This is a genomic window from Brevibacillus sp. MER 51 (assembly GCF_023714195.1).
In the GTDB taxonomy this organism is placed as follows: Bacteria; Bacillota; Bacilli; order Brevibacillales; family Brevibacillaceae; genus Brevibacillus.
Map to the genome: position 1 here is coordinate 173,015 of NZ_JAMAUS010000001.1, position 816,789 is coordinate 989,803.

Here is an 816,789-nt window from a genome sequence, read left to right on the forward strand (position 1 = left end):
TCATTTGTCTATGAAATATTTGACTTATTAGATCCTGTGATTTATGGGATTGCCATTGCTTACATCTTGAACATTTTAATGAGATTTTATGAAGAAAGACTTTTCTCCCCCCTTAACCGCGGCAACAATCGAATCTGGTTGAAAGTAAGACGTCCTTTTTCAATCCTGTTAACCCTTGCGACTGTCCTGGTATTTTTTACATTTCTCATGTGGTTTATTGTCCCTCAGCTTCTGACGAGTATTTCCATGCTTGCGGCAAGTATTCCGAATGACATGCAATCATTAAAGGCCTTCGTCGACGGTTTTGCAGAGAGGTTTAACTTGTCCGGCGATTTATGGAATCCACTCATGGAGAAGTGGAATGAAATTGTAAATAAGTTAGGCCATTTTTTCCTGACTTCCATCCCAGTATTACTGACGTACACGAAAATGTTTACCGTTAGTTTTATCGATGTCATCATGGGACTAATGTTGTCCGTCTATTTGCTCCTCCATAAGGAAAAGTTGACGCTCATTGCGAAAAAACTCGTCTATGCCTATTCCTCAAAAGCAAAGGCTGATCGGGCTGTAGAAATTGGACAAATCACCAATCGCGCATTTAGTGGCTTTATTTCAGGCCAGCTAACAGAGGCTCTCATTCTTGGCGGGCTTTGTTTTGTAGGGATGTGGGCATTTCACATGCCCTATGCATTACTTGTGAGTGTGATCATTGGTGTTACGAGCATCATTCCGATTTTCGGTGCTTATATCGGGACGATTCCGAGTGCCTTTATCATTCTAATGATCGATCCAGTCAAGGCTATTTGGTTCATTGTCTTTATTCTTGTCTTGCAGCAAATTGAAGGGAATTTTATCTATCCAAGAGTGGTAGGTAATTCAATCGGATTGGATGGCTTATGGGTGATAATAGCCTTATTGGTTGGGGGAGCATTGTTCGGGCTAATGGGAATGCTGCTTGGAATCCCTGCTTTTGCTGTCATATATACGCTCGTCAGAAGTACGACGAACAAGCGACTGAAGGACAAGAATATTTCCCTGAAAGAATAGTGTCCACCGTTTCGATTCCTCCATGAAATCGTAAATCAAAAGGCTCACACTTTCGAATGAACCCAGAAAGTGTGAGTCTTTTTTAGGGATGGGAGAATGGTTTGGGTAAAAAGTAACACAACTAACAAAAATTACCTATTTTTTAACTGATTTCCAAAACACTCTCTGTTATAATGAATAACAGTTTCTCAAACAGGTGCATAAGAATACGTTATTCTGCTGGATTGTAAGGAGGTGTGCAGGCCAGCACATTTGTTTCCAGGTAAGAGTAGCAGAGCACATGTTTTGACCAAAAAATGGAAGGTGACTTTTGTCCTGAAAACTGCATGGAGCAAACAGGGAATTATTCCCATTGTGAAAAAGTGTAAAATCGTGGAAAATTTGTAGGTGAAAATTGGTTCATGACCATAGTAATATGAAGATGGGTAATACTTACAAAAAAGATACAAAAACCCACATATTTTGTTACAATTGGCCATTATATTAAATGGTGTTGATGAGGGGGGGCTAACATGATCCATTCGTCACTGAGGCTCCATCTTCAGTTTTAGCAGACCATTTCCTTGTAGCTTCGTTTACTTGTTTGGCCATTTCATTAGTATTGTCGTACTTCATGATAGACAAAAGTTTGCCAATTATCGGAGGGGACATATGTTAGCAAATCAGGCCAATCTTATCGACTTGGAGTGGGAAAAAGAACAGGTAGCCTTGTTTAATAATACAAAGGCGGATTATCCCCAGGATAAGTCGATCCATCAGTTGTTCGAGGAGCAGGCAGAGGCTGTGCCGCACCGAGTTGCCATCGTTTATGAAAATGAGCGCTTAACTTACCAGGAGCTCAACAGGAAGGCCAATCAATTAGCAAGAGCACTGATCGAAAAAGGGATTACAACAGACAGCATTGTCGGTGTAATGATGGAAAAATCCATTGAAAATGTTACGGCTATTCTGGCCATCCTCAAGGCTGGCGGAGCGTATGTTCCCATCGATATCGAATATCCCCGTGATCGGATTCAATATATCCTACAAGACAGTCAAACCAAGATCGTCATCACCCAGAAAAGTGTCAGCCAACTTGTATACGACGTCGGATACCGTGGTCCTGTAGTGGTAATCGAGGAAGAACAGTTGGATTCTCGCTCAGATTCCAACCTTCACTTGCCAAGCAAACCTACTGACTTGGCGTATGTCATCTATACTTCAGGCACAACCGGCAAACCGAAAGGAACCATGCTGGAGCATAAAGGGATCGCGAATTTGCAATCATTCTTTCAAAATACGTTTGGTGTAACACCTGCAGACAGGATTGGGCAGTTTGCCAGCATGTCTTTTGACGCATCGGTATGGGAAATGTTCATGGCTTTATTAACCGGTGCCAGCCTCTATATCCTTTCCAAGCAGACGATTCATGATTTCATCAGTTTTGAAAACTATGTAAATGAAAATGAATTGACCATCATCACGTTGCCACCCACTTATTTGACTCACCTCACCCCAGAGCATATTACTACACTTCGCATCATGATTACGGCAGGTTCAGCTGCCAACTTCCCTTTGGTGAATAAATGGAAAAACAAAGTCAGGTACGTGAATGCATACGGACCTACAGAAACAAGCATTTGCGCGACAATATGGGAGGCGCCTTCCAATGTGCTTCTCAACCAGACGATCCCAATCGGTAAACCGATTCAAAATACATCCGCTTATATTGTCAATGAAGAGCTGCAACTTCAGCCAATTGGCAGTGAAGGTGAATTATGCATAGGTGGAGTAGGCTTAGCAAGAGGATATTGGAATCGTCCAGACTTGACCGCCGAAAAATTTGTGGATAACCCGTTTGTACCAGGAGAGAAGATGTACAGGACAGGAGACCTGGCCAAATGGTTGCCGACTGGAGAAATCGAATTTCTCGGCAGAATCGACCATCAGGTGAAAATCAGGGGTCATCGGATTGAGTTGGGAGAAATCGAGTCTGTCTTACTGAAACATGAACAAATAAAAGAGGCAGTGGTAATCGCTAGAGAAGACCAACACGCTCAACCCTATTTGTGCGCTTATTTTATTTCGCAACTGGAAGTAACTCCTGCGCAGATCAGAGAATATGCGGCTCAAAAGCTTCCTGCGTACATGCTTCCTTCTTATTTCGTGAAGCTGGATAAAATGCCGCTTACGCCGAATGACAAAATTGATCGAAAAGCATTGCCAGAACCCGATATGACTTCTGAGACAAATCCAGCATACGAACCTCCCAGAAATGAGACAGAAGCGATTCTCGCAACCGTATGGCAAGAGGTATTAGGAATCGAGAAAATTGGGATTCGCGACAATTTTTACTCACTCGGTGGGGATTCCATACAAGCGATCCAGGTCGCTGCTCGTTTACATGCCTATCAACGAAAACTAGACACGAAAGATTTGCTGAATTACCCGACAATTTCGCAGGTTGCTCTCTATGTCAAAAGTACGACCAGGAGAAGCGAGCAGGGAATCGTCGAAGGCCCTGTTAACTTAACACCAATTCAACAGTGGTTCTTTGAAAAGAACTTTACGAATATGTTCCATTGGAATCAATCCTATGTGCTGTATCGCGAACAGGGATTTGATCCTGAAGCCATCCGAAAGGCCTTGGATAAAATCCTTTCTCATCATGACGCGCTCCGTATGATCTATCGAAACGAGAATGGTAGAATCGTTCAACAGAATCGTGGATTGGTGAGTGAATTATACCAATTCCTTCAATATGATCTAACCTCGCATCCGGATGTCCAGCAAGCAATCGAAGAAGAGACGAGACAGTTGCATGGAGGCATGAATTTACAAGAGGGACAGTTGGTAAAGGCAGCTTTGTTTCATACGCTTCAAGGCGATCATTTGTTTTTGGCTATCCATCATTTAGTCATGGATGGAATCTCTTGGCGCATTCTGTTTGAGGATCTAGCAACTGCATACAGTCAGGCACTAACAGGAAAAGATATCGTTCTCCCAGAAAAAACAGATTCTTTTAAAAATTGGGCAGTGTGGCTGAACGAGTATGCGAATAGTGATGCATTGATGAGAGAAATCCCGTATTGGGAGAATCTTGAATCCGGAGCCAGGGATACTTCCCTTCCAAAAGACTATGAAACGGTCGGCTGCAAACAGAAGAGTATCCGAAACATACAGATCGGATTGTTAGCAGAGGAAACCGAGCAGTTGTTGAAGCAGGCAAATTCTGCTTATCAAACAGAAATCAATGATTTGTTACTGGCAGCGTTGGGGTTGGCTGTTGCAGAGTGGAGCAGGCTTGACCAAATCGTGATTAATCTGGAAGGGCACGGGCGCGAGGATGTGATCGAACATGCTAACGTGACAAGAACAATCGGATGGTTCACGTCCCAATATCCTGTTTTACTAGATTTGAGTCAAATGAATCACTTGCCTGACCATATCAAATGCACGAAAGAAAACCTGAGGAAGATCCCTAATAAAGGCATTGGCTATGAAATTATAAAATATATGACAAAACCTGAAAAACGAGGTTCCTTGTCCTTTTCCTTGCAACCTGAAGTGACGTTTAACTATTTGGGTCAGTTTGACTCAGGACTTAACAGTGAAATGTTTACCCGTTCTCCTTATAGTTCAGGCAACTCACTCGGTGCCGATGGGAAGAACAATCTGAGTCCAGATTCGGAGATTTATACCTCCTTGAATATTACAGGAAGAATGGAAGGTGGGGAGCTTCTCATCACGTTTACTTACAGTGAGGAGCAGTTTAGAGAAGAGTCCATCCTTCAATTGAGTGAGAGCTATCAAAAACATCTCCGGGCAATCATTACCCATTGCTTGCAGAAAAAAGAAGTCGAACGGACTCCCAGTGACTTTAGTCTAAAAGGACTTCAAATAGAAGAAATGGACGACATCTTCGAAGCACTTGCCAATACGCTTAACTAGAGAAACGCTTGCTAAAATTTCATGGGGAAAATCATGCTCTCAGCTTACATTTTTAAACAAATAAGACAAATAATGTTGATATCGAGGTGCCGGAATGAGTGTTTTTAGCAAAGAACAAGTACAAGATATGTATCTATTGACGCCCATGCAAGAGGGAATGTTATTTCACGCCTTGCTAGACGAAGAACATAACTCTCATCTTGTACAGATGTCCATTTCGATTCAGGGCGATCTTGATGTTGGTTTGTTTACCAATAGTCTGCATGTGCTGGTAGAGAGATATGACGTATTCCGTACGCTGTTTCTCTATGAAAAATTAAAGCAGCCTTTGCAGGTTGTCTTGAAGGAACGGCCCATTCCCATCCTTTTTTGTGATTTGACTGCATACGATGAGCAAGAAAAGCAGCAACGCTATACCCAATACAAAAGGAATGACCAAGAGAAAACCTTTCATCTAGCGAAAGACTCGTTGATGAGAGTGGCTATTTTCCAAATGACGGAGAGCGAATACCAAATCATCTGGAGTTTTCATCACATACTCATGGACGGTTGGTGCTTTAGCATTATTTTTGATGACTTGCTTTCCGTCTATTTATCCTTAAAGAACGGGGCTCCGATTTCCCTTGATCCGGTGCAGCCATACAGCCAATTTATTCGTTGGCTGGAAAAGCAAGATAAAGAGGCTGCTCTCGCATATTGGAGAGACTATCTGGAACAGTTTGAACAGCAAACTTCCTTGCCGAAATTTGGGAAGTCTTCTAGCAATGCCTTTCTACCAGCGCAATATCGTTTTGTGCTGGACAGCATGCTGACGCAGCAGCTATCTGCGATCGCAAGTCAAAATCAAGTGACATTACCGACTGTGATCCAAACCATATGGGGAATTCTGCTTCAATCCTATAACGGTACGAATGATGTGCTATTTGGCTCTGTTGTATCCGGGCGACCAACTGAAATCGTCGGAATCGAAAAAATGGTAGGGTTGTTTATCAATACCATTCCATTCCGCATTCAAGCGAAAAACGATCAATCCTTTGCCGACTTAATACAGGATGTGCACCAAAGAACACGGCAATCTCAGCCATATGAGCATGTACCTTTGTACGACATTCAAAACGATTCCGTATTAAAGCAAGATTTGATCGATCACCTGATGGTTATCGAAAACTATCCATTAGTCGAGGCCTTGCAGAAAAAAGCAGCGACACAGCAGGTAGGCTTTGCCATTTCTGATGTCGAGATGTTTGAACCTACGAATTATGACATGACCGTCATGGTAATGCCCAAAGAAGAGATTGCGATACGGTTTGACTATAATGCTGCTGTTTTCGATGAAGGATTTATCCAAAAAATGGCTGGGCACCTCAAGCAGATCGCAGCTTGCGTGGCAAACAATCCGAAGGTCACCCTTCAACAGGTTGCCTTGCTGACAGAAACGGAAAAACAACAGCTAATGGCTAGAAATCTTGATACTTCGGCTGCCTATCCTACGAAGACGATGCATGAACTCTTTATGGAACAGGTGGAGAGGACACCCGAGCAGGTTGCTGTCGTATTCGGGGAACAGCATCTGACGTATCGGGAGCTAGACGAAAAATCCAATCAGCTCGCCAGATTTTTGAGAAGAAAAGGGATTGCAGCAGACAGCCTGGTTGGAACGATGATGGATCGCTCCATCGAGATGATTATCGGAATTCTAGGGGTTTTGAAAGCCGGTGGTGCCTTTGTACCGATTGATCCAGAGCTGCCTGAAGAACGAATTGCCTACATGCTTGAGCATAGCGGGATTCAATTGGTAGTGACTCAGCAGCATTTGCTTGGGAAAGTCTCCGCTTCTACTGAAAAAATCGATATTAACGCTCCAACCATCTGGGAAGAGAGTAGTGCACCTGTCGAAACGATCAATCATCCAGATGACTTGTTTTATATCATCTACACTTCAGGAACAACGGGGAAACCAAAAGGCGTCATGCTTGAGCATAAAAACATGGCAAATCTGATGCACTTTACGTTTGCCAAGACCAACATCGATTTTCATGAAAAAGTATTGCAGTATACCACTTGCAGCTTTGATGTTTGCTACCAGGAGATTTTCTCCACGCTGCTTTCCGGGGGACAGCTCTATCTCATCACAAATGAGTTGAGACGTCATGTTGAAAAACTGTTTACCTTTATCCAGGAAAATCAGATCAGCATTTTGTCCCTCCCTGTATCCTTCTTAAAATTTATCTTTAACGAAAAAGATTATGCACAAAGCTTCCCGCGTTGCGTCAAGCACATTATCACGGCCGGAGAACAGCTCGTCGTCACGCTTGAGCTACAGAAATATCTGCGTAACCATCACGTATTTTTGCACAATCATTACGGGCCGTCGGAGACACATGTGGTAACCACCTACACCATGGACCCAAGCATGGATATACCGGAGCTGCCACCAATCGGAAAACCGATCAGCAACACTGGCATTTATATTTTGGATGAAAAGCTGCAGATGAAACCAGAGGGCATTGTTGGGGAGTTGTATATCTCTGGTGCGAACGTAGGAAGAGGATATTTGCACAATCCGGAGCTGACTGCGGAGAAGTTTCTCGAGAACCCGTATCAATCAGGAGAAAGAATGTATCGAACGGGTGACCTCGCTCGTTGGATGCCAGATGGCAATATCGAGTTTTTAGGGCGAATCGACCATCAGGTAAAAATCAGGGGTCACCGCATCGAGCTGGGTGAAATCGAATCGCAGTTGCTCAACCACGCCGTGATTAAGGAAGCCGTGGTCATCGATCGAGCGGATGAGACTGGCGGAAAGTACTTGTGCGCCTATATCGTTTTGACAGAAGAAGTCAGCAACGAGGAGCTGCGTACGTACTTATCACGAAAGCTACCGGAGTATATGATCCCTTCGTTCTTTATAAAACTCGAACGAATTCCGGTCACACCTAACGGAAAAACAGACAGAAGAGCCTTGCCCATCCCTGAGGGGAACGCTTTTACGGGAGCGGATTATCTCGCTCCGACAACCGAACTGGAACAGAAAATGGCAGCGATTTGGGAAAGCGTACTCGGCGTGTCCCCGATTGGCGCTCTGGATAATTTTTTCACGCTCGGGGGTCATTCGCTAAAAGCGATTCATCTCATTTCCCGGATGCAAAAAGACTGCCAAGCAGATGTTCCGCTTCGCATCTTGTTTGATAGACCAACTATTCAAGAAATCGCCAAGTATGTGGAAGGGGTAGAGGAAGGATCGTATCACGCTATTCCGCGGGTCGTCATGCAAGAGCATTATCCCGTATCTTCTGCGCAAAAACGCATGCTGATTTTAAACCAGCTCGATCCGGATAGTACGGTGTACAATCTGCCCGTTGTGACGGTACTCGATGGGGAATTGAATATGGAGCAGATGGAGCATGCCATTGCCAAATTGGTGAGTCGTCATGAATCGCTGCGAACCTCCTTTCATACTATCAACGGCGAGCCGGTTCAACGCATCCATCCGGAATGCAAGCTGCCAATCATTTACATGGAAGCAACAGAAGATCGTTTGAATCAAGTCATCACGGATTTTATGCGTCCGTTTGATTTGGAAAAGGCGCCATTAAGTCGGGTTGGACTGGTCAAACTGGGAGAGCGGCGCCATGTCATGATTATCGATATGCACCATATCATCTCGGATGGGGTGTCATCGCAAATCATCCTGAATGATTTTGCGCAGCTCTATCAAGACAATTCCTTGCCAGAGCAGCGCATTCAATATAAAGACTTCGCAGTTTGGGAAAAAGGCTTGGCACAGACAGACGAATACAAAAAGCAGGAAGCTTATTGGACCGAGCGATTCCGTGGTGAAATTCCTGTTTTGAACCTGCCTTTGGACTACTCTCGACCGTCTGTTCAAAGCTTTGAGGGCGAACGTTATTTATTCCGTTCTGAAAAACAGCTGCTGGATGGCTTGCAACGAGTGGCGGCCGATACGGGTACTACGCTCTACATGGTGCTCATGGCAGCCTACCATGTTTTGCTCGCGAAATACTCTGGGCAAGAAGACATGGTGGTCGGAACCGTGACAGCTGGAAGAACGCACCCTGACACGGAAAGCATCACGGGTATGTTCGTCAACACGCTGGCAATGAGAAATCAGCCGGTGGCAACCAAAAGTTTCAAGCAATTTTTACAAGAAGTGAAGGACAATACACTTTCTGCTTTTGAGCATGGGGAGCACCCGTTTGAGGAGCTCGTCGAAAAGCTGTCGGTCAATCGAAATCGAAGCCGCAATCCATTGTTTGACACGTTGTTCATTTTACAAAACATGGATGCCGATCCGATTGAGATCGAGGGCATGACAGTGACGCCGTACGTGCCAGAGGGCAAGATGGCGAAATTCGATTTGTCGCTCGAAGCAACTCAAAACGATGCAGGTCTCTTATTCTGCTTCGAATTTTGCACCAAGCTGTTCAAGCAGGAGACCATCGAGCGCATGTCGCGTCATTACACCCAAATCTTGCAAGAAGTCACCCGGAACACGGATTTGGCTCTCTATGAGATAGAGATGCTCACCGAGCAGGAAAAGCAGGAATTGCTGGTCCATTTCAACGACACATTCAAGCCTGTTCAGTTGGAAAGCACACTTCCCCAGCTATTTGAAGAACAAGTGCTGAAAACCCCTGATCAAATCGCACTGGTTTGCGGGGACCAAAAGTTGACATATCAGGAGCTCAATAAGAAAGCCAATCAGCTAGCTCGCACATTACGGAAAAAGGGAGTAAAGGCTGACCAACGAGTTGGGATTATGGCAAATCGTTCCATGGAGATGGTGATTGGAATCCTTGCCATTCTCAAAGCTGGTGGAGCATACGTGCCGATCGATCCAGAATATCCGAATGATCGCATTGCTTATATGCTGGAAGATTGCGAAGCTCGTCTGGTGCTTACTCATGAGCATCTTGGAACAAAGATTGCTGCTGGGGTGGAATGCCTGTATCTGGAGGATAAGAGTAACTACTCCCGGATCACCACAAACCTTGACCCGATTCATGCGGCTACCAATCTGGCTTACATCATCTACACATCGGGTACGACAGGCAAGCCAAAAGGGGTCATGGTGGAGCACCGAGGTATTGTCAACAGTGTGACGTGGAACAAAGAGGAGTTTGCTTTATCCGTCCATGACAGAGGTTTGTTGGCCCTATCTTTTGCCTTTGATGGTTTTGTTCTTACCTTCTTTGCGTTGATTCTATCCGGTTCAACTGTTGTCTTAACGAAGGATGAAGAAGCCAAAGATCCGATAGCACTCAAAAACCTCATCTCAACATGGAGTTGCAGCTACACGTTATGCGTGCCGAGTTTGTTCCAAGCGATTTTGGAATGCAGCACCACCGAAGAGATCAGTCCAATGAAAATGGCTGTGCTCGGGGGAGAAAAGCTATCGCCGAAGCTGGTTGAGATGTGCAAAGAGATGAATCCGCAGATGATCACTGTCAATGCGTATGGTCCAACAGAAAGCAGCGTTATCGCCACCTATCTGTGCGATACGCTCCCGGATGCTCCGATCACCATCGGACGGCCAATTGCAAACACAAGCATATACATCGTGGACCATGCTCACCAGCTGCTACCAATCGGTGTAGTAGGAGAAATATGCATAGGCGGACTTGGTTTGGCGCGCGGATATTGGAACAAACCAGAGCTTACCGAGGAGAAGTTTGTTTCCAATCCATTTGAGCCAGGTGAACGCATGTACAAGACAGGCGACCTTGGCAGATGGCTCCCGGACGGTACGATTGAATTCGCAGGACGCCTGGATGAACAAGTAAAAGTGAGAGGATACCGGATTGAGATCGGGGAGATAGAATCGGTTCTTCTCAGCTATGAAACGATAAATGAAGCGATTGTCGTTGCTTATCAGGACGATAGTGGGGACGCCTACCTGACAGCCTATTTTACCGGTAAAGAAAACATCCCGGAAGTGGCGCTGCGAACACATCTATCTCAAGAACTGCCAGCGTATATGGTTCCAACTTATCTGGTTCAAATGGACGCTTTCCCGCTCACGCCAAATGGCAAGATCGATCGCAAAGCGCTTCCGAAGCCGGAAGGAAAGCCTACAACAGGTGTGGAGTATGTCGCGCCTGCCAATGAAGTAGAGGCAACACTGGCAAAGATATGGGAAGACGTCCTTGGCATCTCCGGCATCGGAGTAATGGATAACTTTTTTGAGCTGGGCGGACATTCTTTGAAAGCCATGACGGTAGTGGCGCATGTGCATCGGGAGCTTCAAACCGATCTTCCGTTGAAGCATTTCTTTGAACAGCCTACCGTTCGAGCCTTGTCCAGGCTGATCGCAAACAGTGAGAATGCGTCGGATGCATCGATTCAGCCAGCAGAACCACAAGAGTACTACCCGGTATCCTCTGCCCAGCAGCGGATGTACGTGCTCCATCAGTTGGAAGGCGCGGGCATCAGCTACAATACGCCTGGGATGATCATGCTAGAGGGTCAACTGGACCGCGATCAATTGATGCATGCTCTGCAAACATTGGTAGATCGTCACGAAATCTGGAGAACCTCCTTTGAAATGGTAGGAGATCAGCTGGTCCAAAAAATTCATGACCGTGTGGAAGTGGAAATGGAGTATCGGAGTGCAGAAGAACATCAGATCGATGAGATTTTCCATGCATTTGTCCGTCCGTTTGATCTGGCTGTTCCGCCACTGCTGCGCATGGGTCTCGTGCAAATCTCGAATGAACGTCATCTTCTCTTGTATGACATGCATCATATTGCTTCGGATGCCTCGTCCATCACAATTATTTTCAACGAACTGGCGGAGTTGTACCAAGGCAGACAATTACCGGAGCTGCGTATCCAATACAAAGATTTTTCTGTCTGGCAAAAACGCTTTATCGAATCAGATGACTTCAAGAAGCACGAAGAGTATTGGCGTCATGCGTTTGAGGGGCATAACACTGTCTTGGAGATCCCGACAGATTTTCCGCGTCCAGCTGTGAAAAGCTTTGAGGGTGATCAAATCGTACTTGCTACCGATAGACCTCTGTTGGAAGCTTTACACGCGTTGGCTGCAGAGACGAAAACGACCTTGTTCATGGTCTTGCTAGCCGCCTACAATTTGCTGCTTTCGAAGTATACGGGGCAGGATGATATCGTTGTCGGAACGCCAATTTCCGGCAAGACTCGCGCTGAGCTCGAACCGATTGTCGGCATGTTCGTCAATACGCTAGCAATCAGAAACAAACCGATAGCAGAGAAGACCTTCAGGGAGTTTTTGATGGAAGTCAAGCAGAATGCATTGGATGCCTATGATCATCAGGATTATCCGTTGGAAAGTCTGGTTGAGAAGCTTGGCGTTCAACGTGATCCGGGACGCAATCCACTTTTTGATACCATGTTCATTCTGCAAACCGACGATTTGTACCAAAAAACACTGGGTCAATTAACCTATCATCCCTATGAATCGACAAGCGCGCTTGCCATTTCAAAGTTCGACCTGTCTTTTCATCTAACTGAACGAGAAACAGACCTGTTGCTGCGACTGGAGTACAGCACCAAGCTGTTTAGAAGAGACACCGTAGACAGAATGTCGCGTCATTTCATGCAAATTCTACGCAATGTTGCGGCAGACCCTGATAGGCAACTTCAAGCGATTGAGATGTTGACGCCAGAAGAAAAGCAGTTGTTGCTTGTGGAGTTCAATCATACAGACAGAGAGTACGTGGAAGACCAGACGATACAACAGCTCTTTGAGGACCTGGCAGCGAATACGCCTGATCAAACGGCTATTGTATTTGAAGAGAAGCAGATGACGTACCAAGAGCTCAATGAAAGAGCGAACCAGCTAGCCGCGGTTTTGCGGGAAAAAGGGGTAGGTCCTTCGCAAATTGTCGTCATGATGGTAGAGCGTTCCTTGGAAATGGTCATTGCCACACTCGCTATTTTAAAAGCTGGCGGCGCATTTTTACCGGTCGATCCTGATTATCCCGAAGAAAGAATTCGGTACATGATCGAGGACAGTCAGTCGAAGCTCGTGCTTACCCATTCGCATTTGACCCACAAAGTGTCCAGTCAGGCAGAAATTATCGATTTGGACGACGCGGGGAGCTATTCGTCGCATACAGACAACTTGCTTTGCATCAACAAATCGTCAGATCTGGCCTATATCATTTACACGTCTGGTACCACTGGCAATCCAAAGGGCGTCATGCTGGAGCACAAAGGGGCAGCAAACCTACAGGCGGTTTTCAAAAATCAACTCGGCGTAACGCCACAAGATCGTCCAGGGCATTTTGCGAGTATCTCTTTTGATGCATCGGTGTGGGATATGTTTATGGCGCTATTGACAGGAGCGACCTTGTATATCATTTCGCGTGATACGATCAATGACTTCCGCAAATTTGAGGAATACGTCCACAAAAACGGAATTACTATTCTCACGTTGCCGCCGACGTATGCCATTTATCTTGAGCCTGATCGTATGCCGTCATTGCGCATCTTGATTACTGCTGGATCGGCAGCATCTACCGCTTTGGTAGAGCAATGGAAAGAGAAAGTGACCTATGTCAATGGCTACGGCCCTACAGAGAGTACGGTTTGCGCGACACTCTGGAAAGCTTTGCCTCATGAACCAGTTGGTCAGACCATTACGATTGGCAAACCGATTCAGAATACGAAGCTGTTCATCGTGGATGAACAAATGCAATTGAAGACAGTCGGTCAAATAGGTGAATTGTGCATCAGCGGGGTGGCGTTAGCCAGAGGATATTGGAATCGACCAGAATTGACGGCTGAAAAATTCGTCGACAATCCGTTTGTGCCAGGAGAGAAGATGTATCGTACCGGGGATCTGGCCAAATGGCTTCCGGACGGAAATATCGAGTATCTCGGCAGAATCGATCATCAGGTGAAGGTGCGTGGTCATCGGGTAGAGCTGGGCGAAGTCGAGAGTGTTCTGTTGCGATATGAGTCGATTATTGAGGCAGCAGCTATCACACATTTGGATGACCAGGGGCAACCTTACCTGTGCGCATACTATGTAGCCGATGGGGAAGCAAGCCCGGCTCAACTGCGAGAATTTATGGGAAAAGAATTGCCAAATTACATGGTTCCCTCCTTCTTTGTTCAGTTGGATAAGATGCCGTTGACACCGAACGACAAAATTGACCGTAAAGCATTGCCAAAGCCAAGCCACGAAGAAAAATCGGGCAGAGAATATGAAGCACCGCAAAACGAACTGGAACACTTACTTGCAACGACTTGGGCAGAGGTATTGGGAATCGGGCAAGTGGGAATCAAAGACAACTTCTTTGAATTGGGCGGAGATTCCATCAAAGCCATTCAGGTATCCACGCGTTTGCACGCAGCAGGCTGGACGCTGGCGATGAAGGAACTGTTCCAATATCCGACCATCGAACAAGTTGCCGTCCATGTCATACCAAACAACAGAGAGAGCGATCAGGGAGTAGTAGAAGGCGAGATTGGCTTGACACCCATCCAGAAGTGGTTCTTCGAGCGCAATTTCACTGATCGTCACCACTGGAATCAGGCTGTCATGCTGTTCCGGGAGGATGGCTTTGATCCGGCACTTGTTCAGCAGGCGTTCTATAAAATCGTCGAGCACCACGATGCGTTGCGCATGGTATACAAACAGGAGAATGAGACGATCACGCAAATCAATCGAGCACTGACAGGTGAGCGATTCCGCTTCCATTCGTATGACTTGAAAGACCATGCAAATAGCGCAGCTCATATTTTGGAGTTGTCTGATCACATCCAAAGCAGTATCGATCTGGAACAGGGGCCGCTCGTTCGCTTGGCGCTCTTCTCCACAACGGAAGGGGACCATTTACTGATCGCGATTCATCATCTGGTCGTGGATGGCGTCTCTTGGCGCATCTTGTTTGAAGATTTTTCATCTGCCTATTCGCAGGCTCTCCACAATCAGGAGATCGTCTTGTCGAAAAAGACAGATTCATTCAAGGATTGGTCGGCTCAATTGCAAAACTATGCGGAGAGTGAGGAGCTTTTACGAGAAGTTGCGTACTGGCACAACCTCGAGAGCACGGTCACGGCAGAAAAGTTGCCTACTGATTTTGTTACAGCAGATCGTAAACAAAAGCACACACGTACAGCGAAGGTCGAGTTGACAGCCCAAGAGACAGAAAACCTGTTACGCCACGTTCATCATGCCTATCACACCGAAATGAATGACCTGTTGCTGACTGCTTTGGGATTAACCGTGAAAGAATGGGCGAATACCAACTATGCTGTTATCAACCTCGAAGGTCACGGTCGCGAAGATATTCAGAATGAAATGAACGTGACGAGAACGATTGGGTGGTTCACATCCCAGTTCCCTGTTGTGCTTGATATGGAAAAATCAAAGGACTTGTCCTACCAAATCAAGCAAATCAAAGAAAGCTTGCGCCGTATTCCGAAAAAAGGAATTGGCTACGAGATTTTGCGCACGATGACGGCGGATAAACTGCGTCCATCCCTGCAATTTAGCCTGCAACCGGAAATCAGCTTTAACTACCTCGGGCAATTTGATTCGGATGTAAAATCGGGTGGATTTACTTTCTCGCCACTTGGTACGGGTCAGCTTTTCAGTCCAGAATCGGAGAGAGTATTCTTGTTGGATATTTCCGGCATGATCGAGGATGGAAAGCTACAGATCAGTTTTGGCTACAACAGTCTCCAGTATCAGGAAGAAACCATCGCGAAATTGGCAGAAAGCTATCGGAATCACTTGCTCAGCATTATTGAGCATTGCCTATCAAAAGAAAATGGGGAATTGACCCCGAGCGATCTGGGTGATGATGACCTTTCCATGGAAGAACTGGAGAACATCCTGGAATTAATCTAATCAGGCGACATGAGAAATGTTATTCCTCCAATAAAAGCATGGAAATTTAGCTTTTATTGGAGGAACCCTCTCTAAAACGATAAATCACAGAGTTGAGGTGCAGAATGAATAAGCAGGAAAATATCGCGAAAATTTACCCGTTAACCCCATTGCAAGAGGGTATGTTGTTTCATGCTGTCAAAGACACAAACAGCAGCGCCTACTGCCTCCAAATGTCCGCAAAACTCCAAGGTGATTTTCACCTACCCATTTTTGAAGAGAGCATGAACAAGCTCGTAGAGAACTATGAAGTTTTGCGCACGGTGTTCGTTTATCAAAACCTGCAGAGACCTCGACAGGTTGTTTTTAAAGAGAGAAAAGTTACCATTCATTTCGAAAACATTGCTCATTTGCCAATAGATGATCAGAACGAATACATAAAAGCGTATACCAACCAGCATCATACGTTTGAGCTGACGAAAGACGTCTTGATGAAAGCAGCCATTTTCCAAACGGGGGAGAACCAGTACCAGTTCGTTTGGGCATTCCACCATATCATCGTCGACGGTTGGTCTTTGGGGGTCTTGCTTCATAAGCTGCTCGCGTACTATGCCGCCATTCGTAAGGGTGAGACTATTCCGCGAGAAGCAACCAAACCATACAGCGAATATATCAAATGGCTGGATAAGCAAAATAAAGAAGAAGCACTTACTTACTGGCAGAACTACCTGGAAGGCTATGACCATCAGGCTGACTTCCCTAAAAAGAAGAATGTAGCGGAAGATGGCAGTTATGTCCATGTGGAGAATCTTTTCACCATCGCACCTGAGAAGACTCAGCAGCTGATGCAGATTGCCAGTCAGAATCAGGCTACGATGAGCAGTGTGTTTCAATCTCTTTGGGGGATTTTGGCGGGCAAGTACAAAAACTCGGACGATGTGGTTTTCGGTTCTGTTGTGTCAGGTCGTCCGCCAGGGATTCAAGGGATTGAGAGCATGGTCGGATTGTTCATTAACACGATCCCAACCCGCGTGCAAACGAGTAGAAAACAAACCTTCAGTGGGCTGCTAAAAACAGTTCAGAAGCAAGCCTTGGCTTCTGCTTCTTATGATTTCGCTCCGCTGTACGAAATTCAGAGCAAGACGGTACTGAAACAAGAGTTAATTGATCATTTGGTGACGTATGAAAACTACCCGGATCATGCTTCGAGTGATCGGGAGGATTCCTTAGGTTTTCAATTCAACGTGGAAAATGGGGAAGAACAGACTTCCTATGATTTTAACGTTGTGGTAGCAGTCGCACCTTCGAATGAGATGTATGTAAAGTTGAGCTACAATGCATCGGTTTATGAAGAGTCATTTATGAACCGAGTAGAAGGTCACTTGAAAACGATCATTGATCAGGTCATTCACAATCCGAATGTACTGCTTGAAGATATCGGCATCATTACGGATGAGGAAAAACAGCAATTGCTGGTCGCTTATAACGACACAACCGCTGATTATCCACGCGACAAAATGATTTTCGAGCTGATCGCGGAGCAGGCAAGACAGACACCTTCGAAAGTAGCGGTTGTTTGCGGGGAAGATCGCCTTACTTACCAGGAGCTTCAGGAGCGTTCCAACCAGTTGGCCAGAGCTCTGCGTGGGAAAGGAATTTCCCAGGGCAGTATCGTCTCCATTATGGCGGAGCATTCACTCGAGCTGATTGTGGCGATTATGGCAGTTCTAAAATCAGGCGGCGCCTATTTGCCGATTGATCCCGAGTATCCGATAGAGAGAATTCAGTATTTACTAGATGACAGTCAGACGACGATTCTATTGACACAGTCTCATCTTCAAGAAAAAGTCGAGTTTGAAGGCGATATCCTCTACCTAGACAATCCTTCTTTGTTTGAAGGTGACAGTACGGATCTTGACAATTCATGCACACCGGACGATTTGGCGTACATGATCTATACTTCCGGGTCAACGGGGAATCCAAAAGGCGCGATGATTACCCACCGAGGTCTCGTCAATTACATTTGGTGGGCGAACAAGGAGTATGTTCAAGGGGAAGCTGTCGACTTTCCGTTATACTCTTCCATTTCGTTTGATTTGACTGTCACCTCGATTTTCACGCCACTTTTGTCAGGCAATACGATCTATGTATACAGAGGGGCAGATAAGGTACAGGTCATTTTAGACATCATCCAAGATAATCAAGTGGGAATCATCAAGCTGACGCCAACACATTTGAAGCTGATAGAAGAAATAGATGGAACAAACAGCAGCATCCGACGGTTTATTGTCGGTGGTGAGAACTTGCCAACCCAATTGGCGAAGAGAATCTATGAGAACTTTGGACAGAATGTCAAGATTTTCAATGAGTATGGACCTACCGAAACGGTTGTAGGCTGCATGATTTATTTGTATGACCCAGAGAAGCCGATCCAAGAATCGGTACCAATCGGAGTTCCTGCCGACAACGTCCAGCTTTATTTGCTCGATTCCGCTATGCAGCCGATACCCGTTGGCTCCATCGGTGAAATGTATATAGCTGGGGATGGCGTAGCCAAAGGATATTTCAACAGACCAGACCTGACCCAGGAAAAGTTCATCGATAATCCGTTCCGTCCGGGGACCAAAATGTATCGAACAGGCGATCTGGCGAAATGGTTGCCCGACGGCAATATGGAATACTTGGGAAGAATCGACCATCAAGTGAAGATTCGTGGACATCGGATTGAGATGGGCGAGATTGAGACGCGTTTAACGCAGCATGAATGGATCAAGGAAGCCGTCGTTATCGCGGAAAAGGATGACAGTGGTCAAAATGTGCTCTATGCCTACATTGTTTCCGAGCAGGAGTTGACCGTATCAGAACTACGAGAGCATTTGGGAAGCACGCTTCCTTCCTACATGATCCCGTCCTTCTTTGTTCGTCTGGAAGAAATTCCGCTGACAGCCAATGGAAAAGTTGAGCGGAAGAAATTGCCGAAGCCTGACGGTGCAGTTGTAACGGGAACGGCGTACGCCGCTCCGCAGAATGAAATGGAAACCAAATTGGCTGAGATTTGGCAGCAGGCCCTGGGGGTTAGTCGTGTAGGTGTTCACGATCATTTCTTTGATTTGGGCGGACATTCACTGAAGGCTATGACAGTCATCTTTCAAGTATCGAAAGCGTTGGAAGTGGATTTGCCAGTAAAGGCACTGTTTGAGAATCCGACCGTATCCCAGCTCGCTGCTTTTATCGCGAAATCGGGGAAAAGCGCGTACACAGCCATTCAACCGGTTGAGGAAAAAGAATTTTATCCCGTATCCTCTGCTCAAAAGAGAATGTACATCCTTCAGCAATTTGAAGGAAGTGGCATCAGCTATAACATTTCGGGCGCAATGCTGCTGGAAGGAAAGCTGGATTACAATCGTTTTGCTAGCACGGTCCAACGACTGGCGGAGCGCCACGAAGCCTTGCGCACCTCCTTCCACCGTATCGATGGTGAGCCTGTACAGAAAGTGCATGATGAGGTAGAAGTACCCATCCTGATGCTGAAGTCTACGGAAGACAAGGCTGAGCAGATCATGCGCGATTTCGTCCGTCCTTTTGATCTCGGAATCGCTCCGTTGATTCGAACAGGCTTGGTTAAGCTGGGCAAAGATCGTCATTTATTCCTGCTCGATATGCACCATATCATCTCGGACGGTGTTTCGTCCCAAATTTTACTGAGCGAATTTGCCAAGCTATACCAAGGGGAAGCCTTGCAGCCTCTTTCTCTCCAATACAAGGATTTCGCGGCTTGGCAAAATGAGCTTTTCCAGACGGATGTGTACAAGAAGCAGGAGCTCCACTGGTTAAATACGTTTGCTGATGAAATCCCTTTGCTCAATCTGCCGACGGATTATCCGCGACCAACCATTCAGAGCTTTGATGGGGATCTTGTCCTTTTTGACGCAGGAAAAGAATTGACGGAGAGTTTGCGCAAGATAGCAGCAGATACGGGAACAACCCTGTATATGGTCTTGCTCGCAGCTTACCATGTCCTCCTGTCCAAGTATTCCGGCCAAGAGGATATCATTGTGGGGACGCCTGTCGCTGGTCGTTCTCATGCCGACGTGGAAAACATCATGGGAATCTTTGTGAATACGTTGGCGATGAGAAATCATCCTGCGAGAGACAAAACCTTTACCGAATTCTTGCAAGAAGTGAAACAAAATGCGCTGGCGGCTTATGACAATCAGGATTATCCATTTGAAGAGCTGGTGGAAAAGCTGGCGATTCAACGTGACATCAGCCGAAATCCTTTGTTTGATACCATGTTTTCTTTGGAAAATGCGAATCAGCAGTCGCTGGAAATCGAGCAGCTTACAGCAGCTCCTTATGAGTTGTTTAACAAAATTTCAAAGTTCGATCTTGCTTTGAATGCGAGTGAATCGCAATCTGACATTCAATTCCAATTCGCATTTGGAACAAAGCTGTTCAAAAAAGAAACGATCCAAAGAATGGCCCATCATTATCTGGAAATCCTGCGTACCATTCCTGCACAGCCGAATGCCAAGCTAGCAGAAATCGATATGATGACAGAAGCAGAAAAACGCGCTCTGATCCTGAACGTCAACGATACTTTTGTCGAACGTTCCGCTGATCAGGTATTGCATCAAATGTTTGAAGAGCAGGTAGTGCTTACGCCAGATCAAGTAGCGGTAGCCTATGACGGATACACCTTGACCTATCGCCAGTTGAACGCCCGGGCCAATCAAGTAGCTCGTTTGCTGCGGAGCAAAGGAACGCAACCAGATACGTTGATCGGCATTATGGTAGACCGTTCTATCGGGATGGTCGTGAGCATGTTGGCCGTGTTAAAAGCAGGTGGTGCGTATACGCCAATTGATCCTACCTACCCGCCAGAAAGAATCCAATACATGCTCAGCGACAGCAAGGCTCCCATTCTTCTGACACAGCGTCATTTGAAAGAGACAGTAGAGTATGCAGGAGAAATCATTGATGTTGACGATGAAGCGATTTATGCAGGGGACGACACCAATCTTGACAATGTCGCTGGTGGGGATGACTTGGCTTATGTCATTTATACTTCTGGATCGACCGGAAATCCCAAAGGGGTTATGATCACGCATCAAGCGATTTGCAATCACATGCTTTGGATGAAGAATGCCTTCCCGCTGACTACAGAAGATGCTGTCTTGCAAAAAACGCCATTTTCCTTCGATGCTTCCGTATGGGAATTTTATTTGCCACTGATCACAGGGGGACGCCTGGTACTGGCAAAGCCAGACGGACATCGCGACATCGCGTACATGACTCGCATGATCAGAGAAGAGAAGATCACGACATTACAGATGGTTCCTTCCTTGCTGGAGCTGATCATGACCGAACCGGGATGGAGCACTTGCACGAGCTTGCAACGCGTTTTCTGCGGTGGAGAAGCATTGGCACCTGCGCTAGTTTCGCGCTTTTATCAGACGCAAACGGCACAGTTGATTAACCTCTATGGTCCTACAGAATCCACGATTGATGCGACATACTGGATTTGCCCTCGTTTGCCGGAGTATGGCGTGATTCCCATTGGCAAACCGATTGATAACGTCCGTTTGTATGTCGTAAATGCGAGCAACCAGCTCCAGCCAATAGGGGTTGCAGGAGAACTGTGCATTGCTGGCGATGGTTTGGCCCGCGGCTACTGGAATCGTGAAGAACTGACAGCAGCCAGCTTCATTGACAATCCGTTTGAACCGGGTAGCAGGATGTACCGTACGGGAGACATGGTAAGGTATCTAGCCTGCGGGAACGTGGAATATCTCGGACGCATCGACCATCAGGTCAAAATCAGAGGACACCGGATCGAACTGGGTGAAATCGAAGCAAGGCTTATGCAGCATGAATGGATCAAAACGGCTATCGTCCTTGCCCGTCCAGATGAAAAAGGGCAAAACAACTTGTACGCTTATATCGTTTCCGATAGGGAAATCAAGACAGCCGACCTGAGAGCTTATATGGCGTCCCATTTGCCAGCTTATATGGTTCCTTCTTATTTTGTTTATTTGGAGAAGCTGCCGCTCACAGCAAATGGCAAGGTGGATCGCAAAGCATTGCCTCAGCCAGAGGGAGCATCCACATCTGAAATCGTGTATGTAGCTCCGCGCAATGAAGTGGAAGCTACGCTCGCAGACATTTGGCAAAGTGTACTTGGCGTGAACCCAATCGGGGTACACGATCATTTCTTCGAGGTGGGCGGACACTCCTTGAAGGCGATGAACGTCATCTCTTTGATCCATCGCACCCTTCATGTAGATGTGCCGTTGAAAACACTGTTTGAATCGCCTACCATCGCTGGCTTGTCGGCATACATCGCTACTGCTGGCAAAGGCAAGTATATAAAAATTGAACCTGTCCAAAAGCAGGAGTATTACTCTGTGTCTTCTGCACAAAAGAGAATGTTTATTCTCCGACAAATGGAAGGTGCAGGCATCAGCTACAACATGCCGGGCATCCTGTACATCGATGGCAAGCTCGATACAGAGCGTTTGCAGCAAGCGCTCAAGAGTCTGGTGAGACGCCATGAATCTCTGCGGACCTCGTTCCACACCGTGAAAGGAGAGACTGTTCAGCGCGTACATGAAGATGTTGAGCTGGAAATCTCGTTGATGGAGTCAACAGAGGGAGAGCTGAAACAAATCGTCGAGCAATTTATTCAACCGTTCGACTTGGAAAAAGCTCCACTGATACGCGCTGGACTGGTCAAACTGTCTCTGGAACGCCATCTTTTTATGCTGGATTTTCACCATATCGTGGTGGATGGTGTATCGATTGGCATTCTGGTTCAAGAGCTGGCTCAGCTTTATCACGGGGAAGAGCTGCCTGAACTGAGCATTCAGTACAAAGACTTTGCCCATTGGCAGAATCAATGGTACGAGACGGAAGAGTTTGCTGCACAGGAAGCCTATTGGATCGATACCTTTACGGGAGAAATTCCTGTATTGAATCTTGCAACGGATTATCCGAGACCTTCTGTGAAAAGCTTCGAGGGTGAGCGATTTGTTTTCGGCTCCGGTGCCCTTTTGAAAAAAGAACTGAATCGACTTGCCCATGGTACAGGAGCTACGCTCTACATGGTTTTGCTGGCGGCCTACAATGTACTTCTCGCCAAATACTCTGGACAAGAGGACATTATTGTTGGCGCGCCTACTGCTGGCAGGTCCCATGCTGAAACGGATTCGATCATCGGTATGTTTGTCAATACACTGGCGTTGCGAAACGAGCCTGTGGGGACGAAGACCTTCCTTAGCTTTTTGGCAGAAGTGAAAAACAATACGCTGAAAGCTTTTGAGAATCAGGATTATCCACTGGATGAGCTGATCGATAAGTTGGACATTCAACGGGATCTGAGCCGCAATCCTTTGTTTGACACCGTATTTATCTTGCAAAATATGGATCAGAAGCCATTCGAAATGGAGCAACTGACGTTTACACCCTATATGGCAGAAGTAAATCAGGCCAAGTTTGATCTGTCATTAGAGGCGTACGAAGAAGATGAAGAGATCATTTTTAGCCTTGATTACTGCACCAAATTGTTTACAAGAGAGACGATTGAAAAAATAGCGGCACATTTCATCCGAATCCTTCATGCCGTTATTGAGCAAGAAGCCGTTACATTGTCCGAAATCAGTATGCTTTCCACTGAAGAAAAGCATCGCTTATTAGTAGAATTCAACCAAACGCGTACGGAATATCCGCAGAACAAGACACTCCATGAGCTGTTTGAGGAGCAAGTGGAAAAAACACCACAGGTTACAGCGATTGTAATCGGTGATAAGCAGATGTCCTATCACGAATTGAATGAGCGAGCAAATCAGCTTGCCGTTACCTTGCGTGAACGGGGAGTAAAGGCTAACCAATTCGTAGGAATCATGGCGAATCGTTCTTTGGAAATGGTTGTGGGAATCATGGCCATTTTAAAAGCAGGTGGAGCCTACGTGCCTATCGATCCCGAATACCCGGAAGACCGTGTGGCCTACATGCTGGCGGATTGCGAAGCCCGTCTGTTGCTTACCCAAAAGCATCTTGGAGCTAAACTGGCTTCTAGCGTGAGCGTGGAATGCCTGTATCTGGAGGAGGAGAACAACTATTCTCCCAACCGTTCGAATCTCGAACCGATTCAAACCGCTTCCGATTTGGCTTATGTCATCTACACATCGGGGACAACAGGTAAGCCAAAAGGCGTCATGGTCGAGCATCGAGGCATCGTCAACAACGTGCTGTGGAAAAAAGAGGAGTATCAGTTTAGCGTTCATGATCGAAAACTGGTGTCCCTATCCTTTGCATTTGATGCCTTTGTTCTTTCCTTCTTTACGCCGATCCTTTCCGGTTCAGCTGTCATCCTGGCGAAGGACGAAGAAGCGAAAGATCCTGTATCTCTCAGAAAGCTCATTGCAGCTGCGAGATGCACTCAAATGACATGCGTGCCAAGTTTATTCCAAGCGATATTGGAATGCGGTTCTGCTGCAGATATCAGTTCCCTGCAAAACGTCACACTAGGGGGCGAAAAAGTAACCGCTCAGCTCGTTGAGAAGAGCAATCAGCAGAATCCGCAATTGGTCATCGTCAATGAATACGGTCCGACAGAAAGCAGTGTCGTCGCCACCTGGCAACGAATTTCGCAACTGGATTCTGTGATAACAATCGGGCGTCCCATTGCCAACACCAGCATCTATATCGTGGACAAATTCAATCAGCTACAGCCAATCGGCGTCGTCGGGGAAATTTGCATCGGTGGCCACGGTTTGGCACGTGGATATTGGAACAAGCCGGAACTCACAGCAGAGAAATTTGTTTCTCATCCGTATTTGGAAGGCGAGCGCATGTACAAGACGGGCGATCTAGGAAAGTGGCTCCCTGACGGAACGATTGAATTTATCGGTCGCTTGGATGAACAGGTAAAAGTAAGAGGATATCGGATTGAAATCGGCGAGATTGAGTCGGTTATGCTCTCCTTTAAAAAGCTGACTTCGGCTGTCGTGATTGTCCATGAGGACCAACAGGGCCAATCGTCGCTTGCTGCTTATTACACGGCGGAAGAAAAGCTTGAAGTCTCGAATCTGTGGACGTATCTGTCGAAAAGCTTGCCGTCTTACATGATTCCTGCGTACTTGGTCCAGCTCGATCATCTCCCGCTTACGCCGAATGGAAAGATCGACAGGAAAGCTTTGCCGAAACCAGAAGGCAGGCCTGTAACGGGAGCAGAATATGTGGCGCCAGCAAGTCCTGTGGAAAGCAGGCTGGTAGAGATCTGGGAACATGTGCTCGGGGTAACCGACATTGGTGTTCTCGACAACTTCTTCCAGTTAGGCGGGCATTCCTTGAAAGCCATGTCGCTCGCCGCACAGATCCATAAAGAATATCAAGTAGAGCTTCCACTCAGCGTGCTCTTTGCGACACCTACCATTCAGGCATTGGCACAGTATATCGAGACAAGTGGAAAAGACACGCATATACCGATTCATCCTGTACCGCAGCAAGAATATTATCCCGTTTCTTCAGCACAAAAGAGGATGTATGTCCTGCGCCAGTTTGAAGGTACCGGCACAGTTTATAACATGCCAAGCGTGATGTTTATTGAAGGCGATCTGGACTACGCACGCTTTGAAACCGCGATACACGGGCTGGTCAAGCGACACGAATCGTTGCGGACATCCTTCCACACAGTGAATGGTGAGCCTGTTCAGCGTGTACATGAGGCAGTCGAACTGGATGTGCGCTATGAGGATTTGACGGAAGATCAAGTCGAGCAAACCATCGAAACATTTGTGCAACCATTTGATTTGGAAAAGGCTCCGTTGTTGAGGGTTGGACTCTTCAGATTGGGAGAGAAGAGACATCTTTTCCTGATGGATATGCATCACATTATTTCGGATGGAGTCTCTGTCGGGATCATCATGGAGGAATTCTCGAAGTTGTATAGAAACCAATTATTGACAGATATGGCTGTTCAATACAAAGACTTTGCTGTCTGGCAGAAGGATCTGTTCCAAACCGACATCTATACAAAGCACGAGAACTACTGGTTGCAGTCCTTCGCGGGAGACATTCCGGTACTGAATCTGCCCGCCGATTATTCTCGCCCGCTGGTTCAAAGCTTTGAGGGAGAATGCATTACGTTCCAGGCTGGCAAAACGTTGATGGACGATTTATACAAGCTCGCCCATGAGAACCAAACTACGCTGTTTATGGTCTTGCTGGCGGCTTACAATGTGCTCCTTTCCAAATACAGCGGTCAAGAAGACATCGTAGTGGGAACGCCGATTGCTGGCAGATCGCATGCGGATGTAGAAAAAGTCTTGGGGATGTTTGTCAATACATTGGCTTTGCGAAACTACCCTGACGGCAAAAAATCGTTCCAGGCATTTTTGGAAGATGTCAAACAGAATACACTGCAAGCATACGCCCATCAGGATTATCCGTTTGAAGCACTAGTCGAAAAACTGGAAATCCAGCGGGATCTCAGCAGAAACCCACTGTTTGACACCATGTTTATTTTGCAAAACCTGGACAAAAAAGCCTTTGAGGTGGATGGACTGAAATTTGAAGCCTACTCCGGAGATGGGCAGCAAGGCAACGCCAAATTCGATCTCACGCTGGAAGCACATGAAGATGAGACAGGAATTCATTTTGGTCTCGTATACTCAACGAAATTGTTCCAAAGAGACACGATAGAAAGAATGGCAGGTCATTTTCTACAGGTGCTGCGAGGAGTTATTGCAGATCAAACCGCTTCCTTGCACGAGCTCAGCTTGTTGACCGAAGAAGAAAAACAGCTTGTGACGGTCGCATTTAACAACACGATAGTCGATTATCCACGCGAGAGCACCATTCAAGAGCTATTCGAGGAGCAGGTTCTGAGAACGCCTGAGCATGCCGCTGTCATTTTTGACGGACAGATGTTGACGTATCAGGAGCTGAACCAGAAAGCGAATCAGATCGCAAGTGCTCTTCGCCGTGAGGAAATCGGGAAGGATTCCGTTGTCGGATTGATCACAGATCGTTCTCTCGAGATGATCACGGGCATTATGGGGATCATCAAAGCGGGAGGCGCCTACCTGGGGATTGATCCAGAGCATCCATCCGAGCGGATTTCTTACATGCTCGAAGATGGCGGCGTGAAGGTTGTCCTTGTTCAAAGACATCTCTTGCATCTCGTGGAAGAAGGTCTCATTCCAATCATTTTGGAAGACGAGAGCCTGGAGCAAGAAGATGCCAGCAATCCGACTAACCTCAATGACGCCAAGGACTTGGCCTATGTGATGTACACGTCTGGTTCAACAGGCAAGCCAAAAGGAGTCATGGTCGAGCATCGCAATGTCACCCGATTGGTGAAACATACGAATTACGTTCAGGTACGTGAAGAAGATCGCATGATTCAAACGGGCGCCATTGGCTTTGACGCCATGACGTTCGAGATTTTCGGGGCTCTGTTGCATGGTGCTAGCTTGTTCCTTGTGAGCAAGGATGTCCTTTTGGATGCGGAGAAGTTAGGCAGCTTCCTGCGAGAGAATCGGATTACCACGATGTGGTTAACTTCACCACTGTTTAACCAGCTTTCGCAAGACAACCCGGCGATGTTTGAAGGTTTGCGTGCGTTAATCGTCGGTGGCGAAGCACTGTCTCCGAGACACATCAACAAAGTTAACAGCGCCCATCCAGCTCTGGAAATTTGGAACGGATACGGCCCGACCGAAAACACAACTTTCTCGACATGCTATTTGATTGAGAAGGAATTCGAAGACAATATTCCGATTGGGAAGCCAATCTCGAACTCCACAGCGTATATCGTGGATCGCTACAACCAGCCGCAGCCAATTGGGGTGCCCGGTGAATTGTGCGTCGGTGGTGATGGAGTTGCCAGAGGCTATTTGAACAAGCCGGAATTGACTGCCGAGAAGTTTGTTCCGAATCCGTTTGTTTCTGGTGAAAATATGTACCGCACAGGGGATTTGGCGAGATGGAAGGCGGATGGAACGATTGAGTATTTGGGACGTATCGACCAACAGGTAAAGATCAGGGGCTATCGGATCGAGCTTGGGGAAATCGAGAGCGTCTTGACTAATCTGGAAAAGGTAAAAGAAGCTGTCGTTACCGTGATGGATGATACGAACGGCCAAAAAGCTCTCTGCGCTTACTTTGTTCCAGAAGAGGAGCTCGACGTAGCAGAGGTGAGAGAGGCTATTTCCAAAGAATTGCCTAGCTACATGGTTCCAGCCTTCTATGTTCAAATGGATAAACTGCCTTTGACTGCAAATGGGAAGGTCAATCGCAGAGCTTTGCCTGAACCATCTGGAGATCGGGTACAAGGCTCCACATATGTCGCCCCACAAAATTCAACGGAGCAGAAGCTGGCAGAAATTTGGCAAGAGGTTCTGGGGATTCATCCGATAGGCATTCATGACAACTTCTTTGAACTGGGTGGTCATTCTCTTAAGGCTATGAATGTAATCACACAGGTGCATAAAGCATTCCAGGTAGAGCTTCCGTTAAAAGCACTGTTTGAATCTGCTACGATCCATGAGCTGGCTGCCTATATCACTGCGAGTGAGATTGAACAATTCGAGACCATTCAACCAGTAGAGCAAGCAGACTTTTACCCAGTCTCGTTCGCACAAAAAAGAATGTACATCCTGCATGAGTTTGAAGGAAGCGGGATCAGCTACAACGTGCCAAATGTGCTGATCATAGATGGCCAACTGGATTACGAGCGCTTTGAACATGCGATCCGAACACTGGTAAAACGACATGAATCCTTGCGAACATCCTTTCATTCGAAAAACGGGGAGCCAGTTCAACGAATCCATGAGGATGTCACGCTGCTCATCGGTATTTCCGAGGCGACAGAAGACCAAGTAGAGCAACGCATTCAAGAGTTGGTTCAGCCATTTAATCTCGAGGTGGCTCCGCTATTCCGGGTTCACTTGTTGAAACTGGGAGAAGAACGACACTTGTTCTTCATGGATATGCACCACATTATCTCTGATGGTGTATCGCTTGCGGTCATCGCCAAGGAGTTTGCGAGCTTGTACGAAGAAAAGCAGCTCCCTGACATGCGCATCCAGTATAAAGATTTTGCTGCTTGGCAGACGAAGCTGTCCCAGTCTGAGCGTTTCCAAAAACAGGAGGACTATTGGACGGATGTCTTTGCAGGGGAGATCCCGTTACTCAACCTGCCAAATGATTTCCCAAGACCTACTGTTCAAAGCTTCGAAGGCGACACAGTAGCGATCGGTACAGGAAATCAATTGCTTGCGGAGTTGCGACGACTCGCTGCAAATACGGGCTCCACACTGTTCATGGTGCTTTTGGCAGCCTACAATGTACTGCTGTCCAAATACGCAGGACAGGAAGAAATCGTTGTCGGTACACCGATTGCAGGTCGATCCCACGCAGATGTGGAACGAGTCGTCGGCATGTTCGTCAACACGCTTGCCTTGAAAAATGTGGCAGGAGGCAACCTGACCTTCCGCGAGTTTTTGGGTGACGTGAAACAAAATGCACTGCAAGCGTTTGAACATCAGGATTATCCGTTTGAACATCTCGTAGATAAGTTGCAAGTACGGCGCGATTTAAGCCGAAATCCACTGTTCGATACGATGTTCAGTCTGGGGCTTGCGGACTCCTCTGCATTAGAAATTGCCGGACTCAACATGTCCGCTTACCCGGTAGATGGCAAGATCGCGAAATTCGATATCGCTCTGGACGCGATGGAACAACAGGATGAGCTACTCGTGCAATTCAGCTATTGCACGAAGTTGTTTGCCAAAGAATCGATCGACCGCATGGCAGCGCATTACGTCCATCTTCTACAGACGATCATTGCCAATCCAGATTGCAAGCTGGCAGAGATCAATGTTTTGTCAAAAGAAGAGATAGAGCAAATGCTCCATGATTTCAATGCAACAAAAGCCGCTTATCCAACGAATAAAACGTTCCAGGAGCTATTCGAAGAGCAGGTAGAAAAAACACCCAACGAAGTAGCTGTCATCTTCGAGGACGAACAGCTTACGTATCGGGAATTAAATGAAAAAGCCAACCAACTCGCACGTGTTTTGCGCCAAATGGGAGTCAAGCCAGAGAGCAATGTCGGCATCATGGTAGACCGCTCCTTGCACATGGTAGTAGGGACGCTTGGTATTTTGAAAGCCGGCGGCGCCTACGTTCCGATTGATCCAGACTATCCGTTGGAGCGTCAAACATTCATTTTGGAAGATAGCGATGCGAAGTTGTTCCTTACCTTGCAAAAGATGAATACGCAGCTTGCATTCCCTTACGAAACGCTCTATCTGGATGCAGAGGGGTTGTATCAGGGAGAAGCGAGCAATCTGGAACCTGTTGCACTGCCGGAACACGCTGCTTACATCATTTATACGTCCGGTACGACTGGCAAGCCAAAAGGGGTCGTGATCGAGCACCGGAGCTATGCGAATGTCGCGTTTGCATGGCAGGATGAGTATCACTTGGATACCTTCCCGGTTCGCTTGCTGCAAATGGCGAGCTTCGCCTTCGACGTATCGACTGGCGATTTTGCCAGAGCATTGCTCACAGGAGGGCAACTGGTCATTTGCCCGAATGAGGTCAAAATGGACCCTGCTTCCTTGTACGAAATCATCAAGCGGTATGAAATAACGATTTTCGAAGCCACACCAGCTTTGATCATGCCGTTGATGCATTACATTTACGAAAACAAGCTCGACATCAGTCAGATGAAGCTCCTGATCCTCGGAGCAGACAGTTGTCCGGCAGAAGACTTCAAGACCTTGCTCGCCAGATTCAGCCAGACAATGCGCATTGTTAACAGTTATGGCGTAACAGAGGCGTGCATCGATTCCAGCTATTACGAAGAAACAGATGTCTCATCCATTCGCTCGGGAACGGTACCGATCGGAAAACCGCTGCCGAATATGCAGATGTATGTGATGGATCAAAAATTGAATCTTCAACCTGTTGGAGTCGTGGGGGAGTTGTGCATCGGTGGAGCTGGGGTCGCTCGCGGTTATTTGAACAGACCTGAGCTGACGCAGGAGAAGTTCGTACCGAATCCTTTTGCACCAGGTGAACTCTTGTACCGTACGGGTGATCTGGCAAAATGGCGCGCGGATGGCAATGTAGAATTCCTGGGTCGTAACGATCATCAAGTGAAAATCAGGGGTGTCCGTATCGAGCTGGGCGAAATCGAGACACAGCTACGCAAGCTGGACGGAATCCTTGAAGCAGTTGTCATCGCAAGAGAGGATCACAGACAAGAAAAGTATCTATGCGCGTACATGGTGGCAGACCATGAGATCGATACAGCACAAGTACGTAAGGAATTGCTAAAAGAATTGCCTCAAGCGATGATTCCATCGTATTTCGTAACGCTTGAAGCGCTGCCGCTTACCGCAAACGGGAAGATCGACAGACGTTCCTTGCCGGCGCCAGATGTATCTCTACTTAGAACGACAGAGTACGTGGCACCTCGTACGGAGTTGGAAGCGCAATTGGCCCGGGTCTGGGAGCAAGTGCTGAATGTGGAACATGTAGGGGTTCTGGATGATTTCTTTGCAATTGGCGGTCATTCCCTGCGTGCGATGAGTGTGATTTCGAGCATGCATAACGAATATCAAGTCGATATTCCGCTTCGTATTTTGTTCGAAAAACCGACGATTCAGCAATTGGCTGCACACATCGAAGAGACAGCAAGAGGATATGTCATTTCGATCCAACCAGCACCTGCGCAAGAGTATTACCCTGTTTCATCGGCTCAAAAGCGCATGTATATCCTCCATCAGTTCGAGGGAGTCGGCATCAGCTACAATATGCCTTCGACTATGCTGATCGAAGGAAAGCTGGAACCGGAACGATTAGAGACAGCGTTCAAGCGGCTGATTGCGCGACATGAAAGTCTTCGTACGTCTTTTGCCGTTGTAAATGGAGAACCTGTTCAGAAGATTCACGAGGAAGTATCTTTTGAACTTTCGTATACAACGATCACAGAAGATCAGGCACAAGAGGTTCTTTCATCCCTTGTTCAGCCATTCGATCTGGGGGTAGCGCCGTTGCTTCGCGTCCGTCTCCTGCATATCGGAGAAGATCGTCATGTGCTCTTTACCGACATGCATCACAGCATTTCCGACGGTGTATCCTCCGGCATTCTCCTGTCTGACTTAGTGAAGTTGTACCAAGGGGATGTTTTGCCAGAGCTGCGAATCCAGTACAAGGACTTCTCCGTATGGCAACGGGAGCTTTCCCGATCCGATGCCTTCAACAAGCAAGAACAGTACTGGGCTCAAGTGTTTGCAGACGAAATTCCAGTGCTGAATCTGCAAACGGATTTCACCCGACCAAGCATTCAAAATTTCGCAGGAGATCAGTATAGCATCGGAACCGGTAAACAGCTCATGGAAGGCTTGAACCAGCTGGCCCGAGAAACGGGAACGACACTGTATATGGTGCTCCTCGCGACGTACAACGTACTGCTTTCCAAATATTCCGGGCAAGAGGACATCATCGTCGGCACACCGATTACAGGCAGATCCCATGCTGATCTGGAACCAATCGTCGGTATGTTTGTCAACACATTGGCGATGAGAAACAAGCCGCTTGCTGGGAAAACATTCACCGAGTTGTTGCTGGAAGTCAAGCAGAATGCACTGGACGCTTATGTTCATCAGGATTATCCGTTTGAGGAACTGGTGGAAAAACTCGACATTCCGCGAGACTTAAGCAGAAACCCGCTCTTCGACACGATGTTTACTGTGCAAAACAACACGGATGATGCTATCGACTTGCTCGGCTTGACACTCGCTCCTTTCATGACTGATCAGGCTGGCAACCATTCCAAATTTGATTTGACGTTGATTGCCACAGAAGAGCGTGAAGAGATTCGCATTGGCGTGGAGTACAGCACAAGCTTGTTTACGAGAGAGACAATTGAACGGTTAAGCAATCACTTCATGGCTATTGCCCAAATCGTTGTGCAAAACCCGCATATCCGCTTGAGCGAAATCGATATGCTCTCGACGGAAGAGAAGCAGCAAATTTTCGGGAAGTTCAATGATACAGGTGTTAGCTACGTACCGGACAAAACGATGCATCAATTATTCGAAGAGCAAGTCGCGAAGACGCCAGATCAGGCAGCCATTCTCTTTAACGGTCAGTCACTGACGTACAGCGAGCTCAATGAGCGGGCCAACAGACTGGCAAGAGTTCTGCGCACTAGGGGAGTCGGACCTGATCGTCTTGTAGCAGTCATGGCGGAGCGTTCACCAGAGATGATCATTGGCATCCTCGGTATCTTAAAGGCAGGCGGAGCGTATGTTCCAATCGACCCGGCGTACCCGCAAGAACGCATTCAGTACCTGCTTGCGGACAGCAACGCAGCACTGCTTCTCTGCCAATCTCATTTATCAGAACTATTGTCTCGCGTGTCGAGCGGGCTTGACTGGATTGATCTGAACGCAGAACATGACAACGAGATGGATGGCTCCAATCTCTCATCACTCAATCAACCGACCGATCTCGCCTATGTAATCTATACATCGGGTACGACCGGTAAGCCGAAGGGCGTTATGATTCCACATCGAGGAATCGTCAATTGCTTGCAGTGGAGAAGAGATGAATATGGATTCGGACCGGGAGACAAGGCGTTGCAGGTATTCTCATTTGCCTTCGATGGGTTTGTAGCCAGCTTGTTCGCTCCGCTTTTCGGAGGTGCTACTTGCGTCTTGCCGAGAGAGGAAGAAGCGAAAGATCCGGTAGCGCTGAAAAAGCTGATTGCCTCAACGGAAGTCACACATTACTACGGTGTACCGAGTCTGTTCCAGGCAATTCTGGATTGCTCGACTGCTGCCGACTTCTCACCTCTGCGTTGCGTGACACTGGGAGGCGAGAAACTACCTCCGCAGCTTGTGCAAAAAACGAAAGAAAAGCATCCAGCAATCGAGATCAACAATGAATACGGTCCGACCGAAAACAGCGTCGTCACCACCATCTCTCGTTCGATTGAAGCGGGGCAAGATATCACGATTGGACGACCGCTAGCCAATGTACAGGTTTACATCGTAGATACGCAACATCATTTGCAACCGATTGGCGTAGTGGGAGAGCTATGCATCGGAGGACCAGGACTGGCAAGAGGTTATTTGAATAAACTAGAGCTCACTCAAGAAAAGTTCGTTCCGAATCCGTTTGTGCCAGGGGAGCTCATGTATAAAACGGGTGACTTGGTGAAATGGCGGACGGATGGCACGATCGATTACATCGGCCGGGCTGACGAACAGGTGAAGGTGAGAGGGTACCGCATCGAGATCGGGGAGATCGAGAGCACTATACTTGCTTACGATGGCATCGATCAAGCAGTGGTAGTTGTGCAAGAGGATGACGTAACGGCCGGACAGTATCTTTGCGCTTATCTCGTCCCAGCAGCAGAGGTATCCATTTCCGAGCTGAGAAGGTATCTGGCGAAGGAACTGCCTGCTTACATGGTTCCAAGCTATTTTGTCCAGTTGGATCAACTGCCGCTTTCAGCCAATGGAAAAGTGGATCGCAAAGCGTTGCCGAAGCCAAAGCCATCGGATGCGGCCTCACGTGAGTTCGTGGCCCCAAGAAGTGCGACTGAGCATCAATTGGCTGCCATTTGGCAGGAAGTTTTGGGGATAGAACCAATCGGCATCACTGACCATTTCTTTGAACTGGGTGGGCACTCATTGAAAGCAACACTGTTGGTTGCAAAGGTGTATGAGTACATGCAGATTGAACTTCCGTTAAACCTTATCTTCCAGCATCCAACCATTGAGAAGGTAGCCGATTTCATCACGCACAAGAACTTCGAGGGCAACTCCGGTGGTCCCATTCTCTTAAATGAAGAGACGGCGAGAAAGGTATTCTGCTTTACGCCGATTGGAGCCCAAAGTGTCTATTACCAAAAGCTTGCTGATGAAATCAAGGGCGTCTCCTTGTATAGCTTTGATTTCATCCAAGAAGACAATCGACTTGAGCAGTACATCGAAGCCATTGTAGCGATTGATCCAAAAGGACCCTATACGCTCATGGGGTATTCCTCTGGAGGCAATCTGGCATTTGAAGTCGCAAAAGAACTGGAGAATCAAGGATATGTCGTGACCGATCTCATCTTGTTCGATTCGTACTGGAAAGACAAGGTGATGGAGAGGACTCTGGCGGAAACAGAGAGTGACATTGCCCAGTTATTTGCCGAAATTGGTGAGAACATCGAGATGTTCAACATGACGCAAGAAGACTTCAATTTGTACGCTGCCAATGAATTCGTCAAGCAAAGCTTCATTCGAAAAACGGTCAGCTACGTGATGTACCACAATCAACTGATCAATACGGGTGCAACAAACGCAGCGATCCATCTCATTCAATCAGAGCTGGAATCGGGCGAAGAAGATCTGGCCGCAGTCAAATGGAATGAAGCCGCTTGGACACAGGCTACGAAACGACTGATGACGTACGAAGGATACGGTATCCACTCCAGAATGTTGGGTGGAAATTACGTGACAATGAATGCCTCCATCCTCCGAGACATCCTGCAAGAGCTGTTCATTCTGAAATAAGATCGAGGCTTTGTGATGATTCCCCTTGGGAACACGTTTTCCAAGGGGAGTTCATCCATTACATCCTTGGAGAGGAGCAGCAAATGATTTTTACCAAGCAAGCTCAGCACAGAAAGAAAGAGCCCGTGTTTGGCTGGATACTCTCATATGTAAAGCCTTATCGAGGTTGGGTCATGATTTGTATCATTGCCTCGCTCCTTGTGGCTGTTGCAGACATTTGGATGGGAATCCTGATCAAAACCATGGTTGAACATACGAACAACTTCGACAAGCTGGTCAGTATTGCCCTTATCATTTTTTGTCTGACCATCGTCGGTTTTCTCTCAAAATATTTCATCACGTATTCGGCAGCTAGATTTAGTGCAAGAGCCATGAGAGATTTGAAAAACAGCATGGCTTCTCATCTTGAAAAAGTCCCCATGTCCACAATGGATAAATTTCATTCTGGCGATCTCGTTTCTCGCTTAACAACGGATGCCCAAATCTTGCAAAGCTTTTTGCAAAAGCATTTCTATCAGCTTTTTTATTTGCCGGTTGTTTTTGTCGGAGCTCTTGGACTGTTGTTGACGATCAATTGGAAGTTAATCATCTTCAGCGTCGCAATCCTCCCCGTCGCTATTGCGATCACAGGGTGGATGAGCAGACCGCTTCAAAAATATTCGGAGCAAATGCAGGACCATCTGGGTAAAACGAACGCAATCGCTCAGGATACGCTTTCCGGGATTCACATGGTCAAAGCCTTTCAATTGGAAGGTGTCCTGTATCGTAAATACCATGCGGGTATGAAACAGGTTTTGAAAAATGCGTTCCAGGCAGAGAAGAAACGTGCGTGGATGACAGCACCAGGGATTTTATTGTTTTCTTCCCCCATTCTGTTTTTTGTTGCTTATGGTGGGTACTTGATTCAGGCGGGAGAATTGGATCTGGGCAGCTTGGTCATTTTCAGCTATTTGCTTCACTTCATTATCGAACCTCTTTCACTCGCGCCCGTGTTGTTTGCCCAAGTACAAGAGACCTCAGGTGCGGCAAAGCGGCTGCAAGAAATTTTTTCACAGCCAGTTGAACAAAATGATCTGCCTGCGATTCCTGTTGATCCACAAGCGATTCCTGTACAGTTTGAGAACGTTACGTTTGGCTACGATCAGGCAAGGATTCTTGATGATGTTAGCTTTACGTTACATCCAAATAAGACCGTTGCGTTAGTTGGTGCGAGCGGAAGTGGAAAGAGCACCATCATGAAATTGCTGTGCGGGTTTTATCAAATGGAACCGGGCAACGGAAGACTCAATGTATTCGGGCATTCCATGACGGAGTGGAATATGCCGGACATGCGGAGCTATCTTTCCATGGTTTCTCAGGATACGACGCTATTTCCCGTGTCTATTGCGGAAAATATCTCATATGGACGAATTGATGCGACACAAGACGAGATTATCGCAGCGGCAAAAGTAGCCAATGCGCATCACTTTATCATGGAGCTGCCGCAAGGATATCAAACAAAAGTGGGAGAACGAGGCTCTCGTTTATCCGGAGGACAGAAACAGCGGATCGCGATTGCCCGAGCGATTTTGAAGGACGCCCCGATTCTGCTGCTGGATGAACCAACGTCTGCTTTAGATACAGAATCGGAAGCTCTGGTACAGGAAGCACTGGAAAATGTAATGAAAAATCGGACAGTTCTCGTCATTGCTCATCGACTGTCTACGATAAAAGACGCGGATGAAGTGCTCGTTTTGGAGCAAGGACAAATTGTTGAACGGGGTACACATTATGATTTGCTTGCCCAAGACGGCGCTTACACCAGATTGTATCAAAAACAGTTTGCCACAGAGACGCACAGCTCACTGGCAGCAGGGAGGGCATAGGCATGTTCATCAAGAGTTTGATGCGGGAACTACTTCAACTGCTGTCGTTTATGAAATCGAAAAAGCGAGCGTATATATTGGGACTCGTAGGAGACGGAATCGGTCAAGCAGCTGTATTGGTATCTTTACCTTTCGTATTCAAGGATCTGACGGATTTTGCGAACACAAAAGACCCTGCTTTATTAACCAGAGCGATTGCCACCATGGCTGTGATGTTCCTCTTGCTAAGTATCCTGTCTCCATTTTTCAGCTACATCTATCGTCGATGCGTCCGTGAGCTCATTGCCAACATTCGGCTTCATGTCTATCAACGTTTGAGCAAGCTGCCTTTCGATTACTATGAGCAGCACCATTCGGGAGATACGATGTCGAGACTGGGCAATGATGTTGTCCTCATGGAAAACGCGTACGCAGAGCAATTGAAAACGTTGAGCATCATCCTGCTGTCACTGATTGGCTCGATCATAGGAATGTTTGCAATGGATTGGAAAATTGCCGTCGTCTTGTTGATCGTAAGCGCATTGACTCTTTATGTGAATACGCTGTTTGCCAAGTCTGTACGGCGCATTGGAGACCGAATGCAGCAGCAGATGGGGATTGGGACCGAAAGATTAAACGATTTTTTGTCTGGGTTGCCCATCATCAAAATGTTTCATTTACATAACGTTGTGACCGCCCGTTACACGGCAGCAAATGAAGAAGTAGCTTCGTCTGCCATCAAGCAAGGGCATAAACACGGATTATTGGAAGGGACCAATTTCTTCATCCAATTCGTAAGCTTCGGAGGAATGCTTGTTTTTGGAATCATGATGGTGTCCAAACAAATAATCGGGTTGGGTGTGCTGGTTGCTCTGGTTCAACAACAGATGCTTGTAACACTGGCCTTTCTCCAGCTTGGCCAAGTCATTACAGCGTTGCAGAGCTCGCTAGCTGGCGCTTCTCGGGTCGTCGATTTTCTGAATGAACCTCTCGAACCGGAAGAGTATCAGCAGAGCACCGACAAACACCAGTATTGCGAAAGCATGCTGAAGCTGGAGCAGGTCGTTTTCGGATACAACGAAGATACAAATGTGCTGGATGGTGTTTCGTTACGAGTCGAGCAAGGCCAAATGGCTGGCCTAGTCGGATCGAGTGGAAGTGGAAAAAGCACCGTCATGAAACTTCTGTTAGGGTATTACCCACCTGCGAGCGGCTCTCTTTATTTACTGGGCAAGCCCATGGGCGCCTATTCTCTCGCAGAAATCAGAAGCTTGATCTCATACGTGCCTCAGGATGCCTTTTTGTTCGAAGGAACCATTGAAGACAATATCCGTTACGGCTGCTTGAATGCTTCGGAAGAGGATGTCATCCAGGCAAGCAAAGCTGCGTATGCGCATGATTTTATTATGGAACTGCCAGATGGCTACCAGACAAAAACAGGAGAACGCGGTGCCAAGCTATCCGGCGGCCAGCGTCAGCGAATTGCCATTGCCAGAGCTATCTTGAAAAATGCACCGATTCTTTTACTGGACGAAGCAACCTCTGCTTTGGATGCAGAATCGGAATATTGGGTGCAGCAAGCATTAACTGCACTCATGAAAGATAAAACAGTACTTGTCATCGCTCATCGCCTGTCGACTGTAGAGGCTGCCGATGTGATTTACGTGATGGATCAAGGAAAGGTTATCGAGCAAGGGCGCCATATTGAGTTAATGCAGCACAACGGCATCTATGCCAACTTGTATGAAGTGCAGCAGCGAAAGGATCGAGCAGATCAAATGAGTAGCCTGGAATTGACCGAAAGAAGGGTGAGCGCTACATGATTGCCATTTACGCTTTGAAATGTCCTGCTGTCATGGAGAAAGAGTCGTTTAACCGATTTTTACAAGCACTGCCCGAAGAAAAACGGGAACGGGTCAATCGTTTCAGAAATCCGGCTGACTCCTATCGGGCGTTGCTCGCGGACGTGCTGGTACGTTCTCTCATTTGTGAAGTCTACAAGATTTCCAATGACGAAATCGAGTATGACTACAATGCATACGGAAAACCTTTTTTGAAATCATTTCCCAGCTTCTGCTTTAACGTCTCGCATTCCGGGGAATGGGTCGTCTGCGCCACGCATGACGCGCAGGTGGGGATTGATGTGGAGCAAATATGTCCGATTGATTTGGATATTGCCACTCATTATTTTGCAACAGCCGAAGTAGAGGATCTCTTGGCAAAACATCCAGATGAACAGGTTTCATATTTTTACGACCTTTGGACCTTGAAGGAGAGCTATATAAAAGCGAGAGGCATGGGACTATCCATCCCGTTGCAATCATTCGCCATAAGAAAAAACCTGGACCAATCGATTACGATATCGCAAAGTGATTCCAACGATGCTTGGGCATTTCATCAGTATGAGATCGATCCGGGTTACAAATTATCAGTATGCGCGACTGCCAATCAGTTTGCTGCTCAAGTAGTGATGAGGGATTTACAAGATTTGAATCAGGCTATTTTTCATAGAAAGATGTCGAGATAATACGCAATGAGGAAAGGGAGGGGTAAGAGATGAAATTGTTCTGCTTTCCGTATGCAGGTGGGCTTCCCAGCATCTATTACGGGTGGAAGCGGGTAGTGTCGCCAGCGTTATTGGAAATTGATCCATTCGAGGTACGGCCTTCATTAATTGGCGATAACATGGTTCTTTCCACCTCGTTTTATGAGGTCTTGGAGGATGTATACAACCGGATTACACCAGAGCTGGGGGAAGAACCTTTTGCCTTTTTTGGTCACAGTATGGGCGGATTAATTGCGTTTGAACTGACACGAAAGCTGTTGCAGAATGGAAAGCCGCTGCCCCAGCACTTGTTCCTGTCTGCCTCCCGCGTGCCACATGCGTATCAGAAGCTGGTGAAAACATACAACCTGCCGCATGACGAGTTCATCGAATCGCTTCGTACACTTGGGGGCACTCCCAATGAAGTTTTGGATAATCACGAGATCTTGGAGGTATTTTTGCCTATGATTCGCGCTGATTTCCAGGCCGTGCAAACTTATGAAATGAATAATGAGCTTCCCAAACAAATCCCTGTCAATATGACAGTATTGTTTGGGAAAGAAGATTCTATTGAAATCCAAGATATTGTGGCATGGCGAGACTATTGCGGGGGAGAATGCAAATTTTACCCCATGCCTGGTGGGCATTTCTTTATTCATCAGCAAATGAATACGATCATGGTGATTATTCAAGACACATTGAAGGTAGAACAGGCAGTTGCAATCCGTACACCATTTTAACAATTGTGTACGGCAACAATAAATCCAAAGGTGAAGGTTGGTGTTCTTTTCATGAATCAGAAAGCACTATCTCGTTTGCTAGCGGCCGTTACATTATCAACGGCGCTGGTCTACCCGCAAGCAGCAAGCGCAGCCGCTCCAGCTCCGGTTTTGCATGACGACAATCCAAGTGGTCATTTTGGTGACTGGTACACAGGTGCGGTTCCTCCCAATGCATCCAAAGACAAGCCCGTGATTCTGTTTGTCCAGGGTCTGCACTCCACCTACAATACCTGGTATACAACAGACGGATATTATGATGCAGCCTATAACGCCGGGTATCGTACCGCATTTGTACAACTGAAGGACGCGGATGGTACTGGTGGCAACATGTGGACAAATGGGGCGAAGCTCGCCGAAGTCATTAAAAAGGTTGCAGATTATTACGGTGTTTCCAAAATCAATATCATTGCACATTCCAAAGGTGGCATCGATACACAGACAGCGCTCGTGCACTATGGCGCACATCCGTATGTCAACGTAGTTCACCAGCTTTCCACGCCAAACAAAGGTTCAGAATTGGCTGACATGGCGTACAGCAACTGGGCGGGATGGCTCGCTGACATTCTTGGCAAAAAAGATGATGCCGTGTATTCCTTGCAAACGTCCTATATGGCCAACTTCCGTGCGCAGACTGACAGTCGTAGCGAAAATAGTTCAACAAAGACATACATGGCTGCCGGAACAGGGGATGATGGCTGGTTTAGTGCTACCTGGTTTGGTCATGCGGTTCTTCCTGGTGAAGACGATGGAGCCGTTTCTGTTGAGTCTGCCTTCGGTTTGCCGTATGGGATCAAGAGCTTTACAAAAGACGTTTCCCACGGTCAAATAGCCAAAGCCTCACAAACATGGGATCTGGTTCAACCGAAATTGCAAAATGCATCCATTAAAGAACGTGCAAATAAAATAAGCAAAGACAAATCGAAAGAAACCACTGTGGAAGAAAGCTCCGTTATTCTCCGCGGAGGCGAAGTGGAAGACAACGCCTCCGAAACATTTTTCCTGGAGAGCGGAATCGATAAGCTGAATCTTGATACGATGACCTCGTCGGAAGACACCGTTGTGACCCTGATCAGTCCGTCTGGCAAAGAGTATGAGGCCGATCTTAGTAAAAAAAGCAACTCGGAAGATGAGCCCGGGATATTCCAAGATGCTGTTCATCACTTCATTGAAGTAGAGGAACCTGAAGCAGGCGAATGGACACTTGAAGTGGAGGGCTCTGACGACGCCTTTTTCATGGTTGGTTCCGTGGATGGTGGAGAAGAAGCGAAAGTAAAGGCGAGCAAAAAGGTATTCAAGAAAGGCGACAAAGCGAAGATTTCCGTCGACCTGGGCAAAAACGAAATTGATCAATCGTTACTGGAAAAAGCAAACCTGACTCGTTCCATGAACGGCGAAAAAGCAAGCGTCCTTGATGAAGTGAAGTTTGCCGTAAAAGAAGATGAGCTTACTGGCAATTTTACTGTGCCGACGAAGCCAGGTGTTTATAATCTCTCCTTTGACGTAACTGGCATCAATGAGGATGGCGAACCATTTACACGCTCTATTAATTACAACTTTGCGGTAACAAATAGCGATGGAGAATTAGAAAAATAAGAGCAAACTATTTTACGGCCCTGAAAAAGGGTCGTTTTTTTCTGATTACAACAGCATCTCAAAGACAAAGATCACCACACCTGGCCAAACTGGCGTAGGTTGTGCGGAGATCTTTATTTATACTTCACCAGTCTAGTTTTTCATCGTTTCATGAAACTTTCTAACTATTTCACCATTACAATCAAACCGTTTACAGCCTCCCTTCGTTTCCTTTGATAGTACCGTTAAAAAACAAGTGTGAAATGGAGGAAGAATCATGAGGAAGACCGTGTGCCTAGCAGCTCTACTGCTTTTTTTCACTACGGCTGCCGGAATGTCAGCCTATGCACAAATGGACGGTAAGCCGGCGTCCCAGGCGACACCAAATTCCAGCCAAAGTGACCAAGTCATTCGGGTGTACGGACCAGGTGGACCACTTGGACCGATCAAGGAAGCTGCTGAACATTTTTCAGCTGAGACGGGAATGAAGGTGGAAATAACAGCCGGACCAGAGAGCAAGTGGATCGGTCAAGCAAAGCAAGATGCAGATATTATTTTCGGTGGCTCCGAGTATATGCTGCAGGACTTCATCTTTAACTACCCCGACATGATCGACACCAAAACACGTACGGAGCTTTACGCACGTGCTGCAGGAATATTGGTGAGGAAAGGAAATCCTAAGAAGATTGAAAGTCTGGAGGATTTAACGAAAAAGGGAGTAAAAATAATGGATGTGAATGGGGCTGGTCAGCTTGGCCTGTGGGAAGACATGGCAGGCAGAAAAGGGCTGATCGGAGGCATTACTCAAAATATTACCGTTTCTGTAAAGTCGAGTGCCGAAGCCATTGAACGATGGAAATCGAATTCCAGTCTGGACGCCTGGATTACCTATGAATCGTGGCATTACCGGCTCCAGGATGTGACTGACCTGATCGAACTGCCCGAAGAAGAAAAACTCTATCGTGGAACGCCGATCGCCCTGACAAAAATCACTGATCAGAAAAAAGAGGCACAGCAATTTATTGATTATTTAAGAACGGAAAAATCTCACCAAATCTTTCAAAAATGGGGCTGGAAGTAAGGAGGAACATACATGAAAAAAGTAGTTTTTACACTTGCAATGCTTTTGATTATTTTTGCTTTGGCTGCTTGTGGAAAAAGCACGGAGGTAAAAACAGAGGCGGTTCAACCCGATCAAGCCAAAACGGAACCAACTAAATCCGAACAAGCCCTCCAGCTTTTGAAGAATGAAAAAGCTGGAGAGTATTTGGCGGATCCACAGGGAAGGGCCCTGTATTACTTTAAAAAGGACGAAGCAGGAAAAAGCAATTGCAGCGGGGAATGCCTGGCAAACTGGCCGGCATTTACCCAGGAGAATTTCGCAGTCCCAGAAGGTTTTGACAAAAAGGATTTCGGTACGATCACAAGAGAAGACAACGGGAAGCAGCAGGTTACGTACAAAGGCTTTCCTCTCTATTATTTTGCAAAAGACCAACAAGAAGGGGATATAAACGGACAAGGAGTAAAAGAAGTATGGTTTGTCGTAAACAGCGAAACAACATTTGAATAAGCCTCCCAGGGAACGATCAGTCGCGGTCGTTCCCATCTTTACTTTTAAAAAAGGGTTATGGCAGTATAATTTTTATCCAAAAGCAGGGAGTGCCACATGAAAGAAAATTACGATGCGGAATTAATGCGATTGGTTAACGAAAAAAATGGTCACGCATTAGAGGAGCTCTATGATCGATATATAAAGCTTGTTTACGGTTTCGTTATGAAGTTTTGCAATGGGAATGAGGATAAGACGAAAGAAATTATTCAACTGGTCTTTTTGAGGCTATGGACAACAAACAGCCATTACGATCCTGCTCAAGGCAGCTTTGTAAATTGGCTGCTCACGATTACCCGCAATATATGCATTGACTACCTTCGCAAAGAGAAGAGGCATACGCAACACCATCAAGAGGAACATGAAGAGATCGCCGATCCTGCAAATGCAGTCGAGCAACGAGTAAATACGAATGATATTGCGATGGCGAAAAACAAATTGCCGACGGCCCAAAGAAAATTAATCGATCTGCTTTATTGGAAAGGGTATTCTCTTTCAGAGATCGCCAAGCTGGAACAAGAGCCGCTCGGCACGATTAAAAGCAGGCTTCACCAGGCTCTTAAAGGATTGAGGAAGCATCTGGAACTGGAGGATATAAAATGAGAAGGGTTTGTGATCATTTAATTTCATATATAGCAAATGAGCTCAAGGAGAGTGAACACATGGCCTTTGCTGAACATTTAAAGAATTGTGCGGAGTGTAAAAAAGAATATCAGGAATTATCCCAGGCCTGGCATGCTTTGCCGTTCGATTATACCGAAATCGAGGTGCCTGAATCGCTAAAAGGCGAGGTACTTGGGTTTGTTCTTGAGCCCAAAAGAAGCGGTACGGAAACATTCATGGCTAAGATGAGCAAGCTCGCCATGATGCTTAAAAGCCAGTTCACTCCCGTTTCAACGAGTATGGTGACCGTCTTGTTGCTCGCGTTTATTGGCCTTGGAATAGCGAATATACAAGTAGAAAATCGCCATGAGGAAAATGTCCCCATTGAAATTGTAACGGCGATTCCCTTAAAAGCAGCCAATCAAAGCCACCCGGAAACAAACGGTGTCGCCTATATTGTCCAGCAGGGATCAGAGAAAAATTTGGTGGTGCAGGTTCACGAATTGCCCGGCGTCGAAGGTTCACAGGTTTATCAGGTTTGGCTGCTGAAAAACAGCAAGAGGGAAAATGGTGGCATATTCAAGCCGGACGAAAACGGATTCGGATTACTGACCTACCAGCTCGCCGAAGGGCAGACTTTTGATCAAATCGGCATTACTGTCGAACCAGACGCAAACAGCAGACAACCTAGAGGAAAAAAAATAGCCGGCTCATAGATGGTAACAGAAAAGGACAGATTCATATTTTAAATATCTGGTTAACCGTATCGTGTTAACGTGTGCTCATCTTCAAGAAACTTCCCCTATGGATTCCGCATATGTCCACACGGCTCGGCCAGTTGAGCCTTATGGGTTCGATAGTAAGGCAAACACAAACAGAGGCTGCTGGTGTTAAAACCGGCAGCTTTTACTCTATTTTTTATTCTAATAAGAGATTGTTTCTTTTACATTTTAAAGTTTCTGATTGACGTGCGTCATACAAGACGAAGGGCCATTTTTATTTAATTGTGTTTCGTTGTGAAAATTAATTATTTTCAGAATTATATATTGTTGTTTTTTCATCTGCCGCTTATAATTCTACTAGTGCATGAACTTCATATCTTTATTTTTTTGAAGTATACACTTCGGAGTTAAAAAACTGAAATTGCTTTCCGGTTTGTATGTAATGAATCTAAGGAGGTATGACATGAAGATGAATGAGTGGGAAGCGTCATTTGAAGCATACGTCGAAAAGCTGATGGATGATTTTCAGGTTCCCGGTGCGATCATTGCGGTAGCCAAAGACGGGGAACTCGCTTACGAAAAAGGGTTTGGTTATCGAGACCGCGAAAAGCAAGCTCCTATCGATCTGGATACGGTATTTGGTATCGGGTCAATTACGAAGTCGTTTACATGCATGGCGATCATGCAGCTTCAGGAAGAAGGAAAGCTTTCCGTACATGATCCGGTCATCACGTATTTACCTGAGTTTCGCACACCGGATGAAGCCCAAACGAAGAGCATCACCATTCATCATTTCATGACCCATACCCTCGGATTTCCACCACTTCCATCTCTCATTCCCGCAATGCTACCCAGTTTACAAGCCGATCCGACAGCACAAGAATTACTCCAACATTTTGAAGCGCAATGTAAACACCCAATCGATACCTTCGAAGACCTCATGGCATATATAGAGAAGCTGCCCTTCGAATTGTTGGGACCTGCCGGGACAGAATTCAGCTATTCGAACGAAGCTTTTGGCTTACTTGGGGCAATTATTGAGGGCGTCAGCGGCAAAACATATGAAGACTATGTAAAAGAGCATATTTTACAGCCGGTTGGCATGGAACGAACGGTTTTTCATGTAGAGGAATTAGGCGAGGACGACAATACTACCATGCTGTACACATGTCGCATGAATGATGGTGTTCGTGAGGTTGTACGTGCCCCTGGTTGGTGGGATGCTCCCTCCATGCGTGCAGCAGGATTTCTCAAATCGTCTGCACGTGACATGCTTCGGTATGCGGATGTCTATCGGACAGGCGGGCTTTCAAATGGAGCGAGAATCATCTCGGGAGATAGCTTGTCACAAATGACTGCCCCTCATGTCCGCATTGACTTGAGTCGCAGCTATGGTTACGGACTCGGCGTATTTCCATTTACTGAAGATTACACGTTACTTACCCATACCGGCGGCTTAAAAGGGATCACAGCACAAATGTTCATCATCCCAGAGGCGGGAGTAACCGGCGTTCTTTTGACCAACATGGATGATGCCCCCATTACCAATCTGACATTAGGTTTATTGAACAGCATGTTCGGTCGCCCGCTCGAGACGCAGTTCGCCACGTTTCCCGATAGGGAAGTGCCGCTTGATTCCTTGCAGCAATGCCCTGGTACATATAAATCAGGAGAAGGAGACGCAGTAGAGATTAGATTCGATAAAGCACAGAGACAGCTCTTACTCGTTTTAGGCAATGATGTGTTTCCACTGCGTTCCGTGGGCGAAGACACGTTTCTGTTCACGCGCCACAACATCGATTCACTCATCCGCTTTGTTCACCATCCAGACGGTGAGATCAAGCGCATGGCCTTTGGATCGCGCCAAATACCGAAAGCAACCTAATCGAAGATAGGGAGGAAGTTTCTCATGAAGGTGTTTATTTCGTTGGACATGGAAGGGATATCCGGACTTAGTGAATGGGAGGATGTGATCCCCGGTCGCAGACATTACGAAGCGGGGAGAAGACTGCTGACCCAAGATGTTAATGCGGCGATTGAGGGTGCACTGGAAGCAGGAGCTACCGAAATTATCGTCAATGAGTCTCATGGACCGATGAACAATATCATCCTGGAAGAATTGCACCCACAGGCAGATGTCATCCGCGGTTTTTTCAAGCCACTCTGTATGATGCAGGGAATCGACAGTAGCTGCGATGCCGCATTTTTCATCGGTTATCATGGAAAAGCGGGAACAGAAAATGCAGTACTCAATCATACACTGTCTGGTCTCGCTATCCATAGGCTTATCTTAAATGGCAAAGAGGTAGGCGAAGCGGGTTTAAATGCAGCAATCGCAGGAGCCTTCGGTGTCCCAGTCGTACTCGTTACCGGAGATTCCCAAACGGCTAAAGAGGTGGAAGAAGATATCCCTGGAGTCTTTACGGTCGCTGTAAAAACAGGGATAACTGGACTCTCGTCGCAAGCGATGCATCCCGTCCGTGCGAGAGAGCTGATCCGTCAGCGGGCAAAAGAGGCATTGCTCCATCGCAGTACAGTGAAACCGCTTGAGCAAAGAGTAGAGAATACGATAGAAGTCGAGTTTACAAAATCACAATTTGCCACAGCAGTCAGCTGGATGCCGGGAATTGAACTCATCGAAGGACGCACGGTACGCTTCCATTCGTCTGATCTTGTCAGTATGATGCCTGTCTTGCAAGCGATGCTGTTGATAACCGGGCAAGTAAATCAGATGATTACTGGTTAAGTAAGTAAAAAATGCAGCCCCTCTTCACGAGGATCGCTGCATTTTTTTGTTTTAGTTCAAAGGCTTATGGTTTTTCAAATAAGCAAGGGCATTATAAATCATTTCGGCTGCCTCTTCACGAGTGATGGGCTTTTGCGAATGGAGCTTGTTTTCCTTATCCAATTCGATCACATCTCTTGCCAAAGCTCGTTGAATGGAGCCTTGATAATCCACGGTGAGGTCATGATCATCTTTGATTTCTACCGGCACTAGTTTGGTCATGGGAAGATTACCTTTGGTCTCCATCACTCTCATCAGCTGGTGAATGAATTGCTCTTTGGTCCATTCAGCGTTCGGATCGAGATCAGCTGGTAACTCCAAACCGTTCACAGCCGCTATGATGAGACTCTCTGCATACCAAGCCTCGTTATCTGCTTTGGAAAAAAAGTCAGTGGCTTGTGGAGCTTTTACAAAACGGATCGCTGCCAGATTCAAATCAAAGGCATTTACAATCAGTTGAATACCTTGAGCAGCTGTTATCGTTTCATTAGGTGCGAACTTGTTATCATCTACGCCTTTTATCACACCTTCTTGCTGTAAGGAAAGAATTTTATCCTTTGCTCCCGATTGGGCGAGATCCGTAAAAGGAGTCGTTGCAGCAAAGCTTGGTTGGGCGAATGATACGGTTAACAATGCAAGGAAGGAAAGAGAAATCGTACGTTGTCTGACATTCATGGTAGCCACCTCGTCTATTTTTGAAGTTTCACTCCATTTGACGAGCAATAATTGACAACGTTTCAGCTTTCCTTTGCTCCTATCGAATATCAAGGAACCTTGAAAATTTTCAGTTTGTTTACAGCAAAAATATTTAAGGAAAACTTTATCTTTTGACCACGATTTCATTTAACATTGCCTAGTTTTATGGGAACAAAAAGAGCCGTACACGGCAGCTTTCCCGAAATACAAAGCGATTCGCGTTGAACAAGACCAGATTTATCAGGGCGATCTGTTATTAGTCAACAAGAACCATCCGATCCATTCAGAGGCGGTGCCATCCGATGTGATCCTTTTGTCTTCGCACAAATATTTGGTGGAAGGCTATCGCTTGCAAGATAATTCTATTGAATTGTCTGAGAACGCAGCGGAGGCGTTCAACGAGATGGTCGGTTCAGCAAGCAGTGACAATGTAAACGATTTTTATGATCAAAGGCGGCTATCGAAGTTTGGAAAAAACGGGAAAACCGGCTGAAGAAAAGGGACATGACGAAGGTGCATTGCCAGATTGTTTTAAGGAACATCATTTGGGAACAGCCTTGGATGTTGCATCCACACAAATGAAAATCGACCAATCTCCTGAAGGGAAGTGGCTACAAGAAAACGCTTGGAAATACGGGTTCATTCTTCGCTATCCGAAGGAAAAGGTCACAATCACTGGCATTCCTTATAATCCTATGCATTACCGATTTATATAGGTTTGCCACACAGCGCTATTATGCAGGAGCGTCAATTCTCCCTGGAGGAATACGTGAATTACTTGCGAGAAGCAAAGGAAGTGTCGGGGAGTATAAATGGTGGCGACTACAAAATTTATTATTATCCGGTAAATACTAGCATCATGATTCAAGTGCCTACCAATGGGAAATATGTGCTTTCAGGCGACAATCAGGAAGGTGTCATTGTGACAGAGTTTTTGTAGTTTAATGATTCTTTTTCAGGGAGGGCGTAACGGAACATGTTTCTCTTGCTTCCTTCGTTACAGTGATGATGAAAAAGACTGCTGAAGCACTCAGCAGTCTTTTTGTGTTGCACCGAAGATGATTAAATCACACGTCTTCCAAGCTCAAAGCGTTTTTCCCAGGAAGTCCCTTTGAATTTGGTTGTCGTAACTCCAGGCTTACCGTACGTGTGCAGCAGCTTATTGTCTCCAGCGTAGATGGCAACATGGGTAATGCGAGAAGACGAGCTGCCATAGCTGTGGAAGAACACGAGATCCCCTTTTTGCAGTTGATCCTTCGAGACTTTTTGACCGACTTTGGACTGTTGTCGCGAGTCTCTAGGCAGTTTTACGCCAACCTCTTTAAACACTCGCTGTGTAAAGGAAGAGCAATCAAATGTACGTGTTGTTTTTTTGCTCGAACCGTATTTATAGGGAACGCCTTTATACTTCAATCCTTCGGAAATGACCTGATCGGCAATGTCGGAAGAGGAGGCAGAAGTATTGTGATCAAATGAAGCAGCAGTATCTTTCGTCTGTTTATTCAGATTACTATCAGTAGTACTTTCCTCGTTGGCTGCCAGGTCGTTATTCATACCATCTTGAACCATTTGATCAAATTGGTCCATTTCAGCCTGTCCATTGCCCTGATTTGCAATGGATTCTTCGATAATCTGTTGCAGGTTCTGGTCATTCTTATGTTTTTTCTGCAGTTTATCCTGATTATGTGTAGTTGTGGAGGTGAGACCTGTCTCAGAAGCCGCGTAGGCTTGTCCGTTCATGAGAAGAGAAGTTCCCATTAGAATAGCTACGACCGTAGTAGTAGTACCTTTCCAGTTTCGCTTTGTCATGATGTTCCTCCTTCTGAATGGTTAATCTTGTTGTATGTTTCTCATCCACGCTCTTATCGTACAGAATAAAACTAAGATTCCCGGTAGAATTTCATGAGAGTTTCCTGAGAAAACTGTTGGTAAGATATTCAAACGGAGATGATATGCATGCCTACGCCAGATGGAAAAGGCTATTTGCTGCTCGTGGAGGATGAGCATAACTTGGCAAGATACTTACAGTTGGAGTTGGAGAATGAAGGATTTTCGACGGATATTGAATACGACGGGCTATCCGGATTAGAAAAGGCATTGACGATTGAGTACGACCTCATTCTTCTGGATGTCATGTTGCCCGAATTATCGGGGATCGAACTATGCCGGCGCATACGGGAAACCAAGGATGTCCCCATTATCATGATCACGGCTCGTGGAGAGGTTCCAGATATCGTCACGGGGCTAGACAGTGGAGCCAATGACTATCTGGCGAAGCCGTTTGCCATCGAGGAGTTGTTTGCCCGGATTCGGGCCTTGTTACGTCAGCGGGAATCAAAAGCGAATCAGGAGATAGTGGTTGGTCGTTTGCGTATCCAGCCCAACGCACGGCGAGTGTTCCTCGATGACGAGGAAATCATGTTGACCCCACGCGAGTTTGATTTGCTTTATTATCTGGTTCAAAACAAAGAGCAAGCGGTCTCGCGAGAGCAAATTCTTACAGCCGTTTGGGGCTTTGACTTTATGGGGAATACCAACATCGTGGATGTGTATATCCGGTATTTGCGAAACAAGATTGAAAGTGATCCATCCGTCAAACTGATACATACTGTTCGAGGAATCGGCTATACACTACGAGATTAGAAGGAGAACGCAGTGCTTACACCTCGCAGATACTCACTCAAATGGAGACTGACACTGTTTTTTAGCTCTGGCATGCTGGTTTTGCTTCTCTTTTTGTCTATTTTTATTTTTTTCAGTACCTCTAATCTCGTCCATCAACATGAGCAAAAATTACTCAATCAAAAAGCGACGGCCATCGCAGCCGATTTGAAAACAGAAATCACCGAAGAAGCATCTTTGAAGATTCCCTATCTGACGCGTTTGCTAACCAATTACGCTGACGTCAATCAATTCATCAACATCAGCGACCAAAACGGCAAGGAAATCGCTTCAATACAGGGAGCCAATTGGACAAAAGAGCCGGAAGACTATTATGAAAGGACCTTGGTCGCAAAAGAACCTGTGCAGCTACCGTTCACATCGGAGCTTTTGTTTGTGCAAATTTCTACTACGACAGAAGCACTTGAATGGTATTTTTCCATCCTGCTCACGATTCTTTTTCTCTCGTCCTTTTTTACCTTGCTACTTTCGGCGATTGGAGGCTACTGGTTGAGCAACTGGGGACTGAAGCCTCTCGATCATCTTATCCAGCAAATCCATTCCATTTTCCCTCAACGTCTCTCCCAGCGAATTCACCATCATCACGTAGAGACTGAAATCTACGAGCTGATCCATGCCTTTAATCTGTTGTTAGATCGTATGGAAGAAGCAATGGTCTATCAGCAGAGATTCGTCACAGATGCCTCTCATGAATTACGTACACCGCTCTCGATTATTGAAGGGTATGCAAGTCTTCTGCAAAGATGGGGGCAGCACAAACCAGAAGTAAGGGACGAAGCACTCGCTGCTGTGGAGCAGGAGTGTAAACGACTATTCAAACTCATTGATGATCTGTTGTCGCTAGCCAAATTGCAGCATAACTCACAACTAGGCTCAACGAAAGTCGTGCAGCCACTAATCCCTCTGCTTCTGGAAGTAAAGCAAGCGTGGGTTCCCATTTTCCCTCCACAAATTAAGCTGCTTTTTGAATGGGAAGAAGCGCTTGTCCTTTTGATGGATCGGGAGCGGATTCGCCAGTTGTTGGACATCCTTTTGGACAATGCACGGAAATATACAGATGAAGGACAAGTGAAGGTACGCGCATATGGGGATGAAGAGGCTGTGCACATTGTGGTAGAGGATACAGGGATCGGTATTCAGGCAAAAGAGATTCCCCACCTTTTTAAGCGATTTTATCGTGTGGACAAATCCCGTACGCGAAAAAGGGGCGGAAGCGGGATTGGTCTGGCCATCGCCCAAGCGATTGTCGCAGATCACGAGGGAAGCATCTCTATTGCTCCTTCTGCGGATAGAGGCTTGAGTGTTCATGTTTCGTTGAAAAAAGCGGGAATAGATTGACGACACGAAAGAGTAACGATTGGCTCTGTGAGCGTGCATTCCAGAGCCTTCGTTTCTCATAGTGTTCTGATTTATGAACATGTAAAATGAAAGGGAGTCAATACAAAGAGTCATCCTTGACGGAGGTGCTTACAGTGGGTAAGGCCCATAAATACATACATAGTAAAATCGAAATACGCCAAGATCAGATGAAGGGTTTTCAGCATCCCCAATACGTCATTACAATCAATGACATCACTTTGAATGACTATTTGAATCAAAATACTCAGAGTCGTTCTTTTGATTTATTAGTTCCACCTATCGGACTGTTTGATAATCGCGATCAACAAAAAGTCCTCGCATTGCTTTCTTTTACAAATATTGCTCTTCCTATTTTGGTTTGTTCGGATGACATGGATTTCTCTTGTACAGTTGTCACCACGTATGTAGAGGAGGCGAAGGATTACATCATTTGGAAAACGTTCGGATATGGCGTGGACATGTCAAAGCCGATCCATGTTCCGCCTTTAGCTTTCGAAAAAAGCCAGTATAGAGAATTTATTGAAGCGTTCAAAGGCTTTATTCATCGTGATTCCCTATGATAACCATAAGCTGCATTCATTTTAAGCCGAATACAGGTGATTCCTAAGTACCTGAGTACCTGAGTACCTGACAAATGATAGGGAATACCTATCGAAATGATAACAACGATGCTATTGAACAATGATTCGCCTCATCATAAACTAATCTTGACTCACGCATGATCAACCTTCATCACGCTTAACCGAAGCAATCAACTGCTCCATAAAAACTCGGCTTGCTGCACACAAATGCTTGTTTTTCCGGTAAACGATACCGATTTGCGCCGTCATATTAGGTTGTTGGATCGGAATCGTGCGAATCCGTTTATCATCGATATAGTCGAGGTAGCCTTTCGAAAGTACCGTGACACCGACACCTTGCCCGACCATATTCGTAATCGATTCCATTGTGGTCATTTCCAAAACAGGCTGTGGCGAGAAGCCCAGCTCCTTACACGTTTCATCAATCAACTGACGCAAAAAGTACGTGTTCGGCAATAAAATGCAGGGGGTTTCTTTCAAAATCGCAAGTGAAACAAACGTTTCCTTCGCGAGCGGATGATCCGCAGGAACTCCTAATGCCAGATTTTCTGTATAGAGCGGAATGGTTTCCAGATCGTCATGCTCCATAGGCAAAAAAACAATCCCCAGATCGAGTTCGTTTTTCAGAAGTCCTTCATAAATATCACCGGTTCTCAACCCGAAAACAGACAATTCAACCTTTGGATAACGCTGGTGAAACTCAATAACAGTAGGCGGGAGCAAGTAATTGACAACTGTCAGCAGTACACCAATCTTTAATGCACCTCTGCTTAAGCCTTGCAGCTCGCTAATCGCTGCACGCGCCTGTGACAATTCATGAAACACATGATAGCTATGGTGAAGCAATGTTTTGCCTGCTTCCGTCATCACCGTTCGTTTGCCGATGCGATCAAACAAGGGCATGCCGATTTCATGCTCAAGCAAACGGATTTGCTGACTGAGTGAAGGCTGTGCAATACCCAATTTCTCGGCTGCACGAGTAAAATTCAACTCCTGGCACAGTGCCATAAAGTACTCTAATTGCTTGAGCTCCAACGACCATCCCTCCAGCGATTTATGAACTAATAATAGGATTTTCCTATCATTATAGAATAAACCATTATAAATTTATATGAATGTACTGCACTATATACATTTTCATGAAAGTATGAGGTGATCGCTTGTGAATATCGAAATCCTTTCGATAAATGTAGGGAAACCCAAACAGGTACCGTATCAAAACAAAGAGGTTTCTACCGGTATTTACAAAACCCCGACCACAAAGGCTCTATATTTATCCTTTTTGAACTTGGAGGGAGATGGGCAAGCAGATCTTGTCCACCATGGTGGGAAAGAAAAGGCTGTATGCGTCTATCCCTATGAGCACTACCCATTTTGGGAGGCTGAATTACAGACGGAGCTTCCAATCGGTGCCTTCGGAGAAAATTTGACGATCAGGGGATTAGTAGAAACGGATGTTTGTATCGGTGATACCTTTCAGCTAGGGGATGCGGTCGTACAGGTGAGTCAACCGAGACAGCCCTGTTACAAATTGTCTGTACGATACGGTGTACCTGAAATGCTGCTTAAGGTACAGGAGACAGGCTATACCGGCTTTTATTTCCGCGTGTTGAAAGAAGGGCTGGTATCGCATTCAGATGTGTTGACAAGGCTCTCGCGCCATCCAAAGGCAATAACTGTATCGTATGCAAACCGAATCATGCATCAAGAAAAAGACAATATCGATGGGATGAAAAATCTGTTGGAAGTAGAAGAACTGTCCTCAAATTGGCGAGCGACCTTTAGCAAACGATTATCCGGCGTGGAAATTGATACCCGTGAAAGGATGACCGGCCACCAAGCATAACGACAATAAAGGCAAGGAAGAATGTGATGGTTGTGTAGTACCATCTGAAGTTGCTCTTCGGCATAGTTACCTGTCATCAGGTAGCTACATAGGCTAAAGGGTAAATCCTTTACACTGGAGAGGAGATTGAGATGTACAACAACTATTACCATTATCATCAAGGGTATTATCCCGTGCTTGCCGGCTGGAATAACAGCCATTTTCACTATGGGTGGAGCCCTCATTATTACAACTGGGGCCATGCGAATGGGAATCGATACTGGGATCGTTATCAGAATACCATCGAATTGAGAGATTATGGACCAAAGCCTTTTGTCGTGAATATTGAGCAAGCCACAAAGCAATCCAACACATTTCGTACGGCATTATGGACAGGGAAGCACTTGCAGGTGACGCTAATGAGCATAAATGTTGGAGACGACATTGGTTTAGAAAACCATCCGAATACAGATCAATTCATCCGAGTGGAAGAAGGTCAAGGACTGGTTCGGATGGGCGATCGCCAAGATCATTTAGATTTTGAACGAAGAGTCAATGATAACGATGCCATCATGGTTCCCGCGGGCACATGGCACAATGTCATCAATACAGGCAATACGCCGCTTAAGGTATATTCCATCTATGCGCCACCGCAACATCCCTTTGGCACTGTTCATGAGACAAAAGCCAATGCCATGGCTTCTGAGCAAAGCCCTCAATAAGAAATGGTGGCAGAATATCCCGCTCCTTTTTAAGGGGCGGGATTTTTTTAGTGGGATAGATATTTTCTCAAGGATATTTTCAACGGGCATAGAATATTAACGTTATTCACAATCTTCGTTTAAGGAAGGTATAAACCTATGGATAAAGAAGCTCAGCGAATCAACCTTAGACAAGAACAGTTCAACATGAAAGAGCTGCTTCAGTCACTTGTTGAAACTACTACGGACGCGATTTCAATTAGGGACATGCAGGGTAATATACTTTTTTTGAATAGTGCTTTTGAAAAAATCTATGGTTGGACATATCAAGATCTCCTGAATGACCCGTACTGTCTTGTACCTGAAGATCTCATTAACGAGACAAAGGACATTTTCCACGAGATTAAATTTGCAGGAAAAAATATAACGGGCTATGAGACCGTGCGTCAACGAAAAAATGGCGAGATCGTTCAGGTTGGTCTAACAGCTTCCCCTATAAGAGATACAGAAGGTACGATTGTAGGCACTTCAGTCATCGCCAGAGATATTACGGACCGCAAAATGGCGGAAGAAGCACTTGTGAAAAGCGAGGCAAAGTACCGCATCCTTGTAGAAAATACGAGTGATGTTATTTGCCAACATGATGTACACATGAATAATCTTTTTGTATCTCCTTCTATCGAACACCACTTGGGATACACTCAGGATGAATTTCTTCAAACGAATAGTTTTGATCTCATTCACCCTGATGATGTAAAAACCGTGAAAGATCTGCGTTCCTTAATCTCTATGCATCCCCAAAATGTTCAAATGGAGATTCGATTACGTCATAAAAATGGATCGTGGGTGTATTGGGAGTCACGTTGTGTTCCGATTATGTCTGAGAACAAAGAGATTGATAGCTTCCTATTCGTTTCACGCAATATCACCGAGCGAAAACACTCCGAAGAAGCCTTGCGCAAGAGCGAGGAACAATATCGCTTCATTGCCGAACACACGGCTGACTTCATTTCCGTGATGGATAAGTACGGTCACGTAACGTATAGTTCACCTTCCCATGTGAAGAAATTAGGTACGAGCCATATTATTTTTGAGAACATACATCCAGAAGATGCAGCACTCGTCTGTGAGCGATTTTCCACGATGATTCAGTTCGATATCCCGGTTACATGTGAGTATCGATACAAACTGGAAAACGAGAAATGGATCTACCTCGAATCAAGAGGGATGCCGTTTTTTAGCTCGGATGGCGGAAATCAATACTTCATCAACATTACACGTGACATAACGGAGAGGAAACAAAATGAAGAACTTCTCCGCAGAACAGAGAAGTTGTCCGTCATCGGTGAATTGGCTGCAAGTATCGCGCACGAAATAAGAAATCCGCTTACGGCATTGAAAGGCTTTATCCAATATTTGCGGCCAACACTAACTGGGGGCGCTACTTATACAGACATTATGTTGTCCGAGTTAGATCGAATCAACTTTATCGTGAGTGAGCTACTTGTATTGGCCAAACCGCAAACGCTGAATGTGAAGCGGATTCTTTTACACCCGCTCATTGAAAGCGTGGTAAAGTTTCTTGAATCAGAAGCAAATCTAAACAACACTACAATCAACACAATATTCAGTCATTCTCCGATAGCTATTAATGGAGAAGAAAATCAAGTAAAACAAGTCTTTATCAATATATTGAAGAATTCCCTCGATGCTATCACGACGAATGGCATAATCAGCATAGAAACCACATGTCTACCTAATAACCAAGTGCTGATACGTTTTACCGACAATGGATGTGGCATTTCCCAAGAACTGCTGCCCAGGCTCGGTGAACCGTTTTATACCACGAAAGAGAAAGGAACAGGCTTAGGTTTACTTGTCAGCAATAAAATAATGAAAGATCATCAAGGAACCATCACCATCTCAAGTGAGATCAACCAGGGTACCATCGTAGAAATCATGTTTCCCATTTCGAAATAGGAAGGTGATCCTTATGAATTCGCAAATCGTTTTTGATAAGGTAGTATTCACCAAATCTCCACCTACGCGCGTTGGAAAAGTCAGAATAATTAAAGGGGGAGAAATTCATGTGGAGGAAGTTTCTGCTTCATCCGCTTGCAGTTCGATACAGTGTGTTTATGATCGGACTGGCGGTCATGGCGTTAGGCATAGGCATGATGATTGAGGCTCATTTAGGTGTTGCGCCATGGGATACACTGCATATTGGATTACAGAAGACATTTGGACTGACCATCGGCATATGGTCGCAGATCGTGGGAGCCATGATCATTCTCGCTTCCTACATCATTGGCAAGATCCGGCCTAACGTGGGTATGTTTTTAAACATGTTTTTCTTTGGGCTGTTTATTGACATTTTTATGTGGCTGAACTGGATTCCTACAGGAGAGACCGTTGTAGAACGAGCTATTTTGTTCGTTGTCGGTCTGCTCATCTATACGATCGGAACAGGGATGTATATATCACCACGATTGGGAGCGGGTCCACGTGACAGTTTTATGTTAGCATTACATGAACGAATGGGATGGGGCATCGGTAAAGTCAGGATCGGTATAGAGTGCACGGTCATGGTGTTGGGCTTGTTACTTGGCGGGCCTGTTTCGGTGGGGACATTTGTGACGGCCCTTGCCATTGGACCGCTGATCAAGCAGTTTATTCCGATGTGGGAACGAATGTTGGCAAAACCGTACGGAACAGCAAAAACAGGGTAAAAGAAAAAAGGGTGCTCATACTGAGTACCCTTTTCAACTTTGTTGCGGTTTGCGTTCAGCCAGATAGGATGCGATTCCCAAAATCAGACCCAGTCCTACGAGCATCGCACCGACCCATGGGAGGGAGGTTATATCAAGATGTGTAATCACCCATCCACCAATGAAAGCGCCAGTAGCATTTCCTAGATTTCCGGCAGAATGACTGGAGGTAGAAGCAAGTGCTGGTGCATTCTGAGCGAGATTCATCACCCGTACTTGCAGCCCTGGAAATACAGCGAAAGAAGCAGCTCCCCAAAGAAAGATGGTCAATACGGCAGCTATGGGACTATACAGGGTAAACGTAAACAGCGTCAGAATGATGCATATTATTAAGTAAAGTCCGAGAATGGAGGGCATCAGCTTCCAATCCGCAAGTTTTCCGCCCACGATATTGCCGATGGTCACACCACAGCCGAAGAGGACAAGAATCCACGTTACATGATACTCAGCAAAACCGGTAATTTGCGTCAGCAGTGGCGTTATATACGTAAATACGGTGAATAAACCTGCATTGCCTAGAGCTCCGATCAAGAGGTATAGAAGAAGCTTCGGCTTGAGTAGGGCAGTAATTTGCCCAGTGATACTCCCCGTATTTTCTTGCCGGATGTTTGGGACAAAAATGAGTATTCCGATCAGTGCTATCATTCCCATGATCGCAATAGAGCCAAATGAGGCTCGCCATCCCATGTTCTGACCAATGAAAGTCCCCAGAGGCACACCAATAATATTAGCAATCGTCAGACCTGCCATCATAATGGAAACGGCTGCGGCACGCTTGTCAGGACTTACAAGACTGGAGGCTACAACAGCCCCAACCCCAAAGAACGTCCCGTGCGTCAAAGCGGTGATCAGGCGTGCTCCCATCAATATTTCGTAGTTGGGAGCAAACACAGAGATTCCGTTCCCGAGAATAAATAGAATCATAAGGAGACAGAGTAGCTTCTTTTGAGGAATCCGATGGGTGAGGACTGTCAGGATCGGTGCGCCGACGGCTACCCCCAGAGCATACATGGTAATGAGTTGTCCCGCAGATGAAATACTGACATTCAAATCCTCTGCAACATTCGGCAAAAGCCCCATAATGACAAATTCCGTCATCCCAATGGCAAAAGAACCGACGGTAAGAGAGAGCAAAGAGATAGAAGACTTTTCCTTGTTGACCTGTTTCTTGGTAGTAGTTTGAGATAACGCCATGAAGTCAATACAACCTTTCTGTACGATAAAATCCGTTTGTGGTGCGGGTAAAGATTACCTGTTCCACTTTGTTAAGTCAAGGTATTCTTCTTATATAAATGTAAAAATCCTACTAGAAAATACTAGAGCGCATCCCTGGAAGGGTGATCGAGTTCGAGAAAAGGAATAAAGAACGACAAGTCTACCGTTGACAGACACCCAAATTGTGGTTATGATTTACTCAATAATAATCGTAATCATTACGGTTTATTTTTTTAAGCATTAAATCGTAATCATTACGGTTAATCTAAGGTCATTAGCTTTTCATCAAAAATATGGTAAGAGGGTAGGTTGAGATGAAACGGGAAATCGATTTTATAAAGTTTAATCCCACACAAAATATGACCATTCTTGTGAAAAACAATCATCCAGCTGAAGAGTATACGCACATCGCCTCAAAAATTATGTCCTACGCTAGTGTCCATGCTGAACAAGTGGGTTTTATTGAAAAACCGAATAATCATGGAGCAGCAGCACATCTGCAAATGGCTGGGGGTGAGTTTTGCGGCAACGCATGCATGGCATTAGCGTTGCTTATCGCGCATGAAAATGGTCTACAGCATCATGATTTGACTGAAATTGTTTTGGAAGCTTCCGGCACAGATCATTTCGTTGTTTGTCAAGTGAAAAGAATTAAAGACGAATATTACTGCCAAGTTTCGATGCCTCTTCCCAAAAAGATCGAGCAGCAGTCAGTCAACTATGATGGCGACGAAATAAACATGGTGATTGTGAGGTATCAAGATTTCTTTCACATCGTGATTGAAGTAGACCAGTTCAGTGAGGCGGTAAGAAAACGTGCGGAATCTTTAGCCAAGCTGCTTGGAGTAACAGTAGGGTTGAGTTTAATCGGGGTGCTATTGTATCAGCCAGCTTCGAATGAATTGGCTCCACTTATCTTTGTTCCGTCATTAGATAGCATGATCTGGGAAAACGGCTGTGGGTCAGGTACTGCTTCACTTGGGGCCTATCTGGCTTGGAAAAAGCAAGGCGATATCACTGCTCACATCAGGCAACCGGGAGGCACGATTCATGTAACGGCCTCTTGGCAAAAAGAAGAAGTAACAAGTCTCAAAATAGAAGGTGCAGTCGGAATCGTGGCACAAGGCAAAGCATTCATCGAGATTCAAGACAGCAAGGGGAGAACGGAATGAATAGACCAGAACAGTTGCATCAACAGTTGACTGCATTTCTTGAAAGGTTCACCCATTTAGCCGATCGATATGACGGTACCATCCATTACAGCTCGGAGTTAGAGAAGATCATCGATGAGTATTCTACTTTCATAACGGATGAAAGAAACAAAGAAGCCTGGGAGCAGATAGAACAGCCAATCGCAAACCAATTGAACCAGCTTGTGGAGAATGTAAGGAAATCGTCGGCGATTTGCGTTGCGATTATGGAGAAATATCGTGCGTTGAAGCTGCTAAAAGGGATTGACGACAAGACCGACTACTTTCAAAACATAGAATCTTGTATTGAAGAAGAATTTGGGAGTTTTCAAGTTACTGTTGATTCAAAGGTGTTGATGGTAGGCTCAGGTTCCTTTCCCATGACGCCATTATTGATTGCGAAGCGGACTGGAGCAGAAGTAGTTGGTATCGACATTGATGAGGAGGCCATCGAACTAGGGCGGAGTGTTGTAGAAAGGCTGGGAAGTGGATTGTCTATCCGCTTGGAGAAAGAGTTTGTGGAACGACTTGATATGACGAAGGATGCAACCCATATCATCTTTAGTTCAACGGTTGCAAATAAGTATGATCTCCTGGAACAATTACATCCATTGACAAATGACCAAGTGATCGTGGCGATGCGATACGGCAATCAAATGAAATCCCTTTTTAACTACCCGATGAGAGAGGTAGATCAGCGGAAATGGAAGCTGATTGAAACCATCTTGCGTCCCGACCATGTATTTGATATCGCGTTGTACAAAAAAGCATCGGCTGCATGCTGATCTTAAAAGGAGGTTTCTATGGGAGATATGAAACGAATCTTGCTATTGGGAACAGGTCCTGCTTCCATTCAAATGGCTGTCATGCTTAAAAAACATTGGAATTGTTGCGTCGGGGTCGTTGGGCGTGAGTCTGTTCGTTCCAAATCATTCTTTACTGCACTTAAGCAAAGCAGTCAGCAAATTCGCGCAGATATTCAAAATGAAAAGCATCAAAAGATGGAAGGCGAATGCCAAATCGATCATGTATTCCATGGATACGGGAGCGTTACAGGGGAATGGGATACCTTCATATTATCTGTCACAACAGATGCATATACAGAGGTTTTACAACAAATAAATGATCAGGTTTTACAACGAATAACGTGCATGGTTTTGGTTTCTCCCACCTTTGGTTCCAACAGTTTACTACGCCATTATTTAAACAGGATTGGTTCGAATGCGGAGATTATCAGTTTTTCTACATACCTTGGTGATACACGCTGGTTCCATGATAAGCCTTCAAATCGAGTGATTACGACAGGGGTTAAGAAAAAGCTTTACATCGGCTCGACGCGCTCTTTCTCCCCGAATGTAAAAAGACTTTGTGAGTTATTTGAGCAATTAGGTATTCAGTTGGAAGTCATGGACTCTCCGATCGAAGCGGAAACGCGAAACATATCGCTATACGTGCATCCGCCACTGTTTATGAATGCTTTCTCCCTTCGTGTGATATTTGGTGAGGAACCAATCAAAAAGTACGTATACAAAATGTTTCCAGAGGGCCCCATCACGCAATATCTCATACGCGATATGCTGGCTCAATGGAAAGAGATTACCAAAGTGGTGGAAAAGCTCAATATAAAAGGGCTCAATTTGCTAAAGTTCATGACAGATGACAACTATCCGGTGAGGCTGGAAAGTCTATCACGTGATGATATCGAAAATTTCGTTCATTACGAAACGATTCACCAAGAGTATTTATTGTTCATTCGATATACCTCACTGTTGATTGATCCTTTTTCGGAGCCAGATTCAGATGGCAGATACTTCGATTTTTCTGCTGTCCCCATCCAGAAAATATTTATGAATAGAGAAGGGTATTGGGATATCCCGCGCATGCCAAAGGAAGATTACTATCGGATAAAAATGATTCAGGGCATTGCAAGATACATAGATATCAGTTGCCCGACGATCGATACATTCATTGAAACGTACGAGAGTAAAATTTCGGAAGCTGCGCGTACACGTAAGGGTGAACAGTTATCGGATGCGTTCGTTGTGCAAAGCTTTGCAGAAGATTTGAAAATGATATGTAGTGAGATCGAAAAGGGTATCGGATCAAAGAACCCATACTAACACGTATTTTCTGGAGGAAATGGTATGACAAGAAGAATGGGATCTTTATTAAGGACTTTCATGGTCTCCGTCGTTCTGCTGGTTGGCTGCAGTAACGGTGATATGGAAAAAACGGAGTCAACCAATAAAGGGAAAGAGATCGTGTATGCCACTTCGAAAGATATTAACGATATGAACCCACATTTTTATTCCGGATCCATGCCAGCTCAAGGGATGGTGTACGAATCGTTGGTGGAAAATACAGAAGATGGGATCAAACCTTCATTGGCTGAATCTTGGGAAGTTTCCGAAGATGGAAAAGTGTACACGTTTCATTTGAGAAAAAACGTGACGTTTCATGATGGAGAGCTGTTTAATGCGGAAGCAGTGGAAAAGAACATCGAAGCGGTGCAAAGCAATGCAAGCAAGCATTCCTGGATCAAGCTATCAACAAAGATCGTGGCCTGCAATGTACTCGATGAGTATACGGTTGAACTGGTCTTATCCGAACCGTACTACCCGACGCTGGTCGAATTGTCGATGACAAGACCTTATGTATTCATCTCGCCTAAAAATTTTGTGAACGGGGGAACCAAAGATGGTGTTAGTGGTTATAACGGAACGGGTCCCTATAAGCTCACTGAGCATAAAGTCGATCAGTATGCCGTATTTGAAGCGAATGAAAATTATTGGGGTGGCCCACCTAAAGTGAAGAAAATCACAGCCAAAGTACTTCCCGCAGGAGAAACTACTTTCTTGGCACTGCAAAAGGGAGAAGTTAACTTAGTATTTACGGATGATCGAGGAGCTAATAGTCTCGATGTGGCAGCCATGAATCAATTTGTTGAATCAGGTGAACACCAAATCATTCGCAGTCAACCCATGAACACAGGCATAATTGTCGCCAATAGCAGCAAAACAGAGAGCCCTGTATATGAAAAGGCTGTACGCGTAGCGTTTTGGCATGCGATTGACAGAGAGACCATCAGCAAACAAATATTTGAAGGCACGGAACAACCAGCGTATACCCTTTTCTCTTCGAATGTGAATTACGCCAACGTGAAATTAGAGAAGCGGGGGTACGATTTGGAAGAAGCGAAGAAGATTTTGGAGGAGGCAGGCTGGGTTATCGGGAATGCGGGCGAATTCAGAACGAAAAACGGAAAGCCATTAACTGTGAAGCTCTATTATGATGTAAATTCGTCCACGCAAAAAACGCAGGCTGAATTGATTCAAAATACGGTAAAAAGGATTGGGGTTCATCTGGACATTATTGGCGAGGAGTCATCTTCGATTGCGAACAGAAGGTCTACAGGTGACTATGACCTGCTTTTTAATCAAACATGGGGACTCGCGTATGATCCGCAGAGCACAATCGCTGCTTTTACCTCCAAGTCTTCCTATTACCATTCGACAAGAGGCATCGCGCGAGCTGATGAGCTCTATAAAAAAATAGAAGAAGTCATGGTGACGACTGATGAGGAACATAGAAAATCGTTATATACCGATATTTTGACCATGGTCCATGAGGAAGCCGTATTTATTCCGATTACGAATGGAAGAGTCACGATCCTGGCTCCCAAAAACCTGCAGGGTATCTCGTTTAAGCAAACGCAATTCGAGCTTCCATTTGAGCGGATGTACTTTGAATAAATACGGAAAAAAGGAGCGTGCCATGGGCAGCTATATCATCAAAAGGTTCATGCTATCGATTCCTTTGGTCCTGATCGTATCGTTTGTAACGTTTTCTTTCATTCATCTATCTCCCATGGATCCTGCCGAAGTGGTCCTGCATTCGCAAGGCATCCCCACAATAACGGATGAGTTGCTTGCGCAAACCAGAGCGAAACTTGGGATGGACCAACCCTTTTTGACCCGGTACCTAAACTGGGTTGCTTCATGCTTGCAGCTTGATTTTGGAGATTCATACATAACGGGAAAACCCGTGTGGTCTATGCTAGGACCAGCCTTTTTCCACACAGTAAAGCTGACGTTGGTTTCGGCCTTTGCCATCGTTTCGCTGTCCATCGTTTTGGGAGTGGCATGCGCATTGAACGCAGGCAAATGGGTGGACAAATCAGTCAGAGGCGTTTCATTTTTCCTGACATCGATGCCGTCCTATTGGCTCGCCGCTCTGCTGATCTGGTATTTTTCCGTCAAGCTGGATTTGCTTCCGACAAGCGGAATGGAGTCGTACAAAAGCTATGTATTGCCCGTTGTTGTAATTACAATCAGCTATGCTGGCATCTATTTTCGAATCATCAGAAGTTCCATGTTAAGCAACATGAATGAAGACTATGTTCTCTACGCAAGGGCATGCGGCTTACCGGAGAAAAAGATCACGATGCACATTCTCAGAAATTCATTGCAGGTGGCCATTTCTGTATTTTGCATGGCGATTCCCATCATTTTGGGAAGCACAGTCGTCGTGGAAAACATCTTTGCTTGGCCGGGACTCGGTACGCTAAGCGTCAAATCCATTTTAAGCAGGGATTTTCCGATCATTCAAGCCTATGTCCTTGTGTTGGCAGTCGCTTTTATTCTGTTCAACACCGTTTCCGACATCATCAATGCGGCATTGAAACCCAAAATAAGGGATGGTCTATAGATGAATCGATTACAAAATGTGTGGAAAGACAAGGTTGCTGTCCTATCCTTATCCGTTATCTCGCTTACAGCAATGGCTGGGATATTTGCACCTTTCGTTGCACCGCATGATCCCGCAGAAGTGCATATGGAGCTTCGATTTGCATCCGCATCATGGGAGTATCTCTTGGGCAACGACCACTTAGGGCGATGCGTTTTATCCAGACTCATTTACGCGATTCGTCCCAGCATGCTATGGGTCTTGGCTGCGCTGCTCCTATCTGTATTGATTGGGTCAATTGTAGGGGTTCTTGCGGGTTACTTTCGTGGAAAAACAGATGCCTTCTTGATGCGTGTTTGCGATGTGATCCTTTCTTTTCCGGGATATGTCATGACCCTGGCGATTATCGGCATTTTGGGAGTAGGCTTTGAAAATGTAATCATCGCCTTTGTATTGATGAAATGGGCGTGGTTTGCTCGAATCATCAGAGCGTCAGTCATGCAATATGCGGAATCCGACTATGTAAAATTCTCAAAGGCAATCGGCGCAAGCAATATGGGAATCATGATCAGGCACATGATTCCGGTTGCATTGCCCGACATTGCTGTCATTTCAAGCAGCTCCTTCGGTTCGATGATTTTGCAAATATCGGGATTCTCTTTCCTCGGTTTAGGCATTCAAGCACCGGAAGCAGAGTGGGGCATGATGTTGAATGAAGCGAGAGACGTCATGTTTTCCCGCCCGGAATTCATGCTAGCTCCCGGTTTGACCATCGTGATCGTCGTATCGGCCATTAACTATTTGTCTGATACGCTTCAAGTTGCTTTAGATCCCAAATTGATGACTTCTACCTATAACCAGCAAGGGTTAATAAGAGCCTCTGCCGTGAAGCTCGAAGGAAAAGGGGTGGCAACCGGAAGATGAACATTTTGGAGGTAAATAACCTGAAAATCTGGGACAGCCGCAATGATCGAGCGATCGTTCCAAACAGTTCCTTTCATGTGAAGCAGGGAAGCTGTCTGGCCATTGTTGGGGAAAGTGGAAGCGGGAAGTCGGTTACGTGCAAGGCCATCATGAGATTGAATAAGGCCGGGCTTCGCCAATCGGGAGACATTCTATTACGAGGAGAAAACCTCATGGAGCTCTCAGAACAGGAGATGAGGAAAAAGAGGGGAAAGCAGATTTGCATGATTTTACAGAATGGCATGCGTGCCTTTGATCCCTCTTGCGTGGTGGGCGTTCATTTAAAGGAAACGCTAGTGGAGCATTTTGGATGGAGCCGTGACGAAATCACAACCAAAATGAAAAATGCCATGGAAAGCGTCATGCTGAAAGACCCGATAGAGGTAATGAATAAGTATCCCCACCAGTTGTCGGGTGGAACGCTGCAGAGGGTCATGATTGCGCTGGCTATCGTATTGGAGCCTGACATTCTGATTGCGGATGAACCCACGACAGCACTCGATACAATCTCGCAGTTCGAAGTGGTTGAACAGTTCCTGCAATTGCGCGATCGAATGGGCTGCTCCATGATCTTCATCTCTCACGATTTAGGGATTGTCAAATTAATGGCAGATGAGGTTCTCGTCATGAAAGAAGGAGAAATTGTTGAAAACGGGACGACCCAAGCCATCTTCTCTGAACCGCAGCATACCTATACCCGTTACTTGCTCTCCACGAAGCTGCAGATGAATCAACATTTTAAGAGGGTCATGGGAGGAGTTAGTATTGCTGAGCGTTGAGTGTGTTGAGAAATCATACAGAAAAGGCGGATTGTTCTCAAGAGAAAGAGAGCAAGTGTTGAGTAACATTAGCTTCGAATGCAAGTCTGGGGAGTGTCTCGGCATCATCGGAGAAAGCGGAAGTGGTAAATCGACATTAGGAAGATTGCTCCTGGGGATAGAAAAGCCTGATCGAGGTACCATCTTGTTTGAGGGCAAAAAAGTAGAGGATCGAAAAGTAAGAACAGGGAATATCAGCGCTGTTTTTCAAGATTACACTTCTTCGATCAATCCATTATATACGATTGAGGACGCCATTCGGGAGCCTTTGCAAATGAAAAGAAGGGGACGAAAAGATGTTCGAAGCGAGATTGATCATTTATTAAATCAAGTAGGGTTGGATCCTTCCTATCGAAAGAAATATCCTTATGAGCTATCAGGGGGGGAGGCTCAGAGGGTATGCATAGCGAGAGCCATTTCCACGGAACCGAGATGCATTCTATTCGATGAAGCAATCAGTTCATTGGATGGGTCTGTGCAAATGCAAGTGCTTGAATTACTAAAAGACTTGAGAAAACGTTACAAGATTGGCTATATCTTCATCACTCATGATATACAGGCTGCCGCCTATATTTGCGACAGAGTCATGATCATACGAAATGGTGAGATCGAAGAGATTGTGAGGGTTGAAGACTTAAAAGATGTTCAATCCGCCTATACGAAGAAACTGCTGCAAATGACTATTGTTTAAAGGAATTGGCAATAAGAGTGAGCAGAGGATCAGAGGAAGGAGCAAGAGCTATGAGAGGGGCTCTGTCTTGGCCATTTTTACGTTTATACATATTGACTCTTTTGTATTTTAGTGCGAACTCTATTTTGAATGTCATTATTCCGTTAAAGGGTGCAGAGTTGGGTGCGACCAATACAACAATTGGAGTCGTTATGGGAGCGTATCTGTTTACAACCATGTTTTTTCGGCCGTGGGCAGGCCATATCATCCAAAAACATGGACCAATCAAAGTGCTCCGCACGATTCTTATTTTCAATGGAGCGGCTCTCATTTTATATACGTTCACTGAATTAGAGGGTTTTATTGTTGCCCGTATTCTGCAAGGGATGTGTACCGCTTTTTTCTCCATGGCCTTACAGCTGGGGATTATTGATGCGTTGCCAGACAAGGATCGTTCACAAGGGATCTCTCTGTATTCCTTATGTGCTTATTTGCCTGGTATTATTGGCCCTCTACTCGCTTTAGGCATCTGGCAAGCGGGGGATAGTTCTTATTTTACAGTTGCCATGGTCACCATTGCGATCCTTACAGGAGTAGTGGGTTATAGCGCCAGCATCGAGAAAAAAGTAGCTGAACCTGCTCCGGGTCAGACTGAACAGGGAGCAACCATGCTTGGTTCCGTGAGCCAATTGGTCAAAAACCCGTATTTATGTAAATGCAGCGTCCTGATGCTGGTGGCATCCATTATATTTGGAGCTGTGACAACCTTTATACCGCTGTACGCTGTACAAATCAACTACGGGAATGCGGGAATTTTCCTGATGCTTCAAGCGGGTACCGTCGTATTATCACGGTTTGTGTTGAGAGAAAAAATTCCATCAGACGGCAAGTGGCGTTCCTCGTTTATGATGGGAATTATGCTCATTCTTGCGGTAGCGGCGTTAAGTGTAAGCTTTTCTAGCGTGGGTGGAGCAGCCTTTCTCTACGTAGGGGCCATATTAATGGGAATTGCTCAAGCCCTTCTTTATCCAACGTTAACGACGTATTTGACATTTGTTCTACCAAAGACGGATCGCAATGTGTTAATCGGGTTATTCATAGCTATGGCCGATTTGGGTGTTTCTCTGGGAGGAGTCATCATGGGGCCAGTTGCTGATCATTTCTCTTATTCCTTTATGTATATGATTTGTGCAATCTTAGGGGTGACGATGATCATTTTTGCCTATGAACGAAGCAATGCTTCTGTTGGATTACGATAAAACCGATGATGTTCATTGCTGAAGCTCAATCGTGTAAGCAAGAAAACCGTTATCCGTAGATCGTCTTTGGGCACGGAGGAAAATATTCAAGTGGCAAGCCGAGTACATGTTAGGAGATGATACCTAGCGTTTACTCGGCTTTTTCATACGCAGATGCAAAGCAAAGCACAGTATCTATTTAACCATCATTTAGCGTCACAAAAGATAGGGGAAGGTACCTATTTGAAAGGTGCTCCCCGTCTTTTACGATTGGGTCATAGGGGAAATGATCCCAATATCTTTCAGTATGGAGGACCAATAATGGATCAAAGTCCGACTTGTTTTGAACGCTCTGGCGATGAAGGAAAGGCGATGGATAACGGGTATCTGAAACAAATCTTCGACCACTTGCAGGACGGGATTATTCTCATGGATCAGGAACGAAAAATCATGGTAATGAACCCATCCGCAGAGAAAATGACCGGTTGGAAACGAGGAGAAAAGGTCCCGTTCTGCTCCTACTGCCAAAACAGAGAGTTGGAACCGGGAGAAGAACGATGTTATTTGCTCGCCAAACGGGAGGTTCCCTATTTTCTTTCTGCGATGCCTACCTATGAAGGACGGTACGTAGACATGGAGATGAGCACGGCTGTCATCTATGAAAATGGTGAACAAAACATGCAGGATGTCCTATTAGTTTTAAAAGATATGACGGTCAAGAAAAAAGAAGAGGAGGTCAGAATCTCCAAGCAGGTGCTGCAAAAAACGCTAGAAGCTCAAGAAAATGAACATAAGCGCCTGGCCCGTGAGCTGCACGACGGCGTAGGACAATCCTTGTATTCCGTTTCGGTAGGCATTCAAGCGATTCAAGCGCGCCTCAACGAGAAAGGACAATTCCGGGACTTCATGCAAGAGATCGTAAATGAGCTGGAAAAAGCGATACAAGACGTCAAGCTGTATTCTCTACAGCTGCGTCCGCATAGTCTCGATCAACTGGGCCTGATTCCTACGGTACGGCATCTGGTTTCCAGCTTGAACAAAGCACATCAGGATGTCTCCATTACCTTTTCCTACAGTAATGTCAGTGATCATTTTCAGCCAAACTTGGAAATCAATCTGTACCGTGTCATCCAGGAAAGCTTACATAATGCACTGAAGTACGCGAAGGCGACACTCATTGAGGTGATCTTGTATAAGGAGGACGACCTACTGACTTTGCTGATTCAGGACAACGGAATTGGATTTGTGCGCGATCAGGTTCAGGTTGGTCTGGGCCTCAAACATATGGAAGAACGAGTGGATCAAATGGAGGGGACTCTTCAGATTCAATCCGTGCTTCACGAAGGTACTTCGATCAAGGTAACGGTAGTAGGACAGGGAGGGGGAGTAGAGTGATACGGGTGCTTTTGGTTGATGATCACACGATGATTCGGAAGGGATTGCGTGTGCTTCTCGAAAGTTACTCTCAAATTAAAATTGTCGGAGAGAGTCAAACAGGCAATGATGCCATCCTGAAAACCAATGAGCTAAAACCCGATGTAGTGCTTATGGATTTGTCATTGCCGAATGGGCTGGATGGGTTTACCGCGAGCAATGAGATTCGCAAGTCGAATTCTTTCGCGAAAATCGTCATCTTGACCATGCATGACGAGGAGATTTTTGTCCAGAAGGCCATCACCATCGGAGCCCATGGATACATTTTAAAAAACAGCCATGGAGAGCTGCTGTATCAAGCCATTGTGGAGGTTTACAGAGGCAAGCGCTTTTACAAGACTTCTGTATCGCAAGAGATCATTAATCTATGGCTGAAATCGGATGCCAAAACGATACCTTCTGTTTTAACGCTACGTGAAAAGGAGCTAGTCAGACTCATTGTGCTTGGCTATACCAATAAGGAAATAGCAGATAAGCTGTTGATCAGTGTCAAAACTGTGGAGAACCACAAAACGAATATCATGCAGAAACTAGGACTGGATTCTAAGCATCAATTGATCCAATACGCCATAAAAAATAGATATCTTGATTTGGCATTTTAATTTGCATAGATCAAAAAGTAGGGGAATTCCCCTATATGGAAAAAAGGACAGGCGAATAAACTGAATAGAGAGACTACACCTCAAGAACCATCATCGTACACTTGGAAACCATATCGTCGTCGAAGGAGGAACTATGGCAAAACAAGTACACTATACGGTTGTCATCGTGGGAGCAGGCTCAGCCGGTATCTCTGTTGCTGCCCGTCTCGTCCGGGCTTCCAAAAGGCTCAAAGTACAAGTCGCCATCATCGATCCCGCATCCAAGCATTATTATCAGCCTTTGTGGACATTAGTCGGAGGTGGTGCTGCAAAAAAGGAGAAATCCGAGCGTGATCTCTCTGCACTGATTCCCGCAGGCGTCGACTGGATTTGCGATGCGGTCACCATGTTTCAACCAGAACAACATACGCTTCATACGAAACAGGGGGCCGTCTTTTCCTATGACTACCTCGTTGTTGCTGCCGGTCTGCAACTAGATTGGGAAGGGGTAAAGGGCTTGAAGGATGCCGTTGGGAAAAACGGTGTTTGCAGCAACTACTCATACCAAACGGTTGAAAGTACATGGGAAGCCATCCGGAGTTTTAAAGGCGGTACTGCCATTTTTACCCACCCGAATTCACCCGTAAAGTGTGGCGGGGCCCCTCAGAAAATCATGTATTTGGCCGATGACTACTTTCGCAAGCTACAAGTTCGCAATCAGTCACAGATCATTTTTGCATCGGCAAAGGGAAGTGTTTTTGACGTTCCTACGTATGCCAATACCCTCAACAACGTCATTCGTCGAAAGAACATCGAAACGAGATACAAGCATAACCTATTGGAAGTGCGGGCGGATACGAAAGAAGCTGTATTCGAGAATCTGGAAACCAAAGAGCAGGAAGTATGGAAGTATGACATGCTTCATGTGACCCCTCCCATGAAAGCGCCCGATTTCATTGCAAACAGCGCATTGGCAGACACAGGAGGTTGGGTGGATGTCGATCCATTTACACTTGTGCACAAAAGGTTTCCCACTATTTTCGGTATTGGCGATTGCACGAATCTTCCCACGTCCAAAACCGGAGCTGCGATTCGCAAACAGGCACCAGTCGTCGAAAAAAACCTGCTCGCGCTGATCAATGGGACTCCCTTGGCTGCCAAGTATGACGGTTATACATCCTGCCCACTCGTAACGGGGTACAACAAACTCGTGCTAGCCGAATTTGATTACAACCTGACACCGTGTGAAACCTTTCCTTTTGACCAATCCAAAGAGAGATTCAGTATGTACCTGATGAAAAGAGAACTGCTTCCCATCCTTTATTGGAATGGCATGCTTAAAGGATTGATGTAAATGTGGCTGCGCAGGTAGAGTATGGCGTGGCTGTCTTCCAAGAAGCAAAAGTGCGAGCCGAGCGTAAAAGCGAATCTGTTCCGTGGCGCTTCTCGAAGTTCTCGCGGAAAAATCAAACTTATAAGAGATGTTGTAAAGGGAGGAATGAGCCATGTTATTGCGTTACTTTTTTGATGAGAAATTGGCCCATGCATCTTATCTGGTTGGCTGCCAAAAAACCGGGGAGGCGATTGTGATCGATCCTGCCCGTAATCTGGCTCCTTATTTTCAAGTCGCCAAAGCAGAGGGAGTTACCATTGTAGCCGCCACGGAAACCCACATTCACGCTGATTTTGTATCTGGTGCCAGGGAATTGGGGGCAGTTCACCAAGCGAAGCTGTTTTTATCCAATGAGGGCGATGAAGACTGGAAATATCAATACTTGGAGGGTTTGAACCATCAGCTTGTCCACGATGGAGATCGTTTTTTTATCGGAAACTTGCTATTTGAAGTTATGCATACGCCTGGCCATACGCCTGAGAGCATCTCCTTCCTTTTGACTGACCTTGGAGGGAATGCAGATCGCCCCATCGGGATCTTCACGGGAGATTTCGTCTTTGTCGGCGATATCGGCAGACCGGATTTGCTCGAAAAAGCGGCGGGAATGAAGGGTACGTCCGAGTCAGGTGCACGAGACATGTTCCAGTCCCTCCAAAAATTCAAGCAACTGCCGGATTATATGCAGGTATGGCCAGCTCATGGGGCAGGAAGTGCTTGCGGGAAAGCACTGGGGGCCGTACCGTCTTCTACCGTCGGCTACGAAAAACTCTTTAACTGGGCGATGTCACACTCTAGTGAAGAGGAATTCGTTCAGGCACTCCTTGATGGACAACCAGAGCCGCCAACGTATTTTGCAGTGATGAAACGCGTGAATAAGGAAGGCCCTGCTTTACTCAAGGAACTCCCCGTTGTTCAAGAGTTCAACTCGCTTGAAGCGGTCAAGGAATCGGTGGAAAACGGACAGCTGATCGATACGCGTCCTTTTCAGAAATTTGCGAAGGGGCATCTGGCGGGAACTCTTCACATTCCTTTTAACAAGTCATTTGCCAACTGGGCGGGCTGGATTGTCGATTACAATCGCCCGGTTCACATTCTGGCCAACCCAGATGAGCTGGACGAGATTTTGCAAGCCCTGCATTCCGTAGGGATTGATCATGTCACAGGCTATATCGACTGCGGCAAGTTAATGGTAAGGGAAGCGTCTTTGCTCGAGACAATCGAGGAGGTAACACCGCTGGAGATTGCAGACCGCGTTGAAAAAGGAGAGGTTCACGTAGTAGATGTTCGTAATTTGGCTGAGTGGAAGGAAGGACACATTCCGGATGCACAGCACATCATGCTCGGTACACTCGCCGTGCAGCTGGATGAGATTCCTCGCGAAAAGCCACTTCTCGTACAGTGCCGTTCCGGTGCCCGATCCGCTATTGGCGCCAGCATTCTGAAAGCAAACGGATTCAAAGAAGTGATGAATTTGAGCGGCGGAATATTGAAATGGCAACGAGACGGCTTGGCAGTCGTAGAACTAGGATAAAACGAAGCGAGGAGTTGCAAGGGTGAGCCTATGACTATCGACCTCGTAATCACACTGTTTGTTATCGGTTTCGCGGGATCATTTATCTCTGGTCTCGTCGGGATCGGGGGCTCCATCATCAAGTATCCGATGCTTCTGTACATTCCGCCCGCCCTTGGATTCGTTGCTTACACAGCTCACCAAGTATCCGGAATAAGTGCCGTCCAAGTATTTTTTGCCACCCTGGCTGCTGTTTGGACTCTACGCAAAGATCAGCTTATCCATTACCAGCTCGTTGTGTACATGGGAAGTGCCATTATTGTAGGGAGCTTGCTTGGAGGATATGGAGGAAAATATCTTTCAGCAGATGCCGTCAATATCGTCTACGCCATTCTGGCCACCATTGCTGTAATCTTGATGTTCCTGCCAAAAAAGCGAATGGACGAACGTGAACAGACGACCGAGATGATCTTTCATAAGCCAACAGCTGTATTATCCGCTTTGATTGTCGGAGGTGCCTCTGGAATTGTAGGGGCAGCTGGCGCTTTTATTTTGGTTCCCATCATGTTGATCATCCTTAGGATACCGATAAGAGTTGCGATTGCTTCCTCTCTTGCCATCACCTTCCTTTCTTCCATTGGATCGACCATAGGAAAATGGATGGCAGGGGATATATTGTTTTGGCCATCCGTGATCATGGTATTCGCCAGCATCTTGGCAGCGCCGCTCGGTACAAAGGTCAGCAAACGTTTGGACACCCGGATTCTCCAAACCATTCTAGCCTTGTTGATCCTAGCCACGACAATTAAGATTTGGGCCGACATTCTTGCATTTCCATAAATAATAAAGAAAAATAAAAGAATGTTCTATGAAATTACATTTCATAGAACATTCTTATCGGGAGTGGTGGAGGGACTGGCCCGATGAAACCCGGCAACCTTCGTAATCTACGGTGACAAGGAGCAGTTTGCATAAAGCAACTGCTCTTTGTTGAAACTCGTTTCCCAATTGATGAAAGTATCCTAAAATAAAGAAGAAAGGAGGATACTTTCAAACTGAAATCGGCAGAAAATTATCAGACTATACTGAACTTGAAGCGATCAAGAACGCTTTTCACAATCGATATCAATCCGTGAAGAAACTCACGAACGAAGGGGTATCAAACATATGACAAACACCATACATTCAATAGAATTCATCAAGCGCCGTCAAAAACTCGCGGAAAAAATGCCTGACCACAGCGCACTTGTCCTCTTTTCAGGGGTTGTCAAGACACGCAGCAATGACGATAAATATCTGTTTTCACCAAACCGCAACTTCTATTATCTAACGGGCATTGCGCGCAGCAACCTCATTCTCATGATCACAAAACGCGCTGGCATCGTAAACGAAACGCTATTTCTTCAGCGCCCAAATGAGCTGGAAGCGAAATGGACAGGGGCGGTCTTATCCGATCAAGAGGCGAAGGAGCAATCTGGTATTGAACACTTCGACTATCTCGATGAGTGGCTGGAGTCATTTGGAGTCTTTGTGAGGCGCTGCGAAGGCAAGTCCTCACTCTATCTTGACTTGTATCGCTATCAGTGGAGCGACGAGCTGACCCCTGCAGACAATTTTGCCGAAGACGCGCAGAAGAAATACCGGACCCTTCAAATTCACGATGCGGGCCCATGGCTGAAAGAACTGCGTATGTTGAAGAGTTCGGCCGAAATCGAAGAGATCAGACGTGCGATTACGATCACGGATGAAGCAATCCGGCGCATGTGGTCGTATGCACGTCCTGGAATCATGGAATATGAACTAGAGGCGCACTATGATTTCACGTTGAAGTCGCACGGTGTTCGCGAGCTTCCTTATTTACCCATTATTGCTAGTGGCGTCAATGCTACTATCTTGCACTATGAAGCGAATAATCAGCGTGCGGAAGATGGTGACTTGGTCCTCCTAGACCTCGGTGCGGCATCGAATTACTATGCGGCTGATATTTCGCGAACGTTTCCCGTAAATGGTCGCTTTACTGAACGACAGAAAGCGATCTATCAACTCGTGCTCGAAGCAGAAATCAAGACCATCGAAGCAGTGAAGCCTGGTGTCACACTTTCAGAACTCAATGATGTTACGAAACAGGTCCTGACAGATGGTCTGCTACGTCTCGGTCTCATCCAAGACAGCAGTGAGCTCTCCAAATACTACTATCATTCCGTGTCACATCACCTTGGACTGGATACGCACGATTTCTCAGATTACAATGTTGGCTTGCAGCCTGGTATGGTGATCACGATTGAACCAGGTCTGTACATAGAGGAAGAAGCCATTGGGATTCGGATTGAAGATAATGTGTTGGTAACAGCAGAGGGCTGTGAGATACTCTCGTCACAGATCCCGAAGGAAATCGAGGAAGTGGAAATGTTGATTGGGAAAAAGGAATAGCGAAAGCTTAATGTAACCATAACAAGCTCTGTTATGGTTACTTGCATGTGAACATCTCCTTACAAAAACTAGTAAAACGATAAAGAAATGTCTAATACATCTTCCAAAAAAAACCATTTGATTGTAAAATAAAGTAAAACTAAAAGGGTGATCCAATATGGGGGGACTGCTAGGGACATTGCACCAGTCGCTGCGGTCAGAAATCGAACAACATCGGCGAGCGCGCGGTTATACATTAAGCAAACTAGGGGATTTAACTGGTATTAATCCAGGGACATTGAGCGAGATTCTAAATGGGAATCCACCTCGGGCTATCACAATAGGTCAATTAGATGCGCTCGCTTCGGTGTTTGGCTATGAGCCAGGCTGGATGTATGAACTATATCCCGATGAATGTTTATATGAAGGGAAAATTTCGCGTCCCCGATTGATACCTTATTTGATTCGAAGCGCTGAGAATGGGCGAAAGGATTGCATTGAAGCTGTTGCCTCCCAATTGTTGGAGAATCCCAAGAATATTTCCATCCTTTTTACTGTGGCAGAGCAATTATATGAGGAGGGAAAACTGGGAAAGGCGGTGCCATTCTATGAGTACGTAATTGAAAACGAGAAAGATAGCTACTCAACCCAGTTTGTGATGAGTCACTACCGATTATTTCAGGCAATTCTCGGGACAAATGCCGATGAAAATGAGAAGGCTGTTATTCGCTTTTCATTATATCGAAAGCGATTACCTGAAACGGATCAATTAGACGCTTTATTAAATTTGGCGAAGGTTTGTTTCACTTTGCAAAAATGGAGTGAAGCAGAAACTTACGCAGATGAGCTACGAGAGCTTTCCAAAATTATTTATCAAGATAAGCTGCAAAAACGCAGAAAAAATCGAGCGGCAGAGTTGATAAAAACAGAACGCCCACTCGTCTACTACTATGGAATGGGTTATTTATATAAAGGATTAGTCCTACAGATGCAAGGCGCTTATTCACAATCGAAAGAATATGTACAAGCATACGCCGATTTATATTGGTTTGAACTTCTGGACGATGAAGGGTTACGAATCGTTGAGCGGTTTGCTGTCTTTGCGAAAGCGAATTTTTACACACTGGAAGTATTAATGGGAAATGAAGATATCATTAAGGAATACACCGACTATCTGGCGGAGCAGCCTGATGAAATACTTCCGGGCCTCGTTACAATTATGGAAGCTGCTAATAAATATCATTTTTGTGTCGATGAGGTTTTATTACGCCTCTCTGAAGATATTGGTAGATTCCATGAGCGAACATTGTTGGTTAATATGGTTCAGCACCTCCAATATCGATATCAGAAAGCAATATATGATTTTACAAAGGGGCGCATTGAAAGTGGACTCAATGAAACCCTGCACTGTTTCGTACTATCGAATTTGATGAATCGACATTATGATGCTCTGCAATGCGTACAGTTGTTTGAAAAATATCGACATCTTGCTTCTCCATCACAGATTCTCCATTACCAAGCCATTGTAATTGGAGAGAAGAAGGCTGAAGCTACATTTATAAACGAGTTGTAGGACGCTGTAACAACAATTACTAAAAAAGATGATAAGTAGAGAGGATGAAAAAGAATGAAAAATGTATTCCTGGCCCTTCTTCTAACGTTTGGGTTTAGCAGTGGCATCGTTTACGAACCACAAAAGTCTGAGGCCCAACATGTAATTAACTATCAGCATGGTGCAGATTTTTAGAAACAGTTTATATAAGACACAAAAAAACATCCTTTCGATAGGATGTTTTTTTCTATTCAATTTTTTCTTAGTTGGTGAATTCTTGCATATTGATTTATAGTTATTAATGTCATAATTTGTAAATCATAGGAGGTGCTTAACATAAAAGGTATCGCAAGTTCATTAGAAAGGGACGTCTCTGTGCACCCAGGAACATCCCCGAAAAGCAAGGGCACGTTCTGGGGCGGGGGAATTGAAGTAAGTCGCCACCACTTGGATCTGGAAACAAGCATCGAACAACTACGACAGCAAATGATTGAATTGGCTGGAAAACATGGTCTAACAAGTGACGTAGTGTTGGGGGTAAGCCAGCAATTGGACAAGTATATAGTGATGGCGCAAAACAACCATAAAGTGGATAGCATTTGGTAGAGGATCCATGATCGGTCTATTAAAACTGATTGCAAAAGAGGAACCTTTAAGAAAAATGGGTTCTTTTTTACGTCATTTTTACCGGATGCTGACCGCTTCAGAGGAACCACCGAAGGATGAAAAATCCTGTGAGGTGGTTCTTTTTTTCTCTCGTCTCCCATGCCATCATTATAGACGGGGGCGATAAAGGATGTTCCAGGATTTCAAGCTTGTTGGTGACCGTCCAGTCGCGATACAAGTGAAAGAATACGTCAAACGTTTAATTATCAAAGGTGCGCTTCAGGCAGATCAAAAGCTGCCCTCCACACGAGAAATGAGCAGTCTGTTAAAAGTGAGCCGCAATTCGGTCATTGCTGCATACGAAGGCTTAGAGGATGACGGATTTACGTATGCGATTCCAGGAAAAGGCAGTTATGTTACCACGATGGTGGGCCATTTGACTTCGCATAACGAAGGAACTGACGGCTATGCCTCCTGGCAAATCGACTGGAAGGCACGAATGAACGAATATGCTGTATCTGCTGTAGAACTGGATATGATGAAGCAAGGCATACGCGGCAAAAAAGGAACCATTTCATTCACAAGCATCGCGCCGGATGAGCAGTTATTTGACTTGGGGGATGTAAGGCGGGCGTTTTTGGATCGGATGGCAGTCGAAGGGCAGGTCTTACTCAACTACGGCTATGCCAAGGGCTACAAGCCACTGATCGATTACTTGATGCGATATATGGAGAATAAGGGCGTCGATTTAAGCGGTAAGGATATGCTGATAACAAACGGGTTTACAGAAGGGTTTGACATCGTGTTGTCGGTACTTCGTCCTTCTGCGCGCCGTGGAGCAGCCATTTGTGAAAATCCGACCCATCATACAGCGATCAAGAATTTGAAGTTGCAAGGATTTGAGATTACTGGCATTCCGATGGAGAGTGATGGTATGGATGTGGAGCAGCTTGAGGCGGTGTTGCATAAGCAGACAAACAGCTTCGATTTGGCCTATTTGACTCCTTCCTATCACAATCCGACAGGCATAGTCATGTCGCCAGCGAAGCGCAGTGCGGTTATGAAATTACTGATGCATTATCAGATTCCGGTGATCGAGGATGGATTCAACGAGGAGTTGCGCTACTCGGGAGCGCATGTTGCGCCATTAATCGCGACAGCAGGGCAGGGGAATGGTGTCATCTATATTGGTAGCTTCTCCAAGGTACTGTTCCCTGGATTGCGAGTGGGCTGGGTGCTCGGAGACAAGGCATTGATCAACAATCTGGAAAGCATTAAGCGTGCACGCACCATTCACACTTCAACCATCGATCAATCGATACTCTATCAATATTTGCTAAATGGAAACTTTGATAAATATGTCAAAAAAGCCCGTATGGAATATAAGCGCAAATATGAACTGACAAAGGCGTGCTGTGAAGTATATCTCCCTGAGGCGCAGCTATCTGGGGACGGGGGCTTGCATTTGTTTCTTACCTTTCCGCAAGGCGTAAATACACGCCAACTGCTAGAAGCTTGCACAGAGCAAGGGGTCATTTTTACACCGGGGGACAAGTTTTTTATTCAAGAAGGAACAGGGACGAATACTTTGCGACTAGGTTTTTCACGAGTAACGGATGAAAATATCGAGCGGGGCATTCAGATAATCGGCAAACAGGTGCGCCGCATTCTGGAGAGATAACGATTACAAACTACACAACCATTTGGAAGAAAAATGAGGTGTCATCATGAAGATAGGCGTTATTATGGGTGGTATTTCTTCAGAGCGAGAAGTTTCGCTAAAGACTGGTCAAGAGATGATCAATCATTTGGATCGGAGTCGCTACGAGGCGGTTCCCATTGTCATTACTCAGCGCGCTGATTTAATCACGCAGGTACAGCAGGCTGGCATCGATTTCGCGCTGTTGGCACTGCATGGTCAATATGGTGAGGATGGCACAGTGCAGGGAGCACTGGAGACACTTGGTATTCCCTATACAGGAAGCGGTGTCCTGGCAAGCAGCCTATGCATGAATAAACAACTGTCCAAGATGCTGTTGAAGGCAGCGGGCATTCAAACGCCTGCAGGACTTTACTGGAAGGACGTTTATGATCCACAAGCGGTGAAGCAATTGGGTTACCCGGTGATTGTGAAGCCAAACTTGGGGGGATCCAGCATAGGTGTCCAGCTCGTGCAAAATGAGGGTGAGCTGCTGTCGGCTGTTCAGGAAGCTAGTCATTTGGATCAGGGGATCTTGATTGAGCCCTATTTGAAAGGGACGGAGTTAACCTGCGCGATTCTGGATGGCGAGGTACTACCGATAATCGGCATTCGCTCCGCACATTCAGAGTGGTTCGACTACCGAGCGAAATATGAGGATGGGGGCGCGGAGGAGAAGGTGATCGAGCTTCCTCCCGTTATCCAGCAGCGTGTGCGCGAGGCTGCGCTCGCAAGCTACCAACTGCTGCAGTGCAAAGTCTATGCAAGGGTCGATATGATTTTGTGTCAGGATATACCTTACGTATTAGAAGTGAACACCTTACCGGGGATGACCGCCAACAGCCTGTTTCCAAAGAGTGCAGGTGCAGCAGGTATGACCTTTACACATCTGTTAGACCGTATTATTGCCAGCTCGCTCCACGAACGGAAACGGGAATGGGGGAACACTGTAACAGGATAACATCTATAAGAGTGATCTAACGGAAGAGAAACCCTACATGTATGGGGTTTCTCTTTGTTTCATTGACTGGAGTAGTGAATGACTACGGAACATTTTACAATACGATCTCCGTTGTTTCGATAAATGTGAGGCCTGTCTGCTTTAAAAATAAGAGTATCCTCTGGCTCAACTACGTAAACTTGTTCATTGACGACAACCTCTAGCGTGCCTTCATTTACGAGAATAAACTCCTCAACGCCAGTAGTATGCGGTTCTGCTATACGCTCGCATCCTGGTTCAAGGGTTACTGAGAAGATCTCAAACTGCTGTTCGGGATTATATGGGACTAGTGGATACACACGATATTGACCGTTATCTTCAATAATGGGGTTTACTTCCTTCTTTTTTATGATCGTGACATTCGGCTTGTATTGACTAACGAGTGAAGAAAAGGACAAGCGCAACCCACTAGCTATTTTCCAAAGGGTAGTGATGGTTGGAGCAGACTTGCCTCTCTCAATTTGTCCGAGCATCGTTTTGCTAACCCCTGTTATTTCAGAAGTTTTATCCAAGCTCAAGTTTCTTTCTTTTCGGATACGCTTTATATTCTCACCAATATTTGTGTGAAACTCTTCCATAAATACCCTCCATTGAATTTGGACGTTATATTCCACGCATGTACGCTATATTCTTCAATCAAACTGTATATAGCTCGGACCAGACACTATATAGTCCAAAATATACGAAAAGAGGTGCTATGTCTATGGAGAACAAGATCTTTCAAGGATCACGGAAAATTCCGATGGAAATGTTGCTGCTGTGTTAACGAATAATCATTCAGGTCTGAGCTATGTAAGCACAGAACTCTATGAATAATTCCAACCGTCCGATCTTGTTTACAAAATCAGGTGTCAAGAACCACCGGGCTTTTTCATATTGCCTCTTGAATCTCAAGTGACATGAGGTTTTATAATTGGCTAAAGGGGGGTGTTATAACGTGCACGCAAAGGCGAGGAACAGATTAGACACCACACAAAATCAACAGAACGATCTAACAACAAAGGAAGTAAAGTTTTCCATAGGACAAGTGGCGAAAATGACAGGATCTTCTGTACCCACTGTTCGGTATTATGACGAGATTGGCCTGCTTTCACCTGCTGAGATAACTCCTGGAGGTCATCGTATGTATACAGCAGAGGAAATATGGCGGTTAAAACTGATCCTAACCCTGCGCTATTTAAACTTTGGAATTGATGATATTAAGAGAATGTTAGCTGGGGATATCCCTGTTGATATGGCGATAGAATGGCAAATCGAAGCTTTGGACATCCAAATGCGTACACTTGCCAGCATGAAGACTATTTTGGAACAAACAAAGCAGAATAAGGATGGCAATGATTCTTTGAGCTATATGCACGAGCTTATTGAATCGATTTCCACAAATGCATTGGAACGAGAAAAGTTTATTTTGGAAAAAATGTTTTCGTCCGTTTTTCCTGAACAATTTCCGGTTGAATGGCGAGAGATATTTTTACTAGGGGTTAACGTCTCTTCGTTGCTGGAAGGCAATCTTTCGGCGGCGCAAACGGCTGCATTAGATGAGTTGGAGGCAATGTTTAATGATCCACAGATTGTCCGGGAAATGAAGCAAAATGTTATGTCCTTCCTGGAAGTAGTTCACCTGCCTAAAATCAGTGTGGAGATGTGGACTGCCAGAATACTTAAAAACCATAAACAGCTGTTGAAAGCAGCAGAGCAACATGCAACTCCAGACAGCCCCGTCGTACAGGCGAATATTCAAGAGTATGTGTTGCTGTTTGCGGATGTTGACGAACTTCCTGTCTCGCAATCATTTTTCCGTCGATTTGCTGAATGGTTGCTTTCAAGCCAAACCGAAAATCTCGAGCGCTTTAGAAGAATTTGTATAATCCTGTACCCAGGTCTGCAATCGTATATGAAAACAAATGAATTATTCTACCAAGGAGTACAGTGGAAGCTTCAACAACTGGATAACGAGTAAAAGTACTCTTTGTTACAGCTTGCGAAGGAGGTGAAATCATCTGTCATCATCGGAAGTTCTTTCAAACAGAAAAGGGCGGGAGGTGGCATGCTGACACATGAAAAAAAACAACCGAAAAACGTACAATGTCTTTATAGGGGGATTTGTCACGCTATGTCTGTTCCTGGTGGTTGGTTGCAGCACGCAAACAATTGTTCCAGCCTGGCAACAGGAGAGTGCCAAACCAAAATCGGGCGGAACCATTACAGTAGCGTACCCTTATGAACCAGATACATTAGATGCTCACATGTCTGCTGGATCTGCTGGGGTCTATACCTGGTTGCTCGGTGGATCTCTGCTCTATAAGGATCCTGCATCAAACGAATACAAGCCCTCTCTAGCTAGTGACTTTAAAATTTCTGAGGATGGCAAAACGTGGACCTTCACCATTCGTTCCGGGATTACCTTTCACGATGGGACACCGCTGACCGCAAAAAGTTTTAAGGAAACCTTCGATCGTGCTCTTAATCCGCAGACAAAAGCAAAAACAGCTGCTGAGGTAATGGCTCCAATAAAAAGTGTGAAAGCGCCAGACGATCAGACCCTCGTTCTGGAACTACATGAACCCAATACTGCCTTCCTCGATTCGCTAGGGAATTATATTACACAGCCGTTATCATTGAAAGCGATTGAAAACGCTGGGGAGGATTATGGCAGGAGTCCTGTGGGAGTAGGGCCGTGGAAGTTTGAGAGTTGGAATACGGGCGAAGCTGTCACCTATATTAGAAATGAAGCTTTTCAGTGGGGAGAACCATATTATGAAAATCAAGGTCCTCCAAGAGCCGACAAGCTTGTCATAAAAGCGATTGCTGACAGCCAACTCAGATTGTCAGCGCTAGAGAGTGGTGCTATCGATGTAGCAACGGAAATACCTGTGAAAGACGCGATTTATTATCGGAATAATTCGAAATATCAAGTGATAGAACGCTTGCGTCCAGGACTAGGCTTATTGATGGAGATGAATTTGAAGAGACCACCGTTTGAAGATATTCAGGTGCGTAAAGCATTTCATATGCTCATCAATAAAGAAGCCATTGTCCAGGCTGTTACGAAGGGAGAAGGCGAAGTAGCCCATACGCCATTATCTCCATCGACGCTAGGGTATGACAAATCCTTAGAAAAGTACGGGTACGCGTATAATGTGAGCGAAGCCAAGAAATTGTTGGACGATGCTGGTTGGAAAGTAAATGGAAGTGGTGTGAGAGAAAAGGACGGAAAAACACTGAGTCTGAATTTACTCAGTACCGCAGATTTTGACAAAGAAGCCCAATTGCTCCAAGCCATGCTGGGAGAGGCTGGTATCAACATAAAGATACAGAATCTGGAAATAGCAGGGTACATGCAGGAAGTCATCAAAGGAAATTTTGATGTAACGTTGATATCGGGCGTCTATGATGATCCTGATATTTTATACTTTTATTTCCATTCTAGCGGTGCCTACAACCTGTCTGGTGTAAAAGACGACAAGCTGGACGCCCTCCTTTTGAAAGGGCGGACAACCTTACAGACTAATGCCAGAAAGCAAGTGTATATGGATGTACAAAAGCATCTCATTGAGCAAGCGTACGTTGTCCCTCTTTATTACGATAAGGCCTATACTGTCATAAATTCTCGAGTAAAAGGAGTAAAGTGGACATCTGTCATGCCGACATATAATGACAGCTGGGTCGAGAACTAACTACATGCCAACAAAGGAGAGAAGCGCATGCAACATAACGGATGGATTGATTCTTTTGAAAAATATGCCCAAAATTTGATAACCAAAAGTCAGGTTCCTGGTGTTTGTATGGGATTAGCAAAGGATGGTGAAATCTTCTATAGTAACGGATTTGGCTTCCGTGATGTGGAACGGCAGTTAGGAGTTACAATCGATACGGTTTTTGGTATCGGATCGATAACAAAATCCTTTACCTGTGTGGCAGTCATGCAATTACAAGAGGCGGGTAAGTTATCCGTACATGACCCTGTTGTCAAATACTTGCCGGAATTCCGTCTGAAAAATCTTGATGTGGGGCAAATCACGATTCATCATTTTATGACGAATACGAGTGGAATTCCCCCCTTGCCCACATTTTTAGCAAGTGTGATGCGAAGCTTGGAAGACAACGAGGTAGAAGACCTTCCATTGATGCAAAACCAGGCAGATGAAACGGTCCCAATCGATACGTACGAAGACCTGATGAGTGTAATCTCTACTTTAGATTTAGAGCTGCTAGGGCCACCAGGCACGGAGTTCAGTTATTCCAATGACTGCTTCGCCTTGCTGGGAGCGATCATTGAACGCGTCAGCGGGAAGTCGTATGAGGCTTATGTCAAGGAGCATATCATCGATCCAATCGGGATGGAGCACACGAGCTTTTTTCTGGAAGAGCTAAATGGCTATGAGAATATTACAAAGCTGTATATCATGCGAGACAGAGGCGATCACAAGGAAGTGCTCTCATCTCCGAACTGGTGGGATTCTCCCGCTTCTCGGGCGGCAGGATTTATAAAATCAACCGTGCGGGATATGTTGAAATATACCGACATGTTCTGCAAAGGTGGGCTTACCGCACGGGGCAATCGTATCCTGACCCCGGAAAGTGTACAACAAATGATAACCCCTTACTTTCCAACTGACTTGGTACCTGGTCAATTTTACGGATATGGCTTGGTCATAACAACTGACTACTATGGAAAAACATTAGTGGAGCATAGTGGTGGTATTAAAGGGGTTACGGCTCAGATGTGCTTTTTTCCCGAAACAGGACTAACCGGAGTGGCCCTGTCCAATCTAGAATTGTCGCCGGTTCTGGCGGTTATGGTGGGTGCGCTAAACAGTCTGGAAAACCGCCCTCCTGAATCCTCTCATCTGGTTAGCAAGATTGATTTCCTAACTGAGGAAGCAATGAATCAATTCGTGGGGGATTATCATTCTAGTGAGTTTGGGACATTGCCGGTCCGATTGGAAAATGGTCAGCTAATGCTCTCTTTTTTGGGAGAAAACTACGTAATGAAGCCGTTTTCTGAAGATCTCTTTGTAGTCCGGGCTTTTGGTACAGATTTCGCGGCACGGTTTATCAGAGCTGAAAAGAATAAGATTGTTCGAATGGCTTTTTCGGGGAGACAATTTACAAAATCGAGTGGGGGAAACGAAAAATGACACTGGGAGCCAACGTAAGTGATGCAAGATGCCGCCAGCTTGATGAGCTTTTTTCTGCGATTGCTGAACAAAATAATTGGAGCGGCAACATCTTGATTTTGGAAGAAGGAAAATCTTTTTATCAAAATTCCATAGGAATGGCCAATCTGGAAACGGCCGAGAGATTGTCACCGCATTCTGTATTTGAGCTTGCATCCGTTTCCAAGGCGTTTACAGCAATGGGCATCATGATCTTGCAAGAACAAGGGAAGCTCGACTATACAGATACAGTGAACAGCTTCTTCCCAGATTTCCCTTATGACGATATTACCGTAGAGAACCTACTTGTGCACACATCCGGTTTGCCAGATTACATGGATTTATTTGCAGAACATTGGGACAAATCGCAAATCGCGACGAATCAAGACATCCTCGAACAGCTAATCAAGCATCGACCCACCGTATTGTTTCCACCCAATGAAAAGTATGAGTATAGTAATACTGGCTATGCATTATTGGCTTCTATCGTAGAACACGTAGCTGGTACACGATTTGCCGATTTCTTGCAGCAACACATTTTTCAACCACTAGATATGCAGCACACGAAAGTGTACAACCGAAGACATTCTCCTGAGTTGATCCAGCATTACGCCTACGGTTACTTGTATTCTGCTTCATCTGAAGCACTAGTGTTACCGGATGAATCAAGTGAGCAGGATTTTGTCATTTATCTGGATGGCATTCAGGGAGACGGCGCGGTCAGTTCAACACTGAATGACTTGCGTAAGTGGGACAGAGCTCTCTACACAGAAAAGCTGGTCAAAAAAGCAACACTAGAGAGAGCGTTTTCCCCAGTGCAGCTTAGTGACAACAGTCTATCTCATTATGGGTATGGCTGGCGGCTACGTGAAGATCAGGTGACAGGAAAAGTCGTGCATCACGGCGGAAGCTGGCCGGGGTATAGAAGTTGGCTAAGACGTTACATTCAAAAAGATAAAACGATTATTTATCTCACAAACGTGGACCAGGAACGGGAGTGGACAGAAAAAGTAGTAGAGGCAGTCGAGAATATTTTATTCGAACAACCGTATGTCATGCCGTAACCATTGTTAGGTACATAAAAAAGAGGAGCCGCCATCTACGGTTCCTCTTTTTTTCGATTTACACAAGCATTTTTTTCACCAGTTGTGTCCGGTTGCTGACATCCATCTTTTCAAAAATGGATTTCAAATGCTTTTTTACCGTTACTTCGCTCAAATACAAGCGGGCAGCGATTTCGGCGTTCGTTAATCCCTCCAGAACAAGAGCGGCTACTTCCCTTTCTCGTACCGTCAGTATGCTCATGTTCTGCGAGGTAACCATGCCCTGTGAAGCTGGTAGAGCAGGAGATGGAACCGCTTCTTCTTCCAGACGCAAATCCGCATCCAATCCCGATCGTTTGAGCAACTTTTGCAAGTAAGCGGGGAGATGCTCGCCTTGCGTATCACGAAAAAATACGAGTGTGGGTGTTACTCCATCGTAGTTGGTGTGGGTGGCAAATTCAGCAATATCAAATCCCAAACTTTCATGGGCGGCTTTGAAAAAAGGAAATGGTGCAGGTGAACACAACAAAAACTCCCCAGTGAACATCAACCCATGCAGCAAATGGCCAATGGCAGTGTGTTGGGAAACATCCTCGTAATCGTCTTGATGAATCGTGTGAATGAACCAGCCTGCTCGTGCGTGTTCTGGCACGGAGAACCGTTCTAGGTCTTGTTTGGATAGCGCAGTGAAATAGGAACGGGAGCCGGAATGTTCCATCAGATAAGGAAGAGTTTTTTCATTGATGGGAACAACTGCGGCAAGTGCCGAGATCGCTCCGTTTTCATTGCGCAGAACGCGAAGTACGTCATACCCGAGAGAGAATAGTCGGTCATGATCAAGCCAATTCAATGGGTACAAGGTTTGCTCCGCTGTCAGGTGAAAACCAAAATGGCGGTTTGTATGAGGATCAAACAGTTTGATTGTTTTAGGGGAGGGACAGAGTCGCTGGTTGCGGATATACTCCAGCAGTTCTTCCCGATGACCAATGTGGATCGATTCGAATGGTTGGGGTAATGGATCGAACCAATTTAAAAAAGCGCGAATGAGTGCGTCACCTAAAAAGAAGGTTAGCTCCAATGCCTCTGGAGTGCGGACCGAATGGGCTGACTTGGTGAACTTCTCATAATAGTAGTGAACGGACCGCTTTTGCAAATCTGCAAAATGAAGCGGAGTGCGTGCCCGCATGTCCTGGGCGATTGCTTCTCTCATCAAGGAATGAATCGTCCAGCCGCTGTCCACTTTCCGTACAAACGAAAATCGGATCAATTGGAAAAACTCAGACGCCGTAATTTCCCTTTTCAATAAAAAAGACAGATTATCCTGATTGAAGTGACGCAATACGGCAGCAGCTTCGACGAGCGGACGCAAATGGTCGCCGGGAACTTCGCGCAGCCATTGACTTACGACAAACGGCAGCGTGTCCATTTCCTCATGAAAAGCACTGTTTCCTTCTTGATCTTTTGGTTGCAAGGTAAAGGACAGCAAAGAAAGGGTAAGGGGATGTCCTTTGGAGCGACGCCACATCTCTTGAATGATAGACGGTTCAAAAATGTGACAGTAATGCGCATACCGTTCGACAGCATCGTAAGGAAGATGGGACAAAGGGACTCTGCTGATGAAGTGTCGCCAACCTGGAGAGAGAAGCCAAGCTTCAGACAGCGGATGCCGCCCTGCGATCACGATCAGGATATTTGCGTTTAGTCGTTTGAAAAAATATTCGCGCAGCCAATGGTCCAAGCCGTCCAAGTTCTCGTAAATGTCGAGAAAGAGGACGAGTCTCTGATCAGCCGCTTTTTCATTCAGCTTCGAAACACATTCCTCCAACAATTGAGAAGGATGCTGCTCATCTCTCTTGTGATAAACGTGCAAGGCTTGCAAAATTTGCAGGCAAAAATCAGAGGGCGTGTGCCAAAATTGCTCGCTGTCCAGAGAGAGAGTAGCTGCTTGACGCAGATGAGCCTGCCGCCTGAGCTCGTCGAGCAGATAGCTTTTTCCTACGCCTGCGGTTCCAAATAGATTCATGATTTTTTTGGAGCGCCGCTCATCCGCAAGCAACTTCAAAAAATGAAGGACTTCTTCGGTTCGCCCTACCAGCAGACGACTTTCCAGCTCTTCAAGGCTATCTTGATAATTCATAGCATCACCTGCCCCATCACATGGTTTTACCTTTTTCTTCCTACGATTTTACTACGCTTCTTTTATACTGGGTACTCCTATTTATCGCACGGGTATCCTTTTGGATGTATCCTTTCGAGTAATATCGAGACCCGTATTCACGGTGTTAGGATGAAACAGGCGAGTCAATACGAAAGGATGGAGGGAACATGTCAAAGCTAAGCCGCTTGGGTCACATTTCCTTATATGCGCATGATGTTCGCAGATTGGCTTCTTTTTACGAAACCGCACTTGAACTGGCAGTGGTGAACCATAGCGACGAAACGGCATGTCTGGCGATTGATCCGCAATCGGGCAGGCGCGATTTGCTCATCCTGAACAATCCGCATCATCTGCATCTGGCATTTTGGGTAGATACGTTGGATCACTTCAAGGAAGTGTGGAAGAGGCTGACGGAACACGGTATTTTGGCACATGGTCCGTATGTGGAAGGCGAATTTGCACGTTTTTCTTTTCTTGATCCGGAAAGCAATCATGTGGAGATCATATGGGCACATCGATGGGAACCCGCCCATCCACAAAGAAGAAAAATAAGCTTTCGGGACTTAGAGGAATTCGGCGTTAGTCAAGAATGATCATCCGTGCAATGGCGACTGGCTCGCACAAACTATTTCATTCATAGTGATAAGGGAGAGGAATAAGGAATGTCAACTTCTACAAACACGTTCAATGCAGGGGGAAATACGCTCGGGATTACACCCATGGCTGTGAACCCAGCTTCCTTCCAAGCAGCGCCCCAAGTGGTTCAGGATCGAATGACGTATCACAAAGCGGTGCTGGAGTCATTCGGCGTTACGTCCCTGACCAGTCTAGGGTCTCTCAAGATCCGTGGGACAGTAGTACCTCAATCGGGACTAACGAAACCAAGCCCCACGCTCGTTAGTGGGAATACCATGATTCAGTCTGCGTATCAAATCGACACTGCCAAATCAACACCCACATTGCGAATGTTGAGCGGAAAAGCGGAACTGTTGCAAGCAATCCCGTTTCCTAAAAAAATGACGGCTACATTAGCTGTACCGTCTCCTGCTTCGGCCTTGAATATTTCGGTAGACACCGCCTATTGGGCCGCATCGGAAATTTATATCGAGGATGGAACGAATGTCATTTTGAAATATCCGCAGCGTTACTTGATCATCATCGCCGAAAAGTTGACGGTCGGACAGAATGTCACGTTTACATGGGAGCGTCCTTACCGCTATGTTCCAGCCAAACGACAAAAACCACTAACTCCGCCAGATGCACCAATGTCTTCGACGCTCTCAGGCATTCCGGGGACACCTGGAACATCTGGATTGCCCGGAGACCGTGGTTTCGACGGGGCTGCTGCTCCTGAACTTGAATTATGGGTACTTGATATGGCAGGACGTCCTCATTTTGACTTGAAAGGGCAAGATGGCACACAAGGCGGTCCTGGGCAAGACGGAGGAGATGGTGGGCGGGGAGGAAAAGGCAAGCCAGCCGAATTGGATTGGGCAGGTTTCTGCAAAGCCGGAGCAGGAGCAGGTGGAAACGGAGGACGCGGAGGTGCAGCAGGCTATGGCGGCCCGGGAGGCAATGGGGGCGCTGGTGGGCGGTTGAACTTGTATGCGCCACAAACCATCATCGAAAATTATTCAAAAGGCTTTGCGATCACGATTGAGGGGGGCAGCCCAGGTGCAGGCGGAATCCCCGGCAATCCTGGAGCAGGCGGACCAGGTGGAGCTGTGGGTGACAGCAAGAATGCAAAATTCGGTACGGCATGCGGTCCCGGTCCGAGAACGGCAGGTCAACCGGGAGCACAGGGTTCATTCGCAGATGCTGGGCGTGTCGGATATGCGGGCGGCATATTGTCTGATCCTGTCAGCTTTCGAGCCATTGACGCAGATGAATTCAGACGCAAGCTCTTGGAGCCGTCGATCAGCCATGTCTCTCCGCTCTATGCATTCGCTGGTGATACAGTGACGCTGGAAGGAAGTCGTTATACCAAAACCGATGTCGTACTGATCGATGGCATGGAAACGAAAACCCAGGTAGTAAGTGATACCATGCTCCATTTTGTCCTGCCTTTTGTGACAGGAGGCTCCCATACGCTCCAAGTTCGGCAATCAGATATGACTCTTTCTAGCAAGGCATCCGTCTTCGTGAATCCACGAGTCATTTCCGCCCAGCAGGAAAATCAAGTAAAAACACGGGTGAGACCTGGACAAAAAGTGATCGTGAACGGAAGCGGCTTTTCTGAAGGGACTCTCGTCTTGGTAAACAACCAAGAAATGCCCGATGTTCGGATGGTAAGCCCGACTCAAATAGAATTTACCTTGATACGACCAGCGGATGTGGAGAGCAATCCAGCAGGTGAGCAGGTGACTCTGGAGGTACGGCTTTCCGACGGCACACCTTCCAATGAAATTCCCTTGACCCTAGAAACCTTCCATATGCTCGTAATGGGCGATTCCGTGAGCTGGGGGCAAGGCTTGCAAGAGCATGAGAAGTTTTATTCCATCGTGGGTGCAGCCGTTCAGGCCAGAGAAGGAAATATCAAGCAATATACACAAGTACTCGCTCATTCCGGCGCCATCATTGGTGAGGGTAAGGATGACATAGTGGCCCCCGTAGACGGCGAGGTACCTAAATCATTTCCAACGATCCTGCAGCAATGTGCGTTCTTCAAAGGGGAGGCTGATCGGGTGGATCTGATTCTATTGGATGGGGGCATGAACGATGTGGATGTTCGGACAGTTCTGAATCCGTTCCATCCAGCCGACTTGGCGAAATTGCATTACGACTATTTTTATGGGAGTATGAAGGAATTGCTAGTCAAGGTGACAAATAAATTTACACAAGCAAAAGTCATCGTTACCGGTTATTATCCCCCTGTGTCTGAAAAGAGCGATATGACTGCAGTGGAAGCACTGTTGATCGGCGTAGGGGCCATTGTCGGGGGAGTCGGCGGCGGTGCAGCCGGAGGAATTCTTGGTGCGGCTGAGCTGGAAAAGGTCTATAAACGCTGTGCACAGCTAGAAGCAGAATCAAAGGTCTACCTGCGAAAAGCCATTGATGAGAGAAATGCAGAGCTCGGTCAACAGCGTATCTTTTTCGCTGATCCGAATTTTGGTCCGGAGCATGCGGCGCTGACCGATGATCCCTATGTATTCGGCATCAATTTGGATCTGACACCTCAAGACCTGATCGCAGCCGAGCGACTCGTCTCCTGCACAGAAGCTGGGTGCACAGGCTTGGATTTCGAGATTTGCAAACGTGCCTCCATCGGTCATCCTAATCAAAAGGGAGCCCAGGCGTACGCGAACGCAATTTTGCCTCTTCTGTAATCAAGCAAAGAAACATGGGATGATTGACACTGAAAAGCTGTTGGAGGAACTGATGTTCCCTAACAGCTTTTTCATGGTACAATGTAAATATAAGTAAAACTGAATGCTATCGGAAGGATGATGGGCATGAGCGAGTCTAATCAGGAGTATATCGTAATCTCGGGTGCGAGGGAAAACAATCTCAAGAACGTCTCCTTACGTATTCCCAAGCGGAAGATTACGATCTTCACCGGTGTATCTGGGTCCGGCAAGTCGTCGATCGTCTTCGATACGATCGCCGCAGAATCCACACGATTGCTGAATGAAAACTTCAGCATGTTCGTTCGCAATTTCCTGCCGCGCTATCCGCAGCCGGATACGGACGCGATCGAGAACCTGAGCATGGCAGTTATCGTGGACCAGAAGCGGTTGGGCGGCGGTTCCCATTCCACGATGGGCACGATTACCGATATTTCTCCCATTCTCCGTCTTCTCTTCTCACGAGTAGGTAAGCCCTATGTTGGACAAGCGCACATGTTCTCTTTTAACGATCCACAAGGTATGTGTCCCGAATGCAACGGGATCGGTCGCAAATTAGGCGTCGACCTCAGCAAGGCAGTAGACATGTCCAAGTCGTTGAATGAAGGGGCAATCATGCTGCCGGACTATAAAGTGGACAGCTGGGATTGGACGATCATCGTGCAGTCGGGTTCGTTCGATCCAGACAAGAAGCTGAGCGATTATTCGGAAGTGGAACTGGAGCAACTGCTCTATGGCAAGGCGAGAAAAGTGAAGATGGATTTCGCAGGGAAGGCAACGAATATTACAGTGGAAGGCGTTATTGAGAAGTTCACCAACAAATACATTAAGCAGGATGTAAAGACGAAGTCTGAGCGTACACAAAAAGCTGTTGCGCCATTCATCTCTGAGGGTCCCTGCCCAAGCTGCCTCGGAGCAAGACTCAGTCAAGCCGCGCTAAACTGCAAAATCAACGGACTTAATATTGCGGAGATGTCCTCCATGGAGGTCGGTCAGCTTATCCGCGTCATTCAAGAGATTGACGATTCAGTTGCTGCACCGATGGTCAAATCGCTGACGGAGCGGTTGCAGCATCTAGTCGATATCGGACTGGACTACTTGACGCTGGACCGTGAGACGGATACATTGTCCGGCGGCGAGTCACAGCGCGTCAAGATGGTGAAGCACCTGAGCGGCAGTCTGGTGGATGTCACTTACATTTTCGATGAGCCCAGTGTTGGCCTGCACCCGCGTGATGTGCATAGACTAAACGAATTGCTTCAGAAGCTGCGCGACAAGGGCAATACCGTCATTGTCGTCGAGCATGATCCCGATGTGATCAAGGTGGCAGATCATATCGTCGACGTCGGTCCTCACGCCGGCAGCCACGGCGGTACCATCGTGTATGAAGGAAACTTCCAAGGCCTGCTAGAGTCAGGGACTCTGACTGGTACCCATATGAATCGGCCGCTCCAACTGAAGCAAGATTCCAGGAAAGCGACTGGCAAGCTGACCATCGAAAACGCCACACTACACAATCTGCAAAATGTAAATGTTGATATTCCAACAGGAGTGCTGACGGTCGTTACCGGTGTCGCGGGTTCCGGCAAGAGTACGCTGATTAACGAAGTATTCCTCGCCAAGCATCCAGATGCGATCGTCATTGACCAATCGGCGGTAGGCGTGTCAACGCGCTCGAATCCCGCGACCTACACAGGGATTATGGATGATGTGCGAAAGGCGTTTGCTTCCGCGAACAAGGTCAACCAAGGCTTGTTCAGCTTCAACTCCAAAGGTGCTTGCGAGAACTGCCAAGGACTGGGTGTTGTGTATACAGACCTTGCATTCCTTGAAAGCGTAAAGCTGCCGTGCGAAGTATGTGGAGGTAGACGGTTCAAGGAAGAGGTGCTCGCGTACAAGCTGAACGGCAAGTCAATTGCAGAAGTACTGGAGATGACCGTCGAACAGGCATTGGAATTTTTTGAGCTAAAAGAGGTTGTGCGCAAGCTCCAGGCGATGAGTGATGTAGGGTTGAACTATATTACACTCGGCCAGCCGCTCAGCACGCTCTCGGGCGGGGAATGCCAGCGCATCAAGCTGGCAAGCGAGCTGCACAAGAAGGGCAGCATCTATGTGATGGACGAGCCGACCACTGGGCTGCATATGTCCGATATCGGTCACCTTCTGGAGATCATGAACCGCCTCGTGGATGCAGGCAATACGGTAATCGTCATCGAACACAACCTCGATGTGATCAGCCAAGCGGATTGGATTATCGATATGGGGCCGGACGGAGGCAGCAACGGCGGTCAGGTGGTCTTCGAGGGCACACCTCCGCAGATCATCCATGCGGAACAATCGATCACGGGAAGATACTTGAAGTAATGTAACATAACGAATTCAGATCTCCTCATGGGAAACCGGAGGAGATTTTTGTTATGTCAAAATAAATATCAGAAAATAAAAAATAATCTTGACATTAAATCAGGTGATTAGTAAAGTGGTGATTACAAACAGCCTATCGATCGATCGATCGGCTAAACTCAAAAAGCAGAGGATGGTACCTGGTACCGCCACAAGTAACTGGACATGAGGGACTCTCTTTTCCTGCAATCATCGGTAGAAAGGAGCGCGCTTTTTTGACAAAAGAAAAAATATTTCAAGCAGCATTACGGCTATTCGCAAGAAAAGGTTTTGAAGCAACCAGCATACGTGATATCGCCCTAGAAGCAGAGGTAACCTCTTCCACCCTTTATCATTACATGAAGACAAAAGAGGATCTGCTCGTTGCCATCATGCAAGAAGGATTACAGACTCTTCTTGGAAATGCAAAGGAAGTACTCGCTGAGCTTGAAGCGCCCGAACAGCAATTGGCAGCATTTGTACAGCTTCATGTTACCAGCCATGCCATTGATAAGCTAACAGCGCTAGTAGTAGATACCGAGTTTCGTGCGCTGACAGGAAATACGCGCGAAGAAATTGCCAAGTTGCGCAGTGAATATGAGCTACTCTGGCAGCGTATTTTAACGGGCGGATTAGAGGGGGGCGTATTTACGATAGAAAATACCAAGCTTGCCGTCCTGGCTTTGCTTCAAATGTGCACGGGCGTCGCCCATTGGTACTCGCCCGATGGCCCAAATTCATTGGAAGAAATCAGCTTGAATTTTTCGGATATGGCGCTTGCACTCGTTCAGGCAAAGCGAAACGGCCAACAACTGACTGTCGCTGATTTGGATCTGCCTGAACCCGCTCGTTTTTTTATGAAACCATGGCTGGGGGCTACGGCGGATGAACATTCTTGATGCCCGTGTCCGCTTGCCACAGCAGTTCCGTGAGGCGCGCCTAGGTGAAATGCGAAATGAGTACGTCGGGCAATATGATGCGGTGTTACAAGTAAGATCGACTATCACGAAAACGCTCGACGATTTGATTCAAGAAATGAAGGAATCAGGAGTAGACCACGCCATTATGCACGCAGAATACGAATTCGGCGAGGATGGGGATGCGCTGAATGAAGCATTGGCAAAAGTCATATCCGCTCACACCAGGCTCTTCTCAGGATTCGGTACGATTTCAATGGAGAATTTCAGACCGATGCGCGCTGTCCAACAAGTGAGCCGCATCAAAGAACTGGGCTTTCTGGGAGTAAACATCCAGCCTGCATTTTTTGAGATGCCGATCGATGATCGCAAATTATATCCCGTATATTCAAAGGCTGCCGAGTTAGGCTTGGCAGTTGCGATTCATACCGGAATTAATTATTCGATGATTCATCCCATCCGTAATGAACATCCGCTGTTGCTGGATCAAGTCGCCTGTGATTTTCCGGAATTAACATTGATTGCGTGTCATGGGGGATGGCCCTGGGTGCCCGAAATGGTTGCCGTAGCGCGCAAGCACCCCAATGTTCTGATGGATTTGGGCGGGCTTTCTCCAAAGTATTTGGGATTGCAAGGAGCAGGGTGGGAAATGATGTACAGGTTAGCTAACAACCTCTTGCAAGATCAAATCCTCTTTGCAACAGATTGGCCTGTATTTCCTCTGGAACGCGCGATTGCAGAATGGAAGGAATTAAGCATAAAGCCCGAGGTGCTGGAGAAGGTGCTCGGTGCGAATGCAAAAGCATTGATTTCCAAAATAAAAGCGGAGGTAAAAAAGGATGACAACACGTAAGGCGGTGGTAGAGTGTGAGATCCATCAAGAGGTAGGCTGGATTCACCTGAATCGCCCCGAGCGGTTAAATGCGGTGATTCCACAATTGGTAGAGGAGCTGTATGGATCGCTCGATAAGTTGGAACGGAAAGGAGTAAGGGCAGCAATACTGGCTGGCCGCGGGAATGCTTTTTGTGCAGGACATGATTTGCGGCATGAAGAAAAGCCTGCAAATGAGGCTGAGCTTCGCCTTAATTTACAGAAGATTCAGGATATAACCCGAAAGATCCAGCGTGTTCCTTTCCCGGTGATCGCTGCGGTCCATGGTTATGCATTAGGAGCAGGGTGTGAGTTTGCGCTCGGATGCGATTTGATCATCGCCGCTCAAGATGCCGAATTCGGCTTTCCCGAAGTGAGTGTGGGACTTAGTGTTACCGGAGGGATTTCGCATATCCTTCCCATCACGATCGGACTGGTCCGGGCGAAAGAATTGCTGTTTTCGGGCGAAAGGTTTGGTGCATCGCAAGCACTGCAGTTAGGACTCGTCAACAAGGTAGTGGATCATAAAGTGTTAGCTGAAGAAGCTGACAAGTGGGCGAAACGGTTAGCGGAGCTCCCGCAAGTAGCGCTTGCAAAAGCCAAATTTGCGCTAAATCGCGGGGCACAATGCGATCTGGAGGCAGCTTTTGAATTGGAGATCGAGCATGCGCTGGCAACCGTGCAAACGATTGAATCCAAGCAGGCGGCTGAAGGGTTCCGAAAAAAAGGATCGGTTTAGAGAAGGAGGGCTGAAACCTTTTGGACGTGCAAGAAATCAAGTCTTTGACGGCACGGGCGGCCAAACAATGGGGAGAAAAAATCGGGCTTGTCTTTGATGAATGGAATGAACAACTGTCATTTAAGGAGATAGAAGACCGTTCCAACCAGATCGCCAACATGCTCCAAGTGCTGGGCGTTGGCTATGGAGATCGGGTAGCCGTCATGCTGAGGAACCAGCCTGAATTCCCCCTTACCTGGCTGGCGTTGGCAAAACTGGGCGCGAATATCGTGCCGATAAATGTAAATTACCAAGAGTACGATGCACAGTATATCCTAAACCACTCCGAAGCAATCGTTATCGTCACTTCACAGGAGTTTTTATCCCTGCTACAGAAGATCAGACCTTCCTTACAAACCCTCCAAACAATCCTCTCAGTAGACCAATCAGACGATCCCAACGTTGTCGATTTCAGAGCAATGTGTGAGACAGCGCCCACGACTCCAACAGCGCTTACCGTTTTTCCTGAAACTTTAGTCAACATCCAGTATACATCCGGCACGACAGGCTTCCCCAAAGGGTGTATGCTCTCACATGAATATTGGCTCACCATAGCAAACAAGATGGTCGAGCAGCATCCCCATTTGACCCATTCAGATGTACTGTTAACGGCGCAGCCCTTTTACTATATGGACCCGCAATGGAATTTGCTGGGTGCAATCTCTGTAGGGGCAAAGCTTGTGGTTCTCGATCGATTTCATCCCTCTACATTTTGGCAGAAAGTACGGCAATATGGCGTTACTTTTTTCTACTGCCTGGGAATCATGCCCACGCTCATGGTCAAAGCACCATGCTCACCATTTGACAGGGAAAATAACGTTCGCACCATCCTTTGCTCGGCCATTCCCCCACATCTGCACCGCGAATTGGAAGAGCGATGGGGCGCGCCATGGTATGAGGTTTTTGGCATGACAGAGACAGGCGGAGATATTTCGGTTAAACCACAAGATCATGACCGATTGCTCGGAACAGGCTGCATCGGAAAACCGGATAAAGACCGGACTGTCCGCATTGTTGATACTCAAAATCGCCCCGTTTCGAGGGGGGAGGTTGGCGAGCTCCTCCTGCGGGGCTTGGGGATGATGGATGGCTACTATAAAGATCCTGATGCGACTTGCGCTGCCTTTCAGGGCGGCTGGTTCCACACCGGAGATTTGGTGCGAATGGACGAAGACGGATACATCTATTATGTCGGCAGAAATAAGGAGATGATTCGCCGGAGCGGGGAAAATATTTCGGCTACTGAGGTTGAGGAAGTCATGAAAATTCATCCGGCTGTACAATATGCCGCCTGCCTTCCAGTGAAGGACGAAATACGCGGGGAAGAAATCAAGGCATACGTGGTAGTGAAAGCGGGCCAAACGGTGTCTCCTCATGAATTGATCTCTCATTGCACCGAGCATCTTGCTTACTACAAGGTTCCACGATATTGGGAATACCGTAGTGAATTGCCTCGTACCCCATCGGAGCGTATAGCCAAACATGTACTGGCGAACGAAAAAGCAGATCTTCGCATCGGTTCCTATGATCGCATGGATGATACATGGAGATAACCTGCAAATGGAGAGGAAGATATGAATGAATACTTGGGTAAAGGTACTGAAAGAGCTGACAGAGGCTTCCGGCGTTCCCGGACAAGAACAGGAAGTGCGAGAATTAATGCGCATGCACTTGGAACCGCTTACAGAAGAAGTGTTCACAGATAATCTGGGAAGCATAATCGGGCAGAAAACAGGCCTGGCCACTGGACCGAAAATCATGATGATGGGTCATATGGATGAAGTGGGGTTCATGGTAACGCGTGTGATGAAGGATGGATTCATCGCCTTCCAGCCGCTTGGTGGCTGGTGGTCGCAGGTGATGCTGGCACAGCGCGTGAACATTAAAACACGCAAAGGGGATATTGTCGGCGTAATCGGGTCAAAACCGCCGCACCTGCTGTCTTCGGAAGAACGAAAGAAAGTGGTTGAAATCGAGCGGATGTACATCGATATCGGAGCATCCAGCGAAGAACAAGCAAAGGAGCTGGGAATTCGCCCGGGTGATCCAATTGTACCGATCTGTCCTTTCACGGTGATGGCAAATGACAAGATGTATATGGCAAAAGCGCTCGATAATCGCGGCGGTTGCCTGACAGCCATTGAAGTGATGAAACAGTTGCAAGAAACGGATCATCCCAACATCGTATTTAGCGGCGCTACTGCACAAGAAGAAGTGGGATGCCGCGGCGCATTCACAAGCACGTATATGGTGCAGCCGGATCTATTCATTGCATTGGAGACGGGGATAACGTTTGACACGCCGGGAAGCGCCGACTCTCCTAATTTGCCTGATATCAAGTGCGGTGGCGGGCCTACGATTGGTCTATTCGACGGCTCGCTCGTGCCCAATCAGAAGTTGCGGGATCTGTTATTTGATACGGCGGAAGAGGAAGGCATCCCGTATCAATATGGTGCTATTGCAGGTGCGGGTACGGACGCAGGAGCAGCTCATATGGTTGGCAAAGGGGCTCCATCCATCGTCATTGCAATCCCAGCGCGTTATATCCACAGTCACGCTTCGATTCTCCATCATGATGATGTGGAAAATACGGTCAAATTGCTGACGGCTCTCGTCAAAAAGCTGGATCAAAAAACGGTTGATTGGCTCAAATCGTAGGGGGCGAGGATATTTCCCAAACAAGGGAGTGGTGTCATTCATGGGGATAAGAAAGCGGGAAAGCGCCACGTTTGTGAGTATTGTCCTTTCCTGTTTCGTACTGCTGGTAATCGTGTCCGGCTGCGATGTACCTGCAACGAAACAAGGTACGGATGTAGGAAATAAAGATGCCAATATATCCGAGAAAAAGGGCGGAACGATCACCGTCGCGATCGGCAGTGAACCAGATACACTCGATGTCCACAAATCGACAGCGTTAAGCACGGAGGGGGTCGCACTCAATCTAGGGGGGGCTCTCCTTTACAGAGACCCCCAAACAAATGAGGTCAAGCCCCATCTGGCCGAATCGTATTCCATTTCGGAAGATGGGAAGACATGGACATTTCGGATTCGCAAAGGCGTTACCTTTCATGATGGGACACTGCTTACTGCACAGGCGTACAAGCGAACGTTTGAGCGGGCCATGTCTCCGGAAATCGCTCCGAAAGGCGTAGGGATGGTTCTTGGCATCATCAAATCGATTAAAACACCAGATGATCAGACCCTTATTTTGGAGTTGAATGAACCGTCTGCCACACTCCTCACCTATTTCACTTCCGCGAGCTGGATGCAGCCGCTCTCGGTGGAAGCTGTGCAAAAGTTTGGGGATCAATACGGAAGGAATCCGGTCGGTGTCGGTCCATGGAAGATGGAGGGCTGGAAATCAGGAGATTCAATCACGCTGATTCAGAATGATGCGTATCGCTGGGCAACGCCCTTCTTTAAAAATCAAGGACCACCGAGGCCGGACAAATTAGTTCTGAAATTGATTCGAAATCCGCAAACGGCTGTCGCTGCTTTGGAAAGCGGAACCATCGACATCGCTGATCTGCCTGCGAAAGACGCGAAGAAATTCAAGAATAACGATCATTTTACCGTACTGGAGCAGACAAAGCGCGGTTTGGGGCTGTTTGTCGAGCTGAACTTGAAAAACGAAATTTTACAAGATAAAAACGTACGCAAAGCGTTGCAAATGGCAGTAAAGAAAGAGGCTGTCGTGCAGTCGCATTTGCAAGGCGAAGGAATTGTTGCAGATGGTCCGCTGCCAGCAAATTTGTTCGGATACGATCAATCCATTGCCCAATATGCATACAAATACAACCCCGAGGAAGCGATGAAGCTCCTGGAAGAAGCCGGATGGAAACTGAATCCACAAGGGATAAGGGAGAAAGCAGGAAAACCGCTTCATCTCGAATTGTTGAGTATGGAAGCATGGTCTCAACCTGCCCAGTTGATGCAAGGAATGTTCAAAGCAATTGGGGTAGACGTGAAAATCATTACTCTGGAAGGCAGCGCAGTCGACCAGTTAACTGCTGCCGGCACATTTGACTTGGCGCTGGATGGATACGTCGCTGATGACCCTGATATCTTGTTTCCGTTCATGCATTCAAGTCAGATCGGTGGGATGAATCGTTCAGCTATCCATGACAAAACGATCGATTCCTTACTGGAAAAGGGACAGGTGACGATGAAGAGCGACGATAGAGCGAAGATCTATGAAGATCTTCAGAAGCGCGCTGTAGAGGAGGCGTTTTGGATTCCCATTTACACGGAAAAACGGTTTGTCGTGGTAAACAACCGTGTTCAGGGATTGATGCTTGATCCATCCGGACTGAAATGGTATCAGGACGTGTGGGTTAAGTAAGCGGAGAAACAAAAAACAAAGGAGAACAGGTGATGAACAATCAGGAATGGATCGTGAGTTATGAGGAGTTTGTCCGAGAAACAATGTTGGGAAGCAAGGTGCCTGGAGCTGCAATTGGAGTGGCCAAACACGGACAGCTCGTTTATGCCAAAGGCTTCGGCTATCGAGATATTGAGCAAGGTCAGGTAGTGACAGTTGATACTTTGTTCGGAATCGCTTCGATTACGAAATCGTTCACCGCTATTGCGATCATGCAGCTACAGGAAGCCGGAAAACTGACGGTTGCCGATCCTGTTTCCCGTTTTCTGCCAGAGTTTCAAGTAAAAACGGGAAGTGGTGGAACGGAAGCAATCACCATTCACAACTTTCTAACTCATTCCTCCGGTTTGCCGCCATTATCTTGCGTCGATGAAGCACTCAAGCGTGGGATAAATACCTATGAGGAATTGATGACTTATATGGCACAACTGGAATTTCCTTTATTGGGCGCACCAGGTACGGAGTTCAGTTATTCCAATGATTGCTATACGCTACTGGGAGCAATTGTTGAGCGGGCAAGCGGCAAGCCATATTCGACGTATGTGAAGGAGCATATTCTCCAACCGGCGGGAATGCAGCATAGTTGCTTTTCTTTGGCGGAGTTGCACGGGTACGAGGATAGAACATCGCTATTTGAGACACCGCCGTTTCAATCATCCGGCGGATTAAAATCAACGCTCACCGATATGATGAGATACACCGAGCTGTTTCGAACGAAAGGTTTGATTGGCAAGGAACGGATTCTTCGCGCGGAAAGTGTACAGCAGATGATCACCCCTTATTTCCGCTGCGAACAAAACCAATATTACGGGTATGGTGTAGCGATCACACCCGATTTCTACGGTGCTGTGATGCTGGGCCATAGCGGCAGAGAAAAAGGGATCCAAGCCCACATGAGTATCATCCCGGAATACGGACTGGCTACCGTGGTGCTCACTAATCTCAGTGGTTCGCCGGCTGCCGCATTGGCACATGGCACGTTTCACTGCATTGAGAATCGTCCGGCGAAATCAACGCATGTCACGTATAAGGAATATGACCTCCCGACAGAGCGTCTGCTTGAATATGCGGGCGAGTATGGCTCTAAGGAAGGAATTCATCTTCAGGTAAGCGTGGATGCAGGTACGCTGATCATAACGGTAGATCATTCGGACTCATTCTCTTTAAAAGCTATCGACGAAGACGTTTTTCTCACGAACGTTGACGGGTCGGATCAAACCGTACGCTTTATACGAGACAAAAGTCAAACGGTAATTCGCATGATGGGCTCTTATCGCCAAATTCCCAAGCGAGTTTAGCCATACGCATTCTGGAAGAGAGGAGTGAACGAATCATGAAACAGTACTTGTTGAATCGCGTGCTATCAGGAGTGATTGTCCTCCTCGGCATTTCCATCTTTTCGTTTGCGCTCGTTCATTTTATTCCTGGTGATCCGGTACGGATTATGTTAGGGGAAAAGGCTACAAAAGCACAAGTGGAACAGTTGCGTGAACAGATGGGGCTAAATCAGCCCCTTCCTCATCAGTACCTGACCTACATGAAAAAAGTCATCCAAGGAGATTTCGGGACCTCCTTACAAACAGAAAGACCAGTCATCGTGGAAATAATGGAACGGTTTCCGGCAACGGCCAAACTAGCCTTTGCTGGGATTGGCATCGCGGTTGTCATTGGCTTAACGATGGGAATGATTGCTGCGAAATACAAGAATACACTTTTGGACTTTATGCTGATGGCGGCAGCTTCGATCGGATTATCGCTGCCGAGCTTCTGGCTGGGGTTAATCGTCATTATGTTATTTTCCGTTCAATTAGGCTGGTTTCCGATTGCGGGTGGTACGGGATGGAAGGATCTTGTTTTGCCTGCGTGTACCTTGGGCGTTTTGTCTTCCGCGATGATCAGCCGACTGACGCGTTCAGGTATGGTCGAAGTGCTTTCCCATGATTACATTCGAACGGCACGGGCCAAGGGCTTGAGGGAGTCGATCATCCTATTCCGACACGCGTTGTGCAATGTCATGATTCCTGTTGTTACGGTGGTGGGCTTGCAAATCGCGACTTTGCTGGGCGGGGCAGTTATCATCGAACAAGTGTTCAACTGGCCTGGAATTGGCACATTAGCTATCGGAGCGATTTCAGCCCGTGATTTTCCAATGATTCAGGGCATTGTGCTGCTGATGGGCTGCGTCTATGTCGTGGTAAATATGATGGTCGACTTGCTCTATGGTTTGATTGATCCGCGTGTCGACCTCATTACGGAAAAGGGGGGGCGGTAAATTGAATGAGGTGAACAAAACCGCCACACATGGGGCGACGCATGCCAAATCCCCGATGTTTCCCACGCTTGCATTTTGGGGGGAAATCAAGAAACAGCGAGCAGCAAAACTAAGCTTGGTGGTGCTTTTACTTATATCTGCGGTTGGAATCGTCGGGCCTTGGATCGCTCCTTATGACCCTACTGAAAGTAACTACGATGCCTTTTTGCAAGGACCGTCTGCCAAGCATGTTCTCGGAACGGATGCGATCGGCCGCGATTTACTTTCCCGTATTTTATACGGAACGCGCGTTACGCTTGTGGTTGCTGTCATGGCGGTCGGCATCACAGTAGTGGCAGGAACGATGATTGGTGTCATCAGTGCGTATGTGGGAGGATTCATTGATCACCTGCTCATGCGGATTATGGATATTTTGCTCGCCTTGCCGGGAATCATTTTGGCCTTGGCCATTGTCGCGGCGCTTGGACCGAGTCAAACCAATGCGATGATCGCAATTGGTATTTCTTCGATACCCAGCTTTGCGCGTCTGATCAGGGCAGCGACGCTCGTGATCATGTCGTCTGGATATGTGGAAGCCAGCAGATCGATCGGGACGCCGAGCTGGTGGATCATTCTTTTCCAGGTTCTCCCCAATATTACGAATGTATTGTTCGTTTACATGACACTGTTCGTCGGGGGAGCGATTCTCGATACGGCTGCATTGGGCTTTATCGGCTTGGGCGCGCAACCGCCGACTCCCGAATGGGGGACCATGCTGAATGAAGGAAAAGATTATTTGTCCGACGCCTGGTGGCTTGCCACATACCCAGGATTGGCCATCACCATTGTCGTGCTGGCAGTAAACCGGCTGGGAGATGCCTTGCGTGATATTTTTGATCCTCGTACGCAAAAGTAAATGCGCAATGAGAGGATGGGAGGGGGACACCATTTATGGACAATGTATTGGAAGTGACAGGGCTGACAACCCGGTTCACGAAGGAGTCGGGTACGATTACGGTGGTCGATCAGCTTGATTTACATGTGAAAAAAGGGGAGACGCTGGGAATTGTCGGAGAGTCGGGGTGCGGCAAGAGCGCCACTTCGCTCTCGCTCATGCGACTGTTGGACAATAATGCCACTTTGACTGGAAGCATTCGATTCAACGGGAAAGAAGTGCTTGCGCTGAGTGAAGCCGAGATGCGCAGTCTCAGAGGCAAGGAAATGGCGATGATTTTTCAGGAACCGATGCATTCGTTAAATCCGGTGTTGACGATCGGCCGACAAATCAGTGAGGTACTGCACGAGCATGAGGGTGGAAGCAAAGCGGCGGTTAAGCAACGGGTACTGGATTTGCTTACCGTGGTGGGCATCTCCCGGGCGGAAGAGATTTACAGGGATTACCCGCACCGTTTGTCAGGAGGAATGAGGCAGCGGGTGATGATTGCAATGGCGATCGCTTGCAATCCGTCATTACTGATCGCTGATGAACCGACGACCGCATTGGATGTGACAATTCAAGCGCAAATCTTGAATCTGATCAAAAAAATCAGAAGGGATATCGGCATGTCAGTGATCATGATAACGCATGATTTAGGGGTGATCGCTGAAGTGTGCGACCGCGTTATGGTGATGTATGCGGGACAAGCGATTGAGACGGCGGACGTACGGTCGTTGCTGCGCAATCCGAAGCACCCGTACACCGCGGGTTTGCTCCAATCGACACCAAGGCAACGCGCAAAGAGGCTTTACAGCATAAAAGGCAGTGTGCCGACACCGGAAAACAAACCCAATGGGTGCCGGTTTGCCCCGCGATGCGATAAAGTGATGGCGATATGTTGGGAGCGGAATCCTGTTCTCCATCCAGTAGATCAGCATTCTTCTTGTCGATGCTGGTTATTTTCCGAAGACAAAGGTCATGAACAGGAAAGCTCGGTGGTAGGTGGATGACGACTCCACTCCTGGAAGTGAAAGGGCTACGCAAGCTGTTTCGCATGAAAAAAGGGTGGCTTCAACAACCGCAATATGTTCATGCTCTAAACGGGATTGATGTGAGCGTCTATGAAGGAGAAACGCTAGGGATTGTCGGGGAGTCAGGATGCGGAAAGTCTACATTGGGAAAATGTATTCTGCGTTTGCTGGAGCCCGTCCAAGGCGAAATTCGTTTCCAAGGGAACGAAATAGGAAAAATGAACAAAAATGAAATGCGTGCCGTTAGGCGAAATATGCAAATGGTTTTTCAAAATCCATTTGAAACATTGAACCCGAAACTAACGATCGGGCACATCTTGACGGAACCACTGATTTCGCATGGTATTCCCCGACAGCATCGACAAGCGCTACTGGAAGAAACGATTGAGATTGTCGGCATGAGCAAGCAGCATCTATCTCGTTATCCTCACGAATTTTCCGGAGGGCAAAGACAACGAATTGGCATCGCCCGCGCCCTGATTCTTTGGCCAAAGCTGATTATCGCAGATGAGCCTGTTTCCGCACTAGATGTGTCGATTCAATCGCAAATCCTTAATTTGCTGCAGGATTTGCAAGAACAATTTTCCTTGACCTATGTCTTCATTTCCCATGATTTGAGCGTAGTTGAGCACCTTGCCAATAAAGTGGCGGTCATGTATTTAGGTGAAATCATCGAGTATGCTGAGAAAGAGAAGCTATTTGGACGACCGCTGCATCCCTATACACAAGCGTTGCTTTCAGCCAAACCCATTACCGATCCTGATGATATACGAGAGCAAATTGTGTTATCGGGGGATCTCCCGTCTCCGACTAATCCTCCGAAGGGATGCAAATTCCATCCGCGCTGCCGTTCCAGCATGGAAATTTGCAAAGTCGAGTTGCCAAAGCTCAGTGAAATAGAAGGGCAATCGGTCGCTTGTCATCTCTATCAATCATTTCGCGCAATCGATCCTTCTTAAGCAAGGTAAATCAGATAAAAGGAGGAGCGAAATGTTTGATCTTGGGATCCCGTTTACAAAAATGAATGGGTGTGGCAACGACTTTATTGTAGTAGACAATCGCGATGGCCTGTTGAACGAGGTTGCGCTTTCAGCCTTTGTCCAACATGTATGCAGGCGAGGCACTTCAATCGGTGCGGATGGGTTCATGCTGCTGGAGAACTCCAACATCGCCGATTTTAAGATGAGGTATTTTAACGCAGATGGCAGTGAAGGAGAAATGTGCGGCAACGGTGCAAGGTGCATGTCGCGCTTTGCTTACCACATCGGAGCAGCCAAGACGAAGATGAGTTTCGAAACGATGGCCGGCATCTATCAGGCAGAGCTCAATCAAAACGGCGTGAAGGTCAAGTTCCCCGACGTTCAATTGCAAGCGCTGAAGCTGAATCAACCATATGAGTGGGACGGACCGAATAGCGTCTACCACTACGGTGTTGTTGGCGTTCCCCATACGGTCTGGTTTGTTCAAAATGTTTTCGCGATAACGGACGACCAGCTCAGAGAATGGGGCCGAATGGTCAGAAATGATGAGAAGCAGTTTCCCAATGGTACGAATGTAAATTTTGTGGAACCGATTGATAGGCAAACGCTTCGCATCAGAACCTATGAGCGCGGAGTAGAGGCAGAGACCTACGCGTGCGGTTCCGGATCGACTGCTGCAGCAATCATTGCAGGTGTTTTAGGACATGTAGACACCTCTGTAAACCTGCTTACTCGAGGGGGATCACTTAAAATTTCTTACCATCTCACAGATTATGCTGCCGAATCCGTCTACTTGGAAGGCAACTCAAAGCTGGTAGCAGAAGGACATTTATTGCCCGATGCATGGACATGAGAACGTGTGGTAAGGGAGAAGGTATAACCGGGGCAACCGCGTTTTCCCCACATGCATGGTCCATCTATCGCCAATGAAGTGAGCTTTTTTGTATGACGAATAAGACACAAGGTGACATGTTTAATGGTCTAAAATGGGTGGTAGATCAACGAAAGGAGTAACCACTCATGAAACGAAGAATCATAGTAGATTTAGCTGTTACTTTAGATGGGTTTATTGAAGGGAAAAATGGAGAAGTTGATTGGTGCATAATGGACTCAGAGATGGGGTTTGTGGATTTCTTACATGAAATAGACACGATTCTATACGGAAGAAAAAGTTATGATTTATGGGGGCAATTTACGCCGGAAAATGAACATACAGATACTGAAAAAGAGATTTGGTCATTGGTTCATAGTAAAGAAAAATATGTGTTTTCCAAGACACAAAAAGGGACGGATAATAAAGCGATATTCATCAATGATAATATTCTTGAAGAAGTAAACCTACTAAAGAATAAGCCTGGGAAAGATATCTGGCTATATGGTGGAGCTAGTCTTATGACAACATTTATCAATTTAGAACTTGTAGATGAATTTCGTTTATCTGTTCACCCTGTTATTTTAGGTGAAGGAAAACCGTTGTTTATGGATATAAAACAGAGGTTGAATCTAACGTTGGTGAATACACGAACGTTCTCCTCTGGCGTTGTGCAACTCATTTATCATTGGAATGGGAAGTAATACTGGATACAAATTTCAATCAAACCAGCGGTGAGTCTAAGACTATATTTTCAGGTCTTGGTTCGCCGTTGGTTTATTTTTCAGAGTTAGTGCCAAAACGAATTTCTATGAGGCTGGGAGCATTTAGTTAACTGACTAGAAATGTAATGGAAGGGCATATGAAAGCATCAGGCTATTGATTGAAGAATCGATGGGGATCGTGGTAGAATTTGTCACGAGATTGCTTCATTCTAAAATAGGTTTGACTAATTGTACTGGAGCTGAGATAAGACCATGAAAACGGAGATCATGAATAGATTCATCTCTTACGCACAAGTTGATACACAATCCGATGAGAACAGCGAAACGTGCCCCTCAACACCAGGGCAGCTTGTGCTGGCCCAAATGCTTGTTGACGAACTACAAGCCATAGGTATGCAGGAAGTTACGATGGATTCGAACGGTTATGTAATGGCAACCCTACCGTCCAATACAGATAAAGAAATACCCACAATCGGTTTTCTTGCTCATATGGATACGGCCACCGATTTTACCGGCGCTGACGTGAAGCCGCAAGTCATTGAAAATTACAACGGGCAAGACATTGTCTTGAATGAAGCACTGAATATTGTCCTTTCGCCGCGCGAATTTCCAGAGCTGGCTGGTTACAAAGGCCACACCTTAATCACGACAGACGGCACCACATTGCTTGGCGCTGATGATAAAGCCGGTATTGCCGAAATCATGACCGCCATGGCTTATCTGATTCGCCATCCAGAACTGAAACACGGGAAAGTAAGAGTGGCCTTCACCCCGGATGAAGAAATCGGAAGAGGCCCAGATAAATTTGATGTTTCCGCCTTCGACGCAGTATATGCCTATACGATGGATGGCGGCCCTCTTGGCGGAATCGAATACGAGAGTTTTAATGCGGCATCAGCGACCATTATTTGTAAAGGGAAGAACGTTCACCCCGGCTCGGCCAAAGGAAAAATGGTCAACGCCGCTAAAATAGCCATGGAGCTGCATGGAAAGCTGCCGGCGGACGAAGCCCCTGAGGAGACGGAGGGCTACGAAGGCTTCTATCATCTGTCTTCCATTCAAGGTGACGTCGAGCAAACTCAGCTTCGCTATTTGATCCGAGACCACGATCGCAATCGGTTTCAGGAGAGGAAGTCCGAACTGGCTCGTATCGTAGAAGAATTACAGAAAAAATACGGAGAGAACCGAATTGAACTCGAAATCAAAGATGAATACTTCAACATGCGGGAAAAGATCGAGCCTGTGATGGAAGTAGTGGACATTGCAACGCAAGCACTAGAAAACCTCGGAATTGTGCCGAGTATCCAGCCGATTCGCGGTGGTACGGATGGCTCCCAGCTATCTTACATGGGGTTGCCAACACCGAATATTTTCACAGGCGGGGAAAACTACCACGGGCGGTTCGAATATGTTTCCGTTGACAACATGATGCACGCTGTGAACACCATCATCGAAATCGTGAAGCTGTATGAGCAAAGAGTTTGATAGCGGGAGTTTGAGATTCTTCGGCACAATTTAATAGGCGGGGAAAAGCTGGAGCTGGAAAGCATCAAGGTAGGCTTAAGACCCATGCCTGAAGACGGTTACCCCATCGTTGGATTTCATGACCAAATAAAGGGTCTTTATCTGACCGTCATTCAGCTGTTACATTAGCTCTCATCAAGTTGAAGCAAAGCGAGAAAGGGGCGGATGTCTAGTAGAGACGATTCGCCCTTTATCATATCGCTGGTAAGTCCGCTCTGCCTGCACGTGCGTACGGTGGCATGAATCGTCACCTATTGACGCAGAATACGTTTTGGAGATATCGTAGATATAATAACTCTATAATAGTCATTGTAAATAACCAGAGCGTGTTTTGTAGCTACGTTGCTTTTTTACACTCATTAAAGACATAAAGGGAGGCCGGTAAGTATGGGGAATATTTGGAATGAGCGTTATAAGACAGACGAATATTACTACGGGGAAGAACCAAACATATTTATTCAACAACAAGCTTTCCGCTTAGAACAATCTCAAAAAGTTATTGCGTTTGCAGAGGGTGAAGGCCGGAATGCAGTTTTTTTAGCAAAAAAAAATCTTGAAGTGACAGCCATTGACTATGCGGAAAGCGGATTGCAAAAAACAAGAAAACTGGCTCACAAGCACGGCGTTCACGTGCATACCAAAAAAATTGACCTGTTGGAGGAAGATGTCCCGCGAGAGGAATATGACGCTGCCATTATGGTATATGGACATTTCAAAAAAGACGCTCAGACCACGGTTCTTAATAAAATGAAAAAGGCGTTAAAGCCCAAAGGAATTCTCATGCTTGAGGTATTTTCCGAGGAACAAGTAAAGTATGGCACAGGCGGCCCTTCAGAACGTGAAATGCTATATGAACCAAAAGATATTCTTGCTTGGTGCGAAGGGCATGAGGTGCTCCATTTCTTCTATGGTGAACAAGAGCGTATCGCAGGAAAGGCACACACTGGATTAGCCCATGTCATTCAGCTTGTATTAAGAAAATGATAGAGAAATCATCGTAAGCGAAGTTGAACCGTTTTCGCACTAAAAGCCCACTCATTCCGTAAGGGAGAAAAGTGGGCTTTTTCTGATAACAAACCATAATCACCTGGAAAAGAGGCTAACGAGCTGGTGACAAGATCATAATCTACAAGGTCCATGCATACGTTAGAATCAGCATAATATCGAAAATGAAAGAGTTCATATATTTTATCGTATTCATGAGATGCCAATCGCAACTGTCCATAAATCCTTACGATGAAAAAAGCAAAAAGATGTTGATTTCCCCTGTTAACTGCTATATAAATTAATTAGAAGTATTATTATTTAATACTTAATTTAAATGACGGGAGAGGGACAAATGGACTCTATGGCAACTGCTAACACTGGAAAGTGCCCGTTTTCGCACGGTAGCACTACGAATCATAACCCTAGTGCTACATCGAACAAACACTGGTGGCCCAACCAGCTGAACTTGAACATCCTGCATCAACATGACAGAAAATCTAACCCGATGGGCGAAGACTTCAATTATGCAGAAGAGTTCAAAAAGTTGGACTACCAGGCCCTCAAGCAGGATCTTTATGATCTCATGACAAACAGCCAAGATTGGTGGCCTGCCGACTACGGACATTATGGACCATTATTTATCCGTATGGCTTGGCACTCCGCTGGTACATATCGTACAGGAGACGGCCGTGGCGGTGCTGGAACCGGCACACAGCGTTTCGCTCCCCTTAACAGCTGGCCAGACAATGCCAACCTTGACAAAGCTCGTCGACTTCTATGGCCGATCAAGCAAAAATATGGAAACAAGATCTCTTGGGCAGACTTGTATATTCTAGCAGGTAATGCTGCTATTGAATCCATGGGCGGGAAGACAATCGGTTTTGGAGGCGGACGCGCGGATGTTTGGCATCCAGAAGAAGATATTTATTGGGGTGCTGAAAAGGAATGGCTAGGGGATAAGCGTTACACCGGCGACCGTGAGCTCGAGAATCCGCTTGCTGCTGTTCAAATGGGTCTGATTTATGTGAACCCCGAAGGGCCGAACGGGAATCCAGATCCGCTTGCCAGTGCTCGCGACATTCGAGAAACCTTCAAACGCATGGGAATGAACGATGAAGAAACGGTTGCACTCGTGGCAGGAGGCCATACATTTGGGAAGGCTCACGGCGCAGGAGATGCTGCTCTTGTAGGCCCAGAGCCGGAAGCTGCTCCTTTGGAAGCAATGGGCTTAGGATGGCAGAGCACACACGGTTCCGGTAAAGGTCGCGACGCCATCAGCAGCGGTATTGAAGGTGCATGGACTGCGAATCCGACACAATGGGATAATGGATTCTTTGAACTCTTGTTCGGATATGAATGGGAGCTGACCAAGAGCCCAGCAGGTGCACACCAATGGGTTGCTGTAAATCCTGCTGATGAGCATCTTGCACCGGATGCAGAAGATGCGTCCGTTCGTGTTCCAACGATGATGACCACTGCGGATATGGCCTTGCGTATGGACCCAGTATACGAAAAGATTTCTCGTCGTTACTATGAGAATCCAGAAGAGTTTGCAGATGCATTTGCAACTGCATGGTTCAAACTCACACACCGCGACATGGGGCCTCGCTCAAGATATTTAGGCCCAGAAGTTCCAGAAGAAGATTTTATCTGGCAAGATCCTGTACCCGCTGCTGAATATGAATTAACAGATGCCGATGTAGCAGAACTGAAAACACGGATTTTAGACTCGGGCCTTACCGTCAGCGAGCTGGTAACAACGGCTTGGGCTTCCGCATGTACCTTCCGTGGCTCGGATATGCGTGGCGGCGCGAATGGAGCGCGCATCCGTCTTGCTCCCCAGAAGGAGTGGGAAGTCAATGAGCCGAAAAAACTTGAAAAGGTGCTTACGATCCTGGGAGTCATTCAAGAGGACTTTGGTAAAAAAGTCAGTATGGCCGATTTGATCGTACTGGGCGGTAGCGCCGCAGTAGAAAAAGCTGCACAGGATGCTGGCTTTGATGTAACGGTTCCTTTTGCCCCAGGACGTGGGGATGCTACCCAAGAGCAGACAGATGAAGAAAGCTTTGCTGTGCTCGAGCCAATTGCTGATGGTTTCAGGAACTACCAGAAGAAGCAATATCGTGTCAGTCCTGCGGAACTCCTGATAGACAAGGCACAGCTACTAAACCTGACTGCTCCTGAAATGACTGCACTCGTTGGCGGTATGCGTGTTATTGGTACAAACCACGGGGGCACACAACACGGTGTATTTACGGATCGCGTAGGTACACTCACGAACGACTTCTTTGTTAACTTGCTAGACATGGGCGTACAGTGGAAGCCAGTAGACGGTGGCGTATTTGAAGGACGTGATCGCAAAACCGGTGAACTCTTGCGTACAGCGACTGCTGTTGACCTCGTGTTCGGTTCAAACTCTGTTCTGCGTGCCATTGCAGAAGTTTATGCCCAAGACGATAACAAAGAAAAGTTTGTCCGAGACTTCATTGCTGCATGGGTGAAGGTAATGAATGCAGATCGTTTCGATCTTAAATAAGCATAATCTGAAAATATAAAGCAAAGAACAGTATTTGTTGTTGGATACTGTTCTTTGCTTTTCTTTCTATAGTAGTATTAGTAATTGAATGGTAGGAATGCAATACCCCCCCTTGGAAACCATCTGAAGCAAGCCTCCAGGTGGTTTTCAATCTTCCCTGTAACAACGAACGAAATGGTTTTTATAGAATTTACAACTTGGAGACAACTGAAAGATACTTTTAACATATGAGCGCTATATTCTATTACCTGTAACAAGGGTTTCGTGCCCAAACCAAAAATAAAACATTGCAGGAGGCATTACCATGAACAAAAAAAATATTCTCGTTTTGTCAATGGCACTAACAATTGTAGGCGGTGCTACAGCAGCGGTATTTGCAAGCGATAACGCGATTCAATCTACAAAAAACAAAGTCGTAACGTTAGCAAGCAAAGAAGGAAATGGCACAAATCAAACCACTACGAATGATGTAGTCAAAGTAACAAACGGAAAGATTAGTGATGAAGAAGCGGTAAAAATGGCAACGAAAGCTCTAAAAGACTACATGGAGCTTGACGCGAAATCTTTTGGTGAGGCGCATGTAAATCGAACGAACAACCAAGAAGACTTTAAGTTCTTTATGGATATAGTTTCAAAAGAAGATGCAGCTGTATTAAAAGAAAACGCCAAAAAAGAAACGGCAGATGTTATCGTTGTACAGTTTGTTCGTGCCGAAGACTTAAACCAGCCAATGCCCGCTTCTAATCGCATTGTCATAAATGAAAAAACAGGTGAAATTGTTTCTTTAACTGCTTTCACTAATGAAGATCGAAGCTCCGAGACAACAATCGATGATGCGAAAGTTAAATCTGCGGTTATCAGCTTTTTTGATAAACAACAGAAAAATGTAAAGGAAAATACGATGAAGGTTAGTAAGAGTGCTAGTTCCGGAACCGTACGTGTTCTTTGCAACCTGGAAGATGGAAGAGATGTAGATATGACAATTAGTCTGAAGAATTATTCCGTATCTAGTTATGAGATTAATTATGACAGACTACTCCCTCTACCTTCCGAAGAAAAAGACCACAGTGAGAATTTCAGAGAACTGTAAGTAAATGAAGATATTGTAGGACGGATAAGACGGAGTAAGTGCCCGAAATGGTACTTACTCCATCTAACCGTTACAAAAGGAACGAGGTAAAAACTGTATGATAAAAATTTTAGTGGTTGAAGATGATATCGCCGTAGCAAATTTAATAAAATTGAATTTAAATACGGCAAATTATGAGAGTTCCATCGTTTTTGATGGAGAGGAAGCCCTAAATGTGATTGAAAGAGATCGTTTTGATCTCATACTTTTGGATGTCATGCTTCCGAAAGTTGATGGATTTACTTTATTTGAAAAAATTAAACCTTTAGGGATACCTGTCATTTTTTTAACTGCGAAAAGTTCTGTCACAGATAAGGTATATGGATTAAAAGCGGGAGTCGATGACTATATTACGAAACCCTTTGAAGGAATTGAATTACTCGCCAGGATTGAAAATGTATTAAGGCATTACAATAAAAAAAGCAACATCATAAATTTTAAAGACACAGAAGTATACTTGGAAGAAATGAAGGTGAAAAAGAACGGTGAATTGATAGAGCTTACCTTGAAGGAGTTCGAATTATTGGTGTTTTTAGTGCAAAATAAAAACATCGTGTTAACGAGGGAAAAAATCATAGAAAAAATTTGGGGATATGACTACGTTGGCGAGACTCGGACGATTGACAACCATATACAAAAGCTAAGAAGAAAGCTGGGATGGAAAGAGGAAATTAAAACAGTATTTAAATTGGGATATAGGCTGGAGGAATAAATGAAATTTTGGCAGCGGATATTTTTATGTACATTAATCATATTCGAAATCTTTTTTGTACCAGCATCCATTTACCTTATTAATAGCAGCTTTGAACTCAATCTCAATATGGAGATCCGTTCCGGGATAAGTGAACAAGATCGATTTGCTAACTCTTTAGAATCAAATCTATATCTACTTAAAGTTCAAAAGTCTTCAACCCCAGATGCAGAAGGAGTTGGCAAAGCAAACATAGATTCCATGATTCGTACGTACTTGGACAACCTCGGAGAACAGGATGTGTATTTGGATGTAATAGATGAGAAAAACGAAGTCATTTTTAGCCATTTTAAAAATAACAAGATAACTCTTACGAATCGAGAAGAATTAAACATCCCATCCGATAAAGTAAATTACATCATACGGGATCTAGGGGAAAAGACGTACTTATTTATAGCGAAGAATATGTATTTGGAAAATAATCACTATAAGCTTTCTTACGTGAAAGATATTTCGAGTGTTTATGAAAATAGACAAGACCTATTAAGCCTTTTAATCAAGTTAAATGCTCTTATTTCAGCAATTTTGGTCATCGTTACCATCATCATGAGCATGTATATCGTAAAACCGATTAATAAACTAATCCAGTCAACAAGAATAATTGCAGGCGGGAATTTCAGCGAAAGAGTCATGGTCAAATCGAAGGATGAAATCGGATTGTTAGCGGAAAATTTCAATTTGATGGCCGTTGATGTAGAAGATAAAGTAAACCAGCTTAAAAGATCTTCAGAAGACAAGCAAAGGTTTATCGATAACCTGGTACATGAACTTCGGACTCCTTTAACTTCGATCATAGGCTATGCGGATTATTTACGGACAAATAAATATGATGAAGAGACTTATATCAACTCATTAAGCTTTATCTATGAAGAAGGAAAGCGGCTAGAGAAATTGACATTTAAGCTTATGGAGCTCATTGTTTTGCGAAAAGAAGATTATGAGTTAAAAAAGGGAAATCTTGACGAGCTTTTTGTGGAAATCAAACATTCCTTTATACCAAAGCTGAACATAAAGAATATAGAACTTGAAATATCAACGGAGAATCTGAGTGTTTTCATGGATAAGGATTTGATGAAAATTTTACTTGCAAACCTGATAGACAATGCCATTAAAGCATCGAAGAGCAACGATAAAATACTTCTACGTTCATACAGAGATACGGAGTCAAAAATTATTCTTGAAGTGAAAGATACAGGGATCGGTATTCCTGATGACGACATAACAAAAGTCTTTGAGCCATTCTTTATGTCCGACAAATCGAGATCGAGAGCGAATGGAGGAGGCCTCGGGCTCGGGCTTTCTTTATGTAAGGAGATAGCTAACATTCATGACGCTGAAATAAGAATAGAAAGTAAGCTCGGTGAAGGTACTATTATCCAATTGGTTTTTCATTGTTAACAACCGGGAGCAAGAGGAAATTCTTGAGACGATTTCTTTGTTACGAGAGACAAGCCATGTTCATTGGAGTTTTTTCAATGAGACATGGTTTTTTCTGTTTAAAAAACGTTAAGAGTAAAAAAATAAAAAAACTCTATGAATTTTTAAAAAATACCCTTTACTGGGAATAATTACTATTTTATTATTGTAAGCGTAACCAAGCACTTACAAACGCGCGTGAAGTTCTGGGTACGAATAATAAAATTTGAGGAGGAACAAAAAATGCAAAACGATCTGTTTGATTTGGATGTTCAAGTAAAAGAGGTAAATCAAGTACAATCGGATTCAGTAGTGAGCGACATCATCTGCACTACATTCTGCTCAGTTACTTGGTGCCAAAGCAACTGCTGCTAATTTAGTTTGACGCTGGAGGAGCATCGCGATAAGCGATGTTCTTCCTTTATAGTCTCACTTCATGCATAGGAAAGAGGGGTATGAATGGCCAAGCAGATGTTAGAGAGGGAGCTGACTACTCGCTACCCTGAGAACAAGAAGGAGGGAAACCTATATGCCTCAGCTGACTTTTTTATGCTACGGGTACCACTGTATCCAATAGAAACCTTCTATGAATCAAATAAAACCAGTGATTATCTAGCTGCTATAAAGGAATATGCGAAGGACGAAAAGGTACGGGAAGCTATTCTCATCTCTAGTCCATCGCTTTACGAAGCATTGCCGAATCTAGAAGGCGATCCTACTTCTCGAAAGACCAAGCAGGCACTATCTAGTTTTGTTCGTTTTTTGTTAAGGATGAGTACCCGTGCCACTCCATATGGCTTATTCGCTGGTGTTGCTCTGGGCTCATTCACTGCCAAGACAAACGTCTCTTTGAAAGACTCACACCTTCACCAAAAACGTACACGTCCAGACATGGAATGGTTGCTTGCAATCATTCAGAGAATAGATCAACGACTAGATGTAGTTAAACAGTTAAAAGTACAACGAAATCACGCTTCCGTACAGGTCGGCGGGCGAATGGAACTTACGTTTGCAACTGAATACGGGCAAATGAAATGGTTAGATGGTAAACAAAAAGAGAGGATTTCTATCCGTGCTACAGAAGTGGTGCACACCGTGTTTGATCTGGCAAAAAAGCCGATCCTATTTGAACAATTAATTGCAAGGTTGATGGAAAAGTACCCTGAGGCGGGGGAACAGAAAGTAACCGGACTACTATGGCAATTATTTTCTCAAGAATTTTTGATTAGCGAATTACGTCCACCACTCACGGTAGCAACTCCATTTGCTTATGTGATGGAGCGCCTTGCGTTACTTGATGGTGTACAGGATATATATTCAGAATTAGCTGCGATTCAAGCAAGAATGAAACAGTACGATGGACTTCCGATTGGAACAGGGATACAAGGCTTTCAAGAATTAATTACGCGGATGAAGGTTCTTGAAGCAAGCATTATGCCCGTACAAGTAGACCTACATGTAGGTAATCACAGCGTATCTTTACACAAGTGTATAGGTGAAGAAGTAGCAAAAGCGGTGGAATGTCTGTGGCGACTATCCTTACCACAGCGAGGAGCAGCCCATCTAAGAAGTTACCATAAGGACTTTTTGGAGAAATACGGAACGTCAAGAGAAGTCCCCGTTTTGGAGCTTCTTAGTGATGAGGTTGGTTTAGGGGCTCCAGCAGGATATATGTTTCCACAAAGCAGTCGAAGAGAGCCAGTGTCGCCTCTGAAGTATTCTGAGAAGCGTGAAGCTAGTTTGATGAGAAAAGTAGTTCATGCGATTGCAACAAAAACAAGAGAAATAGAAATTACTAATGATCTTCTCGACCAGCTAGATACAGAGCCAGTAGATACGAAATACGCACCGGATTCCTTGGAAATGTACGTGGAGGTAATCGGATCCTCACAGGATGCAATCGATCAAGGAGACTATCTATTAGAGGTAGCACCCATGCCTGGTTCAGCTAAGGTGGGTCAATCGTTTGGGAGATTCTTCGATATACTCGGACCAGAAGCGATAGAGAAACATGAACAGGTCCATAATCAAATACAGGAACAACATGAAGATGTGATCTTTGTTGATGCCAATTATCTTTCAGCCGTTGGTCGTCATGCCAATATCGTACTCCACCCATCCGTTAGCAAATATGAACTGGCCATTGGTACGAATTGCTCAGAGAAGACTCTACATTCCCTTCAACTTGAGGATATTGTGGTAGGTGCCACTATAGAGCATTTCTATCTGAGATCCCGTACACATGGAAAGAAACTAATTTTTTCATCGGATAATATGCTTAATTTCAAGAATGCTCCAAATATTTATCGTTTCTTGCGTGAAGTTTCTATGGAAAATGTACGTCTTTGGAGTCCATTCTCTTGGGGGAATATGGATGCCTCGCCGTATCTTCCACGTGTTCGATATGGAAAAACCATCTTATCACCTGCTATTTGGAAGGTGACACCAGATTCTCTGGGGCTGAAGGGAGATCCGAAAGAAGACAAAATCTGGAATGAAGCTTTTGCTACATGGAGAATCGCGTGGGATCTACCACGATATGCGTACATGGCATTCGGTGACAACCGTATTTTGTTAGATTTGGATAATCCTTATCATGTAGAAGAGTTGCGTACAGAATTGTTCAAGACAAGCAGCATTCAACTCCGTGAAAAAATCGGGGGTACAGAAGAGTATTGGGTCACTGGACCAGAGGGGCATTTTTCGATGGAATGTGTGGTTCCATTACTGAGAAGACCACATATTGAGAAGAAAAAAAATACCCCCTCCTATCAAAATGAAAATGTTCTATCTAAGGAGCAATACACAAAACTTCCTGGAAGTGATTGGCTGTTTTTAAAACTGTATGGGGGCCACCAGAGACAGGATGAATTTATCGTTGATCAGATACGTGTGTTTGCCGATTCCATGGTTAAAAAAGGAGCGGCAGACGAATGGTTTTTCATGCGATACATAGACCCGGGCCATCATATTCGCCTCCGTTTTCACGGCAAGCCCGAAAAGCTTATGCAGGAGATTTTTCCAGAACTTTACCCTTGGATTCAAGAGTGTCAACGAGAAGGATTCATTCAAAGAATGGTCATTGATACATATGATCGCGAAGTAGAAAGATACGGTGGACCATCGATCATGGCTGATGCGGAGCGAGTATTTGCTAAAGATAGCCAGACGACTGCGAATCTTTTGAGATTATTGCGGTTCCGTCAAACGAATCTACCTGACTATGTTTTGGCTACGATTAGTATTATTGACATGATGACTAGATTCGGACTGGGTTTCGAACAGCAACTGGCATGGATGGAAATGCGTGTGAAAAAGGATGCCCATAGAGAAGAATTCCGAAAATGGCGCAAACCATTGCTTTCTCTCGCTGATCCGCGGAACGATTGGCAAGGATTGCGTAGTCATCCAAGTGGGGAAGCCATTTGTGAAGCAATGGCCTTGAGAGCGGATGTAATGGATGATTTTGGAAGACTTGTAGCTGAGGGTGAACAAAACCATTCTCTTTGGAGTTCCCCATCGATGATCATGGGCAGCTTGATCCATTTACATTGCAATCGCTTATTTGGAGTAAGGCGAGAGATGGAAGATAAAGCGATGGCCTTTGTACGCCATACTTTACACAGCCAGCTTCACTGGAGGGAGAATGTTGGTGACTCCGTTTAAGCACAACAGCAATCGATTAGAAACGATTCGAAATGTATTTGTTTCCTTCTCTCATTGGCCGAGCGTTTTTCGTTTACTGTATCAAACAAATCCTCGTTACTTTGCGATTGTTATGATATTGACGATTCTAAGTAGCTTGATTCCTGTAGGTGTGATTATTGCCACGCAATCATTAATTAATGCGGCAGTCGCCATTTCTGCAGGTGGAGGGATCGTTCCGCTTATTATCGCGTTTGGGCTGTTCGCGTTTCTCGCCGTGATCCGCGATATTCTCAAACATGTTGACCTGGTCTATAAAACGTTGTATCAAGAACTGTTATCCAATCATGTAAACCTATTGATCATGAATAAAGCTACGCGACTTCCTTATTCAAGTTTTGAGGATGCCGGAATCTATGACCAGCTTCAACGAGCAAAGCAAGATTCCACGTTTCGCCCCTATCAGTTATTTCAACAGGTGATAAGTATTATTAGTAATGTGATTGTATTACTGTCTGTATCCGCTATGCTGATCGCTTGGAAGTGGTGGCTAGCAGTATTCTTGCTCTTGCTACCTATTTGTTCTACTTTCTCATTTATTCGATTAGGACAAGAGGAATTCATGATTGACCACAACCGAGCTTCTGATCGTCGTAAGCAATATTATCTGATGAATTTATTGACCAGCGATTCATCAGTAAAAGAACTAAAAATCTTTCAACTTGGCCCATTTCTGGTCGAGAGATATCGCAAATATTACGAGCGATTTTTTAATCAAGACAAGGCAATGGTGATAAAAAGGACAAAGGTGGCTCTTGGGTTTCAAGCTCTGTCACTTCTTGCTGTAGTATCGATGCAGTCGTATGTCGTATGGGAAACGATGTTAGGTACGATTGCAGTAGGCAGCTTGATAGCGTTTATCCAAGCGATATCTTACACCCAAACAACCTCCACAGATCTTATGCAAACGATCTTTAACATGTATCAAAACAATCTGTACATTAGTCAGTTATTTACATTTCTAGCAGTGCCAGATGAAAAAAGATTAGCAATTTCAGAAAGTGATCCATGTGAGAAAAACGCGTCTGGTTTAGAGTTTCGCAATGTCTCGTTTAAATATCAAGGTGTCGAGTCCTATGCATTACGGAATGTAAGCTTCGTCATTCGTCCAGGAGAAACGCTAGCATTAGTAGGAGAGAACGGTTCAGGAAAATCGACCATCGTAAAATTAATTACGCAATTGTATCAACCGACAGAAGGCGAAATCTTGTATGATGGTAAGCCAATTTACCACTATGAGGAGAATGAATGGCGCCAAAAAATTAGCGCCTTGTTTCAGGATTTTATTAAATATGAGATGGCAGTCAATGAAAACATTGGCTTTGGTAACTATCTAAAAGCTGATGATGAAGCAGCAATAATCGATGCAAGCAAACAGGCCGGAGCAGATGAAATGATTAAACGTCTTCCGCAGCAGTTTCATACTCAGCTTGGAAAATGGTTTGCGGATGGGTATCAGATTTCAGGGGGACAGTGGCAGCGTATTGCCATCTCTCGTGCTTACATGCGCGATGCGGATTTATACATTCTTGACGAGCCGACAGCAGCACTAGACCCTCAAGCAGAGCAAGAAGTATTCACTCGGTTCCGTGAAATGCCCCAAAATAAAATGGGATTATTTATTTCCCATCGATTCTCAACTGTTCGATATGCCAACCAGATTCTTGTCCTAAAACAAGGAGAGATCATTGAAGCGGGTACACATAAGGATCTACTAGCAGAAAACGGCGTTTATGCATCTCTTTTTCACATGCAGGCTTCTTTTTATCTGGAAGAAACGGATGAATCGACAAGACAGATGGTTGGACAAATGTAAAAGAGAGAGGAAAAGTATGGAGACAAATAAAGCAGTGGTAACGACTAATCAAGCATGGAAAGGGATGAAAAATGAAGAGTTAAGAACAAAGGCTTTATCTACTGCGCTCAAGGTAGCCGAGTGTTTGAGAGATCCCATTCAAGTAGAAAAAGTCGTAATGAATAAAGATAACATCAGTGTCGTAGGGCCGATTCATCAACATCCTTGGGGGGCTGCTACTCTTTCTCACGGATATCCCGGTACGATACTCTTTTTTGCCGAGCTGGATCGACATTTCCCTGATCAAGGTTGGAATATAGTTGCTCATGAACATCTTCTTGCTCTTCAAGAAAAAATTAAGGCCGTTGGAATTTCAAGCGAATCCATGTTTGGTGGAGTAGCAGGTATTTGCTTTGCTACGCTGGTAGCTTCACGCAATCGGGAGCATTATCAGCGTTTTCTTGGACAGCTGGATCAATTGCTCGCTAAACGAACTGCGGTCATACTTGAAGATGAGTATGTCCTTAATAAAAAAAGAGGGGGAAGTAATCCTCATATCTATGATGCTATTAAAGGTGTAGCAGGCATTGGACGGTACTTACTTGCAAGTAAGCAAATCGATGTTCTTTATGCCGCCTTACAGGATGTTTTGCAATATCTCGTATATATAAGTCAGCCAAGAGATTATGAAGATGGTAGAAAAATACCAGGGTGGTACTTGACCCAAGAGATGCAGTATTTAGACATTGATAAAGAGTTGTATCCGAAAGGAAATTTTAACGTAGGACTTGCTCATGGGATTCCCGGACCATTAGCCTTATTATCACTTGCTTTGAAAGAAGGAGTAGAAGTAACTGGTCAGAGAGAGGCAATACGTAACATAGCTGAATGGTTGGTGCGCTGGAAGGAAAAGGACGCTAATGGGATTATGTGGAGAGGTAGAGTGAAATTAGAGGAAGAGCTAGGGAAAGAAGTGCTTTCTCCGCAGTCGTTTCGACGTGATGCATGGTGCTATGGCACACCAGGGGTAGCTCGTTCGCTCTATCTAGCGGGTGAAGCTTTGCAAGATTCATCTTATTGTCATCTGGCTATTCAAGCTTATGATGATGTTTTCAAGCGATCAGAAAGCGATTGGAATCTGTACGCAGATACGTTTTGTCATGGAAAAGCGGGGCTTATGCAAATGACGCTTAGAATGGCAACAACTACAGATGACGAGCGCTATCAACCACATATCGCGTATTTAGCTAAGTGCCTAATAGATAATTTTAATCCGTTACTCCCTTTTGGTTATCAAGATATAGAACCAAATGGTGACGGAAAAGTAGGGCTCAATAAGGCAGGCGCACTTGAAGGTGCAGCCGGTATTGGTCTTGCTCTTCTTTCTGCAAGCAGTAATCAAGAGCCACAATGGGATCAGCCATTCCTGTTGGCCTAGAAGAGGAGAAATCAAAGGATGACACACGATCCATTTCTGAAGGAGAAGAAACTTTTGCTCGGAATATCAGGCTCGATTGCCGTTATAGGAGTGTCTCCTTATCTTAGTATGTTTCGAGCCCTTTTCAAAGAGGTAAAAGTCGTGATGACTGAACAGGCGGCAACACTCATCCCGCCGTCTACGATTTTATTTTACTGTGACGAGATATTTATAGATGAAGAGCCTAGTCTTGAGAAAAAAATGAACCACGTTGAGTTAGCACGGTGGGCAGATCTGTTCGTTGTTTTGCCAGCGACGGCGAATGTAATTGGACAAGCTGCAAACGGACTTGCCCCTAACTTGCTAACCTCCACTATTCTAGCGCATCCAAAACCCGTTATGTTCTTTCCAAATATGAATCGATTAATGTGGACAAAAAATGTGGTTCAGCGAAATGTAAACCAGCTCCGAGAGGACGGTCACATTGTTGTGAATCCAGTAGAAGCTATGGCTTATGAAGTAGCATCTGGCACCACGCAGCCTAACTTCGTCTTGCCACAGGGACCATCGGTGATGCAGGAAATGAGAAACGTATTACTTGAACGAGAAGAAAGCACAACTACATCTGTATAAGAGAAAAGACTGCTTCGGCTTCTTTTGCCAGTGAAGCGGTCTTTTTTGATTTATCCTGCGGGAGGAGACTGATGCTTGGCTCCATTCTTACTAAATTGTAAGAAAGAAGGTCAAAATCGTTAGACAAGAGTCATTCAATTGCAGGAAAGTCTCGTCTATAATCCAGACATAAATCGTTTTTAAAGGAGCAGTTAAGATGAAAAAAGTAATAGGTTTCTTGTTGGCTATTGTCATTTTTGCAGGGATTGGATTCGGAGTAAACCGATATGTAGAAGGTCCATCACAACCGGTCGATGGCGTTCTCGTAATCGGCACACAAAAAGATGCGAATAAGGTCAAAGAGTTGTATAAAGATAACACCAAACAAGCGATGGACTACAAAATCAAATTGGTTACAACGAAAAAAATTACGAAATTGTCAGAGCAAGGTCAGAAAGAAACAGGTCAAGAATTTGATACTAGAGAGATCAAATATTCGGTTGTTACTCGATCCACCGCTGAGCAATTCGTCAAGAAGGGGATTCTCAGAGCCAGACAAGAGCCAAACAGCACATCTATTATTTCAGACCCTGTTACCAGCATAAAACAATTATCGAATGGTCAAAATCTGTTTTACTCTTATAGTGATGATGAAATGAAGAATGGCCAAATTGATTTGAACGGCAAGATGGTACCTGTAGCCCATGTAAACCATCAAATGTGGATCGGGTATATACCACAAGCGGATCTTGTTATCGTTGACGACCAGACTTACAACCAATTAACCGAAGCAGAGTCAACGCTCTCCTTGATCCAGTTTGAAAATCGCAGCTTCGATTATAAGAAGAAAGATCAGGTGAACCAAGTCTTACAAGAAATCGGGAACGTATACGCAAATAGTGAAGACAAAGTAAACTTCGTAGACGTACAAGATTGAGTTTGGTTGATGAGAGGGTGACTGTATGGAAGTTGTACGAATGGAAAACGTAGTAAAAAGTTATGGGGAAGGAAATAGCAAGGTAGATGCGTTAAAGGGGATTCACCTTTCGATTCAGCAAGGAGAGTTTGTTTCCATCGTTGGCGTTTCCGGCTCTGGTAAAAGTACACTGCTACATATTTTAGGCGGGTTGGATCGTCCAACTTCTGGACAAGTATTCATTGGGGATCATAATATTTACGATTATACAGATGATGAGCTTTCGATATTCAGAAGAAGAAAAGTCGGGTTTATTTTTCAATTTTTTAATTTGATCCCGGTATTGAATGTCCAGGAAAATATCGCGTTGCCCATGTTATTGGATGAGGAACCGATAGATATGAAGTATCTGGATGAACTTATTGAAATCCTGGGTCTCCATGAACGGAAAGACCACTTGCCTTCCGAATTATCGGGAGGTCAACAGCAACGGGTCTCCATCGGCAGAGCCTTAATGAATCGGCCGCATTTGATTTTGGCCGATGAGCCCACTGGGAATCTGGATACACGAAATACGAAGGAAGTCATAGATTTATTACGATTGACTGCCAAAAAATACAATCAAACCATTGTCTTGATTACTCACGATCTCGCGATTGCTTCGGCTTCTGACCGGATCATCACGATAGAAGACGGTACGATCATTTCAGACCAACGGCTTGCTGCGAATTAGCTAAAAGACTGGAGGAGAATGATTTTGATCAGCAGCTATAAACAATTAAGCAGCAAGTATTTAAAGGGGAATATGAAACGAACGATTTTGACTTTGATCGGAATCATACTCTCTGTAGCGTTAATTTCGACAGTCGGCCTTTTTATAAAAGGATCACAACTATCCCAAATCGAGAATATTAAGAAGTTAAACGGGTTTTCTTTTCATCTCAGTATTTCCAATTACGATGAACCACTATTAAACAAAATCAAATATAATCCCCAAATTGCTTCGTATGGTTTGATGTCACAGGGGGGGATCGTTCCGGTTGGAGATGGAGATGCTTCTGTTCAAAAGAATTTCGCTGATCATAGCGCATTGGCCTTTTTAACCTACAGTCTCGCTGATGGCAGATTACCAGCCAATGAGCATGAAGCAGCCGTCGATTCATGGACGCTTCCTTTTTTGAAAAAGGGTCTTCAGATCGGCGACTCATTTGAATTGGATGGTCAAACCTATCAACTGGTTGGTTTACTGGATAATCGGGCGTTCACTCAGAAAGATAAAGTGGGTCGTTTCCTAACCTATAAACATGATTTTGCTATCGGAGAGGGTAGGATCTTAGCCGAAATCAACGAGAAAGCGGACTTTAAAGAGGTAATAGATGAGATAAAATCACTTACGAAAGACGAGAATCTGGTTATCAATGAGGAATTGATAAAAGTTTTGAAACCGGGGTCGAATCAATCGATTTTGGCCGTGCTCGTTATCGTCATCAGTATTGTTGTGATCGCGACAGTTGTGGTGATTTACAACGCTTTTCAAATCAGCGTCGTAGAGCGGATGAAGCAGTTCGGGATGCTCCGAAGCATCGGTGCTACGCGAAAGCAAATTAGACAAATCGTGATGAGAGAAGCGGCTGTGTTGGCTGTCATCGCAATTCCGGTTGGACTTGTATGTAGCATATTGGCGGTCGCTGCTCTCCAATCCATTTTCTCGATCATTTTAGAAGAGGGTGCAGGTGTTTCGTTCTTTCATATCGATTGGTGGATTTTATTTATCAGTTCGATCATTACGCTGACGGCCGTACTAGCATCCAGTTATTACCCAGCTTTTTTTGCGGGCCGAATATCCCCACTGCTGGCCATCAGCAGCAGGTTATCCATCAAAAAAGAGGCGATCAAAAAACACAAGAATAACGTGTTGAAAAAGCCGTTATCTTTTCCTTTGAGCCTGGCTTTGAAAAATGTCAAAAGAAATAAAAATCGTTATACCATTACGATTCTATCCATCATTATATCCAGTGTCTTGTTTATCACTTTCTCGTCAATGATGGATATAGCATTTGAATCCAAATATGTGAAAGATTTATCTGCGAAAACTGATCTATCCATCTATCTGAAACAAGATCATGATGATTCTTTAGCAGAAAGACAGCAAATTTTGGAGCTTTTGAAGTCAGTTGAAAATGTATCCGGAGTGAAGGAACAGGACCTCCATTTTGAAATCGAATTGAAGGATAAGACTCAATCTCTTGCAACTGTTGCTCACATCGAGGACTCTGTTGGAAAAAAACACGCCATTTCCATTGTAAATCACATCGATGAGAATAAAGTGAAGAAAGATTCAGAGCTCGTCATAAAAGTGCTGGTATACAGTTTTATCACAGTCATTTCTTTGATTGGCAGTCTCAATATCCTTAATACAATTACGATCAGCATCATCATCAGACGAAAAGAACTTGCTGCGTTAAAATCCATAGGCATGTCACAAAGAGATTTGAAAAAAATGATCATCTATGAAGCGCTGATTTACGGTTTTTCTGGAAGTTTGCAAGGGATCTTTTTCGGTTGTATACTGTCTTATATTATCTATTTGGCGGCTTCCGGTGTCTTGAGGGTCGAATGGACGATCCCCTACGAAGCTTGTCTCATTACGTTTGTTTCAGCTTTGATCATCAGCTTTTTATCTGTTCTATTGCCACTGAGAAAAATTCAAAAAGATAATCTTATCGATGTGATCAGGGAACAATGATAAAATGGGCCTGGCTATTTTATAGTCGGGCTTTTCGGATTGGTCAATGGCTGAACACTGGAATGAAAATGAGGAGAGGACAACCTTGCATAAAATATTGCTCGTGGAAGATGATGAGGCGCTTGGTCTAGCCATCGAATTCTCATTGAGAAATGAAGGCTATGAGGTAGTCAGAGCCTCTAGTGTAAAAGAAGCCAAACACCAGTTTGAACTTCAACCTTTTGATTTGGCGATCCTAGATGTCGGCCTTCCAGATGGAAACGGCTATGATTTATGTCTGCATTTCAAAAAACAAAACGATTCATCGGTTGTTATCTTCTTAACGGCCTTGGATGAAGAAGCTAATGTAGTAATGGGACTGGATATTGGCGGAGACGATTATATAACGAAACCATTCCGAGTCAAAGAATTCATGTCCAGAGTGAAAGTGCAATTGCGCAAACGTGGACGGTTGCAAACATCTTCTATCACTTTAGTATCTGAAAATATAAAAATGGATACGAACCTCGTCAAGGCTTATAAAAATCAGGAAAGCATTCCATTAACCAATCTTGAATACAAGCTTCTGCTTACTTTCATGATGAACGCCCATAAAGCACTAAAAAGAGATGATCTCTTGATGAAAGTATCGGAAGGAGAAGATGCTTTTTTTGATGAAAACACGCTTTCTGTATACATCAAGCGTCTAAGAGATAAAGTGGAAGATGACCCCAAAAATCCGCAGTTTATCGTCACCCAAAGAGGATTAGGCTATCGGTGGAATAAGGATGTGAGTAGCGAGTAAGATGATGAAGAATACCGAATTGAAAGGGTATATGACGATACTGGCCGTTCTGTTATCACTATTTACCATTCACCAGTTTATTGCCCATCAATTGTTTTATGATGCTGTGAAAAGCGACTCCATTGCAACCTGGGGTGAAATTACGGCTAGATTGGTTGAACAAAATCCCGAGAATGAAGCGGAAATTATGAAAGTCTTAACAAGTCACGCATCTAATTCAAATGAGTATCAGGAAAAAGGAAGAGAGCTCTTTAGACAGTATGGATTATATGAAGATTTGGAGTCAGAGCTTTTTCCCCTATTAAATAAACATATTTCCAGCCATAATCAATGGATTTATTGGGGATTGATTTGTTTCGGATTGATTCTGCTAGGCGCAAGCTATATGCAATTCAAGATGGTCTTCCATAAAATTAGACAACTTACTTCCGCAGCTAAAAAAATAATCGACGGGGACTACTCGGTAGTCATCAATGAAAATAAGGAAGGGGATCTTGCCAAACTAGCGGCTTCCTTTCGTTCCATGAAGGATATTATCCGAAAAAGCATGCAGGATCTTCTGGAAGAGAAAGAGTTTTTAGCACAAATTCTGCAAGATATCTCCCATCAATTAAAAACGCCTCTTTCCACGATATCCATATACAATGAAATGTTATTAAATGCAGAGCTGCCTCGTCAGCAGCAAGTTCAACTTTTGCAAAATAATGAAGTTCAAATCTCCAGAATGAATGTCTTAATTCAAAATTTGTTAAAAGTAGCGAAAATCGACGCCAGAGCTATTTCGTTTGTTAAAGAACCAGCCAATTTGGTGGAGACGATCGAGGAAGTTCTGGATGGCTTGGCAAAGATGGTCATTGATAAGGATATAGCGATTGACTGGGATGCGCCCAAGGAAATCGTCGTTGTCCATGATAAACTATGGATGCAGGAAGCTTTGATGAACCTGCTGAAGAATGCGATCGAACATTCAAAACCCGGCAGTACAATCATCATTCACGTAAAAGATACGCCTATTTATACGGAGTTGGTGATTCAAGACTTTGGAGAAGGAATTGCAACTAAGGAATTGGCGCATATTTTTGATCGATTTTACAAAGCAACAGGTTCTAACAAGCATGATTCGACTGGGATTGGATTGGCGCTAGTCAAAGCCATTGTCGAAGCACATCGTGCCTTGATTAAAGTGGAGAGTGAGAAAGACAGCTTTACAAAATTTACGATTACTTTCATAAAGTTTTGATTACGCGTAACAAGCACTCCACGTGTGGATGGAGAGCCAGGGGTGGCTATGCCGTAGCCGTTTTTGCTGTTATGGCTTTGGGTTTAGGGTCCAGAGTATTCGGCGATGTGTTGCCTGTCTTTGTAGCTGAGCATTTTGGCGATGCATTATGGGCGTGCATGATCTACTTCGGCTTTCGCACTTGTTATACTCATAAAAAGATTTCTTTTTCACTGTGGTGCAGCCTCGCGTTTTGCTTTGCGATCGAGGGCAGCCAATTGTATCAGGCCAGTTGGATCATTTACCTACGGGAGACAACGCTTGGGGCGTTTGTATTAGGAAAAGGCTTTTTGACGGCGGATCTTGTGCGGTACACGGCGGGAGCAGCCAGCGCTGCCTTGCTCGACCTAGCCTGGCCTTGGCGTAAGCGCTCCTGATTTTGGGCGGATGTACGACATACCAAAAAAATCTTCTGGGAGGGATCATGTTGCAGCAGCTCTTTACCGATATGATGAAACAGGACGTAAAGCCGTTCTTTTCTAAGCGTGGCTTCGCAAAGAAGGGTTTGAATTTCACTAAGAAAACCGAAAGCCTCATCTACATGTTCAACTTCCAAAAATCTGCTGGCAATGCAGCGGACCATGTAATGTTTTATGTGAACTGTGGTATTTATGCAGCGGAGTTGGCACAAATACAATCGAGAGAGATTCTAACAGCACCTCTAGAAGCGGAGTGTCACTTCAGAGCAAGAATGGGGGAGATTGTTGAGTCTGTACCAGATCGATTTTCAATCACTCCGGATACGAATATGGATGATGTAAGAAAAACACTTCTAAGTGGATTAGAAAAGGCGATTCATTTCTATGAAACGATGACCAGTGCCAGATCTATTGTGGATTATTACACTTCAGGGCCATTTTTACATCTGAGCGAAGAGAGCTTTCATTTGCTATTACAATCCAATGATGTAGCAGCGGCTAAACATTATTGGAAGGCTTTGCACGAAAAGTACGGAACAGAAAAGCGATGGACCATATTCGAGAATAAATACATGGCCATCTTCAATAAATATGGAGTGGAATTTGATAAGCGATAAAAACAGCGGTCAGTCTAAGACTTTATATGCAGGTCTTAGGTGGCCGCTGTCTCATTTAGTGGAGTTAGCACAAAACCAATTTTTGGAAAAATAGGCGAACGAGTTAGGCGTAAAATCCATAACGTAAAGTGTGTGAAAGCCAATGGAGGAGGGAATATATGTACGGGTGGTATCCGCAAGAGGGTTATTATCCAATTTCGGCGGGAGAAGGCAGACACTACAACGATTACGAATTACTGAGACACATTGCCAGATTAGAGCGACGTCTGGCGGAAGTACAAGAAGCCTTGTCAGCATGTACGAAAAAGAATGACGCATTAAAAAAGGATTTAGAAGTTGTCAGACAGCAAAGCCCAGTGCAAACTCAGAATGATCAAACCTATCAACAACCAGCAGTAGATAAAGTAAATGTCAAATGCATAGCAGCGACAGGGACATCGGTAACCTTTGAAATATCGGGAAGAAGTTTAACATTTGATAGCGATTACTATGGGAAATATGTAGGCGATTATACCCCTGGAAAAGTATACGTAGCCATGGCGGATTATGGAGCGGGGCAAATCTATCTAACCATTAAGGATGATAATGAGATTTGGCATACCTTCAGATATTCACGAATCCAATCGTAATTGACAAGATGTGCTCATGAAAGTCGGCGGAAACAATAGAATGAGATTGCTCGCTTAGATTGATTCTTGTCGAGTGATATATCCAAGGATACTGACTGCGTGTTCCCAGAAAATGCTTATGTCACTCGACATTCTACTTACTTCGGAATTACTATGGAAGTAAATACTTATCTGAGTTGGGATAAACTGCATCAGAATGGTTGGATAAATTTTGTAGTTGTGGTAGAATTGATATGAAAATGAACGATTTAAAAAACTTCCTCCTTCCAGTTGTGCCTTACGAGCTGGCACAAGGTATTTTTCAATTCAACATTTAGATAAATTCCTAAATATCTAAAAATGACGTATGAAAGTAGGATCGATTGATTATGTCAATGAATTACGCATTTAAGGCACTCTCTGATCCCACAAGAAGAAAGATTCTTGACCTTTTGCGGGAGAAAGATATGACGGCTGGAGAAATTGCCGATCATTTTCAAATGACAAAGCCCAGCATCTCCCACCACCTCAGCTTGTTGAAACAGGCACAAATGGTTTACGACGAACGAAAAGGGCAAAACATCTACTACTCGCTGAATACGACCGTTTTTCAAGACTTATTAAAATGGTTTATCCAATTCCATTAGAAAGTGAGGGAGTCACATGAATAAGTCCAATTTGTCTCTATTATTATTTGCCATCAGTGTAGTCATAAGTGTATTTTGCTATCCCTCCATGCCGGATCAGATGGTCATTCATTGGGGACCAAATGGTGAACCGAATGGTTTTGCGCCTAAGCTTATGGGTGTAGCCTTCATTCCGGTTGTGATGCTGTTTCTCTTCGTGGCTGTTCGCAGTCAAAAACAGTATTACCAAAAGTTCCAAAGCAGTCACGATACAATCTTGCATACATTAATGATCGTACTTCTCGTCATCCATAGCGTGATAATCGCATATGGATATGGGTATATGTTAAATATTGGGATATTTGTAACCCTTATTTTGGGAATTCTCTTTGTAACAATTGGGAATTTTATGCCTCGTTTTCGACATAACTATCTGATTGGGATACGCACGCCATGGTCACTCGCTAGTGAAGAGGTCTGGAAAAATACCCACCTACTGAGTTCCCGTGTGTTCTTCATCGGAGGAATTCTCATCATGCTCACCTCATTCTTACCAACAACCTTACATTACATCCTAATGTTGATCATTGTGTTGGTGACAATTCTGATTTCGATCGCAAGCAGCCACTACTATTACAAAAAAACAGGAAGGAGAAAGTAAAATGAAAAACTTGAAAATAGCATTTCTGTTATCGTTGGTGAGCGCTATCGGTTTTATCGCAGCTATTCCCTATTTGCTGGCAATTGGCGGGGATGCATTAGCCCTGGTACCTCTCCCGATACCGGTTGCAATGGCAATTTTCGTCTTACAGGGAACCATCATGGCGTTTCTGTTTTCGTGGATTGGATTGACTTTCGCAACCAAGGTTGGGTTGGATGCCCCTGTCCTTCGGAAGTGGTTATATAAAACGAGTGGAGAGTCCTTTCATAAAAAGGGGATCATTCAAGCAGTCATCTTTGGATTTGCAGCAACGGGTCTGCTGCTCCTACTGGAATTCGCCGTTTTCCAACCATTACTACCAATTTTGGCAGAAAAAGCCCAAGACGTAGAAGTGTCGGTTTGGGCAGGCATCCTGACAGCCATTCAAGGTGGAGTATACGAGGAAGTCATGGTTCGTTTATTCATGATGACCATGATCGTGTGGATTTTGAGCAAGTTATTCGGACGTAAATCCTCCCCTAAGCCATGGATGTACTGGGCAGGCATCATTGGGGCAGCCCTTATATTTGGGCTTGGTCATCTCCCTGCGGCAAATGTTTATTTTGGTGAGATTACCCCGCTTTTGTTCATTCGAACGCTCGCCCTTAATGGGGTGGCAGGTATATTATACGGATACCTCTACTGGAAGCGCGGGCTGGAGTACGCAATGATTGCACACGCGATCGGGGATATCGTCCTTCATGGTTTCATTAAATAAGACCGTTTCCCTTATGATTCCGTGTGAGTAGAAAACATACAATTTTTTAACATTTCGAGAGCTTAATCGAGTAAGCAGATCAAAAACTCCGTCGTAAGGTGGTTTTTGGTCTTCTTTCTGTTTGGTCAAAAAGCGGTATGAAAAACAAATTTTAATTTTTATGGAAATTTATTGAATGCGGGAAAAATGAGGGGTAATATAGAGAATGGAATTTATTAGGAATGAGGGGGGCATGCCTTGCGTTTTCTAACGAATTTTTCTCTCAGAAATTCAACAGCTATTATTATTATGAGCCTGCTTATCGTAGTTAGTGGAATCATTGCCGCCATGTCTCTCAAGGTAGAGAACATGCCGGATATCACTTTCCCTGTGCTTCTAGTCAATACGACTTATCCGGATGCATCACCAGAAGATGTTCTCGATGATGTAACGAAGCCATTGGAACGTGAAGTTGGGCATGTAACGGGCGTTAAGGCAGTGGAGTCATACTCAAGCAACAATAGTTCCACGCTACAGGTTTACTTGGAGACCGGTTCAGATGTACAAGCTGTCAGGGACGAGCTGGAAAGAAGAATCTCCAGTATCGCGCTTCCCAGTAAAGTAAACAGACCGCAAGTAATGATTCAGGGCTTCAGCAATCAACCCGTCTATTATCTGTTCGTGACAGGACAGGATAAGGAGAGTGGACTCGATCATTTTGACAACGATGTAAAAGAAACCGTACTCAAAGAGTTAGAAGGCATTGAAAGTGTTGATAAAGTATCAACAATAGGCGGGCAATTCAAAGAAATGAAAATCCTGCCAAAGGTAGATGCGCTAAACTACTACGGAATCTCTCCGTTGCAGTTGAAACAGCTTTTACTTGACAATCACGTAGCCCTGCCTATCGGTTCGATCATCGAGGATGGGGAAGAGCGCATCATTCGCGTGGTGAGCCGTTACCTCACAGTGGAAGATATTCGTAACACCAAGATATTCCTCCCAAGTGACCCTAAAAATGGGCTTACCTACGTAAGGCTTGGCGATATCGCTGAAATCAATTTTGATGAAGTCGTTAATTCGATCAGCCGCTATAACGGAAAGAATGGAATTAACATCAATATTTACAAAACGCGTGACGCCAATGCGGTAGAAACCGGTGATGCCATTAATGCAAAATTATCCCTTTTGAAAGAAGAGTACCCGAACTTAACTTTTACCACGATTTATGACACTTCTGTCGATATCAAGAATTCGATTAACGGCATGCTCAAGGAAGGCTTGCTTGGAGCTATTATGGCTTCTGTAGTCATTTTGCTGTTTTTACGTCATGTAAAAGCGACCCTCATCGTCCTAGTCTCGATCCCAACATCCATCTTAGTAAGTCTGATTTTCATGTCCTGGATGGACATTACTCTCAATATGATCACACTGTTCGGGATGGCAGTGGCTGTAGGACGAGTCGTGGATGACAGTATCGTCGTTATCGAGAATATTTTCCGCCATTTGCAATTGAACAAAGAACGCAAGGAAAGCTTGATTCAAATCGCCACCCACGAAATGCTACATGCCATTACCTCATCGACTTTTACGACAACCGCCGTATTTTTACCCATTGTATTTGTTGGGGGGATGATCGGAGAAGTATTCCGCCCATTTGCATTAACCGTCGTCTGCTCGCTGTTTGCCTCACTATTAGTAGCCGTGACGATTGTTCCTCTGTTAGCCAAGCTGATGATTTTAAAAGACCACAATATCAAGGAATATGAACATGGGAAAGGGTCTGACACGTACAGGAAGTTGCTTCAATGGTCACTCAACCGCAAGCCTGCTGTCGGATTTCTGTCACTCGTTCTATTTGTCGCAAGTCTAGCGCTTCTCCCGTATATGAAATACGGTTTGTTTCCTGATCCGGAAGCGAAGTACATATTCGCACAAGTAACGATGCCAAAAGGTACACAACTAGATGGACTCGATCAAACGGTTGCCCAGGTCGAAAGTAAATTGATGGAGCAGCCTGAAGTAGAGTACATAGAAATCAATCTTGGCTCTGAAAATGAAGCGGAAATACGCCAATCGAACCAAGCCCTCTTACTAATCAAAATAGGGCAAGATGTGAATCTCGACCAAACCATCAAGAAATTTGAGGGAATCGTCAAACCTATGATTCCACTAGGAACCGAAATGGCCTTGACGAAGCCTGGTAGCAGCGATACCAACAAGTTTAAGGTGATTCTGTATGGACCAGATCTGGATCGTTTGAAAGAGGCAAGCGAAATAGTCAAATCAAACTTGAAAGTAAGTCCGCTGTTGACCAACGTGAAGGACAATCTAAACGATTTCAAAAATGAAGTTGTCATCAAAGTCGATAGAGACAAAGCCTCGGAACTGGGAGTTTCCCCTGTACAGGTGGCTCAAGAAGTCAACCTCCTGGTCTCGGATACCCGAATTGGCAAGATCAAAGTCGACGACAAAGACTACAGTCTCTTCTTTGGACTCAGTGAAAACCATGCGAAATCGTTAGAGGAACTGAATAATATCTACATCCAAACGCCAAGCAAGCAACAAGTTCGTTTGGTGGACTTTGCCGAGATTGACCAAGAAAAAGTTCAATCACAAATCATGCGCAAGGACGAAAAACAATTCGTGCAAATTACAGCAGATATCACGAGCGACAACAAAGGCGGTGCGAGTAATTTCCTGTTTGCGATGTTGCAAGCAGAAAAATTGCCTGCTGGAGTTACATTGTCATCTGAAGGTGTCTCAAGTGACATGGAAAAAAGCTTTAAAGATATGCTTTTAGCCATTGGTGCAGCGATTTTTATCGTCTACATCGTCATGCTCATCACTTTTGGCAATGCTACAGCTCCGCTCGCCATTCTACTGTCCCTGCCACTTGCTGTGATCGGCGGATTATTTGGTCTGTTCATTTCGGATACCGTTCTCGATATAACGGCACTTATCGGCTTTTTGATGCTGGTCGGAATCGTTGTTACCAATGCAATTGTGTATGTGGACAATATCCAGCAGCGAAGACTGGAAGGGACTTCTATGCGTGAGGCAGTTGTCGAAGCTGGCGTTACCCGCGTACGACCCATTATTATGACGGCTGTTGCGACAGTCAGTGCGCTCTTGCCACTTTACCTCGGCTTTTCTGAAGGGGCCTTGATGACTAAAAGCTTGGCGATTGTGGTCATTGGTGGACTCGTTACTTCGACGATCCTGACCTTGTTCGTGGTTCCTATCGGGTATGAATTGCTGTATCGGATCAAGAAAGAGTTTTTTGCCCCTGATACCAAAGAAGCGGAGATCGAGCCAAGTGAAGATATGTTCATTTCCGTGCTGAGAAGTTTACGCGATATGAAAAAGTCTGGGTAAGGCAGAGGGAGGAGTTTACTTAATATGAAGAAGACGAAGCTAATCAGCTCAGGCGTGGCATGTCTTTTAGGCTTGACAATCATCTCGGGATGCAATTCACAATCCGTAGACAGTACCAATTCAAAAGAAGGACGAACACCAACCGAAAGCCAGTCCGGCACTGAGGTTGAAACCATTAAAGTGGAGAATTCCGTTGATGTTCAAGTAGAGGAAGTCATAGAAGGAGAACTCAAAGACTCTGACAGGTTGCTTGCGGAGGTATTCGCTAACACGGATGTGAGTATTTACGGCAAAACTACCGGAACCGTCTCTCAAATCCTGGTAAAGAAAGGGGATACAGTCAAAAAAGGACAAGTCATCGGAAAGCTGGATCAAACCGAAGCGCAATTGAAACTGCGCCAAGCTGAGGCAGCATTAGCAGTCGCCAACGCAAATCTTGAGCATTCCAACAAAATGGGGACGTCTGGCGAATTGGCTAACAGTCAATTGAAGCAGGCGGAGCAAACCTATGCGAGTGTCAAGCGTACGATGGAACAAGGATTGACGCTCGCACAGGCAAATTACAACCGCTCAAAAAAGCTGTTTGAACAGAAAGCTTTGTCCAAAGGTGAGCTTGAGAATGCGGAAAACGCGTATCTGCAAGCAAAAAACCAGTATCAAAGCCAGCTGGATCAGGCGCAAACCGCTTTGATTAATGCACGGTCACAAGTGAATACAGCCGATAAAAATGGACGAGTCACGCAAGCAAATGTGCAACAAGGAAAGGTTGAAGTGGATATTTCCAGGAATGCATTGGAAAACACACTGATCAAATCAACAATTGACGGCATTATTACCGATATCCAAGTCCAAGAAGGCGATACAATCAACCCGCAAAAGCCTATTGCAACGGTAATTAACCTTGATCCGATGATTGTGAAGGTGAATGTGTCTGAAAAAGCGTTGGCAAGCTTTCAAAAAGGAACACAGCTAAATTTGCAGGTTCCGTCTCAAAATATCAAGGTCAAGGGCAGTATTACCTACGTGGGACTAAAGGCTTCTGACCAATCCAAGCTTTTCCCCGTGGAAATAGAAGTGCCAAATCCAAAAGGCACGTTACTACCCGGAATGAAGGCAGAAGTCTCTTCAATCAATGGACAAGCAGGGATTCTCATACCAACAGATGCGATCCTTGAGCGAAATGGGAAATCGGTAGCCTACGTCGTGAATGGAGAAAGAGTAGCTGAAAAGGAAATCTCGATTGCTTCGAAAGGAACGGAGAAGACACTAATCAGCTCTGGAGTGAAACCTGGAGACAAGGTAGTTATCAAGGGGCAATCACAATTAAAAGATAATGCAAAGATTCGCATTGTTCCCTAAGTAATAGCGAGGAGGATACCTATGCAAAAGATGTACGTTTCCCAGAACAGATGGCTACTCTCTGCAAAAACGACGGCAGAGGCAGAAGTGCTATTATTTTGCTTTCACTATGCTGGTGGCCATGCTGGTATTTATCGGGATTGGCAAAAAAAGCTGCCTGTTCAGATTGGCGTTTGTCCTGTACAGCTCCCAGGCAGAAGTAATCGCTTTTTAGAGCCTTGCTACACGGATTTGTCTGTAATGATTCGTGATTTGGCAGAAGCGCTCCTTCCCTATCTGAATCGACCGTTTGCCTTTTTTGGACATAGCATGGGAACGCTGGTCAGCTTTGAGCTGGCCAGATATTTACGCAAACATTACAACCTCAAGCCGCAGCACCTGTTTGCATCCGGATACCATGCTCCACATCTACCAGATCCGGGTGAAGCCATCCATCATCTCCCGGATCAAGAGTTTCTGGAGGGCGTACGAACGATGAATGGCACGCCAAAGGAAATTTTTGAGGACCAGGAGATTCTGAATATGCTTCTCCCTACGCTTCGGGCCGATTTCACGATATGCGAGACGTATAGGTATCAAGACGAGGAGCCGCTGGAGTTGGGAATAACGGCCATTGGCGGTTGGCAGGACCCTGACTTTTCCATAACACATCTCGAAGCCTGGGCAGATCACACGAACGCTGCTTTTCAAACCTACATGCTGGAAGGGGACCATTTCTTCATCCATTCGCAACAGGACCAAGTCATTAGTATTGTGGGGTCAACTCTTCAAAATTATCTTACTGGGTACAGGGGGATAGGATGATGACAGGAAAAGCAACACGAGAGGGGACACAGCGCCTAGCTCAGGCCAATCCCCATCTTTTCTATAAGCAATTTGGCAGCTTCGATGTGTGGATCAGTCAGGTTGGATTCGGAACGTACCGGATTGATGAACAGGATGAGCAGTACCAGCAGGCTCTCCGTAAAGCGTTGCTCGAAGGAATTAACTTGATTGACACGAGTAGTATGTATACAAATGGGAGCGCCGAAAAAGTCATCGGTAATGTGCTGAAGCAACTGATAAGTGAGGAAAAAATAAAGCGGGAAGAGCTTGTAATCGTGTCCAAGGCTGGTATCGTACAAGGCGAGGATTCCGAGGAAACGACGAAGAGGACAGCGGAAGGAAAACCGTATCAAGACTACACGACGGTACACGAAGGAATGTCGATATGTATCCACCCTGAATATCTTCAAGACCAGCTGACACGCAGCCTGCAGCGCTTGCAGGTTGACACGATTGATTGCTACATGCTGCACAATCCAGAGTGGTATTTGCTATGGGCCAAAATGAAAAAGATCAAACAACAGGAAGCGTATGATGAATTAATAGAGCGAGTGGAGAAGGCTTTTCGACATCTGGAGAAAGAAGTAGAATCAGGTCGGATTCAATGCTATGGTGTCAGTGCCAATTCGTTTGTCAGCAATGTCAAAGAATTTGATTTTATTGCGTTAGATACCCTCTGGGACATTGCAGAAAAGATTACGCCGAATCACCATTTTCGCGTCATCCAGTTTCCAATGAACATGTACGAATCCGGTGCCATACTGGAAAAAAGTCATGCGCAAGGCAAGAGTGCCTTGTTATTTGCCAAGGAAAAAGGGCTTGGTGTCATGACCAACCGGACCTTAGATGTGACAGCAAAGGAAAAAATCTTCCGCCTGACGAACATCCAACTAGATCAGAGCGCGGTCATTGACGAAAAAGAAGCCATTCGTCGAATCAAAGATTGCTTGAATCGTGTAGATGATGTAGAGGATCAAATCGTCTATCGCGTCTTGCCATTATTAAAAATGGAGAAGGAAGATGTGAAAGAACTGAAGAAAAAAATATCATCTGGAGCTACACTCCGGAAATACTGGAAAAAGCTATACTCTGCAACAAATGTGCAAAATGTGAGAAACTTCTTGTTTGAACCGATCATCGAAGATATTCGCAATACGATTAAAAAGCATGAGGGCTTGGACGACCAGACGCAGCAATGGCTGGATACTTACAAGGCAGCTCTCATGGAGACAGCAGAAGCTTTGCAGAGCTACTACGCCCCGAAAGACTACCAGCGATCACTGGATATCTCGAAAGAGCTGACAAGGGTGAAACCGCATTTAATGACAACAGATAACCTCAGCCAATCCGCGATTAGAACGATGCGTGCCACTCCAGAGGTGCACAGTGTCCTCGTAGGGATGAGACGTGAGCATTATGTAGAGGATGTACTAATGGAATTGAAGAGACCTTTAGATACGATCATGCAAGAAGAAGACTGGCATACGATGACGCAAACTCTCAAAGCGGTTATTGGCTAAAAACAAAACCCAAAAGTAAAACCACCTTATGGAATCGTGTAACAACAACGATTTCATAAGGTGGTTATTTTTCATCCCCTCGGTTATTTCCACTTGCTGATGATATGCTCGCGATCAAACACTTTAATACTTATCTGGAACAGGATCAGGGCTACCACCGCACAAAGCGTGACCATTCCCAGATAGATTACCGGATTGCTCATCATGGAGAGGAAGATGACCTGACTGACAGCAAGTCCGATGATCGGCAAAACCAGTATGGCACCAAATTGTTGGGCTGCTGCGACGTTGTCAACTTTGGAGGAAACAATGACGCTCATGGATACGCTAATGATCGAAATAAATGGAACCAGCAGGAGCATCGCGAGAATAAATACGATGGAAAAATACTCTCCAGCATTGTCAAAGGTTGCAAAGATGAACCCTAGAAAAATTAGCTGGACCACCCAGGTCAAAGCGATGGAAGGCAAGGAGTAAGCTAAGACCTTACCGAGCAAAAACTCCTTGGTGGAAATCGGGGTGACCAGTACGCTTTCCAATGTTCCTGTCATTTTTTCCATGATGATACTCGTCGTGGCAAATGTTAAGGGGATCATCGCCGGTACAATCAGGAACAAAAGGAAGTAGAAGCGGGCAATCGCTATATGACCATCTGTACCTGCCATGTTAAGGAGGGGATTGGTCAATTTCATCAGGTTAAGGATGAACTCCATTTTACCGTTTTGGGCAAATACAGTAGTGATCAGAGCGACAATCAATATAACGAATGGTGCCGCAAGGTTCGTAATCAATACGGAGCGGGCAGCGAAAAGCTCTTTCCATTCTCGGAGAATAACAAATCCCGGCATCCTAGATCGCCTCCTTTTCTTGATTCAACAAGCTGAGATAGGAGTCCTCCAGTGACACGGAGATGGGTGCTATGTAATTGACGGTAATATCCGCAGCAACCAGCTTTTTGACCAGCTGAGGGTTCGAGGTCTTCGGATTGGCTACCCTCAGATGGAACTGATCTTCGGTGCGCTTATACGTCTCCACTTCCTCGGCGGCTTTAATGATCTGTTCCGATTTATTCGAATCCGCTCCTACGTCAAGAAGCACATTGTAGGTGGTCCACTCTTCGCGGAACTTCTGTGGGGTGGTTAATCGAATCACCTCACCCTTAATGATGGCGAATTCATGACATAACTCATCAATTTCTGCGAGGATATGTGAACAAAAGATGATCGTTTTTCCAGATGCAGCCCACTCGCGAATCAGATCTTTCAGCTTCCGGGTGCTGACCGGGTCGAGATTGGCTGTGACCTCGTCTAAGAAAAGCACCTCTGGGTCGTGTAAAATCGCGCAAACAATCGAAAGTTTTTGTTTCATTCCCTTCGACAATCTGCCGGCAGGATCATTTCTTCTGTCCCACAAATCGAACTGGCGTAGCAAATACTCGATGCGTGAAGCACGCTTGGCTTTGGGAATCTGGTAGCAGGAGGCGAAGAATTCCAGGTTGTCCAACAGAGAAAGCTTGTCATACACCCCGGGAGATTCCGTTACACAACCAATTTTTTTGCGAATCTCTTCTTTATTTTTGCTGATTTGATGACCGAGGATGGTGACTTCTCCTGACGTAGGCTCAATGAGGCAGGACAAGATACGTAGGGAGGTTGTTTTTCCAGCTCCATTAGGTCCAAGTAGACCGAAAATTTTACCTTTGGGAATCGAGAGGGAAATGCCATCGAGAACTTTTTTGTCTCCAAACGATTTTTTGAGATCCTTAATGACGATTGCAGGCTCCATAAAAATATCCCCTTTCCTAGATTTCTCTGTGACTCCAATTTCATGTGCAGCTCTCATATCGTAACCTTTTTATCCAATTCGGAATATTAAAAATCTGTAAAGGTAATGAGTTGATTAGCAAATGGGCAGAACCAACTGGAGATGGAGACACAGAGGCAATTTCATATCAGAGTGAAATGTCAAATTGAGCGAAGTGCAGCATTGAAAACGGGAGTTGTCAGAAATTGTCAATTTTTACCAGTGGTAAACTTACCTCCTTTCATCGCTCAAAACAAGCAGAGTAGCGCCTTTTGGCGTTCTTTCCTCTATTTGTTGGGCCAAAAAAATAAAAAAATTTACATACAACTACTTGCAGAGAACCATATTTTTGAGTTATATGTAAAAACATGTAACAAAAAGTAAAAATGTGGCACAACTTCCATCTAGGATGATTTTCAATCGAAGTCAACTTTTTGTCAACGAAATTATGAGAAATGCTGGTGATGTTTTTTTGAGAATACTATTCCTAACAACATTCATGAGCAAAGAAAACAGGATTGTCCAGTATCTGGAATCAAGAAACCACGAAGTCATTGTGTGCACAAAAAAATGGGAGCAACAAACCGAATATTTCGAAGAGATTGACTATGTTGTCAGTTACGCGTACGGCTATATTCTGGGTAAGGAAATCGTTTCTCATTTCAAAGGGCGCATTGTCAATCTACATACATCCCTCTTGCCCTGGAACAAGGGGAGAGACCCTGTTTTCTGGAGCATTTGGGATGAGACACCAAAAGGGGTTACGCTACACCTCATAGACGAGAACATAGATACCGGCAATATCCTTGTTCAGGAAGAGATTTCTTTTAATGACGATGATACGTTGATCGATTGTTACAACAAAGCGAATCAGGTGATTGAAGACCTGTTCATCCGAGAATGGGAGAACATTGTCAGCGGGCGGATCACACCTTTTCCACAACCAACTGGCGGATCGATTCACTACAAAAAAGACCGAGATTTCTACAAAAACCTGAATATGACTACCGTAAAAGAACTGCTGGCATTAAAGCGTTTTTGTGGGAAACGAACACAAGTAGAGAGGCAGAGCGATCTAACCTATCATCAGTTGTTTGAACGACAAGTCGAAGTGTCACCGGACAGTCTGGCAGCTGTATGTCAAGACCAGTCCTTGACATACAAACAGCTAAATGAGCGAGCCAATCAGTTAGCTCATAACCTTTGTGCCAAAGGAGTTAAGCCTGACGATCTGGTGGCGCTCATGATGGACAGATCACTGGACATGCTGGTGAGTATCCTCGCCGTTCTAAAGGCAGGGGCAGCATATCTCCCTATCGATCTGGATTATCCGGATGAACGAATCGCTTATATGCTAAACGACAGTAGTGCACCTGTTTTATTGACACAGACTCCCTTTATCGAAAAGGCGAAAAGCATCTGCGAACTAGAAGTGATCGACGTGTGTGACCCTGATAGCTTTAGCGACAGAAAAGAGAATCTACCGCACGTCAATCGATCAACAGATCTCGTCTATGTCATGTATACATCGGGATCGACCGGTTTGGCCAAAGGCGTGATGATCGAGCATGGCAACTTGGTAAATTTTTGTGAATGGCATCGCCAGTACTTTGAAGTGAGCCATGCAGACAAGGCCCTTGTCTATTCCAGTTTTTCATTTGACGGATCTGTATTGGATATTTTCCCCTATCTGCTCACGGGCGCTTCACTACACATCGTGCCAACTGCCCTGAAGTATGATCTGATTGCCTTGAATGATTATTGCAACCACGAAGGCATTACGATCAGCTTTTTTCCGACGGGAGCAGCTGAACAGTTCATGCAAATGGATAATCGTTCTTTTCGAGCGATGCTTACAGGCGGGGATGTGCTAAAAAAGGTTGATCGGCGCGGTGCTTACAAGCTGTACAACTTGTATGGACCGACAGAGTGCACGATTCTTGCTACTGTTTTTGAGGTGGACAAGCAATACCAGAGCATTCCGATTGGCAAGCCTATTGGTCATACCTCCATCTTAATTTTGGACGAAAAGCTGGCATTACAACCGATTGGGGTAGCAGGCGAGTTATTTATTCTCGGTAGAGGGTTGGGACGAGGGTATGTGAACCGACCAGATCTGACTGCTGAGAAATACATCATTCATCCGCAGACGGGGGAGCGCATGTACCGCACGGGAGACAGGGCACGCTGGTTGCCTGACGGGAACATCGAGTTCATGGGCCGCCTCGACAATTTGGTGAAAATTCGCGGGTATCGGATCGAGCCAGGAGAAATTGAACCTTTCCTCATGAATCATCCAATGGTCGAAATGGCAACAGTTATCGCCAAAGAACGGGAGGATGGCCGCAAATACTTAGTTAGTTACTATGTTGCTCCTGATGAAATCCCTTTTCACGAGCTGAGGGAATGGCTCGGAAATGATCTTCCTGATTACATGATCCCGACTCACTTTGTTCACATGGACGCGCTACCGCTCACCACGAATGGAAAGGTAGACAAGCGGGCATTGCCAGATGTACAGGGAGATGAGGAGCTGCTGAGGGAATATTACGTCGGGCCGACTGATGAGCTTGAACAACAATTGGCTCACGTGTGGAGTAGTGTGCTGGGAATTTTGCAGGTGGGAATCGACGACCATTTTCTTGAATGCGGTGGGGACTCGATCAAGGCCATGCAGCTCATTTCCCAGTTCAAAAATATCGGATTCGATTTGAGATACGACCAGCTTTTTAAGCATCCAACGATTCGCCAATTGAAACATTTGTTCACAGAGCAAGAGCAGACGAACATACCACCATTGCAAGAGCTGACCGTACAACAGCAATACGAAACATCCGCGGTGGAGAAACGGATGTACATTATCCAACAGCAGGATCCCGAGTCGATCGCATACAATGTGACATTCACGGTTGACTTTCCCCACTCCGTAGATGTGGAGCATATCCAGCTGGCCTTGCAACAGCTGGTGATACGTCACGAAGGATTACGAAGCACGTATCACATGTATCATGACGAAATCGTAAAGCGAATTGTCACGTGTGCCGAACTATCATTTGTCCGTCAAACGGGTGTAGAAGAGGTCCTGCACAGCCTACTTGCAGAGCACATCAAGCCATTCGATTTGGCAAAGGCACCATTGCTCCGGGCTGGAATCATTGAAACTCCTGACAAAAAGGTTCTCTGGCTCGACTCCCATCACATCCTCATGGATGGATTATCCAAGTCGATTTTGTTACGGGAATTACAGACTTTACTCGAACAACAGCAGCTCCCCCCTTTACAGAGTACCTATAAGTCGTTTGCGCACTGGCAAAATGACTGGCATGCAAGCGAGGAATACAAACAGCAAGCTGCTTACTGGAAAACCCTTCTTGAGGGAGAGCTTCCCGTTGTCCAGCTTCCTACACGAAAACGTCCGCCGCAACTGACATTTGATGGGGCTACGACCACGTATCGCGCAACCAAAGAACTCACGAGAAAGCTCAAGACCACCGCAACCAAACATGATGGAACCCTCTATATGCTGATGCTTACCATCGTATCTGTCTGGCTATCCAAGATGAATAACGACAGCGAGCAAGTCATACTAGGTACCGTAACAGATGGAAGACAGCATCCAGATACGCGAGAGATACTTGGGATGTTCGTTAATACCTTGCCACTTCTACTCTCAATTGATCATGAAGAAAGCTTCTTACATAACCTGCAACAGGTGAAGCAAGAGCTTTTGTCCGCTTTGCAAAACCAGTACGTTCCCTTTGATAAAATTCTCGAAGGCTCCGGCGCAAGACGCGACGGGAATCGTCATCCCCTGTTTGATGTGATGTTCATGATGCAAAGCACATCGGAGACAGGGTTGGAAAACTACACGCGTCATATCAACAACAGGATTAGCAAGTTCGACCTGACACTAGAAGCAGTGGAGCGGGACAATGAGCTGCACATTGTCTTTGAATACAACACAAGGTTGTTTGATGAATCCATGATCCACCGCATGATTGCGCAGTTTGAACACCTCCTTTTGCAAGCTGTTCACGCTTTGGAGGCGCAAGTTAAAACGTTTGAACTAATGCCTCAAGCGCAACGCCTCGATTTGTTACTAGGGGTAAACGATACATCCAAAACATACCCCGGCAAATTGATCATGCAGTTGTTAGAAGAATGGGCTGCTGTTACACCTGACAAGATCGCATTGGTTCTTGGCGAACAGTGCATGACGTATCGAGAGCTGAACGAACGAGCTAATCAACTGGCACATACCCTCCGGACAAAAGGGGTGAAACCAGACGATCTGGTGATGCTGATATCGGAACGATCCTTCGAGATGATAGTGGCCATTTTCGCCGTATTGAAAGCAGGTGGAGCCTATCTGCCGATCGATCCGAACAGTCCGGCTGACCGAATTTCCTACATTTTCACAGATAGCGGCGCTAAGATGGTGATGGCACAGTCCCGTTTCGTTGAAAAAGCAAGCTTTACAGCGGGTGTTATAGATCTGGACAGCGAGAGGAGCTTTTCCCCAGATACAAGCAATCTACCACTGGTTAACATGCCGGATGACCTCGTGTATGTCATGTACACATCAGGCTCAACCGGGAAGCCCAAAGGCGTGATGATTGAACACGGGGGGCTGCTCAATGTGCTCCATGCCATGCAGGATGAATATCCGCTAATGAGTGAAGATGCGATCCTGCTGAAGACGACCTACATTTTTGATATCTCTGTAGCCGAAATTTTCGGATGGATACCTGGAAATGGAAAATTGGTGATTCTCGAGCCAGAGGCAGAAAAGACTCCCAAAGAAATATGGCACGCGGTAGTCCAAGAAGGGATCACCCACATCAATTTCGTGCCATCCATGTTGATTCCGTTCGTCGAATATCTGGAGGGGCGAAACGAAGCCAACCGATTGCGGTACATTCTTGCTTGTGGGGAAGCGATGCCGGATGATCTCGTGCCAAAGGTGTATGAAGTACTGCCGGAGGTGAAATTGGAAAACATCTACGGGCCAACAGAAGCGACCATCTATACGTCCCGTTATTCGCTCGCAAAAGACTTACTGGAGAGTCCTGTCCCCATCGGAAAGCCACTGCCCAACTATCGAATGTACATTGTCAATCAGTATGGACAGTTGCAGCCGATAGGCGTTCCAGGCGAACTCTGTATAGCTGGGATCAGCTTGGCAAGAGGATATTTGAATAACGAAGAGCTGACCGCGGAAAAGTTTGTTGCCCATCCATTAGAGGCTGGAAAGCGTATCTATCGCACTGGTGACCTGGCACGCTATCGTGAGGATGGCAACATCGAGTATCTCGGACGGATGGACCATCAGGTGAAAATTCGTGGATACCGCATCGAGTTGGATGAAATTCGAAGCAAACTGATTCAGGAAGCGTCCATTGATGATGCGGTGGTTATGGCCCGAGTGGACCAGAACAATCAGGCATACTTATGCGCCTATCTGCTTTCCGCGAAGGAATGGACAGTCAGTCAATTGCGAGACCTGCTTCGCCGTGAATTGCCAGAATATATGATACCTGCCCACTTCGTTCTCATGAAGGAGTTTCCCCTTACATCCAACGGCAAGCTAGATCGCAAGGCTCTGCCCGAACCGGATGGAAGTGTGAGAAGCGAAGTGGAATATGTAGCCCCCCGCTCTGAAATGGAAAAGATTCTTGCCGGAATTTGGGGAGAAGTACTTGGCATCGAGAGAGTAGGGATTCAAGACAGCTTTTTCGAGCTTGGTGGGGATTCAATCAAGGGTTTGCAGATCGCGTCTCGTCTGCAACGGATGAATCTCATGATGGCAGTCAATCATCTGTTTAAATATCCAACCATCGAACGAATGGCACCGTTTATCATTTCCGAGAGTATCAATTTCGATCAGGGACTGGTAACAGGGCCTGTCTTGCTTACACCAATCCAGCACTACTTCTTTGAACGGATAACATCAAGTAGACATCACTGGAATCAAGCCATGATGGTTTTCAGCCGAGAGGGCTTCCATAGCGAACTATTGATGGAGTCTCTCCATGCACTTGTGCTTCATCATGATGCCCTGCGCATGAGCTTTATCGAATCGGATGAGGGATTTGTCCAGTTTAATCGGGACGACGATGGTAATCTGTTCGAATTCCATGTGTTTGATTTTACAGAAGAGCTGGACGCTCGTAACAAAGTGGAAGAAGAAGCAAGCCGTCTTCAAGCCAGTATGAATTTACAGGAGGGGCCGCTCGTTCAAGTAGCGCTCTTCAAGACAAGAGTAGGTGACCATCTGCTTTTTGCGATTCACCATCTGGTTGTTGACGGTGTTTCCTGGCGAATCATTCTGGAAGACTTCCGAGTCGCCTATCAGCAAGTAGCCTCAGGTAATCCAATTGCTATAACGGAAAAAACACATTCTTATCAAAAATGGGCGAAAGAGCTGAAAACCTTTGCCAATAGCAAGAAGCTTGTCAATGAACTAGCTTATTGGAAAAAAGTCGAATCCATCCCGTGCCCTCCCTTACCGAAGGATCAGGAGACCATTTATCAGACCGAAATGGAGACGATAACAGCGTCGGTTCGTTTCTCCAAAACGGAGACGGAACAATTACTGCGCCATACAAATCACGCCTACCAAACGGAAACGCAAGAGATCTTGTTGACTGCCTTGGGAATAGCAATGCAGGAATGGACAGGGGCAAACGATGTAAAGGTCTTTTTGGAAGGACATGGACGTGAAGAGATTGTCAAAGGCTTGAATGTATCCCGTACGGTAGGTTGGTTCACTTCCCTTTTCCCTGTCGTGCTGCCTGTAGCCAAATCGGGCCAATTGGGGGAGCAGATCAAGCTGGTCAAAGAAACGATGCGTGCCATTCCTAATAAAGGAATCGGGTATGCCATCCTAAAGCATCTCACAGATTCCGAGCACAAACGAGACATCCATTTCACACGCCAACCCGAGGTTGTGTTCAATTATCTGGGACAGTACGATGCCGATCTGGACAATGAGCTTTTCACATTATCGGATCTACCAGAGGGTAGAGTACTAGGCCCTCATGCCGAGCGCATGCACCCGCTCGATATCTATGCCAAGATTATCGGTGGAGAGCTAGTTATCTATTTGAATTACAATCGCCATGAGTATCACAAAACGACGATAGACAAGCTCATGGGACTCTATCAATTTCATTTGAACGCTATTATTTTACATTGTTTACAAAAGAAAGATTCTGAGTTAACACCGAGTGATTTCGTGGACAAGAAGCTCTCTTTGGAAGAACTCGATGACATTATGGACTTGATAGGCGATTTGTAAGTAAATGGAGCTCAGGAGGAGAGTAGACGTGTCAAGTAAAAAGATCGCCAATATATATCCGTTATCTCCCATGCAAGAGGGAATGTTATTTCATTCCCTCCTGGACGAAGGAACAGAGTCCTATTTCGAACAATTGCGCTTTACCATTAGAGGATTCATCGATCCAGCTATTCTCGAACAAAGCTTAAATGCGCTGATCGAGCGACACGATATTCTCCGAACTGTCTTTATCCTTGAGAAGGTTCAAAAGCCGCGACAAATTGTCCTTAAGGAAAGAAAGACAAACGTTCAGGTGATAGATATCACACACCTCTCTGAAGACGAGCAAGCTGTCTTTTTGGAGGACTTTGCGAAAAGAGAACGTCAGAAAAACTTTGATTTGGCAAAAGATGTGCTCATTCGTCTCACTCTTGTCCAAACCTCTTCTGACGCATATACACTGATCTGGAGTCACCATCACATTTTGCTAGATGGCTGGTGCATTCCGATTGTGTTACATGACTTTTTCCAAATCTATCAACAAGTAAAAGAAGAACGACCAGTCAATCTCGGCCACGTTTATCCGTACAGCCAGTACATTAGCTGGTTAGGGGAACAGGATGCAGAAGAAGCAAAAGCCAATTGGTCACGGTATTTAAGTGGCTATGAGCCGAGCACATTTATTCAAACGCAGGGTACCGGAATCAAATACAAGCAAGCAGAGCTGGTCTTTACGATTGGTCAGTCGCTGACGAGCGACTTGAATCATATCGCTAGAAAATTGCAAGTAACGGTAAACAATCTCTTTCGTACAATCTGGGGCCTCATGTTGCAGCGCCAAAGCAATATTGATGACGTTGTATTCGGATCGGTTGTCTCTGGCCGTCCAATCGATATCCCGAACGTAGACCAGATGGTTGGACTTTTCATCAATACCGTACCTGTCCGTGTTCAGATGAGTGACAATCAAACGTTTTCTGATCTGGTGAAACAAGTACAAGAAGAGTCGAGTTCGCTGGAAAAATATCATTATCTTTCCCTCGCCGACATTCAGAAAAATCAACAACTGATCGATCATATCATTCTGTTCCAAAACTATCCGATGGGCGCAGAGCTTTTGGCCCGTCTGAACCAATATAACCAAGAATTCACTCTTACAAATCTGCATGCCTTTGAACAAACCAACTACGACCTAAACATAATGGTCACCTCAGACGATACCCTCACTGTTACGTATCTTTACAATGCATCCGTATTTACGGAAGATCAGCTCCAACACCTCAATCAGCAACTCACTACTATCATGACGCAAGTGACAAAAACACCGGATATCCTTTTGAAAAATATAGAAGTGGTCAATTCCGAGGAGAAGCACCTTCAGCTCCATATTTTTAATGATACATATCGCAATTATCCTGTTGATTATTTGATTCACCAGATTTTTGAAGAGCGTGCAGAGAAACAACCACACCTCATTGCCCTAGTCATGGGAGAGCAAAAGCTTACGTATCGTGAGCTAAACGAAAAGGCAAATCAACTTGCTACATTTTTACGTGCAAAAGGGGTCGGGCCAGAAAGTATTGTCAGCTTGCTCACAGAACGCTCAGCGGAAATGATCATTGCCATTCTTGCGATTTTTAAAGCAGGCGGCGCATATTTACCAATCGACCCGGCTCACCCGAAGGAACGCATCGAATACATTTTACAAGACAGCGGCAGCGTGCTACTTCTTACCAAAAAACGCTTTTTAGAGACAATTGATTTTGCTGATCGGATCTTTGATCTGGAGGCGGATGAGCTTTATCAGGGAACACCGGGTAATCTTGCAAATGTAGCCCAAATAAGTAATCTTGCATACGTCATCTACACATCGGGTTCGACAGGCAAACCGAAAGGCGTCATGATCGAGCATGCGAGTCTATTGAACCAAATCTTCGCACTGCAAGAGCAATATCCGCTTCAAGAAAAAGATGCGTATTTGTTAAAAACGACCTACACCTTCGACGTATCCGTCGCAGAAATCTTCGGTTGGATTCTCGGTAACGGCAGACTGGTGATTCTCGAACCTGGCGCAGAAAAAGAACCTGACAAAATTTGGGAATCCATCGTTAATTATGACGTAACTCACGTCAATTTTGTTCCATCTATGCTCATTCTTTTTGTCGAGTATCTCGAGGGGCGAAAAGAGGCAAACCGACTACGGTACATCATGGCTGCCGGGGAAGCAATGCCGAATGATCTTGCGCCAAGAGTATATAAAGTATTGCCAGAAGTGAAAGTGGAGAACATCTATGGTCCGACAGAAGCTACCATTTATGCTTCCTGCTTCTCACTCACGGCAGACTTGATAGAAAATCCTGTGCCTATTGGAAAGCCTTTGGCCAACTACCAAATGCATATCGTCAATCAACATGGGCAGTTACAGCCAATCGGGGTTCCTGGTGAATTATGCATTGCCGGAGCTGGATTGGCGAGGGGTTATCTAAACAATGAAGAGTTAACGAACGAAAAGTTTGTTCCCCACCCGTTTGAAGCAGGCAAACGCATGTACCGTACGGGCGACCTGGCTCGTTATCGCAAGGATGGAAACATTGAATACCTCGGACGAATTGACCATCAAGTGAAAATTCGCGGCTTCCGGATTGAGCTAAACGAAATTCGTAGCCGGTTGATCGAAGAAGAATCGATTCGCGATGCAGTGGTAGTGGCACAAACAGATCATAACCAACAAGCGTATCTATGCGCCTATATTATCGCTGACCAGATGTGGACTGTTGCCTCATTACGTACATTGCTTCGGCAAACGCTGCCAGATTACATGGTTCCGTCTCATTTCATTCAAATGGAAGAGTTCCCTCTGACCTCGAGTGGCAAAATTGATCGCAAAGCTTTGCCGCTCCCAGATGGCAATGTGCAAACAGGCAACGCGTACAGTGCGCCGCGTAATCCGATTGAGGAATTGCTCGCCCGGATTTGGGAGGAGGTTCTTGGTGTATCACAGGTCGGAATCCACGATAACTTTTTCGAATTGGGAGGGCATTCGCTTTTAGCGACACAATTGCTGTCCCGTACATCCAAAGTATTTCAGACCCAGCTTCAGATGCGTGAGATTTTTACCTATCAGACGGTAGCAGAATTGGCTGAACGTATTCAACTCACTCGTCAAGGCACTGAGCCGATAAAGCAAAGCCCGATACAACCGTTTTCCTTGGACAGTTCCCAAGAGCTGCCACTGTCTTACGCCCAACAACGTCTATGGTTCCTTGATCGACTGATCCCGAATAGCGCCATGTACAACATTCCGGTCGGATTCCATCTGCGTGGAGCGGTTGATACGGATGTAATGGAACGTGCTTTGAATGAAATCATCAACCGGCATGAATCCCTTCGAACAACGATTAAGGACATAGAAGGACGAGCGGTTCAAATGATTCATCCACATGTACATTTGTCACTTCCTGTCACTGATCTGCGCGAGATGCCAGCAGCGGAAAAAGACACGATCTGGATGAGTATGGTGGAAGAAGATGGCGCGACGCCATTTCAGCTGGATCAATGGCCATTGATGCGGGCTGCGTTGATCCGACTGGAGGAACAAGAGTCCGTACTCTGGATAAATATGCATCACATCATCTCAGACGGTTGGTCGATGGATGTATTCGTGAGCGAGTTAAGCACAATCTATGAGGCATTCGTTAAAGAAGCAGAAGTACCGCTTGCCGATCTACCCATTCAATATCGGGATTACGCAGTTTGGCAACGAGAGAAATGGCAAGACAATGTATGGGAGCAGCAGCTCAGTTATTGGAAAAAGAAGCTGGGCCAGAGTGAACCACTTTTGCCACTTCCAACCGATCGTCCACGGACAGTGGTGCAAAGCTATCGCGGTGACAATTATTCTTTCTACGTGCCGAGGGAAGTAGGGCAAAAGCTACGCGAGCTCGGACGACAAGAAGGCGCGACACTGTTCATGACGCTCTTAGCAGCATTTAAGCACTTCATGTACCGTTATACGCATACCACAGATATTCTGATCGGAACACCTGTTGCGGGACGTAATCGTCAGGAAATCGAAAACCTGATCGGATTCTTTGTCAACATGCTGGTTCTTCGTACGGACCTGTCGAACGACCCTACATTCGTTGAACTGTTGCGACGTGTTCGTGAGACGGCATTTGATGCTTTTGCCAATCAGGATATTCCTTTTGAAAAATTGGTCGATGAATTACAGATTGAGCGCAGTCTTAGCTATTCACCGCTTTTCCAGGTACTTTTCTCCGTACAGGGAATGTCAACGGGTGTACGTAAAGGCGAAACGATATCCATTACCCCTAATGAAGTCAATCTCAACAAGACGACCAAATTTGATCTGACTCTCACCATGATTGAAGACGAGGATGACGGACTGAAGGGTGTGTTTGAATACAGTACAGATCTATTTGATCGTACGACAATTGAGCGCATGGCAGAGCATTTCCGCAATCTTTTGCAAGCTGTTGCGGCCAATCCAGCGCAGAAAATAACGGAAGTTGAACTGTTAGGCGATGGGGAGCGAGATCAGCTACTCGGCGGTTGGAATGATACTGAGGTTGATTATTCCCGCGATCTTTGCGTGCACGAACTTGTTGCCCAGATCGCACAAACGTTGCCTGATCAGATTGCGGTTTCAGGTGACCAAGGTGCAATCACCTACGCAGACCTAGATGCGAAGGCCAATCAACTCGCTCAATTCTTGCAAAAACAAGGGATTGGCTCGGAAGACTTGGTGGGAATTTGCGTGGAGCGTTCCATCGAGATGTTGATCGGTCAACTCGCGATTCTCAAAGCAGGTGCCGCTTATGTGCCGATGGACCCTGCATACCCCGAAGAACGACTCGCTTTTATGATCAAGAACGCACAGATGTCTATGGTCTTAACTCAAGAGCGGTTGGTAGATGCATTACCAGAAGGCGCTGCAACGTTCCTTTGCTTGGATCAAGATTGGCATCTAATGGCTCAGATGAGTTCGGTTGCGCCAGCGGTTACGACCAAAGCAGAACAGCTCGCCTATGTCATTTATACGTCAGGTTCAACAGGAACGCCAAAGGGAGTAGAGATCGAGCACGGATCACTCTTGAATCTAGTCAATTGGCATCAGCGAGCGTACAACGTAAATACTGCAGACCGTGCATCGCAAATAGCTGGTACAGCATTTGATGCTTCGGTGTGGGAGATTTGGCCGTATTTGACAGCGGGTGCTACGATTTGCCTCCCACAGGAAGAGATTCGTCTCGTACCGGAAAAACTGCGTGATTGGATAGTCGAATCTGGCATCACGATAAGCTTTTTACCAACTCCCTTGGCAGAGAGCCTGCTTACGTTGAATTGGCCAGCCGAATCAGCATTGCGCTACATGTTGACGGGTGGTGATACTTTGCACCAGTACCCGTCTGCGAATGTACCGTTTACGCTGGTAAACCAATATGGCCCAACAGAAAATACCGTCGTTGCTACTGCCGGCATCGTGCCGGTGCAGGGAGAACGAGAAGCGGCTCCTTCCATTGGACGTCCCATTGACAACGTTTCTGTCTATGTGCTCGACGCAAGCAGAAAACCTGTGCCTGTAGGAGTTGTCGGGGAACTTTACATCGCGGGGAAAAGTTTGGCACGCGGTTATCTGAATCGACCTGACCTAACGGAAGCCAGTTTTGTACCCAATCCGTTCTCGAGAGATGAAGGGGCACGGATGTACCGCACAGGCGATTTGGTTCGCTATTTGGTAGATGGCAATTTGGAATTTATTGGGCGCGCTGATGATCAAGTGAGCATTCGCGGATTCAGGGTTGAGCTAGGGGAAATAGAGTCGGCTTTGTATGCACATGCAGCTGTCTCGGAAGCAGTGGTGATCGTCAGGGAGGATTTGACGCCCGGGGTGAAACGACTGGTGGCTTATGCTGTGCTTCATGAGGGAGAAGAGGTACAGACGAATGAATTGCGTCAGTCTTTGAAAGATAGACTTCCAGATTACATGGTGCCTTCTGTCATTATACTGATGGATGCCCTTCCTCTCACTCCAAACGGAAAAGTAGATCGCCGCGCTTTGCCGTTACCCGATACTGTGCGAGCTCAATGGGAAGACGGCTTTGTTGGCCCTCAAACGGAAATTGAGCACAAGCTGGCCGAAATCTGGCAAGGAGTTCTAGGTGTAGAGTCAATCGGGATTCACGATAACTTTTTCGAACTCGGCGGTGACTCGATTCTAACCATTCAGATCGTGGCGCGTGCCAATCAGGCGGGTATCCGATTTACACCAAAGCACTTGTTTGACTCTCAAACATTGGCAGAATTGGCCGCAAGTGTAGATGTTCTTGAGGATGCACCACAAGTGCATAGGGAGCAGGGGATTGTGACAGGCGAATTGCCTCTGACACCCATTCAGACATGGTTCTTTGAGCAGGACATTTGCCATGTCAATCACTGGAATCAATCAGTCATGCTTGCTGTTCGTGAAGAAATGGATGCGAGTTTGTTGGCAAAAGCTTTTGCGGCGATTCTCGCGCACCATGATGCCTTGCGCCTGCGTTTTCGGAACGTCAACGGAAAATGGGAGCAATATCATGATGTCGTTTCGGATGAGGACGTCTTTCAGATCGTAGATTTGACGACGGCGGTACTTGAGACGGACATAGAGGAACAAATGCAAGCTATAGCAGACGAGCTACAAGAAAGTCTGGATATCGAAAAAGGACCATTGCTTCGTGCAGCATACTTCCAATGCGGGGACAAACAGCGTCTGTTCATTGCGATTCATCATCTCGCTGTCGATGGTGTTTCCTGGCGAATTATTCTGGAAGACTTGCAAACGGCCTATCAACAATTGACAGGGTTGCAACAGCTGCATTTGCCTCAAAAGACGACTTCTTTCAAGCGATGGGCGGAACAGTTGACACAGTACGCAGAGCAAAGCGTAGTCGACGAATACTGGGCGAATCTGGATACAAGTCATGTACTCAACGTGCCTGTTGACCATCCGAATGGAAAGAACACAGAAAGTCTAGCCGTACAAGTAAAGGTAAAACTGGGCGTGGACGAGACACGTGCCTTGTTGCAGGAGGTACCAGCCACTTACCGTACTCAGATTAACGATGTGCTACTCAGTGCTTTGGTCCGAGCCTATAACAACTGGACCGGGCAAAAGACACTTTATGTTTCAGTTGAAGGACACGGGCGAGAAGAAATCGTCGATGGCGTAGACATTTCCCGAACAGTAGGCTGGTTCACAAGCATGTATCCGGTCTTGCTGGAAATGGAGCCAAAGACAACTTGGGGTTCCCTGATAAAATCAGTCAAAGAACAATTGCGCTCGATTCCTGACAAAGGGATTGGCTACGGCATTCATCGTTATTTAAGGAAAGACGAACAAACGATAAATACCCTGCAAGCTTATCCGCAACCTGAGATTAGCTTCAATTACTTAGGACAATTCGACCAGGATCAAACGTCTGATGCTTCCTTGTTCCAGATCATTCCGAACTGGTCAGCATCCAATCTCAGCAAGGACGAAGCCCGACTCCATAAACTCGATTTCCAGAGCATGGTGGCAGGAGATCAGTTAGAAATGACCTGGACGTACAGCGGCGATATGTACGAACAACGAACGATTGAAAAGCTTGCTCGTGACTATGTGCAATCATTGCAAGCGATCATTGCCCATTGTCACGCTGAAGAGGCAGGTAGCTATACACCTTCCGACTTCCCGTTGGCGGAGTTGGATCAAAAAAGCCTCGACAAGTTCATCGGGAACAATCGTCTGATCGAGAACATTTACACACTCACCCCGTTACAAGAGGGGATGCTGTTCCACTCTCTTTATGAGCAAGCAGGCGGGGACTATGTCGTTCAACTGGTCGTGAATTTGGATCACTTGAACGTGGCGAAGTTTTCAGAAGCATGGCAAAAAGTGGTCGAGCGACATGCCATCCTCCGAACCTCCTTCTTATGGAGCGGATTAGAGAAACCGCATCAGGTTGTTCATACAAAAGTAAAAGCACATGTCGAACAACTGGACTGGAGTCACTTACCAAAAGAAAAGCAAGAAGCTCACTTACAAACCTATCTCGAACAAGATCGGAAGCTAGGCTTTGATCTCGCTCATCCGCCATTGATGCGTTGGACGTTGATTCGACTAGATTCGAAAACCAGTCAGCTTGTTTGGAGCTTTCACCATATGTTGTTGGATGGTTGGAGTACACCGATCGTACTTAACGATTGGTTGGCCTATTATCAGGCATCTGTTGATGGTACCAAAGCAGAACTGCCTATCACTCCTCCGTTTTCCACTTATATTGCCTGGTTAAAGCAGCAGAGTCTTGAGGCATCAGAGCAGTATTGGCGAAAACATCTGCATGGCTTCCGTACACCAACTCCTCTTAGCATGGGGAAACCGGGTGGAAGGACTGTGCAACAAAAAGAATACGCCGATCAAATGATTCTTTTGTCAAAGGAAACAACTGCGAGTCTGCAAGCTTTTGCCCGTAGGCATCAACTGACGATGAATACATTGGTCCAAGGTGCGTGGGCGTTGATTTTAAGCCGTTACGCAGGTGAGTCGGAAGTAGTATTTGGGACAACCAATCTGGGACGTCCTGCAGATTTGCGTGGAGTGGACTCCATGGTGGGGCTGTTTATCAACACGCTGCCTGTTCGCGTGCTTTTCTCGGAACAAATGACGGTGATCGACTGGCTGCAGAACATCCAACAGGAACAGAGTGAGATTCGTCAGTACGAGTTCACACCGCTCGTTGACATTCAAAGCTGGAGCGAAGTGCCGCTCGGACAGGCGTTGTTTGACAGCATACTCGTTTTCGAGAACTACATGTCTGGTGCAAATACAAATGCGAATACAGATATGTCACTAAACACAATCAAAGCAGTTGAGCAGACGAACTATCCATTGACATTGGTGGCGGCGCCTGGCGAAGAGCTAATGCTTAAACTGATTTATGAGACAAATCGATTCGAGCAGATCACCATGGATAAGGTATTGGCTCAGTTGATCAAAGTATTAGAGTCAATGATGGCTCGGTCTACGGAACATCTCTCTGCCATTTCATTCATCACAGACGAGGAACGCCACAAGCTGTTAGTAGAATGGAACGCAACGGAAACGGAGTATGCGCGTGATACGGTGATGCACCAGCTATTTGAGGCACAAGTAGTCGCGACACCGGATGCGGAAGCTTTAATCGTCGGAGAACAAAGACTGACGTACGCGGAGCTGAACCGACGAGCAAATCAGTTGGCTCACTATCTTCGTTCTCAAGGGATCGGTCCAGAGGTCCTGGTTGCTGTTCTCATGGAACGTACGACCGAGATGATCGTAGCGATGATGGGCATTCTCAAAGCTGGTGGCGCATATGTCCCGATTGATCCCGCGTATCCCCAAGAGAGAATCGGCTATACACTGGAAGATTCGCAAGCGGCGATCGTGTTGACCCAAGGAAGTCTGCTATCCATGCTGCCTGAGCGTACAGCAAAAGTGATCTGCCTGGATCGAGACTGGGAGGCTATCGCAGAGCAAAGCGAAGAGAACTTGCCTAATCTGGTAGAGCCAACGAACCTTTCCTATGTCATTTACACCTCGGGCTCGACTGGTCTGCCCAAAGGGGTAGCGATTCAGCATAGCAGTGTCATTGCCTTCATCGCCTGGGCGAAAACGGTCTTTTCGGCTGGAGAAATGAGTGGGGTGCTCGCCTCCACTTCTATCTGCTTCGATTTGTCTGTCTATGAAATATTCGTGACCTTAAGCTACGGCGGAAAAGTCATCTTGGCGGACAACGCTTTGCATTTGCCGAGTCTACCAGCAGGCAACGAAGTGACATTAATCAATACCGTTCCATCTGCCGCCAAAGAACTGGTGCGGATGAACGCGATCCCGGCGACGGTACGAGTGGTCAACCTGGCTGGAGAGCCACTGCCAAACACATTGGCGCAAAGTCTGTACGCGCTGGGGCATGTGGAAAAAGTGTTCAATCTCTATGGTCCGTCTGAGGATACGACCTACTCCACGTATGTACAGGTCACAAAAGGCGCGACGTCAGAACCGACAATCGGTCGTCCTCTGTCCAACACACAAGCGTATATTCTCGATGCCAACCTGCAACCTGTACCACTCGGCTTACCTGGGGAACTGTATCTTGGCGGGGAAGGATTGGCGCGAGGGTATCTGAATCGCCCCGAGCTGACAGCAGAACGATTCTTGTCCAATCCATTCCACACTGACCCGCATGCGCGGATGTATGGCACCGGGGACTTGGTCCGCTATCTCCCAGATGGACAAATCGAGTATTTGGGACGGATTGACCATCAGGTGAAGATTCGCGGCTATCGGATCGAGCTGGGAGAGTTGGAGGCTGTCCTTCGCACCCATCCGGTTGTGAAGGAAGCCGTGGTGATGGCAAGAGAAGACAAGCTGGGTGACAAGCGTCTGGTCGCGTATGTGACGACAAAAGAGGAAAGCAGCGAAGAGGCCACTGACTTAGCGGTCTGGGCAAAAGCAAAATTGCCGGAGTTTATGGTTCCATCTGTTTTTGTCTGGCTAGACGCTATGCCGCTCACACCGAACGGCAAGATTGACCGCAAGCAGCTGCCAGAGCCGGAGTGGGGGCAAATGGCTTCCACCCAAGCGTATGTAGCGCCACGCAACCAAACGGAGGAGCTGGTCGCCACAATCTGGTCGCAGGTGCTCGGCATCGAAAAAGTCGGGATTTACGATAACTTCTTCGAGCTTGGTGGGCATTCTCTCTTAGCGACACGGGTCATTTCCCGTCTTCGTGACATGTTTGCCGGAGAAGTACCCATCAGGACTCTTTTCGAAAACCCAACCGTTGCAGAACTATCCGAAGCACTGGGAAGCTTTTTGCAAGAAACAACAGGAGCTTCGATCGAACCTGTTTCACGGGAAGGTCATCTGCCATTGTCCTTTGCGCAGCAGCGTCTATGGTTCCTGGATCGTCTGATGCCAGACAGTGCCTTGTACAATATCCCGTCCGCGATGCGATTGCACGGAGATTTGAATATGGAGGCGTGGAACAAGAGCTTGCAGGTAATGATCCAGCGCCACGAAAGCTTGCGGACAACCTTTGACCACGTGGATGAGCAAGCCGTTCAAATCATTCACCCTTACCAAGAACAGCCGCTGCATGTAGTCGATTTGCGGGAGCTTCCAGCGGACGAGAGCGAAGCAGAAACACAGCGACTGGCGGGAATCGAGGCAGCTACGCCATTTAACCTGAGCGAAGGTCCGTTGTTCCGTACCACCTTGATTCGCATAAGCGAGCAAGAAGCCGTTTTCTTATTTAACATGCACCATATTATTTTCGATGGCTGGTCTATCGGTATTTTCATCAAAGAAATGAGAGCACTGTACGAAGCGTTTGTTCACGGCAAAGAACCTGCATTAGCCGATCTGACACTACAGTACGCCGATTATGCTGTATGGCAACGGAAGTGGATGGAAGAAGATGTACTTACGCATCAGCTAGCGTACTGGAAAGAAAAGCTAGTGGATGCCGAACCACTATTGGTTTTGCCGACAGATCGTCCGCGTCCATCCGTTCAAAGCTATGATGGCGCGATGTATACCTTTACGCTTCCAGCTGAGCTGTTAGCAAAATTGAGTATACTCAGCCGTGAAGAAGGATCAACACTGTTCATGACCTTGCTGGCTGGCTTCCAAACTTTGCTCTATCGCTACAGTGGGCAGGAAGACATCCTTGTCGGAAGTCCGGTTGCAGGACGAAATCGGGAGGAGATCGAATCACTCATCGGTTTCTTCATTAATACATTGGTGCTCCGTACGGATATGACAGGGGACCCGACATTCCGTGATTTGCTGACAAGAGTGAAGGAGACGGCGCTAGAAGCCTATGCCCATCAGGATCTTCCGTTTGAAAAATTGGTCGATGAACTGGCGCTAGAGCGTAGTCTCAGCTACTCGCCGCTGTTCCAAGTGATGTTTGTCCTCCAAAACTTCCAGCTAGACCTAGACGAAAAGGCTGGCATTCGCGTATCGGAATTCGATATGGACAAACACCTTGTCACCGCCAAATATGACCTGACGTTGACCATGGCAGAAAGACCAAACGGCTTGATCTCGACGTTTGAGTACAACACAGCGCTGTTTGATGAGACGACGATTGTGCGGATGTCACAGCACTTCCATCACCTACTCGAAGCCATCGTTCAGTTGCCGGAACAGACCATAACCCAATTGCCGCTTTTGCCTCAGGCAGAACGGGAGCAACTGCTAGTGGAATGGAACGACACCACGACGGCTTACCCACGGGATCAACGCGTCGATCAATTGTTCCAGCAGACCGCGATGCGTTACCCGGATCGTATTGCGGTGGTAACGGGAGACCAGAGTCTCACCTACACCCAATTGGAGACACGAGCCAACCAGGTGGCCAACTACCTGCAAAAACAAGGCGTTCGCCCAGGTTCACTCGTTGGTATTTGCGTAAAGCGTTCGCTCGAAATGCTGATCGGGGTGCTCGGGATTCTCAAAGCTGGTGGGGCTTACGTACCGTTGGATTCAGATTATCCAAAAGAACGTCTGGCATACATGATGGACGACGCTCGAGTCACCGTTTTGCTTACGCAGGAGCAACTTCTACCGTCACTCCCATCCAGTGAGCATACTGTGATTTGTCTGGATCGCGACTGGGCGATGATTGCCAATGAAAGTGAAAGTGCACCTGACATTGACACCACAGCGGAAAGTCTCGCTTACGTGATCTACACCTCTGGCTCTACCGGATTGCCAAAAGGGACGCTTGTCATCCATCGAGGCATTGTCCGTCTCGTCAAAGAAACCGACTATGTGACGATCACAGACCAGGACGTTTTCCTGCAAGCATCGACAGTATCATTCGATGCGGCGACCTTTGAGATTTGGGGCAGCTTGCTGAATGGGGCACAGCTGGTGCTGATGCCGCCTGATCTGCCTTCTCTGGAAGAACTGGGACAAGCTATTCAGACCCACAAGGTTACGACGCTGTGGCTGACGGCGGGACTTTTCACCCTGATGGTGGATCATCACAAAGAGTACCTGACGGGGGTTAGACAACTGCTCGTCGGTGGAGATGTCGTCTCGGTTCCTCACGTAAGAAAAGCGTTGGAAATCGAAGGGATCATGATTATCAACGGGTACGGCCCAACGGAAAACACGACATTCACCTGCTGCTATCCGGTCACGGAGCTGCCAGAGACGATCGGTTCTTTCCCGATTGGCCGTCCGATCAAGAATACGACTGTGTATGTACTGGATCGTAACATGCAGCCCGTCCCGATTGGCGTAACAGGCGAACTGTACATCGGCGGAGATGGTCTGGCGCAAGGATATTTGAACCGTCCTGACTTGACCGAAGAACGCTTTGTACCAAATCCGTTCTCAACCGATCCGCAGGCAAGGCTCTATCGGACTGGTGACTTGGTGCGTTACCTGCCAGATGGTGTTATCGAATTCATCGGCCGAATCGACAATCAGGTAAAAATCCGCGGATTCCGCATCGAGCTGAGTGAGGTAGAGGCAGTTTTAGCCAAACATCCTGCTCTTGCCGCATCCGTCGTCATTGTCCGCGAAGATGAACCGGGCAAAAAACAGCTCGTCGCTTATGCGGTCAAGCAAGCCGAGCAGGAGGTTGACACAGCCGAGCTGCGCCAACACTTCAAAGCACAGGTTCCGGATTATATGGTGCCATCTGCTTTTGTCATGCTGGATGAAATGCCGCTTACGCCAAACGGGAAAGTAGACCGTCGGGCCCTGCCAAAACCTGACTATGCGTACACAAGTAATGTGCACTACGTTGCACCACATACCTTGATCGAGCACAAACTGTCTGAGATTTGGCAAGACGTTCTCAGAATCGACGAAATCAGTATCAACTCCAACTTCTTCGAACTCGGAGGAGACTCGATCCTGAGTATCCAAATCGTCTCTCGGGCTAACCAAGCAGGGATTCGTCTTACACCTAAACAGATCTTTGAAAACCAAACAATCGCTGAACTGGCAGCTCTTGTTTCCACAACTGGAAACGGGGAAAGTGCTATTCAACTGGCGGAACAAGGCCTCGTGACTGGCAATGTGTTGCTTACGCCAATCCAGAAGTGGTTCTTTGCCGCAAATCAACCGTCTATCCATCACTGGAACCAATCCTTCTTGTTGACAGTCGAGGAACCGGTTGATACAAGCGCCATGGAGCGTGCCATTACCGAGTTGCTTGCACACCACGATGCTTTGCGCATGCGTTATACCAACAACGACGGTATATGGTCACAGCACATCGAGGGCTTGGGCGAACCTGTACCTTTCCATTTGGTTGATTTGTCTGGCATCTCACCAGAGGAACAATTCACGAGATTGGAAGAAATTGCAGGCGAGAAGCAAGCAAGTCTGAGCATCACGGAAGGCCCCTTGTTACGAGCTGTGTACTTCCACCTTGGAAAAGGACGCGCGGGACGACTGCTTCTCGTTGTTCATCACTTGGTAGTCGATGGGGTATCCTGGCGCATTTTGCTGGAAGACTTGCAGTTGGCCTATGAACAAGCGGTAAATGGTCAGGAGGTGCAATTCCCTTCAAAAACGACCTCGTTTAAGGCATGGGCTGAACAGTTACACACTTATGCCAACTCTGATTTGCTTGAAAAGGAGAAAGCTTTTTGGGCAAACCAAGCGTATGAAGTGGAACCACTTCCTGTCGACCGTACGTATGAGCCAGCGCAAAACACGGAGGCATCCACGAAACAGATTACACTTACGCTGACCGCCGAAGAGACGCGCAACTTGCTTCACGAGACGCTTCCTTCCTACCGTCTGCAAATGAATGACGTATTGCTTGCTTCCTTGGCAAAAGCGCTGAATCGCTGGACAGGAAAAGAGACAATGGTCGTCACTCTGGAAGGGCATGGACGCGAGGAGATTATCGAGGGAGCAGATTTATCCCATACGGTTGGCTGGTTCACAAGTATGTACCCGATACAGATTTCTATCGAGCAAGAAAAACCTTGGGGGTATACGCTGAAGACGGTCAAGGAACAGCTCCGCCGGATTCCCAATAAGGGTGTGGGCTACGGAATTTTGCGATATCTAAGTGATGATCTTGAACTACAACATCAGCTGAACGCTCAACCGAAACCGCAAATCAGCTTCAACTACCTCGGGCAATTTGATCAGACGGTGGCCGTTTCCTCTACGTTTGGCATAGCGTCTGAATGCAGTGGAGCCAATCTTGCCCCTGATTCGATTCGAGAGAACTTGCTCGATATCATTAGTGCGGTGACAGGAGATCAGCTACACGTCACCTGGTTGTACAACGAAAACATCCATGACGAACAGACGATTGCGGCGATTGCTGATGATTACATGGAAGCACTGCGGGAGATTATGTTTTACACACAATCGGCAGAAGAAATCGGCTACACACCGTCAGACTTCCCATTGGCTAATCTAAATCAGCAGTCTATCGACAAATACATCGCTTCGGATCGTCAGCTCGAAAGTGTATACTCGCTGACCCCACTACAAGAGGGGATGCTGTTCCACTCCCTGTATGAACAAGAGGGCGGCGATTATGTTGTACAGTTCCTCATGACAGTGCGAGATATTCGCTTGGAAGCATTCGAGCAAGCATGGCAGAGAACAGTCGACCGTCATGCGATTCTTCGTACCTCCTTTATCTGGGAAGGCTTGGAACAACCGCATCAAATCGTCCGAAAACAAGTAAAAGCAAGCGTGGAAATAATCGACCTGCGCCATGTGGATGTCGATAAGCAGGAAGCTGAAATCCAATCCTACATGAAAAAAGACCGGGTGCGAAACTTCCAGCTTAATCAGGCGCCATTAATGCGTTGGACATTGTTTTCCACAGACGATAATACGTACCGCTTCTTATGGAGCTTCCATCATATCTTGCTAGATGGCTGGAGTATGCCAATTGTCTTGCAAGATTGGCAGGCAAGTTATCAAGCGATCGATAAAGGCGAAGAAGAAAAATTAGAAGCAGTCCAACCATTCAGTCGCTATATCGCATGGCTCCATAAGCAAGATAAGCAAGTTGCGGAGCGCTATTGGCGGGAGCAGTTAAAAGGCTTCTACGAATCAACGCCACTTGCTATGGGAAAAGCAGGCAGTCATGCCATACAGCCTAAAGCCTACAGAGATCGTACCATTTACTTGTCCAAAGAAGTAACGGCCCACCTGCAAGCTTTTGCCCGCCAGCAGCAGTTGACGCTAAATACGCTGGTGCAAGGGGCATGGGCACTGATCCTGAGCGGCTACAGCGGATCAGACGATGTTGTCTTTGGAACGACAGTTTCTGGTCGTCCAGCAGAGCTGCCAGGAGTAGAAAACATGGTAGGACTCTTTATTAATACACTACCTGTCCGCGTCATGTTTGACCCAAGGCAAACAATACAAGAATGGTTACAAAAACTGCAAAAGACACAATTAGACATCCGCCAGTACGAGTACACACCACTTGTAGACGTCCAAGGCTGGAGTGAGGTTCCACATGGACAATCGTTGTTCGATAGTATTCTCGTTTTTGAAAACTACTTGAATAACACAAGTAAGGGGTCAGATTCCGGAGTGTCGCTGAGTGAAGTCCAAGCAGTGGAGCAAACCAATTACCCATTGACTTTGGTAGCGGCTCCTGGCGATGAACTTGCTCTCAAATTGATCTATGAGCAAGGACGTTTTGATACGGAATCGATTGTGAAAGTATTGGAACAGATGTCTCAGGTTCTACATGCTCTAACTGCTCAAGCGGAACAGCAGTTGAGTACACTTTCCTTCATCACAGACGAAGAACGCCACAAGCTGTTAGTAGAATGGAACGCAACGGAAACGGAATATGCTCGTGACGCGGTGATGCACCAGCTATTTGAAGCACAAGTAGTCGCAACACCGGATGCGGAGGCTCTAATTGTCGGAGAAGAAAGACTGACGTACGCCGAGTTGAACAGCCGAGCAAACCAGTTGGCTCACTATCTGCGGGTGCAAGGAATCGGCCCAGAGGTCTTGGTGGCTGTGCTCATGGAACGTACGACTGAGATGATCGTAGCGATGATGGGTATTCTCAAAGCTGGCGGGGCATATGTGCCGATTGATCCGGCGTATCCCCAAGAGAGAATCGGCTATACGTTGGAGGATTCGCAAGCGGCGATCGTATTGACCCAAGGAAGTTTGCTATCCATGCTGCCCGAGCGTACAGCAAAAGTAATCTGCCTGGATCGAGACTGGGAGGCTATCGCAGAGCAAAGCGAAGAGAACTTGCCGAATTTAGTGGTACCAACGAACCTTTCGTATGTCATTTACACCTCGGGCTCGACTGGTCTTCCCAAAGGGGTAGCGATTCAGCACAGCAGTGTCATTGCATTCATCGCCTGGGCGAAAACCGTCTTTTCGGCTGAAGAAATGAGTGGGGTGCTTGCTTCGACTTCTATCTGCTTCGATCTGTCTGTCTATGAAATATTCGTGACCTTAAGCTACGGCGGAAAAGTCATCTTGGCGGACAACGCTTTGCATTTGCCGAGCCTGCCAGCAGGCAACGAAGTGACATTAATCAATACCGTTCCATCTGCCGCCAAAGAACTGGTGCGGATGAACGCGATCCCGGCGACGGTACGAGTGGTCAACCTGGCTGGAGAGCCACTGCCAAACACATTGGCGCAAAGTCTGTACGCGCTGTGGCATGTGGAAAAAGTCTTCAATCTCTATGGTCCGTCTGAAGATACGACCTACTCCACGTATGTACAGGTCACAAAAGGCGCGACGTCAGAACCGACAATCGGTCGTCCTTTGTCTAACACACAAGCGTATATTCTCGATGCCAACCTGCAACCTGTACCGTTGGGCTTACCTGGGGAACTGTATCTTGGCGGGGAAGGCTTGGCGCGCGGGTACCTGAATCGCCCCGAGCTGACAGCAGAACGATTCTTGTCCAATCCATTCCACGCTGATCCAAATGCGCGGATGTATGGCACCGGTGACTTGGTCCGTTATCTCCCAGATGGACAAATCGAGTATTTGGGACGGATTGACCATCAGGTGAAGATTCGCGGCTATCGGATCGAGCTGGGAGAGTTGGAGGCTGTCCTTCGCACCCATCCGGTTGTGAAGGAAGCCGTGGTGATGGCAAGAGAAGACAAGCTGGGTGACAAGCGTCTGGTCGCGTATGTGACGACAAAAGAGGAAACTTGGGAAGAGAGCACTGACTTAGCGGTCTGGGCAAAAGCAAAATTGCCGGAGTTTATGGTTCCATCTGTTTTTGTCTGGCTGGACGCTATGCCGCTCACACCGAACGGCAAGATTGACCGGAAGCAGCTGCCAGAGCCGGAGTGGGGGCAAATGGCTTCCACCCAAGCGTATGTAGCGCCACGCAACCAAACGGAGGAGCTGGTCGCCACAATCTGGTCGCAGGTGCTCGGCATCGAAAAAGTCGGGATTTACGATAACTTCTTCGAGCTTGGTGGGCATTCTCTCTTAGCGACACGGGTCATTTCCCGTCTTCGTGACATGTTTGCAGGAGAAGTACCTATTCGTACTCTTTTCGAAAACCCAACCGTTGCAGAACTGTCCGAAGCACTCGGAAGCTTTTTGCAAGAAACATCAGGAGCTTCGATCGTACCAGTTTCACGGGAAGGTCATCTCCCATTGTCCTTTGCGCAACAACGCCTGTGGTTCCTGGATCGTCTGATGCCAGACAGTGCCTTGTACAACATCCCGTCCGCGATGCGATTGCACGGAGATCTGGATATCGAAGCTTGGAACAAGAGCTTGCAGCTACTGATCCAGCGCCACGAAAGCTTGCGGACAACCTTTGACCACGTGGATGGGCAAGCCGTGCAAATGATTCACCCTTACCAAGAGCAGTCGGTTCGTGTCATCGACTTGCGGGAGCTATCAGCGGACGAGCGCGAAGCAGAAACACAGCGTTTGGCGGGAATCGAGGCAGCTACGCCATTCAACCTGAGCGAAGGTCCGTTGTTCCGTACCACCTTGATTCGCATAAGCGAGCAAGAAACGGTCTTCCTTTTGAACATGCATCACATCATCTCTGACGGTTGGTCGATGGGAGTATTCATTCGCGAATGGTTCACTTCCTACGAAGCGATTAGCCAAAACGCCATACCAGATTTAGTTGATTTGCCTGTGCAGTATGCTGACTACGCCGCTTGGCAACGTGACTGGCTCCAAGGTTCGGTATTAGACGAACAGCTTTCTTACTGGAGTGAAAAATTAAGTGGTGCTGAACCGCTTCTCACTTTGCCGACTGACCGTTCACGTCCTGCTGTACAAACGTACGAGGGAGCGATTTATTCAATGTCGCTCGCAGGTGAACTTCTCGACAAATTACAAGCACTTAGCCGTGAAGAAGGATCGACGTTGTTCATGACCTTGCTGGCTGCCTTCCAAACTTTGCTCTACCGCTACAGCGGACAGGAAGACATCCTCGTCGGAAGCCCAGTCGCAGGACGCAATAGACAAGAGACGGAACAATTGATTGGATTCTTCATTAATACATTGGTGCTTCGTACGGATATGTCAGGAGAACCGACATTCCGAGATTTGCTGGCAAGAGTGAAGGAGACCGCGCTAGGAGCCTATGCCCATCAGGATCTTCCGTTTGAAAAATTGGTCGATGAACTGGCGCTAGAGCGTAGTCTCAGCTACTCGCCGCTGTTCCAAGTGATGTTTGTCCTTCAGAACTTCCAGCTAGATTTAGATGAAAAGGCTGGCATTCGCGTATCGGAATTCGATATGGACAAGCACCTTGTCACCGCCAAATATGACCTGACGTTGACGATGGCAGAAAAGCAAAACGGATTGATCGCAACATTTGAGTACAATACAGCGCTGTTTGATGAGACGACGATTGTGCGGATGTCACAGCACTTCCATCACTTACTCGAAGCCATCGTTCAGATGCCGGAACAGACCATTACCCAATTGCCGCTTTTGCCTCAGGCAGAACGGGAGCAACTGCTAGTGGAATGGAACGACACCACGACGGCTTACCCACGGGATCAACGCGTCGATCAATTGTTCCAGCAGACCGCGATGCGTTACCCGGATCGTATTGCGGTGGTAACGGGAGACCAGAGTCTCACCTACACCCAATTGGAGACACGAGCCAACCAGGTGGCCAACTACCTGCAAAAACAAGGCGTTCGCCCAGGTTCACTCGTTGGTATTTGCGTAAAGCGTTCGCTCGAAATGCTGATCGGGGTGCTCGGGATTCTCAAAGCTGGTGGGGCTTACGTACCGTTGGATTCAGATTATCCAAAAGAACGTCTGGCATACATGATGGACGACGCTCGAGTCACCGTTTTGCTCACACAGGAGCAACTTCTACCGTCACTCCCATCCAGTGAGCATACTGTGATTTGTCTGGATCGCGACTGGGTGATGATTGCCGAAGAAAGTGAACAGGCACCTGACATTGACACCACAGCGGAAAGTCTCGCCTACGTGATCTACACCTCTGGCTCTACCGGATTGCCAAAAGGAACGCTTGTCATCCATCGAGGCATTGCCCGTCTCGTCAAAGAAACCGACTATGTGACGATTACTGAGCAGGACGTTTTCCTGCAAGCATCGACAGTATCATTCGATGCGGCGACCTTTGAGATTTGGGGCAGCTTGCTGAATGGGGCACAGCTGGTGCTGATGCCGCCTGATCTGCCTTCTCTGGAAGAACTGGGGCAAGCCATTCAGACGCACAAGGTTACGACGCTGTGGCTGACGGCGGGACTTTTCATCCTGATGGTGGATCATCACAAAGAGTACCTGACGGGAGTTCGACAACTGCTCGTCGGTGGAGATGTCGTCTCGGTTCCTCACGTAAGAAAAGCGTTGGAAATCGAAGGGATCACGATTATCAACGGGTACGGCCCAACGGAAAACACGACATTCACCTGCTGCTATCCGGTCACGGAGCTGCCAGAGACGATCGGTTCTTTCCCGATTGGCCGTCCGATCAAGAATACGACTGTGTATGTACTGGATCGTAACATGCAGCCCGTCCCGATTGGCGTAACAGGTGAACTGTACATCGGCGGAGATGGTCTGGCGCAAGGATATTTGAATCGTCCTGACTTGACGGAAGAGCGCTTTGTACCAAACCCATTCTCAACCGATTCGCAGGCAAGGCTCTATCGGACTGGTGACTTGGTGCGTTACCTGCCAGATGGTGTTATCGAATTCATCGGACGAATCGACAATCAGGTGAAAATCCGCGGATTCCGCATCGAGCTGAGTGAGGTAGAGGCAGTTTTAGCCAAACATCCTGCTCTTGCCGCATCCGTCGTCATTGTCCGCGAAGATGAACCGGGCAAGAAACAGCTCGTCGCTTATGCGGTCAAGCAAGCCGAGCAGGAGGTTGACACAGCCGAGCTGCGCCAACACTTCAAAGCACAGGTTCCGGATTATATGGTGCCATCTGCTTTTGTCATGCTGGATGAAATGCCGCTTACGCCAAACGGGAAAGTAGACAGAAAAGCACTTCCAATGCCTGTCTATGATCGCAGCCAAGATGTTGATTCGTTTACAGAGGCTACCAACGTTATCGAACAAAAACTGGCGGAAATCTGGTGCGGCGTTCTGCGAATGGATCGTATCGGCATTCACGATAACTTTTTTGAGCTTGGGGGCGACTCCATCCTCAGCATTCAAATCGTCGCGCGTGCAAACAAAGCTGGCATCCATCTAACTCCGAAAAACCTTTTCGATCATCAAACGATTGCAGAGTTGGCAAAGGTTGCAGGCCAAAGCACTAAAATGGAAGCAGAGCAAGGAATGGTAACAGGTGAAGCTCCACTATTGCCGATTCAAAAATGGTTCTTCGAGCAAGAGCAACCAACGCCACATCACTGGAACCAATCGATGCTCCTGCAAGTGAACGAACAATTGGACGAAGAGCATCTGGAGCAAGCCATTTCCCACCTGCTCGCTCACCACGACGCGCTCCGCCTTCGTTATACCTACACTGATGGAAAGTGGAAGCAGACTCACGCTGAAGTCCAATCGGAACCAATGCTCATCGTGGAGGATCTGAGCATGATCTCGCCGGCTCAGCACATGAGAAGAATCGAAAAACTTTCACACCAAGCACAAGCGAGCCTAGATTTGGAAAACGGACCGCTCATGAAGATCGTCTATTTCGTTCTCGGGTATGATCGACCGGGCCGTTTGCTGATTGTCATCCACCATTTGGCGGTAGACGGCGTTTCGTGGCGAGTTTTGATCGAAGACTTGCAAACGGCATATAGGCAGGCTGCGGAGGGAATAGAGATTCAATTGCCTGCAAAAACAACCTCCTACAAGGAATGGGCAGTAAAAATGAATGAGTACGCAGCTTCTGAACGTATTATCGCTGAAAAGGAGTACTGGATAGCTGCAGCAGAAGAGATGGTGTCCTTTACATCGCCACTCCATAACAGTGAGTCGAACACAGAAGGGAACTGCCGGACGATAACAATTGCAATGGAGGAGGAAGAGACAGAAGCCCTGCTACAAAAAGTACCGTCCCGTTACCGCGTGCAAATCAATGATGTTCTATTGACCGCGCTAGCATTGGCACACGCCAAATGGACGGGAGAACAAGCCCTGTTAGTCAACCTGGAAGGTCACGGTCGTGAAGAATTGTTCTCGGAGGTCGATCTCTCCCGTACGGTTGGCTGGTTTACGTCCATGTATCCACTCTTGATTCGACTGGATCAGAACATGTCTCAGGAAAATGCGCTGGAAAGAGTCAAAGAAAAGCTTCAACAAATTCCGAACAAAGGTCTTGGATACGGCATCCTGCGCTACCTGACAAAAGATAGCGAGGTGTCCGAAAAGCTGGCGACTATTCCGCAACCACCGATCAGTTTCAACTATCTGGGACAATTCAATCAGGCGGGTGAAGGAGATTCCCTGTTTGGATTTGCGGAAGGAGAAAGAGGCTCCAACATCAGTCCCGACAACAGAAGGGCCCATCTGATTGATGTGGTGGGGGCAGTCACAGGAGATAAGCTGAACCTCAGCTTCCTCTACAGCGAGACATTGCATAGCGAAGAGAGTGTCGAGACTTTCGCTCGTCATTTCACAGAAATCCTGCGTTCACTGATACAGGCGGAGAAACAAAGTTATAGAGTCGAAGACTTCGAGGATGCGGACTTGAGTCAGACTGCGTTAAACAAGGTTCTCTCCAAGCTGAAGAAAAGAAAGGGGAATTAATCCAATGGGGGATTTTACTGATCTATATACCTTATCCCCGCTGCAAGAAGGGATGTTGTTCCATTCGCTGTACTCTGAGGGTTCAGCCTATATGGTACAGAACATTGCCATTCTTACAGGCGAGCTTGACATCGGCAACTTTGAAAAAGCCTGGAACAAAGTGGTTCAAAGACATTCCATTTTGCGTACTGGATTCCTTTGGGAAGAAGTGGAGAAGCCACTTCAGGTGGTCTTCGAAAGTGTTCCTTTTTCCATACACCAGGACGACTGGTCACATCACACCGGTGAAGAGCAAAGAACCATGCTGACATCGTTTTTGCAAAAAGAAAAAGAGGTGGGCTTCGACTTGAGCGAAGCCCCACTCATGCGAGTGACGGTCATCAAAAAGGCCAAAGATGTGCACCAGTTCATCTGGACCTTTCACCATTTGCTCTTGGATGGATGGAGCAGCCCCATTCTTTTTCAGGAAGTCCTCGATTTCTATGAGGCGTACTGCCAAGGCAAGGACTTGAGACTTCCGCAGCCAAAGCCATTCAAGGATTATATCTCCTGGCTTCGTCGTCAGGACAAGGCGGAGTCTGAAAAGTTCTGGCGCGAGTTCCTGTCGTCCGTCGAGGGTCCAACCCCTCTTCCTTTTGAATCTTATCCCTTGAGGGATTCAGAAGAGGAAAAAGGAATTCATGAATCGACTCGAACCTTGACTGATGAAATCTCGAAAGCTCTCTTAAAATTAGCTCGAACGTATAAGGTTACGGTCAACACCATCGTGCAAGGGGCATGGGCCATTCTCCTCAGCCGTTTGAGCGGGGAAGAAAGCGTGATATACGGGGTAACCGGTTCCGGGCGCCCGAGTGATCTGCCAGGTGTAGAGCAGATGGTTGGAATGTTTATCAACACGTTGCCGATGAAAACGAAAGTAGAGCCTGAGCAAACGTTGGATCAGTGGTTCAAAGAGTTGCAAAATCAGCAATCGAGAGTCCGCCAATATGAATACTCGCCATTGGTGGATATCCAGGGCTGGACGGATGTACCCCGTGGACTACCACTGTTTGAAAGTATTTTCGTTTTTGAGAACTATCCGCTGGGAGAAGGAGAAGAGCGGGAATTCGGTTTTTCCATCTCTCAGGTAGAGCACTTCCAAGAAGTAGATAATCCGCTTACGATTGTCGGGATTCCGGGCGAGCAATTTAGCATCAAAATGATATACAGGACAGACCGCTTTGAGCAGACGGCAATCGAACGGACACTTGACCAAATGGCATCCATTCTAGCTGCCATCGTGGAGAATCCGAAACAACTCTTGTCCTCTATCTCTATCCTCAGTCCAGAAGAGAGGCAGCATTTACTGGTTGAGCTAAACGATACTACGAGCGAATACCCTCGGGATAAAACCGTTCCACAACTGTTTGCTGAAACAGCGGCCCAATACCCGGATCGTATCGCTGTCGTTGCGGGGGAAGAACAGTTGACCTACGCCGAGCTGGAGGCAAAAGCCAATCAGCTTGCCAACTACTTGCAAAAGCAAGGAGTAGAAACAGGCACTTTTGTCGGGCTTTGCGTAGAACGCTCGTTAGATATGCTCGTGGGTATGCTCGGGATTCTCAAAGCGGGCGGGGCGTATGTGCCACTCGACCCTGCGTATCCAGAAGAACGCCTTGCTTTCATGCTGGCAGATGCCCATATTTCCATTTTATTGACACAGGAGCACATGTCTGACAGGTGGCAAGGACAAGAGCTTACCATTCTCAATCTCGACCAGGCCGGGGAAAAATGGGCAGAAGAAAGCACGCTTGCTCCTCAACTAGATATGACAGCCGACAGTCTCGCCTATGTCATTTACACCTCCGGTTCGACGGGAACACCAAAAGGAGTGCTGGTCGTCCAGCGCGGGATTGTTCGCCTGATCAAAAACACGAACTACGTGACCATTACGGAGGAGGACGTGTTCCTGCAAGCCTCTACCGTATCGTTTGACGCTGCTACCTTTGAGATTTGGGGGGCGTTGTTAAACGGAGCGAAGCTGGTGTTGATGCCACCACATCAATCTTCCCTCGATGAACTGGGGGAGATGATTCAAAATCACAAGGTGACGACACTTTGGCTGACGGCTGGTCTGTTCACGGTCATGGTTGACCACAAGGTGGAGTACTTGCGCGGCGTGCGGCAGCTACTTGTCGGTGGGGATGTTGTTTCCACATCCCACGTACGCAAGGTGCTCTCTCTTGGCGGTACCACGGTGATAAACGGCTATGGACCGACGGAAAATACGACGTTTACTTGCTGCCATCCCGTCACGGAGCTTGCAGAAGGTGTCAACTCCTTCCCGATCGGCCGACCGATTTGCAATACCACAGTGTACGTATTGGACCAACATCAACAACCTGTCCCTCTGGGTGCAGCAGGCGAATTATATATAGGCGGAGATGGACTCGCTCTTGGCTATTTGAATAATCCGGAGTTGACCGCAGAGCGTTTTGTGGAGAATCCGTTTGATCCACATGGAAGTTCTCGACTGTACCGTACTGGTGACTTGGTTCGTTATTTGCCTGATGGCACGATTGAGTTTATCGGTCGTATTGACAATCAGGTAAAAATCCGCGGCTTCCGCATCGAATTAGGTGAGGTGGAAGCAGCACTCAGCCTGCATCCATCTGTAAACGAAGTTGTGGTTTTGGTCCGTGAGATGAAGCCGGGCGAGAAGCATCTAACGGCGTATCTTACCGTTTCAGGAGACAACAACCTCGAAACTTCTGATTTGCGTGCATGGACAAAAACAAAGTTGCCAGAATTCATGAGGCCATCATTTTATATTTTCCTTGATGCGATGCCTTTGACGGCAAATGGTAAAATCGACCGCAAACAATTGCCGGAACCGGAATGGACAAATCCTGCTTCCGACAAAGGCTACATGGAGCCGCGCAATCAGGTAGAAGAGCTGATTGCCAACATATGGTCGCAGGTACTTGGAGTAGAAAAAGTGGGGATTCACGATAACTTTTTCGAACTAGGTGGACATTCCCTTTTGGCGACACGAGTCATATCACGCCTGAGAGAGGCGTTTGGAATAGAGCAGACGGTGCGCTCCATTTTTGAACATCCAACCATTGCAGCATGGAGTGAACAGGGAGCAGCACTTCATTTGGGAGAAAAAGAAACGATTGGCGGATCAATTCAGCCTGTGTCAAGACAGAGCAATCTGCCGTTGTCTTTTGCCCAACAGCGATTGTGGTTCTTTGATCAATTCATGCCGGAAAGCCCGATGTACAACATCCCATCTGCCCTTCGCTTACAAGGAGAACTCGATGTAGTGGCATGGGAGAAGAGCTTACAGGCGATCATTTTGCGTCACGAAAGCTTGCGTACCACGTTCCACGAAATAGACGGACAATCCATACAAGTGATTCATCCGCATATGGACTGGAAAATGGACATTTTGGACTTGCGGGACCTATCCGCTGAACAGAAAGAACAAAAGGTAGAGCAGTTGGCTGAAGCCGAAACGGCCCGAGCTTTTTCCCTTGGACAGGGACCGCTGATACGTGCAACGATGATCCAAACAGATGATCACGCATATGTCTTCTTGATCAACATGCACCACATCATCTCTGATGGTTGGTCGATGGGCATCTTCTATCGCGAATTGCTTGCCAACTACGAAGCCTTCCGTAAACAAGAAACACCAGAGCTTCCAGAGCTGCCGATTCAATATGCGGATTTTGCCACATGGCAGCGTGAGTGGCTGGACGGCGAAATCTTGGAACAGCAGGTTGCTTATTGGAAAGAAAAACTGAATGGAGCAGAACCGCTTCTAGCACTGCCGACAGACCGTTCGCGTCCCGCTGTGCAATCCTATAAAGGAGCCATTTACACCAAGACCTTTTCTGCGGACTTGCTTGCCAAATTGAAAGTGCTTAGCCAGGAGTCCAATTCTACCTTGTTTATGACGTTGCTGGCTGCATTCCAGACCCTTCTATACCGCTATAGTGGACAAGAAGACATCGTTGTGGGAAGTCCGGTAGCTGGACGCAATCGGCAAGAAACCGAGAATTTGATTGGATTTTTTGTCAACACTTTGGCACTGCGAACCAACGTAACAGGAGATGTCACCTTTACAGAATTACTGGCACGCGTTCGAGAAACAGCGTTGGAGGCCTATGCACATCAAGATTTACCTTTTGAAAAATTGGTCGATGAGCTACAGCTAGAGCGTAGCCTCAGCTACTCGCAGTTGTTCCAGGTCATGTTTGTCCTGCAAAACTTCCCGCTGGAGGATGCAGTAACGTCCGGCATTCAGTTGACACCACTGGATTCTGAGCGACATTTGACGACATCCAAGTTTGACCTCACATTGACGATGAGAGAGCAGGCAGACGGACTTGTGGCTTCCTTTGAGTACAGCACAGATTTGTTCGACAGATCGACGATCGAGCGAATGACTGGACATTTGCAAAATTTGCTTGAGGCTATCATCGCCCAACCAGAGGAGTCGATTGAAAAGCTTGATCTTCTAAGGGAGAGCGAACGAAATAAACAGGTAGTAGAGCTTAATAACACAGCGAGCGAATACCCTCGGGATAAAACCGTTTCACAACTGTTTGCCGAAACAGCGACCCAATACCCGGATCGTATCGCCGTCGTTGCGGGAGATGAACAGTTGACCTACGCCGAGCTGGAGGCAAAAGCCAATCAGCTTGCCCACTACTTGCAAAAGCAAGGAGTAGAAACAGGTACTTTTGTCGGGCTATGCGTAGAACGCTCGTTAGATATGCTCGTTGGTATGCTGGGGATTCTAAAGGCAGGCGGGGCGTATGTGCCACTCGACCCTGCGTATCCAGAAGAACGTCTGGCTTTCATGGTGGCAGATGCCCAGATTTCGATTTTATTGACACAGGAGCATTTGGCTGACAGGTGGCAAGGACAAGAGCTTACCATTCTCAATCTCGACCAGGCCGGGGAAAAATGGGCAGAAGAAAGCACGCTTGCTCCTCAAGTAGATATGACAGCCGACAGTCTCGCCTATGTCATTTACACCTCCGGTTCGACGGGAACACCAAAAGGAGTGCTGGTCGTCCAGCGCGGGATTGTTCGCCTGATCAAAAACACGAACTACGTGACCATTACGGAAGAGGACGTGTTCCTGCAAGCCTCTACCGTATCGTTTGACGCTGCTACCTTTGAGATTTGGGGGGCGTTGTTAAACGGAGCGAAGCTGGTGTTGATGCCGCCACATCAACCTTCCCTCGATGAACTGGGGGAGACGATTCAGAATCACAAGGTGACGACACTTTGGCTGACGGCTGGTCTGTTCACGGTCATGGTTGACCACAAGGTAGAGTACTTGCGCGGCGTGCGGCAGCTACTTGTCGGTGGGGATGTTGTTTCCACATCCCATGTACGCAAGGTGCTCTCTCTTGGGGATATCACGGTGATAAACGGCTATGGCCCGACGGAAAATACGACGTTTACTTGCTGCCATCCCGTCACGGAGCTTGCAGAAGGAGTCAACTCCTTCCCGATCGGCCGACCGATTAGCAATACCACAGTGTACGTATTGGACAAGCATCAACAACCTGTCCCTCTGGGTGCAGCAGGCGAATTATATATAGGCGGAGATGGACTAGCTCTTGGCTATTTGAATAATCCGGAGTTGACCGCAGAGCGTTTTGTGGAGAATCCGTTTGATCCACATGGAAGCTCTCGCCTGTACCGTACTGGTGACTTGGTTCGTTATTTGCCTGATGGCACGATTGAGTTTATCGGACGTATCGACAATCAAGTAAAAATTCGCGGCTTCCGCATTGAACTAGGCGAAATCGAGACAGTGTTGCAGAGCCATCCGGCTGTAAAAGAATCATTACTCATGGTGAGAGAGGAAACTCCAGGAGACAAGCGCCTAGCCGCCTACCTCGTTTTTGCAGAGGAAAAAGAGGTTGCTCACACCGAGATGCGATCCTATCTCAAGGATAAGTTGCCAGAGCACATGATCCCATCCGCCTTTGTGAAGTTGGACAGCTTCCCGCTGACACCAAATGGAAAAGTGGACCGCCGGGCGCTACCAATCCCTGACTATTCCCGAAATGAGGCGGATAGCGGTTATGTAGCACCTGCAACGGATTTGGAAATAAAATTGGCAGAAATCTGGAAAAGCGTGCTGGGTGTTGCGAACATCGGCATCTACGACAACTTTTTCGAATTGGGCGGCGACTCCATTCTCAGTATCCAGATCGTCGCAAGAGCCAATCATTCCGGAATACGCTTCACACCCAAGCAACTTTTTGAAAATCAAACAATTGCTGAATTACTGCGCGTTGTTACTGATTTTAGCCAAGAAACAGATATCAAATGGAAAAATGAACAGGGCGCTGTTACGGGAAATGTACCGCTCACCCCAATCCAAAATTGGTTCTTTGACTCCAATCAACCGTCACTGCACCACTGGAATCAGTCGGTACTTCTGACTGTTCAGCAGCCAGTAGACCTAGTTGTACTAAAGCAAACCGTCCAGAGCCTACTGACCCATCATGATGCGTTGCGTATGCGCTTTTCACACCATGACGGCATGTGGACACAAATGATGGAAGGTCTTGAAGAGAATGTTCCATTCCGTAGCGTGGATCTTTCTAATTTCCCTAAACAGGAACAAGAGTCCAGGCTGGAGGAAATCTCACAAGAAGTACAAGCGAGCCTAAATATCACAGAAGGTCCCGTTGTACAGGCTGTGTACTTCAACGTGGGCGAAGAGCAAGCTGGCCGACTTTTGCTCGTCATTCACCACTTGGTTGTTGACGGTGTATCGTGGCGTATTTTGCTAGAGGATCTTCAACATACCTATGATCAAATAGCGAACAGTCAAGACGTACAAATGCCAGCAAAGACGACTTCGTTCAAGATGTGGGCTGAACAATTAGTCGCGTATGCCAATTCAGACGCCATCCAGCAAGAAAAAGAGTACTGGCTCAAACAAGACCATGAGGCGAGTCCGATCCCGATTGATCACCTTTATGAACCGAGTCAGAACACCGAAGCGACTACCAAACAAGTAACATTCTCGTTAAACGCAGGAGAAACCCGTGCTCTGTTGCAGGAAACACTTTCTCCCTACCGTTTGAAAATCAACGATGTATTACTCGCTGCCTTAACAAAAGCGATGCACCGTTGGACTGGGAAACAGACGTTATCTTTCCATCTCGAGGGGCATGGACGCGAGGATATTTTGGAAGGAGCGGATTTATCCCGCACCGTTGGCTGGTTCACGAGTATGTATCCGGTACAACTTACACTTGACCAGACGAAACCGTGGAGCGAACTGTTGAAAGCGGTCAAAGAACAGCTTCGAGCCATTCCGCAAAATGGAGTTGGCTATGGTATCCTGCGCTACTTACGTCAGGATGACGAGCTGAAAGAGCAGTTGAAGTCTCGAATGAAGCCAGAGATCAGCTTCAACTACCTCGGCCAGTTTGATCAGGTCGTTTCATCTGACTCCAAGTTTGGCATGGCTGCTGAATCGAGAGGCTCGAATCTTGCACCTGATTCCATACGCTCGCATTTAATCGATGTAAATAGCGTCATTTCCGAAGAACAACTGCATGTCACCTGGTTTTACAACGAAAACATCCACGAGAAAAGTACGGTGGAAGCAGTTGCTCAAGTTTATATGGACGCCTTGCGTGAGATTATGGCTCATTGCCGCTCGGAAGAAGCAGGAGGCTATACTCCTTCTGATTTCCCGTTATCTCGTCTGGATCAGCGTACAATCGACACGTATGTGGGTAGAGATCGTTCCATCGAGAACATCTATCCACTGACGCCGTTGCAGGAAGGCATGCTTTTCCATTCCCTGTACGAGCAAGAGGGCGGAGACTATGTGGTTCAGTTCTCCATGACGATCCATCATTTGCAAGTCGATGCACTCCAGCAAGCATGGCAAAAAGTCATCGATCGTCATTCCATTCTGCGTACCTCGTTTATCTGGGATGGAGTAGTGAATCCGCATCAAATTGTTCGCAAGCACGTTCAAGTGACGGTTGATGAAAGAGATCTGCGACACTTACCGACGGATAGGCAGAAAGCAGCGTTAGACGTATTTTTGGAAGAGGATCGCAAGCGGAACTTCTCGATTACAGAAGCACCTCTCATGCGTTTGACTTTGTTTCGGATTAGCAACGAAACATATCGCTTTATCTGGAGCTTCCACCACGTATTACTGGACGGTTGGAGTTTGCCGCTCGTCTTAAAGGACTGGTTTGCCGCTTATTTAGCACTGGTAGATGGAAAAGACATTCAGCTTGGGGCTGTACAGCCATTTTCCCAGTATGTTGCGTGGATCCAGCGCCAAGACTTGCAAGCTGCGGAACGCTTCTGGCGCAACCATCTGAAAGGGATATACGGGCCGACACAAATCAATCTCGGACAAGCACTCCAATCCACTGGAGAACCCAAAACCTACGACGAGCGCTTTATCAGATTCTCGGCCGAGTTTACCGAACAGCTGCAATCCTTTGCCCGTCAGCATCAGGTAACGCTGAATACTTTCATACAAAGTGCGTGGGGCATGATCCTCGGAGCTTACAGTGGGGAAGCAGACGTCGTATTCGGGGCAACTGGTTCAGGACGTCCAGCCGATTTGCCTGGTGTAGAAAATATGGTGGGTCTGTTCATCAATACGCTTCCGGTGCGAATCACACTCGATCCAACCAAAACCGTTCGGGTATGGCTGCGCGAATTGCAAGAAATGCAATTGGAGATTCGCCAATATGAGTACACGCCGCTGGTTGACATCCAGAGTTGGAGCGAATTCGAGCGTAACACCTCTCTGTTCGAAAGTATTTTTATCTTTGAGAACTATCCGATCGACGAGTCTGTGAAAGAAGCGGACAGCCGTATTCAGATTTCTGATGTAGACTCTGCGGAGCAAACGAACTATCCACTTACCGTAGTATGTGGCCCTGGAAAAGAATTTGTCCTCAAAATCGTTTTTGATCAAAACCGATTCGATCCTATGCGTATCGAACGTGTCCTGGAGCAAATGACTCTTCTGCTCCAATCGATGACAGCCAATCCTGATCAAACTCTGGCTGATGTGAGCATGATCAGCGAAAGCGAACAAGAGCAGGTTTTGGTCGAGTGGAACGATACGAAGGTCGATTATCCGACCGGGCTTTGCATTCATCAAGCATTTGAACAACAAGTACAAAAGAAGCCCGATGCGATCGGACTCATGTACAAAGAGATGGAAATGACATATGCCGAGCTGAATCAGCGAGCGAACCAATTGGCGCATTATCTCCTTGCCCAAGGCGTGAAACCAGATACACTCGTCGGGATTTGCATCGAGCGCTCTCCTGAGATGATCGTCGGGATTCTCGGAGTGATGAAAGCAGGTGCCGCCTATGTTCCAATCGATCCGGCACATCCGCTAGAGCGTATTGCCTACATGATCGAGGATTCGCAGGCAAACATCGTGTTGACCCAGCAATCTCTGGCAAGCCATTTAACTACAACGAAGGCTCAGGTAATTTGCCTTGATAGTAATGCTTTGGAAAATGAACCTGTTCACGATGTGAAGTGCGGGGTTTCAGAACAAAATCTTGCCTATGTCATTTACACATCTGGTTCCACTGGCTTGCCCAAAGGCGTTATGGTCGAACACCAAAGTGCAATGAATATGGCTCATTACCTGATTGAGTTGTTCCAAGTCCAGCCGTCTAGCCGCGTCTTGCAGTTATGTTCGTTCAGCTTCGACGTATCTGTCGCGGAGATCGTCATGGCTTTGATTTCGGGTGCGACCCTAGTCATTGAGGATCGAGAAATGCTCTTGCCAGGCCCTGAACTCATCTCTGTCTTGCAAGAAAAACAAATCACGACTGTGATGACGGTGCCCGCTGTTCTTGCGGCATTACCTGACGCCGACTTACCTGATCTGAAAACATTAGTAATCGGTGGCGAAGCCCCAAGCTATGAGCTCATCACTCGCTATGCAAATCATCGTCAATTTTTCAATTGCTACGGCCCAACGGAAGCAACCGTTTGCACCACGCTGATGCTTTTGGATACAAATCTGACGAACACGCCAATTGGCCGCCCTATCGCCAATGCGACCATCTACGTATTAGATGCCAATCTGAAGCCTGTCCCTATAGGTGTACCAGGTGAGCTGTACATTGGTGGAAAAGGCTTGGCACGCGGTTACTGGAATCGTCCAGAGCTTACAGCGGAACGATTCATCACTCATCCGTTTGGAGCGGAAGGCGAACGTCTTTATCGTACAGGGGATCAGGTACGCTATCTGCCAGACGGTAACCTTGAATTTCTCGGTCGTATCGATAATCAGGTGAAAATTCGCGGCTTCCGCATCGAACTAGGTGAAATCGAAAACGCATTGAGAAAGCACTCTGCGATTCGGGAAGCTGTCATTACCGTACGCGACAATCGTTTGGCTGCTTATCTGATTGCAATGGGTGACGAGAAGCCAGCTACAGAGGAGCTCGTTCTCTATCTGAAAGAGACATTGCCGGATTACATGATCCCAGCAGGCATCGTCTGGATGGAGGCGATTCCGCTTACGGTCAACGGAAAAGTAGACCACCGGGCGCTGCCTACACCGGATTGGGGACTTTTGACCACACAACAGGAGTATGTCGCACCACGCACACCAACAGAAGAAATAGTGGCGAACATTTGGACACAGGTGCTTTCCGTAGAGCAAGTCGGGATTCACGACGATTTCTTTGAACGAGGGGGACATTCTCTCCTAGCTACCCAAGCGATTTCCCGTATGCGTCAAACCTTTGGCGTAGACATGCCGCTTCGTACGCTGTTTGATTATCCGACAACGGCAGCGATCAGCGAAAAAATTACGGCATTATTACAAGGGGAAGCGGGTCTCACTGACATCCCGCTCAAGCCCGTGTCGCGTGACGAACACTTGCCGCTCTCATTTGCACAACAACGTTTGTGGTTCTTGGACAAGCTGCTGCCAGACAGTTCCGTCTACAATATCCCAACTGCTGTTCGTCTGATGGGTGAGCTAGACGTCGAGGCATGGGAACGCAGTCTCAAGCTGATCATCCAACGTCATGAGAGCTTGCGTACAACTTTCTCCGATAGGAATGGAGAAGCTGTTCAAGTCATTCACCCGCAGATTGAGTGGAGCCTGGGCCGAATCGACTTACGAGACTGGAACGAAGCGGAGCGAGAAGGGGAAGTATTGCGTCTCGCCATAGAAGATGCGGAACAGTCGTTTCATCTGAATCAAGGGCCGTTATTGCGCGCAAAACTGATTTGCATGGATGAACAAGCGCATGTATTTTTGCTCAATTTACACCACATCATTGCGGATGGCTGGTCCATGAGTGTATTCATGGGGGAGTTAGTCTCCATTTACGAAGCGTTATCTGCTGGGGAAACACCACAACTGGCCGAAATGCCGCTGCAATACGCAGACTATGCCACATGGCAACGCAATTGGTTACAAGGTGAGGTATTGGAGCAACAATTAGCGTACTGGAAAAAACAATTAGGCGATGCAGAACCACTTCTGAGATTGCCGACAGATCGTCCACGCCCTGCTGTTCAGAGCCATAAAGGGGCAATGCATACAATTAGGCTCCCGGAAAAACTGCTTGCCGATCTAAAAGTGCTCAGTCGTGAAGAGGGATCAACCTTATTCATGACCTTGCTAGCTGCCTTTCAGACCCTGCTCTATCGCTACAGTGGTCAAAAAGACATCCTCGTCGGAAGTCCGGGCGCAGGACGAAATAGACAGGAATTGGAGTCACTGATTGGTTTCTTCATTAACACCCTGGTAATGCGTACGGATATGTCTGGGGAACCAACCTTCCGAGACTTGCTAGCAAAAGTACGAGAGACCGCACTGGAAGCTTATGCGCATCAAGACGTGCCGTTTGAAAAACTGGTAGATGAACTGGAGCTGGAACGAAGCCTAAGCTACTCACCGTTATTCCAAGTGATGTTCGTACTGCAAAACATCCCGATGGAAGTACAAGAATTGTCCCAGATTCGCATCGAGCCTTTCCACAAAGGTCAGGAGGGTGTAAGCGCCAAGTTTGATATCACCTTGACCACCGTAGAAGCACCTGACGGACTTATGGCAACATTCGAGTACAACACTGATCTTTTTGATCCAGCAACGATCGAGCGCATGGGGAACCATTTCTCGAACTTGCTAGAGGCAATTTCGGTAAATCCGATGCAACCAGTCACAGCCATACCTCTCCTGGGCGATATGGAAAAGGAGCAGCTTCTCCATCAATGGAATGATACAAATGTACCTTTTGAACGCGAAACATGCGTGCATGAAAGGGTTGCCCGGATTGCACAAGAGTTGCCAAATCAATTAGCAGTTGTATCCGAAGAAGGGCAGATCACCTATGCAGAACTGGATGCCAAAGCGAATCAGGTAGCGAACTACCTGCAAAAACAGGGAGTATCCTCCGAAACACTTGTCGGCATTTGCGTAGAACGTTCCATCGATATGCTCATCGGTCAATTGGGAATCCTCAAAGCTGGCGGTGCTTATGTCCCAATGGACACAGCGTATCCACAAGAGCGTCTTGCATTCATGATGAAAGATGCCAATATGCCAGTTGTAGTAACCCAAGAACGACTGTTAGAGCGATTGCCGGAAGGTACTGCCTCATTCATCTGCTTAGATCGTGATTGGACTATCATATCGGAAGAGAGCAGCGAGGCGCCGAACATGGCAATGACAACAGAGAATCTGGCATATGTCATCTATACGTCTGGTTCTACTGGGACGCCAAAAGGGGTAGAGATCGAACATGCCGCCTTGTTAAATCTCATTTCCTGGCACCAACGGTCGTACAGCGTAGATTCAAATGATCGAGCTTCACAAATCGCAGGGACAGCCTTTGATGCGTCTGTTTGGGAAATCTGGCCGTACCTGACAAAGGGAGCAACACTTTATCTCCCATCAGAAGAGATTCGTCTGGTCCCGGAGGAACTCAGAGATTGGCTTGTTGCATCGGGTATCACGATTAGCTTTTTGCCAACGCCATTGGCGGAAAGGCTGCTTACCTTGGAATGGCCTATCGGCACGAAGCTGCGGTATATGCTCACAGGGGGCGACAAGCTACACGATTACCCACCAGCAACCATGCCGTTTACACTTGTGAACCAATACGGCCCAACTGAAAATGCGGTTGTCGCCACAGCAGGTATCGTTCCGACAGAAGCTACTCATGTTTTCGCACCATCAATCGGTCGTCCAATAGACAATGTGCAGGTATACGTCCTTGATGAAAAACGAAAACCTGTGCCGATTGGTGTAGCCGGAGAGCTCTATATTGCAGGAGACAGCTTGGCACGGGGTTATCTAAAGCGCCCTGATCTGACCAAAGAGCGGTTCGTAGCCAATCCATACTCACAAAAACCAGGAGCGCGCATGTACCGAACGGGAGACCTGGTTCGTTACCTGCCAGATGGAAACATAGATTTCATTGGCCGCGCTGACGATCAGGTGAGCATTCGAGGATTCCGGGTCGAACTGGGTGAAATTGAAACGGCTCTGTACACTCATCCGGCAGTGAAAGAAACCATCGCCCTCGTGCGAGAGGATACTCCGGGCGTAAAACGACTCGCTGCCTACGTTGTACTTGGAGAAAATCAAGAAATTAAAGCAAGTGACTTCCGTAGCTATCTGAAGGAAAAGCTGCCTGAGTACATGGTACCAGCTGCATTTGTCATCATGGATAACCTGCCGCTGACCCCAAACGGTAAGGTAGACCGACAAGCATTGCCTGTACCTGATTTCTTACACAACGAAACAGAAGGCAGCTTTGCTGCGCCGACAACTGCTATAGAGGCTACGCTTGCAGATATATGGAAAAAAGTCCTAGGTATTGACAACGTTGGTATTTATGACAACTTTTTCGAGTTGGGTGGAGACTCCATCTTGAGTATCCAAATTGTTTCTCGAGCCAATCAGGCTGGAATTCGTTTGACACCGAAACAACTCCTGAGAAATCAAACCATCGCGGAACTGGCAAGTGTCGTGACAGAGACTGGCGGCATACAAGCAGTAAAAATCCAGGCAGAACAAGGCATCGTGACGGGAGAGGTACCGCTCACGCCAATTCAATCGTGGTTCTTCACGACTGAACAACCGTCGATCCATCATTGGAACCAATCCTTGCTTTTGACGGTGCAACAACCTGTTGACCTGACTGTTCTAGCGCGTGTCATCGAGAGTCTGCTCACGCATCACGACGCATTACGTATGCGTTATATCCATACGGAGCAAGGCTGGACCCAACATATCGAGGGACTTCCTGAGACCATTCCATTCCGTAGTGTGGACCTGTCCGCTGTTCGCGAAGAAGAACAAGCCGATCGTCTGGAGCAAATCGCAAACGAGGTGCAATCTAGTCTACATGTAAGCGAGGGACCCGTTTTCCAAGCGCTGTACTTCCATCTTGGAGCGGACCAACCTGGTCGTCTGCTGATTGTTGCCCACCATCTGGTGATTGACGGTGTGTCCTGGCGCATTTTGCTAGAGGATCTGCAAACTGCTTACGAGCAATTGGTAAACGATCAACCGGTATCATTCCCGGCGAAAACGACTTCATTCAAGTCATGGGCAGAGCAATTGCAATCCTATGCGAATTCCGAAGCGATCGAGCCGGAAAAAGCGTTCTGGCTGGGTCAAAGTGATGAAGTGAGTCCACTTCCCATTGACCGTGCCTTCGAGCCAAGCCAAAACACAGATGTAACCTCCAAACAAGTCAGTCTTGCGCTTACTATCGAAGAAACTCGCGCGTTGTTGCAGGATACCCTTTCGCCTTACCGCCTGCAGATCAATGATGTATTGCTTACGGCTTTAGCCAAAGCAATGAATCGGTGGACTGGTGAAAAAATAGTAGCTGTTCATCTGGAAGGGCACGGACGAGAGGAAATTATCGAAGGAGCAGACTTATCCCGTACGGTTGGCTGGTTTACGAGCATGTACCCGGTACAGCTTTCAATTGATCCGTCGAAGCCGTGGGGCGACGCTTTGAAAGCGGTCAAGGAACAGCTTCGTCGCATTCCAAAGAAAGGTGTAGGGTACGGCATCCTCCAATACCTCAGTCAGGATCAGGAGTTGAAAAAATGGCTGGGTGAAAAGCCGAAGCCAGAAATCAGCTTCAACTATCTCGGACAGTTTGATCAGATCGTACAAACCGAATCGAGATTTGGCATGGCACAAGAATCAAGAGGCTCCAATCTGGGGAAAGACACAAGACGCCAGCACCTGATAGATGTAAACAGTGTCATATCCGGCGAACAACTCCATGTCACATGGATCTATAGCGAAAACATTCACGAGGAAAGCACGATTCAAGAGCTTGCGTGCAACTATCTGGAAGCTTTGCGCGAGATCATGGCCCACTGCCAGTCCGAAGAAGCAGGCGGCTATACACCATCTGACTTCCCGCTAGCGCGAATGGATCAACGGGCTATCGACAAGCATCTGGGACAGGATCGCCTGATCGAGAACGTCTATCCACTCAGTCCATTGCAAGGTGGCATGCTGTTCCACTCCCTGTACGAAGAAGAGGGGGGAGACTATATTGTTCACTTTGCCATGACGATGGAGGGCTTGCACGTCGATGCGTTTGAACAGGCGTGGCAAAAGGTAGTGGATCGTCATCCAATCTTGCGTACCTATTTTGTTTGGGAAGGTTCTGAGGCTCATCAGATTGTACGCAAACAAGTAAAAGCAACTGTAGAAAAAATCGACCTTCGTCATTTGACAACGGAGCAGCAAAAAACGGAGCTGGCCCACTACCTAGAAGCTGACCGCAGACGAAATTTCGAGATTGCGTCTCCACCACTCATGCGTTGGACGTTGTTCCACTTACATGAGGGAGTTTATCGCTTCACTTGGAGCTTCCATCATGTACTGCTTGATGGTTGGAGCGTCCCGATTGTACTAAAAGACTGGTTTAGTGCTTATGTGTCCCTAGCAGAAGACAGAGAGGTTTCGTACAGCTACGTCCAACCATTCTCTGCGTATATCGATTGGGTACAGCGCCAAGACTTGAGTGCTGCCGAACATTTTTGGCGTGAACAGCTAAAAGGCTTCCACGAGTCAACCCCATTAGCGATGAGTAACCACTCAGGCGTCCGGGAAAATACGCTGAAAGTGTACGAAGAGAAAGAAATTCGCTTATCAGCGGAAATGACTTCACGTTTGCAAGCCTTTGTCCGCACTCATCAGCTGACCTTGAATACGCTTGTCCAAGGAGCATGGGCTCTCATCCTGAGCCGATACAGCGCAACGGATGATGTCGTCTTCGGTGCAACCGTTTCCGGTCGTCCGGCTGATCTGCCTACCGTAGAGGGCATGGTAGGTCTCTTCATCAACACCCTGCCGATTCGTGTTTTTATAGATGCGAACAAATCGGTGCGGGAATGGCTACGCGAGATTCAAGAACATCAAGTGGAGCTTCGCCAGTTTGAGTACACGCCGTTGGTTGACATCCAAGGCTGGAGTGAAATGGCTCGTAATGCTGCCCTGTTCGAGAGCATCTTCATTTTTGAGAACTACCCGATTGGTGAATCGGTAAAAGATGAACACAATCAGCTGCAATTATCTGATGTGGAGACGATGGAACAAACGAATTATCCAATTACCGTCGTCTGCGGTCCGGGTAAAGAGTTCATCCTTAAGATCAAATACGACCAAAGCAGATTCGCGTCTGAAAATATCGAACGAGTTCTGCACCAGATGTCTCACTTGCTCGAATCCATGATGGCTAAGCCTGAACAGTGCTTGGCAGAGGTGTCGATGATCAGTGAAAGCGAGCTCCAGCAAGTAGTAGTCGAATGGAATGACACGCGCGTAGATTATCCGACCCAGCTATGCATACATCAGGCATTTGAGAAACAAGTGGAAAAGACCCCTGATGCGATTGCACTCGTTTACAAGAAGAAGGAGCTGACCTATGCCGAGCTGAACAACCGTGCAAACCAGCTGGCACACAGGTTGATTGCATCGGGAGTACAACCGGACAAGCTAGTTGGCATTTGCGTCGAGCGTTCTTTCGAGATGATCATCGCTTTCCTCGGTGTAATGAAAGCAGGTGCAGCTTATGTGCCAATCGATCCGGCGCATCCGCAAGATCGCATTGCCTACATGATCGAAGATTCGCAGGCGCACATTTTGTTGACGCAAGTATCGCTGAAAGACATGCTACCAGTTCCTTCTAAACAGATCATTTGCCTCGATAGCGATGAACTGGCAGAAGAACCTACCACAAACGTGGATAGCAGCGTCCATGAGCATCATCTCGCGTACGTCATCTATACTTCTGGTTCAACCGGTTTGCCAAAAGGGGTAATGGTCGAGCACCATTCGGTTGTCAATTTGACACATGCCCTGATCCATTCGTTCCAAATCGATGCGACGAGCCGGGTTTTGCAATTCACATCCTTTAGCTTTGATGTTTCAGTCTCCGAGATCGCTATGACCCTGCTCGCTGGTGCCACGCTCGTCTTGGAGGATCGCGAATTACTTTTACCTGGTCCGGAGTTGATCCAAGTCCTGCAGGAACAACGCATCACGACCGTGACAATGGCTTCCTCTGTAGCATCGGCATTGCCACAAGCGGATTTGCCAGACCTGAAGACTCTGATTGTCGGCGGGGAAGCGTTAAGCCGAGAGCTTGTTGCTCGTCACGCCAAGGATCGCCAGCTCTTTAACTGCTATGGACCAACAGAAACAACCGTCACCGCTACTCTCGTACGTTGTGAGAATAACGGCCAAAATCCATCAATCGGTCGACCCATCGCCAATGTGGAAGTGTATGTATTGGATGCATACCTGCAACCTGTGGCAATAGGCGTACCAGGCGAGCTGTACATCGGCGGAAAAGGAATAGCCAGAGGGTACTGGAATCGTCCTGAACTTACGAAAGAACGCTTTATCAATCATCCGTTCGGTAAGGAAGGAGAACGCCTCTATCAGACTGGCGACCTGGTTCGCTATACGGAAGACGGACAGATCGAATTCCTCGGACGAATCGACGACCAAGTCAAAATTCGCGGTTATCGAATCGAGCTGGGCGAAATCGAAAATAGACTCAGGCAACATCCAGCTGTTCAGAATGTCGTCGTTATCGCGCGTGAGGATCGAAAAGGAGACAAGCGTTTGGCGGCTTATCTCGTTGCAGCAAACGAACAACAACCGAGTGATGCTGAGCTTATCCACTACCTGAAAGAGACCCTACCGGAATACATGGTTCCTGCAGGTTATGTATGGATGCCAGAGATTCCACTCACGGTCAACGGGAAAGTAAATCGCCGTGCCCTTCCAGCACCGGATTGGGGACAAGGGGAGACAGAAAAGGAATATGTGGCACCGCGTACTCCAACAGAGGAAATCGTTGCCCATATTTGGTCGCAGGTTCTTTCCGTTGAGGGAATTGGAATCCACGATGACTTCTTTCAACTGGGTGGACATTCACTCTTGGCTACCCAGACCGTTTCCCGCCTGAAAGAAACATTTGGTGTGGAAGTACCACTCCGTGCCTTGTTCGAGAATCCTAGCGTGGCACAAATGAGCGAAAAAGTAACCGGACTACTGGAAGCCAAATCGAATGTTGCCAGCATTCCACTCGTACCCGTTTCTCGCGACCAGCATCTACCGCTCTCCTTTGCCCAGCAACGCTTGTGGTTCTTGGATCGCTTAATGCCGGACAGCGCCTTGTACAACATCCCGTCTGCCATGCGGATGCAAGGACACCTCAACATTCATGCATGGGAACGCAGTCTGCAGATGATCATCGAGCGGCACGAGAGCTTGCGAACAACCTTCACTGACATCAACGGGGAAGCGATACAGGTCATTCACCCAGATATGGCGTGGAGCCTGGGTAAGATTGATTTGCGCGACCTACCAGAAGAAGAGCGTGACACCGAGGTACACCGCCTGGAGAGAGAAGAGGCAACCAAACCATTTGACCTGCGTACAGGACCGTTACTGCGGGCCACGATCATCCAGATCGGCGAAGAGAATTTCGTCTTCCTGCTAAATTTGCACCATATCGTGTCTGACGGCTGGTCGATGAACATTTTCATAAGAGAGCTGGTTGCGATTTATGAAGCGCTTTGCAAGGAAGAAACGCCGCAACTCACCGACATGCCACTCCAATATGCAGATTTTGCAGCTTGGCAGCGTGAATGGTTACAAGGAGAGGCGCTGGAGCAACAACTCGCATACTGGAAAGCAAAACTGAGTGGCAGTGAGCCGCTATTGGCCTTACCGACAGACCGTCCGCGTCCACCTGTACAGACATACAATGGAGCCTTATACACGACGAGTTTCCCGACCGAGCTTGTGGAAAAATTACACGCGCTCAGCCGACAAGAAGGCGCCACGCTCTTTATGACCTTGCTCGCAGCATTCCAAATCCTGCTTCATCGCTACAGCGGGCAAGACGACATTATCGTCGGAAGTCCGGTTGCTGGACGCAATAGACAAGAAACGGAGTCATTAATTGGCTTCTTCATCAACACGCTGGCAATGAGAACCGATATGTCTGGCGCTCCAACCTTCCGTGAACTACTTGCAAGAGTGCGCGAGTCAGCACTGGAAGCATATACACATCAAGACCTGCCCTTTGAAAAGTTAATAGATGAGCTGGAGCTGGAACGTAGTCTAAGCTATTCGCCGCTCTACCAAGTCATGTTCGCTCTGCAAAACTTCGAAATGAAGACTCATGAGCTTGAAGGCATTCAGATTGCTCCGTTTGAAAGCAAGAGCCAAGAAGTGATGTCCAAATACGACATCAGCTTGACGATGGCAGAAACGCCAAACGGCCTGATCGCTACGTTTGATTACAATACCGATTTGTTCGACCAAACAACGATGGAGCGAATGGTGAACCATTTCCATCATGTACTGGAGGGAATCGTCGCCCAACCTGATCGATCGATCATGGCGCTACCATTGCTTCGTCCGGATGAACGTGAACAGCTTATACTTGCGTGGAACAACACAGCTGCCAATTACACGTATGAGAAGACGGTACACGAGCTAGTTGCCGAAATGACAAGGAACATGCCGCATCAACTGGCAGTCGTCTCCAGCGAAGGCTCGCTCACTTACGCAGAACTGGATTCGAAAGCGAATCAGCTGGCGAACTACTTGCAACAACAAGGGGTTACGACAGAGACACTCGTTGGTATTTGCGTGGAACGCTCTCTCGAGATGCTGATCGGTCAATTAGGGATTCTCAAAGCAGGCGGCGCGTTTGTTCCGATGGATCCATCATATCCAAAGGAGCGCCTTGCCTTCATGATGGATGACACGAACATGCCGATCGTATTGACCCAGGAACGCTTGCTTGAAGCATTGCCAACAGGTGATGCAACGTTTATTTGTCTCGATATCGATTGGGATTTGATTGCCAGTGAGAGCACGGTATCACCCGAAATTACGACGACAACGAACAATCTCGCTTATGTCATTTACACCTCTGGTTCTACCGGAACACCAAAAGGCGTGGAAATCGAGCAACGTGCTCTGTTGAATCTCATCTATTGGCACCAGCACGCTTACAACGTCACGCCAGAAGATAGGGCATCACAAATCGCCGGAACGGCCTTCGATGCCGCTGTCTGGGAAATTTGGCCGTATCTGACGGCTGGAGCCACCCTGTATCTGCCACATGAAGAGATTCGTCTCGTACCGGAAAAACTGCGGGATTGGCTCGTCGACTCAGGAATCACGATCAGCTTCTTGCCAACACCATTAGCAGAGAGCTTGATGTCTATTGAATGGCCGGCCGATACTGGTTTGCGCTACATGCTGACAGGCGGTGACAAACTGCATCACTATCCATCGGCTCATCTGCCATTCACATTGGTGAATCAGTATGGACCAACGGAAAATGCCGTCGTAGCTACAGCAGGCATCGTTCCTGTACAAGCTGGTCAGATAGCCGCACCCACAATCGGACGCCCAATCGACAATGTGCAGGTATACGTTCTTGATGCAAAACTGCAACCTGTGCCGATCGGTGTTGCAGGCGAACTGTACATCGCAGGGAACAGCTTGGGGCGCGGGTACCTAAAACGTCCTGATTTGACACAAGAACGCTTCGTCGAAAATCCGTTTGCGCACATTCGAGGGGCAAAAATGTACCGCACAGGAGACCTTGTCCGCTACTTGCCGGACGGCAACATCGAGTTTATCGGCCGTGCCGACGATCAGGTGAGTATCCGTGGTTTCCGTGTCGAGCTGGGCGAGATTGAAACCGCCCTGTACACGCACCCTTCTGTCAAAGAAACAATCGTCCTTGCCCGCGAAGATATGCCAGGTGTCAAACGACTGGCCGCGTATGTCGTGCTTGAAGAAGGGGTAGAGGACCAAGCAGGCAACTTCGACAGCTACCTCAAAGAAATACTGCCGGAGTACATGGTGCCAGCTGCATTCGTCATCATGGATGCTCTGCCACTCACTCCAAATGGCAAAGTAGACCGTCGTGCATTACCTGTACCGGAGTACAAAGTAAGTAATGGAGAATTCGTTGCTCCGGAGACGTTCGTCGAGAGAGTATTGGCCGAAATATGGAAAAAGGTTCTAGGCGTAGAGCAAGTCGGAATTCACGATAACTTCTTCGAACTCGGTGGTGATTCGATTCTAAGCATTCAGATCGTGGCTCGTGCAGCACAATCTGGAATTCGCTTGTCACCGAAGCTCTTGTTCGAAAATCAGTCGATTGCCGAGTTGACACAAGCGATTGGGGAGTCGGTTAACATTTTCGCCGAGCAAGGCATCGTCACAGGGGAAGTGCCACTTCTGCCGATTCAGCGCTGGTTCTTCGAGCAAAAATTGGCAGATCGCAACCACTGGAACCAATCTGTACTTTTAACGGTCAAACCGATCGATCCGGAAATTTTGAGACAAGCTTTTTATCACTTGCTCGGACATCATGATGCCCTCCGCCTCCGTTTCTACCATCAGGATGGAAAATGGAAGCAAATCAACGAGGACTGGACAGATATCATTCCATTTACCGTAGAGGAATTGGGTCATTTGCCGCATGAAGAGCAAGTGAAGCGAATCGGGGAAATCTCTGAGGAAGCTCAGGCTAGCTTGCATCTCTCGGAAGGTCCGTTGCTCCGTGCCGTCTACTTTGATTTGGGCAGTGAACAGGAAGGCCGCTTGCTAGTCGTCATTCACCACTTGGCAGTCGATGGTGTGTCTTGGCGCATCATCACGGAAGACTTGAATAAGGCAAGCATCCAGCTGCTACAAGGCAAGCAGGTGCAGCTGCCGCCAAAAACCAGCTCGTACAAGTATTGGGCTGAAAAATTGACGGAGTACGCCCAATCGGACAGCCTGCGTGAGGAAGCGGATTATTGGTTAAGCAGCCTCGATACAGAAGTAAACGCTCTGCCAAAAGATTATGAGAACGGAAAGAACCGCGAGCTTACTGCAAAGATGGTTTCTGTTGCACTTACGCAGGAAGAAACCAAAGTGCTTTTACAAGATCTGCCTTCGATCTACCAAACGCAGATCAATGATGTCTTGCTCACTGCATTGGCAGAAGCCATTTTCGTCTGGACTGGAAATCAAACCTCCCTCGTCCATTTGGAAGGGCACGGACGTGAAGAGCTTTTTGACGATGTCGATCTATCGCGTACCTTGGGATGGTTCACGAGCATGTATACCATCCTCTTGGATACGAGGGGAACTACCTCTCTCAAAGAAGCGCTACAAACGACCAAAGAACAGCTGCGTAGCATTCCGAACAAGGGGATCGGCTATGGAATTCTCCGTTACCTGAACGAGGAAACGACTGAAACGTTCAAGTCTTTGCCAAAAGCAGAGATTAGCTTCAACTACCTCGGTCAGCTTGATCAGACAGCCGATGACACAGAATCCTTGTTTGGCTTTGCAAACGAAGCAAGAGGCGACAACTTCAACCGCAACTCGGAACGTCAGCACCTGCTGGATTTCGGTAGCTCTGTCGTTGGGGGACAATTGATTGTAACGATCGCCTTCAGTGAAGAGATTTATCGCAAAGAAACCGTCAAAGATTTAGTGGATTACTATGTAAGCGCGCTACGACAATTGATCGAGCTAGGTCAGACGGAGACGACCGCAACACCAACAACAAGTGATCTGTCCGAATTCGGTTGGGATGATGAAGAGATTGCCGACTTACTTGATCTCATCCAAGACAAGTAATGAATACAAACTGCATAGAGGCGTCAACCACGGCGCCTCTATGGCAAATTTTTTATGGGAGTGGGCAGGAGAAGATGAATAACATTGAAACGTATTATCCCGTTACTCCTTTGCAGCAAGGTCTCATTTTCCACAGCTTGTTGGAACCAGAGTCCGGAGCCTATATCGTACAGATGGGGTTGAAGCTGCAAGGTCCCTTGAACATTCCGTTATTCGAACAGGCATGGCAATGCCTCGTAGACAGACACGCTATTTTTCGCACCAGGTTTATTGGCGGTAAAGTAAAAGAATACGTCCAGGTTGTCTTAAAAGAGCTGAAGGTTTCCCTGGTGGAACATGACATTATTCATCTTTCCTCCTCCGAGCAAGAATCGTTTCTTCATACCTTTGCCAAAGATGATCGCAAACGTGGTTTCAATATCGAAGAAGCGCCGTTGATGAGATTAAATCTGTTCCGGTTGAGTAGTAATACCTTTCATTTTTCGTGGACTTTGCACCACGTGCTAATAGACGGATGGAGTATGCCGCTCGTCTTCGGGGAAGTGTTTGCGGCGTACAACATGCTGTGCAAAGGGCAGCCTGTACAGCTTCCTCCGGTTAAATCTTACCGTGACTACATCGTCTGGCTGAAAAAGCAGGACTTGAAGCAAGCGGAGATGTTTTGGCGCACGTATCTACAAGGCTTCACGGAAACCACGCCACTTTCATTCGGTCGAGCGTATAAAAATCCGTACCTTGACCAGAAAAATTATCGGGAGCTAGATCTGACCGTTTCCGAGGCAATCTCCAAATCATTACAGACATTGGCTCGTCAACATCGCCTGACGGTCAACACGATTGTGCAAGGCGCATGGGCACTGCTGTTGAATCGCTACAGTGGGCAGGACGACATTATTTTCGGCGCCACAGTATCCGGACGTCCTGCGGATTTGCCTGGAGTCGAGACGATGATTGGTCTGTTTATTAATACACTTCCTGTCCGCGTGCAGGTAAGAGCGGAGGAGAGCGTAATCAATTGGCTCAAATCTCTGCAACAACAGCAAGCCGACTTCCGCCAGTACGAATATACCCCACTCGTGGAAATCCAGGGCTGGAGCGATTTGCCGCGTGGACAATCTCTGTTTGAGAGCATTCTCGTCTTTGAAAATACTCCTGTCGGTAATGCTAGCGGCGGTAGTGGAGAGAGTGAGCTTTCGATCGTAGATGTCCATTCCGAGGAGCAAACCAATTATCCATTTACCTTGGTTGCGGCGTCAGGCAAAACAATCGACATCAAGGTCAAATTTGATGAAAGCCAGTTTGAGCAATCCTCTATAGAGCGAGTTCTCGATCAGCTTCATTCACTCCTGATCTCTATCGCCACAAACGCCAAGCAACGGATTGCCGACCTTTCTATGATCAGCGAAAACGAACGTGAACAGGTTCTCGTTCAGTGGAACCAGACGGCGGAGGAATATCCGAGCGGCCTGTGCGTTCATCAGGCGTTTGAACAACAAGTGGAAAAATCACCAGATGCGATTGCCGTTACCTATAAAAACGTGGAGCTCACCTACAGGGAACTAAACGAGCGGGCCAACCAACTGGCCCATCAGCTCGTAAGCAAAGGGGTAAAACCGGATACACTCGTCGGCATATGCGTGCATCGTTCCCCTGAGATGATCATCGGCATACTCGGCGTTTTAAAATCGGGAGCTGCCTACGTACCGATTGACCCGGCTTACCCGCAAGAACGCATCGCCTATATGATCGAGGATTCTCAAACAAATGTGTTGCTGACCCAGCAGTCTCTCATGGACATCTTGCCAGCAACTCAGGCGAATATTATTTGTTTAGACAGCAATTCGTTAACGAATGAATCTGGTGCCAACGTTGATTGCAAGGTCACAGAACATAATCTTGCCTACGTCATTTATACGTCTGGTTCAACTGGGCAGCCAAAAGGGGTAATGGTAGAGCACCACAGTGTGATAAACATGGCCCATGCCTTGATCGATGCGTTTGATATTCAGCCAGCCAGTCGCGTTCTGCAATTTACCTCGTTTAGCTTCGACGTATCGGTGTCTGAGATTGTGATGGCCTTACTCGCTGGTGCGACGCTAGTCATCGAGGATCGAGAGTCCCTTTTGCCAGGCCCTGAATTGATCCAAGTTTTGCAAGAACAACGCATTACCACCGTATCCATGGTTTCTTCGGTACTGGCAGCATTGCCTGAAGCTCACCTGCCTGATCTACGAACCTTGATTGTAGGCGGAGAAGCTCCGAGCCGAGAACTTGTGGCACGCTATGCAGCGAATCGGCAGTTCTTCAACTGCTACGGTCCAACGGAAGCAACCGTATGCTCCACTATGATGCGTTGCGAAGCTGGAATGAGCAATCCGCCTATCGGTCGGCCAATTGCCAACGCGACGCTGTACGTTTTGGATGCAAATAGGCAGCCTGTGCCTATCGGCGTACCAGGTGAACTGTATATCGGAGGAAAAGGCTTGGCTCGCGGCTACTGGAATCGTCCAGAACAAACAGCAGAGCGCTTTATCAAGCATCCGTTCGGCAAAGAAGGAGAGCTACTCTATCGGACGGGCGACCTGGTTCGCTATCTGGAGGACGGCAACCTCGAATTCCTTGGACGTATGGATGATCAAGTCAAAATTCGCGGTTACCGCATTGAATTGGGTGAGATTGAAAATTCGCTGAGACAGCATCCTGCCGTCCATGAAGCTGTGGTCATCGTCCGGGAAGAAAAAGCGGGGGGCAAACGCTTGGCTGCTTATCTGGTAGCAACGGGAGACATGCCAACCGCTGAGGAGCTCGTTCTTTTCCTGAAAGAATCGTTGCCTGAATACATGATACCAGCAGGCTTTGTATGGCTGGAGACGATTCCGCTTACGGTTAATGGAAAAGTAGACCGACGAGCACTACCGGTACCAGATTGGGGACAACTTTCCACGCAGCGTAATTACGTTGCCCCCCGTACTCCTACAGAGGAGCTGGTGGCCAACATCTGGTCGCAGGTTCTCTCGGTAGAACGAGTCGGTAGCTACGACGATTTCTTTGAGCTTGGTGGCCATTCTCTTTTGGCTACGCAAACCATCTCTCGCTTAAAAGAAGCGTTTAACGTAGATTTACCGCTCCGTGCTTTATTTGAATATTCGACAGTCAACCGACTCAGTGAATGGATTGTATCCATGAACGAGGACAAATCTGGACTCTCTAGTATTCCACTCGTACCCGTTTCACGTGATCGACATTTGCCGCTTTCGTTTGCACAGCAGCGCTTATGGTTCTTTGACCGCTTGATGCCAAACAGTTCGCTCTACAACATTCCAACTGCCGTTCGTTTGCAAGGAGAGCTAAACATTGAAGCGCTCGAGCAAAGTTTGCAGATGATTATCTGCCGTCACGAGAGCTTGCGTACAACGTTCTCCGACATCAATGGGGAAGCCGTTGCGGTGATTCATCCAGAGGTGGATTGGAAACTGAACAAAATGGATATACGCGAGCTGCCAGATGATAGACGAGATGACGAAGGACAACGCTTGACCAAAGAAGATGCGAACAAGCCGTTTGACCTCGTCACAGGACCGCTCATTCGTGCGACGATTATTCAAACAGGAGAACAGGATTTCATCTTCCTGCTGAACGTACACCACATCATCGCCGATGGTTGGTCAGCGGGTGTTTTGCTCAGCGAATTATTTACCTGCTATCAGGCATTTAGCAAATCAGAAGTACCGCAACTTACCAACCTGCCTATACAATACGCAGATTATGCGGCATGGCAGCGCGAATGGCTTACAGGAGATGTATTGGAAAAACAACTGTCCTACTGGCGTGCAAAGCTGGGTGGAGCAGAACCGCTTCTCGTATTGCCGACAGATCGTCCCCGTCCTGCTGTTCAGTCCTATGAAGGAAGCAGCATCACACTGATGTATGACAAAGAATTGATGACGAATCTGCATTCTTTGAGCAAGCGCGAAGGTACGACGTTGTTTATGACGTTGCTCGCCGCATTCCAAGTATTTCTTTATCGATATACAGGACAAGACGACATTCTCGTCGGTACCCCTGTAGCAGGACGCAGTCACCAAGAGACAGAAGGATTAATTGGATTTTTCATCAACACATTGGCGATGCGAACAGATTTGTCAGGCGAGCCTAGCTTCAGAGAGGTACTTAGCCGTGTACGGGAAACAGCCTTGGGAGCCTATTCCCATCAAGATCTACCCTTTGAAAAGCTTGTAGACGAGCTGCAATTAGAGCGCAGTCTCAGTTACTCGCCTTTGTTCCAAGTGATGTTCGTTCTGCAAAATATTCCAGTTCAGGTAGAAGCGCTTGACGGGATTCGCATTTTGCCACCAAAAGGGAATCAACAGGTAGAAACAACCAAGTTTGATCTCACCTTGACGATGGCAGAGACGGCAGACGGTCTGTCCGCTACATTCGAGTACAACACATCTCTATTTAACCAGAACACAGTAGAACGAATGATCGAACACTTTACTCAGCTGCTCAAGACCGTTGCTGCCAACGCAAACCAGGCGATCACCGCTCTACAACTGATGGGAGAAACGGAGCAGCAGCAGGTCGTAACGGAATGGAACAACACCGCAATGGCCTACTCCAAGGATCATTGCGTACATGAACTGGTGGATCAGGTCGCTCATGAAATGCCCGACCAGCTGGCTGTTTTCACACGGGACCAATCCATTACGTATGCGGAACTGAATGCCAAAGCGAATCAACTCGCGCATTATCTGCAAAAACAGGGAATCGATCAGGAAAGCTTGGTAGGGATCTGCGTTGAGCGCTCGATTGAGATGCTGATCGGTCAACTGGCTATCATGAAAGCTGGCGGTGCCTACGTACCAATGGACCCCGCGTATCCCAAGGATCGACTCGCCTTCATGATGCAGGATGCAGGCATGTCGATTGTGCTTACACAAGCCAGCCTCGCAGAAAAACTCCCTGCGGGTACGAGCCAATTGATTTGCCTGGACACAGACTGGGAGTCGATCGCTCAAGAAAGTACGATGACTCCAATGAACTTGACTACGACGAACCAGCTTGCTTACGTCATCTACACATCTGGTTCTACAGGTACGCCAAAAGGGGTTGAGATTGAGCATGCCGCACTTCTCAATTTAATTTCTTGGCATCAACGCGTATATCATGTCACGTCCGAAGATCGCGCATCACAGATCTCCGGGACGGCATTTGACGCATCTGTTTGGGAAATTTGGCCTTATTTAACAAAAGGAGCCACGCTTTATTTACCAGAAGAGGAAATCCGTCTCATACCGGAAAAACTGCGTGATTGGCTCATCCGTTCTGAGATCACCATCAGCTTTTTGCCGACGCCTTTAACAGAGAGCTTGTTGGCGCTGGATTGGCCGAGCCATACCAAGCTTCGTTACATGCTGACAGGAGGAGACAAGCTCCATCACTATCCGAGTTCGAACCTGCCGTTTATCCTGGTGAACCAATACGGTCCAACCGAAAACGCAGTCGTTGCAACAGCTGGTATCGTTCCGGTAGCGACAGGACAAAGCATCGCACCATCCATTGGACGTCCGATTGACAACGTGCAAGTCTTTATTCTCGATTCGCGTATGCAGCCTGTACCCGTAGGTGTCACGGGTGAGCTATACATTGGTGGAAGTTCCTTGGCCCGCGGCTACCTGAATCGTCCCGAACTGACACAAGAGCGCTTTGTCACTCATCCATTTAGTGAAAGAGAAGGAGCACGTCTCTACCGTACAGGGGATTTAGTGCGCTACCTGGAGGACGGCAACATTGAGTTCATCGGTCGTGCAGATGATCAGACGAGTATTCGCGGATTCCGCGTTGAACTGGGGGAAGTAGAAACAGCGATTCTCGCTCACCCTGCGGTAAAAGAAGCAGTGGTCACTGTCTGCACGGACCATCAAGGGACGAAGCGTCTTTCTGCGTACCTGGTTGTAGAAGAGGACACGGAGATTACCACAAGTGACATCCGCAAAGCGCTAAAGGAAGTACTGCCTGATTACATGGTCCCTGCATTTTTTATCCCGTTAGGATATCTGCCGCTCACACCGAACGGAAAGGTAGATCGTAAAAATTTGCCTGCACCTGACTTCAATCGTCCTGAGCTGGAAGGAAAATTTGTCTCCCCAACAACGGAAAAGGAGCAACAGCTTGCCGCGATATGGAAAGATGTGCTCGGTATTGACCAAATTGGCATACACGATAATTTCTTCGAGCTGGGCGGTGATTCGATTCTCAGTATCCAGATCGTGTCACGTGCCAATCAATCAGGTCTAAGGCTCACTCCGAAGCAATTATTCGAGTACCAAACCATCGCTGAATTAGCAGAGGTCGTTGAGGAAAAAGAAGCGATCCTTGCTGAACAAGGTCCTATTATCGGCGAATTGCCGCTCTTGCCGATTCAGAAATGGTTCTTCCAGCTTCCGTTGCAGAACAGACATCACTGGAACCAATCCGTACTGCTCTCCATCCAGGCAGGCATTGATCAGGAAGCACTGAAACAAGCGGTAGGGCATTTACTCGATCAGCACGATGCTTTCCGTATGCGTTATACACAGACAGAGTTTGGCTGGAAGCAAGAGATGGAAGCGCCTAGTGATACGATTCCATTCCGGATGGAAGATCTGTCCCACCTTACACCAGATGAGCAATTCAAGGCCATCGAAAAGATTGCAGATGAGACGCAGGCAAGTCTGAATTTGTTTGAAGGTCATGTGGTTCAAGCCATTTATTTTGATTTGGGTCAAGACCAACCTAATCGTCTGTTGATTGTCGCACATCACTTGGTCATTGACGGGGTATCGTGGCGCATCATTCTCGAGGACTTGCAAAACGCCTACCAACAAATTGTCGCAGGGCAAGCGGTGAAACTACCAGCGAAAACGACCTCCTACAAAGAATGGGCGGAAGAACTGGAGCGCTATGCGAATTCAGATGCTTTGGAAAACGAAACAAAGTACTGGATGAGCAAATCCTCCGTCGATTCAGCACAACTACCTGTGGATATGACAGATGAAGGGGAGAATACAGAAGCAACGACAAAGTCCGTCAGCGCTACATTAACCAGCGAAGAAACCAAAGCACTACTGCAAAACGTACCGCAGGCATACCGCACCCAGATCAATGACGTCCTGCTAACCGCTTTGGCAAAGTCGCTTACTCGATGGACGGGTAATCGATCTGTCTTCGTAAACGTAGAAGGGCATGGTCGTGAAGAATTGTCAGAGAGAATCGATCTGTCCCGTACGATCGGCTGGTTCACCAGCATGTATCCAGTGCACCTTCAATGGGACGAAACATTCTCCGTAGGAAAAGCACTTTTGACGACCAAAGAAGAACTGCGTGCGATCCCGAACAAAGGGCTTGGTTATGGCGTTCTTCGTTACCTCCATGCGGATCAGCATATTGTCGATGAAATTTCCCGCATTCAAGCACAAGTGCTGTTCAACTACATGGGCAAAATCGATCAGATTGTCGATGGCGACTCCTTATTTGGCTGGGCACCTGAGTCCAGCGGTTCCAACCTTAGCCCGGACGCCGGGCGACACCATTTGATCGACGTAAATAGTGTCGTTGCAGGAGAACAGCTGCATGTGACGTGGCGATACAGTGAAAAGATTCATCTGGAGAGCACGATAACAGCAGTCGCGAAGGATTTTATGGATGCGCTTCGTGAGATTATTGCCCATTGCGCGACAGAGGAAGCTGGCGGTTACTCCCCATCTGATTTTCCGCTGGCTGAATTGGATCAGAAGAGCATCGACAAGCACATCGGTTCTGACCGACATATCGAGGATGTCTATACACTTTCTCCGCTCCAGCAGGGGATGCTGTTCCACTCCCTGTATGCGAGCGACAGCGGGGATTACGTCGTCCAATTTGCGATTGATTTCAAGAACCTGAATGTGCCGGTATTCGAGCAAGCATGGCAAAAGGTGATGGACCGTCATACCATTCTAAGAACACACTTTGTCTGGGAAGGTTTGAATCAAGCACACCAAATTGTCCGCAAAGAGGTAAACGTATCTCTTTGTCAGGAAGATTGGCGTCATCTGCATACGGATGTACAGGATGAGATGTTTACCGCCTTTCTGGAGGAAGACCGTAGACGAAGCTTCGATATTACACATGCACCTTTGTCACGATGGGTTGTCTTCCGAACAGGAGAAGATAGCTATCGCTTCGTATGGAGCTTCCATCACGTTCTCCTTGATGGTTGGAGTGTTCCTTTGGTACTGAACGAACTGTTTGCCTATTATGCATCGATCAGCGAAGGCCAAGAAGTTAAGCTTGGACATCCTCAGCCGTTTTCCCAGTACATTGCTTGGTTGAAACGTCAGGATATGCAGGAGGCCAAACGCTTCTGGGTAAACCAACTAAAAGGCTTCCACGAACCAACCAGCTTGGGTATGAGCAAAGCAGTAGTCACTGCGGGACCGAAGCAATACGAAGAGAAGAGCGTCCTTCTATCAGAAGAAACGAGCGAGCACTTGCAAAAATTCGTACGCGAACACCAGTTAACGCTCAATACTTTGGTACAAGCGGCGTGGGGCTGGATTCTCGGAAGCTACAGCGGGGAAGATGAAGTCATTTTTGGTGCGACAGGTTCAGGTCGTCCGGCAGACCTCTCCAATGTTGAGACGATCGTAGGTTCCTTCATTAATACCTTACCTGTCCGGATATCCTTGCAGACGAACGCGACCGTGCTAGAGTGGCTGAGAGACTTGCAGCACAGACAGTTGGAGATACGCCAATATGAATACACTCCGCTGTTCGACATTCAAGGATGGAGCGAACTGCCGCGTGGATCTGCCTTGTTTGAATCGATACTCGTATTTGAGAATTATCCGGCTGTACAAGCAACAGAGCAAGAAACAGAAGAGTCCAGTTCAGCTTCGTCCAGTGTTTCTTTGGAAATTCACGACGTAGCAGCAGTCGAACAGACGAATTATCCTCTTACCTTGGTGGCAGCACCAGGCAAGCAAGTGGCCATCAAACTCAAGTATGAGCAAAACCGTTTTGATGACGCGATGATCGACCGGGTCTTGAACCAAATTACCCAGCTCTTGGTCACTATGAGCAAGTCTCCGGAGATACATCTCGGTGACATGACATTGATAGACGATGTCGAGCGCGAGCAGGTACTCATCGATTGGAATCGCACGGAGAAAGAGTATCCACGCGAACTTTGCATTCATCAGGCATTTGAACAACAAGTCGCGAAAACTCCTGAAAATATTGCACTTGAGTATAAACAACAAGCCATGACTTATGCGGAATTAAACCAAAGAGCCAACCAGTTGGCGCATCTGCTTCTCGCTCAAGGCGTGCAGCCTGATACGACTGTTGCGATCTGCGTGGAGCGCTCCATGGAAATGATCATTGGCATTCTTGGTGTATTAAAAGCGGGAGCAGCTTATGTGCCGGTTGATCCAGCTCATCCCGAAGAAAGAATGGCTTTCATCCTGCAAGATTCACAAGCAACTGTCGTCCTGACACAATCGATACTTGCAGAGTCATTCACAAAAACGAAAGCGAACGTCATCTGCCTGGATGAAGAACTGTTCTACGAGCAGATGTCCGTAAAAAACGCACAAAGCGGTGTCGTATCAACCAATCTCGCCTATGTTATCTACACATCTGGTACCACTGGATTGCCGAAAGGGGTAGCCGTTGAGCATCGAAGTGTGATGAATATGGTGCAGGCGTACCTGAATTACTTCGAAATAAACGAATCCAGCCGTGTCCTGCAATTTACGTCATTTGGCTTCGACGTTTCCATTTCCGAGATTCTACAGGCGCTGCTCTCTGGAGGAACGTTAGTCATCGAAGATCGTGAGTCTCTGTTGCCAGGCCCAGACCTCGTTCGCACCCTTCGTGAACGTCGCATCACCAAGGTATCGATGGCATCTTCGGTACTCGCGTCACTACCTGTTGAAGAGTACCCGGATCTGGTCTGCCTTGAGGTCGGAGGAGACGCATGCAGCCGTGAACTGGTTGCCCACTATGCAAAAGGACGAAAATTTTATAATTGCTACGGACCGACGGAAGCAACAGTTGGTACGGTCATCGCTCGATTAACGGATGCTGACCAAGCCCCAACGATTGGGCGTCCATTCCCGAATACCAAGCTGTACGTGTTAGATCGAAATCTACAACCAGTCCCTATCGGTGTTCCGGGCGAACTGTACATTGGTGGCGAGAGTCTTTCGCGTGGTTATTGGAATCGTCCAGAGCTTACAGCAGAGCGTTTTATCTCGAATCCATTCGGTCAACCGGGAGAACGACTCTATCGAACAGGCGACCTCGTTCGTTATCTGCCAGATGGCAACGTGGATTACATCGGTCGTGTCGACGATCAGGTGAAAATCCGCGGATTCCGTATCGAGTTAGGCGAAATTGCAGAGGCATTGAGACAGCATGAAGCAATCAAAGAAGCAGTCGTTATTGCGCGAGAAGCAAGACCTGGTGACAAACGATTGGTAGCCTATTTGACTAATGCTTTGGAGCAGGAGACGTCCATAGACGAAATCAAGCTCTGGCTCAAAGAGAAACTTCCCGAGTACATGATCCCGTCCTATTTCATGTGGCTTCCGGAAATTCGACTGACGGTCAACGGAAAAATAGACCGCAAAGCACTACCTGCGCCAGATTGGGGCCAACTAACAGCCGTATATGTCGCTCCACGTACCCCCGTGGAAGAAATGGTCACCAACGTCTTTTCTGAAATTCTTTCCGTCGAGAAAGTTGGCGTCCATGACAACTTTTTCGAATTAGGTGGACACTCCCTGCTCGCAACGCAGACCGTTTCTCGCTTGCGGGAAATCTTTGGGGTAGATTTGCAAATTCGTACGTTGTTTGAGTACCCAACAGTTGAAGGGCTTAGTGAACAGCTCGTTATGCTGACCAAGCAAACATCCATCAAGATGGCTCCACCGATTGTAAAAGTATCTCGCAAAGAACCGCTCCCATTGTCATTTACCCAGCAGCGTTTGTGGTTCCTGGAGCAGTTCACGCAAGGAAGCTCAGTCAACAATATTCCATCGTTCCTACGGATTCAGGGAGACCTCAGCATATCCGCTTGGGAAGAAAGCTTGAAAGCTATCATACAGCGTCATGAGAGCTTGCGTACTCGCTTTGAGGTTCGTGACGGACGTCCTGTTCAAGTGATTCACCCAGAGGACGACTGGGTTATGAACCAAACCGATCTGCGGGCTTTGGACCCTGCGAAACGGGAAGCAGAAGTCAAACGCCTAGCTGAAGAGGCCACACTCGAGCCATTTGACCTGTCCAAAGGTCCGTTGCTCCGAGCCAATTTGGTTCAGCTCGATGAAAACGACTTTGTGTTCCTGTTCGTGATGCACCACATTGCTGCAGACGGTTGGTCGATGGGAATTTTGATGAGCGAATTAATGACCAATTACAAAGCGTTTAGTCAAGGAGAGGCATCGCCATTTACGGAATTGCCGATCCAATATGCAGATTTTGCCGTCTGGCAGCGTGAATGGCTACGTGGAGAGGTTCTTGATGGACAGCTCGAGTATTGGAGAGAAAAACTCAAGGGCAGCGAACCATTACTGCAACTGCCAACTGATCGACCGCGCCCACCTGTACAGACATACGAAGGAGAAAAGCTCTCCGTTCAGTTTGGAGCCGACCTCTTGGAAGAATTGCGTAATCTGAGCGGAAAAGAAACGGCTACACTCTTCATGACATTGGTTGCAGCCTTCCAAACGCTGTTGTACCGCTATACGAACCAAGAGGATATTCTCGTCGGAACTCCGATTGCGGGACGTAACAAACAAGAGACGGAGCAATTGATCGGTTACTTCATCAATACACTCGTTTTACGCACAGATATGTCAGGTCAACCAAGCTTCCGCGAATTGCTTGCACGCGTTCGTGAGACAGCTCTGGGGGCATATGCGAACCAAGACGTTCCGTTTGAAAAACTGTTAGATGAGCTGCAGCTCGAGCGTAGCATGAGCTACTCGCCGCTATTCCAGGTGATGTTTATTCTGCAAAACATCCCGATGCAGGTAGATCCTGTTGATGATATTCAGATAAGCAGCTTTGACGTCGGTGCCGAGGCCGTTACCTCGAAGTTCGATTTGACGGTGACCATGTTAGAGACATCAGCCGGTCTCATCGCTACCTTGGAGTACAACAAGGCGTTGTTTGATCACAGTACGATCGTTCGAATGGTTGATCATTTCCACAAGCTTTTGGAAGAAATCATTGCCAACCCGGATCAGTCAATCACCTTGCTACCGCTCATGCGTGAGGAAGAGGAACAACGACTCGTTACCGAATGGAATCGTACAGAAGCGCCATACCCGAAAGAAAAATGCGTGTATGAGATGATTGAGGACATGGTGGCGAAAGCCCCGGACAACATCGCTCTCATCGTAGGAGATCAAACGACTACCTATAGGGAATTGAACAGACAAGCAAACAAGCTGGCTCATTATTTACGTAAGCAAGGAGTGGGACCCGAAGTGCTCGTCGGTGTTTGCGCTCAGCGGACAACCGAGATGATGATTGGACTTTTGGCCATTATGAAAGCGGGCGGGGCCTATGTGCCAATCGACCCAAGCTATCCAGCAGACCGCATTGCCTACATCATCGAGCACTCACAGGTTCCCGTCCTATTAACGCAAGAAAATCTGCTGCCAACTCTACCTGAGCACAACGCCAAAGTGATCTGCCTGGACAATGATTGGGAAGCAGTTGCTGACGAAAGCGAGGAGAACCCGACCAAGCTCGGGAAGTCCGACAATTTGATCTATGTCATCTACACGTCAGGTTCTACAGGCAATCCAAAAGGTGTGGCACTCGAACATCGCAGTGTCAGCTACTTCCTATCGTGGGCACACGACACATTCACACCAGAGGAGATGAGCGGCGTACTGTTCTCTACGTCAATCTGCTTTGACTTGTCTGTCTACGAAATGTTCGCAACACTCACCATGGGTGGCAAAGTTATCATGGCGGAAAATGCATTACAGTTGCCAGCCTTGCCAGCAGCCAACCAGGTGACACTGATCAATACCGTACCGTCAGCGGCGATGGAGCTGGTACGTATGAAAGGGATTCCGGCGTCGGTGCGCGTCATCAACCTTTGCGGTGAGCCACTTTCTAACAAGCTGGCACAGGAATTGTACGCCTTCGAACACGTAGAAAAAGTCTTTAATCTCTACGGACCGACAGAGGACACCGTTTACTCTACACACTCCATCGTGAAAAAAGGAGCCATCAGCGAACCACTGATCGGACGACCGCAGTTCAATACGCAAGTATTTGTATTAGACAGTCATCGCAAACCAGTTCCAGTAGGGGTACCGGGAGAATTGTACCTCAGTGGATCAGGCTTAGCACGTGGCTATCTCCACCGCCCCGATCTGACCATGGAACGCTTTGTGCAAAATCCGTTCCGTGGGCCAGGAGAGAGGATGTACCGGACTGGAGATCTCGTACGCTACTTGCCAGATGGGAATCTTCAGTTTATGGGCCGGGTAGATTACCAGGTCAAAATCCGTGGCTATCGTATCGAGTTGGGCGAAATCGAATCTGTTTTGAGACGCCACCCTGAAGTCAAGGAAGTCGTGCTGGTCGCTCGTGAAGACAGAGAAGGGGACAAACGTCTGGTAGCGTACATCGTGTTTGAGGAGAATCACACAAGTACGTCTAATGACCTGAACCACTTCCTGACTGACAAGCTTCCAGCCTATATGATCCCGCAACACTTTATGATCATGGAGAGCTTACCGAAGACGCCAAACGGTAAACTGGATCGCAAAGCGCTACCGAAGCCGGAATACGACCGCTCGGAATCAGGCGTCGAATACCAAGCGCCGCAAACGCCAGTCGAAATCATGTTGCATACGCACTGGGCCTCCGTACTGGAAATGGAGAAAATCGGAGTACACGACAATTTCTTCGAGATTGGCGGTCACTCATTGCTCGCCACTCAGCTTATCTTCAAGGTTCGCGAAGAGCTACAGCTTGAGGTACCGCTTCGAATCCTGTTCGAGACCCCGACCATTGCGGGTATGGCCAAGACCATCGAGGAAATTCTCAAACACGGTCTTTCTGCTGTTTCCCATGACATCGACGCAAAGGATCTCAAGGATGAAGTCCTACTCGATCCAGCGATTCAGGCTGAACAGCCGTACGTCGGTGATCCAAGCCAGTTCCAAGCGGCATTATTGACAGGAGCCACTGGTTTCCTTGGTGCTTTCTTGTTGCGTGACCTGCTACAAATGACTGACGCTGACATTTACTGCCTGGTTCGAGCTTCTGACGAAGAGGAAGGAATGGCGCGACTCCGTAAAACATTAGAGCTATACGAGTTATGGAATGAGGAGCATGCACATCGGATCATCCCTGTAATCGGTGATTTGGCAAAGCCACGACTGAATCTGTCCGAAGATCAGTTCTCTGCGCTGGCTGAAAAAGTGGATGTGCTCTACCACAACGGCGCTCTCGTTAACTTTGTCTATCCATACGCAGCCTTGAAGAAAGCAAACGTAAAAGGGACAGAGGAAATCCTCCGCCTTGCTGTAGCCAAAAAGACCAAGCCGGTGCATTTCGTCTCCACGATTTTCACGTTTGCATCCGAAGAAACGGAAGAATCCATGGCCTTCCGCGAAGAGGACATGCCAGAGAACAGTCGCGTCCTCACTTCTGGTTATACACAGAGCAAGTGGGTAGCCGAGCATCTCGTCAACCTCGCACGCGAACGCGGCATTCCAGCGGCGATATACCGTTGCGGACGGATGACTGGGGACAGCGAAACAGGAGCATGCCAGAAGGACGACCTGATGTGGAGAATTGCAGCAGGGATTATAGATTTGGGCAAAGCTCCTGACATGAGCGGCGATCTGGACATGATGCCGGTAGATTTTGCAAGTAAAGGAATCGTTCATCTCTCCATGACCGAGCAGAGCTTGAGCGAAAACTTCCACTTGCTCAACCCGAACTCAACCGATTACGAAGACCTGATTTCAGCGATTGAAAACAGAGGTTTTGTATTGGAACGAGTCACCATGGATGAATGGATTGAGGCGGTGCAAGAAGATACGAAAGAAAAAGGCAATGAGGCCAACTCAGCCGCTCCGCTCGGCAATCTGTTCACAGACGGCCACACAAGCAGAGGAAGTGTCGTCTATGTGGGCAATAAAACGACTCGTTTGCTGCGTCAAAACGACATTGATTGCCCGGAAATTGACGAGGAAGTTTTCGGTAAAGTCCTTGATTACTTTATCAGAAGCGGCCAACTAAAATTACCGGAACAAGCCCTGCAATAAAAAAATAAATGCCCATCCGTCACCTCATTATCATGGTGGCGGGTGGGAAAATATCCAAAATAGTGATAAACTTTAAAATAACTATAAAAATTGGAGGTTTTATCCATGCCATTTGACATTCAGCTACTTGCACCTATCATTGCTATTCAATTGATCCTAGCAGTTATTGCATTAATTGACTTGGCTCGACGTGAAGCATACCGAGTTGCAGGTGGAAAAAAATGGCCGTGGGCTCTCGGCATTATCTTTATCAACACCTTGGGTCCAATCGTGTATTTCTTTGTAGGCAGAAAAGACTAGCTCAAGAGAACCGAGGAAAGGGTTGACATTCTTTGCGAGTTATTGAATGTGAAGGCCTCACAAAGGAATACAAAGACCATAAAGCGTTAAAGAACGTAACCTTTTCCGTCGATGGCATCGGTTGTGTCGGTTTTCTTGGGGGGAATGGTGCCGGGAAAACGACGACCATCCGCATCCTTACCGGGTTGGCTGCACCGACCGGAGGAAAAGTGAGAGTAGTAGGCTACGACGTCGTGACCGACCGTAATAAAGTCACAAGTGAAGTCGGATATTGTCCACAAATCCCAGCTTTTTACAACTACATGACTGCGACAGAGTGGATGCATTGGGTGGGCAGACTTTATGGATTGGACAAGCGCACAATTGCGCAGCGGACTGATGAACTCTTGGAGTTATGCGGAATCAATGAGGCGAGGAACCGCCCGATAAGCGGTTACAGCGGAGGGATGAAACAGCGTCTGGGTATTGCCCAGGCGCTCATCCACAACCCCAAGCTACTCGTTTTGGACGAGCCCGTTTCCGCGCTAGACCCCATGGGCAGATATGACGTCTTATTGCTAATTGAAAAGTTGAAGCAACATATGACCGTCTTCATGTCGACTCACATTTTGGATGACATCGAAAGAATCGCCGACCACATCGTCATCATCAAGGACGGTACGGTGGTGCTGTCGTCGAGTTTGGATCAGCTGCGAGCAAACCATGTGGAGCCATTGATTGAGTTCAAGCTTGATCAACAGGACATCGATTTAACTGATGTATTGAATGGGCTAACCTGGATTAGGGAATGGAGCCAAGAAGGCGGTATTTACAAAGTTCTTATCAATGACATGGAAAAAGCCAAGGCACTCCTGCCGCACATTCTTTTGGAAACTGGCGGGACACTGGCGTATTATCGCTTGTCCGCATCGACCCTCGAAGATATTTTCCTAAAGGTTGTGAATAACTGATGACTTCCCACCCAATGATCAGAAAAGAATTTAATGAATTGGTCAAAACCTACAAGATACTCATTATTCCGATTGTGTTTATTGCTTTAATGATTACACAACCGATTACGATGAAAATGCTCCCGGATATTTTGGCCAATTCCACTGGACTGCCGGAAGGGGCCGTCATCAAAATTCCAACCCCGTCGGCTCCGGAAGTACTTTCCACGGCGATTAGCAAATTTAGCTCACTCGGCACGTTTGTGCTAATCCTTATCGTCATGGGGTCTATTGCCGGAGAAAAAGCCTCTGGAGTAGCATCCATGGTATTCGTCAAGCCCATCAGTCGGGCGAAATACTATCTCGCCAAAGCCATTACCTACTACACGTTAACAATGGCAAGCATGCTAATCGGGATGGGGATAACTGCCTACTATACAGAGATCCTTTTCGGAAAACTTGATTGGACCCACGTATGGATCGGTACGTTGATGTACATACCGAATCTATTCCTTGTCGTCACAACAACGCTGTGCGCCTCCAGCTTTTTTAACAATGCTGTTGGTGCCGGTGGGGCCTCACTTGTATTCAATATCCTGATTTTCACGGTTCCACAATTTCTCGGTAAATTTTTGGATATGGTGTCTCCAGGCGGATTGTCAAATGCGGCAATGATGGTGATTCAAGAAAACTCAACGCTGGCGCAAGCATTCATCACAGGTTTACCGGGCCTCGCAGGTGTCTTTACACTCAACATCGTGTTTTTCTTTATGGGCTGGTACTTTTTGGAGCGATCAGAAATCTAAGGAGGAGGCGTAGAAATGGAACATTTTTGGCTGATCTGGTTGGTTAGTGTACTGTGCGCTCTATGCACGATACCTATTCAATCCAACACGATTCGCCAACATGTACAGTTGCAAGCCGCCATCTATTCTACTAACAAAGTCCCGCCTATTTCCGTCATGGTTGTGATTATGATCCTTCAGAGTTGTGTCTTTCTGGCTCTGGCGACTGCGATAGGCTTGTGGCTCATGCCTTCTACTGGTCTTCGACTCTGGATTCTCGATTACTGGGTGTCCAGAGCGGAGCTGCCTTTTTCCATCTGGTCGTTTTGGACCATATCGATTGGTTCAGGTATCGCGGTAGGCCTTTTGGTAAAATGGGCGGATCGTTCTTTCTTTCAACAACACATGACCACATTAATGGGTAAAGAACCGATTTCATCACGGTTCTTCGGCTTTCTCTCGTCTTTTTACGGAGGGGTCTGCGAAGAAGTGCTCATGCGTCTAGGGGTTATGACTGTTGTCGTATTTTTGGTACAGAAGATGGGTTGGCTGGGAATTTCCTATTGGCTGGGCATCCTTGTTGCCGCCATTGTTTTCGCGGTATCCCATCTCCCATCCAATTACTTGACGTACGGAAAAGGTAACGTGGTCACTGTATGGACGTTGTTGCTAAACGGTATCATGGGCATCTTGTTTGGCTTCCTATATTGGCGCTACGGTTTAGAAGCTGCGATCATTAGTCATTTTAGCGCTGACATCGTGCTGCATGTGATCTTTAAAAATAAAAGCAGAAAGTAGGAGAAGCGAATGATAGTTGTAACAACAGAAAACATTCCAGGATATCGTGTCGTTGAAGTGAAAGGAACAACATTCGGCTTAATCGTTCGAGCACGCGGAATTGGGGGAGACATCATGGCAGGTCTTCGTTCAGTAGTTGGCGGAGAAATCAAGGAATACACGGTGCTCCTGGAGGACGCGCGCAAGCAAGCACTTGACCGCATGATAAAGAACGCAACTGCCATGGGAGCTAACGCTGTGGTCATGTGTCGTTACGACTCTGGAAATATGGGAAATATGGGGGAAGTTGTCGCATACGGTACAGCAGTTGTCATTGAAAAGGTGTAAGGAATGATTTATTTCATTTCCTACATCGTTTTTCAGATCTTGCTTTTCATCACCTTGCTCATCATTTCGAAATTCAAGGACAAACGACTGCACCAAGACCACGGAGAAGTCGTCCCGCCCGGATTTGAGCCGACGAATGAAGTGACGATCGATCCAGTAAGTCAGGAAAAGCGTCGTGTATACTTCAATCCAAAGACCGGGGACCGGTATTACAAAGTTGAAAAATAAGCGGTGAGGAATGACTTCCAGCTTTAGTAGAAACGGGCCAAATCTTGTTAGACGACAAGATTTGGCTTTTGTTGTGCACCCAGTATGGACGATAGCTCGAATGTCGATTTGATGCTGTGCCATATTGTGACGACCCCAAAGTCATGATAACATTCTAAAAAATATCTTTTGGAGAGATAGAGGGACGAGAGGTCATTAGCATGACGAAAACGATACTGATTGTAGAAGACCAGCAGGTTTTGCGAGAGATTATGAAGGAATACTTGATGGACGAAGGATACGAAGTGTTGGAAGCGGGCGATGGAACTCAAGCGCTGACGTTATTTCAGGAGCATGAAGTACATTTGATCATTCTGGACGTTATGCTGCCGGAATTGGACGGGTGGTCAGTATGCAGACGCATTCGCAAAGTTTCCAACGTCCCCATTCTGATGTTAACAGCTCGTTCGGATGAGGATGACACGTTGCTTGGATTTGAGCTCGGGGCAGACGATTATGTGGTGAAACCGTGCAGTCCACCCATTCTGCTGGCACGCTCCAAACGGTTGTTGGAAAACCGGCAAATGCAAGAACCTGGGGATATGTTGTCCGGCGGCGGGATTACGATTCACTTGCCGTCCCGAACCGTTTCGATTGAGGGGAAGAACTACAGCCTGACGCACACGGAATTCGAAATTTTGGCCTACTTGATGAAAAACAAGGGCATCATCCTCAGCAGAGAACAGCTCATTACAAAAATCTGGGGTTACGACTTTGTCGGTGAGGATCGCACACTCAGCAGCCATGTTCGGAATTTGCGTTCCAAGCTGGGAGAGCAGGCGAAGCATATTGTCACTGTTGTTCGTTCCGGTTATAAATTCGAGGACCGGCCATGAGAACGAGCATTGTACGCAAGCTGTTTCTGCTCACGACCGGATTATGCCTGTCTGTGATCGCGAGCATTTTTATCGGACAAACCGTATTTTTCGAGCAGTATTATGTTCATCAAAAGGTAGAAAAAGTGAAGGAAGCCCTTCAATCCTATCGACAAAACGAGTTGACTCATGACGGGGCTTCCCAGGATGAGGTCAGGAAGGAACAGGAGTTTTATCAAAAGACGAATGCCTGGTTTGCTCGATTGGATGATAGAGGCCAGTTGAAATACACGGACGATTTCCAGATGGAGGTCCGTTTGGATAACTCGGACGCCGCTCCAGCTCTCTCTGGCAAGTCGATTGTCGTTCCCTTGTACACGGTCATGGATGTGGAGGATGTAAACTCCGATAACCCCTTCTTAGATACTTATGTGAAAGCGGGACAACAGATTGCCATGGAAGGGATCATGTTCGATAATCAATGGTTTGCGCAACGGATCGGGAGGAGTGTCTCCAATCTCAGAGAGGAAGATCAACTGGAGAATCAGCAACTCGTCAAAAAAGAGTATGAGGTCGTCCCGAGATTCAAGAGTGGCACCGAATACCATGAGCGTTATCCCAGCGTTTTGTTTCGTGGAACCATCACACAGGTCCGAACACCGCAAGGCGCGGATGTATCCCGCTATATGAACCGCTTATTTCTTGAACGGGTGAAAGCTTTTCAAGCGGATCTTCTATACGGAGATGTTGAGGAGCAAACAAGCACCATAACGGACTACCAAGAGAACAATATCGATTACAAAATATTCGTTGAACGCGTGACCGATCAAACAGGGAAACCCGCCTATCTGTTTGCCATGACATCACTGCAGCCCGTAAACGAAGCTGCAGGGGTGATGAGAAGTTATTATGGCTACATCATTGCAGGTACATTACTGCTCATTCTGCTCGCCTCCTTCTATTATTCCCGCAGAATAGCAGCTCCTTTGCTCCGAATGGACGACATGACGCAAAAAATGGCCAAGCTGGACTTCTCTGAAAAAATCCCGATCAAAACGGAGGATGAGATCGGCAGCTTGTCACGGAATATTAATCGGCTTTCGGATATGCTGCATGCCCATATTGTCCGTCTGGAGCAGGATATTGAGAAAGAAAAGCGGCTGGAGCAAACGCGCAAGGAATTTATAGCTGGCGTGTCGCATGAGCTGAAAACTCCGCTCAGCATTATGGAAAGCTGCCTGTACATTTTGAAGGATAAGGCAGATAGCCCGAAGCGAGATTACTATTTTGCTGCGATGGAAGATGAAGTGAAGAAGATGAACATGCTGGTTGCGGATATGCTGGAATTGGCAAAATATGAATCCGGTACGTATAGAATGCAGATGGATTCGTTCCGGATTGATGGGCTGCTCGAGCAAATCTGCGTAAGGTTGATACCGGACCTCGCCAGCAAGCAGTTACAGTTGCACCACCGTTTAACCCCAGTCGAGGTTATCGCCAATCAGCGTCGAATCGAGCAGGTGATCGTGAATTTCCTGACAAACGCCATTCGCTACACACCGGAAAAAAAGGAAATTGTCATCTCGACGGTTGAAGGGGAGGATACTGTCAAGATTTGCATCGAAAACAAAGGCGTCCAGATTCCGAGCGAGCAGTTGGAGAAGATATGGGATCGTTTCTACCGTATCGAGCATTCCCGCAACCGTTCGACCGGAGGAACCGGATTGGGCCTGGCGATCTCCAAACAGATACTAGAACTGCATGGGGCGGTCTATGGGGCAATGAACACGAAGGAAGGCGTCTTGTTCTATTTTGAATTGAAGAAAACGAAAGTGTAGAACCTCGGTTCTGCACTTTTTTTATTGCATTTCTACCTAATCTGCACACGATCTGCATCTGATCTTGATCTTTGACGATTACTCTTTACCTTGTTCAAGAAGAAAGGGGAAAGATGAAAGTGCAAAGGAAAATGATGAGTATTACACTATTCGCCATGGTCGCCTTATCGGTTGCGGCGTGTGGCAGCAATGGACAACCACCCGCTCCCGAGATGACCAGGCAGGTCGAGGACATCTCCACTGCGAAGCAAACCTCATATGCATCACTGTATCAGAAAAGTGTTTTTCTAGGAGATTCGATTACGGAGGGATTGTCTTACCATGATGTGCTGAAAGAGGAGAACGTGCTGGCAGGTGCGGGGAAAACGGCTGAATTCGCGCTGGAAGATTTGGACGAATTGGTCAAGCGAAAGCCCGAGCATATTTTTATCCAGCTGGGTTCGGACGACATTTTATGGCCGACCGACCATCCCAAGGAATATTCGTTGTCGTACTACGCCCAATTGATCGGTCGCATCAAAGAAAGGCTTCCTGAGGCGTCCATCACGATATTATCCGTTACCCCTGTTACCGAAAAAGCAGAAAAAGCGGAGCCACGCTATCAAAATATCGACGACTACAATAAGGGACTGAAGGAGCTGGCAAGCAAGGTACAAGTCGGATACATCGATGTGTCATCAATTGTGGACGATCATCCTGAGATGTACGATGCGGACGGCATTCATTTCCAAGCCAAGTTCTATCCGATCCTGCTCGATTACATAAAAGATGAGCTGGGTCGTAAGAAGAGCGCAAAATAACGGCTCGGGAGGAAACGAACGTTGGTATTCAGCAGTCTGATTTTCCTGTTTCAATTTTTGCCCGCCGTACTGCTCGTTTATTATGTGTCGCCTAAAAATTTGAGAAATGCTGTTCTGTTCGCTGCGAGCCTCATCTTTTATGCATGGGGTGAACCGATCTATATCATCATCATGATTTTTACAACCGTATTTGATTATATCAACGGGCTTGTGATCGACAAGTACAGTCACCGCAAGCCGATCGCCAGAGCAGTGTTGTTCGGCTCCATCTGTGGCAGTTTGGCGATTCTCGGTTTCTTTAAATATGCCGGGTTTGTCGTTTCGAATGTGAATGATCTATTCGGTTTGCATATACAGGTGGCTGATCTGCCACTACCCGTCGGTATTTCTTTTTATACGTTCCAAACGATGTCCTATGTAGTGGATGTATACATGGGAAAAGTGCCAGCACAACGAAATTTTGTCAGCTTCGGCACGTACGTCACGATGTTTCCCCAACTGGTCGCAGGTCCTATCGTTACATATGGAGATATCGCGGAGCAACTGGTCTCTCGTAAAGTGACGTTGGAGCGGTTCGGAGAAGGAGCGGAATGGTTCATCCGGGGATTGGCCAAAAAAGTGCTGCTCGCCAACAATATCGGACTCTTATGGACCAATGTGAAGTCGACGCCGATGGAAGACTTGACTGTCCTGTCCGCGTGGCTCGGCATCCTGGCGTTTACGTTTCAAATTTACTTCGATTTCAGCGGGTATTCGGATATGGCGCGCGGACTCGGCAAAATGTTCGGTTTCGAATTTCCAGAAAACTTCAAGTATCCGTATACTTCACGAAGCGTTACAGAATTTTGGCGCAGATGGCATATTTCCCTCGGTTCCTGGTTCCGGGAGTATGTCTATATTCCGCTCGGCGGTAATCGGATGGGCTTGGGCAAGCAGTTTCGTAACCTCTTGATCGTATGGTTCTTAACTGGTCTGTGGCATGGGGCTAGCTGGAACTTTATCGTCTGGGGCTTGTATTTCGGCTGTTTCGTTGCGCTTGAGAAGCTGTTTTTACTGACATGGCTGAAGCGTTGGCCAAACTGGGCGGGAAATCTCTATACGTTGCTGATTATCGTTGTCGGGTGGGTCCTTTTTGAATTCGAACAGTTACCTTCCGCGTGGCTGTTTATCTGTGCGATGTTTGGTTTCGGGGCCCACGAATGGGTGGATCGTCAGGCGCTCTACGACTTGACGACGTATGGGGGATTGCTCGTTCTGTTGGCCTTATGCGCGACACCGCTGCCCCGGAAAGGATTGGAGCAAATGAAAGCCCGATGGAATTCAGTTGGCATGATCGCTGCTTTGACATTTTCTATCATCAGTTTGGTTTTGTCGTCTGCTTATTTGGTCTTTGAGGATTACAATCCATTCTTATATTTTCGGTTTTGAGGGGAGGGAGTTGTCTTGAACAGCTCTGACAAACAAACACGAGCCGTGACGGGCTTGATGTTCTTGCTGTTTATCCTCATAGTGGCTGTTTTGAACATACTGACCCCTGATCAGGCATTCTCGGAATCGGAAAACAGGGTGCTCGAAAAGAGGCCGCCATTTTCGCTGCGATCACTGCTGACGGGGAAGTTCATTTCTGATTATGAGACCTATATCACCGATCAATTTGCTTTCCGGGACGTTTGGATCGGGCTAAAAACGGATGCAGATCGTGTTATAGGCAAAAAGGACAGCAATGGTGTTTATCTGGGCAAGGATGGGTACCTGATTCAACATTTTTCATCTCCACTAGACACCGAGGTGAATGACAGAGTTCAGGTCATCCAGTCGATTCACCAGACAACGCCCGACCTTCGTAAGTACATCATGCTGGTACCGACCGCCGCCGCTTTGCTTCGGGACAAACTCCCCGCCTACGCACCAATGGGTGACGAACATGCTGTGCTGAATCGAGTACGGCAATTGCTTCCACCTGATATTCGCTTCGTTGATGTCTTTCCCGCGCTGTATGCCGGACGTGAAGATAACATTTTTTATAAAACGGATCATCATTGGACGAGCAAAGGCGCTTATGATGCTTACCGGGTGTTGTGCAAACAGATGGGGATTGTTCCGAAAGACGAAGCAGCGTTCAACATTCGGCAGGTGACGGATGCATTCTACGGATCGCTCTATTCGAAAAGCGGCTTTCGTCATCTGCAGCCTGATCGCATCGATCTTTATCTGCCGAAAGAGGCAAGCAAAAAGAAGGTGGAGTACGTGGACGAAGGCCGTACTGAGGATTCCTTGTACCAGATGGACAACCTGTCCAAAAAGGACAAGTATGCGGTATTCCTGAACGGCAACCATGCATTGGTTCGAATTACAACCGACCATCCTGACGGGAAAAAGCTGCTGATCGTGAAAGATTCGTACGCCAATAGCCTGATACCTTTTTTGGCCGAACACTTCGCAGAGATTGATGTCGTTGACCTTCGATATTATGAGGAATCCGTAGGAAAGCTCATACAAGATCGGCAGTTTCATGACATGCTATTCCTTTACAACGTCCAAACGTTTTTTGAAGACAACTCTATTCTGAACATCATGGAGTGAATAAAATGAAGCGATTTTTGTCTGTACTGCTTATGTTTGCTATCGGAATGGGAATGTTGGCCGGATGCTCCAGTGACGGCGGGACTTCTGAAGAACTATCGGCTGCAAAAGTGGGAGAAAGAATGCAACAAACTGTAAGTTTTCATGATATGAAGCAAGGGGATCTGGAGAAACTTCAAAAGCTGTATCACATCGACGCAGAAAAAGTGGAGGATTTTATCCTCTTTACGGCCTCATCCAATGTGAAAGCAGAGGAACTGGCTATCATTAAAGTCAAAGATGCGAGCGACACCGAAAATGTAACAGAGAAAATCCAGCAGCGGATCGAGGCCCAAACAATCAAATTAAAAGACTATCGCCCAGAGGAGTATTACCTCATCGAAAAGCATGTTTTGAAGACGAAGGGGCCGTTTGTTTTATTCGCGGTGTCAAAAGAGGTGGATCAAATAGAATCTGTGTTTGACGAAGCGATAAAGTAAATGTCTGATTAAAAAGAAAAAGCGGTGGTTTAAGACCTTGGAAATAAAGTCTTAGACTACCGCTAGTGTTATGCTTGTTATTCAAATTAACGTTCTTCGTTAGCTTTCAAATTATAAAAGAAATGAATTCATCAATCACAGCGATTTACAGATGGCGGCTGATATTTATATGATTGCCGCCTTTCGACATTTTACTGTTTCCTCAGGCTCTGTTCTCTATCGAAATCGTCTCGCATCCGTTGAATAATGCAAAATTTTGAAAACAATTGTTCAAAGCTGTTCGCAATTGCTTTGTTGGCTTTATGTCGTTCTGGTACCAGATGTTTTTAACAACAAGCGTCTTGGCTTTTCGTTCCACGATTACCTCGGCTCGTCCGATGAAGCTCTCTCCATACAATAGAGGCAGCACATAATAGCCGAATTTCCGTTTGTTTGCAGGCGTGTAAATCTCCCAAGTATAATCGAAGCCAAACAATTTGTTGATCAGCTTTCTGTCCCATATCAAATTGTCCAGTGGAGCAATCAGTTCGCAGCGTAATTTCGGTGCCGGATTTTGCAGGACGGCTTCAATAAGCGGCAAATCCTCCGTGCGACAGTATAGCATATCCTTCATTTGTTCTACGGCAACAGCAACAATGCGATCTTCGTGTAACAGTTGGCGGAAAACCTCGTTGCGCTGCTCCGCTTTCAATCCCCATATATTCAGCCAGGCATCGGACGCGCGGTTCCATAAAAGGCCAACAGCACCGATTCGACGCAGTACCCGCCACTTGTGATGCTCAAGCTCGTCCTCCAGCGGCTCCGGCGCATTCAGCAGGTTTGGCGGTATGTACTTCCCAGCCATATCGTAATATTTACGCGTTCCTTTTTTATGATGGATAATCAACTCACCTGTCGAGTACATCTGCTCTAGCACCGATCGCGATGTATTGTTTCCGCTGCTCCAGTGGATGGCCGATTGCCAAGTGAAATCTCCATCCAATTTCAGTTCATCCGAACTTATCGTACCGTGATTTTGAATATGAGTCCGTACTTGCGCTGTCAAAACCTCCATTTCGGGATAGCGCTTGGCATGTTGTCGGGCGGCTTGCCTGTATCGCTCAAAATACGGCCAGTCCTCGATCGGGATAATAGCCAGATTCTTGTCGGGATAATCGATCAGGAATCTATCTTGATACAGCAACTCGTCGAGCATATTCTTGGTAAATCCTTTGATTCGCGACTGGAGAACCAGTTCGGCGTTTTTTCCGCAAACATCGATGGGATCATATTGAATACAACCGACCTGCCGCACAAAATCCATTACGCCTTGCTTTCCGGTAAATTGATATTCGCCCAACAGCCCGTGCTTCATTAACAGAAATTGCCGTGCTTGGCGGTTCGTCAATTGGATCATGTATGCGTCGACTCCTTAACCAAACAAACGGGAGCAGCTTGCACATGCTGATGGATGGCAAAGTTGCTTATCACAGTAAAGTTACGATTTGCTTCTTGCCATAATGGCGGTATCCATTCGGGAGCTTCAGGAGCAAACCCCTTTCCTAATTTTCCAATAATCGAGCATTGCTCTTTTTCAACGATGTCAACCACACCTATTCCCCCTATCTGTAGGAAAATACACAAAACACGAACTGATGTTCCTGTGATATTTTACCATTGTCTGAAGCATAAAAACAAGAGCTATTGAAAAATAACTGCCCGCAAGTTAAATAACTGGCAGCCAATCTAACCCTTTATTTTTACGGAACAGTAAAAACCGTTTTCATGGAATGCGAATGAGTATAGTTGCAGAGTGACCCAACCCTTAACTATAAAAGGACTTATCCTGATTTTGACAGGGGGGGCCATCTCTGACTTATCATCGTTATATTTGAATCGAACTGTAACCTTTTGGAATTTCAAACGAATAACGTACATGAAAACATAATTCCAGGAGGTAGGAAGATGAGAATGAGGAATCGAGCTATAATGACATGCATCGCTGCTTCTGTAGTAGCGACGACACCAATATGGATGTCTGAACCGGGATTCGCGGCAGGAAAAACAAAAACGGTTGATTCAACAAAAATAGACAATATTAACAAAACAATCGATAAATTATCCAAGGCGCTACCCTATATGAAAGAACTGCCCGATCAAACGATGGATATCAATGAAAAAAGCGGTGTGGTCGTCGTCACACGAAAAAATAAAGCCGACTCATCCGCGCCACAGCTGACCGTCTATTTGGATAGGAGTAGCGGAGAAATAAACAGCTTCGATTTGGAAATGGAAATACCCGACAAGGAAGACAAGCTTTCTCTGGATGTCCAAAAGGAAAAAGCGCAGGCATTTCTCAAGGAATTATTCGGGCAACTGGCAACGGAGCTGCAATTCGATGAGAGTGAATCTAAACGCATAAATGAAGTCGTATTTAGAAGAGTGATCAATGGTGTACCTTATCTAGGCCAAAATGTATTTATTAATGTGAATTCACAGGGCCAGATTGCAAGCTTCAGCAATGACGAAAACATCTCATCCCTTACCGACGTCTCTACTTTCCCGGAACCAACGAAGGCTATTTCGCTAGAACAAGCGGAAAAAGCCCTGACGAACATGATGAAGCTCGTATATCGTCTGGGGCCATCAGGTAGCGATCCCATTTTAACCTATCAACCTATCTGGTCCGGCTATATGGATGCCAAAACCGGCCGTTCGCTGGATACTAGGAGTGCACAATATCAGCCTTTGTCGGGTCAGTTGTCCCCCGCCATCCCGGTAACCCCTGCCAATCAGAAAGTAGTGGCTAAAAACAAAGATGAGGCAGTTGCTCTTTTGAAGAGTATCGTCGGCTTCGATCCCACCGGTGCAGCTTTTTCGGAACAGAGCTTCTCTGACCGCCCGCGTGAAGGCATGAAGGAATACAGATGGCAAAAAGGCGAACAGAGCGGTATCGTCGTGGTTCAGGAGAAAACTGGGCAAGTAACGTCAGTGGGTGTGGAAGCGAAGACTGAACGTAAAGTTACCAAAAAAGTGACGCGTGAAGACGCTCAAAGGACTGCTGTTCAGCTTTTGCAAACCTATTTGGACACGGATACAAAAATGATTGTATCGGAAGTCAATAGCTATTATTCGCAAGGAGATCCTTACACTTTTACGTTTTATCCAACCGTTCACGAGATTCCCATCGTTGATCAAGCCTATTCAGTCACGATTCATGGCGAAACAGGCAAGCCAGTGCAATTGAGTGGGGAATTTGGACACAGCAAGCTGAACTTTCCCAACCCCGCCAAAGCAGTAAGCGCTGAACAGGCGGCAAAAGAGTACCTCAAGTATCATCCGCTTAAGCTGGTCTATATGAAGCCTATCATAGGTGGACAAAAAGCTGATCTTCCCGTCCTAGCCTACATAACAGAGCGAAATGAACAAGCAGGAGACAGCATTGATGCTTTTACAGGTCAAATCATCCAGCATAAAAAATAAGAAAACAAGTGCTTGCTTCTTTAGGAAACGAGGAGCAAGCACTTGTTTTCGGAAGGGGAGGGAGCCGGATGCATGGTAGCTATGAGGAACGGATTCTTCATCTTTGTGAGACATATTACGAGGCCGTCTATCGTTTCTTATACCATTTTGTCGGCAACAGATGCGATGCGGAAGATATAACACAAGAGGTATTTATCAGGGTGTTGGAGGCGCTCCCCCGCTATGACGGCAGAGTCCAGATCAAAACGTGGATTTTTTCCATCGCAAAGCACGTAGCCATCGATCAGTATCGACGAAAAAAGTTTCGGAGGATTCTGTCTACGATCTGGTTTAACGATATTCCAGCTACAGATGGTTTGCCTGAAGTGGTATTTCTGGAAAAAGAACGAGACCAACAACTGCGGAATGTCATTCTCAAGCTTCCGCAAAAGTATCGAATGGTTATCATTTTACGTTCGATGGAGGCATGCAGTGTCAAAGAGACTGCGGAGATATTAGGTGTCTCTGAAGCAAAGGTAAAGGTGGACTATCATCGGGCGCTTAAATTGATTCAGAAAAAAATAAGTGAGGCTGAGGAAGAAGGAGGGGGAAAAACATGCGCGGGCAAGACGAAGATTTCCTACATAAAAGAGTAGAAGCACTGAGCCAATTCGTGCCACCGCCGCGAAAGGAAGCAATCGAGCGGCTGCAAACGATCCTGGCTGCCAAAGCAAAAAAGATGGATCAACGGTCGAATAAGGCAGGCTACCTCTCTTTTACGATCAAGGCGTCTGCTGTTTTGCTATTAGCTGCATGGGGAACTTTACTCGCGATTCCAACTGATATACATACACCAGCCGACAAGTCCCGCTATTCGCCTCAAGACCCATCAGAAGATGAAGTCATTCATCCAAATAAACAGATACCAGCGCCAAAAATCGAGAAAGCGGAATCTGTAAAGACGGAGCGTTCGGAAACCACAGAAAACCAGAGACATCGAAAAATGATCAATCGCAAGGAAGCAACCATTCCCCCTGAGGCATCGTCAAACAAGACCGGCGATAGAGCGACTGCCTATCTGCAGCAAATCATCGGCGAGGAGAGCCGAAAGTATCAATTGGTGGAGGGATTATCCGATCATAGACAGCAGAGGTTTGTCTTTGCTCGAACGGTGAAAGGAATACCGCTGCTTACTGACCATTATCTGGTGACCTTTGATGAAAAAAATAACGGAAAAGCACTTGCTTCTAGTCAAAATCAAAAACAAACTTCCGACGAGCGGATATTCCCCGATCCAACAAACGTGATCTCCAAGGATGAGGCGAAAAACCTTTTGTTTCACACGTTGCAGCTCACCTATCCTTTACCTGAGGGGAATGAAGAAGAAACGGCAAGCTCTCTTGCCATCGTCTACAGGCCGGATCTGACAGGTTATGTGAACGCTTTGAATGGGCAACTCATTGGAATCGATCCCGACAGTAGAAAAGTGAGCGGGCGCACGTTAAAAGTAAGCTCGGCAGGGAAAAGGCTAGGTGCAAAAAATAGCAGGGAAGCAGCGGAGTTGCTCAAAGCTGAATTTGATATTGCGGTAGTCGGCAAGGCTCGTCTAACCCAAGATTCACTAGAGGGGACAATCGAATACCGCTGGAACATAGGCAACAATCGTGCAGTTGCTTTGCAGACATACGAAGAAACAGGTAACGCATATGGACTGAAGTACTGGAACTATCCAAAGTCCGACAAGAACGATGCGAAAACTACCACCGAAGTTGCTCACATTGCCGCTTCTTTTCTGCAAAACTATTTGAATCCACAAACCACCGAGCTCCAGTTAGCCAAGGTGGAAAACCACGAGCAGGTAACGCGGGTCTTTTTCCATGAAATGTACGAACAGATTCCACTTATGGAAGATTCGTATACGGTGGACGTCGATACGGTTTCCGGCAAAATTGTTGGGTTTTTCTTCGATATTGGCAAGGAGAAAAGGGAGTTTTCTTGGAAGAAGGATCGCATTTCTACAGAAAAGGCTGCCCAGCAGTACCTCGCCAGTCACCCACTAGAGCTGGTCTACATTTGGCTGCCTGGGAATAATGCGCCATCCTTGGTGTACATACCGCTAGACCCTCGCATCATACCTTAATCAACTATTCTTCTTCTCCATTCTTATGTTTTAATAAGAAAAGAATTTGCAGTCGAGTAGCTATGGAAGAGGGATAACATGAAGCGTCTAACGATCGGCTTGTTTGCCCATGTGGATGCGGGCAAGACTACTTTCGCCGAACAGTTGCTATACCATACAAACAGTATCCGGTCGCGGGGCCGGGTGGATCATCAAGATGCCTTTTTGGATAGCCATGATATTGAGAGGAAAAGAGGCATTACCGTGTTCGCCGATCAGGCGGTTATGCACCATAAGGGCGACGTTTATTATTTGATCGACACACCTGGACATGTCGATTTTTCCTCCGAGATGGAGCGGGCGATCGGGGTCATGGATTACGCTATCGTGATTGTCAGTGCGGTAGAAGGTGTTCAGGGTCATACTGAGACAGTCTGGGAGTTGTTGCGCAAACATCAGATACCCACCTTTTTCTTCATCAATAAAACAGATCGGATCGGCGCGGATGCCAGCAGGACAGAAGAGGAGATACGCAGTCAGTTGACTGGGGATGTTTGTTGCATCAGAGACAATTTCGTCAACGGTATTGTCAGCGAAGGACTACGGGAAATGATGTCAGAGCGGAACGACTCACTGCTGGAAGCATTTTTAGAGGAAAGGGACGATCAAGAATTCTGGCTGGACGCCTTACAAGAGATGATACGAGAAGGTCAGCTTTTCCCTTGTACCTACGGCTCGGCACTACAGGACGATGGCGTTGTAGAATTCCTGGATCAACTGTCCTCGTTGACAACTGCGTCTTATGACGAAACGGCTCCATTCGGGGGGCGCGTTTATAAAATTCGACACGCAGCAAACGGATTGAGACTAACTTTCGTCAAAGCGCTGAGTGGCAAGCTGAAGGTCCGGGAGTTGCTCAGCTATGAGAACGGTGGACTACGGTACGAAGAGAAGATTACACAAATCTTATTGTTTACTGGTAGGAAATCACACTCGGTTGAACAAGTAGCTACTGGCGATTTGTTCGCGGTTGTCGGCTTGTCCGAGGCCGAAGCTGGACAAGGGGTGGGGGTCTACTCAGACAAGTTTACTTATGAGACTGAACCGACACTACAGTCGAAAGTACTATTTGACAATTCGCTTCATGTGCAGCAAGTCCTCGGTGCGTTTCGCATTCTGAATGCGGAGGACCCGTCTTTGAATGTGGTTTGGGAAGAGAGTTTGCAAGAGATTCACATTCGCGTCATGGGTCTGATCCAATTAGAAGTGCTGGAGCAGGTTGTGAAGGAGCGCTTCGGTTTTGTTGTCTCTTTCGGTCAACCGGAAATCCTGTACAAAGAAACGATACAGTCTGCAGTGACGGGATATGGACACTTCGAGCCACTCCGGCATTACGCGGAAGTACATCTCATGCTTGAACCGGGAGACCGAGGTAGCGGTATCCAATTCATTAGCGTATGTCATCCTGATGAACTGAGTTTTAACTACCAGAATTTAGTTCGGTCTCATCTCTATGAACGGGAGCATCATGGGCTATTGACAGGCATGCCGGTCACCGACATGAAAATTACGCTCCTAAGAGGCCGAGCGCATAACGAACATACGCATGGGGGCGACTTTCGTGAGGCCACCTTCCGCGCACTGCGACAGGGGCTGGAAAAAGCGGAGAATATGCTGTTAGAACCCTATTACGACTTCAAAATAAAGGTGGGAGTGAACGAGATGGGGAGGGTACTTTCGGATGTTCAGCGCGCCTCAGGTTCGTTCGAGCCACCACAGATGTCGGATACGCATGCGGTCATTACGGGCAGGGTACCCGTAGCAACATTCATGAATTACAGCACCGAATTCGCTTCTTTCACGCATGGACGAGGCAGCATCCGCTGTGTATTTGGCGGATACGATCGTTGCCATAACGCGGAGGAAGTGATGGAAAGGATAAGCTATAAAAAGGATGCCGATCCGGTTTATACCTCCTCGTCGATCTTTTGCTCCAAAGGGGCTGGCTACTCGGTGCCGTGGGACGAGGCAGAAGCCAAGATGCATCTGCTCTGAGCAGAAATGAACAGGCTGTATTAATATATTTGCAATGCAGAGGGCGAGCCTGATGAGGCTTCGCCCTATTTTCATTGGATGCGAGAGTAAATCCCACGCAATCTCTCTACATCTACAACTCGAATGGCACTGCGCTCAGATAGTTCAATCAAACCTTGCTGTCGCCATTTCTGCAAAGTCTTGTTCACCGTCATGCGAGACGTATCAATATAGCGGGCAAAAGACAACTGATCGATAGGAATAACAGTATTTCCGTACACTGCTATTAGTTTGAGCAGATAATTAGCCATCGCAAGCTCAATGGGACTGTCAGTGAACGCGATGATTTCAGCGAGGAGACGGAGCTTATAGATTTGTGAATTGGTGAAGATCACTGCCGACTGGGGGTGGTCTTGGCATATGCGCGATAAGACCTCGTCGGAGAAAAAGTGAATGACGCAAGGAGAAGTCGTTATGGCTGATGTCAGGTATGAGCCGTTGTAGGCGCCGTGCTCCCCAAACAACCCACCTGTGGGAATGTAATCGATAATCCGCTCATGTCCGTTTTCAGATAACAGCGTAATCTTCACGCTCCCTTTGTCAAGATAATAAAATCCAGTTCCCACATTGCCTTGATGGTAGATCGTTGTGTGTTTTTCCATTTCGATCTTCTTGCCATACATGAGGTACGGGGTCCACTGATAGCGGAGACAGGCCATTGTGACCACCTTTCACATGATTTGCTTACACTGTGCGAGCAGTATTTGCCGTGAGTTGTGGAGGCTTCAACATATCTGGGCGTTTGACGACAAAGGATCGGTTTTTGATTTCAATGATGCCATTTTCCTTCCATGCCTTCAGGATCTTGTAGACAGTAATACGGGTGAGGCCAGCACATTCAGCTAGCTCTTGTTGAGTGAGGGGAACCTCGTGGTTTTTAAAGTCTTCACAAATGTTGAGCAGGAGACGAGCAATTTGCTCTTCTGAAGTTAGCGCTTTCAAGTTGATGGCGGTTAAAAGAATCCGCATTTTTTGATTGATTGTTTGGGTGAAAAGAGACAAGAGTTCAGGGCGTGCCTTCAGCATTTCGAGGAATTGCAAACAGGAGAAATGATAGACGACTGCATTCTTTACAGCAATAGCCGTAGTGAAATGAGGTTGTTGATCCATCGTTTGAAGTCCCATAATTTGACCAGGTACTACGATGTTCACCAGGCGATCTTTCCCCTTGAAGGTAGAGGTCACTATCTTCACCAAACCCTTATGAAGATAATAAAAACCTTCTCCCATCGTCTCTTGCTGATAGATAGCCGTTTTTCTTTTCACAAATTGGCGGGTACCGTATTCTAAAAGGGTTTCCCATTTCAAATCAGTTTCAAATGGGGATACCATCATCGCCGCTCCTTTCCTTAACCATGATCTTGCCTCCTCCAAGCGTCCACCCCAACCCACATTGAGTCTTAATTTTCTGAATTTACTACTTTTGATTATATGAAAATAAAAAGCTCCTTACCAATATTTCAACTTGAAAAGGATGTGCATTCGAAAGAAAAACAGAAATGATGTTAATTCGTTTACATACTTACTTGCCGATGAACCAGGGGAGCCATTCGGATTTCCCACTCCGTTTCTATTTTTCAGCCGTGATGTTAAGTGGGTTACATTTTTCAGAAGAGACAGACATTATAATGCGATTTAAGATCAAAAACGGCTCAACCAACAAAAATCTACAGGGGAGGAATGGTAGTGGGAATCCGTACAGGTGACCAATACATTCGGGGTTTGAAATCACGGCAACCGGAGATTTGGCTGCAAGGCAGAAAGGTGACAAATGTATGTGAGGAAGCCGTTTTTCGACAGCCGATTCAGGAAATAGCCAAACTGTATGACATGCAGCATGACGAGAAATACCAGGAGAAGATTACCCATATTTGTCAGGAGACCGGTGAGCGTGTGAACAACGCCTTTCTCGTTGCAAAGACCCCTGAGGAATTGCAGGCGAAACGAGCCGTGTACGAAGCTTATGCGGAAGCCACTTTTGGCTTGATGGGAAGAACGCCGGATTTTCTCAATATCGTCTTGACGTCGCTATACAGCAATGCGTCTTTCTTGGAAAGGTACAATCCACAGTGGGCAGAAAACGTGAAAAATTATTACAAGTATGTACGCGATCAAGACCTGTTTTTAACGCATGCGATTATCAATCCGCAAAATGACCGCAGCAAGTCCTCGCACGAACAAAACGATGTCTACACCCATTTGGGGGCAGTAGAGGAGACGCCGGAAGGATTGATTGTCAAAGGAGCGAAAATGCTCGCGACACTGGCGCCGATCACCGATGAAGTCATCATTTACTCGTTCCCCGGGTTCCAGCCAGGAGATGAGCGTTATGCCTTGGCATTTGCCATACCGATTAACACGCCAGGCTTGCGGATCATTTGTAGAGAGCCCATGCAGGATGGGATTCGTTCCGTTTATGACCATCCATTGGCATCTCGCTTCGAAGAAATGGATGCTGTTCTTGTCTTTCATGACGTACTCGTGCCTTGGGAGCGCTTATTCCTGTACAACAATGTAGAAGCAGCCAACCTGCTTTATCCAAAGACAGGTATCGGACAACAGCCGGCGCATCAGACAGGGGTGAGAGGACTGTTGAAGCTCCAATTTGCCACGGAAGTTGCCATGCGGCTGGCAGACTCCATCGGGGTAGACGTCTATCCGAATGTCCAAAACCATCTCGGGGAGCTAGCGCAATCGCTGGAATCAGTCAGAGCGCTGCTAAAGACAGCAGAGCTGGAGTACGAGACCTTGCCGTCGGGCGAGCTCATGCCGGGTTATGTACAGCTCGAAACCATTCGCGGACTGCTTCCGAAGCTGTACCCGCGGGCGATCGAAGTCATCCAAATTATTGGAGCAGGTGGATTGCTCATGTCCCCGACAGACAGTGATATGGTGCATCCCGAGTTGGCGGAGGATATGGAAAAGTTTTATGCGGGACGGAAGGGTATCTCCGGTACAGATCGGGTTCGCCTGTTTAAGCTCGCTTGGGACCTGTGCGGGGAAGCCTTTGGACAGCGTTTGCTGCAATACGAGCGGTATTATACCGGTGATCCGGTGCGCAAATTGGCGATTTTTTACAACAACTACAAGAAGACTCATGCTTGCACGATGGTGGATGACGCGCTTAGCGTTTTTGCTGCCAAATCGGCATCGCAGACGGAACAGGTTCTTTAAACAAGGTAAAACAGGGAGGGAATAGAGCATGGGTACATTGGCACCTATCCATTTGTGGAAGTTTATCGAGGATCACATCGATCAGCTCAAGCCACCTGTGAATAACAAGGTGATTTGGAAAGATGCAGAGCTTATGGTCATGGTAGTGGGAGGGCCGAACAAGCGGCGGGATTTTCACATTGATCCATCCGAGGAAGTCTTTTACCAGCTGAAGGGTGATTGCTTCGTAGAGATCATCAATCAGGATGGGAAGCGCGAGATCATTACGGTCAGAGAAGGGGAAATGTTCCTTCTTCCGGCGAATGTCCCGCATTCCCCACACCGGATCGCGGATACCATCGGCCTTGTGGTTGAGCGCAACAGAAGTGAGGGAGAACTGGAGGACTTTGCTTGGTACTGTGATAACTGCGACCACGAAATGCATCGCGTACGGATTCAACTGACCAACATAGAGGTGCAGGTAAAAGAGGCGATCGAAGGCTTCAACAGCAATCTGGAGCTGCGTACATGCCAAAAATGCGGGCACGTCATGTCTCCGGAAGCGAGTGAGTGGAAATGCGAGTAGACTTCCATACCCACATCATTCCAGAGGATATTCCTAATCTGGCTGAACGATTTCATGGAGAGCGCTGGCCAGTTCTGCACCGCACTTGCACATGCGGGGCAACTATCATGGTCGGGGGAAAAGTATTTCGCGAAGTGACGGATCAGGTATGGGATCCCCAAAAACGGATTCATGATATGCAGCAAGAAGGCGTGGATATACAGGTATTGTCACCTATTCCGGTCACGTTTTCCTACTGGGCCCCGGCAGCCGAAGCAGAAGTGATGGCGCGGATTCAAAACGATTTTATTGCAAAGACAGTCAACCAACATCCGAATCATTTCATCGGATTGGGGACAGTTCCCTTGCAGGACACCGAGGCAGCCATTCGGGAAATGGATCGCTGCATGCACGAGCTAGACCTGAGAGGGATCGAAATCGGTACCAACGTAAATGGCAACAATCTGGACGACCCGGGACTGATTCCTTTTTTTGAAATGTGTCAGACATGGGATGTGCCACTCTTCGTCCATCCATGGGAGACACTGGGCAGAGAACGAATGGCGCGGCACAACCTGATGTACACCGTCGGGATGCCAAGTGAGACAGCGCTTGCCGCAGCAAGTCTTATCTTGGGAGGTGTGATCGAGAAGTTTCCGCGCCTGAAAATCTGCTTTGCCCATGGCGGCGGCTCTTTTCCTTATATTCTCCCCAGGCTGGACCAAGGCTGGAAGGTATGGCCGCATCTGCGTCTGACCGAACAACCGCCTAGTGTGTACGCGAAACAATTCTACTTTGATTCCTTGACATACGACCCACTGAACATTCCATACATGATGAAGCGCTTTGGCGAAGATAAGATCTTGATGGGCTCGGATTATCCCTTCCTGCTTCGTGAAACACCTCCCGGGGAAGTCATCGATCATACGTTGGAGCTGACTGACGGACAGAAGCGGGCGTTGCTGGGTGAAAACGCGCTTCGCTTCCTGAACATAAAGGAGATGAAAGCACTGTGAAGCATCAGACTAAAACACCGGAACAACGGCTACAGGCTATGGGCTTAGACCTGCCTGAACCGAGACAGCCTGCCGGTAATTATGTCGGTTGTGTCCAAGTGGGCAATCTCCTCTTTCTGGCAGGACAAGGGACAAATGAATATCGAGGGAAGCTGGGACAGGATGTCACGACAGAGGAAGGTTACATGGCTGCCAGGCAGTGTATGCTCAATCTGCTGGCTGTTGCCAAACATGAGCTAGGGGAGCTGAGGAGAATCAAACGAGTGGTCAAAATACTCGGATTCGTTAACAGCGACCCAGCTTTCATCGATCAGCCTACAGTCATGAATGGGGCATCCGATTTGTTGGTGGAGCTATTCGGCGAGAAAGGCAGGCATGGGCGATCCGCTGTAGGGATGGCCCAGCTCCCGCTAAATAACGCCGTAGAAGTAGAGATGATCTTGGAAATCGAGAATTAGGAGGATTCCCATGAGTCATACTGCCAAGGAAAACCCGGTAATAAAAGGCGCCAAGCTATTCATAGACGGAGCTTACGTGGACGCTGTTTCCAGAGAAACCTTTGATACGATCAATCCGGCGACAAATCTCAAGCTGGCTTCTGTGGCCAATGCAAATGAACAGGATGTAAAAAGGGCGATTGACGTGGCGCAGCGTACGTTTGAGTCAGGCGTTTGGAGTGAGATGTCCGTAGATGAGCGAGCCAAGATTCTCTGCAAAATGGCTGATCTGGTGATGGAGCGTGTGGACGAACTCGCTTTGGTGGAGACGCTTGATGTCGGCAAGCCGATCAAAGAAAGCCGGGGCTTCGATATTCCGAGAGCGGCAGCCAATTTGCGCTTCTTTGCCGAAATGGCTAAATACACGGTCCATGAGCATTATGAAATGCGCCATTTTATGTCCTACGCCAAATATGCTCCGGCAGGTGTGACAAGTCTGATCATTCCATGGAATTTGCCCTTTATGCAGATGACCTGGAAAGCATCGGCGGCTTTAGCGGCAGGAAATACCGTCGTGGTAAAGCCAGCTTCGTACACGCCTCTCTCGGCGGTGATGCTCGGAGAGATTGCCAATGAAGCGGGTTTGCCTGCTGGCGTGCTCAACATCATCACCGGTCCTGGCGGGACTGTCGGTACGGCAATGACGACGCATCCCCATGTGCGCCGGATCTCTTTTGTGGGAGAATCGAACACTGGAAAGACTGTCATGCAGAATGCCGCTTCGCACCTGATTCCGGTATCGCTCGAATTGGGAGGCAAATCAGCCAATATCGTGTTTGAGGATGCCGATCTTGATGAAGCGGTAAAAGGGTCGGTCGAGGCGATATTCCGCAATCAGGGCGAGATTTGTCTGGCGGGATCGCGTTTGTTGGTACAAGAAAGCGTATATGATCAGTTTCTAGACAAATTTTTGGCGGCTGTTCAAAGAATCAAGGTGGGAAATCCTCTGGATCCAGATACAGATATGGGGGCGTTGGTGTCCCGCAGTCACTTGGAAACGGTGGAGCACTACATCCAGATCGGACTGGAAGAAGGAGCCAAACTCGGTTACGGCGGAAAACGGATCAGCGGGCTGGGTGACGGCAATTTCCTGGAGCCAACCGTTCTCTATGATGTAGACAACAAAATGAGGGTGGCGCAGGAAGAGATTTTCGGTCCGGTCATCGTGATCATTCCATTTCGTTCAGAAGAGGACGCTATTCGGATCGCCAATGATTCGGCTTACGGCTTGGCAGGAGTCGTTTGGACCAACGATCTGCGGCGCGCGCATCGCGTGGCTGATCGGGTGAAGTCAGGTCTTTTATGGATCAATTGCTGGTATGTGCGTGATTTGCGAACTCCGTTTGGCGGTGCCAAGGACAGCGGGATTGGCCGCGAAGGCGGACGTCACAGCTTCGAATTCTACTCTGAGGTCAAGACAGTCACCCTAAAATTATAGCGAGAAGAACAGCAAATCAGGGAGGGAGCCGTGTGGACATAGAAAAAATCACGCGATTCGCCGATCATTTAGCGGCGGCGAGTCGTGAAGGGGTGGGAGTATCGCCACTCACTTTACTGGATCCGCAAATCAGCGAAATAGAGGCATACCACGTTCAATTGAAGACGATTGAGCGAAAAGTCACAGCAGGCGCGAGGATTACAGGGAAGAAAATCGGCCTGACCTCTCGTGCCATGCAGACACTGCTTGGCGTGGAACAGCCAGACTACGGACATCTTTTGGACGACATGGTCGTGGAAAACAACGGAGAACTGCCTTTCGAGCATGTCCTTTCGCCAAAGGTTGAAGCAGAAATTGCTTTCCTGCTGAAGCGCGATTTGGAAGGGCCACATGTAACCACTTATGACGTCTTAATGGCAACGGAATATGTAGTGCCTGCTTTGGAAATCGTGGACAGCCGTATCGCCAACTGGCAAATCAAACTGGAAGACACCATTGCGGACAATGCATCCTCCGGCTTCTACGTGCTGGGTGGACATCCTATGAAACCGCAAGATCTGGATCTTCCTCTGACAGGTATGGCGTTTTATAAAAATCAAGAGCTGATCAATACCGGTGTAGGTGCCGCCGCGTTAGGCAATCCTGCATCTTGTGTAGCATGGTTAGCGAACAAGCTGTACGAATTAGGGATAACACTCCAAGCGGGAGAAATCATCTTGTCCGGTGCGTTATCGGCAGCGGTCGAAGCGAAGCCTGGCGATGTATTTCATACACGGATTGCTGGACTTGGTTCTGTAGGAGTCAGGTTTGGCAAGTAAAAAACACGAAAGGAGTGCGTGTATGAAGAAAGTAAAGGTAGCCATACTGGGCTCGGGTAACATTGGGACAGACCTGATGATCAAGCTGGGAAGGTCGCCAGTTCTTGAACTGACGTCCATGATTGGAATCGATTCTGATTCGGATGGTCTGCGTAGAGCAAAGGCAGCTGGTTACTACGTATTTGACGGCGGATTACAACCTTTTTTGGAAAGCAGTGCGGATCTTGCGGATATCGTCTTTGACGCTACTTCTGCCCATGCGCATATTCGGCATGCGAAGGCGCTCCAGGAGGCTGGAAAGCTCGCCATCGATCTTACGCCTGCCGCTGTAGGGCCCTTTGTCGTACCATCTGTGAATCTCGGTGCACATTTGAATGAAAAAAACATCAATCTGATCACATGTGGCGGCCAGGCTACTATTCCGATAGTTCATGCGATAGGGAGTGTGAGTCCGGTCAGCTACGCAGAGACCGTGGCCACTATTTCCAGTAAAAGCGCTGGTCCTGGCACACGTTCCAACATCGACGAATTTACGGAGACGACCGCACATGGTATCGAAGCGATTGGCGGAGCGAAGAAAGGCAAGGCGATCATCATCCTGAATCCGGCAGAACCGCCGATCCTGATGAGGGATACTGTCTATGCAGTAGTGGAGGAAGGAGCGGACCGAAAGGCGATCGTGAAGGCGATTCTTCAGACCGTCTCCTATATTCAATCATACGTTCCTGGTTACCGCCTACGCTCAGAACCGATCTTTGATGAAAACAAAATCACCGTGTTTTTGGAAGTGGAAGGCGCGGGCGACTACCTCCCTACTTATTCAGGCAATCTGGATATCATGACGGCGACAGCGGTGAAGGTAGCAGAGGAATATGCCAAGCATGCTATCGGCATCGGCACGAGTATATAGCCACAAATGAAAGGAGGAACCGCAAATGACTCGTGATATTGTGATCACTGAGGTAGCGCTTCGAGATGGAAGCCATGCGATCAATCACCAGTTTACCGTGGAGCAAGTAGTCGAAGTGGCGCGCGCAGTAGATGAAGCAAACGTACCGTATATTGAAGTCTCCCATGGAGATGGATTGGCCGGATCGTCCCTGCAATATGGGTTGTCCAGGACCCCCGAGCTGGAACTGATCGAGGCTGCTGTTTCCGTTTGTAAACAAGCGAAAGTGGGCGTGCTCCTGCTGCCGGGAATCGGAACGATCAAAGATTTGAAGACAGCCGCAGGCCTAGGGGTAGGCATGGCACGAATCGCCACACATGCGACCGAAGCGGACGTTTCCGCTCAGCATATTTATCAAGCGAAAGAGCTTGGCTTAACGACAGTTGGCTTTTTGATGATGGCGCATATGGCTGCTCCGGAAAAACTGGCGGAGCAAGCTGGACTCATGCAAAGCTATGGAGCCGATGTCGTGTACATCGTCGATTCTGCTGGCGCTCTGCTACCTGATCAAGCAGGGGAACGAGTCCGAGCATTGAAGCAATGTCTGAATATTCCCATTGGCTTCCATGCACACAATAATTTGTCTTTAGCCATGGCCAATACGCTCGTCGCCATTCAAGAAGGTGCCACCTGGATTGACGGCAGTGTTCGGTGCTTGGGTGCAGGTGCGGGCAATACACAGACCGAGGTTCTCCTAGCTGTGCTGGATCGAATGGGCATTCATACGGGCGTCGATTTGTACAAAATGATGGATCTGGCGGAGGATATCGTGTCGCCGATTCTTCAAGTACCTCAGGAAATTACCAGAGACGCTCTCGTTCTCGGATACGCGGGTGTTTATTCCAGTTTCCGGCTTCATGCCGAGCGTGCAGCCAGGAAATTCGGTATCGATTCCCGGGATATTTTGATCGAGCTGGGAAAACGAAAGGTCGTGGGCGGACAAGAAGACATGATCTTGGATGTCGCAGCGGAAATCGCCCAACGGTACAGCTCTACCAAAATGATTTAGGGGGGATCAGCGTGCAATCGGAACTATTATACAAAAGGCTAGCTCAGAAGCTGGTGGATGCGGAGTTGAATAGGGAGGAGGTTGTGAAGCTGACAACTGAATACCCTGAACTGACCGTGGAAGATGGATATCGTATCCAAAATGAGCTTGTCTCCCTCAAGCTTGAGCAGGGTCATCGAATCTTTGCCTCTAAAATGGGTTTGACCAGTCAGGCAAAAATGAAGCAGATGAATGTGCACGAACCGATTCGGGGCTATATTTTTGACTATATGAATATCGAGGACGGGATTCTGCCGATCAATGAATTGATTCATCCCAAGGTGGAAGCGGAAATTGCCTTTGTTTTGCGTGAGGATTTGGAAGGACCGGGCATCACGGAGGCTCATGTCTTGGCAGCCACTGACTATGTGGTTCCCGCTCTGGAGATTATCGACAGCAGGTATGCGCAGTTCCAGTTTACCTTGCCCGATGTCATTGCGGACAATACTTCGTCTTCCCGTGTATTTATCGGGTCGACATGGAGAAAGCCTGATGAACTTGAACTCGATTTGGTTGGCGTTACCCTTTCGATCAATGGCGAGCTCAAAGACTTGGGGGCTGGTGCGGCAGTTCTCGGTCATCCAGCCCGCTCAGTAGCAATGCTGGCGAATATGCTTGCTCGCGAAGGTTGCAAGCTGCAAAAGGGAGATTTGATTTTGTCCGGGGGCATTACCGGTTCCCATCAGCTACGGGAAGGAGATGTCGTAAGTGCCAAATGGGGTGGCCTCGGAAGTATGGAGTTCGTAGTGAAAACGGGTTAGGCAGTAAGACGAAAAGCCGAGAAGAATGCAGGGAGTTATCCCGTATTCTCACGGCTTCTTTTTATGTTGGGAGCCGAATCTTTTACCTCCAGCTTGACAATCAGCGAAATTAGCGGCTATTATCTAACTAACGTTAGGTAGAAAATGGTGATAAAATGAATAAAAGCGAAGCAACACGACAAAAAATTCTTGAAACGACCACATGGTTGATCGGACAGTATGGAATTGAAAAAGCTTCCCTTTCCATGATTGCTCATTCTGTAGGCATACAGAAGCCATCCATCTATTATTATTACTCTTCGAAAGAGGAACTAATAGACGCAGTATTCGCTTGGATTTTAGAAGGATATAGTTTTGAACAATACTTTCAAATTCATGAGTATACGAAAAAGAATTTTGTAGAGAAGATGGTTCGTGACGGCTTGCGATTATTGGTTGAAGAGACTACAGATACACAAATGCTTGTTGTACAGGTATTAAATGAGTTCCTTATATATGGAAGCCGAGAATCTTCCCATAATAAAGAGTACCGAATAAAAATTAAGGCCGTACAGGAAGGCTTTATTGACGGTTTTTTTCGATTACTACAAAAAGGGGAAGAATTTGGTCATACGGATTCAAAAGGCTTGCGTGAAAAAGCATGTGTACTAGCGTTAACACTCGATAACTTATCCAATTATCCGATGATTGGCATTCAACTGGATGTTTCAGCTGTATGGAGAGAAGCCATTACAAGCGTATTATCTAAAAAAGGAGACTTTACATGAGTGAGAATCATACATTATTAAATTTTTCAAAAACGGACAAGATGATCTTGTGGCTTGGTTTCCCTCTTATCGGTTTAGTGTTCGGCTGGTTTCTTCCGAGTATTGCTAAATGGGGCAGTTCTTTGCCGTGGATACCTTTCCAGGGGCCCTTACAACTAATTGCCTCCTATAACGGAGCATGGGTAGGCATTGTTACTATGATCCTTGGCTTGATTGCGGGGATTGTCTTGACTCTACTCTCTTTTCATGAAAGCTTAGAAACGTCTGTATATGATGATAAAGTCACATGTAAAATTAGAGATGATGAAATTCTCTTCAAAAAGCAAGATATCTCCCTTGTATTTGTGGATAACAAGCAATTGGTGTTTTTAGGTAAAGATGAGAAAGAACTATTTCGTTGTAAGCAAGAGCTTTCGAAAAGCACAGTTGGTGCTGCATTTCGAAAACATCATTATGTTTGGAGCGATACGGATCCATTTCAACATGACTTTAAAATATGGGTTGTGGATTCTCCCGACCTATCTCCTGCTGCGAATGCTCTATTAAAAGCAAGGAGAATAGCCATTGAAAAAGGAGATGATAAGGAAGCTTTTCAATTGGCTCGAGAACTTTGGAAACTAAGAGTATCTGTAAAAGAAAAGGACAAAAGGCAATATTATCGATAAAATCAGCAGGTATTTCATTATTCTCGTCTTGTGAGGTTAAGCAGCTTGATCTGCTTAACCTCCCTTTTATTTAAAATAGCGTACGTTTTACAGCTTTTTTGGGCACATTTCAGCTTGGAGGGTGAAAAATTACACCTTCGCATTTGGATTGAGGATTTATTATCTCGATCATCGGAATTTAGGAGACCAACTACCTTTGTGATAATATAAGAAAAAATGAGACGAAGCGCTAGAGTTCTTTTAAATTTGAGGTGGCAACATGTTAAAACGGTTATTTGTATCAGGATACAAGGCTCACGAGCTTGGCATTTTCAATGAAAAAAATCCGGGCTTAGCGATAATTAAGAAAGCACTGAAGCGGGAACTCGCAAGATTCCTTGAAGAAGAATTGGAATGGGTCATCATATCAGGTCAACTCGGGGTAGAAATGTGGGCAGCCGAAACTGTTCTGGAATTGAAAAAGGAGTATCCGCATCTAAAACTGGCGGTAATTACTCCGTTTTTGAATCAAGAGGAAAAGTGGAAGGAAGAGACCCAGGATTACTACCGAAATATTGTGATGCAAGCTGATTATATCAATAGTGTCTATCAAACTCCTTATCAGGGAGCTTGGCAGCTTGGAGAGAAAGACAAATTCTTGCTAGCCAATTCTGACGGTATCTTGTTAGTTTACGATGAAGAAAACGAAGGCTCCCCGAAATTTCTAAGTAAGCTCGCCGCAAAAAAAGCGGATACGGGCGATTATCAGTTGTTTCGAATTAACGCATATGACTTACAGACCATAGCAGAGGAACAGCAACAAGAATTATACAATGACAACTTCTAATCAAACAGCGACAAACCTAGGATTTTTAGTCACAAACTTCCTCAAGCTTATAACGGCTGCCTTTTTCTAGTTTAGGACTATAGAGTTTGGGGGCATCATATAGGAATTCCACAAAAAGGAACCGCAAAGCTAAAGTCACAGAAGCTTTTCTGCCGGGACAACCGGAAGGAAAGGCTTTTTTTACTCTATGCATGAAATTCCTGCTACCCTCCTGTCCATGTCAGTTCGATCTGGTGCTGAACAAGCATGAATCGTATTCGCCCCGGGAGGTTCGGCGGGTGCTCACCGGCGTTTTTGTGGGAATAAACTTGTCTAACTGGATAATACTACAGGAGGAAAAGAATACGATACTGCGGTAAACCAAAAGATGGTAAAACACAAAATTTCTGAAAATCTTGCCACTATCACTAACCTGCGCATGGATCATTCTTATCTGCCTGTACGCTTTTGCTAACGGTATCGAAGGGGAGAAGTGTAATGGGAAGTAAATGGATGTCTTTTGACATCGGATCATTTACGGGTACAATGACAGCCATTCTATTTTCAGGAATTCTAGCTCTTATTTTTTCAAGGTCGTTGCTGCAATGGATCATTGGCCGGTTCACGAAGCGGCTCATGAATGAACGGTATCCCGAAAACATTTGGGAAATGGTAACAGCACTGACTCGCCTGTCACCAAGAATTGTGATTGAAAATAGCTTGCGCGCTTCAGAAGGGGCAGTTATAGAAAGACCATTTGGGAGTCCGCGTAAATTTCTTACTTACGACGGACTTATCTTTTCACCGGCACAACTGGCCACGTTAGTTACCCCTGAAGATGTAGATGTAGATATGCGGATTACCATCGGGCCTCAGGCAAAAAAACCTTTATCTCTGGAAATACCCATTATGGCAGGAGGAATGGGATATGGGATTGGTGTGTCAGAGAAAGCAAAGATAGCGATTGCAAAAGGAACCGCTGCGGTCGGCACTTTAACAAATACGGGTGAAGGGGGATTCTTACCCGAAGAGAGACAAAACGCCAAACATTTAATTATTCAATACCACAGCGGCAAGTGGTCAAAAGAGCCAGAAATTCTCAAACAGGCCGATGCGATTGAAATCCATATCGGCCAAGGAGCCATTGCGGGTACGGCAACTTTTATCCCTTCGGAGTACGTTCAAGGAAGAGCCAGAAAAATCTTGAAGGTGGAGAATGATGATTATGTCGTCATTCCTTCCAGGCATAAGGATATCAATAAACCACAAGATCTTCGCAAAGTAGTTGATCATCTGCGCGCCCTCACTGGAGGAATCCCCATTGGAGTTAAAATATGTGCAAGCGCAAAGATTGAAGCCGATTTGGAAGTCGCCATTTTTGCTGGGGTTGATTTTGTAAGCATTGACGGCGGACAGGCAGGATCTAAGGGCGGACCTCCCATCCTGGAAGACGATTTTGGAATCCCCACCATTTATGCTGTTTCACGTGCCGTACATTACTTACAAAAACGCGGGGTGAAGGAAAGAATTACCTTGTTAAGCGGAGGAGGATACTTCACGCCATCTGATTGCCTAAAAGCATTTGCGTTAGGGGTTGATGGTGTCTATATGGGGACGGCTCTCTTGTGGGCAATGACGCATGATCAGGTAACAAAGGCAGTTCCTTGGGAACCTCCTACTCAACTTGTTTTTTATCCGGGAAGTTTAACTGCTCAATTTGATGAGCAAGAAGCAGCAAAGTATTTAGAGAACTTTCTTACGTCGTTTGTGGAAGAAATGAAGGTCGCAATTCTTGCATTGGGAAAAACATCTGTTCATCAGGTTGGCGTTGATGATCTTGCAGCCCTTGATGAATTGACGAGCAAGATAACAAAAGTTCCTCTTGCCTATGAGCCGTATATCCCGACAAAAGAGTTTATGGAATCGCTTTTGGTTCCGAGCGAGGAGGACAGTGATCAATCGATGCCTGATCCCTCCGAACAGAGTAACGAAAACAAGAAGAAGCAGTTTTTCTTAAAACATAGAAACCGCTTGAAAACAACTCAGACCAGATCGGATTAACGTAGTTCGGGGATTTTCCATCCGAAAAATAATGTGTGCGGAAGGGCTCTCTGACAAAACAAGTAGGTGAATAGGAGCACCTGTTATTTTGCCAAATGGCCGCATTCTCTTGATTCCATTCCCTTTTCTCCAGCGTCCGATCACTCTAACAATACGATAATGAAATAAGACTAAGCTGAAATTTCAGCACGTGCAGGGAGCTTCTTAAACAAGCTCCCTATTCTTTTGAAGAAACATATTGTCGAAAACTAACGATTGAATCTCCTCTTGCTGGAGGTTTTATAATCGGGACCAGGGGGCTAATGCCGGCGCTTTAAACGTAAAGGAGGTCAGATATATTTTCAAAATTATGTCGTCATGTAGATTTTTTAAACAATACAGAACAAGGGGGTTGTAACATGGTAAAGAAGAAACAGAGATTCCATGGCATTATTTTAGGATTACTAATTATGATATGTACATCGTTGGTGGTTGCATGCAGCACACAATCAACCACATCTGAACCAAATCAACAGCCAGAGACTGACAAACCAAAGACAGGCGGAACCATCACTGTGGCTTACGCAAGTGAAGCAGATACCCTAGATGTTCACAAGTCAGTTGGTAACGATATGGGTGTTACTTGGAATATGGGTGGATCGCTGGTCTACAAGGATCCTGTTACAAAAGAATTCAAACCTAATCTCGCAAGTGAATTCAAGATTTCAGAGGATGGAAAAACGTACACCTTTACCATTCGTTCTGATGTTACGTTTCACGATGGAACACCTCTGACTGCCAAGAGTTTTAAGGATACCTTTGAACGCATTAAGGATCCGAAAACAAAAGCAAAACTGGCGGGAATAGTTATGATGCCGATGAAGAGCGTCAGTGCCCCTGATGATAAAACCCTCATCCTTGAATTACATGAACCCAATGTGTCGATTCTTGAAGATTTAGGCACTGGTATAACTCAACCGCTATCCATGAAGGCCATTGAAAAATATGGTGAGGAATATGGACGAAATCCTGTGGGAATGGGTCCATGGAAGTTTGAGAGCTGGAAGGCTGGCGAGGGGGTTACATTGGTTCGCAATGAAGCCTTTAAGTGGGCCATGCCGCTCGATGAAAATCAAGGACCGCCAAGAGCTGATAAACTGGTGATCAAAACAATTCCAGATAAAAGTGTTATGTTGGCCGCTTTGGAAAACGGTACCATCGATGTTGCATTCGATGTACCCGCAAAAGATATCAAGAAGTATCGAAATAACCCAAAATATCAGGTTCTGGAACTTTTACGGGCTGGGATACCTTTTAGTTTATATATGAACTTGACAAAACCGGAGTTCCAGGATATCCAAGTTAGAAAAGCATTCAATATGCTGGTTAATAAACAAGCGATGGTTCAGGCGGTTTTGATGGGTGAAGGAGAGGTTGCCCAAACGTTGTTATCCCCTTCAACATTGGGGTATGATAAATCATTGGAAAAATACGGGTACCAATACAATGTGGAAGAAGCAAAGAAGCTCCTTGACGCTGCTGGATGGAAGGTAAACGGAGAAGGCCTGAGAGAAAAGGATGGAAAAGTATTTACCCTTTCCTTTATGATTTCGGCTAGGTTTGAGATGCAAGCTCAGTTGCTGCAAGCTATGCTGGGCGAGGTGGGTATCAAAGCTACCATTCAAAATTTAGAGGAGTCAGCGTATAGTGATGGACTAATGAAAGGAAATTTTGATGTAACGCTGGTTACTTATAGTTACGATGACCCTGATGCTTTATACCAAAGTTTCCACTCTAGCCAAATTGGTGCTGGCTTTAACATAAGTGGTTTAAAAGACGACAAGCTGGATGCCTTATTAACAAAAGGACGTGCAACCGCTGAAACGAAAGCCAGAAAACAGGTATATGTAGATGCCCAACAACATCTCCTTGGGCAAGCATATGTTGTTCCCATCTATAGTGACAAGATCTTTGTGGTAGTAAGCTCGCGAGTAAAAGGCGTGAAATGGACGTCTTATACTCCCAATTTCCAAGATAGCTGGGTAGAAAAATAAACGGAGTCTTTCCGTCTACGTCAAGAACCTAATCGATACGTTACAGGAATAGCATCTTTTTAGAATGACTTGGAAGATTGCATCAGACGAGGGGGAATGATCGATGAATTTTCAACATGTGATTGATAAGGTGCCAGACTACAAGGTTTTTCTAACAGTAGATGAAATGGATGAAAGCACCAGAAAGCTGGCCGAAGAGTTTCCTGATGCTGTAACCGTATTTGAGGCGGGAAAGTCCCGCGATGGACACCCCATTCCATGTATTAAAATCGGAGACGGGCCCAAAAATGCGTTATGCTTTGCCTGCCCGCATCCTAACGAGCCAATTGGCGCGATGACGATGGAATATCTCTCCCGGGCATTGGCAGAGGACAAGGCCTTGCGCGACGAGCTGGGCTTCACGTGGTACATCATCAAATGTGTTGACCCTGATGGTACGCGACTAAATGAAAATTGGTTTAAAGGACCATACAATGTTTTTAACTACATTAGAAATTACTATAGACCTGTCGGCTACGAGCAGGTGGAATGGACTTTTCCTTTTGAATATAAAGAATATCGCTTTGACAAACCATTGCCTGAAACGCAAGTGCTTATGAAAATCATAGACGAGACTAGACCTGCGTTTATGTATTCATTACACAATGGGGGGTTATGCGGTGCCTATTGGTATATTTCACACGATTTGCCAGAATTATACGAAGGATTTCACAATTCAGCAAGGAAAGAAGACGTGCCTTTAGATCTAGGAGAACCAGAGACGCCATTTGCGACAGAGTTTGCTCCGGCCATCTTCAGTTTAAACGGGCAAGACGAATACTATGATTATATGGAGAAACATACAGGAAAAGCCCCGACACTTGATGTGGGGGCAGACAGCCACACATACGCCTCTTCGAAAGCGGATTGTGTAACATTAATCACCGAGCTGCCATATTTTTTCGATCCACGAATAGAGGATCAGAGTGACTCAGATATCTCCCGCAGAGAGGCACTTCTGACCGAAGCAGATCAAAGTGAGGCTTTTTTTGAAATGCTGAAGGGACTTTTGGGTGGCATACGGTCCTATATTTCAAAGGATAACCCGTTTTTCAAGTTGATGGACCCATCTTCCCCGGCACGCAAAGAAAGGAACGAAGCACAGAGAAAATGGGCAATGAGCGATCCTGAATTTGAAAAGCCGGCAAAGGGTTCCCAAGTTTTCAGCAGTTTCGTGGTTTCGAAGTTTTATCGAGGATTGAGCTTGGGACTAGCGGTCCGCACTTGCGAATATGAGCTAGAGCGGCTAGCAAAGGAAGGCTCAACCGACCAAGAGGCAATTACAAAATTGAAAGCAGTGCTGCAAGAAGGGCTTCGCCAATTGCGACAGTATACGGATGAGCTGGAACGAGAACTAAACTATACAGTTATTCCCATTCAGAAATTGGTACGTATTCAGTTGGAATGCGGTTTACTAGTCTCCAATCACATCAGCAAGAATCGGTAGTCTTGCTGATTAATAGAAAATAGGAGGGGGCATACCCCTCCTATTTTCTATTAAAGGTTGCAAGCTTAAGCAATTGGCTGGGAAAACCCACGAAAACCTCAAATTAAAGCCGAGATCAAGCGTCAAAAGGAAGCAACGGCTGATAACCAGGGACTTGGGATTATCGCAGAATACATGAAGATTGTATTCACGGACAATACAGACCTGATAGAATTCGCTCAAATAGATGAACCGTTGTTTGATGGAGAAGGTAGACCAGTCATCGATCCTGTAACCAGCAATCATATTTGTTTGTCTATGACGGCACAGTTGTAGGAGAGGTAAAACAGGGGAAGGACGGCATAAGAATCAAACTGCATGACAAGCTGTTAATAAGCAGATAATAGGGCGTAGAACATTCATTCTAGCAAGTAAATTTTATCCAAAGAGTAAGTAATGCCAGATGGATGATCTAGGAGGATTAAATTGTTTCTAAACACCACGACTGCACCAAAATGAATTAGGATTTTATTCCATATCAAAAGTGTTCAAGAAAGGAATGAAAAATGATCGGAAGAATTGTTGGCGGACCAGTCAGGCCAACCAATTGGAAACATTCGTACAACTGGACAAACAACCGGGATACATTTATATTTCGAGGTTCTTGTAGCAGGGGGTACACCTTGAACAAAAGATTGTGCAATGCTACCATAATATTAAATACAAAATATTATTCTGATTGAGGTGAACGATGATTACTCGCAAATACGACTCATTAAAAGACCACGTATACAAATATATTGCTTCGCGAATCCAGAATGGAACATTGCTGCCAAATCACAAGATTAATGAAGCAGAGATCTGTGAAAAGCTGGAGGTCAGCAGGACTCCCGTTCGGGAAGCACTCATCCAGTTGTCCTCGGATAATCTCCTGGAGTATATTCCGAGACGCGGCTTTCTCGTAAAGGAACTAAATACGAAAGAAAAGTTGGATGTATTCGCCGTCATTGGTTCATTGGATGCCTTGGCTGCACGGTTGTCAATGGAGTTTATCACGGACAGTGATATGTCCATGATGGAGGAGTATATACGGAAAATTGATGTGTCGATCCAAGAGAACAATTACGATGATTATCAAAAATATCAAACCGCTTTCCATAAGGTGTACATCGACAAGTGCAACAACCATACACTGATTACGATGATGGAATCATTGCAAAACAGTTTTATTCGGCAGTCCTATTTGAGCAACGACTCGGAAAAACTGTATGTCATCTTAAAACAAATGAACGACCAACATAAACAGATCTTGCGTTATTTTAAAGAACGAGATTCAGATGCTTTGGCGAACTTGATCCAATTCCATCACTGGAAGATTGAGCATCCTGAGATGATTTAATAGAAATAAGTTTGACTGGTCAGTCGACAAGAGTAGTAACAACTCTTGTCGTTTTTATAAATAAAAAAATTAAGACTATTGTGTTTTCTAGAAACGAATAATACAATACAAAATATACAATATACTAAATACAAAAAACATCACGAATGTTCATCATTGAATAGGAGGTGTTCACCAATTATTATATTATATATTGTATATTCTTTACATGAGTTAAGTTATTTCTACAAAGGTGGAGACAAAAATGAAAAAAATCGATAATTCCAACAGTCTAATGGGTACAAAAACGGTTTGGGCTGGCGAAAAGGAGTTTAGTGTTTTTGGTTCTACACAAGTCCCTGTCGTGTTAAGTGTAGCTTATGGATATGATGATGTGGATGAATGGTATGACGTAGCGATCGGGAATAAACCAGGCCATATATACAATCGCATGACCAACCCAACTGTTCAGGCCTTTGAAGAAAAACTGAGAACGCTGGAAGGGGCCGAGCGAGCTATAGCGTTTTCATCCGGTATGGCTGCGATCAGCAGTACTTTGTATACATTTTTACGACCAGGTGACAGGGTGGTCTCGATAAAAGATACGTACGGAGGTACGAACAAAATTTTCACTGAATTTTTGCCCAATATTAATGTTGATGTTGTTTTGTGCAACACCGGCAATCAAGAAGAAATTGAAACAGAAATTCAAAAGGGCTGCCAGTTACTTTATTTGGAATCACCAACGAATCCGACATTGAAAATTGTGGACATCGAGCATTTGGCCAAGCTAGCAAAATCAGTCGGGGCATTGGTTGTTATCGACAATACGATTGCGACCCCTATAAATCAAAATCCGCTTCTACTCGGTGTTGATCTCGTTATTCACAGCGCCACCAAATTTTTAAGCGGGCATGCGGACGCATTGGGCGGAGTCGTTTGCGGTTCTCAGCAGTTGATGGAAAAAGTGTATCACTACAGAGAAATAAATGGAGCAACGATGGATCCTTGGTCCGCCTACCTCATTTTGCGGGGGATGAAAACATTAAAGCTCAGGGTAGAGCAGCAAGCGAAAAGCGCGATGGAAGTTGCCCGATTCCTGCAAAAACAAGAGTGCGTGGAAGCTGTCTATTATCCGGGATTAGAAAGCCACAAAAATCATGAGGTCGCCAAACGGCAGATGAGTGGATTCGGGGGTATTCTTAGTTTTGTTCTGAAAGGTGAAATGGAGGCGATTAAAGTTTTTCTGCCTCATTTGCGGTTAGGAAACCGGGCGGGAAATTTGGGTGCTGTCGAGACGATTTACGGCCCAGCTAGGACGACCAGTCACGTGGAATGCACGCTTGAGGAGAGGATGGCCTTGGGGATTTCTGAAGGATTGGTTCGTATGTCGGTTGGGATTGAAGATACGGAAGATTTGATTTCGGATCTCGAACAGGCATTCAACTATTTGGCTTCACAGATGAACAAAACAGCATTGTAGGAGGATCGAATCAGAATGACACACAAAGTAGCATTACTCGGTTTTGGAGTGGTAGGACAAGGATTGGCGGAAATTTTGGAAACGAAAGCGGACGCTTTATACGCAAATGTAGGTTTCGAGGCGAAAGTAGTAGCGATTTCTGATCTGATGAAAGGCTCCCTCTATCATCCAGACGGTCTGGATCTCTCTTTGGCTTTACGTATTGTGGGCGAAACGGGCAGTTTGCAGAGCTACCCTGATACCCCTGGCTTAATCAAAGGCTGGGACAGCTTTCAAACGATTAGGGAAAGCAATGCGGATACGATCGTAGAAATGACGTTCACGGATATTAAAACAGGTCAGCCAGCGATCGATCATTGTAAGGCTGCCTTTGAAAGTAAGAAAAATATCGTGATGAGCAACAAGGGACCCGTTTCTCTGGCATTCCGAGAGTTGGAGACAGTAGCAAAACAAAACGGGGTTCGCTGGTGCTATGAAGGAACAGTTATGAGTGGAACGCCATCCATCCGTATGCCACTCGTTTCATTGGTAGGTAACGACATCTCCGAAATTCGTGGAATTCTCAATGGAACAACAAACTATATCCTCACTAGGATGGAGGAAGGATTGACCTATGAGGACGCCTTGGCAGAAGCGCAATCTCTCGGGTATGCAGAGGCAGATCCGCGAAACGATGTCGAAGGCTTTGATGCACAATATAAAGTAACGATTTTGGCAAACACGATCATGAACGCTCATATTCAAAGAGACGAGATCGCGCGTGAAGGAATTTCGAAACTTACCCCACAAGACATTCAATGGGCAAAAGAAAATAAGAAAAGATGGAAGCTGATCGCACGAGTTGTTAAAGAAGGGGAGCATGTAATGGCAAAGGTTGGTCCCGAAGCAATCCCGTTAACCGACCCGTTGGCAGGCGTATTAGGGGCGCAAAACGCGATCACCTATTACTGCGATTTGGCAGGTCCGATTACGCTTATCGGTGCAGGAGCTGGGCGCACAGAGACGGGCTTCTCTATTCTCATTGATTTGATCAACATTAGCCGTGGCCAATTGTAGGGCAAAAGAAATTCGACTGGAGGTCTATACTTGATGATGACGGAAACTTTCATTAAAAAAAAGATGTTTCTAGCTGGGAAGTGGGTATCCCGCGATAAAGAAATGAACGTTCATAATCCGCATGATAATAGCATCATTGCAACGGTGCCGGCTGCTAATGAAGACGACGTTCTGTTCGCCATTGAAGAGGCAAAAGATGGACAAACGATAGCGGCGGCCATTCCAGTGCATGAGCGGATGGCTATCATCCATCGTGCCGCTGATTGGATTTCCGAGAACAAAGAACTATATGCGAAGGTCATTGCTCTTGAGGGAAGTAAAACGATCCGGGAAGCAAGAAAGGAAGTAAGGCGTTGTGTAGAGACATTACGGATCAGTGCGGAAGAAGCGAGACGAATTTACGGAGAAACGATACAATTTGACCAAATGCCAGGCAGCGAAAATCGCGTCGGCTATTACTACCGTTTTCCGATTGGCATCATTACTGCCATCACACCGTTTAACGATCCGTTGAACCTCGTCGCACACAAAATCGGACCCGCGATTGCTGCTGGAAATGCCATTATTGTCAAACCTGCGCCAACGACACCTTTGAGTGCCTTGCTGCTTGCAGAAGCATTTGATAGAGCGGGACTTCCTCCGAAGGTGCTCTCCATTATTACTGGCTTTACGAATGACATGGGGGAGGCATTAATCACTCATCCGGCAATTCGAATGATTTCGTTTACAGGTGGGCTAGCTACTGGAGAAGCGATCATGAAAAAAGCCGGGCTAAAAAAGATGAGCATGGAGCTAGGCTCCAACTCACCCGTCATCGTCTTGAAAGATGCTGATTTGGAACTAGCGGTAGAGTCGTCTGTGTCGGGTGCGTTTTGGGCAGCTGGTCAAAATTGTCTAGGAGTACAGCGCATTTATGCACAGGAAGAAATTTATGATGAATTCGTTGATCGGTTCGTCACGCTTACGAAACAATACCGAGTCGGAGACAAATTATCGGAAGAAACCGATATGGGTCCCATGATCTCGGAAAACGAAGCGAAACGAGTTGAGAATTGGGTGACTGAAGCGGTGCAGAAAGGTGCGACGCTGCTTTGTGGGGGGATACGTAACGGTGCCTATTACGAACCGACCGTATTAATCAATGTGCCGGCAAATTGCAAGATTGCGAAGGATGAAGTATTTGGTCCGGTCGTTTCTATTTTCAAGGTCGCGGATTTGGATACTGCTATACGTGAAGCGAACCAAGTACCTTTCGGACTTCAAGCTGGCATTTTCACACGTGAAGTGGACAAGGCATTTTCTGCTATTTACAAGCTAGAAGTGGGAGGTGTTATGATTAACGATAGTTCTGATTACCGTATCGATGCGATGCCGTTCGGGGGCGTGAAAGGATCGGGAATCGGTCGTGAGGGAATTGCCTTTGCCCTGCAAGAAATGACCGAACCGAAAGTAGTATGCTTCAGACTTTTAACGTAACAGGGAACCACCATGCCTGAAAAACATTCATTTCACTAAGGGGTGGAACAACATGGGGCACATGAATGAAAAAGGTCAGACCGAACTACGTCGTACGATGAAAAGCAGACATTTGTTTATGATCTCCCTGGGAGGGGTAATTGGCACAGGGCTGTTTTTAAGCTCTGGCTATACCCTGAATCAGGCAGGTCCTGGGGGAGCGCTTCTTGCTTATCTGGTGGGTGGCTTAATCATGTATCTTGTCATGTTGTGCCTAGGGGAGTTATCAGTTGCCATGCCTGTAACCGGCTCTTTTCAAACCTACGCCACTAAATATATCGGGCCAGCAACCGGATTTACAGTAGGATGGATGTATTGGCTGACGTGGGTGGTTACAGTAGGCTCTGAATTTACAGCGTCTGGTCTTTTGATGCAGCGATGGTTTCCGGACACCTCTGTGTGGATGTGGAGCGCTATTTTTGGTGGAGTGATCTTTATAGCAAACGCGCTTTCCGTCAAGTTTTTTGCAGAAACTGAATTTTGGTTCGCAGGTGTGAAGGTCATCGCGATTATTATGTTCATCATTTTGGGCGGCGCTGCGATGTTCGGATTTCTTCCATTGAAAACGGGATCACCCGCTCCCATGTTGTCTAATTTTTTTGGAGAGGGCGGTCTTATCCCGAACGGATTTCTCCCTGTAGTGATGACGATGATCTCCGTCAACTTTGCCTTCTCGGGTACGGAGCTAATCGGGATCACTGCTGGGGAAAGCGAAAACCCGGAGAAGAGTATCCCCCGTACGATGACGAACATTATTTGGCGAACGATGATATTCTTTATTGGTGCCATTTTTGTACTAGCTGGTTTAATTCCGTGGAGAGAAGCTGGCGTTATTGAAAGCCCGTTTGTCTTGGTCTTTGACAACATCGGGGTGCCTTACGCGGCCGATATTATGAATTTTGTCATTATTACGGCATTGCTTTCCGTAGCTAACTCGGGCTTGTATGCCTCAACCCGCATGCTGTGGGCTCTTTCGAAAGAAAATATGATCAGCCATCGACTGGGGAGAGTAAATTCCAAAGGTGTACCGATGAATGCTTTGATCATTAGCATGTTGATTGCGTGTTTATCGCTTCTGTCCAGTGTGTTTGCTGCTGACACCGTATATCTCGTTCTTGTTTCGATTTCTGGTTTTGCCGTAGTTGTTGTCTGGATGGCAATTGCAGCGTCCCAATTTATGTTTCGTAAGCGTTTTCTTGAGGAAAACAATGATATCAACGATTTGAAATACCGCACGCCTCTGTATCCGCTTGTACCGATTGCCGCTTTTGGTTTATGCCTCGCATCTTGTGTCGGACTTGCTTTTGACCCAAGTCAACGGATTGCGATCTATTGCGGTATAGCATTTATGGCTGGTTGCTACTTATTTTACTATATCAAAAATCGCAAAAAGCAAATCACGAAAACCAGCGACTCTATTGTGGATGTAATGGAAATAAAAAATAGAACGAGAGTAGGTTCGGCGTACGATGAATCCGATTGCAATGATTTTACAGAAATTTCCGATGATGATCCTCGATGGCGCCATGGCCACTGAGCTTGAGCGTCACGGATGCAATCTGAACGATAGCCTATGGTCAGCAAAAGTGCTGATGGAAAATCCCGAGTTAATTAAACGTGTGCATACGGAGTATTTTTTGGCGGGGGCTGACTGCGCGATCACGGCCAGCTATCAGGCTTCGGTGGAAGGATTTGTCCGGCGGGGAATGAGCCAGAGGGATGCGATTCTTCTCATTCAGGCGTCCGTTCAGATAGCCGTACAAGCACGGGATGAATTTTGGAAAAACTCAGATGGCCGCCTGGATCGGCCAAAGCCTATTGTAGCTGCTTCAGTCGGTCCGTATGGTGCTTATTTGGCTGATGGCTCCGAATACCGAGGAGCTTATGAACTGAGCGAAGAGGAACTGATCGATTTCCACAGGCCTAGGATGAAAGCACTGATTGATGCAGGCGCCGATATACTTGCCTGCGAAACGATACCATGCTTGAGCGAAGCCAGAGCACTTGTCAGACTTCTGGAAGAATTTCCTGGAGTTTATGCGTGGATCAGCTTCAGTGCAAAAGACGAACTGCATATATCAGACGGCACACCGATCACGGAATGTGCAATATGGCTAGATAAAAAAGAGCAAATAGCCGCTTTAGGCATTAACTGCACGTCGCCCAGGAATATTCCTAGGCTTGTTCAGGAAATACGCAGTTGCACAATGAAGCCGATCGTCGTATATCCGAATGCAGGGGAGCGGTATGACCCGACAACCAAGACGTGGTATGGAGCATCTACTAGAGAAGGCTATGGCAACAATGCCCTTGAATGGTATGAATCTGGCGCCCGATTAATCGGCGGCTGCTGCAGAACAAAACCGGAAGACATAAAGGCCATCGCTGATTGGGCGAGGAAGTAATGATGATAGGACCTCATCGGACGACGATGAGGCTTTTTCTTTTGTAGATCGTGTAAATCATCCTCGTATTCGATTCTTTGCACAAAATAATAATTATGTGTAATAGGTTGAAGTCATTTTTTTAATCTAATCTTGCTGAATAAATAATTTTGTAGGAAATGTTGTTCAGCAGATTTGATACAATTGCTCCAAACCCATCCAGATGTAGCAGCTATGATCCTTCAAAAAGGATTGGTCCAATTGTAAAAAATAATGTAATAATGCCTTCTAATTCATTGATAATTGCAATTGGTCCAAAGGTTCTTCAGTTACATTCGCATAGAGTAGGGGCATTCGAAAAAATTATCAGTACGAATCAAAAAGCCATTAGAATGAACACAAGTGGAAAGAGGATAGAAGTGTGTTAAGTTAAATCAAAACTTGATAGTGAAGAAGATAACAAATGAACTGAGAGTGAAAGTAGGATTGGGAAAAATGGAGAAATGATCAGAGTAAGAGGAATGATTTAAATGTTTGATTTCGTTTAGAAGCGAAGCACGTAATTAATCGATTTTCAGTGCGTTTATTTAACAGTTCATGAAATAGCGTTTTCATGAACTGAAACACCATTTTATAAAACCTCCTCTCTGAACTATGATAATTACTAGAGAGGAGGTTTTATACGATTAACTAACTTTCGAATCTTAAGGTCTCAATAGCTTGTTTCTTTTGCTCTAGATCTACATGAGTAAATAGACGTTGTCGCTAAACTTTCATGGCCAAGAAGCTCCTGCAACGTACGAATATCTACCTTTGAAGGACCGTCATTGGAACGCAAGAGCAGAGTCGCGAAGGTATGCCGCAAATGATGCAGTGTAAACCGGTGAGGGGGTAAGCCCGCATTTTGAAGGACTTCCTTAAATATCCGAAGTATGTAATTGAAACGTTTCCAAGTGTTCCTGGTATTGCTTGATCAATGGAATTACCATGGGATGCAGAGGGAGTATACGTTCTTTGTTACCTTTCCCATGAATCCGTATGGTATTCCACTCTAAATCAATCTGGCCCCAAGACAAATCAACTAATTCTTGGCGACGCATCCCGGTTGTCGCCAATAGCTTAAACATCAAATGATTCCGTAACGATAACTTATGCTGATCATTCTCTAAAAACCGAAATAGCATCTGTAATTCGATTAACTTCATATAAACCGGTACTTTTTTGTCTGTTTTCGGCGCATGAATGCCCACCATAAAATCGTTCGATATCCAGTTTTCCTTGGACCCTCGTTAGAAAAGCCTCAAATACATGTAAATCGTACGCATAACTACGTATCGTATTCACATATACATTTCGTTCAACCTCCATATAAAACAAAAATTCATCCATTGCTTGTTTCACCTGCAAACTTAATCGTCCTCCTAGTAAATCGATTATAAGGACGCAACCGATTATTATGGACCGTCCACGAATCTTATTGGAACGGTTCCGAAACTTAGCTGGACACAACTGATGATTATCAGGAACCTTTACCAACCAGATTCCTGATAATGTCGATCATCGGAACCAAGAACCTTTAGTTATTCTCCCACTTGCTCTTTTTATCAGTTTACATAATATATATTATCGGACTCAAAATGAAATGCATTATTTCTGAGAGGGGCACTCACCTGTTTATTAGTTTTGTGTCACAAACTTGGTCGAACATGGATCTAACTGAATGATGCTGTAAAATATATAGCTTTTCTCATCTATTACTGCCATATGACATACATAGATGCACCCAAACAGGCAGCAACAGAACTGCTGTGAACCATCCATCATCGAATAAAGCTTACTCAGACATTTATCAACGATCTGCTTAAACCGCTTGAATTTCATCAAAATAAAAAAATTCATTTTAAATAAAAAACAACGTTTACATTTATTGTAAATTCATTTATATTATAATTAAGATCACTATAACTAAAAATGCCCGGAGGTCCCCAAATGACCAAAGTCATCCCAAAATCCAAAACGATCACCACTACAACGAAAAAAAGATCGTACGAAAATACCTTGAATAACCTGGCTCAATACCTCGAACGAAATAAGAAAAAATAACCAATAAAAAGAGTGCCACTGGAGGCACTCTACTTTGGCGTCTATTCCCTTTTCTTCTCTCTTTCCCCTATTACCCAACCTTCTATTCTTCTGCGGTTCCCATCCATTCCAACAAGTAAAAATCTGTTACCAAACGTACAATCTGTCCTTCAGCATCATAACCGATATAGCTCGCGTAGCTGCCGTCTCCCCAACCTGTTGAAAACATGGCAACATTACAGCCTTCCGCTAAATCAATTAGCCCCCAACTCCGCGTGTGTTTATACGTTTGATCCATTTTCTTTGTCAACGTCTCATAGAACATCTCGTCCTTCTCCATTTCTCGTTCCAAAAGCGTGCAAGCTTCTGCATCCATGAACGAGCCTGTCCCCGCATCCACACCATAGCCAAAAAATTCACCTTCGCCAAGCTGCGATACATCTGACTCCGGCCAAACAGCCATTTTCCAAGACACGACAGGTTTATCAGAGAAGACAAGCCGTGCCAATGCTACCCGTTCATCAGGCTCCAGAGCGTCATCCGTTTGCCCATCCTTTGACAGGGATTGAACTTGCGCGATAGCGAGCTGTACGGAGAAGCTCCCCTTTGGGAAAACCTCCACAAATGGTTCCGTCTCAAACATGACAAACGGATCGTTCGCCACGATTTTTCCAGTTTTTATCTGAAGCTTGCCTACATCTTGACGGAACAACCTGTATAAATAGCCATTCTGCTCTTTCGTATACCCTTCGTCAAATGCCGTTTCAAAAAATGCTGGGCATTTATCATTCATGATTCCTTCCCCCTTTTCCATCCTCTACATAAAATCCCACTGACGATAGTTTGCCAGTGGGATGTCGTCTGCATGCTAATTTACTTGATCAGAGCTGCGTCCAGCGCTACTTCAATCATTTCATTGAAAGTCGTTTGGCGCTCGTCAGCGGAAGTTTCTTCACCAGTTAGAATATGATCACTCACGGTGAGGATAGATAATGCGTTGCGTTTGTATTTTGCAGCCAATGTGTACAGCGCGGAAGATTCCATTTCAATTGCAAGCACTTGATAGGATGCCAATTTTTTGTACAAATCCAAGCTCTCACGATAGAAGCTGTCGCTCGTAAAGATATTCCCTACTTTGACAGGTAGATTGCGCTCAGTCGCTACTTGATACGCTTTGTGCAGCAATTCAAAGTTAGCAGTAGGAGCAAAATCAATCTGGTTGAACAGGAGACGATTTGTTTGGGATTCAGAGGATGCGCTCATGGCGATAATCACGTCACGTACTTTGATGTCTTCCTGGATCGCCCCGCAAGTACCTACACGGATCAGGTTTTGAACACCATAAGATTCCATGAGCTCATTGACGTAGATCGAGATAGAAGGAACTCCCATGCCCGTTCCTTGTACAGAAACGCGCTTACCTTTGTATGTACCTGTGAAGCCAAGCATGCCACGCACATTGTTGTAGCACTCTGCTCCTTCGAGGAAAGTTTCAGCAATGTATTTGGCCCGTAGCGGATCGCCCGGCAGCAGGATGGTTTCAGCAATTTGACCTTGCTGTGCTCCAATATGAATACTCATAATCTGTTTGCTCCTTTATCAAGAAAAAATGACCTACTTGCCTATCGTACTACAAAAACCGAACAATGCAAAGTCAAGAGATCAAATGATTCCAGCGGCTTATGATGGCGCATTTGCGCGTGACTTCAGCACACAACGAATAAGCGATGCCCACAAATGGCATCGCCTCGACATCGGTTTCATTCATTTATGGACATCACGTAATCCATTGCTTCCAGGTGATCTCCCAGGATCGTCCGGTTATCGCTCGGTTTATTCTTTCTTGGTGTCGTTCTTTTTCTCGTAAGTTTTGCTGATGCAATGTAAGGAGATGACACGACACGCAATTGATTGTGTAGAGCAATAGCGTGCGCAACTGCAGGTACGACCAAATGTTGAACGCCGATGATAGCGGCAGCTTGTCGCGTCATAGCAAAAGGTAATTCATACATCGAGGAAGTTCCTAGTTCATGACGTGAAACCAGGGCATTGAGAAATGTCTTCGCTAGCAAAATGGTGTCCGCTTCCATGGATGTTTGGCGGAGAGGTGTCATGCATTTTCTCAACGCAATGTCTGCTCCTTGGTAACACGATCTGACAAAGGCCTGCATATCATTTGCAGCTACGACGTGATCTGAATCGAGAAACAGCCACACATCTCCTGTGGCCTCCTTGGCACCAATTGCTCGCCATACATCATTTCCTAAAGGAAACGGGTACACAAACGCTGTGAGTGGACAGGAGGAGTAAGCGAGCATTTTTTTCACCGATTGATCCGGGCAGCCATCCACAACGAGTACAATCTCCATGGGTCGGAGTTTCTCAATTTGTTTGAGCACTTTTTTGATCGTCCGCTCGTGGTGAACAGAGAGGATGACACTTAATCGATTTACATTCTGGCATTTCTCTTTGCCATTAATGTGCTCTTCTTCGCGTTTTTTTGTGGGATCTCGCATATTTCGCTTTGCGTTTGCCACCCCATACACCGCCCTCCTTAACGCGTGATTCTAGTTGAATGACCGAGCGCAAATGTAAAACGTCCGATGACTGCACCAAGTCGCGGTGTCTTTGTCCATCCTGCTCTGCGCGTCGCAGCTTCGTTCCACCCGTAAGTAACTGGATTGCCTTCGCATGCTCACGGTAAATCGTACGGATGTCTTTTCGCACAATATCACAAGTGCCGGTTGGTTGTTTTTCCACAGCAAACGGGGCGATTGTCGTCATTTTGAGCCCCAAGACAGTCGCTTGAACCAAAGCAACTGCCGGATTGCATAAAGTCTCGGAACCAATTGCCTCCAGCGCTTTTCTGCTTAAGGCAAAGGGAATATTCTCAAAGGAAGCGGAGCCCATACTTTTTTGACCAAGAAGATGATTCAACAGGCAATAGGCACTCCCTGCTGAACGGTTTCCTCTTTTGGATCCCCAATGGTCAGAGCATGTCGTGATAATGACATCCGATCCCTTTTTGACCAGCGTGACATATTTCTTCAAGTATAAGAGAGGCATGGCGAGGCACTCGTCGATAAAAAGTACAACGTCTCCCCTCGCATGAGCAGAACCGATCGCTCTTGCCTCATAGCTGTCTACTTCCAAACCGGTTGAAATAACTTGTGCTCCCCATTCATTGGACAGGCTAGTTTCTTGGGAGCTCACACCGTTGCACACGACGATTACCTCCGTGTGTGGATCTATTCTTTTGACAACAGAAAGCAGTTTCTTCATATTCCTGGCGCTGTCACTCAATGGGATGATGACGGACACGGCAGGGCGATCATAGATTCGGTTGTCCATCTCACTCCCCCTCACCAGAGAAAAGTTCTTACTCTAATGTACGCTCGTTTTCCACAATTGGACACGGCATCTATCCCTCACCACTCAACAAGAGATGAGATGACCTAACAAAAAAACAGGACGCGCATAGTGACACGTCCTGTTTGGATTCTCATTTTTTGTATTAGTAGAACCGCCGTTGAAGACTGCGCTCGCGAATTCGTTTATTCCTCTGTGCACGGGAAAACGTATACACGATTAAGAAAAGATTCATTCCTAACCAGACGATTAATACGCTATAACGGGCCAGTGGATGTGGGTTGCCACCTTCTGAATCCCCAAACACAGTAGTAGAAGCTGGAGCAGGCGGATTATGACGAAGCAACGGATAAGAGACGGCTAGTTTACCAGCCTGTACAGACAGTTTCCCATCTGCTTTTAGCTCTACTAAAGGCTCTAAACCTTTGGGAACCGTCGCATACAAATCCTCCTTGGCTGTAAAAGTCACAACCGAGTTGTTGCCAGGTACAGCAGCTTCTGAAAAAGAATCTCCTTTTTTGGCGATTGGTTTCGTCTCAAATCCTTGAAAGCCAAAGTCCAGTAGCTTTTTTACATCTTTGTAAGCATTTGCACTGGTTGAGGCCTTCATCGTGACCGCGATGAGCTCCGTTTCTCCACGCTTGGCGGAGCCTACCAGCGTATGCATCGCCTGATCTGTGAAACCGTTTTTGATGCCAGTTGCCCCTTCGTAATCGCGCAGGAGCTTGTTGTGATTCACTAGAACTGTTTCCCACGTTTGTCCATGCCAAGGCAGCCGCTTCGTGCCAACAATTTCCCTGAATACGGGGTTTTTCATCGCGTACTGCGAAATTTTGGCCATGTCGGCAACAGTCGTGTAATGATTCGGATCATGCAGTCCGTGTGGATTGGTAAAATTCGTTTCGCTGATACCTACTTTTTCTTTCAAAAAGGCGTTCAATTCCACTGCAAAACGCTCCGTCGTCTGGCCCATATGCTCAGCAATCGCTGTACCAGCGTCGTTACCTGAATTCATGAGCAGTCCGTATAACAAATTGCGCAGGGAAATCTGTTCTCCCTCCTCCAAATAAACACGTGTTCCTTCTTCACGGCGTGCTTTTTTGGAGACGGTGACAGTGTCATCCAAATTCCCTTTTTCTATTGCGTAAATACCTGTTGCGATTTTTGTAATACTAGCAGGGTACAACTTCTCATGAGGGTTCTTTTCAAACAAGACTTGTCCCGTTGTAGCATCAATCAGAATGGCTGATTGTCCAGTGAGAGTGTTAGGCTCCAGGCTTGATGACTCCTCGGCATAAGCGGAAGGCATGCCCAGGTTGAACAAAACCATCACCACAACGAGTAGGTTCGTTAGTAAAAAGCGCATGTTAGTCTATATCCTTTCCTACTTTGTCGCGTATTTTCAGGTTACATTTGGTCTGTAGACAACAAAAGACGTTATTTCAACCGGATTCCCAACAAATCGTGGATCATTTTAAACTTAGGATTGTCCGCAAAAGCCTCTTCGAAACCACTGACATGTTCCCTGTACAAGGCAGCAGCGGAATCAAGATCTTGCTTGACGTACAAAGAAAATATTTCTTCTAATTTTTCTTCCAGTGTCGTATCAACTTCTGCCGGTGTGAGAATTTCTTGACGCAAATTGTTCATCAACACGTCCAGCTGATGGGTGATCACGGACGCTTCATGAAGCTGCTGCAAAACGTCTGACGGAATGTTGCCCGCATATTTGTAGCGCAGTTCGTGTTCATTTGTCGCCCAAAAGTTCATTCCCAATGTACGAATTTGGATCTCACAAAAAAGTGTTTTCTTTTCGCTGCCGTGGTAGACCGTATACGAGACGATCATGTGGATACTTCTATAGCCGGATTCCTTCGGGGCTGCTATATAGTCTTTGACATCGTGAATGACAATATCCTCCCGCTCCTGCAACAACTGCTGCACCTCACGCACATCGTCTACATAGCGGCATACGACTCGAAGGCCCGCGATATCCTGGACTTCCTTGGCGACGTCACTTTGCCAATGATCTCCCAAAAAGTCGATTCCTTTTTCATTCGCCTTCTTTATTAAACTGTCGACTTTTTTCACTCGTCCGACAACAAATTCAATAGGAGAATAACGGCCGCTTTTTTGAAAGCCGTATTTAATTCCTTTTAGTTTTAACTTCAGCTCTTCAACTGCCTGTTCATACGGCGCCAAGAAATGAACCATGTTGTTGAGCACTTTGCTTGGCACATTTGTGACTCTCATGAAGACACCTCCAAATTACTTCCAGAGGAAAGGTGATGCATCAAAAAACGGCTGCGGATTCACATACGTATTACCCACTAACATGCCGTAATGAAGGTGAGGACCTGTAGAAAAACCGGTGCTACCCATTTGTCCAATCACCTGTCCCTGTTTCACTTCTTGCCCTGTCTTTACTTCTAGCTTGGACAAGTGAGCATAAATGGAAAAAATATTTAACCCGTGATCGATGATGATGGTATTGCCTGTTAAGTACAAAGAGTCGGCCAGAACCACTTTCCCATGGTTGCTCGCCCAGATTTGCGTTCCTGTTTTGTTTGCGATGTCAATCGCCGCGTGCCGGTTGGCTGGTACACCATTTACTACACGTTGGTAGCCGAATGGAGTCGTTAATTTTCCGACTGCTGGCTGTTGAAACGGCTCCGTGAAATATGGAATCGCCCTCGAATTTGATCTGGCTGCATTGATCTTTTTTTGATCTGCATTGATTCGATTTGTATCCTGTCGCATTTTGTTAAGCTGTTTACTTACCGTGAGCTTGTCTACTTCGAATTTTTTCGGTGCGATTGTCACCGTTACGGAAAGTTTTTTGTCCGCAGAGGTAACTTTATAGGTCCCTGCTTTCGTGTTAAAAGGAATCGGGATAAACCGGGCGTACTCATCCTGTGTCTTTTGCAAACGATAGTTCTGAGAGAATAACGTTACGGTTTGTGGCTCCTTACTGCGTACAAAAATAACGTCCCCAGGATATGTTTTGGCTGGAGTTACGCTAATCGCTGGCTGTTGTTTCGTTGTTTGGGCGTAAACCCCTTCTACTGTCTGGCTGAATATGCTTGTCCCAGAGACGAGCGTCAATGCTGTGACCAACATGAGACTAACCATTGATTTGAACATAGACATGCTCCCTCCCATTTTCTAGTATAACAAAACACACCCTGAAAGGAAAAAGAAAAAGAAGGCTAATGAGCTAGCCTTCTCCAATCATTCCAAATGTAATCTTACTGTTTCTTCGAATAATCCGACATCATTTCCATGATGGATTGCACGCCTGTCAGCATTTCGCTTGCACGTTTGGTTTTTTGTGAGATGCCCTCAAAATCAAGTACCCCTTTTTTTCGGTCGTTCCATCTTTTAAACAATTCTTCGGCCATACCGGGGTTGCTACGGACCGCTCTAATCCGCATGGAATCTTCGAGGACCCACGCTTCAAATTCGGGATGCTTTTTTAAAAGCTGCTTGAATTCTTTTTTCTTCATAGCCGGACGTCGCTCCTTTCCACTGGACAAACGAGGATAGTTAACTGTTCGTTACACCATATGACTAGTCCGCGATTGTGCTTGTGTGTTTGCACACAAGTGGCAGAAAAGGGCGGCGTTTGGAAAAATAGAAAGGCCCCTATTGAAGGGACCTCTCATCATCCAGCTATTAACTTGTCAGTACGTTAGACTTGACGGCCAGCCATTTGTTGCTCAGCAAAGCTCACCAGACGCTTGGTAATTTCGCCACCAACAGAACCGTTTTGACGAGAAGTAGTGTCTGGTCCGAGATTTACACCGAATTCAGATGCAATCTCATACTTGAGTTGATCCAAAGCTTGGTTCGCTTGAGGAACTAGCAGGTTGTTGGAGCTTCCACCGTTGTTTGCCATGATTGATTCCTCCCAACGCTTTTTTTCTCCCGGGACGGAGTTGAACCGCCTAGCGTTTTTTGCTTCTCACCTTGAGACCGGAAGTTGATATTCAAGAGGTGGTTGTTGACCTCTTGTGGTACTATCATCCCACCGTAAAAAAAGTACATGCACGTTTTCACTTGATATTTCTGTTGTAAAATCTGACAAGGTTGTCCCGCTCCTTTATGCTATAATGGTGCGTATAGTTTGGTAGTGAGAGGGGCAAGGTTTTGTGAGTGATTCAGGAAAAGTACTGCTCATCGATGGCATGAGCTTTTTATTTCGCGCCTTTTATGGTTCTGCTTGGGGTGGAGCCTATCGCCAGACTTCAACAGGTGTGTACACAAATGCGGTTTATGGATTTACAAAAATGATGCTCGATTACGCAGAGTTGACACGTCCTACTCATCTCGTGGTGGGCTGGGATGTCGCTTCGCGCGAGTCTTTGGTGCGCAGTCAATGGTATGACGGATATAAATCAAATCGTCAAGCGGCACCGGATGAGCTCATTCCACAATTCGATTTGGTAAAAGAAGTAACGGATGCATTCTCGGTTCCGAATTTGGGTTGCCCAGGCTATGAAGGCGATGATGTATTAGGTACGCTCTCCACACGCCTTTCCGAAGAAGGACACGAGGTGATCATTGCGACAGGTGATTACGATAGCTTGCAACTCGTATCTGAGCGAGTAAGCGTTAAAATCCTGAAAAATGGTGGCAAACACGAGCATTATAATCCAGCGAGCCTCTTGGCATTGCGGGGAATAACACCTGAACAGGTCGTTGATGTCAAAGCTTTAATGGGAGATGCCTCTGACTGTATTCCAGGCTGCCCAGGAATTGGTGAAAAAACAGCGACAAAACTGATTACCGAGCATGGTGATCTGGATAACCTATATGTAAATCTGGCAAGCTGTACGCCTAAAATGCGCAGCAAGCTGGAAGAAAATCGCGATCAGGTGTACTTGAGCAAAAAGCTGGCTACGATTATTCGGGATGTTCCAGTAGAGTATGCGCTAGAGGATGCCCAATGGGAATACGATCGTCAAGTCGTTCAGAACAAATTCGACGAGCTTGAATTCGGACGTACGATGGCAGCGAGAGTTGGCTAATAAGTGTCATGATCAACGGCTGAGAAGAAGCGGTCTATCCGCTTTTTTCAGCCGATTTCTTTATGCACTGCATAGTCGCTCCGTCAGTGAAACCCAGACGATTCGGCGATCCGTTTGGTCTCGGTATCTCCGTACCAAGTTTTCCTCTTCCAACCTGCTAATTAAGCCCGAAGTTGTACTGTTTGACAAATTAACAGCCTTGCTAATGTCTCCCATCGTTCTTGGCCCGTTTTCAAGAATTTCGAGAATCAATACTTGTTGCCAATTGATTTCATTTGTCTCTAACTCTTTTTGCGCAATATTTGAAAACAAGACATTGACTCCCCTTATCAGCTTGGCCAGCTTAATCAGTTCCTCCATAGTGTCCTCCTTTTGCAGCATCCATCATTTGAACAGGTTGCCTGGCTACGCTCAGCATAGGCGAAACAAATAAAGAAAAAAGTGGGTAAGAGATAAATTTTTTCTTAAGCTTCACTAAAAAATCCCGTCCCACGAGAGGAGACGAGATTTGGAAGTAGCGTCGAACGACTTATTTGGCTATTTGAAATACATCCAGGAGCAATCCTGTATTCTCCTCCCCATCCGCTTCCCAGCTCGTCGCAAATTTGACACGGTGAGAAACACCCAGCAGATCATACGCTTGTACAAGATGCTGCCTCGCAGAACCCACAATCAAGCTGTGCAAGCGAACTTGTTTCTGCTGACCCAAAGAGATGAGTTTTTCTTGGACATAAGGAGAAATGCCCCCAATTCCATCCGTTACCATGACAAAATCCGCACCTTTCCACGCTTGTTCCTTTTCTACCAGCTCGATGGCTCGCTTCATCGGGGCGTCGAAGTGCGTTCCGCCGCCAAACGCCATTTGCGCCAGGCCGTAAAAAGCAGGCCAATCCGGCTTTTTGTGATAGAGCGGTTGCTCTCTAATCTCACCTTTAGCCCCGAACAAGAGGAGGATAAAATCACGCTTTTCCAGCATCGAAAGGGCGGCAAACGTCATGATAAAAATTTGCGCAAGCCGCAGCTTACTTCCGCGCATCGAATGGGATGTGTCCAACATGCAGATCACCGGACCTTTTGGCGGTTCTTCTGCCCATCCCGAGGTATCGTAGGTCATGAGCTTTTGCTCCAGCCATTTGAGCATGAAGTAGTCCTCGAAGTCCGGATCAGCGAGAAGCACTGCTTCACCAGGCAGCATGTGTGCAATATCGCCCGATTGTCGCAAATCATAGTATTCCTCTGGAAAATGTCTGGAGCGAATTTCTTTGCGCTTTACTCGGAAGCGATGGACTTGCCTGCCTACCTCGTTTAGAAAAGCGACCAGATCAGGATGGCGCTTTAATTTCTCAATCCACTTCAAATACTGCTCAAAGCTTTGCCTCCGCAGCTTTCCTAGCTCATGCCCCCAGCTTCGGTTCGCAAAACGCTGACTGGCCGTAAATACCTCTTCGACAAAAAGCGTATCGAGTTCTTCAGTAGATAGCGTCGCCTTTAACGATTGCTCCAGCCATTGTCCCAGCTCTTTTTCAAAAGCGGCGATCGCTTCCTTCTCTTGCTTTTGCAGTCTATCTAGCTGCTTTTCACGTTGGACGAGCTCCCCCTCCAATTTTTTCACCTTTTGTAGAAGCTTGGTCCGTTTCGTGAACTGCACTTTCATTTCTTCTTGCAGCTCGGTAATGCGATTTTGCAAAGACAATACCTCTGCCCGCACTAACGGCTTGGTGTCCATGGCCACCTGCTTGTCCTCCACGACCCGCTTCCCCTGTTGAAGGGTATAACCGACCAACTCGAGCTTGGCTTTTTGTTTTTCGGTTAATAGCTCGGAAAGCTGTGCTTGTTGGCTTCCTTCCTGACCTTGCTGGTCTTTCAAGCCAGTTAAGAGCGGAGAGGGCCGTTGATCCTTCTCCCGCTGCTTCACTTCCTCGGAAAACGTCTCGGTCAGCCACAGCAAAGCCTTGATTGCGGTTTTGAACGACGCACTTTCCTGCCCGACCGTACGGGGATGAATCATGCGAGTAAAATACTGCTTCATGAGCGTACGAATCATCCAATGATGAAAAGGAGTGGATTCTTGCGTCAGATCGATCTCTGGCTTTTCCAAATAAAAAACGAGGAAAAAGTCGGCCAAGAGCTCCAAATCAAACCATGCTGCTCGTGCTCGCGCCTCATGAACCCATTCCTGAGCGGTGCGCGAAGAGGCGAGGTATGTTTCAAATACATAGCGATCAACACCGCTAGCGCGAATGATCATACGATCTACCCCCTACAACGTAAAATCATAATCCGCCCCGGGGATTTCCTTGTCAAAAATCGTCCGATACGTGCGCTGGAGCTGCTGCAAAATCCGTTCACCTTCAATGCGCAGATACGAATATTTGACCGCGTATTTTTCTACATGGGGAATCAAGCGGTTTTTTTCCAGGACATAGGCATGCAGATCGTGCTCCCGCTTCTCCCACTGAATGAGCCGATTACGCAAGTCTCGCGCCGTGTCTTCGACCTCATCGCGACTCTCCTCCAGCAAACGGACATTGCGCTCCGTCGCTTCCTTGCCCAGCTTTGCGCCCACTTCCTTTTTAAACTGAAAGGCATGCAGCTCCGATTCTTTTTCCTTCCATTTATCCGCAATTTGTCCGAAACGCTGGAGTGGCAATTCATTCTCCATATCACTCTTCAACATTTCCGTAAATTGTTGTTCAAACACTTCCTGCATAACGGTTAAGTCCTCAGGGACATTCCACAGCATATGCGGAGTGAAAACTGTGTCCCAGATCGTCACTTGCTCACGTCCATGCAAGGCGGCAGAAGTACGCCATACATGCGCGATTTTGCTCCAGCGACGGTCGGAGAGCACATACTCTTTTTCTTCCAAGTCTTGTTTTAGGCGGTACAAGAAATAAATGATGGTTTCTGGAATGACCACTTGCTTCGCTGCCGCTTGAATATCCTTCACGTCATACAGCGAGAACACAACGGGAAGAGGCGTTGTTGGCAAAGAAAACATGCGCTCATAGCTGGAAGCGTGCTTCAAATAGTGAACCTCGTAACGGAACAGGAAGCGGTCATAAAGAGCAGTCAATTGGTCATCGTCATCAGGAAGTTCATTCGATGCAGCGATTAAAAACTGCAAGGGAACCTCCTCTTTTTCTCTGCCATTGAAATAAATTCGTTCGTTCAATATAGATAGCAGCGCATTCAGAATCGCGCTGTTCGCTTTGAAAATTTCGTCCAAAAACGCAAACTGGGCGTTGGGCAAATAGCCCGTTGTTTTTCGTACGTATTGATCCAGTTTCAATTGCTGAAGGGAGACTGGACCGAATATCTCATCAGGTGTCGTAAAACGGGTAAGCAAATACTCGAACCAATGTTCTGATCCAAAAAGCTGAGAGACTGATCGTGCTAGCTGAGACTTGGCTGTACCCGGCGGACCGATTAACAAAGCATTTTCTCCGCTCATGATGCCGAGCATTAAAAGGCGAATCAGTTCACTTCTTTCCAGGAAACGGCGCTCCAATAGCTCAATTGCCTGGTCCATTTTACGTTGGATGGGTGTAGTCGAATTCATCGTAGTTGGCTTCACGACGGACTGGTTACGTACGTCGATATGCCGATCCCCCTCTCTTGCTTGGAACCCAAATATACGTCATTCATTAATAGTGGCATATCGTGGACAAAAATGCCAGTTTTGCAGATGCTTCACCCGTCTGCTCTAGGATGTGCGTTCACCCATGGCCTATTTTCCGCATATGTTGTGACATCAAGGTACTTTCATCGGAGTAACGAAAAAGGAGGGTGCGACATGGGAATCGAGCTTTTGTGGATACATGGTGTGTATGTCTTGTTCGTAATCGGCATTATTCTTGTGATGGTTTTGCGAAAAGATACGAGTTTGATCAGTATCGTGGGTATAGCGATCATCGGCTTCGTCGCGACAGGCTCTGTAACAACAGCCGTCGGCGGAATATTCGGCAGCTTCATCTACGCGATTACCGAGCTATTGCCGACGATTTTAGTCATCTGCATCATTGTTGCGATGAGTCACGTTTTGACCGATACGGGCGTAAATGAAACGATGATTCGGCCGATGACCCATTTGGTTCGAAATCCTGCATGGGCTTATTGGGTCATCGGGATCGTCATGATGGTCATTTCCTGGTTTTTCTGGCCTTCTCCAGCTGTCGCACTGATCGGAGCTGTCATGTTACCTGTGGCATTGCGCGCTGGCTTGCCTGCGATGGGTGTCGCCGTTTCGATGAACTTGTTTGGACATGGGATTGCACTGTCCGGCGATTATATTATTCAAGGCGCTCCCACTTTAACGGCCAAAGCCGCAGGAATTCCTGTTTCGGACGTGATTTCGGCTAGCGTCCCTCTCGTTATTATTATGGGCGTGGTGACTACTGCAATTGCATTCTGGTATTTGAAAAAAGACATGAAGCTCGGCGTGCTTGCATCTCCCAAAGAGACAGTCGTCCCCGATGCTGTTTTTACTTCCGCACGAGTCCCGTTGTCAGATGGCGTGCGGCGTACGTTGGCTGGGCTCGTACCAATTTTATTTGTCCTTGATGTCGTGGCCATGTTTGCTTTTGATTTACGCGGAGGTGATGCAACGGCGCTTGTGGGCGGAACCGCCTTGCTCATCCTCATCATCGCAACGATGCTGGCGCACAAGCAAAGTGGTCTCGAGCAGGTAACCACACATCTCATTCAAGGCTTTCAGTTCGGCTTTAAAGTATTTGGTCCGGTCATCCCGATTGCTGCTTTCTTTTATATGGGGGACAGCGGGTTTATCAAGGTGTTTGGGGAGGTGCTGCCACAGGGATCACACGGAATCGTAAATGACCTCGGTGTGGCGCTTGCACATACGATTCCCATTAGCAAGGAAGTAGCTGCCCTCACAGTATCCGCAGTGGGTGTCATTACAGGGCTGGATGGCTCAGGCTTCTCCGGGATTACACTGGCTGGCTCTTTGGCCCAACTGTTTGCAACTGCTCTGGGTGCCGGTGCCGCAACGTTAACAGCGCTCGGACAAATTGCCGCCATTTGGGTCGGCGGTGGAACGATCATTCCTTGGGCATTGATACCTGCTGCAGCCATTTGTGGAGTAGATCCTTTTGAGCTGGCAAGACGAAATTTGTATCCCGTGGCGATTGGGCTTTTGGTGACGACAATCGTGGCGATGTTTCTTCTGTAAAATGTCGGTATCTATACGAAAAAGCGAATGGTCACGAGCCATTCGCTTTTTTCCTTGGTTAGGTTATGAGTTAGACGAGTTTTCTCATTCTGTTTTTCTCCGAGACTCATACACTTGTACTAGCCTCTATTTGGATAGGAAAGGAAAAAACCAGTATGAAGTTGTGGGGAAAAAGTATCCAAGTCGCAGCGACGTACATTGGGACCGTCGTGGGCGCCGGGTTTGCGAGCGGGCAAGAAATACTCGCGTTTTTCACCGCCTACGGTCATGCCGGAACAATCGGCATCCTGCTCGCCACATCTCTTTTTGTCTGGCTGGGCTACAAGATGATGCTAATCGCTCATCAATTGCGCACACCCTCCTATGAATCCTTTAATCAAAAACTGTTTGGACCGATGATTGGTCGTACGATGAATATTTTGGTCTTTCTTACCCTTTTTGGCGTAACGACTGTCATGTTGGCAGGAGCGGGCTCAGTCTTGGAGGAGCAGTTTGACATCCCGTATTTGATCGGGACCACAGCCACTGTTTTGCTCGCCCTGTTGATTCTGCGAAAAGGGTTGGAGCAGCTACTCGTCGTGAATGCGATTGTCGTTCCGTCCATGGTATTGTTCGCTTTGCTCATTTTGCTGGATGGCACCGCAGAATCTCCCATGCCTCTCTCACCTCCATCCGATTACTCCTTCTTATGGAAAACAGTCTTATACGTGTCGTTTAATCTGGCCATGGCCCAATCCGTTCTCATCCCGATTGGCTATGCGATCCGCGACAAGGTTGTTTTGTTTCGGGCAGCCGTCATTGGCGGAGTCGTGCTTGGATTCATGCTCCTCGTCGTCCATACGGCCATGTTGGCCAACTGGGACGATGTCCGTCTCATGAATATCCCGATCCTTTTTGTAACAGACCAATGGAACGAGTGGCTCCAGTTGTTCTTTGTTTTCGTGCTCTATTCCGAGATTTTTACTACATTGATTTCTAATGTATTCGGAATTGGTCAGCAGTTGCGTGAATTACTGGACGTTCCGGAATCGCGGCTATATTTGTATTTGTTCTCTACTGCTTTCGTATTGTGCCTGATTGGGTATAGTCAGTTGCTCATGTTTTTGTATCCGTTGTTTGGGTATTTGGGGTTGTCTACGCTCTGTCGGATTTCGCTTCCAGGGAATGTAATCAGAAAGCGTTTTTGATTGCAGAACCATTAAAACATTTTCGCCCCCTCTTCCATGCCGATAATGTTCGGATTTAAAGCGAATGAAGGGCCCACACAAAAGTATTACCCCCGTAATTTTTTTAACAAGGCGCAAAGAGGTCACTTTAAAACCGAACAATAATGTAATAATTAGATATAAAATACGGAATTTACATTTTCGCTGATTTGTTTCTCGTAATATATACTTCTGATGAATTCTTTGTTCCCTGAGTTGAATAAAATTCGTAGCCACATTAATAACTCTTTCATTTTTTTACAAACGTATGGTAACATTTGTAACCATGGAACCGGCATAGATTAAGGACCAACTCATCAACCTACTAGAAAGGAATTCCTATCGTGAAATTTTTTACCCTATTAAAAACCATGCTCGTTCTGTTACTCACCTTCTTCTCAACTTCTCCAATCAAGGCCGAAGAGCAGCAAGACTCATCAAGATTACCGGAATTGCCAGTGGTGTATCAAAACCTGCAAATACCGTCTCATTTGACAGAGCCATTCTTTCTTTTCACGAAGCAACCACTTTACAAGCGCGATTCACCCCCAACGCAGTACACGATGTCTTTGGTTTCAACGTCTGGAAAAGTATTAAAAAGCATTGTGCCCCCCTATAAAAGTGAGGTGTACCCGCTCCAAAATGGGTACGGTTATTTTTTTGATACTGGTTTTTTTAAGCATATGGACTATTACCTCTACGATAAGCAGGGCAATGTTAAGAAAATGATTACCTGTTGCGATGTTGGCTCTCTCAAGCAGATACATGGGGAATGGTTTACGGGCACGGACTATCCGGGAAACCTGCCGTATCTGTACAATGCCAAAACAGGGGAAATTACCAAGAAGTTTCCCGACGCGGATCATCCATTCTACTTAGCCGAACGGACTACGAAAACGTTTGATCCGTACTACTTGCCCTATGGTGAAATGGTAAAAGACGCAAAAGGGAACGAATACTACAAGATGGGCATGCGAACTATTCACGGAAAAATACTGAGCAAGCCATTTTTCGATGAATATTTCGGGTATGGTGAAGGCTGGCATCGAGTAAAAATAAATGGACAGACGCATTTTATCAGCAATGAAGGCAAAATTATGCTGAAGCCTTCTCGTAACTATAAAGTCGAATCGAATATGCACAGTGGAGCATTTATTGTCTCAGGCAAGCTGGGGAACGAAGAATTTTATGTGCTAATGAATAAAAAGGGACTCATAGTTTCCAAAAAGTATGCGTTTATCCACCCGACATCCGATGGTCACTTTGTCGCTGTGACGAAAACCAACAAGCAATATACCTTTACCAAAATTAATGCGGCAGATAAAGTCGTCTCACCGCAACAATATGTGCTAAATAAGCCAGAACTAATGAAAGAGCTCAAGCAGACGGGACAATTGTTTCATACTGATTCCCAGATCATAACGAACACAGCTAACAATCAAAGCTTCAACTTTCCACATCAATTGCTGATCACTCCTACGAATGAGACAGTCGCCATCGAGTACACCATCTCGGGGACCAAAAAGATTGGCGTGTATATGCATGACGGCAAGCTGATCTATGAGGAGATTATCAAATAAGCAGGTACAGTGAGCCTGACTTCTCTTAAATTCTCATACTAACAAATAAAAGCACGACACTCTCCTGAAACAGGGGGATGGTCGTGCTTTTTCCTATTAAGTTCCTAGTACTCCTAAGTGATTATTCCAATCCAGCAGGCTTTTCCCTTCCATCTAACGGATACCAGCGAAGCACATCACGCGGAGGGCTTGCCAACCCTTCCTCCAACAAGACACACTTCCAAATTTCATCCCCCGGCCCATCGGTTGTATCGCCGTCATTGATAACAGGACCATTCTCGTATACATAGTTCGATATATTGCGCAAGAAACTCGCGACCTCATTCGGATCGTAGGCATCCCCATTAAATACCGCCTCATGATCGATCACATCCAACTGCTGCATGCCGACGGTATCCATCAAGAGCCATCCCTCTGGAAGATTGAACAACCGGACATTGGACCATAGCTCCAGCGGAAGGAGCTGGATTTGCTCATAACGTTGATTCAGCTCTTGCATCAGCTCGGCAGACGCGACGCACTCCCCATTCGGATTAAAAAAGCAAAGGGCTTCTGGCATTTTCAACAGCGACTCAGCGATGGCAGTGACCGTCATCAACTCCGGGAGCGCTTCATAATCTTCAGGCAGCACAGGAGCCTGATCGTCCGACTCCCCTAGCACGAAAGAAGAGCGAATACGGATAAACGCTCCGTGCTCAGATGCGGCTTGCCGCCCTTCGGGATATCCCCACGACTGCTGAGCTGCCCGCTCCAGGCTATTCGAGAACGTAAACGGTCCGAAAAAGCCCATCGACCAAGCGCCAAACAGCATCGTATCTTCTGCCGGGTCTCCCATTGCATCCGGCCAAGGCTTATCGACGACATCGACCTGAATATATCCGTTTACTTCTGGACGATACGGAATAAGCAAGCTAGGGCCGCTAAACACCCATTGGTCGAACGTTTCCAGGATGTTCGCAATTTCGAATTGATTTTTGAGCATATCTGCTATTTTGTGAATCGGAACCGCCGTTGACAGCAAGACGGCAACTCCTTGAGAATACATACCTTTTGGCATATCGTCATCTTCTTTCCAATGTGGTTTTATGAGTCATGGCGTCCTTTATGTAACGGCAAAACCGATTGCTTGAAGCTCCTTCATCGCCATTTCCAGATCAACTTCTGGATTCAGCCCCATCATCATTTCTTTAGTGATGGAAGTATTCGTAAATACATGACCAACTACATCAAGTGGGACCTTCACCTCGTAGTAGGCCTCCGCCCACTCTACATAGTCTTCTGGATGATCATATATCATCCCAAGCAAAAAATCTGATCCGTCATCCAGCCCTTGCGGATTATGTACGTTTCCCGTTTTCCATACGTGATCGGTAGATTCTCGCCAAAGGCAAAATGTAACTTCCTCCTTGGTTAACGCTTCGTCATCGAGTCGATGAAGCAAAGCAGGAGGGATTTGCTCATAGATACCAGGCCAGACTTCGTATTCTTCCCTGGCATGTGGACTCATTTCCGATTCATGATCGAATCCTTTTACAATAACGCCCTCAGGGGTGAACAGGATGTAAAGATCGTCGCCTGAACCGTTGCTAACGCTCGCGAATGTCGTGTTTTCATCCCATTGCGGATCGAACTGATATCTGCGCAGCCACTCCTCTTCACACAATACAATATCCAGTGCGCTCAGGATAAGCAGACGCTGTTTTAATACTTCGGGCTCCAAGAAAGGCTTAGGCCAAATGCTCATGTTAGATTCTCCTTTCATTCCCAAGATACTGTCAATAACCCGTCTAAATACTCGCCCTTATCTAAGAGCTTCTCATTGATAGGCTTTGACTGCATTTTCTCTGTACATCAGGGATAATCATAGCTGTTCTTATAAGTATCGGATTCTGATTTCATATGTAAATAGGTGGCATTTAGCAGGTAATTGCATTTCTCGCAAATATATAAACCTTAAAAGCAGTTATGCCTCGTGCTACTTCATCGTTGAACCATTCGAGTATATCGCACAAATCAACGTATCGACATCCAACGCCCATGGAAACATGTTGGTTATAGGATGCTACACGGTGTCGATCTTCGCCGTGACGTTGCGGTTGTCATGTACATCCCGATGAATCGGATCATTGGTAGGTAGCCCCTACCATGAACCATTCGAGAGCTTCTGAAAATTCATGTGGAAGCTCTGACACCTGAAGAAAGGTACACATCTCGCTTACGATCCGTTCTCTGCTTTGCCCGTATTGCTCTGTAAGTCGAGCTAGCTGCTCCCAATCACTGAGCTCCTTTTGAAAGGCAGCTCGGTCCAATGGCCGACCATGCGATTCCACGAAAAGGATTGCTTCAGACTGATACGCTTGCTTCAACAGGCGCAGAAAACAGGAGGCTGTATAACTGCGCGGTCCTCCATAGACAGAGGGACCCAAGGCATCTCCTAGGAACAGCGTTTGATCTTCTTTTACGTACACATAGCACGAATCTTCCGAATGATCACCTCCGACATGGTTCACCTGACATGTCACGCCACCCAGGTCGATCGTGATCGATTCATCGAATAGGATATCCGGCTCGACTATTCGGATCAAGTCCCGGTTCATTCCGTACTCTTTTCTGATGTTCGCCATCGTGCTGGCATTGATGATCTTCTCCTTACAGAGCTGTTCCATGACTTCATCCGACCATTCCAGCCCCATCAGCTTACTCAATGAATCTGCGGTTTTTGCCTGCGCGATGGTAGGTAGATCCCATGTTGACATTCCAAATGTATGATCCCAGTGCCAATGAGTCAGTATGAGCAGATCTGGAAGACGAACACCTAGCCTTTGCAACTCCTGACGAAACAACGCGGCATGCGCCGGTGAATTTCCAGCATCGATCAAGAGGGTTTTTCTTGCCCCCGTAATGGCTGCTAGGATGGGGCGATCCGTGTCATGACTTGCATGCATAATCAAGATATGTTCGGTAATCTGTTCGATCGTGGACATTTCCTTCTCCCCTTTCCAAATACGCCAACAGAAATATTTTCCATGTTATCACACACCAGTACCTCCTCGCACAAACAAAAACGCCAGTGTTACCATGCGTTTTTGTAGATACCCCTGCGATACAAAAATCTCTGACAAAATCATCACTCCCCTCTTAGAAACAGAGAAAGAGATAACAGAAGAAATTCTTATGAACATCAGTCAAAAGAGGCAAAATGTAGTGCAGTCATCAAGCGTGCCAACAATGAACCTGAAAAAGAAAAAGTCGTACGCGGTCCGCACGAGGGATTTATTGAAGACATCAATCTGAATCTACAGATGGTCCGCAAGCGAATTGCGAGCCGGCAGTTGGTCATTCGCTATTATAAACTTGGGACAGATACAAAAAGTCGCACAGCCTTAGTATACCTGCAAAATATTGCGAACCCTAAACTTATTCAGAAAGCCGATAAAAGGATTCGCTCCATTTCTGCTGACAATGTAGCATATTTAGGGATGGTAGATGAAAATTTGGAAAGCAAATCATATAGTCCTTTACCTCAATTGCTTACTACTGAAAGGCCTGAGAGGGTGGTGAACAACTTGATGGAAGGGAGAGTAGCCTAAAAGCTCTTGAGGAAGCAAGGGATTGCTCTTTTTGACGGTGATCGTATGAGTGGCGAGTTAAATAAAGACGAGTCAATCTTATATTTGCTAATGCTAGGCAAAAAAGGGAAATCTACTGCTCGATTTTCTACTGCTCGATTTAGATGTTAAAAGAGCAAAGAGTAAAATGGACATAATCGTTGGAGAAAATCGAAACATGACCGTACAACTTCGGGTAAATTTGCATGTTATTGCGTATGAGTACGCACAAGATCATCTACGAGAACAACGCATTTTGAGAGAAATAAATCAAAGGTTATCAAAGGAATTTACCCACCAAGCAAAAATTGTCCTCCAAAAAATGCAAAAAGCTAATCATGACGGACTGGGAGTGTAGATGTAAAGATTTCCGGTAGCGGGTTATTAGATTAATGCTTACGAGTCTGTTTTGGCAGCTTTGTTGACGATAGCCCCGTCCTGTTTTACTTCATTTTGGAGTCCAATGTCACAGGGATCGAAGATAAAATCCTCGCGAAGGCGTATCTACACGTTCCTGTTAAAATATAGTGTTTCGGGATTGGGAATGAGGTGAAAGAGGCAGCCGCTAAAAAACGGCTGCCATTCACTTATCTACTCGTGGATACCTTCCACATCGCCAAGCATTGCGCCAGCAATCGTCAGAAAATCTTCGAAACCGACTTCAAAGTGACCATAGCGGAAGTGATATCCCCAATTTCGATTCCCGCGCGTGAAGGTAAGCTGATCCAATAGAGTGGCAATCTTCACTTCGCGACACGGAATATAGCGGATATTCCGACGATATGGCACAAAGGATTCGGACATCGGATATTCGTAGATTTTGTCATCTGCAACTTGTCCAATAGCGGTAAATGCTTGAAGCACTTCCCCCTTAGACAAGTCTGTTCGTGGAGAATAGTATATCAACCAATCACCGGGAGACATCCGACGCAACGGTGCCGACTTGCCATGGCAGAGCTGGGCGAATCCACCCAGCACCCCCCGTTTTACATGTGAAGCAGATACAACTCCAATCCAGTAGCGACTTTTCTGGATTGTTACCTTGATCGGCATCGTTCCTATCCCTTCCTTCTTTAAAATTTATACGTTTTTGCTAATTACAACGTTTCGTCTTCAGAATAGATGACGATTGTGCATTTCAAGAACGTATAGTATTTGGCATAAATGTTCCTTCATATATCATCTCAACGTGACTATATAAAAACGTTACTGACAACAGTATGTCAGTAACGTTTTATCATTTTTCCAATGGTTTTAGTTCTACTTTCTCCAAATACAAAACCGAATTTATTGAAGATTATTACGATCACCTTGTAAATGGGAGAGGAATGAGCAAGCGACAATGTGTTTCAAGATAGCTACTGTCAAAAGAAAATAAAGTATTAGACACTAGTCAATATTACATCGAGAAAACTTGGATAAGATACCGGAAAGGATTTTATCCTCCATACTAGGAATTAATATAAACAAATATTCGGATATTTAACTTCAAACATTCCAGGAAAGGCAGTGAATGAAATGGCCATACATACGTTTCAACCGCAACGGTATTACATCAATTTCGGCTCTTATGAACCGGCGCTGGTTATAAACGACGGCGACACGGTTATCACATCTACCATCGATGCAAGAGGATGGGATCACATGGGAGAAAGCGTTGCCCCCAGAGGAAATCCGATGACGGGTCCCTTCTACGTGGAAGGCGCACAACCAGGTGATGTGTTGGAGGTTAAGCTGGAATCGATGACGCCAAACCGGGACTGGGGATGGACAGCCAATGTGCTTGCGCCTAACGTAGTCGATCCGCTGACAGCTACAACATTGCCCACTCTGGAAATCGTCCGCTGGCAGGTGGATGCTGCGCAGGGTATAGCGAGGTTAGAGGAGCCGACACCCGGTTTAGAATACCTGAACCTGCCGATTCGTCCGTTTCTCGGCTGTTTCGGTGTAGCCCCTTCCCGAGATCAGGCCATATCATCGGCGACAAGCGGCAATTACGGCGGGAATATGGACTACAAAGCGTTAGTTGCCGGTGTCTCTGTCTACTTTCCAGTGTTTGCGGAAGGCGCGCTTTTTCATCTTGGCGATGGACATGCGGCACAGGGATGCGGCGAAATTGTTGGCACGGGTATAGAAATATCGTTAGACGTCCGTTTTTCCGTCCGTGTGCATAAGGGCAAGACGATAAAATGGCCGAGGGTGGAGTCCGACACTCACTTGTCTTGCATCGGCAACGCCAGACCGCTCGAACAAGCGCTCCAGCACGCAACTACTGAAATGCTCTCCTTGCTAGTCGAAGACTATGGACTCTCGGTAAATGAAGCAAGCCTGCTGCTCGGCCAAGTCGTCGAATATGAGGTGGCCAACGTGTTCAATCCCGCTTACAGTGTCGTCTGTAAAATTCCAAAAGCCTATTTACCTGTTCGCAAATCCTAGTCCGCCCAAGGATTAAGAGAGGACGGATAACCCCCTTCTTCCCATACCACCATATATGCAGTCCACATACGGCGGTAGTCATTGACAGAGGAATTGATATTGGAAGACTTAATTAGAGCCTCTATCATTTTTTCGAATGGAAAGTAATTGAATCTATTCCAATAACGCGTGGCTGGTTAAACTTAAACTGGAACGGATCAAAAAACAGCGAGTGCTGTTTCAGCACCCGCTATTTTTTATGGAACCATCCATGACAGTAAATTGGACTGTAAATACGTGATGATACCGATTATTACAACCAAGAATAAACTGTGTTTCACCGTAAAGCGGAATAAATCAGATTCTTTTCCGGCGAGTCCTACCGCAGCACAGGCAACGGCAATCGATTGCGGCGAAATCATTTTACCCGCTACCCCACCGCTCGTATTGGCTGCTAGGGCCAACACAGGTTCCATTCCCACTGATGTTGCTGTGACTTTTTGCAGGTTTCCAAACAACAGGTTGGAAGAAGTATCTGAGCCAGTTATAAACACCCCTAACCAGCCAAGGAACGGAGAAAAGAACGGAAATAACGCACCTGTGCCCGCCAACGCCATCCCCAGTGTGGTACTCATTCCGGAAGCGTTTGCAACATAGGCAAAACCGACAACAGTCGCAATCGTGAGCAGCGGAAATTTCAGCTCGATCAATGTCTCGCCAAAAGTGGCAAGCCAATCTTTCCAAGGGATGCTAACGATAAATTTGGTAACAATGGCGGCAAACAATATCGCTGTTCCGGCTGCTGCCAATACTTCTAATTTGAAAAGAGCAGCAATCGGTTTTCCATTCCCATCGATAATCAGATTATGCAGACCAGGGACCTCAGGCGTGAAGCTCAATGCTTTCCCAATCGGATTGAGCCAGTTAAATAAAAGGTTAGCCCCTTCATATTTGCCGACCAGCGCTTTTTTCACAGTTGGAATTCCCCAGATAGAGATAAAGGCGGTCAATACCAGGAAGGGAGACCATGCCTTGAAAACTTGTCCGGTTGTAAAGAGAGCTTTGCTTTTCTTGATAGCTTGTGCAGAGGCAGCTACTTCCGCGGTAGCTGCTTGTTCCGAGGGAAAACGGAAAATCGTTTTCGGTTTCCAAACCTTTAAGAACAAGGTTAACGCAACCAAAGAAACCAGTGCAGATAAAATGTCAGGTAGCTCCGGCCCCATAAAATTAGATGTCAAATATTGTGTCAAGGAGAAAGAAATGCCGGAAACTAGGATCGCCGGAAGCACTTCAAGAGTCTTTTTAAATCCAGACATGATTACAACCAGATAGAAGGGAACAAAGACAGATAGGATAGGCAGCTGGCGGCCGACCATTTTGGATATTTCCATGGCTGGAACGCCAGTGGGACCTTCCATGGCGATAATCGGAATTCCAATAGCACCAAAAGCAACGGGTGCCGTATTGGCGATTAAGCAAAGACCCGCGGCATACAAAGGATGAAAACCCAAGCCGACAAGAAGCGCAGCAGAAATCGCTACAGGAGCGCCAAAACCGGCTGCCCCTTCAAGAAAGGCTCCAAAAGAAAAGGCGACAAGAAGTGCCTGCAGACGGCGGTCTTCCGTGATTGATAAGACAGAGCTGCGGATAATATCAAATTGCCCTGTTTTCACCGTGAGCTTGTACAAAAATACGGAGGAAATGATGATCCAACCGATGGGCAGAATACCATAAACGGCTCCTTGCACCGAAGACATTATCGCTATTCCCGCGGGCATGCGATATACCAATACAGCAACTAGGATCACCATCAGTAAAGTGGTCAGCCCTGCCATATAGCCCTTCATACGTTTGATCGCAAGCGCCCAGAAAAAATAAAGAATGGGAATAAGCGCAACAAGCGCAGAGATTACGAGACTCCCCCCAACCGGAGTAAAAACTTGCGTCCATGTCATGGTTTCCACCTCTTTTTTATTCTTTTTATTTGAAAGCGGTTTCGGAATTTTAAATGTAAAATGGCTTGATATCCCCCTTACGAACTTGTATTTACCAGACAGTCAAAGTGTCACCATCTGATATGGTCATCTGATGTCTTCTTTTCGACAGTTCTCATTATATGTACCCTTGTTTTTTTTGACAAGTATTTTTTGAATATTCGAAACTAGTTGTTTTAAAAGTTGAATTATGTACCCTTTCCCTCGTAACCTATGCCAGAAAGGATGCAGCCTTGACAAATAACTGACAATTCAGGTAGGATGAACTCATCAGATGACCCTAAGAAAGTAAAGGGTGAATGCAGAATGAAAGCGGTGCCACAATTCAAAGTACGCAAAACGTACGAAGAAGTATCTGACTATATCAAAGATCAAATTATCAATGGCGTTTACAAACCTGGAGATCGACTCCCTTCTCTTCGCGAATTCAGCGACCTTTTTGGAGTCGGTCAGTCAACCATGCGAGAGGCAATCAGTGCACTCAAAACGATGGGTCTTGTGACCATTCGTCAGGGTGAAGGTACGTTTGTCACCCGCTTAAATCCAGAAGAGGTATTGTCTGGATTTGAACCGATTCAACCTGTCACGGAACAAGACATCATGTCACTCTTGGAGGTTCGGAAGATCATTGAGACGGGAATCGTTCAACTAGCCGCCGAGAGACGGTCTGATGAAGATTTGCAACGTATCGATGATGCATTGAAGGAAATGGAAGCAGCAGTTTCAAATGGAGATTTGGGAGAAAAGGCCGACTGGAAATTTCATTACGAAATCGCCAAAGCATGTCATAACTCGGTTCTGGAATCAATCATGCAATCCATATCTGAGACCATGAGCAAGGCATTAAAAGCAAGCCGCGAAAAAATGTTTCAAACGAAAGGAAATCCGGAACGGCTCCTGGCTGAACACAAGGAAATTTTCAAGGCTATCGCTAACAAAAATTCCAAAAGAGCCGAAGAATCCATGCTCTACCACCTGCTTGGCGTAGAAAAAGAAATGTTTGATTAAGATCAAGCATTTTCTTTTTTAAACAAGTCATCAGATGACATCATGATCATATATTTGGATAGATCATGGTGCCTAATAAATTCGAAAGGAAGCTGGATGAATGAAAGTATCAATGTTTATTACCTGTCTATCGGATGCTTTTTATCCTGAAGTGGGCGAAGCAATGGCACGACTTCTGGCTAGGTATGGCATCAAGCTGGATTTTCCCGAACGGCAAGTGTGCTGCGGCCAACCAGCTTTTAACAGCGGGTATTGGGATACCGCTAGAGAAGGAGCAAAAACAATTATTCATACATTCGCAGACAGCGATTTTGTGGTTGCTCCATCCGGTTCTTGTATCGGGATGATTCATCACCACTACCCTACTCTTTTTAAAGAAGATCCGAAATATCTGGCACTTGCTCATGATCTCATTGGTAAAAGCTATGAGTTCTCGCAGTTTCTTGTTCATGTGCTCGGGGTGACCGATATTGGTGCCCTCTTCCCCCACCGCGTCACCTATCATCCCTCCTGCCACGGTAGCCGTTTACTTGGCGTAAAAGACGAGCCTCATATTCTGCTCTCCCAGGTAAAAGGTTTGGAGTTTGTGCCCCTTCCTTTCGCGGAGGATTGCTGCGGATTCGGAGGAACTTTTGCCATAAAGGTCTCCGACATCTCCGGTGCGATGGTTACAGAAAAAGCAGAACATGTGCTGGAAACCAATGCAGAGGTCCTGGTCGGCCTTGATATGGGCTGCCTAACAAATATCTCCGGACGTTTGCACCATGAGGGACATCCGATTCGCGTAATGCATCTGGCAGAGCTATTGTATGAAGGAGTGAAAGGGGTATGAGCGCAAAAGCATCCTCAACCGCAACTTTAAATGAACGTGCACAAACTGCACTAAACGATAATTTTTTGCGAAATGCCGTAAAATTCACAACAGAAAGACTAAGAACAAACAAAGTTACAGCAACTGACGAGTTGGGCAACTGGGAAGAGTGGCGTGAACAAGGACGGCAAATCCGCCTGCATACAATTGCACATTTAGACTACTATCTGTCGCTGTTCATAAATAATGTGCGCGCGTTAGGTGGGCATGTACATTTCGCCTCTGATGCCAAAGAAGCTATTGAAATCACAATGAAAATCGTGAAAGAAAAACATACTCGATCCGTTGTCAAATCAAAATCGATGCTTTCTGAAGAAGTGCATATTAATCAAGTGTTTGAACAACACGGAATCGAAGTGGTAGAAACGGACTTGGGAGAATATATTATTCAACTCGCCGGTGAGACTCCCTCCCATATAATCATTCCCGCCATTCACAAAAACAAGGAGCAAGTAGCAGAGCTATTTTCAAACGTGGCTGAAAAGCGCTTACCAGCAGATACTGCTGTTCTTGCAGGCTTTGCCCGTTCCAAGCTGCGGGAGAAATTCCTTGAGGCCGAGATTGGGATGACCGGATGCAACTTTGCTATCGCGGAAACAGGCTCCATCACATTGTTTTCCAATGAAGGAAATGCCCGCATGGTATCCACGGTTCCTAAAACACAGATCACCTTCATGGGCATGGAAAGAATCATTCCCTCTTTGGAAGACCTTGAGGTAATGGCTACCTTGCTGCCGCGTGCCGCTACAGGGCAAAATCTGACCGTATACATGTCGCTGATAAATGGGCCGCGTCGCTCAGATGACTCCGACGGACCTGAGGAGTTACATGTAGTGATTATTGATAACGGCCGTTCAAAGCAGCTGGGAGATCCCGAATTTCAAGAGGTTTTAAACTGCATCCGCTGCGGAGCCTGTCTAAATGCTTGCCCTGTCTATCGACATGTAGGCGGACATGCGTATGGTTGGGTGTACAGTGGTCCGATTGGCGCCGTACTGACTCCTCTCCTGCATGAAGACAAGGAATTGGCAAATGCATCCAGTCTGTGCGGAGCCTGCTATGAAGCCTGTCCCGTTAAAATACCGCTACATGATATGCTCGTCTATCAACGCAGACGAAATGTGGAAGAAGCTTTGACAAAGAAAGCGGAACAACTGGGAATGAAAGCCTTTAAATTTATTTCTTCCAACCACAGGCTGTTCCGTCGAATTCTTCGAATCAGCCAACTGGGACAAAAGCCTTTTGTCAAAGGTGGAGTGATCACAGCCAAAATCGGACCTTTAAAAGGTTGGAATACCTATCGTTACGCACCAAAACTTGCCCAACACTCCTTCCGGGATACATGGAAAGCGCTTGACACTGAACTTCAATTTGAATGGCAGGAAATGGGTCAGGAAATGAAAGAGCGTCTAGCCGACATCCTGAAAAAACGGGGGAATACACATGAATCACAGTGAAAAAGAAGTACAATTCTTCAACACGATTGCAAATCGGTTAGGCAGAAGCCGGATGACCACTCCTCCCCCACAACCCGTTCGCGGTGTTCCGGACTTCTGGAAAATGTACCAGCTCAGCTCTGATGAAAGAATAGACCTATTTATTAAAAATTGGGAGCAGCTTGGTGGAGTCGCTAAACGCTTTTCTTCTCCAGAAGCTCTTTGCTCATATATCGCTGAGGTAGTCCAAACGTTTGAAGCCAAACGAATTATTCACGAAGACCACGCCCTTTTTCAAAGCATGTACCTGGACAGCTCATTTAACGGTATTGATATGACAATATGGAGAAAACAGGAAGAACCTGACTTGCTGAGCAAAGCGGCTCATGCAGATATTGGGATTTCTATTGCAGATTTTGCCATTGCCCATACTGGGACAGTCGTGATGACTTCGGCAGCGGCAAAAGGCCGCTCTCTAAGCCTTTTGCCCACCATTTTTATGGCTGTCATTCGAACTGAAAATATAAAAACACGTATGGGTGAAGCTCTACAGGAAATCAACAAATGGAATGACGTCAAAATGCCTGCGGGCGTTCACTTTATTTCCGGTCCCAGCCGTTCCGCCGATATTGAGAACGACTTAACTATTGGCGTTCATGGTCCAGGAATTGTTCACGCACTTATCCTTGAAGAAGAGACCAAAGGATAAACGGAATCACATACGAATGTCCGATGGATTTCAACTGGCCACCATCGTTCGAACCACCAGAAGGGTGGAGGTTCGCCTCCCCCTTTTCTATCATGCTCCCATTAATCTCTAAGCTACTTTTCTGAATTAGAAGGTTTTCTCCACCTGTAGGAGTATCATAAAAGCTGTTGACGATTACCTGTAAATGGAATATTCAGTGCTTTTGTATATAGTACACCTCCTTTTGCGTGCGAGCTCTCCTCTCTCATCACGTTTGTTCCCCACAACCAAGCGTTAACAAAGATATGAAAAAGCATAGGTAGGATCAAATTAGAAAAAATTACGACTTCGGTTCCGTATTCATGAGGGATGAACCGCTCTTTTTTCTCCATAACCCCTTGACTTTCACATTAGCGTGAACGTTTAGACTACATCCTGAAAGAGATCTCATTCACTCAAGGAGGAACAAAAATGACCTACTACACAGGGAAAAAAGCAGTCGTAACTGGAGGTACACATGGTATGGGCTTGGCTGTGGCAAAAGCATTGCTGACAGGCGGCGCCGAGGTCATCGTCTCTGGTCGTAATCCGAAAAATGCCGAGGAAGCAAAACGTGAGCTGGGCGAACGGGCACATATTGTGGTGTCTGATGTATCGAGCATGAAGGATGTGCAAGCATTCGGGGACTATGTTGAAAAGCATTTTGGCAAGATCGATTTTCTCCATGTGAATGCAGGTACTTCTATTCTGGAATCGTTTTTGGAAGTCACTGAAGAGACCTACGATCGGATTTTTGAGGTAAATACGAAAGGGGCATTTTTCACCGTCCAGCGCTTGGCGCCGCTAATTCATGAAGGAGGTTCCATCGTATTTACATCTTCCGTAGCGGATGAAGGCGGCTACCCCGGCATGAGCGTATACAGTGCATCCAAAGCGGCATTGCGTTCCTTGGCCTCCGGGTTTGCGGTTGAGTTGCTAGACAAAGGTATTCGCGTCAATGTCGTGAGTCCCGGTTTCATTGATACGCCTTCCATGGGAGTTGCCGGTTTCACGGATGCAGAACGCGTTACCTTCCAGGAGCTTGGTGACAAGGTTACACCCATGAAACGTCATGGTTCGTCAGAAGAAGTGGCGAAAGCGGTGCTTTTCCTCGCCTTTGACGCTACCTTTACGACTGGTGCGAGGCTAACTGTGGATGGTGGCATCGGGCAAAACTTGCATTCCTTGTAAAAAGACGGCCCCGGAGCAGCTGATCGCTTCGGGGCCGTGACTATGAACTAACTCGTAACCTTTTTACCACGTGTAATAGCTATTTGCCTCTCCAGCGTTTTTTTCCACTCTTGGAGTGCCTCCATCTGTTCGTTCACTTTGCTGAGCTTTTGTTCGTAGATCGCCAGCATTTCCTCGCAATATTCGTAATCGTCGGGAGCTGCCACTTCCCCTCTGAAGACCGTCCTGATTTCATCCGCGGTCAACCCCAGCTTCAAGTACAGTTGAATCATTTTGACACGTTTGACTGCCGATTCATTAAAATAGCGGTAATCGTTTTCCAGTCGTTCTGCCTGTAGCAAGCCCTTTTCTTCATAATGACGGATCGACCGGGTACTGACATTCGTTAATTGGGATAATTCGCTTATTTTCACGGAGCATAGATCCTCCTCGTAAGAAATTGCTATCCCAATTATATGCCAGAATGTCAGTGTATCCATATCGTTTTTGATTACGAATCTATCCTTGTATTTTCGTTGATCTTTGATCTGCTTTTGACGAAAAGCAATGTTGCTCCCATCAGCATCACAAATAAACCTACTACGGCAAAAGGCAGATACTTATTCAACTGGTAAAGACTTGTGCTGAGAATCGGTGCGATGACAGCGGAAATTCCTTGGACCGATGCCATAAGCCCCGCAACTCCTCCTTGCTGTTCACGATCAACGGCAAGCGAAGCTCCTGCCATAAATCCTGGCATCATGAGCCCAGTTCCTACACCAAACAAGAAAAATGCCGCGGCATAGACGATCACATGGATGAAGAAAAGAAAGAGAGACAAGCTGATGATTAAGAGCACCGCCCCGAAAAGTATGAGTGATCTTGGTTGCCATTTAGGATTTTTCATTTGCAGTCCTTGTGTGACAATCATCGCTATGCCAGAAATCATAAGTCCTACTGATAACATTCTGGCGGTTTCCTTTGTTGTTAAAGACAACTGATCCTGAAAATAAAACCCTCCAACGACTTGTAAGGTGATAATGCTGAGCATCGTTGCCAAACCGGCAAACAAATATAGGGGAAGGCCTTTTTGAAAAGGACTCACCTTAGGAGGTTTTTCGTGAATGATGGGTTTTTGAGCCGGAATTAAGAAGGACACGATGCTCAATGCGACCAGCGGCAACAGTGCGCCTATGTATAACGGCCAAATCAGACCGATCAGTGCAAAGGCTGCAGCAATCGCTGGACCCAGAACAAGCCCCATCCCATTGGCTGCACCGATTAAAGCCATTCCTGCCGCCCTACCCTTTTCGTTAGTTACATCCGCTATGTACGCCTGCGCAGCAGATGGAACTGCCGGGATAAACATACCGATCAATCCGCGTGCCACAATGAGCAATCCAACGAGAAGCCCGCCACTTATTACCTGTGATAATCCTGCATACATGGTCGCTGTGAACAGGACATAACTCATAAACATTCCGAAAAAACCAATGACAATGACAGCTTTCCTTCCTTTCAGATCGCTTAACCGCCCCCATACAGGTGCCATCACAGCCATTGCAATTGAACCGAGTGAAATAATGATGCCAGAGTGAATTTCACTCAGGCCTAATTCACGGATAAGCGGCGGCATTACGGGAGCAATAATCATCAATCCCACCATCGCCACAAATACACTCAAAAATATACTAAAACGGATTCGAATCATCGCACATCCTTCTCCTTCCATAGCGAACGCTTTTCATCAAAATCGTAAGAGAATTGCGTGACCGCTACTACCTGAGAACGGAGAGTTTATGCTCCGTAACGGATTTTGTTTGTCGCTTTGTTTAAATAAATCCTTTCCATCCATCGTCACAGCTGACCTCACTCACTTCCTGCGTTTCATTTCATATTTAACATTTTTTATCACGCCTAACAAAATGAGACTACCATTCAGCATGTAATCACGCTACCGGAAGTCTCATTCGCCCTTCTTCTATGTTTCTTTTCCTACAGCTTTACTACCATTTTTTCTTAGGTGGACATATCGGTTTGCAAGGTGGCGGAAATGTCGGTTTTGGTGGGGGTGTCGGTGGTGGGGTCGTTGGAATAGGAACTTGTTGATCTTGCAAAACTTTTAGACCAATACGCAGAACGATTTTTTCACGAACGGTCGAGAATGTTTTGGTTGTGTCCTTGCACCGCTTACTTTCCAAACCGATATCTAATTCGGTGAATTCCGTGAATAACAGCTCACAATACGGTCTCTCATTGTAAACTTTTCGGTTGCCAAACAAACCTACGTTAATCTTTGCCGCGTGACCTGATTTATTCAAATATTCTCCGTGTGACTCGAAATCTGGTGCCAGTTGCAAAGTCGGTCCTGTAGCAGGAAAGGTCAGGTCCGTACAGAAATCGAATGGTATCAGTGCTGTTGTATGTCGTACATCACCGCATACAGCAGTTCCCGTTACTTGATCGACTGTGGTGTACTCGATATTTTTTCGAATAAAACCGCTGACGAACAGCTTTGCAGACAGCGGGTTAAATGTGGGAACCAGCTCACATTGTTCCAGAATGACACTCTTCAATACCCGAATGATCTCAAGGGCAGGCCTCTCCAAATGGACATTAGCCTCGACACATACGACAACAGCCGTTTCTGCCAACGTTACAGGTACTTTAATCGTTTTAGGAAAAGTGGTTTCGGTTGAAGCCATTCCGAACACTCGGGCATTTTCCACTGTACAGCTGTTTTGCGTCACTTGAGTTTGGCCACATTTACAGCCATCGCCATGTATACCCATTTTACTCTCACTCCTTTATCAGCCACCTACTCTCTTTATATTATATGGACTAGACACAATATGGATTTGGCTGATGCCAAGCGTTATCTGCCCTTTTTTCTAGAAAAGACTGTTTACCTTTTTCGTTATGTATGGAGGCGGAACGGGAACCAGCTGCTTCCGATACCACCATACACGACCGCTAATGGTTGCCAAGCCGCTGAACTCCTTCCATTCTGATTGCGAATGGGTGAGAGGCTCTGCTGTGAGGTTGATTTGCCAGTCCCCTGTCTCTACCCATCTATTAATCGGACAAGCTGGTCCTGTGAGAAGAATTGCGCTTGTTCCTGCATTTTCTTTGGGCAAAGAAGGGCGTAATACTGTAGAAGTAAAGGGTATGCGAATCGTTTCATGCTCTACTTTTTGCGAATGGACAGTGACCCCCACCCCCTTGATTTCCAACTCACCTGACAGCCAGACAATCTTTTTGCTATCATCGTGTCGAACGTGCTGGACATGGATCTTACTTTGGCATTCCACTTCCTTCCACTCGAGTTTCCAGGGGACACGTAAGGAATGTACCCACTCTACGTCCCAAATTTCTTCTAAAAAAGCAACCTGCATGAACGATTGACCCGCGTTTTCCACGTAGACTACTTTTGCTTGAATCAGTTCTTGTAGAGAACTGTTGTTTTCTTGCGTACGATCCTTGGCATTCATAGGGGGTGGGGTCGTAGCTGCAACAGGTGGCACTTGTTCGGTAGTTATTATCTGCTTGACCGGAGGTGGAGGTGCTTGTTTTCGCTTCCCCTTTGGTTTCTTGGAGCGATACATTTTCTGCTTATCTGTGGCACCTTCCAGAGACCGCATCTGTTCCTTCGGTGCGACAAAGAGGAGCGGGAGTGATGCTCTCGACTTTTGCAAGGAGCCTCGCTGGTTTGGCATTGGTCTTTTATTCTTAGGATTTTTCTTGTCGATCGGCATGTCCTCACTCCTTTCCATCAAAATACGCCTCTCTTTATCCATACGTGATCGCCCGTCTGGTTGTATAGACACTTGCCCTTCGGGTAAACAATTTGTCTTCCCATGGCAAACCTTATCCCGCATAACCTGCAAAATTATGAATCACCGACCAATCAACTCCTTGCTTACAACAAAAAGACATCCGCCCTTGTAACGGATGTCTTGCTCCTTACGATTCATCATTGCTGAGCTTTTCTTTAATCAGGTAATGGCATTTTACTTGTCCTTCCGCCATACACGAAGTACGCTCTACATGCGCGTCTACTAGCGACTCAAACAAGGAGAGCTCGCATCGACATGCTTGGCGATAGCGAATAGCTACCTGTAAGAGAGGGCAATTCGCTTCTTCAAGCGTATACAAACCATCCCCGACTTTTTCCAAGTGAGGCATGTATCCTTCTTCATTTTGTATGCTTGCCAACGTTTTCACTCGCTGGTCAAAACCTTGTCCTCTCATTACCTCCCGATAGTTTTGTAACATCCGTGCCATCCGCTTCTCAAATAATTGATCGACAAAAGCTTCCCCATACAGATCCTGAATGCCCGTCAGCATCTCTGTAGCCAACTCGCTGTAGTGACGCGGAAATAGTTGTTCAGCAGTATTCGATAGATGATACACATAGGCTGGTCTGCCTGTTCGCTGACGAACCATTCGAGACTCGATATACCGTTCCCTATGCAAAACATCTAAATGCTTACGTACTGCGACTTTTGTTATGCCGAGATATTTAGACAGTTCCTGGACATCGACCGAGCGGCGCTTCTTAAGCAACACCAAAATTTCTCGACGTTTTTCCTGTTCTTGAAAATAAACTGCGTGTCTGTTCATTAATGGACCTGCCTTAGCGGATTGCTTCGTTATACAAACGATTGACTTCCTCCCAATTGACTACATTCCACCACGAAGAGACAAAATCAGGACGTTTATTTTGGTACTGCAAGTAATACGCGTGCTCCCACACATCTACGACCAATATAGGCGTTTTCTTCTCCATAAAAGGAGTATCCTGATTAGGCGTGCTCATCACTTCCAACTTGTCTCCGTTGACGACGAGCCATCCCCATCCTGATCCGAAACGACTGACAGATGCTTTTGTCAATTCATCCTTCATTTTCTCAAAACTTCCGAAATACTTGTCGATTCCTTTCGCAATATCCCCTGTTGGTTTCCCGCCGCCAGTCGGACTCATGATCGACCAATACAAGCTGTGTCCATAATGCCCGCCCCCATGATTTCGAACTGCCATGCGAATGTCTTCCGGGATATCCTGCAAGTTACTGATTAGTTCTTTGACCGAGGCATTCCTGAACTGCGAGTGGTTTTCTAAGGCTTTATTTAAGTTGGCCACATACGTAGCATGATGCTTTCCGTGATGAATTTCCATCGTTTTCGCATCCAAGTAAGGTTCCAGCTCATCATAACGATATGGCAGTTCCGGTAACGTAAAGGCTTCCATTTCCTATTTCCTCCAATCTTGATTGTCGATTACAAGCCTAGTTTACAAGATGAAAAATATTTTGTATACATCCAAATTTGTTTCTCTAATGCAAAATTTAATTTCACATGAGGCTTGCATTGCAAACAACACCTCTCTGTTGTAAAATATCGACAAATCATCTTTCCTTAAGGAAACAATTTTTCCTCAAGTAAAATATTTCGTGCAGGAAGGAATATGATTCCATGAACGTCGTATTGGCAAAGGAATCACTATATCCAGTTTTTCAGCCCCTGGTGCATCTGGCGACAGGACATTTTTTCGGGTACGAAGCACTTCTTCGTTCCTCTACACAGCACTCACCAGAATTCCTTTTTCGAAAAGCTCGTGAAGAAGGACACTTGTTTGAATTGGATACCATGTCGATGAAAAAAGCGATTGAATCTTACTTTACGAATGTGACTTCCAACAATCATGCCCCATATTTGTTCATCAATGTGTTTCCTTCTACGTTGGTGAACCCCGCTTTCCTATCGTTTGTTACCGAGGGCCTATTTGGATCGTGGAACCGTCGAATTGTCTTGGAAATCAATGAGACCAATGAAGAAGACAAGATGTGGGAGTTAAGATTGTTGGGGAAAAAAATACGTGAGCTGCGTCAGCATGGATTCCTGATCGCATTAGATGATGTCGGCTCAGGTGCCGCGTCATTAAAAAAGATCGTGGAATATGAACCAGATATCGTTAAGCTCGACAGATACTTCGGCAATCAACTGTCCTCCATGCCGAATAAGCAAAAGCTCGTCTCGCTTTTCGTCCAATACTGCCAAGATCATATTCAGCTTGTACTGGAAGGAATCGAGGAACCAGAGGACTTAGCTGTCGCTTTGGCACTTGGGGTACCTGTTGGTCAAGGTTTTTTGCTGGGGCACCCCGAACCACTTCAAGCAACACAAAAAAGACGATGATAACTTTCTCATCGTCTCTCGTGTCTGACTATTTTCCTATCGGCTCCAAGGAAGCGTTCAGTGCATGAGCAACATATTCTTCTGCACTATGTTGAATTTGCTCATCCGAAACCCCCGATACCCCTTGGAATAAGAATGGTTTCAAGAATTTCATTCCCGTTAAATTTGCCATCGCTTGCAACGGTTTGATCAATTCGCTGATGGAATAGTAGTTGTATCCATCACGTTGATAAGCTTCCTCAGGTCCGCCCGTAGAAATCGCGAGGAGAAGCTCTTTTCCATGCAGCTTGTTTCCTTCAGATCCGTAAGCCCAACCATACGTCAACACAACATCCTGCCACTGTTTCAACAGGGCCGGTGTGCTGTACCAGTAAAGCGGAAATTGAAAAACGATACGATCGTGCTCTTGCATCAGCTTTTGCTCTTGTTCAACATTGATCTGAAAATCCGGATAGGCAGCGTATAAATCGTGAACCGTTACACTTTCTTCTTGTTGTATTCTTTCCTTCCATGTTCGATTGATTCGAGATTGAGACATGGTAGGGTGTACTGCGATGACGAGAGTTTTCATGGAAATCCTCCAAAAATTTGGTTTGTACATACAAATTGACAAAAGTCTAGGACACTGTCAACTATCCCGCAACTTACAAATGCTGGAATCCAGACTCCGACTTGCTCCCTTCCAGCATTTCGACTATTTCGTGAATCATCTGTGTGACTGATTTTACCTGATCGACAAAACGAGTAATCTTTGATGGCGTCATGTGAAGAGTTTGCGCCAATTGAGTCGGGGTTACCTTTTCCTTTTCGTTAACAGCCAACATGAGATACGCATGAGTAGGAGAAAATCCTATACGCGATATTTCGGTCAAATGTAAGCGAAAGAAAATCCCCCACAAGGAGGGATTACAGTCGAAACATTTGCTGTTCCGCGTATTGTACCAAACGCTTCGTCATCTCTCCGCCGACAGAGCCATTTTGGCGTGCTGACGTATCTGCTCCCAACTCGACTCCAAATTCAGCAGCGATCTCGTACTTTAATTGATCTAATGCTGCACGAGCTTGTCCATACACCAGGGAATTCGAACGTGCCATTGCTGTTCACCTCAGGTTTTGATTGTTTTCGTGAATGGTAGTATGTGCAGATTATGGTAGCGTATTCAAACATGCTCCGATTGTCGATTAATCCAGATCAATAGCCCAACTGACTAACTCTTCATCTTCAATATTAGATGGATTCTTGTAGATATAAGAGTAATTTTTTCTTCCATACGATGCTCCACACCTATCTCTTTCTTTGTATGACATACCAAAGCAATCATCCTCCCTAAAAACAATCAGATTCTCGAAGTATATTTGCTCGTTTATCCTTTCCATCGATTTGGGTGTCGAGTGGCATTTACTTACGAGGAATAACAGTCGAATAAGCATTGATGATATCCGGTACATACTCATCCGTCAATCGTATGCCTCCAAGAATCATTTCCTTTTCTTCCGCTGAAACACTGATCACCGCATTTTTCGCAAGCCATCACCCATCGCTCCCCAAGCTTCTGCAGGCGATTCATATCCCATTGCACGTCTTGCTCACATGTTGGACAGGCTATGATTTTCATCGTCTTTCCCCCCTGTATCCACGGCTTCCTTTTCTTGTATTTTACTAGAATGGACAAAAAGACACTAACCTCGTGTTAGTGTCTTCTCACATGATCTTTGTGATGGGTAGATTCCTAAGGTGACGAGAATCCCCCCATATATGTAAAGCTTATCTCCCGAACCTGCACCTGTTGCCTGCCAACAGGGCTCTCCAGCACAACAGAATCGTGTGGAGCCGCTAGCAGCAGTTGCCTGCCTATAGGCGATAAGAATGAAATTCTGTTGTTATCCGGGTCAATGTCTGTGGGATAAACCACAGTAAATGACTCCTCAAATTGATCTTCTTCAAATAGCACTTTAACGCTGCTGCCTAATAACGTAATTGCTTTAAGCGATTGAAAGAGTGCGCTGTCTTCTTTTGCCAAAAGGCTTTCGAGTGTTTGCTTGTAACGCTCGACAATCTCATCGATGGCTTGCTTTTCTTTCCCATAATTGCGTACATATTGATCGTAAAAAAGTGAATACTGCTCGTCAAAAAAGACAAGCTGGTTGATCAGATGATTTCTGGTGCCGTTCAAAATACTAGGGTTCATAGTAGATTTCACCCCCCAGTTGCTTTTCATAAACATGTTTGATGAGCGTAATATTCTTCATCATCGGAAAAACCCTCCTTAAAAAAATAGCCCCCGAAGGGACTCTTATCATTGTATCAATAATTTCAAAATGATTCCATCGACTGTTTAGAAATGCTTTACAAAGGATGGTCAAAACGCTCGCGAACTGGCATGAAGAGTGCTTCTTCCATTTCCGCTGCGGGTAGTGGGTGGCTAAAGTAATACCCTTGGATTTCCTTACAAGCATTCTCTGTGAGAAAATCTAACTGTCCCTGCGTCTCGATTCCTTCCGCAATGACATTCATGTTTAGATGCTTCGCCATGGAAATGATCGTTGCGACGATCGCCTGATCACTCGGATTCATCGTGATATCTGTAATAAACGAACGATCAATTTTTAGTTTGTGAATGGGTAGCAGCTTGAGGTAGCTGAGCGAGCTGTAACCTGTTCCGAAGTCGTCCAGACTAATTTTCACGCCATATTCGTGCAATTCCTTTAAAATTTCTGTGGAAAGCTCTGCGTCCATCATCATGCTTTCCGTTATTTCCAATTCCAAGTACTGCGGTTCGAGTCCAGTCTCCACAAGGATTTGTCGGATATAGCCTACGAGATTGGGTTGGTGGAACTGACGAGAGGACAGATTGACTGAAACGGGAATCAAGGGTCCACCCGCCTCATGCCATTTTTTCATTTGCTTGCAGGCTTCCTTTAATGTCCACGTGCCTATCTCAAAGATCAAGCCCGTTTCTTCCGCGATCGGGATAAACACGCCAGGTGACAGGGTTCCTTTTGTCGGATGATTCCATCGGACGAGCGCTTCCACGCCAATGAGCAGATTGATCCCCGTTTGAATCTGTGGCTGGTAGTACAAAACCAGCTCGTCATTCTTTACCGCTTTTCTCAAATCCCTCTCCAGTTCAATACGCATCAACACTTGGTCATCGAGCTCATTGGTAAAAAACTGAAATCCGTTCTTCCCGTTTTTCTTCACTTCGTACATGGCAGCATCAGCATTTTTGAGCAATTGCTCCTCACTGCATCCATGATCGGGATACACCGCGACACCAATACTCGCCGAGACATAATAATCTTTTCCCTGCAAGAGATAGGGGATCTCGATTTCCTTGACCACCCGATCAGCCAACGTCGAAAACCCGTGATCATCTTCGACATTTTGGCAGATCAGTGTGAACTCATCACCACCCATACGGGCAATCGTCACATCGAATCCTTCCGCGCTTTTTTTGATCCGATCACTTACTTCTTGCAAAAAGCGATCCCCGTACGTATGGCCCAAAGAATCATTGATCATTTTAAAACGATCGATGTCCAGTACCAGCACCGCAAATCGCGTCCCCTGTTCGCTATTGCTGCCAATCGCTTCCTGCAAGGCTTGATGGAGCTTTCTTCTGTTCGGCAAGCCGGTTAGTTCATCGTGGAACGCCTGATATTCGATCATCGACTTGGCACGCTGCTCCAGCATACGTGTCTGGTCTTCGTAAGCCTCCAAAACTAATTGCTGGTCAAAGCTGAGCAGCTTTGTAATAGCATGAACCAATTTTTTTGAGTCAGGATTAACGTCTTTCCGATCATCTATTATTCGCATGAGTGTACCTAATAGGTTTTGAAAAGAACCCATGTACCATTTGGGAGGAAGCCCGATTTTTCGATGGACCATCGCAATCTTCATGCGTTTTTCAATGAAGGCAGGATCGATCCGGCCGTCAAACATCTCGATTAAATGATTTTTTAAGGTTTGACGTAATCGTTCAACGGTAGTGTGCTCTATCACAATTTGTTTCAAAGAGTCCACATGGAGAATCGATTCATAAAAAGAAGAAGTAATCTGCTCAATTTCAGTCTCAATGACAGGGCGAAACGCTGCGATTAACTGCAAATCCTCTTCCGTCAAGTTAATCATGTTCATTTGTGCGATAACTTCGGTGTTTCCTTCTATTAATATCCGTGCAGAATCGTTTGCCGGCGAATTCGACGGTTGGCAGCATGCAGCGCTGTTTTCTTTGGACGAATTTGATGACTTCTGCATTTACATAGATTCTCCTTTTCCATAGAACCAACGTGCGTATAGGCTCATGCTTATTCACAAATATACATTCGACATAATTCTACATTGTCCTCCCATGTTTATCCATGGCAATGATGAATCTACCTCTCGGTGAAAAGGAAAAAGTCTGTACGATTTATGTACAAACTTGAATGTTCACGCTACTTTTTCAGGATTTTCAAATGCGTCAGCTAAACGCTCAATTATTTGCTCCGCTGTCGCTGGATGATCTCGCCAGATCACCTTCATTATAAAAACGGCAAAAAATAAGCACAGTGGAAAATGAATGCTCCCACTGTGCCGTCTCTTCCCCGTCTTTTATTGTCTGACCATACCCGGTTGATGCTCACCTTTTCCGTATGGATTATTGCCAATTAATACGATCTTATCATCTTCAGTAACCAGCACATGATAATGAGAGCCTGGTCCTTCGATCGCATAGTTGTACGAGGAGGAAATCAGTCTAACGGGAGCCGCCACTTTTTGCTTTTGAAGTGGTTCCCAATCATGTTCGAATATTTGCCCATCCTTGGTAATTCGCAAACGTCCGCTCATCATGGCAATGCCTTCTTCCGATTTGGGTTCCAGCTTCACTTTGATAGCTCCTGCATCTTTTCCTTCGCTCTCAGGGTAAACCTGAATTTCCTGAACCTTGCCTGCATCATTGATTGCCCAAACTGATGCGATATCCTTTGTATAACGGACAAAGTACTCAGGTGCTAGCTCACGAATACCTTCCAAACCTACTATTTGCGCAAATGAAGTGAACGGCTCATCATTCTTCCGTTCTGCGTATAATACCTGACCATTTTTCGTCACAGCAAAAAACGTATAAAGATTAGCATAAAGCTTGGTCACATCTGCTGCCATTTTTGAATCGATTTGGAGGGTTTCCACTTTTTGTGGGCGCAAGTTCGTGATGACATATACCCCTCCGCGTTCTGCGGAATCGAAGCTGAATTCTACCGTCAGGAATTGGTCATCTTCCGTACGCAATAAGAGATGCTCCTCCCCACCAACAAAATCCTTGATGCGAGAAGGCAACGCCAATGTCTCACAATTGCTAAATTTACTGGTCCACAACTGGATTTGTCCGTTCTCATTCAAGGTAACCGGAGAATCCAGGATAGTATCCATCGTTTTTACTTTGGTAGGTCCTTTCACTTCATATGGCACTCGATCTGCGCCAAAACTCCATACAGAACCATCCTTCCGAACGAAGTACGGTTGATCCAGCTCAGTTACTACCTGTTTTACATCACGTAATTCGCCAAATTCTGTCCATTTGTCAAAGGTAACAGGAATTCTCCCCAGCTGTCCTGTCATATTGCTGCCAAATGAATAGACGTTTCCTTTTTTATCGAGAGCAATCACATGGTCGGTACCAGCTTTTACGTCTGTAATATCTGAAAGACCTGCTATTTTGACAGGCTCCTCCAGATCATTATCCAGATTCGCACCGATCATTCCAAGGGTATTATGTCCCCAACCCCAAACCGTTCCGTCCGCTTTTACGATCAAATACAATCCTTCTCCGCCAACTGCCATCCGCATCGCACCATCTGCATGAGCAGCACGCACTACTTTTTCATTTTCTTTTGCATTGTAGCTGTACATTTCGCCCTTTTCTGTTTGGATCAAGGCGCGATCCGTATAATCGATGGCTATCTGTTTGACTTTCCCGGGGATATCCATGACCTGCAGATTTTCTGTGTTCAGCTCTCCGGATTTGCCATCGAGATAAAGCAGTTTCCCTTGGTCATCTACTAGAAACAAGGAAAAAGCTGAGCTATACATGTCACGGATATTCGAGAGCTTCGTCACCTTTTCGGCTGCTTTCGCTCCTTTTTCCCATTTCGATACAGTACCGTCTTCTTTCAGTAAAAAGAGTACGCCGTCATGAAGGTCGATCTGCTGAATGTTCTTGATTTTGTCCAGACCGGCCAGTTTTTCTGGTGCTTTCTTCTCATCGATCTGCCATACTTCACCGGCGCTCGTGAGGACATAATCCGTCATGACTTGCTTAGCATCTTTGATCCCGGCTAGCTTGTGCGGTTCATACTTCTTGTCAGATTGAAAGCCCCATTTCCACACTTCCCCATCCTCGGTGAAGGCATAAGAAATGCCTGGCCTCCACCCATAGCCTGCTTCATCAAAAATGACGCCTGTTGCAATCGAAGTAATCCCTTCCAGTACCGGCTTATTTTCCAACGGTTTCCAGAATTTCGTCGTTATGCTCGAAAGATCCGCTTTCGCATTATCTTGACTGCAAGCCTGTAGCTTCACCTCGGTATTGCCCTTCGCATCAACCGAAGCTTCTACTTTATGGGAAGCTACCTTCGCAGGGGATGCAGCAAAGACCCCACCCGTCGTCAATAGGGAGAGTACCGCGGTATAGCTCAACAGTGCTACCCATTTCTTTTTTCGTACCATCATGAATCTCCTCGCCATCGTCTAATGTAAACAATTGTAAGACGCTGGAAACTCGAATTGCGTCACTGTTTTTCGATTACTTTAGTACGCTTCCCACTGTTTCAGTCCAGATTTCCCTCTGATCTAGCTCAATTCCCATCAGCATGTAATTACTGATATTATCGACGACGAGTGCTAGAATATGAGCTTTTGCTACGACACGATCAGGTTTGACGACACCTAACTCTATCCCTCGCTCCAGTAAGGAGGTAAAGCCCTGCAAAAAATCTTCTTGCATCAGACGCAGCTTGTCTCGGTACTTCTCTTTTTGACTGACAGACAGCAGAAATTGATTGAAGACACGTAAAACCGCATAATCCTCTTCCTCGCTCGGCAATAGCTTCAACCCAGTTTCGATAAGGAGTTCCGCGAAATTGTCAGCTGTAAAATCTGTAACGGTGAAAAAATGGGAGAATGTATAGTTTCCAAACAGTTGATCAAACAAATAATCGAGAAGTGCTTCCTTTGATGCAAAGTGGTAGTAAATCGCAGGCTTCGTGATCCCTACTTCAGTAGCAATCATCGTTAGACTTGTCTTTTCAATCCCATGCTCCGCAAACAATTGAAAGGCTGCATCTACAATATGTTGATGTGTTTTATTATCTTTTGACATGAATGACGTCTCCTTTGGTAAATCAATCCGATACGTTTTAGCCTACTGATTGTTAAGTAAAATTGCAACAGGATACAAAAAGAGCTTTGCCATGGATTTAGCAAAGCTCCACTGTTCATTCGGTAATGTTGTTCTCGGGTCATCAGTAAGGCTTGGACGGACGGGACCGTTGTTCGGCTTCCTTGACAGCCGCTCCAGGATTTGTTGCCCCCATCGGTCCGCCCATCTCTTTGCTATTTCCGCCATTGCCCTGTGCAACTCCAGCTTTCAAACGCTGACCGTACTCTTCGTCACATTGCGAGAAGTAGCCAAGCATTTTCTCTTGAATACGAGGATCACAGGAGAGAAGTGCATCCGTCAGATTGGCAATGAGGTCTTCTCTTTCCCAGTCTTCCATGAGGCGATAACGTTCTCCCGCTTGTTTGAAATCGTTGGTGCGATCAATTTTTTGACGAACGACCTTCCCTTCCACTTCTGGCTGATGATCAGGAGCTGCTTGCTTGGCTTCCTGCAATCCGCCAATCGTTGATGGCTCATAGTTAATATGCCGCTGCGTCCGATCCACTCGATACAGCATTTGGCCGCCTTCCTGATTGGTAGCGACATGCTTTTTGGGCGCGTTGATCGGAAGCTGCAAATAGTTGGCGCCGACCCGATAGCGTTGCGTATCGGAGTAAGAAAAGGTCCTTCCTTGCAGGAGCTTGTCATCAGAAAAATCCAGTCCATCCACTAAAACACCTGTCCCAAAAGCTGCTTGCTCGACCTCAGCAAAATAGTTATCCGGGTTTTTGTTCAAAACCATTTTGCCTACCGGAAGAAACGGGAACTGATCATCGGGCCATATTTTCGTTGGATCAAGCGGATCAAAATCGAGCTCAGGATGATCGTCATCACTCATGATCTGGACGCACAATTCCCACTCTGGATATTCTCCTCGCTCAATCGCTTCATACAAGTCTTGTGTGGCATGATTGAAGTTTTTCCCTTGGATCTCTTCCGCCTGTTTTTGTGTCAAATTCTTTATCCCTTGCGCTAACGGCTGCCAATGGTACTTGATCAGGACCGCATTGCCTTCATGGTTTACCCACTTGTACGTATTTACGCCAGAGCCTTGCATTTGCCGATAGTTCGCTGGTATTCCCCACGGGGAGAACAAAAACGTAATCATATGCATAGCCTCAGGCGTGTTCGAGATGAAGTCAAAGATCCGTTCCACGTCCTGGATGTTTGTGACAGGATCAGGCTTGAATGCATGTACAAGATCAGGAAACTTCATCGCATCCCGAATGAAAAAAACTTTGAGGTTATTGCCAACCAGATCCCAGTTCCCATCCTCTGTATAAAACTTCACCGCGAACCCACGTGGATCGCGTAATGTTTCGGGCGAATGCGTGCCATGATTAACCGTAGAAAAACGCACAAACACAGGCGTTTTTTTCCCACGCTCCGAAAACAGCTTCGCCCTCGTGTATGTAGAAACTGGCTCATCACCTACGGTTCCATACGCTTCAAAAAAGCCATGTGCTCCTGCACCTCGACTATGCACGACACGTTCAGGTGTTTTCTCTCGATCAAAATGCGTGATTTTTTCAAGAAAGTCGTAATTCTCCAGAACGGTTGGCCCGCGATTTCCAACTGTCCGCAAGTTCTGGTTGTCTGTGATCGGATGGCCTTGACGATTCGTCAGGATATTTTCTTCTGCCTGGTTGATGGACTTTCTGCTGTCATCCATATGAATCCTCCCTGTCCAGTTTTTCTCATGTGTGGTTCATAACCATGGTTACCGAATGAGGGATTCTTTATGCGAAAAGACTAAATCGCTTCGTACGCAAAATCATCGTTAAGCACTGGAACTGAGCCACTCTGATTCCATTCCGCTGCCAGTGAGACATCTTCCAGGTAGCCCATACTGATCAGTTCTTGGCCGGAAGCACACTTCTGCAAGTAAGCGGGAAGAAGACCTTGAGCAGATCGAAAGGCTGCCACCGCCATTTCAGCCTCTGGTGACAAACGATACCTCTCTAGTTCGTGAAGCAGCGCACCTGCCGCAATCATATCCTCAATAGCGGGTCGCAATGCTCCATTTCCCCACCGTTCACCGCAAGCAATGACCGTTATCGTTCCTTTCTGCTGTTGTATGTATCTTGCTACGGATGGCGCATTACGCAAGCACGCGGCGACCACCCTCGCCCCGGTTTTCTTTGCCAACACGGTACAGGTCGATCCGTTTGGTGAGGGTAACACCACTCTACTTCCCACCGGAACCGTTTTCAGACAGGCTGGCGAAAGGGAGATTGGTTCGCCGCGTTTTCCAGCGAGCAGCGCTGCTTTTTGTTTGGCGAATGCAATGGCTGACTCATCCTGTACCAGATAAGGATAGACGATACCCCCACGTCCCGTTACGATATCTACACACGTACTGAACGAGAGTACATCGATAATAACGATCATATCCGATGCTGCTCCGACCTGTTCCACCCCTTCGTATCCCCAATCAAATCGAGCCGTATAGTCTAGTTGCTTGTATACAGGCATTTCTCCCAAACCCTCCACCGTCCTCTATCAAAAATAGTTACTCGTCCCCTTACGTTCGCCGTTACAAATCAAGACAAGAAACAATATCGTATTATTGTCCCACTAGATTACACAAGAATGGAGTGAACATGGATGTCTGAAATCGAATACGACGACGATCAAGGTAATACTGAAAGCAGAAATCACAGACGCCCAAGAAGAAATACGGTGAGAACGACTGGTATTTTGCAAAATAACCTCGCCCGAGCTGTCACTGCTCACCTCGACCTGGTAAACCTGAACACAGAAGAGGTTGAAGTACGTGTGCAAGTATTGAACTGGGGTAACGCCGTTACGCAAACGAATCCAGTTAGCACCTTGCTTGACATTACGCAATTTATCCCTGCGAATACTCGCACTGCTTTCAATGCGCTTGTCCCCGCTTCTTTCCACTATGAAGTTCGCCTTACCGTAGCAGAAAACAACAGAAATGTCCTTCTCACCACTTATGGCCGTACTTCTATCGGCGGCGGTCAAGTTGTTGGTCTTACCGTTCTTGACAGTCAATTCCAAACTGTCGATATCGAAACTTGTATTTAACTATTTTGCAGGAAGAAAATGAGGAATTATGGTGGGACGCCATAGTTCCTTTTTTAATGATTCGCATGCACGAAGAGGCGCTGGGGACTATCCCAACGCCTTTTTACTTCTATTTTCTCACGACAAAAAAACTGCCCTCGAAAGGACAGTTTCTTTTAAAAGGAGACTTACAGTTTTACTACGTTCTCAGCTTGTGGGCCACGGTTGCCTTGAACAATGTTGAATTGAACTTTTTGACCTTCGTCCAAAGTTTTGAAACCGTCACCTTGGATTGCGCTGAAGTGTACGAATACATCGTCTCCGCCTTCTACTTGAATGAAACCGAAACCTTTTTCTGCGTTAAACCATTTTACTGTTCCGTTCGTTTGCATCTAAAAAAACCTCCAAAAATTCAATTTGAATATGCTAGTCATATTTACCGAAGCAAATAAAGCTCACATATCATGAAGAAATACCAAATCATGTGCTGTGATACGCCTTCATGATATGTGAATTTTACTTACTCAGCAAATATGCGAATGTCATAGGACGGAACTGCAAAATTAAAAACTAAACCTTTTGAAAACCTAAAACAATGAAAGCCCTTCCTCTCTTCCATCCTTGCGGCTCCGATGACCGCGCCAGTGTGAATCGGGGATTCAAAAATGTTATCCATCAGCATACAAACACCTCGATGAATGATTAGGTATCAATTTTCCAAGTAGCAACCTCATTCTACCATGGTTGTCCAATAAAAGCAACCGTTCAGCCTTATTCTGGACGAAGCGGTACTCTGTTACAATAGGATTGGGAGGGATTACATTGGAAAATCATATTTTGACAACCATTCAATTATCCGAAATGCTTGAAAAGAAAGTGCCTGTACTTTTATTGGACGTACGCGACGCCGAGAAATTTATTTCCGGCAGCCTCGTTCACGAAAACGCGTCGGCGCGAAACGTCCCTTATCTTCTTATGAAGGAACAGGACAAGCCACTTGATGAAGAAACCGAAAAACTCGCGCAAAATGTGCAGATCGTTACCTTATGTACAACAGGTAACAAAGCTCAAAAAGCTGCGGCTCTGCTTCGTGAGCATGGTTTTCATGCGAATGCATTGGAAGGCGGCTTAACTGCATGGAAGGAACAATCAAACGAAGCGAAATGAGCCTAATTTATCAACGATTCTAGCTAGTTGCCATATATTACTCCTTTATTTCGATTGGGATTGTCTGATATCGTTGTTCATGCCAAACGAAATAAGCCGAGACTTCCTCTTGAAAAGGAAGTGCGGGGGACTTTTTTGTGGATGAGTTATTCCACATTGGGGTGAATCGCCGAACTGGCGTAGGGTTGTTTCCTCAATCCGAATCCGACAACTAACCTCGTAGGCCAAAAAAAGGAGAGATTTGTTTAATGAAACGTTTTGGTTCTGTTACAATCGCGATGACTCTTGGTCTGGGCTTGGCTTTGACAGGGTTTGCTTCTTCTGCTTCCGCAGCATCTAACTGCCCATTGAAGAACGGACAATTCCAATTCAATGCGGGTCAAAATATGGGACAATTCCAAAAAGCACCAAATGCACAACAGTTCTTTAACTTTTTCCAAAAACAAGGCTTTGTTCCTAGCCAGCCACAAGCAGTACAGCCAATGCAACCTGTTAAGCAAGGACAAGCAACACCTGTACAACCTTGCCCGATTCAACCAGGAACTTTCCAACCAGCACCCGTACAACAAGCTCCAGCACAACCAGCACCAGTTCAAACGGCACCAGCACAACCTAGCAATAATGTCACTCAGCCTGCCGCTCCGGTAAATCAAGCGGATGAAGCTAAAACTGGTGATTTTGCGAAACAAGTCGCGGATTTGGTGAACCAAGAACGTGCAAAAGCAGGTCTCAAACCTGTTCAAATGGATGCGGCACTGTCCAAAGTAGCGTTGGCAAAAGCACAAGATATGTCTGCTAACAACTATTTTGACCACAACAGTCCAACGTACGGTTCTCCATTTGACATGATGAAGCAGTATGGCATTCAGTACTCGACTGCAGGCGAGAATATCGCCATGGGTCAACAGAGTCCACAAGAAGTTATGCAACAATGGATGAATAGTGAAGGCCACCGCCAAAACATTATGAACCCTGATTTCACAAAAATTGGTGTAGGCTTCACAAATGGCTACTGGGTACAAGAATTTATCGGGTAGAACACTGCTTGATAAACGAAAAGCCGGTGTCTCGTAATCGAGACCCGGCTTTTTCGTGTACGCGTTACGTTCGCTGCGCTTCTGCCGCCTGTTTTTTGGGGGTACAGCAGCTTTCCTGCTCATTGAGCAAAGCAACATCCTTTTGATTCATTTCTTGCTTCGTTGGGTAAGCAGATACTTGCTGCAGCTCGGCATTGACATCAGACGATTGTTTCATCCGTATGGCCCCCCTCACCGTTATTGGTGGTACATCCCTAGTATGCACGCGGTTCTAAACGACTCATTCCTAAGGAACACTGGAAGCACATGCAAATGAACCTATCTGCTAATAATATGTTCAAGGTCTTTTAAGGCAGCCGCCGCTGCCGCCACAGGATCTGATTTTCCTCCAACGACCAATAAATCCCCCATGACATCTGTTTCTACCCGTATGGCTTTTGTCGTACCAGATACAGATGCAAATGGATGGGTAAGATCCACCGCACATAAATCTACTGCGACAGATACCGTGCCATTCGCTTCCTTTTGGATCGTTCCGATCAGCTTGGGAATCTTCGAGTGCTTTTTCCACGCCTCGATTTGTAACGAGGTTATTTCGCGAATACTTGCGCGTGTTATATCGGTTAGTTTTACTTGCGCATCAAAAGCAGCGTTTGCCAAGATCGTGAGCTTCGAAGCTGTATCCCATCCATCGATATCATAGGAAGGGTCCGGTTCGGCAATCCCCATCTTCTGAGCGAGCTCGACTGCTTCTGCACAGGTGAGCCCCTCTTCCAACATTTTTGTGAGCACGAAGTTTGTCGTTCCCGTAAAAATACCTTCGACGCGTTTTACTTCACAGCCTGCCAGGTTATACTGCAACAGATCGATCGTCGGCAGAGCTGCTGCTGTTGCTCCACTCACTTTCAATGCGACGCCATGTTTTTTGGCAAGAGCGGCTAAGCCAGCATAATCGACTACAAGTGCGCCTTTTGAAATGGCGATCGCATGCATGGCATTCTCCAAAGCATAACGAATAAAAGTAAGACCGGGTCCGCCCTCTTTTTCAGATGGACCTGCCTCGATGAGCACGTCTGCTTGAGCTGACTTGATAAATTCCAGCGCGTTCCAAGATGGGTTCCTTGTTTGTTTTGTATGAGCATAGTCTGCCCATTTTCCCGAATCGATTCCGTTCTCATCGTAGAGGCCGGAAGCTGAACGAACGACTCCCACGAGTCTGACATCCGCTTGATATAGCTCGCGGTACCTCTCCCTTCGCTGCTCCAGCAGTCGAGCCACCTGCTGTCCTACTGTTCCGAAGCCTGTTAACATAATGTTCCAACGTTTCATGAGTCAATCTCCTTGCTGTTTATGCGTCGCTTATTTCCACCATTTTTTCTACTTTTATCTTGTATCCGGAGCAAATCCTTGCGATTCAGTTTCTTTCCTGTTTTCGCTGAGTAGAGCTCTTCCGTATGATCAATAAACAATATTCCTTCCAAATGGTCCATCTCGTGCTGAATACACCGAGCCAGGAAATCTTCCGCTTCGATTGTCTTTGTTTGTCCTTGGCGGTTCAGCGTCTGAACTTTGACATAATTCGCCCGACGAACGATTCCAAAAACACCTGGTATCGAAAGACAAGCTTCTAGCCCTACCTGCTCACCGGATTTTTCCACCAACACCGGATTGATTAGTTCAATCAAGCCGCTGCCGCAATCCATCACGACTAAACGCTCCGGGATGCCAATCTGGATCGCAGACAAGCCCGCTCGACCTTTCGCAGCGTAAATCGTTTGGGCCATATCATCCAATATCTTTTCGACCTGCGGAGTAATGGATAGTACTCTTTTTGAAGTTTCACGCAAGACAGGGTCCCCCAGGCGAACGATCCTGCGTTCAGCCATTTGCTTCTCCCTCCCGCATTAGTCAGTTTTCGATTTCAAGGTAGCAAATCAGGTCCTCGCTGTCAAAAGGAACCTTACAAAATCTGAAATATCCCGTTGGGCAAGGGTGACAAATGCATGTAGATACGCTATCTTTATTGGTAAAGATAGATGTTTGTATATGAAAAGGGAGGCTACCATGCATTCATTAGCATCAACGCTGAACGAAACCATCCAACGAGAAAACCCGCACGTGTATGAAATGCTATCCAATATCGCCAAGCTGATTTATTTCCCTAAAGAGGGGATTCTCAGCCAGTCGGCAGAAGCGAAAGCAAAAGCGAAAAAGTACAATGCAACCATCGGGATTGCACTGGAAAATGGTCAACCGATGCACCTTAAGGTCATCCAGGATAACCTGTCTGCTTACCAGCCAAAAGACATTTACGAATATGCTCCCCCTGCAGGAAAGCCTGAGCTGCGTGCAGCATGGCGTAAAAAAATGATCGAGGAACAGCCTGCACTGGCTAATCATACGTTTAGCAACCCAATCGTTACAAACGCATTGACCCATGGTCTGAGCATCGTATCTGACTTGTTCGCTGACAGCGGCGACAGCGTCATCATCCCGGACAAAAACTGGGAAAACTACGAGCTTACGTTTTCGATCCGCCGTGGTGCGGAAATGGTCTACTACCCATTGTATAACGACGAGATGAAATTTAATGCTGCTGCTTTGCGTGATGCCATTCTCGCACAAAAAGACAAAGGCAAAGCCATCGTCGTACTCAACTTCCCGAATAACCCAACTGGCTATACACCAGGTCCAGAGGAAGGAAAACAAATCGTCGCTGCACTAAAAGAAGGCGCAGAGGCTGGGATCAACATTGTTGCCGTAACGGATGACGCGTACTTCGGCTTGTTCTTCGAGGATTCGATGCACGAATCTCTCTTCGCTAGCCTGTGCGACGTTCACCCTCGCATTCTGCCTGTAAAAGTAGATGGGGCTACTAAAGAGGATTACGTATGGGGCTTCCGTGTTGGCTTCATTACGTATGCATCCCCATCCAGCGACTTGCTCAGCGCTTTGGAGCAGAAGACAATGGGAATCATTCGTGCGACTCTTTCCAGCGGATCACATCCTTCCCAAACGTTCGTCCTGCAGGCAATCACTGCACCGGAGTACAAAGCACAGAAGCAGGAGAAATTCGATATCATGAAAGGCCGCGCCAACCGCACCAAGGAAGTGCTCGACAGCGGTAAATACGATGACGTGTGGACCTACTATCCATTCAACTCCGGCTACTTCATGTGCCTCAAGCTAAAGACTGTCGAAGCGGAAGCATTGCGCCAGCACTTGCTGGAACAGTATGGCGTAGGTACAATCGCTCTCGGTCAAACCGATTTGCGTATCGCTTTCTCTTGCATTGAAGAAGAAAACATTGCAGACCTGTTCGAATTAGTCTACAGCGGTGTGAAAGATTTGGAAAAGGCATTGACCAAATAAATGTAACTAGCTCTATTGAACAAGCGTCTTGACCTCGTGTCAGGGCGCTTTTCCGTTTTCTTTCAAAAAAGGCCCCGAATACCCAAGAAGTATAAATACGAGGGTTTCCGAGACCTGTTCCATCATGCAATTTTATTAGCTTTCAATCGACGAACGCATACGACGAGGCTGCTGTGTTCCGATAAAAATGGAGGCGAGCACCAGGATCATTCCCACCCCATGCATCCAAGTAAATGCTTCGTTCAAGAAAAAGGCAGCCACGAGAGCAGCACTTATCGGCATCATTCCGGTGAACAGTCCCGCTTTGGAAGCCTCCACCTTCTCCACTCCTTTGTACCAGAGAATGAAAGATAAGACGCTGGCCGTAAACGCATAGTACACAAGAAGCCACCATACATGTGCAGGTACGGCACTCCAATCAAACCGCAAGCTTTCCCAGATCGCAAACGGAAGAAACAAGACAAAGCTGATGACATTAATCGCAGTCGTCATTTGAAAAGGCGTAATTTTCCCAGACAGTCTTTTGGCGAAAATCGTGAAAAGCGCTTCGCTGACGACCGCAAAAAACACGAGCAAATTGCCAAGCATGCTTACCCAGTTTTGCTCCCCTCCGCTTCCTGTGAACGTAATGAAGCCGATGCCGCCCACAGAAAGACCGATCGCCACTAAGCTGTTGGCGTGTAATTTTTCCTTGAGAATCCAGAACGAAAACAAAGCGATGCAGGCAGGTACCGTACTCGTAATGATACCGGCTGCAGTAGCAGTCGTCCACTGAACGCCGTACAACATGCAAATACTAAACAAAAAAACGCCGAAAAACGACTGCCAGAACAACACCTTGCCTTCCTCACGGCTCCAAGACATTTTCCATTCCCCACGCATAGCGAGCAACGGCAATAGGATGACAATCGCGAGCAAAAAGCGCAGCTCCGAAAACAAAAACACGGGAACATGGGAAACAATTTCTTTTCCGATGGAGATATTGCTTCCGACCAAGGCCATAGCCACGGCTAACTGTATATAAGCTAACAGCATGACGTCTCGCTTCTCCCTTCAAGCTCCAACAATTCTCTGCATCTGGCCAAACTGCCTGTGATTACCCTGCGTTTTGCCATTCTTTTTGAGAGGACGGGACCTTTTTTGTCGTTTTCTCTGCTGCCCCTACCAGCCAGGAACCAAACGGTAGTTTTCCCAGCCCATATGATACGGCAAATGAAAGAATGGAGCACAAGACGAATGCTACCATACTCCCCCACACGCCCGTGTGAAATAGCTGAAGCTCGCGTAAAAACTTCATCAAGTATGTCAAGATCAGCGCATGAATCAAGTAAGCTCCGTACGAATACTTCCCAAGGAGTCCTAACCAATGTGTCCATTTGGACTGCTTTTTGCTCACCCATAGGCAGAGAGCGTACACAGCCAGTAAGCAAGCCATCGTATAGAGGAACATGGACGGTTTCAAGGATGTCGCTTCGTTTAAATTGATTTGGCCTTGCCCTGATTCACGGAAAAGCTCATAGCCAATGACTGCGTACAGGACACCAACTGAAATGATGATCCAGTACCAGTATCTTTTCAGCATGGCACGAAATGCAGGCAACGTGAAGGCGACCAAACCACCGAACAAAAAGTAATAGAAATAATAGAACGCATTTCGATCACGGTATTTGATGAAATACGTATCAAGCAAATTCATATCGAACCGAAAACCGTGCGCCGGGATGTACCGCGCTGAAAACCACATGAGGCCCCCATAAATCAATCCGGTGACACCAAGAGCGAGAACGAGACGAAAGCGGCTTGTCACGAATCTGCGGAAAAGTTCAAATACTCTTTGCCAAAACGGATACAAAAGATAGAACTGAAAAATCATCACGACGAACCACAGATGATACGAGGATGTCCCTGTCAGGAAATTTTTGCTTACATTCCAAACGAACGCTGCTCCCTCACCCAAAGGCTTCTCCATCAAGTAAAGATAGACCACCGACCATATTCCATATGGGACCAAAATCTCGGTTATCCGTTTACGCGTGAAGGAAATATAGTTCACTTTTTCAGCGTAGTTGTAAAACAAAACAAGACCCGTGATGAAAATGAATGCTGGTACCGCGAATTTTAGCAAATGAAACAACATTCCGTAGATGATCGACACCTGCTCTGTCAGACCCGGCTCACGGATGTACACACCAATGACATGCTGATAAACCACAGCCAAGAATGCAAAGGCCCGGATCAGATCCAACTCACCAATTCGTTCTTTTCGAGCCATAACCAAATACCAGATCCTTCCTGTTCTTGCGAAAAAAAGTGCTACCTTCCATCTTACCGACCAAAAGTCAGTCTGGCAAGCCTCAAATCAAAAAGACTGATACCCTTTGGAGCAGTATCAGTCACTACTATCCACCTTGATCCGAAGATAGATCCGCTAGACTTCGAATCGGCCAAATCAGACTTTGTACCCCACGTGAATACAGTGCTAAATGTGGAGAATCCGTGAGTGGGATCGACAGGTTTTCGGTCATGGCATTTTCACGAATATGAAAGGCTGTCTCCTGTAGCTCCCATGGCTCGTGTACTACATCCGCAAACATCAATTGCTTCGTTCTGCTACACCTGCAAAAGAGCGTGTATCGCTCTGTTAGCCAATGCACCAGCGTTCCCTCTTTGGCCAAAAATTTGTCACTGAGAGGCTGGTAGCTGCCTTCGAACGAGGGTGACTGAGGTAGACCAGATAGTCGTCGAGAGGTAAAATCGATCTCATCCCCTTGGCGTTGAAAAGCCATTTGGGCCTGATAATACGGCAGCCGGTACCAAAATTTTGCAATCTTGATCACTAAAGGATTCGACGCATCCAGAGAAAGAAAATACACACCCGTCTTCCCTTTCCCCTTCACATACGTTCTAACATTGATTTCAGGAAAAGTCGTCGTGAATGGTACGGATGGCATCCTACGCAGACGCACGCCACTCAGCAAAAACGGGATAATACTGATCCAAGCCATGTTATTGTAGGTATCGAGTTCAAGTCCTGCTGGAATCAGTGCTCGAATAGACGCTGGGGAAATTGCCCAATGTAAAAAAAGAAGATGCTCCCACGTCTGCGTCATGGTCCATCCGTTATACTGTGCGGGCGACTTGATTTGGATGATCTTTTGTTCGATACGAATCCCTCCCATTCGTACGTCGATCAAGCGATTCTAACTGGAAGAGGATGAATGATAGGCAAGGGGTACTTTCGTCACTTTGCTCGTCATCTCATCGAGTGAGACGAGATCCGCAGCGGTCACTTCACGAAGAGACGTTTTCCCCAGCGCGAGGATGGCAATTTCCATCTCATCCACAAACGAAAGAAAAAAGTTAGTCAAGTATTTCGCGGCTGATTCGGGGTCGAATTTGTTTTTCAAGCTTCCTGGATAGGTGGTTAGCTCTGTCGGTGGTTCCCACGGTATGGCTTTTGTCACCTGATCATGAGTCATCGCCCACAAAACAGCCGTCCCCATAAAGATGCCGTCTGCTCCCAAAGCAATCGCTTTCAAGCACTCCCCCGGGGTATTATATCCGCCCCCGGACAATAAGGTAATCCGTTCTTTTACACCTTTTTTCTTCAAATAGCGCACAGCGCGGGTCAGCGCATAAATCGTCGGCAAACCGAAATCATCCTCCAGAATGGGAGGTCCTCCTTTTGTCCCCGCTTGTCCGCCATCAATACTGATAAAATCTACACCGGCTTGGATGACAATCTCCAGGTCTTTTTCAAGAATGGCACTAGCACAGATTTTGACGCCGATCGGAACGCCGTCTGTTATGGTGCGCAGCTTGTCTACAAGCTTCTTTAGATCCTCCGGCTTTGTTACTTCCGGATGCCGCGAAGGAATGACGATCATTTCTTCATCCTGAACCCCCATGATTTCAGCAGCTCTTCCCTTGATATATTCAGCGGGGATAAAGCTCGCGGCAGCTGCAGTCGCCCCCTGCCCAAAATGGATTTCGATGGCGTCCGCCTGTCGCAAAATTTCCGGCTCCTTTGCCCACTTTCCCGAGTTGTATTGGAGAATCAGATGTTTGGCGAATTTCCTTTCTTCCGGCAGTAATGGACCTTCACCTGTATTCGTCAAACTCCCCACGGCGGCCGTTCCTTTGGCAATCGCGATTTTCACATCCTCACTTACACCGATACCGTATCCCATGGCCCCTGCCATGAGCGGAATGTCCAAAGTTAACGGCTTTTTTGCCATGGGTCCAATCGTGATTTTCATATCCACTTCTGTATCCTCACCCGAAGGCATCTTCGCCAGCTGTGCAGGCGAAAATATCAAGCTATCGAAGTTCAAGAACTTGCGTGGACTTCCGAAAGGACGCTCGATAGCTTGTCCTGTAGCTGCTCGCAAGCTGTTCTCCAGGACGTAACGTGGACTGACTTTGGTCATTGCAGAGACCATCTCAAAAATATTTTCCGGATAGCGGTCTGACATAATGCGCTTCATAAACTTGGCGAGCACCCACTGGGTAAGAGGACGAAAAAGACAGATCAAAAGCAGTCCCACCACGATGAGTGCTACCATTGATCCTACAAAGGAGCCGATCAAAAACGGAATCCAGTTGCCCGCCATCCTCTTTCTCCTTCCTACTGTCAGAGCGCTGCTATTACTTACTCGGGTTGTGAGATAGGAAAATTTTGCCCCAATCCTTCCACTTTTATCCGATGCCGCCCTGACGCTGAAGGAACAAAAAAACGTCCAAATTAACTGGACGTTTTCGAGCCAAGCCTTCTCCACAAATAAAAATAACAGGACGTCAGCACAAGCACGACAGCAATTGTCATGAGAGTGTCAAATCGCATGAGATCCTCCTTTTCTTTTCATTGGTACAAATTTACCGTATGTCAAGCAGCGCCAAAGCCATTCTGCCGGACCAAACTGATAGTTGGCAAGCCACCAGCGACTAACGAAGATTTGCACAGTGAAGATTACCAAGCTAAACACCAATCCGAGAGCCAACGCAGGCGTTCCGTAAAAATGTCCAACACGCACAACCAACACGGCGATGATGGTTTGGCTCAAATAGTTGCTTAACGCCATTCTGCCGACCGGTTCGAAATGCTTTAGCATGCGCTTGCCGCTCTCTTTCCGATAAAGAAGCAGCAGTGATGTGATGTAAAAAGCGCATAGACTAAGACCGCTCCATGTAACAAATGTTTGAACGGTGATCCAGATTGAGGCAGGAAATTTTACAACGCCAAACTGAACAAGAGGAATCATTGGTACAAGCACAACACTCAGGCCCAGTGCGAGCCACCAAACGCGGCGGATGGCTGGAATAAAATCTTCCGTCCTCTCGAATACTCCCCGCTTGGCTGCCAAGAATCCGAATAAAAAGAGAGGAAATACCGATAGAATGACAAAAAACTCAAAGGAAAGAACGAGCGGAATTTCGTAACCAACCCGGAATTGCAACCACTCGATCATCGACCCATTGGTATAAGCATCGATAGCTTTTGGAATGAGCAGTGATTGATCTGGTATAGGAACGAGCTCCTCAGGAACGGTCAGAATCAGAGCAGAGAGGGCCTGCATACCAACCAAAAGCGTCCACGCCCATCTCTTGATCGTACTTTCTTGCCTGTGGTAAAACAGCAACAAAAGAAAACCAGCTAAGGCGTACGTATGAAGAATGTCTCCGTACCAGAAGAAAACAAGATGGGCCATCCCCACAATCAGCAGCACGAATAATCTGCGAGTAAACAGACTCCGATAAGGCAACTGTTTGCTCTCGGCGCGATGCATAAACAGAAAAAAACCTACCCCAAACAAAAACGAAAAGATGGTGTAGAACTTCGCCTGTACAAACATGTTAAACAAAAGCCGTATCCAACTATCCATTTCCGAATGGGTATTGACCATCCCTGCATCTGGCAAGAACATGATGGGATATAAAAATGACGGCATATTCACCAGCACAATCCCCAGAAGAGCAAAGCCTCTAATCCCATCTAGCTGTCGAATGCGCTCACCTTCCGCTACAGGTGCTACTTTCACGTCAATGAACCTCCTCAACTGCTGCTTAAGCTTTAACACTTTTAATACGGATGAACCTCGGAAAAAGTAACAAATGCTTCTTCCACAACAAAGAGAGCTTCGCAAAAACGAAGCCCTCTCTACATGCTGCCTTATTTTGATGGGGAAGTTGTTGTTGTTCCTGTTCCTGTGCGGTTTGTCCTTTTCCGAAGGTCGAGCAGAACACCGACAAAACCAGCAAATATCGCTGGCATGATCCAACCGGCACCTTCCTTATAAAACGGAAGGACACCCAAAATATCGTTCCAGCCCTGATTAAAAAACGTAAGATTCATCAAATCCACGACACCAAAGACCGTCACAACTGCGACAGTCGTCATATACACAGACGAATGCGCAGGTATCCAGCGCTCTAGCAGCGCCAGCAAAATGAGTACGATAGCAATCGGGTAAATAGCTCCCAGAATGGGGACAGATACACTTAAAATCTCCGATAGTCCCAGGTTTGCAACACCCATACTCAGGACACAGAGAATAATCGCCCATCCTTTGTAAGACAAACCTTTGAATCGTCCATGAAAGTATTGGCTGCAAGAAGTTACGAGTCCAATTGATACACAGAGGCACGCAACGGTAAAGATGACACCAAGAATCAGCGTACCGCTTGTCCCAAATAGCTGCCTCATGATTGCTGTCAGGAGTAGCCCGCCATTCTCCGGTCTTCCTAAAGAGGCACCGGATGAACCCAGCAATCCCAAAACGACATAGATGAATGTCAGCAACATGCCTGCTCCGAGACCTGCTTTGATCATATTCGCTGACAGTTGCTTCTTGTCCTCAATTCCCTTGCTCCGCAGTGTATTGGCGATCACGATTCCAAATACGAGTGCAGCCAAAGCATCCATCGTTAAATACCCGTCCAGAAAACCTTGCACAACCGGATTGGTGGCATATTTTCCTGCTGGTACCCCCGTTGGACCGAGTGGTGTGAATAAGCTCTTGATGTAGATCAATGCAATCATTGTCAATAGTGTAGGCGTCAATATTTTCCCAAAACGATCAATCAATTTGGAAGGAGTCAGACTGAACCAAAAGACAATGCCAAAAAATACAAGCGTATAGAAGAAAAGACTCCAGGTGGAATCAGCGGCTTGTGCCGGCAAAAACGGCGCCATTCCCATCTCGTAAGCGAGACTGCCTGCACGCGGGATGGCAAGTGCGGGTCCAATCGACACATAAATCAAAATAGGAAAAATAAGAGCAAAGCTTGGATGAACACGACTTGCCAATTGGTAAAAGCTCCCTGCCTTTGCGATAGCAATCACACCAAGAATAGGAAGACCAACAGCAGATAGTACAAAGCCTGCAATCGACAGCCAAACAAGGGAACCAGCCTCTTGACCCAGATAGGGTGGAAAAATAAGGTTTCCTGCACCAAAAAACATCGAAAACAGCATAAAACTGACCAGCAGCATCTCTTTCTTAGACAAGGTTATCATCGACGTGTATATTACCTCCCATCTTATTGAGAGGCATTCTATCAACTTTTGCGCTCCTTCGCTAGTAGCAACGCCATAGTTGTAATTGAAAGATTTTTCACACTTCATTCGTAATAGAAAAAAGAGGAAACCACCTGCCCATATCTTACCGTTTGAGCAACCTCGACAAGTGGTCTTCCTCTTATCGTTTTCGCATGGAAACAATTCGTTTGTAAAAGGTCTTATCCTCCAGCTTTTGAAAGAGAGAAAGAGAAGGACGGAAATTGGCCTCAATAATCCACGGTTTGCCATCCACATCAATCCCTAAGTCCAAACCGATCTCCCGGAGTGTCGGATAGGCTCTTCCCAATCGATTCGCTACCGCCGTAGCTATCATGCGGATATCACGCAAGAGGTGCGGGCCTGCTTCGATATTGGACAGCTTGATTGCCGTCTGGATAGGCAAGACTTTTCCGCGGCTGCGAGCCACATTTGTCACGACATAGCCCGGACCTGCTAGCTTTGCACACCACCCTGTTATCACCCAAGGCTCCTTGTTGTTCCTGCGCTGGATCATGACACGCACATCAAAAGGCTTGCCGTTGATTCTACCGAGTGGGATACGTGGCTGGAGCAGGTATGTTTTTGGTCGAAACAGCGATTCCACGTATCGGATCGTGGCCTCCTTCCCCTCTACGAGACGCTGACGACTCCCGCTGTGGACCAAATACTTCTCTTCTCCACGTGCCGTTACTTGAATAATTCCTGCCCCACCGCCGCCTCCCGAAGGCTTCAGCATCACGTGTGTAAACGCTTCTGCATACTGCCATAGCTCTTCAGGAGAGTACACGCGGGTTTTGGGCAAATACTCCTGCAAAAGTTCGTCTTTAACCAAGTGCTTATGCTTGCCCCATTTTCCAACGTTTGGCGGTTTTATGGCAGTGTCTCTCCATTCTTTATCAGATGATGCTCCTCTATTTTCGTGATACGATTCTGTCCGTCCACAAACACGACCTTGGGAACGAGCTGTTCGACCTCGGATTCATCGTACATGCCCATACTCAAAATGATGACAAGATCTCCTGGCGAGAATAAGTGGGCAGGCGGACCGTTCAGACAGATGACTCCGCTACCCGACGCTCCGGGTAATGCGTATGTTTTCCAGCGCGTGGCATTCCGCAAACTGGTTATTTGCACGATTTCATAAGGCTTGATATCTGCCGCATCCATGAGAGCAACGTCAATTGTGATACTCCCCACGTAATCCAGTTCGGCCTGCGTAACTGTCGCCCTGTGAATTTTGCCTTTGCACATGTGTCGCTGCATAAGCGGTTCACTCCTTTCCAAACCGATGACATTAGTCTATGTCCGATGGATTGTCCAGGAAACCTCCTGCGAAAGGAAAGTTAGGGGGTATGATACGCAGCGCGCAAATCGACTCCATAGGTGCGGCATAATTGGCTGAGTTCTTTTGTCAGATTCGGATCGAACGGGATACCTTTTTCCAAACGTTCTTGCTTTTTTCGGCTCTCGATCTCCCCAGGAATGAAAATTTCGGATACACCTTCTTTCGTAGGTATGCTTTTCACCTCACGAATGTAGGCATCCATATTGGCACAAAAATCGGGGAGTGGCATAAATCGTTCAATATCCACTGTCAAGAATAGATGTCCAACATTTTGTGGATCGTCCCAATTGTCATACAGACTTTTTACATGTGGCCCTGTCGCAGCACCCGTGAGCAGCCCACACAAGATATCGATGAACATCGCCAATCCATAACCCTTTGCTCCCCCGATCGGCAAAAGTGAGCCTAGCAAGGCTTGTGTGGGATCAGTCGTTTCATTCCCATTGGGGTCGATGGCCCAATCCGCAGGAATGGATTCTCCTTTTTTAACGGCTAAGGCGATTTTTCCTCTGGCAGCGACACTTGTAGCCATATCTAGCAAAAAGGATGGTTCTTTCCCTGCCGGTATCCCCACTGCAATCGGATTCGTTCCGAAAAAAGGGCGAATCCCTCCTGTTGGCGCCATGGCTTCGGGGGCATTGGAAAGGACCAGAAGAATCCTCCCTTCTGTTATCGCTCGTTCTGCATAGTACGAACAGGAGCCAAAATGGTTGGAATGACGAACACCTACTGCCCCGATTCCCATTTGCTGCGACAACTTGATCGCTTCCTCCAATGCCGCAACCCCGACGACCGCACCCAGTTGGTTTTTGCCGTCTACCAGTGCTGTTGCTCCTTCCTGTTTCCATACCACTGGTTCATCATTCAATTCAATCAAGCCTGCTTCGATTCGTTGGATATAGATCGGCAGCCTCGCTAAACCATGGGATTCGATGCCGCGCAAATCAGCATGGACGAGTGATTCTGCGACAAGCCTTGCGTGCTTATGTTTGGCACCTGCCTGTACAAGCACTTCTGTTACGACTCGCTCCAAACGCTTCCAATGAAAGAGTGCAGGGTGCATCTTCTCTTTTTCCCCTCCTTCACCGTTGTTCTGTACTTCGCCTGCTTCCTGATCTGAATATAGATATGTCGCCTGCTGATTGACCGCTACAGGCATTGACCCAGTTCAAGGGACGCCGACAGAAAAAGGAGCTCCCGGAATTGGGGCTCCTTTTTTGCGTGTTCCTATTCATAATTGGCTAGTACCGTAATGATCTGGTCCTGCATCTTGGTAAACAACTCTTCATCCTCGACATACCCATTGAACATAATCGATACGATGAGCTTCTCTTTGCCTTTGGTCGTGATATAGCCCGACAGCGTGTTCACACCTGTCATCGAACCTGTTTTCGCATGAAGATTATTCGCCGCGGGTGTGTCCTTCAAGCGGCTTTTCAGTGTCCCATCTATTCCCGCTATGGGCAAAGATTCATCATAAGCGGCAAAATTCGATTCCGTGGTCATCCCCTCAAGTACAGATGCGATCTGCCGAGCAGAAATAAGATTGTAGCGGGTCAAGCCTGAGCCATCCATCATGTCGAAGGTGGTATTCCCGCCGAGCGAAGCTACGGTTTCCTGAACGACCTCTGCACCTTTGGCTGCACTCCCTATCCCTTTCCTTGCAGCTCCGAGCGTCTTGAGGAGCATTTCTGCGTAGTAATTGTCACTTCGTTTATTGAGATACTGTACGATTTCCTTTAGAGGCAGTGACTCAAATTGTGTCCATTTCACTGCTGCTGGAGGAACTGGCTGAATCAGCACTTCGCTTTTCGGAGCAAACGCAATTCCTTCTTGCTCCAGCGTTTCTTTCAGCACGGTCCCTACGTACTTGGCTGGTTCTTCCACAGGTACTCTCTCGTAATCCCCTTCATGATCAAGCGGGAGGTTCCCTGACAGTCGAATGGTATTTGTTCCACGATCACGCAAAATAGCAAATGTATTTTCCTCGCCTTTTTGTACGGTCCTGGCTTCATTGATCACTTGCACATAAGCCGTTTTGGGAAGTACGTTGATTTTCACTGGTTCTCCAGCATCGTTAGCGGGCTTGAATTCGATCATGACCGTCCCGCGGTTCATGGCAAGAGCCCCTATGGTCGGGTTGTAATAGTAGCTCTCGTCATCCCATGCCCAGCCGAGGCCAAGCCGTTGTTGGTCAAAGTAGCTGTCATCCATCACGAGGTTCCCATTGATACGCGTGATTCCTTGTTGCTTAAGCCATCCTGCTATTTTTTCAATCGACACACCTTCCTGCACTTTTAGCGCATTCTCTGTGTGCAAGGTAGGGTCACCGTATCCTTTCACATACAGATTGCCTTGTTGTATGCCTGTAGAGGTGATCGGGGCGTCTCCGTACACTTCCGTTTTGAATACGTAATCCGAACCAAACTGGTTCAACGCCGTGGCAGTCGTCAGCAGCTTCAGATTCGAAGCAGGGGTAAGCAGTGTGTCCGCATCCCGTTCGTATAAAACAGGGTCACCTGTTGAATCCAACGATTTGATCATAACTCCGGCCGTTACCCCTGCTGCTTCCGGGGTATCTAGGATGGGATCGATCATAGCAGAGAGTGGGTACGTCTTTTTCTCTGGAGGGCTGAATCTTTCCGGTGCTTCGATATCCGGGTAGCTTGTTAACAAAATTCCGATTCGATCCTGCAGCTCCCTTGCATACTTCGATTTATAAATGCCGTTGATCAAAATCGAAAAAGCGAGCTTATGACCATTTTTTGCCGTTACATAACCCGACATGGTATTGACTCCGCTTAATGAGCCTGTCTTTGCTACCAGGTTCTTTTCCGCACTGGTTCCTTTCATGCGGTTTTTCAAGGTGCCGTCTACTCCTGCGATTGGGAGTGATTTTTCCAATTCCGTTCGATATTCTTGCTCCTGCAAAAAGATGAGTGTTTCGATTATCTGTTCCGGAGTGATCATATTAAATCTCGATAACCCCGAGCCATCTACCTGACGGAAGCCTGACTCAATGCCAGCTCGCTTCATCACGTCTGCTACCGCCTCACTGCCTGCCTCAAAGCTCCCCTCAACTTTCTGGGTAACGCCCAGTGTCTTTACTAGCATCTCCGCATAGAAGTTGTCACTATCCTTGTTGAGCTCCACCGTGATCTCACCCAACGGTTTGGACAAGTGGGTATAGAGCGGTACTCCGCTTTGCAGCACGGTTTTTTTCACTTCTGTCTTCGGATATAAGGCAATCCCTTGTTTCAGCAACTGATCCTTCCATAGATCGCCCACATACAAAGCCGGGTCTTCCATCGTGACATCTTCAGCATAAGGAGCTGCTTGCATCCCAATCGTACCGGATACGATGATTTCATTTTTTCCGCGCGGACGCTCAATGAGCACATTGCTCTCCTTGCCCGCTGTCGTTTTCAACTGGTTTGTGACTGTTATGTATGTAGTAGCTGGGTTCATGGTCAGGACGGGGGCATCGTTCACCGTTTTTCCAGGGGTTGCGGTTAGAGTCGCAACGTTTTTATTTACGGCTAATCCACTGATCTGGGCGCTGTACCCATACGGTTCATCATCCCACATCCAGCTCGTACCCAATCTGGTCTCATCGAAATAGCTGTCATCCAGAAGCAGATTTCCATTGATTCGCTTGATCCCCAAATCTTTGATGGCTTTTGCCATTTGCTGCAAATCCTCTGGCTTCAGACTAGGGTCCCCATAGCCTTTTAAAATCAGATCTCCTTGCAAAACTCCACCGTTATTTACCTTTCCTGAAACAAACACCTCGGTCTTCCACTGATAGTCTGGCCCTAGTTTATCCAGACCTGCAATTGTCGTAAACAGCTTCATGTTGGAGGCCGGGATAAAATTACGTTTGGCATTGTGCGTGTATACGTACTTTTTGTCGGTTAGATCGTAGACCGCGATTCCAGCGTACATTCCCTTGCTATTCTCATCGTTTTTCAAATCGGCGAGGAATTTTTCTATGCTGAGTGCAAGAGGACTAGAAGAAGCGGCCTCTTCCTTGGCTAGCGCAGGCGAAGCTGCTACCTGCAACAAGAGAGCCAACACGAAAATCCACGTACCGACACGTCGAAAAGCAAATAAATGATTCATGATAACCTCCTTGTCATAGTCTGGGCGATTTCCACCAACAAATCACAGTATGCCATCATGATAGCACGTATTCTATTTATTCGGAATATTACCATTATACTAAAAGTCTACAGGCATGAAGGATAGCCATTCCGTTCATACTACCTTCAAAACTTCTTTCGTTTGGAGGAAATGGTTTCATGTTCTATCGATTGCTCCTCTGTCTGTCCCTTCTCTGCGCCTTTTCATTCCCCGTCCATGCCCAAACCGACATCGGGCGGCTACAAGTAGATCCCTCCCCCTATTCTTCCCTTGCGGAGCTCGTCAAAAAGTGCGACTTAATCGTCATCGCGCAGGTAGACAGTACCCATCGGGCGCATCCCACGGGACGCAACATTCCCCAAGGCAAGATCGTGAACTACACACAAAGACTCCAGGTAAAAAAGGCCATAAAAGGCACAGCATCCAGACGAGTAACTGTGCTAAGCACTGGCGTAGAGCCGCTTCCCGATGCCTCCAGTCCGCTCAACCTGCAGTATCCTGGGCCGCTGGCGGAAGGGAATTATTTATTATTTTTACGAAAAGTGAGCGGATCACAGATGTACAGTACAGCAGGTCTCTGGCAAGGCGTTTATCCAATCTATCAAGGAAAAACCATTGCTCTTTCCAATCTTGGCTTTACCGAGTTGAATCAGCTATCACAAGAACAAGTCATCCGAAAAATAACGGCGATATCCCGCTAATGAAATTGCAAAAAACCGCTCTCGTTAACGAGCGGTTTTTTGACGTTACCATCATGTGCTGTCAGTTGCGCATCACGTAGATGAAAATCACCATAGACACAGCACAAGCGAGTACACTGAGAATAAACCCCCAGATCACCCATTTGCTATTCGTCTTGTTTATGTGTTTGTCGTCCATGGAAACTTCTCCTCATTCAAGCATTCACCTTCTATTATAAGGTTGTTTGGCAGGAAAGGGAAACCGTTATTATGGTGAAAACTGTTAAAGACCTTCTCTCGTAAGACGACGAATCCCCAGCGCACAACCGCTCGTCACGAAAAGTACACACATGACTACAAACGCCCCCAGCTCTCCTAGCGTCAAACTCTCTTGACTGAGCACGCCCATGCCAATCGTTAAAAGTGACTGAGGAAATAACATCCCGAGCCCCGACACATACAAGCCCAACCCTACAAAAACAGAGCAAACACTAATGCCGACAGGTACAGCAAAGCTCGGTATCCGCGTGGAAAGCCAAAGCTGGAAGGCGATGATGGTGAGCGAAGCCAGCCAGCCCCGCATGATCCATCCGAACACTTCCAGAGGAAACGTAAAATGTGTGTGCAGTCCAGCCATGAAACCTGCACAAATATACAGCACAAAGAAGAAAAGCTGCACAATAAAAAGGAGAACACCAACTACCACCAGCTTCGCGAAAAAAATCGTTGGAATTGATACAGGCGCTGTCAGGATTACATTCCAGCTACGATTTACATGCTCCAGTCTGCACACAAACGAACAGCAGATCGCGATGAGAATGGGCAAGAAAAATTCTCCGTAGAACAAACTCACCTGCGTCCACAGGCTGTACCAGCCATTTTGCAGAATCGCTTGGTTCATCCAGTAGTTCGCAAAGCCGATCAGCGTACTGAAAACAGGTAGCACAAGCAAAACGAGCCATATACGAGAACGGCGAAGTTTTACCCATTCTGCTCCCAAACATCTGAATATCATGCAAGGTCCTCCCTATACGTCCTGCCGGGATACGTGAATGCTCCCAGCAAGGAAAAATGCGATGCCCATGAGTACGACGATGATCGGTAAATGAATGCCGATTTCACGGTTAGTAAACAACATGGTTTCGTTCACGTACTGATACGCAACGGGCGAAAAGTCTACATAGTACGACCAGATGAAAAGACGTCCGACTTGTGGCGGAAATAAGCTCGCTGTCATGCCAATGAATCCCCCGATCATCCCGAGGCATAGGCTGAACGCCTGATTTTTGATGGCGAGAGAGACCCATTGTTGCAGAGCAATCACCACGAGGTTTGTCAGTGTGGTCCCTGCGACAAAGCAGAGTAAAAGGCCAATCGGGACTGGCTCTGCTAAACCATAGCCAATGCCAAATGTCACGATCGCCATAGCCTGTAGAATGACTGCACTCCCCATCAAAACAGCCGCAGAGACGAATTTTGCCGCATAAACCGCTTTTCGGCTAACAGAGGCAGCCATCAGCAGCTTCCATGTACGCCCCTTGTGTTCCATATCACAAATTCGTGAAACAATGACAGCCGAACCGATCGGCAAAAACAATCCGTTCATGGCCGTAATCGTAACCAGTATGGCGCTCCACGTCTGCGCATCTGGATTTTTATTCATCGACGTACTGACAGCCATAAACCCCCATGCCAGTTCGATACTCAAAAGAATAGCGAGCATGAGAAACAAACGCTTATGTCGAATTTTATAAAACTCCAGCCAAAGCGTCCTCATTACAAACTTCCCTCCCTACCAGTCAGAGAGAGGAAAATGCTCTCCAGACCTTGCTTGTGCACTTCAATGCGATAAACATCAATGCCCGCCATCATCAGCGTCCGGTTTGTCTGTGCTACTTCCCTATCTTCCATGCCCTCCATGACAAGAAAGCCATCTTGGAGACTTGGAGAAAGCTCCATTTCTTGAAGAACTCTTCTCGCTTTTTCATTATCCTGCGTTTTCATCCAAACATGAGGCTGGCTGTTCCGTTGCAGCTGCTCCATACTTCCTTGAAACAAGAGTTTCCCTCCGTGGATAATGCCAATGGACGTCGCTACTTGCTCGATTTCCGAGAGCAGATGGCTGGAAATCAACACGGTCATTCCATACTGATGTGGCAATGATTGAATCAATTCCCGAATTTCCCCGATTCCCGCAGGATCCAGACCGTTTGTCGGTTCGTCGAGGATGACGAGCTTTGGAAAATGCAGCAAAGCCATGGCAATTCCCAATCGTTGCTTCATCCCGAGCGAATACTGATCTACCTTTTTGTTCTTTTGTTTTTCCAAACGGACGATTTGCAAGGCCTTCTCTACATATTTGTCCGGGACATCTCGCAGCCGCTGCATGACGCGCATATTTTCAAGGCCGGTAAGATGACCGTAATAGGAAGGAGCCTCGATCAAGGAACCCGTCTGACTCAAAATTTCAAGTCGGTTTCTGCAAAAATCCTTCCCGAATACAGATACACTCCCTTCCGTCGGCCTGACTAATCCTAGCAGCATTTTTAGAGTCGTCGATTTTCCTGCACCATTTGGACCGAGGAAGCCATAGACCTCCCCTTCTCCTACCGCAAGATTCACACGCTGGACGCAATAGGCTCCTCCATAGTGTTTTGAAAGGTTTTCCGTTCGAATCACCGTATTCATGTTTTCTCGCTCCTATCTGTTGGTCTCTCAAATGAAATCATAGAGTCCCAACCCGTCAATAAGCTGACAGGAATCTTACGACAACCTTAAATCGCCTCCAAGTGGGTAGAACAGACAAATCGAGCGAGTATAATGAATACGGGTGATTCAATATGGAAGAGTGGAAACAGAAAAAAGTGCTCATCGTGGAAGATGAGCTTGGAATCAGAAATATGATCGATGGATTTTTGCGTAAGGAAGGATTCTCTCGTATTTTTCATGCGGGTAGTTGTAAAGAGGCGCTAGGGATATTCGCTTCGGATAAGCCAGATGTCGCCATTCTGGATGTCATGTTGCCTGATGGAGATGGATTTGGACTTTTGACTTCGATCCGTCGTTTCTCGCAAATCCCTGTCATATTTTTGTCAGCGAGAGGGGAAGATGAAGATCGATTGCTCGGACTTGGCCTGGGCGCTGACGACTATATAGTGAAGCCATTTTTACCGCGTGAGCTCGTTCTTCGTCTTCTGGTCATTTTACGACGCGTTTACGCTCCTCCCCAAATCGAACGTCTGCCCGTTTTCCAGCTTGGTGACAGTATAATCGATTTGGAGGCAGCAACCGTGACGAGAGACCAACAAGAATACGCGTTGACTGCCAAGGAGCACGCCCTCTTGCGAAAACTCTATGAAAATCGGGGACGAATCGTCACGAGTGACGCCCTTTGCCAATCTGTATGGGGTGACGATTACTACGGGTATGAAAACACACTGATGGTTCATATGCGGCGCATTCGCGAAAAGATCGAGCCATGTCCGTCCACTCCTGAATATTTGCTGACGGTAAGAGGACTCGGGTACAAATTACTCGTAAAGGAAGAGTCGTAGATGGATGGAGCCGCACGAATTTTACGTCGTTATACAGGTGCTTCTATCCTGATCGCCGTCTTTTTGCTCATCGTCAATTACATCATTCTCGGTACATTTGTTTTCAAAGGCATAAATGAAGGCTCTCCTCCCATTTACGTCACACAAACTGTCGCAGAAGGTCTTCACGTAAACGGTTCCCACTATACGTTGGAACCAAATGCACGAGAATGGTTGCAAAAAAGCCAGGCTTGGGCCATGCTCATTGCGAACGATGGGAAGGTCGTCTGGGACTACGCCATACCAGACCAATTGCCCCGCGCCTTTTCCTTAGCAGAAGTGGCGCAGTTCTCACGAAATTATTTACAAGACTATCCTGTTTTTGTTTGGGAGCATGAGATGGGGCTGGTCGTCGTGGGCTACCCGAAGGACAGTCTCGCCAAGTACCAGATTCATTTTCCGATCAGTTGGATAAGTGATTTGCCATATCGATTGCTGGCTTTACTTTTCGGAAATATACTGCTCGCCGCTCTTCTCTCGCTATTCATCGGCTCTCGACTCATTCGGTCAATCCGTCCACTGATTAGGGGGATTCACGCTCTGTCAGAAGATCAGCATACACATGTCGAGGCAAAAGGAGTGTTCAGCGGGATTGCCCGAAGCATCAATCATGCTTCGGCGCTTCTGCAGGAGAAGAACGCTTTGCTAAAAGCCAGAGACGAAGCACGCTCGAACTGGATCGCAGGAATTTCCCACGATATACGCACGCCATTATCGATGGTGCTCGGGTATGCCAGTGAATTGGAAGAAAGCGACGTGGTGCCTTACGAACAGCAACAAAAAGCAAGCATTATTCGAAAGCAAGGGGAAAAGCTCCGGTCTTTGGTCAGCGACTTGAATCTCGTCTCCATGCTGGAATACGAGATGCAGCCCATCCATCCCAAACCAATTCGGCTATCGACACTAGCGCGGCAAATTGTCACTGACTTTTTGAACAATGATTTGGCAGAGACGTTTACCATCGAGCTGGATGTCACGACTGAACAATGCTTCGTGATGGGCGATGAAAAACTTCTTGTCCGCGCCATTACGAATCTGATCCAAAACAGCATCGTGCATAACCCATCAGGCTGTCGCATCCACGTGCAAACGACCCTGTCACCCAACCAGCGCAATGCTCTCCTGACTATCACTGACAACGGAAAAGGCATTGAGCAAAGCATGCTGCCTGACTTGGTGGAATTGCCGTATTCGTCAAAAAGAAAAGCTCCCTTACACAATGGTCATGGTCTCGGTTTGCCAATGGTTGCACGTATAGCTGCCGCTCATCATGGACACCTGCTGTTAACAAGCGATACAGGAAAAGGGATGACAGCAGAGCTTTGTTTCCCCCTCTTTTCCTAAAGAAAGACAGCATAGAGAAAGCACCCCTTGTCTCGCCAATGGAGAGTAGACTCTCACAAGCGTGCAAATGGGGTGCTTTTAATGTTCCTCGTTAATTACTTCACGAGATCGCGCATGATCTCTTCTGCTTTGACGTCAGTGGTGATCAGCTTCTCTTTTTTCATCCAATCAATCAGTGTTTGCCAAGATTCGGCCGTCTGGTATGCAAAAGGCTTTTCCCCCGCATCCATCAACGGAATCAGGGTATCCAAGCTCTTGGTCTCAATGTCTTTTTCCAGCGGGAAATCGGCAGCCTGTTTGGCAAGCAACAGATCGAGTGCCTTTTCCTTATTATTTTTCACATAGTCCTGGCCCTTGCCAATCGCACGCAGGAAACCTTCCACAGCTTTCTGCTTTTTGCCCAAAGTCTCGTCACTTGTTGCCAATACGAGCTCATAATAGTCTGGAACACCAAACTCAAAAGGCTTGAACACATTGACTGGAATGCCGTGCTTCTCCAAAATCAGTTGTTCATGGTTGATGTAGCCACCTACCACTGCATCGACCTTTTTGGCCGTCAACGCTGGGACGATGTCAAAGCCGATATCTGTGAAGGTCAATCCGGAATCATCGCCACCACTATGCTTCACAACTTGACGTACGATCGATTCATCCAGTGGAAGTGATGGATAACCGATATTTTTTCCAGCCAACTTTTGCGGAGTATCGATTCCACTGTCTTGGCGCGTCATGATCACGTTTAACGGATGACGAACGAGCGCACCTACAGATACGACAGGAACACCTTCTGCACGAGCTTGAATGAGCTGTGGTTGATAGCTGATCGCCAAATCCACTTTGCCCGCAGCCGCCATCTTCAACGGATCATTGCTGTCCGAAGGCATTTGCATGGTCACCTTGAGGTTCTCGTCTTTGAAATACCCTTGCTCCTCTGCGGCATACAAGAAGGAATGTACAGCATTCGGATACCAATCGAGCGCAATCGTCAACTCAGTCGGCTCCGTTCCTTTATCAGCAGGGGCTTGCGTCTGACCAGCATCCGAGCTCGCCTGATTGCCGCATGCAGCAAGACCCGTTGCCAATGTAAGTGCCATGAATGCTTTTGTCCATTTGTTGAAAGGTTTCATTGTTGTTCTCCTTTGATTTTCATATGCGGGGAAAAATGACGTTCGATTCGTCCAACTAGCCAAAACAGCAGCATGCCGAGAATGGAGAGTAACAGGACCGAGGCAAACAACGCGGGTGCCTGAAAATTGCCGGATGCCCGTCTCCCAAAGTACCCGAGTCCCTTGCTCGCTCCCAGCCATTCCCCAATCGTCGCCCCAGCCACACTGTAAGTAGCTGCCACTTTCAGACCACTGAAGAAATGGGGTAAACTCGACGGGAGTTGCAGCTTGGTGAAAATTTGTCCGTTCGTTGCCCCCATTGTTTTTAACAACTGGAGCATTTCCTTGTCAGTCGAGCGAAGTCCATCATACGTGTTGACAACGATCGGAAAGAAAGTAAACAGAATCGTTACAGCGATTTTTCCAGATAAATCATAACCGAACCATAAAATAAATACAGGTGATAATGCGATAATTGGGATTGTTTGGGAAATAACGATGTACGGATAGACCAGACGCTCCACAATCCGACTGCGAATCATTGCAAAGGCAAGGGAGATTCCAAATACAATCGAGATCGATAGCCCCAGTAACACTTCCTTTAACGTCGCCCAAAGATGTACACCTACTAGAGAGGTACGTAAATCCCACAACGATACGACCACAGCGCTAGGCGGTGGTAAAATGAATGGCGGCACCCCAAGGAAGCGACAACCAGCTTCCCACGCCAGGAGAAAAATGGCGATGGAGATGCCAAACCAAATGCCTCTCCCCATCATGCTTCTCTCCTCAAGGGCTTCATTGCTGATTGGCGATCCTGTCGAAGCAATTCCCAAATTTGCTCACGCAATGCCAAAAATCCGGCTTGGTTGCGGCTGCTCGCCGTTCGCGGTCTGCTCACCGGAACAGTTAATTCGATGGGCTTGGTGATCGGACTACCTGAAAGGACGATAATCCGATCTGCAAGTAGAATAGCTTCGTCGATATCGTGCGTAATCATCAGCATCGTACTGCCTGTTTCCTGCCACTTTTCCATCAGCCACTCTTGCATATCCATTCTCGTAATTCCATCCAACGCACTAAACGGCTCATCCAACAGCATCATCTCTGCGCCTGAAAACAACGCACGCAAAAAGGAAACCCGCTGACGCATGCCACCGGAAAGCTGGGCTGGATAGCTGTCAGCCCAAACCTGAAGCCCGTATCTTGGCAATTGCTGTCTGACACGCTCATGCGCTTCTTTTTTCGTCATACCTTTGATTTCCAGCGGCAAAGCTGCATTTTCGACAATTGTACGCCATGGCATGAGCAGATCGCGTTGGGGCATATAGCCGACCTGCCCTAAACGATTTGCGACTGGTACACTGCCGAGCCTGATTTCGCCTTGTCCCGGCTCAAGAAGACCTGCGATGAGCTGAAACAAGGTGCTTTTCCCGATCCCGCTCGGACCGATCAAGCTGACGAATTCCCCTTTTTCCACACGCAGATCAAAATGATCGAGAATCTGCCTGTCGCCATACGAAAAGCTGACGTCGGCGAAAGCTAGTTGTTCTCCCACGGCCACATTTCCTCTCTGTAGGACATGTCCCAGAACATGTACTCCATTTTGGAGGTGTTGACGAAATACTCCTCCAGTTTGGCCAGTTCTTGCTCGCTCTTACCTTCTGCCAATTGGTTCATGATCTCAATCAGCCAAATCGCCAACTGCCCAAATTCATCAGAGCTGTACATACGTACCCATTCGCCATACAGTTCGTGATCCAGCGCTCCTTCTACTTGTGCCAAGCGCTTTCCGATTTCCCAATAGCTCCATGTGCATGGGAGTAGTGCACTCACCAATTCGGCCAACGACCCTTGATGAGCGACACGCAGCATGTAGCTGGTGTACCCGAGCATCACAAAGGAAGGCTCTGTCGCTTCCAGCTCCGCGCGAGAGATGCCAAAGCGCTCGGCATACTGACGATGCAGCTCCATCTCTGTGTTCAGCGTCGATTCTTGCAAAGCGGCAAAGCGAGAGCTTGTTTCCAGATCGTATGCCTTCACACTGGCAATCGCGAACATTTTCGCGTAATCAATCAGATAGATGTAGTCTTGTTTCATGTAATATTTGAAGGCACCAACAGGCAGGCTGCCATCTCCAAGTCCGGTGACGAAAGGATGTTGATGAACACGCTCCCAGATTGGGGCTACACTTTTTCTCAAACGATCAGTAAAGGTTGTCATGCGGATACTCACTCCTTCGCTTCCTTTGGGGTATTGCACCAGGTGGCGATGAAACGGGTCATGATCTGGGCAAAATGAACGAGCTGGTCAGGATCAATGGATTCATCTACGGCATGTGCATGTGCGAGCTCACCCGGTCCGAATAGGACAGCCGGAATGCCTGCATGCGCAAACCAGCCTGCATCCGTCACCGTAGGCGACATGTTAACAATAGGCGTTTGATGCATGAGACTCTCATATGCGGATTGCAGTGTAGCCAACCCCGGATGCTTCGTATCCAACTCCAGTGAAGGGAAGATTTCACCGCGCTCCTCAATCATCGAACGTCCACCCCAACGGAAGGTTGGAGGATTGTCTCTCAGCCAAAGATCAGCGGCTGCTGCACGCCCGACGTGATCCTCGATCTCTCGAATAATCTCTTCATAGGATTCGTTCGGATAAAAATGAACAGTAATCCAGAGAGCGCAACGGTCTGCGATGAACGCAGCGTGACGACCTCCCTCGATGACTGCGGGATTGATCGTATTGCTGCCTGCCGGGAAGCCGGGATAGGACTTCATGACTGCCCAGTCCCGCTCCAGCTCCTGTAGTGCGGTAATCACCTTCGTCATTTTTTCAATGGCAGAAGCTCCCCTGACGCGGCCGCCTGCATGAATCGTCTGTGCACGCATTCCGTCATGCAGCGTCGTCGGACTCTCAATCGTGATCCAGCCTGTAATGACCCCGCCCTGCCCTTGCATTTGGAGATTGCTCGTGTCCACTACAACGGCGTAGTCAGCCTGATAGCCACGCTCGATGGCGGCCAATGTCCCCGCTTCACCCGCTTCTTCACCGATGACGGATTGAAAGAGCAAATCGCCTTGGAGCTCGATTCCGTGTTCGCGAAGCATTTGGATCGCAAACAAGCTCGCTGCGAGTCCGCCTTTCATATCCGCAACTCCACGGCCGTACAGGCGTCCATCCTTGCCATGTGTCAAAGCAAAAGGTGGATACGTCCACCCGAGGTCATCTCCGACTTCAGCCACATCGATATGCCCGTTGATAATCAAGCTGTTTGCGTGAGTTGAGGCACTCCCTGATAACCGCCCGACGATATTGTCGTCTCCCGGATATACCGTCCAGCGATCCACTTCGAATCCCATCGCTTGCAGTCTGTTGGCGATTACTCCTTGTGCGACATCGCTGTTTCGTGCGGGAGGACTCACAGTCGGATGAGAAACGAGCTCTGCCAATAAGGCGAACAGCTCTTCTTTGCGGCTGGCAATCGATTCTACCGCTTCTGTCAGTCGATGCACGTTACTCAATCATCCCTTCGGTCGGGCTGCTCGCGGATGCGTAACGCTTTTTCGCGATACGGCCTGCCAGGAAGCCTTTGCGACCTGCTTCGACCCCTAGCTTCATCGCTTCTGCCATCAGGACAGGATTGTCAGCGAGAGCGACTGCTGTATTCAACAAGACACCGTCAGCCCCCAGCTCCATCGCTTTTGCGCAGTCTGCTGGCGAGCCAATCCCTGCATCTACAATAATCGGTACTTTCGCATCTTCGATGATAAAGCGGATATTGTTTTCGTTGACAATCCCTTGCCCGGAACCAATTGGAGACGCACCTGGCATAACCGCATGTACGCCAACCTCTTGCAGACGTCTGGCCAGAATCGGGTCATCATTGGTGTAGGTCAGCACGATAAAGCCTTCTTCCACCAAGATTTTCGAAGCCTCGAGCGTGCCAATCGGGTCAGGGAGAAGTGTTTTCGGGTCTCCAATGACTTCGACCTTGATCATGTCACACAGTCCAGATGCTTTAGCCAAACGGGCAATGCGCACTGCTTCCTCTGCTGTATAGGCACCTGCAGTATTTGGTAGCAGGGTGAATTTTTTCAAATCGAGTCGTTCCAAAAAGTTCGGTTCTTGCGGATTTTCCAAATTCAAGCGGCGAATCGCAAAGGTCAAAATTTCTGCTTCCGACACCTCTACTGCTTTCCCTTGTGTATCCAAATCAGCGAATTTACCTGTCCCTAGAAGTAAACGGGAGCGAAACTCGTAAGGTCCAATTTTCAATGTATCCATCATTCTGATCATCCTCCTCCGACAAAATGAACGATTTCTATGCGATCTCCGTCTGCAATCGGTGTTTGTTCGTACGCAGAGCGATTAATAATGTCACCATTTCGCTCAACGACGACAATTTTCTCTTGCAGGGAATAAGAAGCGAGCAAGGCCCGCACTGTCGTGATTTCTTCCGCCAACTCTACTTTTTTCCCATTCAGTTGAACAATCATTGATTACCTCCTTCTACTGGAAAAAAAACGGCTTCTCCCACCTGCCTGAGTCGATTCAGACAAACAGAAGAAGCCGTATACCCATCCCATCTCCCCGGACGAATGGCATAAAAAAACCATCCGCCTCGGATGGTTGAGTGTCATCTTATCATCCATGCTCGCAAACAAGCATAGTTCCGCTCGGATGCGACATGTGATCCTGATTCCAAATACCTCTTCCTCCGCTGGCATGACCCAGGTCAGGTTCAACGGTCAGTAACACACTCGTTACAATCTCAGCCAACGTTGCTTGGCCCCCGTTTGGTAGTAAAGCTATGCAATTATCGTACATTCGAGTTTTACAGTACCACTCTATTTCGTGTTTGTAAAGGCTTCCTTGTGCATCTTTTCGAGCTCAGCGAGACAGCGCTCTGCCCAAGCTGCCATTTTTGCAAGCTTTTCCATTTCTCGCTCCATCGCCTGACGCACAGATTCCTTGTAATCTGGAATCGCTCCATTGTAGCGAATGACCCCTTGGACAGGCGTCATGAATTTTTCCATGTAAGAGAGTGCTGGACGCTGGTGAAACAGCGGCACATCCACTTCGTAGGAAGAATGCAAATCGCCTTGGGTTGGGTATTTGGTTACTGCCAACACTTTTACCAGCAGCTTCGAGTCGTGGATTTCCAATACTTCTGCAATATATTCACCAGTCCGCTGCGAAACACGAACAATATCTCCCGGATTCCAGTTCATCGCGGTTTCCTCCTTTTCTTGAATCGAATGCATTTACATCAGCGAGGCTTCCAGCAGATTGCGCGCATGCAGCAATACTTCTTCCGCATCCACTACTGACTGCCCGCCACCCTGTGCCATGGCAGGGTTTCCCCCGCCTTTTCCGTTAATGATCGGCAAGGTTTCTTTCAACACTTGATTGATGGCTATGTTGACTTCTTGTCCACGAGCAAACACGACTTGCATTTTGTCTTCGGCAGTAGCAGCCAAGAGGCAAATCGCATCTGGCGCCAGAGCAGTAGCCAGCTGTGCGAACTGCTGAAGCTGTTGAATGGTTTTGTCTGTGAAGGTGCGCATTATGAGGCGAGAATGACCGAGTTTGGTGGCAGCAGTCAATTGTTGATTGACTTCCACTTCCAAGAACTGCTTATCCACTTCTGCCACTTTTGCCTTCAAGGTGTCGCGTTCTCCAAGGAGACGTTCCGTCTGTGCGATCAGCTCTCCTTCATTGGTAGCGAGCAACTTCGCCGTATCACGAACGACAGCTTGCTTTTGGTTATAGTCCCGCAAAGCTCGCCAGCCACAGATGAATTCCAAACGAATGTTTCCGCGATGCCGCTCCCAGCCCAAGATCTTGATCATCCCGACTTCGCCTGTCCGCGCTGGATGTGTTCCTCCACATGGGTTGTAATCAAAATCAGGTATCATCACGACGCGAATATTTTCCGTAACAGTCGGTTGTTTTTTCAAGGGCAGCGTTGCCAATTCCTCGTCATCAACAAACCGTGCAATGATGGGGTGGTTTTCCAAAACAATCTGATTCGCTCGCTTTTCTACCTTCTCCCATACCTCTGCAGTCAACTCATCCAGTCGTACATCAATGGTGACACGCTCTTTGCCCAGGTGAAAGGCGACGGTCTCCGCCTGCAAGATTTCCAGGAAAGACGCGGATAAAATGTGTTGACCAGCATGCTGCTGCATGTGATCGAAGCGGCGGTCCCAATCGATGTGCCCCGTTACTTCCGCTGTGCTTTCGGACAAAGGAGCCTCCAGTCGGTGACGAATTTCGCCATCTACCTCTTCCACATCTACCACACGAATCTCTTCCAATACGCCCAGGTCGGAAGGCTGTCCGCCTCCAGTAGGGTAAAAAGCCGTTTGATTCAGTACCACGTAAGGTGTCCCATCTTGCTCGACACCAGTCCTCGTCACCTGGGCCGAGAAGGTTCTTGTATAGGCATCCTGATAATAGAGTCTGTCGTCCATCGTTACTCCTCGCTGCATGGAACCATGGTTCCAGCCTGATTCTCCCACATGGGGGCAAAACGAAAAAACGTATGTATAAAGCTTAGCCAAACAACTGATCCATTTGTTTTTCGCGCTCTTGGCGCTCCTCTGGGCTTGCCAGGTCGTACTTTTTCAATAAATGAAACAGCTCGTTTAGACGCTCTTGGCTGAGTTCGCTATTCAACTGATTTTTGAATTGACTCACACGCAATTCCGACAGATGAGGCGCTTGTTCTGCCAGTTTCTTGAGTACGTCCTCATGGCTGTGATCCAATTTGCATTCTCCCATGATTTCTCCCCTTTTCCTTCCTGTCATCTTCATCATACCATGATTGTTCATTCGAAAAAAAGGCGTACAACCCGTGATGGAATGTACGCCAGATGACTATGCACGCTTGCGGACGCGAAAGTTCTCCTCGATCAACAGCCAATTTTGCGGAAATGGCAAACCGAGCTTCCAGTAGCTGACGCCTCGCAAACCAAGCTGTTTAACCAGATTGAACTTGGCTTGGATCGACCGTGCATCCTCAAACCACACCTGATGTTGCTTACCTTGATTATCGGTGTACGTAAAAAACGGAGCCTGCGCGCGATAGTCATACCGGATGACGGCATTATGCTGGGAAGCCAGTGCAATCGCTGCCTGTGGACTCAATGCACGCGCTGTCGTCCCTCGCTCGTACGGTAAGGTCCAGTCGTATCCGTACAGATTTTGGCCCATCAAAATTTTCTGGGCTGGTATTTCGGTAATGGCGTACTGTAAGACACGCCGCACCGGTCCGATCGGAGAAACCGCCATGGGAGGACCACCACTATAGCCCCATTCATACGTCATGATCACGACAAAATCGGCAAGCGCTCCTATCGCCTTGTAATCATGGGCGGAATACCATTTGCCTGCTTGCACAGCACTCGTCTTCGGCGCGAGCGCAACAGACATCATCAACCCCGCTGCATGTATACGATCCCTTGCTTTTCGCAAGAAGCTCGCGTACGCTTCTGCACCTGTTGTAGGCAAAGCCTCCAGATCAAAATGGATATCCCCCATTCCAAGCTCCCGGGCGGTCGCGAGAATATTATCCAACAATTTGTTCTGGAACTCTTGATCGTTCAGGATGAGTGCGCCCAATTCCGTGCTGAACTGACCTTTTTCCAAATTCGTCACGACCATCATCAGTAGGACCTGGTTTTCTTTTGCGATCGCCGGAAAATTGTTCAGATTTGGTCGTTGGAGAGTTCCATCCCGTTTGATACGAAAGCTGAACGGTGCCAAATACGTAAGATGAGGGGCAGCCGTCCGAACATCCGCTTCCATCGCGGGTGGGACTGTACGGCGCGGTTCCACATACGCATTGAAATCAGCCGCTCGTCTAGGGCGAGGCGGGATATATAGCTTTTGCCCGACTTGTAGCGGTTTATAGGGAGAAATCCCATTGACGCGAGCAAGCTCTGCTGCGCTGATCTGATTTCGCTGACTGATTGTATACAACGTATCTCCTCGTTTGACCCAATAGTAGCTTCCTACAATCGGGATCACCATCGCCTGTCCGGTTGCCAGTTTATCGGGGTCTGGCAATTCATTCGCCTTATTGATCGCTTCCGGGGTCGTTCCGTACGTCTCGGCGATGCTCGCTAAGGTTTGTCCTTCTTCCACCACGTGGATTTGCATACGCCCCCTCCTTCGCATTTCTTCTCTCTTTGTCATATTCATGGCGAAGGAAATAGGTGTATGTCTAGGCCAGAGGTTTCAATACATCGTATAAAAATCCAACGGACTGGATGGCATAATGGCGGTCTAACAATTGATTTTTGTAAAAGATCAGCAAGGCGGGTACGCTGGTTACTTGCCATTGTTCTGCCAAAATTGGTGCCGTATTAATATTGATCTGATACAGAGGGACGGTAGGCAATGTTTCTTGCATGATGCCGAGCATACGTGCTGCAAGCTTGCAGGTCCCACACATCGGTGTATAGACAAAAAGAGCGACCGACTCCTTTTCTTGCAGGTATTGGTTCAGTTCTATGGAGGATAGTTCTTGCAAGTCGTTCACTCCTTTCTATCTCATCGGACATGATCATTCACGCTAGACCCACTGTTTGTGGATGTCAACAGCGTGATGCACAGGCTTCGTAAAAATTGATAGCCAATTGAATGTTTTCAGCTATTTGTTTCATGATCAAAAAGATAATGTCAGAGCGTTTCTTCTGTTTGCCTGTTTTTACACTTAATCTGTTTAATTTCGACCCGGCGATGTACTATAGCTATAGCAACCCGACAGTGATCCATCCGTTCGAAGCATTGTATGTGATTGAGCACTCTTGTGCAAAAATGAACAAAACCACGGAGAGGAGTTATGTAAATTGGTGAGCTTTGGTACTCTTATTGCCTTTCTATTTGTTTCGCTCGGCATGGTTTGTTCTCCGGGCCCTAACATGATTTACCTCATTTCTCGTACCATTTCTCAAGGTCGCAAAGCTGGAGTCATCTCACTTCTTGGTGTCATACTTGGATTCGTGATTTACATGATTGCAACCATGCTCGGCCTCTCTGCTCTTTTCATAACGGTTCCGTTTATTTACGAATCAGTCAAATGGGTCGGAGCTGTGTACCTGCTTTGGCTCGCTTGGAATGCGGTCAAACCGGGTGCAGCTTCCATTCTCAAGCCTGATACTCTTTCGATTGAACCACCGAAAAAGTTATTTTTGATGGGATTCATGACAAATCTACTGAACCCCAAAATTGCAATTTTGTATGTTTCACTCTTGCCTCAGTTTGTAGATCCTGCGCGGGGATCGGTGCTCCTGCAAAGTGTTACTTTAGGCCTCACACAAATAGCCGTCAGCTTTACCGTTAACCTGCTTATTGTTCTGGTAGCAAGCAGAGTTGCTATGTGGTTTGGCACACGCCCAACATGGCTGCGCGTGCAGCGTTGGCTCATGGCAAGTGTCTTGACAGGTCTTGCTGCGAGTCTTGCTTTTGATCGCAGATAGTGATCCATACTTTCATTCAATAAGAGCCTGCATAAAAAAGTAGACTACAGCAATAGTTGCCGTAGTCTACTTTCTCTTTCGTCAAACTCAACACTTAACGCGCAATCGTTGTATGAGCCAGCTCCTCGGTCACGGTACAGACCGCACTCGAATCCCAGCTCCCTTTGCCTTGTGCTTTGGCTGCCGCATACATTTGCGCAACCGTGCCTCCAACGAGAACAGGCACTTGCTGTTCACGTGCGGTTTGTGCATATAGCTGTAAATCCTTGTGCATATGATCCAAGGAAAAGACGGTATTTTCATACGTACCGTACAAGATGTTCGGCCCAAAAACGGAGAGCACACGATTGTGGGCAGAGCCTTTGTCCATGACAGCTGCCAGCTTGTGTGGATCAACGCCAGCTTTTGCCCCGACACTGAACGCCTCGCCCAACGCTGCTGTAATGACTGCAACGACAGAGTTGTGACAAAGCTTCGCCACCTGTGCGGAGCCGGATTCCCCCAGATAAAAAATTTCCTTCCCAATCGCCCTGAGATAGTCCATGATTTCCGGAAGCTTTGCCTCATCACCGCCAACCATAATGGTCAACGTTCCGGCAGCAGAGCCCGCGGGTCCTCCACTCACCGGACAATCATAGTAGTAGATCCCTTTACCTACGCCATGCTGATTCAGACGTTTTGCCGTGGCAGGATCGATCGTACTTGTATCAAATACGAAACTACCGGCCCCTAATGATAAGAAAAGTCCGTCCTCACCCAGCATGACTTCCTCGACAATCGCAGGACCTGGAAGCGAAGTGAAAACGACACGTGCTACGCTACCCACTGCCAGTGGAGACTCTACGACCGTCGCTCCTTTTTCCTTCGCCCAGGCTTTTGCTGCCGGACTTGGATCATAGGCATACACGTGGTAGCCTTTTTGCAACAGATTGCAGACCATCCCTTTGCCCATTGCACCAATGCCGATAACACCAATCGCTTCCATCTTCGCTCCTCCTGCTTTCCCTATACTTATGGCCGAATATAAACTATTTTTGTCTCGACGTAAAAATCGAGCGCTGACTCCCCTTGCTCTCTCGGACCCAACCCAGATATTTTTTTGCCGCCAAACGGAAACTGTGATTCAAAATGAGTCGACGGCATATTGACATGCGTGACACCTGACTGAATGCCTTTGACAAATTGGAACGCTTTTTGCAAATCGTTCGTAAAAATCGTGGAGGACAAGCCGAATTCCACCTGGTTAGCCACTCGCATAGCATGTTCGAAAGAATCCACATCGATCACGGCAATCACAGGGCCAAAAATTTCTTCGTTGGCAATCGTCATCTCCTGCGTGATGCCGGTAAACACCGTCGGAGCAACGAAATAGCCCTGGGCGAGATCGCCATCTACAAGGCGCTTACCCCCGCATTCCACTACGCCGCCTTCTTCGATGCCCTTCTGTACATAATGAAGATACAAATTGAGCTGATGCTCGTCCACTACTGGACCGTTATGATTGTCTGGATCGAAACCATTCCCGATTTTCAAGCCCTTCGCCCGCTCGATCAGTTTTGCTTTTACTTGTTCGGCTACTTCGGGAACAACCAATACACGACTTGTCCCCGTACAGCGTTGGCCATTATCGAAGAATCCACTCAATACGATGGAATCGATAGCGAGGTCAATATCGGCGTCCGCGAGTATGATCGCCGGATTTTTCCCGCCCATCTCCGCCTGAATCTTGCCTCCTCTGGCTCCAACTGCCCTCCCCAAGGCAAGTCCCACTTCAGAAGAACCCGTAAATGAGATCCCTTTGACCAGTGGATGATTCGCTAATTCATCCCCGATTATCGCACCCGGTCCTGTTACCAAATTCACAACGCCACTGGGAACGCCGCTTTCAATCAGGAGCTGTACCAGCTTTACGCTAATCAAGGAGGTGTTGCTCGCTGGTTTGAATACAACCGTATTGCCCGCGAGGATGGCTGGGACGATCTTCCACAAGCCAATCCCCAGCGGAAAATTCCATGGGGCAATGATCGCGAAAACCCCGATTGGCTCTCGCACCGTGTAACCAATTACCCGTTCATCAAAGGAGGGCACCGTTTGACCCGTCAAGCGTGTGGCTTCCCCGGTCAACTGCTTCATGGAAGTGATTGTCTTGGCAACTTCGCCTCTCGCTTCTCGCAATGTTTTTCCTACTTCACGGGTGATCGTTTCTGCGAGCTCTTCTTTGTGTTTTTCCAATAAGTGAATGAGGGAAAACAAGAACTCTCCACGTGTGGGAGCCGATTTTTGCGACCATTCACCAAAAGCATTGGCAGCAGCTTCAATCGCAGAACGCGCATCCAGCCCGTCCGATTTTTGAAAATAACCGAGAACCTCATTCGTATTGGCAGGGTTCGTGCTAGGGAAAACCTGTCCAGTATGGCTCGTAACCCAAGCTCCAGCGATGTAGTTATTGTAGGTTGCTGTCAAATCGTCTCCCACCTTCCGCGTCTTATAGAAGTATTGTATATAGCAAAAATTATGAATACAATGTATACACAGACACTTATTTCCAACTATAAATGTGTATTTCTCTACATGGAGGACACGTGGATGAATTCTTTTTCGCTCCTGCTTAATAAATTACATGAATGGTTTGGCGATCAGCCCTTTTCGATCTGGTTCCAATTTTCGCGTGATCGACATTTTCGGCTTGTTTTCTCCTCTTTTCATGAAAACGCCACCACGAATATTCCCCCTCTGACAGTACCTCCCTGTGACAACGATGCTGTCCACATGCGTTATACCTATGCCCAACAGAAATACCGTTTTTTCTACGAAAACGAAGGACAAGCCGTCATTTGCCTTGCACATACAACAAACGAACCCATCATTCTTACCGCTGACCAATGGGAACTATTGTGGTTCGGCATTCGCCTGTTGATGGCAGAAGAAAAAATGACAGCCAAAGCAAAGGAAAGCAAGAAACTTTTTGAAGGAATTCGTTCCATATCTGCTACCCTCGACGTTCACCAAATCATCCGTGGCATCATTGGTAATGCACTGGCTGTTATTCCGGCTGCAGACGCAGGCCTCCTGCACTTGTACGATCCCACGATCGACCGATTGATTCCGAAAGAGGCCGTCGGTTTTCACGATACGGTGTTCAAGGATCTCAAAATGCGGGTGGGAGAATCCATCGCGGGCAAAGTGTTCGAAGACGGAATCCCACGCATGTACAGAACCAACCAAGAAACAGCCCATGCGATGAAGGATATCTCTGCTGACAACTTTCACTCTCTGAACCACGCCAAAGCATTGCGTGACTTGAATGGGTTGTTATGTGTTCCGATATCACGTGGAGAAAAGCGTATTGGTGTACTGGTCCTGCATCAGTTTCATCAGGAAAATGTGTTCACCGAGTACGACCTTGACCTCCTCCAAGGCTTCGCAGACCAAACTTCCATCGCCCTGCAAAATGCCGAGCTCTATGCTGAAGTCAAACAAGCGTATGACCACATGGCTGCCATGAGAGCTCAACTGCAAGCCAAGCACGATGATTTGATACAACGCAACCATATCCATGAATCTATCAAGCAGTTGTCCTTGCAAAATAAAGGGGCCGAAACAATCGTAAAAAACCTCAGCAAAATGACCGGACATTCCATCCATTTTGCCGACTGGCTTGAGCAAAAAATGTATCCTGAAAAGAGTATGATATTTTTTAGCTGGGATGAACTGTATACGTTGCTGAACAAAAGAAGACAGCCTGTTTCTGTCACCTTGTTCTCTCCCGCTTCGGGTGACGATCAACTATTTTGTTTGTATCCACTAATCAATGGGAGCATTTTTCTCGGATGTCTCATGATTCCCTTGGACGAACGCGGACTATCTGATCTCGCACGTATGACAGTCGAGCAAGGGAGTGCTGTGCTCATACTCGATTTGGTAAAAAAGCAATCGATCAGCTCCGTGCTGTACAAACGTGCACACGATCTTTTTCAAGAACTGATCGCAAGCAAAGGCAATGAACTGGTTGACCGCGCCCGTTCGATGGGGTTACAGCCGCAAGCAAAATACTACGTAGTTTATGCCCATCTGACGCAGTGCCAAGACCTGGCATTGCTAGAAGCAAACATTCACCGACTCATTACCCGTTGGAAATGGGAGTTTAGTAAAACACAGATGTTTGTCTATGGATTCCATAACCATGTCACCCTCCTCGTCCGGTCTTTCGGCTCTCGAGATGGAAAGGACATCCGGGAGAGGCTGCAACAAGCGTCCTATGAATGGGATCTTGGCAAAGAAGCATCGTTATCCATTGGTGTGGGAAGTTTGGCAAGCGGGATTGAGCAAATCAGCAAAAGCTACGAGGAAGCCAAGAAAGCCGCTCACTACCTGACCAACCGCAGCCGTTCTGGTGTGGTGCACTACAAAGACCTTGGTGTCAATCGCCTCATGCTGAACCAGAGTCAGGCCGATATTGATGCATTCATTCAAGATGTCTTTGCCCCTTTCTGGGAAGACCCGGAAAAATATGAGGAATGGGAACAGACAATCATAACTTATATGAAATGCAGTCAATCCCCTCAACTGACCGCCAAAGAGCTGCACATTCACGTCAATACGCTGTATCAGCGATTGCGCAAAGTTGAGGAGCTTCTTCATATTGATTTGCGAAATCCCGAAGACTTGCTGAAATTACAGCTCGCTTGTCATTTGCGACAGGAAGGATAAACTCAAATAGGCAGGAGTAGCTTCGGACGAGAAAAAGTCCTAGACTACCGCTGCCTTTTTTGTTAGCAAAGTCTGCTTACGTGTCCTTGAATATTTGTTTACCATAATTATCTTATGTAAATTTCTTTATTAAAGTGCCGAGGCTTTGATGAGAATAACACTTCAAATTATTTCAAAACTTTCTTTAATGCTTTTTGTAACGCTTCATTGAAAAAATACCAGTCATGATTGCCAGACCATTCTTCATATTCAATGTCAAAGTTAAGATTCCGCATTTCATTGCTGAATCTTACATTACTATCACGCAAAAAATCTTCAGTTCCACATGCGATATATATTTCAGGTCTGACTGACTGATCTTTGATCTTGTTAGCTAAGTCCAATATCTCATGCTCTTCACTCCACTCCAAGTCCCCTCCTAAAATCCCTTGAAAATCCTTGAGCATCTGTTCTCCATAAACCATTCTGAATTTTTCAATCTCTCCATGCTCATCTAAATCCTCCTTTAAAAACAAGCACGGTGATGAAAATGCACAACAATAACCATATTGCTCTGGTTTTGACAATGCACATTTCAAAGCTCCATATCCTCCCATTGAATCACCAATAATTATCGTATCCTCTCTTTCTGAAGATATGTTAAAGACACTTTTGCATATGATTGGCAATTCTTCGGAAATGTAACTAAAATATTTAAATCCAAATTTCATATCCGAACAAAAACTTCTGGAAATTTCCGGCATTACAAATATTGCATTATAGTCATTTGCGTAAACAGGCAACATCGTATAATTTGCCCAATCACCATTACTTCCGCAAAGACCGTGAAGCAGATATACCACTTGATAATTTTGCTCCATATTAAATTTGTTTGGAATAATAACCGTTATTCCGGTTTCCATTTCTAGCATACTAGAAAAAACACTACCCCTTACTATCATTTCTTTGCCTCCGTTTATTCTTCTGGATTACGATTTTTTAAATTACTTTAAAAAATTCTTTACCAAAATTTACCCCCAAGCATTTTATCTGTCAACGCATTATTGTAATTATTTGTTTTTTTTCATAACTTTTAACTGTTTCCTATTAAATTTCTCAATTCCAACACATAAAACCATTTCAAATAGTGGCTTGATATTCGGCTTCCGTCGCCTTTTTTGCTAGTGCGATGAAGGAAAAAGAAACGGCTTACCGTTCATATAGTTTTGGATGATCGGTATTGCATAGGGCTGTTCCTCTTTTAGCCCCTCGGTTTCCCTGGGGTCAGGAGCATGATGACTATAATTTTCGATCATGACCATCACCGTGAAGCTCTCGAGAGTAGGGAGCCAGTCGCCTTCTAGCTTCCGCAAACTCTCGTAAGCCTTTTACGACTAGCTCTCTTTGGGCAGGATATAGACCCAAAATGGTATGGGCGATATCATAAAGATAGTATCCAAACCTACATCTTCCAAAATCAATCGGCCGAGGATCTCCGTTGTGAAAAACGATGTTACCTTGGTGCAAATCGCCATGAATCATTCCATAGTGGCTGCTATTTTTGTCCAATTTTCCAAGACAAGTGAGTACCTTATCCGCTGCCAATTGATATAGCTCGAATTCTTCATCTGTCAGAAACCGATGGTAATGCTCTGTCAAACGAGTCATAGCGTGCTTGAAGCTATCCACTCCCCAGATCGGACGAGCCAATTCAGGGGTCAATTGGAAATGCTGAGATACTGTATGAAGCTTTGCTAATAAGACACCCTCTTTGTAAACTTGTTCTTCGGTCAGTTCTTTATCTGTATGCTCCCCTTTGACCCAACGCATGACGGATACGAAGACACATTCACCATTTGCGAGCTTGATGCTCACAGTCTTGGAACCATTGCGGCAATCTATTCCCGTTGGAATCTCGACCTCTATTTTTTCATGCAAATAACTGAGCCAAGCAAGCTCGGAATCTATTTCCTTTCTGTTCGTGGTCCCGTGAATGCGGAGTAAATAATTCCCATCCTTCTCCGTTTCAATGACAAACGTGCAAGTGTCGGACAGTTGGTTGAATCGAATGTGTTGCCAATCCAAGTCGTATTCGTGCATCGCTTTTTGTGCGATTTGCTGTGACTGGGCCACTACCTTCTCGATGTCATTTTCAGAATCCAAGTGAAACAACTTCGTCATGCGAATCCCTCCACCCAATAAATGGATCATACGCTTACATTCGTTTGATTTTCGCCATCCTCCTCTTTTCATTTTTTCGCTTGACTCCAACCTAAGGTCAGACTGCAAACTCGACTTCAGGAGGTAAATCGCCATGTTGTATACCGTTAATGATGTAGCTAAACTGTCTGGTACCACAATCAAGACTCTGTATCACTATCAAAAGATTGGTTTGCTGATGCCAGAAACCGTTTCAGAAAATGGGTACCGCTATTACGGTGAGAATGAACTCAAGCGGTTACAACAAATCTTGTTTTATCGTGAGCTTGATTTTTCGTTGGACAGCATTAAAGCTGCACTTGATCACGAGCCAGACAGACTTCGGTGTTTATGTGAGCAGCAAACGATGTTAAAGGCACGCCAGCTACGCTTGGAGCGCATCTTGAATACTCTCGAAGAAACGATTCGACACGAAAGGAAGCGAGGAAATATGTCCACAGCGAACATGTTTGATGGATTGAATGAAGAAGAATGGAAGCAGGCATTCACTCAACAAAATGAGCATTTGCAGAAAGCGTACGATTTTCAGTTGGATACAGAGAATCTCGACGTGGTTTCCCTGAATGAAAAAGCTGAAGAAGCGAAGGCTTTCATGACGTTTATGGCAGAGGCGTTGAAAAACAACAAAAGTGTCGACGACGAAGCTGTTGTTTCTGCGATTGAAAACCATCTTGCTTTTTTACAAAAAGACCATCCGATTGATGCGAGAGCATTTGCCGAGCAGGCAAGATTTTTCCTATCAGATGAGTTCCACCGCGCGATGTTGGAAGAACAGCAAACGGGATTAAGCTACTACATTTGCATTGCTGCCGAAAATTACGCTTCCAAGTAAAGTGTAGTTAAACGATCGTTTAACAGTGAAACCGGGTGAGCTGCAACTCCCCGGTTCATTGTTTCCATTCCTATCTGATGCCTTAGATTACCGCCCCGCTAATATGCTCCTTGATCAGTGTCCATCGATCACGAGAATTCGGCATGAATGCTGAAGCAATGGCTACGACGAGGTTTTTTTCTGGGATACAACAGATAACATTACCGCCATCGCCCAGTGCAGCATATGAAAAAACACCGTCCTCTTCACGCAACCACCATAAATAGCCGTATTGATTGGGATTCATCGCGGTTGATTCATCTATCCAAGCCTCTGGAATGATCTGATGATTGTCCCAACAGCCGCGATTCAGATAGAGCAAGCCAATACGTGCCATATCACGGGGAGTTAACGTGAGCCCCCATCCTCCTGTGGAGTTGTTGTCAGGATCCTTTACCCACCCTCTCACATCATTCCCGAATAAATCTTCAAACCCAAACGCTTTCATATCATGATCAGGGATTTCTTCTATGCCGATGGGTTTAAACAAGTGTTCGTTGGCAAATTCTCTGGCACTTTTACCTGTGCTGCGTGTAAGGATGGCTGAAAGCAGATGCGCTCCAGCGGTCGAGTACTTAAACGCTCCAATCTCTCCCTTTTGCCCGAGCATATCCAGGGTATATGTTACCCAATCGGACTGCATACACATCTTGTCCAGTGGTTCGTGCCAGTCCTCAAAAGGATAGGGGGCTGTCATCGTGAGGAGATGGCGTATGGAGATTGCTTGTTTTTGTGTATCGGTATGATTGGGTGCATAGTCTGGGAAAAAATCCAGCACCTTTTGGTCGACATTTTTGATAAACCGCTCCTCTATAGCAATACCAATGAGAGCGGATAGAATACTTTTCGTTACAGACGCTACATGGTGCCTATCTTTCGGTTCATAGCCATGAAAATAGCTTTCATAGACGAGATAACCATTTCTCACAACAACGATTCCTTTTATGTTGCTGTACGAGGCTTTAATGATAGGGTCTAGCTCTGCTAGTTTTTCAGCGTCTATGTTCAACACGGCCGGGTCTCCTGCTTGCCATTCTGTAGTAGGCCAATCGCTTCTTTGCATGATAATTCCCTCCTATGCAAGAGAATGTCAATTTTTTCTGACTGGAAAATACACTTCTGTAACAACACTGGCATGATCGGGTGCGGTTACATAGACTTCGTAAGGTGATCTCACCAATTCATAGCCTTCATTTTCTACCCATTCCCTCAACCTGGCATATACCGATGTCAATTCTGAGTAAGGACCCTGACAGACAGACTTTGCACAAAGTCCCCCTGAAAAATCCCTTGTTCCCTTTACAGCCTCCGCGACCGGGAGCGCAAACTCTGTATCGTTTCCGGCGGGATTGTATTCAGGGCTGTGATAAATCGTCATTGGTGTACCGAGCAAGTTAAGCTTTTCAGTCGCAACCCTTTCATACAGCTTACTAAAGTACTTTCCATATCCTGTTGCATAATCAGCACTCGTCAGCATCTGGCGTAACGAGAGAATATGGATTGGCTGGGTCTCCACAAGCTGTACTTCTATGTTGTCAAGGTATGCCATCATGGGGATCCCCTGCGCCATTTTCAAAAGATCATGGTTCAGTTGTTTTATGGTATAGTCCAAAGCGTTTCGTTTTTCATACATTTCCTTTTGTTTGCGAAGAAGAGCGGAGACAAGCTTTTCTTCCGATTGATCATCTTCCATTTCCAGAATGGCTTTGATTTCGTCCAGCGAAAAATGGTACGATTTCAAACGGTTGATGAAGAGCATCTTTGTCAGTTGCTTGATAGAATAATACCGATAGCCATTTTCAGGATTAATCTCGTCTGGGTTCATTAGTCCAATTTCGGCATAATAACGAAGCGTTTTCGTTGACACTCCGCATATCTTTGAGAACTCTCCGATTGCTAGCACAGGCTCACCTCCATTGCTCAATCTGTATCGATATTCTACTTATACCCCTTCCCCTTAGGGCAAAGTCAACTGCAAGAGCCGTTCTCCGGCAACCTGCTCGAATCTGACTTTGTTCTCAAACTGCTAGCACCTGCTAAGCAATGATTGTACAATGATCTAGTGAATCGTAAATGCTAAATAAAACCAGGAGGTTCTGAAAATGACGGAGCAATATGTATTCCGTTAAGTCCGTGGTCCCCCTAATATCTCTATTCTCACCCTATAAAAATAGAGGAGGACGAATATGGATATTTTCATTAGGGAACTGCGTGCTGGGGACGATGATTGTGGTTCAAACATTGATGGGAGCTTTATCGTAGACTCTACCCTTGTCTTACAACTTATGGGACAGCGAATCGGATATACGGTGAAGGAGGTCCCTCTTAGGAATAAAAGCTACGATGATGAACAGCTTGAGGAAGATACTGTTGAGGATTATTCGAACTATATCGGCAATCCCCATCAAATCATTTATGTAGCGCTCGTGAATAATCAAGTTGTGGGTCAAATTGTTTTGAAAAGAAATTGGAACAAATTTGCCTATGTGGAAGATATTAAAGTTGATAAGCAATATAGAGGATACGGTCTCGGTAAAAAACTAATCGAACAGGCTATACGCTGGACGAAGGATGGCGGGATGACGGGAATCATGCTGGAGACACAAAGTAATAATGTCCGCGCATGTAAATTCTACGAAAGTTGTGGTTTTGTCATCGGAGGTTTCGATTCCTACGTCTACAGGGGGCTTGACAAAGATAGTGATGAGGTAGCAATTTACTGGTATCTCATGCTTGATTAAAAAGTAATCCTCCGCACTTTTCAACTATCGGAATGATCGTTCAATGAATCGCGGTAGACAAGGACTTTATTTCTGGTCCATGGCTACCGCTATTTTGATTGGTAAGGGTAGATGGTAAGATTGACTGCACTTTCTGTACAATTCATCGACGAGGTAAAGTTTGATTTGCAACTGTTCTTTCCCTATTTATTGGCAACGAATGCACAAATAATAGTCTTGTAGCGAAGTTTGCTAGATAAATAGAAAAAAGAGATAGGAGTTCGCTTTTTATGTCACGATCCGATACACGTAATCGCTTCATTATCATTGCAATGGCACTGGGCTTACTGATGTCTTCCCTCGACAATACCATCACTTCGGCGGCTATTAGTCACATTATTAAAGATATCGGTGGCTTTGAAAGCATGAGCTGGGTTTTCACCTCATACGTCTTAGCCGCGACCAGTACGATGCTCATCTTCGGGAAAATGTCCGATCTTTTTGGGCGCAAGTTGTTTTACTTACTAGGGATTACGATTTTTCTCATTGGCTCGGCACTGTGTGGGGTTGCCCAAAGCATCGAACAGCTAATTGCTTTTCGTGCCCTTCAAGGAATTGGTTCAGGGGCGCTCTTTCCGATTACTTTCACAATCCTGTTTACGCTATCCTCTGATCCGAAATATACGGCACGAATCTCTGGCGTGTTTGCCGGAATCTTTGGCCTCTCCTCTATCGCCGGCCCTCAAGTCGGGACCTTGCTCTCTGATTACCTGGGGTGGCGTTGGTGCTTTTATGTCAATGTTCCGATCGGTTTGTTGTCTCTCTTAACGCTTCTGTTTTCCCTGAAAGAATCCCGTTCTCATACAAAGCCGAAGATTGACTATTGGGGTACCGTTACATTAATCGTCGCTTCTGTAGCTGTCATGCTGGCACTTGAATGGGGAGGAAAAGAATATGAGTGGTCTTCGTGGCAAATCATCTCACTGTTTGCACTGGCCGGAATAGTGGGGATCGCTTTTATTATGGTAGAACGTCATGCACAGGAACCGATCCTTCCTTTCCAGATTTTCCAAAACCGAATGGTGGTCGCGACTTGTATCGCCTGTCTTTCTCAAGGTGCCATCATGTTTGCTGCTATTACTTATTTGCCTATTTTCGCTGTGGCCGTACTTGGATATCCGAACTCCAATAGTGTTTTGACCCCGTTGATGCTCTCTTTGACGGGAGGTGCCGTGGTATTCGGAATGTTGCAAACAAAATTTTCCTTTCGATCTCTCATGGCGTTCTCTATGCTCGCTTGTGTAGTTAGTTCTATTTTTCTTATGTACGTTTCAACTGGCATTTCCTTCTTTTTCTTAACACTCTTGATGATTCTTTTCGGGTTTGCTGCAATCGGGCCGTTAATGAGCGTTGCACAAAACGCGATCGTGCATTCGGTTGATAAAAAATATATCGGTATTTCTTCCTCGATCGTTGGTTTTTGTCGAAACATGGGAGGCGTACTCGGCGCATCGATCACGGCTGCTGTTGTGAACCAAAATTATGCGAGTATCGTATCCACAGGGGCGTCATTACATGGCATTTCCTTGGAGAAAGTAGCTGATCTGCTTAATCCTGAAGTTCTCATGCGTGAGCCTTTAACAATTGAGCCGAGTGTTCATTCTTTTCTGAGTCACTCTCTAGGAAGCGCCATCAATCATGGTTATACCGTGGGATTGATTTTCGCCGTTATTGGTTTCTTTTCTGTACTATACGCAGGCCCCGGCAAGCTTGAGCGCCAGCAAAAGAGTGTCGAATCATAAAGATCCAAGGGTTTCTTGCTCGCATCGCTTCCCAAAAATGGCAGCATGATGTATGGTGAAGTATATGCATTTGCAAACTATACTTCCTAAAGGAGAGTGTACTTCGTGCGTGAAACCTGTGTTCCGACTGGTGTGGAGCTGAAAGACACTGGCTTTGGATATACATTGTCTCTAATAGGCGGTAAATATAAAATGATCATTTTGTATTGGCTAGCTGAAAAGAAGGTAATGCGGCATAATGAGCTAAAGCGAAGTATCGGTACCATTTCTTTTAAAACGCTAAGCTTGATGTTAAAAGAGCTGGAGGCAGATGACTTGATCATCCGCAAGGAATTTCCCCAAGTCCCTCCCAAAGTGGAATATTCCTTAACAGAACGTGGGCTTTCTCTGATTCCCTTATTAAATATGATGTGCGACTGGGGAGAGAAAAACAGCGTGCCCCCTCGGGAGGAAGTAAGGCAGCAAGCATAGATTGTTTCTAACAGGAAAAGAAGTATCTCCCGAACGAGGAAATACTTCTTTTTTCTTTCCGACTTCTTACAGGTTATCAATGAATTTCAAATAATCTTGCGCGCTCTTGTCCAATACGCTGCCGGTCGGTTCAAGCTCTTGACCAGGTACATTTTCCCCGGACTCTGTCTCCGTACCATAATACGCAAAGAATGAACGATAATCCGCTTGGCAGTAGCGGAAGGTTGTTTCAAAAGGGGTCAATATTTGCGCAAGTGTATATCGATACCTTCCCTCTTCCTGATAATCCTCTTTCCTTATTCCCGCAGATACGGCTAATGCAGCTTTGCGATTCTTTAATTTATCGCCTCCTTTTGAACCGTACGCCCACCCATATGCAAAAACATCGTCAAGCCATTTTTTCAGGAGAGGCGGACAATTAAACCAGTAAACCGGGAACTGTAAAACAAGATTCCCATGCGATTCAATCAATTGCTGTTCTTTTTCCACATCAATGTTTCCATCTGGGTATGCCTTATGCAATTCGTGTACGGTATACTTTTCTGGATATTTTTTGAGTTCTTCTACCCATCGCTTGTTGATGACGGATGTTTCGATGCTTGGATGTGTGACAATTACAAGGGTTTTCAAAGTAAGTTCCTCCTTGAAGTTTGTTGTTTTATGAGTATAAAATGCTCTCTGCAAATTTGTAAGTATGCACATTTTGTTCAGTTACTTACATAAAGGTGAGTGTAAAGAACAGAAAAAAGCCTCCCCGCGACCTAATGCATCTAGGTTCGTATCGTTGGGAAGCCTCTTTGCCAATGTTTTATATGAGCTTTTTCTCCATATACAGCGTGCCTTCAATCGGATTGAAACGATAGGGCTCAATTGGATAGAATCCCAACGAGCGGTATAGCTGAATTGCTTGTTCCATCGTAGGAAGCGTATCTAAACGGATGAAGGAATAGCCTCGTAATTTCGCATCGTCCATGATCGCCAAGGCTAATTTTTTCCCAACGCCCCTTCCTTTCCATTCAGGTTTCACATACAACCTCTTCATTTCGCAAACTTGTTCATCTATTTTTCGTAAGGCAACACATCCTGCTGGCTGTTCATCATCTAACGCCAACAAAATACAACCGTCTGGGGGTGCGTATTCGCCCGGTATATTTTGCAATTCGGTCGCAATATTTTGAAAGCTCAAATCAACTCCTAATGAATCTACGTACTCCATGAAAAGTTCACGTGCTTGTTCGTATTGATTTCCTTCTGTTGCATGAATCAAACGCAGCAATCCAAACACCTCCACATCCCGTCATACGATCATTTAAGAGGTGCGCAACGAGCGACGCAAGATTTTCCCTGTAGTGTTTTTGGGAAGCTCTGCTACGAATTCGACCTGACGAGGAACTTTGTATTTCGCCAGCTTGTCACGACAAAATGCCATAATATCCTCTTGAGAAACCGCTATTTCCTTCAAAGCCACAAATGCCTTGACTGCTTCACCATGCACCTCGTCAGGAATCCCGATCACAGCCGCCTCGATAACCGCAGGGTGCTGATAAAGCACTTCTTCTACCTCACGCGGATACACGTTATAGCCGTCAACGAGAATCATGTCTTTTTTGCGGTCAACGATGTACACATATCCTTCTTCATCCATACGCGCCATGTCTCCCGTATACAACCAACCATCTCGAAGCGCCGCTGCCGTATCATCTGGCAAACCAAGGTACCCTATCATAACGTTCGGCCCTTGCACCACCAGCTCGCCCACTTCTCCACGTGCCACTTCGTTTCCTTCCGGATCGACGACCTTGTTCTTCACAAGCGGGATATCGACTCCTACCGATCCTGGCTTTCTGGTCCCGTGCAGTGGGTTAAATGTTGTAGCTGGTGCTGCCTCGGACAAACCGTAGCCCTCCAGTACCTTGGCATCGTATTTCGCTTCGAACTTGTGCAGGAGCTCTACGGGCATGGATGCACCTCCCGAACAGTATATCCGTATGGAGGAGAAATCTTCTTTTGTCGCAGTCGGCACCTGTAGCAGATAGTTGTACATGGTCGGAACCCCTGCAAAACATGTGGCCTTTTGCTCACGAATCGTTTGAAGGACGTCTACTGGATGAAATTTTGGCACGATAATGATGGCTGCTCCCGTGCGGATCGGGCCATTCATGCACACCGTCATGCAGAAGACATGAAACATCGGGAGTACCGCGACCATGCGATCTTCTGGCACCAACTCGAACAATATCCCCATCGCATCCGCATTCGATGCCATATTACGGTGGGAGAGCATCGCTCCTTTTGGCTGGCCAGTCGTGCCTGATGTATACAGAATTACAGCGAGGTCATCTTCGTTTCGTTCCGGCTCCGCGTATCCTTCCTCTGACTCTTGCCCTTCCTGTACAAGCTGATCGATCGTTATTTCATTTTCAATTGTTTCCGTGTAGATGAGAAGCTGCAAATCTTCTATTTGGTCCTTCATCGGGGTTAGTACCGGCTGCAATGTGGATAAGGCAATAGCTGCCTTTGCTTTACTATTTGATAGAATGAAGCTAATTTCGCGAGCCGTATAGATGGGGTTCATGGGAACAACAACAGCTCCTACGCGGAGTATCGCATAGTAAGCGCTAACAAAATGCGGCCGATTATCCATGAGCAGAGCGACAGCATCCCCTTTTCCAATCCCGTGCTGGGCAAGTCCTGCTGCGAGATGTTCGACCTGCTGATTGAATTGTGCATACGTCGTCGTTTCTCCCATAAAGACAATGGCTGGACGATCCGCAAACTGTTTCGCGCTCTGCATGAGACCTTCACTCAAATGATACATCACACACCTACCCCCTTTTCAGAAAATTTTAACATCTGGAACCAAGCCTATAAAGTATTACTTTTAGGAAACATGAGGGATTGGCGGTGCTGATTGATTGACTTGTTCATTACGCTTCACAAATAGCAGGAAAAGCACGCCGCAAATGATAAAGAGCAACCCGTTGACGATCATGGCGTTGCCAAAACCAGTGCCAATATCGCCAGCAGACTGAACGATAGAGCCTGTTACCAGCGGCGAGATGATCCCTGCCAACGTAACCAGGCTGGACAACACGCCTACCAAAAGTCCCGTGCGTTCTGGCAACAAGCTGCTGACAATGACTGAGGCAGCTGTTCCAACAGAAAAAGCAAACCCTTTTCCTAGGCACAGAAAGATCAAAACAAGTACCGTAGATTGAAAAAGAGTAACACTGTAAAAGCACAGTCCCCCTAGTATAATCGAAACACCTCCAACCAGAACGTATGATTTGCGATAGCTGCGATGCTTTTTAAAGAAACGATCACCAATGGAAGAAATCAGTATGGTCATCAGTCCAGCTAAAAGTCCCGTGCCAGCAATCGCATAGGCCATTTCCTGATTCGTAAACTGGAAGACCTTGACGAGATAGACAGGCTCCCATACGGATGCGAAGGTCGTCCCCCATATTTGAGCAAAATAGATTAAAAAACAGAATAGAAACGTGGATGAGAGCAAGACACCGGATATATCCGACCATTTCGCTTTTGGCAAGGTCGGAGGTTCGACTTTTGCAGGTGCGACGCTGACAAGTGGTTTTTCTTTTCCGATCCACAGCCAGACCAAGAGCCACATCAGACTGAGTGCGCCCATAAACGCCCAGGAAAATCTCCATCCATAGCTATCAATCAGCGCGACGATCACCGGTGCGGAAGCAACCGCACCGACGAAAGCACCGAAGTTCACGGTGGAATAAACCAATCCACGCTTTTCTTCGGGAAACCATTTGTTTAAATGGCTGACAACTGTTGCCCAAAACGGCCCTTCGCCTATTCCAAGCAATACCCGCGCTACGACAAGCATCGGCAAACCCGCGATCGCATAAGCGCCGAATTGGATGACAGTCCAGGAAAGTGCCATGATCGCCAGCATTTTTTTCGTCCCGATGCGATCCGACAATGCCGCGCCTACAATCCCGGCTATGGAGAAAAACCAGAAGAAACTGCTTCCAACAAGTCCCCAGTCTTTTTCGTTCAATGAAAATTCAGTCATGATCGGCACGGCAGAATATCCCGCAATCGTTTTATCCGCATAATTGATCATATATAGCAAAAACAGCATAATCATTGTTATTCTGACCATCATGTGAATCACTCCGTTTGTGCAGGAAATAGACTACCGCTGTTTCCCGCTATTTTGTAAGTCTCACGCGCCCAATTCCATCCGTGATCTCAATCACTGTGCCATATGGTTCACTCAACGCTTTAAGCCCCTCTAAGATGGAAGTATCCCCGCTTAATTTCGGCCACCCCATACGATGTACAGGCAGATCAAAACCTAGTTCAATCGGATGCAGCTCCAGTTCGAGAAGTTCACCATCTTGCATTTTCCACAAGGGAATAACCGACTCCCACACTTCTTTGTGCACACAGAGTCCGCGTGTGTAGTTGGCACTCATCGCTTCCAACGCATCTGCCACATTATGGGTGTGGTCTAAACCATAGTGCTCGTAGAAATCTGCGGGCTGACTCGTAACGGCTTCTGTCTGAAAAATAAAATCTCCCAGGCTGTAAAAGATCGGTCGGTTGTTGTAGATTTCAATGCCTCGCAATAAATGGGGGCCATGTCCCACCACTGCGTGTGCACCCGCATCGATGCACGCTTTTGCGAATACAGGCAAGAAATCAGCCGCAACCTCTTTCGCTTCCCCCTTCATCTCATGAGCGTGAATACTCACGATGACGTAATCAGCCCGCCTGTTTGCCTGCTCAATCGTTTTGACGATTCGGTTCAGATCGCGCGGATGCGGCTGGGTAGTCGTCCCTTCTTCGTCGCTTACCATGAAACGTGCATTTCCGAAGAGAAAGATCTCCTTGCCCGGATCGTTCATGAAGCCTTCCTCGATGAGAAGCTTGTTAAAGGCGTTAATGTCCGTCGACTCCGCAATGGCTTGCAGATCAGCGAGCTTTTCTTCCGTAATGTGGTGTGTCATGACATAGCGCATCGGATTGATACCTGGTCTCCCGATACTATCCGAACGCTGATCTCCGGCCGCCCACCATGGATGAAAAGTCGATGTCGCAGCGATCAGGGCTACCCGGGCGCCTTCGCATTCAAGATAACGCGGAGCTCCAGCTTCAGCGAGATTTTTGCCTGCGCCAGCATGGACAAAGCCATACTCATTGAGATATCGTTCTGTTGCTTCTAGTCCCCCATACAAATAATCGAGCGTATGGTTATTCGCCCAGCCAATCATGTTAAAGCCATAATCTTTCATGACTTGCAAAACGGAAGGTGGTGACATTGCCCACGTGCCTCCACTTTGTGCGCTGGGATAGCCCTCATTATCGTGTACGGTCGTCTCCAGATTCGCAATGCGTACGTCCGCACGGTGCAGCAAGCTGGTTATCTCTTCAAAAGCTTGGTCCCTGTATGGAAGATTGCGAGTAATGAAGCTGTCGCCAGTCGCTGTGAACCAAATCGGCTTGGTCATTGGCAGGATTCCCCTTTCCCTTTTCTCCTTTTTTCTGCTTTCAAAAGATCGAGAAGTCTTCCTCTTCCTCTCCGACAAACGAGTATAGCTTCGAACTGATTTCATCATAGTGCTGCAATCGTTTCTGGACATTTTCCGCGTCATGGAGCATGACGCCTTTGATTAGAACATTTAGCATGGAAAATAGTGTGGGCATACCGCTAGTGGCAACGGGTTGGGGTGTGGTGATTTTCAGAAGATAATCTGCGACTTGGCTAATGGGGGAGAACTCGCCTTCCGTAATCGCCAAAATCTTCGCTCCCAGCTCTTTTGCTGAATGGACCATTGCGACCGTCTCGCCAGGATGACGAGGAAATGAAATCGCAATGACTAGCCATTCTTGATCCCGTTCGGTGAGAAAATAATCTGCGTTATCAACGGCTCCCGTATACAGATGTGTGTTTCCTTTGATCGCATTCAACGCCTGGAACAACCATTTTGCAGGAATATGGCACCAGCGAAACCCTACCACTACGATTCGGTTTGCCTGTACGATGCTTTTAACCACCTCCTGGAGCAACGTGTAATCAATTTGCTGCAAGCCTTGTTGGAGATACGCAATATCTCTTTCCATCACTTGATGAGCGTAATTGCTCAGATCCAGCGTAACCTCCGTGTCTCGATATTTCTGAATCGGCCCCTTCCTTTGGTCTCCTATCAATAGAGACTTTTTGATTTCTTCCTGAAGCTCTGTGTATCCGGAGTAACCCAATGCATAACAAAAGCGAATGACGGTCGCTTCACTGGTATTCGTAAACTCCGCGATTTTTTTGGCGGTATGGATCGCAAGTAAGCTTGGCTTTTCAATCGCGATCTTACAGATGATTTTTTGGCTTGCTGTCAGCTTTCCATACTGCTTCCGAATCCGTTCTTTTACGAGTTGTGCCATGCCTGAAGCTCCTTTATCATGTTGATTTGTTTTAATTTTGAGAATAGTATATCTCTTGCAATAATCCACTTCAATACTTCTTGGAAAATGTAGTTTATGCTTCATTTTGGTGGATAACGAAAAGGAGCCTCCGTAGTCGGATGCCCCCTTCTCTTCTCTTTATCGTTCCGTACTGAGACATTCATTTGGAATCCATCCGCATTCCCCGGTGCTCTCTAATTCACACCAGCTCCAGCCATTCAACTCATGCATAAAGACTACGCGATCACCAGCGTCCACATTTAGCTCTTTTGCCGTATAAGTGGTGGTCAAAATCCCAATCTCCCCATCTTTTTCAATGATTTGCTCAGGTACCCAGCCCTCCAACTGTTGTTCATCCAAGGTGTAGCAATACCGCCAATTTTGCCAATTTTCCGGTCCATCATACAACTTGCCTATTCTAACTCTTTGCCCTTCTACAAGCGTGATCGGATTCGGATAATTGGAGCGATGATTTTTGATTACGACCTCATTTTTCTTCATCACGTGGAACACCTCACAAGAATAGGAACATATATTCTTATTATATCTGAACTCATGTCTCATGGATATTTTTTTGCGTGGTTGCCGACTTTCACCTTTGAGACGACGCCCAGTCTAGGCGCACCAAAAAAGCCGATATTGCTGCGAGAGCAAATCGGCTGTCGTCATTTATTGGCGGGACACCTTGACGAGCTCCCCTGTCGAAGCATCGATAAAGCTATAGCCATTCTTCCATTTGCGCTGGTAGACCAACTGCGGTTCGGGAGCTCTTTGACCATCATACTTCTCCCACACGTAGACCAGCTCCAGGTCAATTTCTTGTTGGATCGTTTCTTTTGCTTCTTCTGTACTTACAATCTTCTTGGAATCTGGAAGGGTAACGCCCGGGTTGAGTGGGTGGAGGTTTAACTCGGTAATCGCGCCCGTCGCCTTGTCTACCCCCACCATATAAAATTCGTCAGACACTTCGATCCCGTTGCGTTTTGCGAAGAAAGTGAATGAATACGCTTTATCCTCTTCCTTATCCAGCTTGTTCTTGTCTACCCACTCCGGAATATCTTCTTCAGGAGTCTCTACGATAAGCGATAGCTCCGTTAACGCCGGGTCAAGATAAGGTACGAGTGCCGCAATCGCTTTTTTCTTCGCTTCCTCAATACTGATTTTCTGCTCTGTTTTTCGTTCGTCTGGCAAATTCAGATCGAAGTCGATGAGCCGATCACTCTGTTCATCTGTAATGAGGCTAACCATCTCAAATGCAGGCGTACCTTTATTTGAATCGTTCATCCAACGATAGGATTCGATTGTCTGAAGGCCTTCCAAAAGATTGTCCTTGTGATCATCGTATTCAAAGGTCGCACCAGACACATCAATACCAAACTGAGTTTTCAGCCATTTCTCTCCTTGTTCGCGGGAAGCTATTTTGATGCTTTTCCCTTCTCCTTTTACATGAACACTCTCTCCTGACATTTCGGTTTCTTCCCTTATGACTTTGCCGGTTAGAGCGTCGATCCAACCACTGGTATTCAATTGATAAATAAGCATCGGGTTCTTTTCTGCCGGCTTTCCATTTTGAGCATAGGAAATCGGCTGCTCCCATACGTATACCAGGTCCATCTCAAGCTTGTCCTTATAGATTTTGCTCGCTTCCTCAAGTGTTATCGCTTTTTTCGGATCAGGCCAGTTCACTTTGCTAGGATCGATGAAATCATACGCTTCATAGCGAATAATATGACCAGCATGATCAACGGATACGGAGAGAGAGTTGTTGGACAGAGGGAGGTCATTGATGAGAGAGTGGTATTTCACGGTGGAGCGAGCCCATTCCAGCTTGTTGCCTTTCCCGTCACCAGATCCTGCTTTTCCTCTGCCGAGATTTTGTTCGGCTTTCAGCTGTTTTGCTTCCGTACCGAATAAGTCCTCGATAAAAGTTGCAGCCTTGTCTCTGGCAAGCTTTTCTTCCGGATAATCGGCTGAAGCCCATGCTGGATTTCGGATATCCATGAAAAGCAGTCGGCCCGTATGCGCATCCAGCTCAAGGCTAACGGATGAGTATGCGTCATACTCTTCTTTTTCAGCTGTTTTTGGCATGTTGGTGAAGTGCAAGCTCCAGATCGGTTCCGGATAACGGCGAAAGCTGTCTTCCTTATAATGTTTATTAATTAACCTATACCCTTTCAACTCTGGAATCGCCTGAAATAGCTTGTCCAGAGAATCCTGAACATTTTGGGAATAATCATTCTTTTGAGACTCTGCCTTTTTCACATCACTTGCTGCCTGTACCGTTGGTTGATGGGTAGTCCAAGCAGGTGCAGAGGCAAGTAAGCACGCCGTTATAACCGTCATCATGGATGGATTAAGTTTCATTCGGCACCTCCAAATAGTGTTCAGATTTGCGAATAAGTTCGGTTTGACCTATCCAACGGTAAGACGGAAGGGCAATTATTTGCGTCACATATTATTCCTCTATTTCAAAATAATCCCTAACCCGTTTTTAAAAACACGTCCTCACGTTAATCGGCGAGGACGTGTTTGATAACCGCTCTACGTTGCGATGATGGATTCATTAGTACTAACCCATATAGAAAAAATTAGGTAACTCACGCTATTAATTACTTTCTTAGGATCCCCTGGAGAGCTCGCGTACCTTCTCTTCCATTTTCTCAGTTGGCAGAGAGGAAGACTTATTCTGTAGTGCTCCCCTCTGACACCGTCAACTCCGAGGGGAATTTGCCGTTTCTTCAAACCGATGCATTCGTTTGTAGAATGTACTTCTGGGGATTCCCAGAAGTTTTGCCGCTTTCGACACATTCCCGTTCGTCTTTTGCAGCGCCTCGACCATTTGCTGCTGCAATATCTTATCGCGAAACGAAAGAGAAGCCCCATGTTCCTCCATCCTCTGCTCAGAAAAGCTAAGGCTGGAGGAGACGCTTTTGCTCAACTCTGCGTTTTGATAGAGCAAGGAATGCAGCAGATGCAAGAGGTCGTCGCAGCTGTTCATAGAGAGAATCCGCAATTTATCCAGTACATTCATAAGCTCGCGAATGTTTCCTGGCCAGGTGTAAGCCATCAGCGCGGCAAAGAATTCCGGAGGGAAAACAGCATCCCAGTCATGCTTTTCGCAGTAATGGTGAACGAGGTGCGGGATGTCTTCTGCCCTCTGCCTGAGTACCGGAACATGCACCGGATATACGTACAGACGATAAAAAAGGTCTTCTCGGAACTTACCTTCTTTGACCAGTTGATGGATATTGCGGTGCGTGGCCGCAATCACGCGAAAATCGACGGGTATCTCTTGACTGCCGCCTAGCGGAGTAATTTTCCGTTCCTGCAAGACACGGAGAAGCGCCACCTGCATGGAGTGGGGGATTTCCCCAATTTCGTCCAAGAAAATAGTTCCTTGGTGGGCAAGTTGGAATTTCCCCTTCGCTCCGGTTCGCTTCGCCCCGCTGAACGCCCCTTCCACATAGCCGAATAGTTCGCTTTCCAGCAGCTCTCTCGGGATCGCGCCGCAGTTTACCGCAACGTACGGCCCGCTTGCCCACTTGCTGTTTTCATGAATCGAACGTGCGATCACTTCTTTTCCGGTGCCTGTCTCGCCCAGGATAAAGACATTGATGTCCGTGGAAGCAACCCGTCCAAGCTCTTCCAGCATCTTTCGAAATACACGGCTTGTGCCAGCCTCGCCAAGGAACCGAAACGGCTTGGCGGAACCCTTGTCCTGATAGACGGCCTGCCTTACCTGTTGCTCCTCTGCATTCCGAAGGTAGATACATTTGCCGATGAAACCACCGTGCTCCGCAGAGCAAATCGGCACTTCCATCCGATTTTGGTACCCGCGTATGTATATTTCATCGGCACGCATCCCACGCCAGTTCGGAATGTTCTGACGAATAAACCTACTCGCCGCGACGACGTTTTGACGTGGGGTGCAAATAATGAGCGGCTGTTCCTTTTCCAGTACTTCCATCGATCCCTGAATCAATTCCATCTCATCGCGATGAGAGCGGATTTTCACTTCTTTTTCCAGCGTATAAGCGGCTTGGGTGACAATCCCCAGCATGTATGGATGCGCCCGGTCGACCGGGCACGAAACGTCGAGGATACCCAGGACCTCCCCGTCATCGCTGCGTATTGGAGCGGCAGCACAGCTCCAACCATGGGAAGCTATGGAATAATGCTCCGAGCCGGTCACCATAATCGGCTGCCCCAGTGACAACGCCGTCCCAATTGCATTTGTCCCCATTTCGGCTTCGGTCCAGCGCACGCCCTCTACGAATCGTATTTTTTCGGCTACCTCCCGGACATTTTTGTTTCCCTTCATCCAGAGCACGTAGCCTTCCGGATCGATTAGAAGCGCGATCATTCCCATCTCGCTCGCGATTCGATCCATTTTTTCGAGAAAAGGGGCAGCGACGTCCATTAGCAAAGCATTCTTTTGCTGTTGGTGCCTAAGAGATTCCCCGCTCAGAATGTGCCTTCCCCGATCCAAGTACGGGCTGACTTGGGCGTTCCGGGAGCGATACCAAGATTCGATGATGGATTGGTGAATCCGGGAAGAATCCAATACGCCTTCCTGAACGAACCGCTTCCACATCTGCGAACTTAATGCGAATTCAAACAAGATACATTCCCTCCCTCAGTAACTCGCCTGAAGTAACTCCTGCCAGAATGTATGCAAGGTCGTCTCTCTTTGTCTAAATTCTAATCAAAAATAGCAGCGCTTACAATGGCCCAAAGCAAAATTCCCCCTGGGTTACAGGGGGCTTTTGGTTGCACCGATGCTTCAGGCGTGCAAGGCATGACCGATGGCAGACAGCAGAGCTTCGTGAACAGCTTCAGACAACGTCGGGTGGGCAGAAATGAACGTTTCCATCATATCCGCCGTCATTTCCCCGTGGATCATGACCGTTCCTTGTCCGATCAACTCCGTCGCACGCGGACCTACGATGGACACACCCAGTATTTCGTTGTATTCCGGTTCCGTGATGACCTTCACCTTTCCGATCGCTTCACCGAGAATCATTGCCTTGCCATTAACAGAGAACGAGAATTCTCCGATTCGCACGTCTCCGTATTGCGACCTGGCTTGCTTCTCAGTGAGGCCGACACCAGCGATTTCGGGCGAAGTGTAGATGCACCTCGGTACGGCCCGATAATTGGCTTTGGCGTCCAGACCGCACGCATGCAAGGCTGCTACCGTTCCTTCATGAAAAGCGACATGGGCGAGCTGGATGCCTCCGACAACATCCCCGCATGCGTAAATATGTGGCACGTTCGTTTGCATATGCCCGTTTACGAAAATACCTTGCTTGCCGAATGCTACACCCGCCCGATCAAGTTGCAGTTCAGCAGTCCGTGGTATCCTTCCGACGGCAACCAGCACAATCTCTGCTGCGGCTTCCCCGCTACCATCCGGGTTCTTGAAACGAACGGTTTTCGTCTGCTGATCGACCGAGGTCAACGACGTGGAGGTCAAGATCTTCACCCCGGTTCGTTCCAGCTGATCATGCAGAACACCCGCAATATCCGCATCTTCGCCGGGGAGAAGCTGATCCGCCATTTCAATCACTGTCACGTCGCACCCCATGCGACTGTATATGCTAGCAAACTCGCATCCGATGACACCTCCGCCGATAATCAGCAATGTCTGGGGAACCGCTGAAAGCGACATCGCTTGTCCGCTGTGGATGATCCAGCGATCGTCAAACGGCGCAAACGGTAGCTCAATCGGCTCCGATCCCGAAGCGATGATGATTTTATCGGCTTCAACAATTTCTTCTCCTTGATCATTCTCTACCGCTATTTGGCGTTGGCTGACAAAACGAGCCTTGCCCGTCAGCACCTTGATTTTGTTTTTTCTCATGAGAAATCCGATTCCCATGACGAGTTGCTGTACGATGTTGTTTTTGTAGCTCTGCACTCCCGGCCAGTCAATCGATACTTCCCGCTCGGGCACGCGAATGCCGAAACGGCCGGCATGCTTTATTTTCTCGGCCATCTCCGCGGACTCCAGGAGCGATTTGGTTGGCATACATCCTTCGTTCAGACAGGTCCCACCCAACACCCTCTGCTCGATCAGGGTGACCTGTTTGCCCTTTTTTGCGGCGGCAATCGCTGCAACGTAGCCGGCAGGTCCCCCTCCGATCACTGCAATCGTACTCATCCCATCACGTCCTTCACAAGAGCATCCGGTACGGCTCTTCCAGGTATTTTCTCAGCGTGTATAAAAATTCGGCTGCCGGTGCTCCGTCTAGTACGCGATGGTCGAACGTCAGACTGAGCGGGAGAATGCTCCGCCGCTGCACTTCCTCATCGATGAAGACAGGCGTTTCCTGCACGGCCCCTACGCCGAGAATGCCTGCCTCCGGTGGATTCAGCACCGGCGTAAAGAATTCAATTTCGTAAGCCCCAAGATTCGTAATGGAGAAGGTAGACCCTTGCATCTCTTCCATGCCAAGCGTCCCTTCCCGCGCCTGTGCAGCCAGCGCTTTGATCCGGCGGGAGAGGTCCAGCACCGATGTTGATTCCGCGTACCGAACGACCGGAACGACCAGCCCTTGTTCGAGCGCGACGGCTATTCCCAGGTGGACGTGCCCGTACCGATGAATCCGGTCATCGATATAGGCGCTGTTTACTTGCTTGTGCCTTTGGAGAGCGAGAACCGTCGCCCTCGCGATGAGATCGGTTAGGGTCAGCTTGATGTCGTGCTCTTTTTGAGTGACTTCGTTCATTTTCTTTTGCAAACCGATCAAGTCCGTGACATCAGCCCGTGTGGTGATCGTAAGCTGGGCGCTTTCCTGCAAACTGGCCATCATCCGGGAAGCGATCACTTTCCGCATTCCCGTGACAGGCAATTGCTCCGTCGTTTCCTCCACGACAACGGCAGGTGGTTTATCATCCTCCGCTGCTACAGCCTGCTTCGCCTCCCGGTCAGTGATCGCCTTTTCTACGTCTTCCTTTGTGATCCTGCCCACCGGTCCCGTGCCGATGAGAGATTCCAAGGGGAGACCGGCCGCCTCGGCCAACTTGCGCGCGACCGGGGAAATTTTCACTTCTTTCGCAGCAGCCGGACTTGCTGCTATTGTGGTCGACTTCGCCGCAACCTCTGGCTCCTCCGGCTTTTTCTCGGGAGCAGCCGTTTCGAACGTCGCCGTTGCGGCCGTTTCCTCCGAGATTTGCTCGCTTGGATGACCGATATATCCAATGACTGTTCCAGGCGGCACACCCTCCCATTCCGAAACAGCGATTTCCAGCAAAACACCGTTCGCCGGTGCTTCCAGATCCGCCTCGATTTTTTCCGAGCTGATGCTAGCGATCACTTCTCCTTTGGTTACCAGATCGCCGACTTGTTTGTTCCAATGGGAAACCGTTCCCTCTTTCATCGCCATTCCCATCTTCGGCATGAGTACCTCTACTGCCATCGGTTTTCCCTCCGTTTTCTTTCTTTCGTTCTGAATCAGACACTCAACAGCGATTTGTCGCCAAGCAGTTCGGATACCACTTGAATCACCGTTTGTGGCGTCGGTAAGTACAGGTCCTCCAGCACAGGTGAGAACGGAACCGGGGTATGCGGTGCTGTAATCCGCTTGATCGGCGCATCCAGACTGTCGAAACCTTTATCCGCGACCAAGGCCGCGATGTCGGTCGCAATGCTGCAGCGTGGATTTGCCTCGTCGATGACAATCAGCCGATTCGTCTTTTGTACGGACCCCAAGATCGCATCCTCATCGAGCGGCGACAGGCTGCGCGGATCGACGACCTCCGTTTCAATCCCTTTCCTAGCGAGCTGCTCCGCCGCCTCCAAGGCTGTATGCACCTGTTTACCAACCGCGACGATCGTCAAATCCGAACCGGCCCGCTTGATGTCAGCCTTGCCAATCGGAATTGTGTAATAACCGTCTGGCACCTCCCCCGTCATGTTGTATAGCGTTTTATCCTCAAAAAAGATTACGGGGTCATTGTCCTCGATGGATGCCAGCAGCAGCCCTTTCGCGTCAGCAGGTGTGGAGGGGACTACCACTTTAATGCCAGGAATGGCCGTGAACAGAGCATAAAGGCTTTGCGAATGCTGCGCCGCCGCCCGGAATCCGGCGCCGTGCGTCGTGCGGATCGTAACTGGCACCTGTGCTTTGCCGCCAAACATGTACCTGAACTTGGCCCCCTGGTTCAACACCTGGTCCAAGCAACTCCCAATGAAATCGTTGAACATCAATTCCGCAATCGGGCGAAGACCAGTGGTCGCAGCAGCCATCGCCGCCCCGATATAGCCCGCTTCGGTAATCGGGGTATCCAGCACCCGCTCTCTTCCGAACTCCTGGACGAGGCCTTTCGTTACTCCGAGAACGCCTCCCCATGCCTCTTCATCCTGCAAATGGTCGACCTGTGCCCCGCCGGCTACATCCTCGCCCATCAAAATCACGTTTTTGTCTCTGCGCATCGCGAGTTTCATCGCCTCGTTGATTGCCTGCGACATGCTCATTTTTTTGGTCATGTTCCCTTCCTCCTTTGCTATCGTTTTTTCAGTACGACACGTATACGTCTGTCAGCAGTTCGGACGGCTCCGGGTACGGACTGTTTTCCGAAAACGCGACTGCTTCCTCGACCGCCTTGTCAACCGCAGCTTCGATTTCATCCAACTCGTTTTCAGTAAACAGCTTTCCGGAGAGCAAATCGTTCCGGAATTTCCTGATCGCATCTATTTCCGACAAATGCGCCTTCTTGTCTTCTTCTTTTTTGTATTTCTGGGCGTCGCCCTCAAAGTGGCCGTAGTTGCGGTACGTCACGCACTCGATCAGAGTCGGCCCCTCTCCCCGGCGGGCACGCTCGATCGCTTCCTGTGCAGCCTGATAAACGGCCAGCACATCCTTGCCATCCACTCGGATGCCGGGAATATTGTAGGCGATCGCACGGTCCGCAATGGTTTTGCAGCTGGAGGCGTACGAAAACGGCGTGGCTTCCCCATATCCGTTGTTCTCTGCTACAAACACGGCTGGCAGCTTCCAAATGGCTGCCAGGTTGATCCCCTCATGGAACGTCCCCTGGTTGTTCGCTCCGTCACCAAAGAAACATACGCTTACAGCGCCTGTCTGCTTGTACTTGGCAGTCAAAGCGGCTCCGCAAGCAAGCGGATAGCCTCCCCCGACAATGCCGTTCGCCCCGAGCATTCCTTTGTCCAAATCCGCAATGTGCATGGAGCCTCCCTTCCCTTTGCAAAGTCCCGTGGCTCTACCGTAAATCTCCGCCATCATTCCATTCAGATCGCACCCCTTTGCGATGCAGTGTCCGTGCCCGCGATGCGTGCTGGTAATGGTGTCGCTGTCGTCCAGGTGCGCGCAAAGCCCGACCGCGATGGCCTCCTCCCCCGCGTATAAATGGACGAAACCGGGGATTTTCCCTTGGCCGAACAGGTCGTGCACCTTGTCCTCGAACTTCCGGATCTCCAGCATTTTTTGGTACATCCAAGCGGCCTTTTCGCGGGACAACGGAATCCCTTTGACTTGCTGATCCACTTTCGTCATTTACGTGTCTCCTCCTCGAACATGTTTTATTGAGGTCCAGCCTTTGACTCAAGGCATATCGCAAAAAGTATGCCAACCGCCGAAGCAGGTCACATTGCGGTTTTTTGTAACCGCTTTACTTTTTGGGGGGAACAAAAGTGGACACCTGTCTCGTTTTGTCTCGTTTTGTCTCCTTTTGTACACTGGCTCACCGCATGCCTTTGGACGGATAAGGGGTACGGCGAGGGATGAATTTTTGGAAATGGGTAATGTTTGCGAATAAAATAAGGAAGCCTCCGGTAACCTGTCGCAAACAAGTTAACCGGAGGCTTCTCTGTAGCACGGTGTTTCTCCTTACCTCTCTTCCTTCCGCTTCCTTCTCAATACATGGCGTTCCTTCGCTTTTTCATACTGTATCCGCTCTTCTTCTGTACCAGGAATGACACCAGGCACGCTCGTCGGCTTTCCTTGATCATCGAGGGCAATCATCGTCAGATACGCGCGTGCTGTCATCCGCTTTTCTCCGGTCAACAAGTTCTCCGCTTCCACTCTCACGAATACTTCCATCGATGTCTTATGGGTCCAGGTGACGTATGCCTCCAGGTTGATTGCTTCCCCCGTCTTGATTGGCGCTAGAAAATCAAAGGAATCGCTGGACGCAGTGACAACAGGCTTACGGCAATGCCGCATGGCTGCGATGCAGGCGATCTTGTCAACGTATGCCATGACTTTCCCGCCGAAAATGGTATGGTGGTGATTGGTATCCGGTGGCAAGACGAGATCAGTCAAAAAAGTTCTCGATTGTTGGATCGGTCGCGCTTCTGTCATCATTTGTGTGGCTCCTCTCATCGTGTGCACCTTCCCTACAGGGCTGTCAAACGACTCCGAATCGCTTTGGTTGCCGCAACCATGTTTCGCAATGACTGAACGGTTTCTTCTCTCCCTCTTGTCTTCAGCCCGCAATCCGGGTTAATCCAAAATTGATCAGGTGGAAGTACTTGTACACCTCGGGCTACCATATCTTCCATTTCAGAGACAGCTGGAACTCGGGGGCTATGGATATCGTATACGCCGAGCCCGATGCCTTTGTCATATGTACCTGTTTCGAACACTGACACGAGCTCTCCGTGGCTGCGGGAAGTCTCAATCGAAATCACATCGGCATCGAGCTCGCTGATGACATCCATGAAATCATGGAATTCGCAGTAGCACATATGTGTATGAATCTGTGTGCTCGGCGCAACGGTAGAGGTCGCTAGACGAAACGCTCTGACTGCCCATTCGAGATAAGCGGCTTGCTCTTCTTTTTTGAGCGGAAGTCCTTCGCGCAGCGCTGGTTCATCGACCTGAATCATGAGAATCCCCGCTTCTTCCAAGGCTTCTACTTCCTTTCGCAATGCCAACGCGATTTGTTCGCACACTTCTTCTCTGGAGACATCTACCCGAGTAAACGACCAGTTCAGAATGGTTGCTGGACCCGTTAACATGCCCTTCATTGGTTTGTCGGTCAATGATTTTGCATACACACTTTCCTTGACCGTCATTGGTGCCACAAACTCTACATCTCCGTAAATAATAGGAGGCTTGACGCAGCGTGAGCCATATGATTGCACCCAGCCGTTTTTCGTGAACAAAAAGCCATCGAGCTTTTCGCCAAAATACTCAACCATATCTGTTCGTTCGAACTCACCATGGACCAGGACATCCAGTCCGAGCTCTTCTTGGATCTCGATCCATTCCTTGATTTGCGCCTGAATGAAAGCATCGTATTGCTCCACTGACCAACTCCCTTTTTTAAACTGTTGTCGGGCTTGGCGAACCTCTGCCGTCTGCGGGAAGCTTCCGATTGTGGTAGTTGGCAGCAGTGGAAACTTCCACGTATTTTGTTGAATCTCTCGACGTTCGGGATAAGGAACACTTCTTTCAAGTTTTGCAGTAGCGATTTGACGTAAAGCATTCTTTACTTCTCCCCGATTCCTCGCTGGGGATAATGCTAGCCTCAGCAAGTCCGCTTCATTTTGGGCGATCTCTTTTGATATAACATACTTACCGTATCGGAATCCTTGGACTAAAAGCTGTACTTCCCCCAGTTTTTCGTCGGAAAACGCCAATGCAGGCATGACTTCCTCTGGCAAACCGCTCTCTGCCTCAACCGTTACCGGTACATGCAACAAACTACTGGACGGCTGCAGCCACAGCTTTTCGAGCGGAACAATCTCGGAAATTTCTTTGACCAGCTCCCATTTCTCCTCAATGGATGCACGCCATATGTTTCGACCGTCGATGATTCCCGCTGCGAGAATCTTGCCTGCTGGAAACCCGTGTTTTTTCAGATTGGTTAGATTTCGCTTCGCTCCGTGTACAAAATCAAGACCGATTCCCTTTACCGGTAAGGAAACCAGCTCCTCGTACCAATCCACCGCTTCAAAATAGGTTTGCAGCATGCACTGCAGATGTGGTAGAGCTTGACCGATTTGCGCATAGATACGCTTGATGAGGGCGCGTTCTTGCTCCGAAACATCCAGTACAAATGCAGGCTCATCGATTTGCACCCATTCCACACCGTGCAGCTCCAACTCCCGGAGAACGTCTATGTAGAGCGGTACGAGTTGATCCACGACGATCTCCAATTCGTTTTTCTCATATCCTTTGGACAATTTGACAAACGTATACGGGCCTACAATGACAGGCTTTCCGATGATGCCATACTTTTCTTTGGCCTCCAAATATGCCTGGAGAGGCTTGTTCTCGGTTATGGTTGGTTGTCGTTCCCCGAATTCCGGGACGATATAATGGTAGTTCGTGTTAAACCATTTCGTCATTTCGCTGGCGACAGCTTCTTTCGAACCGCGAGCCATGGCGAAGTATGTCGCTAATGAAACCGGGCCGCCCTCGTATTCATAGCGCTTGGGGACCATTCCAAACATCACAGCCATATCCAGCATGTGATCGTAGTACGTAAAGTCACCTACAGGGATCAGATCGACCCCTTTTTCCTGCTGAACCAACAGGTTTTGGTGACGGATTTGCTCCATTTGCTGGACCAGGCTTGCCTCATCGAGGGTGCCAGCCCAAAATGCTTCCAATGCCTTTTTCCACTCGCGGTTCTTCCCGATCCGTGGATATCCCAAATTGCTGCTTTTCATGAGCTTCCTCTCCATTCTTCATTCGATCCTGACTTGAATCCGCCCAATAAAAAAGGCATCTCCAACGATGAAAAAGAACGTTAGAAATGCCAAATAAGCACTGAGATCACAGCATCCTAACACCTCCCTATCTCCCGTAGGTTAAGCAGTGTCGTCGAAACAGGCAGGTCTCCTGACTTTGGGATCATCATCTGCACATGCCTTCCCAATCCGTTTGGATCAGTGGCTAATAAATGTGCCGACTCCCCTCATACAGTGGCGGGACCGTGTCGGATTCTCACCGACTTCCCTTTTCATCCTTGGTCGAGCGTGATAACCAAAGAACCTGTTCCCACTCTTATGAAATTGTCATGGTTCTGTGAAGTGCCCCCTTAAACGAGCAGGGCAGCATACTGTTCATACAGTAACACATATTCCATTTTTTGTCATACTAAAATCTAAAATCATCGTCCGTCAATGGTTCTACGTTTAGCGTGCGGACATAACCATTTCCTTTTTTCGAGAAGAAGTCATGCTGCTTCGTCTGCGTACGAATGCCGTTCAGCACGATTGGGTTCACTTCTTCCTCTGGGAAAAGCGGGTCCAGCCCCAGATTCATCAATGCCTTGTTCGCGTTGTAGCGCACGTAGGCATGAACCTCGTCAGCCAATCCGATTTCCGTATACAACGAAGTCGTATAAGCCTCTTCATTTTCTTGCAGCTCATGCAAAAGGGCATACAGCTCCTCTTTTGCTGCGGTCTGCTCGACCACACTCAGACCTTGATAGACTTCTTGCGCGAGAACGCCGACATAGAGTCCATGGATGCTCTCGTCGCGAACAATCAAATCGATAATTTCCCCGCTGCTTGTCATCTTTCCTTGACCCGCCAAATAGAGCGGATAGAAGAAGCCGCTGTAAAACAGATAGCTTTCCAGGAAGACGGACGCTACCATCGCCATGTACAAGTCTTTCGGTTTCTCAATTTCTTGATAGCGTTTCGAGATGAGGGCCGCTTTCTTTTGCAGATGTGGATTATTTTCTACCCACGAAAAAATACCGTCAATCTCTTCTGTCGATGCCAGCGTGGTAAAAATACTGCTGTACGATTTGGCATGGATTTGCTCCATCATGCCCATGAAGGCGAGAACCGCTTTTCTTTGCAGTCCATCGACATGCTCCATGATTTTCGGCATCCCTACTCCACCTTGAACCGTATCCAGCAAGGTGAGACCGCCCAATACTTTTTTATACGTGTCCCGTTCAGTTGCACTGAGCTCCATCCAGGCCATCTTGTCATCTGATAGCGGAATCTCATCATCCGTCCAGAACTGCATGATGTTTTGATTCCAAAACGTCATCGTAAAATCGTCGTCCGGCCTGTTCCAATTGACTGCTTTCATATGGCGTTCCTCTTCTCTTTTTGCTTGATGCTTTTCCTTTTATGAATCGCGTTCACTAAACCGCGCAGCTAATGCACTCTTCTACAGTCAAATGCTTCGTACGCGTATAGTAGAGTGACTTCAGACCTTTTTTCGCTGCGTAAATGTAATAGCGAGCCAGTTCTCTGGTTGAAATGTTGCTGTTCACGTGCAGCACTGTCGAAATTCCTTGGTCGATGTGCTCTTGAATTTCGGCAATCAGATCAATTACTTTGAATTGATCGATCACATATGCCGATTTGTAGTAAAAATAGTTTTCCTGCGACAAGTACGGCATCGGGTAATACGTCGTAGAGTTGGCATACGTTCTCGTTTCGATATGCTCAACGATTGGCATCACGCTAGAAGTCGCATTCTGAATGTAGGAAATGCTCTGTGTCGGTGCAATCGCCAAACGATACGCATGGTAAACGCCATGCTTTTGCACCTTTTGCTGTAGCTCCGCCCAATCCTCTGGCGTCGGAATGTACATTCCTTCAAAGAGAAGCTTTGCTTTTTCCGTCCGTGGGCTGTAGTCATTCGTCACGTACTTGTTAAAATAAGTGCCCTTTGCATATTCCGATTGTTCAAAGCCCAAGAAGGTCTTGCCTGTTTCCTTGGCAATTTCCATGCTTTTTTCCAAGGAGTAGAAGTTCATCATCATGAAAAACGTACGGGCGAAATCTCTCGCTTCTTCACTTTCGTAAGCGATTCTGTTCTTTGCCAGATAACCGTTCAGGTTCATCGCACCAAGCCCTACTGAGTGCAGCTCGCGGTTAGCCTTTTGAACGCCTGGAGCGTTTTCTACACGCGTCATGTCACTTACGGCTGTAATGGCTTCGATTCCTTCGTGGACAGATTCACGGATCATTTTGCGTTCCATCACGTTGACAATATTCAGCGATGCCAAATTGCAGCTAATATCGCGACGGATGATGTCCATCTCGCCGTAGTTGGTGATCGTCGAAGTCTCCTGCAGCTGGAAGATTTCCGTGCACAGGTTGGACATTTTCACCGAGCCGAGATCTTTCAGGGCATGATTGTTGTTCGCATTCGTTTTGTTCATGATGTACGGATAGCCTGATTCCATTTGGATCATCGCGATTTTGGTCAACATCTCGCGTGCGCTCATCACGGTCTTTTTCTTGATGCGATCGTTTGCCAGGAGTTCCTCGTACATGTCATCGAGGTCCATATCATCCAGATGCACGCCGTATTCTTTGTACACGGAGTACGGAGCAAACACAGTCAGTGGCTTGTTTTCCTCAGCCAGCTTGTAGAAAACATTTGGTACGATCAGACCGATGGACAACGTTTTGATGCGCGCTTTTTCATCTGCATTGATCTTTTTGCAATCGAGAAACTCGTTGATATCCCAGCCGAAAATGTTGTAGTACGCTGCACCTGAGCCTTTGCGTTGCCCCATTTGATCCGCGTAGGAAAATGCATCTTCCAGCAGCTTGAGGACTGGCATGACACCTTTTGCCGCGCCCTCGACGCCTTTGATCGGCTCTCCTCGTCCGCGGAGCTTGGACAGGTTCACGGCTACACCGCCGCCAATTTTGGATAACTGCATACAAGTGCCCAAAATAAAGTTGATAGAGTTCAGTGAATCATCCATTTCGAGCAAGAAGCAGGAGACCATTTCTCCGCGGCGGCTTTTGCCTGCGTTCAGGAAAGTTGGTGTCGCTGGTTGCAAACGCTGGTCCATCATGGATACTGTTAAACGCTTGGCGAGCTCAAAGTCACCTTGTCCAAGGGACAGTGCCACAACGGCCACCCGGTCTGGATACTGCTCCAAGTACATCGATTTATCGTTCGTTTTCAAGGCGTAATCTTTATAAAATTTGGAGATAGCCATATACGAAGCAAATTGAAAATCAGCGTCATAGGCCAAACGGAAAACTTCATCAACCTGCTCAACCGTGTATGTTTCATAGACGTTCTCATAGAAGTCATTCTCGATCAAATAGTCCATGCGTTCTTTGACACTGTTAAAAGTCATCGTGTTGGACTGCACTTCTTCCATGAAGACCGCAACCGCTTCCCGATCCTTTTCCAGTTGATAAAATCCGTCGTTGCCACGCTGCATCAGTTCGTTGTTCAGTTCAATATGCCGCAATTGCTGCCACCCCACTCGTAAATTGTTCCACGTCACGGCCGGTACCGGACAGTTCAAATTTAGAAATCACCGGAACGCCGTATTGGCTCGCGATCGTATCCGCGCTTTTGGCAAAGCTGGTTCCCCAGTTGCGGTTGCCGCTGGCAGATACTCCGCGCAGATGGACATGATTTCGCTTCAGGAACGTCGCCACCTTCTCCGGCACTTGTCCGAATCCCGTCGTGTATGTGACCAAAATGAATGGCTCGTCCAGCACCATATCTTGATTAATTTCCACATGTGGCAAATTAATTTTGTTGACGAATCTTCGGACGTTTCCTGTTTTTGAATCATAAGCGATTAGCATGTCCCTCATCCTATCCTACTATTTTTACTCTGTATGTATGTTATTTAGCCAAAGTAAAAGCGCATCCGACGTTTACATGCCGAATGCGCGTGATGACTTCCATCTAGCAATTCGCCAATGCGAATTGAGCGCTCGAACACTTCCCTATCTCCCGTAGGGTAAACAGTGCAAGCGGTTAGGCAGGTCTCCTGGCTTTTGGATCATCGCTCCATTTACACCTTCCCGATCCTTCAGGATCAGTGGCATTCTATCGCAAATGGAACTCTCTCATTACAGTGGCGGGACCGCGTCGGATTCTCACCGACTTCCCTATTAAGTCTACCAAATCTGGCTGGTAAACACCTTACCGCATCAATATGTAGTTGGTAAAACTTACTTTACCTCAATATATCGTAGGAGTCAAGCTCAGTATGGGCTCTTTTCGAAAACTAACTATTCTCCTTTTTCGGCTATTGCCAATCTCTGGTTCTCGTTCATATAATATATTTTGTGCGTGCTGGTTAGCCTTGTGGAGATTGGAGAGTAGCCTTCATGAAAAGCACCGACTATCAACCTGTCGTCATTCCTCGTTCATACAGTAAAAACATGACCTATCAAGAGCGAGACTATCACATTTTCGTAAGTATACCTGCTGATCCCGCTCCGGAATCAGGTTTTCCCGTCATATATTTGCTAGATGGCAACTCTGTTTTTGCCACCATGACCGAAGCGATACGGATACAATCACGTGGCCCTGAACGAACTGGCGTATATCCTGCTATCGTCGTCGGGATTGGCTATCCGACGGACGGTCCGTACCATCCTGCCCGTTTCTTTGATTACACATACGAAGTTCCAGCCTCAGAGCTTCCTGGCAACCCAAGTGGTACAGAGTGGCCTCAGATGGGGGGAGCGGAGCAGTTCCTCACCTTTTTGGAGGAGGAGCTCAAGCCTAGCATTGAAAATGACTTCCCCATCGATCGGACGCAGCAAGCGATTATTGGACATTCGCTAGGTGGCTTGTTTGTTTTGCATGTACTTTTGACCAAACCACATGCTTTTCAACGTTATATAGCTGGCAGTCCCTCGATTCATTGGAATGAGAGCGTGCTACTTGCGAAGGAGAGTCAATTACCGAAGCTGCTGACAGATGATCTCGACGTCCATGCGCTCCTCAGCATTGGGGAGCTGGAAAACGATGGCCGGTTCTTGGTCAAAGAAAAATCCCTGGCGATGGTCGAACGATTATCCTCCATGGGTAAAGGTCAAATCAAGGCTTCCTTTAAAGAATTTGCTGACGAAAATCATTCGTCCGTTTTGCCAGTCTTCATTAGCTATGGACTCAAATTCGCTACGAAAAAAACTGCCCGCTAAAAACGGGCAGTTTTTGTTTATCATGATTTGCTTACTGTAGTGATAACACTCTGGTGATTTGGGGCAGCTCTTCGATGGCGGAAACAATCGTCGGTGTAATCTCTTCATCAGTCACAGAGACAAGCAGGGCATTCTTCCCTTTTTGCTCGCGCGATACATTCAACTTGGAAACATTGATTTCATACTCGGCCAGTTTTCGTGAGACATCATAAATCACGCCTGGATAATCGATATGGCGAACCAACAATCCATGGGCCCCTGGAGGTATGCGACACGCACAGTAGTTGATTTCACTGATGTACACTTCTCTCCAGTCTTGCGCAAAGGTGTACTTGTTCGCTCCAACACGCAAAATCGCCAAATGATTCGCATATTCGCCGGAGCTGTGTTGGACAGGAACCTTCATTCCGAGTCCTTCCACTAGCAGTGTTGCGATTTCCTCTTTATTCTCATGAGCAAGAATACTTAATTGTGCACCCGCTAACTCTGGCTCGAGTCTTCGAATCAGTTCAGCCAGCTCACGCAGTCCAGCATATTGGGTCATGTGATGCCTTCACTCTCCCAGTCAGGTTTATCCTTGTTATTACGGTAGAATCCATGCTTCCGGCTCTTTCTTGATGGAGGATTCGTTATCGGCACGATACCAAGCCGTCAACGTTTGCCCATCTTTCGTAAAGTGGATTCGGTAAATGGTATTGCCTTTTCCGCTGTTGGTAAAAGGACTTTCCTCCAGCGGAACCGCTGTCACTCCACCCGCGTTTACAACCCCGCCGTTCTCCTTGATGACGTTTTGGATCGTCGCCATATGCTCTTTACCCATGGAGGCCATCCCGAAATAAGAGATGATCGCCAAGAGAACTGCTCCCGCCAAAAATGAAACGATAATCACTTTTGATTTTTTCGTAGCATCCACCGAGTGCTTCCCCCGTCTATCTTAGTTCTCTTTATCGACTAGGCGTACCTTGTCAATCGTCCCTCCACCCAAGCATACTTCTCCATCGTAGAAGACAACAGCCTGACCGGGTGTCACTGCTTTTTGCGGCTGATCAAATACAACTTCTACGTTGCCATCCTCCAGCAGGTGAACGGTTACTCCCTGATCTGGCTGACGATAACGGAATTTGGCTGTACAAGTAAACGTTTCGGAAGGCTTCTTATCACTGACCCAGCTCACGTTGGTCGCCAGGAGACTCTTCGAGTACAGGCGGATATGATCAGAGCCTTCACCAACGATCAGGACATTCCGTTCCAGATCTTTGTCTACAACAAACCAAGGCTGTCCGCTCGTGCCATGACCTCCGCCAATCCCTAAGCCTTGTCGTTGACCCAATGTATAGTACATCAGTCCGTCGTGCGTACCGATGACTGCTCCATCTACGGTCTCAATATTTCCTGGTTTGGCAGGCAAATAGTTTTGCAGGAACTCGCGGAAGTTGCGCTCCCCAATAAAGCAGATCCCAGTACTGTCCTTCTTTTTCGCTGTATAAAGTCCTGCTTTCTCTGCAATCTCCCTTACTTGCGGTTTCGGAAGATGACCGATCGGGAACATCGTTTTGGAAAGCTGTTCTTGGCCCAGTACATTCAAGAAGTAAGTCTGATCCTTGTTGTTGTCAGCGCCGCGAATCAGCTTGTACTCGCCATCGATGTACTTGACCTGCGCGTAATGGCCGGTAGCAATATAATCCGCCCCCAGATCCATGACCTTGGCGAGAAGCTCACCGAACTTGATTTCACGGTTGCACATGACATCCGGATTCGGTGTACGTCCTCGTTTATATTCATCCAAAAAATACTGGAATACCTTGTCCATGTATTCTTTTTCAAAGTTTACCGTGTAATATGGAATGCCGATCTGTTCACAGACGCGCCGGACATCCTGGAAGTCTTCTTCCGCCGTGCAGTGGCCGAATTCATCGGTATCATCCCAGTTTTTCATGAAGATGCCGATGACGTCATATCCCTGTTGCTTAAGCAGGTAAGCCGTCACGGAGGAGTCGACTCCGCCGGACATGCCGACAACGACGCGTGTATCTTCTGGTCGCTTCATAAGTCTTTCTCCTCTTATTCAATTTGTACCCTTACAGATTACCATGTTTCGCAAAACAAATCATGTTTTGTTGCACTTTTACCCGATAGAATGAAAAAACGCCTGACGCATAGGTGGCGCCAGACGTTTGGTAGCAAGGTTATGCCTGCGAAGATTCATCCTTGATTTCCGCGCGATATCCCTCGATGCTTTCTTCACGACGCTGATTTTTCGCTTCGAGGGTTGATTTTTCCTCTGCAGAAATCTCTCCAGCATGAGCCGTCAGGTAATCTTCGGACTCACGAATGTTCTCTTCCGTATTGGAAATCATCTGTTGAAGTTTTTCTGCGTTGTCAGAACGGTCATCCGGCTTCGCCATAATCGATACGCCTCCTACAAAGGGTTATATTCAACACCTTTACCATTGTGCGCCAATCATGGTTTCTTTATGTACCCGTGTTATAATAGAAGAAACGGATTAAACGAAAAAGAGGGTTTCACCTATGGCTTCCTTAGATTTGTTGGAAAGAAAGCTGCTTCGGATCATCTCTGATACAGATCCAGTCCGCCTGAAACGTCAATGGGTGAAGGGACAAAAGGTACCGGAATCCGAAGTGGAACAGCGCATGCGAATCGATCTTCTTTTGCGCAGACTCGACAAGCTCCCTGAGGCTAAGCGCCAAGAAGTGCTTGCGCTACTCAAGTGGTTTAGCTGGTAGAAGATTAGCGGATGGACGTTCCCAGACGCCACTGGTCGTCTATCCGATTCATTTGCTTTATATCCACAATCGCATCATGATTCAGCGGTCCATAGATGTGTGGATACAGCAACCCGTCCTTCGCAGCCTCGTATTTGACTTCCGAAGTCGTTTTTGTTTCATCGACAACGAGTACATACAACTCCTCGTCAAACTGTGCATAGACGCGGTTTGCTACCTTTTCAAGCAGCTCGTCCCCTTTCGTCGCGTGAATAAAGCCTTCCTGCTCGTAATCGCGCGGCAAGTAGTGATCCTTGTCCATCCACTTTTCCCAGTATGCTTTTGGCACCATGCAGTAAATAATATTGTCTTGCATGTTTCTCCTCCGGTTTCGATTATTTTTTTGGCATTGCTTTGTTTAGGTGACGCATAGCTTTATCATAGAACATCTGCTCCATTCGTCCCTGATCATATCGCCATTGAACGAAGTTACGCAGAGAGTGCAAATCCACCCAGGCATCCTTTGCTTGCGGATCGCGGTCAGGTACCTCACCCGTTATTTCACCATCGTAGACAAGCTTCGCCATCTCAGTTGGATGCATACCGATCTGATAAGCGATTTGGTGCAATGCTATTTTCATGGAATCTCCCCTTGCCGTTCAAGGATACATCTTCTCTTCCGTCTATTGTGCCAGTCTTTTCGAATGATGCCAAGCCCCTAGCCCTACTCCCAAAGGATGTACCTTCCTCCCTTGCGTTTTGCTACAATGAACAGAGAATTTTGAGGAAGGGGCGGTATTCCATCATGTCAAAGCAACGAAATCAACCACGAAAGAAATGGTTCCAGCGAAAACGCATCTGGATTCCCCTTCTTTTCATCGCTTTCCTCTTTCTAGGCAACAGCTCTTATCTTGCAAAAGAGCCAGAAGGCGAGCCTTTTTTACTTGCTCACCGCGGGATGGCACAAACCTTTCATATGGAGAACATCACCAATGAAACTTGTACGGCGGAACGGATTTATCCACCGGAGCATCCGTACCTGGAAAATACGATTCCGTCCATGCAGGCAGCTTTTGATGCAGGTGCGGACGTCGTCGAGCTGGATGTACAATGGACCAAAGACAATCGATTCGCCGTGTTTCATGACTGGACGCTCGACTGTCGGACAAATGGTACCGGTGTCACGAGAGATTATACCTTGGCCGAATTACAACAGCTCGACATTGGCTACCATTATACTGCGGATGAAGGGAAAACCTTCCCCTTCCGTGGAAAAGGGATTGGCATGATGCCCTCTCTCGATGATGTGCTACAAACATTCCCTAATCGCTCACTGCTTATCCATATCAAAAGTAATGACCCACTCGAAGGGAAAGCGTTGGCGGATGTTTTGGCGGCATTGCCTGCAAAACGACTGGCACAGCTCTCTGTTTATGGCGGTGACAAACCAATCGAGACATTGAAACAACAACTGCCCCAGCTGCGTGTGATGTCTATGGCGACAATGAAAAGCTGCCTGATCCCGTACATAGCAGCAGGTTGGTCCGGATATGTACCAGAAGCCTGTGCACAAACCCAATTGCATATTCCCGATCAGATTGCCCCATGGCTCTGGGGTTGGCCGAATCGGTTCATGGCAAGAATGGAAGCAAAAGACACACGCGTGATCCTAGTCGCAGGCAGTGGAGATGTGTCGCAAGGCTTTGATGTTCCGGCTGATTTAAAACGGGTGCCAGAAAGCTTTACAGGTGGAATATGGACGAACCGGATCGATCTGATTGGTCCAGCTTTTCACGAAAACGTAGAAAAATAATGAAACGGTTCTCAGACATATTCGTATATACTTATACGGAATAGACTTCCAACCTAACTAGGAGTGATTGATATGCTTAAGAAGCTTTTGAAAAATTTACTCGGTAATCACTCATCTTCGCATAAGTACCGGAAATACAGCAGCAGCGATTACAAACACCGCAGAAAGTATAGCTCTAGCAATCGGTACGGACATTCCCATTACGGCAGCTCTCATTATAAAAGAAAGCACTCCAGCCGTAGCTTCTTCAGCAGTTAAACAACTGTTTCACCAATGATTAGACAGCAAAACTCCGCTTATGCTAGCGGAGTTTTTTCATTATGCTCTCATGTCGCCTTTGAATCTACCCATAATAACGGTGTTGTAGTAATTGCCATCAGAAAGGACCTTGTCGTTTTTGAGTACCCCTTCGATTTCAAAACCAAACCGTTTGTACAACTCAATTGCCTTCTCATTCGTTTCCATTACATTCAACGTCATTTTGGTAATGTGGTTGGCGTCTGCCCAGGCAACCGATTCTTGCAAGAGATTCTTCCCAATGCCATAACCCCAGAACTCTTGTAAAACACATACACCAAACTCTACTTTGTGGGCAAATCTGTTTAAGTAAACGCCTGCACATCTGGAAAACCCGACAATCCGATCTTGAGCAACAGCCACTAAAAACAAATTTCTTGCACTTTCTGCATCCGTTTTGATGATGTGTTCGAATCCTTGCACATCGATGAAAGCCTCCCCTCTTTCTCTGTCCAAATTTTCAGTCTCACCATCGATTTGCAGTCGCAGTTCCGACAATTGTTGTGCATCTGTCTCCATTGCAGAGCGAATCGTGTAGGATAACCCATTCACAGAAAGTAGTTGTTGGCTGATTATCATCATTTTCTCCTATTGGTAAAATTTTGGTCTTTCATCTTATCACAGGTAGGGGTCTTTGTGAATCTTCTCTATTTCTAAGGATAAAGAAAAAATCACATTGTGTTTACATAATATTTATTATGTCCATTTATACGACATACTGAGGATATGCTACAATAAGGAAAAGGAGCGTGCTCGCATGAATTTTTCCAAGTCATTTTATTATACGGTCGACCATTCCAAGGTAGAGGAATATAAGAAGATGCTCGATCTCATGAAAATCCCCTACATCGTGGAAGCACCGATTGTCTTGCTGAATCAAGGAGCGAATGAATACTCCTTCGTTTTTCCTAACATGTCAGGTCGCCTTTATGGAATGGTGAGCAAGTTATTTCAAGCGGATGGAAAGCCTTATTTGAAGAATGAAACATAGGCAAAAAAAAGGACCCAATGATTGGGTCAAAAGTAGGAAGTGGAGAGAATGCATGATATGTTATATATTCTAACATCAAAAATTCGAATGTCAACCAAACTTTCGAATTTTCTGTGTTTTCGTGTTAGGTTTTGTGACGCATTCTCTTCTTTGTGCAAAGAAAGGAAAGAAGCCTTACGATGAGTCGATTTTCATGTAAGGTTTCTATACGTTCCCTTATGCATGTACATTGATAATTTTTTCCATCTCAATCCACTGACTACCCGTTTGGTTTGCTAATTGAACACGTCTCGCCTTCGGGTCTACCCATTTGACCACACCCCACATGCTACAGGTATTCCCCCGCTCCCCCTCAAAGGACACACACCAGCTCACATTCAAGGGGTAATTCTCTCTTGCAGAATCTCGCAGCATGTACATAAATGCCTCTCTTTCTTCGTTCGTTACTTCAAGATTGCCGTTAGCCACACCTTTCCACCCGCCTACCTACGAACATTTGTAATCCAGATACCCATCCTGTGTGGGAAATTGTATTTACATTATAAAGAATACGAACATAAGTTCGCAACCTTTTTTTCAATATTGTCCTGCCAAGTCGCACAAATTGCTTTATTTAGGAAGAATCTGTAAGAAAAAAGCCGTTTTCCCATTGGTCTTGGAAAACGGCTCTTGCTTTTAGCTTGATAGTTCCTGTGGTTGATGCTGCGGTCTTTTCTCGACCAGCTCCAAAAACTTTCCGAAGGTAGAAGCGAGTATTTGCTGAAAAAGCATACCGAGAACAACAGGAAGAGCAACTGGTGCCGGAAAGTACGTGATTGCCATAACTGCCCCTGCACTAATGTTTCGCATTCCACTGTTGAAGGTTAACGTGACAATCACATCACGATCCCATCCGAATAGCCTTGCGATCCCCCATCCCATTACATAACCCGAAATGGCTACTACGAGTACGAGGACCGCCATTCCTACCAGTTTAGCATCCATCATATGAAAGTAAGATGAGACCATCGAGCTGTTGATGGCGACGACAACACCCATACCCATCTTGGAAAATGGCGCTAATTTTGGTGCCAGCGTTTTTTTGACGTTCCCTTTTGACAAATGATTGAGCAGCATTCCTACAAGAGATGGCAACACGATCATATAAAATAAACCCTTCATCAGCTCTGCCAAATCCATCTCGACGGTAGCCCCCAAAAACAAGGACATCCCCAACGGAACAATCAGTGGGGAGAGCATCGTATCCAACAAAATAATGGATAGCGTCAGTGCGATATTCCCGAAATAAATCGATGACCACAAAAAGCTCGTGATCCCTGTGGGAATTAAGGCAGCCAACAAGAAGCCCGTGATGACATGGATATCATCTGGATAAAACAATCGCGCCATCGACCAAGCAACAAGCGGCATTAGTGCATGGAGAATCACCAAGTTGACGATTAAGGGAAGCGGTCTGGTCAGTACTTTTGCAAATTCTTTAAATCCTGAACCGAGACTGCCCGCAAATGTCATGAAGGCAAACACCCAAGGGGACAAAAAAGCAAACGGTTGCAAATGTGTCCCGGCTAAAACGCCAATAGCAACACTGCTCGGCGTTAGTATGGGCATGATTTTCTCAAGCGATCGATTCAGTTTGGCTAACCCGTTCATTTGATACACCTCAAGTCTCGTCCTTTGATGCTAGTGATGTGAGGTATGTTATCATGAACAGATTATTGTTACAAGACCAAAGTTCATTATTAGATTACTTACGCATCATTTATTCGAATTTCACCTTGCATACTTTCGTACATGGGAGTAAAGGCTATGACGGAAAGGAGGTATTTTATGAACGGAATGGATTGGGTAGAATTTATCCGAAAAACCGAAGATAAGATGTATCACCTCCATCGAGCGATAGATGGAATCTGTAATGATCCCGACTATAAGGAATCCGTTACGACCTTGACGGAAGTGGTAAGAGATTATCAAGTCCTCGTGGAAAAAGCCAAAGGTGAATTACGCGGCATCGACCTCCATCGAGATCGAGAACGAGATCGAGAACGCGCGCATTATTACGATCATGATCACCACTAGCTTATATAGACTCCCAGTCAGGGGGTCCTTCTTCGTTTTCAATCACATAATTTTCATTCGATTTTAATTATTCCACCAGAAAGAGACAGCAAGAACCTCACTCTACCCATGTAGTATGTGAGGTTTGAGAAATCCGCTAGCCTTTCATTTTCTTTTCAATTTCTTTTAAGGATTTCTTCTTCTGGCATGCCGCCTTTACATCGGTTGGCCACCGTTCGTCACTCAGCCTTTGTAAATCTTTTATCAATCGCTTATCAGCTGTCACATGAATATTGGCTTCTGGGAAGGCCTCTTTTAATTTCTTTCCGACTTCCTTTTGAATCGATTCCATCTTGAACCGATTAAAATTCGTTACTTGAATAGCCACATCGAGATCTTTATCGATTTGCACAACCACTATTTTGTCAATGCCCTTCACGCTAGCTGTAATTGATCTCGCCCGATCTTCCCATTGATAATATCTGACGGGAACAGGCATGCACAACGGCTCCGCTTCCGCTTTTTGCTTCGTCTCTGTACCAGATTTCTTTGTTTCCGTACCAGATTGCTTTGTACACCCCGTTACGGTCAAAGCAAAAGCTAGGGTCAGCACCACGAAAGTTGCACGCACAAAAAACACCTCCTGACCAAAATCACCTGTTACTAGCTTGACCTTGAACGGAGGAAGTATGTAAAGAAAAAAAGCGGTGACTCCTCTGCATAATTTGAGTCACCGCGGACCCCAAGAACATTTCGAGTCCTATGTACAAGGATATAAAAAATCGCATCGAAACGCGATAGGAGATAATTGGATATGAAACGGACCAAAAAAAATCCCAACCAACAAAAAGTGGTTGGGGCGTACGGGGTAGTACGCGGATGTCATACGTGAATGATATAATCATATAGGACTTGTTTTCTGTTGACAACGAGCAATAATAGGTACATTTACCTATAGATGGAATAAAAAAATGGCGCCGACTTTGACTGCATCAATTAGTCGGACGCGTGGAATAGAATCCCCAAGGTTGGATTATACTAGCTAGCTTGGATTACTTTTCTATTATCTTGAAAACTCTTCGTTCACGCTATGCGAAAATAATGGTAACGGGTGAAAATATTACCTATAAAGCTTGATCGACCATGGAACCTTCCGCTGAAATGTGTTAATTGCTTCAAAAAATTCAGCCAGAAGTTGCTAATCGTGTTATGATATCCCTGTAAATTCTTGAGGAGTTGAGATGATGAACAGAGAGCAATGGACAGCGGTTGATCACTATTTTACGGATAAATTACTGGAAGCCGATTCCGTTCTGGACACAGTTCTTCAAGTGAATGCAGCTGCAGGTCTTCCAGCTATTGATGTAGCACCCAATCAAGGTAAATTCCTTCATCTGTTAGCACGGATTCAAGGCGCTCGTTCGATCCTGGAAATTGGCACTCTTGGTGGATACAGTACCATCTGGCTAGCCCGGGCACTTCCTGAAGATGGTCGTCTCATTACTCTCGAATATGATCAGAAGCATGCTGAAGTTGCGCAATCGAACATTACCCGCGCAGGGCTGGATCAGATTGTAGAAGTGAAAATCGGACTTGCCCTTGATTCTCTCATCCAGCTGCACGAAGAAAATCAGGGTCCTTTTGATTTTATTTTTATCGATGCAGATAAAAAAGGAAACCCCGATTATTTCCAATGGGCATTGAAGCTCTCTCGCAAAGGCACTGTGATTATCACAGATAATGTTGTACGAAGTGGTCAAGTTGTGGACGAAACAAACGCGGATCCTAATATTGTCGGTGTACGTCAATTCACCGATATGGTTGCTGAAGAGCAACGTGTCAGTGGAACCGTTGTACAGACAGTTGGCAGCAAGGGCTATGATGGCTTTGCGATCATGCTTGTCACCGGGGAGAACTAGTCTTCTTCACTTTCAGAGGTAGTAACGAGTAGGAGTGTGTACATCTTGTTTAGGCTGGATTTACCTAGCTTTATGCTCATCGCTAATGTCATTTTGGTTCTCACAGTACTGTCGATGATTATCAAAGTGTTGGTGAAGAGAGAATAGCTGATGTTTTTCGGAGGTGCTTTTCCTTGAAACCATTGCGTGATCAGTCCCTTGCTTTACGAGAAGTAACAGAGGCAGATCTCCCCATATTTTTCACTCAGCAATTAGACAAATCTGCTCATGAGATGGCGGCCTTTACCGTCAAGGACCCGGAAGATAGAGACGGATTCACCGCTCATTGGACAAGGATTTTGAACAATGATTCGATTGTGAAAAAAGCCATTGTCATGAATGGGCAGATTGTCGGAAATGTTTCGTGCTTTGAACTGTTTGGCTTGCCCACGATTGGATACTGGATAGACAAAAGCTTTTGGGGCAAAGGAGTCGCAACAAATGCACTTACTCTCTTTTTAGAGGAACTCCGAACACGTCCTGTATATGCGCGTGTCGCCCATGACAACATCGCGTCCATTCGTGTATTGGAAAAAAACGGTTTTCAGCCTTTTGGTGTTGATCGGGCATTTTCGGAAGCACGAGGCGTAGAAGTGGAAGAACTCATTCTGATTAAACACACATGAGGTCTGAAGCGCTTACCGTGAGCGCTTCTCCTCTTTTTATCCAACGATCATTTCTAAATCGAAAGGGAACATCCTATATGCAAGCAACGATCTCTACCATGCACTTAGAAACCGAACGCCTCATCATCTGTCCTTACGCAGAAGCTGATTTGATGGAATCTTTTGAACTCATGCAAAACCCAGAGTTGTTTACCTACCTGCACATGGATGTAATGCCTCTGGAAAACTACAAACGCTTATTTCACTGGATACGAAGCAGTTATGACACCCCTTTTGACCAGCCTTTTAAATACTCCGTGGCTATACGTGAGAAGGCTACTGGCAGGTTCATTGGCTGGTGCGGTGTAGGCGTTCTCGATTTTCTGGCTCCGGAAAAAGAGCTCTATTATTTAATCGGACGGGATTATTGGGGGAACGGCTACGCTTTTGAAGCTGCCTCCGCTCTTACTGCGTACGCATTTGATGTAATCGGATTGGATCGGTTGTACGCAAAAGCACACCCAGACAATAAAGCATCGCGGCGCATCATTGAGAAACTCGGCTTCTCGTTTGAACGCGTCTTAGATGGACTGACCGGGGACGACGAGGACTGCAACGGTGAGTGGTTGTATGTTTTGACGAAATAAACAAGAAAAAAGGGCGTGCTTTATGGCAGCCCCTTTCACTCCCCTTTTTGAACATGTAAGATTCGGTCACAGAGCGACATCGTAGCTACATTGTCGCGTCCGCTCGATTGCGGAGTCACGCCCTCGGTACAACACTTTATAAAATGCGCCATTCTCCCCACAAACCCCCGCAATAAGTGCTCGCAAGATATCGCGGCACAAGCCAATAACAAAGGGTCCGTAGGCCTCCGCATCGCTTTCGGACTCAAGGCCTTGATTCGCAATTGGATTGGAGATGCAACAACAAACTTTCGAATAACTATAAGGCGGGGGCAGGGTGGGCTAGGTGAAGGAATACTCGAAATTCCGAATGTACCATTTCCTGGCGTAGGTGTCTGACGACACTAAAATACTAACTATTCAACGTGAGATAAACATATAAAAGTATAAACCCCTATAATAGTAAGAAAGCTAAACGGATGAGAGAGGAAAGTAGTCGTTTACACCCACCTCCTTCTACACAAAATAGCCTCAGAGTATTGTCTCTGAGGCAAATCTGCCCATCTCGCATATAGCTTGTTTTCCAGTAACCACGCTAAGTCATAAGCTTCAAATTTCTATATTACTGGCTTCTCCTTGTTCCCGCTAATTCATCACTCTTCAAGTTACTTTTATCTGATTACTAATATTAGATTCGATATCTTTAATTAGCAACGGAATAAGTTCCTCTTGGTAACCCGCCAACTGTCTTTCCATGATCGCTTTTGCCACAACGATTAATTCAGTTGATCTTACTCGCAAAGGCATATTAGAGGAATCTCATACGGGGATGATAGGGGTTATGCTCTAACAGAGTATGCCGCTCGATTCACTCGGCACTGGGTGGGTAAAAGAAAGACCTTGAGGGGATTTACTCCACTCAAGGCCATAAAATACTATTTTGAATTATCCACATTGATTCTTTTTAGTTGTACTGCCAAGTTCCAATTCAAAGGTTTGGTCGTTGATGAGCTAAACCAGTTAGCCCCCTCACTTAGCCACCTAGTCCTATATTCTTCGATTGACTCTGGATTGTCCTTTGCATCATCATCAAATCCAGACTCAAATCCACAGCAATTACATATTTCGTGAGTTGGAAAACCATTTTTATCCCATTGAGGATAACTCAACTCATTATAACCACAGACTACACAAATATATTTACTCATAATGACATCCTCATACTCTTTATGGATTTGCTGTTGTAATCCTCATGAAATAATTGTAACCAGCATTTGGGTCACTACTTCCAAATTTAGGTTTAAAAAGACTCCCTATCGTACCATCACTATGGACAAATACCAAATCGTTAGTCCCTCTATTATAAATCACTTTTGTATTTCCCTGATATCTTTGAATAATATTTACTCCATCAACATTTGATCTTGCTAAAGCGAAAGCTAAATTATAATATTCTTGCTTTGTAAAGTTATTCCCATACTCTCTTGCACCTCCATTTTTACCAAGAACATGTTTGTCATAATGGTTATCAAAATTTCTAAAACCACCATAACAATTTGTATTATGTACCCAAATCCCAAGGTCACTAACAAAGTACGTATGGAACTCACTCACCGTCATATTGTAGACGGTAGCCTGTTTATGTTCCAGTTCGATACTCTCTATCCTGAGTGTATTCCCATCACTCTGAACAAGCAAGTCTCCTACCTTGAGGTCTTTGACGAACGTCCATCCTTTGTCTTGCACATAAAATGGATGGTTATAAGTCGATTCTATCATCTGACCGCCAACTTGGATGCTGTATATCTCATCCAACTCATGGTTGAACGTATCCGTTACCTCTTTATAAGCTACCTCGCCAGTCTCTTCGTTCTTGGAAAGAACCATATCTCCGACTTCAATGTCTTCGATATTTTTCTCTCCTTCATCTATTAGAACCTTTGTTCCAGCAGTAAAACAATTACATTCAAACATCTCATTGACTTCATCAATTAGTTCCTTTGCGGTTTTACTTATTTTTACAGTGATGACAGGCCCGACACGTAAGATACGTATTGCCCCGCGCGTTGCAATTGAATAGATGATCGCATCGCCTTGCAACATAAACTCAATTCTTTCCCCCGAGTAGTCTCGGTGTGCGTCTTTATAAGAATTGCTAACCAATCTCTTCGTTATTTTTCCTCTTTCAGTAATAGGCTCATAGTAGGTTCCGTTATTTTTTGCATCCATTTCTTGTTGAGCAACTAATCCGCTCCATCTGTTGGTAACTACCTCATACATAATTACCGACATCAGTAAATCGCTATCGTAAGAGCCTGTAACTTCGCCATCATACATTTTCATTTTTTTAAGATTGGTTTGCATCTTGCTAATGTCTTCAGCAGATACTTCCCGATTGTATGTATCTATTAAAGCATCAATATTAAGTGGTTCTGTATCCTTGGTATTGTGCACTCTGAACCATGAATTAATTGTATACCTTTCTGCAACGTCTTTTGCTCGAATTTTAACAACGTAAGTACCATTCTTTAAGATTGGCTGGGTAGTCGGCATATTGATGGAACCATCCCACGTAAAGGTATGATTCACATTCTTCGCCAAAAACCCTCTCGTTTCTAGGTAAACTACATGAGTTGGATTATCTTTTGGTGCTACGGTAATGACCGTTTCCTGATGATCTTCGTAGTATTTCCATGAAATCGATCCAGAAATCTTTGATGTTGGATCTATAGCCATATACTCCGTATTCCGTACTACTTTATGAAACTTTGTATGGTAGATGGGAGTTGGAGCAGTCTGTAACGAGCGTAGAGCGGCTCTTTTCTCTTTCCTTGGATTTTGCTTCCATACTTTCACATAAAATACGCCTATGTCGCCTGGAATAAATAACACGTCTTCCTGATTCGCATAAAACGTCTGGAGCTCATTTCCGTCTTTATCTTCTAACGTTAGAATGTTGTTGTCGACATATAAATTCATATCGGCAATCTCATCCAGCGTAAGCTTGAAATAATCAACATCGTATGGTGAAGACAAACGGTCGGAATAAATCCCATCCCATTCTGCTACCGTAGCTGTTTCACGAGAATTGTCGAAATCTGACTCTACTGTCATTCTGGTCAATAAATTTGCATTTCCCTTTGCGGTAAGCTTTACATAATACGTCGTATTCGGCGCAAGCTTTGCTTCCACCATGGAGAATAGCGAACCGAAAGGGCCATCATGATCATCATTTTGCACAATCACATTCTGCATGGCAGAATCGCTGTACAAGGTAAGAACCGTGTCTACCTCTCCACCGTTCTCTTGATACGGAGATGTAAACAAGCGATGCAATCCCTCTTTTTCTGTGGTGAACTGATAGATGACCTCTTTTGTATTCTTCGTCACATCTACAAAAGTGTTCACCGCTACATTCTCAATGATCGGGACTGGATCTGAAGTTACGACAAAATGGTCATAGGCCCCATAAAAAGCAATGGGATTATCATTGATGACTGTCGCGGTAAAGGTGTGTCCAGCCCTAATTGTTTCACTCTTTGACGTGCTTTTATCATCGTCATCCGTAATCTTACCGTCAGGACTCGTGACTTCATAACGATAGGGATCATAACGTGTAGCAGTTGTCTTGATTTTCGAACTTTTATTACTCTGATTTAGAATGCTTACACTTTCATTCTTTAAAAGGGTTCGTTTTAACAAGGCGGGTTGCAAGCTTTCACTTCTTGCTATCGAGCTTTCAAATCCGCTGAACGTCACTGGAGAAACCGAAGTAACCGTTACAACTACCTTTCCACCCGCTGAAATTTCAAGTAAATCTTTAGAGAAATCACGTTCCAGACTGTGACCGGTTCCATCCGCTTCGTACATGGCATAATCAAATGTATTCCCAGACTCATAGGTAACATCTGTCTTTATTTCTCGCCTTATATCACTCTTGTTTACAAAGACATAAGATTGACCTTGTTGTAGTTGTTGGTTAAATGTTAAAGAAACCGCTGACTCTTCTTTTAAAATGTCATAGTAACCTGCGAACGTAACCGGCAGGTCAGTGGTCACTGTTGCTGTCAGCTTACCCCCTGGCGGTACGGATACTTGGAGCTGAGAAGAGTCATTGGCCTCCATACTAATAGAACCGTCACTCTTCATCACTTGATAAGTAAATCGATTTTTGTTGTAGGTTGCATCTGTTAGAACTTGTACGGTATCTTGACTTGTATTCCGAATCCCAATTGTTTCATTTTTACCCGCTGTTCGTTTGAAAAGAGCAGGGGTAGGATTCACTCTTGCTTCCAATCCATCTTTAAAACCTTCGAATGTCACAGGCTTTAAGGATATGACGGTGACCACTACTCTACTACCCGGAGGCATTGAAATTTGTCTTCCATTATCACTTGCAGACTGACGTGTTGGAGCTCCTTGATAGCACAAGGCATAATCGTATTTCTTATCCGGAGAGGAATAAGCATCTGTATCTATATACTGGTATTTGTTTGTACTCGTGTTTGTGAATACATAAGACTCGCCTTGGTTCAGCTGTAGTTTATATCGTATCGAACTAGAACCATCTTCTTTAAAGAGGTCATAATATCCATAAAAGGTAACGCTCTGATCGGAGGGAATGGTAACCGTCAGCTTTCCACCTGCTGGTATCTCCAAGCTTGTCGCAGTTGCATCGTTTTGCTGTTTGACGACAGAACCAGTATTAGAAGCAATCTGATAACTGTATTTATTCCTACTTGACGCATTCGTTTCAATCTTTAATTCTTTCGTGCTTGTGTTTAAAAAGCTTACTGTTTCACCATTAAACACTTGGCGCTTAAATAGTGCAGGATTTGCGCTGAGGCTTCTTTTTACACCTTTCTCAAATCCTTGGAAGGTCACAGGTATGGAAGACGTGACCGTAACGACCATTTTTCCACCGACTGGAATGTTCTTCGATCTCAAAGCTGTATCCAGGGCATATGAATTGCCAGTGCCGTCGCTATGATAAACGGTGTATTCAAATCGATTTCCTTTTGAAGAAGAAGCATCTGTTTCAATCTCTTGAATCTTTCCACTAACATTCGTAAAGATATAAGATTCGCCTTGTTTGACTACTTGTTTGAATAGAAGATCTTCTACCTGTTCCTCTTTAAAATAATCAAAATATCCGTGAAATGTTACGGGATTATCTTTGGTTACTGTTGCAGTCAACGTCGCACCAGCTGGAACAGGTATGCTTCTCAAGGAGGAATTGTCCTGTTGACTCACGATAGACCCATCACGACTTGTAACCTGGTAAGTAAATACTTTATTTGGGCCAGCATCTGTTAGAGCTTTAAGGTCGAATGAGCTTATATTTCTCACACTGACTGTTTCATTTTTGGTAACCGTTCTTTCCCAAAGAGCAGGATCAACACTTGGGGTTCCGACAAAGATAGGGTCATATACTTGGAACGTGATCGGCGTGCTAGACTTAACCGTTACAACTATCTCTCCACCCGCGGGAACAGCGTTCGATCTTGCATATGAATTAGCAGCCTGGGAATGTACTGTGCCATCGCTTTTGTAAATAGCAAAATCAAATCTCGTATCTGTCTTATACGCAGCATCGGTATCTAACCTTAATGTCTTTTCACTATTATTGACAAAACGATAGGACTCGCCTTGATTCAGTTTGTGACTGATGACAGTCCCTTCGGAAGTATCCTCTTCTTTGAAGATGTCATAATAACCACCAAATGTTACAGGATCATCAGATGTCGAAGTGGCTACAAACTTTCCACCTGCTGGAACGGAATAGGAAACTGTCGACGTATCGACAGCCTGTTTGTAAACCGAACCATCACTGTTGAATATATGATAACTGAATTTCTTTTTCGTACCACCAGTGTATTGAATGGACTCACTTTGTGAGCTTGTATTTACTGCAATAAACGTTTCATCTTTGCTCAACGTTTTTTTAAATAAAGCGGGTTCTGATGCAGAATAATAGGTTGTCTTTTCTACATCTCCCGTAAAAGTTACAGGAAATCCAGTAACCGTAACAACAAGCCTTCCATTTAGCGGGATCGACCTTGAAGTAGCAATGGAGTCTAGGTCATGAGCGATGCCCTCTCCCTCTGCATTGTACGCAGCATAGTCATACGTCCTGCCATCACTTCTCGAAGTATCGGCTTTCAACAAAGAACTTGATTTAGGATTACTATTTTCAAAAACATAAGTCTCGCCTTCGGAAATGGTTAGCTCGAATGTTTCCCCCGCAACTCGGCTCATCAACTTGGGGATTTCCTCTTCTAATTCGCCAGCTTGTGATTCATCGGTTAATTCATCTACAGCTGGCTCTTCTGAAGAAGCATCTACCACTTCAACATTCACTTTCGTCACTTTGTCTTTGTAAGTAGCAGTGAGCGTTGTTTTGCCCAGAGCTTGAGCAATGACCTTTCCTTCTTCGATACGAATCAATTCTTCGTTCTCGATTTCCCACGTGACAGATTGGGTTACATCTTCAACAACCTTATCTGCCCACAATGCCTTAACAAGTAAAGCAACAGACTCATCTACTCCCAATTGAATTTCAGCTGGAAGGATCGATAACGCTACTATTTCGTTTTCTGGTTCTAATTCTTCTTCGTTTTCTTGCTTTCTCTCGCCTAAAGGTAACTTACTATCTATAGATCCTTCGCTATCTATTTCTGTTGTACTCTCTACACCTTCTGAAGATGTATTTTCTTTTGTTACCGCTGTGTTCATTTGAATATCTGGATTCGTAGATGCATATGAAAGAGGTACTACCATATTCAATAGCACACTCAGAACTAAAAGCACGGACAAATATCTTTTCATGTTAATGTTCACTTTGCTCTCCTCATTGGTTAGGTTTCTACTAGTTTGACATTCGAGAACAGCACTTAAGAAAATTTAATTGATGTTCAATATACAGACAGTAGAAAGAGTCACTATCTAAGTAATACCTACCCTTTACCAAATCAATTCCTTAGGCCTTTTGTTACAACAGAATCTCCTGTCTACCCGAATTGAGCAGAATTGGTTAATGCCTTGAAAAACAGGGGTCACTATTGTGTTAACAAAACACAATTATCTTCATAATTACTACCTCACTTTCCATATTTTATTATGAGTAAACATGATATCATTACATGCTAATATGTAAAATGGGTATAATGTCATATTTTACATATTTCACAACCAGGAACTTAGCCTTTCCTTTAATATAAACAATATTCTTCATAGTCTAATTACAAATAGTCTTTAAGCGTGTAATATGAACCCATGGGTCAGTATTTGAGCAAAGTGATTTGAGTAGAAACGACTTGCATTATGTAATTGATCGAGGAAAAATAAGTAGGAATTCCAAGTGGTTGACAGAGGATAATTTGGCTTTACTGTAAGAAAATTTTATTGTGCCAATATCAGTGTGATCGCTTTTCAATTCCAGTAACAACAATAATTAAAAAGTTCTTAATCCAGTTTTGGAAAAGGGAACTTCGTGGGTTTTCATCTTCATTTTCTTTGGTATGTAGGGGGAGGTTTCTTAAATATTGTTACAAAGGTGTGCAGTGATAATATGTTATCCTTCACGGTTCACCTGACATGTCACGCCACCAAGATCGATCGTGATCGATCCATCAAATAGGATATCCAGCTCGATTATTCGGATCAAGTCCCGGTTCATTCCGTACTGTTCGCCATCGTGCTGGCATTGTTGATCTTCTCCTTACAGAGCTGTTCCATGACTTCACGACCATTCCAGCCCCATCAGCTTGCTCAATGAATGTGCGGTTTTTGCCTGCGCGATGGTAGGTAAATCCCCTGTTGACATTCCGAATATATGATCCCAGTGCCAATGTAATTTTCTCTCTACAGAATGACAAAGCAATATTCTCCGTCCCCGCTTGCTCAAAAAACTTTCTCGGAAATCAATAGTCGTTTCCCTTCATAATGCAGCTCGATTAGCAGCATTATATCCAACTTAAACAAATGAGATAGAATCTTCTTTATCACAAGTGAGGATATCTCACGGAAGCTTTGTAAAGGTATATACAATACTTACAATGGAAAGCAGCCGCTTTTCTGAGTTTTTCAGGAAAACGGCTGCTGCATAAACGATTTGTTGATTATGTGGAATGAATCAGTTCGACGGCGATTCGCTGAACTGTTATGGCAGAATATCCAGTCATGTTCAAATTGTTGGCCATAACCAGGACAAGTAGAGAGTAAGTTATTACATTATGAGTTTTATCTCGTCTATATAATTTGACAAGGTACTACGTACCTGTCTCTATTGTCAATTTACCTTGCTCAGAAATCGAGAATATAACACTAATCTCCTTCCCCATCGAACCATATTGCCCATTTATTAGTATTCGATAACGTCCTGCATTAAGTTGTTGGATTGTATGCGTAATCGTACGTTCTTCCTTGAAGTTTAACTTTTCATTTAACAATTCTTGTTGATTCTTCTGTACCCATTGGTTATTTTCATCGCGGAACAATTGATAAGAAAGTACGACATTATCGTTTGTTTCCTTGTTTGAATGTAGAGATATTAACATGGTTATTTTTCCGCTGTCGTTTTCAAATATATATTCATTCAAGCTTGCTGTCACATCAATGGGGAACGGAGATTCAGGAATGGGTGGTGTATTGCTTATTTTTTGGTTAAAACCACAAGCAGACAACATCAAAATCAGAGTAAATTTCAGAACATAAATCCATATTTTCATAAAACCCCCCCTTTATGGAAATGGATATATGTATATTAGACGTGAAAATTTGCATTATGTTTCAGCTGATAAAACCACCCTAAAGACAAATTGTCCGAATTGGTTTAATTGTCTTTAGGGTATCAAAAAATCAATTGCGGATCTCAATTATAGTAAATTGTATTTTGGTGGAGTGAATCTTTTGCATTCACATCATACCCTAGCGACTTCCATTTATCCCAGTATTCACTGAAACTATTTAATTTGCTTTCACGCATTACACTATAAATATCGTGGAAGAAATAATTACGTGTGTCACTACCATCGTTAACAGGATCATAAAGATCCCAAAGAGCACCAGCTACTCGTCCTTCTACCATATCTCCAGTATCCATACTAGAAGTATTTTCAAGATCTACATAAGTAGTTGAATCAAAATAAAAGCGAGGGGAACGATTTATATACGCTTGTAAGAAGTCTGCCCAGCCTTCAGACCAAGCACATCCCTTGTCATTACTTGTTTTATTAATATAGTGTGGGCTTGGACAATTGATAGGTGGATAGCTTCCGTAGGCGTTATACATAGTAGCATGCCCTAATTCATGAATAGTAATTGATTGAGAATCAGGACTACTTGCACCAAGGTATACTTTGTCACCTGGAGTATAGTACGCTAGATTTGTTGCTGTAGGGTACCAGACGACGGGGGTCTTTCCAAATCTTTCGTAAACCAAATTATACTTTGTAATGATGATATCTTTGAAAGCCCAAAAAGCTTTCTCGGTATGAGAGCCTTTACTAACAAACCACTTACCTACATCAACTCCCCCCCAAGGTTGAGGTGTAGCAAGATCTGTATATTGGGTATATGCATACCAGTAATTCCCGTCTTCATTTTCTACTTTTCCTTCTCCTTGAAGTGCAAAGGTTTTAACCCTAATTTCCCAGAGATTATGGCTGCTTGGCGGTGTGATATAAACAAACCAATCGCCTTTATGAGAAGTATAGGTAGTACCAGCTGTTCTCCAAATGTAGAAATCATCTCTGTACCTAACTTCAACTTCTGCATCATACACGGGAGTTTCCGTTCCATCCCTTGCATATTGACTCCAATTTCCTATAATTTTTATCGCACCATTAGATGCCGGTTGTACGTTTAATGATTGAACATCACGCTGTTCCGTTGTTTTCTTGTCTTCTTTTCCATAGTCGTCGGATGATGGATCGGATATCACATCAGCTTTGGTTCCATCTTCTCTAGTTGCTGACGAGTAATTTGGTATTTTGTCCAACCAACCGCTCTCCATACCTTCATCGTTCACTGTGAAGAAAACCAACTTTTCTTTATACCATACGTCGCCGTCATTTTGCTTAGATACGCCTTTTAACGTTACTTTGTAATATCCTGGATCTAGATTCTCCAGCTCAATATACGCATCTTGACTAGAGATGTCTACCATTCTGGTCGCAAATACGTTCGTTTTATCTTTAAGCAAGATACTCTCAGTTTTATCGTCAGATAACTTATATAAATCGTAAGAGAGAGAAACATCATTATTAGTTTTTTCTTTGACACTTAAATTTACTTTTATTTTTCCATTATTGCTTCCATTTAAAGACTTTTCATTCTTAATCGTTGCTTCTATTGAGATTCGTTCATCCTGTGATTCAATATTCTGAACTGGAGATGCAGCATAAGCTTGTTTGACCGATTGGCCTATAGTAAAAGCTATTGTCAAAGTTGATATTATGGAAACCACAAATAAACCGTTCAATAAATTTTTGAATATTTTTGGCTTTAACATTCGACTAAAACTCCTTTCTTCTCCTAGAAACTTTATAATAAGCCATATGTTCTCTAGTGGATTAGCTGTCCCTCCTTAGATAGTAATTACCTGTTAATTACATTATGTGCATTTGTTTGCATTAATTATCATGGAATCTTACATGAATCTCCTCTTCCCAAAGTTGTGATTTTACTATTGATAACTAGGCAATATTTACCACTTTCGAAATGTTTGGTCACCAACACTTAACTTATAGGTTCCTGCGTTATCGTGTAAATAACAGCATGCCTCCATAAACTATCGATTATAGATCGATAGTCTTTAATAATGTCTCAAACACGGAATATCCATATGTACTATATGGTTTTTCAATATAAGTACAATCGAGCAATAATTATTCTTGCCTAAAAGATTCAAGACTCGCTTCACAATCAGTTAGTCCTTTTATGCATCAAGCTTTGGACATGCACAATATATTGGTCCAGGAGCTGACTCAACTCCACAACTTCTGTATTGGAAAAACCTTTTACATTCGCAAGTTCTATAAGCTTTCCCCGTAAACCTTCCATTTCTTTCTCTAAATCCACCTGATTCTTATCCAGCAGGGATATACATCTGTCTTTAGGAGAAAAGGGTTCCCTATCTCCATCTAATTCGATTATAGGAGAGACGACGATACATTCCAAAGAATCCAATTTTTTCACAGCTACAGACTATCGTTCCTTCCTTTTTATGTATGAAGAGGACATTTTTACTATACTAGACTCTCCTAAAATCTCGGTATTGCAAAAATAAGGAAACATAAAAAAGCCAGTACCTTTTGAAGGTACTGACCTTTGTCTACTCTATTTAACCGCCTACTCCATGTGTGTACTTCTGTACGGTGCTTTTTGTATCATATGATGTTTCAGTTTTTGCGATACCGATGCACAGGCCAAAAACTAGCAAAAGCGATAACGAGCACAACTTTAGCTTCATAATTTGGACCTCCCTATTATTTCTTGAAAAACCTGTTCATGTTGCTTTGAGGCTTGTTGACGGTGTTCCCAAAACAATGATGTACAACGTTTAAATGCTTCGTGATCCTTCAACTGATCAGCTAAGTCAAGACAGCATAAGATTTCTTCGAGCGCATTTATAATGCGTCCTTTCTTCAACTCGTATACAATTTTATAATACCTGAATTTGTAATGCCTGCCAATATTAACTGCACCCTTGTATTCAAAGAAACGCTGAACTTCTTCAGAATATTGATCAAGTATCTCCTCAACATCAAGGTCATATTTACAAGCTGCCTCCATGATTGTCAAAAGTCCAGCTGGTACTTCAGCTGGGTATTTTGATAGAAACTCCAAATAATCAGGTAAAATTCCAGTTTCCCCCATTAGAAAACTATAGGTAAGTAAATTGGCTTTTGCCCAGATTCTGAACTTCTCAATTTCTTTTAATCCCTCTTCATCTAGGAGTTCAAACCACGCAAGATCTGCATAACCTTGAACATACTTCCTCGCCTCACTGTACATTCCTTGCATTTGTAATGCGACACCTTTTAAGAGATAACCTTGTCCATAATACACAACTAAATGACGGTCCGTTTTTAACGGTTCGCATACCTTGTTGTTTTTCCTTTTACCCAACTCATTATCATAGACTTTAAAAGATAAAGAGCGTAATTCGTCAGCGTAGAATTCCATATCACCCCGTGTTGATAGAACGGAACAGACTGAATTAGCTTCCCATTCGCAAAGAGTTGCTCTGCCACTGAAAAGAGGATACCCACATTCTTACGGTCATCCAGTAACTTAGAAACTACCTGCTGAATACTATCATGTAGGCCAATTTCCGCACATCGAATAAGGTATGGTAGCAATCGTGTTCTTGATGCCTTATCTTTTGTGAAGCACTCGCTTGTATACAAATCATATAGCCATCCAGAAGGCTGACCAAAAACCTTAGCTAGTGCGTCTAGTTGTCCTATCGTAATAAATCGTTTGCCCCGTACAATATCACTAAGGTGTCCATGATTAATACCAGACAATTCTCCGAGCTTGCTTAGCGTATAACCGTTTTGCTTCTGAAGCCTATAAAGCTCCGACCGCAACGACCGTTGCAATGTCTCTTGCAGCCTCATATACAAACACTCCTCTATTCCCTAAAAAGGTTCATTATTGTCCAGTAATTTTTCCATTAAAACATTTAATCATACTCTCTTTTAGTTTACTTTTATTTGCAAAATGGAGAATATAACCGTATGTAAATTACTGGAATCTTGGTAATTATCGATCCACGAGAGGTTGATGAGTGGAAGGACCGACGTAAACCTAACTAATTGGGGTATCCTATGAGAAATGCAATTTCTCAACTCTAAAGTTAAATAAGCAAAAAAGCCGGATTACCGTAGGGTAATTCGGCTTATATTTATCGCAAGTTCTAATTGCGGACATATGCCTCAAGCAAAGCAATCATTTCTTGATTTCCCTTTCTTCTTGCTTCCTCCAACGGAGTCATAAAGGTGGATGGATAATCTGGACCGTAAGGAGTCAAAAGATTCGGATTTGCTCCATGTTCAAGGAGGAGTTTAGCCATTTCCAAATGGCCATTATTAGCTGCGGCATGAATGGGACGGCTCTTCCTTCCTACCTCTACTTCTATGTATGCATTTGGGTCCATTCCAGCTTTCAAATATAACTTCACCTTGTCTATCTTATTATCCAGAGCTGAAGCATTAAAAGTTAAGGCGTCAAACCGACTCCAAGAATCGTCCATTTCTTGTCTTGCCTTCCTTGCTTCTTCTGAAGCCAGTTGATCATCTGCAATGGCAACTATCTTATCACCCTTTGTAAGTCTAATTACTTGATCATAATTGAGGTTCATCGATACTTCTGGTTGACTATTTTTATCTATTCCTGACTTTAACACTTTATTAGGAACTTCAACTTTAGCTTTATTTAAGCTTTGTGTTCCCTCTTGAGTTGGAACGTCAGGGTTTGGATTGCTTTCCTTTTTCAGATTAGGTGCTTTATCCGCTGCCGTTTTTTGGGCCTGAGCATTCGAATTTGAATTTGATGATAATGACTTACTCCCAGTCATGCTTTGTATAACAATAACCCAAATGGATAAGCAAATTACTACAACTGATCCTAAAAGTAGACTTCGTTTCAATTTAATTGACATACATTCTGACCTCCCGATAAAGTACCAGGTAGATTATACCATAATCTTTATAGATTGATCCCAAACATACGCTCCTCAACTGATGCACTCTAAGCCGTTATCAGTAATATCATTGAACCTCTTTTAGACCTCTTTAATTGTAAGTACAATTTTTCCAATCTAATGACATGTGTTTAGGAAAGAAGTTTTATTGAATATGTGAAGCCTTACATGATGAGAACGATAAGACTACCCGTTAGTCATGATGTATCCTATTTCTTTACTCTCATTGGGAGTAGCCTCTCGCACCAGCCAGCAGAGAGATTGTATTCTGAAATCAAAGTTGGGGTAACTTATCTAGGGTCCTGTTGGACTTCTCTTGTTTTTCTTATTGCTGTTACTGGATTTCTACTCTTTTTAACGTTGCGATCTAAATTATTCGAAAATAAGATCGCACTTATTACCATGTTGATATCCCTTTGCTTGGGGCATATTATTCTGCTTTATCTAATGATAGCTTTTTTTAAAAACACAGATAGAGTTATTTAACGTTTTTGTTAAATACGATCTACGGAAATACGCGAGATAGCCCCTTGTGATAACAAGAGGCTATCCCGTTTTTGTTTTAAGGAGAATACATTGAATTTTATGCACTTTTTGCAAATTATGATAGATATGTTATAATAAAATGACAGTATTCTCTTCTTACGGAATTTTTGAATTACCCACACAATTGAATGCGGCAGTTTTTAAGATGATCCCCTGAATCAACGAGGATCATCTTTTTTGTCATTTCTAGCAAACATCACATGACGAAAGGTTGTAGATGATATGGAGGCATTGCCTTGCCAGGGCTGTAAAGGATTGTGCTGTGGTCCTGTTCCCATTACAGAGAAGGAATTTAAAATGATATACAAGAAATTGAAAGCGTTTCCAAAGAAACTCCGTGACGACCTGGAAAATCAACCGAGGCTGTTTGAAACTTGTATCTTCTACGACATGCAAAAAGATCAGTGTGGCATTCATTGCGTTCGACCGAAAGTGTGTCGCGCTTTTGGATATCACAGAGACCTTGTCTGTTTTCGCAAACCGGAATTGGCAACGAAGGAAACACTCACCTTCAAGGAGAAACCGATTGGGTATTTGAGTATTGATTTTACTTGGAAGCATTTTTGAAGAAATGTAGACTCAACGTCAGAATGAAGCAAATCTTGCATCTCGACTGAATAATAATGTTATAGACTGCCTCATTGAACTATACTTCTCTTCACCCTCTACACTTGATACGCATTAAAAAATGCTGAGGAAGGCAGCATCACTTCATCCGCTAACGGCAGTGTATAAGAAGGAGGCAACTTATGTTGAGGAAGAGTACAAATGCAGGTAGAAGGTCTGCAATAATGACTGGGGTGTTATTAATAGCCGGGTTGATTACAGGTATATGTAGTGTTGTTCCTGTAATAGATGGGGCAGACTACCTTGTCATGGCTTCTCCAAATGAGAATCAGGTACTACTAGGAGCGTTTTTCCAGTTGTTAATGATTGTTGCGTATGTTGGTATTCCTCTTTTAATGTATCCGATGTTAAGTAAGCATCATAAAGGGTTAGCTCTTGGATCTGTTGCTTTTGGTATCATTGCGGGTGTGTTCATTATTCTCGGTGTATTCATTCTCCTGTTGCTATTGACAGTTAGCCAAGAATTTGCAAAAGCTGGAACTTTGCATGTATCGTATTTTCAGACCCTGGGTGGATTGTTGCGGGAAGGACGTGATTTGGTGAACCATGTGGCAACGACACTGGCATTTGTGTTGGCGATGTTCTTGTTTACCTGCGTATTTTACCAAACACAATTAGTTCCGCGTTGGTTGTCAGTCTGGGGTTTTATTGGGTCTACATTGTCCATATTGGCAAGCTTATTATTTATGATTCGCTTCATCGGTCTGGATGCAACCTACATGATGTTGAACATTCCAATAGCCTTTCAACAATTGGTTTTGGCTATATGGTTAATCATAAGAGGATTCAACCCAACGAAACAGGATTCAGTATCCCAATAAAAGGCAGCCGCCGTATAGAACAAGTTCACATGTTCTAACACCGCGGCTGCCGTATCTGTTTTTGGTCAGTTGACCTTTTGCTCTACTATCAGTTCCAACTGATTAAGCTTGAAATGCTTTTTTCAATGCTTCCAGACCATCTGAATAGATTCCGTGGAACAGCTTAATAGCCTCATCGTCGCTAACACCTACTGGTGTAAAATGACCAGACCATTCCACCAGCGTTCCTTTACCACCATTCTCACGAACGCGGATCGTCGATTCATAATTGGTAACAGGAAAGGGTGCTTGCATAATGGAGTAGGTGTAATGGCGCTCTTTTTCATTGAAGCCTACCAGACGCTCAATAATCACATCGCCATCCGGGTTTTCCAACCGACGCACCCGTCCACCTTCGCTCAGTTCGCTGCTTGGGATATAAGGAAGCCAGTCTGGTAGTGAGTTAAATCCACCGATCAATTTCCATACTTGATCTGGAGAAGCAGAGATTTCAATCGTTGCCATTGTGTTTGCCATGTTGATTACTCCTTTTGTATTTAGATTGAGAGTGGAGCGTCTTGCGCCACCAGTTTCTGTTCACGCATTTCCTGCCAGAATGCTGCAGGAATCACTTCGTTCATCGCAGCTACGTCCTCCTTGATTCGATCCGGGCGACTCGCACCAGGGATGACGGCAGCAACTGCCGGATTCGCAAGCACAAATTGCAGCGCAGCAGCCTTGACACTAATATTGTGACGATTGGCAATCGCTTTGATCCGATCGACTTTTGCCATGATTTCAGGCGATGCTTTCTGATACTCAAAGTGGGTACCTCCGGCCAAAACACCTGAGCTGTACGGCCCTCCAACAATAATCTTGGCATTCATTTTTGCCGCGTTTGGCATCACGCGTTGCAAGGATCGGTCATGATCCAGCAGGGAGTAGCGACCAGCCATCAAGAAGGCATCCGGCTGTGCTTCTTCCAATGCCATCACGATCTCAATTGGCTCTACACGGTTTACGCCGAGGCCCCACGACTTAATGACACCTTCATCACGCAAACGAGCCAAGGCACGAAAGGCACCTTTTCGAGCACTTTCAAAGTGGGAAAGCCACTCGTCGCCATAGAAGTCCTGTGCGATATCATGAACGTAGACGATGTCCAGGCGATCAGTCTGCAACCGTTTCAGGCTGTCCTCGATCGAGCGAAGCGTACCGTCTTCACTGTAGTCCACGTGGATCTTATTTTTGCGACCATATTCGAACAGTCCGCCTTTTTCGCCCAAATCACGCAAGGTTGGATCTTCGAGTTCATCCAAGATGATCCGCCCAACCTTTGTGCTCAACACATACTCGTCACGCGGACGTTTCGCGAGGGCTTCACCCAGGCGAAGCTCAGCCAAGCCAGCACCATAAAATGGGGCAGTGTCAAAGTACCGGATACCATTCTCCCAAGCAGCATCGACAGTAGCCAGAGCTTCTTCTTCCGGAATGTTGCGGAACATATTGCCCAGCGGAGCCGTACCAAAACCAAGTTGTTTCCCCTGCAAAATATTGTTCATATATGAATTCCTCCTAAAGAAATTTGATTTACTACTTTCGTATCGACAACATCCCTTGAACGATATAATCGTCTTCTTCAAAGGCGATGATCATCTTGAGACTCATTATGTGGTATAGCCTCATCAAAAAAAAGAACGCACTTTTTAGTACTATAGGAACCCGAAAGTAACTAATGGCTAGGAAGCATGGTTCTTGTTGATAACAATGTTTTAGACTGTTCCAATAAAAGAAAAAGCGGTGGTTTAAGACCTTGATAATTTAAGTCTTAAACTACCGCTGATGTTGTTTTACTAATGGACACGTTGCGCTGCTGCACCATAGAAGATGAACATGGTTTGAATCCGTCTTCCAACAATCATGGTGCATCACAGATTGTCGCTGTCCTTTACTCCACACTTACCAAAACGCGTTCCAACGCATCCAGCGCCTGCTCCGCATCGGCACCATCCGCAGTCAAGACGACCGATTGTCCTTTCGACACCGCGAGGGACATGACGCCGATAATACTCTTCGCATTCACCTTCTTCTCATCCTTGTTCAATCCGATTTCACTGGAAAAAGAAGCTGCCACTTTCACAAACAAAGAAGCCGGACGCGCGTGTAATCCCTGTGCCAACTGGACGATGACCTGTCTCTCTCTCATTCGATTCACTCCTATCCCTTTCTCGTTAAATTGCTATAGGCCTTCTATAGCCGTCAGCAGTTCTTCTACTTGATCCAAACGAGTCAATCCCGTTTTCTTGTCGACGATGGATGTATAAATATGCGGTATGACCTGCTTTGCACCTGCTGCGAGGCATACCTCCACAATCGGCCGAATCGAAGCAGCATCGATCCCGCCAGTTGGCTCAAAAACGGGAATCCCGTAACGTACGGCTGCTTCTGCCATCGCCTTGATTTCATTCAGCCTTTCCAGTCCGTCAACTGGATAAAATTTGATCGAGTGTACACCAATCTCCGCCAGCATCGCGGCGGCTGCATCGCAAGAGAGCCATTCTGAAACTTTGTTGCTCATTGGTCCCGTAGTAACGTGAACCTTTCCTGGTTGGCCACCAGGGGCAATCAATGCATTCACGATAGTATGTGAGTTGCCGACTGCCTGTAGCCCGCCGAGCGTATAGCCTGCTGCCGGAAATACCTGATTGACGTGATCCGGTTGGGTCTGCACCGCGACTTCTGCGACCTTTTTCCATTGCGTAGGATCACCTGCGCCCAGCCCTACAGACACGGGTACACCTGCTTGCTGGTATTGTTCAACAGCCTTTATTGCTGCTTCTACGGACGCAAATCCTTTGACCAAGATCCCGATTAGAGCGCGGCCATCAGCGACGGCACATATTTGTTTTGCGTTTTCTACATCCCTTGCCAAAACGTTTAAACGAATTTTCGGTGTGCCCACTTTTGTTATTCTCCTTCTCCCTGTTTTTGCAGCAGTTCCTTTATTCGCGCTGCAATGATGTGTTCTTGCCCTTCGTGAAACGGTCGTGGATCAAAGGCAATCACACCCGTATTCACATAGTGGTTACGGGTAAAAATAGCTGGATTTCCTTGCTCCAGTTGGCGTGAAAGCTCCCGAGCCGTCATTCCTGACACTCGTTCGTCAAGCTGAACTTGCACTCGATAGATCGACCTGCCTGCCTCATCCTGTGCGATCACTGCTTTCACACCGGTCAAGCTGTTCAGTTCTCCAGCCAGCCACTCCACTCGCCTGCGCTGCTCGGGAGCATTTTGCTTTTCGGGGTCGTACTGTCCAAGCGCTGCAAGCAAACCCGCAATGGCTTCCTTGCCTACCTTCATGGCACGACCGACGCCTTTATATTGCGCGCGGCATGCGGCAATCAGATCGGCACGCCCTGCGATAAAGCCTGACGTTGGTCCGCCGATTGCTTTTCCGCCACTGTAGATGACAAGATCGGCACCCATCGCCACGTAGCGCCGCAGATCCTCCTCCGCAGCCGCGTCAACAATGACCGGAAGTCCAAACTCCCGACCGAGTTGAATCATCGCGTCTAGCGATTGCATCCCTTTTTGAATCGCATGGTGAGATTTGACATAGAGCAGTGCTGCGGTCTGATCGTCAATGGCTTCTCGCAAATGCTCTGCTTCTACGTGATTGGCATGCCCGACCTCTACGACTTTTCCACCGCCCAGTGCAATCATCTGTTGAACGGAAGCGCCGAAGTGCACCGCATGTCCTTTTTGGATGATGATCTTGTTATTCAACCCTTCGGAAAAAGGAAGCCGCTCGATCAAACTCAGATGGCACCCTGCTATGACTGCCGCTACACTAATAGCAATGCCGGCAGCTGCTCCTGAGGTAGGACAACCGTCTTCTGCACCTGTCGCCTCTGCGATATGACGACCTGCCACAATCATCAGCTCACTGATTTCTACATAATCCATGGCGGCTTCTCCCATGGCCTGTGCGATAGAAGGATGGACGGCACTAGCACCCAGTGCCGTCATCTTACCGCTTGCGTTTATGACTTGCTTCAACCCTAACTGCTGATAGATTCCCATGGTTTGCCCATCCTTCCTGTGAAAACTCTTCTCTCTATCCTCATTGTGTCGGAATCGGGAAAATGGCGCCAAGGATCATGGCTCCGATAATCGCACCACCTGCAATCGGTTTGTTGTAATAGTAGAAAATCGCTGCTCCTGCTGTTGCGCCGAGTCCAACTGGAATCGAAGCCATAATCGCAGAAATGATGATCAATGGACCTAAGTAACGACCTGCTGCGTTTCCGGCTCCCATCATGACATCGGCACCAAAGGTGGAGTTCGATGCATGGATCGTATACTTCCGAATCAAAATAATCACGGTACCAATGATGAAGCCCAAGAGCGCACCTGTCGCCAGCGCCAAAGGAAAAGAAGTCAACGGAGCTGTGAATCCCGCTCCCAACATCAACGCTGGGACGCCAATCCCGATACCAGTTTGCAACGAACCGCCAATATCGAGAATCCCAACCAGCGGCCCCTCCAAAACACGAGCAAACAAAAAGCTCGCACCAAACGCAGCAGCTGCACCATAGCCGCCACCCTTGATCCCCGCCTCGAGCATCGCAACGATGGCGATATCGTTAAAAGCACCGACATGATACACATAGTAAAGATGAGTACCCGCAAAGATTCCCGCAGACAAGCACGCCACAAAAAGCGGAAATGCCCATTCTGAATACCAAAACCCTTTTGCTTGCAATTCACCCATTACTTTTTCACCACCGATCCAAATGTTTCGTGAAGCTCTATCAACCACTGTGGAATTTCCACGTACATACTCTTCAAGAGCGCGACATCAAAACCGCGGAAGAAGCCACTGAATACAAACAAGAGAATGACTGCAATAAACATGGATTTGGTAATTTTGTTCCAACCACTGTCGTCCAGGCCTTTCCCGATCAAAATACCCAAGACGATTCCAGGCACCGCATTTCCCATGACCAAGTGAGACAAACCACCCAAGACCGTTCCCCAAATCCCTGTCCGTTTGCCTGCATCCATCGCCGCCATCCAGAACACAATCGGCATGATCGGGTTGATCAACCAGTTCGCAGCTGGGACCAGTACCTTCGTCGCTACGAGCTGCATCGATTCGGGAATCGCCGTTGCAGTGGAATTCAACACAGTGACCACGACGACACCAACTGCTGCTCCGGCAATCGCCATTTGCTTCGGATTGTGCAACGTCTCCGCGACATTCTTGTTGCGCCAGAGCAACACGGCCGCCGCCCAGTTCGGGATAACGCGATGATCCACATCTTGCGTCAACGCACCCGCACCAACAACAGACGCCCACGAGTTAAACAAAAAGCCAAGACCAAATGAAAAGTGGGAAATGGGATCGCCCGCACACGCGTTCAGCTCTCCAAAAGTCCGGAATGCTCCCATCCCCTGTACATTGGGTGCATGGAACATCCTCGCTGCCCCCGCACCAACACCGAAGCCGACCAATGCCCCGATGACAATCGACTTCAACACAATCATCAACGTAACCACTGAACCTACCCCCTGTCTCTTTCTATCGCTGACGAACCAACTGCCCTATACCCGCATTCTGCTCGGTCTGCTGCTGAAACGTTATATTTTCTACATGGATTAGACCCAGCCTCACTTGAATATCTGCGGTGATGTCATACCGCGTCCGTTTGCGAGGGAAGAACAATCCCAAAAATCGCTCATGCTTGACTGTTTCTGTCGCCGACACAATGGAAACCCCTACAGGTTCGATTCGCACGACCAAATCACTCGTCTGTCTCGCCACCACATGCTTGATTTGGGAAAAAATCTTGTTGAAGGCTCCTTCTTTCGTATCGCCACTGCCGGATAATCGCAAGGTCTGTGTCGTCTCCGTGTACATGGATTACTTCCCTCCCAGCTTGATGTATTCTTCCACCATGCGCCTGCCCAGCTCTTCTGTATCCATGAAGCCAAAGCCAATCACTTTTTTTCCGCTACGCAAGGCAGTAATACCAGCATCTACGGAGCGCAAGCCGTACTCGACCGGAAAACCATACTTGGTCTTGGCAGTGAGTGCCCCAGCCCCACCACTTCCGCAAAAGGACAGCCCGAGATCTGCACTCTCACTGACCATGACATCTCCTACCTTCATATCCGCGCCAACACCTGGAATGACGATCGCGGTCCCGCCAGCAGCTTCGATTCCTTTTGCAATGTTCTGTCCTTTTCCGAGACGATCACCAATCACGATTTTTACCTTAGACATATCCAAAACCTCCCTATATTCACAGCAATATTTTACGATGGCCCCATCTGCATGGCACGGATGGCTTCAAAATGAACAGCTAACAGAAACGCTTCTGTGTCATCTGCCTGCCACGCACTCTTCTCTTCCGAAAGAACTTTGTGAGAGAGCGTAACCATATCGGGATGAATTTCGGCGAATAGCTCCGCTTCAATCACGGGCAGCCTTTCCCCGTTGGTCATCCGTCGTACAAATGCCAGTACATGAGCTCCGATGGCTAGCCAGCGATCTCGCGGTATATGAATCTCCATGAGGCGAAACTCCTCCTCAATTTTCTGAAGAATTTGTTTTGTTTCAGAAATTTCAGATAAATTTTCTGGTTTTGTCTCGATCAGTTCCTTGAGAATGTCATCAATCATTTGCATGTCAGTACCCTTCCCGAAATAATCCCTTGATAAGCCACTACTCTTTCCATTGTCTCCACCGTTTCTTGTTCACTGTCGGTCAAAATTGTCGGCTCTTTTTTAATCTGCAATATGGATACGTCCGCGCATGCGCCTACTTTCAACGTCCCGATCTCGTTTTCCAGCCCGAGAATTCGTGCGGGCGCAAGCGTACTCGCGGCAATCACATCGTCGAGCGAATAACCCATGGCGAGAAACTTCGTGAGGGTGTGCGTCAAGCTGTGCACAGGACCATCGATGTTGCGCCGGTGAACATCCGTGCTAATGACATGTGGCATAATACCTTGGGCTTGGGCCTGCGCATGACGCAGTGTTTGGAAGCTGAAGCTCGCTTCACCGTGCCCGATGTCGAATAAGACTCCCCGCTCCAACGCGTCTTGCGCCTCTGGTATTAACTCTCCTCGTTCGTCGAACATCCCTCCTTTTTTTCCGTGAAACGTATGTGTCACTACGTCTCCCCGGTCTAAGAGAGGCAATATTTCCGTGAGTTTTGGCGGAGCGTTTCCGATGTGAACCATCATCGGTACGCCCGCTCCCCTCGCTGCTTCCTTGGCTACGAGTAAGGGTTGTATCCCGTTTTGCTTGACGACAGAACCGCTCATGCGGGCTTTTATCCCTCGTAAAATCGGTTGTTTTCTTATGAGAGCTGCCGCTTCTCTCGGGGTTAACCGCGACATGTCTGCGAGTTCCCCGCCTCCTGTGCACAAGCCATCCCCTGAAATGTTCAGAAATGCCAGAACACGAGTAACAGAAGGATACACTGCTTCTTCAAGAAAAGCATCAAACGACCATAGCCCGACACTGCCAGCATCTACTACGGTTGTCACTCCTTGCTCGATCCCGACCCGATCCGCGGCTACGCCCAAACTCGTCTTTGTCGGAAAAACATGAGCGTGCAGATCAATCAGCCCCGGTGTCACCACATATCCCTCAGCATCGATTATCTCCTTGCTTTCCAGATGCATCCCTTGATCATCGGTTGTCTTCCCTTTCTCATACAACCCAACGATCCGCCCTTCCCGAATGGCAAGATCATAGTGCCCGTTCAGGTTCTGGGAAGGATCAATGACCCGTCCGTTGCGTATGAGTAGATCCACTTTCACTCTCTACCGTCCCCTTTCCTGAAAAATAGCGCATAATGGCCGTCACTTCACTAGGTGGAACTTGGAGGTTTGCCTCAGCCATCAATCGGTTCAGCCTTTCACGCCATGCCTTCCATTCTATCGATTCCGCCTCTGCCGACGATTCCAACTCCTCCTGATAAGGTGAGCCAAAAGCCAGTCGATTTACCATCAATAGGAGGTGCAGCGTCAGTCCGCTTGCCATTTGTTCTGTTAGGTACTCCCGGAAAGCAGTCACGATTTTTTGACTGATTTCATACCCTTTGCAAATGACATCCTGGGACAGCCTCTCGACCACCGGCAAATCTGAAGGATTAAGATCAGCAGTCAGAGTAGGGAACCAAGCTTCCTTGCGAGCATTCACAGCCTGCTCTCGAATTCCTCCCTCCACTTGCAAGGCTTCCAGACAGTTCTGAATCTGGTTGATATCTTGCCGGGTTGGAAGAGGACTGACAATCACAACAGGCACCTCAGCTTTGATCGGCAGGACACTAATGATGACATCCACGCGACGACTCGCCAAATACTTCTCTACCTCTGTGCTGGAACACAGGCCTACGACCCGAAGTGAACGCAATTCGCTTTCCAGGTACGTTTTCAAAAACCGTGAAGTCCCTCTGCCTGTTCCGCACACGACGAGCGCATCTGCCTTTTTCTGCTCCAGCCAGCGATCATAAGCTGCTTGAAAATGCAGAACAAAGTAAGCAATGTCGGCATCAAGCCAATACACCCCGCGATGCCAAAACACTTCTTCGCATGAGCGCTTGACTGCATCAAACATGCGTGCGTAGGAACGGCGAATCTCCTCCGTCAGAGGATTCGCAAAAAGAACTCCCTGACGATAACGGTTCAAACTGTCATCCAGGTGAGCAAACAGCAGTCTGACCAGTTCCTGATCCTCGTACAACGGTGCCAGCATCCGGTTACTAACCGCTTCCGTCAGCTCTTTGGTGGCCTGGAAAACGTCCAAAACAATCCTCCCTGCTCGCGCCTCTCGTGGCACCTGTTCGGTCCCTAACAGAGGAAGGCACGCATACGCAATCTCGTGTTCGGGAATAACGACGTTCAATCGCTGACATAATGCTCGAACCTCGTGTGAAAACAGCTCGTACCCGATCCAATGCCTCGCTTCTCCCATCTCGGCATCATCCGCAGTGACCAATTGACCCCGCTGTACGCGATGAACGACAATGCATAAGCGAATCAGCAAACTAATCAGCGCTCGGTCTGTCAGCGTCTCCGCAGCAGCATTCAACCATGCTTTGATGCTATGAATAATCTCCCCTAATTCTGCCCGGCTGATCAACCACTTCTCCAATAGCGGACCCGTTCTCGCCTCATGTCCATTTTCTAAAAACATCCCCTGTACCATCCGATACATGTCGTTTCCATCCAACAGATCGTGAATCAAGTTTTCGAGAGCATACCGCTTATGCCGCTCACTCCCGTCCACACGTACACCGTACCTCTGCTTCGTGACGAGCTCAAGACGCCAGCCATCGAGCAGCTTTTCCGCGTCCTTAACATCGGCAACGACTGTATTGCGACTGACTCCCATGTGGTCGGCCAAATCGTTCATCCTCTGATACCCATCTGACAGCAGAAGAATGAACAAAAAATGCTTGACCCGATCCTTTTGCGGCAGAATGAGTGTCTTGCTGTCATCCCTTTGCAAATTTTCCTTCAAAGCATTTCGATGCTCTTGTTCTTCCGTGATCCACAGCCCTTTATTCGGTTGAGAATGGAGGATGACATTTCGTTCCTTTAGCCATTGCCTGATGTTCTCCAGATCGTACTTGACGGTTCGCTCGCTAACTTGGAAATCGCGCGCTACATCCTTAATTTTCAGCGGATAGTAGCTGTCGAGTATCACCTTCAGTAATGAATGGGAACGTGTGGTTAAAAAGACCATTCCTTTCTCCTTTCCATAAAAAGCTGTGTCCTTGCTTGAGATTCATTATAGAAAACGCTTTCTCGGTGGTAAAGAACGATTCCTTTCCCCATCAATCGTGCAATTTTTGCAATTCTCAGTTTGATCCGACAGCAATGAAAAAGATGACCCCGGTTAAAACTGGGACCATCCTCTCTGTATAACCTATTTGACATAGATCGTCGTTTTTGCAGTTGCCTTTGTATCCGTTTCGATGTTTTTCACTGTTGCCTCAAACTTATGTGTCTTTTTTGCTCTGGCTTGAACTTTAGCAGTACTTTATGCGTTTTATTTTCATCATCATATTCTTCATTGATTTCGGTCACGTCAAACTTTATCACTCCGCTTCCACTTATCTCCTTATCTTTTTCTTTATCATACATTTTCAAGAAAAAGAAAGGAGTATAGGTTCCCTCTTTACGTGGAGTAAAGTAGCCTGTTGTTACGTACATCCCCTTCATGCGATCATGTGTGGTTCTTACTTTTTCTACCTTTTGAGTCGTATCTACTGAATTAAACGAGAAAAATAAAAACTTCGCGTCTTCTCGAATCATTCCCTTATACGGAATATGTACAGTGAATTTTATTTTTTCACCAACTTTAAGTTTTTGTTCAGGTGAAATGAAAAATTCTGAATCTACAGAAGCCTCCAACCATTTTTTGGTGAAAACCTCCATCCAAATAGTACCATTAAACAAAAAAGGTCCGCAACGAAAGGTTACGGACCTCTACCAATACCTCTACTTGTAGGAGGTGCTTACAGAATTCCACCCAAGCTCGCACCTTTGACAAACAGTCGTTCGATATTTTTCTCGACCGTTGGATCTGGTACCAATGGGGGTGCTTGATGTGGTTTGGTGCGGGCATCAATAATCAGATTATCGCAACCCCAATGCTTGTTCTCATAGTAGCTGTTCACACCGTACATGTCGTGGGATGGATTGCTTCGTGTGAAGGTTGCCCACAGGAAGTTTTGTAGCGACGCGCTCAGGAAGGTACTATCATCACAAAGGATGATCATCGGGCAAGACGGGATCGGCCCCCTCGCCTGAATCGCATCACACAGATTCTGTAATTGCTGCTGGGCGCTCGCGTAATCGGTAAATGCAGGACCCTGGATCGACACCACACCTGGCATAATCAGGCGGGCATTCTCAAACTCTCGCAAATCCTTCAGTTCATCCGGTACCTCTTTGCACAGCTCTCGTTTTTGATCGCCGTAAGCTGCGAGGACAACCTTACTGCCACTGTTTAAGCCCGTTCCCGAATAATCCAGCGTATCAATAGTCGTGTTTGTATAAAAATGAACATCGCGATGCAAATCGATTCTCTCCAGAATATAGGTCATAAAATCAACTTCATCATGCGTCGTCAATGGTCGGTTTTCTTCAGCGGTAATGAATAAATACTTGGCTAAGCTCAATTGACCCGTCCCTAAAATGCGGTTGGCAATGGTGAGCATCTCCGTCGGCTGTTTGACTTGCTGATATGGCGTATACCGCTCGCTTCCGATGGCAAAGAGCAGCGGGTGTACACCGGCTGCATCTACTGCGTGGACTTCTTTAACACCCGGGATTTCTTGTTTGATCGCATCACCCGTTAACTCGTGAATCAACTGACCGAACGATGTATCCTCTTGTGGCGGACGACCCACAACGGTGAATGGCCAGATGGCATTCGGCTTGGCATACACTTTCTTTACCTTCATCACAGGGAATGGATGGATCAGACTGTAATAGCCCAGATGGTCACCAAATGGCCCTTCTGGTTTCGTATCTCCAGGATAAATATCTCCTGTGATGACAAAATCCGCATCATTGCTTATGCAGTAACCATCGATATAGCTGTAGTGAAAACGACGCCCAGAGAGCAAACCTGCAAAAGTAATTTCGCTCAAGCCTTCTGGCAGCGGCATTACAGCCGATAAAGTATGTGCAGGTGGCCCGCCTACGAAACAGCTTACTTTCAGCGGCATCCCCATTTTGGTCGCTTTGGCTTGGTGGACTCCGATTCCACGATGGATTTGATAGTGCAAGCCAATTTCTTTGTTTACTTCATACTCATTACCAGTAAGCTGCACACGGTACATACCCAAATTGGAATTCATGATTCCCGGCTTGTCCGGATCTTCCGAATAGATTTGGGGCAGCGTGACAAAAGCTCCACCATCCATCGGCCAGCTTTGGATGAGTGGAAGGTCCGTTATGCTGATTTCCTGTGCAGTTACCGGCATGCTAGTGGATTTTTTTGCAGGCAATGCTTTCAGAGCAGCAAAGCCGTTCTCGATATTTTTAAATGGCTGCTTTAGCGCTTTCATCGGATCATTGCGCATGGCGATGATATTTTCAGCGGCTTTCCAGGTGCTTCTGAAAATAAACTTGCTGCGCTCAATTGTGCCAAATAGATTGGATACCGCGCGAAATTTTGAGCCTTTTACATTTTCAAACAACAAAGCTGGTCCGCCTGCTTCATACACCTTCAAATGAATGGCGGCCATTTCCAGATAGGGATCTACTTCTTCGCGAATACGGACCAAATGTCCGTGCCTTTCCAAGTCAAGGATGCACTCTTCTAAATTCTGATACATATCTATAGGGCTCCAATCACTAGATTCTAGATTTACCTGTAGATCAATACCTTCTCATCATACAGGAAAGATCCTACAAATTCACGATACCCTTCCGCACAATTTCTTGAAGCTCGCTCAGCTCTCTGATTTCGTACGTCGGCTGAATGCTCGTCTGATTTTGCTTGCCCAGCGGATTGAACCAGCACGTATCGATCCCGTAATGCGCTCCCCCTTGTATATCAGAGGTCAACGAATCTCCCACCATCAATACGTTCGCCTTCTCCGTCCATTGCAATTTGGAAAACGCGTAGTCAAAAATTTCCCGATCCGGCTTCTTATAGCCGACCTCTTCGGAAATAATCAGATGCTCAAAAGAGTCGCAAAGCGGTGAAGCGGCAATTCTTGCCGTTTGTACAGAGGCGAACCCATTCGTAATGATCGCCAAGCGGCAATCCTCCAAACTGTTGCACAATTCAACCGCTCCAGGTACCAAATGCACTTCTTTGCCCAAGGATTCAAGATAGGCGCTGCCGAACGCCTCTGCATCGACGTCTAGCTGAACAGCTTTGAAAAGTCTACGAAATCTCTCTACACCCAGCTCTGCTAGAGTGATCCGCCCCTTTTCTAAATCCTCCCACAATCCTTTACTGATCTCTTTGTAGGTCGCTCCATAATCAGACGATCCCGTAGCGAGTCCAAACTGGGAAAACGTCTTTTGCAAAGCATTTTCTTCTGTCGTTTTGAAGTCAAGAAGTGTATCATCTACATCGAATAAGATGACTTGATAGCGCATGGCAACCTCCAGAAATCTTTACTGATCAAGTATTCGTACAAACTAACACCCTTCTATCATATCAAAAATAGAAGGCCAAACTGCATACAAAAAGCCTCGAACTGTATCATTCGAGGCCATGAAAAATTGAATCGGTGGACATGAACGTGTTTGTACCCTAGCTTAATTCGCACTTTTTCCTACATAGCTCCCTGCAATGATGATCGAATTCGTGTATCCGCCACTTACATTATCGAAACCGGAGAGCAGAGTTGGAACCCCCACAAATTCAACTGTATCTTCTTCGTAGATATCTAACCCACCTAGATAAACGACTTGGTAGCTATGCTCCTCGTCATTGACGACATGCAAGACAGAAACGGTTCCCATTTCCGGTATTTCTTCCTCTTCGATGCTCAACACTGTTCCTTTATCTTGAATCATCGAGGCATGATACTTGGAAATATTTTTATTGATATGTTTCGGTTGTACATTTTGATCAACTAATTGCTTGGCTTCCTTCACTTTCTCCCCGGTTGCCGGGAACAGATGAGCATACTTCGCCAAAAACGCTTTGGATTCCGGTGGAAATTCTTCTCCAGCTTTAAAGCCATTCACTTCATGTAAGGCGAGTACAGCCATCGAAAGATACGTAGCGACATTATTATTTTCTGATTCCACCACTCCTCCTTTAGCTTCACTCGTGGAAGAAGAGCCTTGTGTGGCTAAATTGGAAAACGCGGATGAAGCACTTGAATTGGTTGAACCACATCCTGTAACAAGAATAAAGGCAACAAGTATGAATGCATAAGAAAATGAAACTCTCATGTAAATCAACCTTTCCTATTATTTCCTTCCCTTCATTATCTCATGGTATATTATCTCTCAACAAGGTAAAAGGAAGGTGAAGCAATGAACGCACTCTTAGTAATTGATGTACAAAACGGAATTGTGAGTTGTGGGGATTACGAAGAAGAACTCTTATTGATGGAACAGGTAATCAAAGATTTTAAAGAGAGCAATCGCCCTGTCATTTTTATCAGACATATCGATGATGCAGAAGAAAGTCCACTGAATAGAAGCTCTATCGGCTCTGAAATACACCCTTCGTTAAAAGACTATTCCGACTACTTAATCGAGAAGCATACTCCTAGCTCCTTCTTCCAAACGGAGCTCTCACACACTTTAGAAAAGTTAGGGGTCGATCATCTTTTTATCATCGGTTTTGAGACGGAATTTTGTTGTATGTTTACGGCCATTGCTGCCTATGATCGCGGATATAAGGTGACGTTCATTAAGGACGCAACTGGAACAACTAATACCGCCGAATCATACGACATGCAAGGTTTAGACATTAAACGGTTTGTAGGAACCGTTCTTCGTTGGTCGAGTGTCATCGAAGTAGTAAACTACGCCGAGTATGCTGAAAAATACAAGTGATGAGTAGCATATCTGTTATACAAGGGCTTGCCATCGATATTCCATTGTGGATGAAATGGCGGGTTTTTCCTATGTACATTTTATTTGTGAATACGCGCTTCGCCCCACTCGCACATCAGATTCAGGATCGTCCGCAAGCTCTCTCCTTGCTCCGTAAGTGAATATTCCACTTTTAAAGGAACCTGATGATAGACGGATCGGTTGACCAATCCATCTTCTTCGAGCTCACGTAGCTGTTGGGTCAGCATCTTTTTCGATGCGCTTGGCATATATCGATGCAGCTCACCGAATCTTTTCGTACCTTCTTTTAACAAACAAAGAATAACAACTTTCCACTTCCCACCAATTACTTCCAATGTCGCTTCAACGGGTACGTTATATTGTTTCGTTTGAATATCGCATTCCTCCATGCTTTTTTCCCGATGGGTTGGTACCTTTGTGTACACCTGGTTCCCGGAAATTATCTACTTTTCGGCTATACCTCCATCCTATTATACTCAAATCAGCTTACGTAATGGAGGAATTACCTTCAACTACGATCCAAAACGTTCAGTCATTGCTATATGACAAAAGATGTCATAATTGACGGCTTATACTGAATCCAACAACGAAACGATTGGAGGATTTCAGTGTGAAAAGTCTGCGTACGTTTGCAAAATGGGTAATGATTGTAGGATTGTGCTTGATGTTCGTTTCCTCTGGTATTTACAAGCTAATTGGTCATCCAGAGGCCACACTCGCTTTCCAAGGATTCGGGTTTCCCCCTTGGTTCCAATTTGTAATCGGGTTGGGAGAAGTGCTCGGCGGACTGGGTTTATTGATGAAAAAGTATGCGCGTTACGCCGCCTATACACTCGCAGTCATTATGCTTGGTGCTACAGTCACTCTGCTTTTACATGGTGACACATCTACTGTAGTGATTCCGCTTGTCTTACTCTTTGTTTTCTTGCTGATCGGTCTACGCCGATTTAATCCTTCTGCTCGCTAAAAAGGCCGCCAGTTCCCACCCGTAAGCAGGTGAGGAGCTGACGGCCTCTCGCATTTTTCAAGCTCACTCGTTTACAAATGCTTCTTTATAAAGTGTAGGAGGATCTGACTCTAAGTCATCCATTGAAATCGTCATGAGACAAAACCCTTTCCCTGCTAAAAATAACCGTACCTTGTCCTGATTTCAACACCAATTTGCACTGTTCCACCAGCAAGTTCACTATCGCTGTGACAGGCTCTTCCCATGTAGAGAATAATTATTTACCACATACCCTTCTGCCCGAAATCATAGTAGGTAAAGATAGTAAAAAAGGAGGGATGACATGTGGATCAAGAAAAAGTAACCATCAAGATTAACGACAATGGATCAATTCGTGTTACTGGTGCAGTTGAGTTACTGGATGGAGCAGGCGACAAGTATGAAATCGGTTCATCTTTTTCGCTCTGTCGATGCGGTCAATCCGAGAAAAAACCGTTCTGTGATGGCACGCATAAAAAAGTAGGCTTTGAAAGTGCACCACGAGCAAAAGAATGATCCGAAAGAGCGCAGATGCGCTCTTTTTCTTTTATCAATCGCTTTTTATGTCAAATTGTTTCCTCAAAGAAGTACTGGTATAATTTTGAAAAGCGCTCCGATCACGTATCTGTTCTTTTTTGTATTCTCGTTTTGATTGACGGGGGTTATTTTTTATACCTAAGATAAAGACATTCCGATCCCATATACGCAATGACGAAACACTTTCCTTCGTCAGTTATGGCTGACAAAGTTAGGAGTACACAAACATGTATGCACAAACAGTACGTTACGATCAATTTGGCGAGCCTCATGAAGTATTGAAGGTTGAACAACGGCTGATTGAACCGCTGAAGCAAGATGAGATTTTGGTGAAAATGAGCGCACGTCCTATTAACCCTTCTGACATCATCCCGATTCGTGGTGCTTACAAGCATCGCATCAACCTCCCCGCTATTCCTGGGTATGAGGGGGTTGGTACCGTTATTGATACAGGTCCTTCTGCTCCCCGCTCTCTTATCGGGAAACGTGTTCTGCCATTGCGCGGTGAGGGTACATGGCAAGATTACGTCAAAACAACAGCCGAGCTAGCCATTGAGGTTCCTGATTCGATCCCAGATGATATCGCCAGTCGGTTGTATATCAACCCCATTACTGCGTGGGTCATCTGCAAGGAGACCCTTCAACTGTCTTCTCAGCAGGTTTTGTTAGTCAATGCAGCCAACTCAGCCATTGGCCGCTTGTTTATTCAACTATCCGCTCTTTTTGGTTTTCGGGTAATCGCCATTGTCCGAAACGCAAGATATACTGAGGAGTTGATGCAGCTTGGGGCATGGCATGTCATCGACAGTTCACATGTGTCTATCTATGATGCCATCATGAGTGTCACGAACGGACAAGGTGCACATGCGTCTATTGATTCCATTGGCGGACCTGACGGATTAGAGCTGGCGAAGTCTACACGTGCTGGCGGGATTTTCTTGTCATTAGGCCTTTTATCGGGAGTGCAAGTGGATTGGTCGATCATCTCGAAAGAGCTTGGCGTTCTCCCACAATTGTTTTTATTGCGCCACTGGAATCAACGCGTTTCCGTTTCTACCTGGCACGAGACGTTTGAGAAAGTCATCGAGCTCGTTCAGAATGGGAAGCTCCTTATAGCTGTGCCTGGAGAAAAATTTGCTTTGCAGGATGTAAAAGAGGCCGTGCAATTTGCGGAGAGCCGTCATCGTACGGGGAAAATCATCTTGGTGTAAACACCAGAAAAAAAACGCTGGTAAAGATCCATCATGCAGCACCTCAAGGATTATAAGCGGTTTCAAAAACACCGAAGCCAAAAATGACCGTTTTCTCGCCCTTTTTGGCTTCAACGAAACATAGGGGGCCCTATGGCTAAACATGAAAAGACGTTTCTTAAAAATTATGAATCAAAAGCCTCGGAATATCTGAACGATAAAGAAAAAGCTTCTCATCTCCTAAAAAAAGCAATGAAAAAAGCTGATAAAAAAGCGATCGGTGATGTTTGGGAGAATTTACAGCTACTCTTTAGTATTTTCGGTGATTGGACGAGTGGTAAATACCGAACAATCCCGGTTAAATCCATCTTGATGATTATTGGCGGGATTTTGTACTTTGTTTCACCCGTAGACGCCATCACAGATTTTATTCCCGTTGTTGGTTTACTAGATGACGCGACAATCATTGGACTGGTGTTTCGACAAGTGAGCAGCGACCTTACTCTATACAAAGAGTGGAAACAAAAAGAATTTTTACAGGAATAGCTTTCATCCATTTTAATAGAGAGGTGCTTTGATGACGCTTCACGAGTATTTACACCATACATTTCCAACGTTAATGCTTAGACCCCCTTTGTTTTATAACTGGGATATCGGAATCCGTTAAGGCAACACATTTCCGGCAGATCGATAGATGTCATACCACTCTTCTCGCGTCAATCGAATATGTGCTGCTTTCACGCAATCTTTCATTCGGTCGATATTCGTCGTGCCAATGGCAGGTTGCATGTTCGCCGGGTGCCGTAGCAGCCAAGCGATGGCGATTGTCGTGTTGGATACCTCATATCTAGCTGCAATTTCGTCGACTTTTTTGTTCAACTCAGGAAATTTCTCGTTTCCAAGAAAAGACCCCTCGAAGAATCCATGCTGGAACGGCGACCAAGGCTGAATCGTGATATCATGCAGCCTGCAGAAGTCTAGTACACTGCCGTCGCGGTTCACAGCCGAGTTGCTCTCCATATTGACGTTGAAGCCTTGTGAGATCATCGTCGCGTTCATAATACTGAGCTGCAACTGGTTAGCCACGATTGGTTGCTTCACATATTTGTGTAACAGCTGGATCTGCATCGGATTTTGATTGGAAACGCCAAAGTGGCGTACTTTACCCGTGCTTTCCAGAAGATCGAATGCTTCCGCTACTTCTTCTGGTTCGACAAGCGTGTCAGGACGGTGCAACAGCAAAACATCCAAATATTCAGTTTTTAGACGCTTTAGAATGCCATCTACTGCATTCAAAATATGCTCTTTGGAAAAGTCGAACATACCGGGCCGAATACCACATTTCGATTGCAACAGGATACGCTCGCGAACACTAGGACTCATCTGAATCGCTTCTGCAAATACTTCCTCACAACTGCCTTTTCCATAAATATCTGCATGGTCGAAGAAGTTCGCCCCTGCTTCAAGCGCCGTTTGTACGAAGCTCTCTGCTTGCAGCTTGTCTAGTGAGCCTATTCTCATGCAACCGATTGCGATAACAGGTACCTCTAACGTGCTCGTGCCGAGTGGTATGGTTCTCATGTCAATCCTCCGATTCTATTTTTTCAACTGGTACCATCAAGAAAGGATGGCTTGTTAAAGTGGATTATCATGCGAGCTCATTGGTTTATTCAACTCAAAAGACTTAGAATCCTGCGGGAATGGAGCTCGGGATGGATAAGGTGAATGTACAAATAAAAAGTCCTTCTCAAATTACCATGGAAGGACTTTTTTGGTGTAACTTCCCTGTACAACCTTGTTTCTTCTGTTCAGAGAAAATAAAGTATTTCACCTCACAGAAAGCTCATTTACCTTTCCTTTCATTCTTCTCTATTTTTCCTCATCAGTTCCGTTTATGATTCCAATTTTACCCATCTCTCTATACTTTTCATATCGCTGTTGTGTAAGCTCTTCTGGAGACATTCGTACCAATTCTTTTAGAGATGATTCGATGACAGATTCAACCATTTCCGCCTGCCATTTTATATCATTTTGTGCTCCACCTTTCACTTCAGGAATGATTTGATCAATAATTCCTAAGTGCTTCAATTCTTTTGCTGTAATTTTCATGTATTCAGCCGCTTTTGGAGCATACTTAGCATCTTTCCATAATATCGATGCCGCTCCTTCCGGAGAAATAACCGAGTACCACGAGTTATCTAGCATATGAATATGATTACCGATACTAATACCAAGGGCTCCACCACTTGATGCTTCTCCTATTACAATACAAACAATCGGTACTCTAAGTGTTACCATTTCAAATAAATTACGAGCTATTGCCTCAGAAATTCCACGTTCTTCAGATTCTCTCCCCGGATAAGCACCTGAAGTATCAATGAATGTAATAATAGGGCGATTAAACTTTTCAGCTTGCTTCATAAGGCGTAAAGCTTTTCTATAACCTTCCGGGTGTGCCATTCCAAAATTTCTTTCTATGCTTTCCTTTGTGTTCCTACCTCTTTGGTGACCAATAATCGTAACAGGCATGCCTTTATATTTGGCAATTCCACCGATTATTGCTTTATCATCTCCATATAGTCGATCGCCATGAAGTTCGATAAAATCTGTAAACAATAACGGAATATAGTCCAATGTTGTAGGCCGGTTACGAAGCCGAGCAATTTGAACTCGTTGAAATGGTGAAATATTCGTATAAATTTCAGATTGCATTACTTTTAATCGTTCATTTAATGCATGAATTTCTGAAGATAAATCGAGATCATTTTTTTCCATATACTTCTGTAATTCATCGATTTTTTCTTTTAATTCTATAATTGGCCCTTCAAAATCTAAACTCATACATCGCCTCCTTCTATTACGATTTTCCATTCCTTTTTAGGGAAGCGGATTTAGCTATCGAGTTGATTAAGAGTTCAAAGCCTTTGACAACTGTTTTCCGTTCAGCTTCTGATAAATCATTGAGAATTCCTTGATAAAAATGAATCGATTGTTCCCGTAAAGAAGCAACCGTTATTTTACCTTTTTCTGTGAGATGTAGATAAACTTCCCTTCTGTTTTTTTCATTTACTTCACGGCAAATAAGCTCATTTTTTACCAACTTGTCTACTAATCTACTTACCGATGATTGTTCTAATTTAAGCTTGTTAGCTAATTCCCAAATAGTTAATTTCTTGAGCTCTAGTTCTTCTAACGCCATCATTTGGGAAACCGATAAAGGTTTTTCAAACAGATCTTCTGGAATTCTTTCTGGTTCGAGAATTCCAGTCATTCTAATAAATTTTTTAATATCTGTTCTTAGTTTCAAGGCATCTTCTCTATTCATAAGAAATTAATTACTCCCCTCAACTAGTCTCTTGTGCATAATATGTACAATACATTAATTGCATTATACATGAAATTGATGTAATAACAAGTTACCGACTTATTTCACATCCAAAGAAAACCATTAGTTATGAAAAACTTGTAGGGAATTTGATAATAAATAAACACAACAGCTTGTTAATGCTAACTGTTGTGTTTATTGAACCATTTACCTGGATCATTTGCTAAAAACGGCAAAAAGTCGGTTCGTTTTTCATGATCACTTTCTTTAGCTAGATATTCCCTAAAAGTGTGGACATATTTTTATGATTGTTAGCAAGCCAAATCATTTCCTTTGCAAAACGAGCCGGAGGTACACTATGTTGGTCCATGTCAGAATTAATCCACCATGGGCTTTCCATATACCACAACAACTGCAATGAATTTGTTAAGTAACCATCCTTAACGGTACGTTCCTCACTGTATCCCTCAATAAATGCTGAAGCCAGGGAAACGTCAAAATAATCATCTAAGGCACATGACATAACTGCCCGTGCAACATCAAGTTGAGGATAATCATATTTCAGTCGATCAAAATCTAGTATTGCAGTTAATCGATTATGATCAAATAAAATATTATCGACCCAAAGGTCACGGTGTGCCCACCCAGTAGAAAGTATTTCGAGGTTTTCAATATTCATTTCTTCAGTTGCTTTAAGTTGTGTCTCTATATCATCAAGCAATTCGATCTTCCCAGATTCCCTCGCCTTTTTCAAAACTGATTTCCAATGTGCTAAACGCTCTTCACGGCTTGGAGGAACAAATTGGGGAGTATCTTTAGAACCAAGTGTCCCGTCGTTTAACAATCGATGCATTTTTCCAGTTGCTCGACCTAGATTGTATACTTGATGTGCATTAGCTTTACCTGGCGAGATTAGTTTGCCCTGGCAATATTCCATGACAATAAAGAGTTCTCCTTTATCTGATTCAAGCAGTATACTTTCATCGTGTGATAAAAGATTAGGACATTCAAGGCCTTGATTATTTAATCTAACCTGTTGAGAGAATGCAAACTTTAGATCCTCAGGATTATACAGCTTAAATCGTTCTTTATTGTATTGTTTAAGTAAGAATTGCCCTGATTCAGTCGTGACTCTCCATTTCAGGTTTAACCAACCACGTTTTATTGGACTGGATTCAATTACTTCCAATCCGAAAAAATGATGGGAAGCTCTAATTAAGTCTTCCAATATCAATTCCTCTGTCAATATGGACTCCATTTGACCACCTCTACTTACAGTTTAATTGTATGAACTACTTAAAAGTTTCGCTTCCAACCGTGTTTTTCTGCAAACATTGCTGCAAAAACAAGAAAAGCCCTTGATATCAAAGGCTTTTCGACCATTTGTATGGAGCGGGTGATGGGAATCGAACCCACGCCGCAGGCTTGGGAAGCCGGAGTTCTACCATTGAACTACACCCGCATGATTTTCGTGCATTTCATTCCAACTGCTTCCAATTATATAGCTGTCTGAATTATTTGTCTAGCGTCTCCAATCAAATGGAGCCGTGCCAATCATTCAAGAAAAAGACCGCCCGGGCATCATTCCCCGTTCGGTCTTCTCTGCTTGGTTTGGCATCAGGCATGCGCATATGTTTGTTGCGAAATAATTCGCCCACTCTCCATTTTCACAACCTGATCAGCAAGATGGAAGTATCGATCGTCGTGTGTGATCGCAATGACACATTTTCCCTGTCTCTTCATTTCTGGCAGCAAGGATTCGTAAAAGAATTGACGATACTCTGGATCTTGGTCCGCTGCCCACTCATCAAAGAGGAAAATGGGCCGGTCTCTTACCAGACTGAGCATTAAGGCAAGACGTTTACGTTGACCCGTAGACAGCTTCGTCGTGCTAAATGTACCCGTTTCATCCAATTCTACTTTGTCAGCAATGCGAAGCACCTCTAAATATTTGCTCACTTCTTCTTGCTTTGCTTGGTAGTCGATGCCGTACATCTTCTCAAACAAATAGAAATCGCTGAAGATCGCGGAGAAGAATTCGCACCGTTGATCAGCATTCACTTTTTGGCCATTCATGAAAAACTCGCCCTCATCCTGCTCATACAATCCGGTAATCAGCTTGGCAAACGTTGACTTCCCGCTACCGTTCCCGCCAACAATGAAGACGATTTCCCCTTTTTGGCAGGAGAAATCCAGCGGCCCTACGGAAAACTCTTCGCCCTCCTTGTTCTTGTATCGGAAACGCACTTGTTCCGTTGAAAAAGACTCAAAATCTTGCGCGTTCCGCTCAGCCAAGCTTTCCTCTTCTCTTCTCGTTTCCACTGATAACGAATCAAGCAACGCATTCAATCGCTGCCAGCTGATCTTGATGCGAATAAGCTCCGGTACTGCATTCAAAATACCGTGAACGGGTCCTGTCATATACAAAAAGACAAACACATAACTAATCAGCATCTCTTTTTGAAGCGAAGGGAATAGAACCGGGAATAAAAAGGCAACTGTGCCGATTACCACAACGAAAAGCAATTCCCCAATCAAATACACGTTCACAAACTTAAATTGGCCCGCTGATTTCTTATGTCGGTAGTCAGAGCAGCTTCTTTCCATGTCTGCTTCGAATTCTTTTCGTTGCGACTGCGTCAGATACAGCTCCTTGAAGCCTCCGATCATATCGGTAATATAGGAGAAAAACACATTTTGGATGTCTCTGGTTTCCTCCCATACTTTATTTGCAAAGCGACCTGCCAGCGTGTACAAACCTACAGCCACAAAAATGACAGCCAGACAAAACAAAAATCCGTATAGATCCAGGGATCCCAGATAAATGAAGCAAAACAAAAGTGTAACCGCACTCGTCAGGGCCACAACGACACTATTGGCAAAGGTACTGATCGTTTCCGTATCGTTATTTAACCCCGCATATATTTCACCGTTATCAAGTGTCTCGTACTTTTGATAAGGGGTCCGAAAAATTTTGCGGATCAGTTCCATTCTTTTTTCGTATACGATTTCATTTGTGATCACGATCAGTCGGCTCCGCATCATTTTCTCCCCGACGATATACAACAAGATACCCAGGAGAAAATACAGGAAAATCGCTGCATGAAACTTGTTCGTAGAAGTGAGCGCCAGATTGATCATAAAAATAATCAGCGCATTTCCAAATCCGCTGATAAGCCCCTGGATGACAATAGACGTCATGGATGTTTCTTGCGATTTCGGGAACAAGCGGATGAGCGTGATGTAGACATTAAACAGAGCGAGTCCTGTCACCAATGCGTACATGGCGTAAAAAATGGTGATGGGAAGCCAGACCTCGATGAACGGCCATGGTAAGCCCATAAAAAATACATCCGGCAAATAGTATAAGGCGGCGGTCAAAACACTGCCCATGACAACAAATGCAACGAAGGATGCAAAACAGATTCGCCCCGCATTCGCGGCGAGTTTGCGTTCACCTCGATAGACTTGCACGAAAATCTGCACGATTCCCCCACCAAGTAGCAACAAGAGGATCCAAAGGATTACGAGAGAAATGCTCGCCAGTCGATCCGATTGAAGATTGGTGTCAGACACGACTACGGGAGGTTCTTTGCCGAGTACGAGATTGACGGCTCCTTCTGCGATAACAGATGCGTTCAACGAGTTGATATTGGTCAAAACGACGGCGCCCAGCTTTTCTTCTGGACGAAATACCATGTACGAAGAAAATGCAGGGTTGTTGCCACCGTGCGAAATTTGCCCTCCACCATCCTGATAAATCATCCAGCCTGACGCATACGAGAAACCGTCTGCAGCAGGGGCTACCGAACGATCAGGAAGATGGGAAGCACTCACCAGCTCGGAACGAAACGCAGATGCCTCCATCCCCAACTGAAGCTGCAACCATCGCTCCATATCGTTTAAATTGGAAACGACATAACCGGCTGGCGTATTTCCGCGATATTCCGGCGCATCGTACACTTTCGGGGAAAAGAACTCGATTTTGTGCCCTCTTGCCATCTCCTCAGCGGGTGCCTGTGCCTTCAAAAAGGTATGGGTTAGTCCCAATTTGGCAATGACTTGTTGCTGCACATACTGCTCATAGGTCTCTCCGGTGACTTTTTCAACCACATAGCCCAGGATATCGTAGTTAATTGTCGCGTATTCATACTCGGTCCCCGGCTTGCGGACCAGTTCAGTATGATTGATCGCTCGCACAGTTTCTTCAATCGCATTTTCGCTGGAAGAAATAGGGATGGCGCCAATGCTTTCAAACGGAATCCCGCTGGTATGGTACAGCAAATGCTTAATCAGGATCGTTTCCTGCTGTCCCTTATAGGTAACACCAAACCACGGGATATAGTTCTGAACCGGGTCGTCCAGTGAAAGTCGTTTTTGCTCAACAAGCTGATGAACGGCTAGCGCCGTAAAGGCTTTGGAGTTCGATCCGATTTCAAACAATGTATCAGCAGTTACTGGCTCTTGCTTCTGGATGTCAGAGTAGCCAAACGATTGCTTGTAAATGGTTTTCCCCTCTTTGACGACCACTACGGCTGCACCCGGGATTTTCTCCGACTTCATCGTTTTATTGACCAGCTGTTCAATTGCCGTTGCGATTTTCAAATCCTGTTGTACGCTCGTTTCGGCGTACACGGGCATACTGCCGGATAGTACGAGAACCAGACACATCAGCAAGAACGTCAGTTTTCGTCTCGACTCATCTATGATCTTTTGCAGATTGATCCACTCCTTTTTAGGCACTGCGTCTGTGGGAAAGACCGCAACCGCAAGTAAACGAGTACGTGATGTAAATTGGGATTGGATAGAAACCGTGGCGAATCAAACTCGCCACGGTTTCTTATTAGGCATCGCACATATACACGGGTTTCGAGTAGAGGCGCAAGGTTTCTCTCCATTTTTTAACCAATCGCTCCCACTGTTCTTGCTCGACTTGCTCTTGTTTCAATAGACTAATCGGGATACACAAGTTTAATAAACGCCCGTCTATTTCAAAACGGGTAACACCCGCAGGCAAAACATGCCCTTCCGATACGATACGCTCTAATTCCGACAAACTGATTGGCGGGAACCGTATCAAGGCTGCTCCAGCCTCCGGACATTCGAGCATCCCCGTGGGCAGACGATGCACCGGGTGGCTATAGTTGTAACTGTCCACTAATTGACGCCATAGTGTCATTCGCCACTCATCATCCTGCCGCTTCTCATTTGGATAAAGGTAGAATCGCTCCTTGTTTCCTATCATCATTTCTGCCACAGGTGTTTCTCGTAAACGCTCTGTTTCCCATCGAAACACAGAATCTTGCTCCACTGATTGCAACCATGCAGCGACTGGCACAATATGATCCCACATATCCAAGTGAAAATCCTCATGTTCCACTACCTGTACGGGGATATGTTTGCACCCAAGCGCTTGAAGAGCAAAGGTCCGATGTGCACCATCAATGATCAAATACTGGCCGTTTTGCATGAGAATCGCCAGTGGAGGATGGCGCAAAATCCCTTCCTCCTCAATGATCTGTCTGGTCTTGTGTAGTCGCTTGTTTTCATGTGACTCGTGCAAACAAATACGAGATGACTCTACCAGTTTTAGATTTGCTAGCACATCGTACAAAATGGTAACCTCCAGTTAGTCTTGCAAGTGAGTTCCGATCCCCTGCGAGAGTGCTTGTTTGTAATAGTAGGCAGCAATGGCGATATCAAAAATCGCCATCCCCATCGGATTAAACATGATGGGCTCATCTTGCGGAAATTCCTTCATCTGGTCAAGGCAGACGATATCTGTGATGGATTTGGTATCTTCTTTTTGCAATCCTCTCTCCAGATGCATGATCTCGATGTCCGTGTTCTCACGGCAAACTTCAGTCCAGTCATCTACGATAATGGAGCGGGTATAGTCGAGAATTTTTGGTGTAAAATCGCGTAACGACACATTTAACAACAAAGAATGACGTTTGGGTTGCTTGTCAATAAAACCATGCGGTGACACCGTGCACGTAATGAACACATCTGCCTCGCAGTATGCTTCTTCCCACGTTTGCGCGATAACCGTTTCCTCTTTTATCTCAGCTGGAATATGCTCCTGCTGGATGCCCGCAATGTCATAGAGAACCACCTTGTCGATCTTCTCTCCTAACAAGGCCGTAACCATTTGCAGATGAAGTCTGCCAATCGGACCAAATCCGATTATTCCGACCGTTACATTTTGCAGGGGACGTACTTGTTCGTAATGCTTGAGGAGAAGACCGGAAACAGAAGCAGTACGAATGCCGCTGACCAGAGCGGTATTAATCGTTGCCACAGGCTTACCCGTTCTGGCTTCGTTCAGGATGGTAATCGAATGCGCGCGTTGGATACCCTCTTGGAGGTTTTTCGGGAAACTGGCAATCCACTTGATTCCCGCCATATAAGTATCTCCGCCTACAAATGCTGGCATGGCAATAATGCGGTTTGACATGTCATGATATCGCAAGTAAGGTTTAATCGGCTGTGCATAATCTTCCTTATATAAGGAATGCACGGCATGTTCAATGACATCCATGGTTTCTTTCCAATTCTTGCCGACCTTTTCAATATCACTCGTGTTTAGATATAACATCGTACATTCCACCCTGCTTATCGTAGTAGATTTATTGGACACTGCTTAATTGCCGACGAAAGAATGCTTTTGCTGATGCAACCACTGGACCCATTCCTGGTTGTATACGGTATTGACATATGGCATGCCACCGTCTGGGCATAAAAAGACGACATTAGGCTTGACTGCATGCTTTTGATCTTTGAAATAATTTTTAATCGCCCAGTAGGAAGTCCCGGAAGATCCTCCAGCAAAAATGCCATGCTCCGTGTACAGCTGATAGCACGCCTCGACTGTGTCCTCCTCCGAAACATGAACGACCTCATCAATAATCGCGCCCTTGAGTATGTCAGGCCGCATGCTCGATCCAATTCCAGGGATGTAACGTTTTTGTGGCTCTTGTCCAAAAATCACTGATCCTACCGTGTCTACAGCAATGATTTTTATGTTCGGAAAACGTTCCTTCAATCGTTGCGAGATTCCCGTAATCGTGCCGCCAGAGCTAACGCCGATAAACGCATAGTCCAATGTCTCGAAGCTGTCTGCAATCTCGGCTCCCAATCCGAAGTAATGGGCTCGAGCGCTATCCGGATTTCCATACTGGTTGGTCCAAAACGAGTTCTTCGTCTCATTAAGCAGACGATTGACCGTTTGGATGCGCGTTAGGAGAAATCCTCCTGTCTCGTCACGGTCCGTTACTTTTACGACCTCATGGGAAAACACCCTGAGCAAATTCTCATATACAGGATTAATATTGGGGTCAATGACTGGAATAAATTTAATTCCGATTCGCTTGCATAAAGTCGCCAAAGCGATCGCAAAATTTCCCGAAGAAGACTCGACTACGGTAGTATCCGGCGTAATCTCTCCTCTTTTGATCGCCTCCTGTAATATGTAAAAGGCCGGCCTCACTTTTACACTTCCCATGAGGTTGTTGTACTCCAGCTTGCAAAACAGATTGATGTGCTCATGCTCAAGTTTGATTAAAGGCGTATTGCCAATCATGTGACTTATGGCCATCATTTTCGTTAGCATTTTGAGCCCTCTCTCCCGTTTTTTCCCGTCTTCGTCCAATCGGCTGAATCTATCTTGGCTCCTTGCATCAAGCGGATTTTGCATCCATTTTTTGCTGGATGTAACCTGCCAGCATTTTCATATCTTGAAAGTTTTCTAAATGGAGCATGTCATCATCGAATTCAATCCCAAACTCTTTTTCAACCTTTACAACCGACTTGATAAAGGTTAGTGAATCAATGTACTCCGTAAGTTCTCCGCTTTCGTTCACGTACTCAGAAAACAACTGCAGGAGCGTCTCGTATACTTCGTTTTCCTTTTCCATATGAGTCCCTCCATGTGGTAAATGCTTACACAACAACGCCAACCCGTTCCAGTACTTCTCTTGTTTTGGTGACTGCCTCGAATTCCTGCGTTTTAATGCTGCTGATTTTTTGCAGAACGCGATGAACCATATCACTGCGATTACTATCAAAAGCCTTGAGAATCATATTGGTCGTAATTTTCCATTGATGTCCGATACTGCGATACAGCTCGGCAAGATCTGCAAAGTTTTCGTACATCTCACTGATCGTTTGCAGCACATTGGCATACATCGCTCGTGTTTGTGCCATGCTGATCAAGCTGTGGTTAAGGATATCGAGATGATCGTCTGTAATCTCCACTCCGCTAGCGAGAAAAGCCTCTACGTCTTTGAGAAAAGGATCAAGGGATTTTAGCCCTACCTGAATGCTAACATCGTCGGGCACATCCAACTCCCGCCTGATTTGACTTATGTCGCAACGACCCTCTAGTACGCTGAGATTGCTCCTGACCGCTTCTAGTAACTGATCAGGCCTCGGATGCTGGGAATCTGAAAGTACCAATTCAAATGAACGATTGTGGAGTGGATACCATTCACCTGTACCTGCATCCCGATAGGAAGAGTTACTCGCCTTTAAAAATTGCTCGATGGACAACAGACCTTTGTAGCGGTAGTAATCATCGACGATCAGCAGCTGGTTACCTTCTCTTCCGGTGACAATGATGCTATGCATTTCAGGCAGGTCCTGATAATAAGGGTTGTACGGGAGTTCTGCCATGTTGCAGAGGATGATTGTCGGTACCTCCCGTTCCAGACGTTCTTGTATATTTGCCAAAAACAAGTCGTCTTCCGGTTCAGCCCGTCCTTCTACGCGGATATTGTGTATCCACGTAAGCTCACTGACTGTTCTCATGTATTGACCGTTTACATCTCCATAAGGAGAATCCTGCGTTTTAAGATAGATGGCACCGCACTGCTTCCAAGCTGTTTCCAAGGCGGAAAAATTCAGGTATTTCAGAACCGTGAAGATAGAAGCGCCGATGCAATCCAGGTTCGGATGCTTGCTCGGTTGAATCTCGGCGAGTGACATGAGCACTCTCCTCCCTGTCTATCGTAATGGTAAACACATGCGACTATCGGATATCCGAATCACGTTCACGCAAGGCGAATACTTGTTGCAGAAATTGACGAGTGAGAGAACTCAACTTGTCGGCAGCAGCTTCCACATCAGATCGCTTCAACATTTTTTCTTTGTATAAGCTAAGGGCATAGCGATTCACCGCGTTATTCGATGTCTGCAAAATCTCCTCTGCCAATTCTCGTACAGACTGATCCGCGTGTGGAATGTACCAGTCCAATAATGTTTCCACGCACAGTTCTTTTCCGCCTAATTGAACGTAGAGCTCGTTTAAATTGGCTTCATGAAAATAGGTGTCTGGCTGCTCCGTAAGCGATAGCAACAGCGTAAGCTCACGGCCAGCTTGGTGTTTACTCTCGACCGCTTTTAGTAAACGCAGCAACTCCTGCTCTGCGCCCGCACGCAAGCTTGCCTCGTCATCTGAAATGCGATCGAGCACCATGATCAACCGAGAATGCGGCTCAATATTTGCATAAATCTCCTCAAGTGTTTGATACGTTGTGGAAAATTTATCGTACTGGATTCGCTGAGCTTGCCCGCGAGTCAAATGATTGTGATTGATGATTGTATAGACCTGCTTATCATGGTCATAGCCAGTGATGACGGTGAGATGATCAGTATGTTCCTTCTGGTATTGCGGTGTGTAAAAGGTGTAGTACTCGTCAAATGCAACCATTACTGGCTTGCCTTGATCCAATTGGCGAATGATCGACTCATGCAATTCATCCAGACGAGCGACAGGTACGAGTTTGACCCGATAGCCAAATTTGTAAAGCATCTCCTCATCCGACAAATATCCCATAACCTCAGCATGTTCCCGATACGAATAGGGGTACCCCTCGGCATCAAGCTGATAGCCGCGCTTCAACCCGAGAAAAAGCTTAAAATACGGAATCAGATGGGCATCCTGCTCCTCCATTAATAAAGCGAGACCGCGATCATAACAATTCCATTGACGCCAGGATAAATGACTGACATCAGCATACGAGCTGCGCTTGATTTGCGTACCATGCGATGATTTTGTGTTTCGTTGTTGAACAGTTTGGACGGCAGTAGCAGCTGCCTCTGCTTTCGCAACCTGTTCAACCTCATGCCCAGTCGCATCAAGATAGGCAGCAAAGTCGGAAATCGTCAAATGGGTAAGCAGGTCTTGTACTTCTACTTCTCGGTTCATCCGCTTGGAGATTTCGCTGATCATTTTAATCGCAATGATCGAGTCCCCGCCCTGCTCGTAAAAATTGTCATGGACATCTACTTCTTCAAGCCCCAGAACATATCCCCAAATGCGAGCCAGCTCTTGCTCTAAAGCGGTGTAGGTATCATGTTTTCTCCCACGTACCACCACGTTTGGCAGCTTCGCTTCACCAGATTTTTGCGGTGCAACCTTGTCATTTTCTCTCCCGGCATCCTTGCCAAGAGCAAGAGAATGAAGAGAAGAAATGTCCAGCCAACAACGTTTACGCTCAAACGGATAAACAGGGAGGTGCACGCGCCGCGGCTTTTTAAACGTATACATGGCACTCCAGCGTACATCTGCCCCGCTCACATACAATTCGCCGAGCTCTTTCAGATCAGACAACTCTTTGCTTTGCGCCACTAAAAGCTTTTGCAAAAGAGCATCAGCAGCCTTATTCATCGCTTGTTGTTCTGCCTCAGTCAGAATCCCTGGTTCTCTATCAGCTTTTTCCCGCGAAATAACCTTGTGCCAGCCGAAGAAAATATCCGGGTCAGAAAGTGTTGTCCAGTCGCTCGCACACAGCTTGGAGATTTTTGCGGCAAAATCGTCCATGTCCTTGCAAATCAGCAGCAAACGGTAGCCGTAGTGACTACGGCCCGTATTTGCCGTAAAGCTGAGACTTTCCAATGTCGGCAGTTCCTCCACAGGCTTGCTGGTCCACTTCTGAAAGCGGAGCAACAGGTTGAGCAAGCTCTCCTTGCTTTTAGCTGATAAAGCGATAGCCTGAATCCCTTCGTCTTGCTTTGGGGGCTGTATGGATGGCGCTTCCTCAACAACCAGATGCACATTCGTTCCACTCATCCCAAAGGAACTGATTCCGGCCCGGCGTACACTTTGTTCTGGTTCCCAATCTGTCAATGTGTCATGGATGTAAATGGGAGATTGTTCAAAAGGAATCATCCGATTCGCCCGCTGGAAGTGCAAATGCGGAGGTATCTGCTTTTGTTTAAGAGACAGGATTACCTTGAAAAGACCAGCCATGCCCGCTACATGGTCGGTGTGACCGATGTTCGTCTTTACGGAGCCGATCCCACAAAATTGGCGTCGGCTTGTGTATGGGCGAAACGCTCTCTCTAGGCCGTCCATCTCCATCGGATCACCCAGCTTGGTACCTATGCTGTGCACCTCGATATAGGAAAGGGTTTCGGGATCAATCTGCGCGTCTTTCCATGCCTGCTGGATCACTTCGGCTTGTGCCAGTGAATTTGGCGCCGTAAGACCAAAAGAATGACCGTCTTGATTGGCGGCGCTTCCCTTTATCACCGCATAAATCGAATCCCCGTCTGCAAGAGCTTTTGCCAACGGCTTCAGCAAAACGGCACCAACACCTTCACCGACACCTGTACCGTCTGAATCATTGTCAAAAGGGCGAGTACGACCAGATTGCGATAAAATCCCCAAATCATTGCTTCCATCTTGTAAAGACAGCAGGATGAGCTTGACACCGCCAGCAAGCGCCATCTCACATTCTCCTCGACGAATCGCCTGGCATGCCAGATGAACAGCCATCAGCGAAGAGGAGCAGGAAGTATCCACAAGCATGCTCGGACCTTTGAGATCCAACAGGTAGGAGATGCGAGAAGCGATCACCGATTTCATATTGCCAATGATTGAGGTGGACAGCGCATCTGGTTCCAGCTCTCGAATCATTCGTCTATACTCTTCACCAAAATCACTGCTAAACCCCAGATATACACCCGTACGGCTGCCTGCGAGCATCGTTCCACCATATCCAGCGTCCTCAATCGCCTCCCAGCATGTCAGCAAAAATAAGCGCTGGTTAGGGTCCATCTGGCTGGCTTCCTTCGGAGAAAGACCGAAGAATTGCGGATCGAATTTATCAATTTCATTCAGGTAGGCAGCTTCTCGAAATTGAATTTGCTCCATCGTCATACCTTTGGCTAGTAACAATGGAATCAAATCGTTCTGGCGCTCTTTGGGAAGCTCACGCACGCAATCTTGACCAGCTTGCAACAGACGCCAAAATTCTGCCGGGTTTTCTGCGCTTCCGAATCGGCAAGCAGCACCAATCACCGCGATATCGTGTTGATTGGGTTTGCTGTCTGTTGAATGAGCATCCGTCTGCTGTTTATTCAGTTTGATTCGGTTCAGTCCTAATGGCTTGCTCACTGCATTCTTCCTCCTTGGGTCCTCTGCTCACCTGGTTCGGCTTAGCTTGCTTGCCATTCGTTGCTGATCTCAGGAAATCGCTGTTGCAAGTCCGGTTTGCTAGTCAGCTGTTCAAAGCGCATGGCTTGTTCCGTGTCAGGAGCTTTTTTTGTTTCCAGGATCATACGAAGCAGAGAAAAAGCTTCGCGTACATCCCCATAGCTCCCCTCTTTTTCCCCTTGTTCCAGCTGTAGCCTCAGTTGTTGTAGCGCTTGATAGGGAGCGATCACTCCTTGCTGATACGCTTCTTCATCGAGACCGCGGTTTTTTGTGCAAACGGCAATCGCAATGCAAGAATCAACCAATTGGGCAATGGCTGCTTGATTACGCGTTTTAGCATCCAGAAGCTCTTGCTGATAACGATTGATCTCCCCCTGCTTGTCAAAAGCAAAGGCGCGTAGGGGATATCCTTTGGCCAAATTTGTCAGTACACTTTTCGGTCCGAGCTCAATTACGGTATTCGCTCCCTGTTTTACCAAGTAATCCATCGTGGACTGCCAGCGAACAGGGCTGGTTGTCTGGGCTGTAAGCAAATCGACAAGTTGATCTGCATGTACATATGGTTGTGCTGTCACATTGGAAATGACAGGCCACTTGGGATCGCAATACGTGTACCGCTTTAATTCTTCATTTAATTGCTCGGCTGCTTGCACCATGAGTGGCGAATGGAAAGGCGCACTCACCTTGAGGCTGACAACGGAAGTCGAGCCATGCTGCTTGCACGCTTCTTCTACTTGTCGCACCGCATGTGCATGTCCTGAGATGACAATCTGATCTGCGGAGTTTTGGTTGGCGATCACGACGATCGCACCATCACGAGAATGTTCCCGACAAATCTCCTCGACAAGTTGAGCATTCAACCCGAAAATTGCTGACATGGCACCGACCCCCTGCGGCGTAGCCGCCTGCATGAACTGACCGCGCCGATAGACAAGGCGGACGGCATCTGCAAACTGGATGGCACCGGCGCAAGTCAGGGCCGTAAACTCGCCCAGACTGTGACCAGCCACCCACTGTGGTTCGATGTCCATTTCCTGTGAATAAACGCGGAAGGCTGCGACACTTGCCGTCAGGATTGCCGGCTGAGCGTGCTCTGTTTTGGTCAGTTCTTGTACATCCCCTGCAAAACAAAGTGTTTGCAGGTTAAATCCAAGCGCATCACTTGCTTCTTCAAAGGTGCGAGCCGCAATGGGATGGGCCTCACATAATGCTTGGCCCATTCCAACATATTGCGAACCTTGTCCCGGGAATAAGAGTGCGATTTTGTCCATTTTTGATCACCCTTCTCTACGTCATGTATTCATTCACTAGCATCCTGAGCAATTGCTGGTAATCTTGCGTCATCTCCGTGACTTTTTCTGCCCGTAGGCAATCAGGGTCGAACACACACACGATATCTATCACGTCTTTTCCTTCCTTGATCCAGAAGGTAAGCTCATGTTCATGATGTGTGAACGTTGCATCTGTAAATGCATTCACACTTCCAAAGAATGGAATAACGGTTCCTTCATTGCGATTTGTCCGCAATTTTTTAAGCCACAACGAGGCTTCCCCCGTCATTTTCTCGATGATCTGTCGTTTCTGTTGCACCTGCTTGAATAGGTCGAAGAAGGTGTTGACCTCCGACATGTTCACCCGGAATGGATAGGCATTCGTCTGCAGTTCCTTGGCGACAGCCACTTCCATATAAAGATCCTGCTGTTCAGTCAATTCCGCCATGAGGTATAGATACATCGAAAGCAGGACGTCTCTCACCTCAACAGCCTCCATTTGACTTACCTGCTGCACATTTTCAAACAGATCACCAGTAAGTGAGAATTGGACCCGGTTTGTGTCCGCATTACCTTCTCCACTAGCCCAATACTGAGGCGGCAGCTCTATCAGCGAGACACGATCCAGCTCCTTCAACCAATAGGTGGCCGTATCGGTTTCTTCATGTTCATCTGTCAGGTCTAAAGCCGCATTCTTCAAAAAGTTGGTTAGGCTTGACAGCGTAGGATGTGCGAACAAATCGGCAATTCGAACCAGTCCAGGGTAAAGCTGTTCAAGCTTGGCATGCACTTGCACCAGTAAAAGCGAAGTACCGCCTATTTGGAAGAAGTTATCCTGCATACCGACCGTTTCACGTTTCAGCACTTCCTGCCAGATGCCTGCCACCTGTTCTTCCAGTCTGGTAGCCGGTGCTTGATATTCGGTGTGACTGCTGTGTTGGATTGCATCTGGCTCTGGCAATGATTTGCGATCCAGTTTTCCGTTTGGTGTCAGCGGCCACATACTCATATGTGTATAGAAATGTGGAATCATGTAATCGGGTAAACTTTTGCTCAGCATCGCTCGCAATTCATCACTGTCCAATATTTGCGGACCCATATAGTAGGCAGCCAGGTAAGGATTGCTGGCGGTATCTCGCACACTGACCACCGCTTCCGTAATATCCGGATGCTGAGAAAGGGCAGATTCAATCTCACCCAATTCGATTCGATAACCGCGCACTTTGCACTGAAAGTCAGATCGTCCCACGTATTCAATACGCCCATCCGGCAGCCATCTCGCGAGATCACCTGTTTTGTACATGCGTTGACCAGGTTGAAACGGATTAGGGATAAAGCGCTCAGCCGTCAGTGTTGGCTGACCAAAGTAACCTCTCGTTACCCCATCTCCTGCAATGTAAAGATCACCATTGATCTTCATCGGCTGCACTTGCAGATGCTCATCGAGGATATAGACTTGTGTATTGGGCAACGGTGCTCCAATCGTTACTTCCTCTGCGTCTGTCAAGTCCTGCACGGTAGACCAGATCGTTGTTTCAGTCGGACCGTACAGATTGTAAAGTCTCGCCTTGGTCTGTCTACGAAGCCGTTGGAACAAAGACGCTGAAAGAGCTTCTCCTCCAATCAGGATTGCTTTCAGGCAGTCAAGTGCATGCAAGTTGCTCTTCTCTTCCAGCATGAGCTGCAGTCGGGATGGAGTCAGTTGAAGGAACGTGATCTCTTCCTGCAAAATCAACTCCTTGAGCACCTGCGGGTCTGCTTGCTGCTGTTCGGTTGCAATGACTACGGTCATCCCTTTCGTCAGCGGTACAATCGTTTCAAGCAGAAAAATATCAAACGAAATCGTCGTCACAGCCAGCATTTTGTCTGCACTGGCAAAATCGATGTGTTCCCCGATCCCCGAGCAGAAGTTCATCAAATTGCGGTGCTCAACCATGACGCCCTTAGGCTTGCCTGTAGAACCCGATGTGTAAATGACATAGGCGAGATCGCCAGGTGCAGACTGTGTTGGAAGATTCGAGTCTTCTGCCGTCTCTATCCGGGAATCGTTTGCGTCCACTCGGTCAACACTTCCCCACTGCTTCTCTGCAAGAGAATCATGGGTTAAGACAAGGCGAGTCATGCTATTTTCCAAAACATAGGAGATACGTTCTTCTGGATAGTCCGGATCAATCGGAACAAACGCAGCTCCTGCTTTCAAGATCGCCAAGAGTCCGACCATCATTTCCACGGAACGATTCGTCAAAAGGCCCACGCAAGTATCAGCAGTGACGCCGTGTTGCTTGATCACACGAGCAACTTGATTTGCACGCTTATTTAAATCTGAATAAGTAACTTTCTTATCTCCGCACGATACAGCTAACGCGTTTGGCTGTGTTGCCGCTACTTCTTCAAATAGCTGTACGACTGTTTTTTCACGTGAGTATTCCAAGCTTGTGTCATTCCATTGCTCAATCAGCAGCAAACGTTCTTCTTCTGCTAGCATGGATATCTTACCGATCAACTGTTCAGGATTTTCCACCATCTGCTCCAGAATCTTCTGGAAGTGTGTGGACATCGACGTGATCGTCTCTTTGCTGAACAGCTTGTTGCTGTATTCGATATCGACAATCAGGCGCTGTTCTCGCTCGATGATGTCAAAGGTCAGATCAAACTGGGCAGAGCGCTGTTCAAAAGGATAAGGAGCGAGCGTCAGGCCATTTGCACTCATGCTTCCCTTCGCGTCGCCGGTATTTTGCAAAATGAACATCACATCAAACAGCGGGTTGCGCGCCGTATCTTTTGGCAGCGTCAGACGATCCACCAGCATTTCGAATGGATAGTCGGCATGAGAGAGCGCAGCCAATGCCCGTTCCTTTACTTCCTGAAGGAAATCCGCTACGGTTCGGTCGCTTCGCGGGAAGTTTCTCATCGCCAGTGTGTTCAGAAAGACACCCACGATGTTTTCCAGGTCTGCATGGTGACGGCCAGCCACTGGCGATCCAATGATAATGTCTTCTTCGCCAGCGTATTTCGACAACATAATGGTGAGCGCTCCCAGCAACGTCATGTACAAGGTTGCCCCATTGTTTTTTGCCAGTCCCAGTACCTTCTCTGTCATCTCTTGAGGAATCTCAAAGGTCAGGACATCTCCCTCGAAGCTCTGAACGGACGGCCGAGGGTGGTCTGTAGGCAGATTAAGCACAGGAAGTTCTCCATCCAGCTCTCCCTGCCAGAATTTCTCCTGAGCAGCCAATACCCCATTGCCAAGTTGTTCGGTTTGCCACACGCTGTAGTCTTTATATTGAATCCGCAGCTCGGGCAACTCGAGTCCCTGATACAATTGGAAGAACTCGCGGATCAAAATGTTGATGGACACACCATCGGAAACAATGTGATGCATGTCGAACAGCAACAAATGTTTGTTGACATCAATGCGAATGAGCATCCCGCGAACAAGCGGCGCTTTTGACAAGTCAAATGGTTGGATGAATTGTTCGACCGTTTTCTTGGCCTCGTTCTCGTCGACTTCGCTATACGCCAACGTAAAATCTACGCTCGGGTGAACGGTTTGCATCAAAGCTCCATCCACGATGGTAAATGAGGTTCGCAACGACTCATGACGCTGAACCAACGACACAAATGCACGTTCGAAAGCCTCTCTATCCAGCTCTCCTTCAAGCATCATGACAGTTGGGATGTTATAGGCAACTGCCCCTTCCTGCATTTGCTCCAGCACATAAATTCTTTGCTGAGACGAGGTGGCGGGGTAAGCATCCCGATGCTCTGCTACAGGAATCGCTGACACAGCTGTTTCTTCGTTCGGAGCCATCAACATAGCCAATTGACGAATCGTCGGTGTCTGAAACAGGTCGGTGATCGTCATCTCTTTTTGCAACTGCTTGGTGACACGGGAAACGATACCGATTGCCAAAAGAGAATCGCCACCCAGTCTGAAAAAGTCGTCGTCGATACTCAATTCGGTGTAACCCAGCACATCAGACCAAATCTGACCTAAGGCAAGCTCCAACGACGTGTAGTGATCGCCTTCCTCCCTGCCAGACAAAACAACACGATTTTGCATAATCACTGCGGGTAGTGCTTCGCGTTCTTCATGAGACTTTCTGCTTGCAAATATCGAATCTCCTAGCTTTACTTTCAAAGACGGTGACCATTCCTTCAGCACTTTCAAATCAAACTGTCCAATGATCAGGTGCTCAGTTTGGCAAGACAGCGATGCATCGAAGGCTTGAATGGCTCCATCCATCGGCATGTATCCGATAAAACCAGGACCTGTTATTCCTTCAAACGCATACCAGTTCAAAGCTATCGTTGGTTTTCCCGTTCGACTGCGAGCTGCACTATAGGCATCCAGGAAGCAGTTGGAGGAGACATAGTCACTTCCAGTCGCTCCACCCCAAATCGAAGCAAGTGATGAGAAGATGACAAAGAAATCCAAATGCTCCGGTTCAGCTATCTGATCGAGTATGACTGTGCCCGCCATCTTCGCTTTCAAACCATTTTGAAAATCGGAAAACTTCTTCGTCTGAATCGTCTCGAAGGTGATATGCGCCGCGGATTGAATAATCCCGTTGATCGGTCCGTAACGGGCTCGGACTTGCTCCGAAATATCCTCCATCTGCTGACGGTCAGACACGTCGGCTGCATAGCAGACTACCTGCGCTCCCATTTCCTCCAGCTCAAGCAGCGCTTTCAGCTTTCGTGCTTCAGCAGGACTGCAGTCTGGATGCTGTAAACGCTCACGCCATTCGTGGTTAGGTGGAAGTGGTGAACGATTAATCAGCACGAGCGTGACATTTTTTTGCGCGGCCAGATGCTTACTAAATGCCAGTCCCAGTTTTCCTGTACCTCCAGCGATCAAGTAAACGCCATTTTCGCGTATCTCTACGGGTCGCTTCGGGATTTGATCGATATCGCAGCGATTCATTTCTGGGACGATACGATTTCCTCTATAAGCAACCAATGTGTCATCCCGATTGCAGCGAATTTCCGCTAGAAGCTGGCCTGCCAGCTGCGATGCTGAACGCCCCTCAGTTGCTAGATCCAGGCTAAAGCATTGCATTTTTGGATTTTCCTGAGAGATAACCTTGGCAAGACCGAACAAGGGAGCTTTTTCTGAGAAAACAGGTCCGTTGTCATCCACTGCTTGTGCATAGTTCGAAACGATCCGTAAATCAATCACCTGCTTCAGATCCAGCTCCAGCAACACTTGTGTCAAATGAAACAGACTGTAAACACCCAGGTGTTGCGCTGATTCAAGAGCCTCAAGCTGTTCGAAATCATTTGGCTGCTGGGCGCCCGAGGTCAAGCTCCATAAATGGATAATTCCAGTCAGCTTTTCCTTTTTGTCTCCAAGACTCTCGAACACACGCCGCAGATCTTCTGGCTGGCTGGGATCTAGGATAAACTCGTGGGAAGAAACGGAGGCAAAAGCCTCACCGCTGCGGAGTCTGAACACTTCATGTCCTTCCGATGACATCGCATCAGCCAGCGTTTCTCCAACACCGCCTTCATCTTGAAGCACCAGCCAGATTCCTGAACGCTGGGTCTGAGAATTGGTTGTCAGCTCTTTTGTTTGCCAGTTGATCTGGTAGAGCCACTCCCGATACTCTTGTGGCGTATACGCTGAATGTCCGATCAATAACGCTGAATCAGACAGATCACCCAGCGCTGTTGACGACGGATAAATGGCAACCGATTGATAGTTCGTATCTCGAAGCGCCTTTTCCCAACGTAGCGCATCCATCAGTCTGTTTTGCGGTCGCAGATCGGTGTCTTTGTGCTGCCACCAGTCTGCGGCAAGCCCCCCGATCACATTTGCCGTTGAACGATTTTTCACGAGCTCGATCGCAAACAGCACGCCTTTCTCTGCAAGCAACTGATGCAATATCGATAAGGATGCCCGAACATCCTTCGTCCTGTGTATAGCGTTATTAGCGATAATCACATCGTACGCGTGTAGTTCGAAGCCTTGTTCCGCTGGGTCCTGCTCCATGTCGAACGAATGGAACTGCACAAACGGGTACACCTCTTGGAACTCTTTTTTTGCCTCTGCGAGAGACGATTGCGCACGATCCGTAAACGTGTAGGTGACATCTTGTTTCTCAATTTTCGGCAGCAATAAGCGAGTCAGACTACTGGAACCGCCCCCGAGCTCCAAAATACGGACGGGACGGCTAAACGAATGGATGTATTGGGCAATGGTTTCCACTGCCATAAGTCCAGAAGGGTTTCCAAGAGTAATGCGATCCGCATATGGCTTAAATAAGTCAGTAGTACTGTCGGTCGACACCCGAACGTTCTGCCCCGTCATGATCGTTGTGTAATGAGCAAAACACGATTTTAGTTGAGAGAACGTATCCCGCTCATTCGGATAGCGATCCAGACAATCCTGATAAAACGTTTCCATATCAAGGCCCACTGCATGTGCAGATAGACGGTATGTTCCTTCAACGTGTTCAACCAGAGACGCCTTAACGACAAGCCCAAGCATGAGTTGGAAGAGATGTTCATTTCTTCCATCAACCCCTACAGCTTCACGCAATTCTTCCAGCGTGTATGTTTGATCCTGCTTGTGGAAAACACCCAGTTGCTTGAAGCACGCAAGCGATGACAAGCCGGAATAAAAAGTCTCATCCTCTTCCAAATCTGTTTGCTTTCGGGCATTCACTTGCTTCAGTAAGGTTTCCCCAAAAGTAAAGAAGGTGGAAGCAATTTTATGCACATCTGCTATTTCGTTCTCATGAATCGCCTCAGATGCTCCAGCAGTGGACCGCTCTACCATGTCGTTTGCAGATTGATCAGATTCCACCCAGTGACGGGTTTTGGCAAAGGAATAGGTTGGCAAAGGTACCTTCTTCCATTTGACAGGACGGTAATATTCAAGCCAATTGATAGGCACACCGGTCACGTACTGTTTTGCCGTTTCTACTGGGTTATCGCTGTCTATTTGCACGCTGATTGGCAATGCACTTTCACCACGTGAATTCAGTACTCCGTAGAATACCTCGTTCCCATCAACAATCGGAGCACCGTCCTCTGTCCGATCTCCCGCGCACAGGCGATGGATCTTCTGCAAAAAGTCCTCTTTGCTGTTGATAATGAAGGCAAGGCGATATCGATAGTGTCCGCGTCCAATATTGGCAGTAGCGCACATATCCAAAAGGGAATGCTCAGAAGGCCCCGATAAAAATACTTGGTATTTCTCGAGCAAATCCCATAGTGAGTCACTTGTTTTGGCAGATAACGTAATGAGGTAATCACCAGCTCCAGTGACGGCTGTCGCCTTGCGCCCAGGAGGCTCTTCCAATAGGACGTGGGCGTTTGTCCCGCTCAGGCCGAATGCACTTACCCCGGCTCTCCTCACAGGTTGGTCCGCCTCGACATCCCAAGCCTTTAGTACATCATTTATATAAACAGGCGAATCAATAAAAGGAATTAAGGTATTCGGCCGTTTCACATGCAGCGTCGGCGGAATCTGACGATGTTTCATCATCAGAACCGTTTTAATGATCCCAGCTACACCTGATGCAGCTATCGTGTGCCCGATATTGCTTTTGACCGAGCCTATTGCGCAAAATTGCTTTCGTTTTGAAACCTTCTGAAAGGCATGCATGATCCCCTCAATCTCGACAGGATCACCTAATCTGGTCCCGGTCCCATGTGCCTCAATATAAGAGATGCTCTCCGGATTGATTCGCGCCCGCTCCCAGGTTGTTCGCAACAAAGCAGACTGAGAAATCGCATTGGGCGCTGTAATGCTGGTAGAACGACCATCACAGTTGACCGCCGTGCTTTTGATTACCGCATGGATGTAATCGTTATCCTTGACTGCTTGTTCGTATGACTTCAAAAGAACAGCGCCAAGACCTTCTCCCCATACTGTTCCATCAGCAAAATCATCAAATGCTTTGGTTTTTCGGTCTACAGAAACGATGCCAAAGTCAGTATCTTGTTGAATCGGAAACAGGGAAAGGTTAACTCCGCCTACGAGAGCCATTCGACAATCGTTATTTCCAATGGCCTGACATGCTTGGTGCAGAGCGACCAAGGAGGAAGAGCAAGATGTATTAATCAATTGGCTCGGACCTGACAAATTCAGCAAATAGGAAATTCGTGAAGCGATAATTGCTGCAACGTTGCCAGCAAGCGAAGACGAATCAACGTTTTTCAACACACGCTGGTATTGGGATTCATTGTCACAATATCCCAGAAATACGCCGGTAGGTGAACCGCTGATCATCTTCTCGCTATACCCGGCATGTTCAAATGTTTCCCATGCCAACTCCAGAAACATCCGCTGATAAGGATCCATGGTTCGAGCCTCTGCAGGTGAGATCTCGAAAAACGCATGATCAAACAAATCCACGTGATCGAGATATCCCATCCGCTCATACTTAAAATCTTTGCCGTTAAAAAATTCTCTCGCTACCCTCTCGACGTCTGGACGCCTTGCAGCAGGGATATCACCAATTGAATCATGCCCCTGTTTCAAATTGTTCCAGTATTCTTCGAGGCTGTTGGCTCCGGGAAAACGACAAGCCATACCGATGATCGCGATATCTTGGCGCGTATTCACGTTGGCAGAGGACAGTTCTTTCAGCAAGGGGAGTGCTTCCTTCTCTTGCAGCCGATGAGCTGCCACTTGCTCCAAGATGTATTTTTTTAGCAAACTCATCCTAATTCCCCTTCCTTTTGTCGATCAGCTCGGCACCCTTGTCTACGGAGAGAACTCCCTCCTTGACCTCCCTCAGCAATTCCAGAAGGGATTCATCATCATCGCTTTGATCTTCCATAGATGCAAACTGATCCTGTTTTCTTTGTTCGAGAAAATCCACAAACATGGCAATCGTATAGTAGGAAAACAAATGCGCGACGCTAATCTCGCTATCCACTTGTTTTACAATTTGCGCATGCATTTTAAGCAACAGCAGGGAATTCCCTCCCAGCTGGAAAAAGCTGTCGTGTACCCCCACTTTTTCGATTCCCAAGATTTCTTTCCAGATGGTAACCAGCTGTTCTTCCTTCTCGTTTCGTGGGGCTACATATTCAGCATCGGACGCCTGTTGTTCATCCACTTCAGGCAATAGCTTGCGATTGATCTTGCCCCCTGCTGTCAAAGGCATTTTTTCAATGCTGACAAAAAAGGAAGGGATCATGTGATCGGGAAGCCGCTCGCTGAGATAACCACGCAGGTCACTTGCGGTTAATTCCTGAGCATTCGTTACGTAGTACGCGCACAATCGAGCCTTCTCTTCTTGAAATAGCACGGCACACTCTTTTACTAGCGGGTGGGACAATAGAACCTCATCAATCTCGCCCAATTCAATTCGGTGCCCGCGTACTTTTACTTGATGATCGATGCGACCGCAGAACTTGATATTGCCATTCGGCAGATAACGCCCAAGGTCACCTGTCCGATAAAGCTTTTGATAGCCAATTTCCGGATAAGGGTTGTCAACAAAGCTGGTAGCAGTTTTCTCGGGATCGTGCAAGTACCCATGCCCCAAGCACAAGCCTGTTATATAAATCTCCCCTTGATGTCCCGCCGGAACAAGTTTGCGATTTGAATCCAGCAGCAAGATTTTCGTATTGGCTATCGGCTTTCCAATCGGGATCGGCCCCTGATGGGTATGGTCGATCTCAAAGTAGATGACACCAATAGACGTCTCTGTCGGTCCATACAGATTCGTGATACGAACGTGGGGAAATCGCTGAAGAAACAGATGCACAGTGTGAGCCGTGATTTCCTCTCCGCCCAAGATCAGGTGGCGAATCGAAGCAAGTGAATCGTGTATGTCCAACCGTGTTTCCATTTGATCCACCAGCAGATTGAACACCGACGGCACAAAGTCCGTAATCGTAATCTGATAGGTTGAAATGGCGTGTAACACTTGATCGAGCGTCATCTCGAACTCCGGAATCGGCAATACCGTACGGCCACCATGCAAGAGCGGCCAGAATAGTTGCCAGACCGAACTATCGTAGTGGTGGGGCGTCGTCTGGAAAATGGCATCCTGTTCCGTACAACCGTAATGTTCATCCATCCAGCGAAACCGGTTGAAAATACCGATATGAGGAACAACTGCTCCTTTTGGTTTGCCAGTGGAACCAGATGTATAGATCACATAGATCGGGTCGTCCACATCTACCTGGACATTCAAGTCCCGTTCTTCCCGGATATCGTCCGCATCGACGATTACAGCGCGTGTCCATTGCACGAATGACGGTTCCTGGCGTATTTCTGGCCCGATTAGCGTCACCGGACAATCCAATTCATCCAGTAGCTGCTTTTTCCGTTCGCTCGGACTCTGCACGTCTAGCGGGACAAAGGCCGCACCTGTTTTCATCACAGCTAGCAGGGAAATGACCAAATTCAAGCTACGATTCATCAAGACCGGAACATAGCTTCCTCTCCCAATGCCACTCTCCTTCAACATCCGCGCAAGGCAATTAGCTTTGCCATTAAGTTGAGCGTAAGTAAGGGTTTTGTTGCCAAATACAGCGGCTGTTAGATGCGGCGTCCGCGCTGCCTGTTCCTCGATCAGTTGATGAATCGGCTTGGGAGCAGAATGAGGAACGTCCGTCTGATTGCGGGTATACAACAGATCAGTCCGCTCCGCCTCTGTCAACATATTGATTGTCTGGACAGACCGTTTAGGATCGACGACGACTTCACGAAGAATTTGTTGATAATGCCCAATCATCCGTTCGATGACAGCCTCTTGGAACTGCTCGCCCGCATATCGCACGCGTCCGGTCATTCCATCTTCTGTTTGCTTGCATGCAAATACCACTTGCAGAGACAAGCCTTCTAAAGCAGCAATATCTTGCACGTTTTCGAGTACGAAGGCTGTATCCAGCAGTGTCTTCCTATCTGTGTTGGATAGATCAAGCCATTGCATCATTTGCGAAAACGGATAGTTCTGATGCTCCATTGCCTCTTTGACTAGCTGCTTACCCTCTTTCGCCACTTCTGCAAAAGTAGCTTCTTGATGCATCCGTACACGCAGCGGCAGCACCCGATTCCAAGCATTAGGGGGAAGCGGATTCTGAAAGACGGGCGTGAGAATGATCATGTCGTCTGTCTGCTTATACCGATTCAGCATGATTTGAAACGTCGACAGAAGGAACAGGTAGAGCTTCATCGGATGATGACCGCAATGGGCCGCAATGGCAGCGTTCAAATCATCTGGAAAGACAAAAGATATTTCTTTTGTCTCCTCCTCCCCATCGCCTTCCTTCTCCGTCCCTTCGGTTGGAAGGAGGGAGAGCGTCCACTCCCCCTGTAACTTCTCTTGCCAGTACTGCTCCTCCCGGCTAAATTTCCGACTGGTTAGCAGAATGTTTTGCGAAATAGTAGTCTCCATATGCCCTCCCCCTCTTACTCACCGCTTGCTCTAAAATTCAAAATCCCAATCGACGCCCTGTGCTTGAATAAGGGCTACCTCACGGGTCAATTCAAAGTCTTGCAGGAGGCGCTGGGGATCTTCCATCACCTGCTGCAACAAGCTTTTGAAGTCACTCACAAACTGCTCCATCGTCTCTCTGCGGAACAGGTCACTGCGGTAATCCAGCTTACATGTAAGTCTGTCGAAAACCGGATAAGCCGACAGATGAAGGTCAAGTTTAGCCGTGTTGTTTTGCAGGGGATAGTTTTTGACGATCATTCCCTCAAGCTCCAGTTCCCCTTCTGGATTGTCCATGTTTTGCAGGACGAAAATCGTATCAAAAAGAGGCTGACGACCTGTATTTGGTTCAAGACCAAGAGTCTGGACAAACAGATCAATCGGGTAATCCGCTTGTTCAAAAGAGGCAAGCGTATGCTCGCGGACCTCCGCAAGAAACTCGCGATAGGTTTTCTCGCCTTTTGGATAATTTCGTAAGGGAATCGTGTTGATAAACATCCCAATCACTTCATCAAACTCTGCAAATTTACGGCCAGCTACTGGAGTTCCGACAACGACATCCTCTTGACCGCTGTATTTTGCAAGCAGCATGTTGTAAACCGACAGCAGTACCATGTAAAGTGTCGCATGTTCCTGCGTTGCCAGTTCCAGCAACCGCTGCCTCTCCTCAGCCGATATATCGAACTCAATCGTCGCACCAGGATACGTAAGAGATTCTGGCCTTTCATAATCAGTTGGAATCGATAGTAGTGGAGCCGGGCTGGTAAACAAGTCTGCCCAATAGTCAGCTTGAAGCTCCCCTGACTCAAGTGCAGATTCCTGCCAAACAGCAAATTCTTTTTGCTGAACGTCCAATGCAGGAAGTGTCACACCTGCATAGAGACGAACAAAGTCCTCTACGAGAATATCCATGGATACACCGTCTGAAACGATATGGTGCATGTCGAACATCAAGAGATACTTTTCCGGAGCAATCCTGATTAGCCCTGCACGCAACAAGGGTGCTTGACGCAAATCGAATGGTCGTACAAACGCTGCCAGACTGGCCTCCAACTGCTCTGCACTGGCTTCGCTCACTTCCAAATGGAAGACCAGCGAATCATGTACAATTTGAACCACTTGCCCATCTCTATAATCAAACGAGGTACGAAGAGATTCATGGCGGTCAACCAATCCTTGAAAAGCATGTTCTACCTTTTCACGGCTCAACTCACCCTCGATGAAACGAGCAGCCGTAATGTGAAGACTTGTGTCAGCCGGATTGACCTGCTGAAGAATAAAGAACTTTCGCTGGGCGGCCGTAACCGGATAGTACGTTCTGGCTTCGACTGAGAATCGTCTCTTCGTAATGGCCTTGTCTGCTCCATCTATCACCTTGCCAAGCTCCTGAATCGTTGGGTGATTAAACAAGGTTCGCAGTGGAAGCTGAACGCCAAACTGCTGTGCGACCTGGGCAGCTACCGCGTTGATTTTTAACGAGTGCCCCCCTAGAGCGAAGAAATTGTCCCGAGCACTGATTGTGTTTGGATCGAGCTGTAACACATGCGCCCAGATGTGGATGAGAGCTTTTTCCGTCTCGGTTGTCGCTGACACCAAAATAGATGTGTCGACCCGATCTTGTATGCCGGGCTTCGGCAAAGCCCCTCTGTCCACTTTTCCGTTAGGGGTAAGTGGCAATACGGTTTGTTTTACATAGTGCATCGGCACCATGTATTCCGGAAGCACAGTAAACAGATAATCACGCACATCTCGTGCGGAAAATTCCTCCTGGGGAACGACATAGGCACATAAGTACTTTGCACCTGTTTCCTCTGAAAGCGCCAAGACCACTGCGTCTTTAACCGCTGGATGCCTACGCATTACCTGTTCAATCTCACTTAATTCGATTCGGTAACCCCTAATCTTGACTTGATTGTCCATTCTCCCGAAGTACTCAATATACCCGTCCTCCGTGATCCGTCCGACATCACCTGTACGGTAGAGTACTTGGTAGTCAGGGTCTTCTACCCAGTTAGCATACGGATTTGCTACAAAAACTTTTTGTGTCCGTACCTCATCTTTGTAGTAGCCGTATCCAACCCCCGGACCTGCTACACAAATTTCTCCTTTTACGCCTTGTGGGCAGATACACTGATTTTGATCGAGTATGTAAATATGAGTGTTCTGGATCGGTATGCCGATAGGAACCACAATCTGCTGATCGCTGGGCATCCCCCGAATAATGTGGTGCGTAATATCATCGGATGCTTCCGTTGGCCCGTACATATTCACCAATGGAATTTCCGTATAGCAGGCAAACCAGCGTCTTACCAGAGGAGCTGGCAACTCTTCTCCTGTCACTGCCATCCATCGCAGATCAGGGAAGCTGCGTTCGGAGTCCGGCCATTCTTGAACGAGATCAAGCAGCACGGAGAGCAGAGATGGTACCACTTCCGCTACGGTGACGCGGTTGGAACGGAGTACGTTATGAAGAGCCTGCGTATCCATTACCGTCTCTGTATCGACCACTTGCACAGAGCCACCCACCAGCAAAACAGCCAGATATTGCCAAACAGAAATGTCGAAGCAAAGCGAAGCCGTTTGTGCGACAAGATCATCCTCGCAGAGGGATAGGTCGTTGATTTTAGCGAAAATGTGGTTAATCATTCCGCGATGGTGCACCATTACGCCTTTTGGTTGTCCAGTCGTGCCCGATGTGAAGATGATGTAAGCCAGGTCTGTTCCCGCACTCTCCCGACCGATGTTCTCTCCCGATAGTGACTCTACGGATTGATCGGATGAACCAAAGACATAGAGATACTTCAGCTCAGGCGAGGATGCTTGAATCTGCTCCAATCCATCTAGCAAGTCAGGCTGAGTGATTAACCCTGCAATCTCACTCTTTTGCACGATGTACAGGATCCGATGCTGCGGATAGTCTGGATCAATCGGTACGTAGGCTCCTCCCGCTTTGAACACTGCAAGAATCGCAACTAGCGTATCCACGTTACGCTTCATATAGATACCGATTTTTGTGCCAGGTCGTAATCCTTGCTGGATAAAATGGCGCGCAAGTCGGTTGGATCTCTCGTTTAATTCCTGATAGGTTAACGTTGATTTTCCGTCTGTAACCGCTTTGCGATGAGGCGTCTTTTTTACTTGCTCCTCAAAGAGGTGATCAAAGCTCTGATCGCGCGGAAAATCAATCCGATTGTCGTTGAATGAAAGAACTAACTCACGTACCTCAGCCTCAGATAAGCACGCGATCTCGGCGATTTTTTGATCCGGGTGGGTTACGATAACCTGATAGATACGGACCAAGTGCTCCATCATCCGTTCCATCATGCTGAGTTGGTATCTTTGCCCCACGTAACGCACAAGTAATTCGAGCGAGTTCCCCTTTTTAGAAAAGAGGAGCTGCAACTCGCTCGATACCTGTTCCAGGCTATCCTGATCATGAAGAACGTCCAATAAGCAAGTCGCCTCAAAGAACGGTGTGCTGTTCCCCTGCTGCGGTACTTGCAATTCCTCGATCAACCGCAAGATTGGGTAGTTCTGATGTTCCACAGCTGCCTTTAAGGTCTGGCGAACTTCTTGCAGCAGCTCCTTGATGCTCCATTCCGGGAGTACCTGATGACGCAGAGGCAGCACTTTATTCAAGAACTCACCCGGCTCTGTTTGACGAAAGATAGCCGTTCCAACGCATATGTCCTGATGTCCCGTGTATTTGGACAACAAGATGCCCAATCCACTCAGCAAAGCCATGAACAAACGTTGATCTGAGCCATTGCTCAAATGAATCAGCGCCCTGCTCAGTTCGTCCGGAAACACGATGTTCAACTCACGAAGCTCAGACTGACGCTGAAACGAGGCCCGAGAGTCTGTTGGAAGGTCGAGTGAATGAAACTCTCGAGAGAGGTTCTCCATCCAAAAGTCTTTTTCGCGATCAAACTGCCCACTGGCCAGCAAGATGTTTTGTGCCGTTATCGTTGTCAAGCCAATCCCTCTTTTCTGTCCGTCATGTATTTCTCAAAAAGCAAAGTCATCGTCGTCCACTTGTCCCTGTGCAACCTGTACTACTCCATGACCGATCTGAAGTTGTCCGATGGTTCGGTTCGGGTGGGCTACCATTTGCTCCAATAGAATGACAAAGTCTTGAGCCATCTTCTCGATTGTTCTTCTGTGATACAAGTTCGTGTTATATTGCCAGTGCATGCATATGTGATCTTCAGCCTTCACCACTTCCAAAGCCAGATCAAGCATGGCAGATTTGCGTCTGAACTCGTACGGTGCAAACTCGATTTGATCGAGACTGACTTTTTGCTGTTCCGCTGCATGATGCAGGGTCAGCATAGCGTCAAACAAGGGGTTTCTTGCTGGATCCCGAGTCAATTGAATCTGGCTTACGAGTTGATCAAATGGATAGTCTCCATGCTCAAAACCGCTAAGCACGTTTTGGCGTACCTGCCCGATATACTCTTCGACGGTCAATTCTTTCTTCGGCCAGTTTCGCAAGGCCAAGGTGTTCACAAACATCCCCACAACAGGGGCAAACTCCGCACGTTGTCTACCATCCATGTCGCAACCAACGACGATGTCTTCCTGATTGCTGTATTTCGATAACAAAACAGAATAGACGGCCAACAGAAGCATGTACAGCGTCGTAGAACTTTGACGGGTAAACGAGTCAAGTTTTTCCAGCCATTCTCCAGACTGTTCAGTCAGCAACTCGTCGCCATCAAATGTCATGGTTTGTGGGCGAGGATAGTCGGTCGGGATTGCCAATGGTTGTGGCTGCTTGGAAAATGCTTGCAACCAGTATGCTTCATGCTCGGCCCAGCCGATCTCGGCAGCTTGTTCACTTTGCCACCAAGCAAATTCCTTGGCCTGTACCGACAATTCCGGCAACACCTGTCCTTGGTAGAGGTAACAAAACTCCTCAAGCAAGATAGACTTGGATATGCCATCCGAAATGATATGGTGCATATCGAAAATCAGCAGATGCTCTTCTGATGAAAGCTCAATTAAGCCGATACGAAGCAAAGGCGCTTGCTTTAAATCGAATGGCCGGAAAAAGCGTTCGATTGTCTTTTCCACAGCTTCCTCGTCTGTTTTCCATGTCTCGATCCGTACAGAAAGGTCACTGTGTACTTTTTGTTTCACCTGACCTTCCATCAGATGAAACGAGGTGCGCAGCGCCTCATGTCGTGCGACGAGTTGATCTGCGACGTCTTGCAGACGCCCCGAATCAAGAGAACCGGTGATCCGCATAACTCCCGGTGTATGATAGCTGGTAGCATCTTCTTCCAACTGCCACAACAAGTAAAGCCGCTCTTGCGCACGCGTGACAGGGTAATATTCCTGACCAGAGAGCAAAGTGATCGGTTTTTGCTCCATCTCTTGGAGGCTGCCTGTGATCCGATCCGCCAAACCGCGAATCGTAGGAGCATCAAACAGGTCGCGCATGGAAAGCTTCACTTGAAAGTCACTTTCTACTCTGGATAAAAGCTGAATGGCCTTCAGCGAATGTCCTCCCTGTCCGACAAAGTGATCAAGTACACCAGGGGATGGAATCTGTAAAACATCCGCCCACAACTCAGCCAACTTTTGTTCGATAGGGTTTGCCGGAGCCACGTATTCGCCACTAATGCTTGGCTTTACAGAAGGCAAAGCTTTGCGGTCGATCTTGCCATGCGGGGTAAGCGGCATCTCGGACAGTTCCATAAAGTAGCTCGGGATCATATATTCGGGAAGCCACTCCAGCAGGTGCTCGCGAAGCCCATCCGGCTGAACGCCGTCCTTTTGCACGACATAGTAGCAAGCCAGTTCGGTCAAGCCCATCTGATCAGTCATAGCCAATACCGCTACCTGGTTCACGGCAGGATGCTGGAGGACGGCGCGTTCCACTTCCTTCAGTTCCACACGATAGCCTCGCACTTGAACCTGATCGTCCATTCGTCCCAGATATTCAAACACTCCCGTTTCACTGAGCAATCCGACATCTCCCGTACGGTAAAGGCGCTCGCCAGTAATGGGATGATGCGTAAAAGCTTTCTCGGTCAACTCAGGCTTGCCCAAATATCCGTCGGTGATGCCAATTCCACCGATACAAATCTCGCCCTTGACATCAGGGGGACAAATTTCCCCCGTCTGGCCAAGAATGAACATATGTGTATTGGCAATAGGTACACCAATAGGGATTCTGAGTGTTTCTTCAGCAGGCTGTTCGGTGCAAAGAAAGACGGACGCGTATATCGCCGATTCTGTCATCCCGTAAATATTGGCGATTCGCGCGACACGAAACAAACGATTCCATTCGCGAACCAGATTAGCGGTCAGTGCTTCTCCTCCATTAAATACCCACTTCAAATTAGGCAACGGATCTGCTTCATTACGAGAGTGCACATGAGCCAGAAACACATTCATCATCGCAGGAACGAACTGGGTGACTGTAATGCGTTGCTCCCGCAGCCAGTCATACAAGGCTCCCGGATCTTTGCCGTCTTCCTCTTTCAAAATAGACAGCTTTGATCCAACCATCAGCGGCCAAAACAATTCCCACACCGAATCCGTAAAAGAGATCGAGGTTTTTTGAGCAACCACGTCTGTCTCGCTTAGTGGAAAAGTCTCCTCTAGCCAAAACAACGTATTCAATACCTGTTTGTGCGTAATCATGACGCCTTTTGGCGCACCGGTCGAACCCGATGTGTAGATGACATACGCAACATCATCCTCTGAACCTGCCGGGGCTATCGCCTCTCCCTTTTGACGGCGAATGTCAGACGCTGTATAGACCTTGTATCCTGCGTGATGGAAGGAAGTCTCGTCCAAACAAATGATCGTTTCGATACTGTCAGGGAGATCCGGTATGATCTCATCCAGATACACGGATTCTGTTACAAGCACCTTGCAGCGACTATCCTGCAATAGGTATTGAATTCTGGCTCGGGGATAATGGGGATCAACCGGGACGTATCCCCCACCTGCTTGGAGGATGGCAAGAACTGCCGCTACCATCCGGGAGCTCCTGTCTGCGAGAATTCCCACGAGTTGCGAAGGAATTACACCCGCATCTTGTAGGATACGGGCTAGCTGATTTGCTTCCGCGTGTAGTTCTGCGTATGTTCTTTCTCGATCCGCCTCTACCACAGCGACTCTATCAGGCGTTTTTTCCGCTTGCCGGGCGAACAGTTCAGCAATGGTTACTTTGTTGCGGTACGGTTTGTCTGTCTGATTGACTCTGGTTAACAAGTTCGCTTCATCATCAGTGAGCAGGTTAAACTCGTTCAGATCCAGATCGAGCTGCATACGTCCATTCATTGCGACTCTTCCCCTTTTTAGGTGGTGGTGAAAAATTCCCGCAAACGGTTAATTCCCTCGTTATACTTCGCGGCAGAGTATGAGAGGCGCAGTGTGTTCGGGATGCCAAAGTCAGAACCCGGTACGGTCGCCACATGTGTAGCCTCGAAAATTTGTGTAGCCAACTCAAGTGACGTGCTGATGCCTTTTCTTTTCATAAATTGTTCGCAATCAATCGTGAAGTAGAAGCTGCCTCGCGCTGGCAGAGCACGGACATCCGGTACATTTTGGAAAGCGTCAATCGTATAGTCCCGACGACCTTTGTAAAGTTGGACCAAATGATCAACCTCATGCTGGTAATCAAGCGCAGTCATTGCTCCGAACTGTACAACTGGGTCAGCTGTGAGCAGTGTGTGGTGCTGAATGACTGTCAATGGTTGCACCAGCTCATCCGGTACGATCGCATATCCGACACGTCTGCTATACATCCGATACGCTTTGGAAAACGCATCCGTTGTGATGAACGTAGACTTGGTATTTTTCAGCTGCATCACGGATTCGCACTCGTCATCGAAGTAGGTATTCGCATAAATCTCGTCATTGATAATAGCGGCTCGGCCGTCTACGATGCTGTCGATCGTGTACAATTCCTCTTTTGTAAGAATATTTCCCAACGGGTTGCCTGGCGTGTTGATCACGACCACTTTCGTCTTGTCTGTAAAATTCTCTTTAAACGACTCCACATCAAGTCTCAACGTATCCAAATCAATTTTGTAATAACGAACTTTCGCACCGACTAAGAGCGCGCAGAAATGGTAAAGCGAGTAGTACGGTAGTGGCAGCAACACTTCATCGCCTTCTTTAAGCAAGAGGTAGAACAGGTTGCGGAATAGTGTGCTGGTACCGACACTTATCACGAAATTTTCCGGTTTGATGGACACATCGTATTTTGTTTGATAGTGAGTCGAGAGCTTATCTTTCAGCTCCGGCAGGCCACCCGGATACACGAGCGAATATTTTTCAAAGCTGTTCAATGCCTGTTGCATAGAATTGATAATTTCGGGATGCAACGGCATTTCCGACTTCCCAAGAGTCATACGGATCGCTTCTCCACCGTTTCTCTCAAGCTCATTTGCCATCTGGTCCAGTACAAACATCAAAAAGCGCTCGTCGTGAAAATTAATTGAGGATCTGATTTCCATATTCTCCTACCCCTTTTACTTTATTTTGGTTTTTTCTGCTAACATTTTTAAGATTTTCACATAACGATCTGAAAGCGATTCAACATATGACGTCTGAAGCATAGCTGGATCATAGGTAAAAACGACATGGATACCTTCCGAAGTTTCTGCTACCTGAAGAACTAACGGACTTCCGGCCATTTCTGGCTCGACTGATCGCTTGACTTCACGTTTCCAAACTTCCGACTGAGCTTTGAACGGAATGGTCTGGTTGACAAAAAGTGTCGGCCATTCCATGTTCATCGTCGCTTGCCAGTGCTCTGACGGATACAACGCGAGCGCTTGCATCCGGGCACGTACTTGCTTCGTTTGATCCACTAATTGTGAAAACGAATGAATCGTCTGCATATCGATGGTGAGCGGTACGATGTTGTCAAAGTTGCCTAGCGTTTGTTCCAGCACACCTGGCGTCCGGTTCGTCGTCACCACCCCAAGTGTCAAACTCGGCAACTGGGTGACCTGACGAAGCAACAACAGGTAGGAGGCAAGCAAAATGTCTCCCAGCTCCTGATTGGAATGAGCAGATACATGCAGTAAATCCGCGTGACTTGCCGGGTCGATATACTGCTCGACCTGTCGTTTCGCTACCCCACCCGTACCAAAAGGTTGAGCAGAATTTGGATTAATTGCTGTCAACCACTCGTGACGCTGGGCCTCGAGATGTCCGTAATAAAGCATTTTTTTCTGCCAAACAGCGAATGCTTCGTAGCGAGGCGGTTCTTCCACAGTTGGTTCATGCCCTTGTGCAATCGCCTGATAAAGAGCCTCCCATTCTTCCAGGAGAATTCCGAGACCTCGCCAATCACTCAAGGAGCTGTGCAAACTTCCAATCAACCGATAGCGATCAGCCGCCAGCTTTACCAGTTCAAATCGAGCCAAACATCCTGCTTTGTCCTCAAACGGCCTCTTCTGCTCGGCAGTCAAGCGTTCTCGCAACCATACCGCTGCCTCTGCCTCGCTTTTCTCCTGTAAATCACAAAGCGCCAGCGGAATCTGTTCCGATAGGCCTTGTGGCGACAGCTGAGGGAAACGTCGCATGAGAGCTTGCCATGCTTGCTGCATATACGCCAGTTCGATTCTGCCCCGCAGCTCAATGTCAAAACATCTGACAGCCACAATCCCCTCTTCTTGTTCCTGCTTCAGCAATCGTTCTTGAATGAAGGAATAAATGAGCGTTGTTTCCGATTGAAACTCGCCTAGAATCGGCTTAGCTCTTTGTGCTGCTGATTTCCCGTCCGTTAAAATCAGGTAGGGGGCATCTGTCAGTTGCAGATTACATCCTGCCTGGTCTGCAAACGTAACGGGAATGCCACACGCAATCAGTGTGTCGATCCGTTCGGTCAGATTCGTTACTCTGTCCTCGATTTGATAAACGCCACAACCACTTTTCAAGAGCTCCCGTTGTTCTTGCGAGTGCTCCATTCGAGGCTGAACTAACTGAATGCTGCTCTCTTCCGCTTTGCCTAGTGTGATGATACTGGCTTGCGATTGCCGATCCAGATATTTCTCGTGAACACGGTAGCCGAGGAAGGTAAAGAACGATAGTGCCTGATCAGCATCTGATGTAAGCAACCGGATCGCAGATTGCTGATCGCTGCTGTACCATTCGTCATGCTTCATATCCTCGCTCTCTACAAGTTCAATCAGTCCTACCGATTCCACAAAGAGAAAGGCAACGAGTCTATGATTGAAGAGCACCGCTGGCTTAGGTGCGCTGACCAAATCGTATTTGAAACCAGAATCGACTAACCTTTTCAAAAATTGAGTAATATTGGAAATAGAATAACATAGATGGTACGGACCCGTCCCCTTCTCTTCCAACAAACGAACGCAAGGTGACGTTTCATCGACAGGCGCGATTAGCTCGATTGGCACACAGTTCGGTTTCATGCACATCGAGAGATACACGTTTTGTTCTGGATCATGGAGTGAATCGCTCGCATCAAATCCGAGAGTGCCATACATGATTTGAGCCGGACCCAGTTCTGGAACGGCAACTCCGACATGATGAAGGCGGTTCATCACGCCCTCTTTTTCTGTTTGGTGATGCACGATATCAACATCATCCAATCGCTGTTTTGGATGCTTCAGAAGCGCTGCGAGTACACGCAAATAGTTGCCAGCGAAGCCTTCCATTGTCTCCGCTTTAAACAACTGGGTATCGTATTCAAGCACGCACCTGAATTGATCGGCGAGTGGTGTAATATCCAGCTTAAAGTCGAGCTTCGACGTCTTCGATTCATGCGGAACCTCTTCAAATTGCACGTCGCCAAGGGTAAATTTGACTTCTTGCTCGCGCTGGCTATGGAAGATCAGCATCGTATCAAACAATGGATTTTGCGTTTGCTGAATGCCCGCGGCGCTACGGGCAACGATTTCTTCAAACGGATAATCCTGATGTTCGTAGGCCAGTAACAGACTGCGCTGAACCTCTTGTACAAAATCGGTATACAAAAGATCGGCACGTGGACGATTGCGAATCGGTAGGAAGTTGATAAAGACGCCGACGATTCGCTCCAAATCGGGATGGTTTCGACCAGCTACCAGTGAACCGACAACGAAATCTTCCTGAGACGTGTATTTCATCAACAACACGTAATAAGCCGACATCAAAACAGCATGGACTGTGACTTCGTTCTGCTTGGCAAATGCATGCAAATCACTGTACGTAGAATCAGAAATGAAGAACGTATGGTGATCCCCCTGGAATGTCTTAACGGAAGGACGTGGGTAATCCAATGGAAAACACATGAGCGGGATTCGGTCGCTGAAAGTGTCTACCCAGTATTTTTCCTGCTGATTCCACTGCTCGCTCCCCCGCTTCTGCCACTGCCAGTCGGCGTAGTCCTTGTATTGAATAGGCAGTGCAGGCAGCTCTTCACCCATATACAACCTGGCGAAGTCTTCCATTAACACGTTCAGAGAAATACCATCCAAAATAATATGATGAGAGTTGAACAACAGATAATGCTGAGTAGCTGTGACCTCAACCAGGCAAACCTGAAGGAGAGGGGCTTCCGTCAAATCAAAGGATTGCCGGAAGTCTTCCATCAGTTCATCCAATGTCCTGCCATCGCTATGCATGGTTTGGATCTCAAATGGCACTTTGTCGCTGATGTACTGATACACTTCTCCATCCTGTACCGCAAACGAAGTACGGAATGCTTCATGCCTTTGGATGATTTCCTTAATCACACGTTTCACTCGACTTACATCCAGATGACCGTTTACCGAGATTACACCCGACATGTTGTAGCTGGTGCTTTCGCCTTCTATCCCGTGCATCACGAAAATTCGTTTCTGTGAAGAAGAAGCCCTGTATCTCTCGGCTTGACTGACCCGATCAATCGGCCCGTAGGATATCGGCTGTCTCCCCCTGATGCGGTCCGCTAATTGTCGAATGGTGGGGTTCTGGAATACATCCCTGATCGTGATGTCTGTTTTTCTTTCTTTTTGCAATCTGGTCACGAGTTGAGCGGCTTTCAGCGAGTGGCCTCCCAGCGAGAAAAAATGATCGTGCACGCTTATTTTTTCGATTGCCAAAAGCTCGCGCCATATTTGGGCCAATTGCTGCTCAAGTTCATCTGCCGGGGCCTCTTCCTTTCCCGCGCGATACTTCGTGTAATCCAGACGTTGCAAGGCAGTCTTGTCTACTTTTCCACTCTGCGTCCGAGGCAAGGCACCAAGATGGACAAAAAAGGCAGGTAGCATATAGTCAGGCAGATAAGTCAGCACTGCTTCTCGCAGTACGTGGTCCTCAATGGGATGCGTTGCAGCCAAGCATGCAACCAGATAAGGATCGCGCTTTGACTCCTGAATGGCCACTACCGCTGCTTCCCTGACACCAGGCTGACGGCGCAGGACAGCTTCTATTTCCTCCAATTCAACGCGGTTGCCACGAATCTTGATCTGGAAATCCTTGCGACCAAAATATTGCAGATGTCCTTCATCCGTCCAGCAAGCCAAGTCTCCTGTACGATAAAGTCTGCCATATGGGGTCAGTAAGTAAGACGCTCTGGTTTTTTCCTCGTCAGCGATGTACCCTTCCGTTACACCCATCCCGCCTACGTACATTTCCCCTATTACCCCTTTGGGCAACAGATGAAAATCTTGGTCCAGAAGAAAGACACGAACGTTGTAACTCGGATGTCCAATCGGAAGCGGGTTTTCAAAAGGCCCTTGTCGAGGTACACAATACCCCGATGCCGAGATACTATTTTCCGTCGGACCATACAAGTTGTACATCTGCGCTTGAGGGAGCAAGGCTGCATGTCTTTCCACTAATGAAGAAGACAGCATCTCTCCTGTACACAACACTTTTTGAATCGAATTCAGCGAGCCATCAGCCACGTGGTCAAGCAAAGCGTGATACATCGTAGGGACGACGAGTATCACGTTTGCCTGTTGACTCTCGATGGCAGCCGCTAATTTTTGCGGGGACTTGTTTTCGTGTCGCTGCAATAAGCAAAGGGTACCGCCACTGATCAGTGTGCAAAAAATCTCGACAACTGATGCGTCAAAAGTTAATGTGGCGATCTGCAACGTTCTCGTCTGCTCTCCGAACCCGACAAATTCTATGTGCCACCAAAGAGCGTTGATTAATTGATCATGCTTTACACGCACGCCTTTTGGCGTACCTGTCGAACCAGAAGTAAAGATGGCATAAGCCGTACTTGAAGGTGCCGCTTTTCGCTGTGGTGTTGGAGTTAACTCCTGTGCCCAGCATGCTGGTTCATCCAGTCGAAACACCCTTGTTTGCAAGTCAGCGACGAGTTCCAGATAGCTGCCTTCCGTCACAATCAGACTAGGCTGAATCTGGCTTACGATCTGTTCAATTCGCGCTTTTGGCAAGTCTGGATCAAGCGGGACATAGTAACACCCAGCTTTGAGGATAGCCAGCAGTGCAGTAATCATCTCAGGGGAACGATCACACATGATAACTATCGGTCGGCCTGCATCTGTCACCTCCTTTTGCAGAGCCCAAGACAGGCGATTCACTTGTTCTTGTAACTCCTTGTAGGTCACAGTCTGCTTTCCGTGTATAAGCGCAACTGCATCCGGTGTTTTTTCTGCCGCTTGATCAATCAACTCGTGCACGCAGTAATTACTCGGAACTGGCACGACTTTCATCTGTTCCTCAATCATCTCTTGCCGCTCACGATCACTGAGCAGGGTAAGGTCACGAATCTCTTGATCCGAATCAGCCGCAATCTGCTCGAGAAGGCTCAGGTAGTGAAGCGCCAGGCGTTCGATTTCCGTCGCTTGAAACTTCCATGCCTGGTAGTTGACATGGATTGTCCATTCATCGCCTGGTGTTACTTCCAGCACCAATGGATAATCGGTTGTTTCATGTGAAGTGATATTCTCCAGCTCGAAGTCAAGTTCCAATCCGGCCAGCGTCTTGTCGATGGGATAGTTTTGGAAAACGAACAAACTGTGCGCCAAAGGGGTTTGTGCGTCCATCTCTGAGCAGTTTTTCAACTCAACCGATGGCACGTACAAATGCGGGGCCATCTGGTGCTGTTCTTCCATCATGACACCCAGCAGATCTTTGACTGTTGTCGTTTCTGTCCGTTTGATCCGGAGTGGATACGTCTTGATGAAGAGTCCGACGATTTCCTCTACTCCAGTGAGATGGGCAGGACGACCAGCGTACGCCACTTCAAAAAGAGCATCCCGCGTATCGCTGTATTTTTGCAGTAAAATCCCCCATGCGGCTTGCAACAGTGTGCTGATTGTCACGCGGTTACGCTTGGATGTTTCCTCCAATGTATCCGTAAGCGTTCGACTGAGCCGAAGATGATAAGAAGAATACTGCTGCTCTTTGTTACGATCCTCCCGCATATAGGGAAGCGGCGTAGGAGAGCTAATTCCTTGTAAGGAATCTTTCCAATACGATAACGATTGTTCATTCGAAGCTTCTTTGAGAAAACGCAGATACTCCTTGTATTTCGCCTTCTGCTTGATCGCAGGGGACTGTCCCAAGCACAATTGCCCATACGCTGTAAATATCTCTCTTAGGAGAATGCCGGAACTCCATCCGTCCATGAGAATGTGATGAAATGACCATATGACTTCATAACGATACAACTCCATCCTCACTACTTGAATGCGAATGGTATTGCCCAACTCAAGCGTAAAAGGTGTTTGCTTGTCCTGTGACAACAAAGCAGACAGTTTTCTTTCACGCGCTCCAGATGGTAACTCGCTCCAATCGAAATAAGGAATCTCCAATGTCTTTTGCTTGAGAATGAGCTGAACAGGGGCCTGAAGCCCCTCCCAGCGAAAAACCGTACGGAGCATTTCATTGGCCTCAAACGCCATCGTAACGGCCTGCGTAAACAACTCCAGCTGAAACTTGCCACGAAGGGTTAGCCGATGCTGTTCAAAATACAGATTGGAGTCCTTTTGGAGTCGGTAATAAAACAGCATGCCCTCCTGCGTCGGACTTAACGGCAAAATGTCAGCTATATTGTTTTTGTCGATCTTGTTCATCACAATTTTTCTCTCCTGACTCCCTTACCGAACTGCTTCACTCGGCAGGTTTTCCACGATCTCCCCATCTGCATTCACGTACGGCAAGCCATTGTGTTCGAAAACATGGTCGAGGCAGTACATCTCTCCCTGTTTGTAGTCCAAAATCATCAGGTCTTCTGAACGGGTTGGAATTAATTCCTTCAACCGCGCTGGAAGATAGTCTGGTCCGACTGCTTGATGCCATTTCAAAACAATTTTTTCAGGGCGCTCGGCTGTCGGATAAAAGCCACAAATCTCTAATTTTCCAAAGTCGTGGGAAGTAAGAAGTACCCCTTTTTTCTCCAAGCCACCCAGATTGCGCTTGGACTCGGCCACATTCCGGAACGCCTCGTCCAACGGAATGGCATACTGCTCGACTCCCCTGACTGGCATAAATACCGTCAAATAATACGAAATGATTCGATTATCCAAAAACTTGCGCTGCAAGTCGATCAAGGTCTCGACAGAATCGTTAACGCCACGAATGATGGCAGGCTGTCCGCGAATCTGGACACCGACGGATAGCAGTGCTTGCGTTGCTTGAATTGAAACGTCGCTTATTTCCCCAGGATGGTTAAACTGAGAAATTACACTTACCTGCTTGCCCGGCGTCTGTCTTACTTGGTCGAAAAACGCCAGCAGCTCTCCATCAAGAAAACGAGCAGGGTCATAGGCCAAAGCCTTGGTTGCAAAACGAACGAGTCGAATACTCTTCACACTCAATAGCGTACTGATCAGCTTGATTAAGTCAGAAGTTTTACGGAAGGAAGCAGGGTCTCCACCGGTAAAGAGGACATTATCGATGTACGGGTGGGCTTCCAAATACTGCACTGCCCTTTCTGCTTTGTCCATAATATTGGTGTATCCAATATCCTCATGGCGAATTTCGTTCACTTTATAGCAGAACTGGCAGTTGGCAATACAAAAATCGTCGATGTGAAGCAACAACGTCTTTTTGTACTTGTGTTGCAGAAAAGCTGTTTCATCCTGACGGTACGACTTGTTTCCATACGGATCAAAACGGCCTTTATAGGGCTTTACTCCCGGTGGCGGAAGCACGATATTGATCATCTGGGTACGATAAGGCTCTGATTGACTCGCAATCAACTCGGCATAATAGCGAGTCACCTTGAATGGCATATAAGACTGCTCCAGTAATGCACTGCGTTCTTCCCTCTCAGCTTCTGTAAAGCCGACAATTGTTGCGAACTCCTCAAATCCTTTTTTTCCCATTAATACCTTGACACTCAATGTAATCCCTCCTGTTATTCATTAAACACGCATGAGATTCGCTTGCTAACCAAACAGCAGATCCAGCTCTTTTTGCGACAATTCCACATCTTCAAAATCCGATGGAGTGAATTCAGGGACCTCCTGACGGCAACAATGATCAATGAGCTGCTCCAATTCATTGAAAAACAGCGCAAGTATCTTCTCCATGGTCTCCTCGCTATACTTGCGCAAGCTGTACGTAACAGAAACCTGAAGTTCTCCTTGACGAATGAGAGCAGCCACGTCAAGCAGTGCAGTCAAATGATTCCCCACCCCGGCATCAACTGCCAAGTTTCCTCCCATTAGTACCAGATCATCACTTAGTTGATTATCCACCGATCCCAGATAATTGAATCGAACTTGGGACTTTTCCACAGCCGCGAGCAGCTGAGGCTTTAGCCAGCCAAACCCAAGCCCACCCATCGGAATCTGGCGCAACTTCTCCTTTACCCCTTTTAGGTGTTCGGTCCGATTGGATAGATTCGTTTCGAACAAAACAGGGTACATGCTGGTGAACCATCCTACTGTTCTGGTTATGTTCATCGTATGGATAGAAGACTCACGCCCATGAGACTCCATTACCAGTAAGAGACGCTCCCTATCAAATACACCAGATAATGTCCGGGTAAGTGCTGCAACCAGTAAGTCTTGGGGACCCGTATTGAACATTCGGTTGGCCGTCGTCAACAGTCGCGACGTCATCTCGGCTGAAAGTGTTCGCGTAGATGTAGCGCTGTATTCTACCAAGTCTTCGCCAAAATCGAAGTCAGTCGGTAGTTTGTCTTCCGGGATGGAAAACATGTCCCAATATGCTTTTTCTTTGCTTGCCTGATCCGACTGGTAAAAGGCGGAGACTTCCTTGATCCACGCTTGCATCGAATGTGTTTTATCTGGCAAGAAAATCGGCTCATTACGTTTCAGACTGGCCAAGGCACTCATCAAATCTTCCAGGAGAATCCTCCAGGAGACACCGTCCACTACAAGATGATGGGCCGTCAGAAACAATCGCTGAGGTCGATCAGGACCTAATTCAAAGAGACAACCGGTAAACAGCAAAGATTCTTCCAACTTGAAGCTAACAGCGCAAGCTCGCATCGCCTCAAGCATTCTACTCTCCTGTTCTTCTTGCGGTAAGGAAGAAAGATCGACGCAAGTCACTGACACGCGATTGGTCAGGTGGCGCTCATTGTAAAAGAGCTTCCCATCTTTTGCAGAGTAATTGAGTCGCAGACAATCATGGTGGTTAACCAGTGCAGACAGACTCGCTTCAAACTCTTCCAGCGTTACTTTTTCCTTGCTTTCAAGGAGCAACGACTGGTTCCAATGATCAGCATTGCGGAACTGTTGTGACAAAAACCAAGATACGATGGGAGATGACGGCAACTCGCCAGTACACGGCTCTTGCGAGATCTGTTCCACTCCCCAGCTCCAGTCACTTCTCGCTTTTAATTCTGTAATCGTGTCATAAATCAAGATGTCTCTTACGGGAATCTTGATTCCTCGCTGATGCAATCGATAGGAAACCTGAATCGCCTTGATCGAATCCCCGCCTAGTTGGGAAAATGGGTCATGTAGACCAAACGGCGAATGACCAAGCACGTCCTCATACACGTCAACCAATATCTTGTCAAACTCATCACGAGGACTGGTTTCATCCCCCACACCTTTTCGCTCCATGACAGGTTCGGGAAGCAGTCTTCGATCTACCTTGCCATTTGAGGTCAACGGAAACTGTTCAAGCTGCACAATTTGCGAAGGGATCATGTATGCGGGCAATCGACTCGCCAGTTCTTCGCGGAGCTCTTTTTCCCGGAAAGATGTTTCCGTGATCAAGTAAGCACAAAGGTACTTACGCCCCCACGTATCCATGCGATCAATCACCACGGCCTCACGCACAGAAGAATAACCAAGTAGCTGTTGTTCAATTTCACCCAATTCAATGCGGTAACCATGAATCTTCACCTGATAGTCAGCCCGCCCCAGATACTCCATGACTCCATTAGACCGATAGCGAACCAGGTCGCCCGTCTTGTACATCACTTTACCTGGCTGAAACGGATCAGGCAGGAAACGCTCTTGCGTCAATTCCTCGCGGTTGAGATACCCCCGTGCCACACTATCTCCTGAGATGAATAACTCTCCCGTCGATCCGATTGGGATTGGGTTGCCATATGAATCCAAAATGTAGAGCTGCACGTTACTGATCGGATGTCCAATCGGTACAGACCCTTCGGTATCGATCACTGGATCGTATTGATAGATCATGCACCCAACTACTGTTTCGGTAGGGCCATACTCATTGAGAATTTCAATTTGTCCGTTCCATTTCGCATGAATCGCCTCAGCCAGACTCACCTTCAAGTCCTCGCCGCCCACTATCACTCTCTTTACCGTGGTACTAGGCAAAGCGATTTCTTGCAGCAAAAACAGATGGGCAGGTGTCAGCTTTACAACATGGGAGCGTCCATCGCTAAAGATGCGCGATAATACAAACTCAGAATCGGAGTGCGGATAGATAACCATCCGATTTCCCTTTACCAACGGGCAAAAAATAGACGTAACCGTCAAGTCAAATGCTAGCGAGGAATAGAAAGCGAACGCTTCTTCAGGACCGGAAAGATAGCGGTCTTTCGCCCACGAAATATAGTTGACCAGCCCTCGATGAGTCACCATGACTCCCTTCGGATTTCCAGTAGAGCCTGATGTATAAATGACATAGGCCAAATCATCTGGCTGACTAACCAATTCCAGAGTTGCGCCATCCTTTATATACAGGGACGAATCACCAAGCTCTAGGATTTCTTTAGACCACGAAATATCCTCTGTTCGCGAAGTGTGACGAAGCAACAGGTCCGCTCCAGAATCAGACAGCAGATATTCGATGCGCTGAGAAGGGAGTTGAGGATCAATCGGAAGGTAAGCCCCGCCAGCTTTTAGCACTGCCAACAGCCCGATGATCATCTCTGGCGAATGATCTGCCAGCAACGCCACAATTACGCCAGGGCCAACTCCTCGGTTTCGCAATGACTGAGCGAGTCGATTCACTTGATCCTGTAGTTCCTTAAATGTCAGCGAGCGCCCTTCTGACTCCAACGCAACTCCCTGTGGTGAGCGTATTACTTGCTCTTCAAACAACTGGACAACTGTCTTCTCGCTGGGATAGGAAGCAGCAGTATCATTCCACGTATGGAGTTGTAGTGCCAACTCTTCGTCAGCAAGGAAATTCAGATTGGAAAGCGGTACTTCCGGATTCGAGATCATCTGATTGAGAAGCCTTATGAGATGATCCGCTATTCGGTCAATATCTTCTTCTGTGTACTCGGCTATCTTATAGTCCAATTCCATTGTCAATTGTTCATCTGTTGCCCATTCTCTGATAATCACTTGGAGCGAATACAACTGGTGACCGTTGTAAAACTCCTCGTTAGTCACGGGGTAGCCACCAAGAGTGAATGGCAACTGCGTGCTGTAATAATTTACACAAATCTGAAACAGGCTGTCATAGCCATGCTTCTTCAGCTCCAGCTCTTGAGCCAGCAAATCATACGGATATTTCTGATGAAAATAACAGGAAGTGAGTTCCCTGTTGACATATTTAACATAATCGATAGCATCCATTTCCATCGGAACTGCCAGACGAAATGGCATAGTGCTGGTGAACATCCCGAATATTTTGCGCTCCACTTTGCCTGAACGGTTTAACAGCGGTGTACCGATCACGATTTCTTCTTGCCTCGTACAGCGCTGCAGGTAAAGACTCACGAGAGCCACAAACAAGGAATTTAGCGAGCATTTCATTTGGTCTGCAAACTGGCGTATTCTTGTCGAATCTTCGCGGTTGAATGCATAAACTTTGCGCTTGCCTTCGGTAGTATCTGTCGCCTTTTGTAATGTCGTGATTACGGGCAAGCTATGAAACTTGTCCCGCCAGTATCGCTTGTCCTTTTCAAATCTCTCAGTCTGAGAATAGGCATGCTCCCTTTCGACAAGAGTTTGATAAGCGTGTTCATCTCCTACATGGACGGTACCGCCTGCCAACAACGTGTCATAATAGTGAGCAATTTGTTCTGTCATGATTGAAATAGACCAACCATCAGCAATCAAATGGTGCAGCTTTACAAAATACCCCGCTTCTTCGTCACTCAGTTGAATCAGACAAAAGTAGAACAGAGGCTCTTGTCCGATCGAAAACGGCTTTGTAAACAAATCTTGCAGAAATTGTCTGCACCGCTCTGGCGCATTCTGTTCCTGTCTGAAATCAAACACCTGCAATGGCTGCGGTTCGTACTCTCCAACAAACTGAGTGACTGTCTCTTCCTCCTGATAGTTGAGTCGCAAGGTATCGTTCTTTTGAACGAACAGGTGAATAGCGGCTTCCAGTACATCCAGCTTCACCTTTCCTTGCACCCGCACCATCCCCCCTAACGTATGGATAGGAAGCTGTGGATGTAATTTTTCCGTATACCAGATACGCTTTTGTGGATGACTTAAAGGATAACCGACCTTCCATTGCTTCTTATCCTGGCGCAAAGCATATCCCCCTTTCTGAATTGTGCAGATGCAACCACAATTCAGACATGGTAAAAAATCAAATTGATTACAAATACTTCCAATTTCAACTATATAGATGACTCTTCTGTAGTGTCAAATGAATTTTCCATAAATTATTATTTCTGAAAATTACGGGAATTACATCCCTTGTTCTCCTTCTCTAGCGCTGCATAAAATAGAAAAAAATTTGTGTACTCTATTGATTTTGGCTGTCTTTTCACGTAGGATAAAATGTAATATATTGGCAAAAAGCCCTCGGAAGGATGAATGTGATTAGATGTCTGTGACACTTCGTGAAGTAACTTTGGAAAACTGGGAAGAGTGTATTGAACTGGAACCTACTCCCGAACAGAGCGAGTTTGTTGCCCCGAACCTCTACTCCATCGCTGAATCAAAGTTTCAAACTACATTTGTTCCTTTGGCCATATACCATGATGACACCATGGTTGGCTTTGTCATGTATGGGCTTGACCCTGACGATGGAAACTACTGGATTTACAGACTCTTAATTGATGCGAAGTACCAACGACTAGGCTACGGACGTGCTGCGATTGCGCAAGTCATTGATATCCTGAAAGCAAAGGAAGATTGTCAAAAAATTGTCATTGGTTATGCTCCAGCCAACGTAGCAGCCGAAAACCTTTACTCCTCACTCGGATTTCAAAAAAATGGTATGGTTCTGTTTGGCGAGACGATTGCCGAATTAAATTTTTAGCGAATTTTCGTTACCCAATAAGGAAACAGCGGCGAGCTAAGACCTGAAAACCAAGTCTTAGACTCGCCGCTGTTTGGATTGTTTCCCGTATGTATATTAAAAAAGCACACCTTCCATGTGTCTGTAAACATCATGGTTAGTGTGCATTCGTTTTGATATGGTGCCGGTGAAGGGACTTGAACCCCCACGGTTTCCCTCACGATTTTGAGTCGCGCGCGTCTGCCATTCCGCCACACCGGCAAGTGAAACTATGAATAAATTAGCACATCTTCGAAAGAAAATCAATGGTGGGGAGAGACGGATTCGAACCGCCGAACCCGGAGGGAGCAGATTTACAGTCTGCCGTGTTTAGCCACTTCACTATCTCCCCACAATATGTGCTGTCTATCTTCTGCGTCTACTCTCTTCAACCAGAAGCGACATTTATTAATTTATCATGAACTTTGTTTGACGTCAATATATTTATTTAAATTGACTATCTTTTTTCGCCAAAATCTCCTGTGCCCACTCGTGAAAGACACGCAATGCTTCGTCTACTTCTTGAAATGTTGCTTCTCCCTCACAGGAGTATTCCGGGAATTCTAGTATGCGGTTCTTCCGAATCTTGACATGCCCTTCTTCACATTTTATCTCCAAGAAGTAGGGAACGGCTTCATCGATCCCATAACTGTTTTCTAAAAACTCGTAGGTACGTACCCACTCCAGGATTCGAACTTCCGATGCTTTTAAGCGAAGCACCTGCTCCAAGGACATAATGGTTTCATTGCCGTAGTAATACATGAATATTCAGCCCTTCTGCATGAAAATGGACGGAGCCGGGACTCCGCCCTGTTTTTGATATGATCGGTTAGATCGAGGAAAGTAGCTCTTTCAGTTCTTTGACAATCACTTGCTGATAGCCAGTGCCTTCTCCATACTGCTCAAGCATTTCGGCACGCGCTACCTTGATCTTGTCTTCATAATCCGTTGCGGTTCGGTCCGGGTTATCTTGTTTGAATGCCGTCATGACAGCTTGGACATGCTTTGGTCTCGGTCCCCATTTGGCGAGAACATGACCACCCGTGTCTGCGAAAATAACAACAGGGATCGCCCGACCTCCCATCGTAAGAAACTCATCCATCAGATCGAGGTGTTCTTCCATCACCATAATTTCCACTGGCATGTCCGTTTCTTTCAGGGCATGCAAGACGACTGGCAAGTTGCGAACGACGTCGCCACACCAATCTGCAGCCAAAATCAAACATCTGAGGTCATCACGATGCTGGAGAGAGGCAAAAAAAGCACGGTCTTGTTCATCCTCCCATGAAAATGCATCCGACCAGTTTTTGTATGTATCCTGATTTTTCGTCATGCTTTCCACAAACGCCTGTGGCTTAAGCCCCGTACGGAATTTATGTGCTACGTTTGCCCCCATCTTTTCTCCTCCTTTTGTATCGCTCGCCTATTCTTGGGTTTTATCCGTTGCTTCGTTTGCTTCCTTTTCTTGATTCGCCAGCTCCATCATTTTTTGCAACAAGATGTGCTGCGGCATGTGCATGAGACGCTCCAAGGGTACCTGAAGCGCTTCCGCCAGCTTGACAGCGGTCTCCGGTGATATTTGTAATGGACGCATGTTATTTTGCTCCTTTCCCTTGCTTTTATCAGTCCCTTCAGTATAATACACAGCCGTTAAACCTGCCAGCATACAAGCCTGGCACTTGAGAGCCTTTAACCTTTGTAACATGTTGGCTCTACTGATCCTCTCTTTCACATTTGCTCAGGCCAATTCTTAATGAAAAATTAAAAAAGAGCCACCCATAGGTAGCTCCAAAATGGAGTCAGGCTGTTTGATCCCTGCTCACCGTACGCGAAGGGACTATCTCGTGAACAGAATATCCCGCACAATGGAAAAGGACGAACTATGGCTTTTGCTTAGTAAGGATACATGGTACACCAAAGCCGATCGCGCCGGGCTGGGACATCTGCTCCATATATGCCAAACCTCGTGCACATTGCTGCTTGCATACTTGACATGTATGGGATGTTACGATTTTCATCTGTACTTGATTGGGGTGCTGTCGCGTATTCTTCTTCTTGATCTTTTTGCCCTTGGCCATCTGTTTTCCTCCCTTTGCCCTGGATCACTCCAGTCTATGAAGGAGAGCACCCCCGCTCTTTAGGCAAGCATACAAAATCAAGATATTCACCTGCAAAATGGGCCTTGTCATACGTATCACAAATAGAAAAAGCCGCCGGAGAATTCTCTCCCAGCGACTTATGTGACTTCATTATGGCTTTGGACTTAACAACTGGCGCAGTTCCAGCTCCAGTGTAGAAGCATCCACCATGCCAATGATCTTCTTTCGTACGTTCCCATCCGCGTCTATCAAGTAAGTAGTTGGGAATGCCATCACCTTGTAACGATTCGACACAGTTCCAGCTACGTCCATCGGTATCGGAAATGTCAGCTTGTAGTTGGTGACGAAGGCCATAGCTGCTTCCGGGCTGTCATTGCTCGTGACGTTCACACCATACAGATCAACCTGTCCGCCGTATTTTTCATAGACTTTTTGTAAATCAGGCGCTTCCAGCTTGCATGGTCCACACCAGGAAGCCCAAAAATTCAAGACCAATGGTTTCGCCCTTTTTCCTTCTACCTTGTACGTCTGCTGATCCAGTCCGGTCAGTGTAAAATGAGGAGCCGCAAAGCCAACTTCCGGTTTTTGAACCTCTGCTACGATTGCGGCTGTTTCTTGAGGCTTTTCCCAAACAGCAAGTCCGACGCCCAATAATACGATCACCGCGAGCAACAGCTTTTTCATTTTGTCACCTCTGCCCTACTGAGTTAGAATCCCGTAAAGCCTCCGTACATTTGAATGAGAACGCGTGTAATATCCGTCAGTTTATCTGTATACAGAAGAACACCGAACAAAATCATAATGGCTCCCCCGATTTTCATAAACAGATCGGAATACTTCACAATCGCTTTCACCTTACTGATGAAGAACGTCATGACAAAAAACGGAATGGCGAAACCGAGTGTATACGCCAATGTGTAAGCCAAGGCGCTTGAAGGATTGGAAACGCCCATGACGATAATGCCAGAAAGAATCGGTCCCACACAAGGTGTCCATCCAGCTGCATACGTCATTCCCACCAGTATGGACCCAGTATACCCCAATGGTCTCGATTTTAAATCGATTTTAAAAGAACGCATCATCCAATCCATTTTAAACACGCCAAGCATAACGAAACCAATAACTGCAAGCAAAATACCGCCCAATTGACGAATCAAGTCCTGCTGGTCGGTGAACAAGCTTCCGATCCATGATGTAGACAACCCAAGCGCAACGAAAATGATCGAAAATCCGACAATGAAGAAAAAGGTATGCAAGAAGGCTTGCTTTCGAAAAACCGCTCTCCCGTTCCTTACTTCATCAATCGTTACCCCAGTTATGTAAGACAAAAAGGACGGATAAAGCGGCAGGCAGCAAGGAGAAATAAACGAGAGAAAACCTGCTGCAAATGCCAAAAAGACAGTAATATCGCCAGTCATATGTACCTCCGGTGGGTATTTTATCCACTATCTTCTCATTGTATCGAATCTTTTCCCCCTTCAAAAGTAGCAAAGACACTTTGTCTTAAATCCGTGACATTTTCCTTTGCATAATAGCTCATTCAGATTCCCTTCACGAATACCTCCATTGTACACAAAAAAGAGGCGGATGTACTCCGCCCCTTCCTGCTATTCTTTTTCTTACTGAATCGTAACCTTACCGCCATCTTGAAGCAGTGTTTGCCCTTTTACCACGATCTTATCGCCGGCAGACAAGCCTGTCAAAATTTCGATCTGATCACTAGAAGATTTGCCTGTAGTGACCTCGACTTGTTTTGCAATGTCACCTTCCAGCTTGAATACATACTGTTTACCATCGCGATCAAAAACTGCACCGCGTGTTACAACGATCGATTTCGCTCCGCTTTCCCCAACCGATGGGAAGGTCACATTCACAACCATATCGGACTTCAGCTCATTGGATGGGTTTGGAATTGTAATCTCCACCGGGTATGCCTTGAGCTGTGAATCCATGACTGGACTCATCGCCGTTACTTTGGCATCAATCGTTTTTCCTGATGATTGTACGTTTACTTTTACTGTAGTCCCTACTTTTACTTTTGTGATATCAGCTTCTGACAGATTCGCTTTTACCAGAAGTGGGTTCGTGTTAACGACAACCACAACCGGCTGCTGACCTGCCATTTGACCAACTGCGCCATTTACGCTGGAAATATATCCGTTGATCGGAGACGTCACAGTTGCATTCGCCAATTGCTCACGAGCATTTTGCAGACTCACTTGGGCTTGCTGCACAGAGGCTTCGGAAACTTGCACGCTCGTTTTTTGCCCAGCAGATTGTAAAGCCTGCTGTGCGTTATCATAAGAAGTCTGTGCCGTTGTCAGTTGGGAGTTTGCCTGTTCCATCTGCTGTGCGGAAATCGCTCCTTGAGAAAAGAGCTGTTGCATCCGCTGCTGGTTTACTTTTGCATCCTGAAGGGCAGTTTCTGCCTGCTTCAGGCTATTTTTTGCTTGAACCAAGCCTTGATCAGAGCTGCTGCCTGCTTGGTTTAAGCTGGCTTTTGATACGTTGTAAGCTGCTTCTGCTTGCTTGACACCGTTCACCAGATCTTTTTCATCGAGCTTGAACAATACTTGACCTTTTGTCACGTATTGGCCCAGTTTCACTGGCAGGGAAGAAATTTTCCCGCCCACTTTCGGGGAAACTTGCACTTCTTCACTCGGAGCCAGCTTTGCCGTGAGACCAGAATCTGATACTACTGTGCCTAAAGCAACCGTTTCAACCTGTACAGGGGTTGCTGCTTCCACTGTTTCCGTAGGCGGCGTTTCCGCTTGCGGGCTGGAGCACCCTGCCACTAGAGTGATGGCCAGCAATGCCAAAATGACGGGTTTTTTATTTAGTTTCATGTATGTCCCTCCTCTTCCCACAAACGTCTTACGATTCCAAAGCGGGATTGATTTTCTTTTGTTTCTTAGCAAGTTTCTTTTCGAGTTTCAACTGGCGCTTCAAGCGTCTCTTTTTCCCTGCATCATCAAACCAGGAAGCAACGACAGGAACCAGAACCAGTGTAATCAAGGTAGAGAATCCAAGACCGAAAATAACCGTCACGGCCATTGGTGCGTTCGTTTCAGAACCAGCGCCGCCAGAGAATGCGAGTGGTCCAATCGCCAGAATAGTGGTAAGTGTCGTCATCAAAATCGGACGAAGACGAATCGGGCCAGCATGCAGGATCGCATCATACAGCTCCATACCTTTAGCACGCAATTGGTTCACGTAGTCGATCAATACAATCGCGTTGTTCACGACCAAACCGATCAACAAGATGTACCCGATCAAGACCCCAACGCTGATCGTTGTACCTGTCACCAAAAGTCCAAGCAGAACACCTGTAACGGTTGGTGGCACGGAGAACATGATGATAAATGGGGTGTATAACGATTCAAACTGCGCTGCCATTACCATATAAAGCAACACGACAGACAGTACAATCGCGAGAGCAAGGCTGCTGAATGATTCCATCATTTCTTCACTTTGCCCGCCAAAATCGACTGTGTAGCCATCCGGGAGATTCAGCTTCGAAATTTTCTCTTGCACTTCCCGTGTGACAGAGCTCAGGTCACGCCCTGCCAAATCACTCGTTACTTGAACTTCACGGCTTGAGTTGGCACGGTTGATCGATACTGGCACATCAACCTTATTGATAGTCGCAACGGAGGTGAGCGCGATCTGTGCCCCACCAGGAGCGGAAATTCGCATATTGTTCAAGAAGTTGATGTCTTCCTGATACGATTTCGGCAGCTTGAGGTTGACGTCAATCTCATCATCCCCTGTGCGATAGTACGTTACCGTTTGACCTTGGAAGGAAGTGCGAACACTGGAGAGAATTTGTCCTGTCGTCAATCCGTACAGGCTCGCTTTCTCAGCATCGATCTTCACTTCCAGCTCTTGTCTTGATTCTTCCAAGCTGGTTGTTACGTTACTCGTACCAGGTACCTTCTCAATTTCACCTTTAATGATACCACTGATGTCTTTCAGTACGGCCAAGTCATCCCCGCTAACCTTCAGTTGAATAGGGGAACCGGTAGACATGCCAGCTGGTGCGCTCACCTTAATTTCCGGTCCAGCAATATGTTTCAGCTTTTCCTGGAGATCCATCACAATTTCATTGGAGGAACGAGTTCGCTGGTCGAGATCTACCAGCATCAGGGTGATCGTCCCCTGATTGGATGACAATGTGCTCGCTATCGGTGATGCATTGCTACCAACCGAAGTCGCTACAATTTTCTTCTCCGGAACCGTGTTGACAATTTCTTCTACTTGTCTGGTAACTTTCTCAGTTTCAGCCAGAACAGTACCATTCGGCATTTTGATAGAGATATTTACTTGACCTTGGTCCATGGCTGGAATAAACTCTGCCCCGATCATCGGTGTTAATGCGAGAGAGCCCACCATCAGCACAACCGAAGAAATCATGACTGTTTTACGATGGCCCAATGACCATTTTAACAGTCTTTGGTAGCCTTTTTCTACTTTGCTAAATCCAATGTTGAACCAAGTAACCGGATTAATTCCACGATAGTTCTCATGATGTGTATGCGACGGAATTTTGTTTAAAATTCTCGAACTCAGCATCGGCACGAGCAAAATAGAGAATACAAGCGCCGCAATATGGGAGTAAACAACCGTCAATGCAAGTGGTCCAAACAACTCAGAAGCAATACCTTCCGTGAGGGCAATCGGCAAGAATACGCAAATTTGCGCCAAAGCCGAAGCCATTACTGCCGTACCTACTTCTTTGGAACCATCCAAAGCGGCTTCCATCATACCTTTTCCCTGTTCTCGATGACGGAAAACATTCTCGAGCATAACAACCGCAAAGTCAATCAATGATCCCAATCCCAATGTCAAACCGGAGAGGGAAATCAGGTTGATCGTTTGTCCAGACATATACATCAGCAAGAATGTAGCAACGATCGATACAGGAAGAACGATGACCGCAATTACCATGGATCGCAAGCTGCCCAAGAAGAAGAACAGCAAGATCATACCGATACCGCCACCCAACAGGGCATGTTCAGCGGTCGTGTAAACGGAATCCTTAATGTAAGTGGATGTATCCAGAGTCGTAATGATTTTAACGCCTTCTGGCAGCTCGCCTTTGATTTTCTCCAGCTCAGCTTTTACATCATCTGCTACCTCAATGGTGTTTCCGCCAGAAGCTTTTGTCACTTTAATACCCAAGCTAGGTGTTCCGTTGACGTAACTCAATTGCGTTACATCTTGATGCGTGTCTTTTACTTCGGCAATATCGCTGAGCCTGATGGAGTTTCCTCCAACAGAGATTGGTGTCAGCGAGATTTGATCGACATCGGCAAACTCACCTTGTACACGGATGTTGAGCTTGGCATCACCCTCGCGTACCGCTCCACCGGAACCTGACAAGTTGCTGCCCTGTAGAGCCTGCTGAACTTGGTCAAGGGACAATCCATACGCCGCCAGTTTGGCTGGATCGACGGTAACATCGATGATCCGGCTTTGTCCACCGCTGATGGAAGCAGATGCGACCCCATCAATACGCTCCAGGCGTGATTGGATCATATCCTCTGCCATCTTTTTCAATTTGTTGATATCTTGCTCACCCGTCACCGCAAACTCAATGATCGGTGTACTGTTCGGGTCAATCCGCAGTACGCGTGGCGCTCTAGCTGAGTCAGGCAAAGAGCCACGAACCTGATCTACCTTCTCCCGCATGTCGAGAGTCGCCTGATCAAGGTCTGTCCCCCAGTTAAACATGAGAATAACCTGTGAAGCGCCTTCCATCGATACCGATTGTATACTATCTAAATCGGATACCGTTGCAAGTGCGTCCTCAATCGGCTTCGTTACCAGTTTTTCTACCTCACTTGGCGATCCGCCGTCAACGGAGGTAACTACGACAGCAACCGGGAAGTTCAGGTCCGGCATGAGATCAATCGCCAAGCGAGGCAGTGAGACGAAACCAAAAATCAGCATGGCCAGAGTCAACATAATCATGGTGACCGGGCGTTTAATCGATAGTTCAGAAAGATTCAATCCACTCACCTCTTCTTTATATATCTGCTAATTTTTTGTGAGAAATAGTTCGCATAACGAAATGAATAAGGTGAATCTCGTCGTGACATTTCGTTTAACGAAATATAAAGGGGTGAAACCGTTTTAAACGGTTTGTGAATTTCCCCATTTCACATCTCGCTGTTGGTATACACGCTCTGTCAGTGACACCCACACAACTCGTCGATCTGCTTGGTCGCGGAATCTTCGTACCAGGTTTTCCTGCTCCAACCGGTTAATGAGACCGGAAGTTGTGCTGTATGAAAGACCGACAGTCTTACTTATGTCCCCCATCGTTTTTGGCCCGTTTCCTAGCTGCTCCAGAATCAAGACCTGTTGCCAGGTTACATCGCTTGTATCCAGCTCTTGCTCAGAAATCGTGCTAAACAAAACACTGGCTTCTTGCAGGAGTTTTGCCAACTGAATCAGTTCTTTCATGAGAACCTCCCTTGCCATCCTTACTTAACCACTTCACACCCATAACTAATCGTTTATTTCCCAAAAATAATTCTACTGAAATCTATATGTAGTGAAGTCTACCCAGGGGTAGATTTCTGACAAGGATTTATCTATCTGGAGATAGACGACAACGCATGCTAGAATGAAGTTAAGTGATTATCCGGCAGAGAAAGAAGGACTTCTCATTGTTGAAGATAATGATGAAAGCCATACAAAAACGTTTGCTGATCATGTGGTTTTCCATCTTACTTGTATTAGCTTTGCTTCCTGATTCATTTAAACGGGAAACTCCATTGCAATTTTCCCTTACCATTGTACTATTTATTTGTTACCTTGTGGTATTTTGGACTTCCAAGAAAAAATGGAAGCCTTTCCAATTCGAATTAGTGGCAGTCGCGCTTGGAATCGTTTCCTTGCTAAAGTCCCTCATTTTGGGTGGAGAGGGCTTCGGATTGATGCTCCCACTCGCTGTTTTTATCGGTTTTCACATTCATGGACGCCGAGCGTTGGCGTATGCTACTTTTTTTGGTACGTGCAGTACGCTTTTTTTATATTTTGAAGAAAACCTGAGATTCACGCACATCATCTCCTATATTCTTACGTATGTGGGCTGCTATATCGGCGCACGAGGCTATCGGATTCAAACAGAAGCATATGAAACCAACCAACAGCATCTGGAGCAGCTGCAAAAAGCACATACAGAGTTGCAAGAGGCACACTTACAGCTTCAAGAAGCAGCGCTTCATTCCCTTCAAGTAGCTGTTCTTGAGGAACGAACGAGAATTGCCCGTGATATTCACGATGCATTGGGTCATAGTTTGACTTCACTCATTGTCCAGCTACATGCCTTGAAGTATATGTTGCAGGATGGACCTGACAACGCACAAGAAGCGGTGCGCAACATGCTCGGTGTCGCCAAGCAAAGTCTGGAGGATATTCGCACGTCTGTCCATACACTGGCTCTGGATAAAACCTCCTTGGGACTTACGCCTCTGCGAGCTCTTTTGTCGCAGGCCCAAAAGCATACAGGAATTAAAATGGAACTGATATGCTCCGATCTGGACATCCCGCTCTCCCAGGAAATGACGATAACGTTTTATCGAATCTTGCAGGAAGCGATCACCAATTCCCTCCGTCACTCTGACGCAAAAGAAATTCTCGTCATCATTGAACAAAAGAAGGACATCCTTTTGTTGTCAATCCGAGACGATGGAAGCATCACGAGCGACCAAAAAATCAAACCTGGCTTTGGCCTAACTGGCATATCTGAGCGAATTCAATTATTGAACGGAACTCTCGCATATCGCATTCGAGAGCCCCACGGATTCCAACTCGATTTCAGCTTTCCGATTAACCAGACTGAACCTGAAAGGAGCATGCGAACATGACCGGTAAACAAAAAGAAGGAGCCATTCGCGTGGTCCTAGTAGATGACCAAACCATGATTCGCCAAGGTTTAGGTTATGTCATTCAAATGCAATCCGATATGGAAGTAATCGGGGAAGCTTCCGATGGCGTAGAAGCAGTAGAACTTATTGGGGCCCTCGCACCTGATGTCGTTTTAATGGATGTTCAGATGCCCAACAAGTCGGGTATTGAAGCCACAAGAGAAATCATGCTGCAGCATCCTCGCACGAAGGTATTGATTCTTACCACCTTTGATAATCACAATTATGTGGTGGAAGGGATTCGCGCCGGGGCTGTCGGCTATATGCTAAAAGATGCTGACTCTCAGGAAATGCTTGATCTAATTCGCAGAGCCCACCAGGGAGAAGCCCTCTTCCACACCGTGACAGCTGCAAAAGCCCTTGCCGAAGCTCTGCAAGGTCAACGTGAGACACCTGATTCGACGACCACCTCCCAATCAGTCTTGCTAGATGAACTCACGGATCGAGAGTTGGATGTACTCCAACAGATCGCAGATGGCTTTCGAAATGATCAGATTGCGCAAAACTTGTTTATATCTGAAGGCACTGTAAAAACACACGTGCATCGGATCTTGCAAAAAATGGGTGTCGAGGATCGTACACAGGCAGTGGCAAAAGCACTGCGGCACAAAATCGTGAAATAAATCAGATAATTTCAGGCAGGAGGATTAAGTGGAATCAAGTTTCCATCCTCCTGCTTTATGCTGATAGAAAATCCTTCTGCCATCTGTGTGCTGGACATCGCTTCAAATACCGCAGCAGCCGCTTTCTTCGTATCGATCACCCGGCAAATCACTGCCAGCGTCCTCTCGCTGTCTTCCCCACCGTCGCTGTGCCCGTTCCCCGTCTTTCCCAAGCATTCGTCCAACAGCTGTTCGATCAAATAACGCATTTCAATCTCTGACTCACACAAATGGGGAAATCGAATGACCATCGGGTGGAAATCGTTCTCTTTCATAACCTGATATCCTTGTTCTTTCATCTCTTCCGCCCAGCTCTGCAAAACCTCATCAGGCCTTCCCTCAATCTGCTCCGCCACTACAGCAAAATAGTCGCCAATTTCCCCTACATTTCCGTAATGAACGGTATAAAGGCGCTCTGATTCCTCATACCAAACCTCCCAGTAGCTCCACCTCGTTTCGTTTTTTTTCAGCATCCGAATCACAGTTGTTCAACTCCGTTCAAATTGTAACCGTTTTGTAAATTATTCCACTGATCGACAGACCTTGACAACAACTTACAAAAAGATTGATTCGAAAGACTTGCAACTTTTTCGCGAATAGGACTTTTCTCTTATATGAACGTAAAAAAAGACGGATATTCGATCCGTCTACAGTCACAATCCTTTTTTGTTTTTTTAGGAAGTGGAAAGGGGTAAACGAATCTCAAAACGAGCTCCTTTCAATTTCGGAGAGTTTTCCGCATAGAGTTCGCCACCGTGATCCGCGATGATGCGTTGTGTCGTAGACAAACCTAACCCCGTTCCCTCTTGTTTGGTCGTATAAAAAGGAACGAACAAATTTTGCAGGCAAGAATCTGATAGACCAGGTCCGTTGTCTTCCACAACAATGATTACTTGATTGAGAGATGAGTACACTTTCACATGAACGAGGTTTCCTTGGGTCATCAATGCTTCAAGCGCATTTTTCAAGATATTCAAGATGGCTTGCTTGATTCGTGAACGATGACCAAACACATGCCACTCGCCTTGTGCAATGTCCAGCTCAAGCTTGATTCCTCTTCGATTCGCTTCTGGCTCCAGTAAACGAATGACGCCATATAACTCGTCCATCACTAAGAAACGTTCCGATACGATTTTATCATCCCTGTACCGGGCCAAAACAAGAACATCGTTCAATAGCCCATCAATGCGTTCAATTTCCGTTAAGATTACAGAAAAATAAGATTCACTACGATTTGCTTCCCCTTGCTCCCGCAGCAACTGAATGAAGCCCTTGATGGCTGTCAGTGGATTCCGAATCTCATGTGCCATCCCAGCAGCCAGTTGCCCAACTGCTGCCAGTGCTTCACGCTTGCTCAACTCTTCTTCGTATTTTTGGCTTTCCGTAACATTCCGAAGAACAGCGATCGCTCCCCACATCTCTTCACCGTAGTAAATGGGGCTCGTACTCACTGTCGTCCATTTGCCTCTGTATTCCGCAACATAATGGCCAGACTGCCCACGTTCAATCACCCACTGGACAAAACGCTCGCTTACATGAGGGCTGAGAGCATGATCAATGTTTTTACCAATGAGTTGATGCCGATCTACGCCAAACAAATGACAGAAAGCGTAATTCGCTTCAATGACTCTTAACTGGCGGTCGATCATCAAGACGGCAATATCACTGGACTGCAGAACCAATTGGACAAGCTCCTGTTCAGCGAGCATTGAAACATCTTCTCCTTTGGCCGAACTTGTAGGAGAAGTTGGTGTTTTCTCAACCGGAAATGGATGCGAATTTTTGTTAAAGACATCGTCCATTTGATACAAAATGCAGTCCATCGACTGATAGAGGCGAATCTGTGCTTGCAAAAGCTCCACTCGCTCCATTTCCGTCGTGGCTAGAGAAAATGAGTTGTTATTCATTTCTTCAATAATAACGTCTCGACACTTGCGCAAAAATTGCTGCAAATACGTAAGATTCATTCCGAGCAGCGAAAATTTGTATGCAATTTCGCTCCATTCTCGCTCGAATGCATACGTGTCGACTACTTTTACTACTTCAATCCATTTCGTGATTTGCTGAACAAACAAAGCCTCTGTATTTTCGCGGTCTTCTAGAAGCAAAGCAGAGTAATGATGATCTGAAAGAAAGGAAAACGTCTTGGCCACCGCCGCAGGGACCAAATGAGTAAGATACTTACTTATTCGATTTTTCAAAACACTCTGGCTCCTTTTCTCCGTGCTTCATTGAGGCTATTTTTCCAAGTATGTATAGGCTCTATTATGGACGTAAATGAGACAAGATGTAAAGCGGCTTGATGATATCATGGTGCAGAGAATGACACCATCCAATCAGGTTCTCTTCTTAACCTTACAGACAAACAATCTCGGCCAGCATCCTATTATCGCGAGCTTTCACATTGCCTTTTTCGGACACCCTCACCTCCTGAACATGTTTGACTGAAAACGCTTTCCACCATTTTCTATCATATCACGATCGAGCATAAAAAGGTCAAGAATGTTTATTATTCAACCATCCAAAAAGCATTTGCCTCCGCAGAGACAAATGCTTTGGCTTTATGAATGGGATTTGACAGCGTAATTGCGCAAATCCGATTTTACCGGGCTATTCGGGTTGGTTCCTGTATGCGCGCGCTTGAAAGCCTCGCTTTCTGTCCAATTTTTGAACGATTCCTCATCTGTCCATTTCGTAAAAACGATGTATTCGTCACCTTCCGTAGGTGCCAGGAAAAGGAACTCCAAAAAACCAGGAACCTCCTTCATCCGTTCTCCCCCATTTCCAAATGCGCGTTCCAAATGGGATTGATAGTCTGCTGGTACAGTCAGTCTGTTCATGGATACAAACATGATGGTCACACGTCCTTTTCATTGGGTTCATCTACCAATTCCCATTATAAAGCTAAAAAACCGCAAACGCTATTCGCGCCTGCGGTTGATTTGTTGCTCGAGCATGATATCCATCAAGAGTGTATCCTGCAACGGATCTTTCGGGTCTACCGTCAAAAGGGCAGCGACAGCAGCCATCGCACATCGAACGGATTGGTAGGAATAAAAGGCATCTCGCTCTGATTCACTGAACAAAGAAATATCTGATCGCTCTTGTGTCGGGTATGGGAAGTCAGTCTCGACACCAGCACGATCCAGAACAATGAGTGCCTGTTTAATCGCTATCAATGCCGCGCTGACACTAATGCCGTATTCTTGGCGTAGATCTTCCCACACCTGAAAAGCTGATTTTTCTACCCTTTCCTGATTGGGGCGGGTAATGATTCCTGTTTTGCGTCCTTCTTTCAATAACCAATCCACAAAAATATCGTTGCGTGGAGGAAAAGCGTATACTTGTAGCTTCATTTCCAATTCTGTCGGGTTATCCTTGGCAAAACGAGCGTGAGCCAACGACATTTCGTAACGTCTGGACGGATGCCCAGGAACCGTGACAAATACCGTATCTTGTCGCACAGCTGCAATTTGCAGTTTGGTTCGCGCTGGTATCCTGCCTTGAGGTGCCTTTTCCCTCCGAATATTACCAGGAATCAATTCTACTCCGAATTGATGGTACTCAAGCGGTGAATCTATCCAGGGAATAGGCTCTCTCGTCTGTATTTCATATAGCCCGTTAAACGTCACCCATTCGCCCGGGCGGCGCTGGCTGCGAACTAAAACAGCGTGAACTTCTTTTTCTGGTGGCAATTCCGTATCTTGATCCTCCGGTGGGGGTTGCATTCGCTTGTGTTCGATAAGAATGCAGTCGGTCATCAACAACCGCTCGAGCAATTCCCGCTTGCTCACCCATTCATATCCGATGCGGTAAATCCGATTTTTCATCGGCTTCACCTCCTTTTGATCGCCATTATTGCATCATCCTGGTTTGTTTCTATTACCCTACCATATGTAATCGTCGCTTTGTCCGTGCTAACGAGATCGTACAATCCGCTGTAACGCTTGCGCTGCTGCTTCAGGTGATTCGGCCTGGCTGATCGCACTGATAATCGCGACGCCATCGGCCCCCGCAGCAAGCACTTCAGAGGCATTTTCCAGTGTGATGCCACCAATCCCGACGATAGGCAAATCATTCCCGACTGCCTTACGAATCTCCGCCAGCCCCACTGGTCCGATAGGCTCTCCAGCATCTGCCTTGGAACGGGTAGCGAACATCGCTCCTACACCAATACAATCGACGCCACCGTTTTGGGCAGTGAGCGCCTCTTCGACCGTACCTGCCGAAACCCCGATGTACATCTCGGAGCCAACTTTGGCTCGTACTTCTGACAATGCCATGTCATCTTGCCCGACATGGATGCCGTCTGCCTGCAAGCGAATCGCCAGATCCACATCGTCATTCACAAAAAATACGGTATCATGGTCACGGCATAGCTGTTGCAATTCTCTACCCAACTCATATTGTTCCTGAGCAGTTAGCTTGCTTCCTTTATCACGTAGCTGAAGCGTGCCTACTCCTCCGCGTAATGCTGCTTCCACGGTTTGCACGGTCTTTTCGCTGGAGTACCCACAGTCCTGCGTACCAATGACAAAGTATACACCCATTTTTTCCCGAAGTCTTTGTATATCACGCATGCTTTATTTTCCCTCCCAACGATCCAATGCCTCTCGATAAGCGCTGGCTGCTGACTTGGCATCAGTTGCATCTGTGATCCCTGATAAGACAGCAATGCCCGCACACCCAGCTTCCAAAACTTGTGCGGTCCGGTCCGGTGTGATACCACCGAGTCCGATAATCGGCACATGCCATCTTGCCGTCATTTGCGCGAGTTCGATTGTTCCTCTTGGTGCAAGACCTGGCTTCGAACCACTCGCAAAAATATGCCCGTAGAGCAAATAATCGACTTGTGCAGCAATGGCTTGCTGTGCTTCTTCTACGGAATGAACAGAACGCCCTATTCTTTGACCAGTCTTCAGTACCATTCTCGCGTCCGCAGGAGACAGGCTATGGTATGCCAGGTGAACACCAGCACAACCCGACGCAGCAGCCACATCCACCCGATCATTCACGATCAAGGACGAAAGGGGGATGACATTCGCCAATGCCTTTACCCAGTCCATGCATTCCTTTGCGGTACGCTGTTTTTCCCGTATGTGTAAAAAGTTCATACCACCTGCATAAGCAGCTTCTGCCATTCGCAATACCTCATCAAGCGAATGCCGTCCGCTTGTAATCACATGCAGCTCACGAGTGCTTGACATTAGGTTGGACACCGCCTCCAGCGAGTGCTGTCACACATTCCTGCAGCCATTGTGTCGTTCGGTCTTCTTTGTCCGTCGGCGACTGAGCCAACAGCTCAATTACAAGTCGACGCAAGAAAAAAGCTTGTTGCACGGTAAGTGGAAAAGTAATATTTTTCGGCTTGGTTTCCTGTTTCTCCAACGTCTCTACGCCCGCCAGCAAAATATCACCGATTGACTCCACGAGTTCGCGAACCTGCTCATTTTGCTTCAATTCGTCATAGCAGCCATCATATAGTCTACACAAAAGTAAAAACGCCTGTGACGACAAGGTCACCGGCTGTACATTCTGCATCGGTTCCGTCATACGTTTCCCTCCACTCGCTAGAAAAACAAAATCTATTATATCACATCACGACCTGTATCCATGTAAAAAACCGCTGATTGCTCAGCGGTCTTTTGCAGTTCCTTCATTTCGATCATTATGATTCGATTGTCGCAAATTTGTGTTGCGATCATTTTCATCCAGCGTTTTACCACGATTTTTCCCGAGGTCTTTGCTGTTGTTATTCTTCCCCAATAGTTTCACCTCCTACGTCATTCATAGGATAGCGTAACCAATTCGGGTCACTTTATTAGCTGGTTGCGAGTAGTCTCTTGCGTTTGTAGATCGCATAGCCGATGGCAAACGGTACACGCCATCCGAACAAAAATGCCAGCGTAATGAAATAAGTCACACCTGCAAAAATAAGCGTAGTCGGTACACCAGTCCACCAGGAGCGGATCAGTAAGCCAATTGGTGCCGCTACTGTCCAAGTAATCAGTGCCGATAATAATTGTCTGCCCGCAGATTCATACGTTCGTTGTCCGTAGCTCTTGAAAAGCAGAATCGCGATAATCCATCCCACGAGGAAAGGGGCTAATGTTTCGATAATCCCCATGGTCGTGACAGGGTAGTTATGAATGATTTTTCCGTAATAAACAAAAAGCACAAAGGCGATCAGATCCCCGAGCAATAATAAATAGCCCGGCGTAGACAAACGCTGTCTCATGTATACCCTCTTTTCCGGGTCTTGTCAGAGTAAACCCTCTTGGTTCACCCCTATTGTACACATGCTCTGAACGCCCTTCAATCAATCCAAGCCTTTATTCACCAAACAGCAACAATTGCAGCTTTTGCTTGGCTTCTGGCCATTCACGGTCAAGTATGCTGAAGTATACCGAGTCTCGAATGTATCCATCTGGCATCACCATATGATTGCGCAGGACACCTTCTCGAATGCCACCGATTCGGGCAATGGCACGTTGCGAATTCAAATTGCGCGAATCTGTCTTGAGCTGTACGCGAATACATCCTAGCTGTTCGAAGCAGTGGCGCAAGAGAAGCCATTTACACTCTGTATTGACGCCCGTTTTCCAGACAGATGGGGTCAGCCATGTAAACCCGATTTCCAATCCGCGATCCTTTTTCGCTATCCCTAAAAATCTCGTGCTTCCGATGATTTGCTCATCTGCTTTACGAATGATGGCGAATGGCAATTCTGTTTGGGCTTGTTCATTTTTTAAAGCCTGCAGGATAAAAGCCTGAGCATCCTCTCTTGTTCGAATCGCAATGGACATATGCGGCCAAATCTCTTCGTATGCGCCTGCTTCCCAGATTCCGTCCACATGGGCCATTCTGAGCGGCTCCAATCGGACCAGCTTGCCTTCCAAGATTACAGGTTCAATGGTTAACATGTCTGTCTCTCCTCTACTGTTCTGCTTCAATCATCAAGCAGAACAGTTCCCCGAAATTTTTCCAATGATACGGGCTTGCGAGGACGCTGTCAAGATAAAGATTTGAGGTTACGCTTCTTCACTGATAATGACTTGCTTCCCTCTGCGCTTTAAGAAGATAGGGATCAGCAACCACAGAAGCGCACAAACCAGAAAAGCAGCAGAAAGCGGCTTTGTCAAAAAGATGGAAAAGTCACCATTCGAGGTGGTCAATGCTCTTCTCATGTTATTTTCAATCATCGGTCCCAACACAAGGCCGAGGACGAGCGGTGCCAGCGGAAAGTCGTTTTTCGTCAGGTAATAGCCAGCTACCCCACAAATCACAAGCAAAATCAAATCAAACGTACTAATTTGCACAGCGTACACTCCGAAAACGGAAATCGCGATAATGAGGGGAATTAGGAAATGGGACGGTGTTTCAATAATTTTGGCGAATACTTTAACTAAGGGCATATTCAAAACGAGCAGCATTACATTCCCGATAAACATACTCGCAATTAAACCCCAAGCAATTTGCGGATGATCAGCGAATAAGAGGGGTCCCGGTTGTACGTTATACATCAGCAATGCACCCATTAAAATCGCAGTCGTACCAGACCCCGGTATACCCAACGTCAACAGTGGAATCATCGCACCACCAGACGCAGCATTGTTTGCAGACTCCGGCGCTGCTACACCTGCAATCGCTCCTTTTCCAAAACGGCTAGGATCTTTGCTCAGCTTTTTCTCAAAAATATACGAGAAGAACGATGCCAGGGTAGCACCAGCACCAGGCAAAACACCAATGAAAAATCCGAGCAACGAACCGCGTGCAATCGGTCCGGCACTTTCTTTTAGGTCTTGCTTGGAGGGCAGTACCCGCCCCACTTTAATAATTTCCTTTGAGGATTGATCGTCATCGATAATCGACTTGAACACTTCTCCAAGGGCAAACAAACCAACTGCTATCGTGAGGAACTCCAAGCCTTGGTACAAATCGGGAATATCGTATGTAAACCGCGCCACACCCGAAACGGTGTCCATCCCAATTGTCGCAAGCAAGAGTCCCATGACTGTCATAATGAGGGCTTTGGTCATCGACTTCCCCCCCAGTCCGCTGACCGCACACAAGCCGAGAAGCATGAGGGAGAAATATTCAGCAGGGCCGAATTTCAAAGCGAGATCGGATAATGGATCAGCCAAAAACACAAGAGCAATCAACGCCACGAGCCCCGCGACAAAAGAACCGATCGCTGCAATCGACAACGCTGCACCAGCACGTCCCTGTTTGGCCATCTGATAGCCGTCCAATGTCGTAACGACAGAGGAGGATTCACCCGGTGTATTTAACAAAATGGATGTTGTGGAACCACCGTACATCGCGCCATAGTAAACGCCTGCCAACAAAATCAGTGCGCTAGCCGCCGCACTTTCAGGAGGTAAGCCAGAGGTCAAGGAAGCCGTAACGGGCATCAATAACGCGACTCCGCTCATTGGACCGATGCCGGGAAGGACCCCTACCGCAGTACCGATCAGAACGCCAATAAAGGCAAAAACAAGATTATGCCACTGTAGGGCAACGAGAAAACCATCCGCCAAAAATTGCAATGCACTCATGCTAATTTATCCCCTCCCTAGACGCCTAGCCAGGCAGGTAGTCCTGGAAGCGTACCTTTTAGCAAATGCACATAGATGACATAAACGGCTACTGAAAACAGCAAGGAAACAATTCCCGATTTCAGAACGCTTTTACTTCCCATCATGGTGAAGGCGAACATAAGGAAAGCAAAGCTCGAGATGACATAACCGAGTTTCTCCAACAACAATACATACAAGACTGTTGCTGCCAAAATCAATAAAAACCGCTTGTATCGCAGTGGACTCTGTGACTCGGATGAGGAAGCAGCCACGCCTTTCTTATAGGTCTCCCACAACAGTCGCAAGCTCAACAAGATCACGATGATGCCAAGCCCAAATGGAAACATATTCGGCCCAACCTGACTGCCGTATGCACTAGACGAAATATTTTGACTTTCAGCGATAAAGAGCGCACCTACTAGCGCAAAAAACAGGCTGCCGATACGATCAAACATCAGGTTCATGTATACCTCCTAAGGTGTGGAAAAAGGAGAGGATGCCCCTCCTCTCCCTACTTCGACATACCCAGTGATGTCAACAGTTCTTTGACCTGCTTATCTTGTTCGTCCAGGAATGCCGAGAAAGCAGCAGCGTCCTTGTACTCGCTTTCCCAACCGTTTGCCGCCAATTCTTTTGTCCATGCCTCATGCGTGGAAAGTTCTTTCAGCTTTGCATCCCAGTAGGCTTTTGCGTCTGCTGGCATATCAGCCGGTCCAAAGACACCTCGCCAAATCGTGAACGTCGCATCTATGCCTTGCTCTTTTAACGTCGGAATCTCTTTCAAATCACCGCCGAGACGTTCATCAGAAGTAACGCCCAGTACACGGATTTTACCTGCTTTCAGATATTCACCCACGCTGGAAGCATCTGTTGCAATGATATCCGCATTGCCTCCCAACAAGGCTGCCATTGCTTCTCCGCCGCCATCATAAGAGACGTACTTAACGCTTTTCGGATCAATTCCATACTTAGCTGCTGGCAAAACCCCGATCAGATGATCCATCGATCCGGGAGCAGAGCCACCTGCCAGTGTAATTTTGCCTGGATCAGCCTTGATCGCGTCCAGCACGCTCTTGATGTCCTTGTGAGGTGAATCCGCTTTCACAACGAGGGTGCCGAAATCTTTCGTCATTTGCGCCAAGGGTGTGACATCTTTGTAGCCAAATGGGCTATTCCCCTCTTTTTTGTTATTGTTAATCAAGATAGGAGGAGAGCTCACGAATAATTTATAAGGATTGCCTTTGTCTTTGCTTACATACTCAGCCAAGAACACTGTTCCTCCGCCACCCGGCTTGTTTTCAACCGTGATGGTTTCTGTCATCAGCTTGCTTTCCGCCAACACCTTTGCTACCGAGCGAGCTGTCTTATCCCAGCCCCCACCCGCACCGGATGGAGCTACATATACAATCGGCTTTTCCGGGTATTTGGATGCCTCTGTGGCAGGCTGTGCTCCTGGACTTGCTGTTCCCGTATTTCCAGTACCTCCACCACAAGCAGCCAGTGCTAGTGTAAGAAAAGTGGACACTGTGATTAGCACTTTTTTTCTTTTCATCAAGCAAATATCCCCCTTAACCCGCTTATTTGTAAGCGCTATCACGCTTGAACATAATGTATCACCGCGGAAGCTAGGGGAATAGTTTTCGTGCATAAGGTCTATTTTGAAAATTAATCACTTTTTGTTCATATTGTTCATGGTACATTATGGCAGATAGCGATATTTTCTTTCCGGTCTGCCAACGGTGCCATAAATCAAGTCAGCACGCGCCTTTTTTTCCAGGACCAAGTATTCTAAATACCTTCTGGCCGTTGTTCGACTGGTTCCAATCTCGCGACCAATCTCCTCCGCCGAGACCCCCTTGTCTCCCGTCTGTCTGATCGCTTCGATTACTTTTTCCAGCGTTAGGAGGTCAATTCCTTTTGGGACGGGCACATCTCGATTTTTCGGAGTGACAAGTCTTCTGGTCAGCATTTGGTCAATGACTTCCTGATCTACCTCGACAGCTTCTCTCGTTCGAATGACATGCTCACGATAGCTTTCCAGCCGTTCACGAAAACGCTCGAAAACCAGCGGCTTGACAATGTAATCAAATACGCCGCCGCGCAGCGCTTCCTGTACCATTTCCATTTCCTTGGCTGCAGTGATCATAATCACGTCAACTTCGCGGTAATGTTGCCGAATATGCCAGACCAGCTCCGTTCCCAGCATATCAGGCAGATACACATCCAACAAAACGAGCTCGGGGCGCGTACAAGACAGCAATTCTTTGGCATCCGTCCCATTCGTTGCTGTAGCAATGACTTCAAAACCTTCAATCTTGCTGACAAACCGCTTGTTGATATCGATAATTCGCATATCGTCCTCGACGATGAGAACCTCCAGCTTTCTCAAGACGCCACCTCCATTCTTTTGCGTAGGGATACTGTGAAAAGTGCGCCTCCTAGCTCGCTTTTGCCAACGAGAATATAGCCGTCCAATTCATTAATGATTCCATGCGCCTTGGCCAGACCAATTCCACGATCTTCACCTTTTTTCGTTGAGAAACCGTGTTCGAATATTTTTTCTCGCAGTTCTTCCCCAACTCCCGGTCCTGAGTCCTCGATTTCAAACATGATCTCATCGCCCGTGTCAGACAAATAACACTCCACTCGTTTGTGCTCGACACTTGGCTCATTGACGGCTTCCAACGCATTTTGGATCAGCGTCCCCAATAAAACCACGATCTGCTGCCGATTAATCGTCGGCGGGAGCTCCTTCAAGTGACTGTCGTGATGGATGACGAATTGTATTTTCAGCTCCTTGGCTCGATTGTGCATGCCTAACAGCAAAGCCCCTATTAACGGATCGGGAATTTGCTTCGCCAAAAACAAAATCATCTCTTGCTGTGCGGACGTTTCACTCGTAATCAACTCGACCGCTTCCTGAATCGAGCCAAGCTGCAACAAACCGGAAATGGTATACAACAAATTGTGAAATTCATGTGTTTGGGCGCGAAGTACATCCGCATAACGCCTCGCCTGGGACAATTCTGAAGCTAGCTGGTCAATTTCCGATTTGGGACGAAAGCTGCTGACTACTCCTACGACCTTCCCACCGAGCTTGATTGGAAGTCGATTCACAATGATTTCTTTTCCGCCCATAATCGACTCGCGATCTAATTGATGCTCGCCGGATTCCAGAACTTCTGGCATGCGACTGTCTGGTAGCACTTCCACTATTTCTTTGCGATGAAACTCTTCTTCCGGTAAGTTCAAAATACGAATGGCAGCCTTGTTCATCATCGTGATGCGATTATTGCGGTCAATCGCCACGATACCTTCGCGGACTGACTCCAGGACAGCATTTCGCTCTACGTACAAGGATGCGATCTCCTCCGGCTCCAATCCTAAAATTAAGCGCTTTAAATAGCGGCTGAGTGCAATGGCACCAGCAACACCGCACAACAAGGCGAGAAGAGTCAAAATCAATATGCGGTCTTGATAGAGGTCAATGGCCTCCTCGATATCTTCCAGCAGAAACCCAACGGATACGATCCCGATGATTTCCCCTTGATCATTTTTGATCGGCACCTTCCCTCGTAATGAAGGGCCCATACTGCCAACCGCCTTCGATATGTAAGATTGACCTTGCGAAAGTCCCGGCTCGTTATCTCCACCCACCATTTCCTTTCCAATCCGTTCCGGAATCGGATGCGCATACCGAATTCCCTCATGGTTTCCCACGACCACAAACTCTGCTCCGGTTTGCACACGGACGTTTTCAGCGATGGGTTGAATGAGTGAAGGAGGGTAATCGCTCGAAAATGCATTACGCAGCTCTGGATCGCTGGCAACAATCTTCGCCACACTCAATGCTTTTTTGCCTACTTGCTCTTCGATCGAAGACGCAACAATGGAAGAAAACACCGCCCCAACTGACGAAACAATCAGAATAATGACAATAGTAATCAATAAGATCATTCTGGTTTGCAAAGACATTCGGATTTTTCTTGTCGTCACAGCTTGCTCCCCCCTTGCTTCATCTTACCATCCCCATTAGGTAAAAAGGTAGAATCATTCCCATTGTCAATGACGAATCTTGTCGTTGTAGGCTGCGTTTTTACGACAAAAAATCAGGTATTAGGCCTTCTTTCCCCCAATATAATGTTACAACTTGTATTCAAGACAAACTAGGGCGCTTGTCCGAATACGAGACATCTTGAAAAGCAAAGGAGGGAAAGAAGTGAAGACGCAAACGGTATCAAATGGAATCGTTACCCTGACAAAAGAAGGCGAAGATGCAATCAAGAACAGTCCGCTTTATAATGAAGGACTGCGGCCGACGAGGACAGCAGAGCACACCTGGACATCTTACAACTTCGCCAGCTTGTGGATTGGTATGTCGATCTGTTTGCCGACGTATGCAATGGCGGCAGGGTTAATTTCCTTGGGTATGAACTGGTGGCAGGCCATTTTGACGATCATTCTCGGTAACTGTATTGTCCTTATTCCTATTCTTCTCAATTCTCATGCCGGGACGAAATTCGGCATTCCGTATCCTGTTTTTGCGCGCCTCTGGTTCGGCTCCAAAGGAGCGCACATCCCTGCTGTCGCACGCGGTTTGATTGGTGCTGGCTGGTTTGGCATCAACTGTTGGTTCGGAGGTGCTGCCATCGATACACTCCTCATGTCGATGACAGGCTGGGCAAATGTTCCCGGACATCTCTGGATATCCTTCTTTGGCTTTTGGCTGTTAAACGTATGGGTCGCGTATCGAGGTCCCGAAGCGATCAAAAAAATGGAGGCTTGGGCTGCTCCCGTCCTGATCATTATGAGTTTGGCTCTCCTCGTCTGGGCGCTTACGAAAGCAGGCGGATGGGGACCCATGCTCTCTGCCCCTTCGAAATTCACTACCACTGCAGAATTTCTGAAGGTTTTCTTCCCAGCATTGACGGGAGCGATTGCTTTTTGGGCAACAATGGCCCTCAACATTCCGGATTTCTGTCGGTATGCCAAAAGTCAAAAAGCCCAAGTCATCGGACAATCCTCTTCGTTGCCGACCACGATGGGTTTCTTCTCGTTCATCGGAGTTGCTGTCGCTTCTGCTACTGTCGTTATTTACGGAGAAGCGTTGTGGGACCCTGCTGCCGTGTTGGCCAAATTCTCGCCTTTCGCCATTTTCCTCGGAACAATTGGAATTATTCTTGCCACATTGACGACCAACGTAGCGGCCAATATCGTTGCTCCCGCCCGAGCAGTGGAGAATCTGGCCCCTCGCCGTCTCTCGTATGAAGCCGGCGCCATCATCGCCGGGGTCGTGTCACTCTTGATGCAGCCTTGGTACATTTTAGAGAACTTCGGCAACTACATCTTTTTATGGCTCGGAACGTATGGAGCCTTGTTAGGCCCGATCGATGGAATAGCCATCGCCGACTATTGGCTCGTGCGCAAGCGGCGCATTCATTTAACAGAGTTGTACAAAACAAACGGGATCTACAACTACAAAACAGGCTTTAATGGCAGAGCCATCTGGGCAATGCTAATCGGGATTGCGATTCCTTTTATAAGTAAATACATTCCGGGCTTAACCATTATTTGGGACAATGCTTGGACTGTCGGACTACTGATCTCACTCGTGATTTACACGTGGATGATGAAAAATGATGCTTCGATCTTGAGTGCCAACGATTACGAGAAGATCACGGCAAACAACAAACAAACGATTGCTTCCTAATAGCAGGCTACCAAAAAAGACTGGCTGCCCTCGTTGGGTTTGCCAGTCTTTCGTTTTCCTTACTTACATAAGTCGATAGTCACCGTCTCTTTCTCACACATCAAGCACAGATAGAATCGCAATCTCTTCAATTTGAACATCAGGCTCATAGCAAATATAATACGTTAGCTCCGGGCTGATCCGGTACCGAATCCCCCGATACCCACATGCAATCAAATACGCACGCACCTTATCCCCTGTCCATTGCAGCCACTCTTCATAGCCCATTCCGTTTTGTCTCTGTTCGAGTTCCTCTTCTGAAAAAGCAGCACGCAATGCATCGATGCGCAGTTCATTTTCCCCATAGCGCTCGTCCAAACAAACGAGACCCTGCAAATGAAGCCGCTGGCTCAGCACCACTGCCTTCTCCCCATTGGTTTCTGCATGACAAATCGCATACTGTGCGGCGATTTCCGGATTGCTCACCAAGTAAACACCAGCCCCAAACACTGCCTTTGCACTCGCACCGTTTGTAAAATGACGCCGTTCTGCCCTCTCATACCTTTGCGCTTTCACGACGCGAAGTCCCTCGCCATATTCGACCCCTCGATATACAGTCTGCCTCATCCCTGAACGCTCCTTTTGACTCTGATGGAATCCTTCCAATGATGCGAAAAGGAGGAAGGCGCGTATCCAGCACCTCCCTCACTCTTTTATTAAGGTAATAGCTTTACCATATCTTCGTAAGTCTCCGGTCTGCGATCCCGGTAAAATTGCCACGTATCCCGCACCTCATGAATTTTGTTGCGATCCATTTCAGCGACAATAACCTCATCCTGATCCCTGCTCCCCATAGCGACAAATTGTCCGCGCGGATCGACCAAGTACGATTGTCCGTAAAACTCGCCCATGTTCCACGGTGCTTCAGTCCCTACCCGATTGATCGCAGCCACATAATAACCGTTGGCTACCGCATGAGCAGGCTGCTCGAGCTTCCACAAGTATTCGGATAAGCCCGCTACCGTCGCGGACGGATTAAAGACAATCTCTGCTCCGTTCAAGCCAAGCAATCGTGCGCCTTCTGGAAAATGGCGGTCATAGCATATATAGACCCCGACCTTGGCAAAAGCGGTTTCAAAAACGGGATACCCGAGATTGCCGGGCTTAAAGTAATATTTCTCCCAAAATCCGCAGCCACTGCTGCCCACTCCGACATGCGGAATATGCTGCTTGCGATATTTGCCCAAATACGTGCCGTCCGCATCAATCACTGCGGCGGTGTTGTAATACGTACCGATCCCGACGCGTTCGTACACAGGTAAAATGAGTACGGTTCCTAACTCGCGAGCTAGGGAAGAGAAATGTTGCACAGTCGGCCCATTTGGGACTTCTTCTGCTGACTCATACCATTTCGGTTGCTGTTCGGCACAAAAATACGGGCCGTAGAAGATTTCTTGCAGACAGATGATTTGTGCCCCCTTGGCCGCAGCCTCCCGCACCATCCTCTCATGCTTCTCAATGGCTTTTTCTTTGTGCAGATGAACCGGCTCGTCTCCGTCGACATCGTTTTTCGCCTGAATCAAGCCGATACGAATGATATCTGCCATAAACGCCCTCCTCGCCTTTTTACGCTCTCCCTTATTACGGTCTTGCAAAGGTCGATCGTTTTACAAAGCGTCCGGCCCCGGCTTGCCCGACGAATTGCTGATCGCGAATGACAAAAGAGCCGCGCGAAAGTACCGAGATAATATCGCCGTTCACCACCATTCCTTCAAATGGATTGTAGTCGACATTCATGTGGTGAGTTTCAACGGAGATCGTTCGTTTCAAATTTGGATCAAACAATACGATATCCGCGTCTGAGCCTACCGCAATCGTTCCTTTCTGCGGGAACATCCCGAACAGTTTGGCTACTTTTGTAGAGGTCATATCGACGAATTGATTGAGGCTGATCTTGTCCTTCGCTACCCCTTCCGAGAAAAGGAGGCGCATCCGATCCTCAATGATTGGTCCACCGTTCGGGATTTTCGTGAAATCCCCTAGCCCCAGCTCTTTTTGACCGGAGAAATTAAAGGCGCAATGGTCAGAGCCAACCGTTTGCAAGATGCCGTTTTTCAACGCGCCCCACAAGACGTCCTGATTCCACTTTTCCCGAAGCGGAGGGGACCAGACGTATTTCGCTCCTTCAAAGCCCGGCTTCTGTAGATCCGTAATATCGAGCACCAAATATTGCGGGCATGTCTCCCCGTACACATTCCATCCCTTTTCGCGAGCCTCTGCGATCCGGCGCACCGCTTCTGCACACGATACATGCACGACATACAGCTGGGCATCTGCCAGTGCAGTCAATGCAATCGCACGTCCTGTCGCTTCTCCTTCTGCTTCAGGTGGACGAGTGTAGGCGTGGTACACGGGGTCTGTCTGCCCTTTTGCAATCGCCTGCTTGATCAAATAATCCAGAACGTCTCCATTTTCTGCATGAACCTGTACCAGGGCGCCTAGCTCCTTAGCCCGAACCAGCGTTTTAAATAGCGTCTCATCATCGGCCATCAGCACATTTTTGTAGGCCATGAATACCTTGAGCGAAGTTATCCCTTCATTTCGTACGACTGCTCCCAATTCCTCGAGCACTTGATCGTTCGCATCTGAAACCATCAAGTGGAAGCCATAGTCGATAACCGCTTTGCCCCTTGCTTTTTCGTGCCAGGTCGAAATAGATGAATGCAACGGCTCTCCTTTATTCGTCAGGCAAAAATCGATGATGCTCGTTGTCCCTCCAAATGCCGCTGCCTTCGTGCCTGTATAAAAATTGTCGGAAGTAACCGTTCCGCCAAAAGGCATATCAAGATGGGTATGTGGGTCAATCCCTCCTGGGAAAACATAGTATCCGGTAGCATCGACCATTTCGGCATCTTTCCCATCCAGATTGGAGCCGATTGCAACTATTTTTTCCCCTTCGATCAAAATGTCCGCCTGATACGTGTCTGACGCTGTCACGACTGTGCCATTTCGAATCCATTTTTTCATCCGATGATCATCTCCCCTTCAACCCGTCACCGAGTAGACATGCCTTCTCTTGTACACGCTATGCACCCCACGCCGAAAACATGACTACACTACAGCTCACAGCTGCCACCCGCAGCCAAAACAGCCTGTCGCTGATTCCAGCTAAGAGGGGCTTTGTCGCTCGGGATTTCGACCATCTCGATCGTTCCTTCCACTGGACAAACAATGGAGCACAAATTACAGCCTACACAATCCTCTTCTCGTACAACTAAGCGCTCTTTGCCAGTCGATGGATCAGGAACAATGTCAATGCATTGATGCGAGGTGTCCTCACAAGCGATATGACACTTGTTGCAATTGATACAGGTCTCTTCATGAATGCGCGCCACGACCTTGTAATTCAGATTCAGATGTCCCCAATCCGAGTACGTATGCACGGCTTTTCCGACAATGTCCATCACGGAGACAATTCCGCGCTGATCCAGGTAATTATTAAGCCCATCAATCATGTCTTCCACGATCCGGAATCCATGATGCATGGCGGCTGTACATACTTGAACACCCGTTGCACCCATCAGCAAAAATTCAACGGTATCGCGCCAATCAGAGATACCTCCAATGCCAGAGATCGGGATACCAACCTTGGGATCGCGTGCACATTCTGCGACCATGTTCAGAGCGATTGGTTTGACTGCTGGTCCACAATAGCCGCCGTGCGCCCCTTTTCCATCCACATGTGGGATCGGCAGCCATTTGTCGAGATCAACCCCCATCAAGCTGTTAATCGTGTTGATCATGCTAATGGCATCGGCTCCTCCCTGACTTGCGGCCCGTGCAGTAAAGCGAATGTCCGTAATGTTTGGGGTGAGCTTGACGATGACAGGGGTTTGGGCGACTTCTTTTACCCATTCGACCTGCTGCCTGATCAAATCTGGATGCTGACCGACCGCAGAGCCCATCCCGCGTTCTGCCATGCCGTGCGGACAGCCGAAATTCAGCTCCAGACCGTCTACACCAATTGCCTCCACCTTTTTGACAATCTCATGCCATGCTTCCTGTTTATGTTCAACCATGAGCGAAGCAATCAACGTGTGCTTCGGAAAGCGACGCTTCGTTTCATCCATTTCCTTCAAATTGACCTCAAGCGGTTTGTCCGTAATCAGTTCAATGTTGTTGAAACCAAAGACGCGCTGTCCCCCGAAGTTCAGACCGGCAAAGCGAGAAGTGACGTTGATGATCGGCTCTCCGAGTGTCTTCCAGACCGCGCCACCCCAGCCCGCTTCAAAGGCACGCTGTACTTGGTAGCCTGAATTGGTCGGTGGTGCAGAGGCCAACCAGAATGGATTCGGGGACTGGATTCCCGCCAGATTAATGCTGAGATCTGCCATGATAGGTCTCCTCCTTTATACTGGCTGTTTTTGATCACGGAGCGATTGGTGGATGGCATAAGCCGCTCGTTTCCCGTGATTGGCTGCATCGACTACCATCGCATCTGTTTTGCCTCCACCAAAAATGACATCGCCCGCTGCGTAAACTTTGACATGGGAGGTTCGGTAGGTGCCTTCCTCAACCTCGACAATCCCATTGTGATGCTGGAGCCCGAATGCTTCAATCAATGACAGATGTCTGTTTTGTCCGATCGCCTTCACGACATAATCTACTTCGATGACAAAATGACTGCCCGGAATTTCTACTGGACGCTTTCTACCTTTCTCATCCGGCTCACCTAGCTCCATTCGCACGAGTTCCAGTCCCTTCACTCGGCCGTTTTCCTCGATTACACGGGTTGGGGCAACGAGCCAGCGGAATTCTACGCCATCCTGCTTGGCGAATTCGTATTCAAACTGATAACAGGACATCTCTTGAACGGTCCGCCGGTACAAAATCTGAACATTGTCTGCACCCAGCCGTTTGGAACAGGTGGCAGCGTCAATCGCCGTATTGCCCGCACCAATAATGACGACTTTTTTGCCGAGCATCTCGTCTGACAGTGGTTTAGTCTTGGTCTCCTCCACGAGTGCAATGGCATCGAGGACACCTGTCACTTCTTCTCCAGGGATATGAAGCTGAGGGACATTGCCCATACCGGCTGCCAACAGAATAGAATCATACTGGTCCAATAGCTCCTCTGGCCCTACATCCACGCCGATTCGCGTATTCGTTCGTATCTCTACTCCCAATGCCTCTACTTGCTCTACTTCCCATAGAGAAATTTCCTGTGGCAGACGGAATGACACAATGCCGTACGTGTTCAATCCTCCCGCCTTCTCCTTTGCTTCAAAAACCGTAACCGCGTAGCCGAGACGCGCAAGCTCACGCGCTGCTGATAATCCCGCCGGGCCTGCTCCGACGATGGCTACCCGTTTACCATTTGCTTCGCCTTTTGAAAAAAGCGTTGCTTGATTTTGGATTGCCCAGTCTGTCGCATGACGCTGGAGAAGGCCGATCATGATAGGCTTGGAGGCCGAATTGAGTACACAGGCACCTTCACACAGCTCCTCTGTTGGACATACGCGCGCGCAGCTCGCCCCGACGGGATTTGATTCCATGATTGTCCGGGCTGATCCGAATAAATTCCCGGTCGCAATTTTTTTGATGAAGGAAGGGATGTCAATCGACGTGGGACAAGCCTTGATACAGGGTGCGTCGTAGCAATACAGGCAGCGATTCGCCTCATGGATGGCTTCCATCGGTTTTAGGGCAGGCACGACTTCCGCGAAATTTTTCACGAGCTCATTCGATATGCTCATCGGTCCACAACCTCCTCACCAGATCTAAACATGCTTGCTATTAATCAATGTGCGAAATCGCTTTTTTATGATTGTTACATTTCGTATTTGCCTAGTGAGGAAACGAAATCAATCTGCTGGAATTGACATGAATGATTTCATGATCGAATAGGATAAAAACAAACAAGGAAGAAAGGGCCGTCCCGTATGAAGGATTACGACCTGGAGATCAAGGTAGTGAAACAAAAAATCGCGGAGGCACAAGCGCTTCTCAGCCACTTGGAAACCGAGCGCAAAAACTACCTGATGCAACTCGAAAGGCGCAGAGCGTTTCTCTCTTCACGCGAAATACTCGACATCCTGGAGACAAAGATTGGCCGTATCGGCAGTATGGCTACCGTCAAACGCTGGGCAGATCAAGGCTATTTAGGGGATTGTATAGACGAACGGGAGACCTTCCCCCTTTTGGTCAGTAAACAAGGAAACAAACGATTTCTTTTTCCTCGTGAATCCGTGCTCAATTATCTATATAAAAAAGGGTATCTTCGCCCGAGCTATGAAGTTTTGGATCGTGTCCAGCTCACAAAAGATAGCACTTGCTGCTGGGGAATCATCACCTCCGTCGAGCGCAGCGATCAGCACTTCACCTACCAAGTCCAATTGGAAAAAACGGGAGAAGTATTGTTGTCGGTACCGGAAGAAGAACTGCTCATCCCGTAAGGAGGCACTATGGAACTGGCCGTAATCACGCTGGAAAATACAGTTGCCAATCAAGAGAGATCACGACAAATCCGCGACTTGCATAAAAAAAAGGGCCAGACCCTCGCTATTCGATTTAGCGAAGAACTGACCCATATTATTTTAGAAGCACCATGCTTGTTTATACCTGACCAGGAATGGTTGGACGAAGCTGTTGTCTTCGAAGGAATCGTAAAAAAATCAACGGAGTACTACGAGCTGCACCCACGAACCAAAGGGAAAACCGTCAACCTTCACCTTGATTCAGAATTGGTAGCTGAGCTGGAGCTCATTCGCTCTCTCGTCAGCAGCAAAACGCAGCAGGAAATCCTTCGTGAGTTGTTTGTTCGAGGCATGCGCTCGTATTTGGCTGAAAAGGAAGCAGCCTGCTCACCCATCAGCGCAAAAAAAGAACGCTAATCCCTATTCTCTACCAGGAGAACGTGATTTTGTCACCCGTGATTTGATAGCGAACCGTGAAAGTCTGTTTCTTCTCTTTCATGCTGACCTCAAACACAATTGCTTTTTTCGTCAGATCAGGCTTGACTGCATTGACATCCAGCATATCAAAAGGTTCGTTTGCCTTTTTCTCCATCCCTACAATTTCTATCTTTTCATGTGTAGTGACATGATAAACTCCCACACCCATCATTGTCTGATACAAGACCCAGTTGTTGTCCAACCATGTTACTTCATCGATAAAATAACCTGGAAACAGTTGAGATTGCGGTGTGTAATCCGGCTGGTAGAAACGAATATTCGCGGTATTGTACAAATTGTCTGAATCAATCACTGCGATTTTTTTCTTGTCTGGTGAAGGGATTCCAGCTTTTTTCGCCAATTCGATTTTTTCTTTTTCCGTTTCGATTCTCAGTTTTTCGATCAAGAACAGGGAATCTTCTTTGGAAAAGACGATGTTTTTTACGTTTTTCAAATCTGCGAGCGTGTCTTTGCTCGAAAAATTCCTGTAGATGGTTAGCGTTGCATCCTCTGGCATACCATCGTAGGCGATGCCTCTGGATGGATACTCCCACGCATATGTACCGATTCCCCTGAGATGATACGTAAAATCCGGCTTACCCCAAGCACCAAAGATAGAAAAATCAGCATATTCGGCGGGTGCCCCTAATTTCTCACCATCGTCTTGTAAATTTTTTGCCATATCAGCAAGTGCTTTCGTATCGGTGATCTGATCACGCCGATAAATAGAAATGGCTTTTACTTTATCCTGCGCAAACGTGAAAAACAAGTAATAGCCCTGTTCTGCATAGCCAATCAACGCAAGCTTTTCATCGGAAAAATGTGGTTTACCCAAGACTCGGACGATCTCGTCTTTTCTTTTGGAGGTCGTAATCCCTTTGACAACTTCGCCTTTATAGGAAGGTTCAACGAGAACGGCAAACGCTTGCTTGTTTTCGTCCCACTTCATGCTGATTCCTTGTGGATAATACACATAATCATCAAATTCTTTCACGGATTTTCCCAGTAGCTTCGTAAGCGAATCTTGTTTCCACTGATGGGAAGTGAAGGTATTCACGAGCAGCCCTTTTGACAAATCTGCTGGTGCCTGCACGGATGTTCCAGTACCGCTTTGCGGTGTGATTGGCATTGTCGTTGATGCGCTTGCTGCGAATGCTGTCGAAGCGAACAAACTGCAGGACAACAGTAGCATTATCGCTTTCTTTTCCACTTCATTCCCTCCCAAACTATCAGCATGACTATACAACCATCGCCATAAAACAACGGTTATCCCTAAATTATACCAGAAATAGACAAAATCCGCTAAAAAGTTTTTTATCCATTATCAATGTAACAGAATAAAGCGTCCTTTCCCCCATTTTTTGAAGGGAAGGACGCTTTTCAATGCACTTGATTTACTTCGATTCACCGTTGAGATAATTGAAGAACGGTTGATCTACCCAAAACTTGTATGTCTCTACCTTTACCTTGTCATTCAGCTTATGGAAGCCTTCCACAACTTTTGGAGATTCTTCATTCAGCGAGAAAGACTGCACGACATAACGACCATCTTTTAACACGTTGTTCGTAATGACAGCATAATCTGCCAGCTCTGTACGGGAATGATAAAGCGGCTGCCACCAAGAAGCCTTGAGCAATCCAGTCATGTCCTCTTGATCCCGTTTGGCATATTTCAAAACAAGTGGCTGGAATTTCTTCTTCGCTTCTACGCTGTCGAATTCCAGGCTGAGATCGTACTCCTTGGCATACGCAATGTAGTTGCCGTTTTCAATCTGAACCACTTCATAATCGGCTGTTTGAACGGGCTCTCCCCATTCCTTCAAGTAAATGAAGGCAGATGTTTTTGGTTCAAATTGAACCTTGGCATTGACACCTTCACTTTTTAACAGGCCGATTAATTGAATGGCGTGAGCGATATCACTATGCCCATACGTAATTGTGCGCTGCGGATCAAAATGAGGATCGAATGCGGCATCCTTCAAATTGTAGCCAGTAATCAGATTTTGCTTCAAGCCTCTGTCTACGAGCTCTTGCAATTCACCTGCTTTAATGATTTGCGATTCATTCCACGCCTGTGCGAGCTTGCCAAAAATCTCTTCATCGGCGATTGTTCCCAGATAGTTTTTGGCAGAGCCATGGAACTCTGCTACTTTTGCTAGCAATTGACTAGCAAGTTCTGCGGATACTGCACCTTCTACAGATGCTGACTTCAACGCATTGGCGGACACAAGCCCCGTGTCAATGGCTACAGCCAGCTCTTGTGCAGTCTGCAAAGTAAGCGTGCTGCCTTTTTTATACGAAATCCCTGCTTTTTTCAAGGCAGCCGCTGCTTTTTCCTCGCTATATGTATACCCGAGCTCTTTTAACTCTGCAGCTTTTACGGCAGCACTGACTGCTTCCCATACAACCAGCTTGGAGGCATCTTTGGATGCAGGCAAGAAAGTTTTGGCTGACAAGTCTTTTTCCGATATACTTGTGGTAGTAGATACGATCTTGAGCAATGCGTTCTCGAATTGCTCGCGAGTTACCGTCTTGTCAAATTTCACACCGTATTGCTGCTGCAAAAAGCTGTTCCACTCTACGTGTGCTTCTACCGTTGTTTTCGTTGTTGCACCGACTGCAGTTGGAAAAACGAGCGCCGCCGAGAGTACGGCAGCTGAAGTGGAGAGTTGTAGCCATTTCGCTGATCTGTTCATGAAGTATCCTCCTGACGTATGAAGAAGAATCATATTGATATTATTCCTATATGTTTACTAGGGATATAATCAACTACATTAACACTCCTGCATTCATCCTGTCAATAACTAGAATAACCCGATTTCCTCCCACACATGGAGGGCTTCGGGTTATTTTTTCACATTCTATTTATCCAGCTCCGACCACTTGTTCACTTTCACTGGCGGTGTATAATCTCGCATCCGATCTAGCAAGACAGCGGGATCACTCTCGCACAGGATCAATTCACCCTGCATAGCGGGAATAAATCCGGCTTCAGTTGCATGCTCTACCATTTGCATCAACGGCGTATAGTAGCCATCCACGTTCAGCAGTCCAATTGGCTTTTGGTGAATGCCAATTTGACCCCAGCTCACCACTTCAAAAATTTCTTCAAAGGTACCCAATCCGCCTGGCAAAGCAATGAAGCCATCAGACAGATCGATCATTTTCGCTTTGCGCTCGTGCATCGTCAAGACCTCATGCAATTCTGTCAGCCCTTTATGTACGATTTCTCCGCGGAACAGTCCTGTAGGCATGACGCCGATCGCTTTTCCATCGCTTTCCAGTACTGCATTTGCAACGCGCCCCATCAGTCCCATGCTGGAACCACCATAGACCAATTCAAGACCACGAGCGACCAGTTCTTTTCCCAACTCCTGTGCGGACCGCTCAAAAAGTGGATTTACACCCGGATTGGAACCTGCATAAACACAAATACGTTTCATGTCATCCTCCCAAAACTTGTTGAAGTAGAATGGCTTTTCCTAAATTTCTTTGCGTGTCATATAATTATACTAAAATCAGGAAGGGACAGATATATATGAATATAACTGAGTTCCAAAAATGGGTAGGAGATTTTTATCAAGAACGAGGTTGGACAGGGTATGGTCCGTTTATTCGTGTAGGTTTTCTGATGGAAGAGGCTGGCGAGCTGGCAAGAGCTGTACGCGCCATTGAAATTGGTCGAGATCGTCCAGATGAAGGGGAGAAACCCGCAGCGGAAGCGCGGCAGGAGCTGGTGGAAGAGCTGGGCGATGTACTTGGGAATTTAATCTTGCTGGCAAACCAATACGAGGTACCTTTTGAGGAGATTTTGGAAGCACATCGAGCAAAGCTGCAAAAGCGCTATCAACTCCATCGTTGAATACATACAGCGGCAGTCTAGGATTTTCGCATCTCCTAGTCTACCGCTGCTTTCGTCTATTCGTCTTTTCGTTCTAGCTACTCCTACTCCAGTGTATCAAAGGCTTCCTTCATAACCTGCGCAATAAAATCGAGATCATCGCTCGTCGTGGTAAATGGTGGTGAGAGTGTCAGCACATTGTTGAAGCTCGGAATGGTGTCGCCATTGCGCCCGATAATTAATCCCCGCTTCTTGCACTCGGCAATGACCTGTGTCAATTTCGCCGGCGCCGCAGGTTCCTTTGTTTTACGATCCTCTACCATCTCGATCCCCATCAGGAAACCGAAGCTGCGAATGTCTCCAACGTATGGATGATCTGCGAGAAAAGCCAGCTTGGCACGTAATTCTGCTCCGAGTTCCTCCGCTCTCTCCACCAGTTTTTCCTCTTCCAAAATTTCGAGATTTTTCAGGGCAAGCGCACATGCCGCCGGATTGCCGCCGAACGTATTGACATGTCGGAAATGCAGATTATTCCCCTGCAAATTGAATTTGTCTGCGATTTCGGCCCGTACTGCTGTTGCAGAAAGTGGCAAGTATGCACTTGTGATACCTTTGGCCATGGTCACGATGTCTGGTTTGATTCCGAAGTTCTGGTGGCCGAACTTTTGACCAGAGCGACCAAATCCACAAATGACCTCATCCACGATCATCAACACACCGTACTTATCGCAGATTTCACGCACTTTTGGCATGTATTCTGGCGAAGGAACGAGGACGCCTCCCCCGGTAATAGTCGGCTCCATGATGACGGCAGCCACGGTCTTTTCTCCTTCCCAATTGATCACTTGATCGTAATATTGGGCGCACTCCAGATTGCATTTGCCGTACGATTTTCCTGCCGGACAGCGATAGCAGTAAGGCGGCGGTACATGCAGGAAGCCAGGCGCTAATGGCTCGTATTTTTCCTTGCGTATGGATTGACCAGTTGCAGCGAGGGCCCCCATCGTATTCCCGTGGTAAGCGCGATGGCGCGAAATGAATTTGTAACGGCCCGGCTCCCCGTTCTGATGATGATATTGACGGGCAATCTTGAATGCGACCTCGTTCGCTTCCGAGCCGCTGTTGGAAAAGAAAACGCGATACTCCTCTCCAAGCCATTCGCTGATCTTCTCGGATAGACGAATAGCAGGTACGTGGCTTTGTGTGAGTGGAAAATACGCCAATTGCTTCAGCTGCTCGTAAGCGGCGTCTGCGAGCTCCTGTCGGCCATAGCCAACATTGACGCACCACAAGCCAGACATCCCATCCAGATATCGGTTCCCGTCGATATCGGTGATCCACGATCCGCTCGCTTCCGTTACGATCATCGGATTGGGGTTGTACGGGGACATATGGTGCCACATATGCGAACGGTCGGCATCCAGCAAGCTCTCTTTATCAAAATCTTTTGTCACTTGTCCTTGCTCCATCGCGCAATCCTCCTTCTTTTTTCGTAAGAGGTTATTTTACAAACACTTTTTGCGAACCAATGCTGGTATCGCCATCTTCGAACCATCTGGATGTGACCGTTTTTTTCTTCGTGAAAAAGAGGACGCCGTCTTTTCCATTTGCATGCAAATCACCGTAAAACGACTGTTTCCAGCCCGAGAAAGCAAAGAAGCCCATCGGAGCAGGCACCCCTACATTGACACCGACCATCCCCGCTTCCACTTGCTGAACGAATTCTCTTCCCCATTTTCCGTTGTTCGTGTAGATGGTCGCCCCATTGCCAAAACGCGAGCGGCTAATGGTCTCCAAGCCCTCTTCAAAGTCCTTCACACGCATCACACTCAGGACAGGCGCGAAAATCTCGTCGCGGACAATGACCATCTCTGTATCTGCCTTGTCAAAAATCGTTGGCCCGAGGAAGTAGCCATCCGGCAGCTTTTTCGCATCCTGGCGACCATCACGTACCAGTGCGGCACCAGACTCGACACCTTTTTCGATATAGTCATGTACTTTAGACAAGTGCGAATCACGGATGACAGGACCGAGATCGATACCTTCCTCCAAACCATTTCCCATCGCGAGAGCATTCGCTTCCTCGATTAGATGCGCGATCAGCTCATCGGCAATCTCCTCGACAGCTACGACAGCGCTGGCTGCCATACACCGCTCTCCTGCACAGCCGAATGCAGAGCTTGTAATTGTTTTTGCCGCGCGCTTCAAATCCGTGTCAGGCATGACTAAATGGTGATTCTTGGCTCCAGCCAGTGCTTGCACACGTTTCCCGTTCGCCGCTGCTGTCTTGTACACGTATTCTGCTACCGGCTGCGAGCCGACGAAAGAGATCGCTTTAACATCCGGATGCTCCAACAGACCATTGACGACATCATGCGCTCCGTTTACCACATTGAATACACCGTCTGGAAGGCCTGCTTCCTTTAGCAGTTCGGCAATCCGAATCGAAGACAGCGGTGTACGCTCCGAGGGCTTTAAGACAAACGTATTTCCTGCGGTTATCGCAATCGGGTACATCCACATCGGGACCATCACAGGGAAGTTAAACGGTGTAATCCCGCCGACTACCCCTAATGGAAAACGGATCACCTGACTGTCGATGCTATTTGCGATATTAGGCAACGTTTCTCCCATCATCAGTGTTGGCATCCCACAGGCGAACTCTACCATTTCCAACCCACGCAATAGCTCTGCCTGTGCCTCAGGCAGATTTTTGCCGTTCTCCATGGTGATCATCCGGGCAAGTTCATCCTCGTGCTTGACCAGAAGGCTATGAAAACGAAACATAATGCGCGCACGATCCACGACAGGGGTAGCACTCCAGCTCACAAACGCTTCCTTTGCAGCAGCAACAGCCTTGTCCACATCTTCTCTCGTCGACAGTGGTACGCGTGACAACAATTCTCCTGTTGCCGGATTGGGCACATCTTCAAAACGTGTCGTCAGTGAATCTACCCACTGGCCCCCGATGTAGTTTTGCAACGGATTTCCAACGATAGCTGTGTTCATCCCTTCAACTCCTCACGTTCAATTGATTGACAATTCCATTTTATCCAAACATAATGCCTGTCAGCACTAGACAAAGCGTAACGCATTACGTAGGGTTAATCTTACAGACTGTAACTGGAAGAGGTGATCCTATTGAGCAACGATTTGCGCCTGACCATTGCAGAAATCATCAAGCGTCCTTTGTTTCAACATGCTCAAGTGGTGGCAGGGCATCGTGGCCTGTCCCGCCCTGTTCGCTGGGTTCACGTCTTGGAGACTGCCGATACGGGACAGTTTTTAAATGGCGGCGAACTGATCCTATCAACCGGGCTAGGATTTGGCGAAGAAAAGGAAAAGCGACTTGCGTATTTAACAGAGCTCATTCGGCGAAAAGCAGTCGGGCTGTGCATCGAGCTGGGACGTTACATCCCCTCCATCCCGGAAGATATGCTAGAGCTGGCGAACCACCACCAGTTTCCGTTGCTCGTTTTCCATCAGCCTGTCCGCTTTGTGGACATCACGCAAGATTTGCACGAGCATTTGATCCAATCGCAGATGCAAGCACTCCGGAATCTCGAAGCCTACTCTCGAAGTTTGCAACAGCTCAGCCTGCAGGCAGCGGGCATACTCAAGCTATTGCAGCATTTTCAGGTGGCGGTTCAGACGCAGGTCTTCTATTACGCACCAGATGGCTCGACACAATTTGCTCCGGTGGTACCGCATGATGTTGCAGTGGAGATGAGCGATTTGATGCGGTCTCATTTTTCCGGACTGGATAGTAGTGAAGCTGGTGTACGCTTCCTTTCTCTATCTGCGACCAGACAGCTTGCCTATCAACCCGTGATGGCAATGGGGCACGTGCTCGCCTATGTCGGCATTGTTTTGTATGAACGCAGTCCGGATGAGTATTTGCTCCTGACCTTAGACAATACGGTCAGCGCGATGGCCCAAATTTTAATGCGGAAAATGTTTGTGGAAGAACAGGCGCTTGCTACCGAAAACCGACTGTTTGATGATTTGATTGCCAACCGCTCCATTCCAGAGGAACAAATGCGTTCCTTGCTTGGTATCACGGGCAGCGATAAAGCCTCTGCCTATCACATGATTATTTTATCGTTTGAGAAGCCGAAGAACCTGGCCCAGGACTCCCTTCCGCCGCACGATCTGACAGCTATTTTCCGTTCACTTTTGACCCGTCACCACTTTCGGCCTTTCATACGATGCATGGGCCATCGCTTTTACTTTTTGCTGATCGAGCAACGTCCGCTTGCAGATTCCCGGCGTACCGTGGAAAAAGCCTTTCGCGAGGTCAAAAGGATCATGACGCAAATGCTAGGAGCGGATATTCAAATACGGATGGGTGTCAGTCGAGCCGGAAAACGGTTGTCAGACGCTGGACGGCACCTCGCGGAGGCGGAACAGGCACTGGCTTTTTGTCAGGAATCATCCAGTCCGTTTTTCGCTGATCTCGGATTGTTCCGACTCCTGTTCCACGTCCCTAGTGAGCCTGTATTAAAGGCCTTCATAAGCGATTACCTCGGTCCGCTACTAGCCCATGACCAAGCACATGGCTCCTCGCTCGTTCATACGCTGCGTGTCTATTTGGATGGTAACCTCTCCAAACAGGAAGCTGCGGAAAAACTGTTCATTCATCGTCAAACGCTCTATCATCGCTTGGAAAAAATCGAAGAAATTCTCGGAAAGGATTACACAGCAACGCAAAACCGGATTTGCTTGGAAATCGCCATGCGAGCGAGAGACTGGTTAAACAAGGAAGAGCAGCACTAAAAAAAGACACAACCCTTCATCTGTTCAGAAGATGGAGGTTGTGTCTTTGATTTATTTCCCCGGCTTATTCATATAAAGGCGATACTTTGCTTCTTTGCCTTGCGTCAGCACGACACGAATTTTGTACAAGCCGGTTTGTTCGATATTCACGGTTAGCTGCTCAGGATTGCTGGACGTTGTAGCAGACGCAAGCTCTTTGGAACGACTGTTATACACGTACAAATCAACATCTGCATCCTCTTTCCAGTCTACGGACAATTCCAAATCCCCTGGCTCATTGATGCGAATGGAATAGTCCATGTATTTCTGCTTTTTCGCCAGCTTTCCTGTTCGGAATGGCTCTTGTTCAACCGGTGGCTTCTCCTCATCCTCGTCATCGGCCTTTTGCCATTTTCCCGTAGTTGCTAGTGCATACGGCTGAGGCCCTTTCGGGATGTTATAGCCTTCGACCGTCACGGTGTAGATTCCCTCTTCCGGTTCAGTAATCCATACTTGCTCGACGTTGTTCAGGTTGTCCACTTCGTCGTTGTAAGGGGCCTCAAAAAAGTCGTTGCCGTTCAGTTTTTCTCCACTCGGTGTCGTTACTTTCAGATTCAAATCGTTGACGAGTGCACGCTTTGCGACAATGGCAGCAGGATAATCCGTCCACGCAAGCGTAATTGCCAAAGGCTTGGAATCATCCGAGACCTTGACCTTATACGTAACTTTTTCACGCGTGCGAATGCCGTCCTTCTCGTCCTTGTAGTTCGTTTCAATCGCATTCGCCAGATTGGCTCGTCCGAAGCCTTGCTCTCGCATGTCTTCATCCAAGTTGTCTGCACTCGTCAACAGCATGGCTTTTACTAATGCACCGCTCGGATTTTTTTCCCCTTCTTCCTGCAAAAATTCCCGGATTTGTGCCACACCGCCCGCTAAAATCGGCGTCGCCATGCTCGTGCCGTTCATATACGCGTAATGTTCATTAAAACGCTTGTAGAAATTTTTGCTCGGTGCCAGTGAAGAGCGCGTGGATAAGATCGCTGTACCAGGCGCGACAATATCCGGCTTCAAACGCCCGTCGCCTGTTAATCCGCGACTGCTCGATACCCACACGTCGTCCGCTTTATCGGAGTTCTTCCCCAAGTCCGGACGAACATTTTCTGTAGCGCCAACGGCAATGACGTTTTTAGCGGTGGCTGGGCTCCCGATCGTTTTAAAACCTTTCTCGCCTTCGTTTCCAGCCGCAACAAGTACCGTCATATCTGGATGCTCCCATAAAAAGCGATCAAACAGCATCGATGACAAGCTGTACTCTCCCTTATCATTCGCCCCCCATGAATTGGAGTGAATGCGGGCTCCCTCTTCGTATGCTTCCTGCAAAATGGTCTCGACATCCGTAACGAGCTTCCCTTTCGCGTTCTCTATGGAATGAAATACGAGCTTGGCACCCGGTGCCGTTCCTTTATACTGTCCATCCGATGCTTCACCTGTGCCTACAATGGAGCCAGCTACATGCGTACCATGACCGTGGACATCGCTCGCATCATTCGGTCGGCCAAGTGAAATGAGCTTCTCAATTTGGCCTTTAAAATCTGGATGCATCGTTTGGAGCTTCCCTGTATCTAGTCCGGTATCAGCGACTCCGACAATTTGTCCCTTGCCTGTGTACCCTGTCGAGGCCAGCTTGTCCGAATGAATGATGGTAGCTGCCACATCATTGTGCAGCTTGTTTTCTGGCACGGGGACAACCGCAATGACATCATCTGATTCGATCACTTGTTCAATCGTTTCCTGATCCATCTTAGCGATTGATATATGCGGAGCATCCTCAGGTGATTGAACGTCTCCTATATCTTGATCCTCCGTCAATTTTGTCATCGCTCGATACATGTCCACCCGTTGATTGAAACCGACGACGGCAACCTCGACCCGCTCTCTTTTGCCTCCTTCAAAACGAAGCTCGGACGATACCTTCGACTTCGGTGTAAAGGACATTACATCTTCGACAAAGGACAGCTTCTCGACTTCCTTTCTTACCTGTTCATCCTCCATTTTTGCGATGAATGCAAAATCCGGTATGTAATCACCAAGCGTGACGCCGATTTCTTCCAGTTCTTCTTTCCACTCCTCACGAACAGGACCGGATAACTGAATAACGACGAGCTCAGACTCTCTCTTTTTCGACGAAAGCTTGTCCAGGGCCAGACCCTCATCCGCTTCGATCTGGATATTGCCCCGACGCTCTCCCTCTTGTTTGGCATCCGCCGGAATGCCTTCCAGCGAAAGTGTCAGAACAAGTGTCGCGCATAAAGCTGCCTGCCATTTTTTTCGCAAACCAAACACCCTTCCCCCCATGGCATAATAAAACCATTTCTATCCATTATAAGAGAAAGGGTGAATAGTCAAAAGAGTAAGAAGGCATAGACATGGGACAAAAACTAATTTTTTGTCCCATCCTCTTCTGCCGTCCACTGTAATAGCAGTTGAAAATCGACCCATGCCAACTGCATGAGCATTTCCTGATTCCATTCCTGCTTCGGAATATCCATCAGTCGCACAGCCTGGTTTTGGATCGCCTCTTGCAACAGGTTATGGCTAAAACGACCGTTGCCATTCAATCGATGATCACTGTCTGCTTTATCCAAGGACTGTGCGATCATTTCCAACACGTTCTTCTCAATCGCATACCCCACATCACATGCAGCCTGTTCAAGAATGTGCACGAGTTCCTGCACCGTGTAGTCGGGGAACGCAATATATTTTTTAAACCGTGACAATAGTCCAGGGTTGCTCATTAGTAATGCATTCATTTCGAGTGGGTAGCCTGCGAGGACCACGACGAGATTCTCTTCGTGTTTGGTCATTTCCTCTACGAGCGTATCAACCGCTTCCTGCCCAAAATCCCGCTCTCCTCCGCCGAGCAGCGAATACGCTTCATCGATAAACAAGACGCCACCCAAGGCTTCGCGAACTTTTCTGCGAGTAAGCGCTGCGGTCTGACCGACATACCCTGCTACCAAGTCGGCTCTACTCGCCGTAACTAGATGACCGCGCTTCAAATAGCCGATTTCTTGCAAAATCTGTGCGTACAGCTGGGCGACCGTCGTCTTCCCTGTACCTGGATTTCCAGTAAAGACGGCATGCAGCTCAATCGGACTTTTCGGCAGGCCTCTCGCTGCGCGTTCTTGCTGGACGGACACATATGCCGCGATTTTTTTCAACTCCGTTTTCACTTGAGCAAGACCAATCAACGCTTGTAGTCGAGCTTCTGCATTTCTTTCTTTTTGCGGCGGATCGAAGCCACGTACATCCTCGGGTTTCAGAATCGTAAAGTCATCCCATTTCAGTTCCTTACCGTCTGTCTCGCGTCCTTTGGCAAAGATAGCATCGAGCACGATATTGGTGACTGTCCTTGCATTGCCAAACGTCTCGTCTACTTGTGCTTTTTCAATGCGCTGCCGCAGCGTAACTTTTGCCGCCTCTGTCAGAGTAAAATCGTTCCGTACGGCTACTTCTTCTGCAATATGCACCAGTTCGTCCGCCTGATAGTCCGGAAGCAAAAAGTGGCCCGTCTCTGGAAAACGACTATTTAGCCCAGGGTTGGCGTACAAAAAGTGACGCATTTCTTCGGGATAGCCCGCCAGCATCACGACGAAGCGTCCTGCATACTCGCCACTCGTCATAGCGGATACAAGCGTGTCTATCGCGACTTGTCCATAATCACTGCCAGAGCTATCTGGACGCTTCAAGCTGTATGCCTCATCGATAAACAGGACGCCGCCGCCTGCCTGCTTGATCGCCTCCATGACGCGCTGCTCTGTCTGTCCCACGTAAGCGCCGACCAACTGAGAACGATCCACCTCGATGAGCTGTCCTTTTTCCAACAACCCAAGCTCTTGATACAGCTTGGCGATCAAGCGAGCCAAAGTCGTCTTCCCCGTGCCTGGGTTTCCCATCAGCACAAGATGAAGGGGGAGCTGATCTTTCATATGCCAGCCCTTTTCTTCGCGCAGCTGGCGATACTGCAGAAATTGCGCCAGCTGCCGAACCCGATGCTTGATCTCGTCCAAGCCGATCAACTGCTCCAATTGCTCTAAAGCACCCCTATCTTGCTGAGGAGCTTTTTCGCGATCTTCTACCCTTTCGTTCCTTTGCGGCAGAAGCTTTTCTTTCTGTTCTTGCTGGTTCGTTAAAGCGCGAATCGTCTCTTGCAATTGGACGAGCATTTCACTGGAGTAAAAGACCCCGGATAAAGACGCTCCATACGCTTGAACACGTTCTTGCAATTGTACTAATAAATTTTGTCGTTCCGTGTATAACAGCACGAGGCCAGCAGCCGTAGTTTCCGCCTCTGAATCGTTCCACTTTTGCGCTGCCAGTAGCGTCTCCTCCGCAAGAGAGCGCCACTTCGTGATGTCAGCTAGCTCATTGGTTGCCTGCTCTTCCAGTACCTCAACTGTTCTCCTGCGCATGACGACATTATCCGTTTCACGCACTGACTTGAATTCTGTGAGAAAGGCATGGGATCGCAACTGTGTAAAGTACAGCTCGAGCTTAACTTCTCCAGCGTAGGAATAATCAGGGGCTAGTTGAAGCGCACGATCTACCCATTCAGCGGCAAGTGTATGGCCTCCTGTTTTATGCATCCGCAAAGCGGACATCCGCGTCAGCACCATCGCTTCCGTCAAATCAAGCTCTTCGTCTGGATGTTCTTGGCGATACTGTTCGAGCATTTGCAGGAATGTCAGGCATTCGCCTTCGGTTAGCGACTGGATGCTGGACGGATTTTCGCTAAAGCTTGCAATCAGTAACCTCGGGTCCCGTTCTTCTTGATGCTGCATCTATTGATAGCTCCTCCCGCTCCATTGTTTCATCCCTGTTGTAGCATATTTAGCCGAACATGAAAAGTCTGTCCGAACATTAGAGCTCCCCTTGAATATTCAAAGCGGTTCTTTTCACCTTTTGTCGTGCGAATAAGGTCGCGCAAGCAATGAGGATACCGGCCATACCAAATTCAAACCAGACCCCTCCCCATTCTAACAGCATCGCACCTACAACCGGACCTGCAGCCATGCCCGTATAGCGGATGAAATTGTACACACCAATGGACGTTGCACGCTCTGCTTCAAATACTTCGGATAGCAAAATCGTGTGTGCAGGCATACCTACACCCAAGGTTAAGGCAAACAGCGTACTTGTCAGCACAAGCAGGAGAAAAGAAACATCAGCCGCAGTCATAAAAAGAAACATCGCCAAAGCATTTGCACCTGTCGTCACCAGTAATGTTTTCCGTGCTCCCCATCGATTTTGCAACACAGCAGACAGCTTGCTACTGATAATAAAGACAACTGACACGAGCAAGAAAACCAAACCGATTATTTCAACGGTGACTGCGTAGTGGTTCGTCAATTGGACTGGGAGAAACAGCAGAAAGCAATAATAGGCGTACATTTGGCTAAAACCGATTAAAATGACAGATGCTCCGACTGGGTGGAGCAAAATATTACGGAAGGACCCTCGTGTAAAACCTCCTGATGATGTAGCTTGAGCCTTTTTCGTTTCAGGTAACCATACAGCATTGATGCCGACGAGAAAGACTGCGCAGATCGCCAAAAACAAAAAGACCGCAGAATGTCCGCCGATGCCGCCAATCCAGCCTCCTAACAGTGGACCAAGTGCCGGACTAAGTGCAAGTAGCATCTGATAAGTACCCATCGCAGATGCACGTTGGATTCCTGTAAATATGTCTCCAATAATCGTTGCGGCTACGATCGGAATGGCAGCAAATCCCGCCCCTTGTAAAGCCCGGAAAAATAGTAACCCATAAATCGAATCGACCAGATAGCATCCGATTGACGCGATCGTAAATAGGATCAGGGCAGGTATCATAACACGCTTTCGGCCGAACCTATCGATAAATGGTCCGTAGATGATTTGCATAATCGCGAGCATGACGGTAAAGATTGAAACAGTCCAGTTAATCATGGTTGCACTCGTCTGAAATTCTTTTTGCATGGCTGGTAAAATAGGCATGAACAAATTTTGCGCGAACATACCTAGCATTAGCGTTATCCCAAGTAGGTACAATACTTTTTTTGGATTCATGGTTGCTCTCCTCTTATCTCTCTAATATTGTGTCCCTGGAAACAATTTCACAAAAAAAATAATGAACACGCGTAGTATGTTTCCCCTAATCTTCTGTTGCTTCTCTTATGACCTTTTCCAAAAATGCCAATTCAGTAGGCGTATACCTATCCAAGAATCGGTAAATGTCATTTTCCAGGCGTTGATGATAGTGTTCATGAATCTCGTTTACCATCTCTCCTGCTGATGTCAGCCTGAAAAAAACTTCCTTCTGATTGTCTTCGAGCTGATACCGCTCGAGTAATCCTTTCTTCAAAAGTTTGACTGTTATTTTGGATATCGCACTCTTTGTTACCCCAATATGCTGTGCAATTGTCGTAACATTGACTCGATCTTTCCTCCCTACCTCTTGAAGGACGTGGAGCTCTGTTACGGATAACCTTCCAACTCTATCGTAATCAGGTACGCTGATTTTAATCTGGCGCAATAGCATTTCTTCACGTAGCTTGCTGCGCTCCTCCTGTTTGTGTAGAAAGGTGATCCATCGATTCCAAAGCTTCTTTTTAGGGTCCAATGCAGCATCAGCTCCTTATATGTTCTACCTTTGTTTCCACGGAAACAAAATAACCTTATCATGAGACTTCCTTTTTACGCAAGAAAAAACCGCAGCCCTGCATTCGCAAGCTGCGTTCCGAGACCAATCTCTATCCATTTAGATTGCCCAATTCCTTATCTGCACTAAAATGAGCACGGGCTGCCTCAAACACTTCACTTTCCGATCCGGCCGAGATTTTGAAACTCGATACCACTTTTTTGCCACATCGTACTTGTACGTTGTACTGTGAATCCCCATCATATGTTGACTCGAAATGATAATCCTCACCATTGACCTGAATAGTTCGTTCCATGGTTACACCTCCCACCTTAGTGTGACCAAGCAACATGGCAATCATCCAATATTTTGTTGCAAAGAAATCGTTGTGTTTCACCCTTGGTCGACTCACCTGTCGTCATGCTATTCGGCTCTATGAAATGGTTAGAGGGCACAACGCTGGTTCGCCAGCGCCGTGCCCCGTTTTCCTTTTTACATATCAGCAATGCGAGTTGCTTTTTTTCGCGCTACTCTCTTTTCGCGAATCCCCTCAAAGATCGAATAAAGAACAGGAACCAATACAAGCGTTACGAGCGTGTGAAAAATCAACCCCGCAATTACCCCGGTAGCAAGCGGCGCCTCTAGTTCCGCTCCTTCCGCAACAGCGAGTCCCATCGGCAGCATACCGAGTATCGCTGTCAGTTTGGTCATAATCACCGGACGAACACGATCCCGCGTGCCCTGTACAATTGCTTCTTCCAACCCCATCCCCCGTGAGCGGAGCAGATTGATTCTGTCAATTAACAGGATTGCATTGGATACAACGATTCCTACCAGCATGATGAGCCCAATCATCGCCATCTCACCAAACGTTCGCTGTGTGACTACGAATCCAAGAATAACTCCCACCAAGGCCATTGGCAACGACAGCATGATTATAAACGGCTGTGATAACCTCCCAAACTGTGCGACCATAATCACATAAATAAGGGAGATGACCGCTATCAGAACGAGAATTCCTTGCGTAAAGGTGTTATTCTGTTCCTTCAAATCACCAGCGATCTCGATCTTGTATCCAGCAGGCATTTCCACTGTACCCAGCTTCTCATTTATTTGTCTGCCCGCCGTACCAATATCCGTGCCCAACAGTTCTGCGGATACCGTAATGATTTGCTCTCCTTTTTCATGTTTGATCGTAATCGGAGATTTACTGAAATGAAAATCAACCAGCTCGTGTAACGGCACCTGCGTGCCTGTTTCTGTTCGGATCATGATCTGCTGGAGCTGGTCAGGATGTGTCACCCATGTCTCTGGAAATCTGGCAACAATCGAGGTTTCGATACCATTTTGACTGATTGTGGATAGGGGCTGCTCCCCAAGCAGCATGCTGATTTGGCTGTCCAATGAATCGGAGTCAACCTGTAATTGAGACATTGCCTCCTGATTCGGTGTGAGCGTTACTTTTTCCTTCCCTCTTTCGAAGTCATTCCGAATATTGACTACACCAGGGATGCTCGCCAGCATTTCTTCTACTTTTGCAGAAATCGCCCGTGAAACCTCCAAATCTTCTCCCGCAACCTGCAACTCAACGGGGGCCGATTTACCTGAGAATCCAAATGCCATACTCGTTTGTTCCACACCGTCAATCGCATTCAAGCGACGGTTTACTTCTTGCATAAATTCTTCTTTCTCTTGAGTTCGTTGCGACTTCGTCACTAATGTAATGTTTAACTCCACTGTCTCTTTCTTTGCTGTAAAAAAGACTTGATTCACATCGGACAGATCTCTTAACGCTTTTTCCGCTTCAACTGCTGCTGTTCGCGCCTGTTCCAAGCTAGTGCCATCAGGCATTGTTAACGTGGCGAAAATTTGATTCTCATTGGCATTCAAGCCGTTTCCTATTTTAATGAAAGGGAAGAGACTCAACGCCCCTACAAACACTCCAAGAGCGACCAGCAATGTGAGAACTCGATGACGAAGGGTTAACAACAGTAATCGCTGAAAGAGAGAAACAATCCGATTTTTCCCTTCTTCGCTAGGGGACTGCAACTGTTTATCATGTTGGAGAAAACGCTCTGAAAAAATCGGAACAAACAGAAAAGCTGCAATCGTTGACGCAAGAATGGTAGAGGTAACGGTAAACGCAATGGTATGAAGAATAGGCTTCAGCCACTGTTCAAAATCCGCGACCACTAGCGGTAAAAACACAACAATCAAGGTTAATTGGGAAGCAAATACAGGTGCTATCACCTCTTTTGAGCCCTGAACGATGGCCTGTCTCAGCTGCATTCCCTTTTCTCTCAAATGATAAATGCTCTCCAGAACAACGATCGCCGCATCAACAATCAATCCGATTGACAAGCTCAGTGATATTAATACCACCATGTCAATGTTATAACCAGCAGCTTTCAGCGCGATGAAAGTCATCAGGATGGAGAGAGGTAGCGTCGTGGCAATGACCATCGTCACACGCCAATTTCGCAGGAATACCCAGAGTACGAGGATTGCCAATATGCCCCCGATGACAACATCTCTACTCAAATTGGTGATCGCTTTTTTAATAAAGGAGACGGATTCAAACATGACTCTCAGCTCGTAGTTTCCGCCTGCCTCCTCATTGATTTGCCTCACAACTTCCTCGACTTTTTTCTGTGTGGTGATCAGGTCACTCCCCGGAGCACGCTTTACACTGATTTGTACAAAGAGGTTGCCTTCTGTCATGGAAATAGCGTCCTTCACGCTTCCGCGCAGGTCACTCACCGTTGCCAGTTGTTCGAGTGCAACCTTGCCCTTGGGTGTCTTGATCAAAATGTTTTTGAACTCTTCTACATTCTTTAAGCTGTTGTCAATCATCACAACGGTGTCGAATCCGGGATTTTCCAATATCCCCACAGCTTTTTTCCAATTGGTCCCCTGTAGCTGACCAACAACATCCGCTGCTGTCGTTCGATAGGCAGTAAGCCGTTCAGGACGAAATGTTATCGCAACCTTATTTTCAAAACCGTCCTCGGATACGACCACTTCCTTCACACCCGGGACGGATTCTATTCGATCCTTAATGGTCGTCTTCAGCAAGGTGAGCATGGTCTGTGTATCGGCACCCACCATTGCGTAGTCGATTAAGTCCTCATCACCTAAATTCGTTTGAGTGACGGTTACGGTATCCACTACTTTGGGAAATTCATTGCGCAGCCGATTCACAATATTTTGGGTCTCTTGCTTGACCTTTTCACCTTCCCCATCCTCTGCAAGGATCGAGATGCCAGAAAACCCCGTCCCTGTTTTCGATGAGAAATTTTTAATACCAGCCACAGATTTCAATTCCTGCTCTATTTTTTCCGTGACCTTTTCCACCATCTCTTCAGGCGGCAGCGCTCCTCCTGAAATATTCACTTCAATCCAAGGCAAATTCGTTTTCGGTACGAGCTCCACGTGGAAGGAAAAGAGAGCACCGATTCCGGTAAGCACGATGAGGAATGTGCACAAATAGAGGATCACTTTTCGTTTCAGCAAAAAGAGAATGACCTTGTCCATCGGTTACTCCCCTTTCACCGTAACGACTTCTCCTTCGGCGTAGTACGTTATGCCGGAGATTAGGATTTGATTGCCCGTCTGTAAGCCCGATAGAATCTCGACGTTATTTCCAAAAATTCGCCCAACTTCCACGTCGCGTCTCTTGATGACTCCATTTTCGACAACCATGACGAAGCGCTGTGTTTCTTTAATGCCCACGCTTTGGACAGGAACGAGCATCCCGTTTACCTTGCGTGACATCTCTACAGTCGCGATCATTCCCTCGATCAACACGTTGTCTTTATTGGAGACAGCTATCTCTACCAAATACTTTCCCGTTTCTGCGTTAAGAACGGGCGAGATAAATGTTATGGTCCCTGTGCTTTTGGCCTTTCCCTCCACTGTCACTGGCACCTTGTCCCCTTGCTTGTAGTTTTCTATCACATCCAATGGGACATCGACCTTCAGCTTTACTTCCGAGCTATCAACCAGGTGAATGATACTTTCACCTGGCTGGGCAAGACTTCCTGCCTTTTGGGTCACATCGATGACCGTACCGCTAAACGGCGCGACGAGTTGCGTTTCTTGAAGGGTTTTCTTTGCGAGCTCTACTTGACTGGATGCTTGTTTCAATTCGGCGTCTGCACTGGCAATCTCGTTGACTTCCGCGCCTTTTAGCAACTTATCCAATGTAATTCGCGCTTCTTGTAGCGAAATCTCGATTTGCTCTTTTTCCGACTGGGCGCTGTCCAGCTCACTCTGCGAAATAGCGCCGCCCTTAAACAGCTCCTGGGCTGTCTCCCATTTCCGCTGGGCATCCTTCAAACGCTTTTCCTGGCTGTCCACTGCCAAGCGTTGTTTGCTGATGAGATCCGCGCTTGCTCCTTGCAACGTTTTTGAACGCAACGCAGATGCACTTTGGACCTGGCTTTGTGCCGCTTCCAGCCCCTTTTTATAATAGTTGGTATTTAAGGAACTTAATACCTGACCTTGTGTTACCTTTGCCCCTTTTGTTACGTTCATTCGTTCAATCGTACCAGAAGCCCCAAAGGCTAGGTGGCTCTCCTGTTTGTATTCAACGAAAGCAGTAAGAGGAGTCGGCAAGGAATCTGTCTGTTTTACGGTGTGCACCTGCACGATCTTTTGTTTGGTTTGCTCCGTTTCCTGTTTCGTTTCCACTCCACACCCCGTGATGAACATCAGTACAACGGTCAAAACGACATAGTGCATACTCTTCACGTAGAGTCCTCCAGTAGTTTTGTCATTGTCTTTTTGAAAGAAGCTGACATCCTATTCTCTCTCTCGTTATCGTGACTTTGCTCAAGCTGACTTGTCCGTAGCAACAACATGCTCTTCTTTTTTCTTAAAGTATTGACTCACTTGCTTGTTCAGATGAGCGATCAAGGCGATCACGAAAATGAGAGCACCTGAGACCAACAGGAGATACGGCCAATAAACGGCCTCCAGTAAAATACCGTACAACCAGATCCCAAACGGTACGGCCACACCGGTAAAAGTGCCGACCACACCAAACATGCTGGCACGCAAATGCTCAGGCGTGTTCAATTGAACAAAGGTAAAGATCGGGATGTTCCCCATGGAGTTGAAGATGGCAGAGACCAATAAAATCCCGACAAACACGCCCGTAATGATCCACGAGGCGTTGCTCGTTTCCGGAACAAAAATCGGAAAGATCCACGACATCAAGAGAATCCCTTGCACTTGAATCAAAAGAAAGATTTTATTCTCAACGTATTTGCTTACCTTTTTCATAGAGACAATAGCCGCTCCGATAATGATCCCGATAAACCAGGAGGACTGAATAAAGGAGAATTGCTCCATCGATACCTTTTCGACTCGATAGGCAATATGCAGCAGCCCCACATACATGAGCGGAGGGAAAATAAAGTTGAGCACAAGGAAAATCAGGAACAAGTACTTGATAACAACCTGTTCTCGGATATATTGGAAGACTTCCTTGATTGTTTCTGTATAGCTTTGTGTTGTCTCCTGTACTACCTCGGCCTTGCGGAAACGGAGGAACATTTGCAAGATACCTGCTCCGATAAAAGAAAGACCATCAATCAGCAAAATCATTTCCATCCCCATTAAACGATAGGCAACCGCCCCTACCAAAGGACCCGCTACATTGAGAATGGCGCTGATCGCTTGGTAAATAGAGTTCATACTTCCTACTCTGTCCTCATCTACCAGCTCTGGAATGGATGCTTGCAAAGCGAGATACGTAACAGCCTGAATGGTGCTGATCACGAAGGCGTAACCCACAAACAGCCATAGATTCGTGGGAAACTGGAGGAAAAACAGTAAAAACAAGAGAACGAGCGCACCGCTTAATAGCTCTGTGACAACCATAATCATTTTCTTGTTGTGTCTATCAATATAGGCGCCTGCAAAAATATTAATCAGCACCCCTGGCAAGTACGAAAAGCCCAGAACAGTTGCAAATGCAGCGGAAGAACCCGTCACATCCGCAATGTACAGAGCCAGAGCAAATTTGTATACACTACTACCTAATTCCGTAATGAAACGAGTAAAAGAAAAGAGAAAAATATTTAATCCGTATCTTTGGTTGCCCATCTTAACCTCCCTGAATAGTAATCCCTCTAGGTGACGATTTATTTCAGCAAGATGATCCCGCTCCACTCCAAGGACATAACCAGGAGCAGAGCGAAATCCATCTGCCGATTTCCATTACGAGGCTTAGCCGACTCTTAGCGTATGACTAGAGGCATTCCTATCAATTTTTTCACTTCCTCCTCCAAGAGCACTCGCAGCTTCCTTTCATCCTCCCGATATGGCAGAGCCATAAAAATAGTCATTTTGCCCATGGATGTATAGGATGCCTCAAAGAGAATTCGCTTCTTTCCTTTGATAAACAGGTGATCGTATTCACTTGGTTGACTCATGTTCTGCTCACCCAAAAAGTTGCAAATAATAGGTGTCATCTGCAAGGATTGGATGAGTGATTGGTGGGAAAGAGGATAGTTTTCCGTTACGTCAGGGTTTTGCACGAGATTGGTGAAATGGATGTTCCTCTCCTTTGCGAGATCCAACCGAACTTTCACATACGTTTCCAACTCATCGAGACTCCACGACGGATCAATAGAAAGTGGAATATGATCGATGCACTCGCCAAGAACATCGAAGAAATGGTTCCCCATAAAGGATCTGCCAAAGTTCATAAGGAAGATGGGGGCCTTTTGGACTCCATAACTTCTTTCGCAAAATCTGGCTAATAAAGCAATCGGAATCCGCGCATTTTCTGTCTCCTGCGGGTTATCCATATCCAGTTCGCAGGTAACAATCGTGTATCCGTCCAAAGCAGATGAAGATGGAAGCTGGCTTTCGATGGACAAAAGACTATTCTCAAATCCAAGGAGATCAAACTCCTCCATAAGCTGTTGATCTTCGATTCCGATTGGACCTTTCGTAATTTGCTGGACGAAATCCCAATACGTATTCCGATCACTTTCCGAGAGGTCTGCGCCATTCTCCAATGCTTCGTAATACAGATTTATGTCGTTTTGCAGAACCTCGCTGCTAATCAAATCAAAAATGAGATGCGATGCCGGGAATATGAACGAGTACTCTTTCTCGCTCTCTTTCAGCAAGATCACTTTGTATGACAAGGAGCCGATCGAATCATGCTGCTGGTAAAAATATTCGCTCAGTAAAAGTTGGCGCACCGCTTCTTTTCTTTCTTCCGATTCGCCCGATACATCAACAACTGGAAGCTCAATTTCACTTGGGCAAGGATATTCTTTCCAATATGGCTCTGCTTCCTCAAAAGCTAGTGTGCATCGTAGTAAATGATGCCGCTTCAAAACGTCAAGGAAGGCTTTTTCCAGCGTCTTCGGATCGATCATCCGCTCAAAGCGAATTACTGTTCCAGAAATGTCCTTTTCCTGTACATGATAGCGCTGTGAAGGTGACAGTGGCTGCCTGATGAAAGCTTGCTGATTCACGATCGCCTCCGAATAACGAAGGAGCTTCTGATCGAGGTCGTTGAAGAGTCGCTCCTGCCATGGCATCGTTTCCTTCTCATCGAACGCAGCTTGCTGCAAATGATTCTTCTCTTTTTCCCATACTTTTTGCGAGAGATCCAGATATTGAATGGCGTGCGGCTGTATCGCAGGATCGCAAGACCTACGCAATAAGGACAGGATTTCTTGATGTTTGTCCCGCGCATTTTCTTCCACGTACAGAACAGCTCGGTGCTTGCTGCCGAACGGCACCTCTACATAGTTGCTTCGTACTTGAAAATGGGCGTAGATCAAGGTTTCCAGCTCTTTTTTATCTTGCGCTTTTGTGGTACGAATCCGATTTACAGTATCTACATAGCCTGCCAGCGCTCTGACTGTGTCATATTGGAAGATTGTTTGAATCTTCACTTCGATGCCTTCCTTATGCAGTCGTGCTACCAGTTGGATCGCTTTGATAGAATGCCCACCCAGATCATAAAAATGGTCATCCACACTGATTTCCTGGAGGTCCAGCACTTCTTTCCAGATTTCTGCCAGCCTAATCTCTTGCTCTGTAACAGGTGGATTCAGTTGCTTACTTGCCTCCCTGATCATGACAGGCTCAGGTAATGCTTTCCGATCTATTTTTCCATTCGGTGTGACAGGCATTCTCTCAAGGACGTGGATATACGTTGGTACCATATAGGCCGGAAGAGTGGCCAAAAGCTCCTGACGCAAATCTCTGTTCCAATCAGGCTGCTCCCAGACCAGATAAGCGATCAGGCAGGCATCTCCTCCCTGCTCTTTTTTGGCCAACACGACCGCTTCCTTCACTCCTGCCTGAGATAGGATCACGTTTTCAACCTCATCAAGCTCGATACGGAAACCGCGTATCTTGACTTGGTTGTCCATTCGCCCCAAATATTCCAGACTTCCATCCGCAAGCCATTTCACCATATCTCCCGTCTTGTAGAGCCTCGAACCGGCAATAAACGGATCTGCCACGAATTTCTCGTTTGTCAATTCCTCGCGATTGATGTAGCCATCAGCGACGCTAATACCCGCGATCGCTAACTCACCAGGAATTCCCTGGGGCTGCAAATGACCATGCGCATCCAGCACGTATACTTTTGTATTGGCAATGGGCTTCCCGATTGGCACTTGCTGCGGCAGCTCCTCTTGCCCTTCATACGTCCAAGTCGTTGCACAAATGGTTGTTTCGGTTGGACCGTATGCATTGATGTAGCGGCAATGGGCGCTCCATTTATGGACGAGCTCCCAGTTTGCTGCGGAACCTGCGGTGATTAACGTTTGCAATTTCGGGAAATTTTCCGGTTCCAAATACGTCACAAAGGTAGGCGGAAGCGTCGCGACTGTTACTTCATGCCGCAGCAGATACTCACTGAAAGCCTGCGAATCGAGTACGACATCCTTTGAAACTACGACAAGTCTCGCCCCCGTCAATACGCCCATCGTAAACTCCCAGACAGAGGCATCAAAGGAGATGCTGGCAAACTGCAACACCCTGTCATTTTGGGTGATACCGAGATCGTTAATGAAAAACTGCTGGAGGTTGGCGATTCCAACGTGGTGCAGCCTTACTCCCTTTGGCTTCCCCGTTGACCCGGAGGTATAAATCACGTAGGCTAGGTCACTGGAACGATGAAAAGTCTCTACATCAGATGTAACGCCGTTGTATACGCTCTTATCATCAAGATTGATCACCATTGCTGCAGGGAGAATACGCTCTGCATACGCTACTGTCGGATCATGGACCAAAACAATGCTGGCCCCGCTATCTTCGATCATATAGCTGATCCGTTCACTCGGATGGTCAGTGCTAATAGGGAGAAAAGCACCGCCCGCTTTCAAAACGGCCAAGATGGCGAGGCTGTAAGCAGCAGAGCGCTCCACCATCACACCAACAATGCTGCCAGGTTTTACCCCTTTCTCACGCAGAACGTGGGCCAGCGCATCGGATTTGTCATCCAATTCCTGATACGTGTAGCTGCCTTCCTGATCGACTACGGCAATGTGATGCGGCCCCTTTTTGACCTGTTCCTTAAATAGCTGGTCAATGGTTCGCGTTTGGTCAACCAGCATCTCCGTGTCATTCCATTGTTCCAGAATGAGAGCCTGCTCCTCGTCCGTAACCATTTGCATGTTTGCAATTGGCTGGTCGGGATTGCGGATGACACTCTGAACCAACTGATTCAGATGCGCTTGCACTTTTTGCAGATAGGAATCGCTGTAGGCAAGTGCATTATAGATAAAGTGAATTTCTAATTCCTTACCGGGAATAATGCACAAGTTGAAGTCGTAGCTGGTTTGCTCATATCCTTGGACATCCGTGATTCCGAATAAACCGCCTTTTCCATCTTCGTCGAATGCCTCTTCCGTCAATGGATAGTTTTCAAAGACCATAAGATGCTGAATCAGGTTTTGCTTTAATGCGGTTTCGGACTGAATATCCGCCAGAGACAAGTATTGGTAGCTACTTGTGGCTGTGAAGAATTGTTGCACCTGTCCGAGTAACTCCGAAAATGTCTGTTTGCCTTCACTGCGAATCCGCATTGGGATCGTATTGACAAACAACCCAACCATTTCCTCCACACCAACGAGCTCAGAGGGACGTCCCGAAACAACTGATCCGAAGACAACATCATTGGCATAATTGTATCGTTGCAGCAACAATCCCCAGAGGGAATGAAAGACGATGCTCAGTGTCACATCATTTGCTCTCGCTATTTGCTCCAAACGGGCAGTCGTTTCCCGATCGATGCGGAACACGATCGATTCTCGTTGGTACCCCTTACCGGTTGAAATATATTCAACCGGTAAAGGAGATTGTTGATCAAATCCATCCAGGCTATCGCGCCAGAACGAGAGCCCTTCTTGTTTATTTTGCTTGCCAAGCCAAGTGATATAGCTACTGAAGGAATAAGGTGGAGCCAGCTCAGCCTTCTTATTTTGAAGATAAGAGCGATAGATATGGAAAAAGTCTTTTGCGACAATCCCCAAGCACCAGCCATCCATAATAATATGGTGGAAGCTCCACACCATCTTGTATTTTGTTTCACTCAATTTCATAACGGTCATCCGAAACAACAGATCTTTCTCCAGATCAAATCTCTTGCGCCGATCCCTTACAAGAAATTGCTCTACGAATGCTTCTTGTTCATCCTGATTCAGGTCAGAGATGTCCTCGATCTGAATAGCTGCTTCTCTTCGCTTCAACACGATTTGCAGCGGCTTTTTACTTTCTTTATAGTGAAAGACTGTTCGCAGGATATCGAATCTTTCGACGAGGTCGCGAAAGCTCTGATCAAGGAGATCAAGCCGCAACGACTCCTCCATCGTAATCACCGTTTGTTCGAAGTGAACCTCTGATTCAGGATGAAGGATAAAGTGATACAGCATGCCTTCTTGCATAGGTGTCAAGCGGTATATATTTTTTATCTGAACACCATTCAAACCTCATCACCATCTATCATTGAATTTTTTCACCCAGCAGTTGAGAAAGATGATCTAACTCCTCAATGGACAGCTCATCGTATGTGAAATCTGTTGGGCTTTGCTCGACTGACTCTTTCGATAAGCAGTGCGTAATGATTTCTACGATTTTATCTCGGTAGGCATCCACGAGGCGCTGAATGGTTCCTTCTTCAAACTCTTCACGATGATAAGTAAAAGTAAGTGTCAGCTTGCGATTCACGACAATTCCATTCACATCAAGCGCAAAGGAACGAATGGCGGTCGGACTGATTTCTCGGCCAGGAGAGAGGGAGGAAGTCGTCATGCTCTCTGATTCCAAGTCTGTATCGAACTGACCCAAGTAGTTAAAACTGATCTCGGGCTTTACTTGGAACGTTAACGGAACATCGGTTTGTCTCGCAGACAGATACTGTAAAATACTGTATCCAATACCTTTGTTCGGAACACGCCGCAGGCTGTCTTTCACCATTTTGATCTGGTAGCCAAGCGATTCTGATCGGCTCATATCCAGTACGAATGGATACTGGGCTGTAAACCAACCGACTGTGCGTGAAATATCGATGCCCTTCACGATCTCTTCTCTGCCATGTCCCTCCAGATTGACGAGCACATGCTCTATCCCAGCCCACTCTTTTACCGCCGAACCCAACGCCGTAAGCAACAAATCATTCACTTCCGTGTTATAAGCCTGGTGACTATGCTTAAGCAGCTTTTCTGTATAAGCTTCATCAAGCTCGATGGTGACATCTGTTGTATCTTGCATAAGCGGTGCCCCAACCGTTTCCACCTTTGCCAGTGGAGAGAATGGCGTTTCCTCTACCTGCTTCCAATAACTGATTTCCTGTTGAATCTCGCTTCCCTGCGCATATTTTTGCAATTCTTCTGACCATGTTTGATAGGAATCGGTTTTCATAGGCAAGACAGGCTCTTCTTCCTGCAGCAAGGCGTCATACACGGTATGGAAATCTTCCAAGAGAATCCGCCATGAGACACCATCGACAACGAGATGATGAATCACAATTAACAAGTGATCTCCAGCTTCTGTTCGGAAAAGACCGAGATTTACCAACGCAGTATCCGTCAAATCGATTCCTTCCTGAATAAGCTGTGCAGCTTGCTCCATCTCCTCTACGCTTTGAGACGAAAACTCCCTGATCATGATGGGAACGAGACACTCGTCCAGGTTCCGATGTTGTTGGACAATGTTTGACTCATTCATTTGGAATTTCATTCGCAACGCATCATGATGCTCAATCAGCTTCGTAAATGCTTGTTGAACCAACTCTGGATCGAAGCCAGCTTCTCTGTACAACATGACAGATTGATTGTAATGATGAGGGTTCTGATGGTTTTGCTCAAAGAAGTTCATCTGGATCGGTGTCAATGCTACTGCTCCCATTACAGGCCCTTGATCAATTTGTCTGGTCAGCGGCTGGAGATATCTGGCTGCACTGCGAATACGCGGGTTTTGGAACAAGTCTTTCAATCGGAGCTCATACCCATGACTCCTCAATCTCGCTATCATCTGAAGAGCTTTAATGGAGTCTCCCCCAAGCTCAAAGAAGTTGTGGGTCACACTTACTTGTGCAAGCCCCAGCACATCCTTCCAGATAGTGACCATGATTTGTTCCTGTTCATCGGATGGCTCGACGATGTGTTCTTCCACCAAGAGAGAGCGATCAGGCAGAGGGAGTTTTTTCCGATCCACTTTTCCAACTGCGGTAATCGGCATAGCGTCTAGTCGGACGAAGAAAGACGGGATCATATAATCGGGCAAATCTTTCGCGAGCAGGTCTCTCCACTCGTCAGCCGAAAGCTCATGCTCAGTCACAATATACGCGCATAAGTACTTGCTTCCATTTTCTTCTTCTCTGGCGATAACGATTGCTTCTTTTACCTGTACCAGCGAAAGCAGCTTGCTTTCAATTTCCCCTGGCTCGATTCGATATCCCCTGATTTTGATTTGGAAATCCTTCCTGCCCAGGAAGTGGATGTTCCCATCCGGTAAATAGACAGCCAGGTCTCCTGTCTTATACATTTTTTCGTAACCCGGTTCCGCATATGGATTATCGACAAAGCTATGTCTTGTTAGCTGCTCGTTATGCAAATAACCTAATCCAAGCGGCATGCCTGAAATGTGGATTTCTCCAGGTACTCCTATCGGCACTCGTTTTCCATAATCATCGAGTAGAAGGATTTTCGTGTTGAAAATCGGTTTTCCAATCGGGATGCGATCTTCTTCTCCCGTAATTTGATAGGCAATGCATCCGATACTTGCTTCTGTCGGACCATACAAATTTGTCGGAGATACATACTGGAATATTTTCAGGAATTTGGAAACAGCAGACGGAACAATTTCCTCGCCGCCGATAATGATCTTTTTGAGCGATTGTAATTTGCCCTGCAGTTCGAGATTTTCAGCTAACTGATTCACGATCACATTAAAAACAGATGGGACGAAATCAGTTAAGGTAATTTGTTCATCTTCAATGATTCCAGCCATGTAATCAGCCGAAACAGTCATTCCTGTAGTAGGCAAGACCGTCTTTCCGCCATTGGTCAGCGGCCAGAAAAATTGCCAAATGGCACTGTCATATACATGGTTGGTAGTCTGAAGGACAGATTGCGCTGCGTCTTGTCCAAAGTAATCATCCATCCAGTTAAAGCGGTTGACGATCCCTCTATGCGGTACGACGACTCCTTTTGGTTTGCCTGTTGAGCCAGAAGTAAAAATGACATAGATGGGGTCTTCCGGCGATACGGACAGGTTCGGATTTTGTACCTCCGATGTCAGATTCCCCAGATCAATCGCGACCAATTTCGCTCCCAAATCCGTTTCCGTAAAGTCATGCCCAGATTCTACGAATACGAACTCGCTACCCAGCTCGGCAATGACAGACTGGAGTCGATCGACAGGCCACTGAACGTCCAATGGTGAAAACGCTGCTCCCGTCTTCATTACACCCAATAACGATACGACCAATTCCAGACTTCTTTCCATAAGCACAGGTACGTACTTGCCTTTTCCTATACCGCGTTTCAACAGATCAGATGCGACTGCGTTGGCTTTTTCGTTCAGTTGTTGGTAAGTGATTGTCGAGCCTTGGTAAGAAACGGCAATTCGATTCGGATAAAGTCTGGCTGATTCCTCGATAGCTATATGGATCGGTTGTACCACCGGATACTCTCGCTTCGTATCATTGCTGAGCTTCTCCAAAATCTGCACTTCTTCCGGAGACATGAGGTCAATCTCACCCACAAGAATATCCATGTTCGCCGCTACCTGACTCAGTACGTTGGTAAAATGGTTGATAAAACGCGCCATCGTTTCAGGCTTAAATAGGCTGGTGCTATATTCGCACTCCACAAAAAATCTATCATCTCTCGTCTCGACATTCATGACGATGTCTAACTTGGATATTTTCGTTTGGAATGGATAAAGCCTGACGTCTACCCCGTTCCAATCAAAGGCCGTATCTGCCACATTGTCATAGGAGAACATGGTGTCAAACAACGGATTCCTGCTTGGGTCGCGTCGAACCTGCAGCTTTTCTACCAGGTCTTCCAATGGATAATCCTGATGTTCAAACGCCAACAGTGACTTCTCACTTAGTTCTCGGACAAACTCGCGGAACGTCTTGCTGCCTGCTGGATAGTTTCGCAGGGCAAGCGTATTTACAAACATTCCCACTACATTTTGAACATCGGTGTGGTTTCGTCCTGCCACCGGAGTCCCTACGACAATGTCCTCTTGACCGGTATATTTGGACAACAAAACGTTGTACGCCGCCAATAGAATCGAAAAGACCGTTACGTTTGCTTCCTTCGCCAAGGCGTGCAATCTGCGGGATACATCCGCCTCAATCTCGCTTTCGACCGTACCCCCTTCAAAACTTTGAAGCTGGGGTCGCGGATAGTCCGTAGGCAAATTCATGACAGGTAGTTCCCCGCTGAATTCATCTATCCAGAACTGCTCCTGCCTATGCGACTGCCCCGTCGTCTTGATCTGTTTCAGCCAAGCCGAATAATCCTTGTACTGGACGATGAGTGGTTCTGGACTTTGCCCGTTATACAGTTGATTTAACTCATCAATGACGATGCTCACCGATGTTCCATCTGCAATGATGTGGTGCATGTCAATCAGGAGTAAATGCTTGTCCTCCACCAGTTTGACCAGCTTGACGCGCAATAATGGTGCCTGGTTCAGTTCAAATGGCTGAATGAACGTCCGAATGAGATTTTCTATACTCTCCGGACTGTCCTCTGCGTGAGCATGATCGATGGCAAAACGGACAGAGTCATGGACAAATTGTTTCGGTTCACCATTTACGTAGTCGAAGGAAGTACGGAACGCCTCATGCCTTTGGATAAGGGACTGGAATGCGTTTTCCAATGCCACAGAATCGAGCTGTCCGGAAAGAACCATAGCGCCTGCCATGTTATAGGCCACACTCGTTTCATCGAGTGATTGAACGGTGAAAATCCTTTTTTGTGAAGGAGATAGCTCATAATGCTCTTGTTTTCCAACCGACTGAATCAACGGCACTTCTGCTTGAGTCGCTTCGGAAATGAGGTGGGCAAAACTCCTGACGGTAGGATTTTGGAAAACGGCGCGCAGCGGAATTTCTACCTGCCACTCCTTGTTCACTTTGGCAAGGAGAATGGCAGCATGTAGCGAATGTCCACCGATTTCAAAGAATCGATCCAGAACGCCGACTCGCTCGAGCCCCAAGACCTCTTGCCATATTCCTGCAAGTTTTCTTTCATTTTCTGTCGAAGGCGCTACGTATTCCTCGGATACCAGCTTAGACAGATCAGGTTCAGGCAACGCACTGCGATCGATTTTGCCGTTTGGCGTCACAGGCAACTCTGCCAATGGGATGATAAAGGTCGGAACCATGAACTCAGGCAGGGAATCGGCTAAAAACCCCTTGATTTCGGATGGACTTACTTCCTCATCCGTCGTGTAATAAGCGCACAACACAACGGATTCATCTCCCTTTGTCTTCGGGAGCACAATGGCATTGCGAACCTTTTCATGGCGTAACAGCTGATTTTCGACTTCGCCCAGCTCCACACGGTATCCACGAATCTTCAATTGGTAGTCCGAACGACCAACAAACTCCATATTTCCATCTGCCATCCAGCGGACAATATCGCCGGTTTTATACATGGACTCACCAGGACGGAAAGGATTTGGGATGAAGCGCTCACGGGTTAATTCCTCTCGGTTCAGATACCCCCGCGCAACACCTGCTCCGCCGATATATAGTTCACCGTACACACCTACCGGCTGTGGCCGCAATTGGGAATCCAGCACATAAAATTCTGTGTTTTGCAGCGGTTTTCCGATCGGTACATTTCCGGTTGTCATTTCGGTATCGCCAGCCATTTCGAAGTAGCTGGAATCAATAGCAGCCTCCGTGACCCCATAGCTATTGATGATTTTGATCTGCCCGAAACGCTCGGCCAAGCGGACAAACGCTTCGCTTTGGCATGTATCTGAACCAAGAATTAGCAGTTTCAGATGATCGAGCGGCAATCCATTTTGATAAATGTACTCCATAAAAGGAAGAACAAGAGCAGGTGTCGATTCAAACAAGGAAATTTCGTACCGGGTCAACCACTGATAAAGAGCCGGAAGATCAATCCTTACATCACTCGGACAAATCACCAAATGTCCACCATGCAAAAGAGCTCTGCATAAATCCCCTGCAAACACGTCAAATGAGAAACTAGCCATCTGCAAAAGATTCACATTCATCTGTTCGAGTTCGTACTCGTACCGCCATGTATTGGCTACACTCACCAGGTTGCGATGCTCGATCATGACCCCTTTGGGCTTGCCAGTAGTGCCGGATGTATAAATGATATAAGCGAGATCGCTCGGTCCGGAGATGGCATCGAGATTGGACGAATCCTCCTTGTAACTGGCCTCGGCGTCCAGATCGATTACGGCGCCGCTGAATTCTACTCCGCTCTGTCCATTTTGATTGACCAGCATGACCGTTGCCTGACTGTCTTCCAGCATGAACGAAATGCGGTCCTTCGGATACTGAGGATCAATCGGAACATAGGCACCACCCGCCTTCATGACTGCCAAAACAGCGACGACCATGTTAATCGAGCGCTCTGCCAAAATCGCAACAGAGCAGTTTGGCCTTACACCCTGATCACGCAGCGTCCGGGCCAGACGGTTTGCTTTCGCATTGAGTTCCTGATAGCTGATCTGCTCTTCCCCGTAAGAGACAGCGACTTGCTCTGCATGGCGTATTGCTTCTGCCTCAAACCATTCATAGAAAGTTGGATAGAGAGGAGCGGGGATTTGCTTTCTCGCTTGATTAAAGTCGGCAACCACCTGCTTGATGTCTTCGCTGGACAAGTACTCCAGATCCGCTAGGCAACTCTCATTAGACTGCACAATGGAGTGAAGTATCTTGGCAAAATGATTAGCCATTCGCTCAACCGTATCGCGTTTAAACAGATGCGTGCTGTAATCAAATTGACAAGTGAGCGTTGTCCCATCGTCATGGACATCAAGACTGAGATCAAAAAGGGACACGCCTTTTGGATATTCATACGTCGTGACTTTGAAATCATCTGAGGCCACGTCGTCAAAGGATTCATAATGGTAATCAAACATGGTATCAAATAAAGGATTCCGGCTCAAATCTTTGTTTAGTTGAAGAGCATCAACCAGCTTTTCAAATGGGTACTCCTGATTTTCAAAGGCAAGGATGGCTTGATTTTTCACTTCTTTCAGGAACTCCTTAAAGGTCTTGCTTCCTGTTGGATAGTTACGGATCGCCAACGTATTTACAAACATGCCGATCATTCGTTCCAAATCAGGGTGTTGTCTTCCCGCCACAGCAGAACCGACAATCAGCTCCTCCTGCCCGGTGTATCGGTAAAGCAGTACATTGTAAGCAGCAAGCAAGACCATATACAAGGTCGTGTCAGTTTCCCTTGCCAATTGGAGTAACTGTTTTCTGACTTCCTCACCGATTCCCATTGTCAACCGGTCACCTTCAAAGGATTGAACCGACGGTCTTTGGAAATCAACGGGGAGCTTCAGTACTGGGAGCTCTCCTTGGCCAAATTGCTCAAGCCAGTACTCCTTTTGAGCCGAGAGCTGTTCTGACTGCTCCCTCTCTTGCTCCCATGCCACGAAATCTTTATACGTCACGCTGAGCTCAGGCAGTGATTCTCCTCTATACGTATGGAGCAGCTCACGGATAAACAGAGAAACCGAATAGCCGTCCGAAATAATGTGGTGCATGTCCACTGCCACAATGAAGCGCTTGGCTGACACTTGGAAGATTTTCGCCCTTATAAGCGGTGCTTTGCTGAGATCAAATGGCTGGATAAAGGTGCGAATTGCCTCATTTACATCCTCTTCGGACAAGTGTTGGACCTCAATATCAAATGGCAGATCGTCATGTAGAACTTGCACGACTTCATTATCCCTAATGACAAAGTTGGTCCGGAAAGAATCATGTCTCTGGACAACCTGTTGCAAAGAGTGAATCAGACGATCAAGTTCCACTTCCCCATCCAATTGTAAGTAGCCGGATAGGTTATAGGCGGTTCCTCCATCCAGACCTTGGAGGATGTACATCCTTTTCTGTGCGGAAGAAGACTGATAGTATGGCTGCAACTCGCATGAACGAATGGGTGTAAAAGTTTGATGCTTTGATGAGTCTACATATTTGGCCAATTCACGTATCGTCTGCGATTGAAAAATTTGATGCAAAGGAATTTGCACGTGGCATTCCTTGTAAATTCTGCTGAGCATGACAGTCGCTTGTAAGGAGTTCCCGCCTTGTTCAAAAAAATTATCATCCAGATACATTGGGGAGCTTCCCAAGATTTCCTGCCAAATGACTCTGATAGTCTCTTCGGTCGCCGTTCCAGCCGGCTCTGATTCTCTGCCGCTCATGCTTCTTTGTCCGGAAAGGCGATCGGTTGAATGGATTATCTGGATTTCTCCATTTCCTAGCGGAACAGCAGATTTCGTTGTTCGCTGCCAATGTGACGGATCTGCATGCTCGAGTCCCTCATCAGCCAGATACACCTGTCCGACCGCACCCACAGGAGCCAGTTGCTCATACTGATCCAGGACATAGAGGGAAGCTCGTCCTACCTGATCATCTGGCATTTCCTGCAAAAGCTCTGTCCATTCTGCTGTATATTTGCCCAGGTTGCCACCGGATTCGCGTTTCATTTTTTCCATCTCGTCGGGCTGTAAAAGTGATAGGGCACGAATTCTTTCCTGATCGTCTTCTCCAATACGGTGCAAGAGATTGGCAAAGTAGACGCCCCACTGGCGAAGAATCTCCGTGGTTACTACCCCGCTTCGTGCATCCACATCTACGACAAGCTCTCCGCCCACTTCTGTCACGTTTACAAAAAGATCGTACTTGCTGTAAATGATCCGATTGGGCAGCAGCGTAGCCTTCATTTGAGCGAAAGTCAGGTTGTGAAGCGGTCGATCCATATTGAACAACACTGAAAGCTCCGGCAAGTTTTGAGGTGGCAAATTCTCAGCCAATGCAGCAAAGGAGTAAGCTTGATGCTTTTCCATCTCCGCAACCGCCTGTTTCACTCGGAACAAATAATCCGCAGCCGTATCATCTCCGTCAATTTCCGTGCAAATCGGCAAAAGATTGACGCAGTTTCCGATCAAGGACATTTTACCGATATGGGACTGACCCGCAGTAGGAATCGCAACCACCATTTTTCTATTTCCAAGAAGGCGATGAAGGAAGAGGTTAAAAGTAGCCAACAAGGTTATAAACAGGCTGTTCTTGTTTTGAATGCTTCTTTTTCTTGCCTTTCTTGTGATGCTACTGTCGATCTTGAAAGTGATTCTCTCGCCTGTAAAAGATGGTTTTCCCGTTTCTCGTTGCCCTAAAGGAAAAACGAGCTTGGGGATTGGATCTGCGAATTTTTCGTTCCAGTACGCGAGCGCTTCCTGAAACGCCGGTTTCTGCATCTGATCTTCTTGCCAGTTTCGGTAAGCAGAAAACGGTGTAGAAGGCTCGAGCGATATGGGTCGTTTCTGTGTAAGGGCCGAGTAGATATCATCCAGCTCTTTGATAAACACAGCCATGGACCATCCATCCGCAATCATGTGATGGAAGGTGTAGGAAGTCAGGAATTTGGCAGGAGCCAGCTTGATGACACTTACCCGAAACAGCGGGTCCTCAGAGGACAGCTCAAATGGCGTGCCTGTTTGTTCATCCAACAGCTGATTCTTTTTTTCTTCCTGTTCCTTAGACGAAAGGTGGCTCAAATCCACGATTCGAACACGTATGTCCCTCTTGGGAAGAACTACCTGATACTCTCCGTTGGCATCAATGATGGTTCGCAACGCTTCATGGCGATCCACCATGGCTCGGACAGCCTGCTCAAACACAGGGATATCAAGCTCACCCTCGACCTGAAGTGTGGCGGTCTCGTTAAAAGCAGCGGATGCTTCCACGCGATATTTGACTGCAAACCACATTTGTTTCTGTTCGGGGCTAAGGGGAAGCCTCAGTTCTTCCCCCACCCTTTCCACAAGCGTTGCCTCTGACTTTTGCCCATCCCGTCTCGTAAAGTTTGTCAATTCGACGACTTGATTTTGTTTGCGTCCTCCATTTGGAGAAGTTGGGGGTGGCTCCGGCAAAAAACCTCCTCGGCGCAGATCATCAATACTTTCCTTCACCGCTTGGATCAGTCTCTCGATATCCTCATCAGAATGAGCAGTGGAAAGGAAGCAATTCCTGCCCTCCCATATATAAATGCCCTTGCTAATCAGATGATAGAAGAACAATTCTATATCGGTAAACGATACGAAGCGGAATAAGGAACCGCAATTGATCATCTGGATTGGAATCTGCTCGTTTTTAAAGTACACGTTAAGTGTTTCTACCAAGTAGAGGGTCTTTTGAGTCAACGCTTCCTGAAGCTTGGGACCCTGTTCCTTCAAATATTCCAGTGTGGCGATGGCGGCATGCATCGTGAGTGGATGCGTGCAGAACGTTCCGCCCACAAACGTCTTTTTCTCCGCATTTACCGGGTAAGACTGATCTCCAAAATTCCAAATCCCCCCATCAACTGCATCCATGAACGCGGCTTTCCCGGCTACAACACCGATCGGCATGCCGCCACCCGGAACTTTCCCATACGTAACGAGGTCTGCTTCTATTCCATACCATGCCTGTGCGCCACCAAGATGTATGCGGAATCCCGTAATGATTTCGTCAAAAATAAGGGCAGTGCCTGATTGGCTAGTAATCTCTCTGACTTCCTTCAAAAATTCCACCGGCTGTAGATCTGGACGGCGGCTTTGAACAGGCTCGACCAATATTGCGGCCAGTTCATGGGCATGTTTTTTGATCAGCTCGATTGATTTTGGATGGTTGTAGTTCAAGACCAGGACGTCATCCACCGTATGCTGGGTAATACCTGGTGCCATCGGTATGGCCTTCCCGTCCTGGGACTCAGGATCAGCAACTGTCAGAATGCCGTCAAATGTACCGTGATAGGAGCCGGAGAACAAGGCGATTTTTGAACGGCCTGTAACAGCTCTGGCCAGGCGCAGTGCCACCATTACTGCCTCGGTCCCCGAATTGTAAAAGGCAACACGCTCCACTCCGGTTAGCTCGCTGATTAACTCCGCTACCCTTCCAGCTACATCCGACATAGGACCCAGCGGAGGTAGATCTGATTGAATCTGCTCCTCGAGCTTTTTCATGATAAATGCGGGATTATGACCGAGCAGGTTTACACCGAAACCCATCGTCAGATCGACATATTCATTCCCATCCAGATCCCACATTTTGGAGCCAGCTGATGCTTGCGTAATAATCGGGTATACCATTTCCTTCCAATAGGAACGGAATCCAGACACATTGCGATTGTTGGCATGAACAAATCGGTGCTCTTGCGTATACTTCTTGGATTGCTTTGTCTTTTCCGTATAGCTTTGAATGAATGCGTTCAGATACTCTCTTTGTGTTGGCGTAAAATTGCCTCGTTCACCGATCATCAGTGGCTGATACGGTATAAAAGGCTTCTGGCGTTCCTCTTCATTCCCTTTGACCTTGACCGATAGTTTTGCCTCAGGTTTTTTGATCTCGGGAGCAACAGTCACAGATTCGACGTGTTGTTTTGGCACAAAGCTTTGTTCCTGATTCAACAGCTCCAATTGCTTTTGTAACAACGTAGCCATTTGGTTTTGATGGTCAGATAAGAGCGAAATCTGCTTTTCGATAATGGTTTCAACCGCACCTGATCTTATCGGGACTGGCATTTTCGTGGATTGCTCACTCGGCTCTGCTTGTTGAATACGTTGAACGTCATTCTGTTCAACCACTACGTTTGCTTGCGGTTGCTCGATTGCCATCCATTCCATTTGTTTGGCAGAAGCCACAGCCGGGCTACTGGATAACTCCTGAGCGATGTGCGCTGCTAGCATATCAACGCTGGTGATGGTTTCAAACAGCTCTTGGGCCGGAATGACCACTCCAAACTTTTCCTGAATTTCACGATTGATTTGTACGAGCATAATAGAATCCAAGCCTAGCTCCAAGAAATGGAGGGATGGATCAATTTCTTCTACAGCAAAACCTGAAGCATGATGAACCAACTCTTTCAGAACTTTTGCGATTGGCGCAGTTCCTATCTCTGACACAGTAGCACCTCTATTTCCGCTAATAGTATTCGTCTGTTCTGGAACGATACTGATCACATCATCTGTAATCCAAGAGCGATGCTGATCGAAAGGATAGACTGGCAATGGCATTTTTCTTCTCTTTTTGCCATCTCTGTTGAACGCATCCCAGTCAACCGTAGCTCCCTGTACATACAAATCGCATAATGTCGTTGCATACGAATACTTCATCTCTGCACTAGCCTTGTGGTACTTTTCCTGCACATCCCGGGCGGATTGACTCAATAAATGAACGGTTTCCTCTGGAACGCGCTTTTTACCAGGCGAGTAGACGAAAACGTCTCGATCATTTTCAAGCCGGACCGCCAATCGGTCGAGCTTTTGTTCGAAATCGCTGCGGCTATGCAAAATGAGCGCAATCCGATAGGGAAGCGTTTCTCTCCCGGTGTTTGCCGTATAGCACAAATCAGACAACGAAAGCGGTCCACGGGAAGAAAGAAACTCCCGATAATTTTGAATCAGACGTTGAAGGGCTGACTCGGATTTGGCCGACAAGGTAAACACTTGCACCTCATCTGAGACTGTCATTTCCGCTTCATTTACCGGCACATATTCTTCTAAAATAATGTGGCTGTTGGTACCGCTAAACCCAAATGAGCTAACCCCGCATCTCCTTGGATGTCCATCTGTTTCCCATTTTTCCAGTCTGTTTTGCACATAGACTGGGGACTTTTCAAATGCGAAATTGCGATTGGGTTTCTGGAAATGGACGAGGGCTGGGAGCTCTTTGTGTTTTAACTGCAAAGCAGCCTTAATCAATCCAGCGATTCCCGCTGCTTCATATAAATGTCCAATATTCGCTTTGACAGTGCCAATTCCACAAAACTGTTTCTTCTGTGTATATTGTCGGAAAGCTCTCTGAATTCCATCCAGCTCAACGGGGTCCCCGAGCTTTGTACCCGTTCCATGCGTCTCTATATAACTAATCGTTTCAGGGTCGACTTGGGCATCCTCCCAAGCGTCTACAATTAATTCTGCCTGGGCCTGTGAGTTCGGTGCGGTAATCCCGACTGTAACACCGTCTTGATTAACTGCGCTTCCCTTTATCACGGCATAGATGTGATCCCCATCCTCGATGGCTTTTTCCAAAGGTTTTAACAAAACAGAAGCTACGCCTTCACCCCAACCCGTTCCATCAGATTGATCGTCAAACGCCCTTGAACGGTTGTCAGAGGATTCCATTCCAATTCCAGCCTTCTGTGCCAGCAGGATGGTTTTGACTCCCCCTGCCAATGCCATCTCACAATCACCGCTTTGGATAGCCTTGCACGCCATATGAACAGCAACCAGGGAAGACGAGCAGGCCGTATCCACGGTGACAGCAGGGCCACGCAAATCAAGCAAGTGTGAAATGCGACTTGCAATTATGGAAGGAAGGTTGCCTACTACATAAGAAGGCAAATCCTTGGGACTTACCACTGACAAAAGGCGTTCGTAATCGTATCCAAGCTTGGAGAAGCCGACATACACCCCTACTTTTTCCCCTGAAAGCTTGTGCCCTCCATAGCCTGCATCCTCTAGCGTATTCCAAGCATTTTGAAGGAACAGCCTTTGGTTGGGGTCCATTAGCTTCGCTTCTTTTGGGGTGATAGAGAAGAATGAATAATCAAATTTGTCAATCTCCTCTAAATAACCACCTTCTACAAGGGTTGGATTGCCCTGCTCGCCTCTAACCAGCGATACATATTGTTCTGTGTCCTTTCGTCTCTGACCTTGAAGCTCATGAATGCAATCCTTTCCTTCCCGGATGTTTTGCCAAAATTGATCAACATCCTGAGCCTGCGGGAACTTACAAGAAATCCCGATAATTGCGATATCCTTTTGTTTCTGTTCAGGCGTATCTGTCTGTTTAATATGATCAGCCGTTTTTTCCTCAGGGACGAGACTGCGGGCAAGCCTGGCGATCGTCGGATAGGCGAACAAATCGGTTACCGCCAACGTGATCCCCATCTCCTCTTCTATCCGCCCTGCTAACTGGGTCAACTGCATAGAGGACGCGCCTACGTCAAAATAACTGTCGTTTAGTCCCAATCTGTCTGATTGAAGCACCTCGCGGCAAATGGCAAGCATTTGCTTCTCTAATTCTTCACGTGACTGAGGTGATTGATCAGCTCTCTCCTCTTTTACCTCTTCAGTGGTTCGGCGTCGTATTTCCTCGGAAACATCTCGAAATGCTCCAGACTGATACTCCCTTGCCACTCTATATCGTTCCACTTTTCCACTCGTTGTTTTGGGGATGCGCTGAATCGGCAAGACCTCGCTTATTCTCCATCCGGTTCGCTCGTTCAAATGCGTTTTCACTTTCTTGGAAAGCTCTATGAACTCTTCTACACTTTTCCGGTGAAGGATAAACACAAGAATGTCTTCTTCTTTGCTTTCCTCGTTGAATACCCCGCAAGCAACGACCTTCCCAAGCTCGACTCCTTCGACTTCTTCAGCAATCCGCTCAATATCATGTGGGTAAACGTTTTGACCATTCACGAAAATGATGTCTTTCGCACGCCCTGTAATGACAAGACGTTCGTTTCGCATAAAACCCAAATCCCCGGTTCGGAGCCATCCATCAGCCGTCATTACATTAGCGGTAGCAGCAGGGTTGTTGTAATATCCAGCAGTTACATTCTTCCCTCTAATCTGGATATGGCCAACCGTATCGCTTGGCAGCTCGCGATCCTCGTCATCACATATTCTTACCTCGCAAAAATCGATGGGGTAACCGACTTCTACCAAGGTGAGTGCTTCTGGATTTGTTTGATCCGTCATCTTGATTGGCTTTCCTACCTGGATAAACCTACGATCCAGAGAAAGCGTTGTAAAATGCAGATTCTGATCGGGTATCGATACTCCCACAGAGGCTTCAGCCAATCCATAGCACGGGAGCATGCTTGTTTTCTTCAATCCATATGGACTCATTTGATCCAAAAACTGATGGATTAATTCGGAAGCAATAGGTTCGGCTCCATTTAAAATCGTGCGAAGCGTGGACAAATCCCACCCCTCTGCCACTTCCGGTTTAAATCTGGACAACACATATTTATATCCAAAGTTCGGAGAAGAAGAAATTGTCGCCTTGTGCTCGCTTACCTTCTTCAGCCATAGAGTAGGCCGCCTGATAAACAGTGAGGTATGAATAAAATAATGCTGAACTCCTGCATACAACGGGGATAAATGGAACCCGATCATCCCCATGTCATGAGTTAAGGGCATCCAGCTTAGAAATGAATCAGACTCAGTCGTTCCAAGTCTGTTATTAATCGCAAGCACATTATGGACAAGGTTTTCATGCGTCAGGGTAACCCCTTTTGGATCTCCTGTAGACCCGGATGAAAATTGAATAAAGGCCACATGATCAGCAGAAGGATAATAGATTGTGCCCTTCTCTTCTCTTTTCCCGGTCTCATCAAGCAGGAAGGACTTCGACTTCAACGATTCCATTTCCGTCAGGTAGTTGTGTTTACGAAAGAAATCCTCCAGTCGTTTCCACACGCTGTCCGTCGTAATGAGATATGGATTGATTAATGTCCGCCAAACCTTTAACAGCTTAAGACGATGCTCTTCGTTATCCCCAACGGAGATAGGAACAGCAATCATTCCACCGAGTAAGCATGCCCAAAAAAGGCAGACAAAAGTTCGAAGATTACTATCCTCAATTTGAAAAACGACCTCATCACCAGGCTTGATTCCACTTTTTTGGAGGACAAATAAATAGCCGAGGGCTTCTTCATACAGTTCTTTATAAGAAACAAACACCTCATTCTGGTCTCCCAAAATGAAGGTAACGCCTTTATGGTCCTCGTTCTTCCACAATTCTAGTGCTTCTACTAATGTCTGAACAAAATGCAAAGCGTTGTTCCTCCCTTGTCCCGTGTTTGATAGTTTCTAGCTTGCCTGGTGAGCATAACCACTCCAAATGCTCCCTCTTGCATTTGTAAAACCGATAGAGCCCTTTTTTAGTTCTACCCACGTGATACAAGAGAAGTGAATTTCCCCAAGCTATAACTCGTTTTAGGAATCGCCTGTCTCCTGCTTTCTTTTCCGGGTAGACGCAGGCTGGTATGCGGAATGAGAAAACAGCTCCCCATTCTGAATATTAGGAACCTTTACCCGGAAACACCACTTACCCGGAAGAAAAAGCGACCAGATACATGTTTTTACTTATATTCCCTTTAATTGATTTTTATTGAAGTAATACACAGCAAGAAACCATCGCCAAAATGAGATGGTACTTCTTAAATGGCTAGTTCTTTTGTCTTTTCTAGTAGTGGACGATTAGAGTAACGGTCACATTACAACGAGTATGGCAGGGGAAATTGGTCATTAATTTGCTAATATTCACGTGGGCTAATATGATGGTAAACTATAAGAATATGAGTGAGTTGGGAATATTTTACTATCCCAAATATTAGAAGACAAGCCTTTAATTATTAATTTTTGCAATTTATTTAAATAAAAATTCATTACAATATTACTCTGAACTTATCTTGACGATATCAAAAAAGGCTTTCACCCACTCTTTGTAAAGAGAGGTGAAAGCCTTTTATTATTAGTCGATCACTCTACCGAGTAAACCTTTCGGCTTGGCAGCTCCAAGCAATGCAGACGGCCGCCGTATACGGCACCTCCGTCAATGCCGATAATTTTATTTTCTCCGTAATACACATCATGTTTACCGTGCAAATAACTGGTCGGCGTGTGACCAAAAACAACGGTCTTCTCCCCCTGGTAGCCTTTATGGAACTCTTCACGTATCCACATCAACAGATACGGATCAGTCTCTGCGACAGGAGTCTCGGGATGTACGCCCCCGTGAACAAAAATATAATCATCGGTTTCATAATAGCAGTCCAAGCCAGCCAAAAATTCCAGATGTTCTTTGACGGAAGAGGTGATTTCCAAGGCCTCTGGTGCGCCAGACTCCGTATCTGCTGCGGCATGACCATAGCTCGCCAACGTCTTTTGTGCACCGTTTCGGAACCATCGTTCAATAAAGACTGGATCTTGCTCGAATGATTTAACCATCATATGATCATGGTTGCCCATCAACACAATTGCCCCTTCTGCATGGAGCTGTTTTACCTTGTCGACGACGCCCTTCGATTCTGGACCACGGTCTACATAATCACCTAGCAGGATCAATTGATCGTTTTGTGGATCGTACTGAATTTGCTCCATCAACGATTCCAGTTTCTCTAGTTCCCCATGAATATCGCTGATTGCCAACAATCTTTTCATCCTACACCCTTCTTTCGCTCGTCTGCAGCTTCTCTCAGATACTGTCATGTCTCCCTATTGTACGCCCCAATTCACCTGATTGCCAGCATGTCTACCTCTCAAAAGCTTGCAAACGTGAAAAAGCCCAGGCCCATAATCCTATCAGGCCAAGGCTATTCCATTTCTCTATGCTTATTTACTCGGCATCTGATTCCAGAACGTAATCTCTTCTACATCCAGGCGAGTAGTCGGATGACCAGGTTCTGCCGCTTTGCCGACTGCAATCAACATGACCGTTTCATATTGATCTGGAATTTGGAAAGCTTCCTTGAATTTCTCGCTGTTATAGCCTCCCATTGGCACCGTGTCATACCCTCTCGCCTTGGCAACGAGCATCAATTGCATCGAGACGAGACCTCCGTCTACCAAAGCAATTTCCTTGATGCTTGCTCGATCCCGATTCTCATAACGCTTGTTGATGTTGTCGATGAGTGTAGCCTTTACTTCCTCGGTCATATAGCCTGCTTCAACCGCTTTGTTGTAAATGCTCCCTGCTTGTTTGTAGCCCTCATAATCAGCCAGGACTGCAATAACCGCCGCAGCCTCTACCACCTGCTTTTGGTTAAATGCGATGGGGAGCAGCTTCTCTTTCAATGGCTGTTCATCGATAATCAAAAACCGCCATGGCTGGAGGTTGGAGCTGGAAGGTGCCAAGGTCGCTTCCTTCAGCATTTCGTTTAGTTCATCCCGCGAGATTTTTGCTGCTGGATCGTAATGACGTACGGAACGACGCTCCCGAATGACGTCCATAAAAGCCTTTTGATCGATAACTTTTTCCATGATTCCATCCTCCAGTAATAAGTATGCGAATTTAGTAAGTTACTAACTTTATTACACAATAACTCGTGTTCAAACTGTATCACATATTCCATTTTGCTGGCAATCTTTTTGTATGCAAAAAAACGCTTTGGCAAAACGATTCACATCCTGTTATGGATGCAAGCGCGTCACCAAAGCGTTTATTTGTTAAACCGGAGAAAAAGCGGACAGAACGGCTGGCTGTCTAACTGTGTCTCCAGTCGGAAGTTCGACAACGAGATAGCCACTGCCTTCGTCCTCAGCTGCTTCCCATCTCAATGCAAAAGCTTTGCGGCTAAATGCTTCCTCTTCGTCCAGACAAGCAAGCATCGTCTTTAATGTGTCTAACGTAATCGGGACAGGCACACTTGCTCCTTGCTCTTGTGGAAGAGAGAGAAGTTTCGGCGCATCTTCGAAATATTGCACGGTATCGAGGAGCAGAGAAACCTGCTGCCAGCTTAGCGGTGAAACAAAGGCTTCAAACGCCATCTATTCATCATTCCTTTTATTCACGATGATTTCCATCGAACAGGCTAGACTGGACAGTAGGTGTTTTCTGTTGTCCTGCTGTACCAGCTCCGTCTCCCGAACCTTTTGCCGTCGCTTCGTCCTTCGGTTCATCTGTCGGCAAAATGGTTTCAAAAGCAACTGATTTTACTCCACCCTCCACCAGTTGTCGCCCAATGCCACCTTGCTCGTTAACGATCACTTGCTCTGTCTCAACAAGGGTCCATTCGTTCTGCGACGTCCACGCATAAACCGTTTCCTCGATGAACATCGCAACAAGCTCGTGCGGGTTATTTTTTCGTTTACGAATCAACTGTACGCCTTTGCCTGCACGAGCCTGGAGTGGGATCGCAGCAATGGCTGTGCGTTTGACAACCCCTTCAGCGGTCAACAAACTAAAGGCACGAGAATCGACTTCCTCAATCGGAAGCATCGTGATCACAACGTCGCCAGGAGCAAGTGCGATTGCTTTTACCCCGCTCGACGCTCTACCAGTAGCGCTGACTTCACTGCGCTGGAATCGGATGCCCATACCATCTTTCGTCGCACCGAGTATCGCGCCAGCTTCGTCCGCCACAAATACATTCACAAACTCGTCATCGTCGCCTTTTATCTTTGCAGCTACCAACGCACTGGAACGATTTGTTTCGTATTCGGACAACGCCGTCTTTTTCATCAAACCCTTTTTGCTTACATGGTATACATACAGCGGTTGTTTGAAGTTTTCTACGATCGTAAAGCCAACAATCCGCTGATTCTTCTCCAACGGGATAATATTGACGAGGGCCGAACCGATATCCTTCCACTTATCGTCCGGGAAGGCATTGACCAGTGTGGCGAAGTATTTACCGTCCTGGGTAAAGAAGAGAGCGGTGTGAGACGTATTCGTCTCCATGAAATAACGGACACGGTCTCCTTCTTTTACCCCACATGTTTCCAGCGTTCCCCCTACTGATTTGAAGGAGCGCGGGCTCGTCCGCTTGATATATCCTTCGTTTGTCAGGGTTACGATGCAATCCTCGGCATTGATTTGCATTGCGATATCGATTTTGATTTCCTCGATCTCGCCCTGGATTTCTGTCAGGCGCTCTTCTGCGTATTTTTTCTTGATCTCGTTCAGCTCGCCTGTAATGACTTGAATCAGCTTTTTCTCGCTTGCCAAAATCGATTTCAGTTCCTCGATTTCTTTTGCCAATGTAGCCAATTCTTTTTCCAGCTTGACGATATCCAAACGTGTCAAGGAAGCGAGCTGAATGCTCAAGATCGCATCTGCCTGGTTTTCGGTGAAGCCGTATTTCTCCATGATGTTTTTCTTGGCATCTGCACGGTCTTCCGAATCCATAATCGTATCGACGATTTGACGCAAAATGGACTTGGCACGAATCAAGCCTTCCACGATATGCTCGCGGCTTTGCTTTCGATCCAGATCATATTGGCAGCGATTCGTGACGACTTCTTTTTGGTGGTCGATGTACGCCCCCAATAAAGCCTTAAGTCCCATCTGACGGATGGTCCCCTCATGAATCACGTTCATGTTGTAATTGTAGTAGATTTGCAGATCCGTATTTTTGTACAGGTAGTTGAGAATCGCCTGCTCATCCGCTTCCTTGCGAATATCCACTACGATGCGAACTTTTTTCTGCTCGGCCTCTTTGCGTCCGGTTTCATCGCGAACCGCCAGTGCCCCCTCGATTTTGCGCTCCATCACGAGCTCATCGATTTGGGCGACGAGCTTCGACTTGACCACTTCGTAAGGAATTTCGGAAATGACGATTTTTTTGATCTTGCCGCCTTTTGGCTCCTCTACATGCGTCTTCCCGCGAATGATGAATTGGCCGCGTCCTGTCTCAAACGCCTTGCGAATCCCGGACAGCCCTTGAACAATGCCGCCTGTCGGAAAATCTGGGCCTTTGACGTGCTGCATCAGTTCATCCAGCGAGATATTTGGGTTCTTCATTTGTGCAACAGCCGCATCAATGACTTCGCCCAAATTGTGCGTAGGGATATCAGTTGCAAAACCAACCGCGATCCCGGCAGCGCCATTCACGAGAAGATTGGGAAACCGTGAAGGCAATACTGCCGGTTGTTGAGCGGAGTTGTCGTAGTTCGGAATGAATGTAACCGTATCCTTTTCAATATCACGCAAAAGCTCATTGGCCAATGCCGACAGTCTGGATTCGGTATAACGCATAGCGGCTGGCGGGTCTGCATCCAAGCTACCAAAGTTTCCGTGGCCTTGAATGAGCACTTGGCGCATTTTCCACCACTGCGCCATCCGCACCATCGTTTCGTAAATCGCCGAGTCACCGTGCGGGTGATAGGTACCCATCACGTATCCGACCGTTTTCGCTGATTTACGGTATGGTTTATCGTTCGTGTTGCCTTCTTGGTACATGGCATACAAAATCCGGCGCTGTACCGGTTTTAGTCCATCGCGAGCATCTGGAATCGCGCGTGAGAGAATAACCAGGTTGGCATAGTCCCCAAAGCGCTTTCCCATAATCTCCGCGAAGCTCTGCTTAATAATTTGATTGGACAGCATGCTTATTCATCCTCCCCCACTTCAAAGGTGACGTGGTTCTCGATCCACTCACGCCGTGGTGGGACTTTGTCACCCATCAAAACGGTTACCAGCTTCTCACAGTGAGCGAGGTCTTCCAGTTCAACCTTAATGAGCTTGCGCGTCTCAGGGTCCATGGTTGTTTCCCAGAGCTGATCGGCGTTCATCTCACCCAAACCTTTGTAGCGCTGCACTTCAGCACCGCGTCCAGCCTTTTTCAATGCCTGTTCCAGCTCGTAATCGCTCCAACAATAGATTGCCTCTGTCTGCTTGCCCTTGCTCTGCTTTTTCACCTGATACAAAGGTGGTTGCGCAATATACAAGTGACCAGCTGCAATCATCGGGCGCATGTAGCGGAAGAAGAAGGTCAAGAGCAGCGTTTGAATGTGCGAGCCGTCAACGTCCGCGTCAGACATGATGATGACTTTGTCAAATGCACAGTTTTCGATGGAAAACTCTTCGCCAATATCGGTTTCAAGCACCTCGAGGATCGTGCGGAACTCTTCATTCGCCAATACCTCGGATAGCTTTGCTTTTTCTGTGTTCAACGGCTTCCCGCGCAGGCTGAACAAAGCTTGGAACTCTGAATTACGCGCCTGCTTTGCAGAGCCACCCGCAGAATCCCCCTCGACGAGGAAGAGCTCGTTGCGCTTGGAGTCTCTGTATTGCGGCGGAGTGAACTTTTCCGAAATCGATTTGCGCTTTTTCGCGGTTTTGCCTTTCTTGTCGCCGCGCAGGGCTTCGCGTTGTTTGCGCAGCTCTTCGCGAATCTCAGCAGAACGCAATGCCTTGTCAATCAGCAGCTTGCCTATTTCCGGATTTTCCTCGAGGAAGAAGCCTAGCTTTTCGGAAACAATCTGTTCTACGATTGCCCGTGCTTCTTCGTTCCCCAGCTTGTCTTTTGTTTGGGACTCAAACTGGACGTCAGCCATTTGCAATGACAATACACCGAGGAAACCTTCCCGCAAATCGTTTCCAGTTAAGTTCGGGTCCTTTTCTTTCAAGTACCCTTTTTTCCGGGCAAATTCGTTAAAGATCCGGGTTGTACCGTTGCGGAAGCCCGTAACATGAGTTCCACCGTCCGTTGTTACAATGGAGTTGACATAGGACACCAGTGTCTCTGCATAGCCGTCATTGTACTGAAAAGCCAGCTCAACGTAGATATTGTCCTTTTCCCCTTCGAAGTAAACGATCGGATGGAGCGTATTTTTCCCCTCGTTCAAATAAGAAACGTATGATTTCAAGCCATCTTCGAAATAAAACTCTTCCCGTTTCTTTTCAGGACCACGCTCGTCAATCAAAACCATGCGCAGCTTTTTCAAAAGGAATGCCGTCTCACGGAATCGATCACGAATGGTCTCATAATCAAAGCGAGCGTTGCCAAACACCGCGTCATCCGGGAGAAAACGTACCGTTGTTCCAGTGCGTTTGGTGTTCCCTGTGATTTCAAGACCGGTAACCGGTTTACCAACATGCTCAGTTCCATTTGCATCTACAACATATTCAAAGCGTTGCTTATGAATTTTGCCTTCCCGATGGATTTCAACCTCAAGCCATTTGGACAAGGCCACAACAACACTGGAACCTACTCCGTGCAAGCCACCACTTTTTTTATATCCGCCACCGCCGAATTTACCACCGGCATGGAGCGTCGTAAAAATGACTTCTGGTACAGGTCGGCCAGTCTTGTGCATACCCGTTGGAATTCCGCGCCCATGGTCCTCTACACTGACACTTCCATCCTTGTACAAAGTGACGATGATGCTATCATTAACGCCGGCAAGCGCCTCGTCTTTGGCATTATCTACAATTTCCCACAGCAGATGATGCAGGCCACGCGAGCCCGTGGAGCCTATGTACATTCCAGGGCGCTTTCGAACGGCAATCAAGCCTTCTAAGACCTGAATATCTTCTTCCGTATACGTTAATGTTTGCTGTGTTTCTGTTTCCTTCAATCGCGCTCTCCCCTCTACTCTTCGGACACGTAGAAAAACGATCATGCCTTTTTTACTGATGGCTAGCGTCGTATTCACCTTTTTTGAAAAACGCCGAGATGATTCAATCACCATTGAGAGGAACGTTTTCCTAATAAAAGCGAACACTTAATCGCTATTGTACCGTATGGTTCCCATAGTATTCAACGCCAGTAGCAAAATGGGGCAAAAAAGCCACCTCGCCCCTAGCGAGATGGCCGATTCTTCTCAGTATTCCTCGTTCTCATTCGTTCTGTACATGACAAGCTTATTCCATTAATTAGTGTAGCACTATTGGTGAAGATTGGTCAAAATGAAAAACCAAAACATTTGTTTCCCTTTCTCTATTTCTTCCCCCACTGCGTAAATCCTGCTACTATCAAGGAAATATGTCAATTGGTTCTTATGTAGCGTTCACCAACGTTCCTCAGGTATTTCCATTCATTCGCTCTTTGGCTTTGGACATCCTAAAAAGGCATCGATTCCTGAGGCGAAAAAGGGGGGACTACATTTGATCAGTGCTACCAAGCCGTTTGTCAAATTCCACAAGTATGATGCTGAGCTAGCTTCTGACGTTCATGCGCTAAATTCCGCCGGATACAACAGTGATGACATCTGGGTTTTGAAATGGAATCCAGATAAAAATCACTCCAATCAACGAAACAATTTTTATAAATACAGCACCCACTTTGAAAGTGCCGTCGGTCACATTGACAGCATGGCGCATTACTTTGACAATGGCGGTAAAGAACTCCGTCAGCGCCTCGAAAAGCTTGGTCTTACGAAAGATGAGTGCTCGGCTTTGGTTCGGGAGCTGCAAGAAACCGACTATACATGCCTACTCGTTGTACGAGACCTTAAGGATAACATTATTAAAATGAATGATTGATCAACCGCAAGAAAAAGCCACTGCTCGGTTTCTAACGCCAGCAGTGGCTTGTTTCATTCTTACCGGGATTACTTGTCTTCTTTAATGAGTTCGATGCCTTCCAGCACTTCGTTCAGTTTCGCGTAAACAGTGCTTTCCTCATCTTCTTCCAATGGTACCATTTCGCCGCCGTCCACTTGGAATACGAAGATATCTACTTCTTCATCTTCTTCACTTTCTTCATCTTCCACAGCTTCAGCCAAGGCAATATATTCTTTACCGTTCAGGTCGAACATAGCCAATACTTCGAAATCCCCCAACGGTTCACCATTTTCATCGTCCAATGTAATGATATCGCCCAACTCGAGGTCTTTGTTCTCTTCTGTCAATGTGTTCACGTCCTTATGCAGATATTCGTATTCTGTTCCATCATACCGTTTTTTTCCGGGAGAAGCAAACAGGCGAATAACTCTGTGCCTTGCCTGTCCATGAAAAACAACCTACCACGTAAGGCAGGTTGTTAGCTGATTACTCACTATACTCTTGAAGAACACCTTTTTCAAGCAAAAACGCTTCTTCTGCCTGAAGAATCGTCACGATCGCTTCACGTTTGACGTACATCCCGGCAGATGCCAGACGACTCTCAATCGCACGAAGCAGCTCTTCAAAATCAATGATCTGCACTTGTTGATCGCTCACATAAAAACCTCCCTTTTCCCATGCACCTTTTTCATTGTACACGAACAGGTCGTTTCTTCCAACTCCACCATTTTCGGCGAATTGGTTTTAACAAATAAGCGCTCCAGATGATGAGGATAAAGGAAAGAACGAAGTACACACATGAGAAAAACAACCACGGTGCAAAAGTGATGTCATCGGATTGATCGAAAGACTCGCCTAAAATATCGAACAACACGATAATAGGGTTCATCCCTGCCAGCATCTGTAGCTCATACATGCTCCAAACATTGGAATTGATGTACCGTTCCGGATGCGCCTGTTGCAAGGACTCCCCGATAAAAAAGAACAACAAGCCAGTACCTACTACAAAAAAGAAGGCAATGCCGTATGTGGTGACCGTCGAAATCGACGTTCGTTTAATCCAAGTGGAGCAGAACAATCCCAACGACCCGAGAAAAAACATATTCACCGCGAGAAAAAGGACGAGTTGGGCCATTTGTTCCGGGGAGACGCTCCCGTACAGCATTACGATACTGTACAAAGGCATCGAGGCAATCAAAAGCAGCGTGGAGAACGCCAAAGACGTAATGAGCTTGCTCAAAATAATCGTGCGCGTCGACAATTGGGTCGTCAGCAAAATATGCAAGGTCTGGCGTTCTCTCTCCCCACTGATCGCTCCAGCAGTCAGGGCAGGTGCCACAAAGCAAACCATCGCGTAGTGTATCCCCGCAGATATCAGAAACAGATCCCGGTTATCCCCTAACGATTCGGCCTTCAGGGGGTCCATGAGCAAAAAGCCCATCGGTATTCCCCCCATGACAAATAAGTAAATCGCTAATATGAGCATGGTCTTTCTCGAGCGGAATCTTTCCCGCATTTCTTTTACCAAAAGTGGATTGAACAAGAAGTCGCTCACTCCATACCGACTCCTTCCGTAATCGCTAAGAAGACGTCTTCTAAATCTTTCTTGGAATCGCCATAGTAGACGACTGCGACCTGCTCATCCAGCAGTTCTTGAAGCAATTCAGCTTTTTGTTGCTCCGTCCCTTGAAAGTAGAAGCGAAAGCCTCCCATATAGTCTGTCAATTGATGGACATACGGAGAGCTCGCTAATAGAAGTCCGGCTTTGTCCAAATTCCGAAGGGCTCTCAGTTGCATCCTGCTTTGCCCTGTATCCCGATTGCTGACCTCATGCACAGACCCATACGCAATTAATCTGCCTTTTTCAATGACACCAATATCATCACACAGCTCAGCTAGCTCCGGCAAAACATGGGAGCTGATAATAATCGTCTTGCCCATTTCGCGTAGCTGTTTCATAATTTCGCGCAGCTCGATACGAGCTCGCGGGTCCAGTCCTGATGCGGGTTCATCCAAAATCAGCACGGCCGGATCATGTACGAGACAACGCGCTAACCCCAGCCGCTGTTGCATGCCTCGAGACAAAGAATCGACGAAAGCGTCTGCTTTGTGAGACAAATTCACCAGTTCTAAAAGATCACCGACGAGTGCCCGTCTTTTCGAGGCAGGGATTTTGTAAGCTCCAGCATAAAACTCCAAATACTCCACCGCTGTCAAATTGTCATATACACCAAAAAAATCGGGCATGTAGCCAACAGACTGGCGCACACTTGCAGGGTCTTTTCGTACATTGTAGCCACAGACAAAGGCTTCCCCTTCACTCTGTTCCAAAAGGGTGGACAAGATGAGCATCGTGGTAGATTTTCCGGCGCCATTTGGACCAATGAAACCGAACACCTTTCCTGGCTCAATGGAAAGGTTCAAATCCGTCAACGCTTGCAAATTGCCATATCTTTTTCCTAAATGAACGGTTTCAATTACCATTTCCGCACCCCCTCTACCTGGAAAATTGGCTCTGGTAGAGCTAATCGCGACGTTCCATTGTGGGAAAAACGAAGCAACAACGATTGATTTGGCGTCAAGACTTGCTGGAGTTCATTATCGAGGACAAGTCTCGTCCCGCGTTCAACAGGTATCCACCTACCGCTCTTTTGGTGGAAGTATTCGATTCTAAAAGGCTTGAATGAACTGTGATTCAATGGTACCGTTATCCGCTTCATATTGATGGCAGCTTTGTCTGACCGCAGCTCAAATGTAATGCTACCCTTTCCAAGCTGCCAAATGTATCCGGTATTGTCGAAGTCTCCTACCACTTCATACATTTCGGCATCTAGCAAACCATAAGGAAAAGTCACTAGACCTTGTTCATTCGGCTGGAATTGAATAGACTGCTGAATGACATTCCAGTAATTCGCTTGGTGAGGCACCTGCATTGTCATCAGAGGAAGAGGCTCTTTCGTTGTACCGATGATACTTACCTGATTCCCCTCTTCATAATCAACGACTCTTTCCTGCATTTCCTTGATTCGTTCTTCTATTGTTTGCAATTCGTTTGTTGCCTTTGGTTTTCTTGGCATAAACAGGGGTTCAAGCACACTGTCAACCTGCTTTTCTTCGCCCTTTTTCAATGGCCCAAGCGGAATTCGTTGAAAACCAATTTCAATATAAGTTTGATCGTAAGCAAACTCTGTATTGTTTTTCACTTTCCCTTGCAGCCGATTTTCATTAATTCGCAAGGAAGCATCAAAAGCCCCCATGTCGTGCTTTACGCCGATAGCAATTGCTTGTTTCGGTGTCAAATAGGGGAGATTACGGAAAGAGAGAACCTCTTCACCAACCATTAACCCCTCTGGTCGATAATCATTTCGCCCGACTGTCAAAGGCAGGGCAGCGATCGAAGGTTCGAGCTGAACATCGTATTCGTTCTGATCCACCCCTAAAAACGTAGTGGCTGAGCGAACATGAGCCAGTGACTCATCTAATATGTCGATCTTGGTTACGGCATAGCTGGTACTCGTTTTCACAACAGCAGGCTTTCCAACCGCGAATATAGCAACGGTCAAGAAAATTCCTCCTGCTGGGATGACTCCCCACGCCCATTCAGGTTTTCTCATTCTTTTTAGAACGAAGTATGTCAATGGTGCGAGTACAATTACATATCCGCCCCACAACGCCACCATCCAGATCGGCGGAGGCGTTTGTACTTCAGGAATCTTCTTGCTCAAATCAAGAAAAGGCCGGGTCATTTGATCCATAAAAGGCTTCTCTTCAAAAATCTTCTTGGCGCCATGCTGGGTCATTGCATTCTGCCACAGTTGTGGATTGAACTGCCACGATGCCAACGGCTCTGCTGTCACATCATAGTTGACAAATAGCAGCAACCCTCTGCCGTACGATTTTGACACAAATAAGGGCATGTCACGGTTGTATACACCGATACTGCCATTTGGCGCGACTTTTGCAATGTCATACTCACTAAGTGCTTGCTGCAGATCAATATTACCGGCTTTTCCGGCTTCCACAGGGAGAATATCAGCAAACCGCTGGATCATCCCATCTTGATTGGGACCTGCCGAAACAACCACGATCCCTCCCAGCTGGATCCACTCCTTGATCGCTGCCATCTGTTGATCATTTATTGTGGAGCCGCTATTGCCTGCCAGCGCTAACATGTCTATGTTTTCGTAAATCCACGATTGGTCAGGCAACATTTGTTCCGTGAGATTTTGTACGGACAAGGGGCGATTCATTTTGGATTGTGACTGATTGACGGCAAGGAAGTGAAACGCATTGCCCTCCTCACTAATCACCCCAATGGTGCGGCCGTCTGTTGGATATGAGATTCGCAGCTTTTCACTTTTGAGAACTTGACCGTTTTGCGTTACCTGGACGTACCAATCATCGAGCAATATTTGGGAAGGCATATCAAAGTAAACGGTTGTGCTCTTTCCTTGCTCGAGTTTTATTGGACGCCGAAGCTTAAATTCATTATTTTTTTTGACTTGTCGCTGCGATAACTCTACGGCCCCTGTGAAATTCTGTTCCTGGCTGGTTACCTTAACGTTTAGTCTCATCCATGATTCATATTTGACGATCCCACTTAAAGGTATTTCGAATTGTATGTCTATGTTGCTCTCTGCCATAGCTGGGCGTATCGAAAAGCTAAGCCATGTGATGACAAAGATTAACATCCATTTCCATCTCATGCTTGTTCCTCCGCTCATTTTCGTGACGCCAAAGAGATAACCAGTTGTTGCAGCTGATCATGGCGTGAGATAAGCAGTAAGTGCTTACCTTGGTTTGCCCAGTTTCCTTTGATCAGCTCTTCAGATGACTGGTTTCGCAATGGTAGCTCGCGTGTCACAAAAGGCTCTACACCCACGTTTACTTCCATCAGCGTTCCGTTTGGGTGTGTATAGGTCAATCTCGTATCGGAGCTCCACGATGCCCACTGTCCCACTGCAAGCGGGGTAACTTTCCCCGTTCGCATTTCCATCAGCTGTACTTCACCTGCTTTATTGAAGGCAAGCAAGCTTCCATCTGGCGACCATTCAGGCTGAGAGCCTTCTACAAGCTTCCATTCTTGGAACGAAACTGTGCTGCTCACCCAAATTTCTTCGACGCCATTTTTCGAGCGGGTAAAGGCAAGCGAATCATCATGTTCAGACCAGCTTGGTGAAGCGTATAATACTCCTTCTTCTTCCTTCAGCAATCGGCTGCTTCCCATGCTGTAAGCCGTCGGCATCTCCACAATCCATATCCGCGATAATTTTTTATCCTGCTCGACGACAGCGATTTGCTTTCCAGAATTAGACCATGCTACCCCGGTGTATTTGCCTTCTGTTGGCGGCAATTTGATCGTGACTGGCTTTAATTCCTCGTCGATTGGAATGGTTTTCAGCTCTGTATTGTTATTGATATAAGCTAGCTGAGTGGCTTTGCGATCAATGTCAACAAGCTCCACGGCTGCTTGTGCTGGCAATTTAAGGACTTCATGCTCTCGAACGGCAAGAGAGGTATTGTTCCACCACACAAATCCGCCTATGGCAAGGGTGAGCGCAGCAGCAGCGATTCCGCTCCAAACTAACTTCCCAAGCTTTTTGGGTGCGGCATTTGGAGCCTTTGTCTGTTTGGCCTCGAGATCTCTCATTTTCTGGAGCAATTGCTTTTTCAGGTCTGATTTTAGCTGATAATTGACCGGAACCGATCCGCGCATCTGCTTCAAATGGGCTAGGAGTTGGGTTACGGTCTGATCATCCGATTGATGATCCTGGGGGTGTTTCTCCTCTTCTCTCATTCGGAGTCCCCCCTCTCATACATCTTCTGAAGTTTTTGTAATCCGCGATAAGAAATCATTTTGATACTCGATTCTGTTTTGCCGAGCACCTCAGCTACCTGACTGATTTTAAGGTCAGCAAAATACCGGAGCATCAACACGTCACGTTGATCCTGAGACAACAAGTCCAGACGATCACGAAGCAGACGAATCTCTTCATTCGTCAGCGCCTGTCGCTCCGGCTGCCATGTGTCATCCGGTTCTGCTCCTAGAAAATCTTCCTGGTCAACAGGTAACTCCCTGTTTTTTCGCATAAAATCCACATATGTATTGTGAGCAATACGAAAAATCCATGATGCGAATGGACTTGTTCTGCTATATTGCTCGAATTTTTCTAGTGCTTTTAAAAAGACCACGGTGGTCAAATCATCGGCATCCCACGTACTTTGAACCCGGCATCGTAAATACCGGTTGACGCGATCAAAATATTCGTCATACAGTTCCGTAAATGGACGAGATTCATAATAATCTCCGGATGATGGCCCCGACGGTTGCTTCATAGCCATTCCCATTTGCGTTTTCCTCGGTTTCTTCCAGACTGAAGCATGTTCTCAGAATGGACTTTCTCCACTGCATTCTGAGACTACTCTAACTAAGTAATACGTATTACTTAGGAAGAAAGTTTCATAATGTGGCAAAGTTTTTTGAATTATTTCCCTAATGCGGCATCTAATGCTATCTGAATGTCTTGAACAGCTTCAATTCCGACCGATAACCGTACCAGTCCCATCGTGATTCCCGTTTCCTTGCGCTGCTCTTCAGAAAAAGCACGGTGGGACGTCGTAACTGGATGAGATACACTCGTCTCCACACCTGCAAGAGATGGAGCCAGCTTGATCCAGTCAAGCGCCCGGTAAAAGTCGTAAATCTTCGTCTCTTCTGCCAGAACAAAGGATACCATTGCTCCCTGTTTTTGCATTGAAAAAAAGAAGGTATCTGTAGGACTTGGGTAATACACTCGTCCAACTGCAGGATGATCACGAAGAAACGCAGCGATCTGGCTGGCATTATCGCATTGACGCTCCATTCTCACTGCCAATGTTTTCAAACCGCGCGATGTCAACCAGGCCTCAAAAGGACTGAGCGATGCACCGTAATTGGCTACGATCTCAGTGGCACGCTTGATCGTCGCCTGTGATCCAACCAGAACACCTGACGTCACATCGCTATGTCCCCCAATGTATTTGGTTCCACTATGTACCACGAGATCTGCTCCAAATGATACGGGTTGTACCAAATACGGAGTCGCGAACGTATTATCCACCATGACGGTTAAGCCAAGACTTTTTGCTTCCTTGATCCAGTAAGGTAGATCTACCACAGTCAATAGCGGATTGGTGATAGTCTCCACGAAAAACAGCCGCGTCGTTGGTCGAACATGATCAGCAAGCTTTGTCATTCGACCAAGCTGGATGCACTCAAGCTCGATCCCAAATCGCGACAGCTCCTTGTGCAGAAGAGCGTAGGTACCGCCATAAATTTCATGGGAAGCCAGCACGTGATCCCCAGGGGAAAGAACGGCAAGTAAACCAGCCATGATCGCTCCCATACCGGAGGCAGCACTGACACCTGCTTCTGCACCTTCTAATACAGCGATAGCATGAGCCAGCTCAGCTTGGTTCGGATTGCCATTTCGGGTGTACAAATATTCTCCTTCGCCGACGTAGTACGCTTCTACTTCTTCCAAGCCTTCGAAGGCAAAAACAGAGGTTTGAAAAATCGGTGTCGTTTTGCTCTTTACCCGCAAAGGATCATGTCCGATATGTACCGTTTTGGTCTCAAATCGCTCTGCCACATTGATCACCCTTTTCTCCCAATCATACCACGCGAGATTGGAAAGGAAACTAGCGGATTGGCAAAAGCTCGACTATTTGTGTTATAATTCGAAACCGAACCACCCAACAGTATGAAACAAAGGAAGGTGCATAAGATGAGAAAGATGATGACAACTCTGTTCGCATGTCTGACGGCAATCGCCTTGGTTACGGGTTGTTCTACAGGAAGCAATGAAGCCGCTCCTAATCAGCCGACTACGCCAGCAGAGAAACCAGCATCCAAAGAGCCAGCTAACCCACCGGGTCCAACCGGAGAGAAGAAATACGAGAAGGCTCCGGCTATGCAGATTGACAAAGCAAAGGACTATCAAGCAAAAATTTCTACTTCCATGGGAGACATTACGATCGATCTGTTCGAAAAAGATGCTCCAATTGCTGTCAACAACTTTGTTTTCCTCGCAAAGGACAAGTTCTATGACGGCATCACGTTCCACCGCGTTATGAAAGACTTCATGATTCAAACAGGTGATCCATTGGGTAATGGCATGGGTGGCCCTGGCTACACGTTTGAAGACGAATTGAAAAATGGTCACAAATACGAACCAGGCGTAGTTGCCATGGCGAATTCCGGTAAAAACACGAATGGTAGCCAATTCTTCATTGGTTCTGGACCTGACGTGACAGGATTGGACAACTCTCCGAACTACACGATTTTTGGAAAAGTCACAGGTGGCATGGATATCGTGCAAAAAATTGCCGGAACAAAGGTAAAGAAAAACCCACAAACGGGTGAACCAAGTGTTCCTGAGCAAAAAATTACCATTAAAACCATTACGATTACGGAAAAATAAGAGCAGCGTCAAACTGCACACGAAAGCCACTTTCTCAACAGGAAAGTGGCTTTTTTTATCGAGGAAACATCTGTTTATGAAAACACTTTCACGAATCGAATCATTTTGTAAATAGTTCTATGGTACCAATTACCTCTTGAACCATTCCGATCAGACCGCTAGACTTGCAAAAGACCTGATTCGCTTCCGCAATCAAAACGCAAAGAGCGAAAAGGAGTGGTTCACACCATGTTGACACGAGAAGCGCCAACGCGCTTTTTCTTCTTTTTGAACAGTTTTGGCTTGATGCTGTTATGCTTATTTGTCACACCGACAAGTGCAATGGCACCACAACCAGTACAAATCCTCCCTGTTCTCGATAGTGCAACGGTGCCATCGGAACAAGTTTCGAAGAAGGAAAAGACACCAACCACATCTGCTGCAGCAGTAAAACGCAAGTCTGTGCAGGTTAGTCGTGATAGTCGTCCAAAAGTGGTTCGGAATGGAAAAGTGAAAGTTTCGGAGAGGGATATGGAACTGCTCGCCCGGTTAGTGTATGCGGAAGGCCGGGGAGAACCGTATGAAGGACAGGTAGCGATTGCTGCCGTTGTATTGAATCGGGTTGCTTCAGATGATTTTCCAAATACGGTACGGGAGGTTATTTATGCTCCCAATGCGTTTTCGCCTGTCCATGACGGCAATTTGACACATAAATTAAATGAGAGTACGAGAAAAGCGGTCCAGGAAGCGGTCAATGGAAAGGATCCAAGCAACGGTTCCCTGTACTTCTTTAACCCGGATACGGCTACTTCCAAGTGGATTTGGTCACGTCCTGTAACGGTTGAGATCGGTAACCATCGTTTTGCTCGTTAACGCGCTACTTCCCGAAAAAGATTTAATAATACTTTATTTTTATTTAATGGATGTTTTACTTTTGCTTGCTATGTTGTAGGTGTAAGCACTTTTTCAACGCATTGAGAAAAAGTTCGATTATCTTCTTTGGATGACTTTTTAACGTAAGCATGTTTAGATCGATTATTCAATCTGAGTATGCCTACGCTAATAGCTTTGATTGATTGACTGTTTTGGGTGAGAGCAAACCAGTCATAGAACAATCAGTCGTTCTTTTTCTCAATCGCCCCCAATAATTAGGCATTCCCAACGTGGGAATGCCCCTTTTTTTATTAAAATCCGTATATAGACATACCGCCATCAACCGAAAGCGTTTGACCGGATATGTAGGAAGCGGCATCAGAGGACAAGAAAATCGCTGGCCCTACCAAGTCCTCGACATCCCCGATGCGGCCACTTGGCGTTCTCTGCAATACCTCTTGGACGAACGCTTCGTCACTAAGCAAGCTCTCTGTTAATGGCGTACGGAAATACCACGGCGCGATCGCATTTACGTTGACCCCAAACTTGCTCCATTCTAATGCCAGCACCCGCGTCATCTGGATGAGCCCTGCTTTGCTGGCACCATACGCGACACCCGTACGAAGTGCTACTACACCTGCGACCGAAGCAATATTGACGATTCTTCCATAGCGCTGCTCGCACATGATCTTGCCTGCAGCTTGACTCATAAAAAACGCTGCTTTCAAATTCAAATCCGCTACCCTGTCCCACTCTTCTTCCGTTACCTCATGAGCTTTTTTGCGAATATTCATTCCTGCATTGTTGATCAGGATATGAACACCCCCTAGTCCTTCGACTGCCTGCTTCACAACATGGTCCGCTGCATCAGACACAGTCAAGTCAGCCTCGACAGGAACAGCCAGTCCGCCTTTTGCTTCAATCTCCGATACCACCTCTTGCAAGTCGGAAGCTGTTCGCGAGACCACCGCAACCTGTGCACCCGCTTCTGCGATTCCCAACGCAAGTGCCTTCCCAATTCCTCTGCCCGCACCTGTGATGATTGCTTTTTTTCCATGCAAATCAAAACGTGTCATTTTCGAAACGACTCCCCTTTCGTTTCCTTAGAGGATTCTGCATCCATCGCCTTTTCCCTTGTCTTTTGCTACAATATACCTGTATGGAAAGGGGGCAGTCCGTTGCGTTTGTACAGTCAGATGACACTCGCCGAGCTGCAGGAGGAAATGGAGCGCCTGCACGTAGAAGCGAAAGAGAAAAAGGAGCTTGGTGATCACTCACAGCTTGCGATCATTACACAAAAGTACTTTATGGCGAAATCGTACTATTTAGGAACGGGTGAGTTCCGTATCGGCAGCAAATACAGCGTGCCTGATTATGATCAGCCATTTACAATCGACTATTTCAACGGCGTCTTTGCTTGGGGACGTTTCCCTGATTCGGATGAACAGACTGGTTTTCCAGTAGGAATGCTGGAACTGTGGTTCGACTAGAAAAAAGAGATCGGCACTCGCACTCTTGTGCATGCCGATCTCTTTTTTCTTGCCCGGGCACATGCCGAAGCATATGGATATACTAAAAAAAAACGAAAGTGAGCCAACCCGCTTATGGACTGGATTTCTATCATCCTTTTGGTATTACTGGCGCTCGGTGTCGTCGGCAACAACGCCACCGTCTCCATTGCAGTTGCGATTCTCCTCTTAATGAGGCTCCTGTCATTGGACCGATATTTCCCTCTACTCGAGCAGCATGGATTACAGCTCGGGATTATTATATTGACGATTGGCATCATGACCCCGTTGGCAAGCGGCAAGATCAATCCTTCGTCCATCTTGGAGATTTTTACGAATTGGCATTCGTTACTGGCTGTCGCCATCGGTATGTTTGTGGCTTACCTGGCGGGAAAAGGAACGGCCTTGATGACCCAAAATCCATTGATCGTGACTGGCCTTCTGCTAGGGACAATCGCTGGTGTCACTTTTTTCCGCGGTGTTGCAGTCGGTCCTTTAATTGCAGCAGGGATTCTCGCCTTTATTTTGCAATTTCTCCCGAAGTGATTAGGTCCAGCGCTCTTTCAGTTGAAGGCCATAGGCCAAAATTTGTTGTGGCGTGACCATGCGAAAGCCTTGCTGGGCACGATAATCAATCGTAAGCACATCAGACCCGATATAGGTGATCGTTTCGCGATCTATCAGAAACGTCAAAGAATCAACCTGGTAGACTTCATCTTCTGGACCTTGAGTATCCCACCACAGCGCATACTCTACATTCATCCCGCAGCCACCGACTAGCTCACCGTTGATCCGAATGGGCTTGTCCGTACTGGCTATGCGTTCTACAGCTTCTTTTGTCACTTTTACTATCATATTTGGTGCCACCCTTCTCATGATTTTCCAGCATGCTGGATGCATCATCTCTTACATGATAGCATACAATGCTTGAAAGGCAGCAGAAAGGACGATCATCTATGAATATCTACGAACAAGATGGGATTTTTGTCGCGGAAACGGAGTTCCAATCGGAGCACGTTGTCATTTTTGCGAATACGTGGGAGGAAGCCAAGGAAAAACTACTCGTTCGGCTTCTCGTACTAGAAATGATTGGTTGAATAAAAAGCGGGTCGCCCAGTAGACCTGCTTTTTTCCATGTGAAAAAAACAAGGAGCACCCATACCGATGACAGATAAGACAGCAACGAAAATAGCCGAGCAGCACCTGGTTGCTCAAATCAGACAAGCAACAGCCAAAGCCAATCGCAACAATGTGACCCGCACACAAGCATACCTCGCCTTTTATCTCGAGCACCAAGAGGTTCACTGGGCATTATTGGCCCATCTGGTCTCACGAAATGGCGGGTGGAACATGACCGATTTAAAAGGAGAATGGCTACCGCTTATCATGGATGCACAAGCAATCGAGCCGTTTTTTTGGTTTTTGGAAAGATGCAACTGGCTGATTTTTCACGATGCCTATCCGCAATTACTTCTGTATGCGGAGATGAAACGAACGGGGACAGATTTAACCAACCTTTTGGCGCCACTTGGTGTTTCAGTCTTTATGCAACCGTATTGGCAAGAGTTCCTCGTATCCAAAGACAGTGCGAACCTTACACATGCACTCATCGTCAATGAGCAGCAATATATCGAACAGCGTGTCGTACAGAAGCCGTTTACCCTGAATCATATTTTTGCTTCGTTTGCTTTCGTCGCCCAATCTGCTCTCTCGATGAATCAAGTGCTCATTCCTTATAAAGCGCACCCTACTGACCGCCGACTCAGCTTGATCGGGTTGAATGTTCACCATTTTCCCGATGTCAGAAACCGCATTCAGGTCGGAAAGACGTTGTACCACCAATTGTTTGGGGAGCGTTTTCGCTTTGAGAAAATACTGTCCTACTGCTCTCGTATTCCTCATACAGGCTCACGAGCAGATTATTGGCCGCATTTGTTCACACCTCATCATGCACCTTCCACCACAGAAGGCGAGTATCAACTACGCTTGGATGGACATGAGTTGCTAGAAGGAAGTCCGCGGATATACAGCCCACGTCTTCAAGATGCATGGGCTGATTATGGACACGATCCGGCAGATGGGGTAGATTGGTTTCGAGATGAAAAATGGCACGAGGTCGTGAAAGAACCCGCTTCACTGCCAACCATCGACAGTGATTCTTATGTGCGTTCACTGCAATGGATCGAATACGGAGTCAAACTCGTCTCAGCAATCACGTAGCTTGGAGAGGAGATCAGTCCCATGGAAAAATGGATGCAAGAAATGGCGTTGAATCAAACAAGTTTTTTGCTATCCTGCCAATTGCCGAGCGGTACCTTTCGCCTCGGCCCCCAACGTGATCAAATCAATCCTTACTTTACCAACCTGGGTGTTATTTCCCTCATCCGAATGAAGGAGGTAGAGGCTGTTCGCGGTCATCTCGATTGGTATTTGCAAAACCTGAATGCGAACGGCTACATCAATGATTTTCGTCTTGAACAGGGCAGAGAAATCGATACCGGCACAAATGATAGCGAAGATAGCTACCACACCACTTATTTCAGCCTGCTTGCAGAATGGATACGGGCAACGGGGCGTATAGATTGGCTGCATGCCAACCACGCTACACTCTTGTCCCTACTCCAAGCAGTTGCCCGCCTTCAACAGAAAGACGGTTTGACTTGGGCAAAGCATTCGTATCGGGTTAAATATTTGATGGACAATTGCGAGGTGGCCAAGGGGCTGGCAGATGCTTCGTATTTATTTTCGTTAATCGGTGATGTGAATGCTGCCGAGGAAGCGGCTTCACGTGCGAAAGCCTGTGAGCTCGGTATCAGTGGGATGTACAGTCGAATTCGCAAATCGTATGCCATGTATGATCGTACGTACCCCGGCTGGCGAAAATGGTACCCGGACGTCACTTCCCAAGCGTTTCCGATTGTCTACAGCATGACAGATGCCAACACGGCCTCGCTGCTTTACCAAAGGATCACAGACGCTTTCCCGCATTTTGATACGTTTCAGACTGGTGATTTATACCCTTGGATGACGATGGGGGTATGCGCGCAAATGATGGGCGATAAAACACGGGTGAAGACCATGCTCGTGACCGCCACAGACTTGTACATACACGGCCCCAGGTACCCGTACTGGCTCATTCAAGATGCCGGACGCTATATTGAATTATTACTGGACGTGGATTCATCAGGTTCAGATAAGAGTTGCTCTACCCAACGATAGCAACGCTCCAGTTGCCCGTCTGTTACTAGGTCGGAACGATGCTCGAACATAATCTTTACATGTGGGTTCTCCTTTCTGATGATCGTCAGGTAGTCTTCAATCGGAGCCCACCCTTCTTCCGGTTTACATTCAGGAAGAACGGGAAAGTGAACGAATTCAACCTTGTCAGCAGTCACCTTCATACTCTTCAAATGAATGCTCCACGCATATTTCGTATACGTTTGAATGACGTCACGCGCATTGAAAAACGGGTCGATTTTTTCTTGCAGGAACAATCGGCCGGTATCGAGACAGAGCTTGATCGTTGGATATTTCCGGAGCAAGGACTCTAAAAATTCTGTCTCATACACATATCGATTGAGCGCATCGAATTCAAGGACTGGCGTGAAGTGATACTCCTTGCCTTTCTCAGCCAACCACGCAAAGACCTGCTCACTACGATATTGAAATTCTTCTTCCGAGTATGCTTGCTCCCATACATAATCTCGACAATCATGAAAACGCCACACATTCCAGTCGACGCGATCGTCTAAAATGACAGGCTTCGGATAATGGAATAAGACATAGGTTGGCTGAATGAATGACATAAACGCCAGTTCCCTCTCTATCCTTTCAAATGCATCGGCTCTTGTCTGATCATGAGCATCCATGAATAATGCATCCCGCAGCTCGGACTGACCTGCACGCAGCGGAAAATGAACACCAATCGCAAATCCTTTTGCTTGAGATTCACGCTGTAGTTGTTGGATATCCTCCTCTGAATCAAACAAGCATGCCTCGATTCCGTAAAAGCCCTCCTTAAAATCTCGTTCGTATTTTCCCTGATCAAAGCCTCCATATTGACCAATCATGAAATTATTCATTCGAGGGTTTCCTCCGATTTTCGCACAGTATAGAAAACGCGGGAAGCCTGTTCCCGCGCTTGCTCTACTTTCTTTCAATTTTCGTACCGGAGTCGTGCGTCACGACGAGAAATGGGGTCAGTTCCCCTTCTTCCCAATAAAAAGGCAAGACAGAAATCGGAACTTGCCCTTTCGATGCAAAATCATACGTGAGACGCGCTAACAGATGCGCTCCAGCTTCTCCTGCCATATCCGCCACAATCAGCACATCCTGATGCGGAATCGCGACACCAAGCACGTCTCCTTGCTTTTTCTGATCCATCTCCGCCAGAAATGAATCCAGCAAAATTCGACTTGCTGCATAGCCGTCTGTCGGACTAATAAAATGGATGCGCTGACCTCCTACCTCTTGTGACTTTACTGAAAAGGGGAGCTTTCGCAAGTTTTCCATCGCGTATGAATGAAGCTGCTCGCTCGTCCAGCCTGCTTCCTCTAGCATCCGCTTCTCAATCAATGCGTAGCCTTCCCCTTGATCTAGGGCGTACAGTACATACGTATCTGCTGTATGTTCCTTCACAACCCACCTCTCCGGGTACTTGTGGATCATCGAGGCATGGCGCAATACCGGATAAATATTAGGCTCTTGGCCGGTTACTTTCAGTTGTCGATCCAACTCCATCACTCCCTTCATCATTTATTACCAAGGTGGATTATCGTCGTCCTCCGTTGGCGTGCTCATCGGTGTATACGCAACGTTTTGGCTTCGCTCTTCGATTTCTTTCACGATGTCCGTCAACGCTTTTGGCTTTAAAAACTCAACAGGAGACATGCCACGCTCGAACTGTAGCTGCTCGCCTTCTAATAATACCAAATAACGCCCGTTTACTTTCGCGATATGCAGGTTGGTACCGTAATCGGCCAATAATGTACGGATCTGCATATGATCCAGCTTGAACTTCAGTTCGACCTCTGGTTGGCGATCTGTAATAATTTGCATCGCTTCCATCACGGTCTCATGCTCCCATTTTTCTGCGAGCTCCCGCTTAGGACTTGCGGCAATGAGTTCAATGGCTTCCTCTTCCCGTACCCGCTCTTCGGATGCTTCAGGATACGTATATTCGATGTGCTGTCTCGCCAATGAAATGACTTCTTCAGAGACGATCTGCGTCATCGTTTGCGGATACTCGATGAAACGCAGAAACTCCTCGAAATACCGTGCGTGGGAGAATTGATGAATTTTCACGTGATAGGGATCATTCATCCCCGATTCGATCATATACGGGTACATCAGCGATTTCATGTTTTTGGCATTGATCGCCATGCGCACATTCGATATGAGGCTCTTCTCATCTGTGATGACTGCTGTTTTTTGTTCGAAATCGCATTTTAAAATAAAGACATAGCGCTCATCAATTAGATCGAGCCTCGTCCGCACTACAATCATAACCCCGCCTCTCACCTGAGAGGTTCGCAAATACGACTGAATCAACTCCTGACAGGGCTCCTTGCTCTCCCCTGGCGTTTCCGCTGCCAACAATCGATTCAAGAGGGCATAGTTGGGGTTCGAGTCCAATGGATGTCCAGGCTCCAACACAAATTGACCCAGTTTTGTCGGCGTGCCTTCTGTCTTTGGATTCATCTCGACTTTTCTTTTCGCAATCCGGGCGAATTCCCCATCGAGAAAATCTTTCAGCTCGCTCTTCTGATATTCATCATGGCCCAAATAGCGCGTCATTCGCACTTGTTTTATGCCATCCTCTTCTTCAGGCTGTTCCATCAGATAAAAGGATAACCAGTCAATTGTAAAATTCATACCCTTCGCTCCTGTCTGCATGTAACGAACTGATTATAGCAAACCTATTGAAAAAAAGGTCAGCTTTTTCAAATCATGATAAGATGAAAGGAGGAGGGGAAAATCAGACAATGTGGACTCGTATGAAGTCATGGTGGAACGAAACAATACGCGATAAACCATATCGGCCCGGCCACCTGGCAGGACAGTATGAAATAACAAAAGTATTAGGGATGGGAAGCTACGGGATTGCCTATCTCGCCACGCACAACCCTACAGGTAATCAGGTTGTGCTGAAGCAAGTGAAACCAAGCCTGCGTCACACGCCAAAAGGAGAAGCCATGCAAGCGTACGAAAAAAAGGTGCTGATATCCCTCTCGCATCCGCAAATCCCTCGCTGTCTGGATTCTTTCACATATCGGCAAGACTCGTTTATGGTCATGACTTATATTGCAGGTCCGACACTTGAAGACATGTTGTTTGATCATAACATCGTGGCTGACGAGAAAAAATGCGCCGAATGGATGCGCCAAATCGGGGAACTCGTGGCCTACCTCCATGAACAAAACGTGATTCACCGTGACGTACGGATCCCCAACGTCATCTGGAAAGAGGACAAGCCGTACCTGATTGATTTTGGCCTCGCTCGGTTCGTTGGTGATCGCCCGACCTACACGGCTGATGCTCTTTCCGCCTACCCGTCTGAAAAACAATTGAAGCGAGAAGTCGCTCCTTCCAGTGACTTGTACGCTTTGGGACATTTCTTTTTATTTTTGCTCTATTCCGGATATGAATCGGAACCAGACGCACCTGAAAAAAGCTGGGAAGAAGAGCTTTCTTTATCTCCTTCCATTCGCATGATGATTCGCCGTTTGTTACAAATGGACGCCCCTTATAAAAGTGTACAGGATTGGCTAGAAGAGCTGGATCGCTATTTGAACCACTACCAGGAAAAAAGAGCAGGGCATCCGTAGACTTCACGGATTCTCCCTGCTCTTCTTCATTCTGCAATCGGCTCTTGTTTCGCCTGTTCCATCTTTTCCTTCAGTTCCCCTGCTTCCCGGCGCAGCACTTGTCGTTCGTGTTTCGTCAGAACTTCTCCACCAACAGTGCCATTTACCAGTAAATCCTCTTCATATAACCGATCTTTGCGCATGGAAACCTCCTGCAGACAAGTTGTGTACTTCTTGTCCTACTTTGTTCCAAAGCTGCCCTTCTTATGTGCACGATTTTGATTCCGTTTGGCAGGGCTCGCATTTTTGGCTGGAGCTCCTGACTTTTGTGCTGGTGCGGGCTTTCTTGCAGGACGCGGATCTTCCAGTGTTCCGTGCGTCATGAATTTTTCAGCAATCGGCAAGCCTGTTTGCTTGGAAAATTTTTGAATAATGAATCGTTCCTGTGTCGTAATGATGGAAAATACCAGTCCGGCACGCCCCATACGCCCAGTTCGGCCACTGCGATGAATGTACGTGTCAGCATCCGATGCAGGATCGTAATGCACAATACATTCCACACCTGGAATATCAATGCCACGTGCGGATACATCTGTCGTAATCAGCACCGGGAATGCCCCATCCCGGAATTGTTGGAGGGTGCGGGCACGCTCTTCTTTCGTAGCATCACGGTGCAGGAGTCTGCACGGCAAATGGTGGTAGTTGAGCTTCGAAACAATCTCGTCCACTTTTTCGATTTGATTGACAAAAACAATCGAGGAGCGAACATTGACGAGGCGCAGCAAACGACGGAGCGTATCCACCTTTTTACGTGGATCGGTCACCAAATACATGTGTGCTACCCCTGCAGCTCCTTCTGGTGCTGCTGCGCGAATAACGGCAGCATCTTTTGTAAAAATCTCAGCCGTATGTACGACTTCCTCTGCGATTGTCGCTGAGAATAACAGTCGTTGTGTATCACGAAGCGTTTTTTTCATGACCTCTTGGACTGGTTTGCCAAAGCCCGCATCCAGCATACGGTCTGCCTCATCAACAACAACTGTCTTCACTTCATGGACCTTTAGCTTGCGCTGATCAATCAGCTCCAGCAGTCTTCCTGGTGTTGCAACGATCAATACAGGCTTCTTTTTCAGTCTCTCGATTTGGCGTTTTACATCGACACCGCCAATAATGGACATCACGGCCGTATCCTTGCCTGGCAGAAGGCTTTCTGCTTCCCGCGCAATCTGAACAACGAGCTCATGCGTCGGTGCAAGTACAATGGCCTGTACATCTTTTTGCTCCATATTGATTTTCGATAAAATCGGCAGTAAATAAGCAAACGTCTTGCCTGTCCCTGTCGGTGATTCAATCAAGGCATCTCGACCAGCCATAATCAACGGGATGGCTTCACTTTGTACAGGTGTCGGTGTTTCCATTTTTCGCTCTCGCAATATAGTCAACAGCGGTGCGCTAATTTGTAAATCTGCAAACGTGGTGCTCACAAAAACCCTCCTGGCATAAAGTCGTGCATTGGGTAAGCTTACCACACTTTGCAGGTAGAATACAGAGGTAAGCCAGTCCTCGTGGGGTAAGGTCCATTTAGAAAAAGATAAAAATAGGCGAAATCCGCATTGGACTTCGCCTGACCTTCCTTCTACCCGTTATTCGAATCGAAACGGGTTTCCTGCTTCTCACCTTGGTCTTGACGGTCCCGGCTGGTGGTTTGGTTACGTGTCCCTTTTGGACTTTCCATGTACTCCTCTACTTCCTTTTGAAACGCCTCATCATAGTCACGCACACCTATCACCTCCTGTTCTTATTTTGACCAGGCTGATCACATATTATTTTCCTGAAACCTTTTTCCCGGTCATGCGTCTCTTCATATAGGAATGACAACTCTAGTACAATTTGTTAGATGGATGTGAATAGTGAATGGAGACGTTGTCGCGCACTCGCACACGCAAGCGAGCCAAGCGCAAAAGACCATGGCGTTGGGTTAAGAAATGGATCCTCGGCACTTCCTTAACCTGTACAACCTTAGCTCTACTGGGAATTATTTTTTTATTTGGAACGAAAAATGGAGTAGAATTGCGTGAATGGGCGGCAGGTACTTTGCTGACAACCCAGCACGATTACTGGGCCCCCTATACATTTTTGCCCGATGAAAAACTGAAAGAACTAAAGGAGCAAATTACACATCCTACCGTTATCAACTCTGAAGATACAGGTTCAGCCACGACAGGACCAGCTATTCCGCCGAAATCGAATCTGGTAACCGTCACACTTCCAGAGAAACCAAAGGCGCTGATCGAGATTGAGGAAATTGACGTCTCGAAAGGCAGTTATTACTTTAAAGGAAAAATCATGTACATTAGCGACCCGAGCAGAGTACGGCTCGTCGTCACGAATCGCAAGGACCGTGGAGATTTGCTCGATGAGTTTGTAAAGAAAACAGGAGCCATCGGGATCGTCAATGCGAGTGGATTCGCTGACCCAGACGGTTACGGCAAAGGAGCGCGAGCTTACGGCGTCGTCATCCACGACGGAAAGATTTTGCAAGGCTACAACCCGAGAAGCGGAGAAACCGCACTAGGACTTACCTATGACGGTAAACTGATTACAGGCAGCTACTCGGCTGAACAACTCGTAAAAATGGGCGTGCGTGACGCTGTGAGCTTCCGTCCGCAGTTGATTGTAAACGGGAAAAATATGTTTGAAGGAAAGCCTGCCAAAAGCTGGGGCATTCAACCGCGTACCGCGATTGGACAAAAAGAAGACGGGACAATTGTATTTGCAGTCATTGATGGTCGCCAACCCGGGCATTCCATCGGGGCAAGCATGAACGACATGGCGGAAATACTAGCTGAGCGGGGTGTGGTTACAGCAATGGCTATGGACGGTGGTTCCAGCTCCATGATGCTGCACAATGGCGAGTCCATTACGAAGACGTCTTCTCCCTATCATCGAGGCCGCTATTTGCCAAATGCGTGGGCTGTTTTTTAGAGAACGGCTAGGGTGATTTTGAGGAGGTTTTAGATTCTTGGACAAATTGTTTCACTATAGTGAAGACCCAGCCATTGCGAATTTTCAGCCTCGGGCACATCCCTCCCACCCCACACTCGCTCCGGCTGTATGGGCGATTGATGAAGAACGAGCGCCGATGTATTATTTACCGCGAGATTGCCCGAGGATTTGCTTTTACAAAAAAGCAGATTCTATGCCGGCAGACGTCGAGCGCTTTCTTGGCTTGACGAGCGCCAAAATGGTTATTGCGATCGAAAGCAAATGGTATCCCAAGCTTACACAAACAAAGCTGTATGAATATACCTTCTCGCCAGAAGCTTTTTATTGCTGGGACGAAGGTGCAGGCTACTATTTGTCAAAGGAAACGGTTACGCCACTAGACGTAAGACCATTAGGCGACCTCGTACACTGCCTTAGCCAAGCGGATATTGAATTGCGAATCACTCCTTCGCTGTTGCCGCTCCGAGATTCATTGCTACAAAGCAGTCTGCACTTTTCCATGATCCGTATGCGAAATGCGTCGCTCACATAATAAAACAGGCAGTCTCACCCAATGGGTGGCTGCCTGTTTTGTTTTTACAATTTAATCGGAGTTTTTGCCTGCTCCAAACTCCATTTCTCAACATCCCACGTCTGTGTAACCCAATCCTCATAAAATTCAGGTTCGTGGCATACGAGAAGGACGGTTCCTTTGAATTCCTTCAAAGAGCGTTTCAACTCTTCCTTGGCAACGACATCCAAGTGGTTCGTCGGCTCGTCAAATACCAACCAGTTGCTCTCACGCTGCAGTAATTTACAGAGACGAACTTTTGCTTGCTCGCCCCCGGACAGAGCATTCAGGTTACGATTTATATGCTCATTTTTCAAGCCACAACGTGCCAGCGCTCCGCGAACCTCATGGTTATTCATGGAAGGGAATTCATTCCAGACATCATCGAGTGCAGTAATTGGCTTCGCCTTTACTTCTTGCTCGAAGTAAGCCGGATGGAGGAAATCGCCTTTCTCCAGCTTTCCACCCAGCGGAGGAATTACGCCCAGCAACGTTTTCAGCAATGTAGACTTACCCACACCGTTCATGCCGACAATCGCTACTTTTTCACCGCGCTCCAGCTTCACACTAAGCTTTGGCAGCAAGGGATGTGAATATCCGATCTCCAAGTTTTCAGCTTCGATGACAAAACGGCTACTTGCCCGGGATTCCTTAAAGATAAACGAAGGTTTCGCTGCTGTTTCCGGCTTGTCGATGCGATCCATTTTATCGAGTTGCTTTTGACGGCTCTTCGCACGGCCGGTAGTAGACGCACGTGCCTTATTGCGCGCAATAAAGTCTTCCATTTTTGCTATTTCTTCCTGTTGCTTCTCAAATGCGTCAAAGTGCTGACTGCGTTTCATCTCAGACTGTGCCAAGAAGGATTCGTAGTTCCCTGTGTAACGATTCAACTTGGTAAATTCCAAATGATAAATCACATTCACAACTTCATTCATGAAGGTCGTGTCATGTGAAATCAGCATGAAGGCATATGGATATTCCTTCAAGTAGTTTTTTAGCCACACGATATGCTCTTCATCCAAGTAGTTTGTCGGCTCATCCAACAAAAGAACGGTTGGTTTTTCCAGCAGCAATTTTGCCAAAAGAACCTTGGTACGCTGGCCACCAGAGAGGGAGGCAACATCGCGGTCCAAACCGATTGCACTCAAGCCCAAAGCGTTGGCAATTTCATCTACTTTTGCATCGATCAAATAAAAGCCGCTTGTTTCCAGCTTGTCTTGAATTTCGCCCATGCGTTCCAGTAATTCTTCCAGTTCCTCTGGAGATGCCTCGGCCATCTTTTCACCAATCGTCATCAATTCAGCCTCTTGCTCTAACAGCGGCAGGAAAGCGTCCTTAAGTACGTCGCGAATCGTTTTACCAGCTTGCAGCTTGGTATGCTGATCCAAATATCCGTATTCGATTTTGGGCATCCATTCAACACGACCGTTATCAGGCAAGTTTTGGCCTGTCAAAATTCCCATCATCGTTGATTTTCCGGTACCATTTGCGCCTACCAGTCCTACACGGTCATTCGGTTGCAAACGGAAAGAAACATCACGAAACAAAACACGGTCCCCAAAACCATGGGACAAATTCTCTACAATCAAAACACTCATGCTCTATTCTTCCTCCTGATCTGTTTCCTCTATGAGGCTTACACCAAAATTCTTTCAAAAAAAGTAGGCGCGTACCTTGCCACATAAGATTCGCCCGTAAATACCAATTCGTCCAGCCGGACACGCATTTCTTGAAGGTTGACACTTTCCCCGGCGATGTTCAAAATTGCGGCTCTTGTCAACGCCCTCAGAATCGTGACTTCTGTAGCCAGCTTGTCACCGAACAGCTTGCCGCTATGCACAATCTCTGAGCGATGATTGTACGATTTTTTTACAAACTGTGCAATCCGTTCACGCTGCAAGGCGGTTTCTCCAAAGTAGTACGCCATTCGGACACGCAATTTATAGGTAATCTCGCCTTTTTTGCCATCGGGAACGAACAATGATTCTAATGCAATCCACAGATCCAACAGCTGATCCTCGTAGTTTTTCTTCTCCAGCGAGAGCGCATAGCGACGAAAAGCAAGGGATGGCAGCTTCTGTTCAACTAATGAAGAAAAAATGCCAGCCGTTTCATCATCAAATGTGTACTTATCACCATCAAGCGATCGTTTCAAATACGTAATGCCATACATATTGCCACTGACTGTGATGATGTAAGGAATCGAACAAGTCCCTGTTGTGGACGCTAGATTCAGCTTACTTTCGATTTCTTCAATCCACACCCGATCATCCGTTACTTTCATCTCTTCGTGATCCCCAACTAAAAATAAACTGCTGGGATCTACACGCAAATCAAAGGTTCGCTTGTTCTCGTCCATCTCATTGCGCAAGAAACGAGACGCGATCTCATATGGCCTCTTTGCGCCTGATATGAGCGTGTACGAATTAGGCAAATCGATCCGAACGGGCTGTGCTGTTGTTGAATTGAATACGGGGGCGATTAAGACCGGCATAGTTCTCGCTCCTTCCAGACCAGCAGAGCTCGTTTATTGTTTACATAATAAATATTATGTTCTATAAACAGTATCGTGCCATTCTGTAGTTTTGACAACATATCAATTCCTTCTAAATGTGGACATGCTTCCTCACCATACCAGTTTGGAACAACCTCATTATAGAATACCAGCATTTCCTATGGTTCGTCATCATGTGTTTACGCCAAACTAGGTAAAGAAGGAGTTGATTTTATGGAAAAGGACCATATTCTTGATGAAAATCCGCATCAAACTTACAATAATGTAGCTCAACCGCTGGAACAGACCGGCGAACCCCAGTCCGGCTCTAAAAAAGTGAAGCAGCAAAATCATTCGCGCGCTATTCGAACACGAGAAGGATAATGAATGGCACCCGGCTCCATTGCAGTCGGGTGTCTTTACTCTTCCTTTTTTTAACATCGAAAAAGATTGAATTGTCCCACAAGGATGAACTATGATAAATTTAGTATCCTTGATGGAGGTTAAGTGAAGATGATCACCATTCCACTTCCGGGCAACCATAGCCCTCTTTCCAATTTGATCAGCTATAGTGTTTCGCCGCTGTACGAGATGGCTGCCAGTTTGTATACACTCGCCCAAGAGACACCTCCCGAGCGATTTGCTTTTTGGACCGAAGAAAAATTAGAGCAGTTTGAGTCTGCCCGTCTTTTAAAAGAATGGGGCTATTTGGTCCCCCTCTTTCGATATGGGATCCCTGACTCATTTGACCCCCTACATACAAAAGGCGTGATGGCTGTCGATGATCAATATGAGTACTTCGTAACACTTCCCACTGATCATTTTTTGCGTAGCATCAAACCGATCTTGGAGGAGTGGATATTGCATCACAATTCTCCTGCAGTTGCTCTCGATTTAGAAGAGGATGCCGATTATGTGAAAGGCCGTTTCAGCCTGTTCGTTTCATCTTATTGGCAGCTATTTTTTGAGGCGAATTGGGAGGCGATTGCTCCAAAATTTGTTCGTGAAGCAGAACGGATTTATTACTCTTTACAAGGAATCGAATCCCTTACTACCTATCTGCAATCCATTTCTCCCGCCATTACCTACGATACGAAAACTCACCAGCTTACCTGTCCGAGTAATGGTCCTAGCTATGATGCACAGCATCTCATTCTTTATCCGAGCTATTATTATGCCCAAGAACCCGTGCTTACGAAAAAAGGCTGGAATGCCCATTTGCTTTATTCCATCTCGGGAGTATCCACTCAACCAAAAACGCCCTCATGAAGGGCGTTTTTCATGTTGCATATGTGCGACAATTAATTTATCTAATTGTTGGCTGATTCTCACGATTTCAGGGTCAAGAAAATTGTAACCTGAATCTTTCGCTGCGCGCTCCAGCTTTAGTCGCAAGTCATCAATCATCTTACTCATTGTTTCCATGCTGCAGGCCCCCACCTAACGTTGTCTCCCACTATTTTACATTATTTAAGAACAGGTGGAAAGGGTAAGATGTGGAAGAAAAAGCCTTGTACCCATTTCTGGCACAAGGCTTTTTCCGCTTCCTATTTCATGACGTGGATCGGACGACCCAGAGCCAATTCAGCAGCTTCCATTGTTACTTCACCCAGTGTTGGATGTGCGTGGATGGTCAGCTCGATATCTTCGAGTGTTGCGCCCATTTCGATCGCCAATCCGATCTCAGCGATGATGTTGGATGCTTCAGGACCAACGATTTGCGCACCCAATACGAGATTCGTTTCTTTTTCTGCAATCAGCTTCACGTAGCCTTCGCCTGCATTTACAGACAGAGCGCGACCGTTTGCTGCGAATGGGAAACGACCTACAATGTATTCGATGCCTTTTTCTTTTGCTTCTTTCTCATTGATTCCAACGCTTGCGATTTCTGGATCGCAGAATACAACCGCTGGAATCGCCTTGTAGTCCACTTCTGCTGGATGACCAGCAATCGCCTCAGCAGCAACCTTACCTTCGTAGGAAGCTTTGTGAGCCAGCGCAGGACCTGCTACGATATCCCCGATCGCGTATACGTTAGGAATGCTCGTGCGGCCTTGCTTGTCGACAACGATCAACCCACGGTCAGTCATGTTCATGCCGATATCGCGAATACCGAGTTCATCTGTATTCGGACGACGTCCAACAGTAACGAGTACGTATTCCGCCTCGATTTTTTGTTGTTCGCCTTTTACTTCAGCAGTCACGATCACGCCGTTTTCTGTCTCTTCCATTCCTTGTGCCAATGCTTTTGTATGGATGGTAACGTCGAGCTTTTTCAGCTTGCGTTCCACCAAACGTGGCATGTCTGGCTCAAATCCTGGCAAGATTTGATCGGAACCTTCCAAAATTGTAACTTTTGTACCAAACTTCGCGAACACTGTACCAAGCTCGATCCCGATGTATCCGCCGCCGATTACCACGAGGCTCTTCGGCAGTTCAGTCAAGGACAACGCTTCAGTAGAAGACATTACGCGTTTGCCAAACGGGAATGCAGGCAACTCGATTGGACGGGAACCAGTTGCAATGATGCAATGCTGGAAGCGATAACGGTTGACATCATAACCGTGGAACACACGTACTTCATTTTCACTTACGAACAGCGCTTCACCAGGGATTACCTGGATTTTGTGGCCTTTGAAAAGGGAGCCAACTCCACCAGTCAGTTGCTTCACGATGCCGCTCTTCCACTCTTGTACTTTGGCAAAATCCACTTTTACATTTTCCATGGTGATACCCATGGATTCCGTATGTTGGGTGTGCTCATATGTGTGTGCAGCGTGGATCATCGCTTTGGAAGGAATGCAACCTACGTTCAGGCACACGCCACCCAGCTCAGCTTTTTCCACGACAGCTACTGTTTTACCAAGTTGAGCGGCACGAATTGCTGCAACATATCCACCTGGACCGGCACCGATTACGAGTACGTCAACCTCTGTAGTAAATTCACCTACTACCATTGTCTCTTATCCCTCCATGACGAGCAGCGTTGGGTTTTCGAGGAGCTGCTTCACGTAGTTGACGAAACGCTGTGCAGGTTCGCCATCAACCAAGCGGTGGTCAAAGCTCAAAGACAGGTGCAACATTTGACCTACCGCGATTTCACCATTTTTCACAATCGGCTTTTCGCTAATGCGACCAACACCCAGAATAGCTACTTCTGGATAGTTAATGATAGGCGTGAAGAACATACCGCCCGCAGAACCGATGTTTGTGATGCTGAAAGTAGAACCTTTCAACTCATCAGCAGTTGCTTTGCGGTCGCGTGCTTTCTTCGCCAGCTCGCCGATTTCGCCTGCGATTTGGAAGATGGATTTGCTGTCAGCGGATTTCACAACTGGAACGAGCAAGCCGTCTTCTGTCGAGGTAGCGATACCGATGTTATAGTACTTTTTAAAGATGATTTCTTGTTTTTCATCGTCGATAGAAGCGTTAAGTTCTGGAAATTTCTTCAGACCAGCTACAACAGCTTTCACGATCATAGGCAGGTAAGTCAGCTTCACACCACGCTCTTCAGCAAGTGGCTTCGCATCTTTGCGCATAGCAACAAGCGCTGTAACATCCACTTCGTCAAAGATTGTTACGTGTGGTGCTGTGTAAGCGGATTTTACCATTGCTTTCGCGATTGCTTTACGCATACCTTTCAGCGGAACGCGCTCTTCCAGCTCGCCTGCTTGAGGTGTGTGGTGAACGGTTGGAGCCGCTGCTGCTTGTGCTACACCTGTAGCTGCTGCAGGTGCCTCTGTTACTTCTGTAGCTGCCACTGCTTGTGCAGTTGGCGCTGCTGCTCCGCCAGATACGAAGCGATCTACGTCTTCGCGTGTGATGCGACCCAATTTGCCTGTACCAGGTACATTAGCCAATTGAACGCCTTTTTCGCGAGCGTATTTACGAACGGAAGGTGTTGCCAACACATGCTTACGGTCAATTGGTGCCGCTACTGCTGTTGCAGTTGCAGTTGCTTGTGCCATTGGCGTTTCAAGAGTTTGGTTCGCATTTGCACTCACTTGGGAACCGATGTCGCAGCCTGGCTCCATTTTGTCTGCAGCTTGAGGCGCTGGTGCCGCTTCAGCAGCGTGGGAATCGCCATGCCCATGGTCTGGCAGGTTCGGAATTTCGCCTTCTACGTCAAACTCGATCAGTGGATCGCCGACTACAGAAACCGTACCCTCGGTTACTTTCAGATCGATAACTTTCCCTTTAACAGGCGACGGTACTTCTACAACCGCCTTGTCATTTTGTACTTCCATAATGACTTGGTCTTCTTCTACGGAATCTCCGGGCTGTACGTGCCATTTGACGATTTCGCCTTCATGGATACCCTCGCCGAGCTCCGGGAGTCTGAATGTAAAACGACTCACAGTATCTCCTCCTTATAACACTTCGCCATAGTAGTAAGCCTATATTTCCCAAAAGAAGGCGGAAAGCTTTCAACTTTTCCGCCATTATGTCCGTTTCTCAATTAAAAATCGAGGACTTGAGTCAGACCATCTACTACGCGTTTTACGTCAGGCAGCCATACATCTTCTGCTTGTGCAAACGGGTAAACGGTATCTGGTGCTGTAATACGCAGCACTGGTGCTTCGAGGTGCAGGATCGCACGTTCGTTGATTTGCGTGATAATTTCTGCCGCAACACCAGACGTTTTTTGTGCTTCTTGAACCACAATCGCACGATTTGTTTTCTTCACAGAATCCACGATCGTATCGATATCAAGTGGGCTGATGGTGCGCAGGTCGATTACTTCTACTTTTGCTCCACGCGCTTTCTCGATTTCTTCTGCTGCTTTCAGGCTGGTATGCACCATCGCACCATAGGTGATGATGGTAACATCGCTACCTTCTTTTACTACGTTTGCTTTGCCGAGTGGAATCGTGTACTCGCCTTCTGGAACTTCTTGACGGAAGGAACGGTACAGCTTCATGTGCTCGAGGAATACAACCGGATCGTTGTCGCGAATCGCGGAGATCAACAGTCCTTTTGCATCATACGGGTTGGAAGGGATAACCACTTTCAGACCCGGAGTTTGCATCATCAAGCCTTCCAAAGAGTCAGCATGCAGCTCAGGCGTTTTCACACCGCCACCAAATGGGGAGCGGAATGTAACTGGGCTCGTGAAGCGACCGCCGGAACGGTAACGCATACGAGTAGCTTGAGATGCGATTGCATCGAACGTTTCAAAAACGAAACCAAAGAACTGAATTTCTGCTACTGGACGGAAGCCGTTTACGGAAAGACCAACAGCCAAACCGCCGATTCCGGACTCAGCGAGCGGCGTATCGAAAACGCGTTGCTCGCCGAACTCAGCTTGCAGACCTTCTGTTGCACGGAACACCCCGCCGTTGTTACCTACGTCTTCACCGAAGACAAGAACGGTTTCATCGCGCTTCAACTCTACGCGCATTGCATCCGTAATGGCTTGAACCATTGTCATTTGTGCCATGGCTTATTTCGACTCCTTCGCCAGGAATTCTGCCTTTTGCTCTTCGAGTGCAGGCGGCAGTGTCTCAAACATTACATCGATCAGTTCGCTAACTTTCATCTTAGGTGTTTCGTCCGCTTTCTTGATTGCGTCCGCAACAGCTGCTTTCGCTTCTTCGATCACAGCTTCTTCGTCTTTTTCGCTCCAGAGGCCTTTTGCTTCGAGGAACTTGCGGAAGCGGATCAGTGGATCGCGCAGTTCCCACTCGCTTTGCTCTTCACCTGTACGGTAGCGAGTTGGGTCGTCACCAGCCATGGTGTGAGGTCCATAACGGTATGTCATTGCTTCGATCAGAGTCGCACCTTCGCCATTCACGCCGCGCTCTTTTGCTTGCTGAACTGCGTAGTAAACGGCGAGAATGTCCATACCGTCAACACGTTCGCTAGCAATACCAGCCGCAACTGCTTTGACTGCGATATTTTCAGAAGCCGTTTGTTTTTCGAACGGCAGAGAGATCGCATAACCGTTGTTTTGGGAGAAGAAGATAACAGGCAGCTTGTATACACCTGCAAAGTTCATACCCTCGTAGAAGTCACCTTGGGAAGTCGCACCGTCACCAAAGTAGTTGATCGCCACTTTCTTTTCACCGCGCAGCTTGTAACCCATTGCAACACCTGTTGCTTGTGTACATTGAGCCGCAATGATGATTTGTGGCATCAATACGTTTACACCTTCAGGAATTTTGCCGCCCTCGATGTGTCCGCGGGAATACAGGAATGCTTTGTGCATAGGGTAACCATGCCACACCATTTGTGGAATATCACGGTAGCTAGGCAGGATAAAGTCTTCTTTGGAAAGAGCAGCCTCGGAACCGATCATGCTTGCTTCTTGACCAGCTACTGGTGCATAGAAACCAAGACGACCTTGGCGGTTCAAGCTGATTGCGCGTTGGTCCCACACACGGGTAAATACCATTTTACGCATCAGTTCACGTAATTCATCATCGGAGAGCTTAGGCATCAAGTCAGGACGAACAACCGTACCATCCGGGGCAAGAATTTGCAGCGGGGCGTTGTTCTCTGTTTGTTCAACAGCAGTGGATACGCTCATCACATTCACCTCGTCACTAGAATAAGGGACTTCCTTTTTCCGCGTTGCTCTTTGTCTCCTCTATCTGAGCATCTGCTCGATGAGCGACGAATGCCATTCGCGGCGGAAGTGGCCCTGATAAAAACCAGAAGAAAGTTGCATGGTGCAAGAAAGGGCTTACAGCGCCGTTTGCAACACCCTGTTATATTGCAGTCAAAATACCTGTTTAATGTGTTACAGTATTGATATTACAGGGTTTATTTCCTCTCTGTTATCATTTACTATATAAGCTGTATCAGTTTTTTTCAAGGCTTAGTTTTTCATTTGAGCATACAGGGAGTGTGAATCGATGTCTGACTATGTAAAGCGAACCATCATAAAAGAAGAAGTGCCCAGCATCCACGTGGACACTCCCCGCTCGGTCAAAGTATACCTGCCGCCGGGGTATAATGAGCTTCTTTCTTACCCTGTTGTGTATTGCCAGGATGGGAACGACTTTTTTACGATGGGGCGAATCGCGACCATCTCCAATCAATTGATTCTGGAAGAAGGTATCGAACCCTATATCGTCGTCGGTGTTTCCGTCGACCGTAACAAACGCACGAGCGAGTATTCTCCATCTGGGTCGAGAAACGCAGCCTATCAGCGTTTTTTCACCGAAGAGCTGATTCCTTACATAGAGGAGCGTTATCCTGTGCGCCGTGATCCTGCTTCACGTGTGCTGGCAGGAGACTCTTTGGGTGGAACCGTTTCTTTGCATCTCGCATTGGAAAACCCAAACCTTTTTCCACAAGTGCTCGCGCTGTCCGGGGCGTTTTTCCAAACGACACTCGACCCGCTTTTGGATCAGTCTAGTCTATCTTGGCTGCGAATTTGGATGATCGTTGGCCTCGATGAGACAGCTGTAGAAACAAGTGCGGGTACCTTCGATTTCGTTCAATGGAATCGCAAGGCAAAACAGATTCTTGAGGACAAGCAAGCAACCTTGTCGTATCGAGAAAAACCAGGGAATCACGTCTGGGGTTTGTGGCAAAAAGAGCTGCCTGACGCCTTGCGCTATTTCTTCCCGCCTCCACGCCTGTAACCATTACGAGCCATTGATTTCTTTGATGTCCTCGTACCCGTAGTACCGGCCATCCACCAGGAAAATGCCTTGGTGGTTGGCTTTTTCAATTTCGCCCGCAACCTGATTGGAATCGTTTAGGACGATGTTGACAATTTTGCTCTCATCCCGTTTCATTTGATTGAGAATGCGTTCTCGCTCTTTGGCCGAGATCATATCCATCCCTCTTTTCCCCTATGTTGGATAGCTATAGTATTTCATTGGCGGGTCTGAATTACACACAAGTGAGTCAACCGAACGGAACCAAAAAAAGCCTTGCCGCTCTCCAAGTTTCCGGATACGGCAAGACTCTTTTTTATTGTTCGATGGTAGTATATTTAAAGTCTCTACCACCAAACGGGTTGATCAAGAATCCTTTGACATTGTCGTTTTTTATATACGGTCTTGCACCATAATACACAGGGGCAATCGGCATTTCCTCCATTAAGATGTTCTCTGCCTCACGCATGATCGCATTACGCTTCGCCGGGTCTTTTTCCAAGTAACTTTGGACGATTAGCTCTCTGTATCTGTCGTTTTCCCAAGCAGCGTCGTTCGTGCCCACTGTTTTATCCTTGAAAATTTCCAGGAAATTGATAGGGTCGTTAAAATCAGCACCCCAATTACGGTAGGCAAACTGATAGTTTTTGGAGCGCTTGTTTTGTAAAAAAACTTTTTCCTCCAAACCACTGATTTTCACATCTACACCCAGGTTTCTTTTCCATTGATCCTGAAGAGCTTCAGCCAGTTTTTTCTGACGATCGTCACCCGAACCATATGTGTAGGTCACGTCAGGCAATGTCGAAAGCCCCAGCTCCTTTAACCCTTCAGCCAACAACTGCTTGGCTTTGTCTACATCCTCTTGAAAATAGTCATTTCCGCTGAGTTGCATCGAGGGCGGAACCCACGCAAAAGCCGCAGGCACCCCTGTCTGCACGATTCCATCTACAAGAGGCTGCCGTTGGATCGAATACGAGAAGGCTTGGCGAATCTTTTTATTCGTAAAAGGGGACACCGTTGTGTTAAAGGTAACTGCAACCGTGTTCGGATATGGTGCCATCACGATTTTTCCTTCCTCCTGCAAAGCAGGGATCACATCGACGGGCAACACGTAGGTAGGATGCCCTCCCCAATCCAAATCACCAGAATCAAACAACGCTTGAGCGGTGTTGGTATCAGTAATCATGCTCCAGACGATCTTGTCGAGCTTCACGGCATCTTTGTCATGATACTTCTCGTTTTTCACAAGGACCATTTTGTTTTTATGCTCCCACAGCTCCATTTTGAATGGGCCGTTGCCTACGTAGTTGTCTGGAGAAGCTGCCCAGTTCGGATGTGCCTCCAAGGTCTTTTTATGTAAAGGAAACAGTGTCGGGAAAGCCGTCAGCTCGTAAAAAAACGGAGCTGGCGAATTGAGCTTGACCTCTAATGTAAAATCGTCTAGTGCTTTTACCCCTACGTCTTCATGTGATCCTTTCCCAGTGTTAAACTCCTCTGCCCCTTTAATGAAATAAAGCATATAGGCATATTCGGACGCTGTCTTGGGGTCGAGATTTCTTTTCCAGGCGAACTCAAAGTCATGGGCGGTTACCGAATCTCCGTTGCTCCATTGCGCATTCGTTTTCAATTTGAACGTGTACGTCGTCAAATCCTCGGATACCGTATAACTGTCGGCAATCGCGTTGGCTATTTTCCCATCCGGTCCATACCGAGTCAGTCCTTCAAAACAAGCAGTAATCACATCAAAGGAAGTGCCATCGGAAGCTAGTCCGGGATCTGCTGTCGGAGGCTCTCCACCGTCAGCATTCCAATTCAATACCATCTCTTTTCCCGTTGGCTTCGTTGGTTGAGATGCCTGATCGTTTGGTTTGTTCGTTACCCCCGTTTCACTTGTACTACATCCCGCTAAAACTTGAAGTAATAAGAAACTGCTCAAAATAAAGCTTATCCTCTTTCTCATCGAGACCATCCCCTTTGATTCCATTCGATTCCATACACCAGGAAGCGCTTTTGCTTTATCACACTACCATGATAACGCAAGTGCAGACGAAACAAATCAGACGGTATGGCGAAAAACAGATCGTGTATAGACTCTTATTTTGTACAAATTGTCTAATTATTTCGAATTCGGTTTTGAGAAAAAGAAAAAGCCCGTCTTCCCTTCGACTGGCTACGGGCGGTTGAAACGATTACACCTTTTCCAATAATTGCTCGACTGCTGCAACAACGGTCTCGATATGTTGATCGGTAATGTGTCGATGCGTCGTAAAGCGAATGACATACTCGTCAAAATCAACAGCGAGCACTCCTTTTTCCTCCAAACGTTCCAAGAAGCCAACAGCTGTTTGTCCAATCGAGTCTGTATTTACCAGCACGATATTCGTCTCGACCTGCTCGACCTGAAGCGATAGCTGGCGCAAGCCTTTTGCCAATTGCTGTGCCCGTTCATGGTCTTCTGCCAATCGTTCGGTCATCCGTGTCAAAGCGATGATGCCCGGTGCTGCCAAATACCCTGCCTGACGCATCCCGCCTCCTAATTTTTTTCTCCACCATCTCGCTTCCTCGATAAACGCACGATCCCCAGCCAAAATGGAACCAACTGGAGCACTCAGCCCTTTCGACAAACAAATCTGAACGGTATCGGCAAAAGCGCTTAGCTCACTGACTGCAACACCTTGGGCGACAGCCGCATTGAAGAGACGAGCACCGTCCAAATGAACGGGAATACCGTGTTTTTGCGCGATAGCATAAACACTCTTCATTTGCGCCACAGAGATTACCGCCCCTCCAGCGCGATTATGTGTATTTTCGAGACAGATCAATTTTGTGCGAGGAAAATGGATATTGTTGCCCCTTACCGCCCTCTCTACCTCTTCTGCGCGCAAAGCACCCCGTTCGCCAACCAGCGTCCTTGTCTGTACGCCGGCTAATGCCGACATAGCGCCGCCTTCATAGTAAAAAATGTGCGAATCCGCTTCCGCAATGACCTCATCTCCATTGACACAGTGCGTCAAAACAGCAACCTGATTGCCTTGCGTGCCACTTGTTACGAACAGAGCCGCTTCCTTTCCGAGTATTTCAGCCGCGATCGCTTCCAAACGATTGACAGTTGGGTCCTCTCGGTAAACATCATCACCAACCTCCGCTTCCGCCATTGCCCGAAGCATCTCCTCGGTTGGTTTCGTAACGGTATCACTACGCAAATCAATTTTCATAGATGACTCTCCTTCCACCCTGTTGTCATTCTCTACACATGTCGTAACACTTTCAACATTGCATCCTGAATTCCCTCTTGCTAAGATGGAATGGTAACTTACATACAGTTAGGGGATTTGACCTGTGAAACTAAAAATCACTCGTAACGCTGCCAAACAATTGGCTCCAATTATCGAGCAAGAAGAAGACAAAGAATTGAAACTGCGCGTTTATATTACTCACGCTCATGGTGATCATGCCCACTACGGACTCGCTCTGGACAAGCCAACAGAAGAAGATGTGGTGATCTCGACTGACAAAGAGATCGATGTGATCGTGAAAAAAGATGAGCCATTACTGGATGGCGTTGTCATTGATTACCTCTTCTTGCCGCAAGAAGGATTTGTGATTACCAACCCTTCTAAAGGGAACACAGGCGACCACTAAGATTGTACAGATAAACCCTCTGCTTTTTACAGGCAGAGGGTTTTCTTTGATGAATCGATTCTTATTCGTCAGTAGCCATGGTGTACAGCGCTGTCGGTAAATCTTTCAGCAACGGTGAAGAAACATCATCAACCTGCGTCATAACAAGCCGATGGACCGGACGTGTCATCGCGACGTACAACAGTTTCGCATCCCATTCATTATTTTGATAGGCATCCACATCCAGTATAATGACCACATCGAACTGCAAGCCTTTTGTTAAAAAAGCAGGCATGACGGTTACGCCACCGGGAAATTGGTTATCCTTGCTGCCTAACAGAGTCAGATCAGCTATTTTGTCTTGCAAGCCTTTATGGGCTTTTTTACTCGCTTGTATGGTTTTCGCTACGATGGCAATCGTTTTGAAGCCTTCCGACTGGTAGGCAGCCACACGCAAAGAGATGTCCTCCCACAGTTGCGCTCGTGAACGAGCCTTGACCATGATTGGTTTTTCACCATGTCGCAAAACCGGTTTTGCCAATACCGTCTCAGGCAATTCAATTTGCCGCAACACTTCATTGGCGCAGCGCATGATCTCAATTGTGGAACGATAACTTTGCGACAACGTATAATAAGAAGGAAACAGCTGGGCAAAAATCCCCTTCGTCAACTCTTCCCAGGTAAGAATCCCCCGGTAGCTATGAATGCCTTGCGCAATATCTCCCACGATTGTGAGCGAGTTTCGCTTGGTTGCCAATGCAATGACGGCTATTTCTAACGCACTCAAGTCTTGTGCTTCATCCACGACCGTATGATCAAAATGCTCCGCTTTATTCATTCCTTCAACAATATGCTGCAAGTATAGCAATGGAGCGATATCTTCCGGCTCCAATCTCTCCTCTGCAAACAGCGCAGCACTAGACTGCGTCACATCACGCACCACTTCGTCTGAAATATCAGCAGGTACGAGCTTGCGCAGCAATTCCTCGTCAGCAATCAATTCGCGATAAGCTGCGAAAATTTCCAGTCTTGGAAATGAAGTCAGGTACGTATCCAGGATTTGCTCCAGCATTTTCTCGAATTTGTACAAGCCTTCTTTGTCCAAATCGACTTTTCGTTCTCGCAAATGGGCAAATAATTGCTTGTTCATTTCTTGTTTCAAATGCTTACGAAGAGCTTCTACCCGTCGATGATACGGCATATTGGCGAATTGCTCCAAGAAGCATTGGCGAATAAAATCACCCGGAATGGAAAAGACTTGTTTCGTTTTATTGTATAAAAAGCTGAGTTTCTTAAAAGGAATTCTCGTTTCGACGATATGCCGGATATATTGCTCCAGCGCCTCCCGACAAGCGAGCGATCCTTTGAAGCGAAGCCTGTTTCGCGTTATTTCTTGCTGGCGCTCATCCTGCCCCTCTTCAAAGAACAATTGCAGAGGCTTATCCGGACTCACGATTCTCCATCCTTTTGGCAGCAGAGGTTTCACGAGACGCGCTGCCCAATCCACAAAGGTAGACTGGTGAACGTCATCGACTCCCAGCTCAGGCAAAACCTCGGATATATAGGTAAGAAACATCCGGTTTGGTGCGAACACCATGAATTTTTTGGACATCATGGAATCCTGGTAGTTATATATCAAATAGGAGAGTCGGTGCAGCGCAATGGTCGTTTTTCCGCTCCCCGCTACTCCTTGCACAACGATGGGCCGTTCTTTTTCCGCCCGGATAATATCATTTTGCTCGGATTGAATCGTAGCGACGATGTCTTTTAGCCTGCTATCGTTCGCATGATTCAGATTGGCTGCCAAAAATTCATCAATGAAGCCCTCTTGCAAAAACTCGTCTGGATGCCCCATTTCGCGGTTAATCGTTTCTTTTACCGCTCCATCATAGATGCCGACGATCTTACCGTCTTCAATCGCAAAATTACGCTTTAAGCGAACTTCACCACGTACGATCTCTCGTCCCATTCGATAAAACGCGTCTTTGCTCTCACCGGAATAGTAAAGACTGGCGATAGGCGCACGCCAATCCACGACGACAGAGTCAAACGTATCGCTGCGTACAATTCCCCGTTTTCCTATGTAGACCTGATCCAGCTCGTAGATCTCATCTTTCAGGAAGTCCACTCTGCCGAAATAAGGCTTCTCTCGCCCCTGATCTTCCAGGTAACGCAAATCCTTTGCCTTTTTATAGTTAACGACCTGTTTCACATAGTCATCTGTCGCCTCGCGAATATCATTGCGAAGCTGTTCCATTTCTTCGTCAATCGCCGAAATCGTTTCATCCAGCTTTTTTTGTTCCCATTCATAATCACGATGCTGTGTACTCACCTTCATTCCTCCTCACATGTATCGTGTCCATTGAACGTATCAGGACCATTGCCTACCCAGCCATATTCCAAACGCACAAGAAAGTAGCCCGACTCCCAAACTGAGAAGAGCGTACAAAGTGCCACGCAACAGGTGGCCTTCTCCCCAAAAAGTGACCACTTCCAAGGAAAAGCTAGAGAAAGTCGTAAATCCTCCCATGACCCCCGTTGCAAATAAGAGGTAGAGTGTTGGAGATAATATGCCACGTTCTTTCCCCAGCACGAACAAGATGCCGATGATCAACGATCCACAAACATTGGCGATCCAGGTTCCCCATGGCCATCCTGGCTGATTCGCAAGCAAAGACAATAGGTAGCGCAAAAGAGAGCCAACTGCTCCTCCAACCGCTACAGCTATCCACGCCATCGCTTTCCCTCCCTGGCTATCAAAGCGTTATGTATGTCACAGAAAAAGACACCCTAGCGTCAAGCGAGGATGTCTGTCGTATCAGTAATTGTTATCTTACTGTTTTGGCTTATTTTCTTCAAGGTCTTCCACATAACGGATGGAATCCAAATTTGCTCTCAATGAAAGCTTAACGGCGTCAATGTACTTTTGGCGCAATGCTTTTTGTTCGAGCTTTTCTTCTTCAGTCAAACCTTCTTCGCGAGATTTTTTGACCAATTCATTAATGCGTTTAATTTCTGCGTCAGATACCACTGCTGGTTCCTCCCACTCTGTAGTAGTGCCGCTTCATTATACCACATTCGAATGATCCCGCAAGACAGCCGAACACTTACGGCATATCAGGCATGATCAGAGTCTGACCCGGGTAAATCCTGTTGCTATCCAAACCGTTCGCTTCCTTGATTTCTATGATATAGTCACGAACATCTGTATGCTGATCTGAGTAGCGAACGGCTAACGACCATAGGCTATCTCCGGATTGTACGGTTACCTCAATGCCTTGTGGCTCCTCCATTGGCGAAGAAGCAAACACTAGTTCGGTCAACAAGTAAAAAAAGAGAATAAATGTAATAAGAAACAAGAGAGCTTGACCTCTCGTGATACCAAAACGAACACGACGTTCTTCTTTTTTCTCGAAACGATTACGTACAGTCGATGAATTCATGATAATGGCCCCCTTACAAACATACGTTCTGTCCTCTTGTAAACTCATAATAAATGAGAACATACGTTCATGTCAACAATGAATCGAACTTATGTTTGTCGAACGCAAGCTCCCATGGTATAATATAGGAAAATATGTTCGAGAAATCAGGGGTGTCTTTCTATGTCAAAATTATCGAGTAGACAACAAGCCATCATCGAGTTCATACGAAAGGAAGTTCGTGATAAAGGATATCCGCCTTCTGTACGTGAAATTGGAGAGGCTGTCGGACTCGCTTCCAGCTCAACGGTACATGGTCATTTGGCACGTTTAGAGAAAAAAGGCCTCATCCGTCGAGACCCTACCAAACCTCGCGCCATCGAATTGCTATCAGATGAAGATCGTTTTCAAGACAATTTCGAAGACTCTGTCGTCCGTGTGCCCGTAATCGGAAAAGTAACTGCTGGACAACCGATTACAGCCATTGAGGATGTGGAAGAATACTTCCCGCTTCCAGACAATATCGTGACTTCAGACAAGGTCTACATGCTGCGTGTCTCCGGGAACAGTATGATTGATGCCGGAATTCTCGACGGAGATTACGTCATTGTTCGCCAACAACACGTAGCGAACAATGGTGACATTGTCGTAGCCATGACAGAAGAAGACGAAGCGACCGTCAAAAGATTTTTCAAAGAAAAGAACCACTTCCGACTCCAACCGGAGAATGCCACAATGGAACCGATCATTCTGGAGCATGTCACCATTCTCGGTAAAGTCATCGGTGTCTATCGCCTCATTCACTAGTTTCCACGTAAAAAAGGACAGCCTCGGCTGTCCTTTTCGTTTTCTATATGTTATCTGGCGATAAAAAACCAGATGATCATCGTAACTTGCAAGATGACTTTTACGACCGCACTACCCAAAAATCCGATCAGTGAACCTACCCCTGCTTTCACTGCTCGCTCCATCGATTGCTTCTGCACCATTAACTCTACGAGAACGACGAATACAAACGGCAAGATCAGCATACCAAACGGTGGAAACACGAAAATCCCGAGGATAATTCCGACCGCAGCGGCAATGGACGACCACTTTGACCCCCCATACTTTTTCACGAAGTACATGTTCGTCAGCAAGTCAGCACCGTAAAGTAGAATGCTTAGAACGACCATTCCCCACCAAAAGGATGCCGGCAATCCCGCTCCCGGATCTGCAATAAAAAAGTGATAGAGTAAAAAGCCCGCCCACAGCAAGATCGTATCAGGTAAAACGGGTAAGAAAATTCCTGCGATGCTAAGCAAGAACAACAACACAACTACGACCCACAAAAATATTTCCATCCACTACACTCCCTTCATTTAGGTATACGAGTGATTACCGATTTCGTTGCGTACTTATTCACTTTTGTCTAAACTATTTTAAAAGAAAGTAGACATGGAGGTTGTCTCATGAGAAATTGGCATGATCTCTCTTACCTGGGCAGAGGAACAATACGCCAAAAAGCGGCGTTGGAAGCAATTCAACAGACGCACCTCATGGAAGTACTATCCGATTACCGTCCAGTGCTTGCCGGAACCATCCCATTGAACATTGACGTTGTAGGAAGTGATCTGGATATTATTTGCGAGAGTCATGATTTGCATCAGTTTGAGCAGGTTGTTCGTAAAGCGTTTGGCTGTTTGCCTGGATTTGAAGTGACTCAACTAGATATAAAAAGTATCCCCACGTGCGTTATCTCTTTTTTCACAGCTGACTTTTGGTTTGAATTGTTTGCTCAACCGTTAGCTGTCGAAAAGCAAAATGCCTATCGTCATATGGACATCGAAGCACGATTGCTAGAAATAGGGGGCATGGATGCATACCAACACATCAGAGCTCTGAAGCAAAGCGGCATCAAAACCGAGCCTGCATTTGCTCGATACTTTCATATTCCAGGTAGTGATCCATTTGAGGCCTTGTTGCAATTGGAATCGTTAACCGAACAGGAATTACGTGAAAGAGTTCATCTCCTACGAAAGGATTAATCTTCAATCAAAGAGCCGACCATAAGTGCCCCTTCACGATTGTGATCTAGAGCATCTTCTCTTTCTGCTAAGCGAAAGTACCGTCAGAGGCGCATTCACTGCCAGCATCGACACTTCAGACACTTTTCTTGCCCAGCCTCGGGGAGCCTCCTTCGTTCACGAAGCCTCTTCCTTCCTTGGGATGTGAACAGGATGTTCCACTCAAAATACGATAGCCCTATGGACCTTTTCAGGTGTTACCATAGCCCGGAACCTACACACATATATACAAATCCACGCCCTACAAGGTATTCCGCAAAAAAACTTGCCCTTACTTGTGGTATGGTTCAGCGCGAATGCATTGATCATTTTGTAGCTGCTCTTCTCATCGGCAGCCCACGACGGCACTAACCCCCATCTCAACTAACCCATACGTCGCTTGCCACGGTCAGAAATAATCGCTGGAATGAACTGACCCGGTGCAATATTGTACCGTGGCTTTGCTCCCATTTTTCCAAGTTCGTTACGAGAGTAAAACGACCGCACATGCTTTTCCCTCAGATCCTTCCATACTGGACGCCTGCTTTTCTCTTCTATTTTACTGTTTCACCTGACGCGTCATTTCAAACCTTCTATGCGTGTGAAGTAAGCGGAAAACGAAAATGTTCTGCCTCTATTTTTAACGAGGGTCGAACAAATAAGACATCATCGGTCGTTGTCATCCATGCAGATTGGATCTTTTTATTCTCACTATCCGGCATGAAGTGAAATTGAATGTTTGAAGTCTCAGCCGTTACCAAATGAGAGATGACCGCTTCTATATCAACTGGTTCTTTGCTTACAAGATCAAATACATGCAGTTGGTCGTCTTCTCGTTCAAATAAGACAATCACATCCTCCTCTTCGAGATAATAGATCGCATCCCGAAAAACAAGCAAAAAGTAAAACATCAACAGATGCTCGCTATCCTTCACGCCTAGTCTCGATGAAACGGGGATTCTTTTAGCAGCAAATTCCTTCATAATAGTAAAATCAGCCTCATTATCGACATCCAGCTTACGTAAGGCCAATTTTTGTCCCACTTGCTTTTTCAAATCGGATGCCAATAAACGAAAACTACTTTCCAGTACTCTCTCAAACCCGAACTTCGGATAAAAATCGAGCACGGTATCATTGGCATACAAATATATAAAATCGTATTCCTTCTCCCATGTTTCAAGAATATGATTCATCAATTTCGCTGCCAAGCCTTGGTTGCGATAGGCAGGATGCGTCATGACCGTTCCGATCTGAAGTGCTTTATACTCTTTCCCATTGCATGTCACGATCATCTTACTGGCAGAAGCGTTCGCAATAACCTGTTCCCCATCCAAATAGGAATAGCAAACATAGTTGTCGTTCCAAAAACCCTTGTTATCCCATTCTTTAAAATCGAGCTGAAAGATCTGCTTGGCAAGGTTATTAAAGCTTTCCTTGTATGTTTCGATATGCTTGTAGTCGCTAATCAATCGATATTCACCCATGTAAAAACCTCCCATTCCATTGTTTGTGCTGTTTGTCATCATTCATTCCTCTTCAGCAATCCCTTCTTTCCAAATAAAAAAGACCACAAGAAGAATTCTCTTCTCATGGTCAAATTAATCGTTGTGATGAAGATACCTACCCCGAACAGAATAGATACCGTACTCAAACGTGAAATTTGTTTAAATGAGATACAATGCCTTCTAATCGCTTTTGAAAAAGGTATAAAAAAGAAACAAAGGGGCGCCCTTCATTTGACCTTTTCCCATATAAAATTCATTCGAATTTTACTTAGCGATTATCAGTTTCATCATACTCAATCAAAACCTCTTTTCACATTAGATACCACCACTATATGTGACTTTCAAAAGATTGTAAATAAGCATTCCATATCTCCTTACATTTTTGTAAGTATCGTTACACAAACAGGCCATTTTCTTATATAATTCAAATAGCCCCTTTCAAAAAAGGGGGACACCGTTTTTAAAATGGACCTCGAGGGGGGTGTACGAATGGCGAATGCACTCAATTTGCCACATACCGCAGCGGCTCATGCAAAGCCTAGAAATAGTAAGGCGATACTTTGCATGAGGTGGTCTTCCGTTTAAACGAATCATCGCCTTCATTTGCGTATCTCATTTCCTATTTCTTGGCTTTGCCCCTTATTTGCCTATCTATAAATAAGGAGCGAGCAGAAATGAAATGTGTAAAAGCAAACTTAATCCTTCCTGAATCGTTACTCGCGGAAATTCAAAAGTACGTGCAAGGAGAAACCATCTATATTCCAAAGACAAAAGTGACCCATCAAAAATGGGGGACGCGCACCGGCGGGAGAAAACTCCTGGATGAGCGGAATACGGCTATTAAAAGCAGCTTTCGGGCCGGGACGGCTATTTCTCAGTTAGCGGAGGAATACTTTTTGTCTACCGAGACGATTAAAAAAATCGTGTATACCAAATAGACGTTTATAAAGCACTGACGACTTTTCCATTTAAGTTGTCAGTGCTTTTTTATGGCGAGTTTTTTTGGGAAATGTCCTCTCCCTTTCTCTTCGCTTGCAAACACGTTAAAGTAAAGAAGAACCCACCAAACAAGACAGAAACAGGAGGAACCGCAAGATGGAACCTTTTATCCATACGCATCAATATCACTTCATTAAATCACGCGTTCAAGCAATCATGAACGCCTATGCGACCAGTACAGATGTCAACGTGATTCGTGCTCGCAAAGAAATCGCCCATGAAGAAATCTTTCAATTGTTCCCAAACATGACGGAAGAACAAAAAGAGATTTTACAACCGATTGACTCGATTAAAGAAAAGGCAGAAGGAAAACAATTTTTGCATCAACTTTCACCATTTGTGATTCCCTTCCCTGCTCTCACAGAGTCTTCCATTAAGAAGCTCTTTCCGAAAGTAAAGAAGTTGAAAGTCTCGAATTTAGCTGAGATCGATTTTTCCGAAATCTCTTATGTGAGCTGGCTAGACACCTCTACAGAAAAGAAATTTATTGTTGCTTACCACGAAGGAAAACTGGTTGGCATACATGGACAGTTTACAATAGTAAACAAAAAAGGCGTTTGTGCGCTCTGTAATCGCTTTGAGGAAATCGGCATGTTCGTCCTTGAAGCCAAAGGTTCTGGGGATGGAACGTATTTGAAAAAAGGAAACTACATTTGCCAAGACAGTGTGACGTGCAATCAAAATATCATTTCGCTGGATAAGCTGAACGATTTTATCTCTCTTATGGTGAAATAAGTCTGCAACGAAAATGAAAAAGCCGTCTGGTCTCCATGCCAGGCGGCCTTTCCTATGTTCCTTACTTGATCTCGGTGAGACTTTCTTCCAAACGATCCCATGTTTGGGTGATGCCCTCTAGCATGCCCATGTCCATAACAGTTTTGAGAGCTTCCGCAGATACATACTCAGAACGGTTGACCAGCTTCGTCTTGCCACCCAAATCGATGAATTCCATCATAACCTCTGTCGAAGGCATGGCATCATTTATGTTGCCTTCTGCATCTGAAAAGTAATCGGTATAGACAATTTTCTCGGGCTCAACAATCTCCTTATAAACGCCTTTGCCCCAAGATTCCATTCCGTAAAAATCACCTTGGTTCTTATCGACGCACTTCATGCAGTAGTGCCAAACACCGCCTGGTCGGAAATCAACATGACAAACCGGGAGTTCCCAGCCTTTCGGTCCCCACCAACGCTTGAGATGCTCAGGCTCCTTAAACATCTTGAACACCAGATCTCTAGGCGCGTCGAATACACGCTCCAGTACCAGCACCCGCTCGTTCTCTACCCTTGAAATCATTGCGTTTCTTGACATAGTAATTCCTCCTCATTCATTAGAATGGATCTCAATCATTTTCTTTGTTTTGCAGTTCCCGCAAATAGTCTTCCAGATTATCGAATCTCTCTTCCATAACACGCTGGAATGACTTCACCCAAGAATCCAGCGCTCGGAAGGGCTCGGGCCTGAGTTTGTAAAATCGGCGATTGGCTTCGGCCTTCACATCCACGATACCGTTGTCACTCAGCACCTTCAAATGCTTCGAGGCTTGGGGCTGGCGAAGCCCCAGTTGGTCAGCGATTTCCCCTACAGTCAGAGGGCCTTCGCGCAAAAGTTCGACGATTTTCATACGATTTGGTTCAGCCAAAGCACTCAGCGTCGCCATGTCCATGCCCGGATTCATCCCTGACATGTCACTCACCTCGTTACATGATGGATTCTACGTTCATCTCATCCCCTTCAGCGTTATTGTGATCGTCTTGTTAGGTAAAATATACACCAAAGGGAATATTCCTGTAAAGGAATATTTAAAAGGATTTTACAAGTTATTTTGTTAGTGATTAATCAATCACAAATGGTCAACATTTATTTGATGGGAGCACGATTCTGCAAATGCTGGATGGTTGCTGTTATTCCCTCCTCGAAATTCGTCGCTGGGATCGGTCCAATCAGCCGTTTATATTTTTCTCCGCTAAGGATCAAAGGTTTTTCAGTTAAGTACAGCATCTCGACAACCTCCTTCATCACCGGGACGAACATCCCCAACAAAGACAAACCAATTTTCCCAAGTGGAATGACAGGTTTTGCGGTGCCACTTGCTTTTTGGGCGATTCGGACAATATCTCGACCGGAAATGATGCCTCCACCTGGGATGTGCCAATTTTGTCCATAAGCAAACTCACGGCAGGCCAACTCTACAATCATCTTCGCCGCATCCGGTAAATAAACAAACTCGCGAGGAACATGCATGTTCCCAATGAAAAGACCAGGTTTTCCAGCCGCAATAGCCTCAAGTGTGGAACCTAAATACGATGCTTGATTAGCAGTGGGTCCATAATAATCCGGTAATCTGACAATCATCGTTCGCGCATGATCCCACCGACTGCTAAACAGCATCTGTTCAAATGCCAACCTGATTTTTCCTTTCTTCGTATGCGGTTGCTTTGGATGCTCCTCCGTCACTGGTTCCATCTGCTTTTTCCCGTATAGATAAATGCCGTCTACTGCTACAACCTTCAAACCTCTCTTGTTTGCGGCTTCCATGATCGCTTCGCCAAGTGGGATCAGCTTATTCACCATCTCATGGTAAGGGACGTTTGCACAATGGAAGAGTACATCCGCTCCTTCCGATGCAGCTATGATGTCTTGAGACCGGAATGCATCTCCGACGGCCAGTGACAAATGTACTGGATTCCCCAGCTCTGACGCCATTTGTTCTAGCTTTTGTCGAGATCGCCCAAAAGCAATCGTTTCAATCCCTCGATTGATGAGCTCTTCCAAAATTGCCGCTCCCGTTCCGCCTGTTGCCCCGACTACAATCGCTTTTTTCATTCGGATCATCTCCACTCGTTTTATTTTGTGATTGATCAATCACTAACTAGTTTGAACTATAACGCTTTAGTTAGTGATTAGTCAATAACTAATTCTCGCAATTTTTCTCAGCTACACCTCCATCAATTCTGGCATGTCCAAAGCCGCTGAAATGTTACACAGCATTCCTCTTGCCAAGAAAATAAGCGTTCTCTCTTCCGGATTCGCGATGCCCGCTTTGCGAAAAGCTGTTAGGACAATCTGACGAACCTCCCGAAATGCTTCGCGCATTGCCTCACGAATCAAAGGCTCTTGAATCGTCTGAGCCTGCATTTGAAGCAGTATTTCATTTTGATGGGATGCCAAAATCTTTTCATATGTCTTGATTAAATCTGTTTCCAACTGCTCTTTGGATGCGGACTCCACAACGAGACGGAAAGAGTCAATGATCCGTTCCCATGACGCCTCTAATGCTGCCAGTAACAACGCTTCCTTCGATGCAAAAAACTTGAAAATATACGGCTGGGAAATCTTTGCACGCTCTGCAACCTGCGCTGTCGTTGCCCGGAAATATCCGATTTCAGCAAAAACCTCAATGGCCGCAGAAACGATTTCCGTTTTACGATTGACTGACGTCATTGCAGGATCGCCTCCCTTTTAGTGATTCATCAATAATATCTGATTATACGCCAGTTTGTGATGGGTTTCAAATGACTTATTTCACTCAACAAACTTCGCGATTGATGATGGACGTGGCAGGTCCCCTCTGCAGATGGGATTAACTGTGTCCTTTTCATCTACTCCATTTATTCAGAATATATGTTGGTCCCAAGCGTATACTTTTTTGGAAGGTAACTTTATGAGGGGGAAGATTTATGAAAAAATTTGCTCTGTTTGGTATTGCTGCTGCATTATTTCTAGCGCTTTCATTTCCTGGTGTTAGCAGCGCAAAAGAACAACGTGTACCATGTGAAGCTGACGGGTATTGCGGATGGCCGACCTATAGCGTTTAACACCAACCATTCCAATGAAGTTGGAAAGAAACAATGATAATTCCTGTATAAAACGACGACTGCCAACACAATTGCAAACGATCTTGGCGACAAAGGTGCTAATGGATATTAATAGGTTCGTAACTTCTACTTTGTATTATTAATCAAACATCATTTACCGACTGATAAACTATCGGTATGATGTTTTTCTTTTTTTGGATTCATTGTAAGTCCACTTTATACAAATGTATGTAGCCGGGAGAAGAAAGTATGAAAGGCCTTTTGAAAATGATGAGTCTTTGATAGAGATAGCTATGTCCAAGAAGGTTGTCCCAAATGCCATGAATGTGGCTAGGGGATAGCCTTTTTTTGGTCGTATATCCCTTGCTGATTTACCCTTTTTGAGCGCTTGGACATGGCTGGAACATGCCCAAATTTTTTAGTTACTGTGGTATCGCCCTTACATAGCTCCTCAATTTGCATAGCTTGAGTTTGAGGTTCTTCCTCATACTTTTCAAAGGGGTGATATCGATGGGATTCTTTGACGACAATTTTGCTTTGGTCTTGGTTCTTTTCGTTTTATTAACAATTGTTGCTTGCAGCTGTGATGATTGCTAATATCTGTCCAATGTGATGGGCGGCTAGGCTGCCCTCTTTCTCCCTCTAATGACATCATGGAGCTTTGAGCCCTTCTTTTGTCCAATCCTCCCACGTTACGCTTTGGTAGAAGGTGTGTAGTATGGTGGAGAGGTCAGATTAGGACGCCCTGTCCTAGGACAAAACTTTTTCTGTGGTATTTCATTCACTTACCATTTCAACAAAAGAGCCGCCCGGTTCTTTCTCCGAGCGGCTAAATGTCTTCATGTGAAGAATTTTGTTCCAACTACATACTTCAGAGTAGTATTCCGTTTACGCTTTCCACTTCCGTCGTCATCACAATAAAAGGGGTCCGGTTGTTTACGAAGGAGGCCGTTTCTTTGAATCTCGTTTTTGCGAGCAACACTTAAACGTAAATAGTTTCGTTCAAAATGTTGGATGACAAATTCGATTCCAGCCTTTAAAAACGAAAAGCCTATCCCCTTCCCTTTCAGATCCGGTTTCATTCCGAGCCCGATATCGAATATTCCTGCGAATATTTCCAAATTGCGACTTGCTTTGCATCTGTCATTGTCATCAAATGAAAGTTCATTATCCCCCTCCATCTCCATAAACCACTGAAACTCACTTCTCGCTTTCTATAAAACCATCCCTCTGTTTGTCGCATCGTGAATATTGCCAATGATCGTGATCGTTGCGATTAATTTTTATCCTATGCTTCTTGTAAGCTCACCTGCTAGATGGATTGAACTGTAGGCATTTGCCTTAGCAAAATTTATTCTGGGTGGATTTTCATAACAATGTAAATATTTACCATTTGATTTGATTTGAGTATAATTACCTTTAGCTTATGTATTTAGAATTTGGTCAGAATTGATTAAAAGGAGTGTACTAGGTATGAAAAAACAGCTTCTCTCTATTTCGATGTTCGCTGTACTCCTCTCTTGCGCACCTGCATATGCCTCCGCTTCTACCAATGCTCATGTACAAGGTGGACCAAACACAGTCACCGTTGAGCAACAAAAGCAAGCAGAATCATTCACCAAATATTACTACCTTACTCCTGGGCAGTTAAGTCCAAAAGAAGCGATTTATCTAAAAAAAGGGCAGGAACTCCGTATCGGTGCAAAAGGTAGCTTTGCTTATTACACAGTTTATAATGCTCAAAATAAACAGATTTGGAGCGGCACAACAGGTATCATTATCAAGGCTGATGCGGACGGGTATCACTACGTACAATTTCAAGCGCCCTATTCTTATCAGGATCAAAATGTAATCGTCGCTACTTATACGATTCAGTAAAACATGCTCTGGTGACGTTCCTGAATGCTAATCCACATACATTTTCGATACATGGGGTACATTCGACCAATCAAATGGACACTTGTATTCGTACACTATCTTAGATCGTCATCAAGAGGTGATATCACTTGAAAAAGAGAAAATCTAGGTCTAAGCGATTCACGAAAGTAAATGGTCAATTGGTTGAATTTCTTCCTAGTTTTCAAGAATGTATGAACGAATGTAGACGTGTAAGTCCGCCTCATGAAGATTGTGAAACACTATGTCTTCCATATCTTGACTCAAGAAGAGTACGATTGGATGAAGAGTGTTATGATCGTTGCCGCCGTTGGAGATCTCACGGGATTTGTGATCACATTTGTCAGGTGCCCTATTGAGCATGAAGTTTGGTGTACCCCGACTTTTTTGTCCCAATCTCCCATCATACTCTCTACGAAAATAGCGTGCTGTTTTGTGGAGAGGTCGTTTTTCCTGTTTACGTCTTGTTTCGTGGGTGCCGTCTGGATGAGCTCTATTTTTTGAACGCACCCACGAAAGAAAAAACCCCTCGTGACAACATGCACAAGGAGTTTCGCTTTTCTGTGTTGATCGCATCGCTATTGCTTTTTCAGCAACATGCTTCCAATTTCCTCTAAGAGCATTTCCTTTCCAATTGGGCCAAAGGCTTTGATGTTGAATGTTTCATTGCTTACTTCATAGAGATGGCCTTGCTGAACTGCCTTGTTGCTTTTCCATACTGGGCTCTTTTTCAGTTCTGCGTATACATCATCCGCTTTTCCGCCGAAATTGACGAGGAACATATGGTCTGGCTGAAAATTCGTCAGTCCCTCCAGTTCGATCATTTCCATTGTTTTATCAGCAGGTGTTCCGGCTGCTGGCTTCAGGCCGAGATCAGTGAACAAGATATCTGCATATCCATAATTCCCATACACGCGGAACAATTTTGGCGTTACGGCCAAGAACATAAAAGTCTCGTCGCCGTAAGCTTGCTTAAGTTGCTCGTGCATTCCTTTCGTCTTCTCGTCATACCCAGCCAGCCATTTGTTCACGTCCTCTTCTTGTCCAAACAGGCGACCGATTTCTTTAAACTTATCACGCCATTTGTCCATATCTGTCTCCAGAACGACCGTCGGCGCAATTTTGGACAGTTGCTCGTACATCTTTTGCTGGCGGTTATTCATAATAATCAGGTCTGGCTTTGTTTCTACCACAGCTTCGAGATTAATGGAGTCATCCCACATCCAGCCAACTGGTTTTACATCTGTCAGCTTATCCGCAACGTGGGACATGATTTTTGTTTTGTATGTATTGGCCGTAGCAACCGGCTTGTGTCCCAAAATTAAAAGCTCCTCCGCTGCTCCCGATACGTCTGCAATTCGTTTTGGCTCCACAGGGATCGTCACTTCCCCCATCAAATGCTTGACTACGCGTGTCTCAGGCTTTTTCGGTGCTTCCGAAGCCGTTTGGCTGCTTCCACAACCCGCGGATACGGCAGCAACTACGGCGACCAAGCAGGCCAGTACAATTCGTGTTCCTTTTTTCATGTGCTCATTTCTCCTTGTCACGTGATGTTTGGTGTGAGGTATTATTTGATAATGATTATCATTATAAGTGATAGAGAAGATAATCACATATTTGAGCTCTCATGTCAATGATTTTTATATTTTTTGTGTATATATAAAAAAATGAACTTATCGTCTTGGTTCATGAATGCGAGTTGTGCTTGATGTACGTCCCCTTCCTCCCCTTCTCATCAGTAATGTGGTGTAAAGTTCACTCGAAATGAAATAGCAAAATAACGAAATGGATAGTGATTATAATTTGAACTAGGTCTCATATCTGAGGCGATGGAAAACTTTTCTTTTCGAAGTGGAGGGAGCGCGATTATGCATAAGGTAGTTGAGCCAAAAATTCTTTACTTTGGGACGCCGGTTGTACTCATCAGCACTTTAAATGAGGACAATTCTGTCAACCTGGCCCCCATGTCTTCTGCCTGGTGGCTGAATCAATCATGTATGCTTGGAATGAGTAGTTCATCTCAAACCGTTGCCAATTTGTTGCGCGAACGCGAATGTGTTTTAAATCTTCCTTCGTCCGATCTTGCTCATGCGGTAGACCGTCTAGCTCTGCTTACTGGGCGAAATCCTGTCCCAGAGCGCAAGGCTAATGTTGGATACCAATTTGAACCGGATAAATTCGGAACAGCTAGGCTCACCCCCCAAGATTCAGACCTGATTCGGCCTCCACGCGTTGCTGAGTGCCCAGTTCAATTGGAGGCGCGATTAGAGCAGGTCCATAATTTTGAATTGCCCAGCTCTTTAAAAGCTATTGAAGTAAAGATCATACGCGTTCACATTGATGAACAAATCCTAATGACTGGCGAGAAGAACTACATCGATCCTGAGAAGTGGAGCCCACTGATTATGAACTTCTGTGAGTTTTTTGGCCTTAGCACCAAGCTGCACCCGTCAAGATTAGCACCAGTTTTTGGTCCATCTCCAAGTTCCGTTAGCAAATCGAATTAAACATTGGTTGGGAGAGACGAGATGGAGATTTCCCAACGTTATTGGAAAGATGCAATTACTGGGCAGGACTCCGGGATGAAAACGGAACACTCATTGCCTTCGGGTATGTTTGTGGTACTGGATTACTACATGGGTATATGGAAGATATAATTGTGCATCCAGATCATCAAAAGCAAGGGGTTGGTGTAGCCTTAGTAAAAAAACTGTTAGAGGAAGCAGAACGTACTGGCTTAGGTATTGTAACGGTAACCTATGCCTCCGAACATACTGAGTTTTATAAAAAAGGTGGTTTTACTGCTTGCCCTGGTGGACTCTGGAGGAAATAGCGTAATAAATATCAACTTCGTCCACCTTTTCTAAAGTGAAGCATTAGGAGCCAATAATCGGCTCCTCTTTCTATATGAGCACTTATCAATTTCATTTTTTAAATAGAGTTGTTTCGAGTCGCCGCAAGACATATTCGGAATGAAAATTTCTTTCTTCATTCACTCACCCATACAAGTCCTCCCATTTTTCAAATCATTTATTGTATTGCCCTTAAGCATAGAATAAAATCAAATACATAAAATTACATCAATTCTGAAGTGAGGGAAATTAGTATTTGAAAAATGATTGGATTCATGGCGAGCAATTTTTTTCTACCATCGTCACTAAACTTCAGGGAGCTGGGTGTGTTTTCGCTGAAGATGAAGCCAAACTCCTCATCGCCTCAGCAGGGGGTACGGCTGAACTTTCGGACATGGTAGAACGACGAATATCTGGTATGCCTCTCGAACACATTATCGGCTGGGCGGAGTTCTGTGGGCTGCGGATTATGGTGGATAAGAGAGTTTTCGTTCCCAGACAGCGTACAGCATTTCTCGTTAGACAGGCTACCGACCTCATCCGTCAAAAGTCCGTTGTGCTTGACCTTTGTTGCGGTTCAGGGGCGGTGGGTGCAGTTCTTGCTCACATGAAACAGATCGAATTGTATGCTGCAGACATTGATCCAGCCTCGGTGCAATGCACCCGTCGCAATATTATTACCGCAGACGGTCACGTATACGAAGGAGACTTATTTGAGCCTCTTCCAAAACAACTTACGGGGCGCGTTGACGTCATCGTTGCCAATGCTCCCTACGTTCCCACTAAATCAATCGAATTTCTCCCACCTGAAGCTCGCATGCATGAGGCGAGAATAGCACTCGACGGAGGATCGGATGGGCTTGACGTTCAGAGACGAGTAGTTGCTGCAGCACCACTCTGGCTGGCTCCTGGTGGACACTTACTCGTTGAAACAAGCGAGCGTCAGACATCACAGACAGTCGCTATCTTCACTCATTGCGGGCTGAAAACACGGGTTACACGGTCTGACGAGCTCGATGCTACCGTCGTAATCGGAACGAAAACGACTCCCTAAAATGGTTTAGGAGTGTACTCCTGTCCACAGGGAGAGCTCAGTGACGATGGTACCGGGGTGTACGGGGGAACCCGATACATGGTGTGGATTGCCCATACGCCTCCCATTTGTTGTAAGAGGGTGCAGATAATTCGAATCTTCGAAATTGAAGTCACTTAGTCTATGAACGCCTGAATCAAAATGCAGCGGCGAGTAAAAAGTTTACCAGCGCCTTATTTTAAAAAATGGTACAAAAATAGCTGCTCACTCAGGCTAGTTTTTGTACCGCATGATATTATGTACAAATTAAATGGTGCTTGTCATGTATGGTAAGCAACATCGGAGAAATAAACATGGTGGTCATCTCGATAAAAAAAAGCCCCAACTGCTTTAAGCAAATTGGGACACACAAGAAGTAATACGTGAATAAAAAAGTAGTTATCCATATAGTAGGATATCAGCTCGATATTTACTACAAGTATATATAGGTATGCATACCTTCTCTTGCCAAAAAAATAGCGCAGACTCATCTGCACAGATTGAGTCGTACGCCTTACCCAAGAGAGTCTACACTAGATTTCATCTTTCATTACTTATATCGGTTTGATTGGGCGGCTATTTCCTGTATAAATATTGGTAAATAGGTTGTAATAATCCCTTGCTCATAGATACTCTTCATCATGTCCAAGAAATATGTAGCATAGTGATTAGGGCAGTCCCTTTATCAAGCGAGACTAATCCAAAATGTACTCGGCCAACACACTCTGTATATGGTAAATATTCAAGTTCTTGTTAAATTGCTTTTGGATCGGTACTGAACTTCCAGAAACCCAAATTTTCAATTCAGCATCCAAATCAAAATTTCCGGCTGTTTCAATGCTAAAATGATTAATACTTTTATAAGGAATGGAATGGTACTCTATCTTTCTACCAGTAATGCCTTGCTTATCAACCAGTATTAACCGCTTGTTGGTGAAGATGAACATATCACGAATTAATTTGTACGCCTTTTCTATTCTTTCATTATTAGCTAAGATTTGAGCATACTCCTTTTGAACATCTGCAATGTTAACTTCCGAAGCGTTACCCATTAGACCGTCTAAGAAGCCCACATTAACGTCCCCCTATTCAACTAATTGATAAATCATATTCTCCAAACAACTCAAAATTCCTACTGAATTGGTTACTATTGTCTCAAGGTAGCAGAGATTACCTGGACATTCAGAACAGTTAGGAATATTCCCGTAACCATTTTAAGACGTCCTTCTCGTTCAGCACTAACGGTACCGATGATGTGTTCATTTGAATCAATGGATCAAAATGGGAAAGCTCTTTGTTTGGGGGAAACAGTAATTCTCCCAGAAGAGATTAACCCATCCATTTCTGTTCTTCGCCATTACGATATACTGGTTACTGCCCTTCACAATCACTGGCTTTTTAACAACCCCGGCATCATGTTTATACACTTCGAATCAATAGACGAGCCCGTCCAATTTGCACATAAAGTTCGTCACGCCCTTTCAGTCTTGAAGCATTAATCTTCACCCCTTTATCGGGTATTTTTTACGAATTCTCGTTTCGAAGGTTTTCCTCGTAATCCTTGAAACGCTGAGTCAAGCTTTTTTTATCAATATATATTCGTATCGGGATAAATACAGCGAGACGTCCTCATTTGGCCGTCTTTTTGCTTTGACAGGCATTTTGTGCATACTTTACGTTTCAAAGGGCGCTCACCCTCGGTATTATGCTCTACTTTTACAAGACTCTCAATACTGGGACAATAAAACCAGCTTTCTATCTTCTTTTTCTTCATTTATCACATCATGTGCTAAGTCCCGATAGGTAAGAATCCCAATGCTTGGTAATGCTTGCGTTTCCTGACCCAGATAGGCGAATTGACCACAAAAGAATCATCATTTCACCACGTAACCGTAACTACTCCACCCGACATGCCGTTCTACTCGAACGGCTATTTTACTTTGTACACAGAATGAATGAATTCATCCCGATATGAATTTGGCATAGGTCTTTCATGGTCAAAGACCCTTTTGCTTGTTTCCTCTGATTTCATCTGGGCCATCATAGGCTCCTGGTTTTCTGCCAACTCCATCTGTTCCCGTCTACCTTCAGAGAAACGTATTTATCCAGTCAGTACCATCTGAGTCGGATTGAACTGCCATTGTTATAGATCAACAATTTCGACGAGACAAAGTGAATGAGGAGTTGCTCCATGACTCAAGTAGGCTGACAAACACACATTTCGCAGGATTTCCATATCTGTCGTATTCCCGCTAAGAAAAAAAATCATATCCTATCTGGAAAGTCGGACACTTTGGCCAACCTTTTCAGACAAATATGCTTGAAACTGCTTAGCGAAAAGGAGTTGAGAAGTTGACACGTTCAGCGAAAAGCACCTTCAACAGCTCTATTAAAATTGATGTCCTGATCCCAGCTATTGAGAAAGATCTTGGCACTCTTCCCTATGTCATTGACAGTATCCGTAAGAAAGTGAAGCATCCGATCGGCAAGATCATGGTTGTATCACCGCCAAGCAAACGAATCCAAGCCCTTTGCCGGCGTAAAAACTGCACCTTCATCAATGAAAGACGCGTCCTACCAATTACTAAAAAAGACATTCACTACCAAACCAAACGCACCAATCGATCAGGCTGGCTGCTCCAACAATTGTTGAAGCTAGCGGGAGGTAACTTGACCAAGCAAAGGTATTATCTTGTGATTGACGCCGACACCATTCTTATTCGACCTCATGTCTTTCTCGTCAACGGGAAAACCATTTTTTACTGCCGTAACTGGAGTCGTCCCGAGTATTTTCGCACCTATAAGAAATTAATGGGCACCAGACCAACCGCTTCACGCTCTTTCGTTGCCCACTATATGCTGTTCGACAAATCGAAGCTCTCCCGGCTAAAGTCTAAAATTGAGGCCAGGCATAAAACTAGATGGTATTGGGCGATTATCAAGAAAACAAACAAGCAGAGTTATGCCGGCTTTTCCGAGTTCGAAACTTACGGTAACTTCGTGAAAGCTCACTACCCCGGTCATCTGGTTGTAAGAAGTTCCCTTAACAAAAGCTTATCTTCAAAACCGGCATCACTTACTCGCAAACGAATCATCAGACTGGCCCAGAAATACAGGTCCATCTCCTTTCATAAACGCGGCTGGTATATTCGGAAGAAGAAGAACGTGAGGAAATAAAGAGCTGATGTGTATGCCCACTTCTCAAAGAAAGTTGAATTAGATAACATGGACAAGTTTGAAGCTACATGGAATTTGTGTACTCAGAAAAAAAGAGTGGGCAACTAAGTGGACAATATTCGAAAGAGCTATTCTTCAAACTAAGTGCACCCAGGTGGCTATCCAAGCTCCTGGGTGCACTTTGCTTTATAATAAATGGCCTTTTCGCTCAAGCTTGTTTGTTAACAGAATCGCGAACTCCCCCACTTCCATCCAAGCATTGCAAAACCAAGTCCTAGACTGCGGCTGTTCCACGGCCTTGAAATCCGTGTCCATCATGGAAAGCGGATGAGTTACAAGCATCCGTACAGCTTCACTTAGCGGCATTCCAGTAACCTTTTCGATGACCGCCCCGAGTACGTCTGTTGCTATGGAATACCTCCACATTTTCCCCGGCTCATATTGAAGCGGGACAGAAGCGAGTCTTTGCAGATTTTCTTCAAGTGTAATTCCCGCCAGATCCATGCCGTCCGATACCCCGGCAAGCTCATAAGTTCCCTTTTCTTCCTGGAAGAAACGGTAAGGTAAGCCTGCGGTATGCGTCATCAGATGCCGTCTCCTCAAGACCGAGCAATTCAGGAAGCACAAGCTAAAGCAAAATGGGATGGGTCTTGTAGCAACAGCGTTTCCGGAACGGGTAGAAACAATAAAGATGGGCAGCACGGTTATTGATAAAGATGTGATCGAGTGTGAAGCTGATGCAAATCACGGCGGCGACGCTCCCCCAAAATAATGGAAAAGACCCAACTCCTACAATTAAGGAGTTGGGTCTTTTCGGTTGCAAGTTCCCCTAATCACCAGAGGCATTCTTGCCTGTTTTATTTCTTAATACAAATAAAACGAATACACATAGATAAGCAAGTGATGAGATTAACCACTCATCGAAACGATCATTGTAGTCTACATATCGTACACGGTAAAACTACAGGGACCATTCGGGGTTCGTTCTTTGTCATTAAAGGAGAATATTAAGCGAAGACAGAAGAAAGGGGCTGATTGCCAGCCCCTCTTTCATTTCTTTTTCTCCAACTCCGCCTTTAATCTTGCATTCTCTTCCAACAGCTTTTGAACGTCCGGGACATCCTTGCCGGAAAACCAGCCATACAAATCGTCTCTTGCTGCATACTCTGGCAATTGATCACGAAGTACCATTTTAATGTGCCGTACATCTTCAACATAGTAGATAGGAATTTGTTCCATGACCGATTGCTTAAACTCTTGAAATTTCTGATAATATTCAATTGCTGCGAAGTCGTAAGGCTTTTGTCTTAATGCTTCATCTGTGACAACAAAAGCAAATCTAGGTTTGCCCGCTTCTCCGGCATACTCATATTCCCATTGCGTATAGCTCTTGGATTCATCAGGAAGTGTTAAACCATAGAATCCTCCGAGAATCAGGATATATACATCGGACTCGTCGATCCATCTCTTCCTAATTTTCATTGGACTTTCCTTGAAAAATTGCTCGACTCCAGCAGGGATATGACCGGCTTGGAGTACGGCTTCAACAGCGGTATGTCTTTCCTCAATAAGATCGTAGTAAGTAGACGATATGTATATTTGTAATTTTTTTCTCATAAGCCCACCCATATTAAGAAATAGTATAAATAAAATCTACCACTCACTCACTTTATTTGTCAAAATTGACTGATGTTTTCATGCAGCAAGCTTGCACCTGTGCCATATGCCACTATAAACAGTTCTAGGCGCTTGAGTCTCCATGCTATTCTCTTCCCCCGTGTATAAGCGTAATGTTGTGTTACAACGGGTCTAGAAGGAATTCATTTTTATTTGCTTGGAAAAACTACGTTAGAAAGGAGTGCTTCAATGACTAACCAAAAAGAAACGAAAGATCAAAGCGATAAAAAGGGTATATTTCAGTCAGATGTCGACTACGTCGAGGCGTTGGAACAGTCGCTCCCCGCCGGAGCAAGTGAGGAATTTGGACCAGACATTGGGATTCCGTCGAATTATGAAGCGAACCAATCTGGGACCAAGGTAAGTCTAAGCGGCTTTGAAGTAAGCAAGCATATTGGTAGACTGTAACCCTCGAGATTCGGGGATTTTCTTTCTCACACCGGTATTATAAGCAAGGAATGTAAAAACAGATGAAGGAGTAATTAGAATGACTCAATTCGATGTTGGATTGGTTCACAGGCTTGCTGACCAAATGGAGGGTCTTGCTTCGAATATTAAAAAGCATGTAAACTCCCCAAATGAACTAAGCGAGGACATAAAACAGATGAAGAGTATCCTCAATGGTTTTCAAACGCTAACCAATTCGTCTGAAAATAGTGGAACCTATCCAATTGCAAAGGATAACGATGTAAGATAAGGCGCTAGATTGTAAAGGTAGTTAGAATCCCCATCAGCCATCACTGCACCCGTGAGGCATCAAACTCCTGGGTGCACTTTTCTATATGGAATAATTTCTTTCCTTCATGCTTGTTTGTTAACAGGATCGCGGCCCCCTCCAGCTTCCATCCAATCATTTACTGAGTTGAAAGCCAAGTGCTGGTTTTCGTGAACTTAATGATCCGAGTCGAGATGCTGGTAATGTACCTTCGCGTACCATAATGTAGATCGTGTCAGAAGAAATATTCAGGTATTTGCTGCTTCATTAACAGTTAACCACTTTTCAATTGCAGGCTCGTCCCCATCCTTTCTAGTAATCTCCGTATCAACATCTGTACCAACCTATCATCCTCTAATAGTTGCTGAATTATTACTTCGAGGATATCTACGGATTTGTTCAATTATATTCACCTTTTAAAATTATGTAACTGACCTTATCCGCAGTTTATTGGTGGTGGAAAACAGTTCGTTTATTTATCCGATTACATGGATCGATACTAAATGAAAAAAAACTTACATCAAAAAAAGTTGATTTAATTATTGCATCTTCTTGGTAATCATACATATAATAAATGCATCAATAAAAATTGATGAATGAGGTCGTAATCCATGAATGACATCAAGCATAATTTGGAGCTATATGAGAAAAAATTCAAAGCTCTTGCCGATCAGAAACGTTTAGAAATTATGTATGAGCTTTGCCAGAGAGGTAAAACATGCGTGTGTGACCTTACCGAGGTTTTTGACATGCCTCAATCAAAGTTATCTTACCATCTCAAAATCTTATTGGACGCTAATCTGATTATTAAAGAGACAAGAGGCACATGGAGTTACTATGATTTAAATGATGGTGAAGTGAATCATCTGTTATCGGAAGAGCTTTGCTGTATTTTCAGGAAAACAGGTAAAGGAAGCTGCTGCTAATTTTTTTTAGACCTTACATCAACTTTTTTTGATTAATAGTTTTTAATTAAAGGAGGATTATGAAATGAAGTATGTACATGTTGGCGTTAACGTTACCAATCTGGAGAAATCTATTGAGTTCTATCAGAAGGTTTTTGGAGTTAATCCTGTAAAGGTAAAACCTGATTATGCTAAGTTCTTGCTTGAAACCCCAGGACTAAATTTCACATTGAATGTTCGGGATACAGTAAGTGGAAATCAGGTTAACCACTTCGGATTCCAGGTTGAAACTGCAAATGAAATCCTAACTCATAAGGAAAGACTAGAAAAAGAAGGCTTTTTCGCTCGGGACGAGATGGATACGACATGTTGTTATGCTGTGCAGGATAAATTTTGGGTTACTGATCCAGACGGTAATGAGTGGGAATTTTTCTACACAAAGTCTGACAGTGACATTCATAAAATCGAATCCACATCCTGCTGCGTAGATTCAAAAACAGAAGCAACCAATTCTTGCTGCTAAGACAAAGTGGGAGGCCCAATGAAACAATTATCATTTTTAGATCGCTTCTTGACCCTTTGGATCTTTCTTGCTATGGCAGTAGGGATTATTATCGGAACTTTCTTTCCTACTTTCACAAATGGATTAAACAGCTTACAAATTGGTACAACATCCATACCGCTTGCCATTGGCTTAATCTTAATGATGTACCCCCCTTTAGCAAAAGTTCGATATGAAGAAATGGGACGTGTCTTTAAAGACCTTAAGGTTCTTGTACTATCCCTTATTCAAAACTGGGTGATAGGCCCGGTTTTGATGTTTTTACTAGCCATCATTTTCTTGCCAGATAAACCAGAATATATGGTTGGGCTGATAATGATTGGGCTGGCACGATGTATCGCTATGGTAATTGTGTGGAATGACCTCGCAAAAGGAGATACAGAATATGTTGCGGGGCTTGTGGCTTTCAATTCTGTGTTTCAGATGCTTTTCTTTTCAGTATATGCCTATGTCTTTGTCACCGTAATTCCGGAATGGCTTGGGATTCAGGGGGCAGTCATTAGCATTACGATGGCGGAAGTGGCAAAATCGGTGTTTATTTACCTGGGTATTCCTTTTCTTGCTGGGATGCTGACACGCTTTACTATTGTAAAAGTGAAAGGCAGACAATGGTACGAGAAAGTGTTCATCCCAAAAATTAGCCCTATGACTCTGATTGCCTTACTCTTTACCATCATTGTCATGTTCTCAACACAAGGAGAGAACATCGTAAGCGTTCCTCTTGATGTTGTTCGCATCGCCATTCCACTTCTTATCTATTTCATCCTCATGTTCTTTATCTCTTTCTATATGGGGAAAAAGATTGGCGCAAATTATCCTGTTACTACGACGCTTGCTTTCACAGCAGGCAGTAATAACTTTGAATTAGCTATCGCTGTGGCAGTCGGCGTGTTTGGGATTCAATCAGGCGCCGCCTTTGCAGCCGTCATCGGTCCTCTTGTTGAAGTACCTGTGATGATTGCATTGGTTTATGTAGCTTTATGGTTCAAGCGCAAGTATTTTGCCAGCATTTCCTAATTGAAGCTGAAAAGGTGGGTACATCATGGAAAACAAAAACAAAAAAACAATCTACTTTTTATGTACAGGAAATTCTTGCCGAAGCCAAATGGCAGAAGCATGGGGAAAGAAATACTTGGGCAACAAGTGGAACGTCTTTTCAGCTGGTATTGAAGCCCATGGGGTCAATCCAAATGCCATTCAAGCGATGAAAGAAGTTGGCATAGACATTTCCAGTCAAACATCTGATGTCATTGACCCTGATATATTGAACAATGCGGATCTCGTCGTGACATTATGCAGCCATGCAGATTCCGTTTGTCCAGCTACTCCTTCTCATGTAAAACGCGTCCATTGGGGATTTGACGATCCTGCGGGAAAAGAATGGTCTGAGTTTCAACGAGTTCGTGATGAAATCGGCGCTCGCATTAAGAGTTTCAACGAGACCGGAGAATAAATTTAATATTAGAGAGACCATTAAGATTATATTTAGAGCCGAGCTACCTTGCGGCTCTTTTTTCTTTGGGAGGCGAGGCTACCCCTAGACATTACCGAAGCATAAATTGGGCTGTACACCGTCTTGCCTCCGTTCATCTCAATTACCGATGTGTTAAGCTCGAGACTCAATCGCTTCAATTTACTTTTTGGCCGCTTCACAAATGACACCCGGATTAATCGTGCAAATTAGTGGTGGTACCTAAGATTCGAATGTCATCCTGATGTATGCATCTAGCTCCCCTTGCCTCCTGGAATGCCAGGCTCATGCCTTCCTCCGCTTGCTACAAGACACACACCTATTCCGACCTAATAACATACCATACAAAAAATATGACTTAGGAAGGAACTAACATGATATTTCATGAATATTCCCTGCCTCATTATTGGGCTCGCTCTGTTAACCACCCCATTTATCGTGACGAAAATTCCTTTACGCAAACTCCAATTTTAATCCATCTTTCCTCACCCCCGGATCAAGGGGCAAAGTATTTCTCTAGCTTTATTTCAGCAGCATATTGGCAACGTCTCGGTATCCAAACCACTATGTTTTTTAATGGAGAGGGGGTAATTGGTTTGGTGAAAGGAAGGCTTGTTAAAATGATCGGTAGTCCTAATACCGAACAAACTGTCACTCAACAATTAGGCATGGAAATTCCACAATTTCTTTACGGCGACAATCCAAAGAATATATTAGAATGGGCCCTAACATTTGTTCGTTTGGGTGGTCGTGTAGCCTATTGTGGAACAACCAATACATGGGTAGGGAATGCAATGGACTGGGAGGACAGATCTAATATGGAACAATTTGCCATCCCCTTAAATCTCCATCAGGTTGCCAGCCTTTTATCGAACCAGGAAATGAAGTATATAGCCTTTTAAGTTATACATTACACAACGTTGTTTCTAAGCCGTTTCGGTAACGAAAACGGCTATTTGCGTTTCTTCATTACACATTTTGTAAAGCGATTGAGCTCGTTTTCTTTCCTCCTAAAGTTTCAGATGGTACTATTTGGTCCATAAAGGAGGGTTGATACGGTGCTAAAGAATTGGTTCTCCATTGGAGGTTTATTGGTTGGTCTTAGTGGATCATTGATGTCACTGATTGTTTGCTATGACTATATTTTTGGTGAGTCCTTTAAAGGTCTCGACTTCTTGCTATTTTTGCTGATCATGCTTCCTGCCATTTGCACTTTAGTTACGTCCTTTGTAGCATGCGGTATAGGATCGTTTCATGCAGGATTTCTCGCCATTTGTCAGGGTGAATCATTGTCTAATACACCCGCTCAACCTGCAGCATTTTTTCAATGGGCACCCACCACACACCATCCACGCGGACAAGCTTGATCTTGTTCTCATCCCGATCGATGTCTTTGACTACTCCCCATTCTCTCCGAATACAGTTCTCGTGCCAACTTACGTTGACTGCATAGTCTTTACGGACAGAGTCGTAAATAATCACGTTCATTTCTGCCAAGGATTCTGGATCAACCTCGGGTAACGGAACAACGACTTCCTCATAGTGATGTTCATACAGTAGGGTCATTCGAAGTCTCCTCCACCAATCCAGCCTCTATCAAATCTCGGAGAATGTCAGTGGCGCATCCAGTACTTGCCCCAGTACGGATTTTGCGTATTGCTTTTAGGTGCTTTGGGGTTAAAACGGGTATTACTTGGAGTTGGCCATCAATCACTGCTTGGATTGTCTCCATGTTAATCATTTTTCGCGAACGTTTGTTCCTATTTTATAAGAACACCATCCGAACATGCAACCACAATTTTTACCAGTGGGGAGATATAAAGTGAATATACGAATTAATTGCCAAAAATTTACATTTATAGAAACAACCTTTACACTCTAATTGTTTGCAAAATTATCCAATTAATGGGAGTGAATGTAAATGAAAAAAGTATTATTCTCTGGAGCTATGGCTATTGTAATGGCGGTATCTGCCATTACACCTGCGTTCGCTGCTCCTCAAGACCGCGCAATTCAAGAGGCACAAGCTAAATCAAAATGGGATGGGTCTTTTAGCAACAGCTATACAATTCCTAAAAGTTCCATTATTGCTGCTGTGGCTGGCGGAACTGCCACTATCGCTAAATTATTGGAAAAGCGTGGAGTGCCGGTCGAATGGACAGCTCCTATTGCGGCTGCCATTTCAGCTGGGGTAGGTTCCTCTGTTACTGGCGACATCAAAGTTTCCGGGACGACATACTATAAGTGGATAAAATTCCCCACAAAAGCTTTCTATCGAGTTGAAACAACAATAAAGATGGGCAACACGGTTATTGATGAAGATGTGATTGAGTATGAAGCTGATGCAAATCACGGCGGCGACGTCGCACCGAAATAATGAAAAAAAAGACCCGACTCCGACTAATAAGGAGTTGGGTCTTTTCGGTTGCAAGTTTCCTCTACTCACCAGAGGTATTCTTGCCTGTTTTATTTCTTAATTCAAATAAAACTAATACACTTAGATAAGCAAGCGAGGAGATTAACCACACATCGAAACTATCATTGTAGTCTACGTATCCCACTCGGATATACGAAATAAAACCCAATATAACAACTAGTGCAACAGTAAAAATAGAGAAGTTTTTAAGAATTTTTTTAATCGACATTCCAGTCACATCAATCACCTTTTTTCCAGAATGATACTCCAAATATCTTTTTTTATTCATTATAATACCACACAGACAAGTGATTTGGTAATAAATTCCATAATTCTTTACGCGTATATTTGTAATAAACTGTAATATAGTTCATGTGATAAAAGACGTCCATTTTCAAATAAAAAAGCCCTCCCAGGATTATTTGTCCAAGGGAGGGCTTCCGCATTAGTTGAATGGTTGTTGCTCCATGCAAAAATCTGACTGCAAGTTATCCAACTAACGAGCAGTTATGGTTAAGAAATCACTAGATCAACAACACCAGTATCAATCATTTTTTCATCGGACAGATGGAGGGGCGTAGAAAACAGTCTATTCTTTCAGCCAGCACCCCTGATCGGCCACCTTCAAGTCGGATAGAATGTCACTACCTTGATGCGCTTATATCTTTTTTCCTGCGGAAGAAGCGCTGATCGATGAAAAAAGCAACGATCAAGGATAGGATGCCGAGCAAAATTGGTACACCAAACGCTTCAAAAGAGAAGGTTCTACCTTCTAGCTTCAGATGATCGGTGGCGCGATATTCGAGCCGCTTTGCAGCAAATTTCGCCGTCCCAATATCCTCCTGCTTGGCCAAATCCTCGAATGCAGGATCCATTGCAAACCGATCCATTGCTTCGCGATGTAAGTACAGTAGTTCCGCGCTGTTGCCGCTTTCGTTCCATTGGTTGATGTCTTTGGCGACGGCTGATTCGGCATCGGCACCGACGACAATCATTTTCGCTAGTTTCGGCACGTTTTTTATCTGATAGCGCGCGACTAAGTTCAGGCCATGCTTCGTTACGATCGGTTCGTTTGCACCGGAAACAGTCAACGTCGAAGTCGTGCCAGAAGCAGCGTACGTATCGAATGCGGCGGACAAATCTAGTTCATCAACGCCGTTATACAGCAGAACGCCCGCTTTTACTTTGTTCCATTGATAAGCGTTGTTAAGTATGAACGTTATATCGCTGAGCCCGGCAGTGAACGGTTCCATTTGCGGTTTTTTCACGTAATCGTAAGATGGATAGTTCATCTCTACCGCTACTTTCTCCGCCGCCTCCTCACCCAACTGCTGTGAGATGACATATAGTGTAGCGTCAATTCCCGATGTCAGACCCGCAGAAGATATGATATTGCCTTGTGGGACGTAGCGCAGATCTTTCACCCACTGGACTTTCGGATATTGTTTAATGAGTCGGTCGATGTCTCCCCAGTGCGTCGCTGCAGATTTGCCGTTAAGTAAGCCAGTATCAGCCAGGTTTTCTGCCCCATTGCAAATGGAAAGCAATAAAGTCTTGTCACTCGCGTGCTTCTGAATCCATTCGCGGACAGGCGTATATTTTTTCTCATCTAGAATCGGCATAAACGGTATGACGATAATGTCCGGGCTTTTTCCGAGCATCGCATCCATTTCGTCAAACGAATAATGCGGAACGACATCGAGTCCGCCGGTTAGTGATTTTATTTCACGATCGGGTGCAACGCCGTATACATTGTAAGCTTCCGTCATCGCAAACATCTCGTATGGGACGAGAAAATCGAACACTTCTGTTGATTCATTCGCCAGTAACACTGCCACTGTCGGTTTGTTTGCGTCATATTTCGGTACCTGCACATTCGTCAATGCAGGTGCGGCTTTATCGTAAACCGACATTACCTCATTCATTGTATTGACGAACCCGAGTGTGCCTGCACCTCCTACTACGACAACAAAAACGATGAGATAAATACTGATTCGCCATACAGTTTTCACATGCCTACTCTCCCTCAGGTTAAATTTCTTACCCATAAAATGTAACAAACCAATATATACTTATCATCAGTCTGTAGCCCGATTACGGGGCTGGCCTAATGTAGGAACCACCTATGGACCCAGGTCTCTTTCTAAGAAGGTGCATTTATATGGCTTTTAGTTACAAGCCTCTATGAAAACTTATGATCGAGAGAGAAATAAAAAAAGGGGAGTTACGGGAGTTTCTATCAGGGGCAACAGTAGTAAAAATGGGAAAAGACGAGTTTGGATGTGTATGCCCACATTTCTAAAAAAATCGAAAGCGAGAACATGAGAAAATTCGAAGACCATATGGAGAAGATTTATGAGTAATTTGTGGGTGCGTTTGTGGGTGAAGCAATTCTTACAGCCGCACCCACCAAATAGAAAAAACCCCTCGCACCTACAGGCACAAGAGGTTTCGCTTATTAGTAAGCGGTCATGTATTGCTCGCGCTCCCAATCGTGAACGCGTGTGCGGAACATATCCTTGGCTTTCAATCGTTTTTAACGCTCCACGAAAAGCGCATTAAATCAACAGTTTCACCTACTGTTGTTTCAAATGAAATCAAAGCGTTTCAAATTTTCGTGGGCAAAAAGTGGGCAAAACGGTGGGCAAAATTCGAAAGTCCTATTCTTTAAAAAAGTGCACCCGAGAGGCATCAAACTCCCGGGTGCACTTTACTATATGGAATAATTTCTTTCCTTCATGCTTGTTTGTTAACAGGATCGCGGACCCCTCCAGCTTCCATCCAATCATTTACTTTACTGAGTTGAAAGCGAAGTGCTGGTTTTCGTGAACTTAATGATCCGAGTCGAGATGCTGGTAATGTACCTTCGCGTACCATAATGTAGATCGTGTCTGAAGAAATATTCAGGTATTTGGCTGCTTCATTAACAGTTAACCACTTTTCAATTGTAGGCTCGCCTCTCGTCCCCATCCTTTCTAGTAATCTCGGTATCAACATCTTTACCAACCTATCATCCTCTAATAGTTGCTGAATTATTACTTCGAGAATATCTACGGATTTGTTCAATTATATTCACCTTTTAAAATTATTTAACTGACCTTATCCGCAGTTTAGACAAGGGATCAAAAGATTATTCAGGCCCTCATTCGCGAAAAAATGGACCAATTTTTAATGAAAGGGCGAAACGGAATCGGTCATTAGGGAGTGCCCAAGCGTTTGTTGTTGAGCTGGCTCTCGCTGATGGGGTGTTTCGCGAGAAGCTGAAACGGTACATGATCGGTGGTGGAAAGCACTTCGGATACACTTCCGATTACATGGATAGGTACTAGAAAATAATTGTTGTATTTTATAAAACAAAATGGTATAATTTAGTTATAAGGAGGTGAACAAATTGGAGTTTAAAGAATGGTTAGCCTTGATTGCTTTTCTCTACGTGATCTTTAAAGATCGAGTAGAGCCACCGCTGAAAAAGTGGTGGAAGAAAAAGCAAAAGCGACGCCCCTCCACCAAGAGTAAACGTCGCAAATAGCTAGGCAGAAGGAGGAGAAACTCCTCCTTCTTACAACCAATCTTACTCCAATTATACCATGAAAACAAGGAAGTTAGACGTCACTAACTTGTTGTCACCGCGTGGGGTTCTCGGTATTGCTTTGGCTCTGACCTACTCTCCAGGTGGCTCTTGGTGGCAGCAAACAATCCTGATTGTCTCCGTATCGTACATTCTGATCACGGCCTTGTTTGGAAGAAGGGATTAACATGCAGGTCAACTTAGACGACATCATGGGCTTGGCAGAAGTTAGCGAAATGACAGGTAAGTCCAAACAATACATCAAGATTTATCTTGAGCGAGAACAGTTCCCGGAGCCGGTGAAGAATCTTGCAAGTGGCCCGCTCTGGCTCCGGGGCCAGATTCAAACATGGATGGATACACCGAGACCACGAGGACGTAAGAAAAAGACAGATGAATAGGTTTCAGACCGCAATCACTAGGGAGCGTGTATGGACATGGATTTGCAATATAAAGGGGTTAATAAACTTGGGCGTGTGGAATGGATTGAACTCGATCTCGCAAGTCCATGGCGTCCAGAAGGATTAGTAATGGAAGAATGGCAAGTTGAACAGTACAGGCCGTTTGTAGAAGGTATAAGAACTTGTATCGGTCGTAATCTAACAAAAGATGAGCTTAGTACGATCGCTTGGTTGGCTGGATACGAACAAAGTACGGTTGACAATATCATGGGCATTATCAGAGCTGCTTATGATCATGGAAAAAACGAAAAGAATTAATAGAACAACCCGCCTGTTGAATGAGGCGGGTTGTTTTTATGCAGTCAGGATAAAATCGACGAATACTGGCGATCGTAGCATGCCACTCTTTGTCCAGTTACGCATTTTGACTTTGGCCTTTATCTGCGATTGTATATACACAAAATCGCGATCCTCACCAGTAATCAACTGTTTCGCCACCCCCAAAAACGCCTGCTTGTGTGTAGGAGGCACGCCAAGTTCGATCACGCCTGCTGGTCGCCCATTGTAATGTGCCAACCATCCGAAGTCTCCCTTACGCCATCCGGCAATATGAACGTCAACATAGCTATAGTTGATGATCTTTAAGAAGTCATCGGTTCGCTTATCTGCATGATATCTCCCGTCCTTCCGCTTGGCAACTATGCCCTCCATATTTCGAGCAACAATTGCGTCCCATAAGTCCTCGCCTCGACCATCAATGTACGCTATTTTGCTCATGGTTGGGGTATCCGTTATTGCACGGTCCAGGACGGCTTTGCGCTCCATTAGAGTAAGCCCGCGCAAGTCGGTGTCCTCATAACGCAGGATATCGAACACGACGTAAGATATCGGCAGCCGCGATCGCTTCGACTGGAATCGCTGCATAGTCAGCTCAAAGTCAGGGATACCCGTTTCGGAGTCCATTACTGCGAGTTCGCCGTCCAATATGATGTCAGGACCATCTGTTATAAGTTCAGGGTACTTCGCTGTTACATCGTTGTTGTGTCTTGTATAAAGTCGCGTCTCGCCGTTTTTTCGGGATAAAATCAGGCGATGGCCGTCGATCTTCGGCTCATAGATATATCGTTCGTCCGAAAATGGCTTATCTACCTGTTCTAGCAGCATCGGGTATATAAATTCCATATAGCATCACCGATATAATTGTACCAATACGGTTATGAAGGCGCTCTGGTAATTACTGTTCCAACATTAATAAATAAGGTCTGCTATTAATTATCAATATATTTCCACCAATTTTTCTAGTACTTTATGCACTTGTCTGTTAATCTGATCTTATAAAAAAGATGGAAAAAGGTGGGTTATCAATGGGAGATCAACTTAAAGAAAAATGCAGGCACAAAAATTTAAGGAAGGAGTACATAATGGGCTCACAAACTGGAGACTTTGAATGTCTTGATTGTGGGAGAATGGGCTATGGAAGAGATTGGCCAGAAAAAGAAAGAGCCGCTCAAGAGTTAAAACTTTGGGCACAGCATGAAGAATTGTCAAAGCAAGCTAAGGACCTTAGTGCGAAAATTTTAGCTTCGAACCCTCAAGAAAATTATGATGAACATGTACGATTAGTTAAAGAATCAACCGAAACTTACACTTCACTTTCCGGAATAATTGCAGAAATCAACGAACTCAGAAAGTGATTAAAAACCCGCTTGAAATTAAATCAGGCGGGTTTTTTGCTGCTATCCAATGACTGCCGTAATGTCGCGTAAATTAATCCACATGATATCGGCGGTGTTTACGACTTTTGCCTGTTTGCGTACTGGATCAATCCGCTGTACCACGCCCCACATCTGATGTATTTCACCAAGACCTGGACGTCTTTCCACCCAGTAACGAACAGTCACCGAAAAGTCTTCGGTCATCGACGCGCGCATGAGTCGATCAATATCCACCATCTCGTCATCCTCTAATACAGGCTTTGTCACCAAAGTTTTCTCATAAGCGTGATTAATCAATTCAGTGACGTGTTCTGGTAAAAAGAATCCCCTTCCAATCGGGTCGTTAATTTTACTCGGCAATTCGCGCCCTCCCCCAAAATCGAACGTTTGTTCCAATTATAGGTGAGCAACACGCTAACATGCAAATAAATAAAGTCCCCTTCTCCAATCGGAGGGGACTTTATCGACACTCTGAGCCCTCAATGAGGGCTATTTGCCTACTCCTGAATACTCCAATTTTCAGAGTCCTCATTCATAGCTACGTTGATGGTTACAACTTCCCCATTACCCTTGTCCCTTGTAAAAACAATCTTTCCAGCATTGAGGTCTTCTTTTAACAGCAACATAGGTACAGTGTCACCAGACTTACGATGCTTTTCCATCACTTCTTCTTGAATTTCAATAAAAGAAGTCGATGCTCTCTCAGAATATTTAGCTTCAATTTGATCCTCTACCAGGTTGCTTTGAATATAAGAGCAATACAGCCACTTGTCTTTATTCTGATCCACGATTACATCTAAATTTTCCAACGATTTTTCTTCTTGATTAGACTGGATTCTATTTTTGCTCACTGCTACTTCTTTTTCAAATCCTATTTCTTCCAAAGCATTAAGATGTAAAGCTTGAGATTTTTTAGGAACCTGAGTATCTGAGTCGCTATTTACGTCACTATCATTTGATTCAACCCAAGAGGTAGGTTTCTCAAAAATCCCAGCTGAAACATTCGAGATCCCAACGTACGATGTTAACAAAAGTGCCAATGCAGTTGTACCAATAAATAAGTTTTTCTTATTAAGATTCATCCAACTTACACCTTCCTTGTATTTGTATTTGTATTTGTTAACTTTATGGCTTCCACGTATCGGAATCTGACTTCTTCAATGTATCACCACTTTTACTCTTTGCTGTAAAGGTTGCCTTAACCTCATACCCATCATTAATCCAGTTAACTGCGTCTGTTCTGGCATACGCGTACCAAGGTGAAGAAGTAGCTTCCCCAGTATCTCTTTCTTGCCAAATTCCCTCAGAGTACAATTCGCATTTTACTGTAAGTTTTCTCATGTCCTTGCCTTCGGCTTCAGCTTGTGCGTAACCGTGTACAGAGGAATCTTTAACTTTTATTTTTGCCTCGTATCTTGTGAAACTAAACTCTTCTATAGGACCTTTAGCAAAACTCGTACTGTAAGCACCTCCTGCACAAACGATTGCAGCAGTCAAAGCCAACATGCTTTTTTTGAACATATGCATTCCCCTTTGTTTAATTTACATTTTTTTACAAAACCTATTATATATGTACTATTATGAATAGTATATAAAAACCTCATTCGTTTTAAGGTATTTTTTTCCAAACTGAGTATACTCGATCTCGATTAGTTTTAAATGGGTATTTCACCCTATTTTTGGAAGAGAAAAGCCCCCAACAGATTTCTCCGCAGAGGACTGAACTGTTTAGATCACTGTAAGAAGGGATTCTACGGCTAGTATGATCGACTGTACCTGTTCATCTGTCAGGAGATTATAGCCTTTATGTTGGAGGGTAAAAAAGAAAAGCCCCACTTTTTAGTGGAGCAAAGTCAACGGATTCCAACCAACACCGCCGTCAATTTTCACTTCCCAATCAGGCCCAGTAAACTGCATTTGCCAACCTGGCCCGCCATCCAACTTAATGGCTACCCATTCAGGATCGGTTGTCTTCATTTCCCAGCGCGGTCCATTATCGAGCTTCATGCTTTCCCAATCAGGGCCTGAAGTTTTCATAGCCCAACCCGGACCATCATCAAGTTTCATGCTTTCCCATTCTGGGCCATCTTGCATCTGCCATTCCGGGCCTGTACACAGAACTTGCCCTCTTTCACCAGCATCAAAAAGATACGGTCTTTCTCCGAGGTCAAAACATAGCACAGTGCAGCGTTCACCAAAATCAAAATTCATTGGGATGCCACGTTCGCCAACATCTTTTAAATCGTAGCTCATTCTATCACCTCGCTTTTTCTCAATCATACATCTAAACCAAATATTAGAAAAGATTCCGATGAGTCGTTATACTGTATTTAAAGGAGTGATCACTTTGAAATTCGGTATGAGGAAGCCAAGCCTAAAAAAGAGAATTGCAGCTAGAACCAGTCTTAAACGCCAACTCGTCCATCGGGCAGGATTAAAGATGCCCCGCGGCTGGGGATGGTTGAGGAATCCGAAGAAATACGCTTATAACAAAGTGTATCAGCAGACCACCTTTGATATGTTCTCGTTGATCAAAAAGCTGTTCAAATAAAAAAGCCCTCCCCGGATTGTTTCTCCGAAGGAGGGCTTCGCAATATCTCGAACAAACATTTTTACTCATCCAGGAAAATAGTCACATTTCAAATTACCACTTTTCGCTTGAAATGGGGTATTATCTTAGTTATGTAAGTTGTATCTTATACAAAATATTGAATTGGTGATAAAAAATGCACTTTCAGCTATTAACAAGGGACAAGCGAATTGACTATGACATTTGGCAGGGTAGGCATCAATTTTATTATGCTCGAATTGAAAAGCCGTACAAAAAAGATCACCCGGATTTCAAACTATATATCTTTAAAATCCGTAAACCTACTGGTGAGGTAATAACTTCTGAGTTTCTAAAACAAAGTTTCACTAACTTGGAAGATTGTCGAGATTTTATCTTCAAGTGGATAAAAAAAGAATTAAAATCGCTAAAAACGAAGGCATTATAAGAAAATACTTTAGATCGTACAAAATACCAACAGCCCTCCCCGGATTAATACTCCAAAGGAGGGCTGTTGGTGTTATTGGCTTTTTTCTGATGTACCGACCGAATCTCCTGCATCATTCTTGATACGCTCTGCATCCACGAATCCTTCAGCTACCATGTACGCGACAACAGAGCCGAGAGCCGTAATCATGGCGGTTACCTTTGTAATCGTGTCACCGTCCATTCCAAACAGTACCAGCACGCTCGTGATAAAGGCAGCCACTGCCATCCACAGTTTGCGTGATGAAAGCTTGCGTTTAAACTCTTCGTTCATGATCTACATCCTCCTCTTGTGGGACAAGAAAATCTAGTGTATTGGTAGATCTATCCACAAGTACAAAAATGAGCCAAGACATGTCTTCTAAGACTGCCTGTGGCTCTGTTCGCAATCGTTTTTTCCACTCTTCTGCGTTGTTTATCAAGGCTTTGCCTTCTGTATCCTTTTTGCTGGCAAGGCTGTCTAACGCCTTGTCTGCGAGTTGGAGCTTCCACGGTTCCAGTGCTTTCACTGTGTCTTCATCTCCTCTATCCACAGGTTTATCAACAGATTGGTAATATTCTCGCAAATACGCTACAGGATCGGTATGTGTCCCGAATCCGCCGCGCCGAACCTCGTAATGCAGATGTGATCCGGTGCTTCGTCCTGTGCTGCCCTGGTGCCCGACGACATCGCCACACTCGACCCGGTCGCCAACCTTAACAGCTACGCTGTGTAGGTGGGCATATACGTGTGTGCAGCCGTTCAGGTCTTTAACAGCCACTACAATTCCAAAGCCCCCGTATCCTGATCCTTTTACACCTTCTTTTGCGTGCGTAACAACTCCTGTGACAAAAGCAAGGATCGGTGCCCGATGTTTTTTAACCAGGTCAATCCCCGTGTGGAATACCTGCTTGGTTGTGAAAGGATCTGCACGCGGTCCATACGGGCTGGTCACACGGTATCCTTTGAGCATCTCGTCTACCTTAGACACGGGCATCGTAGTCCTCTCCTTCCGTATCATGCTCACTGGACCGTGGTTTGCGTAATTCTTGCACTGCTCGTACACCGAACACGCCGCCTGCAACCGTCATTAGGACTGGAGCCATCATATCCAATAGAGCAAGGTAGCCCGAACTTACAGGTTTACCTAGCAACGAGAGAATAAGCCCAATCGCTACGAAAAGAAAAAAGACAGTACTTGCGATCAGGAGTAGATAGTCCTTCTCACTGACGCCATCTCTGTCATTTAAGAACGTCTTCATACCGCCAACCCCTTCCATAGCAATGTTATGGCTCCAGCGATCAGCGCGCCTATAACCGTACGCCAGAGCCATTTTTGATTATCAGCCACCTCATTCAAACGGTGGTGTGCAGACTTGCCGTATTGAAGAGCTTCATTCGCTTTCTCTTTCGCCTCTTCCGCAGTAGCACGTACATCAGTCATAGAGTCCAGTTTTGTCTCTACTCGTACAATCCGCTCGCGGATATCAGAAAGTACCTGCATCTCATTGTTTGACATGTGCTCATCCTCCTCTCCCCCTGGGGGAAATAAAAATAGCCCCGCTAGGAACGAGGCTTTCTCAAGGTCTTAGTGATAAAAATACCCCCGGGATTTCCCGAGGGTCGTCGATGGGATCTCAAAATGGACTACTAAATGGAGTTTCATACGTAATGTTCCCACTTTTATCTTTTACTGACCCGGAAACAAATTTAACTTGATAGGAAAACCCAGTATGCCAAGTATCAGGATTATAACCCATGTAAATCTTGAGAATGGGCTTTTCAGGATCAGTTGTATCCCATTCGATACTTTGATTGGCATTGGGGTGTTTTAAATTTGCTCCATTTTGATTGTTAATGTGGGTGATTATCTGATTTATATCAGTAAAAGATAAGGTATCATCTGATAATGCTTCATTGAATCTAATCAACAAAATACTAGCATTAACAAGAGTGATTGTACCAACTGCTGGGGTTTCATCGCTATTCTCGACTTATTCCCTTCTGTTGTGAGGGTTTTCGTTCGAGCCTACACCGTGCAGGCGACTTTCATCGCACACGGCGTGCCATCAACGGATAGAAAGAGGACAACCTACAACGGGCATTGTGATTATAAGCTCCTTACGTATAACTGGTCTTCTAACTAAAGTTATACATTGAGACAAATTTGAAACTAACGGAAAAGAAGCACTTCAGCAGCTCCCCATGAAAAAACGCCCTCCTGATTAGGAAAGGCGTTATGCCAACGGCTTGCCATCTGTACCAAGACCCAATGCTTCCATGTCGGCTTTTACAGCATCCTGTAGGCTTACTGGAATCTGTGCAAAGGTACGGCGACCGTTAATAATCAAGCTTATGCAAACTGCTACCATCGTCCTCTCACCTCCTTTCAAGCATAAAAAAAGAAGCCATATCCATAGTCGATTTAGCATTTCTGCTCCTCCTATGTGGGCTTACTTGGTTGCTGGTACTGCGACCATTTCGTATAGTTGCAAAACGGCATCTTGCGTATCCAGGTTGGCTTGCTTGGTTTCTGAGGTAGCACTCTCCACTTTTTTGAGCCGATCTTCTAATGGCGATGGAGTATCATCGACATACTCATACCACATTTCTTTTGTTTTAGGATTGACGTATTGTCGTGCTAATTTACCTGGTGGTGTTTGTGGCTCGGGTACAGTTTCCGTAAGCAATCCGCGATTTAACATTTCTTGATCAAGCTCGGATGGGAAGTGGTGAATCAGCGTGACTCTTGCTTTTGTTTCCTCGATTTTTTCATAGCCAATGTAAAACATATCCCAATACCTCCCTTACTTAATTTTGTAGCGGTATTTCATGCGACGCACCACTCCTGCATCCAAAATGATGAAAGATGAATCGGATGCAATCGCGCGAATTTTGTTGTCACCCCGTATACCCACTACCTTGAAATCAGACAACCGAATTTTGAACCAATATTCGGTTGTCGTAACATAACCAAAGTCACCAATGACTCGTAAATTAACTGAAGAGAAATCAATCGTACCAAGGTTAACGCTCGCTTCTTTTACGATGGCAGGTCCAGATGCACCTGATAAACCGTAATGTGTAAATTTTCTCCCGTTTAAAGCATAAGCACGGTTACTGTCGGATAGATCGGGTATCACTCCGTATAGATCAAATCCATTTCCTGACCATACCAATCCACCAGTCAACAGAAACTTGTACATGTTTCCGCCAAGATTTACGTACAGGTAACTAGAGATTACGCATATACCTGATGTACCATTTGCAGTTGTTACACCCGAATCGTACAGCCATGCCCTTGTTCCAGCAGGGAGGATTTTATATGCCCGAACATTTGTGTACGTATCATCCTGACATGACATATAGATATTCCCGGAAGCGTCTACTGTAACATGGTAAACGGATACTAAATTAAATCCGGAAAAGGTAATCGTAGTTACAGCGCCAGTTGTCATGTTGATTTTAGCTGCTTTCTTCGTTCCGACCGCATAGTAATAGCCGTCTTGTCCAATACACACAGCATATACACTAAAATCTAAAGGTACTGTCCAGGCTACAACACCGTGTGATCTTATTTTCTTGACTTCTGCATCGGTTTTCTTTGCTAAATAAACATCGTCCGAACTGTCCAAGTTTATGAAGTCATAGGAGACTGAATTCGAAGTTTCCCACACAATCGTATCTACTTCCACCAGGTCTTTCGGTAACGCTATTTTCTTACCAGATAAGCCATGTGCTGCTAAAACTTCTGTTAAATTCACGCTCTCATCCCTCCTTATGACGATTCTACAAAGTCGCCGTCTGCGTCATACGTTAGAGTCCATGTCACGGTTTCTATGACTGCTGTTCCTGCTGCATTGTAGATCGACCATGTATCGGTTTGGTAGTTCCCATTTACATCTGGGATACTTAACACAGAACGCATGAAGAGTGTGTTGTCTTTTTTTCGGCGCCATTCTACTGTCGTAAATTTCCCATTGGAATCCTTCCCGCTCTTTTTCACTTTTAATCGAACGGTTAGCCCAGCGTCGATTTTGACATCGCCAGTAAACGCACCACCAGTGTTCAAGATGACTTGATCATCCAGTTTCTTCTTATCCGGCCCGCTCAAGAATCCTGATATGGTTTGTGTTGCGTTTGGGTGCGTATGGTTTCCCGCAGCTTTACTATTCCAAGTATCTTTTTCAGCTGGGGTAACATGCACATTACCATTCTGGATATGGGATGAAATTTTATTGTCGAGGTTTTGGCTAGCAGTTGCGACTGTATCATCAACATACTTTTTGGTAACCAGAACTGTAGCCGGATCGATCTTGAGTGTTACGGTTGCCGCATTGGATACCTCCAGAATCATACGAATATAGAGATCCTTTGCGCTCCCATTCGCTAAAACAGGCTTGTACGTCTCTGGATACTTTCCGACAGCCAGGAGGTTGCCCTGATCATCTAAAATGCCTGCCTCGCGGACAGAGAAGCCGCCTACATCAGCAGGAATCACAGCTTCAACCACAATCCAATTTGGGTTTTGTTCATCCGTTCTGACCATGTTCACTTGGCCTTGCCACACTTGATGCTTCAACGATGTTTGATCTTCTGTTGGATTATAGTAGCCGCCGTTCAGTCCATCACCTACAACGAGTGTAGAGATATTGACCTTTGTTCCCAAGGCTGTCGCATTGGCAATTTTAGCCTTGCCTATGTTGGTTAATATCGCGTAAAACTTTTCAGCCACTTGCCTGCCTCCTTTCTATTGTGCCGGATAAACCGTGATTGTTTCTGTACTTTGCATTCCTGATCCCACATGGATTGAACCATTTGCGCTAAGTGCTTCTACTGTCCACGGATAGACTGTGATCGTCTCTCCGGTGGTCATGGCTGCTGCGAAATAGATACTGCCATGTGTAGTCAGGTAAATACGAATGGATTCGAGCCATGAGCGAGTGTTTTTATATTCCTGGACCAGTCGATCAAGTAGCCGTATCCTTTCTTCCGTTAATCCGTTTCTTACTTCCAGAATATCGATGCGAAAAGTGAACGGATCTCCGCCGTGTTCCCACCACTCAGATATGATCCCACGCATGTTGAGGATTTCAAGTACTCGCTCAAGTGCATACCGTGTGCCTTTGGTTCGGTGAATTTCGATGGAGTTGCGGATTAATGCTCGTTTTTCTTCCAAAGTATCCGCAAACTCCACTCCCTCAACATGAAATTGCCACAACAACTCGTCTAACCATTGTTCATGTAAGGAGTCCAGATTCGCTAAAAGAGGTAAGCGTTCAGCTGCTGAAGCAATCGCCTGCATTTCTGCGTCAATGCTCTCTGCAGCGTTCCGTATGTTCTCATCAGCCAATAGGTTTGGTGTCAGTATGTCAGTGAGTTTGAACTGATTGAGGTTAACCATCAGTCAGCCCTCCGTACGTAACTGTGACTGTTTCCGCAATAGCAACCTGATCAAAAGGTACGTCCGTATGTGTCGGTGATACGATCGACACATGATGAGCACCCGCTTGCATCAGCAGACGCGTCAATTCGGATGGGTTTATGTCACGACCAAGCGCTGATTTCTGCCAAAGTGTATAGGACTGCACCGCAGCATTTACAGCAGTCTGTATTGCTGCTGCCTCCGCTGCTCGTGACATGGCAATCCAGTAAGTAAAAGCTAAGTTGTATTTCTTGACAGTCGGGGCGGCTACGGTTACGTGATCTGTAAACGGTCTTTTATCCGCTGGAGAACACTTTGCAAACACTGCATCTAGAATCTCCTGCGTCGGTAGTCCTCCTCCAGCCAACAACGGAATAATTTTGACCACACCAGGTGTTGGATTTGTAACAGATACGTCCACGATAAGCTGACTGGCTGAAGATGCCCAAAATCGATAGGCTCCGTCAGGACCAGCAACGCTGAAAGACTCAGGCGCAATGTGGATGCGCTCACGGTAAGCATCGTTTGTTTCTCTATCCGCTCCACCAGCAGTAACCGAGAGATTGGCAACGCTTTGCACAAATGGCAGTGGTTCGATCAGGGTGTTGATTTGCCCGGGTAAGAACCCATTTCCAATGACTCCTGGAGTTGTACAGATAACCTCAACTGATCCTGAGAGAGAGCCCGCTGGAATTTCCATCGATTTCTCTGTTTCGAAGTACAGGCCATTCCCCCCATCTGGTCCAAAGAGTGTACCTGCTGGAATGATCATAGATGATGACAATGGTGCAGAGAGGACGATTCTCTGTGTTGTCCGTGCTGGTGCCGCTTCGAGGCGAGGCACCTTGTAAAGCGCGCCCATGTGATCTAGAATGGCATCTTCTGCATACCGGAGAAGGTTCTGCTTCGCATTCTCATTGATCAGGACGCGCTGCTGAATAATGATTTGAGCTAATGCCGTTAAGAATAGCCGGATAGGGTCTGCTGGATACAGGGTGCGACCCGCCAGACCTTCATAAATAGCAATGATCTCATTCGTTGTTTTTTCAGCATCTACGTCGATAAATTGAATTTGTGGTAAGCTTGTCAGGCTAGTCATGGTACAGCCCCCTCTCCAGCTAATATAAAGTGAATGGTTGGAGACAACCGCCCATTCATACTTGCTTCCACACTCTGTTCATTGAAGGTCACTCTTGTAACTTGCGCGCGCGGCTCTTGCTCGGATATGGCGGACATAAGGACACCTGTCATTCTCGCTCTTGCGATGTGAAGTGGCTCGTCAACGATGTCCCATGGTACTCCGATTCCCCGTGAACCAGGGGCCGTACCCAATGCTGTAGTCATGATCGTGCGAAGATTTTGCTGCACTTCCTCCAGCAGTGTTGGAGGCGCGAAATTTACCCATGTTCTTTTCGAGGATACTGAAACCGTGTGTTCTGTCATTTTGCATACTCCTTCAGAGTAAGATCCGCTGTGGCTTTCAGAACATGACCGTGGTTGTCAACGATGTCCCATTTTTGTGACAATGCTGTGATGATCCACATATACACACCGATTCCGACGCCTCCAATCGTTAGTGGCATTGCTTTCCCAGCTCGCTCGATCTCAACTAATTGAGCTAACTCTTTCCGTGGATTTAATCCATACAGGACATCAAATTTCATCGAAAATGTGATTGTATCGAGACCTGGACCAATCCACTGCGATTTGGGTTTTTTCCCGAGTATCTCATGGTCTGCATATCGGCTAGCACCGCTTCGTGTAAAGTCTGTAAACGTCCGCATTGTCTCTGCTGAAGCAACAAAAACGACCGGCCCAAGGCTGCCGAGATTACTCATGATGAATCACCCGTGAAAATCTTACCTTTCACATGTAGGTTCCCTTCGATATACACATCACTAACTGCTTTCACATGGAGTCTACCGCTCTCCGTGTCATAATAGACATAGCTTCCATCTTCAAACCAGACTCCATGTTTGTTTTTGTCCTGAACGGGTGGCATATCGACTAGCGAATAAAAGGAGCCAAGACAGAGCCCTTCCTGTATGCCGTTTCCTAAGAACATGCAAGCTACCTGTTCCCGAATCGCTGGCAAGCTGTATTCTTTTATTTTCATAGAGTGGCGAAATAGCACTGGAAGGTCGCCTGAAACCATGTCGTCTTTATCTTCGAAAACTACTCTGACCGTCCCTTTCTGTTCATTTACAGACGAAACAAGGCCAATACGGATTAGATTTTTAAGAACACTCATACTACCACCCCAATACCTGTCTCATTGTCATGTCTGTTGTGTACCCGCTACTGCTCAGATTGTGGGTGGCGCTCACAATTAGGTACTTACCATCGAAGGCCCCGAAGCCTTCCACCATGATCGTAACGCCTGCAGCAATGCGGATATCCCCCATCAGCGTCATGCTTGCCTGTGATCGTTCTTTATTCTTCTCACGCAAGCTTTTTCGGGCTTTTCTTAATGCCGCCGCCTGGCTATCTGCTTGCTCGTTGATCTTCAGAACGGGTCCAATTGCCGGAGCCCCAGGAGGTACATATTTAGCCTTTAACGTATTCTTCTCTTTGGCTTGCGTGTAGGTTACTTCGCAGGCAACATAGGCGGCATAAGCAGCGTTCCAATCAAAGCTATAGGAAAGAATGTTATCTTTTCCTCTTTTAATAGTGGCGACTGGCGCGCTTTTTTCAAATTCAAATTCGTCGAAAAGCACAAGTTGGCCAGACACGACTTTGATCGCGATTCCTTCCTCCTTGGCTTGGTTGTACAGGAAGGATAAGTCTTCTTGCTCCGTTTGGTCTATCCGGTCATAAGTTGGATTCATCGGGGCTAAATAGTTGAGTTTTAATCCTGCTCGTTTGGCTATATCGGCTGCCATCGTCTTGAGTGTGACTTTTTCCCATGCTTTTGACCGTTTTTCTTGTTTCGCGTTACCGCTAACTGGCAAACTCGTTGCTTTCATACTTACTTTGTCTGGTGGACCACTCGATGTGACTGAGTTTACCTCAAACGTCCCTAACGGCAGTCGTTGGACTTCCCCTGGCTTCTCCCATCCAGTTGTACGAATTTCAGCCATGATGCTGTCGCCTTGCATTGGACTCCATTCTGGGCTTTGCCAGTTGTTTTCGCGATCTTCCAGCGTAATTTGTATGTCGTCTGCCTCACCTGGGGCCGCATCCGTATAGCTAAAATCAATCAGATACTTGGCAAGATCAATGGATAGATCATATCCGTTGTAAAAGACGACAAGCTCCGCACGCCTAGCGTTGATCATGTCCATGCGATCACCCCTTTCTCCACGGTGGCAGCGACGATGGCGTAGCGACCGGAATATTTGGTATCGACAGCTTTACCTCCGCCGAAAAAATGACGGTTGTGGCATGTTTCGGGTTTGAGGCGATCAAAAGAGGCATATGCTTATCCGTACCAAAAAGTTGAAAGGAGATACCATCAAAGGTATCCCCTTGTTTCGTCGTATAGGTACTCAATTGGCAAAGGACCTCCTTTGCTTGTCACGTTGTAAGTCCATCAGCAGTTGCTCCAACTTACGGATACTCAATTCCATGGCTTGGTTGATCTGAGCCTGTACATCATCCGATGAACCACCATACACAGTGATGTTCGGGTTAAATGATAAGCCACCACCTGTATTCGAACTGGTAGGCGCTCCTCCAACTCCCAGCATTTTTCCGGCGGTATTCCATAAATCCAAAGAGCGTTGCGAGTTATTAATCGGGACAACGACCTCTGTATCTCCGCCTTCGCCGATCCAAGCGAGTTCTGGCCGGCTGACAATACCACCATTCGCGTATCCATTAATTTTAGGTACTTCCGCGATGCTGAAGCTAAAAGTTTGTCCACCCATACCAGGAACCCACTCTGGAACATCCATCTTGATCGAATTGATACCCCTGATCGCTGCGTTGATCATATCGATTCCAGCGTTAATTGGTGCTGCGAGTGCAGCTCCTAACGTCTCAAAAATGCCAGTAAACACATTTTTGACACCCGTCCATGCGACACCCCAGTTGCCTGTAAAAACACCTGTAACAAAGTCGATAACGCCACTTAGTGTAGTAAGAAGCCCGCCAATTACACCAGATATAACGTTTATCGATGCCACGACCGTTTGTTTTATGGTAGGGAAAACAAACTGGAACCCAGCAAATAACCCGTCCAAAACGGGCTTGATGACACCCCAAACGGCTGTAAAGCCGCGTCCTAGGCTGTTAATGACGGTCTGAATTTGTGGCGAAAAACGTTGGATCGCAGATGATATTGCCGGAAATACTTCGCTTGCTAGGAACTGAAAACCGTCTTGCAAAATCGGATAGAGCTGATTTCCGAAATAGGTAACCACTGGAGCCGCATACTTGATGACTGACTTCAACGTATTTCCGATTATGCCCGCCAGTCCCTCAAAAACGGGAAACGTGGATTTTGTCGCGCTCCATATACTCTTCATGAACCCTAGGTATTTCGGGCCGACCTCATTTGCAAGCTGTTTGATTGGCTCAAAGGTATCGCCAAAATCAATTTTTTGAAAGAATCCACTCATTTCTCCGCCCATTGTTTTGAACGTTTCTTTCACAACAGGCAGAATGTAAGAAATGGATTCAGATAGTTCCCCTAAAAGTGGTAAGACAGCGTTCCCTAATGGAATAAGGAAGCCTGTTTCTATTTGTCTCCCGATTCTTTGGAACGCTTGTCCTACTGAATTAAATTTGACTTTGGACATTCCATCCATTGTGTTCTTCGTCATGTCGAAAGTCTTTTTGATATTTCCGTAAGCTTTGATGACCCGTTCTTCCAAGTCTTCTGCCTGTGTCCCAAACAAAGCAACTGAAGCAGCATTACGTTGGACGGGGTCTTTCACTTCATTGATAGCTTTTACAGTCTTTAAAAACGCTTCTTGAGCTGTTTTTCCGCCAGCAGCGAACTGCTTGGTCATTTCCTCACCGTGCAAACCAATTGATTTATAGGCATCCAAGGAGGTTTTGGACCCATCTTTTGTACGAATACCGAATTCTTTGATCCCATCCCCAACCTTGTCCAGGTTGAAAGCTCCTGCCTCTAATCCAGAACTAAAGATGTTAAACATGTCATTGGCAGAGAAACCTAGTTTGCTAAAATAAGCGCTGTATTCATTGGCTGTGTCTAGCAATTCGCCTGATTTATCCAATCCATTTTGAGCACCTTGTGCCAGGAGATTATACGCTTCTTCTGATGTGATACCGAAGTTCTTCACCATGGTGTCTGCTGATTTCACAGATTCTTTGATGTCAAACTCAAATGTATCTCTAAACAACAACGCGTTTCTGGTGGTGTTTTCAAGTTCAGCACCTTCGAGTTTGGTTACCGATTTCACAGCTGATATGCTCTTCGCCAAATCGTCCCAATTCTCACCAAGATTCATATTGTAAAGGTTGGTTGCTGTCTCTTTTATCTCTGCCATGTTTTCAACAGATGTACCTGTTGCTGCTTCAATTTTATTCATGGCTTGTTGGTATTCATCACTTACGGATACAGCTTTGAATGCGCCAATGATCGCCCCACCAACTGCTGCCATCGATGCTGTTACCGCCACAGCCATCTTGGAAAATTTCCCACCAAGAATGTCCACCTGGCCGCTGGAATCATCCAAGTCATCAGGCAACGGATCAAGCCGTGGGCCTCTTGTGCGTTCCAACTCTCTCAGTCGTCTCTGTAGCTCCTGTACAGCTTGCGATGATTGACGTAGGTCATCTCTGAGTGGCCCCATTTGGTCGTTGAGACGTATTCCTCGAATTGCCTGCAATGCGCGTTCAACGTCCCTCAACTCATTTGCGGACTCCCGCGCTGAATCTCTGATTTGCTCAAACGTGCTGCCAGAAATACGGATAGCCCCAATCTCACGCGCTCGGTTTTCAAGCTGTTGCATATCTCGAAGCGCTTGCGTAAATGAGCTAGAAAAACTAGATTCCAGCTTTCCAGCCAACTCAAATGCTATTTTGTAAACCTTGGACACTTCTCTCACCTACCTTTCGGTTGCATCTCTTGAATGACTTCCGTCCAGTCCAACAGTTCATCAAGCGGTAAACTGAGCCAATAGGCTGCCGGGTCCCTGGTTGCCATAGAAAAAGAGGCAGCCACTTGTTTGAGTAACTGCCTCCTGTTCGGGACCAAGAGCCCTAACCGAGCAAAAAAGTTTGTACCTTAACTGTTACCTTCGTAAATTCACGCGCAGGTAGTTTGCTCATCATTTCCACTGGTACTTTAGCCGATCGTGCCGCGACCGCCGCAAGATATGACTTTGAAGTTTCTATCATATAGGACATATCCTGAGATGCTTGTACCTTCCGCTCGCAAGCGATTAGGTCGTCACCCGTCAGGCTATCCAAATCCAGTACCAGTTCCTCGTATGTTCTGCCATCGAATTGAAATGGTTTCCGAAACTTCACAATCGCCCCTGGTATTTGCTGTTTTTGCTCATTTTCCACTCTCTTTTCCCCCTTAGTAGCCCAACTGGCTACGAACTTTTGCCAAGTAATCTACGCCGTCTATCACGCAGATGTAGTTGTATTTATCGATTTCCAACAGCACTCTGTCGTTATGGGACAGCTTCAGATAGATGACCTCGAATTCAGATGAGCTGTCCGTGGTCGCTCCGGGTTCGAACTTACCGATATCGAACTTTTTCGGGATAGCGCGAACAGATACTTTCACAGCTACGCTGTCATAAGTCCCAGAAGATTGATTGAATACCTGCTGTGCGCCCCAGAAGTCCAATGCATGTGCCTGCGGGGCAGCCAACCTGATGGCATCTGCTTCAATGGTTCGCCAGTTCAACGTGACACCCATTGATCCAAAATTGCCGATCGTTGGGCTGTTCACTTCGCCTGCGATTCCGGCACCTTTCACCGTTTCCGTAAGGTATTCTACGCTTGGTAAGGTAACATCAGCTGTTCCAAGGAAGTCTTTTCCGTCTTTGTACACGCGATAGCTAATGAGTTTTTCAGACACTTGTTTTGCCAATTTCGTTCATCTCCTTTCTAGGCGAAGAGGCCGCCCAGGTATGATGGATCGTACTCCAGCAAGAACTGAATCTCCTCTGCAGGAGACGCTGGTGTCACAAAAACGTGGAATCGCAGCGTACCGTTCATCAAGTCCGTGACCGGATTCTCAGATTTCACAAACTCAACTCTGCCACCCAGGATATATCCTGCTGCTTGCAATCCATTCAGCCAGATATTGACGCTATCGATCACCGTTTGCACCAAACGTTTGTTGGCTGGATCATCGACCTTTTGCCAAAACGTGAGGATAAGCGAGTTTCCGATCCAGTCAAACATGCGACGGACAGGAATGAAGCTCTTCACTGGGTCTGTTACGGCAGGATATGCCGCTGTTCGGTTCCCCCAGCATTTCCATCCACCAGTAAAATTCAATGGCGATACAATCCCCTGACCATTCAGATAGTTCGCCTGGTCAAGACCCAGCAGAACTTCTGTTCCATCGTCTAAGACTGCACTGTTCGCCTGATACGACTTATTGGATGGCGACTCATAAGGCACACCCTCGTTTTTCTGGTCCACTTGGCAAATGACACCCGCCAATTGTGTGGATTGATGGAATATATGGTCGCCAAGCTTCAGTTTTGGATAGCAAACAGCCTGTGTCTCAGCTGTGTAGTTGTTCTGTTCTTTCCAGGCAGGCGCATCTGTATACTTCTTGATCGTATCCGTTGGGATATCCAGTAGTGCCATGCAACGAAAATGCCCATTGATATTGGTGGACTTGGCTTTCATGACAGCCCCAACGACCGGATCTTGTGACCATCCTGGCGCAAGCAGAAGCCCAGGCAGGAGGCGGAAACGCGGAAAAACTTGCTGAACCAGCTCCAGACCTGTCAACTGGCCCGTTGTAACGTCCACACCGCCGATAATATCCTTGGCAATTACCTTCGAAGGCTCCAGTTTCGTAAAGGATACGGTCAAACTTGTCTGCGAATCGGGAATTGCTCCTCCAGAAATACGGTTAATGATGACATTCCCGTCTTCATCGAAAGCAGCAGCATAATCTTTTCCTTTTTCCAATGGCTGGCCGGCAACCGCCAGTTTGACCACCAAGGACGTTACTAGCACGCCTGACTGATTAATCTTGGCAACACCCTTGGCGAGAGGAATCTCGCTTTCCGCGACATCTATTTTGTGCTCGGTAGGATCAAGAACATTAATAAATACGATCGGCCCCTGCTGAAACAGTTGGAAATGCGAGTACATAAACTCGCAGAGTGTATATGATTTCCAGTCATCGCTGTACCCGAGTGCTTCCACCGCCTCTGAATAGCTATAGCAGAGGATCGGTTCGTTCACAGGCGCTTTATCTCGCTTGGACAGGTTAACCGGCGCTGTTCCGAAGACCACTGGAAGTGATGCTGACGCAGTAGCCGGTGGCAAAACAGAGGTCGGAACCTCCCGTACATATACTCCGTGACGCATTATTTATCACCATCCTTTACTTGTTGAAATAGTGTGTGTTCAAGCGTTCCGGACTTACGCATCCGCTCTTGAACAGCAGCAAGGTCATTCACTGGTACAATCAACTGGCGGATTGCGGGTTGTTTTTCAAAAAGGTCAGTCAGATGCTCAGGAACACCACCTCGGAAAACCGTGTACTGCATCAGGAGTCCGCCTGGGATATTTGGACCAACATAGATCAATGGATACTGCTGTTGTTTGGCTCCCCTTCTCTCTTGCCCTTCTTCTTTTCTCACTGCCATCAGAAAAGTACCTCCTGTTCTACTCTAGGAATCTCCCAAAGCGTATTGATTTCGCCAATCCAGCCCGGGTATGGCTGCTCGTCAAACAGTTTCCATTTGAGGGGTAAATCCAGTCGAAAGCTTCCGCCGACAACTCGATTTTTTAATAGAGATTGGCGCACATCCTCGATGATATTCAGCACATCGATAAAGCCGTCATCATCTTTCGAGTGCGTGCCAACAAGCAAATTAATGCTAACAGACGCTTTGCCATCCTGATCCTCTCCGCCCATCGCCCGGATAATAACGAACGGGAAATCTTCTTCTTGGCTGGATGCTGCCTTTTGTGGCAATGCTTCCAGAAAAACCTTAGGTTGCGTAAGCACTCCTTTTGGACTGGTCAACTCGACGTTTGCGACTACCTCCTCCAGAAAAGATTTCAGGCTGCGCATAAGCAATACTGGTGTCATATCATCACCTCAATAATCGATTTATTTCATGGTCCAATCGTGTCTCCATTCGTCGTTTTGCTTCCTGTTCGACGTGATCGACCACTTTCCGGCTGCCGACCATACCTGGTACGGATGGTCCGTACAACTCACGGATCGGGAGGCCGGACCAGTACGTGCGTCCGTTTCTCGTGACCTTTTTATGGCGCCAAGATCGCGCCCGCTTGAACACGCCGACATGCCCGCTGCGCATTCGCGCAATAAATGCCCCATGTACTGGTACTAAGCCAGCACGTCTTACTGCCGACTTGGTAGCTGTCGGACGACGAATCGGGACCTTTCCGGGATTCGTCTTAAACCTCATAAGTGGCAGGTTTGTAGATTTAGCTGTCATCGTGGCTTCCAAGTTCTCCGGGGCGGCGTTGCGAATACGTATCGTGCCTTTGACATCCGCCGTCTTCACGAAAAACCGCTCTTTCGTCTTCCGGGTTGCCTCAGTTCCAACACCGTGGATTGTCCTGTTTAGTGCAGAGGACATCGCTTTTGATGCGTCGTCCTGCACTCGGCGAATTTGGCGAATAGCATTTCTCAGCTCTGGAATCCTCACATCGTGTTCGCCTCCAGGGTGATAGCATACAAGCCGTCCTGCTCTTCCACATTGACAACCTCATACACCTGCTCGTCCAGTTCCAGTAGTCCGCCTTCATTTGGTCGATATCCTAGGTCAGTGCAAGATACATGAATGACCTTTCTCCAAAGAGAAACCCCCTCCGCATGCGGTAAGGGGGTGCCATTCAACGTATCAGCTGCAACAACCAGCCGTATTTTCTTTCCGTCGAGAATATGTTCATCTGCGAATTCGTCCGTGTTGAGAAAGACGTCAAGATCCGCTGCGATGACATCTTTGAGACTCATTCTGTCTCCTCATTCGGGGCCGGCTTACCTTTTGACTTGCCCTTTTCTTCTACCACGTTAAGGTCAAGCAGCCGTTCTGCCTCTTCTTTTTTAAGAGTCGGCAACTCTTCGCCCACTCTGTAGTCCTTTCCGTTATGGCGTACTATACCTTTCGTTACGATAACTGACATGTCTGTATTCCTCCTTTTTAAAGTACCTTAGCGACAGCCCAACCATTTACGTCCATAGGAATCGGGAATGGTCGAGAGAGCATTTGCAGATAGCGTGCAGCTGGTTCTTTTGTGGTCCACGACTGTGGCGTGATACGGGCCTTAACATACTGGAAAGCTCCATTGTCACCCATGATTAGATTTGCTCCATACGCAAACTCGTATGGTTTTCCATCGGGTAACATTGCCAAAGTTCCCGCCGGAACAACATCGGTTTCGATTCCATTGTCATTTGTATAGCTGGCAATCAAACTGTATACATGTAGATCAACTTGCTGTAAGTATCCGTGATAAGTAACGCCATCGGGCAACATTTCTTGGTTGAGATTTCCGACCGTAATAACGGAATTGTTATTGATCTTTGCAAGTTCCAAAACTTTCGGATGGGTCATGATTCTCTCACCTACTGCAAAGGTCGTAAGAACTTTGCGCGGAGTTCGTCCACTTTTTTGCATAACATCTCGTTTGATTCCTGCAAGAATGCCCAGAACATCCGCAGCATCATTCGAAAAAAGGTCAGTCCCGGACAAGGTATAAATATTTTCGAAGTCATAGTCCAGTTCTTGACTGATACCTTCCCCTACTTGTGTGACCTTACCTGTAAAAATCAGACTGGAACCCATCTCCACCATACGTTGTACGATTGAGTCGTTCAGTTCCACCAGGTCTTTCGTTAGAAGTTTCTGTGCCCGAATTTCAGGAGTGTCAGGGTTGTACAAGCTTTCACCAGCTTGCCTTACTTTCAAGTCATTTGTCGTAATAATACGCATCGGTTTTACCAGTGCTGGCTTGTATTGCTTAGCAGTAAATCCAGTGCGCAAAATGACTTTCCCCGGCAACAGCTCGTTTACATAGGGAGCAATAGGCTTGTGTCCTTTTTTAGTCTGGATTTCGATCTCTTCTTTTTCGAAAATTTCCCCTTCAGCAAAGAATTGATCCAGAATGTATGTGCTCGGCTTTGGGAATGCCTCAACCACACGGAACAAGTAGGGGAACGAGTAAATATCTCTTGGCATTGTGTAGGTCCTCCTTATTTGACAACTCGTTTTGTAATAATTCCGATCTTACGCAGCGATGTTTCATGTGTCGCAATGGTATCAGTGCCACCAAACTTTAGAGCTGCGCGATTGAATTCACCATCGGTGTATGCCACGGCGCGAACATCCTTAGAGGTTGCATCAATTTCCGCGTCAGCCAATACTGCATAAGGCGTTTCCGAGCCATCGGTCTTGGTAGAGTTAACGGGAGCCATGACAGGTGTACCCGCGTAAAGGTCAGACTCAGCAAGTTGGGAGAGCTTGCCAAGGACCATACCGCGAGTAACTACCCCCGATCCAGCTTTGACAACGACTGCAATTGCTGTTGGCGGCTTAACCCCACCAGCGAACAAATCATCAAATTTAACACTTTCGTATGCTGGCATTAAATACGACCTCCTTTTTTATTGATCAATTCTGTTGCGTATTGGACCATGTTCTCAATTGAAGCAGCGTCTTCTGCGGCTTCATTCGCTTCCTGATTCACCGGTGGCTGCGTCACAACATCAGTAACTTTGCTGTTTTCGGCATCCTTTTGGCGGTTTTCACCTTCTTGCTTAACACGTTCAGCTGAGGCCTTAATTATTTTCATGGCTACATCACCAGCAGTTTCTCCGTTAGCAATAGCATCTTTGATAAACGGTGCAGCTCCTGGAGCATCTGCCAATTCATTGAGTGCAGAAATTCGATTGCGCTCAGTAGAAATAGCCTGCGTCATAATTTCATTGACCAGGCCAGGGTGTTTTTCTTTCAGTTCAGCGAAATTCATAGGTTTATCATCCTCCTTGTTTTTAATTTGATTTTTCGTCCCAGTATTCGGCACCTGCCCAGCATCCTGAACCAGAGAACCATTATTCCTCATCAGCTCATTACGGATTTTGTCGATGACTTCAGGCGGCAAAACAACGTTGGTAGATGCGCTATTTGTTACAACCAACTCGCCTTCGCTGAACATGATTTCGTCCACAAAACCTAACTCCTTGGCCTTGTGAGCGTCCATCCAAGTTTCTTTGTCCATCAGAGCAAGCAGTGTGTCTCTGCTCATGCCTGTCTTAGCCACGTAAGCATTAGCAATGGATTCGTCGACGGCTTTCAGCATGTCAGATGCTCCGCCCATCTCGTTTTTGTCGCCCCAAGCCACGGTAGATGAATTATGAATCATCAACTGGCCCGCTGGAGACATCAGGACCTTGCTTCCGCCCATCGCAAAAACGGACGCAGCGCTTGCAGCGTGCACAATCTTGACCGTCACGTTGCCAGCATACTCCTTGAGCATCGTGTAAATATCCGCACCTGACGGCACTTCGCCTCCGCCAGAATTAACGACTATCTCTACATCCTCCCCGTTCGCCTCGTCCAAGAAGTTCGATACCTTTCTGGGGCTAATGTTTGCAATCCCGAAATAGTCATAAATCCACGCTGAATTGTCATTGATGACTGCCCCGTTCAGCTTGATTTTTTTTGGCATTTTCTTGTTCACCCCCTTCCGTATCTGAATCATCTTCTGAATCATCTTCTGAGTCATCTTCCGAATTTCCGTCATCCGGTTGTTGTGGCGTCACACTGGCATTACCAGAAAGACCTAAATCCGCCAAGCGTGTTTTTTCATACGCTCGCTGCTCGATGTTTTGTTCCCACGATCCACCTGTTAACTCAGCTGTCTCGCGCTCGGCTGTCGAGAAGTTGTTTTGAATGCGCGTAACCGCTGCGTCAACCTCTTTCGTTGGATCGAGTAGACCTTGGCTTGGTCCATGCCATTCTGCACGCGTGTAGGCATGAAAAATAGCCGGATCGTCAAAGATACCCGGCGCGTCAATGCGTCCTTTTGTGACTGCTTCAACAAACCATTCCTCATAGATCGGCTGACAAAACGACTTCGCGAGCCAAGACCTGCGCATTTTGTACATTTTCCAAGCCTCAAGTAACGCACCGCGACTTGCGGAATACGAAGCTGTGAATTGCTTGGTTAGAATCTCGAATGGGAGCTCCAGTGCCGCTGCAATTTGCCGCAGCAACGCGTTTACAAAGCCAACGTAGTCGGGATTCGGTCGTGTAGGATTTGCAAACTGAACGTCCTCACCCGGGTCAAGGTAGACGATTGCCCCGCGCCCCATCTTGATGTTGTTCCCGCCCGTTCCCGGAATTGGTTCCTGGTACTGGTTGTCAGTTTCAGGCTCCTCCATGCCGTGCATGTAGTCGTCATCCTCGGCAGGGGACTTTACAAAAACGGTGTACATGGCTGAAATAACGGCTGCCATCAACTCTGCTTCAGTGTATTGGTCAAGCTGCTTTAGAGACTCGATGATGGGCGAAATGATCGGAATACCTCTGCGCTGTCCTGGCCTTTCAGCCTCAAACATGTGAATGACGTTAAGCCGTCCGGTGAGCTCCCCGTACTTCTCAACCCTCACCCATTCTTGCGGAGATACAGCGACTCGGTTGCTCCCTGGATGACGGTTGGAAAAGTGATACGCTACCACCATCCCTTCATCGTCAACTTCTACCCCGGACTGAATCCGCTCGGGGTTAAGAAGTGCCTTAGTCTCTGGTGTGTCGCATCGATCAGCTTCAATGAGGTTGATTCGCAGGTCGTATACCGAATGCTTACGCGGCAACATGGGCATTAAAGCAAACACATCACCACTCATGAGCGTTGAGAGAAATGCCAGCGACTGCAACTCGTAAAAATCATTGAGCCCTGCAGCATCACATTTGGTTGTTTCGGCCCACATGGACCACTCCCTGTAAATACTGTCTCGCAGCCGTTCTTCTTCCTTTTTGCTCAGCTTCAGAAACTTAGAGTCAAATGCTGGCTTTAACCTAAGACCAGTACCAACGATGTTTGTACGCAGTCCTTTATGGGCAGCAGCCACGATGTCTGATCCCATGTGCAAGTCTCGCGCACGCGCACGCAAGCGCTCAAGATTATCATGGATATCCACATCCGCGTCACCTGCATCCGTTTGCCACATGACCATGGATTTCTTTGATTGACTAGCACCGTGCCTGCCATAACCTTTTCCATAACCGGAAAGTACGTTTTGAACTGCTTCATGCCGGGCTGCTTCTGCTCGTGCAGCTGCTCTACGCTCGGCCCATGACGGAAATACAAGCCCGATAGCACGATCCAGTTTGTTCATAGGTCAAACGGAGTAATGCTGCGTACTTTTGAACGTCGTCGACCTGTTTGCAATTCGTCAAGGATTCGTCCATAGTACTTTTTTCGCTCCAAAACTGTACTCATATCCGCTCTAGTCAATGATCGACCAGCAATCGTATAGGACTGTGCAGAAGCCAGTGCTTTTTCCGCATTTGACCACAACTGGTACATTTCTTTTGCCTCTTCAAGTGTCATTCTCGGCATTATCCTTTCACCTCCCTTCGAATGAGTTAGATGCTACTCGAAACGCCTTGCTTTCGACGTTTCTTTCCTGCCGCTACTCCACCAGGCATCACCTTTGGACCGTTCGGCTGACGCTCAATTGGCAGCGAGAGATTCGGGCGCAAAATTTCAATGACTGCCCGGTTGTAAACGGCAAGGTCAAAAGGTTCATTTCTATCACGGATTTTCTTCCAAGTCTTGTACTTCCGTCCGCCAATGGTCTGATATACGGGTGCTTCTGCGGTTAGGCCTAGGAAATACTCTTCTGTATATCCCTTATCCTCGCCAGGGAAATGACAGTAAAGTGGACCAGGCTCCTGAACGTTGAGGCTATCAAACACCTTCACCTTGCCGTCATCCACACCAAGCATCCAGAGCACAGCTCCTTCTAGTTGAGTTTTGCCTTTTTTGTGGATAAACGGGATTTGTTTGGCTGTTTTCGGGTTGATCCCCTGACCTTTAATGGCGTAAATGTGCCGGTAGTTACGTGCTCGCGTGAACTCATACACTTCTTTCGTGAAGTGGCCACCAGCGTCTATGCACGCACCGATAATTCGGTATTCTCTTCCGTTTTCGCCAAGCCAGGAACGACACAGGAACTCGTCAAGTTGCTTCCAGATTTCCGGCTTATCCAAATTGCCGTAAATGCGGTGATATTCGATCCCCCATGACTCTTTTCCAGCCCCCCAGCCCTTGACTTCAATCTCAAAACGGTCGTCTTGAGTATCAACTGCCGCTGTGATTACCTTCACTTCGGCCGGCACATCGTAGGCATATGTTTCTCGTCGAGCCGCCAGCGTCTTTTCGTTCGCGCCCTTCTCCTTGGTTTCCCATGGCTCGCCTAGTACTGTGTTCACAAAAACTTTCAGCTTGTCGACGCCTTCTCTTTTTGCAACCAAAAAAGCCTTCGCAACCTCGCGCCAATCTGACCACGGGCTGGAAAGCTGATTGATATGAAAACCGCGACGGGTTGAATGCTGTTTCCGAGCGATCCACTTTCCCTCACCGCGTTTCCAATCTTTCTCAGAGCCAAGCATGCCACAGTATGCGCAACGGTGCTCGGCTTTTGTGACAACAATCTCGCCACTCTCTGAAATATAGTGCTCGTAGACAATCCCGTCCTTAAACCGGAGTGGTTGAAGCTCCTCACAGTGAGGACAAGGCAAACACCACTGCTCCATTGTGCTGTCCTCATAAAGTTGATAGATCCGTGAGGTTTCTTTTTCAACCGGAGTTGAAACAAAAATATGTCTACGCTTGTGACGGAATGTTTTGGTACGGGCAATGGCAAGAGAGATGGGGTCGCCCTCTTTACCTGACGATATGGGGAACCTGTCCACTTCGTCACACAGGATAATTTGTACAGGTCTGGATGACAGTCCGGCAGGAGCATTTGCCCCCACAATGGCTACATACCCACCCGGGAACGATTTTTCTTCAATCGTGTTACTGCTGTCTCGGGACTTTGCAACCCCAATCTTGTTACGCAGCACTTCACTATTGTTGATCATAGGTGTAAGCCTTTTTTTGGAGTACGCCTGGATCAAATCCTCATTGGGTAAAACGTGCATGATCGGGCATGGCTCTTGATCGATGTACGATCCTGTCACATTCAGGAGGAATTCCGTTTTCCCCACCTGGGCGGACGCCATGATCGCGACTTCTTCCCATTTCTCAATAGAATCCATAATCTCACGCTGATACTCAGCTCTGGATGTCCGCCATGGTCCGGTTTCTGCACTGCTTTCAGTGGTCAATACACGGTGCTGATCTGCCCATTCTGATACCGTGAGTCTTCGTTGCGGCTCCCATTGCTTACTTGCTCGTACAAATAGCTCAACTGTCTTCTGGGCCACCATGAGAAACGTCGCCCCCAATCTGATCCGGGGTGTATTTTGCCATGGCTGACAGGGCCGTTTCAATTTCTCGGCGCACCACGGATTCTACAACATCTGCGGATTCATTTTCGCACTCCGTAGAAACCCTGCTAGGTACACCCAGCAGGCGGGTTTTTATTGTTAAGATCATATCCGACAGTAGCCACTCAACATCTGCCGCTGCATGGAGGTTCCCTTTTATTCGCTCCAGTTCGAGCTCCGCTTTCTCAGCCTTGGTCTTTTCATACCGGGTTTTGAAATCGATGAGACGCGGCTTTTGCTCTTCTTCCTTTCCACCGGACACATGCTCACAGTACGCTTGAACCGCTTCTCCAAGATTGTACTTGCCTCTGCTTACCTGGTTCAGCACTTTATCCCTTGTCAATTGGCGTATCCATTGGGGAGTCTTCCCTACAATTGCCGCCAATTCTGATGTCAGTATTTCTTTGTCTTGTAGCGTTTCTAGTTTCGCCTTTGGCTTCGCCAATTTTTCCACCTCACTTTCGTTTTAAACTCGTATTGTAGTGGTACTGATTTTCAGGTCATTTGATGAAGCTAAAATTTGAAAATGTCGTCTCTGGAGATCGGGTAAAGCAAAAGCGAAAGTAATTTTTTAAAAATAAATCTAGCGCGATTTCGGGGCTCGCTTCACCCGCACTCTTCCCGGTTCTCCAGAAGGACCCGCTCTCTTAGGACACAGTAGTTATAGCAAGAAGCAAAAAGAAAAAAGCACCATATCGGTGCTCATTTACTTATTGCTCTCAAAGAATGCGATAAACTGTTTCCCAAAGTCACTTAGAAAATACTGATCGAGTATCCATTTCCGATCATCATTATCCTCTGTTTTGGGCTTATAACTAGGAATCATATACTCATACGAATAAGTATTATCATTTCCTTGCTTGTACCTCAGTAGTCCGAGACGTAACAGTTTGTTATCAACGTAATTTTTAAAACCTTGCAGTTCAGCGTATTTCTTTCTTCCTTCTCGAGTTCTATCCATTGCAAGGTTAAGAAAGCTCATGTCAATCTTAGCTCTATTTCTATTATCGTAATTAGAAAACAAATGTTGGATTTCTGCAATTCTTAGCTGGTTCAGGACATCAAAATAAGTAATAATCAAGTCCTCATCAGCAACTCTGTTTTTTATTACCCCGGCCAATCCGTTAAGTATCACGCCAATTTTTTCTTCCTGTGTTTCTTCATAGATATTATCAATAACTAGGGGAAATACCTTGTCACGAATGAACTGCTGGAAATTACTATCCAAAGTTATGAGTAAATTTCTAAGTTCTGCTAGTTCCTCAGAGTGTTTTTGAAGCCTGGTTTCGATTCTCCTGAACTTGATGAAATTCATTGCAGAACCAATATACGGTGTAAGCATAGCTCCGTACTCAACAACACCCTCAACTATGATGCCGGTTTGGCTTTCTAGATTAAATCCAAACAACTCCGCCAGAACTTCTTTTAACTGGTCAGTTCCAATGTTCATGAAAAACACCTCATTGTGTATTTGTTTCTCAATACTATAAATGTATCACCAACTAATCAATAAGAGCCATCCGGTCTATCGGATGGCTCCCACGTTTCTCTGTTCATAATTTATCGATGCTACCATAGTAACACGGTTTCACTGAATGGAAAATGAACACTTTTTGAAACGAAAATGAAATCAGTTAAATTCGATTCCATCTACGCCAAACACCAGAACTGACAAGGTATTCACTGCATTTTTCACATCATTGTAAACCGTTCTAGGCTCAATTTTGTGAAATTCTGCGAGCTCCTCAACCGTTTGTTTTTTCTCAGAAATGTACATCTCGTAGATGATATGATATCGCCGTAAATCCTCTTGCTGTCCAGAAGTTTCACACATTGCCTGATAGACACCGATCATTTTCTGAACGAATTTCACCATGACAATCGTTCGTTGCCTGCTACGCTTGATGGACTCCAGCGCTAACTTATTGGTGTACAGGCTCTCCATGGCATCTGCATAATCCATCGCCGTCACCTTTTCCCTTGCGCCTTCCACATGGCTTACAAATGACCGATAATGTTTCAACAGCAACTTTGTATTGCGGAGACGCCAGTCACGTTTCTCCTTCTGTTGCTTTTGCTTCTCTTTTTCCTGATAATCCTTCATCACTTGTAAAGTGGTGCGGGTAATCTCTTCGATCATTTCAGGACTAAGTGCCTGTTTCTGCGCCATTCTTTTCACCCTCTCTGTTGAAATTCCCAATCGCTTGGGATTTTGCTATGCAGCTATCCTATTGATCCTTGCTTTCAAAGCTTGTTTTAATTCTTCTTGCCCTGTTGCTTTTCGTTCAAGTGCAGCAACAGCGTCTTCGTCCATCGTGCCTTCTGCTACTAACCGCATGATGACAACTCGGTTTTTCTGCCCTTGTCGATGTACCCTCGCATTGGCCTGTTCGTCCTCTTCGAGACTCCATATCTGGTCATACCAGACAACTGTTTGGCAATTTGATTCTTGGAGATTTAGGCCGTGACCAGCACTCTTCGGATGAAGCAGTAAAAGCGGAATCTCGTTGTTGTTCCATGCCCGTATGTCCTCGTTCCCTTCTTTGCCTTTCCCCAAGGTTCGCGCTTGTGGGAAACGCTGTTTGATTCTGTCAAGCGAGTGCTTGAAGTTGTAGAACACCATAACGGGCTTACCTTGCGCTGCCTCGATAATGTCCTCCAATGCGTCAAGCTTTGCATCATGTATCAATTTGACCCCTTTGTCCTCGTCATACACCGCGCCGGATGCCATTTGTAACAGCTTGTTTGAAAGCACGGCTGCAGTACTTGCTACCACATCAGCGTCAAGATACGGCAGAAGCAAATCACTTTCTAGCTTTTCATAAAGCTCCCTTGCTTTTCCTGAAAGCCTGATAGGTACTACTCTGTCGATCCGCTCTGGCAGCTCCAGCCAATCAGCCGCCTTCATGCTCACCGCAATATCTGAAATGGCTTCGTAAATACGTTGTTCGGCTTCTTTTTTCTGCTTCCACTCGTACACAACATGACCGCTTTTAGCTCCAGGTGTAAAATATCGATCCCGGTAGCCTGTGATTGTCTTTCCGAGACGTTCTCCCTGATCCAGCAAATAAATGGGTGCCCATAAATCCATCAAACTATTGGGTGCTGGTGTTCCAGTCAATCCGATTACTCGTTTCATCATCGGTCGGACTCGACGGAGAGCCCGGAAGCGCTTAGACTGAGAATTTTTAAAGCTGCTCAACTCGTCAATCACTACTGTGTCAAAATCCCATTTCGTCCCTAGTTCACTGACAAGCCACTCAACATTCTCCCGATTGATCACCCATATGTCAGCCTCAGCTTTCAGTGCTTTTCGTCTTGCAGACACACCGCCCAAAACTTTGCTAATTCGCAAGTGTTTCAAGTGATCCCACTTTTCTACCTCACGCGCCCAAGTGTCATCGGCAACCCGTAAAGGTGCGATCACCAGCACTCGGCCTGCCTCAAAGTAGTCGTTCAGAAGTAGGTCAATCGCGGTCAAGGTTGAGACTGTTTTCCCCAAGCCCATCTCTAACAGCAGGGCGATAAATGGCGTGTCCAGAATCCTTTGCGTAGCATAATCCTGATATTGGTGTGGCTTATACTTCACCCTGACTCACCTCTGCAATAAATTGATCAATGCCAGCATTGGAGTCAATTTTATAAACACTGTGCCCAAGTTTCCGTAATGTCTTTGCCCATTTCTCCTGTAGAGGCTTCAACGGCTTACCAGGTGCTTTCATCTCAACGTACACCGTTCTGCCGTTTGGCAAGATCACAAGGCGGTCAAGCACACCGCGATTTCCAGGCGATACCCATTTTGGCGCTTTCCCACCAATTCTCTCGACTTCACGAACCAGTCGTCGTTCCAAGGTTGATTCTCTCATTTTTGCCCCTCCTCTATCGGTTGCCGAATAGTCCTTCTTTCGCGCGTACTGCGTAAATGTGCGTTTAACTATATGTGCCGTGGTCGCTATATGGGTTAAATAAATATTTTTATTACTTCTAAGAATTTTACGGCAACCGTGGCAACCAATCTCCGTATCCCTTTATGCTGTAAGATTTCAGCGGTTGCCTTGCACTGGGCTGTTACGGCAACCTCGCGGCAACCACGGCAACCTTTCACGGCAACCACGGCAACCCCTCGGCAACCGTCACGGCAACCGCTCAAAAACCCTCTGAACGCCGTACTCAGCTATCTTTGCTTTCCCGTTTCGCTCAACCCATCCAGGAATGCGCCGCAGGATATCCATGATCTCTTTTCCTTCCCAAGGACGCATGTCGCCTCTCTTCTTACCCAGACATTCCGTCCATATCTGGGCCGCACAAACGCGCTGCCGTAGTTGGTCTGATGGCTCGTCCGCCCACTCATCCTCAATCGGTGTATCAAGCCATTCCTGAATAAGACCTTCCCGTGGATCACTCTCCATATGTGCAGCTTGCTGCTGTTCTGCCTCCTCGCGGGCTTCCTGATCCAGTTCCAAGGTTTCCCCCGCCTTGAACCAGCACAAAACCTCCGCCCAAATTTGGCTTACCATTTCCTCAGTTAAATGCGTCCAGTGGCTCAACTCTGCTCTTTCTGGCGCTACCTCGATCGGCCAAAAACGGCGGTTCCCTGTAGCGTCTCTCAAGAAATCACGGGTGTTCGTCGTTCCAAAAAATACGCACTTACGTGGGAATTCCGTCACCTGTCGGTCGTAGGCCACGCGGTAGCGGTCCTCTGTTTTGGATAAGAACGCTTTGACCTCCTCGACCTCGGTCTTCTTCATGGCAGACAACTCCCCAATCTCGAAGATCCAACCGCTCTGCAAGTGTTCACCAGCTTCCTTGTTTTCAAACGTCCGCAAGCTATCAGAGAACCATTCACGCCCAAGCTTTGCCAACAAGCTACTCTTGCCAGCCCCCTGCGGTCCCACTAGAACCAGCATCTGATCGAACTTGCAACCAGGACGGTACAAACGGGCTACAGCAGCAAGTAACATCTTTCTTGTCACCTGTCGAACGTAATGCGTATCAGGGGCACCCAAGTAAACGGTGAACAACCGTTCTGCACGCTCCACCCCATCCCACAGACCGCTCTCCAGATACGCTTTGATCGGGTGAAACGTGTTTTTATGGACGACTTCGGTAAACGCGTTTTGGATCACTTTTCCTGAACCGATTTCATGCACTTTAGCGAACCAGTGTTGCAGCCTTTTGTCATCTGCACCAAGCCAAGGTTCGTAAAGCCTCCCAGGTCGCTCAAGACCGCGCCAAGGTAGTGCCTTTCGAATTACTTCGGAATTTCCAAAAGCATCGTACGCTAAAACCTTTCGCCAAACGCCATGCGTCAGTATCAACTCAACATTGCCGGCAGTCGGTAGTGGCAATCCGCTTTTGTGATGGAGCTCCAGTTTCGTTTCCCAGTCGTCCTCTGGCTCTTCATCGTCTTCACCGTTGTCAAACTCGTCTGCCATGTCAGCAAACTCCGCTTGTCGCTCCTCAAAGCTCAGCTTTTTCACCTCTGGCCGATCAGCTGCCCAACGCTCCATTGCCAAATGACTCGGCTTTTTAGCGTCAGGCGTATGTTCTTTCACCCGATCATCCAAATGGCCAAACTTATGCACACGGACAAGATCAAAGAGGTTATATGTCCTACCGTCTGAAACTGGGTCGCTATCCTGATGGGAAAACGCCAACTCTTGATCCGGGTAAATCTCCAGCCCGTTTGCGGATGAACCGTGAGCGTATGTGTACCGATTTGCCATAGAGCCTGATTCGTAAACATCAGATAGAAACGTGTCAATGCCCTCCTCGATTCCGAATGCGCGGCAGAAAAGACCGATAATGCCTTGCTTTTCCCTCGGGTCTTGGGCTTTGGAAGCAGATATTCGGAGTGCCTTCTGCTCTTCTGGATGTCTTGGCCAACTCATCACGTCCTGCCAATCTTCATACTCAGACAAGACATCGTCGGCACTGATTGGATCACCTTCAAAGACTTCCATAAACGGCTCAGCGTCCTTGGAGCAGCTCGGCAAGAACATGAGCTGCTGAATACGGAATGTCGTCTTATCGAAATAATGCATACCAATCTGCTCTGCAATCTTCCTACTAATAGCCGTATATTCGTCTGGACTCACCGCTCGATCTATCGGAGCAATCAGGCGGTACTTCTGCTTATATGGACGGTGGCTATGTGTTGAGTAGACGACATAGGCTCGTCCACCCAACACAAGCTCGACAGCAAATAAGAAGTCATCGTTTGCATAGTCAGCATCCAATGTAATGAGGCAGCGCGTGTCGACGTTCTCTTTCTTACGGCGACCTCCCCGGATCAACCCACCGACAAAAGCTGGCCCATCTTTGGCTTTGCCTTGTGCAGGCAAACTCATTTTGTCGTACTGAGCCATCGTCTCAGACGTCCGGCGTACCTTCCGCAGACGGTCAACGAACTCTACCCACGTCAGGTACTCCGGCTTCCAGTTCGTGTCCGCACGATGCTTGCCGAATGATATATCAAGTTCGATATCGTGCATTGGAGGTTCACCCTTTCTTGTGGCTATCTGCCTATGAAGCCATCAACAGATATAGACAAATGAATTATTTTCCATACAATAGATTTGAGGTGACAAATATGTCTGAAGAAACTAAACCAAAAAGGAAATGGCCCACTACTAAAGATTTTATCTACTTACAAATTTTTTCTGTTATCTTGATTGTGTTCTTACTTGTTAATGGGATTCCTAATCCAGAAGTCTTGTCTGAAAAACTTGTTCTTGGTGCTGCACTTTTCTCAATACTATTAGCTGGGGTAGCAATCATAATTCCGTTTATCCAATCTAACGAAACCTCACGCCAGAGCTTCCAAATGCTTTCAGAAGTAAGTAAATTAACATCTGAATTTAGTAAGTTAACGAGTGATATTGCAATTCTCAAGGAGATTAGAGCAGACGTTAGTCAAGACATTGAAGGAGTAATTAGTAAAGTACTAGATGTACCTCAACCAGACCAGAACCCACAAAGTTTAGAACAATTAAAAAAACAAAACGAAGAATTTGTCCAAGCAATGAACGAATTAAAAGAACACGTCAGTAATCTTAATAAGCAAAACATCATAAACGAAGATATGGAACCGTTCAAATTTAAGGGAGTAACCCCTTCAAAAAATTATTTTTTGAATCATAAAACAGGGGCAGGTAAAACCCATTTCCTCTTTTTGCATGACAAAGATAAGGAGGAATAACCTCTTTAATCTTCCTCAAAAGACCTACTAGCCCTTTTGATTCCAAATTCCTTTTCAAAGGTAGTCAACAATCTTACTTTCCTTAAAAGCTCTCATTAATTACCCGTATACCATATAAAATTGGTAAAGCTTGAAGAGGATCGACTGCATTTCCCAGAGCTTTCAACCGAGCCGCCCGGTTCTTGACGCCAATTGCAACCCGTGGCGGCTCCCAGGCGTGCTGCTCCTGCCCCATCAATGCGGGTTGCGGATATGAGGAAATGAAATTGATCAGAGCGTCCAGCAGATTCATTCCAATTCCGTCCACCCAATCGGAAAGTTCATAAGGGCTTCCACCCATTCCGGGTTGAGTTGCCCTGTTTGTCCTTCCCTCATGACTGCACCCGGGATAGTATCCCGATTCGCTTGAGAGGGTGGAAGCGTAGCGTTCTTGGCATCCTGCGCTGCTGGAGTCGGGCACAACTTTACACTCGTTGCCAAGTCTATGCTGTGACTCTTGCCCCCTTTGATTTCTCGCCTGCCCGTCTCCGTCAGTACTATATTTTCTCTGGCAGTTATCTCCGATGCTGTAGGAGTTGGCCAAATCCCCTTTTTCCAATTCGCAATATCCGTCCGCAAACTCTTCCCCTGACCACCTCCGTGACTCCCCACTGCGTCCGCTGCACTCGGTGTACCCCAAAATGAATATTCGGTATCTCCGGTGCGAGGCACCGACACCGCAAGCTGGAATAATAATTGAGATGGCTCGATACCCGATGTTTTCAAGGTCTTTCCTGATTGTTTCGAGGACCATTTCCGCTTCTTCGCATATTGTTGTTTCCTCTTCCATGACAAACTCCCAATCGGACTGAGCCATAGAGACGAGTCCATCAACATTTTCAGCAAGTACCCAAGTGGGTCTGACTTCTCCAATGATTCGGCACATTTCCGGCCAGAGGTAGCGGTCATCTCCCGTACCTTGGCGCTTTCCCGCATGGCTAAAAGGTTGACATGGGAAGCCACCTGCAATGATGTCAATGTCTGTGATACCGTCATTCTCCAATACCTCCCGCGTTAGTTGAAACACATCTTCGTATATAGGTCTACCAGGAAAACGGCGGCGCAGAACACCTTGGGCAAATGGCTCCTTCTCACAAAAGGCAACGGTTTCTATACCCGCCCATTCTGCCGCCAAGCTTATGCCACCGATCCCCGCAAATAAGTCAAGTTGCTTCACCTAATCAACCCCTTTTCGATAAACCTAGACAAAATATTGCAGTACATGTAAATTTTTATAGTGAGGAGGGTATAAATAATAAGCCATTATGAAAAGAACACGATATTCATTCTTTGCACAACAATAGTAGGCACTCAAATCTTTTATATTTTTTGGCTTTTTAAGGACGTCGGCGAGTTACTTTTGAACCTCGTTTTGGGGGTGTTGGTCGGCCCAATACTTGGTTACTTTCTCGGTAAATACGTCACAGTTTACTACCGAAAAAAAGACCGAATTTCCCGATTATCCCATTCACTTTATGGTCTTCAAATTTACATAAAGAAAATAGGTATTCGATTGGACAATTTACTATCTGCGGTTAATAGCCCTGGGCAGCCAAATCTAGCATCATCACTTGAAAAACTCCATGATTTGCTACTTGACGAACCATATGGTGTGTTTCTTGATTTAGGTGGGGACGACTTGGAACCCTTTGCAAAAAAAGCTAGAATCCAAGCCTGCATGATAATTGCTGAGATTGAAGACTCCATTATCTACACCAATTCTGTTCCGACTATCCAGCAGATCATTCTTTGGAAGCGCGATATTTTCCACGCAAGGGCAGAGTTGTTAAAAAGCAGAAACATGTTAAATTAGCATCGCTAATCCCTCTGTTATAATTCACGCTTAAAACCAGTAGCTCATCAGGATATACCTCGACGTGACGGATTAAGAAATCACCGAACTTAATTTATGCATCATCCTTGCTCCCGTTCATTTCGGTACTTATTTTTGAAATTGCATCTGATAGCATGGGTCCCCCTTCTATTGACGGCATTATTCGACAATTTCGATGTACTCTTATACCTACAATTGGTATAATGTTCCTAATTCGTTGATAGATAGGAGACTCTCAAATGACCGTTGAGAAAAAGAAAATTCAAGTTGGGCTAGTTATGCCTATTGCAATGATTGATAACTGCGGACCTGAACACTGGCTTGAAGTAAAATCGATCATTACTGAGGCCCTTTCAAATCATGAAAAATACCAGTTTGAAACTAAGTTGGTTAGCGAGTCTGACAGTGTTGGGCTTATTCACAAAAGGATTGTTCAGGGACTCCATAATTCCGATATTGTAATCTGTGATGTGAGCTGCAAGAACCCAAATGTCATGTTTGAATTAGGAATGCGTCTTGCATTTGACAAACCGACAATCATCATTAAGGATGACAAAACAAACTACACTTTCGACGCTGGCGGAATCGAGCACGTCGAATATCCGCGAGACCTTAGATTTACAAAGGTTGTTGAGTTTAAAAACACTCTTCTCAGGAAAACCATCGCAACATTGGAAGACTCTTTAAGAGATCCGAATCATTCACCTTTTCTTAAAAGTTTCGGTCAATTTAAAGTCGCTAAACTGGATGAAACAGAAGTAATGCCGATTGACTTAATTATTGATAAGTTAAACGAAATGCAATCTGATGTTGCCTCCTTAAAATCTTCGCAAGCTTATAACCGAAATAAGGATACCCATCAAATAACTCCACCTGTGCGATTCAGGCTAAAGAAAGAGATTATCAATGCGATTGAAGTTGGTGTTATTAATTACTTGCAGCGTTTAGAGCCTGGTACCCGTCCCAATCAAAAAGATTTATCTACAGATATTGTTCTCCATCTAGTAGAGGACCCAAAAATTGCTCAAGTCCAAACCACTACAATTCAAGACTGTGTCATAGAAATTCTTAACAATATTGGGTATACTGCCTAATCCTTTTGATAAAATTCGCACTCAAATCCAGCAGCGGACAGTGGCAAACCGGGAGCCCATCGAATGGGCCTCCCCATTACTGCTGTTACATGCTCTACTGATCCGGTGCCTATCGGCACATCTAAAACAACCTCGTCATGTACGTGCATGACTATCTTGTATCCCTCATTGTCCAGCCGCATTAGACTCTCAGCCAAGCAGTCCCGCGCAATCGCTTGGACTAGGTTCTCCACCAATCTCCCCCCATACGTCCGATGGGACATCCACTTCTTTTTGACCTGATCCATCCCGTCAAATACCAGCCCGTACTTGTTAAATTTAGGATCAGGTTTAATTCGTGGATTCACGTATGCAAGGCTTCGACCACTAGGTAAATCTGCAAACAACATGCCTGCTGCGTATCGGTACTGTACCCCATGCGCTAGTTTGACAGTCGTCTTCTCGCGCACTGCTGTTACTGCTGCATCCTCTGCGGCATACCACAACTTGACGATGTTCGGATTGGCTTTTCGCCACTGCTTAACGAGTCGTGGGTAGTCATCAGGATCAATCTCTTTCTTCTTGTCCATGTTCTCCATGGCTCCTGGACCGCCTTGGAATCCACACGCTAAGACAGCCACTTTCCCAGGCGCACGATATCGGTAATTTCCGTGCCCTTTTACTATCGTTTCAAGTGGAACACCGAACATGTTTGCTGCGGTAGCCTCGTAAATCTTTCCATGGCCCTTGAATACGTCGAGCACCCAATGTTCGTCCGCTAACCACGCGATAACGCGGGCTTCAATCGCTGCGAAGTCTGAAACAATAAATCGGCTGCCTTCCGAAGGGATAAACGCTGTACGGATCAACTGACTAAGTACAAATGGTGGGGCTCCAAACAAAATTTCAAGTAAATCAAAGTCACCACTCAACAGAGTCTCTCTAGCAAGAGCCAAGTCCTCAATTTTGTTTTGCGGGAGGTTTTGCACCTGTATGAGCCTACCAGCCCAGCGCCATGTCCGGTTTGCACCGCAATACTGGAGGAGCCCGCGTGCGCGATCATCTGAGCAAATAGAACGCTGCATGGCATGATACTTGTCCACGCTGGTTTTACTCATTTCCTGTCGAAGCTCCAGCATCCGACGAGTCTCATCATCCGGCGCGGTATCCAGAAGGACAGGTATGTACTCCTTCGCTAATCCGTCAGGTGTTTCAAGCCCTCGATCAGCCAACCACTCCTTGACCTGCGCCAAGCTGTTTGGATTCTCCAGCCCTGTCAGCTCTCGCGCCTCGTCCAACAATCGTGCTTCGTATTGCTCGTCGCAACTGATAGCCTGCTGGACCAATTCCCGATCAAGTCGAGTGCCACGGTCGTTAATCTCCTGATCTAAAGCCCAAAGTTGCCATTCGTGAGCTGGAACAGGGAAGCGCTCCAGTTTACGCCTCACTTCTCGCTCTACAACAACGTCCTGTTGGTTATAAGCTTTGTAGTCCTCCCATTTTTCAGGATCGTGATGTGGATAGTTTCGTGTACGCTGTCCATTCGTTTGCGTTGGTTTGCATGGTACTGAGAAATACTTGATCAAAGCTTTGCCTTTTGCATCCTTTTTAGCATCCAGCTTTAACACTGATGCTACCCCGTCTAAGTCGCCAGGCAATCCGAGTGTGAGCGCATGTACTGCTGTGCATCGCCACTGGCGCGGGTCGCAGGTAATACCGAACTGCTTTGTTATACACGTCCGTTCAAATCCAGCATTGAAAGCTGTCTTGATGACATTTGGGTTAGTCAGATCGTGCAGGACTTCAACTGGCACATCTTCAAAGGCAGTCAGGTCAACAACTGTAACCGGATCGTCTCCATAGGCGTATCCAAAAAGCAGGATTTCAAAATCAGGAGCTTCAACATATCGATAAACACCTGATTTCTTTAGGTCAACAGATGAAAAAGTTTCAAGGTCAATCTGGAGAACTGTCATATACTACAGACCTCACTTCTTGTTGTAGTACCGGATCTTGAGCCGACCAATGTACAGCTCTGCAAACCCTGAGTGTAAGTACAAGCCTCTTTTCCCCAACGTGTTACTTCGAAGAAACTGAATGGAAATGGTGCTATTCCACTTCGTTCCGAAGAATCGGATTGTATATTGTTCAGGTTGAACTACAGCAGCCGCAAGCCTTTTGAATATATTCAAAGCGCCTTACCTCCCGAATTTTTATATAGGAAAGGGGACCCATCACTGAATCCCCTGTTCGGTTAGTTCATGAAATCTTCATCGTCTCCATCAAGGTCGATATCGAAGTCCTCTTCGGCAAAGTCATCATTCAGACTTGCACGGCCACCCAAGAACTCACCATCTTGTACTTTCACTACATTGTTCAGTCCAGCAGCGACACCACGATTGCCTTTCGAGTCAAATGGATAGAAGTTCAGACTTACTTTTGCGTAGCAGCCACTATATACCTCAGTGGTGTCTGTGATCTCCTGGAACTTGGTTTTTCCGTTTCCATCTTTGCCGATCGGCTTGGCGATCCCTGGCTTGTTCTTGCTTGTCGCGTTCAGGAAGTAGTGACCAGCGTAAGCCTCATCGTCTGGTCGCTCTTCGTCACCATCGCGCAAAGGCGTTTTGCAGTTTGCAGGAATCTTGCCACCCCATTTGCTTTTGCCTTGCTCTTTCGCAGCATCAACCGCAGCCTTGATCTTTCGAAGTGTTTCCTTGTCAGACTTAGGAATCAGAATGGCAGTGCTGTATTTCTCGTCGCCCCCATCGATGGATTGCGGTTCAAAGATATGCGTGTACGAGAGACGTACCTTTCCTGTGATTACCTTTGTTGTTGTGTTGTCGATTGTCATATGAATATCGCTCCTTTGATTTTGTTGAATTGGCTTAATTTTCTTGATCTCAAATCGCCATTTGTAAGCGTCCTTACCGATTTTCTCGAATAGTTCCTTCCGTGCGAGCTGCTTTGTCGGAGCCTTAATCCCGAAACAAAACCGCTTTGACCAAGTACTATAGACTCCCCACTGCTCAGGCAAATTCTTCATTTGCGAAATCCCCATCTATACTGTTCAATTCAGGACGCTTGTCCGTTTCAGGGACGAGAACGGGTTTGCCTTGTGGCTTGATGATCAGGTCACCTAATATAGAAGCAAGCTCTTTCTTGCCGATCCGCTTTTCCAGCTCCCCAATACCCAGCAACTCACGAGGTTTCAGATATTTGTCTTGATCAATGCCAGCCTCTTGAAGATCCTTCCAAGCCACGTCTTTATTCAAAATCGCTCGATTACTTCTACCCTCGACTAGCTTCCATTGGGGAATCTTCTTGCCCGCCTTCGCCTGTTCAAATGCGTACTCCTCGACATCCTTGGCCCATGCTTTGAGCTGTTCAGCTACAAACAAGATTGAACCGATTTCCTCGTTGTCCAGCAGCGCTGGGTCCTTAAATTCGTGGGCAAGAGCCTTCATATTTTCGTCTGCCCTGGCGCGGCAATTGGCTTTCACCTTGCACCACCGGCAATGTTCGCCTGCTTTGTACTCGCCTTCTCCGGCATCTGCGAGGGCTGCAGCAGGCTTCACGACAGACTCTGCCCATTCGATCAATTCATCTATTGACATCGTATCGCTACTGACGCTATCGAGCCTTGGCTGTACGATAGTCATGCGAACTTCTTGAATGTCATAAAGGTAGCTGTAAGCTGACCAAGCACCGAGGGCATAGAGCCGAATCTGAGGATTGCCAACAGCGCTTACCGGTACGCCCTTACCATATTTCAAGTCGATTACTTCCAAGACACCATCTGAGATGAGAACAACGTCGCCCGTCCCGTAGCCATCTGGCACCCATTCGGAATAATCAAGGCGCTCCTCCAGCAACACCATCGCGGCACTTGATCGAGACTTTGCTTCCATGAAACGTTCATTCACAATGTCTACGTAATCCTGGACAGCGTTCTCCATCTCAGGACCGTAGTATGGGTTGGTGGACATGAACAACTGTAGGGCATCAGCCAAGCGCTTACGCTCTTTGGAGTTACACGGATATAGACTACGGCGAAGCAGTATCTCTGAAAGCTCATGAGCTGCCGTTCCCTCATTTGCATATTCGCTACGGCTTTCTGGAATGTGTTCGGTTAGTCGGGCACTCGGGGGGCAGTTAATCCACCTACTTGCCCCCGATGCACTCAGTAGGGCATGTGCCCGTTCAGCGTGCGCCTGTGTCATAGCAGGTCCAATTCAGCCATGAACTCAGCCCGTTTATCCTCTGGAACATTAGAAATATTTTTACTCTCAAACCTATCCAAGAGCGCCCTGACCGCTTTTTTGCCCTCTGGTGTTGTGCCGACCTGTTGCGCCTTTGCTAAAAGCTCAGAGGCACTAGGGACGTCCTGGCCTCCGCCTTCACCATCTTCGAAGCCCTTACTTGAATCCTCATTAGCTTTTTTGTCTTCCACCTCATCTTCTGCTTTTGAATCAGACTCGGACGCTTGCTGCTTGTCCGGTTTAGAAGTAGAGCGACTGCCGCGTTTCGGTTTTTCGCCATTTTCTTTATTAGTAGGCAACTGGATACCCGTGCCGTCAGTTACGAAACCTACAATGCCAGCCAAACCAACAATAGCCTCCTGCAATTCACCTGGGTTGGCAGCTTCGATATTCAAAGTGATGTTCATAAATAGCCTCCTTGTTTTTGGGCCTCCATCGATATACAATGGTGGCAATCGAATTATGCTTTGCTTTGGACTCAGCGTTGCCGCGCTGGGTCTTTTACTTTTTACGGGGCATCCCATCACCCTTTCTTTCTACCAAGGCCGCCGACAGCCCAACCTCTCTGCCAGCCGTACAGCTCCGATGACTGATCCCGTTGGGACCTTGCTTATGTATTACATGGAGGTTCGAACCTCCGTGCAACCGACGATTTCCAATCAGCTGCACGCAGGGCCGAAGCCCGCGTTTCATTATCTTTTTTTGTCCCACTCTTCCACGTTACTCTCTAAGAAAAAGGAGTGTAGCCCTGTGGAAAGGTCGTTTTATTATGTCGTTACGTGGTCTGAAGCGAACGCGCTGGTTAGAGAACTATCTGATCGCTTTATTCCGTTCGTACTCGTTCAATCAAAGAAGTTAAATATTGCGCCGAATCACATCGCGATCGTTTTTCCGTCGCTCCCTGTTCGAGTTTATGCTGTAGTCCGAGAACTCTTTGGAGGGGACGGACAAGCATATCCAGAATGAACAGTTTGTTGTGAAGGTGCATTGAAACCAATTTCTGTAACATTCGTATTTAAATACAAGATGAGTAATTGGGGTGTGAAGCCATTGGAACTAATAATCTTTGTGTTTGAATTTATTGGTAACCTCGTAGGATTGATTCTTGGTAAAGAAGATCCGCATTAAGGGACGCTTTTAACTTGATTGAGCTTTTGTCTCCTGATTTGGACAGCCACGACGTATCACAGTGGTTGTCCACGCTCAACTGTGGTAGGATAGGACTATTGAAATTTGTTTGTGTGTTGAATTGGTCACTGTTGCGAGCAGTGGCCTTTTCGTTTTCTCTGGCAGCTGCCATTTCCTTTTCCAGCTCGTTTACTTCATTCACGATCCACCAGTCCCACGTGCCATCAGCTGGCTTATTTCGCAGAGAACGGTAGATTCTCCAAAGCTCTGCTATTCGGTTAATTGCAGAATCAAAGTCGTACATCATACCCCTCACCATCCAAATACCGCGTATACTTTCTAACATCTGAAACACCTACGCAATGAACACTAAGACCAAACCCATCGATCTTACCGATTGGCGATTGATGACAGAACTGATGAACAGTGTGCAAGCTTACTGTGTCTCCAATTACTACGTGGCGGGAATAAACATCTCCCGACGCGCTCATGGTCGTGTCGCTCAAAATTGAAGCCTGTAAGCCCATTGCAGTCCTCTCATTGAGTATTTTGGTGACTTCCATTTCCAGCTCTGTAAAAACAGGTGTAAATTCGCCCATGACTTTTGTCCCTCCGATCAGGATATTCATTTGTAGGATTTTCCATCCTTCTGTCGAATTTGGAAGCTGTCCAAACTTACCAAAATCTCACAGGAAGGAGGTTTTCCATTGCAGTTAATCCAATTGCTTCGAACTTTGCCCATAACTCCGTTTGAAGACTATGGAAGTGTGATTTCATTTGCTGATATTGTTAATGCCTGCTCAATTTATGGTCAGCATAATAGCAATATTATTGAGATCAAACTGAAAGAGTTAGAGAAACAAGGTAAACTTGCAGTAGTTTATATGAAAGACCCTGGATTTGAGGAACTGATTGTTGGTGTTAAACTCACTTGATTCGATTGGCTATTCTGTTAGCGACGATGATTCTCAGGTACTCAACAATTTCTTTGATATCATTCAGAGGCTTGTCCCTGATCAGTTGATACAAATTCATCGCAACATCAATGTTTGATTTTGATGTCTCTACAACCACCGTGTCCGCGGTGGTTTCTTTTTGCTCACTCATCCCCACTTACCTCCTCTAAGGCTTGTCTACTATCAATCAATGCCTTGGCTGTTCATACAGCCACTTAATCAAAAATTCTCTTGTCTCTCTTGCAGGGAAGTACCACTTCCCGCCGACTTTAAATTTGGGGAATCTTGGATCAAAGAAAACTTTATCCTGTATGGTGTTCCAGCACATACACGTACGTTTTTTAAGCTCTGTCGTGTCCCAAAACACTTTTTCTGCATCTACCTCTTTTACCAGTTCATTTACCCGTTCACGACACATGTCCATAACTTCTTGCTCATCAATATTTACGGTCACAAGTTTTCGCATTTAGTTCTCTCCTCCCTAGCATTTGGTACGGATTCTAAACTCCCATCGCAATATTTGACTGATTTATCCATACCAGCCAGATTCGAGTTTTTCTTATACAAGTCATCAATCGGCGTCCCTAACAGTCGAGATAGTGTAGGCATCTTGAATGCTGGCAGCTTCCGTCTACCCTTCTCAACGTGCTGGTATCCATATCTCGTCTTATATCCAAGTGCGAGTGAAAGCTCTTCTATAGCTATTTTTTTGTTGAGCCTAATTTGCTTTATCTTCTCTAAGTCTAGTTCGTCTAGTTTCACCTTCTATCACCTCCTGATGCCAATTTGGAATCTGTTTTTATAGTATAAAATGCCAATATGGCATTAATCAACTATAAAATTCCAAATTGGCATTTTTTGTTTTACTTCATTAGAGTGATTTGTTATAATACGTTCCATAGTGGCACGTATCGTACGGAGGGATATATAAATGTATGGTCAGCGCATAAAAGAAGCTCGTTTGGCTATGGGGATGAGTAGAAAGGACCTTGCTGAAAAGTTGGGCGTAAATGAGACTACAATTACTCGATACGAAAACGAAAAAAGGAAGCCTGATCCTGAGACATTGACTTCCCTGTCGGAAATACTTAAAGTGACTACAGATTACTTGCTGGGTATTGATGAGTCAGAGAAAGCTCAGGAAGAAGACGAGAATCTACAAGAGCTGATCGACTTCTACGGTACTTTGTCTGCACAAGAACGTGAAGATTTTGTAAAGCACATGATGTTTATCAAGAACGGTATAAAAGCCGCTCGGTCTAAGTGACCTGGCGGCTTTTTTTGTATGTATCTATTATTTCTCTGATCTCTACTAGGCTACAGTCTCTTGCTATTTCACGAAACAGTTCTATTACTTCAGGCGGCATTTGAACTGTTCCTTGATTTTCTTTTGATGAATTAAGTTCTACCATTATCTCATCCCCCGAAAAGTCATCCTGATGGTAATTCCTAATGTTCATCAGACATGTTCAAATATAGTGGCACAAGTCTATCATACATAAAATACCCATTAGTAATTAAATTACAATTTTGGGTATCAAATCTAAAAAACGACAATTATCGACATTTTATACTTATTGTGGTACTATATGATTAATATATAATGACTTAAAAGAGGTGGAAAAAATGAAACGTACATTCCTTACACTAGCTATGATTTTATCTATTCTTTCGGTAGCAACAGGGGTATCAGCGGACAATGGAGGTGGATGGTCTGCGAAGGAGAATTATGGTACAAAAAAAGGCAACTTGAAACCACAACCTCCAATTATGTATACACTCGACAATGGAGGCGGATGGTAAAGATTTAGCACGACAATAAAAAAGAAGGCAAAGGTTATCGATACCTTTTCGCCTTCTTTTTTTATCTTTTAAATTCACACAATTATTCAACACATGCAGCAAATATTTTGCTGTTTTTAAAAATAATATCGGCACACTCATTGACTTGATTTGTGAGACGCAGTTTTTTAGCCGTAGCTAAACTCTCTAAAAGAAGATCCATGGCTTCTGTATATCTATTGTCATGAAAGTATAGTTCAGCAATATAACATTTAACCCGAATTGATTTCTTGGAATGGTATGGGTCTCTTTTTTCAAATAAACATTTAAGTTCTTGAGGGAATAATGATAGTACCCATGCCATATCCTGATAGTTTTTTTGATCGTGAAACGCCTTTAGGACATGGTCAAGATTATTAGGTGCATCTTCCCGGTATTTTTTCATAAACTCAATCAGTTCGTATGTTTTATCATATTTTCCTGCTTCTATTGCAGTTAAGCATGCGTTCATATCAGCCCATCTACTTATTTGGCTATCCCCAAGTTCTCTGCATTTTTCTTCAGTTTCTGTAGCTTCAGAAAAGAGCCCCTTTTTCCTATACGCAAAGCCTAAGTGAGCCATAAATTTAGCATACAGACGTGCATTTTCCTTCTTTGTCATTTCAAGCATACCACATACTTCATTACCGTATTTTATTAGATGATCCCATTTATCTAACACATAAAAAACGGCTGTGATATTCACGTAGGCTTCAAATAATAGATCGTCAGGCAATGACCTAACATGTTCACCTAGCTTTGTTGCTGCCTCAAATGCATAGTCCATGTCCCAATCTCGCACAATCATAAAACGCCGATAATAGCTTAATGCAAGGCACTCTGCCAGGCGGTTTCGCTCATTATCAATTACCATATCGTAAAAGTATAGAGCATCATTAGGAAGTCCAAGTTTCTCTAAATCTATTCCAGCAGCAACCAAGATGTCTAACTGTTTGCCACTCTCTAGCAAAAGATCAGTCATCCCAGTGGTGTACTCATTAAGTTTTTCTACTTTGGTATAGATTAGAAATTCCTTAATCCTTTGGGGTTTGTCTCTTGGAGCATCCCAGCAGTCACGCAAAAAGTCCTTTAGAAAGTAATCCTTTGGAAACCCTAACATTTCTGAAACATCTACAAGAGCATGTATCTCAAATGGCCTTGCTCCAGCTACCCATCGACAAAAGTCTTTATAATTGACACCGATATTCGCAGCAATATGCTGTTTTTTTAATCCACTATGTTCGATTGCATCTTGGACTCTCTCTGCTATTACACGATTTCGAACAGCCATTCAAATCACTTCTCCCCGTTGAGAAGCAAAAAGATCCATTCCTAATGATGGCAACAGGTTTCCCATATTCACTTTTCCGACCCCTTCTTTGCAGTATCCTGTTGGCTTTTTGCTCTTACCAGTTTTTAGATTCCTTGTTAACAAAAGTAAAATTCACCCAATTAGTATAACATTTTTCTTAATAAAAATTTATTGCTTACACAACTTTATTTTTTAGGATCACGTCCAAATCGCTGCGTACTCCTCAACCCTTTTCTCTTCAATCCGTTTCATCGTCCCATAGAAGCATTTCAAGAATCGATCAAGTTCCCATTCGCGTTTATCCCTCTTGTATTCGTTCTTGGTGTACTCCCAGGCATCTGCAGCAATTGGTAGAACGTTTTCGTTACGAGTCCACCCAGTAACGTTTTTAAACATCACCACCTTGCTCCAGAACTGCTTGATCACTCTTCCACATGAAAATCCCTGCTGGATCAGCTTAGCGAAATCTCTCGGGATGTAAGAAGGAACTACAGAGTTGTCTTTCGCGAGGTGCGTTCCATTTACGTTATTTTTCTTAGTTTCTTTTGGTCTTTTTGGAGTATTAAAAACCCCTGTATTAGCTTCCTGCTTGGTAGCCTCAACCTTTGATTTTTCAGGCGTTTCAGGCTTGTCCAACCCCGTCAGCTCAACCCCGTCATTCAAGGGTAAAAAATAGTAAATGTTTGCTCCTTGGAGCCCCGTTTTTCTGGAAGTAGAGATTCGCTTTATAATCCCTTCCTGCTCCAACTTCCTAATCGCCCTTTCCACACTTGCCCGGCTTACTTTTGTTAATGCCATGATTGTTTCGATCTTTAGGTATGCGACTCCTAAAACTTTCATCGATCGTAACCTTAATACATCTAGAACACACAAAGTTGATGGAGTAAGCTTGTTTCTTAATTTCCTAACCCGTTCGTTGATAGACTGCCTTAGCTCCCCTTTTGAAGCAAAATAACTAAATGGCTGCATTTCTAAAAGCATGCTCTTATCCATTCGGATATCTCCTTTATATCTAATAGATATCCAAAGTATATACACAGATGCAAACTATTGCAATACTATATTAAAATGTTTATACTTTGGATAGGAGGTGAATATCATGTCATCAGAAACTACCAAAGCACTTATAACAATGCCTGTTGAATTGAAAAAGAAGCTGGAAGAAGAAGCGAAAAATGAAAACAGAAGCTTGAGCAATTACATTGTTACTTTGCTTCAAAAAAGACATAAATAAAAAAGACGCACCCAATCGGATGCGCTTTTTTTACATTCAAAATTATAAGGAGAAAACGTTATGGCTAGTTTCAGGAAGCGGGGAAAAAAATGGGAGTATCGATTAAAGTACACTGATCCTTTCACTCAGGAATACAAAGAAAAAACAAAAGGAGGTTTCGCAACTAAGAAAGAAGCACAAATCGCTGCAACTGAATTTGAAAACAGCTTATTGGAGGGATACGAGCAAAAGGATCTACCACTCCAAGATTTTCTTATGATTTGGTTAGATGAGTATAAAAAAGACACTGTGCGTAAAAATACCTTTAAATTGCACAGCAGGAACATTACAAATCATATTGTTCCTTATTTTAAAAAAATCATGTTACAAGATTTAAAACCGATTATGTATCAAAAATTCATTAATGACCTCGCAGAAGATAATGACTACAGTAGGCGAACTATTGAATTGATCCACTCAACTCTAAACAATGCAATGGAAAAAGCATTAACACTGAATAAGATCGAAAAGAACCCCTGCAACGGTGTTACCATCAAGGGGCGCGAAGAAAATAAGACCGGTATAAAATTCATGGAAACAAGTGACATTCCCCGATTTTTACAAGCGGTACACCTTTACGGCTATATCTATTGGCTATATTTTAAAGTGCTAATTGAAACTGGTATGCGCAAAGGTGAAGCAGGAGCTTTACAGTGGACGGACATAGATTTTAAGAATATGACGATAAGCATTAGCAAAACACTGGACTTTCAAGCAAAAGACAAAAGTGAGCTATTTGGCGATACAAAAACTTACAACTCAACTAGGGTCATTCGTATGAGCAAAACATTAGCTGATGATCTAAAGCAACATATGAAGTATCAAAACCAGAAAAAACTGGCTTTAAACGAACTTTACCACCACGATCTAAATCTCGTTTTAACTAGAGACGATGGTAATTATGTCCCAAAATCGTCACTCTTTAATGCTTTCTCCCGTACTCTCAAAAGATTAGACATTCCCTCAATCCCTATTCACTCTCTCAGGCACACTCACGCAGTTCTATTATTGGAAACTGGAACTGATATGAAATACATCCAAGAACGATTAGGTCACGGCAGTATCCAGATCACTTCGGATGTTTATGCCCACATCTCAAAGAAAATTGAATTAGATAACATGGACAAGTTTGAAAGCTACATGGAAAGTGTGTACTCAGAAAAAAATAGTGGGCAAATCGTGGGCAAAAATGTTAAACCTCTTAAAAAATCAAAATTGCCCACCAAATAGAAAAACCCCTCGCACCTACAGGCACAAGGGGTTTCGCTTATTAGTAAGCAGTCATGTATTGCTCGCGCTCCCAATCGTGAACGCGTGTGCGGAACATATCCCACTCAATTTCTTTCGCTTCAATAAAGTGTACCAATGCATGCTCGCCCAATGCTTCACAAATCACCGGATCTGCTTTCAGGCACTCGATTGCTTCCTTCAGTGTAGCAGGCAAGTTCTCGATACCGTTGGCTTCGCGGTCTTGCTCGGTCATGACGTAGATGTTGCGGTCGATAGCAGGTGGTGGTGTAAGCTTGTTTTTGATTCCGTCCAAACCAGCTTTCAGCATCACTGCCAACGCCAAGTATGGGTTCGTTGCAGGGTCTGGGCTGCGTACTTCAATACGCGTGCTCAAGCCTCTGGAAGCAGGGATACGGATCAATGGAGAGCGGTTTTTCGCAGACCAAGCTACATAGCAAGGAGCCTCGTAACCAGGAACCAAACGCTTGTAGGAGTTTACGAGCGGGTTCGTGATCGCAGTAAAGCTGCGCGCATGCTGCAAAATACCTGCCAGGTAATGCTTCGCTGTTTGGCTCAGTCCCATTACATCGGACTCGTCATAGAAAGCATTTTCTTTCCCACGGAACAGCGATTGGTTCGCGTGCATACCGGAACCAGCTACACCGTACAGCGGTTTTGGCATGAAGGTCGCATGCAGACCATGCTTTTGCGCGATGGTTTTAACAACCAGTTTGAACGTCAAGATTTGATCAGCTGCTTGGAGTGCATTTGCATACTTGAAGTCGATTTCGTGTTGACCAGGAGCTACCTCGTGGTGAGATGCTTCCACTTCAAAGCCCATTTTTTCCAGCGTCAATACAATATCACGGCGGCAGTTTTCACCGGAGTCGAGTGGAGCAAAGTCGAAGTATCCGCCTTGGTCATTCAGATCCAGCGTAGGCTCACCTTTTGCATCCAGCTTGAACAGGAAAAACTCAGGCTCTGGACCTACGTTGAAAGCTGTGAAGCCCATTTCTTCGGCTTCTTTCAAGGCACGCTTCAGGATGTAGCGCGGGTCTCCTTCGAATGGAGAGCCATCTGGCATGTGGATATCACAGATCAGACGTGCAATTTTACCAAACTCATTGCCCCACGGGAATACTACCCATGTATCCAGATCAGGCACCAGGTACATGTCGGACTCCTCGATGCGAACGAAGCCTTCGATGGAAGAACCATCAAACATCATTTTGCCATCGAGTGCTTTTGGCAATTGGGACAGCGGGATTTCTACGTTTTTAATGATCCCCATCAGGTCGGTAAACTGCAGTCGAATATACCTTACGTCCTCTTCTTTGGCCATGCGCATGATGTCTTCTCTTGTAAACTTGCTCACATTTCTCTCCTCCAGTCTCTATTTCGGCTTTCTATCTAGTGGAAGAAGCGGGAAAGCTCTCCACGTATCAATGCACCCTCACCATGGCGAGTGGCATCGCGATACATAATCTGCTGCCTTAGGAGCTGATGCAGCTCTTTGTCGGACATGTCCTTGCGTTTCTCTTCGGACGTGGTGGTAATCTCTGTTTGTTCCATAGCAGGCTCTTGCATTTGCAGGACTTGCTTGATCCCTGCAATATTCAGTCCTTTTTCAATCAGAGCCTTGATCTCCAACAAGCGATCTACGTCGTTGAAAGAAAAGAGCCTCTGCTTCCCTTCTGTGCGGGCGGGCTGAATCAGGTCGTTTTGTTCGTAATAACGGATTTGCCTCGCAGTGAGATCCGTCAGTTTCATGACGATCCCAATGGGAAAGAGGGCCATATTCCGGCGAAGGTCATCACTCATGACTTGTCCCTCCTGTTTCGTATTTCTTAGTCTTATTCTATTTTATAACAAAATCCCTGTCAATAGATGTTAGATAATATTACACAGAAAGTTATGTACAGTTTTTTTACATGAAAAACGACATCCTCCATCATCCAGAGAATGCCGTCCATTCCTTGCGCTTTTATCCTATTCACCCGGTATTTCGAGTAAGCCTTTTTCCAGCATCCCATTCAACGCTGTCAAAATCCCCACTTTTACGTGCGAATACGTCAAACCGCCTTGAACGAAGCCCAAGTAAGGTGGACGAATCGGACCATCTGCCGAGAATTCGATACTCGCCCCTTGAATAAACGTACCGGCTGCCATAATCACAGGATCAGCGTACCCAGGCATTTCGCTTGGATACGGAGTAACGTGTGAATCGACTGGTGCTGCTTTTTGAATCCCTTGGCAAAACGTGATCAGTCGTTCAGCACTGCCGAATTCCACGGATTGAATCAGGTCGGTTCGCGGCTCATGCCACAGTGGATTTGTTTTGAAGCCCAAACGCTCCAGCATTGCCGAAGAGAATACCGCTCCCTTGAGAGCTTCTCCCACGACGTGTGGAGCCAAGAAAAAGCCTTGGTACATCTCCAGTAGCGAGTAGAGCGATGCACCGCCCTCTGCGCCAATTCCAGGTGCTGCCATCCGATACGAAGCAAGCTGAACCAAATCCTCGCGTCCTACTATATAACCGCCTGTTTTGACCAAGCCGCCACCCGGGTTTTTGATGAGAGAGCCAGCCATGATGTCTGCACCTACGTGCAATGGCTCTTGCTCCTCCGTGAACTCTCCGTAGCAGTTGTCTACAAATACGATCAGATCAGGCTTGATCTCTTTTACAACCCGAATCATCTCTTGGATTTTCGCGATGGTGAAAGAAGGACGGTCTGCATAGCCTCGCGAACGTTGAATCCCAATGACCTTTGTCTTAGGCGTAATCGCTTGTGCAACTGCCACAAAATCAATTTCACCTTCTGGCGTCAAAGGCACGTAGCTATAACCGATGCCGTAATCCTTGAGCGAACCTTGCCCTTCGCCGCGCACACCTACTACCTCTTCAAGCGTATCGTACGGTTTGCCCGTAATATAGAGAAGATCGTCGCCCGGACGAAGAATGCCAAACAAAGAAATCGCAATCGCATGTGTACCCGAGATGATATGGTTGCGCACCAAAGCCGCTTCTCCACCGAATACTTCGGCGTAAATCGATTCTAACGTTGCCCGTCCAGAATCATCGTAGCCATATCCTGTGGATGTTGAAAAATGAAATTCATTGACCTCGTGCTTTTGGAAGGAACGCAATACTTTCAGTTGATTCGTATCCACCAAAGCGGAAATTTGACGAAGTCTCTCTGAGATCGTCGCTTCCACCTCCATCACGAGGGGACGAAGCTTTTCTCCATGGGAAAAATATGAAAACATCTGTTACTTACCAACTCTCTTCAACAGTCTCTGGTTTATCCAGGAGGAAAGGAACAATCTTTCCGTATATCGGATTTTCCTTGTTCACACGGACGGTGATCAAGTAGGCCGCTTCCTCTTCATTAAACTCTTGTTCCATCTCTACCCCATCCCGATGCAGGAGGGAGAGAATATCTCCGCGCTCGACAGGAACGCGCAGCTTCATTTCATTAAAGGATTGCAGTGCAAATGACTCAATCCGGGTGAGCAGTTGCTTCAGGTCATCATCCCGCATGGCAGAAATTAAAATCGATTCGTCTGCACGCGGCAAATAAGAGCCTTCTGCAAGCATGTCTGCCTTGTTGAAAACGACTAGCTGCGGAATTTCTTCTGCTTTTAGCTCGCGCAAGATCTTGTCTACGACTTCCATGTGTACTTGGAAATCAGGGTGATGACTATCCACCACATGCAGGATGAGGTCTGCTTCCTTTACACCTTCCAGCGTCGAACGGAATGCAGCAACCAGACTCGTTGGCAAGTCTTGAATAAAGCCAACCGTATCCGTCAATAGCACATCCAGTCCGCTCGGCAACTCCAATTGCCTGGTCGTCGGGTCCAAAGTGGCAAACAGTTTGTCTTCCTGCAGCGTGTTTGCATTCGTAAGCTTGTTGAGGATCGTCGACTTCCCGGCGTTTGTATAACCGACCAACGCAATCTGGAACACGTTGTTTTTCTTCCGACGCTCCCGATGCAATTGTCTCGTCCGAACAGTATCTTCTAATTGCTGCTTAAGTTCACTGATGCGCTTGCGTATATGACGGCGGTCACTTTCCAGCTTGGTTTCACCTGGACCGCGCGTACCGATACCGCCTCCAAGACGGGAAAGCTGTTTCCCTTGCCCGGCAAGCCGCGGCAGCAAGTAGTTGTACTGCGCCAGCTCTACCTGGATTTTCCCTTCACGCGACTGTGCACGTCCTGCGAAAATATCCAAAATGAGCTGCGTGCGATCAATCACTTTGCAATCAAACACTTTATCCAAATTACGAGTCTGACTCGGAGACAACTCATCATTGAAAATGATGACGTCCACATCAAGCTCTTCAGCCCTCTGCGCGATTTCATCAATTTTTCCAGTCCCCAAATACCAGGCAGAATCAACCCTGTCCCGATTTTGCGTGATGACGTCCAGTACTTCTACACCAGCAGTATCAGCCAGCTCATGCAACTCTTCCATGGAAAGACGGGTTCTTTCTTCATCCCGGTTATCTAAATAGCAACCAACCAGTATGGCTGTTTCTTGCGTTTTGATCAGATCGTTCACCGATTCACGCCCCTTCATGACTATCATACCACATTTTGCCCAAAACGTTACGGCAGTGCGGCATGCCAACTGAAATCAACATATGTCATGGGTTACCTGCCGCTTTCTCTGAGAAAATCTCCTTGACGAAAAGCGGAATCACTTTGCTAATTGCTTTGCGAAGTTCCTTGTCATCATATCCATCAGGCAAGGTATCCGCCTCTTCCTTGAGGGGATCTTCATGAATGCGTAAATTCAGATTTTTCAGGATAATTCCCATGTCTTTTACGCCAAAGGTCTCTTCCGGTACACCTTCATCAATCAATTTGTAGGTTTGGTAAAGTCCTTTATTTTGGAAGATTATATCATATTGTAGAATTTTGAACGGCATTCCTTGATGAAAACAGAACGACCATCACTCTTCGCTAACGGAGTAATGGTCGTTTATCTACTGATGCCGTTTATGTGAAATCTTCTGTCTTTCACAACAACCCCTTCAATGACTTGTCCTATTCAATCTCTCGCGTAAAAATTGGCAGGTTTTCCGATGTTCCTGAGTATACTTTCTGTATGAAGGTCAAGGCAGGTGAAACATGTGAAGCAAGCAGGAGCTATTCCTCAAACGGAGGTGCTCGAATCTTCAAGTAGTAATAATCGAATTCAAGTTGTATTCAATCGACCAGTAAGTGTTAAGCAGTTAAATACTTTACCTGAAATAGTGCGCACCACGTCGAGTTCAAATTTAACAACCGTTTTTGAAGAATTAGAAAGTCTGATTGGCTTACATGAAGCCAAGAAAACGATTTATGAAATTTATGCGCTCATCAAAATGAATAAAGCAAGGGAACGACACGGACTTAAAGTTGAGAAGCAAGTATTCCATATGGTTTTTAAAGGAAATCCCGGTACTGGGAAAACAACAATTGCACGCCTTTTCGGAAAGATTTTTAAGGAAATGGGTGTTTTAACGAAGGGCCATCTAACTGAAGTTGAACGTGCAGATCTCGTTGGTGAATTCATTGGGCACACGGCACAAAAGACTCGTGATCTTGTTAAGAAAGCCATGGGAGGAATCCTGTTTATCGATGAGGCTTACTCATTAGCTCGCGGCGGTGAAAAAGATTTTGGAAAAGAGGCTGTCGATTGCCTTACAAAATGCCTTGAGGACTTTGGCAATGATTTCGTCTGTATAATTGCCGGGTACAATGATGAAATCGATACATTTCTTGAGTTAAATCCGGGACTGCCTTCCCGTTTTCCCGTCCACATCAACTTTGCTGATTATGAGGTGGATGAGTTGATGGAAATTGCAAATGTAATGGCAAAGAACAAGGAGTATAGAATCTCTGCTGAAGCAAGTGAAAAACTGAGAAGAAGACTGATAACAGTGACGAGTGATCCGTTTCAAGTAAATTTCAGTAATGCAAGATATGTACGAAATAATATTGAAAAGGCAATACGTGTGCAAGCGGTTAGATTGCTGAAAATTCCTGACCCAACCCGTGATGATTTAATGAATTTGAAGTCTGAGGATTTTTCCATTTAGAAACAATAAAATCCCTCATCATATTGAGGGATTCTACTTTTTCAACCTGAGCCTGTCCAAAGCGAAGCAGAGCACCACGATTCCAAGCAGTGATCCAGAGAGAAACGGGACGACTTGCTGCATAGGATGGACGAAGGGTGAAATTCCTTTTACCACGAATGCGTGCAAAAAGACCGTCACGATACCAAACAACCCTACACCAAACCAGAACAACCATTTTTCCAAGACAGGTACTTGTCTCATGACGATCTGTCTGTTTTTCCGCGCCCTTTGTCCAATAACATACAAAATGGCCAACCCGCCGAGAAGGGTACTACCATGCTGCAGCAGTTTGTAAACTGGGACTTGATAATGAGCGATTGAGAGGGATTGTTGCAAGAACAAAAAGTGGTCAACCATACGACCACCGTCATGGGTGAAGGCATCCCATGCGATATGACTCAGACTACCGAGTATCGCGGAGTATATAAATACAATTGCTGTTCGCCACGCTGGCATTCCGCTCCCATTGTTTGTGTAGTCGAGCCCTCGTCCCATCCACTCCGGCAAACATGCAAGCAACGGGTTTTTGACCACGTGCTGGTACAAAAACGCCAATAGGATCGCGATTGGCAAATCAACCAGCCACAATCCGGGCATGGTGTGACTGTACACACTGAATGGCTGCATCCGGAAGAAATACTCAAAATCGGGTGCGATACTGCCGAAAACGAGGGCAGAGAACGAAAACCACTTGCATTTGCGTAACGGTAGAACAATAGCCGGATGAGCAAAAGTAAAAGGCATGCGCTTACTCCCTTTTCTTGATTAGAGCGGCAATAGATTGGCAACTACCTGCTTGCCGCTTACTTGAATCCCTTTATCCTGTTTTCCACAATGATTCAGATCTTTGATGAGCTGCTCAAGTAATCGCTTGGCTTCCTGATTTTCCTTTTTCTCCAGTTTTACAATCAATTGCACAGCATCCCCAGATAAAAGAATTCGTTCTGCCTGTCTTTTTTTCGTATCGTAATCATGGTCTTCGATGTAGGCACTTAGACGAATTTCTTTAACTTTTACGCCTTTTTCTGCTTTTCGGTTTTTGGCGTTTTCTTTGATTAGCTGTTCCTTATAATTCGTTCGATTCACTAACTGACAAGGCGGCGGACTCGAAGCCAAAGAAAGACAGACCAGGTCCACTCCCTGTTCTTGTGCCATTTGAAGCGCTTCTTTTGTGGAGATGATTCCAAGATCTTCCCCGTTTACTCCTGTTAATTGTACGACTGCCGCTTTTATTTTTTCATTCAGGATCATCTTGATCTCACCTAACCTGTTCATTCGATTTTCAAGGACATTATTACTTCTCCAAAGAATGCAGCGTATCCTTCCAAAGCTCGTACATGCAAATCATTTTCATGACGAAGACCCATCGTTTTTGTATAATAGGACAAGGTGTGAACTTACGGACGTCTTTAACAGAATATTCATTAGCAAACTAATTAATTGGGGGTACTTTGGTGGAGTTTAGTTATGCAACCGCATTAACCCATTCTGCGTCGCATGTGATGAAATTGCATCGGCAAAATGTAGAATTTCTGATTCAAAAATACGACGTCTATCCCGGTCAGCCTATACTCTTGATGCGCTTGATTGAAAAAGATGGAATGATCCAAAGAGAATTGGCCCGAAAAATCGGGGTAAAGCCCGCTACGCTTACCGTCATGATTAATCGGATGGCCAAATCGGGACTTGTCGAGCGCAGAGCAGACGAACGGGACCAACGTATCTCCCGCGTTTATCTTACCGACAAAGGTCGGATGGCTACCAAACATGTCAAAGAAGTATTACGCGTCATTGAGGAAAACTGTTTCATCGGATTCTCTGAGGAAGAAAAGGATGTGTTGCGTGGCTTGCTCGATCGCATGCACAGCAACCTCCAAGCTTTTTACTCGCAAAATACGCAGCCTACTTCTGCGTTGTAAAAAGCTTCTTTTCCGGAAAAATAATGAGAAAGGTTTGACAACTTGCCGTGAATAAACTAGCAAAAGAACTTGATTCCACGTCCCTTACCGGCAACAAATCACGCCGACTGTGGATGGCTTCGATACTAGGATCGCTTTCTGCATTCGGCCCACTATCCTTAGATATGTATTTACCTGCACTTCCTATGCTTGCCGATGATTTGCAAACGAGCACCTCCATGACCCAACTGAGTTTGACAGCATGCATGCTCGGCCTGTCCATTGGTCAATTGTTCGCGGGGCCGATCAGCGACGTACGCGGTCGAAGAATCCCTTTGATTATTGGACTCATTTTGTATGCCGTCTCTTCCTTTTTATGTGCGGTAGCTCCCTCTATTTATACGTTCGTCTTGCTTCGCTTCGTACAAGGTCTTGCGGGTTCTGCTGGAATTGTTATCGCTCGCGCTACGGTTCGCGATTTGTACGCGGGGACAGAACTGACGAAGTTTTTCGCCCTCTTGATGCTCATTAACGGGATTGCTCCGATTGCGGCACCTATCCTAGGGGGACAAATTCTGGAATTCACTACCTGGCACGGCGTGTTTGTCGTCCTGGGCCTGATCGGCGCTATCATGTTCCTCGTCGTGCTGCTTGCTCTTCCAGAAACATTGCCACAAGATCGCCGATCCAAGGCGGGAATCGGCAACACACTGGCGACGTTTGGCACCTTGTTAAAGGATCGCGTTTTCATGGGTTACGCCATGGCACAGGGGCTGGTGACTGCTGCTATGTTTGCCTACATCGCCGGTTCGCCATTTGTGTTTCAAAAAATATTTGAAGTGTCTCCACAAACGTTTAGTCTCATTTTCGCGATTAATGGGGTAGGCATTATTATTGCGAGTCAAATCACCGGGAAGCTTGCAGGGAAAGTGAAAGAAACTTCCTTGTTCATTGCAGGGATTACCATTGCCGGGGTCGGCGGAATCCTCCTTCTGGCAATGATTCTCCTACAAGCTGGTCTTATTGCTGTGCTCGTTCCCTTATTCTTTGTCGTATCCAGCGTAGGGATTGTCGGGGCAACAGGCTTTTCTCTCGCCATGCAAAATCAAAGCAAAGCGGCAGGAAGTGCATCTGCTCTTCAGGGGCTTCTCTCCTTCATTAGCGGCGGCATTGTCGCGCCACTTGTGGGAATCAGCGGTGAACATACCGCAGTACCAATGGGGATCATCATTGCTCTTTCTACGATCGGCGCCATTGTATGCTACGTAGTTATGGTTCGCCGGAGTTCTTGAGCGTCGTGATCAATTCACCACTTGCAAACATATGTTCTGTGCATTACAATCAAATTATAGGCAATAATAGTAAGTGGGTTTGACAAGTTGGTCATATGAAAACCAAGGGAGATGTTGACACATGGCATTGCGTTTGATTCCTTACATCGTTTTGGATGGTACTGCTGGTGACGCGATTAGCTTTTACGAGGGTGCGTTAGGTGCTGAAGTGCTGTTCAAGCAAACCTTCGGTGAAATGCCGGAAAATCCGGAGTTCCCATTACCTGCAGAAGCCAAGAATCGTATCGGACATGCTACTATCCGCGTTGGTGAAACTGAACTGATGTTTTCCGATACCTTCCCAGGACAACCGCATCAGCTTGGTGATCAAGTGACCATTTGCATCTCGACCGATGATAAAGAGCAATCGCATAAGATTTTTGATGCGCTGCAAGAAGGCGGTCAAGTGATTATGCCTCTGCAAGAGACGTTCTTCAGCCCGGCATACGGCAATGTGAAGGACAAGTTCGGCATCACGTTCCAAATTTACACGAATAATCATTGCATGGAGTAATGTGAAAGCCCTGTTCGCTTCAACGGCGTCAGGGCTTTTTTAAATGATACTTTTTGCGTTGAAGGTATTTCCACCTCTGATTGATGAGAAATGCACTAATGAAACAGGATGCGCCAGAGTACCAAACAGCAGAAAATAAAATCATCCCCCACGTATTCTCTCCGGACTCAGAACTCCAAAATCCATCCACTGAAGTCGAAATGAACAGAATGATGGCCGTGGTCGTCAATATCCTGCGATAAAAATAAGTTTTGTAAGCAGCATCATTATTAATTTCCAAATTCCCTCCCCCACTCGGGTCAGATTATAAAAAAGAACCAGGATCACATGTATCCTGGCTGTTGGTGTTGCTTCGCTTACTGTTGGTTGTTCTCCTGAGACATGAGCGATACAGGGCGTTGCGGAGTGAAAGTGGAGATCGCATGCTTGTATACTAATTGTTGCTTGCCTTCGCTATCAATCACAATCGTGAAATTATCGAATGCTTTAATATACCCGCGCAATTGAAATCCGTTCACAAGGTAAATGGTAACCGCGATGTTTTCTTTCCGCAAATGATTCAAGAACGTATCTTGAATGTTGATCGTCTGTTTCATGTACACTACCCCCTAAAAGGACTTGTATGTTATATATTCGGCAATTGTTGAAACTTTCCTGCCAATATTCGCTTGATAGTTTCCACGTTATTCCTCTGTTCAGCTGGATCAGTCATGTCAAACCATTGAATTTCTTCCATGCGACGGAACCAGGAGAGTTGGCGTTTGGCAAAATGCCGCGTTCGCTGCTGTATGTCATTCACCGCTTTTTCTAGGGTGATTTCTCCATACAGATAAGGAATGAGCTCTTTGTACCCCAAGCCTTGCATGGAGACCAGTGACGCGTCATAGCCAGCATCCAAAAGCCCCCTCACTTCCTCAACCAGTCCCGCTTCGATCATGAGTTCGACCCGGTGGTTGATTCGTTCATACAGCTTTGCGCGGTCCATCGTGAGACCAATCATCACCAAATCATAAGGGGAATGCTGCGCCCGCAGCTGAAAGTCGGACATTTTGTACCCGCTGCTTTCATAAATCTCCAGTGCGCGAATCACCCGCTTTACATCATTGGGATGCAAGCGTTCGGCTGTAATCGGATCGACATCGGCCAATCGGGCGTGTAGTGCTTCCACGCCTTCACTGTCAGCCAATCTTTGCAGTCGATCACGCAGCTCAGGGTCTTGAGAAGTGGTGGAAAACTGAAATCGATGGGTAACCGATTCTATGTACAGACCTGTTCCGCCGACGATAAACGGAAGTTTGCCACGTTGGTTGATGTCTGTAATCAATCCTGCGGCACTTTCCTGAAACATCGCAACAGAGTATTCCTCGTCTGGATTTTTAATATCAATGAGGTGATGCGGTATGCTTGCAAGCTCCTCAGGTTCTGCTTTTGCGGTGCCAATATCCATCCCACGGTATACTTGCATGGAATCTCCGGAAATAATCTCACCGTCGAACTGTTCGGCCAGCTCCAGACTAAGCTGGGTTTTGCCGACCGCTGTTGGGCCAATAATCACGACTAGCCTTTCTCTCTGTTGCAAGGTCACTCCCCTCCACCTATCTCTTTGTAGCTGTACACGACCTGCTGGCCGCGGGAGCGAAACGGCGTAAAACCAAAGCGCTCGTACATCCTACCTTCTTTTCCTTCTTTCATTACCACACGTTTTCTCGCAACTCGCTGCGCTTCCAAAACAGCCTCCTCGGAAAGAGCATCTGGATTGGCGAGCTCACGGACTCCGGCGATCCCCGACGAACTTTGTACAGTTACTTCGAACATGGGATCGAAATAAACGACATCGAAGGAACGGGCGGGCAGTCCTCTCAGTACTTCTAAATGGTTGCCACACCGCACCTCAATACGACGCATGGCTTGCTCCAATTCTTCCGCATCAGATGACCAGTGCCGTAACCCATCTTCTACCAAGATGGCTAGCAGTCGCTCTGATTCGATGCCAACGACTTTCCCATTTGCGCCAGTCGCATGCGAAAATACAATCGCATCTGCACCCAAACCCAAGGTGGCGTCCAACACTTGATCCCCTGGATGAATTTGGCAAGCAACAAGCATAGTATCAGTATCGCCGCGCATGAGCCGCTTTATACGAAAAGCAGATGTGTTCGGATGAAAAAAGAATGGTTTTTTTCCCGGCACTTCCAGACGTGCTCCGAGAGCGGAAACCACCAATACTTCTTCTACCCCATATCGCTTGCGCATTTGACCCAATGAAAAATCGCGTCGATTCACAACTTGTAGCCCCAATGTACTAGCCAATTCAGCTGCGTGACGCAAGGTTTCTTCACCAGGCTCAAGTCCTGTCGTAACAATCACGCCTTTGTTCCCTTCCTTACGTCTTCGCCCTTTTTAATAAGAACTGCTGTTCCAGAAAAGCGACTCGACGGTTTTTACATAAACGGTAACGATCATATTATTGTAAGCAGGATTAATTTGCCGGTCAAATAGAATCTGAACCAAACTTTTTTCCTCTCCGCTATGACAATCATACCATTTTTTATGAAACCCAGTCAGACTGTAGTATGATTTTCCAGTCCATCAGTTTCACCCATGTAAAAGAGACCCGCGAAGTTCTATGGGTCTTGTTACATGTCGGCATACGCCATGCGAATGAGAAAGCTATCTCCACTCCTCAACTGCAAGGTTCGCCTGTTTGATCCAGTCCAGCCTCCGGTTATTTAACAGACCGAGATTGTAATAAACAATCGATTGAACGCCTGCGTCCACTGCTGTTTTCACCCTCGCTGCCAAATCGACTGCTGACCGGATTTGACTATGATGCAGGGAAAAAGCCGCTCCCAGCGAAGCTTCTGGGGCTACAAGCTTGATGGCATGGAACGTATACGCCACATCACCGACACTATCTCCATAGGCGAGCGGAACGACACGATCGAGAGTAGCCGCTGCTTTTCGCAATGAAACCCCTTCCCAATAAGACTGGTTCACAAAAAATGGTGTCGAGGACGGAAAACCATCCAACGCAGTCCCCATACTCTGCGCGATCTCCTTCAGGCTCCTCCATATCTGATCTACCGCTTCCAAACGGGATTGCTGATAATGATACAATTCCGGATATTCCAGCAGTAAAAAAGCAACTTCTCTCGCTTCTGCTGATACTTGCGAGATAGAATCGGCATCCACCATCTGACTGACTAGCCTCGATACAAGCAATCGGACTGCTCCTACATCAATTCGCTTCGATTCGGCACGCTCTATGCACGCCCCGCAAAAACAGAACGAGAGTAACCATTGCAGTGATTCTCCTAGTGGTAGGAGGCATACTTCATGATGCTCGCCATGCTTCATCGGCAAAAAGGCAGTCGCTTCCATCAAAATCCGCTCTGGCTTGACCTGCTCTAACGTATCGGTAAAAAGCGCCTTGGCATAATGCTGTACCTCAGGTTGCGATGGACATAATGCGTATGTGTATGTATCCCCCCAGATGTTTTGCACACAAAGCTCTGGATGAGCCAAACCAAGTGTAGAATTGTGCAGGCCAACCCACCATGTATGAAATCCCATCCCCGCCTGCTCACAAGCTTCTTTCATTTTGGCAAGAATGCCCGCTTGTGCGATTTGCTCGTGTACGGTCGGGCGCAAACGGTTGTACTTCGACCAATCAGGCGTAAACGATACTCCTGAAAACGGCAGCCTGCGAAACGTTTTGCTTCGCGGGTGAAAAAATCTACCCTGATGATAGCTGCTATTGACCACTGCTGTATTGCATCTGGCTTCTTGCAAGGCTTGCATTACTGCCTCGATACCACTCTCTGCTATATCCCATGGATAAATAAACATCCCGTTTTGTCGTGATGAACTCATTTCGTTTCACCTCGTTTTTGCAAGTAATCATAAGTCAGTGTTTGCCTAAAATCAATCAATATTTTCGAATTTTCTGAACAACATCCCCAAACAAATACCCCCAAATCCCATACATCTTCCATGTTCTTAGTTGCAGGGATACTTGTTTCTTAAACACGTTATGTTTATCACATCAGTATATATTTCATAAATATTTCATTTTTATTTAACATTTTATTATAATCTACCATTTTATTTTTGTTAGAATCTGAAAGAGTTTCACATTACATATAAAGAAAATAGGGGTTGGTATCATGATTGCACTGGATAACAAATGGAATTCACTTAGGCTGTTCTACGGCCTAACAAAAGAAGACTTAGACCTTTTGTATTCATATAAGGAATTTTTCAGCACTCACTCAAAAGAAATCGTAGATTGTTTTTATGAAGAATTGGAAAAACATCCCAACTTGGATCAATTGATTCGTACAAATGTAACTATGGACCAATTAAAGAACATGCAGATTTGGTATATCGAAACACTTTCTTCTCCTGTTATTGATGAAGAATATGTAAATAGCCGAAAACGAATCGGAACTACCCACGCGAGAATCGGATTATCTGCTTCTTGGTTTTTGGGTGGATACTCACTGTATTTACGTCTTTTTTCAGAGAGAATTCAATCGCTAGAAAACTCAACTGCATTTTATCAGGCTCTTATCAAAAGAGTTTTTTTTGATTCTGCAATTATTCTTGAACAGTATATCGGTGACACGATGCGTGAAAATGTAAGCTACCGCCACAATATGGAGCAAATGGCAGCCGAATTGACAGCTACAACCCAGGAAGCGATTAGAATCTCTTCCGTCTTCACCGACTCCGCAACCAAACTATATGAATACAATGGTGAGATCGCTCATTCCATGAATGTGTTAAAGGAGCAGAATGAGGAGATTGAGAAACTTAGCGGCTTCGTAGCAGATGTTTCTACACAAACCAATCTTCTAGGCCTTAATGCTGCGATTGAAGCTGCTAGAGCTGGAGAGCACGGACGTGGCTTTACCGTTGTTGCTAATGAAGTACGTAAATTAGCCGATAAATCAAATGCCTCATCGAAAGACATTTACCAATCTCTACAGAACATTAACAATCAATTACTTAAAATTGATCAACAGGTCTCATTAACAACTGTTTCCGCTGAGCAATTAGATACTACTTCCGAGCAATTATTTTCTATCATCCATAAACTAGACGAAATTTCTCGTCGTCTTCAGAATAAACACTAACTGCTTCAGAACGGCCAAAGGAGCTTACTTCTTTGGCCGTGTTCTATTATATAGCTCCTTCCTTTCCCACGCTTCCGGGACCGTCATGTTATCTGGTTCAGAACGTTTCCACCCTGCCGAATAGTTACCGATCACTTCGTACAAAAGTACAGAACTCAATATTATATAAACAGATACTCCTCTACCTTTCGTTTTTTCAATAAAAGAAGAAATATATCTGTAGTCGTATCCAATGATCCCATTTGTCATTTGCCTATATGGAAGAAGCTCTGTTCCAGCATGAGATTTGTTTTATTGACTTTTGTTTTTTCCGCTTTCTTTTACAGCAGAATACCCTCCCCGGATTTCTCCGCAAGAGGGCACAGTTCACATCACACGCTTAAACATTTTTTCTAAGTCATATCCAGTAAAATGAATCACAATCGGCCTTCCGTGTGGACACGTATACGGACTGCTCGTATTACGCAGTTGGTTCAGCAAGCTTTCCATCTCTGCATGCGTCAGGAAACGGTTTGCTTTAATCGATGCTTTGCAGGACATCATGATGGCAGCTTTTTCGCGCATCAGCACGACATTGGCTTGGGCGTTTTCTCCCGTTTCCAGTACAAACTGAATGAGCTCCTCAATGACCTCCAGCTCAGCCCCTTCTGGGAACCAATGTGGATGAGCGCGAACGATAAAGGTCCGCCCACCAAACGCCTCGATCTCCAAACCAAACGATTGCAAAAGCGACAGTCGCTTCTCCAGTTTGCTTGCCTCTGCAGCCGTATATTCCACCGTATGAGGAAACAGCATAATCTGGCTGGAAATGTCCTCTTCTGCAAGCTTTTCCATGAAGTACTCGTAAAAAATCCGCTCCTGCGCGGCATGTTGATCAATTAAATACATGCCTTCGTCATTTTGCGCGACGATGTAGGTGCCATGGACTTGACCAACTGGGTACATAACCGGAACAGGCGAATCCGTTTCATTTTCATTGGTGGATTCCAGGAGTGGCGGCGCTTGTTCAGTACCTGCTACTGCTGAATTGTCCTCGCTGCTGATTTCATTAGATGGATGCACAGGAGATGGTGCCTGGGCAATGTCCAATTGTATCGGAATCTGAGTCTCGTGAGGTTGGAAAGCTTCCCTCTTGTCCCTTTGATCCAACAAAGTCGCCCGCACGATTTCATGCGAGGTAGTCTCTACCTTTGCAGCTTCCAGCTTTTCATAGTTGGCTGCAGTCTCTTTCACCGTACCGTTCTCAATGGATGCGGTATGGGCCACCACATCTACTTGCTTACTTGGCGTTTCTTGCTTGGCCATCCATTCCTGGAGTCGGGGACTCGCAGCTAATAACGGCGATTGTGGAGTATCAGGCTTGGTGATTTGCAGGTCAAACTGCGGTTGAACGACCTGGGTGACGACCTTAGCTTTTGGTTGCGTAATCATGGGTCTGACAATCCCCAAGCCTTGTCTCAAAGTCTCTTTTACCGATTGTTCTATTGCACTGCACAATTCATCTTCTTTACTGAATCTCGCCTCTAGTTTGGCAGGATGTACGTTCACATCGACCAGTGACGGATCCATTTCGATCTGCAAGGCCACAATCGGATAACGGCCGATCGGTAACAATGTATGATAACCGCGCATAATCGCATTGTTGATCGAATAGCTGCGCACGTACCGACCGTTTACCAGTGTCGAAAGGTAAGAGCGATTCGCCCTTGTCACTTCCGTCTTCGAAAGAAAACCAGACCACTTATAGTCGAGGGTCTCCCCTGCAATTGGAAGCAACAGCTTCGCGACTTGCACACCATAGATTGCCGCCATGACGTGCAACAGCTTTCCGTCGCCAGATGTTTGCAAGAGTGTCTTGCCGTTATGAGTCAGCAGGAAGGAGATCGATGGATGCGTGAGTGCAAGCCGGTTCACATAATCGGAAATATGTCCGACTTCCGTAGCGATCGACTTCATGTATTTCAAGCGAGCAGGTGTGTTGAAAAACAAGCTGCGTACACATACTTCCGTCCCTTTAACAGCGGCTTTATCGGAAATCGTTCCGAGCTGCCCACCTTCAATTAAGAGATGAGTACCTACCTCACTGCTGGATGTACTGCTCGTCAGCTCCATACGCGAGACTGCTGCAATACTCGGCAGTGCCTCTCCACGAAAGCCCAGTGTACGAATGCGGAACAAATCACGAGCGTTGCTGATTTTACTCGTAGCATGTCGCTCAAAAGCCAGCTGGCAATCTTCCCGATCCATCCCTTTCCCATTGTCAACGATCCGAATCATCTCCAGACCGCCTTCCTCTACGTGGATCTCGATTGTCGTTGCACTGGCATCAATTGCGTTTTCGACCAGCTCTTTGACAACAGAAGCCGGTCTTTCCACTACTTCCCCTGCAGCAATCATATTGGCGAGATGCTCATCTAAAACGTGAATGGTTCCCATGAGTGCCTCCCCTCCGGACGAACCCTATCGCTTTTTCAATTGCTGTTTCCATGCATATAGTTTCATCATGGCGTCCATTGGCGTCGTTGAATTCAAATCCAGCTCGCGCAGTTCAGCCATAATCGCTTCTTCCTCCGCTGACGCCAACTGCATCGGTTCTTCACGCACCGCAGCAACTGGAGCCGTCCATAACGATTCAAGCGACATTTGCACGTCGCTCGCAGCATTTCCATTCCCTGCGCTTCCACTCGCTTCAAGCCCGGTTAAGATACTGCGCGCCCGCTCAATGACCCAGGTCGGCATTTCCGCAAGCTCTGCCACATGAATTCCATAACTTTTATCTGCTCGTCCTTCTTCAATTTTGTGAAGGAACAAGAGCTTTCCTTCCCGTTCTTCGCATCGAGCATTGACGTTGACGACACCACTCAACGTCTCTGCCAACCCGGTCAACTCGTGGTAGTGCGTGGAGAAGAGCGTTTTGGCACCGATTTTTTGACAAATGTACTCAATGACTGCTTGTGCAAGCGCCATTCCATCGTACGTCGAAGTCCCGCGGCCAATCTCATCGAGCAGAATCAAGCTCTTCGCTGTTGCTTTTTGCAGAGCGTGTCTGGTCTCCAGCATTTCCACCATAAACGTACTGTGCCCGCCTACCAAGTCGTCGGCTGCCCCGATTCGAGTAAAAATCTGATCGACAATCGACAGTTTGGCCTGTTTAGCCGGAACGAAGCAACCGATCTGTGCCATCACCGTGATCAAGGCAATCTGTCTCATGTACGTACTCTTACCTGCCATATTCGGGCCCGTAATGAGCAAAACTTGGCGATTGGTCTGATCCATCTCCACGTCATTTGCCACGTATTTTTCGCGCTCCAGAACGGCTTCTACTACTGGATGACGCCCTTCTGTAATAACGTATTCGCCGCTTTCCACAAGCTCAGGGCGTACAAATCCCCGCTCGTCACTTACCGTAGCAAACGCCTGAAGAACGTCCACAGATGCAATGCGCTCCGCGAGGTTTTGCAGTCTTGGTATATGCTTCGCGACTTCACTTCTTACCGCCACGAACAGTTGGTATTCCAGCTCAATCATCTTTTCTTCCGCTTCCAGAATAAGGGCTTCACGTTCCTTCAACTCTGGCGTGATGTACCGCTCTGCATTGGCCAAAGTTTGCTTGCGCTCATACCGACCAGCCGGAACGTTGGCAATGTTGGATTTCGATATTTCGATGTAATAGCCGAACACCTTATTAAAGCCTACTTTAAGTGAACGAATTCCAGTCGCTTCCCGTTCCCCCTGCTCCAGCTGGGCAATCCACGTCTTCCCTTCACGACTTGCTGTATGGAGCTTGTCCAGGTATTCATCATATCCCGTCCGAATCATGCCGCCTTCACGAACCGATATCGGTGGATCATCCACGAGCGCATGAGCCAAATAGTTGACGATATCTGTACACTCATCCATCCCTTGCGCCAGTTCCATCAATACTGGGGTATTCGTTTGGATCATATACTGCTTTAGCTCTGGAACTGCCTCCAAAGACATCCGTAGCTGAATGAGATCTCGTGCGTTCGCATTCCCGTAGGAAATACGACCCGCCAGACGCTCCAAATCATAGACACGATCCAAGCAAGTCCGCAAATCGGACCGAAGCAGCATGTCACCCTTCAATGCTTCCACAGCGCTCAAACGTGCTTCCAACTGATCGCGACTGAGCAATGGCCGCTCAATCCACCTGCGCAAAAGACGACCACCCATTGCCGTTTGAGTCCGATCCAACAGCCACAACAGAGAGCCTTTTTTCGTCTTATCGCGAATAGTCTCTGTCAATTCCAAATTACGTCTGGAAAAGCCGTCCATTTGGAGATACTGCTTTGCATCGTACTGCTTTAACAGGCGCATATGAGCAAGGCTGCGTTTTTGCGTCGTCCCTATGTAGAACAAGAGAGCATTGACTGCCGCTCGCATGGATAGATCCAACCCTTTGGCCTGCTCCGCATATTGACTATCTACCGCAAATGCGTCCAGTTGGTGCGCATCCACGACAGTAGCTGGCAGTGCTGTCTTCGGCAAAACAGCGAGGCCAAAAAAGACGAGCTCCTTGGGGCGATATTGCAAGGCTTCATCCAGAACACCCTCTGCCTGTCCCACCAAAGAGGTAACATACATCTCGCCTGTACTCATATCACACGCAGCAACACCCGTTCGCCCTTCTACTTGGGCCAACGCCGCCATGTAATTATTTTCCTTATCCGTCAGCCATTTGCCTTCCATCATCGTACCTGGAGTAATGACACGTGTAACTTCCCGGCGAACGACCCCTTTGGCTTCTTTGGGATCTTCGACTTGCTCGCAAACGGCTACTTTATGTCCTTTTTTTAGTAGCTCTGCAATATAGCCGTCTGCCGCATGATGTGGAACACCACACATTGGTATGCGCTCAGAACCTCCACCATCACGTCCCGTCAGTGTAATTTCCAGCTCACGGGACGCAAGGATGGCGTCATCAAAAAACAGTTCATAAAAATCGCCTAAGCGAAAAAATAAGAAAGTATCCGGATAATCTTTTTTGATAGCCAGATACTGTTGAATCATCGGGGTATATTGAGCCATGATTTTCTTCTCCTAGCCTACTCATTCTCGTCGCTATTATAACATGATTGAACGGTAATGTTGACCCTACATCCGATGGCAGTATCCGTTTATGATAGCTTCCATATCTTGCGCAGGTCTTCATCCGTTTTCCAAGATTGGCACTCGATTAAAAAAGAAAAATATCGATCCAAATGTATACGTGACAGCGTATAGCCTGGTAGCTCCTTTACTTCTTTCCAGACTTGGACTACGTACGGCAGGAGCTTTTCTTTTTCGCCCTGGTAGTACGCTTTGATAAGTGGGAGCTTTAGATGGGGCATCGCTTGTAGCTTCTCATGATTGGTTGCAACCAAATGGGCCAAATGAAGAATACCTCGAGCGACGAGGGGATCAACGAGCCAACTAGGGAGTGTACGGTATTCGAAACCATAGTCCTTCTCCCTTACATCCCCCAAAAATCCATAGCGCTCTCTGCGGCTCATACAGCCTGCATCCTCAATCAGAACAAGGGGAAGAGCCAAGTAGGCATCCAGCTTTCGCCGAAGAGAAAAAGTCGGTGTGAGCCCGCCAAAATGAATATGCCCACCGATTGGATAACCTTGAAACGGCATTCCGCCAGCGAGCCATACGATAGACGAATTCCCTATTTTTTTGTATGCGAGTGCCAAATTATCGTAGATATGCATAAATAATTGATCAGGGTCCTCCGACGGCGCAGGTCTCAACTCTGCAACCGGGTGCTGATGGAGACCTAATTCTTCCCGGTAACGTGTCGTATCACATCCAACCGTCCCATTGATGCTCAGGAAGTCAGAAGCAAGTGCCATCTCTCCTGTGGGCTTGCGTAAAGCAAATTCGGGATCTGCCCCCATACTTTGCAGCTTTTGCGGCTGTTTGCGCATCCGAGCTTCCCACCACTCTCGAGCCCGCTGCATATATTCATCAGCTTGCTTGGCTGGCCAATTCGGTTCTACCTCGACGACCTTAAGTCGATGGGGAGAGGCCGCCATGACCGTCACTTGACCCGCATCGGCTCCGGCGGCATACAAACTGCGCACAGCCAGCCCTTGCACCACCTGAATCTCTGGTTCAGTGGAAGGCAAGGAGACGGAATGCCATTCGGGTTCCTGTAGGCGGTGCAGCAGCCATTGTGATTGCTCCTCGCTTCTGGCGATATCCAGTACATAGTCTTGGTAAAGGCATATCCTATATGTTCGCCAGCCCGGTCGCGCTGCTTTTCCTGTTGTTACAGGTATTCTCCCTTGCCGGAGCAACCAGCGACCGATTTCAGGACGATGCAAATACGCTACCACTTCTTTAGCGTTGGCCGTCATCGGTTGTGTTGCTGGCGTTTCCTGCTTGTTTGCTCGCTGACTCGCCCTTGTGCGTAGAATCATGCCTTCCACACTCCCCCGCTATTCTCTCGTTATCTTATGAATGCGCCCAGAAAAACGTGTGAATGGTACGTATCCGAAAAAAAGAAAAAAGAGGAGATAATTTCTCCTCTTTAGTCGAGCTCGTCGAGTAGCGTAGCGGAATCAAAGTCATCATACTCGTCACTGTTATCTTCAAAGTCGTCAACCAGATGGAATTCTTTGTCATCACAACTATTGCAGACAACAACGCACACCTTTGTTTCTCCAATGACCTCTACTGCATATTCGCTTTCAACTCTGACCGTGATTGTGCTACCACCACTTAACTCCGCTTTTATGCACTTCGGTTGCTCCACGGCGCGTGCAACGATTTCCAGATCGCCTCTGCAGTTTTTGTCGAAGAACGTAAGCGGTACGAGTACGGAGAACTGAACAGTTTCCCGCTTGACTTCGGTTTGCGTGTTATTAGCAAACGAAAACCACAGGTTGACGTCATACGTACCAGATACTTCAACGGCATCTCCGACTTTCTCTGCTTGGAAGTTCGTGTTTATAACCCAGCATCCGAGGATCGTCGAAGGAGTTTGCGACGGTATGATGGTGTGGGTGGTAGTAGAAAATTTATGGCCTTTGCCGCAGACTGCTTTCGCGATAAGTTCCCGGCACTGTAGATCTTTGTCTATACCCGACATTTCGTTACCTCCTCCATACAACGTTTCTGTACATTTGTATGCAGGGCATTCGACTAGCGTGCAAACAACCACCTTATATTTGGGAAAGTTGTTGGGTATTCATCAAAACAGCGCCGGGAAGGCTTTCTATCAAGAATTAGGAGCAGCAGCCGTCAGATTTTTTCTTTTCAGGCCCGCCACCCGTCTCTCCGGTCAATGGGTTTCCGCCTGTATCCAAAATAATACGCTCCGAAACAGTGTTCGTGATCACGTTCGTAACCATTTGCAAAAGATCGTTCACATCGACCTGCGATTGCTTGAATTCCGTAACGATTGGAATGGAATCCAGCTCCTCATGCAATTGGTTGTATTCGCCTTCCACTTTTTTCACCAGTTCCGGCTTGTTGATGGATTCAAACATCACCATTTGCTTTTGTTTCTGCTTCAATGTATCAATCAAATCTTGCACACGTTCATTGTTCTTGATTTGCAGTTCGGCACGCTTGAAGAAATCAACTTCATTTGTACGCGCGATCATGGCTGCAAGCTCACGAGCTTTATCGAGAATTTCTTTCTGGGTATATACGTTTGTTTGTTCCATTATGACCTACACCTCAACTTTAGATACGAGTTCACCGTGGAGTGTCCACGTTTTCGCATCTGTAATTTTTATGTGAACATACTGTCCGATCAAGGATTTGTCGCCGGTGAAATGAACCAGCTTGTTCGTACGCGTACGACCCGCAAGCACTTCCGCATTCGTCCTCGATTCGCCTTCCACGAGTACCTCGACAACCTGATCCTGCAGTTTTTTGTTCTGCTCCAGTCCGATGCGAGCCAAAACTTCATTGAGTCGATACAGGCGCGCTTTTTTCACTTCCATCGGAACGTTGTCTTCCATGACAGCAGCCGGTGTGCCTTCACGTGGGGAGTAAATGAAGGTATAGGCAAAATCATATTTGACCTCTTCCACCATCGAAATGGTATCTTCGAACTGCTCATCGGTTTCGCCTGGGAAGCCAACAATAATATCGGTAGAAAGCGAGACATTCGGGATCGCGTCCTTGATTTTGCGAACGAGCTCCAGATAATGCTCACGCGAATATTTGCGCGCCATCCGCTTGAGTACTTCTGTCGAACCGGATTGGACAGGCAAATGGATTTGCTCCACCAAGTTGCCGCCTTTTGCAAGAACCTCGATCAAGTGGTCGTCAAAATCACGCGGATGACTTGTCGTAAAGCGCACACGCGGGATATCAATTTTACGGATCTCGTCCATCAAGTCCCCAAAGCCGTACTCGATGTCCTCAAAATCTTTCCCATACGCATTGACGTTTTGTCCAAGAAGCATGATTTCTTTAAAGCCTTGGCGAGCGAGATCACGCACTTCTGCGATGACATCTTCCGGGCGTCGACTGCGCTCTTTTCCGCGGGTATACGGAACGATGCAGTACGTACAGAACTTGTCACAGCCGTACATAATGTTAACCCAGCCCTTGGTGTTTCCTTCACGGAGCTTCGGCATGTTTTCGACGATATCGCCTTCCTTGGACCAAACCTCAATCACCATTTCTTTGCTGAACATCGCATCGCGCAACAATTCTGGCAGTCGGTGAATATTGTGCGTTCCAAAAATCAAGTCGACCTGCTGGTAGCTTTTCAGGATTTTCTTGACGACTTTCTCTTCTTGGGACATACAGCCGCAAACACCGAGGATCAGATTTGGGTTGTTGTTCTTGAGCCGCTTCATGTGGCCGAGCTCTCCAAATACTTTATCCTCTGCATTTTCGCGGATCGCACAGGTGTTAAATAGGATGACATCCGCATCTTCGACAGAATCAGAGGAAGTATAACCCATTGCCTGCAAAATACCAGAAATCGTCTCCGAATCATGCTCGTTCATTTGGCAGCCATACGTACGAACGTGATAACGCTTTCCTTTTCCGATGTTCTGCATATCTTCTGGGATATTAAAATCGTAATGAACTAAAATCTCTTCCTTACCGCGCTTTTTCGCATCTTTCAGAGAGGGGGCCTGGAAGTATTTCGCATAGTCTTCCGTTTTCTTTGGAGACTTAACGGATTTTAAGTCCACAGTCGCCTCTTTCGTTTCCTTCATCATATATCACCTCAGCTATAATCATCTACATAAGTAACCAATAAAGAATTATATCATTTTGGGTGATACAAAAGCCAATGCATAATAACCATTATGAGGCAAAATATGTACGAAACGGCGAGAGACCGTTCCCGATCGAAAAGCGTTCCATCCAAATCAAAGAAGCATGTCCTTCCATTTCTACATGCTCCTCCTTACCCGCCAATTTTTTCGAAACTCCGTCTTTTTTCCTATTTTCACCATAATATTTTTTTCTCCTGCAACAATACAAGCCCACTAGCCGTCTGAATAGCAGTCAACAAAAACTACATTGCCATTTTGAGGAGGTTAACATGAAAAGAGCACTAGCCGTATTCCTGTCGGTGTTGATGTTCTTAACGGTTATCCCGGTCGTCGGTGCCGCTTCCACCCCTTCGTTCTCAGACGTTCCACGTAGCCATTGGGCATACAAGGAAATTACGGAGATGGCGGCAAAAGGGATCATCAAAGGATACGACAATCGGACATTTAGACCGAATAATGAAGTTACCCGCGCCGAATTTGCAAAAATTATGATCGCAGCAGCAGATGTAGATATAAACAAAAGCTATGTCGACCAAACCTTTAAAGATGTACCGCGTCATCACTGGGCATTTCTGTATGTGGAATACGCCAAGCCTTACTTGACTGGTTACAAATCCGGCTCCACCTACACGTATAAGCCAGATCAAGCGGCAGTACGTGAAGACATTGCTGTCGCATTGGTACGCCTGTTGGGCTACGATCAAAAGTACAAAGCCGACTTGAATCAATTGAAAAAGTTCCGTGATTACGACGATATTTCGTCAGCACTGCGTCCGTATATTGCGATTGCAATCCAAACCGATCTGATGAAAGGATACAATGGCAATTTCCGTCCACAAGATCCAATTACACGTGCGGAAGCTGCTTCTCTGCTCTATCGCGCTATTTTGGATCGCGACGATGATGATGAGATCAAAATTGTTTTCCCTACCCCTGGTCAACCGAAACCACAGCCAGAACCAGAGCGAATCAATATCAGCGACTCCTTCTCTGATTCCAAATTGAAAAACTGGAATACAGACAAAGCGACAGGAAACTGGGAGGTCGCGAGCAAACAAGTGACAGCTGAATCCGATGACGATGATCTGGATCACTACTTCCTGCCATTGAATTGGAACGAGTCTGACAAAGTAAAAAAATACGAATTGAGCGTCGATGTTAATGTCGTAGGTAGTGAAGGTTTAGGAGGCCTTTACTTCAACGGTAAAGACGGAAAAGCCAATGTTGTATTCGTCCAAAAAGATCGTGTTGTTTTAGGAAAAGTGAATGATGTCGAAGATGACGATATTGACATCATTACTTCTAGCTCCTACAAGCTAAAATCCAGCAATCGCTTAAAAGTAGAAGTTAACGAGAACACTGTTTCCATTTATCTGAACGATCAATACTTGTTCGGTCAACAGTATGTGAAACAAGAAGGCACAAAGCTCGGTCTGTACCTGCAAGAAGATGCGACGAAAGGTGCACCTCGCAAAACGACTTACCTAGACAATTTCTCCTTTAAGGAGACCAAATAAAGAACCATATTTTGACCCGACAAGCTATCTTGGCCTGTCGGGTATTTTTCACTCTACTCCATATGCATGTTCTACCAAATGGAAAAAAGATAGCGAAAACGTAGAAATAGACGCATTTCAGATGTTATAATGGTAGCTATTCTTGTCCTGTGAAGGAGCCTTCCTATGTCATTTTCTATTAATCAACCGTTCCGCTGGATGGACTCCGGTACTTACCAGGATAGTCCACTTGAACCTTTAATTCGTGATGAAGCGTTGGCAGCCAGTATGCAACATGAATCAGCAACACCTGTCATTCATCTCTGGGTGTACGATCAGGCGCTGTATCTCGGCCGCAGAGACGCCAAGCTTCCCCATCTCCAGCAGGCCTTGCGCAAGTTCGGTCAAGATGGCTTTGGTTGTGTTCTTCGCTCGTCTGGTGGCGCTTGTGTTCCGCTTGATGCTGGCGTACTCAATATGGCTTGTTTATTGCCCGACACGTCGATTTCCATTGACTCCTTCTTCTCGTTTGTTGCCCAGCTTCTTAATGTGGGCCTGCGTGATTACGGAAAGCTGGAATTCGGAGAAGTGACGGGTTCCTACTGTGCAGGGGAATACGATTTTTCCATTCACGGTAAAAAAATCGGGGGCATGGCACAAAGACGCACGCGACACGGCTCTATTTTGCAATTATGCATTAACGTCGACGATCGACCTCGCGGGGAATGGATGGAGCGCTTTTACCGTCTCGCCGGTCTGGATGAAATGCAGAGTCATAAGCCAATTCCTTCCATCGATGCTTCGACCGTTGGCAGCATTGCAAGTTTGACTGGAAAATTGGCCACCATGGATGATGTAAAAGCACGTCTATTGGAGACAATCCGTTCTGAGTGGGCTGTATCACCTACCCCCTTTTATGTGCAAAATGAGTTAGTGACAGAGTCGAGGCAACATTTGTCGCAGCGATTACACTTATTTTCTTATACCGCAAAAGAACTGGCCGCACCTGACTGGCACTTACCCGAATAACGGGCATTTTACTTGCGTTTGATTCTCCAGGTGCTGCCGGTAAAATTCTGGAGGAATTATGAATAGCAATCGAAAGGGGACGTTTCAGGATCTGAATGCCCTTTTTGTTTTTGGGGCTCTTACTGTCTTGATGATTCACATCCTCAGTTTTTTTCTCGCAAATGAGAAGACGTATCCGTGGAATAGTGATTTGCAAGCCGTTCTAATTATCTTATTAAAATTCGGTCGCTCCTTGTTTATTTTTGCAACGGGAATGTTGCTGTTTTACTGGTATCAAAACCGACAATTGGATTGGCGTGCTTTCTGGAAAAAACGCTGGCGCGCGGTTATTTTGCCTTACGTAATTTGGACAGCCATCTTCACCTATTTTAAACATCAGACCTTTGACCCGGCCGTGCTGGTAGAACCGTTTTTCGATAGTCTGTTTACGGGTAGCTCTTTCTACCACCTGTACTACATTCCGCTTTACTTGCAATTGAGCTTGTTGTTTTGCCTGATTAAACCGTGGATGGAACGGTACTTGAATTTCCGTTGGATCATCGTTCTATTTATTGGACAAGCGGGTTTGTACGTTCTCTACCACTATTTGTTCATTACGCCGTTATGGGCTATTGATTGGGCAGCAAACCCATTCTTGTCCCTCATGAAGCACACTTATGTTTACGGACAGCATTATGTTTTCATGTACGTATTTACTTTTGCACTCGGCGCTTATGCCGGGATGAATGTGGATAAATGGCGAACATGGGTGAAACGACTTCAAATACCTTCTATCGTTGTGATGGCAAGTGCAGCCGTTTGGCTGGCTTACAGCTATCTTTCCGGGTACAAGAGCTATTACGAGAGCATGAATATTTTCGAGCCGCTTTACTTGGTCTACACACTCTGTGTAATCATCAGCTTTTACCCTGTATCCGGTTATCTAGGCAAACTGCCTAAACTCGGTCCATGGCTTGCCCGGTTGGCCAAACAAAATATGGCTATCTATTTGGTCCATCCGTTGATCTTGTTTTTACTGCAGAGCTACGTCATTCATCGACTTGGCTGGTCGACGCCGTCAATGGTTCTCGGCATGTTCGTGATTACACCGCCACTCTGTATTTTCCTTTACGAGTTGACGACGATGTCCTTTTGGTTCAATCGAAAAAAACGGGTGGAGGCCAAACCCATTTTCAAAAATCAAACGTATAAAGCGTAAGGGAGGAACTGGTTTCCTCTAAGCTCCTAATGTAAAAAACAACAGGATCTCGCATACTAGAACTAGGGACGATTGTTCCACACCTCGATTACTTGCCTGGCGTAACTGCCGGGCTTTTTTTGTTTGAAGCCACTCACTCCAAAGCCTTGGCAACGCCAAGTTTTCTAAATGTAGCCCTACCGTTTGTATCTCTCTTACGGTATCATAGAAGGGGACCACAGGCAGTTCTTACTGCTATAGACGACAGAAAGAAAAGGTGGTGGATCTGAATGAATCAAGAGATCCCTTTGTTACATATTCCGATCAAAGACCTCATAATCGCGTCCACAAAGGTCGCACATGTACAGCTAGGAAATTCGCTTGAGCACGCCCTGCTAGTCCTAATCAAGTCAGGCTATTCAGCCGTTCCTGTACTGGATCATCAGTATCGGTTGCATGGGTTAATCAGCACGAATATGATCATGAATAAGACTCTTGGTTTGGAGCGCTTCGAGACTGAGCGTATGTCCGAACATACAGTAGATGATGTGATGGATACGAAGGTCCCTCGATTGCGTGACACCGATGAATTTTTGAAAGCTTTAGAAGTGTCGATAAATCACCCGTTCGTTTGTATTGAAGACGACGAGCACTATTTTCAAGGAATCTTGACTCGAAAATCGATATTGGCTTTGGTATATCGCCACTTTCGCAACCTGCCCTTTCCTTTGGCTGACCAGCAACAGCCGGCAGAATCGTAGGTCACCGTATACGAAAAGACGGGGCATTAAATGCCACCGTCTTTTTCACTTTCTTCTGTATTTCTTCTTAGAGCAATTGGCTCGGTGCTAGAAGCTGATGCTTCCGTTTCTTTTTTTCAGCGAGCAATGTCTGGGCATATTCCAGCGGATGACGGTACGTTTGTTTAAACATCGCCTTCTCTCCTGCTTTGAAAAAAGAATAGCGTTGATCACGCACATTGACTTCGATTAAATACGGATTGCCTCGCTCGTCAATTCCCATATCCATCCCTAAGTCTGCTAATGATGAAAAATGCCGACCGTACTGCTTCGCAATTTCCACCGCCGCTATGCTCACTCTTTCGATAACCGCTTGTTGTTGTTTCACCTCAGGAAAGATGGGGGCCAAAGCTTCCGAAAATGGTACTGCTGTCCCTCCTCGAGAGAGATTGCTCAGCTTGTTTTTCTTATTGGCAACCTTGGCAACCATCCCGCTCACAGTCCACTGTTTCTCTTTGTTTTTCTGTACCGAAACACGAATATCAAACGTTTTTCCTCCATAGTGCGCCAAAGGAATTCCTTGTTGGATCAAAAATCTTTTGTTGCCGACCCAACGTCGCACCGTGGAGAGTAACTGCGAACGAGATAAGATCTGCCGTTTTTTCGATGCAATGAAGTGATAACTGCCTCCGTGCCGTTCAATACGTGCTACGCCAATTCCAACAGATCCAATTGACGGCTTGACGTACACCACCTGGTATTTATCCAAGAACAGACGTAACTGCTCCATGGAATAAGGTATTGTATGCGGCAGATAGCTGCGAATCTGTTCGTTTTTCCAGAGCATCTGATGTACTTTTCTCTTATCCCGTACAACCAAGCCATTGAATACCGTCTTCTTTTGGCTCAATCTTCGAATCACATTCCGCGCTTTTGCATCTCCTGTCAAAACACGATTGTGGATGACTCGCGGGACTGAAACCAGTTGTGAAACAAGTCGGTTTCCGTTCCAAAAATATCCCTTAACGCGTTCATCTCCTGGCCTCACATGCCGCGGATGGAAAAAAACAGGCTCCAATCCAAGCTCTTTACCGATTTCAACGTAATAAGGCAGACGCTCATATGACTTGATGCCATGAATTCCTTTCTCCATAAGGGCCCAATCCAACATTATCCCGATTCTGTCCACGTAGATCCCCCTTGCCACATTGCTCTACATAGGGTATGTGCCAGAAATGGCAAGAGCGTGCCTATTTTTGTACACCTATCAGCGACACGACAAAATATTGCATTTCCATCGGAATGATGTCGGATGCTGCGCTTGCCCGGGAAAGGATCGCGTTGCGTTCTTTCTATTGTCCCCTGCGTTCGATGGCAAGTAAAAATGGCGCTTGGTTTTGCTGATTAATGTATTGGTATTTTAAAACCAAATAATCCAATTGACTTAGCTCGTGGCAAAATGCTTCCACTGCCTCTTTTTCCGTCTCTCCCGCCGGATGCCCCCAATAAATCATGACTGTCATGATTCCGCCTGGTCTGAGTACCCTCAACCCTGATTGAATCGCTTGAATGGTACTGCTCGCTTGTGTAGTGATTTCCTTGTCTCCACCCGGCAAATAGCCCAAATTAAACATGATCGCCGCGGCACTAATCTCCAGCTTGTCAATTTCCTCATGACTGGCGAGCTTCATTTCTACCCTGTTTGCCAGACCTTCTCTCTCGAGTCTCTCGCGCGTTTTCTCGATCGCCTGCGGCTGGATATCGAAGGCGATTACTTTCCCTTCTTCTTGTACCAATTGCGCTAAAAATAAGGTGTCATTTCCATTCCCCATCGTGGCGTCAACAACCGTTTCTCCTGCTTGTACGCGTTCGCGAATTAATTTGCGTGCGACTTCTAATACATTTGGAAACAAAGTCACCTCTCCTCTCTATGTAGACAAATAGCGTTATAAATCAATTTGCAGACCGATGCTCGCCGCATAAACTGGACCTGCGACAAAGGCATTTGCCTCCGCGATTACTTGAGACTCCTCATAGCCGTAAAACAAATGCGTAATTAATAGCGAGCGGCAGGATAGGGATTGTGCCAACTCTGCCGCTTGGCGAACAGACAGGTGCCCATTTGGCTTCACTGGTAAATTGTAATCCAGATAGGTCCCCTCGCAAATAAACAAATCCGCTTGACTGGCAAAGCCCTCCCAACCTGTTCCTGGTCCACTGTCAGCTCCGTATACGAGGACATGTCCCTCTGCTTCCAAACGCATGGCGTAGCATGGATCTCCGTCACCATGGTCTGTCCGTAAAAAAGTGATCAAGACATCCCCAATGGTAACAGACGTTTCTTCGGTGATGGGGGTAAATATTGTCGCATCTCGATACACCAATGTCTGAGCATTAGCCACTGGCAACGCAGGTGCGTAGATCGGAAGCGGCTTGTCAGCAGGTCTTTGACCAAATAACTGATGAACCATCAAACCGTACTGCATGACTCCTACATCCGCAACATGATCATGATGATAGTGGGACAAGAACACGGCATCCAGCTCATAAATGGGCAAATGCTTGCCTAACTGCCCAAGAACACCGCTGCCGCAGTCGAGAAGAATTTTGACTTGGTCTGTCTCGATCAGGTAACCCGGAGTAGCACCTCCTGGGCCAGGATAAGGAGATTGATAGCCTAACACGGTAACGCGCATATTCGGTTCACTTCCTCTCATAGGATGGAGTAAGGTGGGACAGGAGGTCTGAGATGCAAGGAACATGGAGAGCCGCATGGCAGATCGCTTTTACGTATATTGGGACAGTCGTAGGAGCTGGTTTTGCCTCAGGCAAAGAAATTGTAGAGTTCTTTGTTCAATATGGAACACAAGGCTTGGTAGGCATCATTCTTGCGACGACGCTGTTTATTTGGGCCGGTATCCGCGTCATGCTGATTGCCTATCGAATTCAGGCCGATTCCTATCAAGAAGTCAGCACCTATTTATTTGGGCATCCGTTTGGCACTGTATTTAATACCTTGCTTTTAACCGTATTGCTAGGCACTACCTCCGTCATGCTCGCTGCCACCGGTGCGATCTTTTGGGAGTCTTTTCGATTATCTCCCCAAATTGGCATTTGGTTTAGCATGATTTTGATTTTTTTCGTGACGAAAAAAGGGCTGTTTGCCATCCATCACGTGAACAGCATTTTTGTTCCGATGCTCATTGCCTTTACTGTACTTGTCTTCATTTACACGAAGCCATGGTTAGATACGAATGTCGTCGTTGAATCGTTACGGCCTTGGGCGTGGCTTAGTTCTCCCTTTTATTATGTTGCCTTAAATGTCACACTTACACAAGCGGTTTTGATTCCGATGGGCAGACAGAGTCCCAGCGAGAAGCCTCTTATCCTAGGGGGAATCATAGGAGGGTTAGGAATAGGCCTTCTACTCTTGCTCGCTTTCGCCTCTCTGTCTGTAAAAATGCCGGGAATCCATCACGCGGAAATGCCCATGATCGCTGTCCTGCAAGGCTTGGGACCAACTATTCCCTTTTTGTTCTCCCTATTGGTGTACGCCGAAATTTTCTCGACTCTTGTGGCAAACGTATTTGGCCTTGCCCAACAGATTAGACAAGTTATCTCCCTTCGAGGTCCGACTATTTTACTAGGGATTTTGCTCATTTGCTATTTGATCAGTTTTATCGGGTTTAGCTCACTTCTACGTTTCCTATACCCACTCTTTGGTCAATTGGTTGTCTTTTTCCTTGTCATGCTCGTGTACAGGCAGTGGCGCGATCGCATGTAACAAAAAAACCTCTCCCGTTAAGGAGAGGTTTTTCACTCTATCAAACTTAAGCAAATTCTTTAACCAATTTTTCGAAGTCTTCTTCAGACAAACGAATGTCTTGGTTAGCCAAACCTTCTTCTTTGAAGCCATTTACGAGAGCTTCGTAAGGTTTTTGCTCAGTGTTTTGGTAGATCAGACCTGTAATCAGGCCTTTGTGTTGCATGGAAGTAGACATTGCTTTGATACGGTCATGTGGATCGTATCCTTCGATCGTGTCTACTGGTACGATGTTCTCTTTGAACCAGTCGTACGTATTTACCTTGTTGTAGGTTACACAAGGGCTGAATACGTTGATCAAGGAGAAGCCTTCGTGTTGGATACCTTTTTCGATCAGTTCAGTCAAGCCCTTCAGATCGCTGGAGAAGGATTGAGCAACGAATGTCGCACCAACAGACAGCGCCAGTTCAACTGGAGAAATGGAGGACTCGATGGAACCTGCCGGTGTAGACTTAGTCACGAAACCAGTCGCAGAACGCGGGGAGGTTTGACCTTTTGTCAGACCGTAGATTTGGTTATCCATTACGATGTACGTGATGTTCATGTTACGACGGATAGCGTGTACAGTATGGCCCATACCGATCGCGAAACCATCCCCGTCACCACCAGCTGCGATAACTGTCAGCTCGCGATTCGCCATTTTCACACCTTGTGCGATTGGCAGGGAACGTCCGTGAATACCGTGGAAACCATAGCAGTTGATGTAGCCGGAAATACGACCAGAGCAACCGATACCGGAAACAACCGCCAGATTTTCAGGTTCCAGGCCTACGTTCGCTGCGGCGCGTTGAATAGCCGCTTGGATGGAGAAGTCTCCACAGCCTGGGCACCAGTTTGGCTTAACGTTATTTCGAAACTCTTTCATAGTCGCCATGTTTTACCAGCTCCTTCACTTCAGCATAGATTTCCTTCGGCAGGAATGGGTTACCGTCATATTTAAGCACGGATTCGATTTTTTCAGCGTTTCCAACGTGTTGTTTGAGCAAGCTTGTTACTTGCGCTTGGGCGTTGTGCTCTACAACAACAACTTTCTTCGCTTTGTCTACGAGTGCTTTGATTTCTTCAGTTGGGAACGGATGCAGCAAACGAATTTGTGCATGGTTTACTTTGATTCCCTCTTGTTCCAGACGGCCTTTTGCTTCTTGAATCGTACCAATTGTAGAGTTGATACCCACAACCAGGACATCCGCATCAGCGTGAGGAGCATCTGCAGTTACAGCGCCTTTGAAGTTTTTCAGGACGCCTTCCATTTTGCGCATACGTTTATCCATTTGTTGAATACGGTTTGCAGCATTCTCAGATGGACGACCAGTTTGATCATGCTCTACACCAGTTACGTGGTGCAGACCGTATTTTTGACCAGGAATTACACGAGGAGAAACGCCGTCTTCTGTTACTTCATAACGTTTGAACAGGTCGTTTTGCTCTTTTTCTGGCAATTCTTGTCCAGCAAGCAGTTTTCCGCGACGGATTTCTACTTTGCTGTAGTCAAATGGAACAACAGTTTGTTTGCCCAAGGACAGCGTCAAGTCTGTCATCAGGATAACAGGCAGTTGGTATTCTTCCGCAATGTTAAACGCTTCAACTGCATCGTAGAAGCACTCTTCTACTGTGCTTGGCGCGATAACTACTTTTGGAATGTCACCATGCGTACCATAGATCATAGCATTCACATCGGATTGCTCGATTTTAGTAGGCATACCAGTGGATGGGCCACCACGCTGTGTGTTCACGATTACAACAGGTTGTTCCGTGATACCAGCCAGACCAATTGCTTCCATCATCAGGGACAGACCAGGACCTGCAGAAGCAGTCAAGGAACGAGCACCTGCGAAGTTAGCACCGATTGCCATTGTAATAGCAGCAATCTCATCTTCTGTTTGGATAACCGTACCGCCCAATTTAGGCAGCTTTTTAATCAAATATTCCATTACCTCGGAAGCAGGTGTGATCGGGTAAGCTGGCATGAAACGGCAGCCTGCTGCTACAGCACCCAGAGCGATCGCATCGTTACCGATGAGGAACAGTTGTTTTTGTGGGTCAGCCTTTTCCATTTGGAACTCAGGCAGTTGACCACCAGTCAATTCATTTACAAAATCAAAACCGCGGCGAATGGCATCCATGTTCTTTTCAACCACTTTTTCGCCCTTGCGGAGGAACATATCTTCAACGATGGGACGGAAGCTTTCCACTGCAATGCCGAGGATGGCACTGGAAGCACCAATCGACACCATGTTTTTCATCAGGGAAGTTCCCAGCTCATCAGCGATCTCAGTCAGTGGTACAGTGAAGAAGCGAACTGGCTTCAAGCCGTCCGGCAACTTTGGATTAAATTTCGCATCCGCGATAATGATACCGCCTTCACGAAGCTCATGCGCATTGAAATCGATCGTCTCTTGGTCAAACGCTACGAGAATGTCCAGATCGTCAGAGATCGCACGCATAGGCGTTGTGCTCACGCGAATTTTATTGTTCGTGTGTCCACCCTTAATACGGGAAGAGAAGTGACGGTAGCTATACAGATGGTACCCCATCCGGTTCATCGCCATCGAGAAAATCTCACCAGTACTCTCGATGCCCTCCCCTTGCTGTCCTCCAACTTTCCAGGAAAGTTGACTAATCATTCAGATTCCACCCTTTCAGTGACTGTGAGAAAAGCTGCCTATCACACCTTGAAAAGACTGATAAGATGTGACATTTCTGTGCATAGACAGTAACAATTGTAGTCCTGTCCATGTCAAATTGCAAGTGCTTTTACTCAACTTACTTTTGACCTGAATTTTAATGTTGAACTTGGTACATTAATATCCTCATGCTTTATTGTAGCACGTTTCCGAAAACACGCAACCAATTTCCTTGCACAAATTTCAATACTTCCGCCTCTTTATAACGTTTTAACAAAGCTTCTAGTAACTGGGAGTAATCTGCTGCGGATACCATATCTCCAAACGTCTCGGTAATCCCATCGAAATCGGAGCCAAAACCTACGTGGTCTACGCCACCCAATGCGCAGATGTGATCCAAGTGGCGCAACAAGTCGTCGATCCAGACCGTGCGCTTCTCCGATACGGTAAAGAAGTCTAAAAACGTCAAGCCAATCGCGCCATCTTTGGCGATTAACGCTCGAATTTGCTCGTCCGTCAAATTGCGAGAGTGATGACATAGGCTTCTCACGTTTGAATGCGAAGCGATCACGGGTGCTTTCGAGCATTCTAGTACATCCCAGAATCCTGGATCGGCTAAATGCGAAACATCAATAATCATCCCTAGCCGATTCATTTCATCAATGACTTCTCGTCCAAATGAAGTAAGTCCACCTGGATTCGGCTCTCCATTTCCACTCGCTAGAGCATTGCCATGATTCCAGGTCAGTGTCATTCCTCGTACACCAAGCCGATACCACGTACGTAGCTGAACGAGGCTCTCTTCTAATGCATGCGCACCTTCTACAAACAGAATAGCCCCTTTCTGTCCCTTTAATACGCATTCAGCCAAATCTGCCTTTGTAAAAATGGGACGGAATTGATCACCTGCCACCTTTTGATAAAAAATATCGATCATTTCTAGCACAGTATGAAAACGTCGTCCAAACGGCACCTGAGATGGGACGAAACAGGCAAGCACTTGTATGTCTACATTCCCTTTTTCAAGAGCGGTAAAACCAGATTGCAAGAGCTTGTCTTCTTTATAAAAGTCCAGCTCGGGATTCTGCCATAGCTTGCATAATACATCGCAATGCGCATCAAAGATTTTCATATGGAAATGCTCCTTCTCTTCGATAACTTCGGAGGGTCATACTTCTGGACAAACGAAAAAACCTGTTCATTCTTCGAACAAACAGGCAGGTGATGCATTTGCAGTTGTATCATCTGGGTTCTACGATTAGTTTGATTGCAGTTCGCTCTTCTCCATCAATCACGATGTCGGTAAAGGCTGGAATACAAATGAGGTCAACTCCACTCGGCGCTACGAACCCTCGTGCGATTGCTACTGCCTTCACAGCTTGATTAAGCGCCCCAGCACCAATGGCTTGGATCTCAGCCGCTCCTCGTTCACGAAGAACTCCGGCAAGGGCACCAGCAACGGAATTGGGGTTAGACTTTGCTGAAACTTTTAATACTTCCATCCTTTTTGAACCTCCCGTCTGATAGGAATCCTGTCATCATTAGTATGATATTCGCATAACCCCTAAAAATTCCTGCTAACTTGCTTGAAAGATTCAAAAAATTCTAATCTTATTCCCATTATTCCATAAACGGATGGTCAGAGTCAATTCTGATTCGTTCTAGTTTTTTCGCATGGCCTGTCGCTTTATCCAGGGTAATCAGCACCGCATTCAACTGCGCTGGATCTGGCGCTACCTCAAATCGAACAGGGAGCTGCGTCAAAAATTTCTTAATAACAGCTTCGCGTTCCATTCCCAAAATGCCGTTACTTGGGCCGCACATTCCTACATCACACAAAAATCCGGTTCCTTGAGGCAAAATACGTTCATCAGCGGTTTGCACATGGGTATGTGTCCCCACGACCGCTGTTACCTTTCCATCGAGGTACCATGACATTGCTTGCTTCTCGGATGTGGCTTCGGCATGAAAATCTACAAAAATCAGCTTCGTGCGTTTTCGTGCTTGTTCTACGAGCTTGTCAGCCATTTGGAACGGACAGTCGAGAGGTGGCAAGAACGTACGCCCCATCAAATTAATGACGGCTAGTTCCCCTTCAGGTTGTTTGATATATGTAATCCCTTTTCCAGGAGCCCCTTCCGGAAAGTTCGCCGGTCTAATCATCCGCGGCTCATTATCGATAAAATCGAAAATTTCTCTTTGGTCCCACGTATGATTCCCGAGCGTAATCGCGTGAACACCCCACTCGAAAAGCTCCTTGGTAATTTTCTCTGTGATCCCGCGACCATGCGCAGCGTTCTCTCCATTCGCTACGATAAAGGTTGGGTTATATTTTCGTTTCAGTAACGGCAGATATGTTTTCACGATCTCTCTGCCAGGCGAGCCCATAATATCTCCAATGAATAACAACTTCATTACCAAATCACCTCATTGCTAGTATACACAATTCCTCTGCTCATTAGAAAACTTGACTTCGTCAAGCATCTGGTGTGCTACAAAAAAAGTAAAGTGGCACGCAGCCACTTTACTTTGCATACTCAACTGCCCTTGTTTCACGGATAACCGTTACTTTAATATGACCTGGGTAGTCAAGTTCATTTTCAATTCGTTTCGTGATCTCCCGTGCCAGACGGGTAGCTTCCGCATCGTCAATCTTATCAGGTTGAACCATCACGCGAATTTCGCGTCCTGCTTGAATCGCATAAGACTTTTCTACGCCATCGAACGACTCAGAGATTTCTTCCAGTTTCTCCAAACGTCTGATATATGTTTCCAATGTCTCACGGCGTGCACCTGGGCGTGCGGCAGACAGAGCGTCGGCAGCTCCCACGAGCATAGCAATGACGGAAGTTGGTTCGGTATCACCGTGATGAGACGCAATACTGTTCACTACAACGTGATGCTCATTGTACTTCTTAGCCAGTTCTACACCGATTTCCACGTGTGAACCTTCTACTTCATGGTCAATCGCTTTTCCGATATCATGCAGCAAACCTGCACGTTTGGCCAGCTTCACATCTTCTTTCAGTTCTGCCGCCATTAAACCGGCGAGATGTGCCACTTCCATAGAGTGCTTCAGTACGTTTTGACCGTAGCTCGTACGGTAACGCAAGCGTCCGAGAATCTTGATCAGATCTGGATGCAAGCCGTGAACGCCTGTTTCGAACGTTGCTTGCTCACCGTATTCACGGATTCGCTCGTCTACTTCGCGACGCGCTTTTTCCACCATTTCCTCGATGCGAGCTGGGTGAATGCGACCGTCTGCGACCAGTTTATCCAACGCTGTCTTGGCGATTTCCCGACGAATCGGGTCGAAGCCAGACAGGATGACTGCTTCTGGAGTATCGTCAATAATCAGATCGATACCAGTCAACGTCTCCAGGGCACGAATGTTACGTCCTTCCCGTCCGATAATACGTCCCTTCATCTCATCATTTGGCAGCGTAACCACAGAAACGGTTGTTTCTGCTACGTGGTCTGCTGCACAACGTTGAATGGAGGTCGTAATGATCTCACGAGCACGTTTGTCCGCTTCTTCCTTGGCCTGAGTCTCAATCTCCTTGATCATCACAGCCATTTCGTGACGGACGGTATTCTCCACATCTGTGAGAATGATCGTCTTCGCCTCATCCTGCGTCAAGCCGGAGATTCGTTCTAGCTCTGATACTTGTTCTTTATATAAGTGCTCTACCTTGCTTTGCAGTTCTGCGATGGCACGGTCACGCTCAGACAATTCTTCTTCTTTGCGCTCCAACTGTTCCATCTTGCGGTCCAACGATTCTTCTTTTTGTAGAATTCGTCGTTCCTGACGCTGGATCTCATTGCGTCTCTCACGCAATTCGGTTTCCGCTTCGGATCGAAGCTTGAACACTTCATCCTTTGCCTCCAGCACCTTCTCCTTCTTAACGGCTTCGGCGTCCCGTTTGGCTTCCTCCACGATCTGTCGTGCAGCTTCTTCTGCACTGGAGATCTTCGCTTCGGCAATCGATTTACGAGTGAAGTAGCCAGCACCCAAGCCGATCAGCAGGGCAACGAGCACAATGACAACAGTAATTATAGGATCCATAGGCTTTTTCGTTTCACCTCCTTATTGTAAGACATCTCCCCGCTTTCCAAGCATTTGTTTTTCATGGAGTGCTCTCACATTTGAACATTCGGCTAAAAAACAAGACCGATTTTACTCGGTCCGCTGAATCCGTACTGCTTTCGCACGGTTTTTCAGTTGTTTCATAGGCATCGAGTGAGCAAATCACAAAAAGTTATGATACACCAAGTAAATACAAACCTATTTTATTATTTGTGAACAAGAATTGTCAAGATCATGCAAATAGAGTTGGCCCTAACTATCGCTTCTATGACGCAATTCTTCACGCATTTGTTGAATGATCGCATGAGAGAATCCCTTGCGCATCAGCATGGACAGCAGCTTGCGTTCTTCCTCGGGGTTCGGGGCACCCTCTATGCGTCGCGCCTTCTTTTCTATCAATGCGCGGGCAGCATTTAGTTCAGCCTGCCTAGACACGCCACTTACTGCGTCCTCTACAATCGCTCTGTCCACTCCTCGCTGCGTAAGCTCCATACGCAGCATATACGAGCTCCTCGGCTTCAAACGCAACCGCTCGTCTACCCATTGCTTCGCAAATGCTTCATCATCGATATAGCCGTGATCCTTGCAGCGTTGACATATCTCTTCGGCAATTTGCGAAGAAAATCCCTTCTCTACCAAATAAGAATGCAGCTGACTGCTTGTCCGTGGGCGTATACCGAGGTATCGCAAAGCTCCTAAATACGCTTTATGCTTTTCTTCTGCTATTAGGACTTCTCGGCAAAAAGCTTCATCTAATTCTGTTCCCTTAAATAGGTTGTACTTTACCAGTATGTCTTCATGTACGGTAATGGCATACTCGCCTTCTACATCGATATGGTAGCGTTGCTTTTGTTTGATATCTCGATGAACGGCAGTGATCAGGCCGCTCTTCATGATGATTCACTCCTTCGCAAAGCTAAAATAACAGCCTGTCTCATCGACAGGCTGCTGTTTTACTTTCTTACTCCAGATCAAATGTAGGCTCTTCATCTTGCTCTGGGTCATGCTCTGCCTCTACTTCTGGAACAGAACCAGGGTTCAGGCTGAAGTATTCGCGCACTTTCGTTTCAATCTGTGATGCAATGTGCGGATTTTCCTTCAGGAAGACTTTCGAATTTTCTCTACCTTGGCCGAGACGCTCTTCGTTGAAGGAATACCAAGCACCACTCTTTTGCACGACATCAATCTCAGAACCGATGTCGAGAATGCTACCTTCTCTGGAAATACCTTCACCGTACATGATGTCCACTTCTGCAACCTTAAATGGTGGAGCCACTTTATTTTTGACAACTTTGATCTTTGTCTTGCTACCCAAAATGTCGTTGCCGACTTTGATAGATTCCGCTTTACGAACATCCAAACGAACACTCGCGTAGAACTTCAAAGCGCGTCCACCTGGAGTTGTTTCCGGGTTACCGAACATAACACCCACTTTTTCACGAAGCTGGTTGATGAAGATCGCAATCGTTTTGGACTTGTTGATGGCACCGGACAGCTTGCGGAGTGCTTGGGACATCAAGCGTGCTTGCAAACCTACGTGGGAATCTCCCATCTCGCCCTCGATCTCTGCTTTTGGAACGAGTGCCGCAACGGAGTCGACTACGATAATGTCTACTGCACCCGAACGCACCAATGCTTCCGCGATCTCCAATGCTTGCTCACCCGTGTCTGGTTGGGACAACAGCAATTCGTCGATGTTCACACCCAGCTTTGCAGCGTAAACCGGATCCAAGGCATGCTCAGCATCGATAAACGCAGCCTGTCCGCCTTGTCTTTGCACTTCTGCGATTGCATGAAGTGCTACTGTTGTTTTACCAGAAGACTCTGGTCCGTAAATCTCAATAATCCGTCCACGTGGGAATCCGCCCACACCAAGTGCGATATCAAGAGCAAGCGCTCCGCTCGATACAGTAGAAATCTGAACGTTGGATACTTCCCCCAACTTCATAATGGAACCTTTTCCGAATTGCTTTTCTATCTGACGCAATGCACTCTCCAAAGCTGCGCGACGATCTGACAAATGGTACACACCCTTTCAATTTTTCGCTTCTGTTTTGCTTGTCTTCATCATACCTCGAGACAGAAGTGTTTGCCAAGTATTTTTTGCGAACAAATATTCGCATCATAAAAAAGCAGCCATTTCCTGGTTATTCCCAGTGAAATGGCTGCTTTGTGTCATGCACCCTAATTAGGAACGCTTCGCTCCGCGAGGTTTTGCAGGCTCCAGATTGATTCGTTTTCCGTTGATGCGTGTTTGACGCAGTGACTCATATACGAATGCCGCTACCTCTTCTGGAACCTCAACAAATGTGAAGTTCTCGAAAATGTCGATGCGACCCACTGATTTTCCCGGGATACCAACAGATTCAGAGATTTCTCTTACCAGATCCTGTGGCTTCATGTTCGCATTGCGACCTACGTTCAGGAAGAAACGAACCATGCCTTTTGCTGCACCCGTCTCACCAAAGTTGTACGCTTCTACTTCCTGCCCTTGTCCTGTTTCGGTATGGAATGCGAGGTGCAATGCAGCAGCAGCTACTTTTTCAGCCGGGTATTGACCTACGAGAGCATCCGCTACTTTTTGATACATATCCGCGATTGCATCGCTTTCCAAAAGGCTAGTCAACTGTTCGCGCAATTGCTCTTGTTTGCGCTCAGCCACTTCCTCCAGGGAAGGAACATTGCGAGAGAGCACTTGTGCTTTTGTCTGCTTTTGGATAAACATCATTTGTCTTACTTCACGAGGCGTAACCAGCGTCATCGCAATTCCTTTGCGACCAGCGCGACCTGTACGGCCAATACGGTGTACGTAGCTCTCAGAGTCTTGTGGAATATCGTAGTTGATTACGTGAGAAACGTTTCCTACGTCGATACCACGTGCTGCTACGTCTGTTGCAATCAGGAATTCAATCGAGCCTTCGCGGAACGCATTCATGACCTTGTCACGCTGTGCCTGTGACAAGTCGCCATGCAAACCGTCTGCAAGGTATCCGCGGGATTGCAGCACTTCGGACAACTCATCTACACCGCGCTTGGTACGGCAGAAAATGATTCCCAACTCTACATCCTCGCTGTCCAGAATGCGGCAGAGGCTCTCTACTTTGTTACGGTCAAACACTTTGTAGTATACCTGTTCGATCAATGGCGCCGTTACTTCTTCACGGCTCACCGCAATCGTTTGCGGCTGTTTCATGTAACGGGTAGCCAAACGCTTGATTTCTGGCGGCATCGTCGCAGAGAACAGCAAGGTTTGACGCTCTTCCGGCATATGTGTGATGATCGTTTCGATATCTTCGATGAAGCCCATGTCCAGCATTTCATCCGCTTCATCCAAAACGAGTGTATGTACGTGATCCAGCTTCAATGTTTTGCGGCGCAAGTGATCCATGACACGGCCAGGAGTACCTACAACGATTTGTACACCTTGACGGAGTGCACGAATTTGATGTCCGATCGATTGTCCGCCATAGATTGGCAGCGTACGAACTTTGTTGTATTTGGAGATGCGCAGGAGCTCTCCCGCAACCTGGATAGCCAGCTCACGAGTGGGTGTCAGCACGATCGCTTGAACACGATTGGCAGGCGTAATCTTTTCTACAAGTGGAATCCCGAATGCAGCAGTTTTACCAGTACCTGTCTGTGCTTGACCAATCAGGTCTCCGCCATCCAGAACTTTTGGAATGCAAGCTGCCTGAATCGGTGATGGCTCTTCGAAGCCCATATCGTGAATCGCTTGCAGAATAGATTTATGTAAAGGAAAATCAGAAAAAATCGTCATGAAAAAATCACCTTTCTTTTTGCATTTGCAGCGCATAAAACAACGCGTATTTAGCGGCACGCCCAACAATTGCATGCCTTCTTCCGGCAAGGCGCAGCTCTTTTACAACTGTGGGTATTCCTTCTGCCGCGATCCCTACGTAAACAAGACCAACAGGCTTGCCCTCGGATGGATCGGGGCCAGCTACTCCCGTGACAGAAATCCCGTAAGTAGCTCCCAGCTTTTCTCGTACATGCTCAGCCAGCAATTGAGCTGTTTTCTCACTGACTGCCCCATCTGTTTGCAAAATGGAATCAGGTACTTCGAGTAGCTGATTTTTCACTTCATTGGTGTAGCAGACAACCCCGCCACGAAACACATGCGAGCTTCCCGGTACAGAGGTAATCAACGAGGCAATTGCTCCTCCTGTGCAGCTTTCTGCACAAGCAATCGTCTCATTTCTTTTTTTCAGCTCAGCAACCAGCATATCATGCAGCGACGAGTTCTCGCCCATCCCGTACATATACTGGCCAACACGGCTGAGAATTTCTTTTTCTACAGGCAAAATCAGGGCTTCCCCTTCTTCGACTGTAGTAGCTCTTGCCGTAATCCGCAGCGTTACTTCGAATTCTTTGGCGTAAGGCGCGATCGTTGGATTGTCTTGCTTTTCGATCAAATCGAGCAGTTTTTCCTCCAAAGCGGATTCGCCTATCCCGTAGAAGCGGAGTACATGAGAGTGAAACACTTGTTTTTCGGGGAGCAAATCAGTCAAGTAAGGCATCACGTAATTCTCCACCATTGGATACATCTCACTTGGTGGTCCCGGCAACAGCACGAACGTACTACTGTCATGACGGATCGCCATCCCCGGCGCCATCCCGAAATCGTTGGAGAATACATGGCTGCCAGAAAGCACCAGCGCCTGCTTACGATTGTTCTCCGTCATGACAATCCCACGTTGCGAAAAGAATTTTTCAATTCTCTCCATGGCCTCTGAATTCGTTTCCAATCCAATGCCTACATGCCCCGCCAAGGTCTCTTTTGTCAAATCATCTTGAGTCGGCCCTAGCCCACCCGTGAAAATGACGAGATCAGATCGTCCTGATGCCAATCGAATCACTTGTAGCAATCGCTCCGTGTTGTCTCCCACAACCGTATGAAAGTATACTCCCACGCCAATTTCCGCCAGCTTCTGAGAAAGAAACTGTGCGTTGGTGTTAGCGATTTGGCCTAACAAAAGCTCGGTACCTACCGCGATAATCTCCGCTCTCATCTTCCTCATCCATTCTCTTTGAGAGTAGAAAAGCCTCTAAACTAACAGTTTATCACTTGCAAACGCTCAAGAGAAGAGTCTTGTGAAAAAAGAGACCAATACCCGCATTACGAGTATTGGATCACGTTACGATTTTTCGCAAAGTAGTCGTACCCGGAGTAAATCGTGATGATCACCATCGCCCAAGTAGCTACTTCGTCGAACGGAATACCGAAGAACCCAAATGGGAAGTTGCGAATCATGACAGCCGTAATCGCTACGATCTGCACCCATGTTTTCAGTTTACCCAATGCACTCGCAGCAATTACCTGTCCTTCTGCCGCAGCAACTAGCCGTAGACCCGTTACCGCAAACTCCCGGCTGATAATGACAATCGCAATCCACGCTTCCAAACGCTGCATCTCTACGAGTGAAATGAGTGCTGCAGAAATCAACAGCTTATCAGCAAGCGGGTCCAGAAACTTCCCCAAGTTCGTCACGATTTTCTTTTTCCGTGCAATATAACCGTCGAGTCCGTCCGTACTGGCTGCTAGGATAAACACCAAAGCCGCAATCAGCTCGTTATACGTCATCGTCAGGCTGCCAATCGAAAATGTCCCGATGTTGTAACGCACCAGCAGAAAAAACATAACTACCGGCACCAGAAAAATCCTGGCGAGGGTGATGCGGTTGGCGAGATTCACCTAGACTACCTCCCCGGCTAAATCGTATTCATAGGAGTGAGTTATTTTTACTTTTACGATGGTGCCCAGTTCGCCTTTAAAACCAGTGACGAATACTTCACCATCGATTTCCGGAGCGTCATACTGTGTTCGACCTACATAAATATCGTTACGTCCTTCGTAGCGTTCAATCAAAACTTCCAAGACTTGACCAACAAAGCGTCCGTTACGATCTCCAGCTACTTCACGCTGAATTTCCATCAGCATGTTCGCACGTTTTTCCTTAACCTCTTCGTCTACATGGTCAGGCAATCGGGAAGCTGGCGTGTCATCCTCGTTGGAGTAAGTAAATACACCCAGTCGATCAAAACGGATATCCTTCACAAACTCGCTAAGACGCTCGAAGTCTTCCTCTGTTTCCCCAGGGAACCCTACGATCAAAGAGGTACGCAGAGCAACGTCTGGAACCTGCGCGCGAATTTTTGCAACCAGCGCACGAATGTCCGTCTGTCTTCCTGGGCGACGCATTCTTTTCAGAATATGGTCTTCCGAGTGCTGCAAAGGCATATCTACGTATTTGCACACTTTTGGATTGGTAGCAAAGGTGTGGATCAATTCATCCGTGAAGAATCCAGGGTATGCATAGTGAAGACGAATCCACTCGATGCCCTCGACTTCTGCCAGACGGTTTAAAAGTTCGGGAAGCATCAATTTTCCATCGTAAATATCCGTTCCGTAGTTCGTAGAGTCTTGGGCAATCAGACTTACTTCTACGATCCCTTGTGCCGCCAAATGACGAGCTTCTTCCACGATGGACTCGATTGTACGACTGCGGAATCCTCCACGCATCAAAGGAATCGAGCAGAACGTACAGGCGTTGTCGCAGCCCTCGGCAATTTTAATATATGCGGAGTACGTGCCCTGTTTTACTTTTCGCTTCACGACATCTTCGTACGTAAAAATGGGATTACCTACAAAAATCGGTCGCTTGCCCTCCAGAGATTCTTCGATAATACCTGTAATCGACATAAAATCGCCTGTTCCGACAATGCCATCCACCTCAGGAATCTCATTCAAGATATCCTCTTTGTAACGTTGTGTGAGACAGCCTGCCACCACAAGCGATTTCAGTTTGCCGGCTTCCTTCAATTCACCCATTTCCAGAATCTTATTTACGGATTCTTCCTTGGCTGCATCGATGAAACCGCAGGTATTGACGATAACCACAGTTGCTTCTTCCGGGTTATCAACCAGTTCATAACCTTTTTCATCTATCAGATGGGCCATCATGTCCGAATCAACGAGATTCTTTTCACAGCCCAGCGTAACAATCGCTACTTTTTCACGCGTGCCTACCTTCTCTGTCATCTTTTTTCCTCCAATTGGTCACACCAACCCATATTACACCTATCCAGTATAATATAAGCCTAAAGGAAGTGTCAAAAAAGAGAAAAGTACAAAAGGCAAGCATATGCTTGCCTACTGGGTGACCGCCTCTTTTACTTTCATCGTAATATTGGACGGCATTGACTTCATTTTAGACGTGTCTACCAAGACTCCGTTTACTTTCAGTTCCACTACAGTCGGTTTGCCCAAACGAATATAAGCGGATTTCCCCAGTTCAATCGTTTTTTCCTGATCCTTCTTGAGCGTGCCCTGCTCAACATACTTTTTGCCTTTTCCTTCCGAAATACCAAACCAGCTCGTTTCATCTTTTATCTTCAGATAAACCGTGATTTTTTCTCCACCTTGCAAGGAATAGCTATACATCGATCCTTGCTGCGATTCAAATGTGATGGTTGCCTGAGGAGTTTCCGTAACAGTCTCAGGTGGGGTTGTTCCTGTTTCAGTATTCGGTGTGGTAATAGAAGGAGGCTTCGGTTGTTGAGCAATCGGGGATGTTGCCGCTCCACCACCAGTTCCAGGCGTGACAATTTCCGCTCCAGGGTTAACTGTTCCACCTGGCATTGGCTGAGTCAACTGACCGTTGTTGTTGACGACAGCGAAATAAATAACCCCGATAATCAAGGCAATAAACAATACGAGCAAGGTTTTGGTAACCCATCGCCCCGCTTGTAATGGATTGTTCGCTGAAGCAACTCTTCTGCGACGCAGTCGCTCTACTTGCTCTGTAGGTGGCTGGGCCGGCAAATCGGACTGAAAGTGAGTCAGGATGTGGTTCGGGTCTAGACCGACAGCTTCCGCATAACTCTTTATAAATGCACGCGCGTAAAAGTGGCCAGGAAGTACGTGAAAATGACCCCTTTCAATTGCTTCCAAATATCGCCGCTGTATCTTGGTGATACGTTGGATGTCGTCGAGCGTGATTCCTTTTTCTTCGCGGGCCCTTTGCAGGACTTGACCTAGCTCAGACACAGCTGCCCCTCCTTAATTCATTTCGAAATTATCAAAGCCGCGATTGTTGATAAGCTCATATGTAATCTCTTCATCCGGATGATGACGCAGCTCAATAATGTAATGGAAATCATCTAGTTGATACTCTGATTCCCTTACGAATATATCCGGATGCTCAATGATTTTTGCGGCAGGAAAGTTCATAATCTCCCGAAGCAAGGTATAGTGCTTTTCTGTCGATCGCAGCGTTGAGACAATTCCATCTATCAAATATACATGATCAGTAGACATTTCATCAATGGCTAAGGAGCTGCGCACCGTCTGGCGCAACAAAGTAGAGGAAATAAATGTCCAACGTTTATTGGCGGATACGCTGGCAGCAATCATTGATTCAGTCTTTCCTACGCGAGGCATTCCCCGAATCCCGATGAGCTGATGACCTTCCTTCTTCAGGATTTCTGCCATGAAATCGACCAGCAAGCCCAGCTCCTCACGAACAAAGCGAAACGTTTTTTTGTCCTCGCTATCCCGTTCAATATAGCGACCATGGCGAACAGCCAAACGATCCAGCATTGTCGGGGGACGTAACCTCGTTATGGTTATGTTGTCCATTTTTTGCACAACGTTGCGCAAAACCTCCATTTTTTCATCATCATCGGTCAAGAGCAGCATACCTCGACGCATGGTATCCACGCCATTGATCGTCACGATGTTGATGTTCAACATCCCCAGAATAGAAGATACGTCCCCTAATAGACCAGGACGGTTACGGGCAATCTCATACTCCATGTACCATTCTTTCTTCGCTTCCATATGCAATCCTCTCCGCCAACCAGAATTCTCTTCTTATGTAGTATATCACGTTCGTATCATTCGACAATCGCGAAAAGAAAAATCCCCAAAAGGAGGGGATTTGAATGGCTAGCTGCCAGCGTTCGCGTCATTGCGATTCTGAACAAGCTTCACCATGAGTGATGCCAAAGCTTGTTGCTGCTGTTGATCACCTGCGTCCCACAGCTGTTTCAACAGACGCTCCTGATCGTTTTTCGGGTCTACTTGCTCAGACAGGTAGCTACCGATTTGATAAGCTACATTTTGAAGCGTATCGCTTTCCATCCCGGCTTGTTTCGCTTGTTCTACCCGATCTCCGAGAAACGCTTTCCAGTCGCTAAAATTGTCAAGAATCGACATAGGGAAATTCCCTCCTTTTGTACGTTGCGAACAGATTTGCTGCCCACACAAAAGGTAGAATTCCATCATTTCTCGAATTTTATTCATGCATACTTATCTTCTACGTGTACCATCCACCGTTTGGACTAATCACTTGCCCCGTCACATAACTGGAATCCGCCGATAGCAAAAAGCGCACGACTGCGGCTACCTCATATGGTTGTCCCAGACGATTGGCTGGTATTTCTTCGGCGATCATTTCCATTTCATCAGGAGAAAAGCGCTCCATCATTCCACCAGCAATCGCTCCTGGAGCGACTGCATTTACCGTGATTCCGTTTGGTGCCATTTCCTTTGCCAAGGCTTTGGTGAACGTATTGATTGCTCCTTTGGTCATGGAGTAAAGCACCTCACACGAACCACCCGTCAGCCCCCAAATGGAAGAAATGTTGACGATACGCCCATACCTTGCACGCAGCATGGCCGGAACAGCAGTTTGGCAGACCAAAAAAGTGGATCGAACATTGAGTGCGATGAGTTCATCGAATTTGTCGACAGTCACATCCGTAAATAAGCCGACATCATCCACTGAAGCGTTGTTTACGATCAACAGTGGTGCAACCTGCATCTGGGCAAACATCGCGGCAATTTGATGTGGGTCCCGTAAATCAGCCTGGAGGATAACGTACGGATTGCCCCGCTCCTGGCATTTTTGCGCCAACGGCTCCAATTTTTCCATATTTCGATTGTAATGCAGATAAAGGGGAACCCCCGCATCAATCAGATAGGCACCAATCGCCTGCCCGATCTCTCCGGAAGCCCCCGTAATTAACGCCCATGGCGTCTCTTGCTTGAACATGAATACATTACTCCTGTGGCGAAGCGGAACGAACGATGGAAACAGCCATCTGCTCGATTAAAAAATGCTCCTTCAAACGTTTTTCCACATCTTCGCGTGTGATCGACTCCAAGGTCGGCACTACGGAAAACAGATCATTCCCGTTAAATTTGAAGCTGGTAAACTGGTTAGCGATAAACTCCACGGAGTTTAGAGAACGCAGGAAGTTTCCGATTTTTTTACGCTTCGCACGTTCAAAATCATCCTGGGCTATACCGGCTTGCTTCAATTGTTCGATCTCCGCTTTGATTGTTTCCACCAAACGCTCTGGATCAGGTGTATCACCACCAATGATCGTATACGCATAATCCTGCTCACTGCTGTAGTCAAAATCAAAGCTTTCCGTAATCAGCTCGCTATCATACAAACGCTCATAGACAGCGGAGCTAGTGCCGAACGCGATGTCCAATACCAGTTTAGTAGTCAATTCGCGTTTTAACAAGGCTTCCTTGGTTAGACCGTTTTCCTTTTCCTTAATTCCGATCATGCATTTGGGTAGACCAACTGTTAGCAACGCTTCTACCTTCGCCTCTGCTGGCGCTGATGGCTCGTCTGGAAACACGCGCGTGATTTGTGGCGCAGGAGGAAACTCCTTTGCTCCCTGATTTTCTCGAATGAGCTTCATGATCGCTTCAGGTTCGAAGGAGCCCACGACCAACAGGAGCATATTGGCAGGATGATAAAACGTTTCATAGCACTGATACAAATATTCTTTTGTAATATGAGAGATCGTCTCGATCGTACCCGCAATTTCAATGTTGATCGGATACTTCTGATACATGGCCTTTAGGAGGTTCATGTACACCTTCCAGTCAGGATTGTCATCGTACATGGTGATTTCCTGACCGATGATTCCTTTTTCCTTTTCTACACTGGCATCTGTAAAATATGGGTCCTGAACATAATCGAGCAGCAGATTCAGATTGTCATCCAACTTATCTGTGCACGAGAACAAATAAGCTGTACGATTGAAGCTCGTGAACGCATTGCAGCTCGCCCCGTTTTTACTGAATTCGTGCATGACATCCCGATCTTTTTTCTCAAACATTTTGTGCTCAAGAAAATGCGCAATACCGTCGGGAACATTGATTTCTTCCCCGCTTCGGGTGCGGAAATGGCTATCAATGGAGCCGTAGCGCGTAGTGAATACCGCGTATGTTTTGCTGAAGCCTTGTTTGGGAACCAGATAGACTTGCAATCCATTTTGGAGAGTTTCATGATATACCGTTTCATTTACTTGATCAAAGACAGTGGTCTGCATCTTATGCCTCTCCCTTCTTGTCCCGCAGCAGATAAATCGTGTCGATCGTCACCTTGCTCGCTACCTTCTTGATATCTTCAATTGTTGCTTGGTTGATCCCAGCCAAAAGCTCTTCGATTTTCCGAGGACGTCCGCTAATTACACCATTGTACGTAAAATCAATCATGCCGCGTGCACTGTCCAAAAGCTCGCGGAATTGGTTAGACAAAGTGGCACGCGTCTGGCTCATTTCCTCGTCCGATATGGTTCCTTGTTGCATCAGTTCCAGCTGCTGTTTAATAATCTCAACCGCACGCTGATATTTGCTAACATCAATCCCGGACATGATCATGAGAATCCCTTTGTGGCTCTCTAGCCTGGATACGGCATAGTAAGCTAGACTCTCTTTTTCACGGACATTGACAAACAGCTTGGAGTGAGGAAAACCGCCTAAAATCCCGTTGAACAAGAGCAGCGTCGGATAATCATCATCCTTATAGGTGATCTGCGTGCGGCAGCCGATGTTGAGCTTTGCCTGGTTGACATCGAGCCGATCGATCACTTCGCGCTCAGCAGATACGTCCTTCGCCGTCGATGCGATCTGCAGTTCTCCTACTTGGGAGCGCTCCAACGGGATATGCTTGCGAATAGCCTCGCTTACTTCCTGTTGGTCAACATCGCCCACCACGAACATATTGATCGGATTGGTCGTCGTTACTTCTTTAAAATATTGATACAGCTCCTGACCTGAGATCTTCGGCAAATCCGCCACACGGCCTTGGACGAGAAGAGAGAATGGTTCACCTTTGCACATTTCTTCGGTTACGCGTTGGTTTGCATACTTCATTTTGTCGTCGATCAAACTCTCTATCCGTTTTCGTAGCGTCTCTTTTTCCTGTGCCAAGTACTTTTCGGAAAAAGCGTTGTCCTGTACATACGGTCTGACGAGCATATCTCCCACGAATTCGATGGCCTGCTCCAAAAGCGAGGCTTCATTGGACAAATATTTTTCATTCGGTACTTCCATATAAATTTGCAGAATTTGCCGCTCGCCTTTTTTCATGACATCTACATCAAAAATGGCACCGTATAGGAAATCCAAATGTGCTCGCAATTGCTTCGTTTCCGGAAAACGAGCGCTGGCACGTTTCATAACCATTGCAAGCAATGCTGTTTTCGTTACGTGCTCCTCCGATAGCGCCTGTTCAATCATCGTCACGATTGTCGTGGTCTTGAACTTTTCGGTTGGAAGGATATGTACGTTCATCCCATTGATTTGGGAGCTTTGAAATGCAATTTCGGTCGTAGAAGCAGTCATAGTCCAATCTCCCTTCTCCATCAGCATACTCATACTCTTCTCTATTGTAACCAATTGTCAGGGCATCAAGCATCAGAATCTTCCATTATATATCCCAGTGCTTCATCCTATGCGCTCACGCAAGTCCCATAATACGCAAATCACAGCGCTTCCATGGAACAAAAAAAAAGAGCGAACAGCACCTTTCTTACGAAGGCCGTTCACTCTTCTCCTTACATATCCATTGCATCCCAGTCTCGAGGATCATCCGATGTGCTATGCTCTTCAACAAATCGACCGCAATCAGACGAGAGACAAAGCATGCCATCCAACTGCTCATCGTGAAAGGGTAAGCCATGACTTCCCCCACAGTACGGACATGTCCACATACGAAGGGCCTCCTTTTATTCGTGAAGGTACTCCGTAGTAGTTTGTCCAAATTTTAGAGGGCGCTATCTACTTTATTTTGCTCCCAAATTCGCAAGTAATCATACGGATCGATCGCTTTCCCCGTGCTGTTACGATAGAGGCCAAAATGCAGGTGAGGTTCAAACATTCCCACTGTCCCAGTTCCACCGTAGCCTGTATCTCCAACAAAACCGATCAGTTGCCCAGCTTTTATCGTTTTCCCTACATACAATCCTGGTACATACGCCTGCAAATGAGCGTAATACATCCGATATTGGCCATTCTCATCTGTAATGTTTACTCTCCAGCCACCATACGTATTCCAGCCCACTTTGTTGATCGTCCCATCGGATACCGAGTAAATCGGTGTTCCTTTCGGTGCCATTATGTCGATGCCCTCGTGACTACGAACACTGCCGCTATTCGTCTCGGTCCACTCTCGATCGGATCCGAAGCTATCCCCATACGGCTCATACCAACTATTATCGTGGAAAGGAAACCGAAATTGTTTCCCAATCAATTGATCATCCGCAACTATTGTGGCAATGGGGTGCTCAGCTCTTTGGGCACCTTCTGGCAAAAATAAAATTTGACCCACCAGTACCTCATCAGAAGAAAGATGGTTATTTTTCTGAATGGCACTCATGTTCGTGTCGTGGCGAGCTGCAATTTTTGATAAGGTATCACCCTGTTGAACGACATAGGGATTCAAGGAGTATTTCACACTCATAGCCTTGTCTTCCACAGGTTTGGATTGTATGTATGCAACAGCCGACGTCTCATCCCATTGGACTTGATAGCCAAATGCCTCAGAGATAAAACGAATCGGAACAAGCGTCCGCTTATTCACAATGATTGGAGAAACATCCACCTTCAATCGTTTTCCATCTACATACGCTGTCTGGCTGCCAATCGCAAGGGATATATGCTTGCTTTTTTTGTTGAGCATGACTTTTTGAGTGGCGGCATCGTAGCTTACTTCTGAGCCTGTTGCCTCCGCTACTACCCGTATCGGAACAAGCATTCGGCCATTTCGATGGATGGGCAATACATCTGATTGAACTCCCTTTCCATCGACAACGACAGAAATGACAGGTCCTGGCTCTTTTGCTGAAACCATTCCACCGGATACTGCTATCGTCAGGCAAAAAACAAAAGCGCCTAGAATCCTGTTCCATCGATAACTGCTGTACTTATGTAGACAGCGGTTCATCTTTTTCCCTCCCCACAAACAATTTGCAAAAACGGACAGGACCGTTTTTTGCGGACCGCAAGCAGTCACAAAAATTATCGCACAGGGGAAGTGACAGGTTCTAGACGCCAAATTTTGTTAACGAATGATTAACGCGATCCCGTATCGTAAGGTTTGCCGAGGGCCGCTGGAGCACTGGATCGTCCTACCAGACCAGCCATCACGAGAATCGTCAGTACGTACGGAAGCATGAAGATAAATTCAGTAGGAATGTAATTGGTCAATCCGAAGATTTGTACCAAAGACTTGATCGCTTGAGCGACACCAAAGAACAATGCTGCTCCCATTGCACCCATTGGATGCCATTTACCAAAGATCAAGGCCGCAATCGCGATAAACCCTTGTCCGGAAACCGTGTTATGGGAGAAGTTACTGGTTGTCGTCAAAGAAATGGTCGCTCCACCCAATGCCGCCAGCATACCACTGATCATAACAGCCGTGTAGCGCATTCTCTTAACGTTGATCCCTACCGTATCAGCAGCACGCGGATGCTCACCAACTGAACGCAAGCGCAATCCGAATGGTGTCTTAAATACAACATACCAAGTAACGAAAACAGCAATGAAAGCCAAAAAGCTAGTAGGATACGCCTCAAAAATGGCATGTCCGATATACGGAATTTCACTCAATCCAGGAATACTGAATTTGTTAAATACAGTGGTCAATGTTGTTGTTTGACCTGCTCCGTTGAAAATAATTTTGGTCAGGTAGATGGAAAGTCCCGCTGCCAAGAAGTTCAGGGCCACACCACTGACGGTCTGGTCCGCTTTAAATGTAACGGAAGCAACGGCATGTGGAAGTGCAAAAATAGCACCGGCAATCCCTGCCGCAATAAATCCGACCCACGGTGCCCAAGTACCAAGTGAATCTTGGAAAGCATAGGTCATTACGGCACCGGTAAAAGCACCGATAATCATCATACCTTCTAGCGCAATGTTCACGACACCAGAACGCTCCGAGTACAATCCACCCAATGCGGCAAAAATCAAGGCAGTGGAAAACACGATGGTATCATGAACCAGGTTGCTGAGAATTAATCCCCAATCCATCAGTTTCCACCTTCCTTTTTCTTCATCAAGATCGGCTTAACGAAAATTTTCACGATGCCATGTGCAGCAACGAAGAAAATAACAGAAGCAATCACGACACGGATTAACTCAAACGGTACACCCGCACTAAACTGCATGCCGCTCGCACCGAATGTGAGAACCCCAAACAATATGGCAGCAAGGATAACCCCGAATGGAGTATTTCCGCCAATCAATGCTACCGCGATTCCATCGAATCCATAGCCCGTATGCTGCGTCATAATCGCTTGATAGTGGAAAACGCCCAAAATCTCGGTAGCTCCACCAATCCCTGCAAACATACCACCAATGAACATGGCCTTTACAACATTACGATTCACGTTCATACCTGCATACTCAGAAGCATGCGGGTTCAAACCAACGGAACGCAATTCAAAACCAGATTTTGTTTTCCAAAGGATGATATAGAAGAAAATAGCTGCGAGTACGGCAATGAGTGTACCCCAGTGCAAACGAGCATTGTCAAACATTTCAGCGAGCCATCCGATAGTAATGATCGCAGAATCCTTTACCTCTTCCGATGTTTGTTTGCCAGCTGGAATAAAGAAAGCATTCATGATCCAGTTTGCAAAGTAAAGTGCTACCCAGTTCAACATGATGCTGGTAATAACCTCATTGACACCACGTGCTGCTTTCAAATAACCGGCAATGGCACCCCACAAACCACCTGCTAAAGCACCTGCAAGGATCGCAAGTGGAGCGTGAATGATAGCTGGAAGGTCAAAAGAAACACCTACGACAGTAGAAGCAATCATCCCGACGATAAATTGGCCTTCTGCCCCGATGTTAAAAAGACCCGTACGGAAAGCAAAAGCTACAGCCAAACCTGTAAAGATCAAAGGCGTAATTTGGCGAATCGTTTCACCAAAGTTATACGCACTACCAAATACTTTTTTAATCAAAGCCGTATAGGCAGCGATTGGATCAAATCCACCTGCCAGCATTGCGATTGCTCCGGTCAAAAGACCAAGAATGATCGCAACGGCAGGAACGAGAAACGATTCTTTCGTGAAGACCGCAATAACTTTATTCATCGTTTCCCCCTCCTTGCATTACTTTTCCGCCGGACATCATCAAACCGAGCTCTTGCTCCGTTGTCGATTTTGCATCGACAATCCCCACAATGGCTCCCTCATAAATAACCGCAATCCGGTCGGATACATTGATAATCTCATCTAGCTCCAAGGAAAGCAAGAGAACCGCTTTTCCCTGATCGCGCTGATCAATCAGCCTGCGATGAATAAATTCGATAGCCCCTACGTCCAAGCCACGAGTAGGTTGAGCCGCAATCAGCAAATCCGGGTTCTTGTCCACTTCGCGGGCAATAATTGCCTTCTGTTGGTTTCCTCCAGAGAGCGCTCGTGCTGGCGTGTAAATACTCGGAGTCCGAACGTCGAATTCTTCGATAAGCTTGGCCGCATGCTTGTCAATGGCGCCATAATCAAGAAAACCGTTTTTGCAAAACGTTGGATGGAAGTACGTTTCCAATACCATATTTTCACTCATGGTGAAATCAAGAACCAATCCTCGTTTATGTCGGTCTTCAGGAATGTGCGACAATCCTGATTCCGAGATGTTACGCGGACTTTGATTCGTAATTTCTTTGCCATTAAGAAGGACACGCCCACTTGTTGCTTTACGCAAGCCAGTTAAAACTTCAATCAGTTCACTTTGGCCATTTCCGTCGACTCCTGCAATCCCGAGAATTTCACCAGCGCGAACCTCTAAGCTGAGATTGTTCAACGCATTCACACCACGGTTACCCATCGCTGTCAAATTCTCTACGGAAAGAATCGTTTCTTTTGGTTTTGCTTCCGTTTTATCAACCCGGAAGTTCACTTCACGACCAACCATTTTCGCAGCCAAATCGTCTGGATTCGTATTTTTTACCAATACGGAGTCAATGACTTTTCCTCGACGAATGATTGTAACCGCGTCACATACAGCCATAATTTCTTTCAGCTTGTGTGTGATCAGGATAATCGTCTTACCTTCTTTTACCAAGTTATGCATGATCTCGATAAGTTCATGGATTTCCTGCGGCGTCAATACAGCCGTAGGCTCATCAAAAATCAAGATGTCGGCACCGCGATAAAGCGTTTTCAAAATCTCTACACGCTGCTGCATCCCTACTGAGATATCCTGAATTTTTGCTCTCGGATCAACTTTGAGCCCGTATTGATTCGACAGTTTTTCTACCGCTTTCTCAGCGCTTTGAATATCTATCTTCAACCCGTTTTTCGGTTCATTTCCTAGCACAATGTTTTCCGTGACTGTAAATGTTTCTACGAGCATAAAATGTTGGTGAACCATTCCGATACCAAGTTCGTTTGCAATCCTTGGACTTGTGATCTCTACAACTTTCTCGTTAATCAGAATTTCGCCTTCATCCGGCTGATATAGACCGAACAAGATATTCATGAGTGTGGACTTGCCCGCGCCATTCTCTCCGAGCAGCGCATGAATTTCACCTTTACCTACAGACAGCGTAATACTGTCGTTCGCAACAATGCCTGGGAACCGTTTCGTGATCCCTCTCATTTCAACCACTTTTTTTACCGAGTTCATGCATGCTCACCCCATTTTTCGGGTCTAGTGTGAAGGTAAAGGACAAGGCCAGTAGCTCGAACCAGCCTTGTCCATTTGCAGCTTCCTTAGTTTTTACTTGTCAGGAACTGTGATTTCGCCTTTAACGATTTTTTGCTTGTATTCTTCAACCAGCTTCAATACGTCTTCAGGAACGTTCTTCGTGGAAGTGTCAGCCAGACCTACACCGTTTTCAGCCAGTCCGAGCCATTGTACTCCGCCTTTGAATTTACCCTCAGACAGGTCTTTCGATACACGAATAACTGCTTCGTCAACACGTTTTACCATGGAAGTCAATGTGACTTCGTCGCCGAAAGTCAGGGATTGGTCTTTGTCAACACCGATTACCCATACGTTTTCGCCTTTAGCTTTACGGTCTTTTGCTTCGTTGAATACACCGTCGCCTGTACCGCCGGAAGCGTGGAAGATGATGTCCACACCTTGACCGTACATGGAGGAAGCAGTAGATTTACCCATGTCTGGTTTGTCAAAAGCACCCGTGTAAACTTTAACTACTTGAATGCTTGGATCTACAGCTTTTACGCCCGCTTCGAAACCAAGATCAAAACGTTTGATTACCGGGATGTCAACGCCACCCACGAATCCAACTTTTTTCGTTTTGGTCATTTTCGCTGCAACTACCCCAGCAAGGAAGGAGCCTTCATGCTCTTTAAAGAGTACAGATGTTACGTTAGGAGCATCTACTTCAGCGTCGATGATCGCCAATTTTGCATCTTTGTTTTCATCTGCTACTTTTTTCAGGTGGTCACCCATCAGGAAGCCGATACCCCAAGTCAGGTCCCAACCGTCTTTTACGAATTGAGTCAGGTTTGGTACATAGTCAGCATCTGATTTTGATTGCAGATAGTTTACGTTTTCTTTCGGGAGATTCATATCGGTTTGGAGTTTTTGCAGCCCTTCCCAAGCACTCTGGTTAAAGGAGTTGTCGTTTACACCGCCAACGTCTGTAACCATACCTACTTTGATAGCTTTAGCGGCTGGAGCGCCTCCATTGCTACCAGTTTGGCCTTGAGGCTGTGCTTCTTTGCTTCCGCAGCCAGCGAGAACGAGCGACAGGCTGAGTGTTGCCACAGAAAGCACGGATAGAACTTTCTTCATCTGAGATTACCCCCTGTTTTTAGTTGATGAAATTGTTGAGTGAGGTTGCCCCCACTGTTACAACCGTCTCCGTACGACATGAAAGTGAATTTTGTCAGCCCTGAAGTAATTATGGGAGTATAGCACTGGCTTTTCACTTTCGTCGTAATGAATCTGTTTGAGCAAGAGCATGGGAGCAGATTTATCGCAATGCAGCAGGTTGGAAACCTTTTCATTGTAGCCCATGGGTTCAATATCGGCTACTGCGTATGCGATCCTTACCCCTGTTACGCTCTCCAGCCATTTGAAGATAGACTCTCCACTTGCCGCATAGCCCTCGGGCACCAGATGTGCAGGAATGCGGTCCACACAATAAACCACAGGCTCACCGTCAGCCGTTCGAATTCGCTCTACGATGAGAACGCCTTCACCCGGATTTAAGGCCAGCCGCTTCCTCTCTTCTTCAGCAGATTCGCCAAAGGATGTTTTCAGGATCAAGGTTCCTGCCGTATATCCTTGACGCTCGATTGCATCCGTCACACTAAAGAGTTCCCCAATCCCACCCGAAAAAACAGGCTTTGAATTAATAAAGGTACCTACACCGTGTCTACGAATGACAATCTTCTCTTCCTCAAGAAGTCGGAGTGCCTCGCGAAGCGTCGCCCTGCTTACACCAAGCTGTTTCGAAAGTTCGGCTTCAGAAGGGAGGCGTTCACCAGGACGAAGAAGTCCGGTTTCGATATCACTCTTGATCTTGTCCATTACCAAGAGAAACAGTGATCGAACATTCCCTTTGATGCTCATCATCATTCACTCCTGCTGTCCTTCAGCCATCCCAACAGGTAGGACGTCAGACCTCTGATTCGTATGAGACTTAATAACAACAATTTCCGTCAATCTCTTAGAAATTTTACATGAGGGGCGAGTATCATGCAAGCCAAATATTTATGAATAATAATGCAAAATGATTAATTTCGACAGGGATTTTTATCCTAAAATAGGAAAAAAGACCCTACCAACACAAATGTTGGCAAGGTCTCTCTTTATGAAATATTACTTTCTATGGACGGGCGTGGAAGACGAACTTCACGAGGCTTGCTTCCCTCATACGGACCGACTACTCCTTGAGCTTCCATCATATCAATCAATCGTGCCGCTCTCGTGTAACCGACACGAAGACGACGCTGCAACAAGGATGCCGATGCCGTTTGGGCTTCTGAAACAATTTGGACAGCTTGGTCGTACAGTTCATCATCCACAACTGGCTGCTGCTCCTCCTGCACGTCACCCGGGATCATCTCTTCATTGTAGCGAGCCTCTTGCTGTTCTTTTACAAAACGAACAACCTCTTCTACTTCCTTGTCAGATACAAAAGCTCCTTGGACACGGGTCGGCTTGGATGCCCCCATCGGCAGCGATAGCATGTCTCCTCTACCGAGAAGCTTTTCTGCTCCTCCCATATCGAGAATCGTTCTGGAGTCCGCCATCGAAGACACCCCAAAGGCAATGCGGGATGGGATATTTGCCTTGATCACACCCGTAATGACATCTACAGAAGGACGTTGGGTCGCGATGATGAGATGAATCCCGGAAGCACGAGCCATTTGCGCGAGTCGACAAATCGCATCCTCCACTTCTCCCGGAGCTACCATCATCAAGTCCGCAAGCTCATCGACGATAACGACGATATAGGGAAGTGGCGTGCCTTCCACTTGTGCATTGTACATTTCAATATTGCGGCTACCGGTTTTGGCAAACAAATTATAGCGCCGTTCCATCTCGGCCACGACTTTTTTCAATGCAACAGAAGCCCTTCTCGGATCAGTAACAACTGGAGCCAATAAATGCGGAATTCCGTTGTAGACATTCAGTTCCACCATCTTCGGGTCTACCATCATCAGCTTGACTTCTTCCGGTTTGGCCTTGAACAAAATACTCATGATCAATCCGTTAATACATACTGATTTTCCGCTTCCCGTCGCACCCGCTACAAGCAAATGCGGCATCTTGGTCAAATCTGCAACGATCGGCTCTCCGGAAATATCTCGGCCAAGAGCAACGGTAAGCTTGCCTGGCGCATCTTGATACTCGGGTGCTTCCAACACCTCTCGTAATGATACGACCGCTACCTCCGAGTTCGGAACCTCGATGCCGATGGCTGATTTTCCTGGGATTGGTGCCTCAATCCTAATATCTTTTGCTGCCAATGCCAAAGCCAGATCATCCGTCAGGCTAACAATCCTGCTTACTTTTACCCCTGTAGCAGGCTGAACTTCGTAGCGTGTAACAGCTGGTCCTCGATGTACCTCGGAAACAGTTGCATTGACGCCAAAGCTCTTTAGTGTCTGCACTAATTTTGCCGCATTTGAGGTATGATCGACGTCTTTAGCTGTTGAACTCGCTTTGGGTCTTGCGAGCATTTGCAGACTTGGCAGCTCATACGGCATGGTATTTTGTTCTTCTCCGGTATTTATTGTACCGAAGATTTCCTCTTCTCCTTCGAGCGCAAACGTAATTTCCTGATTGGTTTTCGGTTGTGCAGCTTTCGCTTGATGACTAGGATGAATCGGTTCCTCATCCTCTTCCAGCGCAATGCGATCTGTAAAATCACGAATTAATGGGGCGTTCAGTTGCTGTACTTCTTCCTCCTGATTGACAGGCTGTGGATGAGATTTTTGCTCTTTCAACGCCGTAACAGCAATGGCCTCGTTCTCTGCCTCCGATTGTTTTTGCTTGCGAGCCTCTTCCGCTTCCTTTGCTTCTTTCTTTCTCTTCTCGCTCTCTTCCTGCAAAAGCTGTACAGAGTCCTTCACTGTATGCTTCGCCTTTCCGTAAAACAAAGCAAGCTTGTCCTTGGCAAACATCAAAATGTTTACATAAGAGAGATTGAACAGAAACATCAATCCCACGAGGAAAAGGAACACAATCACGAGACCAGTACCGATTGTTCCAACAAGGCCATTTGTCACCGCAAAAAACAGGGCACCAATCATTCCTCCGCCTACCCCGGTGGTGGACACTTTCTGACCATGATCGAGCCAAATTCTGTCCCATGTAACCTTAATAATGCTTTGCTCTGCAAATTTTCCATCTGCGGTAATTTGTTTGTACAATATCATGTGATCCCAAGTCAAAATCGCCACACCTATGAGCGCTATGCCTAAGACGCGGTAAGTAAGCTTCGGTGACTTTCTGGTAAACATCATATGTATGGCCATACCGATTAGCAGAACGGGAATGAGAAAATCCCATGAGCCCGCAATAAACCGAAATAGAAGTGCCAGTACATTTTTGCCCAGCCATCCACTCTCCAAAAGCCCGATCAAGGATAGCACGATGATGAGAAGTCCCAGCAGCTCTATTTTGACAACTGAGGCCAATGCCGCTTGTGAACGCTCTTTTTTTCTCCTACTCAATGGCACGCCTCCTCCCGTCATTATACTCCTTATGTATCCAATGGTAAGAACACCTCTATCGAGGCTTTTTCAACGTAGAACAACCGTGTAATAGCGGAAAGTTTCCATGCGCTCCGGAATTTAATTTCTAAATTCCTATTCGTTAAAAAAGGCAGCCGTCGCGTGTTCGGCTGCTGTTCGTACTTCTCTAGTATAACACAGGAAATTCATAGAAATACAGGACTTCTTAGGCAAGCCACTCAGGTTGAAACTGAATTTTTTGTCCAGGTGCGTATTGTTCCTTCAGGTAGTCTTGCGGATTGGGACTAATCAGCCTGACGATTTTTCCTTCAAACGGTCCGGTTTGCTCAATGAGCATCGTGGCATGACCCACCGCTATCTCTTTGAGCTCTTGTTTCTCCACTTGCTCCATGTTCTCAAACACCGTTTCCATCGGAATGATGGAGTATAGGATCATTGGAGTACACTCTCCTCGCCTTTTTGCGCTTTGATCAGTTCGTTCAGTTTTTTCAGTGCGCTACCAAGACCGCCTACTTCATCAATCAATCCGTATTTTACCGCATCTACACCAATCACGTTGGTTCCAATGTCTCGTGTCAATTCACCGGTACGGGTCATGAGCTCACGGAACTTTTCTTCTGAAACTTTTGAGTGACGGGCGATAAAGCTTACTACACGATCCTGCATTTTGTCCAAGTACTCAAACGTTTGAGGCACACCAATTACAAGACCCGTCAAACGGATCGGGTGTATCGTCATCGTGGCTGTTTCTGCAATAAACGAGTACGAACCAGCTACAGCAATTGGAACACCAATGCTATGACCACCGCCAAGTACGAGTGTGACTACCGGTTTGGACAAGGACGATACCATTTCCGCAATTGCCAAGCCTGCTTCCACGTCCCCGCCAACCGTATTCAAAATAACGAGTACGCCCTCTATTTTACTGTTTTGTTCTGCCGCAACCAATTGAGGGATGAGGTGCTCGTACTTGGTCGTCTTATTTTGTGGGGGCAACTGAATATGCCCTTCTACTTGTCCGATGACGGTCATACAATAAATATTGCTTTCGAGCTGTGGAACGTTTGTCTGGCCCAGTTGCGTAATGGAATCCAGCAGTTTTTTCTTCGGGTCTTCCTGTGCGGGTGCTTCTGATGGCGGCGAGGCAGAAGGCTCCTGATCATCAGTGGGTGATTGTGGCTGAGATTCCTTACTATTTACTGCTGTGTTTGCAAACGGCGGCCTATTTAAAAAATCGCTAAATTGTTGATTCGACATGGATGATCCTCCCTCACTTTCCTCTGTAGTATGGATAAGGACAGGAAAAATCATGCGCCCACAAAGGCAAAAAAAGCCAGAAACCCTTTTTCAAAAGGATTTCCAGCTCTTTATCGTGATCCTACACTTCCATGATAATCGGCAAGATCATCGGACGTCTGCGCGTTTGCTCGTACAGATAACGGCCTAATGACTCTTTCACGTTATTTTTCAGTGAAGACCATTCGTTCACATTTTCTTCCATGCATTTGACAAGTGTTTGGGTCACTATGCGATTTGCCTCATCCAGCAGCTCTTCGGATTCTCGCACGTAGACGAAACCGCGAGAAATGATGTCTGGACCTGACAAAATCGTGCCATTTTGTTTGCTGAGTGTAACGACAACTACCAGTATGCCATCTTGTGACAGTAATTTGCGATCTCTAAGTACGATGTTTCCTACATCACCAACACCCAAGCCGTCAATCAAAACATTGCCAGCATGGACTTTTCCACCGTAACGGGCCTTGCCCCCTGAGAATTCAACTGTATCGCCGTTATCGAGCAAAAATGTGTTTTCTTCAGGAATTCCAACCTGTTCAGCAAGTAAAGCATGTGTTTTCAGCATGCGATATTCACCGTGAACGGGAATAAAGTATTTAGGCTTCATTAGGTTAAGCATCAGGCGCAATTCCTCTTGGCTTCCATGACCGGAGACGTGGACGGTTCCGTTAGGTCCATGGCCACCATAAATGACATCTGCACCAATGCGCGATAATTGATCGATCGTACGCGCCACGTATTTTTCATTCCCTGGAATGGGAGTGGCTGCAATAATAACGGTATCCCCTGGAAGGATGTCAATTTTCCGATGGGCGGATCGGGCCATACGAGTGAGCGCAGACATAGGCTCTCCTTGGCTTCCAGTTGATAAAATAACGACTTGTTCAGCAGGCAATTTGTTGATTTCATCGATCTCAACAATCAAGCCCTCAGGGACCAACAAGTACCCTAGGTCTCTGCTGATAGTAATGACATTTTGCATGCTCCGGCCAACAACCGTCAATTTACGGTTGAACTGTGCTGCAGCGTCCACCACTTGTTGAATGCGGTGAACATTTGATGCAAACGTAGAAACAACAATACGTCCAGGTGCTTTGCTGAACACATCCATGAGTGCTTTGCCCACTGAGCGTTCCGATCCGGTAAATCCAGGCCGTTCTGCATTCGTACTGTCAGAGAGCAAGCACAAAACGCCTCTGTCACCGATCATCGCCATTTTTGCCAGATCAGCTACCTGATTGTTAACAGGTGTTTGATCGAACTTGAAGTCTCCTGTATGAACGATGTAGCCTTCTGGCGTATCCAAGCATACCCCTACACAATCCGGGATGCTGTGGTTTACACGGAAAAAGGTTGCCTTCATCTTTCCGAGAACGACTTCCGAGTCGCTGTTGATCAATACGCGTTTTGTTTCATTTAGGATGCCCGCTTCTTTTAACTTTGCATCAATTAAACCAAGGGTAAGTTTTGTCGCATAAACCGGGACTTTCAAATGCTTCAGCACATAGCTGAGGCCGCCGATGTGGTCTTCATGTCCATGCGTAATAATAATACCCCGAACCTTGTCACGATGTTCCTCCAAGTAGGTGATATCCGGAATAACCATATCAATCCCCAGCATTTCCTCTTCTGGGAACTTCAATCCGGCATCAATCACTACGATGTCGTCACCGCTTTGTACCACGTACATATTCTTCCCAATTTCGCCGACTCCGCCCAGGGCGAAAACGAGAACAGAGTGATTCGACTTTGCCAAAACGTGTAACCTCCTATATTTAGTTGTCATGTCCACTCAAAAAAACCGCCCCAAATCACTTGTTCTTATTATACCCGAAGTGAAATCATGAACACAAGGAAAAAGAGCCATCCCAGGCAGGAATGGCTCTTGATCTTCTATGGAGTTAAACAAGCAGAGAATGAACGAATGCTTTTTCTTGTTCGTTCAGCTCGACTAATGGCAGTCGAACGCCTCCAACTTGAACGCCGAGCTTTTCTAAAGCGACCTTGGTCGGTCCTGGGCTCGGGTATGCAAAGAGGCCCTCAAAAATCGGCAACAGCTTGCGATGGAGTCTTGCTGCCTCCGCTAAGTTACCGACAAAAAAGGCGTCCATCATGTCTGTCATTGGACGGCCAACTACGTGACTCGCCACACTGACAATGCCCACTCCCCCGATAGACAGGATCGGCAAGGTTAATCCATCATCGCCACTGTACAGCTCAAAGCCTTCCGGTGCATGCTCAATGATTTGCGCCATCTGCGACAAATTGCCGGAGGCTTCCTTGATGCATACTACATTAGGCAGTTTTGCCAAACGGAGTGTCGTTTCAGCAGTCATATTGACGACGGATCTTCCTGGCACATTATAAAGCATCACGGGCAGCTCGGTCGCTTCCGATAATGCCTTGAAATGTGCGTATAGTCCTTCCTGTGATGGCTTGCTGTAATAAGGAGCAACGACCATGACAGCGTCTACGCCAATGGATTGTACAGCTTGGGTGAACTCAATGCTTGAGGCTGTATCATTACTGCCTGTTCCTGCAATGATGTGGCATCTTCCTTTTGCGTAGGAAACCACATGTCGGAAAAGGTCGAGTTTCTCCGTACGGGATAAAGTTGGTGATTCACCCGTGGTACCACTCAATACGATTCCAGTTGAACCATTTGCAATCAAATGGTCAATCAGTCGCTCTGTTTTATCGTAATCGACCTGTAGCTGCTCATTAAAAGGCGTTACCATAGCGGTAACCAGTCGACCAAAACGTGCCACTACCTCTCCAACTCCTCTTATCGTGATCAGTAGGTATTTAAAGTCAGGATATGCTCTTACATATGTTGAACATGCAGGTTGAACTGCTGATGAAGAGCGCGAACCGCCTTCACCATATCCATTTCATGCACGAGTACCCAGATGGTAGTATGAGAGTCTGCCGATTGAAGAATTTGAATGTCTTCTTGTGTAAGTGCCTCCACGATTCTCGCCATCACGCCGGGCACGCCCGTCATCCCTGCACCAATCACGGACACTTTTGCGCAATGCGGCAAAAGCTGCGGCTCGTATCCCATTTCCGTTAACAGACGAGCAGCTTTTTCTCCCATTTCATCATGGACCGTGTAAGCAACACCCATTGGGTTCACATTGATGAAATCTACACTGATGTTATTGGTTGCCATCGTTTTGAAGACTTGTAGCTGTGTATCATAATACCCTTCTTTGTTCGCGACTTTGATTTGGGTAATGTTCGGTACATGAGCAATTCCCATAACGACTCTGTCGTTTACAGTGTAGCCCATCTTCCCGATCTCCAGCATCGTCGTAACAAGTGTACCGGGGTCGTCCGAAAACGTAGAGCGAACACGAATCGGCACGTTTGCGTGCATCGCGATCTCCACCGCTCTAGGATGAATAACTTTTGCACCCAGGTGAGCCATGTTGCAAATTTCCGTGTAGGTCACCATACCGAGCCGCTGCGCTTCTTCAACGATACGCGGGTCTGCGGTCATGATGCCTTCCACGTCGGTGAAAATATCCACCGTTTCAGCCTTCAAGGCGACACCGAGAGCGGTTGCAGTCGTATCGCTTCCGCCCCGTCCCAGTGTCGTAATTTCCCACTCGGCTGTACGCCCCTGAAATCCTGGAACGATCACAACTTGATTTTCCTGCAAGTCTTGCAAAATGCGACTTGGATCGATCGACATGATTTGTGCATTTGTAAAGTCGTCGCTCGTCACTATATTTGCTTGACCGCCTGTCAAAATCGTTGCTTTAATTCCCCGTGCATTCAGCATGCTGCACATGACTGTAGCAGAGATGATTTCTCCGGTATGCATCAGCATATCCATTTCTCTACTCGGCAGTTGGTTCCCGTTCGCTCGAACCAACTGCAAAAGTGTATCGGTTGCATATGGATCGCCTTTGCGTCCCATCGCCGATACGACAACGACGAGGGCATAGCCCTCATCAATTGCTTTTTCCATATGGTAGATTGCCCGCATCCGGCAATCCTCCGTCGTCAAGGAAGAACCACCGAACTTCTGGACGAGAATCTTCACTAACCTCTCCCCTATACTCTTGCTTTTATGAGTTCTTCAGCGATTTGTACTGTATTCCATGCTGCACCCTTGAGAAGATTGTCAGAAACGATCCACATATGCAGTCCACGAGGATGATGGAGATCACGACGCACCCGGCCCACGAATACTTCCAGTTTGCCTGTTGCATCAGTAGCGAGTGGATACTGCTGTTCCTCCGGCGCATCTACTAACACGATACCCGGAGCGTCTTTCAGCAGGGCCTTTACTTCTGCCAGATCGTAATCCTGTTTCAGCTCTACATATACCGACTCGCTGTGGCCGTAGACCACTGGAATACGTACGCAAGTAGCTGAAACAAGTACAGTGTCATCACCGAAGATTTTTTTGGTCTCATTGACCATTTTCATTTCTTCATAAGTAAAACCATTGTCGGTGAACACATCAATCTGCGGAATCGCGTTGTACGCAATCTGATGATGTACAGGCAATTTGCCTACGGGAAGTACGTTACACTGCGGTTCTTTCCCATCCAAAATGTCTCGACTCTGGTCGAGCAATTCATTGATCGCAGATTGACCTGCACCGGATACTGCCTGGTAAGTAGAAACGATAATTCTGTCTATACCAAAACGATCATAAAGGGGCTTTAGAGCGGCAACCATCTGAATCGTAGAGCAATTCGGATTCGCAATGATTCCATTATGAGCGAGCGCAGCATCCATGTTTACTTCTGGCACAACGAGAGGGACATCTGGGTCCATCCGGAATGCACTGGTATTGTCAATGACAACCGCGCCATGACGTACTGCGTGATGAGCCAGTTCCTTGCTGACCGATCCGCCAGCACTAAACAGGGCGAAATCAACCCCTGCAAAACTGTCTGGAGTCGCCTCTTCCAGTACAATTTCTTGCCCCTTGAAGGTGACTGTTTTTCCTGCAGAACGTCCAGAAGCAAGCAGCTTAAGCTGTTTGATTGGGAAGTTGCGCTTTTCTAATAGTTGAATCATCTGCTGTCCGACTGCACCAGTCGCACCGACTACAGCAACATTGAAAGTCAGTTGGTTTGCCATCTCTTACTCTCCTCCTAATCGCGAAAAAGCAGGTTAATTGTTTTTTCTGTAGTCTTATTAGTAGTTAAATCTTTCGATGAGCAAGGGTTGCAATTGTCGACCTTCCAAAGCTGCTTCGCATGTTTCCAATAGGAGATCCATACGAGCTACAAGCGAATTCGGTTTTTTATCCGGAGCATCCTGCCCGAACGGCACGAAATACATATTTTTCGCAGCCAACAGCTTGGCAATATTGGCTGCATTTAATCCCAGACCATCATTGGTGGATATGGCAATCACGATGGGTCGCAAATTACGCATGGTAGCCTTAGCCGCCATCAGTACGGCACTATCCGTAATGGCATTTGCCAGTCGACTCGTCGTACTCCCTGTGCAAGGCGCAATCAGCATGACATCCAACAGCTTGGAAGGTCCCAACGGCTCAGCCTGAGGAATAGTCGAAATAAGCTCTTCCCCCGTCAGTTCCTTGATTTGTTGCTGCCAGCTTTGCGAAGTACCGAAGCGTGTATCCGTGGTCATAATCGTATTTGATACGATCGGAACCACCCGTGCTCCAGCATCCACAAATCGCTTAATTTGCGGCATCGTTTCCTCAAAGGTGCAATGCGATCCAGACAAACCAAATCCAATGGTCTTTCCCTGAAGCTTACTCATGTTGCATCCCCTCCTGGCGCTTTCCTTTGATCCGCAATCAGACGAGACAATGTTTGGGCTAAAATTTGTCCAGCGGTTTTAGGTGCAACGATTCCAGGCAATCCGGGAGCAAGAAGAGCTTTGATACCTCGTCTCTCAGCGTAACGAAAATCTGTTCCCCCTGGCTTGGAGGCAAGATCAAGTATAAACGCCGATTGAGGCATTTGAGCAATCACTTCTGCCGTGAGTAATAATTGCGGGATGGTATTAAAAATGAAATCAGCATTCGTAACCTGTTGCCTTACTTCGCTTATATGGAAGGGAGTCAATCCCATCTCATAAATGCGTGCCAAGTGTTCTTGACGTCTGGCTCCAACTCTTACGCGGGCTCCCAACGAATGCAATGCTCGAGCCATGGACAAACCTGTTCGGCCCAATCCCAAAACAATTGACTGTGATCCATGAATCGTAATATCCGTATGTTGAATCGCCATCATTAACGCTCCCTCTACAGTAGGGATAGAGTTATAGATAGCTACGTCATCACGATCCAAAAGCTCCACGAGAGGAAGCTGTGTGGAAGCCAACAGCTTTTTCAGATAAGGCTTTGCCATTCCCGTGTAAACCACGCAATGACCCGGCAGACTTGCCACATGTTCGTCTAGCAACTGCAGTTGTTTGGAGCAGAAAATACTTTCCACGTATCCTTGATCATCGGTCCCTACGATGGGTAGGATGAGGGCGTCCACGTCTTTCAACACATCGCATGTTAATGGTTTCTTCGTTGCCCCTGTAAAATTACTTTCCAGGTTGTCGAAGCCAACTAACGTGACGCTAGCATCCAGTTGTATGCATCGCTTAATGACTTCCAACTGGCGAGCGTCTCCGCCGATGAAGGCAACATGTATGCCCGTTAGCATGCTGCGTTCCCCTTTCCACACATTTTACTGCATTAAATGATCGGAACGCAAAGGTTTTCCATTTGGAAAAGTTGACGGAAATCCATGCGGTCTACCCCCATCCTATTCCGCTCCTGCTACTTCGGTGACAGTAGCGCCTACTTTTGAGAAGCTTGTGCCTCAGGGGCTTGAAGCTGGATGATGACCATATCTGGCCCAATTTTTACGATGGAACCCCATGGGATCACGAGGTCCTCGCGCTTCTTGCCGAACCCAAAGAAACTACCTCCTGGCAAGATGATGGATTGAATCGAACCGTTTTCGGGATGGATGACTAAATCGGAATCACTGATGACCCCCATTTTCTCTCCGTTGTCCAGTCCGATAATCTCCTTCCCACCCAACTCGCTTAAGCGCATGGAGAAGCCCCCTTTGTCCTTTCATTTACTGTTGATATACGCAAAAAAATCCGGGCTATGCCGGATTTTTGCCTACAACAAAATATCGTTCTTCACGTTTTCAGGGAAGCCATCGAGTGGACTCACCATCGCCATCGACATCTTGGACCGGAACAGCTGCTGCGCCACAGCCAAAACAGATTCATGGGAAACACGGTCAATTTTGGCGATGATCTCATCAAGACTGAGATGACGGCCCAGCAAAAGCTCATTTTTGCCAAGGCGACTCATACGGCTATTCGTGCTTTCCAAGCTGAGCATCAGGCTGCCTTTCAGCTGCTCTTTTCCTTTGTTCAGCTCTTTGTCCGTAATTCCATGATCAGCGACATCGCGCAGGACGCGCGAGACGATGTCAAAAACCTGTCCCACTTGCTCTGGTGCCGTTCCTGTATACACGTGGAACGTACCCGCTTCTTTATAGGACGAATGATAGGAATACACGGAGTATGCCAAGCCGCGTTCTTCTCGAATTTCTTGGAATAGACGCGAGCTCATGCTGCCACCCAGCACATTGTTCAGCAAAATCAAGGAATATACTTCGGGATGTCCTACCTTAAACCCAGGTAAAGACAGGCACAAATGAGCTTGCTCTGTTGCCTTGTGATGTGCGATAACATTTCCAGCAAAGTCAGGAGTAGACAAGGTCGGCATAGTGCCTGGACGAGAGAAAGCTTGAAAGCGCTTTTGAATATCTTCAATCAAACTGTCTTCAAAATTTCCCGCTACCGTAATCACCGTATTCGTTGGCAGGTAGTGCTGATCAATATAACCGAGCAAATCATCACGTTTCAAGCTACGCAGGACATCTTCCGTACCCAAAATCGAATAGCCTAGCGGGTGTGTGCTGTACGAAGCGCGTGCAATCAAATCATGAACCAAATCATCTGGAGTGTCTTCATACATGCTGATCTCTTCAATGACGACGTTCTTTTCCTTTTCCAACTCATCTGCATCAAATACCGAGTTGAAGTACATATCGGAAAGAACATCGAGAGCGATCGGAGCATGTTGGTCGAGCACCCTTGCGTAATAGCAAGTATACTCCTTCGAAGTAAAGGCGTTCACGTTCCCGCCAATCTCATCAAAGGTTTCCGCAATTTCCTTTGCAGAACGGGTTTTTGTGCCTTTGAAAAACATATGCTCGAGAAAATGGGAAATCCCGTTGTTTTTCTCGTTTTCATATTTCGAACCAGTCCCTACCCAGATGCCTAAGGCAACGGAGCGAACGGACGGAATCCGTTCCGTCACGATTCGAAGACCGTTATCACACGTATGACGTTGTATCACGTAAATCCTCCTCGGTTGTTCATCTGTCTCTACCCGAAACCTCGGGGAATTTCTTGTAAACACGTCTAACTATAGCAAACTTCCTTTGTCTCCACAATAAATGAACATGTATTTACGGTGACGGGAGTCTACGACTCGATATAACCTCCGAAACAGTCGTCGGCTGTAACCCCTTCTTTTTGGCGATCGTCAGAAGCTGATCTAAACTGGCCTCGGAGGTAGAAGTAGGGTGCATGAGTACGAGGACGCCGTTCTCCATTTTTCGGCTTATTTTATTGATCACATAAGCAGGCGAAGGTTTCTGCCAGTCAATGGTATCTGCCGTCCATAGTATCGTCTTCATTTGATAAGATGAATGCGCGATTTGTACAACGCGTTGGTTAAAAGCACCAGATGGCGGTGCAAACAGGGAAGGCTTTACTTCCAGCGTTTTAAAAATAACATCTTGCGTACGACTTATCTCTTGATGAATCCTCTGTGTTCCCAGTGTGTTCATATCAGGATGCGAATACGCATGATTCCCAATCTCATGGCCACGTGCCATAATCTTTTTCGCTTCTTCTGGGTAGCGTTTTACCCAAGAGCCATCCAGAAAGAACGTTGTTTTTACCTTATGTTTATCGAGTGTATTGAGCATCGAATCGAGATACTCATTTCCCCAAGCCACATTGATCATAAAAGAAATCGCTGGTTTATTTGGATTTCCTCGATAGATCGGTTGTGCTCCCAATTGCTCAAGCGAAACCGCTGGAGGTACTTCCTTGTATACCAGCAAATCTGGGCTGGACACACCCGCAGCCAGCATTTTATTGAGTGATTCTTCTACATCGACTACACGTCCATTATAGCCGGGAATCGCCTTCCACGTCTGATCGACGACGGCATCGATTGGTTCTTCCTCTCTGCCCTCTTTCCACTTTTCAATCTGCGCCCGTAAACGCGCTTTTTCATTGTCGTTTCGATCCCCATTTGCTACCTGGACATTTTTGAGCGTGCTAATGTAATGATGAATAGGCTGATAATTCAAGAGAACAATCAGCGCAGCTCCATATATAACGATGAACAAAAGTCTCCTGGTCCTATTCGTCATTAGGGCGTCGCCCTCCTCTATCAATCGTGCGAGTCTCTCTTGTCCAATGTATGAAGGGAGGGAACGACTTAGACATACGAATCAGGAGCATCTGGTATAGAAAAGAAAAAAGCTTCCGTACACGAATTTCTTCGAGTGACGAAGCCTTTTGGTTTCCTTTATTCTGCTTTTGTTGGCGTTTCAGCAGCTTGTGCCGCAGCAGCTTGTTCTTTCAAAACTGCTTTGCGAGAGAGATTCACACGACCTTGGTCGTCGATCTCGGTCACTTTCACTTGTACTTTATCACCAACTGCGACAACATCTTCTGTTTTGGCTACACGCTCTTCAGCCAGTTGAGAGATGTGGCACAAGCCCTCTTTACCCGCGAACAACTCGATGAACGCACCGTACTTCTCTACGCGTTTTACTGTTCCCAGGTATACCTGACCAACAGCTACCTCACGAACCAGATCTTCAATGATTTGTTTCGCGCGCAGATTCGCCTCGTGGTTGATGGATGCAATGAAGACTCTTCCATCTTGTTCGATGTCGATTTTTACGCCGGTTTCTTCGATAATCTTATTGATGACACGACCTTGTGGACCGATTACATCGCGAATTTTCTCCGGATTGATCGTCATGGTCATGATTTTTGGTGCATAAGGAGACAGTTCTTTACGCGGTTCGGAAATCGTGCTCATCATATGGTTCAAAATGTGCAAACGACCAACACGCGCTTGCTCCAAGGCCAACTCTAAAATTTCACGGTTAATACCGGAAATTTTGATGTCCATTTGGATAGCTGTTACACCAGCCTCTGTACCCGCTACTTTGAAATCCATGTCTCCCAAATGATCTTCCATACCTTGAATATCAGTCAGGATCGAGAAAGATTTCTCATCTTTGCTCATGATCAAGCCCATCGCAATACCTGCTACCGGTGCTTTGATCGGTACACCTGCATCCATCAAGGCAAGTACGCTCGCGCAAATCGACGCTTGCGATGTGGAACCGTTGGATTCAATGACTTCGGATACGAGACGAATCGTGTATGGGAACTCTGTCTCAGATGGAATGATCGGCTCGATAGCACGCTCACCCAACGCACCGTGTCCGATTTCACGACGACCCGGAGGACGCAACGGACGTGCTTCACCCACGCTATACGGCGGGAAGTTGTAGTGGTGCATGAAACGCTTCGATTCTTCCAGACCGAGTCCATCGAGAATTTGAACATCTCCCAGCGCGCCCAATGTGCAAACGCTCAACGCTTGCGTCTGACCACGGGTAAACATAGCAGAGCCATGTGTACGGGAAAGAATGTTTGTCTCACTGGACAGCGGACGGATTTCGTGCAAAGCTCGTCCATCAGGGCGAACTTTCTCGTCAGTAATCAGACGGCGAACCTCATCCTTGACAATATTGCCAAGTACTTCGCTAATCATCTTTTCCTGTGCTGGATATGCCTCAGGATCCTTGGCTGCAAAATGCTCTTTGGTTTCTGCCTTGATATCGTCAATAGCATCGTAGCGCGCTTGTTTTTCTTCGATGCGAACAGCTTCTTTCAAGCGAGCTTCCGCATATGCACGTACAGCTTGATCGATTTCAGGATCAACCTCATGCAAGATGACTTCCATCTTTTGCTTGCCGATTTCTGCCACGATCATGTTCTGGAATTCTACCAATTGCTTAATCACGTCATGACCAGCCATGATCGCTTCAAGCATGACCGCTTCCGGTACTTGGTTCGCAGCTGCTTCCACCATGTTAATCGCTTTGTGCGTACCTGCGACAGTCAGGTGAATATCGCTTTTCTCTGCTTGAGCTACAGTAGGGTTAATGACGAACTCACCGTCAATTCGACCTACGATTACCCCTGCAATCGGACCTTCAAAAGGAATCTCCGAGACGCATAGCGCTGCGGAAGTACCGATCATCGCAGCGATTTCAGGTGAGCAGTCTTGATCCACAGACAGAACAGTATTTACGATTTGTACATCGTTACGGAATCCTTCTGCAAAAAGAGGGCGGACAGGGCGGTCAATCAAGCGGCTAGCCAAAATCGCCTTTTCGCTTGGACGTCCTTCTCTTTTAATAAAGCCGCCAGGAATTTTCCCAACCGCATAGAGACGTTCCTCATAGTTGACAGTCAGTGGAAAGAAGTCAAGTGGTTTTGGCTCCTTCGAGACTGTAACTGCAGACAGGATTGCTGTATCGCCGTAACGAACCAAGACCGAACCATGCGCCTGTTTAGCCATTTTGCCAAATTCCAGGGTCAGTTTTCGGCCTGCCAGTTCGAAGTCATATGTACGGTATTGTTGCTCCATGATGCTAGCAGTCCTCCTTCACAACAATGTGCATTTACACACTTTGTTTTCTACCTATATGTATTATTTCCTGCCATGATAAAAATTAAATGGGTACCTTTGGCAGTCGTTCTAGATAATAAAAAAAGCTTCTTTTGTGAAGCTAATGTAAGCAAACCATTTGTTTCTAAGCCTTTACTCGTTAGGATAGGCTTAGCGCATTTCGTGCGCTAAACCCTCCCACACGATAGAAAAAGCGGGCAGAACCCGCTTTCTACAAAACGCTGATTAGCGGCGCAGACCCAGGCGGTCTACAACCGAACGATAGCGTTGAACATCTGCTTCACGCAGGTATGTCAACAGGTTACGACGTTGACCAACCATTTTCAAGAGACCACGACGGCTGTGGTGATCTTTCTTGTGCGTACGCAAGTGTCCGTTCAGATTGTTAATGTTTTCGGTCAAGATAGCGATTTGCACTTCCGGTGAACCGGTGTCGTTCTCATGAGTACGGAACTCTTGAATCAGTTGAGTTTTACGTTCTTGAGTCAATGCCATCATGACTCACCTCCTCATTTTTTATACCGTTCGCCGAGTCTGCCGTCGGTGAGAATCGGACAGCCAAGCTACGGTTATCTGTACAACGTTTTGAATTATAGCATACCATTTTGTGAAAAGCAAAGAGAATCCTTTACGAGATTCCCTCTGCGAATTTTTGCTTCGCCGTTTGTACATCTCGTCCAATTTGTGCGATGAGTGCATCGACTCCAGCAAACTTCTGCTCTTCCCGGATGTAGAACAAAAACTCTACTTCTACTTCTTTGTCATAAATTTCACCAGAGAACTCAAAAATGTGCACTTCTAGTGACTTTTCTTTTTTCTCCAGTTCAAATGTAGGCTTGATCCCAACGTTCATGACACCATAGTAGCTTTGTTCATCCACGGTAAAGCGAACGCCGTAGACCCCATTCTTTCCGATTAAGTACGGCTGATTCACTTGGACGTTCGCTGTAGGAAAACCAATGGTTCGACCGCGTTTGTCGCCATGCACGACTGTTCCACGCACTTTGTAGGAGCGGCCTAGCAAATGACGAACCTGCTCGACATCCCCATGATGAAGATATTCACGGATGATTGTACTGCTCACTTTTTCACCCAAGCGATTTACCGGACCCACGATGTCGAGCCCATAGCGACCTTTGCTCATTTCTTGCAAGGTATGGGCAGTCCCCATCCCGCGATAACCAAAGGTGTAGTCGAAGCCAACGACAATATGGCGGCATTCCAATGGAAGAAGGCACTCTGCGATGAAATCTTCTGGATAAATAGCCGCAAAGCTGATATCGAACTTCATCACATATGTGGTGTCTACGCCCATCTTTTCGAATTGCTCGAGCTTGTCTGCAAGTGGTGTCAAATAGCGGGTATAACCGCTTTGCCCCAAAACTTCTCGAGGATGCGGATCAAAGGTCACTACCGTACTTTGCCATCCGTTTGCTTTCGCTGTATCAATCGCCTTTTGGATTACACGGCGATGCCCAATATGTACACCATCAAAGTACCCCAGTGCAATTGCACAAGGATTCGCTTGCAGGTCAGACGGAAACGGGTATGTTAGGTAGATCGTTTTCACGGATTACACCTCGGCTGGAAAGACTTTTTCTGGCTTGGCGAAAAGTCCTTTGTCTCCACGGCATACGCGATGAATGCCAAGTAATTCTTCCCCCGCAAACAAGCAAATCAAACTTCCTTCCTCCGCAGTGACGCCCGGAAGCGCAGTCGCAAGTCCATTACGTACTGCTTTGATCCGTTCTGGCTTGACCTGAAACGATGGTAAGAACGAGATTGCCTGAGGGATGGAGACCAAGTAGTGGGAAATGTCTTCCCCGCTTGCTGCCTGTTCCTCAATTTGCTGGAGCGGGATTGCCTCTTGCTCCTGGAACGGGCCGCTTTTTATTCGCCGCAACAGCTTCATATGGGCAGGATAACCCAGAGCGCGTCCGAGGTCAACACATAAGGTGCGCATGTATGTGCCTTTGGAGCACGTGCACGTGAATGCAACATCGACAGTGTCCCCATCTACGCTAATCTTATGAAGTGTCAGCTCATAGAGCGTCACTTTCCGAGCCTGCCGTTCAATTACCGTGCCTTCACGAGCCAGATCGTACAGCCGCTTGCCGTTTACCTTAACCGCAGAGAACATCGGAGGTATCTGCTCCATTTCACCCAAGAAGGATGCGAACAGCGCTTGAATACGCTCCGTCGTAATCGATGCTGCATCTACTCCAGCTTGCTCCACCACTTCTCCGGAAGCATCTTCCGTCGTGGTAGTTGAGCCGAGGCGCATGACTACATCATAGCGCTTAGGCAGCTCTTGCAAATATTCAACCAGCCTCGTTGCGTGTCCCACACAAATGGGGAGTACACCCGTCACATCTGGATCAAGTGTACCCGTATGCCCCACTTTTTTCGTTCCATACAATCGACGAATACGTGCTACACAATCATGGGATGTCATACCAGCTGGCTTGTCGATAACCAGCACGCCGTTCACGTTACTCATCGAATTTCACTCCTACTGCATCGTCCAGCACAGTCCAAACTTTTTGCTGTACTTCTGAAAGTGGTCCTTTGATCGTGCATCCTGCTGCTTTTGCGTGTCCACCGCCACCGAGCTGCTTCGCAATGACAGCTACGTCAACCCGATCGCGAGCGCGCATGCTCACCTTTACCACTCCCGGTTCCGCTTCCACAAAAGAAACGCCGACCTCGACTCCTTCAATGTTACGGCAGTAATTCACCAATCCACCAGCATCTTCCCGCTCTGCCCCCACTTCGGCAAAATCTGCGGCTGCAACAGTGATGGAGGCAACCAAATTTTGATGGGTCAGTTGCAACGTTTGGAGAGCGCGTCGCAGTACTTTCACATGGGCAAATGTGATTTCTTCCAGACACCGTTCTGCTACGTCTCCTGGCTTCACACCATATCCGAGCAATCGAGCTGCGATCTCCATGACGCGTGGTGATGTATTGGAATAACGGAAACCGCCAGTATCCGTCAGAAGGCCAGTATAGATACACAGCGCAAGCTCTTCGTTGAAAGAAACCCCTGCTGCTTCTGCAACATCAAACAAAATCTCTGCTGTTGCGGCTGCATCCGGTCGAACCAGATTTACCGTTCCAAAATGATCGTTGGTCGGGTGATGATCGATATTCAGCAAAGCAGGGCCAGAAGCAAATAAAGACCGTACATCGCCCATCCGCGACTCATCCGCGCAGTCTACAGCGATTACGGCCCCGAACGTCTCGTTCAGTGGTTGTTTGCGCAGGTTATAAAGACGGTCAAACCGCGGCAAGAAGTTAAACTTGATCGGTGTTTCCCCTTCGTTTACAACCACATACTCTTTTCCCAATTGCTCTAGCATGAGCACGACTCCCAAAGCAGATCCTGTAGCATCTCCGTCAGGGCTTACATGGGAAAGAACCAGGAAGCGGTCGTGCTCCTGCATAAAACGCACCGCTTCCTGTACTGCCATTTGATTAGGATTCATCCTGTTTCTCTCCCTCTGTGGAGATTTCCCGCAGGATTGATTCAATTTTGCTGCCGTAGTCAATGGACTCGTCCAGCTTGAATACAAAATCAGGAATGTGACGCAGCTTTACGCGTTTCCCGATCTCCGTACGCAAATAACCTTTTGCTTTTGTCAAACCTGCAAGAGAAGCTTTACGCTCTTCCTCACTGCCAAAAATGCTGACAAAAACCTTTGCCAATTGCAGGTCACTGCTTACCTCTACATCTGTTACCGTTACGAAACCGACACGAGGATCTTTGAGTCCACGCTGCAATACGAGGCTCAACTCTTTTTTGATTTCTTCGCCTACGCGGCTGATTCGTGTTTTATTCATCGATTTTCACCTCCGCTGGCTGCTCTTTAGTCGTAGTATTCCGTATCCACGCGAATCAACTCTACCTCTGGATGGTTTTCCACGAATCGAATGACAGCCTGCATTTCTTGTTGTAAAAAAGAAATCTCATTAGCAACGGCAGCGATACCCAACACGGTACGCTGCCATTGCTCGAGATAAGCCACCTCTGCCGCGGAGACATGAAATCGGCTCCGCAGCTTGCCGATCAGACTTTTGACGATGGCCCGTTTTTCTTTCAGGTTTTGGCTAGCGGGCAGAAACAGTTCGATCTGCACACCTGCTATCATTATTGTTTCACTTCAACCATGACGAATGCTTCGATGACGTCGCCGATTTTGAGGTCATTGAAGCGTTCCAAAGTCAGACCGCACTCATAGCCAGCAGCAACGTCTTTCGCATCATCTTTGAAGCGTTTGAGGGTATCGAGCTTACCTTCATAAATCACAATGCCTTCGCGGATCAAACGCGCACCAGCATCGCGGCTCAATTTACCTTCAGTCACATAGCAACCTGCAATGTTTCCGACTTTGGATACTTTGAACACTTCACGAATCTCAGCTTGGCCGATAATGTTTTCTTTGAAGACTGGATCAAGCATACCTTTGAGAGCAGACTCGATCTCTTCAATTACAGTATAGATCACACGGTGTAGGCGAATGTCGATCTTCTCTTGTTCAGCCATGCTGCGCGCATTTGGTTCAGGACGAACGTTGAAACCAATGATAATGGCATTCGAAGCATTTGCCAGTGTAACATCGGATTCTGTAATCGCACCAACACCTGTATGAATGATCTTCACACGAGTTCCGTTGACATCGATTTTCTCCAAAGAACCGCGCAGTGCTTCCACAGAACCGTGTACGTCTGCTTTTACAATCAGGTTCAGTTCTTTGATATCGCCTTCTTGGATGTGTTGGAACAAATCATCCAAAGAAACGCGGGAGCTTTCACGACGCTCGGATTCACGTTGCTTGGAAGCACGTGCTTCCCCGATTGCGCGGGCTTTCTTCTCGTCTTCAAAGACACGGAACTGATCGCCTGCTTGTGGAACATCATTCAGACCCGTAATTTCTACTGGCGTAGATGGACCTGCTTCTTTCAGACGGCGTCCTTTGTCATTCACCATCGCACGCACACGTCCAAAAGCGGAACCGACAACGATAGGATCACCTACACGGAGAGTACCTTGTTGAACCAGGATAGTTGCAACAGGACCACGTCCCTTGTCGAGCTCAGCTTCGACAACGGTACCGCGCGCAAGTTTGTCTGGGTTGGCTTTCAGTTCTTGTACTTCGGATACGAGCAAGATGTACTCGAGCAATTCCTCGATACCTGTACGCTGTTTAGCGGACAATGGGGAGAAGATCGTATCGCCGCCCCACTCTTCGGCAACCAATTCATACTCGGTCAACTCTTGCTTGATACGGTCAATATTTGCTTCTGGTTTGTCAACCTTGTTGACAGCAACGATGATTGGCACATTTGCCGCTTTCGCATGGCTGATCGCCTCAACGGTTTGCGGCATGACACCGTCATCTGCTGCAACCACCAGAATGGTGATATCTGTGATTTGCGCACCGCGTGCACGCATCGTTGTGAACGCCGCGTGACCTGGTGTATCGAGGAAAGTAATTTTCTTTCCTTTGATCTCAACTTGGTACGCACCGATATGCTGTGTAATTCCTCCCGCTTCTCCCGCTACTACGTTTGTAGAGCGGATCGCGTCCAGCAACGTTGTTTTCCCGTGGTCAACGTGACCCATGATGGTAACAACTGGCGGGCGCTCCATGAGACTTTCTGGTGCATCTACGTCTTCCAACGTTTCGAAGTTCGTTTCATCAATGATGATTTTTTCTTCGACTTCTACGTTGTAGTCCGCGCAAATCAGTTCGATAGCTTCACGATCGAGGTACTGGTTGATCGTCGCCATGATACCCAAGCCGAACAGCTTTTTGATTACTTCGGCTGGTTCCTTACGCAGTTTCACTGCCAACTCATTTACAGTCAAAGACTCTGTAAACGTGATCTTTGTAGGTGGTTCAATCACAGGACGTTGCGGCTTTTGTCCACCACCACCACGGTTGTTATTTCCTCCACGGCGGTTGTTTTGGTTGTTACGGTTGTTTCCACCGCGGAATGGTTGATTCTTCTTGTTATCTTCAAAAGTCTTTTGGGTTTGAGGAGCTTTTTTGATTTTCTCACGCTTTTCCATACCAACATTGGAAGGAAGTTTTACTTTATCCTCAAACTCTTCCCCTGTACGACCCTCCGTTTGATTCGCTGCAGGTTGGTTTGCAGGACGTTGTTGGTTTTGTGGTCGTTGTTGGTTTTGTGGTCGTTGCTGATTTTGAGGACGCTGTTGGTTTTGTGGTCGTTGTTGATTCTGCGGCTTACGGTCAGACGGCTTTGCGGGTTGACTTCTCATATTGTTTGGTTTTCTCTCCTGATTCTTCCCCTGATTTTTTCCATGCTGAGGACTATGCTGATCGGGATTGCCACTTGCACTGCTATTTCCTGGACGATTCGTGCTTGGGTTCTTTGCTCCGCGATCGCTATTTGGTTTTTCATTTCTAACCGGTTGAACTTGCCCCGCTTGCGGCTGGGGTTTGATCTGTTGTCCTCTGGAGTCGTTGGGGCGTCGTTGATCGTCCGTTTGTTTGGGTCTTGCATCACTAGGTGTGCTCCGCGTCTCCGGTTTGGCACCAGAACGCAATTTTGCCATGTGATCCTCGATCCTTTTGATCGTCCCTTCTTCCATGATACTCATATGATTTGCTACTTCTATATTCAATCGTTTTAGCAAATTGAGGATTTCCTTGCTGCTCATGTTGTGCTGTTTGGCATACTCATACACACGTGTCTTCAAATATACTTCACCCTTTCTTAGTTAGGTGAGCAGACGCTGAATGCTTTCGGCCAATTTCCCATCGGTTACCGCCACGGTAACGCGCCCATCTTTTCCGATTGCGTGTCCCAATGAATGTCGGTCGCCAGTGGTTACACATGAGACACCGTAATAGGAACATTTATCCTTTACTTTCTTGGCGGTATTGTCTGATGCATCTGATGCGAGCAATACCAGGCGGGCCTGCCCATTACGAACAGCGGTAATGACCAATTCCTCCCCAGTAACGATCTTTCTCGCACGCATCGCCAATCCGAGTAATTGTGCTGCTTTTGGGGTCATTTTCCCACCATCTCCAGCCATTTCTCACGGAAAGCATCATACTTTTCTTGGGAGATGGACATATTGAGGGCACGTTCCAGCACTTTCTTCCATTTCCCCGATGCGAACGCATCCGGCTTCAGACAGCTTTCCTGCCGACACACATAGGTACCGCGTCCCGCCGCCCTTCCAGTAAGATCAATGACGATCTCTTCTTCTGGCGTCCGGACGACGCGGATTAATTCCTTTTTCGGAAACATTCCTTGGCAAACAATGCACTTACGCAACGGGATCTTTTTTTGCTTCATGATTATTCGTTGTCCGTCCCTTCATCGCTCTCTACTTCTTTTGGATAAGCGATGCCTTCTTGGTCGGCTTGGGACTCGCTCTTGATATCGATCTTCCAGCCAGTCAGCTTGGCTGCCAGGCGCGCGTTTTGGCCACGCTTACCAATCGCCAGAGACAATTGATAATCGGGAACGATCACACGAGTAACCTTCTCCGCTACGTTAACCTCAACATGCAGCACTTTTGCAGGGCTGAGTGCATTGGCTACGTACTCGGCAGGATCTTCAGACCAACGAACAATGTCGATCTTTTCGCCTTTCAGCTCTGTAACGATCGTTTGGACACGCATGCCCTTTGGACCGACACAAGCTCCTACTGGATCAACATCTGCGTTGATGGAATGCACAGCGATCTTCGAGCGATCACCGGCTTCTCGCGCAACAGACTTGATTTCAACCACACCGTCATATATTTCTGGCACTTCTAGTTCGAAGAGGCGCTTCAAAAGCCCCGGATGAGTACGGGAAACGACGATTTGCGGTCCTTTAGTGGTTTTCTCTACTTTGATGATGTATGCCTTCACGCGATCTTGTGATTTAAAATCTTCGGATGGCATTTTTTCGGTGATCGGCATAACGGCTTCCGCCTTGCCCAGATCAATGTAATAATTGCGAGCGTCCATACGCTGAACAACGCCTGTTACGATATCGTCTTCACGCTCAATAAACTCGCTGTAGATCAAACCGCGCTCCGCTTCGCGAATCCGCTGCGTAACCACTTGCTTCGCTGTCTGAGCAGCAATTCGACCGAAATCACGAGGCGTTACCTCGATTTCGACGATGTCCTCCAGACGGAAGTTAGGATCGATTTCTTGTGCTGCTTCTTGAGAGATCTCAAGGCGCGGATCCAAGACCTCTTCCACTACGTTCTTCCGCGCAAACACACGCACCATACCTGAATGACGATTTACATCCACCCGCACATTTTGGGCCGAGTTGAAGTTACGTTTGTATCCAGAGATAAGAGCCGCTTCGATGGCCTCAATCAGTACGTCTTTGGTGATGCCTTTCTCTCTCTCAATGGCTTCTAAAGCCTCGATAAAATCGCCGTTCATGACTTTCGTTGCCTCCTCCTTTACTTACCACAGGCTAACACAGGCCGCGACAACTAAAAAATAATTGCCATTCTAGCCGTGTCAATTTGCTCTTGGGAAATTACATACGTTTTCTTTGCTTCTTTTACTGTCAGCTTGCCATCCTCATAGGATACCAGTTCGCCTTCGAACGTGGTTGCACCTTCTATTGGCTCTTTTGTTGTGATATGCACATTTCTGCCGACAGCTTTCGTGAAATCCTTATCCTTGCGTAATGGGCGCTCAGCACCCGGCGAAGATACTTCTAAAAAGTATGCTGTAGGGATGGGATCTACTTCGTCTAGTTTTTCGCTCAGCTTCTCGCTGACAAGGCGGCAGTCATCAATATCAATGTTGCCAGTTTCATTGTCGATAAACACGCGCAGAAACCAGTTGCTGCCTTCCTTTTTGTACTCGATGTCAACTAGCTCCAGGCCCAATTCTTCAGCAATGGGCGTAACGAGTTCAGTGACGATGCCTGTTACCTTGCTCAAGCAAGTACCTCCTTCTCATTTGAACCATGAGGTGTAGCCAGAAAGAAAGAGTGGGTTTCCCCACTCTCGATCAGCCATGCGTATAAAACCAGTATTTCCAAAAAAATTATAGCATAACAGCCCTCTGCTGACAACCTTTGGATGACTGTGAGCCTTGACTGCACGCCTTAGAACAAGGATAGCTGGTTGGATTCTGGCAATCCTTTCAACGCACCTTGCTCGTCCAAGAACTCCAAAATGGTCTTGGAGATACGGGAGCGGGACAGGAGGTCTTCCTTTGACAAAAACTCCCCTTGCTCTCTCGCTTGTACGATGCTGATCGCTGCATTCGTCCCTAAACCAGGCAGGGCGTTGAATGGAGCGATTAGAGAATCACCCTCGATCAAGAAGCGAGTAGCGTCCGATTTGTACAAATCAACGTTGGCAAAACGGAAGCCGCGTTCAACCATTTCCAACGCCATCTCCAAAACAGTCAGCAATGCCTTTTCTTTTGGCTGCGCATCGTGTCCCTTGCCCTCGATCTCTTCAATCTTTTGCTTGATCGCCGCTGAGCCTTTGACCATCAGCGGAATATCAAAGTCATCTGCGCGAACAGTAAAATACGTCGCGTAAAACTCCAGTGGGCGATGAACCTTGAAGTAGGCAATCCGCACGGCCATCATGACATAGGCAGTCGCGTGCGCCTTCGGGAACATGTATTTGATCCGCTGGCACGACTGAATATACCATTCTGGCACATTGTTATTGCGCATTTCTTCTTGATCGTCCTCAGGAACCCCTTTACCTTTACGCACAGACTCCATGATCTTAAAGGCACGCGAAGGCTCTAGTCCTTTATAGATCAAATACACCATGATATCGTCACGACAACCAATTACGTCTGGCAGTTTGCAAGTACCATTGCGGATCAAGTCCTGCGCGTTGTTCAACCAAACGTCCGTACCGTGAGAAAGTCCAGAAATCTGAACAAGCTCGGCAAACGTAGTCGGTTTGGTGTCTTCCAGCATCTGACGAACGAATTTGGTTCCGAACTCTGGAATGCCCAATGTCCCCATGTTCGTACCGATTTGCTCGGGTGTTACCCCCAGGGCTTCCGTCGAACTGAAGATGGACATTGTCTTTTTATCATCCAGTGGAATCGTCTTCGGGTCCATTCCCGTTAAGTCTTGAAGCATACGAATGACGGTCGGATCGTCGTGTCCCAGAATATCGAGTTTTAGCAAGTTGTCATGAATGGAGTGGAAGTCAAAATGGGTTGTGCGCCATTCTGACTCATTATCATCAGCCGGGAACTGAATCGGACAAAAGTCCTCAATTTCCATGTAGTCAGGAACTACGATAATACCGCCCGGATGCTGCCCTGTCGTCCTTTTTACACCTGTGCAGCCGTTCACGATCCGGGATATCTCGGCATTGCGCAACGTCATGCCTCGTTCATCGGCATACTTGCGCACATAGCCATACGCTGTTTTTTCCGCAACAGTACCAATCGTTCCTGCGCGATATACGTAGTCTGCTCCGAACAGTTCTTGTGTGTACTTGTGTGCACGCGGCTGATAATCACCAGAGAAGTTCAAGTCAATATCGGGTACCTTATCTCCTTTAAAGCCGAGGAACGTCTCGAACGGGATGTCCTGTCCATCCTTGGCATACATGGTTCCACATTCTGTACACGCTTTATCCTCCAAGTCAAACCCAGAGGCGATTGAACCATCAGTAATAAACTCGCTGTGCTTGCAATTTGGGCAGCGATAGTGAGGAGGCAATGGGTTTACCTCGGTAATCTCAGACATCGTCGCAACAAAAGACGAGCCTACAGATCCACGTGAGCCTACCAGATAACCATCATTCAATGATTTCGTTACCAAGCGTTGCGAAATCAAATAAATCACACCGAAGCCGTGTTTGATGATACTGTTCAATTCTTTTTCCAAGCGATGCTCGACCAGTTCAGGCAATGGGTCACCGTACAACGACCTTGCTTTGTCATAACACATTTGACGCAGCTCATCATCCGCCCCTTCAATGATCGGCGTGTACAGCTTGTCTGGAATCGGACTAATATCCTCAATCATGTCTGCGATGGCATTAGTGTTCGTCACGACAATTTCTTTTGCGGTCTCCTCTCCCAAAAAGGAGAACGCCTCCAGCATCTCATCCGTTGTATGGAAGTAAAGCGGCGGCTGGTTGCCTGCGGTTGGATCACCTTTTGACAACAAGAAAACATCGCGGAAGATCTCATCCTGTGGATTCAGGAAGTGCACATCCCCTGTAGCTACGACCAGCTTACCGAGCTCTTTTCCCATTTCGACGATCTTTTCATGGTAGCCTTTCATCGTCTCCAGCGAAGGAATTTCTTCATTACGCAACAGTGGTGAGTAATGAGCGATCGGCTGCAATTCCAAAAAGTCGTAAAAAGCAGCAACTTCCTTCAACTCTTCAGGTGACTTACCGCGGAGAATCGATTGCATGAGCTCTCCGTCTTTGCACGCCGTACCAATTAACAAGCCTTCGCGGTATTTGGTCAGCTGGCTTCGCTGAATCCGGGGCCAACGGAAGAATGTTTCCACATGGGAACGACTTACAAGCTTGTACAGGTTTTTGAGTCCCTCTTTATTTTGCACGAGAATCGTCGCATGGAATGGACGTCCACTCTTGTAATCCGCCTCTTCGTTGCTTTTTTCATTCAATTCAGCAAGCGATTTGATTTCCGCTTCTTTTATGTCCTTCAACATTTGCTGGAACACGTGAGCCAATGCTACGGTATCGTCCAACGCACGGTGGGCATTGATGAGCTCGACGTTGAACTTTTTCGCTAATGATCCCAAACGATAATTGCGCATTCCTTTGTACATCAACCGAGCCAAAGGCAGCGTATCTAAAAATGGATTGGTCCATGGCTCCATGCCGATCCGTTTGGCGCAGGCGTTAATAAACGCTTTGTCAAACTCTGCATTATGTGCAACCAGGATGGCGTCACCAGTAAAATCCTTGAACTTTCGAAGAACCACATCGAGTGTCTCTTGTCCGCGGAGCATTTCGTTGGTAATCCCCGTAATCTCAGTTGTCTTTGGCCCAATTTCCAATTGCGGGTCAATCAGTTCCGTCCATTGGTCGACAATTTCCGAGCCTTTCATTTTGACAGCAGCGATCTCGATGATGGTATGCTCAGACGCGTTTAAACCCGTTGTCTCCGTATCAAACACAACGTACTCGGTATTTTCATCTATGGAAAGATTATTGTCTGCTTGCAGGTTATAAACAATATCGATACCATCCTCGACTACGTACGCTTCCATACCGAGAATGCATTTGATGTTGTTCTTTTTGGCGATGGAATACGCCTCTGGAAATGCCTGTACGACACCATGGTCAGTGACAGCAATGGCTTTATGACCCCACTTTGCTGCCGTCGAGATCAGTGATTTGACAGATGCAACGGCATCCAACGCACTCATCGGCGTATGACAATGGAGCTCGACACGTTTTTCTTCTGCTTGATCTTTGCGAATGACCTGCTCAATCTGGTTCAAATCATTGGCATTCATAACGAGATCGCGTACAAATGTGTCATGCTGAACACTTCCCCGCACTTTCACCCACATGCCGTCTTTCAGCAATTCAAGCATTTTCACGTCTTCTTTATCGCGGGAGAACATCTTCACCGTGAGAGAATCCGTATAGTCAGAAATGTTGAACGTGAGCAAATGACGTCCACTGCGAAGCTCTTTTACTTCTACGTTAAATACGGTTCCTTGGATGACGATACGCCGTTCCTCATCTTGAATCTCACAAATCGGGATCGGCGCATCTTTGATTTCATAACCCATCATAAGCGTAGTGACAGCCTCGGCTTTATCAGACGATTTGCTTTCTTGTTGAACAGCCGTCATCACAACTTCGACGAGAGCACGCTCTTCTTCTTTACGTTGCTCCTCAAAGGCCTTGTACGCGTCATCGCTTTCTTCCCCATGGAAAGAAAAGCGCATCGAACAATCGGTTGCTTTCTGGAAAGCAGCCAAAAGCTCATTATCCGCTCGTTTTCGCTTGGCAACCTCAACAGACATCTCCGTTGGCAAGTACACCTTGACTTCCTGTTGATCGACTTGCTTACGTGCTTGACGCATCGTAACGGCCAAGGAGTTCAATGTTGGCTCCAGCCCAGCCAGCAAGACATCCCAATACTCTTCGACTACGTGATCAAGAGACGGCTTTTGGTGATAGCGAAATCGGGTATCTACTTTGGCTAGATGTGAAAATGTATGCGTCAATCGCTTGGTAAAAGCAGCATAAACATCTGCAGGTATCATTCTCGGGAGGGCAAAGTGAAAAACCCATTCTTTGTTTTGCTTATACAGCTCTAGCTTTTCAATCTGCGCATCTAGAAAAAATCGCTCCACCCATTCGTCAGGAACTTCCATTTGCTTGACCAATAGGGAGAAGCGATGTTTTTGCTCTTGTAAACGGTCCACGGTTTTCCCACCTTCCCCATAAGTGAGCGTTCAAACAAGAAAAAGAGGCACTCCCCTTTAATCTAGGGGAGTACCCCGTAAAAATTCGACAAAATCCTTCTTATTCCTGCATGCAACTAGTTACCGAACAGCGCAGCTCCGGTTTGGTCAACGCGAGATAGGAGACCTTTCACTTCATCGACCAATTGATCCAGCTTCACATCATGTGTTTCGCCATTTTTACGGATACGCACTTCAACTGTTCCTTCTTGTGCCGCTTTATCAGAAACCGTAATACGCAGAGGCAATCCGATCAAATCAGCGTCTTTAAATTTCACACCAGCACGCTCGGGACGATCGTCAAACAAAACCTCGACGCCAGCTTTGCGCAGTGCTTCTGTAATTTGTTCACTAGCTTGACGTTGCTCTTCTACTTTAACATTGACCGGAATCACATGCACATGGAAAGGTGCAACAGATACTGGCCAAATGATACCATTTTCATCATTGTTCTGCTCGATCACTGCCGCAATTGTACGGGATACCCCGATTCCGTAGCAGCCCATGATCATCGGTTGACTGCGACCGTTCTCATCCAGGTAGGTAGCACCCATCGCTATGGAGTATTTCGTACCCAGCTTGAATACGTGACCGACTTCTACACCACGTGCAAACTTGATGACACCACCTGTACGAGGGCATTCGTCGCCTTCAGTAATGTTGCGCAAGTCAGCGTACCGGGAAACCGTGAAATCACGGCCAGCAACTACGTGAGTCAGATGATAGTCTGTTTCATTGGCACCGACGACACCATCATAAACATCTTGAACAAAATTGTCCGCGATGATTTCCACTTTTTCAGGATCAATACCCACTGGGCCAACAAATCCCGCAGGCGCTCCTGTTACCGAAACGATATCCGCTTCAGAAGCCAAACCTACGATCGTTGCATCATACAAGTTTTTCAGCTTCACTTCATTGATCTCATGATCACCGCGGACTAGCACCATAACCAGCTTGTCGTCTACGCGATAAATGAGGCTCTTGATGATTTGCTTTGCTTCGATTTGCAGTGCTTGTACCAATTGGTCGATCGTTTTAGTGCCAGGCGTATGCAATTTTTCGCGAGCTGGCGCTTCTGTTGCTGGCTTCGGAGATGGCTTGTACACGACTTCTGCCTTTTCCAAGTTGGCCGCATAATCACCTTCTTCAGAATAAGCAATCGTGTCTTCCCCAATGTCGCACAACGCCATGAATTCGTAAGTCCCTTTTCCGCCGATTGCACCTGCATCCGCTTCTACTGCACGGAAGTTCAAGCCTACTCGGGTAAAGATGTTCGTGTATGCATCGTACATTGCCTGGAAGTTGCGATCCAGACCTTCTTGTGACGTATCAAAAGAGTAAGCATCCTTCATAATAAACTCGCGGCAACGAATCAAACCGAAGCGTGGACGCACTTCATCACGGAACTTGGTTTGAATTTGATAAAGGTTGATCGGGAGTTTTTTGTAAGAGTTAATCTCATCACGCACGAGACTCGTAATGACTTCTTCGTGGGTTGGACCCAAGGCAAAAGGACGATCATGACGATCACGCAGGCGAACGAGCTCGGGACCGTATACATCCCAGCGACCCGTTTGATGCCACAGCTCAGCTGGTTGCATCGCTGGCATCAACAGCTCTTGTCCCCCAGCATTGTTCATTTCTTCACGCACAATCGCTTGGATTTTGTGCAGGGAACGGAGCGCCAGGGGCAGGTACGTATAAATACCGGAAGCCAGTTGGCGGGCCATACCTGCGCGGAGCAGCAGCTTGTGGCTGGCAATCTCCGCGTCGGATGGCACTTCCCGCAGGGTAGGGATCAACATTTGACTTTGCTTCAACACGTGCGTGTCCTCCTTATGCCTTATCAGCAATCAACGTGCATTACCCTACAGTTGTAGGTTTTTGCTCGTTTACTATTTCGTTAATTTCTTTCATCAGTTCTTCAAACAACTCGGTCTCTTTTACTTTCCGAACAATTTCACCATTACGGAAAATCAAGCCCTCGCCATTTCCGCCGGCAACGCCTACATCTGCTTCACGAGCTTCACCAGGTCCATTTACCGCGCAGCCCATTACCGCTACTTTTAACGGTACTTTCAGCGTGGAAACGGCATCCTCGACTTTTGTTGCCAAGCCGATCAGGTCAATTGCGCATCGACCGCAGGATGGGCATGCAATCACCACTGGATCGTTGTTCACGATATCCAAGCTGCGAAGGATTTGTTTTGCTACTTTAATTTCTTCAACAGGATCAGCCGTCAGAGATACACGGATGGTATCACCGATTCCCATCGACAATACCGTTCCGATTCCAACTGAAGACTTGATGCTGCCGGAGAACTGTGTGCCTGCTTCTGTTACACCGACGTGCAGCGGATAGTTGCGTTTCTGTGCCATCAATGAATAGGTTTGGATCATCGTTGGAACATCGGAAGACTTCAAGGAAATGACAATGTTGTCGTAGTTCAAGTCTTCCAGAATTTGCACGTGGTCCATGGCACTTTCTACGATTGCTTCCGGAGAAGGGTAACCATATTTATCCAAAAGTCTTTTCTCGACAGAACCGGAGTTGACCCCGATACGGATCGGAACATTGCGCTCACGGCACGCTTCCACTACACGTTGCGTTTTTTCTTTCGAACCGATGTTTCCCGGGTTGATCCGAATTTTATCAATCCCGCTCTCCAATGCAATCAACGCCAGCTTGTGGTCGAAATGAATGTCGGCAACAAGCGGCAAAGGGGAGCGTTCTTTAATTTTTTTGATGGCACGTGCTGCATCTTCATTGATGACGGCCAAGCGAACAATTTGGCAACCGACATCGTGCAGTCTCTGAATCTCAGCCAGAGTTTTTTCTACATCACGTGTGTCTGCTGTCGTCATCGATTGGATGACTACGCTTTTTTGGCCCCCGATTTGCACTCCACCTACAAAAACCGGTTTCGTCTCCTCGCGCTTGAACATTTTGCACCATCCTTTTAGGTATGTCTGTTTTTCTTTCTATCTTGTTAGTACGTGATTAGGAGAACAATCGTTGCAAATCATTCCAAGTCACTACCAAAATCAGCAACATCAAAAAGGCAAAGCCCAAGAAATGAACCATTCCTTCTTTATGCGGATCAACAGGTCGACCTCGCAGCGCCTCTACTCCTAAGAATGCCAGACGTCCGCCGTCCAAGGCTGGCAGTGGCAACAGATTGAACAACCCAAGGTTAATGCTCAATACAGCAGCCCATTTCAACAGAATCGCCATGCCTTGTTGCGCAACCTCACCAGTCATCTTGAAAATACCGACGGGACCACTCAAGTCCTTCAATCCGTATTCCCCCGTTACGAGCATTCCCAAGCTTTTCAGGATCATCATCGTAAAATCGTAAGTGTTGGTTGCACCAGATTTCAGAACTTCCCCTGGAGCAAACGTGAGTGCATTGGTTACCATGATTTTGCCTACGTTGTTTTCGTCTTTCCCTACTTTAACTGGCACACTCATACGCTGTCCATTGCGCTCGTACTCAAATGTTAGCTGTTGGTCCGGGGCTTTACTAATCTTTTCTACAACGTCTTTCCACGAGGATACAGGCTGACCTTGAATCGCGATCACCTTATCACCTGGCAATAATCCAGCTTGAGCAGCAGGTCCTCCCGGGATCACATTCCCCAGATAACTGCCATTCGGTACGCCGTACAAGAAGCCGATCACGATAAACAAAACAAACGCCAGCAAAAAGTTGGCTGCAGGTCCTGCAAAAATCGCCCAGAAACGCTGTGAAACTGTCTTGCCTTTGAACTGTCTGTTCAGAGGGGCAATCTGTACTTCTTCTCCATCCTTGACCAGCTGAGCCTGTGGATGAACAGCAAACGTCTTCTGCTCTCCGTCCAGTTCAAGCACGATATTTAAATTTTGCTCCAGATCAAATTGTACCACCGTACCGGTGATCGAACGAGCAGAACCAGAACTTGGCCCATCGAGCAAAATATGTGTGACCTTTCCTAACGCATCCCGCTCCACGGTTACTTCCATGTGCGGTTTTAACATATCCATCTCCGGATCTTCTCCCGCCATGCGAACGAGACCACCGATGGGTAACAGGCGTAAGGTGTATTCCGTTTCTCCCCGCTTCACGCGAAAAATTTTTGGCCCCATTCCCAGTGCAAATTCACGACATAAGATCCCTGCCTTCTTGGCCAGAAGGAAGTGTCCTAGTTCGTGCACAAAGACAAGTACCCCAAATACAACTACAATCGCGAGAATTGATTCAACGGAATCCAGGTTGGGCAAAGGCAAGTGAACAGCCACCTTTCTGTCAAGTATCTAACACTCATATTCCTTAGATGGAAACGAGCGCATAAGAGCGTGCCCACTCATCAGCTGCAAAAATATCTGCAAGCTCCGGGCTCGCTACACCAGGGTGAGCTTCGCATGTTTTTCGGACGACCTTTTCAATGTCCAAAAAACTGATCGCTCCCTTCAAGAACCTATCAACTGCGACTTCATTGGCTGCATTCAGTACTGCAGTATGCGTACCTCCTGCCATGCCGCACTCATACGCTAATTTTAACAGTGGATAACGCTCATAATCCATGGCTGCAAAATGAAGCGTAGCGATCTTGACCAGATCAAGTGGTTCTGTAGGCAGTTCTTTTCTGATGGGATAGCTCATGGCGTACTGAATCGGAACCTTCATATCCGGTGTACCGAGTTGGGCCATGACCGCTCTGTCTTTGTATTCTACCATAGAGTGTATGATACTTTCATAATGCAATACGCATTCGATTTGCTCATAAGGTATATCGAACAGCCAATGAGCCTCGATCACCTCAAAACCTTTGTTCATCATGGTAGCAGAATCGATGGTAATCTTTGCACCCATGCTCCAATTCGGATGAGCCAATGCCTGCTCAACTGTCACTTGCTGTAGATCCTCGCGAGTGAGATGACGGAAGGAACCGCCTGAAGCGGTCAAAATGACCCGCGCCACATCCTCCTTGCGCTCTCCTTGCAGACATTGGTAGACAGCTGAATGCTCGCTGTCTACTGGAATAATCGATACACCTTTTTCTTTCGCTCGTTTCATGACAACAGGGCCAGCGCTCACCAGTGTCTCTTTGTTGGCCAGTCCAATTGTTTTTCCCGCCTCAATCGCAGCGAGTGTAGGTGCGACCCCTACACTGCCCACAACAGCGGTCATAACGAAATTGGCAGCTTCATGACGGGCAACCAGTTCCAATCCTTCGGCACCGTAAACGATTTCTGGTTGAGACTTGCCCGCCAATCTATCTCGCAGTTCAACGGCAGCCTTCTCATTTCCCACAGATACGAGCTCGGGCTTGAATTTTTCCACCTGGCGTGTTAGTAGGTCGACGTTTGTTCCAGCCGCCATAGCCACCACCGAAAAATCCTCTGGATGCTGGTCTACGACTTCAAGCGTGCTCGTTCCAACTGACCCCGTTGAACCTAAGAGCGCTATTTTTTTCACGGATTTCACCCTCTATATCTCTTTCTATATGCAAAAGGTTTTAGACAATACCTAATAGATGTAGAACCGGAAAGACGAGCAAGAAACTATCAAAGCGATCCAAAACGCCCCCGTGACCCGGAATGAGTTGTCCTGAATCTTTTACATGGAAATGTCTCTTGAAAGCCGACTCCACCAAATCCCCCAATTGCCCGACGATCCCCGCAACAAGAGCGATGGTCAATGCCTGATCAATCGCAAAATGTCCAAAGCTAGCATTGATGGAAAGAACAATCAAGACCGAAGCGACGAGACCTCCTAAGGCCCCTTCCACCGTCTTGTTTGGACTAATTTCTGGCCACAGTTTACGTTTACCTATTGCTTTTCCGACAAAATAGGCGCCCGAATCAGTCGACCAGATTCCCATAATGACCATCACCGTAAGCATGAATCCTTCAGGTAGGTTTCGGGTAGCGGCCATATAAGTAAAACCGTAGCCTATGTATAACGCCCCCACCAACGTAAGGGCGACGTGTTCGATGTGAAACTGATTTTTCCGTAAAACGGAGTAAATCAACAAGAGCAGGATGACGGGCAGCATCAGATCCGGCATGCTGATACTGAGCCAATCCGAAAATAATAGAGACGGCCACAAAATGCTTAACATCAATACATATCCGAGCAATCCTGCCAAATAAAATGACTGAATGCCAGCCATTCTCATAAATTCAAAATAGCCAATGACAGCCAGTAAAAACACTAATAGTGAGTACCAAACTCCACCAGCATACATCAATAATAGAAAAGCAGCCCCACCAATCAGGCCTGTTATTATACGTTGCTTCAACTGATTCCACCTCTCGGCTATACCGCCCCGTAGCGACGAGCTCGGCCTTGGTATTCCACGATTGCTTGATAAAAATGTTCACGGGTAAAATCAGGCCATAGCACGTCCGTAAACCATAATTCTGTATATGCTAATTGCCACAGCATAAAGTTACTCAAGCGAATCTCTCCACTTGTACGAATCAAGAGGTCTGGATCGGGAATTTCGCTTGTATACAGGTAGCTCGATATCAATTCCTCTGTCAGTTGTTCTGGTTGAAGCTCGCCTGCTTTTACTTGTGCTGCCATCTCTGAAAATGCTTTTGCAAGTTCATCTCGCCCCCCGTAATTCAGGGCAAAATTCAATTGAAGACCGCTATTGTCCTTCGTTCTCTCTTCTGCTTCCAGCAGTGCTTTCAGCGTATGAGAAGGCAGTTCGTTTTTACTGCCCAGCATGCGTATGCGGACACCACGTTCTATTAATTCATCCAATTCTGTCGACAAAAATTCCTGCGGAAGTTTCATGAGAAAATCCACTTCATCGCGTGGACGCTTCCAGTTTTCGGTAGAGAATGCGTACATCGTCATATAACGCACGCCGATCTCGTCTGCAGCCTTGACGACTTCTTTTACTGCTTTCATTCCTGCACGGTGCCCGGCAACCCGGGGTAAACTGCGCTTATTGGCCCAACGACCGTTACCATCCATAATAATCGCCACATGTTCCGGAATCTTACCGGAACGATCCAACTCGGCTGGCTCCGATTGCTTTTCTTTGCGGCCCCATTTGCGCGCCAGATGTTCTAACATAAAGTGTTCCCCCGTAATGAGAGATATAGACGTACATCCCCCTCAAACGAGGGGGATTACCATTACCTATACTTCCAAAATGTCTTTCTCTTTGTCCTTAACGATCTTGTCAACTTCGGCGATGAATTTATCCGTCGTTTTTTGTATGGTTTCTTGATGACGACGAGAATCGTCCTCAGAAATAGTAGCAGCCTTTTCAAGCTTTTTGATTTCATCGTTTGCATCACGACGGATGTTACGAATCGCTACTTTTGCCTCTTCTCCACCTTTTCCTGCCAGCTTCACGAGCTCTTTACGACGCTCTTCTGTGAGTGGAGGAATGATCAGGCGGATAATCACGCCATCGTTGGATGGAGAAATTCCCAAATCCGATTGTTGCAGCGCACGGTCAATTTCCTTGAGCGCCGTTTTATCCCAAGGCTGGATTGTCAGCATACGTGGTTCTGGTACGCTGATGTTTGCCAATTGGCTAATCGGCGTTGGAGTGCCGTAGTAGTCTACTGTAACACGATCCAGCATCGCTGGGTTCGCACGACCTGCACGCAGGCTGGACAGATCTCTTTTCAAAGCATTGATCGCTTTATTCATGCGATCTTCCATGTCATTTAGCACAGTTTGTGGCATAATTATTCCCCTTTCACTAGAGTACCGATTTTGTCGCCCATTACTGCCCGACGAATATTGCCTTCTTCAGAAATGTTAAAGACGATCAACGGAATACTGTTATCCATGCACAAGCTGGACGCTGTTGAATCCATGACACCTAAACCTTTATTCAGCACTTCCAGGAATGTCAACTGGTCGTACTTTTTAGCGTTCGGGTCAAGGCTTGGGTCTGCAGAGTACACACCGTCTACCTTGTTTTTCGCCATCAGGATTACTTCAGCTTCAATCTCAGCTGCACGCAGCGCTGCAGTCGTATCTGTTGAAAAGTAAGGGTTACCAGTACCGGCAGCGAAGATAACCACGCGCATTTTTTCCAAATGGCGAATGGCACGACGGCGTATGTATGGTTCTGCTACCTGTCTCATCTCAATCGAGGTTTGAACACGAGTCGGGACGTTCACTTTTTCTAACCCATCCTGCAAGGCGAGTGAGTTCATAATTGTGGCCAGCATACCCATGTAATCGGCTGTTGCCCGATCCATTCCTTTGGAGCTGCCGGAAAGTCCGCGCCAGATGTTACCTCCTCCGACGACTACTGCGACTTGTACACCCAATTCTACGATTTCCTTGATCTGGTTAGCGACGGAGAAAATAACTTTTGGGTCAATACCATACCCTAAGTCCCCCGCCAAAGCTTCCCCACTCAACTTTAACACAACCCGTTTATAGGCAGGAAGTGGCATGTGAAACGGCCTCCATTCATGAATCATTCTCTGTGCCCAGTCTTCATTCCTTCTAATTGGGAACAGGTACACACTGCTATTTACATGCAGAGAGTTTCACACAAAGTGAAACTCTCGCTTTGAAAATAGGGAACACGAAGGTGTTCCCTATAACCTTTATTATTGCTTATTAACTTGAGCCATTACTTCAGCTGCGAAGTCTTCTTGTTTCTTCTCGATACCTTCGCCTACTTGGAAGCGAGCGAAACCTTTCAAGGTAGCTCCTGCTTCTTTCAGCAGAGTAGCTACTTTCTTGTCAGTATCTTTTACGAATGGTTGCTCAACCAGTACGTATTCTTCGAAGAATTTGGAGAGGCGGCCTTCTACCATTTTCTCAACGATGTTAGCAGGTTTACCTTCAGCCAGTGCTTGGTTTTTCAGAACTTCACGCTCACGCTCGATCTCATCAGCGGAAACTTCTTCACGGTTAGCAAAACGTGGGTTGGACGCTGCTGCGTGCATGCCCAGGTCGCGAGCCAGTGTTTCGTCTTGTGTACCTTCCAAAGTAACCAGAACGCCGATACGTCCACCCATATGCAGGTAAGCACCGAAAACGCCGTTGTCTGTTTTCTCGGAGAGTGCAAATCGACGGAAGGAGATGTTTTCTCCGATAGTCGCGATTTTCTCATTGATCACATGAGCCAAAGTCTCGCCAGCACCTTTGAATGGCTGCTCCAGAGCTTCTTCAACTGTTGCAGGACGTTGGGATACAACGTGCTCAGCGATGTCTTTTACGAGTGTTTGGAACTCAGGGTTTTTCGCTACGAAGTCAGTTTCGCAGTTAACTTCTACAACTGCTGCAACATTTCCAGCTACCGCAGTTGCAGTCAGACCTTCAGCTGCGATACGACCAGATTTTTTTGCTGCTTTCGCGATACCGCGCTCACGGAGCAAGTCAATTGCTTTTTCCATGTCGCCTGCTGTTTCTTCCAGCGCGCGTTTGCAATCCATCATACCTGCGCCTGTACGCTCGCGCAGTTCTTTAACCGCTTGTGCACTAATTGCCATTGAGTGAAACCTCCTCGAAAAGTTACGATCCTATTATAATCGAAAAGCTAGTCACCTGTTAACCTCGGCGACGCTATTCAGCAAAAAAGGATGGACGGGGGTTCTGACACCCTCAGTCCACCCTTTAACACACATGCTTACGCAGTTGTTGTTGCTTGTTGCTCTGTACCTTGGTTTCCTTCCAGGAGAGCGTCTGCCATTTTAGCAGTGAGCAATTTCACAGCGCGAATTGCGTCATCGTTACCTGGGATCACATAATCGATTTCATCTGGATCGCAGTTAGTATCTACGATCGCTACGATTGGGATACCCAATTTACGAGCTTCTGCTACAGCGATGCGCTCTTTACGAGGATCGATGACAAACAGAGCGTCAGGCAGTTTATCCATGTGAGCGATACCGCCCAAGAATTTTTCCAGACGATCCATTTCTTTGCGCAGAACGATAACTTCTTTCTTAGGCAATACTGCGAAAGTGCCATCGTTTTCCATACGCTTCAGCTCAGCCAAGCGAGCAGTACGTTTTTTGATGGTTGTGAAGTTTGTCAGAGTACCACCCAACCAACGTTGGTTGATGAAGTAGTGACCTGTGCGTTCTGCTTCTTCTTTAACGGATTCTTGTGCTTGTTTCTTCGTACCTACGAAGAGGATTTTTCCGCCGTCTTGAGCGAGTTCACGCACGAAGTTGTACGCTTCCTCTACTTTTTTAACGGTTTTTTGTAGGTCGATAATGTAGATTCCGTTACGTTCGGTGAAGATATAGCGAGCCATTTTCGGGTTCCAACGACGAGTTTGGTGACCGAAGTGTACACCAGCCTCGAGCAATTGTTTCATCGAAATTACTGCCATATTTCACACCTCCTTCAAAAATGGTTTTTGTGATGCCTACCTCCGTCTCACCGCATGTTCCAAGCAATTCTGCCATAGGCAGCACCGTTGCCGGAATTGGTGGACGTGCGATTTCAACACCGTAAATGAATATATCACATGGAAGTTTCAATTGCAACAAACGAATTCCATTTATTTCGTAAAAAAGTTTTGACCCTTTTGACAGACGACAAACGGACACATTTCGTTACATTGAAAAAACCGCCTATTTTTTAGGCGGTGTTGTTATCAATTTGACGATGTCTGCTTCCTTAGCGGCAGTCGACACTTCATAGGTGCCGACTCGAATACGATTTAGCTTGTCACTGGCACGTAGTTGGGCCACAAATTGATTTTCGGCAGGAAGAATTCCTTCCTTTACTAAAATCTGCGCTACATCCTCTGCGGTTGCTTTGTAAGGAACAGTGAAAGAAACCTTCTTATCCGCCAAAGGTGCCTCCACTATCGGAGCTTTAGGTGCCTCCGCATTTGGTGATGTTGGTGTCTGTGTATTCGGTACGGTAGGAGTAGGTCGGCCGGCCTTATTCACTGGATCTGTTGGCGGAGTCACCTTTTGCTCCGATGAAGCTGCAGGTGTCGTAGGCTGTACAGTTGGCGTCTGCGGATGCTTTGTCACAGGCGCCGCTGTTTGTCCTACCTTTGGCGTAACTGGCGCCTTAGGCACTCCAGGAGCTGGCTGGACGTTCACTTTCTTTTCTTCTTGCCACTGTTTGTATTCATCTGCTGTAAGTACGACCATTTCCAGCTCTTGTGCGGCTACTTTCATTTGATCGACAGTCATCGCCGGAGCTTGCGCAGTCTGCTTAGGAGCCAACAGTCCGATAATGGAGGTAGCCACTATCAGACCTGCTCCAAACCCGAATAATAGCTCTTGTTTACGCATCGGCCAGACCTCGCTCATGCCTGTCAGCCAAGGAAAAGATCAAATCGATTTCCCCTCTGCCGGCACCTAGTCGTTTTGCGATCTCATCCCGAGACAAACCTTCTTTACTCAGCTCAAAGGCACGGCGATAACGTTCTCGCAGTGCCAGCATATCCACCTCTTGTACTTGAGGTGCTGGTTCTATCCTATGAGTGTCCTTTGGAGCTTCTTGCTTGTTGTGGCTTTCACTCGTTTGCCATTGCTCTTCCATATAGTCTAATCGCTTGCGCAAACTCGCGATATCCTCGAGAAGGTCCGCTCTCATTTCCTGCCATTCTGCAGCAAGAAGATTGGTTTCTTGCTTTACCTGCTTTTGAAGACGCTGCACGCTTTTTTCGAGCTCGTCCTTGTCCGTCGTGCGTTGTGTCGGTAATGAGGAAAAGGAGTCAACAGGCTGCTTCTTTTTAATGATAAAAGCAAGAAGCATGCTGATCATTCCTGCTCCAATCAGGATGGGATACACTACGTCCATGTTGTCCACCTTTATTTCTGGCTTGACTTCGTTTATAAAGAAATATCTATAATACGTCCACGCAACGGGTCTCTCATGAGATCAGCATTCGTAGATACACCTTCGCTCGATTCGGACATTTGGCTCCCAGTGGATTCTTTTTTGTCCTGATGCTCTTGCTGTCCTTGTTTTTTTTCCCGTTCGCGTATCTGGTTCTTTTGTGATTGCTCAAGATCGGTCGGGCGCTGACGCATATGTTCATCCAGGTCTCTTCGTTGATCAATCATTGATTGTTGTTCATGCATGGTTCGTTGTTGCTGATGCTCCTGAATTCGGCTGACTTCTAACGTGCGTGGTATTGCCACCTGCAATTCAACCGCTTTCAAACTCATATGGCCCCAACTCCCTTTGTCACACTAAGTATGTAAGCATCCTGGATTAGATGAGAGTTGCTGTGCTAATTTCACCGTCCAGCACAATAAATCGCGTTCTCGCATACTCGTGCTTGATAAAGTGCACCAGCTTTCCAAACGTCATTTTAATTCCTGGATACATTACATGATATGCCTCAATAGCTGCTGGGCCTTCCCCTTTTAGCTCGAGCTCAATATCATTTCTGCGCGCTTCCAATTCCTTGCTTTCTTTTTCCAGAACCAAACGAGTATTGGTTAGCTTGATTTGCATGAGACGTTTGTCTGCTGGAAGTTCCTTGCTTACTTGAAGGATCTGATTCATAACGCCAAGGCCTTGATCTGTTTTGCGTAAATTTTCATACACATTTTGTAGTTCTTTTTGAATGTTCGCCAGTTCTTGTCTTAATTCCGGTTTTACTCCTACTTCGAGTATCGTAGGAGTGGCGCTGCTGTTCCCAAATACTCGTGCCACAATCTTTTCCCCAGCCTGCAGTACGCCGCCAATAATGAATCCTTTTGACCCTTTGCAAATGATTTGCTTTCCGGCACGTACGGTGGAGAACATGATGCTTTGTGAAACAATCACTTGATTGCCAGCCGTTACATTGGCGTTTTGGATAAAGGATGTCCGGACATCTTTCCCCGCAACAATGCAGCCTTTGTCCTGGGCAACAATCCCGCTTTTGATCTCAATGGAACCTTCCGCGTACAGCTCGGCCCCTTCTACACTGCCAAGTACGCGTATATCTCCTGATGACTTTACGCGAAAGCCATTCAATACGTTCCCGCGAATGACCACCGTTCCCACAAAATCAATATTGCCAACACCAAAATCAACATCCCCGTTTACTTCAAATACGGGAAACACGTTCATTTTTGCCTGTTCCGTAAAGGATACTTGTCCGTCAATAGCGGCGTATAGCATCGTCCGCTCTTGATTGAGCACAACATTTTTCCCAGGCTTTATGTTTATTTCCTTGCCGGCTTTGGGAGCGATGGGCTCTCCGGTAACTGCTGTGCCTGGTTGTCCCTGGCTTGCTGGTATTTTACGTGCCAAGAGTTGTCCTTTTGCTACATTGGGGATTGTCGTCACATTATAAAAATCAACTCGGCCATCCTCTAGCTCTTTTGGACCTTCCCCTTCATTAATAGATGCCAAATAAGGGTACTCGATAGTCCCATCGGTTCCGGCCACAGGTGCAATCCCTTGAGCAACCTTTACTCTCGCGTTTGCATACTTCGCGGGTAAGGTGCACAAGTCCCGAACTACATCATCGAGAATTCCATATTTCACATTGCTTGCTTGTAAGGCTTTATAGACATCTGTTTCCAAGATGACAATTTCGTCGATATCTTGTTCGTCCATACGAAGAAGTATTTCGGCCTCCAATTTATCAGCTGAAATTTTTACTTCTATTTTATAATTCCCGATCCCTTCCATCATTCTACCCCTCTCAAGCTTGGGTAATGTCCCCTTACATCAATTGCGATTTCCATCTGGACAACGCAGAACGAAGTCGGAAAAGAGCTTTGGAGTGCAACTGGGATATTCTTGAAGGTGACAAGCTCATGATTTCCGCAATTTCTGATAAGGTCATTTCTTCAAAATAAAACAAGGAGACAACCAGTCGTTCCTTTTCAGGCAACTTGTCGATGACTGTTACTAGAACCTCTTTTAAGCTGGATACTTCCGCCACATTATCAGGGCGAGGTGTAAGCTCGTCGATGATATACGAATGCCTTGCTGTTTTTTGTTCGTCTTCATCCCCTACTGCTTCATCGATTGAAACCATGCTGGCAAGAGAGGTTTCCAAGAACACCTGTTGAAGCTCCTTTTTGCTTATTCCCAGATAATCAGACACTTCTTGATCGGTTGGCATTCGCAGCATTTGCTGTTCCAAGGTGGTGTATGCTTCTTCGATTTTTTTGGCCTTGTCTCGAACAGTACGAGGGATCCAGTCGTTCTCGCGTAGTCCATCGATCATTGCACCACGAATCCTCCACATGGCGTACGTCTCAAATTGGAGACCCCGGGTATGATCGAATTTAGCCAAAGCGTCCAATAGCCCAAAGCGCCCATAACTAATCAAGTCATCCTTGTCCACATTTGATGGCAGATTAATTGCCAACCGATTTGCCACCTTGTCTACCAGTGGCAAAAACCGCGTGACCAAGTCAACCTCCGCCTCGCGACTTCCCTCTTGCTTCCACATGACCCATTTATCGAACTCTTTTGCTTTTTCTTGACTGGTTAGCCGTGCCACGAATAGTCACCAACCTTTACTCATCTGATAAGCGCCTAACGACCTCTGCAACGGTGGCTGGATCCTCAGTAGGATGAATCCTTTCCATGTTGTTGATTAAGAGTGGTGCAAATGTCTGTTCTTCCTGTTCGAATTGTTGTCCAATTTCCAGAACGACCCCACCTTCTGCTAGAGGAGAGCTTGTCCCCTCTAGCGTGTCCGTAACCATTGGTGGAGTAGATGACTGTATGAACGTTGCGAGCAGCCAACGAATTGGAAATGCAGCAAGGAAGAATAGGACAAATGCAATACCTGCTCTCTCCAGTGATACGAGCCAGACATTACTCGCCACAGCCGTACCCAGCGTTACAAGAAATGCGAGCATCCCTAATCCAAAATTAATCCAAATGGTTCCTAACATTTGTTATACTTCCTTCACACCTTGATTTACGGTCCTGATTTGAAGAATGCCGTTTGTGGCATCTAACTCTATTGTCCGACCGCAGTTTCCCCCTGTATCTTCTGCCACGATCTTTATATGAGCATCCTTCAATGCAAGTTTGCACGCCTCTACATTCCGAGGCCCAATCCGCATGGTGTCATTATTTCCTAAAAACGCGAACATCTGTGCGCCTCCAGCCAATTTCGCAACTGTGTGTCTGGTCTCCGCACCAGCTTTCACCATCAACTGAATCAGATGAGGGATTGCTGTATCCGCATATTTGCCTATCGTTAGCTCCCCGCCTTTAGCCAAAGACGATTCAGGGAGCATAACATGTGCCATACCTGCAATTTTATGGATATGATCGTAGAGTACTACTCCTACGCAAGAACCTAAACCGGTAGTACGCAGCTTGCTCGGCGGCTTTGCCACACCGAGATCAGCCATCCCTATCTTAATAATCTCCATCGAACGGAACCCCTAATGAACGAAATAGTATTGGGAGCGATTCAGGATCAGGAATTAAGAAAAAGTTCCCTTTTACTTGATCATTGCCTTCGAAAAAAGCGGTGTCAATCGTGAGGGCAAAGTCACCCGCTTGACCCAACGCTATTAATCCATAACTTAGAATAGCTCCAGCCATATCCACAGCGAGTGCAGGTACGGACGGCTGTAAATTTAATTGTGTAAAATCAGCTAACGATGATAAATAAGAACCTGTTAAGATGTTGCCAATCTCATGCAACGCGGAGATCTCCAGCTCTTCCCACTCGTGCACATCTTTATTAATTCCTGTGATTTGCTCGAGCAGGTGCTTGGCTGAATCCAAATCAAGGATAAAAAACATGTTGCCTGGACAATCGCCTTCAACCCGGAGGAAGACGGTCACTACTACGGTTTCCGCTCCTCCGACACAATCTGCAACTTCGTCGAAGGGGATAATCTTGACTTGTGGAACTTTCATATCGATTTCTTTTTGTATGAGCTTGGAGAGAGCCGTGGCAGCGTGACCAGCACCGATATTCCCGATTTCCCGTAAAACGTCAAATTGGAAATCCCCAAACTTCGTAAAATCGCCCATTTTACTTACCCCTCAATTGCGTCCAACTGCTTGATTTCCTCAGTGCTCAATACTTTATCGAGGTTTAAGAGGATTAACAGTCGTTTATCCAGCTTAGCGACGCCTCGCAAATAAGCAGCCTCCACACCTCCAACAACTTCTGGAGGCGGTTCAATCGCATCAACTGGTATATCGATAACATCGTTTGCGGCATCTACAATGAGACCCACTTCCAATTCACCTACGGCCACGATAATGATTCGAGTTGCTTCGGAATAGACGCTTTCTTCGAGACTAAAACGATTTCGCAGGTCAATAATCGGTGTCACAACGCCACGCAGATTAATAACCCCTTTGACGAAACTAGGCGTTCGAGGAACTCTTGTGATGTGCTCCAGCTTTTCAATGGATTTAACCTGATGAACCTCAACGCCATACTCTTCGTCCTTCAATCGAAAGACAATCACTTTGACTTCGCTAATGACTTCTTTTTGATCGAGCATGTGGCTGCCCCTCCTTCTACTTAATCAGCGAGTTACAATCTATGATGAGCGCGACCTGACCGTCTCCCAGGATCGTTGCACCTGAAATGGCAAATACATTGACCAGATATTTGCCGAGAGATTTTAGAACAATCTCTTGTTGTCCGATGAACGAATCGACTACAAGGCCTGCCATTTTCTCACCTTTACGTACGATGACGACTGCCACTTCATCTTCCGTCGTTTCCCCATTATCAGGCACTTGGAAAATGTCCTGCAGCGAAACGAGCGGAACTACACGTCCCCGGAAGTCGATCACTTTTTGGCGGTGAGCCATCATGATTTGATCTTTTTTAAATACAGCCGTCTCAATAATGGAGCTGAGTGGGACAGCGTACTTCTCATCCTTCACTTGCACCAGCATCGCGGAAATGATAGAGAGCGTAAGTGGCAATTGAATGAGGAAAGTCGTGCCCTGACCGCGCACAGAATCTACGCTGACACTGCCACCCAACGATTCAATTTTGGACTTCACGACATCCAGTCCTACACCACGACCGGAAATGTCAGATACAACTTCCGCTGTACTAAAGCCTGCTGCAAATAGCAACTCGTGGATTTGCTTGTCACTCATGCTATCTGCATTGGCAGGATTGACAATGCCTCTCTCAAGCGCTTTTTTGAGAACTTTATCTTTATTGATTCCAGCACCATCATCTTTTACTTCAATAAATACATGGTTGCCACTGTGGAAAGCGCGGAGCTCGATTTTTCCTTCCTCTGGCTTACCCGCCTTTTTCCGATCTGCTGGAGACTCAATTCCGTGGTCAAGCGAGTTACGCAGCAAGTGATTGAGTGGGTCCCCGATTTCGTCGATGACGGTACGATCCAATTCTGTCTCCGCACCGATAATCTCCAGATTCACTTTTTTATTCAGATCTTTTTGCAGATCGCGAATCATACGTGGGAAACGATTGAATACTTGCTCCACCGGCACCATGCGCATGGTCAGAATGATGTTCTGCAGATCGCCACTAATCCGGCTCATGTGCTCCACGGTTTCTTGCAGTTCATTCTTTCCAATCTCTCGTGCCAACTGCTCTAAACGACCGCGGTCAATGACCAATTCGCTAAACAGATTCATCAAGATATCCAAGCGTTCGATATCGACACGAATGGTTTTTCCACCAGCCGTCGCCTTTTTCACTGGTGCTTGAGGAGCTTCTGCTGCACCCTTTTCAGCTGGTGCTGGTGCCTGTTGCACTACGGGAGCAGGTGGAGCTTCCTTCTTCAATTGAATGGTTTCGATTGTCACATCTTGGATTTCCGAAATGTTAAGAATCGTAGTACGTACCTTTTCAATCGATTGCTCCGTCACATAGGCGATTTCAAACGACTGTTCAAATCGCTCATTCTCGATATCTTCAACAGCTGGCTTCGTTTTGATTACTTCACCCATGGATTCCAGTTGATCAAAAACCATGTAAGAGCGGGCTGCCTTGAGCAAGCAGTTTTCATTCAATGTCACTTTGATCCACAAAACGTTGTTCCCGAGCTCCTGAGACTGCTTCAAGACCATCATGGCATAATCATCAAGCTCATGATCTTCAGCTGATGTAGTTTCCTCTTGCGGTGCTTCCACTTCCATAGTAGTAGCTGCTACTTCCTGCTCGGCTGAAAAGTCTCCTGCAACAATCGCACGCAGCTTCTTTACAATAGCCGATACATCCGCTGAGCCGTCTCCGCCTTCTGTGATATCGATGACCATGCCTTCAATCAAATCTACACTCTGAAAAATAGCGTCCATGATATCACTGGTAATCGTTAGCTTCTGATTGCGAATCAGGTCAAGTACATTTTCCGCTTCGTGAGTCAAACTCGCCATGTCTTCAAAGCCCATAGTTGCCGACATACCCTTCAATGTATGCGCGGATCGAAAAATCTCTTTGACGTGGCCAATGTTACCCGGATCACTTTCCAAGAGTAGCAAATTGGCGTTGATCGCCTGTAGGTGTTCCTTTGACTCCTCAATAAACATGTCCAAATACTGATTCATATCCATAGGTGATCCACCTCCCAAAAATCAGTGCAAGAGCTTGCACAACAGCTCTGGAATCTTTTCCAATGGGGCCACGTTGTCTGCCAAGCCTGCTTGAATCGCTGCGCGTGGCATTCCGTATACAACACAGCTCGACTCATCTTCGATAATACTTGTGACACGGCCCAGTTCCTTCATGAGTTTTAGCCCTTTAGTCCCATCATTTCCCATGCCTGTCATGATGATTGCCCACTTGTCTACATTTGTCAATTGACTGACTGATTCAAACAGGATATCGACAGACGGTCTGTGTCCGCCTCGTGGCTCCTCTTGATGTAAGTAGGCCTGCAGTCTGCCATTCACTTGACGAACTTCGAAGTGGAAGCCTCCTGGAGCGATGTACGCTGTACCATTTTCCAAAAACTCGCCATCGACAACCTCGGTTACTCGAATCTGACATAACGAGTCTAGTCGATTTGCTAACGATTTTGTGAATCCAGCTGGCATATGCTGAACGATGGCAATTGGTGCCGGAAAATTCGCCGGAATTGCAGTCAGTACACTCTGCAATGCTTTAGGACCACCTGTGGAAGTACCTAGAACCACCAGTCTTGCCTTCCCCCCCACTTGTGACCGCATCACAGCAGGCGGGCTCGGTATTTTCGTACGTATTACTGGTGAGGCCGGAGCACCAGGTGCAGCTGTTGGTTCGAAAGATACCGGTTTGGCTACGCGTGGCATCTGCTTTTTCAAACGTACTTTCGATGCTGCCGCAGCCTTCACGCGCTCGATAAGACGATCTCCCACTTTGTGGATATCGAGAGAAATTGGACCCGAAGGCTTCGTTACAAAGTCAAACGCACCTAGTTCCAACGCATGAATCGTAGCTTCGGCGCCTTCTTTTGTCAGGCTGCTCAACATGACGATCGGAACCGGGCACTCATTCATCAGTTTTTCCAGAGCGTCCAAACCGTTCATGACAGGCATTTCAATGTCGAGTGTGAGAACATCCGGCGCCAGTTGTTTACATTTTTCAATACATTCGAGTCCATTCTTGGCTCGGTCGATCACTTCAATCTCGGGATCAGTAGATAAAATGTCCGAAATCACTTTACGCATAAATGCAGAATCGTCCGTGACGAGAACGCGGATTTTGCTCATTCGAATGTCGCTCCCTTCCTACTTTTATGTCTCATCGTATGAAGTGCCTCAACCTCGCAAGAAAACCTTTGAGGCCACTGACAGAAGCATCTGAAGTAACCGGACGATCCAAATACCGCTCTACCAGATTTCGTATGCTTCTCGCGGCTTGCGATTGTGGATATGTAAGTAGAAAAGGACGCTGCAGTTTAACAGCTTTTGAAACATAAGGATCATCCGAAACATATCCAAGCGACTGAATTTCCATATTCAAAAAACGTTTGGAAACCATCGCAAGCTTGTCTGCCGTCATTTTCCCTTCTCTCTCCGACGACGCTCGATTTATCACCAATCGAATGGATACAGCAGGATTGCGTGCGTGTAGCATCTTCATGACTGCATATGCATCTGTTATCGCTGGTGGTTCAGGAGTGGTAACAAGGATGACCTCGTCTGAGGAGAGCATGAATCGCATGGATTCTTTTGAAAAACCTGCTCCCGTATCAAAAATGATGGTGTCGGCATAGCCCTGCAATGGGTCCAGATGTGAGAATAAGCGATCAAGCTTCTCATCATCTAACTGCATGATCTGCGTAAATCCAGATCCACCCGCAATGAATTCTAAGCCTCCTGGCCCGTGCTCGATAATGTCCCAAACAGTCGTATCTGGCTCTAACAAATGAAACAGATGCTTTTTTGGGGTAATTCCCATTAATACATCCAGATTTGCCAGACCCAGATCCAAGTCAAACAAAACCGTCTTATGACCTTTCTCAATCAAACCAAGTCCAAAATTCAAGCTGAAATTGGACTTGCCGACACCACCTTTTCCACTCGTCACTGTGACCAGTCTAGTTGGTCGTGTCTTCTTGTTTTGTAGCATCCGCTCACGGAGTTGCTCTGCTTGGTCACGCATCTGTTTACTCTCCCATAATCATCGTTGAAACCAGCTCGGGTGTAGCTACAACGATATCATCTGGTACATTTTGACCTGTCGTTACATAGGAGAGCTGTAGATTCATCTCCTGACAAACATTCAACATCGTGCCAAAGCTGTTCGTTTCATCCGCTTTTGTAAAAATGACTTGCTTCACTTGAACTTCCGCAAAATTTTGGACGATCGCTTTCATATCATTGAATTTGGAGCTCAAGCTAAGTACCAGGTAGTTCACGCTGTCTTTGCCATGCTCCAACAATTCACGAATGCCTTCGACGTATTCATCGTTGCGAAAATTTCGTCCAGCCGTATCTACAAAAATGAGGTCACAATCACTTAAGCGCTCCATCGCTGCCGCCATTTCTTTCGGAGAAAAGACAACCTCCAGTGGGACATTCAAGATGTTTGCGTACGTCTTCAATTGTTCTACAGCCGCCATTCGATACGTATCAGCCGTGATAAAGCCGATTTTTCGCTTTTCCTTCAACATGCTGTTTGCCGCAAGCTTCGCAATGGTCGTTGTTTTTCCAACCCCTGTCGGACCGAAAAAGAAAGCATACCGTACGTTCTTACCCAGCTTTGGCGAAGATGCTGTATATGGCTGGATCATGGAAGTGATAATCGTTCGGCTTACCGTAAACGCTTCTTCCTCCGTCCATTTTTCACCCGGTTGCGACTTATCCATTACTTTTCGAATGATTTCTGCAGTTAGCTCTTCCGTCACTTCTTGCTTCAATAACTTTGCACGAATAGATTGTATCGCCGGAGGAAGTTGTTCACTTAAGTCATGCACCAACAGCTTTTGAAACATTTGACGCATATCTCGCATTTCAGTGGCAATCGCGTCATGATTGCTTACGGGTATAGCTCTTTCTTGGGATCTCGTGACAGGAGCATGCTGCTCAGCTGGCTCTCCTTGCTTTGGCACAGCTCTCGTATCTGAGATCTCTTCTGGTGGAGGCGTCGCAACCGCAGTTTGTGTCATCGCGGCTACGAGCTGCTCCCTCCCTGTTGATTGAACTTGTTGATTCTCCGATGTTTTTGCCACAGTCGGTCTTCGATACGCTTGAGCAGCCGTGTACGTACCCGTCTGCGATTTGGGCAAAACGTTGCTGGTTCGATGTTCAGCTGCTACTGTGGGATTTTCTCGCTCGGATGCCTTTTCATCGACAGCAGCGATTACTTCGATTCGTTGTTTGCCAAACATCCCGAACAATCCACCTGTTTTGATCGGCTTGGAATTAAGAATCACTGCATCCATTCCTAAGTCCGTCCTGATTTTTTCCATTGCTTCTGGCATCGAATCGACAATGTAACGTTTTACCCTCACGAAATGTTCACCATCCCTACGCTTTGCACTTCAACATGTGGTTCGAGCTCGCTGTACGACAAAACGGGAACGTCTGGCATCATGCGATCTACTAATTGACGCAAGTACATTCGGACCGCTGGTGATGAAAGAATGATCGGCTGTTGACCCGAGTTGATCATTTTGCTCACTTCAGTCGACATGTTTTGGAAAATTCGCTGAGACGTTTCCGGATCCATCGCCAGATAGCTTCCTTGCTCAGACTGTTCCACACGTTCAGAGATTGCTTTTTCCAATCCTGCTCCAGCTGTCAGCACGCGAAGTGGTTGTCCTGGCTCCGTAAATTGGAGTGTGATCTGTCTCGCCATCGCCTGTCTCACATATTCTGTCAGTACATCCGGATCTTTTGTATACAAGGCATGATCCGCGAGCGCTTCAAGAATGACATGGAGATTTCGAACAGACACTTTTTCACGCAACAGCTTTTGCAATACTTTTTGTACGTCCCCGATGGCGAGCAAACTTGGAATCAACTCGTCTACGAGAACTGGTGCTGTCTCCCTTACATTGTCGATCAGGGCCCTTGTTTCCTGGCGACCTAACAATTCGTGGGCATGTCGCTTGATGACCTCTGTCAGATGTGTAGCCACAACAGATGGCGGATCGACAACTGTATAGCCAGACAGCTCAGCAATCTCCTTATTCTCTTCTGTTACCCATAATGCGGGCAATCCAAACGCAGGTTCTACGGTTTCTATCCCAACAATGGAATCATCTTCAATCCCCGGGCTCATTGCCAGATAGTGATCCAGCATGATTTCCCCTTTTGCGACCTGGTTGCCTTTTATTTTGATCATGTATTCATTCGGCCGAAGCTGGATGTTGTCACGTATACGAATGACTGGTACAACGATCCCCATCTCGAGTGCGATTTGTCTTCGGATCATGATGACTCGATCTAGCAGATCTCCCCCCTGCTTCACATCAGCAAGCGGGATTAAGCCATAACCGAACTCGAACTCGATCGGATCGACCTGTAACAGGTTCACGACGCTTTCTGGACTGCGTACTTCTTCCATTTGCTGTTCTTCCACCTTATCGGCGGATTCTTGTATCTGCATCTTCTGGTTCTTTTCCATTTTCCAGGCGGCAAATGCCATTATCCCGCTTACTGGGAGCACAGGCAAAATTCCAATCGGAGTAAAAAGACCCAGCAACAACATGCATCCAGATACGATATAGAGAAGACGTGGGAAGCTGAACATTTGCTTGACGATGTCTTCTCCCAAACCTTCACCAGAAGTGGAACGCGTTACAATAATACCCGCTGCGGTCGAGATTAAGAGCGCTGGAATTTGGCTCACCAATGCATCACCGACAGACATGGTAGTGAAACGAGAGGCAGACTCGGCAAAGCTCATATCGTGAATGAGCATCCCGATGATAAAACCACCGATAATATTTACGATAAAAATGATAATACCCGCGATGGCGTCCCCTTTTACGAATTTGCTGGCACCATCCATTGCTCCATAAAAGTCAGCTTCGTTTTCAATCTTTTTTCTTCGTACACGTGCTTCTGCTTCTGTGATCATTCCTGCATTTAGATCCGCGTCGATACTCATCTGTTTACCAGGCATCGCATCGAGCGTAAAACGTGCTGCTACCTCAGCGACACGCTCAGAACCTTTGGTGATTACGATAAACTGAATGATGATCAAGATCAAAAACACAACGAAACCGACGACTTGATTACCACCGACTACAAAGCTACCGAACGTTTCAATAACTTTACCGCCTTCACCGTGCGATAAAATATTTCTCGTCGTCGACACGTTCAAGGCCAGTCGAAAAAGTGTTGTAATAAGCAAAACCGTCGGAAAGATCGAGAATTCCAAAGTTTCTTTTGTATACATCGACACAAGCAAGATGGTCAATGCAAGGGAGATATTCAAAATCAACAGCAAATCAAGAAGCGCTGAAGGAAGTGGGATTACCATCATGACAACAATGCTTATGACAAAAAGGATCGTACCAACTTCTTTAAATTTGAATCCCACTGGTTATCCTCCTTCCATTTATTTCACTTTCCCTTGCAGCTTGTAGACGTACGCGAGAACTTCCGCGACCGCTTTAAACATCTCTTCGGGAATTTGTTGCCCAACTTCAACTTGACTATAGAGAGCCCGGGCCAAGGGCTTGTTTTCCATGGTAACGATACGATGCTTTTTCGCTACTTCCCTTATTTTTAACGCTAGATAGTCTTGCCCTTTGGCGATTACCGTCGGTGCACTCATCGCACTCGCGTCATAGCGAACGGCAACAGCAAAGTGAGTCGGGTTCGTAATAATGACATCCGCTTTGGGAAGCTCCTGCATCATACGGCGAATGGCCATGCTTCTTTGCCGTTCACGAATCTTCCCTTTGATGAGCGGATCACCTTCCGCTTGCTTATGCTCGTCCTTGAGATCCTGCTTGGACATCCGCAGATTCTTTTCATGCTCATAACGCTGATAGGCGTAGTCCAGGACCGCAAGAATGAAAAGCAATAACCCGAGATAGATTCCCAGCTTTGTCACCTCTTCGGCAGTAAACGATAAGACTGCTCCGAGAGACAATAAGGAAAGCTGTACAACTTGTTCCTTAGCATTCCACAAAATGACGTACGCGACGTAAATGCCTGCGCTTATTTTTAATAAAGATTTCAGTAGCTCTACGAGCGAGCGTAAGGAAAAAATTCGTTTTGCCCCTTTAATCGGATCGATCTTTTCCAGCTTCATTTGAAGGGGTTCTGTACTAATTAGCCAGCCTACCTGCATGTAGTTCACCGCAAATGCGACAAGAAAACTCAAGCCCAAGATAGGTCCTACAATTTTTATCGCTTCAAATGCAAGCTGCATTACGATGACTTTTAAATTTTCTTCATTTACTTGCCACGTGGTATATGTAATCAATGACTCCCGCATCAAATCTTGAAAGGTGCCTAGCATGGTAGAGCCAAGCATCATTAGCAGAAAGAAAAATGCTGTCAAAGATAGGGCTGGGGAAAGATCCTGACTTTTCGCAACTTGCCCTTTTTTTCGTGCATCTTGCTTTTTCTTGGGCGTAGCTTTTTCTGTCTTTTCCCCATTAAAAAATTGAAGATCTACTTGATAGGAAAGCCTCAATTGATTCATGGTGATCCTCCGAGCGATTTCATCATTTCTGCAAGTGCCCGGAACATGTTTCCAAACAATCCGTTCAGGGTCAGCAAGAACGCAGGCATCACCACAATAAGCAGTAAAAAGCCGGCAAGCAGTTTAATGGGCAAGCCCACCACAAAGATATTAAACTGCGGGACAGATTTGGCGATAATACCAAGAGAGAGATCAACCAGAAACAATGCAACGACGATCGGTGCAGCAATCATAAACGCACTCGTAAACATCGTTTGAAATGTTTTTACTGCTGTCATCATGACGTTTTCGCTTCCGAAAGCCGCCCACATGATGTCCACGGGTATAACCTGGTAACTGCTTATCACACCTCGTATCAGCATGTGATGTCCGTCAATACTGAAAAAGTACAGGACAGCGAGAATGTTTTTAAAGTTACCTGTTATCGGGATATATGCACCCGTTTTGGGATCAATCACGTTTGCCATTGCGAGACCCATCTGCATGTCCATCAGTCCGCCGGCAACCTGAATGGCGACAAACATCATTTCACATATGTATCCAAGAATGACACCAACAAGCGCTTCCTTCATGATATACAGAATAAAAGTCAAATCCATCGGAATCTCGCCTTGTACCGGCAAGGATTGAAAACTAATGACGGCAATGATAAATGCGAGACCGATTTTAAACTGATTCGGTACACCACGAATGGAAAAGAACGGAGCCGTTACAAAAAAGGCACTCATTCGGACAAAAACAAGCAAGAATACGGGCAGATACATCAGAAAAAGATTCATATGCTACCCAACAAAACGATGAAGGTTACCGAAAATCCCCATCGTAAAATCAAGCAGTACCCGAAGCATCCATGGACCAGCAGCCAAGATCACGACAAATACGGCCACGATCTTTGGAATGAAAGCGAGTGTCTGCTCCTGAATTTGTGTCGTTGCCTGAAAGACACTGACCATCAAACCGACCAGCAAGGCGACCCCAAGTGCGGGTGCCGAAATCAGCAGGATGGTATAAACAGAGCTCTGGGCAATTTGCATAAGTAATTCTTGTGTCATGCTCTACCTCCTGAGGCATTCGGAATGTCGCTAAAAACTGGTCAAAAGTGATTTCACAATGAGATACCAGCCGTCCACCATGATGAACAATAAAATCTTAAACGGCAATGAAATCATAACCGGCGGTAACATCATCATCCCCATCCCCATCAAAATACTGGAGACGATCATATCAATTACGAGAAATGGAATGAATATCATAAAGCCGATCTGAAAAGCCGTCTTCAATTCACTAATGGCAAAAGCAGGTACCAATGCATTCAACGGAATATCTTGGATTGATTTTGGTCGTTCGGCTTTTGTGTATTCCAGAAAAAGTGCTAAATCTTTTTCACGCGTCTGCTTTGCCATAAATTCCTTAAAGGGTATGACCGCTGCGTCTAATGCCTGCTGTTGCGTTAGCTTTCCTTGCATAAATGGCTGCACGGCTGTTTCGTTTACTTGTCCGAGTGTCGGAGCCATTATGAAAAATGTCATAAATAACGCAAGGGCAATCAATACCTGATTCGGTGGCATTTGCTGAGTTGCCAATGCATTTCGCACAAAAGACAAGACAATGATAATTCGCGCAAAACTGGTCATTAAAAGCAAAATCGCTGGAGCTACAGATAATACTGTCAAAATCAGTAACAGCTGAATGGCCGTCGATGTCTCCTGCGGAGTTCCTGTTCCGCCGCCTATCTTCAAATCAATACTCGGAACAAGCGGTGTCCCCGCTGGCGCCGCCATGACCATATCAGGTACGGATAGCAACACTGCGACAAGCATCAGCACCTGCAAAAAATATTTCATTTTTGGTCCCCTCTGTCCTGAGCTTGCTCTTTCTTCCAATGTTCTGTTTGGTTTGGACGATTTCTCAAGTCGTTCCATTGACCTTGCAACAGATCTTGAAAGCTTTTCCCGTCCATGTCAGAAGAAAACAAGATTTCTTCTTCCGCCTGCTTTTTCTTACCGAACGGGAGCCATTCTAGCGAGAATGGGCTTTTCATCGGTTTGATCTCAGCGTCAGCCAAGATCACATCTACCTCTTCACCCGGTTCGATCCTACGAAGCAATTGAACGTTTTCTCCTACTCCCACGATGTACAATGACTCACCGATCATAACAACCTGCAGTGTTTTGCCATTGCCAAGCGCAGTAGCGCTAATCACTTTAATCGGTCCATGACTCCCGGCCCCTTGACGTCGACCAAGAAAACGAAGCAATAAAAAGATCAATAGTGCAATAAAGCCAAGCGAAAAAATGACTTGAACCAGATACCCGATCATACTTCCTGTTCCGCTGCCCGGAATGGCCGCCGGCTGTTCACTGCCGGCGGGCGCATTGCTAGTTGGCACTTTTCCCTGGTTGTACGCATCCGCTACTGAACCTTCCGCAAAAACGGTACTCGGCAGGGAGGAGACGAAAAGCAACAGGATCAGACTGAAGGCTAAAATGAGTCTTGCCCCTGCATTCCGGATCATCATCATTAGCTCATTGTCTTTTTGATCGCTTCCAGAACGCGATCTGCCTGGAATGGTTTTACGATGAAGTCTTTTGCGCCCGCCTGGATCGCATCGATTACCATCGCTTGTTGTCCCATCGCAGAGCACATGATCACGCGCGCGTTAGGATCCAACTTTTTAATTTCTTTCAATGCAGAAATTCCATCCATCTCTGGCATGGTAATATCCATGGTTACCAGATCAGGTCCCAATTCTTTGTACTTTTCAACTGCTTGTGCACCGTCACTTGCTTCCCCTACGACGCTGTACCCGTTTTTCGAAAGAATTTCCTTGATCATCATACGCATGAATGCTGCATCGTCGACGATTAAAACTTTGTTAGACATGAATAGCTCCTCCCTAATGCTTCCCACTTGATTGGTTTATTGTAATTTTTGAACACGATCTATCTGACTGATGATGTCTGTAACACGAACCCCAAAGTTCTCATCAATGACGACAACCTCGCCCTTGGCAATTAGTTTGTTGTTCACCAAAATGTCTACATGCTCACCTGCCAGCTTGTCCAACTGTATAATCGATCCAGCGGACAAGTCAAGGATTTCTCTAATAAGCTTTTTCGTACGTCCTAACTCAACTGTTACTTGTAATGGAATATCGTGAAGCAAGTTCAAATTCTGTATGTCTCCTGTATACATAGGAGCACCTCCAAGCGGAGCAAATTGTGCTGGTACTACATTCGCCTGACTAGCGGCAGGACCTCCGAAATGCTGTGGTGTTGGCGGAGCCATTGGAGGCTGCTGATACATTCCTGGGTACGGAGCGTAGCCAGGTGGCATCATTGGTTGTCCATACGCGTCAGGATACATCGGCGGTTGTCCTGGGTAGCCCGTTGGCGGTGCGTAGCCCGGCGGCTGCTGATACATTGGCTGTTGCTGTGCCTGTGACGGCTGCGCTACAGGCGGTACATGGCTCTGTGGCTGTTCTTGCGCACTTGGCTGGACAGAAGGAGCCGACAGACCCATAGCAGGCAGAGAAGGCATCTCTATCTCATCTATGAGGGCCGCTGCTGCTTCTTCATCCCCTGCACCTCCAACCAGTCGATCAATCATCTTTTTCGCAAAGGAAAGAGGGAGAAGCTGCATAATATTGGAATCAATAAGTTCGCCATGTTCTCCTACCTTTAAGCGGAAAGATACCTTCACCAGAGGACTGTCATCATCAGAGAAGCTGTCTCCACCCTTGCCTTGCGCTAGATCCATTACATCGATGCCTGGTGGCGTAATATTGATGAACTGGTTGAAAATCGTCGACATGGACGTAGCAGCGGAGCCCATCATTTGATTCATTGCTTCCTGAACCGCGCTGATATGAAGCTCAGACATTTCAGTGCTCGCTGGTCTACCATCTCCGCCCATCATCAGATCCGCGATAACGGCAGCATCTTCCATGCGAATGACGAGCAGGTTAATTCCTTTGAATCCATCTGTATATTCCACGTGGACAGCCACGTGAGGAATCGGAAATTCACTTTCCAATTCATCGACATTGACTACGGAAACAGTAGGGGTTGTAATATCTACCTTTTGACTTAACAAAGTAGATAACGCAGTAGCTGCGCTCCCAAAGGAGATATTGCCAATTTCTCCGAGTGCATCCTGTTCAAACGGGGACAGAAAATCGGCAACATCCTGGGTCACTGCCGATACAGCTTCCTCTTCGTCCTCAACCAAGTTGTTCGCACGTAACAGCGCGTCAATCTCGTCTTGAGAAAGCATATCTCTACTCATTTTGTTCCTCCCCCTCCTCTATGACTTCATCAATCTGTACGGCGACTCTTCCTTTATGTGTTCCTGGCTGACCCAAGAACTTTAAGTGGTCGCCCACTTTGACTTTCAACTTGTTGTCGATCGATTGATCTAATTGAATGACATCGCCTTTTTGTAGCTGTAGGAAATCTCCTACTGTAATCGTAGCTGTTCCCATTTCAGCAACAATCGGCAATTTTGCAACTTTTACTCGCTCTTCTACACGCAGGCGCTCTTCTTCATCCCGCGTTTTCTTCTGTTTGGAGAACCAGTATTGTCCAGACAGCTTTGTCATGATTGGCTCCAGTACCACGTGAGGCAAACAGAGATTGATCATTCCTGTTGTATCGCCGATTTTGGTACTAAAAGAGATTACCACGACAATCTCATTAGGTGAGACGATCTGCATGAACTGTGGATTCATTTCCAAGCCTTCCTGATACGGGTCCAGTTCAATGATTTGCTTCCATGCCTCGTGGAAAGTATCCAGCGCTTTGCCGAATACGCGTTCCATCACCGTTGTTTCAATTTCCGTAAGGGCGCCCATTTTTTCCGGAATCGCCCCCTGTCCTCCCAGAAGTCGATCCAACATGGTATAGGCGATGTTTGGATTTACTTCCAAAACCATTCGTCCTTCCAGCGGAGGAGCTTCAAAGATGTTCAAGATAGTCATCTTGGGAATAGAACGTATAAATTCGTCATACGGCAATTGATCGACGGAGGCAACCGTAATTTGCACGAAGGTACGGAGCTGAGCTGAAAAATACGTAGTCAACAGCCTCGCGTAGTTTTCATGGATTCGCGTTAAACCACGGATCTGATCTTTCGAGAATCGCAGGGCGCGTTTGAAATCATATACTTTGACTTTACGCTCAGTTTCTTCCTTTTTCAGCTCGTTGGCATCCATTTCGCCCGAAGATAGGGCGGCCAACAGCGCATCAATCTCACTCTGTGAGAGAACCTCGGCCATATGTCGTCACCTCCTTGCTATGTATACCATAATCGCTTCCTATGACAAGACGCGTTTGGTTGTCACTACTTGAACAATCTTACCCTCTTGCATCAGGGAGCTGATTTCATTCATGATTTTTGCTTCTAGCTTGTTCACACCTTCAGTTCCTTTTATGTCTTCTGGTGTCAACCCCGCCAATGTTTTAATAATCACCTGATTGACTTGCGGCAAGCGCTGCTCCAACTCTGTTTTGGCAGCACTACTGTCAGCCGTAATGCTAAAGCGTACAATCATGTAATTATTCGTTAGCAAGTTCGTAGTAATTTCGCCAGTGTCAACAGAGAACTCTTTCATTTCCTCTGCCGTGAGCGGCTTCACCTCTTGCTCTTCCGTTACGCCTGTTTGCGCAGCCGGAGAGAGATAGGTTTGCCAGAGAACAAACGAAATCACTCCCAGTAGCGATATCGCGATGATAATGATTAGAGCCATGTTAAACAATCGATTTTGAAACATCGCTAATGCCTCCCGCTATTCATTTGAATCACCCGGCAGTTTCGGTACAGATGTTGCCGGAGGAACATTATGATAAAAAGCCTGAACACGTTCAGCGATGGATTCCACCGAATCCTTCACGATGTACTTTCTGTCGTTGAACAGCGTAATTACGCTATCCGGAGTTCCTTCAACAGTTTCAATGTGAGTGATGTTCAGATAAAAAGTAGAGCCGTTAAACCTCGTTAACTTAATCATTGGCTGCTCCTTTCCGGATCAAGCTGGGGAAGGCTTAGAACACTTCCCCGGCTTTTCCGTTAAACGAAATTATCGTTTCAGGTTCACCAGTTCTTCCAATACTGTGTCAGATGTCGTGATGATCCGTGAGTTTGCTTGGAAACCGCGTTGTGCCACGATCATTTCTGTAAATTCTTCAGAAAGGTCAACGTTGGACATTTCCAGTTGTCCTGCGATGATGCTTACTTTTGCATCAGCTGGCGTTACTGGTGTCAAGGGGTCATTATCATTCGCTCCAGCGTTTACTGTGTTTTCGTAAAGATTGTTCCCAATCTTCTTCAAACCACCTGGGTTATTGAAGGTCATTATCCCAATGGTATTCGTAGAGTCTAATGCACCTGTTTCATCCACCGTTGTGATGACTCCGTCTTTTCCGATAGAGTAAGAAACAATCCCATCATTTTGGCTGATCTGAATGGCACCTGGATCAGTGTTCATGAGCTTCATCCCTTGGGAGTTCACCAGGTAACCGTCTGCATCACGTGTAAAGTTGCCTGCACGGGTATAATAGATCGTTGCCCCTTCATCCGGGCTTACCATAAAGAATCCATCGCCCTCGATAGAAAGGTCTGTTGGCAGGTTGGTTGTCATTGGACTACCAGCAGAGAAGACGGTATCAACGGATGCGATTGAGGCTCCTAGACCAATCTGAGTTGGGTTAGTTCCGCCCTTCCCACCAGCTGTAGGTGCCCCAGCCCCTTGAACATTTTGGCTCAAAATATCTTGGAACATCACACGACCCTTTTTGAAGCCCACGGTGTTTACGTTCGCGATATTATTACCAATAACGTCCAACTTAGTTTGAAATCCACGCAAGCCTGAAATACCTGAATACATAGATCGAAGCATACTTGCTTCCTCCTTTACCTTCTCATTTACAGCGGCTACCTCTGTCAGTCGGTAGCCGAATGGGCTTCCTCAAAAGGAGGTCCAGCCCAGTAAACAGCCACCTACACGAATATGGCACTGTCAATGTTAGTAAATACGTTGTCTTTCATGCTGCCATCGTCTACAGCGGTAATAATTTTCCGATTTACGATGCTCACGACGTAGGCCACATTATCCATCATAATGAGAGACTCTCTGGCGCCTTTGGCAGCTGCTTTTTGCACAGCGGATTCCAAACGCTCCATTTGTTGTCGCTCTAGCGTAATGCCCCGCTCCTGCAAGCGATTGACGGCATGTTGACTAAAACTAAGTGGCTCCGCCTTGGTGGCAGCGCCAATCGATTCCGTCAAATACTGCTGAAATAACGTGTTGTTTCCCGGAGCGGTTTGGGTAGTAGCTTTTGCGACGTGATTCGTTTTCGGAGGAAAATAGGGTTGCCCCACACGAAAATGGTTCATGGCGCTTCCTCCTTATATCCAATCCTAGACGATGTCGTCAATGCCGCGAGCCGTTTCCCGCAATCGATTCCATAGCACTTCTGATGATTCATTACTGTCTACCAGGGCATCGAGAGCAAATTCTTGCTCGTCTTTATCTTGCTGTTTTCGATTCTCTTGTTGCTGTCGTGCTTGTTCACGCTGCTGTTGGAAGTTAAAAGCTGTATCCTGCTGTTGGTTTACCTCCAAGCGATCAACCTGCAAGCCTTGTTGGGTCAAAGCAGCTCGAAGCTGTGGAAGCTGATTGTCCAGCATATCCTTTCCAGCCTGTGTTTCAGCATGGAACTGTGCTGTAATCACTCCATTTTGGGAAGTAATCGTTACATCTACTTGGCCCAAAGATTGTGGATTCAGAATCAGCCTTGCCTCATGTACGCCATTATGTTGGGTCAACTGCATCTTGGACACGAAAAGCTGTGTGACTTGCTGTGTCAGTTGGTTGGCGTTCACGTGATGTGTTGGAACAGACTGTTGCTGAAAGGTCTGTACAGATTGTGTCTGTGTATTAGATGAAGCAATAATCGGTGTCTGACCATTTCCATTCAGCACGCCCTCTTCTGCATTGCCCTCTTGATTCAAAAGGCTGCTTTGAAGGGTAGACTGTACTGTTTGGGATTGAATCCCTGCCTCTAGCTTGTAAGCCGAGAGTCCTTGATTCAACCGCAGTGGAGAAATCGTCTTAAACGTGTCCTGTTGGGTTGTGTTCATGTTTGCCATCACATCGGATCGCAAGTTCAGTCCACTTCGTTTTGACTCCTCAGCATTTCCTTTTTGATTCTTCAGGGATTCGAGAAGAGCTGCCAGCTTGTCTAGTTCGTTTGGAGTTGCTTCCCCTTTTTTCAGGTTAGCTAGAAGCTGCTTTAAATCCTCACTCACTTGACCAGCATTCCCTTGCGCTTTACCCAATAGTTGTTCCATTGCAGTTGCAAATTTTTCTTGGGCGTCAGGCGGTAATTCGTCTTGCGCAGTTTGACCAGAGCCAAGCAGTTGGGCAAATAATGCCATGAGATCAGCTAATGCGAGCATGTCCTCTTCACTTAAACCCTCTGGATCCACCATTGTCTCTTCTGGGTTCCCCACCTGATCCAACACCTGAATCAATTGCATGGAAAACATTTGACCTAGACCAGTTCCACCTGCATTAACGGTAGGGGTTGTTGTAACAGATCCTGCTGATCCTACTGCAGGGGTCAAATTGGCCACATTCATCTCGTTCACCTCCTCCATTTGATATTTGTTGCTTATAAGAACGAAAACAGATGATTGCTCATTCTATTTTCGAAGCAACTCTGCTGTAATGCGAGCCGCCAGATTATCTGGTTCTTTCTGTTTCTTGTCGTCATTGGCGATCGCTGAGAGAGTTTGTGCCCGTTTATCCGCAGGCAAGTCTTTCATTAAGGCAATAGCTTGACCTCTGTTAGTATCCATGAGTGAACGAATGATAGCAGCAGCATCAGCAGGCGGCAATTGAGTAAATGTCTTCATTAGTTCCTCGTTCGACTCAGACCCCTCACGCGTATTGCTCAACGCCTTAGTCAGAACATCAACTCGTTGTTGCAGAGCAGCAATGTCATCATCTTTGTTCACTACTGAATCTTTTAACAAGATGGAAATATCGGCAGCTTTCTTTGGTTCCATCTTGGCCAAAATGTCTGCCTGTTGTGCAGGCTTCATTTTCGTCATGACGGCAACTGACTCTTGCAGTTTTAAATTTTCAATGATGGCCGCAGCATTCTTTGGAGACATGGTTGTGTACACTTTCGCCAAATCTGTAAACTGCTTCTGACGCTCTTCCTCAGTTGCGCGCTTGTCTTCCATTGCCTTGTTTACATCATCGATTTGTTTTTCCAGTGCCGCAATCGTGGCATCTTTCTTTGCTGACTCTTCTTTTAAAGTGGTAATCTGCTGCTGGTTTTTTGCTTGATCTTGCTGTAGGGTTGCCACTTGTTTGTCCATGTCAGGTTGTTCTTCTGAGCCGGGAGTTGCTGCATAGTCGTCCGGGACTAATTTTTCCACGTACGGTATGGAGTTAGCCCAGTGGAGAACAGTCCCTAACACGTTTACTCCGAGCAAGCTCAGGAGCACACCGCCAAGGAGGCTGGCAAACAGAGCAGGAATGACAATCATATAAAAGAACCATTCCCACCTGCCGTATTCCCGTTCTTCTTGGATTTCTTCCATTTGGAACCTCCCTCAGTAGCTTCGGCGAAGATAGAGCTGCGTACCGATCTCATCCAACTCTTTTTGCTCTCTTTGCTTCTGGTCGTCCAGAAATTGGTGGAGCGACTTTTCCCGAAGGCGTTGCCATAGTTGGGACTCTTTCATACGTTCCGTCAATCGTGACTGACAGCGTTCCACATCCTGTTCACAACCATGCAAGGTACGTTGCTGATTCTGAATGGATTTCGCAACAGATTGCTGATATTGCGTAATGGAAATGAGCTGCGCAGCACTGCATGTCTGCATCTGTACTTCCTGGAGCTTCATCGTCATCTCGTCATGATGCTCGGTTAGTTGAGAAAGCTTCCACTCTTCTTCGTTTTTACGCTGGATGGACTTTCCGAAAGCCCACTCTGCTTGTTCTTTTTCTTTTTCCTTTAAATCAAGAACCTTTTGGAGATGAAACTGAAACACACGCACGTTAGTTCACTCCTCCGAAATGAGCTGTCAACGCTTGGATAGCACCCTGCAAAGTAGACGGTTCATGCGTTCCTTGTGCCGTAAAACCAGAAATGATATCACGATAGCGAATGGCTGCATCGATTTCCCGATTGCTTCCCGGCTTGTACGCCCCAATGTTTATGAGGTCCTCCGCTTCACGATACGTAGCCAAATGTTTTTTCAGCTGACGAGCAGCATCCAAATGGTTACTATCGACGATTTCATTCATGACACGACTTACACTCGCCATCACATCAATGGCAGGAAAATGACCTTTGTGAGCAATTTTCCGGTCAAGAACGATGTGACCGTCCAAAATCCCCCGCGCCGCATCCGCAATCGGATCGTTCATGTCGTCAGAGTCAACCAATACGGTATAAAAGGCCGTAATACTTCCCTTATCCGCTGTTCCTGCACGCTCCATCAGCTTTGGCAGCATCGCAAACACCGATGGCGTATAACCACGCGTAGCCGGAGGTTCACCGATTGCCAAGCCTACTTCACGTTGTGCCATGGCAAAGCGCGTGACAGAATCCATCATGAGCATGACATTCATTCCACGATCGCGGAAATATTCCGCTATGGAAGTCGCAATCATCGCTCCCTTGATTCGAATCATGGCAGGTTGATCGGAAGTAGCTACGACAACAACAGACCGCTTTAGTCCTTCTTCCCCAAGATCGCGCTCGATAAACTCCATGACTTCACGGCCACGTTCTCCAATGAGACCAATCACATTGATATCTGCCGTCGTATTTCGGGCAATCATTCCCATCAATGTACTTTTCCCTACCCCCGATCCAGCGAAAATGCCGACCCGCTGACCTTTCCCGATGGTAAGGAGTCCGTCTATCGCTCTCACTCCCACACTCAATGGTTCTTGAATGCGCGGTCGAAGGATAGGATTTGGCGGCATATTGTTGGTAGGATAGGACGTCAGTCCAAATGGCAGTGAACCTTGATAGGGCCGCCCAAGGCCATCGAGGATCGAACCCAATATTTCAGGTCCAACTTTTACATCTAGCGACCGTCCTGTCGCGACGACGTCACAACCTGGACCAATTTCGGTCAATTCGCCTAATGGCATTAACAGCACTTTATTTTCGCGAAATCCAACCACTTCTGCGATGATCGGTTCCTTTGTGTTAGCCGGATATAGATGGCATATCTCGCCTAATTTCACTTCTGGCCCTTGCGACTCAATGGTGAGTCCAACGACCTGTGTCACTTTGCCATTCACGCGCATCGGATCTAAGCCATGCAGCATGTGCTTGTACTTCGAGAGATCTAGGATGCTCATGGAGCCTCACTTCCTCTGGCAATCGTAAGCAGTGCCTGCTTAATCTCCTCCATTTGTGTATCGATGCGGGCATCGACACTTCCCAAAGCGGTACGGATGACGCATCCACCGTCTTGTACTGTATAGTCAGGGTAAATGGAGAGCTCTGCCTGTCCATCTAACAATTCCAGAAAACCAGCACGATGCTCGAGCACATAATCGAAGTACTTATGGTTGACGCACACCGTAATCTCGCCATGAACACGGGAGCGACGGAGTGCTTTTTTGGTCATTTCCAGGACCTGCTCGGGATGCTGTTGCAATTCCTGTCCAATGATTTTTTTGGCAATTTCTATGCTGAGTTCCACTAGAAAGGGCTCCGCCTCAGCGATAATTTGTTTTTTCTCGGCAAACGCTTGTTCCAGAATGGTTTTTGCTTGGCTGAGTGTATCTGTTTGCTCCTCGTACGCCTCACGTTTCCCCGCTTCGAAACCGGCCTCTTGCCCTTCCGTCATAGCCTGCTCCTGCACTTGCTGAAAAAGTTGAGCGGCTTCCTGACGCTTTTGTTCCCACCATTCTTCCATCTGAGCAAGCGTCTCTTGTCTTACCTGCTCTGCTTGCTCCGCAGCTTGCTGCAAGATGTTTTGTGCGGTTTCTTCTGCATCTGAGATGATCGTTTTCGCCTCGATCTCAGCTTGATTAAAAATTTCTTGATTTTCTTGCAACCTTTCGGCAACTTCCTCCGTCTTAAGTGGTACAGGCGTTACCGAGAGAAGAAAAGATTCCTCAGAAGGCCGATAATTGGCGCTTTTGATAATCCTAGACAATGATATCATCTCCTCCACCGCGGGCGATGATGATCTCACCAGCCTCCTCTAAGCGACGGATAATTGCAACGATACGAGATTGTGCCTCTTCGACGTCGCGAAGGCGAACTGGGCCCATAAACTCCATTTCTTCTTTGAAGGTATCCGCCATCCGCTTGGACATGTTCCGGAAAATAACTTCCCGAACTTCTTCGCTGGATACCTTGAGGGAAAGTTGCAGATCGGCATTTTCCACGTCGCGGATAACGCGCTGAATCGAACGGTTGTCGAGTGTAGCAATATCCTCGAAGACGAACATACGCTTCTTGATTTCTTCTGCCAACTCTGGATCTTGAATTTCGAGGGAATCCAGAATCGTGCGTTCGGTTCCACGATCGACACCGTTGAGTACAGCCACGATCGCTTCTATCCCGCCTGCCTGCGTGTAATCTTGGGTAACAGTGGCAGAGAGCTTTTGCTCCAATACCTGTTCTACTTGGGCGATTACTTCCGGTGAAGTACTGTCCATAGTCGCAATACGTTTTGCAACCTCCGCTTGACGTTCTTGTGGAAGTGCCGACAGGATCATGGCAGCTTGTTGAGCCTCCAGATAAGAAAGCACCAGGGCTATCGTCTGCGGATGCTCATTTTGGATAAAGTTTAGGATTTGACCTGGGTCAGCCTTTCTAGCAAAGTCAAATGGTCGAACTTGAAGGTTTGCCGTCAAGCGATTGATAATATCCATCGCTTTGGTCTCACCCAAAGCTTTTTGCAAGATTTCTTTGGCGTATGTAATCCCGCCTTGTGCAATTACCTCTTTGGCAACTGCTATCTGGTGAAATTCAGATAAAATTTTATCTTTTTCATCCGTATCCACTTTTCGCACATTGGCGATTTCTAATGTCAGTTGCTCGATCTCATCCTCACGCAAATGCTTGAACACTTGGGCAGAAACTTCCGGCCCGAGTGAGATGAGGAGGATAGCTGCTTTTTGTCGTCCTGACAACTCTTTAGCGCCGCGAGCCATACCATTCACTCCTTAATCTTCTGCTAACCATGTACGAAGCAGAACAACAAACTCATCTGGTTTGCTTCGCGCCAATTTTTCAAGTTGCTTTCTGACCACTACCTGGTCTCCATCTTCTTGGTAAATCAAGTCTGGTATTTCGGCCGCGTTTAACGGTGTCAGCAAGTCTGGCAATTCCTCTTCTTCTTGTTGTTGCTTCGCTTGACTGCGTCTGCGATAAACGAGGAAGGCAACAGCAGCAAGTGCCAAGACTGCAATACCACCAACTGTCCAAAGAACAGCAGGACTTAGTGCACTGGAATCCTCAATCTCAGCTTTTCCTGAGAACTGACGAGGGAGTACAGAAATATGCTTGTCCAACTCAGTATCCGTCAAATCAGAAGCCTGTTCACTTAATGTGACACGAACAACATTGCGCAACACTTGTTTAATGCTCTCGAGTGTAGCCGCATCCAGCGTTCCACCAGCTGGCGGTTCTACCCCAACGTTGATTGTGATGTCTTCGATCTTGTACGGGCTTGATGTAACATTTCGTGTGATGCGATTTACTTCACGGTTAATCGTATCATTCAACTCTTCGTATTGACTGTTACTTCCTTGTGGGTTAGCTCCCGGGTAGTTCGTAACTGCATTGTTATTGGTTCCTGCAATTCCCCCCGGAGGTTGGCCTTGTCCAGAAAAGGCTTTTGATAATTTTTGAGAAGAAATGATAAGTCCTTCGTTATTCTCTTTGTCAGGTGCCTCGACGATGTTCTCTACGCGATTTTCTTTGTCAAAGTTCATTTTGATGAACGTATGTACGATGACTTTATCGCGTCCCATGATTGTACCCAACAAGTTGTACAGGTTTTGTTGAATTTTCTTTTCAACATCTGCTTTGATTGTTTCCTGTTGCTTAAAGCTACTCAATGTTCCTTCGTTTTCATTGCCTTCGGAACGTTCCAGTGGATTGGAATACTGGTCTGTAATCGCAATCGCTTCCATCGGCAATTTGGGAACGCTTCGGGAAACAAGCAGGTAAAGCGAGTTAATTTGCTTTTGATCAAGCGTTGTTCCAGGTTCTACATCGACGATAACGGAAGCCGTTGCTGTATCCGGAGTCTCCGTTACCCAAACGCTTTCCTGCGGCAACGTAATCATCACTTGTGCGGAGCGTACACCTTTTACACGTTCCAGCATCTTGCGTAGCTCTTGTTGTAAAGCCTCTTTCTTCATGACATCAAATTGGCGATCTGTAACTCCTAGAGTACTGGAGAATATTTCCGCATTAATTCCTGCTTGGCTCGGAATACCTTGTGCAGCCAAATCGACAATGACATCTTGTGCCATTTTTTCTGGAACCTCGATACTTGTACCATTCCCCGTGATACGGTATGGGATTTGTGAAGCTTCCAACTCTTGCTTGATAGTCCCGATTTCCTGTTCACTTAATCTTTGGTTGTAAAGTGGTTTGTACACCGGCTGAGAAGCGATGTATATGTATAGACCTAGAGAAATCAAGAGGAAGAGCGAAATACCGAGAATCATCCATTTTTGTTTCTTGGAAAATTGGTTCCATTTTGACGTAATCTGGTCTTTGTATACTGCTAAACGTTCGTTCATGTTTCACCTCTCAAAGGATACCAACAACGATCAAATCGACATGCGCATGATTTCTTGATAAGACTCAATCATCTTGTTCCTGACCTGCATGGTCATTTGTAGCATCACGGAAGCTTTTTGACCTGCAACAGTCAATTGGTGCAAGTCGGTAATTTCTCCCGCTGCAAACCTGTCGGCAAGATTCGACGATTCTACTTGCGCCTGATTCACTTTATTCATGGCATCCGATAGAAACGATGAGAATTCTTGGGAAACTTCAGCTGGGGTTGGCTTGTTCACACTCGGTGTACGAATTGGCGTTAGTTGGGAGATTGCACTCATTTCCATTCCTTACTGTCACCCGCCTTACTTGATTTCCAATGCTTTTAGCATCATCGATTTGGAAGCATTCAATGCTGTCACGTTGGCTTCGTATGATCTTGATGCGGAGATCATGTCCACCATCTCTTTCATCGGGTCGACATTCGGCATCAAGAGATACCCATCTTGATCTGCATCTGGATGAGATGGATCAAATACTCGCTTAAACGGAGTATTGTCTTCTTGAATCGCTGTGACCTTCACACCTTGTCCACCCCGACTTCCTGAGACCGTCCCTACCGCAGCTTGCAGGAAGTTATCAAATGTTCCATTTGTTTGAGGTGACAACTCCACCATTTTCCTCCTATATGGCTGCCAGGCGCCATCTACGAAGTTCGCTCGAGTGGTTTCCGCATTCGCAATATTGGAAGCAATCGTATCCAATCGCAAGCGGTTAGCTGTTAAGGCAGAAGCACTTGTGTTAATTCCCTGAAACAAGCTCATCTTTATTTACCTCCACCCTCAATTACACTGCGTAGTTTTTGAAAATGTCCTGCTGTCAATTGCGTTAAACCGCTGTACCAAATTTGGTTTTTGGCCAATTCTGTTGTTTCTGATTCCAAGTCAACATCATTGCCACTGTTCTGAATGAAGTTATTCGGATTGGACACAACCTGTGGGACTGCAACACCTGCATTTCCAAACGGGAGGTGTCTTTGATTGGTCCGATACGCTTCTAACTTGCCGTTTCCCGCTCTTGCGTTCAACTCATCTTGCAAAAAGCTCTCGAAGATGACTTGTTGACTTTTGAATTGAGGGGTGTCTATGTTGGCAAGGTTGTTTGCGATCGTTCTATGTCGCAATGTTGCAGCGTCCAGTGATCTCTCCAAGACCTGCAGATGGTAACTATCCAGCATTTTTCCTTCTCCCCCAATATGAGTCAATTCTTTTCCCTAAAACCACCTATATTTCCTGTATTTTCGACACCCTAATACGATTCAATCATAGCAAAATCAATTTGGACAAAAAAGCCCCTTTTCATGACGTTTTTCAAAATGATTCAATGGGACTAAATCCCTTATCTTTCCTGTTTTTTTACTGCATTTTACAAGGAAACCATATTCAAACCATTGCAAATGTCGAGGCATGCATAAAAAATCAATATATATTTTATGGTAATAATGTGTCGTTTTTTGCAATAACTAGGACTAAAGTCCCATGAGAAAAGGTGCAGCAACTTGAGTTGCTACACCTTTTTGTTTACTTTCTTGTAACTTTTGACAAGGTAAATTACGAAGTTTTGAGCTTCTCAAGCTCAGGCAACAGCTTTTCATTCAACACTTTAATGAAGGTACCTTTCATCCCCAGGGAACGGGATTCGATAACACCCGCACTCTCCAGCTTACGGAGCGCGTTTACAATAACAGAGCGAGTAATTCCTACGCGATCCGCGATTTTGGAGGCTACGAGCAAGCCTTCTTTGCCTTCGAGTTCTTCAAAAATATGTTCAACTGCTTCCAACTCACTATAGGAGAGGGAACCAATTGCCATTTGTACAACCGCTTTGCTGCGTGCTTCTTCTTCGATTGCTTCAGAACGCTCACGCAAGATTTCCATGCCTACTACCGTTGCCCCTACTTCTGCAAGAATCAGGTCGTCATCGACAAATTGATCGTTAATACGACCCAAAATCAACGTACCGAGACGATCCCCTCCACCCATAATTGGAACAAGCGTCGTCCAACCTGTGCGGAATACTTCTTTCATTTCAACAGGGAAAATCGTGTATGGGCTATCTACATCCAGGTTCGCAGATGTTTCGTCTACTTTTAGCAACCCCATGCTGTATTCTTCTGGAAAACGGCGCTCTTCCAGCATTTTGCGCATACGGCTGTTATCCATTTCTTGATGAATCGCAAAGCCGAGAAGTTTTCCTTTGCGGCTTACCACATAAGTGTTTGCTTCAATCACGTCACTCAAAACTTGAGACATTTCATTGAAGTTCACGGCATGACCCGCGGATTTTTGCAACATGCGGTTAATTCTTCTTGTTTTTGACAGTAGATCCATCTGTATTTCCTCCTAATTATATGTGCTGCCTATCCAATGTTTATAAAATATATTGACTCAAGTCTTTGTTCCCCGCGATTGTACCTAATTTCTGATTAACGTAATCGGGGGTAATCTGTACAACTTCTAGGTGAATTTCTGGGGCTTCAAAAGAGAGATCCTCCAGGAGCTTCTCCAATATGGTGTGCAATCGTCTAGCACCAATGTTATCTGTGCTCTGATTGACCTCAGCAGCGAGGCGAGCGAGTTCCTGAATGGCTTCGGGGGTAAAGTCAACACGCACACCTTCTGTTTCCAAGAGGGCCACGTACTGCTTAAGCAACGCATTTTTAGGCTCTGTCAGAATTCGGACAAAATCTTCAACGCGCAAGCTAGTCAACTCCACCCGAATCGGAAAACGACCTTGCAATTCAGGAATTAAATCTGATGGTTTTGCCATGTGAAAAGCACCAGCTGCAATAAACAGAACATAATCTGTTTTGACAGGACCATACTTGGTCATGACTGTTGAGCCTTCCACAATCGGTAAAATATCACGCTGGACCCCTTCACGGGATACATCCGGGCCACGCCCATCCTTACCCGCAATCTTATCAATTTCGTCAATGAAGATAATCCCGTGTTGTTCAGCTCGACGAATTGACTCCTGCGTGACTTCGTCCATATCCACCAGTTTTTGCGCTTCCTGCTGAATTAATACCTTTCGGGCATCTTTTATTCGCAATTTTCGTTTCTTCATCCGCTTAGGCATCAGGCTACCGAGCATATCTTGCATTTGCATCCCCATTTGTTCTGTACCCGGAACCTGGAACATGTCAAACATCGAAGGTGATTGATCTTCGACTTCAATCTCAATCATTTGCTCTTCTAACTGACCATTCGTCAATTGCCACATGACTTGCCGGCGTTGCTGCTGAATCGACACTTCTTCTTGATCAGAGGTATCCTGCTGCTGTTGCTGCTGTCCACCGAAGAACATCTCCAACGGATTTTTGAATGAGTTCGCCTGCTTGCGAGATGGAACAAGTACGTTCACAATCGCTTCATTAGCAAGCTTCTCGGCTTTCTCTTTCACCGACTCTACTTTTTCTTGTTTGACCGTACGGATAGAAGCTTCCACCAGATCACGAACCATCGATTCTACGTCTCGTCCTACATAACCGACTTCCGTAAACTTCGTTGCTTCTACTTTAATAAAAGGAGCACCAGTCAGTTTTGCAATCCGACGTGCAATTTCCGTTTTTCCAACACCAGTAGGTCCGATCATCAAGATGTTTTTTGGAACAACCTCTTCAATCATTTGCTCTGGCAAACGACTGCGACGATAGCGGTTGCGAAGCGCCACAGCAATGGCTTTCTTGGCTTGTGCCTGCCCGACAATGTATTTATCCAAATGCTCTACGATCTTACGCGGGGTTAATTGCTCAAGATTCAGCACAGTAGGTTCCTCCCTTTCGCTCAATTCAACTCATCCACAACAAGATTGTTGTTTGTGAACACGCAAATTTCAGCAGCGGTACGAAGCGATGCTTCCGCAATTTCACGTGCGCCGAGGTGAGGCGCATATGTTTTCAATGCACGACCTGCTGCAAGGGCAAAGCTACCGCCAGAACCAATTGCAAGAATCCCGTCATCAGGCTCAATGATTTCACCATTTCCAGAAATAAGCAGCAAATGCTCTTTATTGGCAACAATCATCATTGCTTCCAAACGACGCAAAATTTTATCCATGCGCCACTCTTTCGCCAGCTCTACAGCAGCTCGCTGCAGATTGCCGTGGTACTCCTCCAGCTTTCCTTCAAACTTCTCAAAAAGCGTAATGGCATCAGCAACAGAGCCAGCGAATCCTGCTAAAACTTCGCCGCGATATAGACGTCTTACTTTTTTGGCACCGTGCTTCATTACCATGCTGTTGCCAAAAGTAACCTGACCATCTCCGGCCATCGCTACAGACCCATTGTGCTGTACAGCAAATATGGTTGTTGCGTGAAACTGTTCCATCACTGATTCCTCCCGTTATGTCCGATTGGCGGAACCTGTATTGCCCGGGTTTGCTCGTGGGTGAGCGGTGTCATATACATGCCGAAGTCGCTCTTTGGTCACATGCGTGTACACCTGTGTCGTCGATACATTAACGTGTCCCAATAATTCTTGCACGGTACGCAGATCAGCACCGCCATTCAACATATGGGTCGCAAACGTATGACGAAAGGTATGTGGTGAAACCCGCAATTGAAGAGCGTACGTTTCTACGTATTTGTCTACAATCCGCCGAACACTGCGGTCGGATAACGGTTCTCCCCGATAGTTAACCAGCAAATTGCCGTGTTCTACTTTTCCAGCCAACAGTTTTTCTCTTCCATATTCTAGGTATTGCCGAAGAACGTCGCAGGCATAACTTCCAACCGGCACATATCGTTCTTTCGCTCCTTTTCCATAAACCAAGGCGACTCCCATGCTCGGATTCACATCACTCACAGATAAAGTGGTGAGCTCCGTAACGCGCATGCCGCTAGCATACAACAGTTCAAAAATCAGCCGATCACGAATTCCCAATGGAGTGGTTGTATCAGGCAGATCGAAAAAAGCTTGAACTTCTTGCGGATATAAAAAGGAAGGAAGTTTCTTCTCCATTTTGGGAGTGGAGACTAGTTGAAATGGGTTCTGTTCCAGTTGACCTTCACGCAACAGAAATCGGTACAAGCTACGCAAGCTGGATAGCTTGCGGGCAATACTTCGCCGGGAAAGCCCCCTGCCAGCCAATTGCGCGAGAAAGGAGCGACCATGCAAATAAGAAACAGCAGCAAATACGGTGATTTGGTGCTGTTCCATAAAGGAGACAAATTCGCTGATATCTGCCACATACTGCTTCACCGTATGAGGAGAGGCGTTTTTTTCAACTCGCAAATAGCGGGTAAACATCTCAATATCCGCAGAATTTTGTTGCGAAATGTCCATACGGGATGCACCCTCCTCGAAGCACCTATATAGTAACACAGACGAAAATCGGATATCAATGTTAATTGTGTCGTTCTTGTGTAAAATTCTGAATTGTATCTAGCGCTCGCTCAGCGAGCTTTTCATTTTTCAACCGCTTGTCTCGGATTCGTTCTGGCCATTCCGGTACAAGCCCGAAGTTTGCGTTCATCGGTTGGAAATGCTTTGGATCTGCCGTTGTAATATAACGAGCCATACTGCCCATAATTGTTTCTGGCGGGAGCTCGATCAATTCTTCCCCTTTTGCGAGTCGTGCTGCATTTATCCCCGCAAGCAAACCAGATGCTGCCGACTCTACATATCCTTCGACACCAGTCATTTGACCAGCAAAGAAAAGTGTTTCCCGGTCTTTATACTGATACGTAGGCTTCAACAGTTTTGGCGAGTTGATAAAGGTGTTGCGATGCATCACACCATAACGAACGATTTCGCAGTTTTCCAACCCAGGAATGAGTGAAAAGACTCTTTTTTGATCCGGCCATTTCAGATGGGTCTGGAAACCTACGATGTTATACAATGTGGCAGCACTATTGTCCTGACGAAGCTGTACAACCGCATAAGACTTTTTGCCCGTCCGCGGATCAACCAAACCTACTGGCTTCATGGGACCAAATGTCATGGTCTTGTGACCACGCTTTGCCAATACTTCAATCGGCATGCAACCTTCGAAGAAGATTTCCTTTTCAAATTCCTTCAATGGAACTGTTTCCGCAGAGATCAGCGCATCATAGAAGCGATTGAACTCCTCTTCAGTCATCGGGCAGTTCAGATAAGCTGCTTCACCCTTATCATATCTGGAAGCAACGAATACCTTGTTCATATCAATCGAGTCTTTTTCGATAATGGGCGCTGCTGCATCATAGAAGTACAGATACTCTTCACCCGTCAGCTCTTTTAACTTTGTAGACAAAGCTGGAGAAGTAAGTGGCCCCGTCGCAATTACGACAATCCCATCCGGAATTTCGGTAATTTCATCCGAAATGACCTCCACCAATGGATGATTTCGAACGGCATCTGTAACATGAGCCGCGAACTCGTGTCTGTCTACGGCAAGCGCGCCTCCAGCTGGAACCGCGCAACGATCTGCCGCATCGATAATGACAGAGTTCAGTCGACGCATTTCTTCTTTTAATACACCCACTGCATTCGTTAACGTGTTAGCACGCAATGAATTACTGCATACCAACTCTGCAAATTTATCGGTATGGTGTGCAGGCGTTTGTGTCTTCGGTCTCATCTCATACAGCTTTACTTTTACACCCGCCTGCGCGATTTGCCATGCTGCCTCACTACCAGCGAGACCAGCGCCCACTACTGTAATTGTTGGTTGTGACATGCTGTTAATCCTCCAAACTACAAAATCGAATCAGGCTGTCTAGGAGTCTGCCTCTTCTTGATAATCACACTTGGTGCAAACAATGCTAACTCCTTGCTTTTTGCGCTTTTTCTCCACGAGCATGCTGGAGCATTTTGGACAAGGTCTGGCAATCGGTTTGTCCCACGATACAAAATCGCATTCCGGATATTGATTGCAGCCGTAAAAAATACGACTCTTCTTAGATTTACGTTCAATAATCTCTCCGGTTTCACACTGCGGACATTTTACGCCGATTTCTTTTACAATCGGCTTCGTATTACGGCAATCCGGGAATCCGGAACAAGCTAAAAACTTGCCAAATCGACCAAGCTTATAAACCATCACACGGCCGCAAAGCTCACATGATTCATCCGATTCTTCGACTTTCAGCTCTACTTCTTTCATTTCTTCTTCTGCAACAACTACGCGCTTTGCAAAGTCTTGATAAAAATCGTCCAGCACTTGCACCCAATTGGTGGTTCCTGCTTCGATGTTATCCAAGCCCGATTCCATATGGGCAGTGAATTCTACGTTGAGAATTTCCGGGAAGAACTCTTCGACAAGAGTGATCACAATCTCGCCCAACTCGGTCGGGACAAACCTTTTCTCCTCTAATGACACGTAGCCACGCTTTTGAATGGTTTCTAATGTAGGCGCATAGGTAGACGGGCGTCCAATCCCCATCTCTTCCATCGTTTTAAGCATGCGTGCTTCGGAGAATCGAGGTGGTGGCTGTGTAAAGTGCTGACTCGGCTCGATTTCTTTTTGTTCGAGGATTTGTCCTTCTTCAATAGGTGGAAGGAAGCTCTCTTCTTCTGCACCATCATCGTTTCCTTCAATATATACCTTCATAAATCCAGGGAACTTCACTTTTGATCCTGTTGCTCTGAAGGTAACTCCACCTGCGTCAATATCTACGCTCATCGTATCAAGAACAGCAGATGACATTTGACTGGCAAGGAAACGCTCCCAGATTAATCGATACAAGCGCAACTGATCTCTCGACAAGTATTCCTTGATTTCATCCGGTGTACGCATCACACCTGTTGGACGAATCGCTTCGTGAGCATCTTGAGCATTCTCGTTTTTCACTTGATTGCGTGGCTCAGTTAACACATAGTCTGGACCATATTTCTCAAGTATGTATTCCCTTGCTTCGTTCTGCGCCGTTACAGATAGGCGAGTAGAGTCTGTACGCATATAGGTAATCAAACCAACTGCGCCTTCTTTATTGCCAACGTCGATCCCCTCATAGAGCTCCTGAGCAATCCGCATGGTCTTAGACGTGCGGAAGTTCAGCTTACGCGCTGCCTCTTGCTGTAAAGAGCTCGTGATAAAAGGAGGTGCAGGGTTGCGCTTACGCTCACGTTTCGTTACCTTTTGTACCACGTATGGTTTGTTCTTCATTCGTTTTAATACCGCTGCTACATCATCTTCCGAATGAAGTTCCACCTTTTCATCGCCATAACCATAGAATTTCGCGTTAATTTCTTTACCGTCGCTAATCAATGTACTTGCAATCGTCCAATACTCTTCCGGGATAAACTCTTGGATCTCACGCTCACGATCCATGATAAGCTTTACCGCAACCGATTGTACACGTCCGGCACTCAAGCCTTTTCGAACCTTTTTCCATAAAATTGGACTGATATTGTACCCCACGAGTCTGTCGAGAATGCGACGTGCCTGTTGAGCATTTACCAAGTCCATATTTATGTGTCGTGGATGCTTGAACGCTTCTTTGATAGCATCTTTGGTAATCTCATTAAACACCACACGAAGTGGCTGATTCAAATCGAGCCCCAAGTATTGTGCCAAATGCCAAGCAATTGCCTCCCCTTCGCGATCCGGGTCGGCTGCGAGATATACTTTTTTTACTTTTTTAGCGGCATCTTTTAAGCCCTTCAATACATCGCCTTTGCCGCGAATGGTTATGTATTTGGGTTCAAAATTATGTTCAACGTCTACACCCATTTGACTTTTCGGCAAATCGCGCACATGCCCGATAGACGCTTTCACGATATATTTACTACCCAGGTATTTTCCAATGGTTTTGGCCTTCGTAGGGGATTCTACGATTACTAGCGTATCAGCCATTTTTTTCCTCCCCTTTTAGTAAGGAATCTTCCCTATTATTAAATACCCTCATCCGGTTTGTCAAACACTTGTGCCTCTAGGCATTGCCAAAAAGCTAGCGGATATGCTATCGCCGTGCAAAATAACCGCCAGGAAGTGCCACGATGGCTCCTTTTGCTTCCAAGCGAATGACCAGCTGATGCAGCATCCTGCGTTGGTCTTTTTCTAAGCTGCTCATTAACTCATCCAGATGAATCCCATCATAGGTTACGGCTTCCACAATCGCTTTTTCTTCATTAGATAAGGGAACATCATCGGTTGCCTTGCTTTTTTCCACCTGCTGCATCTGCTCTGCTTCGGGAAGATGATGCTTGATTTCCTCCCATATATCGCTACTGCACGTTACTAACTTTGCACCTTGTTTGATCAAGTTATGCGGCCCCGCACTCATCAATGAAAAAATCGGTCCAGGAATTGCAAAAACTTCCTTGCCCTGCTCAAGTGCACAGTCTGCCGTAATCAACGATCCGCTTTTTTCTGCTGCTTCCACCACTAATACACCGATAGAAAGTCCACTTATGATGCGATTTCTCTCTGGAAATAATCCAGAAACAGGGGGAATATGTGGAGGATATTCGCTGAGGAGTAGGCCAAAAGATTCAATTTCACGATAAAGCTCTCGATGTCGAGAAGGATAAACATGATTCATTCCGCAACCGAGTACGCCTATAGTCTTACCACCTGCTTTCAAGGTAGCTTGGTGAGCCTCTGCATCAATTCCATATGCTACCCCAGAGACAATGACAAGACCTGCTTGTACCAGCTCTCGGACAAAAAAGCTACAGCTCGCTCTTCCATATGGTGTCGGTTTGCGCGAACCAACGACGCCAATCGACAATTTATCCAATAATGTGTGATCGCCACGATAAAACAACGTCAACGGAGAATCGGGAATATTGCGGAGCGAAACAGGATAAGCATCGTCCAAAGGACATAAAAAGCGCGTTCCCTCTTCCTCACGCTTTTCCAATAATGCCATAGCTGAAGCTTCATTGCTTTGCTTGTGAACCTGCCCAGTGATCAAAGGAGTCAATCTGAGCTCACGAGCCAGTTCCTGCCAATTTTCGATGGCAATCTGAAAAGAACCTGTGATTTCAAACATCTCTCGGATTTTCTTTCTTCCCAAACCCGAGATCATCGTTAACACATACAACCAGTCTCTCTCGTCGAGCTTCGCCTTTTCCACACCAAAATCCTCCTTCATCCCGACCACAATTGTCACAGCGGACAGCATTTGAATGTTATTCTATCGAAAGAAAGAGGCTGCTTCAAAAATAAAAAAGTGGACAAGCCTAAGCCTGTCCACTTCTGTCTTATCTGATTACTTGCCCATTACTTTCTCGAGCATACCGCGCTCTTTCAGCAATTCAACAAGTGTTTCACCGATAACAGCAGGTGTTTTCGCTACGCGAATACCGCATTCTTCGAGCTTCGCGATTTTCTCAGCAGCTGTACCTTTACCGCCAGAGATGATCGCACCAGCGTGGCCCATACGTTTTCCTTCAGGAGCAGTTTGTCCGCCGATGAAGCCTACAACTGGTTTTTTCATGTTAGCAGCGATCCACTCTGCTGCTTCCTCTTCCGCAGTACCACCGATTTCACCCAGCATGATAACTGCTTCAGTGTCTGGATCTTCGTTGAACATTTTCAGTACATCGATGAACTCCATACCTTTTACTGGGTCTCCACCGATACCTACAGCTGTGGATTGACCAAGGCCGCGAGTAGAAGTTTGGTGAACTGCTTCATAAGTCAAGGTACCGGAGCGAGAAACGATACCCACTTTACCTGGAACGTGGATGTAACCAGGCATGATACCGATTTTGCACTCACCTGGAGTGATTACGCCAGGGCAGTTAGGACCTACGAGAAGGGTTTTCTTGCCTTCCATGTAACGCTTAACTTTCACCATGTCCAGAACTGGGATACCTTCTGTAATGCAGATTACCAGATCCAGTTCAGCGTCAACTGCTTCCATGATCGCGTCAGCAGCGAAAGGAGGAGCAACGTAGATAACGGATGCAGTTGCACCAGTTGCTTCAACCGCTTCTTTAACTGTGTTGAAAATTGGAATACCGTCAACTTCGGTTCCACCTTTACCAGGTGTTACACCGCCCACCATTTGTGTACCGTATTCAACGGCTCCGCGAGTGTGGAACAGACCAGTTGCACCCGTAATCCCTTGCGTAATTACTTTTGTATTTTTATTAACGAGAATACTCATCGCGTAATTTTCCCACCTTTTTTTACGTATCTACTCGAAATATCTTACTTCACCAAGGATACGATTTTCTCAGCGCCATCCGCCATAGATTCTGCAGCTACGATGTTCAAACCGGACTCATTGAGGATTTTCTTACCCAAATCTACGTTTGTACCTTCGAGACGTACAACGAGAGGTTTGTCCAATTTGATTTGTTTTGCTGCATTCACTACGCCGTTTGCGATAACGTCGCATTTCATAATGCCGCCGAAAATGTTGACGAAAATACCTTTTACTTTTTCGTCACGGAGAATAATTTTAAACGCTTCCGTTACTTTCTCTTCAGTAGCTCCGCCACCAACGTCAAGGAAGTTAGCTGGGTCTCCACCGTAGAATTTCACGATGTCCATTGTTGCCATCGCCAGACCTGCACCGTTTACCATGCAACCGATGTTACCATCAAGTGCGATGTAGGACAGATCGAACTTGGAAGCTTCGATTTCTTTCTCATCTTCTTCATCCAGATCGCGCAGAGCTACGATGTCAGGGTGACGATAGAGAGCGTTGCTGTCGAAGTTCAGTTTCGCATCCAGTGCCATTACTTCACCGTCGCCAGTAACAACCAGTGGGTTGATTTCAGCGATAGAAGCATCTTTATCAACAAAAGCTTGGTACAAGCTCATCATGAACTTGGCAGCTTTGTTAATCAATTCTTTTGGAATGTTGATTGCGTAAGCCAGGCGACGAGCTTGGAAGCCATTCAGACCTGTTACTGGATCAACTACTTCTTTGAAGATTTTTTCTGGAGTGTTTGCTGCTACTTCCTCGATGTCCATACCGCCCTCTTCGGAAGCCATCATTACAACACTTCCAGTAGCACGGTCAACAACTACACCAACGTAGTATTCTTTCTTGATGTCGCAGCCTTGCTCGATCAGAAGGCGCTTAACTTCTTTACCTTCTGGACCTGTTTGATGAGTAACCAGTACTTTGCCAAGAATTTCGCTGGCATATGTACGAACTTCATCAAGATTTTTTGCAACCTTTACACCGCCAGCCTTACCACGGCCACCAGCGTGAATTTGCGCTTTTACTACGTTTACTTGGGTGCCCAGTTCTTTTGCTGCTTCTACAGCTTCTTCCACTGTGAAAGCTACGCGTCCTTCAGGAACTTTTACACCGTACTGCTTAAGTATCTCTTTACCTTGATACTCATGAATGTTCATTCTCCATCCTCCTATGGCAGATAAAGATCGGCAGGCTTTTAGACCGGTTCAAAGACGTCTGTCTTTTTCCGGTCATAACCTCCACTATCAGTGCAACGTAACTATTCTACGACAAAAACTGCAAAAGTGGTAGTAATATGTTCTTTTTATCGTGACCAGAAATGCGAAACTTCATGAGGAAATCCCTCATTTTCGTAGAGATTGAAACAATTTCCACACGTTTTCAGCGAGTTCATCCTGAATATACCAAGTTTGGTCATACTTAAAGTAACGTGGATATACTTCCATTCTCTGATCGATATCATTCACCAAAAAATGAAGTTCGTATTGTTTTTGTCCCGGATTTTTGGGTGGAACATTTAGTGGATCGGCATTTTTTAGCAATCGGACAGATTGATGGGCAATTCCTTGCTCGATTGTCGTTTGGGTAACATCCAACTTTGTGTCTTGGACATTCATTTCGCCATTTGCTGTGACGCGAATCCGTGTAGATTTAAATAACGGGTCAATCTTGTCGTCCTTACGATTGCTTGGCGGCATCCATTCCGTTAACCTAGAAAAGAGACTCCCTTCCACGTGAAAGAAAAACGTTTCTCTCCCAAAAGGAACCGCAATCAGCGTCGGCGTTAAAATGGCCACTTCGACTGGCCTGTCAGCAGAATTCATTCTCATCTGATAGTTCGGGTAGAGTGGATACTGCTTGCTGCGCGTGTCCACCTCCGGGACTGCCGATCCCATTACTTTCCTGATGTATTCTGCTTCTACTTCGTTCAACACGCGCGCCTGCCCAAGGTCTTCTGCCGATAAACGCACGCTATGAATTTTTTGTGAGAGCACTCCTTTTCCAGTTAACTTGTTTACCCACTGATAAAAATAGCTGGCACCCGCTCCACGATACGTGTGTCCCCCAAACTCACTTGCCGACTCACCCACTGTCACGACGAGTGGCGCCTGCTGTGTTCGATAAAGGACGAGCGTGAAACGTACATCTTCTTGCTTTAAAGACTCCGATGATACTTGTAAATCTTGTCCTTGTCCGGAAAGTTCTTGCAAAAACAAGCGCAAGTCCAATAATACTTCCTGTCCATCCGTTGACATCACCGTTACTTTTTCAACCGCACCAAGCTCTTTCTCGATATGATCTTTCATGTCGTCAGAAACCTTGCCTGACTGTGCACAGCCAGTGACGAACAAACTACTCACCATCATAACCAGTAGACACGTACGTAAAGACGCTATCACGCAGTAACCCTCCTCGTGTATTCCTGTAAGATAACGCTACAGAAGTCCCAATCGACGGCTGATCTCACTGCCTAGCTTTCGTTTCACGTAAATTTCACCAATTTGGTGCGGATCTTTCACGACAACGGAGCGATTGTTCGTACGAATCACCACATACTTTTCATTGTTTTTGTCCAAACCACAGATCAAATCAGACGAGGCTTCTACAAAGATAGCTACCACTGTTTTCCCATCTATTTTTTTCAACGAAATTTTTGGAAATGGGGTTACAAACGGTGACGTCTTATCTTGGATGTATTGCGTAATGGCCAGGATGTATTTGTCCGGGTCTCCGTACTGCTCGATCTCATGATCAATCCCGCACACTGTCCCCTCATCTGTAATGCCTAAAAATAAATTTCCGTTGTTTGAATTCGCAAACGCCACAATAGACTTAATAATCCCCGTCTTTGAATAAAGAAAGTCGCGTTTGAATTCAATCATGTCGTTCTCACCAAGTTTTGTTGCTGTTACAGGATCGTCAATTCGGCCTAAATAGCGAAAACGACTGATAGCGCCTAAGCGATAGACATATTCTTCAAATATATCAGCAGGCAGGGAAAGGTCTTCTATGCTTGCATCTGTGTTTTGCCACAATTTATATGTTTGCGGAGCAAAGCACATGTCAAACAATACGTTTCCGCCGAGCGAGCGTATGTTCATACCAATGGAAGCAGGCATAGTCTTGCCCGGCTGATAAGGGGCATCTGTTTCCACTTCCAATACTCCTGAATGAATTAAATAATCGAAATAATGACGCGGTAATTGTACATGATGCTTTAATAACTGACGTTCTGGCTTGAGTCGTCTGATTTCTTGATAAAAATCAAAACGCACAGATTGTTCTTCCAGTTGGCTTACCATCGCAATCAATGAACAAATATGGCGCATGTTTCCCCTCGTTTTGTGTTAGAGTAGGTGTCATTGTTTGGTCATATTTTAACGCAACCTTTTAAGAATTGACTAGTTTTTTCGTTATTTTCGTGATTGATAGTGATGCAAGATTGTTTGCAATTTAAACGAAAGTCCCATTTCTCCGCTAATTTTTAGCTTACCCGTTACAAAAGCAACGGTGGGATTCAAGCGTCCCTCTACGAGCTTAACAAAATCTTGGTCAGACAACTCCAGTTTGCAGCCCGCTTCCCTTGTCACACCCATTGAATAGTCCGCTTGATTATCGGATAAAACCACCTCGTAGGTGCCACCCTCTTCTCCACTTAGGACAAAATGGTACACAGCATGTAATCCAGTGATCCCTTGTGGTTGGGCGTTTATTCTATTCGATAAATCCTGAAGAGTTTTTTGTACCTGCATGCTCACTGCTCCTTGCTTGCTATGTATGTGGACCGCTTTTCTGTAAAAAAAGAAAGCCGGGTGTTTACCGGCTTACTTTACACGGACAGCTGTGCCTGTGGCAATAACCATCATCATACCTTCCCGCAATGTTTCGAAGTCGAGATCAACCCCAATCACTGCGTTTGCACCCAATGCCCGTGCTTTTTCTTTCATTTCACGCAAGGCCAGTTCACGTCCTTCTGAGAGCTTGCTCTCATACGAGCCACTTCTGCCTCCGATGATGTCCGTAATTCCTGCAAGAAAGTCACGGACTACGTTTGCACCCATGATTACCTCTCCGCTGACGATATCCAAATACTCCACCACTTCTTTTCCTTGGATCATGCTGGTAGTAGTTACGATCATGTCATTTCCTCCTCATATCGATCTTTTCACAATATATATTACGTACCATAAAATAATCGGTTGCAAAGAAGGATCTAAACCTGTCCAAAAGTGTATGCGCATTGCTAACAAACTATACTTTTCCTATCCTACTGTGGAAGTAATTGTTTTGGATAATTTGGCAGCTGAGGAGCCTAAACTTGCTTCAGCGATTAATTCCCGCCAAGATTTATCGAAAAAGTCTGGGGTTTGAAACCCGTTTACATGGCCAACAGCTGCAGATACAAAGATCTCAAGAACGTTTGTTGGACGTGTAATAAGCGAAATGTATTCCTGAATCTGTTCATCGGAAATCGTAGAGATCAAAACAAACTCGTCCCCTGCATAACGACATAAGTAATCCCCCTGTTCTTCAGCCAGAGAAGAGAGAACCGATGAATAGGTGCGGATGACATCATCCCCGAATGGATGGCCATGCAGCTTATTAATTCGGCCAAAGTCGTTCAAATCGATAAAAAGCAAATGGAAAGGTTTACGCTCCTTTAAAAAATTTTCCCCAATAAACTGAATGTAGGGAGCGCGATACAAACCCGATAATGGGTCTCGATATTCTGCTATTTTCATCTCTACGATTTCTTTTGTGATGAATCCGATTAGTTGATCCTCTTCCTTGATCAAAGCCAGACCACTTTGTTCTTGATGAAGCGCGTGATAAGCCTCCCAAACATTGTGGTTGGCAGACAGGTAGAACGGGTGACTGCTCATGGCATCGGCAACGATTCGGTTAGGATGAGCGGACAGCACGTCTCTCGTCGTAACCATTCCCAGCACCTCTCCGTGATCCATGACAACTAACGAATCAACATGAGATTCGTTCATTCGCTCCGCCGCATAAGAGACACTTTTGTCAGAGGTGATGGTACAAATCGTCGTCGTCATGATGTCGGAGATGTTCATAATAGATCCACCTCTCGTTGGACAGACAGTGCTATTTTCAATTCAGATCGCAGAACCATAGAGTCGCTAATCATACGCTCTGCCTCTTCCAGAATAATTTTCATCAATAATTTTTCATCAATCATTTGCAAAAGAGTATTTCTTAACAAGACTGCCTCAATCTTCGGATGATTCATCTTTAGTAATGTAAATTGCTCTGGAGAAAGTGCATCCGCCATTCTCCTTACAGCCTCAGGACCAATTGGTGCTTTCCGTCCGATGATCAACAAATCCTGCATCGGAGGGACTTCAAACTCGGATATTTTTAAGGAAAGCGTTGCTTTCCGAGAATATACGTTGTTATCACTAGCCATAAAAATTCCTCCAATTCTGCATTGCCTTCTTATTCGTCCGGCAAACTGCCTGGTTTACCAAACAAGTATCCCTGGCCGATTGCAACGCCCAATAAAGAAGCACAAGCAAAATCCTCTTCTTCTTCAACTCCTTCGAGAATGAGTTGAGGTGCATCTTTGCAAAAATCGACAAACAGTTTTACAGTCTTTTGCTTTTCTAATGAACTCGAGAGCTTTTGCGAAAAAAAACGATCAATCTTGATGTAATCTGGCGAGATATCTTCAATTTTACTGAATATGTTTGCGCCATCTCCGACATCATCCAACGCAATTAAGAAACCCAGCTTTTTCAATTCAGCTATGCGTCGCGTAAAAATGGGTTCGCTCCAGCATTCCCCTTCCATAATCGATTCGTTGATCTCCAATACGATTTGGGTTAAATAGGGACGGAAGGTACGAGCGATCTTTTGAATGAACCCTGGAAATGTGTCTTCTATTATGGTAGAAGGAAAAATATTCACAAATAAAAGCTCGTTTTTGTGTTCAGTCGACGAATGAAAAAAAGTCAAGAGCGCATAATGCAGGGAATGGGAGTCGAGTTCTGGCAGCATTTTGTTTTCCTTCGCCAAAGAAAACAATGCCTCTGGATGGATCCCCGCTTTACTGCGAAGTAATACTTCATACCCTATCCTACTTTTCTCAGGAAGTTGACATATTGGCTGAAATGCGTGGTAGTATTCTTTTTTCTTAAATAATTCTGCAATGCTCTCCATCAATTTTCCTTTCCCTTTCCTAGCAAGTATGAACACAAAGAAAAAGCTTCTCCATGCGAGATATTCTGAACCATGGAGGTGCCGGGAAATGTACCTACATGCACGAGCAAAAGAAATTCTACTCTCTGTGGATATTTCTAGTCATAACAATAACTAGGTAATAAAGATTACAAATATCAGCAGACATTTCGACAATATATGTCTTTGTCCCTACTTATTCGCCAGCATCTTGCATATTCCTTTCCAGATCATACTAATTGTTTCAAATTAATTAGGAACATTGTATGTACAATGCCTATTTTCTATCGTTATATTTCCGTAAAATGATAGATGTATCAAGTAATTCCACAACTTGTAAACTGTTCTGAACCGCGTTACGCGTTATATAAATAAAAAATTTAAATTTTACTGCTTGTTCTGTCGTTAGCAGCTATAGAGCTTTTTTCATATCGTATGAAAAATGGGTATCGTCCTCATCCAAAGGGAGGAAGGTAGGCGTGGTCAAGACTTCAACGTTTACACTGCAAGTGCAGGAAGGCCACTTGTTCACGATTACGCTAGCGGCAAATCCCTCAACCGGTTACCAGTGGGACTTGTCTAATCCAGTGGATGCTCGCTTTTTATCGTTGCATGCGAATCATTTTGTTCCCCCATCATCGCCAGCTCGTTTTGGGCAAGAGGGGCATCAGGTGGTGTCCTTTCAAGCTTTGCGGCGTGGAATGACGTCGATTTCAATGAAATATTGTCGTCCTTGGGATAGTGGGGAATGCGGAGAGTTTGCGTTTTATGTAGTTACGATTGTGTAGGGTTATGTTTCAAAATTACTTACTGTTACTGACTTGAAAGTGAAGCGGTTAGTCTGTATGTGTTAGGTTTTCATTTATGAGGCACATACAGACTAACCGCTTCTGGTCTAAAACTTGACTATTTACAGTTGGACAGGCGTTGACATCTTTGCAGACGTGACCATGCAGAAAAGCAAAATAGTCGAGGAACAAAGAAGGAGCATGATCTGGATACTGATTTAAACTGCATATATTGATAATCATCCAGCGGGATATGGTATAATTTGGATGAGGTGAATAATATGGGATTCATTGTTATAACTGCTTTGTACCTTAACCCTATTCTGGCTATTTTGTTCTTTGTTAACTTTACATTTATTATGAAGAAAATTGTGAATAACAAGGATTATAGGCGAAATGCCGTTTTTGGATCATTGCTGATCGTATGGATCTTTTTTTCTTATGGATTGCTCGCTATCGCAAGGTAGTTACTGCTAAAGGAATTGGTTTTTCCATTCTATCTAGCATTTTAAAATCCCTTACGTTTAAAAAAGTAGCCCTCGATCCAAAGCTCTGTAGCCAATTGCTTCTGCTACTTGTGCAGCATCTACAAGGGAAGCCCCATCTAAATCTGCACTTGTCATCGCCACTTTTACAATTCTATCGTCTGCTCTTGCACTTAAACCTAATGTCTCGAAGACAAGCTGCAGCATCTCTTGTCCTTCCTTATCTAGTTCGGCAAATTGACGGAGCTCTTCACCATTCATCACACTTATAAAAGGACATCCCTGAGGATAGTGGTATCTTTCGCATTGGACAGCCCTCGCTTGTTCTACTCGCTGCTGAATGTCTTTTGGGGACTCCTCTGCTTTTCTGTTGTGAAGAAGTTGAACGGGTACTTTCGGCACCTCGATGTCAGATCGATGCGGTCTAGCAAGGGACCTGAGAGTTTTGAGCGGTATTTGTAGATTTGTTGAGGAGAGCATGGGCAGGTTTGCTTCTCTCGAGTACCGAAGAATCCGCAAGGACAAGGCTGAAGATAGCATCCTTGAAATATCACTCAAAAAGGAAAAACTATCCTCCCCTTTTATGGAAGATGATAGTCCTGGTGGCCGTCTTAGAGCAGCACGTAAACAGATGTACTTGGTCGATCTTGAATCAACTTTAAGGGAACGTATTATTAAAGCGCGCTTGTACTATGGGTACACAAAGAGAGAATTTGCTGGGCTTTTAGGAATAAGTGAGCGCACTCTATACGAATGGGAACATGAGCTCAGGATTCCACCCGAAGAACAAAGAGTCAGGGTCTGTCAAGAATTTCGTGTAAACTCAATCAACCGTTATATGAAAATGTTTCATCCCCTAATTGGGACATCTTTCTCGGGTCAATGGAGTCAAGGGCGTAAGGCGAAGCGAACCCTTGACTCCGTTGGTGGAGAGAAAGAAGAATCCCTTCGGGGATGGAGCCTTTCTTTATTAGCGGATGTACGGCTGAACTCGTTCCTCGAAGAAAACGGATAGCTGCAAGAGAATCTGGCCCCAGTTCTGTACTCGCCCCGTCCATTTTCGTAAGACGTCCATCGTTACCAGATACAACATTTTAAGAAGGGCTTCGTCTGTTGGGAACATGGCTTTTCCCTTCGTAACTTTCCGAAGCTGTCGATGATAACTTTCAATGACGTTGGTTGTATAGATCAGCTTTCGAATCTCTGGAGGGTATTTAAAGAAGGTGGCAATCTCGTCCCAGTTATTTCGCCAGGAACGAACCATTAAGGGATATTTACTACCCCAGGTTTGCTCAAATTGCTCGAGTTCTTCTAATGCGGCTTGCTCCGTTGGAGCCTTATAAATGGGCTTCAGATCGGCCGTAATCTTTTTGAGATCCTTATAGGAAACATACTTGATGGAATTTCGAATTTGATGGATAACGCACTTCTGAATCTCTGTTTTCGGATAACATGCCGAAATTGCCTCCGTAAAGCCACGAAGGTTATCGACGCTTGTAATCAAAATATCCTGGACTCCGC

The 816,789-nt window shown here is 46.4% G+C and carries 681 protein-coding genes, 3 tRNA genes, 2 pseudogenes and 5 riboswitches (1 of these 691 running past the window's edge); of the genes and pseudogenes, 244 read left to right on the forward strand and 442 right to left on the reverse strand.

Annotated features, from left to right (window positions below; genetic code table 11):
* The 15 genes from M3630_RS00740 to M3630_RS00810 form a co-directional block, all read left to right on the forward strand.
* Window positions 1–1,047 carry the 3' portion of an AI-2E family transporter gene (locus tag M3630_RS00740; RefSeq protein WP_251250866.1) on the forward strand. 102 nt of this gene lie to the left of the window's left edge, so only the last 1,047 of its 1,149 coding nucleotides appear in the window; its start codon lies beyond the left edge, outside the window; it ends in the stop codon at window positions 1,045–1,047.
* A 651-nt stretch (window positions 1,048–1,698) separates the two neighbouring features.
* A complete protein-coding gene (gene tycA / locus M3630_RS00745; protein ID WP_251250867.1) occupies window positions 1,699–4,977 on the forward strand; it encodes a tyrocidine non-ribosomal peptide synthetase TycA in 3,279 nt (1,092 codons plus the stop codon).
* Between the two features lie 94 nt (window positions 4,978–5,071).
* Window positions 5,072–15,841, forward strand: coding sequence for a tyrocidine non-ribosomal peptide synthetase TycB (gene tycB, locus M3630_RS00750; protein WP_251250868.1), 10,770 nt, complete (start codon window positions 5,072–5,074; stop codon window positions 15,839–15,841).
* A 104-nt stretch (window positions 15,842–15,945) separates the two neighbouring features.
* On the forward strand, window positions 15,946–35,409 hold the full coding sequence (gene tycC / locus M3630_RS00755; protein ID WP_251250869.1) for a tyrocidine non-ribosomal peptide synthetase TycC: 19,464 nt from the start codon (window positions 15,946–15,948) through the stop codon (window positions 35,407–35,409).
* A gap of 83 nt (window positions 35,410–35,492) precedes the next feature.
* Window positions 35,493–37,274, forward strand: coding sequence for an ABC transporter ATP-binding protein (locus M3630_RS00760; protein WP_251250870.1), 1,782 nt, complete (start codon window positions 35,493–35,495; stop codon window positions 37,272–37,274).
* Between the two features lie 2 nt (window positions 37,275–37,276).
* A complete protein-coding gene (locus M3630_RS00765) occupies window positions 37,277–39,076 on the forward strand; it encodes an ABC transporter ATP-binding protein (protein WP_251250871.1) in 1,800 nt (599 codons plus the stop codon).
* A complete protein-coding gene (locus M3630_RS00770; protein ID WP_251250872.1) occupies window positions 39,073–39,780 on the forward strand; it encodes a 4'-phosphopantetheinyl transferase family protein in 708 nt (235 codons plus the stop codon). The genes M3630_RS00765 and M3630_RS00770 overlap by 4 nt, the downstream gene beginning before the upstream one ends.
* A 29-nt stretch (window positions 39,781–39,809) precedes the next feature.
* A complete protein-coding gene (locus M3630_RS00775; RefSeq protein ID WP_251250873.1) occupies window positions 39,810–40,538 on the forward strand; it encodes a thioesterase II family protein in 729 nt (242 codons plus the stop codon).
* A 51-nt stretch (window positions 40,539–40,589) separates the two neighbouring features.
* A complete protein-coding gene (locus M3630_RS00780; protein ID WP_251250874.1) occupies window positions 40,590–42,173 on the forward strand; it encodes a lipase family protein in 1,584 nt (527 codons plus the stop codon).
* 256 nt (window positions 42,174–42,429) lie between these two features.
* Complete coding sequence (locus M3630_RS00785) at window positions 42,430–43,233, forward strand: extracellular solute-binding protein (RefSeq protein ID WP_251250875.1); 804 nt, start codon at window positions 42,430–42,432, stop codon at window positions 43,231–43,233.
* A gap of 12 nt (window positions 43,234–43,245) precedes the next feature.
* Window positions 43,246–43,722, forward strand: a complete 477-nt coding sequence (locus M3630_RS00790) for a hypothetical protein (protein ID WP_251250876.1) — start codon at window positions 43,246–43,248, stop codon at window positions 43,720–43,722.
* Window positions 43,723–43,818: 96 nt separating this feature from the next.
* Window positions 43,819–44,364, forward strand: coding sequence for an RNA polymerase sigma factor (locus M3630_RS00795; RefSeq protein WP_173603687.1), 546 nt, complete (start codon window positions 43,819–43,821; stop codon window positions 44,362–44,364).
* Window positions 44,361–45,080 carry an anti-sigma factor gene (locus tag M3630_RS00800; RefSeq protein ID WP_251250877.1) on the forward strand — a complete coding sequence of 240 codons (720 nt, stop codon included), beginning with the start codon at window positions 44,361–44,363 and terminating at the stop codon, window positions 45,078–45,080. Before M3630_RS00795 ends, M3630_RS00800 begins: the two co-directional genes overlap by 4 nt.
* 469 nt (window positions 45,081–45,549) lie before the next feature.
* Window positions 45,550–46,971 (forward strand): serine hydrolase domain-containing protein, encoded by a 1,422-nt coding sequence (locus M3630_RS00805; RefSeq protein WP_251250878.1) that lies wholly within the window; start codon window positions 45,550–45,552, stop codon window positions 46,969–46,971.
* Between the two features lie 24 nt (window positions 46,972–46,995).
* Window positions 46,996–47,832 (forward strand): M55 family metallopeptidase, encoded by an 837-nt coding sequence (locus M3630_RS00810; RefSeq protein WP_251250879.1) that lies wholly within the window; start codon window positions 46,996–46,998, stop codon window positions 47,830–47,832.
* Between the two features lie 51 nt (window positions 47,833–47,883).
* Here M3630_RS00810 and M3630_RS00815 read toward each other — a convergent pair whose 3' ends face one another.
* The gene (locus M3630_RS00815; protein ID WP_251250880.1) at window positions 47,884–48,546 is read right to left on the reverse strand and encodes an S-layer homology domain-containing protein; all 663 of its coding nucleotides are present in this window, start codon (window positions 48,544–48,546) and stop codon (window positions 47,884–47,886) included.
* Between the two features lie 488 nt (window positions 48,547–49,034).
* On the opposite strand from M3630_RS00815, the gene M3630_RS00820 reads away from it, so the two are divergent.
* Together M3630_RS00820 and M3630_RS00825 are read left to right on the forward strand one after the other, a co-directional pair.
* A complete protein-coding gene (locus M3630_RS00820; RefSeq protein ID WP_251250881.1) occupies window positions 49,035–49,283 on the forward strand; it encodes a D-alanyl-D-alanine carboxypeptidase family protein in 249 nt (82 codons plus the stop codon).
* 53 nt (window positions 49,284–49,336) lie between these two features.
* Complete coding sequence (locus tag M3630_RS00825) at window positions 49,337–49,507, forward strand: hypothetical protein (protein WP_251250882.1); 171 nt, start codon at window positions 49,337–49,339, stop codon at window positions 49,505–49,507.
* Between the two features lie 122 nt (window positions 49,508–49,629).
* On the opposite strand, the gene M3630_RS00830 is transcribed toward M3630_RS00825, so the two are convergent.
* Complete coding sequence (locus M3630_RS00830) at window positions 49,630–50,376, reverse strand: C40 family peptidase (RefSeq protein ID WP_251250883.1); 747 nt, start codon at window positions 50,374–50,376, stop codon at window positions 49,630–49,632.
* 147 nt (window positions 50,377–50,523) lie between these two features.
* On the opposite strand from M3630_RS00830, the gene M3630_RS00835 reads away from it, so the two are divergent.
* From M3630_RS00835 to M3630_RS00845, 3 genes are all read left to right on the forward strand, one after another.
* Window positions 50,524–51,210 carry a response regulator transcription factor gene (locus M3630_RS00835; protein WP_173609229.1) on the forward strand — a complete coding sequence of 229 codons (687 nt, stop codon included), beginning with the start codon at window positions 50,524–50,526 and terminating at the stop codon, window positions 51,208–51,210.
* Window positions 51,211–51,222: 12 nt separating this feature from the next.
* A complete protein-coding gene (locus M3630_RS00840) occupies window positions 51,223–52,587 on the forward strand; it encodes a sensor histidine kinase (protein ID WP_251250884.1) in 1,365 nt (454 codons plus the stop codon).
* A 134-nt stretch (window positions 52,588–52,721) separates the two neighbouring features.
* Window positions 52,722–53,168, forward strand: a complete 447-nt coding sequence (locus tag M3630_RS00845; protein WP_251250885.1) for a hypothetical protein — start codon at window positions 52,722–52,724, stop codon at window positions 53,166–53,168.
* A gap of 162 nt (window positions 53,169–53,330) precedes the next feature.
* On the opposite strand, the gene M3630_RS00850 is transcribed toward M3630_RS00845, so the two are convergent.
* On the reverse strand, window positions 53,331–54,224 hold the full coding sequence (locus M3630_RS00850) for a LysR family transcriptional regulator (protein WP_251250886.1): 894 nt from the start codon (window positions 54,222–54,224) through the stop codon (window positions 53,331–53,333).
* 127 nt (window positions 54,225–54,351) lie between these two features.
* On the opposite strand from M3630_RS00850, the gene M3630_RS00855 reads away from it, so the two are divergent.
* From M3630_RS00855 to M3630_RS00870, 4 genes are all read left to right on the forward strand, one after another.
* Window positions 54,352–55,035 (forward strand): MOSC domain-containing protein, encoded by a 684-nt coding sequence (locus M3630_RS00855; protein WP_251250887.1) that lies wholly within the window; start codon window positions 54,352–54,354, stop codon window positions 55,033–55,035.
* Window positions 55,036–55,166: 131 nt separating this feature from the next.
* The gene (locus M3630_RS00860; protein WP_251250888.1) at window positions 55,167–55,736 is read left to right on the forward strand and encodes a cupin domain-containing protein; all 570 of its coding nucleotides are present in this window, start codon (window positions 55,167–55,169) and stop codon (window positions 55,734–55,736) included.
* Window positions 55,737–55,874: 138 nt separating this feature from the next.
* On the forward strand, window positions 55,875–57,695 hold the full coding sequence (locus tag M3630_RS00865) for a PAS domain S-box protein (protein WP_251250889.1): 1,821 nt from the start codon (window positions 55,875–55,877) through the stop codon (window positions 57,693–57,695).
* Window positions 57,696–57,802: 107 nt separating this feature from the next.
* A complete protein-coding gene (locus M3630_RS00870; RefSeq protein WP_232772855.1) occupies window positions 57,803–58,444 on the forward strand; it encodes a YczE/YyaS/YitT family protein in 642 nt (213 codons plus the stop codon).
* A gap of 33 nt (window positions 58,445–58,477) precedes the next feature.
* Here M3630_RS00870 and M3630_RS00875 read toward each other — a convergent pair whose 3' ends face one another.
* Window positions 58,478–59,677, reverse strand: coding sequence for an MFS transporter (locus tag M3630_RS00875; RefSeq protein WP_251250890.1), 1,200 nt, complete (start codon window positions 59,675–59,677; stop codon window positions 58,478–58,480).
* Window positions 59,678–60,012: 335 nt separating this feature from the next.
* Between M3630_RS00875 and M3630_RS00880 the strand changes: the two genes are divergently transcribed.
* The 19 genes from M3630_RS00880 (at window position 60,013) to M3630_RS00970 (ending at window position 81,408) form a co-directional block, all read left to right on the forward strand.
* A complete protein-coding gene (locus M3630_RS00880) occupies window positions 60,013–60,870 on the forward strand; it encodes a histidine racemase CntK family protein (RefSeq protein WP_251250891.1) in 858 nt (285 codons plus the stop codon).
* The gene (locus M3630_RS00885; RefSeq protein WP_251250892.1) at window positions 60,867–61,673 is read left to right on the forward strand and encodes a methyltransferase domain-containing protein; all 807 of its coding nucleotides are present in this window, start codon (window positions 60,867–60,869) and stop codon (window positions 61,671–61,673) included. Before M3630_RS00880 ends, M3630_RS00885 begins: the two co-directional genes overlap by 4 nt.
* An 18-nt stretch (window positions 61,674–61,691) precedes the next feature.
* On the forward strand, window positions 61,692–63,008 hold the full coding sequence (locus M3630_RS00890; protein WP_251250893.1) for an opine metallophore biosynthesis dehydrogenase: 1,317 nt from the start codon (window positions 61,692–61,694) through the stop codon (window positions 63,006–63,008).
* Window positions 63,009–63,032: 24 nt separating this feature from the next.
* Window positions 63,033–64,640 (forward strand): staphylopine-dependent metal ABC transporter substrate-binding lipoprotein, encoded by a 1,608-nt coding sequence (gene cntA, locus M3630_RS00895; RefSeq protein ID WP_251250894.1) that lies wholly within the window; start codon window positions 63,033–63,035, stop codon window positions 64,638–64,640.
* Between the two features lie 22 nt (window positions 64,641–64,662).
* Window positions 64,663–65,595, forward strand: coding sequence for a nickel/cobalt ABC transporter permease (gene opp1B, locus M3630_RS00900; protein WP_251250895.1), 933 nt, complete (start codon window positions 64,663–64,665; stop codon window positions 65,593–65,595).
* Window positions 65,596–66,498 (forward strand): staphylopine uptake ABC transporter permease subunit CntC, encoded by a 903-nt coding sequence (gene cntC, locus M3630_RS00905; protein WP_251250896.1) that lies wholly within the window; start codon window positions 65,596–65,598, stop codon window positions 66,496–66,498. It abuts the gene before it with no gap.
* Window positions 66,495–67,316 carry a staphylopine uptake ABC transporter ATP-binding protein CntD gene (gene cntD, locus M3630_RS00910; RefSeq protein ID WP_251250897.1) on the forward strand — a complete coding sequence of 274 codons (822 nt, stop codon included), beginning with the start codon at window positions 66,495–66,497 and terminating at the stop codon, window positions 67,314–67,316. The genes cntC and cntD overlap by 4 nt, the downstream gene beginning before the upstream one ends.
* Complete coding sequence (locus M3630_RS00915; protein ID WP_251250898.1) at window positions 67,303–68,046, forward strand: ABC transporter ATP-binding protein; 744 nt, start codon at window positions 67,303–67,305, stop codon at window positions 68,044–68,046. Before cntD ends, M3630_RS00915 begins: the two co-directional genes overlap by 14 nt.
* Before the next feature lie 50 nt (window positions 68,047–68,096).
* Window positions 68,097–69,284: a staphylopine family metallophore export MFS transporter CntE gene (cntE, locus tag M3630_RS00920; protein WP_251250899.1), complete on the forward strand. Its 1,188-nt coding sequence runs from the start codon at window positions 68,097–68,099 to the stop codon at window positions 69,282–69,284.
* A gap of 300 nt (window positions 69,285–69,584) precedes the next feature.
* On the forward strand, window positions 69,585–70,658 hold the full coding sequence (locus M3630_RS00925; RefSeq protein ID WP_237900981.1) for a PAS domain-containing sensor histidine kinase: 1,074 nt from the start codon (window positions 69,585–69,587) through the stop codon (window positions 70,656–70,658).
* On the forward strand, window positions 70,655–71,299 hold the full coding sequence (locus M3630_RS00930; protein WP_251250900.1) for a response regulator: 645 nt from the start codon (window positions 70,655–70,657) through the stop codon (window positions 71,297–71,299). The genes M3630_RS00925 and M3630_RS00930 overlap by 4 nt, the downstream gene beginning before the upstream one ends.
* Before the next feature lie 133 nt (window positions 71,300–71,432).
* Window positions 71,433–72,632, forward strand: coding sequence for an FAD/NAD(P)-binding oxidoreductase (locus M3630_RS00935; RefSeq protein WP_251250901.1), 1,200 nt, complete (start codon window positions 71,433–71,435; stop codon window positions 72,630–72,632).
* Window positions 72,633–72,783: 151 nt separating this feature from the next.
* Window positions 72,784–74,202, forward strand: coding sequence for an MBL fold metallo-hydrolase (locus M3630_RS00940; RefSeq protein WP_251250902.1), 1,419 nt, complete (start codon window positions 72,784–72,786; stop codon window positions 74,200–74,202).
* A gap of 30 nt (window positions 74,203–74,232) precedes the next feature.
* Window positions 74,233–75,021, forward strand: a complete 789-nt coding sequence (locus M3630_RS00945; protein ID WP_237900986.1) for a sulfite exporter TauE/SafE family protein — start codon at window positions 74,233–74,235, stop codon at window positions 75,019–75,021.
* Between the two features lie 51 nt (window positions 75,022–75,072).
* A riboswitch (SAM riboswitch) is annotated at window positions 75,073–75,199 on the forward strand.
* A gap of 149 nt (window positions 75,200–75,348) precedes the next feature.
* Window positions 75,349–76,611: an aminopeptidase P N-terminal domain-containing protein gene (locus tag M3630_RS00950; protein WP_251250903.1), complete on the forward strand. Its 1,263-nt coding sequence runs from the start codon at window positions 75,349–75,351 to the stop codon at window positions 76,609–76,611.
* Window positions 76,612–76,768: 157 nt separating this feature from the next.
* The gene (locus tag M3630_RS00955; protein ID WP_251250904.1) at window positions 76,769–78,163 is read left to right on the forward strand and encodes a helix-turn-helix domain-containing protein; all 1,395 of its coding nucleotides are present in this window, start codon (window positions 76,769–76,771) and stop codon (window positions 78,161–78,163) included.
* A 354-nt stretch (window positions 78,164–78,517) separates the two neighbouring features.
* Window positions 78,518–78,748, forward strand: coding sequence for an aspartyl-phosphate phosphatase Spo0E family protein (locus tag M3630_RS00960; protein ID WP_251250905.1), 231 nt, complete (start codon window positions 78,518–78,520; stop codon window positions 78,746–78,748).
* A gap of 190 nt (window positions 78,749–78,938) precedes the next feature.
* Window positions 78,939–80,429, forward strand: a complete 1,491-nt coding sequence (locus M3630_RS00965; RefSeq protein ID WP_251250906.1) for an aminotransferase-like domain-containing protein — start codon at window positions 78,939–78,941, stop codon at window positions 80,427–80,429.
* A 46-nt stretch (window positions 80,430–80,475) separates the two neighbouring features.
* Window positions 80,476–81,408, forward strand: coding sequence for a D-alanine--D-alanine ligase (locus tag M3630_RS00970; RefSeq protein ID WP_251250907.1), 933 nt, complete (start codon window positions 80,476–80,478; stop codon window positions 81,406–81,408).
* Between the two features lie 59 nt (window positions 81,409–81,467).
* Here M3630_RS00970 and M3630_RS00975 read toward each other — a convergent pair whose 3' ends face one another.
* The gene (locus M3630_RS00975) at window positions 81,468–82,025 is read right to left on the reverse strand and encodes a helix-turn-helix domain-containing protein (protein WP_251250908.1); all 558 of its coding nucleotides are present in this window, start codon (window positions 82,023–82,025) and stop codon (window positions 81,468–81,470) included.
* 359 nt (window positions 82,026–82,384) lie between these two features.
* Between M3630_RS00975 and M3630_RS00980 the strand changes: the two genes are divergently transcribed.
* The 4 genes from M3630_RS00980 to M3630_RS00995 all read left to right on the forward strand — a co-directional run bounded on the left by M3630_RS00980 (window position 82,385) and on the right by M3630_RS00995 (window position 87,670).
* Entirely contained in the window at window positions 82,385–83,407 is a 1,023-nt protein-coding gene (locus tag M3630_RS00980; protein WP_251250909.1) for a MerR family transcriptional regulator, read from the forward strand.
* Between the two features lie 97 nt (window positions 83,408–83,504).
* On the forward strand, window positions 83,505–85,124 hold the full coding sequence (locus tag M3630_RS00985; RefSeq protein ID WP_251250910.1) for an ABC transporter substrate-binding protein: 1,620 nt from the start codon (window positions 83,505–83,507) through the stop codon (window positions 85,122–85,124).
* 27 nt (window positions 85,125–85,151) lie between these two features.
* Window positions 85,152–86,588 (forward strand): serine hydrolase domain-containing protein, encoded by a 1,437-nt coding sequence (locus M3630_RS00990; RefSeq protein ID WP_251250911.1) that lies wholly within the window; start codon window positions 85,152–85,154, stop codon window positions 86,586–86,588.
* Entirely contained in the window at window positions 86,585–87,670 is a 1,086-nt protein-coding gene (locus tag M3630_RS00995) for a serine hydrolase domain-containing protein (RefSeq protein ID WP_251250912.1), read from the forward strand. The genes M3630_RS00990 and M3630_RS00995 overlap by 4 nt, the downstream gene beginning before the upstream one ends.
* A 58-nt stretch (window positions 87,671–87,728) precedes the next feature.
* On the opposite strand, the gene M3630_RS01000 is transcribed toward M3630_RS00995, so the two are convergent.
* Complete coding sequence (locus M3630_RS01000; RefSeq protein ID WP_251250913.1) at window positions 87,729–89,786, reverse strand: helix-turn-helix transcriptional regulator; 2,058 nt, start codon at window positions 89,784–89,786, stop codon at window positions 87,729–87,731.
* A gap of 188 nt (window positions 89,787–89,974) precedes the next feature.
* Here M3630_RS01000 and M3630_RS01005 point away from each other — a divergent pair, with 188 nt between their 5' ends.
* From M3630_RS01005 to M3630_RS01210, 42 genes are all read left to right on the forward strand, one after another.
* Window positions 89,975–90,400, forward strand: a complete 426-nt coding sequence (locus tag M3630_RS01005; protein WP_251250914.1) for a VOC family protein — start codon at window positions 89,975–89,977, stop codon at window positions 90,398–90,400.
* Window positions 90,401–90,469: 69 nt separating this feature from the next.
* A complete protein-coding gene (locus M3630_RS01010) occupies window positions 90,470–93,133 on the forward strand; it encodes an IPT/TIG domain-containing protein (RefSeq protein ID WP_251250915.1) in 2,664 nt (887 codons plus the stop codon).
* A gap of 126 nt (window positions 93,134–93,259) precedes the next feature.
* Window positions 93,260–95,515 (forward strand): ATP-binding cassette domain-containing protein, encoded by a 2,256-nt coding sequence (locus M3630_RS01015; RefSeq protein WP_251250916.1) that lies wholly within the window; start codon window positions 93,260–93,262, stop codon window positions 95,513–95,515.
* A gap of 254 nt (window positions 95,516–95,769) precedes the next feature.
* Entirely contained in the window at window positions 95,770–96,432 is a 663-nt protein-coding gene (locus M3630_RS01020) for a TetR/AcrR family transcriptional regulator (protein WP_251250917.1), read from the forward strand.
* Window positions 96,419–97,303 carry an amidohydrolase family protein gene (locus tag M3630_RS01025; RefSeq protein ID WP_251250918.1) on the forward strand — a complete coding sequence of 295 codons (885 nt, stop codon included), beginning with the start codon at window positions 96,419–96,421 and terminating at the stop codon, window positions 97,301–97,303. The genes M3630_RS01020 and M3630_RS01025 overlap by 14 nt, the downstream gene beginning before the upstream one ends.
* Entirely contained in the window at window positions 97,290–98,060 is a 771-nt protein-coding gene (locus tag M3630_RS01030) for an enoyl-CoA hydratase/isomerase family protein (RefSeq protein ID WP_173609191.1), read from the forward strand. The genes M3630_RS01025 and M3630_RS01030 overlap by 14 nt, the downstream gene beginning before the upstream one ends.
* 26 nt (window positions 98,061–98,086) lie before the next feature.
* Window positions 98,087–99,652: an AMP-binding protein gene (locus M3630_RS01035; RefSeq protein ID WP_251251309.1), complete on the forward strand. Its 1,566-nt coding sequence runs from the start codon at window positions 98,087–98,089 to the stop codon at window positions 99,650–99,652.
* Window positions 99,653–99,677: 25 nt separating this feature from the next.
* Entirely contained in the window at window positions 99,678–100,757 is a 1,080-nt protein-coding gene (locus M3630_RS01040; protein ID WP_221866931.1) for a M42 family metallopeptidase, read from the forward strand.
* 40 nt (window positions 100,758–100,797) lie between these two features.
* A complete protein-coding gene (locus M3630_RS01045) occupies window positions 100,798–102,441 on the forward strand; it encodes an ABC transporter substrate-binding protein (RefSeq protein ID WP_251250919.1) in 1,644 nt (547 codons plus the stop codon).
* Window positions 102,442–102,473: 32 nt separating this feature from the next.
* Window positions 102,474–103,778: a serine hydrolase domain-containing protein gene (locus tag M3630_RS01050; RefSeq protein WP_251250920.1), complete on the forward strand. Its 1,305-nt coding sequence runs from the start codon at window positions 102,474–102,476 to the stop codon at window positions 103,776–103,778.
* 35 nt (window positions 103,779–103,813) lie between these two features.
* On the forward strand, window positions 103,814–104,752 hold the full coding sequence (gene nikB, locus M3630_RS01055) for a nickel ABC transporter permease (protein ID WP_251250921.1): 939 nt from the start codon (window positions 103,814–103,816) through the stop codon (window positions 104,750–104,752).
* A gap of 1 nt (window position 104,753) precedes the next feature.
* Window positions 104,754–105,647: an ABC transporter permease gene (locus tag M3630_RS01060; RefSeq protein ID WP_251250922.1), complete on the forward strand. Its 894-nt coding sequence runs from the start codon at window positions 104,754–104,756 to the stop codon at window positions 105,645–105,647.
* Window positions 105,648–105,682: 35 nt separating this feature from the next.
* Window positions 105,683–106,678: an ABC transporter ATP-binding protein gene (locus tag M3630_RS01065; RefSeq protein ID WP_251250923.1), complete on the forward strand. Its 996-nt coding sequence runs from the start codon at window positions 105,683–105,685 to the stop codon at window positions 106,676–106,678.
* Window positions 106,675–107,658 carry an ABC transporter ATP-binding protein gene (locus tag M3630_RS01070; protein WP_251250924.1) on the forward strand — a complete coding sequence of 328 codons (984 nt, stop codon included), beginning with the start codon at window positions 106,675–106,677 and terminating at the stop codon, window positions 107,656–107,658. The genes M3630_RS01065 and M3630_RS01070 overlap by 4 nt, the downstream gene beginning before the upstream one ends.
* A gap of 31 nt (window positions 107,659–107,689) precedes the next feature.
* Window positions 107,690–108,532: a diaminopimelate epimerase gene (dapF, locus tag M3630_RS01075; RefSeq protein WP_251250925.1), complete on the forward strand. Its 843-nt coding sequence runs from the start codon at window positions 107,690–107,692 to the stop codon at window positions 108,530–108,532.
* A gap of 167 nt (window positions 108,533–108,699) precedes the next feature.
* A complete protein-coding gene (locus tag M3630_RS01080) occupies window positions 108,700–109,254 on the forward strand; it encodes a dihydrofolate reductase family protein (protein ID WP_251250926.1) in 555 nt (184 codons plus the stop codon).
* Window positions 109,255–109,527: 273 nt separating this feature from the next.
* Window positions 109,528–110,760 (forward strand): peptidase T, encoded by a 1,233-nt coding sequence (pepT, locus tag M3630_RS01085; protein WP_251250927.1) that lies wholly within the window; start codon window positions 109,528–109,530, stop codon window positions 110,758–110,760.
* Between the two features lie 426 nt (window positions 110,761–111,186).
* Window positions 111,187–111,783, forward strand: coding sequence for a class I SAM-dependent methyltransferase (locus M3630_RS01090; protein WP_251250928.1), 597 nt, complete (start codon window positions 111,187–111,189; stop codon window positions 111,781–111,783).
* A 355-nt stretch (window positions 111,784–112,138) separates the two neighbouring features.
* Window positions 112,139–114,322: a catalase/peroxidase HPI gene (gene katG, locus M3630_RS01095; RefSeq protein WP_251250929.1), complete on the forward strand. Its 2,184-nt coding sequence runs from the start codon at window positions 112,139–112,141 to the stop codon at window positions 114,320–114,322.
* Window positions 114,323–114,626: 304 nt separating this feature from the next.
* On the forward strand, window positions 114,627–115,412 hold the full coding sequence (locus M3630_RS01100; RefSeq protein ID WP_251250930.1) for a hypothetical protein: 786 nt from the start codon (window positions 114,627–114,629) through the stop codon (window positions 115,410–115,412).
* Between the two features lie 97 nt (window positions 115,413–115,509).
* Window positions 115,510–116,163 carry a response regulator transcription factor gene (locus M3630_RS01105; RefSeq protein ID WP_173609176.1) on the forward strand — a complete coding sequence of 218 codons (654 nt, stop codon included), beginning with the start codon at window positions 115,510–115,512 and terminating at the stop codon, window positions 116,161–116,163.
* The gene (locus tag M3630_RS01110; protein WP_251250931.1) at window positions 116,164–117,600 is read left to right on the forward strand and encodes a sensor histidine kinase; all 1,437 of its coding nucleotides are present in this window, start codon (window positions 116,164–116,166) and stop codon (window positions 117,598–117,600) included. It abuts the gene before it with no gap.
* Between the two features lie 261 nt (window positions 117,601–117,861).
* Window positions 117,862–117,993 (forward strand): gallidermin family lantibiotic, encoded by a 132-nt coding sequence (locus tag M3630_RS01115; protein ID WP_173609174.1) that lies wholly within the window; start codon window positions 117,862–117,864, stop codon window positions 117,991–117,993.
* Window positions 117,994–118,077: 84 nt separating this feature from the next.
* Complete coding sequence (locus M3630_RS01120; protein ID WP_251250932.1) at window positions 118,078–121,284, forward strand: lantibiotic dehydratase; 3,207 nt, start codon at window positions 118,078–118,080, stop codon at window positions 121,282–121,284.
* Window positions 121,265–123,139, forward strand: a complete 1,875-nt coding sequence (locus tag M3630_RS01125; protein ID WP_251250933.1) for an ABC transporter ATP-binding protein — start codon at window positions 121,265–121,267, stop codon at window positions 123,137–123,139. The genes M3630_RS01120 and M3630_RS01125 overlap by 20 nt, the downstream gene beginning before the upstream one ends.
* A 16-nt stretch (window positions 123,140–123,155) precedes the next feature.
* Window positions 123,156–124,556 (forward strand): lanthionine synthetase C family protein, encoded by a 1,401-nt coding sequence (locus M3630_RS01130; RefSeq protein ID WP_251250934.1) that lies wholly within the window; start codon window positions 123,156–123,158, stop codon window positions 124,554–124,556.
* A gap of 18 nt (window positions 124,557–124,574) precedes the next feature.
* Complete coding sequence (locus M3630_RS01135) at window positions 124,575–125,168, forward strand: flavoprotein (protein ID WP_173609170.1); 594 nt, start codon at window positions 124,575–124,577, stop codon at window positions 125,166–125,168.
* Window positions 125,169–125,364: 196 nt separating this feature from the next.
* Window positions 125,365–126,084, forward strand: a complete 720-nt coding sequence (locus M3630_RS01140; RefSeq protein ID WP_251250935.1) for a lipoprotein BA_5634 family protein — start codon at window positions 125,365–125,367, stop codon at window positions 126,082–126,084.
* Window positions 126,085–126,109: 25 nt separating this feature from the next.
* Complete coding sequence (locus M3630_RS01145) at window positions 126,110–126,796, forward strand: ABC transporter ATP-binding protein (protein WP_251250936.1); 687 nt, start codon at window positions 126,110–126,112, stop codon at window positions 126,794–126,796.
* 24 nt (window positions 126,797–126,820) lie between these two features.
* Complete coding sequence (locus M3630_RS01150) at window positions 126,821–128,809, forward strand: ABC transporter permease (protein ID WP_251250937.1); 1,989 nt, start codon at window positions 126,821–126,823, stop codon at window positions 128,807–128,809.
* Between the two features lie 85 nt (window positions 128,810–128,894).
* Window positions 128,895–129,593 carry a response regulator transcription factor gene (locus M3630_RS01155; protein WP_217367011.1) on the forward strand — a complete coding sequence of 233 codons (699 nt, stop codon included), beginning with the start codon at window positions 128,895–128,897 and terminating at the stop codon, window positions 129,591–129,593.
* Between the two features lie 4 nt (window positions 129,594–129,597).
* Window positions 129,598–130,833 (forward strand): HAMP domain-containing sensor histidine kinase, encoded by a 1,236-nt coding sequence (locus tag M3630_RS01160; RefSeq protein ID WP_251251310.1) that lies wholly within the window; start codon window positions 129,598–129,600, stop codon window positions 130,831–130,833.
* A 71-nt stretch (window positions 130,834–130,904) separates the two neighbouring features.
* The gene (locus M3630_RS01165) at window positions 130,905–131,249 is read left to right on the forward strand and encodes a ribosomal maturation YjgA family protein (protein ID WP_251250938.1); all 345 of its coding nucleotides are present in this window, start codon (window positions 130,905–130,907) and stop codon (window positions 131,247–131,249) included.
* Between the two features lie 47 nt (window positions 131,250–131,296).
* Window positions 131,297–131,908, forward strand: coding sequence for a DUF4304 domain-containing protein (locus M3630_RS01170; protein ID WP_251250939.1), 612 nt, complete (start codon window positions 131,297–131,299; stop codon window positions 131,906–131,908).
* 158 nt (window positions 131,909–132,066) lie between these two features.
* On the forward strand, window positions 132,067–132,537 hold the full coding sequence (locus M3630_RS01175; protein WP_237901031.1) for a hypothetical protein: 471 nt from the start codon (window positions 132,067–132,069) through the stop codon (window positions 132,535–132,537).
* A gap of 368 nt (window positions 132,538–132,905) precedes the next feature.
* Window positions 132,906–133,163 (forward strand): autorepressor SdpR family transcription factor, encoded by a 258-nt coding sequence (locus M3630_RS01180; RefSeq protein WP_007729097.1) that lies wholly within the window; start codon window positions 132,906–132,908, stop codon window positions 133,161–133,163.
* 16 nt (window positions 133,164–133,179) lie between these two features.
* Window positions 133,180–133,803, forward strand: a complete 624-nt coding sequence (locus M3630_RS01185) for an SdpI family protein (RefSeq protein WP_251250940.1) — start codon at window positions 133,180–133,182, stop codon at window positions 133,801–133,803.
* 1 nt (window position 133,804) lies between these two features.
* Entirely contained in the window at window positions 133,805–134,560 is a 756-nt protein-coding gene (locus M3630_RS01190; protein ID WP_251250941.1) for a CPBP family intramembrane glutamic endopeptidase, read from the forward strand.
* Between the two features lie 237 nt (window positions 134,561–134,797).
* Entirely contained in the window at window positions 134,798–137,917 is a 3,120-nt protein-coding gene (locus M3630_RS01195; protein WP_232772898.1) for an efflux RND transporter permease subunit, read from the forward strand.
* Between the two features lie 24 nt (window positions 137,918–137,941).
* On the forward strand, window positions 137,942–139,276 hold the full coding sequence (locus M3630_RS01200) for an efflux RND transporter periplasmic adaptor subunit (RefSeq protein ID WP_251250942.1): 1,335 nt from the start codon (window positions 137,942–137,944) through the stop codon (window positions 139,274–139,276).
* A gap of 21 nt (window positions 139,277–139,297) precedes the next feature.
* Window positions 139,298–140,080 carry a linear gramicidin aldoreductase LgrE gene (gene lgrE / locus M3630_RS01205; RefSeq protein ID WP_221866906.1) on the forward strand — a complete coding sequence of 261 codons (783 nt, stop codon included), beginning with the start codon at window positions 139,298–139,300 and terminating at the stop codon, window positions 140,078–140,080.
* Window positions 140,077–141,621, forward strand: a complete 1,545-nt coding sequence (locus tag M3630_RS01210; RefSeq protein WP_251250943.1) for an aldo/keto reductase — start codon at window positions 140,077–140,079, stop codon at window positions 141,619–141,621. The genes lgrE and M3630_RS01210 overlap by 4 nt, the downstream gene beginning before the upstream one ends.
* 83 nt (window positions 141,622–141,704) lie before the next feature.
* Here M3630_RS01210 and M3630_RS01215 read toward each other — a convergent pair whose 3' ends face one another.
* Window positions 141,705–142,469, reverse strand: a complete 765-nt coding sequence (locus tag M3630_RS01215; protein ID WP_173609156.1) for an ABC transporter permease — start codon at window positions 142,467–142,469, stop codon at window positions 141,705–141,707.
* A 1-nt stretch (window position 142,470) separates the two neighbouring features.
* Window positions 142,471–143,406, reverse strand: a complete 936-nt coding sequence (locus tag M3630_RS01220; protein WP_173609155.1) for an ABC transporter ATP-binding protein — start codon at window positions 143,404–143,406, stop codon at window positions 142,471–142,473.
* Between the two features lie 490 nt (window positions 143,407–143,896).
* On the opposite strand from M3630_RS01220, the gene M3630_RS01225 reads away from it, so the two are divergent.
* From M3630_RS01225 to M3630_RS01300, 16 genes are all read left to right on the forward strand, one after another.
* Window positions 143,897–150,724, forward strand: a complete 6,828-nt coding sequence (locus tag M3630_RS01225) for a non-ribosomal peptide synthetase (protein WP_251250944.1) — start codon at window positions 143,897–143,899, stop codon at window positions 150,722–150,724.
* A 4-nt stretch (window positions 150,725–150,728) separates the two neighbouring features.
* On the forward strand, window positions 150,729–173,963 hold the full coding sequence (lgrB, locus tag M3630_RS01230; protein ID WP_251250945.1) for a linear gramicidin non-ribosomal peptide synthetase LgrB: 23,235 nt from the start codon (window positions 150,729–150,731) through the stop codon (window positions 173,961–173,963).
* A 4-nt stretch (window positions 173,964–173,967) separates the two neighbouring features.
* Complete coding sequence (lgrC, locus tag M3630_RS01235) at window positions 173,968–197,181, forward strand: linear gramicidin non-ribosomal peptide synthetase LgrC (RefSeq protein WP_251250946.1); 23,214 nt, start codon at window positions 173,968–173,970, stop codon at window positions 197,179–197,181.
* Window positions 197,182–197,255: 74 nt separating this feature from the next.
* Window positions 197,256–212,510: a linear gramicidin non-ribosomal peptide synthetase LgrD gene (gene lgrD / locus M3630_RS01240; protein WP_251250947.1), complete on the forward strand. Its 15,255-nt coding sequence runs from the start codon at window positions 197,256–197,258 to the stop codon at window positions 212,508–212,510.
* Window positions 212,511–212,615: 105 nt separating this feature from the next.
* Entirely contained in the window at window positions 212,616–212,810 is a 195-nt protein-coding gene (locus M3630_RS01245; protein WP_007729128.1) for a PLD nuclease N-terminal domain-containing protein, read from the forward strand.
* Window positions 212,811–212,842: 32 nt separating this feature from the next.
* On the forward strand, window positions 212,843–213,760 hold the full coding sequence (locus M3630_RS01250; RefSeq protein ID WP_173607644.1) for an ABC transporter ATP-binding protein: 918 nt from the start codon (window positions 212,843–212,845) through the stop codon (window positions 213,758–213,760).
* Complete coding sequence (locus M3630_RS01255; RefSeq protein ID WP_173607645.1) at window positions 213,760–214,545, forward strand: ABC transporter permease; 786 nt, start codon at window positions 213,760–213,762, stop codon at window positions 214,543–214,545. Before M3630_RS01250 ends, M3630_RS01255 begins: the two co-directional genes overlap by 1 nt.
* 15 nt (window positions 214,546–214,560) lie before the next feature.
* Window positions 214,561–215,322 (forward strand): CPBP family intramembrane glutamic endopeptidase, encoded by a 762-nt coding sequence (locus M3630_RS01260; protein ID WP_251250948.1) that lies wholly within the window; start codon window positions 214,561–214,563, stop codon window positions 215,320–215,322.
* Between the two features lie 9 nt (window positions 215,323–215,331).
* Window positions 215,332–215,649: a heavy metal-binding domain-containing protein gene (locus tag M3630_RS01265; protein WP_015891250.1), complete on the forward strand. Its 318-nt coding sequence runs from the start codon at window positions 215,332–215,334 to the stop codon at window positions 215,647–215,649.
* A 3-nt stretch (window positions 215,650–215,652) separates the two neighbouring features.
* On the forward strand, window positions 215,653–215,877 hold the full coding sequence (locus M3630_RS01270) for a hypothetical protein (RefSeq protein ID WP_173607647.1): 225 nt from the start codon (window positions 215,653–215,655) through the stop codon (window positions 215,875–215,877).
* 200 nt (window positions 215,878–216,077) lie between these two features.
* Window positions 216,078–216,752, forward strand: coding sequence for a response regulator transcription factor (locus tag M3630_RS01275; RefSeq protein ID WP_173607648.1), 675 nt, complete (start codon window positions 216,078–216,080; stop codon window positions 216,750–216,752).
* Window positions 216,749–218,569, forward strand: a complete 1,821-nt coding sequence (locus M3630_RS01280; protein WP_251250949.1) for a sensor histidine kinase — start codon at window positions 216,749–216,751, stop codon at window positions 218,567–218,569. The genes M3630_RS01275 and M3630_RS01280 overlap by 4 nt, the downstream gene beginning before the upstream one ends.
* A gap of 113 nt (window positions 218,570–218,682) precedes the next feature.
* On the forward strand, window positions 218,683–219,369 hold the full coding sequence (locus M3630_RS01285) for a GDSL-type esterase/lipase family protein (RefSeq protein WP_251250950.1): 687 nt from the start codon (window positions 218,683–218,685) through the stop codon (window positions 219,367–219,369).
* Window positions 219,370–219,390: 21 nt separating this feature from the next.
* Complete coding sequence (locus M3630_RS01290) at window positions 219,391–220,797, forward strand: MBOAT family O-acyltransferase (RefSeq protein WP_251250951.1); 1,407 nt, start codon at window positions 219,391–219,393, stop codon at window positions 220,795–220,797.
* Window positions 220,798–220,812: 15 nt separating this feature from the next.
* The gene (locus tag M3630_RS01295; protein WP_251250952.1) at window positions 220,813–221,952 is read left to right on the forward strand and encodes a DHHW family protein; all 1,140 of its coding nucleotides are present in this window, start codon (window positions 220,813–220,815) and stop codon (window positions 221,950–221,952) included.
* A 5-nt stretch (window positions 221,953–221,957) separates the two neighbouring features.
* Window positions 221,958–222,431, forward strand: coding sequence for a DUF4358 domain-containing protein (locus M3630_RS01300; protein ID WP_251250953.1), 474 nt, complete (start codon window positions 221,958–221,960; stop codon window positions 222,429–222,431).
* Between the two features lie 202 nt (window positions 222,432–222,633).
* On the opposite strand, the gene M3630_RS01305 is transcribed toward M3630_RS01300, so the two are convergent.
* Both M3630_RS01305 and M3630_RS01310 read right to left on the reverse strand, forming a co-directional pair.
* Window positions 222,634–223,827, reverse strand: coding sequence for a winged helix-turn-helix domain-containing protein (locus M3630_RS01305; RefSeq protein ID WP_251250954.1), 1,194 nt, complete (start codon window positions 223,825–223,827; stop codon window positions 222,634–222,636).
* Complete coding sequence (locus M3630_RS01310) at window positions 223,824–224,021, reverse strand: hypothetical protein (RefSeq protein ID WP_251250955.1); 198 nt, start codon at window positions 224,019–224,021, stop codon at window positions 223,824–223,826. The genes M3630_RS01305 and M3630_RS01310 overlap by 4 nt, the downstream gene beginning before the upstream one ends.
* A 354-nt stretch (window positions 224,022–224,375) precedes the next feature.
* Between M3630_RS01310 and M3630_RS01315 the strand changes: the two genes are divergently transcribed.
* The 4 genes from M3630_RS01315 (at window position 224,376) to M3630_RS01330 (ending at window position 230,046) form a co-directional block, all read left to right on the forward strand.
* A complete protein-coding gene (locus tag M3630_RS01315; RefSeq protein ID WP_251250956.1) occupies window positions 224,376–225,893 on the forward strand; it encodes a YcdB/YcdC domain-containing protein in 1,518 nt (505 codons plus the stop codon).
* Between the two features lie 68 nt (window positions 225,894–225,961).
* On the forward strand, window positions 225,962–226,528 hold the full coding sequence (locus M3630_RS01320) for an RNA polymerase sigma factor (RefSeq protein WP_251250957.1): 567 nt from the start codon (window positions 225,962–225,964) through the stop codon (window positions 226,526–226,528).
* Complete coding sequence (locus M3630_RS01325; RefSeq protein ID WP_251250958.1) at window positions 226,489–228,012, forward strand: YcdB/YcdC domain-containing protein; 1,524 nt, start codon at window positions 226,489–226,491, stop codon at window positions 228,010–228,012. The genes M3630_RS01320 and M3630_RS01325 overlap by 40 nt, the downstream gene beginning before the upstream one ends.
* Before the next feature lie 78 nt (window positions 228,013–228,090).
* Entirely contained in the window at window positions 228,091–230,046 is a 1,956-nt protein-coding gene (locus M3630_RS01330; protein ID WP_251250959.1) for an elongation factor G, read from the forward strand.
* 71 nt (window positions 230,047–230,117) lie between these two features.
* On the opposite strand, the gene M3630_RS01335 is transcribed toward M3630_RS01330, so the two are convergent.
* Window positions 230,118–230,744, reverse strand: coding sequence for a Crp/Fnr family transcriptional regulator (locus M3630_RS01335; protein WP_251250960.1), 627 nt, complete (start codon window positions 230,742–230,744; stop codon window positions 230,118–230,120).
* A gap of 25 nt (window positions 230,745–230,769) precedes the next feature.
* Window positions 230,770–231,417, reverse strand: a complete 648-nt coding sequence (locus M3630_RS01340; RefSeq protein WP_173608350.1) for a Crp/Fnr family transcriptional regulator — start codon at window positions 231,415–231,417, stop codon at window positions 230,770–230,772.
* A gap of 354 nt (window positions 231,418–231,771) precedes the next feature.
* On the opposite strand from M3630_RS01340, the gene M3630_RS01345 reads away from it, so the two are divergent.
* The 22 genes from M3630_RS01345 to mmuM all read left to right on the forward strand — a co-directional run bounded on the left by M3630_RS01345 (window position 231,772) and on the right by mmuM (window position 255,963).
* A complete protein-coding gene (locus M3630_RS01345) occupies window positions 231,772–233,259 on the forward strand; it encodes a 4-hydroxyphenylacetate 3-hydroxylase family protein (protein ID WP_251250961.1) in 1,488 nt (495 codons plus the stop codon).
* Between the two features lie 28 nt (window positions 233,260–233,287).
* The gene (locus M3630_RS01350; protein WP_251250962.1) at window positions 233,288–233,824 is read left to right on the forward strand and encodes a 3-hydroxyanthranilate 3,4-dioxygenase; all 537 of its coding nucleotides are present in this window, start codon (window positions 233,288–233,290) and stop codon (window positions 233,822–233,824) included.
* Window positions 233,815–234,819 carry an amidohydrolase family protein gene (locus M3630_RS01355; protein ID WP_251251311.1) on the forward strand — a complete coding sequence of 335 codons (1,005 nt, stop codon included), beginning with the start codon at window positions 233,815–233,817 and terminating at the stop codon, window positions 234,817–234,819. Before M3630_RS01350 ends, M3630_RS01355 begins: the two co-directional genes overlap by 10 nt.
* Window positions 234,816–235,277, forward strand: coding sequence for a RidA family protein (locus M3630_RS01360; protein WP_251250963.1), 462 nt, complete (start codon window positions 234,816–234,818; stop codon window positions 235,275–235,277). Before M3630_RS01355 ends, M3630_RS01360 begins: the two co-directional genes overlap by 4 nt.
* Window positions 235,278–235,287: 10 nt before the next feature.
* Entirely contained in the window at window positions 235,288–236,754 is a 1,467-nt protein-coding gene (locus tag M3630_RS01365; RefSeq protein WP_251250964.1) for an aldehyde dehydrogenase, read from the forward strand.
* A gap of 32 nt (window positions 236,755–236,786) precedes the next feature.
* Window positions 236,787–237,572 (forward strand): 2-keto-4-pentenoate hydratase, encoded by a 786-nt coding sequence (locus tag M3630_RS01370; protein WP_251250965.1) that lies wholly within the window; start codon window positions 236,787–236,789, stop codon window positions 237,570–237,572.
* A gap of 22 nt (window positions 237,573–237,594) precedes the next feature.
* The gene (locus M3630_RS01375) at window positions 237,595–238,482 is read left to right on the forward strand and encodes an acetaldehyde dehydrogenase (acetylating) (RefSeq protein WP_251250966.1); all 888 of its coding nucleotides are present in this window, start codon (window positions 237,595–237,597) and stop codon (window positions 238,480–238,482) included.
* A gap of 25 nt (window positions 238,483–238,507) precedes the next feature.
* Window positions 238,508–239,530, forward strand: coding sequence for a 4-hydroxy-2-oxovalerate aldolase (dmpG, locus tag M3630_RS01380; protein WP_251250967.1), 1,023 nt, complete (start codon window positions 238,508–238,510; stop codon window positions 239,528–239,530).
* A gap of 11 nt (window positions 239,531–239,541) precedes the next feature.
* Entirely contained in the window at window positions 239,542–240,330 is a 789-nt protein-coding gene (locus M3630_RS01385) for a 2-keto-4-pentenoate hydratase (RefSeq protein ID WP_251250968.1), read from the forward strand.
* A gap of 155 nt (window positions 240,331–240,485) precedes the next feature.
* Window positions 240,486–241,097, forward strand: a complete 612-nt coding sequence (locus M3630_RS01390) for a TetR/AcrR family transcriptional regulator (RefSeq protein ID WP_251250969.1) — start codon at window positions 240,486–240,488, stop codon at window positions 241,095–241,097.
* The gene (locus tag M3630_RS01395; protein WP_251250970.1) at window positions 241,094–241,762 is read left to right on the forward strand and encodes a YqeB family protein; all 669 of its coding nucleotides are present in this window, start codon (window positions 241,094–241,096) and stop codon (window positions 241,760–241,762) included. Before M3630_RS01390 ends, M3630_RS01395 begins: the two co-directional genes overlap by 4 nt.
* A 259-nt stretch (window positions 241,763–242,021) precedes the next feature.
* Window positions 242,022–242,588, forward strand: a complete 567-nt coding sequence (locus M3630_RS01400; protein WP_173607668.1) for an SLOG family protein — start codon at window positions 242,022–242,024, stop codon at window positions 242,586–242,588.
* Between the two features lie 477 nt (window positions 242,589–243,065).
* Window positions 243,066–244,628 (forward strand): FMN-binding glutamate synthase family protein, encoded by a 1,563-nt coding sequence (locus M3630_RS01405; RefSeq protein WP_251250971.1) that lies wholly within the window; start codon window positions 243,066–243,068, stop codon window positions 244,626–244,628.
* 398 nt (window positions 244,629–245,026) lie between these two features.
* Complete coding sequence (locus M3630_RS01410) at window positions 245,027–246,661, forward strand: ABC transporter substrate-binding protein (RefSeq protein ID WP_251250972.1); 1,635 nt, start codon at window positions 245,027–245,029, stop codon at window positions 246,659–246,661.
* 103 nt (window positions 246,662–246,764) lie between these two features.
* Window positions 246,765–248,147 (forward strand): M14 family zinc carboxypeptidase, encoded by a 1,383-nt coding sequence (locus tag M3630_RS01415; RefSeq protein WP_251250973.1) that lies wholly within the window; start codon window positions 246,765–246,767, stop codon window positions 248,145–248,147.
* A 174-nt stretch (window positions 248,148–248,321) separates the two neighbouring features.
* Window positions 248,322–248,462, forward strand: coding sequence for a hypothetical protein (locus tag M3630_RS01420; protein ID WP_251250974.1), 141 nt, complete (start codon window positions 248,322–248,324; stop codon window positions 248,460–248,462).
* A gap of 415 nt (window positions 248,463–248,877) precedes the next feature.
* Window positions 248,878–249,525, forward strand: coding sequence for a GntR family transcriptional regulator (locus M3630_RS01425; RefSeq protein WP_015891312.1), 648 nt, complete (start codon window positions 248,878–248,880; stop codon window positions 249,523–249,525).
* A 244-nt stretch (window positions 249,526–249,769) separates the two neighbouring features.
* The gene (locus M3630_RS01430) at window positions 249,770–250,987 is read left to right on the forward strand and encodes a cystathionine gamma-synthase family protein (RefSeq protein WP_232772918.1); all 1,218 of its coding nucleotides are present in this window, start codon (window positions 249,770–249,772) and stop codon (window positions 250,985–250,987) included.
* 15 nt (window positions 250,988–251,002) lie between these two features.
* Window positions 251,003–252,043 (forward strand): homoserine dehydrogenase, encoded by a 1,041-nt coding sequence (locus tag M3630_RS01435; RefSeq protein WP_232772919.1) that lies wholly within the window; start codon window positions 251,003–251,005, stop codon window positions 252,041–252,043.
* A 33-nt stretch (window positions 252,044–252,076) separates the two neighbouring features.
* Entirely contained in the window at window positions 252,077–253,519 is a 1,443-nt protein-coding gene (locus M3630_RS01440) for an aldehyde dehydrogenase family protein (RefSeq protein WP_088907604.1), read from the forward strand.
* 52 nt (window positions 253,520–253,571) lie between these two features.
* On the forward strand, window positions 253,572–255,095 hold the full coding sequence (locus M3630_RS01445; protein WP_251250975.1) for an amino acid permease: 1,524 nt from the start codon (window positions 253,572–253,574) through the stop codon (window positions 255,093–255,095).
* On the forward strand, window positions 255,028–255,963 hold the full coding sequence (mmuM, locus tag M3630_RS01450) for a homocysteine S-methyltransferase (RefSeq protein ID WP_251250976.1): 936 nt from the start codon (window positions 255,028–255,030) through the stop codon (window positions 255,961–255,963). The genes M3630_RS01445 and mmuM overlap by 68 nt, the downstream gene beginning before the upstream one ends.
* A 691-nt stretch (window positions 255,964–256,654) precedes the next feature.
* Here the strand turns inward: mmuM and M3630_RS01455 are convergent.
* From M3630_RS01455 to M3630_RS01510, 12 genes are all read right to left on the reverse strand, one after another.
* Entirely contained in the window at window positions 256,655–256,876 is a 222-nt protein-coding gene (locus M3630_RS01455; RefSeq protein ID WP_353057207.1) for a tyrosine-type recombinase/integrase, read from the reverse strand.
* Window positions 256,860–257,195, reverse strand: a complete 336-nt coding sequence (locus tag M3630_RS01460; RefSeq protein ID WP_353057202.1) for a tyrosine-type recombinase/integrase — start codon at window positions 257,193–257,195, stop codon at window positions 256,860–256,862. Before M3630_RS01460 ends, M3630_RS01455 begins: the two co-directional genes overlap by 17 nt.
* Complete coding sequence (locus tag M3630_RS01465) at window positions 257,101–257,343, reverse strand: site-specific integrase (protein ID WP_251251312.1); 243 nt, start codon at window positions 257,341–257,343, stop codon at window positions 257,101–257,103. The genes M3630_RS01460 and M3630_RS01465 overlap by 95 nt, the downstream gene beginning before the upstream one ends.
* 784 nt (window positions 257,344–258,127) lie before the next feature.
* Window positions 258,128–258,817 (reverse strand): DUF4241 domain-containing protein, encoded by a 690-nt coding sequence (locus M3630_RS01470; protein ID WP_251250978.1) that lies wholly within the window; start codon window positions 258,815–258,817, stop codon window positions 258,128–258,130.
* Window positions 258,818–258,897: 80 nt separating this feature from the next.
* On the reverse strand, window positions 258,898–259,605 hold the full coding sequence (gene deoD / locus M3630_RS01475) for a purine-nucleoside phosphorylase (protein ID WP_173607676.1): 708 nt from the start codon (window positions 259,603–259,605) through the stop codon (window positions 258,898–258,900).
* Between the two features lie 179 nt (window positions 259,606–259,784).
* Window positions 259,785–260,540: a glycosyltransferase family 2 protein gene (locus tag M3630_RS01480; protein WP_255688346.1), complete on the reverse strand. Its 756-nt coding sequence runs from the start codon at window positions 260,538–260,540 to the stop codon at window positions 259,785–259,787.
* Entirely contained in the window at window positions 260,500–261,375 is an 876-nt protein-coding gene (locus M3630_RS01485) for a glycosyltransferase (RefSeq protein WP_232772924.1), read from the reverse strand. Before M3630_RS01485 ends, M3630_RS01480 begins: the two co-directional genes overlap by 41 nt.
* A 163-nt stretch (window positions 261,376–261,538) precedes the next feature.
* A complete protein-coding gene (locus M3630_RS01490) occupies window positions 261,539–262,759 on the reverse strand; it encodes a D-alanyl-D-alanine carboxypeptidase family protein (RefSeq protein ID WP_251250979.1) in 1,221 nt (406 codons plus the stop codon).
* A gap of 71 nt (window positions 262,760–262,830) precedes the next feature.
* Window positions 262,831–263,646, reverse strand: coding sequence for a GTP pyrophosphokinase (locus M3630_RS01495; protein WP_221868486.1), 816 nt, complete (start codon window positions 263,644–263,646; stop codon window positions 262,831–262,833).
* A gap of 15 nt (window positions 263,647–263,661) precedes the next feature.
* Window positions 263,662–264,537 (reverse strand): M23 family metallopeptidase, encoded by an 876-nt coding sequence (locus tag M3630_RS01500; RefSeq protein WP_251250980.1) that lies wholly within the window; start codon window positions 264,535–264,537, stop codon window positions 263,662–263,664.
* Between the two features lie 104 nt (window positions 264,538–264,641).
* Entirely contained in the window at window positions 264,642–264,899 is a 258-nt protein-coding gene (locus M3630_RS01505; RefSeq protein WP_173607681.1) for a hypothetical protein, read from the reverse strand.
* A gap of 185 nt (window positions 264,900–265,084) precedes the next feature.
* Window positions 265,085–265,291 carry an alpha/beta-type small acid-soluble spore protein gene (locus M3630_RS01510; RefSeq protein ID WP_047067213.1) on the reverse strand — a complete coding sequence of 69 codons (207 nt, stop codon included), beginning with the start codon at window positions 265,289–265,291 and terminating at the stop codon, window positions 265,085–265,087.
* Window positions 265,292–265,544: 253 nt separating this feature from the next.
* On the opposite strand from M3630_RS01510, the gene M3630_RS01515 reads away from it, so the two are divergent.
* Entirely contained in the window at window positions 265,545–266,423 is an 879-nt protein-coding gene (locus M3630_RS01515; protein WP_173607682.1) for a 5'-3' exonuclease, read from the forward strand.
* A gap of 60 nt (window positions 266,424–266,483) precedes the next feature.
* Here M3630_RS01515 and M3630_RS01520 read toward each other — a convergent pair whose 3' ends face one another.
* The 3 genes from M3630_RS01520 to M3630_RS01530 all read right to left on the reverse strand — a co-directional run bounded on the left by M3630_RS01520 (window position 266,484) and on the right by M3630_RS01530 (window position 269,985).
* Window positions 266,484–266,783 (reverse strand): MarR family winged helix-turn-helix transcriptional regulator, encoded by a 300-nt coding sequence (locus M3630_RS01520; protein ID WP_251250981.1) that lies wholly within the window; start codon window positions 266,781–266,783, stop codon window positions 266,484–266,486.
* Between the two features lie 169 nt (window positions 266,784–266,952).
* Window positions 266,953–268,671 (reverse strand): hypothetical protein, encoded by a 1,719-nt coding sequence (locus M3630_RS01525; RefSeq protein ID WP_251250982.1) that lies wholly within the window; start codon window positions 268,669–268,671, stop codon window positions 266,953–266,955.
* Between the two features lie 12 nt (window positions 268,672–268,683).
* Entirely contained in the window at window positions 268,684–269,985 is a 1,302-nt protein-coding gene (locus M3630_RS01530; protein ID WP_251250983.1) for an AAA family ATPase, read from the reverse strand.
* A gap of 234 nt (window positions 269,986–270,219) precedes the next feature.
* Between M3630_RS01530 and M3630_RS01535 the strand changes: the two genes are divergently transcribed.
* The 3 genes from M3630_RS01535 (at window position 270,220) to M3630_RS01545 (ending at window position 274,399) form a co-directional block, all read left to right on the forward strand.
* Complete coding sequence (locus M3630_RS01535) at window positions 270,220–271,614, forward strand: hypothetical protein (RefSeq protein WP_251250984.1); 1,395 nt, start codon at window positions 270,220–270,222, stop codon at window positions 271,612–271,614.
* Window positions 271,615–271,769: 155 nt separating this feature from the next.
* Window positions 271,770–272,801 carry a YkvI family membrane protein gene (locus M3630_RS01540; protein WP_251250985.1) on the forward strand — a complete coding sequence of 344 codons (1,032 nt, stop codon included), beginning with the start codon at window positions 271,770–271,772 and terminating at the stop codon, window positions 272,799–272,801.
* Between the two features lie 362 nt (window positions 272,802–273,163).
* Window positions 273,164–274,399, forward strand: coding sequence for a hypothetical protein (locus tag M3630_RS01545; protein WP_251250986.1), 1,236 nt, complete (start codon window positions 273,164–273,166; stop codon window positions 274,397–274,399).
* 121 nt (window positions 274,400–274,520) lie between these two features.
* Here M3630_RS01545 and M3630_RS01550 read toward each other — a convergent pair whose 3' ends face one another.
* The 3 genes from M3630_RS01550 to M3630_RS01560 form a co-directional block, all read right to left on the reverse strand.
* Entirely contained in the window at window positions 274,521–275,420 is a 900-nt protein-coding gene (locus tag M3630_RS01550) for a DUF4261 domain-containing protein (protein ID WP_251250987.1), read from the reverse strand.
* Between the two features lie 81 nt (window positions 275,421–275,501).
* The gene (locus tag M3630_RS01555; protein ID WP_251250988.1) at window positions 275,502–276,143 is read right to left on the reverse strand and encodes a hypothetical protein; all 642 of its coding nucleotides are present in this window, start codon (window positions 276,141–276,143) and stop codon (window positions 275,502–275,504) included.
* Between the two features lie 379 nt (window positions 276,144–276,522).
* A complete protein-coding gene (locus tag M3630_RS01560; protein ID WP_251250989.1) occupies window positions 276,523–277,383 on the reverse strand; it encodes an MBL fold metallo-hydrolase in 861 nt (286 codons plus the stop codon).
* 228 nt (window positions 277,384–277,611) lie between these two features.
* On the opposite strand from M3630_RS01560, the gene M3630_RS31080 reads away from it, so the two are divergent.
* From M3630_RS31080 to M3630_RS31085, 3 genes are read left to right on the forward strand one after another with little or no spacing between them, the layout of a single operon-like run.
* Window positions 277,612–277,989, forward strand: a complete 378-nt coding sequence (locus M3630_RS31080; protein ID WP_353057208.1) for a spore germination protein — start codon at window positions 277,612–277,614, stop codon at window positions 277,987–277,989.
* Window positions 277,990–277,995: 6 nt separating this feature from the next.
* Window positions 277,996–278,139: a Ger(x)C family spore germination C-terminal domain-containing protein gene (locus M3630_RS01565; protein WP_285860083.1), complete on the forward strand. Its 144-nt coding sequence runs from the start codon at window positions 277,996–277,998 to the stop codon at window positions 278,137–278,139.
* A complete protein-coding gene (locus M3630_RS31085) occupies window positions 278,120–278,365 on the forward strand; it encodes a Ger(x)C family spore germination C-terminal domain-containing protein (RefSeq protein WP_353057209.1) in 246 nt (81 codons plus the stop codon). The genes M3630_RS01565 and M3630_RS31085 overlap by 20 nt, the downstream gene beginning before the upstream one ends.
* A gap of 233 nt (window positions 278,366–278,598) precedes the next feature.
* Here the strand turns inward: M3630_RS31085 and M3630_RS01570 are convergent, their stop codons facing one another.
* Complete coding sequence (locus M3630_RS01570; protein WP_221868493.1) at window positions 278,599–279,060, reverse strand: EVE domain-containing protein; 462 nt, start codon at window positions 279,058–279,060, stop codon at window positions 278,599–278,601.
* Window positions 279,061–279,525: 465 nt separating this feature from the next.
* Between M3630_RS01570 and M3630_RS01575 the strand changes: the two genes are divergently transcribed.
* Complete coding sequence (locus M3630_RS01575; RefSeq protein WP_251250991.1) at window positions 279,526–280,443, forward strand: acetamidase/formamidase family protein; 918 nt, start codon at window positions 279,526–279,528, stop codon at window positions 280,441–280,443.
* Window positions 280,444–280,679: 236 nt separating this feature from the next.
* On the opposite strand, the gene M3630_RS01580 is transcribed toward M3630_RS01575, so the two are convergent.
* Complete coding sequence (locus tag M3630_RS01580; RefSeq protein ID WP_251250992.1) at window positions 280,680–282,377, reverse strand: L-lactate permease; 1,698 nt, start codon at window positions 282,375–282,377, stop codon at window positions 280,680–280,682.
* 345 nt (window positions 282,378–282,722) lie between these two features.
* Between M3630_RS01580 and M3630_RS01585 the strand changes: the two genes are divergently transcribed.
* The 5 genes from M3630_RS01585 to M3630_RS01605 all read left to right on the forward strand — a co-directional run bounded on the left by M3630_RS01585 (window position 282,723) and on the right by M3630_RS01605 (window position 287,649).
* The gene (locus tag M3630_RS01585; RefSeq protein ID WP_251250993.1) at window positions 282,723–283,424 is read left to right on the forward strand and encodes a FadR/GntR family transcriptional regulator; all 702 of its coding nucleotides are present in this window, start codon (window positions 282,723–282,725) and stop codon (window positions 283,422–283,424) included.
* 100 nt (window positions 283,425–283,524) lie between these two features.
* Window positions 283,525–284,256 (forward strand): (Fe-S)-binding protein, encoded by a 732-nt coding sequence (locus tag M3630_RS01590; RefSeq protein WP_251250994.1) that lies wholly within the window; start codon window positions 283,525–283,527, stop codon window positions 284,254–284,256.
* Window positions 284,253–285,752, forward strand: coding sequence for a LutB/LldF family L-lactate oxidation iron-sulfur protein (locus M3630_RS01595; RefSeq protein ID WP_251250995.1), 1,500 nt, complete (start codon window positions 284,253–284,255; stop codon window positions 285,750–285,752). The genes M3630_RS01590 and M3630_RS01595 overlap by 4 nt, the downstream gene beginning before the upstream one ends.
* Complete coding sequence (locus M3630_RS01600; RefSeq protein WP_251250996.1) at window positions 285,739–286,440, forward strand: LutC/YkgG family protein; 702 nt, start codon at window positions 285,739–285,741, stop codon at window positions 286,438–286,440. Before M3630_RS01595 ends, M3630_RS01600 begins: the two co-directional genes overlap by 14 nt.
* A 450-nt stretch (window positions 286,441–286,890) precedes the next feature.
* Window positions 286,891–287,649: an SDR family NAD(P)-dependent oxidoreductase gene (locus M3630_RS01605; protein ID WP_251250997.1), complete on the forward strand. Its 759-nt coding sequence runs from the start codon at window positions 286,891–286,893 to the stop codon at window positions 287,647–287,649.
* Window positions 287,650–287,696: 47 nt separating this feature from the next.
* On the opposite strand, the gene M3630_RS01610 is transcribed toward M3630_RS01605, so the two are convergent.
* From M3630_RS01610 to M3630_RS01635, 6 genes are all read right to left on the reverse strand, one after another.
* The gene (locus M3630_RS01610; RefSeq protein ID WP_251250998.1) at window positions 287,697–288,062 is read right to left on the reverse strand and encodes a MerR family transcriptional regulator; all 366 of its coding nucleotides are present in this window, start codon (window positions 288,060–288,062) and stop codon (window positions 287,697–287,699) included.
* Window positions 288,063–288,139: 77 nt separating this feature from the next.
* Window positions 288,140–289,339, reverse strand: a complete 1,200-nt coding sequence (locus tag M3630_RS01615) for an MFS transporter (RefSeq protein ID WP_251250999.1) — start codon at window positions 289,337–289,339, stop codon at window positions 288,140–288,142.
* 295 nt (window positions 289,340–289,634) lie between these two features.
* Window positions 289,635–290,420, reverse strand: coding sequence for a CsxC family protein (locus M3630_RS01620; protein ID WP_173607701.1), 786 nt, complete (start codon window positions 290,418–290,420; stop codon window positions 289,635–289,637).
* Between the two features lie 99 nt (window positions 290,421–290,519).
* Window positions 290,520–291,383: a hypothetical protein gene (locus tag M3630_RS01625; protein ID WP_251251000.1), complete on the reverse strand. Its 864-nt coding sequence runs from the start codon at window positions 291,381–291,383 to the stop codon at window positions 290,520–290,522.
* Window positions 291,384–291,591: 208 nt separating this feature from the next.
* Window positions 291,592–292,251, reverse strand: coding sequence for a helix-turn-helix transcriptional regulator (locus M3630_RS01630; RefSeq protein ID WP_251251001.1), 660 nt, complete (start codon window positions 292,249–292,251; stop codon window positions 291,592–291,594).
* A 13-nt stretch (window positions 292,252–292,264) separates the two neighbouring features.
* Window positions 292,265–292,879, reverse strand: coding sequence for a superoxide dismutase (locus tag M3630_RS01635; protein WP_173607704.1), 615 nt, complete (start codon window positions 292,877–292,879; stop codon window positions 292,265–292,267).
* A 224-nt stretch (window positions 292,880–293,103) separates the two neighbouring features.
* On the opposite strand from M3630_RS01635, the gene M3630_RS01640 reads away from it, so the two are divergent.
* Window positions 293,104–293,826, forward strand: coding sequence for an EAL domain-containing protein (locus M3630_RS01640; protein WP_251251002.1), 723 nt, complete (start codon window positions 293,104–293,106; stop codon window positions 293,824–293,826).
* Window positions 293,827–293,854: 28 nt separating this feature from the next.
* Here M3630_RS01640 and M3630_RS01645 read toward each other — a convergent pair whose 3' ends face one another.
* The 9 genes from M3630_RS01645 to M3630_RS01685 form a co-directional block, all read right to left on the reverse strand.
* Window positions 293,855–294,397 carry an NAD(P)H-dependent oxidoreductase gene (locus M3630_RS01645; RefSeq protein ID WP_251251003.1) on the reverse strand — a complete coding sequence of 181 codons (543 nt, stop codon included), beginning with the start codon at window positions 294,395–294,397 and terminating at the stop codon, window positions 293,855–293,857.
* 335 nt (window positions 294,398–294,732) lie between these two features.
* Window positions 294,733–294,921, reverse strand: coding sequence for an alpha/beta-type small acid-soluble spore protein (locus M3630_RS01650; RefSeq protein ID WP_007729278.1), 189 nt, complete (start codon window positions 294,919–294,921; stop codon window positions 294,733–294,735).
* Between the two features lie 356 nt (window positions 294,922–295,277).
* Entirely contained in the window at window positions 295,278–295,442 is a 165-nt protein-coding gene (locus M3630_RS01655; RefSeq protein ID WP_251251004.1) for a hypothetical protein, read from the reverse strand.
* 114 nt (window positions 295,443–295,556) lie between these two features.
* Window positions 295,557–296,015, reverse strand: a complete 459-nt coding sequence (locus tag M3630_RS01660; protein WP_047068594.1) for a GreA/GreB family elongation factor — start codon at window positions 296,013–296,015, stop codon at window positions 295,557–295,559.
* Between the two features lie 158 nt (window positions 296,016–296,173).
* Entirely contained in the window at window positions 296,174–298,084 is a 1,911-nt protein-coding gene (locus M3630_RS01665) for a putative bifunctional diguanylate cyclase/phosphodiesterase (protein ID WP_251251005.1), read from the reverse strand.
* Between the two features lie 336 nt (window positions 298,085–298,420).
* Window positions 298,421–300,535, reverse strand: a complete 2,115-nt coding sequence (locus M3630_RS01670; RefSeq protein WP_483298454.1) for an RCC1 domain-containing protein — start codon at window positions 300,533–300,535, stop codon at window positions 298,421–298,423.
* Between the two features lie 76 nt (window positions 300,536–300,611).
* Window positions 300,612–301,187 (reverse strand): TetR/AcrR family transcriptional regulator, encoded by a 576-nt coding sequence (locus M3630_RS01675; protein ID WP_237898430.1) that lies wholly within the window; start codon window positions 301,185–301,187, stop codon window positions 300,612–300,614.
* A 142-nt stretch (window positions 301,188–301,329) separates the two neighbouring features.
* Window positions 301,330–302,919, reverse strand: coding sequence for a catalase (locus M3630_RS01680; RefSeq protein ID WP_251251007.1), 1,590 nt, complete (start codon window positions 302,917–302,919; stop codon window positions 301,330–301,332).
* A gap of 80 nt (window positions 302,920–302,999) precedes the next feature.
* Window positions 303,000–303,722, reverse strand: a complete 723-nt coding sequence (locus M3630_RS01685; RefSeq protein ID WP_251251008.1) for a 2-phosphosulfolactate phosphatase — start codon at window positions 303,720–303,722, stop codon at window positions 303,000–303,002.
* Window positions 303,723–303,929: 207 nt separating this feature from the next.
* Between M3630_RS01685 and M3630_RS01690 the strand changes: the two genes are divergently transcribed.
* Window positions 303,930–304,301: a hypothetical protein gene (locus M3630_RS01690; RefSeq protein ID WP_229088072.1), complete on the forward strand. Its 372-nt coding sequence runs from the start codon at window positions 303,930–303,932 to the stop codon at window positions 304,299–304,301.
* A 167-nt stretch (window positions 304,302–304,468) separates the two neighbouring features.
* Here M3630_RS01690 and M3630_RS01695 read toward each other — a convergent pair whose 3' ends face one another.
* Window positions 304,469–304,672 (reverse strand): cold-shock protein, encoded by a 204-nt coding sequence (locus M3630_RS01695; RefSeq protein ID WP_007729289.1) that lies wholly within the window; start codon window positions 304,670–304,672, stop codon window positions 304,469–304,471.
* 430 nt (window positions 304,673–305,102) lie between these two features.
* Between M3630_RS01695 and M3630_RS01700 the strand changes: the two genes are divergently transcribed.
* Both M3630_RS01700 and M3630_RS01705 read left to right on the forward strand, forming a co-directional pair.
* Window positions 305,103–305,447: a rhodanese-like domain-containing protein gene (locus M3630_RS01700; RefSeq protein ID WP_251251009.1), complete on the forward strand. Its 345-nt coding sequence runs from the start codon at window positions 305,103–305,105 to the stop codon at window positions 305,445–305,447.
* An 84-nt stretch (window positions 305,448–305,531) separates the two neighbouring features.
* A riboswitch (cyclic di-AMP (ydaO/yuaA leader) is annotated at window positions 305,532–305,688 on the forward strand.
* Window positions 305,689–305,695: 7 nt separating this feature from the next.
* A complete protein-coding gene (locus M3630_RS01705) occupies window positions 305,696–306,484 on the forward strand; it encodes a CAP domain-containing protein (protein ID WP_251251010.1) in 789 nt (262 codons plus the stop codon).
* 64 nt (window positions 306,485–306,548) lie between these two features.
* Here the strand turns inward: M3630_RS01705 and M3630_RS01710 are convergent, their stop codons facing one another.
* From M3630_RS01710 to def, 3 genes are all read right to left on the reverse strand, one after another.
* The gene (locus M3630_RS01710; protein WP_251251011.1) at window positions 306,549–306,701 is read right to left on the reverse strand and encodes a hypothetical protein; all 153 of its coding nucleotides are present in this window, start codon (window positions 306,699–306,701) and stop codon (window positions 306,549–306,551) included.
* Between the two features lie 101 nt (window positions 306,702–306,802).
* The gene (locus M3630_RS01715) at window positions 306,803–307,813 is read right to left on the reverse strand and encodes a homoserine dehydrogenase (RefSeq protein WP_251251012.1); all 1,011 of its coding nucleotides are present in this window, start codon (window positions 307,811–307,813) and stop codon (window positions 306,803–306,805) included.
* Entirely contained in the window at window positions 307,810–308,370 is a 561-nt protein-coding gene (def, locus tag M3630_RS01720; protein WP_221868505.1) for a peptide deformylase, read from the reverse strand. Before def ends, M3630_RS01715 begins: the two co-directional genes overlap by 4 nt.
* A gap of 178 nt (window positions 308,371–308,548) precedes the next feature.
* Here def and M3630_RS01725 point away from each other — a divergent pair, with 178 nt between their 5' ends.
* The gene (locus M3630_RS01725) at window positions 308,549–309,856 is read left to right on the forward strand and encodes an aminotransferase class I/II-fold pyridoxal phosphate-dependent enzyme (RefSeq protein WP_232772947.1); all 1,308 of its coding nucleotides are present in this window, start codon (window positions 308,549–308,551) and stop codon (window positions 309,854–309,856) included.
* 135 nt (window positions 309,857–309,991) lie between these two features.
* Here the strand turns inward: M3630_RS01725 and M3630_RS01730 are convergent, their stop codons facing one another.
* The 10 genes from M3630_RS01730 to dacB form a co-directional block, all read right to left on the reverse strand.
* Window positions 309,992–310,891 (reverse strand): DMT family transporter, encoded by a 900-nt coding sequence (locus M3630_RS01730; RefSeq protein WP_251251013.1) that lies wholly within the window; start codon window positions 310,889–310,891, stop codon window positions 309,992–309,994.
* A gap of 61 nt (window positions 310,892–310,952) precedes the next feature.
* Window positions 310,953–312,128, reverse strand: a complete 1,176-nt coding sequence (locus M3630_RS01735) for an acyltransferase (protein WP_251251014.1) — start codon at window positions 312,126–312,128, stop codon at window positions 310,953–310,955.
* 127 nt (window positions 312,129–312,255) lie between these two features.
* The gene (locus tag M3630_RS01740) at window positions 312,256–313,050 is read right to left on the reverse strand and encodes a YqjF family protein (RefSeq protein ID WP_251251015.1); all 795 of its coding nucleotides are present in this window, start codon (window positions 313,048–313,050) and stop codon (window positions 312,256–312,258) included.
* A gap of 6 nt (window positions 313,051–313,056) precedes the next feature.
* Window positions 313,057–314,469: an FMN-binding glutamate synthase family protein gene (locus tag M3630_RS01745; RefSeq protein WP_251251016.1), complete on the reverse strand. Its 1,413-nt coding sequence runs from the start codon at window positions 314,467–314,469 to the stop codon at window positions 313,057–313,059.
* Window positions 314,470–314,688: 219 nt separating this feature from the next.
* Complete coding sequence (locus M3630_RS31090; RefSeq protein WP_251251017.1) at window positions 314,689–315,894, reverse strand: DUF418 domain-containing protein; 1,206 nt, start codon at window positions 315,892–315,894, stop codon at window positions 314,689–314,691.
* Window positions 315,895–316,025: 131 nt separating this feature from the next.
* A complete protein-coding gene (brnQ, locus tag M3630_RS01755; RefSeq protein ID WP_251251018.1) occupies window positions 316,026–317,372 on the reverse strand; it encodes a branched-chain amino acid transport system II carrier protein in 1,347 nt (448 codons plus the stop codon).
* Window positions 317,373–317,553: 181 nt separating this feature from the next.
* Window positions 317,554–318,246 (reverse strand): YheC/YheD family protein, encoded by a 693-nt coding sequence (locus M3630_RS01760; protein ID WP_217366845.1) that lies wholly within the window; start codon window positions 318,244–318,246, stop codon window positions 317,554–317,556.
* A 38-nt stretch (window positions 318,247–318,284) separates the two neighbouring features.
* Window positions 318,285–318,677, reverse strand: a complete 393-nt coding sequence (panD, locus tag M3630_RS01765) for an aspartate 1-decarboxylase (RefSeq protein ID WP_173607726.1) — start codon at window positions 318,675–318,677, stop codon at window positions 318,285–318,287.
* 80 nt (window positions 318,678–318,757) lie between these two features.
* Window positions 318,758–319,822 carry an Ldh family oxidoreductase gene (locus M3630_RS01770; RefSeq protein WP_251251019.1) on the reverse strand — a complete coding sequence of 355 codons (1,065 nt, stop codon included), beginning with the start codon at window positions 319,820–319,822 and terminating at the stop codon, window positions 318,758–318,760.
* A gap of 164 nt (window positions 319,823–319,986) precedes the next feature.
* Window positions 319,987–322,881, reverse strand: coding sequence for a D-alanyl-D-alanine carboxypeptidase/D-alanyl-D-alanine endopeptidase (gene dacB, locus M3630_RS01775; RefSeq protein WP_251251020.1), 2,895 nt, complete (start codon window positions 322,879–322,881; stop codon window positions 319,987–319,989).
* 179 nt (window positions 322,882–323,060) lie between these two features.
* On the opposite strand from dacB, the gene M3630_RS01780 reads away from it, so the two are divergent.
* On the forward strand, window positions 323,061–323,603 hold the full coding sequence (locus M3630_RS01780; RefSeq protein WP_251251021.1) for a hypothetical protein: 543 nt from the start codon (window positions 323,061–323,063) through the stop codon (window positions 323,601–323,603).
* Between the two features lie 262 nt (window positions 323,604–323,865).
* On the opposite strand, the gene M3630_RS01785 is transcribed toward M3630_RS01780, so the two are convergent.
* From M3630_RS01785 to M3630_RS01795, 3 genes are read right to left on the reverse strand one after another with little or no spacing between them, the layout of a single operon-like run.
* Window positions 323,866–324,597 (reverse strand): ABC transporter permease, encoded by a 732-nt coding sequence (locus tag M3630_RS01785; RefSeq protein ID WP_251251022.1) that lies wholly within the window; start codon window positions 324,595–324,597, stop codon window positions 323,866–323,868.
* 12 nt (window positions 324,598–324,609) lie between these two features.
* The gene (locus tag M3630_RS01790) at window positions 324,610–325,359 is read right to left on the reverse strand and encodes an ABC transporter permease (RefSeq protein ID WP_251251023.1); all 750 of its coding nucleotides are present in this window, start codon (window positions 325,357–325,359) and stop codon (window positions 324,610–324,612) included.
* Entirely contained in the window at window positions 325,359–326,270 is a 912-nt protein-coding gene (locus M3630_RS01795) for an ABC transporter ATP-binding protein (RefSeq protein WP_251251024.1), read from the reverse strand. Before M3630_RS01795 ends, M3630_RS01790 begins: the two co-directional genes overlap by 1 nt.
* A gap of 152 nt (window positions 326,271–326,422) precedes the next feature.
* On the opposite strand from M3630_RS01795, the gene M3630_RS01800 reads away from it, so the two are divergent.
* Together M3630_RS01800 and M3630_RS01805 are read left to right on the forward strand one after the other, a co-directional pair.
* Window positions 326,423–327,136, forward strand: a complete 714-nt coding sequence (locus M3630_RS01800) for a response regulator transcription factor (protein ID WP_251251025.1) — start codon at window positions 326,423–326,425, stop codon at window positions 327,134–327,136.
* Window positions 327,137–328,519, forward strand: a complete 1,383-nt coding sequence (locus tag M3630_RS01805) for a sensor histidine kinase (RefSeq protein ID WP_251251026.1) — start codon at window positions 327,137–327,139, stop codon at window positions 328,517–328,519. It abuts the gene before it with no gap.
* Window positions 328,520–328,614: 95 nt separating this feature from the next.
* Here the strand turns inward: M3630_RS01805 and M3630_RS01810 are convergent, their stop codons facing one another.
* From M3630_RS01810 to M3630_RS01865, 12 genes are all read right to left on the reverse strand, one after another.
* Entirely contained in the window at window positions 328,615–329,646 is a 1,032-nt protein-coding gene (locus tag M3630_RS01810) for an ABC transporter substrate-binding protein (RefSeq protein WP_173607735.1), read from the reverse strand.
* Window positions 329,643–330,401: an ABC transporter permease gene (locus M3630_RS01815; protein ID WP_251251313.1), complete on the reverse strand. Its 759-nt coding sequence runs from the start codon at window positions 330,399–330,401 to the stop codon at window positions 329,643–329,645. Before M3630_RS01815 ends, M3630_RS01810 begins: the two co-directional genes overlap by 4 nt.
* The gene (locus tag M3630_RS01820) at window positions 330,401–331,183 is read right to left on the reverse strand and encodes an ABC transporter ATP-binding protein (RefSeq protein ID WP_251251027.1); all 783 of its coding nucleotides are present in this window, start codon (window positions 331,181–331,183) and stop codon (window positions 330,401–330,403) included. Before M3630_RS01820 ends, M3630_RS01815 begins: the two co-directional genes overlap by 1 nt.
* On the reverse strand, window positions 331,168–331,848 hold the full coding sequence (tenA, locus tag M3630_RS01825) for a thiaminase II (protein WP_251251028.1): 681 nt from the start codon (window positions 331,846–331,848) through the stop codon (window positions 331,168–331,170). The genes M3630_RS01820 and tenA overlap by 16 nt, the downstream gene beginning before the upstream one ends.
* Before the next feature lie 8 nt (window positions 331,849–331,856).
* On the reverse strand, window positions 331,857–333,152 hold the full coding sequence (locus tag M3630_RS01830) for an acetylornithine deacetylase (protein WP_251251029.1): 1,296 nt from the start codon (window positions 333,150–333,152) through the stop codon (window positions 331,857–331,859).
* Window positions 333,145–333,918 (reverse strand): thiazole synthase, encoded by a 774-nt coding sequence (locus tag M3630_RS01835; protein ID WP_251251030.1) that lies wholly within the window; start codon window positions 333,916–333,918, stop codon window positions 333,145–333,147. The genes M3630_RS01830 and M3630_RS01835 overlap by 8 nt, the downstream gene beginning before the upstream one ends.
* 5 nt (window positions 333,919–333,923) lie before the next feature.
* Window positions 333,924–334,127, reverse strand: coding sequence for a sulfur carrier protein ThiS (gene thiS, locus M3630_RS01840; RefSeq protein WP_173607740.1), 204 nt, complete (start codon window positions 334,125–334,127; stop codon window positions 333,924–333,926).
* Between the two features lie 199 nt (window positions 334,128–334,326).
* Window positions 334,327–334,437: riboswitch (TPP riboswitch) on the reverse strand.
* Window positions 334,438–334,478: 41 nt separating this feature from the next.
* A complete protein-coding gene (gene kapB, locus M3630_RS01845) occupies window positions 334,479–334,862 on the reverse strand; it encodes a kinase-associated lipoprotein KapB (protein WP_173607741.1) in 384 nt (127 codons plus the stop codon).
* 33 nt (window positions 334,863–334,895) lie between these two features.
* The gene (locus M3630_RS01850; RefSeq protein WP_251251031.1) at window positions 334,896–336,107 is read right to left on the reverse strand and encodes an alanyl-tRNA editing protein; all 1,212 of its coding nucleotides are present in this window, start codon (window positions 336,105–336,107) and stop codon (window positions 334,896–334,898) included.
* An 82-nt stretch (window positions 336,108–336,189) separates the two neighbouring features.
* Window positions 336,190–336,417: a hypothetical protein gene (locus tag M3630_RS01855; RefSeq protein WP_232772963.1), complete on the reverse strand. Its 228-nt coding sequence runs from the start codon at window positions 336,415–336,417 to the stop codon at window positions 336,190–336,192.
* A gap of 96 nt (window positions 336,418–336,513) precedes the next feature.
* Entirely contained in the window at window positions 336,514–337,797 is a 1,284-nt protein-coding gene (locus M3630_RS01860) for a glycoside hydrolase family 18 protein (RefSeq protein ID WP_251251032.1), read from the reverse strand.
* 64 nt (window positions 337,798–337,861) lie between these two features.
* Window positions 337,862–338,170, reverse strand: a complete 309-nt coding sequence (locus tag M3630_RS01865; protein WP_251251033.1) for a thioredoxin family protein — start codon at window positions 338,168–338,170, stop codon at window positions 337,862–337,864.
* A 319-nt stretch (window positions 338,171–338,489) separates the two neighbouring features.
* On the opposite strand from M3630_RS01865, the gene M3630_RS01870 reads away from it, so the two are divergent.
* The gene (locus tag M3630_RS01870; protein ID WP_251251034.1) at window positions 338,490–339,119 is read left to right on the forward strand and encodes a LysE family translocator; all 630 of its coding nucleotides are present in this window, start codon (window positions 338,490–338,492) and stop codon (window positions 339,117–339,119) included.
* A gap of 94 nt (window positions 339,120–339,213) precedes the next feature.
* On the opposite strand, the gene M3630_RS01875 is transcribed toward M3630_RS01870, so the two are convergent.
* Window positions 339,214–340,104 (reverse strand): NAD(P)-dependent oxidoreductase, encoded by an 891-nt coding sequence (locus tag M3630_RS01875; RefSeq protein WP_173607747.1) that lies wholly within the window; start codon window positions 340,102–340,104, stop codon window positions 339,214–339,216.
* Between the two features lie 26 nt (window positions 340,105–340,130).
* The gene (locus M3630_RS01880; protein WP_251251035.1) at window positions 340,131–341,582 is read right to left on the reverse strand and encodes an aldehyde dehydrogenase family protein; all 1,452 of its coding nucleotides are present in this window, start codon (window positions 341,580–341,582) and stop codon (window positions 340,131–340,133) included.
* A 306-nt stretch (window positions 341,583–341,888) separates the two neighbouring features.
* On the opposite strand from M3630_RS01880, the gene M3630_RS01885 reads away from it, so the two are divergent.
* Window positions 341,889–343,829 (forward strand): helix-turn-helix domain-containing protein, encoded by a 1,941-nt coding sequence (locus tag M3630_RS01885; RefSeq protein WP_229088074.1) that lies wholly within the window; start codon window positions 341,889–341,891, stop codon window positions 343,827–343,829.
* A 167-nt stretch (window positions 343,830–343,996) separates the two neighbouring features.
* Here the strand turns inward: M3630_RS01885 and M3630_RS01890 are convergent, their stop codons facing one another.
* Together M3630_RS01890 and M3630_RS01895 are read right to left on the reverse strand one after the other, a co-directional pair.
* On the reverse strand, window positions 343,997–344,770 hold the full coding sequence (locus M3630_RS01890; protein WP_232772966.1) for an alpha/beta hydrolase: 774 nt from the start codon (window positions 344,768–344,770) through the stop codon (window positions 343,997–343,999).
* A 337-nt stretch (window positions 344,771–345,107) separates the two neighbouring features.
* Window positions 345,108–345,989, reverse strand: coding sequence for a phosphotransferase enzyme family protein (locus M3630_RS01895; RefSeq protein ID WP_251251036.1), 882 nt, complete (start codon window positions 345,987–345,989; stop codon window positions 345,108–345,110).
* Between the two features lie 133 nt (window positions 345,990–346,122).
* On the opposite strand from M3630_RS01895, the gene M3630_RS01900 reads away from it, so the two are divergent.
* Entirely contained in the window at window positions 346,123–346,860 is a 738-nt protein-coding gene (locus M3630_RS01900; RefSeq protein WP_251251037.1) for a MerR family transcriptional regulator, read from the forward strand.
* 82 nt (window positions 346,861–346,942) lie between these two features.
* On the opposite strand, the gene M3630_RS01905 is transcribed toward M3630_RS01900, so the two are convergent.
* Window positions 346,943–347,962, reverse strand: a complete 1,020-nt coding sequence (locus M3630_RS01905; RefSeq protein WP_251251038.1) for a serine hydrolase domain-containing protein — start codon at window positions 347,960–347,962, stop codon at window positions 346,943–346,945.
* A gap of 27 nt (window positions 347,963–347,989) precedes the next feature.
* Window positions 347,990–348,802, reverse strand: a complete 813-nt coding sequence (locus M3630_RS01910) for a MerR family transcriptional regulator (RefSeq protein ID WP_251251039.1) — start codon at window positions 348,800–348,802, stop codon at window positions 347,990–347,992.
* 283 nt (window positions 348,803–349,085) lie between these two features.
* Here M3630_RS01910 and M3630_RS01915 point away from each other — a divergent pair, with 283 nt between their 5' ends.
* The 3 genes from M3630_RS01915 (at window position 349,086) to M3630_RS01925 (ending at window position 351,892) form a co-directional block, all read left to right on the forward strand.
* On the forward strand, window positions 349,086–349,640 hold the full coding sequence (locus M3630_RS01915) for a GNAT family N-acetyltransferase (RefSeq protein ID WP_173607755.1): 555 nt from the start codon (window positions 349,086–349,088) through the stop codon (window positions 349,638–349,640).
* A 269-nt stretch (window positions 349,641–349,909) separates the two neighbouring features.
* Window positions 349,910–351,421 (forward strand): MFS transporter, encoded by a 1,512-nt coding sequence (locus M3630_RS01920; protein WP_251251040.1) that lies wholly within the window; start codon window positions 349,910–349,912, stop codon window positions 351,419–351,421.
* A 105-nt stretch (window positions 351,422–351,526) separates the two neighbouring features.
* Window positions 351,527–351,892, forward strand: coding sequence for a winged helix-turn-helix transcriptional regulator (locus M3630_RS01925; protein WP_232772970.1), 366 nt, complete (start codon window positions 351,527–351,529; stop codon window positions 351,890–351,892).
* 66 nt (window positions 351,893–351,958) lie between these two features.
* Here the strand turns inward: M3630_RS01925 and M3630_RS01930 are convergent, their stop codons facing one another.
* The 18 genes from M3630_RS01930 to nrdI form a co-directional block, all read right to left on the reverse strand.
* Window positions 351,959–352,522, reverse strand: coding sequence for an NAD(P)H-dependent oxidoreductase (locus M3630_RS01930; RefSeq protein ID WP_251251041.1), 564 nt, complete (start codon window positions 352,520–352,522; stop codon window positions 351,959–351,961).
* A 178-nt stretch (window positions 352,523–352,700) separates the two neighbouring features.
* A complete protein-coding gene (locus tag M3630_RS01935; protein WP_251251042.1) occupies window positions 352,701–353,177 on the reverse strand; it encodes a GNAT family N-acetyltransferase in 477 nt (158 codons plus the stop codon).
* 24 nt (window positions 353,178–353,201) lie between these two features.
* Entirely contained in the window at window positions 353,202–354,710 is a 1,509-nt protein-coding gene (locus M3630_RS01940; protein ID WP_251251314.1) for a fatty acid--CoA ligase family protein, read from the reverse strand.
* A 63-nt stretch (window positions 354,711–354,773) separates the two neighbouring features.
* Window positions 354,774–356,033, reverse strand: a complete 1,260-nt coding sequence (locus M3630_RS01945; protein WP_251251043.1) for an MFS transporter — start codon at window positions 356,031–356,033, stop codon at window positions 354,774–354,776.
* Between the two features lie 46 nt (window positions 356,034–356,079).
* Window positions 356,080–357,381 (reverse strand): CapA family protein, encoded by a 1,302-nt coding sequence (locus M3630_RS01950; RefSeq protein ID WP_251251044.1) that lies wholly within the window; start codon window positions 357,379–357,381, stop codon window positions 356,080–356,082.
* A gap of 40 nt (window positions 357,382–357,421) precedes the next feature.
* Entirely contained in the window at window positions 357,422–358,309 is an 888-nt protein-coding gene (locus tag M3630_RS01955; protein WP_251251045.1) for a MurR/RpiR family transcriptional regulator, read from the reverse strand.
* A 159-nt stretch (window positions 358,310–358,468) separates the two neighbouring features.
* Entirely contained in the window at window positions 358,469–358,831 is a 363-nt protein-coding gene (locus M3630_RS01960; RefSeq protein ID WP_251251046.1) for an SH3 domain-containing protein, read from the reverse strand.
* A 168-nt stretch (window positions 358,832–358,999) separates the two neighbouring features.
* Window positions 359,000–360,694, reverse strand: a complete 1,695-nt coding sequence (locus M3630_RS01965) for a YcdB/YcdC domain-containing protein (RefSeq protein ID WP_251251047.1) — start codon at window positions 360,692–360,694, stop codon at window positions 359,000–359,002.
* A 346-nt stretch (window positions 360,695–361,040) separates the two neighbouring features.
* Window positions 361,041–362,924 (reverse strand): sigma-54-dependent Fis family transcriptional regulator, encoded by a 1,884-nt coding sequence (locus M3630_RS01970; protein WP_251251315.1) that lies wholly within the window; start codon window positions 362,922–362,924, stop codon window positions 361,041–361,043.
* A gap of 189 nt (window positions 362,925–363,113) precedes the next feature.
* The gene (lpdA, locus tag M3630_RS01975) at window positions 363,114–364,493 is read right to left on the reverse strand and encodes a dihydrolipoyl dehydrogenase (protein ID WP_251251048.1); all 1,380 of its coding nucleotides are present in this window, start codon (window positions 364,491–364,493) and stop codon (window positions 363,114–363,116) included.
* 13 nt (window positions 364,494–364,506) lie between these two features.
* The gene (locus tag M3630_RS01980) at window positions 364,507–365,751 is read right to left on the reverse strand and encodes a dihydrolipoamide acetyltransferase family protein (RefSeq protein WP_251251049.1); all 1,245 of its coding nucleotides are present in this window, start codon (window positions 365,749–365,751) and stop codon (window positions 364,507–364,509) included.
* 35 nt (window positions 365,752–365,786) lie between these two features.
* The gene (locus tag M3630_RS01985) at window positions 365,787–366,821 is read right to left on the reverse strand and encodes an alpha-ketoacid dehydrogenase subunit beta (RefSeq protein WP_251251050.1); all 1,035 of its coding nucleotides are present in this window, start codon (window positions 366,819–366,821) and stop codon (window positions 365,787–365,789) included.
* 28 nt (window positions 366,822–366,849) lie between these two features.
* On the reverse strand, window positions 366,850–367,848 hold the full coding sequence (locus M3630_RS01990; RefSeq protein WP_173607767.1) for a thiamine pyrophosphate-dependent dehydrogenase E1 component subunit alpha: 999 nt from the start codon (window positions 367,846–367,848) through the stop codon (window positions 366,850–366,852).
* A 333-nt stretch (window positions 367,849–368,181) separates the two neighbouring features.
* Complete coding sequence (locus M3630_RS01995; RefSeq protein WP_251251051.1) at window positions 368,182–368,676, reverse strand: acyl-CoA thioesterase; 495 nt, start codon at window positions 368,674–368,676, stop codon at window positions 368,182–368,184.
* Window positions 368,677–368,690: 14 nt separating this feature from the next.
* Window positions 368,691–370,973, reverse strand: a complete 2,283-nt coding sequence (metE, locus tag M3630_RS02000; protein WP_251251052.1) for a 5-methyltetrahydropteroyltriglutamate--homocysteine S-methyltransferase — start codon at window positions 370,971–370,973, stop codon at window positions 368,691–368,693.
* Between the two features lie 145 nt (window positions 370,974–371,118).
* Window positions 371,119–371,317, reverse strand: a riboswitch (cobalamin riboswitch).
* Window positions 371,318–371,403: 86 nt separating this feature from the next.
* On the reverse strand, window positions 371,404–372,354 hold the full coding sequence (gene nrdF / locus M3630_RS02005; protein WP_087350004.1) for a class 1b ribonucleoside-diphosphate reductase subunit beta: 951 nt from the start codon (window positions 372,352–372,354) through the stop codon (window positions 371,404–371,406).
* A gap of 55 nt (window positions 372,355–372,409) precedes the next feature.
* A complete protein-coding gene (nrdE, locus tag M3630_RS02010; RefSeq protein ID WP_251251053.1) occupies window positions 372,410–374,494 on the reverse strand; it encodes a class 1b ribonucleoside-diphosphate reductase subunit alpha in 2,085 nt (694 codons plus the stop codon).
* Complete coding sequence (nrdI, locus tag M3630_RS02015; protein ID WP_173607771.1) at window positions 374,481–374,840, reverse strand: class Ib ribonucleoside-diphosphate reductase assembly flavoprotein NrdI; 360 nt, start codon at window positions 374,838–374,840, stop codon at window positions 374,481–374,483. Before nrdI ends, nrdE begins: the two co-directional genes overlap by 14 nt.
* A 161-nt stretch (window positions 374,841–375,001) precedes the next feature.
* A riboswitch (cobalamin riboswitch) is annotated at window positions 375,002–375,201 on the reverse strand.
* 170 nt (window positions 375,202–375,371) lie between these two features.
* Between nrdI and M3630_RS02020 the strand changes: the two genes are divergently transcribed.
* Window positions 375,372–376,193: an alpha/beta hydrolase gene (locus tag M3630_RS02020; protein WP_251251054.1), complete on the forward strand. Its 822-nt coding sequence runs from the start codon at window positions 375,372–375,374 to the stop codon at window positions 376,191–376,193.
* 31 nt (window positions 376,194–376,224) lie between these two features.
* Here M3630_RS02020 and M3630_RS02025 read toward each other — a convergent pair whose 3' ends face one another.
* From M3630_RS02025 to tlp, 4 genes are all read right to left on the reverse strand, one after another.
* Entirely contained in the window at window positions 376,225–376,737 is a 513-nt protein-coding gene (locus M3630_RS02025; protein WP_251251055.1) for an ACT domain-containing protein, read from the reverse strand.
* Window positions 376,738–376,776: 39 nt separating this feature from the next.
* Complete coding sequence (locus M3630_RS02030; RefSeq protein ID WP_173607774.1) at window positions 376,777–377,106, reverse strand: hypothetical protein; 330 nt, start codon at window positions 377,104–377,106, stop codon at window positions 376,777–376,779.
* Window positions 377,107–377,127: 21 nt separating this feature from the next.
* The gene (gene mnmA, locus M3630_RS02035; protein WP_047067366.1) at window positions 377,128–378,240 is read right to left on the reverse strand and encodes a tRNA 2-thiouridine(34) synthase MnmA; all 1,113 of its coding nucleotides are present in this window, start codon (window positions 378,238–378,240) and stop codon (window positions 377,128–377,130) included.
* Between the two features lie 139 nt (window positions 378,241–378,379).
* Window positions 378,380–378,598, reverse strand: a complete 219-nt coding sequence (gene tlp / locus M3630_RS02040; protein WP_173607776.1) for a small acid-soluble spore protein Tlp — start codon at window positions 378,596–378,598, stop codon at window positions 378,380–378,382.
* Window positions 378,599–378,722: 124 nt separating this feature from the next.
* On the opposite strand from tlp, the gene M3630_RS02045 reads away from it, so the two are divergent.
* Window positions 378,723–378,938, forward strand: coding sequence for a hypothetical protein (locus tag M3630_RS02045; RefSeq protein WP_056487845.1), 216 nt, complete (start codon window positions 378,723–378,725; stop codon window positions 378,936–378,938).
* A 4-nt stretch (window positions 378,939–378,942) separates the two neighbouring features.
* Here M3630_RS02045 and M3630_RS02050 read toward each other — a convergent pair whose 3' ends face one another.
* Window positions 378,943–379,293: a DUF952 domain-containing protein gene (locus M3630_RS02050; RefSeq protein ID WP_251251056.1), complete on the reverse strand. Its 351-nt coding sequence runs from the start codon at window positions 379,291–379,293 to the stop codon at window positions 378,943–378,945.
* A 19-nt stretch (window positions 379,294–379,312) separates the two neighbouring features.
* Entirely contained in the window at window positions 379,313–379,558 is a 246-nt protein-coding gene (locus M3630_RS02055; protein WP_221868543.1) for a hypothetical protein, read from the reverse strand.
* Between the two features lie 164 nt (window positions 379,559–379,722).
* On the opposite strand from M3630_RS02055, the gene M3630_RS02060 reads away from it, so the two are divergent.
* Together M3630_RS02060 and M3630_RS02065 are read left to right on the forward strand one after the other, a co-directional pair.
* A complete protein-coding gene (locus M3630_RS02060; RefSeq protein WP_251251057.1) occupies window positions 379,723–380,730 on the forward strand; it encodes a glycerophosphodiester phosphodiesterase family protein in 1,008 nt (335 codons plus the stop codon).
* Between the two features lie 72 nt (window positions 380,731–380,802).
* On the forward strand, window positions 380,803–380,988 hold the full coding sequence (locus M3630_RS02065) for a hypothetical protein (RefSeq protein WP_083994995.1): 186 nt from the start codon (window positions 380,803–380,805) through the stop codon (window positions 380,986–380,988).
* Between the two features lie 60 nt (window positions 380,989–381,048).
* Here M3630_RS02065 and M3630_RS02070 read toward each other — a convergent pair whose 3' ends face one another.
* Window positions 381,049–381,606, reverse strand: a complete 558-nt coding sequence (locus M3630_RS02070; protein WP_251251316.1) for a GNAT family N-acetyltransferase — start codon at window positions 381,604–381,606, stop codon at window positions 381,049–381,051.
* A gap of 178 nt (window positions 381,607–381,784) precedes the next feature.
* Between M3630_RS02070 and M3630_RS02075 the strand changes: the two genes are divergently transcribed.
* A complete protein-coding gene (locus tag M3630_RS02075; protein ID WP_173607780.1) occupies window positions 381,785–382,018 on the forward strand; it encodes a hypothetical protein in 234 nt (77 codons plus the stop codon).
* A gap of 216 nt (window positions 382,019–382,234) precedes the next feature.
* Here the strand turns inward: M3630_RS02075 and M3630_RS02080 are convergent, their stop codons facing one another.
* Together M3630_RS02080 and M3630_RS02085 are read right to left on the reverse strand one after the other, a co-directional pair.
* Window positions 382,235–382,486, reverse strand: a complete 252-nt coding sequence (locus tag M3630_RS02080; protein WP_173607781.1) for a YolD-like family protein — start codon at window positions 382,484–382,486, stop codon at window positions 382,235–382,237.
* 207 nt (window positions 382,487–382,693) lie between these two features.
* Window positions 382,694–383,668 (reverse strand): bile acid:sodium symporter family protein, encoded by a 975-nt coding sequence (locus M3630_RS02085; protein WP_251251058.1) that lies wholly within the window; start codon window positions 383,666–383,668, stop codon window positions 382,694–382,696.
* 177 nt (window positions 383,669–383,845) lie between these two features.
* On the opposite strand from M3630_RS02085, the gene M3630_RS02090 reads away from it, so the two are divergent.
* Window positions 383,846–384,094, forward strand: a complete 249-nt coding sequence (locus M3630_RS02090; protein ID WP_173607783.1) for a hypothetical protein — start codon at window positions 383,846–383,848, stop codon at window positions 384,092–384,094.
* A gap of 136 nt (window positions 384,095–384,230) precedes the next feature.
* Here M3630_RS02090 and M3630_RS02095 read toward each other — a convergent pair whose 3' ends face one another.
* The gene (locus tag M3630_RS02095) at window positions 384,231–384,704 is read right to left on the reverse strand and encodes a YhcN/YlaJ family sporulation lipoprotein (RefSeq protein ID WP_251251059.1); all 474 of its coding nucleotides are present in this window, start codon (window positions 384,702–384,704) and stop codon (window positions 384,231–384,233) included.
* A 610-nt stretch (window positions 384,705–385,314) separates the two neighbouring features.
* Between M3630_RS02095 and M3630_RS02100 the strand changes: the two genes are divergently transcribed.
* From M3630_RS02100 to M3630_RS02110, 3 genes are all read left to right on the forward strand, one after another.
* Complete coding sequence (locus M3630_RS02100) at window positions 385,315–385,992, forward strand: O-methyltransferase (RefSeq protein ID WP_251251060.1); 678 nt, start codon at window positions 385,315–385,317, stop codon at window positions 385,990–385,992.
* A 173-nt stretch (window positions 385,993–386,165) separates the two neighbouring features.
* Window positions 386,166–386,657 (forward strand): GNAT family N-acetyltransferase, encoded by a 492-nt coding sequence (locus tag M3630_RS02105; protein ID WP_251251061.1) that lies wholly within the window; start codon window positions 386,166–386,168, stop codon window positions 386,655–386,657.
* A 77-nt stretch (window positions 386,658–386,734) separates the two neighbouring features.
* A complete protein-coding gene (locus tag M3630_RS02110; RefSeq protein WP_251251062.1) occupies window positions 386,735–387,283 on the forward strand; it encodes a GNAT family N-acetyltransferase in 549 nt (182 codons plus the stop codon).
* 914 nt (window positions 387,284–388,197) lie between these two features.
* Here the strand turns inward: M3630_RS02110 and M3630_RS02120 are convergent.
* The 8 genes from M3630_RS02120 to M3630_RS02150 form a co-directional block, all read right to left on the reverse strand.
* Window positions 388,198–388,470: a hypothetical protein gene (locus M3630_RS02120; RefSeq protein WP_251251063.1), complete on the reverse strand. Its 273-nt coding sequence runs from the start codon at window positions 388,468–388,470 to the stop codon at window positions 388,198–388,200.
* 19 nt (window positions 388,471–388,489) lie between these two features.
* Window positions 388,490–394,102, reverse strand: a complete 5,613-nt coding sequence (locus tag M3630_RS02125; RefSeq protein WP_251251064.1) for a polymorphic toxin-type HINT domain-containing protein — start codon at window positions 394,100–394,102, stop codon at window positions 388,490–388,492.
* Window positions 394,103–395,532: 1,430 nt separating this feature from the next.
* The gene (locus M3630_RS02130) at window positions 395,533–395,991 is read right to left on the reverse strand and encodes a hypothetical protein (RefSeq protein WP_251251065.1); all 459 of its coding nucleotides are present in this window, start codon (window positions 395,989–395,991) and stop codon (window positions 395,533–395,535) included.
* A 143-nt stretch (window positions 395,992–396,134) separates the two neighbouring features.
* The gene (locus M3630_RS02135) at window positions 396,135–397,775 is read right to left on the reverse strand and encodes a hypothetical protein (protein WP_251251066.1); all 1,641 of its coding nucleotides are present in this window, start codon (window positions 397,773–397,775) and stop codon (window positions 396,135–396,137) included.
* Window positions 397,776–398,188: 413 nt separating this feature from the next.
* Window positions 398,189–398,326 carry an aspartyl-phosphate phosphatase Spo0E family protein gene (locus tag M3630_RS02140; RefSeq protein WP_251251317.1) on the reverse strand — a complete coding sequence of 46 codons (138 nt, stop codon included), beginning with the start codon at window positions 398,324–398,326 and terminating at the stop codon, window positions 398,189–398,191.
* Window positions 398,327–398,731: 405 nt separating this feature from the next.
* Complete coding sequence (locus M3630_RS31095) at window positions 398,732–399,451, reverse strand: hypothetical protein (RefSeq protein WP_353057203.1); 720 nt, start codon at window positions 399,449–399,451, stop codon at window positions 398,732–398,734.
* Window positions 399,355–399,888 carry a helix-turn-helix domain-containing protein gene (locus tag M3630_RS31100; protein WP_353057204.1) on the reverse strand — a complete coding sequence of 178 codons (534 nt, stop codon included), beginning with the start codon at window positions 399,886–399,888 and terminating at the stop codon, window positions 399,355–399,357. Before M3630_RS31100 ends, M3630_RS31095 begins: the two co-directional genes overlap by 97 nt.
* Before the next feature lie 299 nt (window positions 399,889–400,187).
* Window positions 400,188–400,931 (reverse strand): ankyrin repeat domain-containing protein, encoded by a 744-nt coding sequence (locus tag M3630_RS02150; protein ID WP_251251067.1) that lies wholly within the window; start codon window positions 400,929–400,931, stop codon window positions 400,188–400,190.
* An 810-nt stretch (window positions 400,932–401,741) separates the two neighbouring features.
* On the opposite strand from M3630_RS02150, the gene M3630_RS02155 reads away from it, so the two are divergent.
* Complete coding sequence (locus tag M3630_RS02155) at window positions 401,742–402,086, forward strand: YkgJ family cysteine cluster protein (protein WP_251251068.1); 345 nt, start codon at window positions 401,742–401,744, stop codon at window positions 402,084–402,086.
* Between the two features lie 182 nt (window positions 402,087–402,268).
* Window positions 402,269–402,967: a DUF4386 domain-containing protein gene (locus M3630_RS02160; protein ID WP_251251069.1), complete on the forward strand. Its 699-nt coding sequence runs from the start codon at window positions 402,269–402,271 to the stop codon at window positions 402,965–402,967.
* Between the two features lie 102 nt (window positions 402,968–403,069).
* Here the strand turns inward: M3630_RS02160 and M3630_RS02165 are convergent, their stop codons facing one another.
* The 16 genes from M3630_RS02165 to M3630_RS02240 form a co-directional block, all read right to left on the reverse strand.
* Window positions 403,070–403,483: an SRPBCC family protein gene (locus M3630_RS02165; RefSeq protein WP_251251070.1), complete on the reverse strand. Its 414-nt coding sequence runs from the start codon at window positions 403,481–403,483 to the stop codon at window positions 403,070–403,072.
* Between the two features lie 20 nt (window positions 403,484–403,503).
* Window positions 403,504–404,508 carry an aldo/keto reductase gene (locus tag M3630_RS02170; protein WP_251251071.1) on the reverse strand — a complete coding sequence of 335 codons (1,005 nt, stop codon included), beginning with the start codon at window positions 404,506–404,508 and terminating at the stop codon, window positions 403,504–403,506.
* 386 nt (window positions 404,509–404,894) lie between these two features.
* On the reverse strand, window positions 404,895–405,152 hold the full coding sequence (locus M3630_RS02175) for an HPr family phosphocarrier protein (RefSeq protein ID WP_251251072.1): 258 nt from the start codon (window positions 405,150–405,152) through the stop codon (window positions 404,895–404,897).
* 33 nt (window positions 405,153–405,185) lie between these two features.
* Entirely contained in the window at window positions 405,186–405,908 is a 723-nt protein-coding gene (locus tag M3630_RS02180) for a KDGP aldolase (RefSeq protein ID WP_251251073.1), read from the reverse strand.
* Between the two features lie 5 nt (window positions 405,909–405,913).
* On the reverse strand, window positions 405,914–407,029 hold the full coding sequence (locus M3630_RS02185) for a DgaE family pyridoxal phosphate-dependent ammonia lyase (protein ID WP_251251074.1): 1,116 nt from the start codon (window positions 407,027–407,029) through the stop codon (window positions 405,914–405,916).
* A gap of 40 nt (window positions 407,030–407,069) precedes the next feature.
* Window positions 407,070–407,720, reverse strand: coding sequence for a DUF4310 family protein (locus M3630_RS02190; RefSeq protein WP_221868549.1), 651 nt, complete (start codon window positions 407,718–407,720; stop codon window positions 407,070–407,072).
* Window positions 407,720–408,508 (reverse strand): DUF4311 domain-containing protein, encoded by a 789-nt coding sequence (locus tag M3630_RS02195; RefSeq protein WP_047067408.1) that lies wholly within the window; start codon window positions 408,506–408,508, stop codon window positions 407,720–407,722. Before M3630_RS02195 ends, M3630_RS02190 begins: the two co-directional genes overlap by 1 nt.
* Window positions 408,509–408,530: 22 nt before the next feature.
* On the reverse strand, window positions 408,531–408,869 hold the full coding sequence (locus M3630_RS02200; protein WP_173607793.1) for a DUF4312 family protein: 339 nt from the start codon (window positions 408,867–408,869) through the stop codon (window positions 408,531–408,533).
* Window positions 408,870–408,872: 3 nt separating this feature from the next.
* The gene (locus M3630_RS02205; protein WP_007727312.1) at window positions 408,873–409,235 is read right to left on the reverse strand and encodes a glycine-rich SFCGS family protein; all 363 of its coding nucleotides are present in this window, start codon (window positions 409,233–409,235) and stop codon (window positions 408,873–408,875) included.
* Between the two features lie 32 nt (window positions 409,236–409,267).
* Window positions 409,268–409,639, reverse strand: a complete 372-nt coding sequence (locus M3630_RS02210) for a hypothetical protein (protein WP_251251075.1) — start codon at window positions 409,637–409,639, stop codon at window positions 409,268–409,270.
* The gene (locus tag M3630_RS02215; RefSeq protein ID WP_251251076.1) at window positions 409,630–410,781 is read right to left on the reverse strand and encodes an amidohydrolase/deacetylase family metallohydrolase; all 1,152 of its coding nucleotides are present in this window, start codon (window positions 410,779–410,781) and stop codon (window positions 409,630–409,632) included. The genes M3630_RS02210 and M3630_RS02215 overlap by 10 nt, the downstream gene beginning before the upstream one ends.
* A complete protein-coding gene (locus M3630_RS02220; RefSeq protein WP_251251077.1) occupies window positions 410,741–412,711 on the reverse strand; it encodes a BglG family transcription antiterminator in 1,971 nt (656 codons plus the stop codon). The genes M3630_RS02215 and M3630_RS02220 overlap by 41 nt, the downstream gene beginning before the upstream one ends.
* A gap of 239 nt (window positions 412,712–412,950) precedes the next feature.
* The gene (locus M3630_RS02225) at window positions 412,951–413,406 is read right to left on the reverse strand and encodes a hypothetical protein (RefSeq protein ID WP_251251078.1); all 456 of its coding nucleotides are present in this window, start codon (window positions 413,404–413,406) and stop codon (window positions 412,951–412,953) included.
* 80 nt (window positions 413,407–413,486) lie between these two features.
* Window positions 413,487–415,316, reverse strand: a complete 1,830-nt coding sequence (locus M3630_RS02230; protein WP_232772992.1) for a UbiD family decarboxylase — start codon at window positions 415,314–415,316, stop codon at window positions 413,487–413,489.
* Between the two features lie 73 nt (window positions 415,317–415,389).
* Window positions 415,390–416,091: a YjjG family noncanonical pyrimidine nucleotidase gene (locus tag M3630_RS02235; RefSeq protein ID WP_251251079.1), complete on the reverse strand. Its 702-nt coding sequence runs from the start codon at window positions 416,089–416,091 to the stop codon at window positions 415,390–415,392.
* A gap of 162 nt (window positions 416,092–416,253) precedes the next feature.
* On the reverse strand, window positions 416,254–416,751 hold the full coding sequence (locus tag M3630_RS02240; protein WP_251251080.1) for a hypothetical protein: 498 nt from the start codon (window positions 416,749–416,751) through the stop codon (window positions 416,254–416,256).
* Between the two features lie 231 nt (window positions 416,752–416,982).
* On the opposite strand from M3630_RS02240, the gene M3630_RS02245 reads away from it, so the two are divergent.
* Entirely contained in the window at window positions 416,983–417,510 is a 528-nt protein-coding gene (locus tag M3630_RS02245; RefSeq protein ID WP_251251081.1) for an isochorismatase family protein, read from the forward strand.
* An 80-nt stretch (window positions 417,511–417,590) separates the two neighbouring features.
* Here the strand turns inward: M3630_RS02245 and M3630_RS02250 are convergent, their stop codons facing one another.
* Window positions 417,591–417,920: a winged helix-turn-helix transcriptional regulator gene (locus M3630_RS02250; RefSeq protein WP_015891469.1), complete on the reverse strand. Its 330-nt coding sequence runs from the start codon at window positions 417,918–417,920 to the stop codon at window positions 417,591–417,593.
* 221 nt (window positions 417,921–418,141) lie between these two features.
* Between M3630_RS02250 and M3630_RS02255 the strand changes: the two genes are divergently transcribed.
* The 5 genes and pseudogenes from M3630_RS02255 to M3630_RS31315 form a co-directional block, all read left to right on the forward strand.
* Window positions 418,142–418,498, forward strand: coding sequence for a DoxX family protein (locus M3630_RS02255; RefSeq protein WP_251251082.1), 357 nt, complete (start codon window positions 418,142–418,144; stop codon window positions 418,496–418,498).
* A 324-nt stretch (window positions 418,499–418,822) separates the two neighbouring features.
* Window positions 418,823–419,032 (forward strand): CDGSH iron-sulfur domain-containing protein, encoded by a 210-nt coding sequence (locus M3630_RS02260; protein ID WP_251251083.1) that lies wholly within the window; start codon window positions 418,823–418,825, stop codon window positions 419,030–419,032.
* 248 nt (window positions 419,033–419,280) lie between these two features.
* Complete coding sequence (locus M3630_RS02265; RefSeq protein ID WP_251251084.1) at window positions 419,281–420,264, forward strand: zinc-dependent alcohol dehydrogenase family protein; 984 nt, start codon at window positions 419,281–419,283, stop codon at window positions 420,262–420,264.
* A 132-nt stretch (window positions 420,265–420,396) separates the two neighbouring features.
* Entirely contained in the window at window positions 420,397–420,789 is a 393-nt protein-coding gene (locus M3630_RS02270; protein ID WP_015891474.1) for a YkvA family protein, read from the forward strand.
* Between the two features lie 31 nt (window positions 420,790–420,820).
* Window positions 420,821–420,907: pseudogene (locus tag M3630_RS31315) on the forward strand (DUF3885 domain-containing protein); the annotation flags it as partial.
* On the opposite strand, the gene M3630_RS02275 reads toward M3630_RS31315, so the two are convergent.
* The 21 genes from M3630_RS02275 to edeP all read right to left on the reverse strand — a co-directional run bounded on the left by M3630_RS02275 (window position 420,907) and on the right by edeP (window position 469,523).
* On the reverse strand, window positions 420,907–421,824 hold the full coding sequence (locus M3630_RS02275) for an aldo/keto reductase (RefSeq protein WP_251251085.1): 918 nt from the start codon (window positions 421,822–421,824) through the stop codon (window positions 420,907–420,909). The pseudogene M3630_RS31315 and the gene M3630_RS02275 sit on opposite strands and share 1 nt — an antisense overlap.
* Before the next feature lie 288 nt (window positions 421,825–422,112).
* On the reverse strand, window positions 422,113–423,084 hold the full coding sequence (locus M3630_RS02280; protein WP_251251086.1) for an acetyl-CoA carboxylase carboxyltransferase subunit alpha: 972 nt from the start codon (window positions 423,082–423,084) through the stop codon (window positions 422,113–422,115).
* Window positions 423,085–423,100: 16 nt separating this feature from the next.
* Window positions 423,101–423,568 (reverse strand): MarR family winged helix-turn-helix transcriptional regulator, encoded by a 468-nt coding sequence (locus M3630_RS02285; RefSeq protein WP_251251087.1) that lies wholly within the window; start codon window positions 423,566–423,568, stop codon window positions 423,101–423,103.
* Window positions 423,569–423,839: 271 nt separating this feature from the next.
* Entirely contained in the window at window positions 423,840–424,826 is a 987-nt protein-coding gene (locus M3630_RS02290) for a phosphotransferase (RefSeq protein ID WP_251251088.1), read from the reverse strand.
* A gap of 130 nt (window positions 424,827–424,956) precedes the next feature.
* Window positions 424,957–425,030, reverse strand: a tRNA-Gly gene (locus M3630_RS02295).
* Between the two features lie 155 nt (window positions 425,031–425,185).
* A complete protein-coding gene (gene edeA / locus M3630_RS02300) occupies window positions 425,186–428,245 on the reverse strand; it encodes a cyclic peptide edeine export ABC transporter EdeA (protein WP_251251318.1) in 3,060 nt (1,019 codons plus the stop codon).
* 166 nt (window positions 428,246–428,411) lie between these two features.
* A complete protein-coding gene (locus M3630_RS02305) occupies window positions 428,412–429,173 on the reverse strand; it encodes a ParB N-terminal domain-containing protein (RefSeq protein ID WP_251251319.1) in 762 nt (253 codons plus the stop codon).
* A 24-nt stretch (window positions 429,174–429,197) separates the two neighbouring features.
* Window positions 429,198–430,166: a 2,3-diaminopropionate biosynthesis protein SbnB gene (gene sbnB, locus M3630_RS02310; protein WP_251251089.1), complete on the reverse strand. Its 969-nt coding sequence runs from the start codon at window positions 430,164–430,166 to the stop codon at window positions 429,198–429,200.
* A 45-nt stretch (window positions 430,167–430,211) separates the two neighbouring features.
* Window positions 430,212–431,180, reverse strand: a complete 969-nt coding sequence (gene sbnA / locus M3630_RS02315) for a 2,3-diaminopropionate biosynthesis protein SbnA (protein ID WP_251251090.1) — start codon at window positions 431,178–431,180, stop codon at window positions 430,212–430,214.
* A gap of 67 nt (window positions 431,181–431,247) precedes the next feature.
* Window positions 431,248–431,484, reverse strand: coding sequence for a phosphopantetheine-binding protein (locus tag M3630_RS02320; protein ID WP_047067460.1), 237 nt, complete (start codon window positions 431,482–431,484; stop codon window positions 431,248–431,250).
* 25 nt (window positions 431,485–431,509) lie between these two features.
* The gene (locus M3630_RS02325; protein WP_251251091.1) at window positions 431,510–432,553 is read right to left on the reverse strand and encodes a BtrH N-terminal domain-containing protein; all 1,044 of its coding nucleotides are present in this window, start codon (window positions 432,551–432,553) and stop codon (window positions 431,510–431,512) included.
* A gap of 43 nt (window positions 432,554–432,596) precedes the next feature.
* On the reverse strand, window positions 432,597–435,968 hold the full coding sequence (gene edeG / locus M3630_RS02330; protein WP_251251092.1) for an edeine polyketide synthase EdeG: 3,372 nt from the start codon (window positions 435,966–435,968) through the stop codon (window positions 432,597–432,599).
* Window positions 435,969–436,009: 41 nt separating this feature from the next.
* The gene (gene fabD, locus M3630_RS02335; protein ID WP_251251093.1) at window positions 436,010–437,278 is read right to left on the reverse strand and encodes an ACP S-malonyltransferase; all 1,269 of its coding nucleotides are present in this window, start codon (window positions 437,276–437,278) and stop codon (window positions 436,010–436,012) included.
* Between the two features lie 16 nt (window positions 437,279–437,294).
* Entirely contained in the window at window positions 437,295–445,955 is an 8,661-nt protein-coding gene (edeI, locus tag M3630_RS02340) for an edeine biosynthesis hybrid PKS-NRPS EdeI (RefSeq protein ID WP_251251094.1), read from the reverse strand.
* Between the two features lies 1 nt (window position 445,956).
* Window positions 445,957–448,647: an edeine non-ribosomal peptide synthetase EdeJ gene (gene edeJ / locus M3630_RS02345; RefSeq protein ID WP_251251095.1), complete on the reverse strand. Its 2,691-nt coding sequence runs from the start codon at window positions 448,645–448,647 to the stop codon at window positions 445,957–445,959.
* A 30-nt stretch (window positions 448,648–448,677) separates the two neighbouring features.
* Window positions 448,678–452,661 carry an edeine non-ribosomal peptide synthetase EdeK gene (edeK, locus tag M3630_RS02350; protein WP_251251096.1) on the reverse strand — a complete coding sequence of 1,328 codons (3,984 nt, stop codon included), beginning with the start codon at window positions 452,659–452,661 and terminating at the stop codon, window positions 448,678–448,680.
* Window positions 452,662–452,694: 33 nt separating this feature from the next.
* A complete protein-coding gene (gene edeL / locus M3630_RS02355; RefSeq protein ID WP_251251097.1) occupies window positions 452,695–455,985 on the reverse strand; it encodes an edeine non-ribosomal peptide synthetase EdeL in 3,291 nt (1,096 codons plus the stop codon).
* Between the two features lie 17 nt (window positions 455,986–456,002).
* Window positions 456,003–457,166 carry a pyridoxal phosphate-dependent aminotransferase gene (locus M3630_RS02360; protein ID WP_173607818.1) on the reverse strand — a complete coding sequence of 388 codons (1,164 nt, stop codon included), beginning with the start codon at window positions 457,164–457,166 and terminating at the stop codon, window positions 456,003–456,005.
* 15 nt (window positions 457,167–457,181) lie between these two features.
* A complete protein-coding gene (edeN, locus tag M3630_RS02365) occupies window positions 457,182–463,700 on the reverse strand; it encodes an edeine non-ribosomal peptide synthetase EdeN (RefSeq protein WP_251251320.1) in 6,519 nt (2,172 codons plus the stop codon).
* A 24-nt stretch (window positions 463,701–463,724) separates the two neighbouring features.
* A complete protein-coding gene (locus tag M3630_RS02370) occupies window positions 463,725–464,972 on the reverse strand; it encodes a lysine 2,3-aminomutase (RefSeq protein ID WP_173607819.1) in 1,248 nt (415 codons plus the stop codon).
* 45 nt (window positions 464,973–465,017) lie between these two features.
* Entirely contained in the window at window positions 465,018–469,523 is a 4,506-nt protein-coding gene (gene edeP / locus M3630_RS02375; RefSeq protein ID WP_285860101.1) for an edeine non-ribosomal peptide synthetase EdeP, read from the reverse strand.
* 298 nt (window positions 469,524–469,821) lie between these two features.
* Here edeP and edeQ point away from each other — a divergent pair, with 298 nt between their 5' ends.
* Window positions 469,822–470,259: an edeine self-resistance N-acetyltransferase EdeQ gene (edeQ, locus tag M3630_RS02380; RefSeq protein WP_173607821.1), complete on the forward strand. Its 438-nt coding sequence runs from the start codon at window positions 469,822–469,824 to the stop codon at window positions 470,257–470,259.
* Window positions 470,260–470,417: 158 nt separating this feature from the next.
* Here the strand turns inward: edeQ and M3630_RS02385 are convergent.
* The 11 genes from M3630_RS02385 to M3630_RS02435 all read right to left on the reverse strand — a co-directional run bounded on the left by M3630_RS02385 (window position 470,418) and on the right by M3630_RS02435 (window position 478,844).
* Window positions 470,418–470,499 (reverse strand) — tRNA-Leu (locus tag M3630_RS02385).
* A gap of 45 nt (window positions 470,500–470,544) precedes the next feature.
* A tRNA-Tyr gene (locus M3630_RS02390) sits at window positions 470,545–470,629 on the reverse strand.
* Window positions 470,630–470,721: 92 nt separating this feature from the next.
* Entirely contained in the window at window positions 470,722–471,039 is a 318-nt protein-coding gene (locus tag M3630_RS02395; RefSeq protein ID WP_173607822.1) for a hypothetical protein, read from the reverse strand.
* A gap of 67 nt (window positions 471,040–471,106) precedes the next feature.
* Window positions 471,107–471,673, reverse strand: coding sequence for a thioredoxin family protein (locus tag M3630_RS02400; protein ID WP_251251098.1), 567 nt, complete (start codon window positions 471,671–471,673; stop codon window positions 471,107–471,109).
* 27 nt (window positions 471,674–471,700) lie between these two features.
* Complete coding sequence (locus M3630_RS02405; RefSeq protein WP_173607824.1) at window positions 471,701–471,871, reverse strand: YycC family protein; 171 nt, start codon at window positions 471,869–471,871, stop codon at window positions 471,701–471,703.
* A gap of 286 nt (window positions 471,872–472,157) precedes the next feature.
* Window positions 472,158–472,355: a hypothetical protein gene (locus M3630_RS02410; RefSeq protein WP_173607825.1), complete on the reverse strand. Its 198-nt coding sequence runs from the start codon at window positions 472,353–472,355 to the stop codon at window positions 472,158–472,160.
* A gap of 171 nt (window positions 472,356–472,526) precedes the next feature.
* Window positions 472,527–473,060: a TlpA family protein disulfide reductase gene (locus M3630_RS02415; RefSeq protein ID WP_251251099.1), complete on the reverse strand. Its 534-nt coding sequence runs from the start codon at window positions 473,058–473,060 to the stop codon at window positions 472,527–472,529.
* A 23-nt stretch (window positions 473,061–473,083) separates the two neighbouring features.
* The gene (locus M3630_RS02420) at window positions 473,084–473,794 is read right to left on the reverse strand and encodes a cytochrome c biogenesis CcdA family protein (RefSeq protein ID WP_173607827.1); all 711 of its coding nucleotides are present in this window, start codon (window positions 473,792–473,794) and stop codon (window positions 473,084–473,086) included.
* A gap of 201 nt (window positions 473,795–473,995) precedes the next feature.
* On the reverse strand, window positions 473,996–475,222 hold the full coding sequence (locus tag M3630_RS02425) for an efflux RND transporter periplasmic adaptor subunit (protein ID WP_251251100.1): 1,227 nt from the start codon (window positions 475,220–475,222) through the stop codon (window positions 473,996–473,998).
* Window positions 475,223–475,250: 28 nt separating this feature from the next.
* Window positions 475,251–478,388 (reverse strand): efflux RND transporter permease subunit, encoded by a 3,138-nt coding sequence (locus tag M3630_RS02430; RefSeq protein WP_251251101.1) that lies wholly within the window; start codon window positions 478,386–478,388, stop codon window positions 475,251–475,253.
* Window positions 478,389–478,511: 123 nt separating this feature from the next.
* Window positions 478,512–478,844, reverse strand: coding sequence for a MarR family winged helix-turn-helix transcriptional regulator (locus M3630_RS02435; RefSeq protein ID WP_173607830.1), 333 nt, complete (start codon window positions 478,842–478,844; stop codon window positions 478,512–478,514).
* 173 nt (window positions 478,845–479,017) lie between these two features.
* On the opposite strand from M3630_RS02435, the gene M3630_RS02440 reads away from it, so the two are divergent.
* Entirely contained in the window at window positions 479,018–480,253 is a 1,236-nt protein-coding gene (locus M3630_RS02440) for a sensor histidine kinase (protein ID WP_251251102.1), read from the forward strand.
* Window positions 480,250–480,936, forward strand: coding sequence for a response regulator (locus tag M3630_RS02445; protein WP_251251103.1), 687 nt, complete (start codon window positions 480,250–480,252; stop codon window positions 480,934–480,936). Before M3630_RS02440 ends, M3630_RS02445 begins: the two co-directional genes overlap by 4 nt.
* 11 nt (window positions 480,937–480,947) lie before the next feature.
* Here the strand turns inward: M3630_RS02445 and M3630_RS02450 are convergent, their stop codons facing one another.
* From M3630_RS02450 to M3630_RS02515, 15 genes are all read right to left on the reverse strand, one after another.
* Window positions 480,948–481,457 carry a hypothetical protein gene (locus M3630_RS02450; protein ID WP_353057205.1) on the reverse strand — a complete coding sequence of 170 codons (510 nt, stop codon included), beginning with the start codon at window positions 481,455–481,457 and terminating at the stop codon, window positions 480,948–480,950.
* Between the two features lie 192 nt (window positions 481,458–481,649).
* On the reverse strand, window positions 481,650–483,176 hold the full coding sequence (locus M3630_RS02455) for a two-component system sensor histidine kinase NtrB (RefSeq protein ID WP_251251104.1): 1,527 nt from the start codon (window positions 483,174–483,176) through the stop codon (window positions 481,650–481,652).
* Window positions 483,177–483,536: 360 nt separating this feature from the next.
* A complete protein-coding gene (locus tag M3630_RS02460) occupies window positions 483,537–483,827 on the reverse strand; it encodes an antibiotic biosynthesis monooxygenase family protein (protein ID WP_173607835.1) in 291 nt (96 codons plus the stop codon).
* A 69-nt stretch (window positions 483,828–483,896) separates the two neighbouring features.
* Window positions 483,897–484,805 carry a hypothetical protein gene (locus M3630_RS02465; RefSeq protein WP_173607836.1) on the reverse strand — a complete coding sequence of 303 codons (909 nt, stop codon included), beginning with the start codon at window positions 484,803–484,805 and terminating at the stop codon, window positions 483,897–483,899.
* An 87-nt stretch (window positions 484,806–484,892) separates the two neighbouring features.
* Complete coding sequence (thiE, locus tag M3630_RS02470; protein ID WP_251251105.1) at window positions 484,893–485,555, reverse strand: thiamine phosphate synthase; 663 nt, start codon at window positions 485,553–485,555, stop codon at window positions 484,893–484,895.
* Window positions 485,556–485,558: 3 nt separating this feature from the next.
* Window positions 485,559–486,182 carry a thiamine phosphate synthase gene (locus M3630_RS02475; protein WP_232773011.1) on the reverse strand — a complete coding sequence of 208 codons (624 nt, stop codon included), beginning with the start codon at window positions 486,180–486,182 and terminating at the stop codon, window positions 485,559–485,561.
* Window positions 486,166–486,528, reverse strand: a complete 363-nt coding sequence (locus M3630_RS02480; protein ID WP_173607839.1) for a hypothetical protein — start codon at window positions 486,526–486,528, stop codon at window positions 486,166–486,168. The genes M3630_RS02475 and M3630_RS02480 overlap by 17 nt, the downstream gene beginning before the upstream one ends.
* 81 nt (window positions 486,529–486,609) lie before the next feature.
* Window positions 486,610–486,741: a hypothetical protein gene (locus tag M3630_RS30895; RefSeq protein WP_255413062.1), complete on the reverse strand. Its 132-nt coding sequence runs from the start codon at window positions 486,739–486,741 to the stop codon at window positions 486,610–486,612.
* A gap of 55 nt (window positions 486,742–486,796) precedes the next feature.
* Window positions 486,797–487,213: a DUF3054 domain-containing protein gene (locus M3630_RS02485; protein WP_221868592.1), complete on the reverse strand. Its 417-nt coding sequence runs from the start codon at window positions 487,211–487,213 to the stop codon at window positions 486,797–486,799.
* Between the two features lie 94 nt (window positions 487,214–487,307).
* On the reverse strand, window positions 487,308–487,898 hold the full coding sequence (locus tag M3630_RS02490) for a GNAT family N-acetyltransferase (RefSeq protein ID WP_232773014.1): 591 nt from the start codon (window positions 487,896–487,898) through the stop codon (window positions 487,308–487,310).
* 108 nt (window positions 487,899–488,006) lie between these two features.
* A complete protein-coding gene (locus tag M3630_RS02495; protein ID WP_251251106.1) occupies window positions 488,007–489,533 on the reverse strand; it encodes a tripartite tricarboxylate transporter permease in 1,527 nt (508 codons plus the stop codon).
* 17 nt (window positions 489,534–489,550) lie between these two features.
* Complete coding sequence (locus M3630_RS02500) at window positions 489,551–490,018, reverse strand: tripartite tricarboxylate transporter TctB family protein (protein ID WP_251251107.1); 468 nt, start codon at window positions 490,016–490,018, stop codon at window positions 489,551–489,553.
* 47 nt (window positions 490,019–490,065) lie between these two features.
* Window positions 490,066–491,106 (reverse strand): tripartite tricarboxylate transporter substrate binding protein, encoded by a 1,041-nt coding sequence (locus M3630_RS02505; RefSeq protein ID WP_251251323.1) that lies wholly within the window; start codon window positions 491,104–491,106, stop codon window positions 490,066–490,068.
* A 147-nt stretch (window positions 491,107–491,253) separates the two neighbouring features.
* Complete coding sequence (locus M3630_RS02510; RefSeq protein ID WP_251251324.1) at window positions 491,254–491,907, reverse strand: response regulator; 654 nt, start codon at window positions 491,905–491,907, stop codon at window positions 491,254–491,256.
* Between the two features lie 32 nt (window positions 491,908–491,939).
* Window positions 491,940–493,550: an ATP-binding protein gene (locus M3630_RS02515; protein WP_251251108.1), complete on the reverse strand. Its 1,611-nt coding sequence runs from the start codon at window positions 493,548–493,550 to the stop codon at window positions 491,940–491,942.
* Between the two features lie 223 nt (window positions 493,551–493,773).
* On the opposite strand from M3630_RS02515, the gene M3630_RS02520 reads away from it, so the two are divergent.
* Entirely contained in the window at window positions 493,774–495,264 is a 1,491-nt protein-coding gene (locus M3630_RS02520; RefSeq protein WP_221868598.1) for an NCS1 family nucleobase:cation symporter-1, read from the forward strand.
* 93 nt (window positions 495,265–495,357) lie between these two features.
* On the opposite strand, the gene M3630_RS02525 is transcribed toward M3630_RS02520, so the two are convergent.
* The 5 genes from M3630_RS02525 to M3630_RS02545 all read right to left on the reverse strand — a co-directional run bounded on the left by M3630_RS02525 (window position 495,358) and on the right by M3630_RS02545 (window position 500,999).
* Window positions 495,358–495,870 carry a hypothetical protein gene (locus M3630_RS02525; protein WP_251251109.1) on the reverse strand — a complete coding sequence of 171 codons (513 nt, stop codon included), beginning with the start codon at window positions 495,868–495,870 and terminating at the stop codon, window positions 495,358–495,360.
* Window positions 495,871–495,959: 89 nt separating this feature from the next.
* Window positions 495,960–496,850, reverse strand: coding sequence for a nitrilase-related carbon-nitrogen hydrolase (locus M3630_RS02530; RefSeq protein ID WP_173607848.1), 891 nt, complete (start codon window positions 496,848–496,850; stop codon window positions 495,960–495,962).
* Window positions 496,851–496,884: 34 nt separating this feature from the next.
* Complete coding sequence (gene hydA / locus M3630_RS02535) at window positions 496,885–498,270, reverse strand: dihydropyrimidinase (protein ID WP_251251110.1); 1,386 nt, start codon at window positions 498,268–498,270, stop codon at window positions 496,885–496,887.
* An 89-nt stretch (window positions 498,271–498,359) separates the two neighbouring features.
* Window positions 498,360–499,637: an NAD-dependent dihydropyrimidine dehydrogenase subunit PreA gene (gene preA / locus M3630_RS02540; RefSeq protein WP_251251111.1), complete on the reverse strand. Its 1,278-nt coding sequence runs from the start codon at window positions 499,635–499,637 to the stop codon at window positions 498,360–498,362.
* 15 nt (window positions 499,638–499,652) lie between these two features.
* Window positions 499,653–500,999 carry an NAD(P)-dependent oxidoreductase gene (locus M3630_RS02545; protein WP_251251112.1) on the reverse strand — a complete coding sequence of 449 codons (1,347 nt, stop codon included), beginning with the start codon at window positions 500,997–500,999 and terminating at the stop codon, window positions 499,653–499,655.
* Window positions 501,000–501,185: 186 nt separating this feature from the next.
* Here M3630_RS02545 and M3630_RS02550 point away from each other — a divergent pair, with 186 nt between their 5' ends.
* Window positions 501,186–501,698 carry a hypothetical protein gene (locus M3630_RS02550; RefSeq protein WP_251251113.1) on the forward strand — a complete coding sequence of 171 codons (513 nt, stop codon included), beginning with the start codon at window positions 501,186–501,188 and terminating at the stop codon, window positions 501,696–501,698.
* A gap of 9 nt (window positions 501,699–501,707) precedes the next feature.
* The gene (locus tag M3630_RS02555) at window positions 501,708–502,136 is read left to right on the forward strand and encodes a hypothetical protein (protein WP_251251114.1); all 429 of its coding nucleotides are present in this window, start codon (window positions 501,708–501,710) and stop codon (window positions 502,134–502,136) included.
* Between the two features lie 10 nt (window positions 502,137–502,146).
* Here M3630_RS02555 and M3630_RS02560 read toward each other — a convergent pair whose 3' ends face one another.
* From M3630_RS02560 to M3630_RS02570, 3 genes are all read right to left on the reverse strand, one after another.
* The gene (locus M3630_RS02560) at window positions 502,147–503,406 is read right to left on the reverse strand and encodes a hypothetical protein (RefSeq protein ID WP_251251115.1); all 1,260 of its coding nucleotides are present in this window, start codon (window positions 503,404–503,406) and stop codon (window positions 502,147–502,149) included.
* A gap of 184 nt (window positions 503,407–503,590) precedes the next feature.
* Window positions 503,591–504,892 (reverse strand): hypothetical protein, encoded by a 1,302-nt coding sequence (locus tag M3630_RS02565; protein WP_251251116.1) that lies wholly within the window; start codon window positions 504,890–504,892, stop codon window positions 503,591–503,593.
* Window positions 504,893–505,057: 165 nt separating this feature from the next.
* A complete protein-coding gene (locus tag M3630_RS02570; protein WP_173607856.1) occupies window positions 505,058–505,639 on the reverse strand; it encodes an LOG family protein in 582 nt (193 codons plus the stop codon).
* 95 nt (window positions 505,640–505,734) lie between these two features.
* Between M3630_RS02570 and M3630_RS02575 the strand changes: the two genes are divergently transcribed.
* On the forward strand, window positions 505,735–506,058 hold the full coding sequence (locus M3630_RS02575) for a MazG nucleotide pyrophosphohydrolase domain-containing protein (protein WP_173605206.1): 324 nt from the start codon (window positions 505,735–505,737) through the stop codon (window positions 506,056–506,058).
* A gap of 83 nt (window positions 506,059–506,141) precedes the next feature.
* Here the strand turns inward: M3630_RS02575 and M3630_RS02580 are convergent, their stop codons facing one another.
* On the reverse strand, window positions 506,142–507,506 hold the full coding sequence (locus M3630_RS02580) for an aspartate aminotransferase family protein (protein ID WP_251251117.1): 1,365 nt from the start codon (window positions 507,504–507,506) through the stop codon (window positions 506,142–506,144).
* Window positions 507,507–507,537: 31 nt separating this feature from the next.
* On the reverse strand, window positions 507,538–509,046 hold the full coding sequence (locus tag M3630_RS02585; protein ID WP_251251118.1) for a CoA-acylating methylmalonate-semialdehyde dehydrogenase: 1,509 nt from the start codon (window positions 509,044–509,046) through the stop codon (window positions 507,538–507,540).
* A 132-nt stretch (window positions 509,047–509,178) separates the two neighbouring features.
* Here M3630_RS02585 and M3630_RS02590 point away from each other — a divergent pair, with 132 nt between their 5' ends.
* Window positions 509,179–510,813, forward strand: a complete 1,635-nt coding sequence (locus M3630_RS02590) for a PucR family transcriptional regulator (RefSeq protein WP_251251119.1) — start codon at window positions 509,179–509,181, stop codon at window positions 510,811–510,813.
* A gap of 51 nt (window positions 510,814–510,864) precedes the next feature.
* Here M3630_RS02590 and M3630_RS02595 read toward each other — a convergent pair whose 3' ends face one another.
* From M3630_RS02595 to M3630_RS02665, 15 genes are all read right to left on the reverse strand, one after another.
* The gene (locus M3630_RS02595) at window positions 510,865–513,135 is read right to left on the reverse strand and encodes a S8 family serine peptidase (RefSeq protein WP_251251120.1); all 2,271 of its coding nucleotides are present in this window, start codon (window positions 513,133–513,135) and stop codon (window positions 510,865–510,867) included.
* Between the two features lie 95 nt (window positions 513,136–513,230).
* A complete protein-coding gene (locus tag M3630_RS02600; RefSeq protein WP_251251121.1) occupies window positions 513,231–515,633 on the reverse strand; it encodes an AAA family ATPase in 2,403 nt (800 codons plus the stop codon).
* A 79-nt stretch (window positions 515,634–515,712) separates the two neighbouring features.
* Complete coding sequence (locus M3630_RS02605) at window positions 515,713–516,897, reverse strand: MFS transporter (protein WP_251251122.1); 1,185 nt, start codon at window positions 516,895–516,897, stop codon at window positions 515,713–515,715.
* 85 nt (window positions 516,898–516,982) lie between these two features.
* Window positions 516,983–517,450 carry a MarR family transcriptional regulator gene (locus M3630_RS02610; protein WP_251251123.1) on the reverse strand — a complete coding sequence of 156 codons (468 nt, stop codon included), beginning with the start codon at window positions 517,448–517,450 and terminating at the stop codon, window positions 516,983–516,985.
* Window positions 517,451–517,580: 130 nt separating this feature from the next.
* Window positions 517,581–517,784, reverse strand: coding sequence for a hypothetical protein (locus tag M3630_RS02615; RefSeq protein WP_026043127.1), 204 nt, complete (start codon window positions 517,782–517,784; stop codon window positions 517,581–517,583).
* 176 nt (window positions 517,785–517,960) lie between these two features.
* Window positions 517,961–521,002: an efflux RND transporter permease subunit gene (locus M3630_RS02620; RefSeq protein WP_251251124.1), complete on the reverse strand. Its 3,042-nt coding sequence runs from the start codon at window positions 521,000–521,002 to the stop codon at window positions 517,961–517,963.
* A gap of 3 nt (window positions 521,003–521,005) precedes the next feature.
* On the reverse strand, window positions 521,006–522,211 hold the full coding sequence (locus tag M3630_RS02625; protein ID WP_251251325.1) for an efflux RND transporter periplasmic adaptor subunit: 1,206 nt from the start codon (window positions 522,209–522,211) through the stop codon (window positions 521,006–521,008).
* Between the two features lie 90 nt (window positions 522,212–522,301).
* Complete coding sequence (locus M3630_RS02630; protein ID WP_251251125.1) at window positions 522,302–523,579, reverse strand: MFS transporter; 1,278 nt, start codon at window positions 523,577–523,579, stop codon at window positions 522,302–522,304.
* Window positions 523,580–523,713: 134 nt separating this feature from the next.
* Window positions 523,714–528,438, reverse strand: coding sequence for a non-ribosomal peptide synthetase (locus M3630_RS02635; RefSeq protein ID WP_251251126.1), 4,725 nt, complete (start codon window positions 528,436–528,438; stop codon window positions 523,714–523,716).
* A gap of 16 nt (window positions 528,439–528,454) precedes the next feature.
* Window positions 528,455–544,021, reverse strand: coding sequence for a non-ribosomal peptide synthetase/type I polyketide synthase (locus M3630_RS02640; RefSeq protein WP_251251127.1), 15,567 nt, complete (start codon window positions 544,019–544,021; stop codon window positions 528,455–528,457).
* A 708-nt stretch (window positions 544,022–544,729) separates the two neighbouring features.
* Entirely contained in the window at window positions 544,730–545,410 is a 681-nt protein-coding gene (locus M3630_RS02645) for a metallophosphoesterase family protein (protein WP_173607869.1), read from the reverse strand.
* Between the two features lie 171 nt (window positions 545,411–545,581).
* On the reverse strand, window positions 545,582–546,229 hold the full coding sequence (locus M3630_RS02650; protein WP_251251128.1) for a nitroreductase family protein: 648 nt from the start codon (window positions 546,227–546,229) through the stop codon (window positions 545,582–545,584).
* A 186-nt stretch (window positions 546,230–546,415) separates the two neighbouring features.
* Window positions 546,416–546,736: a hypothetical protein gene (locus M3630_RS02655; RefSeq protein ID WP_251251129.1), complete on the reverse strand. Its 321-nt coding sequence runs from the start codon at window positions 546,734–546,736 to the stop codon at window positions 546,416–546,418.
* Window positions 546,737–546,752: 16 nt separating this feature from the next.
* Window positions 546,753–549,296, reverse strand: coding sequence for a DNA topoisomerase IV subunit A (gene parC, locus M3630_RS02660; protein ID WP_251251130.1), 2,544 nt, complete (start codon window positions 549,294–549,296; stop codon window positions 546,753–546,755).
* A 2-nt stretch (window positions 549,297–549,298) separates the two neighbouring features.
* Entirely contained in the window at window positions 549,299–551,269 is a 1,971-nt protein-coding gene (locus tag M3630_RS02665; protein ID WP_106656492.1) for a DNA gyrase/topoisomerase IV subunit B, read from the reverse strand.
* Between the two features lie 529 nt (window positions 551,270–551,798).
* On the opposite strand from M3630_RS02665, the gene M3630_RS02670 reads away from it, so the two are divergent.
* Window positions 551,799–552,176, forward strand: coding sequence for a YflT domain-containing protein (locus M3630_RS02670; RefSeq protein WP_251251131.1), 378 nt, complete (start codon window positions 551,799–551,801; stop codon window positions 552,174–552,176).
* A gap of 68 nt (window positions 552,177–552,244) precedes the next feature.
* Here M3630_RS02670 and M3630_RS02675 read toward each other — a convergent pair whose 3' ends face one another.
* The 8 genes from M3630_RS02675 to M3630_RS02710 form a co-directional block, all read right to left on the reverse strand.
* Window positions 552,245–552,544 (reverse strand): DUF1292 domain-containing protein, encoded by a 300-nt coding sequence (locus M3630_RS02675; protein ID WP_007718819.1) that lies wholly within the window; start codon window positions 552,542–552,544, stop codon window positions 552,245–552,247.
* Window positions 552,545–552,683: 139 nt separating this feature from the next.
* Window positions 552,684–552,896, reverse strand: a complete 213-nt coding sequence (locus M3630_RS02680) for a hypothetical protein (RefSeq protein WP_251251132.1) — start codon at window positions 552,894–552,896, stop codon at window positions 552,684–552,686.
* A complete protein-coding gene (locus M3630_RS02685) occupies window positions 552,886–553,752 on the reverse strand; it encodes an ABC transporter permease (RefSeq protein WP_251251133.1) in 867 nt (288 codons plus the stop codon). Before M3630_RS02685 ends, M3630_RS02680 begins: the two co-directional genes overlap by 11 nt.
* Complete coding sequence (locus M3630_RS02690) at window positions 553,749–554,681, reverse strand: ABC transporter ATP-binding protein (protein ID WP_173607877.1); 933 nt, start codon at window positions 554,679–554,681, stop codon at window positions 553,749–553,751. Before M3630_RS02690 ends, M3630_RS02685 begins: the two co-directional genes overlap by 4 nt.
* Complete coding sequence (locus M3630_RS02695; RefSeq protein ID WP_173607878.1) at window positions 554,675–556,903, reverse strand: hypothetical protein; 2,229 nt, start codon at window positions 556,901–556,903, stop codon at window positions 554,675–554,677. The genes M3630_RS02690 and M3630_RS02695 overlap by 7 nt, the downstream gene beginning before the upstream one ends.
* Before the next feature lie 14 nt (window positions 556,904–556,917).
* Complete coding sequence (locus M3630_RS02700) at window positions 556,918–557,994, reverse strand: TolB family protein (protein ID WP_251251134.1); 1,077 nt, start codon at window positions 557,992–557,994, stop codon at window positions 556,918–556,920.
* Window positions 557,991–558,545, reverse strand: coding sequence for an RNA polymerase sigma factor (locus M3630_RS02705; protein WP_047067599.1), 555 nt, complete (start codon window positions 558,543–558,545; stop codon window positions 557,991–557,993). The genes M3630_RS02700 and M3630_RS02705 overlap by 4 nt, the downstream gene beginning before the upstream one ends.
* A 137-nt stretch (window positions 558,546–558,682) precedes the next feature.
* Window positions 558,683–559,837 (reverse strand): trans-sulfuration enzyme family protein, encoded by a 1,155-nt coding sequence (locus M3630_RS02710; protein WP_251251135.1) that lies wholly within the window; start codon window positions 559,835–559,837, stop codon window positions 558,683–558,685.
* 126 nt (window positions 559,838–559,963) lie between these two features.
* Between M3630_RS02710 and M3630_RS02715 the strand changes: the two genes are divergently transcribed.
* Complete coding sequence (locus M3630_RS02715; RefSeq protein ID WP_251251136.1) at window positions 559,964–560,659, forward strand: peptidylprolyl isomerase; 696 nt, start codon at window positions 559,964–559,966, stop codon at window positions 560,657–560,659.
* A gap of 228 nt (window positions 560,660–560,887) precedes the next feature.
* A complete protein-coding gene (locus M3630_RS02720) occupies window positions 560,888–561,511 on the forward strand; it encodes a cell wall hydrolase (protein WP_251251137.1) in 624 nt (207 codons plus the stop codon).
* 311 nt (window positions 561,512–561,822) lie between these two features.
* Here M3630_RS02720 and M3630_RS02725 read toward each other — a convergent pair whose 3' ends face one another.
* Entirely contained in the window at window positions 561,823–562,587 is a 765-nt protein-coding gene (locus M3630_RS02725) for an SDR family NAD(P)-dependent oxidoreductase (protein ID WP_251251138.1), read from the reverse strand.
* Window positions 562,588–562,689: 102 nt separating this feature from the next.
* On the opposite strand from M3630_RS02725, the gene M3630_RS02730 reads away from it, so the two are divergent.
* Both M3630_RS02730 and M3630_RS02735 read left to right on the forward strand, forming a co-directional pair.
* Window positions 562,690–563,001, forward strand: a complete 312-nt coding sequence (locus M3630_RS02730; RefSeq protein WP_047067608.1) for a YfhH family protein — start codon at window positions 562,690–562,692, stop codon at window positions 562,999–563,001.
* A gap of 114 nt (window positions 563,002–563,115) precedes the next feature.
* A complete protein-coding gene (locus tag M3630_RS02735; protein ID WP_251251139.1) occupies window positions 563,116–563,565 on the forward strand; it encodes a DUF441 domain-containing protein in 450 nt (149 codons plus the stop codon).
* Here the strand turns inward: M3630_RS02735 and M3630_RS02740 are convergent, their stop codons facing one another.
* The gene (locus tag M3630_RS02740; RefSeq protein ID WP_251251140.1) at window positions 563,566–563,874 is read right to left on the reverse strand and encodes an iron-sulfur cluster biosynthesis family protein; all 309 of its coding nucleotides are present in this window, start codon (window positions 563,872–563,874) and stop codon (window positions 563,566–563,568) included.
* A gap of 101 nt (window positions 563,875–563,975) precedes the next feature.
* Between M3630_RS02740 and M3630_RS02745 the strand changes: the two genes are divergently transcribed.
* The 3 genes from M3630_RS02745 (at window position 563,976) to M3630_RS02755 (ending at window position 566,238) form a co-directional block, all read left to right on the forward strand.
* The gene (locus M3630_RS02745; protein ID WP_007718846.1) at window positions 563,976–564,116 is read left to right on the forward strand and encodes a hypothetical protein; all 141 of its coding nucleotides are present in this window, start codon (window positions 563,976–563,978) and stop codon (window positions 564,114–564,116) included.
* Window positions 564,117–564,183: 67 nt separating this feature from the next.
* Window positions 564,184–565,239 carry a DUF2515 family protein gene (locus M3630_RS02750; RefSeq protein WP_251251141.1) on the forward strand — a complete coding sequence of 352 codons (1,056 nt, stop codon included), beginning with the start codon at window positions 564,184–564,186 and terminating at the stop codon, window positions 565,237–565,239.
* Window positions 565,240–565,260: 21 nt separating this feature from the next.
* The gene (locus M3630_RS02755; RefSeq protein WP_251251142.1) at window positions 565,261–566,238 is read left to right on the forward strand and encodes a hypothetical protein; all 978 of its coding nucleotides are present in this window, start codon (window positions 565,261–565,263) and stop codon (window positions 566,236–566,238) included.
* On the opposite strand, the gene M3630_RS02760 is transcribed toward M3630_RS02755, so the two are convergent.
* The 3 genes from M3630_RS02760 to M3630_RS02770 form a co-directional block, all read right to left on the reverse strand.
* Window positions 566,172–567,101, reverse strand: a complete 930-nt coding sequence (locus M3630_RS02760) for an apurinic/apyrimidinic endonuclease family protein (RefSeq protein ID WP_251251143.1) — start codon at window positions 567,099–567,101, stop codon at window positions 566,172–566,174. The genes M3630_RS02755 and M3630_RS02760 overlap by 67 nt on opposite strands.
* A gap of 64 nt (window positions 567,102–567,165) precedes the next feature.
* Window positions 567,166–567,759 carry a DUF1444 family protein gene (locus tag M3630_RS02765; RefSeq protein WP_251251144.1) on the reverse strand — a complete coding sequence of 198 codons (594 nt, stop codon included), beginning with the start codon at window positions 567,757–567,759 and terminating at the stop codon, window positions 567,166–567,168.
* A gap of 18 nt (window positions 567,760–567,777) precedes the next feature.
* A complete protein-coding gene (locus M3630_RS02770) occupies window positions 567,778–568,893 on the reverse strand; it encodes a DUF3900 domain-containing protein (RefSeq protein WP_172142372.1) in 1,116 nt (371 codons plus the stop codon).
* Window positions 568,894–569,003: 110 nt separating this feature from the next.
* Here M3630_RS02770 and M3630_RS02775 point away from each other — a divergent pair, with 110 nt between their 5' ends.
* Entirely contained in the window at window positions 569,004–569,846 is an 843-nt protein-coding gene (locus M3630_RS02775) for a serine/threonine protein kinase (RefSeq protein WP_251251145.1), read from the forward strand.
* Between the two features lie 26 nt (window positions 569,847–569,872).
* Here the strand turns inward: M3630_RS02775 and M3630_RS02780 are convergent, their stop codons facing one another.
* From M3630_RS02780 to M3630_RS02790, 3 genes are all read right to left on the reverse strand, one after another.
* A complete protein-coding gene (locus M3630_RS02780; protein WP_232773040.1) occupies window positions 569,873–570,028 on the reverse strand; it encodes a hypothetical protein in 156 nt (51 codons plus the stop codon).
* A 36-nt stretch (window positions 570,029–570,064) separates the two neighbouring features.
* Window positions 570,065–571,309 carry a DEAD/DEAH box helicase gene (locus M3630_RS02785; RefSeq protein WP_251251146.1) on the reverse strand — a complete coding sequence of 415 codons (1,245 nt, stop codon included), beginning with the start codon at window positions 571,307–571,309 and terminating at the stop codon, window positions 570,065–570,067.
* 152 nt (window positions 571,310–571,461) lie between these two features.
* The gene (locus M3630_RS02790) at window positions 571,462–571,605 is read right to left on the reverse strand and encodes a hypothetical protein (RefSeq protein WP_162837736.1); all 144 of its coding nucleotides are present in this window, start codon (window positions 571,603–571,605) and stop codon (window positions 571,462–571,464) included.
* 134 nt (window positions 571,606–571,739) lie between these two features.
* On the opposite strand from M3630_RS02790, the gene M3630_RS02795 reads away from it, so the two are divergent.
* Both M3630_RS02795 and M3630_RS02800 read left to right on the forward strand, forming a co-directional pair.
* Entirely contained in the window at window positions 571,740–572,810 is a 1,071-nt protein-coding gene (locus M3630_RS02795) for a phosphodiester glycosidase family protein (protein ID WP_251251147.1), read from the forward strand.
* A 37-nt stretch (window positions 572,811–572,847) separates the two neighbouring features.
* Window positions 572,848–573,363: a DUF6886 family protein gene (locus M3630_RS02800; protein WP_251251148.1), complete on the forward strand. Its 516-nt coding sequence runs from the start codon at window positions 572,848–572,850 to the stop codon at window positions 573,361–573,363.
* Between the two features lie 44 nt (window positions 573,364–573,407).
* Here the strand turns inward: M3630_RS02800 and M3630_RS02805 are convergent, their stop codons facing one another.
* Complete coding sequence (locus tag M3630_RS02805) at window positions 573,408–574,979, reverse strand: ABC-F family ATP-binding cassette domain-containing protein (RefSeq protein ID WP_251251149.1); 1,572 nt, start codon at window positions 574,977–574,979, stop codon at window positions 573,408–573,410.
* 38 nt (window positions 574,980–575,017) lie between these two features.
* A complete protein-coding gene (locus M3630_RS02810; protein WP_251251150.1) occupies window positions 575,018–575,875 on the reverse strand; it encodes a HEPN domain-containing protein in 858 nt (285 codons plus the stop codon).
* Window positions 575,876–576,109: 234 nt separating this feature from the next.
* Between M3630_RS02810 and M3630_RS02815 the strand changes: the two genes are divergently transcribed.
* The gene (locus tag M3630_RS02815) at window positions 576,110–576,259 is read left to right on the forward strand and encodes a small acid-soluble spore protein P (protein WP_173607895.1); all 150 of its coding nucleotides are present in this window, start codon (window positions 576,110–576,112) and stop codon (window positions 576,257–576,259) included.
* 129 nt (window positions 576,260–576,388) lie between these two features.
* Entirely contained in the window at window positions 576,389–577,144 is a 756-nt protein-coding gene (locus M3630_RS02820; RefSeq protein WP_251251151.1) for a hypothetical protein, read from the forward strand.
* On the opposite strand, the gene M3630_RS02825 is transcribed toward M3630_RS02820, so the two are convergent.
* From M3630_RS02825 to pdhA, 5 genes are all read right to left on the reverse strand, one after another.
* The gene (locus tag M3630_RS02825) at window positions 577,139–577,300 is read right to left on the reverse strand and encodes an aspartyl-phosphate phosphatase Spo0E family protein (protein WP_251251152.1); all 162 of its coding nucleotides are present in this window, start codon (window positions 577,298–577,300) and stop codon (window positions 577,139–577,141) included. The genes M3630_RS02820 and M3630_RS02825 overlap by 6 nt on opposite strands.
* A 122-nt stretch (window positions 577,301–577,422) precedes the next feature.
* On the reverse strand, window positions 577,423–578,832 hold the full coding sequence (gene lpdA, locus M3630_RS02830) for a dihydrolipoyl dehydrogenase (RefSeq protein WP_251251153.1): 1,410 nt from the start codon (window positions 578,830–578,832) through the stop codon (window positions 577,423–577,425).
* A 6-nt stretch (window positions 578,833–578,838) separates the two neighbouring features.
* Complete coding sequence (locus M3630_RS02835) at window positions 578,839–580,233, reverse strand: dihydrolipoamide acetyltransferase family protein (protein ID WP_251251154.1); 1,395 nt, start codon at window positions 580,231–580,233, stop codon at window positions 578,839–578,841.
* Between the two features lie 101 nt (window positions 580,234–580,334).
* Window positions 580,335–581,315 carry an alpha-ketoacid dehydrogenase subunit beta gene (locus tag M3630_RS02840; RefSeq protein ID WP_047067643.1) on the reverse strand — a complete coding sequence of 327 codons (981 nt, stop codon included), beginning with the start codon at window positions 581,313–581,315 and terminating at the stop codon, window positions 580,335–580,337.
* A gap of 3 nt (window positions 581,316–581,318) precedes the next feature.
* Window positions 581,319–582,404: a pyruvate dehydrogenase (acetyl-transferring) E1 component subunit alpha gene (gene pdhA / locus M3630_RS02845; RefSeq protein ID WP_219660244.1), complete on the reverse strand. Its 1,086-nt coding sequence runs from the start codon at window positions 582,402–582,404 to the stop codon at window positions 581,319–581,321.
* Between the two features lie 328 nt (window positions 582,405–582,732).
* On the opposite strand from pdhA, the gene M3630_RS02850 reads away from it, so the two are divergent.
* Entirely contained in the window at window positions 582,733–583,467 is a 735-nt protein-coding gene (locus M3630_RS02850; protein WP_251251155.1) for an alpha/beta hydrolase, read from the forward strand.
* Between the two features lie 3 nt (window positions 583,468–583,470).
* On the opposite strand, the gene M3630_RS02855 is transcribed toward M3630_RS02850, so the two are convergent.
* From M3630_RS02855 to ltaE, 3 genes are all read right to left on the reverse strand, one after another.
* Complete coding sequence (locus tag M3630_RS02855) at window positions 583,471–583,668, reverse strand: hypothetical protein (protein ID WP_047067647.1); 198 nt, start codon at window positions 583,666–583,668, stop codon at window positions 583,471–583,473.
* Between the two features lie 133 nt (window positions 583,669–583,801).
* Complete coding sequence (locus M3630_RS02860) at window positions 583,802–585,445, reverse strand: peptide ABC transporter substrate-binding protein (RefSeq protein WP_251251156.1); 1,644 nt, start codon at window positions 585,443–585,445, stop codon at window positions 583,802–583,804.
* Between the two features lie 229 nt (window positions 585,446–585,674).
* On the reverse strand, window positions 585,675–586,700 hold the full coding sequence (gene ltaE, locus M3630_RS02865; protein WP_251251157.1) for a low-specificity L-threonine aldolase: 1,026 nt from the start codon (window positions 586,698–586,700) through the stop codon (window positions 585,675–585,677).
* A gap of 124 nt (window positions 586,701–586,824) precedes the next feature.
* Between ltaE and M3630_RS02870 the strand changes: the two genes are divergently transcribed.
* Window positions 586,825–587,127 (forward strand): HesB/IscA family protein, encoded by a 303-nt coding sequence (locus tag M3630_RS02870; RefSeq protein WP_015891593.1) that lies wholly within the window; start codon window positions 586,825–586,827, stop codon window positions 587,125–587,127.
* A gap of 61 nt (window positions 587,128–587,188) precedes the next feature.
* Here M3630_RS02870 and M3630_RS02875 read toward each other — a convergent pair whose 3' ends face one another.
* The 4 genes from M3630_RS02875 to yneA all read right to left on the reverse strand — a co-directional run bounded on the left by M3630_RS02875 (window position 587,189) and on the right by yneA (window position 590,549).
* A complete protein-coding gene (locus tag M3630_RS02875; RefSeq protein ID WP_251251158.1) occupies window positions 587,189–589,438 on the reverse strand; it encodes a HelD family protein in 2,250 nt (749 codons plus the stop codon).
* A gap of 39 nt (window positions 589,439–589,477) precedes the next feature.
* On the reverse strand, window positions 589,478–589,843 hold the full coding sequence (gene crcB / locus M3630_RS02880) for a fluoride efflux transporter CrcB (RefSeq protein WP_251251159.1): 366 nt from the start codon (window positions 589,841–589,843) through the stop codon (window positions 589,478–589,480).
* 96 nt (window positions 589,844–589,939) lie between these two features.
* Window positions 589,940–590,137, reverse strand: coding sequence for a DUF896 domain-containing protein (locus tag M3630_RS02885; protein WP_007718933.1), 198 nt, complete (start codon window positions 590,135–590,137; stop codon window positions 589,940–589,942).
* A 76-nt stretch (window positions 590,138–590,213) separates the two neighbouring features.
* The gene (yneA, locus tag M3630_RS02890) at window positions 590,214–590,549 is read right to left on the reverse strand and encodes a cell division suppressor protein YneA (protein ID WP_221868634.1); all 336 of its coding nucleotides are present in this window, start codon (window positions 590,547–590,549) and stop codon (window positions 590,214–590,216) included.
* A gap of 162 nt (window positions 590,550–590,711) precedes the next feature.
* Between yneA and lexA the strand changes: the two genes are divergently transcribed.
* Window positions 590,712–591,335 (forward strand): transcriptional repressor LexA, encoded by a 624-nt coding sequence (lexA, locus tag M3630_RS02895; RefSeq protein WP_007718939.1) that lies wholly within the window; start codon window positions 590,712–590,714, stop codon window positions 591,333–591,335.
* 50 nt (window positions 591,336–591,385) lie between these two features.
* Here lexA and M3630_RS02900 read toward each other — a convergent pair whose 3' ends face one another.
* Window positions 591,386–591,871 carry a DUF456 domain-containing protein gene (locus M3630_RS02900; protein WP_088907929.1) on the reverse strand — a complete coding sequence of 162 codons (486 nt, stop codon included), beginning with the start codon at window positions 591,869–591,871 and terminating at the stop codon, window positions 591,386–591,388.
* 108 nt (window positions 591,872–591,979) lie between these two features.
* Between M3630_RS02900 and M3630_RS02905 the strand changes: the two genes are divergently transcribed.
* Complete coding sequence (locus tag M3630_RS02905; protein WP_251251160.1) at window positions 591,980–592,555, forward strand: DUF4269 domain-containing protein; 576 nt, start codon at window positions 591,980–591,982, stop codon at window positions 592,553–592,555.
* Between the two features lie 336 nt (window positions 592,556–592,891).
* On the opposite strand, the pseudogene M3630_RS02910 reads toward M3630_RS02905, so the two are convergent.
* Window positions 592,892–593,082 (reverse strand): annotated as a pseudogene (locus tag M3630_RS02910) (SOS response-associated peptidase family protein); the annotation flags it as partial.
* An 84-nt stretch (window positions 593,083–593,166) separates the two neighbouring features.
* Window positions 593,167–594,057 carry a GNAT family N-acetyltransferase gene (locus M3630_RS02915; protein WP_251251161.1) on the reverse strand — a complete coding sequence of 297 codons (891 nt, stop codon included), beginning with the start codon at window positions 594,055–594,057 and terminating at the stop codon, window positions 593,167–593,169.
* Window positions 594,058–594,752: 695 nt separating this feature from the next.
* Between M3630_RS02915 and M3630_RS02920 the strand changes: the two genes are divergently transcribed.
* Together M3630_RS02920 and M3630_RS02925 are read left to right on the forward strand one after the other, a co-directional pair.
* Complete coding sequence (locus M3630_RS02920) at window positions 594,753–595,016, forward strand: CD3324 family protein (RefSeq protein ID WP_007718970.1); 264 nt, start codon at window positions 594,753–594,755, stop codon at window positions 595,014–595,016.
* Window positions 595,017–595,173: 157 nt separating this feature from the next.
* The gene (locus tag M3630_RS02925; protein ID WP_251251162.1) at window positions 595,174–595,812 is read left to right on the forward strand and encodes a FusB/FusC family EF-G-binding protein; all 639 of its coding nucleotides are present in this window, start codon (window positions 595,174–595,176) and stop codon (window positions 595,810–595,812) included.
* 61 nt (window positions 595,813–595,873) lie between these two features.
* Here the strand turns inward: M3630_RS02925 and M3630_RS02930 are convergent, their stop codons facing one another.
* The 4 genes from M3630_RS02930 to M3630_RS02945 form a co-directional block, all read right to left on the reverse strand.
* On the reverse strand, window positions 595,874–596,389 hold the full coding sequence (locus M3630_RS02930; protein ID WP_251251163.1) for an SRPBCC domain-containing protein: 516 nt from the start codon (window positions 596,387–596,389) through the stop codon (window positions 595,874–595,876).
* A gap of 31 nt (window positions 596,390–596,420) precedes the next feature.
* Window positions 596,421–596,765, reverse strand: a complete 345-nt coding sequence (locus tag M3630_RS02935; RefSeq protein WP_173607911.1) for an ArsR/SmtB family transcription factor — start codon at window positions 596,763–596,765, stop codon at window positions 596,421–596,423.
* Between the two features lie 173 nt (window positions 596,766–596,938).
* Window positions 596,939–597,904 carry an SDR family NAD(P)-dependent oxidoreductase gene (locus M3630_RS02940; RefSeq protein WP_251251164.1) on the reverse strand — a complete coding sequence of 322 codons (966 nt, stop codon included), beginning with the start codon at window positions 597,902–597,904 and terminating at the stop codon, window positions 596,939–596,941.
* A 111-nt stretch (window positions 597,905–598,015) separates the two neighbouring features.
* Complete coding sequence (locus M3630_RS02945; protein ID WP_251251165.1) at window positions 598,016–598,522, reverse strand: TetR/AcrR family transcriptional regulator; 507 nt, start codon at window positions 598,520–598,522, stop codon at window positions 598,016–598,018.
* Window positions 598,523–598,758: 236 nt separating this feature from the next.
* Here M3630_RS02945 and M3630_RS02950 point away from each other — a divergent pair, with 236 nt between their 5' ends.
* From M3630_RS02950 to M3630_RS02960, 3 genes are all read left to right on the forward strand, one after another.
* Window positions 598,759–598,896 (forward strand): hypothetical protein, encoded by a 138-nt coding sequence (locus M3630_RS02950; RefSeq protein ID WP_251251166.1) that lies wholly within the window; start codon window positions 598,759–598,761, stop codon window positions 598,894–598,896.
* 510 nt (window positions 598,897–599,406) lie between these two features.
* Entirely contained in the window at window positions 599,407–599,493 is an 87-nt protein-coding gene (locus M3630_RS02955) for a YjcZ family sporulation protein (RefSeq protein ID WP_083261501.1), read from the forward strand.
* Window positions 599,494–600,369: 876 nt separating this feature from the next.
* Window positions 600,370–600,774: a hypothetical protein gene (locus M3630_RS02960; RefSeq protein WP_251251167.1), complete on the forward strand. Its 405-nt coding sequence runs from the start codon at window positions 600,370–600,372 to the stop codon at window positions 600,772–600,774.
* Between the two features lie 596 nt (window positions 600,775–601,370).
* On the opposite strand, the gene M3630_RS02965 is transcribed toward M3630_RS02960, so the two are convergent.
* Window positions 601,371–602,318, reverse strand: a complete 948-nt coding sequence (locus M3630_RS02965; RefSeq protein ID WP_251251168.1) for an ABC transporter substrate-binding protein — start codon at window positions 602,316–602,318, stop codon at window positions 601,371–601,373.
* 342 nt (window positions 602,319–602,660) lie between these two features.
* On the opposite strand from M3630_RS02965, the gene M3630_RS02970 reads away from it, so the two are divergent.
* From M3630_RS02970 to M3630_RS02980, 3 genes are all read left to right on the forward strand, one after another.
* On the forward strand, window positions 602,661–603,299 hold the full coding sequence (locus tag M3630_RS02970) for a flavin reductase family protein (RefSeq protein ID WP_251251169.1): 639 nt from the start codon (window positions 602,661–602,663) through the stop codon (window positions 603,297–603,299).
* Window positions 603,300–603,340: 41 nt separating this feature from the next.
* A complete protein-coding gene (locus M3630_RS02975; RefSeq protein ID WP_251251170.1) occupies window positions 603,341–603,625 on the forward strand; it encodes a GNAT family N-acetyltransferase in 285 nt (94 codons plus the stop codon).
* A gap of 275 nt (window positions 603,626–603,900) precedes the next feature.
* On the forward strand, window positions 603,901–604,698 hold the full coding sequence (locus M3630_RS02980) for a putative protein N(5)-glutamine methyltransferase (protein WP_251251171.1): 798 nt from the start codon (window positions 603,901–603,903) through the stop codon (window positions 604,696–604,698).
* Window positions 604,699–605,411: 713 nt separating this feature from the next.
* On the opposite strand, the gene M3630_RS02985 is transcribed toward M3630_RS02980, so the two are convergent.
* Window positions 605,412–605,789: a PH domain-containing protein gene (locus tag M3630_RS02985; protein ID WP_251251172.1), complete on the reverse strand. Its 378-nt coding sequence runs from the start codon at window positions 605,787–605,789 to the stop codon at window positions 605,412–605,414.
* Window positions 605,790–605,885: 96 nt separating this feature from the next.
* Between M3630_RS02985 and M3630_RS02990 the strand changes: the two genes are divergently transcribed.
* Entirely contained in the window at window positions 605,886–606,215 is a 330-nt protein-coding gene (locus M3630_RS02990; RefSeq protein WP_353057210.1) for a DUF1259 domain-containing protein, read from the forward strand.
* Between the two features lie 853 nt (window positions 606,216–607,068).
* The gene (locus M3630_RS02995; protein ID WP_173607920.1) at window positions 607,069–607,893 is read left to right on the forward strand and encodes a DUF6492 family protein; all 825 of its coding nucleotides are present in this window, start codon (window positions 607,069–607,071) and stop codon (window positions 607,891–607,893) included.
* Between the two features lie 186 nt (window positions 607,894–608,079).
* Here the strand turns inward: M3630_RS02995 and M3630_RS03000 are convergent, their stop codons facing one another.
* Both M3630_RS03000 and M3630_RS03005 read right to left on the reverse strand, forming a co-directional pair.
* Window positions 608,080–608,478, reverse strand: a complete 399-nt coding sequence (locus M3630_RS03000; protein WP_251251173.1) for a serine hydrolase — start codon at window positions 608,476–608,478, stop codon at window positions 608,080–608,082.
* A gap of 465 nt (window positions 608,479–608,943) precedes the next feature.
* Window positions 608,944–609,510 (reverse strand): DUF4062 domain-containing protein, encoded by a 567-nt coding sequence (locus M3630_RS03005; protein WP_173607921.1) that lies wholly within the window; start codon window positions 609,508–609,510, stop codon window positions 608,944–608,946.
* 249 nt (window positions 609,511–609,759) lie between these two features.
* Between M3630_RS03005 and M3630_RS03010 the strand changes: the two genes are divergently transcribed.
* Entirely contained in the window at window positions 609,760–609,978 is a 219-nt protein-coding gene (locus M3630_RS03010; RefSeq protein ID WP_173607922.1) for a hypothetical protein, read from the forward strand.
* A 79-nt stretch (window positions 609,979–610,057) separates the two neighbouring features.
* Window positions 610,058–610,267, forward strand: a complete 210-nt coding sequence (locus M3630_RS03015; RefSeq protein ID WP_251251174.1) for a hypothetical protein — start codon at window positions 610,058–610,060, stop codon at window positions 610,265–610,267.
* A 153-nt stretch (window positions 610,268–610,420) separates the two neighbouring features.
* Here M3630_RS03015 and M3630_RS31105 read toward each other — a convergent pair whose 3' ends face one another.
* A complete protein-coding gene (locus M3630_RS31105) occupies window positions 610,421–610,537 on the reverse strand; it encodes a MerR family transcriptional regulator (protein ID WP_353057211.1) in 117 nt (38 codons plus the stop codon).
* 359 nt (window positions 610,538–610,896) lie between these two features.
* On the opposite strand from M3630_RS31105, the gene arsR reads away from it, so the two are divergent.
* From arsR to M3630_RS03040, 5 genes are all read left to right on the forward strand, one after another.
* A complete protein-coding gene (gene arsR / locus M3630_RS03020; protein WP_260507183.1) occupies window positions 610,897–611,211 on the forward strand; it encodes an arsenical resistance operon transcriptional regulator ArsR in 315 nt (104 codons plus the stop codon).
* Window positions 611,212–611,275: 64 nt separating this feature from the next.
* Window positions 611,276–611,713: an ArsI/CadI family heavy metal resistance metalloenzyme gene (locus tag M3630_RS03025; RefSeq protein WP_221869129.1), complete on the forward strand. Its 438-nt coding sequence runs from the start codon at window positions 611,276–611,278 to the stop codon at window positions 611,711–611,713.
* Window positions 611,714–611,731: 18 nt separating this feature from the next.
* Complete coding sequence (gene arsB, locus M3630_RS03030; RefSeq protein WP_173607925.1) at window positions 611,732–612,769, forward strand: ACR3 family arsenite efflux transporter; 1,038 nt, start codon at window positions 611,732–611,734, stop codon at window positions 612,767–612,769.
* Window positions 612,770–612,794: 25 nt separating this feature from the next.
* Window positions 612,795–613,205: an arsenate reductase (thioredoxin) gene (arsC, locus tag M3630_RS03035; protein WP_237898548.1), complete on the forward strand. Its 411-nt coding sequence runs from the start codon at window positions 612,795–612,797 to the stop codon at window positions 613,203–613,205.
* Between the two features lie 392 nt (window positions 613,206–613,597).
* A complete protein-coding gene (locus M3630_RS03040) occupies window positions 613,598–614,125 on the forward strand; it encodes a hypothetical protein (RefSeq protein ID WP_251251175.1) in 528 nt (175 codons plus the stop codon).
* A 391-nt stretch (window positions 614,126–614,516) separates the two neighbouring features.
* Here M3630_RS03040 and M3630_RS03045 read toward each other — a convergent pair whose 3' ends face one another.
* Window positions 614,517–614,789 carry a YolD-like family protein gene (locus M3630_RS03045; protein ID WP_251251176.1) on the reverse strand — a complete coding sequence of 91 codons (273 nt, stop codon included), beginning with the start codon at window positions 614,787–614,789 and terminating at the stop codon, window positions 614,517–614,519.
* Between the two features lie 355 nt (window positions 614,790–615,144).
* On the opposite strand from M3630_RS03045, the gene M3630_RS03050 reads away from it, so the two are divergent.
* Window positions 615,145–615,600: a hypothetical protein gene (locus M3630_RS03050; RefSeq protein WP_251251177.1), complete on the forward strand. Its 456-nt coding sequence runs from the start codon at window positions 615,145–615,147 to the stop codon at window positions 615,598–615,600.
* Window positions 615,601–615,661: 61 nt separating this feature from the next.
* Here M3630_RS03050 and M3630_RS03055 read toward each other — a convergent pair whose 3' ends face one another.
* The 3 genes from M3630_RS03055 to M3630_RS03065 form a co-directional block, all read right to left on the reverse strand.
* The gene (locus tag M3630_RS03055; protein ID WP_251251178.1) at window positions 615,662–615,928 is read right to left on the reverse strand and encodes a hypothetical protein; all 267 of its coding nucleotides are present in this window, start codon (window positions 615,926–615,928) and stop codon (window positions 615,662–615,664) included.
* Between the two features lie 355 nt (window positions 615,929–616,283).
* The gene (locus M3630_RS03060) at window positions 616,284–617,651 is read right to left on the reverse strand and encodes a DJ-1/PfpI family protein (RefSeq protein ID WP_251251179.1); all 1,368 of its coding nucleotides are present in this window, start codon (window positions 617,649–617,651) and stop codon (window positions 616,284–616,286) included.
* A 724-nt stretch (window positions 617,652–618,375) separates the two neighbouring features.
* Window positions 618,376–618,705 (reverse strand): helix-turn-helix domain-containing protein, encoded by a 330-nt coding sequence (locus tag M3630_RS03065; protein ID WP_251251180.1) that lies wholly within the window; start codon window positions 618,703–618,705, stop codon window positions 618,376–618,378.
* 325 nt (window positions 618,706–619,030) lie between these two features.
* Here M3630_RS03065 and M3630_RS03070 point away from each other — a divergent pair, with 325 nt between their 5' ends.
* The 3 genes from M3630_RS03070 (at window position 619,031) to M3630_RS03080 (ending at window position 619,926) form a co-directional block, all read left to right on the forward strand.
* The gene (locus M3630_RS03070) at window positions 619,031–619,168 is read left to right on the forward strand and encodes a hypothetical protein (protein ID WP_251251181.1); all 138 of its coding nucleotides are present in this window, start codon (window positions 619,031–619,033) and stop codon (window positions 619,166–619,168) included.
* 227 nt (window positions 619,169–619,395) lie between these two features.
* The gene (locus M3630_RS03075) at window positions 619,396–619,608 is read left to right on the forward strand and encodes a helix-turn-helix transcriptional regulator (protein WP_251251182.1); all 213 of its coding nucleotides are present in this window, start codon (window positions 619,396–619,398) and stop codon (window positions 619,606–619,608) included.
* Window positions 619,609–619,644: 36 nt separating this feature from the next.
* Window positions 619,645–619,926, forward strand: a complete 282-nt coding sequence (locus M3630_RS03080; protein ID WP_251251183.1) for a hypothetical protein — start codon at window positions 619,645–619,647, stop codon at window positions 619,924–619,926.
* A 36-nt stretch (window positions 619,927–619,962) separates the two neighbouring features.
* Here the strand turns inward: M3630_RS03080 and M3630_RS03085 are convergent, their stop codons facing one another.
* On the reverse strand, window positions 619,963–620,790 hold the full coding sequence (locus M3630_RS03085; RefSeq protein ID WP_251251184.1) for an ATP-dependent DNA ligase: 828 nt from the start codon (window positions 620,788–620,790) through the stop codon (window positions 619,963–619,965).
* A gap of 182 nt (window positions 620,791–620,972) precedes the next feature.
* Between M3630_RS03085 and M3630_RS03090 the strand changes: the two genes are divergently transcribed.
* The gene (locus tag M3630_RS03090) at window positions 620,973–621,302 is read left to right on the forward strand and encodes a hypothetical protein (protein ID WP_251251185.1); all 330 of its coding nucleotides are present in this window, start codon (window positions 620,973–620,975) and stop codon (window positions 621,300–621,302) included.
* Between the two features lie 42 nt (window positions 621,303–621,344).
* Here M3630_RS03090 and M3630_RS03095 read toward each other — a convergent pair whose 3' ends face one another.
* The 4 genes from M3630_RS03095 to M3630_RS03110 all read right to left on the reverse strand — a co-directional run bounded on the left by M3630_RS03095 (window position 621,345) and on the right by M3630_RS03110 (window position 623,576).
* Window positions 621,345–621,683: a YolD-like family protein gene (locus M3630_RS03095; protein ID WP_251251186.1), complete on the reverse strand. Its 339-nt coding sequence runs from the start codon at window positions 621,681–621,683 to the stop codon at window positions 621,345–621,347.
* 137 nt (window positions 621,684–621,820) lie between these two features.
* On the reverse strand, window positions 621,821–622,405 hold the full coding sequence (locus M3630_RS03100) for a hypothetical protein (RefSeq protein ID WP_251251187.1): 585 nt from the start codon (window positions 622,403–622,405) through the stop codon (window positions 621,821–621,823).
* A gap of 43 nt (window positions 622,406–622,448) precedes the next feature.
* Complete coding sequence (locus M3630_RS03105; protein ID WP_251251188.1) at window positions 622,449–622,844, reverse strand: hypothetical protein; 396 nt, start codon at window positions 622,842–622,844, stop codon at window positions 622,449–622,451.
* Window positions 622,845–623,162: 318 nt separating this feature from the next.
* On the reverse strand, window positions 623,163–623,576 hold the full coding sequence (locus tag M3630_RS03110; protein WP_251251189.1) for a hypothetical protein: 414 nt from the start codon (window positions 623,574–623,576) through the stop codon (window positions 623,163–623,165).
* 94 nt (window positions 623,577–623,670) lie between these two features.
* Between M3630_RS03110 and M3630_RS03115 the strand changes: the two genes are divergently transcribed.
* Window positions 623,671–623,874, forward strand: a complete 204-nt coding sequence (locus tag M3630_RS03115) for a hypothetical protein (RefSeq protein ID WP_251251190.1) — start codon at window positions 623,671–623,673, stop codon at window positions 623,872–623,874.
* A 517-nt stretch (window positions 623,875–624,391) separates the two neighbouring features.
* Here the strand turns inward: M3630_RS03115 and M3630_RS03120 are convergent.
* The 36 genes from M3630_RS03120 to M3630_RS03295 form a co-directional block, all read right to left on the reverse strand.
* On the reverse strand, window positions 624,392–624,631 hold the full coding sequence (locus M3630_RS03120) for a hypothetical protein (RefSeq protein WP_251251191.1): 240 nt from the start codon (window positions 624,629–624,631) through the stop codon (window positions 624,392–624,394).
* A complete protein-coding gene (locus M3630_RS03125; protein WP_251251192.1) occupies window positions 624,615–625,334 on the reverse strand; it encodes a M23 family metallopeptidase in 720 nt (239 codons plus the stop codon). The genes M3630_RS03120 and M3630_RS03125 overlap by 17 nt, the downstream gene beginning before the upstream one ends.
* Window positions 625,321–625,599, reverse strand: a complete 279-nt coding sequence (locus M3630_RS03130) for a hypothetical protein (RefSeq protein WP_251251193.1) — start codon at window positions 625,597–625,599, stop codon at window positions 625,321–625,323. Before M3630_RS03130 ends, M3630_RS03125 begins: the two co-directional genes overlap by 14 nt.
* Complete coding sequence (locus M3630_RS03135) at window positions 625,596–625,856, reverse strand: hemolysin XhlA family protein (RefSeq protein ID WP_251251194.1); 261 nt, start codon at window positions 625,854–625,856, stop codon at window positions 625,596–625,598. The genes M3630_RS03130 and M3630_RS03135 overlap by 4 nt, the downstream gene beginning before the upstream one ends.
* Before the next feature lie 718 nt (window positions 625,857–626,574).
* Window positions 626,575–626,709: a CD1375 family protein gene (locus M3630_RS03140; protein ID WP_251251195.1), complete on the reverse strand. Its 135-nt coding sequence runs from the start codon at window positions 626,707–626,709 to the stop codon at window positions 626,575–626,577.
* Window positions 626,710–626,790: 81 nt separating this feature from the next.
* On the reverse strand, window positions 626,791–627,129 hold the full coding sequence (locus M3630_RS03145) for a hypothetical protein (protein WP_251251196.1): 339 nt from the start codon (window positions 627,127–627,129) through the stop codon (window positions 626,791–626,793).
* Window positions 627,130–627,144: 15 nt separating this feature from the next.
* Window positions 627,145–628,101 carry an NHL repeat-containing protein gene (locus M3630_RS03150; RefSeq protein WP_251251197.1) on the reverse strand — a complete coding sequence of 319 codons (957 nt, stop codon included), beginning with the start codon at window positions 628,099–628,101 and terminating at the stop codon, window positions 627,145–627,147.
* Between the two features lie 14 nt (window positions 628,102–628,115).
* Complete coding sequence (locus M3630_RS03155; protein WP_251251198.1) at window positions 628,116–629,072, reverse strand: phage tail protein; 957 nt, start codon at window positions 629,070–629,072, stop codon at window positions 628,116–628,118.
* Window positions 629,073–629,087: 15 nt separating this feature from the next.
* Complete coding sequence (locus tag M3630_RS03160; protein ID WP_251251199.1) at window positions 629,088–629,741, reverse strand: phage tail protein I; 654 nt, start codon at window positions 629,739–629,741, stop codon at window positions 629,088–629,090.
* On the reverse strand, window positions 629,734–630,861 hold the full coding sequence (locus M3630_RS03165; protein WP_251251200.1) for a baseplate assembly protein: 1,128 nt from the start codon (window positions 630,859–630,861) through the stop codon (window positions 629,734–629,736). Before M3630_RS03165 ends, M3630_RS03160 begins: the two co-directional genes overlap by 8 nt.
* Entirely contained in the window at window positions 630,858–631,205 is a 348-nt protein-coding gene (locus M3630_RS03170) for a GPW/gp25 family protein (protein WP_251251201.1), read from the reverse strand. The genes M3630_RS03165 and M3630_RS03170 overlap by 4 nt, the downstream gene beginning before the upstream one ends.
* Entirely contained in the window at window positions 631,202–631,600 is a 399-nt protein-coding gene (locus M3630_RS03175) for a phage tail protein (protein WP_251251202.1), read from the reverse strand. Before M3630_RS03175 ends, M3630_RS03170 begins: the two co-directional genes overlap by 4 nt.
* Entirely contained in the window at window positions 631,597–632,013 is a 417-nt protein-coding gene (locus M3630_RS03180; protein WP_251251203.1) for a phage baseplate assembly protein V, read from the reverse strand. Before M3630_RS03180 ends, M3630_RS03175 begins: the two co-directional genes overlap by 4 nt.
* 1 nt (window position 632,014) lies before the next feature.
* Window positions 632,015–633,046, reverse strand: coding sequence for a phage late control D family protein (locus M3630_RS03185; protein ID WP_251251204.1), 1,032 nt, complete (start codon window positions 633,044–633,046; stop codon window positions 632,015–632,017).
* A 4-nt stretch (window positions 633,047–633,050) separates the two neighbouring features.
* Window positions 633,051–633,254 carry a tail protein X gene (locus tag M3630_RS03190; RefSeq protein WP_251251205.1) on the reverse strand — a complete coding sequence of 68 codons (204 nt, stop codon included), beginning with the start codon at window positions 633,252–633,254 and terminating at the stop codon, window positions 633,051–633,053.
* Entirely contained in the window at window positions 633,251–635,773 is a 2,523-nt protein-coding gene (locus M3630_RS03195) for a phage tail tape measure protein (RefSeq protein ID WP_251251206.1), read from the reverse strand. The genes M3630_RS03190 and M3630_RS03195 overlap by 4 nt, the downstream gene beginning before the upstream one ends.
* Window positions 635,774–635,936: 163 nt before the next feature.
* Window positions 635,937–636,245: a phage tail assembly protein gene (locus tag M3630_RS03200; protein ID WP_251251207.1), complete on the reverse strand. Its 309-nt coding sequence runs from the start codon at window positions 636,243–636,245 to the stop codon at window positions 635,937–635,939.
* Between the two features lie 13 nt (window positions 636,246–636,258).
* On the reverse strand, window positions 636,259–636,780 hold the full coding sequence (locus M3630_RS03205) for a phage major tail tube protein (RefSeq protein ID WP_251251208.1): 522 nt from the start codon (window positions 636,778–636,780) through the stop codon (window positions 636,259–636,261).
* A 17-nt stretch (window positions 636,781–636,797) separates the two neighbouring features.
* Window positions 636,798–638,246, reverse strand: a complete 1,449-nt coding sequence (locus M3630_RS03210; RefSeq protein ID WP_251251209.1) for a phage tail sheath family protein — start codon at window positions 638,244–638,246, stop codon at window positions 636,798–636,800.
* Window positions 638,246–638,527 carry a hypothetical protein gene (locus M3630_RS03215; RefSeq protein WP_251251210.1) on the reverse strand — a complete coding sequence of 94 codons (282 nt, stop codon included), beginning with the start codon at window positions 638,525–638,527 and terminating at the stop codon, window positions 638,246–638,248. The genes M3630_RS03210 and M3630_RS03215 overlap by 1 nt, the downstream gene beginning before the upstream one ends.
* Entirely contained in the window at window positions 638,527–638,976 is a 450-nt protein-coding gene (locus M3630_RS03220) for a hypothetical protein (RefSeq protein WP_251251211.1), read from the reverse strand. The genes M3630_RS03215 and M3630_RS03220 overlap by 1 nt, the downstream gene beginning before the upstream one ends.
* A gap of 4 nt (window positions 638,977–638,980) precedes the next feature.
* Window positions 638,981–639,562, reverse strand: a complete 582-nt coding sequence (locus M3630_RS03225; protein ID WP_251251212.1) for a phage tail protein — start codon at window positions 639,560–639,562, stop codon at window positions 638,981–638,983.
* The gene (locus M3630_RS03230) at window positions 639,559–639,870 is read right to left on the reverse strand and encodes a hypothetical protein (protein WP_251251213.1); all 312 of its coding nucleotides are present in this window, start codon (window positions 639,868–639,870) and stop codon (window positions 639,559–639,561) included. Before M3630_RS03230 ends, M3630_RS03225 begins: the two co-directional genes overlap by 4 nt.
* Window positions 639,867–640,040, reverse strand: a complete 174-nt coding sequence (locus tag M3630_RS03235; RefSeq protein ID WP_251251214.1) for a hypothetical protein — start codon at window positions 640,038–640,040, stop codon at window positions 639,867–639,869. Before M3630_RS03235 ends, M3630_RS03230 begins: the two co-directional genes overlap by 4 nt.
* A 17-nt stretch (window positions 640,041–640,057) precedes the next feature.
* Window positions 640,058–641,095 (reverse strand): major capsid protein, encoded by a 1,038-nt coding sequence (locus M3630_RS03240; protein WP_251251215.1) that lies wholly within the window; start codon window positions 641,093–641,095, stop codon window positions 640,058–640,060.
* 14 nt (window positions 641,096–641,109) lie between these two features.
* Entirely contained in the window at window positions 641,110–641,502 is a 393-nt protein-coding gene (locus tag M3630_RS03245; protein WP_251251216.1) for a head decoration protein, read from the reverse strand.
* Complete coding sequence (locus tag M3630_RS03250) at window positions 641,502–642,584, reverse strand: head maturation protease, ClpP-related (RefSeq protein ID WP_251251217.1); 1,083 nt, start codon at window positions 642,582–642,584, stop codon at window positions 641,502–641,504. Before M3630_RS03250 ends, M3630_RS03245 begins: the two co-directional genes overlap by 1 nt.
* Window positions 642,544–644,256, reverse strand: a complete 1,713-nt coding sequence (locus tag M3630_RS03255; protein ID WP_251251218.1) for a phage portal protein — start codon at window positions 644,254–644,256, stop codon at window positions 642,544–642,546. Before M3630_RS03255 ends, M3630_RS03250 begins: the two co-directional genes overlap by 41 nt.
* Window positions 644,253–644,480 (reverse strand): DUF6148 family protein, encoded by a 228-nt coding sequence (locus M3630_RS03260; protein ID WP_251251219.1) that lies wholly within the window; start codon window positions 644,478–644,480, stop codon window positions 644,253–644,255. The genes M3630_RS03255 and M3630_RS03260 overlap by 4 nt, the downstream gene beginning before the upstream one ends.
* Before the next feature lie 26 nt (window positions 644,481–644,506).
* Window positions 644,507–646,357 carry a phage terminase large subunit family protein gene (locus M3630_RS03265; protein WP_251251220.1) on the reverse strand — a complete coding sequence of 617 codons (1,851 nt, stop codon included), beginning with the start codon at window positions 646,355–646,357 and terminating at the stop codon, window positions 644,507–644,509.
* Window positions 646,335–646,862: a hypothetical protein gene (locus M3630_RS03270; protein WP_251251221.1), complete on the reverse strand. Its 528-nt coding sequence runs from the start codon at window positions 646,860–646,862 to the stop codon at window positions 646,335–646,337. The genes M3630_RS03265 and M3630_RS03270 overlap by 23 nt, the downstream gene beginning before the upstream one ends.
* A 261-nt stretch (window positions 646,863–647,123) precedes the next feature.
* Complete coding sequence (locus M3630_RS03275; RefSeq protein ID WP_251251222.1) at window positions 647,124–647,867, reverse strand: hypothetical protein; 744 nt, start codon at window positions 647,865–647,867, stop codon at window positions 647,124–647,126.
* A 180-nt stretch (window positions 647,868–648,047) separates the two neighbouring features.
* Entirely contained in the window at window positions 648,048–648,587 is a 540-nt protein-coding gene (locus tag M3630_RS03280; protein WP_251251223.1) for a hypothetical protein, read from the reverse strand.
* A 45-nt stretch (window positions 648,588–648,632) separates the two neighbouring features.
* On the reverse strand, window positions 648,633–650,006 hold the full coding sequence (locus M3630_RS03285) for a DEAD/DEAH box helicase (protein ID WP_251251224.1): 1,374 nt from the start codon (window positions 650,004–650,006) through the stop codon (window positions 648,633–648,635).
* Window positions 649,996–650,283, reverse strand: a complete 288-nt coding sequence (locus M3630_RS03290) for a VRR-NUC domain-containing protein (protein WP_251251225.1) — start codon at window positions 650,281–650,283, stop codon at window positions 649,996–649,998. Before M3630_RS03290 ends, M3630_RS03285 begins: the two co-directional genes overlap by 11 nt.
* Before the next feature lie 267 nt (window positions 650,284–650,550).
* Window positions 650,551–652,911 carry a virulence-associated E family protein gene (locus M3630_RS03295; RefSeq protein WP_251251226.1) on the reverse strand — a complete coding sequence of 787 codons (2,361 nt, stop codon included), beginning with the start codon at window positions 652,909–652,911 and terminating at the stop codon, window positions 650,551–650,553.
* A 98-nt stretch (window positions 652,912–653,009) separates the two neighbouring features.
* Between M3630_RS03295 and M3630_RS03300 the strand changes: the two genes are divergently transcribed.
* Entirely contained in the window at window positions 653,010–653,618 is a 609-nt protein-coding gene (locus M3630_RS03300; RefSeq protein ID WP_251251227.1) for a hypothetical protein, read from the forward strand.
* A gap of 82 nt (window positions 653,619–653,700) precedes the next feature.
* Here M3630_RS03300 and M3630_RS03305 read toward each other — a convergent pair whose 3' ends face one another.
* Complete coding sequence (locus M3630_RS03305) at window positions 653,701–654,834, reverse strand: DNA cytosine methyltransferase (RefSeq protein ID WP_251251228.1); 1,134 nt, start codon at window positions 654,832–654,834, stop codon at window positions 653,701–653,703.
* Window positions 654,835–655,017: 183 nt separating this feature from the next.
* On the opposite strand from M3630_RS03305, the gene M3630_RS03310 reads away from it, so the two are divergent.
* Window positions 655,018–655,470, forward strand: a complete 453-nt coding sequence (locus M3630_RS03310) for a hypothetical protein (protein ID WP_251251229.1) — start codon at window positions 655,018–655,020, stop codon at window positions 655,468–655,470.
* Between the two features lie 260 nt (window positions 655,471–655,730).
* On the forward strand, window positions 655,731–656,585 hold the full coding sequence (locus M3630_RS03315; RefSeq protein WP_251251230.1) for a hypothetical protein: 855 nt from the start codon (window positions 655,731–655,733) through the stop codon (window positions 656,583–656,585).
* Here the strand turns inward: M3630_RS03315 and M3630_RS03320 are convergent.
* The 4 genes from M3630_RS03320 to M3630_RS03335 all read right to left on the reverse strand — a co-directional run bounded on the left by M3630_RS03320 (window position 656,582) and on the right by M3630_RS03335 (window position 661,230).
* Complete coding sequence (locus M3630_RS03320) at window positions 656,582–658,540, reverse strand: DNA polymerase (protein ID WP_251251231.1); 1,959 nt, start codon at window positions 658,538–658,540, stop codon at window positions 656,582–656,584. The two genes, M3630_RS03315 and M3630_RS03320, sit on opposite strands and share 4 nt — an antisense overlap.
* Window positions 658,541–658,818: 278 nt before the next feature.
* Window positions 658,819–659,415, reverse strand: a complete 597-nt coding sequence (locus M3630_RS03325; RefSeq protein WP_251251327.1) for a DUF2815 family protein — start codon at window positions 659,413–659,415, stop codon at window positions 658,819–658,821.
* A 175-nt stretch (window positions 659,416–659,590) separates the two neighbouring features.
* Entirely contained in the window at window positions 659,591–660,784 is a 1,194-nt protein-coding gene (locus M3630_RS03330) for a DUF2800 domain-containing protein (protein WP_251251232.1), read from the reverse strand.
* Entirely contained in the window at window positions 660,781–661,230 is a 450-nt protein-coding gene (locus M3630_RS03335) for a hypothetical protein (RefSeq protein ID WP_251251233.1), read from the reverse strand. Before M3630_RS03335 ends, M3630_RS03330 begins: the two co-directional genes overlap by 4 nt.
* Before the next feature lie 55 nt (window positions 661,231–661,285).
* Here M3630_RS03335 and M3630_RS03340 point away from each other — a divergent pair, with 55 nt between their 5' ends.
* Entirely contained in the window at window positions 661,286–661,789 is a 504-nt protein-coding gene (locus M3630_RS03340) for a hypothetical protein (protein WP_251251234.1), read from the forward strand.
* Between the two features lie 112 nt (window positions 661,790–661,901).
* On the opposite strand, the gene M3630_RS03345 is transcribed toward M3630_RS03340, so the two are convergent.
* Together M3630_RS03345 and M3630_RS03350 are read right to left on the reverse strand one after the other, a co-directional pair.
* Entirely contained in the window at window positions 661,902–662,258 is a 357-nt protein-coding gene (locus M3630_RS03345) for a hypothetical protein (protein WP_251251235.1), read from the reverse strand.
* The gene (locus tag M3630_RS03350) at window positions 662,242–662,580 is read right to left on the reverse strand and encodes a hypothetical protein (RefSeq protein ID WP_251251236.1); all 339 of its coding nucleotides are present in this window, start codon (window positions 662,578–662,580) and stop codon (window positions 662,242–662,244) included. The genes M3630_RS03345 and M3630_RS03350 overlap by 17 nt, the downstream gene beginning before the upstream one ends.
* 78 nt (window positions 662,581–662,658) lie before the next feature.
* On the opposite strand from M3630_RS03350, the gene M3630_RS03355 reads away from it, so the two are divergent.
* Window positions 662,659–662,886, forward strand: coding sequence for a hypothetical protein (locus tag M3630_RS03355; protein WP_251251237.1), 228 nt, complete (start codon window positions 662,659–662,661; stop codon window positions 662,884–662,886).
* On the opposite strand, the gene M3630_RS03360 is transcribed toward M3630_RS03355, so the two are convergent.
* The 3 genes from M3630_RS03360 to M3630_RS03370 are packed head-to-tail and all read right to left on the reverse strand — an operon-like array spanning window position 662,879 to window position 663,669.
* Entirely contained in the window at window positions 662,879–663,058 is a 180-nt protein-coding gene (locus M3630_RS03360) for a hypothetical protein (protein WP_251251238.1), read from the reverse strand. The genes M3630_RS03355 and M3630_RS03360 overlap by 8 nt on opposite strands.
* A 36-nt stretch (window positions 663,059–663,094) precedes the next feature.
* Window positions 663,095–663,373 (reverse strand): DUF771 domain-containing protein, encoded by a 279-nt coding sequence (locus M3630_RS03365; RefSeq protein ID WP_251251239.1) that lies wholly within the window; start codon window positions 663,371–663,373, stop codon window positions 663,095–663,097.
* Window positions 663,358–663,669 carry a helix-turn-helix domain-containing protein gene (locus M3630_RS03370; RefSeq protein ID WP_251251240.1) on the reverse strand — a complete coding sequence of 104 codons (312 nt, stop codon included), beginning with the start codon at window positions 663,667–663,669 and terminating at the stop codon, window positions 663,358–663,360. Before M3630_RS03370 ends, M3630_RS03365 begins: the two co-directional genes overlap by 16 nt.
* 169 nt (window positions 663,670–663,838) lie before the next feature.
* Between M3630_RS03370 and M3630_RS03375 the strand changes: the two genes are divergently transcribed.
* Window positions 663,839–664,174 carry a helix-turn-helix domain-containing protein gene (locus M3630_RS03375; protein WP_251251241.1) on the forward strand — a complete coding sequence of 112 codons (336 nt, stop codon included), beginning with the start codon at window positions 663,839–663,841 and terminating at the stop codon, window positions 664,172–664,174.
* Here M3630_RS03375 and M3630_RS03380 read toward each other — a convergent pair.
* The 3 genes from M3630_RS03380 to M3630_RS03390 form a co-directional block, all read right to left on the reverse strand.
* On the reverse strand, window positions 664,167–664,319 hold the full coding sequence (locus M3630_RS03380; RefSeq protein ID WP_251251242.1) for a hypothetical protein: 153 nt from the start codon (window positions 664,317–664,319) through the stop codon (window positions 664,167–664,169). The genes M3630_RS03375 and M3630_RS03380 overlap by 8 nt on opposite strands.
* A gap of 473 nt (window positions 664,320–664,792) precedes the next feature.
* Window positions 664,793–666,019, reverse strand: coding sequence for a transcriptional regulator (locus M3630_RS03385; RefSeq protein WP_251251243.1), 1,227 nt, complete (start codon window positions 666,017–666,019; stop codon window positions 664,793–664,795).
* A gap of 219 nt (window positions 666,020–666,238) precedes the next feature.
* A complete protein-coding gene (locus tag M3630_RS03390; protein ID WP_251251244.1) occupies window positions 666,239–667,033 on the reverse strand; it encodes a helix-turn-helix domain-containing protein in 795 nt (264 codons plus the stop codon).
* Window positions 667,034–667,139: 106 nt separating this feature from the next.
* Between M3630_RS03390 and M3630_RS03395 the strand changes: the two genes are divergently transcribed.
* Together M3630_RS03395 and M3630_RS03400 are read left to right on the forward strand one after the other, a co-directional pair.
* On the forward strand, window positions 667,140–667,274 hold the full coding sequence (locus M3630_RS03395) for a ribbon-helix-helix domain-containing protein (RefSeq protein ID WP_251251245.1): 135 nt from the start codon (window positions 667,140–667,142) through the stop codon (window positions 667,272–667,274).
* A 60-nt stretch (window positions 667,275–667,334) separates the two neighbouring features.
* The gene (locus M3630_RS03400) at window positions 667,335–668,543 is read left to right on the forward strand and encodes a site-specific integrase (protein WP_251251246.1); all 1,209 of its coding nucleotides are present in this window, start codon (window positions 667,335–667,337) and stop codon (window positions 668,541–668,543) included.
* A gap of 40 nt (window positions 668,544–668,583) precedes the next feature.
* Here M3630_RS03400 and glnA read toward each other — a convergent pair whose 3' ends face one another.
* The 5 genes from glnA to M3630_RS03425 all read right to left on the reverse strand — a co-directional run bounded on the left by glnA (window position 668,584) and on the right by M3630_RS03425 (window position 673,369).
* Window positions 668,584–669,918, reverse strand: a complete 1,335-nt coding sequence (gene glnA, locus M3630_RS03405) for a type I glutamate--ammonia ligase (protein WP_047067708.1) — start codon at window positions 669,916–669,918, stop codon at window positions 668,584–668,586.
* Between the two features lie 35 nt (window positions 669,919–669,953).
* The gene (locus M3630_RS03410) at window positions 669,954–670,364 is read right to left on the reverse strand and encodes a MerR family transcriptional regulator (RefSeq protein ID WP_015891641.1); all 411 of its coding nucleotides are present in this window, start codon (window positions 670,362–670,364) and stop codon (window positions 669,954–669,956) included.
* Between the two features lie 168 nt (window positions 670,365–670,532).
* The gene (locus M3630_RS03415; protein ID WP_251251247.1) at window positions 670,533–671,810 is read right to left on the reverse strand and encodes a methionine gamma-lyase family protein; all 1,278 of its coding nucleotides are present in this window, start codon (window positions 671,808–671,810) and stop codon (window positions 670,533–670,535) included.
* Window positions 671,811–671,817: 7 nt separating this feature from the next.
* Window positions 671,818–673,110 carry a GTPase HflX gene (hflX, locus tag M3630_RS03420; protein ID WP_251251248.1) on the reverse strand — a complete coding sequence of 431 codons (1,293 nt, stop codon included), beginning with the start codon at window positions 673,108–673,110 and terminating at the stop codon, window positions 671,818–671,820.
* A gap of 85 nt (window positions 673,111–673,195) precedes the next feature.
* Window positions 673,196–673,369, reverse strand: a complete 174-nt coding sequence (locus M3630_RS03425; RefSeq protein ID WP_251251249.1) for a hypothetical protein — start codon at window positions 673,367–673,369, stop codon at window positions 673,196–673,198.
* A gap of 315 nt (window positions 673,370–673,684) precedes the next feature.
* Between M3630_RS03425 and M3630_RS03430 the strand changes: the two genes are divergently transcribed.
* Entirely contained in the window at window positions 673,685–674,635 is a 951-nt protein-coding gene (locus M3630_RS03430; RefSeq protein WP_173607937.1) for an AAA family ATPase, read from the forward strand.
* 33 nt (window positions 674,636–674,668) lie between these two features.
* Here the strand turns inward: M3630_RS03430 and M3630_RS03435 are convergent, their stop codons facing one another.
* Together M3630_RS03435 and infC are read right to left on the reverse strand one after the other, a co-directional pair.
* Window positions 674,669–675,421: a DUF4184 family protein gene (locus M3630_RS03435; protein ID WP_251251250.1), complete on the reverse strand. Its 753-nt coding sequence runs from the start codon at window positions 675,419–675,421 to the stop codon at window positions 674,669–674,671.
* A gap of 21 nt (window positions 675,422–675,442) precedes the next feature.
* On the reverse strand, window positions 675,443–675,928 hold the full coding sequence (gene infC / locus M3630_RS03440; protein ID WP_251251251.1) for a translation initiation factor IF-3: 486 nt from the start codon (window positions 675,926–675,928) through the stop codon (window positions 675,443–675,445).
* Window positions 675,929–676,128: 200 nt separating this feature from the next.
* Here infC and M3630_RS03445 point away from each other — a divergent pair, with 200 nt between their 5' ends.
* The 4 genes from M3630_RS03445 (at window position 676,129) to M3630_RS03460 (ending at window position 678,662) form a co-directional block, all read left to right on the forward strand.
* The gene (locus tag M3630_RS03445; protein ID WP_217366854.1) at window positions 676,129–676,596 is read left to right on the forward strand and encodes a MarR family winged helix-turn-helix transcriptional regulator; all 468 of its coding nucleotides are present in this window, start codon (window positions 676,129–676,131) and stop codon (window positions 676,594–676,596) included.
* Between the two features lie 47 nt (window positions 676,597–676,643).
* A complete protein-coding gene (locus M3630_RS03450; protein WP_251251252.1) occupies window positions 676,644–677,867 on the forward strand; it encodes a multidrug effflux MFS transporter in 1,224 nt (407 codons plus the stop codon).
* A gap of 121 nt (window positions 677,868–677,988) precedes the next feature.
* Window positions 677,989–678,420 carry a VOC family protein gene (locus M3630_RS03455; RefSeq protein WP_251251253.1) on the forward strand — a complete coding sequence of 144 codons (432 nt, stop codon included), beginning with the start codon at window positions 677,989–677,991 and terminating at the stop codon, window positions 678,418–678,420.
* 98 nt (window positions 678,421–678,518) lie between these two features.
* On the forward strand, window positions 678,519–678,662 hold the full coding sequence (locus tag M3630_RS03460; RefSeq protein WP_221869135.1) for a hypothetical protein: 144 nt from the start codon (window positions 678,519–678,521) through the stop codon (window positions 678,660–678,662).
* 114 nt (window positions 678,663–678,776) lie between these two features.
* Here the strand turns inward: M3630_RS03460 and hfq are convergent, their stop codons facing one another.
* The 4 genes from hfq to M3630_RS03480 all read right to left on the reverse strand — a co-directional run bounded on the left by hfq (window position 678,777) and on the right by M3630_RS03480 (window position 682,293).
* Entirely contained in the window at window positions 678,777–679,016 is a 240-nt protein-coding gene (gene hfq, locus M3630_RS03465) for an RNA chaperone Hfq (protein WP_007719110.1), read from the reverse strand.
* Between the two features lie 29 nt (window positions 679,017–679,045).
* A complete protein-coding gene (gene miaA / locus M3630_RS03470; RefSeq protein ID WP_088908031.1) occupies window positions 679,046–680,005 on the reverse strand; it encodes a tRNA (adenosine(37)-N6)-dimethylallyltransferase MiaA in 960 nt (319 codons plus the stop codon).
* Entirely contained in the window at window positions 680,002–680,787 is a 786-nt protein-coding gene (locus M3630_RS03475) for a class I SAM-dependent methyltransferase (RefSeq protein ID WP_251251254.1), read from the reverse strand. The genes miaA and M3630_RS03475 overlap by 4 nt, the downstream gene beginning before the upstream one ends.
* Before the next feature lie 303 nt (window positions 680,788–681,090).
* Window positions 681,091–682,293: an alpha-amylase family protein gene (locus M3630_RS03480; protein ID WP_251251255.1), complete on the reverse strand. Its 1,203-nt coding sequence runs from the start codon at window positions 682,291–682,293 to the stop codon at window positions 681,091–681,093.
* A gap of 293 nt (window positions 682,294–682,586) precedes the next feature.
* Here M3630_RS03480 and M3630_RS30900 point away from each other — a divergent pair, with 293 nt between their 5' ends.
* The gene (locus M3630_RS30900; RefSeq protein ID WP_285860114.1) at window positions 682,587–683,558 is read left to right on the forward strand and encodes a globin-coupled sensor protein; all 972 of its coding nucleotides are present in this window, start codon (window positions 682,587–682,589) and stop codon (window positions 683,556–683,558) included.
* 366 nt (window positions 683,559–683,924) lie between these two features.
* On the opposite strand, the gene mutL is transcribed toward M3630_RS30900, so the two are convergent.
* The 6 genes from mutL to miaB form a co-directional block, all read right to left on the reverse strand.
* Entirely contained in the window at window positions 683,925–685,994 is a 2,070-nt protein-coding gene (gene mutL, locus M3630_RS03495) for a DNA mismatch repair endonuclease MutL (RefSeq protein ID WP_251251256.1), read from the reverse strand.
* A 24-nt stretch (window positions 685,995–686,018) separates the two neighbouring features.
* Window positions 686,019–688,607: a DNA mismatch repair protein MutS gene (gene mutS / locus M3630_RS03500; RefSeq protein ID WP_251251257.1), complete on the reverse strand. Its 2,589-nt coding sequence runs from the start codon at window positions 688,605–688,607 to the stop codon at window positions 686,019–686,021.
* A gap of 89 nt (window positions 688,608–688,696) precedes the next feature.
* Window positions 688,697–689,986, reverse strand: a complete 1,290-nt coding sequence (locus M3630_RS03505; RefSeq protein ID WP_251251258.1) for a putative amidoligase domain-containing protein — start codon at window positions 689,984–689,986, stop codon at window positions 688,697–688,699.
* 110 nt (window positions 689,987–690,096) lie between these two features.
* Entirely contained in the window at window positions 690,097–690,657 is a 561-nt protein-coding gene (gene cotE / locus M3630_RS03510) for an outer spore coat protein CotE (RefSeq protein WP_173607950.1), read from the reverse strand.
* A 136-nt stretch (window positions 690,658–690,793) separates the two neighbouring features.
* Window positions 690,794–691,237 (reverse strand): YlbF/YmcA family competence regulator, encoded by a 444-nt coding sequence (locus M3630_RS03515; RefSeq protein ID WP_047067744.1) that lies wholly within the window; start codon window positions 691,235–691,237, stop codon window positions 690,794–690,796.
* Window positions 691,238–691,243: 6 nt separating this feature from the next.
* Complete coding sequence (gene miaB, locus M3630_RS03520) at window positions 691,244–692,755, reverse strand: tRNA (N6-isopentenyl adenosine(37)-C2)-methylthiotransferase MiaB (protein WP_048033378.1); 1,512 nt, start codon at window positions 692,753–692,755, stop codon at window positions 691,244–691,246.
* Window positions 692,756–693,087: 332 nt separating this feature from the next.
* Here miaB and M3630_RS03525 point away from each other — a divergent pair, with 332 nt between their 5' ends.
* The 4 genes from M3630_RS03525 (at window position 693,088) to cbpB (ending at window position 697,281) form a co-directional block, all read left to right on the forward strand.
* Complete coding sequence (locus M3630_RS03525) at window positions 693,088–694,335, forward strand: S-layer homology domain-containing protein (RefSeq protein WP_251251259.1); 1,248 nt, start codon at window positions 693,088–693,090, stop codon at window positions 694,333–694,335.
* 165 nt (window positions 694,336–694,500) lie between these two features.
* Window positions 694,501–695,343, forward strand: a complete 843-nt coding sequence (locus M3630_RS03530; protein WP_251251260.1) for a lipoate--protein ligase family protein — start codon at window positions 694,501–694,503, stop codon at window positions 695,341–695,343.
* 58 nt (window positions 695,344–695,401) lie between these two features.
* Window positions 695,402–696,541, forward strand: coding sequence for an acyltransferase (locus M3630_RS03535; protein WP_251251261.1), 1,140 nt, complete (start codon window positions 695,402–695,404; stop codon window positions 696,539–696,541).
* Window positions 696,542–696,810: 269 nt separating this feature from the next.
* Window positions 696,811–697,281: a cyclic-di-AMP-binding protein CbpB gene (gene cbpB, locus M3630_RS03540; protein ID WP_173607954.1), complete on the forward strand. Its 471-nt coding sequence runs from the start codon at window positions 696,811–696,813 to the stop codon at window positions 697,279–697,281.
* A gap of 67 nt (window positions 697,282–697,348) precedes the next feature.
* On the opposite strand, the gene M3630_RS03545 is transcribed toward cbpB, so the two are convergent.
* The 3 genes from M3630_RS03545 to M3630_RS03555 all read right to left on the reverse strand — a co-directional run bounded on the left by M3630_RS03545 (window position 697,349) and on the right by M3630_RS03555 (window position 699,956).
* Window positions 697,349–698,449: a YheC/YheD family endospore coat-associated protein gene (locus tag M3630_RS03545; protein ID WP_251251262.1), complete on the reverse strand. Its 1,101-nt coding sequence runs from the start codon at window positions 698,447–698,449 to the stop codon at window positions 697,349–697,351.
* A gap of 163 nt (window positions 698,450–698,612) precedes the next feature.
* Window positions 698,613–699,173 (reverse strand): tRNA 5-(aminomethyl)-2-thiouridylate-methyltransferase MnmM, encoded by a 561-nt coding sequence (mnmM, locus tag M3630_RS03550; RefSeq protein ID WP_047067757.1) that lies wholly within the window; start codon window positions 699,171–699,173, stop codon window positions 698,613–698,615.
* 33 nt (window positions 699,174–699,206) lie between these two features.
* Window positions 699,207–699,956, reverse strand: a complete 750-nt coding sequence (locus tag M3630_RS03555) for an MBL fold metallo-hydrolase (protein ID WP_251251263.1) — start codon at window positions 699,954–699,956, stop codon at window positions 699,207–699,209.
* A gap of 53 nt (window positions 699,957–700,009) precedes the next feature.
* Between M3630_RS03555 and M3630_RS03560 the strand changes: the two genes are divergently transcribed.
* A complete protein-coding gene (locus M3630_RS03560; protein ID WP_251251264.1) occupies window positions 700,010–701,044 on the forward strand; it encodes a YkvI family membrane protein in 1,035 nt (344 codons plus the stop codon).
* A 46-nt stretch (window positions 701,045–701,090) separates the two neighbouring features.
* On the opposite strand, the gene M3630_RS03565 is transcribed toward M3630_RS03560, so the two are convergent.
* From M3630_RS03565 to M3630_RS04120, 112 genes are all read right to left on the reverse strand, one after another.
* Window positions 701,091–701,957, reverse strand: coding sequence for a 2-oxoacid:ferredoxin oxidoreductase subunit beta (locus M3630_RS03565; RefSeq protein ID WP_047067761.1), 867 nt, complete (start codon window positions 701,955–701,957; stop codon window positions 701,091–701,093).
* Entirely contained in the window at window positions 701,929–703,707 is a 1,779-nt protein-coding gene (locus tag M3630_RS03570; RefSeq protein ID WP_173607958.1) for a 2-oxoacid:acceptor oxidoreductase subunit alpha, read from the reverse strand. Before M3630_RS03570 ends, M3630_RS03565 begins: the two co-directional genes overlap by 29 nt.
* Window positions 703,708–703,900: 193 nt before the next feature.
* Complete coding sequence (locus M3630_RS03575) at window positions 703,901–704,839, reverse strand: dipeptidase (RefSeq protein WP_251251265.1); 939 nt, start codon at window positions 704,837–704,839, stop codon at window positions 703,901–703,903.
* Between the two features lie 109 nt (window positions 704,840–704,948).
* The gene (spoVS, locus tag M3630_RS03580) at window positions 704,949–705,209 is read right to left on the reverse strand and encodes a stage V sporulation protein SpoVS (RefSeq protein WP_003385776.1); all 261 of its coding nucleotides are present in this window, start codon (window positions 705,207–705,209) and stop codon (window positions 704,949–704,951) included.
* 118 nt (window positions 705,210–705,327) lie between these two features.
* Window positions 705,328–706,122: a TIGR00282 family metallophosphoesterase gene (locus tag M3630_RS03585; protein ID WP_251251266.1), complete on the reverse strand. Its 795-nt coding sequence runs from the start codon at window positions 706,120–706,122 to the stop codon at window positions 705,328–705,330.
* Window positions 706,123–706,231: 109 nt separating this feature from the next.
* Window positions 706,232–707,773 (reverse strand): ribonuclease Y, encoded by a 1,542-nt coding sequence (rny, locus tag M3630_RS03590; protein WP_173607961.1) that lies wholly within the window; start codon window positions 707,771–707,773, stop codon window positions 706,232–706,234.
* 273 nt (window positions 707,774–708,046) lie between these two features.
* Window positions 708,047–708,688: a RecX family transcriptional regulator gene (locus M3630_RS03595; protein ID WP_251251267.1), complete on the reverse strand. Its 642-nt coding sequence runs from the start codon at window positions 708,686–708,688 to the stop codon at window positions 708,047–708,049.
* A 67-nt stretch (window positions 708,689–708,755) separates the two neighbouring features.
* On the reverse strand, window positions 708,756–709,814 hold the full coding sequence (gene recA, locus M3630_RS03600; protein ID WP_048033393.1) for a recombinase RecA: 1,059 nt from the start codon (window positions 709,812–709,814) through the stop codon (window positions 708,756–708,758).
* 168 nt (window positions 709,815–709,982) lie between these two features.
* Complete coding sequence (locus tag M3630_RS03605; protein ID WP_251251268.1) at window positions 709,983–711,572, reverse strand: DEAD/DEAH box helicase; 1,590 nt, start codon at window positions 711,570–711,572, stop codon at window positions 709,983–709,985.
* Window positions 711,573–711,579: 7 nt separating this feature from the next.
* Complete coding sequence (locus M3630_RS03610; RefSeq protein ID WP_251251269.1) at window positions 711,580–712,824, reverse strand: competence/damage-inducible protein A; 1,245 nt, start codon at window positions 712,822–712,824, stop codon at window positions 711,580–711,582.
* 107 nt (window positions 712,825–712,931) lie between these two features.
* A complete protein-coding gene (gene pgsA, locus M3630_RS03615; protein WP_173607964.1) occupies window positions 712,932–713,507 on the reverse strand; it encodes a CDP-diacylglycerol--glycerol-3-phosphate 3-phosphatidyltransferase in 576 nt (191 codons plus the stop codon).
* Window positions 713,508–714,854: a 30S ribosomal protein S12 methylthiotransferase RimO gene (gene rimO, locus M3630_RS03620; protein WP_173607965.1), complete on the reverse strand. Its 1,347-nt coding sequence runs from the start codon at window positions 714,852–714,854 to the stop codon at window positions 713,508–713,510.
* Window positions 714,855–714,965: 111 nt separating this feature from the next.
* On the reverse strand, window positions 714,966–715,862 hold the full coding sequence (locus M3630_RS03625) for a helix-turn-helix domain-containing protein (protein ID WP_251251270.1): 897 nt from the start codon (window positions 715,860–715,862) through the stop codon (window positions 714,966–714,968).
* Between the two features lie 12 nt (window positions 715,863–715,874).
* The gene (locus M3630_RS03630; protein WP_173607967.1) at window positions 715,875–716,654 is read right to left on the reverse strand and encodes a YmfK family protein; all 780 of its coding nucleotides are present in this window, start codon (window positions 716,652–716,654) and stop codon (window positions 715,875–715,877) included.
* A 108-nt stretch (window positions 716,655–716,762) separates the two neighbouring features.
* The gene (locus M3630_RS03635; RefSeq protein WP_048033399.1) at window positions 716,763–717,032 is read right to left on the reverse strand and encodes a DUF3243 domain-containing protein; all 270 of its coding nucleotides are present in this window, start codon (window positions 717,030–717,032) and stop codon (window positions 716,763–716,765) included.
* A 100-nt stretch (window positions 717,033–717,132) separates the two neighbouring features.
* Window positions 717,133–717,870, reverse strand: coding sequence for an elongation factor P 5-aminopentanone reductase (ymfI, locus tag M3630_RS03640; protein WP_237898579.1), 738 nt, complete (start codon window positions 717,868–717,870; stop codon window positions 717,133–717,135).
* 7 nt (window positions 717,871–717,877) lie between these two features.
* On the reverse strand, window positions 717,878–719,170 hold the full coding sequence (gene yfmH, locus M3630_RS03645) for an EF-P 5-aminopentanol modification-associated protein YfmH (protein WP_251251271.1): 1,293 nt from the start codon (window positions 719,168–719,170) through the stop codon (window positions 717,878–717,880).
* Window position 719,171: 1 nt separating this feature from the next.
* Complete coding sequence (gene yfmF / locus M3630_RS03650; protein ID WP_251251272.1) at window positions 719,172–720,467, reverse strand: EF-P 5-aminopentanol modification-associated protein YfmF; 1,296 nt, start codon at window positions 720,465–720,467, stop codon at window positions 719,172–719,174.
* A gap of 212 nt (window positions 720,468–720,679) precedes the next feature.
* Entirely contained in the window at window positions 720,680–720,835 is a 156-nt protein-coding gene (locus M3630_RS03655; RefSeq protein WP_007719195.1) for a hypothetical protein, read from the reverse strand.
* Window positions 720,836–720,888: 53 nt separating this feature from the next.
* Window positions 720,889–722,067 carry a stalk domain-containing protein gene (locus M3630_RS03660; protein WP_251251273.1) on the reverse strand — a complete coding sequence of 393 codons (1,179 nt, stop codon included), beginning with the start codon at window positions 722,065–722,067 and terminating at the stop codon, window positions 720,889–720,891.
* Between the two features lie 128 nt (window positions 722,068–722,195).
* Window positions 722,196–723,155 (reverse strand): ABC transporter permease, encoded by a 960-nt coding sequence (locus tag M3630_RS03665; RefSeq protein ID WP_221869150.1) that lies wholly within the window; start codon window positions 723,153–723,155, stop codon window positions 722,196–722,198.
* On the reverse strand, window positions 723,155–724,228 hold the full coding sequence (locus tag M3630_RS03670) for an ABC transporter permease (RefSeq protein WP_015891691.1): 1,074 nt from the start codon (window positions 724,226–724,228) through the stop codon (window positions 723,155–723,157). Before M3630_RS03670 ends, M3630_RS03665 begins: the two co-directional genes overlap by 1 nt.
* Window positions 724,221–725,762, reverse strand: coding sequence for an ABC transporter ATP-binding protein (locus M3630_RS03675; protein ID WP_251251274.1), 1,542 nt, complete (start codon window positions 725,760–725,762; stop codon window positions 724,221–724,223). The genes M3630_RS03670 and M3630_RS03675 overlap by 8 nt, the downstream gene beginning before the upstream one ends.
* Before the next feature lie 93 nt (window positions 725,763–725,855).
* Entirely contained in the window at window positions 725,856–726,899 is a 1,044-nt protein-coding gene (locus M3630_RS03680) for a BMP family lipoprotein (protein WP_173607974.1), read from the reverse strand.
* A 57-nt stretch (window positions 726,900–726,956) separates the two neighbouring features.
* Window positions 726,957–727,682 (reverse strand): GntR family transcriptional regulator, encoded by a 726-nt coding sequence (locus tag M3630_RS03685; RefSeq protein WP_088908065.1) that lies wholly within the window; start codon window positions 727,680–727,682, stop codon window positions 726,957–726,959.
* A 239-nt stretch (window positions 727,683–727,921) separates the two neighbouring features.
* Window positions 727,922–730,300, reverse strand: a complete 2,379-nt coding sequence (locus tag M3630_RS03690; RefSeq protein ID WP_353057206.1) for an FtsK/SpoIIIE family DNA translocase — start codon at window positions 730,298–730,300, stop codon at window positions 727,922–727,924.
* A gap of 220 nt (window positions 730,301–730,520) precedes the next feature.
* Entirely contained in the window at window positions 730,521–730,751 is a 231-nt protein-coding gene (locus tag M3630_RS03695) for a YlzJ-like family protein (RefSeq protein WP_173607976.1), read from the reverse strand.
* Window positions 730,748–731,572, reverse strand: a complete 825-nt coding sequence (locus M3630_RS03700; RefSeq protein ID WP_173607977.1) for a ClpP family protease — start codon at window positions 731,570–731,572, stop codon at window positions 730,748–730,750. The genes M3630_RS03695 and M3630_RS03700 overlap by 4 nt, the downstream gene beginning before the upstream one ends.
* A gap of 121 nt (window positions 731,573–731,693) precedes the next feature.
* Complete coding sequence (locus M3630_RS03705) at window positions 731,694–733,370, reverse strand: ribonuclease J (RefSeq protein ID WP_173607978.1); 1,677 nt, start codon at window positions 733,368–733,370, stop codon at window positions 731,694–731,696.
* 145 nt (window positions 733,371–733,515) lie between these two features.
* Complete coding sequence (gene dapA, locus M3630_RS03710) at window positions 733,516–734,382, reverse strand: 4-hydroxy-tetrahydrodipicolinate synthase (protein ID WP_251251276.1); 867 nt, start codon at window positions 734,380–734,382, stop codon at window positions 733,516–733,518.
* A 56-nt stretch (window positions 734,383–734,438) separates the two neighbouring features.
* Window positions 734,439–735,665: an aspartate kinase gene (dapG, locus tag M3630_RS03715; RefSeq protein WP_251251277.1), complete on the reverse strand. Its 1,227-nt coding sequence runs from the start codon at window positions 735,663–735,665 to the stop codon at window positions 734,439–734,441.
* An 11-nt stretch (window positions 735,666–735,676) separates the two neighbouring features.
* Window positions 735,677–736,717, reverse strand: coding sequence for an aspartate-semialdehyde dehydrogenase (locus M3630_RS03720; protein WP_173607981.1), 1,041 nt, complete (start codon window positions 736,715–736,717; stop codon window positions 735,677–735,679).
* A 57-nt stretch (window positions 736,718–736,774) separates the two neighbouring features.
* Entirely contained in the window at window positions 736,775–737,371 is a 597-nt protein-coding gene (locus M3630_RS03725) for a dipicolinate synthase subunit B (RefSeq protein ID WP_007719213.1), read from the reverse strand.
* On the reverse strand, window positions 737,368–738,270 hold the full coding sequence (gene dpsA, locus M3630_RS03730) for a dipicolinate synthase subunit DpsA (RefSeq protein WP_173607982.1): 903 nt from the start codon (window positions 738,268–738,270) through the stop codon (window positions 737,368–737,370). The genes M3630_RS03725 and dpsA overlap by 4 nt, the downstream gene beginning before the upstream one ends.
* 137 nt (window positions 738,271–738,407) lie before the next feature.
* Window positions 738,408–738,668: a YlmC/YmxH family sporulation protein gene (locus M3630_RS03735; RefSeq protein WP_251251278.1), complete on the reverse strand. Its 261-nt coding sequence runs from the start codon at window positions 738,666–738,668 to the stop codon at window positions 738,408–738,410.
* 72 nt (window positions 738,669–738,740) lie between these two features.
* A complete protein-coding gene (locus M3630_RS03740; RefSeq protein WP_251251279.1) occupies window positions 738,741–739,994 on the reverse strand; it encodes a M16 family metallopeptidase in 1,254 nt (417 codons plus the stop codon).
* A 112-nt stretch (window positions 739,995–740,106) separates the two neighbouring features.
* Window positions 740,107–741,084, reverse strand: coding sequence for a polysaccharide deacetylase family protein (locus M3630_RS03745; protein ID WP_173607984.1), 978 nt, complete (start codon window positions 741,082–741,084; stop codon window positions 740,107–740,109).
* 158 nt (window positions 741,085–741,242) lie between these two features.
* Complete coding sequence (pnp, locus tag M3630_RS03750; protein WP_251251280.1) at window positions 741,243–743,390, reverse strand: polyribonucleotide nucleotidyltransferase; 2,148 nt, start codon at window positions 743,388–743,390, stop codon at window positions 741,243–741,245.
* Between the two features lie 267 nt (window positions 743,391–743,657).
* Complete coding sequence (gene rpsO / locus M3630_RS03755; RefSeq protein ID WP_015891708.1) at window positions 743,658–743,927, reverse strand: 30S ribosomal protein S15; 270 nt, start codon at window positions 743,925–743,927, stop codon at window positions 743,658–743,660.
* A gap of 133 nt (window positions 743,928–744,060) precedes the next feature.
* Entirely contained in the window at window positions 744,061–745,002 is a 942-nt protein-coding gene (locus tag M3630_RS03760) for a bifunctional riboflavin kinase/FAD synthetase (RefSeq protein WP_017249287.1), read from the reverse strand.
* Between the two features lie 3 nt (window positions 745,003–745,005).
* A complete protein-coding gene (gene truB / locus M3630_RS03765; protein WP_232773062.1) occupies window positions 745,006–745,932 on the reverse strand; it encodes a tRNA pseudouridine(55) synthase TruB in 927 nt (308 codons plus the stop codon).
* Window positions 745,925–746,920, reverse strand: a complete 996-nt coding sequence (locus M3630_RS03770) for a DHH family phosphoesterase (protein ID WP_251251281.1) — start codon at window positions 746,918–746,920, stop codon at window positions 745,925–745,927. The genes truB and M3630_RS03770 overlap by 8 nt, the downstream gene beginning before the upstream one ends.
* A complete protein-coding gene (gene rbfA, locus M3630_RS03775; protein ID WP_007719226.1) occupies window positions 746,910–747,275 on the reverse strand; it encodes a 30S ribosome-binding factor RbfA in 366 nt (121 codons plus the stop codon). Before rbfA ends, M3630_RS03770 begins: the two co-directional genes overlap by 11 nt.
* A gap of 26 nt (window positions 747,276–747,301) precedes the next feature.
* The gene (locus M3630_RS03780; RefSeq protein ID WP_016743352.1) at window positions 747,302–747,583 is read right to left on the reverse strand and encodes a DUF503 domain-containing protein; all 282 of its coding nucleotides are present in this window, start codon (window positions 747,581–747,583) and stop codon (window positions 747,302–747,304) included.
* Entirely contained in the window at window positions 747,583–750,162 is a 2,580-nt protein-coding gene (gene infB / locus M3630_RS03785) for a translation initiation factor IF-2 (RefSeq protein ID WP_251251282.1), read from the reverse strand. Before infB ends, M3630_RS03780 begins: the two co-directional genes overlap by 1 nt.
* Window positions 750,163–750,183: 21 nt before the next feature.
* On the reverse strand, window positions 750,184–750,483 hold the full coding sequence (locus M3630_RS03790; protein WP_016743350.1) for a YlxQ family RNA-binding protein: 300 nt from the start codon (window positions 750,481–750,483) through the stop codon (window positions 750,184–750,186).
* Entirely contained in the window at window positions 750,480–750,770 is a 291-nt protein-coding gene (gene rnpM, locus M3630_RS03795; RefSeq protein WP_015891714.1) for an RNase P modulator RnpM, read from the reverse strand. The genes M3630_RS03790 and rnpM overlap by 4 nt, the downstream gene beginning before the upstream one ends.
* 2 nt (window positions 750,771–750,772) lie before the next feature.
* Window positions 750,773–751,864: a transcription termination factor NusA gene (gene nusA / locus M3630_RS03800; protein ID WP_048033423.1), complete on the reverse strand. Its 1,092-nt coding sequence runs from the start codon at window positions 751,862–751,864 to the stop codon at window positions 750,773–750,775.
* A 53-nt stretch (window positions 751,865–751,917) separates the two neighbouring features.
* Window positions 751,918–752,376 carry a ribosome maturation factor RimP gene (gene rimP, locus M3630_RS03805; RefSeq protein ID WP_173607990.1) on the reverse strand — a complete coding sequence of 153 codons (459 nt, stop codon included), beginning with the start codon at window positions 752,374–752,376 and terminating at the stop codon, window positions 751,918–751,920.
* A gap of 167 nt (window positions 752,377–752,543) precedes the next feature.
* Window positions 752,544–756,848, reverse strand: coding sequence for a PolC-type DNA polymerase III (locus tag M3630_RS03810; RefSeq protein WP_251251283.1), 4,305 nt, complete (start codon window positions 756,846–756,848; stop codon window positions 752,544–752,546).
* Window positions 756,849–756,964: 116 nt separating this feature from the next.
* The gene (locus tag M3630_RS03815) at window positions 756,965–758,710 is read right to left on the reverse strand and encodes a proline--tRNA ligase (RefSeq protein ID WP_251251328.1); all 1,746 of its coding nucleotides are present in this window, start codon (window positions 758,708–758,710) and stop codon (window positions 756,965–756,967) included.
* A 43-nt stretch (window positions 758,711–758,753) separates the two neighbouring features.
* Window positions 758,754–759,836 carry a flavodoxin-dependent (E)-4-hydroxy-3-methylbut-2-enyl-diphosphate synthase gene (ispG, locus tag M3630_RS03820; protein ID WP_015891719.1) on the reverse strand — a complete coding sequence of 361 codons (1,083 nt, stop codon included), beginning with the start codon at window positions 759,834–759,836 and terminating at the stop codon, window positions 758,754–758,756.
* 55 nt (window positions 759,837–759,891) lie between these two features.
* Window positions 759,892–761,157 carry an RIP metalloprotease RseP gene (gene rseP, locus M3630_RS03825; protein ID WP_251251284.1) on the reverse strand — a complete coding sequence of 422 codons (1,266 nt, stop codon included), beginning with the start codon at window positions 761,155–761,157 and terminating at the stop codon, window positions 759,892–759,894.
* Between the two features lie 43 nt (window positions 761,158–761,200).
* Window positions 761,201–762,349: a 1-deoxy-D-xylulose-5-phosphate reductoisomerase gene (locus tag M3630_RS03830; RefSeq protein WP_251251285.1), complete on the reverse strand. Its 1,149-nt coding sequence runs from the start codon at window positions 762,347–762,349 to the stop codon at window positions 761,201–761,203.
* A gap of 40 nt (window positions 762,350–762,389) precedes the next feature.
* Window positions 762,390–763,175, reverse strand: coding sequence for a phosphatidate cytidylyltransferase (locus M3630_RS03835; RefSeq protein ID WP_016743343.1), 786 nt, complete (start codon window positions 763,173–763,175; stop codon window positions 762,390–762,392).
* A 17-nt stretch (window positions 763,176–763,192) separates the two neighbouring features.
* Window positions 763,193–763,963 carry an undecaprenyl pyrophosphate synthase gene (locus M3630_RS03840; RefSeq protein ID WP_221869158.1) on the reverse strand — a complete coding sequence of 257 codons (771 nt, stop codon included), beginning with the start codon at window positions 763,961–763,963 and terminating at the stop codon, window positions 763,193–763,195.
* A 66-nt stretch (window positions 763,964–764,029) separates the two neighbouring features.
* Window positions 764,030–764,587, reverse strand: a complete 558-nt coding sequence (gene frr / locus M3630_RS03845; RefSeq protein WP_015891724.1) for a ribosome recycling factor — start codon at window positions 764,585–764,587, stop codon at window positions 764,030–764,032.
* Window positions 764,588–764,589: 2 nt separating this feature from the next.
* Window positions 764,590–765,312: a UMP kinase gene (gene pyrH, locus M3630_RS03850; protein WP_007719254.1), complete on the reverse strand. Its 723-nt coding sequence runs from the start codon at window positions 765,310–765,312 to the stop codon at window positions 764,590–764,592.
* Between the two features lie 159 nt (window positions 765,313–765,471).
* Entirely contained in the window at window positions 765,472–766,359 is an 888-nt protein-coding gene (gene tsf / locus M3630_RS03855) for a translation elongation factor Ts (RefSeq protein ID WP_251251286.1), read from the reverse strand.
* A gap of 137 nt (window positions 766,360–766,496) precedes the next feature.
* Window positions 766,497–767,207 (reverse strand): 30S ribosomal protein S2, encoded by a 711-nt coding sequence (gene rpsB / locus M3630_RS03860; protein WP_015891726.1) that lies wholly within the window; start codon window positions 767,205–767,207, stop codon window positions 766,497–766,499.
* Window positions 767,208–767,451: 244 nt separating this feature from the next.
* Window positions 767,452–768,129, reverse strand: coding sequence for a DNA polymerase III subunit gamma/tau (locus M3630_RS03865; RefSeq protein WP_251251287.1), 678 nt, complete (start codon window positions 768,127–768,129; stop codon window positions 767,452–767,454).
* Window positions 768,122–768,649: a DUF6115 domain-containing protein gene (locus M3630_RS03870; RefSeq protein WP_173607998.1), complete on the reverse strand. Its 528-nt coding sequence runs from the start codon at window positions 768,647–768,649 to the stop codon at window positions 768,122–768,124. Before M3630_RS03870 ends, M3630_RS03865 begins: the two co-directional genes overlap by 8 nt.
* 23 nt (window positions 768,650–768,672) lie before the next feature.
* The gene (locus M3630_RS03875) at window positions 768,673–769,011 is read right to left on the reverse strand and encodes a hypothetical protein (protein ID WP_173607999.1); all 339 of its coding nucleotides are present in this window, start codon (window positions 769,009–769,011) and stop codon (window positions 768,673–768,675) included.
* 46 nt (window positions 769,012–769,057) lie between these two features.
* Window positions 769,058–770,476, reverse strand: a complete 1,419-nt coding sequence (locus tag M3630_RS03880) for a flagellar assembly protein A (protein WP_173608000.1) — start codon at window positions 770,474–770,476, stop codon at window positions 769,058–769,060.
* Between the two features lie 31 nt (window positions 770,477–770,507).
* On the reverse strand, window positions 770,508–771,296 hold the full coding sequence (locus M3630_RS03885; RefSeq protein ID WP_251251288.1) for a FliA/WhiG family RNA polymerase sigma factor: 789 nt from the start codon (window positions 771,294–771,296) through the stop codon (window positions 770,508–770,510).
* A 16-nt stretch (window positions 771,297–771,312) separates the two neighbouring features.
* A complete protein-coding gene (locus M3630_RS03890) occupies window positions 771,313–771,696 on the reverse strand; it encodes a hypothetical protein (RefSeq protein WP_173608002.1) in 384 nt (127 codons plus the stop codon).
* 3 nt (window positions 771,697–771,699) lie between these two features.
* Window positions 771,700–772,185 (reverse strand): chemotaxis protein CheD, encoded by a 486-nt coding sequence (locus tag M3630_RS03895; protein ID WP_015891734.1) that lies wholly within the window; start codon window positions 772,183–772,185, stop codon window positions 771,700–771,702.
* On the reverse strand, window positions 772,172–772,798 hold the full coding sequence (locus tag M3630_RS03900) for a chemotaxis protein CheC (protein WP_173608003.1): 627 nt from the start codon (window positions 772,796–772,798) through the stop codon (window positions 772,172–772,174). The genes M3630_RS03895 and M3630_RS03900 overlap by 14 nt, the downstream gene beginning before the upstream one ends.
* Window positions 772,799–772,803: 5 nt before the next feature.
* Window positions 772,804–773,280, reverse strand: a complete 477-nt coding sequence (locus M3630_RS03905; RefSeq protein ID WP_007719278.1) for a chemotaxis protein CheW — start codon at window positions 773,278–773,280, stop codon at window positions 772,804–772,806.
* 16 nt (window positions 773,281–773,296) lie between these two features.
* Window positions 773,297–775,321, reverse strand: coding sequence for a chemotaxis protein CheA (locus tag M3630_RS03910; protein ID WP_251251289.1), 2,025 nt, complete (start codon window positions 775,319–775,321; stop codon window positions 773,297–773,299).
* Window positions 775,322–775,342: 21 nt separating this feature from the next.
* Window positions 775,343–776,458 (reverse strand): protein-glutamate methylesterase/protein-glutamine glutaminase, encoded by a 1,116-nt coding sequence (locus M3630_RS03915; protein WP_251251290.1) that lies wholly within the window; start codon window positions 776,456–776,458, stop codon window positions 775,343–775,345.
* Between the two features lie 31 nt (window positions 776,459–776,489).
* On the reverse strand, window positions 776,490–777,353 hold the full coding sequence (locus M3630_RS03920) for a MinD/ParA family protein (protein WP_173608006.1): 864 nt from the start codon (window positions 777,351–777,353) through the stop codon (window positions 776,490–776,492).
* 4 nt (window positions 777,354–777,357) lie between these two features.
* Entirely contained in the window at window positions 777,358–778,704 is a 1,347-nt protein-coding gene (gene flhF, locus M3630_RS03925) for a flagellar biosynthesis GTPase FlhF (protein ID WP_251251291.1), read from the reverse strand.
* A complete protein-coding gene (gene flhA, locus M3630_RS03930; protein ID WP_064202438.1) occupies window positions 778,701–780,743 on the reverse strand; it encodes a flagellar biosynthesis protein FlhA in 2,043 nt (680 codons plus the stop codon). Before flhA ends, flhF begins: the two co-directional genes overlap by 4 nt.
* Before the next feature lie 18 nt (window positions 780,744–780,761).
* Window positions 780,762–781,859 (reverse strand): flagellar biosynthesis protein FlhB, encoded by a 1,098-nt coding sequence (gene flhB / locus M3630_RS03935; RefSeq protein ID WP_251251292.1) that lies wholly within the window; start codon window positions 781,857–781,859, stop codon window positions 780,762–780,764.
* Window positions 781,856–782,638, reverse strand: a complete 783-nt coding sequence (gene fliR, locus M3630_RS03940; RefSeq protein ID WP_173608009.1) for a flagellar biosynthetic protein FliR — start codon at window positions 782,636–782,638, stop codon at window positions 781,856–781,858. The genes flhB and fliR overlap by 4 nt, the downstream gene beginning before the upstream one ends.
* A gap of 3 nt (window positions 782,639–782,641) precedes the next feature.
* Window positions 782,642–782,911: a flagellar biosynthesis protein FliQ gene (gene fliQ, locus M3630_RS03945; RefSeq protein ID WP_007719290.1), complete on the reverse strand. Its 270-nt coding sequence runs from the start codon at window positions 782,909–782,911 to the stop codon at window positions 782,642–782,644.
* Window positions 782,912–782,941: 30 nt separating this feature from the next.
* Window positions 782,942–783,703, reverse strand: coding sequence for a flagellar type III secretion system pore protein FliP (gene fliP, locus M3630_RS03950; RefSeq protein ID WP_088908099.1), 762 nt, complete (start codon window positions 783,701–783,703; stop codon window positions 782,942–782,944).
* Window positions 783,700–784,380, reverse strand: coding sequence for a flagellar biosynthetic protein FliO (locus M3630_RS03955; protein ID WP_251251293.1), 681 nt, complete (start codon window positions 784,378–784,380; stop codon window positions 783,700–783,702). The genes fliP and M3630_RS03955 overlap by 4 nt, the downstream gene beginning before the upstream one ends.
* Window positions 784,380–784,742 (reverse strand): response regulator, encoded by a 363-nt coding sequence (locus M3630_RS03960; protein ID WP_007719294.1) that lies wholly within the window; start codon window positions 784,740–784,742, stop codon window positions 784,380–784,382. The genes M3630_RS03955 and M3630_RS03960 overlap by 1 nt, the downstream gene beginning before the upstream one ends.
* A 36-nt stretch (window positions 784,743–784,778) precedes the next feature.
* Window positions 784,779–786,146 (reverse strand): flagellar motor switch phosphatase FliY, encoded by a 1,368-nt coding sequence (gene fliY / locus M3630_RS03965; RefSeq protein ID WP_251251294.1) that lies wholly within the window; start codon window positions 786,144–786,146, stop codon window positions 784,779–784,781.
* Window positions 786,139–787,134: a flagellar motor switch protein FliM gene (gene fliM, locus M3630_RS03970; RefSeq protein ID WP_172140508.1), complete on the reverse strand. Its 996-nt coding sequence runs from the start codon at window positions 787,132–787,134 to the stop codon at window positions 786,139–786,141. The genes fliY and fliM overlap by 8 nt, the downstream gene beginning before the upstream one ends.
* Before the next feature lie 39 nt (window positions 787,135–787,173).
* On the reverse strand, window positions 787,174–787,629 hold the full coding sequence (locus M3630_RS03975) for a flagellar basal body-associated FliL family protein (RefSeq protein WP_106781037.1): 456 nt from the start codon (window positions 787,627–787,629) through the stop codon (window positions 787,174–787,176).
* A gap of 15 nt (window positions 787,630–787,644) precedes the next feature.
* Window positions 787,645–787,866, reverse strand: coding sequence for a flagellar FlbD family protein (locus M3630_RS03980; RefSeq protein WP_106781039.1), 222 nt, complete (start codon window positions 787,864–787,866; stop codon window positions 787,645–787,647).
* Between the two features lie 69 nt (window positions 787,867–787,935).
* Window positions 787,936–788,754, reverse strand: coding sequence for a flagellar basal body rod protein FlgG (gene flgG / locus M3630_RS03985; protein ID WP_251251295.1), 819 nt, complete (start codon window positions 788,752–788,754; stop codon window positions 787,936–787,938).
* Window positions 788,755–788,855: 101 nt separating this feature from the next.
* Window positions 788,856–789,251: a TIGR02530 family flagellar biosynthesis protein gene (locus M3630_RS03990; protein ID WP_047067910.1), complete on the reverse strand. Its 396-nt coding sequence runs from the start codon at window positions 789,249–789,251 to the stop codon at window positions 788,856–788,858.
* A 24-nt stretch (window positions 789,252–789,275) separates the two neighbouring features.
* Window positions 789,276–790,499 carry a flagellar hook-length control protein FliK gene (locus M3630_RS03995; protein WP_251251296.1) on the reverse strand — a complete coding sequence of 408 codons (1,224 nt, stop codon included), beginning with the start codon at window positions 790,497–790,499 and terminating at the stop codon, window positions 789,276–789,278.
* A 63-nt stretch (window positions 790,500–790,562) separates the two neighbouring features.
* Complete coding sequence (locus M3630_RS04000; RefSeq protein ID WP_173608016.1) at window positions 790,563–791,471, reverse strand: MotE family protein; 909 nt, start codon at window positions 791,469–791,471, stop codon at window positions 790,563–790,565.
* 12 nt (window positions 791,472–791,483) lie between these two features.
* On the reverse strand, window positions 791,484–791,930 hold the full coding sequence (gene fliJ, locus M3630_RS04005) for a flagellar export protein FliJ (protein ID WP_173608017.1): 447 nt from the start codon (window positions 791,928–791,930) through the stop codon (window positions 791,484–791,486).
* A gap of 1 nt (window position 791,931) precedes the next feature.
* Entirely contained in the window at window positions 791,932–793,251 is a 1,320-nt protein-coding gene (gene fliI / locus M3630_RS04010; RefSeq protein ID WP_173608018.1) for a flagellar protein export ATPase FliI, read from the reverse strand.
* Window positions 793,248–794,066 carry a flagellar assembly protein FliH gene (gene fliH / locus M3630_RS04015; RefSeq protein ID WP_173608019.1) on the reverse strand — a complete coding sequence of 273 codons (819 nt, stop codon included), beginning with the start codon at window positions 794,064–794,066 and terminating at the stop codon, window positions 793,248–793,250. The genes fliI and fliH overlap by 4 nt, the downstream gene beginning before the upstream one ends.
* On the reverse strand, window positions 794,050–795,063 hold the full coding sequence (gene fliG, locus M3630_RS04020; protein ID WP_007719331.1) for a flagellar motor switch protein FliG: 1,014 nt from the start codon (window positions 795,061–795,063) through the stop codon (window positions 794,050–794,052). The genes fliH and fliG overlap by 17 nt, the downstream gene beginning before the upstream one ends.
* Window positions 795,064–795,075: 12 nt before the next feature.
* The gene (gene fliF / locus M3630_RS04025) at window positions 795,076–796,665 is read right to left on the reverse strand and encodes a flagellar basal-body MS-ring/collar protein FliF (protein ID WP_251251297.1); all 1,590 of its coding nucleotides are present in this window, start codon (window positions 796,663–796,665) and stop codon (window positions 795,076–795,078) included.
* A gap of 30 nt (window positions 796,666–796,695) precedes the next feature.
* Complete coding sequence (gene fliE, locus M3630_RS04030; RefSeq protein ID WP_088908111.1) at window positions 796,696–796,992, reverse strand: flagellar hook-basal body complex protein FliE; 297 nt, start codon at window positions 796,990–796,992, stop codon at window positions 796,696–796,698.
* A gap of 18 nt (window positions 796,993–797,010) precedes the next feature.
* A complete protein-coding gene (gene flgC, locus M3630_RS04035) occupies window positions 797,011–797,469 on the reverse strand; it encodes a flagellar basal body rod protein FlgC (protein WP_106653452.1) in 459 nt (152 codons plus the stop codon).
* 2 nt (window positions 797,470–797,471) lie between these two features.
* Window positions 797,472–797,882, reverse strand: coding sequence for a flagellar basal body rod protein FlgB (flgB, locus tag M3630_RS04040; RefSeq protein WP_173608021.1), 411 nt, complete (start codon window positions 797,880–797,882; stop codon window positions 797,472–797,474).
* Window positions 797,883–798,255: 373 nt separating this feature from the next.
* Window positions 798,256–799,035, reverse strand: a complete 780-nt coding sequence (codY, locus tag M3630_RS04045) for a GTP-sensing pleiotropic transcriptional regulator CodY (RefSeq protein ID WP_016743316.1) — start codon at window positions 799,033–799,035, stop codon at window positions 798,256–798,258.
* A gap of 40 nt (window positions 799,036–799,075) precedes the next feature.
* The gene (gene hslU, locus M3630_RS04050; protein WP_304502563.1) at window positions 799,076–800,473 is read right to left on the reverse strand and encodes an ATP-dependent protease ATPase subunit HslU; all 1,398 of its coding nucleotides are present in this window, start codon (window positions 800,471–800,473) and stop codon (window positions 799,076–799,078) included.
* A gap of 20 nt (window positions 800,474–800,493) precedes the next feature.
* Entirely contained in the window at window positions 800,494–801,036 is a 543-nt protein-coding gene (gene hslV, locus M3630_RS04055) for an ATP-dependent protease subunit HslV (RefSeq protein ID WP_015891764.1), read from the reverse strand.
* Window positions 801,037–801,051: 15 nt separating this feature from the next.
* Window positions 801,052–801,993, reverse strand: a complete 942-nt coding sequence (gene xerC, locus M3630_RS04060; RefSeq protein ID WP_173608022.1) for a tyrosine recombinase XerC — start codon at window positions 801,991–801,993, stop codon at window positions 801,052–801,054.
* A gap of 61 nt (window positions 801,994–802,054) precedes the next feature.
* Window positions 802,055–803,368 (reverse strand): FADH(2)-oxidizing methylenetetrahydrofolate--tRNA-(uracil(54)-C(5))-methyltransferase TrmFO, encoded by a 1,314-nt coding sequence (gene trmFO / locus M3630_RS04065; RefSeq protein WP_056488428.1) that lies wholly within the window; start codon window positions 803,366–803,368, stop codon window positions 802,055–802,057.
* Window positions 803,369–803,407: 39 nt separating this feature from the next.
* The gene (gene topA, locus M3630_RS04070; RefSeq protein WP_251251298.1) at window positions 803,408–805,486 is read right to left on the reverse strand and encodes a type I DNA topoisomerase; all 2,079 of its coding nucleotides are present in this window, start codon (window positions 805,484–805,486) and stop codon (window positions 803,408–803,410) included.
* 106 nt (window positions 805,487–805,592) lie between these two features.
* The gene (gene dprA / locus M3630_RS04075) at window positions 805,593–806,711 is read right to left on the reverse strand and encodes a DNA-processing protein DprA (RefSeq protein WP_251251299.1); all 1,119 of its coding nucleotides are present in this window, start codon (window positions 806,709–806,711) and stop codon (window positions 805,593–805,595) included.
* Window positions 806,712–806,846: 135 nt separating this feature from the next.
* The gene (gene sucD / locus M3630_RS04080; RefSeq protein WP_015891769.1) at window positions 806,847–807,749 is read right to left on the reverse strand and encodes a succinate--CoA ligase subunit alpha; all 903 of its coding nucleotides are present in this window, start codon (window positions 807,747–807,749) and stop codon (window positions 806,847–806,849) included.
* A gap of 44 nt (window positions 807,750–807,793) precedes the next feature.
* Complete coding sequence (gene sucC / locus M3630_RS04085; RefSeq protein WP_016743310.1) at window positions 807,794–808,954, reverse strand: ADP-forming succinate--CoA ligase subunit beta; 1,161 nt, start codon at window positions 808,952–808,954, stop codon at window positions 807,794–807,796.
* Between the two features lie 186 nt (window positions 808,955–809,140).
* Window positions 809,141–810,196, reverse strand: a complete 1,056-nt coding sequence (locus tag M3630_RS04090) for a hypothetical protein (protein WP_251251300.1) — start codon at window positions 810,194–810,196, stop codon at window positions 809,141–809,143.
* Window positions 810,197–810,232: 36 nt separating this feature from the next.
* Window positions 810,233–811,126, reverse strand: a complete 894-nt coding sequence (locus M3630_RS04095) for an AlbA family DNA-binding domain-containing protein (protein ID WP_251251301.1) — start codon at window positions 811,124–811,126, stop codon at window positions 810,233–810,235.
* 84 nt (window positions 811,127–811,210) lie between these two features.
* Window positions 811,211–811,549, reverse strand: coding sequence for an SCP2 sterol-binding domain-containing protein (locus tag M3630_RS04100; RefSeq protein WP_251251302.1), 339 nt, complete (start codon window positions 811,547–811,549; stop codon window positions 811,211–811,213).
* A 72-nt stretch (window positions 811,550–811,621) separates the two neighbouring features.
* A complete protein-coding gene (locus tag M3630_RS04105) occupies window positions 811,622–811,936 on the reverse strand; it encodes a YbjQ family protein (protein WP_173608028.1) in 315 nt (104 codons plus the stop codon).
* A 123-nt stretch (window positions 811,937–812,059) separates the two neighbouring features.
* Window positions 812,060–812,872, reverse strand: coding sequence for a CBS domain-containing protein (locus M3630_RS04110; protein ID WP_237898607.1), 813 nt, complete (start codon window positions 812,870–812,872; stop codon window positions 812,060–812,062).
* Entirely contained in the window at window positions 812,869–813,225 is a 357-nt protein-coding gene (locus tag M3630_RS04115; RefSeq protein WP_017249346.1) for a hypothetical protein, read from the reverse strand. The genes M3630_RS04110 and M3630_RS04115 overlap by 4 nt, the downstream gene beginning before the upstream one ends.
* Window positions 813,226–813,254: 29 nt before the next feature.
* The gene (locus M3630_RS04120; RefSeq protein ID WP_221869172.1) at window positions 813,255–813,977 is read right to left on the reverse strand and encodes an EAL domain-containing protein; all 723 of its coding nucleotides are present in this window, start codon (window positions 813,975–813,977) and stop codon (window positions 813,255–813,257) included.
* 497 nt (window positions 813,978–814,474) lie between these two features.
* Between M3630_RS04120 and M3630_RS04125 the strand changes: the two genes are divergently transcribed.
* Complete coding sequence (locus tag M3630_RS04125) at window positions 814,475–814,783, forward strand: protease inhibitor I42 family protein (RefSeq protein ID WP_251251303.1); 309 nt, start codon at window positions 814,475–814,477, stop codon at window positions 814,781–814,783.
* 524 nt (window positions 814,784–815,307) lie between these two features.
* Here M3630_RS04125 and M3630_RS04130 read toward each other — a convergent pair.
* Entirely contained in the window at window positions 815,308–815,670 is a 363-nt protein-coding gene (locus tag M3630_RS04130) for a magnesium chelatase subunit ChlI family protein (RefSeq protein WP_251251304.1), read from the reverse strand.
* Window positions 815,595–815,822, reverse strand: coding sequence for an ATP-binding protein (locus tag M3630_RS31110; RefSeq protein ID WP_251251305.1), 228 nt, complete (start codon window positions 815,820–815,822; stop codon window positions 815,595–815,597). The genes M3630_RS04130 and M3630_RS31110 overlap by 76 nt, the downstream gene beginning before the upstream one ends.
* On the opposite strand from M3630_RS31110, the gene M3630_RS04140 reads away from it, so the two are divergent.
* The gene (locus tag M3630_RS04140) at window positions 815,747–816,283 is read left to right on the forward strand and encodes a helix-turn-helix transcriptional regulator (protein WP_251251329.1); all 537 of its coding nucleotides are present in this window, start codon (window positions 815,747–815,749) and stop codon (window positions 816,281–816,283) included. The two genes, M3630_RS31110 and M3630_RS04140, sit on opposite strands and share 76 nt — an antisense overlap.
* On the opposite strand, the gene M3630_RS04145 is transcribed toward M3630_RS04140, so the two are convergent.
* Window positions 816,239–816,789 (reverse strand): IS256 family transposase (locus M3630_RS04145; RefSeq protein ID WP_251251306.1); only part of this gene is annotated, 551 nt, incomplete at its 5' end. The two genes, M3630_RS04140 and M3630_RS04145, sit on opposite strands and share 45 nt — an antisense overlap.

Bases quoted from the DNA above. Each gene is read 5' to 3' on its own strand.
- edeJ (WP_251251095.1), bottom strand. From the start codon at position 448,647: ATGGAGACTACTATTTCGCAAAACATTCTGCTAACCAGTCGGAAATTT.
- M3630_RS02930 (WP_251251163.1), bottom strand. From the start codon at position 596,389: ATGTCAAGAAACGCAATGATTTCAAGGGTAGAGAACGAGCGGGTGCTG.
- M3630_RS03180 (WP_251251203.1), bottom strand. From the start codon at position 632,013: ATGAGTGTTCTTAAAAATCTAATCCGTATTGGCCTTGTTTCGTCTGTA.
- mutL (WP_251251256.1), bottom strand. From the start codon at position 685,994: ATGGGAACCATTCACGTTTTAGATGAGCATCTCGCCAATATGATTGCT.
- M3630_RS01895 (WP_251251036.1), bottom strand. From the start codon at position 345,989: ATGACGAAGTTGTTTCACTTGGATTCTGAAAATGACATCGAGAAGGTA.
- xerC (WP_173608022.1), bottom strand. From the start codon at position 801,993: ATGGACATTTCGCAACAAAATTCTGCGGATATTGAGATGTTTACCCGC.
- M3630_RS01395 (WP_251250970.1), top strand. From the start codon at position 241,094: ATGAGTGAGAATCATACATTATTAAATTTTTCAAAAACGGACAAGATG.
- M3630_RS02485 (WP_221868592.1), bottom strand. From the start codon at position 487,213: ATGAGACAGCGTTTGTCTACGCCGGGCTATTTATTATTGCTCGGGGAT.
- M3630_RS03425 (WP_251251249.1), bottom strand. From the start codon at position 673,369: ATGGGAATTATCCTGAAAAATCTGAATTTACGCATTCATGAAGATCCC.
- M3630_RS02855 (WP_047067647.1), bottom strand. From the start codon at position 583,668: ATGGATATGATCTCGGCCAAAGAGCGAGAACGCATTCTCAATCAAATG.
- M3630_RS02395 (WP_173607822.1), bottom strand. From the start codon at position 471,039: ATGTATTACTACGGCAATGAAACCATTATGTCCTTGGAGCAGGTGCTT.
- M3630_RS00775 (WP_251250873.1), top strand. From the start codon at position 39,810: ATGAAATTGTTCTGCTTTCCGTATGCAGGTGGGCTTCCCAGCATCTAT.
- M3630_RS03245 (WP_251251216.1), bottom strand. From the start codon at position 641,502: ATGCCAGCATACGAAAGTGTTAAATTTGATGATTTGTTCGCTGGTGGG.
- M3630_RS00765 (WP_251250871.1), top strand. From the start codon at position 37,277: ATGTTCATCAAGAGTTTGATGCGGGAACTACTTCAACTGCTGTCGTTT.
- M3630_RS01575 (WP_251250991.1), top strand. From the start codon at position 279,526: ATGGCCATACATACGTTTCAACCGCAACGGTATTACATCAATTTCGGC.
- M3630_RS03275 (WP_251251222.1), bottom strand. From the start codon at position 647,867: ATGAACATTGGAACTGACCAGTTAAAAGAAGTTCTGGCGGAGTTGTTT.
- edeN (WP_251251320.1), bottom strand. From the start codon at position 463,700: ATGAACAAGATCGACAAAAACAATATAGCTGACATTTTGCCGTTAAGT.
- M3630_RS02720 (WP_251251137.1), top strand. From the start codon at position 560,888: ATGTTGACACGAGAAGCGCCAACGCGCTTTTTCTTCTTTTTGAACAGT.
- M3630_RS02740 (WP_251251140.1), bottom strand. From the start codon at position 563,874: ATGATAGTAAAAGTGACAAAAGAAGCTGTAGAACGCATAGCCAGTACG.
- M3630_RS02175 (WP_251251072.1), bottom strand. From the start codon at position 405,152: ATGAGAGAGAGACAGGTCATCGTCCAGTTGGCACAGGGATTACACGCG.
- M3630_RS00770 (WP_251250872.1), top strand. From the start codon at position 39,073: ATGATTGCCATTTACGCTTTGAAATGTCCTGCTGTCATGGAGAAAGAG.
- M3630_RS01835 (WP_251251030.1), bottom strand. From the start codon at position 333,918: ATGATGGATACATTGAAAATTGGACCTTACGAGTTTCGCTCCCGTTTA.
- M3630_RS04100 (WP_251251302.1), bottom strand. From the start codon at position 811,549: ATGCAGGTACAAAAAACTCTTCAGGATTTATCGAATAGAATAAACGCC.
- arsC (WP_237898548.1), top strand. From the start codon at position 612,795: ATGGAAAACAAAAACAAAAAAACAATCTACTTTTTATGTACAGGAAAT.
- dpsA (WP_173607982.1), bottom strand. From the start codon at position 738,270: ATGCTAACGGGCATACATGTTGCCTTCATCGGCGGAGACGCTCGCCAG.
- M3630_RS00810 (WP_251250879.1), top strand. From the start codon at position 46,996: ATGAAGGTGTTTATTTCGTTGGACATGGAAGGGATATCCGGACTTAGT.
- M3630_RS01505 (WP_173607681.1), bottom strand. From the start codon at position 264,899: ATGAAGAAAAAAGAATTCAAGCAGCTTTTAAAAAAGCATCCCGAATTT.
- M3630_RS02480 (WP_173607839.1), bottom strand. From the start codon at position 486,528: ATGACGGAACCGATGCAGAATGTACAGCCGGTGACCTTGTCGTCACAG.
- M3630_RS01660 (WP_047068594.1), bottom strand. From the start codon at position 296,015: ATGAACCCTAGTATTTTGAACGGCACCAGAAATCATCTGATCAACCAG.
- M3630_RS03110 (WP_251251189.1), bottom strand. From the start codon at position 623,576: ATGAGCTACGATTTAAAAGATGTTGGCGAACGTGGCATCCCAATGAAT.
- M3630_RS01115 (WP_173609174.1), top strand. From the start codon at position 117,862: ATGCAAAACGATCTGTTTGATTTGGATGTTCAAGTAAAAGAGGTAAAT.
- hslV (WP_015891764.1), bottom strand. From the start codon at position 801,036: ATGGAACAGTTTCACGCAACAACCATATTTGCTGTACAGCACAATGGG.
- M3630_RS01800 (WP_251251025.1), top strand. From the start codon at position 326,423: ATGGAAGAGTGGAAACAGAAAAAAGTGCTCATCGTGGAAGATGAGCTT.
- M3630_RS01955 (WP_251251045.1), bottom strand. From the start codon at position 358,309: ATGGCACAACTCGTAAAAGAACGGATTCGGAAGCAGTATGGAAAGCTG.
- M3630_RS01355 (WP_251251311.1), top strand. From the start codon at position 233,815: ATGCGAGTAGACTTCCATACCCACATCATTCCAGAGGATATTCCTAAT.
- M3630_RS02575 (WP_173605206.1), top strand. From the start codon at position 505,735: ATGAATATAACTGAGTTCCAAAAATGGGTAGGAGATTTTTATCAAGAA.
- M3630_RS02060 (WP_251251057.1), top strand. From the start codon at position 379,723: ATGTCAAAGCAACGAAATCAACCACGAAAGAAATGGTTCCAGCGAAAA.
- M3630_RS02625 (WP_251251325.1), bottom strand. From the start codon at position 522,211: ATGCACTATGTCGTTTTGACCGTTGTACTGATGTTCATCACGGGGTGT.
- M3630_RS02155 (WP_251251068.1), top strand. From the start codon at position 401,742: ATGGAGGCATTGCCTTGCCAGGGCTGTAAAGGATTGTGCTGTGGTCCT.
- M3630_RS03895 (WP_015891734.1), bottom strand. From the start codon at position 772,185: ATGGAGATTATTAAGATAGGGATGGCTGATCTCGGTGTGGCAAAGCCG.
- M3630_RS03045 (WP_251251176.1), bottom strand. From the start codon at position 614,789: ATGACCCTACTGTATGAACATCACTATGAGGAAGTCGTTGTTCCGTTA.
- M3630_RS03460 (WP_221869135.1), top strand. From the start codon at position 678,519: ATGAAACAGGATGCGCCAGAGTACCAAACAGCAGAAAATAAAATCATC.
- M3630_RS02820 (WP_251251151.1), top strand. From the start codon at position 576,389: ATGATCACCATTCCACTTCCGGGCAACCATAGCCCTCTTTCCAATTTG.
- M3630_RS03665 (WP_221869150.1), bottom strand. From the start codon at position 723,155: ATGGATTGGGGATTAATTCTCAGCAACCTGGTTCATGATACCATCGTG.
- M3630_RS01010 (WP_251250915.1), top strand. From the start codon at position 90,470: ATGTCAACTTCTACAAACACGTTCAATGCAGGGGGAAATACGCTCGGG.
- M3630_RS00785 (WP_251250875.1), top strand. From the start codon at position 42,430: ATGAGGAAGACCGTGTGCCTAGCAGCTCTACTGCTTTTTTTCACTACG.
- M3630_RS04120 (WP_221869172.1), bottom strand. From the start codon at position 813,977: ATGGAGAGCATTGCAGAATTATTTAAGAAAAAAGAATACTACCACGCA.
- M3630_RS02600 (WP_251251121.1), bottom strand. From the start codon at position 515,633: ATGCAGCATCAAGAAGAACGGGACCCGAGGTTACTGATTGCAAGCTTT.
- M3630_RS02755 (WP_251251142.1), top strand. From the start codon at position 565,261: ATGGAAAAATGGATGCAAGAAATGGCGTTGAATCAAACAAGTTTTTTG.
- M3630_RS01430 (WP_232772918.1), top strand. From the start codon at position 249,770: ATGAAAAAAATCGATAATTCCAACAGTCTAATGGGTACAAAAACGGTT.
- M3630_RS02025 (WP_251251055.1), bottom strand. From the start codon at position 376,737: ATGACCCAATATGCTGGACTGCGTGAGCTGGCTGAACTGATTCGAAGA.
- mnmA (WP_047067366.1), bottom strand. From the start codon at position 378,240: ATGAAGCGACCAGAAGATACACGCGTCGTTGTCGGCATGTCCGGCGGA.
- parC (WP_251251130.1), bottom strand. From the start codon at position 549,296: ATGCTGTCCAATCAAATTATTAAGCAGAGCTTCGCGGAGATTATGGGA.
- M3630_RS01860 (WP_251251032.1), bottom strand. From the start codon at position 337,797: ATGCAAATCCACGTGGTGGAAGAAGGACAAACCTTAGCGAGCATCGCC.
- M3630_RS02070 (WP_251251316.1), bottom strand. From the start codon at position 381,606: ATGATAATCAGCCAACAACTACTTTCTGTGAATGGGTTATCCTACACG.
- M3630_RS02805 (WP_251251149.1), bottom strand. From the start codon at position 574,979: ATGAGTGTTTTGATTGTAGAGAATTTGTCCCATGGTTTTGGGGACCGT.
- M3630_RS00875 (WP_251250890.1), bottom strand. From the start codon at position 59,677: ATGGCGTTATCTCAAACTACTACCAAGAAACAGGTCAACAAGGAAAAG.
- M3630_RS00990 (WP_251250911.1), top strand. From the start codon at position 85,152: ATGCAACATAACGGATGGATTGATTCTTTTGAAAAATATGCCCAAAAT.
- M3630_RS02140 (WP_251251317.1), bottom strand. From the start codon at position 398,326: ATGGAAGGTTTACGGGGAAAGCTTATAGAACTTGCGAATGTAAAAGGT.
- cotE (WP_173607950.1), bottom strand. From the start codon at position 690,657: ATGTCGGGTATAGACAAAGATCTACAGTGCCGGGAACTTATCGCGAAA.
- M3630_RS02510 (WP_251251324.1), bottom strand. From the start codon at position 491,907: ATGCGAATTATCGATATCAACAAGCGGTTTGTCAGCAAGATTGAAGGT.
- M3630_RS01670 (WP_483298454.1), bottom strand. From the start codon at position 300,535: ATGGTACGAAAAAAGAAATGGGTAGCACTGTTGAGCTATACCGCGGTA.
- M3630_RS01940 (WP_251251314.1), bottom strand. From the start codon at position 354,710: ATGTATCATTTGAGTGAAGGTCTCATGCAGAGCGCGAAACAGTTTGCG.
- sbnA (WP_251251090.1), bottom strand. From the start codon at position 431,180: ATGCTAACGAAAATGATGGCCATAAGTCACATGATTGGCAATACGCCT.
- M3630_RS00995 (WP_251250912.1), top strand. From the start codon at position 86,585: ATGACACTGGGAGCCAACGTAAGTGATGCAAGATGCCGCCAGCTTGAT.
- M3630_RS01630 (WP_251251001.1), bottom strand. From the start codon at position 292,251: ATGAACAGACACGCAGTTTATTTTCAAGAACAGGAAAAACGTCGAGAA.
- M3630_RS00865 (WP_251250889.1), top strand. From the start codon at position 55,875: ATGGATAAAGAAGCTCAGCGAATCAACCTTAGACAAGAACAGTTCAAC.
- M3630_RS03980 (WP_106781039.1), bottom strand. From the start codon at position 787,866: ATGATTAAGTTAACGAGGTTTAACGGCTCTACTTTTTATCTGAACATC.
- M3630_RS03455 (WP_251251253.1), top strand. From the start codon at position 677,989: ATGGCATTGCGTTTGATTCCTTACATCGTTTTGGATGGTACTGCTGGT.
- M3630_RS03335 (WP_251251233.1), bottom strand. From the start codon at position 661,230: ATGAACATCACTTTGAATATCGAAGCTGCCAACCCAGGTGAATTGCAG.
- M3630_RS01650 (WP_007729278.1), bottom strand. From the start codon at position 294,921: ATGGCACGTTCGAATTCCCTGGTGTATGGACAAGCTCGTGCAGCATTA.
- edeI (WP_251251094.1), bottom strand. From the start codon at position 445,955: ATGAGTTTGCTAAAAAAATACATCTTGGAGCAAGTGGCAGCTCATCGG.
- M3630_RS01485 (WP_232772924.1), bottom strand. From the start codon at position 261,375: ATGGACAACCGAATCTATGATCGCCCTGCCGTGTCCGTCATCATCCCA.
- M3630_RS01855 (WP_232772963.1), bottom strand. From the start codon at position 336,417: ATGGGAGAATGCAAATTGGATCACAGCCATGAGGACGTACTCAAGAAA.
- M3630_RS03165 (WP_251251200.1), bottom strand. From the start codon at position 630,861: ATGACTAGCCTGACAAGCTTACCACAAATTCAATTTATCGACGTAGAT.
- M3630_RS02285 (WP_251251087.1), bottom strand. From the start codon at position 423,568: ATGAATAGAGAAGATGCCTTGAAACTAAGAACAGATATTAAAAAATTT.
- M3630_RS02475 (WP_232773011.1), bottom strand. From the start codon at position 486,182: ATGTCAAGCACTCGTGAGCTGCATGTGATTACAAGCGGACGGCATTCG.
- M3630_RS02695 (WP_173607878.1), bottom strand. From the start codon at position 556,903: ATGAGATGGAAATGGATGTTAATCTTTGTCATCACATGGCTTAGCTTT.
- M3630_RS02630 (WP_251251125.1), bottom strand. From the start codon at position 523,579: ATGGGCAACCAAAGATACGGATTAAATATTTTTCTCTTTTCTTTTACT.
- M3630_RS01560 (WP_251250989.1), bottom strand. From the start codon at position 277,383: ATGTCCACGATCGAACAGATTACCGAACATATCTTGATTATGCATGCA.
- M3630_RS02490 (WP_232773014.1), bottom strand. From the start codon at position 487,898: ATGTTAACCATTGAACCTGTAATCTTGGAAGGCAAGCTGGTCCGATTG.
- M3630_RS01980 (WP_251251049.1), bottom strand. From the start codon at position 365,751: ATGGCAGTAGAGGTACTCATGCCGAAGATGGGAATGGCGATGAAAGAG.
- M3630_RS03325 (WP_251251327.1), bottom strand. From the start codon at position 659,415: ATGACAATCGACAACACAACAACAAAGGTAATCACAGGAAAGGTACGT.
- M3630_RS01175 (WP_237901031.1), top strand. From the start codon at position 132,067: ATGTACGGGTGGTATCCGCAAGAGGGTTATTATCCAATTTCGGCGGGA.
- M3630_RS01315 (WP_251250956.1), top strand. From the start codon at position 224,376: ATGAGAATGAGGAATCGAGCTATAATGACATGCATCGCTGCTTCTGTA.
- M3630_RS03570 (WP_173607958.1), bottom strand. From the start codon at position 703,707: ATGATTAGTCAACTTTCCTGGAAAGTTGGAGGACAGCAAGGGGAGGGC.
- M3630_RS02760 (WP_251251143.1), bottom strand. From the start codon at position 567,101: ATGAATAATTTCATGATTGGTCAATATGGAGGCTTTGATCAGGGAAAA.
- M3630_RS03300 (WP_251251227.1), top strand. From the start codon at position 653,010: ATGTCTGAAGAAACTAAACCAAAAAGGAAATGGCCCACTACTAAAGAT.
- M3630_RS02565 (WP_251251116.1), bottom strand. From the start codon at position 504,892: ATGAACAGATCAGCGAAATGGCTACAACTCTCCACTTCAGCTGCCGTA.
- lgrC (WP_251250946.1), top strand. From the start codon at position 173,968: ATGGGGGATTTTACTGATCTATATACCTTATCCCCGCTGCAAGAAGGG.
- M3630_RS03185 (WP_251251204.1), bottom strand. From the start codon at position 633,046: ATGGACATGATCAACGCTAGGCGTGCGGAGCTTGTCGTCTTTTACAAC.
- M3630_RS01300 (WP_251250953.1), top strand. From the start codon at position 221,958: ATGAAGCGATTTTTGTCTGTACTGCTTATGTTTGCTATCGGAATGGGA.
- M3630_RS01185 (WP_251250940.1), top strand. From the start codon at position 133,180: ATGAATAAGTCCAATTTGTCTCTATTATTATTTGCCATCAGTGTAGTC.
- M3630_RS01920 (WP_251251040.1), top strand. From the start codon at position 349,910: ATGTCACGATCCGATACACGTAATCGCTTCATTATCATTGCAATGGCA.
- metE (WP_251251052.1), bottom strand. From the start codon at position 370,973: ATGAAAAGCAGCAATTTGGGATATCCACGGATCGGGAAGAACCGCGAG.
- M3630_RS00950 (WP_251250903.1), top strand. From the start codon at position 75,349: ATGACAAACACCATACATTCAATAGAATTCATCAAGCGCCGTCAAAAA.
- M3630_RS01480 (WP_255688346.1), bottom strand. From the start codon at position 260,540: ATGCGAGATCCCACAAAAAAACGCGAAGAAGAGCACATTAATGGCAAA.
- cbpB (WP_173607954.1), top strand. From the start codon at position 696,811: ATGAATCAAGAGATCCCTTTGTTACATATTCCGATCAAAGACCTCATA.
- M3630_RS01140 (WP_251250935.1), top strand. From the start codon at position 125,365: ATGAAAAAAGTAATAGGTTTCTTGTTGGCTATTGTCATTTTTGCAGGG.
- M3630_RS03555 (WP_251251263.1), bottom strand. From the start codon at position 699,956: ATGCGCGTTACCGTGTTAGGCTATCAATCTCCTTATCCTGGCCCAGGA.
- M3630_RS03330 (WP_251251232.1), bottom strand. From the start codon at position 660,784: ATGACACAGGCGCACGCTGAACGGGCACATGCCCTACTGAGTGCATCG.
- M3630_RS02420 (WP_173607827.1), bottom strand. From the start codon at position 473,794: ATGACTGGCGATATTACTGTCTTTTTGGCATTTGCAGCAGGTTTTCTC.
- M3630_RS03610 (WP_251251269.1), bottom strand. From the start codon at position 712,824: ATGAGAGCGGAGATTATCGCGGTAGGTACCGAGCTTTTGTTAGGCCAA.
- M3630_RS01050 (WP_251250920.1), top strand. From the start codon at position 102,474: ATGAACAATCAGGAATGGATCGTGAGTTATGAGGAGTTTGTCCGAGAA.
- M3630_RS02815 (WP_173607895.1), top strand. From the start codon at position 576,110: ATGGAAAAGGACCATATTCTTGATGAAAATCCGCATCAAACTTACAAT.
- M3630_RS03635 (WP_048033399.1), bottom strand. From the start codon at position 717,032: ATGTCGATTCTTGACAATTTTAGCGACTGGAAAGCGTTTCTCGGAGAT.
- yfmH (WP_251251271.1), bottom strand. From the start codon at position 719,170: ATGCAGACCACTGTCTTTGATCAAGTAAATGAAACGGTATATCATGAA.
- M3630_RS02075 (WP_173607780.1), top strand. From the start codon at position 381,785: ATGAATTTTTCCAAGTCATTTTATTATACGGTCGACCATTCCAAGGTA.
- M3630_RS02745 (WP_007718846.1), top strand. From the start codon at position 563,976: ATGAATATCTACGAACAAGATGGGATTTTTGTCGCGGAAACGGAGTTC.
- yfmF (WP_251251272.1), bottom strand. From the start codon at position 720,467: ATGACTGCTTCTACGACCGAAATTGCATTTCAAAGCTCCCAAATCAAT.
- M3630_RS02620 (WP_251251124.1), bottom strand. From the start codon at position 521,002: ATGGACAAGGTCATTCTCTTTTTGCTGAAACGAAAAGTGATCCTCTAT.
- sbnB (WP_251251089.1), bottom strand. From the start codon at position 430,166: ATGTTATATCTAAACACGAGTGATATTGAAAAGGTCGGCAAGAATTGG.
- M3630_RS02655 (WP_251251129.1), bottom strand. From the start codon at position 546,736: ATGGCGTTTGAAGCCTTTGTTTCACCGCTAAGCTGGCAGCAGGTTTCT.
- fliM (WP_172140508.1), bottom strand. From the start codon at position 787,134: ATGGCCGAGGTTCTCTCACAGAGTGAGATTGATGCGCTGTTGGCCGCC.
- M3630_RS02275 (WP_251251085.1), bottom strand. From the start codon at position 421,824: ATGAGAACCATACCACTCGGCACGAGCACGTTAGAGGTACCTGTTATC.
- M3630_RS01780 (WP_251251021.1), top strand. From the start codon at position 323,061: ATGTTCTATCGATTGCTCCTCTGTCTGTCCCTTCTCTGCGCCTTTTCA.
- M3630_RS03900 (WP_173608003.1), bottom strand. From the start codon at position 772,798: ATGGGCGATTTTACGAAGTTTGGGGATTTCCAATTTGACGTTTTACGG.
- pdhA (WP_219660244.1), bottom strand. From the start codon at position 582,404: ATGAGCGTATCCACTGCTGTTGAACAAACAGAGAACAACGCCCCGCTG.
- M3630_RS02645 (WP_173607869.1), bottom strand. From the start codon at position 545,410: ATGAAAAGATTGTTGGCAATCAGCGATATTCATGGGGAACTAGAGAAA.
- M3630_RS02955 (WP_083261501.1), top strand. From the start codon at position 599,407: ATGGGATTCTTTGACGACAATTTTGCTTTGGTCTTGGTTCTTTTCGTT.
- M3630_RS01535 (WP_251250984.1), top strand. From the start codon at position 270,220: ATGGGAATCGAGCTTTTGTGGATACATGGTGTGTATGTCTTGTTCGTA.
- fliR (WP_173608009.1), bottom strand. From the start codon at position 782,638: ATGAATCTTTTTCTGATGTATCTGCCCGTATTCTTGCTTGTTTTTGTC.
- M3630_RS02405 (WP_173607824.1), bottom strand. From the start codon at position 471,871: ATGCGTCCATTACAAATATCACCGGAGACCGCTGTCAAGCTGGCGGAA.
- tenA (WP_251251028.1), bottom strand. From the start codon at position 331,848: ATGACAACCTTTACTGATCGTTTGAGAAAAAGTGTAGCCCCAATCTGG.
- M3630_RS02050 (WP_251251056.1), bottom strand. From the start codon at position 379,293: ATGCAAGACAATATTATTTACTGCATGGTGCCAAAAGCATACTGGGAA.
- M3630_RS00780 (WP_251250874.1), top strand. From the start codon at position 40,590: ATGAATCAGAAAGCACTATCTCGTTTGCTAGCGGCCGTTACATTATCA.
- lpdA (WP_251251048.1), bottom strand. From the start codon at position 364,493: ATGAGTACGATTGCAGTGATCGGAGGGGGACCTGCCGGCTACGTTGCA.
- M3630_RS03175 (WP_251251202.1), bottom strand. From the start codon at position 631,600: ATGAGTAATCTCGGCAGCCTTGGGCCGGTCGTTTTTGTTGCTTCAGCA.
- rimO (WP_173607965.1), bottom strand. From the start codon at position 714,854: ATGACAGAGAAGGTAGGCACGCGTGAAAAAGTAGCGATTGTTACGCTG.
- M3630_RS03295 (WP_251251226.1), bottom strand. From the start codon at position 652,911: ATGCACGATATCGAACTTGATATATCATTCGGCAAGCATCGTGCGGAC.
- M3630_RS02915 (WP_251251161.1), bottom strand. From the start codon at position 594,057: ATGGGTGAATATCGATTGATTAGCGACTACAAGCATATCGAAACATAC.
- fliE (WP_088908111.1), bottom strand. From the start codon at position 796,992: ATGGAAATGAGTGCAATCTCCCAACTAACGCCAATTCGTACACCGAGT.
- M3630_RS01715 (WP_251251012.1), bottom strand. From the start codon at position 307,813: ATGAAACGTTGGAACATTATGTTAACAGGCTTCGGAACAGTAGGACAG.
- M3630_RS02200 (WP_173607793.1), bottom strand. From the start codon at position 408,869: ATGTACACGGAGACGACACAGACCTTGCGATTATCCGGCAGTGGCGAT.
- M3630_RS01255 (WP_173607645.1), top strand. From the start codon at position 213,760: ATGACTTCCCACCCAATGATCAGAAAAGAATTTAATGAATTGGTCAAA.
- arsR (WP_260507183.1), top strand. From the start codon at position 610,897: ATGAATGACATCAAGCATAATTTGGAGCTATATGAGAAAAAATTCAAA.
- M3630_RS01580 (WP_251250992.1), bottom strand. From the start codon at position 282,377: ATGACATGGACGCAAGTTTTTACTCCGGTTGGGGGGAGTCTCGTAATC.
- M3630_RS02545 (WP_251251112.1), bottom strand. From the start codon at position 500,999: ATGAGCATATCGAATGAGCTCGTGAAAAATTTCGCGGAAGTCGTGCCT.
- M3630_RS01350 (WP_251250962.1), top strand. From the start codon at position 233,288: ATGGGTACATTGGCACCTATCCATTTGTGGAAGTTTATCGAGGATCAC.
- M3630_RS03385 (WP_251251243.1), bottom strand. From the start codon at position 666,019: ATGGCTGTTCGAAATCGTGTAATAGCAGAGAGAGTCCAAGATGCAATC.
- M3630_RS03910 (WP_251251289.1), bottom strand. From the start codon at position 775,321: ATGGATATGAATCAGTATTTGGACATGTTTATTGAGGAGTCAAAGGAA.
- M3630_RS02400 (WP_251251098.1), bottom strand. From the start codon at position 471,673: ATGGGGGCAAACGTAGCACATAAATTCCGTACGGGGCTTAAGCCACAG.
- M3630_RS03130 (WP_251251193.1), bottom strand. From the start codon at position 625,599: ATGAAGACGTTCTTAAATGACAGAGATGGCGTCAGTGAGAAGGACTAT.
- M3630_RS02425 (WP_251251100.1), bottom strand. From the start codon at position 475,222: ATGAAACTAAATAAAAAACCCGTCATTTTGGCATTGCTGGCCATCACT.
- M3630_RS02970 (WP_251251169.1), top strand. From the start codon at position 602,661: ATGCATAAGGTAGTTGAGCCAAAAATTCTTTACTTTGGGACGCCGGTT.
- M3630_RS02900 (WP_088907929.1), bottom strand. From the start codon at position 591,871: ATGGAAATATTTTTGTGGGTCGTAGTTGTGTTGTTGTTCTTGCTTAGC.
- M3630_RS02150 (WP_251251067.1), bottom strand. From the start codon at position 400,931: ATGTCAATTAAATTGAAACGAAGTCTACTTTTAGGATCAGTTGTAGTA.
- M3630_RS03685 (WP_088908065.1), bottom strand. From the start codon at position 727,682: ATGAGCATCAAAGGGAATGTTCGATCACTGTTTCTCTTGGTAATGGAC.
- M3630_RS00945 (WP_237900986.1), top strand. From the start codon at position 74,233: ATGACTATCGACCTCGTAATCACACTGTTTGTTATCGGTTTCGCGGGA.
- M3630_RS02735 (WP_251251139.1), top strand. From the start codon at position 563,116: ATGGACTGGATTTCTATCATCCTTTTGGTATTACTGGCGCTCGGTGTC.
- flhB (WP_251251292.1), bottom strand. From the start codon at position 781,859: ATGAATCAATTGAGGCTTTCCTATCAAGTAGATCTTCAATTTTTTAAT.
- cntA (WP_251250894.1), top strand. From the start codon at position 63,033: ATGACAAGAAGAATGGGATCTTTATTAAGGACTTTCATGGTCTCCGTC.
- M3630_RS03290 (WP_251251225.1), bottom strand. From the start codon at position 650,283: ATGAGAGAATCAACCTTGGAACGACGACTGGTTCGTGAAGTCGAGAGA.
- M3630_RS01135 (WP_173609170.1), top strand. From the start codon at position 124,575: ATGACACACGATCCATTTCTGAAGGAGAAGAAACTTTTGCTCGGAATA.
- preA (WP_251251111.1), bottom strand. From the start codon at position 499,637: ATGGCAGATCTCAGCATTAATCTGGCGGGAATCCAGTCCCCGAATCCA.
- M3630_RS01445 (WP_251250975.1), top strand. From the start codon at position 253,572: ATGGGGCACATGAATGAAAAAGGTCAGACCGAACTACGTCGTACGATG.
- M3630_RS02100 (WP_251251060.1), top strand. From the start codon at position 385,315: ATGATGAACAGAGAGCAATGGACAGCGGTTGATCACTATTTTACGGAT.
- M3630_RS03700 (WP_173607977.1), bottom strand. From the start codon at position 731,572: ATGTCGAATCAACAATTTAGCGATTTTTTAAATAGGCCGCCGTTTGCA.
- M3630_RS02170 (WP_251251071.1), bottom strand. From the start codon at position 404,508: ATGAACAATATTTTGCAGGGGAAACAACTTGGTTTTGGTACGGCTCCG.
- M3630_RS01320 (WP_251250957.1), top strand. From the start codon at position 225,962: ATGCATGGTAGCTATGAGGAACGGATTCTTCATCTTTGTGAGACATAT.
- M3630_RS01645 (WP_251251003.1), bottom strand. From the start codon at position 294,397: ATGAAAACTCTCGTCATCGCAGTACACCCTACCATGTCTCAATCTCGA.
- M3630_RS01850 (WP_251251031.1), bottom strand. From the start codon at position 336,107: ATGGACGACAGACTCTATTATCAGGATGCCTATACAAGAACCTTCTCG.
- M3630_RS03695 (WP_173607976.1), bottom strand. From the start codon at position 730,751: ATGATCCTATACTCCATCATTCCGATGGAAACGGTGTTTGAGAACATG.
- yneA (WP_221868634.1), bottom strand. From the start codon at position 590,549: ATGAATTCATCGACTGTACGTAATCGTTTCGAGAAAAAAGAAGAACGT.
- M3630_RS02265 (WP_251251084.1), top strand. From the start codon at position 419,281: ATGTATGCACAAACAGTACGTTACGATCAATTTGGCGAGCCTCATGAA.
- M3630_RS00870 (WP_232772855.1), top strand. From the start codon at position 57,803: ATGTGGAGGAAGTTTCTGCTTCATCCGCTTGCAGTTCGATACAGTGTG.
- M3630_RS01040 (WP_221866931.1), top strand. From the start codon at position 99,678: ATGAATACTTGGGTAAAGGTACTGAAAGAGCTGACAGAGGCTTCCGGC.
- M3630_RS01410 (WP_251250972.1), top strand. From the start codon at position 245,027: ATGGTAAAGAAGAAACAGAGATTCCATGGCATTATTTTAGGATTACTA.
- M3630_RS02840 (WP_047067643.1), bottom strand. From the start codon at position 581,315: ATGGCACAAATGACAATGGTTCAAGCCATTACGGATGCAATGCGCGTA.
- M3630_RS01540 (WP_251250985.1), top strand. From the start codon at position 271,770: ATGAAGTTGTGGGGAAAAAGTATCCAAGTCGCAGCGACGTACATTGGG.
- M3630_RS03320 (WP_251251231.1), bottom strand. From the start codon at position 658,540: ATGACAGTTCTCCAGATTGACCTTGAAACTTTTTCATCTGTTGACCTA.
- M3630_RS03675 (WP_251251274.1), bottom strand. From the start codon at position 725,762: ATGAACTCGGTAAAAAAAGTGGTTGAAATGAGAGGGATCACGAAACGG.
- M3630_RS01490 (WP_251250979.1), bottom strand. From the start codon at position 262,759: ATGCGCTTTTTACTAACGAACCTACTCGTTGTGGTGATGGTTTTGTTC.
- fabD (WP_251251093.1), bottom strand. From the start codon at position 437,278: ATGGACAAAATCGCACTCTTATTCCCGGGACAAGGTTCGCAATATGTT.
- nusA (WP_048033423.1), bottom strand. From the start codon at position 751,864: ATGAACGGCGATTTTATCGAGGCTTTAGAAGCCATTGAGAGAGAGAAA.
- M3630_RS01790 (WP_251251023.1), bottom strand. From the start codon at position 325,359: ATGAGGACGCTTTGGCTGGAGTTTTATAAAATTCGACATAAGCGTTTG.
- M3630_RS01960 (WP_251251046.1), bottom strand. From the start codon at position 358,831: ATGAAGAAAAATGAGGTCGTAATCAAAAATCATCGCTCCAATTATCCG.
- M3630_RS01970 (WP_251251315.1), bottom strand. From the start codon at position 362,924: ATGTGGAAGCGGTTCGTTCAGGAAGGCGTATTGGATTCTTCCCGGATT.
- M3630_RS02090 (WP_173607783.1), top strand. From the start codon at position 383,846: ATGAACGGAATGGATTGGGTAGAATTTATCCGAAAAACCGAAGATAAG.
- M3630_RS01530 (WP_251250983.1), bottom strand. From the start codon at position 269,985: ATGAATTCGACTACACCCATCCAACGTAAAATGGACCAGGCAATTGAG.
- M3630_RS01435 (WP_232772919.1), top strand. From the start codon at position 251,003: ATGACACACAAAGTAGCATTACTCGGTTTTGGAGTGGTAGGACAAGGA.
- M3630_RS03535 (WP_251251261.1), top strand. From the start codon at position 695,402: ATGAATAGCAATCGAAAGGGGACGTTTCAGGATCTGAATGCCCTTTTT.
- M3630_RS01160 (WP_251251310.1), top strand. From the start codon at position 129,598: ATGAAGAATACCGAATTGAAAGGGTATATGACGATACTGGCCGTTCTG.
- M3630_RS03780 (WP_016743352.1), bottom strand. From the start codon at position 747,583: ATGATAGCAGGTGTGCAGATCGAACTGTTTCTGCCCGCTAGCCAAAAC.
- M3630_RS02270 (WP_015891474.1), top strand. From the start codon at position 420,397: ATGGCTAAACATGAAAAGACGTTTCTTAAAAATTATGAATCAAAAGCC.
- M3630_RS02570 (WP_173607856.1), bottom strand. From the start codon at position 505,639: ATGAAACGTATTTGTGTTTATGCAGGTTCCAATCCGGGTGTAAATCCA.
- M3630_RS02045 (WP_056487845.1), top strand. From the start codon at position 378,723: ATGGCTTCCTTAGATTTGTTGGAAAGAAAGCTGCTTCGGATCATCTCT.
- nrdI (WP_173607771.1), bottom strand. From the start codon at position 374,840: ATGCTAATCGCTTATGATTCAAAAACAGGAAACGTCCGAAGATTCGTC.
- M3630_RS03315 (WP_251251230.1), top strand. From the start codon at position 655,731: ATGACCGTTGAGAAAAAGAAAATTCAAGTTGGGCTAGTTATGCCTATT.
- fliQ (WP_007719290.1), bottom strand. From the start codon at position 782,911: ATGACACAAGAATTACTTATGCAAATTGCCCAGAGCTCTGTTTATACC.
- M3630_RS03050 (WP_251251177.1), top strand. From the start codon at position 615,145: ATGAAAAAAGTATTATTCTCTGGAGCTATGGCTATTGTAATGGCGGTA.
- M3630_RS02780 (WP_232773040.1), bottom strand. From the start codon at position 570,028: ATGCGCAAAGATCGGTTATATGAAGAGGATTTACTGGTAAATGGCACT.
- M3630_RS00815 (WP_251250880.1), bottom strand. From the start codon at position 48,546: ATGAATGTCAGACAACGTACGATTTCTCTTTCCTTCCTTGCATTGTTA.
- M3630_RS03140 (WP_251251195.1), bottom strand. From the start codon at position 626,709: ATGGTAGCAGTTTGCATAAGCTTGATTATTAACGGTCGCCGTACCTTT.
- M3630_RS01165 (WP_251250938.1), top strand. From the start codon at position 130,905: ATGGCTTTGGGTTTAGGGTCCAGAGTATTCGGCGATGTGTTGCCTGTC.
- M3630_RS01375 (WP_251250966.1), top strand. From the start codon at position 237,595: ATGAAGAAAGTAAAGGTAGCCATACTGGGCTCGGGTAACATTGGGACA.
- M3630_RS01425 (WP_015891312.1), top strand. From the start codon at position 248,878: ATGATTACTCGCAAATACGACTCATTAAAAGACCACGTATACAAATAT.
- fliF (WP_251251297.1), bottom strand. From the start codon at position 796,665: ATGAACGAACGTTTAGCAGTATACAAAGACCAGATTACGTCAAAATGG.
- M3630_RS01620 (WP_173607701.1), bottom strand. From the start codon at position 290,420: ATGGGTATACATGGCGATGGCTGTAAATGTGGCCAAACTCAAGTGACG.
- M3630_RS01785 (WP_251251022.1), bottom strand. From the start codon at position 324,597: ATGATATTCAGATGTTTGGGAGCAGAATGGGTAAAACTTCGCCGTTCT.
- M3630_RS03680 (WP_173607974.1), bottom strand. From the start codon at position 726,899: ATGAAGAAAGTTCTATCCGTGCTTTCTGTGGCAACACTCAGCCTGTCG.
- M3630_RS02795 (WP_251251147.1), top strand. From the start codon at position 571,740: ATGGAGACGTTGTCGCGCACTCGCACACGCAAGCGAGCCAAGCGCAAA.
- M3630_RS04105 (WP_173608028.1), bottom strand. From the start codon at position 811,936: ATGATCGTAACTACTACCAGCATGATCCAAGGAAAAGAAGTGGTGGAG.
- M3630_RS01555 (WP_251250988.1), bottom strand. From the start codon at position 276,143: ATGAGCATTTGGCCTAAGCCTTTCTTGGAGCCCGAAGTATTAAAACAG.
- kapB (WP_173607741.1), bottom strand. From the start codon at position 334,862: ATGAACTGGAATCCGGGAGATATTGTTCGTGTTTCGCAGCGGACTGGT.
- edeL (WP_251251097.1), bottom strand. From the start codon at position 455,985: ATGAATGGACGTATGCAGCTCGATCTGGATCTGAACGAGTTTAACCTG.
- flgC (WP_106653452.1), bottom strand. From the start codon at position 797,469: ATGAGCTTGTTTCAGGGAATTAACACAAGTGCTTCTGCCTTAACAGCT.
- dmpG (WP_251250967.1), top strand. From the start codon at position 238,508: ATGACTCGTGATATTGTGATCACTGAGGTAGCGCTTCGAGATGGAAGC.
- M3630_RS03390 (WP_251251244.1), bottom strand. From the start codon at position 667,033: ATGGATAAGAGCATGCTTTTAGAAATGCAGCCATTTAGTTATTTTGCT.
- M3630_RS01730 (WP_251251013.1), bottom strand. From the start codon at position 310,891: ATGCTGTTAGCTTATATACAGTTAGCCGTGGCTATGGCCTTGGTCGGA.
- M3630_RS01335 (WP_251250960.1), bottom strand. From the start codon at position 230,744: ATGGCCTGTCTCCGCTATCAGTGGACCCCGTACCTCATGTATGGCAAG.
- M3630_RS02935 (WP_173607911.1), bottom strand. From the start codon at position 596,765: ATGTCAGGGATGAATCCGGGCATGGACATGGCGACGCTGAGTGCTTTG.
- M3630_RS01635 (WP_173607704.1), bottom strand. From the start codon at position 292,879: ATGGAAGCCTTTACGTTACCGGAACTGCCATATCGTTATGATGAGCTG.
- M3630_RS03220 (WP_251251211.1), bottom strand. From the start codon at position 638,976: ATGACACCAGTATTGCTTATGCGCAGCCTGAAATCTTTTCTGGAGGAG.
- pepT (WP_251250927.1), top strand. From the start codon at position 109,528: ATGAAAACGGAGATCATGAATAGATTCATCTCTTACGCACAAGTTGAT.
- M3630_RS03435 (WP_251251250.1), bottom strand. From the start codon at position 675,421: ATGCCTTTTACTTTTGCTCATCCGGCTATTGTTCTACCGTTACGCAAA.
- M3630_RS00800 (WP_251250877.1), top strand. From the start codon at position 44,361: ATGAGAAGGGTTTGTGATCATTTAATTTCATATATAGCAAATGAGCTC.
- M3630_RS01105 (WP_173609176.1), top strand. From the start codon at position 115,510: ATGATAAAAATTTTAGTGGTTGAAGATGATATCGCCGTAGCAAATTTA.
- M3630_RS01130 (WP_251250934.1), top strand. From the start codon at position 123,156: ATGGAGACAAATAAAGCAGTGGTAACGACTAATCAAGCATGGAAAGGG.
- pnp (WP_251251280.1), bottom strand. From the start codon at position 743,390: ATGGAGCAACAATACCGTACATATGACTTCGAACTGGCAGGCCGAAAA.
- codY (WP_016743316.1), bottom strand. From the start codon at position 799,035: ATGGATCTACTGTCAAAAACAAGAAGAATTAACCGCATGTTGCAAAAA.
- M3630_RS00970 (WP_251250907.1), top strand. From the start codon at position 80,476: ATGAAGATAGGCGTTATTATGGGTGGTATTTCTTCAGAGCGAGAAGTT.
- M3630_RS03605 (WP_251251268.1), bottom strand. From the start codon at position 711,572: ATGACGATTTTTTCTGATTTTCCTTTACATAAATCTATTCTGCAAGCG.
- M3630_RS02325 (WP_251251091.1), bottom strand. From the start codon at position 432,553: ATGTCACTCGCCGAGATTCAACCGAGCAAGCATCCGAACCTGGATTGC.
- M3630_RS01200 (WP_251250942.1), top strand. From the start codon at position 137,942: ATGAAGAAGACGAAGCTAATCAGCTCAGGCGTGGCATGTCTTTTAGGC.
- M3630_RS01005 (WP_251250914.1), top strand. From the start codon at position 89,975: ATGTCAAAGCTAAGCCGCTTGGGTCACATTTCCTTATATGCGCATGAT.
- M3630_RS02690 (WP_173607877.1), bottom strand. From the start codon at position 554,681: ATGGTAATTGAAACCGTTCATTTAGGAAAAAGATATGGCAATTTGCAA.
- miaB (WP_048033378.1), bottom strand. From the start codon at position 692,755: ATGAAGGAAACGAAAGAGGCGACTGTGGACTTAAAATCCGTTAAGTCT.
- M3630_RS01145 (WP_251250936.1), top strand. From the start codon at position 126,110: ATGGAAGTTGTACGAATGGAAAACGTAGTAAAAAGTTATGGGGAAGGA.
- M3630_RS00835 (WP_173609229.1), top strand. From the start codon at position 50,524: ATGCCTACGCCAGATGGAAAAGGCTATTTGCTGCTCGTGGAGGATGAG.
- lexA (WP_007718939.1), top strand. From the start codon at position 590,712: ATGTCAAAATTATCGAGTAGACAACAAGCCATCATCGAGTTCATACGA.
- tycA (WP_251250867.1), top strand. From the start codon at position 1,699: ATGTTAGCAAATCAGGCCAATCTTATCGACTTGGAGTGGGAAAAAGAA.
- M3630_RS01965 (WP_251251047.1), bottom strand. From the start codon at position 360,694: ATGAAACTTAATCCATCCATGATGACGGTTATAACGGCGTGCTTACTT.
- edeQ (WP_173607821.1), top strand. From the start codon at position 469,822: ATGTCTGTGACACTTCGTGAAGTAACTTTGGAAAACTGGGAAGAGTGT.
- M3630_RS01180 (WP_007729097.1), top strand. From the start codon at position 132,906: ATGTCAATGAATTACGCATTTAAGGCACTCTCTGATCCCACAAGAAGA.
- M3630_RS00760 (WP_251250870.1), top strand. From the start codon at position 35,493: ATGATTTTTACCAAGCAAGCTCAGCACAGAAAGAAAGAGCCCGTGTTT.
- ltaE (WP_251251157.1), bottom strand. From the start codon at position 586,700: ATGAAAATTGATTTGCGTAGTGATACCGTTACGAAACCAACCGAGGAG.
- M3630_RS02220 (WP_251251077.1), bottom strand. From the start codon at position 412,711: ATGGTCTTTTTAACCACACGTTCCCATTCATTACTGAAGGTGATACTC.
- M3630_RS00975 (WP_251250908.1), bottom strand. From the start codon at position 82,025: ATGGAAGAGTTTCACACAAATATTGGTGAGAATATAAAGCGTATCCGA.
- M3630_RS01585 (WP_251250993.1), top strand. From the start codon at position 282,723: ATGAAAGCGGTGCCACAATTCAAAGTACGCAAAACGTACGAAGAAGTA.
- M3630_RS02940 (WP_251251164.1), bottom strand. From the start codon at position 597,904: ATGAAAAAAGCGATTGTAGTCGGGGCAACAGGCGGAACGGGAGCGGCA.
- tycB (WP_251250868.1), top strand. From the start codon at position 5,072: ATGAGTGTTTTTAGCAAAGAACAAGTACAAGATATGTATCTATTGACG.
- M3630_RS02650 (WP_251251128.1), bottom strand. From the start codon at position 546,229: ATGGAAAAAGTTATCGATCAAAAGGCTTTTATGGACGTCATTCGGGAG.
- M3630_RS02715 (WP_251251136.1), top strand. From the start codon at position 559,964: ATGAGAAAGATGATGACAACTCTGTTCGCATGTCTGACGGCAATCGCC.
- M3630_RS03100 (WP_251251187.1), bottom strand. From the start codon at position 622,405: ATGAATCTTAATAAGAAAAACTTATTTATTGGTACAACTGCATTGGCA.
- M3630_RS03955 (WP_251251293.1), bottom strand. From the start codon at position 784,380: ATGATGATGATCCGGAATGCAGGGGCAAGACTCATTTTAGCCTTCAGT.
- M3630_RS01365 (WP_251250964.1), top strand. From the start codon at position 235,288: ATGAGTCATACTGCCAAGGAAAACCCGGTAATAAAAGGCGCCAAGCTA.
- flgG (WP_251251295.1), bottom strand. From the start codon at position 788,754: ATGCTTCGATCTATGTATTCAGGTATTTCAGGCTTGCGTGGATTTCAA.
- M3630_RS03280 (WP_251251223.1), bottom strand. From the start codon at position 648,587: ATGGCGCAGAAACAGGCACTTAGTCCTGAAATGATCGAAGAGATTACC.
- M3630_RS02020 (WP_251251054.1), top strand. From the start codon at position 375,372: ATGAAAAGCACCGACTATCAACCTGTCGTCATTCCTCGTTCATACAGT.
- M3630_RS01665 (WP_251251005.1), bottom strand. From the start codon at position 298,084: ATGCAGAAGTCATCAAATTCGTCCAAAGAAAACAGCGCTGCATGCTGC.
- M3630_RS03415 (WP_251251247.1), bottom strand. From the start codon at position 671,810: ATGTTTTCATATTTTTCCCATGGAGAAAAGCTTCGTCCCCTCGTGATG.
- M3630_RS03145 (WP_251251196.1), bottom strand. From the start codon at position 627,129: ATGTTTTACATTGGCTATGAAAAAATCGAGGAAACAAAAGCAAGAGTC.
- M3630_RS01590 (WP_251250994.1), top strand. From the start codon at position 283,525: ATGAAAGTATCAATGTTTATTACCTGTCTATCGGATGCTTTTTATCCT.
- M3630_RS01675 (WP_237898430.1), bottom strand. From the start codon at position 301,187: ATGTCAAAAGATAATAAAACACATCAACATATTGTAGATGCAGCCTTT.
- M3630_RS01500 (WP_251250980.1), bottom strand. From the start codon at position 264,537: ATGTTCAAATCAATGGTTAGTCTCATGTTGGTCACAGCATTGACGCTC.
- M3630_RS02055 (WP_221868543.1), bottom strand. From the start codon at position 379,558: ATGAAAATAGCATTGCACCAAATCGCTTATCAGATCGGTATGCATCCA.
- lgrB (WP_251250945.1), top strand. From the start codon at position 150,729: ATGGAGCTCAGGAGGAGAGTAGACGTGTCAAGTAAAAAGATCGCCAAT.
- dacB (WP_251251020.1), bottom strand. From the start codon at position 322,881: ATGAATCATTTATTTGCTTTTCGACGTGTCGGTACGTGGATTTTCGTG.
- nrdF (WP_087350004.1), bottom strand. From the start codon at position 372,354: ATGAAAGCAGTCAATTGGAACAGGCCGGACGACGATTTTACGATGACG.
- M3630_RS01950 (WP_251251044.1), bottom strand. From the start codon at position 357,381: ATGACCAAGCCGATTTGGTTCACAGCGACTGGCGACAGCTTCATTACT.
- M3630_RS03265 (WP_251251220.1), bottom strand. From the start codon at position 646,357: ATGGTGGCCCAGAAGACAGTTGAGCTATTTGTACGAGCAAGTAAGCAA.
- M3630_RS01655 (WP_251251004.1), bottom strand. From the start codon at position 295,442: ATGAAAATCATAGCCTGTCCAACATGTGAGCAAGACGTGCAATGGGAT.
- M3630_RS01420 (WP_251250974.1), top strand. From the start codon at position 248,322: ATGAAGATTGTATTCACGGACAATACAGACCTGATAGAATTCGCTCAA.
- M3630_RS01305 (WP_251250954.1), bottom strand. From the start codon at position 223,827: ATGATCCAATTGACGAACCGCCAAGCACGGCAATTTCTGTTAATGAAG.
- tsf (WP_251251286.1), bottom strand. From the start codon at position 766,359: ATGGCAATTAGTGCACAAGCGGTTAAAGAACTGCGCGAGCGTACAGGC.
- M3630_RS01045 (WP_251250919.1), top strand. From the start codon at position 100,798: ATGGGGATAAGAAAGCGGGAAAGCGCCACGTTTGTGAGTATTGTCCTT.
- M3630_RS02750 (WP_251251141.1), top strand. From the start codon at position 564,184: ATGACAGATAAGACAGCAACGAAAATAGCCGAGCAGCACCTGGTTGCT.
- opp1B (WP_251250895.1), top strand. From the start codon at position 64,663: ATGGGCAGCTATATCATCAAAAGGTTCATGCTATCGATTCCTTTGGTC.
- M3630_RS01735 (WP_251251014.1), bottom strand. From the start codon at position 312,128: ATGGCTCGAAAAGAACGAATTGGTGAGTTGGATCTGATCCGGGCCTTT.
- M3630_RS03015 (WP_251251174.1), top strand. From the start codon at position 610,058: ATGACTCAATTCGATGTTGGATTGGTTCACAGGCTTGCTGACCAAATG.
- M3630_RS02190 (WP_221868549.1), bottom strand. From the start codon at position 407,720: ATGGGTGAATTGCAAGCAAAAGGGTTTTGGTATTCAGAATGGGCATTT.
- M3630_RS01030 (WP_173609191.1), top strand. From the start codon at position 97,290: ATGACAACACGTAAGGCGGTGGTAGAGTGTGAGATCCATCAAGAGGTA.
- M3630_RS03530 (WP_251251260.1), top strand. From the start codon at position 694,501: ATGTCATTTTCTATTAATCAACCGTTCCGCTGGATGGACTCCGGTACT.
- M3630_RS02085 (WP_251251058.1), bottom strand. From the start codon at position 383,668: ATGAACGGGTTAGCCAAACTGAATCGATCGCTTGAGAAAATCATGCCC.
- M3630_RS03380 (WP_251251242.1), bottom strand. From the start codon at position 664,319: ATGGTAGAACTTAATTCATCAAAAGAAAATCAAGGAACAGTTCAAATG.
- fliP (WP_088908099.1), bottom strand. From the start codon at position 783,703: ATGAAATATTTTTTGCAGGTGCTGATGCTTGTCGCAGTGTTGCTATCC.
- M3630_RS01995 (WP_251251051.1), bottom strand. From the start codon at position 368,676: ATGAGAGGAGCCACACAAATGATGACAGAAGCGCGACCGATCCAACAA.
- lgrD (WP_251250947.1), top strand. From the start codon at position 197,256: ATGAATAACATTGAAACGTATTATCCCGTTACTCCTTTGCAGCAAGGT.
- M3630_RS02860 (WP_251251156.1), bottom strand. From the start codon at position 585,445: ATGAGAAAGAGGATAAGCTTTATTTTGAGCAGTTTCTTATTACTTCAA.
- M3630_RS01815 (WP_251251313.1), bottom strand. From the start codon at position 330,401: ATGGGGAGAGGCATTTGGTTTGGCATCTCCATCGCCATTTTTCTCCTG.
- M3630_RS03375 (WP_251251241.1), top strand. From the start codon at position 663,839: ATGTATGGTCAGCGCATAAAAGAAGCTCGTTTGGCTATGGGGATGAGT.
- tlp (WP_173607776.1), bottom strand. From the start codon at position 378,598: ATGGCGAAGCCGGATGACCGTTCTGACAACGCAGAAAAACTTCAACAG.
- M3630_RS02245 (WP_251251081.1), top strand. From the start codon at position 416,983: ATGAACGCACTCTTAGTAATTGATGTACAAAACGGAATTGTGAGTTGT.
- M3630_RS03975 (WP_106781037.1), bottom strand. From the start codon at position 787,629: ATGTTTCAAAATCGATTGTTTAACATGGCTCTAATCATTATCATCGCG.
- M3630_RS01705 (WP_251251010.1), top strand. From the start codon at position 305,696: ATGAAACGTTTTGGTTCTGTTACAATCGCGATGACTCTTGGTCTGGGC.
- M3630_RS03090 (WP_251251185.1), top strand. From the start codon at position 620,973: ATGGGAGATCAACTTAAAGAAAAATGCAGGCACAAAAATTTAAGGAAG.
- frr (WP_015891724.1), bottom strand. From the start codon at position 764,587: ATGCCACAAACTGTGCTAAATGACATGGAAGATCGCATGAATAAAGCG.
- M3630_RS03875 (WP_173607999.1), bottom strand. From the start codon at position 769,011: ATGAGTTTGAAAGCGGTTGAATTGCAGGTGGCAATACCACGCACGTTA.
- M3630_RS01090 (WP_251250928.1), top strand. From the start codon at position 111,187: ATGGGGAATATTTGGAATGAGCGTTATAAGACAGACGAATATTACTAC.
- ispG (WP_015891719.1), bottom strand. From the start codon at position 759,836: ATGTTCAAGCGCGAGGAGACGAAACCGGTTTTTGTAGGTGGAGTGCAA.
- M3630_RS04095 (WP_251251301.1), bottom strand. From the start codon at position 811,126: ATGCGCCATATTTGTTCATTGATTGCGATGGTAAGCCAACTGGAAGAA.
- M3630_RS01415 (WP_251250973.1), top strand. From the start codon at position 246,765: ATGAATTTTCAACATGTGATTGATAAGGTGCCAGACTACAAGGTTTTT.
- M3630_RS01400 (WP_173607668.1), top strand. From the start codon at position 242,022: ATGTTAAAACGGTTATTTGTATCAGGATACAAGGCTCACGAGCTTGGC.
- M3630_RS03515 (WP_047067744.1), bottom strand. From the start codon at position 691,237: ATGGAACAAACAAACGTATATACCCAGAAAGAAATTCTCGATAAAGCT.
- M3630_RS01915 (WP_173607755.1), top strand. From the start codon at position 349,086: ATGGATATTTTCATTAGGGAACTGCGTGCTGGGGACGATGATTGTGGT.
- M3630_RS02120 (WP_251251063.1), bottom strand. From the start codon at position 388,470: ATGAGTAAATATATTTGTGTAGTCTGTGGTTATAATGAGTTGAGTTAT.
- sucD (WP_015891769.1), bottom strand. From the start codon at position 807,749: ATGAGTATTCTCGTTAATAAAAATACAAAAGTAATTACGCAAGGGATT.
- M3630_RS02775 (WP_251251145.1), top strand. From the start codon at position 569,004: ATGTGGACTCGTATGAAGTCATGGTGGAACGAAACAATACGCGATAAA.
- M3630_RS03075 (WP_251251182.1), top strand. From the start codon at position 619,396: ATGCAGGTCAACTTAGACGACATCATGGGCTTGGCAGAAGTTAGCGAA.
- M3630_RS03565 (WP_047067761.1), bottom strand. From the start codon at position 701,957: ATGGCGACTATGAAAGAGTTTCGAAATAACGTTAAGCCAAACTGGTGC.
- M3630_RS01170 (WP_251250939.1), top strand. From the start codon at position 131,297: ATGTTGCAGCAGCTCTTTACCGATATGATGAAACAGGACGTAAAGCCG.
- M3630_RS01215 (WP_173609156.1), bottom strand. From the start codon at position 142,469: ATGCCGGGATTTGTTATTCTCCGAGAATGGAAAGAGCTTTTCGCTGCC.
- M3630_RS04110 (WP_237898607.1), bottom strand. From the start codon at position 812,872: ATGAACATCTCCGACATCATGACGACGACGATTTGTACCATCACCTCT.
- M3630_RS01460 (WP_353057202.1), bottom strand. From the start codon at position 257,195: ATGGTGGGCATTCATGCGCCGAAAACAGACAAAAAAGTACCGGTTTAT.
- M3630_RS03080 (WP_251251183.1), top strand. From the start codon at position 619,645: ATGGATTTGCAATATAAAGGGGTTAATAAACTTGGGCGTGTGGAATGG.
- M3630_RS02850 (WP_251251155.1), top strand. From the start codon at position 582,733: ATGTCTGACTATGTAAAGCGAACCATCATAAAAGAAGAAGTGCCCAGC.
- M3630_RS02605 (WP_251251122.1), bottom strand. From the start codon at position 516,897: ATGAATCCAAAAAAAGTATTGTACCTACTTGGGATAACGCTAATGCTA.
- M3630_RS02495 (WP_251251106.1), bottom strand. From the start codon at position 489,533: ATGAGTGCATTGCAATTTTTGGCGGATGGTTTTCTCGTTGCCCTACAG.
- M3630_RS03770 (WP_251251281.1), bottom strand. From the start codon at position 746,920: ATGAATCCTAATCAAATGGCAGTACAGGAAGCGGTGCGTTTTATGCAG.
- M3630_RS31095 (WP_353057203.1), bottom strand. From the start codon at position 399,451: ATGGAATTCTACGCTGACGAATTACGCTCTTTATCTTTTAAAGTCTAT.
- fliY (WP_251251294.1), bottom strand. From the start codon at position 786,146: ATGAGTAGAGATATGCTTTCTCAAGACGAGATTGACGCGCTGTTACGT.
- rpsO (WP_015891708.1), bottom strand. From the start codon at position 743,927: ATGGCATTGACTCAAGAACGTAAAACTCAACTGATTCAAGAGTTCCGT.
- M3630_RS02250 (WP_015891469.1), bottom strand. From the start codon at position 417,920: ATGGAGGAATGCGATATTCAAACGAAACAATATAACGTACCCGTTGAA.
- M3630_RS02585 (WP_251251118.1), bottom strand. From the start codon at position 509,046: ATGAACACAGCTATCGTTGGAAATCCGTTGCAAAACTACATCGGGGGC.
- truB (WP_232773062.1), bottom strand. From the start codon at position 745,932: ATGAGTAACGTGAACGGCGTGCTGGTTATCGACAAGCCAGCTGGTATG.
- M3630_RS02435 (WP_173607830.1), bottom strand. From the start codon at position 478,844: ATGAAAGAACTGATTCAGTTGGCAAAACTCCTGCAAGAAGCCAGTGTT.
- brnQ (WP_251251018.1), bottom strand. From the start codon at position 317,372: ATGATAACCTTGTCTAAGAAAGAGATGCTGCTGGTCAGTTTTATGCTG.
- M3630_RS02225 (WP_251251078.1), bottom strand. From the start codon at position 413,406: ATGGAGGTTTTCACCAAAAAATGGTTGGAGGCTTCTGTAGATTCAGAA.
- M3630_RS01220 (WP_173609155.1), bottom strand. From the start codon at position 143,406: ATGGAGCCTGCAATCGTCATTAAGGATCTCAAAAAATCGTTTGGAGAC.
- M3630_RS01725 (WP_232772947.1), top strand. From the start codon at position 308,549: ATGCATTCATTAGCATCAACGCTGAACGAAACCATCCAACGAGAAAAC.
- M3630_RS03170 (WP_251251201.1), bottom strand. From the start codon at position 631,205: ATGACAGAACACACGGTTTCAGTATCCTCGAAAAGAACATGGGTAAAT.
- M3630_RS01015 (WP_251250916.1), top strand. From the start codon at position 93,260: ATGAGCGAGTCTAATCAGGAGTATATCGTAATCTCGGGTGCGAGGGAA.
- M3630_RS03105 (WP_251251188.1), bottom strand. From the start codon at position 622,844: ATGTTCAAAAAAAGCATGTTGGCTTTGACTGCTGCAATCGTTTGTGCA.
- lgrE (WP_221866906.1), top strand. From the start codon at position 139,298: ATGCAAAAGATGTACGTTTCCCAGAACAGATGGCTACTCTCTGCAAAA.
- M3630_RS01525 (WP_251250982.1), bottom strand. From the start codon at position 268,671: ATGATCATTCGCGCTAGCGGTGTTGATCGCTATGTATTTGAAACATAC.
- M3630_RS30900 (WP_285860114.1), top strand. From the start codon at position 682,587: ATGATTGCACTGGATAACAAATGGAATTCACTTAGGCTGTTCTACGGC.
- M3630_RS01245 (WP_007729128.1), top strand. From the start codon at position 212,616: ATGCCATTTGACATTCAGCTACTTGCACCTATCATTGCTATTCAATTG.
- M3630_RS01570 (WP_221868493.1), bottom strand. From the start codon at position 279,060: ATGCCGATCAAGGTAACAATCCAGAAAAGTCGCTACTGGATTGGAGTT.
- M3630_RS03400 (WP_251251246.1), top strand. From the start codon at position 667,335: ATGGCTAGTTTCAGGAAGCGGGGAAAAAAATGGGAGTATCGATTAAAG.
- M3630_RS03575 (WP_251251265.1), bottom strand. From the start codon at position 704,839: ATGAAAATCTTTGATGCGCATTGCGATGTATTATGCAAGCTATGGCAG.
- M3630_RS02185 (WP_251251074.1), bottom strand. From the start codon at position 407,029: ATGGGAATCTATCAGCAGTTAGGGTTGAAGCAAGTCATAAACGCAAGC.
- thiE (WP_251251105.1), bottom strand. From the start codon at position 485,555: ATGCGTGATATACAAAGACTTCGGGAAAAAATGGGTGTATACTTTGTC.
- M3630_RS02945 (WP_251251165.1), bottom strand. From the start codon at position 598,522: ATGACGTCAGTCAATCGTAAAACGGAAATCGTTTCTGCGGCCATTGAG.
- M3630_RS03720 (WP_173607981.1), bottom strand. From the start codon at position 736,717: ATGGCAAACCAACTGACTTTCAATGTTGCTGTAGTCGGTGCGACTGGT.
- M3630_RS01125 (WP_251250933.1), top strand. From the start codon at position 121,265: ATGTTGGTGACTCCGTTTAAGCACAACAGCAATCGATTAGAAACGATT.
- M3630_RS02465 (WP_173607836.1), bottom strand. From the start codon at position 484,805: ATGAAAAATCGGATTTACCGCATCGGATATGAATGGGTGAGCAAGCGG.
- M3630_RS01905 (WP_251251038.1), bottom strand. From the start codon at position 347,962: ATGCAAAGAAGCGATTGGCCTACTACAGAATGGCAAGCAGGAGACCCG.
- M3630_RS02160 (WP_251251069.1), top strand. From the start codon at position 402,269: ATGTTGAGGAAGAGTACAAATGCAGGTAGAAGGTCTGCAATAATGACT.
- M3630_RS03025 (WP_221869129.1), top strand. From the start codon at position 611,276: ATGAAGTATGTACATGTTGGCGTTAACGTTACCAATCTGGAGAAATCT.
- M3630_RS00935 (WP_251250901.1), top strand. From the start codon at position 71,433: ATGGCAAAACAAGTACACTATACGGTTGTCATCGTGGGAGCAGGCTCA.
- M3630_RS03790 (WP_016743350.1), bottom strand. From the start codon at position 750,483: ATGACCCCAAAAGCAGCACAATTACTCGGATTGGCGATGCGTGCGAGA.
- M3630_RS02920 (WP_007718970.1), top strand. From the start codon at position 594,753: ATGAAATGTGTAAAAGCAAACTTAATCCTTCCTGAATCGTTACTCGCG.
- M3630_RS01100 (WP_251250930.1), top strand. From the start codon at position 114,627: ATGAACAAAAAAAATATTCTCGTTTTGTCAATGGCACTAACAATTGTA.
- M3630_RS01510 (WP_047067213.1), bottom strand. From the start codon at position 265,291: ATGGCAAACAACGGTGGAAGCTCCAACAACCTGCTAGTTCCTCAAGCG.
- M3630_RS01990 (WP_173607767.1), bottom strand. From the start codon at position 367,848: ATGACGAAAGTGGATCAGCAAGTCAAAGGGATTCCGTTGTCCCGCGAA.
- M3630_RS01070 (WP_251250924.1), top strand. From the start codon at position 106,675: ATGACGACTCCACTCCTGGAAGTGAAAGGGCTACGCAAGCTGTTTCGC.
- M3630_RS02205 (WP_007727312.1), bottom strand. From the start codon at position 409,235: ATGTCTAAGGTAAAAATCGTGATTGGTGATCGTCTCGGAAAAGGACAG.
- M3630_RS02550 (WP_251251113.1), top strand. From the start codon at position 501,186: ATGAAGGATTACGACCTGGAGATCAAGGTAGTGAAACAAAAAATCGCG.
- M3630_RS01805 (WP_251251026.1), top strand. From the start codon at position 327,137: ATGGATGGAGCCGCACGAATTTTACGTCGTTATACAGGTGCTTCTATC.
- M3630_RS31100 (WP_353057204.1), bottom strand. From the start codon at position 399,888: ATGAGGCTGCAAGAGACATTGCAACGGTCGTTGCGGTCGGAGCTTTAT.
- M3630_RS02770 (WP_172142372.1), bottom strand. From the start codon at position 568,893: ATGAATTTTACAATTGACTGGTTATCCTTTTATCTGATGGAACAGCCT.
- M3630_RS03040 (WP_251251175.1), top strand. From the start codon at position 613,598: ATGATATTTCATGAATATTCCCTGCCTCATTATTGGGCTCGCTCTGTT.
- M3630_RS02320 (WP_047067460.1), bottom strand. From the start codon at position 431,484: ATGGAAAAGGAAAACGAAGTATACGAGACGCTCCTGCAGTTGTTTTCT.
- mutS (WP_251251257.1), bottom strand. From the start codon at position 688,607: ATGGCTCAATATACCCCGATGATTCAACAGTATCTGGCTATCAAAAAA.
- M3630_RS01795 (WP_251251024.1), bottom strand. From the start codon at position 326,270: ATGAATACGGTGATTCGAACGGAAAACCTTTCAAAACACTATGGAGGA.
- M3630_RS01695 (WP_007729289.1), bottom strand. From the start codon at position 304,672: ATGCAAACGAACGGAACAGTAAAATGGTTTAACGCAGAAAAAGGTTTC.
- M3630_RS03660 (WP_251251273.1), bottom strand. From the start codon at position 722,067: ATGAACCGCTGTCTACATAAGTACAGCAGTTATCGATGGAACAGGATT.
- M3630_RS03960 (WP_007719294.1), bottom strand. From the start codon at position 784,742: ATGTCTAACAAAGTTTTAATCGTCGACGATGCAGCATTCATGCGTATG.
- M3630_RS03395 (WP_251251245.1), top strand. From the start codon at position 667,140: ATGTCATCAGAAACTACCAAAGCACTTATAACAATGCCTGTTGAATTG.
- arsB (WP_173607925.1), top strand. From the start codon at position 611,732: ATGAAACAATTATCATTTTTAGATCGCTTCTTGACCCTTTGGATCTTT.
- M3630_RS01625 (WP_251251000.1), bottom strand. From the start codon at position 291,383: ATGCCGATCGACAAGAAAAATCCTAAGAATAAAAGACCAATGCCAAAC.
- M3630_RS01605 (WP_251250997.1), top strand. From the start codon at position 286,891: ATGACCTACTACACAGGGAAAAAAGCAGTCGTAACTGGAGGTACACAT.
- M3630_RS02950 (WP_251251166.1), top strand. From the start codon at position 598,759: ATGAAAAAATTTGCTCTGTTTGGTATTGCTGCTGCATTATTTCTAGCG.
- M3630_RS03120 (WP_251251191.1), bottom strand. From the start codon at position 624,631: ATGAACGAAGAGTTTAAACGCAAGCTTTCATCACGCAAACTGTGGATG.
- M3630_RS02825 (WP_251251152.1), bottom strand. From the start codon at position 577,300: ATGGAAACAATGAGTAAGATGATTGATGACTTGCGACTAAAGCTGGAG.
- M3630_RS03210 (WP_251251209.1), bottom strand. From the start codon at position 638,246: ATGCGTCACGGAGTATATGTACGGGAGGTTCCGACCTCTGTTTTGCCA.
- M3630_RS02525 (WP_251251109.1), bottom strand. From the start codon at position 495,870: ATGAGGCAGACTGTATATCGAGGGGTCGAATATGGCGAGGGACTTCGC.
- sucC (WP_016743310.1), bottom strand. From the start codon at position 808,954: ATGAACATTCATGAGTATCAAGGTAAAGAGATACTTAAGCAGTACGGT.
- M3630_RS02555 (WP_251251114.1), top strand. From the start codon at position 501,708: ATGGAACTGGCCGTAATCACGCTGGAAAATACAGTTGCCAATCAAGAG.
- M3630_RS01945 (WP_251251043.1), bottom strand. From the start codon at position 356,033: ATGATGGTCAGAATAACAATGATTATGCTGTTTTTGCTATATATGATC.
- M3630_RS03865 (WP_251251287.1), bottom strand. From the start codon at position 768,129: ATGCGTAAACAAGAGCTATTATTCGGGTTTGGAGCAGGTCTGATAGTG.
- M3630_RS02065 (WP_083994995.1), top strand. From the start codon at position 380,803: ATGCTTAAGAAGCTTTTGAAAAATTTACTCGGTAATCACTCATCTTCG.
- M3630_RS03880 (WP_173608000.1), bottom strand. From the start codon at position 770,476: ATGATGGAAGGGATCGGGAATTATAAAATAGAAGTAAAAATTTCAGCT.
- M3630_RS03240 (WP_251251215.1), bottom strand. From the start codon at position 641,095: ATGCCAAGAGATATTTACTCGTTCCCCTACTTGTTCCGTGTGGTTGAG.
- cntE (WP_251250899.1), top strand. From the start codon at position 68,097: ATGAGAGGGGCTCTGTCTTGGCCATTTTTACGTTTATACATATTGACT.
- M3630_RS00830 (WP_251250883.1), bottom strand. From the start codon at position 50,376: ATGACAAAGCGAAACTGGAAAGGTACTACTACTACGGTCGTAGCTATT.
- rbfA (WP_007719226.1), bottom strand. From the start codon at position 747,275: ATGAATAAAACACGAATCAGCCGCGTAGGCGAAGAAATCAAAAAAGAG.
- M3630_RS03255 (WP_251251218.1), bottom strand. From the start codon at position 644,256: ATGAACAAACTGGATCGTGCTATCGGGCTTGTATTTCCGTCATGGGCC.
- M3630_RS00965 (WP_251250906.1), top strand. From the start codon at position 78,939: ATGTTCCAGGATTTCAAGCTTGTTGGTGACCGTCCAGTCGCGATACAA.
- M3630_RS00955 (WP_251250904.1), top strand. From the start codon at position 76,769: ATGGGGGGACTGCTAGGGACATTGCACCAGTCGCTGCGGTCAGAAATC.
- M3630_RS01615 (WP_251250999.1), bottom strand. From the start codon at position 289,339: ATGATTCGAATCCGTTTTAGTATATTTTTGAGTGTATTTGTGGCGATG.
- M3630_RS00805 (WP_251250878.1), top strand. From the start codon at position 45,550: ATGAAGATGAATGAGTGGGAAGCGTCATTTGAAGCATACGTCGAAAAG.
- M3630_RS03215 (WP_251251210.1), bottom strand. From the start codon at position 638,527: ATGGCAGTGAGAAAAGAAGAAGGGCAAGAGAGAAGGGGAGCCAAACAA.
- M3630_RS01440 (WP_088907604.1), top strand. From the start codon at position 252,077: ATGATGACGGAAACTTTCATTAAAAAAAAGATGTTTCTAGCTGGGAAG.
- M3630_RS01810 (WP_173607735.1), bottom strand. From the start codon at position 329,646: ATGAAACCTTTCAACAAATGGACAAAAGCATTCATGGCACTTACATTG.
- M3630_RS00890 (WP_251250893.1), top strand. From the start codon at position 61,692: ATGGGAGATATGAAACGAATCTTGCTATTGGGAACAGGTCCTGCTTCC.
- rny (WP_173607961.1), bottom strand. From the start codon at position 707,773: ATGGATCCTATAATTACTGTTGTCATTGTGCTCGTTGCCCTGCTGATC.
- M3630_RS03360 (WP_251251238.1), bottom strand. From the start codon at position 663,058: ATGAGTGAGCAAAAAGAAACCACCGCGGACACGGTGGTTGTAGAGACA.
- M3630_RS02965 (WP_251251168.1), bottom strand. From the start codon at position 602,318: ATGAAAAAAGGAACACGAATTGTACTGGCCTGCTTGGTCGCCGTAGTT.
- M3630_RS00790 (WP_251250876.1), top strand. From the start codon at position 43,246: ATGAAAAAAGTAGTTTTTACACTTGCAATGCTTTTGATTATTTTTGCT.
- hfq (WP_007719110.1), bottom strand. From the start codon at position 679,016: ATGAAACAGACGATCAACATTCAAGATACGTTCTTGAATCATTTGCGG.
- def (WP_221868505.1), bottom strand. From the start codon at position 308,370: ATGGCTGAACGCAGGATCGTTCGCCTGGGGGACCCTGTCTTGCGTGAA.
- M3630_RS00940 (WP_251250902.1), top strand. From the start codon at position 72,784: ATGTTATTGCGTTACTTTTTTGATGAGAAATTGGCCCATGCATCTTAT.
- M3630_RS01210 (WP_251250943.1), top strand. From the start codon at position 140,077: ATGATGACAGGAAAAGCAACACGAGAGGGGACACAGCGCCTAGCTCAG.
- M3630_RS01685 (WP_251251008.1), bottom strand. From the start codon at position 303,722: ATGCCTGTATACAAGCAACTAGACTATACGGCTCGATTTGATTGGGGA.
- M3630_RS03745 (WP_173607984.1), bottom strand. From the start codon at position 741,084: ATGACGAATAGGACCAGGAGACTTTTGTTCATCGTTATATATGGAGCT.
- M3630_RS02725 (WP_251251138.1), bottom strand. From the start codon at position 562,587: ATGACACGTTTTGATTTGCATGGAAAAAAAGCAATCATCACAGGTGCG.
- M3630_RS00795 (WP_173603687.1), top strand. From the start codon at position 43,819: ATGAAAGAAAATTACGATGCGGAATTAATGCGATTGGTTAACGAAAAA.
- M3630_RS03670 (WP_015891691.1), bottom strand. From the start codon at position 724,228: ATGAATAAAGTTATTGCGGTCTTCACGAAAGAATCGTTTCTCGTTCCT.
- M3630_RS02505 (WP_251251323.1), bottom strand. From the start codon at position 491,106: ATGAAAAGAAAAAAAGTGCTAATCACAGTGTCCACTTTTCTTACACTA.
- M3630_RS03560 (WP_251251264.1), top strand. From the start codon at position 700,010: ATGCAAGGAACATGGAGAGCCGCATGGCAGATCGCTTTTACGTATATT.
- M3630_RS01065 (WP_251250923.1), top strand. From the start codon at position 105,683: ATGGACAATGTATTGGAAGTGACAGGGCTGACAACCCGGTTCACGAAG.
- M3630_RS03125 (WP_251251192.1), bottom strand. From the start codon at position 625,334: ATGCCCGTGTCTAAGGTAGACGAGATGCTCAAAGGATACCGTGTGACC.
- M3630_RS02765 (WP_251251144.1), bottom strand. From the start codon at position 567,759: ATGGAGTTGGATCGACAACTGAAAGTAACCGGCCAAGAGCCTAATATT.
- M3630_RS03410 (WP_015891641.1), bottom strand. From the start codon at position 670,364: ATGAGTGATGACCTTCGCCGGAATATGGCCCTCTTTCCCATTGGGATC.
- M3630_RS02235 (WP_251251079.1), bottom strand. From the start codon at position 416,091: ATGCGCTATCAAGTCATCTTATTCGATGTAGATGATACACTTCTTGAC.
- hydA (WP_251251110.1), bottom strand. From the start codon at position 498,270: ATGAAAAAATGGATTCGAAATGGCACAGTCGTGACAGCGTCAGACACG.
- M3630_RS03345 (WP_251251235.1), bottom strand. From the start codon at position 662,258: ATGATGTACGACTTTGATTCTGCAATTAACCGAATAGCAGAGCTTTGG.
- M3630_RS02135 (WP_251251066.1), bottom strand. From the start codon at position 397,775: ATGTTAAAGCCAAAAATATTCAAAAATTTATTGAACGGTTTATTTGTG.
- deoD (WP_173607676.1), bottom strand. From the start codon at position 259,605: ATGAGTATTCATATTGGAGCACAGCAAGGTCAAATTGCTGAAACCATC.
- pyrH (WP_007719254.1), bottom strand. From the start codon at position 765,312: ATGCCACTTCCTGCCTATAAACGGGTTGTGTTAAAGTTGAGTGGGGAA.
- M3630_RS03350 (WP_251251236.1), bottom strand. From the start codon at position 662,580: ATGAATATCCTGATCGGAGGGACAAAAGTCATGGGCGAATTTACACCT.
- M3630_RS02810 (WP_251251150.1), bottom strand. From the start codon at position 575,875: ATGCCGGTCTTAATCGCCCCCGTATTCAATTCAACAACAGCACAGCCC.
- M3630_RS02290 (WP_251251088.1), bottom strand. From the start codon at position 424,826: ATGGAGTCCATATTGACAGAGGAATTGATATTGGAAGACTTAATTAGA.
- M3630_RS01405 (WP_251250971.1), top strand. From the start codon at position 243,066: ATGGGAAGTAAATGGATGTCTTTTGACATCGGATCATTTACGGGTACA.
- M3630_RS02360 (WP_173607818.1), bottom strand. From the start codon at position 457,166: ATGGAAATCAGATCCTCAATTAATTTTCACGACGAGCGCTTTTTGATG.
- fliI (WP_173608018.1), bottom strand. From the start codon at position 793,251: ATGAGCATCCTAGATCTCTCGAAGTACAAGCACATGCTGCATGGCTTA.
- M3630_RS01680 (WP_251251007.1), bottom strand. From the start codon at position 302,919: ATGGATGACAGCAGAAAGTCCATCAACCAGGCAGAAGAAAATATCCTG.
- M3630_RS02110 (WP_251251062.1), top strand. From the start codon at position 386,735: ATGCAAGCAACGATCTCTACCATGCACTTAGAAACCGAACGCCTCATC.
- cntC (WP_251250896.1), top strand. From the start codon at position 65,596: ATGAATCGATTACAAAATGTGTGGAAAGACAAGGTTGCTGTCCTATCC.
- M3630_RS02925 (WP_251251162.1), top strand. From the start codon at position 595,174: ATGGAACCTTTTATCCATACGCATCAATATCACTTCATTAAATCACGC.
- M3630_RS03505 (WP_251251258.1), bottom strand. From the start codon at position 689,986: ATGATTCTACGCACAAGGGCGAGTCAGCGAGCAAACAAGCAGGAAACG.
- M3630_RS03585 (WP_251251266.1), bottom strand. From the start codon at position 706,122: ATGAAGTTGTTATTCATTGGAGATATTATGGGCTCGCCTGGCAGAGAG.
- M3630_RS02700 (WP_251251134.1), bottom strand. From the start codon at position 557,994: ATGAGAGAAGAGGAGAAACACCCCCAGGATCATCAATCGGATGATCAG.
- topA (WP_251251298.1), bottom strand. From the start codon at position 805,486: ATGGCTGATACGCTAGTAATCGTAGAATCCCCTACGAAGGCCAAAACC.
- M3630_RS02500 (WP_251251107.1), bottom strand. From the start codon at position 490,018: ATGAACCTGATGTTTGATCGTATCGGCAGCCTGTTTTTTGCGCTAGTA.
- M3630_RS01280 (WP_251250949.1), top strand. From the start codon at position 216,749: ATGAGAACGAGCATTGTACGCAAGCTGTTTCTGCTCACGACCGGATTA.
- M3630_RS00925 (WP_237900981.1), top strand. From the start codon at position 69,585: ATGGATCAAAGTCCGACTTGTTTTGAACGCTCTGGCGATGAAGGAAAG.
- M3630_RS03085 (WP_251251184.1), bottom strand. From the start codon at position 620,790: ATGGAATTTATATACCCGATGCTGCTAGAACAGGTAGATAAGCCATTT.
- M3630_RS03630 (WP_173607967.1), bottom strand. From the start codon at position 716,654: ATGGAAGCGAAGAAAGAATGGTACATGGAGTATGAGATTGCCCGTAAC.
- M3630_RS02705 (WP_047067599.1), bottom strand. From the start codon at position 558,545: ATGGGAATGGCTATGAAGCAACCGTCGGGGCCATCATCCGGAGATTAT.
- nikB (WP_251250921.1), top strand. From the start codon at position 103,814: ATGAAACAGTACTTGTTGAATCGCGTGCTATCAGGAGTGATTGTCCTC.
- flgB (WP_173608021.1), bottom strand. From the start codon at position 797,882: ATGCTGGATAGTTACCATCTGCAGGTCTTGGAGAGATCACTGGACGCT.
- M3630_RS03595 (WP_251251267.1), bottom strand. From the start codon at position 708,688: ATGAAGAGCGGCCTGATCACTGCCGTTCATCGAGATATCAAACAAAAG.
- M3630_RS01985 (WP_251251050.1), bottom strand. From the start codon at position 366,821: ATGACCAAAAAAATGAGCATGTCGCAGGCAATCAACGAGGCGATGAAA.
- M3630_RS02210 (WP_251251075.1), bottom strand. From the start codon at position 409,639: ATGCAAATGATTGATGACATTCTCAAGGAACTGATCGAGACAAAACCA.
- M3630_RS01890 (WP_232772966.1), bottom strand. From the start codon at position 344,770: ATGATAGTAAGGGGTAGTGTTTTTTCTAGTATGCTAGAAATGGAAACC.
- M3630_RS01270 (WP_173607647.1), top strand. From the start codon at position 215,653: ATGATTTATTTCATTTCCTACATCGTTTTTCAGATCTTGCTTTTCATC.
- crcB (WP_251251159.1), bottom strand. From the start codon at position 589,843: ATGGCGTGGATAGCTGTAGCGGTTGGAGGAGCAGTTGGCTCTCTTTTG.
- fliG (WP_007719331.1), bottom strand. From the start codon at position 795,063: ATGGCTCGCGGCGCTAAAGAGTTGTCAGGACGACAAAAAGCAGCTATC.
- thiS (WP_173607740.1), bottom strand. From the start codon at position 334,127: ATGATTGTTCAACTGAATGGGAAAAAAGTAGAGTTGGCGGAAGAAATC.
- M3630_RS03725 (WP_007719213.1), bottom strand. From the start codon at position 737,371: ATGAGTAAGCTTCAGGGAAAGACCATTGGATTTGGTTTGTCTGGATCG.
- M3630_RS01520 (WP_251250981.1), bottom strand. From the start codon at position 266,783: ATGGAGGAACTGATTAAGCTGGCCAAGCTGATAAGGGGAGTCAATGTC.
- tycC (WP_251250869.1), top strand. From the start codon at position 15,946: ATGAATAAGCAGGAAAATATCGCGAAAATTTACCCGTTAACCCCATTG.
- M3630_RS02445 (WP_251251103.1), top strand. From the start codon at position 480,250: ATGACCGGTAAACAAAAAGAAGGAGCCATTCGCGTGGTCCTAGTAGAT.
- M3630_RS01330 (WP_251250959.1), top strand. From the start codon at position 228,091: ATGAAGCGTCTAACGATCGGCTTGTTTGCCCATGTGGATGCGGGCAAG.
- M3630_RS02130 (WP_251251065.1), bottom strand. From the start codon at position 395,991: ATGAAAATATGGATTTATGTTCTGAAATTTACTCTGATTTTGATGTTG.
- M3630_RS02165 (WP_251251070.1), bottom strand. From the start codon at position 403,483: ATGGCAAACACAATGGCAACGATTGAAATCTCTGCTTCTCCAGATCAA.
- M3630_RS03005 (WP_173607921.1), bottom strand. From the start codon at position 609,510: ATGAGAAAAAAATTACAAATATACATATCGTCTACTTACTACGATCTT.
- M3630_RS01770 (WP_251251019.1), bottom strand. From the start codon at position 319,822: ATGCACCCTGCACTCTTTCATTGGAAGCGTTTGGAGCGAGTCGTAACA.
- M3630_RS01885 (WP_229088074.1), top strand. From the start codon at position 341,889: ATGCGTTATACCTATGCCCAACAGAAATACCGTTTTTTCTACGAAAAC.
- M3630_RS01000 (WP_251250913.1), bottom strand. From the start codon at position 89,786: ATGAATTATCAAGATAGCCTTGAAGAGCTGGAAAGTCGTCTGCTGGTA.
- M3630_RS03160 (WP_251251199.1), bottom strand. From the start codon at position 629,741: ATGGTTAACCTCAATCAGTTCAAACTCACTGACATACTGACACCAAAC.
- M3630_RS01900 (WP_251251037.1), top strand. From the start codon at position 346,123: ATGTTGTATACCGTTAATGATGTAGCTAAACTGTCTGGTACCACAATC.
- M3630_RS01495 (WP_221868486.1), bottom strand. From the start codon at position 263,646: ATGAGAGTCACAAATGTGCCAAGCAAAGTGCTCAACAACATGGTTCAT.
- M3630_RS03000 (WP_251251173.1), bottom strand. From the start codon at position 608,478: ATGACGCATACCGCAGGCTTACCTTACCGTTTCTTCCAGGAAGAAAAG.
- spoVS (WP_003385776.1), bottom strand. From the start codon at position 705,209: ATGGAAGTATTAAAAGTTTCAGCAAAGTCTAACCCCAATTCCGTTGCT.
- dapF (WP_251250925.1), top strand. From the start codon at position 107,690: ATGTTTGATCTTGGGATCCCGTTTACAAAAATGAATGGGTGTGGCAAC.
- M3630_RS03010 (WP_173607922.1), top strand. From the start codon at position 609,760: ATGACTAACCAAAAAGAAACGAAAGATCAAAGCGATAAAAAGGGTATA.
- infC (WP_251251251.1), bottom strand. From the start codon at position 675,928: ATGATCCTGAATGAAAAAATAAAAGCGGCAGTCGTACAATTAACAGGA.
- M3630_RS03055 (WP_251251178.1), bottom strand. From the start codon at position 615,928: ATGAATAAAAAAAGATATTTGGAGTATCATTCTGGAAAAAAGGTGATT.
- M3630_RS01190 (WP_251250941.1), top strand. From the start codon at position 133,805: ATGAAAAACTTGAAAATAGCATTTCTGTTATCGTTGGTGAGCGCTATC.
- M3630_RS02905 (WP_251251160.1), top strand. From the start codon at position 591,980: ATGAGAAATTGGCATGATCTCTCTTACCTGGGCAGAGGAACAATACGC.
- M3630_RS01340 (WP_173608350.1), bottom strand. From the start codon at position 231,417: ATGGTATCCCCATTTGAAACTGATTTGAAATGGGAAACCCTTTTAGAA.
- M3630_RS01265 (WP_015891250.1), top strand. From the start codon at position 215,332: ATGATAGTTGTAACAACAGAAAACATTCCAGGATATCGTGTCGTTGAA.
- M3630_RS01025 (WP_251250918.1), top strand. From the start codon at position 96,419: ATGAACATTCTTGATGCCCGTGTCCGCTTGCCACAGCAGTTCCGTGAG.
- M3630_RS01710 (WP_251251011.1), bottom strand. From the start codon at position 306,701: ATGAAACAATCGTCTGATGTCAATGCCGAGCTGCAGCAAGTATCTGCT.
- katG (WP_251250929.1), top strand. From the start codon at position 112,139: ATGGACTCTATGGCAACTGCTAACACTGGAAAGTGCCCGTTTTCGCAC.
- M3630_RS03525 (WP_251251259.1), top strand. From the start codon at position 693,088: ATGAAAAGAGCACTAGCCGTATTCCTGTCGGTGTTGATGTTCTTAACG.
- mmuM (WP_251250976.1), top strand. From the start codon at position 255,028: ATGAATCCGATTGCAATGATTTTACAGAAATTTCCGATGATGATCCTC.
- M3630_RS03995 (WP_251251296.1), bottom strand. From the start codon at position 790,499: ATGAATGTGGCCAATTTGACCCCTGCAGTAGGATCAGCAGGATCTGTT.
- M3630_RS01595 (WP_251250995.1), top strand. From the start codon at position 284,253: ATGAGCGCAAAAGCATCCTCAACCGCAACTTTAAATGAACGTGCACAA.
- M3630_RS01080 (WP_251250926.1), top strand. From the start codon at position 108,700: ATGAAACGAAGAATCATAGTAGATTTAGCTGTTACTTTAGATGGGTTT.
- M3630_RS03235 (WP_251251214.1), bottom strand. From the start codon at position 640,040: ATGTCAGTTATCGTAACGAAAGGTATAGTACGCCATAACGGAAAGGAC.
- M3630_RS03260 (WP_251251219.1), bottom strand. From the start codon at position 644,480: ATGCCGAGAATGACACTTGAAGAGGCAAAAGAAATGTACCAGTTGTGG.
- fliH (WP_173608019.1), bottom strand. From the start codon at position 794,066: ATGATATCATTGTCTAGGATTATCAAAAGCGCCAATTATCGGCCTTCT.
- M3630_RS03135 (WP_251251194.1), bottom strand. From the start codon at position 625,856: ATGTCAAACAATGAGATGCAGGTACTTTCTGATATCCGCGAGCGGATT.
- M3630_RS03735 (WP_251251278.1), bottom strand. From the start codon at position 738,668: ATGCGCTTAAGCGAGTTGGGTGGGAAGGAGATTATCGGACTGGACAAC.
- M3630_RS01110 (WP_251250931.1), top strand. From the start codon at position 116,164: ATGAAATTTTGGCAGCGGATATTTTTATGTACATTAATCATATTCGAA.
- panD (WP_173607726.1), bottom strand. From the start codon at position 318,677: ATGCAGCGACACATGTGCAAAGGCAAAATTCACAGGGCGACAGTTACG.
- M3630_RS03230 (WP_251251213.1), bottom strand. From the start codon at position 639,870: ATGAGTCTCAAAGATGTCATCGCAGCGGATCTTGACGTCTTTCTCAAC.
- M3630_RS00860 (WP_251250888.1), top strand. From the start codon at position 55,167: ATGTACAACAACTATTACCATTATCATCAAGGGTATTATCCCGTGCTT.
- M3630_RS03890 (WP_173608002.1), bottom strand. From the start codon at position 771,696: ATGTTAGGAACCATTTGGATTAATTTTGGATTAGGGATGCTCGCATTT.
- M3630_RS03915 (WP_251251290.1), bottom strand. From the start codon at position 776,458: ATGAGCAAAATCCGCGTTCTCGTCACGGACGATTCTGCATTTATGCGT.
- M3630_RS01470 (WP_251250978.1), bottom strand. From the start codon at position 258,817: ATGAATGATAAATGCCCAGCATTTTTTGAAACGGCATTTGACGAAGGG.
- M3630_RS01390 (WP_251250969.1), top strand. From the start codon at position 240,486: ATGAATAAAAGCGAAGCAACACGACAAAAAATTCTTGAAACGACCACA.
- M3630_RS01600 (WP_251250996.1), top strand. From the start codon at position 285,739: ATGAATCACAGTGAAAAAGAAGTACAATTCTTCAACACGATTGCAAAT.
- M3630_RS02410 (WP_173607825.1), bottom strand. From the start codon at position 472,355: ATGGCCAAGGGCAAAAAGATCAAGAAGAAGAATACGCGACAGCACCCC.
- M3630_RS01745 (WP_251251016.1), bottom strand. From the start codon at position 314,469: ATGGCGGGCAACTGGATTCCGTTTTTGATCGGCTCCTTTGTAGGATCA.
- M3630_RS01875 (WP_173607747.1), bottom strand. From the start codon at position 340,104: ATGGAAGCGATTGGTGTTATCGGCATTGGTGCAATGGGCAAAGGGATG.
- lpdA (WP_251251153.1), bottom strand. From the start codon at position 578,832: ATGGTAGTAGGTGAATTTACTACAGAGGTTGACGTACTCGTAATCGGT.
- M3630_RS01285 (WP_251250950.1), top strand. From the start codon at position 218,683: ATGAAAGTGCAAAGGAAAATGATGAGTATTACACTATTCGCCATGGTC.
- trmFO (WP_056488428.1), bottom strand. From the start codon at position 803,368: ATGTCACAACCAACAATTACAGTAGTGGGCGCTGGTCTCGCTGGTAGT.
- M3630_RS03365 (WP_251251239.1), bottom strand. From the start codon at position 663,373: ATGCGAAAACTTGTGACCGTAAATATTGATGAGCAAGAAGTTATGGAC.
- M3630_RS02460 (WP_173607835.1), bottom strand. From the start codon at position 483,827: ATGTTTGTATCCATGAACAGACTGACTGTACCAGCAGACTATCAATCC.
- rnpM (WP_015891714.1), bottom strand. From the start codon at position 750,770: ATGAAGCAAAAAAAGATCCCGTTGCGTAAGTGCATTGTTTGCCAAGGA.
- M3630_RS00880 (WP_251250891.1), top strand. From the start codon at position 60,013: ATGAAACGGGAAATCGATTTTATAAAGTTTAATCCCACACAAAATATG.
- M3630_RS04000 (WP_173608016.1), bottom strand. From the start codon at position 791,471: ATGGAAGAAATCCAAGAAGAACGGGAATACGGCAGGTGGGAATGGTTC.
- ymfI (WP_237898579.1), bottom strand. From the start codon at position 717,870: ATGTTCAAGCAAGAGACGCCATGGGCGTTAATTACGGGGGCTTCCGGA.
- M3630_RS02530 (WP_173607848.1), bottom strand. From the start codon at position 496,850: ATGGCAGATATCATTCGTATCGGCTTGATTCAGGCGAAAAACGATGTC.
- M3630_RS03840 (WP_221869158.1), bottom strand. From the start codon at position 763,963: ATGTTAGAACATCTGGCGCGCAAATGGGGCCGCAAAGAAAAGCAATCG.
- M3630_RS01275 (WP_173607648.1), top strand. From the start codon at position 216,078: ATGACGAAAACGATACTGATTGTAGAAGACCAGCAGGTTTTGCGAGAG.
- cntD (WP_251250897.1), top strand. From the start codon at position 66,495: ATGAACATTTTGGAGGTAAATAACCTGAAAATCTGGGACAGCCGCAAT.
- M3630_RS02415 (WP_251251099.1), bottom strand. From the start codon at position 473,060: ATGAAAAAGCTGTTGCTCGCGGTGATCGTATTATTGGGCGTCGGACTT.
- M3630_RS02960 (WP_251251167.1), top strand. From the start codon at position 600,370: ATGAAAAAACAGCTTCTCTCTATTTCGATGTTCGCTGTACTCCTCTCT.
- M3630_RS02280 (WP_251251086.1), bottom strand. From the start codon at position 423,084: ATGAGTTTAGATTTTGAAGGGCCAATTATAGAATTAAAAGAAAAAATC.
- rpsB (WP_015891726.1), bottom strand. From the start codon at position 767,207: ATGGCAGTAATTTCGATGAAACAATTGCTCGAGGCTGGTGTACACTTC.
- M3630_RS03250 (WP_251251217.1), bottom strand. From the start codon at position 642,584: ATGCCAAAAAAAATCAAGCTGAACGGGGCAGTCATCAATGACAATTCA.
- M3630_RS03990 (WP_047067910.1), bottom strand. From the start codon at position 789,251: ATGAACCATTTTCGTGTGGGGCAACCCTATTTTCCTCCGAAAACGAAT.
- M3630_RS04115 (WP_017249346.1), bottom strand. From the start codon at position 813,225: ATGGCTAGTGATAACAACGTATATTCTCGGAAAGCAACGCTTTCCTTA.
- M3630_RS01120 (WP_251250932.1), top strand. From the start codon at position 118,078: ATGGCCAAGCAGATGTTAGAGAGGGAGCTGACTACTCGCTACCCTGAG.
- M3630_RS03655 (WP_007719195.1), bottom strand. From the start codon at position 720,835: ATGTGGACATGTCCGTACTGTGGGGGAAGTCATGGCTTACCCTTTCAC.
- M3630_RS01260 (WP_251250948.1), top strand. From the start codon at position 214,561: ATGGAACATTTTTGGCTGATCTGGTTGGTTAGTGTACTGTGCGCTCTA.
- M3630_RS03920 (WP_173608006.1), bottom strand. From the start codon at position 777,353: ATGCGTGACCAAGCAGAGCAACTCCGTGAGCGGATGCTACAAAACAAG.
- M3630_RS03905 (WP_007719278.1), bottom strand. From the start codon at position 773,280: ATGCTCGATCAAAAAGAAGTCATTAGCGAAGTCAAAGTGATTGTCTTT.
- M3630_RS02580 (WP_251251117.1), bottom strand. From the start codon at position 507,506: ATGGAGCAAGGACAAGTGACAAAAGATTTTGATAAAGAGAGCTTGCTG.
- M3630_RS03340 (WP_251251234.1), top strand. From the start codon at position 661,286: ATGCTTTGCTTTGGACTCAGCGTTGCCGCGCTGGGTCTTTTACTTTTT.
- M3630_RS03480 (WP_251251255.1), bottom strand. From the start codon at position 682,293: ATGAGTTCATCACGACAAAACGGGATGTTTATTTATCCATGGGATATA.
- M3630_RS00985 (WP_251250910.1), top strand. From the start codon at position 83,505: ATGAAAAAAAACAACCGAAAAACGTACAATGTCTTTATAGGGGGATTT.
- M3630_RS02615 (WP_026043127.1), bottom strand. From the start codon at position 517,784: ATGGAACGAACTATTCAGGTCAATGGTGAGGATTATCATTTCGAGTCA.
- M3630_RS01640 (WP_251251002.1), top strand. From the start codon at position 293,104: ATGAACGTCGTATTGGCAAAGGAATCACTATATCCAGTTTTTCAGCCC.
- M3630_RS00885 (WP_251250892.1), top strand. From the start codon at position 60,867: ATGAATAGACCAGAACAGTTGCATCAACAGTTGACTGCATTTCTTGAA.
- M3630_RS04140 (WP_251251329.1), top strand. From the start codon at position 815,747: ATGGGCAGGTTTGCTTCTCTCGAGTACCGAAGAATCCGCAAGGACAAG.
- M3630_RS02230 (WP_232772992.1), bottom strand. From the start codon at position 415,316: ATGTATCAGAATTTAGAAGAGTGCATCCTTGACTTGGAAAGGCACGGA.
- M3630_RS01325 (WP_251250958.1), top strand. From the start codon at position 226,489: ATGCGCGGGCAAGACGAAGATTTCCTACATAAAAGAGTAGAAGCACTG.